This window comes from Mycolicibacterium setense (assembly GCF_000805385.1).
Classification (GTDB): Bacteria; Actinomycetota; Actinomycetes; order Mycobacteriales; family Mycobacteriaceae; genus Mycobacterium; species Mycobacterium setense.
In genome coordinates, this window is sequence record NZ_JTJW01000003.1 from 228,335 (window position 1) to 992,737 (window position 764,403).

The 764,403-nt window shown below is 66.5% G+C and carries 733 protein-coding genes, 3 tRNA genes, 2 pseudogenes and 3 riboswitches (1 of these 741 running past the window's edge); of the genes and pseudogenes, 389 read left to right on the plus strand and 349 right to left on the minus strand.

Annotation, left to right across the window (positions count from 1 at the left end):
- A protein-coding gene (locus QQ25_RS02555; RefSeq protein ID WP_039313017.1) for an amidase crosses the window boundary here: on the plus strand, positions 1-612 show its end. It extends 858 nt beyond the left edge of the window; only the last 612 of its 1,470 coding nucleotides appear in the window; the start codon falls outside the window, past its left edge; its stop codon occupies positions 610-612.
- A gap of 17 nt (positions 613-629) precedes the next feature.
- Here QQ25_RS02555 and QQ25_RS29680 read toward each other — a convergent pair whose 3' ends face one another.
- Both QQ25_RS29680 and QQ25_RS02565 read right to left on the minus strand, forming a co-directional pair.
- The gene (locus tag QQ25_RS29680) at positions 630-1,397 is read right to left on the minus strand and encodes an HAD family hydrolase (protein WP_052235572.1); all 768 of its coding nucleotides are present in this window, start codon (positions 1,395-1,397) and stop codon (positions 630-632) included.
- Between the two features lie 58 nt (positions 1,398-1,455).
- Positions 1,456-2,799, minus strand: coding sequence for an MFS transporter (locus QQ25_RS02565; protein WP_052235639.1), 1,344 nt, complete (start codon positions 2,797-2,799; stop codon positions 1,456-1,458).
- 350 nt (positions 2,800-3,149) lie between these two features.
- Between QQ25_RS02565 and QQ25_RS02570 the strand changes: the two genes are divergently transcribed.
- Positions 3,150-3,578, plus strand: coding sequence for a hypothetical protein (locus QQ25_RS02570; protein ID WP_039313019.1), 429 nt, complete (start codon positions 3,150-3,152; stop codon positions 3,576-3,578).
- On the opposite strand, the gene QQ25_RS02575 is transcribed toward QQ25_RS02570, so the two are convergent.
- From QQ25_RS02575 to QQ25_RS02595, 5 genes and pseudogenes are all read right to left on the minus strand, one after another.
- Positions 3,571-4,488 (minus strand): alpha/beta fold hydrolase, encoded by a 918-nt coding sequence (locus QQ25_RS02575; RefSeq protein ID WP_039313831.1) that lies wholly within the window; start codon positions 4,486-4,488, stop codon positions 3,571-3,573. The genes QQ25_RS02570 and QQ25_RS02575 overlap by 8 nt on opposite strands.
- 92 nt (positions 4,489-4,580) lie before the next feature.
- A complete protein-coding gene (lysE, locus tag QQ25_RS02580; protein WP_029106287.1) occupies positions 4,581-5,180 on the minus strand; it encodes an L-lysine exporter in 600 nt (199 codons plus the stop codon).
- A 187-nt stretch (positions 5,181-5,367) separates the two neighbouring features.
- Entirely contained in the window at positions 5,368-6,054 is a 687-nt protein-coding gene (locus QQ25_RS02585) for a class I SAM-dependent methyltransferase (protein ID WP_039376970.1), read from the minus strand.
- 473 nt (positions 6,055-6,527) lie between these two features.
- Positions 6,528-7,166: a DUF3159 domain-containing protein gene (locus tag QQ25_RS02590; RefSeq protein ID WP_082017422.1), complete on the minus strand. Its 639-nt coding sequence runs from the start codon at positions 7,164-7,166 to the stop codon at positions 6,528-6,530.
- Between the two features lie 44 nt (positions 7,167-7,210).
- Positions 7,211-9,096: pseudogene (locus tag QQ25_RS02595) on the minus strand (S9 family peptidase).
- A 69-nt stretch (positions 9,097-9,165) separates the two neighbouring features.
- Between QQ25_RS02595 and QQ25_RS02600 the strand changes: the two are divergent.
- The 3 genes from QQ25_RS02600 (at position 9,166) to QQ25_RS02610 (ending at position 13,558) form a co-directional block, all read left to right on the plus strand.
- Positions 9,166-9,897 carry a helix-turn-helix domain-containing protein gene (locus QQ25_RS02600; RefSeq protein ID WP_039313030.1) on the plus strand — a complete coding sequence of 244 codons (732 nt, stop codon included), beginning with the start codon at positions 9,166-9,168 and terminating at the stop codon, positions 9,895-9,897.
- A gap of 457 nt (positions 9,898-10,354) precedes the next feature.
- Positions 10,355-12,559: a S9 family peptidase gene (locus tag QQ25_RS02605; protein WP_052235640.1), complete on the plus strand. Its 2,205-nt coding sequence runs from the start codon at positions 10,355-10,357 to the stop codon at positions 12,557-12,559.
- A 252-nt stretch (positions 12,560-12,811) separates the two neighbouring features.
- Entirely contained in the window at positions 12,812-13,558 is a 747-nt protein-coding gene (locus tag QQ25_RS02610) for an SDR family oxidoreductase (RefSeq protein WP_039376971.1), read from the plus strand.
- Between the two features lie 5 nt (positions 13,559-13,563).
- Here the strand turns inward: QQ25_RS02610 and QQ25_RS02615 are convergent, their stop codons facing one another.
- Positions 13,564-14,055 carry a MarR family winged helix-turn-helix transcriptional regulator gene (locus QQ25_RS02615; protein ID WP_029106256.1) on the minus strand — a complete coding sequence of 164 codons (492 nt, stop codon included), beginning with the start codon at positions 14,053-14,055 and terminating at the stop codon, positions 13,564-13,566.
- A 226-nt stretch (positions 14,056-14,281) separates the two neighbouring features.
- Positions 14,282-16,687 (minus strand): excinuclease ABC subunit UvrA, encoded by a 2,406-nt coding sequence (locus tag QQ25_RS02620; RefSeq protein ID WP_157847806.1) that lies wholly within the window; start codon positions 16,685-16,687, stop codon positions 14,282-14,284.
- Between the two features lie 299 nt (positions 16,688-16,986).
- Here QQ25_RS02620 and QQ25_RS02625 point away from each other — a divergent pair, with 299 nt between their 5' ends.
- Positions 16,987-17,517, plus strand: coding sequence for a GNAT family N-acetyltransferase (locus tag QQ25_RS02625; protein ID WP_052235575.1), 531 nt, complete (start codon positions 16,987-16,989; stop codon positions 17,515-17,517).
- On the opposite strand, the gene QQ25_RS02630 is transcribed toward QQ25_RS02625, so the two are convergent.
- Positions 17,493-18,533: an AraC family transcriptional regulator gene (locus QQ25_RS02630; RefSeq protein ID WP_052235641.1), complete on the minus strand. Its 1,041-nt coding sequence runs from the start codon at positions 18,531-18,533 to the stop codon at positions 17,493-17,495. The two genes, QQ25_RS02625 and QQ25_RS02630, sit on opposite strands and share 25 nt — an antisense overlap.
- A 94-nt stretch (positions 18,534-18,627) precedes the next feature.
- Between QQ25_RS02630 and QQ25_RS02635 the strand changes: the two genes are divergently transcribed.
- The 11 genes from QQ25_RS02635 (at position 18,628) to QQ25_RS02680 (ending at position 29,846) form a co-directional block, all read left to right on the plus strand.
- Complete coding sequence (locus QQ25_RS02635) at positions 18,628-20,079, plus strand: DUF1254 domain-containing protein (RefSeq protein ID WP_039376975.1); 1,452 nt, start codon at positions 18,628-18,630, stop codon at positions 20,077-20,079.
- Positions 20,080-20,164: 85 nt separating this feature from the next.
- Positions 20,165-21,601 carry a DUF1254 domain-containing protein gene (locus QQ25_RS02640; RefSeq protein ID WP_039376977.1) on the plus strand — a complete coding sequence of 479 codons (1,437 nt, stop codon included), beginning with the start codon at positions 20,165-20,167 and terminating at the stop codon, positions 21,599-21,601.
- 308 nt (positions 21,602-21,909) lie between these two features.
- A complete protein-coding gene (locus QQ25_RS02645) occupies positions 21,910-23,283 on the plus strand; it encodes an ABC transporter substrate-binding protein (protein ID WP_234706009.1) in 1,374 nt (457 codons plus the stop codon).
- Positions 23,268-24,218 carry an ABC transporter permease gene (locus QQ25_RS02650; RefSeq protein WP_234711830.1) on the plus strand — a complete coding sequence of 317 codons (951 nt, stop codon included), beginning with the start codon at positions 23,268-23,270 and terminating at the stop codon, positions 24,216-24,218. Before QQ25_RS02645 ends, QQ25_RS02650 begins: the two co-directional genes overlap by 16 nt.
- On the plus strand, positions 24,215-25,009 hold the full coding sequence (locus QQ25_RS02655) for an ABC transporter permease subunit (RefSeq protein WP_052235576.1): 795 nt from the start codon (positions 24,215-24,217) through the stop codon (positions 25,007-25,009). The genes QQ25_RS02650 and QQ25_RS02655 overlap by 4 nt, the downstream gene beginning before the upstream one ends.
- 44 nt (positions 25,010-25,053) lie before the next feature.
- A complete protein-coding gene (locus QQ25_RS02660; RefSeq protein ID WP_162627849.1) occupies positions 25,054-26,436 on the plus strand; it encodes an ABC transporter ATP-binding protein in 1,383 nt (460 codons plus the stop codon).
- Entirely contained in the window at positions 26,433-27,830 is a 1,398-nt protein-coding gene (locus tag QQ25_RS02665) for an MATE family efflux transporter (RefSeq protein ID WP_039313055.1), read from the plus strand. Before QQ25_RS02660 ends, QQ25_RS02665 begins: the two co-directional genes overlap by 4 nt.
- Before the next feature lie 17 nt (positions 27,831-27,847).
- Positions 27,848-27,932: transfer RNA gene (locus QQ25_RS30910), tRNA-Ser, on the plus strand.
- 11 nt (positions 27,933-27,943) lie between these two features.
- A tRNA-Arg gene (locus QQ25_RS02670) sits at positions 27,944-28,017 on the plus strand.
- A 96-nt stretch (positions 28,018-28,113) separates the two neighbouring features.
- Positions 28,114-28,710: a QsdR family transcriptional regulator gene (locus QQ25_RS02675; RefSeq protein WP_052235577.1), complete on the plus strand. Its 597-nt coding sequence runs from the start codon at positions 28,114-28,116 to the stop codon at positions 28,708-28,710.
- Positions 28,707-29,846: a serine hydrolase domain-containing protein gene (locus tag QQ25_RS02680; RefSeq protein WP_052235578.1), complete on the plus strand. Its 1,140-nt coding sequence runs from the start codon at positions 28,707-28,709 to the stop codon at positions 29,844-29,846. Before QQ25_RS02675 ends, QQ25_RS02680 begins: the two co-directional genes overlap by 4 nt.
- 37 nt (positions 29,847-29,883) lie before the next feature.
- On the opposite strand, the gene QQ25_RS02685 is transcribed toward QQ25_RS02680, so the two are convergent.
- From QQ25_RS02685 to QQ25_RS02695, 3 genes are read right to left on the minus strand one after another with little or no spacing between them, the layout of a single operon-like run.
- The gene (locus tag QQ25_RS02685) at positions 29,884-30,768 is read right to left on the minus strand and encodes an NAD(P)H-binding protein (RefSeq protein ID WP_039376982.1); all 885 of its coding nucleotides are present in this window, start codon (positions 30,766-30,768) and stop codon (positions 29,884-29,886) included.
- A gap of 24 nt (positions 30,769-30,792) precedes the next feature.
- A complete protein-coding gene (locus QQ25_RS02690; protein WP_039376983.1) occupies positions 30,793-31,905 on the minus strand; it encodes a sensor histidine kinase in 1,113 nt (370 codons plus the stop codon).
- Positions 31,898-32,593 (minus strand): response regulator transcription factor, encoded by a 696-nt coding sequence (locus QQ25_RS02695; RefSeq protein WP_039377727.1) that lies wholly within the window; start codon positions 32,591-32,593, stop codon positions 31,898-31,900. The genes QQ25_RS02690 and QQ25_RS02695 overlap by 8 nt, the downstream gene beginning before the upstream one ends.
- A gap of 88 nt (positions 32,594-32,681) precedes the next feature.
- Here QQ25_RS02695 and QQ25_RS29685 point away from each other — a divergent pair, with 88 nt between their 5' ends.
- From QQ25_RS29685 to QQ25_RS02720, 5 genes are all read left to right on the plus strand, one after another.
- Positions 32,682-33,209: a hypothetical protein gene (locus QQ25_RS29685; protein ID WP_052235579.1), complete on the plus strand. Its 528-nt coding sequence runs from the start codon at positions 32,682-32,684 to the stop codon at positions 33,207-33,209.
- A gap of 166 nt (positions 33,210-33,375) precedes the next feature.
- A complete protein-coding gene (locus QQ25_RS30780; protein ID WP_131546069.1) occupies positions 33,376-33,690 on the plus strand; it encodes a hypothetical protein in 315 nt (104 codons plus the stop codon).
- A gap of 120 nt (positions 33,691-33,810) precedes the next feature.
- Positions 33,811-34,197 (plus strand): ANTAR domain-containing protein, encoded by a 387-nt coding sequence (locus QQ25_RS02710; protein WP_162627848.1) that lies wholly within the window; start codon positions 33,811-33,813, stop codon positions 34,195-34,197.
- A 117-nt stretch (positions 34,198-34,314) separates the two neighbouring features.
- A complete protein-coding gene (locus QQ25_RS02715) occupies positions 34,315-34,566 on the plus strand; it encodes a hypothetical protein (RefSeq protein WP_039313068.1) in 252 nt (83 codons plus the stop codon).
- Between the two features lie 150 nt (positions 34,567-34,716).
- On the plus strand, positions 34,717-35,631 hold the full coding sequence (locus QQ25_RS02720; RefSeq protein ID WP_039313867.1) for a ribonuclease Z: 915 nt from the start codon (positions 34,717-34,719) through the stop codon (positions 35,629-35,631).
- A gap of 319 nt (positions 35,632-35,950) precedes the next feature.
- Here the strand turns inward: QQ25_RS02720 and QQ25_RS02725 are convergent, their stop codons facing one another.
- The gene (locus QQ25_RS02725) at positions 35,951-37,420 is read right to left on the minus strand and encodes a glyceraldehyde-3-phosphate dehydrogenase (protein ID WP_039313071.1); all 1,470 of its coding nucleotides are present in this window, start codon (positions 37,418-37,420) and stop codon (positions 35,951-35,953) included.
- A gap of 163 nt (positions 37,421-37,583) precedes the next feature.
- On the opposite strand from QQ25_RS02725, the gene QQ25_RS02730 reads away from it, so the two are divergent.
- Positions 37,584-38,762, plus strand: coding sequence for a phage tail sheath family protein (locus tag QQ25_RS02730; RefSeq protein WP_039376988.1), 1,179 nt, complete (start codon positions 37,584-37,586; stop codon positions 38,760-38,762).
- A gap of 31 nt (positions 38,763-38,793) precedes the next feature.
- Here the strand turns inward: QQ25_RS02730 and QQ25_RS02735 are convergent, their stop codons facing one another.
- Positions 38,794-39,765: a L,D-transpeptidase gene (locus QQ25_RS02735; RefSeq protein WP_234711831.1), complete on the minus strand. Its 972-nt coding sequence runs from the start codon at positions 39,763-39,765 to the stop codon at positions 38,794-38,796.
- Positions 39,766-39,855: 90 nt separating this feature from the next.
- Between QQ25_RS02735 and QQ25_RS02740 the strand changes: the two genes are divergently transcribed.
- The 4 genes from QQ25_RS02740 (at position 39,856) to QQ25_RS02755 (ending at position 42,872) form a co-directional block, all read left to right on the plus strand.
- The gene (locus QQ25_RS02740; RefSeq protein WP_039376990.1) at positions 39,856-40,584 is read left to right on the plus strand and encodes a DsbA family protein; all 729 of its coding nucleotides are present in this window, start codon (positions 39,856-39,858) and stop codon (positions 40,582-40,584) included.
- Positions 40,581-41,477: a cytochrome c biogenesis CcdA family protein gene (locus QQ25_RS02745; RefSeq protein ID WP_039376992.1), complete on the plus strand. Its 897-nt coding sequence runs from the start codon at positions 40,581-40,583 to the stop codon at positions 41,475-41,477. Before QQ25_RS02740 ends, QQ25_RS02745 begins: the two co-directional genes overlap by 4 nt.
- 85 nt (positions 41,478-41,562) lie before the next feature.
- Positions 41,563-41,934, plus strand: a complete 372-nt coding sequence (locus QQ25_RS02750) for a BlaI/MecI/CopY family transcriptional regulator (RefSeq protein WP_039313079.1) — start codon at positions 41,563-41,565, stop codon at positions 41,932-41,934.
- Entirely contained in the window at positions 41,931-42,872 is a 942-nt protein-coding gene (locus tag QQ25_RS02755) for a M56 family metallopeptidase (RefSeq protein ID WP_234711832.1), read from the plus strand. The genes QQ25_RS02750 and QQ25_RS02755 overlap by 4 nt, the downstream gene beginning before the upstream one ends.
- Before the next feature lie 12 nt (positions 42,873-42,884).
- Here the strand turns inward: QQ25_RS02755 and QQ25_RS02760 are convergent, their stop codons facing one another.
- From QQ25_RS02760 to QQ25_RS02770, 3 genes are all read right to left on the minus strand, one after another.
- Positions 42,885-43,304 (minus strand): DUF5313 domain-containing protein, encoded by a 420-nt coding sequence (locus QQ25_RS02760; protein WP_039313085.1) that lies wholly within the window; start codon positions 43,302-43,304, stop codon positions 42,885-42,887.
- A gap of 90 nt (positions 43,305-43,394) precedes the next feature.
- On the minus strand, positions 43,395-44,021 hold the full coding sequence (locus QQ25_RS02765) for a DsbA family protein (RefSeq protein WP_101906367.1): 627 nt from the start codon (positions 44,019-44,021) through the stop codon (positions 43,395-43,397).
- Between the two features lie 77 nt (positions 44,022-44,098).
- Positions 44,099-44,698, minus strand: a complete 600-nt coding sequence (locus QQ25_RS02770; RefSeq protein ID WP_039376997.1) for a TetR/AcrR family transcriptional regulator — start codon at positions 44,696-44,698, stop codon at positions 44,099-44,101.
- A 93-nt stretch (positions 44,699-44,791) separates the two neighbouring features.
- Here QQ25_RS02770 and QQ25_RS02775 point away from each other — a divergent pair, with 93 nt between their 5' ends.
- Both QQ25_RS02775 and QQ25_RS02780 read left to right on the plus strand, forming a co-directional pair.
- Positions 44,792-46,396, plus strand: a complete 1,605-nt coding sequence (locus tag QQ25_RS02775) for an FAD-binding protein (protein WP_039377000.1) — start codon at positions 44,792-44,794, stop codon at positions 46,394-46,396.
- Between the two features lie 67 nt (positions 46,397-46,463).
- Entirely contained in the window at positions 46,464-47,441 is a 978-nt protein-coding gene (locus tag QQ25_RS02780) for a glycoside hydrolase family 6 protein (RefSeq protein WP_039313096.1), read from the plus strand.
- 16 nt (positions 47,442-47,457) lie between these two features.
- Here the strand turns inward: QQ25_RS02780 and QQ25_RS02785 are convergent, their stop codons facing one another.
- Positions 47,458-48,084 carry a hypothetical protein gene (locus QQ25_RS02785; RefSeq protein ID WP_039313099.1) on the minus strand — a complete coding sequence of 209 codons (627 nt, stop codon included), beginning with the start codon at positions 48,082-48,084 and terminating at the stop codon, positions 47,458-47,460.
- Positions 48,085-48,266: 182 nt separating this feature from the next.
- Here QQ25_RS02785 and QQ25_RS02790 point away from each other — a divergent pair, with 182 nt between their 5' ends.
- Complete coding sequence (locus QQ25_RS02790; RefSeq protein WP_131546071.1) at positions 48,267-48,551, plus strand: hypothetical protein; 285 nt, start codon at positions 48,267-48,269, stop codon at positions 48,549-48,551.
- Here the strand turns inward: QQ25_RS02790 and QQ25_RS02795 are convergent.
- On the minus strand, positions 48,526-49,197 hold the full coding sequence (locus QQ25_RS02795; protein WP_039377005.1) for an FMN-binding negative transcriptional regulator: 672 nt from the start codon (positions 49,195-49,197) through the stop codon (positions 48,526-48,528). The genes QQ25_RS02790 and QQ25_RS02795 overlap by 26 nt on opposite strands.
- A 1-nt stretch (position 49,198) precedes the next feature.
- Positions 49,199-49,798, minus strand: coding sequence for a helix-turn-helix domain-containing protein (locus QQ25_RS02800; protein ID WP_039377007.1), 600 nt, complete (start codon positions 49,796-49,798; stop codon positions 49,199-49,201).
- A gap of 156 nt (positions 49,799-49,954) precedes the next feature.
- On the opposite strand from QQ25_RS02800, the gene QQ25_RS02805 reads away from it, so the two are divergent.
- Positions 49,955-52,009, plus strand: coding sequence for a DNA/RNA non-specific endonuclease (locus QQ25_RS02805; RefSeq protein ID WP_052235582.1), 2,055 nt, complete (start codon positions 49,955-49,957; stop codon positions 52,007-52,009).
- A gap of 132 nt (positions 52,010-52,141) precedes the next feature.
- Positions 52,142-53,023 (plus strand): TIGR03620 family F420-dependent LLM class oxidoreductase, encoded by an 882-nt coding sequence (locus QQ25_RS02810; RefSeq protein ID WP_039377008.1) that lies wholly within the window; start codon positions 52,142-52,144, stop codon positions 53,021-53,023.
- A 6-nt stretch (positions 53,024-53,029) separates the two neighbouring features.
- On the opposite strand, the gene thiD (QQ25_RS02815) is transcribed toward QQ25_RS02810, so the two are convergent.
- Genes thiD (QQ25_RS02815) through QQ25_RS02825 form a run of 3 tightly spaced genes read right to left on the minus strand, consistent with a single transcriptional unit; the run spans position 53,030 to position 56,203 of the window.
- The gene (thiD, locus tag QQ25_RS02815; RefSeq protein ID WP_039377010.1) at positions 53,030-53,836 is read right to left on the minus strand and encodes a bifunctional hydroxymethylpyrimidine kinase/phosphomethylpyrimidine kinase; all 807 of its coding nucleotides are present in this window, start codon (positions 53,834-53,836) and stop codon (positions 53,030-53,032) included.
- A 37-nt stretch (positions 53,837-53,873) separates the two neighbouring features.
- The gene (locus QQ25_RS02820; RefSeq protein WP_039377011.1) at positions 53,874-54,974 is read right to left on the minus strand and encodes an alpha/beta hydrolase; all 1,101 of its coding nucleotides are present in this window, start codon (positions 54,972-54,974) and stop codon (positions 53,874-53,876) included.
- Positions 54,971-56,203 (minus strand): MFS transporter, encoded by a 1,233-nt coding sequence (locus QQ25_RS02825; protein ID WP_052235583.1) that lies wholly within the window; start codon positions 56,201-56,203, stop codon positions 54,971-54,973. The genes QQ25_RS02820 and QQ25_RS02825 overlap by 4 nt, the downstream gene beginning before the upstream one ends.
- Before the next feature lie 101 nt (positions 56,204-56,304).
- On the opposite strand from QQ25_RS02825, the gene QQ25_RS02830 reads away from it, so the two are divergent.
- Positions 56,305-57,192 carry a helix-turn-helix transcriptional regulator gene (locus QQ25_RS02830; RefSeq protein WP_039313118.1) on the plus strand — a complete coding sequence of 296 codons (888 nt, stop codon included), beginning with the start codon at positions 56,305-56,307 and terminating at the stop codon, positions 57,190-57,192.
- A 14-nt stretch (positions 57,193-57,206) separates the two neighbouring features.
- Entirely contained in the window at positions 57,207-58,049 is an 843-nt protein-coding gene (locus QQ25_RS02835; protein WP_039377013.1) for a PhzF family protein, read from the plus strand.
- Position 58,050: 1 nt separating this feature from the next.
- On the opposite strand, the gene QQ25_RS02840 is transcribed toward QQ25_RS02835, so the two are convergent.
- Positions 58,051-58,659 carry a TetR/AcrR family transcriptional regulator gene (locus QQ25_RS02840; protein WP_039377016.1) on the minus strand — a complete coding sequence of 203 codons (609 nt, stop codon included), beginning with the start codon at positions 58,657-58,659 and terminating at the stop codon, positions 58,051-58,053.
- 69 nt (positions 58,660-58,728) lie between these two features.
- Between QQ25_RS02840 and QQ25_RS02845 the strand changes: the two genes are divergently transcribed.
- Positions 58,729-59,892 (plus strand): aromatic ring-hydroxylating oxygenase subunit alpha, encoded by a 1,164-nt coding sequence (locus tag QQ25_RS02845; RefSeq protein WP_039377019.1) that lies wholly within the window; start codon positions 58,729-58,731, stop codon positions 59,890-59,892.
- A gap of 9 nt (positions 59,893-59,901) precedes the next feature.
- Here the strand turns inward: QQ25_RS02845 and QQ25_RS02850 are convergent, their stop codons facing one another.
- Complete coding sequence (locus tag QQ25_RS02850; RefSeq protein ID WP_039377021.1) at positions 59,902-60,453, minus strand: VOC family protein; 552 nt, start codon at positions 60,451-60,453, stop codon at positions 59,902-59,904.
- 313 nt (positions 60,454-60,766) lie between these two features.
- Between QQ25_RS02850 and QQ25_RS30480 the strand changes: the two genes are divergently transcribed.
- Both QQ25_RS30480 and QQ25_RS02855 read left to right on the plus strand, forming a co-directional pair.
- Complete coding sequence (locus tag QQ25_RS30480) at positions 60,767-60,934, plus strand: hypothetical protein (RefSeq protein WP_101906366.1); 168 nt, start codon at positions 60,767-60,769, stop codon at positions 60,932-60,934.
- An 83-nt stretch (positions 60,935-61,017) separates the two neighbouring features.
- The gene (locus QQ25_RS02855; RefSeq protein ID WP_039377022.1) at positions 61,018-62,112 is read left to right on the plus strand and encodes a tartrate dehydrogenase; all 1,095 of its coding nucleotides are present in this window, start codon (positions 61,018-61,020) and stop codon (positions 62,110-62,112) included.
- Positions 62,113-62,117: 5 nt separating this feature from the next.
- Here QQ25_RS02855 and QQ25_RS02860 read toward each other — a convergent pair whose 3' ends face one another.
- The gene (locus QQ25_RS02860) at positions 62,118-62,786 is read right to left on the minus strand and encodes an SDR family oxidoreductase (protein WP_039377024.1); all 669 of its coding nucleotides are present in this window, start codon (positions 62,784-62,786) and stop codon (positions 62,118-62,120) included.
- Positions 62,787-62,984: 198 nt separating this feature from the next.
- Here QQ25_RS02860 and QQ25_RS02865 point away from each other — a divergent pair, with 198 nt between their 5' ends.
- Positions 62,985-63,251, plus strand: a complete 267-nt coding sequence (locus tag QQ25_RS02865; protein ID WP_039313140.1) for a YdeI/OmpD-associated family protein — start codon at positions 62,985-62,987, stop codon at positions 63,249-63,251.
- A gap of 10 nt (positions 63,252-63,261) precedes the next feature.
- On the opposite strand, the gene QQ25_RS02870 is transcribed toward QQ25_RS02865, so the two are convergent.
- The gene (locus QQ25_RS02870; protein ID WP_039313143.1) at positions 63,262-64,473 is read right to left on the minus strand and encodes an acyl-CoA dehydrogenase family protein; all 1,212 of its coding nucleotides are present in this window, start codon (positions 64,471-64,473) and stop codon (positions 63,262-63,264) included.
- A gap of 25 nt (positions 64,474-64,498) precedes the next feature.
- Positions 64,499-65,104 carry a TetR/AcrR family transcriptional regulator gene (locus tag QQ25_RS02875; protein WP_039313145.1) on the minus strand — a complete coding sequence of 202 codons (606 nt, stop codon included), beginning with the start codon at positions 65,102-65,104 and terminating at the stop codon, positions 64,499-64,501.
- Between the two features lie 106 nt (positions 65,105-65,210).
- On the opposite strand from QQ25_RS02875, the gene QQ25_RS02880 reads away from it, so the two are divergent.
- Together QQ25_RS02880 and QQ25_RS29990 are read left to right on the plus strand one after the other, a co-directional pair.
- Positions 65,211-65,585, plus strand: coding sequence for a DUF2834 domain-containing protein (locus QQ25_RS02880; RefSeq protein ID WP_198530744.1), 375 nt, complete (start codon positions 65,211-65,213; stop codon positions 65,583-65,585).
- Positions 65,586-65,662: 77 nt separating this feature from the next.
- Positions 65,663-66,133, plus strand: a complete 471-nt coding sequence (locus tag QQ25_RS29990; RefSeq protein ID WP_157847792.1) for an LppA family lipoprotein — start codon at positions 65,663-65,665, stop codon at positions 66,131-66,133.
- Between the two features lie 90 nt (positions 66,134-66,223).
- Here QQ25_RS29990 and QQ25_RS02885 read toward each other — a convergent pair whose 3' ends face one another.
- The gene (locus QQ25_RS02885; RefSeq protein ID WP_324607866.1) at positions 66,224-66,805 is read right to left on the minus strand and encodes an N-acetylmuramoyl-L-alanine amidase; all 582 of its coding nucleotides are present in this window, start codon (positions 66,803-66,805) and stop codon (positions 66,224-66,226) included.
- Between the two features lie 389 nt (positions 66,806-67,194).
- Here QQ25_RS02885 and QQ25_RS02890 point away from each other — a divergent pair, with 389 nt between their 5' ends.
- The 3 genes from QQ25_RS02890 to QQ25_RS02900 all read left to right on the plus strand — a co-directional run bounded on the left by QQ25_RS02890 (position 67,195) and on the right by QQ25_RS02900 (position 69,630).
- Positions 67,195-68,748 (plus strand): serine/threonine-protein kinase, encoded by a 1,554-nt coding sequence (locus QQ25_RS02890; RefSeq protein ID WP_039377028.1) that lies wholly within the window; start codon positions 67,195-67,197, stop codon positions 68,746-68,748.
- Between the two features lie 330 nt (positions 68,749-69,078).
- Positions 69,079-69,378, plus strand: coding sequence for a DUF4193 domain-containing protein (locus tag QQ25_RS02895; RefSeq protein WP_039313157.1), 300 nt, complete (start codon positions 69,079-69,081; stop codon positions 69,376-69,378).
- A gap of 60 nt (positions 69,379-69,438) precedes the next feature.
- Complete coding sequence (locus QQ25_RS02900) at positions 69,439-69,630, plus strand: hypothetical protein (protein ID WP_039313160.1); 192 nt, start codon at positions 69,439-69,441, stop codon at positions 69,628-69,630.
- Positions 69,631-69,656: 26 nt separating this feature from the next.
- On the opposite strand, the gene QQ25_RS02905 is transcribed toward QQ25_RS02900, so the two are convergent.
- On the minus strand, positions 69,657-70,241 hold the full coding sequence (locus QQ25_RS02905) for a TetR/AcrR family transcriptional regulator (protein ID WP_039313162.1): 585 nt from the start codon (positions 70,239-70,241) through the stop codon (positions 69,657-69,659).
- Between the two features lie 99 nt (positions 70,242-70,340).
- Between QQ25_RS02905 and QQ25_RS02910 the strand changes: the two genes are divergently transcribed.
- From QQ25_RS02910 to QQ25_RS02925, 4 genes are read left to right on the plus strand one after another with little or no spacing between them, the layout of a single operon-like run.
- Positions 70,341-71,048 carry a hypothetical protein gene (locus tag QQ25_RS02910; RefSeq protein ID WP_039377030.1) on the plus strand — a complete coding sequence of 236 codons (708 nt, stop codon included), beginning with the start codon at positions 70,341-70,343 and terminating at the stop codon, positions 71,046-71,048.
- Entirely contained in the window at positions 71,045-71,842 is a 798-nt protein-coding gene (locus tag QQ25_RS02915; RefSeq protein WP_052235584.1) for a hypothetical protein, read from the plus strand. Before QQ25_RS02910 ends, QQ25_RS02915 begins: the two co-directional genes overlap by 4 nt.
- Positions 71,839-72,414, plus strand: coding sequence for a cytochrome c oxidase subunit 3 (locus QQ25_RS02920; protein ID WP_039377033.1), 576 nt, complete (start codon positions 71,839-71,841; stop codon positions 72,412-72,414). Before QQ25_RS02915 ends, QQ25_RS02920 begins: the two co-directional genes overlap by 4 nt.
- Before the next feature lie 3 nt (positions 72,415-72,417).
- Positions 72,418-72,714, plus strand: a complete 297-nt coding sequence (locus QQ25_RS02925; RefSeq protein WP_039377035.1) for a cytochrome C oxidase subunit IV family protein — start codon at positions 72,418-72,420, stop codon at positions 72,712-72,714.
- On the opposite strand, the gene QQ25_RS02930 is transcribed toward QQ25_RS02925, so the two are convergent.
- Positions 72,711-74,240: a serine hydrolase domain-containing protein gene (locus tag QQ25_RS02930; RefSeq protein ID WP_039377738.1), complete on the minus strand. Its 1,530-nt coding sequence runs from the start codon at positions 74,238-74,240 to the stop codon at positions 72,711-72,713. The two genes, QQ25_RS02925 and QQ25_RS02930, sit on opposite strands and share 4 nt — an antisense overlap.
- Positions 74,241-74,367: 127 nt before the next feature.
- On the opposite strand from QQ25_RS02930, the gene QQ25_RS02935 reads away from it, so the two are divergent.
- Positions 74,368-75,138 (plus strand): emopamil-binding protein, encoded by a 771-nt coding sequence (locus tag QQ25_RS02935; protein ID WP_101906517.1) that lies wholly within the window; start codon positions 74,368-74,370, stop codon positions 75,136-75,138.
- A 126-nt stretch (positions 75,139-75,264) separates the two neighbouring features.
- Here the strand turns inward: QQ25_RS02935 and QQ25_RS02940 are convergent, their stop codons facing one another.
- The 8 genes from QQ25_RS02940 to QQ25_RS02975 all read right to left on the minus strand — a co-directional run bounded on the left by QQ25_RS02940 (position 75,265) and on the right by QQ25_RS02975 (position 81,260).
- Positions 75,265-76,533: an MFS transporter gene (locus tag QQ25_RS02940; RefSeq protein WP_039377040.1), complete on the minus strand. Its 1,269-nt coding sequence runs from the start codon at positions 76,531-76,533 to the stop codon at positions 75,265-75,267.
- Complete coding sequence (locus tag QQ25_RS02945; protein ID WP_039313180.1) at positions 76,530-77,177, minus strand: GntR family transcriptional regulator; 648 nt, start codon at positions 77,175-77,177, stop codon at positions 76,530-76,532. Before QQ25_RS02945 ends, QQ25_RS02940 begins: the two co-directional genes overlap by 4 nt.
- A 62-nt stretch (positions 77,178-77,239) precedes the next feature.
- A complete protein-coding gene (locus QQ25_RS02950) occupies positions 77,240-77,668 on the minus strand; it encodes a DUF5313 domain-containing protein (RefSeq protein ID WP_039313183.1) in 429 nt (142 codons plus the stop codon).
- Positions 77,669-77,683: 15 nt separating this feature from the next.
- Complete coding sequence (locus tag QQ25_RS02955) at positions 77,684-78,184, minus strand: MarR family winged helix-turn-helix transcriptional regulator (RefSeq protein WP_039377043.1); 501 nt, start codon at positions 78,182-78,184, stop codon at positions 77,684-77,686.
- A gap of 62 nt (positions 78,185-78,246) precedes the next feature.
- Positions 78,247-78,921, minus strand: coding sequence for a cAMP-activated global transcriptional regulator CRP (crp, locus tag QQ25_RS02960; protein ID WP_039313189.1), 675 nt, complete (start codon positions 78,919-78,921; stop codon positions 78,247-78,249).
- A 131-nt stretch (positions 78,922-79,052) separates the two neighbouring features.
- Complete coding sequence (locus tag QQ25_RS02965) at positions 79,053-79,715, minus strand: response regulator transcription factor (RefSeq protein WP_039313192.1); 663 nt, start codon at positions 79,713-79,715, stop codon at positions 79,053-79,055.
- The gene (locus tag QQ25_RS02970; protein ID WP_039313194.1) at positions 79,712-80,938 is read right to left on the minus strand and encodes a sensor histidine kinase; all 1,227 of its coding nucleotides are present in this window, start codon (positions 80,936-80,938) and stop codon (positions 79,712-79,714) included. Before QQ25_RS02970 ends, QQ25_RS02965 begins: the two co-directional genes overlap by 4 nt.
- Positions 80,939-81,029: 91 nt before the next feature.
- Positions 81,030-81,260: a hypothetical protein gene (locus tag QQ25_RS02975; protein ID WP_131546075.1), complete on the minus strand. Its 231-nt coding sequence runs from the start codon at positions 81,258-81,260 to the stop codon at positions 81,030-81,032.
- 126 nt (positions 81,261-81,386) lie between these two features.
- Here QQ25_RS02975 and QQ25_RS02980 point away from each other — a divergent pair, with 126 nt between their 5' ends.
- Complete coding sequence (locus tag QQ25_RS02980) at positions 81,387-82,052, plus strand: TetR/AcrR family transcriptional regulator (RefSeq protein ID WP_131546077.1); 666 nt, start codon at positions 81,387-81,389, stop codon at positions 82,050-82,052.
- 9 nt (positions 82,053-82,061) lie between these two features.
- Positions 82,062-82,928, plus strand: a complete 867-nt coding sequence (locus tag QQ25_RS02985) for a LysR family transcriptional regulator ArgP (protein WP_039377047.1) — start codon at positions 82,062-82,064, stop codon at positions 82,926-82,928.
- A 12-nt stretch (positions 82,929-82,940) separates the two neighbouring features.
- Here QQ25_RS02985 and QQ25_RS02990 read toward each other — a convergent pair whose 3' ends face one another.
- Positions 82,941-83,522 (minus strand): TetR/AcrR family transcriptional regulator, encoded by a 582-nt coding sequence (locus QQ25_RS02990; RefSeq protein WP_039377049.1) that lies wholly within the window; start codon positions 83,520-83,522, stop codon positions 82,941-82,943.
- 13 nt (positions 83,523-83,535) lie between these two features.
- Positions 83,536-84,480 carry an oxygenase MpaB family protein gene (locus QQ25_RS02995; RefSeq protein ID WP_039377052.1) on the minus strand — a complete coding sequence of 315 codons (945 nt, stop codon included), beginning with the start codon at positions 84,478-84,480 and terminating at the stop codon, positions 83,536-83,538.
- A gap of 79 nt (positions 84,481-84,559) precedes the next feature.
- Between QQ25_RS02995 and QQ25_RS03000 the strand changes: the two genes are divergently transcribed.
- Positions 84,560-85,051: an OsmC family protein gene (locus QQ25_RS03000; RefSeq protein ID WP_039313212.1), complete on the plus strand. Its 492-nt coding sequence runs from the start codon at positions 84,560-84,562 to the stop codon at positions 85,049-85,051.
- Here the strand turns inward: QQ25_RS03000 and QQ25_RS03005 are convergent.
- From QQ25_RS03005 to QQ25_RS03015, 3 genes are all read right to left on the minus strand, one after another.
- Positions 85,017-86,741, minus strand: coding sequence for an alpha/beta fold hydrolase (locus QQ25_RS03005; RefSeq protein WP_039377054.1), 1,725 nt, complete (start codon positions 86,739-86,741; stop codon positions 85,017-85,019). The genes QQ25_RS03000 and QQ25_RS03005 overlap by 35 nt on opposite strands.
- A gap of 89 nt (positions 86,742-86,830) precedes the next feature.
- Positions 86,831-90,103, minus strand: coding sequence for an NAD-glutamate dehydrogenase domain-containing protein (locus tag QQ25_RS03010; RefSeq protein WP_276014156.1), 3,273 nt, complete (start codon positions 90,101-90,103; stop codon positions 86,831-86,833).
- Between the two features lie 198 nt (positions 90,104-90,301).
- Positions 90,302-91,381, minus strand: coding sequence for an NAD(P)H-dependent amine dehydrogenase family protein (locus QQ25_RS03015; protein WP_039313215.1), 1,080 nt, complete (start codon positions 91,379-91,381; stop codon positions 90,302-90,304).
- 102 nt (positions 91,382-91,483) lie between these two features.
- On the opposite strand from QQ25_RS03015, the gene QQ25_RS03020 reads away from it, so the two are divergent.
- The 5 genes from QQ25_RS03020 (at position 91,484) to QQ25_RS03040 (ending at position 97,007) form a co-directional block, all read left to right on the plus strand.
- Positions 91,484-92,152 (plus strand): TetR/AcrR family transcriptional regulator, encoded by a 669-nt coding sequence (locus tag QQ25_RS03020; protein WP_039313218.1) that lies wholly within the window; start codon positions 91,484-91,486, stop codon positions 92,150-92,152.
- 111 nt (positions 92,153-92,263) lie between these two features.
- Positions 92,264-92,692, plus strand: a complete 429-nt coding sequence (locus QQ25_RS03025; RefSeq protein WP_039313220.1) for an MmpS family transport accessory protein — start codon at positions 92,264-92,266, stop codon at positions 92,690-92,692.
- Positions 92,689-95,577 (plus strand): MMPL/RND family transporter, encoded by a 2,889-nt coding sequence (locus QQ25_RS03030; protein ID WP_039377057.1) that lies wholly within the window; start codon positions 92,689-92,691, stop codon positions 95,575-95,577. The genes QQ25_RS03025 and QQ25_RS03030 overlap by 4 nt, the downstream gene beginning before the upstream one ends.
- A gap of 2 nt (positions 95,578-95,579) precedes the next feature.
- Positions 95,580-96,209, plus strand: a complete 630-nt coding sequence (locus tag QQ25_RS03035) for a TetR/AcrR family transcriptional regulator (RefSeq protein ID WP_039313226.1) — start codon at positions 95,580-95,582, stop codon at positions 96,207-96,209.
- A gap of 297 nt (positions 96,210-96,506) precedes the next feature.
- The gene (locus QQ25_RS03040; RefSeq protein ID WP_039313228.1) at positions 96,507-97,007 is read left to right on the plus strand and encodes a DUF5994 family protein; all 501 of its coding nucleotides are present in this window, start codon (positions 96,507-96,509) and stop codon (positions 97,005-97,007) included.
- Positions 97,008-97,071: 64 nt separating this feature from the next.
- On the opposite strand, the gene QQ25_RS03045 is transcribed toward QQ25_RS03040, so the two are convergent.
- The 3 genes from QQ25_RS03045 to QQ25_RS03055 all read right to left on the minus strand — a co-directional run bounded on the left by QQ25_RS03045 (position 97,072) and on the right by QQ25_RS03055 (position 99,978).
- Entirely contained in the window at positions 97,072-97,275 is a 204-nt protein-coding gene (locus tag QQ25_RS03045) for a cold-shock protein (protein WP_029106149.1), read from the minus strand.
- A gap of 225 nt (positions 97,276-97,500) precedes the next feature.
- Positions 97,501-98,463, minus strand: coding sequence for a DUF808 domain-containing protein (locus tag QQ25_RS03050; protein WP_039377059.1), 963 nt, complete (start codon positions 98,461-98,463; stop codon positions 97,501-97,503).
- 102 nt (positions 98,464-98,565) lie between these two features.
- Positions 98,566-99,978 (minus strand): NCS2 family permease, encoded by a 1,413-nt coding sequence (locus QQ25_RS03055; protein ID WP_039377062.1) that lies wholly within the window; start codon positions 99,976-99,978, stop codon positions 98,566-98,568.
- Positions 99,979-100,369: 391 nt separating this feature from the next.
- Here QQ25_RS03055 and QQ25_RS03060 point away from each other — a divergent pair, with 391 nt between their 5' ends.
- Positions 100,370-100,978 carry a sigma-70 family RNA polymerase sigma factor gene (locus QQ25_RS03060; RefSeq protein ID WP_052235647.1) on the plus strand — a complete coding sequence of 203 codons (609 nt, stop codon included), beginning with the start codon at positions 100,370-100,372 and terminating at the stop codon, positions 100,976-100,978.
- Here the strand turns inward: QQ25_RS03060 and QQ25_RS03065 are convergent.
- Positions 100,975-101,607 (minus strand): sigma-70 family RNA polymerase sigma factor, encoded by a 633-nt coding sequence (locus tag QQ25_RS03065; RefSeq protein ID WP_052235585.1) that lies wholly within the window; start codon positions 101,605-101,607, stop codon positions 100,975-100,977. The genes QQ25_RS03060 and QQ25_RS03065 overlap by 4 nt on opposite strands.
- A 332-nt stretch (positions 101,608-101,939) precedes the next feature.
- Between QQ25_RS03065 and QQ25_RS03070 the strand changes: the two genes are divergently transcribed.
- The gene (locus tag QQ25_RS03070; protein WP_039377067.1) at positions 101,940-102,353 is read left to right on the plus strand and encodes an MmpS family transport accessory protein; all 414 of its coding nucleotides are present in this window, start codon (positions 101,940-101,942) and stop codon (positions 102,351-102,353) included.
- Positions 102,350-105,259: an MMPL/RND family transporter gene (locus tag QQ25_RS03075; RefSeq protein WP_039377069.1), complete on the plus strand. Its 2,910-nt coding sequence runs from the start codon at positions 102,350-102,352 to the stop codon at positions 105,257-105,259. Before QQ25_RS03070 ends, QQ25_RS03075 begins: the two co-directional genes overlap by 4 nt.
- Here the strand turns inward: QQ25_RS03075 and QQ25_RS29995 are convergent.
- Genes QQ25_RS29995 through QQ25_RS03090 form a run of 4 tightly spaced genes read right to left on the minus strand, consistent with a single transcriptional unit; the run spans position 105,249 to position 107,305 of the window.
- Entirely contained in the window at positions 105,249-105,506 is a 258-nt protein-coding gene (locus QQ25_RS29995) for an Ada metal-binding domain-containing protein (protein ID WP_082017390.1), read from the minus strand. The two genes, QQ25_RS03075 and QQ25_RS29995, sit on opposite strands and share 11 nt — an antisense overlap.
- Entirely contained in the window at positions 105,503-106,222 is a 720-nt protein-coding gene (locus QQ25_RS03080; RefSeq protein WP_039377071.1) for a 2OG-Fe(II) oxygenase, read from the minus strand. The genes QQ25_RS29995 and QQ25_RS03080 overlap by 4 nt, the downstream gene beginning before the upstream one ends.
- Positions 106,219-106,830, minus strand: coding sequence for a methylated-DNA--[protein]-cysteine S-methyltransferase (locus QQ25_RS03085; RefSeq protein WP_039377072.1), 612 nt, complete (start codon positions 106,828-106,830; stop codon positions 106,219-106,221). Before QQ25_RS03085 ends, QQ25_RS03080 begins: the two co-directional genes overlap by 4 nt.
- Positions 106,823-107,305, minus strand: a complete 483-nt coding sequence (locus QQ25_RS03090) for an RNA polymerase sigma factor (protein ID WP_039377742.1) — start codon at positions 107,303-107,305, stop codon at positions 106,823-106,825. The genes QQ25_RS03085 and QQ25_RS03090 overlap by 8 nt, the downstream gene beginning before the upstream one ends.
- 152 nt (positions 107,306-107,457) lie before the next feature.
- Between QQ25_RS03090 and QQ25_RS03095 the strand changes: the two genes are divergently transcribed.
- Entirely contained in the window at positions 107,458-108,615 is a 1,158-nt protein-coding gene (locus QQ25_RS03095; protein ID WP_039377743.1) for an acyl-CoA dehydrogenase family protein, read from the plus strand.
- 27 nt (positions 108,616-108,642) lie between these two features.
- Entirely contained in the window at positions 108,643-109,440 is a 798-nt protein-coding gene (locus QQ25_RS03100) for an acyl-CoA thioesterase (protein ID WP_052235648.1), read from the plus strand.
- Here the strand turns inward: QQ25_RS03100 and QQ25_RS03105 are convergent.
- Positions 109,425-110,909 (minus strand): PucR family transcriptional regulator, encoded by a 1,485-nt coding sequence (locus QQ25_RS03105; protein WP_039377077.1) that lies wholly within the window; start codon positions 110,907-110,909, stop codon positions 109,425-109,427. The two genes, QQ25_RS03100 and QQ25_RS03105, sit on opposite strands and share 16 nt — an antisense overlap.
- Before the next feature lie 111 nt (positions 110,910-111,020).
- Between QQ25_RS03105 and gabT the strand changes: the two genes are divergently transcribed.
- Together gabT and QQ25_RS03115 are read left to right on the plus strand one after the other, a co-directional pair.
- Positions 111,021-112,367, plus strand: coding sequence for a 4-aminobutyrate--2-oxoglutarate transaminase (gabT, locus tag QQ25_RS03110; RefSeq protein ID WP_039377744.1), 1,347 nt, complete (start codon positions 111,021-111,023; stop codon positions 112,365-112,367).
- Positions 112,368-112,399: 32 nt separating this feature from the next.
- Positions 112,400-113,854 carry an NAD-dependent succinate-semialdehyde dehydrogenase gene (locus QQ25_RS03115; RefSeq protein WP_039377080.1) on the plus strand — a complete coding sequence of 485 codons (1,455 nt, stop codon included), beginning with the start codon at positions 112,400-112,402 and terminating at the stop codon, positions 113,852-113,854.
- Between the two features lie 12 nt (positions 113,855-113,866).
- Here the strand turns inward: QQ25_RS03115 and QQ25_RS03120 are convergent, their stop codons facing one another.
- The 3 genes from QQ25_RS03120 to QQ25_RS03130 form a co-directional block, all read right to left on the minus strand.
- Entirely contained in the window at positions 113,867-114,247 is a 381-nt protein-coding gene (locus QQ25_RS03120; RefSeq protein WP_039313266.1) for a hypothetical protein, read from the minus strand.
- Positions 114,248-114,325: 78 nt separating this feature from the next.
- Positions 114,326-116,215, minus strand: coding sequence for an acyl-CoA dehydrogenase family protein (locus tag QQ25_RS03125; RefSeq protein WP_039313269.1), 1,890 nt, complete (start codon positions 116,213-116,215; stop codon positions 114,326-114,328).
- Between the two features lie 79 nt (positions 116,216-116,294).
- A complete protein-coding gene (locus tag QQ25_RS03130) occupies positions 116,295-117,188 on the minus strand; it encodes a LysR family transcriptional regulator (RefSeq protein ID WP_039377082.1) in 894 nt (297 codons plus the stop codon).
- Between the two features lie 94 nt (positions 117,189-117,282).
- Here QQ25_RS03130 and QQ25_RS03135 point away from each other — a divergent pair, with 94 nt between their 5' ends.
- From QQ25_RS03135 to QQ25_RS03145, 3 genes are all read left to right on the plus strand, one after another.
- A complete protein-coding gene (locus QQ25_RS03135) occupies positions 117,283-117,636 on the plus strand; it encodes a DoxX family protein (protein WP_039313275.1) in 354 nt (117 codons plus the stop codon).
- Positions 117,637-117,682: 46 nt separating this feature from the next.
- Positions 117,683-118,690 carry an alpha/beta fold hydrolase gene (locus tag QQ25_RS03140; protein ID WP_039313278.1) on the plus strand — a complete coding sequence of 336 codons (1,008 nt, stop codon included), beginning with the start codon at positions 117,683-117,685 and terminating at the stop codon, positions 118,688-118,690.
- A gap of 109 nt (positions 118,691-118,799) precedes the next feature.
- Positions 118,800-120,011 carry a CaiB/BaiF CoA transferase family protein gene (locus tag QQ25_RS03145; RefSeq protein WP_039313907.1) on the plus strand — a complete coding sequence of 404 codons (1,212 nt, stop codon included), beginning with the start codon at positions 118,800-118,802 and terminating at the stop codon, positions 120,009-120,011.
- A 113-nt stretch (positions 120,012-120,124) separates the two neighbouring features.
- Here QQ25_RS03145 and QQ25_RS03150 read toward each other — a convergent pair whose 3' ends face one another.
- The 7 genes from QQ25_RS03150 to ligD form a co-directional block, all read right to left on the minus strand.
- Positions 120,125-120,436 (minus strand): hypothetical protein, encoded by a 312-nt coding sequence (locus QQ25_RS03150; protein ID WP_039313910.1) that lies wholly within the window; start codon positions 120,434-120,436, stop codon positions 120,125-120,127.
- On the minus strand, positions 120,436-120,813 hold the full coding sequence (locus QQ25_RS03155) for a heme-binding protein (RefSeq protein ID WP_039313281.1): 378 nt from the start codon (positions 120,811-120,813) through the stop codon (positions 120,436-120,438). Before QQ25_RS03155 ends, QQ25_RS03150 begins: the two co-directional genes overlap by 1 nt.
- A 375-nt stretch (positions 120,814-121,188) precedes the next feature.
- Positions 121,189-121,638, minus strand: a complete 450-nt coding sequence (locus QQ25_RS03160) for an STAS domain-containing protein (protein ID WP_039313284.1) — start codon at positions 121,636-121,638, stop codon at positions 121,189-121,191.
- Between the two features lie 147 nt (positions 121,639-121,785).
- Positions 121,786-122,388 (minus strand): LutC/YkgG family protein, encoded by a 603-nt coding sequence (locus tag QQ25_RS03165; protein ID WP_052235649.1) that lies wholly within the window; start codon positions 122,386-122,388, stop codon positions 121,786-121,788.
- 29 nt (positions 122,389-122,417) lie between these two features.
- Positions 122,418-123,881 carry a LutB/LldF family L-lactate oxidation iron-sulfur protein gene (locus QQ25_RS03170; RefSeq protein WP_039377084.1) on the minus strand — a complete coding sequence of 488 codons (1,464 nt, stop codon included), beginning with the start codon at positions 123,879-123,881 and terminating at the stop codon, positions 122,418-122,420.
- Entirely contained in the window at positions 123,878-124,612 is a 735-nt protein-coding gene (locus QQ25_RS03175; protein ID WP_039377086.1) for a (Fe-S)-binding protein, read from the minus strand. The genes QQ25_RS03170 and QQ25_RS03175 overlap by 4 nt, the downstream gene beginning before the upstream one ends.
- A gap of 7 nt (positions 124,613-124,619) precedes the next feature.
- Positions 124,620-125,861: a non-homologous end-joining DNA ligase gene (gene ligD, locus QQ25_RS03180; protein ID WP_039313916.1), complete on the minus strand. Its 1,242-nt coding sequence runs from the start codon at positions 125,859-125,861 to the stop codon at positions 124,620-124,622.
- A 54-nt stretch (positions 125,862-125,915) separates the two neighbouring features.
- On the opposite strand from ligD, the gene fadD2 reads away from it, so the two are divergent.
- Positions 125,916-127,589, plus strand: a complete 1,674-nt coding sequence (gene fadD2 / locus QQ25_RS03185; protein WP_039377089.1) for a long-chain-fatty-acid--CoA ligase FadD2 — start codon at positions 125,916-125,918, stop codon at positions 127,587-127,589.
- 29 nt (positions 127,590-127,618) lie between these two features.
- A complete protein-coding gene (locus tag QQ25_RS03190; RefSeq protein ID WP_039377090.1) occupies positions 127,619-128,401 on the plus strand; it encodes an SDR family NAD(P)-dependent oxidoreductase in 783 nt (260 codons plus the stop codon).
- A 16-nt stretch (positions 128,402-128,417) separates the two neighbouring features.
- Here the strand turns inward: QQ25_RS03190 and QQ25_RS03195 are convergent, their stop codons facing one another.
- The 6 genes from QQ25_RS03195 to QQ25_RS03220 form a co-directional block, all read right to left on the minus strand.
- Positions 128,418-128,729: a hypothetical protein gene (locus QQ25_RS03195; protein ID WP_039377746.1), complete on the minus strand. Its 312-nt coding sequence runs from the start codon at positions 128,727-128,729 to the stop codon at positions 128,418-128,420.
- A 17-nt stretch (positions 128,730-128,746) separates the two neighbouring features.
- Positions 128,747-129,034, minus strand: a complete 288-nt coding sequence (locus tag QQ25_RS31060) for a hypothetical protein (RefSeq protein ID WP_039313922.1) — start codon at positions 129,032-129,034, stop codon at positions 128,747-128,749.
- Between the two features lie 62 nt (positions 129,035-129,096).
- Complete coding sequence (locus tag QQ25_RS03205; protein WP_039377092.1) at positions 129,097-131,304, minus strand: acyl-CoA dehydrogenase family protein; 2,208 nt, start codon at positions 131,302-131,304, stop codon at positions 129,097-129,099.
- Positions 131,305-131,389: 85 nt separating this feature from the next.
- Positions 131,390-132,343, minus strand: coding sequence for a 2-hydroxyacid dehydrogenase (locus tag QQ25_RS03210; protein WP_039377747.1), 954 nt, complete (start codon positions 132,341-132,343; stop codon positions 131,390-131,392).
- 19 nt (positions 132,344-132,362) lie between these two features.
- Positions 132,363-133,490: an alpha/beta hydrolase gene (locus tag QQ25_RS31065; protein ID WP_039377094.1), complete on the minus strand. Its 1,128-nt coding sequence runs from the start codon at positions 133,488-133,490 to the stop codon at positions 132,363-132,365.
- Complete coding sequence (locus QQ25_RS03220; protein WP_039377097.1) at positions 133,487-134,116, minus strand: TetR/AcrR family transcriptional regulator; 630 nt, start codon at positions 134,114-134,116, stop codon at positions 133,487-133,489. The genes QQ25_RS31065 and QQ25_RS03220 overlap by 4 nt, the downstream gene beginning before the upstream one ends.
- Positions 134,117-134,237: 121 nt before the next feature.
- On the opposite strand from QQ25_RS03220, the gene QQ25_RS03225 reads away from it, so the two are divergent.
- Positions 134,238-134,816, plus strand: coding sequence for a VOC family protein (locus QQ25_RS03225; RefSeq protein ID WP_039377100.1), 579 nt, complete (start codon positions 134,238-134,240; stop codon positions 134,814-134,816).
- 49 nt (positions 134,817-134,865) lie between these two features.
- Here the strand turns inward: QQ25_RS03225 and QQ25_RS03230 are convergent, their stop codons facing one another.
- The gene (locus QQ25_RS03230) at positions 134,866-135,702 is read right to left on the minus strand and encodes an SAM-dependent methyltransferase (protein ID WP_039377102.1); all 837 of its coding nucleotides are present in this window, start codon (positions 135,700-135,702) and stop codon (positions 134,866-134,868) included.
- Positions 135,703-135,709: 7 nt separating this feature from the next.
- Entirely contained in the window at positions 135,710-136,591 is an 882-nt protein-coding gene (locus QQ25_RS03235; RefSeq protein WP_039377104.1) for a helix-turn-helix transcriptional regulator, read from the minus strand.
- A 101-nt stretch (positions 136,592-136,692) separates the two neighbouring features.
- Between QQ25_RS03235 and QQ25_RS03240 the strand changes: the two genes are divergently transcribed.
- Positions 136,693-137,610: an MBL fold metallo-hydrolase gene (locus tag QQ25_RS03240; RefSeq protein WP_039377107.1), complete on the plus strand. Its 918-nt coding sequence runs from the start codon at positions 136,693-136,695 to the stop codon at positions 137,608-137,610.
- Positions 137,603-139,006, plus strand: coding sequence for a carboxylesterase/lipase family protein (locus QQ25_RS03245; protein ID WP_039377109.1), 1,404 nt, complete (start codon positions 137,603-137,605; stop codon positions 139,004-139,006). Before QQ25_RS03240 ends, QQ25_RS03245 begins: the two co-directional genes overlap by 8 nt.
- Positions 139,007-139,059: 53 nt before the next feature.
- Here QQ25_RS03245 and QQ25_RS03250 read toward each other — a convergent pair whose 3' ends face one another.
- Complete coding sequence (locus tag QQ25_RS03250) at positions 139,060-139,674, minus strand: TetR/AcrR family transcriptional regulator (RefSeq protein ID WP_039313321.1); 615 nt, start codon at positions 139,672-139,674, stop codon at positions 139,060-139,062.
- Between the two features lie 76 nt (positions 139,675-139,750).
- On the opposite strand from QQ25_RS03250, the gene QQ25_RS03255 reads away from it, so the two are divergent.
- From QQ25_RS03255 to eccE, 13 genes are all read left to right on the plus strand, one after another.
- Positions 139,751-140,653: an oxygenase MpaB family protein gene (locus QQ25_RS03255; protein WP_039377748.1), complete on the plus strand. Its 903-nt coding sequence runs from the start codon at positions 139,751-139,753 to the stop codon at positions 140,651-140,653.
- Positions 140,654-140,683: 30 nt separating this feature from the next.
- A complete protein-coding gene (locus tag QQ25_RS03260; RefSeq protein ID WP_039377112.1) occupies positions 140,684-141,586 on the plus strand; it encodes a class I SAM-dependent methyltransferase in 903 nt (300 codons plus the stop codon).
- 186 nt (positions 141,587-141,772) lie between these two features.
- Positions 141,773-143,542: a type VII secretion AAA-ATPase EccA gene (gene eccA, locus QQ25_RS03265; protein WP_039313331.1), complete on the plus strand. Its 1,770-nt coding sequence runs from the start codon at positions 141,773-141,775 to the stop codon at positions 143,540-143,542.
- A complete protein-coding gene (gene eccB, locus QQ25_RS03270) occupies positions 143,539-145,092 on the plus strand; it encodes a type VII secretion protein EccB (RefSeq protein WP_039377114.1) in 1,554 nt (517 codons plus the stop codon). The genes eccA and eccB overlap by 4 nt, the downstream gene beginning before the upstream one ends.
- The gene (locus QQ25_RS03275) at positions 145,089-149,054 is read left to right on the plus strand and encodes a type VII secretion protein EccC (protein ID WP_039377117.1); all 3,966 of its coding nucleotides are present in this window, start codon (positions 145,089-145,091) and stop codon (positions 149,052-149,054) included. The genes eccB and QQ25_RS03275 overlap by 4 nt, the downstream gene beginning before the upstream one ends.
- Positions 149,054-149,365 carry a PE family protein gene (locus QQ25_RS03280; RefSeq protein ID WP_039377120.1) on the plus strand — a complete coding sequence of 104 codons (312 nt, stop codon included), beginning with the start codon at positions 149,054-149,056 and terminating at the stop codon, positions 149,363-149,365. The genes QQ25_RS03275 and QQ25_RS03280 overlap by 1 nt, the downstream gene beginning before the upstream one ends.
- A 1-nt stretch (position 149,366) precedes the next feature.
- A complete protein-coding gene (locus QQ25_RS03285) occupies positions 149,367-150,926 on the plus strand; it encodes a PPE domain-containing protein (protein WP_039377123.1) in 1,560 nt (519 codons plus the stop codon).
- A 49-nt stretch (positions 150,927-150,975) separates the two neighbouring features.
- Positions 150,976-151,269 (plus strand): type VII secretion system protein EsxG, encoded by a 294-nt coding sequence (gene esxG / locus QQ25_RS03290; RefSeq protein ID WP_029106090.1) that lies wholly within the window; start codon positions 150,976-150,978, stop codon positions 151,267-151,269.
- 29 nt (positions 151,270-151,298) lie between these two features.
- Positions 151,299-151,586 (plus strand): WXG100 family type VII secretion target, encoded by a 288-nt coding sequence (locus QQ25_RS03295; RefSeq protein ID WP_019342950.1) that lies wholly within the window; start codon positions 151,299-151,301, stop codon positions 151,584-151,586.
- 27 nt (positions 151,587-151,613) lie between these two features.
- The gene (locus QQ25_RS03300) at positions 151,614-152,531 is read left to right on the plus strand and encodes an ESX secretion-associated protein EspG (protein WP_039377125.1); all 918 of its coding nucleotides are present in this window, start codon (positions 151,614-151,616) and stop codon (positions 152,529-152,531) included.
- A 2-nt stretch (positions 152,532-152,533) separates the two neighbouring features.
- Positions 152,534-153,949, plus strand: a complete 1,416-nt coding sequence (gene eccD, locus QQ25_RS03305) for a type VII secretion integral membrane protein EccD (RefSeq protein WP_039377127.1) — start codon at positions 152,534-152,536, stop codon at positions 153,947-153,949.
- A 7-nt stretch (positions 153,950-153,956) separates the two neighbouring features.
- The gene (gene mycP / locus QQ25_RS03310) at positions 153,957-155,336 is read left to right on the plus strand and encodes a type VII secretion-associated serine protease mycosin (protein WP_039377130.1); all 1,380 of its coding nucleotides are present in this window, start codon (positions 153,957-153,959) and stop codon (positions 155,334-155,336) included.
- Positions 155,333-156,256 (plus strand): type VII secretion protein EccE, encoded by a 924-nt coding sequence (gene eccE / locus QQ25_RS03315; RefSeq protein ID WP_039313359.1) that lies wholly within the window; start codon positions 155,333-155,335, stop codon positions 156,254-156,256. The genes mycP and eccE overlap by 4 nt, the downstream gene beginning before the upstream one ends.
- Here eccE and QQ25_RS03320 read toward each other — a convergent pair.
- Together QQ25_RS03320 and QQ25_RS03325 are read right to left on the minus strand one after the other, a co-directional pair.
- Positions 156,212-157,414: an alpha/beta hydrolase family protein gene (locus tag QQ25_RS03320; RefSeq protein WP_039377133.1), complete on the minus strand. Its 1,203-nt coding sequence runs from the start codon at positions 157,412-157,414 to the stop codon at positions 156,212-156,214. The genes eccE and QQ25_RS03320 overlap by 45 nt on opposite strands.
- A 23-nt stretch (positions 157,415-157,437) precedes the next feature.
- Positions 157,438-158,316: an amidohydrolase family protein gene (locus QQ25_RS03325; protein ID WP_039377136.1), complete on the minus strand. Its 879-nt coding sequence runs from the start codon at positions 158,314-158,316 to the stop codon at positions 157,438-157,440.
- A 118-nt stretch (positions 158,317-158,434) separates the two neighbouring features.
- On the opposite strand from QQ25_RS03325, the gene QQ25_RS03330 reads away from it, so the two are divergent.
- From QQ25_RS03330 to QQ25_RS03340, 3 genes are all read left to right on the plus strand, one after another.
- A complete protein-coding gene (locus QQ25_RS03330) occupies positions 158,435-159,217 on the plus strand; it encodes a trans-aconitate 2-methyltransferase (RefSeq protein WP_039377138.1) in 783 nt (260 codons plus the stop codon).
- Complete coding sequence (locus QQ25_RS03335) at positions 159,214-160,404, plus strand: metallophosphoesterase (RefSeq protein WP_039377141.1); 1,191 nt, start codon at positions 159,214-159,216, stop codon at positions 160,402-160,404. The genes QQ25_RS03330 and QQ25_RS03335 overlap by 4 nt, the downstream gene beginning before the upstream one ends.
- An 85-nt stretch (positions 160,405-160,489) precedes the next feature.
- Positions 160,490-161,332: an alpha/beta fold hydrolase gene (locus tag QQ25_RS03340; RefSeq protein WP_157847794.1), complete on the plus strand. Its 843-nt coding sequence runs from the start codon at positions 160,490-160,492 to the stop codon at positions 161,330-161,332.
- Here QQ25_RS03340 and cysC read toward each other — a convergent pair.
- The 4 genes from cysC to QQ25_RS03360 form a co-directional block, all read right to left on the minus strand.
- Complete coding sequence (gene cysC / locus QQ25_RS03345; RefSeq protein WP_052235588.1) at positions 161,329-163,230, minus strand: sulfate adenylyltransferase subunit CysN; 1,902 nt, start codon at positions 163,228-163,230, stop codon at positions 161,329-161,331. The two genes, QQ25_RS03340 and cysC, sit on opposite strands and share 4 nt — an antisense overlap.
- On the minus strand, positions 163,230-164,174 hold the full coding sequence (gene cysD, locus QQ25_RS03350; RefSeq protein WP_052235589.1) for a sulfate adenylyltransferase subunit CysD: 945 nt from the start codon (positions 164,172-164,174) through the stop codon (positions 163,230-163,232). The genes cysC and cysD overlap by 1 nt, the downstream gene beginning before the upstream one ends.
- The gene (gene stf0, locus QQ25_RS03355; protein WP_039313372.1) at positions 164,171-164,974 is read right to left on the minus strand and encodes a trehalose 2-sulfotransferase; all 804 of its coding nucleotides are present in this window, start codon (positions 164,972-164,974) and stop codon (positions 164,171-164,173) included. Before stf0 ends, cysD begins: the two co-directional genes overlap by 4 nt.
- A gap of 78 nt (positions 164,975-165,052) precedes the next feature.
- Positions 165,053-166,426: a sulfatase family protein gene (locus QQ25_RS03360; protein ID WP_039377145.1), complete on the minus strand. Its 1,374-nt coding sequence runs from the start codon at positions 166,424-166,426 to the stop codon at positions 165,053-165,055.
- 116 nt (positions 166,427-166,542) lie between these two features.
- On the opposite strand from QQ25_RS03360, the gene QQ25_RS03365 reads away from it, so the two are divergent.
- Positions 166,543-167,256: a TetR/AcrR family transcriptional regulator gene (locus QQ25_RS03365; RefSeq protein ID WP_039377147.1), complete on the plus strand. Its 714-nt coding sequence runs from the start codon at positions 166,543-166,545 to the stop codon at positions 167,254-167,256.
- Here QQ25_RS03365 and QQ25_RS03370 read toward each other — a convergent pair.
- The 3 genes from QQ25_RS03370 to QQ25_RS03380 all read right to left on the minus strand — a co-directional run bounded on the left by QQ25_RS03370 (position 167,253) and on the right by QQ25_RS03380 (position 170,231).
- Positions 167,253-168,680, minus strand: a complete 1,428-nt coding sequence (locus tag QQ25_RS03370; RefSeq protein WP_039377149.1) for an FAD-dependent oxidoreductase — start codon at positions 168,678-168,680, stop codon at positions 167,253-167,255. The genes QQ25_RS03365 and QQ25_RS03370 overlap by 4 nt on opposite strands.
- Positions 168,680-169,675 (minus strand): AurF N-oxygenase family protein, encoded by a 996-nt coding sequence (locus tag QQ25_RS03375; protein WP_039377150.1) that lies wholly within the window; start codon positions 169,673-169,675, stop codon positions 168,680-168,682. Before QQ25_RS03375 ends, QQ25_RS03370 begins: the two co-directional genes overlap by 1 nt.
- A gap of 73 nt (positions 169,676-169,748) precedes the next feature.
- Complete coding sequence (locus QQ25_RS03380) at positions 169,749-170,231, minus strand: hypothetical protein (protein ID WP_039377153.1); 483 nt, start codon at positions 170,229-170,231, stop codon at positions 169,749-169,751.
- Between the two features lie 58 nt (positions 170,232-170,289).
- Here QQ25_RS03380 and QQ25_RS03385 point away from each other — a divergent pair, with 58 nt between their 5' ends.
- Positions 170,290-170,964 (plus strand): phosphatase PAP2 family protein, encoded by a 675-nt coding sequence (locus QQ25_RS03385; RefSeq protein ID WP_234711835.1) that lies wholly within the window; start codon positions 170,290-170,292, stop codon positions 170,962-170,964.
- Here the strand turns inward: QQ25_RS03385 and QQ25_RS03390 are convergent.
- Positions 170,918-172,393 carry a bifunctional phosphatase PAP2/diacylglycerol kinase family protein gene (locus QQ25_RS03390; protein WP_039313391.1) on the minus strand — a complete coding sequence of 492 codons (1,476 nt, stop codon included), beginning with the start codon at positions 172,391-172,393 and terminating at the stop codon, positions 170,918-170,920. The genes QQ25_RS03385 and QQ25_RS03390 overlap by 47 nt on opposite strands.
- 94 nt (positions 172,394-172,487) lie before the next feature.
- Here QQ25_RS03390 and QQ25_RS03395 point away from each other — a divergent pair, with 94 nt between their 5' ends.
- Positions 172,488-173,141 carry a L,D-transpeptidase family protein gene (locus tag QQ25_RS03395; protein WP_039313393.1) on the plus strand — a complete coding sequence of 218 codons (654 nt, stop codon included), beginning with the start codon at positions 172,488-172,490 and terminating at the stop codon, positions 173,139-173,141.
- 1 nt (position 173,142) lies between these two features.
- Here the strand turns inward: QQ25_RS03395 and QQ25_RS03400 are convergent, their stop codons facing one another.
- Both QQ25_RS03400 and QQ25_RS03405 read right to left on the minus strand, forming a co-directional pair.
- The gene (locus QQ25_RS03400; protein WP_234706019.1) at positions 173,143-173,601 is read right to left on the minus strand and encodes a nuclear transport factor 2 family protein; all 459 of its coding nucleotides are present in this window, start codon (positions 173,599-173,601) and stop codon (positions 173,143-173,145) included.
- 39 nt (positions 173,602-173,640) lie between these two features.
- Positions 173,641-175,158 carry an FAD-dependent oxidoreductase gene (locus QQ25_RS03405; protein ID WP_039377753.1) on the minus strand — a complete coding sequence of 506 codons (1,518 nt, stop codon included), beginning with the start codon at positions 175,156-175,158 and terminating at the stop codon, positions 173,641-173,643.
- Positions 175,159-175,386: 228 nt separating this feature from the next.
- On the opposite strand from QQ25_RS03405, the gene QQ25_RS03410 reads away from it, so the two are divergent.
- The 4 genes from QQ25_RS03410 (at position 175,387) to QQ25_RS03425 (ending at position 180,435) form a co-directional block, all read left to right on the plus strand.
- Positions 175,387-177,240 carry an Hsp70 family protein gene (locus QQ25_RS03410; protein WP_039377155.1) on the plus strand — a complete coding sequence of 618 codons (1,854 nt, stop codon included), beginning with the start codon at positions 175,387-175,389 and terminating at the stop codon, positions 177,238-177,240.
- Between the two features lie 176 nt (positions 177,241-177,416).
- Positions 177,417-178,943 carry a PE-PPE domain-containing protein gene (locus tag QQ25_RS03415; RefSeq protein WP_082017393.1) on the plus strand — a complete coding sequence of 509 codons (1,527 nt, stop codon included), beginning with the start codon at positions 177,417-177,419 and terminating at the stop codon, positions 178,941-178,943.
- Between the two features lie 76 nt (positions 178,944-179,019).
- Positions 179,020-179,469 carry a cupin domain-containing protein gene (locus QQ25_RS03420; protein WP_039313405.1) on the plus strand — a complete coding sequence of 150 codons (450 nt, stop codon included), beginning with the start codon at positions 179,020-179,022 and terminating at the stop codon, positions 179,467-179,469.
- An 87-nt stretch (positions 179,470-179,556) separates the two neighbouring features.
- Positions 179,557-180,435, plus strand: a complete 879-nt coding sequence (locus QQ25_RS03425) for a glycoside hydrolase family 16 protein (protein ID WP_039313408.1) — start codon at positions 179,557-179,559, stop codon at positions 180,433-180,435.
- A gap of 91 nt (positions 180,436-180,526) precedes the next feature.
- Here the strand turns inward: QQ25_RS03425 and QQ25_RS03430 are convergent, their stop codons facing one another.
- Genes QQ25_RS03430 through QQ25_RS03445 form a run of 4 tightly spaced genes read right to left on the minus strand, consistent with a single transcriptional unit; the run spans position 180,527 to position 184,895 of the window.
- Positions 180,527-181,540 (minus strand): zinc-binding dehydrogenase, encoded by a 1,014-nt coding sequence (locus QQ25_RS03430; protein WP_039377161.1) that lies wholly within the window; start codon positions 181,538-181,540, stop codon positions 180,527-180,529.
- Entirely contained in the window at positions 181,516-183,102 is a 1,587-nt protein-coding gene (gene phnE / locus QQ25_RS03435) for a phosphonate ABC transporter, permease protein PhnE (RefSeq protein ID WP_039377164.1), read from the minus strand. Before phnE ends, QQ25_RS03430 begins: the two co-directional genes overlap by 25 nt.
- Positions 183,099-183,911 carry a phosphonate ABC transporter ATP-binding protein gene (phnC, locus tag QQ25_RS03440; RefSeq protein ID WP_039377168.1) on the minus strand — a complete coding sequence of 271 codons (813 nt, stop codon included), beginning with the start codon at positions 183,909-183,911 and terminating at the stop codon, positions 183,099-183,101. The genes phnE and phnC overlap by 4 nt, the downstream gene beginning before the upstream one ends.
- A gap of 6 nt (positions 183,912-183,917) precedes the next feature.
- Complete coding sequence (locus tag QQ25_RS03445) at positions 183,918-184,895, minus strand: phosphate/phosphite/phosphonate ABC transporter substrate-binding protein (protein ID WP_039377170.1); 978 nt, start codon at positions 184,893-184,895, stop codon at positions 183,918-183,920.
- Between the two features lie 177 nt (positions 184,896-185,072).
- Here QQ25_RS03445 and QQ25_RS03450 point away from each other — a divergent pair, with 177 nt between their 5' ends.
- From QQ25_RS03450 to QQ25_RS03465, 4 genes are all read left to right on the plus strand, one after another.
- Positions 185,073-185,789 carry a GntR family transcriptional regulator gene (locus tag QQ25_RS03450; RefSeq protein ID WP_039313419.1) on the plus strand — a complete coding sequence of 239 codons (717 nt, stop codon included), beginning with the start codon at positions 185,073-185,075 and terminating at the stop codon, positions 185,787-185,789.
- A gap of 476 nt (positions 185,790-186,265) precedes the next feature.
- Positions 186,266-188,542: a hypothetical protein gene (locus QQ25_RS31500; protein ID WP_157847796.1), complete on the plus strand. Its 2,277-nt coding sequence runs from the start codon at positions 186,266-186,268 to the stop codon at positions 188,540-188,542.
- 263 nt (positions 188,543-188,805) lie between these two features.
- Complete coding sequence (locus QQ25_RS03460; RefSeq protein WP_052235592.1) at positions 188,806-189,267, plus strand: hypothetical protein; 462 nt, start codon at positions 188,806-188,808, stop codon at positions 189,265-189,267.
- 53 nt (positions 189,268-189,320) lie between these two features.
- Positions 189,321-190,175: a helix-turn-helix transcriptional regulator gene (locus tag QQ25_RS03465; protein ID WP_052235593.1), complete on the plus strand. Its 855-nt coding sequence runs from the start codon at positions 189,321-189,323 to the stop codon at positions 190,173-190,175.
- Between the two features lie 63 nt (positions 190,176-190,238).
- Here QQ25_RS03465 and QQ25_RS03470 read toward each other — a convergent pair whose 3' ends face one another.
- Complete coding sequence (locus QQ25_RS03470; protein WP_039313429.1) at positions 190,239-191,093, minus strand: helix-turn-helix transcriptional regulator; 855 nt, start codon at positions 191,091-191,093, stop codon at positions 190,239-190,241.
- 268 nt (positions 191,094-191,361) lie between these two features.
- Between QQ25_RS03470 and QQ25_RS03475 the strand changes: the two genes are divergently transcribed.
- Both QQ25_RS03475 and QQ25_RS03480 read left to right on the plus strand, forming a co-directional pair.
- On the plus strand, positions 191,362-192,045 hold the full coding sequence (locus QQ25_RS03475) for a VldE C-terminal domain-containing protein (protein ID WP_039377177.1): 684 nt from the start codon (positions 191,362-191,364) through the stop codon (positions 192,043-192,045).
- Between the two features lie 99 nt (positions 192,046-192,144).
- A complete protein-coding gene (locus tag QQ25_RS03480) occupies positions 192,145-193,002 on the plus strand; it encodes a hypothetical protein (RefSeq protein ID WP_052235594.1) in 858 nt (285 codons plus the stop codon).
- Here QQ25_RS03480 and QQ25_RS03485 read toward each other — a convergent pair.
- The 3 genes from QQ25_RS03485 to QQ25_RS03495 form a co-directional block, all read right to left on the minus strand.
- Positions 192,999-193,616 carry a maleylpyruvate isomerase family mycothiol-dependent enzyme gene (locus QQ25_RS03485; protein WP_039377179.1) on the minus strand — a complete coding sequence of 206 codons (618 nt, stop codon included), beginning with the start codon at positions 193,614-193,616 and terminating at the stop codon, positions 192,999-193,001. The two genes, QQ25_RS03480 and QQ25_RS03485, sit on opposite strands and share 4 nt — an antisense overlap.
- Positions 193,617-193,776: 160 nt before the next feature.
- On the minus strand, positions 193,777-196,302 hold the full coding sequence (locus QQ25_RS03490) for an arylsulfatase (protein ID WP_039377180.1): 2,526 nt from the start codon (positions 196,300-196,302) through the stop codon (positions 193,777-193,779).
- Positions 196,303-196,431: 129 nt separating this feature from the next.
- Positions 196,432-196,917 (minus strand): MarR family winged helix-turn-helix transcriptional regulator, encoded by a 486-nt coding sequence (locus QQ25_RS03495; protein ID WP_039313438.1) that lies wholly within the window; start codon positions 196,915-196,917, stop codon positions 196,432-196,434.
- A 271-nt stretch (positions 196,918-197,188) separates the two neighbouring features.
- On the opposite strand from QQ25_RS03495, the gene QQ25_RS03500 reads away from it, so the two are divergent.
- Positions 197,189-197,809 (plus strand): rhomboid-like protein, encoded by a 621-nt coding sequence (locus QQ25_RS03500; RefSeq protein WP_052235650.1) that lies wholly within the window; start codon positions 197,189-197,191, stop codon positions 197,807-197,809.
- A 76-nt stretch (positions 197,810-197,885) separates the two neighbouring features.
- Here QQ25_RS03500 and QQ25_RS03505 read toward each other — a convergent pair whose 3' ends face one another.
- Positions 197,886-198,488, minus strand: coding sequence for a TetR/AcrR family transcriptional regulator (locus QQ25_RS03505; protein ID WP_039377182.1), 603 nt, complete (start codon positions 198,486-198,488; stop codon positions 197,886-197,888).
- 89 nt (positions 198,489-198,577) lie between these two features.
- Positions 198,578-199,678 carry a TIGR03857 family LLM class F420-dependent oxidoreductase gene (locus QQ25_RS03510; RefSeq protein ID WP_039377184.1) on the minus strand — a complete coding sequence of 367 codons (1,101 nt, stop codon included), beginning with the start codon at positions 199,676-199,678 and terminating at the stop codon, positions 198,578-198,580.
- Between the two features lie 493 nt (positions 199,679-200,171).
- Between QQ25_RS03510 and QQ25_RS03515 the strand changes: the two genes are divergently transcribed.
- The 3 genes from QQ25_RS03515 to QQ25_RS31250 all read left to right on the plus strand — a co-directional run bounded on the left by QQ25_RS03515 (position 200,172) and on the right by QQ25_RS31250 (position 202,069).
- A complete protein-coding gene (locus tag QQ25_RS03515; protein WP_131546081.1) occupies positions 200,172-200,450 on the plus strand; it encodes a hypothetical protein in 279 nt (92 codons plus the stop codon).
- A 202-nt stretch (positions 200,451-200,652) separates the two neighbouring features.
- Positions 200,653-201,309: a hypothetical protein gene (locus QQ25_RS03520; protein ID WP_131546083.1), complete on the plus strand. Its 657-nt coding sequence runs from the start codon at positions 200,653-200,655 to the stop codon at positions 201,307-201,309.
- A gap of 607 nt (positions 201,310-201,916) precedes the next feature.
- Positions 201,917-202,069, plus strand: a complete 153-nt coding sequence (locus QQ25_RS31250) for a hypothetical protein (RefSeq protein ID WP_234711836.1) — start codon at positions 201,917-201,919, stop codon at positions 202,067-202,069.
- On the opposite strand, the gene QQ25_RS03525 is transcribed toward QQ25_RS31250, so the two are convergent.
- Together QQ25_RS03525 and QQ25_RS03530 are read right to left on the minus strand one after the other, a co-directional pair.
- A complete protein-coding gene (locus QQ25_RS03525; protein ID WP_039377190.1) occupies positions 202,058-203,131 on the minus strand; it encodes a DUF4062 domain-containing protein in 1,074 nt (357 codons plus the stop codon). The genes QQ25_RS31250 and QQ25_RS03525 overlap by 12 nt on opposite strands.
- 171 nt (positions 203,132-203,302) lie before the next feature.
- Positions 203,303-203,376: transfer RNA gene (locus QQ25_RS03530), tRNA-Gly, on the minus strand.
- Positions 203,377-203,739: 363 nt separating this feature from the next.
- On the opposite strand from QQ25_RS03530, the gene QQ25_RS03535 reads away from it, so the two are divergent.
- The 8 genes from QQ25_RS03535 (at position 203,740) to QQ25_RS03570 (ending at position 212,710) form a co-directional block, all read left to right on the plus strand.
- On the plus strand, positions 203,740-204,768 hold the full coding sequence (locus QQ25_RS03535; RefSeq protein ID WP_131546085.1) for a DUF7159 family protein: 1,029 nt from the start codon (positions 203,740-203,742) through the stop codon (positions 204,766-204,768).
- Positions 204,769-204,784: 16 nt separating this feature from the next.
- Positions 204,785-205,354 carry a dCTP deaminase gene (gene dcd / locus QQ25_RS03540; RefSeq protein ID WP_039313451.1) on the plus strand — a complete coding sequence of 190 codons (570 nt, stop codon included), beginning with the start codon at positions 204,785-204,787 and terminating at the stop codon, positions 205,352-205,354.
- Between the two features lie 232 nt (positions 205,355-205,586).
- A complete protein-coding gene (locus tag QQ25_RS03545) occupies positions 205,587-206,948 on the plus strand; it encodes an ammonium transporter (protein ID WP_039377196.1) in 1,362 nt (453 codons plus the stop codon).
- Positions 206,949-207,168: 220 nt separating this feature from the next.
- Positions 207,169-208,797 (plus strand): DUF7159 family protein, encoded by a 1,629-nt coding sequence (locus tag QQ25_RS03550; protein WP_039377760.1) that lies wholly within the window; start codon positions 207,169-207,171, stop codon positions 208,795-208,797.
- An 88-nt stretch (positions 208,798-208,885) separates the two neighbouring features.
- Positions 208,886-210,217: a UDP-glucose dehydrogenase family protein gene (locus tag QQ25_RS03555; RefSeq protein WP_039313457.1), complete on the plus strand. Its 1,332-nt coding sequence runs from the start codon at positions 208,886-208,888 to the stop codon at positions 210,215-210,217.
- 38 nt (positions 210,218-210,255) lie between these two features.
- Complete coding sequence (locus tag QQ25_RS03560) at positions 210,256-211,569, plus strand: cytochrome P450 (protein ID WP_052235597.1); 1,314 nt, start codon at positions 210,256-210,258, stop codon at positions 211,567-211,569.
- Between the two features lies 1 nt (position 211,570).
- Complete coding sequence (locus QQ25_RS03565) at positions 211,571-212,323, plus strand: maleylpyruvate isomerase family mycothiol-dependent enzyme (RefSeq protein WP_039313460.1); 753 nt, start codon at positions 211,571-211,573, stop codon at positions 212,321-212,323.
- A gap of 18 nt (positions 212,324-212,341) precedes the next feature.
- On the plus strand, positions 212,342-212,710 hold the full coding sequence (locus QQ25_RS03570) for a nuclear transport factor 2 family protein (protein WP_039377199.1): 369 nt from the start codon (positions 212,342-212,344) through the stop codon (positions 212,708-212,710).
- A 7-nt stretch (positions 212,711-212,717) separates the two neighbouring features.
- On the opposite strand, the gene QQ25_RS03575 is transcribed toward QQ25_RS03570, so the two are convergent.
- The 4 genes from QQ25_RS03575 to QQ25_RS03590 are packed head-to-tail and all read right to left on the minus strand — an operon-like array spanning position 212,718 to position 217,605.
- The gene (locus QQ25_RS03575) at positions 212,718-214,820 is read right to left on the minus strand and encodes a xanthine dehydrogenase family protein molybdopterin-binding subunit (RefSeq protein ID WP_039377202.1); all 2,103 of its coding nucleotides are present in this window, start codon (positions 214,818-214,820) and stop codon (positions 212,718-212,720) included.
- Complete coding sequence (locus QQ25_RS03580; RefSeq protein WP_039377204.1) at positions 214,817-215,812, minus strand: FAD binding domain-containing protein; 996 nt, start codon at positions 215,810-215,812, stop codon at positions 214,817-214,819. The genes QQ25_RS03575 and QQ25_RS03580 overlap by 4 nt, the downstream gene beginning before the upstream one ends.
- On the minus strand, positions 215,809-216,333 hold the full coding sequence (locus QQ25_RS03585) for a 2Fe-2S iron-sulfur cluster-binding protein (protein WP_039377206.1): 525 nt from the start codon (positions 216,331-216,333) through the stop codon (positions 215,809-215,811). The genes QQ25_RS03580 and QQ25_RS03585 overlap by 4 nt, the downstream gene beginning before the upstream one ends.
- 42 nt (positions 216,334-216,375) lie before the next feature.
- The gene (locus tag QQ25_RS03590; protein WP_039377209.1) at positions 216,376-217,605 is read right to left on the minus strand and encodes a YibE/F family protein; all 1,230 of its coding nucleotides are present in this window, start codon (positions 217,603-217,605) and stop codon (positions 216,376-216,378) included.
- Between the two features lie 300 nt (positions 217,606-217,905).
- Here QQ25_RS03590 and QQ25_RS03600 point away from each other — a divergent pair, with 300 nt between their 5' ends.
- Positions 217,906-218,766, plus strand: coding sequence for a helix-turn-helix transcriptional regulator (locus tag QQ25_RS03600; protein WP_052235598.1), 861 nt, complete (start codon positions 217,906-217,908; stop codon positions 218,764-218,766).
- A gap of 82 nt (positions 218,767-218,848) precedes the next feature.
- On the opposite strand, the gene QQ25_RS03605 is transcribed toward QQ25_RS03600, so the two are convergent.
- The 4 genes from QQ25_RS03605 to QQ25_RS03620 all read right to left on the minus strand — a co-directional run bounded on the left by QQ25_RS03605 (position 218,849) and on the right by QQ25_RS03620 (position 227,949).
- Positions 218,849-220,138, minus strand: coding sequence for a pyridoxal phosphate-dependent aminotransferase (locus QQ25_RS03605; protein WP_039313478.1), 1,290 nt, complete (start codon positions 220,136-220,138; stop codon positions 218,849-218,851).
- A 259-nt stretch (positions 220,139-220,397) separates the two neighbouring features.
- Positions 220,398-223,499: a heterodisulfide reductase-related iron-sulfur binding cluster gene (locus QQ25_RS03610; RefSeq protein ID WP_039377216.1), complete on the minus strand. Its 3,102-nt coding sequence runs from the start codon at positions 223,497-223,499 to the stop codon at positions 220,398-220,400.
- Between the two features lie 148 nt (positions 223,500-223,647).
- Complete coding sequence (gene iniR, locus QQ25_RS03615) at positions 223,648-226,155, minus strand: isoniazid response ATPase/transcriptional regulator IniR (protein ID WP_039377218.1); 2,508 nt, start codon at positions 226,153-226,155, stop codon at positions 223,648-223,650.
- 9 nt (positions 226,156-226,164) lie between these two features.
- Positions 226,165-227,949: an Hsp70 family protein gene (locus tag QQ25_RS03620; RefSeq protein WP_039377221.1), complete on the minus strand. Its 1,785-nt coding sequence runs from the start codon at positions 227,947-227,949 to the stop codon at positions 226,165-226,167.
- Positions 227,950-228,147: 198 nt separating this feature from the next.
- Between QQ25_RS03620 and QQ25_RS03625 the strand changes: the two genes are divergently transcribed.
- The 5 genes from QQ25_RS03625 to QQ25_RS03645 all read left to right on the plus strand — a co-directional run bounded on the left by QQ25_RS03625 (position 228,148) and on the right by QQ25_RS03645 (position 235,495).
- Positions 228,148-228,690: an Rv0340 family IniB-related protein gene (locus tag QQ25_RS03625; protein WP_039377223.1), complete on the plus strand. Its 543-nt coding sequence runs from the start codon at positions 228,148-228,150 to the stop codon at positions 228,688-228,690.
- Positions 228,691-228,975: 285 nt separating this feature from the next.
- Positions 228,976-230,100 carry an IniB N-terminal domain-containing protein gene (locus QQ25_RS03630; protein ID WP_039377225.1) on the plus strand — a complete coding sequence of 375 codons (1,125 nt, stop codon included), beginning with the start codon at positions 228,976-228,978 and terminating at the stop codon, positions 230,098-230,100.
- 95 nt (positions 230,101-230,195) lie between these two features.
- Positions 230,196-232,052, plus strand: a complete 1,857-nt coding sequence (gene iniA, locus QQ25_RS03635; protein WP_039313500.1) for an isoniazid-induced dynamin-like GTPase IniA — start codon at positions 230,196-230,198, stop codon at positions 232,050-232,052.
- 68 nt (positions 232,053-232,120) lie between these two features.
- Positions 232,121-233,611 (plus strand): dynamin family protein, encoded by a 1,491-nt coding sequence (locus QQ25_RS03640; protein ID WP_039377228.1) that lies wholly within the window; start codon positions 232,121-232,123, stop codon positions 233,609-233,611.
- Positions 233,612-233,641: 30 nt separating this feature from the next.
- Positions 233,642-235,495, plus strand: a complete 1,854-nt coding sequence (locus tag QQ25_RS03645) for an Hsp70 family protein (protein WP_039377231.1) — start codon at positions 233,642-233,644, stop codon at positions 235,493-235,495.
- 58 nt (positions 235,496-235,553) lie between these two features.
- On the opposite strand, the gene QQ25_RS03650 is transcribed toward QQ25_RS03645, so the two are convergent.
- The 9 genes from QQ25_RS03650 to QQ25_RS03690 form a co-directional block, all read right to left on the minus strand.
- Positions 235,554-236,489 carry a type IV toxin-antitoxin system AbiEi family antitoxin domain-containing protein gene (locus tag QQ25_RS03650; RefSeq protein WP_039377232.1) on the minus strand — a complete coding sequence of 312 codons (936 nt, stop codon included), beginning with the start codon at positions 236,487-236,489 and terminating at the stop codon, positions 235,554-235,556.
- Positions 236,490-236,569: 80 nt separating this feature from the next.
- Entirely contained in the window at positions 236,570-237,013 is a 444-nt protein-coding gene (locus QQ25_RS31070; protein ID WP_039377234.1) for a hypothetical protein, read from the minus strand.
- Between the two features lie 19 nt (positions 237,014-237,032).
- Positions 237,033-237,500 carry a hypothetical protein gene (locus QQ25_RS03660; protein ID WP_039313513.1) on the minus strand — a complete coding sequence of 156 codons (468 nt, stop codon included), beginning with the start codon at positions 237,498-237,500 and terminating at the stop codon, positions 237,033-237,035.
- 39 nt (positions 237,501-237,539) lie between these two features.
- A complete protein-coding gene (locus tag QQ25_RS03665; RefSeq protein WP_039377237.1) occupies positions 237,540-238,469 on the minus strand; it encodes an LLM class F420-dependent oxidoreductase in 930 nt (309 codons plus the stop codon).
- 22 nt (positions 238,470-238,491) lie between these two features.
- Positions 238,492-245,976 carry a BTAD domain-containing putative transcriptional regulator gene (locus QQ25_RS03670; RefSeq protein WP_082017396.1) on the minus strand — a complete coding sequence of 2,495 codons (7,485 nt, stop codon included), beginning with the start codon at positions 245,974-245,976 and terminating at the stop codon, positions 238,492-238,494.
- Between the two features lie 87 nt (positions 245,977-246,063).
- Positions 246,064-246,687, minus strand: a complete 624-nt coding sequence (locus QQ25_RS03675; RefSeq protein ID WP_039377240.1) for a TIGR03085 family metal-binding protein — start codon at positions 246,685-246,687, stop codon at positions 246,064-246,066.
- Positions 246,688-246,696: 9 nt separating this feature from the next.
- Positions 246,697-247,245, minus strand: a complete 549-nt coding sequence (locus tag QQ25_RS03680) for a hypothetical protein (RefSeq protein ID WP_039377764.1) — start codon at positions 247,243-247,245, stop codon at positions 246,697-246,699.
- Between the two features lie 37 nt (positions 247,246-247,282).
- Positions 247,283-248,002, minus strand: coding sequence for an MBL fold metallo-hydrolase (locus QQ25_RS03685; protein ID WP_039377241.1), 720 nt, complete (start codon positions 248,000-248,002; stop codon positions 247,283-247,285).
- A 55-nt stretch (positions 248,003-248,057) separates the two neighbouring features.
- Positions 248,058-250,436, minus strand: coding sequence for a RyR domain-containing protein (locus tag QQ25_RS03690; protein WP_052235602.1), 2,379 nt, complete (start codon positions 250,434-250,436; stop codon positions 248,058-248,060).
- A 188-nt stretch (positions 250,437-250,624) separates the two neighbouring features.
- On the opposite strand from QQ25_RS03690, the gene QQ25_RS03695 reads away from it, so the two are divergent.
- Positions 250,625-254,659, plus strand: coding sequence for an nSTAND1 domain-containing NTPase (locus tag QQ25_RS03695; RefSeq protein ID WP_039377246.1), 4,035 nt, complete (start codon positions 250,625-250,627; stop codon positions 254,657-254,659).
- Between the two features lie 9 nt (positions 254,660-254,668).
- On the opposite strand, the gene QQ25_RS03700 is transcribed toward QQ25_RS03695, so the two are convergent.
- From QQ25_RS03700 to QQ25_RS03715, 4 genes are read right to left on the minus strand one after another with little or no spacing between them, the layout of a single operon-like run.
- Complete coding sequence (locus QQ25_RS03700; protein WP_039377248.1) at positions 254,669-255,637, minus strand: ABC transporter substrate-binding protein; 969 nt, start codon at positions 255,635-255,637, stop codon at positions 254,669-254,671.
- A gap of 42 nt (positions 255,638-255,679) precedes the next feature.
- Entirely contained in the window at positions 255,680-256,438 is a 759-nt protein-coding gene (locus QQ25_RS03705; RefSeq protein ID WP_039377251.1) for an ABC transporter ATP-binding protein, read from the minus strand.
- A gap of 1 nt (position 256,439) precedes the next feature.
- A complete protein-coding gene (locus tag QQ25_RS03710; protein ID WP_039377253.1) occupies positions 256,440-257,279 on the minus strand; it encodes an ABC transporter permease in 840 nt (279 codons plus the stop codon).
- The gene (locus QQ25_RS03715; protein ID WP_039377255.1) at positions 257,276-258,601 is read right to left on the minus strand and encodes an aryl-sulfate sulfotransferase; all 1,326 of its coding nucleotides are present in this window, start codon (positions 258,599-258,601) and stop codon (positions 257,276-257,278) included. Before QQ25_RS03715 ends, QQ25_RS03710 begins: the two co-directional genes overlap by 4 nt.
- Before the next feature lie 157 nt (positions 258,602-258,758).
- Here QQ25_RS03715 and QQ25_RS03720 point away from each other — a divergent pair, with 157 nt between their 5' ends.
- A complete protein-coding gene (locus QQ25_RS03720) occupies positions 258,759-259,775 on the plus strand; it encodes a LacI family DNA-binding transcriptional regulator (protein WP_039377257.1) in 1,017 nt (338 codons plus the stop codon).
- 58 nt (positions 259,776-259,833) lie between these two features.
- Positions 259,834-259,926: riboswitch (glycine riboswitch) on the plus strand.
- Between the two features lie 147 nt (positions 259,927-260,073).
- Positions 260,074-261,456 carry an L-serine ammonia-lyase gene (locus tag QQ25_RS03725; protein WP_039377260.1) on the plus strand — a complete coding sequence of 461 codons (1,383 nt, stop codon included), beginning with the start codon at positions 260,074-260,076 and terminating at the stop codon, positions 261,454-261,456.
- Here the strand turns inward: QQ25_RS03725 and QQ25_RS03730 are convergent.
- Both QQ25_RS03730 and QQ25_RS03735 read right to left on the minus strand, forming a co-directional pair.
- On the minus strand, positions 261,453-262,760 hold the full coding sequence (locus QQ25_RS03730; protein ID WP_039313550.1) for a DUF445 domain-containing protein: 1,308 nt from the start codon (positions 262,758-262,760) through the stop codon (positions 261,453-261,455). The genes QQ25_RS03725 and QQ25_RS03730 overlap by 4 nt on opposite strands.
- Positions 262,761-262,799: 39 nt before the next feature.
- Complete coding sequence (locus tag QQ25_RS03735) at positions 262,800-263,618, minus strand: Abi-alpha family protein (RefSeq protein ID WP_198530748.1); 819 nt, start codon at positions 263,616-263,618, stop codon at positions 262,800-262,802.
- 314 nt (positions 263,619-263,932) lie between these two features.
- On the opposite strand from QQ25_RS03735, the gene dnaK reads away from it, so the two are divergent.
- Genes dnaK through QQ25_RS03755 form a run of 4 tightly spaced genes read left to right on the plus strand, consistent with a single transcriptional unit; the run spans position 263,933 to position 268,059 of the window.
- Positions 263,933-265,795, plus strand: coding sequence for a molecular chaperone DnaK (dnaK, locus tag QQ25_RS03740; RefSeq protein ID WP_039377261.1), 1,863 nt, complete (start codon positions 263,933-263,935; stop codon positions 265,793-265,795).
- Positions 265,792-266,475, plus strand: coding sequence for a nucleotide exchange factor GrpE (gene grpE, locus QQ25_RS03745; RefSeq protein ID WP_052235603.1), 684 nt, complete (start codon positions 265,792-265,794; stop codon positions 266,473-266,475). The genes dnaK and grpE overlap by 4 nt, the downstream gene beginning before the upstream one ends.
- Positions 266,476-266,512: 37 nt before the next feature.
- Positions 266,513-267,679, plus strand: a complete 1,167-nt coding sequence (gene dnaJ / locus QQ25_RS03750; RefSeq protein WP_039313555.1) for a molecular chaperone DnaJ — start codon at positions 266,513-266,515, stop codon at positions 267,677-267,679.
- Entirely contained in the window at positions 267,676-268,059 is a 384-nt protein-coding gene (locus QQ25_RS03755; protein WP_039313556.1) for a heat shock protein transcriptional repressor HspR, read from the plus strand. The genes dnaJ and QQ25_RS03755 overlap by 4 nt, the downstream gene beginning before the upstream one ends.
- A 38-nt stretch (positions 268,060-268,097) precedes the next feature.
- Here the strand turns inward: QQ25_RS03755 and QQ25_RS03760 are convergent, their stop codons facing one another.
- From QQ25_RS03760 to QQ25_RS03770, 3 genes are read right to left on the minus strand one after another with little or no spacing between them, the layout of a single operon-like run.
- Positions 268,098-269,000, minus strand: coding sequence for an aldose 1-epimerase (locus tag QQ25_RS03760; RefSeq protein ID WP_039377264.1), 903 nt, complete (start codon positions 268,998-269,000; stop codon positions 268,098-268,100).
- Between the two features lie 18 nt (positions 269,001-269,018).
- Entirely contained in the window at positions 269,019-270,185 is a 1,167-nt protein-coding gene (locus QQ25_RS03765) for an FAD-binding oxidoreductase (protein ID WP_039313558.1), read from the minus strand.
- Positions 270,172-271,206: an ABC transporter permease gene (locus QQ25_RS03770; RefSeq protein WP_052235604.1), complete on the minus strand. Its 1,035-nt coding sequence runs from the start codon at positions 271,204-271,206 to the stop codon at positions 270,172-270,174. Before QQ25_RS03770 ends, QQ25_RS03765 begins: the two co-directional genes overlap by 14 nt.
- 99 nt (positions 271,207-271,305) lie before the next feature.
- On the opposite strand from QQ25_RS03770, the gene QQ25_RS03775 reads away from it, so the two are divergent.
- The gene (locus QQ25_RS03775; RefSeq protein ID WP_052235605.1) at positions 271,306-271,935 is read left to right on the plus strand and encodes a TetR/AcrR family transcriptional regulator; all 630 of its coding nucleotides are present in this window, start codon (positions 271,306-271,308) and stop codon (positions 271,933-271,935) included.
- A 4-nt stretch (positions 271,936-271,939) separates the two neighbouring features.
- On the opposite strand, the gene QQ25_RS03780 is transcribed toward QQ25_RS03775, so the two are convergent.
- From QQ25_RS03780 to QQ25_RS30920, 3 genes are read right to left on the minus strand one after another with little or no spacing between them, the layout of a single operon-like run.
- Positions 271,940-272,536 carry a hypothetical protein gene (locus tag QQ25_RS03780; protein ID WP_101906353.1) on the minus strand — a complete coding sequence of 199 codons (597 nt, stop codon included), beginning with the start codon at positions 272,534-272,536 and terminating at the stop codon, positions 271,940-271,942.
- Between the two features lie 51 nt (positions 272,537-272,587).
- On the minus strand, positions 272,588-272,908 hold the full coding sequence (locus QQ25_RS03785) for a type VII secretion target (protein ID WP_052235606.1): 321 nt from the start codon (positions 272,906-272,908) through the stop codon (positions 272,588-272,590).
- Positions 272,901-273,791: an EspA/EspE family type VII secretion system effector gene (locus QQ25_RS30920; RefSeq protein ID WP_039377269.1), complete on the minus strand. Its 891-nt coding sequence runs from the start codon at positions 273,789-273,791 to the stop codon at positions 272,901-272,903. The genes QQ25_RS03785 and QQ25_RS30920 overlap by 8 nt, the downstream gene beginning before the upstream one ends.
- A 123-nt stretch (positions 273,792-273,914) precedes the next feature.
- Between QQ25_RS30920 and QQ25_RS03795 the strand changes: the two genes are divergently transcribed.
- Entirely contained in the window at positions 273,915-274,355 is a 441-nt protein-coding gene (locus QQ25_RS03795; RefSeq protein WP_039377273.1) for a hypothetical protein, read from the plus strand.
- 1 nt (position 274,356) lies between these two features.
- A complete protein-coding gene (locus tag QQ25_RS03800) occupies positions 274,357-274,815 on the plus strand; it encodes a hypothetical protein (protein ID WP_039377274.1) in 459 nt (152 codons plus the stop codon).
- A gap of 21 nt (positions 274,816-274,836) precedes the next feature.
- Here QQ25_RS03800 and QQ25_RS03805 read toward each other — a convergent pair whose 3' ends face one another.
- From QQ25_RS03805 to QQ25_RS03815, 3 genes are all read right to left on the minus strand, one after another.
- Positions 274,837-275,460 carry a CYTH domain-containing protein gene (locus QQ25_RS03805; RefSeq protein WP_039377276.1) on the minus strand — a complete coding sequence of 208 codons (624 nt, stop codon included), beginning with the start codon at positions 275,458-275,460 and terminating at the stop codon, positions 274,837-274,839.
- 38 nt (positions 275,461-275,498) lie between these two features.
- Complete coding sequence (locus QQ25_RS03810; RefSeq protein ID WP_039377278.1) at positions 275,499-276,167, minus strand: GAP family protein; 669 nt, start codon at positions 276,165-276,167, stop codon at positions 275,499-275,501.
- 67 nt (positions 276,168-276,234) lie between these two features.
- Positions 276,235-277,419, minus strand: a complete 1,185-nt coding sequence (locus tag QQ25_RS03815) for a macrolide family glycosyltransferase (protein ID WP_039377279.1) — start codon at positions 277,417-277,419, stop codon at positions 276,235-276,237.
- A 109-nt stretch (positions 277,420-277,528) separates the two neighbouring features.
- Between QQ25_RS03815 and clpB the strand changes: the two genes are divergently transcribed.
- On the plus strand, positions 277,529-280,075 hold the full coding sequence (gene clpB / locus QQ25_RS03820) for an ATP-dependent chaperone ClpB (protein ID WP_039313582.1): 2,547 nt from the start codon (positions 277,529-277,531) through the stop codon (positions 280,073-280,075).
- Positions 280,076-280,118: 43 nt separating this feature from the next.
- Positions 280,119-281,444, plus strand: a complete 1,326-nt coding sequence (locus tag QQ25_RS03825; RefSeq protein ID WP_039377281.1) for an alpha/beta hydrolase domain-containing protein — start codon at positions 280,119-280,121, stop codon at positions 281,442-281,444.
- Here the strand turns inward: QQ25_RS03825 and QQ25_RS03830 are convergent.
- The gene (locus QQ25_RS03830) at positions 281,441-282,520 is read right to left on the minus strand and encodes an NAD(P)H-dependent amine dehydrogenase family protein (protein ID WP_039313587.1); all 1,080 of its coding nucleotides are present in this window, start codon (positions 282,518-282,520) and stop codon (positions 281,441-281,443) included. The two genes, QQ25_RS03825 and QQ25_RS03830, sit on opposite strands and share 4 nt — an antisense overlap.
- On the minus strand, positions 282,517-283,587 hold the full coding sequence (locus QQ25_RS03835) for a Rieske 2Fe-2S domain-containing protein (RefSeq protein ID WP_039377283.1): 1,071 nt from the start codon (positions 283,585-283,587) through the stop codon (positions 282,517-282,519). Before QQ25_RS03835 ends, QQ25_RS03830 begins: the two co-directional genes overlap by 4 nt.
- A gap of 90 nt (positions 283,588-283,677) precedes the next feature.
- On the opposite strand from QQ25_RS03835, the gene QQ25_RS03840 reads away from it, so the two are divergent.
- From QQ25_RS03840 to QQ25_RS03875, 8 genes are read left to right on the plus strand one after another with little or no spacing between them, the layout of a single operon-like run.
- Positions 283,678-284,316, plus strand: a complete 639-nt coding sequence (locus QQ25_RS03840; RefSeq protein WP_039313984.1) for a TetR/AcrR family transcriptional regulator — start codon at positions 283,678-283,680, stop codon at positions 284,314-284,316.
- A 59-nt stretch (positions 284,317-284,375) separates the two neighbouring features.
- The gene (gene ttfA / locus QQ25_RS03845; protein WP_039313592.1) at positions 284,376-285,245 is read left to right on the plus strand and encodes a trehalose monomycolate transport factor TtfA; all 870 of its coding nucleotides are present in this window, start codon (positions 284,376-284,378) and stop codon (positions 285,243-285,245) included.
- A gap of 34 nt (positions 285,246-285,279) precedes the next feature.
- Entirely contained in the window at positions 285,280-286,056 is a 777-nt protein-coding gene (locus QQ25_RS03850) for an SDR family NAD(P)-dependent oxidoreductase (protein ID WP_039313595.1), read from the plus strand.
- 18 nt (positions 286,057-286,074) lie between these two features.
- Positions 286,075-286,965: a hypothetical protein gene (locus QQ25_RS03855; RefSeq protein WP_039377285.1), complete on the plus strand. Its 891-nt coding sequence runs from the start codon at positions 286,075-286,077 to the stop codon at positions 286,963-286,965.
- Positions 286,958-287,611 (plus strand): TrmH family RNA methyltransferase, encoded by a 654-nt coding sequence (locus QQ25_RS03860; RefSeq protein ID WP_039377288.1) that lies wholly within the window; start codon positions 286,958-286,960, stop codon positions 287,609-287,611. The genes QQ25_RS03855 and QQ25_RS03860 overlap by 8 nt, the downstream gene beginning before the upstream one ends.
- Positions 287,612-287,626: 15 nt before the next feature.
- On the plus strand, positions 287,627-288,733 hold the full coding sequence (locus QQ25_RS03865; RefSeq protein ID WP_039377290.1) for a glycoside hydrolase family 76 protein: 1,107 nt from the start codon (positions 287,627-287,629) through the stop codon (positions 288,731-288,733).
- A gap of 56 nt (positions 288,734-288,789) precedes the next feature.
- The gene (locus tag QQ25_RS03870) at positions 288,790-289,971 is read left to right on the plus strand and encodes an XdhC family protein (protein WP_052235654.1); all 1,182 of its coding nucleotides are present in this window, start codon (positions 288,790-288,792) and stop codon (positions 289,969-289,971) included.
- Positions 289,968-290,867 (plus strand): LLM class F420-dependent oxidoreductase, encoded by a 900-nt coding sequence (locus tag QQ25_RS03875; protein WP_101906351.1) that lies wholly within the window; start codon positions 289,968-289,970, stop codon positions 290,865-290,867. The genes QQ25_RS03870 and QQ25_RS03875 overlap by 4 nt, the downstream gene beginning before the upstream one ends.
- 9 nt (positions 290,868-290,876) lie before the next feature.
- Here the strand turns inward: QQ25_RS03875 and QQ25_RS03880 are convergent, their stop codons facing one another.
- A complete protein-coding gene (locus QQ25_RS03880; protein WP_039313611.1) occupies positions 290,877-291,569 on the minus strand; it encodes a VTT domain-containing protein in 693 nt (230 codons plus the stop codon).
- Positions 291,570-291,643: 74 nt separating this feature from the next.
- Here QQ25_RS03880 and fbaA point away from each other — a divergent pair, with 74 nt between their 5' ends.
- A complete protein-coding gene (gene fbaA, locus QQ25_RS03885; protein ID WP_039313990.1) occupies positions 291,644-292,681 on the plus strand; it encodes a class II fructose-bisphosphate aldolase in 1,038 nt (345 codons plus the stop codon).
- 5 nt (positions 292,682-292,686) lie between these two features.
- Here the strand turns inward: fbaA and QQ25_RS03890 are convergent, their stop codons facing one another.
- Entirely contained in the window at positions 292,687-293,277 is a 591-nt protein-coding gene (locus QQ25_RS03890) for a CHAP domain-containing protein (RefSeq protein WP_039377294.1), read from the minus strand.
- Positions 293,278-293,286: 9 nt separating this feature from the next.
- Positions 293,287-294,057 (minus strand): Rv0361 family membrane protein, encoded by a 771-nt coding sequence (locus QQ25_RS03895; protein ID WP_039377296.1) that lies wholly within the window; start codon positions 294,055-294,057, stop codon positions 293,287-293,289.
- A 64-nt stretch (positions 294,058-294,121) separates the two neighbouring features.
- Here QQ25_RS03895 and QQ25_RS03900 point away from each other — a divergent pair, with 64 nt between their 5' ends.
- Entirely contained in the window at positions 294,122-294,538 is a 417-nt protein-coding gene (locus QQ25_RS03900) for a DUF3151 domain-containing protein (protein WP_039313620.1), read from the plus strand.
- Between the two features lie 2 nt (positions 294,539-294,540).
- Here QQ25_RS03900 and QQ25_RS03905 read toward each other — a convergent pair whose 3' ends face one another.
- From QQ25_RS03905 to QQ25_RS03915, 3 genes are read right to left on the minus strand one after another with little or no spacing between them, the layout of a single operon-like run.
- Positions 294,541-295,437, minus strand: a complete 897-nt coding sequence (locus QQ25_RS03905; protein ID WP_039377298.1) for a cation diffusion facilitator family transporter — start codon at positions 295,435-295,437, stop codon at positions 294,541-294,543.
- Positions 295,438-295,476: 39 nt separating this feature from the next.
- The gene (locus QQ25_RS03910; RefSeq protein WP_039377301.1) at positions 295,477-296,256 is read right to left on the minus strand and encodes a site-2 protease family protein; all 780 of its coding nucleotides are present in this window, start codon (positions 296,254-296,256) and stop codon (positions 295,477-295,479) included.
- A 29-nt stretch (positions 296,257-296,285) separates the two neighbouring features.
- Positions 296,286-296,867, minus strand: coding sequence for a hypothetical protein (locus QQ25_RS03915; RefSeq protein WP_039377303.1), 582 nt, complete (start codon positions 296,865-296,867; stop codon positions 296,286-296,288).
- A 105-nt stretch (positions 296,868-296,972) separates the two neighbouring features.
- Between QQ25_RS03915 and QQ25_RS03920 the strand changes: the two genes are divergently transcribed.
- Entirely contained in the window at positions 296,973-298,268 is a 1,296-nt protein-coding gene (locus QQ25_RS03920) for an adenylosuccinate synthase (RefSeq protein WP_039313635.1), read from the plus strand.
- Entirely contained in the window at positions 298,265-298,900 is a 636-nt protein-coding gene (locus tag QQ25_RS03925; protein ID WP_039377305.1) for a PaaI family thioesterase, read from the plus strand. Before QQ25_RS03920 ends, QQ25_RS03925 begins: the two co-directional genes overlap by 4 nt.
- Positions 298,901-298,903: 3 nt before the next feature.
- On the opposite strand, the gene QQ25_RS03930 is transcribed toward QQ25_RS03925, so the two are convergent.
- Positions 298,904-299,650 (minus strand): SDR family NAD(P)-dependent oxidoreductase, encoded by a 747-nt coding sequence (locus QQ25_RS03930; RefSeq protein ID WP_039377768.1) that lies wholly within the window; start codon positions 299,648-299,650, stop codon positions 298,904-298,906.
- 93 nt (positions 299,651-299,743) lie between these two features.
- Here QQ25_RS03930 and QQ25_RS03935 point away from each other — a divergent pair, with 93 nt between their 5' ends.
- The 3 genes from QQ25_RS03935 to QQ25_RS03945 all read left to right on the plus strand — a co-directional run bounded on the left by QQ25_RS03935 (position 299,744) and on the right by QQ25_RS03945 (position 302,836).
- Complete coding sequence (locus tag QQ25_RS03935) at positions 299,744-300,415, plus strand: hypothetical protein (protein ID WP_409370963.1); 672 nt, start codon at positions 299,744-299,746, stop codon at positions 300,413-300,415.
- 159 nt (positions 300,416-300,574) lie between these two features.
- Positions 300,575-302,326, plus strand: coding sequence for an HNH endonuclease signature motif containing protein (locus QQ25_RS31255; RefSeq protein ID WP_039377771.1), 1,752 nt, complete (start codon positions 300,575-300,577; stop codon positions 302,324-302,326).
- A 51-nt stretch (positions 302,327-302,377) separates the two neighbouring features.
- A complete protein-coding gene (locus tag QQ25_RS03945) occupies positions 302,378-302,836 on the plus strand; it encodes a nitroreductase family deazaflavin-dependent oxidoreductase (RefSeq protein ID WP_082017426.1) in 459 nt (152 codons plus the stop codon).
- Here the strand turns inward: QQ25_RS03945 and QQ25_RS03950 are convergent.
- Genes QQ25_RS03950 through QQ25_RS03970 form a run of 5 tightly spaced genes read right to left on the minus strand, consistent with a single transcriptional unit; the run spans position 302,823 to position 308,656 of the window.
- Entirely contained in the window at positions 302,823-303,017 is a 195-nt protein-coding gene (locus QQ25_RS03950; RefSeq protein WP_039313647.1) for a ferredoxin, read from the minus strand. The genes QQ25_RS03945 and QQ25_RS03950 overlap by 14 nt on opposite strands.
- 5 nt (positions 303,018-303,022) lie before the next feature.
- Positions 303,023-304,228, minus strand: coding sequence for a cytochrome P450 (locus QQ25_RS03955; RefSeq protein WP_039377307.1), 1,206 nt, complete (start codon positions 304,226-304,228; stop codon positions 303,023-303,025).
- A gap of 9 nt (positions 304,229-304,237) precedes the next feature.
- Entirely contained in the window at positions 304,238-305,053 is an 816-nt protein-coding gene (locus tag QQ25_RS03960; RefSeq protein WP_039377311.1) for an alpha/beta fold hydrolase, read from the minus strand.
- An 11-nt stretch (positions 305,054-305,064) separates the two neighbouring features.
- Positions 305,065-307,071, minus strand: a complete 2,007-nt coding sequence (locus QQ25_RS03965) for an MMPL family transporter (protein ID WP_039377312.1) — start codon at positions 307,069-307,071, stop codon at positions 305,065-305,067.
- A complete protein-coding gene (locus tag QQ25_RS03970) occupies positions 307,064-308,656 on the minus strand; it encodes a Na+/H+ antiporter (RefSeq protein WP_039313656.1) in 1,593 nt (530 codons plus the stop codon). Before QQ25_RS03970 ends, QQ25_RS03965 begins: the two co-directional genes overlap by 8 nt.
- A 43-nt stretch (positions 308,657-308,699) precedes the next feature.
- Between QQ25_RS03970 and QQ25_RS30025 the strand changes: the two genes are divergently transcribed.
- The 6 genes from QQ25_RS30025 to QQ25_RS03995 are packed head-to-tail and all read left to right on the plus strand — an operon-like array spanning position 308,700 to position 312,792.
- The gene (locus QQ25_RS30025) at positions 308,700-309,002 is read left to right on the plus strand and encodes a UBP-type zinc finger domain-containing protein (RefSeq protein WP_082017427.1); all 303 of its coding nucleotides are present in this window, start codon (positions 308,700-308,702) and stop codon (positions 309,000-309,002) included.
- A 24-nt stretch (positions 309,003-309,026) separates the two neighbouring features.
- Positions 309,027-310,286 carry a formate-dependent phosphoribosylglycinamide formyltransferase gene (purT, locus tag QQ25_RS03975; protein WP_039313997.1) on the plus strand — a complete coding sequence of 420 codons (1,260 nt, stop codon included), beginning with the start codon at positions 309,027-309,029 and terminating at the stop codon, positions 310,284-310,286.
- A 6-nt stretch (positions 310,287-310,292) separates the two neighbouring features.
- Entirely contained in the window at positions 310,293-310,748 is a 456-nt protein-coding gene (locus QQ25_RS03980; protein WP_039377316.1) for an Rv0361 family membrane protein, read from the plus strand.
- Positions 310,745-311,158 (plus strand): rhodanese-like domain-containing protein, encoded by a 414-nt coding sequence (locus QQ25_RS03985; protein ID WP_039313661.1) that lies wholly within the window; start codon positions 310,745-310,747, stop codon positions 311,156-311,158. Before QQ25_RS03980 ends, QQ25_RS03985 begins: the two co-directional genes overlap by 4 nt.
- An 8-nt stretch (positions 311,159-311,166) precedes the next feature.
- On the plus strand, positions 311,167-312,378 hold the full coding sequence (locus QQ25_RS03990) for an O-succinylhomoserine sulfhydrylase (protein WP_082017400.1): 1,212 nt from the start codon (positions 311,167-311,169) through the stop codon (positions 312,376-312,378).
- A gap of 3 nt (positions 312,379-312,381) precedes the next feature.
- A complete protein-coding gene (locus QQ25_RS03995) occupies positions 312,382-312,792 on the plus strand; it encodes a hypothetical protein (RefSeq protein ID WP_039313667.1) in 411 nt (136 codons plus the stop codon).
- Here the strand turns inward: QQ25_RS03995 and QQ25_RS04000 are convergent.
- Positions 312,789-313,640, minus strand: a complete 852-nt coding sequence (locus QQ25_RS04000) for an SDR family oxidoreductase (protein WP_039377319.1) — start codon at positions 313,638-313,640, stop codon at positions 312,789-312,791. The two genes, QQ25_RS03995 and QQ25_RS04000, sit on opposite strands and share 4 nt — an antisense overlap.
- Before the next feature lie 121 nt (positions 313,641-313,761).
- On the opposite strand from QQ25_RS04000, the gene QQ25_RS04005 reads away from it, so the two are divergent.
- From QQ25_RS04005 to QQ25_RS04025, 5 genes are all read left to right on the plus strand, one after another.
- Positions 313,762-314,331 carry a Uma2 family endonuclease gene (locus tag QQ25_RS04005; protein ID WP_039313671.1) on the plus strand — a complete coding sequence of 190 codons (570 nt, stop codon included), beginning with the start codon at positions 313,762-313,764 and terminating at the stop codon, positions 314,329-314,331.
- Positions 314,332-314,489: 158 nt separating this feature from the next.
- Positions 314,490-315,284 (plus strand): SDR family NAD(P)-dependent oxidoreductase, encoded by a 795-nt coding sequence (locus tag QQ25_RS04010; RefSeq protein WP_039313674.1) that lies wholly within the window; start codon positions 314,490-314,492, stop codon positions 315,282-315,284.
- A 95-nt stretch (positions 315,285-315,379) separates the two neighbouring features.
- A complete protein-coding gene (locus QQ25_RS04015; RefSeq protein ID WP_039377321.1) occupies positions 315,380-315,877 on the plus strand; it encodes a GNAT family N-acetyltransferase in 498 nt (165 codons plus the stop codon).
- The gene (locus tag QQ25_RS04020) at positions 315,874-316,971 is read left to right on the plus strand and encodes an LLM class flavin-dependent oxidoreductase (RefSeq protein WP_039377322.1); all 1,098 of its coding nucleotides are present in this window, start codon (positions 315,874-315,876) and stop codon (positions 316,969-316,971) included. Before QQ25_RS04015 ends, QQ25_RS04020 begins: the two co-directional genes overlap by 4 nt.
- A gap of 66 nt (positions 316,972-317,037) precedes the next feature.
- A complete protein-coding gene (locus QQ25_RS04025; RefSeq protein ID WP_198530749.1) occupies positions 317,038-317,319 on the plus strand; it encodes a hypothetical protein in 282 nt (93 codons plus the stop codon).
- A 15-nt stretch (positions 317,320-317,334) separates the two neighbouring features.
- On the opposite strand, the gene QQ25_RS04030 is transcribed toward QQ25_RS04025, so the two are convergent.
- Both QQ25_RS04030 and QQ25_RS04035 read right to left on the minus strand, forming a co-directional pair.
- Entirely contained in the window at positions 317,335-318,144 is an 810-nt protein-coding gene (locus QQ25_RS04030) for an SDR family NAD(P)-dependent oxidoreductase (protein ID WP_039313685.1), read from the minus strand.
- 3 nt (positions 318,145-318,147) lie between these two features.
- A complete protein-coding gene (locus QQ25_RS04035) occupies positions 318,148-318,882 on the minus strand; it encodes an MBL fold metallo-hydrolase (RefSeq protein WP_039377324.1) in 735 nt (244 codons plus the stop codon).
- A gap of 35 nt (positions 318,883-318,917) precedes the next feature.
- On the opposite strand from QQ25_RS04035, the gene fgd reads away from it, so the two are divergent.
- Positions 318,918-319,928, plus strand: a complete 1,011-nt coding sequence (gene fgd / locus QQ25_RS04040) for a glucose-6-phosphate dehydrogenase (coenzyme-F420) (RefSeq protein ID WP_039377326.1) — start codon at positions 318,918-318,920, stop codon at positions 319,926-319,928.
- Here the strand turns inward: fgd and QQ25_RS04045 are convergent.
- The gene (locus tag QQ25_RS04045; RefSeq protein WP_039377329.1) at positions 319,925-320,686 is read right to left on the minus strand and encodes a GntR family transcriptional regulator; all 762 of its coding nucleotides are present in this window, start codon (positions 320,684-320,686) and stop codon (positions 319,925-319,927) included. The genes fgd and QQ25_RS04045 overlap by 4 nt on opposite strands.
- A 243-nt stretch (positions 320,687-320,929) precedes the next feature.
- Here QQ25_RS04045 and QQ25_RS04050 point away from each other — a divergent pair, with 243 nt between their 5' ends.
- The 4 genes from QQ25_RS04050 to QQ25_RS04065 are packed head-to-tail and all read left to right on the plus strand — an operon-like array spanning position 320,930 to position 327,066.
- Positions 320,930-322,486 carry an APC family permease gene (locus QQ25_RS04050; RefSeq protein WP_039313693.1) on the plus strand — a complete coding sequence of 519 codons (1,557 nt, stop codon included), beginning with the start codon at positions 320,930-320,932 and terminating at the stop codon, positions 322,484-322,486.
- Positions 322,487-322,515: 29 nt separating this feature from the next.
- Positions 322,516-323,835, plus strand: coding sequence for an aspartate aminotransferase family protein (locus QQ25_RS04055; RefSeq protein ID WP_039377332.1), 1,320 nt, complete (start codon positions 322,516-322,518; stop codon positions 323,833-323,835).
- Positions 323,836-323,854: 19 nt separating this feature from the next.
- Positions 323,855-325,933 (plus strand): phosphate acetyltransferase, encoded by a 2,079-nt coding sequence (pta, locus tag QQ25_RS04060; protein WP_039377341.1) that lies wholly within the window; start codon positions 323,855-323,857, stop codon positions 325,931-325,933.
- A complete protein-coding gene (locus tag QQ25_RS04065; RefSeq protein ID WP_039377342.1) occupies positions 325,930-327,066 on the plus strand; it encodes an acetate kinase in 1,137 nt (378 codons plus the stop codon). Before pta ends, QQ25_RS04065 begins: the two co-directional genes overlap by 4 nt.
- A gap of 14 nt (positions 327,067-327,080) precedes the next feature.
- Here QQ25_RS04065 and QQ25_RS04070 read toward each other — a convergent pair whose 3' ends face one another.
- Genes QQ25_RS04070 through glnX form a run of 3 tightly spaced genes read right to left on the minus strand, consistent with a single transcriptional unit; the run spans position 327,081 to position 331,659 of the window.
- Positions 327,081-329,369, minus strand: coding sequence for a serine/threonine-protein kinase PknG (locus QQ25_RS04070; protein WP_039314056.1), 2,289 nt, complete (start codon positions 329,367-329,369; stop codon positions 327,081-327,083).
- Entirely contained in the window at positions 329,369-330,340 is a 972-nt protein-coding gene (locus QQ25_RS04075; RefSeq protein ID WP_198530754.1) for a glutamate ABC transporter substrate-binding protein, read from the minus strand. Before QQ25_RS04075 ends, QQ25_RS04070 begins: the two co-directional genes overlap by 1 nt.
- The gene (gene glnX / locus QQ25_RS04080; RefSeq protein WP_039314061.1) at positions 330,340-331,659 is read right to left on the minus strand and encodes a protein kinase G-activating protein GlnX; all 1,320 of its coding nucleotides are present in this window, start codon (positions 331,657-331,659) and stop codon (positions 330,340-330,342) included. The genes QQ25_RS04075 and glnX overlap by 1 nt, the downstream gene beginning before the upstream one ends.
- Positions 331,660-331,794: 135 nt before the next feature.
- On the opposite strand from glnX, the gene QQ25_RS04085 reads away from it, so the two are divergent.
- Entirely contained in the window at positions 331,795-332,301 is a 507-nt protein-coding gene (locus QQ25_RS04085; protein WP_039314065.1) for an NUDIX hydrolase, read from the plus strand.
- Here QQ25_RS04085 and thiE read toward each other — a convergent pair.
- A complete protein-coding gene (thiE, locus tag QQ25_RS04090) occupies positions 332,285-332,956 on the minus strand; it encodes a thiamine phosphate synthase (protein ID WP_039377343.1) in 672 nt (223 codons plus the stop codon). The two genes, QQ25_RS04085 and thiE, sit on opposite strands and share 17 nt — an antisense overlap.
- Before the next feature lie 35 nt (positions 332,957-332,991).
- Positions 332,992-333,106, plus strand: a riboswitch (TPP riboswitch).
- On the opposite strand from thiE, the gene thiO reads away from it, so the two are divergent.
- The 6 genes from thiO (at position 333,096) to QQ25_RS04120 (ending at position 337,564) form a co-directional block, all read left to right on the plus strand.
- Positions 333,096-334,100, plus strand: coding sequence for a glycine oxidase ThiO (gene thiO / locus QQ25_RS04095; protein ID WP_039314658.1), 1,005 nt, complete (start codon positions 333,096-333,098; stop codon positions 334,098-334,100). (Overlaps the previous riboswitch by 11 nt.)
- Positions 334,097-334,297 carry a sulfur carrier protein ThiS gene (gene thiS, locus QQ25_RS04100; RefSeq protein ID WP_029105941.1) on the plus strand — a complete coding sequence of 67 codons (201 nt, stop codon included), beginning with the start codon at positions 334,097-334,099 and terminating at the stop codon, positions 334,295-334,297. Before thiO ends, thiS begins: the two co-directional genes overlap by 4 nt.
- Positions 334,290-335,048, plus strand: a complete 759-nt coding sequence (gene thiG, locus QQ25_RS04105; protein ID WP_039314072.1) for a thiazole synthase — start codon at positions 334,290-334,292, stop codon at positions 335,046-335,048. The genes thiS and thiG overlap by 8 nt, the downstream gene beginning before the upstream one ends.
- Before the next feature lie 6 nt (positions 335,049-335,054).
- On the plus strand, positions 335,055-335,831 hold the full coding sequence (locus QQ25_RS04110) for an SGNH/GDSL hydrolase family protein (RefSeq protein WP_201774194.1): 777 nt from the start codon (positions 335,055-335,057) through the stop codon (positions 335,829-335,831).
- A gap of 63 nt (positions 335,832-335,894) precedes the next feature.
- Positions 335,895-336,806, plus strand: a complete 912-nt coding sequence (locus tag QQ25_RS04115; RefSeq protein ID WP_039377348.1) for an ABC transporter ATP-binding protein — start codon at positions 335,895-335,897, stop codon at positions 336,804-336,806.
- A complete protein-coding gene (locus QQ25_RS04120) occupies positions 336,803-337,564 on the plus strand; it encodes an ABC transporter permease (RefSeq protein ID WP_039314077.1) in 762 nt (253 codons plus the stop codon). Before QQ25_RS04115 ends, QQ25_RS04120 begins: the two co-directional genes overlap by 4 nt.
- A 7-nt stretch (positions 337,565-337,571) precedes the next feature.
- Here QQ25_RS04120 and QQ25_RS04125 read toward each other — a convergent pair whose 3' ends face one another.
- Entirely contained in the window at positions 337,572-338,273 is a 702-nt protein-coding gene (locus QQ25_RS04125; protein ID WP_039377350.1) for a slipin family protein, read from the minus strand.
- Positions 338,274-338,610: 337 nt separating this feature from the next.
- Here QQ25_RS04125 and QQ25_RS04130 point away from each other — a divergent pair, with 337 nt between their 5' ends.
- The 5 genes from QQ25_RS04130 to QQ25_RS04150 all read left to right on the plus strand — a co-directional run bounded on the left by QQ25_RS04130 (position 338,611) and on the right by QQ25_RS04150 (position 344,226).
- Positions 338,611-340,116: a M28 family metallopeptidase gene (locus tag QQ25_RS04130; RefSeq protein ID WP_039314083.1), complete on the plus strand. Its 1,506-nt coding sequence runs from the start codon at positions 338,611-338,613 to the stop codon at positions 340,114-340,116.
- The gene (locus QQ25_RS04135) at positions 340,113-341,549 is read left to right on the plus strand and encodes a M28 family peptidase (RefSeq protein WP_039314085.1); all 1,437 of its coding nucleotides are present in this window, start codon (positions 340,113-340,115) and stop codon (positions 341,547-341,549) included. Before QQ25_RS04130 ends, QQ25_RS04135 begins: the two co-directional genes overlap by 4 nt.
- An 87-nt stretch (positions 341,550-341,636) precedes the next feature.
- Positions 341,637-342,704, plus strand: coding sequence for a type III polyketide synthase (locus QQ25_RS04140; protein WP_234711838.1), 1,068 nt, complete (start codon positions 341,637-341,639; stop codon positions 342,702-342,704).
- The gene (locus tag QQ25_RS04145; RefSeq protein ID WP_039377354.1) at positions 342,704-343,213 is read left to right on the plus strand and encodes an isoprenylcysteine carboxyl methyltransferase family protein; all 510 of its coding nucleotides are present in this window, start codon (positions 342,704-342,706) and stop codon (positions 343,211-343,213) included. The genes QQ25_RS04140 and QQ25_RS04145 overlap by 1 nt, the downstream gene beginning before the upstream one ends.
- The gene (locus tag QQ25_RS04150) at positions 343,210-344,226 is read left to right on the plus strand and encodes an NAD(P)/FAD-dependent oxidoreductase (protein WP_039377357.1); all 1,017 of its coding nucleotides are present in this window, start codon (positions 343,210-343,212) and stop codon (positions 344,224-344,226) included. Before QQ25_RS04145 ends, QQ25_RS04150 begins: the two co-directional genes overlap by 4 nt.
- Here the strand turns inward: QQ25_RS04150 and QQ25_RS04155 are convergent.
- Entirely contained in the window at positions 344,207-345,487 is a 1,281-nt protein-coding gene (locus QQ25_RS04155; protein WP_039377359.1) for a uracil-xanthine permease family protein, read from the minus strand. The two genes, QQ25_RS04150 and QQ25_RS04155, sit on opposite strands and share 20 nt — an antisense overlap.
- Positions 345,488-345,505: 18 nt before the next feature.
- Here QQ25_RS04155 and QQ25_RS04160 point away from each other — a divergent pair, with 18 nt between their 5' ends.
- On the plus strand, positions 345,506-347,188 hold the full coding sequence (locus tag QQ25_RS04160) for a SulP family inorganic anion transporter (protein ID WP_039377362.1): 1,683 nt from the start codon (positions 345,506-345,508) through the stop codon (positions 347,186-347,188).
- Between the two features lie 12 nt (positions 347,189-347,200).
- Here the strand turns inward: QQ25_RS04160 and QQ25_RS04165 are convergent, their stop codons facing one another.
- Genes QQ25_RS04165 through QQ25_RS04185 form a run of 5 tightly spaced genes read right to left on the minus strand, consistent with a single transcriptional unit; the run spans position 347,201 to position 350,963 of the window.
- Positions 347,201-348,418, minus strand: a complete 1,218-nt coding sequence (locus QQ25_RS04165) for an APC family permease (RefSeq protein ID WP_039377363.1) — start codon at positions 348,416-348,418, stop codon at positions 347,201-347,203.
- Positions 348,419-348,452: 34 nt separating this feature from the next.
- Positions 348,453-348,971 (minus strand): nuclear transport factor 2 family protein, encoded by a 519-nt coding sequence (locus tag QQ25_RS04170; protein WP_039377365.1) that lies wholly within the window; start codon positions 348,969-348,971, stop codon positions 348,453-348,455.
- The gene (locus QQ25_RS04175; protein ID WP_039377366.1) at positions 348,968-349,804 is read right to left on the minus strand and encodes an SDR family NAD(P)-dependent oxidoreductase; all 837 of its coding nucleotides are present in this window, start codon (positions 349,802-349,804) and stop codon (positions 348,968-348,970) included. Before QQ25_RS04175 ends, QQ25_RS04170 begins: the two co-directional genes overlap by 4 nt.
- Positions 349,805-349,819: 15 nt before the next feature.
- A complete protein-coding gene (locus tag QQ25_RS04180) occupies positions 349,820-350,422 on the minus strand; it encodes a PaaI family thioesterase (protein WP_039377367.1) in 603 nt (200 codons plus the stop codon).
- Between the two features lie 4 nt (positions 350,423-350,426).
- Positions 350,427-350,963, minus strand: coding sequence for a flavin reductase family protein (locus QQ25_RS04185; RefSeq protein WP_052235609.1), 537 nt, complete (start codon positions 350,961-350,963; stop codon positions 350,427-350,429).
- Between the two features lie 126 nt (positions 350,964-351,089).
- Between QQ25_RS04185 and QQ25_RS04190 the strand changes: the two genes are divergently transcribed.
- Complete coding sequence (locus QQ25_RS04190; RefSeq protein ID WP_039377368.1) at positions 351,090-351,755, plus strand: PadR family transcriptional regulator; 666 nt, start codon at positions 351,090-351,092, stop codon at positions 351,753-351,755.
- Between the two features lie 29 nt (positions 351,756-351,784).
- On the opposite strand, the gene QQ25_RS04195 is transcribed toward QQ25_RS04190, so the two are convergent.
- Positions 351,785-353,488 carry a 3-ketosteroid-delta-1-dehydrogenase gene (locus QQ25_RS04195; RefSeq protein WP_039377370.1) on the minus strand — a complete coding sequence of 568 codons (1,704 nt, stop codon included), beginning with the start codon at positions 353,486-353,488 and terminating at the stop codon, positions 351,785-351,787.
- A gap of 102 nt (positions 353,489-353,590) precedes the next feature.
- Here QQ25_RS04195 and QQ25_RS04200 point away from each other — a divergent pair, with 102 nt between their 5' ends.
- On the plus strand, positions 353,591-354,736 hold the full coding sequence (locus tag QQ25_RS04200; RefSeq protein ID WP_039377371.1) for a 3-ketosteroid-9-alpha-monooxygenase, oxygenase component: 1,146 nt from the start codon (positions 353,591-353,593) through the stop codon (positions 354,734-354,736).
- A gap of 2 nt (positions 354,737-354,738) precedes the next feature.
- Positions 354,739-355,017 carry a hypothetical protein gene (locus QQ25_RS04205; protein WP_039377373.1) on the plus strand — a complete coding sequence of 93 codons (279 nt, stop codon included), beginning with the start codon at positions 354,739-354,741 and terminating at the stop codon, positions 355,015-355,017.
- Between the two features lie 17 nt (positions 355,018-355,034).
- Here QQ25_RS04205 and QQ25_RS04210 read toward each other — a convergent pair whose 3' ends face one another.
- Complete coding sequence (locus QQ25_RS04210) at positions 355,035-355,571, minus strand: TetR/AcrR family transcriptional regulator (protein ID WP_204354909.1); 537 nt, start codon at positions 355,569-355,571, stop codon at positions 355,035-355,037.
- A 234-nt stretch (positions 355,572-355,805) separates the two neighbouring features.
- Complete coding sequence (locus QQ25_RS04215; RefSeq protein ID WP_039377375.1) at positions 355,806-356,735, minus strand: hypothetical protein; 930 nt, start codon at positions 356,733-356,735, stop codon at positions 355,806-355,808.
- Positions 356,736-356,936: 201 nt separating this feature from the next.
- Between QQ25_RS04215 and QQ25_RS04220 the strand changes: the two genes are divergently transcribed.
- Entirely contained in the window at positions 356,937-357,551 is a 615-nt protein-coding gene (locus QQ25_RS04220; RefSeq protein ID WP_039377377.1) for a TetR/AcrR family transcriptional regulator, read from the plus strand.
- A 28-nt stretch (positions 357,552-357,579) separates the two neighbouring features.
- Here QQ25_RS04220 and QQ25_RS31505 read toward each other — a convergent pair whose 3' ends face one another.
- The gene (locus tag QQ25_RS31505; RefSeq protein ID WP_157847800.1) at positions 357,580-359,838 is read right to left on the minus strand and encodes a cellulase family glycosylhydrolase; all 2,259 of its coding nucleotides are present in this window, start codon (positions 359,836-359,838) and stop codon (positions 357,580-357,582) included.
- Between the two features lie 1,636 nt (positions 359,839-361,474).
- Here QQ25_RS31505 and QQ25_RS04230 point away from each other — a divergent pair.
- On the plus strand, positions 361,475-361,912 hold the full coding sequence (locus QQ25_RS04230; RefSeq protein ID WP_039377379.1) for a nuclear transport factor 2 family protein: 438 nt from the start codon (positions 361,475-361,477) through the stop codon (positions 361,910-361,912).
- A gap of 34 nt (positions 361,913-361,946) precedes the next feature.
- Entirely contained in the window at positions 361,947-363,392 is a 1,446-nt protein-coding gene (locus QQ25_RS04235; RefSeq protein ID WP_039377380.1) for an NAD-dependent epimerase/dehydratase family protein, read from the plus strand.
- Positions 363,393-363,490: 98 nt separating this feature from the next.
- Here QQ25_RS04235 and QQ25_RS04240 read toward each other — a convergent pair whose 3' ends face one another.
- From QQ25_RS04240 to QQ25_RS04290, 11 genes are all read right to left on the minus strand, one after another.
- Complete coding sequence (locus QQ25_RS04240) at positions 363,491-364,273, minus strand: SDR family NAD(P)-dependent oxidoreductase (RefSeq protein WP_039377381.1); 783 nt, start codon at positions 364,271-364,273, stop codon at positions 363,491-363,493.
- A gap of 16 nt (positions 364,274-364,289) precedes the next feature.
- The gene (locus QQ25_RS04245; protein ID WP_039377382.1) at positions 364,290-365,366 is read right to left on the minus strand and encodes a hypothetical protein; all 1,077 of its coding nucleotides are present in this window, start codon (positions 365,364-365,366) and stop codon (positions 364,290-364,292) included.
- A gap of 42 nt (positions 365,367-365,408) precedes the next feature.
- Positions 365,409-366,392, minus strand: a complete 984-nt coding sequence (locus tag QQ25_RS04250) for an alpha/beta hydrolase (RefSeq protein WP_039377385.1) — start codon at positions 366,390-366,392, stop codon at positions 365,409-365,411.
- A gap of 1 nt (position 366,393) precedes the next feature.
- Complete coding sequence (locus tag QQ25_RS04255) at positions 366,394-367,257, minus strand: SDR family oxidoreductase (RefSeq protein WP_039377388.1); 864 nt, start codon at positions 367,255-367,257, stop codon at positions 366,394-366,396.
- Entirely contained in the window at positions 367,254-367,742 is a 489-nt protein-coding gene (locus QQ25_RS04260) for a hypothetical protein (protein WP_039377394.1), read from the minus strand. Before QQ25_RS04260 ends, QQ25_RS04255 begins: the two co-directional genes overlap by 4 nt.
- A gap of 69 nt (positions 367,743-367,811) precedes the next feature.
- On the minus strand, positions 367,812-368,873 hold the full coding sequence (locus QQ25_RS04265) for an acyl-CoA dehydrogenase family protein (protein WP_039377396.1): 1,062 nt from the start codon (positions 368,871-368,873) through the stop codon (positions 367,812-367,814).
- A complete protein-coding gene (locus QQ25_RS04270) occupies positions 368,870-369,976 on the minus strand; it encodes an acyl-CoA dehydrogenase family protein (protein ID WP_039377779.1) in 1,107 nt (368 codons plus the stop codon). The genes QQ25_RS04265 and QQ25_RS04270 overlap by 4 nt, the downstream gene beginning before the upstream one ends.
- The gene (locus tag QQ25_RS04275) at positions 369,970-370,746 is read right to left on the minus strand and encodes a crotonase/enoyl-CoA hydratase family protein (RefSeq protein WP_039377398.1); all 777 of its coding nucleotides are present in this window, start codon (positions 370,744-370,746) and stop codon (positions 369,970-369,972) included. The genes QQ25_RS04270 and QQ25_RS04275 overlap by 7 nt, the downstream gene beginning before the upstream one ends.
- Positions 370,743-372,173, minus strand: a complete 1,431-nt coding sequence (locus QQ25_RS04280) for an aldehyde dehydrogenase family protein (protein WP_039377400.1) — start codon at positions 372,171-372,173, stop codon at positions 370,743-370,745. The genes QQ25_RS04275 and QQ25_RS04280 overlap by 4 nt, the downstream gene beginning before the upstream one ends.
- A gap of 9 nt (positions 372,174-372,182) precedes the next feature.
- A complete protein-coding gene (locus tag QQ25_RS04285; protein WP_052235612.1) occupies positions 372,183-373,316 on the minus strand; it encodes a zinc-binding dehydrogenase in 1,134 nt (377 codons plus the stop codon).
- Between the two features lie 9 nt (positions 373,317-373,325).
- Positions 373,326-374,909 carry an acyl-CoA synthetase gene (locus QQ25_RS04290; RefSeq protein ID WP_039377402.1) on the minus strand — a complete coding sequence of 528 codons (1,584 nt, stop codon included), beginning with the start codon at positions 374,907-374,909 and terminating at the stop codon, positions 373,326-373,328.
- Positions 374,910-375,011: 102 nt separating this feature from the next.
- Between QQ25_RS04290 and QQ25_RS04295 the strand changes: the two genes are divergently transcribed.
- Positions 375,012-376,937, plus strand: coding sequence for a flavin-containing monooxygenase (locus QQ25_RS04295; RefSeq protein ID WP_039377404.1), 1,926 nt, complete (start codon positions 375,012-375,014; stop codon positions 376,935-376,937).
- Positions 376,934-377,821, plus strand: a complete 888-nt coding sequence (locus QQ25_RS04300; RefSeq protein ID WP_039377409.1) for an SDR family NAD(P)-dependent oxidoreductase — start codon at positions 376,934-376,936, stop codon at positions 377,819-377,821. Before QQ25_RS04295 ends, QQ25_RS04300 begins: the two co-directional genes overlap by 4 nt.
- A gap of 9 nt (positions 377,822-377,830) precedes the next feature.
- Here QQ25_RS04300 and QQ25_RS04305 read toward each other — a convergent pair whose 3' ends face one another.
- Positions 377,831-378,496, minus strand: coding sequence for a Dabb family protein (locus tag QQ25_RS04305; protein ID WP_052235658.1), 666 nt, complete (start codon positions 378,494-378,496; stop codon positions 377,831-377,833).
- Positions 378,497-378,914: 418 nt separating this feature from the next.
- Between QQ25_RS04305 and QQ25_RS04310 the strand changes: the two genes are divergently transcribed.
- Positions 378,915-380,135 (plus strand): NADH:flavin oxidoreductase, encoded by a 1,221-nt coding sequence (locus QQ25_RS04310; RefSeq protein WP_039377410.1) that lies wholly within the window; start codon positions 378,915-378,917, stop codon positions 380,133-380,135.
- On the opposite strand, the gene QQ25_RS04315 is transcribed toward QQ25_RS04310, so the two are convergent.
- The 4 genes from QQ25_RS04315 to QQ25_RS04330 all read right to left on the minus strand — a co-directional run bounded on the left by QQ25_RS04315 (position 380,112) and on the right by QQ25_RS04330 (position 383,932).
- Positions 380,112-381,035 carry a LipP1 family hormone-sensitive lipase gene (locus QQ25_RS04315; RefSeq protein ID WP_039377412.1) on the minus strand — a complete coding sequence of 308 codons (924 nt, stop codon included), beginning with the start codon at positions 381,033-381,035 and terminating at the stop codon, positions 380,112-380,114. The genes QQ25_RS04310 and QQ25_RS04315 overlap by 24 nt on opposite strands.
- Positions 381,032-381,907 carry an IclR family transcriptional regulator gene (locus tag QQ25_RS04320; protein WP_082017404.1) on the minus strand — a complete coding sequence of 292 codons (876 nt, stop codon included), beginning with the start codon at positions 381,905-381,907 and terminating at the stop codon, positions 381,032-381,034. The genes QQ25_RS04315 and QQ25_RS04320 overlap by 4 nt, the downstream gene beginning before the upstream one ends.
- Before the next feature lie 77 nt (positions 381,908-381,984).
- Positions 381,985-382,992, minus strand: coding sequence for an LLM class flavin-dependent oxidoreductase (locus QQ25_RS04325; RefSeq protein WP_039377414.1), 1,008 nt, complete (start codon positions 382,990-382,992; stop codon positions 381,985-381,987).
- Between the two features lies 1 nt (position 382,993).
- Positions 382,994-383,932 (minus strand): IclR family transcriptional regulator, encoded by a 939-nt coding sequence (locus QQ25_RS04330; protein WP_039377417.1) that lies wholly within the window; start codon positions 383,930-383,932, stop codon positions 382,994-382,996.
- Positions 383,933-383,985: 53 nt separating this feature from the next.
- Here QQ25_RS04330 and QQ25_RS04335 point away from each other — a divergent pair, with 53 nt between their 5' ends.
- From QQ25_RS04335 to QQ25_RS04355, 5 genes are read left to right on the plus strand one after another with little or no spacing between them, the layout of a single operon-like run.
- Entirely contained in the window at positions 383,986-385,239 is a 1,254-nt protein-coding gene (locus QQ25_RS04335; RefSeq protein WP_039377419.1) for a sulfotransferase family protein, read from the plus strand.
- Entirely contained in the window at positions 385,236-386,480 is a 1,245-nt protein-coding gene (locus tag QQ25_RS04340) for an alkyl sulfatase dimerization domain-containing protein (RefSeq protein WP_039377421.1), read from the plus strand. The genes QQ25_RS04335 and QQ25_RS04340 overlap by 4 nt, the downstream gene beginning before the upstream one ends.
- Positions 386,477-387,226 carry an SDR family NAD(P)-dependent oxidoreductase gene (locus QQ25_RS04345; RefSeq protein WP_039377424.1) on the plus strand — a complete coding sequence of 250 codons (750 nt, stop codon included), beginning with the start codon at positions 386,477-386,479 and terminating at the stop codon, positions 387,224-387,226. The genes QQ25_RS04340 and QQ25_RS04345 overlap by 4 nt, the downstream gene beginning before the upstream one ends.
- Before the next feature lie 35 nt (positions 387,227-387,261).
- Positions 387,262-388,296, plus strand: a complete 1,035-nt coding sequence (locus QQ25_RS04350; protein ID WP_039377427.1) for a zinc-dependent alcohol dehydrogenase — start codon at positions 387,262-387,264, stop codon at positions 388,294-388,296.
- Entirely contained in the window at positions 388,277-388,654 is a 378-nt protein-coding gene (locus QQ25_RS04355; protein ID WP_234711839.1) for a nuclear transport factor 2 family protein, read from the plus strand. Before QQ25_RS04350 ends, QQ25_RS04355 begins: the two co-directional genes overlap by 20 nt.
- 175 nt (positions 388,655-388,829) lie before the next feature.
- On the opposite strand, the gene QQ25_RS04360 is transcribed toward QQ25_RS04355, so the two are convergent.
- Complete coding sequence (locus tag QQ25_RS04360) at positions 388,830-389,744, minus strand: helix-turn-helix domain-containing protein (protein ID WP_201774195.1); 915 nt, start codon at positions 389,742-389,744, stop codon at positions 388,830-388,832.
- Positions 389,745-389,868: 124 nt separating this feature from the next.
- On the opposite strand from QQ25_RS04360, the gene QQ25_RS04365 reads away from it, so the two are divergent.
- Genes QQ25_RS04365 through QQ25_RS04390 form a run of 6 tightly spaced genes read left to right on the plus strand, consistent with a single transcriptional unit; the run spans position 389,869 to position 396,293 of the window.
- Positions 389,869-390,618 (plus strand): enoyl-CoA hydratase-related protein, encoded by a 750-nt coding sequence (locus QQ25_RS04365; protein ID WP_039377430.1) that lies wholly within the window; start codon positions 389,869-389,871, stop codon positions 390,616-390,618.
- 34 nt (positions 390,619-390,652) lie between these two features.
- A complete protein-coding gene (locus QQ25_RS04370; protein WP_039377786.1) occupies positions 390,653-392,266 on the plus strand; it encodes a GMC family oxidoreductase in 1,614 nt (537 codons plus the stop codon).
- Between the two features lie 7 nt (positions 392,267-392,273).
- The gene (locus QQ25_RS04375) at positions 392,274-393,008 is read left to right on the plus strand and encodes a nitroreductase (protein WP_052235662.1); all 735 of its coding nucleotides are present in this window, start codon (positions 392,274-392,276) and stop codon (positions 393,006-393,008) included.
- Positions 393,005-393,538: a hypothetical protein gene (locus QQ25_RS04380; protein WP_052235614.1), complete on the plus strand. Its 534-nt coding sequence runs from the start codon at positions 393,005-393,007 to the stop codon at positions 393,536-393,538. Before QQ25_RS04375 ends, QQ25_RS04380 begins: the two co-directional genes overlap by 4 nt.
- Before the next feature lie 58 nt (positions 393,539-393,596).
- Positions 393,597-394,583, plus strand: coding sequence for an NAD-dependent epimerase/dehydratase family protein (locus QQ25_RS04385; RefSeq protein WP_039377432.1), 987 nt, complete (start codon positions 393,597-393,599; stop codon positions 394,581-394,583).
- 51 nt (positions 394,584-394,634) lie between these two features.
- Positions 394,635-396,293, plus strand: a complete 1,659-nt coding sequence (locus QQ25_RS04390; RefSeq protein WP_082017405.1) for an acyl-CoA synthetase — start codon at positions 394,635-394,637, stop codon at positions 396,291-396,293.
- Between the two features lie 97 nt (positions 396,294-396,390).
- On the opposite strand, the gene QQ25_RS04395 is transcribed toward QQ25_RS04390, so the two are convergent.
- From QQ25_RS04395 to QQ25_RS04410, 4 genes are all read right to left on the minus strand, one after another.
- Positions 396,391-397,857, minus strand: a complete 1,467-nt coding sequence (locus tag QQ25_RS04395) for an FAD-dependent oxidoreductase (protein ID WP_039377436.1) — start codon at positions 397,855-397,857, stop codon at positions 396,391-396,393.
- On the minus strand, positions 397,857-398,765 hold the full coding sequence (bphC, locus tag QQ25_RS04400) for a biphenyl-2,3-diol 1,2-dioxygenase (protein ID WP_039377438.1): 909 nt from the start codon (positions 398,763-398,765) through the stop codon (positions 397,857-397,859). Before bphC ends, QQ25_RS04395 begins: the two co-directional genes overlap by 1 nt.
- A gap of 13 nt (positions 398,766-398,778) precedes the next feature.
- The gene (locus tag QQ25_RS04405; protein ID WP_039377440.1) at positions 398,779-399,960 is read right to left on the minus strand and encodes an acyl-CoA dehydrogenase family protein; all 1,182 of its coding nucleotides are present in this window, start codon (positions 399,958-399,960) and stop codon (positions 398,779-398,781) included.
- Positions 399,961-400,053: 93 nt separating this feature from the next.
- Positions 400,054-401,118 (minus strand): ferredoxin--NADP reductase, encoded by a 1,065-nt coding sequence (locus QQ25_RS04410; RefSeq protein ID WP_039377442.1) that lies wholly within the window; start codon positions 401,116-401,118, stop codon positions 400,054-400,056.
- A gap of 146 nt (positions 401,119-401,264) precedes the next feature.
- Between QQ25_RS04410 and QQ25_RS04415 the strand changes: the two genes are divergently transcribed.
- From QQ25_RS04415 to QQ25_RS04450, 8 genes are read left to right on the plus strand one after another with little or no spacing between them, the layout of a single operon-like run.
- Complete coding sequence (locus tag QQ25_RS04415) at positions 401,265-402,863, plus strand: flavin-containing monooxygenase (protein WP_039377444.1); 1,599 nt, start codon at positions 401,265-401,267, stop codon at positions 402,861-402,863.
- Positions 402,863-403,666 carry a mycofactocin-coupled SDR family oxidoreductase gene (locus QQ25_RS04420; protein WP_039377446.1) on the plus strand — a complete coding sequence of 268 codons (804 nt, stop codon included), beginning with the start codon at positions 402,863-402,865 and terminating at the stop codon, positions 403,664-403,666. The genes QQ25_RS04415 and QQ25_RS04420 overlap by 1 nt, the downstream gene beginning before the upstream one ends.
- The gene (locus QQ25_RS04425; RefSeq protein ID WP_039377448.1) at positions 403,663-404,496 is read left to right on the plus strand and encodes a mycofactocin-coupled SDR family oxidoreductase; all 834 of its coding nucleotides are present in this window, start codon (positions 403,663-403,665) and stop codon (positions 404,494-404,496) included. The genes QQ25_RS04420 and QQ25_RS04425 overlap by 4 nt, the downstream gene beginning before the upstream one ends.
- A gap of 8 nt (positions 404,497-404,504) precedes the next feature.
- A complete protein-coding gene (locus QQ25_RS04430) occupies positions 404,505-405,299 on the plus strand; it encodes an SDR family NAD(P)-dependent oxidoreductase (RefSeq protein ID WP_039377450.1) in 795 nt (264 codons plus the stop codon).
- Between the two features lie 2 nt (positions 405,300-405,301).
- The gene (locus tag QQ25_RS04435; protein WP_039377452.1) at positions 405,302-406,153 is read left to right on the plus strand and encodes a TIGR03619 family F420-dependent LLM class oxidoreductase; all 852 of its coding nucleotides are present in this window, start codon (positions 405,302-405,304) and stop codon (positions 406,151-406,153) included.
- Positions 406,150-406,644 (plus strand): nuclear transport factor 2 family protein, encoded by a 495-nt coding sequence (locus QQ25_RS04440; RefSeq protein WP_039377454.1) that lies wholly within the window; start codon positions 406,150-406,152, stop codon positions 406,642-406,644. The genes QQ25_RS04435 and QQ25_RS04440 overlap by 4 nt, the downstream gene beginning before the upstream one ends.
- Before the next feature lie 9 nt (positions 406,645-406,653).
- On the plus strand, positions 406,654-407,424 hold the full coding sequence (locus tag QQ25_RS04445) for a hypothetical protein (protein WP_039377456.1): 771 nt from the start codon (positions 406,654-406,656) through the stop codon (positions 407,422-407,424).
- A 2-nt stretch (positions 407,425-407,426) separates the two neighbouring features.
- Positions 407,427-408,269, plus strand: coding sequence for an SDR family oxidoreductase (locus tag QQ25_RS04450; protein WP_039377459.1), 843 nt, complete (start codon positions 407,427-407,429; stop codon positions 408,267-408,269).
- Between the two features lie 7 nt (positions 408,270-408,276).
- Here QQ25_RS04450 and QQ25_RS04455 read toward each other — a convergent pair whose 3' ends face one another.
- The gene (locus tag QQ25_RS04455; protein WP_039377791.1) at positions 408,277-409,128 is read right to left on the minus strand and encodes an IclR family transcriptional regulator; all 852 of its coding nucleotides are present in this window, start codon (positions 409,126-409,128) and stop codon (positions 408,277-408,279) included.
- A 133-nt stretch (positions 409,129-409,261) separates the two neighbouring features.
- Between QQ25_RS04455 and QQ25_RS04460 the strand changes: the two genes are divergently transcribed.
- On the plus strand, positions 409,262-409,924 hold the full coding sequence (locus QQ25_RS04460) for a TetR/AcrR family transcriptional regulator (protein ID WP_039377461.1): 663 nt from the start codon (positions 409,262-409,264) through the stop codon (positions 409,922-409,924).
- Here the strand turns inward: QQ25_RS04460 and QQ25_RS04465 are convergent.
- Positions 409,921-410,802, minus strand: a complete 882-nt coding sequence (locus QQ25_RS04465; RefSeq protein WP_052235615.1) for an alpha/beta fold hydrolase — start codon at positions 410,800-410,802, stop codon at positions 409,921-409,923. The genes QQ25_RS04460 and QQ25_RS04465 overlap by 4 nt on opposite strands.
- Before the next feature lie 240 nt (positions 410,803-411,042).
- Here QQ25_RS04465 and QQ25_RS04470 point away from each other — a divergent pair, with 240 nt between their 5' ends.
- From QQ25_RS04470 to QQ25_RS04505, 8 genes are read left to right on the plus strand one after another with little or no spacing between them, the layout of a single operon-like run.
- A complete protein-coding gene (locus tag QQ25_RS04470) occupies positions 411,043-411,813 on the plus strand; it encodes an MlaE family ABC transporter permease (RefSeq protein WP_029110801.1) in 771 nt (256 codons plus the stop codon).
- Positions 411,810-412,670 carry an ABC transporter permease gene (locus QQ25_RS04475; RefSeq protein WP_039377464.1) on the plus strand — a complete coding sequence of 287 codons (861 nt, stop codon included), beginning with the start codon at positions 411,810-411,812 and terminating at the stop codon, positions 412,668-412,670. The genes QQ25_RS04470 and QQ25_RS04475 overlap by 4 nt, the downstream gene beginning before the upstream one ends.
- Before the next feature lie 12 nt (positions 412,671-412,682).
- A complete protein-coding gene (locus QQ25_RS04480; RefSeq protein ID WP_039377466.1) occupies positions 412,683-413,870 on the plus strand; it encodes an MCE family protein in 1,188 nt (395 codons plus the stop codon).
- Entirely contained in the window at positions 413,867-414,898 is a 1,032-nt protein-coding gene (locus tag QQ25_RS04485; protein WP_039377467.1) for an MCE family protein, read from the plus strand. The genes QQ25_RS04480 and QQ25_RS04485 overlap by 4 nt, the downstream gene beginning before the upstream one ends.
- Positions 414,898-415,980: an MCE family protein gene (locus tag QQ25_RS04490; RefSeq protein WP_039377793.1), complete on the plus strand. Its 1,083-nt coding sequence runs from the start codon at positions 414,898-414,900 to the stop codon at positions 415,978-415,980. The genes QQ25_RS04485 and QQ25_RS04490 overlap by 1 nt, the downstream gene beginning before the upstream one ends.
- Complete coding sequence (locus QQ25_RS04495) at positions 415,977-417,434, plus strand: MCE family protein (protein ID WP_039377469.1); 1,458 nt, start codon at positions 415,977-415,979, stop codon at positions 417,432-417,434. The genes QQ25_RS04490 and QQ25_RS04495 overlap by 4 nt, the downstream gene beginning before the upstream one ends.
- Positions 417,431-418,741 (plus strand): MCE family protein, encoded by a 1,311-nt coding sequence (locus QQ25_RS04500; RefSeq protein ID WP_039314174.1) that lies wholly within the window; start codon positions 417,431-417,433, stop codon positions 418,739-418,741. The genes QQ25_RS04495 and QQ25_RS04500 overlap by 4 nt, the downstream gene beginning before the upstream one ends.
- Positions 418,741-420,345 carry an MCE family protein gene (locus tag QQ25_RS04505; RefSeq protein WP_039377471.1) on the plus strand — a complete coding sequence of 535 codons (1,605 nt, stop codon included), beginning with the start codon at positions 418,741-418,743 and terminating at the stop codon, positions 420,343-420,345. The genes QQ25_RS04500 and QQ25_RS04505 overlap by 1 nt, the downstream gene beginning before the upstream one ends.
- Before the next feature lie 72 nt (positions 420,346-420,417).
- On the opposite strand, the gene QQ25_RS04510 is transcribed toward QQ25_RS04505, so the two are convergent.
- Positions 420,418-420,930 carry an Rv2253/PknI dimerization domain-containing protein gene (locus tag QQ25_RS04510; protein ID WP_039377474.1) on the minus strand — a complete coding sequence of 171 codons (513 nt, stop codon included), beginning with the start codon at positions 420,928-420,930 and terminating at the stop codon, positions 420,418-420,420.
- Positions 420,931-421,116: 186 nt separating this feature from the next.
- On the opposite strand from QQ25_RS04510, the gene QQ25_RS31270 reads away from it, so the two are divergent.
- The 4 genes from QQ25_RS31270 to QQ25_RS04530 all read left to right on the plus strand — a co-directional run bounded on the left by QQ25_RS31270 (position 421,117) and on the right by QQ25_RS04530 (position 423,356).
- Complete coding sequence (locus tag QQ25_RS31270; RefSeq protein WP_234711855.1) at positions 421,117-421,455, plus strand: hypothetical protein; 339 nt, start codon at positions 421,117-421,119, stop codon at positions 421,453-421,455.
- A complete protein-coding gene (locus tag QQ25_RS04520; protein ID WP_052235663.1) occupies positions 421,448-421,882 on the plus strand; it encodes an Rv2576c family protein in 435 nt (144 codons plus the stop codon). Before QQ25_RS31270 ends, QQ25_RS04520 begins: the two co-directional genes overlap by 8 nt.
- 200 nt (positions 421,883-422,082) lie before the next feature.
- Positions 422,083-422,733, plus strand: coding sequence for an Rv1363c family protein (locus QQ25_RS04525; RefSeq protein ID WP_201774196.1), 651 nt, complete (start codon positions 422,083-422,085; stop codon positions 422,731-422,733).
- Complete coding sequence (locus QQ25_RS04530) at positions 422,730-423,356, plus strand: hypothetical protein (RefSeq protein ID WP_039377475.1); 627 nt, start codon at positions 422,730-422,732, stop codon at positions 423,354-423,356. Before QQ25_RS04525 ends, QQ25_RS04530 begins: the two co-directional genes overlap by 4 nt.
- A 198-nt stretch (positions 423,357-423,554) precedes the next feature.
- Here QQ25_RS04530 and QQ25_RS04535 read toward each other — a convergent pair whose 3' ends face one another.
- From QQ25_RS04535 to QQ25_RS04545, 3 genes are read right to left on the minus strand one after another with little or no spacing between them, the layout of a single operon-like run.
- Entirely contained in the window at positions 423,555-425,633 is a 2,079-nt protein-coding gene (locus QQ25_RS04535; RefSeq protein WP_411431675.1) for a DUF222 domain-containing protein, read from the minus strand.
- A gap of 57 nt (positions 425,634-425,690) precedes the next feature.
- A complete protein-coding gene (locus QQ25_RS04540; protein WP_039377478.1) occupies positions 425,691-426,017 on the minus strand; it encodes a hypothetical protein in 327 nt (108 codons plus the stop codon).
- Positions 426,018-426,027: 10 nt separating this feature from the next.
- Positions 426,028-426,252, minus strand: a complete 225-nt coding sequence (locus tag QQ25_RS04545) for a hypothetical protein (protein WP_039314187.1) — start codon at positions 426,250-426,252, stop codon at positions 426,028-426,030.
- Between the two features lie 96 nt (positions 426,253-426,348).
- On the opposite strand from QQ25_RS04545, the gene QQ25_RS04550 reads away from it, so the two are divergent.
- Positions 426,349-427,596, plus strand: coding sequence for a TetR/AcrR family transcriptional regulator (locus tag QQ25_RS04550; protein ID WP_039377480.1), 1,248 nt, complete (start codon positions 426,349-426,351; stop codon positions 427,594-427,596).
- Here the strand turns inward: QQ25_RS04550 and QQ25_RS04555 are convergent.
- From QQ25_RS04555 to thiC, 7 genes are all read right to left on the minus strand, one after another.
- Positions 427,563-427,832, minus strand: a complete 270-nt coding sequence (locus tag QQ25_RS04555; RefSeq protein ID WP_029110783.1) for a DoxX-related protein — start codon at positions 427,830-427,832, stop codon at positions 427,563-427,565. The genes QQ25_RS04550 and QQ25_RS04555 overlap by 34 nt on opposite strands.
- 16 nt (positions 427,833-427,848) lie before the next feature.
- Positions 427,849-429,333, minus strand: a complete 1,485-nt coding sequence (locus tag QQ25_RS04560; RefSeq protein WP_039377482.1) for a flavin-containing monooxygenase — start codon at positions 429,331-429,333, stop codon at positions 427,849-427,851.
- A gap of 72 nt (positions 429,334-429,405) precedes the next feature.
- The gene (locus QQ25_RS04565) at positions 429,406-430,332 is read right to left on the minus strand and encodes a DUF5996 family protein (protein WP_039377484.1); all 927 of its coding nucleotides are present in this window, start codon (positions 430,330-430,332) and stop codon (positions 429,406-429,408) included.
- Between the two features lie 92 nt (positions 430,333-430,424).
- Positions 430,425-430,988, minus strand: coding sequence for a septum formation family protein (locus QQ25_RS04570; RefSeq protein ID WP_039377486.1), 564 nt, complete (start codon positions 430,986-430,988; stop codon positions 430,425-430,427).
- Positions 430,985-431,617, minus strand: coding sequence for an alpha/beta hydrolase family protein (locus QQ25_RS04575; protein ID WP_039377488.1), 633 nt, complete (start codon positions 431,615-431,617; stop codon positions 430,985-430,987). Before QQ25_RS04575 ends, QQ25_RS04570 begins: the two co-directional genes overlap by 4 nt.
- The gene (gene thiD, locus QQ25_RS04580; protein ID WP_039377490.1) at positions 431,614-432,450 is read right to left on the minus strand and encodes a bifunctional hydroxymethylpyrimidine kinase/phosphomethylpyrimidine kinase; all 837 of its coding nucleotides are present in this window, start codon (positions 432,448-432,450) and stop codon (positions 431,614-431,616) included. Before thiD (QQ25_RS04580) ends, QQ25_RS04575 begins: the two co-directional genes overlap by 4 nt.
- 7 nt (positions 432,451-432,457) lie before the next feature.
- Positions 432,458-434,089, minus strand: a complete 1,632-nt coding sequence (gene thiC / locus QQ25_RS04585; protein WP_039377492.1) for a phosphomethylpyrimidine synthase ThiC — start codon at positions 434,087-434,089, stop codon at positions 432,458-432,460.
- Positions 434,080-434,188, minus strand: a riboswitch (TPP riboswitch). It overlaps the preceding gene by 10 nt.
- A 216-nt stretch (positions 434,189-434,404) precedes the next feature.
- Between thiC and QQ25_RS04590 the strand changes: the two genes are divergently transcribed.
- The 3 genes from QQ25_RS04590 to QQ25_RS04600 all read left to right on the plus strand — a co-directional run bounded on the left by QQ25_RS04590 (position 434,405) and on the right by QQ25_RS04600 (position 437,666).
- Positions 434,405-436,162: an MFS transporter gene (locus QQ25_RS04590; protein WP_162627842.1), complete on the plus strand. Its 1,758-nt coding sequence runs from the start codon at positions 434,405-434,407 to the stop codon at positions 436,160-436,162.
- 89 nt (positions 436,163-436,251) lie between these two features.
- Complete coding sequence (locus QQ25_RS04595; protein ID WP_039377494.1) at positions 436,252-436,893, plus strand: class I SAM-dependent methyltransferase; 642 nt, start codon at positions 436,252-436,254, stop codon at positions 436,891-436,893.
- A gap of 35 nt (positions 436,894-436,928) precedes the next feature.
- Positions 436,929-437,666 carry an LOG family protein gene (locus QQ25_RS04600; protein ID WP_039377496.1) on the plus strand — a complete coding sequence of 246 codons (738 nt, stop codon included), beginning with the start codon at positions 436,929-436,931 and terminating at the stop codon, positions 437,664-437,666.
- Between the two features lie 92 nt (positions 437,667-437,758).
- Here the strand turns inward: QQ25_RS04600 and QQ25_RS04605 are convergent, their stop codons facing one another.
- The 3 genes from QQ25_RS04605 to QQ25_RS04615 are packed head-to-tail and all read right to left on the minus strand — an operon-like array spanning position 437,759 to position 440,115.
- Positions 437,759-438,580 carry an exodeoxyribonuclease III gene (locus QQ25_RS04605; RefSeq protein ID WP_039377497.1) on the minus strand — a complete coding sequence of 274 codons (822 nt, stop codon included), beginning with the start codon at positions 438,578-438,580 and terminating at the stop codon, positions 437,759-437,761.
- Between the two features lie 17 nt (positions 438,581-438,597).
- Positions 438,598-439,509 carry an N-acetylglutamate synthase, CG3035 family gene (locus QQ25_RS04610; protein WP_039314213.1) on the minus strand — a complete coding sequence of 304 codons (912 nt, stop codon included), beginning with the start codon at positions 439,507-439,509 and terminating at the stop codon, positions 438,598-438,600.
- Between the two features lie 12 nt (positions 439,510-439,521).
- Entirely contained in the window at positions 439,522-440,115 is a 594-nt protein-coding gene (locus tag QQ25_RS04615; RefSeq protein WP_039314216.1) for a peptide deformylase, read from the minus strand.
- 138 nt (positions 440,116-440,253) lie between these two features.
- Between QQ25_RS04615 and QQ25_RS04620 the strand changes: the two genes are divergently transcribed.
- The 5 genes from QQ25_RS04620 to QQ25_RS04640 are packed head-to-tail and all read left to right on the plus strand — an operon-like array spanning position 440,254 to position 443,601.
- Positions 440,254-440,565, plus strand: a complete 312-nt coding sequence (locus QQ25_RS04620) for a nucleoid-associated protein NapA (RefSeq protein WP_039314219.1) — start codon at positions 440,254-440,256, stop codon at positions 440,563-440,565.
- Positions 440,566-440,613: 48 nt separating this feature from the next.
- Positions 440,614-441,084: a LytR C-terminal domain-containing protein gene (locus QQ25_RS04625; protein WP_198530758.1), complete on the plus strand. Its 471-nt coding sequence runs from the start codon at positions 440,614-440,616 to the stop codon at positions 441,082-441,084.
- 10 nt (positions 441,085-441,094) lie between these two features.
- On the plus strand, positions 441,095-441,805 hold the full coding sequence (gene sodC / locus QQ25_RS04630; RefSeq protein WP_039314224.1) for a superoxide dismutase[Cu-Zn]: 711 nt from the start codon (positions 441,095-441,097) through the stop codon (positions 441,803-441,805).
- A complete protein-coding gene (locus tag QQ25_RS04635; RefSeq protein ID WP_039377803.1) occupies positions 441,786-442,916 on the plus strand; it encodes a glutamate--cysteine ligase in 1,131 nt (376 codons plus the stop codon). The genes sodC and QQ25_RS04635 overlap by 20 nt, the downstream gene beginning before the upstream one ends.
- A gap of 58 nt (positions 442,917-442,974) precedes the next feature.
- A complete protein-coding gene (locus tag QQ25_RS04640; protein ID WP_039314228.1) occupies positions 442,975-443,601 on the plus strand; it encodes an LON peptidase substrate-binding domain-containing protein in 627 nt (208 codons plus the stop codon).
- 390 nt (positions 443,602-443,991) lie between these two features.
- On the opposite strand, the gene QQ25_RS04645 is transcribed toward QQ25_RS04640, so the two are convergent.
- From QQ25_RS04645 to QQ25_RS04690, 10 genes are all read right to left on the minus strand, one after another.
- The gene (locus tag QQ25_RS04645; protein WP_039377499.1) at positions 443,992-444,909 is read right to left on the minus strand and encodes an SAM-dependent methyltransferase; all 918 of its coding nucleotides are present in this window, start codon (positions 444,907-444,909) and stop codon (positions 443,992-443,994) included.
- On the minus strand, positions 444,896-445,249 hold the full coding sequence (mnhG, locus tag QQ25_RS04650; RefSeq protein ID WP_039314234.1) for a monovalent cation/H(+) antiporter subunit G: 354 nt from the start codon (positions 445,247-445,249) through the stop codon (positions 444,896-444,898). Before mnhG ends, QQ25_RS04645 begins: the two co-directional genes overlap by 14 nt.
- A complete protein-coding gene (locus QQ25_RS04655) occupies positions 445,246-445,539 on the minus strand; it encodes a monovalent cation/H+ antiporter complex subunit F (RefSeq protein WP_039377500.1) in 294 nt (97 codons plus the stop codon). The genes mnhG and QQ25_RS04655 overlap by 4 nt, the downstream gene beginning before the upstream one ends.
- A complete protein-coding gene (locus QQ25_RS04660) occupies positions 445,536-446,105 on the minus strand; it encodes a Na+/H+ antiporter subunit E (RefSeq protein WP_082017407.1) in 570 nt (189 codons plus the stop codon). Before QQ25_RS04660 ends, QQ25_RS04655 begins: the two co-directional genes overlap by 4 nt.
- Positions 446,105-447,700, minus strand: a complete 1,596-nt coding sequence (locus QQ25_RS04665) for a Na+/H+ antiporter subunit D (RefSeq protein ID WP_039314240.1) — start codon at positions 447,698-447,700, stop codon at positions 446,105-446,107. The genes QQ25_RS04660 and QQ25_RS04665 overlap by 1 nt, the downstream gene beginning before the upstream one ends.
- Positions 447,697-448,173, minus strand: a complete 477-nt coding sequence (locus QQ25_RS04670) for a Na(+)/H(+) antiporter subunit C (RefSeq protein WP_039377501.1) — start codon at positions 448,171-448,173, stop codon at positions 447,697-447,699. The genes QQ25_RS04665 and QQ25_RS04670 overlap by 4 nt, the downstream gene beginning before the upstream one ends.
- Positions 448,170-451,052, minus strand: a complete 2,883-nt coding sequence (locus QQ25_RS04675) for a Na+/H+ antiporter subunit A (RefSeq protein WP_039377502.1) — start codon at positions 451,050-451,052, stop codon at positions 448,170-448,172. The genes QQ25_RS04670 and QQ25_RS04675 overlap by 4 nt, the downstream gene beginning before the upstream one ends.
- Positions 451,053-451,271: 219 nt before the next feature.
- The gene (locus tag QQ25_RS04680) at positions 451,272-451,721 is read right to left on the minus strand and encodes a DUF1707 domain-containing protein (protein ID WP_039314248.1); all 450 of its coding nucleotides are present in this window, start codon (positions 451,719-451,721) and stop codon (positions 451,272-451,274) included.
- Positions 451,722-451,781: 60 nt separating this feature from the next.
- On the minus strand, positions 451,782-452,279 hold the full coding sequence (locus QQ25_RS04685) for a hypothetical protein (RefSeq protein WP_039377504.1): 498 nt from the start codon (positions 452,277-452,279) through the stop codon (positions 451,782-451,784).
- The gene (locus tag QQ25_RS04690; protein WP_039314254.1) at positions 452,276-452,665 is read right to left on the minus strand and encodes a hypothetical protein; all 390 of its coding nucleotides are present in this window, start codon (positions 452,663-452,665) and stop codon (positions 452,276-452,278) included. Before QQ25_RS04690 ends, QQ25_RS04685 begins: the two co-directional genes overlap by 4 nt.
- A 21-nt stretch (positions 452,666-452,686) precedes the next feature.
- Between QQ25_RS04690 and QQ25_RS04695 the strand changes: the two genes are divergently transcribed.
- Positions 452,687-453,271, plus strand: coding sequence for a TetR/AcrR family transcriptional regulator (locus tag QQ25_RS04695; RefSeq protein ID WP_039377505.1), 585 nt, complete (start codon positions 452,687-452,689; stop codon positions 453,269-453,271).
- A 162-nt stretch (positions 453,272-453,433) separates the two neighbouring features.
- On the opposite strand, the gene QQ25_RS31275 is transcribed toward QQ25_RS04695, so the two are convergent.
- From QQ25_RS31275 to QQ25_RS04705, 3 genes are all read right to left on the minus strand, one after another.
- Complete coding sequence (locus tag QQ25_RS31275; RefSeq protein ID WP_052235616.1) at positions 453,434-453,751, minus strand: ESX-1 secretion-associated protein; 318 nt, start codon at positions 453,749-453,751, stop codon at positions 453,434-453,436.
- A 37-nt stretch (positions 453,752-453,788) separates the two neighbouring features.
- Positions 453,789-454,535 (minus strand): EspA/EspE family type VII secretion system effector, encoded by a 747-nt coding sequence (locus QQ25_RS04700; RefSeq protein WP_052235617.1) that lies wholly within the window; start codon positions 454,533-454,535, stop codon positions 453,789-453,791.
- A gap of 136 nt (positions 454,536-454,671) precedes the next feature.
- Positions 454,672-455,418 carry a hypothetical protein gene (locus QQ25_RS04705; RefSeq protein WP_039377507.1) on the minus strand — a complete coding sequence of 249 codons (747 nt, stop codon included), beginning with the start codon at positions 455,416-455,418 and terminating at the stop codon, positions 454,672-454,674.
- Positions 455,419-455,464: 46 nt separating this feature from the next.
- On the opposite strand from QQ25_RS04705, the gene QQ25_RS04710 reads away from it, so the two are divergent.
- Positions 455,465-455,917, plus strand: coding sequence for an SRPBCC family protein (locus tag QQ25_RS04710; protein WP_039377508.1), 453 nt, complete (start codon positions 455,465-455,467; stop codon positions 455,915-455,917).
- A gap of 495 nt (positions 455,918-456,412) precedes the next feature.
- Here the strand turns inward: QQ25_RS04710 and QQ25_RS04715 are convergent, their stop codons facing one another.
- Genes QQ25_RS04715 through QQ25_RS04740 form a run of 6 tightly spaced genes read right to left on the minus strand, consistent with a single transcriptional unit; the run spans position 456,413 to position 463,685 of the window.
- A complete protein-coding gene (locus QQ25_RS04715) occupies positions 456,413-458,623 on the minus strand; it encodes an AAA family ATPase (protein ID WP_039377509.1) in 2,211 nt (736 codons plus the stop codon).
- Between the two features lies 1 nt (position 458,624).
- The gene (gene pssA, locus QQ25_RS04720) at positions 458,625-459,506 is read right to left on the minus strand and encodes a CDP-diacylglycerol--serine O-phosphatidyltransferase (RefSeq protein WP_039314268.1); all 882 of its coding nucleotides are present in this window, start codon (positions 459,504-459,506) and stop codon (positions 458,625-458,627) included.
- The gene (locus QQ25_RS04725; protein ID WP_039314271.1) at positions 459,503-460,201 is read right to left on the minus strand and encodes a phosphatidylserine decarboxylase; all 699 of its coding nucleotides are present in this window, start codon (positions 460,199-460,201) and stop codon (positions 459,503-459,505) included. Before QQ25_RS04725 ends, pssA begins: the two co-directional genes overlap by 4 nt.
- 35 nt (positions 460,202-460,236) lie before the next feature.
- On the minus strand, positions 460,237-461,433 hold the full coding sequence (gene moeA / locus QQ25_RS04730) for a molybdopterin molybdotransferase MoeA (RefSeq protein WP_039377807.1): 1,197 nt from the start codon (positions 461,431-461,433) through the stop codon (positions 460,237-460,239).
- A 2-nt stretch (positions 461,434-461,435) separates the two neighbouring features.
- Positions 461,436-462,359 carry an SDR family NAD(P)-dependent oxidoreductase gene (locus QQ25_RS04735; protein WP_039377510.1) on the minus strand — a complete coding sequence of 308 codons (924 nt, stop codon included), beginning with the start codon at positions 462,357-462,359 and terminating at the stop codon, positions 461,436-461,438.
- A 45-nt stretch (positions 462,360-462,404) separates the two neighbouring features.
- Positions 462,405-463,685, minus strand: coding sequence for a flavin-containing monooxygenase (locus tag QQ25_RS04740; RefSeq protein WP_234711840.1), 1,281 nt, complete (start codon positions 463,683-463,685; stop codon positions 462,405-462,407).
- A gap of 95 nt (positions 463,686-463,780) precedes the next feature.
- Here QQ25_RS04740 and QQ25_RS04745 point away from each other — a divergent pair, with 95 nt between their 5' ends.
- The 5 genes from QQ25_RS04745 (at position 463,781) to QQ25_RS04765 (ending at position 468,051) form a co-directional block, all read left to right on the plus strand.
- Positions 463,781-464,182: a MerR family transcriptional regulator gene (locus QQ25_RS04745; protein WP_039377808.1), complete on the plus strand. Its 402-nt coding sequence runs from the start codon at positions 463,781-463,783 to the stop codon at positions 464,180-464,182.
- A gap of 45 nt (positions 464,183-464,227) precedes the next feature.
- The gene (locus QQ25_RS04750; protein WP_039314279.1) at positions 464,228-465,223 is read left to right on the plus strand and encodes an HAD family hydrolase; all 996 of its coding nucleotides are present in this window, start codon (positions 464,228-464,230) and stop codon (positions 465,221-465,223) included.
- Entirely contained in the window at positions 465,220-465,714 is a 495-nt protein-coding gene (locus QQ25_RS04755; protein WP_039377511.1) for a PH domain-containing protein, read from the plus strand. Before QQ25_RS04750 ends, QQ25_RS04755 begins: the two co-directional genes overlap by 4 nt.
- Positions 465,715-465,794: 80 nt before the next feature.
- Positions 465,795-467,210 carry a PH domain-containing protein gene (locus QQ25_RS04760; RefSeq protein ID WP_052235665.1) on the plus strand — a complete coding sequence of 472 codons (1,416 nt, stop codon included), beginning with the start codon at positions 465,795-465,797 and terminating at the stop codon, positions 467,208-467,210.
- A 25-nt stretch (positions 467,211-467,235) separates the two neighbouring features.
- The gene (locus QQ25_RS04765) at positions 467,236-468,051 is read left to right on the plus strand and encodes an HAD-IIA family hydrolase (RefSeq protein WP_039377512.1); all 816 of its coding nucleotides are present in this window, start codon (positions 467,236-467,238) and stop codon (positions 468,049-468,051) included.
- A gap of 210 nt (positions 468,052-468,261) precedes the next feature.
- Here QQ25_RS04765 and QQ25_RS04770 read toward each other — a convergent pair whose 3' ends face one another.
- The 4 genes from QQ25_RS04770 to QQ25_RS04785 form a co-directional block, all read right to left on the minus strand.
- Entirely contained in the window at positions 468,262-470,535 is a 2,274-nt protein-coding gene (locus QQ25_RS04770) for a DUF1214 domain-containing protein (protein ID WP_039377513.1), read from the minus strand.
- 127 nt (positions 470,536-470,662) lie between these two features.
- Positions 470,663-472,369, minus strand: coding sequence for a DEAD/DEAH box helicase (locus QQ25_RS04775; RefSeq protein WP_039314291.1), 1,707 nt, complete (start codon positions 472,367-472,369; stop codon positions 470,663-470,665).
- 83 nt (positions 472,370-472,452) lie between these two features.
- Complete coding sequence (locus tag QQ25_RS04780; protein ID WP_198530759.1) at positions 472,453-472,959, minus strand: cupin domain-containing protein; 507 nt, start codon at positions 472,957-472,959, stop codon at positions 472,453-472,455.
- 117 nt (positions 472,960-473,076) lie between these two features.
- A complete protein-coding gene (locus QQ25_RS04785; RefSeq protein ID WP_039377514.1) occupies positions 473,077-474,000 on the minus strand; it encodes an SDR family NAD(P)-dependent oxidoreductase in 924 nt (307 codons plus the stop codon).
- Positions 474,001-474,115: 115 nt separating this feature from the next.
- Between QQ25_RS04785 and QQ25_RS04790 the strand changes: the two genes are divergently transcribed.
- Both QQ25_RS04790 and QQ25_RS04795 read left to right on the plus strand, forming a co-directional pair.
- Positions 474,116-474,664, plus strand: coding sequence for a TetR/AcrR family transcriptional regulator (locus QQ25_RS04790; RefSeq protein ID WP_039314300.1), 549 nt, complete (start codon positions 474,116-474,118; stop codon positions 474,662-474,664).
- Positions 474,661-475,470: a sulfotransferase family protein gene (locus QQ25_RS04795; RefSeq protein WP_039377515.1), complete on the plus strand. Its 810-nt coding sequence runs from the start codon at positions 474,661-474,663 to the stop codon at positions 475,468-475,470. Before QQ25_RS04790 ends, QQ25_RS04795 begins: the two co-directional genes overlap by 4 nt.
- A gap of 60 nt (positions 475,471-475,530) precedes the next feature.
- Here the strand turns inward: QQ25_RS04795 and QQ25_RS31510 are convergent, their stop codons facing one another.
- A complete protein-coding gene (locus QQ25_RS31510; RefSeq protein WP_169748625.1) occupies positions 475,531-481,977 on the minus strand; it encodes a beta strand repeat-containing protein in 6,447 nt (2,148 codons plus the stop codon).
- 550 nt (positions 481,978-482,527) lie between these two features.
- On the opposite strand from QQ25_RS31510, the gene QQ25_RS04810 reads away from it, so the two are divergent.
- The 4 genes from QQ25_RS04810 to QQ25_RS04825 all read left to right on the plus strand — a co-directional run bounded on the left by QQ25_RS04810 (position 482,528) and on the right by QQ25_RS04825 (position 486,791).
- Positions 482,528-483,364 carry an LLM class F420-dependent oxidoreductase gene (locus QQ25_RS04810; RefSeq protein ID WP_039377516.1) on the plus strand — a complete coding sequence of 279 codons (837 nt, stop codon included), beginning with the start codon at positions 482,528-482,530 and terminating at the stop codon, positions 483,362-483,364.
- A 72-nt stretch (positions 483,365-483,436) separates the two neighbouring features.
- The gene (locus QQ25_RS04815; RefSeq protein WP_039377517.1) at positions 483,437-483,994 is read left to right on the plus strand and encodes a hypothetical protein; all 558 of its coding nucleotides are present in this window, start codon (positions 483,437-483,439) and stop codon (positions 483,992-483,994) included.
- 73 nt (positions 483,995-484,067) lie between these two features.
- Entirely contained in the window at positions 484,068-484,868 is an 801-nt protein-coding gene (locus QQ25_RS04820) for a polysaccharide deacetylase family protein (protein ID WP_039377518.1), read from the plus strand.
- Between the two features lie 126 nt (positions 484,869-484,994).
- Positions 484,995-486,791, plus strand: coding sequence for a BamB-related PQQ repeat family beta-propellar protein (locus tag QQ25_RS04825; protein ID WP_039377519.1), 1,797 nt, complete (start codon positions 484,995-484,997; stop codon positions 486,789-486,791).
- A 4-nt stretch (positions 486,792-486,795) separates the two neighbouring features.
- On the opposite strand, the gene QQ25_RS04830 is transcribed toward QQ25_RS04825, so the two are convergent.
- Positions 486,796-488,544 (minus strand): BamB-related PQQ repeat family beta-propellar protein, encoded by a 1,749-nt coding sequence (locus QQ25_RS04830; protein WP_157847804.1) that lies wholly within the window; start codon positions 488,542-488,544, stop codon positions 486,796-486,798.
- A gap of 386 nt (positions 488,545-488,930) precedes the next feature.
- On the opposite strand from QQ25_RS04830, the gene groL reads away from it, so the two are divergent.
- The gene (gene groL / locus QQ25_RS04835) at positions 488,931-490,556 is read left to right on the plus strand and encodes a chaperonin GroEL (protein WP_039314313.1); all 1,626 of its coding nucleotides are present in this window, start codon (positions 488,931-488,933) and stop codon (positions 490,554-490,556) included.
- Between the two features lie 158 nt (positions 490,557-490,714).
- On the plus strand, positions 490,715-491,533 hold the full coding sequence (locus tag QQ25_RS04840) for an SDR family NAD(P)-dependent oxidoreductase (protein WP_039377521.1): 819 nt from the start codon (positions 490,715-490,717) through the stop codon (positions 491,531-491,533).
- Here QQ25_RS04840 and QQ25_RS04845 read toward each other — a convergent pair.
- From QQ25_RS04845 to QQ25_RS04855, 3 genes are all read right to left on the minus strand, one after another.
- On the minus strand, positions 491,436-492,077 hold the full coding sequence (locus QQ25_RS04845; protein ID WP_110812339.1) for a carboxymuconolactone decarboxylase family protein: 642 nt from the start codon (positions 492,075-492,077) through the stop codon (positions 491,436-491,438). The genes QQ25_RS04840 and QQ25_RS04845 overlap by 98 nt on opposite strands.
- A 76-nt stretch (positions 492,078-492,153) precedes the next feature.
- The gene (locus QQ25_RS04850) at positions 492,154-492,531 is read right to left on the minus strand and encodes a hypothetical protein (protein ID WP_039314319.1); all 378 of its coding nucleotides are present in this window, start codon (positions 492,529-492,531) and stop codon (positions 492,154-492,156) included.
- 43 nt (positions 492,532-492,574) lie between these two features.
- Positions 492,575-494,308 (minus strand): N-acyl-D-amino-acid deacylase family protein, encoded by a 1,734-nt coding sequence (locus tag QQ25_RS04855; protein ID WP_039377522.1) that lies wholly within the window; start codon positions 494,306-494,308, stop codon positions 492,575-492,577.
- An 88-nt stretch (positions 494,309-494,396) separates the two neighbouring features.
- Here QQ25_RS04855 and QQ25_RS04860 point away from each other — a divergent pair, with 88 nt between their 5' ends.
- Complete coding sequence (locus QQ25_RS04860; protein WP_039377814.1) at positions 494,397-494,783, plus strand: VOC family protein; 387 nt, start codon at positions 494,397-494,399, stop codon at positions 494,781-494,783.
- Positions 494,784-494,786: 3 nt separating this feature from the next.
- Here QQ25_RS04860 and QQ25_RS04865 read toward each other — a convergent pair whose 3' ends face one another.
- A complete protein-coding gene (locus QQ25_RS04865; protein WP_039377523.1) occupies positions 494,787-495,281 on the minus strand; it encodes a hypothetical protein in 495 nt (164 codons plus the stop codon).
- Positions 495,281-496,801 (minus strand): serine/threonine-protein kinase, encoded by a 1,521-nt coding sequence (locus QQ25_RS04870; RefSeq protein ID WP_039377524.1) that lies wholly within the window; start codon positions 496,799-496,801, stop codon positions 495,281-495,283. Before QQ25_RS04870 ends, QQ25_RS04865 begins: the two co-directional genes overlap by 1 nt.
- 55 nt (positions 496,802-496,856) lie before the next feature.
- Here QQ25_RS04870 and QQ25_RS04875 point away from each other — a divergent pair, with 55 nt between their 5' ends.
- From QQ25_RS04875 to QQ25_RS04890, 4 genes are all read left to right on the plus strand, one after another.
- Positions 496,857-497,375: a mycothiol transferase gene (locus QQ25_RS04875; RefSeq protein WP_039314328.1), complete on the plus strand. Its 519-nt coding sequence runs from the start codon at positions 496,857-496,859 to the stop codon at positions 497,373-497,375.
- The gene (locus tag QQ25_RS04880) at positions 497,372-497,947 is read left to right on the plus strand and encodes a phosphatase PAP2 family protein (protein ID WP_169748627.1); all 576 of its coding nucleotides are present in this window, start codon (positions 497,372-497,374) and stop codon (positions 497,945-497,947) included. The genes QQ25_RS04875 and QQ25_RS04880 overlap by 4 nt, the downstream gene beginning before the upstream one ends.
- 405 nt (positions 497,948-498,352) lie before the next feature.
- The gene (locus QQ25_RS04885; RefSeq protein ID WP_131546091.1) at positions 498,353-499,543 is read left to right on the plus strand and encodes a hypothetical protein; all 1,191 of its coding nucleotides are present in this window, start codon (positions 498,353-498,355) and stop codon (positions 499,541-499,543) included.
- A gap of 242 nt (positions 499,544-499,785) precedes the next feature.
- Positions 499,786-501,315 carry an aldehyde dehydrogenase family protein gene (locus QQ25_RS04890; protein ID WP_039377526.1) on the plus strand — a complete coding sequence of 510 codons (1,530 nt, stop codon included), beginning with the start codon at positions 499,786-499,788 and terminating at the stop codon, positions 501,313-501,315.
- Between the two features lie 5 nt (positions 501,316-501,320).
- Here the strand turns inward: QQ25_RS04890 and QQ25_RS04895 are convergent, their stop codons facing one another.
- Positions 501,321-501,908 (minus strand): hypothetical protein, encoded by a 588-nt coding sequence (locus QQ25_RS04895; protein ID WP_131546093.1) that lies wholly within the window; start codon positions 501,906-501,908, stop codon positions 501,321-501,323.
- Between the two features lie 176 nt (positions 501,909-502,084).
- On the opposite strand from QQ25_RS04895, the gene ppk2 reads away from it, so the two are divergent.
- Both ppk2 and QQ25_RS04905 read left to right on the plus strand, forming a co-directional pair.
- Complete coding sequence (gene ppk2 / locus QQ25_RS04900; protein WP_029110721.1) at positions 502,085-502,942, plus strand: polyphosphate kinase 2; 858 nt, start codon at positions 502,085-502,087, stop codon at positions 502,940-502,942.
- Positions 502,943-502,976: 34 nt separating this feature from the next.
- On the plus strand, positions 502,977-503,825 hold the full coding sequence (locus QQ25_RS04905; RefSeq protein WP_039377528.1) for a hypothetical protein: 849 nt from the start codon (positions 502,977-502,979) through the stop codon (positions 503,823-503,825).
- A 114-nt stretch (positions 503,826-503,939) separates the two neighbouring features.
- Here QQ25_RS04905 and QQ25_RS04910 read toward each other — a convergent pair whose 3' ends face one another.
- From QQ25_RS04910 to QQ25_RS04920, 3 genes are all read right to left on the minus strand, one after another.
- Positions 503,940-504,662: an MgtC/SapB family protein gene (locus tag QQ25_RS04910; RefSeq protein ID WP_039377529.1), complete on the minus strand. Its 723-nt coding sequence runs from the start codon at positions 504,660-504,662 to the stop codon at positions 503,940-503,942.
- A 78-nt stretch (positions 504,663-504,740) separates the two neighbouring features.
- Positions 504,741-505,010 carry a hypothetical protein gene (locus QQ25_RS04915; RefSeq protein ID WP_039377815.1) on the minus strand — a complete coding sequence of 90 codons (270 nt, stop codon included), beginning with the start codon at positions 505,008-505,010 and terminating at the stop codon, positions 504,741-504,743.
- A gap of 63 nt (positions 505,011-505,073) precedes the next feature.
- Positions 505,074-507,110: a prolyl oligopeptidase family serine peptidase gene (locus QQ25_RS04920; protein WP_264019309.1), complete on the minus strand. Its 2,037-nt coding sequence runs from the start codon at positions 507,108-507,110 to the stop codon at positions 505,074-505,076.
- Between the two features lie 26 nt (positions 507,111-507,136).
- Between QQ25_RS04920 and QQ25_RS04925 the strand changes: the two genes are divergently transcribed.
- The 5 genes from QQ25_RS04925 to QQ25_RS04945 are packed head-to-tail and all read left to right on the plus strand — an operon-like array spanning position 507,137 to position 510,153.
- The gene (locus QQ25_RS04925) at positions 507,137-507,634 is read left to right on the plus strand and encodes a DUF779 domain-containing protein (protein ID WP_039314349.1); all 498 of its coding nucleotides are present in this window, start codon (positions 507,137-507,139) and stop codon (positions 507,632-507,634) included.
- 35 nt (positions 507,635-507,669) lie between these two features.
- Positions 507,670-507,948 carry a putative holin gene (locus QQ25_RS04930; RefSeq protein WP_039314352.1) on the plus strand — a complete coding sequence of 93 codons (279 nt, stop codon included), beginning with the start codon at positions 507,670-507,672 and terminating at the stop codon, positions 507,946-507,948.
- Positions 507,941-508,456: a hypothetical protein gene (locus tag QQ25_RS04935; RefSeq protein WP_039377530.1), complete on the plus strand. Its 516-nt coding sequence runs from the start codon at positions 507,941-507,943 to the stop codon at positions 508,454-508,456. Before QQ25_RS04930 ends, QQ25_RS04935 begins: the two co-directional genes overlap by 8 nt.
- A 30-nt stretch (positions 508,457-508,486) precedes the next feature.
- A complete protein-coding gene (gene lpdA / locus QQ25_RS04940; protein WP_039377531.1) occupies positions 508,487-509,887 on the plus strand; it encodes a dihydrolipoyl dehydrogenase in 1,401 nt (466 codons plus the stop codon).
- Positions 509,884-510,153, plus strand: a complete 270-nt coding sequence (locus QQ25_RS04945) for a flagellar basal body-associated FliL family protein (protein WP_039314362.1) — start codon at positions 509,884-509,886, stop codon at positions 510,151-510,153. Before lpdA ends, QQ25_RS04945 begins: the two co-directional genes overlap by 4 nt.
- A 65-nt stretch (positions 510,154-510,218) precedes the next feature.
- On the opposite strand, the gene QQ25_RS04950 is transcribed toward QQ25_RS04945, so the two are convergent.
- The 4 genes from QQ25_RS04950 to ramB form a co-directional block, all read right to left on the minus strand.
- Positions 510,219-510,770 carry a carboxymuconolactone decarboxylase family protein gene (locus QQ25_RS04950; protein WP_039314364.1) on the minus strand — a complete coding sequence of 184 codons (552 nt, stop codon included), beginning with the start codon at positions 510,768-510,770 and terminating at the stop codon, positions 510,219-510,221.
- A 77-nt stretch (positions 510,771-510,847) separates the two neighbouring features.
- On the minus strand, positions 510,848-511,648 hold the full coding sequence (locus tag QQ25_RS04955) for an NAD(P)H-dependent oxidoreductase (RefSeq protein ID WP_039377532.1): 801 nt from the start codon (positions 511,646-511,648) through the stop codon (positions 510,848-510,850).
- Complete coding sequence (locus tag QQ25_RS04960; RefSeq protein ID WP_234711841.1) at positions 511,645-512,262, minus strand: TetR/AcrR family transcriptional regulator; 618 nt, start codon at positions 512,260-512,262, stop codon at positions 511,645-511,647. The genes QQ25_RS04955 and QQ25_RS04960 overlap by 4 nt, the downstream gene beginning before the upstream one ends.
- Positions 512,263-512,383: 121 nt before the next feature.
- Positions 512,384-513,799, minus strand: coding sequence for an acetate metabolism transcriptional regulator RamB (gene ramB, locus QQ25_RS04965; protein WP_039314367.1), 1,416 nt, complete (start codon positions 513,797-513,799; stop codon positions 512,384-512,386).
- Positions 513,800-513,918: 119 nt separating this feature from the next.
- Here ramB and QQ25_RS04970 point away from each other — a divergent pair, with 119 nt between their 5' ends.
- The 4 genes from QQ25_RS04970 (at position 513,919) to QQ25_RS04985 (ending at position 518,354) form a co-directional block, all read left to right on the plus strand.
- Positions 513,919-514,740: an acyl-[acyl-carrier-protein] thioesterase gene (locus QQ25_RS04970; protein ID WP_039377821.1), complete on the plus strand. Its 822-nt coding sequence runs from the start codon at positions 513,919-513,921 to the stop codon at positions 514,738-514,740.
- A 279-nt stretch (positions 514,741-515,019) separates the two neighbouring features.
- A complete protein-coding gene (gene aceA / locus QQ25_RS04975) occupies positions 515,020-516,306 on the plus strand; it encodes an isocitrate lyase (RefSeq protein WP_039314369.1) in 1,287 nt (428 codons plus the stop codon).
- Positions 516,307-516,466: 160 nt separating this feature from the next.
- On the plus strand, positions 516,467-517,327 hold the full coding sequence (locus tag QQ25_RS04980; RefSeq protein WP_039377533.1) for a 3-hydroxybutyryl-CoA dehydrogenase: 861 nt from the start codon (positions 516,467-516,469) through the stop codon (positions 517,325-517,327).
- A 151-nt stretch (positions 517,328-517,478) separates the two neighbouring features.
- Positions 517,479-518,354 carry a cyclopropane mycolic acid synthase family methyltransferase gene (locus QQ25_RS04985; RefSeq protein WP_039377534.1) on the plus strand — a complete coding sequence of 292 codons (876 nt, stop codon included), beginning with the start codon at positions 517,479-517,481 and terminating at the stop codon, positions 518,352-518,354.
- Between the two features lie 146 nt (positions 518,355-518,500).
- Here QQ25_RS04985 and QQ25_RS04990 read toward each other — a convergent pair whose 3' ends face one another.
- Complete coding sequence (locus QQ25_RS04990) at positions 518,501-519,367, minus strand: polyphosphate kinase 2 family protein (RefSeq protein ID WP_039314378.1); 867 nt, start codon at positions 519,365-519,367, stop codon at positions 518,501-518,503.
- 4 nt (positions 519,368-519,371) lie between these two features.
- Positions 519,372-520,073: a TetR/AcrR family transcriptional regulator gene (locus QQ25_RS04995; protein ID WP_039314381.1), complete on the minus strand. Its 702-nt coding sequence runs from the start codon at positions 520,071-520,073 to the stop codon at positions 519,372-519,374.
- A gap of 98 nt (positions 520,074-520,171) precedes the next feature.
- Between QQ25_RS04995 and QQ25_RS05000 the strand changes: the two genes are divergently transcribed.
- The 6 genes from QQ25_RS05000 to deoC all read left to right on the plus strand — a co-directional run bounded on the left by QQ25_RS05000 (position 520,172) and on the right by deoC (position 524,165).
- Complete coding sequence (locus QQ25_RS05000) at positions 520,172-521,509, plus strand: DUF445 domain-containing protein (RefSeq protein ID WP_101906258.1); 1,338 nt, start codon at positions 520,172-520,174, stop codon at positions 521,507-521,509.
- 89 nt (positions 521,510-521,598) lie between these two features.
- Positions 521,599-521,994, plus strand: coding sequence for a helix-turn-helix domain-containing protein (locus QQ25_RS05005; RefSeq protein ID WP_039314384.1), 396 nt, complete (start codon positions 521,599-521,601; stop codon positions 521,992-521,994).
- A 61-nt stretch (positions 521,995-522,055) separates the two neighbouring features.
- Positions 522,056-522,700 (plus strand): hypothetical protein, encoded by a 645-nt coding sequence (locus QQ25_RS05010; RefSeq protein WP_039314387.1) that lies wholly within the window; start codon positions 522,056-522,058, stop codon positions 522,698-522,700.
- 73 nt (positions 522,701-522,773) lie between these two features.
- The gene (locus QQ25_RS05015) at positions 522,774-523,058 is read left to right on the plus strand and encodes a DUF2516 family protein (RefSeq protein WP_029110701.1); all 285 of its coding nucleotides are present in this window, start codon (positions 522,774-522,776) and stop codon (positions 523,056-523,058) included.
- A gap of 4 nt (positions 523,059-523,062) precedes the next feature.
- Positions 523,063-523,485, plus strand: coding sequence for a DUF2599 domain-containing protein (locus QQ25_RS05020; protein ID WP_039377535.1), 423 nt, complete (start codon positions 523,063-523,065; stop codon positions 523,483-523,485).
- Positions 523,485-524,165 (plus strand): deoxyribose-phosphate aldolase, encoded by a 681-nt coding sequence (gene deoC, locus QQ25_RS05025; RefSeq protein WP_039377537.1) that lies wholly within the window; start codon positions 523,485-523,487, stop codon positions 524,163-524,165. Before QQ25_RS05020 ends, deoC begins: the two co-directional genes overlap by 1 nt.
- A 28-nt stretch (positions 524,166-524,193) precedes the next feature.
- Here the strand turns inward: deoC and QQ25_RS05030 are convergent, their stop codons facing one another.
- From QQ25_RS05030 to QQ25_RS05050, 5 genes are read right to left on the minus strand one after another with little or no spacing between them, the layout of a single operon-like run.
- A complete protein-coding gene (locus tag QQ25_RS05030) occupies positions 524,194-525,096 on the minus strand; it encodes an LmeA family phospholipid-binding protein (protein ID WP_039377538.1) in 903 nt (300 codons plus the stop codon).
- Positions 525,093-525,908 (minus strand): carbon-nitrogen hydrolase family protein, encoded by an 816-nt coding sequence (locus QQ25_RS05035; RefSeq protein WP_039377539.1) that lies wholly within the window; start codon positions 525,906-525,908, stop codon positions 525,093-525,095. The genes QQ25_RS05030 and QQ25_RS05035 overlap by 4 nt, the downstream gene beginning before the upstream one ends.
- 5 nt (positions 525,909-525,913) lie before the next feature.
- A complete protein-coding gene (locus tag QQ25_RS05040; RefSeq protein WP_039377540.1) occupies positions 525,914-526,720 on the minus strand; it encodes a class I SAM-dependent methyltransferase in 807 nt (268 codons plus the stop codon).
- Entirely contained in the window at positions 526,695-527,207 is a 513-nt protein-coding gene (locus tag QQ25_RS05045; RefSeq protein WP_039377541.1) for a DUF2505 domain-containing protein, read from the minus strand. Before QQ25_RS05045 ends, QQ25_RS05040 begins: the two co-directional genes overlap by 26 nt.
- A 23-nt stretch (positions 527,208-527,230) precedes the next feature.
- Positions 527,231-527,737, minus strand: a complete 507-nt coding sequence (locus QQ25_RS05050; protein WP_039377543.1) for a DUF2505 domain-containing protein — start codon at positions 527,735-527,737, stop codon at positions 527,231-527,233.
- Positions 527,738-527,763: 26 nt separating this feature from the next.
- Here QQ25_RS05050 and QQ25_RS05055 point away from each other — a divergent pair, with 26 nt between their 5' ends.
- Together QQ25_RS05055 and QQ25_RS05060 are read left to right on the plus strand one after the other, a co-directional pair.
- Complete coding sequence (locus tag QQ25_RS05055; RefSeq protein ID WP_039377544.1) at positions 527,764-528,870, plus strand: UDP-N-acetylmuramate dehydrogenase; 1,107 nt, start codon at positions 527,764-527,766, stop codon at positions 528,868-528,870.
- Between the two features lie 6 nt (positions 528,871-528,876).
- Complete coding sequence (locus QQ25_RS05060) at positions 528,877-530,205, plus strand: L,D-transpeptidase (RefSeq protein WP_039377546.1); 1,329 nt, start codon at positions 528,877-528,879, stop codon at positions 530,203-530,205.
- A 97-nt stretch (positions 530,206-530,302) separates the two neighbouring features.
- On the opposite strand, the gene QQ25_RS05065 is transcribed toward QQ25_RS05060, so the two are convergent.
- Positions 530,303-531,052, minus strand: coding sequence for an SDR family NAD(P)-dependent oxidoreductase (locus QQ25_RS05065; protein ID WP_039377548.1), 750 nt, complete (start codon positions 531,050-531,052; stop codon positions 530,303-530,305).
- 191 nt (positions 531,053-531,243) lie between these two features.
- On the opposite strand from QQ25_RS05065, the gene QQ25_RS05070 reads away from it, so the two are divergent.
- From QQ25_RS05070 to regX, 6 genes are all read left to right on the plus strand, one after another.
- On the plus strand, positions 531,244-532,593 hold the full coding sequence (locus QQ25_RS05070) for an ROK family protein (protein WP_039377549.1): 1,350 nt from the start codon (positions 531,244-531,246) through the stop codon (positions 532,591-532,593).
- Positions 532,487-533,908: a D-inositol-3-phosphate glycosyltransferase gene (gene mshA, locus QQ25_RS05075; protein ID WP_198530760.1), complete on the plus strand. Its 1,422-nt coding sequence runs from the start codon at positions 532,487-532,489 to the stop codon at positions 533,906-533,908. Before QQ25_RS05070 ends, mshA begins: the two co-directional genes overlap by 107 nt.
- A 2-nt stretch (positions 533,909-533,910) precedes the next feature.
- Positions 533,911-534,426, plus strand: coding sequence for a type III secretion system chaperone family protein (locus QQ25_RS05080; RefSeq protein ID WP_039314425.1), 516 nt, complete (start codon positions 533,911-533,913; stop codon positions 534,424-534,426).
- A 51-nt stretch (positions 534,427-534,477) separates the two neighbouring features.
- Positions 534,478-535,221, plus strand: coding sequence for a phosphoglyceromutase (locus tag QQ25_RS05085; RefSeq protein ID WP_039377551.1), 744 nt, complete (start codon positions 534,478-534,480; stop codon positions 535,219-535,221).
- 143 nt (positions 535,222-535,364) lie between these two features.
- Positions 535,365-536,552 (plus strand): sensor histidine kinase, encoded by a 1,188-nt coding sequence (locus QQ25_RS05090; RefSeq protein ID WP_039314431.1) that lies wholly within the window; start codon positions 535,365-535,367, stop codon positions 536,550-536,552.
- 7 nt (positions 536,553-536,559) lie between these two features.
- A complete protein-coding gene (gene regX / locus QQ25_RS05095; protein WP_039314433.1) occupies positions 536,560-537,246 on the plus strand; it encodes a two-component sensory transduction protein RegX in 687 nt (228 codons plus the stop codon).
- Here regX and QQ25_RS05100 read toward each other — a convergent pair.
- Positions 537,228-538,064 (minus strand): DUF3109 family protein, encoded by an 837-nt coding sequence (locus tag QQ25_RS05100; protein WP_234711842.1) that lies wholly within the window; start codon positions 538,062-538,064, stop codon positions 537,228-537,230. The two genes, regX and QQ25_RS05100, sit on opposite strands and share 19 nt — an antisense overlap.
- Before the next feature lie 149 nt (positions 538,065-538,213).
- Here QQ25_RS05100 and QQ25_RS05105 point away from each other — a divergent pair, with 149 nt between their 5' ends.
- The 9 genes from QQ25_RS05105 (at position 538,214) to QQ25_RS05140 (ending at position 545,889) form a co-directional block, all read left to right on the plus strand.
- Positions 538,214-539,185 (plus strand): Ppx/GppA family phosphatase, encoded by a 972-nt coding sequence (locus tag QQ25_RS05105; protein WP_039314436.1) that lies wholly within the window; start codon positions 538,214-538,216, stop codon positions 539,183-539,185.
- Positions 539,186-539,215: 30 nt separating this feature from the next.
- Positions 539,216-540,337, plus strand: a complete 1,122-nt coding sequence (locus tag QQ25_RS05110) for an Rv0497 family membrane protein (protein WP_039377552.1) — start codon at positions 539,216-539,218, stop codon at positions 540,335-540,337.
- Positions 540,338-540,402: 65 nt separating this feature from the next.
- Entirely contained in the window at positions 540,403-541,248 is an 846-nt protein-coding gene (locus QQ25_RS05115) for a sugar phosphate isomerase/epimerase family protein (protein WP_039314442.1), read from the plus strand.
- Between the two features lie 35 nt (positions 541,249-541,283).
- Positions 541,284-542,096, plus strand: coding sequence for a thioesterase family protein (locus QQ25_RS05120; protein WP_039377554.1), 813 nt, complete (start codon positions 541,284-541,286; stop codon positions 542,094-542,096).
- 70 nt (positions 542,097-542,166) lie between these two features.
- Positions 542,167-543,027, plus strand: a complete 861-nt coding sequence (gene proC, locus QQ25_RS05125; RefSeq protein ID WP_101906341.1) for a pyrroline-5-carboxylate reductase — start codon at positions 542,167-542,169, stop codon at positions 543,025-543,027.
- Between the two features lie 138 nt (positions 543,028-543,165).
- Positions 543,166-543,393, plus strand: a complete 228-nt coding sequence (locus QQ25_RS05130; protein ID WP_003882954.1) for a cell division/environmental response transcriptional regulator — start codon at positions 543,166-543,168, stop codon at positions 543,391-543,393.
- A gap of 116 nt (positions 543,394-543,509) precedes the next feature.
- Entirely contained in the window at positions 543,510-543,611 is a 102-nt protein-coding gene (locus QQ25_RS30050; RefSeq protein WP_003402602.1) for a 30S ribosomal protein bS22, read from the plus strand.
- A 29-nt stretch (positions 543,612-543,640) separates the two neighbouring features.
- Positions 543,641-544,786 (plus strand): SDR family oxidoreductase, encoded by a 1,146-nt coding sequence (locus QQ25_RS05135; protein ID WP_039314458.1) that lies wholly within the window; start codon positions 543,641-543,643, stop codon positions 544,784-544,786.
- 35 nt (positions 544,787-544,821) lie between these two features.
- Complete coding sequence (locus QQ25_RS05140; RefSeq protein WP_039314461.1) at positions 544,822-545,889, plus strand: lysophospholipid acyltransferase family protein; 1,068 nt, start codon at positions 544,822-544,824, stop codon at positions 545,887-545,889.
- Between the two features lie 90 nt (positions 545,890-545,979).
- Here the strand turns inward: QQ25_RS05140 and QQ25_RS05145 are convergent, their stop codons facing one another.
- Positions 545,980-546,507 (minus strand): FAS1-like dehydratase domain-containing protein, encoded by a 528-nt coding sequence (locus QQ25_RS05145; RefSeq protein ID WP_039314464.1) that lies wholly within the window; start codon positions 546,505-546,507, stop codon positions 545,980-545,982.
- A 106-nt stretch (positions 546,508-546,613) separates the two neighbouring features.
- Positions 546,614-547,507 (minus strand): HAD family hydrolase, encoded by an 894-nt coding sequence (locus QQ25_RS05150; protein ID WP_039314467.1) that lies wholly within the window; start codon positions 547,505-547,507, stop codon positions 546,614-546,616.
- Positions 547,508-547,620: 113 nt separating this feature from the next.
- On the opposite strand from QQ25_RS05150, the gene QQ25_RS05155 reads away from it, so the two are divergent.
- The 10 genes from QQ25_RS05155 to QQ25_RS05200 all read left to right on the plus strand — a co-directional run bounded on the left by QQ25_RS05155 (position 547,621) and on the right by QQ25_RS05200 (position 555,283).
- Positions 547,621-547,866, plus strand: a complete 246-nt coding sequence (locus QQ25_RS05155; protein WP_039377825.1) for a glutaredoxin family protein — start codon at positions 547,621-547,623, stop codon at positions 547,864-547,866.
- 65 nt (positions 547,867-547,931) lie between these two features.
- Positions 547,932-549,287, plus strand: a complete 1,356-nt coding sequence (locus QQ25_RS05160; RefSeq protein ID WP_039377556.1) for a glutamyl-tRNA reductase — start codon at positions 547,932-547,934, stop codon at positions 549,285-549,287.
- 3 nt (positions 549,288-549,290) lie between these two features.
- Positions 549,291-550,247 (plus strand): hydroxymethylbilane synthase, encoded by a 957-nt coding sequence (gene hemC / locus QQ25_RS05165; RefSeq protein WP_039314475.1) that lies wholly within the window; start codon positions 549,291-549,293, stop codon positions 550,245-550,247.
- Positions 550,244-551,932 carry a bifunctional uroporphyrinogen-III C-methyltransferase/uroporphyrinogen-III synthase gene (locus QQ25_RS05170; RefSeq protein ID WP_039377558.1) on the plus strand — a complete coding sequence of 563 codons (1,689 nt, stop codon included), beginning with the start codon at positions 550,244-550,246 and terminating at the stop codon, positions 551,930-551,932. Before hemC ends, QQ25_RS05170 begins: the two co-directional genes overlap by 4 nt.
- Before the next feature lie 86 nt (positions 551,933-552,018).
- Complete coding sequence (gene hemB, locus QQ25_RS05175) at positions 552,019-552,999, plus strand: porphobilinogen synthase (protein ID WP_039377559.1); 981 nt, start codon at positions 552,019-552,021, stop codon at positions 552,997-552,999.
- Positions 552,996-553,430, plus strand: coding sequence for a hypothetical protein (locus QQ25_RS05180; protein ID WP_082017408.1), 435 nt, complete (start codon positions 552,996-552,998; stop codon positions 553,428-553,430). The genes hemB and QQ25_RS05180 overlap by 4 nt, the downstream gene beginning before the upstream one ends.
- 20 nt (positions 553,431-553,450) lie before the next feature.
- Positions 553,451-553,816 carry a hypothetical protein gene (locus QQ25_RS05185; RefSeq protein ID WP_039377560.1) on the plus strand — a complete coding sequence of 122 codons (366 nt, stop codon included), beginning with the start codon at positions 553,451-553,453 and terminating at the stop codon, positions 553,814-553,816.
- A complete protein-coding gene (locus QQ25_RS05190; RefSeq protein WP_039314486.1) occupies positions 553,806-554,291 on the plus strand; it encodes a transport-regulating membrane protein Mce1N in 486 nt (161 codons plus the stop codon). Before QQ25_RS05185 ends, QQ25_RS05190 begins: the two co-directional genes overlap by 11 nt.
- The gene (locus QQ25_RS05195) at positions 554,288-554,515 is read left to right on the plus strand and encodes a hypothetical protein (RefSeq protein WP_039314490.1); all 228 of its coding nucleotides are present in this window, start codon (positions 554,288-554,290) and stop codon (positions 554,513-554,515) included. Before QQ25_RS05190 ends, QQ25_RS05195 begins: the two co-directional genes overlap by 4 nt.
- A gap of 3 nt (positions 554,516-554,518) precedes the next feature.
- Positions 554,519-555,283, plus strand: coding sequence for an APH(3'') family aminoglycoside O-phosphotransferase (locus tag QQ25_RS05200; RefSeq protein WP_039377561.1), 765 nt, complete (start codon positions 554,519-554,521; stop codon positions 555,281-555,283).
- A gap of 16 nt (positions 555,284-555,299) precedes the next feature.
- Here QQ25_RS05200 and QQ25_RS05205 read toward each other — a convergent pair whose 3' ends face one another.
- Positions 555,300-556,163: an alpha/beta hydrolase gene (locus QQ25_RS05205; RefSeq protein ID WP_039314496.1), complete on the minus strand. Its 864-nt coding sequence runs from the start codon at positions 556,161-556,163 to the stop codon at positions 555,300-555,302.
- Positions 556,164-556,295: 132 nt separating this feature from the next.
- Between QQ25_RS05205 and QQ25_RS05210 the strand changes: the two genes are divergently transcribed.
- The 5 genes from QQ25_RS05210 (at position 556,296) to QQ25_RS05230 (ending at position 560,422) form a co-directional block, all read left to right on the plus strand.
- Positions 556,296-557,165 carry an oxygenase MpaB family protein gene (locus QQ25_RS05210; RefSeq protein WP_039377562.1) on the plus strand — a complete coding sequence of 290 codons (870 nt, stop codon included), beginning with the start codon at positions 556,296-556,298 and terminating at the stop codon, positions 557,163-557,165.
- Positions 557,152-557,742, plus strand: a complete 591-nt coding sequence (locus QQ25_RS05215) for a TetR/AcrR family transcriptional regulator (protein ID WP_039377564.1) — start codon at positions 557,152-557,154, stop codon at positions 557,740-557,742. Before QQ25_RS05210 ends, QQ25_RS05215 begins: the two co-directional genes overlap by 14 nt.
- Before the next feature lie 62 nt (positions 557,743-557,804).
- Positions 557,805-557,996, plus strand: coding sequence for a hypothetical protein (locus tag QQ25_RS05220; RefSeq protein ID WP_101906254.1), 192 nt, complete (start codon positions 557,805-557,807; stop codon positions 557,994-557,996).
- A 93-nt stretch (positions 557,997-558,089) separates the two neighbouring features.
- Positions 558,090-558,533 carry a pyridoxamine 5'-phosphate oxidase family protein gene (locus QQ25_RS05225; protein ID WP_276014082.1) on the plus strand — a complete coding sequence of 148 codons (444 nt, stop codon included), beginning with the start codon at positions 558,090-558,092 and terminating at the stop codon, positions 558,531-558,533.
- A 59-nt stretch (positions 558,534-558,592) separates the two neighbouring features.
- Positions 558,593-560,422 carry an HNH endonuclease signature motif containing protein gene (locus QQ25_RS05230; RefSeq protein WP_082017409.1) on the plus strand — a complete coding sequence of 610 codons (1,830 nt, stop codon included), beginning with the start codon at positions 558,593-558,595 and terminating at the stop codon, positions 560,420-560,422.
- 90 nt (positions 560,423-560,512) lie between these two features.
- Here QQ25_RS05230 and QQ25_RS05235 read toward each other — a convergent pair whose 3' ends face one another.
- Complete coding sequence (locus tag QQ25_RS05235) at positions 560,513-560,941, minus strand: SRPBCC family protein (RefSeq protein WP_052235621.1); 429 nt, start codon at positions 560,939-560,941, stop codon at positions 560,513-560,515.
- A 106-nt stretch (positions 560,942-561,047) separates the two neighbouring features.
- A complete protein-coding gene (locus tag QQ25_RS05240; protein ID WP_039377566.1) occupies positions 561,048-561,644 on the minus strand; it encodes a TetR/AcrR family transcriptional regulator in 597 nt (198 codons plus the stop codon).
- A 79-nt stretch (positions 561,645-561,723) separates the two neighbouring features.
- On the opposite strand from QQ25_RS05240, the gene QQ25_RS05245 reads away from it, so the two are divergent.
- Complete coding sequence (locus QQ25_RS05245) at positions 561,724-563,154, plus strand: ABC1 kinase family protein (RefSeq protein ID WP_457920764.1); 1,431 nt, start codon at positions 561,724-561,726, stop codon at positions 563,152-563,154.
- A gap of 70 nt (positions 563,155-563,224) precedes the next feature.
- Here the strand turns inward: QQ25_RS05245 and QQ25_RS31295 are convergent, their stop codons facing one another.
- Positions 563,225-563,401: a hypothetical protein gene (locus tag QQ25_RS31295; protein ID WP_234706234.1), complete on the minus strand. Its 177-nt coding sequence runs from the start codon at positions 563,399-563,401 to the stop codon at positions 563,225-563,227.
- Between the two features lie 15 nt (positions 563,402-563,416).
- On the opposite strand from QQ25_RS31295, the gene QQ25_RS05250 reads away from it, so the two are divergent.
- A complete protein-coding gene (locus QQ25_RS05250; RefSeq protein WP_234711843.1) occupies positions 563,417-564,616 on the plus strand; it encodes an ABC1 kinase family protein in 1,200 nt (399 codons plus the stop codon).
- Positions 564,603-565,784 carry a cytochrome P450 gene (locus tag QQ25_RS05255; protein WP_039377569.1) on the plus strand — a complete coding sequence of 394 codons (1,182 nt, stop codon included), beginning with the start codon at positions 564,603-564,605 and terminating at the stop codon, positions 565,782-565,784. The genes QQ25_RS05250 and QQ25_RS05255 overlap by 14 nt, the downstream gene beginning before the upstream one ends.
- Here QQ25_RS05255 and QQ25_RS05260 read toward each other — a convergent pair.
- Genes QQ25_RS05260 through QQ25_RS05270 form a run of 3 tightly spaced genes read right to left on the minus strand, consistent with a single transcriptional unit; the run spans position 565,774 to position 567,342 of the window.
- A complete protein-coding gene (locus QQ25_RS05260; protein WP_039377570.1) occupies positions 565,774-566,112 on the minus strand; it encodes a barstar family protein in 339 nt (112 codons plus the stop codon). The two genes, QQ25_RS05255 and QQ25_RS05260, sit on opposite strands and share 11 nt — an antisense overlap.
- A 13-nt stretch (positions 566,113-566,125) precedes the next feature.
- Positions 566,126-566,938: an SDR family NAD(P)-dependent oxidoreductase gene (locus QQ25_RS05265; protein ID WP_039377833.1), complete on the minus strand. Its 813-nt coding sequence runs from the start codon at positions 566,936-566,938 to the stop codon at positions 566,126-566,128.
- 8 nt (positions 566,939-566,946) lie between these two features.
- Positions 566,947-567,342, minus strand: coding sequence for a nuclear transport factor 2 family protein (locus QQ25_RS05270; protein WP_039377571.1), 396 nt, complete (start codon positions 567,340-567,342; stop codon positions 566,947-566,949).
- Between the two features lie 117 nt (positions 567,343-567,459).
- Between QQ25_RS05270 and QQ25_RS05275 the strand changes: the two genes are divergently transcribed.
- Positions 567,460-568,290, plus strand: a complete 831-nt coding sequence (locus QQ25_RS05275; protein ID WP_039377573.1) for an IclR family transcriptional regulator — start codon at positions 567,460-567,462, stop codon at positions 568,288-568,290.
- On the opposite strand, the gene QQ25_RS05280 is transcribed toward QQ25_RS05275, so the two are convergent.
- The gene (locus tag QQ25_RS05280; RefSeq protein WP_234711844.1) at positions 568,277-568,978 is read right to left on the minus strand and encodes a fumarylacetoacetate hydrolase family protein; all 702 of its coding nucleotides are present in this window, start codon (positions 568,976-568,978) and stop codon (positions 568,277-568,279) included. The genes QQ25_RS05275 and QQ25_RS05280 overlap by 14 nt on opposite strands.
- Positions 568,979-569,050: 72 nt before the next feature.
- On the opposite strand from QQ25_RS05280, the gene hrpA reads away from it, so the two are divergent.
- Positions 569,051-572,950, plus strand: a complete 3,900-nt coding sequence (hrpA, locus tag QQ25_RS05285) for an ATP-dependent RNA helicase HrpA (RefSeq protein ID WP_039377574.1) — start codon at positions 569,051-569,053, stop codon at positions 572,948-572,950.
- Here the strand turns inward: hrpA and QQ25_RS05290 are convergent.
- Genes QQ25_RS05290 through QQ25_RS05305 form a run of 4 tightly spaced genes read right to left on the minus strand, consistent with a single transcriptional unit; the run spans position 572,947 to position 577,089 of the window.
- A complete protein-coding gene (locus QQ25_RS05290; protein ID WP_039377575.1) occupies positions 572,947-573,852 on the minus strand; it encodes a fumarylacetoacetate hydrolase family protein in 906 nt (301 codons plus the stop codon). The genes hrpA and QQ25_RS05290 overlap by 4 nt on opposite strands.
- The gene (locus tag QQ25_RS05295; protein WP_039377576.1) at positions 573,849-574,688 is read right to left on the minus strand and encodes an alpha/beta fold hydrolase; all 840 of its coding nucleotides are present in this window, start codon (positions 574,686-574,688) and stop codon (positions 573,849-573,851) included. Before QQ25_RS05295 ends, QQ25_RS05290 begins: the two co-directional genes overlap by 4 nt.
- A gap of 48 nt (positions 574,689-574,736) precedes the next feature.
- Positions 574,737-575,891 carry an acyl-CoA dehydrogenase family protein gene (locus tag QQ25_RS05300; protein WP_039326471.1) on the minus strand — a complete coding sequence of 385 codons (1,155 nt, stop codon included), beginning with the start codon at positions 575,889-575,891 and terminating at the stop codon, positions 574,737-574,739.
- A complete protein-coding gene (locus QQ25_RS05305; RefSeq protein ID WP_039377577.1) occupies positions 575,884-577,089 on the minus strand; it encodes an acyl-CoA dehydrogenase family protein in 1,206 nt (401 codons plus the stop codon). Before QQ25_RS05305 ends, QQ25_RS05300 begins: the two co-directional genes overlap by 8 nt.
- 59 nt (positions 577,090-577,148) lie before the next feature.
- Here QQ25_RS05305 and QQ25_RS05310 point away from each other — a divergent pair, with 59 nt between their 5' ends.
- Complete coding sequence (locus QQ25_RS05310) at positions 577,149-578,285, plus strand: FAD-dependent oxidoreductase (protein ID WP_039377578.1); 1,137 nt, start codon at positions 577,149-577,151, stop codon at positions 578,283-578,285.
- Here QQ25_RS05310 and QQ25_RS05315 read toward each other — a convergent pair.
- The 3 genes from QQ25_RS05315 to QQ25_RS05325 form a co-directional block, all read right to left on the minus strand.
- Positions 578,261-578,683, minus strand: coding sequence for a cupin domain-containing protein (locus QQ25_RS05315; protein ID WP_082017410.1), 423 nt, complete (start codon positions 578,681-578,683; stop codon positions 578,261-578,263). The genes QQ25_RS05310 and QQ25_RS05315 overlap by 25 nt on opposite strands.
- A gap of 88 nt (positions 578,684-578,771) precedes the next feature.
- The gene (locus QQ25_RS05320; RefSeq protein WP_082017433.1) at positions 578,772-580,037 is read right to left on the minus strand and encodes an esterase family protein; all 1,266 of its coding nucleotides are present in this window, start codon (positions 580,035-580,037) and stop codon (positions 578,772-578,774) included.
- A gap of 129 nt (positions 580,038-580,166) precedes the next feature.
- The gene (locus tag QQ25_RS05325; protein ID WP_039377582.1) at positions 580,167-581,036 is read right to left on the minus strand and encodes a helix-turn-helix domain-containing protein; all 870 of its coding nucleotides are present in this window, start codon (positions 581,034-581,036) and stop codon (positions 580,167-580,169) included.
- Positions 581,037-581,110: 74 nt separating this feature from the next.
- On the opposite strand from QQ25_RS05325, the gene QQ25_RS05330 reads away from it, so the two are divergent.
- On the plus strand, positions 581,111-581,704 hold the full coding sequence (locus QQ25_RS05330; protein ID WP_039377837.1) for a class I SAM-dependent methyltransferase: 594 nt from the start codon (positions 581,111-581,113) through the stop codon (positions 581,702-581,704).
- Here the strand turns inward: QQ25_RS05330 and QQ25_RS05335 are convergent.
- The gene (locus QQ25_RS05335) at positions 581,673-583,631 is read right to left on the minus strand and encodes a CocE/NonD family hydrolase (RefSeq protein ID WP_234711845.1); all 1,959 of its coding nucleotides are present in this window, start codon (positions 583,629-583,631) and stop codon (positions 581,673-581,675) included. The two genes, QQ25_RS05330 and QQ25_RS05335, sit on opposite strands and share 32 nt — an antisense overlap.
- Positions 583,632-583,678: 47 nt before the next feature.
- Positions 583,679-584,629, minus strand: coding sequence for a LysR substrate-binding domain-containing protein (locus QQ25_RS05340; RefSeq protein WP_052235622.1), 951 nt, complete (start codon positions 584,627-584,629; stop codon positions 583,679-583,681).
- A 96-nt stretch (positions 584,630-584,725) separates the two neighbouring features.
- Here QQ25_RS05340 and QQ25_RS05345 point away from each other — a divergent pair, with 96 nt between their 5' ends.
- Positions 584,726-585,490, plus strand: a complete 765-nt coding sequence (locus tag QQ25_RS05345; protein ID WP_039377583.1) for an SDR family oxidoreductase — start codon at positions 584,726-584,728, stop codon at positions 585,488-585,490.
- 13 nt (positions 585,491-585,503) lie between these two features.
- Here the strand turns inward: QQ25_RS05345 and QQ25_RS05350 are convergent, their stop codons facing one another.
- The 3 genes from QQ25_RS05350 to QQ25_RS05360 form a co-directional block, all read right to left on the minus strand.
- Complete coding sequence (locus QQ25_RS05350) at positions 585,504-585,902, minus strand: heme-binding protein (protein WP_039326460.1); 399 nt, start codon at positions 585,900-585,902, stop codon at positions 585,504-585,506.
- A 300-nt stretch (positions 585,903-586,202) separates the two neighbouring features.
- On the minus strand, positions 586,203-586,640 hold the full coding sequence (locus tag QQ25_RS05355; RefSeq protein ID WP_039377585.1) for a DUF4383 domain-containing protein: 438 nt from the start codon (positions 586,638-586,640) through the stop codon (positions 586,203-586,205).
- A 51-nt stretch (positions 586,641-586,691) separates the two neighbouring features.
- Positions 586,692-588,239 (minus strand): acyl-CoA carboxylase subunit beta, encoded by a 1,548-nt coding sequence (locus QQ25_RS05360; protein ID WP_052235623.1) that lies wholly within the window; start codon positions 588,237-588,239, stop codon positions 586,692-586,694.
- A 49-nt stretch (positions 588,240-588,288) separates the two neighbouring features.
- Here QQ25_RS05360 and QQ25_RS05365 point away from each other — a divergent pair, with 49 nt between their 5' ends.
- Positions 588,289-588,744 carry a PPOX class F420-dependent oxidoreductase gene (locus QQ25_RS05365; protein ID WP_039377586.1) on the plus strand — a complete coding sequence of 152 codons (456 nt, stop codon included), beginning with the start codon at positions 588,289-588,291 and terminating at the stop codon, positions 588,742-588,744.
- Between the two features lies 1 nt (position 588,745).
- Here the strand turns inward: QQ25_RS05365 and lipE are convergent, their stop codons facing one another.
- From lipE to QQ25_RS05390, 5 genes are read right to left on the minus strand one after another with little or no spacing between them, the layout of a single operon-like run.
- Complete coding sequence (lipE, locus tag QQ25_RS05370) at positions 588,746-589,990, minus strand: lipase LipE (protein ID WP_039326453.1); 1,245 nt, start codon at positions 589,988-589,990, stop codon at positions 588,746-588,748.
- Positions 589,987-590,472, minus strand: a complete 486-nt coding sequence (locus QQ25_RS05375) for a peroxynitrite isomerase (protein WP_039377587.1) — start codon at positions 590,470-590,472, stop codon at positions 589,987-589,989. Before QQ25_RS05375 ends, lipE begins: the two co-directional genes overlap by 4 nt.
- A 45-nt stretch (positions 590,473-590,517) precedes the next feature.
- A complete protein-coding gene (locus QQ25_RS05380) occupies positions 590,518-591,162 on the minus strand; it encodes an SRPBCC family protein (protein WP_039326448.1) in 645 nt (214 codons plus the stop codon).
- Complete coding sequence (locus QQ25_RS05385) at positions 591,159-591,512, minus strand: ArsR/SmtB family transcription factor (RefSeq protein ID WP_039326446.1); 354 nt, start codon at positions 591,510-591,512, stop codon at positions 591,159-591,161. Before QQ25_RS05385 ends, QQ25_RS05380 begins: the two co-directional genes overlap by 4 nt.
- A 33-nt stretch (positions 591,513-591,545) precedes the next feature.
- Entirely contained in the window at positions 591,546-592,190 is a 645-nt protein-coding gene (locus QQ25_RS05390; protein ID WP_039377588.1) for a class I SAM-dependent methyltransferase, read from the minus strand.
- Between the two features lie 62 nt (positions 592,191-592,252).
- On the opposite strand from QQ25_RS05390, the gene QQ25_RS05395 reads away from it, so the two are divergent.
- The 3 genes from QQ25_RS05395 to QQ25_RS05405 all read left to right on the plus strand — a co-directional run bounded on the left by QQ25_RS05395 (position 592,253) and on the right by QQ25_RS05405 (position 595,039).
- Entirely contained in the window at positions 592,253-592,795 is a 543-nt protein-coding gene (locus tag QQ25_RS05395) for a hypothetical protein (protein ID WP_039377590.1), read from the plus strand.
- A gap of 99 nt (positions 592,796-592,894) precedes the next feature.
- Positions 592,895-594,325 carry a PepSY-associated TM helix domain-containing protein gene (locus QQ25_RS05400; protein WP_039377591.1) on the plus strand — a complete coding sequence of 477 codons (1,431 nt, stop codon included), beginning with the start codon at positions 592,895-592,897 and terminating at the stop codon, positions 594,323-594,325.
- 45 nt (positions 594,326-594,370) lie between these two features.
- Positions 594,371-595,039 (plus strand): GNAT family N-acetyltransferase, encoded by a 669-nt coding sequence (locus QQ25_RS05405; RefSeq protein ID WP_039326439.1) that lies wholly within the window; start codon positions 594,371-594,373, stop codon positions 595,037-595,039.
- An 11-nt stretch (positions 595,040-595,050) separates the two neighbouring features.
- Here QQ25_RS05405 and QQ25_RS05410 read toward each other — a convergent pair whose 3' ends face one another.
- Entirely contained in the window at positions 595,051-595,632 is a 582-nt protein-coding gene (locus QQ25_RS05410) for a TetR/AcrR family transcriptional regulator (protein WP_039377593.1), read from the minus strand.
- A 110-nt stretch (positions 595,633-595,742) separates the two neighbouring features.
- Here QQ25_RS05410 and QQ25_RS05415 point away from each other — a divergent pair, with 110 nt between their 5' ends.
- From QQ25_RS05415 to QQ25_RS05435, 6 genes are read left to right on the plus strand one after another with little or no spacing between them, the layout of a single operon-like run.
- Positions 595,743-596,735, plus strand: a complete 993-nt coding sequence (locus tag QQ25_RS05415; protein WP_039377594.1) for an NAD-dependent epimerase/dehydratase family protein — start codon at positions 595,743-595,745, stop codon at positions 596,733-596,735.
- Positions 596,732-598,960: an acyl-CoA dehydrogenase family protein gene (locus tag QQ25_RS05420; RefSeq protein ID WP_039377595.1), complete on the plus strand. Its 2,229-nt coding sequence runs from the start codon at positions 596,732-596,734 to the stop codon at positions 598,958-598,960. Before QQ25_RS05415 ends, QQ25_RS05420 begins: the two co-directional genes overlap by 4 nt.
- A gap of 9 nt (positions 598,961-598,969) precedes the next feature.
- Positions 598,970-600,190, plus strand: a complete 1,221-nt coding sequence (locus tag QQ25_RS05425; RefSeq protein WP_039377843.1) for a thiolase family protein — start codon at positions 598,970-598,972, stop codon at positions 600,188-600,190.
- A 4-nt stretch (positions 600,191-600,194) separates the two neighbouring features.
- Positions 600,195-600,617, plus strand: a complete 423-nt coding sequence (locus QQ25_RS05430; protein ID WP_039326429.1) for a Zn-ribbon domain-containing OB-fold protein — start codon at positions 600,195-600,197, stop codon at positions 600,615-600,617.
- Positions 600,618-600,661: 44 nt separating this feature from the next.
- Positions 600,662-600,940, plus strand: coding sequence for a hypothetical protein (locus QQ25_RS30055; protein ID WP_082017412.1), 279 nt, complete (start codon positions 600,662-600,664; stop codon positions 600,938-600,940).
- A gap of 14 nt (positions 600,941-600,954) precedes the next feature.
- Entirely contained in the window at positions 600,955-601,845 is an 891-nt protein-coding gene (locus QQ25_RS05435; RefSeq protein ID WP_039377596.1) for an SDR family NAD(P)-dependent oxidoreductase, read from the plus strand.
- Here the strand turns inward: QQ25_RS05435 and QQ25_RS05440 are convergent.
- Positions 601,842-602,513 (minus strand): enoyl-CoA hydratase-related protein, encoded by a 672-nt coding sequence (locus QQ25_RS05440; protein ID WP_039377597.1) that lies wholly within the window; start codon positions 602,511-602,513, stop codon positions 601,842-601,844. The genes QQ25_RS05435 and QQ25_RS05440 overlap by 4 nt on opposite strands.
- Positions 602,510-603,142, minus strand: coding sequence for a TetR/AcrR family transcriptional regulator (locus QQ25_RS05445; RefSeq protein WP_052235624.1), 633 nt, complete (start codon positions 603,140-603,142; stop codon positions 602,510-602,512). The genes QQ25_RS05440 and QQ25_RS05445 overlap by 4 nt, the downstream gene beginning before the upstream one ends.
- A 102-nt stretch (positions 603,143-603,244) precedes the next feature.
- Here QQ25_RS05445 and QQ25_RS05450 point away from each other — a divergent pair, with 102 nt between their 5' ends.
- From QQ25_RS05450 to QQ25_RS05465, 4 genes are all read left to right on the plus strand, one after another.
- Positions 603,245-603,967 (plus strand): TetR/AcrR family transcriptional regulator, encoded by a 723-nt coding sequence (locus QQ25_RS05450; RefSeq protein ID WP_101906409.1) that lies wholly within the window; start codon positions 603,245-603,247, stop codon positions 603,965-603,967.
- Positions 603,967-606,582: an ABC transporter ATP-binding protein/permease gene (locus tag QQ25_RS05455; RefSeq protein WP_039377598.1), complete on the plus strand. Its 2,616-nt coding sequence runs from the start codon at positions 603,967-603,969 to the stop codon at positions 606,580-606,582. The genes QQ25_RS05450 and QQ25_RS05455 overlap by 1 nt, the downstream gene beginning before the upstream one ends.
- Positions 606,579-608,315 (plus strand): ABC transporter ATP-binding protein, encoded by a 1,737-nt coding sequence (locus QQ25_RS05460; RefSeq protein WP_039377599.1) that lies wholly within the window; start codon positions 606,579-606,581, stop codon positions 608,313-608,315. The genes QQ25_RS05455 and QQ25_RS05460 overlap by 4 nt, the downstream gene beginning before the upstream one ends.
- Before the next feature lie 157 nt (positions 608,316-608,472).
- Complete coding sequence (locus QQ25_RS05465; protein WP_039377600.1) at positions 608,473-608,973, plus strand: hypothetical protein; 501 nt, start codon at positions 608,473-608,475, stop codon at positions 608,971-608,973.
- Between the two features lie 72 nt (positions 608,974-609,045).
- Here the strand turns inward: QQ25_RS05465 and QQ25_RS05470 are convergent, their stop codons facing one another.
- Positions 609,046-610,308: an amidohydrolase family protein gene (locus tag QQ25_RS05470; RefSeq protein WP_039326415.1), complete on the minus strand. Its 1,263-nt coding sequence runs from the start codon at positions 610,306-610,308 to the stop codon at positions 609,046-609,048.
- Positions 610,309-610,359: 51 nt separating this feature from the next.
- On the opposite strand from QQ25_RS05470, the gene QQ25_RS05475 reads away from it, so the two are divergent.
- A complete protein-coding gene (locus QQ25_RS05475) occupies positions 610,360-611,196 on the plus strand; it encodes an AraC family transcriptional regulator (RefSeq protein ID WP_039377601.1) in 837 nt (278 codons plus the stop codon).
- On the opposite strand, the gene QQ25_RS05480 is transcribed toward QQ25_RS05475, so the two are convergent.
- Positions 611,193-611,807: an O-methyltransferase gene (locus QQ25_RS05480; protein WP_052235671.1), complete on the minus strand. Its 615-nt coding sequence runs from the start codon at positions 611,805-611,807 to the stop codon at positions 611,193-611,195. The two genes, QQ25_RS05475 and QQ25_RS05480, sit on opposite strands and share 4 nt — an antisense overlap.
- A gap of 74 nt (positions 611,808-611,881) precedes the next feature.
- Between QQ25_RS05480 and QQ25_RS05485 the strand changes: the two genes are divergently transcribed.
- The 3 genes from QQ25_RS05485 (at position 611,882) to QQ25_RS05495 (ending at position 614,016) form a co-directional block, all read left to right on the plus strand.
- A complete protein-coding gene (locus QQ25_RS05485) occupies positions 611,882-612,598 on the plus strand; it encodes a histidine phosphatase family protein (RefSeq protein ID WP_039377604.1) in 717 nt (238 codons plus the stop codon).
- A gap of 130 nt (positions 612,599-612,728) precedes the next feature.
- Positions 612,729-613,016 (plus strand): hypothetical protein, encoded by a 288-nt coding sequence (locus QQ25_RS05490; RefSeq protein WP_039326406.1) that lies wholly within the window; start codon positions 612,729-612,731, stop codon positions 613,014-613,016.
- A gap of 103 nt (positions 613,017-613,119) precedes the next feature.
- Positions 613,120-614,016 carry a DMT family transporter gene (locus tag QQ25_RS05495; protein WP_039377605.1) on the plus strand — a complete coding sequence of 299 codons (897 nt, stop codon included), beginning with the start codon at positions 613,120-613,122 and terminating at the stop codon, positions 614,014-614,016.
- A 15-nt stretch (positions 614,017-614,031) separates the two neighbouring features.
- Here the strand turns inward: QQ25_RS05495 and QQ25_RS05500 are convergent, their stop codons facing one another.
- Entirely contained in the window at positions 614,032-614,682 is a 651-nt protein-coding gene (locus QQ25_RS05500; RefSeq protein ID WP_039326401.1) for a winged helix-turn-helix transcriptional regulator, read from the minus strand.
- 76 nt (positions 614,683-614,758) lie between these two features.
- Between QQ25_RS05500 and QQ25_RS05505 the strand changes: the two genes are divergently transcribed.
- Positions 614,759-615,163, plus strand: coding sequence for a DUF1761 domain-containing protein (locus QQ25_RS05505; protein ID WP_039326399.1), 405 nt, complete (start codon positions 614,759-614,761; stop codon positions 615,161-615,163).
- A 3-nt stretch (positions 615,164-615,166) separates the two neighbouring features.
- On the opposite strand, the gene QQ25_RS05510 is transcribed toward QQ25_RS05505, so the two are convergent.
- The 3 genes from QQ25_RS05510 to QQ25_RS05520 form a co-directional block, all read right to left on the minus strand.
- Positions 615,167-616,318: an MCE family protein gene (locus QQ25_RS05510; RefSeq protein ID WP_082017434.1), complete on the minus strand. Its 1,152-nt coding sequence runs from the start codon at positions 616,316-616,318 to the stop codon at positions 615,167-615,169.
- Between the two features lie 243 nt (positions 616,319-616,561).
- Complete coding sequence (locus QQ25_RS05515; RefSeq protein ID WP_039326394.1) at positions 616,562-617,278, minus strand: SDR family NAD(P)-dependent oxidoreductase; 717 nt, start codon at positions 617,276-617,278, stop codon at positions 616,562-616,564.
- Between the two features lie 30 nt (positions 617,279-617,308).
- On the minus strand, positions 617,309-617,887 hold the full coding sequence (locus tag QQ25_RS05520; protein WP_039326392.1) for a TetR/AcrR family transcriptional regulator: 579 nt from the start codon (positions 617,885-617,887) through the stop codon (positions 617,309-617,311).
- Positions 617,888-617,963: 76 nt separating this feature from the next.
- On the opposite strand from QQ25_RS05520, the gene QQ25_RS05525 reads away from it, so the two are divergent.
- Positions 617,964-618,524, plus strand: coding sequence for a carboxymuconolactone decarboxylase family protein (locus QQ25_RS05525; RefSeq protein ID WP_039377606.1), 561 nt, complete (start codon positions 617,964-617,966; stop codon positions 618,522-618,524).
- Here QQ25_RS05525 and QQ25_RS05530 read toward each other — a convergent pair.
- The 3 genes from QQ25_RS05530 to QQ25_RS30800 all read right to left on the minus strand — a co-directional run bounded on the left by QQ25_RS05530 (position 618,521) and on the right by QQ25_RS30800 (position 621,657).
- A complete protein-coding gene (locus QQ25_RS05530; protein ID WP_039377607.1) occupies positions 618,521-620,689 on the minus strand; it encodes an elongation factor G-like protein EF-G2 in 2,169 nt (722 codons plus the stop codon). The genes QQ25_RS05525 and QQ25_RS05530 overlap by 4 nt on opposite strands.
- A 69-nt stretch (positions 620,690-620,758) precedes the next feature.
- Positions 620,759-621,187: a TIGR03668 family PPOX class F420-dependent oxidoreductase gene (locus QQ25_RS05535; protein WP_039326385.1), complete on the minus strand. Its 429-nt coding sequence runs from the start codon at positions 621,185-621,187 to the stop codon at positions 620,759-620,761.
- Positions 621,188-621,222: 35 nt separating this feature from the next.
- Positions 621,223-621,657, minus strand: coding sequence for a hypothetical protein (locus QQ25_RS30800; RefSeq protein WP_052235626.1), 435 nt, complete (start codon positions 621,655-621,657; stop codon positions 621,223-621,225).
- Positions 621,658-621,757: 100 nt separating this feature from the next.
- Here QQ25_RS30800 and QQ25_RS05545 point away from each other — a divergent pair, with 100 nt between their 5' ends.
- From QQ25_RS05545 to QQ25_RS05560, 4 genes are all read left to right on the plus strand, one after another.
- Positions 621,758-622,894 carry an ABC transporter substrate-binding protein gene (locus QQ25_RS05545; RefSeq protein ID WP_039326383.1) on the plus strand — a complete coding sequence of 379 codons (1,137 nt, stop codon included), beginning with the start codon at positions 621,758-621,760 and terminating at the stop codon, positions 622,892-622,894.
- An 8-nt stretch (positions 622,895-622,902) separates the two neighbouring features.
- A complete protein-coding gene (locus QQ25_RS05550) occupies positions 622,903-623,754 on the plus strand; it encodes an ABC transporter permease (protein ID WP_039327216.1) in 852 nt (283 codons plus the stop codon).
- An 80-nt stretch (positions 623,755-623,834) separates the two neighbouring features.
- Entirely contained in the window at positions 623,835-624,539 is a 705-nt protein-coding gene (locus tag QQ25_RS05555; RefSeq protein WP_234706252.1) for an ABC transporter permease, read from the plus strand.
- 2 nt (positions 624,540-624,541) lie between these two features.
- Positions 624,542-625,576, plus strand: coding sequence for an ABC transporter ATP-binding protein (locus tag QQ25_RS05560; RefSeq protein ID WP_039327210.1), 1,035 nt, complete (start codon positions 624,542-624,544; stop codon positions 625,574-625,576).
- A gap of 101 nt (positions 625,577-625,677) precedes the next feature.
- On the opposite strand, the gene QQ25_RS05565 is transcribed toward QQ25_RS05560, so the two are convergent.
- From QQ25_RS05565 to QQ25_RS05575, 3 genes are read right to left on the minus strand one after another with little or no spacing between them, the layout of a single operon-like run.
- Positions 625,678-626,247, minus strand: a complete 570-nt coding sequence (locus QQ25_RS05565; protein WP_039326381.1) for an orotate phosphoribosyltransferase — start codon at positions 626,245-626,247, stop codon at positions 625,678-625,680.
- A gap of 33 nt (positions 626,248-626,280) precedes the next feature.
- Positions 626,281-627,075, minus strand: coding sequence for a HugZ family pyridoxamine 5'-phosphate oxidase (locus tag QQ25_RS05570; protein ID WP_039377608.1), 795 nt, complete (start codon positions 627,073-627,075; stop codon positions 626,281-626,283).
- Positions 627,068-627,457, minus strand: coding sequence for a hypothetical protein (locus tag QQ25_RS05575; protein WP_039327207.1), 390 nt, complete (start codon positions 627,455-627,457; stop codon positions 627,068-627,070). The genes QQ25_RS05570 and QQ25_RS05575 overlap by 8 nt, the downstream gene beginning before the upstream one ends.
- A gap of 296 nt (positions 627,458-627,753) precedes the next feature.
- Between QQ25_RS05575 and treS the strand changes: the two genes are divergently transcribed.
- From treS to QQ25_RS05590, 3 genes are read left to right on the plus strand one after another with little or no spacing between them, the layout of a single operon-like run.
- Positions 627,754-629,514: a maltose alpha-D-glucosyltransferase gene (gene treS, locus QQ25_RS05580; protein WP_039326377.1), complete on the plus strand. Its 1,761-nt coding sequence runs from the start codon at positions 627,754-627,756 to the stop codon at positions 629,512-629,514.
- Positions 629,511-630,833 (plus strand): maltokinase N-terminal cap-like domain-containing protein, encoded by a 1,323-nt coding sequence (locus tag QQ25_RS05585; RefSeq protein WP_039377610.1) that lies wholly within the window; start codon positions 629,511-629,513, stop codon positions 630,831-630,833. The genes treS and QQ25_RS05585 overlap by 4 nt, the downstream gene beginning before the upstream one ends.
- 24 nt (positions 630,834-630,857) lie before the next feature.
- Positions 630,858-632,312, plus strand: coding sequence for an MFS transporter (locus QQ25_RS05590; protein ID WP_039377612.1), 1,455 nt, complete (start codon positions 630,858-630,860; stop codon positions 632,310-632,312).
- Here QQ25_RS05590 and QQ25_RS05595 read toward each other — a convergent pair.
- The 6 genes from QQ25_RS05595 to glgX form a co-directional block, all read right to left on the minus strand.
- The gene (locus QQ25_RS05595; RefSeq protein WP_039377613.1) at positions 632,262-633,362 is read right to left on the minus strand and encodes an acyl-CoA dehydrogenase family protein; all 1,101 of its coding nucleotides are present in this window, start codon (positions 633,360-633,362) and stop codon (positions 632,262-632,264) included. The genes QQ25_RS05590 and QQ25_RS05595 overlap by 51 nt on opposite strands.
- A gap of 8 nt (positions 633,363-633,370) precedes the next feature.
- Positions 633,371-634,528: an acyl-CoA dehydrogenase family protein gene (locus QQ25_RS05600; protein ID WP_039377614.1), complete on the minus strand. Its 1,158-nt coding sequence runs from the start codon at positions 634,526-634,528 to the stop codon at positions 633,371-633,373.
- Positions 634,529-634,602: 74 nt separating this feature from the next.
- The gene (locus QQ25_RS05605) at positions 634,603-635,355 is read right to left on the minus strand and encodes an ABC transporter permease (protein WP_039327204.1); all 753 of its coding nucleotides are present in this window, start codon (positions 635,353-635,355) and stop codon (positions 634,603-634,605) included.
- Positions 635,356-635,398: 43 nt separating this feature from the next.
- On the minus strand, positions 635,399-636,238 hold the full coding sequence (locus QQ25_RS05610) for an ATP-binding cassette domain-containing protein (RefSeq protein WP_039326366.1): 840 nt from the start codon (positions 636,236-636,238) through the stop codon (positions 635,399-635,401).
- Positions 636,235-636,687, minus strand: a complete 453-nt coding sequence (locus tag QQ25_RS05615; RefSeq protein ID WP_039326365.1) for a MarR family winged helix-turn-helix transcriptional regulator — start codon at positions 636,685-636,687, stop codon at positions 636,235-636,237. The genes QQ25_RS05610 and QQ25_RS05615 overlap by 4 nt, the downstream gene beginning before the upstream one ends.
- 300 nt (positions 636,688-636,987) lie before the next feature.
- Positions 636,988-639,105, minus strand: coding sequence for a glycogen debranching protein GlgX (glgX, locus tag QQ25_RS05620; RefSeq protein ID WP_039377848.1), 2,118 nt, complete (start codon positions 639,103-639,105; stop codon positions 636,988-636,990).
- A 69-nt stretch (positions 639,106-639,174) separates the two neighbouring features.
- Between glgX and QQ25_RS05625 the strand changes: the two genes are divergently transcribed.
- Positions 639,175-639,990, plus strand: coding sequence for an enoyl-CoA hydratase/isomerase family protein (locus QQ25_RS05625; protein ID WP_052235628.1), 816 nt, complete (start codon positions 639,175-639,177; stop codon positions 639,988-639,990).
- Here QQ25_RS05625 and QQ25_RS05630 read toward each other — a convergent pair.
- From QQ25_RS05630 to QQ25_RS05660, 7 genes are all read right to left on the minus strand, one after another.
- Positions 639,983-640,549, minus strand: a complete 567-nt coding sequence (locus QQ25_RS05630; protein ID WP_276014867.1) for an isochorismatase family protein — start codon at positions 640,547-640,549, stop codon at positions 639,983-639,985. The genes QQ25_RS05625 and QQ25_RS05630 overlap by 8 nt on opposite strands.
- A gap of 10 nt (positions 640,550-640,559) precedes the next feature.
- A complete protein-coding gene (locus QQ25_RS05635) occupies positions 640,560-641,846 on the minus strand; it encodes a hypothetical protein (protein ID WP_039377615.1) in 1,287 nt (428 codons plus the stop codon).
- Positions 641,843-642,283: a hypothetical protein gene (locus QQ25_RS05640; protein WP_039377616.1), complete on the minus strand. Its 441-nt coding sequence runs from the start codon at positions 642,281-642,283 to the stop codon at positions 641,843-641,845. The genes QQ25_RS05635 and QQ25_RS05640 overlap by 4 nt, the downstream gene beginning before the upstream one ends.
- Positions 642,280-642,462: a hypothetical protein gene (locus QQ25_RS05645; RefSeq protein WP_039377617.1), complete on the minus strand. Its 183-nt coding sequence runs from the start codon at positions 642,460-642,462 to the stop codon at positions 642,280-642,282. The genes QQ25_RS05640 and QQ25_RS05645 overlap by 4 nt, the downstream gene beginning before the upstream one ends.
- Positions 642,462-644,291: a hypothetical protein gene (locus tag QQ25_RS05650; protein ID WP_039377618.1), complete on the minus strand. Its 1,830-nt coding sequence runs from the start codon at positions 644,289-644,291 to the stop codon at positions 642,462-642,464. Before QQ25_RS05650 ends, QQ25_RS05645 begins: the two co-directional genes overlap by 1 nt.
- A 72-nt stretch (positions 644,292-644,363) precedes the next feature.
- A complete protein-coding gene (locus QQ25_RS05655) occupies positions 644,364-645,158 on the minus strand; it encodes a DUF427 domain-containing protein (protein ID WP_039377619.1) in 795 nt (264 codons plus the stop codon).
- A 47-nt stretch (positions 645,159-645,205) separates the two neighbouring features.
- A complete protein-coding gene (locus QQ25_RS05660; RefSeq protein ID WP_234706232.1) occupies positions 645,206-645,496 on the minus strand; it encodes a hypothetical protein in 291 nt (96 codons plus the stop codon).
- Positions 645,497-645,619: 123 nt separating this feature from the next.
- On the opposite strand from QQ25_RS05660, the gene QQ25_RS05665 reads away from it, so the two are divergent.
- From QQ25_RS05665 to QQ25_RS05685, 5 genes are all read left to right on the plus strand, one after another.
- Complete coding sequence (locus tag QQ25_RS05665; RefSeq protein ID WP_039327164.1) at positions 645,620-646,168, plus strand: cysteine peptidase family C39 domain-containing protein; 549 nt, start codon at positions 645,620-645,622, stop codon at positions 646,166-646,168.
- A gap of 9 nt (positions 646,169-646,177) precedes the next feature.
- Positions 646,178-646,633, plus strand: coding sequence for a PPOX class F420-dependent oxidoreductase (locus tag QQ25_RS05670; protein WP_039326356.1), 456 nt, complete (start codon positions 646,178-646,180; stop codon positions 646,631-646,633).
- Between the two features lie 130 nt (positions 646,634-646,763).
- Positions 646,764-648,008, plus strand: a complete 1,245-nt coding sequence (locus QQ25_RS05675) for an MMP alpha-(1->4)-mannosyltransferase (RefSeq protein WP_039326353.1) — start codon at positions 646,764-646,766, stop codon at positions 648,006-648,008.
- Positions 648,002-648,724 carry a class I SAM-dependent methyltransferase gene (locus tag QQ25_RS05680; protein WP_039377621.1) on the plus strand — a complete coding sequence of 241 codons (723 nt, stop codon included), beginning with the start codon at positions 648,002-648,004 and terminating at the stop codon, positions 648,722-648,724. Before QQ25_RS05675 ends, QQ25_RS05680 begins: the two co-directional genes overlap by 7 nt.
- Before the next feature lie 7 nt (positions 648,725-648,731).
- Entirely contained in the window at positions 648,732-649,814 is a 1,083-nt protein-coding gene (locus QQ25_RS05685) for an MMP endo-(1,4)-3-O-methyl-alpha-D-mannosidase (protein ID WP_201774197.1), read from the plus strand.
- Here QQ25_RS05685 and QQ25_RS05690 read toward each other — a convergent pair.
- Positions 649,811-650,482, minus strand: coding sequence for a class I SAM-dependent methyltransferase (locus QQ25_RS05690; protein ID WP_039377622.1), 672 nt, complete (start codon positions 650,480-650,482; stop codon positions 649,811-649,813). The genes QQ25_RS05685 and QQ25_RS05690 overlap by 4 nt on opposite strands.
- Positions 650,483-650,536: 54 nt before the next feature.
- Here QQ25_RS05690 and QQ25_RS05695 point away from each other — a divergent pair, with 54 nt between their 5' ends.
- The gene (locus QQ25_RS05695) at positions 650,537-651,106 is read left to right on the plus strand and encodes a TetR/AcrR family transcriptional regulator (protein WP_039326350.1); all 570 of its coding nucleotides are present in this window, start codon (positions 650,537-650,539) and stop codon (positions 651,104-651,106) included.
- Here the strand turns inward: QQ25_RS05695 and QQ25_RS05700 are convergent.
- Positions 651,083-651,667: a TetR/AcrR family transcriptional regulator gene (locus tag QQ25_RS05700; protein ID WP_039377624.1), complete on the minus strand. Its 585-nt coding sequence runs from the start codon at positions 651,665-651,667 to the stop codon at positions 651,083-651,085. The two genes, QQ25_RS05695 and QQ25_RS05700, sit on opposite strands and share 24 nt — an antisense overlap.
- A 91-nt stretch (positions 651,668-651,758) precedes the next feature.
- Between QQ25_RS05700 and QQ25_RS05705 the strand changes: the two genes are divergently transcribed.
- Complete coding sequence (locus tag QQ25_RS05705; protein WP_039377625.1) at positions 651,759-653,120, plus strand: cytochrome P450; 1,362 nt, start codon at positions 651,759-651,761, stop codon at positions 653,118-653,120.
- Positions 653,121-653,125: 5 nt separating this feature from the next.
- On the opposite strand, the gene msrA is transcribed toward QQ25_RS05705, so the two are convergent.
- Positions 653,126-653,638, minus strand: a complete 513-nt coding sequence (gene msrA / locus QQ25_RS05710) for a peptide-methionine (S)-S-oxide reductase MsrA (protein WP_039326344.1) — start codon at positions 653,636-653,638, stop codon at positions 653,126-653,128.
- Positions 653,639-653,673: 35 nt separating this feature from the next.
- On the opposite strand from msrA, the gene QQ25_RS05715 reads away from it, so the two are divergent.
- From QQ25_RS05715 to QQ25_RS05730, 4 genes are all read left to right on the plus strand, one after another.
- On the plus strand, positions 653,674-654,075 hold the full coding sequence (locus tag QQ25_RS05715) for a hypothetical protein (RefSeq protein ID WP_052235674.1): 402 nt from the start codon (positions 653,674-653,676) through the stop codon (positions 654,073-654,075).
- A 48-nt stretch (positions 654,076-654,123) separates the two neighbouring features.
- On the plus strand, positions 654,124-654,621 hold the full coding sequence (locus QQ25_RS05720) for a nuclear transport factor 2-like protein (protein ID WP_039377626.1): 498 nt from the start codon (positions 654,124-654,126) through the stop codon (positions 654,619-654,621).
- A gap of 5 nt (positions 654,622-654,626) precedes the next feature.
- Positions 654,627-655,643, plus strand: a complete 1,017-nt coding sequence (locus QQ25_RS05725; protein WP_039377627.1) for an NAD-dependent epimerase/dehydratase family protein — start codon at positions 654,627-654,629, stop codon at positions 655,641-655,643.
- Between the two features lie 63 nt (positions 655,644-655,706).
- Positions 655,707-656,525, plus strand: a complete 819-nt coding sequence (locus QQ25_RS05730) for a class I SAM-dependent methyltransferase (protein ID WP_039377628.1) — start codon at positions 655,707-655,709, stop codon at positions 656,523-656,525.
- A gap of 67 nt (positions 656,526-656,592) precedes the next feature.
- Here QQ25_RS05730 and QQ25_RS05735 read toward each other — a convergent pair whose 3' ends face one another.
- The gene (locus tag QQ25_RS05735) at positions 656,593-656,811 is read right to left on the minus strand and encodes a hypothetical protein (protein WP_039326336.1); all 219 of its coding nucleotides are present in this window, start codon (positions 656,809-656,811) and stop codon (positions 656,593-656,595) included.
- 234 nt (positions 656,812-657,045) lie between these two features.
- On the opposite strand from QQ25_RS05735, the gene QQ25_RS31165 reads away from it, so the two are divergent.
- Complete coding sequence (locus tag QQ25_RS31165; RefSeq protein WP_201774199.1) at positions 657,046-658,779, plus strand: HNH endonuclease signature motif containing protein; 1,734 nt, start codon at positions 657,046-657,048, stop codon at positions 658,777-658,779.
- 18 nt (positions 658,780-658,797) lie between these two features.
- On the opposite strand, the gene QQ25_RS05745 is transcribed toward QQ25_RS31165, so the two are convergent.
- A complete protein-coding gene (locus QQ25_RS05745) occupies positions 658,798-659,253 on the minus strand; it encodes an SRPBCC family protein (RefSeq protein ID WP_039377855.1) in 456 nt (151 codons plus the stop codon).
- A 63-nt stretch (positions 659,254-659,316) separates the two neighbouring features.
- Here QQ25_RS05745 and QQ25_RS05750 point away from each other — a divergent pair, with 63 nt between their 5' ends.
- From QQ25_RS05750 to QQ25_RS05765, 4 genes are all read left to right on the plus strand, one after another.
- Positions 659,317-659,676, plus strand: coding sequence for a DUF427 domain-containing protein (locus QQ25_RS05750; RefSeq protein WP_039327145.1), 360 nt, complete (start codon positions 659,317-659,319; stop codon positions 659,674-659,676).
- Between the two features lie 9 nt (positions 659,677-659,685).
- A complete protein-coding gene (locus QQ25_RS05755; protein ID WP_039377629.1) occupies positions 659,686-660,585 on the plus strand; it encodes a DNA-3-methyladenine glycosylase family protein in 900 nt (299 codons plus the stop codon).
- Between the two features lie 69 nt (positions 660,586-660,654).
- Positions 660,655-661,206: a Dps family protein gene (locus QQ25_RS05760; protein WP_039326332.1), complete on the plus strand. Its 552-nt coding sequence runs from the start codon at positions 660,655-660,657 to the stop codon at positions 661,204-661,206.
- Between the two features lie 42 nt (positions 661,207-661,248).
- A complete protein-coding gene (locus tag QQ25_RS05765) occupies positions 661,249-662,073 on the plus strand; it encodes an MBL fold metallo-hydrolase (protein ID WP_039377630.1) in 825 nt (274 codons plus the stop codon).
- Here the strand turns inward: QQ25_RS05765 and aqpZ are convergent, their stop codons facing one another.
- Both aqpZ and QQ25_RS05775 read right to left on the minus strand, forming a co-directional pair.
- Positions 662,074-662,835, minus strand: a complete 762-nt coding sequence (gene aqpZ / locus QQ25_RS05770; RefSeq protein ID WP_039326329.1) for an aquaporin Z — start codon at positions 662,833-662,835, stop codon at positions 662,074-662,076.
- Positions 662,836-662,948: 113 nt separating this feature from the next.
- Positions 662,949-663,749: a PaaI family thioesterase gene (locus tag QQ25_RS05775; protein ID WP_039377632.1), complete on the minus strand. Its 801-nt coding sequence runs from the start codon at positions 663,747-663,749 to the stop codon at positions 662,949-662,951.
- A gap of 61 nt (positions 663,750-663,810) precedes the next feature.
- On the opposite strand from QQ25_RS05775, the gene QQ25_RS05780 reads away from it, so the two are divergent.
- The 3 genes from QQ25_RS05780 to QQ25_RS05790 all read left to right on the plus strand — a co-directional run bounded on the left by QQ25_RS05780 (position 663,811) and on the right by QQ25_RS05790 (position 672,367).
- Positions 663,811-665,868 carry a heavy metal translocating P-type ATPase gene (locus QQ25_RS05780; protein WP_039377633.1) on the plus strand — a complete coding sequence of 686 codons (2,058 nt, stop codon included), beginning with the start codon at positions 663,811-663,813 and terminating at the stop codon, positions 665,866-665,868.
- A 441-nt stretch (positions 665,869-666,309) separates the two neighbouring features.
- Positions 666,310-670,908, plus strand: a complete 4,599-nt coding sequence (gltB, locus tag QQ25_RS05785) for a glutamate synthase large subunit (protein WP_039377634.1) — start codon at positions 666,310-666,312, stop codon at positions 670,906-670,908.
- Complete coding sequence (locus QQ25_RS05790) at positions 670,901-672,367, plus strand: glutamate synthase subunit beta (RefSeq protein ID WP_039377636.1); 1,467 nt, start codon at positions 670,901-670,903, stop codon at positions 672,365-672,367. Before gltB ends, QQ25_RS05790 begins: the two co-directional genes overlap by 8 nt.
- A 7-nt stretch (positions 672,368-672,374) precedes the next feature.
- Here the strand turns inward: QQ25_RS05790 and QQ25_RS05795 are convergent, their stop codons facing one another.
- Entirely contained in the window at positions 672,375-673,655 is a 1,281-nt protein-coding gene (locus tag QQ25_RS05795) for a 9-bladed beta-propeller domain-containing protein (protein ID WP_131546097.1), read from the minus strand.
- Between the two features lie 816 nt (positions 673,656-674,471).
- On the minus strand, positions 674,472-675,323 hold the full coding sequence (locus tag QQ25_RS05800; protein ID WP_039377637.1) for an LLM class F420-dependent oxidoreductase: 852 nt from the start codon (positions 675,321-675,323) through the stop codon (positions 674,472-674,474).
- A gap of 185 nt (positions 675,324-675,508) precedes the next feature.
- On the opposite strand from QQ25_RS05800, the gene QQ25_RS05805 reads away from it, so the two are divergent.
- The 3 genes from QQ25_RS05805 to QQ25_RS05815 are packed head-to-tail and all read left to right on the plus strand — an operon-like array spanning position 675,509 to position 678,278.
- Complete coding sequence (locus QQ25_RS05805; protein WP_039377857.1) at positions 675,509-676,855, plus strand: NAD-dependent succinate-semialdehyde dehydrogenase; 1,347 nt, start codon at positions 675,509-675,511, stop codon at positions 676,853-676,855.
- A 29-nt stretch (positions 676,856-676,884) separates the two neighbouring features.
- A complete protein-coding gene (locus QQ25_RS05810) occupies positions 676,885-677,262 on the plus strand; it encodes a thiol-disulfide oxidoreductase DCC family protein (protein WP_039377639.1) in 378 nt (125 codons plus the stop codon).
- Positions 677,263-677,270: 8 nt separating this feature from the next.
- Positions 677,271-678,278, plus strand: a complete 1,008-nt coding sequence (locus tag QQ25_RS05815; RefSeq protein WP_039377859.1) for a PHP domain-containing protein — start codon at positions 677,271-677,273, stop codon at positions 678,276-678,278.
- Here QQ25_RS05815 and QQ25_RS05820 read toward each other — a convergent pair.
- Positions 678,267-678,557 (minus strand): YiaA/YiaB family inner membrane protein, encoded by a 291-nt coding sequence (locus tag QQ25_RS05820; RefSeq protein WP_039327139.1) that lies wholly within the window; start codon positions 678,555-678,557, stop codon positions 678,267-678,269. The genes QQ25_RS05815 and QQ25_RS05820 overlap by 12 nt on opposite strands.
- 76 nt (positions 678,558-678,633) lie before the next feature.
- On the opposite strand from QQ25_RS05820, the gene QQ25_RS05825 reads away from it, so the two are divergent.
- Positions 678,634-679,065 (plus strand): hypothetical protein, encoded by a 432-nt coding sequence (locus tag QQ25_RS05825; RefSeq protein WP_039326312.1) that lies wholly within the window; start codon positions 678,634-678,636, stop codon positions 679,063-679,065.
- A gap of 30 nt (positions 679,066-679,095) precedes the next feature.
- Here the strand turns inward: QQ25_RS05825 and dinB are convergent, their stop codons facing one another.
- On the minus strand, positions 679,096-680,331 hold the full coding sequence (dinB, locus tag QQ25_RS05830) for a DNA polymerase IV (protein ID WP_039377640.1): 1,236 nt from the start codon (positions 680,329-680,331) through the stop codon (positions 679,096-679,098).
- 24 nt (positions 680,332-680,355) lie between these two features.
- A complete protein-coding gene (locus QQ25_RS05835; protein WP_039327137.1) occupies positions 680,356-680,997 on the minus strand; it encodes a TetR/AcrR family transcriptional regulator in 642 nt (213 codons plus the stop codon).
- A 78-nt stretch (positions 680,998-681,075) separates the two neighbouring features.
- On the opposite strand from QQ25_RS05835, the gene QQ25_RS05840 reads away from it, so the two are divergent.
- Complete coding sequence (locus QQ25_RS05840; protein ID WP_039377642.1) at positions 681,076-682,545, plus strand: flavin-containing monooxygenase; 1,470 nt, start codon at positions 681,076-681,078, stop codon at positions 682,543-682,545.
- 55 nt (positions 682,546-682,600) lie between these two features.
- Here the strand turns inward: QQ25_RS05840 and rraA are convergent, their stop codons facing one another.
- From rraA to QQ25_RS05880, 8 genes are all read right to left on the minus strand, one after another.
- Positions 682,601-683,080 carry a ribonuclease E activity regulator RraA gene (gene rraA, locus QQ25_RS05845; RefSeq protein ID WP_039377644.1) on the minus strand — a complete coding sequence of 160 codons (480 nt, stop codon included), beginning with the start codon at positions 683,078-683,080 and terminating at the stop codon, positions 682,601-682,603.
- Positions 683,081-683,100: 20 nt separating this feature from the next.
- Complete coding sequence (locus QQ25_RS05850) at positions 683,101-683,865, minus strand: MerR family transcriptional regulator (protein WP_039377645.1); 765 nt, start codon at positions 683,863-683,865, stop codon at positions 683,101-683,103.
- Between the two features lie 44 nt (positions 683,866-683,909).
- The gene (locus tag QQ25_RS05855; protein WP_039377647.1) at positions 683,910-684,425 is read right to left on the minus strand and encodes a hypothetical protein; all 516 of its coding nucleotides are present in this window, start codon (positions 684,423-684,425) and stop codon (positions 683,910-683,912) included.
- 74 nt (positions 684,426-684,499) lie between these two features.
- Complete coding sequence (locus QQ25_RS05860; protein ID WP_276014862.1) at positions 684,500-685,357, minus strand: CopD family protein; 858 nt, start codon at positions 685,355-685,357, stop codon at positions 684,500-684,502.
- Positions 685,330-685,833, minus strand: coding sequence for a copper resistance CopC family protein (locus QQ25_RS05865; RefSeq protein ID WP_052235631.1), 504 nt, complete (start codon positions 685,831-685,833; stop codon positions 685,330-685,332). Before QQ25_RS05865 ends, QQ25_RS05860 begins: the two co-directional genes overlap by 28 nt.
- Positions 685,833-686,519: a YcnI family copper-binding membrane protein gene (locus QQ25_RS05870; protein WP_052235632.1), complete on the minus strand. Its 687-nt coding sequence runs from the start codon at positions 686,517-686,519 to the stop codon at positions 685,833-685,835. Before QQ25_RS05870 ends, QQ25_RS05865 begins: the two co-directional genes overlap by 1 nt.
- A gap of 35 nt (positions 686,520-686,554) precedes the next feature.
- Complete coding sequence (locus tag QQ25_RS30935; RefSeq protein ID WP_039326298.1) at positions 686,555-687,073, minus strand: hypothetical protein; 519 nt, start codon at positions 687,071-687,073, stop codon at positions 686,555-686,557.
- Positions 687,074-687,081: 8 nt separating this feature from the next.
- Positions 687,082-687,738 (minus strand): DUF6474 family protein, encoded by a 657-nt coding sequence (locus QQ25_RS05880; protein ID WP_039326296.1) that lies wholly within the window; start codon positions 687,736-687,738, stop codon positions 687,082-687,084.
- Between the two features lie 169 nt (positions 687,739-687,907).
- Here QQ25_RS05880 and QQ25_RS31080 point away from each other — a divergent pair, with 169 nt between their 5' ends.
- From QQ25_RS31080 to QQ25_RS05895, 3 genes are all read left to right on the plus strand, one after another.
- Positions 687,908-689,113, plus strand: a complete 1,206-nt coding sequence (locus QQ25_RS31080; RefSeq protein WP_234711846.1) for a hypothetical protein — start codon at positions 687,908-687,910, stop codon at positions 689,111-689,113.
- A 68-nt stretch (positions 689,114-689,181) separates the two neighbouring features.
- Positions 689,182-689,673, plus strand: coding sequence for an ImmA/IrrE family metallo-endopeptidase (locus QQ25_RS05890; protein ID WP_029109019.1), 492 nt, complete (start codon positions 689,182-689,184; stop codon positions 689,671-689,673).
- On the plus strand, positions 689,670-690,803 hold the full coding sequence (locus QQ25_RS05895; RefSeq protein WP_039377649.1) for a hypothetical protein: 1,134 nt from the start codon (positions 689,670-689,672) through the stop codon (positions 690,801-690,803). The genes QQ25_RS05890 and QQ25_RS05895 overlap by 4 nt, the downstream gene beginning before the upstream one ends.
- A 50-nt stretch (positions 690,804-690,853) precedes the next feature.
- Here QQ25_RS05895 and QQ25_RS05900 read toward each other — a convergent pair whose 3' ends face one another.
- The 4 genes from QQ25_RS05900 to QQ25_RS30540 all read right to left on the minus strand — a co-directional run bounded on the left by QQ25_RS05900 (position 690,854) and on the right by QQ25_RS30540 (position 693,836).
- Positions 690,854-691,252 carry a secretion protein EspR gene (locus QQ25_RS05900; protein WP_029109017.1) on the minus strand — a complete coding sequence of 133 codons (399 nt, stop codon included), beginning with the start codon at positions 691,250-691,252 and terminating at the stop codon, positions 690,854-690,856.
- Between the two features lie 892 nt (positions 691,253-692,144).
- Positions 692,145-692,681, minus strand: coding sequence for a hypothetical protein (locus QQ25_RS05905; protein ID WP_039326292.1), 537 nt, complete (start codon positions 692,679-692,681; stop codon positions 692,145-692,147).
- 245 nt (positions 692,682-692,926) lie between these two features.
- The gene (locus tag QQ25_RS05910; protein ID WP_039326290.1) at positions 692,927-693,550 is read right to left on the minus strand and encodes a superoxide dismutase; all 624 of its coding nucleotides are present in this window, start codon (positions 693,548-693,550) and stop codon (positions 692,927-692,929) included.
- A 127-nt stretch (positions 693,551-693,677) separates the two neighbouring features.
- Entirely contained in the window at positions 693,678-693,836 is a 159-nt protein-coding gene (locus QQ25_RS30540; protein WP_162627840.1) for a hypothetical protein, read from the minus strand.
- A gap of 428 nt (positions 693,837-694,264) precedes the next feature.
- Here QQ25_RS30540 and QQ25_RS05915 point away from each other — a divergent pair, with 428 nt between their 5' ends.
- Genes QQ25_RS05915 through QQ25_RS05925 form a run of 3 tightly spaced genes read left to right on the plus strand, consistent with a single transcriptional unit; the run spans position 694,265 to position 696,641 of the window.
- On the plus strand, positions 694,265-694,606 hold the full coding sequence (locus QQ25_RS05915; protein ID WP_039326288.1) for a rhodanese-like domain-containing protein: 342 nt from the start codon (positions 694,265-694,267) through the stop codon (positions 694,604-694,606).
- Positions 694,607-694,647: 41 nt separating this feature from the next.
- Positions 694,648-695,748, plus strand: a complete 1,101-nt coding sequence (locus QQ25_RS05920; RefSeq protein WP_039377651.1) for a DUF4328 domain-containing protein — start codon at positions 694,648-694,650, stop codon at positions 695,746-695,748.
- 5 nt (positions 695,749-695,753) lie between these two features.
- On the plus strand, positions 695,754-696,641 hold the full coding sequence (locus QQ25_RS05925; protein ID WP_039326283.1) for a glycerophosphodiester phosphodiesterase: 888 nt from the start codon (positions 695,754-695,756) through the stop codon (positions 696,639-696,641).
- A 3-nt stretch (positions 696,642-696,644) separates the two neighbouring features.
- Here the strand turns inward: QQ25_RS05925 and QQ25_RS05930 are convergent, their stop codons facing one another.
- Both QQ25_RS05930 and QQ25_RS05935 read right to left on the minus strand, forming a co-directional pair.
- Entirely contained in the window at positions 696,645-697,193 is a 549-nt protein-coding gene (locus QQ25_RS05930; protein ID WP_039377653.1) for a ferritin, read from the minus strand.
- A gap of 138 nt (positions 697,194-697,331) precedes the next feature.
- Positions 697,332-698,327: an LCP family protein gene (locus QQ25_RS05935; protein WP_234711857.1), complete on the minus strand. Its 996-nt coding sequence runs from the start codon at positions 698,325-698,327 to the stop codon at positions 697,332-697,334.
- On the opposite strand from QQ25_RS05935, the gene QQ25_RS31300 reads away from it, so the two are divergent.
- Positions 698,327-698,581, plus strand: a complete 255-nt coding sequence (locus QQ25_RS31300) for a hypothetical protein (RefSeq protein WP_039377654.1) — start codon at positions 698,327-698,329, stop codon at positions 698,579-698,581. The genes QQ25_RS05935 and QQ25_RS31300 overlap by 1 nt on opposite strands.
- A 35-nt stretch (positions 698,582-698,616) precedes the next feature.
- Here the strand turns inward: QQ25_RS31300 and QQ25_RS05945 are convergent, their stop codons facing one another.
- Both QQ25_RS05945 and QQ25_RS05950 read right to left on the minus strand, forming a co-directional pair.
- Positions 698,617-699,393 carry a CPBP family intramembrane glutamic endopeptidase gene (locus QQ25_RS05945; protein WP_039377866.1) on the minus strand — a complete coding sequence of 259 codons (777 nt, stop codon included), beginning with the start codon at positions 699,391-699,393 and terminating at the stop codon, positions 698,617-698,619.
- Positions 699,394-699,439: 46 nt separating this feature from the next.
- Positions 699,440-700,234, minus strand: coding sequence for a DUF2470 domain-containing protein (locus QQ25_RS05950; protein ID WP_039326273.1), 795 nt, complete (start codon positions 700,232-700,234; stop codon positions 699,440-699,442).
- A gap of 144 nt (positions 700,235-700,378) precedes the next feature.
- Here QQ25_RS05950 and pheA point away from each other — a divergent pair, with 144 nt between their 5' ends.
- Together pheA and QQ25_RS05960 are read left to right on the plus strand one after the other, a co-directional pair.
- Entirely contained in the window at positions 700,379-701,320 is a 942-nt protein-coding gene (gene pheA / locus QQ25_RS05955) for a prephenate dehydratase (protein ID WP_039326271.1), read from the plus strand.
- On the plus strand, positions 701,317-702,006 hold the full coding sequence (locus tag QQ25_RS05960; RefSeq protein WP_039326268.1) for a histidine phosphatase family protein: 690 nt from the start codon (positions 701,317-701,319) through the stop codon (positions 702,004-702,006). The genes pheA and QQ25_RS05960 overlap by 4 nt, the downstream gene beginning before the upstream one ends.
- Here QQ25_RS05960 and QQ25_RS05965 read toward each other — a convergent pair.
- Genes QQ25_RS05965 through QQ25_RS05975 form a run of 3 tightly spaced genes read right to left on the minus strand, consistent with a single transcriptional unit; the run spans position 702,003 to position 704,049 of the window.
- Positions 702,003-702,203: a hypothetical protein gene (locus QQ25_RS05965; RefSeq protein WP_039326266.1), complete on the minus strand. Its 201-nt coding sequence runs from the start codon at positions 702,201-702,203 to the stop codon at positions 702,003-702,005. The two genes, QQ25_RS05960 and QQ25_RS05965, sit on opposite strands and share 4 nt — an antisense overlap.
- 48 nt (positions 702,204-702,251) lie before the next feature.
- Positions 702,252-702,602 (minus strand): metallopeptidase family protein, encoded by a 351-nt coding sequence (locus tag QQ25_RS05970; protein WP_039326264.1) that lies wholly within the window; start codon positions 702,600-702,602, stop codon positions 702,252-702,254.
- A gap of 4 nt (positions 702,603-702,606) precedes the next feature.
- Positions 702,607-704,049 (minus strand): septum formation family protein, encoded by a 1,443-nt coding sequence (locus QQ25_RS05975; protein WP_039326262.1) that lies wholly within the window; start codon positions 704,047-704,049, stop codon positions 702,607-702,609.
- 167 nt (positions 704,050-704,216) lie between these two features.
- Here QQ25_RS05975 and serS point away from each other — a divergent pair, with 167 nt between their 5' ends.
- Together serS and QQ25_RS05985 are read left to right on the plus strand one after the other, a co-directional pair.
- Complete coding sequence (serS, locus tag QQ25_RS05980) at positions 704,217-705,473, plus strand: serine--tRNA ligase (protein ID WP_039377656.1); 1,257 nt, start codon at positions 704,217-704,219, stop codon at positions 705,471-705,473.
- A 33-nt stretch (positions 705,474-705,506) separates the two neighbouring features.
- The gene (locus QQ25_RS05985; RefSeq protein WP_039377657.1) at positions 705,507-708,842 is read left to right on the plus strand and encodes an ATP-binding protein; all 3,336 of its coding nucleotides are present in this window, start codon (positions 705,507-705,509) and stop codon (positions 708,840-708,842) included.
- Here QQ25_RS05985 and QQ25_RS05990 read toward each other — a convergent pair.
- Positions 708,776-709,522 carry a hemerythrin domain-containing protein gene (locus QQ25_RS05990; protein WP_234711847.1) on the minus strand — a complete coding sequence of 249 codons (747 nt, stop codon included), beginning with the start codon at positions 709,520-709,522 and terminating at the stop codon, positions 708,776-708,778. The two genes, QQ25_RS05985 and QQ25_RS05990, sit on opposite strands and share 67 nt — an antisense overlap.
- A gap of 125 nt (positions 709,523-709,647) precedes the next feature.
- Here QQ25_RS05990 and QQ25_RS05995 point away from each other — a divergent pair, with 125 nt between their 5' ends.
- Positions 709,648-710,463 (plus strand): DUF5718 family protein, encoded by an 816-nt coding sequence (locus tag QQ25_RS05995; protein ID WP_039326257.1) that lies wholly within the window; start codon positions 709,648-709,650, stop codon positions 710,461-710,463.
- Here QQ25_RS05995 and QQ25_RS06000 read toward each other — a convergent pair.
- Entirely contained in the window at positions 710,460-710,795 is a 336-nt protein-coding gene (locus tag QQ25_RS06000) for a hypothetical protein (protein WP_039377658.1), read from the minus strand. The genes QQ25_RS05995 and QQ25_RS06000 overlap by 4 nt on opposite strands.
- The gene (locus tag QQ25_RS06005) at positions 710,792-712,348 is read right to left on the minus strand and encodes an MBL fold metallo-hydrolase (protein WP_039377659.1); all 1,557 of its coding nucleotides are present in this window, start codon (positions 712,346-712,348) and stop codon (positions 710,792-710,794) included. The genes QQ25_RS06000 and QQ25_RS06005 overlap by 4 nt, the downstream gene beginning before the upstream one ends.
- 90 nt (positions 712,349-712,438) lie before the next feature.
- Here QQ25_RS06005 and QQ25_RS06010 point away from each other — a divergent pair, with 90 nt between their 5' ends.
- From QQ25_RS06010 to QQ25_RS06020, 3 genes are read left to right on the plus strand one after another with little or no spacing between them, the layout of a single operon-like run.
- Entirely contained in the window at positions 712,439-713,239 is an 801-nt protein-coding gene (locus QQ25_RS06010; protein WP_039326251.1) for a lysophospholipid acyltransferase family protein, read from the plus strand.
- 7 nt (positions 713,240-713,246) lie between these two features.
- Entirely contained in the window at positions 713,247-714,005 is a 759-nt protein-coding gene (locus tag QQ25_RS06015; RefSeq protein ID WP_039326249.1) for a lysophospholipid acyltransferase family protein, read from the plus strand.
- Positions 714,005-714,829 carry a Cof-type HAD-IIB family hydrolase gene (locus QQ25_RS06020; protein ID WP_039377660.1) on the plus strand — a complete coding sequence of 275 codons (825 nt, stop codon included), beginning with the start codon at positions 714,005-714,007 and terminating at the stop codon, positions 714,827-714,829. Before QQ25_RS06015 ends, QQ25_RS06020 begins: the two co-directional genes overlap by 1 nt.
- A gap of 21 nt (positions 714,830-714,850) precedes the next feature.
- On the opposite strand, the gene QQ25_RS06025 is transcribed toward QQ25_RS06020, so the two are convergent.
- Both QQ25_RS06025 and QQ25_RS06030 read right to left on the minus strand, forming a co-directional pair.
- Complete coding sequence (locus tag QQ25_RS06025) at positions 714,851-716,455, minus strand: N-acetylmuramoyl-L-alanine amidase (RefSeq protein ID WP_039377661.1); 1,605 nt, start codon at positions 716,453-716,455, stop codon at positions 714,851-714,853.
- Positions 716,456-716,593: 138 nt separating this feature from the next.
- Entirely contained in the window at positions 716,594-717,553 is a 960-nt protein-coding gene (locus QQ25_RS06030; protein ID WP_039326241.1) for an exported repetitive protein Erp, read from the minus strand.
- A gap of 240 nt (positions 717,554-717,793) precedes the next feature.
- On the opposite strand from QQ25_RS06030, the gene glf reads away from it, so the two are divergent.
- From glf to QQ25_RS06095, 13 genes are all read left to right on the plus strand, one after another.
- Positions 717,794-719,032 (plus strand): UDP-galactopyranose mutase, encoded by a 1,239-nt coding sequence (gene glf, locus QQ25_RS06035; protein ID WP_039326239.1) that lies wholly within the window; start codon positions 717,794-717,796, stop codon positions 719,030-719,032.
- Entirely contained in the window at positions 719,029-720,966 is a 1,938-nt protein-coding gene (locus QQ25_RS06040; protein ID WP_039377662.1) for a glycosyltransferase, read from the plus strand. Before glf ends, QQ25_RS06040 begins: the two co-directional genes overlap by 4 nt.
- A 1-nt stretch (position 720,967) precedes the next feature.
- A complete protein-coding gene (locus QQ25_RS06045; protein WP_039377663.1) occupies positions 720,968-721,504 on the plus strand; it encodes a phosphatase PAP2 family protein in 537 nt (178 codons plus the stop codon).
- Positions 721,497-722,438: a decaprenyl-phosphate phosphoribosyltransferase gene (locus QQ25_RS06050; RefSeq protein ID WP_039326233.1), complete on the plus strand. Its 942-nt coding sequence runs from the start codon at positions 721,497-721,499 to the stop codon at positions 722,436-722,438. Before QQ25_RS06045 ends, QQ25_RS06050 begins: the two co-directional genes overlap by 8 nt.
- Positions 722,416-724,461: a terminal beta-(1->2)-arabinofuranosyltransferase gene (gene zomB / locus QQ25_RS06055; RefSeq protein WP_409370984.1), complete on the plus strand. Its 2,046-nt coding sequence runs from the start codon at positions 722,416-722,418 to the stop codon at positions 724,459-724,461. The genes QQ25_RS06050 and zomB overlap by 23 nt, the downstream gene beginning before the upstream one ends.
- A gap of 412 nt (positions 724,462-724,873) precedes the next feature.
- Complete coding sequence (locus tag QQ25_RS06060) at positions 724,874-725,881, plus strand: esterase family protein (protein WP_039326230.1); 1,008 nt, start codon at positions 724,874-724,876, stop codon at positions 725,879-725,881.
- 195 nt (positions 725,882-726,076) lie between these two features.
- The gene (locus QQ25_RS06065; protein WP_039327119.1) at positions 726,077-726,988 is read left to right on the plus strand and encodes an alpha/beta hydrolase-fold protein; all 912 of its coding nucleotides are present in this window, start codon (positions 726,077-726,079) and stop codon (positions 726,986-726,988) included.
- A gap of 74 nt (positions 726,989-727,062) precedes the next feature.
- Positions 727,063-727,515, plus strand: coding sequence for a hypothetical protein (locus tag QQ25_RS06070; RefSeq protein ID WP_039326228.1), 453 nt, complete (start codon positions 727,063-727,065; stop codon positions 727,513-727,515).
- Between the two features lie 40 nt (positions 727,516-727,555).
- Positions 727,556-728,569, plus strand: coding sequence for a carboxylesterase Culp6 (gene culp6, locus QQ25_RS06075; protein ID WP_039326227.1), 1,014 nt, complete (start codon positions 727,556-727,558; stop codon positions 728,567-728,569).
- A 264-nt stretch (positions 728,570-728,833) separates the two neighbouring features.
- Positions 728,834-730,726 carry a long-chain-fatty-acid--AMP ligase FadD32 gene (gene fadD32 / locus QQ25_RS06080; RefSeq protein ID WP_039377665.1) on the plus strand — a complete coding sequence of 631 codons (1,893 nt, stop codon included), beginning with the start codon at positions 728,834-728,836 and terminating at the stop codon, positions 730,724-730,726.
- Positions 730,727-730,813: 87 nt separating this feature from the next.
- Entirely contained in the window at positions 730,814-736,252 is a 5,439-nt protein-coding gene (gene pks13, locus QQ25_RS06085) for a polyketide synthase Pks13 (RefSeq protein WP_039377666.1), read from the plus strand.
- A complete protein-coding gene (locus QQ25_RS06090; protein ID WP_039326219.1) occupies positions 736,249-737,802 on the plus strand; it encodes an acyl-CoA carboxylase subunit beta in 1,554 nt (517 codons plus the stop codon). Before pks13 ends, QQ25_RS06090 begins: the two co-directional genes overlap by 4 nt.
- Before the next feature lie 185 nt (positions 737,803-737,987).
- On the plus strand, positions 737,988-739,400 hold the full coding sequence (locus QQ25_RS06095) for a phytoene desaturase family protein (protein WP_039377667.1): 1,413 nt from the start codon (positions 737,988-737,990) through the stop codon (positions 739,398-739,400).
- A 16-nt stretch (positions 739,401-739,416) separates the two neighbouring features.
- Here QQ25_RS06095 and QQ25_RS06100 read toward each other — a convergent pair whose 3' ends face one another.
- Positions 739,417-740,022 (minus strand): TetR/AcrR family transcriptional regulator, encoded by a 606-nt coding sequence (locus tag QQ25_RS06100; protein ID WP_039377668.1) that lies wholly within the window; start codon positions 740,020-740,022, stop codon positions 739,417-739,419.
- 40 nt (positions 740,023-740,062) lie between these two features.
- Here QQ25_RS06100 and QQ25_RS06105 point away from each other — a divergent pair, with 40 nt between their 5' ends.
- The gene (locus QQ25_RS06105; protein ID WP_039377669.1) at positions 740,063-740,509 is read left to right on the plus strand and encodes an SRPBCC family protein; all 447 of its coding nucleotides are present in this window, start codon (positions 740,063-740,065) and stop codon (positions 740,507-740,509) included.
- Between the two features lie 77 nt (positions 740,510-740,586).
- Here the strand turns inward: QQ25_RS06105 and QQ25_RS06110 are convergent, their stop codons facing one another.
- From QQ25_RS06110 to QQ25_RS06130, 5 genes are all read right to left on the minus strand, one after another.
- Positions 740,587-743,808 (minus strand): arabinosyltransferase domain-containing protein, encoded by a 3,222-nt coding sequence (locus QQ25_RS06110; protein WP_039377670.1) that lies wholly within the window; start codon positions 743,806-743,808, stop codon positions 740,587-740,589.
- Positions 743,805-747,071 carry an arabinosyltransferase domain-containing protein gene (locus tag QQ25_RS06115; RefSeq protein ID WP_039377672.1) on the minus strand — a complete coding sequence of 1,089 codons (3,267 nt, stop codon included), beginning with the start codon at positions 747,069-747,071 and terminating at the stop codon, positions 743,805-743,807. Before QQ25_RS06115 ends, QQ25_RS06110 begins: the two co-directional genes overlap by 4 nt.
- A gap of 125 nt (positions 747,072-747,196) precedes the next feature.
- Positions 747,197-750,430, minus strand: a complete 3,234-nt coding sequence (locus QQ25_RS06120) for an arabinosyltransferase domain-containing protein (RefSeq protein ID WP_039377673.1) — start codon at positions 750,428-750,430, stop codon at positions 747,197-747,199.
- 34 nt (positions 750,431-750,464) lie between these two features.
- The gene (locus QQ25_RS06125; RefSeq protein ID WP_101906416.1) at positions 750,465-752,348 is read right to left on the minus strand and encodes a galactan 5-O-arabinofuranosyltransferase; all 1,884 of its coding nucleotides are present in this window, start codon (positions 752,346-752,348) and stop codon (positions 750,465-750,467) included.
- Positions 752,348-753,112, minus strand: a complete 765-nt coding sequence (locus tag QQ25_RS06130; protein ID WP_039326209.1) for a decaprenylphospho-beta-D-erythro-pentofuranosid-2-ulose 2-reductase — start codon at positions 753,110-753,112, stop codon at positions 752,348-752,350. Before QQ25_RS06130 ends, QQ25_RS06125 begins: the two co-directional genes overlap by 1 nt.
- A 148-nt stretch (positions 753,113-753,260) precedes the next feature.
- Between QQ25_RS06130 and QQ25_RS06135 the strand changes: the two genes are divergently transcribed.
- From QQ25_RS06135 to QQ25_RS06145, 3 genes are read left to right on the plus strand one after another with little or no spacing between them, the layout of a single operon-like run.
- Positions 753,261-754,331 (plus strand): oxygenase MpaB family protein, encoded by a 1,071-nt coding sequence (locus QQ25_RS06135; protein WP_039377674.1) that lies wholly within the window; start codon positions 753,261-753,263, stop codon positions 754,329-754,331.
- Positions 754,332-754,334: 3 nt separating this feature from the next.
- Positions 754,335-754,550: a hypothetical protein gene (locus tag QQ25_RS06140; RefSeq protein WP_039377675.1), complete on the plus strand. Its 216-nt coding sequence runs from the start codon at positions 754,335-754,337 to the stop codon at positions 754,548-754,550.
- Positions 754,551-754,560: 10 nt separating this feature from the next.
- Positions 754,561-755,193 (plus strand): TetR/AcrR family transcriptional regulator, encoded by a 633-nt coding sequence (locus tag QQ25_RS06145; protein ID WP_039377676.1) that lies wholly within the window; start codon positions 754,561-754,563, stop codon positions 755,191-755,193.
- A 72-nt stretch (positions 755,194-755,265) separates the two neighbouring features.
- On the opposite strand, the gene katG is transcribed toward QQ25_RS06145, so the two are convergent.
- From katG to QQ25_RS06165, 4 genes are all read right to left on the minus strand, one after another.
- Positions 755,266-757,473: a catalase/peroxidase HPI gene (gene katG / locus QQ25_RS06150; protein ID WP_039326197.1), complete on the minus strand. Its 2,208-nt coding sequence runs from the start codon at positions 757,471-757,473 to the stop codon at positions 755,266-755,268.
- 33 nt (positions 757,474-757,506) lie between these two features.
- On the minus strand, positions 757,507-757,911 hold the full coding sequence (locus QQ25_RS06155; RefSeq protein WP_039377870.1) for a Fur family transcriptional regulator: 405 nt from the start codon (positions 757,909-757,911) through the stop codon (positions 757,507-757,509).
- 102 nt (positions 757,912-758,013) lie between these two features.
- Entirely contained in the window at positions 758,014-759,396 is a 1,383-nt protein-coding gene (locus tag QQ25_RS06160; protein WP_039326196.1) for a decaprenylphosphoryl-beta-D-ribose oxidase, read from the minus strand.
- A 37-nt stretch (positions 759,397-759,433) separates the two neighbouring features.
- Entirely contained in the window at positions 759,434-759,832 is a 399-nt protein-coding gene (locus tag QQ25_RS06165) for a GtrA family protein (protein WP_039326194.1), read from the minus strand.
- A gap of 48 nt (positions 759,833-759,880) precedes the next feature.
- Here QQ25_RS06165 and QQ25_RS06170 point away from each other — a divergent pair, with 48 nt between their 5' ends.
- Positions 759,881-760,507, plus strand: coding sequence for a trimeric intracellular cation channel family protein (locus QQ25_RS06170; protein WP_039377678.1), 627 nt, complete (start codon positions 759,881-759,883; stop codon positions 760,505-760,507).
- On the opposite strand, the gene pdxR is transcribed toward QQ25_RS06170, so the two are convergent.
- Entirely contained in the window at positions 760,504-761,916 is a 1,413-nt protein-coding gene (gene pdxR / locus QQ25_RS06175; RefSeq protein ID WP_039377679.1) for a MocR-like pyridoxine biosynthesis transcription factor PdxR, read from the minus strand. The genes QQ25_RS06170 and pdxR overlap by 4 nt on opposite strands.
- Positions 761,917-761,965: 49 nt before the next feature.
- Between pdxR and QQ25_RS06180 the strand changes: the two genes are divergently transcribed.
- Positions 761,966-762,436 (plus strand): carboxymuconolactone decarboxylase family protein, encoded by a 471-nt coding sequence (locus tag QQ25_RS06180; RefSeq protein ID WP_039377681.1) that lies wholly within the window; start codon positions 761,966-761,968, stop codon positions 762,434-762,436.
- Positions 762,437-762,456: 20 nt separating this feature from the next.
- Positions 762,457-763,236 (plus strand): phosphotransferase family protein, encoded by a 780-nt coding sequence (locus QQ25_RS06185; RefSeq protein WP_039377871.1) that lies wholly within the window; start codon positions 762,457-762,459, stop codon positions 763,234-763,236.
- Here QQ25_RS06185 and QQ25_RS06190 read toward each other — a convergent pair.
- Positions 763,194-763,532, minus strand: coding sequence for a TFIIB-type zinc ribbon-containing protein (locus tag QQ25_RS06190; protein ID WP_052235633.1), 339 nt, complete (start codon positions 763,530-763,532; stop codon positions 763,194-763,196). The genes QQ25_RS06185 and QQ25_RS06190 overlap by 43 nt on opposite strands.
- 671 nt (positions 763,533-764,203) lie before the next feature.
- On the opposite strand from QQ25_RS06190, the pseudogene QQ25_RS06195 reads away from it, so the two are divergent.
- Positions 764,204-764,403 (plus strand): annotated as a pseudogene (locus QQ25_RS06195) (MspA family porin); the annotation flags it as partial.

Sequence of the window (764,403 nt, forward strand, 5' to 3'; positions counted from 1 at the left end):
CATGTCGAGGAACTGCCGCAAGCGCCCTTCGATGACGCCGCGCTGGCCCGCGACTTCCTGCTGACCTGGTTCGTCTACAGCGCATGGGAACTGGCCGAGGCCAAGCGGCTGACCGGCGCGGGTGACGACGCGTTCGAGCGTGACACGCTCATCATGGCGGCGCTCGGGCGAGCCACGAGCAGCGTTGATTATCTGGACGCGGTGCAGCGGCGCCAGGAACACACGCGGCGGCTGAGCACCTATTTCGAGTCGTATGACCTGCTGTTGACCCCCACCCTGGCTACCCTGCCGCCCCGGATCGGCGAGTTCGACCTGCCGGTCGTGCTGCAGCACGCGGCTGACGCGCTGATCAAGACCCGTACCGCAAGCCTGTTGCGCTACACCAAGATCGTCGACGACATGGTGGACAAGAACCTTGGCTGGGTGCCCTACACGCAGCTGGCGAATATCACTGGCCGCCCGGCGATCTCGCTACCGCTGCACTGGACCGCAGAAGGTCTGCCGCTTGGTGTCCAGTTCGTCGCTCCGCTTGCCGGGGAGGCGCTGCTGCTCAAGCTCTCAGCCCAGCTCGAGCAAGCGATGCCCTGGGCCGGTCGCCTCGCCCCGGTCTGACCGGATGTGTGATCTGTCTAGCGCAGTTGCGCGATTCGTTCGGTGAAAGCGGTTGGAGTCAGACCGAATTGGACCATGATGTCCTCTGCGGGCGGTCCGCCGAAGGGATCCCACCGTCGGGCGAAATCCAGTAGCCGCGCTGAATCGTTGCCGACGGATGCGGTTGATCGCCGCAGCAGTGGGCGGACGTCGATGATGTGTGCCACTCCGGCGGCACGTGCGGCCTGGATGCCGTTGTCGGTCGCCTCGTAGACCTGAACGCCGGTTGCGGGGAGGCCGAGCCGACGGCATGCGAGCAAGTGGCCGTCCGGATACGGCGTGCCCCGCACAACGGCATCGCGGGTGACGACGACGCTCATCGTGGTGTCGAGACGGAACGCGCGCATCGATGCGGTGACCACCGATCGGTCGGATGTCGTGACGACTCCGATGGGAAGCGATGGCTGGTGCCGGTGGATCAGCTTGTGCACGAGGGTATTCGGCTGGATCGTTGTGAAGAGTCTCTCGGTCAGCCGATTACGTTCGGCAATGATCGCGTGTGGATCGGCTGTCACTGACGAGTGTTCGCAGGCGCGGGTGACCATGTCGACGATCGGTAGATGGTGGTGTTGGTCGAACCAGCGTTGATCGATGTCGGCACCGTGGGCTGCCAGAGTTCTGTTCAGCACGTTGTAGTTGAAGTCCGGTGTGCCGAAAAGCGTTCCTTCCCAGCCGAACAGGAGAGCGCAAACGTCTGAGCTGGGTTCCAGATCGGATGACCGGTAGGCAGTGGTGACGGTGGTCAAGGTCGACGGGTGCTCCGGCGCGGTATCGCGGGCGGTCGTGATGCGGACGGAATCTTCGTCAATGCGTCTTGTGTGCCGGTGCCGGCTCGGGAAAGAACACGTCCGTGACGTCGACTGACTTCTTCCGGACCAGCATCACGGAAGCGGCTGCGATCAGGCTGGCCGCAGCCAGTGCGTACAGGCCCCAGGTGACGGCGCCGGTGGCTTGTTTGATCAGGCCGAATCCGAACGGTGCCACGAACCCGCCCAGATTGCCCAGCGAGTTGATGATCGCGATCGCGGGCGCCAACACCATTGGGTGCATTGAAGATTGGGGGATGGACCAGAACAGGGGACTGGCGCTCTTGAACCCCATTGCCGCGATGCACAGGAACAGCAGTGCCAGCAAGGGGGAAGTGATGGCCGCCAGGTAGGTGCCGGTGGCTGCGGTGAGCAGCGCGAAGATCAGCAGGGGGCGGCGTAGATCGGGTCTGCGGTCCCCGAGGCGCGAGGACAGGTACATCGCGATGACGGCACTGATCCACGGCAGGCTCGACAGCAGGCCGACGGTGATGTCGTTGAGGCCGTGGATGCGACGCACGATGGATGGCAGCCAGAACGTGTTGGCGTAGATCGACAACTGAATGGCGAAGTAGATCCAGCAGAACAGCAGCAGCTTGGGGTCCGCCAACATCTTCCAGCGGTTGCCCTTCCCCTCGACACCGGACGCCTCGGCCTTTTCGGCTTCCTCGGCGTCGATGGTGGCAATCAGGGCGTCCTGTTCGGCGCGGGTCAGCCACCGGGCATCGCGGATCTTCGAGTTGAGCATGAAGTATGCGACGACGCCGACGAGCACCGACAGCATGCCTTCGATCAGGAACAGCCACTGCCATCCGCGCAGACCACCCTGACCGTGCAAGGAGAGCAGAGGGCCCGACAGCGGACCCGAGATCGCCGCGGCGATGGAGGAGCCTGCGATGAACAGCGCCGTTGCCCGCCCGCGGTGGCTGTCGGGCAACCACTTGGCCATGTAGTAGATGACCGCCGGGAAGAAGCCGGCCTCGGCCATGCCGAGCAGGAATCGCAGGACGTAGAACATCTCGGCGCTTTGGACGAACATCATGGCGGCCGACACCAGGCCCCAGCTGATCATGATGCGCGTCAGCCAGATGCGGGCGCCGAACTTCTCCATCAGGATGTTGCTCGGAAGTTCGAAAATGGCGTAGGCCACGAAGAACACGCCTGCTCCGAAACCATAAGCGGCAGCACCGATGCCGACGTCCGCCTCGAGGTACTCCTGTGCGTAGCCGATGTTGGCGCGGTTCAGCTGATTGCAGATCAGCATGATGATCAGCAGCGGTACCACGCGACGGAAGAATTTCGACACCGCCGACTGCAGGTCGGCGGACGCGGGCTGCGTGATCTGCACTGCCGCTCCATTCGGTCAACCGCACCGAGTGCGCGGTGGTCAGGGATACACCGGCGAGTGACCCGCCTCACAGTGGAACGTAAAGCATCGTATTGATGCACGTCCAAGACCGATATGGCATGAGCTGATCCAGCCTCGGTATTGGTGCTTGTCCCCCGCCAGGATCGGTGGCCCGGCGTCCCCCTCATCTCCGCGGAAGATGACTGAGATCAAAAGCAATCGTTGGACTTGATGCTCTATCGGGAGTCAGATGGACGCATGGCATTCAGCAGGAGCCGCCCCGTCGCTGTAACAGATGAATGTCGTTATGCCCCTGATGAATTCGTCGGCTCAAGGAGTCCTACATGCCCGTCGTCCGTTTCCAGATGACCTCCGCGCTCGACCCGGCCGCCCTCATGGGTGTGCTGACCGACTTCGGGCCGTCCCGGCCGCAGCAGTGGCCGACGATCGATGCGGATCACTTTGAAGTGCACGCTCTCGGGGACACCTGGGCCGAAGTGACCGAGGGGACAGCGTCGGCGTGGGAACGCGCCCGCTACGACTGGGACCCCAAGCGCGGGCGCGTCACCATCGCCACCCATGACTCGAAGGTCTTCGGCCCCGGCGGTGGCTGGACGTTCCAACTCACCTCGCAGGCCACCGGCACCCGGGTGGACATCGAATTGATCCGCAACCCAACGGGACTCAAACGCAAGCTGCTTGCCGCGCTGCTGCCCGTCGTGGCACCCAGCGCGCTCAAGAAGTCGTTCGCCGGGCCGCTGCAGGCTAGGTGATCGACCAGAACTCCAGCAGGGTGCGGATGGTCGCCACCAGCGGCAGGGGTTGATCCAGCATGGGGTGATGGCCGGCCTCTGCGAGTTCGACGAACGGCCCGCGTAGTTGCAGCATCGAGCGAATCTGATCGGCCATCCGAGGTGGAACCACGCCGTCTTCACAACGCAAATACCCCACCCGGCAAGGGATCCTGGCGAAGGCGTTCTCCAGGATCTCCTCGTCGGCGGCCGTCTCGTCCAGCAGGTGCCCGCCGAAGATATCGGGGTCGAATTTCCACACCCATCCGTCGTCGGTCTTGCGTATCGATTCCACGGCGATGTGGTGACCGATGTAGGGCAGCGTCACGTCCTGCTTGGGCACCGCGCGGAACCGGGCCAGGATCTCGTCCTCGGACTGGTATCCGGCGGTGTCCCGGCGGCGGTTACGCAGTCGGACTTCTTCGGGGGCGCGTTCACGCAGCGGCGAATCGATGACCAGGATGCTGTCGATCTGTGCGCCGTAGCGGGTGGCGGCTGAGGCGCCGACCCAGCCGCCCATGCTGTGCCCGACGATGGCGGGCCGCGCCGAGGATCCCGAGGCTTCTGATGCCGCGAGAACTTCCCGGGCCCAGATCGACAGGGCGTATTCGGTGCGGGTGCCGCTGTCGCCGTGCCCGCTCAGATCGGGTGCGATCACCCGATGGGTGCGGGCGAAGAACGGCGCGATGTGATCCCACCAGCCGGAGTGCGCTCCACCGCCATGGACGAACGCGAGCGGTGGTTTGTCCGGGTCGCCCCAGGAGCGCACGTGAATGGAGCAGCCGTCGACATCGATGGTGGAGTGCTCTGGTGTCTGTTCCAGGGCAGAGGTGAACCAGGCCGGAGCATCCGCCATGGGATGCGGCGGCGGGGACGGTTCACGGCGGAACATGCGACTCACCTGCTAAGTCTGTCGCATCCCGGAAACCCGATCGACACATGCCCGACGATTTCCGACAGTGTCGAGGTGATGGTGCCCGGCGGTCAGGACACCGCGAGGCTGACGCCCAGCGCGACCATCATCACCGCGATGACGCCGTCGAGAATGCGCCAGGTCATCGGGGTGGCGAACAGCCCGGCCAGCCGACGCGCGCCGAGGCCCAGCCCGGTGAACCACAGTGCACTCGCGGCCACCGCGCCGGCACCGAAGAGCCATCGTTGCTCGCGGTGTTCGTTGGCCAGGGAGCCGAGCAGCACCACGGTGTCCAGGTACACGTGCGGGTTCAGCCAGGTCAACGCCAGGCAGGTGACCAGCACCTCGGCCAGGCGGGCCGGGGTGCGCTCGGACGGGTTGAGGGTTGCCGGCCGGAAGGCGCGGCGCGCGGCGAGCACGCCGTAGCCGATAAGGAAGGCTGCGCCCCCGAACTTCGCCACCGCCATGGCATCGGGGTGAGCCGTGATCACTGCACCGACGCCGGCGATGCCCGCGGCGATCAGGATCAGATCGGAGACCGTGCACAACGCGATCACGGCGACGATGTGCTCCCCACGGATGCCTTGGCGCAACACGAAGGCGTTCTGCGCGCCGATGGCGGCGATCAACGCCATGGTGGTGAGGAATCCGATGAGGACGGGGGAAGCCATGTTTTGAGCGTATGGAGGTGCGGTGATCAAGTACAGCTAATGATTCTTCATGTGGATTAGTTAATCTTATGGATAACCTTCGCGAAACCATGCGCATCGCGGAAAAGTCGGGTTCACACCCCGGTCGATCAACACTGACAGCCGACCGGAAAGCTAGATCGCGATGCTAGCTAGATCTCCGGGTGGACTACGCGTAGCCGACCCATCCCCGGAAGTTGAACGCCAGGAAGAAGTCTGCGACGTCGCTGAATCCGGCTTCCTCGAGGATGGTGCGGTCTTCCTCTGGTGACACGACGGGGACGCCGGATTCGATTGCAACACGAGCCTTCTCCGCATCCGCGGGATCGATGCCTGTTGCGACGAGGTATGCCACATGCCGGTCTATCCAGGTCTGTCGTTCAGCCTCATGGCGGTGCGCAATGCTGAGATGCATCACGACGAACGGGGCCCCGGGCGTCAGCCGGCGCCGTACCTCGGTCGCTGTACGCAGTCGTTCGTCGGGTGTAAGGAAGTGCAGTGTCAGCAGACTGGTTGCAGCGTCGAAGAGGCCAAGCGGTGCGTCGTCGATATACCCGTTGTGCATCGTCACCCGCGACGCGTCTGATCCGAGGGTCTGTACCGCGAGATCCAGCATCGCAGCCGATGGGTCGACCGCATCGAAGGTCCATCCTGGGTGAGTCTCCGCGAGTGCCTTCGTCTCCAGTCCTCCGCCGGCCCCCAGCACCAGCAGCCTCGCGTCAGACGGAGCGCGTTCCTCGATGAGGACGCCGACAAGGCGGTGAATGTCGGCCAGGGCGGGCACCATCTGCCCGGCGCGCTTGGCGTACATGGCGACGTGGGCGGGATCGTCAAATGGGTTCGTTGGTGTGGTCACGGCACGAGGGTGGCCGCCTGGCGTCAAGGATGGCAAGTGAACTTGCCATCTGGGCAATATGCACGTCGTCGCCGAACTTACGGGGATAGGGCCTGGGCGCAGTGACATCCTTCCAGCTCGCCGACGCCGGGCAAGCCAACTCAGATGTCACCTATCCATGTAGCAGACCCGACTGCGGCGGTGAAGCGTTGGCTGACAAGCCATCCCAGAGTCGTCCTGCATTGTACCCTGACCAGTTCGTCCTGGCTCAATCTGATTGAACGCTGGTTTTCTGAGCTGACCGACATTACTGCGCCGCGGCACCACACCTCAGTGCGTTAGCGCAACGTCGACATCCACGCCTTGGTCCAATCATGCAACGACAACCTCGCCCGAACGTCTGGACCAAACCACCGCCCAAATCCTGGGCGGCATCGGAATCTACTGCACCAGAATCAATGACTCACGACTGGCCAGAACCGCCCGGCACCGCGTCAGGGGCAAGCTGCGGGCTCGGGAGAGTCGCTCGCATCGGTCCCGGCGCTGTCCCGGTGGATATCTGGGTCTATTCGTCGATTGGCACGACGGACCGCCCAGTACACCACCACCGACACCACGCCGAGCAGTGGATAGCCCATGGCGATTCTGGCAAGCGCCAGCCAGCCGCTGAAGCCACCGTCGTAAAGCCATTGCTGCACAACGAATCGCGCGGTGAACAACGCCACGAATGCCAGCGTGGCGACGTCGAACGCGTGCAGCGCCACGGTGTCGGCGCGCCATGTCCGATCGGGTCCGGCGCTACGTAGCAGGTTCCATATCACTCCGACCAAGGGGCGCCGCACCAAGAGGGATACGGAGAACACAGCCGCCATCGCCAGACTGAGCCAGATTCCCGGCAGGAAGTAGTCTTCGGCGGATCCGGTGTAGTAGGCGATCAGCGCGGCGACGACGACCCCGAGCAGTCCCGATACCGCCGGCTGAATCGGCTGCTTGCGCAACAGCCGGAACACGATCAGTCCCACGCTGACGCAAACGGATATCACGACCGCGGCGTTCAGGCCCGCTATCGCGTTCGCGACGACGTAGGCGAACGTGGGCAGGCTGGCGTACACCAGCCCGGATATCCCGCCCATGCGTTCGAGCAATGTCGGTGAATGTTCTTGCTCCAGTTTGTCGGTCACGCTTTCCTTCCGTCACCGAGATGCTCTGCGAGGAAGCGGTCGACGGTCTTGTACATGTCGATCACGTTGTCGGGGTTGATGAATCCGTGCCCCTCGTCGTGTTTGATCATGTATTCCACCTTGACTCCGCGGCTGCGCAACGCCTCGACCAGGTTGTCGGATTCGGCCTGCACCACGCGAACATCGTTGGCGCCCTGGATGACCAGAAGCGGCGTGCGGATCTGGTCGACCTTCGTGATCGGCGAACGGGACAGCATGTCGGCCAACTGATCCGGGTCGTCGGGGTTGCCGACGAACAGGTGCCAGTTGTTGGCCAGGTGCGGGCGTGCGATCTCGGGTAGCGTCCGCATGAAGTTGCTCAGGTCGGAGATGCCGACGTAATCGACTGCGGCGGCGAACACATCGGGTGTGAAGGTGACGCCAACGAGCGTCGCGTATCCGCCGTAGGAGCCGCCGAAGATGGCGATCCGCTTCGGATCCGCATACCCCTGCTGGACGGCCCAGTCCACACTGTCGATCAGATCGTCGTGCATTTTGCCGGCGAACTCACCGACCGCGGCCTTGGTGAAGGCCTTGCCGAAGCCCGCCGACCCGCGGAAGTTGACCTGCAGCACCGCATATCCGCGGTTGGCCAGCAGCTGCACCGGCGGGTTGAACATCCAGCCGTCCCGCGTCCAGGGCCCGCCGTGCACCAGCAGCACCATCGGCAGATTCTTCGGCGGCACCCCGACCGGCAGGGTCAGATACCCGTGCAGATCCAGCCCGTCGCGCGAGCGGATGGTGACCGGCTCCATCGCCGCCAGGACGCCGGGATCGAGCTGCGGATGCGACCCGAACAGCAGCCGGCTCTCCCCTGTGTCGTGGTCGTAGAGGTAGGTCATCCCCGCTTCGCGGTCATGGGTGAAGTTGACCACCCAGCGTCGGCCGGTCAGGTCGGAGCTCAGGGCGTTCACGTCGCCATCGGACAGCTTCTCCAGGTTCGCCAGCACCGCCGCGAAGTGCGGGTCCAGCGGCTGAATCACCTGACGCTCCAACAGGTACCGCACCCCGAGCAGATCGCCGGTCCGCCGGTCCAGGATCAGCGGCTCGGCCAGCGTGGTGAACACGCTGGCCCGGGTGTCCACGTCGTAGACCGGATGGCTGTCGACGTGGGTCTGCTCGCCGGTGATGACGTCGACGCGCACGATGCGGGTCCGGTCGGTGCCGTCGTTGGAGCCGATCCAGATGCCGGTGCCGTCCGGGGTGATGGTGATCGGATACAGCCCCATCGGGTAGTCACGGCCGTCGAAGGTGACGATGGAGCGCAGCGTCTCCGTCCGCGGCTCCCACTGCAACAGCTCCACGTCACCGTCGGCAGTCAGTGCGGTGGAGAACAAGTCGCCGTTGCTGCTGGCTCGCCAGCCTGATCCCTTACCGGGGTTCTTCGCCACCATGTGAGTTCACCGGTGGCGATGTCCAGTTCGTAGGCGTCCATCAGGGTTGGTGTGCGGTTGTTGGTGTACACCATCGCCTTCGCAGGATCGCCGAGCAGTTCGTGGGCGGCCATCGCTCCCGGGAACGGAGTCAGGTCGACGGCACCGGGCTCGGGGTCCTGCAGGTCGGCCCGGAAGACGTGCCAGTTCTCGTCGCCGCCGGTGTCCTGCAGGTAGAGCAGCCAGCGGGAGTCCTTGGTCCACTCGTAGTGAATGATGCTGCGGGTGCTGTCGGCGGTGACGCGCTGCGGCTCGCCGTCGAGGTTGTCCACGTCCTGGATCCAGATGTTGAGGCGGTCCCGCCACGGCGCCAGGTAGGCGATACGGGTGCCGTCGGGTGAGATCGATGCCTGCGCGCGGGCGGGCGGCGCGAACAGATCGTCGACGGAGAGCAACTCAGGTGTTGGCATGCCTCCATCGCACACTCGGACGTAACGGCACAGTCAAGTCCCGGGCACGGGTATGGGCATGATGGACAGGTGGCGTGGAGTACACGGGAGATCGCCGAACTGGCCGGAACCAGTCTGCGAGCCGTCCGCCATTACCACCAGGTCGGCCTGCTCCCGGAGCCTGAACGTCGGCCAAACGGGTACAAGCAGTACGGCGTGGCGCACCTGGTCCGGTTGGTCCGCATCAAACGGCTCGTCGACCTGGGTTTCTCGCTCCCGCAGATCGCGGCGTTGGGTGACACCGACGAGCATCCCGAACAGGCGTTGCGGGAACTGGACGCCGAGCTGGCGGCGACCATCGACCGGCTGCAACGGGCCCGCGAGGAGCTCGGCGAGCTGCTGGAGAACTCCGCGCCCACGGACCTGCCACCCGAGTTCGCGCCCGTAGACGCCGTCGCCAAGATGACCGACGCGGATCGCCAACTGGTGGTGGTCCTGAGCCGGGTGCTGGGCCCGCGCGGCCGACAGGTCTATGCCGACCTGATCAGGGACACCCGCGAGGATCCGGCCGCATCGGAGCTGGACGCGTTGTCCGCCGACGCCGACGAGAAGACCCGCCAGGACCTCGCCGAGCGGCTGGCGCCCTACATCTGGTCGGTCCGGCAGGCCCACCCCGGACTCACCGAGGCGCGCGTCGATGCGCCGCGCGGTGCAAACTTCGCCGAGAAGGCCATCGATGACGCGATGGCCGATCTGTACAACCCGGCGCAGCTGGACGTGCTGCGCCGGGCCGGTCAGATCGTGAGGCGGCTGGCCACCTAGGTAATCCCATGTGCGCCCAAGGAAGTAGTGATCAGGATGTGCTCGGCCGGTCAGCCTGTATGGGGCGTCCGTGTCATGCGCGATGGTGATGTTCCGAACTCGGCGTGCTTAATCCTCAGCGCCGCAACCAAAGTCACCTGCTCCGATGTACGGCCGGGCATGACAGATCAGACGACCGATTCGAAACGTCGTCAACCGAGGTATATTCCGACGGCCTCGTGAGTCTGCAAGGAGCTCCACTCGATTCAGAAGCGTTCAATGACATCGGTCGAACCCAGGCAGGCGACCGCGGCGAGTGACACGGGATCAGCACAGACTGTCCCGTCGCGGCCGGGGCAATCACGGGCTTGACTGTGCCGTTACGTCCTGCTGTTCCATTGTGGCTGTGAATCCCGATGCCACAGCGGCCCCCCACGAGACGACCTTGACCGCCGCCGACTACGCCCGCGCTGAACAGATGCTGGCCCCGTACCGGGCACGCCGCGTGCCTGGAGCAGCGGTACAGCCGCAGTGGCTTCCGGACGGACACCGTTTCTGGTACCAGGTCGAGTCGCGCTTCGTAGTGGTGGATCCCCGCAACGGCAGCCGAGACGACGCGTTCGACCACGACCGGTTGGCCGCGGCGTTGTCCTTGGCTTCCGGTCATGCGGTCAGCGTGGACGATCTCCCGATCAGCGCCGTCGAGTTCGGCGACGACGGCACGGTCGGCTTCTCCGCGTTCGGGTCATGGTGGGTGTGGTCGCCCGGGGCGGGCACCTGCGACCGGGCCGACCGCGGCGACCGCGCGCTGCCCTGGGAGGTGGAGTCGCCCGACAAGTCGTGGGTGGCGTTTCGCCGCGACGGCAACATCTGGGTCCGATCCCGCGACGGTAAGCGGGAATTCGCGCTCACCGAGGACGCCGAACCGCACTTCGAATACGGCGGGATGGCCGACGCGACCGGCGGGCGAGCGCTGATGCGGGTGCTTGGGCTGCCGCCCGTGTTCGCCGTGCAGTGGTCACCGGATTCGACCCGGATACTGGCCCAGCGCATCGACCAGCGTGCCCTGCCCGAGCTGGTGCTGGTCGAATCATCGCCCCCCGACGGCGGCAGACCAGTCGAGCACCGCACCCGGTACACCATGCCGGGTGAGCAGGCGCAGGCGATGCTGACCTGGAATGTCCTCCACGTGGCAGAACGCACCGTGGTCCGGCAGGCCGAACCCACCGTTATGATGCACGGCACTGCCGTCATGTACGCCTGGTGGACCGGCACATCGGGGGACGGGGTGCACTTCCTGAACCATTCCCGCGACGCCCGCAGGCTGGAGCTGCGCCGCCTGGACCCGACCACCGGAGCCGTCACCACCCTGATCAGCGAATCCGGTGAGACGCGGGTGGACCCGACGCCCCAGCTGGGAGAACCAACGATGACCCGGGTGCTGGACTCCGGTGAGATCGTGTGGTGGTCACAACGCGATGGCTGGGGCCATCTCTATCTTTATTCGCCCGACGGACAACAGGTCCGGCAGATCACCACCGGGCAGTGGCCGGTGCGAAAGGTGCTCTGGGTCGACGAACATCGCCGGCAGGTGTGGTTCGTCGCTGCCGGCCTCGTCGCCGATGATCCCTATGTACGCCAGATCTGCCGAATCGGGCTTGACGGCCAGGGATTTGTGCGGCTCACCGAGGACGACACCCTCGACCATGACGCGGTCAGTCCCGACGGCGGCGACTACTTCGTTCAACGGGCATCCTCACCCAACCGCCCTCCGCACACGGTGGTACGCGACGGGGATGGCCAACTACTGGTCGAACTCGAGGCGCCTACCGCCTCAGCGCTGGAGGAGCAGGGCTGGAGCGCGCCGGAGCGGTTCTGCACCTTGGCTGCCGACGGCAGAACCCGCATCTACGGATTGCTTTGGCGTCCACACGGTTTCGACCCACAGCGCCGCTACCCTGTGATTGAGCACATTTATCCGGGCCCGCAGATATGGAACGCGGGGGCCGCATTCGACTCACCGCACGTCGGCCAACCCGAGGCGCTGGCAGCGCTGGGTTTCGCCGTAGTGGTAATCGACGGACGCGGAACTGCCGGACGCAGCAAAGCCTTTCATGACCACTCCTACCGGGACATGGGCAACGCAGGCGCCCTCGACGACCGCGTCGCCGCGATTCGCGAATTGGGCCGGCGGCACAGCTGGTTGGACACCGAGCGCGTCGGGATAACGGGTCTGTCGGCCGGTGCCTTCGCCGCCGCCAGGGCGTTGCTTACGTACCCGGACTTCTACCGGGTTGGGGTCGCGGTGTCTGGCAACCACGACAACACCGTCAACCTGGCCATGTGGGCCGAGCACTACCACGGCGACCTCAGCGACAACGGCAGGAAGACGATCTCTAATACTCATCTGGCCGCCGAACTGCGGGGCAAGCTATTGCTGATCCACGGCGAGCTCGACGACAACGCCCATCCCTACCAGACAATGCGCCTGGCCGATGCACTCATCAAGGCAGACAAGGACTTCGATCTGATCCTCATTCCGGGCGGCGAGCACGCGCTGTTCGGCTACCAGCACTATGCCTACCGCCGCACCTGGGACTACTTTGTCGCCCACCTCCACGGGACCGAACCGCCTAGCTACCGCCTGGCTCCGTTGCCGCTTCCGCAGTGGTCGCTCGGATGATGTCGCGGCTACGGCGCAGCACGTCGAGCTGCGCTTCGTTGTAGAGCTCCTGCATGGCCTCGTTAATGGCCCTGCCGGCAAAGTGCGCCCCGCCGGGGGCGCCGGCGCGCGACTCCACGAGCCCAGGATCAGCCGCGCGCACCAGAGGGAGTCGACGACCACAGTAGGTGACATGTCCCGGAATAACCGTGACATGTCACCTAGTTGTTGGATCTGAAACGCAACAAGCGTTTTCGACAACAGGAGGACGAGATGGCTCAGCTCGAAGGAAAAACAGCACTGATCACCGGCGGCACATCCGGCATCGGCTATGCGACGGCGCGCGCCTTCGCCGACGAGGGCGCCAAGGTGTTCATCACCGGGCGTACCCAACAGCGCGTCGACGCCGCCGCAGCGTCGCTGGGTTCCGGTGTCATCGGTGTCGCCAGCGATGTCACCAACACCGAGGACCTGGACCGACTTGTCGGGGTCATCCGCGACGCAGGTGCCGGCCTCGACATCGTCTTCACCAACGCCGGCAGTGGCGAGTTCGCCACGCTGGAGGACGAGACGCCCGAACACCTCATCGACACCTTCAACCGCAACGTGGGCGGGACGGTGTTCACCGTGCAGAAGACGCTGCCACTACTGAATCCCGGTGCCTCGATCATTCTGTCCGGCTCCACCGCGGCGACCAGGGGAACCCCGGCATTCGGCGCCTACGCCGCGGCAAAAGCTGCTGTCCGGTCCTTCGGCCGTACCTGGGCCACCGAGTTGGGCGACCGTGGCTTCCGGGTCAACACGGTCGTACCCGGTCCCATCCTGACCGAGGGACTCACCGAACTGGTGCCTGACAAAGACCAGCGGCAGGTGTTCTTCGACGGTCTGGCGACGAACCCGATGAAGCGGATAGGCGATCCTGCCGAACTGGCCGCCGTGGTGGTGTTCCTCGGGTCCGATGCGAGCAGCTTCATGACAGGTGCGGAGATCTTCGTCGACGGGGGCATGAACCAGGTGTAGTTGGTCTATCTGAGATCGGGACGCGGCAAGGTGCCCTCGCGCAACAGACCCTCGTGCACAACGGCGAGGATGTCGGCGAGGGTGTCCTCCTGCTCGGGATCTAAATCGGCGAAGAACGCCCGGCGTACCCACTGTGCATGCACCGGGGCGGCGTCGGCGAGCCGGTCCCAGCCCTCGTCGGTCAGGACGACGACAGTGCCACGGCCGTCGGTGTCGCAGGTTGTGCGCTCGACCAGGCCGCGGCGTGCCATCCGCATAAGGTGGTGAGAAACCCGGCTGCGTTCCCACCCGATCACCGTGGCGAGTGTGGTCAGCTGCAGGCGGCGATCCGGTGCGCGCGAGAGCGTACTGAGCACCGTGTAGTCGTAGAGTGAAAGACCGCACTCGGTGCGCAGGTGACGGTTCACCTCATATTCGAGCCGGTGATAGACCCGCATGAAATTCAGCCAGGCCCGCTGCTGCCTCGGCGTTAGCGGGTACTCGCCGGAATCAGTCATCGCGCATCATGGACAAGCATGTCGCCTATCTAAGCAAAACTCAACCCCGATATGCGGTTTCGGTGACTATCCGTGTCGACGACGAAATCTCATTCTTCCACCACGACAGGGCATTTCGCCTTTACGACCCACCCCGGACCGCTACCCAATCGGTGCATCGAGGCTAAAGCATCGAGAGTGGGGCGGCCATGGTGCAGCGTGTCGATCAGTGCCGCACCGAGGGCCTCTACTCCGACCGCGGAGCGAGATACCGTCCGGTGACGCTGACGCTGGATCGCGCGATCTGATCCGGGGTTCCCGTCGTAACGATGGTTCCGCCCGCGGCGCCGCCGCCGGGTCCCATGTCGATGACGAAGTCCGCGTTGGCGATCATGTCGAGGTCGTGCTCGATGACGACGACGGTGGCTCCCTTGGCGCCGAGGCGGTCGATGACGCCGAGCAGCACGCGAATGTCGAGGGGGTGTAGTCCGACACTGGGTTCGTCGAGGACGAACAGTGCATCAGATTGCTTGCGTCCGAGTTCTGTTGCGAGCTTGAGCCGTTGGGCTTCGCCGCCCGACAGCGCTGGCGTGTCCTCACCGAGAGTCAGGTAGCCCAGCCCGAGGTCGATGAGGGTTTGCAACTTGCGGTGCACCTTCGGCAGGTCTTCGGTGACCTCCAGCGCTTGCTTCACGGTGAGCGCGAGGAGTTCAGGCAGGGCGAGCCCACCGTCGACAGCGCGTCGGAACTCCAGTGCCACAGGGGCATAACGGGTGCCGTCGCAGTCGGGGCAGGGGATGTCGACGTCGGGGAGGAACTGGACGTCGAGCGATATCTGTCCGGTTCCCTCGCAGCGCGGGCAGCGCAGGGATCCGGTGTTGTAGGAGAAGTCCGAGGCGGTCAGGCCCCGGCGGGTCGATTCGTCGAGTGCGGCGTACGCGCGGCGTAGGTCGTCGAGAATGCCGCTGTAGGTGGCGACGGTGGAGCGGACGTTGGTGCCGATCGGGGTGGCATCGACGACGTTGACGCGCTGGATGCCCGACGGTTCGACCGACGCGATATGCGGCGGCAGCGGATCGCCCGCCGCGGTGGCCTGCAAGGCCGGTACCAGGCTCTCCAGCACCAGTGTGGTCTTGCCGGAGCCGGACACTCCGGTCACCGCGGTGAGTCGGCCCTTCGGGATCTCGACGTCCAGGGCGTGCACGGTGTGCAGCGGGCGCGTCTCCAGGCCGATCCGGCCATGATCGAACAACTGCTCGGCGCTGACGGTGGCGCGTACGCGGACCGCCTCGGTGCCGTCGATGAATCCGGCGATCAGCGAGGCCGGGTTGGCCATCAGATCGTCGAGTGTTCCTTCGGCCAGGACTGTCCCGCCGTCGTTGCCGGATCCGGGGCCGATCTCGATGAACCAGTCCGCTTCCCGCAACACCTGCACATCGTGATCGACCAGTACGACGGAATTCCCGTCGCGCAGCAGGTCGCGGACGACGCCGTTGAGGCCGTCGATGTTGGACGGATGCAGGCCGATGGACGGCTCGTCGAGGACGTAGAGCACGCCGGTGGTCTGATTGCGCACGGCGCGTGACAGCGCGACCCGTTGCCGCTCACCGGTGGACAGTGTGGAGCTGGGCCGGTCCAGGCCCAGATACCCGAGGCCCAGTTCGATGAGCCGCTGCGCCATTTCGAGCAGCTGCCCGATGATTGCGGTCGCCATCGCGCGCATGTCTGAGGGCAAGGTATCGACGATCGTTGGTGCCCAGGCGATCACGTCATCGAGTGTTTTCGCGGTCGCCTCGGCCAGATTGATCCCGGTGACCCGAGGGGCCAGGGCCCGCTCGCTGAGCCGGGCCCCGTGGCAGGTCGGGCATGTCCCGGTGTGGATGAACTTGTTGACCCGGTTGAGGCCACCCTCGCTGGCGGCCTTGTCGAGCGCCTCCTGCACGGCCATCCGGGCGTTGCGGTAGGTGAAGTTGACCTCGAACAGCTTGCCGCTCTTGGACGGCACTGTGATGCGGTGCTTCTCCGCGGGCCCGCGCAGGACGACCTCGCGCTCGTCGTCGGTGAGATCGCGGTAGGGGACGTCGGTGCGCACACAGAGTTCTCCGACCATCTGCGGCATGACGGTGAGGCCCATCATCTTCCACGGTGCGACCGCGCCGTCGGCGATGGTGCGCGAGGGGTCGGGGACCAGCAGGGCGTCGTCGATCTCACGCACGACCCCCAGTCCGCCGCAGGTCGGGCAGGCCCCGTCGGAATTGAAGGCCAGCGCCTCTGCGCCCGGCGGGGTGAACGTGACGCCGCAAACCGGGCAGGTGAGATCCAGGCCGGCGGCGACGTCGATCGTCGGCTCTTGACGATGCCCGTTGGGGCAGAGGTGTTCGGCCACACGGGAGAACAGCAGGCGCAGGACGTTGAGGAGTTCGGTCGAGGTACCGAAGGTGCTGCGCGCACCGGGGACGTTGGGCCGCTGCCGCAGGGCCAGCGCGGCCGGGACGTGGCGGACGCTGTCGACGGTGGCCTTGGTGGCGTGCGACATCCTGCGTCTGGTGTAGGTCGAGAGCGCCTCGATGTAGCGACGGGAGCCCTCCGCGTAGAGGACCCCCATCGCCAGCGACGACTTTCCGGAGCCAGAAACCCCTGCGATGGCCACCATTTGGTTCAACGGCACATCGACGTCGATGTGTGCGAGGTTGTGCACGCACGCACCCCGTACCTCGATCCTGGTGGGGACAGTCGGCTTCTCGCCGGCGGCGCTTTCCGGGCTGGACACTGAGCGCCCCTCTCACGTCGGACGAACGAAGCCTATCGGCAACCCTGGCCAAAACTTCTCAGCGCCGGGCGTTCTCGAAGTAAAACGGATCGCCTCCGGAACCGGATGTTGGTACACAGGATCTGGCCTGCCACTGAGATCCCAGGAGGCCGGTCGATTGTCGTGACCGACAACTGACCACCATGAATCGAGAAACTGTTTTGAATACTGAAAGCGACTGGATCACTCGCGCCGAGACCGACGCCGACATTCCTGCTATTCGAACGATCAACCTCGCCGCGTTCGAGACCGCCGAGGAAGCCGATCTTGTCGATGCTCTGCGCGCCGATCCGGCCTGGATAGACGGTCTGTCCATCATCAGCGCGGGACCGGACGGCAAGCCCACCGGTTACGCACTGCTGACCCGCTGCCACGTCGACGACACTCCGGCGCTGTGCCTGGGGCCGTGCGCGGTCCTGCCCGAGTACCAGGGGACAGGCGCAGGATCCGCTGCGATCCGCGCCGCTCTCGTGGCGGCCGAGCAGGCGGGCGAGCACTTCGTGGTCGTCCTCGGGCACCCGACCTACTACCCACGGTTCGGGTTCACCCGCGCATCGCACTACGGGATCGGACTGAGCATCGATGTCCCCGACGAGGCATTGATGGCGCTCGGCCTCGACTCCGAGCAGCTGCCGAGCGGTACCGTCCGCTACGCCACACCGTTTGGGATCTGACCAGAAGATTGCGAGGGGGCGGTGCGGGTGCGGCGGTAGTCGCTGGGTGTCATGCCGAACCAGCGTTTGCATGCTCGCGTCAGCACGCTTTGTTCGGCGTAGCCGAGTTGACGGCACAGCTGGACGAGAGGCAGATCGGTGTCGAGCAGCAATCGGTTGGCGAGTTCGCGGCGGGTTTGATCGACCATCTCCCCGAAGGTGATTCCTTCGGCGACGAGGCGTCGTTGCTGTGTCTTCGGATGGATGCCGAACTGGCGGGCGACAAGTTCGGCGGTTACCTCTCCGGTGGGCAGCAGTTGGCGGATGAAGCTGCGCACGGCGTCGGCGAAGCCTGCCGCATGCTCGGTGCGGGTGCTGGACAGGTAGCGCAAGGCGAGCTGATGAGCCAGCGGGTCATGGTTGAGCGGGCGCTGCAAGTCGGCGGCACGCAGGGTGAAGCCCGCGATCGGTTCGTCGAAATGCGCTGGGCAGCCGAAGTAGCGGCGGTAGTCGGCTCTCGTGCCCAGCGCGGGGTGCGGCACGTGCACGGACACGGGCCGGTAGGTGGTGCCCAGGAACAGATGCAGCACCCGGAGGGTGACGCCGAGGGCCAGTTCGATGGCCTGGGCCTGTGGCGGCGGCGGGTGTAGCAGGAAGTCGAATTCGAACCGGCACGCCGTCTCGTCGGTGTGCGAGTTGATGCGGGCGGTGATGCCGGGGCTGTAAGCGCTCATGTAGGTGTCGAGGATGGTGAACGCCTCTGCTGCGGTGGCCGCAGTGCGGGCCGCGACACCGACTGGGCCGAGGATGTCGATGCTCTGCCGCAGCGCGAGCTGACGTCCGAAGTCCTCCACACTCAGCACCGCGGCGGCACTTTCGACTGCGGCGATGGCGTTGCGCAGCGGGATGTACCGGTCACGTTGGCCGGCATCGGCGGGATCGATGCCGGCGAACTCGAGCAACGCGGCCGGGTCGCCCCCATGCGCGGCGGCGAGCTCCTTGAACCCCACCAGCGAGGATCCTTGGACCAACTGCATGTCCATGACCATCAAGAAGATGTCCAGGAAAGTCAAGACAGGCACCGCTGGTTCAGGCAACGATGGTCGGGGCTCGGGTAGCGGAGGGACAGCAATGGACAGCAGCAGGTCGTGGCACCGGCGATGGTTGAGTGTGGTGGGCATCGCGGCGATCGCGCTGACCGCGGTCGCCTGCGGTGGTGACAAGGGTTCGGACAAGACTTCGAGCGCATCCACCGGTGAGGTGACCGCGGACCAGATCCGGGAGATCGCCAAGCAGGCCTACATTTACGGCTTCCCGATGGTGGACAACTATCGGATCCAGTACGCCTACTTCCAGGACAAGCAGAATCCGCAGTACATGGCGCCGTGGAACGTTCTGCATTCCGTGGCGAAGGTGTTCACACCTGCGGACACCACGATTCAGACCCCCAATTCGGACACCCCGTACAGCTTCTTCGGTGCCGATCTGCGCACGGAGCCTTACGTTCTGAGCGTTCCGGCGATCGAAGCGAAGCGCTACTACTCGCTCCAGTTCATGGACCAGTACATGTACAACTTCGACTACGTGGGCAGCCGGACAACCGGCAACGATGCGGGCAAGTACCTGCTCGCGGGGCCGAATTGGAAGGGCGAGAAGCCCGCCGGCATAGACAAGGTGCTGCGGTCGGAAACCGAATTCGCGTTCGTGGCGTACCGGACTCAGCTGTTCGGCCCAGACGACCTCGATAACGTGAAGGCGATCCAGGCCGAGTACAAGGCGGAACCGCTGTCGAAGTTCGAGGGTAAGCCGGCGCCGACCGCTGCACCGGCGGTGGACTTCGTGGTTCCGCAGACCCCGGAGGAGGAGCGGAAGTCTCCGGAGTTCTTCGAGACGCTCAACTTTGTTCTGCAGTTCGCGCCGGTCCTGGATACGGAGAAGGAACTTCGCGCCAAGTTCGCCTCGATCGGAATCGGTACGGACAAGAACCTGGACATCGAGTCGCTGAGCAAGGACAAGCAGGAGGCTTTCCAGGCGGCGATCACCGATGCGTGGAAGGAATACGATCCGACCCAGGCGAAGGTGGAGAGCGGGCAGATCGCACCCAGTGAGCTGTTCGGCAACCGCCAGACGCTTGGCACCAACTACCTGTATCGGATGGCCGGAGCCATCAACGGCATCTTCGGCAACGACAAGGCCGAGGCGATGTACCCGAGCGCCTCGAAGGACTCCGCTGGTGCTCCGCTCGATGGCGCGAACAAGTACACCTATCGCTATGCGCCGGGACAGTTGCCTCCGGTGAACGCGTTCTGGTCGCTCACGATGTACCGCATGCCGCAGAGTCTGCTGGTCGCGAATCCGATCAACCGCTACCTGATCAACTCGCCGATGCTGCCCACCCTGAAGCAGGATCCCGATGGCGGGTACACCATCTACGTACAGCGAGAAACCCCGGGCCCGGAGCGGGAATCGAACTGGCTACCGGCACCTGAGGGACCTTTCCGGTTGACGCAACGGCTGTACTGGCCCAAGGAGGCCGCGCTCGACGGGAACTGGCAAGCGCCGGTGCCTCAGAAGGCCGGATGAATGTGATCGTCCGTTCTGTGTTGCCGCGCTTGGGAACTCACGGCGCGATATTCGATATGCGGTCAAACAGTCACGGAGGAGACCCATGCTGGGGCGGAATAGATCTTGGCGCCGTGGGACGGCCGTCATCGCCACGGCGGTGCTCGCGGTGACGCTGTCCGGTTGCGGAGGCGACATGCAGTCGAGCGAACCGACTGAGGTGACTACCGCACAGATGCGTGAGATCGCGAAGCAGGCGTACATCTACGGGTATCCGATGGTCGACAGCTATCGGATCCAGTACGCGTATTTCCAGGACAAGCAGAGCTCACAGTTCCGCAGCCCGTGGAACACGCTGCACTCCGACGCCCACGTGGCCACTCCCGCGGACACCGCGGTGCAGACCCCGAACTCGGATACCCCGTACAGCACCTTGGGCGCGGATCTGCGTGCGGAGCCAGTGGTGCTGACGGTGCCCGAAGTCGAGAGCAACCGGTACTACTCGGTGCAACTCATCGATGCCTACACATACAACATGGGCTACCTCGGCAGCCGTACCACCGGGAACAAGCCCGGAAAGTACCTGCTCGCGGGTCCGAACTGGAAGGGCGAGAAGCCCGCCGGCATCGATGAAATACTGCATGCCGAAACCGATTTCGTCATCGCGTTGTACCGCACCCAGCTGTTCGGCCCCGACGACATCGACAACGTGAAGGCGATCCAGGCCGGATACAAGGTGGAACCGCTGTCGACGTTCCTCGGCACAGCGGCGCCCACGGCGCCGCCCGCGATCGACTTCGTGGTTCCGCAGACCCCGGACGATCAACGGAAGTCACCGAAGTTCTTCGAGACGCTCAACTTCGTGCTGAAGTACGTGCCGGTGCTCGACACGGAAAAGGAACTCCGGGAGAAGTTCGCGTCGATCGGAATCGGCACCGACGAGAAACTCGATATCGGTGCGCTGCCGGCGGACCAGCAGCAGGCCTTCCAGGACGGGCTCAACGACGCCTGGACCGAATACAACCAGGTGCAGGCGAAGGTCGACAAGGGTGAGATCACGACCGCCCAGATGTTCGGTACCCGCCAGATGGTGGGAACCAATTACCTGTACCGGATGGCCGGTGCCATCAACGGCATCTACGGCAACGATGCCGCCGAGGCGATGTATCCGATCTTCCGCCTGGATTCGGGGGGTGCCACGCTCAACGGCGCGAACAAGTACATCTATCGATTCGCTCCCGGCCAGCTACCGCCGGTCAAGGGGTTCTGGTCCATCACGATGTACCGGCTGCCGCAGAGCCTGTTGGTGGCCAATCCGATCAATCGGTACCTGATCAACTCGCCGATGCTGCCCGACCTGAAGAAGGATGCCGATGGCGGCTACACCTTCTACGTCCAGAAGGAGTCCCCGGGCGCGGACAAGGAGTCGAACTGGTTGCCGGCTCCGGAAGGTCCGTTCGTGCTGATCGAGCGGCTGTACTGGCCCGAGGAAGCCGCGCTCGACGGAACCTGGAAAGCACCTGCTCCAGAGCAAGTTCGGTAACGCCATCTGGGTGCTCGGATCGTTCGAAATCTGACTGCAGAACACATACTCGTCAGGCGACACGGGCTGCCCATACGCGATGTGGATGAGCTACGTTGTCTGAGAAATAGGCCGATGCCGAACAATCAGGGGGATTTCGATTGTCGGAATTCAGTCGCAGGGTATTTCTGGGCGGCTCGCTAGGGGCCGGGGCCATTCTCGCGCTGAGCTCATGTGGTGCGAACTCCGGCACTGGCGCAGCTAACTCAGCAAGCCCGAAAGCCGGCGGCACCCTGCGCATCGGCGCACTCGGGCAGGCATCGGGAGTCGTGTCCGACCCGTTTGGCCTGTTCGCCAACGACTCTGACATGTTGATCATGTCGTTGGTCTACGATCCGCTGACAGTTCCGGGCAAGTCACCCAATGTCGTGCCTCGTCTCGCGTCCAGCTGGACCTCTGATCCGGATCAGCGGAACTGGACGTTCACGATCGCCGACAACGCGGCATTTCATGACGGCAGCCCGGTCCGGCCGGCCGACGTGGCGTGGTCGCTGCGCACCCTCGGCGAGCGCACCTCGTGGAAGGTGCCGGTGGATTTGGCGTCGATCCGGCCCGCGGGCGTCAACGCCGTCACCATGACTACGGCCACACCGAACAGTCAGTTGCCATTGCTGATGAGGTTGATGACGTTCACGGTCAAGGAAGGCACCACAGACCGTTCGAATTTCAACGGCAGCGGCCCGTTCCGCATCGAGCCCGGGTCCTACCGCGACGGCAACGTGGCGTTGGTGCGCAATGACAACTGGCACGGCGGCATGCCTCTGCTGGACCGCATCGAGGTGACTCGGTTCGACACCACCGACGCGATGTCAAATGCTGTGCTCGGTGGGCAGATCGATCTGGCCTCCAACGTCGGTGCGTTGGCTGCACGCTCGGCAGCGGGACGGTCTGAGCTGGCGGTCGTGCGCCGGCCCAACGACCTGTCGATGCCGGTCGCGATTCGGACCTCCGATGGCCCGTTTGCCGACCCTCGGGTACGTGAAGCGATTCGGCTGGGCGTCGACCGCGGCGCGATGGTCGAGCAGGTGTTGTCGGGATACGGCAGTGTGGCCAATGACATCCTCGGCACCGGTGATCCCACCTATGCGGACGTCGGCCAACGCAGCCGCAATATCGATCGCGCCAAACAGCTTCTGGCAGAAGCGCGTTTCGACACCACCAAGAGCTACCCGCTGCTGACCAAGCGGGAGGCCTTCAACGAAGTCGAATCCGCGCAGCTGTTCGCCGCGCAGATGAAGGAAATCGGCCTGAACCTTGACGTCGAGGTCAAAGACACCGCCGATTTCTACGACAATTTTTGGGCCACCCCGGCAGCGCCGCTGTCGACGGTCACCTGGGCGACCAACGATTCGGTCATGTTCTTCGCCAGCAAGGTTTTGAACTCCGGGTCGACCAGCAACGAAACAGCTTTCAAAGATCCCGGATTCGACGCTGCCTACCGCAATGCGTTGGCGGCTCCGCCCGACTCGCCCGAGTATCGCGACGCCAGCACCGCGATGCAGCAGATCCAGTTCGATCGCGGCGGCTATGTCCTATGGGGCATGGCTGACGGAATCGACATCGCCCATTCACGGGTCCAGGGTCTGCCCGACGTCGGCGGGTGGGGACGTGCGCAGCTTGAGAAGTCGTGGATCGCATCGTAGGACTCGCCGTGCGGGTGGCCGCGGGCACCGTCAGCCGGCTTGCGATGCTGCTCGTCGCGCTGTTCGCCGTGGTGGTTGCGATGGCGCTGCTGCCCGGAAACGGTGTGCGTGCACTGCTGGGCCGTGACGCCACCGAGGCCGATGTGGCCGCCCACGTCCACCGACTCGGGCTTGACCGGCCGCTGACGGATCGTTTCGCCGAGTGGTTCGGCGGGCTGCTGCGCGCCGATTTCGGCCAGACCCTGCGTGGTGAGTCGGTCAACGCGCTGCTGGCCAACAGGCTGCCCAACACCTTGGCGCTGGCCGTCCCGGCACTGGTGCTGACGTTTGTGGTCTCCGCGCTGGTGGCAGTGTGGTGGTCCAGCGGCCGACGACCCGCGTTCGGCAAGTTCGCCTCGGTCGCCACCATCGTTGTCATCGCGCTACCCGAGTTCGTGGTGGCCACCCTCGCAGTGTTGGTTTTCGCGCTGACGCTCGATGTCCTACCCGCCGTCACGATGCAGAACTCTGCGGGCGCGCCGCAGAACCTGTCGATGTATGTGCTGCCCATCCTTTCCTTGGCTGTTCCTCAAATCGGTTGGAACACCCGAGTGTTCGCCGCAGCTATCCAGGAAGCCCGCGCCCTGCCCTATATCCACGCAGCCGAGCTGGACGGCGTCGGCGAGACCGCATTGTTCGTGCGCTACATCTTGCCGCGGGCTGCGCCGACAATGGTCGCCTCGCTGGCGACCAGTGTTGGCATGGTGGTCGGTGGTGCCGTCGTCGTCGAGTCGTTGTTCAACTTCCCCGGCGTCGGCGCCCTTGTTGCAGCCTCGGTGGGCACCCGCGATATCAACGTCGTCGCGGCCGTGGTGGCATGCACTGGCGTGGTGATCCTGTTGCTGCTGCTGGCTGCTGACGGGCTGCGGTCCTGGACCCGACTGCGCGCCGTATGACGTGGCGACGGGTCCGGTTGCTGCTGCCGGTGGCAGCTGTGTTCGTGGTGATCGCTGTGGGCTGGCTGGTCGCACCCGACGTGCACGGGCAGGGGTCGGGGATACCGTTCGCGCAGCCCTCGGCCCAGCACTGGCTCGGAACTGATTCGCGTAGCGAGGACGTCCTGGCCAAGCTTGCGCAGGGGGGCTGGGTGCTCGCTCTGGTCGCGGCCCTGATCGCGGTAGTTGTGACCGGCCTGGCTTCGATGCTGGGCGCGCTCGTCGCGTTACGGCCGAGGTTGGCATGGCCGTTGGCCTGGCTCGCCGACGCGATGTTGTTGGTGCCGCCGGTTTTGCTCATCCTGCTGGTCCTGGTGTCCTGGCCCAGCGGGGGAGTGTGGGCGTTGGTGGCCCTGGCGGTGGTGGGTGGTACGCCCTACACCACACGGGTGATGTCGGCCGCCGCCTCCCCGATCGCTGCCAGCGGGTACGTGCAAGTCGCCGACGCATCCGGAGAACGGTTGCCGTATCTGATTTTTGGCCAAGTATTGCCCAATATGGGCCAGACAGTGGCGACCCAGCTGGGGTTGCGCTACGTCGAAGCGATCTATGTGGTCAGCACTGCGGCCTTCCTGCAACTGATTCCGAGTGTGGGGTCGGCGAACTGGGCCGTGATGGTGCGGGAGAACGCAGCGGGTCTATTGCTCAATCCGGCGGCGGTGGTGGCTCCGGCAGCGGCGATTGCCGTCCTCGCGGTGGTCGTCAATGTGACTGCGTTGGGGTCCTCTTCGCCACTGGGTGATCGCTCATGAATCCTGACAACGTTTGCGACGCACCGATTGTCACAGTCCGCCAGGTGACCGTGGCCTCCTCAGACGGGCGGCTGCTGGCTGGTCCCGCCGAATTCGATCTCGCCGCCGCCACGGTGACCGCCCTGGTAGCGCCCTCCGGCGGGGGTAAGTCATTGGTGAGCCGCTGCCTGGTGGGCGATCTGCCTGCCGGGGTCAGCATGAGTGGCAGCGCGACTGTCGCCGGTGCCGAGGTATCAACACTGGACCGGCGGGCCCTGCGCAGGCTGCGGCGATCTCAGATCGCGTTCGTTGGACAGGATCCGGGCTCTCAGCTCAATCCCGCCGCGACCGTGGAGCGGCTGCTGACCGAACTGGCCCATCCCGATGCGCCGACGGTGCCCGAGCTACTGGAGCTGCTCGAGCTCGATCCTGCCCTGGCCCGCCGCCGGGCCGCCGGCCTGTCGGGGGGTCAGCAACGTCGGGTTGCCTTGGCGCGGGCCCTGTCCCGGATGACGCCCGTTCTGGTTGTGGACGAGCCGCTCGCCGGCTTACACCAGGAGTTGCGGGCGGTGATCGCCCATACCCTGCGTCGGGTGGCCGGTGACCACCGCGTCGCGGTCATGGTCACCGCGCACACGGCCGAAGCCGCCGCATTGTTCACCGACCGCATCGTCGAACTGCCGGTGGACGCGCCGGTCACAGGCGTCGAGGGGTCGTCACCGGCGCAGCGCAACAACGGTGGTGCGACGGCACTTCAGGCCGAAGGCTTGCGCGTCACACTGGGCGGCACCCAGATCCTCAACGGCATCGACCTGAGCTGTCGTTCCGGCTCGGCGGTGGGGCTGATGGGCGATTCGGGTTCGGGCAAGACCACCTTGGCTCGCGCGCTGACCGGACAAGTTGTCGCCGACGCAGGTGTTGTCCGGCTCAATGACCAACCCGTTTCGCAACCGCTGCGGAAACGGTCCAGAAATGACCGGCTGGCAATACAACTCATTCCACAGAATCCGCTCGCCACACTGAATCCACGGCGGACCGTCGGCGCCACTTTACGCAGGCCGCTGGCGATTCGCGGCGGCGTCCCAGACCTCGACAGATCGGTGGCCGAGTTGTTGAGCAGGGTGGGTCTGCCCGCAGAGTTCGCTGGTCGTCATCCGCACATGCTCTCGGGAGGCCAGCGTCAACGTGTCGCGATCGCCCGTGCGTTGGCCTACTCGCCGAAAGTGCTGGTGTGCGACGAGATCACGTCTGCTCTTGACCCGGTGGCCAGCGCCCTGGTCATGGATGTTCTGCATCGCGAGATGGTCGAGCGGGATCTCGCGGTCCTGCTCATCACCCACGATGGGGCCCTGGCGCGGGAACACTGCCAGAATGTGGTGCACCTGGTCGATGGATCGCTCGTCACCGCGCCTCTCGACAACAACCCGACTACCCCCAGAGCCACATGACCCTCCCGACATCGCTGCGCAACAGCAGACAACTGGTTGCCCTGGCGGCCCCGATCGCGGGCATCCAGCTGGCGCAGGTGGCGCTGACCACCACTGATCTGCTCATGATGGGCCTGATCGGCGTTCAAGCCATTGCCGCAGGCGGACTGGCCATCACGCTCTACAACCAAATCCGCACCATGTGCGTCGGCGCGGTCACCGCGGTGAGCAACCTGGTGGCCGCGGCCGCGGGCAGAGGTGAACTACGCAGCGGCACAGACCAGCTCGACGATCAGGCACGCGCCGAGGTCCGCGCGATCGTGCGGTCGGCGTTTCTGGTGGCCACCGTTGTCGGGATATTCGCCGGAATCGTGCTGACCGCATTGAGTTTCGCTCTGGCGTGGTTCGGCCAGGACGCCACCGTCTTGGCATTGGCGCAGCCCATGATGATCGCGCTCGCATTCGGGCTCACGCCGATGCTGTGGCTCAACGTACTTCGGCAGTTCGCTGTTGGCATGCGCAGGCCCGGATCCCTGCTGTGGGTGACCATCGGTTCGGTAGCCGTCAACGCCGCGTTAGATGCTGCGTTCATCTACGGCTGGCTGGGCCTGCCGGTGCTTGGGGTCACCGGCATCGGCGTGGCGACCTCGCTGGTCAACCTGCTCACCTTCGGTGCCTTCTATCTGATCGTGCGCCGCGACGAGCATCTTGCCGACCTGCTGTCGCTGCGGGCGTGGCAGGCCGACCCGGCCACGGTGCGCGAGATCCTGCGACTGGGCCTGCCCATCAGCCTCACCTACGGATCCGAGGCCGGAATCTTCTCGGTGGCGGCACTGATCATGGGGAGCTTCGGGCCCGCGCCGCTGGCCGCCCACAATGTGGTTATCCAGTTGACCTACATCGTCTTTCAGGTAACGATCGGCCTGTCACACGGATCCTCGACACTGGTCAGCCGTGTGATCGGTCAGGGCAATCCAGATGAGGCACATCAGATCGCCCGCACCGCCTACACCCTCGGCGGCATCGTCATGGCCGCAGTCGGCATCGTGTATCTGGTCGCGCCCCGAGTGGTGCTTACACCGTTCCTCAACCCGGATGAGGCGGCCACAGTGTTGCCGATCGCGCAGACCCTGCTGCTCATCGCCGTCGTACAGCAGGTAGTCGACTGTGCGCAGAACATCGGGGTGGGGTTGTTGCGCGGTCTCGGCAACACGAAGAGCGGATTTCTCATCACGCTCGTCGGATACTGGGCGGTCGGCCTGCCGGTCCTTCTCGGATGCGCATACCTGTTGGGGCTGGACGGGCCCGGGGTGTGGCTCGGGTTGTGTGCCGGGCTCACCGTGACGGCCGTGCTACTGCATCGACGATTCAACGCCGACCTGCGACTGCTGCAGAGCTCGTCGACATCGGAGTGAGCGCGACAACCACCGTCGCACCTGCGGATGCGTGAGCACGAGTTACACCCGGAAAATCGCTGGGACCGGCGAAGGTTGGCGGTTCGAGTCCGCCCAGGGGCACGGCACGGGATGCCCGCGTAGCTCAAATGGAGAGAGCGCCTGTTTACGAAGCAGGAGGCTGCTGGTTCGAGTCCAGCCGCGGGCGCGCACGCCGGCGTCCTTCCAGCGGGTGTTCACGATGTCGAAGCGTGGATGCAACGTATGCTTGATTTGATGCATCATATGTGACTATGTTGCATGCATGAGTGTTCCCGGTCACAGTGGCGCCGGATGCGATCAGGCGATCGATGTCGCGCGCCGGAGGTTTCTCGCCGGCGAGCGGATCGACATGCAGAAGCTCGCTGCCGAACTCGGTGTCGACCGGTCCACGTTGTTCCGCTGGGTCGGCAATCAGGATCGGCTGCTGGCGACCGTGCTGTGGTCACTGGCTGAGCCGACCTATCGTGCCGCGGTCGGTGCGACCAAGCGCCGCGGTGCCGCGCGCATCGCCGATTCGACGGGCATCTTCGCCCAGGCGCTCATCGACGCACCGTACTTTCGTACGTTTCTTCGCCGCGAACCTCAACGGGCGCTGCGTGTGCTCACCACGAAGGCCAGCCCGGTGCAACACGAAATGATTGCTGCCGCAGAGCGTCTGGTGCAGCAAGAGTCAGATCGCGGCAACCTGGTCCATCCGATGTCGGCGCACGACCTGGCATATCTCATTGCCCGTATCACCGAATCGTTCGTCTATGCCGACATCATCACCGGCGAACGCCCCGATGCGGCCAAGGCCGCTATCGCGGTGGCAGCTCTGCTCGGCGACGCCACCTACCAACCGAAAGGCATTTCGTCATGACCGTGCATGGGCACTGTGGCTCTGAGTTTGGCTTGCTCCGGACGGAATTCGAGAAGAACCTCACCTCGGGTGAGGAACTGGGCGCATCGATCGTCGTCGACGTTGACGGTGATGTCGTGGTCGATCTGTGGGGCGGGTTCCGTGACAGCGAACGAACGCGGCCATGGGAGGCTGACACCATCACGAACGTGTGGTCGTCAACAAAGACGGTCACGAGTCTGGCGGTCCTGATGCTGGTGGACCGTGGCCTGCTCGATGTCTACGCGCCGGTGGCGAAGTACTGGGCCGAATTCGCAGCCAACGGTAAAGATCGCATCGAGCTTCGCCATCTGCTTTCGCACACCTCCGGTGTCGCTGGCTGGGATCAACCGTTCGACCTCGATGACCTGTATGACTGGGAGCTGGCGAGCTCACGTCTGGCCGCCCAGGCACCGTGGTGGGAGCCGGGAACGGCATCCGGATATCACGCACAGAACTTCGGTCAGTTGCTCGGTGAAGTCGTTCGCCGCGTCACCGGGACAACGCTCGCCCAGTTCGTCGCGGACGAAATCGCCGGGCCGTTGGGCGCCGATTTCCAGATCGGTGCGCGCGAAGCGGACTGGCCGCGTATCGCCGATGTCGTTCCGCCGCCGCCCCTTCCGATAGACCTGAACGCGCTTCCCGAGGACAACCTGACGCGCAAGGCCCTGGGCACCCCGCCGCTGGACGCGGGCGCAGCGAACACCGCAGCATGGCGGCACGCCGATCTGGGTGCCTACAACGGGCACGGCAACGCCCGTTCGCTGGCTCGCATCATGTCGGTCATCGCGCGCGGCGGGACAGTCGACGACATCAGCTTGTTGGGGCAAGACACGATCGACCTGATCTTCGAGGAACAAAGCAATGGGCCCGACGGCGTGCTCGGAGTTCCCCTGCGCTTCGGCATGGGCTACGGACTTCCCCAAACCGCCACGGTCCCGTTCATCCCCGACGAACGGATCTGCTTCTGGGGCGGTTGGGGCGGATCGATGGTCGTCATGGATCTCGACCGTCGGATGACGGTCACCTACGCGATGAACCGAATGGGCGGCGGCCTTCTCGGATCCCCGCGCAGCGAGGCCTACCTAAACGCCGTCTACAAGACGGTCGACGCCTGATCGTCATGTTTTGTTTCCGTGGTTCCGACGACGGTACCTAGGTCCACGCGCGGTCTCGCCATCGCCAGGCATTGTCGTGGACGAATTCGGCCAGGCTGCGCGGCTCGCGGCCGAGCAGCCGGCTGACGTCGTGGGTCAGTGGCTGGTTCGCGCCGAGACGCGTCAGGGTGTACACCGCACACATGAAACCTATGGTGTCCCAACCGACTCCGCGTGTGCGCAAGCGGTGGGCAAAGGTGATCAGCCCTGGGTGGGTGTAGTTGACGTCATAGCCCAGTTCCATGGTTAACGTCGCTGCTACCTCATTCATGGTCAGTGCGGCCGGACCGGTGAGGTGGTAGACGGCATCGGTGTGGTCCTGCGGTTGGGCCAATACTGCAGCGGCGACATCGGCGGCGTCGCGGGCATCGATGAAGGTGGTGCGGCCGCGGCCGGCGGGAATGAACAGCTCCCCGTGGTCAACAATGTCCTGACCGTGCGTCGAGATTTGTCGGTGCAGGTTCTGCATGAAGAAGCTGCACCGCAACACCGTCCAGGAAAGCCCGCTGTCTCGCAACGCTTTCTCAACCTTGTAGTGCGGTATGAACCTTGCCCGGTCCGCACCGAACACGGAGACGTAGACGACGTGCCGACATCCGGCCTTCTCGGCTGCGGCGATGAACGGGATGATGGCGTCGCGCGCGGCACGGTTACCGGGAAGCGGGAACAGCAGGAACAAGCAATCCACGTTCGACAGCGCGCGGTCCCATGTCGACCGATCGAAGAAGTCCAGTGCGACGACGTCGGCGGAGCCGCTGCCAAGCCTTGCCTTGAGCTCGCTCGGGTGTCTGCTGGCCACTCGCCATGGGCTTCTGGCTTCACGGTCAAGCCGGTCCACCAACTCGGAGCCGACGTTGCCAGTGGGCCCGGTTATCAGCAGCATGCACAACTGTAGCGCCACCGACTCTCAGGGCCGCATGGTGAGACCTCGCAGTTGCACTGTGACGCACAGGCCGCCGTCGGAACGTGGTGCGAGGGTGAGGGTTCCGTCGTGTGCTCGGACGATGCTGTTGACGATCGCCAAGCCGAGGCCGACGCCTGCTTCGTGGGTGCGGATGCGTTCGGCGCCGCGCTGAAACGGCTCGACGAGGGTGGATACCAGTTGCGGAGTGAGCTTTTCGCCGGTGTTCTCGACCGTGAGCACCGCGGTGTCGGCGCGGACGCTGGTCGTGACCCACGCGGTGCCGTGCTCCGGCAGGTTGTGGACGATTGCGTTGTGCACGAGGTTCGTCGTCATCTGCAGCAGGAGTGCGGATGAGCCGATGGCGGGCGTCGTGTCGCCGGAGGTCTCCAGAGTGATGCCGTGGCGTTCAGCCAGGGGCAGAAGGGTTTCCGTAGCTTCCTCGGCGATGAGGGAGAGCTCGACAGGTTCTCGGGTGAAAGACCGTTGGTCGGTGCGGCTGAGCAGAAGCAGCGCCTCGGTGAGGTCGATCGCTCGGGTGTTCACGGCGTGGAGGCGTTCGATCAGCTCGGCGCAGTCGGTGCGGCGATCCTGACGGGCTACGTCGAGGAGGGTCTGCGTGATGGCCAGCGGAGTCCGCAGTTCGTGGGAGGCGTTGGCGGCGAATCGTTGTTGCTCGGCGACGTGGGTTTCGAGGCGCTCGAGCATGGTGTCGAAGGCGTCGGCGAGTTCGCGGAGCTCATCTCGACGGCCTGACAGCCGGATTCGGTGCGTCAGGGATCCTTTCGAGGCCATCCGGGTGGCGGCGGTGATACGGGTCAGGGGTGCGAGCATCCGGCCGGCCAGAATCCACCCGCCCGCCAGACCGAACACCAGGAGGAACGCCATCACGGCGGCAGCCCTCGGAGCGAACACGTGCAGGAGCCTGGACCGGATGGGGAAGACATCGTTGGGGAAGGGGATGTCGGTGCTGCCCGGGATGATCATCATCCGATCCGGGACGTAACGCAGGAGGAACGCCCAGACAGCGGCGAGCAGCAGGGTGCCGGCGAGCATGAGGAATCCGGCATAGCTGAGGGTGAGTCTGAGTCGAAGGCTCAATCCCGGTGCTCTATCCATGGTTTCGTTCCTCGCGTCCGGAACCGGCCGCGGTGTCGATGCGGTAGCCGACGCCGGGCACGGTCGCGATGATCCAGGGTTCGCCGAGGCGTTTGCGCAACGCTGAGACGGTGATGCGTACCGCGTTGGTGAATGGGTCGGCGTTCTCATCCCAGGCCCGCTCCAGCAGCGCTTCAGCACTGACCACGCCCCCCTCGGCGGCGACCAGGACCTCGAGCACCGCGAACTGCTTTCGGGTGAGGGCGACGTAGCGGCCGTCGCGGTAGACCTCGCGGCGGAACGGATCCAGCCGCAGGCCGGCGATCTCCCGCACCGGCGGCCGGTTCTGGGCGCGCCTGCGGTCGAGTGCTCGCAGACGCAGCACGAGTTCGCGCAGTTCGAAGGGTTTGGTCAGATAGTCGTCGGCGCCCAGTTCGAACCCCGAAGCCTTGTCGTCGAGCCGGTCTGCGGCGGTCAACATCAGGATCGGCGTGCCGCTGCCCGATGCAACGATACGTTCGGCGATCTCGTCGCCAGAGGGCCCAGGGATGTCGCGGTCGAGGACGGCGATGTCGTAGGTGTTGATGCTCAACAACTCCAGCGCCGTTTCCCCGTCGCCGGCGATGTCGGCGGCGATCGCCTCCAGACGGAGACCGTCGCGGATGGCCGTCGCCATGTAGGGCTCATCTTCGACGACCAGCACACGCATGCTCTCCAAGCTACGAGCCGCCGCATATCGCCGGCATATCGAAAATCGCATACGCGCCGACAACACCACCGGGCCTTGACTGACCGCCATGACAAACCACAACTCAGCACACACCCGCCGACCGCTCGTCACCCTCGCCTTGGCCACCGCGATCGGCTCGGCCGGCATGGCCATCGCCGTCCACGCCGGCGCTGACCCGGCCGGTCAGGAACGAGCGGTGAAGTACTCCGAGTGCATGCGGGCCAATGGTGTCGCGGACTTTCCCAACCCGGACACCGAAGGCCAGTTCCCCTACGGAGGCATCTCAGTGTCGAAGGTGACCTGGCAGAAAGCCGTCGATGCGTGTGCGGACCTGGAGCCGCCGGGCTGGTCTGCGGGCGCCGGGCGTACTCCCGCACAACAGGTCTCGGCACTCAAGTTCGCCGAATGCGTACGCGAGCACGGGGTTCCGGACTTCCCGGACCCGGCGACCGCACGTGACCCCCTCATCGACACCTCGAAGATGCGCGGCGATGTCAGCGCCGACAGCATTCCGGAGCTGAAGCCCGCGGTGGCGGCATGCAACAGCCTTTTCACCGCCGCGCTCCCGCCGTTGGGAACTGGCCGGCCGGGCTGACCGGGGCTCAACGCATCGCCTAATCCACGGCCTGCGGGCCACTTGCACCGACCCTTGATCAGTGCTATAAGAAAATTATGTCCTCAGGCACAGATCTGATGACCGAATGGCCGAAGCGCCCAATTCGCATGTGGCTCTGATAGCACTGGGAAAGGGGGTGTGTGAGATGACAGCCGCAACCCAACTGTGCCCTGCCGTGCTCGACGAGGCGGCGGCGATCGTGCAGGCCGAGTGGATGCGCCTCGGACACGGGCAGGAGCATGCGGGCGCGGCCGCGGGCACGCTCGCCGAACTTCCGGCGCCCGCCTACCCGCGGCCCAGCGTGTGCGTCCTCACCGCTATCTCGCGCCCGGGCCGGACACCGCCGAATTGGGCAGGAGGCGGGCCCGAATGGCGACGGCCCGCACAACAGGTGTGGCCGACGCAGCGCTCACCTCCGGCTGAACCGGTCGTGAAACACCGTGAGCGCCAACGGAGGTGATATTCACAGGCTCGATGATCAATTGCTGACGACACCGCGCACCCCACCTATGCAACACGATGCGGTACGGCACCAGGGCCGACGCATAGCGCCACTCGGGGTGGCACATATCGGTGAGGCGTGCGTGGTGTCGTCACGACTCAGGGCGTTCTTGTCGTATTGCTGTGTGGAGGTGCAGTTCTGGTGTACATCGACGGTGGATGGCCCGATGATCGGCGCGCAGGCGCGAGGGCGCTCGATACAGCCAAGGGCATTGTGGTGGCCCTGCGTCGATGCAACACGCACGAAGCGTTCGCCGACATCGTAGAGAAAGCTCATCGCCATCGCGTGGGTCCCATCTGCCTCGCGGAGGCTCTCGTCGCGATCGCCCAGAACGCTCCCACGTGCCACCTCGACGGCGACGCCGTCACAGCGGCGCGCGCGATGTGGATGGAACTGCGCCGTGCCGAAGCCGATACAGCCGAAAACACTTACCGGGAACCCGTTCTGGACTCGGCAACTACCTGATTTCGTCTGGTCCTGTGCGCGACGATGGAGTGGCGCACCAGGCCGCGCGAATAAGGCGGACAGCGAACGGGCATAGCTAAGGGAGAGCCACAACGCACGAGGGACGAGGAAGCACCGATGACAATTTCGGCTGATGACGTACGACGGCTGCTGGCCTCAGATATGGCTGACGCTGTGCTGGTCCTGATCCAGGGCCACACCGATGTGGTGCCCGCTGAACAGCTCGATACCGATGACTACCGTGGCGCACTGCGGGTGATTTCGCGGACAGATCTGATCAACCAGGCCCACGGAGTGCAACTGTCCGAAGATCAGATGGCGGAGCAGGCGGCCAAGCTGGATTCCGCGATATCGAATCTCGGGGCCTAGTCTCCATTTTCGCGGTCTCAGACTGTCCGGCGCACCGCAGCCTTGTCGCCATCGTCGATGTTTCCGTCCGAGAGACTCACCGACGCCAGTACTTCGGCCATGTTGGCATAGATCTCCGGTGGCATGGCACGCAGGCCTACTGTCGGAATGGTGTCGGTCCGCGAGTTGGTCGTGCTCGGTACCTCCAGCCAGGTGCCCACCCGTCACCGCAATCACAACGGTTACCTGCTGCGCTGGGACGGTGAGGGCCTGTTGTTCGACCCGGGGGAGGGAACTCAGCGTCAGCTTCTGCTGGCCGGTGTGTCGGCCGGCTCGATCACTCGGTTGTGCCTCACCCACTTTCACGGCGACCACTGTCTCGGCGTTCCCGGAGTGCTGCAACGCATGTCGCTGGACGGCGTGCCGCATCCGCTGAGGGCTTACTTCCCGGCGTCAGGGCAGGAGTACTTCAGTCGGCTCAGGCGGGCCAGCATCTTCCACGACACGCTCGACGTCCGCGAACACCCGATAGATGCGGATGGCCCGGTCGCCGAGGATGCATTCGGCCGGCTTGAGACACTGCGGCTCGATCATTCGGTGCCCTCGATCGGTTACCGGCTCATCGAACCCGACAGCCGGCGCATGGTGCCAGAACTGCTAACACGTTTCGGCATCGCCGGACCGATCGTCGGGCAATTGCAGCGGACCGGCGAGGTGGACGTCGGTGGCCGGCGGGTGCGGCTGTCCGAGGTGAGCGAGCCGCGACGGGGACAGCGAGTCGCCTTCGTCATGGACACCCGATTGTGCGATGCGGTCTTCGCATTGGCCGAGGACGCCGATCTGCTGGTGATTGAGGCGACGTTCCTCGACTCGGACGCCGAACTGGCCTCGCGCTACGGGCATTTGACCGCCCGGCAGGCCGGGCAGGTTGCCGCGGCCGGCGGAGTGCGACGGCTCGTGCTCACCCACTTCTCGCAGCGCTACGAGGATGCCGCTCGCCACCGTGACGAGGCGGGAGAAGTCTTCGACGGCGAGGTGATAGTGGCTGAGGACCTGATGAGGATCCCGGTTCCAAGGCGAGCGTGAGGGCGGTCGCTCGCCCAGTTGCAGGATGTCAATGATTTCACCAGATTCGTTACATCTTGTAACTCTTGCCTGGTGGGCGGGCGACCTAAGGTCGCAGTTGTGCGCGATCACCGATCAAGGTGATGGCACCGCAAGACCGTCAGTTCGTCTGTAGAGGTTGCTTCATGAGTGGTGTTTTCGAGCGGCTGGCAACTGCCATGTACATAGCGATGACGGCAGCGTTCTTGGGGCTGGCGTTTTCGGCCCTCGTCGCCGCCCTTATCGCTACCGCACCGCTCAAGCTCTTGAGCTCTTGGCGTTGATCGACAGGCAAGCTTGATTACGGAGTGAGCAAGGCCGTCTGATCCGCCTCGGCTCCGATCCGCGGATAGGTCGGGTACTCAATGCCTGACAGGTACTGAACCGTCCGCACCACCTGACTCGAATAACCGAATTCGTTGTCGTACCAGACGTAGAGGATCACGTTCTCTTCGTCCACGATCGTCGCGTTCGCATCGATGATGCTCGCCGCGCGGGAGCCGATGAAGTCGCTGGACACGGCGTCGGTCGCCGCGGTGAAGTCGAGGTTGCGGCTCAACGGCCCCGACAGGGACGCCTGACGCAGGTACTCCAAGGCGTCCTCTTTGGTGGTCGGGCGGTGCAGTTGCATGTTGAGGATCGCCACCGAGACGTCCGGTGTGGGAACGCGGATCGAGCTTCCGCTGATCTTGGCCTTCAGGTCCGGCATCGCCTTGGCGACCGCGGACGCGGCACCGGTTTCGGTGAGCACCAGGTTGAACGGAGCGGACCGGCCACGGCGGTCGGCCTTGTGGTAGTTGTCCAGCAGGTTCTGGTCGTTGGTGAACGAGTGCACGGTCTCGACGTGACAGCGCGCGATGCCGTACTCGTCGTCCATCGCCTTCAGCGGCGGGACGATCGCGTTGGTCGTGCACGACGCGCACGAGAAGATCTGCTGCTCGAGATCGAGCGTGCGGTGATTCACCCCGTGCACGATGTTCGGCACATCGCCCTTGCCCGGTGCGGTCAGCAGGACCTTGGCGATGCCGGGGCGCAGATGCTTGGACAGGCCCTCGCGGTCGCGCCATTTGCCGGTGTTGTCGATCAGGATCGCGTTGTCGATGCCGTACTGCGTGTAGTCGACGGCCGACGGGTCATCGCTGTGGATGAATTTGATGACGTTGCCGTTGGCGATGAGGCAGTTGTTCTCGTTGTCGACCTTGATCGAGCCGTTGAACTGGCCGTGGACCGAGTCGCGGCGCAGCAGCGAGGCCCGCTTGGCCAGGTCGCCGTCGCCGTTGCTGCGGATCACGACGGCCCGCAGGTTCAGGCCGTTGCCGGATCCGGCCTTCTCGATGAGCAGCCGCGCGACGAGCCGGCCGATGCGGCCGAATCCGTAGAGGACCACGTCACGAGGGCCTTGCGGGGCGATCTTGTGTTCACCGGTGACGTCGCTGAGCGCCTGCGCGGTGAATTCGGGCACGGACAGGCCGGCACCGCCGGCGCGGTAGGCCATGACCAGCAAGCCGAGGTCGATCTTGGACGGGCCCAGGTCCAGATCGGCCAGCGCCTGTAGGAAGGGGAAGGACTCTTCGACCGACAGCTCGTCGCCGCCGACCTGTCGAGCGAAGCGATGGGTCCGCAAGATGCTGATCACGGACTTGTTCACCAGCGACCGGCTGTGCAGCAGGACCGTCACGCCCTTCGCCCGGTGCAGGGTGCCGATGATCGGGATCATCGCCTCCGCGAGTGCTTCTTGGGCATTCCAACGGGCGAGTTCTGGCGAGTTCAAATCAAGCGTCCTGTGGGTCGTGTGGGCTGGCCCTCGGGTGAGTAGCGCTTCGATGGTAACGATTGGCTGATCTCACAAAACGCCACGGTATGGCGGTGAGAATGAGCAGTGGCGCAGGTCACAGGTGCGATGATGGGAACCGGGTGGGCCGAAAGGGGTTCTCATGCCGGTGCCGGAGCAACCTCCCGGGGTCGAAATCGATGAGCTCGGTGTCCACCCGATCACCGGCGCGGCGACGTCGATATGCGCATTCGTCGGAGCCGCTCCGAGTGGCCCTGTCGAAGATCCGGTGGGCGTCGATTCCTATGCCCAGTTCGAGAGCGCGTTCGGCGGGTTGTCGGCTGACAGCGGTCTCGGATATGCCGTGCAGGATTTCTTCGCCAACGGCGGAGTCAACGCCATCATCGTGCGTCTGGTACCCGCCGACGGCTCCGTGCTCTCGGAAACCGACTACGTCGGCGTGGGTTTCGAGGACGCAGAGAAGGGCATCTATGCCCTGGCCAAGGCGGACCGGTTCGCACTGCTGTGCTTGCCACCACCGGTCCCGGGCGGCGATCTGCCGCTGGATGTGTGGCCGGCGGCGCTCAGCTTTTGTGCGCGACGCCGCGCGGTCCTGCTCGTGGACCCGCCCGTCGCGGCGACACCCGACACCGTTCGTGGTTGGCCGGCCGCTCGTGGTCTGACCGGGGACGCGGCCCGCAACGGTGCGATGTACTTCCCGAGGATTCGGCGCCCGGATCCACTCCGCAATGGGGCGGTCGGCGACTTCGTACCGTGCGGCGCGGTGGCCGGGGTGATCGCGCGGACCGACGCCGACCATGGAGTGTGGAAGGCGCCGTCCAATGCCGGACTCTCCGGGGTGACCGGCTTGACCCTCGCGCTCACCGATGGGCAGAACGGCACCCTGAACTCGTCGGGAATCAACGGCCTGCGGACGCTCCCCGGCAGGGGGCCGGTGGTGTGGGGTGCCCGCACGCTGCGCGGCATCGACGCCGAGGCCGACGAGTTCAAGTACCTCTCGGTGCGACGGCTCGCGCTCTACATCGAAGAGTCGATCTACCGCGGCACCCAGTGGGCGGTGTTCGAGCCCAACGAGGAACCGCTGTGGGCACAGCTGCGCCGGAACATCGTGCAAATCATGCGAGTTTTGTTCGGGCAGGGCGCCTTTGAGGGCCACACCGATGACGAGGCCTACTTCGTGCAATGCGGTCGCCACACCACCATGACGCAAGACGACATCGACCAAGGCGTGGTCAACATCCTGGTGGGGTTCGCACCGGTGAGGCCGGCGGAGTTCGTCGTGATCCGCGTTCAACAGAGGGCCGCAGCCCCGACGGCATAGGTCGCATATCCCCGCGCTGGGCCCGTGCCCGTCATCGCAGGGCGCTGCCCCCGAGCCACTTGTCCCACGGGACACCCCAGTCGCCGTTCTGCCACACGGGCAAAGGGTCGCCGCCGGTGTTGCGCACTTCGAACACATCTCCGGGCTGGGAGAACTCGTAGAACCACCGCCCGTTGTCGGCGTTGACATTCAGGCATCCGTGCGACGTGTTGGTCTTGCCCTGCGCCCAGACCGTGCTGTCGAGTTGGTGGACGTAGATCCCGCTGTTGGTGAGGCGTACGGCGTTGCTGACGGTGAGCTTGTAGCCCAGTCGCGAATCTACCGGCAGCCCGTAGGTGGAGGAGTCCATGACGACGGATTCGGCCTTGTCCATCACCGTGTAGATGCCGGGCTGGGTCCAGAACGAAATTTTGTTGCCTGCAACGGTTTCCGACCCGCCCATGCCCATTGAGGTCGGGATCGTGCGGACCAGCTCGTCATTGCGGTAGACGCGGATCTGCTTGGTGGCGTCGTCGGCGATGGATACGTGCGATTCTCCGATACGGAACGAAACTCGGCGACCTCGGCCGGCGGCGTCGTCCGCGCCTTGGCTGTTCGCGGTCGCGACGACCTCGGTGCCCGGGCTGTAGTAGCTCTGCGGGCGCCAGTGGGCCCGCTGGTTGTCGATCCAATACCAGGAACCCTCGACGGGCGGAACGGTCTTGACTGCCAGCTGCTGTTCCGCCGCCGCACGGTCGGCAACCGGTCCGTCGAACTTCGCCACGATGACGGTGCCGACCCCGTATGTCCCACCGTCGACCAGCGTGGCGCCTGACGTGGTGGTGAAGCTGACCTGAGCCTTCTCGCTGGACGCTGCCAGCACGTAGGCGGCGCCGTAGCCGGATGAGGTGTCGGCACGCCAGAAAGACGCGGTGACGATGGCGACAAGGATGAGTGCGAGCGCCGACAGTGTTGGTGCTGGCCGCTTTTGGCGTGAACCCACCGACATCCCGGCGTCTCCCATCTGTCCCTGCGTCTCGGCGACGTAGTGTGCTAGAACGAAATACGTAGCTACGGCGTAGCTACGTAGACGAGGTTAGCATGGAGGTGCGCAGTGAATGGACGGCGAGAGAGTGTCAACAAGGAGTTCATCCTCATCGGAGGACTTGTTGTCATTGCGGCTGCCCTGATCGCCTACCTGATGATGCGTCCCGGCGACGACGCCGTCTCCGCCGGACCGTCGGTGACGTCGGTGGCAACGGACGCCGAGGCGGCCGGCGGCGCTGACGGCCGGCCTCCGGTGGAGCGTCGTCAGGCGGGTGACCCACTGGCGTTGGGTGCTCTTGACGCGCCCGTGGCAATGGTTGTGTTCTCGGACTATCGCTGCCCGTTCTGCGCCAAATTCAGCCGTGATATCGAGCCCGAACTCGTCAAGCGCTACGTCGACGCGGGCCGGCTCCGCATCGAGTGGCGCGACTTCCCGATCTTCGGCCCGCAGTCGATGTCCGCAGCACGCGCCGGACGCGCGGCAGCCGAGCAAGGGAAGTTCTGGGAGTTCAACAGAGCCGTCTACGGTGCGGCACCGGAGCGGTCGAAGGCAGACCTGACGGACGGCGCCTTGATCGAGTTCGCCAGGCAGGCCGGTGTTCCCGATATCGGCCGATTCACCGCGGCGATGCGCGGAAACGCCTTCGACGCCGCCATCAATGCCGATCTCGCACAGGGCACGGGGATCGGCGTCCCCAGCACTCCGGCATTCCTGATCAACGATGTGCCGATGCTCGGTGCGCAGCCCACGGAAGACTTCGTACGCGCCATCGACGCAGCGCTGGCCGGCCGGTGAGTGGCGTCGGTCTGTTCGGAGCCTTCCTCGGTGGGTTGGCTTCCCTGCTCAGCCCCTGCTCGGCCCTGCTCCTGCCGTCGTTCTTCGCGTACGCCTTCGACCGGACCCGCCTGTTGATCCGACGCACGTTCGCGTTCTGGCTGGGTCTCGGTGCGGTGCTGGTGCCGTTGGGTGCCGGCGTCGGGCTGTTGGGCAGCGTCGTCACCCGCTATCGCAGTGAAGTCGCCACCATCGGTGGGCTGGTGTTGATCGGGTTCGGACTGATGACGTTGCTGGGCAAGGGATTCGGCCTGTCGTCCATGCAACGGATGACGGCACGGATCAACATCTCCGGCACCGTATCGGTGTTCGCATTGGGAGCTGTCTACGGACTGGCGGGCTTCTGCGCGGGTCCACTGCTGGGCGCGGTCCTGACCATGTCGGCGATGGGGGCGGACCCGGCCTACGGGGCAGTGCTGATGGGCGTTTACGCCCTCGGGATGGCCGCGCCGTTGTTCCTGCTCGCCTGGTTGTGGGATCGCTTCAACCTGTCGAAGCGGACTTGGCTACGGGGGCGACCGATACGTCTGGGCCGGCTGGAGACCCACACCACCTCGCTGCTCACGGGAGCGGCATTCATCATTCTCGGTGGGGTGTTCCTGTTCACCGACGGCACCGCGAGTCTCGGTGGGGCGCTGTCCGTCGACGCGCAGTACGACCTGCAAGTTTGGCTGGGTCGCCTGTCGTCGAGCGTCAGCGATCCCTGGCTGATCCTGGGCGTGGTGGTCGCACTCATCCTGTGGCGGTCAATTCGGTTGTGGCGGAAGCGAGTCGGTTCGCGAACCCGCATTGCGGAATCCCCCGCGGTGGAGGCCGATTCCTCCGTCAGCGGGATCGGGAGCGCTACGAAATGAGCGGAGCAGCTACTATCGCGCTACATAGGTTTGATGCGCGAGGCCGGGAAATGATGACGGCGCACCTTGGCGGGCGGTAGTGGGTATGGGAATAAAGGGATTTGGCGATCTCGAAGCTGTGGTGATGGAAGTGCTCTGGTCACGTACGGAGCCTTCCACGGTGCGCAGTGTGCACGATGAGCTCGTCACCAAGCGCCAGATCGCCTACACCACGGTCATGTCGACGATGGACAACCTGTTTCGAAAGGGTTGGCTGCAGCGGGAGAAGGTTGGTCTGGCCTACAGCTACCGGCCGGTGATGAGCCGCGAGGAACATTCTGCGCAGCTCATGCGCACAGTGTTCGAATCCGGCGGTGACAGCGAGCTGATCCTCAACTTCTTCCTCGAACAGATCGTTGACGATGACTCGGTGAAGCTCCGGCAGGCGCTCAAGCGATTCACCGATGGGCGGTCATGATGAACGCGGTCACGTTTCTCCTCGGCTACGCGATGGCTTTGAGCTGGCTGGCGCCGGTGCTGTTCACCGGCCCGATCTCGGCCGGCGTTCATCCCAGGCTCTCGGTAGCGGGTTGGCTGGTGGTCGTCGCCACCGCGTCGTTCGCATGGGTGGCGGCGTTGGTGATCCTCATCGTGGGTGCCGCCCACAGCCTGATCACTCGCAGCGCGCCGACGTTCTGTGTCGAAACACTGGGGATCGCCAGCGCGGTGACGTTGCCGCCCACCGTGGCAACGGTATTGGTCGTCGCCCTGCTTGCAGTCACTGCCGCGGTGGCGACCAACACCACGCGCCGGGTGATCGTCACGCTGTACAGAACGCGCCGCGCCAATGGCCGGCACGTCGAAGCGGTCCGGATCATCGGCAGGCCCACCGAGCATGATGGCGTCGTCGCCATCCCGGCTGACCAACCAACGGCATACTGCGTATCCGGTGGCCGGCGGCGCGCCATCGTCGTCACCACCGCCGCCCTGGAGTTACTGGATCCGCCCGCGCTGGCCGCGGTTCTGGCTCATGAGCGGGCTCATTTGCGTGAGCGCCACCACCTCATCATCGGTTTGCTCAGCACACTCGCCGCTGCGCTGCCGCGGTTGCCCCTGACGCGCGCGGCGGCGCGGGCGGTACCCGCACTACTGGAGATGTGCGCCGACGATGCCGCTACCCGCAGGCATGGCCGGGAGCCGCTGTTGGCCGGTCTCGTCACGTTGAGCACCCGGCTCCGCCTCCCGGACGGCGTGCTGGCCGCGACCGGCACCGCGGTGGCCGACCGGGTCACCCGCCTCTTGCAACCCCGGCGGGCGGTGTGGTGGCATCCACGGTCGATGGCGATGGTGCTCATCGTCATCGGGACTGCCGCCGGGCCCGCCTTCGCGCTCGCGTTGTGCACCCTGCAGCCCTAGCCCGCGGGTGGGTCAGATGTCGCCGCTGCTGCTCGGGCCGGTGCGCGGTCCGTAGCGTTCGGCATAGGCCTGGTGGATGTGCGCGTTCTTCTTGCGCGACAGTTCATCGATGAGCGCCGGGTTCAGGCCGTGCTTGACCAGCATGTGACGCCGCCACACCTTGTTCAGTGCGTGGGAGAAGTACACGAACGGGATGAAGATGGGCACCGTCATGCTGGCGTGCAGGTACAGCGACATCGGGATGAACCAGATCGGCGCCAGGACCAGGATCGCCGGGATCGCGACGCGGACCATCATCCGGATGGTGGCGCCGGGGCCTGCCAGGTCATTGGCCACCCACTCGCGCATCGAGTCGGGCAGCCGCTTGCCGTAGCAATATCCGATGTATTGCAGCGGGCCCGGTTTTGTGCGTGGGGTTTGGCCGGTGGGCATTGCTGAAGGGTATCGGTCCCGTCGGCACATCCCGACGGTCAGGCGGGTCAGACTCTGGCGTCGACAGCGTCGGGGAGCGCCGTCAGGTGCTCAGCGTGGCAGTCGATCGAGCCAATCGGAGTTTCCGTCGACCGATTCGCCGTCGATGACCACCATCGGCACTCCGGAGTCGGGAAGCTGCCGCAACAGTGGCAGGTTGTTGGCGGCGATGGCATGTCCGTCGAAGGGGATGGGGAGCCCCAGTTTGATCATGTCCTGCGCCGACGACGGGGCGCCGGCGCGATCGGCCAGGCCGGCGAGCTGATCGTTGCTCAGATCGGTCGGGCCCTCCTCCTTCGGTTGCTGATCGGCGGCGAAGATCTGCTCGATGAACCGCCACGTGATGTCGCTCGACTTGGAGTGATCGGCGACGATGAAGGCCGCATAGATCGCGCGGCTGTCGTAAGTGCCACTGGCGGAGTACTTTTCGAGAAAATTGACGAGCCGCAGATTGATGTGGAGCTTGCCGGTCTCGATGCGACGGCCGATCTCGGCGCCCTGTTCGCGGACCATCTTCCCGCTGTAGGGACACAGCGGATCCAGATAGAGGTCGATCTGGCCCGGCGCGGCCGGGTCACCGATCGAGAGGACGTCCCCGGCCGGAGAGGCTTCGGCCGCGTACGCGCGTCCGACGCCGGGACCCCACATCAGAACCGCCGCCAGTAGGCCCAGGGCCATGAGCATCGAGATGACTGGTGGCCGGTGTGCAGACCGAGTTCGCGCGTGGCTCATGGGTTCCATCATGTCTGAACGGATCAACTCGACGGCGCGAGCCCGTTCTCGATGAGGTGCATGACCTCGTCGGCGACCTCGTCTTGGGTCTTCTCGGAGTTGATGACGTTGTGCAGCATCGCGGTCATCATGATGGCGCCGAAGATGCTGATCGCCGTGCTTTGTGGGTCGGCGAGCCTGCGCAATGAGCCGTCGGCGGCGCCCGCCTTGAGCACTCGTGCAATCGGGTCGTAGAACGCCTCTTGGACCGCCATCGCGAGTTCGGGCAGTCGAATCGCGCGGCCGAGGTCACCGACGAGTGCCTGGGCGGTGCCCGAGCGGTTCATGGTGTGCCCAACCTGGACCTGGATTACCGCGGCCAATCGGTCTCTGCCCAGACCGGGGGCGTCGGCAACCTCGGCGACCTCGCGTGCGAGCGCATCGAGGGAATCCCGAAAGAGGAAGGCCAGGATGTCGTCCTTGCCCTTGAAGTAGTAGTACAGCGTTGCCTTCGGGACGCCCGACGTGGCCGCGATGTCCTCGATCTTGGTCTTCGCGAGGCCACGGGCGGCGATGAGGCCCGTCGCGGTGTACAGCTTCTCGGCCACCGCAGGGGGCACTGTCCGCCCGGTCTGTTCAGCCACGAGCGCAGTCTACGAGCGTCCTTGCGGATAGTTTGTACTTTGAGTACAAACTATGAGTTCAAGAGTGACGGTCGATCACTTTCAGGGAGAGCCATGCCAGAAGCCCACACAGTCGATGTCCTCGTGGTCGGATACGGAGCCGCCGGGGTCTGTGCTGCCCTGGAGGCGCGGTCGCGAGGTGCCGACGTATTGGCTATCGACCGATTCAATGGCGGCGGCGCAACTCAGGTGTCCGGCGGGATCATCTATGCCGGTGGCGGCACCTGGGTGCAGCGTCAAGCCGGTGTGGACGACAACGCCGATGCGATGTACGCCTACCTGCAGGCTGAGATCGGCGATGCCGTGCGACCCGAAACGCTCCGACGTTTCGTCGACACCAGCCCGGCGATGATCGATTGGCTCACCGAACATGGCGTGCCGTTCGAAGCGTCGGTGTGTCCGTACAAGACGTCCTACCCGAACAACAAGTACTACCTGTACTACTCGGGCAGCGAGAACTCCGGGCGTTTCCGTGCGATCACGCCGCCGGTGCAACGAGGTCACCGGGCCAAGGGGCCGGGCGCTTCGGGCAAGAAGATCTATCAACCTCTGGCCGAATCGGCGGCGACCCACGGAGTCCGCACGCAGTTCCACACTCGCGCTGTCGCGTTGTTGACCAACTCGGACGGCCGGGTGATCGGCGTGCGCGCCAGCACGCTCGCCGATGCGCCGGCCTGGGTCCGCCACCGCTATCGCGCGTATGCCGAGCTCGCGATCAAACCGGGCATCTACTACCCGCCGCTGCGGGCCGCGATGGAGAAGCTCCTGAACCGCCTGGAGCGCAGGTATGCCCGCACGGTCGACATTCATGTGCGCCAGGCGGTCATCCTCAGTGCGGGCGGCTACATCGCGAATCGTGAATGGATCGCCGAACACGCGCCGCAGTACCGCGACGGGCTTCAGCTCGGCACCAGTGCCGACGACGGCGGCGGAATCACTCTCGCAGCCGACGTCGGTGCCGCCGTCGATCGCCTCGACAACGTCTCGGCCTGGCGATTCATCACCCCACCGAGCGCGTTCCTGGGCGCGCTCGTCGTCAACGAAGGTGGACAACGATTCATCGACGAGACCCGCTACGGCGCGGCCGTCGGTCACGCCATGATTCAAGACCACGGCGGCCGAGGCTGGATTCTGGCGGATCAGCGGCTGCTCGACGAGGCACGCGCGCAGCTTCCCACGCAGGCGATCTGGTTCCAGCGCCTGCAGATGGAAGCCATGCTGCGCACCGACCGGGTCGTCGGGGACACCCTGGAGGAGGTGGCGGCCAAGGCCGGCGTCGATCCAACGGGCCTGCGGGCCACAGTCGAGGCCCACAATGCCGCGGCCGCGGGCGGCCTGCCGGATCCGCTGGGTAAGCCCGCCGAGTTCGTGCGGCCCGTCGAGCAGGGGCCGTTCTCGCTGATCGCGATCTCCGTCAAGCGCAGCCTGATCAACCCGTGCCCGATGTTCACCCTCGGCGGCTTGATCGTGGACGAAGATACCGGGTCAGTGAAAACGCCTGCAGGGCAGCCGATTCCCGGGCTGTATGCGGCGGGACGCACTGCGATAGGGATCTGCGCGAACTCCTATGTCAGTGGGCTGTCGCTGTCCGATTGCGTCTTCTCGGGGCGGCGGGCCGCAGCGCATGCCGTCGAACTGGAAGCCGCACCGTCGCCGTAGGGGGCTGTTGCGGCTTCCGGGCAGCGACTGGCGCTTATCGTCTCGCCCCATTACCTTCCGTGAGGTGATGTCCTCAGCTGCTGGCGCAGTCGCGCGGTTGGTCGCCCCTTTCCTGACAGTTGCCGCCGTGGTCGGCGCGGGTCTCGTTGCCGAGCCGGCGCCCATGGTGCGCCTGGCCAGTGACGGCAACCCGCTGGAGGGGCATTCCTTCTACGTCAATCCCTCGTCGAAGGCCATGCGCGCGGCACAAAGCGACCCGAGCCCCGAGCTGCAGGCGATCGCCAATACTCCGACGGCGTACTGGATGGACAACGTCTCCAGCCCGGCGGTGGACGCCAAGTACATCGCCGCGGCCCAGGCCGCCGGCACCATGCCGATCCTGGCGCTGTACGGCATCCCACACCGTGACTGCGGAAGCTATGCCGCGGGTGGATTCGGATCGGCAGGTGCTTACAAAGGTTGGATCGACGGGGTGGCCGCCGCCATCGGTGGTGGGCCGGCCGCAGTCATCCTCGAACCAGATGCGCTCGCCATGGCCGACTGTCTGTCGGGTGATCAGCGCGAGGAACGCTACAACCTGATGAGCTACGCCGTCGACACCCTGACCCGCAACCCGGGCACCGCACTGTATGTCGATGCGGGTCACTCCCGTTGGGTGGCCGCCGATGAAATGGCCAACAGGCTCAACCGGGTTGGTGTGGCCAAGGCGCGCGGATTCAGTCTCAATACCGCCAACTTCTTCACCACTGAAGAGGAAATCGGTTACGGCGACGCGATTTCGGGCCAGACGGGTGGCAAGCCCTACGTCATCGATACGTCGCGCAATGGTGCCGGACCGGCCGAGGGCGAGATGTACTGGTGCAACCCCAGCGGCCGGGCCCTCGGCGCAGCGCCGACCACGGCGACCGGAAACGGCAACGTCGACGCCTTCCTGTGGGTCAAGCGTCCCGGCGAGTCCGACGGCTCGTGTGGTACGGGCGAGGCATCCGCGGGAACCTTCGTCAACCAGTACGCCATCGATCTCGTCCGGAAGGCGCACGGGTAGCCGACGGGCCGTTGGCCTACTGAGGCGGTGGGGCTACCTCGCACTCGGCGAGCATCGGTGTGGAGAAGTTGACCGATCCCACGCCGCCGAGTGTCATCCCGTTGTCCGCGAGCGTCATCGTCGTCGTGTAGCGGCAGGTCTGGTTCACCGTCAGGCCGGTGAGGAATTCGACGTCGTAGGTGTACAGGAACGAACGCACGAGCTGGTTCGGATCCCAGGGCACGTCGAGGGCGAAACCGAGAGATGACGCGGACAGGGCGTTGAGCAGTCGGGGACCCACCTCGCCGATGCCCGGGGTGAGATAGAACGGGGCACCGTCGAGCTTGGTGCCGGACACGCTGACACTTCTGATCCGATAGCCGGTGGTGCCCGAGGGGATGAGTGGGCCGCGTCTGATGTTGGTGCTGAACAGGATTGAGTAGTTGGTGCCGCCGACGATCGCTGTCGTGCTGAAACTCGTCGAGGTGAACTCCTGCGGCAGCTGAGCCGCGCAATTGCCGACCTTGCCGGATGGATCACCGCATTCCGGTGGTGCCGCAAGGGCAACTGGTGCAATGACTGCGGCCCCGATGACGGGCACGGTGACGGCTGCGCTGCGGATGAACGTGCGTCGGGAGAACGCACTTCCTGAACGATTGGTCATTGGTCTTCCTCCTTGTTCGCTCGTACTTTCTGGCTCTCCAATTTCGAAGCTACAAGGGTGGCCCGCGATTCGGCGGGGATTGGCGCTGCTCACACGGCGGTTGGGAGCTGTGTGAACAGGCCCTTACCGGACGGATACGGCCGGGAAACTGAATCGCCGGTGGACAGTGCCACCGTATGGCGATGACGGCAGAACCTGTTGATCCATTCTGGCATCGGCCGGTGGCCGCGCCCGCTCCCATGCTGAATCGGGCTCCCCGGGCCGGGGCTGACGTGCGTCAGGCACAAGCGTTCATCGTGCTGCTCGAAGCTGAAATGGCCGACGTCCAGTCACAGTTGGCGCGGATCGAGGAGCGGGTCAGGCTCGGTCGTCCTGGCGCGCATCATCATCAGATTGCGGTGCGCGCACGGCTCAACGAGGTGCAGCGCCTACTCGATGCCCTCATTTTCCGCTTCCCTTGCGCCTGAGCTTCCAGTCACCGATCGCGGCCAGACGTCGGCGCTGCTGGGCCGCGGCGGCGTTGTCCAGACCGTGGCCGCGCTGTTCGAGGTTGTCGATGACGCGCTCCCGGTGCTCGACGGGGTTGGCATCGTCGTACTTGAACTTTGCTTCCACCCGCACCACCTCCAGGCGGATCCCGCGAATGCCGGGCAGCATCCGCCCGTAAGGGTCTTCCCCGACGGCGACGGTCGCGTGGCGGCCCTCGGGCTGGAAGTCGGCGAGCTGAGCGGACAGGATCCGGACCTTGTCTTCCGCATCATCGAGAATCGTTGGGCGGCAGACGAACTGCACTGATGAGTAGTAACTCGTGGGCACCCCGTCCTCATCGGGACCACCCGCCTTGGCGCGCCAGTAGGTGGGGATGAAGGCGTAGTCACCGATCACCGTCATGCGCACCTCGATGGCAGCTTCCAGGTGCGGCCAGACCGGGTTGGGTCGGGCCAGATGCAGCAGCAGTTCGGTGCCCGCATGGGTGAACTGGGTGGGCACCATCACCGGCGCGGCAGCGGGGTCGAGGTTGTTGACGCCCAGGATCCCGAATCGATCGGTGCCGGCCAGCCAGTTCTGCCATTCGGCCTCGTCGAGAGCGGCGTCCCACGGGTGGATCAGCATGTCAGTCTCCTCGGGGTCGTTGGGCGGCGCCCACGCCAGGTTCGAACACGGTCAGGGCGAACCGGGCGGGTACATCGTGCGGATTGGCGTAACCGTGCTCGACGTCGCCGGGGAAGGACAGTGCATCCCCGGCCTGCAGGGTGATCACCTCGTCGTCGACCTCGACGTTGATCGCCCCCTCGAGCACGTGAATCAGTTCCTCGGTGCCTGCGGCATGAGCTTCACTGGCATGGCGGTCGCCGGGTCCGAGCGACCAGTCCCACAACTCGACAACGTCCGGTGGCGTTGTGCCCGCCACCAGAACGCCACGACCGCCGGCCGCGCCGCTCCACAGTTGTGCGCCGTCGCCGGCGCGGGTGACCTTGACCGAGCGGGTCTCCGGCGGCTCGACCAGGGCGGGCAAGCCCACTCCGAGCGCGTCGCTGAGCCGCAGCAGTGTCCCGACGCTGGGATTCACCTCGCCGTGCTCGACGCTGATCACCATGCGCCGGCTCACCGACGCGGCGGCCGCAAGCTGATCGAGCGTCCAGCCGCGTGTGGCGCGTTCCTGTTTCACGCGCGCACCGATCGCGGTGGCCAGCTTAGCCGCGGCCTCGTCCATCAGTGCAATATAGCGCACTGAAAGTGCAATCTCTCGACGCGGGTCAGCCAGGACGCCTCCACGCAGCGGAAACGAGTAGCCACCTACGCGTGTGCCGCAAACCGGTGGAGAAAAGACTGGTTACAGCGATATCCCGACGTAAATGAGGTAGCCGTCATGTCGAACGTCTTCATGGAACCCGACCACTGCCGCTTGGTTCGTCGCGTCGCCGCGATCACCGCCGGTGACCTGACCTCGACGCAGATCGACAAGGTGGTCGGAGGTGACCTCGATCTGCTCAACAACCTCCCGCAGTCCGGCAAGGACAAGGTGGCCGCCCTGGTCAAGCCTCAGATGAAGGGTGAGCTGGAGAAGATCATCGGTCCGACCAGTGACTTCGTGCCGATCTACTACGTGGAGAAGGCCAGGTTGTCCGCGCACGCGGTGGCGCGTGTCATCGACGGCAAGCGCCGGCCACTGGGCACCGGCGTGATGGTGTCGCCGCGGCTGTTCATGACCAACAACCACGTGATCGCAGATGCCCAGAGCGCGGCATCGGCCTCGATTCAGTTCAACTACCAACTCGACATCGACGACGTGCCCGCAGCCGTCAGCGAGTTTCGGCTCGACCCGGCAACTTTCTTCTGGACCAGCGTGGAGGACGAACTCGACGTCTCGCTGATCGCGGTCGGGCCGCGGAAGGCCGGCGACGGCAACCTGGCTGACTTCGGTTGGAGCCCACTGTCATCGGCGCAGGACAAACACGCCGAAGGCGACCACGTCACGATCATCGAACACCCCGACGCCGATTACAAACAGATCGCCTTGCGTGACAACCGGGTGATCGGTCGCGGTAAGAAGGGCGTCACGCTCTACTACGCCGCCGACACTCTTCACGGCTCCAGCGGCAGCCCGGTCTTCAACGATCAATTCAGTCTGGTCGCCCTGCATCACGCGGGTGGTGGCCGCAACGACACCGAACTCGAAGACGGTCAGCCTGTTCCGGAGGAGTGCAATGAGGGCATCCGGATCAGCGCCATCGTCGACGCCCTACGCATCCGGCACGATCAATTGCCTTCCGGTTTACGCGATTTACTGGCCGAGGCGCTCAATCCACCGGCCGCCGACACGCCGCTCGAAGGTACCGCGGTGGCGTCCGTTCCGGTCAGCAGTCGCGACGGTGCCTCGGTGGTCGGAACGTCGCCCACGGTGGTGACCGCCGACTTGGTGTTGCCCCGGCTGGTCATCACCGGCGACATGGCCGGACTTCACTCAGCGCCGCCAGTCGGCACGATTGCCGAGGACGAATCCGACTCAGTGCGACCATCGGTCCTCGAGCGCAATGACGCACCGAACCCCGACTACAGCAATCGCTCGGGCTACGATCCGGAGTTCCTGTCCAAAGCCATTGCCGTTCCGTCGATCCCGCCGAAGATGCTGGCACTGTGCGCCGTTCCGAAGGGTCTCAAACGGTCGACAGCCAACGTGGTTTTGCGCTACCACCACTTCAGCCTGGTGATCCGTGCCGACCGGCGGATGCCGCTGTTCACCATCGTCAACATCGACGGTCGGCGATTGCGCAAGATCAACCGTTCGACGGGCGAGGTCGAGGCCGTCGAAACCTGGTACACCGACCCGCGGCTGCGACCCGAACAACAGCTCGACCAGGACGTGTTCGAACGGCAGAAGCCGCGACTGTTCGACCGCGGACACATGGTGCGTCGCCTCGATCCGGCGTGGGGCAGCCCGGTCGCCGCCAAACAGGCCGCGGACGACACTTTCCACTTCGCCAACTGCTGCCCGCAGATCTCGGCCTTCAACCAGCACCTGTGGGCCGGCATCGAGAATTACGCCCTCAACAACGCAGGGGCGGAGAAGCGTCAGATCACCGTCATCACCGGGCCGGTGTTCGGTGCCGAGGATCCGCTGTATCGGGGTGTCAACGTGCCGCGGCAGTTTTGGAAGATCGTCGTGCGGGTCAGCGCCGTCGACGGCAACCTCCGCGCCACGGCGTTTCTGGCCGATCAGAACGCGGCATTGGACGCGGCGTTCGGCTCCGACACCGAATCATTCACCGACATCGGCAAAGTCGTCATGTTCCAGAAATCCGTCGCCGACATCGAGCTCCTCTCCGGGCTGTCGTTCGGTGCGCTCCGCGACCACGACACGATGACAGTGGGACTCGAGGCCCTTGCGCCGCCGCTGGACTCGTTGGATCAGGCGGGCTGGTGAGTGTCAACAACAGGAGCGCGTCGTGACGTAGGCACACTTCTGGTTGCTCGATAGCTGTAAAACTTTGGACTTGCTGGTCCATTTTTCTCGAGTCACGCTCGTGAGGTATCAGCGTGTGACTGGAGGTGTGCAGTGAATCTCGGTGAGTTCGGTGTCTGGCAACCGGCGTATGCCACGACACCCGAAATGGCCAAGCGGATCGAGGACCTGGGCTATACGGCCCTGTGGTTGGGTGGCCCGGAGCCGGATCTTTCGGGGATCGATGAATTGCTGGCTGCCACGGACCATTTGGTGGTGGCGAGCAGCATCTACAACATCTATCGCGGCGATGCGGAAACATTGACGGCAGAGTACCGGCGGCTCGAGCGGACCTATCCGGACCGCCTGCTGCTCGGCATCGGAGTGGGCCATCCCGAACAGGTTGGCGAATACCGCACGCCGATGGCGACGTTGACCGGGTTCCTTGATGCGCTCGATGCACATGCGTTGCCCCGCGAGAAGCGGGCGCTGGCGGCACTCGGCCCGAAGATGCTGGCACTGGCGACCGAGCGCGCCGCCGGTTCGGTGCCCTACCTCGTTACGCCCGAGCACACCCGTCGCGCAAGGGCGGCGTTGGGGCCTCAGCGGATACTGGCACCCGAACAGAAGGTGGTACTCGAGTCCGACCCCGAACGGGCGCGTGCTCTCGCTCGTCCGCGGATCAAGCACCCGTATCTCGGATTGGTGAACTACACCAACAACCTACGACGACTTGGCTTCACGGATGAGGACCTCGCCGGCGACGGCAGTGACCGGTTGATCGACCAGCTCGCCGTCCACGGCGACGCGGCAACGGTCGCGCGCGGATTGCGCGATCATCTGGCCGCCGGGGCAAATCACGTGCAGATCCAGGTGGTGGGCGAGCATTCGGCGCCGCATCCGCAGATGCCGGAGGTCCTGCTCCAGGTGTATGACGACGACGCGTTCCGGATCTACGAATCCCTTGCCGGGGCTTTGGGAATCGCGCCCAGGTGATCGGTATCAGCGAGTCGTGCTGCCCGCACCCTGCCACACGGTGTCGAACGGCGCGTTACCGCTGATCCGATCGACGATCCCGGCGGTGGTGAAGTCCTTGGCCAGGCGCACCGCCTCCGGGACGCTGGACCCCTTGGCCAGGCCGGCGGTGATGGCCGCTGCCAGAGTGCATCCCGCGCCGGCGACGCGGGCGTGTCCCACCTTCGGTGCGCGCAGGATCTCAGCGTCGCTCCCGTCGAAGAGGACATCGATGGCGTCGTCACCGGGAAACTCGACCCCGCCCTTCACGACAACGTAGGTGGGGCCGAGATCGGCGATGCGTCGGGCCGCCTCGACGAGGTCCTCGATGGAGGAGATGTCATCCATCCCGGCCAGCGTGCGGGCCTCGAACAGGTTGGGGGTGACCACGCTGGCCATTGGCAGGATCTGGCGGCGCAGGGCGGTGTCGGTGTCGAGTGCGGCACCGGGCTCCTGGCCTTTGCAGATCAGCACGGGGTCGACGACGATGTGCCGCCACGGTTGGCGGGCGAGAGCCTCTGCGACGACGTCGATGGTTGCGGGCGTACCGAGCATGCCGATCTTGACGACGTCGAGGTCATACGCTGACGTCGCGGCTTCGATCTGATCGGCGATCACCTGTGGGTCGACGGCGACGAATCGGTGGCCCCAATTGTTCTCGGGGTCGAACGAAACGATGCACGTCACGGTGCCCACGCCGTAGGTGCCGTACTGCTGGAACGTCCGCAGGTCTGCCTGCAGGCCGGCGCCGCCAGTGGCTTCGGATCCGGCGATGACATAGGAGAGGTCCACCACGTGGGTGAGCGTACGCCTCGGTTGCTCGCCCTCGCGATCAGTGGCGGGTCAGGTGCTCACGGAAGAACGTGGTCAATGCGTCGAACGGGATGAGGCCCACTCGATCGTAGAGATCGACGTGACCGGCACCTGGGACGACGACCAGCCGCTTGGGTTCAGCGGCAAGCCGGTACGCGTCCTCACTGAACTCGCGCGAGTGGGCCTGTTCGCCGGTGATGAACAGCATCGGGCGCGGTGAGATGGTCTCGATGTCGGCGAACGGATAGAAGTTCATGAACTTGACGTTGCTGGTGAGCGTCGGATGCGTGGTGGTGTTCGGGCTGAAACCCCGTGCGGTGCGGTAGAAGTCGTAGAACTCGCGGTCGATCGGCGTCGACTGCGCGGTGAGCTCTTCGGGCGTGCCGGAGGTGAATTCTGCTCCGCCGCCGGAGAATTCGACGTCACGCTGTTCGGCTGCCCGCGCGATGATCTGCTTGCGCGCTTCCAGGCTGAGGCCGTTTCGCAGTCCGTCGCGGTTGGCCGCGCCCATGTCGTACATGCTCACGGTGGCGACCGCCTTGATGCGGGGGTCGATCTTGGCCGCGCTGATCACAAAGCTGCCGCTGCCGCACACACCGATCGCCCCGACTCGTTCCCGGTCGACGAACGGTTGACTGCGCATGTAGTCGACGGCGGCGCTGAAGTCTTCGGCGTAGATGTCCGGAGAGACCGCGTTGCGTGGCAGGCCCTCGCTTTCGCCCCAGAACGACAGATCCAGCGACATCGTGACGAAGCCCTGTTCGGCCATCTTGGTGGCGTAGAGGTTGGCGCTCTGTTCTTTCACCGCACCCATGGGATGTCCGACCACGATCGCCGCCGTCTTCCGGGAGCGGTCCAGGTCCCGGGGCACGAACAGATTGCCGACCACCTTCATCTGGTACTGGTTCTTGAACGAGACCTTCTGGACGTCCACTCGGTCGCTGACGAAGAAGTTGTCCGCGCCGCGTGAGGTATCGCCTGCAGCGAGGCCGGCCGTGGGTGCTGCCGGTGCGGCGCTGGGTTGTGACGGTCCGCATCCCGACGCGGTCAAGGCGGTCAGTGCGGAAAGGGCTCCGGCCAGCTTCAGCATGCTGCGTCGGCCCAGGGGAGTGATGGTCATCTCGGATCTCCTTGTCGATCGAAAATACTTGTGCGGTAGTGGATTAGCGCCAGCGCGGCGATAGGTGCCAGCGCGGTTCCGGTGATCGCCGCGCCGAGCACCGCCGGGCCGACCAGCCCCAGCGAAGTCGACAACGTGGCCGCGGCAAGGGCTGAGCCGATGGCGGTGCCGAGGTTGAACGCGGCGGTGGCCAGCGACGAGGCCAGGGTCGAGCCGGCGCCGGCATACCGCAGGGTCTGCGCGATCAGGACGGGATTGGCGCCGAGGCCGGAGGCGCCGAGCAGCACCACCAGCGCCACGGTGATGGTCGGATTGCTCGACGTCGAGGCCAGCACGAGCATCCCCACCGTGGACGACGCCACCGCCACGATGATGGTGGCCCACGGATGCCGGTCACCGAAGCGTCCGCCGACGACCGTGCCCACCAGCGCGCCGATGCCGAATCCGACCAGAACGACCGGCACGAGTGCCGTCGGGATCCCGGCCCGGTCGGTCAGCAGCGGGCTGATGAAGCTGTACATGCCGAGGAACCCGGCCTGGGCGAGCACGATCGCCGCCAGCACCACCCACATCCGCCATGAGCGAACGGCCGAAATCTGGGTGCTGATCGATCCGTCCGAGGATGACTCGCCGATCGTTGCCGGAGCCATACGCCGCACCGCCACTGCGGTGACCACCGCCAGGGCGGCCAGCATCCAGAACGGGCCCCGCCACCCGGTGAACAGGCCCGCGAACGTACCGAGTGGCACTCCGGCGACGACCGCCAGGCTCAGCCCACCCGACATCACCGCCAGCGCTCGTGCTCTGGCAGCGGGGCCCGCGACCGTCGTCGCCACCACCGCCCCGATCGCCCAGAAAGTGCCCGTCGCCAGGGCGGTGATCACCCGGGACACCGCGACGACCGTGAACGAGTCGCTGAGCGCGGCGACGATGTGACCGGCGGCGAAGACGAGCAGGGCGCCGACGAGCGTGGCCCGTGCCGGTAGGCGCAGCGTTGCCAGCGCCATGATCGGCGGGCCGATGATCATGCCGACCGCGAAAGCGGTGATGAGCATCCCGGCGCGGGTGACGTCGACGCCGAGGTCGGAGGCAACGTCGGGCAGCAGGCCGGCGAGCATGAACTCGGTCGTGCCCATCAGGAAGATCCCGGCGGCGACGACGTAGACCAGCGCAGGGAGCCGGGGTCTGTGCTCGGTGTCGACGGGTTCACGTTCGGTGGAAAGGAGCATGCTTCCAGGCAACCCGGGAGCCGAGGGATGAGGGAGTCACTGATGAAAGGTGTACTGAAAGGGCATCCCACGAGCGGGTTGCCGGTCGTACCGTCGAATGTGTGAACAACCGCACCGAGGTTCGCGAGTTCCTGACCTCGCGGCGAGCCAAGATCACCCCTCAGCAGGCGGGTCTGCCCGAGTCAGGTCAGCGCAGGGTGCCCGGACTGCGCCGCAGCGAGGTCGCCGCGCTGGCCGGAGTCAGCGTCGAGTACTACGCCAAACTCGAACGCGGCTCACTCGGCGGTGTGTCAGCGTCGGTGCTCGACGCACTGGCCCGGGCTCTACAACTCGATGACGCCGAACGTGCGCATCTGTTCCACCTCGCCCACGCCGCCGACGGCACGAGCGCCGGCATGCGTCCGCGTCGTCGCCCGAGCACCCGATGGACGCCTCGTCCCGCGCTGCAATGGGTGCTCGACGGTATCGGGCCGCCGGCCATCATTCGCAACGGGCGCATGGACCTGTTGGCCACCAATCACCTCGGCCGCGCCATGCACGCCGACCTATACGACCGCGAACCCGGTGGTGTGCCGAACTTCGCCCGGTACACCTTCCTCGATGACGACTCCCGCCGTTTCTATCCCGATTGGGACACCGCCGCCGATACCTGCGTGGCGATCCTGCGTACCGAAGCCGGACGGGACCCGCACGACAAGGCGATGCACGACCTGGTCGGCGAATTGTCCACCCGTAGCGAACAATTCAGAAGACTCTGGAGTTCCCACAATGTCAGACTGCACGGGGCGGGGACCAAGCATTTTCATCACACGGTCGTCGGCAACCTGGAACTGGCCTACGAGAGCGTCGACATGATCTCTGATCCGGGTCTGACCATGACGATCTACGTCGCCGAACCAGCGTCGCCGACCGCGCATGCCCTTGATCTGCTCGCCTCGTGGGCCGCCACCGAGGCCCACATCGATCAGAACGTGGCCCGTCAGGACTGAAAGGTAGATAGAGAATGCCCCGTCATCGTGCATTCGCCCAGGTCGACGTTTTCTCCCGGACCCCGTACCTTGGCAACCCCGTCGCGGTCGTACTCGACAGCGACGGCCTCGATGACGTTGCGATGCAACGGCTTGCGCGCTGGACCAATCTGTCGGAGACGACGTTCGTACTGCCGCCGACGAGGCCTGAAGCCGACTACCGTCTGCGCATCTTCACCCCGGGCAGCGAACTCCCGTTCGCCGGGCACCCCACGCTCGGTTCCGCACACGCCTGGCTCGGGCACGGCGGACAACCCGGGCGTGAGGGATGCATCGTGCAGGAATGCGGTGCCGGACTCGTGGAGATCCGGCAACGCGACTCCGAGGTCTACTTCCAGGCACCGCCGACGCTGCGGTCCGGACTTCTCGATGACGAGTACCTGAATCAGATCGTCGACTCGTTCGGGGTGTCCCGCGCCGACGTCCTCGCTCACCAGTGGGTGGACAACGGTCCCGGATGGGCCGTGCTCGTACTGGCCAGCGCCCAACGAGTGCTCGAACTGGAACCTGAATTGGCGCGGATCCCCATGGCCATGGTCGGCGTCATCGGCGCATATCCGCCCGGGTCGGCGCACGACTACGAAATGCGGACGTTCGCGCCCGGGGTCGGCGTTCCCGAGGATCCGGTGTGCGGCAGCATGAATGCCTCGGTAGGGCAATGGTTGACGAGTACCGGCGCCGCACCGGCGCACTACCGCGTCTCGCAGGGTGTGCGGCTCGGCCGGGCCGGCGAGATCAGTGTGGTGGCTGAATCCGATGGGACGGTCTGGGTCGGCGGTGTCACCACCACATGCTTCGAAGGCGTTGCGACGCTGTGACTCAGCGATGGACGGAGGTGTGCGCGGAAACTGCGGGGGCCACCCAGTCGCGCAGGTAGGTACGCAGGCCGGAGTCATGGCGTGACGGCCCACCCGGGTCGATGATGAATGACTGCAGTGTCCGCAGCATGAACTCGACCAGCTGGTCGAACACCGCCCCATCGAAACCGACTGCAGGCCAATCGATGTTGAAACGCCGCAGGATCGATTTGCCGAACTCGATGGCGAGGTCCGAGGTGACGCCCGCGGTGAAGGCGCTGGCCTTGCCGGGTTGCAGGACCAGGCTGAGGTAGCGGTCATGTGGAATCTGTTCAGCGGTGTAGGCGATGCCTTCGACGACGGCTTCGCTGGGGTCGGTGATCGAACCCAGTTCCGCGGCCAACCGGTCGAGGAAGCCGTCCACCGATGACACGGCGGTGCCGACCATGAGGCTCTCCTGGGTGGGGAAGTAGCGGTACACCGTCTGCCGGGTCACGCCGAGGGCCTGCGCGACCTCGGACACGCTGACCGTGCCGCGCGCGTCGATGGCCCGGCGCGCCGCGTCGATGATGCGGCGCTCGGCTTCGTCGTCGTCGGCGGGAATGTCTCCCGACCAGCCGTGCCTGCGCATCTGTCGATCGTCGCACGGATGACGATCAGATCTTGACAATACAGTCGATGGTCATTGTATGGTCAGTTTATGACCGTCACCCCAGTGAGCAGCACCGATGAGGAACTGACCCGCCGCGCTCTGCGGCACGCCGTCGAGGGGACGACGGATATGGCCGACGCGGTGCTGAAGGTGCCGTTGCACTACTACCGCGACCCGAAGATCACCGAGATCGAGGAATCCCAGATTCTGCGTCGGGTTCCGCTGGCGATCGTGCCGTCGGCTCAGATCGCGCAGAAGAACGACTTCGTCGTCCGCTCGGTGCTCGGCGACTCACTGCTGGTCACCCGCGACCGCACGGGCGCCGTCCATGTGTTCCTGAACTACTGCCGACACCGCGGTGCCATGCCCGCCTGCGGGTCCGGCAACGCGTCCCGGTTCGTCTGCCCGTATCACGCGTGGACCTACCGCAACACCGGTGAGCTGTTCATGGTGCCGGGCAAGGCCGGTTTCGACACGATGGACCCTGCGCAGTACGGCCTGGTGGAGTTGCCGTCGGAGGAGCGTCACGGTTTCGTCTGGGCGGTTCTGACCGCAGACGCCACCATCGACCTCGACGCGCATCTCGGCACGCTCGGACCCGAACTGGCGCAATGGAATTACGAAGCCTACGGCTACCACATCGACCGCGAGTTCTCCTCCGAAGTGTCGTGGAAGGGCGCGCTCGAGGCGTTCGCGGAGGGCTATCACTTCCCATTCGTCCACGGGGAGAGCCTGATCGGCCAGAACACCCTGCCGAACACCGCGATCTACGACGAATTCGGCAAGCACCACCGCATCGGATTCCCGTTCAACTGGATCAAGAATCTCGCCGAGGATCCAGGCGCCTCATACGACCCGTCGGCCAACATGGGCGTCATCTACTGGGTCTATCCGAACCTCATCCTCGCGAACAGCCCCGTCGGCGTGGAGATCATCGACATGTTGCCCGAGGGGGAGCCCACCCGCTGCACGGTGCGGCACAGCTGGATGGGACGCATCCCGGCGACCAATGACGACATGCGGGCGGGCTACGACGCCGTCTACGAAGGAGTTCACGCAGCGGTACGTGACGAGGATTTCGCGATGCTCCCGCAGTGCGGAGAAGGGGTCCGGCACGGCCAGCACGACCACATGATCATCGGCCGCAATGAAATCGCGGTTCAGCACATGATCAAGGTGTTCGCCCACGAGTTGGGTGTCGCGTTGGCCTAGGCTGGCGTGTCACTTGCCCGGCAACGGCCGCATCGCCTGCAGGGCGATGCCGGGCACCGAGTTCGCCAGGTCCGGGCGCTGCTTACCGAACGCCCGCATTGTTCGATAGAACGACCAGACCTGCCGTGGGGTAGGAACTTTCGGCACCCAGGCCAGCTCCCAGTGGATGCCGTTGATCGGATCGTCGAAGAAGACCGCGTAATAGCCTGGCCAGTACTGGGGGTAGTCCTTGGGCTCATCGGTGACCGGGATATCGCGGGCGATCAGGAAGTCGCGGTGAAAATGGTCTACTTCCTTGCGGTTTCGGGCCCATAGCGCGATGTGGTTGATGCCGACGGCCTGGTCGGTATGGGTGAGCTTGTCACCGGTGCGTGCGGGCTGGATGCCGATGTAGCTGTGTGGGTTGACGAATCGCGTCATGTAGTAGATCGATTGATACTCCATGTTCAGCGAGGAGAAGCTGCTGAACCCCAGCCAGCCGAACATCGCGTCGTAGAACGCGATCGATTCGTCGTAGTCCAACACCGCGAACTCGACATGATTCACTCCGCGCCACCGCATCGTTCCCCCAGGACTCGACTACTACCGAATGTAGTACTTATGAACCGCGCTGTGAAGCCCTTGTGTACGCCGTTTTCTGCCGCTGGGTCGTGGCCAGTGCGGAAGAGCAACCCTGCAGTGGAAACGGCGCGCCGGCACGTCGAGATCCGCTGTTTCTGCCAGCCGCCGCTCAATTTCTGCCATCGGAATTAACTGCGCTGACCTGCGTGTTGTGGAAGTCAGACCGGGTAGGAATCCCCCGAACCGATGGACAGACGTCCGAACCGCGACACACACGCCACGGCTCGAACGCCCAAGAACGAAGGGCTTCGACATGAAGAAGATTGGTTTTGCGAGCATGATCGCCACAGGGTTCGCCGCCGCTATCGTCGGCCTGGCCGCCCCGGCGCAAGCTGATATCTCCCACCACCAGTGGGTGCACGACATCCAGCAGCATGCCAGCACCGGCGCCGTCACACCCGTGTTCGGCAACGGTCGCTGACACAGGACACCAGCGAGGGGCGCCCATACCGGGCGCCCCTCGCTTGTCGTCGGCACCGAATCGCCGGAACGTAGGGTGGCGGAATGACCACCACCCACCGGCTTGCAGTGATCCCGGGCGATGGCATCGGCAAGGAAGTGGTGCCCGAGGGACTCAAAGTGCTGGACTCCGCGGCGGCCGCTTTCGGTTTCGCCATCGACTACGAACAGTTCGATTACGCGTGCGCGGAGTACTACACCGATACCGGCGCGATGCTGCCCGACGGGTGGTTCGACGAGTTGAGTCGCTTCGATGCGATCTACTTCGGCGCCGTCGGTTGGCCGGGCGTTGTGCCCGACCATATTTCGCTGTGGGGCAGCCTCCTGCAGTTCCGCAGGCATTTCGACCAGTACGTCAATCTGCGTCCGGTCAAACTGATGCCCGGCGTGAAAAGTCCGCTGGCCGGCCGGGAACCCGGCGACGTCGACTTCGTCGTCGTACGGGAGAACACCGAGGGCGAGTACTCGAGCATCGGCGGCAAGATGTTCGAGGGCACCGACCGCGAGACGGTGGTGCAAGAGACGGTGATGACCCGCGTCGGTGTCGACCGGATCGTCAAGTACGCGTTCGAGCTTGCCCAACGTCGCCCCGACAGGCACCTGACCTCGGCGACGAAGAGCAACGGTATCTCCATCACGATGCCGTACTGGGACGAACGCGTCGAGCTGATGAGCCAGCGGTTCCCCGGCGTCGAGGTGGACAAGTTCCACATCGACATTCTTGCGGCGAATTTCGTTCTGCACCCTGACTGGTTCGACGTCGTCGTCGCGAGCAACCTCTTCGGCGACATCTTGTCGGATCTGGGCCCGGCGTGCACCGGTACGATCGGCATCGCCCCGAGCGGAAACATCAACCCGGAACGGCGATTTCCGAGCTTGTTCGAGCCGGTTCACGGCTCCGCGCCCGATATCGCCGGGCGCGGGGTGGCCAACCCGATCGGTCAAATCTGGAGCGCGTCGTTGATGCTCGACCACCTGGGTGAGCCCGACGCCGCGGCTGCGATCCTGACTGCCGTCGAGGATGTGCTGGCCCGTGGGGGCGACATCCTGACTCCCGACATGGGTGGATCCGCGACGACGAGCGCGCTGGGCACCGCGGTGCGCGATCAGCTACAGGCGATTGTTTCTGCTACGCAGTAGGTGATCTATGCCGACATCTGGCAGAGAAAGTCGGGCCCTCCGACGTAGACGATCCCGGACGGGTACGGTGCGGAGGCGGCGCGGGCGATGGTCGTCGCCAACTCCCGGTCCGACATCACCTCGCCGGACACTACGGTGAAATCGATTCCCCGCCGGTTGAATTCGGTCCGCATCGCGTAGAGCGCGGTTTCACCGGCACGCTTGCTCGCCGCGATCGGTCCGTAACCCTTCGGCACGGCCTTGTTCGGGAAGAAGTGGGCCTGATGACTGGTGACGAACACGATCTGGCCGCCCACCGGCATCAGCGGCAGGGCCAGCTTGGCCAGGCGGCGCTGCGCATCGCGATTCAGCCGCATCGCGTAGCCCGGATCGGTGCCCGGCTCCAGCCCGGTCGACGCGTTGAGCACCAGGACGTCCAAGCGGCCGAACTCGCGGCCCACACGTTCGATCATCGCGGCGGCGGCCGCTTCGTCGGAGATGTCGGCCCCCAGCGTGGAGGCGTGACCGCCCGCACGGCGGATCGCATCGACGACCGAGTTGGCCCGTTTGGCCTTCTCGCGGTAGTTGACGACGACATGGGTATCCGGACCGGCGAGCTGTTGGGCGACGTCGGCGCCGATACCTCGGGATGCGCCGGTGACAAGAGCGATCCTGGTGTGTGCTGCAGGCTGCATGTCGGGTTCCTTCCGTCACTGCCGAGGGCGGTTGGTCCGAGTTGACCTGTGATAGCACCTTGGGTGTGTCCGTGTTCACACCGCCCTGAGCACCCACCGTACACCAACTCTAAGAAAAATAAGGCTCTCTTAAGGTCACGGTAAGGGCAATGTCGTGTCCCAAGTGTGTTGCCGAGCGACGCGGCTTAACCTGACCTCATGACTGGCCAACGTGTACCCGGCGGGGTGGTGCATAAGTTGCCCGCGGATCTGCGCGACGCCCTGATCGGCAATGACACGGCGCTGGCCGCGTGGAAGGACATCACGCCGCTCGCGCGCAACGAGTTCATCTGCTGGGTCGAGGACGCCAAGCAGCAGGTGACGCGCGAGCGACGCATCCGCCGCACACAGGAGGAGCTGGAGGAAGGTCAGCGGCGACCGTGCTGTTGGCCCGGGTGCAAGCACCGCGAGCGCACCGGCAAGTAGCCGCTCGGCGCTACCGGATCGACAGGCCGGTGAGCGCGCGGGAGATCACCAGGCGCTGGATTTCGCTGGTGCCCTCGAAGATCGTGAAGATCTTGGCGTCCCGGTGCATCCGCTCGACCGGGTAGTCGCGGGTGTAGCCGTTGCCGCCGAGGATCTGGATCGCCTCATCGGTCACATAGACCGCGGTCTCGCTGGCCACCAGCTTGGCCATCGACCCCTCGGCATTGTCGAACGCCTGGTTGTTGCGCGCCATCCACCCGGCCCGCCACACCAGCAGCCGCGCCGCGTCGATCCGGCTCTTCATGTCGGCGAGCTTGAACGCCACGGCCTGGAATTCGCCGATCTTGCGACCGAATTGCTCACGCTGGCAGGCGTAGTCGAGGGCGTACTCGTAGGCGGCGCGAGCAACGCCGACCGCCATGGCGCCGACCGAGGGTCGGGTGCGCTCGAAGGTCTTCATCGCGGCCTGACCGCCGGCCGAGGCGCCGGACTTCACCCGCGCGATGCGGGCCTCGAACTTCTCCCGCCCGCCCAGGATCAGATCCTCGGACAGCCGGACGTTGTCCAGCACGACCTCTGCGGTGTGCGAGGCCCGGATACCGTGCTTCTTGAACTTCTGTCCCTGGCTCAGGCCGTGGGTTCCCGGCGGGATGATGAACGTGGCCTGTCCGCGGGAGCCGAGTTCGGGATAGACCGAGGCGACCACGATGTGGACGTTGGCGATACCGCCGTTGGTGGCCCAGGTCTTCGTCCCGTTGAGCACCCACTCGCTGGTGGCCTCGTCGAACCGCGCGCGGGTGCGGATGGCGCCGACATCGGAACCGGCATCGGGTTCCGATGAGCAGAAGGCGCCCAGCTGAGGCTCGCCCGGCGTGCCGAACATCGGCGCCAGCCACGTGCCGATCTGCTCGGGAGTTCCGTTGCCCGCCAAGGCCGCTGCGGCCAGACCCGTGCCCAGGATCGACAGCGCGATACCCGCGTCGCCCCAGAACAGTTCCTCGAACACGGTCAGCATGCCGAGTCCGGAGGGCTCGGCGGTCTGCTGGGCGAACAACTCCGGGGAGTAGAGCCCCACCTTGGCGGCCTCCTGGATGACCGGCCATGGCGTTTCCTCGCGCTCGTCCCATTCGGCGGCGGCGGGACGCACGACATCGGCGGCGAACTGGTGCACCCAGTCGCGGACCTCGATCACGTCGTCGCTCAGTTGCATGGAGAACGTCACGGTGGCTCCTGAAATATGTTGGTGGTCAGTTGTTTTGAGAGCGGTGTTGCCTGATCGTGCTGACGGTCTGGGTGACCCAGGCCTCGAAGAAACGTTCGTGGTCGACATTGCCCGGCAAGCGCCCGGTCAGCGCCTGCAGTGTCGCTGCATAGGAGAGCCCCGCGATGGCGACCGCCGCGGTGGCCTCGGGATCGGGGATCTGGAAGCGGCCGGAGCGATTGGAGGCGGCCAGTTCATCGGCGAACCGCTGATAGGCGTTGTCGGTGATGACCTGCCACGTTTTCTCGTCGAGCTCACCGAGCTCATCGGGTTCACGCAGCATGACCCGCAGCAGTTCCTCGCTTTGGGTCAGGTTGGTCCAGATCAATTGTCCGGCACTGCGGACCGCCTCTTCGACGGATTTGGGATTGCCGGCGTCGTACTGCTCCCGCGCGGTCACGATCGCGTCGATGCGGTGCGAGACCGCCGCCTCGAGCAGTTCGCGTTTGGAGCCGAAGTGCTTGTAGAGCGCACCCGATCCGGGGGCCAGGCCGGCGGCCTGCTGGATGTGGGCCACCGATGTCGCCGCATAGCCCTTGGCGGCAAACAGCTTGAGTGCTGTGGCCAAGAGTCGGTCCCTTCCGGATGACATGGTGAGAGAGTACTCACTCACCAAGTTGGCGGCAAACAGCCCCCTCGCGCCCGCCGGAACGATAGGTTCACCTGGACTGTTTCGGTCCGACGGGGGAGGCGCGACGATGGCAATGCTGACACGACACGACAAGATTTTGTGTGGCACCTATGCGGTGATCGCGCTGGTGGCGTTTGTCGCCACCTGGTGGAACAACATCGGCTTCTTCACCACCGAAAGTACGAGCCTGATCGACTTCGTCCGCAGTGGCTACGTCAACTACGGGGCGTCCTCGCTCACCAATGACCTGCTGTTGATGGGGTTGGCGGCATTTGTCTTCATGATCGTCGAGGCACGCCGGATCGGAATCCCGAAGGTGTGGATCTACCTTGTGCTCAGTGGGGTCATCGCGGTGAGCGTGGCATTTCCGCTGTATCTCATCCGGCGGCAGTTCGTGTTGGCGGAGCGGCGGGATGGTAGTGGTGGCGTCGTTCGGAGTTGAGTTCGATGAGTTGGAGCACCAAGCTCGGTGCGATTACGTGCTTCGCATCGATTGCGCTACTAGCCACAGGATGTCACGTGAGCGATCCCTATAAGCCCACAGATGCCGGCCAAGCCAGCCAGGCAGCAGATGCTCTGAAAGCGCTGCCGTCACTTGAAGACACTCGCACGCAAGTGGAGTCAGCCCTCGAAAAGCTCGGTCAGCAGATCACTGCGATAGCTCCGTCTGTGACATGGGAATGGCGACGTACAGACAGCAAAGGCGGATGCAATCCACCGTACGAGCAATCCGACGGCCAACTGTTACTGCTACGAAACTACGTATCCGACACCCCAATTCCGGAACAGAACTGGAAGCAGGCTGCCGACTTGGCGCAACTAGTCGCCTCTTCGTTAGGCGCAACGGAGCTCATCGTATTCAAGGGCCAACCCAACGATCACGATCTGCTATTCAGTAGCGAGACCGGGACAACGCTGCGCTTCGGATCCCAAGCCGCAGCGCTGATCACCGGCAGCACCGGGTGTCGACTGCCAAGCAAGTACAGGTAAGAATCCGGCCTGACGCGTTTGGTGTTTGTTTTCGGGATCACCGGATCCGATCGATGTGCTCGACAGTCATCGCACCCCAGATCCGTTCTGTCACTGACCTGCTTCGATAGCAGCCACCTTTGTGGCCGCTTCTTCTCCGCACAGGCGTTGCAGGTCGATGGGCCCGCCGGCGAGCAGGGCATCGATGCGCATGTGCAGGTCTCCTGAGGTGATGTGTGCGTAGAGGTTGGCTCCAGGGCAGGCTGTGTCGGCGAAGTCGCGGTGCCCGCCCAGGGTGCCGCTGGCAAGGTGGAATTGTTGGGCTGCCCAAGCGAAAGCCGTTGCTGCACCGTCGAGTTGCGCTTCAGTGACGGGTTCTTGGTCGAAATCCCCCTCGCATAGGACCAGGAAGTGCCCGGCCGGGTCGTAGTTGGTCGCGGTGTCGCCGGCGAGCTCAGGGGTACGGAGTTCGTAGATGTTTCCGTTGCGGTCGACGCCCACGTGGTAGGCGATGTCGATCCATCCTCGGTCGTCCTGGTGGTACTGCTGGTGTTGACGTAATCGGCTGGGGGCGTGGCGATTGTCGCCGAGGACAACAGCGGTGTGGTGCAGCGTCATCCGGTTGATGGTGTGCGGACGCCCAGCAGGCCGAGCCGGTGCGGCACCCCAGGCTTGCCTGCAAATCTCGACCATCGGCTGGCCGCCGGTCGTCGTAGTGGTTGGCGGGCTCGGTTCTAGCGGTAGCGGACTTACGGCAGCAGGTTCTGCGGACAGCCCCGGCGCGTGGCTGCTTGAGTGCGCGGAGGACGGAGTGGATTCGGCATTGTTGGCGCAGGCACCCAGCGTCGCGGCCAACCCGAGGCTGCCGCTGAGCTGTAGCAACTGCCGACGGCTCAGGGTGTCAAACCAGCGCCCGGATCCACGACTGGGCTGCGTCTGCATCGTGGTCACGATACGCAGCCGCCCGGCCGGCCACGGGCACGTTGGCAAAACTCTCGAGCCACAGGTTCGGAGAGAACCCGGTACAGCGATGGGCCGCAAAAGGCCTGATCAACTCACATCTGGGTGGGTAGTATTCGCCCATGCCAATTGCTGACGGCGAGGTGTTCGCCGGCTACCGCATTGTGCGGTTATTGGGAACCGGGGGGATGGGCGAGGTTTACCTCGTGCAACACCCACGGCTGCCGCGGCAGGAGGCGCTGAAGATCCTGCCGCCGGCCGTGAGCGCGGACCCGCAGTTTCGCGCCCGGTTCGCTCGCGAGGCCGATATCGCCGCGACGCTATGGCATCCGCACATCGTGGCGGTGCACGACCGCGGTGAGGACGACGGCCAGCTGTGGATCACGATGGACTACGTCGAAGGCAAAGATGCCGCCCAACTCCTGCAGGATCGATACCCGCATGGCATGCCGCCTACGGAAGTGTTCAAGATCGTGTCGGCCATCGCGGAGGCACTCGACTACGCCCACGAACGCTATCTCCTGCATCGCGACGTCAAACCCGCCAACATTCTGCTCACGGACCCTCGCCACGGTGATCAGCGGATTGTATTGGCCGACTTCGGTATCGCCCGCGACACCTTTGATTCCAGCGGGTTAACTGCCACCAATGTCACTGTGGGATCCGTCGCCTACGCCGCACCAGAACAACTCACCGGCCAGTCACTGGATGGCCGCGCGGACCAGTACGCCTTGGCAGCCACCGCGTTTCATCTACTCACTGGCACGGTGCCGTTCTCCAACACCAATCCGGCGGTGGTGATCGGGAATCACTTGTCCTCGCCACCTCCGCGGTTGGCCTCTATCCGGCCCGATCTCGGTGACATCGACGACGCGCTTGGCAAGGCGATGGCCAAAGAGCCACACCAACGGTTCGACACCTGCCGCACCTTCGCTGCCGCACTCACTCAACGCGGTGCCCGCACCGCAGGCCCGGGCGATGTCACCCAGCTCGCCGTCCCGGCGTCAGCCGCGCCCACCATGTACGACTTCGCGCCACAACCGACTCCAGAAGCGGCTGCGCGCGAGAATCATTCATCACGGCGGTGGGCGCTAATCGCTGGCGCAATCGCCGCCGGATTGCTGGCCGTCGCACTGGTTGCCTTCATTGCTGCTCGACTAGGGCAACCATCGCCGCCGGCTGCACAACCTCAACCGACGGCCTCACCCTGGCCGGAAACCATCGACACCCCAGCACCGCCACGAACCGTCACCCAGACCGCGCCGCCCAAGACGGTGACCCAACCGGCCCCCGCTCCGGGACCACCGAAGCAAACGGCGCCACCACGGACGGCGTCGGCGCCCTTCGGCGATTTGGGTTTGCGCCAACCCATCAGCAGGCCAGCGTGCAACGGTCAGTACATCGTCATCTTGGGTTCCGTCACCACCCCGGGCCTCTACGAGGCTGGAGTGCAACGACTTTTGGATGCCCACCCTGGCGCCTTCTACCTGCGTACCGATCAATCCTGCCCGTCGCTGCGGGCGGCCACCGAAGACGGTGACCCGATCTACGCCGTATACATCTTGGGCGGAACCACCCTTGCTGAGGTTTGCTCTCGGGTGTGGGCCGCCGGTGGTGACGCCTACGGCAAAGTACTGGACTACACCACCGATCCAGGCGTCCGCGTCGATTGCTGAACGAACCGGCTGGGCGATAGTTTGGCCCGACCGATGTGACTACCGGACGCGCCGCTGTTTTTGGACGACGCGTGAGGCAAATCCGTGCGACATCACGTGAGACACCGCGCCTCAAAAGTTCAACTGTCTAGTTCAATCTTCGCTGCAACTACATAGCGGCGGACAGCCCTCCTGGTTGAATTTCCTGGCTGAGCGTATCGCCGGATGGGTCGCTGAACCCCTCGATGTGCCCTCGGGGCGAAGCCCATGGTTTGGCGATGTAGTGGCGGGGGAATGCACCCGTGATCGCGGCGACGGGCAGATGCCCAGGACCGACCGAGAGGACACGCAATGACCACCGACTACGACGCACCCCGCCAGAAGGAAACCGAGGACTCGGTCGACGAGTCCTTGGAAGCGCTGGCCGGCCGGGGCAAGGATGCCGCCACCGCGGCGATCGACGTCGACGAGGCCGATGCGCTCGATGACTTCGAACTACCCGGGGCCGATCTCTCCGGTGAGGAGCTCACCGTCCGGGTGGTGCCGAAACAGGCCGACGAGTTCACGTGCTCGAGTTGTTTTCTCGTGCAGCACAGCCATCGCCTGGCCAGGGGCGGTGCCGACAATCCGATCTGCGTCGACTGCGCCTGACCACCGGCATCGGCCGCGACGCGCTGATTCGAAGGCACGGTTGGCGGGAACGCTGAACCAATGGCTACTTATCGAGTTCTCAACCCCAAAGGCGAAGTCGTCGACACCAAGGACATCGAGAGTGCCGACGACGCCCACGCCTGGTTCGTCGACCAGAAGGCTGAGCCCGAGCTGGGCTGGCGCATGGAAGTGCTCTCGGCTGACGGCGACTGGGCGTTCTTCGACGACAGCGAGGGCGACCGCAAGTACTGAGCGGCCCGCTGACCGCGGCGGCGTTGTCAGTCCGTGAGCCCGAGCATCCGGCGAGTCATCTGGTTCAACTGGACTCTGAGCGTCTCGCCGTCGATGTCGGCGAGCAGAGGATGCATGACGGCGACGCTGATCGCACTTGAGAGCATCGCGGCGTGGAGCCGGGCTTCGACGCCGGCTTCGGTGCCCAGGAGCGCCGCGAAGAGGCGTTCGATGAACCGCTGAAACGGCTCGTATTCGGCCTGCAGGCGAATGATGACGGGATCGAACATCGGAATGCTGAAGGCGCCGCGGCGGTCGATGGCCTGCTCGATCATCCGGTCGAGCAGAACCTCACGGGCCTGACGGGCGGACCCCTCGGCCTCGGCTTCCTCGAGCGCTTCCTCGAGGAAGCCCATCTCCCGTTCGGTGATCGCGATGACGATCTCTTCCTTGGTCTTGAACTGCCGATACACAGCGGCCTTCGTGACGCCCATTTCGTCGGCGATCATCTGCAACGACGTTCCGCTGACGCCCTGATTGGCAATGAGTTTCAGCGCCGCGTCCATCACCCGCGTTTGAGCAGCGGTGCGTGTGATCGCACTGAAGGTGCGGGCCTCCCGGGTGGATGTCACAGCGTCAACGGTAACCGACGATTGACCGTCGAGTAGCCGATCGGCTACCGTTCAAGTTGCCGATCGGCAACTAACGTCACGCATGAAGAGAGTCCCACGATGAGACGACCTGACGGTGAGTTGATCCTCCTGGGCACGTTGCCCGTGGTGGCAATCATCTGGATCTCCGCGTTCCTGCTGTTCCCGGGATTCGTACATCCGATGTCCCCCAACATGTCTGCCGAGCAGGTCGCGAGTTTCTATCAGGACGAAGCCGCGCGGATCCGCTACAGCATGATCCTGTTCAACTGGTTCGGCGTCGGTCTCATCCCGATCGTGATCCTGCTGGCGATGCAGGTACGCCGGATGGCTCACCGCACGCCGATCGTCTCCTACAGCTTGATCGCCGCGGCCGGAGGTCCGCCGACGCTCTTCCTCATCGCCAACATGTTCTGGCTGCTTGGCTCATTCCGGCCGGACCGCGCCCCCGAACTGACCCAGGTGCTCAACGATCTCGGGTGGCTGACCTTCACGCTGCTGGTGCCGTACCTGATCGCCCAGTGCCTGCTGCTGGCGCTCGCGATCTTCTGGGATCAGCAGGAGCGGCCGGTCTTCAAACCGTGGGTGGCCTACTTCAATCTTGCCGTCGCCGCCGCGCTGGTCCCCGCCACATTCACCGCGCTCTCATTCGACGGACCCCTGGCCTGGGACGGGCTGTTGTCCTTCTGGCTCAAGAACATCGCCATCGCGGTCTGGATCGTGGTGATGGGAGTCGTTCTCGCCCAGGCGATCAGGCAGCAGCGGGCGACAGACAAGGTGCCCGCATGACCGGCTCACGGTTGAGCAGACTCAGGTGGAACGTCCGCTATCACCCCAAACGCGAACTGTGGTTCGCCTGGTACGTGATGGTGTTCTTCTACCAGCTCTACGGTGTGCTGTTCTTCTTCGTCACCCGCGTGCAGCCACCGCCGAGCCCGGCCTGGGATACCCCGACGGTCGTGCATTGGGTCACCGACCACCGGTTCGGTGTTCTCGCCGGCTTCGGCGTCGTCTTCCTCATCACAGGCTTGTGCGCACCGATGAATGCGCTCCTGGCCTATTCGATGCGACGCATGTCGGTCAGTCCCGTCTTCGCGTACTCGTACCTGATCATGTACTCGCTGAGTGCGATTCCCGGCATGCTCGTCATGGCCATCGCCATGACCGCCGCCGCGCTCCGGCCCGACCGCGACCCTGAGATCATCCACTGGCTCTACGAATTCGCCTTCCTGTCGTTCAGCGGCACCATGGGGGTGTTCCTGATCGGCTCCCTGGTGTGGATGACGGCGATCCTGCTCGACAAGAACCGGGTGTTCCCGAAGTGGTTCGGCTACCTCAACCTCTGCAACGCGCTGACCGAAGTAGTCGTCGCACCGGCCTGGATCTTCCAGCGCGGCGCGTTCGCCTGGAACGGCGCGATCGCCTGGTGGGTCAACATGGTCGTATTCGTCACCTACACCGGCGTTTTCATCGTGCTGCTGCGCAGGATGATCGAGCGTGAGGACTTCGGCACCGGTCCGCTACCCGAGCTTGAGGAGCGACAGGCCGGCGGGACACAGATGACGGTGGAGGCGGTCCGATGACCGATCACGTCGAAGCCGCCCGCACCCGGTCGGTGCCCGGGCAGCCCGACATGTGGATGTTCGTGCTCTTCGAATCGCTGCTGTTCACCGCGTACTTCTCGGTATATCTGGTGTCACGCACCCAGAGTCCAGAGCTCTTTCTGCAGTCACAGTCTCATCTGGACTTGCGGGTGGGTGTGGTCAATACCGTTGCGCTGCTGCTGAGTTCGTGGGCCATCGCCCGGTGCGTCCAGGCCGCCCGCGAGGCAAACTACCGTTCCGCGTTGACGAACGTGTTCCTGACGGTCGCGTTCGGCGCCGTCTTCCTGGTGGGCAAGATCATCGAGTGGGTCGCACAGATTCGCCTGGGTAATACGTTCACGAGTGACGAGTTCTTCCAGCACTACTTCTTCCTGACATCGATCCACTGCATCCACGTGCTGATCGGTTTCGTGGTGCTGGGTGTGGTCCTCTATCAGTTGCGTAGCCCTGCGCGGCGCTCTCAGCAACTCATCGAAACCGGTGCCACCTATTGGCACACCGTCGATCTCCTCTGGGTCCTGATTTTCGCGTTGATCTACGTGGTGAGGTGAGTTGTGCGCACCAACTTCAACAAGAGGCTGCTCATCGTCTGGTTGGTCTTGACGGCGATGACGCTCGCCTACGTATGGCTCGACGAAGCCGTCGATGAGAACGGCACGCTGAAAGCCAGCACTGTCGTCACCGTCAGCGCGATCGTCATCGCACTTGTCAAGGTGCGCATCATTTTCCGGGAGTTCATGGAGGTTCGCCATGCGCCGGCGTTGCTGTGCCGCCTTACCGACGGATGGGTGGTTCTCATCGGAATCTGCCTGCTCGGCAGCTACTTCGTCGGCTCAGTGGTCGCCGGCTAAGTCCCGTAGAGATGGAGCGCCCGGGCGGATTCGGTCGCGATCTCGCCGCTCAGCTTCGCGATCGGCGGACCGCCGCGTTGATGGATGACGTTGGCCAGGACGGCGACATAGGTGTCCGATCCCGGATCCATCCACAGCGTCACGCCGGTGAACCCGGTGTGGCCGAAGCTGCCCACGGGAAAGATCAGCCCGCGCGGTCTGGAATGGGCGGTATCGATATCCCAGCCGAATCCGCGCAGGTCTTGCCCGTCGATCGCCGGGTAGTGCGGTGCCAACAGCGGATCGGTGGTGTTAGGGGTGTTTTCGACAGCTCGGCGGGTGGCGTTGTCGGCCGCCTCGACCTGGTCGGCGGTGTGGCCGGGTTGTTGCGGAGTCGTCATCAACTCGACGGTCTCCTGCTTCAGCGGAAAGGTGCTGGGGCGGCCTGCGAGACGATCGAGCAGGGCTTGCGCGAACCGGCCGACATCGCTGACCGTGGCGAACACGCCGGCGCTGCCGGCCACCCCGCCCATGCGGCGTGCCGTCGGGTCGTGCACGGTCCCGCGCAGTGGGCGGCCGTAGTCGGGGTTGAGGCCCGGGGTGTCTTCGTCGAGCGCCGTCGGTGCGATGCGGGACAACAGGTCGGTGCTCCACGTACCCTCCGGGCAGTCATTCACCTTGGGCGCGTCCGGATCGAAGGCGATGGCCGTTCCCCGGATCTGATGTGGGCCACACGCTTTCGCCGCGGGAAGATAGCGGGTCTCTGACAACCCAAGTGGTGCAAAGACATTGTCCCGCACGTATTGATCCAAGGGCCGGCCGGTGATCCGTTCGATGATCGTGCCCACCAGAATGAAGTTGATGTCGGAGTAGTGGAACAACTCCCCGGGTCCGTACACCACCCACGCGCCGAGTGCCCGGTGAATCCCTTCGGCCTTGTCCGCCTTGTCGAGACCCCACGGACCGTCCAGGCTCAGATCACCCGCTATGCCCGAGGTGTGGGTGAGCAACATGCGAACCGTCACCTGCGCGCGGCGTGGGTCATCGGTGGGGTTGAAGTCCGGCAGGTAAGTCTGCACCGGGTCGTCGAACGTGACCTTGCCCTGCTCGTAGAGCTGCATGAAGGCCGTCGTCGTCGCGATGCTCTTCGACAGCGAGGCCAGGTCGAAGATCGTGTCCTCGGTCATCGGCTCGGCGGGAGCGGGCACCCCGTCCAGCCCCGGTTCACCGTCGAGCTTGCGCGAACCGTACGCCTGGCGGAAGACGACATTGCCACCGTGTCCGACCTGAACCACCGCACCGGGCAGCCGATGGGCCGCAATCGAATCGTTGACCAGTTTCGAGACCGGAGTGAAGTCACCCGTCGGAACGACGGCGGCCAAGGTCGGCACGGGGACGTTGGGTGCCGGCGCGGTTGTGGTCTGCGTGGGGCTGCTGGCCACCGGTGGCGGTGCTGATTGTCCGCATGACGTGGTCGCGGCGATCGTGAACACGACGGTTCCGACGACGCAGAGCCGGGTTAGAAGTGATCGCGACACTGTCACCAGAACGACGGTAGCCGTGGGAGTGCACCCGATGCGTTTGGCACCTCGAACCGGCCGTTCCAGACCGCAGAGCGGGTATAGGCTGCCATGCAATCACAAGTAGTTGAGATTGCAGATGAAGGCAGACGCCATGACCACGGTGCAGCATCCCGAGATCGACTTCGCGAAGCCATGGGCACCGCACCGGCTGCGGATCTACACAGGCACCGGCTTGTTCGTCGGCATCATGTTCGTCCTGCTGACGATCGCGGTCAGCGTTCACCTCATTCCGCCGACGTTCACCGTCGATGTCGTCGCCAACCTGGTGTTCGGCATTCCGGTGATGCTGCTGCCGTTCGTGATCCTGTGGGACGCGCCGGGGGAGCAACGGACCCGCGTCGGCAAGGCGGCCGAACTCACGCTTTTCTACATCCCGTTCACCGCAGGCAGCCAGATCGGGTACGAACTGATGTTCTTGATCGGACATCCACTGGGGCTGTGGGCACCGACCGATGACCCCGGCTGGAAGTGGCTCTGGTGGCAGTACGGTTTGGCCGACACCCGCTACGTCAGCGGAAACCCGTGGGTCTTCGCCCTGGAGATCGTGGGCGTGTGCACCGGGGCGACGGTATTCGTGATGTGGACCAAGCTGATCAGCTCCGACCTGCCCACCGAATCGCGGATCCGGTGCTTGTGGGTGGCGTTCGCCGGCATCGCGGTTTTGATGAGCAGCACCGCCGTCTACTTTTTGAGCGAGGTCGGAGCCGGCTTCGACGACATCGGGCAGGGCGCGTTCGGGTTCTGGTTCAAATTCATCGGCGAGAACGTGCCATTCATCGTTCTGCCGCCACTCGTTCTCTACGCGATCTACCTACAGATCGACTACCTCACCCGGCGCTGTGGCGAATATGCAGCCTCTTGAGGCGTTTCAGCGTTGTCATCACCGCAAGCTGCAGATTCGCCACAGCGTGCCGCAGAACACCTGGACCCGGCGAGCGACAACGATTGCACCTAGGATTTCGGTCAATATCAAGCAGTAATCCTCGACTTAGTGTTCCGCCGCGTCCCGCGACGGCGTCCGCGGCTCAAGGTGTTTCGCCCATCCCGACGCGCACACCGCCGTGCAGACCAACGCCAGTACGCCGACGAATGTCAGCATCACCGGATAACTGAACCAGTGCGCCAGCGCCGCGAGCGCCGCCGGCAACAGGAAGCCCAGATAGGCCAGGGAGTAGTAGACCCCGGAGATCCCGGCGAGTTCGTCGGGCGGCGCAATGCGTTGGATCTCAAGCAGACCCGACACGATCGCGATGCCGTACGCGCTGCCGAGCAGCATCGCCACCAATGGGGCGACGAGTGCGGAGCGGGTGACCGCGGTGGCCACCGCGGCGAAGATGCCCAGCGCCATCAAGGCCATCGACACCACCACGGCCCGCGAGCTGGACACGTCATCGAGGCGCCGCGCGACGGGTTGGATCAGCACGCCGCAGCCAAGGGTCAGCACCGTCAGACCGACGGTGTAGAGCAACGCCCAGGACCCGAGTTGATCGGCGACCAGCGACGGCACCACCGCGTAGGCGATGGCCGCAGAACCAAAGATCCACGGCGCCATGGGAACAACGACATGCAGGAACCGGCGGTGGCCGGCGGCGGGCACCTTCAACCCATCCAGGAAGGGCCGAGAAGTCGTCGGAGAGCGCGTCTCGACGGTCCGATTCCACACCGCCCACAGCACCGGCACGCACAGTGCCGCGTGAACCAGATAGGTCAGCACCAGCGGCAGCGGCGCGTACACGGTGAGCACTCCGGCGAACAACGGGCCGACCCCGAATCCCAGCGACAGGCAGATCGAGGCCCGCCGCGCACCCGCGCCGGGCGACGCGTCGTCGAAGGGCGGCCTGGACAGTTCGGTGATCCAGGCCGATCCGACCGCCATCGCGATACCGACGGCCACGCCGCTGAACAGCCGGCCGACGAACAGGGCCGGAAATCCCCAGTAGTCGCCGACCGCCAGGATGAGACTGCCCAGCGCCGCACTGATGACGCCGGCGGCCATGACATTGCGCCGACCGTGGCGGTCCGACAACGTCGACGCGATCAGCAGGCCCGGGATCAGGCCGAGCACGTAGGCGCCCAACAGGATGTCCACGTCCACCCGGGTGTAGCCGGAGTGTTGGGCGTAGGCGATCAGCAGCGGGGTGAATTGGTTTCCGCCCCAACCGATGCAGAAGACGGCGATGGCCACGGCGAGCCAAGGCTGGAGACGGTGCCGAACCCGCTCCGGCGCCTCAGGGGGCTCGAAAGCGACAGCGGTCATGCCAGCACCACGCGGTAGGTCGCTTCCAGATGTGCGAGGAGGGCGGCCTCGAAGCCGGCCACATCGCGTCGGCCGATGGCGTCCGCCAATTGCGCGTGCTCGCCGATCAATTCGGTCAGCCGGGCGGAGTCCGAGCGGGCGGCGTCGGCCATCATGCGGCGCTGCCGGTCGCTGAGCGACCCGTAGAAACGCCCGCCGATGGTGTTCCCGGCCACCTCCACGATGCGGCGGTGAAAGGCGTCGTCGGCGGCGGCGAACTGATCGGCGTCCCCGATCGCCGCGCCATGGCGCTGCCGGTCCACCAATTCGGTCAGTTCGCCGAACAGTGTGTCGATGGCGTCGGCCGACCGGCACAGCCGGCGCACCGCCGCGGTCTCGAGCGCCAGGCGCATCTCCAGCAGGTCGGTGGCCTCCTGTGCGGACACCGGGACGACGACGGCGCCGCGCCGCGGCACCAGGTCCAGGAAGTCCTCGGCGGCCAGACGTAGAAACGCCTCGTGCACGGGGGTACGGCTGACGCCGAGTTGCGTCGCCACCTCTACCTCGCTGAGCAGCTGCCCGCCGCGGAACTCACCGGAGAGGATCTGGTCCTTGGTCATCCGGTACACGCGTTGGCTGTTGCTCGACTTCTCGTCGGTGTCCACGGGACACCACGATACCCCTTGCATGCAAGCTTGCATGCAAGGGGTCTATTCAGGGGAAAAGCTCAGAACGGGCTGCTGTTGGCCTGGTACTTGGATGATTCCGGACGCGGTCCGAACCGCCGGATGTAGTCCTCGTGCTTCCGCTGGTCTTTCTTGTACTGGATCTCGTCGACCAGGTTGGGGTCCAGGCCATGCTGTGCCAGCCGGTGCCGCCGCCAGATCTTGTTGAGCGCGAGCGCCATCAACAGGGCCCAGATGTAGATCGGCACGGTCATCTCGATGTGCACATAGAGCGAGGCGGGCAGCAGCCAGAGCGGCGCCAGCACGAACAACGGCGGAATCGCCATGCGGATCAAGTGCCGGCGCACGGCGCCATGGTCGGCCAGGTCGTGGGCCACCCAGTCGCGCATGGAATCGGGCAGTCGCTTGCCGTAGCAGTAGGCGATGTACTGAAACAGGTTGGGGCGGTCTTTGGTTTTCTGGCCGGCCATGATGGGCTCCTCGGGTCAGTCGGTGAGTGAATTGGCCGTCAGCGCAGCCGAGTTGATTCGGGTGAGGACCCGGTGCAGCTCTTCGAGTTCGGCCAAGTCGACCCCCAGCCGTTCGACCACCGCGGGTGGGATGGCCACCGCCCGCTCACGCAGCGCGATCCCGGCCTCGGTCAACTCGACATCGGTCGCGCGTTCGTCGCCGGCCCGGCGGCTGCGGGTGAGCAGGCCCAGCGCTTCGAGTCGTTTGAGCATCGGCGAGAGCGTCGCCGAATCGAGTTGCAGGGCCGCGGCGATCTGTTTGACCGAGAGCGGGGGAATGTCATCCGAACCGGACCGTTGGTGATCCCACAACGCCAGCATCACGAGGTACTGAGGATGGGTCAGGCCGAGCGGTTCCAGTAGCGGTCGGTACACAGCGAGCACGGCGCGGTTGGTGACGGCCAGCGCGAAACAGACCTGCCGTTCCAGGGCTAATGGATCGGAACTGAGCTGAGGCGCTTCGGATACTGCGGACACAAAACAAACGTACCCTAATAGTTAGGGCACTAACAATGTCTCAGTGATCACATGGCAACACGTCAGTGCGCGCGTTTGGCCAATCGCTCGGCGTTGTCGATCAGGATGCTGCGGCCTTGCACTCGGATCCAGCCGCGTTGGGCGAAGTCCGACAGCGCCTTGTTGACGGTCTCCCGAGAGGAGCCCACCAGCTGGGCGATCTCTTCCTGGGTCAGCTCGTGGTCGACGCGCAGCGCGGTGCCGTCGCGGCTGCCGAACCGTTGCGCCAGGTAGAGCAGCTGTTTGGCCACCCGGCCGGGCACATCGGTGAAGATCAGATCGGACAGGTTGTCGTTGGTGCGGCGCAGCCGGCGGGCCAGCACGCGCAGGAGTTGTTCTGCGATCTCCGGACGATCGGCGATCCAGCTGCGCAACACGCTGCGGCTCATCACGACCGTCTTCACCTCGGTCAACGCGGTCACCGTGGACGTTCGCGGACCCGGATCGAAGATCGCGAGCTCACCGAACATGTCCGACGGGCCCATCAGGGTGATCAGGCTGTCGCGGCCGTCGACGGACTTGCGGCCGATCTTCACCTTGCCCGCGATGATGATGTACAGCGTGTCGCCGGGCTCGCCCTCGGCGAAGACCACCTCGCCGCGCCGGAAGGTCACCGGCTCCAATTGCTGGACGAGTGCGGCCACGGCATCTGGCGACACACCCTGGAAGATGCCGGCGCGGGCCAGCACTTCATTCATATTTCCCCCTCGGTGGGTGTGCCGAACCTCGCCGGCCGGTGCGTTTGTGCAGGTAGCAGCCGGAAGAAAGGCTGCCTTTTTACATTACAAGGGCTCTGAAATCCGTAATGGCTCGGCCTGTTGACCTCGGCTTATTGGGGGCTGACCAGCCCGGTGTCGTACGCGTGGATGATCGCGGCGGCGCGGTCGCGCAGGTCGAGTTTGACGAAGATGTGGCCGATATGGCTCTTGACGGTGAGTCCCGAGATGCTGAGTTCGTCGGCGATCTCGGCGTTGGAGTGGCCTTTGGCGATCAGCGTCAGCACATCGAGTTCTCGGGCGGTGAGGTCACCGACAGCGGCCGCGGGCCGCGGCTCCGCCGACTTGCGGTAGGTGGTGAGCACCCGCGAGGTCACCGCCGGATCGAGATAGCTGTCGCCCTGTGCCACCGCGCGCACCGCCCGGATCAGTTCCTCTGCCGAGGAATCCTTGAGCACGAACCCGCTCGCGCCGGCACGCAGCGCACCCGAGAGCAACTCGTCGTCGTTGAACGTCGTCAGCGCCAGCACCGGAGGCCCGTCGGCGGCAGTGACCCGGCGGGTGGCCTCGATTCCGTCCACCCGCTTCATCCGCAGATCCATCACGACCACGTCGGGGCGGTACCGGATGACGGCATCGGGCACCTCCTCGCCGTCGGCGCATTCGGCGACGATCGTGAAACCGTCCTTGCGCCGCAGAATGCGTCGCAGCCCGGAGCGCACCAGATCCTGGTCGTCGACCAGGAGGACTGCTACCTCAGAGATGGGATCCGTCATGACAGCACGGGGCACCATCGGGGTGTCCGGTCGCCGTCGTCGAGTGGAATGTTCGTGCGCACTGCCCATCCGCCGTCGGCGGGACCGACGCTGATGATCCCGCCGAGCAACTCGACGCGTTGGCGCATGCCGCGCACTCCGCGGCCGTCGATGTTCTGGTCGTTGTGACCGGCGCGGCGGGAGAGCACGGCCACCGGCAGCCGGTTGGTTACGGTCAACGCCGCTGATGTCCGTGAAACTCTGAGTAACACAGTCGATTCGGCGTCGGGAGCATGCTTTGCGATGTTGGCCAGTGACTCCTGGGCGATGCGGTAGAGCGCCAGACCGACCGCGGCGGACACCGCATCGGTGCGGCCGGTGGCATCGTATTTGAGATTCAGCCCCGCGCGCACGAAATCGTCTACCAGGCAACAGATGTCATCTACTCCGGGCTCGGGCGCCCGGCTCATCGGGGCACCGTCGAGTAACCCGACCGTGCGGCGGATATCGGCCATGGCCTGACGCCCGAGGTGTTCGGCCTGTTCCAGTGCCTCGACCGCGTCGTCGATGTCGCGGTCCTGTTGCAGGCCGCGCCGCGCCCCCGTCACGTGCAGCAGCGTCACGCTCAACGAATGCGCGATGACGTCGTGCACCTCGCGGGCGATCCGCCGCCGCTCGTCGGCCGCGGCGTGCCGGGCCTGCGCGGCCTGGGCCTCCTGTTGCTGGCGCATGAGCTGCTGCTGGGTATGGACCAGATAGCCGACCAGCCAGCCCATTCCGAGGATCCCCAGATAGAGCGGCAACGCGTCGAGGCGATGCTGGGCGGCGGCGGTCAACAGCAGTGTCGCTCCCGAGAGGGTGGCCAGGAAACCACCCCACACCCCGGTCAGCGAAGCGACCTCGCCGACCATCAGCACCGCGATCAGCGGAGCGAAGTCGTTGGCAATCGGCGTGCCCGTCGCGAACAACAACACGGCGGTCCCGGTGGACCAGGTTGCCCAGACGATCGGTGCCTTGAAATCGACGCCGGACAGATAGAACAAGGCGAAAGGGGCGGTACAGACCACGAGTGCGAGCAGCCCCGCCGGAAGGTCGGAGGATGGGCGCTGTAACACGGCGACCGCGCCCGCGCCGATCACCGTGGCGTCGAACGCCAGGACGATGGCCCAGTTGTAGCCCACCGGGAGGGCGTAGCCCCGCCGGCGCGCGTGCGCACGGATGCCGCGCGCGATGCCACCGAGCATGTTGTGATCGTAGAAGGTGAAGCCCGTGCCGCGCCTCCTACCAGGGTTGGATTTTATGGCGTCGGATTTCGTGGGGGCGGATGTCAACAAGTCACAGGCGCCACATCTCGCGCGCCATCGCGGCGTCCTCGACAAAGCCCTCACGCGCCGGCGGGTAATACGGCTGCTTCAGGTCGGGTCGGGGAATGGCCGCCAGTGCCGTGCGCACCGCGGTGACGGCGCGCCGCCACAGACCGTCTTCTCGTCGCGCCGTCCAGTCACGGGCGACGCCTGTCATCGAATTCGCTATCGAGATAGCTGGGGAACGCTGTGCTCGTGTCATGCCTTGACGCTATGAAGAATGCAGGTCAGGCCACATCGCGCTGGTGTCCGATCTTGACCTACGACCGTAGTAGGAGAACTGCACCGACCACAGGACGATCAGACCGCGAGTGGTTAGGCTCGTGCCGTGGTCTCCAGTTCGACCCGTAGACGTGGTCCCCGGCGTGATGTCGACACCCGAGCACTGATCGTCGATACCGCCGAGCGAATGTTCGCCGAGACGTCGATCGGTGCGGTGGCCTCGCGCGCGGTGGCCCGTGAGGCCGGCGTTGCGAGTCGTGCGGTGGCCTATCACTTCCCGGCTAAACGCGATCTGGTCTCGGAGGTGGCAGGGCGGCGCGCACCGACGGTGTTCGAGGCTGTCGTTTCCGAACTCGTGCGGGTGGCGCAGTCTGAGAACGAGATTGGTGTCTGCGATGTCGTCGAGGCGCTGATCGCGCCCTACGTGCGGCTGCTCGACGAGGATCCGGTCGGTGGATTGCGCTGGCTGAAGGTGATGAATCAGCTTGCCCTCGACGAAGACCAGATCTGGCTCGACCAGTTGGCGGGCACACCGAGCCTGCCGGAGTTGTTCTTCGCCGCGGCAGGCCGTGCGGTCCCCGACATCCAGACCAGAGAAGGCCAGCAGCGCAGCACAATTGCCGTACTTTCCATGATCGGTGCGCTGGCCAGTTCCGACCTTGCCCTCTATGGACGCCCGTTGGGGCCCGGCGGCTTGGACCGTGGGTGGGTCGACCAGCTCGTCCGGTTCACCGGCAATGGTTTACGTGGCAGCGAGGGCCTGCCCGACTAGGATCGTGGCGTGCAGATCGACGGCCAGCAGCTTGCTGCCTTCGCCGCGGTGGTGGAGCTCGGTAGCTTCGACGCGGCCGCCCAGCGTCTGCATGTGACGCCGTCGGCGATCAGTCAGCGCATCAAGGCACTCGAGCAACGTGTCGGCCAGGTGTTGGTGGTCCGCGAGAAGCCTTGCACAGCAACATCTGCCGGCGTTCCACTGCTGAGGTTGGCGGCACAGACCGCACTGCTCGAGTCGGAGACCCTGGCGGAGATGGGTAGCGGGACCGGGCATCGAACCAGGATTGCGGTGGCGGTGAACGCTGATTCGATGGCCACCTGGTTCACCGGCGTGTTCGCCACGGCATCGGAGTTCCTGTTCGACATCAGGATCGAGGACCAAGACCTCTCGGCGCGGCTGTTGCGTGAGGGCGTGGTGATGGGTGCGGTCACCACCGAACGCCGCCCGGTGCCGGGCTGCCGGGTACATCCACTCGGGGCGATGCGCTACGTACCCGTGGCCAGCGCGGAGTATGTGCGGCGTTACCTGCCCGACGGTTTCAGCCGGGACGCCGCCGGGGAGGCGCCGTCACTGTCCTGGAACCGAGACGATGCTTTGCAGGATCAGTTGGTGCGCAAGGTGTTCCGCAAAGATATCGGCAGGCCGACGCACTACATCCCGACCGCCGAGGGGTTCGGAGCCGCCGTGCGGGCCGGGCTGGGCTGGGGCATGTACCCCGAGGAATTGGTGGACGACGACTTCGTGCGGATCACCGATCAATACCTCGACGTGCCGCTGTACTGGCAATGCTGGAAACTCGACAGCCCCATGGTGCAGACCATCACGGCTGCGGTCACCGCCGCCGCGGAGAACCTGCGGGGACGCGAGAGCTGAGGCCGGAGGCGGCTATCGCACGAGCGGGGCCAGATGCCGGCGCGCGTAGTCGCGGACCGCGTCGTCGTCGTTGACATCCAGCACCGACGTCGGCATCTGGGCCAGTGAGCACGCCAGCCGGATGTGCAGCTCGGCCACGGCGAGCAGGTCCGGGTCGGGCAGGGTGGCGCCCGCCGCGCGCAGAGCCTTGGCCATCGCCGACGAGGCATGGTGCAGGAAAGCCGGGGCCTGGTCGTAGGCGCCGGCCACCGCGGTGAAGTCGGTGTCCAAACGCAGAAATCTCCGCATCACCGGCTCGGTGGTCAACAGCCGCACACCTTCGCAGAACGCTGCCACCGCTGCCTCGCTGGGACCGGAATCGATTGCGACGGTGCGCAGTCGGTGCATCGCACTGTCGAAGGTGCGCCGTCCGAGTTCGGTGATGAGCGCGTCGCGCGTGGGAAAGCGGCGGTAGAGCGTGCGGCGGCTGACGCCGGCCTGCTTGGCGATCACGTCCAGGCTGGCCCGACCGAGCCCGACGAGCGCCACCTCCTCGGCAGTGGCCTTGAGGATGGCGTCTTCCTGTTCGGATTGGCTGGCGTTGCTACGTGGCATCGCTACCAGTGTCTCAGCCCGCTGCCGGGCAGCCCAGCGGTGCGAATGAATCCAGCGCGACGGATCGGTGCAGGCGGACCAGCTTCTCGTACTGCAGCCGGTTGTAGGCCAGCGGCACCAGCAGCAGCCGGTCCGGCAACGTGCGCCAGGCCAGCTGAAGCAGCCGGGTGTACACGGCGAACTCGCGGTCGTGCCGGGATTGCCACTGGAACCCGGTCAGCTTCCGCACTCCCGGATGCATGATGCCGAACGAGCAGACCTTGAGCACGCGCCCGGCGACCGGTCGAACCACCAACCACGGCGGGCTCAACGCCAACCGCACCGGCCCGGGCAGCAACAGCGTGGGCAGCGGCAGCCGGGTCAGGCCGGCCGTCACCCTGCTGAGGAATTCGTTGCCCTGCAACTGGTTTTCCACCATATCGTCGTAATAGCGGGTCGCCTCGGCATACGTTTCGGGGAGTTTCGCCGACGCGCCCGGTAGCTCGATCGATCGGAAGGCGTCGAGAAGCTGGCCGTAGGCCGCCTCTTCTTCCGCGGCGTTCATCGTGATGCCGGTCGCCGGCGTGAACGAGTGCAGAACGACGAAGATGCCGCTGATGGCGATCCAGTTCCACAGCTGCGGGTTCAGCGCGCTGTAGCGGACATCGGCGAAGTGATCCTTGCCGTGCCCACGGACATCGCGGTGCATGGTCTGTAGGCGGCGCCCCTCGGCCTCGCGGTCTGCGGAGTCACCCCAGATCGCCAAGAAGGCGGAAAATCCGCTACGCACCCCCCGATCGGCGAAGTTACGTTCGAATCGGCCGGTGCGGTCGACGGCGGCAGCCACCGGAACCAGGGCCACTTCATCGAACGCCGCAGCACCGAATGCGCCGCCCAGGATGCTGCCCGAGTGCCTGCGGAAATCCCGCAGCACTTCCGCCCGTACCGCGGTCTGGTCAACCTTGCTGACTGTAGGCATGACACAAAGGCTAGCAATTTGTGCCAATGTGTCAATGGCGGCCGCGATGCGGTCGGCGCCCATTGGTACGTTCGCGTGCATGGCCAACCGGACGCACCGATACGAGGTCGAGGTGACCTGGACCGGCAACACCGGTTCGGGCACCAGCGGTTACCGCGACTATGCGCGCGATCATGACGTCACGGGCGTCGGTACGCCGGGCAAACCGGTGATCCCGGGCAGCGCCGATCCTGCCTTCCGCGGCGTCCCGGAGCGGTGGAACCCCGAGGAACTGCTCGTGGTCAGCCTGTCCCAATGCCACATGCTCTGGTACCTCGCGCTGTGCGCCAAAGTGGGCATCACCGTCACTGCCTACACTGATCGGCCGGAAGGCACGATGAGCGAGAATGCCGAGGGCAGTGGCGTTTTCACCGATGTCACGCTACGGCCGCAGGTCACCATCGCCGAACCGGACCGGGTCGACGATGCCACGGAACTGCATCACGAGGCCCACCGCATGTGCTTCATCGCCAACTCCGTGAATTTTCCGGTGAACGCTACGCCAACCGTGACAGCACCGAAGGCGGGATGAACGACGCGGCGAGCGGGATGAATTGAGCCAGCTCCCAGGCTGATTCGTCCGGCTTCTCGCCGGAGCCGAGCACCACCGCGGTGGCATCCCCCCGATCGCCATCGATGTCGACGGTCTCGCCCGCATCGCCGTAGACCCCGTTGCAGTCGGTCAGACACCGGCCGGTGGCGGGATCGATGTTGCCTTCGAACATGTCGTTGACCCACCCGGCCATCAACCACTGCACGGCCGGCGGGTTCTGCGGTTGCGGAATACCGGCGACCAGGTAGGCCGCGAATTGGATCAGCGGGTTGCCGCCGAGCATGGCATCCATGTGGACACCACCGTCGACCACGACTCCGTTGAACTTCCCGGGCCTGGCGGCCGCGAGATCCTCGTTCACCGTGCTCGTCGAATTGAACGAGTTCGGTGGCGCACCCAGCTCATACACCGGCACATAGTCGGCGGGATCGTTGCCGTTACTGGCTTCCAGTTGCTCCAGTCGCTCCATCGCATCGGGCAGGCTGCCGGAAGGGGGAACCCCGTCGAGCAGCACCACCCCGGCCAGATCGTTGGGCGCGTCCTGGCCGTCGGCCCGGCGGGCCACCAGGCCCTCGGCGTAATAGCCGGCCACCCCCGGCGCGAAGCCGCCACCGAGGGAGTGGCCGACGAGCACGAACCGTTGCGGGACGGCGTAGGTCTCCTGGCCGGCCTTCAGTGTCGCAGTGGACATGCTGGCGTTCAAGGCTTTTCGATCGGGATCGAGGAAAAGCTGCGCGACTGCCTTGTGCATGTTGTCCCCGCCGAGCCACATGCCGTCCTCGGCGTACGGGTTGGATGTCACGGTGGTGACCACAACCACGCTGTTGGTGCGCTCGGCCAGATAGGACGCGGTGTAGCTGTAGATGGGACCGGTCGCGATGAACCCGTGCTGGAGGTAGATCAGTCGCTCCGGTTCGCCCTCGGTCGGGAAGTACCAGTCGGCGGGCACCTCGTTGCCAGGGGAGACGACCAGCGTCGAACTGCTCACCTGCACCGAGTCGCGCAGTGCCGGCGGCACCACCGGCGGGCCGTCCAGGGTTTGCATCAGCACGCCGACGGCGTTGAACAGCGCGGAACCGACGACCTCCGCCAACGGCGGAAGGCTCGATTCCGACGAGGCGAGGAGGGAGGCCGGCGATAGCGGAGTCTCGCGTTCCCCGGCCGTCGCCGGCTGAGCTGAAACGGCTTTGGTCACCTGTGGAAGCACGCCCAGTGGCCGCGGAGCGTGAAGCGCCGGGCGGCGCTCCGCAACGGCAGCGGTCAGAGGTGTCAGACGCTCACGCAACCGCTCCTGGACCTCGGCGCGCGCCGTCGTGAGCCGGTGAAGCGGCGTCGAATCGGTATCGGCGTTCTCCGGTTGCGCGGCCGGTTTCTCGACCTGGTTTTCGAGCCGTTTTTCGACAGCACGGCGGACGCGGGCTGTCGTCGAGTGTGTCTTGTGCCCTTCGCGTTTGAGGCGTGGTTTGTCGCGACGGTGATCACTGGATGCGGCGCCGGCCGACTTTCCACCGGTGGCCGACTTCTCGCTGCCGGCCGATGCCGCCTTCGCCGGGCCGGGATCCGAACCGCCGTCGGTCTCGGCGCCGGCGACACCGGTGCCGGCGAGCAAGGCTGCCGACACCCCGGCGGTGAGGAGGCCTGCGCCCACCCATCCTGACAACTGCACCATGCGTTCCCCTGGGTAGCCGATCCACGAATGGCTGGATGCTATCCCGCTGAATCGGCCGCCCGACGGGGTTTCGGCCCCTTGCCTCTACTTCACCGATGGAGCCGACGCAGCTGTGCCGTGGCCACCGACAGTGCAGCCAAGTCGGGCTTCTCGGTGTGCAGGAACTCGTCCAATGTGCGCTTCGCCCGGTCCAACCGCGGCCGGTTGTAGGCCTCGAAGTCGCGGATGCTGTAGGCGGCTTCGCCGTCGCTGCCGAGTCTGGTCACGTCGATCGTGAGGTCGCGCAACGAGCGGTACAGATCCTCGCGCAGCGCGAGCCTGGCCAGGGCATGCCAGCGCCCTCCTCGCGGCAGCGAGGAGACTGCCAACAACAACCGGTCCACCCCGAGCCGGTCGGACAGCTCGAAATACACGGTCGCGAGCTGCGTGGTGTCCTCGTCATGGACATGGGCCGCCTCGATGATGTCCAGAAGGCTGAAGGCGTAGAGGGATTCGCTGACCCGCCTGGCGATATCGCTCGGTACGCCACGCGCCACCATGCCGTTGTGCGCTTCGGTGACGGTCTCCAGCTCCTGGCCACGCAGCATCGACCCGAGCTGACCCCGCAACTTCGCCACCTGATTGCTGAAGCGCATGATTTCCGCGTCGACTTCGAGGGGTTGCGGCCGGTTGAGCACGAACCAACGGGCAGCCCGGTCGAGCAGGCGGCGCCCCTCGATGATCATCCTGTTGGTCAGCGCGGGCGAGAGGCCGGCGGCATAGATGTCCGCCCACAGGGTGTCGAGGTCGAATGCCTCTGACGCCACGGCGTGAGCCCGCACGATATCGGTTGCGGTGGCACCGGTTTCCTCGGCGAGGCGGAATGCGAAGGTCAGCCCCGAGGTCGCCAGAACACGGTTGACGATCGAAGTGGCGATGATCTCCCGGCGCAGCGGGTGCTCGGGCAGTGGCTCGCCGAGCCGGCGTCGTAACGTCGGCGGGAAGTAACGGGTCAGCAGCGCAACGAAATACGGATCGTCGAAGCTCTCGCAGTCGAGCAGTTCCGCCTTGAGGTCGAGCTTGGCGTGTGCCATCAGGGTCGCCAGCTGAGGGGCGGTGAGCCCCCGGCCGTCTTTGGCCAGGCCGGCGAATTCAGCTGGGCCGGGCATGTTCTCGCGAGTGCGGTGCAACCCGCGCCGGGTCTCGAGATCAGCCGTCATCCGGGCGTGCACATCGACCATCTGGGCCGCGTTGGAACGAGCGTCGGCGAGCAGTCGGTTGTGCGACTGGTTGTTGGCCAGGACGAGCTGTGCCACCTCGTCGGTCATGTCGGCGAGCAGTCGATTGCGTGCGTTGCCGGTGATCAGGCCGGAGCGCGCAGCGGAGTCCAGCAGGATCTTGATGTTGACCTCGTGGTCTGAGCAGTCCACTCCGGCCGCGTTGTCGATGGCGTCGGTGTTCACCAAGCCGCCCCGGCGGGCGTAGGAGATGCGGGCGCGTTGGGACAGACCGAGATTCCCACCCTCGACGACCACGCGGGCCCGGATCTCCTCGGCGTTCACCCGCACCGGATCGTTCACCTTGTCGGCGATGTCGGAGTGCTGCTCGTCGGCGGCCTTGATGTAGGTGCCGATTCCGCCGTTGAACAACACGTCCACGGGAGCGCGCAGGATGCGGCTGATCAGCTCGGTGGGAGTCAGGCGGGTCTCGTGGTCGTCGATGCCGAGTGCGGCACGCAACTCCGGCGTGGTGGCAATGGTTTTCGCGGTCCGGGGCCACACCCCGCCGCCCGGGCTGATCGCGGAACGGTCGTAGTCGTCCCAGGAGGACTGCGGTAGCTCGAACAGCCGTTGCCGCTCCTTACGCGCCGCCACGGTATCGGGCCGAGGGTCGACGAAGATGTGGCGGTGGTCGAAGGCGGCCACCAATCGCAGGCCGGGGCGCAGCAGCATTCCGTTGCCGAAGACGTCCCCGCTCATGTCGCCGATGCCGACGGCTGTGAACTCGTCGGAGGCGGAATCGATTCCGAGTTCGGCCAGGTGGGTGTCGCCGCTGACCCAGGCTCCGCGGGCGGTGATGCCCATCGCCTTGTGGTCGTAACCCGCCGATCCGCCGGAGGCGAACGCGTCACCCATCCAGTAACCGCGGTCCAGCGCTACGGCGTTGGCGGAATCCGAGAATGTGGCCGTGCCTTTGTCCGCGGCCACCACCAGATAGGGGTCGGGGCCGTCGTGGCACACCACGCCGCCGAAGCGGGGGCGATCGGCCGACGGTGAGGGTGCTGTCTTGTCGACCACGTCGAGCAGTGCGGCGACGAACTGTCGGTAGCTCCGCAAGCCCTGCACGCGGGGGGATTCGCCCGCTGTGGGCCGGGCCTTGACGACAAACACGCCCTTGGCGCCGACCGGCACGATCATCGCGTTCTTGACCGCCTGTGCCTTCACCAGTCCCAGGACCTCGGTGCGGTAATCGTCGTGGCGGTCCGACCAGCGCAGCCCGCCGCGGGCCACCAGTCCGAAGCGCAGATGTAGACCCTCGAATTCCGGTGAGTACACGAAGATTTCGGAAAGCGGGCGGGGCTGCGGCAGCTCATCGATGGATTGAGCATCGAGCTTGTGCACCAGATAGGGCGCCCAGACCGTGAGGGCATCGGGTGCGTACGCATTGGTGCGGACGGTGGCGTTGATCAGATTGTGGTACGAGCGCAGAATCCGGTCGGCGTCGATGTGCAGCACCTGATCGATCTCGGCGGCCACCCGCTGCTCGGCGTCGGTGATGCGGGCGACGCGATGGGGGCTGTCGGCGGATTGCTCGGTGCGATCGAACCGGGCCTCGAACAGATCGAGCAGCGCGCGGGTGGCCTCAGGGTTGTCCAGCAGGACGCGCTGGATGCGGGCCTGACCGTATGGCAACGGCAGCTGCCGCAGGTAGCGGCTGTAGCTGCGCAGCACCGTAACCTGGCGCCAATTCAACGACCCCCGCAGGATCAGCGTGTTGAACCCGTCGGAATCAGCCCGTCCGGCCCACATCGCCTGGAATGTCTCGCGGATCCGGTCGGCGGTGCCGTCCTGGGGCTGGGCCAGCGCATCGACCACGTCCACACCGGGCTGCAACAGCAAGTGATAGATGTGGCAGACCCGCCCGTCGGGTCGGGTCCAGGTGCCGGCCTGCTCCTCGAGGACCTCCAGGTCCATGCTCTGGAGCGCAGGCAGCATCCGGCGCAACGGAACCGGTTCGAGCGCGGCGAGTGCGAAGTTCAGCCGGCCGTCGCCGGTACCGGCCGAGTCCAGATTCACCGCGACCGCGTCGCCCATCAAATCGTCGAGCGCGCTGGCCCCCAGCAGCAGACCGGGTACCACAACCCCGGCCTGGTGATCCTGCATGTCCGGCGCAATGGGGTTGGCGCGCAACGAATCCACGGTTCGGCTCCTCAATCGTCGTTGATCGATGCCGTCGGTTGCGTTCGACGGATGGACCAATCCTGTGGTGTGGAGCACGCCTTCGGGGGTTGCAAAGTGTCAGTGATCTGGCGATCACCGTTACATTGTGTAGCCCGTGTAGCCCGCGGTGTGGTTGGCTGACTAGCCCGTCGGCACCACGCCCCGCGGCAGGATCAGTGGGAGGTCGTTGTAGGTGACGATGCCGGGTGCGGCGTCGACCACCGCGGGAATCGCATTGATCGGGGGAGTGGCCGTCATGATGTGTCCCAGCACCATGAACTCCTCCAGGGTGGTGGCCTCGAAGTCCGGCGGCGGCAGGAAGCCGACCTTCATGGTGACGGTCGGACGGCCGGCCACCTCGATCACCCAGCCGTCCTGATCGATCTGCCAATCCGGTTGCAGCGTCTGGCCTTTGCGCCACCGCAGGGTGAGCTCGACAACAGTGCGTTGATCGCCGGCTGAGTCATTGACCAGGCCCTTCCAGCTGACGAACACTCCCGCCACGCCGCCGGCCGGGATGGTCCACGAGCCGAGGTCGAGATCTTCTGTGGTCTGGGCATATTCGGCGTCGCATCGCACCTCGTCGAACTCGATGCCGAGTGCGTCGCCGATCATCCGGACCGCCTCGCCGAAGACGCCGGTGCCGTGGGCGGTCATGGCCTGCAGGTCGGGATGGTCGATGGGCTGACCGAATCCGACCGGTTTCTCGGTTTCGGGCGAATCGTAGAACGTGGTGTCGGCGGCTTCGTTGACGGTGATCTTGTCTACCCGGTCGCAGATGCCGGCCGCGACGATCGCCAACTGGTTCACGTAGCCGGGGCTGATGCCCGATCCGAACATGGTCGAGCCACCCTTGCGGCAAGCCTCAGCGATGCGTTCGCGGCCCTCGCCCTGGTTGTGGCCGGTGATGAATGAGGCGGTGGCGACGACGTTGACTCCGGCGGAAAGGATTTCGACGAGTTCGTCGACGTCGATCCACATCGGGTTGTACACGACGACGTCCGGCTTGAGGGCCAGCAGCGCCTGAACGTCATTGGTGGCGGCGACTCCGAGGGGTTCGAGGCCGACGAGTTCGCCCACGTCCTTGCCCGCCTTGTCCGGCGACCACGCATAGCAGCCGACCAGTTCCAGAGTGGGGTTGCGGGCGATGGCCGCCACGGAACTCTTTCCGACGTTTCCTGTCGTCCACTGGACAACCCGGTATGGCGAAGTGTGTGACACCGCAGCGACTCCCTTGTCTCGGTTTCGGGCAGTTTTCCACGACCGTGAGAAAAAAGGAAGAGTGGTCCGCCGGCGGCGAGCTGGGCAACTAGAGTCGACCGTGTGACCACCGGAAACACGCCGCGTCGGGGGCGGGGCCGTCCACCGCGCATCGATCAGGAGCAGATTGTTGCCGCGGCGCGGGCGATTGAGCCCGGTGCGTTGACGATGCAGGCGGTGGCCGATGCCCTCGGGGTCGACCGCACGACGCTGCACTACTACGTCGGCGATCGTGACGGTCTGCTCGAGCTGGTGGTGGCCGATCTGTTCGAGACCGAGTTGCGGTCGATCGAGCTACCCGAGCACGCGGGCTGGCAGGCGGTCCTGCGGGCGTACGGCAGCGCCATTCGTCAGGGCGTTCTCAAACTCGGTGTGACGGCGACGAGTTTCCGGTTGCGGGGGACGAGCGGGGCGGCCAGCCTGGCACTGGCCGAACAGGTGTTGCGGGTCCTGACCGACAGTGGTTTCAGCGCCGACGACGCCGGGCGTGTGCTCACCTTGGTGTCCGGGCTGGCGATGTCGGCCGCGCACGATGTGCTGGGCTCGGCGGAGTCTCGGCTGCACCATCAGACTCCCGAGGTGGTGCGTGCTCTGAAAGACCTTCCGCCCAACGAGTTTCCATTGCTCAGCGGAGTGGTGGCCGATCGCGACGCCGCCGCGACCGCGGCCCAGGACTTCGAATTCAACCTCGACATCGTCATCGCCGGCCTCGAGGGGTTCCTGGCCGGGTAGGTACCGGTCGCTGCACAAGGCCGGCTCGGGTACAGTACCCACCATCATCTTGGACGGAACTTGAGTTCCGTCTGGGTAAATTAGTGAATAGCAGGTCGGGGAGGCGCAATCGTGTTCCGGTTGCTCAAGAAAGCGTGGATACCGCTCACTTTGGTGGTGGTCGTCGCTCTGGGCGCGTACGCAATCCTTCGAATACGTGAGTCCAACCATCACGAACCGAGGGTGGCAGATGGCTCCGGTATCACCGCCAACTTCAACCCGAAGCACATCACCTACGAGGTCACCGGTTCAGGTGGAACTGCGAATCTCAACTACCTCGACGAGAACGGTCAACCCCACCTCATCGAAAACGCGCCACTGCCTTGGTCGTTCACGATCATCACGACCCTGCCGTCGATGTCGGCCAACATCATGGCCCAGGGCGACCGTGACGTCAGTGACCTCAAGTGCCGGGTGACGGTCGACGGCGAGGTCCGTGACGACCGGGCGAGCACCGACACCGTGAAACCGTTCATCTACTGCTTGGTGAAATCCGTATGAGCAACTCGCACTCGAAGCCCCACCGGCCGTTCATCGGTCACATGGTCCGGATCTTCTCGCTGCCGATCGTCCTGTTCTGGGTACTAGTGGTGGTCGCGCTGGGCGCCCTGGTTCCTTCGCTGGATGCCGTCGCCGAAATGCGACAGGTGCCGTTGAGCCCGACCAACTCGCCGTCATATCAAGGGATGCTGAACATCGGCAAGGTGTTTCAGCAGTACGACTCGGACTCTTCGGCAATGGTCGTGTTGGAGGGCGACGACAAACTCGGCGACGAAGCGCACAAGTACTACGACGCGATCATCGACAAGCTCGAGACCGACAAAGAGCACGTACAGAACATCCAGGACTTCTGGAGCGATCCGCTGACCGCGGCCGGCTCACAGAGTGTGGACGGGAAGTCGGCCTATGTGCAGATCTTCCTCAACGGCTCCCAGGGCACCAGCGCCAGCCATGAGTCGGTGGCCGCGGTGCGCGACATCGTCGCCTCGGTGCCCGCACCGCCGGGCATCAAGGCCCACGTCGCCGGCAACACAGTGCTCAATGCCGACACCCAGGTCGCCGGCCACCAGAGCATGGCGACCATGGAGCTGGTGTCGGTCGCCGTCATCGTGCTGATGCTGCTGTTCATCTATCGGTCCATCGTGACGATGCTGGTTTCGATGGTCATCATCGGACTGGAACTCTTTGCCGCACAGGGCATCACCGCTGCAGCCGGCTACGTGAACATCATCGGATTGACTCCGTATGCGGTGAGCATGGTGACCATGCTTTCTCTGGCCGCGGGTACGGATTACGTGATCTTCCTGCTCGGCCGCTATCACGAGGAGCGATCGAAGGGCCTGGAGAAGGAAGACGCGTTCTACGTCGCGTATCACGGTGTCTCACACGTGATCCTGGGTTCGGGGTTGACCATCGCCGGCGCGTGCATGTGCCTCACCATGACCACGCTGCCGTACTTCCAGACCATGGGATTGCCCTGCGCCATCGCGATTCTGGTGATCATCGCCGCCGCCCTGACGCTGGCGCCCGCCGTGTTGACCATCGCGTCGAAGTTCGGGCTGCTCGATCCCAAACGGGAACTTTCGACCCAGGGCTGGCGCAAGGTCGGTACGTCGGTGGTGCGGTGGCCGATTCCGATCATCTTCGTCACCAGCCTGATCGCCATCATCGGGTTCGTCAGCTTGATGACCTACGTGCCGCAGTACAACGACCAGAAGTTCACCCCCGCCGACATGCCGGCCAACCTCGCCATGGGTGTCGCCGACCGGCACTTCTCCCAGGCCCGGATGAATCCGGAACTGTTGATGCTCGAGGCCGACCACGACCTGCGCAACCCGGCGGACATGCTGGTCATCGACCGCGTCGCCAAGGGCGTGGTGCACATGCGGGGCATCGAGCGGGTGCAGACCATCACCCGCCCGCTGGGGTCGCCCATCGAGCACAGCTCGATCCCGTTCCTGCTCGGCGCGCAGAACGCCGGCACACTGCAGGGCGCGAAGTTCAACAACGACAACTCGGCTCAGATGCTTGAGCAGGCCGACGAGTTGAGCAAGACGGTCGCCAGCATGGAACGCATGTACACCATCACCAAGGAGATGACGGAGACCACGCACAGCATGGTCGCCAATACCCACGAGATGGTGGAAGCGACCAAGGAGATGCGCGACAACCTGGCCAATTTCGACGACTTCTTCCGGCCGTTGCGCAATTACCTGTACTGGGAACCGCATTGCTTCGATATTCCGATCTGCCAGTCGCTGCGGTCGATCTTCGACACACTGGACGGCATCGACACACTGACCGACAAGATGCAGACACTCACCGTCGACATGGATCGTCTGGATGAGTTGATGCCGCAGATGTTGCCGGTTCTGGAACAGACCATCGGATCGATGAAGACCATGCGCGACTTCATGATCGCGACCCACAGCACCATGGCCGGTACCCAGGCTCAGCAACAGGAACTGGCCAAGGGGGCCACCGAGATCGGTCTGTACTTCGATCAGGCCAAGAACGACGACTTCTTCTACCTACCGCCGGATGTGTTCCAGAACCCCGATTTCGAGCGTGGTTTGAAGATGTTCGTGTCACCGGACGGCCACGCGGTCCGCTACATCATCACCCACCAGGGTGACCCCGCCTCGGTCGAGGGCATCGCCCACGTGCGCGACCTCAAGGACGTCGTCGCCGACGCGGTCAAGGGCACCCCACTGGCCAACGCGAAGGTGTCGCTGGCCGGTACCGCCTCGATGTACGCCGACATGCAGGACGGCGTCAAGACCGATCTGATGATCGCGATCATCGCCTCGATGATCCTGATTTTCGCGATCATGCTGATCATCACGCGAAGTGTGGTGGCCGCCTTGGTGATCGTCGGCACCGTGGCCGCCTCCCTGGGCACCGCGTGTGGCCTGTCAGTGCTGCTGTGGCAGGACATCCTCGGGCTGGGTGTGCAATGGATCGTGATCCCGTTGTCGATGGTCATCCTGCTGGCGGTGGGCTCGGACTACAACCTGCTCGTGGTGTCCCGGCTGCGAGAGGAAATTCACGCCGGGCTCAACACGGGCATCATCCGCGCCGTGGGCGCCACCGGACGGGTTGTCACCGCGGCCGGGCTGGTGTTCGCCTTCACTATGGCATCGATGATCGTCAGCGACCTACGGGTGATCGGCCAGTTGGGCACCACGATCGGTATCGGCCTCATCGTCGATACATTGATCGTGCGCTCGTTCATGACCCCGTCGATCGCCGCGGCGCTGGGTCGCTGGTTCTGGTGGCCGCTCAACACCTTTGAGATCACCCGGCAGGGCCGCCTGGATCGGGAACGGAAGCCGGCCGGCGACATCGACGACAGCACCGCGCCCATCCCGACGACGACGGGCTGAAAATGACCAGCGGTCACGACGATCCGCCGGACGCAGAGTCAAAGCTGCGTCGGCGCACCGACGGTCGCCTGGACCGATCGCGAGATCCGGCGATCCTCAACGCTGCCTTGGAGGCGTTGGCCGAGAACGGCTATGTCAACACCAACATGAACGACATCGCCGCGCGAGCCGGTGTCGGTAAGGCGGCGATCTACCGTCGCTGGTCGTCGAAGGCCGCTCTGATCACCGATGCCCTCGTGTACTGGCGGCCCGACCTGATGGACGACGACGCGCCCGACACCGGCAGTCTCGAAGGTGATTTCGACGAGATCGTGCGCCGCGCGGTTCGCAACGACGAAGAGCACTTTTCATACGATCTGGTGCTGCGGGCAGCCGTCGAGGCGACCCATGATCCCCACCTCGCCTCGGCCCTCGACGATCTGATGCTGCTCAAGGGACGGCGCGTGGTGACCGCGATCCTGCAACAGGCCGCAGCTCGGGGTGAGGTGGCACCCGACCGGGACTGGTCCCTGATCGCCGATGTGATGACCGGAATGTGTCTCATGCGGGTGATCAGCGGGCAGAGCGTCGATGCGAAATTCATCCGTGAAGTCATCGACACGTTGATCCTGCCTGCCGTGCGCGGCGGCTGACGCGCAACCCGCTTGCAGGTGCTCGACGTCAGGACGGTGTTCATCGGGTGTAGGTTTGTGATAGGCCGGATGCATCAGTGGTCCGTCAGCCGGGGATTAACCATCGCTCGGTTTCCAATACCTGTGCGGTAGTCCCGCACCTCTCAAGGGCACTCTCATGGAATCGTCCGAACTCTTTTCACACCCTGAACAGCAAGAACCGATGCCGGATGTCGAGGGCTCGACGGAGCCGACTCCGGAGCTGATCTTCTCTGATCGGTCCGCGTCGCAGCCTCGTCGTGCAGATGCGCAGTCGTCGTGAACGGCCTCACCGGCGCACGGCGACTGGCCAGTCCTGTCCGGCTCACCCTCGCCCGGCAGTTGGGCGCCGATATCGACGGTGCCTGGTGGCCGCACACCGCGTCGGTGGCGAGCGAATTACCCGAACTCGTCGAGGTCCTGCATCCGGCACTGGGTGAAGTGGTTGATATCCGCGTCAACTGGTCTGCCGCACAGGGGCAGCTCGACCTGGACTCGATTGTGACGGGAACGCGTGGGCCGACCGGGACCAAGCTGAGCCGGCCGCGGCTGATGATGGTGGCAGGCCGACGGCAATCCGTGAAATTGCTTGTGGTGCCGTGCAGGACGTCGGTCTCGCTCGGATCACTCGTGATGCGACGCGCCGCTGCGATGCCGGTGGAGGAGACGGAGCGCCGCACCTCTGCATACGAGACCGCAGACCGCGTGCTGCGCGTTGCGCAACTCGAATCTGCGCGCTGGTTGGGGCGTCTACAGGACCCGACCGAAGCGACTGTCTGAAATACCAAAATGGGCTGGTCCGGAAATTAATCCGTACCAGCCCATTCTCAGGTTTTAGAGCGGTTTAGACCGCAGTAACTCCTACTGCCTGGGGGCCCTTGGCTCCCTGGGTGATCTCGAACTCGACGCGCTGGTTCTCTTCGAGCGACCGGAAACCACCGCCGGTGATCTCGGAGTAGTGGACGAAGACGTCGGGGGCGCCGCCATCAGGGGCGATGAAGCCGAAGCCCTTTTCGCCGTTGAACCATTTCACAGTTCCCTGTGCCATATTTTTGCTTCTCTCATTGTTCAAACCGGACGTACGAAACGCGTCCGCGTCCAGTATGGCACGTCTGAAACGCATTGACCTAAAAAGTATTTCCACCGGTCATTTTTCGGCCGCAGGCGGAATCCCCGCTCCGGGCGCTCCCGCGCCCCGCCAGTTTTCGGTCTGCGCGCTCCTCGTTCCCCGAATGCCCAACCCCCGCAAGGGAACTCGGCGCACGGCGTGGCGTCACGCGGCGGCGTCGTGCTCGTCTTTCTTGCCGAACGGCAGTACGTGCATGATCCCCACCACCACGGTGCCGACCACCAGCCCGATGACGGCCGACGCGGCGGTGTTGGTCAGCCAGGCCAGCACTCCGCCGAACGCGTCGCCCACCGCGTGGTGCACCGCCTCCTCGGCATGGTGGACCAGGCCGTAGAGGGTGTGCCAGCCCAGGGTGTCGGTGCCCACCAGCAGGATGTGTCCACCGACCCAGAGCATCGCGACCGTGCCGATCGTCGACAGTGCCGACAGCAGCTTGGGCATCCCGGCGACCAGGCCACGGCCGATCGTCTGTGCCACCTTTGACGAGCGCTGGGCCAGCAGCAGCCCTATGTCGTCCATCTTGACGATGCCGGCCACCACCCCGTAGACCGCGGCGGTGATCACCAGGGCGACGACCACCAGGATGATCAGGCGCGGCCAGAAGGTCTGATTGGCGACCTCGTTGAGGGCGATCACCATGATCTCGGCCGAGAGGATGAAGTCGGTGCGGATCGCGCCGGTGATCATGAACTTCTCGGCGTCGCCGCCGATCGCTGTGGTCGGCTGGTCGTCGGCCCCGTGCCCGCCGTGGCCCATGAACCGTCCCCACACCTTCTCGGCGCCCTCGAAACAGAGGTAGGTCGCGCCGACCATCAGGATCGGCGTGAGCAAGAACGGGGCGAACTGGCTGAGCAGCAACGCCGCGGGAAGGATGAACAGGAGCTTGTTGCGCAGCGAGCCGATCGCAATGCGTTTGATGACCGGCAACTCGCGGTCGGCGGTGATGCCGTGGACATACTGTGGTGTCACCGCGGTGTCGTCGATCACGACGCCTGCGGCCTTGGCGGTCGCCTTGCCGGTCGCCGCGCCGATGTCGTCGATCGAGGCCGCCGCCAGCCGTGCCAGCGCGGCGATGTCGTCGAGCAAACCGAAAAGGCCGGCGCTCACTGTCGTCTCTCTTCGCGCAAGCGGCTCATCGCTGCTTTCTCTCTTCGCGCAAGCGGCTCATCGGCGGTCCACCATCTCCATGACCCAGAAGGCTACCGGCCCTCACATGCCGATGAGCGACTCGATCCAGCCTCGGGCGAAGTACAAGATGAAGCCGGCGGCCACGATCCACAGCAGCGGGCTGACCTCGCGGGCCTTGCCTGCCGCCGACCGCAGTACCGCCCATGCCACGAAGCCGACACCGATGCCGTTGGCGATCGAATAGCTGAACGCCATGGTGGCCACGGTGAGCACCACGGGCAGGGCCACCGAGAACTCCGACAGATCGATGTGGCGCAGCTGCGACACCATCATGGCGCCGACGATCACCAGGGCCGCGGCCGCCACTTCCGTCGGCACGATCGAGGCCAGCGGGGCCACGAACATCGCCGCCAAGAACAGCGCACCGGTGATCAGATTGGCGAATCCGGTGCGCGAACCTTCCTCGATACCGGCGCCGGATTCGATGAAGACGGTGTTCGACGACGCCGACGAGGAGCCGCCGACCACGGCGCCGGCGCCTTCGACGATCAGCGCTGATTTCAGCCGGGGAAAGTTGCCCTGGGAGTCTGACAGCCCGGCCTCCCGGGACAGCCCGGTCATGGTGCCCATGGCGTCGAAGAAGTTGGCGAACACCAACGTGAACACCAGCATGATCGCGGCGAGCGCGCCGATCCGGCTGAAGCTGCCGAGGCTGACCTCGCCGACCAGGGACAGATCGGGCAGTGCGAACGGTGAACCGGACAGGGTCGGTACCGACAGGCCCCACCCGCCGTGCTTTTCCTGGGCCGACCCGAGGTGCCAGATCGCCTCGACGACCACGGCCACAACGGTGCCGGTGACCAGGCCGATCAGGATGCCGCCGCGGACCTTGCGGGCCACCAGGATGCCCGTGACCAACAAGGTGAACACGAAGACCACCGTCGGCACGGTGTTGATCGAGCCGACGCCGCCCGTGCCGAGACCGACCGGGGGTGACGGCAGGCCGGTCGAGCCGACGAATCCGGCGTCGACCAGGCCGATGAAGAGGATGAACAATCCGATGCCCGCGGTGATGGCCAGCTTGAGCTGCATCGGGACCGCGTCGAACACCATGCGGCGGAACCCGCTGACCGCGAGGGCGACGATGATCAGGCCGTCGATGACCACCAGGCCCATCGCCTCGGGCCAGGTGACCGTGCCCACCACGGTCGTGGCCAGAAACGAGTTGATCCCCAGACCTGCGGCGAATGCGAACGGCAACCGCGCGATGATTCCGAACAGGATGGTCATCACGCCTGCGGCCAGACACGTGGTGGCAGAGACCTGTGCGAACTCGAGCTTGTTGCCGTCGACATCGGCGGAGCCCGAGAGCACCACCGGGTTCAGCACGATGATGTAGGCCATCGCGATGAACGTGACCACGCCTCCGCGAATCTCGGAGGAGACCGTCGAGCCACGGGTCGAGATCTCGAAGAAGCGATCGACTCGATTCATAAGCGATGAGCCTAAGGCGGAAGTGCCCCGGTTTCCTGGCGTATTGCCGATGATCGGTGTGGGTACATGACGTGAACAGCGTGCGCAGTGTCGTCGCGGACACGAGCCTGTCGCGCCCGCCGGGGCTGTCGTGATCTGCCGTGGAGTCAATATCGAGTTGCTGAACGGCAACAGGCGCAATGTGATTGGCGCTGGAAAATCGTTTGACCTCAACTTGGGTTGAGGTGTCATGCTGCCTACATGACAGTGCGGCGTGCCAGGCGCGGTGTGGAAAACCGCCCCGAACCTGGGGGTAATCCCCCTGGGAGTCGCGTGCGTCGCCGGATAGCTTCGAGTGGCGAAGTGTCTGAGGCTAGCGAGATGAGCAATGGCAGGAGCGGGGGCCGGGCCGATGAGCACAGATATGCAGCTGGGTAGTGACTGTCCCGCCGAACGGTTCGAGCGCGATGCATTGCCGTTGGTGGACCAGCTTTTTGCGGCCGCCCGCCGCTACACGCGCAACACGGCTGACGCCGAAGACCTCGTTCAGGAGACAATGGTCAAGGCGTACAGCAGCTTTCACACCTACCGGGACGGCTCGAACATCCGCGCGTGGTTGTTCCGGATCCTGACCAACACCTGGATCAATTCGTATCGCACGGCGCAGCGCCGCCCGCAGGAGGTCTTCGCCGACGAACTCTCGGATGCACAACTCGCGGAAGTGGCGCAGCGCTTCCCGTTCGGCGTGGTCTCGGCGGAACTGGCGGCGCTGGAGGCGATGGGTGACGACGACGTGCGCCAGGCCATGCGGGCGTTGCCGGAATCGCAGGGAGTCGTCGTGTACTACGCCGACGTTGCGGGATTCCGGTACAAGGAGATCGCCGACATTTTGCAGATTCCGGCGGGAACGGTGATGTCGCGGTTGCATCGGGGGCGACGCGCGCTGCGTTCCCGGCTGGTCGAAATGGCAGTCGCCCGAGGCTATCTCGAACCTCCGTCGCGCAACGGTACGGCGGCTTAGCGTACGTGCTGGGGGTCGGTCAGTCGCGGTCGAGGATTCGGACCGCCTGCTGGGGCACGGACGAGACCTCGATCCTTTGCCACATCACTGAGCAACTCCCGCAGGCGCTTTCGGCCACGGGCAAGGCGCGACATCACGGTGCCGACCGGAGTCCCCATGAGAGAGGCTATTTCGCGGTACGGGTAGCCCTCCACGTCGGCGAGGTACACCGTCACCCGGTTGACGGCGGGAACGGCGGCAAGGGCATCGGCGATCTCGTCGTCGCGCATCGCTTCGAGTGCCTCCACCTCTGCCGATCGGAGGCCCAGGGAGGTGTGGCGCGCCTCGGCTGACAACTGCCAGTCCGTAAAGTCTTCGCACAGTTGCTCGCACACCCCACGCTGGCGCGTGCGGTACATGTTGACCCAGTTGTTGTACATGATCCGGAACAGCCAAGCCCGTGCATTCGAGTCCGGCTGGAAGGTGTGAAATCCGCTGTAGGCCTTGAGCAGTGTGTCCTGTAAGAGGTCTTCGGCGTCATACGAGTTGGTGGTCAGCCGCCGCGCGCGCCCCCGGATCTGCTGGATGCAGGGCAGCACCGTGTTGACGAACCGAGTGGCGTCCTGCTGGTCGGGGAGTGGTTCTGTCACGTTGCTCAACGCAGGTGCACCTCCCGACTAATGCATAGAATATCTATGAATAATAATAGCCGATCTAGATAGCCGACGCCAAATGGCTCGACGGGCGGAAGTGTCGACCACAACCGAGCGGTGCGACCAAAGCTGGTGCGCCAAGCGTTCTTTCAGCAACTTCACAGGGAAATAGGGTGCCGCTGCGGCGGGTTGTGGACCGGTGTAACGTTCGTCCAGCTGTACATAGTTATTCGAACTAATTCGCCGATCGCCGGGGTGTGTCATCGCCATCGGCGGGTTCGGGTAATCGTCGGGAGGTATCGGTGGGTCCTGGTCGGGGTGCTCGGCTGATGAAGAATGCCTGGATTCCGTTGGTTCTGGTGGTCGTGCTCGCGGTGTCGGGCCTGGTGGTCTCGCGCCTGCATCGGATGTTCGGTTCCGAAGACCTCAACGCGAACGCGGGTGCGGGCATCGAGATCGTCCAGTTCAATCCGAAGATCCTCGTCTACGACGTGTACGGACCGCCGGGGGCCTCCGCCCAGATCAGCTATTTCGACCCGGATGCGAAGGTGCACCAGGTCACCGCGGCGCTGCCCTGGTCGGTCACCTTGTCGACCACGTTGCCGACGGTCAGCGCCAATCTCATGGCGCTCGGCGACGGCAGCGACATCGGTTGCCGCGTCACGGTGAACGGCATCGTTCGGGAGGAGCAATCAGCCGATGGGGTCAAACCCCAGACCTACTGCCTGGTGAAGTCCGCATGACGTCTTCCACGGGCGCCCACGCCAAGAACGATCGGGGCCACCGCCCCTACTTCGCCCACGCGCTGCGAATCCTCTCGATTCCGGTTGTGTTGTTCTGGATCGCCTTCGCCGTCGTCGTGAACGTCATCGCACCGCAACTCGAGGTGGTCGGCGAACTCCATTCGGCGCCGATGGCACCCGAAGACGCGCCGTCGATGATCGCGATGAAGCGAATGGGCGCGAACTTCGGCGAGTTCGACTCCAACAGCACAGTGATGATCGTCGTGGAGGGGCAGCAAGCGCTGGGCCCTGACGCACACAAGTACTACGACGAGATCATCCGCAAACTGCGCGAGGATCCCGAGCACATCCAGCACATCCAAGACTTCTGGGGTGACACGCTCACCGCGGCAGGCGCGCAGAGCGCCGATGGCAAAGCGTCCTACGTGATGCTGAATCTGGCCGGCGAGCAGGGCCAGACGCTTGCCAACGAGGGCGTGGAGAAGGTCCGCGAGGTCATCAAGGAAACCCCGGCCCCGCCGGGCGTGCAAGCCTACGTCGCCGGTCCGGCCGCACTGACTGACGACCTGCACGTCATCGGCAACGCGAGCTTGGCCACTATCACCCTGTACACGTTGATCGCGATCGCCGTGATGCTGCTGATCGTCTACCGGTCGATCCGTACCACGTTGGTGCAGTTGGTGTTAACCGGTGTGGGGCTGCTGTCGTCGCGCGGATTGGTCTCGGTTCTGGCCACCCACGACGTGTTCGGGCTGACCACCTTCGCGGGCAACATCCTGACGATGCTGGCCATCGCCGCCGCGACTGACTACGGCATCTTCATCTTCGGCCGCTACCGCGAGGACCGCAGCCAGGGACTGGACCGAGAAGACGCCTACTACGCCACGTTCAAGTCCGTCGCGCCGGTCATCATCGGATCGGGCCTGACGATCGCCGGGGCCACCTATTGCCTGAGCTTCGCCCGGCTGCCCTACTTCAGTACCATGGGCGCGCCCGTGGCGATCGGGATGATCGTGGTGGTTGCGTCGGCGGTCACGATGGGGCCCGCCGTCCTGTATCTGGGCGCCAAGATCGGACTGTACGAGCCGAAAAAGGCGGCGAAGGGCCGGTTTTGGTACAAGGTCGGCACGACGGTGGTCCGTTGGCCGGCGCCGGTCCTGGTGGCCAGCGCGTTTGTGGTGCTGATCGGTGTGGTGGCCGTGCCCGGCTATAAGCCCGCCTACAACGACCGTTGGTACCTGCCGACCGAGGCGCCGGTGAACGTCGGATTCGCGTCTGCCGACCGGCATTTCACCCAGGCCCGGATGAATCCGGACATTCTGATGGTCGAATCTACACACGACATGCGCAATCCGGCCGACATGCTGGTGCTGGACCGGGTCGCCAAGAACGTGTTGCGCACCGAGGGCATCGCGATGGTGCAGAGCATCACCCGCCCGCTGGGTATCCCGATCCAGCACAGCTCGATTCCGTTCCAGACCGCCATCCAGGGGCAGACCAGCAATCTGAACCTGCCGTTCCAGCGGGAGCAGTTGGCAAACCAGCTGAAAATGGTTGACGCGACCAATGTTTCGATCTCCATCTTGGAGGAGCAGTATCGACTCTCGCTGCAGCAGACCCAGCTCACGCAGGACTCGGCGGCCAAGTCGCAGGCGCTGCTCGAGGTCACCAAGAAGATGCGGGACAACATCGCCAACTTCGACGACCAGTTCCGGCCGATGCGCAATTACTTCTACTGGGAACCGCACTGCTTCGACATACCCATGTGTGCCGCGGTGAGATCCGTCTTCGACGCCCTCGACGGCATCGACGAACTGACCGACAAGACCTCGTCGGTGCAGGTCAACACCGACCAACTGGCGGACCTGGCGCCGAAGTTGACTGCGCTGCTTCCGCAGACCATCGCGTCGATGAAAACCAGCCGGGACCTGTCGCTGGCCTCCTACAACTCGCAGAAGGCCCTGATCGACCAGATGCAGGCGATGAACGACACGGCGCTGGCGATGGGGCAGAGCTTCGACGACGCCAAGAACGACGACCTGTTCTATCTGCCGCCGGAGGCTTTCACCAACCCCGATTTCGAGCGCGGTCTGAAGATGTTCCTCTCGCCCGACGGGAAGTCGGCACGCATGTTCATCACCCATCAGACCGATCCGGCCACACCGGAAGGCATCGCACGGGTCAACGCCGAGCGCACCGCCGCGCAGGAGGGCCTGAAGATGTCCTCGTTGTCGGACGCCAAGATCTATCTCGGCGGCGTCGCGGCGACCTACAAGGACATGAGCGACGGCGCGCGCTACGACCTGATGATCGCGGTGGTATCGGCTTTGACGCTGATCTTCATCATCATGCTGATCATCACCCGCAGCATGGTGGCCGCCGCCGTGATCGTCGGCACCGCGGCGAGTTCCATCGCGGCATCGTTCGGCATCTCGGTGTTGTTGTGGCAGGACCTGTTCGGTATCCACGTCCACTGGCTGGTGATGCTGATGTCGGTGATCATCCTGTTGGCGGTCGGATCGGACTACAACCTGCTGCTGGTCTCCCGGTTCAAGGAGGAGATCCACGCCGGCCTCAAGACCGGCATCATCCGCTCGATGGGTGGCACCGGCGGTGTGGTGACGTCGGCGGGCATGGTGTTCGCGGCGACCATGGCGGCCATGCTGGGCAGTGACCTCGTCGTGCTGGCCCAGATGGGGTCGACGATCGCGATCGGTCTGCTGCTGGACACCTTGATCGTGCGCTCGCTGCTGATGCCGTCGATCGCCACCCTCTTGGGCCGGTGGTTCTGGTGGCCGCAGGTGGTTTATCCCCGCGGGGACAATCATTTTCGGAAGCCGGCGCCGAAGCGTCCGCCGGGCGCGGACGACGAGGACACGGCGGCCCTGCCGGTGCCTACGGGTTAGCCCTCTTCCACTGCCGGTAGGCATCGGGTAGGCAGACGGCGCAGGGTCGGTAGCCGGCCGCTGCGGCCGTCTGCGTATCGGCGAAGAACACCCGGTGGCCGAGGTACCCGCCGGCGGCGATGGCGCGCAGCGCCGAGGGGCAGTCGAGCCGGCCGTATATCTTGCTACGGCGGTGTCCCCCAATAGTTCCCGGAATAGTGCTGTGACGGGGCCGGCCGTCGGCGCCGATCAGGACATAGCGCTTCACGCGGCGTCATGGAAGACCAGGCCCAGGGTGAACCGGGTCCCGGAGCGGACGGTGGAGACACCGTGCCGGATGGGTGCCGCCGACCAGCCCCGTACCGACTTGGCCGGGCGGTCGCGGGTGGTGAACACCAGCCCGTGCCCCTGGGGGATGACGGTGGCGGTACCGCGCGATTGCGCGCGGGGCCGCTGCTCGTAGAGCAGGAATTCGCCACCGGTGTAGTCGACGTCCGGGTCGGTCAGATTGATCACCACCTGGAGCGGGAAGATCAACTCGCCGTAAAGGTCGCGGTGCAACGCATTCCAATCCCCGGCACCGTATTTCAGCAGGATCGCCGTCGTCTTGGTCTGACCGGCCGCATGGCACATCTGCAACCAGTCATCGAAGTCATCGGGCCACGGTGCTTCCCGGCCGAGCCGATCCCACCATGTGCGGGCGATCGGCAACAGGTGTGGATACAGCGCTTTCTTGAGCGCTGTCACGGCCGGCGGGTAGGGCTGCCGGAAGTAGCGGTACTGACCCTCGCCGAATCGGTAGCGGGCCATGTCGATCGTCGAGCGGAACCGGGACACGTCGGGATACAGCGCCACGATGTCGTCGGCCTCCGCCGGAGACAGCAGCGGCCCCGTCAGGGCGCATCCCGAATTGTCGAGTTCATCGCTGACCCGGCTCCAGTCGGTCGTGTCCACCCGTCGCTGCCAGGAAGTAGTGCTGTTCATGCCGCGGCCTCCAGGTCGAGCAGCAGGCGCTTGGCTTCCGCGCCCCCGAGGTAGCCGCCCATCGCGCCGTCGCTGCGGACCACGCGGTGGCAGGGAACCACCACGGGCAGTGGGTTTTTCGCGCACGCGGTCCCCACGGCGCGCACCGCTTTCGGGCTGCCGGCCAGGGCCGCGACCGCGGCGTAGCTGGCGGTCTGTCCGTAGTCGATCTCAGGCAGGTGATGCAGCACCGTGCCGCGGAATCCGGCGGCGAGCCGCCAGTCCAGCGGCAGGTCGAAGCTGCGTCGCGTCCGGGCGAAGTACTCGTCGAGTTCACGGGCTGCGGTGTCGAGGCGGGCGGGTGCGTTCAGGATGCGTGGGCTCACCGCATCGGCGAGGTGCTGCAGCACGCTGTCGTGGTCTTCGCGGGCGTAGGCAACGCGGACCAAACCCTGCTCGGTGGCGGCCAGCAGCAGTGGGCCGACCGGGCTGTCGACGGTGCGGTAGGCGATGTCGAGGAGGCCGTCGCGCTGGGCTGCGGCCGCCAGGCGGTCGTGCAGTTCGGCCAGCTTGCCGCTCGCGGGCTGGGTGATCCGGACCAGGTCGCCGACGATGCCGTCGTCATTCATGGGTGTCTCCTTTGAGGTAGATGCGTCGCAGCGTGGCGATGCCGTCGCTGGAGGCGCGGCGTGCGGCCGCTGCGCTGCCGCCGAGGATTTCGGCGATTTCGCTGTAGGGCAGGCCGGCCAGATAGTGATAGGCCACGGCGTGCTTTTGTTTGTGCGGCAGCTGTTGCACCGCGGCGGTCAGATCGCCGAAGCTCTCGCCGCTGCGGGGGCCTGGTGTTTCGGGGACGACGTCGGTCGGCATGGGTTGGCGCGTCCGGGTCCGGGTCAGGTCGATGGCTTTGCGATGCGCGACGGTCACCAGCCAGGCTTCGAAATTGGTGCCGTCGGGCAGGTCGGGGTAAGCCTTCAGCGCCGCCAGAAACGTCTCCGACCAGGCATCATCGGCGTCGTCCGCGCCGACGATCGCACAGCAGACCCGAAAGACGGTGGGGCCGTGGTCGCGGACCACGGTCTCAAATGGCGGTTTGGCTTTCACACCCTGTAGACGCTTCCCGGCCGAGTTTTGTGAGGTCTCCATCGTGAGTGAAATTCGTTTGCCGTGTCGAGGGCCGATCGCGATGGGGCGGAACCGCTGCGCGGATGCGAGAGCGCCTTTACAAAAGGCATCACAAGTGTCACGGTGTGCTGATGGACTTCTCCCATGTCGAGCTCTCCGAGGAGGACCTCGCCTTCCGTGATGAGCTGCGGGCGTTCCTGGCCCGGGTGGTCACCGACGAGGTGATCGAGCGTGATCGTCAGACCGGCGAGAACTTCGACGAGACAGTGCATCTGGCCCTGGGGGAGGCCGGGTACCTGGCCGGGGACTATCAGGCCGAGGCCGACGGAGGATTCAGCGCCGTCCGGCGCCGGATCTGGGAGCTGGAGATCGGCCGGGCCCACACCCCGTGGTTCCACTGGGGAACGACGGCGATGGTCGCCCACACGGTGGAGAAGTTCGCCTCTTCCGAGCTCCTCGATGAGGTGCTGCCAGGCGTCCTGGACGGGAGTCTGCGGCTGTGCCTGGGCTTCACCGAGCCCGACGGCGGATCCGACGTCGCCACCTGCAAGACCCGCGCGGTGCGGGAGGCGGATGGATCGAGCTGGGTTGTCAACGGCTCCAAGATGTTCACCTCGAATGCGCACAACGCCCGCTATGTGTTCCTGTTGACCAACACCGATCCCGCCGCGCCCAAGCACAAGAGCCTCACCATGTTCCTGGTGCCGCTGGATTCCCCCGGGGTCGAGATCCAGCCGATCCGCACCGTCGACGGCGACCGGACGAACATCACCTACTACAGCGATGTCCGGGTCAGCGATCGGTACCGCATCGGTGAGGTGAACGGTGGTTGGACGGTGCTGCGCGGGGCTCTCGAACTCGAACACGGCACGTTCGAACGCGAGACCCGCGGTCTGCAGAAGCTCGCCACCATGACCGAGCACATCAACTTGATGGCCGAAGCCGTGGACCGGGTGGCGGCTGTGGCTCCCGGTGACGCGGCAGCGCGCTACCGACTGGGCCGTGGCATCGCCCGGCTGGAGGCCGCGTTGAGCAGCCCGGGCATGTACGGGCGGGTGGCCATCGCCCAGACAATGCGCGAGGTCTCCCCGGATCTCATGGACATCCTCGGATCGGCAGGCGCGCTGCCGGTCGGGACAACCGGGGCCGCCGACGATGGTGGCGCCGAGTACATCTTCCGGTTGGCCGGGCCGACCGGCATCTACGGCGGAACCCTTGAGGTGTTCCGCAACATGATCGCGCAGCAGGCGCTGGGGTTGGGCCGGCCGAACTACTCGCCGGCAAAGTGAGCGGCACCGCGTCAGTACGCTGGCGTGGTGCATCCCTTCGACAAGGCCCTGGAACTCGAACCGTCCGGCGATGATCGATGGCGCGGGCACACAATCCCGGAGTGGGCCAACATGGTGGGCCCGTTCGGCGGCATCACCGCGGCCACCATCGTGCGGGCAATCGAGCTGCATCCGCAATGCCACGGCCACCCGATCGCGCTGACCGTCAACTACCTGGCCCCGATCTCCGACGGCGAGTTCGACATCGTGACCAGGGCCGTCAAGACCAACCGGTCCAATCAGCACTGGATCGTCGAGCTCAGCCAGGACGGCGACGTCAAGACCACCGCGACGGCCATTTTCGGATTGCGCCGCGACACCTGGTCCGATACCGAGGTGGCCCCGCCTGCGGCGCAGAGGCCCGAGGACATCGCGCCGTCGATCCCGCCGTTCGGCGTGGTGTGGTTCGACAACTACGACATGCGTTTCGTCGACGGTGGCATGCCCGAAGAGGGTGCCGCTTCCGGCTCGTCGACCACGACGTTGTGGGTGCGCAATAATCCGCCCAGGGCAATGGATTTCGCAGCGTTGGCCTCGGTGAGCGACATCTTCTATCCGCGGGTTTTCCTGCGGCAGGGCCAATTCGTGCCCGCCGGAACGGTATCCATCACGACGTACTTCCATGCCGATGACGACCAACTAGCGGCTCAGGGTGACGACTTCGTGCTCGCTACCGCACGGGCGCAACGGTTTTCGCGCGGTTACTTCGATCAGACGGCGCACCTGTGGGGCCGTGACGCCACCTTGCTGGCCACGAGTCACCAGATCGTCTACTTCAAGGGCTGACTGTTTTCCGGGACCGATTGCAGAGCGATCCACGCACTCACCCGGGTCTGCGGATCGTCGAGCTTGCCGGGCAGCGCGGCCTCGATGGCCGCGAGCCGGTTGCGTACGGTGTTGCGGTGCAGGCCGAGCTCTTCGGCCACCTTGAGCCGTGAACCGTGATGGCGCAGGAAACAACGCAGGGTCTCCAGCTGCTCGGGATCGAGCCCGTGCAACCAGGATTCGGCGAACGCCGCGGCTTTCTCGGGATCGATGAGCCCGAGGGGGCCGTGATCGATCACCCGGTCCCACACCACGACCCCCGACACCTCGGTGGCCTGGGCGAGCGCCAGCCCGGCGGTGCGGTAGCCGGCCGCGCCGTCGCTGGGCGACACCGCGTTGCCGACGCCGACCTGCAGCCCGTCGCCGGCCAGCAGGGCACCGGTCGCCTCGGCGCGTGAGGGTTCGGTGACCGCGCACAGTTCCCCGGCGTAGATGCCGGCGACGATGCCGCGCCGCTCCAGCATGGCTGCCGTGTCTTCGACGGCGGAATCGTCCCCCGCTGCCCGCAGGAAACGGATCCGCTTCGGCAGCTCGAAGGCCGGCTGATCGACTTCCAGGACTAATTGTGCTGTGTGGTAATCACTTTCGGCGAGGAGTTCGAGCGCGCGGCTGCGCAGGTGCTGTCGGGTCGTCGCTCGGCTGCGGTGCTGCTCGTCGATGAGCCCCAGCAGGGCAACCGCCGTCGTCACGGCCTGGCGTTGTCCTTCCGATGCCCGGGCGGGCATCAGCGCCGCCAGGTAGGCCGAGGCCCGGCCGCGCAGTCCGATGGGCTGGACCGACACGGAGTGCGTCGGGTTGGACTGTGCCGCAGCCGAACGCAATCCGTGAGCCTGCAATCGTTTGACGTCATCGGCGACCTCGTCGAGCGGAAACTCGCTGCGACGGCTGCCGACCGGACCCGTCAGTACCCGGCCGTCGGGATTCATCAGACACGTCGCGCCGTCGAGAGCAGCGGTCAGGGCGGTGATGACGGCAACGGCGGGATCCGGTTTGGCCGCGGCCGAGATGAGCTTGCGCTGCGTCTTGAGTGAGTCGCGTGTCTCGGCCGACTCCTGTTCCTCCAGCAGGTGCGCGACGTGGCGGCTGACCGCGACGAACGTGGTGGGCCGCGGCACCTCCAACAGGTTGACCGCATACCTGCGGCAGGCGCCGGCGAGGGCGGCGGGGGTCTCCTCGTGGGTGAGCCCCACACCGAAGCCGACGGCGGCCACGCCGGCGTCGGCGAGCCTACGCACATAACCGTTCCACTCGTCGTGCCAGGCGCCGGTTTCCAGACCTGTGGTCAGCAGGATCTCGCCGCCCTCCAGGAACGGGCCCGGGTCGGCGAGTTCACTCGTCGCCACCCAGCGGACCGCTGCCTCCGGGCGGGACACCTCGACCGCGCGCAAGCCGAGCGCGCTCACATCGAGCACGTCGCTGACGAGGACCATAGTGTCATTTTTGCACATCAAGAAACAGCACGAATGTGCATTTAAGACCTGCCGGTGACGCTCGTCGTTCCCTAGCGTGAGGGCAACAACCGCCAGTTGCAGGAGGAACACGTGACCATCGCTGAGATCGCGGGTACGGCCGTCACCCAGGAGCGCCGGCTCGTCACCGCCATTCCCGGCCCGATCTCGCAGGAGATGCAGGCACGGAAGACCGCTGCGGTCGCGGGCGGCGTCGGGACCACCCTGCCCGTCTACGTGGTGGCCGCCGGCGGCGGAATCCTCGTGGACGCCGACGGCAACCAGCTCATCGACTTCGGCTCCGGCATCGCCGTGACCACCGTCGGCAACAGCGCGCCCGCCGTCGTCGACGCGGTCACCCAGCAGGTCGCGGCGTTCACCCACACCTGTTTCATGGTCACGCCCTACGAGGGTTACGTGCGGGTGGCCGAGGAGCTCAACCGGCTCACGCCCGGCGACCACGAGAAGCGCAGCGTGCTGTTCAACTCCGGCGCCGAGGCCGTCGAGAACGCCGTGAAGATCGCTCGCGTCCACACCGGCAGGCAGGCCGTCGTGGTGTTCGATCACGCCTACCACGGCCGCACCAACCTGACCATGGCAATGACCGCCAAGAACCAGCCCTACAAGCACGGGTTCGGGCCGTTCGCCGGCGAGGTGTACCGGGTGCCCACGTCGTTCCCGTTCCGTGACGGCGAGACCGACGGTGCCGCTGCGGCCGCCCGCGCCCTGGACCTCATCGACAAGCAGGTCGGAGCCGACAACGTCGCCGCCGTGGTGATCGAACCCATTCAGGGCGAGGGCGGATTCATCGTTCCCGCACCGGGTTTCCTGCGCGCACTGCAGAAATGGTGTACCGACAACGGCGCCGTCTTCGTCGCCGACGAGGTGCAGTCGGGCTTCGCGCGTACCGGGGCGATGTTCGCCGTGGAGCACGACGACGTCGTGCCCGATCTGATCGTCACCGCCAAGGGCATCGCCGGCGGACTGCCGCTCTCGGCGGTCACCGGCCGCGCCGAGATCATGGACGCCCCGCAGCCCGGCGGCCTCGGCGGCACCTACGGCGGCAACCCGATCGCCTGTGCCGCTGCGCTCGCGGTCATCGACACCATCGAGCGTGACGGCCTGCTCGCCCGCGCCACGGAGATCGAGAAGACCATGGTCGGACGCCTCAAGGCGATCGCCGCCGAGGATTCCCGGATCGGCGAAGTCCGTGGCCGCGGCGCCATGATCGCCGTCGAGCTGGTCAAGGCGGGCACCACCGAGCCCGACGCCGGCCTGGCCAAGCAGGTCTCGGCCGCCGCCCACGCCCAGGGCCTGGTGGTGCTGACCTGCGGCACCTACGGCAACGTGCTGCGGTTCCTGCCGCCGCTGTCGATGCCCGACCACCTGCTCGAGGAGGGGCTGGACATCCTGGCCGCCATCTTCGCCGAGACCCGCTGACCGGCTGTCCGGTCCATCCCTGGGAGACGTCAGTGAACACGCAGAACGCGATCGCCGAACTCGACACCAAGCACGGCGTCCTCATCGACGGGCAAGCCCGCGGTGCCGCCACGACGTTCGAGGTGTACGACCCGGCCACCGGCCAGGCCATCGCCGAGGTCGCCGACGGCACTGTCGCGGACGCCCGCTCGGCAGTGGACGCCGCGCATCGGGCATTCGGTGGCTGGGCCCGGACCAGCCCGCGGCAACGCAGCGACATTCTGCGGCGCGTGTTCGATCTGATGGTCGCCGACACCGAGCGGCTGGCCGCACTGATCTGTGCGGAGAACGGCAAGTCGCAGGCCGACGCCCGTGCCGAGGTGGGCTATGCCGCCGAGTTCTTCCGCTGGTTCTCCGAGGAGGCGGTGCGGACCGACGGCGCCTACGGCGTCAGCCCCGCCGGCGGCACCCGCACCCTCGTCACGCACAAGCCCGTCGGCGTCGCCGCACTGGTGACGCCGTGGAACTTCCCGGCCGCCATGGCGACTCGCAAGATCGCCCCGGCCCTGGCCGCGGGATGCACCGTGGTCCTCAAGCCGGCGGCCGAGACGCCCCTGACGGCACTGGCGATCGCCGGAATCCTTGCGGCCGCAGGTGTTCCCGATGGTGTGGTGAACATGGTGCCGACCACCGATGCGGCCGCCGTGGTCGAGAACTGGCTCAGCGATGACCGGGTCCGCAAGGTGTCGTTCACCGGATCCACCGGCGTCGGCCGCGTCCTGCTCAAGCAGGCTGCCGACCGGGTCGTCAACGCCAGCATGGAACTCGGCGGCAACGCCCCGTTCGTCGTGACCGCCGATGCCGACATCGAAGCGGCCATCGCGGGCGCGATGGTGGCCAAGTTCCGCGGTGGCGGTCAGGCCTGTACCGCGGCCAACCGGTTCTATGTGCACGCTTCGGTGGTCGACGAATTCGTCGCCGGGCTCGGTGCCGAGGTCGCGGCGCTGCGGGTCGGTCCGGCATCAGATCCTGCTTCCCAGGTCGGCCCCTTGGTGAGCGAGCGCGCGGCCACACGAGTGGCTGCCGCGATCGAAGCCGCGGTGGCTGACGGTGCCGTGATCGCCGCGCAGGCCAAGGCTCCGGCCGAGGGCTGGTTCGTCGCTCCGACGCTGCTGACCGGTGTCGCCCCGGATGCGGAGATTCTTGCCGACGAGATCTTCGGACCCGTCGCCCCGGTCGTGGTGTGGGAGCGCGAGGAGGATCTGGTGCGTTGGGCCAACGACACCGAATATGGTTTGGCTGCTTATGTTTACGCCGGCCGGCTGCAGGACGCGCTGCGGCTCGCGGAATCGTTCGACGCGGGCATGGTCGGCATCAACCGCGGCATCGTGTCCGACCCGTCGACGCCGTTCGGCGGGATGAAGCAGAGCGGCCTCGGGCGCGAGGGTGCTCGTGAAGGTCTGTACGAGTTCCAGGAAACGCAGTACTTCAGCGTCGCGTTCGACTGAGCGCCGCCCGCGTCAGAACGGTGCCGAGTGCTGCATCAGGCTCAACATCAGCACGACCATGCACAACAGTGAACTGAACATGATCAGCCCCATCACGGCGACCACGAACCACGACACGCAGCGTTGCTTGCCGCGCGCCAACTTCGCTATCCGCTCGTCGTGCATGAGTTCGTCTGCCACCACGGCGAATTCGACACGTTCCAGTTCGTCGTCCGCGGCGGGTGCGCCGGCGGAGATTTCGCGAAGCCGGGCCGCGGCGATGCCCACGCCCACCCCGGCGAACCGGCGACTCAGCTGACGCGCCTCTCTGCGGGTCAGACGGTGATCGAGCGCAGGCACCGAATGCGGCCAATGTCCCCATGCGCCGCCGTGCGCGTCAGACGGGGTCGTCATAACCCATTGATTCTACGAGCGCCCCTGGCTGTCAGGAAGCATTCGGCGGCGACTTGTTCACGTGCGCAAGTACTTTCTTCAACCGATGACACGGTGCACGTCCTCGGTCACGTCACCGCCCTCCTGGGCGATCCACGGCCCTTCGATCGACGGATCGATGATCCCGTTCTCCATCCAGGTGTAGCGCCCGGCGAGCACGCCCCGCGCCAGCGCGCGGTCGGAGTCGTCGCTGTTGGTCCAGAGCTGGGTGAACAGCTGCTCGGCCCGCACCCGGGACTGGCGACAGAACGCGTCGGCCAGCTCCACGGCGGAAGCCTCCGCGTCGTCCTGCGCACGGACGCAGGCCGCCGTCATCGCGAACAGCTCCGCTCCGATATCGACGATCCGGCCGAGGAAGCGCTGCCGGTATTCCAGTTTTCCCTGCCATCGGGACATCGCGTAGAACGTGCTCCGGGCGAGCTTGCGGCTGGCCCGTTCGACGTAGCGCAGGTGCTCGGCCAGTGGTCCGAATTCACTGAACGCCGTTGGCAGCCGCCCTTTTCCGGTGACCAGGGTGGGTAACCAGCGCGCATAGAACTTGCCGGCCTGAGCGGCGGCTTGCGCCTTGTGCTTCAGGTCGGTGTCGGGGTCGATGATGTCTCCTGCAACCGACAGGTGGGCGTCTACCGCCTCACGGGCCAGCATCAGGTGCATGATCTCGGTCGAACCTTCGAAGATGCGGTTGATCCGCATATCTCGCAGGATCTGCTCGACGGGCACTCCGCGTTCGCCACGGGCGACCAGTGACTCAGCTGTCTCGAAGCCACGGCCGCCACGGATCTGCACCAGCTCATCGGCGATCAACCACGTCATCTCCGACCCGTAGAGCTTGGCCAGGGCGGCCTCGATCCGGATGTCGGTGCGTCCGGCGTCGGCGAGCTCACTGGCGAGCTCGACCATCGACTCGATTCCGTAGGCGCTGGCCGCGATGAACGCCACCTTGCCTGCCACCGCGTCGTGCTCACCGACCGGCCGGCCCCACTGCACGCGTTCCTTGGACCATTCTCTGGCGATCTTCAGACACCACTTCGCGGTCCCGGTGCACACAGCCGGCAGCGAGAGCCGTCCCACGTTGAGCGTGGTCAGCGCGATCTTCAGCCCCTCGCCTTCGCGGCCGATGCGGTTGGCGGCCGGCACCCGCACGTCGGTCAGCTTGGTCAGCCCGTTTTCGATGCCGCGCAGACCCATGAACGCGTTGCGGTTGGTGACGACGATGCCGGGGCTGTCCGCCTCGACGACGAATGCGGTGATGCCGCCCTTGTGTCCCTCGCTGGCCGGCACCTGGGCCATCACGACCAGCAGGTCGGCGATGACGCCGTTGGTGGTCCACAGTTTGACGCCGTTGAGCAGGTAGTCGTCGCCGTCGGGAGCGGCGGTGGCGTGTAGCCGTGCCGGGTCACTACCCACGTCGGGTTCGGTGAGCAGGAATGCGCTGATCTCCCGTGTGCACCGGGGGAGCCAGGTGCGCTTCTGCTCGTCGGTCCCGAACATCGACACCGGCTGGGGCACCCCGATCGACTGGTGTGCGGAAAGCAGGGCTCCGAGTGCGGGATGGACCGAGCCGACCAGGGTGAGCGCCTTGTTGTAGTACACCTGCGACAGGCCGAGTCCGTCGTATTCGGTGGAGATCTTCATGCCGAACGCGCCGAGTTCCTTCAGGCCACGAATGACCTTGTCGGGGATCTGCGCGTCGCGTTCGATGACCGCCGCGTCGATCTGCGTCTCGCAGAACTCGCGCAGTTTGGACAGAAAGGCCTCACCGCGCTCCCTCGTCTCGGCCGGACCGCGAGGATGTGGATGCACCAGATCCAGCCGCAATCTGCCGAGGAAGAGTTCTTTCCCGAAACTGGGTTGGCGCCACTGGGCCTCGCGCGCCTGCTCGGCAACCTGCCTGGCCTGTCGTTCGTTGACTTCTCCGGTAGCGGTCATCGCCGGCCTCCAAACGCCCGTTGGCTGGTGGCATACCCGTAAACGGTCCTACCCACGCTTGCTGTCGAGACGATGACTCTCAGGACTTCTTGAAGCGCACACAGCTGAGGACGAAATCGTGAACGACCGAATTGCCGTCGTTGGCGGGGCTCCAGACGACACCGACCTGGCTCGGGGCGACGCCGGTCACCGGCACGAACACCACGCCGGGTCGCCGGTAGTAGCGGGCGCTGGATTCGGGGGCCAGGGCGATGCCGTATCCGTTGGCGATCGCATTGAGCCAGTCGTCCGGATGCTCCGTGACCGCACCGATGCGCGGCAGCTCGCCGCGCCGCTCCTCGACGGCCAGCCAATAGTCGCGCCAAGCGCCGGTCGCGTCCGGGGCGGCAACGAACGGCTCGTCGTGCAGCTCTGGGAAAGCGATCTCGGTTCGGTCGGCGAGCCGGTGGGTGCTCGGCAGAACAACACAGCGAGGCTCGGTCAGCAGCACCTGCACCCGCCACGACTCCTGACCCGGGAACGGCAGACGCAAGAGGGCAACGTCGACACTGCCCGCGGCAAGACCTGCCGTGGGATCCGACCAGGAACTCTGCCGCATGTCTACTCGCCAGCCCGGCCTACGCGTCGCGAACTCGGCGATGATCTGCTGGGTTTGTTCGTTGGCGGCGCTGGCGAGAAACCCGACGCGCATCACACGGCCTTCGCGCGCCGCCGCGGCTTTCACGTCGGTGACCGCGCGGTGCCAATCGGCAAGCAGCGACGGTGCTGAACGGGCAAGGGACCGCCCGGCTTCGGTCAGCGACATCCCTGCCCGCGAACGGGTGAACAGAGGAACACCGAGCAGGGTTTCCAGGCGCCTGATCTGCTTGGTCAAGGCTGGCTGAGACACATACAGCCGTTGTGCCGCCTGGGTCAGATTCTCCTCCTCGGCGACAGCGGCAAAGTAACGCAGCAGCCGGGTGTCGACATCCATTCCAACAGGTTATGGACGCAGGTATTGGACGGGCAATGCCCGCCGATCCAACACTGGATCGGCAAGACCATTCGTCCCGGAAGGTGTCATCCCTGTGTTTGCCCTCTACGTCATCCTGACCCTGGTCACGGCTTTCGCCGCGGCGGCCGGAACATGGCTCAACTACACCCATCACCCCATTCCGGTCAGCGCGGCAAAACAGGTTCAGGTGCCTGAGTCCTGGATGGTCCCGCTGGGCACCGTGCAGGGCGCCGGCGCGCTGGGGCTGATCACAGGATTCGTGATCCCGCCGATCGGATTGGCGGCGGCCACCGGACTGGTGCTGTTCTTCATCGGGGCGCTCATCGCGCATCTGCGTGTCGGCGATCGCCACTTCAGTGCCGTCCTGCCCGCTCTCGCCCTGGCTACGGCGACGTTGGCCGTCACGGCGGCATACCAACTCGGCTGAGCCGGCGGGCCTGCAACTCACCCGTTGGTCCGCAGGGAGGAAACGCATGGCTCAGGCCGATACTGCTTCGGAGAACGACGACGCTGCGCACACGCACGAGAACCCTCGCCGACGGCGCTGGGTACGCCGAACATTCATCGGCGTGACCGCTGGGCTGGTGGCTCTCATCGCGTCGACACTTGTCGTCGCCTACTGGTGGCAGCCGCCTACGGACGAAGATTTCCAATCGCCCTATCTGGCCGAGATTCAATCGCAGTACGCGGACACGCCAGTAGCCCGGTTTCACTACACCAAGACCGGTAACGGGCCCGCAGTGGTCCTCGTGCCCGGCGGAGGGCAGTGGATCTACTCCTACCGCAACACGATTCCTGCGTTGTCGCGGCAGTTCACCGTGTACGCGGTCGAGCTACCCGGGCAGGGCTACACCACGGTGAAGCAGAACGATTTCCGCTACGACCTTCAAGCCATGTCGTCGGCGCTGGCCGCGTTCCTCGACGCGGTAGGACTGCGGCAAGCCTCGCTGGTAGGGCACTCCTGGGGCGGGGCGACGTCGCTGTACTTCGCAGAACGGCAGCCCGAACGGGTGAACAAGCTGGTGCTCATGGCCTCACCCGGCCTTGATGTGCCATCGAGCTGGGATTGGCGCCCACTGGAGTTTCCCGTCGTGGGCGAACTTGTCGGCAAGCTGATGACCAAGGGCAACAGCGAAGCCACCCAACGCAAGTCGTTCGCGCGGCCCGGACGCGTCACGCCGGAACTTGTCGAAGAAAACTGGGCGCCGCTCAGCCGCCCGGAGAACCGCGCAGCCCTGTGGCTGCAGCAGCGCCGGTTCGACTACGCACTCACCGAGCAGCGCCTCGGCGACGTGCGCTCACCGACTCTGGTGATCTGGGGGGACGAGGACCAGTTCGACAAGCCGTGGCAGGCCACCGAACTCGCCCGCCGGATCCCCGGTGCCGCCGCGCGAGTGTTACCTGGCTGCGGACACTCCGTCCATGAGGATTGCCCGGACGAAGTCAACCCGCAACTCGTGGACTTCCTGCGCGGGCCCTGAACCGCCGTATGCGCTGGGGGCGTAACGAAAGGGACGGCCGGCCACCGTGCGGAGCTTCTCGCTACACTTACCGTAAGTCCAACGGTGAGGAGCCGCGTTGATCAAGGTCATGCAGGGCGTGCGAGTGCTCGAGGTCGCGCAGTTCACGTTCGTACCGGCGGCGGGCGCCATCCTCGCCGATTGGGGTGCCGACGTCATCAAGGTGGAACATCCCGTGCGCGGCGACACCCAGCGCGGCTTCATCAACATGGGCGGGTTCCAACTCGACCCGAACCGCCATCCGCTCATCGAGCATCCCAACCGTGGCAAGCGCAGCGTCGGCATCGACGTCTCGACCCCCGGCGGTCAGGAGATCCTCTACGAGATCGCCAAGACGGCCGACGTTTTCCTGACCAATTACCTGCCCGCCCAACGGCAGAAGAACAAGTTCGACGTCGAGCACATCCGTGCGGCGAACCCGGACATCATCTATGCCCGCGGCAGCGCGTACGGCGACAAGGGGCCGGAGCGTGACACCGGCGGCTTCGACGGCACCGCGTTCTGGACCCGCAGCGGCGTCGGGCACGCCCTCACCCCGGAAGCGATCAATGGTGCGCTGTCCCAGGGCATCCCGGCCTTCGGCGATTCGATCGGCGGGATGAACATCGCCGGTGGCATCGCTGCGGCTCTGTTCCATCGCGAGCGCACGGGAGAAACCGCCGAGATCGACGTCTCGCTGCTGAGCACGGCCTGGTGGGCGGCCGGTGCGAGCGTGACGCAGGGCATGGAGACCGGTGAGACCATGCGCTCGCTGATGCCGGACGACGCCACGTCGGTCAACCCCTTCATGGCCAACTACCGGACTTCCGACGGCGGCACCATCAACCTGTGCATCGTCAGTCCGACCGGCTACATCCGCGATGCCTTCGAACACCTCGGCCTGCCCGAGCTGGCCGACGACCCCCGGTTCTGTGACGTGCTCCCGCTGATCGAGAACGCCTCGGAAGGCGTCGAACTCATCGCACAGGCGATCGGGAGCAAGCCGTTCGAATACTGGCGCCAGCACCTCAAGACCATGAAGGGCCAGTGGGCGCCGTTCCAGAGCCTGACCGACCTCGCCAGTGATGATCAGGCCGTCGCCAATGACATGATCGTCGAAGTCGAGGCCACCGACGGCGGCAAGCCGTTCAAGGTGGTGCGCGGGCCGGTGCAGTTCAATCACGAACCGCTGGAGACCACGCGCGCACCCCAGGCATCCGAGCACACCGAGATCGTGTTGATGGAACTCGGAATCGACTGGGATCGCATCTCCGAACTCAAGGATTCCGGCGCGATCGCCTGAGTTTCCGCCCGCTTGCCCGGGGCTGAGGTGTGCGCTTTTCTACCTGCGGGCGGTGGCCGGACGGCGGCTACAACCCGCAGGTAGAAAATGGTGATGCTGAGAGTTGGCGCCGGCTAGTTGCAGCCGCCCGCGTGGACCCATCTGCCGTTGTAGCCGATGCAACCGCTGACGTTGGAGCCAGGCGGTGGTGGCGGCGGCGGTGGCGGGTCCTCCGGTAGCGGGGCGTAGTAGGCGGGCGGCGGAACGTAGGGCGCGACGGCGTCGGCGACGTTGACGCACCCACCGACGGAGATCCGGCGGCCGGCGCTCGCACACACGTCGGCACTGGCCGGGGCGGCCAGCACGATGGCGCCGGGAAGCGCAGTCAGCGAGAGCACGGCCGTGGCCGCGCGCCGCCATGGTGAATGTGACGATGAGCTGAACATCATTGTCCTAGAGGCTGATCGGTTGGCTTGATTCCGCAGCGCTCGCGGAAGTCGGTGAGTGGTTGACGGATGCCGACCAGATCGGCATGCGCCTGTGGGTTCGCATCGAAGAAGTCCTTGGTTGCCTGGGGAACCTCTTCGTGCGGGCGGCCGTGCAGGTTGGTGTAGAAGTCATTGACGTCTGGATGGGCCCACAAGTACGTGGATGTCGCGGCAGCCACCCCGGAAGCGATTCCGGCGATATCGGCGGCCGTGCAGTTGGGCGGGCGCGGTGGTGGTGGCTCGGCGGCGGCGGTCACGGGGCCGAACAGACCGAGGACGACCCCGACGACGCCGGCGGCGAAAGCCGGCACCATTCCGTAGCGCACGGTGGTCATTGTGCGGGACACAGCGGAACTCCTTCCCGAATTGGGCAGGTGCCGATTGCATCGCCCGGCGGGCCGAACATTAGCAGGTGGGCAGCGGTGTATGCGATGAATCGTTCGCTCGGCAAGGACGTGGCGAGGCGCAATGCATCGGCATGTGGGACGCAGCGCCGGCGATCTGATCGGTTCATCTTGTCGCGCACCAAGATTCGCGGACCCCGAAACGTTGTGGTTTCTCACCCAACAGCCGAAAATGGCTGCCAGACCAGGTCTGGCAGCCATTTTCGGTATCTGTATGTGGCGAACTAGATGTGCACCGTCCGGTGACGATGACGAAGCAGGCGGTTCAACCAGCGGACATCGATCAACATTGCGTTGGCCTTTCTCTCAGGCGCTCTTGGTAAGCAGGGGGAGCAACCGGCGGCGTGCCATGTTGCCTTCGTCGAAGTGATGCAGGGCCTCGGGCACCGACGAGCTGAGCGGTACGCCCATCTCCTGGCGGCGGATTTCGGCGATTACCGACTGACTGGCGATCACCGTCCAGTCCACACCGAGCGCGCCGCACCGTTCATCGATGTCGTAGAAAAGTGAGACTGCTTGCGGTGCAAAGCTGTTCACGCCGCTGAGATCGAGTGCCAACGGCTTCTCCGGAAGAATCAGCCGATTCACGTGAGACGCGATCTGTTCGATGTTGTTGCTGTCGACATCTCCCTTGATGGACACCACTGTCGCCAGCTGGCGGCAGTACGCGCGCATCGAGGCGCCATCGAAGATGACTGCCGGATTCCCGTACCGAAAGTGTCGATCCATTGCCGGGGTGTTGTTCGTGAAAGTCATGATCAGCCTCCCGCCGTCTTTCTTGAGCTCTTGGCTGAGCTCCGTCGCGTCAACCTGTCCATGACGCTATGCGGGCAACTTAAGGCTGCTGGGTGCTGCCGTTAATACTTTGCTAAGAACCGCTGGGGCCCTACTCCTCGGTAAGGTTCACACAATCAGTACGTCGAGTGTTCGGGGACCGTGGACGCCTTCGACCCGCTGCAGCTCAATGTCGCTGGTGGCGCTGGGACCGGAGATGAAGGTCAGAGGCCGCGTCGGGCTCAATTCGGCGAACGCCTGAGGCACGGTGTCGACGATCTGATCCGCCCGCACCACGCAGATGTGATGGTCGGGCACGAGGGTCAGCGCCCGCCGTCCCTGTCCCGCGCCGGCGTCGAGCACGATCGTCCCGGTCGCGGCGATACCGAGCGCGCATCCGGTGAGCACCGCGTCGACCCGGTCGAGTTGCTCGACGCGCAACGGCGGCGCGTCGGTGACCGTCGTCAGCCCCGTCACCCAATCGGGCGGGAGATCGGCGGGGATGACCACCGAGGCGCTCGGCCCGACCAGCTCGAGGACCGTGGCCCCGATCGCGTCGGCCTCGATGCGATGCACCCGGGCCCGGTACTCGGCCACGGTCTCGGCGAACCGTCCGACGTTGCCCGCGCCGGTGAGCGGCTCGCGGTGATAGTCGCGTGGCACCGCGACGGACTGCGGCGGGGCGGTCGCCAGCGCGGCGCGGACCCGGCTCAGCACCGCGGACCTGGCCATGTCGTGCGCCTTGTCGTGTGCCTGGCCGGTCACGGTCGGCCTCCCTCATGGGTCCGGTTCCACCACTGCCGGAACGTCTCGGCGGGCGGCGCCGGGATGTCCCGGCTGGCCGTCCACTTCGAGGCCGGCCAGGGCAACGCGGAGATGCGGTGATCGCGCCCGGCGATCAGGCGACCGGCGCTCAACGCCTTCTCCGCCAGCGAGAACCGACCCGAACCCGCCATCGCCCACGCCGCGGCCTTCATCGCCAGATCCTGGCCGGACGGCAGGCCTCGTCGTTCCTGGTCGACCTGCTTCGCGCGCAGGTGCACGAGGATCGAGGGGATGTCGATGCGTACCGGGCACGCTTCGAAGCACGCCCCGCACAGCGAGGAGGCATACGGCAGGCTGGCATTGGGGTCGTCGTGGCCGGTGGTGCCGGTGAGCTGCGGGCTCAGGATCGCCCCGATCGGGCCCGGGTAGACCGAGCCGTAGGCGTGGCCGCCGGTGCGCTCGTACACCGGGCACACGTTCAGGCATGCGCTGCAGCGGATGCAGTGCAGCGCGGCGCGGCCGACCTCGTCGGCCAGCACCCGGGTACGGCCGTTGTCCAGCAGAACCAGGTGGAATTCCTGTGGTCCGTCGCCGGGATGCACGCCGGTCCACATCGAGGTGTACGGGTTCATCCGTTCGGCCGTCGACGAGCGCGGCAGCAATTGCATGAACACTTCGAGATCGGTGAAGCTCGGAACGATCTTCTCGATGCCCATCACGGTGATCAGCGTCCGCGGCAAGGTCAGGCACATCCGCCCGTTGCCCTCGGATTCCACCACCGCGAGCGTCCCGGTCTCGGCCACACCGAAATTCGCGCCGCTCACCGCCACTTTGGCGGTGAGGAACTTGCGCCGCAGATGGGCCCTGGCCGCCATCGCGAGCACCCGCGGGTCGTCGGTCAGCTCGCCCGCGTCGGGCATCTCCCGCGTGAAGATCTCGCGGATCTCGGCGCGGTTGCGGTGAATCGCCGGAACCAGGATGTGACTGGGCTTGTCGTGGCCGAGCTGCACGATGAGCTCGGCCATATCGGTTTCGAACGCGGCGATGCCCTGCGCTTCCAGATACTCGTTGAGCCCGATCTCCTGAGTGGCCATGGATTTGACCTTCACCACCTCGTCGGAGCCCGTGGCTCGGATGAGATCGGCGACGATGCGGTTGGCCTCGTCGCCGTCGCGGGCCCAGTGCACCACGCCGCCACGTCGGGTGACGTTGTCTTCGAGCTGCTCGAGCAATTCGGGAAGCCGCGCCATGACGTCCTGTTTGAGGGCGCTGCCCGCAGCCCGCAACTGCTCCCAGTCATCGCATTCGCGTATTGCGTTGAGACGCTTGGTGCGAATGGTGTGGGTGGCGTGCCCGATGTTGCGGCGCAACTGGGAGTCGGCGAGCGCGGTGCGAGCGGCTCGCGGGAACGGCTCATCGCCGCGCAGGTTCCCGACGCCGGGGGTGCCGAGAAATGTCATGGCCCGGCCGCCAGGATCTCGGCCAGGTGCACGGTGCGCACCCCGCACCGCAGCCGGCTCAGCCCGCCTCCGATGTGCATCAGGCACGAGGAGTCACCCGCGCTGCACACCTCGGCGTCGGTCTCCAGAATGTGCGCCATCTTGTCGGCCAGCATGGCCGTGGACGTGTCGGAGTTCTTGATCGCGAAGGTTCCGCCGAAGCCGCAACAGGATTCGGCCTCGGGCAACTCGACCAAGGTGAGTGCCCGCACATTGCGCAGCAGCCGCAGCGGCTTGTCACCCACCCCGAGCATGCGCAGTGAGTGGCAGGTGGGGTGATACGTGACGCGGTGCGGATAGTAGGCGCCGACGTCGTCGACACCGAGCACGTCGATCAGGAACTCGGACAACTCGTAGGTCTGTTCGGCCAGTCGCTCGGCGCGGGTTGCCAGGTCCTCCTCGCCGGCCCGACGGGCCACCATCGCATGCTGGTGGCGTACCGAACCCACACATGACCCGGACGGGGCGACGATGGCGTCGCAGTTCGCGGATTCAAAGGCTTCGACATGATTGCGTACGAGCGCGGTGGCTTCCCTGAGATAGCCGGTATTGACATGCATTTGGCCGCAACACGTTTGGGCCTGTGGAAACACCACCTGGTGCCCGAGGCGCTCGAGCAGCTGCACCGTGGCGATCGCTGCGGGCGGGAACATCGCATCCGCCAGGCAGGTCGCGAACAGGGCGATTCGCATTGCGCTCCTATGTGTTTGGTCCGCGTTGCCACTGCGCGCCCCGGTAGTGCTCCCAGGGGTTGTAATCGGCGAGCAGCTCTTCCTGCGGCGGGCGCTGCGACTCGGGCACATGCTGGAGATTGATCCGTACCCGGTACCAGATGGAACTCGGGCCGCGCATGCCGTCGAGCAGGATGTCGACAGGCTCCAGCCGCGCGGCCACCGCGGGATAGCGCTCGCGCCACACGTCCAGCGCCGCCAGCGCCTCGTCCTTGGTCTTGGTCTTGGCGATCTCGATCAGCGGCATCGAAGAAACGCGCCTGCCGTCCTTCGACGCGCCCTTGGGTGCCTTCTCGGCCGGGCCGAGTTCTTTGGCGAGCCCGAGCAGCGCGTCCAACTGGCCGACCGTGACGTCCATGCCCTCCCACGGGTCACCGATCTCGGCGAACCGGTCGGGCACGGTGGCGATCGTGAAGGCCTCGGGCCGGCAGCCGTCGACCTCGTCCCAGCGCAGCGGGGTCGACACCCGGGCATCGGCGGTGGCCCGCACGGAATAAGCCGATGCCACCGTGCGGTCCTTGGCGTTCTGGTTGAAGTCGACGAACACGCGCGTGCCCCGTTCTTCCTTCCACCAGCGCGCGGTCGCAATGTCCGGCGCCCTGAGCTCCACCGCCCGAGCCACTGTCTCGGCCGCCAGTCGCACCTTGGCGAAAGGCCACGTCGGCTGGATGCGCGCATAGATGTGGAAACCGCGCGAGCCCGACGTCTTGGGCCACGCGGTCAGGCCGTGCTCCTCAAGCACCGCCCGGGCAATGTGAGCGACGTCGACGATCTGGGACCAGCCGACCCCGGGCATCGGGTCCAGATCGACGCGGAGTTCATCGGGATGGTCGAGATCCTCGGCCCGCACCGGATGCGGGTTGAGGTCGACACATCCCAGATTCACCGCCCACGCCAGGCCAGCCGTATCGCGCAGGACCGCTTCCTTGGCCGACGTGCCCGACCGATACTTGAGCTCGGCCACGTCCACGTAGTCCGGCCGCTTCTCCGGCGCGCGTTTCTGGAAGATGGCCTCCTCGGCGATGCCCTTGACGAACCTTTTGAGGATCATCGGGCGGCCGTACACCCCGCGCAGCGCCCCGTCGGCCACCGCGCGGTAATAGTTGATCAGGTCCAGCTTGGTGACGTGCGCGTCAGGGAAAACCACCTTGTCGGGGTTGCTGACGGCCACCTCGAGGCCGTCGATCTCCAGCGACGTTGCACCGGCCATGACCACATCGTAGTTACCACCCCTGGTGCGATAGATGTCACTTATTGTTGCGACATGCCAAGTCTGTCTGATCTGCCGGCGACCCTGACCGCGAAGGCCAAGCAGTACGCGGAGCGCGGCGCGGCCGAATTGCACTACGCGCGCAAGATGTTCGAGGCGGGCGCGCTGCGGCTGGAACCGCCACAGAACATCGTGGCCATGTTGGGTGACATCCGTACCTGGGGTGAGATCGGCATGATCCCGGCGCTCAACGCGCGTCGGCACCCCAACCGCGTCGCGGTCATCGACGACGAGGGTGAATTCACGTTCGGAGAACTCGACGCCGCCGCACACGCGGTGGCTCACGAGTTGCTCACCATGGGTGTCACGGGCGGTGACGGGGTAGGGATCCTGGCCCGCAACCACCGCTGGTTCCTGGTCGCGCTGTACGGCGCGGCTCGAGTGGGCGCCCGCATCGTCCTGCTCAATTCGGAGTTCTCGGGGCCACAGATCAAAGAGGTCTCCGAACGCGAGGGCGCCAAGGTGATCATCTACGACGACGAGTACACCGCCGCGGTCAACCATGCCGAACCAGAATTGGGCAAGCTACGGGCGCTGGGCGTCAACCCGGATTCCGAGAAGCCGTCCGGCAGCACCGATGAGACCCTGGCCGACGTCATCGCGCGCAGCAACGGCCGGCCCGCACCCAAGGCCAGCCAACATCCGTCGATCATCATCCTGACCAGCGGCACCACCGGGACGCCCAAGGGCGCCAACCGTGCCGCCCCGCCGTCGCTGGCCCCGATCGGCGGCGTGCTGTCGCACGTCCCGTTCAAGGCCGGCGAGGTGACCTCGCTGCCCGCGCCGATGTTCCACGCGCTCGGCTTCCTGCATGCCACCATCGCGATGATGCTGGGCACGACCCTGGTGCTGCGTCGCCGGTTCAAACCCGCCACCCTGTTGGAAGACGTTGAGAAACACCACGTCACCGCCATGGTGGTGGTGCCGGTCATGCTCTCGCGGATGCTCGACCATCTGGAGCAGATGACACCCAAGCCCAATTTGTCGTCGCTGCGCATCGTCTTCGTCTCCGGATCCCAGTTGGGCGCCGAGCTGGCCTCGCGTGCCCCCAAAGAACTCGGGCCGGTCGTCTACAACCTCTACGGTTCGACCGAGATCGCGTTCGCGAGCATCGCGCGCCCCAAGGATCTGTCGATCAACCCGGCAACGGTGGGGCCGGTGGTCAAGGGCATCACCGTGAAGATCATCGACGACAACGGCAACGAACTCCCGCAGGGACAGGTGGGCCGCATCTTCGTGCGAAACACGTTCCCGTTCAAGGGATATACCGGAGGTGGCGGCAAACAGATCATCGACGGGATGCTGTCGTCGGGCGATGTCGGCTACTTCGACGAGCACGGTCTGCTCTACGTCAGCGGCCGCGACGACGAGATGATCGTCTCCGGCGGGGAGAACGTGTTCCCCGCCGAGGTCGAGGATCTGATCAGCGGGCACCCCGACGTCGTCGAAGCCACCGCGCTCGGCGTCGAGGACAAGGAATGGGGTGCCCGGCTCAAGGCATTCGTGGTGAAGGCCGACGGGGCGGACCTCGACGAGGACACCGTCAAGTCCTACGTGAAAGAGCATCTGGCCCGCTACAAGGTGCCGCGCGAGGTGGTCTTCCTCGACGAGCTGCCGCGCAACCCGACCGGCAAGATCCTCAAGCGCGAGCTGCGCAACTTGGAATAGTCTGCCGCCCGCGGTGGTAGTACAACCCTGTGAACATCGACCTCAGCGGAAAGACAGCCCTCGTCACGGGCTCCACCCAGGGCATCGGCCTGGCCATTGCCGAGCAACTGGCCCGCAGCGGCGCCCGGGTGGCCGTCAACGGCCGGACGACCGAACGCGTCGATGAGGCCGTCGCCAAGTTGGGCGAGTTCGACATCCTCGGTGCCGCCGCTGACGTATCGACCGAGGAGGGGACGGCTGACCTGCTGCGTCAGTTGCCCACCGTGGACATCCTGGTCAACAACCTCGGGATCTTCGGCGCGGTGCCGCCGCTGGAGATCACCGACGAACAGTGGCGTACCTACTTCGACGTGAATGTCCTTGCCTCGGTACGGCTTATCCGTAGCTACCTGCCCGGGATGACCGAGCGGGGCTGGGGCCGGGCGATGCAGATCGCCAGTGACTCGGCCATTGTGACGCCCGCCGAGATGATCCACTACGGGGTGTCCAAGACGGCGCTGCTCGCGGTGTCACGCGGTTTCGCCAAGGAGGCCGCGGGTACCGGCGTGACGGTCAACTCGGTGATCGCCGGTCCGACCCACACCGCCGGTGTCGAGGATTTCGTGTATCAGCTCGTCGACAAGTCGTTGCCGTGGGATGAGGCGCAGCGGGAGTTCATGGTCAAGCATCGGCCGCAGTCCTTGATCCAGCGCCTGATCGAGCCCGAGGAGATCGCGAACATGGTGACCTACCTGGCCTCGCCGCTGGCCTCGGCCACCACCGGCGGTGCGCTGCGCGTCGACGGTGGCTACGTCGATTCGATCCTGCCGTAGTTTTCCCGGCGCGCGGTCAGGCGAGCATGGCCGAACCCGGCACCGCCAGAGCCATCAGCGACAAAGCCAACAGGAACCAACCCGCGCCGTGCCAGATCGGCCATGTCCCCTCGGCTTTCCACACCTGGTAGGTGCGGACGAATGCGCCGACCCCTCCGACGAACAGAATCGTCGGCACCAGCGTTGCAGACAGCGTCGAATGGTCGAATGCGTAGAACACCAAGGCAAGCCCGGCGACGGCGATCACGGCCAACGCATAGACCGCCGCCGACCTGAACATCTGCGGATCGTGCCAACGCTTTTCGACGTCGTTGCGGTCGCCGGTCATGGTCTCGGGTCGCATCCTCACGGCGGTCCGTTGATGTACCAGGCCAGACATCCCGGCTTGCCCCGGCACGCGATGATGGCGCCGGCGTCGGGAGCCGAACCGCGTACCCGCGGTGGCCTGGGCTGCAGGTTGCAGTTCACCACATACGGGTTCCACGGAATGACGCCGTTCACACATGGCTCGGCGTGGGTTTGGGTGGGCGCGGGGGAGACCTGCCCCCACACGGCGGTCGGTGCGATGACGACCGACAGCGCAGCTGCGCCCAGCAGCACCGGGCGCAGAATGCGTGGTCGTGACGTCCTCATCATGAGTGTCAACCGTTTCTGCTAGCCGCCTATTTCGACGGTACGCCTGACCCGCGCCGAAGTTACGGATCGCGCGGCAGGCCCAGCAGACGCTCGGCGATGATGTTGAGCTGAACTTCGGTGGTGCCGCCGTAGATCGTGGTGGCGCGGCTTGCCAACAGGTACTCAGCCCAGCGGCCGAATTCCGACTCCGGGTCGCCGATGGCGCCGTCGGTGCCGAAGGAGGCGACCGCGAACTCCGCGTATCCCTGGCCGGTTTTCATCGACAACAGCTTGGAGATGGCCGCGGCCGGCATGGCGTCGCCGCCCGCCAGCGTCAGCAGCGTAGACCGCAGGTTGAGCACCTTGGCGGCATGGCCTTCGGCGATCAGCTGACCCGCGCGGTTCTGGTCGATCTGGTCGAACTGGCCCGCGCCGAGGAATGCGACGAACTGCTCGAGATTGGCCAGGAACGGTGGCTCACTGCTGCCGATCGACACCCGCTCGTTGGTCAGGGTGTTGCGGCTGACCTCCCAGCCTCGGTTGACCTCACCGAGCACCATGTCGTCGGGCACGAACACGTCGTCGATGAACACTGTGTTGAACATCGCGTTGCCGGTCAGCTCTCGCAGCGGCTTGACCTCGACGCCCGGCGCCTTCATGTCGAGCAGAAAGTACGTGATGCCATTGTGTTTCGGAGCGTTGGAATCCGTCCGGGCCAGCAGGGCGCCCCACGCCGAGTACTGCGCGCCCGTCGTCCAGATCTTCTGCCCGGTGATGCGCCAGCCCCCGTCGACCTTGGTGGCCTTGGTGGTCAGGCTGGCCAGGTCCGAACCCGCACCCGGCTCGGAAAACAGCTGGCACCAGATCATCTCGCCGCGGAACGTCGGCGGCAGGAAGCGCTGCTTCTGCTCGTCGGTGCCGAAAGCCACGATCGACGGGATGATCCACGAGGCAATGCCCATCTGCGGGCGCCGCACACGGCCGCTGTTGAACTCCTGGGCGATGATGATCTGCTCGATCGGTTCTGACGCGCGGCCCCATGGCCTGGGCAGGTGCGGCTGCACCCATCCGCCTTCGGCGATCGCGATATTGCGCTCCGCGCCGCTCGGAATCGCTTTCAGCCCAGCCACTTCCGCGCGGATCTCGTCACGCAGCTTCTCGGTGTCGGGATCGAGGTCGATGTCGACCGGGCGTATTCCGGATGTGGTGGCGGTATCGACCACCGTCTGCGGGTAGTCCGAGGCCCGGCCGAAGCACGCGGCCAGCACGAGCGCGCGCCGGTAGTAGACGTTCGCGTCGTGCTCCCAGGTGAATCCGATACCGCCGTGCACCTGGATGCAGTCCTGGGTGGTGTGCTGCGCGGCGGCCGGCGCCAGGGTGGCAGCCACCGCGGCGGCGAACTCGAAATGAGTTGTCGCCGAATCGTCTTCTTGCGCCTCGTCCAAAGCCCGGGCAGCGTCCCAGACGGCGGCGGTGGCCCGCTCGGTGTCGGCGATCATCCCGGCGCACTTGTGTTTGATCGCCTGGAACTGGCCGATCGGCCGGCCGAACTGTTCGCGGATCTTGGCGTAGGCGGTGGCGGTGTCGGTGGCCCAGCGGGCGACGCCGATCGCCTCGGCCGACAGCAGCGTGGTGATCAATGCCCTGGCGCGGGTGCTTCCGAGGTTGGCGAGCACGCGATCGCCGGTCACCTCGGTGGCGTTGGCCCGCACGTGCGCCAGCGGGCGCAGCGGATCGACACTGCGCACCGGCTCGATCTCCAGCTGGGCGGCGTCGAGGACGACCCACTGGACGCCGGACTCGATCGCGACCGGAAGCGCCAGCACCGAGGCTTGGGCGGCGGCGGGCACTGCCCGTGCCTCGCCGCGGATGACCAGGCCATCGCCGTGCTTGGTCGCGGTCAGACCGGAGTCGATGGCGTAGGTCGCGATGGTCTCGCCCGAGGCGAGGCCGGCGAGCACCTTGGCCTCCGGATTGTCGGCCGAGATCAGCGCACCGGCGATCGCCGACGGGACGAACGGTCCGGGGACTGCGCCGTAGCCGAACTCGGCCAGGGTGATGGCCAGCTCCAGGATCCCGAAACCTTGCCCGCCAACGGCTTCCGAAAGATGGACGCCGTGCAGGCCCTGCTCGGCCGCGGGTTTCCAATACGGCGGGGGGTTGGGGATCGGGTTCTGCCAGTCCGCGTCCAGGGCTTCGTGCAGCACCTCGGACGGTGCCACTCGTGCTACCAGGGACCGAACTGAATCGGCCAGGTCGCTGTGCTCAGACGTGATCGCAATGGGCATGCGGCACCTCCATCCGGGGCATGTCTCGAATAACCGGTCGGTTGGGCCGAGGGTACCCCGGCGTGATGCGCGCCACTCCGTCGGCCTATCTGACTGCGTTTACTACGTTGGCCAGGTGCTCGCCGTCGCGAATGCGACGGCAGTTGTCGATCGCCATGGTCAGATAGCGCCGCATGGTGTCCGCGGTGTACCAGGTGACGTGCGGGGTGAGCACCACATTGGGCAGCTCCAGCAGGGGGTTTCCTGGCGACACCGGCTCCTCGGCGAAGACGTCGAGACCGGCTGCGGACAACTGCCCGGTGCGCAGTGCGTCGACGAGGGCTGACTCGTCGACGATGGGTCCGCGTGCGGTGTTGACGACGACGGCGCCCGGCTTCATCGACGCCAGGGCCTTGCCGTCGAGCAACCCTCGGGTCGACTCGGTCAACGGAAGGTGCAGCGAGACGATATCGCTGACCGCCAACAGATCTGGCAGGCTGCGCCATCCTGGATGGCCGGTGTCGCGGGTGCTGGTGTGGATCACCTGTGACGGCTCGGCACCCATCGCGATGACGATCTTTTCGACCCGCTTGGCGACGTTGCCGTAGCCCAGCAGGCCCACCGTGCATCCGCTGATGTCGCGCACGGTTTCACCCAGGCTGGGATCCGAGGGCCAGCCTTTGCCCTCGCGGGTGGCACGGTTGAGTTCGGGCAGCCGGCGCAGCGCGGCGAGCATCAGCAGCACGGCGCCCTCTGCCACCGACGGCGCGTTGGCGCCGGGCATGTTGGCCACCAGGATGCCCAGCCGGGTGGCGGTGTCGACGTCGACGGTGTTCACCCCGGCGCCCAGCTTGTGCACCAGCCGCAGGCGCAGTCCCTGCTCCAGGTCATCGCCGGAGACCGGCCGCAACACATGCCAGAGCACCTCGGCGGAGGGTAGTTCTCGGTAGAATCTGATGTCATCGTCCTCGGCGCAGAACGTCACGTCCAACCAGTCTTGTTGGGGTGCAAGAAAATCCAGCACCTTATCCCCGGGGGTGAAGTGGGCCAGGACCCTGATCCGCCCGGGGTTCACCCGGTCACCGCCACCGCTTCGCGATCCATCGGGCGATGGTATCGGCCTGCTCGTCGCGCGCACCCGGAGTGGTGAAGTAGTGATCGGTGTCGATCGAGCACTGGGCTTTGTCCGTGCTCGCCAACGCGTCGTAGATGCGTTTGGCGTCGGACGGATACACTCCGGTGTCCTGGTCGGCATTGATGACCAATGCGGGACAGGTGATCCGGGCCAGGTGGGGTTCGGCCCGTGTCTGGGCGTGTCGCAGGCTCCACATGCCGATCCAGTTGCGCACGGTGGTGGCCGCGGCGATGCCACGCGCCGACCGGTTGGCCTTGATCGGGGTTCCGGCGTAACACAGGTTGGCCTGCCGGTTGGTCGGCTCGACCGTCGGATCGACCATCCTCGGGTCGGCCCAGGTGCGCATGACGGTGAACGGGCGGTCCGAATATCCTGCCGCCTGAACCTTTTTGAGCTCATCTTCGGCCCAGTCGGTGATCTTCTCGTTGCGGGCGACCTGGGCGGCGCGATACCGCGCCACGAACTCCGCCGAATACGGCGCGGGGTTGCGTTCGTCGAACAGGTCGAGCTCGGGGTCGCTGGCGACGGCGTCGTTCTCGTCGACGACGGAGGCGTCCATCCAGGCGGTCAGAACATCGGGGCGCCCGGGGTGGGCGGCGCTGGCCACATACCCGTCGGCGGGCAACAGTTCTGTCAGCCCCGCTGCCGGCCGCATCCCGTCCAGTGGCTGCACATTCGGGTCGACGGCTTGGGACTGGTAGGCGGCCATCAGGGATCCGCCGCCGGAGTTACCGAGCAAGACAACGGTTTCGATGCCCTGAACCTCCCGCAGCCACCGCACGCCGACTCCGATGTCGACGAGGGCATGATCGAGCAGGAAGCTGCTCTCGAATCCGCGGAAGCGGGTGTTCCACCCGAGGAATCCGATACCCCTGCCGGCCAGATGGTCCGCGAGATAGTGCTCGGAGAAGTCGATCTGGTAGTGGGTGGCGATCACGGCGACCGTCGGCTTGTGTTCCGCGCTCCGGTAATACAGGCCCTGGCACGGGTATCCGCCCGCGCCGGCCCGCTGAGCCGTCGGCGATTCCAGGCCGACGAATTCGCGAACCACTTCCGGTGACGCTGTGCTCATGAACGCGGGTTCCCCTCGTGGTAGATGGTCCGGTAGAAGACGTTGGCCAGCGTGGTGATGCACGCGGTGTCGTCGGCGGCGGCATCGCGCCCGCCGGACAATTGGGTGTAGCAGAACTGGTTGAGCATCGACACCAGTGCGACCGCCGTCAGGTGCGCATCGTCGTCGGGGCAGAAGCCGTGCTGCTGAGCGTGTTTGATCATCTCGGTGATCATGGCGATCGGCAGTTGGCAGATCTCGTCCCAGTATTCGGCGAAGTCGTCGTCGATCATCGCCATCTGGGACACGCTGATGATCTCGGCCAGGCGGTGCCGGTAGGTCATCCAGTGCGCCGACGCCGCCTGATGGCAGCGTTGCCAGTTGGTGAGATCCGGCGCGGTCGCCGGAAGCGCGCGCTCGCGGGCCTCGTTGCGGAAGCGCAGGGCCCATTCGCGGACCATGGCCTCCTTCGAGGCGTAGTAGTTGTAGAACGATGCGGCGGACCGGCCGGCCTCTGAAGCGATGTCGGAGATCGTCGTGGCCAGGATGCCCTTACGGGCGATCACCGCACGGGCCGCGGTGTCGATCGCCGCCTGGGTTTGGCGGCCACGCGCGGTCGGCAACGGGGTTCGGGGGCTGACGGTCACGGATTTCCTCACTCCCGGGCGGGCCGAGAATTGGCACACCATTGATCACATCTGAATCTGATGTTAGATTCAGATTCGCAGTTGCGCCAGTGTTCGGTGTCCGCCTCGGAGGTGTGTCGACGTGATCAAGCCCAACAACCCCAACCCGGAGTTCGAGTTCGGCGGCATCAACCATGTGGCGCTGGTGTGCGCCGACATGGCACGCACCGTTGACTTCTACACCAACGTGCTCGGTATGCCACTGATCAAATCGCTGGACCTGCCCGGCGATATGGGCCAGCACTTCTTCTTCGACGCGGGCAATGGTGACTGCATCGCGTTCTTCTGGTTCCGTGAGGCGCCCGACGGTGTGCCCGGCATTTCAGCGCCCGCGGCGATCCCCGGCATCGGTGAATTCGTCAGCGCCACCGGCTCACTGAACCACATCGCCCTGCACGTGCCGGCCGAGAAGTTCGACGAGTACCGGCAGAAGCTCAAGGCCAAGGGAGTGCGGGTCGGCCCGGTGCTCAACCATGACGACAGCCCGATGCAAGCGTCGGCGACAGTGCATCCCGGCGTTTACGTACGGTCGTTCTACTTCCTCGACCCCGACGGCATCACCCTGGAATTCGCCTGTTGGACCAAGGAATTCACCGACGGCGACGCACAGGCAGCGCCCAAGACCGCTGCGGACCGTCGCCCCCCGGTGCGTGCGGGATAGTCGATTCCGGACAGCAGCGGTTATCCACTGACTTTCCGGCGCCTCGGCGTCAGGACTTGGTCGCCGTCACAAAATACCCAAGCGGCACCCCGGGCACTTCCAGTGGCACCGCCGGCGCGAACCAGCGGCCCCACTTATTGCCGGGTTCGGCCACATCGGTGACGGCTGCTGACCAGCCCAGCGGTTCACACAGCTGCTCCGGGGCGTCGGTGCCGAACAGCCACGGTGCCCCGTTGCGCGACATCTGTTCACGGACCGCGGTCAGCATCACGCTGTCCAGCAGCACCTTGCCGACAATGTCGTAGAGCAGGACGGAGCCGGGTGCGGATACCGCGTCGACCCGCTCGAACAATGTGTGCACGGCGCGCTCGCCGAGATACTGCAGCAGGCCTTCCATCAACCACACGGTGGGCAGACCGGCGTCAAAGCCGTTGGCTCGCAAGGTATCGGTCCAGTCGGTGGTGAGATCGACACCGATCGCCACCCGTCGGCACCGCGGTTTGTCGTCGGCCAGCGCTTCAGCCTTGGCCGCGATCACCGCGGGCTGATCGAGTTCGAACACCGTGGTGCCGTCGGGCCACCGCAGCCGGTAGGCCCGCGCATCCAAGCCCGCGGCAAGGATCACCACCTGCGTGACGGGCGGCACCGCGGAAAGGAGCGCCTCGTCCCAGAAGCGGGTGCGCACCACGATCTGCAGTGTGGACTTGTCGCCGCTGGCGGCGATGGCTTCAGCGAGCATGTGCCGCCCTGATTCACCGGCCAGGCGTGCTGCGAACGGGTCTTCGAAAAGCCGGTCGGGGCGGCGGGTTTCCTCCGCGCGGATGGCCGCCACCAGGACACCGGTGTCGGCCACTGCCCGGCCTGGAGTCTGTCCGGAGTTGGTCATGGCGCCATCATGCGCGTCCGGCAGCCGTGGACGCTTGGATATTTTTGTCCGGGTTCCCGCGGGCGAGGAGTTGCAGCGCATCCGCGGAACTCGACCCTTCCGCGGTCGTCACCACACACAGTGATTGTTCGATGTCGCGGGCGAGTTTCAGGTTCTGCATGGTGACGGTGAGCGGGCCGGCGAGCGGGTGCCGCAGCTCGTAGGAATCGGCCTCGCACGGCTTGACACGGTGATCGGCCCACAGCGCGACGAACTCCGGGCTCTTGACCGACAATTCGCCGATCAGGGAGGACAACAGTGCGTCGTCGGGATGCCGGCCCGCGGCGAGCCGGAGACTACCCACCACCGTCCGGACCTTGCGGTGCCAATCCACATAGAGGTCGCGCGTGTGCGGATCGAGGAACAGCAGCCGGGCCAGGTTGGGCCGTGTCGCGGGGTTGTCCACCGACGCGAAATCCACATGGCCGGCCAGCAGGGCATGGCCCAGCTCGTTCCAGGCCAGGACGTCAGTGCGACGGCCGACCACGAGCACCGGCAGGTGGTCCAGCGATCGCAGCAGATCGCGGGTCAATGTGCTGACGCGCTCGACCGGAGGGCGGCGAGGCGGCTGCGCACGCTGGGACGCCAGCTCCCGCAGATGGGCCTGCTCGTGGATGTCCAACTGCAGGGCCCGGGCGAGCGCGTCGAGGATGGTCTCCGAGGCGTTCACCGACTGCCCCTGCTCCAGCCGCGTGTAGTAGGAAACGCTGACCCCGGCCAGCTGAGCGACCTCTTCCCGCCGCAGTCCCGCCACTCGTCGTCGTTCGCCGTACCGTGACAGCCCCACATCCTCCGGATGCAGCCGCCCGCGACGGGCCCGCAGGAATTCGCCGAGTTGTCCCGTGGTCATGACTTCACTATGCCGCCGGTCTGATACGTCGTGCCTATCCCTGCCAGTGGTAGGCACCGTTGGGCCTGGTTGGCCGTCCACCGCGCTGCCAGGCTGGCGGCATGAACGAAATCGTGTTGGGCGACGTCACGGTGACCCGGGTCATGGAGTACTACGGCTCGGTGCGGCTGTCGCCGCGGGAGTTCTTTCCGGAGAGCCCGGAGGAGTCGTGGCGGCGCAACGAAGCATGGATGGTTCCTGATTTCTATGATCCCGATGACGACGTCTGCGTCTCCGCGATCCAGACTTGGCTGCTGCGCAGCGAGGGGAAGACCATCCTGGTCGACACTGGCGTGGGCAACCACAAGGATCGGCCCCACGCGCCGGTGTGGCATCGGCTGGATACCGATTTCCTCGGGAACCTGGCCCGGGCCGGCGTCGCTCCCGAGGACGTCGACGTGGTGATCAACACCCATCTCCATGTCGACCACGTCGGCTGGAACACCTACCTCGATGACGGCAGTTGGATACCGACGTTCCCGAACGCCACCTACCTGATGCCGCGCGCCGACTTCGATTTCTGGAACCCGGCCAATCGGGGCGGCGCGGTCCCCGGACGGGACAACGTCTTCCTCGACAGCGTTGCGCCGGTGCACCGAGCGGGACAAACCACGTTGTGGGAGGACACCTTTCAGATCGATACCAACCTCACGCTGGAACCGGCACCCGGCCACACCCCGGGCTCCGCGGTGGTCAGGCTCCAGTCTGGAACTGACCACGCTGTTTTCGTCGGTGACATGATGCACACCCCGCTGCAGATCGTCGAGCCCGACACCAACAGTTGCTACTGCGAGGACCCGGTGCAGGCGCGGGCCACCCGACGTCGGGTGCTGGATCAGGCAGCCGACACCAACACCCTGGTGATCCCGGCGCATTTCGGCGGGCATGGAGCCGCCGAGGTGATGCGTGACGGCGACCGGTTCGCCGTGAAGGCATGGGCACCGTTCGACCGACTGACACGGGGGACCGAGAATGGCTGAACCCATCGTCGATACCGCCGGCGGAGCCGTCCGCGGGACGCGCACCCGAGACGCGCTGGCCTTCCTGGGGATTCCTTACGCTGCACCGCCCATCGCCTCAGGTCGCTTCGCGGCTCCGGAACCACGTGAGCCGTGGGGCGATCTGCGAGATGCGACTCGGCTCGGACCGACCGCACCACAGCCGCCCCGAAACGGCTTTGGGCGCTTGGATATGTCGCCGTTCTTCGGGCCGGGCTGGGTGCCCGGCGACGACTACCTCACGGTCAACGTGTGGACTCCGCCGAACGCGCGCCGTCGGCCGGTCATGGTGTTCGTCCATGGAGGTGGCTTCGTGGCGGGCTCCACGCGCTCGCCGCTGTATGACGGCACTGCCTTCGCCTGCGACGGCGTAGTTCTGGTGACCGTCACCTATCGGCTCGGCATCACCGGTTTTCTGGATCTCCCCGGGGCCGTACCCAACCGAGGCCTGCTCGACGTGTTGGCGGCGCTGGCCTGGGTGCAAGCCAACATCGAGGCATTCGGTGGGGATCCGGGCAACGTCACCTTGTTCGGCCAGTCCGCCGGCGCGACGATCACTGCCGGAGTGCTGAGCACGCCCGGCGTAGAGCGGCTGATCCGCCGCGCAATCATGCAGAGCGGCAACGGCTTCGGTGCGTTCAGCCCGATGCAAGCGGCATTGGTGACCACGGCGGCGGCTGAGACCCTGGCGGTTGAGCCCACGGCGGCTGCGTTCGACCGGCTTTCGGACCAGCAGCTGGTCGCCGTGGTGGCCAAGCTGGGTGGGCTGGATCTGCGCACCGACGGGCGGTTCGACCCGCTGCTGGGTCTGAGTCCGTTCAGTCTCGTGCTGGCCGACCAGCCCGCGGAGCAGCTCAATCCCGACGTCGGTCTGCTCATCGGGACCAACACCGAGGAGGGCAACCTGTACCTGATGCCGCAGGGCCACCTCGACTCCTCCACCCGCGGCGACGTCGAGCAGCTCGCCGCGCAGGTGGAAACTGATCCGGCCGCTCTGATCCAGCGGTACCGCAAGCGTTTTCCGCAGGCGAGCTGGGGTGAGCTGCGCTCGTCGATCCTCGGTGACGCGCTGTTCCGGACCGGCAGCGATCGCACCGCTCAGGCCCACACAGAACTGGATGGGTCTACGACGCACCGCTACGAATTCTGTTGGCGCTCTGAAGCTGTGGATGGCGCCTTGGGCGCGGCGCACGCGGTTGAGCTGCCGTTCGTGTTCGACCGGATCGGGGTGACGTCGTTGCGCGGGCCTGGGGCATTGCTCGGCCCCGGCGAGCCTCCGGCTGCGTTGGCCGCCGAGATGCACGGTGCCTGGGTCGGTTACGCCACGACCGGAGATCCGGGCTGGGCGCCGTCGGCGATGCACAGATTCACCGGCTGATCCCGACTTGACTGGGAAGCGCGGAGGGGCGCAGCAACACCGGGCCCGGCACGTCAACTGCCCGGTTGTTGCAAGCCGGCCACCGCATCGAGCATCGAGCGCAGCTGGTTGATGAGTTGTTCGGGGGCCATCGCGACCTCGCCGGACAGCCACGCACTGATGGTCTGGGTCACGCCACCGACTGCGAAATACGAAGTGGCCCTGAGGTAGTCGTTCTCCTTCAGATGCAGCGCGTCGCCGGCGTGCTGACCGAGCAACGTGGCGAAGAGCGCCGTGGATTCGACGCGTTTGCGCATCAGCACCTCGTTGGACAATTTGACGCTGAACAGCAGGCGGCCGATCCGCCGGTCCTTGGCGATCAGGTGCACGATGTTGGCCATGCCGACGGTGGTCTGCTCGGCCAGCGGAACGGCGTCGACGGCGGCCTGCGTCGAGGTCGCGATGTCCGCGATGACCCAGTCGTAGACCGCGCCGATGAAGTCGTCCTTGTCGGCGAAGCTCTCGTAGAAATACCGAGCGGCGAGCCCGGCCGTGCGGCACACCGCGCGGACCGTCACCTCGCCGTCCTCGGCCCCGAGCAGGTCCAGCCCCGCCTCGAGCAGTTGACGACGCCGCTGCGCGAGGCGGTCGGCCGCCTCGATGCCGCGGTACGGACGGACCTGCTTCACCCAGACATCTTGACACCTGTCACGCGGCCGGGCCAATATCAGGAATCACACGTTCTCAGTTTTAGAAGGGGTGGCCATGACGGTCAGCGAACCGATCCCGCACGTCGAACGGGCGATGAGTGACTCGTCGCGCCCGGCGGCCGCACCCAAACGCCGCAGGCGGGGCGCCGGCTTCGATGACGGACTGATGGGTGTGGCGCTGCTGGCCGGTCCGGCCAACGTGATCATGCAGCTGGCCAATCCGGGCGTCGGCTACGGCGTCGTCGAGAGCCGCGTCGACAGCGGCCGCACCGACCTGCACCCGATCAAGCGCGCCAGGACCACCTTCACCTACCTGGCCGTCGCGACCCGCGGCACCGACGCGCAGAAGGCCGCATACCGGCGCGCGGTCAACAAGGCGCATGCGCAGGTGTACTCCACCGAGGACAGTCCGGTGAAGTACAACGCGTTCGACAAGAACCTGCAGCTGTGGGTGGCTGCGTGCCTGTACAAGGGCGGAGTCGACGTGTTCCGGATGTTCGTCGGTGAGCTGGACGACGAGACGGCCGACCAGCACTACCGCGACAGCGTCACGATGGGCACCACGCTGCAGGTGCCCGAGGGCATGTGGCCGGCCGACCGCGCCGCCTTCGACCGGTACTGGGAGGAGTCGCTGGAGAAGCTGCACATCGACGACACCGTGCGGGGCTATCTGTATCCGATCGCGGCGGGCCGGCCCAAGAATCCGAAGCTGCCCCGTGCGGTGCAGCGCCGGCTCGACGCGGCTGCTCTACTCATCACCACGGGTTTCCTGCCGCAGCGGTTCCGGGACGAGATGCGGTTGCCGTGGGATGCGGAGAGCCAGAGGCGTTTCGACCGGCTGATAGCGGTCCTGCGCACGATCAACGATCTGCTGCCGTCGTTCTTACGGCAGTTCCCGTTCAACCTGCTGCTCAAAGATCTCGACTGGCGGATCCGCACCGGTCGTCCCCTGGTTTAGCTGTCAGATTCGCGGCGTACCCTCGCGGCCGTGCGCACCGGACGAACAGACAACGACAACTGGGATATCACCACGAGCGTAGGGCAGACAGCGCTATTCGTCGCTGCCTCAAGGGCATTGGAGGCCAAGAAGCCTGATCCGCTTGCCGTCGACCGGCATGCCGAGGCATTCTGCCGCGCGGTCGGGGGCGAGTGGACGGCCGCAGTCGAGGGCACCGACCCAGAACATCCGCTGCAGACCGAATTCGGCGAGGCCTTCGTCAACTTCCAGGCCGCCCGCACGAAGTACTTCGACGAATACTTCGCCAGGGCCATCGACGCCGGGGTCAAGCAGGTTGTGCTGTTGGCGGCGGGCCTGGACTCGCGGGCCTACCGGCTGCCGTGGGCCGACGGCACCGTGGTCTACGAGCTGGATCAGCCCCGGGTGCTGGAGTTCAAGCGCGACACCATGGACCGGCTCGGGGAAGTGCCGACGGCCGAACGGCGCGAGGTGGCGATCGACCTGCGGGAGGATTGGCCGCAGGCCCTGCGGGCAAGTGGTTTCGATCCGTCGCGCCCTTCGGCGTGGATCGCCGAGGGATTGTTGATCTATCTCCCCGCCACAGCACAGGAACAGCTGTTTGCTGGAATCGATGCGCTGGCGGCGCCGGGCAGTTTCGTGGCGATCGAGGAGGCGGTTCCGATGCCGGACGACGCGTTCGAGGCGAAGCGCGCAGAAGCGCTGTCCTCCGGCGAGGAGAACGCCTTTTTCACGCTCGTGTACAACCAGCAACACGCGCCCGCGGATCAGTGGTTCGGCGCGCGGGGCTGGGATGCAGCAGCGGCGCCGCTGCACCAGTATCTGGCCGATGTCGGTCGGCCGGTGCCCGCCCCCGACTCCGAGGCCGGGCTCATGACGGGAACTATCACCTTGGTGGCCGCGACCAAAAGGTGAGGCAGTTCACCAGCCTGTGCGATGAGGTGCCTCTCGACACTTAAGTTATGCAATGCTAACTTCAGCAAAAGTTAGCTTAGCCATACATAAGGGAGAGAATCGGGGGCTTCGTCGCTCCCGTGCACGCATATGGGTAGTGACACGCTTGCGGCTCCGCCTCAGGGAGCACCCCGGCTCGATCGCGATGTGATCAGCCGCTTCGCCACATGTTGTCGTGCGTTGGGGTTGACGGTGAACGACCGTCAACGGCCCGCCGATCTCGACGCGGCCCGGGCCGGCTTTGCTGGTCTGACCCGCATCGCGCACGACCACTGTGACGCCTGGGCCGGTCTGGCCGCGGCCGGTGATGTGTCCGGACCGGTCATCGACGCGGTGTGGCGCACCCGGGGCAGCGCCGGCCTGCTGCAGCGCGAGATCGACCTGGCTGCCGGTGCCCTCGGGTTCCTCTACGACAGTGGGCTCTATCTTCAGTTCCGGGCCAGCGAGGTGGACGATTTCCAGCTCGCCTACGCGGCGCGGCGTTACGCCTCGGGCGCGCGTGCCGAGGCCGACGCGCTGGTGGCCGACCTACTCGACCGCCGTCCCGGCTGGCTCAACGCCACCTGGCTGCGGGTGGCGTTCAACCACCACGCCGAGCGCTGGTCCGACGTGGTGCGTCTGCTCACCCCCGTGGTCACCAACCCGTCGCTCGACGAGGTCACCTCGCACGCCGCACGGATCACCCTCGGCATCGCGCTGGCCCGGCTCGGCATGCCGGCCCCCGCGCTGTCCTATCTGGAGGACCCGTCGGGCCCGATCGCGGTGGCAGCCCTCGACGGTGCGCTCGCCAAGGCACTGACCCTGCGCGCGCAGGGCGAAGACGAGGACGCAGGCGAAGTACTGCAGGACCTGTTCGCGGCGCACCCGGAGAACAAGCAGGTCGAGGACGCCCTTACGGATCCGTCTTTCGGGCTGCTCACCACCAACGCCGCCCGCATCGACGCCCGCACCGACCCGTGGGATCCCGAGACCGAACCCTCGGAGTCGGATTTCGTCGATCCCGGCGCCAAGGAGCGCAAGGCGCACCTGCTGGTCGAGGCCGAAGCCGAGCTGGCCGAGTTCATCGGTCTGGAAGAAGTGAAGTTCCAGGTCGCACGGCTCAAGAGCTCGGTCGCCATGTCGATCCGCCGCCAGGAGCGCGGGCTGGCCGTGGCCCAGCGCACCAACCACCTGGTGTTCGCGGGCCCGCCCGGAACGGGTAAGACCACCATCGCCCGCGTGGTCGCCAAGATCTACTGCGGCCTGGGCCTTCTCAAAAAGGAGACGGTCCGCGAGGTGCATCGCGCCGACCTGATCGGCCAGCACATCGGTGAGACCGAGGCCAAGACCAACGCCATCATCGACAGCGCACTCGACGGCGTGCTGTTCCTCGACGAGGCCTACGCCCTGGTGTCCACCGGCGCCAAGAACGACTTCGGCCTGGTGGCCATCGACACCCTGCTGGCCCGGATGGAGAACGACCGCGACCGGCTCGTCGTCATCGTCGCCGGGTACCGCAAGGACCTCGACATGTTCCTCGACACCAACGAAGGTCTGCGCTCGCGTTTCACCAGAAGCATCGACTTCCCGTCGTACTCGTCGTCCGAGCTCGTCGAGATCGCCGAGCGGATGGCCGAGAAGCGCGACAGCACCTTTGAGAAGACTGCGCACGACGAGATGGAGAGGCTGTTCGGCCACCTGGCGTCGGCCACCATGCCCGACGCCAGTGGAGTGCAGCGCCGCTGCCTCGACATCGCGGGCAACGGTCGATTCGTGCGAAACCTGGTCGAGCGTTCGGAAGAGGAGCGCGAGTACCGCCTCGATCATTCTGACAACGACGACTTCACCGACGAGGAGATGATGACGATCACCGCCGGTGACGTGAACAATTCGGCTGCCCCGCTGCTGCGTGGCCTGGGCTTGTCGGTGCCTGAATGACCGCCCCGGGGTCTGACGAGCGCCGCTCCTTCACGTCACGCACGCCGTCAAACGAGAATCCCGACGGTGTGCAGTACCGGCGTGGCTTTGTCACCAAGAACCAGGTCACGGGCTGGCGATTCGTCATGCGCCGCATTGCTTCTGGCGTGGCGCTGCACGACACCCGCATGTTGGTCGACCCGTTGCGCACGCAGAGCCGGGCTGTGCTGACCGGTGCCCTGATCCTGGTTACGGGTCTGGTTGGTTGTTTCCTGTTCTCACTGTTCCGGCCGGGCGGATCGGCGGGCAACGACACGGTCCTCGCCGACCGGTCGACGGCGGCCCTGTACGTGCGGGTCGGCGAGCAGCTGCATCCCGTGCTCAACCTGACCTCCGCGCGGTTGATCGCAGGCAAGGCGGACAACCCGACCACTGTCAAGACCAGTGAGATCGACAAGTTCCCGCGCGGGAACCTGCTCGGCATCCCCGGTGCGCCCGAGCGGATGGTGCAGACCACCAGCACCGACGCGGATTGGACCGTGTGCGACGCGGTCTCCGGCGCCAACGCCGGGGTGACGGTCATCGCCGGCACACTCGGATCGGGCGGTGAGCGTGCCCTGGCGCTGACTTCCGACCAGGCCGTGCTGGTGCACCACAGCGGTGGCCCCACCCCGGGCGACTGGCTGCTGTGGGACGGCAAGCGCAGCCCGATCGACTTGGCCAACCGTGCCGTCACCGATGCCCTCGGTCTCGGCGGGCAGATCCCCGCGCCGCGGCCCATCGCGGCCGGCCTGTTCAACGCCATCCCCGAAGCGCCCGCGCTGACCGCCCCGGCCATCGCCGACGCCGGCGCACCGACGAATTACGGGTTGTCGACACCAGTGCCCGTCGGTGGTGTGGTGGCGGCCTATGGCGCTGACAACACCGCCCACTACTACGCGGTGCTGTCCGACGGTCTGCAGCCGGTCTCTCCGGTGCTGGCTTCGATCTTGCGCAACACCAACTCCTACGGCCTGGACCAGGCACCGCGGATCGGGCCCGACGAGGTGTCGCGGATGCCTGTCTCACATGCGCTGGACACCGCCGCCTACCCGGATGCACCCGTCCAGCTGGTGTCAGAGTCGACCGCCCCGGTGACCTGCGCCCAGTGGATCAAGCCGACCGGTGCGACCGAGAGCAAGCTGTCGGTTCTCTCGGGTGCGGCGCTGCCGGTGCCCGACGGTCTGCGCCCCGTCGATCTGGTCGGAGCGGGCAGCAACGGCGCCGCCAACCGGGTCGCGCTCGCCCCCGGTAGCGGTTACTTCGTGCAGACCGTCGGAGCCGAGCCGGGCTCGCCGACCGCGGGCTCGCTGTTCTGGGTGAGCGACACCGGAGTCCGTTACGGCATCGAGACCGCCGGTGACGACAAAGTTGTTGCGGCGCTGGGCCTTACCTCGCCTGCCCTACCCATTCCATGGTCGATCCTGACGCAGTTCGCTGCCGGCCCGACCCTGTCCCGTGGCGACGCCCTGACCGCTCATGATGCGCTGTCGTCCAATGCAAATGCTGCCCGCCTGGAGGCAACGCGATGAGTAGGCTTATTTTCGAGCACCAGCGCAGGCTGGCTCCGCCGACCACCCGCAAGGGCACCATCACGATCGAGCCGCCGCCGCAGTTGGAGCGGATAGTCCCGCCGTCGCTGCTGCGTCGGGTGCTGCCGTACCTGATCGTCATCTTGATCGTGGGCATGATCGTGGCGCTGTTCGCCACCGGGATGCGGATGATCTCGCCGACCATGCTGTTCTTCCCGTTCGTATTGCTTCTGGCTGCCACCGCGCTCTACCGCGGCGGCAACAAGATGCGCACCGAAGAGGTCGATGCCGAGCGTGCGGACTATCTGCGCTACCTGTCGGTGGTCCGGGACAACGTCCGGGCCCACGCGGCTGAGCAGCGTGCAGCGCTGGAGTGGTCCCACCCGGAGCCCGAGGCGCTGGCCATCATTCCGGGCACCCGTCGGCAGTGGGAGCGCGATCCGCGCGACCGTGACTTCCTGGTGCTGCGCGCCGGACTGCACGACGTGCCGTTGGATGCGGCCCTGAAGGTCAAGGACATCGCCGACGAGATCGACCTGGAGCCGGTGTCGCACAGCACTCTTCGCGGTCTGCTCGACGTGCAGCGCACCGTGCGTGACGCCCCGACCGGAATCGACGTCACCAAGCTCGCCCGGATCACCGTGATCGGTGAGGCCGGGGAGGTCCGTGATGCGCTGCGGGCCTGGATCGCTCAGGCCGTCACCTGGCACGACCCGACCATGCTGGGGGTGGCGCTGGCCTCACCCGACGTCGATGCCGATGACTGGTCGTGGCTGAAATGGCTGCCGCACGTTGATATTCCGTCCCAGGCCGACGGTGTCGGCCCGGCGCGGTACCTGACCGCCGGTGTCACCGAGCTGCGCGGACAACTCGATTCGGCCCTGGCCGGCCGGCCTGCATTCCCCGCTGAGGCGGACCAGGCGCTCAAGCACCTGCTGGTGGTGCTCGACGATCCCGAGGCCGATCCCGACGACATCGCCCGCAAGCCCGGTCTGACCGGGGTGACCGTGATCCACCGCAGCGACAAGCTGCCCAACCGCGAGCAGTACCCCGATCCCGAGCGGCCCATCCTGCGGGTCACCGAAGGCCGGATCGAGCGGTGGCAGAGCAGTGGATGGCAGCCGTTCGTGGACAAGGCCGACGCGATGTCGGCCGCCGCTGCCGCCCACATCGCGCGGCGCCTGTCGCGCTGGGACTCCAACCCCGGCTACGTGCGGTCGACCGCCACCGGCGGTGCCACCTTCACCACGCTGCTCGACATCCCGGATGCCGCGGCACTGGATGTCGCCAGCCTGTGGGCTCCGCGTAACCGCGACGACGAGCTGCGGGTGCCGATCGGCGTCACCGCCACCGGTGAGCCGCTGTACTTCGACCTCAAGGACGAGGCCGAGGGCGGCATGGGCCCGCACGGCCTGATGATCGGTATGACCGGCTCGGGCAAGTCTCAGACCCTGATGTCGATCCTGTTGTCGCTGTTGACCACTCACTCCGCTGAGCGGCTGATCGTGATCTACGCCGACTTCAAGGGTGAGGCCGGGGCCGACATCTTCCGCAACTTCCCTCAGGTCGTCGCGGTCATCTCGAACATGGCCGAGAAGAAGTCGCTGGCCGACCGATTTGCCGACACCCTGCGTGGTGAGGTGGCCCGCCGTGAGCAGATGCTCAAGGAGGCCGGCCGCCGCGTGCAGGGCAGCGCGTTCAACTCGGTCACCGAGTACGAGGCCGCCATCGCCGCTGGACATGACCTGCCCCCGATGCCGACGCTGTTCGTGGTCGCCGACGAGTTCACCCTGATGCTCGCCGAGCATCCCGAGTACGCCGACCTGTTCGATTACGTCGCGCGCAAGGGTCGCTCGTTCCGGATTCACATCCTGTTCGCGTCGCAGACCCTGGACGTGGGCCGGATCAAGGACATCGACAAGAACACGTCGTACCGGATCGGCCTGAAGGTGGCCAGCCCCAGCATCTCTCGTCAGATCATCGGGGTCGAGGACGCCTATCACATCGAGTCGGGTCGCGAGCACAAGGGCGAGGGCTTCCTGGTGCCTGCCCCGGGCGCGGTGCCGATCAAGTTCCGCAGCACCTACGTCGACGGCATCTACGATCCGCCGCGCGCCGAGAAGTCGATCGTGGTGCGGGCCCTGCCGCAGCCTCAGCTGTTCACCGCCTCGCGCGTTGAGCCAGAGCCCGATACGGTGATCGTCACGAACGAGCCAGAGGTCAACGTCGCGCCACCGCGCAAGCTGATCGCCACCATCGGCGACCAGTTGGCCGCCTACGGCCCGCAGGCACCCAAGCTGTGGCTGCCGCCGCTGGACGACGTGATCGCGCTCGATGACGTGCTGGCCCGCACCGGCATCGAAGCCGGCCAATTGCGTTGGCCGCTGGGCGAAATCGACAAGCCGTTCGAGATGCGCCGCGATGCCTTGGTGTTCGACGCGAACTCGTCGGCGGCCAACGTGCTGATCCACGGTGGTCCGCGATCGGGTAAGTCGACCGCGCTGCAGACCTTCGTCCTGTCGGCCGCCGCGCTGCATTCGCCGAGCGAGGTGAGCTTCTACGTCCTGGACTACGGCGGCGGCCAGCTCGCCGGCCTGGCGGATCTGGCTCACGTCGGCAGTGTCGCGTCCCCGCTGGAGCCCGAGCGCATCCGCCGTACCTTCGGTGAGCTCGAGCAGTTGCTGCGGGCCCGCCAGCAGCAGGGTGCGGTGAGCCGGGTGGGCAGGTATGCCGACGGCTATGGCGAGGTGTTTCTGGTCATCGACAACCTGTACGCCTTCAGCCGCGACAACACCGACACCTTCAATACCCGTAACCCCTTGCTGGCCAAGGTGACCGAGCTGGCCAACAGCGGTCTGGCCTACGGCATCCACGTCGTCATCACGACGCCGAACTGGCTGGAGGTGCCGTTGGCGATGCGCGACGGCCTGGGCCTGCGCCTGGAGCTCAAGCTGCACGACAGCCACGACAGCATCGTGCGGGTGGTGGGTGCGTTGCGTCGCCCGGCCGAGTCCGTGCCGGCCGATCAGCCGGGCCGCGGTCTGACCATGGCGGCCGAGCACTTCCTGTTCGCGCAGCCGGAACTCAGCGACATCGCCGTCATCAACTCCCGCTACCCGGGACAGAGTGCACCGCCGGTGCGCCTGCTGCCCACCGCGCTGGCACCCGCCGCGCTGCGGCCGCTGTACCCGGCTCCCGAGCAGGTGGTCATCGGCCAGCGCGAAGAAGACCTGGCGCCGGTGGTGCTGGACTTCAAGAACAACCCGCTGCTCGCGGTGTTCGGCGATGCGAAGTCAGGCAAGACCACGCTGCTTCGTCACATCATCCGGACCATCCGGGAAAACTCCCGGCCCGATGAGGTGGCCTTCACGGTCATCGACCGGCGACTGCACCTGGTGGAGGAGCCGTTGTTCCCGGACAACGAGTACACCGCCAATATCGACCGCGTCCTGCCGGCGATGCTGGGTCTGTCGGCACTCATCGAGAAGCGCCGTCCGCCTGCCGGTTTGAGCCCGCAGGAGCTCAGCGCCTGGAGTCAGCGGACGGGGTCCGACGGCCACATCCACTACCTGATCATCGACGACGTCGACCAGATCCCCGATGGACCCGCGGTCAGCGGCCAGTTCGCCGGGCAGCGGCCGTGGACCAACATCGTGGGTCTGCTGGCCGAGGCATCCGATCTGGGACTGCGCGTCATCGTCACGGCCCGGGCCACCGGATCGGCGCACGCCGTGATGACGGCGCCGTTGCTGCGTCGCCTCAACGACCTTCAGGCGACCACGTTGATGCTGTCGGGCAATCCCGCCGACAGCGGCAAGCTCCGCGGGCACCGGTTCGCCCGGTTCCCCGCGGGACGCGGCATGTTGCTCGGCGACGGCGACGCGCCCGAGTTCGTTCAGCTCGTCAACCCACTCATCGATGACGCGGCACTGTCCGTGAACAACGGGAGAAAGGAATCCTGATGACATTGCGAGTAGTTCCGGAAGGATTGACCGCCGCGAGTGCGGCCGTCGAGGCGCTCACCGCGCGTCTGGCCGCCGCCCATGCCGCGGCCGCCCCCCTGGTCTCGGCGGTGATCCCGCCTGCCGCGGATGCGGTGTCGTTGCAGACCGCGACCGGATTCAGCGCCCACGGCGCCCAGCACTCGACGCTGGCCGCTCAGGGTGTGGAGGAGCTCGGCCGTTCGGGTGCCGGTGTCGCGGAGTCCGGCGCCAGCTACGTCACCGGTGACGCGATGGCCGCCGCGTCCTACATGACTGCGCGCGGCATCTGACATGACCGCCCCCATCTGGATGGCCCTACCACCCGAGGTGCACTCGACGCTGCTCTCCAGCGGTCCAGGCGCCGGGTCGTTGCTGGCCGCAGCGGGGGCGTGGCAGTCGCTGAGCACCGAATACGCCTCGGCGGCAGCAGAACTCACCAGTGTGTTGGGTGGGGTGCAGGCCGGCGGATGGGAAGGGCCGAGTTCGGAGCAGTACGTCGCCGCGCACGGGCCGTACCTGACCTGGTTGGCGCAGCAGAGCGCCAACAGTGCCGCGGTCGCGGTACAACACGAGACCGCCGCCGCGGCCTACACCACGGCAGTGGCCACCATGCCGACGCTGCCCGAGCTCGCGCTGAACCACGTCGTACACGGTGTCCTGATCGCCACGAACTTCTTCGGTATCAACATGATTCCGATCGCGGTCAACGAGGCCGACTACGTCCGGATGTGGATCCAGGCAGCCACCACCATGGCCACCTATCAGGCCGTCTCGGGAGCTGCCGTCATGGCTGCCCCAGCCGGAACACCGTCGCCGATGCTGCTCAAACCCGGTGTGGGGGAGGCAGGTACCGCATCGGCCAACATGCAGCAGATGACGACGCAGGCCCAGGCCGCTGAATCCGGTTCGGCGATGGACAGTTCGAACTTCTTGTCCGACCTGCTCGAGCAGTATTTGCAGAACGTGCCCGGTGGGCAGGACATCATCGACTTCCTCAAAGACCCGATGGGCAACTTGAGCAAAATGCTCAACGACTTCATGACCGACCCGATCGGCGCGTGGGGTACCTGGGGACCGTTGTTGTCGGCCGTTGCCTACCAGGTCTTCACAAACCTGGTCGGATGGCCGACCTGGGGCATGATCCTGGCCTCGCCGTTCCTGATACCGGCGCTCGCGGCGCTGGGGATCACCGGACTGGTGTTGTTGGTCGACCACGTCATGCAGCCCCCCGCGGCGCCTGCACCCGCGGGCGCACCCGCCGAGATCGCGCCGCGGGTCGAGCAACAACATTCCTACCCGTTGGCCGGCCTGCCCGCCCCCGGCGGCACCGCGGTGGGTGCCGGTGCACCCGCAGGCGGAGGTGCCACGGCGGCAGGTGCCCCCGCGGCACCTGCGGCAGCAGCCGCACCGCTCGCGCCGTATGCCGTGATGAGCAACGACCCCGATGAGGGCTTCAGCCCGACGGTGGGCGGCAAGTCCAGTGCCTCGGCACCCGCTGCCGGAATACCCGCCGCAGCCTCGGGTGTGGCGGCGTCGCTGGCCGCCCGCCGGAAGCGTCGGCGCAAGCGGGGTGCGGCACTGGAGGACCACGCCTACGCGGACGCCTACATGGACTACGAAGCGCCGGATCCGGATCCCGCGCCCCAGCCGGAACCACGGGTACGCGCATCTGAAAGCGGTGCGGGGACCATGGGATTCACCGGTACCGAAACGAGATCCGACGCAGCCGCGGCGGGCTTGACCACCCTGGCCGGCGAGAGATTCGACGAGAGCCCCGTCTCGCCGATGCTGCCCGGTTCCTGGGACCCCAACGAGGCCCCGGGTAATCCGGAAGGGGGTTCGCGCAGCTGACCAGACCGCTCTTGAATGACCATCCATCAACGATCCGAAAGGAAAAACCATGAGTCTGTTGGACGCTCACATCCCCCAGCTGATCGCCTCCGAGGCCGCCTTCGGCGCGAAGGCCGCCCTCATGCGCAGCACCATCGCGCAGGCCGAGCAGGCCGCGATGTCCTCGCAGGCCTTCCACATGGGTGAGGCCTCCGCCGCCTTCCAGGCCGCCCACGCCCGGTTTGTCGAGGTGTCGGCCAAGGTCAACGCGCTGCTCGACATCGCGCAGCTCAACCTCGGCGATGCTGCGGGCACCTACGTCGCCCAGGATGCCGCCGCCGCCAGCACCTACACCTCGGTCTAGCCGAACAAGCAACGGATACAGGAGTTTTCATGTCTCAGATCATGTACAACTACCCGGCCATGCTGGCGCACGCCGGGGAGATGAACACCTACTCGGGTGCCCTGCACGCCGTGGGCGCCGACATCGCCGCCGAGCAGGCCGCGCTGAGCAGCGCCTGGCAGGGTGACACCGGTATGACCTACCAGGCCTGGCAGGCGCAGTGGAACCAGGCGATGGAAGAGCTGACCCGGGCCTACCGTGCGATGGCGTCCACTCACGAGATGAACACCATGTCGATGAGCGCACGCGATGCTGCCGAAGGCGCCAAGTGGGGCTAGTGCCAGTGGCCTTCGGGAGGCTCCACATTGAGCACGGGAGCTAACGCGGTCGAGCTGACCACCGATCAGGCCTGGTACCTCGCCGAGGTACTCGGCGCCGGGGCGTACCCGTGGGTGCTGGCCATCACGCCGCCCTACAGCGAGCCGGCGCAGCGCTTCGGCTTTGCCGCCGCGCAGACCGCTGAACTGACCAGGATGGGCGTGCTCGACGCCAGTGGTGGAGTCAATCCGCAGGTGGCGCAATGGGTTCGGCTGGCTTGCCGGGCAACCCAGTGGCTCGACTTGCGGTTTGTCTCCGGTCCGGGGGATCTGCTGCGCGGGATCGTCGCGCGGTCGGGTGGTCCGGCCGGCCGGACAGTTGTGGTGTTGCGCAACGCGCAGCTGGTGACGTTCACCGAGATGGACATCCACCACCCACACGGCCTGGTCCCGGTGCTCACTGCCGGGCTGTCGCAACGCCGGCCGGCACGGTTCGAGGAGTTCGCGTTGCCGGCCGCGGCCGGCGCCCGCGCCGACGAGCAGATCCGCAACGGCACCCCGCTGGTCGAAGTGCTCGGATTCCTCGGTGTCCCGGCTTCGGCCCGGCCGATCGTGGAATCGGTGTTCGACGGACGGCGTACCTACGTCGAGATCGTCGCAGGAGAACACCGCGACGGTCACCGGGTCACCACTCAAGTGGGGGTCAGCATCATCGACACCCCCGAGGGCCGGATTCTGGTCTCTCCGTCAAAGGCTTTTGACGGGGAATGGATTTCGACCTTCACGGCGGGCACTGCCGAAGCGATCGCGATGGCGATCGAGCGGCTCACTGCCTCGCTGCCCAGCGGTTCCTGGTTCCCGGACCAACCGATCATCCGCGACTTCGACAGCGAAGCCGCGGCACCCGACGACCACGCTCTATCCCACCGAGATTCACGCTCCATGAGAAGAACCCAGAAAGCATAGGAATGTCCGACAACACTGTGATGCCGATCGTTCGGGTGGCCGTGCTGGCCGCTGGAGACGACGGCGGCCGGCTGACCGAGATGGCCCTGCCGTCCGAGCTGCCGTTGCGCGAGATCCTGCCCGCGGTCCAGCGCATCGTGCTCCCCACCGGGGGCGATGACGGCGCGAGCGCCCCGGACCCGGCACGGCTCAGCCTGGCCCCGGTTGGGGGAGCGCCGTACAGCCTGGATGCCACGCTCGACACCGTCGGCGTGGTGGACGGGGATCTGCTTGCGCTGCAAGCCGTTCCCGCCGGGCCCGCCGCCCCGCGCATCGTCGAGGACATCGCCGACGCCGCCGTGATCTTCTCGGCTGCCCGCCAGCGTCCGTGGGGCGCAGCGAATATCGAGCGCTACGCATCGCTGGCGCTGATCGGTCTGATCCTGGTGGGCACCGGCCTGGCCGTCGCCCACCGCGTGGTGACCGGTGAACTGCTCGGACTGTTCGTCGTCAGCGGCATCGCCATCGCCACCGTGCTGGCCGCGCTGTCGACCAGAGGCCGGTCACCGGTCCTGGCCACCGCGCTGTCGGTCACCGCGCTGGTTCCTGTCGCCGCGGCGTTCGCGCTCGGCGTCCCCGGTGATTTCGGTGCGCCCAGCATCCTGTTGGCCGCGGCCGGAGTCGCCGCATGGTCCCTGATCAGCATGGCCAGCTCGCCCGATGACCGGGGTATCGCGGTGTTCACCGCGACCACCGTGGCCGGAGTCGGTGTGTTGCTGGTGGCCGGTGCGGCCTCGTTGTGGGAGATCAACTCGACGGTGATCGGGTGTGCGCTGATCCTCGTCGCTCTCGTGGTCACCGTTCAGGCTGCCCAGCTGTCCGCGATGTGGGCCCGCTTCCCGCTGCCAGTCATCCCGGCGCCCGGCGATCCGTCCCCGTCGGCACAACCGCTTTCGGTGCTGGCCGATCTGCCGCGCCGGGTCCGGGTGAGCCAGTCGCATCAGACCGGCGTCATCGCTGCGGGCGTGCTGCTCGGCGTGGCCGGGTCGCTGGCTCTGGTCGGCTCGTCGACCGCGTCGCCGTGGGCCTGGTACGTCGTGGTGGCTGCCGCGCTCGCTGCCGCCCTGCGGGCTCGCGTCTGGGACTCGGCCTCGTGCAAGGCCTGGCTGTTGGGCCATCCCTACCTGCTGACCGTCGTCCTGTTGGTGGCCTTCGCGATCGGTGGCCGGTACGAGGCCGCGTGGTGGGCGCTGGCCGTGCTGGCCGCCCTGGTCGTGGTTTGGGTTGTCGCCGCAGTGAATCCGCGGGCCGCATCCCCGGACACGTACTCGCTGCCGATGCGGCGCCTGGTCGGCTTCCTGGCCACCGGTCTCGATGCATCGCTGATTCCGGTGATGGCTTTCCTCATCGGGCTGTTCAGCCTCGTTCTCGACAGGTGATGAATCGGTGATCCAGAAGAGCCTGGGTGTTCTGGCCACAGCCGGTCTGGTGCTGTTGGTCGGCTCCCCATCGGCGGGTGCCGTCAGCCCGCCCGAGGTCGACCCGCAGGTCGCCCCGCCTGCCGGCAGTGCCGGTCCGGTGCAGGCGATGGCGCAGCGTTCAGCTTGTGCCACCACCGGGGTGATGCCGGGTACCGACCCCGGCGCGGTCAATCCGAATCAGTTGGCGCTCAACCTGTCCGGCGCCTGGAAGCAGAGCCGCGGACAGGGGCAGACCGTCGCGGTGATCGACACCGGGGTGCAGCCGGGACCGCGGCTGCCCCACGTCGAAGGCGGCGGTGATTTCATCGAGTCCACAGACGGTCTGACCGACTGTGACGGCCACGGCACCTCGGTGGCCGGCCTCATCGCCGGTCAACCCGGAGCCGACGGATTCTCCGGTGTGGCGCCGGAAGCCCGGCTGATCTCGATCCGGCAGAACTCGCCGCGGTTCGCGCCGCGCACCCCGGGCGCCGACCCCGTCGAGGCTCGTGTCGCTGCCGACGTGGCCAGCCTGGCCCGGGCGGTGGTGCGCGCGGCCGATATGGGTGCACGCGTCATCAACATCTCCGTGGTGACCTGTGTGCCGGCCGACAAACACATCGACCAGACCGAACTCGGTGCGGCGCTGCGTTATGCGGCGGTCGAGAAGGACGCGGTGATCGTCGCGGCCGCGGGTAACACCCAGGGTGGGATGACCACCGGATCCGCGTGCGGATCCAATCCGCTTGCCGACACGGGTGCTCCGGGCGATCCGCGTAACTGGGGTGGCGTCTCATCGGTGTCCGTCCCGTCGTGGTGGCAGCCCTACGTGCTGTCCGTCGGCTCACTCAACGCGACCGGTCAGCCTTCCGGGTTCACCATGGCAGGCCCCTGGGTGGGCATTGCCGCGCCCGGGGAGAACATCTCCTCGGTGAGCAACGCTCCCGGCGGAGGACTCGCCAATGCCATGCCCACCGACCAGGACAAGCTGGTGCCGCTCAACGGCACCAGCTACGCCACGGCGTACGTGTCCGGCGTTGCAGCCCTGGTGCGCAGCAAGTTTCCCGACCTGAACGCACGTCAGGTGGTGCACCGGCTGACCACGACGGCGCAGGGCGCCGCCCGCTCGCCGTCGAACGTGATCGGTGCGGGCGGTGTCGATCCGGTGGCCGCGCTCACCTGGGACGTCGCCGACATGCCGCTGGACGGCCCGGCGGCTCCCGCAGGCAAACCCATTGCCGCACCGGCAGAGCCGACTCCGCGTGACAACACCGGGCGAATAGTCGCTTTCGCCGGCACCGGGGTACTTGCGCTGGCCGCCATCGCTGTCGCCTTCAGCGCATATCGACGGAAGGACCATTCATGACCGCCCGACTTGCGTTGGCGTCCCTTTTCATCGTCGCGGCGGTGCTGGCTCGGCCGTGGCAGAGTAATACCGAACGCTGGGTGCTCGGGGTGTCCGTGGCCGCCGTGGTGCTGCTGCTGGCCTGGTGGGGTGGGTTGTTCCTGACCACTCGGATCGCCCGGCACCTCGCGGTGTGGCGGCGGAACCTCTCCAAGAAGCAGCCTGAGCAGCCGGTCGAGACAGAGACCGTCGTGCTGCGCGTCGATCCCGCGGATCCGGCCCAGCTGCCGGCAGTGGTCAGCTACCTCGACCGCTACGGGATCCGCTGCGACAAGGTACGCGTGACCCATCGCGACGCCGGTGGTTCGCGCCGAAGCTGGATCAGCCTGACCGTGGCCGCCCGCGACAATCTCGATGCGTTGCGCGCCCGCTCGTCGCGAATCCCGTTGCGGGACACCACGGAAATTGTCGGGCGTCGGCTTGCCGATCTCCTGCGTGAACAGGGCTGGACGGTCACGATCGTCGACGGCGTCGATTCCCCGCTGCCTGACCCGGGCAAGGAGACCTGGCGCGGCGTGAAGGACGAGTCCGGATACGTTGCGGCATACCGAGTCAAGGTCAGTGACAAGCTGGAGGCCGCACTGGCCGGGATCGGCGCTCTGCCGGCCCAGGAAACGTGGACGGCGCTGGAGTTCACCGGATCTCCGACACAACCGCAGTTGACGGTGAGCGCGGCGATCCGCACGCAGGACCGGCCGTCACGCAAGGCTCCGCTGGCGGGAATGACGCCGGCGCGTGGCCGGCACCGCCCGGCGTTGGCGGCGCTGAACCCGTTGTCTTCGGACCGTCTGGAAGGTACTCCCGCCGCGCTGCCTCAGGCAGTGCTGGGCCGGGGCTCAGTCGAACATGAAATCCCGCAGGAAGCGGGTCATCCGGCGTAGGTAGTCCGGCTGGCTCACATGCAGTAGGTGGTTGCCCGGGAACCAGTGGAACGCGCAGCGATCCCAGTGTTCCCAGAGCATTTCGGCCTGCTGCGGCGGGGCCAGCCGGTCACCGAGCCCGGTGATGATCAGCCGTCGTTCCTTGGGAACCAGGGGTCGGTAGTTCAATGGTGAGGCGTATCGCGCCGCCGCCTCGGTCAACGCCGGATCGGTTCGGGCCACGAGCCGTTGCAGCGCCACGAGCTTGTTGGCCGGGAACCATTCGTCCACCGTGCGATCGGGTGTCACCACGGGCACATTCGGGACCACGGCCTGAATCCGATCGTCCACACTGGCCAGCAGCGCCGAGGTGAAGCCGCCGAGCGATATTCCGGTCAGGGCAATCCGGTCGACACCGGTGGACTCCAGATAGTCGATCACCGAACGGAAGTCGTGCACTGCCTGGGCCATGGCCTCGGAGAAGCCGGCGTATCCGTGGGAGAAGAATCCGTACCCGCTGAACGGCGAGAACCGTTCGGCGCGGCGACCGTGAAACGGCATGGTGTAGAGCAACACGTCGTACCCGGAGCGGTAGAACCACGGCAGCGACAGGAACAGTCCGTTCGCCAGATACGGCGAACCCATGAACCCGTGGATCACGCACAGGGTGGGGTGGGGCCCGTCGTCGTGGCGCCAATGTTGTGCCCGGACAACGTTGTTGCGGGTGAAACCGCCACACATCTCACGCAGCGCGGGGTTGACCGCGGTGAAGCCGCTGTCGAACCGGATGTTCTCCACCCGGCCGTGCGCGATCATCTCGGCGACCGGATTGGCCGGGCGGGTGGATACCTGGGGAAGCCGGGTCGGCGCCGGGAACGACACGGCGGGATCTTGTGCCGCAGCCAGATCCGCGTAGAACCGCATGTGGTCGTGCTCGGTTCGGGATTGCGACGGTGCCCGAATCGAAGCCAGCATCGACGCCAGCGTGGTCGGCACCATCGACGTGGCCACGATCGAAGCGACTCCGGTGCGCAACGCGATGTCGGCCAGTGCGGAGGCGTCGACGATCGCGCGCTGTCGCACAGTCAGATCCGCGCGGCGCGGCAGGCCGCGGGCGCCTGCATCACCACCGGGGACGTCGGGAACGGGAATCGGGGGTTCCACCGGGTCCGGGTCCACGATCCCTGATGCTAGCCAACCGCTCAGCTCAGGCCGAACAACTTCGCGGCGTTGTCGTGCAGAACATTGCGCCGCCAGGCGTCGTCGACACCGGGCAGATCGATGAGGTGGTGCACGGCCTCGGCGTACCCGTAGGGGATGTTCGGGAAGTCGCTGCCGAACAGGATGTGCTGACCCAGGGCCTTCAGGCGGCTCAACTCGGTTTTGGGGAACGGCATCATCTCTTCGACGAACGGGGTGAACGCCATCGTGGTGTCCAAACGCACATTGTCGTAGCGTTCGGCGAGATCGAGAAACGCCGAGTACTCAGGCATGCCCATGTGCGCGACGATCAGTGCCAGGCGCGGGTAGCGGCTCAACAACCGGGCGATGGGCTCCGGGCCGGTGAAGTCACCGGGCGCCGGGCCGGACCCGCAGTGGATGACGACCGGGACACCGGCGTCCTCGATGAGCCCCCAGACGTTGTCGAGCAGGGAATCGTTGGGTTCGTAGTTGCCCACCTGAATGTGAGCCTTGAACACCTGGGTACCTGCGGCGATGGCGTCGGCGACGTAGCCCTTTGCCTCGGGTTCCGGGTAGAACGTGGCGGTGGCCAGGCAATCCGGGGTGTCCTGCGCGAAGGCGCGCGCCCATTGGTTGAGCCAGGCTGCCATGTTCGGCTTGTGCGGGTAGACCAGCGAGGTGAACTTTCGGATGCCGAACTCCCGAAGCGTGGCGACCCGCTTGGCCTCATCGGCGCGGTAGGTGATGGGCCATTCCCGGCCGATCAGCGGGCCCTGACTGTCGAAGTACTGCCACACCTTGTCCATGACGTTCTTGGGCATGAAGTGGGTGTGCACGTCGACGATGCCGGGCAGGCCCAGATCGGTCCAGATCTTGCGGACTTCGTTCGCTTCATCCATCGTGTCCCGACCCTATCGACCCACATCGCCACGCGGCGAAGCGCCGCCTTCCACCTCTGGGTCGTCCGGAGCGGTTCTGCGCAGCCCCGGTGGAGACCGACGCAGGCATGATCGGGTTATGTGGAATCCGGACACCTACCTCAACTTCGCCGACCATCGGGGCCGGCCGTTCTACGACTTGCTCTCGCGGGTAGGGGCCACGGCGCCGCGCCGCGTGGTCGATCTGGGATGCGGCCCGGGCAACCTGACCGAGACGCTGCTGCAGCGCTGGCCCGATGCCACGCTGGAGGCCTGGGACAGCTCACCGGAAATGGTGGCGGCCGCGCGGGCCCGCGGGCTTGAGGCGCACGCCGGTGCCATCGAGGACTGGACACCACAACCCGACAGCGACGTGGTGATCTCCAACGCCGCTCTGCAATGGGTGCCCTCGCATCGCGAGCTCGTCGTGCGGTGGGCCGGACAGCTACCGGCCGGGGCCTGGATCGCCTTCCAGGTGCCGGGCAACTTCGATGCGCCCTCGCACCACGCGGTGCGTGAGCTGGCGCGGCGCGAGCCGTTCATCGAGCCGCTGCGGGACATGCCCTGGCGGGACGTGGGCCAGGTCGACACCCCGGCGGAATACGCGGGGCTGCTGACCGACGCGGGATGCGCCGTGGATGCCTGGGAAACCACCTATGTGCACCAATTGTCTGGTGAGACACCGGTTCTGAACTGGATCACCGGAACGGCTCTGACTCAGGTCAAAGGCAGGCTGACCGACGAGTTGTGGGACCAGTATCGCCAGGCCATCATCCCGATGCTGGCCGAGGCCTACCCGAGGCGCGGGGACGGCACCACGTTCTTCCCGTTTCGGCGGGTATTCGTGGTCGCTCAGGTCCCACACACGATCGAGGCACGATGACCGACAACCCGGCTGAAGTAGTCGAAGAAGCCGCGCACCCGTCCCGCCGGCGGCGCCATCGGTGGCGCCGCATGGCAGTGGTGACGGCGGTACTGGCGCTGCTGTTCGGGGTGCCGTGGTGGACGCTGGTGGTGTCCGGTGCGGCGTGGCCCGGACCGGTCGTCGTCGCCGGCAGCGTGCTGTTCGCCGCAGGGTTGGTCGGCTTGCCCGCGCTGCTGATCAGCGGCCACGGCCGCCGCAGTGACCGCGCGGCAGCTTTGGGCGACGCGCTACTCGGCGTGATATGGGTGCTGTTCGTCTGGTCGGTAGTCGGTCAGCTGCTGGCGTTGGGGTTACTGACCGGCGGGGTGGCCGAACCGGTGCGCTCACGGATGGTGGCAGTCGCGGTCATCGCGGTTTCCGTCGTCCTGCTCGGCTGGGGACACTTCGAGGCGATGCGGGTGCCACGGGTCAAACACGTCCAGGTCCGGATCCCGCGTCTCGGCCGCGGGTTGGACGGACTGCGCGTCGCGATGATCACCGACACCCACTACGGACCGCTGGAGCGGGTGCGGTGGTCAGCGGCGGTGGTGGCCCGGGTGAACGAACTCGAAGCCGACGTGGTGTGCCACGTCGGCGACATCGCCGACGGGACCGTCGACATCCGTCGGGAGCAGGCCGCTCCGCTCGCCGCGGTGCGGGCGGCCTCGGCGCGGGTCTACGTGACCGGTAACCATGAATACTTCAGCGAGGCACAGGGCTGGCTCGACTACATGGAGACCATCGGCTGGGACGTCCTGCACAACCGGCACATCATCGTCGAGCGCGACGGCGACCGGCTGGTGGTCGCGGGTGTGGACGACGACACCGCCGGGGCGTCCGGGGTGCCAGGCCACGGCGAGGATCTCGCCACCGCCCTATCCGGAGCTGATCCTGGGCTGCCGGTGCTACTGCTCGCACACCAGCCCAAGCAGATCCCGCAGGCGGTGGCCGCCGGGGTGGATCTGCAGATCTCCGGACACACGCACGGCGGTCAGATCTGGCCGTTCAATTTCTTGGTCCGGCTCGACCAGCCGTCCGTGCACGGGCTGAGCCGGCACGGCGACCGGACGCAGCTCTACACCAGCCGCGGCACCGGGTTCTGGGGCCCACCGTTCCGGGTGTTCGCCTCCAGTGAGATCACCGTTCTGACGCTTCGGGCGACGTGATCCGCTGATGCGCGACGGCTTTCGGTGGACAGTCATTACCTAGGACGTAATCGACATGCGTACCTTCACGTTCGACCATTGGCGTATGCCGACATTCAAGAGCGCCGACCTTCTCGACATCCACTACATCGACATCGGATCCGGTCCGGCCCTGGTCTTCACCCACTCGTGGGGACTCAACTCGGGCCAATGGAGTCAGGTGATCCAACGCCTGGTGGACAAGGGCTTTCGGTGTGTTGCCTATGACCGGCGCGGGCACGGACGCTCGGGCGCCTATGCCGGCGACTGGACGGTGGATCTGCTGGCCGACGACCTGGCCGCGCTGCTCGATCACCTGCATCTCGACGACGTGACACTGGTCGGACATTCGCTGGGTTGTGGTGAGATCGTGCGCTACCTCAGCCGCTACGGGGCGGCACGGGTGACCCGGGGTGTTCTCGTGGCGGCCCAGCTTCCGCTGGTGGTCAAGACCCCGGACAACCCCGATGGTGTCCCCGAGGCGATGCTCGACGGAATGATCGCCGAGCTGGAACGCGATGTGCGGCAATGGTGTGTCGACAACGTCGCACCCTTCTTCGGAGATCACGCGGTGTCGCCCGAGGTTGTCGACTGGACCGTGGATGAGGTCGTCGCTGTGCCCGTCGAGACTCTGGTCGCCACCCAGAGGATGGGTGCCCACACCGACCACCGTGCCGAGCTCACCGGCCTGGACCTGCCGATTGTGCTGCTGCACGGCGACGCCGACGTGTCGACGCCTATCGAGCTCACCGGGCGACGTGCGGCCGCACTGCTGCCGCAGGCCGAGCTCATCGAGATCCCCGGCGCCGCCCACGGTTTGTACATCACCCATGCCGACCGGGTGATCGATGCGATTTGTGTGCGTTCACCGGCGCTCACCGCCGCTGAACGCACACAAATCACGGGTTAGCGGCGGGTGTTGAGAAAGTCGATGACCTGTTGGACCAGGTCGTCGATGACAGCGCCGGTGGTGTCGAGCACCAGATCGGGATTCTCGGGCGCCTCGTAGGGAGCGTCGACCCCGGTCAGTCCCTTGAGCTCACCGGCGCGGGCCCGCGCATACAGCCCCTTGGGATCGCGGCGCTCGCACTCGGCCAGCGAGGTCGCGACGTGCACCTCGATGAACGGCAGCTTGGCGGCGTCGTTGAGGGCCCGCGCCGTGTCCCGGTCCGACTTCAGCGGCGACACCAACGATGCCAGCGCCACCACACCCGCATCGGCCAGCAGTCGGGTCAGATGCCCGACGCGGCGGATGTTCTCGGTGCGATCCCCGGCCGAGAAACCGAGGTCATCGGACAGGCCGTGACGCAGGTTGTCCCCGTCGAGCAGATAGGCCACCTGGCCCGATTCGACCAGGGCCCGCTCGACGGCCACCGCCAGCGTGGACTTGCCCGATGCGGGCAGGCCGGTGAACCAGATGGTGGCGCCGCGTTGTCCGGTGCTGTTCCAGCGGTATTCGCGGTCCAGCGACGACGGATGCCATTTGATGTCGGACCGGTTGTGTCCGCTCGGCTTGAGTTCCCGGGCCTCGATGATGATCCCGGCGCCGACGGTGTCGTTCGAGACCTCGTCGATCAGTATGAACGCGCCGTTGTCGCGGTTGTCGGCGTAGTTGTCGGCCACCAGTACCGAGCTGGTGCGCAAGGTGATCGAGCCGATGTCGTTGAGCGTCAACTCGACCGGGGCCTCGACCTCGTTCAGGGTCTCCGGGTCCAGTTTGGTGTGCAACTCCTGGACCGTGGCTCGCACCGTGCGGGTGCCGTGCTTGAGAGCCAGCCGGTCGCCTGCCCGCAGCGGATTGTCGAAGAACCAGCACACCGTCGCGTCGATCTCACGGGCCAGCACCGGCGCCACGGCCTCCGAGGCGCCGCTGACGAAGACATCGCCGCGGCCGACGTCGATATCGTCGGCCAGCTCGATCGAAACCGAGAGCGGCGCAACGCCTACCGATCGGTCATCGTCCAGAGTGTCCAACGCCGTCACCACCGAGCGGGTCCCGGCCGGCAGGCTCACCACCGGGTCACCGACCTGGAGCGTGCCCGCGGACAGCCGGCCGGTGTAGCGGCGACGTTGCTCGGGTGTCGGCCTCGACACCCACTGCACCGCCAGTCGCAGGTTCGCCGGATCGGCATGGGGCGCCGTCAGTTCGATGCCTTCGAGGTATTCGAGCAGGGTCGGCCCGTCGTACCACGGGGTGTTCTCCGAGCGGTGTACGACGTTGTCACCCAGCTTGGCCGCGATCGGGATGACGGTGAGATCGAGCCCGCCGAGCCGGTCGGCCACCTGCTGCAGCTCTTCCTCGACCTCGTTGAACCGGCCCTTGTCGAAGTCGACCAGATCGATCTTGTTGACGGTGGCCACGAAGTGCTTGATGCCCAACAGTTTCGCGATGCGGGCGTGGCGCCGGGTCTGACGCAGTACCCCGGCCCGGGCATCGACCAAGAGAATGGCCACGTGTGCGTTGGAGGCGCCGGTGAACATGTTGCGGGTGTAGCGCTCGTGTCCGGGAGTGTCGGCGAGGATGTAGCTACGGGTGGCAGTGGAGAAGAACCGGTAGGCCACATCGATGGTGATGCCCTGCTCCCGTTCGGCCCGCAGGCCGTCGGACAGCGCCGCCAGGTCGGCTATGCCGTCCGAATCGGTCACGGCCTCAAGATGATCCAGCGGCAGGCTGTCTGTGTCGTGCAACAGGCGGCCGATCAGGGTGCTCTTGCCGTCGTCGACCGAACCGGCCGTGGTGATGCGAAGAAGCTGACGCGGCCGTGCCTGATTCCCCGTCTCTCCGCTGCGCTCCGCTCGCCTCGTCATCAGAAATAGCCCTCTCGCTTGCGGTCTTCCATGGCGGCGACCGACGTGCGGTCATCGGCGCGGGTCTCGCCCCGCTCGGAGACAGTGGCCGCCGAGATCTCCGTGATCACCCGGTCGATGGTGGTGGCCTCCGACCGGACGGCTCCGGTGATGGTGAGATCGCCGACCGTGCGGTAGCGCACCCACTCCACAGCCGACCGCTCGGCGCCGACGGGCCGGGCGTACTCCGAGACCGCGAGCAGGATGCCGTCGCGTTCGAAGACCTCGCGTTGGTGGGCGAAGTAGATCGACGGCAGCTCAAGGTTTTCCAGCTCGATGTAGCGCCAGATGTCGAGTTCGGTCCAGTTCGACAGTGGGAATACCCGAACCTGCTCGCCCTTGCGGATCCTGCCGTTGTAGAGGGCCCACGGCTCGGGCCGCTGGGCCCGCGGATCCCACTGGCCGAACTCGTCGCGGAAACTCAGGATGCGTTCCTTGGCGCGTGCTCGCTCCTCGTCGCGGCGGGCGCCACCGAATGCCGCGTCGAAACCGCCGGCCTCCAGCGCGTCGAGCAGCGTGCGGGTCTGCTGTCGATTACGGGACGCGCCCGGTCCCGGATCGGCGACTCGGCCGCTGTCGATGGTTTCCTGCACCGACCCGACGAGCAGCTTGTGCCCGACGCCGGTGGTCCGCCGGTCCCGGAACTCGATGACCTCCGGGAAGTTGTGCCCGGTGTCCACGTGCAGCACCGGGAACGGCAACGGCGAAGGGCGGAACGCCTTCTCGGCCAGGCGCAGCAGGACGATGGAGTCCTTGCCCGCGGAGAACAGCAGCACCGGGCGCTGCAGTTCGGCCACCACCTCGCGAATGATGTGGACGGCTTCGGCTTCCAGTAGCCGCAGCTCGTCGACATGCAAGAGATCGGTACTTGTTGCTCTTCGCGCAAGCGGCTCATCGATACTCATACCGGCAGGCCCTCCTTTTCGGCGTCCTTGCGGTAGCGATCCACCCACTCGTCGGATCGCTGGTCGGCCTGGCGTTCCAGCACCGGCTGCGGGGCCAGCCGCGGGTCGAGGCCGAGCGCTTCGAGCACGGTGGCCACCACGGTGGTGAGGTTGCGCCACAGGTAGGGATACGAGATGTCGATGGGGGAGATGTTCTCCTCGGCGAACCAGGCGCGCCAACCCTCTTCCTGGGCCTGCAGCAGCTTGATCACGTGGGCGATGGCGCCGGCATGGTATTCGGCCCGGGCGTCGCGCGCCGGATCGGCACGCCCCCGCCAGACCCTGGTCTGTACCGCCCGCCAGAATGAAACTGCCTGTGACACAACGTCGGGGCGGTAGACGTGGATCAGCACCGGGTCGCTGCCGATGACATCGCGGATCGCGGCGAGCAGTCCGGGCCCCGAGCGCTCGGGCAGACCCTCGGCGCGCTCGAGCAACAGCGGGGTCTGGTTCCACATCAGCTTGCCGCCCCACACCCCGTTGGGGGTGCGGCCGACCGTGCGGATGTAGTCGCGCCAGATCTCCGAGGGGGCCAGGTCGGGCTTGCCCTCGACCAGCGGATCGAGCAGTCGCAGGATCGACTGGTCTTCGACGTCGGCGAACCATTCCAGGGGCTGCGGCGACATGCTGGTCTGCGGCAGGTACTGGAAGAACTCCTGCGGCTCGCCGGCCATGCCGGTGGCGCGCAGGGATTCCACCAGCAAGGTGCTGCCGCTGCGCTGGGAAGCGAGCACCAGGTAGGCAGTCGGATGATCTGACATGGGCGAGACTCTAACCATCATTGGTTTGCGGCGCCTATTCAAAGAAGCGTCAAGAGTTTTAGCTCACGGAGATGAAAACTATTGGCGGGTATCGGTGATGCCGCGGTCGGCGGCGATGGCGGATCTACTGGTGACCGGCCGGGCGCGAATACTCAGATAGGTGTCGGTGAAACGCTCCGAAATGCGGGTCCCGGCGAATTCTGACGGGATGACGTCGAGAGTCTTCTGGCGCCAGTCGTTCAGCAACAATGCGAGATCGTCGGCGATCGCTTCGGCCTTGTCGGTCGCGTCTGGTCCGAGCAGGTTGTGGCGTTCGGTCGGGTCCGCCACGAGGTCGTACAGCTCGCGGCCGGGCCGCGGGGTCAGGACCTTGTCGCCGAGCAGGCGTCCGGGTGGGCTGTCGGCGATATCCCACGGCAGGTCCAACAATGGTCGCGCCGCATAATTCTCGATATAGCTGTACTCCTTTGTGCGGACGGCACGAATAGGGTCGAAAGAATCGTGGTAGGTCTTCGTCGTGTAGACCTCGGATCGAATCTCAGACGTTTCCGTGGCCGTTGCTGTGAGGTTGCTGGCATGTGACAATCCCTCGATGTCGTCCGGGATGTCGACGCCGAGCAGGTCGAGGAGCGTGGGCAGCAGATCGACCCCGCTGAACAACTCGTCGTAGCGGTGCGGAACCCCGCCGGCCCGTCCTCGCGGCGGCCGCACGATCAACGCGATCCCCGTGCCCGCGTCGTACAGCGTGGACTTGGCCCGCGGCAGCGCAGGCCCGTGATCGGTCATGAACACGACCCAGGTGTTCTCGTCGAGCCCGGCGGCAGCCAGGGCGTCGAGCAGTTCGCCGACCTTCGCGTCGGCTACCGCGATCGAGCCGTAGAACTCGGCGAGATCCTCGCGTACTTCTCCGGTGTCGGGCAGGTAGTCGGGAACCTCGACGGATGCCGCGTCGCGCGGTTCGTACCGATCACGGGGATAGGGCCGGTGGGTCTCGAAGAATCCGGCAGTCAGCAGGAACGGTTCGCGCGGAGCATCCGCCAGCCACGCGGTGGCCTTCTCGACGACGTACTCGCAGAACGAATTGGACACATCGTACTCGTGGTAGCCCAGGTTGGCTGGGTACGAGGTCTCGTGCTGCATTCCGAACAGCGCTGTGTACCAGCCATTTTCGGCAAGAATATGGGGCAGTGTGCGCACGCCGGCCCGGTACTCCCAGCCGTGGTGGGTCAGACCCACCAGGCCGTTGCTCTGCGGGTAGCGCCCGGTGAACAGCGAACCTCGCGACGGGGAGCACAACGGCGCGGTGGCGTGCGCACGGGTGAACAGGACTCCCTCGGCGGCGAGCTGGTCGAGGTGGGGGCTGGCCACGTCCGCGTGGCCGTACGCACCGAGATAGCGCCCGAGGTCATGCCAGTGGACGATCAGCAGATTCTGCCGTTGCGGCTCGGTCACGTCACGTCACTCCTTTCCATCCACCCTACGACCGAACAGCCTGAGCCCTGCTCGCGCAACCGTTCGGCTCATCGAGAGCTGCTTGTTCGCCGAGGCTTCGTCGGTAGGGTGGGGCCATGCCGACCGCCGCCGACCCCACAGCGGTCAGCGGCTATGAAGCCCGCTGGGAGCAGCACAATGCCGAGCGCCGGGCCCAGATCATGCAGGCGGCGGTCGCGTTGGTGGAGGAGAATCCGCCGGGCGCGGAGATCTCCATGGCGCGTATCGCAGAGCGCGCCGGGGTGGCGAAGTCCGTGGTGTATCGCCAGTTCGCGGGCAAAGAGGAGCTCGAGCGGCGCGTCCGGTCCTATGTGTTCGACGACTTCGCGGCGCTTCTCGACGCGAAACTCGACGTCACCAACGGTTCGCTGCGCGACATCCTGACCCGCACGGTGGCGGCGGTGGCCGATTGGATGCTCGAGCACCCGCGGCTGGATGAGTTCGTCCGGCGCGGGCCGACGTTCGACGGCGACGGCTCGCTGGATGCGGTCAGCGAGCTCAAGCTGCGCATGACCAGGCAATCCGAGGGCATCATCGCCGCGATCGCGCAGACCATCGGTATCGATGACAGCGCGTTCAAGACGGTCCCGTTCGCGGTCGTGACGATGGTGGAAGCCACGCTGTCGGCGTGGACGCGCGGTGCCGCGCCGGCCCAGTCGCGCGAGGAGATCGTCACGCATCTGGCCGATTTCGGCTGGTACGTGCTGGACGGCGCGGCGCGCGCGAGCGGGTTGGACATCAACCGTGACGACGAGTTGACGTCGGTGATCGCCGCGCTGACCAACCGTTAGGCCAGCAGTCCGGTGTTGAAATCGGCGACCAGGCTGCGCACGGTCTCCTGGGCACAGGACTTGTTGGTGCCGATGAAACCGGTCGGTCCGCGTTTGATCCACCCGGTGACATAGGCGCCGCGAACTCCTGGCACGCGGCCACCGTCATTCGGCACCGTCGCCGTGGCATCGTCGAACGGCAATCCTGCGACGGGCCGGCCGCGGTATCCGATCGACGTCAGCACCAGCCCCGCTTCGATGACCCGTTCGCGCCCCGTCGATTTCACCCGCGTCGAACCGTCCGGCGCGGCGATCAATTCGTTGTGGACGAATTCCACTCCGGTGGCCGTTGATTCGCCCAGGACGGCGGTCGGTGACAAGAGGTACTCGAGCACGATCCGGCGATTACCCGCCCCGTGTGGCGCCCCGCGCAGAATCGCCGCCCTGGGGTCAGTGGCAGGCAGCATCCTGAGGTCCTCGTCGCGGACGACGACATCGACACCCGGTGTCGAGCACAGCCCGACCAGCTCGGGCACGGTGAACGCGGACTGTTCGATCCCGCGCCGGCCGACCACGACCACCTCCTCGATTGCGCTGTCGCGCAGGGTGCTCAGCGCGTGCGGGGCGATGTCGGTGTCGGCGAGGAGGTCCGGATCGATGGTGAGGATGCGGGCAACGTCGAGCGCGACGTTGCCATTGCCGATGATGACCACGCGACGGCTCGACAGGTCGAAGGATCGACCGGCGTGATCGGGATGGTTGTTGTACCAGGCGACGAACTCGGTGGCCGAGGTGACACCGGGCAGATCGATGCCGTCGATGTCGAGGCGACGGTCCGTCGAGGCACCCACGGCGTAGATGACGGCGTGATGCTCGGCGAGCAGATCGTCGTGAGTGACCTGGTTGCCGACCTCGACTCCGAGCCGCATCTCCAGGCGAGGGTCGGCGGCGATGTCGTCGAACTGGCGGGCCACCCCGCGAGTCCGCCGGTGATCGGGGGCCACCCCGAATCGGGCCAATCCGTATGGGCGGGTGAGCCGTTCGTAGATCCGGACCCGCGCGCCGGGAATGGTCAGCACCTCTTCGGCGGCATACATCGCGGCTGGGCCCGATCCGACGATCGCGACCCGAAGATCGCCGGTGCGTACCTGCAAGGGCGGCACCACGGGTGCGAGAATCGGCCTCGGCCGGGGTGTGGCGTAGAAATCGGCGTTCAGGGTGGCGAACACGTCCTCCGCACCGGTCAGCTTGGTGTGCGGTTTGATCGCGTCCACCGGGCACGCCGATACGCAGGCACCGCAATCGACGCATTCGACGGGGTCGACATAGAGCATCTGTGCGGTGTGGAAGTCAGGCTCGTCGGGTGTGGGGTGAATGCAGTTCACCGGGCAGGCGTAGACGCAGGATGCGTCGCTGCAGCAGGACTGCGTGATGACGTGGGGCATCAGGCGATGGCAACCGCTTCGCGGTCCGGCACGCCGCGGTAGCGGGCCGCCTCACCGTCGATTCCGCAGCGTCCCCACACCCAGCGGCCGACCCGGTTCATCAACCCCAGTTCCTCGCTGAGCGAGCGCATTTCACCGAAGTAGCCGGCCAGGATCTTGCGTGAGTGCGGGCTACGCCAGAACGCGTCCTTGATCACCGCGCGCGGAATCCCGAATTCCTCGCCGAACGACTTCGGGGGAGCCACGATCTCGTGGGCAAGCCAGCGCAGGGTCAGCGGGAATGCGACGCACGCGAACGCCTTCATCCGCCAGGACCGTTCCGGCATATGGGTTTTGAGGAACTCGTGCGCCCAGGAGATGTGGCGTGCCTCTTCGGCGATGTGGATCTGCATGGTCCGCAGCACCGCGGGCGGGATGTTGGAGCCCTCGCGGATCAGCCCCTTCTGGAAGTGGTCGATCGGCTCCTCGCCGGCCAGGATGCCTGCCATGAACGCCGTAGGCGAGTATTGGCCGACCAGGCCGATGTAGGGCGACAGCCGGCGGAACAGCGGCCGCATGCCGGGAACGTCCACGCCGCTGCGATTCACCAGCTCCTGGAACATCTGGATGTGGTTGCACTCCTCGGTCATCTCGTGCAACGCGTAGCGGAACTCCGGTGAGTTGTTCGGCAGCTTCATGATGAAGGCCATCAACCCGCGGATCAGGATGCTCTCGAACGCCGCGCCGACCTTGACCGAGTTGAGCGTGCGCCAGCGGCCGATCTCGATCTGCCGGGCCAGCGGCTGGGCCTGGTACCAGGCGGTGGCGCCGAGCGGATCGACGTTGGGTGACAGCACCCAGCGTCGATCGTCGAGGTCGATGGCCAACTCGGGGGAATCCCACGCGATGTCCAGGTAGGGGTCGAAGCGGCGACGTACAGAGCCCTCGGACAGTGTCTGCAACAGATCCTGGTAACCCGCATCCATCGGTGCGGTGTCAGGCGAGGTGGAAGCCATGGCCACAATTTACCGAGACTTCGCGTCCCGGTAAATAGTCTTTTGCTCGGGACTATGGGCGGGCCGGGCCGGACTACGGGTGGTAGGGCACCCCGACCGCCCGAAATACGTATTCGGGCCCGACATCGAAGGCCAGTGACGTGCGAGGCAACTGCATCAGGACCTCGTCCGGGATCGCGGTCTTGTAGTGCAGCGACAACTGGCCGCGGCAACGTGGGTCGATTTCGGCCACATCGGCCTGGAGGGTGAGCCCGTCCGCACTCAACTCGGCGTGCACCGCGCCGACCTGCGGCGCCGACCACGGCTGGTCGATGCTGCGCCCGGCAAGCTTGGGCAGCGTCGACATGGTGGCCAGTGCGCGGTAGTTGGTCAACACCAGGGCACCGGCGTAGCTGGCCACGCTGCCCGCCGACCGCTTGCCCGGGATTGTTCCGGTGAAGCGCCTGGTCAGCGAGACATATTCGGCGAGAAACAGGATGCCCTCGGCTTCGGCTTCTGTTCGCAAACCCTCCGGCAGTGCCCCGATGTGCATCAGCTTTCGCAGGATCAGTGCCATGTCTTCGACGGTAGCGCGCAAAGATGGCAAATCAGTTGGAGCTGGTAGAGATGACCTGGTGAGAATCCGGGCCGGATGGCTGAGCGTGACCGCGGTGGCAGCACTCGCGGTGTTCGCGACGATGTGGCTGGGTTTCGCGCTGCACTGGGGCTGGTTGGCTGACGTCGACGACGCCGCGCTGTCCGCGGCGTACTCCTACGGCATCGCCCGGCCCGGATGGGTGACGGCGTGGGACGTCTTCTGCACGGTCATGGGCCCATTGGGATTCCGCCTGGTCGGCCTGGCCATCATCGTGGCCGCGTTGGTGCGCAGGCAGTACCGCGTGGCGCTGTTCCTGGCCCTGACCGTCGAACTCAGCGGAATCGTCACCGAACTGGTCAAGTCCGTGGTCGACCGCCCGCGCCCCGACACGGCCATGGTCTACGCGCTGTCGTCATCGTTCCCGTCCGGACACGCGCTCGGCGTGATCGTCAGCGTGCTGGCCCTGCTGTGCGTGGCACGGCCCGCGCTGTCTGGGCGGGTGTACATGTGGCTGTGCGTGTTCGGCGCAGCCGTGGTGGTCCTCATCGGCGTGGGTCGCGTCGTGCTCAATGTCCATCACCCCTCCGACGTGGTGGCCGGCTGGGGCCTCGGCTACGCGTATTTCGTGGCGGTCTACCTGCTGTGCCCGCCGTACCCGGCACCGGTCACGGCAGCGGACGAAACACCGGCAACGCCCGGTAGCGGGCGCTGAACGTCGCCTCGCTGCATGACTCGCCGATCTCACCGTCGTGCGCGAGCACCGTCGGCCCGTCGACCGTGGTGAACCGGAACTTGGGCACCTGCAGCTCGTGATAGAGCGGGCTGCGCTCCAGGCGACCCAACGCGATGGCGGTCGCGATGCGCAGCCGGCTCAACCGCCTGCCGGTCTCCAGGATCCGCACATCGATCAGGCCGTCATCGAGGCGCGGACGGTGCGACGGTGCGAAGCCTGACGGGAAGTACGTGGAATTGCCGAGGAAGAACAGCGAAGTCTGCAGCGTCTTGTCGTCGTAGGTGATGCGCACCGGTTCGTCGCGGCGCAGCACGTGATAGAGCGCGTAGGCGCCGGCCAGCTTCTTGCCGAGTCGGTGCTCGAGCTTCTCCCGCACCCGCACGTACTTCGGGTACGCGCCGATGCTGGCCGTGTTGATCACCATGGTGTTCTGTCCGTCGTCCTCGTTGAGGCTCACCAGGTCGACGTACGCCGCGCTGCCGTCGCGAATGGCCTCGACGGTCCGGGCCACGCTGTCGCAGCCGATGTCCTTGGCGAAGTGGTTGAACGTCCCGCCGGGAAATACCGCGAGCGGCACGTCGGCCTGGACGGCGATACCGGCCGCACACGCCACCGTGCCGTCGCCGCCGCCGACCGCCAGCACCTCACAGCGTGCGGCCGCAGCGCGAAGTACCTCGACGACGTCGTCGCCGTCGCTCAACTCGATGATCTCGGCCTCCGGCAGCGCGTCGTGCACCTCGTCGACCACCCGGGCGCCCGTGCCTCCGCCGGAGGCGGGGTTGATGACGAGCACGACGCCGGCGCCGTCGGGGCGGGCAGGAGTGCGAAAGCGCAGGGGTGCGGCCGTGGGCAGGCTCGCGGTGGGGATCGGCGGGACCACGCGGCCGCCCAGGATGGCGATGCCCGCACCGATGCCGAATCCGGCGAACACGTCGCCTGGGTAGTGGGCGCCCGTGGCCACCCGGGACAGCCCGACCAGCCCGGCCAGCAGCGCGAGACCCAGTCCGATGGGTGGGCTTTCCAGCCCGACCCCGACGGCGAAAGCGGCTGCGCTCGCGGAATGTCCCGACGGCAGGGAGTGCGAGGTCGGCATGCGGCGCGTGCGGCGGACCTGTGGCACCAGCCGGTGATCCGGGCGGGGCCTGCGCCAGACCCGCTTGGCCACCTGATTGGTCAGCAGGCTGGTGACGGCCAGGCTCGCCACGCCGCGTGCGCTGCCGCGGCGCGCGGCCGGTCCGCCCAACACGCCGAGGGCAACACCCAGCGCGAGCCATATCTTCGAGTGGTCGGCGGCTGACGTCAGCTTCGGCATCACGGTGTCGAGCAGCGGACTGGGGGATTCCGCGACCGCCTCGAAAACCTCGCGATCCAACGTGCCCAGGCCTCGGCCGATCCGTCGAAGGTTCATGCCGCCAACCTAGCTGTGAACACGTTCGCAGGCCGCGACCTGATCGTGTCTGAACCTTTACATCAGCGATAGCCTGCCCGTCGACGATGGACGAGTGCGTCGAATGCTGGTTGTGCTGTGTGCTGCGGTCCTGGCGCTGGCATCAGCTCCGGCTGCGCATGCGGTGGATCCACCATGGTTCGCATCGTCGGTCGGCAATGCCACCCAGGTGATCTCCGTTGTCGGCGTAGGTGGTTCGAAGGCCAAGATGGATGTCTGGCAACGTGGTCCCGCCGGCTGGCAGCCGATCGGTGCCGGAATTCCGGCCAACATCGGCGCCAACGGTATGGCGCCACAAACCCACGACGGTGAAATGAAGACGCCCATGGGCGTTTTCAGCCTCGACTTCGCATTCGGCACCGCACCCAATCCCGGTGGCGGGTTGCAGTATGTGCAGGTCGGCTCCGACCACTGGTGGGACGGCGACATGAAGAGCCCGACCTACAACACCATGCAGGTGTGTCAGAAGGCGCAGTGCCCGTTCAACACCGATCCGAGCAGCGGAACCGAGAACCTGAACATCTCGGCCTACAAACACGCCATCGTGATGGGTGTCAACAAGGCCAGGGTGCCCGGCAACGGTGGCGCGTTCTTCGTACACACCACCGACGGCGGCCCCACGGCCGGCTGCGTGGCGATCGATGACGCCACCTTGGTGAAGATCATGCAGTGGTTGCGGCCGGGCGCCGTCATCGCGGTCGCGAAATAGCTCAGATATTCAGGGCTGCACCGGGTTCCAGTTTGAAGTTCAGCCCCTCCAGCGAGAGAGTGGCGTCATAGGTGCGGTCGTAGCCGGTTGCGCTGATCTTCCACCCGTCGGCGGTCCGCCGGTAGCGGTCGTGATAGAACGCCGAGCCGAACAGCATGAAGTTCAGGCTCGGGACGATCACCCGGTCCTGTAGGTACCAGGTGGCGGTGGCCTCGTCGCCGTTCACCTCGATCTCCGGGTGCGCGACGCGATGCTCGGTGATCACCTCGGCACCCAGGGAGCTCTTCATGTAATCGACCAGCGAGTCGCGGTCGGTGAAGTGCAGCGTCTTGCCCATGGACTGGCCGTAGTCGCCCGCGATGTCCTCGGTGAGGGTGTCGGCGAACTCGTCCCAGTGCTTGGTGTCCAGCGCTCGCAGGTACCGGTACTTGACTTGCTTGATGTCGTCGATGTCACCCATGCCCGACATTTGAGCACACCGGTCCGAGCCGGTGTGGCGCTATCCGGAACGGCTGAGGTCCCGGGTCGCCGGCCCCTCGATCAGCGTGCCGTCCGGAGCAAATCGCGAACCGTGCAGCGGGCAGTCCCAGGACTTGTCGGCGTCGTTCCAATTCACGATCCCGCCCAGGTGGGGGCACACCGGCGATACCGTGCGCGGGACTCCGTCGACGACGCTGTGCGCCTCCAGATGCCACGGCAGTCCGCTCACGACGCCGCAGTCCTCGGCGGCCGGGGTGCCGATGCGGGTCACCGGTGCGATCCAGCCCTTGGCCATGTTCAGGCCGACGGTCAGGTTGGCCTGCACCGCGGTGGCGAGCCCGGACAGCTCATGCGGACTCCAACTTGCGAAGGCCTCCGCCCAATCCATGCGACCACCCAGCATGCGCCCGGCCAATGCGAGAGCGGCGGCAACGCCGTTGGTCATCCCCCATTTGTCGAAACCCGTTGCCACCAGGATCTCTTCATTGCCCGGCAGGATCGGGCCGACGTAGGGAAGCGCATCGACGGGGGCATAGTCCTGCGCCGACCAGAAGTGGGTCTGGACCGCACCGGGCCAGTGTTGTTTGGCCCAGGACGCCAGCTCGTCGATAGCTGCGGCGGGGTCGCTGCTGCGTCCCACCGGATGGCCCGCCCCGCCGACGATGAGCAACTCGCCATCCGACGTCGGCGCCGAACGTGTTGAGCGCGTGGGGGAATCGGCCGAGATGAACATGCCCCGGGTGATGTTGCCCGGTACCCGGAACGCCATGCAGTACGAGCGGTGGGGAGTGAGCCGCGCGAAGAATCCGCCTCGGTCCAGAATCGGAACACCCGTGGCCAGCACGCACCGATTGGCGAGCACGTCGACCTCGGCGCCCGAATCGGTGTGCACTCGCAGCTTGAGGCGGGCTCCAGCGTCATGGCTGACGCGTTGCACCCTGGCCCCCTCGACCAGGCGGCCTTCGCGTTCGTGTAGCTCGGCGATCAAGCTGTCCAGGAACGGCATGGGGTCGAATTGCGCCTGGTTCTCCAACCGAACTCCGCCGTGGAACGGGAAGGGGACGTCGGCCTCGTCGACCCAGTCGACATCCAGACCCGCTGTCAGGCAGGCTGCCAACTCAGCCTTGGCCCGGGCGACGCCATCGGGTGCCTGGGCGTAGGTATAGGCATCGTGTCGCTGCAGGTCGATCCCGCGGGCCGTGCAGTAGTCGACCAACCACTGCTGGCCCTCCAGGTTGCCCTGGGCATACTGCTGAGCCACTCGCGGCGAATGTTTGCGCACGATGTCGGTCATCCTGGTGCCCTGCAGCACGCTGATCTTCGCGGTGGTGTTGCCGGTCGCGCCCGCTCCCGCGGTCCGCGCCTCCAGGACCAGGACGTCCTGTCCGGCGCGTGCCAGCAGGACAGCGGTGACCAAACCGGTGATACCGGCGCCGACCACGACGACGTCCGCGCTTCGCTCTGATTCCTCGGCGAGAGTGGGCGCGATCGGATGGCCAGGGTGGTCAGGGCGGTCGGAAAGCCAAAGCGAGGTCATGATCGTGGATGTACCCGCACGCGGGCCGGTCAAACGCGCGGTGCGGCGCGCAGCATCGTTGCCAGTCGGCGCCTTCCGCTCCGCATCTGCAGTGACCATCACTGTTCCTGTGCGGCGCATGAGCGTTGCTGACGCGTCCAAAACCGCTCCGGCGGAACGTGCTTGGCGGCGGTCTCACGGAGTGTCGGAAGGCCCAGGCGCCGCAGGACGGCTATCGTGGCGTGCGTTATGAGCGGCCCGTTGGGGTTGTCGATCGGGACCACCAACTTGGTTGCGGCGCGCGTCGGCAATCAACCTGTCAGCCGGCGTTCGGTGTTGACCTTGTCGACGGACCGGACGCCGCAGGTCGGCGTGCCCGAATCCGGACACGGTGTCACGTTGAGCGGGTTCGTCGAGCGGGTCGGTGATCCGGTACCACTCGTGGCGCCCGACGGCGCGTCCTATCCCGCCGATACCCTCCTGGTCGAAGCCCTCGACGCCATGGTGGAGCTCGCCGGCGGGCCCTCCGATCAGCTGGCGATCGCCGTCCCCGCGCATTGGGGAGCGCCCACACTGCGTGCCCTGCGCCATGCGCTGCGCACCAACCCGAGCTTTTCCCGTGACGGGAGGCCGCCGCGGCTGGTTCCCGATGCCGTCGCCTCCCTGGCCGCCTTGCGCGCCAATCCCGGACTGCCGTCCAACGGCGTGGTGGCCCTACTGGACTTCGGCGGCGGCGGTACCAGCATCACGCTGGCCGACGCCGCGTCGGCCTTCGAGCCGATCGACGAGACCACCCGCCATCCCGATTTCTCGGGTGACCAGATCGATCAGGCGCTGCTGACGCACGTGCTCGACGGCGTGGCCCAGGCCGGTGGAATCGATCCGGCGGGTACCGCGGCGGTCGGGTCACTGGCCCGGTTGCGTGAGGAGTGCCGTCAGGCCAAAGAGCGGCTGTCGGCGGATACCGCCACTGATCTCGTGGTCGAACTGCCCGGCTACTCGGCCACGGTGCGCGTGACCCGCACCGAGCTTGAATCGTTGATGCAGGCCCCGCTCGCCGGCGTTTTGGACGCACTGGAAAAAGCGTTGGAACGCAACGGGATCAGCTGGGCCGCGGTCTCGGCAGTGGTGACCATCGGCGGCGGTGCCAGTATTCCGCTTGTCACCCAACAGCTTTCGGAACACTCGCAGGCCGTGGTGGTGACCACGCCGCAGCCTGCTCTCGATGCTGCGATCGGCGCCGCGCTGTCGGCCGCGTATCTCGCCGACTCGGACGCGCAAACCGGTGTGGCCCCCACCCTGGGTGTGGCGGCTGTGCTGCCGCCGGCCGGAATCCCTTCCGGCGCAGGAGGATCATCCGAGGGCTCCTCCACGTTCCGCGCGCTGGCCTGGTCCGAGGACGACGCCGGAGACGATGTGGTGCCCTACACCGGGCCCGACCTCGTGGACGCCTACGGCAGCGAGACCGCGGCGCGTCCGGCTGTGCAGTACGTGCCGCCGACGGGGCCGATCGAGCAGCCGAGCGGAGGCTGGCAGCGGTTGCCGCTGACGGTTTTCGTGGTCGCCGCGGCGCTGGTCGTGGTGGCCATCGGTGGCGTGACATACGCGTTGACCAGCGCGACGGGCACCGCGCCGAGTTCAGAGGTCAAGCCGCCCGAGCCCAAGCCGTTGCCACCGCAGGAGGTGTCACCCAGCCCGATCGAGACCCCGCCGCCGGCCCCGGCCGAACCGCCGCCCGCGCCTGAGCCGGTGACGCAACCGCCGCCGCCGGTCACCGTGACGCAGGCACCGCCGCCGCCGGTGACCGAAACCCACGTCGTCACGCAGACCACGACGCCGCCCCCCGTCACGACGACCACGACCACCACGACCACAACGACAACGACGACGCCGCCGACAACCACGACGACCACGCCGACACCAACCACCACCACGACGAACCCGATGACGACGACGTACGTCACCGTGCCGTTCGTGCCGGTACCGATTCCGATCCAGGTGCCGAACCGTGGTGAGACGCAACAGCCCCAGTACCCGTACCAGCAACAGCCTCAGTACCCCTACCAGCAGCAACCGCAGTACCCGTACCAGCCGTATCCGTGACGCCTTCGGCGTTGCTGTGGTTGCGGTGAGTGGTATTTGGCGTAGGTTGCGGCGATCCATGGTGGGCGATCCGCCTTCGCTGATTCGTCGTCGCCGTGGACTTGTCTTCTGAGGTTCGAAACGTGTTGTGCGCATTGTCAATACAGTGAGTTGACGGCGGCGTAACGTCTGTGCCCATGGTGGGAATGGGTGGGGGCAAACCAGTTCGGAAATTCGCGATGGTGGGTGCGGCCGCGGCCGTGGCCACGGCGTTGACCGTTGGCACCGCGGTGCCGTCGACGCCTCCCGCCGAGGCGGCCTACGGCGTGTTCACGACAGGCCCGTTGTTCCGTGCGCTCGACGCGGTGGGCGTCGACATCAACGACCTGCTGCCCGAGGAGGTGCGGGCGATCCTCGACCCCCTCGGCGTCGACATCGTGAACGTCCCGTCGAACTCGGTCGACATCAACAACGCCATCAACGACATCAGCTTCGTCGCACCGCCGCTCATCAACAGCAGGGCCGGGGTGGTGGTCGGTTTCGGACTCGGCTCGTTCGCGGCAACACGGGCCTACCAGGCACTGCGATCGAGTGCGCAGGGCGACACCTGGGAGGGCTACGACGCACTGCAACCCGGCCCTGTCGTTCTGGGCCGGCAACGCACCAATACCACCAACCTCGTTCTGGTGTTGCTGCGCAATCCAAGTCGGCCCAACGGTGGTCTGTTCGCCCGGTTCGCGCCGGTTGCGGACCTCTTCGGTGTCGACACCGTGACGCCGCCGGGTGGACGGGTACCGGACCCCGCCACCGGCATCGACCTCAACACCGCGACCGTGGACGTCACCTGGGCGTATGACGTGCTGTCCGATGCGCCCGTCACTCTCAATCCGGTCTCATGGGCCAATTCCATAGCCGCGTCCATCTTTTTGACGAATCTGCTCGGCGGAGTCGAGATCGAGGGCGATGCCCCGAACGACGTGCTGCTGAACGTGGGAGCGATCCTGGCGGGCAACCTCATCGACGTCACGCCGACCGGCGGCAGCTACTACCTGACCGCGGTCCCGAATGATCTCGCCCTGCTGGAGCCGATGCGCCTACCGGTCCGGGTGATCAACGCCGTAACGGGCTGGAACCTGGACACCCCGCTCGCGGACGCGATTCAGCCCGCGGTGCAGATCCTTGTCGACATCGGTTATTCCGATGTGGTGCGTGAGCCTGACGGGACCTATCACCGCACCTACGACACCGCGGGCGATCCCACCCCGTTGCTTTCGGAGTTCCCGCTGGATTCGCCGGCGGACTACCTGCGGGTGCCCGGTGATGTCGCCCGCGCTCTGGTGCGCGGGTTCCGCGACGAGTTTCTTCCCGGTGCCCCGGAACCAGAAGATGCCGCACCGGAAACGGCTGCACCGCTGGCCATTACGGAGGCGCGGGAGGCGCCGGAGACCGCGGTGCAGAAGCTCGCGCGGCCGGTCGAGAAGAAGCCTGTCCGGGCCGAGCTGCCGGAACCAACCAAGGTTCGCACCCCGGCACGCATTGCGGCGAAAGGTGTCCGCACCCAGGTTGGCAACGCGGCCAAGGACCTGCGCACGCAGGTGGACAAGGCAACTGACGACGTCCGGGCAGCGGCCAAGAAGGCGGCTCGGGGTCTCACCAGTGGCGATCGCGATACTGCTGAGGCCAACAAGTCGAAGGTCTCGCCCAAGGCCGCATCAGGGGACTGACCGGCGTCGAGCCTGCGGAATGCGCTGCCGAGCCGTCGCCTCGGCTGTACCTTTCGATCAACAATCGGGAGGCACCGTGAACCGCATTCATGCCGTCATCGTCGGATCTCTGACCGTGCTCGCCGCGGGCGCACTGCCCGCACCGGCTGCGGCCACCCCCGCCGAAGGGGACGTGGTGCGCACCGATCTGGGCAAAGGCACCACCACTGCGCCGATCTGGGTGGTCACCGCGGGCCAGCCCACCACGTTGCATGTGCAGGGCCTGTTGCTCAAACCGGGCGCCGGTAGCGGTTGGCACAGTCATCCCGGATGGGAGCAGTCGGTGATCAACCAGGGGGCGGTGGTGGTGCAAACCGCGGCCGATTGTGCGCCTGTGGAGTACACCGCGGGCCAGGCGGTCGTCGTTCCCGCCGGGGTGCCGCATCGAGTGACCAACGAGGGCGCCGCCGACGCCGACGTCGTGGTGACCTACACGCTGCCCGCCGACGCTCCGGTGCGTGACGACGCGCCTGCGGTGTGTTCCTAGCTGGGCAAACGCATCTGGTGTCGCGAAACTTTGGGCAGGGGTCAGGTATCTGGGTAAGAGTTCGGTTAAGGTTCTGCTGTGCCTGAGATGGATCGTCGCAGTGTGATGTTCATGATGGGTCTGGGGGCGGCAGCGGCTGCATTGCCCGCCGGGGTGGCCAACGCCGACCCGGCAATCGGCGATAACCCGCCTGCGCCTGCCCCCGGAGCGCCCACTCCGCCCGCTGCCGCGGCAGCGCAGCCGACCTTCCTGTTCCAGGATGAGTTCAACGGCCCGGCCGGGTCTCCGCCCGACCCGGCGTGGTGGCACCTGATTCCGGAGCGCGAGACCATCAAGAACCCGGTCGAGTGGGACAAGCCGTTCAACATGGGCCGCTACGTCACCGATACCGACCACGCGTTCCAGGACGGCAAGGGCAACCTGGTGATCCGCGCGACGCGCGGCCCCGGCACCACGGTGCAGGAGAAGTACGCCAGCGCCAAGGTCGTCGGCAACTGGCGCGGCGGCATCGGCACCACCTGGGAGGCCCGCGTCAAGCTCAACTGCCTGACCGACGGTGCCTGGCCCGCGTTCTGGCTCCTCAACGACGATCCCGTCCGAGGCGGCGAGGTCGACCTGGTGGAGTGGTACGGCAACCGGGACTGGCCGTCGGGCAGCACGGTGCACGCCCGGCTGGACGGCGAATCGTTCGCCACCAACCCGCACCCCATCGACAGCGGGTGGCACACCTGGCGCATGTCGTGGACCCCGACGGGCATGTACTTCTGGAAGGACTATGCCCCGGGCATGGAACCGTTCTTCGAGGTTCCGGCGAACTCGTTGCAGGACTGGCCCTTCAACGATCCGGGCTACACGCTGGTGCCGGTGTTCAACATCGCGGTCGGCGGCTCGGGTGGCCGCGATCCGAGTGGGGGCAACTACCCGGCCGAGATGCTGGTCGACTGGATCCGCGTTTTCCAGGGCTGAGTTTTCTCGCTTTGCGTTTGTGACGCGCCTTTTCGCGCTCTCTTTGAGTTGTGTTGCTCGGGAAGAACGTCAAAATTTTTGACGGCACCGATCAGGGACATATCGCAGTGCGGAGCTTGCCCGCAGGCGGAGGTCGTAGTGCCGACGCGATGTGATACAGCGGCACAGGCGGCGTGACGAGCGCGGACCACGGATAGCGTTCGCGGGTCCGGTCGAGGAAGTCGACGGCCCGGTGGAGGTGTCGCGGTTCGTAGTTGTGCACGCCGGTGAGCGTCAACCATTGCCGCACAACGGTTTCCGGATCCACGGCCAACGGCGGCCCAGGGGTGACCGAACCGGCCAGCACCAGGGTGCCCCCGATGTCGAGGCGTCCCAGTGCATCCGCGACGGCCTGTGCTGACCCGGTGTAGTCGATCGCGACATCGACCAGACCTCCGTCGGACACGCGGCCACCGAACTGCGACGCCGACGCCAGCCGGTCGGCATCGAGATCGACAACCTGCACGTCTGCCCCGGCCTCGGCACACGCGGCGACCGCCGTGAGTCCGAGCATGCCCGCCCCACCGATCAGCACCCGCTTGCCCGTCAATTCGCCGGCGGCTTCCAGGGTGGCCATCACCGTCGCCGTCGCGCACGCCGCGGGTGCGGCGACGGCGTCGGGCAGCGTGTCGGGGACCGCGACGAGCGTGGTGCCGCGGGGCAGCACCACATGTTCGGCATAGGAACCCGATAGCGGCCAGTCCCCGTCGAACGCTTCGTGGCCGACCTTGCGCACCGACAGGCATTTGGCGCTCAGGCCGGACCGGCACCGTTGGCAGGTACCGCAGGCCACCGTTACCGACCAGATGATGCGTTGCCCGACTTGGGCGTCCGTGTCAGGACCGGTGGCGACGATGTCGCCGACGGCCTCGTGGCCGAGGATGGACGGGCAGGCCGCCGGGCGACGGCCGGTGACGGTGTGTAAGTCGCTGCCGCACACTGTGGCCAGCCGTACCCGAACGAGGACCTCGCCGGTACCGAGTGCGGGTATCGGGACGGGGCCGACATCGACGCCTGAACCGGTCCACACCGCGGCCGCCGTCACACGAGGCGGGATCGGATCCATCCGGACAACCTTTCGATGGCATAGACGATGATGAAGATGACGATCACGATCGCGCCGGCGATGTCGAAGTTCAGCGTGCGGATCGACTCGAACAGCAGGTAGCCGACACCGCCCGCACCGACGATGCCCAATATGGTCGAGGTCCGCACATTCACGTCGAACATGTACAAGCTGGACCCGACCATCGCCGGCATCGCCTGCGGAATGACCGCGGCGAACAACGTCTTCCACCACCCGCCGCCCACCGAGTGCACCGCCTCCAGCGGTCCCGGGTCGATTTCCTCGACCGCGTCGGCGACCAGTTTGCCAAGGAATCCGATGGAGCCGATGGCCAAGGCGCAGGTGCCGGCGATGGGGCCCAGACCCAATGCGGCGACGAACACCACGGCCAGGATCAGCTCAGGTACCGCCCGTACCAACAGAATCCACCCCCGGGCCGCCCAGTAGACCGCCGGGTGGGGAGTGACGTTGCGGGCGGCCAGGATTCCGACTGGGATCGACAGCACCACGCCGATCGCTGTGGACACCACGCCGATCGCGACGGTTTGACCTGCGGCCGCGAACAATTCGCCACCGAGCGCACCGAAATTGGGCGGCACCATCCGGGTGAACACCTCGATGGCCGGCCCGACCCACGTCACCAGGGACACGGGATTGATCTTGAGCGCCACCAGGGCCGTCACGCACACGCCGGCCAGCGCACCGCCGAAGGCGAACCTCGCAGCACGCTCCCGGGTGGGGTTCGAGTGAGCAGAGTCCAGCAGCATCCGGCGGATCACGATGGACAGCAGTTCCATCGCCGCGATGATCGCCAGAATGACGCAGGCGATGCCGAGCGCCCGCGGATAGATCAAGCCCCGCAACGCATCCTGCAGTGCGAAGCCGATCCCGCCGGCACCGACGAAGCCGAGCACCACCGACATGCGCAGATTGATGTCGATGCGGTAGATGAACGTCGCGATCCAGGAGGGCACCACCTGAGGGACGACCGCGTTGAGCATTTCACGGAAGTAGCCGACGCCGGTGCTGCGCACCGCCTCGCGCGGACCGGGATCGGTCTGCTCGATGGCGTCGGCGAACACCTTGCCCAACATGCCGATCGAATGGATCGCGAGCGCGAGAATGCCTGGGAGCACACCAATTCCGAGGGCCCGGACGAACAGCACGGCGAACAACAGGTCGGGCATGGCGCGGCAGAACGTTATGATCGCCCGAGCCACGGCCTGCACCGCAGGGTGAGGCGTGGTGTTGCGGGCGGCCAGGAAAGCAAGCGGCACTGAGGCTATCGCGGCGAGCACTGTTCCCAGCACGGCCATCAGCAGGGTCTCGACCGCCAGCCCGGCGATCCGTCCCGGATCATCCAGGCGGGGCGGAATCATCCGCTCCAGCAGCGCCGCAACCTCGTCGGCCCCGTCCAGAAGTGTCCCGGGCGCGAAGTCGATGGACCACGCCGCGACGATCGTGGCCAGCAGTGCGGCGACCGTGACGAGGTGCAGTAGCCCGGGCAGGGTTCTGCGCGGCGGTGTGGAGACGACCGGGCGTTCGGTGAGGTCGGTGCTCACGAGGGCCGGGCCGCCGACTGCACTGCGGGGTCGACGCGTTGGTAGATCTCCATGACGTCCTCGCGGCTCATCCCGACCGCGGGCCGGTCGAGGATCTTCTGCCCGTTGCGCAGGCCCACCAGCCGGTGCGCCCAGCCCAATGCGAGGTCCACCTGGTGCAGTGTGCACACCACGGTCAGCTTCTCCTCGATGCACACCCGGAACAGCAGATCCATGACCACACCGGCGTTTTCGGGATCCAACGAGGCGACGGGTTCATCAGCGAGCAGCAGCCCTGGCTTTTGCATCAGGGTGCGCGCGATCGCGACGCGCTGCTGTTGCCCGCCGGAGAGAGTGTCGGCCCGTCGGTCGGCGAAGTCGGCCAGGCCCACCCGGTCGAGATGTGCCAGGGCTTCGGCACGCATCGCCTTGGGGTAGGTCAGCGCACCGTAGCGGGGGAGCCTCAGATGGCCGAGGCCGCCGATGAGGACGTTCTCCAGGCAGCTCAACCGCCCGACCAGATTGAAGTGTTGGAACACGAATCCCACGTTGCGGCGCAGGGCGCGCAGTTGCTTGGCTGAGGCGGTGTCCACGTGGGTGCCGCCTACCTCGACGCTGCCCGAGGTGACCGGTTGCAGCCCGTTGAGGCAGCGCAGCAGGGTGGACTTGCCCGAGCCCGACAGTCCCAGCAGCACCAGCATCTCGCTGCGCCGGACGTCGAGGCTGACCTGGTCCAGGGCGAGGGTGTCACCGAAGCGTTTCGTGACGTCGCGGGCGATGACGACGAGATCGTCGCCCGCGACGGGATGATGCGGTCCGCTGGTGCTCATGGGTTTTCAGCCCTTGCACTTCTCGGAGCCGGTGACATCGCAGACGTGGCGCACGCCGCTGTAGTCCGAGTCCTCGACCGGTACGAATCCCCAGGCGCGCTCGTCGGTGATCCGGCACGCGTCACCCTCGCAGAACCCCTCGGCTTCCAGGTTGGGCACGTTGACCTTGTCGGCGAAGAGGGTCTTGAGCTTGCCGATGGCCTCGCTGCCCAGTGAGTCGTTGGCGGCGAACACCGAACCGGCGATCATCTCCGACTTCCACACCGTCTTGAGCTGGCCGGGTTTGAGGTCACCCTTGGCGATCATCGTCTTGTCGACCATGGTGTCGAAGGCGAAGCCCGCGTCGCAATCACCGTTGGCTATTGCCAGGGCCGAGGAGTCATGGCCACCGGCGAAGATCGGGGACATAGCCGCAGACAGGTCGCCCTCGGAACCGGATTTGATCACTCCCGCCTCGATCAGCCCGGCGGTCGGATAGAGGAATCCTGACGTCGAGCTCGGGTCCACGAAGCAGACCTTCTTACCGGCAAAGTCCTTGAGGCCGTTGATGTTCGCTTCATTCGCCCGTGCCAGACCGTAGGACTGGTAGCCGGGCTTGGCGCCCTGCTCCTGGATCACCGCGCCGACCGGAGTCATCTTGGCCCCGTTGACGCCGGCCACCACATAGGCGAAGGGCCCGAAGAAGGCCAGGTCGACGTTGTTGGCGATGATGCCCTCGACCACCCCGGCGTAGTCGGAGGCCTGCACGAACTCGACCTTGGCGCCGGTCTCCTTCTCCAGCAGCTTGATCAGCGGCTGGTAGCTGGCCTTGAGGTCCGTGGAGTTCTCGGCCGGAATCGCGGCCAGGGTGAGGGTTTCCGGGAAGCCCTGGGCGGTCTTGGCGTCGGTGTTGTCGGAACTCGAACAGCCGGACAACACCAGTGCGGTACAGGCGGCTGCGACGGCAGCGATGCGGGCTGAGGAAGGAGAGCTGCGGAACTTCATGGCGCGGAGGACCTTTCGGGGCGGGGTCGTTTGATGGGCAGCGCTGCTGCGGACGCGGAGAACTGCCATGCCCCACACCCTGTGCGTTGGTCTATACCAGCGGGTGCATCCAAGTTGGCGAGGAGGTTAACAACGCGGCAAGTCTTGGTCTATACCAAGACTTGCTACTGTGAGCGGGTGTCCGCGAGTGCAGAACCCAGGGTTCTCAAGCACCAGGTTGTCCGCGCGCAACTGGAGCGGCTGCTCGACGACCTGGAGGTCGGAGACCCGTTCCCGGCCGAGCGGGAGATCGCCGAACGCTTCGACGTCGCTCGCGAGACCGTTCGCCAGGCGATGCGAGAGTTGTTGTTGGCCGGTCGTATTGAACGTCGGGGCCGGACCACCATCGTCGCGCGGCCCAAGATCCTGCAACCCTTGTCCATGGGGTCCTACACGGAGGCGGTCAAGGAGCAGGGCCGCACGGGCGGGCGCATCCTGGTCGGCTGGAGTGATCTGATCGCCGACGACATCCTGGCCGCGAAGCTCGCCATCACGGTGGGCGCACCCATCCTGCAATTGGAGCGTGTCCTGACCACCGACGGCATCCGCGTAGGCCTGGAAACGACCAAGCTGCCGGCCGAACGCTACCCGGGACTGCGGGAGAGCTTCGATTACCGCGAGTCGCTCTACGCCGAGATCCGCAGCCGCGGCATTCGCTTCGAGCGGACCGTCGACACCATCGACACCGCGCTTCCGGACGCACGGGAATCGGCACTCCTCACCGTCGACAGCCGCACCCCGATGTTCCTGCTCAATCGAGTGTCCTATGACCAGAACGGAATTCCGATCGAGCAACGGCGCTCCCTGTACCGGGGTGACCGGATGACTTTCACCGCGGTGATGACCGCGTCTTAGGAGTCTTCTTTCTGGCTGACCGTCGGCCCTACCAAGTGGTTAGCCGAAAATGCATGGCAGCCTCACAATGGGGCTGACTCGGCCCGCTTAGAGGCCTCAGGTGCTACGGGTCGTAATGTTCAAAATATTAAAGCGCGGCGAACAATAAACTGTTGTCGGTCGATGACGGCGGCGGGCCGATCAGCCTCTGAACTGCGGTTGGTCGCGTCGTTCTATCGGCGCCTTCGCATTCTGGCTACATGGTGAAAAAGAATGTGCACGTTCACAATCCGACACTGAAACGTGTTTCAGAAAAAGGCTCGTATCGGTGCGACGGCGGGACTACATTTCGCCCGTCGGCCTGAACGCCGGTGTCGGTTCAGAACGCAACTTCACCAATCTCCAGCGTTGCAACTGCGTCTAGAAGGGAAGTCCAAGTGGAAGTATCTGTTCGTTCATGCCTTACCGCCACCACCGCGCTTGTTGGTGCTGGCGCGATGGCTTTGAGTCCGGTCAGTCCCGTTGATCCGAATCTGGGTGACCTGCGGGCTCCTGTGATGGAGGCGGATGTCGGGTTGGTGGCTGCACCGTTCCCATTGCAGACCTGGTTGAACACCGTGATCACTGCGACCAACAACGTGACTGCGGTGGGGCAGGAAGCGTGGGCGTTGCCGGCGCCGCTGCTGCGGCAGGTCGCGGCCAATCTGATCGAATACGCCTCGATTGAAATCGGGGCGTTTCAGTGGGCCGCCACGGGTGCGGTGGCGTATTTCGGGACTACGTTCCCGGCGACCATGCAGACCGCGATCGCCGCGTTGGACGCCGGTGATGCTGTGGGGTTCATGACTGGTGTGAACAGCGCGATCTTCAACATGTTCTTCCAAGTGTTGTCGCCGATGCAGTTGGCGCTGGCGATCCCACAGCAAATCGCGGCCAGCCTCGCGGCCGCGGCCGTCTACCTAACGGGGGCATTTGTGACCGCCGCGGGGTCGGTGGTGATACAGGGGATGCTTCCCGCGGTCACCGGCGCGATCGGTGCCGACCTGCAGGCAACCCTTGATGCAGCCACCAGCGGTAATTGGGTGGGCACGATCGCTGCCCTCGCTGACCTGCCGGTAGCGGTAAGCAACGCGGTCCTCAACGGGGTGGGCGGAGTCAACGGCCTGCTTGGGCCCGCCGCCTCGATCATCACCGGCGGCGGCTTCTTAGGTCTGCTCGTGCAAACACTGCCCCGCGAACTGGCCAGCGCCATTGCGGCCCCGGGAGCACAGAACATCATGACCGGGGGCACGGTCCAGGCAGCGCTGCAGGACTTCGCCACCCAAATGACCACCGGGTGGCCCACGCCCAACGAGTTGGCCGCCATCCCGACGGGTATCGCGGCAGGGTTGCAGGGCCTGCCGGAAGCAGCGTTCAACGCGGCCGGCAGAGCGTTGGGCGGGTTGATCGGCGGCGGTGCGAGTACTGCGAGCTCGACTGGTGCACAGGTCAACTCGGTGAGCCGGTCGGGTGGCGGTGAGTCCTTGGCTACTGCGGTGAGTAGCGGTCCGGCCGACAAGCCGGCCGGGGTGGATCTTGACGGACTCGGCGCGGGCGGACGCGGACTGATCGGGATGTTCGTCGGTGACGGGACTGCTGAGAATCCCAACGCCGGGCTGTTGATCGGGAAGGGCTACAGCTACGGCACGGTGGCCGGCGACTGCGCGTCCAGTTGCGACGGTGGTCGAGGCGGACTGTTAATGGGTCAGGGCGGCAACGGTTTCGGCGGTGGCTCGGGCGGCAGCGTTGGTCTGATCGGCAATGGTGGTGCCGGCGGTGCGGGCACTGCCGAGCATCTCGATGGTGGTGTTGGTGGCACGGGAGGCATCTTCGGCAACGGCGGTGCCGGAGGAGCCGGGTTCGACACCGGCAGCGGTGGAGCCGGTGGGAACGCCGGCGGGTTCGGTAACGGTGGCACCGGTGGGGCAGCCGGGACGACCGGTGGGACCGGTGGGACCGGCGGCCTGGGTGGCCTGCTCGCCGGTAACGGCGGCACCGGTGGGACCGGTGGCGGCGCCGGTGGTGATGCCCGCGCCATCGGCAACGGCGGCACCGGCGGTGCCGGCAATGCCAACAATCCCACCGGTGGGGACGGAGGGACCGGCGGCACGGTGTTCGGCAGCGGTGGAACCGGAGGTGCCGGCGCGAACGGCAGCGCAGCCACCGCTGGGGAGGCCGGCAATGGTGGCCGCGGTGGTGACGCGATCTCCCTCGTCGGCAATGGTGGCACCGGCGGTCAGGGCGGTAATGGTCAATCGGGTCAGGGCAAGACCGGCGGCACCGGCGGCGACGGTGGCACCGGTGGAAAGGTGTTCGGCCAGGGCGGCACCGGCGGGCAAGGCGGCGGCGGCAGTACGTTCGGAGCTCTCCAGGGCACCGGCGGCCGCGGCGGGAATGGAGGTAGCAGCACCGGAATTCTGGGCACCGGCGGGGCCGGCGGTACCGGCGGCTCGGGCGGTTCCGCCACAGGCAGCTCCACCAGTGGCGCGGCCAACGGCGGTACCGGCGGCACCGGCGGCGCCGGCGGAATCAACGGTGGCGCGGGCGGCACGGGCGGCAGAGGCGGCAGCAGAATCGCCGGCACTAAACCCCCCGGCTCCGGCGGTACGGGCGGCACCGGAGGCACGGGATTCGGCGGGAGCCGCCCCGGCAGCACCGGAGAATCGGGCAACGCTTCCAGCGATGGTAGGAACGGCGGAACCGGTGGCGCCGGCGGTGCCGGAGGTGGCCTCTGAGTCCAACTCGCCATTGCGGCCAAATTATCGGTGGGCCAGTGCAACCCGCCAAATCTAGTCATGACTTCGGCAATCGGATTCCGCGCTAGCCGGTCATGACAACGACGATCCACCCCCTCCCGCCATCTCGGAGGGGGTGGATTGCGTTGCAGATCAGCTAGTTTGAGAGGAGTAGATCGAAAAGATCTGTGAATTACCATTTTTCATTTAAAGCCACTGTTAACATCGCGACTATGTCAGAGCCCAGCCGTACCCCACTCGTCGTGGCGATCGTCGCGTTGGTCGCCGCTTTGGCCGCGTCCGGGGTCGCGATTTCGGCCCTATTGCACAAGCCTGAGGCATCCAACGGTGTTGCGACGCCGGCGCTGACACCGACCTCGGAGCAGGTGAGTGCCGCCCGCACGCGTACCTGCGACAACTTCAAGAAGGTCGCCTCCGGGGTCGCCATTCAGACGCACACTCAGCCGGAAGACAACCCAACCTCGGGGCAGGCCGTTGCGGCGAATGCGCGGCTGTCGATGCTGGGCGGTGGCACGTATCTGCTCGACAATATCGATCCGGCCGCACCGAGCGACCTCAACGATGCGGTCAAGGAATTCGCCGGCACCCTGCAGACGGTTGCGGTGAACGCGCTGGCCGGCATGGGCAACGATGCACCCGATCAGGCCGGCTTGCTGCAGAAGGCGCAAACCGAAACCGAGCGGATCGAAGCGCTCTGCAAGTAAGTTGGGCTGCGGGGGCCGACGTCGATCGTGAACGTGTGCTGGGAGTTGGTCGTATGGGGATGAAGCCATGGGACGGGGATCGGCCGATGACCCCGCGCATTGTGTTGGAACGCAAGGATGTTGCTTCACGTGAATTGTCGATGACGTTCTTGAGGGAGCAGATCTCGGAACCCACCGATTGGTGCAACGTCAACGACACCCATCATCTGGTGTACGTATATCGGGGCGGTGCAATGCATTCGATACAGTCCGCCCTCGATTGGGGCCCGTCCGGACAGGTGCCGCCGATGGCGGGGGATATCTGGTGGAAGCCCGCCGGCGTCCACTGTGCGGCTCTGGTCCAAGGTGAAGTCGCGGGCATTTGCGAGATTGCGATTCCGCGGCGAGTCATCGGCGATACCGCATTGCTGCCGCGTATCAAGTACCGGGATCCGCTGTTTCACCGCCTTGTCGAGGAGATCTACAGCGTCGCTGATCGTGACGATGCCATCGCGCGGTTGCTGACCGACTCTGCCGCTGAGACTCTGCGTCTGTTGGTCGCAGACAAGTGCACAGTCGGGCCGCCCATTCAGCGCGAGTGCCGCACCTTCGATGCCGTTACCTGCAAGATGCTCGTCGAGTACCTCAACGACAGCTTGGACTCGGATATTCATGTCGATGCCCTGGCGCGGTTGACGGGGATGTCGGTCCAGGGGTTCATCAGCGCGTTCCGCCGGTCGTTTCAGACCACTCCATACCAGTACCTGCTTGACCGACGGATCGACCGCAGCCAGGTGCTTCTGGCGGCCACCTCGCGGAGCATCGCGGAAATTGCTGTTTCAGTGGGATTTTCGACACCCGGTCATTTCGCGACGGCATTCAAGCGGCGCGTCGGGGTCTCACCCAGCGTGTTCCGCAAGAGCCTGTGAGTACATGCCAGGCTGCGCGGCGTGGGTTTGATGAGTTGGCTGACTGGCCACCCGATTGCGCGCTCAGCGGTTGCCTCGGTACGCGCGGGGCGACACCCCGACCCGGCGCCGAAACGCCGTGGCAAAGTGGTTCGGCGTCGAAAACCCCACCATCGCACTGATTTCGGTGACGGTCCGCGTGGTGTGTCGCAACAGAGACTTGGCACGTTCGATCCGCCGGTCCAGTAGGTACTGGTACGGAGTCGTGTGAAATGCCGCGCGAAATGCTGTGATGAACACGCCCACCGGCATATTCGCCTGTTGGGCAAGTGATTCCAGAGTGATCTCGGAATCGAGGCTGTCCTCGAGGAACGCGACAATCATCGAGCGGGCAGCCGCATCCAGGATCTGGGGCCTCCGCTTGGTCTGTGGCGGTGGATTCACCGTGTACATATCGGTGATCAAGAACCGCAGAGTTTCGCTCACCGAGTCGGTGAGCAACCGCGCGAGCGCATCGTCGCGATCGGAGACGGCGTGGATGCGCTCGACCATCTGATGGATCAGCGGGTCGCGGTGTCTGACGCGCGGAATCAGCGTCGTCGCACCCAGCAGCTGTTCCGGGATGGCGATCTCGCAATATTCCGCGGTATCCCCTTCGACCAGCGAGGCGCACTTGTCACCGGCCGGCACCACCCACATGTCGCCCACGTTGGGCACGCCCCGGCCCGACGGGCCCCAGTCCAGGTCGGTCTCCATCGAGCGCAGGCGGCCGGCCCGGTGCACGAAGACCAGGTGACGGGTGACGTCGCAGCAACACCAATCGGTCGCGGTGTCGATCTGCTCGGTGGCGAATCTGACGGACATGCCGCGGGTCGCGATGGTCCTCTCGCCCAGCACGACGCGGCGGGTCTGGGGCCGGTCGCCGTTCCACAGCTTCATTGCCACCCGCGAAACCTCCTGCGCGATTTGCGGCCGCGTAAATCTGGATCGCAGCGTAACGAGCGGCGGGTAGCAAGGTGGTGATTTTTGAATTGAAGTACCGCTCGCGACCGAAATGGGATTCTTAGAAAGCCGGCGCGTCCGTGACCAATTCGTGACCTTTGACCTCGGAAAACACGCCGCAAATGTGCTTGACAGTCATTTAAGGAAACTCTCAGAACAGGGGAGCAGTTGCTGCAACGCCCAGAAAGGCCCGTATGGTGCCCGTGTGGGCCGACACTCATTAGCCAGCCCAGGCCAGCGCAAACTGCCGGCCGTTGCGGCTGCCGTCATCGCGCCGGTCGCTGCGTTCTTCGCAAGCGCCAGTGATGTTCCTTCATCCCCGTTCGCGCACGAAGCCAAACCTGCCGCAGCCCCCGCGCCGGCCCCGGCGCCGCCGTGCTGCATGGAGATCGTGGCTGCGCCCGCCGCATCCGCATCGCCTGCTGTTGCACAAACCGTGGGCCTCAGCGCCGATCAGGCACCGCCTGCCGCAGCCTCACGCTGGCGCGTCATCAACATCCCGCAGTTGCTGCCCGTCGGCGACGCGCCCGAGCGGGGCCTGCAGGTCAAGACCATCCTCGCGTCGCGCAGCGTCAGCGCGGACTTCCCTGAGATCCGCGACATCGGTGGCGTCCGCCCCGACGCGCTGCGCTGGCATCCCAACGGCCTGGCCCTCGACGTGATGATCCCCAACCCCAGCAGCGCCCACGGCATCGAGCTCGGCAACCGGATCGTCGCCTACGCCTTGAAGAACGCCGAGCGGTTCGCCCTGCAGGACGCCATCTGGCGCGGCACCTATTACACGCCCGGCGGCGGAGCGAAATCCGGCGGCTACGGCCACTACGACCACGTTCACCTGACCACCAAGGGTGGCGGCTACCCGAGCGGCGACGAGCTCTACCTGCGCTGAGTCCGCGTTCGCCCAGCGTGTCCCGCGATCAGGACTGCACCCTCCGTTTACATTCGCGTCGTGGCGCGCAGAATTTCGTTCCGCCGGGCGCGTTCTGTGATGAGCGCGGAGATCGCCGCGATTCGCCGCACCGACCCTGACCTCGACGCCGGCGACATCGCCGGATTCACCCTGCCGATCCTGGTGCGTGCCCTGGGGCTGGTGGCCATCGGCGTGGTGCCACTGCTGGTGGTGCGAAACGGGGAAATCGCGAACGAGCAACTGGTCCCGGTCATCGGCTCACTGGCTCTGGTGATCATCTGTGCGGCCGCGGTGGCCTGGTTGTTCTCGATCGTCATCTCCGGGCTGGTGGTGATGATCCTGTACCGGACTCGGCCTGCGTCGTCCTCGCGCCTGGTGATGCGCATTCTGACCGACTCTTTCATGCGTATCGACGACTCCACCTCGGCGCTGATGCTGCTGGCTCTGCTGGCCGGCCTGCTGTCCCTGGCGTTCGGGCTGCCGACGCGCAGCGGCGATGAGCTGGCCAACTCGGTGCTCGACGATCTGCTGGCCGCCCAGATCGGTGTGCTGCTGGTGGCGCTGGGTTTCGCGTTCATCGCCGAATCGATCCGATCGGCCGCCGACATCGTCGACGATCAGTCGCTGCTGTTGGCCTGGCCGTGGGCGCTGATCATCGCGTGCCTGAGCTGGGTACTGGCCACCATCGCCGGACCGTTCGAGGCGACCCGGATGCTGACCATCCTGTTGCACGAATGGTTGCCCGCCGTCGTCGACGGTCAACCCAGCTCTCAGGTGATCGCCGAACTGGTCCCGCCGGCGGCACGGTGGTGGGTGGCATTCGGGCCATTGCCGATCATCGCCGCGATCTGGGCCTACGAGGCATATCGCCGCGGGGGATTTGTCGCCATCCGGCAGTTCTTCGAGGACGACGAGTCCGCCACGCGGCAGGGCTAATCGGCGGCGTCGTCTGGTTCGCGTTCGGCGTCGGGCACGTCGCGTCGCCGCGCGAACATCAGCACCAGGTCACGGATCGGCGCCTCACGGCGCCCGCCCCACTCGGGGCCCACCGCGAAATCGGCATCGGTCGCCACGAAGCGGTAACCCGGCAGGTCCCGTTGTGGCGCGAACGGAAACTTCATGTGCCACAACCTTTGTGCGACGACGACGGCCGCGTCGACGGGCATGGGCCGGTCGATCCCGAGTGGTATGCAGATGTCCTGGGTGTGCACCAGGATGTCCATCAACGGATCGACTTCCTTGGTCATCGGTGGCCGCTTGCGCGAACCTGCCATGGCGCGCAGCCGCGCCGTGATGGCCGCCGGATCGGCGGGGTCGTCCAGCGCTGCCCGGCGCACCATGGCGTCGAACCGGAAGCCCGACTTGAATGCCGCAGGCAACATCTCGCCGAGGCTCGCATGGGACTGCGTGATGTGGATCGCGACCTCGCGCACAGTCCAGCCCGCGCACAGTGACGGTGTCGACCACTGATCGGGTTGGAGCGTGTCGAGGAGATCGGCGAGCTGCCCCCGCTGTTCATCGATGTTGCGCCAGATCGTGTCCGAGTCCATGGCCGCTCCTATCGTCAGGATTCCCTGAACAAAGTAGTCGGGCCGGACCCTGTGACGAACGTGCAGGCTCTTGCGTCAGAACCGCGCCGTCACCTCGAGAAGCGACACATTCGTCACAGGGTTCTCCAACGGAGTCTCCGGCCTCAGAGCACCTCGACCATCAGTCCGTCGCGAACGCGGCCTGCGCCTCCTGGTTGAGGTCGATGTACTTCTCCTCGCTCACATCGACCGCGACGCCCTTGATGGTGCCACCGGTGAACCGTCCGGGATTCTGGTAGAGCGACGACACGTTGTCGCCGCTGTCGAACCCGACGCACAACCCGTCGCCGGCGAGCGTGAACTTGCCGGATTGGGCGCGCATCGGTCCCTTCGCGGCCTCCTTGCCGTCTACGTAAACGATTGTGGTTCCGAGGGATTCGCCGTGCTCGCCCTTCTTCTCCCAGATGAACTCCATGCCCAGTGCATGCTTGCCCTCCGGCAGTGGGCCGGAGACGAACACCTGCTCGGGTTTGATACCCAGGAAGTTGTAGACGTAGTGCAGCTTGTTGTCCTTGATGAACAGCGAATGCCCGCCGAAGCGAGAACCGTGCGCGAACAGCACGCCCTGGGCATCCTTGGTCATGTCCACATCGGCGATGATCTTGTAGGAGCGGCCGCGGATGTTGACCGCCACTCCCTCGGGTACCGGGGCGGTGTCCGGGTAGTAGACGTAGCGAGTGCGGGGCGGTTCGAACTGTGGCCGCTCGATGGTGATCAATTCGACCGGGACGCGGTCGTCGAGGGGCAGGACGTAGTTGTTCTTGGCCTCCTCGTTCCACGCGTCGATCAATTCCTTGAGCTTCTCCGGATTCTGATCAGCGACGTTCTTGGCCTCGGAGCGATCCTCATCGACATGGAAGAGCTCCCATTTGTCCTGGTCGAAATGGCCCTTCCCGCTGATGGGCGCGTGCAGCGCCGATGCCTTCCAGCCGCCTTGCCAGATACCCCGGGTGCCCAACATCGCGTAGTACTGCCGCTTCTTGGCGGTCGGCGCGTCCGCGCCGTCGAAGCTGTACCGCATCGAAACCCCGTTGACCGGGTACTGCTTGATGCCGCGATATTCCTCCGGCATCTCGATACCCGCGACATCGAGGATGGTCGGGACGACGTCCGTGGCGTGATGGTACTGGTGACGCACCTCGCCCTTGGCCTTGATGCCCTTGGGCCAGTGGATCACCATCGGATCGCATGTCCCGCCGGAGAATTGGGAGTAGCGCTTGAACATCTGGAACGGTGTGGAGAACGCCACCGCCCAGCCTGTCGGATAGTGGTTGTAGGTGTCGGGAGTGCCGAGCTTGTCGAGCATCTTCATGTTCTCGGCAAGGTCGTCCGGGTAGCCGTTGAAGAACTTGTTCTCGTTGACCGAGCCGTTCGGTGATCCCTCACCGGACGCACCGTTGTCGGCACAGTAGAAGATGACGGTGTTGTCGAGCTGTCCGGTCTGTTCCAGATAATCGACGACCCGGCCGACCTGGGCATCGGTGTACTCCGAGAAACCCGCGAATACCTCCGCCATCCGTGAGAACAGCTTCTTCTCGTCGGGGTTCAGGGAGTCCCACGGCCGTACCGCGTCGGCATCAGATGCCACGTCCTCGGGCAGCGGATTGATGGGGGTCAGTTCGGTGCCCTTGGGCATGATGCCCTTGTCGATCATCCGGTTGAGCACCCACTCGCGGTAGGTCTCATAGCCGTCGTCGAACTTGCCCTTGTACTTTGCCGAGTACTCCTCGGGGCTGTGGTGCGGCGCGTGGTTCGCCCCAGGGCAGAACCACATGTACCACGGCTTGGAGGGATTGCTGGAACGTTGATCGCGCAGCATCCGGATCGCTTGATCGGCAAGGTCTTTCGACAGGTGATAGCCCTGCTCAGGTGGGTACGGCTGGTCGATGAACCGATTGTCTTCGGACAGGTCCGGATACCACTGGTTGGTTTCGCCGCCGATGAAGCCGTAGAACCGGTCGAAGCCCTTCTGCAGCGGCCACTCCGATTTGCTTCCACCGCTGGAGACATCTTCCTCCGGCACGTTGTGGTCCTTGCCCACCCAGAATGTGCTGTAGCCGTTGTCCTGCAGTATCTGCCCCACTGTGGCGCACTGCGCGGGCAGCCGGGCAGCCGCGCCCGGGAAGCCGTCGGAACCCTCGGTGATGCTGGCGAAGCGGTTCACGTGGTGGTTGCGCCCGGTCAGGAGGCAGGAGCGGGTGGGCGAGCACAGCGCCGTGGTGTGCCACTGCGAATAGGTGAGCCCGTTGTCGGCCAGCTTCTGCAGCGTCGGCATGTTGATCCGGCCGCCATAGGGCGACCACGAGGCCATACCGGTGTCGTCGAAGAGCACCACCAGGACGTTGGGAGCGCCTTCCGGTGCATGCTTGAGCTCGAAGGGTTTCCAGTCCGGCTTCGAATCACGAACATCCAGCTCGATCTTCCCGTTGAAGCCCTCGTTGATGCCGGTCCCATAGTCCGGCGGGCCGGCCTGTCCGCTGGCGCCCGGCTTTCCGGCCTTGTCGGAGTCGTCACAACCGGTGGCCAGCGCACCCACGGTGGCCGCACCTACTCCGGCGGCCGCGATGCCCCCCAGCATCGAACGTCTCGACAGTTTGCCGCGCTGATCACGATCGGTCTCGGTCATGTCATCGTTGTTCGATTCCATGTTGGTTCACATTATTCCTGAACGGGCCCACCGTCCCGGCAAATCGCCGATCGGCTTCATCGTAATCGTGAACCGTTGTGCGCCAGGGCGTTTCGCGACGCCGGCCTTCGCCCGTTTCGGGTGAGGTCCCTACAGCGGTATCGGGCGGTTCAGGTCGTCGGCAGCGTCGTCGGCCAGTAGCTCATGGAAACTCCGCAAAGCCGATGCGCATGCCGCGCGCTCCGCAGGGTCGAGGCGGTCGAGCACTCTGCTCAGTTCGCGCCGGCGGCGAGTCGTGATCTGGCGTACGAGCTTGCGACCGCGATCGGTCAGCGACAGCGTGACGACGCTGCGGTTGGTGGGATCGGACCCGCGGACCAGATGACCAGACGCGTCCAACCGGTCTGCCAACCGCGTCACCGTCGACCCGACGACACCGAGTGCCTGGGCGCATTCCGTCGACGTCGACTTCCCACGCTCCTGCAGGACGAGCAGCAGCCGGAACTGCGGAAGAGAAATCTCCAATTGGTCCACGCTCCGCAGGGCCACGCCCACCAGATCTCGGGTCGCCACTTCGAACGCCGACAACTCGTCGACGGGGGTTCGGGTCATCTCGTGCTGCGGCGCGCTGCCCATCCAGTGAGTATCCCACGCATCGCCGCAGTGGTGGCTGAGAATTTTCGGCACGGCCATGGGCCGGGTCCTTCTTGTTGCTGTGCGAGTGCGCAGCATCGCCGATTGGGAAAGTGTTTTCCGTCAAAGGAATTCGTTGCTGAGGCCGATCCGGGTCAGGTGCGATTGGATTCATCTGGTGGTGGTGTTTCCGTGGCCGACAGAACAGGTTGACGCACAACTGCTTCCGGATTGGCGCGCCTGTACAGCTGTCAGGCACATACTGAATGGCGTGCTGAAGTCGTGGCCCAGGGCGGTGTGGGGGTATGTGCACAGTGCCCCGCTGACTTATGCCTGGCTGGCGGTTCTGCTGGTCACCACGATCATCCAGCGCCAGACCCATGGGCGGAAGCTGCACGACCTTCTGGTCGAGAGCTCGACCAACATCCACCACCTCGAAACCGACCCGCTCTACGTGCTGTTCACGAGCTTGTTTTGGATCGATGGCAAATTCTGGACGCCATACCTGGTGCTGTTCACCCTCATTCTTGCCCCGGCCGAACGCTGGCTCGGCCAAATTCGTTGGCTGGCGGTCGGTTTGATCTCCCATGTGCTGGCCACCTACATCAGTGAAGGCTTGCTCTACCTCGCGATCGACCATCACCTGGCTCCCGAGGGGCTGGTTCACGTCCGCGATGTCGGGGTGAGCTACTTCCTCGCCGGGGTCGGCGCCGTGCTGGCATATCGAATGGTGCGGCCTTGGCGGTGGCTGTATCTGGGCGCTGTGTTCGTCTACTTCGGCGCCGCTTTGGTGAGCAACGTCGACTTCACCGCGATCGGCCACGTATCGGCGTTGCTGATCGGGCTGTGCTGTTATCCGCTCACGCGGGGGAGGGTTGGCGCCACGCCGTCGTAGTTTTCTACCGCAGGGTCGTGGCGAGCGCCGGTCGACCGCCTGGGTGTAGAAACCGGCGGGCAGTCGTCGCACCTCACTACCGCGGTAGGGCCAGCAACGCCACCACCGCATCGGTCAGCGCCGCGCGGGCGATCTCCAGGTCTGACGTAAAGCCCATCTGACGCTCGTTGCTCAGCCCCCGGATGGCGGCGGGAAGCAGACACCGCACCCGGTACAGCTGCTCGGGATCGAGATCGAGCCCGTCCATCAGATAGTCGAAGCCTTCGATCCAGTCGTGTTCGCGGGCCGCGAAAGCTGCTGCTGTCCGCGGATATTCGGCCGCGATGTCGGAACGACGCGGCGGCAGTGAGGTGCGCAGCGCGGTGAGTGCCCGCCCCTCGGTGGTGTCCAGATAGGTCCAGATGGAGTCGACGGCCGCCACCACCCGCTCCCGCAAGGTGCCGGTGCGAGGCGGCTGTGCGTCATCGGGATTGGATGCCCAACTGCGGGAATGGATCTCGGTGATCACCGCCACCCATAGGCCGTCCAGGTCACCGAACTGGTGCTGCACCGTACCCCAGGTGACGCCCGCGTCTTTGGCGATGCGATTGGCCGACACCGGCTCCCCGCCACTGTCTGCCAAACAACGAATGGCGATGTCGAGCAGGCGCGCCCGGGTCTCGAGGCCGCGCTTGTTCAACTTGGTGCCCGCGGCCGAGGTAACCGCGCCGGGAACCGCCGCACGCCACTGCTCCCGAGCGCGGATCGCCTGGGGAGATTCGCGGGCGTTCAGGCAAACCTCCCGGGGTTCGCCGCCACCGCTCGTCGCAGCGTCGGCCGGTCGGCCCGGTACGCCTGGACGACGGGCTCCAGTTCCTGCGGGCTCGCGCCGTGCATGATCACCGAATGCACGCCCAGGTCGTACTGCCGGGCGATGGTCTTCGCGCAGTCCTGCGGCGAGCCCTTGGCCACGGCGTCCAGCCACTCGGTGGGGATCAGCTCGGCGATGCGCTGCAGCGTCTCGAACGAGGCACTTGCATCGATCGGCCCCGCTGTGGCCGCATCGGCGAACAGTTCGGTCTGCTTGATCCGCTCCCACACCGCGGGATCCCAGCCGTTGGCCGACACCAGCACGTCGGCGTACGCCTGCAGGTAGGTCGCCAGCCGGCCCACGCCGCGACGCATCTGATCGTCGGCCGACAACGCGTCGGGGACCGTTGCCAGGCACGCCCAGATGCGGACACTGTCAGGATCCCGGCCCGCACGTTCCGCGCCCCGGCGCACCGCTGCGACCGACGACGTCGTCGCCTCGTCGGAGAAAAAGGTATGCAGCACAACGAAATCGGCGATCTCACCCGCCAGCTCCATGGTCTTGGGGCCGACCGCCACCAAGCCGATCGGAGGTCCGTCGGGCAGGCCGCTGGCGTGACGCAGGAACGGCCACTTCCCGGCCGGACCGTCGTGGTCCAGGATCATCTCGCCGGCCCAGAGCCGGCGCAGGATGCCGAAGAAGTCACGGAGCCGGGCCTCGGTCACCACCGGCAGACCGATGGCCTGCCAGTACGCCGCCATTCCCCGCCCGAACGCCATGGCGAAGCGGCCCTCGGTGAGCGCGTGCATCGTCGCCCCGATCGTCGCGGTGACCGTGGGATGGCGGGTGTGGTAGTTGGTCGACGGCGCGATACCGAGGCTTGTGCTGCAGCCCGCCACCGCGCCCGAGAGCACCGCCGGGTCCTTGACCGTGAAGCGTTCACCGATGTGGCAGGAGCCCAGGCCGAGCGCCTCTGCGGTACGAGCCTCGGGCAGGACCACCCGGACATCCGCGGGGTGGCGGGTCACGGCGTAGTAGCCGAGCTCGTTGAGCTGGTCATCGGGGTGGTTCGTGCTCATTACGTGCCTCTCGTGCCGTGGACGCCTAGCACTGTCGACCACCGCGACGACAATTGTCAATGAGGGTTCTCAATGAATGGGATGAGCAGACTTGTCGAGGCTGTCGGGTGTAGGGGCCAGCAGTCGATGCACGATCCATGTGGCCCTCGGGGCGTGTGAATCGTGGGTATGAATGCCGCGAACTCTGCATCGAGAATGGTGTCGTTCCTGGCCTGGCGGTAACGCCGCCGAATGAGGTGGCGCATCCAGCCGCCAACTAGTAACTCGGCTGCCCGCGCGATACTCGGTGACGGGCATCAGCACGCCGCCACCCGCGGCGCGTCAAGGAGATCAGCCGAAGCCCGGCATCAATCGTCTCGCGTTCCCGTGCCGAGGTAGACATAACTGCTGCGTGATCGGTTCCGAAAGAATCCTCTGATTTCCGCTCAATCTTGTCTGGATAGGAACCGAATGAGACATGATGAGCGCCATGGGAGCGCCGTATACCGTAATAATGACGCAATTCGTAACGGCGGAAGAGTTGAAAGACGAACTACTGTCGATGCCGATGTTCATCGAAGACGGAATCGAAGCAGCTGAGCCCGGAACGGGTATCCGCACCTCACTGGCCCGCATGGTCACGGCAGTGCATTTCGGCCCCATAGATGGGGAGATCGTCGTGGACTTCGCCGATGGATCATCAAGTCGCACATTCGATTCGAACGCAATCTTGGAGATCCGCCGCATCATTCCTGGCAAAGATCTGATCGAGTTAGCGAACGGGGACGTGTGACAACCAGTGAGGCGTGTGCCTGGCATGACGGACGTGCCGTCATATCCTCCTCGGTATGGCGGGCGACGCTGTGGACCTAGATGTTGAACGCGTAATCCGGTCGACATTCCCGCACCTCTCTGCTTGGCGGCGACGAGGGGCAACGGCCTATCGCCCCGAGCTAGGGAGCTCCCTCGCGGTCGATGACCAAGATTGGCCGCCGATGCCAGTCTCTGTGATGGCATGGATGGGCCTTACCACTGCAACAGATCATCTCGTCGCGATTCAGCGCCACATCGAGGCGCGGCAGTTGTTTTCCCTCGCGCACCTAACGCTATGCCGGTCAGCGTTGATAGGGGCGGCGCAGGCGGCGTGGGTGCTCTCGCCGACTGAACGCGCTGACCGGGTGAAGCGGGCTCGGACCGTCGCCCTCTACCTGCACGGAAAGCATCACCAGTATCTGCGCGGCCTGCAGGAGTCGGTTGAGTCGCCGCACGAAGGTACTGACCTCGTAGCAGCCCATGTCGACAATCGTCGGTCGCAGCTTGCTGCCAAACGAGCCGCAGATGGGGAAGTGATACAGCTGAACACAACTGAGATGATCCGTAGCGCTGCAGCCGCTGTCTTCAATGACGAAATCCTGACGAGGGAAACAGTGCTCGCCTGGCAGGCAGGTTCAGGGACAGCGCATGGTCTGGTCTGGCCGTTGTTCGGCACGACGGCAATGGCGCAATCGGCATCGGCCGACGCCGACGGAGTGGCTGAATTCCAAGCCGGAGGATCACTTAGCCTAATAGCGAACCCCTACTTGGCCGCCTTCCACATTGCCCAACGTGCGTGGGCCCTGCTCGAACAGCGAGGTTCCGGATCTCGGAATTAGACGCGCGGGGCGTTCAAAATTCGTTTCGCCTGTACGCGCCGACATTTATTTTTTAAGACAGTATGGGGCAAATACGAGGTCGATACGGGGCACAGGTCCAATCGCGGTTAAAGAAAATCCGTCAGGCTCGGCGAACATGATTATCTGTATTCGTTTTCTTCGCTGCAGCCGGGATTATTCGTTCTCCCAACAGACCACGGCGCTGCTGCTGGATTACTTGGCGATGCCATCCGCGCCGTGACGGCCCGACCGCTCTTTGTTCCCGGGGATGGTGCTGAAGGCCGTTGCGGCCCACGGGCATGAGCGCCATCACCGCAACCGGCGAGCTGGACGTTCAGGGCGCAAAGCAAGTCGCCCGGCGACAAGCGAACACCCTGGCAGACCTGTCAGTTGAGGATGCTGAGGCCCGGTTGGAGGTGAAGTGGGACGAGCCCGCTGCGGCACGTCACGTTCTACCAGGCCGCGTGCCGGCCTGGGGTGCTCCGGGGCGAATCGAATTTGTCGCCGCGACGAGCAACCGGCGCTCCTGTCGCGAGCGTTGAAATTTCACAGCCTCCGTCACACGTGCGCGTCGTTGTGCGGGGAGGCCGGGATTCCAGTGCGGTAGGTGGCGGAGTTCATGGGGCACGCCGACCCCACGACGACCGAGCACATCTACACCCACGTCTACAAGAAGGGCGGCCACGACGTCATGAGCCAGCTTGGGGCGATGGCTGCGCGACGTCCCTACGCGGACAACGTTGTGCCGCTATTTGTTTGACGATTTCTCGCCAGCGGTGTTGTCGCCGTCTCGCCGTATGGCACGTAAGAATGCGAGGTGGCGGTCGCCTTTTTCGGTGAGCGCGAGGTACTTCCGAACGTCAGAGGCAGTGCGCTTTCGTTGCCCCTTGTCGATAAGTCCCAGCGCACGATACTGAATTTGGACCTGATCCCAGTCCTCGTCTTTGATGCTGATTTCGGCGCGTCTCCATCCACGGACTTTCTCGAGATCTTCTTCGGAGATGTGTGCGTTTCCGCTCGCAAGGTGGTCCCGTACCCGGTCACGCACGACTCTGTCGGTAGCTTCATCGATCATCACCCCGCCGATGTCGGCAAACATCGCATCCCAGGTGGTCGTAGAATGCAGGACTTCGCGCTTTTTGTCAGAGTAGTCCGTACCATAACCGGATACCACCACAGGTAGCGTGACCTTGTCCGCGCCTTGGACCAACTCGGAAGTGTTTTCTACCAACGCTTTTTGGGCGCTTTCCCGGTCTTGTTCGGCTTTGGCGAGCCGCTCGCGAAGATCGATAATTTCGCGTTCTGTTTCGACAGTCATCGCCTTGTCGCCCCGGACCCAACCAGTTCGCGGACTCTTCTTGATCTCACGGTTCAGGCTCGTGATTACCTGGCCGCCGAGCTGATCAGGGTTGGTGAAGTACTTAACCATTCGGGTCTCGACCTTTGAGCGAAACTCAGCCAGCTTCTTCCTGGCTTCCTCGGAGGAGTCAGTCTTCCCTGATTCGATCTTGTCGGGCTCGCCATGGACGAAGCCGAGGATGGGAGTGTCCGTCTCCACTGCGTAGTCGTATTCCATCTCGGTGTAGCTGATCCCCTCGGCACTCGCCGATCCGTAGCGTCCGGCGACAACGACTACGTAGTAGTCGCTCTGATCGATCACTTGTTTGATCAGTGTCCACTGGTCGTCGTTCGCGGCCGGGAAAAGCTCCATGCCTGCAGGGAAGTGCTCGAGATTTAGAATCGCCTGGATAACTGCGGCGCGCTCCTCGGTGAGATCCTTGTACGTCGAGCTGACGAATATCTGGTAGCGCTTCTCATCCACGGCAAGATGTTCTCATCGACACCAGAAACTTGCGCGTACGTCAGCGGCGTGTGTCGATGGAGTGGGCGAGGTCAGGCCCGATTCAGTAGTGCGCCGCGGTACGACGGCGGTACTGAAACGTTCCGTTGTCGGATTTCGGTCGCAGAAACTGCCTTCTACCAGTGTTTTTCGTGGAGCCGATGACGGGAATCGAACCCGCGTATTCAGCTTGGGAAGCTGATGTTCTGCCATTGAACTACATCGGCATGGTGCTGACGAAGGATAGCAACTCAGCCCTGGTTCCGGGTAAGGCGGGCAGACATCCTCTCGGTGAGTCTAAGAAATTGACGCCGGCTCAGCGGCGGGGTGGTGACTGCCGATGGGCGAAGCCGTCCGACGCGGCCGACGGACCGATGCCCAGTGCGGACCCGGCGCCTCGACGGGCGTGGCGAAACGTCTGACCCCAGAACGAGTTTCCTGTTCGCGCGCCACCCTGAGAGTCCGGTAAATCCTGTGAGCCGCCGTTCTCAGGCGCGCTGTCTACCGTCGGGTGTCGTCGGCTCCATCCGGTGCTGCATGGAGCGAACAGGCCCGCACGTCGGGCCGAATCAATCGAGGGATTCAAACCCATGGAAGTTGTTATCGGTATTGCCATGACCTCGCGCGACGCCAGGCTCCTCCTGGTGGAGGGCACCCGTGGCGACGGCGCGGTGATCGACCACGATTCGCTCGACACAGCCACCCACGCCGACGTCGAGCATCTTGGCTTCCGCGAGCACGTCGTCAACGCGGTGACCGACGCCCGCGCGGCCGCCCCGGCCAGCGGCTACGCCGTCGCCCGTGTCGCGATGACCTGGACCGACGCGGTGGCTGATGAGGCCAAACTGGTCCTCGACGCACTCCAGGAGCTGGGTGTCACCAACGTCGCGGTGATCCGCAGTACGGATGCGCTCGAAGCGGCCGCCGAATACACCGTTCAGATCGCAGACTGCGACTCCCTTGCCCTGTGCATGGTGGAACCAGACGAGACCCTGCTGGCCGTGATCGGCGCCGAGGGCGAGGACGGCACCCGCCGGTTACGCAGCCGCCGTCTGGACGGGCCCGACCAGGACACCGCAGTGCTGGCTCTGCGCGGCGTCTGCGACAGCTTCCCCGAGCCGATTGGCACCGTGGCCGTCTCCGGATCCGCCCCGAACGCCGAAAGCCTTGTCGAACAAGTCAATTCGGTGATGTCGCGACCGGTGGCGCTCGGCGACGATGCGGCCCTGTTGCTGGCTCGCGGTGCGCTGATGGCCAGCGCCGATGTGACCGATGATGAAGCGTCAGAAACCCGCCGAGACCACCTGACGCACACCTTGTCCATGGTTGTGGCGACGGCAGTGTTGATCGTGGCAGGTGCGGTGTTTCTGGCGATCACCGTGCACGGTGGCCACGGTGGCTCTCCGCCCCAGGCGTCGACTCGGGCTGACCACGGCACGCCGGCTCAGCCCCTGCTGCCCGCGCCCGATGCCAGTCCGGTGCCGACGGGGCCGCCACCGAATCCGCTGATCGAATCCCTCAACGGCCGGCAGATCCACACCGTCGCGCGCAAGGTGCCTGTGCGGACGCCTCCGAAACCCGCGACGGTGCCGCCGTTGCCGCAGGTGGTCCGTCGGTAACCGATACGCTCGTCGGGTGCTGCTCTCCGATCGAGACATCCGGGCCGAGATCGCCGCGAAACGCCTGGCCATCGAGCCGTTCGACGATGCCCTGGTGCAGCCGTCGAGCGTCGATGTCCGGTTGGACACCCTGTTCCGGGTCTTCAACAACACCCGCTACACCCATATCGACCCGGCCAAACAGCAGGACGAGCTGACCAGCCTGGTCGAGCCCGCCGAGGGCGAACCCTTCGTGCTGCACCCCGGTGAGTTCGTGCTCGGCTCGACGCTCGAGGTGTGCACGCTGCCCGACGACCTGGCCGGACGGCTGGAGGGCAAGTCCTCGCTGGGCCGTCTCGGTTTGTTGACGCACTCGACGGCCGGGTTCATCGACCCCGGCTTCTCGGGGCACATCACTCTCGAGCTGTCCAACGTCGCCAACCTGCCCATCACGTTGTGGCCGGGCATGAAGATCGGCCAGCTGTGCCTGCTGCGGCTCACCAGCCCGGCCGAGCACCCGTACGGCAGCGACAAGGTCGGCTCGAAATACCAGGGCCAACGTGGGCCGACGCCGTCGCGTTCGCATTTGAACTTCATCAAGTCCTAGGCAGCGCCGAGTGGCCACTTGTGCCACGTAAATCAGCGAATCGCGTGCCATAAGTGGCCGCTCGGCGGCTGCGCGAGGCAGGCCGGCGACACCAACGGCGACACCAGAAGCCAAGAAGCCCAGCCCGTGAACTTTCAGTAACCACACCGCAACACGAAACATGGCTGAAACACACTCGCCGCGCGGCTGAAACGCGCGCCGGACATTCTCGTCGAGACCAAAGGAGCTCGACGTGCCCGAAATCGATCCGGCTGCCACAGCGTGGCTTCTCGCCAGCACCGCGCTGGTCCTGCTGATGACCCCCGGCCTCGCCATCTTCTACGGCGGCATGGTGCGCACCACCGGCGTGCTCAACATGATCATGATGAGCTTCATCTCGATCCCGCTGGTCACGGTGGCCTGGCTGCTGGTCGGCTACACCCTGGCGTTCTCCGAAGACGCCGGCGGCGGTCTGATCGGTGGCCTGCAGCACTTCGGCATGCTCGGCATCACCCCGAGCACGGCTCACGGCGCGGTACCCGAGCTGCTGTTCGCCACGTTCCAGCTGACCTTCGCGATCATCACCGCAGCCCTGATCAGCGGGGCCATCGCGGACCGGGCGAAGTTCGCGGCCTGGATGGTGTTCGTCCCGCTGTGGGCCGTCGCGGTGTACGCCGTCGTCGCGCACTGGGTCTGGGGCCCGGGCGGCTGGCTGGCCGGGCTCGGCGTGCTCGACTACGCCGGCGGCCTCGTCGTCGAGATCGTCTCCGGCTCCTCGGCCCTGGCGCTCGCCCTGGTGCTCGGTCCCCGCATCGGCTTCAAACAGGACGCCATGCGGCCGCACAACCTGCCCTTCGTGCTGCTGGGCGTCGGCCTGCTGTGGTTCGGCTGGTTCGGCTTCAACGCGGGCTCGGCGCTGGCCGCCAACGGCACCGCCGCCGCGATCTTCCTCAACACCCTGGTTGCCGGCTGCCTGGGCATGCTGGGCTGGTTGACGGTCGAGCAGGTCCGCGACGGCAAGCCCACCACGTTCGGTGCGGCCTCCGGTGTGGTGGCAGGCCTGGTGGCGATCACCCCGTCCTGCGGCACGGTCAACACCCTCGGCGCGGTCGTGGTGGGCCTGGCCGCCGGTGTGGTCTGTTCCTTCGCGATCGGGCTGAAGTTCCGGTTCGGCTATGACGACTCACTCGATGTGGTGGGTGTGCACTTCGTCGGCGGTGTCGTCGGGGTGCTGCTGATCGGATTCTTGGCCACCGAGGTGATGACCGCGGGTCCGCAGGGCCTCTTCTACGGCGGCGGGCTCACGCAGTTGGGTAGGCAGCTGCTGGGAGCGGTCGTCGTGGCCGCCTATGCGTTCACGATGTCCTATCTGATCGCCAAGGCGATCGACCGGTTCATGGGGTTCCGGGTGAGCCCCGAGGACGAGACCACCGGCGTCGACTTCACCCAACACGCCGAATCCGCCTACGCCGAGGGCGTGCACGGGCACCTGCCCGCCCGCCGGCCCGGGTTGTTCGGCGGGACGCTGGGACAGCTGGGACAGACGGGGCAGACGGGCCCGATCGAAGACCGCGGACGACGCCCCGATCCGGCCGAAGAAGACAGCGCGGGATGAACCGGGCGGCGCTCTTTGTCGTAATGCCGAGTAGGGTCTAACTAACCGGCGCCGGCGCGCACCATGCCGTCGCGGTCCGACCGGAATCTGGCGCTGTAGCTAACGGGCGCAGGTGTAACGATCGAGCTGGTTACACCGATTTAGGTTCTAGTTGTCGGTTCGTGCGGAATGTGTGCGCAATGGCGACAAATGCAGTGCAGCAAACACATTGGAGGGCTCGGTGGACATCGTATTGGGTGTGGCGATGGCACCTACAACGGTCCGCATGGTGCTGGTCGAGGGGGAGAAGGCCGACGGAGTTACCGTCGATCACGACGTCTTCGACATCGCTGCCGGTGAGGATTCGGCAACCACCACCGCGGCCGATCAGGTGGTCGCCGCCATCCTCGGAACGCAGGAGAGCGCCACTTCCGGCGGGCACCATCTGAAGTCGATCGGTGTCACCTGGACCGACCATTCCGACGCCGCCGCGCTGCGCGACACATTGTCCGCGCACGGCATCGACGACGTCATGCTGGTCTCCGAAAGTCATGCCGCCGCGGCGCTGGCGCAGGCGGTCGGCCGCGCGGTCGGGTACGACACCACGGCGCTGCTGTTCATCGATCGTGACGCCGCGACGCTGTCGGTGGTCAAGACCGACGACGGCTCGGTGGTCAAGGTGTTGAGCCGCTCCTTGCACAGCTCCGACGCCATGGCCGTGCTCACCGATATGGCCGCCGCCGTGGATGCCGCTGATTCCGCGCCGCAGGGCATGTTCGTGCTCGGCGCGGGCGTCGACGTCGCCTCGGTCAAGGCGCACCTAGAACCTCTGGTGTCGCTTCCCGTCAGCGCCCCGGACGAGCCCGAGATGGCGCTGGCCCGCGGTGCCGCCCTCGCGTCGGCCAACGCTCCGGCGTTCGAGGCCACCACGGTCGGTCTGGCCTACTCGCAAGACCCCGACGGCACCACGGCGGGCAGCGCCTACGCGCTGGCCGGCCTGGCCACCCAGATGGCTCCGGTCGGCGCCGATGCGCTCGACGAGGTGGACCTCGTCGCCGACGAGATGCCGCTCGACGAGGAACGCAAGCCGTTCCTGCTGGTGGGCTCCGCGTTGACCTCGGTGTTCGTGGTCGGCGTTGTCGCCCTGGTGATTTCGCTTGCGGTGAGCATCCGCCCGACGGTCGATCAGCGTCCCTCGCCCGCACAGGGTGCGGTGGCGCCCAGCGCCCCGGCCAAGCTCCCGGCGCCTGCACCCGCTCCGGAGGCTCAGCCCGCGCAGCCGGCAGCCCCGCCACCGGCGCCGCCGCCAGAGACCATCAAGGCCCCGATACCTGTGGTGCAGGAAGCTCCGGCTCCCGCTCCGCAGGCTCCGCCGCGCACGGTCTATGTCGAGCAGCCCGCCGCGGCCCCGCCACCTGCTCCTGAGGCGCCCGCTCCGGCCCCCGAAGCTCCGCCGCCGGCGCCCGTCCCCGTGGCACCGGCCCCGCCGATCTACAACCCGCCGGCGCCGTACATCCCGCCGCTGGTCGTGCTGCCGCCGGCGCCACGACTGCCCAACATCTTCCGTCCGCCGTGGGACCCGCCGCAGCGCCCCTCGTGGGATCCGCCGTCGCGCCACGAGCCGGAAACCCCGCAGTGGCCGGGCCGCGGTTCGGATGACTGGCACCCGGGGTCTGATTCGGGTCCGAGTTCGGGCTGGAATCCGGGCCGGGGCTCAGGTGACTGGAACCCTGGCCGCTCCGGTGGCTCGGGCGACTGGAACCCGGGTGGCTCGGGGTCAGGCGATTGGAACCCGGGCCGTTCGGGTGGTTCACGCTCGGGCGGTGACGGCGGCTCGATTTGGCCCTTCCCGTCATTCGGCGGCCACTGAGTCATCCGCCACCAACCGTCACCTGACGTTGGCCTGCCGCTCAGTGTCACGTAGCGGCTAGCTCATTCGCGCGGCCTATCCAGGCAGTATGCGATGCACCGTTTTCGGTACCGGCTATCTGGGCGCGACACATGCCGCGGGGATGGCCGAGCTCGGCCACGAGGTGATCGGGGTCGACATCGACCCGGGCAAGGTGGCCAAACTCGCCGCCGGTGACATCCCGTTCTACGAGCCCGGCCTGCGCAAGGTGCTCAACGACAACCTGTCTGCCGGGCGGCTGCGGTTCACCACCGACTACGACGAGGCGGCCGATTTCGCCGACGTGCACTTCCTCGGCGTCGGCACCCCGCAGAAAAAGGGCGAGTACAGCGCCGATCTGCGGCACGTACACGCGGTCATCGACACCCTGGTGCCGCGGTTGCGCCGGTCCGCGGTGATCGTCGGCAAGTCCACCGTGCCGGTCGGCACGGCGGCCGACCTGGCCGAGCGGGCCCGCGGACTGGCACCGGCGGACGTGGACGTCGAGGTGGCCTGGAATCCGGAGTTCCTGCGCGAGGGGTACGCCGTGCACGACACCTTGCACCCGGATCGGATTGTGGTTGGGGTGCAGCGTGATTCGCTGCGTGGGGAGTCGGCGGTACGTGAGCTCTACGCGCCGCTGATCGACGAGGGCATTCCGTTCCTGGTCACCGATCTGCAGACCGCCGAGTTGGTCAAGGTGTCGGCCAACGCCTTCCTGGCCACCAAGATCTCGTTCATCAACGCGATCTCCGAAGTGTGTGAGGCCGCCGGTGCCGACGTCACCCTGCTGGCCGACGCACTGGGCTACGACCCGCGCATCGGACGACGCTTCCTCAACGCCGGCCTCGGCTTCGGCGGTGGCTGCCTGCCCAAGGACATCCGCGCGTTCATGGCGCGTGCCGGTGAGCTCGGTGCCAACCACGCGCTGACCTTCCTGCGTGAGGTCGACAGCATCAACATGCGCCGCCGCACCGCGATGGTCGAGCTGACCACGCGGGCATGCGGCGGATCGCTGCTGGGCGCCAACATCGCCGTCCTCGGCGCCGCGTTCAAACCCGAGTCCGACGACGTGCGCGATTCGCCGGCCCTCAACGTCGCCGGAATGCTGCAGCTGAACGGCGCCGCGGTCAACGTGTACGACCCCAAGGCGATGGACAACTCGCAGCGGGTGTTCCCCACTCTGAATTACTCCACCTCCGTCGTCGAAGCCTGCGACCGGGCCGACGCGGTGCTGGTCCTCACCGAGTGGGCCGAGTTCGTCGACCTCGATCCGGCCGAGCTGGCCGACACGGTGCGCGTCAAAGTTGTTGTGGACGGTCGCAATTGCCTGGACGCACAGCGCTGGCGCGACGCCGGATGGCGCGTCTACGCACTGGGACGCCCCGTCGCCACTGTTTGACGCTTGTAGAACAAATTTCGCGGTCGTAGGCTCGGGCCATGCGGGAACGAATCCGGTGGATGGCCCTGCACGGGGTGGTACGAGGCATCTCCGCGTTCGGGATGCGGCACGGCGACCCGCAGGCGCGGCTGATCGCCGACCCGGCGGTGCGGGCCGACCCGGCGCCCTTCGCCGACGAAATGCGCCGTCACGGACCGATTGTGCGCGGCCGTGCCCTCCTGATGACCTTCGACCACGACGTGGCCACCGAGCTGCTGCGCTCCGACGACTTCCGGGTGTCGCGGCTGGGCGGCAACCTGCCGAAACCGTTGCGCTGGATCGTCGACAAGACCGACACCGGCTCCCTGCATCCGCTGCTGCCGCCGTCACTGCTGGCCGTGGAACCGCCCGACCACACCCGCTACCGCAAGCTCGTCTCCTCGGTGTTCACCACCCGCGCCGTCGCCCGGCTGCGTGAACGGGTCCAGGAAACCGCCAACGAACTGCTGGACTCGATGGACGACGACGGTGTGGTCGACATCGTCGGCCGGTACTGCGCGCAACTGCCGGTCGCGGTGATCAGCGACATCCTCGGTGTTCCCGACGCCGACCGGCCCCAGATCCTGCGCTTCGGCGAGCTCGGCGCGCCCAGCCTGGACATCGGCCTCACCTGGCGCCAATACCAGGAGGTCAACTCCGGCATCCACGGGTTCGAGAGCTGGCTGACCGATCACCTGCGTCAACTGCGGCGCAACCCGGGCGAGGACCTGCTCAGCCAGATCATCCAGGCCTCCGACGCCGGTGCGGCCGGCGAACCGCTCAACGAGGCGGAGCTACGGGCGCTGGCCGGGCTGGTGTTGGCGGCGGGCTTCGAGACCACGGTCAACCTGCTGGGCAACGGGATCCGCATGCTGCTCGACCATCCCGAACACCTGCAGACCCTGTCCGCCCGCCCCGAACTGTGGCCGAACACGGTCGAGGAGATCCTGCGGCTGGACTCACCGGTGCTGATGAGCGCCCGGGTGGCACTCGTCGACACCGAGGTGGCCGGAACCCCGGTGCAGGCCGGGGAACTCGTCATCGTGCACCTCTCCGGGGCCAACCGTGACCCCGCGGTGTTCACCGACCCGCACCGCTTCGACATCGAACGGGAAAACGCCGGCCGGCACCTGTCGTTTTCCGGTGGCAGGCACTTCTGCCTCGGCGCGGCCCTCGCCAGGGCCGAAGGTCAGGTAGGCCTGCAGACCTTCTTCGACCGGTTCCCCGACGCACGGGCAGCCGGCGAGGGCAGCCGTCGCGAGACCCGCATCCTGCGAGGCTGGTCGACTCTGCCGATCACGCTCGGGAAGGCACGCACAGCGGTAAGTTCGTGACGTGGACTTCCGAGCCGCTCTGCTCGACCAGACCCGGAGCTTCGGGGAGCTGATCGCCTCCAGCGATCCCGAGACGCCGGTGCCGACGTGTCCGGACTGGACACTCAAGCAACTCTTTCGCCATGTCGGGCGCGGAAACCGTTGGGCGGCACAGATTATCTCCGAGCGCCGGGTCTCGGCTCTCGATCCGCGCGAGGTTCACGACGGCAAACCGCCCGACGATCTCGAGGGCGCGATCGAATGGCTCAACGCCGGTGCGGTCCAGGTGCTCAAGGCTGTCGATCAGATCGGCACCGACACGCGGGTATGGACGTTCCTGGGCCCCAAACCGGGCGGCTGGTGGATCCGGCGACGGGTGCACGAGGCAGCGGTACATCACGCCGATGCTGCGCTGGCCGTGGGCACCCAATACGACCTGCCGGTCGATCTCGCCGCCGACGCGGTCAGTGAGTGGCTTGAGATCTCCACCGGCATGGCCAACAAACGGCACGGCGAACCGCTGGCATTGGGTTCCAGCGTGCACCTGCACGCCACCGACGACGGTCTGGGCCCCATGGGGGAGTGGACCGTGGAGCACGACGAGGACGGGCTCGCGTGGTCCCACAGCCACGGCAAGGGCACCGTCGCGCTGCGCGGGCCGGCCAGAGACCTGCTGATGGCCGTCACCCGGCGCGGGACCGCGGCCGATCTCGGGCTCGAGATGTTCGGCGACACCGCAACCTGGGACACCTGGCTGGACCGCACACCGTTCTGATTGGCGTACGTTTCGTTCATGACCACATCCGAGATCGCCACGGTTCTGGCCTGGCATGACGCGCTGAACGACAACGACGTCGACACCCTGATCGCGCTGTCCAGCGATGACATCGAATTGGGCGACGCCGACGGGGCGGCCCAAGGGCACGATGCCCTGCGCGACTGGGCCGCATCCGCAGGCGCCACCGTGACGCCGGGGCGGATGTACGTGCACGACGGCGTGGTCGTCGTCGAGCAGACGGTGACCGCGGCAGACGGCTCAACCCGCTCCGGGGCAGCCGCCTTCCGCGTGGTGCACGACCACGTCACCTCGGTGTTCCGCCACGACACCCTGGCCGCGGCGCTGGCCGCCACCGAGCTCACCGAGAAGGACCTCGCGGGCTGACGGGACGTCAGGGCAGGCCGGCGAGCACCTTGTCGAGGGTGACCGGCAGATCCCGCACGCGCACCCCGGTGGCGTGATAGACGGCGTTGACCACGGCCGCGGCAGCGCCGACGATGCCGATCTCGCCCGCGCCGCGGGAGCCCATCGGATTCAGGTGCTCCTCGACCTCGTCGAGCCAGATCGCATCCACATCGGGAACATCCGCGTGCGCACTGATGTGATACGACGCGAGATCCTGGGTGACGGCATGCCCGAACCGCGGGTCGCGGACGCTCTCCTCGTGCAGCGCCATGGACAGCCCCATCGTCATGCCGCCGATCAGCTGCGAACGCAATGTGCGCGCGTTGATGGCGCGCCCCACCGAGAACACCCCGAGCATCCGCGGAATCCGGATCTCACCGGTGTCGCAGTTGACGTGTGCCTCGACGAAGTGGGCGCCGAACGACTGCACGGTGAACTCCTCGGCGTCGGGATTCTGCGGTGCCTCGGCCTCGGCTGTCACGCCGACATGAGGGTGCTCCCCGTGCTCGCTGCGAAACTGCTTGGCCGCGGCCACGATTGCCGACCCCCACGAGGTGATGCCCGACGAGCCGCCGGCCACCGAAGCCTGCGGCAGGTCCGTGTCCCCGATCTGCAAGTCCACCGCGTCGATCTCGCAACCCAATGCGTCGGCGGCAATCTGGGTCAGCGCCGTCCAGGTGCCCGTGCCGATGTCGGCCGCACCGATCTGCACTGTGTAGCGGCCCTGCTCGATATGGGTGATGCGGGCCGTGTTGCCCTCCATCGCCATGCCGGGATACGTCGCGGCAGCCACCCCGGTGCCGATGAACCAATGGCCGGCAAGGTATTTGGCGGGGCGTGGGTCGCGCGGCGACCAGTCGAAGCGCTGAGCCCCGACCCGTAGGCACTCGATGAGGTGACGCCCTGACCACGGCTTGCCCGACTCGGGATCGGCCTCGGGTTCATTGCGGACGCGCAGCTCGATCGGATCGAGATGGCAGGCCACCGCGAGTTCGTCCATCGCCACCTCGGCGGCGAACGTGCCCGGGCACTCGCCCGGGGCCCGCATCCAGAACGGGACGGGAACGTCGAGCGCGGCCAGCCGGTGCGACGTGCGCCGGTTCGGGCTGGCGTACATCTTGCGAGAGGTCACGGCCGTCTGCTCGGCGAATTCCTTTACCGTCGAGGTCTGTTCGATCACCTCGTGGGCAAGGGCGACGAGCCGGCCATCCTTGTCGGCGCCCAGCCGCAGCCGCTGGATGGTCGGCGTGCGGTAACCGACGAGAGCGAACATCTGCTGTCGGGTGAGCGCGAGTTTGACCGGACGGCCGTTGGCGCGCTGAGCGGCAAGCACCGCCAGCACGTCGTGGGCATGCGGCGCCCCTTTCGATCCGAACCCGCCGCCCACATGCGGTGCGACCACCCGGAGTTGTTGAGGTTGCAGGTCGAACAGCGGGGCCAGAGTCTCGCGTACGACGTGCACACCTTGAGTCGAGTCGTACAACGTCACCGCGGGTTGACCGTCACGCAGCGCCCACTGCGCGATACAGGCGTGCGGCTCCATCGGATTGTTGTGCTCGATCGGCGTGCGGTAGGTCGCATCGACGGTCACCTCGGCGGTGGCCAGCGCGGCGTCCACATCGCCCTGCTCGGTGTCGGGGGGAAACGACGGATTGACCGACTCAGGCGTGTACAGCCCGGGGTGATCCGCCGACAATTCCGTGTCGTGTGGCTGCTCGCTGTAGTCGACCCGCACCAGAGCGCTTGCCTCCCGGGCGATCTCGGCCGTCTCGGCGACCACGCCACCGATGATCTGCCCGCGGAAGTGCACTTGAACGTCCTGCAGGATCGTCAATTCACCGTCGGAGGTATCGGCGAGTCTCGGAGCGTCGAACACCGTCAACACATCGAGTACCCCGTCGAGCGCGAGGGCGCCGGTGGCGTCCATCGCAGCGACCCTGCCACGTGCGACGGTGGCCTGGATCGGATGCAGGTAGGCCGGATTCTCGACCTGCTGCTCGAAGGCGTAGCGGGCGGTTCCGGTGACCTTGGCCCGGCCGTCGGTGCGGGCCAGCGGCTGACCGATGGCATGTGGTTCGACGAGGGTCATGGCCGTCTCCGCTCGGTCAGCATGCGTAACTGGGCGATCAAGGTCCGGCGGGCCAGGTCAACCTTGAACTCGTTGCCCGGCAACGGTTCGGCCCGCTTGAGCTCCGCGTCGGCCGCGGCGGCGAACGTCTCCGCCGAGGGCTGATCGCCGGTCAGAACCTGCTCGGCCCGCCGCGCCCGCCACGGCTTGTGCGCGACGCCGCCCAGGGCGATGCGCGCCGAGCCGATCTGAAACGTCGGCGTGAAAGTCAGTTCGGCGGCAACCGACACCAGCGCGAACGCGTAGGACGCCCGGTCGCGGACCTTGCGATAGTCCGAGGCCGCCCCGGCCGGCGGTGCGGGCAACTCGACCGCGGTGATCAGCTCGCCGTGCTCCAACACGGTGTCGCGGTCTGGTTCGTCGCCGGGGAGCCGATAGAACTCGTCGACCGGGATCCGGCGCTCCCCGTCACCGGTCTGCACCACCACCTGCGCATCCAGCGCGCACATCGCCACCGCCATGTCCGACGGATGCACGGCGATGCAGTGCGGGGACGCCCCGAGGATGGCGTGGTAGCGGACGTAGCCCCCCAGCGCCGAGCAGCCGCTGCCGGGAGCCCTTTTGTTGCACGGGGTGGTGACATCTTGAAAGTAGACACATCTGGTGCGCTGCAACAGGTTTCCGGCCGTGGTCGCCGCATTGCGCAATTGGCCTGACGCACCGGACAGCAAGGCGCGGGCCAGCATCGGATAGTGCGAGCGGATCACCGGGTCGGCGGCCAGCTCGCTGTTGCGGACATTGGCGCCGATGCGCACGCCACCGTCATCGGTGCCCACCGTCTCCGCCAGATCGAGGCGGCTGACGTCGACCAGCAGGTCCGGTTCCGCGATACCGAGCTTCATGTGGTCGACCAGATTGGTGCCGCCGGCGAGATACGCGGCATGTGGGTGCTTCGTCAGCATCGCCACCGCCTCGGCGGGGGTGGTGGCCCGGTGATAGTCGAACGGCTTCATTGCGTGGACGCCAGCCCGATCGCCGCGACGATGTTCGGATAGGCCGCACACCGGCACAGGTTGCCGCTCATCCGTTCGCGGATCTCGTCATCGGTGAGCACCGGTGAGAGCTCGAGATCATCGGTGACGAAGCTGGGAGCGCCCGCCTTGGCCTCGTCCAACATGCCGACCGCAGAACATATCTGGCCAGGTGTGCAATAGCCGCACTGGAACCCGTCTTCGTCGTAGAACGCCTGGGCCACCGGATGCAGGTGGCCGTCGTGCTCGAGCCCGGCAGCCGTGGTGATCTGCGCCCCGTCGGCGGCCACCGCCAGCAGCAAGCAGGTCGTCACCCGCCGACCGTCGAGCAGAACGGTGCACGAACCGCACTGGCCGTGGTCGCAGCCCTTCTTCGGCGCTGTGACGCCGAGCCGCTCACGCAACGCGTCCAACAGCGTCATGCGGTTGTCGACGGTCAGACTGCGCCGGGTTCCGTCGACATCGAGCGTCACGGTGCTGCTGTGATGATCGGGCTGGCTCACCGTCGCCGAATACCCCGGCCGACGGTAGTCAAACGTGCCGGCTCAGTGCCTGCTGGTCTGCGGCGTCGCCAACACCGCGGCGATGCCCGTCGTCAAGGGCACCGACAGCGCCAAGGCGATGCCGCCGACCGCTGAGCGCGCGATCTCGATCGCCACGCTCTCGCCCGTCAGCACGTCGGGGAGGGACCGGTTGGCGACGCTGAACAACAACAGCAGCGGCAACGCGCTGCCGGCATAGGCCAACACCAGGGTGTAGACCGTACTGGCGATGTGATCGCTACCGACCCGCATCGCACCGACGAAGATCGACCTCCGAGACCCGCCGTGCTCGGCGAGCTCGAACACCGCCGAGGCCTGGGTGATGGTCACGTCGTTGAGCACACCGAGTGAGCCGATGATGAAACCCGCGAGCAGCAGGCCGGTGATCGATACGTTGCCCAGATAGGCCGCGACCTCGTTGTTCTGATCCTCGGACAGACCCGTCAAATGCGCCATTTCGATTGCCGCCCACGACAAAATGGCGGCCAACAGCAGTGAGGTCAAGGTGCCCAGCAGGGCCGCGCTGGTGCGCAGGCTGACGCCGTGGGCCAGATAGATCACCGCATAGAGAATGGCCGCCGATGCCACCAGCGATACCGGGACCGCCGGGGCGCCGTCGCGCAATGCGGGCAACAGGAAGATCATCAGCACCGCGAACGCCACCACGATGCCGACGATGGCCCGCAGGCCGCGCCAGCGCGCCACCGCCACGATCACCACGGTGAACGCCACGGCCAGTGCGATCAGGGGCCAGGTGCGCTCGTAGTCGAAGAACGCGTAGCTTGTCGAGCCGGCCTGATCGACCTGACGGCTCACCCGGATGTTGTCTCCGGCAACGAGATTCGGCTGGCCAGGCCCGGTGGTGAATTCCAGTAGCGTCTTGGCGCCCTTGTTGGGGCCGGAATCGATGGCCACCAGGTTCTGCACACACGTGCCGCCACCCGGCTCGGCGGGCTGCGGTTTGGCCGTCAGCACGCCGCCGGCCGACGGGCTGCCGCAATCGGCCAGGCTGCTGGACAGCACATGCCCGCCCTCGGTGGTCACCGCCCCGCCCGCGGCATTCTGGAAAGGCAGCGGGATGTCCACTTTCTGATGGCTGGGCCACAGCACGGCGGCGCCGGCGATGACAGCGAGCCCGATGGCGACGAGCAGGCCGACGACGATCCGGGCGGCCAACGGACCCAGCGGAGACGGCCCTGCCAGCGAATGGGAGTGCGAATGCGTGTGCGCCACCCCGACAGAGTAGAGCGGTCGGCTGTCGGGTCCCTGACCCGCCGAGACCCCAATCTCGGCGGCAACTATTTGAACGTCTACAGAAAGTGAATGCCGTCGCGAAGCTTGCTCATTAAAGTCTCGCCGTCAGCACGCGTCGCCGTTTGCCAGTACTGCCCATCTGGTCTCGGCTGCGTGACAAGTCGCACCAAGACGAAGGGCATCGCGCCCAACGCACTCGTATCAGAGGTTGCGGTGACCAGGTGTTGGAGGACTGGCGAATTGCCCACGGCGTCAACGTCGGCGCGATACTGTCCCGCTGTGCCGCTAAACGTATGGGACGGCGAGCGGACACTCACCCCGCGGATCGTCCTCGCCCAGCAAGACGTGGTGGCGCGGGAATTACGTCTCCGGTTCGCCACCGAGCACATCGACGAACCGACCGACTGGTGTTGCTTCGATGACACCCGGCACCTGATCTACGTGCACCGCGAGGGAAATCCGCACTCGATGGAGACGGCTCAAGCGTGGGGGCCGTCGGATTGCGGTCCGCCTCGCGTCGGCGATGTCTGGGTGGTCCCGGCAGGGGAGAGGTGCGTATCTCAGGTTCAGGGCGGCGAGCCCGCCGGATTCTGCGAAATCGCCGTTCCCGTGCAGGCGGTGGGCGAGGCCGCTCGGCTGCCACGCGTCAAGAAGCGCGATCCCTTGATATATCAGCTGACCGAGGGGTTGGCCGAGCTCGTCGGCCGTGATGACGCTGTGGCCCGGTTGCTCAAAGACTCTCTGGCCGAGACGCTTCGGCTACATATCGTCGATACCTACGTGTCTGCCCGACCCGCGCGGAAAGCGGGCCGCGATGCACTGGATCCGGCCACCCGCTCGGCGCTTGTCGAGTACCTCGAAGACGGGCTGGAGTCGGAGATCACGTTGGAGTCCTTGGCTCAACTCGCCGACATGTCAGTCGGCAGATTCATCAAGGCATTCGCCGTGGCGTTCCACACCACTCCCCACCAATATCTGCTGGACCGGCGTATCGATCGGGCCAAGTCGCTTTTGATGACGACGACCCAGACGGTCACCGAAATCAGTAGCGCGGTCGGCTTTACGACACCGAACCACTTCGCGACCGCATTTCGGCGCCGGGTGGGGGTGACTCCAAGTGGTTATCGCCAAAACGGTTGAGAGCGTGAGTGATTGGGACCTCAGCCGGGCACGGCGTGGCTGAGGCGGCCCGCTCCTTCAGCCAGAAGGAGGGGGCCCGCTGCTACTGCCGGTAGCCGGCCAGGAAGTTACCCAGCCGCTCGATCGCCTGGGCCAGGTCGCGGGCCCACGGCAGTGTCACGATGCGCAGGTGATCCGGTGTGGGCCAATTGAATCCCGTGCCCTGCGTCAGCAGGATCTTCTCCTGCAACAGCAGGTCAAGCACCAGCTGCTCGTCGTCGTGGATGTCGTGTACCTCGGGATCCAGGCGTGGGAACGCGTACAGCGCACCCGCCGGTTTCACGCAGGACACCCCGGGGATCTCGTTGAGCTTCGTCCACGCGGTGTCGCGCTGCTCGAGCAGCCGACCACCCGGCAACACCAGGTCATCGATGCTCTGATGCCCTCCCAAGGCGACCTGAATCGCATGCTGTGCAGGCACATTCGGGCACAAGCGCATGTTCGACAACAGGCTGATGCCCTCGATGAAGCTGGTCGCGTGCTCCTTGGGGCCGGTGATCACCAGCCAGCCCGAGCGGTAGCCGGCCACCCGGTAGGCCTTGGACAGCCCGTTGAAAGTCAGGCACAGAAGGTCGGGCGCCAGTGTCGCCAGCGAGATGTGCTTGGCGTCGTCATAGAGGATCTTGTCGTAAATCTCGTCGGCCAACAGCAACAGCTGATGCTTGCGGGCCAGGTCGACCATCTGCTCCAGGGTTTCGCGGCTGTACACCGCGCCCGTGGGGTTGTTCGGGTTGATCACGACGAGCGCCTTGGTGCGCTCGGTGATCTTGGACTCGATGTCGGCGACGTCGGGATTCCAGCCCTGGGTCTCGTCGCACATGTAGTGCACCGGGGTGCCGCCGGCCAGTGCGGTCGAGGCAGTCCACAGCGGATAGTCCGGCGCCGGGATGAGCACCTGATCCCCGTTGTCGAGCAGCGCCTGCAGGGTCATGGTGATGAGCTCGGAGACGCCGTTACCCAGGTACACGTCGTCGATGTCGAACCGGGGAAAACCCTCGACGAGTTCGTACCGGGTGAACACCGCGCGGCGCGCGCTGGCGATGCCCTTGGAGTCGGAATAGCCCTGCGCGTTCGGCAGGGCCTGGATCATGTCGCGCATGATCACGTCGGGTGCCTCGAAGCCGAACGGCGCGGGGTTGCCGATGTTCAGCTTGAGGATGCGGTGACCTTCGGCTTCCAGCCGCGAGGCATGCTCGTGTACCGGTCCACGGATCTCGTACAGGACGTCCTGCAGCTTCGTGGACTGGGCAAACGTACGCGGCTTCGGGTGCTGACCGGTATGCCACGGCAACTGGTGAGTAGTCACGCTCACCATCGTCTCATCACCGTCCACTGAATTTGGAATTTGCCGACCTGGTCGGTGGTCACCGCCACAGTCGGCTGGTGCCGGCAGGCTGGTCTTCGGGGCCCGATATACGCATGCGACACCCTGTGGCGAATGTGTAGGTTCTCGGGCTGAGACGCGCTCGATTTCGCAAGAGGCGACACACTCGCCACAGGGGCCGGAACCGCACTATGTCCCGGGAAACTGTCCCGGAAACGCCGAACGGCCACCTCCGTGGAGGTGGCCGTTCGGTGCAATTACGACGTGCTCAGCGCTTACCGGGGCGCTTGGCGCCCGGCTTGATGCCCAGGCCCACGACCGGAGGCTCAGGCTTGGCGGGCTCGGCGGGCTTTTCGGCCTCGGCCGGCTTTTCCGGTTCCGGTTCCGGTGTCGGCTCGGCAGCAGGTGTCGCGGCAGGGGCCGGAGCAGCCGGTGCGGACTTCTTCGCGCCCGGACGACGCGCGCCCGCTGCGATGCCGAGCCCGACCACCGGGGGTTCCGGCTTGGCCGGCTCAGCCGCCGGAGCGGCAGCCTCGGCGGGGGCGGCGGATTCAGCCGGAGCCGGAGCAGCGGATGCCGCCGGAGCTGCCTTCTTGGCACCCGGACGCTTCGCGCCGGCGGCCAGACCCAGGCCCTTCACCGGTGCCACCGGTGCCGCGGGTGCGGCCGGAGCCTCGGCGGCGGGTGCTTCAGCAGCGGGAGCCGATGCCGCCGGAGCTGCCTTCTTGGCACCCGGACGCTTGGCACCGCCGGCGATACCCAGGCCCTTGACCGGCGCAGCGGCAGGAGCTTCAGCCGGTGCGGCCTCAGCGGCCGGAGCAGCAGCCTTCTTCGCGCCGGGACGCTTGGCGCCACCGGCCAGGCCCAGGCCCTTGACCGGGGCCGCGGCCGCAGCCGGTGCGGCGGAGGCCTCGGCGGCCGGAGCCGCCTTCTTGGCACCCGGACGCTTCGCGGCACCTGCCATGCCCAAACCGGTCACCGGCTTGGCTTCCGCGGCGGGAGCCGCAGCTGCCTCTTGCGGTGCGGCCTCCTCGACCGCAGGCGCAGCAGCCGCTGCCGCAGCTTCGGCCTTGGCCTCTGCTTCGGCACGTGCCTCGGCCCGCTTCTCGGATTCCTTTGCCGCCGTGCCCTTTTCGGGCAGCGTCACGGTGCTCTTGTCCAGCGAATTCAGCAGCAGCTGAGCCACGTCGAGCACTTCGGCCTTCTCGACGTTGCGCGCCGCAGCCACGTCGTCGACACCGTCGGTGATCATCACGCGGCAGAACGGGCAGCCGGTCGCGATGGTCGAGGCGGTGTCCATCGCCTCTTCGGTGCGCTCGACGTTGACGCGCTTGCCGATGTGCTCTTCCATCCACATCCGCGCGCCACCGGCACCACAGCACAGGCCGCGGTCGGCGTGGCGGGGCATTTCCTTCAACGTCACGCCAGAGGCCTCGACCAGCTCACGCGGAGCCTCGTAGACCTTGTTGTGGCGACCCAGGAAGCACGGGTCGTGGTAGGTGACCTCGGGGCCACCGGTCGACTTGACCGGCACCAGCTTCTTGTCCCGGACCAGCCGGTTGAGCAGCTGCGTGTGGTGCACCACGGTGTAGTTGGCGCCCAACTGCGGATACTCGCGGCCGATCGTGTTGAAGCAGTGCGGGCAGGTCACCACGATCTTGCGGTCGACCGTCTCGACACCCTCGAACAGCTCGTTGATGGTCTCGACGTTCTGTGCGGCCAGCTGCTGGAACAGGAATTCGTTGCCCGAGCGGCGAGCTGAGTCACCCGTGCAGGTCTCACCGGTGCCCAGGACCAGGAACTTCACGCCCGAGGCGGCCAGCAGTTCGGCGACGGCCTTGGTGGTCTTCTTGGCGCGGTCCTCGTAGGCGCCGGCGCAACCGACCCAGAACAGGTACTCGAAGCCGTCGAAGCTCTCCACGTCCTCGCCGTAGACCGGCACGTCGAAATCGACCTCGTCGATCCAGTTGGTGCGGTCCTTGGCGTTCTGGCCCCAGGGGTTGCCCTTGGTCTCCAGGTTCTTGAACAGCACGCCCAGCTCACCGGGGAATTCCGATTCGACCATGACCTGGTAGCGGCGCATGTCGACGATGTGGTCGATGTGCTCGATGTCGACCGGGCACTGTTCGACGCACGCGCCGCAGTTGGTGCAGGACCACAGCACGTCGGGATCGATGACGCCGCCCTGCTCAGCGGTGCCGACCAGCGGGCGCAGCGCCTGCTCCGGGCCGGAGCCTCCGATGCGGGCGAAGCCGTCTTCGGCCACCCCGTGCGCGTGCAGGCTGTCGCCCAGCTTGGCGAAGTCGACCGAACCCTCTTCGGGCATCGGCTTGCCCTCGATGATGTAGGGAGCCTTGGCGAACAGGTGATCGCGCAGGTTCATCATCACGAGCTTGGGAGACAGCGGCTTACCCGTGTTCCAGGCCGGGCACTGCGACTGGCAGCGACCGCACTCGGTACAGGTCGCCATGTCGAGGTTGGCCTTCCAGGTGAAGTCCTCGATGCGGCCCTTGCCGAACACCGCGTCTTCAGCGGGGTCCTCGAAGTCGATCTGCTCGCCCTTGTACTCCATCGGCAGCAGCGGGCCGAGGCCGTCGGGCAGGCGCTTGAAGGTGACGTTGATCGGGGCCAGGCCGATGTGCAGGTGCTTGGAGTGCAGCACGATCAGCAGGAAGGCCAGCATGACGCCCAGGTGGGCCAGCAGCGCCAGGCTCTCCAGCCACACGTTGGCGGTGTGGCCCAGGGGAGCGAGCAGCGCGGCCATGCCGTCGGAGAAGAAGGCGCCCGACTGGTACGGGAAGTGCTCGCCCAGCACGTTGACGGCCGCACCGCGGAACACCGCGTAGGTCGCGATAACCAGGAAGATCATGATCAGAATCGTCCAGGCGCCGCCGTTGTGCGAGCCGTAGAAGCGGGACTCGCGGCCCAGCTGCTCAGGGTTCTTCCGGATACGGATGATCGCGAAGACGATGATGCCGGCCAGCACGGCGACGGCGAAGAAATCCTGCAGGAAGCCCAGGATCGGCCAGCGGCCGACCAGCGGAATGTGGAACTCGGGGTTGAACAGCACGCCGTAGGCCTCGAGGTACACCGTGGCGAGGACGAAGAAGCCCCACATGGTGAAGAAATGCGCGATGCCGGGGATCGACCACTTCAGCAGCTTCGACTGAGCGAAGACTTCCTTGTTCTGGTTCAGGAAGCGGGTGACCAGATGATCCTTGCGGCCACGCTCATCGCCGAGTGTCTGCCCCGAGCTGATCAGCTTCGTCAGCCACAACACGCGCTTGGCGGCGAACGCCAGCACGACGAGCGTGGCGAGCACACCGAGAATCAGCCGCGACACCACAAGGGTGTGTTCGAGACTCTCCACAGAAACGCCTCCATTCGCGAGTTACTCGCGGGTAACTTGGGCACAGTTACCCGTCGGTAACTTAGCTTCCTTCAGCTCATAGTGACATTTACACGTTTCTTACCGCTACCGAGGCTTGCCTAACTTGGAGCCCACTGTGTTCGAGGTCTCAGCCTTGCGGCGCCAGCATCGCCCGCAACATCGACAGCATTTCCGTGCGCGATTCGGCGCCGAGGCGGCGCCGAATCCGGGCCACATGGTGCTCGACGGTCTTGGCCGAGATGAACAGCTGACTGCCGATATCGCGATAGGGCATCCCGAGCAGCAGTAGTTCGGCCACCTCCCGCTCGCGGTCGGACAACTTGGTCGACGACGGGGCCGGTGCGGCGTGAGCCGCAATGCCCGCCGGAGCCGCCGACGCTCCCGCCGCGACCTCCACCTCGTCGACCGCACTGCTCTGCTTGAGGTCGCGGGCCAGTTGGAGCATCGCCTGCGATACCCGGGCGTCCGGGGTCTGCAGTGCGGCCTGACTGGCCAGTCGGGTGCCATCCCAGGTCAACCCGAACTGGGCCAGCGCCCGGGCCGCGGTCGTGACTTCATCGGTGTCGACGTGGTTGGCCAGTACCCGCAGCCAGCTGCGGCCGGCATTTGCCAGGGCGCGGGCGAAGGCACTCTGCCCGGCCGCGGCGGTGAGCGCCTGGCCGTGCGGTGCGACGGCGCCGGGTGAGTTCGCCAGAATCCCGGCGTGCACACCCGCCCAGTGCAGGGGCACCGACCACAACACCGGATCGCCGAGCGCGGCGAGCAGCTCCCACGCCTCGGACAGCGTGTGTTCCAGGCGATCGACCTGACGCATGCGGGCCCCGGCCACCCACAGCTCGCCCAGCGGCAGCAGCGCGAACAGGTCGATCGAGTACTCGGCGAGCACCTCCACCGCGGCATACCAGTGCTTCTGCACCGCGCCGCTGTCCCCGCTGCGCCGCGCGATCGCGGTGCGCAGCGCCGCCGCCCACAAGGCGTCCCGCCGGTGCAGCTCGTCACCGGCTTCGGCAGCGGCGGCGTCCACCCCGGCCGCGGCCAATTGACCGTCCTGCATCTTCACCCAACCCAGCAGCAGGCGATGGCGTGCCGCGCTGAAGGCCTCCTCGCCCACGCCATCGGCTCCTGTGGCACGCACTGCCCGGCTGATCACGCTGCGCGCCCGAACCGAGTCGCCTCCGTGCAGCGCCGCCAGGGTCACCAGTGCGGCCGGGGTATCGGGTGCGACGCCGCCGGCTTGATAACCCGTCACGGCGTGGTTCAGCCGGGCCACGGTCACGGCGAACGGCTGGTCCAGTGACAGCACCAAACCTTCGGCCAAGCTGCGGGCCGCCCGCGCCGTCGAGGTCGGCGGCCCGGCCAGCTCCGAGCTCAGCGCGGCCCGCGCTGCGGCACTGTCACCGGCCGCGAGGAAGGCGGTGGTGCTCGCCGAACTCGTCACGATGTCCGGATACGGCCCGAGCCACCGGAACAGCTCGGCGGCCTGGGCGGCGTTGCCGTCGTGCATGGCGACGCTGGCAGCGACGCGGACCGCGGTGGCCCGTTCGGCCGGATCGTCGGAACCGAGCAACTCGTCGGCCATCCGGGCCGCCGTGGTGCAGTCCCCGGCCAGGGCCAGTGCATCGGCGAGCCGGGTGCTCACTGCCGCCGCGCCGGCCGTGACCGCTGCGCGGTAGAGCCTGGCCGCCCGGGCCGGTCTGGCGCGATTGTGTGCGGCGTGCTCAGCGAGCGCCTCGGCCAGCCGATCGTCGCGCAGGCCGTGTTCGGCCAGCCGGACGGCGAGGTCGGCGGACAACGTCGCCAGCTCGAGTTGTGAAGCAAGAAGGGAGGTTTCGATCTCGTGGTGGCGCGCGGCCCCGGCGATCTGGGCGAGTGACTCGTGAACCATCCGCACGAACCGCCGGTCGTGAGATGGCTCCACCAACCCACCGGCCCGTGCCCGATCAACCAGGGCCGATGCCTCGGCACCGGGCAACCGGAGCGCCGCCGCCACATCGTCGGGACCCAGGTCCTGGCTCAACGACAGGATCAGCAGTGCGTCGCGGGTGTCGTCGTCGACCCGGCGCAACCGCTGCAGCAACGCGAACCGGGCCGCTTCGGCCGGCGCGTCGGCAGCAGCCGCGGCCGAGGACAGCAGAAACGGCAATCCAGCCGTCGCGGCGAGCACCGATCGGACGGTTTCCTGCGTTGCCGGGGCGCTCGGCGCCGTGCCCAGTAGCCGGCCCACCTCGGCCGCGGTCAGCGGCCCGAGCCGCACCACCGGATTTTCCCGCTCCAGCGCGGTGTCCAACTCCTGCAGACGCGGGCGATGGGTCAACGGCTCGCCGGCCACCACGACCGTCGCTGCCGGGGTGGCGACTTTCTCTGTGAGACAGTCGATTTCGTCGTCACCGAGAAGGTGTACGTCGTCGACGACGAACGCCGCGTCGGGTGCGTCATCCGGTCGGGGCGCCCGCGTCAACACCACGCGGCCGGCGTCGCGCAGCGCCTGGCGGATCTCGGCGAGCACCGTGCTCTTCCCGGTTCCGATGCCTCCGGACACCAGCCGCTTGACGGGTGCGGTGGGGTCGGCCGATACGGCATCGATTGCCGATCTGGCAGCCGACGGAAGCTCCGGAACGGGCTCCGCTGCGGTCATCAGCGCGGCCTAGGCGCCGCCGCCGCCCTCTGCCGCAGTGGTCGTGACCGGCGGCTGGGTGGTGGTCGGCGGACGTGTCGTCGTCGGTGGCTGGGTGGTGGTGGTCGGCGGTTGCGTCGTGGTCGTCGTGGTGCGGGTCGTTGTTGTGGTCGGCGCAGTTGTCGTCGTCGTTGTCGTCGTGGTGGTGGGCGGAGTTGTCGTCGTGGTTTCCGGGGCCGACGTCGTCGTCTCGGGCGGTGGTGGCGGTGGCGCCACCACGGTGGTGGTCCTTACTCCGTCGGGGCCCTCGGTCACGGTGGTGACCGGCTCAGGTGGCGGGCCCTCCGGCGACGGCCCCATCGAATAGGTGGTGCTGGTCTCGGTGACCGGCGACGAATCCCCTTCGGAGCTGGTCAAAGTCACCGCGAGGCCGCCCGCGGCAAGCAGCGCGGCCGCGGCTGCCGCCCCGAACAGGATCGTCGGGCGCTTGTACCAGGGGAGCGGCGCCGGACCGGCGTCGAACATCTCCTCGTCGTGGGCGAACTCGACGGGCGGCCGCGCCGCGGTGTTGCCCGCGGGGGTCTCGTATTCACCGCCCGCGTAGGGCACCGGCTCATTGCCGGGAGCATCGTCCTGTGACCAGGCCAGGGCGCCGAAGTTCCCCGATTCGGCGCCGGCGGCGGGCCCCAGACTCGTCGGGGCCATGCCCGTCGGGAGGTCCGCGGCGGCGACCCCGGGAGCCAAACCCGTTGGGGCGTCGGCCGCGGCCACCTCGGGCGCCATCCCCGTCGGTGCACCCGCGTCGATGACGCGCTCGGCGATCAGCGTGGCCCCGGCGGCGACGTTGAACTGCGGACGAGCGGTGGTGGCGACCGGTGCGCGTAAACGCTCTGAAAGCCGCTGGGTGACAAGGGGAATGGCGGCACCACCGCCAACGGTTGCCACCGCGTTCACGCTCGACAACGCAATATTGTTGCGCTGCAACGTGTCTTCGATCGTATCCAGCAGGCCGGCCAGCGGCGCGGACATGAGTTGGTCGAGCTCGGGGCGCGTCACCCGGACATCGGAGTTGAACCCCGGCAGCTCGGTGTGAATCACCGTGGCGGTGTCGGCGGACAGTCGCTCCTTGGCCTGACGGCATTCGGCCCTCAGCCGCGCCAGCGAGCCCACCGCTGCGGTGCCCGCCGGATCGGCGTCGTTGGCCGCGGCGACACCGCTGAGCACATGGTTGAGCAAGGCCTGGTCGATCAGGTCGCCGGAGAAATCGGCATAGCGCACGGTCGGGCCGATGGTGGCGAACGCCGCACCGGCGTCGGCCAGCGTCACGCTGGTGCCGCTGCCGCCGAAATCGCACAACACCACAACACCATCGGCGGGCAGGCCCGGATCGGCCTGCAGCGCCGCCAGCGCGGTCAGGGAGTCCGGCACCAGCCCCGGCGGGGTGCCATTGGCGGTCAACGAGGGATAGCGGGGCAGTACGTCGCGCAATGCGCCGACGGTGCTGGGACCCCAATGCGCCGGGACGGCGATCACCACGGGTGTTCCGCCACCGGCCAGGCGCGCCATCGCGGCCAACGCCTCGGCCAACACCAGTTCACCGCGATGCTGCGACCCATCGGCGGCGACCAGCGGCACCGGATCACCCACCCGCTCCACGAAGCCGGCCAACGGTAGGCCGCTGCCGGTGTACTCGCCCACGTCCGGGGCACGGTCGTTGTGCAGGGTGAGGATCGATCGGCGGATCACCGGTTGGCGGCCTTCGCGGGCTGCCACCAGGTTGGTCATCCCGATCGACAACCCCAGTGAGTCGGTCATCAGGCGTCACTCCTGTTGTCTCGGCCGAACCCCCACCCTAGCGGCTGGAACACCCCGGGCCCGGGATTGAACCCCTAGTGGCGTCAATCCCCTAACGTCCACCCCCCTAATGGCCGGGCGGCGGGGGTGGGTTCGGCACCGATCCCAGCACCCTCACGGCTGGCTAGCATTCAAATCGAACTGTTGAGGAGGTGGACGATGGCGAACACATTGCTGGACTTCGTGATGTCGCTGGTGCGCGATCCCGACGCCGCTGCCCACTATGCCGCCGACCCGGCGCAGGCTCTTGCCGAAGCCAATCTGACCGATGTGACCAGCGTGGACGTCGACAACCTGATTCCGGTCGTATCGGAGTCGCTGTCGATGACCGGCGCCAACGGCGGGCTGGGCGGTCCGGGCGCCGCCGACCCGGACGGCAACGTGTGGGCCAGCGGGGCGGCGACCGCGGCGTTCGACGCATTCGGGGATCACGTGCCGCTCGATGCCCCCAACGACGCCTGGGACACCACCGCCGGGCAGGTCATCGACGAACCCGGCTCCCTGGACCAGTTCGCGGCGTCGGTCATCGACGATGGCGGCCTGGTGAATCAGTCACTCGACGACCTGTCGCTGCAGCTCAACGAGCCGGCCATCGAAGATGCGCCGATCGCCGAGCCGGCTCCGACACCTGATTGGGACCAGCCCGCGGTCGACGACCAACACCACACCGACAGTGGTGGCGGATTCGACATCTTCGACTGATCTGCCCCGGCGCCCCCGATAAGCGCACGACCCATGTGGTCGTGCGCTTATTGCGTTTACCAGCAGAAACGTCAATAGATGGAAGGGTGAACCCATGCGCCCCTAGTCATCCCCTAACCCCCTATTGGGGTGTCCCCCTCCACCCCGAGTAGGGGCGATACGGGGAGGGGAATCGACCCCGTTTCCGGGGCTGTCGCCTCGCCATAACGTTGTCTCCAGATCGCCGGACAGCCCGGCGGGGGACTTCGGAAGAACTTCCCGACAACAACCGAAAGGGTTGGAGCAATGGCAATCTCTCTGATCGACTTCATCCTCGACCTGTTCCGCAGCCCCGCCTCGGCGGCATCGTTCATCGCCGACCCGGACGGCAGCCTGCGTGACGCCGGCCTGCCGAACGTCACCGCAGCGCAGCTGCACGCCGTCGCGGCCACCGCGGCCCCGGCCGGCGTCCTGCTCGGCGGAGGCAACCCGGTCGTCGGCCTGCAGCGCGCAGTCGCCGACCACCACAGCATCCCCGGGCAGTTCGCGAACCAGGTCGCCTCGCCGTTCTCCCCGCAGACGCAGTTCGCGCCGGAGGTGGCCAGCCGCAACAACACCGATTTCGCCAGCCACAACGACACCGATTTCGCCAGCAACAACCACACGCCGATCATGAGCCCCAACCAGGACGCCGGCGCCAACGCCCAGCAGGGTGCATTCAACCTGGGCTTCGGTGACATCACGCTCGGCGACAAGAGCACCAACACCGCCACCAACGGCGGCGTGGTGGTCGACGGGGACAACGACGGCGACATCGTCAGCGGTGACGGCGCGGTCCTGGGCGACGGCAACACCATGAACAACGGCGACATCCTGGCCGGTGCCGGCTCCAACGTCGCCGTCGGCAAGGACAACGACATCGAGGACAACTCGCAGACCGCGGGTGGAGACCTGATCTCCGACAACGAGGGCCCGGTGATCAGCGACGTCGACATGAGCGGCGGCCACGGTGGCGGCGCGTCCGGTGGCGACAGCCTGATCGGCATCGGCAGCGGCGGTGCGTCCGGTGGTGACGGCGGCAACGCCGGTTCGATCATCATCGCCGACAACGACACCAATGCCGTCGGCGGCAACCAGACCTCGGTTGACGGCGACTACGGCAGCGACAACACCCAGGACAATTCGGTCAGCACCTCGGTGCAGACCGAGACGCACTCCAGCGTCGAGGACAACTCCTCGTCCTACGAGTCGAACATCGCCTCGGGCAACGAAACCGCACTCGGTTCCGGCAACGAGACCAACACCGCGCTCGCGTCGGGCAACAGCTACGACACCAGCTCGGCATTCGGTTCCGGCAACAGCTACGAGTCGCAGTCCGACACCGATGTCGCGTCGAACAACTCGACCAACACCGGTTTCGACGCCTTCTGATCCGCAACGCACAAGGGGCGGGGACCATCCGACAGCCGGGTGGTCCCCGTCCCATTGGCGCGCCTACCGTTGAGCCCGGCAGGAGGGAACTTCCGATGACGCAACCCAGTGAGGCCAGGCCGGCTGCGGCCGGCCCGCCGGCCAGACCGGTCAAGGTGATCGTCGAACTGATCGACCACACCAGCAGGATCGCCGCCTCCTACGACCGCGGTGACCTGGTAGAGCGTCTGCGGTTGGCGAAGGTACGCATCAGCGATCCGCAGATCCGGGTGGTCATCGCCGGTCAGCTCAAGCAAGGCAAGAGTCAGCTGCTCAACTCGCTGCTCAACATCCCGGTGGCCCGTGTCGGCGACGACGAATCCACCGTGCTCGCCACCGTCGTCTCCTACGGCGAACAGGCCTCGGCGCGCCTGGTGGTGGCCCGGCCCGACGGCGCCGAGCCGGAAGTGATCGAGATCCCACCGTCAGACGTCACCAACGATCTGCGCCGCGCCCCGCAGGCCGGCGGCCGTGAGGTTTTGCGCGTCGAGGTGACCGCCCCGAGTCCACTGCTCAAGGGTGGATTGGCGTTCGTCGACACCCCAGGTGTCGGCGGCCTTGGGCAGCCGCATCTTTCGTCGACCTTGGGTCTGCTGCCCGACGCCGATGCGCTGCTGATGGTCAGCGACACCAGCCAGGAGTTCACCGAACCGGAAATGACCTTCATCCGCCAGGCGATCGAAATCTGCCCGGTGGCAACCATTGTCGCGACCAAGACCGACCTGTACCCGCACTGGCGGCAGATCGTCGGCGCCAACACCTCGCACCTGCAGCGGGCCGGACTCGATGTCCCGGTCACTCCTGTCTCCAGCGTGCTGCGCAGCCACGCCATCCAGCTCAACGACAAGGAACTCAACGAGGAGTCGAACTTTCCGGCCATCGTGAAGTTCCTGTCCGACCGGGTGCTGACGCGCGAGAACGACCGGATCCGCGACGAGGTGGTGTCCGAAATATATTCGGCGGCAGAGCATCTACTGCTGGCCGTGGACGCCGAGCTGTCGGCCTTCAACGATCCGAGCGAGCGTGAGCGGCTGACCGCTGATCTGGAACGGCGCAAGCAGGAAGCCCAGGACGCGCTGCAGCAGACCGCCTTGTGGCAGCAGGTGCTCAACGACGGCATCGCGGATCTGACCGCCGACGTCGATCACGATCTGCGCCACCGTTTCCGCAACATCACCGCGCACACCGAGAAGGTGATCGACTCCGGCGACCCCACGCTGCACTGGGCCGAGATCGGTTCGGAACTGGAGGAGGCAGTCGCCACCGCGGTCGGCGACAACTTCGTCTGGGCGTATCAGCGTGCCGAGGCGCTGGCGGCAGAGGTGGCCCGCACCTTCACCGAAGCGGGTCTGGAGGCCGTGCAGCTGCCCCAGATCGATGCCCGCGACATGGGCGCCGGATTCGGTGAGATGAAATCGCTGGCCCGGTTGGAGGCCAAGCCGATCAAGGCCGGACACAAGGTCATCACCGGTATGCGCGGCTCCTACGGTGGTGTGCTGATGTTCGGCATGCTCACCTCGTTCGCCGGGTTGGGCATGTTCAACCCACTGTCCTTGGGGGCCGGTCTGGTGCTGGGCCGCAAGGCCTACAAGGAGGACATGGAGAACCGCATGTTGCGGGTCCGTAGTGAGGCCAAGACCAACATGCGCAAGTTCGTCGACGACGTCGCCTTCGTCGTGGGCAAGGAATCACGAGACCGGCTCAAAGGAATCCAGCGTCAACTGCGGGACCACTATCGCGACATCGCCAACCAGACCACCCGTTCGCTCAACGAGTCGCTGCAGGCCACGCTCGCCGCGGCCAGGACCGAGGAGACCGAGCGCAACGCCCGCGTCAAAGAACTGGAACGCCAGAAGAACATCCTCACGCAGGTCCTCGACCATGCCAAGAACCTGGCCCCGGTGGGCAACTAAGCTCCAAGAGCCAGTTTTCGATTGAACTCCCGGTTGACTTCCGGGTTGGAAGGGTTGGACTCCGCAGCGTGAGCACGGCCGATCAGGTGCGCTCGATTCTGGGCGGCACCATCAATGCGTACCGGGGCGACCCGGCCTACCGCAATCGGCCCGACGTGCACAACGAGCTCGACCGCATCGGGCGCAGGCTCAACCAGCCGATCCGCATAGCGCTGGCCGGCACGCTCAAGGCGGGTAAGTCCACGCTCGTCAACGCATTGGTCGGGGAGGACATCGCCCCCACCGACGCCACCGAGGCAACCCGCATCGTCACCTGGTTCCGGCACGGTCCCACGCCGAAGGTGACCGCCAACCACCGCGGCGGCCGCCGTTCCAATGTGCCGATCGCACGCGATCCGCACGACCGGGGCCTCACATTCAGCTTCGCCGGCCTCAATCCCGACGATGTGGCGGACCTCGACGTCGAGTGGCCCGCGGCCGAGCTGATCGACACCACGATCATCGACACCCCGGGAACCTCATCACTCTCGCGCGATGTCTCGCAGCGAACCCACCGACTGCTGGTTCCCGAAGACGGCGTGCCCCGCGTCGACGCGGTGGTGTTCCTGTTGCGCACGCTCAACGCCGCCGATATCGCCCTGCTCAAACAGATCGGCGAGCTGGTCGGCGGGTCCTCGGGAGCGCTCGGCGTGATCGGCGTGGCCTCCCGTGCCGACGAGATCGGCGCTGGCCGCATCGACGCGATGATGTCGGCCAAGGATGTGGCCAAGCGGTTCACCGAAGAGATGGACAAGACCGGCATCTGCCAGGCCGTCGTCCCGGTGTCCGGGCTGCTCGCCCTGACCGCCCGCACGCTGCGCCAGAGCGAATTCGTCGCGCTGCAGAAGCTCGCCGGCGTCGAGCCCGCCCAGCTGACCAAGGCAATGCTTTCGGTTGACCGGTTCGTGCGTGAGGACAGCTCGCTTCCGGTGGACGCACCCACCCGGGCGGCGCTGCTGGACCGGTTCGGCATGTTCGGCATCCGGATCTCGATCGCGGTGATGCACGCGGGGGTGTCCGACTCCGTCGCCCTGGCCGACGAACTGCTGGAACGCAGCGGCCTGATCGCCTTGCGCGACGTCATCGACCAGCAGTTCGCGCAACGTTCGGAGCTGCTCAAGGCGCACACGGCACTGCTGTCGCTTCGCCAGTTCGTGCAGCAGAACCCGATCTACGCGACGCCCTACATCCTCGCCGACATCGACCCGCTGCTGGCTGACACGCATGCCTTCGAGGAGCTGCGCCTGCTCAGCCTGCTGCGGTCACGCCCCACGACGTTGAACGAGGACGAGATGGCCTCACTGCGCCGCATCATCGGCGGCTCGGGTACCGATGCGGCCAGCCGGCTCGGGCTACAACCCGACGCGCCGTTCGATGGGCCCCGCGCCGCCTTCGCAGCCGCGCAACGCTGGCGGCGGCGGGCCGATCACCCGCTCAACGACCCGTTCACCACGCGGGCCTGCCGGGCCGCGGTGCGCAGTGCAGAGGCACTCGTCGCCGAGTACGCGGCACGCCACTAACGAATTGGGCCGCTCCGTCGACATACAGGTATGCGTGATTGCCTGGGGTTGTCTGTTGGGGCGACCAATCTGGTGGCGATCGCCGATCGTGCGCCTTTGGTGCGGCGGGCAATGCTCACCGTTTCCGCACAGCGCGGGCCCACGGTCGGCGCGCCGTCCTCGGCCGATGACGGGTTGGTGTTCACCGATTTCGTAGGGCGGGTGGGCGACCCGGTGCCGCTGGTCGCCGCCGACGGTTCGATGCATCATGCCGAACGCCTGCTGGCCGGGGCGGTCGAAGCGCTGACCCGCGAGAGCAGCCCGACGCATCGTCCGGACACGACGGTGGTGGCGGTGCCCGCGCATTGGAGTGGTGGCGCCCTCGACGCGGTGCGCCGCGCGTTGCCCGGCGTCCGGGTGGTCTCCGATTCGGTCGCGGCGCTGACCGCCATCCAGTCTTATCCCGGCCTGCCCGCCCGCGGCGTCGTCGCCCTCTGCGATTTCGGCGGCTCCGGCACCAGCCTGACGCTGGCCGATGCCGGGGCGGGATACGCGACCATCGGACAGACGACCCGTTACGACGAATTCTCCGGAGACTTGATCGACCAGGAAGTGCTGCGCCACGTCCTGAGCAATCTGGAAGCCGAACCCGCCGGCACCGCGGCGGTGGCCACGCTGGGCCGGCTGCGCGACGAGTGCCGGGCCGCCAAGGAACGGCTGAGCGACGAGGGAGCGACGAGCCTCGCCGGCCCCGGCGGCGCGATCAGGCTGACCCGCGCCGAACTGGACGCGGTGGTGGATCAGTCGCTCGGCGGCGTGATCGAGGCCGTGCTGGACCTGCTGCGCCGCAACGGCATTCATCCGGCGCAACTGGCAGCGCTGGTCACCGTCGGCGGGAGCGCACGGATACCCCTTGTCACCCAACGGCTTTCCGAGGCATTCCGCATGCCCGTCACCACCGTGCCGCAGGCCCAGGTGATCGCCGCGGTGGGAGCTGCGCTGCTGGCTCGCCGCGGCGTCGACGAGACCGCGACCCAGGTGGCTGGTGTGCCGGCTGCCTTGGCGCCCGTGGCGGGGACCGGCACCCTCGCCGCGTCCGCACTGGCCTGGTCGGTGGAAGACTCGGTGGCCGAGGTGGCCCCGTTCGTGCCCGAGTCGGTGACCGACGATTCGGCCCGGCCGGAATTCGTGTTCACCGAACCGCCGCTGCCGCCCGCACCGGCGCGAGTGCCCTGGTACCGCCGTGGAGGTGTGGTCGGCTACGCGGCCGCGTTCCTCGCCGTCGTCGGCACGGTCGGCATGGTGTTGTCTGTCCGGGCCGACCACCGCGACGCGTCCGCGACCAGCCTGTTGGCGCCGCAGACGGTCCCGGCCGAATCTCCGCTGGCCCAAACCGAACCGGCGCCCCCGACCCGCACCGTGGTGGTGCGTGATCCGTCCTGGCCCGGACCCGGTGCCCCCGCTGCTCCTCGGCAAGCGGCCGCGCCGCGGCCGGCCGGTGCGCCGCGTTTGGTGCAGAGCCGCCAAAGCGCACCGCTGCCTCCGGCTCCGCGGCGGGCTGCACCAGCGCCGCAGGCGCCCCGCCCTCGACCGGCTGCGCCGGCTCCGGCCCCTGTGCCTGTACCTGTACCTGTGGGATTGCCCCCGATTCCGGTGCCGCCGTTGGCGTTTCCGCCGGTGACGCTGCCGCAGCTGCCGGTCCCGACGTTCAAGCCGCCGGTGCCGAGCCCGAGTCCGTCGCCGAGTCCGTCGCCGTCGCCGTCGCCGTCGCCGTCGCCCAGTCCGACACCCACGCCTGAGCCGACGCCTGAGCCCACCCATAGTCCTGAGCCCACACCCGAGCCCACTGCGGCGCCTGAGCCGACGCCGGAGCCCACGCCCACATCGGCGGCGCCGTCACCGTGAGTCGGACTTAAATCTAGGATCACTGCTTGATAGTGACTGCAATCCTCGGTGTTGATGACTATGCGGCGCGGTCGATTCGAGTGAACTCACATCCCGGCCCACACGGGTGGCCTGCCACCGCGATCCCGTGCCGCTGTAGCACCTGAGCGATCTTTCCCGCGGTCTGACACGGTCGGTCGAAGACCTGCCCGTAGGAGAGTCTGACTGTTGAACGGCCGTCGACAGCGGCGTCGAGGTCCCGTTCGAAATCCGCATCCCGCCGGGTCGCAGTGTCGTGATACATCCGGCCGTCAAGCTCGACGATGAGCTGCTGGCCGTACTCGGCATCGCGATAGCAGACACCGAGCGACGATGCTGCCCGTTTCTGCCGTGTGGCCTTGGGTAGACCGTGCGGACGCTCGACGCGAACCAGATAGCCGTGTTCCAGCACCGAGCAGGTGCCGTCGGCGATATCGACCAGGACGGCCCGCAACCACCGGCGACGGCGGACCCGTGCCCGAGAATCGAGTACTTGCAGCAGCCGGTGTGCGGTGGTTCGCCGCGACTGGCAGGCGTTGGCCAGGACTGCAATGGCATCGAGGTCGGACGCGGCGCGGCATGCGACGTCGAGAGCGGCTTCGTCGTAACGCATCCGCGGTGGGCTGACGTTCCACAGCACCCGCTCCTCAAGGTTCACGAGGTGGTGAATGCGGACCCCCGCCGGTTCAGCCAGGATCGCCCGGCGTTGGGCGACGGCGACATGGATGGGCAACGCTTCGGTTCCGAGCGCGGAATCGAAACACAGCGCCGCCGGAGCCGCGTAAAGCACTGCGGCCCAAGCGTGTTGCGACCACATCAGCGGTCCGGTGTGGTCGACGTATACGCCGGCGTGGACCCGCGCCCACTCGTTGCGGCGAAGCAGACGCCGGATTTCGTGCTCCTGCAGGCCGGTGTCCAAGGCTTGCCGACGCGAGATCACCCCGTCCTGTTGGCGCAGCACATCGTCGACATCCACCAACTCGATACTCGTGGACAGGCGCGATCGCGACCAGAAGCATTTCGCGGACCTGTGGATAACTGCCTGCGGCGAGTGGGCTAGGGGTTTTCAGCAGGCGGTGTTGTCGTCGTCACCGGTGTGGTCGTGGTGGTGGTCGGCGGTGTGGTGGTCGTGGTCTCGGTGGTTGTGGTGGGAGGTGTGGTGGTCGTGGTGGTCTGCTGGACAGTCGTGGTGGTCGGTGCCACGGTCTCGGTGACGGTGTGAGTCGGCGCAGGCACCACCGGGGCCGAGGTGACGACCGATGTGGTGGTCGCTGTGGTCGACGTTGTCGTTGTCGTGGTCGACGACGGAGAGTCTGACGAGAACAGCTGCACCAGGGCATAGATGACGAGCGCCGCGATGACCGCGCCCAGCGCACCCATGCCGATCAGTGCGGCGGGCTTGCGGTACCAGGGAACCGGCTCGGGTGCGGGTGGCTCCGAGTATTCGCCGTAGCCGGGGGCGTATTGAGTGGGCTCGTCGTCGTCGTAATAGTTCGACACGCGCCGATGGTAGGCGTGTTCAGCCGCCCGGCGCCGGATACAGCGTGCGTGTCACGTTGGTGCGGGGACGGCGGTAGGTGGTGGTCGGGTCCTCATAACCGGCGCTGCCCGACTCAGTGGTCGTGGTCGTCGTGGTCGTCGTGGTGGTCGACGTCTCGGACGTGGTCGAAGTTCCGGAAGTCTCCGAAGGCGACGTGGTTGACGTGTCCGATTCGCCGGGCAGGCCGAACTCCGTGGTCAAGGGGAGGCGGCTGGTGGTGGTCCGGGTCGTGGTGGACTTCGAAGTCTTCACCGTCGTCGACGCGTAGCTGGGCGGGACGAAATCTATCGGTGCGTCCTCCGGCCCGCCGGATCCGGTCAGCGCGATCGCGGCCCACACCACCAGGCCGATCACGGCGAGGGCCGCCGCGCTGGCCCCCGCAACAGCCGGCGTCGAGTGATGCCAGGGCGCCTCGGCAGGCTGCCCTTCGTCCTCGTCACCGGTCACGGGCACCGATACTATGCCCGGCCCCGGGGCGGGCCTCGGTCAGCTCAGCTGACGAACGACTTCACCGGCGAAAAGCTCGAGGTGTTCCAGATCGGACTGGTCGAGCAGTTGCAGGTAGACCCGCTGCACGCCGGCCTCCAAGAACGGGCCGAGCTTGTCGACGATTTCGCTGGGTGTGCCGACCAGAGGTGAATTGCTGCGCAGTTCGTCGACCTCGCGATTGATGGCGGCGGCCCGTTTGGCGATCTGCGCCTCGTCGCCGCCTGCGCACACCACGAATGCTGCCGAGTAGGTCAGCGCGTCTGCTGGGCGACCGGCGTCGGCCAGGGCGTCGGCAACCCGCGCGAACTGCGTCTTGAGGGTGTCCAGCGGCACGAACGGCACGTTGAATTCCGAGGCGAACTCCGCGGCCAGCGCCGGTGTGCGCTTGGCGCCCATGCCGCCGATGACTATCGGAAGGTTGGACTGCTTGGGCTTGGGCAGCGCCGGTGAGTCCACGACGGTGTAGTGCTCGCCGGAGAAATCGAAGGTTTTCCCGACAGGTGTGTTCCACATACCGGTGAGGATGCGCAGCTGCTCTTCGAATCGGTCGAAACGCTCGCGCAGCGGTGGGAACGGGATCGCATACGCCTGGTGTTCGGCTTCGAACCAGCCAGCGCCCAAGCCCAGTTCGACACGGCCACTGCTCATTTCGTCGACCTGCGCCACCGAGATGGCCAACGGCCCGGGATGGCGGAAGGTCGCCGAGGTGACCATGGTGCCCAGCCGGATCGTCGAGGTTTCGCGTGCGATTCCGGCAAGCGTCACCCAGGAGTCGGTCGGCCCGGGCAGGCCGTCACCGCTCATCGCCAGGTAGTGGTCGGACCGAAAGAACGCCGAGTAGCCGAGGGCCTCGGCGGCGCGGGCCACCGCGAGCTGATCGGAGTAGGTAGCGCCTTGCTGGGGTTCGACGAACACACGGAAATCCACGGAAGCCAGCCTAACGGCGATCTCAAGTGGGCGGCTGCTGACTGAGTTCGTCGAAGCGAGCAAGGGCGGCGTCGAGGTCTGCCTCGTCGAAGACCTCCAAACGGCTGAGCTGCTCGCCGGCGACGGTGAGGATGATGACGTCCCGCCACTCGGCATCGAAGCCCTCTTGCGACGTGCCTTTCAATCCTTGGGTAAAGACCGCACCAAGATCATTCAGACCATGTACAGCCTCGATGTAGAGGTTGATGTCCGGCGCGACGTCCCACGTCGCATGGATATAGGGGGTTATGTCGCCGGGCTCGAATGCCGTCGCGCGCCGATGGTCGACGGTTACCCAATCCTGCGTCGTCATCAACGGCTCGCGCTGGTTGAAAGCCGCAGCATTCCGGGCGATGACCGACCACGCGTGGGCGTGGGCGGCCGCTTCTCCGTCGAGGTATCGCGCGTCAAGTTCGGCGAAGGCGGCATCGAGGTCGTCGGGGTCGAAAGCGACGTGTGCAGTTAGGAGCTCGTCGGTGCCGATCTCGACAAGATCCAGGGCATCGACATGAAACGCTTCCTGTTGCCCATCGGTGCCCGAGTATCGAACACGACTGAGGACGAGGCGCGCTCCTCGGGTCGCCATCACCTCTGCCGCGATGTTCTTGGCCCCGACGCCGGCGATTTTCGCGGCGTCGGCCATCACGTCATTCTGGCCCCGCAGGGTGCCGGCGTTCACCACGCGTCGACGGTCGTCGTCGAACACGTCCTCGGCCAGGATTTCCGCCATGGCATCCCAGTCACGAGCGTTTAGGTGGGCGTTGAAGCGCTCGTACACCCGGCTCGCTGCGTTTTCCAATGGCCGTGTCGGACGGCCGAGTTCATCGAACCGTGCGAGCGCAGCGTCGAGATCCGATTCGTCAAACAGCTCGCAGCGGTCGATCTGGTCGCCGCCGAGCGTGAGCAGGGCGACCTCTCGCCACTCGGCTTCGAACCCCTGTCGCGATGGTCCCTTCGCGAAGTGTGTGACGACTGCACCAAGGGAGCTCAGCCGATGCACGGCCTCGACGTAAACCCTCACGCCGGGCACGAGGTCCCACGTGGCTTCCATGTATGCGGGCATCTCACCCGGCGCGAACGCTCTCGCTCGTCGGTGATCGATGCTCACCAAGTCCGGCGTCATGCCGGGAAGTTCTTGTCTGTTCGCTACGACGTAACCGTGCAGAAGGCAGGACCACGTATGCGAGCGCTCGCTGGCCTCGCCGGCGAGGTATCGCGCGTCGAGTTCCTCGAAGGCAGCGTCGATGTCGTCGGGGTCAAACACAACCACCGCCACGGTCCGCCCGTCGGCGTCGACCTCGACGACGTTGAGCGCATCGTTTTGAATCGCTTCGGGGTCGGCACCCGAGCCTCTGACACGCACGAGGGCGAGTCGCTCGCCCCGAGTCGCCGTGACGCCTGATGTGGTTAGCGCGAAGCCGATGTCGGCGGTCGCCTGCAAATCTCCGACCGCGGTTTCGCGGCCATATCGGATGCCGACATTCACTATCCGCCGGCGATCGTCGATGGAGAGGTTGTCGGTCGCAGCGTCAGCGATGGCGTCCCAGTCTCGGGCACAGAAGGATGACTCGATGCGTCCGAACGCGCGCGTTGCCGAGTTCTCGAGTCGCGGCACCGATTGGCTGAGTTCATAGAACCGGGTGAGCGCGGCGTGGCAGTCCGCCTCGTCGAATAGCTCTGAATGGCAGAGTATTTCGCCGTCCACCAAAACAAGATGGATATCCCGCCACTCGGCGTCGAAGCCCTCTTGCGAGCTCCCGTGTGCGAAATGGGTGACGACCGCTCCGAGGTCACTCAGGCGATGTACCGCTGCGATGTGGATCTTGGTGTCAGGTGAATCTTCCCATCCAGCTTGGATATACCTGACCATGTCGCCGGGTTGAAAAGCTGTTGCGCGACGGTGGTCTACGTTCACCCAGTCAGAGGTCGTCGCGGCGATCTCGCGCCGATTGAACGCATCGTAGGCGGCCGCGACTACCGACCATGTGTGTGCGTACGGTGATGCTTCGCCGGTGAGGTACCGGGCGTTCAGTTCTCCGAATGCGGCGTCGATCTCGTCGAGGTCGAATGCGACTCGCGCCAACAGGAGCCCGTCGGTATCTGTCTCGAGCACTTCGAAGCCACCGACGTTGTATGCCGCCCGCTCGTCGCTGCCCGAATATTGGGTATGACGGAGCGCGAGCTGTTCACCCCGCGTCGCGATCACGTCTGACGTGGTTATCTGACCGCCGATGTCGGCCAATGCCGAAATCTCTGCGAGCACGGCATCCCGACCACGTTGAACGCCGGAGTTCACTACTTGCCGGCGATCGTCGGTGTATGCCTCGTCGGCCACGATCTCGGCCATCGACGCCCAATCGCGAGTCGCGAAGTACGCCAAGAAGCGGTCATGGGCCCGGCTTGTGGTGTTCTCCAGCCTCGGCGCCTGTCGGTTCAGTTCGTCGAAGCGGGCGAGTGCAGCATCGAGATCTTCCTCATCGAAGGCTTCGCAGCGGTTGATCAGCCCACCTTCTACCGTCAGAAGGTTGACAGATCGCCACTCCACGGCGAAACCCTCTAGTGAGGTCCCATGCCCCAAATGGGTGACGACAGCTCCAAGTCTGCCCAACCGGTGCAGCGCTTCGATGTGGATACCGCCGCCAGGAAGTTGGTCCCAGGAATCCTGGATGTTGGCGGCCATCTCACCGGGAGTGAGGGCGAGCGCTTGTCCTCGCTGGTGGTCGACGGTCGCCCAATCCGGTGTCGTCGCAGGGAGATCGCGCCGATTCAGCGCGGCATAGAACTCCGCCACAGCCGACCAACTGTTCGCGTACAGGGCCGCTTCGCCGGCGAGGTATCGGGCGTCGAGTTCAGCGAAGGCGGCGTCGATGTCGTCGAGGTCGAATACGACGACCGCTGTGACCCGGTCGTCGGCGTCGACCTCGAGGAGGTTGAGCACATCGATTTGGAATGCCGCGGAGTGCATGCGGCTGAGAGCGAGGCGGTTGCCGCGGGTGGCAATCGTGGTCGACGTGAGGTTGTCGGCGTCGATCTCGACGATGGCCCGCCAGTTGGCGATGTTGGTCTCTCGACCGCGGATGACTTCTGCGGACACCACTCGGCGGCGATCCTCGCTGGAAATGTCCTCGGCGTACATCTCAGCCATGGCAGTCCATTCGCGGTCCGCGAGGTATGCGAGGAAGCGCTCGATTGCGCGGGTCGCCGCATTTTCTAGCCGACAGGCTTGGTGGCGCTGCTCCTCCAATCGTGAATGTGCGGCATCGAGTTCGGCGAGGGCGGCGTCCATGTCATCGATATCGAAGTACACATCCATCGCGATTCGACCATCTGTGTCGAGGCCGATCAGCTGGAGCAGCTCGTCCTGCGGCGCACCCGCAGTAGCATCCGCTGTGTTCACCCGCGTTCGGGTGAGGGCGAGGCGCTCACCCCGTACAGCGACAACCACGTGGCGGTGCCGGACGAAACCACACTCGCGGAGACGCTTCGCTTCGCGTGTCCATTCCTCCGGCCCAAGGGTGACCCGAGAAAAACCAACGACCTTTCGCTGGCTCCGGACGGAGATATCGGACGCGAGCAGGTGCTCGAGCTCGTCCCAGGCCTCACGGTCGACAGCAGAGTGCAGCTGGGTGAGTGTCCGGACGCAAGTATTCTGCGGCTCTTCGATCGGCAGGTCGAGTGGTGCCGGGGCGTTGGTCAGGACGCGGTCGCCGAGCAGACCAAGAGCCCGCTCAGCAAGTGCCGCAGCACCTTTCCGCTCGTACAACTCCGCCGCTCGCTCGGCTGCGGCTCGCGCACCCGCAGAGTCACCGCCGGCGCCCAGCACCGTAGCCAGGGCAAGGCACGCATCGCCGTGGTCGACCAGAGCATCGGTGCGTCCAGCCAGTGCAGCAGCTTCCTCAGCGACCCGCCGCGCCCCGTCATGGTCCCCGCCCCGCGAAAGCAGTTGCGCCCGAACGGTCCGCCATGTGATTGATGCTTTCAGCGCATGTCCGGCGAGACGTTCGCTTTCCGAACATAGTTCGTCAGCCTCGACGTCTCGGTCCAACAAGAGACAAGCGCGCGCCAACAATGCGGCGGTCTCCGCGGTGTCGGCGTCGATACCCATGCGGCGAAAACCGTTGTAGGCAAGCCGAAGATGTAGCTCGGCTGCTGCGGGATCGTCGATGACCAACTCGACGATGCCGGCGAAGTGCTCAACTTCAAGGAGGGCGTGGCGCAAGCCGAGCTCGGTGACTGTGCGCCGGGCGGAGTCGATCATCCGCCGGGCCGCGGCGGCCCGCCCGCGAAACGCCTCCAACACAGCCTGGCACCGCGTCGACGTCGCTTCGACCGCAGGCGAATCGGTGGTGATCCGCAGCAGGCGCACCACGTCGAGGCACCGCCCGCCCGCCCGCGGAACGGGATTGGGCCCCCACAGCGCAGCCAACGGGGCGCCGGCCAGCACCGCGTTCACGAGCCGGTGCTCACCGGCCTGGCGCGCCGCGGTGAGCGCGTTGTCCAGCGCCACTTCGCAGTCGCCGACGCGCCCGAGACGAGCAAGGCAGCTTGCCCGTACGGTGTGTGCCTTCGCTTCCCCTGCGGCGTCGCCCAATTCGGCCAGGGTCGCAGCGGCGGCGCGGACCGCGGATTCGATCTCGTCCAGGTGCTCGGGATCGATGAGCATCGAGAGTTGCCCTTCGAAGCACGTAGCCCATGCCGTCAGACGCGCGGAATCACGAGTCGCTTCCCGGAGTTGCGAGACCGCGCCTGCAGCGGACACGACATCACCCGCGGCGAGCAACGCCTCGCAGCGCGCGACCAGGAGTTCGGCGCGTTGATCGTCGCGGTCGGGCAGTTCGTCGTCGAGTTCCTCCAGTGCGTGCAGGGCATGGTCGTAGAGATCGGCGGCGCCCTCGTAGGCCAGTCGCGTCATCGCCTGATCGGCGGCGCGGCGGCAATACTCGACGGCCTTGAGGGCGTTTCCGGCCCAGGCACATTCGAAGTAATGGTGTGCCAGTTCGGCCAATAGTTCGTCGTCGGCGCCCGGCATCGCCTCCAACGTCGTGGCGATCCGCTGGTGCAGCCGCATGCGCCGCACCGAGGCCAGCTCGGCGAGTAGCGACTGCCGGACGATGGCGTGGTTGAACCGGTAACGCCCACCGGGTTCCTCGATGACGATGCCGGCCTGGCACGCCTCATCGAACGCGTCGATCAGATCTGAGCCGACAACCCGCTCGACCAGCTCCAGCGGGAACTGGCTGCCCACCACCGCAGCTGCGGCCAGGGCTTTGTTCGTCTCCGCCGGAAGCCGGGAAAGCCTGCGGCTCACAGCTTCCCGGACTCCTTGAGGCAGGGTGCTCGGGTCCCAGTGCCCGCCGCTTTCGTCCACGTGCCGCAATGCCTCGATGAGGAAGAACGGGTTGCCGCCGGTCACCGACGCCAACGCACGAGCCAGCTCTTCATCGTCGTATCCGGCCTCGGCGACGTACGTGCTGACGTCGTCCTGATCCAGACCACCCAGTGCAATCCGGTGGGCGCTGCCGTCACGGTGAAGGTCGGCGAGCATCGCTGCCAGCGGGTGGGAGCGATCGAGGTCGGTGCTGCGATACGTGCCGATGATCTGCACACGGGCGTGCTCGCCGAAGCGCAGCAGGTGGCGCAGAAGTAGCAGGGTGGGCTTGGCCGCCCAGTGCAGATCGTCGAGGACCAGAACGATCGGCACTTCGAGCGAGGCGATGCCCAGCAGTGCCACGACGGAATCGAACAGTGCATAGCGTTCGGTGTCCGCGTCACCGTGCGGGGGTGCGGCGAGATCGGGGAGAACGTCGGTCAAGCCGGGAACCAACGGCAGTAACGCTTCGGCGCCGCGCATCCCGCGGAGCCGGTTGATGCCGACACAGGGCACGAGAGTGCGCAGGGCTTCCGCGAATGGCTGGTAGGGCGCACCGAGGTCTTCGTCGGAACGGCCATACAGCACCACCGCGCCCTGTTCATAGGCCTGCCTGGACCATTCGCCGGCCAGACGGGTCTTGCCCACACCGGGTTCGCCGGCAATCAAAACGGCGCGGGTTCCGGCGATGAGCGCGGTCTGCCACACGGACAGGAGCTGACCGAGTTCGGGACCGCGCCCGACGAAGGGGCCCGGTCCCGTAAGCACGGCCGGCAGGGCAGGCCGCTCAATGGGTGTCTCGGCTCTGGGCGGCTCCGGGCGGCGGTCCTCGGTTTCCAGGCGGAGCTCGAAAACATGCTCGGGACGTGCGAGATTCTTCAACTGGCGCATCCCCAGGTCGATGAGCGCAGTGTCGTCCGACAAGGAGTCGATGACCAGTTCGGCGGTTGCACCCGAACACAGGATCTGGCCGCCGGCGGCCTGCGAGCGTAAGCGGGCGGCGCGGTTGACGGCGCGGCCGAAGTAGTCGCCGCCGCGTTGCTCAGCCTCTCCGGTGTGCAAAGAAATGCGGATACGCATCGATTCGGCCAGCGTCCACGGCTCGTGGAAAATCGCATCCTGCAACTCGATCGCGGCGGCGGCGGCCGCAGACGGACGGTCGAAGACCGAGAACGTGGCATCACCCTCGCCACGAGTCTTGATCAGCCGGCCGCCGCGAGATGTGACGATCTGTTCGACGAGCTCGTCGTGCCGGGCGAGTGCGACGGCCATGGCCGCGGCGTCTGTCTCCCACGCGGCAGTGGACCCCTCGATGTCGGTGAGCAGAAATGTCACGGCGCGCGTCACCGAAGGAGCGTGTTGTGTCGCAGGGACGTCAAGCTCAGCATCCTGTCCGACGATCGCGGATTCGAGCCGCCGCAGGTCAGGTCCCGGGTCAACCCCCAGCTCGTCCGCCAGTACCGACTGCGCGCGTTTGAACGCCCCCAAGGCCTCGCCTTGTCTGCCGGCGCGATACAGAGCGAGCATGAGTTGGCCCCAACGCCTTTCGCGCAGTGGTGCCTCAGCCACCGCGGCCTCGAGGTCACCGATGATCTCCGCGGCACGGCCAGTCGCCAGGAGCGCGTCGGCCCGGTCCTCGACAAGTGCCGCGTGGCCCTCGATCCACCGGGTCTTCTCGGACACTCCCCGTCGGCTGTCGGGCAGTTCGGGGGTCCCACGCCAGAGGATTATTGCCTCGTCGAACCGGGCCCCGGCACCGTTGGTGTCGCCGGCGCCGAGAGCGTCCCGGCCTGATTTGGCGAGCGACTGATAACGCGGGGCGTCGATCTGGGCGGAACCCAGGCGCCAGCCGGTTCCCTCGGTCAACACGAAACCGTCGCCGAGGGCGTGACGCAGCGAGGAGATGTGGGTCTGCAGGGCCTTGGCGGCGGTGCGCGGTGGATCGTCGCCCCACAGCAATTCCGTGAGCACGTCGGCCGGTACCACCGAACCACTGTGCAGCCCGAGCATGGTGAGGATGGCGCGGGGTTTGGCGCCGGGGATCGCGACCGGCAGACCATACTGCCGGACCTGCAGAGGTCCTAAAACCCCCAGCTCCACCTGTTGAAGCGTACTCACCTAATGATGGTCGGGGTGACGATTCAACGCAGGATCAAGAACCAGTAAAGGCGGGAACTACCTGGCTTTTTACAGTCCGCGGCGGGCGGCACGCAGCGCGGCGACGGCGGCGTCGTCTCCTGAGAACGTGACCCGGGCCGGCTCGCGGCCGGCGGCGAACAACAGCAACTCGCCGGGTTCCCCGGTCACCGTCACCTCTGGGCCTGAGCCGACGGTGGCCAGCGTCTTGCCCGCGGGGGTGGTCAAGGCCACCCGGGCCGGAGAACTGCCCATCGCCATCCGGGCCATCGCGCCGATCCCGCGGGACAGCGCGGATACGGTCGCGTGATCGAGTTCCCTTGGTTCCCAATCGGGTTGGGCTCGTCGCACGTCCTCGTTGTGGATGAACATCTCGGCCACGTTGACCAGTGGGTCGAGCAGCTTGAAGGGCGAGTACAGGGGAGGGCCTGCGGCGATCTGGTCGACCAGGTCGGCCCAGTCGGTGCCCTCGGCGACCTTGCGCTGAACCCGCTCGGTGTAGCCGGCGAGCTGGGGCACCAGGATCCCGGGTGCGGCGTCGAGCCGACGCTCTCTCACCACCAGGTGAGCGGCCAAATCGCGGGTGTTCCAGCCCTCGCAGAGGGTGGGCGCATCAGGACCTGCGGCACGCATGGACTCGACCAGTGCGGCACGTTCCCGCCGAGCGACAGTCATGAACCGACTCTAGAAGGTTTTCACTCCTTCGACAGCGATGGTCATCCCGTGGCCAGTGCTGTCATTGCTGATCCGGGTACCTGCCTCGCTCGCATCGATGGTCCAACCCACGGCGCTGTACGTGCGGTAGTCGAGAGTGACCACGGGAATGTCGCCCAGATTCCCCACGATCCACTTGATCTGGCCGTCCGGGGTGAGCCTGACCCCGTTGGCCTGCTCGCCGTCGATCACCGGTGCATCGGTGAAGTCCGATTCACACCCGACGTCCTGCTTGGACAGCTGGCAGCGGGTCTTGCCGGATTTGGTCTCGATGAAGACGTAGCCATTCTCCGGTTGCAGCGGGGTGGCGCCGGACGGCGCGTGGGACGTGCTGGGCGGAGCCGCGGAGGTGGTGCTCGGCGACGGCGCCGGGCTGGACCGGGTGGGCCGTGCGGTCGGAAAACTGGGCTCGGTCGGTGATTGCGGGCTGGTGCCGGGAGTGCCCTCGATGCTCGATTGGCAGCCGGCCAACAGCACACCCGCAGCAAGCAGGGCGCCCAGTGACTGCCACGCCTTCACGGCGCCAAGGCTACGCATCACACGTGATGACGGCGGGTTATGACGCGCCGAACAGCCCTGCGTAACCGTCGGACAGCGAGCGCAACTGCCCGGCACCGTCGCCGTGGAACGACGCGCCGTGCATGATCGCCAAGGTAGTGGGGTTCCACTCGGCGAGCTGTATCAACGTGGGCGTCAGATTCGTGGTCAGGCCGGTGGCATGAAAGAGTCCCTCGGCCTCCAATGCCGGTGCCACACAATCGGACTCGGTGACGGCCGGACACTGGCCGGTGTGGGTGAACAGGTCACCGGCGAGCAGCGTCGACGTGGTCTCGTCGAACCACAGCCCTGCCTCCCAATTGTGCGGCACGTGTGGTGTGGCGATGAACCGCAGCCGATGCCCACCGATGTCGTGCACACCGTCTGAAGGCGCTGCGACGGGCGGCCGTTCGCACATGTCGGTGAGCGACAGCATGATGGCCAGCGGGCCGTGGATCACCTCGGCGTGGGGGGCCGAATCCAGGAAGAGATTGACCGCGCCGCACTCGTCGGCTTCCAGGTGTCCGAACGAGATCCAGCGCAACCGGGTCAGCGGCAGGACCCGCTCGATGGCTGCCGAGACCTGCGGGAACAGGAATCGCTGACCGGTGTGGAACAGGAACGGCTCGTCGCCGGTCAGCAGGAACTGGTTGAAGGTGAATCCGCGCTCGGTGATCCCGGGTATCCAGGTGGACAGCCGGTAGACGTCCGGGGCGATCTCGTCGACTGTTGTGTCCATAGGTCCATGGTTCGCCTCGTGCGCTGCTGTTGCTGCCGGATCGCCGAAGTGGTTGTTATTGGGCGGCCGGCGCGCGGTAGTTCATCGCGAAATCTGCCGGCGGCACCGGCCACTGCTCTCCGCGGTCGCCCTTCACGATCCAGTCGCCCGCCGTCACGCGCTCAGGGCCCTCGAGCGTCTCGATGACCTCGCCGTCGACCGCCAACCGGGCCAGAACGTTTCCAGTTCGACGCCACTGACCGTTCTCGCCGATCCGCTCATAGGTAGCCGCGAATCGCTCGTTGTTCACCGACCACGTCGTGCCGTTGTCGTCGGACACCTCCCAATCGCCGGCTTCGGCACGCATCGTGTCGCCGGTGTGCGAGGTCCACGTCCATGGCTCGCTACGCTGTCGGGCCGTGACGGTGCCGGTGCGGTCGAACCGCTGCCACTTCGGCCGCGACCGGTAGCCGAGTTGGCGAAGTGCGACAAGCGTGTTCGCGAGGCTCCGCAAGGTCGCCTCGTGGATGGTGTCTGCGGCTCGTGGGTCGTCCCACGACATCAGCCGAGGATGGATCTTGCGGGCGTCGTCACGCGCTTCCCCGGGACGCCAGCCGGCTTTGACGTAGTAGTCGAACCAGCTGGCGTGCTCCTTCTCGGCCATTGTCATTGCCGCGTGCTCGGTGAAACCCAGCGCTTCAAGCTGTTTCAGCGGCGCCAGGTCGGCAAAACCTGATGGCGCGGTGGATTCCGTCGCGCTGCCCCAGGTGTCCCAGGTGTGGCCACCGAAATTGCGGACGATCCAGAGCGTATTGAGCACCAGGCGGCGGTTCGAGCCCCGGTAGAACGCGTCGAGTTCCTCCCACGGCACTGTCGAGGGGCTGGGCGTCTTCACCGTCGCCGCGTAGCGGCTGTGGATGAGACGTGCCGCGCGTTCCCATGCATCCTGTGCCTGGCCCTTCGGCAAATCCATGGACAGCCCGAAGGTGCGCAGCCGACCCACCAAAAACAGCTCGTCGTCGCCGGTCTCGTTCTCCGTCGGCCGTTCATTGCCGCCCCAGCCGCGGGACTTCGGACCCCAGGCGTAGATGGGCACGGTGGGAAGCTGGGCGGCCAGACGCGTGCCGGTCGAGGAATCGATCGACGAGCCGCCGACGGGATCGCTGTCCACAAGAATGACCGCGGTGGTCGTCTGGACGGCGCCACGGCGATCTGTGAGCAGAGACTTCAGGAACGGAACTGTCGGTGCTTGCGGGATCGCTTCCACAACAAGGCTTTCGGCCTGCAGTCCGAGCTGTTTGCGGTGGTACTCGTGGTCGTGCTTGTATTCGTCGGCGTTTTCGCCGACCAGGGTCAGCGTCGGGGGCTGGGCGTCGCCGGGGTAGTAGTCGTACTCGAGCCGACGCTGTGACATATCGGCACACAGCGCCAACGTCAACTGGGATCGCCCGCACACGATCACTCGGGAGACCTTGTCTTTCTCTATGATTCGGTCAAGTAGTCGACCGGCGGTTACCTCGTATTTGCCCACAGCGTCGGGGGCCCAGTTGTCGTCGGTGCCCATCTGTTGGGCGCGCCAGGCCTCTGCCTGCCAGGGATCGTCGATGCGCACGATCAGCGGAACATGCCGCGCCCACCCGTCACCGGACCCGTCGTCGAGATCGACGCGGCGTTTGATCTGGTCGAGACGCACCAGATTCGCCGACGCGTCGGGCGAGAGCAGATAGAGCCGGGTCATCTTGCGCCACATGGACAGTGACGTCCAAGTCTCTGGGCGATCGAAGTCCACTGCGACGACGCGCGCGCCTTTGCTGCGTGGCTCCTGCACACAGGGACGGTCAGGGTTCGCAGTGACGATGACCACCGTCCCGAAGCCGCCGTTGTCGCTGGTGATCGCCCGCACCATCGACTGTGCGTCGTCGTCGATATCCACCACCACGGTCACCGAGCGGGCGAGCGCGATCCGCAGCCGGTCGAGACGGGCCCGGAACAAGGCCGCCACCACACCCAACACGGTGATGAACAGGACGCCGAGCGCCGTCAGCCGTGCGACGTCCAGCGCGACGGGAGTCGGGACCGGGCAACGTGCACCGTTGGGCGTGGGGTCGCCGATGTTGCCTTTGATCAGCGACGCCGTCCACGTCAATGCGGTGAAGAAGAATGCGTTTTCACGATCGTCGTGGCAACGCCAGTAGGACGCCATACCGAGGGACACACTCACGACGACGAGCCCGGCGACGATCGCGACCGGTGCCCCAGTGTGCCGGACCTGTCTGGAGCGGAGGAAGAGCACGCAAACGACAACCAGCGTCGCGATGACGACCAGGATTGACGCGGCCGATCCCGGTCTTCCGTACCAGTCGGGCCAGCCGGGAAACTTCGTCGCCACGGATGGGTGATTTGCCCGCACCGCGAGGGCGGCGACCAGCACGACCGCCACCGCTGACGAGGCCATGAGAGCTATCCGAATCGGCGATACCCTGGCGGGCACTCGCGCCTCCCTTCACGCGTGCACCGGAGCCGACTCAACGGCCGGCGAGTCACTAACATAGCCGAGGTCCATGTCACCCCAGCCGACGAGAGCGGCCCGCTGAAAACCAGCAAGGACTCGAATCGGACTGGGACGCGCGGAGAGTGGGGGCTGTGTCGCGTCTTTTCCTGAGTCATTCAAGTTTGGATCTCCGTCAAGCCATGGCGTTGAAGCAATGGCTCGTCAATCAGGAACCGGCCCTGGCCAACGAGATCTTCGTGGACGTAGATCCCGAGGTCGGGCTGCAGCCCGGACAGCGGTGGAAGGATGCACTGCAGCGGGCCACTGCCCGGTGCGAGGCCGTCATCTGCCTGCTGTCCGCGAACTGGGAGGCTTCGCACGAGTGCCGGGTGGAATACCGTGTGGCCGAGAATCTCAACAAACAGATTCTGTGTGCGCGGCTGGAACCCTCGGCCGGCGATCACCTCACGGCCGAGTGGCAGCGTTGCGATCTGTTCGGCGGGCCGACGACAAAAATTCATGTTGACGACGGCCCTCCGGTGGAGTTCGCCACCGCCGGTCTGTACCGGTTGCGCGACGCGATTCGAGGAGCGGGCATCAGTGCGATGTCGTTCGTGTGGCCACCGCCCGGCGACCCGGAGCGGGCGCCGTACCGCGGCTGGGAGCCATTCGAACAAGTCGACGCGGCGGTGTATTTCGGGCGCGACGCCGCGATCGTGCGCGCGTTGGACGAGCTGCGCGGGATGCGTCTGACGGGGGTTCGTTCGCTCTTTGTGGTCTTGGGACCGTCGGGCGCGGGCAAGTCGTCGTTCATGCGCGCCGGTCTGTTGCCCAGGCTGGCCCGAGAAGATCGCCGGTTCGTGTTGCTGGGTACCGTGCGTCCCGGCCGCCACGCTCTCACGGGCGACACGGGGCTGGCCGCGGCCATTCGCAGCACGAGAGAAAAGTTGGGGCTCACCACTCCCAGCCTCGGCGAGATCAAGACGGCGTGCACCAGTGATGCGGATCGCGTGCGCGAGCTGTTGGTCGAGATTCAACAGGCTGCGGCCGCTCGGTTGCCGGCCGCCGAGGAGGGTGATGAGAAGCCGGATCCGCCAACGCTGATCCTGCCGTTGGATCAGGCCGAAGAGTTGTTCTCCGCCGACGCCGGAGCGCAGGGACCGAAGCTGCTGACGTTGATCAGTGCCTTGACCGACAATCGGGATGGCAGCGGCCTGGGCCTGATCACTGCGGCCACCATCCGCACCGACCGCTACGAAGTGATGCAGACCCATCCGGAGCTGGCAGGCATTGAGACCCGGGTGTTCGACGACCTCAAACCGATGCCGCCGACGCAGTTCAAGGAGGTCATCACCGGTCCGGCCCAGCGGGCCACAGAGGGCGGCCAGCGGCTCGAGATCGCCCCTGATCTGGTGCAGCGCTTGCTGGTTGACGCTGCCGAGGGCGCGGACACGTTGCCGATGCTGTCCTTGACACTGGCCCGGCTTTACGCCGATTACGGGTCGAGCGGCGAGCTGACCGTCGAGCAGTACGAGGCGATGGGCGGCATGCACCAAGTGGTGCAGACCGAGATCGATGAGATTCTGTCCAGCGATGCGGAAGTGCGCGGGCGCCAACTTCAGTGTCTTCGTACCGCTTTCATTCCATGGCTGGCCACCATCAATCCCGACAACGACCAGCCGATGCGGCGCGTGGCCAAGTGGGACGACCTGCCCGAAGAGAGCCGTCCGCTGATCGACCAGATGGTGGCCAGACGGCTGATGGTCAAAGACCACCGCGACGGGCAGGCGGTGGTGGAGGTCGCGCTGGAAAGCTTGCTGCGGCGGTGGGAAGAACTGGCCGGCTGGTTACACGATCAACGGCACAACCTCAAAGTGGCGGACGACCTTGAGCGTGCGGAAGGCGCGTGGCGCACCAATCGTCAAGACGCCGCCTGGCTGCTTTCCGGGACCCGGTTGGCGGACGCTGAAAAGCTGGTAGGCACAGCTGATTTTGCGCAACGCTTGAATCCGGTCCGGCATTATCTCGCCGAATCTCGGCAAGCTGAGAACGAACGCGTCCGCGCTGAGGAGGAGTACCGGCAAGCCGAAGTCCGTAACGCCCGAGAACGCCAGGCGACCGCAGAAGCGCATACTGCGACGCTGCGCAAGCGCTCCCGGGTGACGGCGGCGATAGCCATGTTGGCGGTGACCGTGGCAGTCGTGGCCCTGGTCGCCTTCGTGCAGGCCCGGAACGCCCGCGCCCAGGCTCAGAGTCGGTTCTTCGAGGCCACCGCTGCCCGGCTGGTCGCGGAGGCTCAGGGCGCGTTTGCCCGCAATCGTCCCGAGGGTGATGCCTGGGCATTCCGCCACTTGCTGGCTGCCCATGCCGTCGCCCCCGCCGCAGCGAAGGACGCGCTATACGGTGCCGTCGTCGATAACCTCAACCTGCACAAGGTCATCGAAGTCCCATCGGCTGTCATCGGTGTGGCTCCAGGACAGCAGCGGCTGGCGACCGCAGCCGACGACGGGACCGTCCGGATGTGGAACGCGGATACCGGAGCGCAGGTAGGTGATCCCCTTGCCGGGCACACCGGCACGGTGTGGAGTGCAGCATTCAGCCCGGACGGCAAGCGGATTGCCACCGGAGGCGCCGACGGGACGGTGCGGCTGTGGGATGCCGGCACCGGCCGGCCGGTAGGTCAGCCTCTTGCCGGGCACACCGCCATGGTGCAGCGCGTCGCTTTCAGTCCGGACGGCTCGCGCATCGTGTCGGGCGGCTGGGACCACTCGGTGCGGTTGTGGGATGCCAATAGCGGTCAGCCGGTAGGGGTTCCGCTGACCGGACATACCGGTGCCGTCACCAGTGTGGCGTTTGGTCCTGACGGCACCCGCGTCGTGTCGGGCAGTACCGATCAGACGGTACGACTCTGGGACGCCATCGCAGGCCAGCCAGTGGGTGCTCCGCTGGCCGGGCACACCGGCGATGTCGAAAGCGTGGCGTTCAGCGCCGACGGTGGGCGTATCGCGTCGGGAAGTGCTGACCAGACGGTGCGGCTATGGGATGCCAATACCGGTCAGCCGGTGGGGGATCCGCTGACGGGACACTCCGACTGGGTCGAGAGCGTGGGGTTCAGCCCGGACGGTACGCGGATCGTTTCGGGCGGTCGCGACCAGACAGTGCGCCTGTGGGACGCCGGCACGGGGCAGCCGGTGGGGGTTCCGTTGACCGGACATACCGGCTGGGTGATGAATCTGGCGTTCAGCCCGGACGGCACGCGCGTCATGTCGGGCAGCTACGACAATTCGGCCCGGGTGTGGGACGTCCGCGCAGGTCTGACCGGTCACACCGACACTGTGAGCAGCGTGGCGTTCAATGCGGACGGTACGCGGATAGTGTCGGGCAGCTACGACAAGACCCTGCGGCTGTGGGATGCGAAAACCGGTCAGCCGGTGGGGGATCCGTTGGCCGGGCATTCCGGCTGGGTCGAGAGCGCGGCATTCAGTCCGGACGGTAGTCGAATAGTCTCGGGCAGCAACGACGGCACATTGCGGGTATGGGATGCCGCCAGCGGTGAGACAGAAAATGACATGGACACCGGCAGTCGCGTGCTGAGTGTGGCGTTCAGTCCGGATGGTAAGCGGATTGTGTCGGGTGGGGCCGACGAGACGTTGCGGGTGTGGGATGCCGATTCTGGTGAGCCGGTGGGTGATCCGTTGACGGGCCACACCGACGACGTGAAGAGTGTGGCGTTCAGTCCCGATGGGACGCGGATTGTGTCCGGTGGGGCCGACGAGACGTTGCGGGTGTGGGATGCCGATTCTGGTGAGCCGGTAGGCGATCCGCTCACCGGACACACCGGTCAGGTCACGAGCGTGGCGTTCAGCCCGGACGGTAAGCGCATTGTCTCGGCCAGCAACGATGACACGCTGCGATTCTGGGACGTTGCAACGGGCCGGGCGCTGGGTGATCCGCTCACCGCGAACACCGTCGAGGTGAAGAGTGTGGCGTTCGGTGCGGACGGCACGCGAATTGTGTCGGGCCACCTCGACCACACCGTTCGGCTCTGGCCGGCCGTCGCGAGCCCGACAGATCTTTGTGGGAAACTCACGACGAACATGAGCCGCGAAGAGTGGGCCGAGTCCGTGGCGCCCGACATCGACTACGTCGAGACCTGTCCCGGATTACCGCCGGCCCCAGATATGTGATGGCGTCTCTTAGCTGACCGACTTCTGCAGGAACTGACTGTCGAGGAACGTGGCGTAGTCGGGCAGTTGAGTGTCCGGATCGATGGACTTCTGGGTCTTGGCCCACGCCCCGAGTTCGGCCAGCTTGCCCGCCAGGTCCGGCTTCAGCTGGAGCGTGAAGTCGAACTCGCCGAGCACGGTGCCCAGCAGCACGGGGTCCAGTTGGGTGGCTTTGGCCACCGCGTCGGTGGCGGCCTTGTCGTGCTCGGACAGGGCAGTGCCGGCGTCACCGAGCGCGGCGAGGAAGGCGCTGATCGCCTTGCCCTTGGTCGTGACTGCCGACTCGGTGGCGACGAACAGGCTGTGCTGGTTGTAGGTTCCGCCGGTCAGCGCCACGGCGTCGTCGCCGAGGGTCTTGATGGTCTGCGCCTGATACGGCTGGAAGATCGAGACGGCGTCGACGTTGCGCTGGGTGGCCGCGGTGACGATCGCCGACGGGGCGACCTGGACCAACTCAGCCTTGATGTTGTTCTGGGCCAAGGCGTTCGACACGTAGTAGGCAGCACTCGTGCCCAGTGGAGTGCCGATCGACTTGCCGGCCAGATCCGCGACGGTGTTGATACCGGCGCTGCGCCGGGCGACGATGCGCGATCCTTCCCAGCGGGATCCGTCGGCGATCACCCGCAGAGTGGGGGTGCGGGTCAGTGCGGCCGAGGTCGGCACATCGGCGGCGGTCGTGATGTCGACCTGGCCGGCGGCCGCGGCCTGCAATGCCTCGACACCGGACTGGAAGTTCACCACCTTGACGTCCACGTTGTGCTTGCCGAACAGGCCGGTGTCGGCGGCGACGGGGATCTGCGCCCAGGACGGGTCGACGACGAACCCGACGGTGAGTTGATCGGCGTTCGCGGTGCCCGTGTCAGAGCAGGCGGTGCCTGCGACAGTGAGGGCGGCGGCGGCGACTGCTGCGGCGACGATGCGCCGAAGGGGGGTCTTCACGGATGGATTCCTTTGTGGGGGAGTCGGATTGCGGGCGGAGGATCAGTGCACGGCGTGGTCGATGCCGAGCTGGTGGTGCAGGGTCTTGCGGATCTCGCTGTAGCCCGGCTGGTCTGCCAGTGCGTCGGCCGGTCGGGGCCGGCTCAGCGGGTTGGTGATCTGATCGACGATCTGCCCGTCGCGCAGCACGCTGACGGTGTCGCCGAGCCGGATCGCCTCGTCGATGTCGTGCGTGACGAAGACGATCGTGCGGTTCAACCGGGTCCACAGATCGATCAGCAGATCCTGCATGCGCAGGCGAGTCAGTGCGTCCAGCGCCGCGAACGGTTCGTCCATCAACATCACGGTCGGCTCCCCGGCCAGCACCCGGGCGATGCTGACGCGCTGCCGCATACCACCGGACAACTCGCCGGGGCGCTGGGCGGCCACCTCGTCACGCAGGCCCACCAGGTCGAGCAGTTCGCGAATCTTTTCCCGGCGTTCGGATTTTGACAGTCGGCGGGCCGCCAGGGCGAAGTCGATGTTGTCGGCGACCGTCATCCACGGGAACAGCACGTCGCGCTGGAAGGCGACGCCGCGTCGGGGATGCGGGGCAGTGACGGCCTCGCCATTGTCGGTCACCGAACCCGCGGTAGCGGTGATGAGACCGGCCAGGCAGTGCAACAGTGTCGATTTCCCGCTGCCCGACGCGCCGACCAGGACGGAGAAGGACCCGTCGGGGATGGTCAGGGAAATGCCCTTGAGGGTGGGCTGCTGCTTTCCGGAGAACCGCACCACGAGATCGTGGGTCTGGATGGCCATCTCAGCGCTCCTCTTGAGCCCAGCGGGTGAACGGGGACGTGACCGACGCGACCAGCAGGTCACACAGGGCGCCGACGATGCCCAAAATGATCAGGCAGAAGATCAGCCGATCGGCCTGGGAGAACAGCTGGGCCTGGGAGATCCGGTACCCGATACCCGCTGTGGTGCCCGTCATCTCGGCCACCACGATGAGTACGAACGCCATCGCGGCACCCACCCGCAGTCCCGACGCGATATCGGGGGCGGCTTCGGGCAACACCACCCTGGACAAAGTCTGCCGGCGGCCGGCGCCCAGGCAGCGGGCAGCCTTCAGATAGTCGACAGGTGTGCTCGCCAACCCGGTATGGCTGTTGATCCACACCGGGACGAAGACGCCGAGCGCGATGACCAGGAGCTTGCTGTTCTCGCCAAGCCCGAACCACAGGATCGCCAGCGGGACGAGACCGATCGTCGGGATCGGGGAGAAAACCCGGAGCACCGGTTGCAGCAGGTTGCGCCCCGCCGTGGTGGTCGCGGTGAACACCGCGACGACGATCCCCACCGACGCGCCGATCGCGAAACCGACTGCCGCCCGGCCCAAGCTGGCAAGAATGTCATCGGCCAACAGCCCCTCGGTCCACAGGGTGTGCCCGGCCGCGAGGATCTCCGGGACGCTGGGGAACAGCTGCCGCGGGAACCGCCCGGTCGCCACGATCAGCGACCACAACGCCGCGGCGATCCCCAGCCCGGCCAGCGTCCAGCCGAGGACACCCAACCGCGCGAACGCCGCGCGCCACCGTGTCGTGCCCACGCTGCGCGGAGGGCCCACTGCGGGCGTGCGGAGCGCCAAACCGGCTGTCATGGACGGCTTTCTGCTTCAACGCCCACTGCCCGCAACGGTTCGCGTGCCGTGCCCGCAGGTACCCAGTCGAACGGCACGGCCTGTGAGCGGTACACCAGCGCGGTCCGGGTGAGCCGGTCGACCCCGGGCACCCTGGTCTGCTTGACCTCGGGCTCACCGGCGACGCCGTAGCCTTCGTACGGACTGTGGTACTCCCACACCACGTCACCATCCGCGGTGATCTGGAACAACCGGCCCTGCATGCCCTCGGTGATCAAGGTGTTGCCGTTGGGCAGTCGCTGGGCATTGCTGACGAAGGAACTGAAGAAAGTCCAGGACGGCAGGCCGGAATCTTCAGCGGTGTACTGCCATACGATTTCCTTTGTGACCGGATCGATTTCGAGGATCCGTGAACCGGCGTAGATGCCCAGCGGTGCGGGCGGGTATCCGGCGCCGCCCTGGTTGTCGAACACCAGGATGTTGCCTGCTCCGGGAAGGCCCGGGGCGATCATGTGCGGGTTGTGCTGACCTGAGGTCTGATCGACCGGACGAGGCACCTTGTGCACGTTGATCCGCTGGTGCTGTGCACCGAACTCGGCCTCGTGGTACGGGCCCAGTTTCCATGCGACCTTGCCGGACGTCTTGTCGATCAGCGCGATGATGTTGGCCTTGCGGAAGCTGATCAGGATGTTGTCGGGGTGGAAGGCGGAGTCCGGATCGTCGACGTACCACCGATTGGGCCCCAGTGTCTTGGCGCTGTTCATCTCCAGATAACCCCAGGGATCGTCGGGGTCTCGGGCGACGGTCTGGCGCAAGGCATTCCAACCGTCCGCGGAGAACCCGAACTCATCGAGGTGGTCCCCGGCCAGCCACTGCCAGACGATCTCACCCTCGGGTGTGACTTCGTAGAGCCCCTGATCGCCGACCGTGTGCTCGTCGAGAGCGGGCACCACGCGGGGAACCGTCACGAGAATCAGACGATTGCCGTTGGGCAGCAGCTCCCAGTCGTGGTTCTGCCGGGCCGCGCCGTCCGGCGCCTGTGTGCCCCACTCCCAGACGATCTCGCCGTCCCAGTCGAGCTGGCCGACGGTGCCGTTGGCGTAGATGCCGCCGCGGGCATCACCGCTGTCGGACAACTGCACTCCGACATCGCCGAGGCGGCCGTCGTTGAGTGCGGGATCCAAAATGCGGGGCGGCACACCGGCATACGGCCACTCGTGCACCACGGTGCCGTTGAGGTCGATCACGCGGGTGACTCCGTCGGCGCCGGTGAACAGGACGTAGCTGTCATGGACGAGTTCGGGATCGAGGTAGCTGACTCCGTTGTGACGTACAAATGCCATGTCAGTTACTCCACCAATGTCCGGTTACAACCACGGGTCCTCCTCGTTACGGTTCTAATCGATTAGCGTAGGCAGGCGAAGCGTCGGCGGAACCGTCACAATCGAGGTGATTCAAACTCTTACGAGCGGCCATCGACGAGCGGAGGGTCCACCCGTTGTGAGTGGGAAACGTCCGACCCTGGCAGATGTCGCCGGCCGCGCCGGCACCTCGACGGCGGTGGTGAGCTATGTGCTCAACAACGGGCCGCGTCCGGTCTCGGACTTCTTGCGGGCCAAGGTGCTCCGTGCGATCGACGAGTTGAACTACCGGCCCGATGTCCGGGCCAGGGCGTTGCGCCGGTCTCGGCGCTGGCGGCAGATCGGCCTGTTGGTTCCCGATCTCACCCTGCCGTTGTTCGGCCAGTTCGTGGGTCGCATCGAAGTCGAAGCCCGAGCGCGGGATCACCTGACCCTGATCGGCAACACCGGATACGACCCGGAGCGGGAACTCGAATTCGCCACCGCCTTCACCGAGGTCGGCGTCGACGGACTGCTCGTGGTCGGCGCGGCGAACGCTCCAGAAACGGCGAAACTCTGTCAGCAGGAACGTATTCCGGTGGTGTGGATGCACAACATCCGCGGGGAGGTGGAGGCCGAGATCGTCGGGGTGGATCACGTGAAGGCCGGCGAACTGCTCGCCCGGCACCTGCTCGACACCCACGGTTGTCGCGACGTGGCCTTCGTCGGCGGTTTCACCCAGGCCGACGTCCGTCTCGGCGACCGGGAAACCGTGCAGCAGCGTTTCAAGGGTGTCGCCGCTGTGATCGGTCGCGATGTTCCGGTCATCCGGACCGATCTCACTCCGGAGGGTGCCTATGCCGCGGTCGCTGAGTATCTGGTTCCCGGGCAACGTATCCCGCGTGCGTTGGTGGTCGGCACCTATGGCCAGTCGGCGGCCACCAACCGGGCGATCGCCGATGCGGGGCTGCGAGTCCCGGACGACATCCGGGTGGTCGGGTTCGACGGCGCCGCGACCGACTACGGACGGCTTCGGCTCACCGTGGCGCAACAGCCCGTTAATGCCTTGGCCCGGCTGGCGCTGGGCCGGCTGCTCGGAGAAGCTCAACCCGTCGAGGTTCTGGACCCGTCACTGCGAATCGGCGATACCTGCGGGTGCGGTCCAGGCCAGAGTTGACGGCAACAGTTCGGGCCGCCGAGCCGAGTAATATCCGTCACATAACTCAATACGTCGATGACGCGCTGTGGGAGAACCTCCGCTTTCCGGAGGCGCCGTAGGAGCAAATCCTCCCCGGGAATCTCTCAGGCCCCAATACCGCAGCGTCGAGACAACTCTGGAGAACAGCGCGGCCGTGTCCGTCGCGCTTACCGAAGGTGAAAGGCGCGACGCGCCAAAACTCTCAGGTTTCAGGACAGAGCGGGGAGGTGTAACCACACGATGCATCACTCGTGATGCCCAGCGACCGGAGCACCTCATGACCAGCGTGTTCGACCTGTTCTCGGTGGGGATCGGCCCGTCGAGCTCACACACCGTGGGCCCCATGCGGGCGGCCGGCATGTTCGTCGAGGAGCTTGTCGATCGCGGCGCGGTCGATGATGTCGCCGAGGTCCGGGTGGATCTGTTCGGCTCACTCGCGGCGACCGGTGCGGGCCACGGCACGATGCCGGCCATTCTGCTGGGTCTGGAGGGCTACCGGCCCGAGACGATCGAGACCGACGAGATGCAACGGCGCCTCGCCGCCATCCGCGCCGAGGGCGAGATCCGGGTGGCGGGCCGGGTGACCATCGCGTTGACCGAGTCCGACATGCGCCTGCAACCGGGCCGCCGGCTGGCCCAGCACCCGAACGCCATGACGTTGACCGCATTCGGGGCCGCAGGCGACGTCATCTACCGCGAGACATACTTCTCGGTCGGCGGGGGATTCGTCGTCACCGAAACCGAACCGGCGCAGCATGATACGACGCAATCGGAGACGCCCGGCTCCTTCCACTCGGCCGCCGATCTACTGGCCCTCACCGAGCGGGACGGGCTGTCGGTCAGCCAGGCGATGATGCGGCACGAGTGCGTGTTTCGAAGCGAAGCCGAGGTGCGGGAACGTCTGCTGCAGATCCGCGACGTCATGGTCGCGTGCCAGGCCAACGGGATGTCCCGCGACGGCTATCTGCCGGGCGACCTGCGGGTCCGGCGTCGTGCCAGGGACTGGTTCGTGCGGCTCGACGCCGAGGATCCGCAGCGTGATCCGGCTTTCGCCGAGGACTGGGTGAACCTCGTCGCGCTCGCGGTCAACGAGGAGAACGCGTCGGGCGGCCGGATCGTGACCGCGCCGACCAACGGTGCGGCCGGGATCATCCCGGCGGTCCTGCACTACGCGTTGCACTACACGCCGGCCGGAAAGGCCGACCCGGACGACACCACCATCCGTTTCATGCTGACCGCCGGGGCGATCGGTTCGCTGTACAAGGAGCGGGCCTCGATCTCGGGTGCGGAGGTCGGTTGTCAGGGTGAGGTCGGCTCCGCCGCGTCGATGGCCGCGGGCGCCCTGGCCGAAATCCTCGGCGGCACACCGCAACAGGCAGAGAATGCCGCCGAGATTGCCATGGAACACAGCCTCGGCCTCACATGCGATCCGATCGGCGGGCTGGTGCAGATTCCGTGCATCGAACGCAACGCGATCTCGGCGGGCAAGGCGATCAACGCCGCCCGCATGGCACTGCGGGGAGACGGGACCCACCGGGTGAGCCTGGATCAGGTCATCGAGACGATGCGTGCTACGGGCATGGACATGAGCGCCAAGTACAAGGAGACATCCACGGGTGGGCTGGCGGTCAACGTCGCCGTCAACGTCGTCGAATGCTAATGGTGCAGAAGCGCGCGCAGCGCGACGGCCGCGGGGTCGTTGCCGAAGTGCTCGACGACCTGCACCTGGACTTCGCCGACGACACCACCGAGGATCGCACCGACCGCGATCATGGTCGGCTCGTCGTCCTTGAACACCGGCCGCAGGATCGACTCGTACTCCTCATTGGTGAGCTGCCCCATCTTGTCGATGATGGTCTGCTCGAGGTCCAGCGCGTTCATGGCGTAGTCCTGAGCCTCGACCAGTGTGGTGGGCAGCCGCTCGAGCACCACCTTCACCATGTTGTCCTTGAGGGCGTTGTACCGCCGTGTCCCGACGGCGAATTTCACCAGCGGGGTGGCGATGCCGGTCTGCGCGTCGATGGCCGCCGCGACCTCCTTGCCGACCAACGCGAACAGCTTGTCGGAGCCCGGGCCGCGTAACACGCCGTCGAACAGGATCTCCGGTGAGAACAGGTCCTCGGCCAGGATGCGCGCGTAGTCCTTGGTGATCTGCTCGCGTTCGGCGTGCAGCAACCCCTGGAACGGGATGAAGCCGAGATACTTCGTGGGCCGCACGGGTCGGAACAACATGTTGAGCGCGATGTAGTCGCTGATCAGACCGACCCCGAAGCCGAAAGCCGGCATGATCCAAGGATTCTGGAACAACGCCCACGCCACCATCTGGACCACGCCGATCACGAGTCCGAAGTAGATGCCGCTGCGACGGACGAAAGCCATCGCGTTGTCGCCGAGCCCGCGCATCAGCTTGTTGAGCTTGTCCTTGTTGCGGACCAGTGTCGTGACGGCCAGGTACTGGATGTCGACGAACCGGTTGAGGTCCGACCGCATCTCGGTGAGCATCTTCTCCACGACGATCGATGTCTGGTCGTGGATACGCGACATGATCGCTTTGCGCGCGGCATCGGGCAGCGAATCCCAGAGCCCCGGGCGGATCTGCTCGGCGATGTCGCGGGAAATCTCGTCGACCGCCTGGGTCAGAGGCCCGCGCAGTGCGTCGACGGCCTCTCTGGCATCGACCTTCTCCAGCAGCTCCTCCGGTCTCAGCAGCTTCTGGGTGAGCAGCTCGATGGTCTTGGACCCGACCTTGCCCGCGCGGCGGGGCACGATGCCCTGCCAGCCGACCGGGCCGATGCCCTTGAACTCCATCGGCCGGTACAGCATCTCCAGCGCGACGATCTTGGTGCTCCAACCGACGAAGGCGGCCACGAACGGCATGGAGAGATAGATCAGCCAATTGACGCCGAAATCGGCCTTGATCTCCTGCCAGGTCTGGATGGCGAGGATTGTCTCGGCTGTTCTCATGCGCGATCCGCCTTCGGCTTCTCGCTGCCGGCCATGCGGTTACGAACCGTCCCGTTGCACCGCAGCCTCCCACAGGCCGCGACCCAGACCCGACAGCGTCAGGGTCAGCTTCTCCACCCGGGCGGTGAGTGGCCCGCGCGATGCACTCTTGACGGCCTTCAACACCATGGGCTCGGCCATGAGCACCTCGTATTCCGCCTTCTGTGCCGGATCCTCCGGGCCGGTCTCGACCAGACCCAGTGACAACAGATGGCCGACGTACTGGGGAACCATGGCGGGCAGCGCCACATTGGCGGTGCGACCGATGAGGCACGCGTTCTCCAGGACGGCCTGCCCCGGGGTCCGGGCCCGCGTCCAGGTGTAGACGTTGACCAGCGGCGAAGCCGCGCCCTCCGACAGCGCGCCGATGATTCGTGCTTCATCGGCCACCAACTGGTCGAGGAGGCGGTGGTAGAGCTCGACCTGGCTACCGGTGGTGCTCTGGTCCAGGGCGCGGTCCAGCAACCGGTCCATCTTGGTGTTCAGTGAGTCGGCGGTCGGCTCCTCCGGTGTGGCGATCGGCGCCGGACGCGACGTCGATTCGATGGCCTCCAACCGGTTCTTCACCAGGGTGGCCAGTTGCTCCTCGCCCCAGGCGGCCAGCTTCATGCTCGTCTTCGCGGCGTCGAGCGCCCGATCGGCGATCCCGAACGGGTCGTACCGCTTCGGCACGAGCGGCCGGGGATTGCGCGGGGTCCGGATGGCAATGGCGATGTCGCCGACCGGCGTGGCCCACCTGAACGCCCGGCGCTGGTAGCCGTGCTTGGCGGGCTTGTCCTCGGGCACGTTCGGTTCGGGTCTGGTTATCTCGTCTGCCATCGCCGGTCGATCCCCCTCAGTGGCTGTCGCGCCCCTGGGGGCGACGGTATGAGCCGATGTCGAGCCGTGGTCGGGCCGACCGGCGGCATCTGATTATGGGGCACGGTACCCGGCCTGGGCGGAGGCGAGTGCCGTCGCGAACCGTCCGGGAAGAAACCCGCGATCCCGGGAACAAATCCGCCGAAACGCCCGTTGACCACATCGACAGCAAGTTGAGTGACATTGACTCAAGTCTGGGTTGACAATCTATGCTCGCCCAGAGCAAGCTTGAGCGCAGTCCGCTCAGACCCCGATATCTATCAGGAGGCAACACCATGGCTCGTGCGGTCGGCATCGACCTCGGGACCACCAACTCATGCGTCGCGGTTCTGGAGGGTGGCGACCCCGTCGTCGTCGCGAACTCCGAGGGCTCCCGGACCACCCCGTCGGTTGTCGCATTCGCGCGCAACGGCGAGGTGCTGGTCGGCCAGCCCGCCAAGAACCAGGCCGTGACCAACGTCGACCGGACCATCCGTTCGGTCAAGCGTCACATCGGCAGCGACTGGACCGTCGAGATCGACGGCAAGAACTACACCGCGCAGGAGATCAGCGCGCGTGTGCTGCAGAAACTGAAGCGCGACGCCGAGGCGTACCTCGGTGAGGACATCACCGACGCGGTCATCACCGTGCCCGCGTACTTCAACGACGCCCAGCGTCAGGCCACCAAGGAAGCCGGTCAGATCGCCGGCCTCAACGTGCTGCGCATCGTCAACGAGCCGACTGCGGCCGCACTGGCCTACGGCCTGGACAAGGGCAGCAAGGAACAGACCATCCTGGTCTTCGACCTCGGTGGCGGCACGTTCGACGTCTCGCTGCTGGAGATCGGCGACGGAGTCGTCGAGGTGCGTGCCACCTCCGGTGACAACCACCTCGGTGGCGACGACTGGGACGACCGGATCGTCGAATGGCTGGTCGACAAGTTCAAGTCCACCAGCGGCATCGACCTGACCAAGGACAAGATGGCGATGCAGCGGCTGCGTGAGGCTGCTGAGAAGGCCAAGATTGAGCTCTCGAGCTCGCAGAGCACCTCGATCAACCTGCCCTACATCACCGTCGACGCCGACAAGAACCCGCTGTTCCTCGACGAGCAGCTGACCCGCGCCGAGTTCCAGAAGATCACCCAGGACCTGCTGGACCGCACCCGTCAGCCGTTCCAGTCGGTGATCAAGGACGCCGGCATCTCGGTTTCCGAGATCGACCACGTCGTGCTGGTCGGTGGCTCGACCCGCATGCCCGCCGTCACCGAACTGGTCAAGGAACTGACCGGTGGCAAGGAGCCCAACAAGGGCGTCAACCCCGACGAGGTTGTCGCGGTGGGCGCCGCGCTGCAGGCCGGCGTGCTCAAGGGCGAGGTGAAAGACGTTCTGCTGCTTGACGTCACCCCGCTGTCCCTCGGTATCGAGACCAAAGGCGGCGTGATGACCAAGCTGATCGAGCGCAACACCACCATCCCCACCAAGCGGTCCGAGACCTTCACCACGGCTGACGACAACCAGCCGTCCGTGCAGATCCAGGTCTTCCAGGGTGAGCGCGAAATCGCTTCGCACAACAAGCTGCTCGGCTCCTTCGAGCTCACCGGTATCCCGCCGGCCCCCCGCGGCGTGCCGCAGATCGAGGTCACCTTCGACATCGACGCCAACGGCATCGTGCACGTCACCGCCAAGGACAAGGGCACCGGCAAGGAAAACACGATCAAGATCCAGGAAGGCTCCGGCCTGTCCAAGGAAGAGATCGACCGGATGATCAAGGACGCCGAGGCGCACGCGGAAGAGGACAAGAAGCGTCGCGAAGAGGCCGATGTCCGCAACCAGGCCGAGTCGCTGGTCTACCAGACGGAGAAGTTCGTCAAGGAACAGCGTGAGGCCGAAGGCGGGTCGAAGGTTCCCGAGGAGACCTTGACCAAGGTCGACGGTGCCATTGCCGAGGCGAAGACGGCGCTGGAAGGCAGCGACATCTCTGCGATCAAGTCGGCGATGGAGAAGCTCGGCGTCGAGTCGCAGGGCCTGGGCCAGGCGATCTACGAGGCCACCCAGGCCGAGCAGGCCGCCGGTGGACCCGACGGAGCTGCCGGCTCGTCCAGCGCGGACGACAACGTCGTGGACGCCGAGGTTGTCGACGATGATCAGGAGACCAAGTGAGCGGTGATGAGGCCCGCCGAAGAGCATCGGACGAAGTCGATACGCACGAGCCGGTGACCATCACCGACAAACGGCGCATCGATCCCGACACCGGTGAGGTTCGTGAGCAGGCGCCGGCCCCTGGTGGGCCGGCGTCGGCCGCCTCCGAAGCCGGAGAGTCGGCGAGCGATAGCGACGAGGTCGCCGAGCTCAAGGCCACGCTGCAACGCGTGAAGGCCGAATACGACAACTACCGCAAGCGGGCACTGCGCGATCAGCAGGTCACCGCCGAGCGAGCCAAGTCCGGCGTCATCACCCAGTTGCTGGGTGTGCTCGACGACCTGGACCGTGCTCGCAGCCACGGTGACCTGGAATCCGGACCGCTCAGGTCGGTGGCCGACAAGCTGGTCAGCGCCCTTGAAGGACAGGGCCTTTCCTCATTCGGCTCCGAGGGTGACGAGTTCGACCCGTCACTGCACGAGGCTGTGCAGCACGAGGGCGAGGGCACCCATCCCGTGGTCGGGACCGTGATGCGCCGTGGCTACAAAATCGGTGACCAGGTGGTCCGGCACGCCCTCGTCGGTGTGGTCGACACGGTGCCCGAGTCCGAGCCCGAGGCCGACGCCGGTAACGATTCCCCGTCGGGGACAGCGGATAACGCTGACGCCGCCGGTGATCAGGCCGCAGAATCAGACAACTAGACAATCCAACTAGAGAGAAGAGGTAAGGAGGTGGCGCATGGCCCAACGCGAGTGGGTCGAGAAGGACTTCTACAAGGAGCTCGGCGTCTCCTCTGACGCCAGCGCCGACGAGATCAAGAAGGCCTACCGGAAACTGGCCTCCGAACTGCATCCCGACCGCAATCCCGATGCGGGAGCGGCAGAGCGGTTCAAGGCCGTTTCCGAGGCGAACAGTGTTCTGTCGGATCCCGCGAAGCGCAAGGAGTATGACGAGACCCGCCGGCTGTTCGCCGGGGGTGGGCGTCGGTTCAACCCGGGTGGGAACTTCAGTGGCGGATTCGGTTCCGACGGAGCCGAATTCAACCTGGGTGACCTGTTCGACGCGGCCGGCCAGAGCGGCGGCGCAAACATCGGTGACCTCTTCGGCGGGCTGTTCGGGCGCGGTGCACAACCGCGTCCGAGCCGGCCACGCCGGGGCAATGACCTGGAAACCGAAACCGAGCTGTCCTTCTTGGAAGCCACCAAGGGCGTGGCCATGCCGCTCCGGCTGACCAGCCCGGCACCCTGCACCAACTGTCATGGCAGTGGTGCGCGGCCGGGTACCAGCCCCAAGGTGTGCCCGAACTGCAACGGCTCGGGTGTGGTCAACCGCAACCAGGGCGCGTTCGGATTCTCCGAACCCTGCACCGAATGTCGGGGCAGCGGCTCGATCATCGAGCATCCCTGTGGCGAATGTCAGGGCACCGGCGTCACCACCCGGACCCGCACGATCAACGTGCGGATTCCTCCGGGCGTCGAGGACGGTCAGCGCATCAGGCTGGCCGGCCAGGGTGAGGCCGGGCTACGAGGTGCGCCCTCGGGCGATCTCTACGTCACCGTGCATGTGCGCCCCGACAAGGTGTTCGGGCGCGACGGCGACGACCTGACTGTCAGCGTGCCGGTCAGCTTCCACGAATTGGCCCTGGGAACAACGCTTTCCGTTCCCACCCTGGACGGCAAGGTCGGCGTGCGCGTGCCCAAGGGCACCTCCGACGGCCGGATCCTGAGGGTGCGCGGCCGCGGGGTGCCCAAACGCTCCGGCGGGCATGGTGACCTGTTGGTCACGGTGAAGGTCGCGGTGCCGCCGAACCTGGAAGGTGAAGCGGCAGAGGCGCTGGAGGCCTATGCGAAAGCCGAGAGGGCCAGCGGTTTCGATCCGCGGGCCGGATGGGCAGGCAACATATGAGCCAGCGGAAAGAGGAAGCTCGCACATTTTTGATCTCGGTGGCCGCCGAGCTGGCTGGTATGCACGCGCAGACCTTGCGTACATACGACCGGCTCGGCCTGGTCAGCCCGCAGCGTAGTTCCGGCGGCGGGCGCCGCTACTCCGAGCGCGACGTCGACCTGCTCCGTGAGGTGCAGCGGTTGTCGCAGGACGAGGGCGTCAACCTGGCCGGCATCAAGCGCATCATCGAACTGACCAATCAGGTCGACGCGTTGCGCGCACGGGTTGCCGAGTTGACGCAGCAGGTCGAACAACTCAGCGATCAGCGCCGCGATGTTTCGGTGGCGTCCAAAGCTGTGGTGCTGTGGCAGCCCGCCGCTCGGCGGCGACATAGGCCGTAGAGCCGCTCGGCGGCGACATAGGCCGTAGAGCCGCGGCGCTAGCCGACCTTTATCGAAAAGATGGCCGTCTCCGGACTTCCCGGGGCGGCCATTCTGTATTTCCCCCGCCGCAAGGCATCGGTGGGTGCGGTCATCGGCTCGATGCCCACCACGTTGTCGCTGAGCGGAGCGAACAGCTGCGCGGCGGGATACCCCGCGCCGAAGGTGACCTCGACCCGGTGGGTTCCGCCCGAGAGCGTGAACGCCGCACCCTCGTCGACGCCATCGAATCCGTCGTCGAGTTCGGTGGTGCTCAGCTGCCTCGGCCCACCCGGCCACTTTTCGGATTCGCCGGTGGGCAGGCCCCGCTCATCCACGAGCAGATGCCGCATCGAGGGGGTCTGCAACTGCCAATCCCCGCGCGGCACACCGGGAATCGTCAGGTATGGGTGATAGCCGTAACACAGCGGCACGGGTTGTTCGGCGGTCGCCGTCACAGTGGTGGCGACGCTGAGCGTGCGATCGGCCAGTGTCACCACCATGGTCAAGCGATGCGGGAAGGGGAAAGTCGCCAGCAGCCGCGGGTGGTTGTCCCAGTCCAGCGCGGCCGTCAACGTGTTCTCGGTATGTTCGACCACCTGCCAGTTCGGATTGGCTGCCAGCACCCCGTGCATCGGTGACCCGTACGCGTCGCCGCGTACCCCGTTGATCCCGGCTGTCACATTCACGATGGTGTCCTCGACGCGGTACCCGTTGGCGCTCAGGCGATTTGCCCATGGGTAGAGGATCGGGATCCCCATCGTCTTGCCGTCGGTCAGGTAGGCCTGCAGCCCGCGCCGCTGGCCCAGGAATTCGACGTCTTCGTCGGCCAGCGAGGTGCAGATCATTCCCGCGGCGGGGACGTACGTTGCCGTAAGAGGAGATGACGGGTCATGCAGGGTGACTGGTTGAACCGCGGCCATGGCGCCAGTCTGGCATCCTCAGCGCGTCAGCGGGTCGTGCTGGATGCGCTCGGCCGGCGCTCCCCGCTCGACCAGGGCGGCTTTGGTCGCGGTGACCATGTCCGGACCACCACAGACCAGGATCTGCCGATCGCCCCAGTTGCCGTATCTGGTCACCACTTCGGCGAGGGTGCCCGTTTGGCGCACATGAAGGCCGCGCGGCGGCTGGACGTCGGGGTATTGGCCGGCCCAGGGTGGATCGGTGCTGTACTCGGACACCGGGGTCACCGACAGCCACGGGTTGGTCGAGGCGATGTGCCACAGCGTTTTCAGGTCGTACAGATCACAGGGGTAGCGGCCGCCGAAGAACAGGTGCACGCGCGGGTTCTCACCGTGCAAGGTCATGTCCATGATGATGTTGCGCAGCGGGGCCAGACCCGTGCTGCCCGCCACCATCAGCACATCTTCGCCGTCGCGGTCGACGTGCAACCCGCCGTGCGGGCTGGACAGGCGCCAGCGGTCCCCGATCTTGGTCTCGGCGACGATCGCGGTGCTCACCATGCCGCCCGGTACCGACCGGACGTGGAACTCGATGCCCCCGGAGCGGTCGGACGGAACCGCCGGACTCAGGTAACGCCACCGGCGCGGCCATTGAGGCACCTGGACGGTGACGTACTGCCCGGGGTGGTAGAACAGCGCCTGATCGAGTTGCAGCCGGATCACCGAGATGTCGCGGTTGACCCGGTGGTGTTCGATGACGGTGCCGTCGCAATAGGCCGGGGACTCCTCGGCGTCGGCCGCCCCGCGCATCACCCCGATGATCAGGGCCACGGCGTCGCGAGTGGCCTCGGCCAACCGGTCGTCCCATTCGGACTCGAGGTGGCTGTGCAGCGAGTTGTACAGCGCATCGTGCATGGAGTCGTAATGACTCTGCGTGACGCCGTACTTGCGGTGGTCTCTGCCGAGCTGAGCCAGGAACGCCACCGGCTCCTCGGCACGCTGCGCGATCAACTCCCCGAACAGCCAGGTCAGGGCGCGGGCAAAGACGTCGCGCTGACTGTTCATGTCGGGCGGGAACAGGTCGCGGGCCGAGAGGTCGGTGGCGAACCACTGGGTGTAGAAGTTGCGGATCAGCGTCGCGGAGCCCTGCTCGGGGTCGACGGCGCTCTGCAATGTCTGCAGCGCTTCACGGTCATCGAGTCCCACGGAGTCGCAGTCTAGGCGCGGGGGGTCCGGGCCGCCGCAATGCGGCGATGATCACCAATGACAGCCCGGCGAGGGCCCAGCAACTGAGCACGATGAGCGCCAGGTCTGCGCCTGCACCGCCGAAGTAGGCGGTGGATCGCAGCAGCGTGGCGGTGGCGCCTTGCGGCAACAGCTGGCCGAGCTGGCCCCAGCCGGCCGGCAGCATCTCCGGGGCGGATGTCAACCCCGACAGCGGGTTGCCCAGCAGCAAGGCCAGCGCGGCGCCCACACCCAGGCCGACCTTGCCGAACAGTGAGCCGAGGCCGAGCATGAACAACCCCGCGGCGGCGATACCGAGGGTGAGCCCTGCGGCCACGCCCCACAAGTTCGAGTCGATCGAGCCGAACACGTAGTAGAGCAGGGCCGCCACCGTGGTGCCAGCGAGTGCGCAGAACACGATGGCGGCGGTCAGGCGCGTCCACACCTCGCGGCGCAAGACCAGCACCAGTGCGATGGCCGGCAGCATCCCGGCCAGGGTGATCGGCAGGGCAGAGGCGGCCAGACCGGTGCCGCGCGGATCCTGACTGGTCGGCGGGGCGAGATCCTCGGTGTGAAGGGCTACCCCGGAATGCGCGGCGATGCCGGTGCCGATCTGGGTGAGCAGTTGCGCGACGGCCGGGCTGCCTCCGGTGGCGGTCAGCAGGGTCGGGCCCTGCGGACCGAAAGCTATGCCGCCGTAGACATTTCGATTGAGGATCGCCTCACGAAGGGACTCCTCGCCGGGGTAGTAGGTCACCGCGAAAGCGCCGGGAGCCTGTTGTTCCAGGCGCTCGGCGATCTGACTGGTGGCGGCCTGGGGTCCGGCGGCGCCGATCGGGACGTCGTGCGGTTTGGAGCGTGATGCGGGCAGGGCGAAGGCGATGGCCACGACGGCGATCGCGATGGTCAGCACGGCCACGATGCCCGCTGCCCGTAGAGCGGCGGGTGGTTGGTGTTCGGGAGCCGCGTGGTGGACGGGGGTGGGGGCTTGGGTCGAGAACATCGTTCCCTCTTTTCATCCGACGTTGAATTAATCGGTTGATGTGAGGGTAAGCCGGGCCGAGTCATTTTTCAACACCTATTGAAATGATAGTGTCGATGCATGGCTTCACCTGGGAATACCGCCACGAGACGGGGGCGCCGTCAGGGCGACCCAGTGTCGCGCGACGCGGTGTTGGCAGCAGCCAAGCAGCGGTTTGCGGCCGAGGGATACGAGAAGACGACGCTCCGCGCCATCGCCGCGGATGCGCACGTCGACGCGTCGATGGTGCTGTATCTGTTCGGCTCGAAGGCCGACCTGTTCCGGGAGTCGCTCCGGCTGATCCTGGATCCCGACGTGCTGGTGGCTGCGCTGGAAGGGCCGCCCGAGGACATCGGCGAACGCATGGTTCGCGTCTATCTGAAGATGTGGGAGACGCCCGACACCGCGGCCAGCATGCGGGTCATGCTGCAGTCCGCAACGTCGAATTCCGATGCGCACGTGGCATTTCGAACGTTCATGCAGGATTACGTGCTGGCCGCGGTGTCAGGTGTGCTGGGCGGTGGCGAGCAGGCTCGGCTGCGCGCCATGCTCGCCGCGTCGAATCTGGTCGGTACCGCGATGCTGCGCTACGTGATGGCGGTGCCGCCGATGGCGACGCTCGACGGCGAAGAGGTAGTGCGGCTGCTCGCCCCGACGGTGACCCGCTACCTCACCGCCGATCCGGCTGAGCTGGGCCTGCCCGAGTTGTAGACGGTCAGTGCGCCCGGTCGGAGTGACGCGCGATCAGCGCCAGCTCGGCTTCGCCGGCCTGCTCCGGGGTGGCGAACGGCATGTTGGTCCCGACGAAGTCCCGCGCTTCCTGGAAGTCCATACCCTGCTCGACCATCATGTTGACCACGCCGATGTGCACCACTGCCGTCGCCCGCTTGGCGGCGACGCCTGCGACGAAGCGGATCTCGTCTGCCAGCTGAGCCTCCGTCAGCGTGGTCACCTTCGGGTCCAGGTCCACCTGGGCGACTGACCCGTTCAGATAGGCGGTGACGGTGACGGTGCCCGGCGGATTGATGGCCTGAACCACCGGGATCTGTTCTTCGTCCTCTTCGTGGGGCTCGGCGTCCAGGGCACCGAAACCGCCGTCTTCGTGGTCCTCGACTTCGTCGTGGTTGGCGTAGTCATGGACCGCGTCCAAACCGGTGCCGTGGTCGTCGTGGACGTCCAGACCGCTCTGGAAGTCCGGCAGCGCGTCGAGGTCGGACGCGTCGTCCTCGACCTGAGGTGCGCCGAAGTCGAACGCATCGAGGCCGTTGTCGTCATCGGCGTCGTCGTCCCAATCGGAACCGTGAGGCGTCATTCGTTAGTCATACCTGTTGGGGGTCGGTCATCGATTACCTGGTCGGATTTATCACCGTGGATGCATCTGCTTGCCGATGTCGGCGCCGCCTTGCACATCCGTCTGGGCGTAATGCGATGCAGAGATATTCAGCTTCTCCGACATATCCTGCGACACAGCTGCCATTGCCTCGCATGCCGCTGCGCGGGCATCGTTGGCAAAAGCTAGGGCCACGATGCTGGTAGTGCAGATCGAGCCGTGGTTCACCACCATGGAATCAGTGACGCCGTCGGTGATGGTCGCTCCGACCTTGATGTAACCCTGCGCAGTGCGCTGTCGCCTGGACAGCTCGCGGACGTGGGACGCAGTGACGCCGAGTGTGCCGTCAGACATCGATCGATCCCTCTCCAGTACCTGTCGACGTGCCACCGGAGGGGCTCCACGGTGCGGGAGTCGTGTTGCCGTGCGGAGGTGACATAGATCCTGGTGGCGCCCCGGCCGGCCTGGCGCCAGCGGCGACCTCTCGGTAGGCGTTGGCTGCTTTTTGGAACTTCTGCGCATTGTCGGTCGCCAGGTATCCCATTGTCGTCACCGCGCCGAGCACCGGGGGCATTGCTATGGCGACCGCGCTCATCTCGAACGCCATCTGTTGTGCCGGGCCGGTCGGCGGGGTCTTCCCTATGGCAATCGCTATCGGGATACAGACGGTGAGGCAAGTCGCCGCGATGTCGAGGGCCATGCGCGTCTTTTCAAGCTGCCCCGCCTGGCCGGCGATGATGCCCTTTACTTCTGCGTCGATTTTGGCCATCTTCGCGGCGCGGTCCTGCTGCAGATCATTCTGGGCGGCGTACGCGTCCGATCCGCTGCCATGCCACTGCTCGGTGGGCGTCGCGCCCTTCAAAGTGTCCGCGATGGTGTTGAAGTGGTCGGCGCCCTCAGTGAACCGGTCGCCGGTCTCCGGATCGCCGATTCCGCACGTCAACTGGATCCCATTTAGGGCGAGGAGGGCTGCACCGAGGATGGGCGTCCCAAATCCTTTGATCCGTCCTTCCGGAGAACCGTAAGAGCTGAAGCTGGTGGGGGACTTCTTCAGCAAGTGTTCGGCGCCAAGCTCGCTGAGGAGGTGCGTGCCGCCGATTACGTCTGCGCCAAGCCCGGCCTGGGCTACGGCCGCCTCGACAGGGTTCTCCTTGCCCTTCGCGTCCCAGTGCTCTTTGGCACCCTTGCCGGCGAATACGACCTCGATGACCGATTGGACGTGGTCCAGCTTGCTCATTTCCCCCCTCTTCTGCGACTTCGCAAGCCTAACAGCGTGATTACGGGGGTCGGTGCACCAATCTGAGCAGCTGGCGTGTGCCCGCAGCCTGTTCAATAGATGCACTCTAGTTAGACTGCGGGCATGCTGATTCTGGGGGGAGCAGGCATCCCGCTCGGCTCACGTAGTTGGCCCGACACACCAGAAGAAGCTTTGGCTCGCTTCATCGCGATATGCCTGGTGGCGGCCGTGGTTCTCGCGGCCACAGGCGTGTTCTGGTGGTGGTTCGGTGCGAGCCGGCCGAATGCCTACCAGCGACGTTTGGGGCAGGAATCGGCAGAGTTCCGTGCCCGCTGGCCCGCTGACCAGCTGGGCCGTGCGCCCTACGGTGAGTTGGACAAGGAAGCGCAAAGGTGTTGGCTGGTGCTTCTCCTGCTCGAGGAGGGCAAACTGGTGGCTCCCAATTACGAGGAGCGCGCCAAAGAGATTGCCGCCCTGCGTCATTGGATAGGCATAGTGGTGGCCGCGATGAATGCGGCCGCTGCCCGCAATCGGCAGGCCGCCGTTGCGGAAGGGTTCAGGTGACATGGGCACCGAATTCGATCTCGGCTCGTTCATCGAGGGGTCCATTCCCCTTGCGATAATCGCGTTGGTGTGCGGGATTGGAAGCTCGGCTTTCTTCGCTGGGGTCATGTGGTACAGCAGAAGGGCGTCGTATCGAGAGCTCGCGCTGCTGTATACGCACTCGTCGGCATTTTGGGCGCGCTGGCCGGGGGACCGGCTTTGGGTGGCGCCTTACGACGAACTGGCCGCTGAAGCGGACAGGTGCGATCACCTCTTCAGAACCGTAGGCGAAAAATCAATGAGACTGCCTGTGAAAAGGGGGCCGGCGAGAAAGCAGGCAGAAGCCTTACACGCTGAGTTCAGTGAGCAGGTCGAACGCGAGAAAGTCATGTACCAGCAGATGCTCGCCACCGTCCACAGCGCTATGAACTACGCGATCTCTCAGGGCCGTGGCCCGCAGCAGCAGGCCTACCGCGCCTGAATTGCCCTGCCGCGCAAAAACTCAGCTGCCCTCAAAGTGATTGTGCCCCAGGGTATCCACAAACGTAGGACCCTTTAGGCCGAGCTCACTCAGGTATTCACCGGACCAGGTGCCGAATGGCTTGTGCGCCAGGTATTCGTTACGGAACCGGTCATCCTCGGATACCTCGGAAACGCAGAACGAGGGAATCGCCAGATCGACCACGGGCCCGCCGCGCTCAACTTCGGAGAGCAGTAGCGGTGCATTTCGCCCGAGGAACTGGTCGATGATCCAGCCGTCCTCGCCGAGCCACATCGAATAGCGAACCTTCGCGATCACATGTTCGGATCGGCCCACGATCTGGGCCGCAATCAATGGATCGAGTTCCCGCTCGGCTTCGTAGCGGGTGCCCCCGACAGCGGGACCTTTGGCGGTCATGGTCCCCAGCGATTCCTCGCCCAATGCCGCCACGAGCTCGGCGGGCGTGGCATCCAATTCTGCGGGGGCGGGCCCCTGGACGCGGACGCGCACGGCGTATCCGTCGGAGGCGAACAGATATGCCTGGACGATCAGTGCTGGGGCGGGATCCGATGCTGCCACAGCGGGCAATTCGCGGACAAAGAACTTCCGCTCGAATTCGAAATCACCGAAACCGGATTCGGACATGCGCACACCGTAGCCCGATATGCGTCGAAAAGCCTCGGCTACAGGCCGTGAATTCCCTTGTAGAGCACGAGGAGACCGATCACCACCAGAATTGCCGCAACCAACACGGCATGTTGGCGTTCCATCCATTCCTTGAGCCGGGCCAACGCGGGATCCAAGCGCTCGCCGGACACCGCGTACGCCAGGATCGGCAATGCCACTGTCGACCCCGCGGCCGCCACGAAGTAGAGGCCTGCCAGCCAGACTCCGGGTTGGCCGAGGCCGGCCGAGCCGATCGCCAAACCTGCTGCCATGCAGATGAAGAGCACCTTGGGGTTCGCCACGGTTAGTAGTGCGCCCGTGGCGCCCGCGCGAGCGGGAGTGAGTTTGCTCAGGCTCTGCATCCATTTCGGGCTGTGCTCGGATTTTGCCCGGGTGAGCCAGCGGTACACGCCGAACACGATGAGTGCGCTACCTACCACGATGCGCAGCCATGATGCCCATGTCGGTGGTTCGTCAAGCGCGCCGAACAGATTCGACACCCCGACGAAGATGGCGGTCAACGCGAACATGCCGATCAGCCAGCCGGCCAGGAACGCCAACCCGGTCGGTCGGGGGCGGGACGTGTGCAGCACCAGCACCGCCGGGATGATCGACAGCGGTGACAGCGCAACCACCAGCGCCAGTGGGATGAGCTCGGTCAGAACCGAACCCCAGGTTTCCGTCATGGCCGCCCTCTCGATTGCCGTGCCAGTGCAAAACGTAGCAATACGGAATCGCCGTGGTCGTGAATGCTCACCATCGGCCGGCCGTGATGTTCTCGACAGCGTCGGCGGCGTGTTCCGGCCCGCCGTGGGCGTGGATTTCCGTGCGGATGGTGTCGAGGGTGTCCCGGAGCTGTTGCGAGGTCGTGACACCGAGTACCGCGTCGCGGATGTCGTCCACGCTGGGCAGGTGATCGGGCAGGTGTCGGCCGACCCCGATGGTCTCCAACCTGGCCGCGTTGGCCGGTTGATCGACGGCCTGTGGGATCGCCACCATCGGGACGCCGAACCACAGGCCCTCGGTGCACGAACCCATGCCGGCGTGGGTGATGAAGCAATCGGCCTGTCGCAGCACGGCCGGCTGGGGAACGGACTTTCGTGCCTGAACCCACGACGGGACCGCGCCCACGTCAGCGCGGCCGGTCGCCAGCACCAGCCGCCAGCCCTGCCCGTCCAGTGCGTCGATCACGTTGCGGTACACGTCGGCTCGTTCGGTGTAGGCAGTGCCGAAGGCCAGCAGCGCCAGCGGGCCGTCTCCGGCCGGCGGGGTCCAGTCGCCGGCGTCCTCGCGCCGCGGGTCGATGCACGGGCCGACGAAGCGGTAGCGGTCGCCGACCCGATCGGCGTTGCGCTGCATGACCCGTGGGATGAGCACCAGGCAGCGCCGCGGCAGGCCGGTCACCTCGTCGAACGTCAGCCCGGTCCCGGAATCGGCGAGCCACTGGTCGAACGCCTGGCGATAGGCCAGTCCGCCTGGACTGTTGAGGATCGGGTCCAGGATCTCGGCCATGTCCTCGTGATAGCCCTCCCAGGCCACCTCGCTGGGGGAGAGTTGGGCCGACGGCACGCCCCAGCGCGCGGCGGCGACCGGCCCGGCCAAGCCGCCGATGTCGTACAGCACCAAGTCGGGACGGTCGTTGTCGAGGGCGGCATGGACCTGCGGCAGGACATGCACGGCCTCGTCGAGGAACATCCGCATGCCGGCCGCCGGGTCGGAGTCGTCGAAGGTTTCCGGTGCGCCGGGGGCCCCCGGCAGGATGGAGGTGCAGGCGATCACGTCGGCACCGGTCGGGGTGACCAGGTCGGTCAGGTGGCCTCCGACCAGGTAACTGACCCGGTGGCCGCGGCGCACCAGCTCGTGCACGACGGCCAGATGTGGGTACATATGGCTGGGAGCCGATGCGGCGACGACGGCGATGTGGGACGGGGAGGACACGCATCCGAGTGTGCCCGGCAAAAATTTCTAAAGTTGAGCGGAACAGACTCAACCTTGACTACGTTGTACATCGCGACAAGCATTTTCTCTATCGGAAAAGGGAGGTGTCGTGGACTCGTTCAACCCGACGACCAAGACTCAGGCGGCGCTGACCTCAGCGTTGCAGGCGGCCAGTTCCGCAGGCAATCCGGAGATCCGGCCCGCCCATCTTTTGATGGCACTGCTCACACAGAATGAGGGCATTGCCGTACCCCTGCTCGAGGCCGTCGGCGTGGACCCCGCGACGATCCGGACCGAGGCGCAGCGGTTGCTCGACCAGTTGCCCAGCGCCAGCGGCGCCAGCAGCCAACCCCAGCTGAGCCGGGAATCGCTCGCCGCGATCACCACGGCCCAGCATCTCGCCACCGAGATGGACGACGAGTATGTCTCGACCGAACATCTGATGGTCGGCCTGGCCACCGGCGACTCCGAGGTGGCCAAACTGCTGACCGGGCACGGCGCATCACCGCAGGCGTTGCGGGACGCCTTCACCAAGGTGCGTGGCAGCGCCCGCGTCACCAGTGCCGACCCCGAAGGCACCTACCAGGCGTTGGAGAAGTACTCCACCGACCTGACCGCACGTGCCCGGGAAGGCAAGCTCGACCCGGTCATCGGCCGCGACAACGAGATTCGTCGCGTCGTGCAGGTGCTGAGCCGGCGTACCAAGAACAACCCGGTGCTCATTGGTGAGCCCGGTGTCGGTAAGACCGCGATCGTCGAGGGCCTGGCCCAGCGCATCGTGGCCGGCGACGTGCCGGAGAGCCTGCGGGACAAGACCGTCATCAGCCTGGACCTCGGCTCGATGGTGGCCGGTGCCAAGTACCGCGGTGAGTTCGAGGAGCGCCTCAAGGCTGTCCTCGACGACATCAAAGACTCGGCCGGGCAGGTCATCACGTTCATCGACGAGCTGCACACCATCGTGGGCGCCGGTGCCACAGGCGAATCCGCGATGGACGCGGGCAACATGATCAAGCCCATGCTGGCCCGCGGTGAGCTCCGCCTGGTCGGCGCGACCACGCTCGACGAGTACCGCAAGTACATCGAGAAGGACGCCGCTCTGGAACGCCGGTTCCAGCAGGTACTGGTCGGCGAGCCGTCCGTCGAGGACACCGTCGGCATCCTGCGTGGCCTCAAGGACCGCTACGAAGTGCATCACGGTGTGCGCATCACCGACTCGGCTCTTGTTGCCGCGGCGACCCTTTCGGATCGCTACATCACCGCACGGTTCCTGCCGGACAAGGCGATCGACCTGGTCGACGAGGCCGCGTCCCGGCTACGCATGGAGATCGATTCGCGGCCGGTCGAGATCGACGAGGTCGAACGGCTGGTCCGTCGCCTCGAGATCGAGGAGATGGCGCTGGAGAAGGAGGAGGACGACGCCTCCAAGGAGCGGCTGGAGAAGCTGCGCGGCGAGCTGGCCGATTACAAGGAGAAGCTGGCCGAGCTGACGACCAGGTGGCAGAACGAGAAGAGCGCCATCGACATCGTCCGCGAGCTCAAGGAGCAGTTGGACACGCTGCGCGGTGAGGCCGACCGGGCCGAGCGCGACGGTGACCTGGCCAAGGCCGCCGAGCTGCGTTACGGGCGTATCCCCGAGGTCGAGAAGAAGCTCGACGCCGCACTGCCGGTGGCCGAGGCCCGTGAGAACGTCATGCTCAAGGAAGAAGTCGGCCCCGACGACATCGCCGAGGTGGTCGAGGCGTGGACCGGCATCCCGGCGGGCCGGATGCTCGAAGGTGAGACCGCCAAGCTGCTGCGCATGGAGGAGGAGCTGGGCAAGCGCGTCATAGGCCAACGGGCCGCAGTCACAGCGGTTTCCGATGCGGTGCGCCGCAGCCGGGCCGGGGTGGCCGATCCCAACCGGCCGACGGGCTCGTTCATGTTCCTCGGTCCGACCGGTGTCGGTAAGACCGAGCTGGCGAAAGCGTTGGCGGAGTTCCTCTTCGACGATGAGCGCGCCATGGTCCGCATCGACATGAGCGAATACGGCGAGAAGCACTCGGTGGCTCGGCTGGTCGGTGCACCTCCGGGATACATCGGCTACGACCAGGGTGGTCAGCTCACCGAGGCGGTGCGTCGGCGTCCGTACACCGTGGTGCTGTTCGACGAGATCGAGAAGGCCCACCCGGACGTGTTCGACGTGCTGTTGCAGGTCCTCGACGAGGGCCGGTTGACCGACGGCCAGGGCCGCACGGTCGACTTCCGCAACACGATCCTGATCCTGACCTCGAACTTGGGTGCCGGTGGCACCGAGGAGCAGGTGATGGCGGCGGTGCGGTCGGCCTTCAAGCCCGAGTTCATCAACCGGCTGGACGACGTGATCATCTTCCACGGGCTGGAGCCTGGTGAGCTGGTGTCGATCGTGGACATCCAGTTGCAGCAGCTGCAGAAGCGGCTGGCTCAGCGCCGGCTCACCCTCGAGGTGTCTCTGCCCGCCAAACAGTGGCTGGCCCAGCGCGGTTTCGACCCGCTCTACGGTGCCCGCCCGCTGCGGCGGCTGGTGCAGCAGGCCATCGGTGACCAGCTGGCCAAGCAGTTGCTGGCCGGCGAGGTGCACGACGGCGACGTAGTGCCGGTCAACGTCAGCGCCGACGGCGAAGGTCTGATCCTGGGCTGACCTAGCCTGCTCACGGTGGGGACCGGCGTGATATCGATGACGGGTGCTCACGTCTGTTACGCCGGTCCCCGGTAAGCCCAATCTGCTCCTCGGCGCCTACGACCTGGCCACGCTGGGATACGGCGCCGAGGAGTTTTTCGTCTCGGGGACGGCTCAGTCGTATGCGCCGGCGGGTTCGGCGGAGTACACGACGCGCATCGTGGTTGTGATGCCGATCGACCCCGCCAAATTCAACGGCACCGTCCTCGTGGAATGGCTCAACGTCAGCGGCGGTATCGACGCTCCTGCAGTGTGGTTCATGGCGCACCGCGAAATCGTCCGAAGCGGTTACGCATATGTGGCGGTGTCGGCCCAACACGTCGGCGTGGAGGGCGGGGACAGCCTCGTCGGCGCCGACATGTCATTGAAGGCGCAAGACCCCGAACGTTATTCGAACCTGCGCCATCCTGGTGACGCATTCTCCTTCGACATCTTCACCCACGTCGCCCGGTTGGTGCGCGATGGCGCTGTCGACGGCCTCGAACCGGAAACCATACTGGCGGTTGGGGAGTCACAATCAGCGATGTTTTTGACCACTTACGTCAACGACGTCGACCCCATCGTCTCAGTTTTCGATGGCTTTCTCGTCCACTCGCGGTTCGGGCCGGCCGCTCCGCTTGGCGGGACCAGCGCGCTCAACGAGTCCCGTCCGGTGCCGTTCCGGGACCACCTGCGGGTCCCGGTCCTCACGGTGCTCACCGAGACCGACGTGGTCGACGGCCATCTGCCCGGCTATCACCAAGCGCGACGGCCCGACACCGATAACTTCCGGGCGTGGGAGATACCCGGAACCTCCCACGCCGACAATTACACGATTCGCGTCGGATTCATCGACAACGGGTCAGCGCCCCTGTCGGACATCGTCGCGGCGTACGCGCCGACCGACCAGCTGATGGGGACGACGCTGTCGTACTTCATCAATTTCGCCCCGCAACACCACTACGTGCTGCAGGCCGCGGTCGATGCCCTCAACACCTGGGTGCGAACTGGTGCGCCGGCACCAGGGGCCGCGCCGATCGAACTATCCGACGGCGGCCAGATGGTCCTCGACGCCAACGGCCTTGCCAGGGGCGGAGTTCGGACTCCGTGGGTCGACGTGCCGATAGCGCGGACGTCGGGACTCGCGAACGATGAGAGTCCGATGTCGTTTCTTTTCGGATCGGGCGAACCGTTCGACGCCGACACGCTGCAGGCGCGCTACCCTGGCGGCTCGGCCGAATACCTGGCCCGCTTCACCGAGTCGTTGGACACGGCTGTCAAGGCGGGATTCATCGTGCCTGCGGACCGTGCCGAGATCCTGGAGCTCGCTGAGGCGACTTATCCCCGCTAGAGCGCGAACCTCCCCGCGAACCCACGCAGCGGCACGTCGGCACTGGTGAGCAGCCCGGGCGGCGCCTTGACGACGGAGGCGATGGCGTTGAGGGCGGGCAGGCCCGTCACGGTCATGCCGATGGAGGCGAACGAGTCCGGATCGGAAAGGTCCACACCGGGTTTCGGGAAGATCATGTGCTTGTTGTAGATGCACGGATCACCCTTGATCTGAGTGATGTAGCAGCCCTTGATATCCCAGCTGGGGTCCGTGTGCGGGGTCATCTGCCATTCGAGGTGGGTCTCGACTCGCGGTACGCCGTCGACGGTCCCGACGTACTTGATGTAGTTGCCACCCAGTGACCCCTTGGGCAGGGTGTACCAGCCCAGGTCGACGTCCTTGGTGCAGGCGCCCAGTTCATATTCGAACTTGACCTCGTCGAGTTCCAGCCCGAAGCAGTCGGCCATCATCAGCACACTGTCGGCGAAAACCCGGGTGTACTTCTCCAACTTGCCCGGGATCGACGGATCGTCTACCGGGAGGCCGTAGCCGACCTCGATCCACGTGTCCTTGCTGTGATGGCATGACACGTCGACGGATTCGATGGTGGTGACGTTCTCGATCTCGGCGACGTCGGCCGAGCAGACCACGCCCAGGATCTGGTTGACACCGGGATTCATGCCCGTGCCATAAAACGTAGAACCACCACGTGCGGCCGCTTCCGCCAGTACCTGGGTGACCGGCTTCCCCGAGGGGTGGGGATGGTTGGTGTCGCGGTGCCAGCCGGTGATCCAGTCGGCGGTGGTGACGATGTTGATCCCGGCCTCAAGGACTTTCACGTAGAGGTCCTCATCCGGAAAGACGCCGTGGAACGTCAATACGTCGGGACGCGCGGCGATGATCTCCTCGATCGTGCCTGTCGCGGTGACCCCGATCGGCTCGATCCCGGCGATCTCGCCGGCGTCACGGCCCACCTTTTCCGGTGTGTAGCAATGCAATCCGACCAGCTCCAGATCGGGGCGTTTGCCGATGCGTTTGATCATCTCGGTGCCGACGTTGCCGGTCGCCACCTGGAACACGCGGATCTTCTCTGTCATGTGAAATCGGCCTTCCGTCGTGATGTTGAATTGGCGGCTCCGCCGCCGGAAGCCAGGTCTGCGGCACTGCCTCCCAGACCATCTGGATAGAACTGCATGGCCCACTTGCGGATTGCGGTGAAGCCCTCGTATTCGGAGGTGGCCAGAGCGGGGGGATCGGAATAGCGCTGGTGTGACCAGATGTGGATGTCTTGGGTGAATTGCCGGATCACCTCGTCGCCGAACTCGGCTGCCTTCGCGGCCGCGCGAGCTGGATCTTTCGCGGCGGCTTTCCCCTTCGTCCGACCGATGTAGACCATGAACCGGACATCGGAGGTCGACTCGTCGACCGGGGTGACGGCCGAGATGGTGCGGTTGTCGATCATTCCCCAACTCTTGGTCACCGCGATGCCCAGGCCGCCGTTGATCGCCTCGACACCGCTTTGCACATCGTCGATGGATTGTTGATCGCTGCCCTCGAACGTGATGGTGAAGTCGACGTAGGAGACGGGTGCGGCGAAGTCGTGACGGGTGAACACCGGCACGATCGGAGTTTGGTGCACGAATTTGAAGTGCGCGAAGTCGACGCCGTTCTCCAGCACGTATTGCGGGTGCAGCTCGAGTCCTCCGCGGAACAGCCGCTGCTGGGGGTAGTAGTCGGCGGCGGTGCTGCCGTCGGCGAAAGACGCGAACACGTCCGGCGCCTCGAAGAACGGCTCGCGCCCTTCGATGTCGTGCCAGATGTAGATCGCCTCGTTGCGTTCGGCGACGGGGTAGGTGCGCATGCGGCGGCCGCGGTTCGGCCGGTCCTGGTACGGGATGCAGACGTTGCGGCCCTCGGCATTCCATTGCCAGCCGTGGAACGGGCACTGGATGACCTCGCCGACGACGTGGCCGCCGAAACCCAGATGGGCGCCGAGATGCTCGCAATAGGCGTTCATCACGGTCACCTGCCCGGATTCCGAGCGCCAGGCGACCATCTCCTCACCGAAGTACTTCATGGCGTGCACGGCCCCGACGCCGACTTGGTCCGACCAGGCGACCTGGAACCATCCCGTCGGTTTCATCGACAACGGTGGTTTTGCCATGACGCGAATCGTAGGAGGTTCTGTGAAACTTGTGAAGAGGTTTAGTAGAGGGTTCTGTGAAACTTCGTCCGACCGGCTAACCTCGTGAAGATGACCGAGGTGAGCGGGCGCCGCACCAACCGGCGCGGCGAAGCCACCCGGGAGAGCATGCTGGAGGCCGCGCGCAAGGCCCTGGCCACCGGAGACCCGGGAGCGGTCTCGGCCAACCGGATCGCCAAGGACATCGGCGCCACCTGGGGCGCGGTGAAATACCAGTTCGGCGACATCGATGGCTTCTGGGCCGCGGTCCTGCAGCGCACCGCGGAACGCCGCGCGGGCATGCTGAGCCATCGGGACAGCGGTGCGCCGCTGCGTGAGCGCGTCGCCGGCATCATCGACCTGCTCTACGACGGATTGACCGCCAGCGATTCGCGGGCCATCGAGAACCTGCGCGCGGCGCTGCCGCGGGACCGGGCCGAGCTCGAGCGGCTCTACCCGAAGACGGCGGCCGAGCTGTCCTCGTGGGGTCAGGGCTGGCTGCAAACCTGCCAGCAGGCATTCGCCGACCTCGACGTGGACCCCGAGCGGGTCCGCGAGGTTGCGTCATTCATCCCGGGTGCGATGCGCGGCATCACCTCCGAGCGGCAACTCGGCACGTACACAGACCTCGACGTGGCGCGGAGAGGTCTGACGAACGCCATCGTCACCTACCTCCGAGAGTCCCGTTCACGGCCGTCTGATCACCAGTAATCGGGTTGTGACCTCCCAAGGTGGAGGCAATGGGGCCGTCAACAAGTAGGCTAGGCACGATGGTCCCGCTCTGGTTCACGCTGTCCGCACTCTGTTTCGTGGGTGCGGCGGTGCTGCTGTATGTCGACATCGACCGTCGACGTGGGTTGGGACGGCGCCGCAAGTCGTGGGCGAAGTCGCATGGCTTCGATTACGAGCACGAGTCGCACGAGATCCTCAAGCGCTGGAAGCGCGGGGTGATGTCGACCGTCGGTGACGTCACGGCCAAGAACGTCGTGCTCGGCCAGATCCGTGGCGAGGCGGTGTTCATCTTTGACATCGAAGAGGTCGCCACCGTGATCGCGCTGCACCGCAAGGTCGGCACGAACGTCGTCGTCGATCTTCGGCTCAAGGGCATCAAGGAGCCTCGGGAGAGCGACATCTGGCTGCTCGGCGCGATCGGGCCCCGGATGGTGTACTCCACCAACCTCGATGCCGCTCGCCGTGCCTGCGACCGCCGGATGGTCACGTTCGCCCACACTGCTCCGGATTGCGCCGAGATCATGTGGAACGAGCAGAACTGGACGCTCGTCAGCATGCCGGTCACCAGCACTCGCGCCCAATGGGACGAGGGGCTGCGCACCGTCCGCCAGTTCAACGACCTGCTGCGGGTACTGCCTCCGGCCCCGCAGAACGGTGTGGCTCCGCAGTCGGGTCAGGGCAGCCAGGCTGCACTGGCACGTCGCGCAGGCTCGCCCAGTCGCCCGTTGGCCCCGACGCCTGCCGGGCGTCGGGAACTGCCGCCGGGTCGTGCCGATGCCGCGCCCGGACGTGGCGATGTGAGCCGCTACACCCAGCCGCGTCAGGAAGCCGGCCGCCCCGATGTGGTCCGTCGGGCGACCCCGCCGCCGGCGCGCAACGGGCGGCACGCACCGCACTACCAGCGCTAGCCGGCGCATCAGAACCGTTCAGTACCCTGTCGGCATGCCTCGTCCCGTCGCGCTGATCACCGGACCGACCTCGGGGCTGGGCGCAGGATTCGCCCACAGATATGCCCGCGACGGTTATGACCTGGTCCTCGTGGCACGAGACGTCGCACGGTTGGAGCAACTCGCCGCCGAATTGCACGACGAGGCCGGGGCAGACGTCGAGGTGCTTCCCGCCGATCTGGCGTGCGCACCCGACCGGGCCAAGGTCGCCGACCGGTTGCGAGTCGGCGTGCAGGTGTTGGTGAACAACGCCGGCTTCGGCACATCGGGCGAATTCTGGACTGCCGATCTCGCCCAATTGCAGGCCCAACTGGATGTCAACGTCACCGCGGTGATGGAGCTGACCCACGCCGCGCTGCCGTCGATGATCGACGCGGGCAGCGGGACCGTCATCAACGTGGCGAGCGTCGCGGGGCTGGTGCCCGGGCGCGGATCGACGTATTCGGCATCCAAGGCCTGGGTGGTGTCGTTCAGCGAGGGATTGTCCAACGGGCTGGGCGGCACCGGGGTCGGTGTGCATGCGCTGTGTCCGGGTTTCGTCCACACCGAGTTCCATGCCCGTGCCGGCATCGACATGGCGGGCACACCGTCGTTCCTCTGGTTGCAGGTCGAGGATGTGGTGCGTGACTGCCTGGCCGACGCGGCCGCGGGCAAAGTGATCATCGTGCCCGGCCTGCAGTACAAGGTGCTCACCACCGGAAGCCGGATGGTTCCGCGAAACGTGGTGCGCGCCATAACAAAAGCAGTGGGAAAAGGTCGTGGGAGAACTTAGAACAGAACTTTCGTGGCAGTGCGGGGGCTGATCGCGGCGGTGATGGCGATATTTCTCGTCGTCACCGCGGGCTGTGCCTCCGATGAACCGGGGCGAACCTATGAGGCATCGACCGCCGCGCTCGGTGATTCGCTGGACATCCTCGGCTGGCACCTGAAGGTATCGGATCTGCGGTTCGATGCCGAACACGTCCTGGTCGACGTCGAGGGTTCGGCTTCGGGCGATGCTCATGCCAAGCCCGAGGACATCCGGTTCGGTCTCTACGGCGCACTGGCGCATCCGATCGAGGTCGACGGGCTGCACGGTTGTGACGACGTGACCAGCCTCGGGATCCGGCCGCTGTCGGCCTCGGCGCCTGACAAACTCAGCGGCACAGTCTGTCTCGGGCCGTTAAAGGATCAGAGCCAGGTGCGCGGGGTGTATGTGTATTCCCCGCGGGAGCGCATCGCCGGCACCACCGTCGCCTATCCGGCGGCCTTCCCGGTCGGCGTGCTGCCCACCAACGTCAACGACACCGGGGTGACCGTCAAGTCGACCAGCGTGGACGCGTTCAGTGCAGACGGCGGCCAACTCGCCCCGGCCGCGCTCGGCGATCCCAGCGCCTTCAACGGCAAGGGCTACATGCTGATCGGTCTCGAAATCGATGGTGCGGCAAAGCGTTACGCAGATGACGCGGCAGCGCGTGGTGGCCCGCTGATGGTTGTGGCCGGCCCCACGCTGCCGCCACCGGGACTCAGTCATGCCTGCTCGGTCTACGGCTCGTCGGTGCTGATCCTGCCGGAGGCCTCACGCGACGCCGTCAACGTGCGGGCCTCGCTGTGTACGCAGGGCGAGATGAACGCGGCGCTGCTGTACGCGTCGGTTTCGGTGATCGGCACGCACGCCGCGTTGTGGACCACTCGTGCCTGACGCAGTCGGTCCGACCGAGTGGGGCGAATCGCCGGGAGTGGGTCCCTGGGAGGGTCCGTTGCCCTCCGGGGACGATGCCGCACGCTACGACCCTCAGCTGCTGCGCGACGGTGACACCCGCAATGTCGTTGATGCCTACCGGTATTGGACCCGCGACGCGATCATCGCCGACATCGACAGCCGGCGGCACCCGCTGCACATCGCGATCGAGAACTTCGGCAGCGACGCCAATATCGGCACCGTGGTGCGCACCGCCAACGCCTTCGCCGTCGACACCGTACACATCGTCGGACGGCGGCGGTGGAATCGGCGGGGCGCCATGGTGACCGACCGCTATCAGCGGTTGCGCCACCATGACACCACCGCCGAATTGCTGTCCTTCGCCGCCGATGCCGGGCTGACCGTCGTCGCCGTCGACAACGTGCCCGGCGCGGCGCGGCTGGAACAGACCGAACTACCTCGCGACTGCCTGCTGATCTTCGGCCAGGAAGGCCCGGGCATCACCCCGGAGGCGCAATCCGGGGCGGCTGTCACCGTGTCCATCGCGCAATTCGGATCGACCCGCAGCATCAATGCCGGAGTTGCCGCCGGAATCGTCATGCACGCCTGGATCACCCGACATGCCGACATTTCGCGCGCTTGGTAAGGCAGGATCGTCAGTATGGATCAGCTATGGGCTAACCGCGCGGCCAGTGCCGAAGCTGCGATCACCCAACGTCACCTGACCAAGCTCTGGGGTCTGCCGGGCACCCAGCTGGGTGTGGTGGCCTGGCCGGCGACCAAGAAGTACAGCAAGTTCGGAACCTGGCATTACTGGTGGCAGGCCCACCTCCTGGACACCCTGGTCGACGCGCAGGTGCGCGATCCGCAGCCCGAGCGGAAGACGCGCATCGAACGGCAGATTCGCACGCATCACCTGCGCAACAACTTTTCCTGGACCAACAACTATTACGACGACATGGCCTGGCTGGCATTGGCCCTCGAACGGGCCGGGCGGTTGGCCGGGGTCGAGAAATCCCACGCACTCAAGAAGCTGTGCGGGCAGTTCGTCGATGCCTGGGTGCCCGAGGACGGCGGCGGCATCCCGTGGCGTAAGCAGGACCAGTTCTTCAACGCCCCGGCCAACGGTCCGGCAGGCATCTTCCTGGCCCGCTATGTGGCCGGCGACCGGTTGCGCCGGGCCCAGCAGATGGCCGACTGGATCGACGAAACCTTGATCGACCCGGAAACGCACCTGGTTTTCGACGGCATCAAGGCCGGCTCGATGGTGCGTGCGCAGTACACCTACTGCCAGGGCGTGGTGCTCGGTTTGGAAGTCGAACTCGCGGTGCGTACCGAGGATGTCCGGCACGCCGAGCGGGTGCGCCGCCTGGTCGCGGCGGTGGACAAGGAGATGTCCACCGACGGTGTCATCAAAGGCGCCGGCGGCGGTGACGGTGGGCTGTTCAACGGCATCACGGCGCGGTACCTGGCGCTGGTGGCGAACTCCTTGCCCGGGGATACGGCACAGGACGACGCCGCGCGTGAGACGGCCCGCTCGCTCGTGCTCAAATCCGCACAGGCCGCCTGGGACAATCGCCAGACCGTCGATGGGCTGCCGTTGTTCGGACCGTTCTGGGACCGCACTGCCGAGGTGCCCGGGGCCGAAGGCCAGCAGGCGCAGTTCGTCGACGGGGCGGTCAACGCCTCGGCGATCCCGGAACGTGACCTGTCGGTGCAGATTTCGGGCTGGATGCTGATGGAAGCGGCGCACACCCTGTCCGAGTAGTTCCGCTCCTCGGCCCAAGACTGAGCGTCCGCTCAGCGGAGGCTAGGTTGGGCAACGTGAGAGATGTGCTCGCCGAGCTGCTGGCCGTGTGGCGCGCCGGTGACACCGCGGGCCTGGCGACGGTGGTGCGCACGTTCCGTTCCGCCCCCCGGCCGGCCGGGGCCTCGATGGTGGTGGCCCCTGACGGCGCGGTCACCGGTTCGGTGTCCGGCGGCTGCGTCGAAGGTGCCGTGTACGAACTCGCCGGACAGGTGGTCGCCGACGGCACACCGGTACTGCAGCGTTACGGAGTCAGCGACGACGACGCCTTCGCCGTGGGGCTGACCTGCGGCGGCGTCCTCGACGTATATGTCGAGCCGGTGTCCGAGCGGACGTTCCCGGAACTGGAAGCGCTCGTCGGCGACATCGAGGGCCATCGGCCCGCCGCGACCGCCACGGTGATCGCGCATCCAGATCCCGCGTGGGTGGGCCGGCGGCTGGTCATCCGCGCCGACGAGGTGACCGGCACCCTGGGCTCGGCCCGTGCCGACGGTGCTGTCACCGACGACGCCCGCGGCCTTCTCGACACCGGTCGCAGTGCGGTGCTCACGTTCGGCCCGGATGGTGAACGGCGCGGTGAGGGCATGGATGTGTTTGTCGCGAGCTTCGCGCCGCGCCCTCGGATGCTGGTGTTCGGGGCGATCGACTTCGCGGCTGCCGTGGCGCGGCAGGGGTCACTGCTCGGTTACCGCGTCACGGTGTGCGACGCGCGCCCCGTCTTCGCGACCGCCGCGAGGTTCCCGACCGCCGACGAGGTCGTCGTCGACTGGCCCGACCGCTACCTGTCGGCACAGGCTGCCGCCGGTGCGATCGACGGTCGGACGGTCGTCTGCCTGCTCACCCACGATCCGAAGTTCGATGTCCCACTGCTCGAAGTGGCCTTGCGCTTACCGGCGCTCGGGTACATCGGTGCCATGGGATCGCGTCGCACGCATGAGGACCGGCTGGCCCGGCTGCGCGAGATCGGCCTGACCGACTCCGAGTTGGCCCGGCTGTCCAGCCCGATCGGGTTGGATCTGGGAGCCAGGACGCCCGAGGAGACCGCGGTGTCGATCGCCGCGGAGATCATCGCCCAACGCTGGGGTGGCACCGGCAAGCCGCTGACCGAGACCGGCGGCCGCATTCATCACGAACACAGTCATCACGAACACAGTCATCACGAACACAATGAACCGAGTGAATTGAGGAGTGGTCAGTGACACGAGCCAGGATCGATTTCCCCAGCCGTATCGGTGTGTGGTGGGCCGGCGACACGTGGTCGATGCCGGACGCGCAGCAGGTGGCGCAGGAGATCGAGAGCCTCGGATTCGGCTCGTTGTTCCTGCCGGAGGTGGTCGGCAAGGAGGCCCTCACCCAGTCGGCGGCATACCTGGCCGCCACCGAACGCCTCGTGGTGGGCACCGGCATCGCCAACATTCACGTGCGGGTGCCGTCGGCCGCCGAATCAGGGGCGCGGACGTTGACCGCGCTGTACCCGGGACGGTTCGTGCTCGGACTCGGCGTGAGCCACGGACCTCTGGTCGAGCACGGCCTGGGCGGCACCTACGCCAAGCCGCTGGCCACGATGCGCACCTACCTGGACCGCATGGCCGCGGTGCCCGAGCAGATCGAACCGGGGATCGGGCGCCCGCCCCGGCTGGTGGCCGCGCTCGGGCCGAAGATGATCGAGCTGTCCGGCACCCACGCCGACGGCGCACACCCCTATCTGGTCACGCCGGAGCACACCGCGACGACGCGCGAGATCCTGGGGCCGGACCGCTGGGTGGTGTCAGAACAAGCCATCGCCATCGGCGGTGACGACGCGGACCAGCTGGCACGGGCGCACAAGCACCTCGACGTGTACAGCGGCCTGCCGAACTACCGGAACTCGTGGCTACGGCAGGGTTTCGACGACACCGACCTGGTTCGTGGCGGCTCGGACCGGCTGGCTCGCCGCCTCGTCGGCATGGGCTCGGTGGAGCAGGCTGCCGCGGCGATCACCGCACACCTGGATGCCGGCGCCGATCACGTCGTCGTGCAGGCACTGGGGGAGAACCCGACAGCCGATCCGCGTCCCGCGCTTCGCGAGTTGGCGGCCGCGCTGGGTCTCGGGTAGCCGGCGCGGCTAGACCTGCTCGGCGGCCTTCTTGGCGGCGCGGCGGCGCTTGAACCACTCGATGAACATCGGCGCCACCGAGGCCACGACGATCAGGATGAAGATCGGCTCCAGCAGCTTCTGGATGATCTCGAACTGGCCCAGCCAATAGCCCAGCAGCACCAGGCCGACGCCCCACACGATCGCGCCCAGCACGTTGAACGTCGTGAACACCGAATAACGCATCTTGGCGGCGCCGGCGACGATCGGTGCCAGGGTGCGCACGATCGGCACGAAACGTGCGATGACGATCGCGAACGGGCCGCGCTGTTCGAAGAATGCGTGGGCCTCGTCGAGGTACTTCTGCTTCAAAACCCGGGCGTCGGGCTTGAACATCTCGACGCCGATGAACCGGCCGATGAGGTAGCCGACCTGGCCGCCGAGGATCGCTGCCAAGGGGATGAACACCAGCAGCTGCCAGAGCTCGAAGTTCGCGTCCACCGACGTTCCCTGGGCGGCGGTGCCCGCGGCGAGCATGCCCGCGACGAACAACAACGAGTCGCCGGGCAGAACCGGGAACAGCACCCCGGACTCGACGAAGACGACGACCAGGATGCCCACCAGGGCCCAGGTGCCGAAGGATCCGATGAGGTGCAGCGGATCCATGAAATCCGGCATGAGCGCCAGATTGGTCGTAGCCTCAGGGAGGGCGATGTCGATCACGACTCCCTAGGGTACCTGGGCCCCACCACCGGTCTTCACCTGCGATAACCCGCGTCCAGATGGAAGGACAAGCCATGCCGATCGCCACGCCCGAGGTCTATGCCGAGATGCTGGGCCGGGCCAAGGAGCATTCCTTCGCTTTCCCGGCCATCAACTGCACGTCGTCGGAGACCATCAATGCCGCCATCAAGGGTTTTGCCGACGCGGGCAGCGACGGCATCATCCAGTTCTCGACGGGCGGGGCCGAGTTCGCCTCCGGCCTTGGCGTCAAGGACATGGTCGTCGGAGCTGTCGCGCTGGCCGAGTTCGCCCACGTGATCGCCGAGAAGTACCCGATCACGGTGGCCCTGCACACCGACCACTGTCCGAAGGACAAGTTGGATACGTACGTGCGGCCGCTGCTGGCGATTTCCGCCGAGCGGGTTGCCGCGGGCCGCGATCCGCTGTTTCAGTCGCACATGTGGGACGGCTCGGCAGTCCCGATCGACGAGAACCTGACCATCGCCCAGGAGCTTCTGAAGGTCGCGGCCGCGGCGAAGATCGTTCTCGAGGTCGAGATCGGCGTGGTCGGCGGTGAAGAGGACGGTGTCGAGGCCGAGATCAACGAGAAGCTCTACACCTCGTCGGAGGACTTCGAGAAGACCATCGACGCGCTGGGCGCAGGCGAGCATGGCGCATACCTGCTGGCCGCGACGTTCGGCAACGTGCACGGTGTCTACAAACCCGGCAACGTGGTGCTCAAGCCCGAGGTGCTGGCCGAGGGGCAGCGGGTAGCCGCCGCCAAGCTCGGATTGCCCAGTGATGCAAAGCCTTTCGATTTCGTCTTCCACGGCGGATCGGGTTCGCTGAAGTCGGAGATCGACGATTCCCTCAAGTACGGCGTGGTGAAGATGAACGTCGACACCGACACCCAGTACGCCTTCACCCGTCCGCTGGCCGCGCACATGTTCACCAACTACGACGGTGTGCTCAAGATCGACGGCGAGGTCGGCAACAAGAAGTTTTACGATCCGCGCAGTTACCTCAAGAAGGCCGAGGCTTCGATGTCCGAGCGCGTCATCGAGGCCTGCAACGACCTGCACAGCGCCGGGCGCAGCGTCACCGGCGGGTAAGCGGCTCAGCCGGCCAGTCGGCCGTATCCCAGGATGCCCGCGGTCTCGGCGTCATCGAGGGTGTGCACCCGGATGCCGCCCTCCTCGTTGCCGCCCACTGTGGTGATCGCGTTGTCATCCGCGGCCACAACGAAATTCGTGTGCAGGCCCAGTGGGCTGCCGTCGGCGTACATCACGACATCACCGGTGCGTGGCCGGTACCCGTCGGGTTCGGCGAACCGGCCGGTGCCCTGGTAGTACTCCTGCAGCGTGTAGACACCCGGAATCCGCCAGCTTCCCGAGTTGGGGTTGGTCAGCGGACTGCCGGCCTCGTTGAGCACCCAGCTGACGAAATCGGCGCACCACGGCTCCTCGACGCCTTCGGAGAAATGACGGCCGCCGGGCTGGGCGTCGTATTGCGCCTGCAGCACGTCTACGATGCGTGCCTGGACCGGATCGAGTGCGGCCCGGTCGATCTGGGGGAAGGCGACACGTTTGCCGGGCAGCATGTCGAGTGCAGAGCCCGGATGCCGGATCAGGAGTGCGGCCACACCGACCACGACGATCGCGCCTAGCGCGCACAATGCCAACCAGAGCTTTGGTCCGCGCAGGGTCACCCGATCAGGTTAACCGGTGGGCGCCTGGCAGATCTTCCACTGATTGTCACGGAACTGGAGGTCGAAGCTGCGCGTGGACCGGGTTTGCGGGGCAAATGCCATGAAGCTGGTGACGTTGGCCTCGGCGTGGTCTCCGTTGACGACGACCTGATCGATGCTGGCCACCACCGGGTACTGCTTGGCGGACTCCACCCGGGCGTGGGTTTCGTCCCACGCCTTCTGGTCGTACTTGACGTAGTTGTCGCGAGTGGTGCCGCAGGTGATCGACCGCAGGGCGGCCAGATCACCACGTTGAATGGCCGAGTCGAAGGTCTGGATCGTCGTGCGAACCTCGTCTTCCTCCGACGCCGTCGACGATGACTCGCGGGTCAGCAGGACGGTGCCGAGCACCGCGATCGCCACCAGTGCGGCGATCACCAGCACGACCGCGATCACCCAGCCCCAGCTCCGGCGGGCTGCGGGCGGCGGCGCCTGAGGCTCTTCGCGTGGTGGGATGACCTGTGGGGCAGCGCCTTTCGGCACCTCGGCAGCGACGGTGTCGCCGTCGCCGGGCGGCGCGAAGATCTCGGTCTCCGGGTCGGGAGGGGTGTCGATCTTCTGCGTGGACCCGTCGAATCCGGACGGTGCGGTGAATCGTCGTTCTTCGTTGAGGTGCACTTCGCCGGTGACCTCGTCGGCCGAGCCGAAGATCTCGGTGGCCGGCTCGGTCAGCTCGACCTTCTCGGTCGGTGTATCGCTGTGGTCGGTGCGGCCCTCGTCAGGTCCCGTTGGGTTCGACATCCGTGCTGCGGTCCTCCCGTACGTCGGTACCGGTGGAGCTTATCGGTCGGTGCACAATAGGCCCATGACACGGATGGGTGATTTGTTGGGACCGGAGCCGGTCCTCCTTCCCGGGGACCCCGAGGCCGAGGACGAATTGGCTGCGGGTGAAAAGGCGGCCGTCGTGGCCGCCGCCCACCCGTCGGCATCGATCGCCTGGGCCGTACTGGCCGAGCAGGCGCTCGCGGACGACAAGGCCGTCACCGCATATGCCTACGCCCGCACTGGTTACCACCGGGGGCTGGACCAGTTGCGGCGCAACGGCTGGAAGGGTTTCGGCCCGGTGCCGTTCGCCCATGAGCCGAACCAGGGATTCCTGCGGTGTGTGGCGTCGCTGGCCCGCGCCGCCGACGACATCGGCGAAACCGACGAATTCCAGCGCTGCCTGGATCTGCTCGACGACTGCGATCCGTCGGCGCGCGGGGAGCTCGGCCTGGCCTGACTTCAGTCCTTCGCCTCGCAGGAGCAGTCCTCGGCGGCGTCGGGCGGTTCCACCTGCACGGTGGCGTGGGCGAGGCCGCGGGCATTGAGGACCGCCCGCGCGTCGTCGAGCACCCGGGCGGTGTCGGCGCTGCTCGTCAAGTGTGCGGTGACCATGTCCTTGCCGGGTACCAGCGTCCACACGTGCAGATCGTGCACGCCCGTCACACCGTCCACTGCGCCGAGTGCGCTGCGCAGCTCTTCGACATCGATGTGGCTGGGGGAGGACTCGCTCAGGATCCGCAGCGCGGCACGGGCCAGCGCGAAGGCGCGGGGCAGCACCCACAGCGCGACCAGGACCGCGACCACCACATCGGCGTAGGGCCAGGCGGTGGTGACGGTCACGATGCCGGCGACCAGGACGCCGATGCTTCCGACGGTGTCGGCCACAACCTCCATGTAGGCGCCCTTGACGGCCAGGCTGTCCTTGGAGTGCGACCGCAGCAGCAGCACGACGACGGCATTGGCGGCCAGGCCGGCCAACGCCACCACGATCATGGGCACACCCGGAACGTCCGGAGCGTTGCCGAAGCGTTCGATGGCCTCGTACAGGATGAAGCCGGCCACTCCGAGCAAAAGCGCGGCGTTGGCCACTGCGGTGAAGACCTCCGCCCGGTGCCAGCCGTAGGTGCGGGCCGGGGACGTGCTGCCGCGTCGCGCCAGCAGAACCGCGGTCAACCCCATGAACATCGCGACCAGGTCGGTCAGCATGTGGCCGGCGTCGGCGAGCAGCGCGATCGAGTTGATCATCAGCGCGGTGACGAGCTCGAGGACGAAGAACCCGCTGAGGATGGCAGCCGCGATGACCATCCTGCTGACGCGCGTATCGCTGCTGTGGCTGTGATCGTGGCCGGCACCCATGCCCGAAATATATGCGGAAGTTCGCATATGTCGCAAGCGTCAGAGCCAGGCGGACCAGAACCGGGTGAGTTGGCTGCCGATCGACACCAGCTGGCCCGGCACGCCGGAAAGGTCGACGAACCAGAAGACCACCGAGAAGAACCAGCGGTTGAGGACCGGCGTGAACAACAGGATCAGCAGGATGAACAGGCCCCACTGCTTGGCCGGCGCGAGCGCTCGTTGCGTGTCGGGGCTCAGGTGCGGTTCGAGGGCGCCGTAGCCGTCGAGTCCCGGCACCGGCAGCAGGTTCAGCACAACCGCGGTGACCTGTAGGAAGCCGAGGAACGCCAGCCCGGACCAGAAGACGCTGTGGGCCGGGTCGAAGAAGATCCGGGTGATGCCGAGCAGCAGGACTGCCAACACCAGGTTGGCGGCCGGGCCGGCCAAGCTGACCAGGGTCTTCTGCCGGGCGGTCATCCAGGAGGTGCGGACGTAGACCGCACCGCCGGGCAGCCCGATCCCGCCCAAGGCGATGACCAGTACGGGCAAACCCAGTGACAGCAACGGATGTGAGTACTTGAACGGGTTCAGCGTCAGATACCCGCGTACTTCGACGTCGTGGTCTCCGAAACGCCAGGCGGTGAAGGCGTGGCCGAACTCATGAAGGCACAGCGACACCAGCCAGCCCGCGATCACCAGGATGAACACGCCGACATAGGACAGCGGCTTGACGTTGTCGGCCGCGAGCCAGGCCACCACCCCGCCCGCGACGGTGAGCGCGACGACGGCCAGGAATACCGGGCTCGGGCGTACCGACTGATGCAGCGGGCGGATGTTCACGATTCGACGCTACCTGCAGTGTTGGCAGATCAGCCGACTCTCAGCCAACCTTCGGTGTGGCGGTAGAACGTCGAGCGCCGCACCGTCTTGGGCGCGGGCACGCCATCGTGGATCACCCGGGCACCCGGGGTGCCCAGCTGCGCGGCGCGTCCGGCAACCCAGCGGCGCGGCCGGCCACGTTCCGACAGCACGCTTGCACGCAGTCCCGGCATGGCCAGTGTGGGCTCGACGCGGACGCCCGGTGCCTCGCCGTCGAACAGAACGCAGTCGTCGACGATGGCTTCACCCTGCAATGGCTTTCCGTCGACTCCGTGCCACTGCGCGGCGCTGACCAGAACCGTGCCGGTCTCGTCGCGGATCAGCGGGACACGCCGGGCCGAGGCGCGCAGGGCACGCCGGGCGGACCAGCTGCCGGTGGCGACGGCGACCTCGACGTCGAGTCGGTCGGTACGCAGCAACGCGGTGAGCACGGCGGACAACTCCGCGTCGCCGCCGCTCACGACCAGTCTGCGGTGGGCGCCGAGTTCATCGATGTCGACCCGCGGCAGGCCGCGGAGCGGGCGCGGAACGGGCGCCGCGCCGAGCACCGCGACCCCATGTGAGGCGGTCAAAACTGCTCCTCGCGGTCAAGAAAATGTGTTCCCGGCGTGAGCTGGGATAAGGTGACCTACCGGCTGCACCACACTAGTGCGGAAGATTAGGCGGGAGATTACGCCATGCCGGCAATCGTCCTCATCGGCGCCCAATGGGGTGACGAGGGCAAAGGTAAAGCCACCGATCTACTCGGTGGTCGCGTGCAGTGGGTAGTTCGCTACCAGGGAGGCAACAACGCCGGGCATACCGTCGTGCTTCCCACGGGGGAGAACTTCGCACTGCATCTGATCCCCTCGGGCATCCTGACGCCGGGGGTCACCAACGTCATCGGTAACGGTGTGGTGGTCGACCCCGGTGTGCTGCTCACCGAGCTCCAGGGCCTGGATGAGCGCGGCGTCGACACCTCGGGCCTGCTGATCTCCGCCGACGCACATCTGCTGATGCCCTACCACGTCGCGATCGACAAGGTGGTCGAGCGATATGCGGGCAGCAAGAAGATCGGCACCACCGGCCGCGGCATCGGCCCCTGCTACCAGGACAAGATCGCCCGCATCGGCATCCGGGTCGCCGACGTGCTCGATGAGCAGTTGCTCGCCGAAAAGATCGAGGGCGCACTGGAATTCAAAAACCAGGTGCTGGTCAAGATCTACAACCGCAAGGCGCTCGAACCCGCCGAGGTGGTGGAGAACCTGCTCACCCAGGCCGAAGGCTTCAAGCACCGCATCGCCGATTCCAGGCTGCTGCTGAACCAGGCACTGGAAAAGGGCGAGACCGTGCTGCTGGAGGGGTCGCAGGGCACCCTGCTCGACGTCGATCACGGCACCTACCCGTTCGTCACCTCGTCGAATCCGACGGCAGGCGGCGCCGCCGTCGGCTCCGGAATCGGACCGACGCGCATCACCACGGTGCTGGGAATTCTCAAGGCCTACACCACCCGCGTGGGCTCGGGCCCGTTCCCGACCGAACTGTTCGACGAGCACGGCGCCTATCTGGCCAAGACCGGCGGCGAGGTCGGCGTGACCACCGGCCGCGCCCGGCGCTGTGGCTGGTTCGACGCGGTGATCGCGCGCTACGCGACGCGGGTCAACGGCATCACCGACTACTTCCTGACCAAGCTGGATGTGCTGTCCAGCCTGGAGACGGTGCCCGTGTGTGTCGGCTACAAGGTCGACGGCAAGCGCACCAACGAGATGCCCATGACGCAGTCCGACATTCACCGCGCCGAGCCGATCTATGAGGAGCTGCCCGGTTGGTGGGAGGACATCTCCGCCGCGCGTGAGTTCTCCGACCTGCCCGCCAAGGCGCAGGACTATGTGCTGCGGCTGGAAGAGCTTGCCGGCGCACATGTTTCATGCATCGGTGTGGGGCCGGGGCGCGAGCAGACGATCGTGCGACGCGACATCCTGGCGTCTTCATGAGAGACGGGGCGAGTGACCCGAACCCTTACGTCGATCAGCACGGTGGCTTCCCGGTTTTCGAGCCGGCCGATCCCGGGCCGGGTTTCGAGCGGTTTCTGACGGCCATGCGCCGGGCTCAGGACCTGGCAGTCTCGGCCGACCCCGACAGCGACACCTGGGATGACGCGGCCGACCGCGTCGAGGAACTCGTCAAGCTGCTCGATCCGTACCAAGCTGCCGAAGGTGTGGGCCCGGCCAACCGGGTGCCCTCGTTGCCCGGCGCGGGCAGCCTGCTGATGCCGCCGTGGACCATGTCGAAGTTCGAGCCCGAAGGCGTCGAATTGCACGTGCAGTTCAGCCGGTTTCACGTCGGCGGCAACTATGCGGTGCACGGCGGCGTGCTGCCGCTGTTGTTCGACTCGGTGTTCGGCATGGTGATCCACGCTGCGGGCCGCCCGATCAGCCGTACCGCTTTCCTGCACGTGGATTACCGCAAGGTGACTCCCATCGACACCAAGCTCACCGCACGCGGCTGGGTGCGGGAAGCCGAGGGCCGCAAGGCATTCGTGAATGCCGAGCTGCGCGACCCCGACGAGAATCTGCTCGCCGAGGCCAACGGTCTGATGATCAGGCTGCTGCCCGGCCAGCCGTAAGGCTCAGATCGCGGTACGTCCGCCGTCGGCGGGCAGCACTGCGCCGTGGATGAAACTGGCGCTCTCGCTGACCAAAAACCCGATGGTCCTTGCGATTTCAGCGGGATCTGCGACACGTCGTGCCGGAGCCTGGGCGGCGAGCGCGGCAAGGCGGTCGGTGCCGTACTGAGCGGTGGTGCCTTCGGTCAGTGTCGGTCCCGGCGCGACGGCGTTGATCCGGACGCCCTTGGGGCCGTATTCGGCCGCCCACGATTTGGTCAGCAGATTCAGTGCGGCCTTGGAAGATGCGTACACCGCCGCGCCCGCAGTGCCGAACATCGAAACCATGGTGCTGACGTTGACGATCGCGCCGTCTCCTCGCGCGGCCATGGCCGGTGCGACGGCCCCGACGAGAAAGAACGGAACCTTCACGTTGAGGGCGTAGCAGGCGTCGAAGTCATGCTCGGCGATCGCCGCCGTAGGCCCGAAGACCGCGATGGCGGCATTGTTCACCAGGATGTCGATCTGGCCGGCGGTATCGATTGCGCTCTGTGCCAATTCATGTGCGCTGGCCGCATCGGTCAGCGTGGCACCCAGAAAGTCGGCCGTGCCGCCGGCATTACGGATCGCGGACACAACCTGGGCACCGCGGTCCGCGTCTCGACCGCTCGCCAGGACATGAGCGCCGCGTTCAGCGAGATGAAGCGCGGTGGCATGACCGATACCGCTGGTCGCTCCTGTGACCAAGGCGGTTTTCCCACTGAGTGACATCCGGTCATCGTATGGGTGTCGAATATCGGACTCGATTACGCATCGAATCGCGATCTCCCCGCACTTCGCCGCGTCGAGTGTCACCATGGCGCCGTGGTTCAACAACATTTGCACCGCTTGTCGACGCCGCGGGCGGCGGCGCTGGCCGGCGTACTGTTCGCTGTGCTGTTCGGGGTGGCCTTGGTGATGATCCGCACTGCGTTGCCCGAGGGTGCCGAGCCAGGTTCCCAATGGGTCGACGGCGCGACTACCCGATTGCGGGTCGCGGCGGTGTTGATGCCGTTCGCGGGTATCGCGTTCCTGTGGTTCATCGGAGTGGTCCGGGACGGCTTCGGCCGCTACGAGGACCGGTTCTTTTCCTCAGTGTTCCTCGGCAGCGGAATCCTGTTCCTGGCGACCATGTTCGTTTCTTCGGCCGTGGGTGCCGGGCTGATCGCCAGCCGGGCGGGCATTGCCGACGCGACCGCCTACAGTCACGTCGCCACGTTCGGGCAGATGGTGCTGATGGCGTTGAGTAAGACCTACGGCGTCCGGATGGCGGCTGTGTTCATGATGTCGTTGGCGACGATCTGGTTGAAGACCGGCCTGATGCCGCGCCCGCTGGTTTACGCGACTTACCTTGTCGCAGTGGCACTTCTGGTCGCCGGCAACGTCAGCATGTGGATCGTGCTGGCATTCCCGCTCTGGGTGTTCGCGGTCAGTCTGCTGATCCTGATCCGGGCCGGGGTGATCGACCTGCCGGGCGAACGCGAGGAATCCGCGTAGCTCTTGGTGCCATCTGCCTGAAGTCGCGCTCCTATCTCTGGCGGTCGGCACCGGTCGAAACTAGGCCACAAGTGTCGCCAACAAGTGTCGCCAGACCGCCACCGATGTCCTGAGAGATAACGCTCAATCGTGTCGGTGGCCGATGACATAATCGAACACATGTTCGAGTCCGACGCTGATGCCGATGCTGACGCCGGTGCTGACGCCGGTGCGGCGTTGATCGCTGCGATCAGTGCCGGGGCGCGGGCCGAATCAGCAGCGATCGCGGCCCGGTTGGCCGCGATCGGGCAGTTGGATACCCTCCGGGAACACGAGTTGGCCGAGACCATCTTTTGGACCACCGATCCGTTCGAGGAGGTGGCCGCCGAAATCTCGGCGGCGATGCGGATCAGCCGCAGCCGCGCCGGCACCCAGATCCACCACGCCCGAGTGTTGCGCGACAAACTTCCGTTGGTGGCGGCCCGGTTCGCCGCAGGGGACATCGACTATCGGGTGGTGCGCATCATCATCGACCGCACCGAAACCGTGCATGCGTCGGTGTGGGGCCAGCTCGATGAGGCACTCGCGTCGCGGGCACGGACCTGGATGCGGCTTTCTGAACGCAAAATGCGCGAACGAATCGATCAGCAGGTGGCCAAACTCGACGCCAACGGGGTGCGGGTCCCACCCGACCTGACCGAGGATGCGTTCGTTCAGATCGAGCCGGGCAGCCCGGGGCGGGCCACACTGTGGGCCAACATCGACGCAGTGGATGGGGCAGCACTGGATCAGCGCCTCGACGCGCTGGCCAACACCGTGTGTGACAACGATCCACGTACTCATGCGCAGCGTCGCGCCGCGGCGGTCGGGCCGTTGGCCCGCCTCGAAGCGCAGTTGCGGTGCCTGTGCGGGCTACCGGAGTGCCCAGCCGCGCAGAAACGCGCGGCGGCCAATGCGGCGGTGATTCATGTGCTGGCTGAGCAGGCCACCGTGGACGGCACCTCCAACAATCCGGGCTATCTGCCCGGGCATGGCATCCTGCCCGGCCACAGGGTGCGCGACCTGGTGGGCTCGGCCAAACTCAAGCCGCTGCACGTGCCGGCCGCGCGGACTGACACGCCGCAGCGGACCCAACCCACCGAACCGGCCGAACCCAGCCATGCGTCTGAGGCATCCGAGCCATCCGAACCCAACGAGTCCACAGGCAACTCAGAGCCGACCGGATTCACCGGGTCCACCCAACCGGCTGAACCGGCCGACGCATCCGAGTCGCCTGAACTCAGCGCGACCACCCGGTCAAGCGAGGCGACCGAGTTTAGTGAGTCGCGCGGGCCAGCCGAGACGACAGCATCGACTGAACCCAGCGACACCACTGGGACTGACGACCTCAGCGAGCCTGCCGATGCAGGCGAGCCCGGGTATCGCCCATCGGCGGCACTCTCCGAGTTCATCCGGTGGCGCGACCTGACCTGCCGGTTCCCCGGCTGCGACGCCCCCGCCCAGCGCTGCGATATCGACCACAGCGTCCCGTACCCACTGGGGCCCACCCACCCGTCGAACAACAAGCTCTACTGCCGCGCCCATCACTTGCTCAAAACTTTCAGCACCGGCTGGACCGATCGCCAATTACCCGACGGCACAGTGATATTCACCGCACCCACCGGGCACACCTATGTCACCGAACCCCACGGCGCCGCCATGTTCCCAGCATTGGCCACACCCACCGGGGACCTGGACCTGCCCGAACCAGAGGCGCCCCACCCCAACCGCGGCGCGATGATGCCGACCCGCCGCCAAACCCGCGAACAGGACCGCCAAAACCGCATCTCAGAAGAACGCTGGCTACGCGCCGAACTCAACAACGACCTCGAACACGAACGCCAATTCCAAGCCTGGATCGCCGAACACTACGAACCACCCCCACCATTCTGAGTGTTGGCACTGGCGCTACTACGGAATGCCGAGCAGGATTGGCGCATGAGCATGCCGTGGTGGGAGAGGTACATCGGCCTGCCGATGTTGATGCTGCACGACAAGGTCTACAAGGCCACAGATGGCCGGATCGGACACCACATCCCCGGCGGTCCGACGACCCTGATCCTGCACACCGTGGGAGCCAAGACCGGTCAGCAGCGGGCCAGTTCGCTCGCCTACGCCCGTGACGGCGACGACTATCTGGTTGTGGCGTCAAAGGGCGGTGAGCCAACCGCGCCGGGGTGGTATCACAACGTGAAGGCCAACCCGAAGGTCGAGATCAACGTCGGACCGAAGCGGCTGAAAGCGACCGCCAAACCCGTGCTTCCGGACGGGGCCGACTATCCGCGGCTCTGGCAGATCGTCAATGACATGCCAGGCAACAAGGGCCGCTACATCGGATATCAGAAGCGAACGTCGCGGCCGATTCCGGTGATCGTGCTGACGCCCGACGTCACTCCCCGGTGAGCTTCAATGCCGATGCGGGGCACAGTTTGACGGCCTGGCGCGCTTTGTCGATCTGATCGTCGGGCACCTCGTCGACAAGGACTTCGACCACGCCGTCGTCGTCCTGGTCGAAGATGTCCTCGGAGATCATCACGCAGTTGCCCGATGCGATGCAGGCGTCTTGATCTGCTTCTACTTTCATGGCATTCACCACGTTACCGCCAATGATTTCAGCCCGTAGATGAAGTGAAATGACCGGTAGGCGACGTCCTCGAACGGTTCGGCGAGCGCGAGGCTGGGGAACCGGCGCAGCAGGGCGGGGAAGGCGATCCGCATCTCCATGCGGGCCAGCGGGGCACCGAGGCAATGGTGCACGCCGTGACCGAATGCCAGATGTCCGGGCGCGCCCCGGCTGATGTCGAGGACATCGGGGCTGGCGATGAAGTCGGGATCGCGGTTGCCCGCGGGCAGTGAGGCAAAGACCAACTCGCCCGCGGGTATTCGCACGCCGGCGATCTCGACTTCGGTGGTGGTGAAGCGCGGGATGGCGTTCTGCACGATGGACAGCCACCGCAACAGTTCCTCGACGGCGGGGCCGACGGCGTCCGGGTCGTCGCGTACCGCGGTCAGCTGCTCGGGATGGCGCAGCAGTGCCAGGACACCGAGGCCCAGCATGTTCGACGTGGTCTCGTGCCCGGCGAGCAGCAAGAGCCCCGCGATGCCGACCAGTTCGTCGTCGCTCAATTCGGCGCCGTGGTCGCGGACCAACATGCCGAGGATGTCCTCACCTGGATCCTGGCGGGTCCGTCCGACGAGGCCGCGCATGTAGTCACGGCTCTGTTGTTGCAGCGCAAGGCGTTCCGCGATCGGCAGGGACAGGTCGAGCTGGAGCGTCGAGCGGTGCTGGAAGTCGTCGCGGTCTTCGTAGGGCACCCCGAGCAGTTCGCAGATCACCAGCGACGGGATGGGGAGCGCAAAATCGGCCACCAGATCCGACGGCGGACCGGCCGCGGCCATCGCGTCGAGGCGGGCGTCGACGATCTCGACGATCCGAGGTTCCAGACGTTTCATCCGGCGGATGGTGAACTCCGCCGTCAGCATGCGGCGCAACCGTTGATGCTCGGGCGGGTCGAGGCCCAGCAGATTTCCGGCCCGTGCGCTGGCCAACTCTTCGTCGGACATTTCGGGCGCCCCGGGCAGGGTAAAACCCGGTGGTCTGCTGTTCGAGAACCGTTCATGGTCGCCCAGCACCGCCTTGACGTCCTCGTGGCGGGTGATCAGGTACACGGGGTTGCCGAGCGCACTGATGACGGTGCGCACCCCGTGGGATTCACGGATCTCTGCGAGTTCCGGTGTCGGATCGAACGCATTGCGCCGCATGTGAAGTGGTGGCAGCGTGACCGGCTCTGTCATGCTTCGACGCTACGCGCGTCCGAGGAAGTCCCTGATCAGGGAGTTGGTGAGGGCGGGATTCTCCAGCGCGGCCAGGTGTGCGACGCCGTCGAGAACGACGAACTCGGCACCGGGGATGGAATCGGCCATGGCCTTGGTCTCGGAGAGGGGGAAGGTCGCGTCCTCGGCGCCGGCGACGACGAGCACCGGGGTTCGTACCTGCGAGAGCAGGGTCCGCTGATCCGGGCGTCGCGGCACCACGCTTCGCACTGCCCATGCGCTCGAGTCGATGTCAACCCGGTGCGCGGCGTCGCCGACGAATGCGACGACTTCCGGGCGTACGCGCATCGACGTCGGTCCCAGGAACGCCTTGAGCACTGACCGGGTGAGGGGGCCGCGGATGCCGCGGAGCATTTTTGCCGCACGGAGCAGCAGCCCGTACTCAAACCGTTGACGCCTGCCGGCAGCCGACGCCGTGCAGTTCATCAATACGGCCCGGCCGATGCGGCTCGGGTACAACGCCGCGAACGTCCCGCCGATCATTCCGCCCCACGAGTTGCCGACGAAATGCGTGCGTTCGACCCCCACGCCGTCGAGAATGTCGGCAACGGTATCTGCGCATTCGGTGAAACTGAATGGCGCGGTCAGCTTTTCGCTGCGGCCGTGGCCGGGTGGGTCGACCAGGATGACCCGGTGGGTGGTGCCGAACTCCGCTGCCTGCGCGGCCCACATGTCACCCGTCATCAACAGGCTGGGCCAGAACAGGATCGCCTCACCCTGACCGGTGGCCTGAACCCGGAGCCGGCCGAGTCTGGTCGGCAGCGTCAACTCCTCCACGGGCGCCATGGTAGGCAGCGCTAGCTCTCGGCGTGCAGTCCCGGCCACCAGATCCGCGGGCCGATCAGCGTGAACAGCGCCGGGATGATCACCGTGCGGACCACGAATGTGTCCAGCAGGATGCCCAGGCCGACGATGATGCCCAGCTGCGTCAGCACGATCAGCGGCAGCACGCCCAATACGCAGAACACCGCGGCCAGCACCACACCGGCGCTGGTGATCACCGCGCCGGTGGCCGACACCGCCCGCACGATGCCCTGACGGGTGCCGTGTTCGGGCGTCTCCTCGCGGGCCCGGGTCACCAGGAAGATCGTGTAGTCGACGCCGAGAGCCACCAGGAACAGGAAGGCGAACAGGGGAGTGCTGTTGTCCAGGGCCGGGAATCCGAAGATATGGACGCTGGCCCAGCCGCCCAGCCCGAGTGCGGCAACCGCGCTGAGCACCGTGACTCCGACCAGCACCAGTGGCGCGAAGGCCGATCGCAGCAACAGGTAGAGCACCGCAAGCACCACCGCCAGAATCGCCGGGATCACCACCAGCCGGTCGCGCTGGGCTGCTGCGGCGATGTCCCTGGCCTGGGCATCGGATCCGCCGACCAACGCGGTACGGTCGGCTGAATGTACTGAATCCCGCAGTGCGTCAATCGTTTTGAAGGCCTCGTCGGAGGCCGGTTCGGCCGCCAGCACCACCGACCACTGGCTCAGCCCGGTTGGTGACTGACCGACGGGCCCGGCGGAGACGACGCCGGGGGTGTCGTTGATCGCGCGCTGTACCGCACCGGCCTTGGCGGTGGAGGCGATGACGCGAGTGGGGTCGGTCAGACCGCTGGGAAAATGTGCGGCAAGCGTCTCGTATCCGGTCACCGATTCGGCCTGCACCCGGAACTGCTCTGTCTGCGTGAGCCCGATGGGTGTGGCCAGCAGAGCGGTGCACAGCACGGCCAGGCCCGCCAGGGAGGCAACCGCGACGCGGGCAGGCTTGCGCGCCACGGAGTCCGCGATCCGGTGCCAGACACCGCTTTCGGTCAGTGGCGTGGCGCCGACCTGAGGAATGAACGGCCAGAAAAGTCGTTTGCCACACAGCGCGAGCAGCGGCGGCAGCACCACGAGAACGAACACTGCGGCGACGACCAGACCCGATGCGGCCTGCACGCCGAGGCTGCGGTTGCTGGGTGCCGAGGCGAACAGCAAGGTCAACAGGGCCAGCACCACGGTGGCGTTACTGGCAACGATGGCCGGTGCGGCGGCGCGCACCGCCGTCACCAGCGCCTCCCGATGCTGCTCGGTGCGCCCGAGTTCCTCGCGGTAGCGCGAAATCAACAGCAACGCATAGTTGGTGCCTGCGCCGAACACGAGCACGCTCGTGATGCCCGATGTCGACCCGTCCGGGCTCAGGCCCAATCCGGACGCCACGGCGGTCCCGACGACGGCCCCGACGCGATCGGCGAAGGCGATGACCAGCAGCGGTACCAGCCACAGCACCGGCGAACGGTAGGTGACGATGAGCAGCAGCGCCACCACCGCCGCAGTTACCGCCAGCAGCGTGATGTTCGCTCCGGCAAACGAATTGGCGATGTCGGCACCGAAGGCCGGGCCGCCGGTGATCTCCACCCGCAGCCCGGCGGGCAAACCGTCGGTGGCGGTCGCGCGCAGATCCTTGACGGCGTCGTTCAGCGCGAAACCGGACAGCCCGGCCTTCAACGGCACGGTGGCCACCGCGGCCTTGCCGTCGTCGGCCACCACCACGGGTGGCCCGGGCGCATCGGTCATCCGGTTGCGCGCATCCGCGGCGGCGTCGACGTCGCTGCTGGTCAGCTCGCCGCCGTCGGTGCGGGTCAGCACGAGGATCGCCGGTACCTGATCTCCGCCGGGGAAATCGGCCCGCAGGGCATCGGCCCGTGCCGATTCGGCGTCGGCCGGGACGGCGACCGGCGACTGTGAGGCGGCGTCGCCGCCGCTGAGCAGGCCGAGCAGCCCGCCGGAGACCAGTACCACCAACACCGCGAGCCACGCCAGACGCCTAATCACGGTTCAGTGTCGCCTCTTCCAGATCGAGCCCATGCAGCACAGTACGCAGCACTTCGTCGTCGATGTGCCCGGCATCGCGTTCGGCGATGAATGCGTCGCGTTCGGCGGCAAGCATTTCCAGTCGCAGCCGGCGGAATGCGGCCGCCGGGCTCTCCCCGATGTCGTCTTCGCCGCGCCCCAGCCGCTCCCATGCGGCGTTGCGGCGCCGGGTGTTCCATGCTCGCAGCACGTCGGCGGCACGCTCGGGCACATCGTTGCCTGCCGGTTGTTCGGCCAGCAGAGAGTCGAGACGTTCGGCCGCGGCGCGGGCCGCCTTGTCCTGCGCGGCGGCCGTGGCGATCGCATCGCTGTGCGCCTCGTTGCCCTGAGCATCGAGCACCCGGATGAACCACGGCAGCGTCAGGCCGTGCAGCAGCAGTGTTCCGACCACGACAACGAAGGTGAGGAACACCAATTGCGGGCGGCCGGGGAACGGATCGCCGGCCAGCGTGGTGGCGGGAACGCCGAATGCCGCGGCGAGTGACACCACGCCGCGCATGCCGGCCCACGCCACCACGAACACCTGCCCGGCCGGCGGGGCGGGCTCGTGGGAGCAGAGCCGTTTGGACAACATCCGGGGCACATAGGTGGACGCGAAGACCCAGACGATGCGGACGCCGATCACCGCGGCGAGAACCGCCGCCGACGAGATGGCCAGCGTGGCCGCCGAGATGCCGGACAGTTCGCTGATCACCTTGGGCAGTTGCAGGCCGATCAGCAGGAACGCGAAGGACTCCAGGATCAGCTGCAGGGCCTTCCACACCGCCTTGTCCTGCAGTCGGGTGGCGTAACTGGCCTGCGTCTCGCGCTGACCCAGCAACAACGCCGCCACCACGACGGCCAGCACGCCCGAGCCGTGGATCTCCTCGGCCAGCAGGTAGATGAAGAACGGCGCCACCAGACCGATCGCGCTCTCGACCAGAGGATCGTCGAGCCGGGTGCGGATGAAATGCACCACCATCCCGAGCACGCCGCCGACCACGATGCCGCCGACCGCGGCCAGCGCGAAGGTCGCCAGGCCGCTGCCCCAGGACGCCGCCGTCCCGATCGCCGCACCGAGCGCCACCTTGTAGGCGGTCAGCGCGGTGGCGTCGTTGAGCAGGCTTTCCCCGCCGAGCAGTGTCATGGTGCGTCGGGGCAGGCCGAGCCGGCGGCCGACGGCGGTGGCCGATACGGCGTCAGGTGGGGCCACGATGGCGCCGAGGGTCAGGGCCGCGGCGACGGTGAGTTCGGGGACGGTCTCGTAGGCGACGATGCCGACGACGAAGGTGGTGGCCAGTGGCAATCCGACGGCGAGCAGCCCGATGGGCCGGATGTTGCGGCGCAGCGCCACGTAGCTGCTCTCCAGACCGGCCGACCACAGCAGCGGAGGCAGGATCACGAACAGCACCAGTTCGGGATCCAGGTGGACGTCGTCGAATCCGGGCAGCGCGCTGCCGGCCAATCCCGCCACCACCAGCGCCAACGGCGCAGAGACGTCGAAACGGCGGGCGACGGCGGCCAGCAGTACCGCGGCGACCAGGGCCGCTAGGAGTGAGGCACCCACGTTGTCGTTCCTCCTTCGTGTGCCGTGCCTATCCTTGATCAACATGTTGAGGAGATCACGTCGGCGTCTGCAGAATCCGGCGCCTCGCACCTGCGCGCATCTCGATGAGGAGGTCGACGACCCGCAACCGTTGACCCCCGGACAGTGCCAGGAATGCGAGGAGCTCGGCGAGAGCAGCTGGGCACACTTACGGATGTGCATGGCGTGCGGCCACGTCGGTTGCTGTGACTCCAGCCCGCATCAGCATGCCACCAAGCATTTTCAGAAGAGCGGTCATCCGGTGATGCGCTCGGCGGAACCCGGGGAGAGTTGGCGTTGGTGCTATATCGACCATCGAGTCGGGTGACGATCTGGCAGGCTGGTGCGTGCGATGAGTGAATCGATAGAAGACGCGCAGCCCGCCGGGAAGACAACTGTCCTGGCCGATGATCAGGTCGACGCCGACAAACCCACCGAGCCCGCCGCGACGGTGCTGCTGCTGGGTTCCGGTGACCTGAGCCGTGAGCTCGCGCTGGCGTTCCAGCGGCTGGGCAGTGTCGTGGTGGCCGCCGACCGGTACTACGCGCCCGCGCACGGTGTCGCCGACCGCTCGGCGGTGATCAAGATGAACGACGCCGAAGAACTCACCGCGCTGATCGAGCGGGAGAAGCCGCGTTACGTGGTCGCCGAGTCCGGCGTCATCGCCGCCGACGCGCTGGTCGCGGTGGCCGAGCGGGGCGACATCGAGGTGCTGCCGGCACCGCGCAGCATCCGGCTCAGCCAGGATCGCGAGGGTCTGCGCCGGCTGGCGTCGGACGAGCTGGGCCTGCCGACCGTGCCGTTCTGGTTCGCCGGGTCGGCCGAGGAGCTGACCGCGGTGGCCGAGCATGCCGGTTTCCCGTTGGTGGTCAAGCCGGTGGTGGGCGCGCAGCGCGACGGTGAGTCGGTGCTGCTGCGTCCCGACGACGTCGAACCGGCCTGGCAGCGGGCCACCACCGCCGGCCACATCGCCCAGACCCGGGTGCTGGCCGAGTCCGTCGTCGAGGTCGAGTACGAGATCACGATGCTGACCGTGCGCACCACCGGGCCGACCGGTCCCGGCGTGCAGTTCTGTGAGCCGATCGGGCACCGCCAGGTCGGGACGGACGTGCTGGAGTCCTGGCAGCCCCAGCCGCTGACGCCGGCCGCGCTGGATGCCGCGAAGTCCATCTCCGCGCGCATCGTCAACTCACTGGGCGGGCGCGGGGTTTTCGGCGTCGAGCTGCTGGTCCAGGGTGACGACGTGTACTTCTCCGATGTGCGGATCCGTCCGCACGACAGCGGATTGGTGACCCTGCGGTCGCAGCGCTTGTCCGAGTTCGAGATGCATGCCAGGGCCATCCTCGGTCTGGCCGTGGACACCATCATGATCTCCCCGGCGGCTGCCGAGGTCACCTACGGTGGGGCCGACGCCGGTGAGCCGTCCGCCGACATCGGCACGGTGCTGGCCGAAGCGCTGGCCACCTCCGAGAGCGATGTGCGCTTGTTCGGTCGCCCGGGTGAGTCCGACGCTCCGCGTCGTCTCGGGGTCGCGCTGGCCACCGCGCCCGACGTGATCATCGCCCGCGACCGTGCCCGACGGGTCGGCAGCGCGCTGCGCAAGCTGTGGTAGGCCGTGATGGCTGACGAGGCGGACGAAACCGAAGACAGGCCGACGATGGCGCCCTTCCTGGGCGCGCTGGCCGTCATTGTGCTCGTGGTGATCGTTGTCGTCCTGCTCAACGTCTTCGGCGCCGACGGCCGCAGCGAGGAGCAGAAGGTGAGCCTCGCGGCGGTCGGCCAGAACGACGCGCTGCAGCGGGAGAATTTCGGTGAATTCTCCGATCACACCTGCACCGCCCAGCGCGGCACCGAGGCAGATTTCATTGCCCGCCAGCGTGATTCAGTCGCCAAGCAGGGCGCGCGGTATGTCGATGACGTGACCGCTGTGCACATCGAAGGGGAGCGGGCCACCGCGACGGTGGTCTACCACTACGGCAATACCCCCGACGCCAAGGTGAACACCGAGACGACCTTCGTGCGTGAGGACGGCCAATGGCGCGTCTGCTCGAGTATGGGAGACTCACGGCCGTGAGCTATGCGGGAGACATCACGCCTGAGGAGGCCTGGAAACTTCTGAGTGAGAACTCCGAGGCCGTGCTGGTGGACTGTCGGACCGACGCCGAATGGCGCTTCGTCGGTGTGCCGGACCTGTCCAGCCTTCAGCGTGACGTGGTGTACGTGGAATGGAACCGGAACGACGGCAGCCACAACGATGCGTTCGTCGACGATCTTCAAGCGTCGGGAGTGACGCCCGGCGAGCGACCTGTGGTCTTCCTGTGTCGCTCCGGCAACCGTTCGATCGGCGCTGCCGAGGCCGCCACCGCGGCCGGGATCGCACCGTCCTACAACGTGCTCGACGGGTTCGAGGGCAATCTCGACGAGAACCGCCACCGTGGTAGCACCGGGTGGAAGGCGGTCGGCCTGCCATGGAAACAGAGCTAGGGGCAGTCATGAGCGGCGACATTCCCTCGGTCCGTATCCCCGCTGCCCTGCCCGACGGCGTCAGCCAGGCCACCATCGGCGTGCGCGGCGGCCTGCTGCGGTCGGAGTTCGAGGAGACCGCCGAGGCGATGTACCTGACTTCGGGGTACGTCTACGAATCCGCATCCGCGGCGGAGAAGGCGTTCACCGGCGAGATCGACCGCTTCGTCTACTCCCGCTACGGCAACCCGACCATCTCGATGTTCGAGGAACGGTTGCGGCTCATCGAAGACGCGCCTGCCTGCTTCGCCACCGCCACCGGCATGGCGGCGGTGTTCACCGCGCTCGGTGCGTTGTTGGGTGCCGGCGACCGTCTGGTGGCCGCCCGCAGCCTGTTCGGCTCGTGCTTCGTGGTGTGCAGCGAAATCCTGCCGCGTTGGGGCGTGGAGACGGTGTTCGTCGACGGCGACGATCTGTCGCAGTGGGAGCAGGCACTGTCGGTGCCGACCCAGGCGGTGTTCTTCGAGACGCCGTCCAACCCCATGCAGTCCCTGGTCGACATCGCCGCGGTGTCCGAGCTGGCCCATGCCGCAGGCGCGAAGGTGGTGCTGGACAACGTCTTTGCCACTCCGCTGCTGCAGCAGGGCATTCCGCTCGGCGCCGACGTGGTGGTGTACTCGGGCACCAAGCACATCGACGGGCAGGGCCGCGTGCTCGGCGGGGCGATCCTGGGTGACAAGGAGTACATCGACGGCCCGGTGCAGAAGCTCATGCGCCACACCGGCCCGGCGATCAGTGCGTTCAATGCCTGGACGTTACTGAAAGGCCTTGAGACACTTGCTGTCCGGGTGGACTATTCAAACCGTTCGGCCCATCGGATCGCCGAGTTCCTGGAGGCCAAGGCCGGCGTGAACTGGGTGAAATATCCGTTCCTGGAATCACATCCGCAATACGACCTGGCCAAGCGGCAGATGCGTGGCGGCGGCACCGTCGTCACCTTCGAGCTCGATGGCGGCAAGGACCGGGCGTTCGAGGTGCTCGACAAACTGCGCGTGGTCGACATCTCCAACAACCTGGGCGACGCCAAGACGTTGATCACCCACCCGGCCACCACCACGCACCGGGCCATGGGACCCGAGGGCCGGGCCGCGATCGGGCTGGGCGACGGCGTGGTGCGCATCTCGATCGGCCTGGAAGGCACCGAGGACCTGATCGCCGACCTGGACCAGGCGCTGGGTTAGCACGTGTCACGCGGATCCGACGCGAAGAAGGCCCGCCGCCGCAAGCGGCAGGCCGACCGGAGCGTGAACCGGGTGTCGGCGGAGTCCGTCGAGCAGTTGGCCGACATCCCCGACGCCGTCGTCGCCGATCTGGCCGAGTTCGACGAGCGAATCACCGCCCGCGGCTGGACTTTTGACGAGGAAGAGTCAAACGACGACTTCGCGGTGTGGTTCTACGAGCCGTCCGGGGCCCAAGTGGAAGACGGCCTCGCGGTGACCTCGCTGTGGCTGGATGCGGCCGAGGACGGCGAGATCGTGCGGGTGGTGTTCGTCGGCAGCGTCGAGCGCTATGAGTTCACCCATGAGGAATTGCGCGGCGGCGCCCTCGACGTCATCGAGGGCTACCGCGCCGGTCAGCCGCTGCCGAAGTTCTAGCTTTCGATGACGCCCTGGGCGGTCTGGGCCCGGTCCTCGTAGCTCTTGCGCTTGGCGGCGTCGAACTCCAGGAACACGTTGTCCAGGCCCAGCTTCTTGTTCATCCAGCGCCGGCCCTTGGGCGGCAGCATCTGCGCGGCCTGGGCGGTGAACCGCAGCGGTGGGGGTACCGACACGTGGGTCTTGGGCTTGTTGAGCGTCTTGACGATCGCGGCCGCGATGTCTTCGGGCTCGACGGGCTTGATCGCCCCGCTGGACTTGGTGCCCGAGATCAGATCGGTGTTGGTGAACGGCGGCATGACCACGGAGACGTCGACCCCGTGCGGGGCCATCTCGTCGGCCAACGCGGTGGTCAGCCCGACGACGGCGTACTTGGCGCCGACGTAGACCACCTGGCCCGGCAGCGGGATGAGTCCCGACAGCGAGGCGATGTTGATGACGTGCCCGCGGCGGCGTTTCACCATCTCGGGCAGCGCCAGCTGGCACCCGGTGAGCACGCCGTACACGTTGACCTCGATGGAGGATCGGATCGACTGCTCGGACTGATCCAGGAAGGGCCCGATCGGCATGACGCCTGCGTTGTTGATCAGCACGTCGATGTGTCCACCGCCGTCGGTGCGGGCCTTGTCCAGGAACGTCGCGAAGGACTCCCGGTCGGTGACGTCGAGCGGGTAGCCGGACACCGGGCCGAGCTTGGTCAGCTCGACGACGGCCGATTCCTGAAGTGCCACGTCACGGTCGCCGATGACGACGCGGGCGCCACGTGCCAGCAGGGCCTTGGCGGTGGCGTAACCGATGCCGCGGGCGCCGCCGGTGATCGCGATGGTCTTGCCCCTGATGTTGTCCATGGCGGCGAACTTTACACGTGTCAAGTTTTGCGCGGAAGGGGGTTGTCGGACCGGCTTGGCAGACTCGGATCTGATCGCCGTTGCGCGTAATCTGCAACTATTCGTCGGAAGGAGGTGCGCTGTGACCGACCTCGCGCACCTACCGCGTGGCCTGCTGAGCTTGGAGCAGTGGGACGCGCTGGAACTCGACCCGACGCGACGGTGGGAGCTCAGTGAGGGGACTCTCATCATGTCGCCCCGTCCGCAACTAGGGCACCAACGCATCTCGAAACGACTTGTCCGCCTCCTCGACGATCACCTGCCGGATGGGCTCGAAGCGTTTCCCGAGATCGAGGTGATAACGAACGCCACGTTCCCGCCGAGCGTGCGTGACCCTGACATCGTCGTGATTCCGGACGCAGTCGAGCGGCGCCTTGCCCGCGTCCCGGCAGCCGATGTTGCCCTCGTCGTCGAGATCGTGTCGCCGGGATCGCGTGGAACGGACCACGTGATGAAGCTGCACGAGTACGCCAAGGCAGGCATACCGAACTACTGGATCGTCGATCCCGACGCGCCGGCCCAGGACCGCTTCATCGCCTACCGCCTCGACGGCGAGATCTATCGACAGGTTGAGGTGTACGACGGAGCCCGGATCCGGGTGCACCAGCCCGCCGAGATGGCATTTTCGCTAGACGTGCTGACTGGCGACTAGCGCCCTGGGCCATATTCCCGATCACCCGGTTCGACCCTGAGACTGCCAAATGTCCGTGGCGCCGAACCTCACACGTGCCAAGTTTGGTGCGGGAGGGGGTGGATCGGGCCCCTGGCGGCCGCTTCGCGCCTACCGTTCGGGATAGCAGGGAGGCTGACATGGAGATCAAGGGTGCACTGGCAGTGGTGACCGGTGCCGCGGGCGGCCTCGGCAGCGCGATCGCACGTGCACTACACGCCCGTGGAGCCCGGCTCATCCTCACCGGCCTGCGCGAGGAGCCGCTTGCGGCGCTGGCGTCGCGGCTGGCAGGGACACAAATCGTCGTCGCCGATCTGGCTGATCGTGCGCAGGTGGCCCAACTGGGGACTCAGCTCTCCGACGCCGACATCGTCGTGGCCAACGCGGCGGTACCTGCGACGGGCAAGCTCGACGATTTCACGCCCGAGCAGCTAGACCGCGCCCTCGATGTGAATCTGCGGGCGCCGATGCTGCTCACCCAGCAACTACTGCCGGGGATGCTGGGCCGCCGACGGGGCCATTTCGTATTCATCTCGTCGATCGCGGGCAAGGTTCCGTCGGCGCGGGTGCCCATCTACTCGGCCACAAAGGCAGGGCTGCGCGGGTTCTCCGGGTCGTTGCGGCTCGATCTGCACGGGTCCGGCGTCAGCTCCTCGGTCGTCTTTCCGGGAACGATGACCGATGCCGGGATGCTCGCGGATGCCGGGCTCCCAGCGAATCCCGGTTCGAAAGGCATCACTACGGATTTCGTGGCACGTGGTGTCATCACCGCCATCGAAAAGGACCGAGCTGAAGTCGACGCGGCCGAGCTGCCGGTCCGGATCGTGGCCCGGCTTGCGGGCCTGGCGCCCCAGCTTACGGCGCGGCTGACCCGGCGCGACGATGCCGTCGCCTGGGGTGATCGGGTGAGTCAGGGTCTACGGCATCTCCGCTGAGGGGATTTCGATCACGCTGATCGTGGTTGGAATGACTCGGCCTGATCTGCGTTGGAAGTGCCGTGGGTATCGAAACGGTGGTTAAGTCAGCCCCCGTGAGTGGTGTGCAGTTTGTAGCGGCCGGCCTGGACGATCCTCTGGCCGTCCCGCTGCTGGCCGAGCTGTCGGTCGAGTACTCGGAGCGCTACGGCGGAACGCCCGACCAGATGATGGCCTGGCTACGGGGAAAGTCCGCCGACGACTTCGCGCCGCCGGGCGGTGGCCTCTACATCGGTGTGCTCGACGGCGTGCCGGTCACCGGCGGTGCGTTCACCCGATTCGACGCCGAGACCGCCGAACTCAAACGCATCTGGACCGACAGCCGCTTGCGGAAACGCGGATACGGCAAGGTGCTGCTGGCGCATCTGGAGGCCGAGATCGCCGCACGCGGATATCGCCGGGTATATCTGACGACGGGGCATCTGCAGCCCGAAGCCGAAGCGCTCTACGACTCGGCGGGCTACAGCCGGCTGCGCGTGCCGCTGCCGCCTGAGGGTGACGGGGCGGTCTTCCCGATCGCATTCGAGAAGGTGCTGTCGAGGGAGTCGACATGACCGTTCCGCTCTCGATACTCGATCTGGCTCCGATCAGTGCGGGTAGTGACGTGGTGACCGCACTGCGGAACACCGTCGATCTGGCGCGTCACGCCGAACAATTTGGCTACCAACGGTATTGGGTTGCCGAGCATCACTTCGTATCGGTGGCGAGCTCGTCGCCGGCGGTCCTGGTGGGCCAGATCGCCGCGGCCACCGAACGGATCAGGGTCGGTACCGCAGCCGTGCAACTCGGCCACACCACCGCGATCGCTGTGGTGGAGAGTTTCGGCACGCTGGCGGCGTTCCATCCCGGCCGGATCGATCTGGGGGTGGGTCGCTCGGGGCAGAAACGCGCCGAAGCCGTGCAAGCCAAGCCCCGCGAGCCCAGACCGCCGCGAGAATGGCACGAGATCGACGGTGTGGTGATCCCGGCGCCCTATGACGTCGCCGCGCTGATGCGGGATCCGCGGTTGCGCGCCCGGATGGCGGTGTTGCAACAACCAGAAGCTGTCGCACCGGATTTCGCCGAACAGGTCGATGACATTCTCGCGATGCTCGCCGGCCGGTATCCGGTTGGTACGGCCGTTCCCGGCGCGGGCGCGGGCCTGACGCCGTGGGTGTTCGGCAGCAGCAAGGGGCAGAGTGCCCGTGTTGCCGCTGCGCGCGGGCTACCGTTCGTCGCCAGCTATCACATCACTCCGGCCACCGCGCTGGAGGCAATCGAGGTGTACCGCAACGGTTTCACCCCGTCGGAGCACTTGACCGAGCCGTATGTGGCGGTATCGGCCGACGTGGTGGTGGCCGAGGATGAAGCCACCGCGCGGTATCTGGCGTCCAGCTATGGCCACTGGGTGTATTCGATCCGGGCCGGCGGCGGCGCGATGCCGTACCCGGATCCGGCCGACTGCGTACCGCTGTCCGACGAGCAGCTGGAGGTGGTCCGGGACCGGACCGCAACACAATTCGTCGGCGACCCTGATCAGGTGGCAGCCAGGCTGGAGGCCCTCCAGCGGGTCAGCGGGGCCGACGAACTCGTCATCACCTCGGTGACGCACCGGCACGAGGACCGGTTGCGGTCGCACCAGCTACTCGCGCAGCGGTGGGGCCATTAGCGGCTAGGCTGGCCCCCGAAGCTGTCGTCGCCGCTAGGGGTGTATTTGCCGAGTCTGCAGGTAATCGTGGGATCGCTGCTGCTGGCAGCGGCTGCCGTGGTGTTCGCGACCGGCGTGGCTTTGCGGGTGTTCATCGGCCGGCGGGCGGATTCGGCTGAATCGCAGCGGCGGATGCACGCATTTCGCCGGACAAAGTTTGCCCGGGTGTTGTTCGGGTCGGTGTATGACGACGAGGTGTTCGATCCCGACGAACTCGACCAGATGGTCCTGATGCCGACGATCGTGCTGGCCTGCGGCCTGTGCCTGACGGGTTTCTTCCTGTTGGGCTACCGGATCCTGCAGCACTAGCTCGGTCCTCGGAGTTCAGTTCTTGCCGAGCCCGGAGGCCATGAACCGGCCGATCGCGGTGAGCGCCTGCTTCCTGGACATCAGCCGGGTCTGCACGAACAGAAATGCGCGGCTGGCGAACCCGGGCACCACCGTCGGTTTGCGACCGAGGGCCGAAAGCACTTCCGGGACCACGGCTGCCGGCTCGGCCATCAGCCAGCGGGGGTATTTCGACAGCGCGTCGCCCTGGGTGTTCATCAGGCCGGCGATCATGACCAGCACGTCCACGCCGGTACCGCGCAACTCGTACCACAGCGCCTGGCCGAACATGAGCTGGAAGGCTTTGTTGGCCGAGTACGCCCCGGTGTACGGGCCGGAGGTGAGCCCGACGCCCGAGGACACGATGATGATGGCGCCACGACCACGGCCACGCATCTCGGTGCCGAAGCGGTGGATGAGGTTGGTGTAGCCGCGCGCATTGATGTCGATCATCCGGCTGTGCGTCTCCAGCGGCATGTCGAGGATCGGCGGCGTGTCGGTCGGGGTGAACATGTGGTTGCAGATCAGCACGTCGACGACGATGCCGGCTATCGCGGACTCGATCGCGGCATACGGCGCGGGCTCACCGAGATCGCATGCGGCGGTGCGTACTTCGATGTCGAACTGGTCGCGGAGCTCTTGCGCGCGCAGAGTCAGGTCCTCGTCGAGCACGTCGACGAGGACGAGGTTGAGCCCTTCCGCCGCCAGGTGGCGCGCGAACGCGTACCCGAGGCCCTGTTCACGCGCCGCGCCGGTGACCAGCGCCCAGCCCCCGGCATATTCGGAGATCTTGGATCGTGCGGTCATGGCTCAACCGTGCCGGGCCGCGGCGGCGGAGGCGGCGTCGGCGATCGGTCCGCGCCACACCGGACCGTGTCCGGGCAGCATCACGTCGGCGTCGACAGCGGCCAGCGCCTTCAGGCTCGACAGGCACCCGGCCTCGTCGTGGTTGAACAGCGCAGGCAGCAGCTGCGGTCCGGGGCGGGGCAACAGCGGATGGCCGGTGACCAGGGCGTCTCCGCTGATCAGGACCCCGTCGACGATGAACGAACAGTGCCCGCCGGTGTGGCCCGGCGTGGGAACCGGTGTCGGCTTGCCCGGGAGGTCGTCCGCGCCGGTCAACGCCTGAGCGGTGGGGATGCCGGCGTGGTTCATGCCGCCCTTGGCGGTGATGGTGGCCGCCCACTTCAGCCAGCGGGGCTGCCAGATGTTGCGCACCACATCCGCGGGCGCAGCCTGCTCCAGATATTCACGCTTGGTGTGACCCAGTTCCGCGCCATGGCAAAAGACCGGTGTGCCATGGGTTTTCGCCAGCCAGATGGCGGTCCCGAGGTGATCGATGTGGGCGTGGGTCAACAGCACGGCGGCGATGTCGTCGACGGTGAAGCCGAGTTGGCGAACCGAGCCGATGACGTCTTCGCGCTGCCCGGGGAAACCGGCGTCGATCAGCATGACGCGGCTCCCGTCGGTCACCAGCGTCCAGTTGACCAAGTCGGTTTGTGCGAAGTGGACATGCTCGGTGATAGCACTCAGGGCTGCTGCCATGTCGCGAGTTTAGGCATAGGAGTAGAAACGAACTCGTGGCTGAACTGAAACTCGGATACAAGGCGTCGGCGGAGCAGTTCGCTCCGCGTGAACTGGTGGAGCTCGCGGTCGCCGCGGAGGCGGCGGGCATGGACAGCGCGACGGTCAGCGACCATTTCCAGCCGTGGCGTCACGAGGGCGGGCATGCACCGTTCTCCCTGGCCTGGATGACGGCGGTCGGTGAGCGCACGGAGCGGCTGGTGTTGGGCACCTCGGTGCTGACCCCCACGTTCCGCTACAACCCGGCGGTGATCGCGCAGGCCTTCGCGACCATGGGATGTCTGTACCCCGACCGGATCTTCCTCGGGGTGGGTACCGGTGAGGCGCTCAACGAGATCGCCACCGGTTACGAAGGCGACTGGCCCGAGTTCAAGGAGCGCTACGCCCGGCTGCGCGAGTCGGTCAAACTCATGCGCGAGCTGTGGCTCGGTGACCGCGTGGATTTCGAGGGTGAGTACTACAAGACGAAGGGCGCCTCGATCTACGACGTCCCCGAGGGCGGCATCCCCATCTACATCGCCGCCGGTGGGCCGCAGGTCGCCAAATACGCCGGCCGGGCCGGTGACGGGTTCATCTGCACGTCGGGCAAGGGCGAGGAGCTCTACAAGGACAAGCTGATCCCCGCGGTGAAGGAAGGTGCGGAGGCGGCCGGGCGCAACGCCGAGGACATCGACCGGATGATCGAAATCAAGATCTCCTACGATCCGGATCCGCAGAAGGCGCTGGAGAACACCCGCTTCTGGGCGCCGCTGTCGTTGACCGCCGAGCAGAAACACAGCATCAACGACCCGATCGAGATGGAGAAAGCCGCCGACGAGCTGCCCATCGAACAGGTCGCCAAGCGCTGGATCGTCGCCTCAGATCCCGACGAGGCCGTCGAGATGGTCGGTCAGTACGTGAAGTGGGGCCTGAACCACCTGGTCTTCCACGACCCTGGCCATGATCAACGCCGATTCCTCGAACTGTTCAAGAACGACCTGGAGCCCAGGCTGCGCAAGCTGGGTTAAGCACTGTTCACGGAGCGCTGCACCGCGCCGACCGCGCCGTGGCTCGTCGCCGTGAGCCGTACCCGGTCGGCGCGGAACAGGTCGTAGGCATACTCGAACGGCTCGCCGCTGTGATCGCGCGTGATGCGTGTGATCGCCAAAAGTGGCTTCCGATGGGCGATGTCGAGCCAGCCCGCCTCGCGGGGGCTGGCGCTGACCACTTCGATGGTCTCGGTGGTGACGGCAGGCGTGAGGCCGTACCGGACCCGCAACAACTCGTAGAGTGAACCGCCGAGCGGTTGTTCGAGCAGGTCCTCCATGCGTCCGGCGACGAAACAGGACAGGTCCACCGAGAGCGCCACGCCATCGGCGAAGCGCAGCCGGCGGACGGTGAACACCTCTGCGCCATCGGCGATTGCGAGGGCATGGGCTTCCACCTGAGTGGCCGGTCGGCGGTCGGTCGCCAGGACGCGCGTGGCGCTGCTGTGCCCGCCGCTGCGCAATCGGGCGGGAAGCCCGGCCAACTCCGCGGCATTGCGTTCGACCACATCGGACCGCACGAACGTACCGCCGTTGCGTCCGGTGCGACGCTCCAGTACTCCGGCCTGGCTCAACGGCAGCAGCGCGCTGCGCAGCGTGGACCGCGACACCGCGAAGCTCTCGGCCATCTCACGCTCGGTGCCCAGCCGCGAGCCGGGGCGCAAGGTGCCGAGGGCCAGCATGGACAGGATGCGGCGACGCACGTCCTCGGCGACCGGGCCGCCCGGGGTCTGGGACATGCCCCGAGTGTGAACCAAATCGAGCGCGCGGAGCAGACCAAAACCCACCGATTAACCTGGCCGTTGCACGATTCCCAGGTTCGAAACATGTCGGCAACAAAGGTCCTGAGCCGCAACAATTTTCGAGTTGCCCGATGATCTGGGCGGGATGACAATGTGCTGCGTCGCACCACAATGCCGTCGTCGACGCCAAACAATCAGACCAAATAGTGGTCCGAAAGTCGTCCTCAGTAAGGACCCGCAATGAGTGAGATCATCGATCCGCCGGCACCGTCGAGTACCGGAATCCAGCGCCTCAAACCCAACGCCGTGGGACTGGTCGGCGTGCTGTTCATGGCGGTCGCCACGGCCGCCCCCATCACGGCAATGGTCGGCAACGTGCCGATCGCGGTCGGTTTCGGCAACGGCGCCTACGCGCCCGCCGGGTACTTCGTCGCCACCATCGTGCTGACGCTGTTCGCGATCGGATATGCCGCGATGAGCAAGCACATCACCGCCACGGGAGCCTTCTACGGATACATCTCGCACGGACTTGGCCGCGTCGTCGGCCTGGGCGCGGGCTTCCTGACCGCACTGGCCTACATGGTGTTCGAGGCCTCGCTGATCGGCATCTTCTCGTTCTTCGGCAACGATCTGTTCAAGTCGTTCTTCGGCATCGACGTGCCGTGGGTCATCTTCGCCGTCGTGATGCTGGCCGTGAACGCCGTGCTGACCTACTTCGACATCAACTTGGCGGCCAAGGTGCTCGGGGTATTCCTGATCACCGAGATCATCATGCTGGCCATGATGGCCTTGTCCGTCGTGTTCACCGGTGGCGGCCCGCAGGGTTGGTCGCTCGGATCACTGAACCCGCTCAACGGTTTTCAGAGCCTCTCGGGTGAGGTGGCCGGTGTCGACGGCAGCATGATCACCGTCGCCGGATCGGCCGGCGTCGGGCTGTTCTTCGCGTTCTGGTCATGGGTGGGCTTCGAATCCAGCGCCATGTACGGCGAGGAATCCCGAAACCCCAAGAAGATCATCCCGATCGCGGTGATCTGCTCGGTGGTCGGCATCGGCGCGTTCTACGTCCTGGTTTCGTGGTTGGCGATCGTGGGCACCGGACCGCAGAATGCGATTGCGCTGGCGCAAGATTCGACGACCGCGGGTGACATCTTCTTCACCCCGGTGCACCAGCATCTCGGCGAGTGGGCAGTCGACATGTTCAAGATCCTGTTGATGACGGGCTCGTTCGCGTGCGGTATGGCGTTCCACAACTGCGCCGCGCGCTATCTCTACGCCATCGGCCGGGAGAACGTCATCCCCGGCATGCGCAAGACGATCGGTGCGACGCATCCGGTGCACGGCTCACCGCACATCGCCGGATTCGTCCAGACCGGCTTCGCCACTCTGGTGGTGCTGTTCTTCGACCTGACCGGACGTGACCCCTACACCGGGCTCTACGGCCTGATGGCGTTGCTGGGTACGACGGCGATCATGATCGTGCAGGCCCTGGCCGCGTTCTCGGTGATCTCGTATTTCCACGTGCAGAAGCGCCATCCCGAGACGGCGAACTGGTTCACCACGTTCCTGGCGCCGCTGCTGGGCGGGACCGGGATGCTCTACGTCATCTACCTGCTCGCCAAGAACGCGTCGTTCGCCGCGGGTTCAGCCGCGTCGGACTGGGTCTTCACGTCGATCCCGTATGTTGTCGGCATCGCCGGAATCGGTGGTGTGCTGTGGGCGCTGTTCCTGAAATTCAGGGATCCGCAACGCTATTCCGATCTGGGGCGCACAGTGTTGGAGGAGGCGCACGAGCGGTAGGGGGCGTGCGGGTGGCGAAAGGAAGTGCCATGGGTTTTTCCAACATCATGGATTCGAACAGCTACAGCGGTCTTTCGACCGATCCGCAGACCGCACAGCTGATCGAGGCCCGCACCCGCCTGCTGGGCCCGGCGTACCGGCTGTTCTACGAACGGCCGGTACACCTGGTCCGGGGCAGCGGCAGCCACCTGTTCGACGCCGACGGCGAGCGCTACCTGGATGCGTACAACAACGTCGTCAGCGTCGGGCACTGCCACCCGCGTGTGGTCGCGGCCATCACGCGTCAGGCCGAGACGCTCAACACGCACACCCGGTATCTGCACGAAGGCATCGTGGAGTACTCCCAGCGGCTGTTGGCCACCTTCCCGGACGAAGTCGACCAGGTGATGTACGCCTGCACCGGCTCGGAGGCCAACGACCTCGCCCTGCGGGTCGCCCAGATGTACACCGGGGCACACGGGGTGATCGTCACCCGCGACGCGTACCACGGCAATACCGAAGCGGTGACGGCGATTTCGCCCTCGATCGGTGGCGCCACCGCCATCGGTCCGCATGTCCGCGCCGTGCCCGCGCCGGACAGCTACCGCGTGGGCGACGATGTGACGGGCCGGTTCCTGGCCGACGTCGAGGCCGCGATCGACGACCTGAAGGCCGCAGGTCACGGGCTGAGCTGCCTGATCGTCGACACCTTCTTCTCCTCCGACGGCATCTATCCCGACCCCTCGGTGCTGGCTCCCGCGGTGCGGGCGGTCCACGCCGCCGGCGGAGTGTTCATCGCCGACGAGGTGCAGCCCGGGTTCGGCCGCACCGGGGAATCGATGTGGGGCTTCAGCCGCCACGGTGTCGTTCCCGATCTGGTCACCATGGGTAAGCCGATGGCCAACGGCTTGCCGGTGGCTGCCATGGCCGCACGCAGCGCGGTGCTCGACGCGTTCGCCCGCGAGGTGCCCTACTTCAACACCTTCGGCGGCAATCCGGTCTCGATGGCAGCGGCGGCCGCGGTGCTCGACGTGATCGAGGACGAGCAGTTGATGGCCAATGCGGCCCGGGTCGGTACGGCGCTGCGCGATGAACTCACCCGGATCGCCGGCGAGACCCCGCGGATCGGCGATGTCCGCGGCGCCGGGCTGTACGTGGGGATAGAGATGGTGGCCAACCCTGATCTGAAGACCCCCGATCGGGCCGGTGCGCACGATCTGGTCAACGCGATGCGCGATCGCAAGGTGCTGATCTCGGTCAGCGGGGCGGACGGCAATGTCCTCAAGGTGCGTCCGCCCTTGGTGTTCTCGATGAGCGACGTGGACTGGTTCTGCACGGAATTTGCGGGGGCGGTGGCGGCGCTGCCCTGATCTAGGGAATGCTGGAGCGGTGCCGGATGGAGACATCGCGACCGCGATCTACGTAGCGTCGCCCGAAGGGGACACCGGTAAATCGACCATTGCGCTGGGAATTCTGCATCGCCTGGCCGCGACCGTGCCCAGAGTGGGCGTGTTCCGGCCCATCACCCGCCTGGGTGAGGACCGCGACTACATCCTCGAACTGTTGCTGGCCGGCACCACCGCCGGCCTGAGTTACGACGACTGCGTCGGCGTCAGCTACCAGCAGGTGCACGAGGACCCCGATGTCGCCATCGCCGACATCGTCGACCGGTTCCACCGCGTGGCCGAGCGCTGCGATGCGGTGCTGATCGTCGGCAGCGACTACACCGACGTCGCCACTCCCAGCGAACTCAGCATGAACGCGCGCATCGCCGTCAACCTCGGTGCGCCCGTGGTGCTCGCGGTCAAGGCGGCCGACCGCACCCCCGACGAGGTCGCGCATGTGGTCGAGGTGTGTCTGGCCGAGCTCAACCATCAGCATGCCCACGCCGCCGCCGTGGTGGCCAACCGGTGTGACCCGGCCCAGCTGACCGCGGTGGCCGAAGCGCTCAAACCGCTCGGACCGCCCGCCTACGTGTTGCCCGAGGAGCCGCTGCTGGTGGCGCCGTCGGTGGCCGAACTGCAGGTCGCGGTCGACGGCACGATGATCGCCGGGGATCCGGAGCTGCTGTCCCGCGAGGCGATGGGCGTGCTGGTGGCGGGTATGACCGCCGAGCACGTGCTGGAGCGTCTCACCGAGGGGGTCGCGGTGGTGACCCCGGGTGACCGCTCCGACGTGGTGCTGGCGGTGGTGAGTGCCCATGCCGCCGAAGGATTTCCGTCGCTGTCCTGCATCATCCTCAACGGTGGTCTCGAACTGCATCCGGCCATCGGCTCGCTGGTGGAAGGGCTGGGGCTACGGCTGCCCATCGTGGCCACCGAGTACGGCACGTTCGAGACCGCGAGCCGGGTCGCAGGCGCGCGCGGCCGGGTCACCGCGAAATCGCAGCGCAAGATCGACACCGCGCTGGCGCTGATGGACAAACACGTCGACGTCAACGATCTGCTGGCGCAACTGAGCATCCCGATACCCGCGGTCACCACGCCGCAGATGTTCACCTACCAACTGCTCGACCAGGCCCGCTCCGAGCGCAAGCGCATCGTATTGCCCGAGGGCACCGACGATCGCATCCTCAAGGCCGCGGGCCGGCTGCTGCAGCACCAGGTGGCGGAGCTGACCATCCTCGGTGAGGAAAGCCAGATTCGTTCCAGGGCAGCCGAACTCGGCGTGAACATCGATGCGGCCGTCGTCCTCGATCCGCGCACCAGTGAATTGTGCGATCAATTCGCCGAGCAGTACGCCGAATTGCGCCGCAAGAAGGGCGTGACCGTCGAGCAGGCCCGCGAGACCATCCACGACGTCTCCTACTTCGGCACCATGCTGGTCCACAACGCGATGGTCGATGGCATGGTTTCCGGCGCCGCGCACACCACCGCACATACCGTGCGCCCCGCCTTCGAGATCATCCGCACCGCGCCGGGCATTTCGACGGTGTCGAGCATCTTCCTGATGTGCCTGGCCGACAGGGTGCTGGCCTACGGTGACTGCGCGATCGTGCCCGACCCGACCTCGGAGCAACTGGCCGACATCGCGATCTCCTCGGCCCGCACCGCCGCGCAGTTCGGCATCGATCCCCGGGTGGCCATGCTGTCCTACTCGACGGGCACCTCGGGTACCGGTGCCGATGTCGACAAGGTCAGGGCCGCAACCGAATTGGTGCGGCAACGGGAACCGGATCTGCTGGTGGAGGGGCCGATCCAGTACGACGCCGCGGTCGAGCCGTCGGTGGCGTTGACCAAGATGCCCGAATCGGCGGTGGCCGGGCGGGCCACCGTGCTGATCTTCCCCGACCTCAACACCGGCAACAACACCTACAAGGCCGTTCAGCGGAGTGCCGGGGCCATTGCGATCGGCCCGGTGCTGCAGGGCCTCAACAAGCCGGTCAACGACCTGTCCCGCGGTGCGCTCGTGGAGGACATCGTCAATACCGTGGCGATCACGGCGATTCAGGCGCAAGGACAATCATGACGGTTCTGGTGGTCAACTCCGGCTCGTCGTCGCTGAAATACGCAGTGGTGAATCCGGACACCGGTGAATTTCTGGCCGACGGCATCATCGAACAGATCGGCTCGGCACAGGTGCCCGATCATGACGCCGCGCTGCGGGCCGCCTTCGACGAACTCGCGGCCGAAGGGTTGCGCCTGGACACTCTCGGTCTGGTGGCGGTCGGGCACCGGGTGGTGCACGGCGGCAAGACCTTCTACCGGCCCACCTTGATCGACGGCGAGCTGATCGCCAAGGTCAAAGAGCTGTCTCCGCTGGCCCCGCTGCACAATCCGCCTGCCCTCCTCGGTATCGACGTGGCGCGCAGGCTGCTACCCGATCTGCCGCATGTGGCGGTGTTCGACACCGCGTTCTTCCACAATCTGCCCGAGGCGGCGGCGACCTACGCCATCGATCGTGAGGTGGCCGAGCGCTGGGGGATTCGGCGCTACGGTTTCCACGGCACCTCGCACGAGTACGTCAGTCAGCAGGCCGCCGCTTTCCTCGGCCGGCCCTACGACTCGCTGAATCAGATTGTGCTGCACCTGGGTAACGGCGCGTCGGCGTCGGCGATCGCCGGGGGCAGGCCCGTGGACACGTCGATGGGCCTGACGCCGATGGAGGGTCTGGTGATGGGCACCCGCAGCGGTGACATCGATCCGGGCATCATCATGTACCTGCGGCGCAGTGCGGGCATGGGTGTCGAGGAGATCGACACCATGCTCAACCGCCGGTCGGGTGTGCGTGGCCTCGGCGGTGAGAACGACTTCCGCAAGTTGCACGCCCGGATCGAATCAGGCGACCAGGACGCGCAATTGGCCTACGACGTCTACATCCACCGGCTACGGAAGTACGTCGGTGCGTACCTCGCGGTGCTGGGCCACACCGATGTCATCAGCTTCACCGCGGGGGTGGGGGAGAACGACGCCGCGGTGCGCCGCGATGCGCTGGCCGGCCTGAGCGGGCTGGGAATCGAGATCGACGAGGCGCTCAATGCCGAAGGGGGACACGAGACCCGAACGATCTCGACACCGGACTCACCGGTGACGGTGCTGGTGGTGCCGACCAATGAGGAGCTGGCGATCGCGCGGGCCAGCGCGGCGCTGGCCGCCCGCTAGCGCTCGGCGAGAAATCAGAACGTGCTCATCGGCCGCACGCTGTTGGCCAGATCGATCAGGGCGTAGCGGTGCGCCTGGGTGGGCGCGACGCGGGCCAATGCCCGCAGTGACGCCTCGACGCCCAGCTTGAGACCGTGCTCGGTGAACGGGAAGCCCAGGATGTGGTTGCTGCTCGCCGAGTTGTCGGCCAGCCAGTCCATCGCGGTACCCAGGACCAGCGCACGGATCTGCAGCACGCGCGGCTCCGAATCGGGCAGCGCCTCCACCCGGCGGGCCGCATCGCGGATGTTCTGTTCAGTGATCTCGCCGGTGGACCGGCCGGACAGCAGGGTGACCGCGCTGGTCAGCCGGGCTGTGGTGAAATGCCTTGAGGTGGGCGGGACTTCGTCGAGGGTCTCGACCGCCTTGTCGCGTGCGCCGGCAACCGACTCGGCGCGGGCCAAGCCGAAACCGGCCGAGATCACGCCATTGTCGGTGCTCCACACCGTGTTGTAGAACTTGAGCTCATCGGCGGTGCCGGCCAGCTCGGCCGTGGCGGCCAAGGCCAGCTTGGGTGCCAGCTCCCCGGGCAGCGTGTCCAGCACCTCGGTGAAATGCTTTGTCGCCGAGTCGTAATCAGCCGAGAGCATCTCGGCCACGGCGCGGAACCACACCAGCCGCCAGCGCCAGCCGGCCCAGGACGCCAGCTCGTCGAGCTTTCGAGTGGCCTTGGCGACGTCACCCAGGTCCAGCAGCGCGCGGGCCTCCATCAACGGCAGCTCCACCGACTCGGCCAGGTCCACGCCTTCGGAGTCGATCGCGCCGTGACGCGCGGCGCGCAACTGGTCCAGCGTGTGCACGGGCTGGCTGAGCACACTGGCCACCAGCATCGGGGCTCCGACATCGGTGCGGTCCACCAGCGGGACGGGCAGCGCCCGCACGATCTCCTGGGCGGTCAGTTTCTCCGAATGCACCTGTCCGTCGACGTAGACATCGGTGTGGGCGACCAGCAGATCGACTCCGAACGTCGACCGGGACGGGCTGAACACCGTCGACAGACCGGGGCGGGGGATCCCCGTATCGGCCGCCACCACCTCGCGCAGCACACCGAGCAGCTGCGACGACATCTCCTCGGCGCTGGCGAACCGGCGCCGCGGGTCGGGATCGATGGCGCGGCGCAGGAACCGGCCGAAGGAATCGTAGGTGTCCAGGACCGGGTCCTCCGACGGCAGGCCGTCGACATAACGGCCCCGCCGGGTCCGGAGGTTCAAGGTCAGCGCCGCCAACGTGCGTCCAACGGTGTAGATGTCGGTGGCCACCGTCGGGCCGGTCCGCACAATCTCGGGTGCCTGGAATCCCGGTGTGCCGTACAGGTATCCGTAGGAATTGAGTCGTGACACCGCGCCGAGGTCGATCAGCTTGAGCTGCTCCTCGGTGATCATGATGTTCTCGGGCTTCAGATCGTTGTAGGCCAACCCGATCGAATGCAGGTAGCCCAGTGCGGGCAGGATCTCGAGCATGTAGCCGATCGCCTCGGCCACCGGAAGCCGGGTGCCCCTGGCCTGTTTCAGCGATGTTCCGCCGACGTACTCCATCACGATGTAGCCGACCGGGTTGCCGTGCTTGTCGTCGTGCTCGACGAAGTTGTAGATCTTCACGATTCCCGGATGCGTCACCTCGGCCAGGAACTGGCGTTCGGCCATCGCGATCGCCTGGGCCTCCGCGTCACCGGAATGGACCAGGCCTTTGAGCACCACGGGACGTTCGTTCACGTTGTGGTCGAAGGCCAGATACACCCAGCCCAACCCGCCGTGGGCGATACAGCCCTTGATCTCGTACTGGTCGGCGACGATCTCACCCGGGGACAGCTGCGGCAGGAACGAGTACGCGCTGCCGCAGTGCGGGCACCAGCCCTCGGACAGGGCGTGCCCGTCGGAGGAGGACCGGCCCACCGGCTTGCCGCAATTCCAGCAGAACCGCTTCTGTTCGGCCACCACCGGATTGGTCATCAACGCCGCCAACGGATCCCGCTCGGGCACGCGCGGGATCTCCACCAGCCCACCGCCCAGCCGCCGCATCGGAGACAGCATCCGGGTGGCGATCGTGGCAAGGTTCTGCGGCTCGGTGTCGCCGCTGCCGAACGGACTGTCGTCGGAATCGTCGAACTCGGGACGGAACACCGCCTGGGTCGCCATCGGCCGAATGGTCGACTGCGAGTCCATGTCGAGGTCTTCCAGGCTCGCCGGCTGCGTGCCCGGGCCGCCGCTCGTGTCCGGATCGGAATCGGGAGGCGTGGGCAAATCGGTGTCGTCGGGCTTCTTCATCAGTCGACATACCTCGCGACGGGGGGCGACGGCGCCGGGCCCAGGACCGTCAACCACTTGCGGTACAGCGTGTTCCAGGTGCCGTCGCGGCGGATGCGTTCCAGCGTCGCGTTGACCACCCGGACCAGCCCGGTGTTCTGCAAGTTCAATCCGATGCCGTAGGGCTCCTCGTTGAGGCTCGGGCCGACGATGTGCAGGTACGGATCCTGGGCCACCAGCCCGGCCAGGATGGAATCGTCGGTGCTCACCGCGTCGGCCTGCCGCTGCTGCAGCGCCACCAGGCAGTCAGCCCAGGTCACCACCGACACGATGATCGGCGACGGGCTGATCTGCTGGATCCGTTTGAGCGATGTGGTGCCGTCCACCACGCATACCCGCTTGCCCGAAAGGTCGGACGCCTGCGAGATGTTGGAGTCACGCGCGGCGAGGATGCGTTGGTGGGCCATCAGGTAGACCGTGGAGAAGTTGACTTCCTTGCGGCGCTCACAGGTGATCGTCATGGTCTTGACCACGATGTCGACCTGATTGTTCTGCAGCGCGGTGATGCGGTCGGCCGACGACAGGATGCGGTATTCGACCTGTGACGGCGTCCCGAAGATGTCGCGGGCGACCTCTCCGGCGATGTCGACGTCGAAGCCGTTGATCTGACCGGTGATCGGATCCCGGAACGAGAACAGATTGCTGCCGATGTCCAACCCGACGACCAACCGGCCGCGGTCGCGGATCTTGGCCACCGCCGCATCGGCGTCGGCCTTGTCGGTGAAGGGCCGCAGGCTCGCGGTGCGGTTGCACTCGTCGGTCTCCGGCTCCGGCACCCGCACCGGTTGCGGCGCCAGCTCCTGCATGCCGGCCGGGCTCGGCGGGGCCAGGGTCATCGTCGGCAACGTCAACGCGGGCGCGCTCTGACCGCACCCGGCCACCGTCAGGGCCGCGGCCAGTACGGCCAGCGTGTTCCGCACGGTTTTCCTCATCACCTGTACTCACTCAGTCGGGGCCACAGTCCCAGCGCCACCGCCAGCGCGGCGGCCACGCTGAGCAGGGCAGCGCCGACGGTCGCGCCGGACAACACCCGGCGGGCGTTGGCGATGTCGTTGCGCAACTGGCTGCGGCTCTGTTCGATGCCCTTGGACAAGGCGTCGTCGAGCTTGTCGAACGCCGAGGTCGAATCGTCCTCGCCGGTGCCCAGTGCCACCTGCGTCGCGGCCTGGTAGTTGCCCACCGCGATGTAGGCGTTGATCCGGTCGTCCGCCGCGCGCCACTTGGTGAGCAGATCCTCGGCACCTGTCAGATCGCTCTTGTCGATGCCGGTGTCGCGGGCCAGATACTGCGCGAGCTGCTGTTGCATGGCCTCGATGCGCTGATAGTAGGACTGTTTGCGGAGATTCTCGTCGCCGCGCCGGATCAGGGCCAGGGTCTCGTCGGCCCGGGCCTGCTGCGCGGTGATGGCCAGGTTGGTCACGGTCTTGAGCGATTCGGCGGCGGTGTCCTTGGCGCTACGGCTGTCCGATGTCGAGATCACCAGTGACGTGGTCACCCAGATCAACATGATCAGCACCGCCATACCGCCGGCCACGAAACCGATGTTGACCCGGCGCCGGGTGCGTCGCGCCAGCCAGCGGTTGGCGAATGCGCCGAACATCAGCGTGGCCAGCACCACCAGCATCACCGAGGCCGGAATCCGCGTGGAGGCCGTTGTCTCGGCATCGACCCGCGCCGAGGTCTCCTCGTAGAGGCGCTGGGCGTCGGGAAGGATCTGCGACTGCATCAGCGCCGAGGCCTCCGACAGATACGACGAACCGACCGGATTGCCCGCCCGGTTGTTGGTGCGCGCCGTCTCCACCAGCCCCGTGTAGACGGCCAGCCTTGCGTTGATCCGGCCGAGCAGCTGAACCAGTGCCTCGTCGGTCAGCCCGCTGGAGGCCCGCGTCACCGCCACGGAGGCGTCGGTGATCGCCTGTTCGTAGCGCTGACGCACATCTCGGGGCTCGGCCCCGGCGATGAAGGCCGTGGCGGCGGCGGCGTCGGCGACCGACAACGTGGTGTAGAGCTGGCCGGCCGCGAACGCCAGCGGTTCGGTGTGGTCGAGCACCGTGGTCAGCGCCTGCTGACGGTCGTTGATGGTGGTGGAGGTGGCGAACGCACTGGCCAGCACGAGCGCCGACAGCACCAGCCCGATGGTGAGGATGCGCCCGGGTGTGGTCCACAGAAACCACCAGCGCGGGTGGGCAGGAGTGGTCGGCGACCGGGACGCGAGCGGTTCGGTCGAGGGATGTGCCAACTCCACAGTCACCTGCGCGCGGACCTCATTTAGTTTCGGTACTTACGGGGCGTTCCACCACTATAAAAAAATTCTAAGAGCGCCGCGCTTAGGCTCGCGGGGAAATCATGCCCCGCCGAATCTGGCGACGTTCCCTATCCTGTACGAGTGCGTGGCGACGGTGACGGCTGGGTGTTCTCCGACAACGGCGCCCGGTACTGGGGGCGCCACGGTGCGGCCGGCCTGCTGCTGCGAGCGCCGCGGCCGGGCGGATCGGCCGTCGTTTTGCTGCAGCACCGGGCCCCGTGGAGTCATCAGGGCGGAACCTGGGCCTTGCCCGGTGGTGCCCGCGACAGTCACGAGACCGCCGAGCAGGCCGCCGTGCGGGAAGCTCACGAGGAAGCCGGCGTGACGGCCGAACAGCTCACCGTGCGGACCACGGTGGTGACGGCCGAGGTGGCCGGCATCGGCGGCACGCACTGGTCGTACACGACCGTGATCGCCGACGTGCCCGAACCGCTGGAGACCATCCCCAACCGGGAGAGCTCGGAGCTGCGCTGGGTGGCCGAGGACGAAGTCGCCGAATTGCCGCTGCATCCGGGGTTCGCCGCCAGCTGGCAGCAGCTGCGGACGGTGACGGCGGCGCTGCCGCTCGAACTCAACCCGCCGCGCTGATCGTTCCCTTGAGTTCGGCTGCCGCCGCTTGAGGGTCCTCGGCCGCGGTGATCGCGCGGACCACGACGATGCGCCGGGCTCCTGCGGCCAGCACCTCGGGCAGCCGCTGCTGATCGATCCCGCCGATCGCGAACCAGGGTTTGGCCGGATTCCGCGCGGCCGTCGAGCGCACCAGGTCCAGGCCCGGCGCGGACCGGCCGGGTTTGGTCGGCGTGGGCCAACAGGGTCCGACACAGAAATAGTCCACGGGTTCTGCGATCGCCGCCGCCATCTGCTCGGCGTCGTGCGTGGAGCGGCCGATCACCGGACGCTCGCCGATGATGCCGCGGGCGACGGGCAGCGGCAGATCGTCCTGACCGAGGTGCAGTACGTCGGCCCCGGCGGCCAGCGCGATGTCGGCGCGGTCGTTGACCGCCAGCAACGCACCGTGCCGGCGCGCCGCGTCGGCCAGGATCTCGAGCGCCTCGAGCTCCTGACGTGCCTCCAGCGGGCCGAACTGCTTCTCCCCGGCCGAGCCCTTGTCCCGCAGCTGGATCAGATCCACCCCGCCGGCCAGCGCGGCATCGGCGAACTCGGCCAGGTCACCCCGCTCCCGGCGGGCGTCGGTGCACAGGTACAGGGTGGCGCGCTGTAGACGGTCGACGGGTGATTCCACACCGCGACGGTAGCCGGTGCCGCCCGAGTACCCTGGACTGGCAATACGGGGGCCCCGGGGACGAGGGGCTGAGAGTGGGCATTCGGACCGGCCCTGACCGTCACACCTGATCCGGGTAATGCCGGCGAAGGGAGCGGGTATGGCGCGAACACTTGCCGTCATCGGCGGCGGTGTGATCGGGCTGTCTGTCGCACGGCGCGCTGCGCTGGACGGCTGGACCGTGCGGCTGCACTGCACGCGCGAGCACGGTGCCTCGTGGGTGGCCGGCGGCATGCTGGCCCCGCACAGCGAAGGCTGGCCCGGTGAGGAGCAGATGCTTCAGATCGGCCTGGAATCGCTGAAGCTGTGGCACTCGGGTTTCCTCGACGGGCTGTCACCCGAGGTGGTCACCGCGCGTGAGTCGCTCGTCGTCGCCGTCGACCGGGCCGACGTGGCCGACCTGCGTACGGTCGCCGAATGGCTTTCGGCCCAAGGGCAGCCGGTCGAGCTGACCTCCGCCGCCCGTGACGTGGAACCTTTGCTGGCCCAAGGCATTCGGCATGGGTTCCGGGCCACCACCGAACTCGCGGTGGACAACCGCGCGGTGGTCGACGGGCTGGCCGCGCACTGCGAGCGACTCGCTGTGCGGTGGGCCGGGCCCGTCGAGGATCTGGCCGATGTCGATGCGGACGTGCGGGTGGTCGCCAACGGGATCGACGCGCCGAAACTCCTCCCTGACCTGCCGGTGCGTCCGGTGAAGGGCGAGGTGCTGCGGCTGCGGTGGCGCAAGGGCTGTATGCCGGTGCCACAGAGGGTGATCCGGGCCCGTGTGCACGGGCGCCCGGTGTACCTGGTGCCGCGCGCGGACGGCGTGGTGGTCGGTGCCACCCAGTACGAGCACGGCCGCGACACCGCGCCGGTGGTCAGCGGGGTGCGCGATCTGCTGGAGGATGCCTGCGCGGTGATACCGGCACTGGGCGAGTACGAGCTGGCCGAAACCGCGGCCGGGCTGCGGCCCATGACGCCCGACGGCCTGCCGATCGTCGAACGTGTCGACGCGCGCACGCTGGTGGCCGTCGGACACGGCCGGAACGGATTTCTGTTGGCGCCGTGGACCGCTGAGCGGATCGCGGCTGAACTCGAGGTGAGCGTGGGAGCGAAATGATCACCATCACGGTCAACAACGAGACCTTCGAGGTGGACGAGCAGACCACCATCGAGGGGCTGCTGGAGACGCGGGGCTTCCCGGACAAGGGCATTGCCGTGGCGCTGGACTGGACGGTGCTGCCCCGTTCGGAATGGGATCGGACGCTGTCCGACGGGGCGCGGGTCGAGGTCGTGACGGCGGTGCAGGGTGGCTGATGCAGCGCTCACGATCGGCGGCCGGGAGTTCGGCTCCCGGTTGATCATGGGGACCGGCGGCGCACCGAATCTCGCTGTGCTGGAAGAGGCTTTGGTGGCCTCGGGCACGGAGTTGACGACCGTGGCGATGCGGCGGGTGGACGCCGAGACCGGCACCGGGGTGCTCGACCTGCTCAACCGGCTCGGCATCGCCGCACTGCCCAACACCGCCGGCTGTCGCGGCGCGGCCGAGGCCGTGCTGACCGCACAGCTGGCCCGCGAGGCGCTGGGCACCGACATGGTCAAACTCGAAGTCATCGCCGATGAGCGCACCCTGTTGCCCGATGCCATCGAATTGGTCAAGGCCGCTGAGCTTTTGGTCGACGACGGATTCATCGTGCTGCCCTACACCAACGACGACCCGGTGCTGGCCCGCCGGCTGGAGGACACCGGCTGTGCCGCGGTGATGCCGCTGGGATCGCCGATCGGCACCGGTCTCGGTATCTCCAATCCCCACAACATCGAGATGATCGTCGAGCAGTCCGGGGTGCCCGTGGTGCTGGATGCCGGTATCGGCACGGCGTCGGATGCCGCGCTCGCGATGGAACTGGGGTGTGACGCCGTGCTGTTGGCCACCGCCGTGACCCGGGCATCCGATCCGCCGACCATGGCCGCCGCGATGTCGGCCGCGGTCACCGCCGGATATCTGGCGCGTCAGGCCGGCCGTATCCCCAAGCGGTTCTGGGCCCAGGCGTCGAGCCCGGCCCTGTAGTTCGACATGCGCGGTAAACGCTATGTGGCCCTGGGCAGTTCGATGGCGGCCGGGCCCGGGATCAAGCCGTCGGCTCCGGGCGCGCCGTGGCGGTCGGGCCGTTCGGCCCGCAATTACCCGCATCTGGTCGCCGCCCGGCTCGGGCTCGACCTGGTGGATGTGACGTACTCCGGTGCCACCACAGCGCACGTGCTGAGCGACAAGCAGAACGGTGTGCCGCCGCAGATCGACGCCCTCGACGGCTCCGAAGTGCTCGTCACGGTGACCATCGGCGGCAACGACGCGGGCTACGTGCCGTCGCTGATGGCGGCGGCGTTGCCGCACCTTGCCCGATCCCTTCCGATGCTCGGGCCGCGGCTGCGCGAGCTGCTCGATCCCGACGCGCGCGCGGCGGCACTGACCGACGTGGCCGGTGCTCTGGTGACGGTGGGCCATGAGATCCGGGAACGCGCTCCGCAGGCCCGGGTGCTTTTCGTGGACTATCTGACGATGTTGCCGCCGGAAGGCGTCGCGGCACCGCCGCTGTCGGAGGCCGACGCGGCGCTCGGGAGACATGTCGCGGCCACGCTGGAACGGCTCACCGGAGAGGCTGCCGGGAAAACGCGGTGCGGTTGGGTTCGCGCCGGGCGGGCGAGCGTGGCGCACCATGCCTGGTCGGCCCAGCCGTGGACCACGCGGCCCGGTTTGCCCTGGCCGGGCCGGCCCGCGCCGCTGCACCCGAACGCCGCCGGCATGCGAGCAGTCGCCGATATGGTGGTGGCGCAGACAGGCCCTGATACGTGAGGTGAGTAGCCACACAATCTCGGTACAGCTCTCGAAGGGGGTGGCACTGACACCATGGGAGCCATGATCGAACTGGCCGGGCTGACAAAGCTCTACGGGACCCACCGCGCCGTCGACGATCTGACGTTCACCGTCGAATCAGGCGTGGTGACCGGATTCCTCGGGCCCAACGGCGCGGGCAAGACCACCACGATGCGGCTGATCCTCGGTCTGGATCATCCCAACGCGGGGACCGCGACGATCGACGGCAAGCACTACCGGGAGCTGCGCGACCCGCTGCGTACGGTCGGCGCGCTGCTCGACGCGCGTCAGGCCCACCCGAACCGTTCGGCCCGCAATCACCTGCGCTGGATCGCGGCGGCCAACCGGATTCCGTCGGCCCGGGTCGACGAGGTGCTCGAGATGGTCGGGCTGACTGCGGTCGGGGACCGCAACGCGGGCACACTGTCGCTGGGCATGAGCCAGCGGCTGGGAATCGCGGCAGCGTTGCTGGGCGATCCGCCGGTGCTGCTGTTCGACGAACCGGTCAACGGCCTGGACCCCGAGGGCATCCACTGGGTCCGCACCCTGATGCGCAGCCTGGCCGCCGAGGGCCGCACGGTGTTCGTGTCCAGTCATCTGCTGGCCGAGATGGCCAACACCGCCGATCGGTTGGTGGTGATCGGACAGGGCAAGCTCATCGCGTCGACCACCGTGAGCGAGTTCGTCAGCGGTACCTCGACCGACGCCGTGCGGGTGCGCAGCCCGCAGCTGGAGACGCTGCGGGAGGTGCTCACCGACGCCGGATTCGAGGTGGAGGCCGCTGCCGACGGTGACGCGCTGGGAGTGCACGGCGCGGCCATCGAGGTGATCGGCGACCTCGCCGGACGCAACGCCATCACCTTGCACGAGTTGAGTCAGCCGCAGGCCTCGCTGGAGGAGGCGTACCTGAAACTCACCGATGATGCCGTCGATTACCGGGCTGCGCAGGCATGAGCGCGCTGGCCGCGCTCGACGCCGAGCGCATCAAGCTGTCCACCACCCGTTCCCCGCTGTGGTCGACGGTCGGGGTGGCGGTGCTCAGCCTCGGCCTGGCAGTCGTGCAGGGCATGACCGCGCACCACTACACCGCGCTGTCCCCGTCCAGGGCCGCGCTGGGTGTCGCGGTGTTCGGCGTTCCGGTGCTGATGGTGTTGTCCTCGATGACGATGACCGGCGAATACCGCAGCGGGCTGATCCGCACCACGTTGCTGGCCACCCCGAACCGGACGCAGGTGCTGACCGCGAAAGCGGTGGTATGCGCGGCCTTCTCCTCGGTGTGTGCGGTGGTCATGGTGCTGGCCACGGTGCTGGTGGCCCGCATGGTGGCCGACCCGGTGGTCGGTGCGCAGTTGTCGATGGCCAACCCCGCGACCTGGCGGGTGGCCGGCGGGTTCGCGCTGTATGCCGCGCTGGCCGCGGTGCTGGGGGTGGCCGTGGGCGCGCTGCTGCGCTTCGCCGCCGGTGCCGTGGCAGTCCTGCTGCTGTGGCCGCTGGTGGCCGAGCCGCTGCTCGGCAACCTGCCCAACTCCGGCCAGCAGATGGGGCCGTGGTTGCCCTTCGGCAACATGTTCCGGTTCCTGCAGGTGGACTGGCTATTCCCGGCGTACTACGACATGCCGTGGGGTGAGACGGGCTCGCTGATCTATTTCCTGCTGTGGGTGGCGGTGGCGTTCATCGCCGCCGCGGTGGTGTTGACCAGGCGTGACGCCTGACCCGGATTCACTCCGGGTCAGACGCCACGTCCGCGACACCGGCGGTGCCGGTGCCGAGCGCCAGGACCACCTTCGACCCGTACGGCACCCGCTGGACCAGCTGCAGCTGAGCCAGCGCCGGGTGGGCGTCCAGCAGCTTGCCGGCATTGGCCAGCGCGCGCATGGCGGCCGTCTCGGCACGGGCGGCTTCCAGCTTCGCCGCACCGGTGGCCTTGGCCGTCACCAGCTGCATTGCCGCCGCGCGGATCTCGGCCGGGATGATCACGTCCTTGACGAACGCCTCGATCACCTCGACCCCGGCACGGGCACCGGCCGCGCGGGCCGCCGCCGCGATCGCCCCGGCATCGATGCGGTTGCCGCGCTGCATCACCTCGTCGGTGGTCAGCGTGGCGACCAGGTCGCGCAGCGCGATCTGCGCGGCCAGGTACACCGCGGCCATGGGGTCGGCCGCCGCCTCCACGTAGGCCACGGCGTCGCCGACCTTGAACTGCAGCGCGACGGTGATCCGCAGCGACACCGCATCCGAGGTCAGCACCTCCTGCGGGGCCAGCGTCAGCACCTGCTCGCGCATCTCGACACGCACCACCGAGGCCGCCACATCAATGCGGTGCCGACCCGGGGGCAGGACACGACCCAGCGTGCCGTCCCGGTATTCCAGTGCGCACTGGCCTGCGGAAACAGTGATTCGGTTGAACGTGAAGATACCCATGTCGTGTCCTCCTTCCGGTGTATGTGTCTGTGCGGCAAAGGGATACCGTCGCCGGACGCAATCACGGGCGGGGCGTCACACCCCGAATGCCGGCGGGTGTGGGCCGCAAGGCCCCCGACTGCGCGATTCCGGCGACGGTATCGGGGTTGCAAGAGAGGATTCGAACCTCAGGCCCTTTACCTGTGCCATGGCGCCGCCGGCAACGCGCAGAAACGTTGCGGTACCCCGCTCGGTCTGCTTCCCTGTCGGCGCCGTGGAACACCTTGCCATCACAGCAAATCCCCAGGCAACCGAATTATTCGCCGAGCGGTTCAACCGAGCAGCTACCGTGGGTGCAATGCGACGTACTTCGACGGGGGCGGTTCTGGGCGCGCTGGCGCTGACCGCGGGGCTGGCCGGCTGTGATGCAAAGACCGAACTGCAGACCGACGGGCAGCAGTCCCGGGAGTCGTCATCGGCCGCGGTGCAGTTCGCCGACCAGTTGCGCGGGCAGGTGTCGGCCGACGCCATGATGGGGCACCTGACCAAGCTGCAGGACATTGCCAACGCCAACAAGGGCAACCGGGCGCTGGGCACCTCGGGGTACGACGCGAGTGTGGACTATGTGGCCAACGCGCTGCGCGACAAAGGGTTTGATGTGCAGACCCCCGAGTTCGAGGTGAAACTCCCGTTCGCGGAGGACCCGCAGGTCACCGTCGGCGGCCAGACCGTGAGCGCCAAGCCACTGGAGTTCACCATCGGTACCGACCAAGTCGGGGTGTCCGCGCCATTGGTGCCGGCGAAGGTCGAGGACACCCCGGGATGCCAGGCCGCCGACTACGACGGACTCCCGGTTGCCGGTGCGGTCGTGTTGGTCGACCGTGGTTCGTGTCCCTTCGCCGACAAGCAGGCCGCGGCCGCCGAGCGGGGTGCCGTCGCGATGATCGTCGTCAACACCGACAACGACGAGAAGATGGGCGGCACCCTCGGCCGCAACACCGACGTCAAGATCCCGGTGGTCAGTGTGACCAAGGACGAGGGCACCCGGCTGCGCAACGCGCCCGGGCCCACCACACTCAAACTGGTCGCGGGGGTACGCATCGAGCGCACCCGCAACGTCATCGCCCAGACCAAGACCGGCTCGACCTCTGACGTGGTCATGGTCGGTGCCCACCTCGACAGCGTCCCGGAAGGTCCCGGCATCAACGACAATGGCTCCGGGGTGGCCGCGGTACTGGAAACCGCGCTGCAACTGGGTGATTCACCGGAGGTGGCCAACGCGGTGCGGTTCGGGTTCTGGGGAGCCGAGGAAGAAGGTTTGCGCGGCTCGACCAACTACGTCGAATCCCTGGACACCGAAGAGCTCAAAGACATCGCCATGTATCTGAACTTCGACATGCTCGGGTCGCCGAACCCCGGCTACTTCACCTATGACGGCGACCAGTCCGCCCCGCTGGACGAGCAGGGCCGTCCCCGGGTCCCCGAGGGTTCGGCGGGAATCGAACGCACCCTGGCCAGGTATCTGGAGGATGCCGGAAAGACCCCGCGCGACACCGGTTTTGACGGCCGGTCCGACTACGACGGGTTCACCTTGGCGGGCATTCCGGCCGGTGGACTGTTCTCCGGCGCCGAGGACAAGATGGACGCCGAAGAGGCCAAATTGTGGGCCGGTCAGGTGGATCAACCGTTCGACCCGAACTATCACAAGATCACCGATACCCTTGACCACGTGAACCGGGATGCATTGCGGATACATGGTGAGGGAGTCGCGTTCGCTGTCGGGCTGTACGCCCAAGATCAGCGTGGCCGCAACGGTTTACCGGTTCGTTCGGACCGCACGCGGCACCAGATCTCCGCGCAGTGACGGCGCGTCGACTCGCTGTCGTATTGCTCGGTGCCGCCCTGGCGGGCTGCTCGGCGCAGCCGTCGCCCCAGGCTGTCGAGCCGCAGGAGTTGGCGGGCAGGATCACCGTCGACGCCATGTTCACCCACCTACGCAAGCTTCAGGAGATCGCCGACAGCCACGACGGGAACCGGGCGACCGGCACCTCGGGATATGACGCCAGCGTCGACTATGTGGCAGACCTGCTGCGGAGCAAGGGGTTCGACGTACAGACACCGGAGTTCGAGCGCATGGGCACGATGCGCGGCGGTAACCCGGCACTGGTCGTGTCCGGGACCAAGTACCAGGTGGACCAGGCGTCGATGCTGGTGACGACGGCGCCCGGCGGGCTGAACGCCCCGACGCTGCGCCCGGGCAGGCCGTCCGGATGTGCGGCCACCGACTACGGGTCGGTCGACATCTCCGGGGCCATCGCGGTCGTCGACGACACCGGCTGTTCGGTTGTGGCGAAACAGAACACCGCGCTGGCCAAGGGTGCGGTGGGATTGCTGGTGGTCAACGGCGGGCATCAGCCTGCTCCCGGCGGGTTGTTCTCCACGGGCTATTACCGTCAACTCACCGTTCCGGTCGGCGTCATCGACGAGAACGCGGATGCCGCGCTGCGACGCACCAGCGCGCCGGTCCGGCTGACCCTCGACGGCAAAGCCGAGATGGTCAAGTCCCGCAACGTGACCGCGCAGACCAAGACCGGATCGGCGTCCGACGTGGTGCTCGTGGGCGCCCACCTGGACAGCATCGGCAAGGGTGCGGGGATCAACGACAACGGTTCCGGGGTGGCGGCGGTGCTGGAAACCGCGCTGCAGCTGGGCAGCTCGCCGCAGGTGGCCAACGCGGTGCGGTTCGCGTTCTGGGGTGCCGAGGAACTGGGCCTGGACGGGTCCTCGCACTATGCGCGCAACCTACCGCTGGATCAGCTCGACGATCTCGCGCTGTATCTGAACTTCGACATGGTCGGCTCGCCCAACGCCGGGTTCTTCACCTATGACGGCGACCAGTCCGGCCAGGCAGGAGATCCCAAGCCGATACCCGAGGGATCGGCCGGTATCGAAAGAACCATGGCCGGTTACCTGAACCTGGCCGGGGCGCGGCCGGCGGACATGCCGATCAGCGGTAACACCGACTATCACCCGTTCTTGCGGGCCGGGGTGCCGATCGGCGGCGCGACCACCGGATCGTCGCAACGCAAGACCGAGGTACAGGCCAGGCTGTGGGGCGGACGGGCGGGAGTGGCGTTCGATCCGAACTACCACACCTCGCGCGACACTATCGACAACGTCGATGCGCGCGCGCTCGGGATCATGGGATCGGCGATCGCTTTCACCGTCGGCACCTATGGTCGCTCGATCGAGGGGCCCAACGGTGTGCCGGCGCGGGACAAGCGGCATCGCGGCTGAACTCGGATCGATCAGATTCACAGGCGGATCGTTGAACCGTCGGAGGTAGGCCCCCGTTGTACGGGTATGGGAATTAACGTCGCCAGAATGCCCAGTCACAGCACGATTGCCGGCGTCCATGCCGTCCTGCCGCCACATCGGTATACCCAGGATGAGGTCACCAGGACGCTGCTGGAGTTGCCCGGATATGCCGAGGCCGAGGACGTGGTACGGGCCCTGCACAAGAGTGCGAAAGTGAACAGTCGATATCTCGTGCTGCCGCTCGAGCAGTACGCCGGGCTCGACGATTTCGGCGAGAGCAACCGCCTGTTCATCGAGCACGCAACCGAACTGGGCTGCGCTGCATTGTCCGGCGCGCTGGACGAGGCCGGTCTGCGCCCCGAGGACGTCGACCTGATCGTCACCACCACCGTCACCGGCGCAGCGGTTCCGTCCCTGGACGCCCGCATCGCCGGGCGCCTCGGCCTGCGTCCCGACGTGCGGCGCATCCCGATCTTCGGGCTCGGTTGTGTGGCCGGCGCGGCAGGCATCGCGCGGCTCAACGACTATCTGCGGGGCGCGCCCGACAAGGTGGCGGTCCTGGTGTCGGTCGAATTGTGTTCGCTGACGCGCAAACACAATCCCACGATGCCGACGCTGGTGGCCGGCGCGTTGTTCGGTGACGGAGCGGCCGCGGTTGTCGCGGTCGGCGAACATCGCGCCCGGGAGCTGAATCCGAGCGGACCCGATGTGCTGGACTCACGCAGCCATCTCTACCCGGACTCGTTGCACGCCATGGGTTGGGATATCGGCGCCGACGGCTTCCAGATCGTGCTCAGTGCCGAAGTTCCGAGCTTCGTGGGGCGCTACCTGGGTGACGATGTCACAGGGTTCCTCGGGGCACACGGTCTCACCGCCGACGATGTATCCGCGTGGGTGAGCCATCCCGGCGGGCCGAAGGTGATCGAGGCGATCATCGAAACCCTCGGATTACCTGAGGATGCACTGGATCTCACCTGGCAGTCGCTCGCCGAGGTCGGCAACCTGTCGTCCTCATCGGTGCTGCACGTGCTGCGTGACACGATCTGCAAACGACCGGAATCGGGCACACCCGGGGTGATGATGGCCATGGGGCCGGGGTTCTGCTCCGAGCTCGTCCTGCTGCGTTGGCGCTGATGACGGGCAAGAGATTCTCCGCGCTGATCGCACTCGTCGCCGCCGAGCGGGTACTCGAGCTGGTGGTGTCCAAACGTAACCTGAAGTGGAGTACCGCCCAGGGCGGCAAGGAATTCGGGGCCGGCCACTATCCCGTGATGGTGGCGTTGCACAGCGCGCTTTTGGTGGGTTCGGTGGTGGAGGCCCGCCGGCGCAGGCCCCACCCGGTACTCGGCCCCGTCATGGTCGCCGTCGTGCTCGCCGCCCAGGGGCTGCGCTGGTGGTGTATCACCACGCTGGGCAGGCAGTGGAACACCAGGGTCGTGGTGGTGCCCGGTGCCGCGCGCGTCGTCGACGGTCCGTACCGGTTGCTGCCGCACCCGAACTACGTTGCCGTGGTCACCGAGGGAGCCGCGTTACCGCTGGCCGGCGGCGCATGGCTCACCGCGGTGGTGTTCACTGTGGCCAACGCCGCGTTGTTGCGTACCCGCATCCGAGTGGAAAACGAAGCGCTGCAAGGCTTGACGTGATCGATCTGCTCGTCGCAGGCGGCGGCCCGGCCGGGCTGGCCACCGCGGTGCACGCCGCGCGCGCCGGGCTGGAGACCGTGGTGGTGGAACGTCGTCGCGGCCCGATCGACAAGGCCTGCGGTGAGGGGCTGATGCCGCACTCGATCCGGCAACTGCAGCGGTTGGGGGTGGAGCCGGAAGGCCGGAGCTTTGAGGGCATTCGTTACCTCGACGATCACCGCGTCGCAGAGGCCAGGTTCCGCGGCGGGGCCGGCCGCGGAGTGCGTCGGACGGTTCTGCATGCCGCGCTGTCGGACGCCGCAGCAGAAGCCGGGGTCCGGGTGATACATGCCGAGGTGGGCCCGGTGACCCAGGACTCGACATCGGTGAGCGCGGCCGGTTTCCGGGCCCGCTACCTGGCGGCCGCCGATGGCCTGCATTCCCCGATCCGCCGCTCGCTCGGCCTGAGCGGTGGTGAGGGAAGGAGACGCCGCTGGGGAATTCGCCGTCATGTCCAGATCGCCCCGTGGTCGGATTGCGTCGAGGTGTACTGGGGGCCTGACGCCGAGGCGTACGTGACGCCGGTCGGTGAGAACTGTGTCGGGGTGGCGATCCTGACGTCGGTGCGCGGCGGCTTCGACGACCGCCTGGCGGCATTCCCGTTGCTGGCCGAGCGGATTCGCGGTCTTGAGCACGGTCAGGACCGGGCTGCGGGGCCGTTGCGGCAGAAGGTCCGCGACCGGAGTGCGGGCCGGGTGCTGTTGGTCGGTGACGCGGCGGGCTACGTGGATGCGCTGACCGGCGAGGGGATGGGGCTGGCGTTCGGCGCGGCCGAACTTCTCGTGGGATGCGTGCGGGCCGACCGACCCGGCGATTATGACCGGCAATGGCGTGCGATGACCCGCCGCTATCGGTGGCTCACCGCAGCCCTGTTGCACGGCAGCGGTTTTGGCCCTGTTCGGGCTTGCATCACCCCGGCCTCGGCGGCGCTGCCCTCGGTGTTCACCCGCGTGGTCAATGCCCTGGGTGAGTAGGGGCTCGTCCGGTGCGAGAGCCGAGGTGCTCGAGCAGTCGCATGCTGTGAAAGATCAGCAGCGCGGCGATGGACCCCAGCGCGATCCCGGTGAACGTCAGGGAACCGAGATGCCAGGTGAAGTCGGCGATCCCGATGATCAACGGTATGGCCGCGGTCATCTGGTTGACCGGTTTGGAGAAATCCACATGATTGGTCAGCCAGATGCGTACGCCCAGGATGCCGACCAGGCCGTAGAGCACGATGGTGGCCCCGCCCAGCACGCCCGGCGGAATGGCCGAGATGGCGGCTCCGACCTTGGGACACAACGACAATGCGATCGCCACCGTGGCGGCGACCCAGTACGCCGCGGTCGAGTAGACCCGGGTGGCTGCCATCACCCCGATGTTCTCGGCGTAGGTGGTGGTGGCCGAACCGCCACCGGCACCGGCCAGCACGGTGGCCACGCCGTCGGCGGCCAGGGCGCGCCCGATCATCGGGTCGAGGTCGGTGCCCGTCATCTGTCCCACCGACTTGACGTGGCCGATGTTCTCCGCGACAAGGGCGATCACCGCGGGAAGGAACAGCGGTAGCACCGCCAGGTTGAACGACGGGGTGTGGAACTCGGGCAGCCCCAGCCACGGTGCGGCGGCGATCGCCGCGGTGTCGACGTCACCGAGGACCAGCGCCAGCAGATATCCGATCACCACGGCGCCGAAGATCGCCAGCCTGCCGATCAAACCTTTGAAGAAGGCCAGCGTGCAGATCAGCAACACCAGCGTGACCAAGCCGACCAGAGGCCCCTTCTCGAAGTTGGACTTGGCGGCCGGGGCGAGGTTGAAGCCGATCAGCGCGACGATGGCACCCGTCACCACCGGCGGCAGGGCCAGGTCGATCCACCGGGTGCCGACCAGGTGCACCACGCCACCGATGAGGATCAGCAGCAGCCCGACGGCGATCAGACCCCCGAGGGCACTTCCGGTTCCGGCCGACGCCACCGCGGCAGTCACCGGGGCGATCACCGAGAAGCTCGACCCAAGGTAGCTCGGCAGCCGGTTGCCGGTGATGAGCAAGAACAGGATGGTTCCGACGCCGGAGAACAGCAGCGTGGTCGCCGGCGGGAAGCCCGTGAGCACCGGCACCAGGAACGTGGCGCCGAACATGGCCACCACATGCTGGGCCCCGATGCCGATCGTGCTGGCCCAGTCGAGCCGTTCCCCGGGGTTGACGACGAAGTCGTCATCGGTGCGGGTCTCGACGTACTTCCAACTCAGCAGGGTCACGAGTGTTGACTGAACACCATGAGCGTTGGTCGCGCACGCCAAACGTGGGCCCCCGGGTTGGCGCAGTTCACCGGCTACCAGCGGTCCTGGCTGCGCGGCGACGTCCTCGCGGGGGTGACTGTCGCGGCGTACCTGGTGCCTCAGGTGATGGCCTATGCGACCGTGGCCGGCCTGCCACCCGTCGCGGGGTTGTGGGCCGCGCTGGTCCCAATGGCGGTCTATGCGGTGCTGGGCTCGTCGCGGCAACTATCGGTCGGGCCGGAATCCACCACGGCCCTGATGACGGCCACGGCGCTGGCTCCGCTGGTCATCGGCGATCCGGCGCGCTATGCGGCGATGTCGGCTGTGCTGGCCCTGCTGGTGGGGGCGATCTGCCTGGTGGCCGGGTTGTGCAGGCTGGGATTCCTGGCCGACCTGCTGTCGCGCCCCGTTCTGGTCGGCTACATGACCGGGGTGGCCGTCATCATGATCAGCGGCCAGCTCGGCAAAATCACCGGCGTCGAGGTCGATGGGGATGAGTTCCTCGATCAGGTCCGCTCCTTCGTCACGGTCCTCGAATCGGTGCACACACCGACGGTGATCCTGTCGGCCACGGTTCTGGCGGCGCTGCTGCTGCTGTACCGGATCTCGCCGCGGTTCCCGGGCCCGCTGGTCGCGGTGCTGGCAGCCACGGCGGTCGTGTGGCTGTTCTCCTTGGACGACAACGGAATCCGAGTGGTCGGTGGCATTCCGTCCGGATTGCCGAAACCCGCTTTTCCGCCGGTACCGATGACCGAGCTGGTAGGTCTGCTGATCCCGGCGGTCGGTATCGCGGTCGTCGCATTCTCAGACAACGCCCTCACGGCCCGCACCTTCGCGGCGCGCAAGGGCGAGACCATCGACGCCAACGCCGAACTGCGGGCATTGGGGGTGTGCAACCTGACAACTGGTGTGACACAGGGCTTTCCGGTCAGCTCCAGCGGTAGCCGTACGGCGCTGGGGGACACGGTGGGCAGCCGCTCGCAGCTGTACTCGTTGGTGATGCTGGCGACGGTCTTGCTGGTCATGCTGGCCGGGCGTGATCTGCTGGAGAACTTCCCGATGGCCGCGTTGGGTGCACTCGTGGTCTACGCCGCGCTGCGGTTGATCGACGTCGCGGAGTTCCGGCGGTTGGCACGATTCCGGCGCAGCGAGCTGATCCTGGCGGTCGCCACCACCGTCGCGGTGCTGGGCCTCGGCGTGCTCTACGGCGTGCTGGTGGCGATTGCCCTGTCGCTCATGGATGCACTGCGGCGGATCGCCCGCCCGCACGACAGTGTGCTCGGCTATGTCCCCGGCGTGGCGGGGATGCATGACGTCGACGACTATCCGGAGGCCGCTGTGGTTCCGGGGCTGGTCGTCTACCGTTACGACGCCCCGTTGTTCTTCGCCAACGCCGAGGATTTCCGCCAGCGCGCGTTGGCCGCTGTCGCGGACGCGCCGGAGAAGGTCGAATGGTTCGTCTACAACGCCGAGGCCAACGTCGATCCGGACCTGACGGCTGTCGATGCGTTGGAGCAGTTGCGCGGTGAACTTGCCGCGCAGGGCATCGTGTTCGCGATGGCCCGGGTCAAGTCCGATCTGCGGGACGACCTGGTGGCGGGGGGCTTTCTCGATCGGGTCGGCACCGACCGGATCTTTCCCACCCTGCCGACCGCCGTCGAGGCGTTCCGCAACCGTTGAGCTCCGGGCCCGTCAGCGCCGGCGCACGGCGTAGATCACCGCACCGAGCGCGACCACAGCCAGCCCGGTCAGCACCGAAGTCAGAGGCAGCGAGAAGGCCAGCACCAGGCAGCCGACCAGGCCTAGCACCGGAATGACCCTCCGGCCCAGAGTCCAGGCGGCGGCATTTGCGATCGCGTAGTAGAGCAGCACCGCGAACGACGAAAACCCTATTGCCCCACGAAGATCCACGACGGCGGCCAGGATGGCCACGACAATGCCGACCAGCACTTCGGCCCGATGCGGCACGGCGAACCGCGGGTGTACGGCGGCCAGTGCGTGCGGCAGGTGATGGTCGCGGGCCATCGCCAGCGTCGTGCGCGACACCCCGAGGATCAGGGCCAGTAGCGAGCCCAGCGCCGCCACCGCAGCTCCGGCCCGCACCACTTGTTGCCACTGCGGGGCGCCTGCGGCGTCCACGGCATCGGCCAGCGGCGCGGGCGCGGATGCCAGGCCCGAACTGCCCAGGACCGACAGCGCCGCGACGGCCACCACCGCGTAGATGACCAGCGCGATACCGAGTGCGATCGGAATCGCGCGCGGGATGGTGCGAGCCGGGTCCCGGACTTCTTCACCCAGCGTGGCGATCCGGGCGTAACCGGCGAACGCGAAGAACAACAGGCCCGCGGCCTGCAGCACGCCGCGGGCACCGACGTCGTCACCAATCTCCAGTCGGGAGAGGTCAGTGCTGCCGGAACCGGCGATGATCACCACGACCGCGGCCAGGACCGCCAGCACACACGCGACGATGATCCGGGTCAGCAAGGCCGACTTCTGGATACCGGCATAGTTCACCGCGGTCAGCGCCACCACCGCGGCGACCGCCACGGCGTGTGCCCACTGCGGCCAGGCATAGAGACCGACCGTTAATGCCATCGCCGCGCACGACGCGGTCTTGCCGACGATGAAACTCCAGCCGGCCGTGTAACCCCAGAACTCGCCGAGGCGTTCGCGGCCGTAGATGTACGTGCCGCCAGACTGCGGGTAGCGCGCGGCCAACCGGGCCGAGGATGTCGCATTGCAATAGGCGACGACGGCGGCGACAGCAAGGCCGATGAGCAGACCGCTCCCGGCGGCGGCCGCGGCCGGCGCCAGCGCGGCGAAGATGCCCGCCCCTACCATTGAGCCGAGGCCGATCACGACGGCATCGGTCGTCCCGAGACGACGTCGCAGACGCTCGGGTGTGGTCACTCCAGCGATATTAGGTTGCAGATACGCGCTTGGCTCAGGGCGCGAAGCGTGGCTCTACCCCGGCGGCGGTGAACGCGGCGGTGACATGGCTCAGATAATCGGTCTCGGTGTTGAGCGCCTGCCAGGCCGCCCACGCACCCAGGTCGGTCACTTGAAGCCACCGGGTGATGCGTCCACGCTCATCGAACACCCATCGGTCTGCGGTCCAGATCGGCGCCAGTACGGTGCCGTCACAACTCGTACCCGAGTACTGAACGAACGCCATGACCTCGTCACCGGATCCGCTGACATGGAGCTCAGTCACCCGAAAGTCGGGGATTCCCACCCAGAAGTACTGTGCCTCGATGTTCATGAACGTCGGTTCCGCTGCAAAGTCGCGCGACCCCGTGATCTCAGTGAAGTGCGGGCCGTTCTCGATGACAGCGCCTGGTGCCCAGACCAACATGCCCTTCTCCGGAGTCGGAATCCAGTGGGATTGCCACGCATCGCGATACCGGTCGTACAAGCTCTGGACGGCGGCGATGTTTCGCGCGGTGCCGGACGGTGTTGTCATGCGTTCTCCCCTTCGAAAGGTCGCGTTTGCGTCTTTACGGTGTCCACGCGGTCCTGCCATCGGTTCAGCCAGTCCGGGTGCGGGAAGATGTGGGTTCTACCCGCAGCCATCGCCTTGACCACGAGATCGGCGACTGCTGTGGGGGAGATGCCCGCTGCGATGGAGGCGTTCACGGTGTCACGTAGCTCTTGCAGGCGTGAGTCGGCCACCGCCCGCGGTATGTGCCCGGGCGGTGCGCCTCTCTCGTCGTCGTGTATCGCGGTGGATGTGTAGGCGGGGCACAGGACGGCCACCCGCACGTTGGGGTGCTCGACGGCGAACTCTGCGGCCAGCGACTCTGACAGCGCCACCGCCCCGGCCTTGGACACCGCGTACGGTTGGAGATACGGGCCGGTGAGGAAGCCCGACATGGATGCAGTGTTGATGATGTAGGCCTCGTCTTGCGCGGACAGAATCGGCAGGAATATGTGGCACCCATAAATGACCCCGAACAAGTTGACCCCGAGGGTCCAGTCCCAAGTGCTCAGGCTGGTGGTGTCGAAGCGCTGGAAGCCGCCGACACCGGCGTTGTTGCAGAGCAGGTGAACAGCGCCGAAGCAGTCGACGGCAGCGTCGGCCAGTGCCTGCACCGAATTTCGGTCGGCCACATCGGTTTCCACGGCCAGTACCTCGCCGCGTGAGCCGAGCTCCCGTTCGGCGCGCCGGAGATCGACGACGTTCTGGTCGGCCAGCACCACCCGCATGCCATCTTCGAGAAATCGTGTGGCCAGGCCGAGACCAATGCCGTTCGCGGCGCCGGTCACCACGGCGACTCGTCCGTTCAGATCTTTCATTGGGACACTGCCTCTCTACTGCGCAGATACAGGTGGATGAAAAAACACCCCCTCCGCCCGAACCGTGATGCCGTCGGAGGTGGCGAGGTGCCCGACGGCGAAGGTCTTCACGCCCTCCACCCGATCGATGTATGCCTGGGCCCGCAGCGGGCCCAGCCGGGTGCCGGCTTCGTAGCGAAGTTTGAGCGTTCCGGTCACGGCCGGTTGGCCAGGTTTGTGTGCGGTGGCGCCGAGAACGTGGTCGAGGAGAAGGGCACAGATGCCGCCGTGCACGTGGCCGGCGGGTCCTTCGTAGGCGGCGCCGAGTGTCACGTCGGCCCAAACTCGCCCGTCGGACTCGTGGTGGACCACCAACGGCGGAGCCAAGGCGTTGCGGAGCCCGATGACGGCGTTTCCCCACGCCAGTGACTGGCCGTCGACGGCTTGTTGCACACCGAACGAACCGGGGATCAGTGACTGGCTGAGTTCGTCTGCCGCCGCATCGATCTTCGCTTTCGCGGACAGGAGGGTGTCGAGATCGGCTTGACTTCGGATGGTCGCATCGACGAGTCGTCTGACAGATTCGGTGATGGATGCGTAAAGCGCTTCTGGGACATCGGTTTCGCTGTGTATGGACAATCCCTTACTCCGTCGTGGAATCCAGTCGTCGGTCGTCGAAGCCACCGTAATCACCGCGGTAGAACAACAACGGCTGTCCGCCGTCGGCGCTCAACGACGTGACATGGGCGACGACGATGGTGTGGTCGCCCGCGCCGTGCTCGTACTCAAGGTCGGCTTCGATGGTGGCCAACGTGTCGTGCAGGCGCGGGGCGCCATTCGCGGCCGGGCTCCAGTGGACGCCGGCGAACTTGTCCGCGCTGCTGCGTGCGAACTGGGCACATACCGCTTGCTGATGGTCGGCCAGGATGTTGATACACATCCGGCCGGTAGCTCGGATCAGCGGCCAGGTCGAGGAGGATCGCGACGGGCAGAACGACACATAGGGCGGCTCCAGCGACACCGACGTCACCGATTGGCAGGTGAAACCCAGCGGTCGCTGCCCGTCGTGACCGGTGATGACAGCGATGCCGGTGCAGAAGTGACCGAGCACCGTCCGCATGTCCTGCGGGCCTGGCCGTCGGGGTGGGCTGCCCAGTGTCGCAGTGCCATCGAGTCCCATCGCTGTGTCTCCCTCACACTCGTGTCGTCAACCAGATTCGTCGAGACGTGGACCGTGGGCAACGGTGTCTCCCGGTCAGTGGTTCGGCCGGAGAGGTGTCGTGACCTCGATTGTTACCCTTGCACCATGGAAGATTCCGAGCAGGCAGCCAAGCCGGCGCTGGCCGCGAACAGCTGGGCGCTGCTCGGGTTGCTGTCTTACGAGCAAGAACTCTCCGGCTACGACATTCGCAAGTGGCTCGGCTGGGCTATGCGTTTCTACTACGGCAGCCCCGCCTTCAGCCAGATCTATTCCGATCTGAAGAAGCTGGAAAAGATGGGATATCTGACCTCGCGGGTGGACGGCAACGGTACGCGAAACCGCCGCCTCTACAAGATCACCCAGACCGGCCTGGACGCGGTCACTCGGTGGGCTCGGGAGACACCGCCGGATCCGCCGTCGTTGAAGCATCCAGCAGTCATGCGGGTGACGATGGGCCACCTCAGCGACCCTGCCACGCTGAAGCAGATGCTCCAAGAGCATCTTGCCTATGTGGACGAGATGCAACGTGATGCGGCCAAGGAGGCCCGCTGGGCCGGGGTCGATCCCGCGTGGGCATACGCCAAGATCGCGTTGGACTGGGCGGAGCGCTACTACGCGTCCGAACGGGAACTCACACTGCAACTCATCAAAGATCTCGACGAGGCCGAGGCCAACTTCCCGAAAGTCGGTGAAGGCGCCAAGATCCCGTGGCCAGATCCGGCGTACTGGTACGAGATCGAGAAGAAAGCCGACGCCGAAGACGCCGACTAACCTCCGTCCGTTGGTATTCGGGTCGCGGCTTACCCTTCGGCCGCGTCGAGTGCGGCGATGTAGCCGTAGACCAGCCCTTGGGCGATGGTTGCCCCGGCACCGGGATAGGTATTGCCGAATGCGTTGGCGGCGGTGTTGCCGATCGCATAGAGCCCGTCGATGACGGTGCCGTCCTCGCGAAGCACGCGAGCACGATCGTCGGCTCGCAGACCGCCGCACGTACCCAGGTCGCTGAGCACCATCTTGACCGCGTAGAACGGGCCTTTGACCAGGGGCCGCAGGTTGGGGTTCGGCGTGATCGTGGGGTCGCCGTAGTAACGGTCGTAGGCACTGCGGCCCCGTTCGAAGTCGGGATCCTCACCGGCGAACGAGTTCTCGTTGAACCGCCTGACGGTGGCCGAGAAGCTGTCCTCCGGCACCCGCATCTTGGCTGCCAGCTCGGTGAAATTGTCTGCCTTGACCGCGACTCCGGCGTCATACCAGGTCTGGGGGATCGGCATGCGCGGAAACAGTTCGGCGGCAAAGACGTAGCTGTTGCGGTACTGCTGATCGAAGACGATCCACATGCTTTCGACCGGCGTTCCCGAAGCTTCCCGCTCCAGGACGCGTTGCCCGAAGCTCATGTAGTCGGCCGATTCGTTCGCAAACCGTTGACCGTCCTGGTCGACGATGAACGATCCGGGCAACGACCGCTCCGCGAGCATCACGGCCGGAGCGGCCTCCGGGAGTGGCGCCACGGCGGGGAACCACCACGATTGATCCATCAGCGCAATGTCTGCACCGATGTCCTGTCCCAGCCGAATGGCGTCGCCGGTGTTGGACTCCGCGCCCAGGCTGAGATTGCGGCCGAGAGACTCGGATTGGAACTTGTGGCGCATGTCCATGTCGTGATCGAAACCGCCGGCCGCGAGCACGACACCGCGCCGGGCGGTGACGGTGAACGTCTTGTCCCCATGCTCGACGACGGCGCCGGTGACGCGGCCTCCCTCGGTGATCAGCTCGGTCAGTGACGTATCGAGCCAGATCGGGATCCCGGCCCGGATCGCTCCCGCGAACAATCCGGCGGCCAAGGCCTGACCGCCGGCGGCGTAACGCCTACCGAGGGCGAGCCCGCCGATGCCCTGCGCAAGTCGTTTTGCGATGGTGGGCAGCCCTTTTCGTGGCACCCGGCTCATCAGATTCAGCCAGCGGTAGTCGGCACCTGTGGTCGGCATCGGAATCTTGACTTCCATGACCCCGGGCCGTAGGTCGGCCAGGTATTCGCCGAGCACGGCCGTGTCGAGCGGGCGGCATTCGCAGGTGCGCCCCGCCGCCGATCCACCGGGCGCCTCGGGGTGATAGTCGGAGTACTCCTTGGCCCAGAACAGCTTCATGGGTGTGGTTCGGCGCAACATTTCGACCGTGGCCGGCAGGTTGTCGAGGTATGCGGCGGAGCGCTCCCGTGGTGCGGAATCCCCGACGACCGACTCCAGGTACGTGTGTGCCCGGGACACGGGGTCGTTGCCACCGCAGCCCTCGATCACCGGGCTCGACGGCAGCCAGAGCGCACCACCGGATCGGGCCGTCGAACCGCCCACGTAGGACGACTTCTCGACGACGAGAACGGACAACCCCTGCTCGCGGGCGGCCAGGGCCGCGGCCAGGCCGGTACCGGATCCGACGACGAGAAGATCTACCTCGGTGGCGGCAACGGTCAGTCCGGCGGGAATGGTCTTGTGGGTGGTGGCGGTCACGAGCGGAGACGATAGGGCGACAACGGGCAAAGTTGATTCTGGTCTCCTGTTGAGCGGAACACTGACCTTCCCGCCGGTCCGTCATCGCAGTTCAATGGGGCCATGACGACGCACGCAGATACCGACGAAATCCGGTTGATCGAGGCCGGTTCGGTACCCACCAGATTCGCCCGCGGCTGGCACTGCCTGGGCCTGATCCGTGATTTCGGGGATGGGCAGCCGCACCAGATCAACGCCTTCGGGCAGAAGCTGGTGGTGTTCCGGGGCGAGGACGGCGTGATCAACGTGCTCGACGGGTATTGCCGGCACATGGGCGGCGACCTCTCGCAAGGGACGGTGAAGGGCAACGAGATCGCCTGCCCGTTCCACGATTGGCGCTGGGGCGGCGACGGCCGCTGCAAGATGGTGCCCTACAGCAAGCGCACCCCGCGATTGGCGCGGACCGCTGCCTGGCCCACACTGGAGCAGGACGGGATGCTGCTCATTTGGAACGATCCCGAGCGCAAGGCCCCGCCGGCCGACGTGACCATCCCGCGGATCGAGGGAGCGACCAGCGACGGTTGGACCGACTGGCACTGGTACACCACGGTTGTCAACACCAACTGCCGCGAGATCATCGACAACGTCGTCGACATGGCGCATTTCTTCTACATCCACGGCTCGCTTCCCACGCACTTCAAGAACATTTTCGAAGGCCATGTCGCGACCCAGTACATGAAGAGCGCGGGCCGGCCCGACATCGGCGATCCCGAGGGGTCCAAGCTGCTCGGCACCACCTCGCTGGCCTCCTATCACGGTCCCTCGTTCATGATCGACGATCTGACCTACCACTACCAGGAGTTCGACCAGCGCACGGTCTTGATCAACTGTCACTACCCGATCGACGCCAGTTCCTTCGTGCTGCAGTACGGAATCGTGGTGGAGAAGAACGCGGCCATGCCGGAGGAACTTGCCATGCAGACCGCGATCGCCCTCGGAGACTTCGTCAAGATGGGATTCGAGCAGGACGTCGAGATCTGGCGCAACAAGACCCGGATCGACAACCCGCTCCTGGTCGAGGAGGACGGGCCGGTCTACCAGCTGCGGCGCTGGTATGAGCAGTTCTATGTCGATGTGGCCGACGTCGCGCCGGACATGGTGGACCGGTTCGAATTCGAGTTGGACACCACCCGGCCGTACGAAGCCTGGATGAGGGAAGTGGAAGCCAATCTCGCTGCCCGCGCCGCCACCTCCGGGTCCGTGGGGTGAGGATGGCTGTCCGCCCGGACAATCGCCTGGACGATGCGCCGATGACGCCGGTGACCTGCACCCGCTGCGGGGCCGGCGTCGAGGTGCGCAAGAGCAGCTGGAACCAGACCAGCGTTCAGTGGACCGGCACCGCCCTGGCCCGCTGCGAAGAGCGTTGCACCGCCGCGCAATTGGCCGGCAACGGTGGGAACGGTCTGTTCCTGGCCTGCTCGGCTCTGGGCGGGTCCATTGTCGACGCAGTGCGCGCGGGAGCGTTGCACGTCGTCGACGAGACGTCGTGAAGCCCGGAAACCGTCGGCTACCCCTTCAGGAGGCCGACGGTGCGGGCGATCCGTTCTGACAGTTCGCCCGATGCGATGCGCTGCTGAGTGAATGCGGCGATGTTGGACATCCAGACGTCGGAGAGGATTTCGGCAGCGCCGATCTCCCTCGCTGCCGAATTCTCGCCCCCGACGGCACGGATGAAGATCCGGACGGTCTGCCGTCGCACCAGGTCGGCCTGGGTCGCAGCAGCGCCGTCGGCATAGAGATACGGGCGAATCATGGCTTCGGCAAACAGCGGTGAGGAGCAGAGCCTGCCGGTGAGCGCCAGGGAAACCTGCAGCAGACGCTGAAACGGATCTGTTTCGCTTGTACTGCACCGATACTCGGTTTCGAAATCCCACAGCCATTCGTAGAAACAGGCGAGCAGCAGGTCGTCCTTCGACGGGAAGTATTGGTACACCGTGCTGGGTGCCATACCTGCCGCCGTGGCGACTGAACGGATCTGGCATGCGTCGTAGCCCTTGAGCGCCAGTGACGTCGCGGCATTGACGATCCGCTCGCGCCGGGCCATTCGGCTGGCCGTGAGTTCGATTGTCCCCAAGCCTGAGTCGGTAGTCAGGGGTTGAAACATCGCCACTTCCAACTCAGATGTGCTCACGGTGACAACACTAGGTTCGGCTCAGGTGGTGGAGCGCAGTTGCTCTCGCTGACCGGGCAGTCGAAATCGGATTGCACTACCTGAGTTGCACTGCACAGGGCCCCAGTCGACTAGGCATTGCACGGCGACTGGGGCACCGCAGGCTTCCTACGTAGATGACACCGGCATGATCGGAATCTTCTTCATCGCGCTGGCTCGGGGGTCTGGCGCGGCGGCCGCGGCCGCATGGTTCTCTTCGCCTCTGGTGTAGGTCCAGACGCAGAAGGGCTCGCCGTCGGCAAACTTGAAGTCCTTGGGCGGTAGGTTGATGGCGAGCTTGCAGCCTGGGAAGAATGGGGCTGCGATGCGTTGCTCGAAGGTGCAATTCATCCATGCCCGCGCTGGAGGGTAGAGACCCTCATCGGTGTACTTCTGGAGAACCTCGCATCGACGCATGTTCAGGACGACGTGATCGGGGTTGTAGACGATGTACTCGCCGCCGTAGCCCAAGGTTCCGTCGATGCTCAATACCGCCAGCTTGAGGAAGTCGACGACGTGCACAGGCTCGATCTTGAAGACCTTCGCAAGTTTCGGGTACTGGTAGTCGATGATGAGTTGGTACATGTCGGGCAGGCCGAGCCAGACATCTTCCTCGGGGATGATCTTCGTCCACTGGTCGATGAAGTAGTTGTGGCCCTTGAGGTATTGGTCCCAGTAGGTCTTGATCAAACGGATCAACGCCGGCTTTGTCAGGTCTTCGGTCTGAACATCGAAGGGGATGGCCTGGTACTGGGCGTTCTTCCAGTCCCAGCCCGGAGGGGCGATGAACCGCCCCATCGGCATCACCTGGCGCATTCCGGCTCGGGATACCTCGGCGGCCACATCCATTGCGGCATTGATGCCGACTCTCTCCGAGTAGATCTTGACGTGGGCGTACGGCATGAAGTTCAAGACGTCTTCGAAGACCCGGGCCAGGCCGAGAAGGAAGTCGCGCGAGAAGTCTTGAATATTTCCGACCTTGCCCATGAAGTCGTGGGTGTAGTCGTCGTAGTTGAGCTCCTCGCCCTCGGCGGTGAGTTCGTCGGCTTCGCTTGTCACGGGTTACTCCTAAGGGGCTGCGACGCTATTCGTTGTCAGAATCTGCCCATATGGCAGAATCTGACAAGGGAAAGTTAACGGCGGATGCCCAGAGGTCGCCGGTCGATTCCCGGTCACCGGGAGGTGCGTCGAGCTGTGAGGCCTGGCGGGCGCTCACCGCCGATATGATCGAATGCGCTGATAAGGAGGGAGGAATCGCAGATGGACAAGGCCGGCAGGCCGGCGACGCTGAGCGAGCGTCGTGCCGAGGAGCTTCGATTTGATATCGCGCTGGCCGCACACGATCTCTTCCTCGCGGAAGGCTCGACCTCGGTCACTGTGGACCGGATCTGTACCGCGGCCGGTATTGCGCCGCGCACCTTTCATCGGCACTTTCCGGTGAAAGAAGATGTGGTGCTACCGCTGTTTCGCCGTTTCGGAACACTGAGTGTCGAGATGCTTGCGCAGGCTGAACCGCAGGGCGATGTTGTCGAGGCGCTGGTCGAGGCGTTCAGTACCGAAGTCCCCAAACGGGGAACGGTCGAGTTTGACCGCACGTTCATGGCTTTGGTGGTCAACGACCCCCAGTACCGGCTGCGCTGGTTGGACTGGGGGCAGGACCTCATCGGCCCGATAACCGAGTTCTTGGCTGCCCGGTTCGACCTGGGTGATAACCCGAACACGCGAGAATTACCGGCACAGTTGGTAATTCAGGTGTGCCGACACGCATATGTGCGCTGGGTCGCGGACGGGAACTTCGCCGGACTGCGATCGGCTCTGCGAGTCGGGATGCAGATGACTGTGGAAGCCCTGCCGGTTCTGGCGCGGCAGGGCTGACCTACAGCAAGTGCGGCCGATGAGTTCGTTACACGCTCGTGTTGGGAGTGACGGTTACTGTGACGGTGGTGGCGTCGCCGGAGGCGATGATGATCTTGCCGTTGTCGGTGGATACGACTGTTCCGCCTTCGACGCTGACGGTGTAGCCGTTGGGGTAGTGCACATCGGGGACGGAGATGATGGTTTCTGATCCGGGAGCGAAGCGGCCCTGGCCGTCTACGCGGTCGGTGGTGTAGCTGAATTTGAACGTGCCGTCATTCTCGTTGTAGGACATCGATTGTGGTGTGCCGGCAGTGGTTTGGGCGTAGGGTCGGGTCAGAATTTTCAGGTTGTCCCAGTTGACGTTGTCGCCTTCGAGTGGCTTGCTGGGATCGTCGACCAGCCATTCGACGGTGCCGTCGACACCGCGATAGGTGGTGTTGGCGTAGGACCACTCGGTCCAGCTGAGCAGGTGTTGATCGGCTGGGGCCATCGTCTGATTCAGCGACGATGGGTTACTTGAGGAGCCGAATTCGGTCATGATGGCGGGAATGTTGTGCGCCTTGGCGTAGTCGGCGGCCGTGTTGGCGATGACGTTGACAAAGGGCAGTACCAGGCCACCCAGGTTCAAGAAGGCGTAGTCGTGGAACGACAGGGCGGAGTTGGGGTCGTGGACCGTGCCCAGTCTCACGGGCACCATCGCCGTGGCCGCCACACTGGGTTCGAAGAAGATCGTCGCATCAGGGTTGACGCTGCGAATCGCAGTGGCCACCTGGTTGTAGAACGGGGTCAGCTGCTGGGCTTCATGATATGAGCTGCCGAATAGCGACGGCAGGAACTGATTGCCCGGCCGGGGTTCGTTCATGATCTCGATGCCTACGACGTTGGGGTTGCCGTTGTAGTGATTCGCCAAGTACTGGACCATCGCAGCGTATTCGTTGAGTTGTCCGGCGCCGGTCGGGCCGGGGTCATTCGCCCAGAATTTGTCGAGTGCCGCGTTTTTCGCTGAATCGAAGAAAATGTCGAGTGGGAATCCGATGTTCGACGGAGGTAGTTCGCCGGTGACATAAGTGGGCGGAACGTTCTGGTGAAAGTCCAGCACGGTGACAATGCCGTGATCGCCCAGCATCGCCACGGTTTCGTCCAGTTCGTTGAGATACTCTTCGTCGTAGACCCCGGGTTCGGGCTGTAGCCGCTCCCAGTCGACACCCAACCGCACGACGTTGAATCCGTTGGCGGCCAGGAACGCCGCGTCGTCTTCGCTGAAGCCCTCTTCAGACGGTGTACGGATCGGGTCCGTGATGTCGACGACGTTCATCCCGCGCAAGATGACGACTCTGCCGTCTTCGTCGGTGAACCAAGTGCCGGTGGTGCTGATCGTCGGATGGCCCGGAACCAAGTTCACTCCAGCTTGATTGCCGAAACGGCCAACTTCGCCGTGGTTGCCCAAGCTCCACTGGGCGATGGTGCCGCCGGCCCCACCCAGGGCAGGCAGCCGCCCGGTCAGGCTACCGTCGCCGCCATTGCCGCCGCGTCCGCCGCTGCCCAGCAACCCGGTGGCGTTGCCGCCGTCGCCGCCGACACCGCCAACCCCACCGTCGTTGCCGTCACCACCGGTCCCGCCGATACCGAACAACAATCCTGGCGCGGTGCCACCATCGCCACCCGCGCCACCAGCGGCGGTGCCGGTGGCAGCGCCGCCATCGCCACCCACGCCGCCGAGGCCCATGAGTGATCCCCCGGCTCCGCCGATTCCGCCTGCGGCTTCCGCTCCGCCGGCACCGCCGACACCACCGTTACCGAACAGGCCGGCAGAACCACCATCGCCACCGGCAACGCCGGCCACGGTGCTGTTCCAGCCATCCCCACCATCACCGAATAGCCACCCTCCGTTGGTGCCGTCCGCGTCCGAGGCGCTGGTCCCCGCCGAACCATCGCCGATCGCATACGATCCGGTCACGGTGTTCACGAATCCTGCAAACACCTGGCCCTCGGGAGTGTCGACCCAGTTGGACATCGCGGTGTAGATCGGCGTGTAGACGAACTCGTTGAACTGCTGAGGTAAGTCAGGGGGAGATGCGAACGTTGCGAGTGCCGGATTCGGGGCCGCAGCTGCAGCGGGAGTGCCGGTGGTTGTGCGTGTCGCGTCCAGCGTGGTCGGCTTGGTGCCAGGCCGGCTGAAGCCTGAGCGGGACAGCTCTCGCCGTGTCGCAGCGAGCAGCACCCATGAGGTTGCTACATCCCCCGGCGGCGTCGGGGTGTTCGCCCCCCATGAATCCGCGGCTGGTTTGCGCAGATCCGTTGTCATTTTGGTGATCTCGGCTGCTCCAGGAGCGGACGGGCGGGCAGGTGTGACCGCTGCAGCGTCGCTTTCCGCCTGTTGGTTGCCCTCAGTGGCAGTGGCCTCCGTCGTTCCACTCTGATTCGTGTCCGTTTCGCGAGCCGGTGAGGACCCGCTCGATGGCTTTTCCGCTGTGGGGCCGCTGCTGGGGCTTGAGTCGATGTCGCGTGTTGAGCCTGGCTTGGTCCTGGCGCGTTTGGGATGTGTTGGCTCCTGGCGGTGCCGGTTCTTGCCGGAGGTCGAATCTTTCTGTGCTCGAGGAGAATCAGTGTAAGTGTCGCGGACCGCTGACGATGAGCTCGATGGCTTTTCCTTTGTGGAGCCGATTCGGGGGATCGAGTCGACGTCATCAGTTGAGTCCTGCTTGGCATCGGCACGCTTGGATGTTGTGGGCGCGTGGCGATATCGGTGTTTGCCGGCCGTCGAACGATCCGGTGTGCGTGGAGAAGCAGGGCCCGCTGAACCATTCCTCTCACTTCCGGTCGACGCCGATCGCGCGTTGTCCGACGCGGTGGTCCCGGTGTCTGCACAAGCGGTTCCCTGTCCACCAAAAAGCGCGGCGCCCACACCCAGCGCCACGGCCAGCCCGCCAACCCGCCCGATATACCTCGACGCGCCCATGTGATCTACTCCTTTGTGGATTTCCAAAGTGACCCAGAGCACTTTTACAGCGCGGCCGTTACCTGCCAATGGAATTGCCCACTGAACGGGAGCCGGTCACCATCGCCGGCATTCGGCGCTCACCAAACGCAGAAAAGAACGCGGCACGGTCGAGTTCGACCGCACGTTCATGGCTTGGGCGCCAGGTGCGATCTCGGCAACAATTCGTATACGTGAGAATTGCCGGCCCAGTTGCTGAGAGGCCCACCTACAACCGTTGTTGACGGTCGCGGCGCGCTCCGCACGCCCTGTGCAGTAGGCATGGCGAACTGGTGTTCGTCACCGGTCATGTCTGCCCGAGGGGCGCCACGGAGTGATCCCAAAGCCTTTCAGAGTGCGCAAGGTCCTCCACCCAGCAGGGGGTTGAGTCTGCCGCTGCCGACGATTGCCCGCCTAACATCGCTACCAACCGAAGTATCGGTATCGCCCGGTCTACACCCCTCCCAACCCGTTGCCCTCCGGGACGCCCGGGGATCTGACCCGGACCGAACCCTGATGCATCGCCCTCAACGGCCCCGCCCGACCAGTGGCTCCGATTGGGCGGTGCTAAGTGACTCCAGGTTATAGCTGGAGATCTCATATCTCTTCAACGAGTGGGTTGGGAGTAAGTTCGCGGGCTCTGGCTGGAGATGATGGTATTGCGTCAACACTCCGCTGCCGTGAATCGGACGGGACTTCGCAGGTCGTCAAACTCGATCAGCTCGCTACCGTGTTGCCTGCAGAGACGGTTTACGTAACGGCTGCTGAGCGCCAGGCGCAGATCGCAGCACGCCAACAGGGTTACAACGAGCGTTATCGACCGTATTCGCAGCTGTGCCTCGAACGATCCACTGATCTTTCTCCCGGCCAATGGGCAACCGCGATGTAGATGTCGCCACGTTGGAGAGAATCGGCCGGTGGAAGGAAATCAACGAGAAATGCGAACGAGCTAGGGAAGTGATCGATGAAAACTGTTGATAACAACCAGATCGTCGAAGAACGGCAAATCGAGCGGGCTCTCGTGCAATTCGCACGTGCGATGGATGCCCGCGACTGGCAGGCACTGTCGGAGATCCTGGCTCCCGACGCCGCCGGGGAGTTCGGCACCGGCCGCCTGGAGGGCAGTTCAGCGATCATCGAGATGATCCGAGGATTCCTGGATAACTGCGGAGTGACTCAGCACCTGCTCGGCAACGTGCTCATCGATGTCGACGGTGGCCACGCGACAAGCAGGGCGTATGTGCAAGACCTCCACCTGTCGCGCAGCAATCCGGAACTGACTTTTCACACCCTCGGTGACTATCACGACCGCTGGGAGCGCCGCGATGGCCGCTGGTGGTTGGTCGAGCGGGTGAAAGACAATCGGGGCACCGTGGGTTCGCTCGACGTGTTCGCCGGCTGAATGACGCGCAGCAAGACCGATAGGAAGGTTGACGATGGTCAATAAGCGCACACGGGTGTTCCTGACCGGGGCGACGGGTTACTGGGGACGGTTCACCCTGGATGAGTTCCGGTCCCGCGCTGATCGTTTCGATGTCGTCGCGCTGGTGTTGCCCACACCGGCAGACACCGCGGCGATTCGCCGCTATGAGGACATGCCCAACCTCGAGGTACGTTTCGGTGATCTCACCGACTACACAGACGTCGAATCATGCGTAGCGGGTGCGGATTTCGTCGTGCATCTCGGCGGCATCGTGTCTCCGGTCGGTGACGATGACCCCGAGTTGGCGCACCGGGTGAATGTCGGCAGTATGCGCAATATCGTGCGGGCCGTGCAGGCCCAGCCGAACCCGGCGGCCATCGGTGTCGTCGGTATCGGAACGGTCGCGCAAACCGGGGACCGCAACCCGCCCCATCATTGGGGCCGTATCGGGGACCCCTTGCGCGCAGCGCATTTCGACGGTTACGGGCAGAGTAAGATTGTCGCCGAGAAAGTACTGGTCGACTCGGGTCTCGCAAAGTGGGTGTGGTTGCGCCAGACGGGCATATTCCACCCGGGAATGCTGGCAATCCGTGACCCGATCATGACGCATTCTCCGTTCGAGGGAGTCATGGAGTGGGTCTCGGCCGAGGACTCCGCCCGGCTTTTGGTCAACCTCTGCGAGGACGGCGTGCCATCCGAGTTGTGGTGCGACATCTACAACATCGGCGGTGGCGAGTCCTGGCGGCTCACGAACTGGGAACTGCAGACCCGCATGACGGCGGCCTTCGGCGTGCGTGACGTCCGCAAGTGGTACAACCGCAACTGGTTCGCGACCCGAAACTTTCACGGCCAGTGGTACTCCGATTCCGACGACCTGGAAAAGCTCATCCCGTTCCGCGGTGACACCTTCGATGCTGCTCTTACGCGGGCCGTGGCGGCGAACCCGTCGCTGAAGCTGGCCGGCAAGATGCCACCGTGGATCGTCAAGAACCTCATCCTCAAACCCCTCACCGTAAAGCCACGTGGCACGATGGCATTCATTCGTGACAACGATGAAGCAAAGATCAACGCCTACTTCGGTTCCCACCGTGAGTGGGCTGACATCGGTGACTGGAGCACCTTTTCGCCACCGCAGCCGGACCGGATGCCCGCACTGCTCGACCATGGCTACGACGAAACCAAAGACCCTGCCGAATGGACTACGGCAGATTATGCGGCCGCAGCCGACTTTCGCGGTGGCGAACTACTCTCATCACACGTGGTCGGCAACGATATCGCCACACCGCTGGAATGGCGATGCGCTGACGGACACGAATTCCACGGCAGTCCAAGGCTTGTACTGCGTGGTGGTCACTGGTGCCCGCAATGTGTGCGCGATACCGCCGGCTACCGCCAACAAGCCGAACGCAATCAGTTTCTGGCTCAGCTCGAATTAGGTACCGCAACCGAAGTGCGGTGAGTGTTCATGCCAAGGGGCGACGCGTATGAACCGAACGAAAAGCGGGTGCTCACGGCAATGCCGGGAGCACCCGCTTTCCGGACTTCGCCGGGGACCGCTCAGGCGTGAGCGCCACCATCGACACGAATCTCGGTGCCGGTGATGAACGCGCCGTCGTCAGAGGCGACCATAGCGATGACAGATGCGACAGCGCTTGGGTCTCCGAGAATTTCGCTTTCGGCGCCGTGCAGCAACGGGGTCTGCTTGGCCCAGAGGCCCAGGTCGTATCCTTCTGGCATCTTGTCGAGGGTGCTGTTGGCCAGAGCCGTTGACACCCCGCCGGGCTGGATGTTGACCGCGCGCAGACCCTGCTTCGAGTACTCCAGTGCCAGGGAGTGGGTGAAGCTGAGGATGCCGCCCTTGCTGGCCGCGTAGGCCGCCATATACGGGTGGGCAAATGTCGCGGCGGTAGAGGTGAAGTTGACCACGACACCGCGCCGTGATTCGAGTAGTGCCGGGAGCGCCTGACGGGTCATCAGGAAGGTTCCGGTGAGGTTGACCGCCAGGGTGCGGCTCCACTCCTCGAGGCTGGTCTCGTGGGTGTGCGAACACGTCTGCATGGCAGCCACATTGACCAGTACCTCAAGCCCGCCCAGCTCGGCCACCGCCCCCGACACGGCGGCGATGACGTCGTCCTCGCGCGATATGTCGAGGATTGCCGTGGTGAGCCGCTTGGCGGTGCCGGCACCTTCTGCGGCCGCGGTGGTCGCGGCCAGCCCGTCGGCGGAGATGTCGTAGCCGACCACCGTCGCGCCTTCGTCGAGCAGGCGGGCCACCGTGGCCGCGCCGATCCCGGAGCCGGCGCCGGTGACGATCACACGGCGATCTGAGAAGCGGTCCATTGAATACCCCTGGGAATCAAGCGAGTTGAAATGCGGAGATCGGAGCCTCGTCCGGGTAGCTGCTGGGCCCGCCGAGGTCGTAGGCGGCGTTGAGGGCACCGATGAACTGCGGATCGTGCAACGGCTCGCCGGGAACGTCCAGGTTGATGCCCTTGCCCTTGAGGTCGTCGACCATCATTCCGATGGCCCGTTCGATCGTGATGTCGTCCGATCCGTCCATGTTCTTCTTGAGTTCGTCGTAATCGGAGAACACCTCGGCCGACCAGTGCACGAGGAACCGGAGTTCGTCGGTGTGGTGGCGGGCGATCACGTCTTCGCCGTTCTTCAGCAGCCATTGGTCGCGGTCCGCCGGGTCTCCGGTGAACACGGTGTCGAACGCCAGCCCGGCCGGAACCTGTTGCTCCACTGGGCCGTTGGCTTCCCCGCGGTGCATCATCATCTCGTTCTGCACCACGACGCCGCGGTTGTTGATCGGCGGCAGCACCCTGGCGGGCGGCTTGAGCGGACCGTCGGGCCAGTAGGTGAAGCCCGAACCTTCGTCGAGGGAGAACCAGGTGATCACCTGGGCCATCTTGATCAGGTAGTCGGTGAACAGACCGGACTTGCCCATCACGCTGCACAGCCAGGTCGGGGCGTTCTCGTGGCGGACGCCGCGGAAGCTGGGGGAGTCCAGATGACCGGGGTCGCGGTTGGCGCAGGGCCCGTTGATGTTGAACAGCATCATCTCGGGCTTGGCGTATTCGGCGTTCCAGTAGCTCTTGGCCTGCTCGATGAAGCCGGCGTTGTAGAAGCAATCGTGCAGCTCGGGATACAGGACGGTGCCGTAGTTGGCCAGGTAGCCGCGGAACGTCGGGGTGAGGAACAGGTCCAGCGACGGGGTGAACCCCTCCGGGAAGGCGCCGCTCATCGTGGCCATCAACTCGTCCGCCGAGGCGAAGTGCTGGGCGATGATCAGCTTCCACGGACCCTGGTTGTGCACAACGTCGAGCAGTCTGCGCTTCTGGTCTTCGGTGTAGATATCGCTGAGCTCGCAGGGCGGGGCCGCAGGACGCAGGATGTCGGACAGCGCGAGACGCTGCTCATCGGTCAGCATGGTGATCTCCTTCGATGGTGTGTTGTCGATTGTGGGCAGCGCTCAACCCTGCGAGGGTGCAGCCGTCCGTTGATCGGGAGACTCGTTGCTTCCGAGTGGGTGGGCGAATTTGGCCTTGAGCAGTGCACCGACCTCGGCCATCGCCAAGCGGCCGCGTGCGGTGGCTTCTGAGCGCATCAGAAAGCCGTGGTACATACCGGGATAGCGGGTGAGAGTGGTCTGGACTCCGGCGTCACGCAGCCTTTCGGCATACCGCTCGCCCCAATCGCGGATGGGGTCGCACTCGCCGGTCACGACGATCGCCGGGGGCAGCCCGCTCAGATCACCGGCGTAGGCCGGCACCTGATACGGGTCGCGTGGCGATCCGCCGCTGCGATCGACCAATTCATGCATGTAGACGATGTCGGTGTGGCTCAGCATCGGTGCATCCGGCATGGAGGTGATCGACGCGGCGCCCATGTCGCGGTCCAGACCCGGATACAACAGCACCTGGGCGCAGATCCTCGGGCCATCATGATCGCGGGCCGCCAATGCCACTGCGGCAGCAAGTGATCCGCCGGCACTGTCGCCGACGACGGCAAGGCGGTCTGGGTCGAGTCCGAGTTCACCGGCGTGGCCGGCCACCCATTCGGTGGCCACATACGCGTCATCGAATTGAGCAGGCGGCGGCGATTCCGGTGCCAACCGGTATTCGACGGCCACCACGGCGGCACCGCTGGCCTGCGCGAGCGCACGCGCCGTGGGTTCGAACGACCGGTTCGAACCCATCACGAGCCCGCCCCCGTGCAGATACACCAGGACCGGCAGCCCGGGCTCGAGGCTGGGCCGATACAACCGCAACGGGATCGGGCCGGCCGGGCTCGGGGCGGTCAGATCGTCGATACCTGCCATGGCAGGCATTTCGGGCAGAGGCGCGGATTCGACACCTTCCCGCACGGCCGCCAAGCCGCGGGCCCGCATGGGAGCCATCTCGCCGAACGAAGCAACTCTGGCGGCCGCATCGGGATCAAGTGGGGGATAAGTCATTTCAGTTCTGCGCGGGGTCGAATCGGCGCTCGGTCCGTAACCGGGGAGCCTCCTGGTTGCTCAATACCCGGGCCCGCTCGGCCATCGCCGAGCCGACGTAGTCGGGTTGGGTGAGTAGATAGAACCGGCCTTCGGCGGCCTGGTCGAACACCACTTCGGCGGCGGCGAGCGGATCCATCGCCTCGGCTTTGATGTCGAGCATCGCGGCGCGTTGTCCTTCGGCAGCACCGGTGTCCCCGGAGTCCACCCCGCCGGCCGACTCGAAGATCTCGGAGACCACGGCCCCAGGCAGCACCGCCTGCACGTGCACATGGTGGTCGTGACCGGCGGCTTGCACCTCCAGATGCAGACACTCGGTGAGCGCCAGGACCGCGTGCTTGCTCATGATGTAGGGCGCCTGCAGCGGAACGACGGCGACTCCGCCGATCGAGGACAGGTTCCAGACCCACGCCGGAGCGTCGGTCGCCATCATCTTCGGCAGGAATGCCTTGATGCCGTGGAACACTCCGCTGATGTTGATGTCGACGACGCGTTGCCAATTGGAAACCGGGGTGTCCCACAGATAACCGAATTGCTCGACACCGGCGTTGTTCACCAGCAGTCGCACCGGCCCGATGTCGCGGTAGACCTCCTCGGCCATCGCCTGCACGGCGTCGGCATCACGCACATCGCACACCACGGCGACGGCAGACCCACCGGCGGCGACGATCTCGTCGCGCAGGTCCGCGACGGCGGCCGCGTTGATGTCGACCAGCACCACCGTCATGCCCGACCGGCCGGCATGCCGCGCCAGGCCGGCGCCGATCCCGGCGCCGGCACCCGTGATGACAGCGACCCCGCCGCCGAAGACCTCTCGGGCGTTCACGCGGATTGGGCGCCGGCGGCGACCTTGGCGGTGTGCTGCGCGAGCGGGATCGAATCCTCGGCGTCGAGCACGACATTCAGCGAGGTGAACACCAGGCCGGCTTCCGAACGCCGGATTCCGGCGTCGACGATACCGCTGGACACCGCGAACGGAACGTTGTTGGTGATCTGGTTGACGTACAGATAGAAGCGGACGTTGGTGACCTCGCCGTCGACGCCGGTACGGAACACATTGGTGGCGTGATGACGGCACGGGTACGGATTCTCGTTGCGATGCTCGATGAGCCAGGCCCAGGTCTCGGCCTTACCGTGCAGCTCGGCGGCCAGCAGGTGCTCGAATGGGCAGGCCCCGGAGTCTGAGCGGCTCAGGTACTCCATCTCGTCGGCGAGGCGGGCGCCCACCTCGTCGAAGTGGCCCTGGTCGTAGTGGTACCAGAAACCGGAGATGAACTCCTGGACATCGGACAGCGTGATCTCGTTGCTCATGCCGGCAGTCAACCCGGGATGTGGTGGCGGTAACAGCACCCGTGACCGGTCAGCGGAACACAGAAACCCCTAATCGCCGGCGATCAACGCCCACAGTTGCCGTCCGCCTGCCGCAACGGCCGCCGCCGCAACCCGGTCATCCCAGAAGCGCACGGAGCCGAATTCCGAGCGCCAGGCCAGAGCTGCGCGGGTGAACTCGTGCAGCCGATGTTCGTGCGTGGTGCCGATCGCGCCGTGCACCTGGTGCGCGTTGCGGGTCACGACCGAGACGGCATGCCCGGCGCAGGATCGCGCGGTCGCAATCTGGAAGTCCAGTTGAGCTGACTGCCAGTCCGTTCCGATCGCAGTGTGGAGCGCAGCCTCGGTGGCGGCCCGCGCCAGCGCCGACTCCGCCGCCGCATCCGAGATCAGGTTCTGAATCGCCTGGAACTTCGCCAGCGGACGCCCGAACTGCACCCGTGACGCCACGTGTTCGATGGACAGCGCCACAGCACGATCGAGCGCTGCGCATACCTGGATCGCCCGTATCACCGCCGATTTGCGGCCGAGCTGCTCTACCAGGCTGGTGGGCACCGGATGGCCGGTGATTCCGGTGGTGTCGACGGTGATGGTGTCGCGCGGCTCGCCGATCAGGTTGGTGCCTGTAGCGAGCGAGAGTTCCGCGGTGTCGAACTCGGTGAGCCGGTATTCGTCGCCGGCCGGCCAGAGCGCGACGATCCGTTCGGCCTCAGCCGCCCAGGGCACAGATGTGGTGGATTCGCCGCTGAGTGGAGCCACATACACCGTTCGCACGGCGTCATCGACGGGTCGGCCGAGGGCCTCCAATAGCCAACAGGCCAGCAGGTCGTGTTCGGCCAGTGGGATGCGGACGCCGTGACGGACTGCGGCACTGAGCAACTCAGCAGCCTCGAGCCAACCTGCGCCGCTGCCACCGGATTCCTCGGCGCCGGTCAGGCGGACCAGTCCCAGGGAGTCGAGCCGCTGCCACAGTGCGCGGTCGTACCCGACACGTTCGCCGGGGCCGCCGGTGGGTGTGGTCTGGCGGTAGTCGGAGAAGACGCCGTCCATCATGGCCGCCAGGTCGGGGTCCACGGCGGACAGCGTGCTCGGAGCGAGGTCGGTGGTGTTCATCGCATACCCAATCCCCGCGCGATGACACCGCGCAGTACTTCGTTGGTTCCGCCGCGCAACGTGAAGCCGGGGCGCTGGTCCACCGCGTTGGCGACCAGGTGCGCCCACTCGGCGTGCCTGGCGGCGTCATCTCCGGTCTGCCGGTCGGCGAAGTCGGCGATGTCGCCTTCGACCGTGGTGCCGAGGACCTTGACGACCGCTGCCGGAACATCGGGATTCTCACCGCGTTCCAGGGCGCCGGCCACCGCGGTCGACATGTGATGCAGTCCGGCCACTCGCGCGACGAGACGGCCCAATTCGGCATCATCGGAGGTGTTTTCGAGTGCGAGGGGCAGCAGCGGGAACGTCGACAGGAATCTCTCCGGCCCGCTGCGCTCGAAGCTCAGTTCGGAGGTGACCTGGGTCCAGCCGCGGCCGATCTCGCCGAAGACCATGGCATCCGGAATGAACACCTCGTCGAGCACGACCTCGTTGAAGTGATGCCCGCCGTTCATCGAGATGATCGGGCGGACCTGCACCCCCGGGGCGCGCAGGTCGACGATGAACTGGCTCAAACCCGCATGCCGGTGCGACGGATCGACCGGTTCGGTGCGGGCCAGCACGATGAAGGCATGAGCACGGTGCGCTCCCGACGTCCATACCTTGGTCCCGGTGATCGACCACCCGCCATCGACCGGTACCGCACGGGTGCGCACGCTGGCCAGATCGGAGCCGGAATCCGGTTCGCTCATCCCAATTCCGAAGAAACACTCACCGCGCACGATGCGAGGTAAGAACTCTGACTTCTGCTCTTCTGTCCCGTATTTCAGGAGCGACGGCACGATCTGGCGGTCGGCGATCCAATGAGCGGCAACCGGTGCGCCCGCGGCCAGCAGTTCTTCGGTCACGACGAACCGTTCCTGAAACGAGCGGCCGTGACCGCCGTAGTGCACGGGAACCGTCATGCCCAGCCAGCCCTGCATCGCCAGGGATGCGGTGAAATTCTCGTCCCACCCGCACAACCAGGCATCGACGGAAGGTCTGAATGCCCCGGCGGCCAACTGTTCGGCCAGGAAGCTACGGACTTCCCGACGTAACTGGTCCAGGTGTGCGTCGCTCACGATGTCCGCCACTTCGCGATGCGCTGTTGGTGTACCGCGTCGTGGTGGGCCAGCGGTTGCATCGCCGCCGCCATCGCCAGGGTCGATTCCAGGGAGCCGGTCGTCGATTCCTGCAACAGGCGCTTGGCCATCCGCAGCGCGTGCGGCGGGTTGACCGCGATCCGGTCCGCCAGTGCCCGTGCTTCATTCAGAAGGTCCTCGTGGGGCACGACACGGCTGACCAGTCCCCACCCCAACGCCGTTGCCGCATCGATCCGTTCACCGGTGAACGTGAGCTCAGCGGCACGGGCGTAACCGATGGCACGAGGCAGGAACCAGGTTCCGCCATCGCCCGGGATGAGGCCGAGCTGCACGAAGCTCTCGGCGAAGCACGCGCGCTCGGAAGCGATCCTGATGTCGCACATCATCGCCAGATCGCACCCGGCGCCGATGGCCGCGCCGTTGACCGCCGCAATAAGGGGCACCTCCAGGCGTCCCAGCGCACGTGGGATCCGTTGGATCCCATCGATGTAGGCCCGTCGCTGGTCGATGGCATCCAGACCGAACATGCCATGGCGGTCGGCCATCTCCTTGACGTTGCCGCCGGCGGAGAATATCTTGCCGGCCCCGGTGAGGATGACCGCACCCACGGTGTTGTCAGAGTTGGCCGCATCGACGTTGTCCTCGAATGCGGCGATGATGTCCTTGCCGGTGATGGCATTGCCGACGTCGGGCAGGGTGATCGTCCAAATTTGCACCGATCCGTCGGTGTGGACGTCGAGCGGTGAGGTCACGCACGCTCCTTGAGCTGAAGGGATTTGGTCTGGAGGTATTCCTCGAAGCCGAACCGGCCCAATTCGCGGCCGATCCCGGACTTCTTGTACCCGCCGAACGGGGCCGCCGGGTTGTACGCGCCGCCGTTGATGTCGAGTTGCCCGGTCTGCACCTGACGGGCGAAGGCGATGGCATCGTCGTCGGTGGCACCCCAGACCGCGCCCGAGAGACCGTAGGGGGTGCCGTTGGCGATGCGCAGTGCATCGTCGGTATCGGTGAAGGGTGTCACGGCCAGCACGGGGCCGAACACTTCTTCCTGACCGAGTTCGGAGTCGGGATCCACATCGGCGAAAACCGTTGGTGCCACGTAGTACCCGACGTCGCGGATCGGTTCCGCGCCGCCGATCAGTAGCCGAGCACCGTCACGCTGGGCGCGCTCTATGAAGCCACGCACCGAGTCGAACTGCGACCGCGACGCCGACGGTCCGATCCGGGTCGCCGGGTCGCGCGGATCACCCACGGTATAGCGGCCCACAGCCGATTCGATCAGGTCCAGCGCCTCGCCATATCGATTCTGCGGCACCAGCATCCTGGTCCACGCCATGCAGGTCTGCCCGCCGTTGAGGAAGGCATTGCCCACCCCGACCTTGACCGCAGTCGCCAGATCGGCGCCGTCGAGGATGACGTTGGCCGACTTGCCGCCGAGCTCGAGGGCGACCTTCTTGATCGACTGGCCTGCCAGTTCTCCGACGCGCGCACCCACACTGGTGGACCCCGTGAACGAGACGAAGTCGACGTCGGGATGCGAGGCGAGACGTTCGCCGATCACCCGACCAGGGCCCGAGACGAGATTGATGGTCCCCGGTGGCAGGCCCGCCTCTTCGCAGGCTTCGACGAAGGCGAACACCGAAAGCGGGGCCTCGTTACTGGGTTTGAGCACGACGGGACAGCCCGCGGCGATGGCGGGCAGCACCTTGGCGACCACCTGGTAGAGCGGGTAGTTCCACGGCGTGATGGCCCCAACGACGCCGTAGGGCTCCCTCAGGACCAGCGAATTGCCGATGCGCTCTTCGAATTCGAAGGTCTCCAGCACATCGGCGAAACCCTTGGCCACCGCCAGCGGTACCTGCGTCTGCACCGTCTGCGCGATGCGGATGGGTGCACCCATCTCGGCGGTGATGAGTTCGGCGATTTCGGCTAGGCGTTTCTCCATCGCAGCGATGACCCGCTGCACCCGGTCCCGGCGTTCGTCAAGGGTGATGAGCGGGTCGAACGCCTGACGGGCCGCGGCCACCGCGGTGTCGACGTCGGCGGCGTCGCCATTGGGCACGTGGCCGATCACTTCTTCGGTCGCCGGGTCGACAACGTCGATGAACCCGTCCCCCGAGGGGGTGATCCAGCTGCCGTCGATGAACAGTCTGTCGTGTTCGAAAGTGGGCACTGTCATCCTTTTTGTTTATGGCGCGATGCTGGCGCGGACGTCGCGCTTGCCATCGGCCGCGGTGAACGCTTCGTTGATGTCATCGAGTGAGTACGACGCCGCGGCGAGTCGCTCGAACGGCAGCTGGTGCTGGTAACGGTCGAGGAAGGTCAACGCGCGGGACAGGACTGCCGGGTCATAGAGCGAGACCCCGACCATGGTCTTGTTGGTGAAGACGAACCGTGACGGGTCGAACGCGAACGTCTTGCCGATGTTGATGTTGCCGATCTCGACGTAGCGGCCGAACTGGGCGAGCATCTGGAGACCCTCGTCGATGGCCGACGGGTGTCCGACAACCTCGACCACCACGTCGGCGCCCTGGCCGTCGGTCAACTTGCGTACGGCTTTGGCGCGGTCCTTGGGCGTGGCGACCTCGTTGAGGTCGATCACCGAGTCAGCTCCGAATGCAGTTGCCAGTTCCAGCCTTTCGGGAACGCCGTCGATGGCGATCACGTTGGCCGCCCCGCGCGCCTTGGCCACGGCCACCGCGTAGAGACCGAGTGCGCCGGCACCCTGAACCACGACGTGCTCGCCGAGTTGCAGATCGACCCGTTCAAGTCCATACATGACCTGCGACAGCGCGCAGTTCGCGCCTGCGGCGATGTCATCGCTCAGGGTGTCGGGAACCGCGTAAACCACTGCGCCGGCGGGCAACAGGTAGTAGTCGCCGTAGCCGCCGACAAAATAGGGCGGTTCGTCGGCGCGGCCCAACATCGCCATTTTCAGGTTCAGGCAGGCGTTACGGCGTCCCGCCAGGCAGTTGCGGCACCTGTGGCAGCAGTAGAAGTACGGGAACACCACTCGCGTGCCTTCGGCCAACGGTTTGCCGTTGGAGTCGGCGGTCACTCCGTCGCCCAGCACCTCGATGGCGCCGACCATCTCGTGACCCAAGACGGTGGGTAGCTGTCCACCCAAGCCGCGGGTGGCGAAGGTGCCATGCCAGGCATGTACATCTGAACCGCAGATGTTCGTCCGCAGAACACGGACCAGAACTTCTCCGGGCCGGACGTCAGGCAACGTCACCGTTTCGATCTGAAATGGTTTGCCGGGTTCGTCGAAGCGCGCGATGCGTCCAGTTCGAGAAGTGTTGGCCTGAGATGTGGAGTGCACAGTGTTCCTTCAGTTGCTGGTGGGTTCGAGGCTGAACCGCTGCCGCAGATCGCGTTTGAGCAGTTTGCCGCTGGGGTTCTTGGGCAGGGAGTCGACGAAGAAGATCTGTTTGGGGGTCTTGAACCCGGCGAGATGGTCACGGCAGTGACGTAGGACCTCGTCTTCGGTCACGGTGGTACCGGCGCGAGTCACCACCGCGGCGACGACAGCTTCCACCCAGATCGGGTGGGCCACCCCGAAGACCGCGGCCTCTTCTATCCCGCTGTGCCGGTAGAGAACTTCTTCGACCTCGCGGCTGGCGACATTCTCGCCGCCGGTTTTGATCATGTCCTTCTTGCGGTCCACGACATGCAGCAGGCCGTGCTCGTCGTAGAAGCCCAGGTCGCCGGAATGGAACCAGCCGCCCGCGAAGGCTTGGGCGGTCTTGTCGTCATCGTCGAGGTAGCCGAGCATCAGATGCGGGCTGCGGTGGGCGATTTCACCGACCGTCCCGGGCTCGACCGGAACATCGTTGTCGTCGAGGATCACGGTTTCGACGTTGACCACGGGTCGGCCCGCCGCGCCCGCGTGGGCATCCTGCTCGGCAGGACCAAGGGCTGAGGCCAGTGGGGCCATCTCGGTCTGGCCGTAGAAGTTCCACAGGCGCAGATTGGGCAGCCGCCTGCGCATCTCGTGCAGGATCTCGGTGGGCATCGGCGAGGCGCCGTAGTACCCCTTGCGCAGGCTGGACAGGTCGACCTCGTCGAACACGGGACTGCGCAGCAGGCTGATCCACACCGTCGGTGGCGCAAAGTAATTGGTGACGCCGTCGCGCTCGATCGTCCGCAGCACCAGCTCTGGATCCGGCCGGGGCAGGATGATGCTGGTGGCGCCCAGGTAGATGTCGGTGGCCAGGAAGTTGTCCAGCTGCGCGCAGTGATACAAGGGCAGGGAGTGAATTTCGACGTCGTCGCCGGACATCGAGCCCGCCACGATGGTGCTGATGTACTGCCACATCAAGCTGCGGCTGCTGTGCATGACGCCCTTGGGCCGAGATTCGGTGCCGCTGGTGTACATCACCCGCAGCAGCTGATCGTCCTCGATCCGGCAATCGGGAACGTCCGCGGTGGTGGTGAGCCATTCGGCGAAATCAGGCCAGTCGCCCGGACCTGACTGGCCGGTGGGGACAAGTGCTGCCTTCGTGCGAACCGCAGTCCCAGCCATTGCCCGTTCGGCCACCGGGATCAGGTCGGCCTCGACGATGAATCCGGCGGCCTGGCTGTGGCCGAGGATATAGGAGATCTCGTCGGGCATCAGCATGAAATTGATTGGCACCAGCACCACGCCGGCGCGGGCGGTGGCGAAGGCCAATACCGCGTACTGCCAGCAGTTGCGCGACAACAACGCGAGTCGCTCTCCGGGAAGGAGACCGTTCTCGTGCAATGCGGCCGCGGCGCGATCCACCAGGTGATCGAACTCGGCGAAACTCAGGGTGACGTCGCCATCGATGATGGCTGTCTTCCCAGGTTGTTTACGCGCCGACCGGCGGGGGATATCTGCGAGGCTGTGGCTGTGAGCCCGGGCGATGACGGCGGCAAGGTCGTCGGAATGCATGATCGGCAGAGTAGGCACGCCAACGGTCACTGCGGTGGTTCGTCTCCCGCTCAGTAGACAGGGAGGGCGCGGTGCGGGCCTCATCCTTCGATACTCGAATCCATGACCGCTACCACTGAATCCTCGTCACTCGCGGATCGTGCCCCAGACCCTGACGTCCTGCGCGCCCATCTCCTGGAGGCGGATCCTGGTGTCCTGGTCGCGGTGTTGGCGCAGATGACAGGTGATCCGGCGGTCATCGATCGGTACGCATCCCAGATCGATCACGTTCCCGATCCGCCCGAGCGAGCCGGAACGACCGATCCCCAGACGGCCGAGATGCTGGCGGACGAAATCATTGCCGCGCTCGGCCAGCCGCGTCCGGTTGGTGCGCTGCCGGTAGACGATCGCGAGTTCTTCGCCAGCCTGCTCCCGATTGCGCTGGGCGGTCCCGTCGACGACGAACACGTCGACCTGCTGTTGGAGCAAGGCGGATTCCGGCCGTCACATCCGACGTTGCCGCGCACCACGCCGATTCCCTCGTCCACCACGGTGGCTATCATCGGCGCCGGTATCGCAGGCATCGCGGTCGCGCTGGCCGCTGCTGAGGAGGGCGTGCAGTTCGAGATCTTCGACCGCAACGACGAAGTGGGCGGCACCTGGCTGACCACCACCTACCCGGGCATCGGCGTGGATACTCCGTCGGCGTATTACTCGCTGTCACGCGAAGTGAACCCGGACTGGTCGAACTATTATCCGCAGGGCGCGGAGTACCAGGCCTATCTTGTCTCGCTGACCGACAAGCACGATCTGCGCCGCCACATCCGGTTCGGTACCGAGGTCGAAGCGTTGTGGTGGGACGAGGAGCGGGAGCAGTGGGAGATCCACTCCCGCTCTGCCGATGGCACCCAGAGCATCGACCGTGCCAGGGTCGTCGTCACGGCGGCCGGCTACCTGAACCGCCCCCGATTCCCGGAGATCAAGGGTTCAGATAGTTTCGCTGGCACGAGTATTCACTCGGCGCAGTGGGACCCGTCACTGGATCTGACGGGTAAGAAGATCGCGGTGATCGGCGCCGGCTGTACTGCGGTCCAGATCATCGACGCCTGTGTCGACGAGGTCGAGCACTTGACCGTCTTCCAACGTCAGCCGCACTGGGTCGCCCCCCGAAAGCGCCCCTCCGACGAGGTGCCCGAACACCGACGCTACCTCGGGCGTGCACTGCCGTTCTATTCGATGTGGCACCGGCTCAAGTCGTACTGGGGCACGGCGGACAACAACTACCCGATCATCCTGCAGGACCCCGAATGGTCCAAGACGCACCTGTCGATCTCGCCGACGAACGACGTGCTTCTGCAGATGTGCCTGGACTACATCGACCGGATGTTCGGTGCTGAAACAGAATTGGCGCAGAAGGTGACGCCGGATTTCGCCCCGTACGGCAAGCGGATCATCCGTGACCCAGGCGGTTACTACGCCGCGCTCACTCGCGACCACGTCGACGTCGAGGCGAGCGAACCCGCGGAGATCAACGAGCGCGGCATCGTCACCGCCGATGGTCGCCAGATCGACCTCGACGTGATCATCTACGCAACCGGTTACCATCTGGATTTCCTGTCCACTGTGGATATTCGGGGCAGGGACGGTAAGACCCTGGCCCAGGTGTGGGGCGACAGTCCCAGTGCCTACCGCGGCGGTACCGTACCGGGGTTCCCGAATCTGTTCATCACCTCCGCGCCGAACTACAGCCCGGGACATGGTGCAGGGGCCAACTTCTCGATGGAGATCTTGGCGCACTACATCCTCGAGTGCCTGCAGCTGATGGCGCTGCGCGGCGCGTCGACCATGGAAGTCACCCAGTCCGCGTTCGAGGATTACGTCGACGGGATCGACAAGACCATGCAGGGCACAGTGTGGTGTCACACCCCTAACGCGCACACCTACTACCGATCGCAGTCCGGACGCGTCGTGGTGGCCACGCCGTACCGCCTGGTGGATCTGTGGCACCAGCACCGCGCGCCGATCGAGCAGGATTTCGTTCTCCGATGAGCCAGATGCTCGCCGGTAAAACGGCATTGGTCACCGGAAGCAGCCGCGGCATTGGTCGCGCGATCGCCCAGCGGCTGGCGGCGGAAGGCGCGACCGTGGCCGTGACCGCGCGCTCCCACACCCCGACACCGTCCACGCGGGCCGGGGTCACCGAGGCGATCCCGGGAACGATCGAGGAGACCATCGCTCTCATCGAAGACGCCGGGGGATCGGCCTTCGGAGTGGCTGCCGATCTCGAGGACGCCACCGCCCGTGACGGATTGATCGATGCTGTCATCGAACGCACGGGTCGGCTGGACATCCTGGTCAACAACGCCGGCTATGCCGACTATTCGGTCATCGAGGACATGCCGGTCGAGACCTTCGACCGTACTGTGGAGCATTATCTGAAGGCGCCGTTCGCGTTGACGAAAGCCGCTGTGCCGCACATGCGTGCGCAGGGCGCAGGGTGGATCGTCAATATCGGCTCGGTGACCGGTGTGGCCCCGGTCCGGCCGTACCGGGATTACAACAAGACCGCGGGCGACGTGATCTACGCGTCGTGCAAGGCCGCACTGCACCGGTTCACCCAGGGCGTGGCTGCGGAACTACTGGACGCCGACATCGCGGTGAACTGCGTCGGACCGTCGACCGCGGTGCGCACGCCCGGTGCGGCGTCGCTGATTCCGGACACTTTTCCCACCGAACCCGTTGAGTACCTGGCCGAGACGGTGCTGGCGATGTGCCATCTGCCCGCTGCGGAGCGGACCGGCCTGGTGGCATTCAGCCTCCACTACCCGTGGTCGCAACAACTTCCGGTGCACTCACTCGACGGTGCGACGGTGTTGCCGCCGTTGCAGCCGCCGGCGTCCGCGAACCCCAACATTCTCGACGCGGGAATCTAGCCGGTCGGCCTAGAGCACGGGGGCGGCCAGCTCGCAGAAGCTGTGGCATACCCGGTCGCGGACGATCATGTCCGTAGTCTCCGGATCGAACCAGCGATCGACCACCGCCCAGTGGATCGGGTGCATGAGGTAGGGACCCATCAGACCGTCGACGTCGGTGAATTCCTGCTCGAAGACGTGGGTCCATTCGCTGGTTCCGATGGCCTGCTCGACCCGGCTCAATTGCCAGGCGGCGATGGTCGGGACATATCGCGGCATCATCGCGAGCTCACGCTCGAATGCCGTGACGGTCTCGGCCTCGACCTCAGCGGGAACCCGCAGCAGCAGTGCGCGATACACGGTGCCGCTATCCCTGCGGGCCGGAGCGCCCCGGTAGGTCACCCCATTGACGTGGGTAATCGCCGGGTCGGACAGCGCGGCATCAAAACCGCTTTTCGCCCAGGCATCTTCGTCGGAGAACCGCAGATGCACCAGGATGTCACCACCGTTGCGCGATCCGGACAGCGTCGGCTGCACCAATGCCTTTGACGCGCCACTTCTCTCGGCCGTGTCACGCAGCGCGTCGAGAACCCGGCCCCGTTCGGACTCGGCAACATCTACCAGTCGAGTGACCCCGAACGTGGGTGCACCGGTCGAGGGGACCGGCGGCGCTGGCGCGACCGCCTCCTCGTCGATGTCTCCAGCGGCCGACGCGACACTGCGGTCGCGTTCGACGACAAGGTCGGTGATGCTGTCCCACCACTGGGCGACGGCCGGATCAGGGCGGCCCTGCCACGTCATCTGCCACCACGCCTGCGGACTGGGCAGCGACCAGGTGATGGTGACGACGTTGGACCGGTCGTCGAACCAGATGGGCGGGCTGACGAGCACGTCCCGCAATGTCATACCGCGCGCACGGGCACCCGGGGCATACCCGGACAGGTACGCGTCGATGAACCTCTGCGCACAGCCTGGTGCGGTGACCACCCGGTCGATGACGAAAACCTCAGCCATCACGCGAGATTACGGCGCGCCACCCCAACTGCATCTATCCGTTCCCGGCCACCGGGAACCCACCGTTGACCACTCCGTACTCTGCGACGATGGTGGCCCGATGACCGATCCGTCCAGCCCAGATCCGTTCGCTCCGGCCCAACTCGGCCCGGTACGGCTGCGGAATCGCGTGATCAAAGCCGCCACGTCGGAAGGCCGCTCACCCGACGGACTGGTCACCGATGACCTCATCGACTTCCACCGCAGCTTCGCCGAGGGTGGCGTCGGGATGACCACCGTCGCGTACTGCTGTGTGTCGCCCCAAGGTGCCAGCGCACCCGGTCAGATCGTCATGGACAGCAAGGCGGTACCGGGCCTGCGCCGGCTCACCGACGCGGTACACGATGCGGGGGCAGCCATTTCGGCACAGCTCGGGCACGCCGGGGTGGTGGCGCAGAAGAAGCTGACCGGTGTCACGGCTGTAGCGCCGAGCCGGTTCGTCAACCCGACCTCGTTCGCCTATTGCCGTGAGATCACCCGCACCGAAATCGACACGGTGATCACTCAGTTCGGTGATGCGGCCCGAGTCGCGTTGGACGCCGGGTTCGATGCCGTCGAACTGCACTTCGGTCACCTCTACCTGCCGAGCTCGTTTCTGAGCCCGCTGATCAACCGCCGCAAGGACGAATACGGCGGATCCATCGACAATCGGTCACGGCTGGTCCGTGAGATCGCCCGACACGTTCGTGGCGTCGTGGGCGATCAGATCGCGGTGATCGCCAAACTCGATATGGATGACGGGCTTCCGGGCAGCATCTGGATCGACGAGGCACTCAGGACAGCCCAACTCCTCGACGCGGATGCGACCCTCGATGCCATCGAACTCACCCAGGGGTCCTCGGTGTACAAGCCGATGTACCTGTTCCGGGGCGATGTGCCGGTCAAGGAGTTCGCCAAGGTGATGCCACCCGCGTTGCGCCCGGCGGTCAGGCTCGTCGGCAAGCAGACCATGGGCGTCTACCCGTACCGGGACCTCTACATGCTGGAGGCGGCACGGCAGTTCGTCCCCGTCATGCGCAACACCAAACTCATTCTGCTGGGCGGCATCACCGATCGCGACCACCTGGAGACGGGGCTGCGGGAAGGATTCGACTTCCTCGCCATGGGGCGGGCATTGCTGCGCGAGCCCGACCGGGTCAACACCATGATGGCCGAACCGGCATCACGCAGCCGCTGCAACCACAACAACAAGTGCATGGTGACCGTGTTCGGCCGCACACACTGCGTCCTCGATCCCGGCCAACGCTACGGGGCTGCCCTATCCGCCGAGCAGATCACCTAGCGCGCGACTGGCCTCTCGTCGCGCCCGGTGGGCGATGTCGAGCATCGGCATCGTCATGAATCCGTGGATGCCACCGTCGAAGGCGCACCGGGTGATCGGCACACCCGCTGCCTCCAGCGCGTCGGCATACGCGATGCCCTCGTCGCGCAATGGGTCGTGGCCGGTGAGAACCACCACCGCCGGCGGTAATCCGCTGAGGTCGCCCCGCAGAGGCGAGGCGTACGGATGCCGGCGATCGGTGACCTCGGGCACGTACTGGTCCCAATACCACTGCATCGCCGGCCGCGGGTTGTAGAAGCCTTTCCCGAACAGCCCGTAGGACTCGGTGTCGAAATCCGCGGCGATCACTGGATATAACAGGAGTTGCCCGGCCAATTCTGGCCCACCGCGGTCGCGGGCCATCAGGGTCGTCACCGCGGCGAGATTGCCGCCTGCGCTGTCGCCGCCCACGGTGACGCGTGATGGGTCGGCGCCGAAATCGGCGGCGTGCTCGACGGCCCAACTGGTGGCGGCGTAGAAGTCCTCGGCCGCTGTCGGCCAGCGGTGCTCGGGCGCCAACCGGTACGCCACCGAAACCACCACGGCGGGAATGAGATTGGCCAGGTTGCGGCACAACCCGTCGTGGCTGTCCAGGTCGCAGAACACGAATCCGCCGCCGTGGGCGAACACCAGCATCGGTAGCGGTTCGGAACTGTCGGGCCGGTAGACGCGGACGTCGATACGTCCGTTGTCGACGGCGACCTGGTGGTCGGTCACGGAAGCGACCGGCTCGGGATGAGGGTTGGCGACGAAGCGTGCGCGGATCTCGGCGCGGGCCTGCGCGCCAGTCATCGTGTGTACGGGCGGGAAGCCTGAATCGAGGGATTCGATCAGATCCGCGATCTGAGGATCGAGGGTCATGCCGGCATCAGGGCAGCTCGAGAACCGGCAGGGCCGCCGACGCGCAGCGGCCGCAGCGACTGCAAGGTCGGCACCACTCGATGCGGCCCGCCTTCGGTGTTGCGCCAGATGCCCATCGCCGTCATGCGTACCGGAGCGGCCAGCCGCTGGTCGAAACTGATCCGGCTCATCGGACCGCACACGGACACCGCGGCAACCGCAGCGCCGGCCGGCCCGATCGGCGCTGCCACACAACCGAATCCGGCCAGCGATTCTTCCCGCTCGAATGCCACGCCATGGGCACGGACTTTGGCCAGCTCGGCTTCCAGCTGTCGTTCCGAGCCGATCGAGAATCGCGTCATTCGCGAGGCGAGGTCGACCTGGACCGATGGGTTGTCGGCCAGGATCGCCTTGCCCACCGCCGTACAGTGCGCGGGCTGTCGTCCCCCGATGCGGGTGGGGATGGCCGCCACCATCTGGCCGCCGATCTTCTCTAGGTACACCACGTCGGACCCGTCGAGGACCGCCAGGTGCACCACCAATCCGGTGGCCCGATGCAGATCACGCAGCAATGGGATCGCAGCGCAATGGATGCGGTCCTGGTGTAGCGCCAGCGATCCCAACTCGACCAGGCGCATGCCCAACTCGTAGTCGCGGCCGTCGCGGCGCAGCCAGCGCAGCTGCACGAGGCGCTCGAGAATGCGGTGAGCCGACGAGCGGGGCAGGCCGGTGCGACGCACGATGTCGGCTAGCGTCAGGCGCGCGGATCCGTCGAAGGCATCGAGGACCAGGGAAACCCGGTCGATCACGGCGTTCGGCGTCTCGACGGTCTCCTTCTTGCAGGTGGTCGCCTTCTTTTCGGTGGTCACAGGCTGTTCGATGATCGCGGTCATGGGGTCCTCCGGGCTGCAGATACTGCCAGTCACATATGACTAATAGTCATATGACTACCACAAGTATGTGGCCGCTGTCACGTTTCTGCCTGATCGTGAGCGTGACGGCTGCTCAGCCGCGGGAGCACTTCGTCTGTGAGCAGCTGAACCGACTTCCATGCCTCGTCGATCGGCATCCCGCCGACCAACGGGTGAAAGACCATCGCCCCGTAGTCAGGGCAGCCTTCAGCCTCGGCGACCAGCTCGTCGGGTGTCAGGAATCGGTATCGGCCCGAGGCCCTGACCGCGTCGAGCGTCTTGACGCCCGGGAGATGCATCGATGACAGCGGTACGCCGTCGACCCAGCCGCCGTAGGTCACGGCCTCCCAGAGGATGTGCCGGCCCAACTCGGCCCACGCCTTCTCGGGGTCCTCGTGCAGAAACACCATTCCGCGGTTGACCGCGGCCGGCATGATGAGGGCCGGTGCCACGTCCGCCTTCCGGCACAGATCGAGGTAGTACCGGGCGAGTTCGGGAAGATGCGCCGGCAGACTCAGCCCCAACTTGAATCGCACTGCGCGTCGGGCACTCGCCTGCACGCCGCCGCCCACGTACAACGGTGGATGGGGTTGCGACCAGGTGCCGGCGCCGATGCGCGCGCCTGAGTCACCGTCGGCGGACCACGCCGCGAGCAGTGTCTCGAGCAGCCGGTCCATGAGTGCGCCCCGGCGGTGAAAATCGACACCGAACCCTTCGTATTCCACCGTCCGGTATCCCAAACCGATGGTCGTCGAGAGTCGTCCGGCGCTCATGAGGTCGACGAAGCGGATGTCTTCGGCCAGCCGCAGCGGATCCCACAGCGGACCGAGCGCGCAGTCGATACTCACGATGAGATTTCTGGTGTTCTGCAGGAACAACGCTGCCGCCATGATCGGATTGGAGCTCCAGCCATGGCCGGTCACGTGGTGTTCGTCGATACTCACCGCGGCCACACCTCGCGTATCGCCCCACGTCGCCATCTCGAGCGCGGCCAGAATCGACTCCCGCTGCGTCGCCGGCTCCCCGTTGGGCGAGGCGAAGTTGAATCTGAGTATGGGCAGTGTCATCTCAGTGATTCCGATCGGCGTAAGGGATCGCGGCGGCCGGGACATGTTGCGCGATCAGGGAACTGGCTTGCCCGGCGAACTCGACGACCTTGGTGCCGACGCTGCGGACTTCCTCATTGGTGACCCGCTTGTACGGCTGCGCGGACACCGACATCACGACGTTGCCGTGCCCGTCGAAGATCGGTGCCGAGATCGTCGCGAGTGGGCACTCCTCGACCTTGCTCAGCTCGCCGGGCAGGAAGTCGATGATCGTCAGATCGGCCACGGCCCCGGCCAGTCGCGCCGCCACAGGGTCCGGCGCAGTGGCTTCATCGAGGGCCATCAGGGCCGCGAACACCTTGAGCAGGGGGTCGGTGAGCCGTTCGATTCCATAGCCGCGTTTCTGGATCGCTTTGAGCACCTTGGGCATACGCGCCCGGTACACGTCATTGACAGGGCCCGCGGCGGCCATCCACTCATCGCCCACCTCCGCGGGCGCCCATGCGACGAACTCGCGGCCGAACGGCGCTACGAAGGGTAGGCGGACGCCGGCTTCCACGGGCGGGCGGTTGGCGCCGGGAGAGGCTGACTCGATCACCGCGATGGAGCCGTCCCTGAGTTCGGAAATGCATGCGGCCATGCCGATGTCCGAACACAGCTTCCGCAGCGGCTCGCGCAGCATTCGCGACAGCGGGGCTGTGGATGCAGACGTGGTGGGAAGGCCTGCGCCCAGGCGATATCTCCCGCTCAGTGGGTCACGCTGCACCCAGTCGCACGAGCAGAGCGTGCTCAGGATCGCGTGCCCGGTGGATCGACTGATTCCCAGCTCGCGGCAGATTTCCGCCAGGGTCAGGGGGTGGTCTGCCCGGTCGGCGAGCAACTCGACAACCCCGACGACACGACGGGTGGGCGGCGAAGGGTCTTGACCCTGCTCGTCGGACTGGCCTAGCTTGGCGTTCATATATTCGGACACTACATCGAATATTCGTCATTACAAGCCCGTGAAGGAGCAGCGTGCCGAACAGCGCACTGGGCATCGAGGATCTGACCGTCCCCGTGCTCAACCCGATACAACGGGAGGTTCTCGCGCAGCTGGAGAACCTGTCGGTGGACCTCGATCCAGCCGCCCTGATCGCCGAGGCGATCGAGAAGACGGGATTGGAGGACTTCGGACCCGACGATTTCCATCCACGGCTGCAGGCGTACGCCGCGGCGGTCGACGCCGACAGCGGCAATACGAACCTCAACCGCTTTATCCTGCACAACCGCATCGTTCGGTTGCTCACCCAACGGTTGTTGTTGACGGATCTACTGCGCCGCTATCCCGAGATCCACGACATCGAGATCGAGAGGCCGATCATCGTCGTCGGCCTTCCTCGTTCGGGGACAACGCATCTGGTCAATCTCATCGCCTCCGATGCCAGGCGGCGGGCCCTGCCGTACTGGGAGAGCCAGGAGCCTTTCCCCCTGCGCGGTGAAGGCCCCGACGTCAACGGCGTGGATCCCAGGTTCGCGCGCAGTGTCGCGGAGCACGAGTCGGCCATGGCCATGACTCCGTTGGTGCAGAACATGCACGACCGGTTTCCGCAGGCGATCGAAGAAGAAGTCGAGATCCTCGATCTGGACTTCGCGAGCTATGTGCTGGAGTGGCATTGCCGAGTGCCGCAATGGCGCGACTTCTACCTGGGATTGGACCAAGACCAGCATTACGGTTATCTACGTACGGTTCTCAAGGCTCTGACATTCTTACGCGGTCCGCGTCAGTGGGTGCTGAAGTCGCCGCAACACTGTGAGCAACTCGGACCGCTGACCCGCACGTTCCCGGATGCCACCGTCGCGTTCACCCACCGTGACCCCGTCGCCGTCATCCAGTCCGCGGTCACGATGCTGGCGTACGGAGATCGGATGCGGCGTACGGAGATCGATCCGGAAGGGCTGGTGGACTACTGGATCGACCGGATCGAGCGGCTGCTGCGGGCTTGTGTGCGCGACCGGGATCTGATCGGCCCGGAGCGCAGCGTCGACATCGGGTTCCATCAGCTCAACGGCAACGAGATACCGATTCTCGAAACGTTGTACGGCTACAACGGCACTGCCCTGACCGGGGATACTCGCGCGGCGTTTACCCGCTATCTCGATGACAATCCGCGCGGCAAACACGGCCAAATACGGTACGACCTCCAACGCCACTTCGGCCGGACACCGGACGAAGTCCGGTCCCGCTTCGGGTTCTACTTCGACCGATTCGACGTACGGGAGGAAGCGTGACCAGCTACCAACCCGCATACTTGAGCCGCCCGGGTGCCGACGACATCGTGGGGGCGGGTGCTTCGGCCGAGCAAGTGAGCCCTGGCATCTGGGTCTCGCCGGGGCTGTCGAACTCGTACCTGCTGACGACCGAGGCAGGCCGGATTGTGCTGAACACCGGGATGGGTTTCGAGGGGCCCGTGCACCGGGCCAACTATGACGCCATCGATACCGCGCCGATCCGCTACGTCATCCTGACCCAAGGGCATGTGGACCACGTCGGTGGCCTCGACACCGTCGCCGACCCCGACAGCGAGATCGTCGCCCAGGCTGACTGGCAGACGTGGCGGCGGGACAACGAACTGCTGGCCGAGTTCCGGGCCAGGAACTCGGCGTTCGCGTGGGTCGACAAGGTGATGGACACGATCGGGCGCACCGCGGCACGATTCGGCCCGCCGCCGCCGCAGAGTGTCCCGACCCCGACGATGGTCGTCGATGACGAACTCGTCATCGAACTCGGCGGGCGCCGTTTGGAGCTGTATGCCACCCCCGGTGGCGAGACCACCGACAGCTTGGTGGTGTGGCTCCCGCAAGAGGGGGTCTGCCTGTGCGGCAATGTATTCGGCGCGCTGTTCGGACATATTCCGAACCTGGTGACGATGCGCGGGGACCGCTATCGGGATGCGCTGACGGTGGTCGAGTCCATCGACCGGGTCCGGGCGTTGGGCGCCGAGACGTTGCTCACCGGGCATTTCGGGCCGATCGTCGGCAAAGGCCGAATCGAGTGGGAGTTGACGCGACTGCGTGACGCGGTGATGTACCTGCACGATCAAACTGTCGCGGGGATGAACGCCGGCAAGGACGTGCACACCTTGATGCGGGAAGTGGTACTACCGCCCGAACTGGAGGTGGGTCAAGGCTACGGCTTGGTCCGCTGGAACGTGCGAGCCATCTGGGAGAACTACGCCGGCTGGTTCCATCATCGGTCGACGGCCGAACTCTATGCCGACGCTCCGGGCGCCACCGAGGCTGATCTGCTCGAACTCGCCGGCACAGCCGCGGTTCTCGGCCGGGCCCGCGCACTGCGCGACGCCGGTGAACCGGTGCGTGCCATTCGCCTGGCCGAGATGGTGCACCGGGCCGAGCCCGACGACGGCGAGGCCAAGCAGGTGTTGATCGCTGCTCATCAGGATCTACTGCAGGGCAGTACCAATTTCTGGGAAGCAGCCTGGCTGCGCGAAAAGATCAAGGAATTCTCATGACAAACCGTGTGCTGTTCGACTTCTCCGGTACGACTGCCCTCGTCACCGGAGGCACCAGCGGGATCGGGCATGCCACCGCCCTGCTTCTGAGGGACAGCGGCGCCCAGGTCACGATCACCGGGACGCGAGGCGGTCCGGAAGACTACGACGTCGACCTGTCGGGACTGAAGTATCGACAGCTGGCGCTGACCGACGCAAACGGAATCGATGCGTTGGCAGAAGAATTCACCGAACTGGACATCCTGGTCAACAACGCCGGGGCCAACTTCCCGGGCGGGCTCGACGAATCGACCCCGGAGGGTTTCACCGAATCGGTGGCCGTCAATCTGCTGGCGCCGTTCCGGTTGACCGAACGGCTGTACGGCGCACTGAAATCGTCGAACGCGCCGGGCGGGGCCAGCGTGATCATGTTCGGCTCCATGGCGGCCATCCGGTCGGTGCCGGTGGTGCCCGGGTACGGATCGGCGAAGGCCGGGGTGCTCGCGCTCACCCGAAACCTGGCCGTGAAATGGGCCGGCGACGGCATCCGCGTCAACGCCGTCGTGCCGGGACTCGTGGCCACCCGGATGACCGCGCCGATGGACTACGTGCCGGAGATCAAACAGGAACAGATGGATCACATTCCGCTCGGCCGCTTCGCCACGCCAGAGGAGATCGCCAGCCCCATCCTCTACCTGTGCAGTGGAAATGCCTCGTACAACACCGGATCGGCGCTCGTCGTCGACGGTGGCTACAGCGTGCTCTGAGTCATTCAACGACATCCGTGAAAGGGAGCTCAATAGTGAGAGCAGCCATCATCACCGCCCCTGACAAAACCGAGATCTCGGACGTACCGACGCCCGAGATAGGGCACAAGGACGTTCTGGTGAGAATCCGGGCGTGTGGAATCTGTGGGTCCGACACGATGTACATCTCCATCGGCGGATTGCCGCCACGGCACGGCTGTATGCCGATCGGCCACGAACCGGCCGGTGAGGTAGTGCAGGTCGGGGGCGACGTGCGCGACATCGCGGTCGGCGACCGGGCGGTGGTCAATCCGATGGCAATCGCCGATGACATCATCGGCAACGGCGGTTCGACCGGTGCGCTGGCCGACTACCTGCTCATCAAGGACGCCATTCGGGGGCAGAGCCTCGAGGTGGTGCCCGATCACGTCCCGTACGAGGTCGCGGCCCTCAACGAGCCCATGGCGGTCGCCCTTCACGCGGTCAACCAGGTGGCGCCTCGGACGAACGACCAGGTGTTGGTGCTCGGAGCCGGTCCCATCGGCCTGGGCATCACGATCGCCTTGAAATCGAGGGGAGTCAAACACGTTGTGGTGGCGGATATCCTGCCGTCGCGGCTGGAGAAAGCGCTGAAAGTCGGCGCGGATGCGGTGATCAACTCCAGGGACGAGGACGTCGTCGCGCGATTGATCGAACTGCACGGACCAGGAGATTCGATGTGGCCGAACAAGGCCGGCACGGACGTGTTCCTGGACGCCGCCGGCGTTCCGGCGGCCGTCGACACGGCCCTGGCCGCTGCCAAGCGCGGAGCCAAGCTCGGCGTCGTGGCCGTTCACAAAGAGCCCATCGGCATCGACTTCATGAACGTGATGAGCAACGAACTGACGATCATCGGTTCGATGGGCTATCCCACAGAGATCTTCGAGGTGACCAAGGACATCATCGACAACTGGGAGAAGTATCAGCTGATCATCAGCCACACCTTCGATTTCGCTGACCTCGACCAGGCATTGCAGTGTGTGGCCACGCCGGGCGCGGCCGACAAGGTCGTCATCACGATGAGGGGTGATGATGTCGTCAAACAGGGATGACCAGATTGCCGAAGTGATTCGCCGCTACGTTTCGCTGCTCGCGACCGGTAGTACCGATGATCTCCTGGAGCTGTTCGCCGAAGACGCGACCGTGGAGGATCCGGTGGGCAGTGATGTCCGCGCCGGCCGGAATGAGATTCGCGAATTCTTCTCCACCTTGCAGGAATTGGAGCGCCAGACCGAGTTGGTCCTGCTCCGTGTGGTCGCGAACGAGGCAGCGTTCTCGTTCACCATCACCTTCAAGGTCGGCGACACCCCGATGCGCCTGCAGCCGATCGACACGATGACATTCGACGGGCACGGCAAGATCACCTCGGTGCGAAGCTATTTCGCGCCTACGGACCTTGCTGAGGCATAGCTGGCTTCACCTACCGAGCTTCAAACCGAATACGAAAAGATCGCGAGACACCTCGAGGTGTCTCGCGATCTTTTTCATACCTGGCGTGTGCCCGATGCATGAGTCTGGGCGATGAAGCATATGGCTGGTCAAAACTGTTGCGGCCGTACGGATGACCGCCCTAGGGGCTAACGCCCTAGGCATCGCTCGCGCAGGCGTGGCTCCCGGTGGTGGCGTTGATGGTGGCAGCGGCGGCGGCCACCCGATGTGCGAGTTCCTCGATGGCACGGGAGGACAGCGCCCGCAGCGGATGGATGCTCACGCTGAAGGCGACCCCTTCGCTCTGGGGATCGAAGATCGGCGCGGAGATGGCCGAGACCATCTGCTCATCCGCCCCGTTCTGCGGACCAGAGTGCAAGCTGTTGGTTGTCATCTCCACCAACAGCCCGTCGATGGCGCGGCGGGTGGCCTCGGTCAGTGGTTCGCCATGGAGAGTGGTCATCAGTTTCACCGCTCGTCCCATGGCCTGGCTCACGCTCTCGACGCTGTACCCGCGATCACGGGTCGCGGCGAGGAGCTGCTCGAGGCCGTCCGCCAGCGCGCCATGGGTTACGGCCCCGCGCTCCATCCAGGCGCGGCGTGCTTCGTCGACGTCCCACGCGACGAAGACAGAGCCGAGCGGCGCTGCGAACGGAAGGCGGTCGCCTGCCGCGATGTCGAAAGCTTCCTTGCCGCCGTACTCCAAGGTGGTGATAACGAGCGACTCCCCGACGCGCTCGGTGACCGATGCCGGATAGCCGAGGTCGCTGGCGAGGTAGCGGACGGCGGTGTGGGCCGCCGTCAGCAGGCCACGGTCGGCACCGGATTGAGCTGCGGCGACCTTGAAAGCGGGGCCGAGCGTGAAGCTCCGGTCTAGCGGGTTCCGCACGGCCCACCTGCGGGCGCAGAGGGACGTCATGATCGCGTGGGCGGTCGCTTGCGTCAGGCCGAGGTCGCGGACGAGATCGCTGAGCCGGGGTGGCTCTGAGCCGCGCCGGGCCAGGAGTTCGAGGACATCGATCACCCGCTCCGTTGGCCGGGACGCGACCACCGGCACATCTTGACCTCCCATGCGGGTGAGTATACGTTCATCGAAATAACGACGGTCGCGATGTCGACTATTCGACATCGCGGCGGGGGTCCTTGCGACGCGTCGGAACTCGGGCCCCTTTCCCAACGAGCACAGGTGGACAACGGTGAGCCTTGTGACCAGCCGGCACGGCCGGGTCCTTGTCATGCGCATCGACCGGGAACGCAAGCGCAATGCGCTCGATGCAGAGGTCACCGCCGGTATCGACCGGGCGATGAACGAGCTCGAAGACGACTCCGACCTTTGGTGCGGGATACTCACCGGCGGGCCCGCCATCTTCTCCGCAGGTGCCGACCTGGCCAGCGGACCTGGTGAACCCACCGAGCGTGGTGGTCTTGTCGGACTCATCCACCGCAAGCGCACCAAGCCGCTCATCGCCGCGGTCGAGGGCCTCGCGCTCGGCGGCGGCCTCGAGCTCGTGCTCTGTTGCGACATGGTGGTCGCAGCCCGCGATGCCCAATTCGGTCTCCCCGAGGTCAAGCGCGGCCTGATGCCCGACTTCGGTGGCGCCTTCCGGATCACCCGCGCGCTGCCCGCCAACGTCGCCCATGAACTGCTCGCCACCGGCGACACCCTGACCGCCGAGCGCGCCGAACGCCTGGGCTTCGTCAACCGACTCACCGCTCCCGGCGCCGCCCTCGAGGGCGCGCTCGCGCTCGCCGAACGCGTCAACGCCAACGCGCCGCTCGCGGTCCGCGCCGCCCTCGACACGGCCCGCTCGGCGGTCGCCTCGGACGAGACCGCCGACTGGGAGCGCAGTCGCGCGGCTCAGCGGGGGTTGCTGGGCACGGCCGATCTCGCCGAAGGTCTGGCGGCGTTCTTCGAGCGGCGACCGCCCCGCTGGAGCGGTCGGTGACCCGATGAAGCGCATTCAGAGAAAGGAGGCCGTCATGGTCGCTGCCGACTATGTCGTCGTCGGAGCTGGGAGTGCGGGCTGTGCGGTGGCGCGCCGGCTTGCTGAGAGCGGCGCAAGCGTCGTGGTGCTCGAAGCCGGCGGCAGCGACACCGCGTTCGGGGTGCGGAACTTGATCGAGATCCCCGGAGCCGTCGCGGTGATGCTCTCGACGCCACAGTTGAAGAAGCTGGTCGACTGGGGCTACAAGTCGGTGCCGCAAACGGCGGCCTTGGGCCGTGTCATGCCTCAGCCTCGGGGCAAGGTGCTCGGCGGCTCGAGCTCCGTCAACGGGATGCTCTTCGTGCGGGGCAACCGGCGCAACTTCGATGACTGGGCCGCCGATGGCGCCCCCGGCTGGTCCTACGACGAGGTGCTCCCGGCCTTCAAGCGAATGGAGGATTGGGAGGACGGCGGCGACGAGGTGCGCGGCGCCGGTGGCCCGGTCAAGGTCCGGCGGCAGCGCGACCTCACCCCCGCCTCGCAGAGCTTCCTCGACAGCGCGCCGGACCGGCTCGGAGTTCGTCGACTGGATGACTACAACGGCGCCGAGCAGGAGGGGATCGGCGTCATGCAGCTCAGTGCGGATGCAGGCGCGCGCTACTCCTCCTCGCGTGCCTACCTGCGGGCCGACCCGCCGGAGAACCTGCTGGTCTTGACCCGGGCCCGTGCGACGCGCGTGGTGCTGGCGGGCAGCCGGGCGGTCGGCGTCGAGGTCGTGGGCGCTGACGGCGAGCGTCAGGTGATCCGGGCCGACCGCGAGGTGATCGTCTCGGCCGGCGCCTTCGACTCGCCGAAGTTACTGATGCTGTCGGGCATCGGCCCGGCTGCCCACTTGCGTCAGCACGGCATCGAGACCGTCAGCGACCTTCCCGTGGGCGAGAACCTCCACGACCATCTCTTCGTCCCCGTCGGCTTCCAGATGAAATCGGCGCTGCGCCGTCCCACGCCGGCGTATTTCATGCGCGGATTGGCGCGGGCGCGGCTGCGTCGTTCGGGCTGGGCGACCGGTGCGCAGTTCGAGGTGACCGGATTCGTGCGCTCCTCGGGCGCCAAGTCAGTCCCCGACCTTCAGCTGCTCGCGCTGTACTGGCTGTACCCGTTCCCCAATCAGGACAACGAGGGTGCTGTCCGTCCACCCACGACCAAGCCCGGCCTTTCTGTTTTTCCGGCCCTGATCTACCCGGAGAGCCGCGGTACCGTGCGGCTCGCCGGCTCCGATCCCATGCTCGCGCCGCTGATCGACCCGGCCTACCTGCAGGCGGACAAGGACGCCGAGGTGCTGCTCGAGGGCATCGCCATGGTGCGCGAGGCGATGGCCGGCGTCGGCGACAGCACCGGAGAGATCGTGCCGGGACCCGCCTACAGCGACCCGGCCGAGTTGCGCCGCATCCTGCCCAACATCGTGCACACCGAGTACCACCCCGTGGGGACCTGCCGAATGGGTTCTGACGAGCGGGCGGTCGTCGACCCACAGCTGCGAGTGCGCGGCATCGAGGGTTTGCGGGTCGCCGACGCCTCGATCATGCCGACCGTCACCGGGGGCAACACGAATGCGCCGTCGATGATGATCGGCGAACGCTGTGCCGAGTTTGTGCTGGCAGGAGCGTGACGTGCGGATGCATGAGTGCGAACCCAGCGAGGGTCTGCGGATGCTGCTGGCCGCCCGGCACAGCTGCCGAGCGTTCCTTCCGCGCCAGGTGCCCCAGTCGCTGGTGCGGGCCGTGCTGGAGGACGCCCAGCGGACACCGTCCTGGTGCAATACCCAGCCCTGGCAGGTCGTCGTCACGGCCGGAGCGGAGACGCTGCGTCTGAGTGACCGCCTGATGGACTGTGTTCGCGGGGGATCCGGCGGTTACGACATCGACCCTCCGGCCCACTATGAAGGTATATACCAACAGCGTCGGCGAGGCGCCGGTTTCGCGCTCTATGACAGCGTGGGGATTGCGCACGACGATGCCGACGCGCGAATCGGACAGGCGCTGGAGAACTTTCGGTTCTTCGGCGCCCCGCACGTCGTCGTGGTCACCAGCGAGGCAGCGCTCGGTCCGTACGGTTACGTCGACTGCGGTGGCTATGTCACTACATTGCTTCTGGCGGCGCAGTCCCGCGGGCTCGCCACCATCGCCCAGGCATCGGTCGCCGGTTATTCCGATGCTGTGCGTGAGGCGCTGGGCCTACCGGACACGCGCCACGTCGTCTGCGCGGTGGCGCTCGGCTACCCCGACCGCGAGCATCCGGTCAATGCGTTCCGCACCGACCGTACCCCATTGTCGGAGGTCGCAGATCTGCGTGGCTTCCACGCAGACACAGGGGTCGTGTTGCAGCAGTCTGCCGATGTGCGGCCCGAGTGACCGTGGGCCGCAGCGACTCTGCCAAGCGACTGAGCATTCCGTGCTCGCGTTATCTGTTGTGGGTCGTTGCCTGCGATGTCGGGGAGCTGGTCGGATCGGCCGGCGGCTTCCTGTGCGACCGGGTCCAAGCCGGTTGGGACGTCAACGTGGCGCTCACCGATACGACCGAACTGCGACCGCTGCACATACTCGGACTTACCACGGTGGCCAGCCCTCCGATATTTGAACCCAACAGTGATCCAGGGGAGTTCGCGTCCATCGCCTTCACTCCCAGGGCCTTCTATCAACACAGCGATCTTCGCCGCGAGGTACTCAGAGCTCTGCGTAACGGCTGGGCTGAGGTCACCGTGTGCGGCTCGCCGATACCGGGCGAGCTCGACGGTCATGTCCATGAACTGCGATACCGGCTCAGTAGTGCGGCTCGTGCATTCAAAACACACGCGGTAGGGGCGGTGTCAGTTGCCAGCGGTCCGGTTGCCGGCACCGAAAACCTTTACAGCTCCGCTGTTCCTGGTGAGCAGTACGAGTGATGACCTGCTCTGCCTACGGCTTGACTGCCAATTCCACTAAATTTGAGGGGATTCGAACGTGCGCCTGAAGAAACTGGTGATCGGAGCCAGCGGGTTCCTCGGCTCACACGTCGCACGTCAGCTGGTGGCCGACGGTGATGATGTGCGCGTCATGATTCGCAAGACCAGCTCGACCCGCGGTATCGATGACTTGCCGGTCGAGCGGTGTTACGGCGACATCTTCGACACCGTCGCAGTGCGGCACGCCATGGCCGGATGCGACGTCGTCTACTACTGCGTCGTCGATGCCCGGACATGGTTACGGGACTCAACTCCGATGTGGCGCACGAACGTCGCTGGTCTGCAGCGAGTCCTCGATGTTGCCGCCCAAGCCGATTTGTCGCGGTTCGTGTTCACCAGTTCCATGTCGACAATCGGGCGGGTCAAATCCGGCCTAGCTGATGAGAACACATCACACAACTGGCTCGATGTCGCCGGCGAGTACGTTCGGACTCGTGTGGCAGCCGAGAAGTTGATGCTGCACTACTGCCGCGAAAATGCGCTGCCCGGGGTGGCAATGTGCGTCTCCAATACTTACGGCTCCGGGGACTACCTACCAACGCCCCACGGCGGGATGGTCGCCGCCGCAGTACAGGGGAAGATGCCGTTCTACATAGAGGGCTACAGCGCCGAGGCCGTCGGTGTCAAGGACGCAGCTCGTGCGCTGATTCTGGCTGGCGAGCGCGGCCAAATCGGCCAGCGCTACGTCGTCTCGGAGCGTTTCATCAGCCTTCGGGACATCTTCGGAACCGCCTGTGACGCAGTCGGTGTCAGGCCGCCACAATGGGGTCTACCCGTCCGATTCCTGTCGGCGCTCAGCCAGGTCAGCGCCCTCGTCGGGGCGATCGCAAACCGCGATGTCCGGCTGACTCCGCTGAATGTCCGGCTGATGCACATCATGAGTCCGATGGACCACTCCAAGGCCGTGCGTGAGCTTGGCTGGCAGCCCGCATCCGTGCACGACGCCATCGCCGAAGCCGCGCATTTCTTCGCCTCACATGCCTGACCACGCGCGCCTCTGCGCCGAACTCCGATGTCTATTTCCGAAAGGTGCTTGATGACTGGATTCAATCTCTCTGCCGTTTTCGCCACTTTGGCCGAGACTTTGCCCGGCCACCGGGCGCTGATCTGGCGCGATCGCGAGTTCACGTACGGCGAATTGAACGCGCGCGCCGACGGTTTCGCACACTATCTGGTCTCGGCCGGGTTGGGTTGCCACACCGAGCGGGCCGACTTGGCCGATCACGAATCCGGTCAGGATCACGTCGGGCTCTACTTGCGCAATGGCAATGAGTATCTCGAGTCGATGATCGGCAGTTACCGGGCCCGGGTGGCGCCGTTCAACGTCAATTACCGCTACGTCGAGGCCGAGCTGGTCTACCTGCTGGAGAACTCTCGGGCGCGCGCCCTGGTGTACCACGCCGAGTTCGCGCCAAGCGTCGCCGCGATCCGCGACCGGCTTCCGCACCTCGAGCATTTGATCCAGGTCGCCGACGAGTCTGGTAACCAGCTGCTCCCCGGCGCTGTCGCCTACGAATCAGTCATTCACACAAACGTTCCGGTGGGCGGAATGCCCACTCCCAGTCCTGACGATCTTTATTTGCTCTACACCGGCGGGACAACCGGGATGCCCAAGTGTGTGCTGTGGCGCCAGCACGACATCTTCGTGTCGTCCATGGGTGGGCGGAATTTCGGCAGCGACGATGCGCTGGGCTCGTACTCCGAGCTTGCCGAACGCGCCAAGGCTGCTGCAGGGTTCAGCTCCGTCCTACTGGTCCCGCCGCTCATGCACGGTGCCGCGCAGTGGGGCGTGTTCAACATCTTTTCACTCGGCGGTTGGGTGGCCTTCCCCGACGACGTCGTGGCTGTCAAATCGGACCAGATCCTGCGGCTTGCGGAGCGCGAGCGGGTGCTGAGCATCCCGGTGGTCGGTGATGCGATCGCCCGCCCGCTGGTCGAGGAACTCGAGCGGGGCAACTACGACCTGTCCGGTCTGATCTCGATCAGCAACGGCGGCGCCGCGCTCACCTCTGCCGTGCGCCGCCGATTCCTTGCGCAGTTGCCCCATGTGATGTTCCTCGACAATGCGGGGGCGTCGGAGTCCGGGCTGCAGATGAGTGCGGTGTCGACACCCGACGCACCGATCGATATGGGGCGGTTCCTGCCGAACGCCGAAACAGCGGTCGTTGCAACCGATTTCAGCTCTGTTCTCTCCCCTGGGCAGGGCGAGGGCTGGCTGGCGCGACGCGCGCTGATCCCACTCGGCTATTTGGGTGACGGCGAGAAGACTGCCCGCACGTTCCCGGTCATCGACGGCATCCGCTGGTCGGTTCCCGGCGACCGTGCACGTTACCTCGCGGACGGAAGTATCGAGTTGTTGGGTCGGGACTCGGTGACAATCAATTCCGGTGGTGAGAAGATTTTCGCCGAAGAAGTCGAGGCCGCCATGGCCGAGCATCGCGATGTCCGCGATGTCGTCGTGGCCGGCCGGCCGTCGGAGCGTTGGGGCAACGAGGTCGTTGCCATCGTGCAACTCGTCGACAGTGCGGATCCCTCAGATGAGGAATTGCTTGCGGTGTGCGCGCAATCGGTGGCCCGTTACAAGCTCCCCAAAGCGATCATCCGGGTGGCCGCGCTGCAACGCTCACCGTCGGGTAAGGCCGATTACCGCTGGGCTAAAACCGTTGCGGCCGAGAGGACTCCGACCGAGCGCTGATCAGCCTAGGAATCGCTCGTGCGGTCTAGAGACACATCCCGAATACGAAAAGATCGCGAGACACCGTGCGAGTCTCGCGATCTTTTCGTAGCTGGAGTCAGGCGGATGCGGCCGCGGTCCGCCCGGCCCGGCGACCGTAGAAACTTCCATCGCCCAGCGATACTCCACTGGCGTAGCCCCAGGCGGCCAGGCCGGCGGTGCAGCGCCCGGCGGCGAACAGGCCCGGGATCGGCTCGCCGCTGACGTGCAGTACCTCGGCGTCGAGGGTGGTGTGCAGGCCGCCGAGGGTGAAACCGCCGGTGCTCTCGCGGAGGTCGATCGCACCCACCGGAAATTTGATCGGCTTGAGCCACTGCGGTTTCTTGTGCAGCAGCGGGTCCTCGCCGCGCGACGCGCCCTCGTTGTAGGCATCGACGGTGGCTTGCAACGAATTCTGCGGCAGCCCGATCTCGGCCTCCAGATCGGCGATGGTGTCGGCCACCCAGGTCGGCGGCCGCATCATCAGCTGGGGAGAGAGTGAGGCCATCGCCTCATCCTGGGCATCGCCGTCGATGATCAGGTAGGCGGTGTTGTTCTGGTGGTACAGCGTCAACTGGCCGGCCCGGCCGGGGTAGGTGTCCTCGGCGACATAACGCTGGCCACGTTCGTTGACCAAAATCCCGCGCACCAACTGCTGCGGGTCGATGAACAGGGCCACCTCGGTGGCGTCCATGTGGGCCAGATCGGCGCCGAGCGCCTGCGCCATCCGGATGGCCTGCCCGTCGTGCTGCTCGATCGAGGCGGCCGGCCGCCCGGCAATGCGCGGGGCGTACTGGGCGACCATGGCGTCGTTGTAGGCGAAGCTACCGGTGGCCATCACAACTCCGCGTCGGGCCCGGATATCCATCGTGGTGCCGTAGCGACGGGTCCGGATGCCAACGACGCGACCGTCGGATTCGACGATCAGGGCCTGCACCCGCACGTCGTACAGCGAGCGGGCCCCGGCTGCGGTCGCGGTGTCGACGAGGCCCTTCATCAGCATGTAACCCGCGCTGGACTCGCCCTGCTTCTTGTTCTGCATCTGCGGGACGTGCCCGCGCGGGGCCGGCGTCGCGATGGTGTTGAACGGGTAGGCATTCTCGCCACCGCTGTACATGAGGCCCTGGTCGCCCATCGGCTCCCAGCCGGGCTCGCCGAAGAACTCGGCTTTGAACGGCACGCCGCAGCCCACGAGCCAGTCGAAGTGCGCGACGCTGCCCTCGCAGTAATCTGCGATGCGCGCGGCATCAGCGCCGGGGCCCATGGCGGCGTTGAGGAACGCGGCCATGTTCTCGACGGAATCTTCGAACCCGCAGGCTTTTTGGATCTCGGTCCCACCGCCGAGATAGATGAAGCCACCTGCCATCGAGGCGGCTCCGCCCCATGAGCCGGTGCGTTCCAGTACCAGTACGTCGGCCCCGGCCCGCGTCGCCTCCACCGCGGCGGCGGCGCCGGCCACCCCGTAACCGGCGATCACCACGTCGGCCTCGTCGGCCCACTCGGTGATCGCGCTGACCGGGATCGGCTGGATGTCGTCAGTGAGCATCACGGTTGCATGGCCTTCGGTAGATCGGTGACCCACTGGTGTCCCCAGTAGCTGTCGGCGGTGATTTCCTCTGCTGTGTAATAGGTTTCGTCGACCCGCATGCCCTCGGTGCCGAACTCGATGTCCCAGTCACCCGGAGCGCGCACGTAGAACGACACCATCTTGTCGTTGGTGTGCCGACCCAGTGTCGACGACAGCTGGAATCCTTCGCCATTGACCCGGTCCAGGGCCTGGCCCACCGCATCGAGGGTGTCGACCTCGACCATGAGATGGATGAGGCCCGGATCGCGCAGGGTTTGCGCGGGGCAGATAGCCAGGCTGTGATGGCGCTCGTTGACACCCATGAACCGCACGCGGACCGGTCCGAACTCCGGCGGCACCGGAACGCGGAATGCTCCGCGGGACTTGAAACCCAGCACCTCGGTGTAGAACTCGAACAAGCCGTTGACGTCGAGGGCGGGCAGCACCACGTGGCCCAGGCCCTGGTCGCCGGTGACGAATTTCGCGCCGTGCGGTGTGACGACGGGGGAGTGATCCAGGACCGCGCCATGGAACACCTCGAGCGAGGTGCCGGCCGGATCCTCGAAGGCGATGGCCTCCTCGACCCGGCGGGCATCCGTCTCTTCGAGTGACAGCTGCTTGAACGGCACCCCCGCGGTATCCAGGGCGGCCTTCACCTGCTCCAGGTCGGCGTGGTCACGCACCTCCCAGCCGACAGTGACGACCTTGTCGGACTCTCCGGGTACCACGATGATGCGGGCGGCACGCTCGTCCATACGCAGGTACAGCGCGGACTCGTCGGGCCCGGTGCCCTGGGCGAAGCCGAGCACGTCGAAGGCGAAGTGCCGCCAGCGCTCGATGTCGGAGGTGGCAACGGTGACGTAGCCCAGACTCTTGATCAATCCCATGTGCGCTGTCCTCTCAGATCATCGCCCGCAGCGGGCCCTGCGGGTCCACGCCCAGTGAGCTGAGGGCCGATGCGTGATAGACCGTGCCCGGGACGTGGATGGCGTGTGCTTGGCCGACATGCACGTCGCGCCAATACCGTTGCAGCGGTTTGTCCATCCGCGCGGCATTGCCGCCGCAGCGGGCGAAGATCTCGTCGACCGCTGACACCGCGCGCCACACCGCCCGCACCTGGGTGCGCCGGCCCGCGGCCCGGTCCTCGAACGACACTTCCTTGCCCGAGTCGACGATGTCGTAGATGCGGTCGGCGTTGGCCAGCAACTCCTGGCGGGCCGCGTTGATATCTGCGGCGGCTTCACCGATCGCGTACATGACGTAGGGGTCGTCCTTGATCGCCACGCTGCTGGAGTTGACCCGCTCACGTTGGTAAGCGAGCGCGGCGCCCAGCGCGCCCTCGGCGATGCCGATGGTGGCTGAGCTGATGCCGAGCGGGAACATCGTCGACCATGGCATCAGGTAAAGGGTTTCGGTCATCCCGGCTTCGCGCTGAGCGGTACCGTCCATGACCTTCATCGCGTCCATCGTCCGGTACGACGGAACGAAGGCATCCTTGACGATGACGTCCTTGGAGCCGGTTCCGCGCAGCCCCACGACATTCCACGAGTCCTCCACGATCTCGTAGTCCTTACGCGGCAGGATCATGTGCAGCATCTGCGGCGGCATCAGCGGCTTACCTTCAGCGTCGCCGATCATCGCGCCCAGGAAGATCCAGTCGCAGTGGTCGGTGCCCGAGCTGAACTGCCAGCGGCCGTTTAGTACGAAGCCGCCGTCGACGGGCTTGGCCACACCCTGCGGAGCGTAGGGAGAGGCGACCCAGGTGTCGACGTCCTCGGCCCAGATCTCGGCGGCGACCTTGGGGTCGGCGTAAGCGAGCTGGTACGGGTGCACGCCCACCACGCCGTTGATCCATCCGGCCGAGGGGTCCAGCGCCGCGGTGGCCATCACGGTCTCGGCGAACTCGCGCGGATGGACCTCCAAGCCGCCGTGCGCCGTCGGCTGCAACAGGCGGATGTTTCCCGCCGCCTTCATCATCTTGACGGTCTCGTCGGTGAGCTTGCCGATCTTCTCGGCTTCGGCGCCCTGGTGGCGCAACTGGTCGGCGAGGTCGCGCACCCGGTCGATTACGCGCTCAGTCATTGTTCGGTCCTATCGTCGAGGGCTGTACTGATGGTGTATCGCTTTGACCCAGGGCGCGGGGGCCAATCCCGGTCAGTGGAAACGTGGGGCGGCTCAGAACTCGATGTGGACGTCGTCGGAGACCGGCCGTGCCTGACAACCGAGAATCACGCCGTCGGCGATATCCTCAGGTTCGAGAATGTCGCAGGCGGCCATGTCCACGTCACCGCGTACCACCGTGGCCGCGCACGATCCGCACTGTCCCTCCTTGCAGGAATACGGAACGTCGACACCCGAGCGGATCAACACGTCGACCAACGTCGCCTGGCGCGGCCATCTCAGCCGGTGACTGGTGCCGTCCAGATCGACCTGAAGGTCGGCGGCGTCATCTTCGTCGGAATCTGTTGCCGGTGCAGTGGTGTCATCGGCGAACGGGTCACCGGACAGCGACTGGAACACCTCGAGGTGAATCCGGTCCCGCGTGACACCGGCCTCGACGAGCGTCTCCTTGATGACCGCCATGAACGGGGCCGGACCGCAGACGAAGGCCTCGAAGCCCGTGGACCCGGTGAAAACGGTGTGGGCGAATCCGCTCAGCTGGGTCTGGGTCGGCAGGCCCTGAATCGATTCCAGCCAGTGCAGCACCGTCAGTCGGCCTGCATAGCGGGCGGCAAGTTCGCGTAGTTCGCCGGCGAAGATCACCGAGCGTTCGTCGCGGTTGGCGTAACACAGGACCACCCGCCCGGTGCCGGCCGACAACACCGACTTCAAGATCGACATCACCGGCGTAATGCCACTGCCCGCCGCCCACAACAGAAAGTCGGTGTCGAGGTTGGCCGGGGTGAACAATCCCGAGGGGGGCAGTACCTCGAGGGTGTCGCCGACACTGACGTTGTCGCACAACCAATTCGAACCGTAACCGTCGACAGTGCGCTTGACGGTCACCTTGGGTGCCGGATCGGTGTGTGGCGAGCTGGCAAGTGAGTAGCACCGCGCCACCGATCCGGTCAGCTCACTTGGCACCCGCAGCGTCAGAAATTGTCCGGGCCGATAGGAAAATCGCTCCTGCTGTTCCTGCGGCACGGTGAGGACCAGAGAACGAGCGTCGGGGCTTTCATCGATGACATCGGCCACCGTGACAACGACGCTCCGTCTGGTCTGGAGGCTCGGGTCGGTCATGGGCCGAGATTCTCGTCGACGCGGCCGATGGGACGATCCGCCGATTCCGGTGGTCGGGACGTCAGGTCTCGCGGTCCGGTGACCGGGAACTGTGGCGGCCGCGCGCGCGATCGGCGCCTACCGTTCGGCCTGTGAGCAGTGGATCGATGAACGTCGTGGATGTTGTGGTGGTGGGCGCCGGTTTCGGTGGCCTGTACGCGTTGCACAAGTTCCGGTCGCAGGGACTGTCGGTGCGAGTCTTCGAGGCCGCGCCGGAAGTGGGTGGCACCTGGTACTTCAACCGCTACCCGGGGGCGCGTTGTGACGTCGAGAGCGTCGACTACTGCTACTCGTTCTCCGACGAACTCCAACAGGAATGGACCTGGACCGAGAAGTACGCCACCCAGTCCGAAATCCTGAAGTACATCAACTGGGTTGCCGACAAGCTCGATCTGCGCCGCGACATCACGTTCGAGACCAGGGTGCGTTCAGCGGTGCTCGACGAGCAGACGCTGCGCTGGACCGTCACCACCGATACCGGTGAAACCGTCGAAGCGCGGTTCGTGGTCATGGCCACCGGCCCGCTGTCGGCAGCGATGACTCCCGACTTCCTGGGCCTGGACAGCTTCGCCGGCGACGTCTATCACACCGCGCACTGGCCGCATGAGGATGCGGATTTCACCGGTAAGCGGGTCGCCGTGATCGGAACCGGATCGTCTGGTATCCAGTCCATTCCGATCATTGCAGAACAGGCGGAGCACCTGTATGTGTTTCAGCGAACCCCGAACTACAGTGTGCCGGCCGGCAACCGGCCGTTGACCGCCGAGGAGATCGCGGAGATCAAGGCCACCTATGCCGAGCGTCGCCGGATGTCCTGGCGCAGCGGTGGCGGCTCGCCCCACGTCGCCCATCCCAAGCTGACCATGGAAGCCACGCCTGAAGAACGTCAGGAAGCCTTCGAAAAGCGTTGGGAATTAGGCGGCGTGCTGTTCTCGAAGACGTTCACCGACCAGATGGTCTCACTGGAAGCCAACGAAGAAGCCCGCAAGTTCTACGAGAACAAGATACGTGCCGTGATCGAGGATCCGGACCTGGCCGAGTTGCTGATTCCAGACGATCACCCGATCGGCACAAAACGGATCTGCACCGACACCAACTACTTCCAGACGTTCAACCGGCGCAATGTCACGCTGGTGAGCGTCCGGAAAACGCCGATCGATTCGATCGACGAAACCGGCATCAACACGTCTGACGCGCACTACGACATCGATGCGCTGGTACTGGCCACCGGGTTCGACGCCATGACCGGCACGCTGGCCAAGATCGACATCGTTGGCCGCGGCGGAGAGAAGCTGGTGGACGACTGGGCCGACGGTCCACGTACCTACCTCGGCTTGGGCACCGACGGTTTCCCCAGTTTGTTCCTGGTGTCCGGCCCCGGCGCACCCGCCGTACTGGCCAACATGGTTCTGCATGCCGAAGCGCATGTGAACTGGATCGCCGACGCCATCGCCTATCTCGATCAGAACAGCTACGCGGCAATCGAACCGACGGCCGACGCCGTGGACAGTTGGATCGCCGAATGTGCCCAGCGCGCCGAAGCCACGCTGTTCACCAAGGCCAACTCCTGGTACATGGGCGCCAACGTGCCCGGCAAGCCTCGGATGTTCATGCTGTTCATCGGCGGCTTCGGCGTGTACCTCGATATCTGCAACGAGGCCGCGGCAGCTGGGTATAAAGGATTCGATCTGCTGAAGGCGCCCTAGTGCCGGACCTGGCAGGCAAGGTCGTCCTGGTCACCGGCGCCGGAGGCGGTACCGGGCGCGTGCATTGCGAACGCTTCGCCGACGCCGGGGCCGACGTCATCGCGCTCGACCGGACTGAGGCCACCGACGACCTACGAGAGACAGCCGAGCGAGTTCGGCAGCGCGGCAGGCGTTGTGCCGTCGGGGCGGCCGACGTCAGCAGTCTCGCCGACGTCACGTCCGCGGTCGACTCGGGTGTGACGACATTGGGCCGCCTCGACGTCATCGTCGCCAATGCAGGTATCCATACACCCAACCGGCCCGCGTGGGAGATCAGTACCCAGGAATGGCAACGCAATCTGGACGTCAACCTGACCGGTGTCTGGTACACCGTCAAAGCCGGTGTGCCCCACATCGGCTCCGACGGCGGATCCGTGGTGATCATCAGCTCCACCAACGGTTTACGCGGCACAGCCGGCACGGCGCCCTACACCGCGAGTAAGCATGCGGCGGTGGGGCTGGCCCGCACGCTCGCCAATGAGCTCGGGCCGCAACGTATCCGGGTGAATACCGTCCATCCCGGGGCAGTCGCGACGCCGATGGTGCGCAACCCCGACACGTATAAGCGGTTGCGACCAGATCTGGACAACCCCACCGAAGCCGATGCGATCGAAGTGCTCACCGCCCGAAACCTGCTCCCGGTGCCGTGGGTGGAACCCGTCGACGTGGCCAACGCCGCGGTTTTCCTGGCTTCCGACCAAGCTCGATACATCACCGGCACCCAGCTCGTCGTCGACGCCGGCCTGACCCAGAAGACGACATGACCGGCCGGTTGAAGGGCAAGACCGCCGTGATCACCGGTGCTGCGCGCGGCATCGGCCGCGCCCAGGCCGTGCGCTTTGCGGAAGAAGGCGCGGACATCATCGCAATCGATGTGTGCGGGCCGATCGAGTCGGTACAGGTGCCATCCAGCACGCCGGAGGATCTTGCGGAAACCGCCCGTCTCGTCGAGCAGGCCGGCGGGCGGATCGTCACCGAGATCGTCGACGTCCGGAACCCGGACGAACTCCATGACGTTGTCGACCGCGGCGACACAGAGTTCGATGGGATCGATATCGTCTGTGCCACTGCGGGTATCACGTCGCGAGGTGCCGCCATCGAACTCTCCGAGGCGGCGTGGCGCACCATGCTCGACGTCAATCTGACCGGGGTGTGGAACACCTGCACTGCCACGGCGCCTCACCTGATCAAACGCGGCGCGGGCTCGATGGTGCTGACCAGTTCGATCGCGGGCCTCCGGGGACTGGTGGGCGTCGCACACTACACCGCCGCCAAGCACGGCGTCGTCGGACTGATGCGTAACCTTGCCCATGATTTGGTGCCCCATGGTGTGCGGGTCAACTGTGTGCACCCGACCAACGTCGACACGCCACTGATCCAGAACGACGTCGTCCGTAGTGGGTTCCGGCCCGACCTGGACCGTCCGCCCACCCGCGACGAATTCGCAGCGGCCGCAACCAAAATGAATCTGCTCACCGTCCCGTGGGTGCAGCCCGTCGACATCGCGAATGCCAGCTTGTTCCTGGCTTCGGACGAAGCCCGCTATATCACCGCGGTCAGCCTGCCGGTTGACGCCGGAAGTACCCAACGCTAGGAGGAGACATGACTGATCTGGCCAAGTACGGCCCCTGGGCTGTGATTGCCGGTGGGTCCGAAGGTGTGGGCGCCGAGTTCGCCCGTCAACTGGCCGAAGCCGGGTTCAATCTGGTGCTTATCGCTCGCAAGCCCGGTCCGCTGTCCGATACCGCTGAGCAATGCCGTGAGCTGGGTGTCGAGGTGCGTGCAATCTCGGTGGATCTGCTGGATCCGCAGTCGGTTTCTCGGATCGCTCAAGACACCGCTGATCTCGAGGTGGGGCTGCTGATCTACAACGCCGGTGCGAGCACGTGCAACGAATTGTTCCTGGACACCGATCTGGCAGAGTTTCAGAAGGTCACCGACCTGAACGTGACTCGGATGCTTGAGCTGGTGCAGCACTACGGACGCCTGATGGCGGACCGCGGGCGCGGCGGCATCATGATCGTCGGCTCACTCTCGGGCTACATGGGTGCGTGGCGGCACTCCATCTATGCCGGGGCCAAGGCATTCTCCCGGATGTTCGCCGAAAGCTTGTGGCTGGAACTGCGTGAACGCAACGTCGACGTGCTCGAGCTGGTGCTGGGCGTGACCCGGACTCCGGCGATGGAGCGGGTGGGGCTGAACTTCGATGCGCCCGGGATCTTGGTCAACGAGCCGGCGGACGTGGCCGCTGAGGGGCTGGCCCACTTGGCAGACGGCCCGGTATGGGTGGCCGGCGGAAACGCGGACCGCGCCGTGGCCAACAGCGCTGCGGACCGATCCCGGGTGGTGCTGGAAACTCATCGGGCGATCGCGGCGCTCATTGAAGGGGCACACTAACCGTGCGGATGGGCCTGTCGACGCCGGTGGTGGTACAGGTTCCCGGTGTTGCCTCGTCTTGGGAGGCCGACGCCGGGATCGACGATCTGGCCCGGATATCGGCGGTAGCCGATGATCTCGGCTTCGACTACCTGACTTGTTCAGAGCATGTTGCCATTCCGTCGGCGGAGGCGGCGGCCCGAGGTGCAGTGTACTGGGATCCGCTGGCAACGCTGGGATTCCTGGCCGCGCACACCCAACGGATCCGGCTTGCCACGTCGGTGCTTGTACTGGGGTACAACCACCCGCTGGAGATCGCCAAACGCTACGGGACCCTGGACCGCGTCAGTGCGGGCCGGTTAGTCCTTGGCGTCGGAATAGGTTCCCTGAAAGAAGAATTCAGCCTTCTTGGCGCGTCCTGGGATCAACGGGCCGCACGGGCCGACGATGCGCTGCGCGCGCTGCGAGCCTCATTGTCCAGTGCCACGCCGAGCTACCACGGTCACTTTTATGACTACGAAGACATGACAGTGCTGCCTTACGCGCAGCAGGATCGAGTGCCCATCTGGGTCGGTGGTCGCAGCGCAGCGTCGTTGCGTCGCGCGACCGAGCTGGCGGACGGTTGGATGCCGTTCGGGCTGGTGCCGGATTCGGTACGGGATCTGCTCGACGGCGTCGTTCTTCCCGCTGAATTCGACGTGTTGCTCTCGGCCACGGTGGATCCGGAGGCAGACCCCGTTGCCACGCGAAAGCGGTTGGTGACACTTCGTGATGCCGGCGCCACCGCCGTTACCTGCGCAGTGCGGGCCGACAGCGTGGACCACTACTGCGAGCAACTGGCCCGACTACGTGACATCGAGGAGCAGTGTTCATGACCATCGAACAGCAGATACTCATCCGGCTACAGCGCCTCGAAGATGAACTGGCCATCACGAAACTGATTGCCTCATACGGCCCTTCGGTGGACGCCGGCAACGCCGGCAATGCGGCCGCACTATGGGCGGTCGACGGAACCTATGACGTCGAGGACTGGCTGATGAGCGGCCGGGGCGGCGTGCATCAGATGGTCAGCTCGACCGGCCACCAGGATCTGGTGGCCGCCGGCTGTTGCCATTTTCTCGGCCCGGCGGTGGTGACTGTTGACGGCGACCGCGCTGTCGCGGTATGCGAATCGCTGGTCCTGTTACGCGAGGGCGAGAGTGAGTATCGAGTATGGCGGGCGACTGCCAACCACTTCGCGCTGGAACGTCTCGACGGGCAATGGCAGATCACGACGCGCACCAGCAGATTGCTCAACGGGAACCCGTATGCGCACACTCTACTGAACCTTGGATTGGCGGGAGCGCCTGTCCCCGAGCAGATCTGAGAGGTCGCCATGTCCGCTACTGATTGCCCGCTGGTGTTCTTCTCGTTCGTGGCCCTCGGCTGCGGGGGAGCCGAGGAACACCGGCGTTACAACGAATGGCATCAGTTGGACCACCGGCCGGAAAATCTCGCACTACCCGGTGTCGCCTGGGGTGACCGGTGGAGCCGCCCGGCGGCATGTCGCGCCGCGTCCACCGCCGAACCCGCACAGGCCGATACCGACTATGTCGCGATGTACTGGTTCCGTTCTCCCGTGGAGCAGTCGGTGCGGGAGTGGGAGGAACTCGGTGCGGACTCATTTCAGTGGGGTCGCGGACCGATGATCCCCGGCGTGCGTCGCACAGTGCTCGCGTTCTTCCGACCGGTCAAGGGCTACGCCGCTGCCTCGGCGTTGGTGTCGCCCGGCGTGATCCCGTACCGGCCCAACCAGGGGCTGCATCTGACGATGACCCGGTTTGCCGAACCCCACGCCGCCGAGGCTCACGAGCATCACCGGTGGGAGGACCGGGTGGCGATCCCGGCTCTTCTGGAACTGGACGGTGTCGCCGGGGCGTGGACTTTCGCGCTGGCTCGCCACCAGAACAACGGGCTCGGCCTCCGTTCCTCGGAGGCGGCAGATCCGCCCGGCGGCCTGCGCATCCGTCTGCTCTACCTCGATGACGATCCGGTCCGCGTCACCGACCGGATCAGGGAGCGGCTGGCTGACAAGGCTGAAACCGCACCCGGAGAATGCGTCATCGACACGCCACTGAACACGATCATTCCCTGGCAGGACTGGTGAACATGGGTACCTATGCGGTGACGGGATCGGCCTCCGGGATGGGTCGCGCGGCGGCCGAGCGGTTGCGGGCCGACGGGCATCGCGTGATCGGTGTCGATCTGCGCGATGCTGAAGTGATCGCGGATCTTTCGACTGCACAGGGTCGTTCGGACGCCGCCGCTGCGGTGCTTGAGTTGGCCGAGGGTCGGCTCGACGGCGCAGTGATGGCGGCAGGGGTCGGCCCGCTGCCGGACCGCAACGCAGTACGGCTGATCCTGTCGGTCAACTATCTCGGGGTGGTCGATCTGCTGCAGAAGTGGCGTTCGGCGTTCGTTGCCGCCGGCAACGCAAAAGTGGTTGTCGTCGGTAGCAATTCGAGTACGACGATGCCGATGGTGCCGGTGCGCGCGGTGCGGGCTCTGCTGCGCGACGATCTCGACCGCGCGGTCAAGACCCTGCATCGCTACCGTGCGGTCGCACCGTCGCTCAGCTACGGCGCATCGAAGATCGCGGTATCGCGATGGGTGCGGCGCACTGCGGTGCAGCAGACTTGGGCAGGCGCGGGGATTCGACTGAACGTGATTGCCCCTGGCGCGGTACGGACTCCTCTTCTGGAGAAGCAGCTCGCCTCCCCACGAGAAGCCAAGGCTGTGCAGTCCTTCCCGGTCCCGGTCGGGGGCTTCGGCGATCCGGACCATATTGCGGAATGGATGATCTTCATGCTGTCCGACGCGGCTGAGTTCCTCTGCGGCAGCGTCATCTTCGTCGATGGTGGATCAGATGCCCACTTCCGGCCGGATGATTGGCCTCGGCGGGTACCCACATCCCGGATTCTCAACTATGCCGTGAAGTACATGCGCCGCTAGGTTCTCGTCACCTACCGCCTGCGGCTGCCACGGTGACCTCACCGTTTCGACGGATCATGGCCGGCGTGACCACTCGATGCGCCGCTCGTGACTGGCGCGCGCCGTTGCGGGGCACATCCGAAAGGCTATGGCAGATAGCCCATGACGCGCTGTGAACGGCCGCGGCGACGGGCTCGATCCGAGTCGACCTGGCGGGTCCGCACAGCGACAGCGCAAATTGATTGCCTCCCTCGCTCGCGCTGATCGGAGCGGCCACGACGGTGACTCCCCGCTCACAACCTTCGGCATCGACGGCAACCCCGCCGCGAGCGCGTACGGCGGCCAGACTTCGATCCAACTCCGCCCGGTTGCGAACTCCGTACGGCGATGTCACCGCGTATCGCAACTCTGGCCAGGCGGACTCGTCCATCTGCGCCAGGAGCGCGCGGCCGGGGGCACTCTGTTCCACGGGCTGCCTGAATCCGACCTGCCAGCAATTCCCGCTGCTGGGCCACGAGCCGATGCGTTCGACGTGCAACACGTGGGCATCCGCGAGGACACTCAGATGGGCTGTCAGGCCGGTACGTCGGTGCAGGTCCGCCATGACCGGCAGGGCTGCCTCGGGGACCCGGCGTTGCCGCACCGCCTGGCTGCCGAGTTCGAACATCCTCATCCCGAGCACGTATTCGCCGCCCTGCCGTTCGACCCAGCCCAGCTGGACCAGACCTTGCAGGATGCGATGAGCCGATGAGCGGGGCACGTTCGAATACCGGCTGATCTCGGCCAGCGTGAGCGTTTGTCGGGCACCGAAAACGTCCAGGAGTGCAGCCACCCGATTGAGCATCACTATGGGAGTTCCGTCGTCATGCGACGTTGACACACCACCCTCCATACCTGTCACACTCTGTATATGTGGCACAAGATGACAGGTGTGAGTCTAGGCACAATGAGGCAGCGAAGTAAAGCAGGTCACACCCAGGCCGGCGGTCGGCACCTTCGGCGACAATCGTCGAATGCCCAGAGGTAAAGGGCCGACGCTCACAGAGCGTCGCGCAGAGGAATTGCGGCTGAGCATCGCCAGGACCGCACGCGACATCTTCATCGCGGACGGAGACACCACGGCGACCGTGGAACGCATCTGCGCCGAAGTCGGCATCGCGACGCGTACCTTCTACCGCCACTTCCCCGTGAAAGAAGATGTTCTGGGGCCGCTGTTCCGGCGAAGCGAGGTACACATGCGCAGCCTGTTGGCCGGTGCTGCAGCGGATTCCGACCCCGTAGATGTCCTGGTCGACATGTTCACGGTCGAAGTCCGCCGCCGGCAGTCGGTTGAGACGCAGAACCTGCAGCCGGTCGAAATGGCCCGGAAACTCATGTCCCTCGTTGCCGAGACCCCGCAGTACCGCTTGCGCTGGATGGAATGGAGTGAAGGCCTCGCCGACGCCATCACCGAGTTCCTGGCAGGCCATTTCGAATTGGCGGAGGATCCGTTCACCCGGTCGCTGCCGAGCAGACTGATCGTCCACGCCAGCAGCAACGCCTACATCTGGTGGGCCGACGCCAAGGAACCGCACGAACTCGACGAGTTGGTCCTCGCGCACCGGTCCGGAATCGGTATGGTGCTGGCCGGTTTACAGCCGCTGGAGGTTGCGCGCCAGGCTCCCCGCGGGGCCTAATCCGTGCGGGTCAAGAACGCGGTCACAACCGACTCGAATGCAGCTTTCGCCTCGATCATCGCCCAGTGCCCACAGTTGGGGAACACGTGTAGCTCCGCATTGGGAATGGTGCGCATCGGAATCAGCGACATGTCCAGCGGACTGACACGGTCGTCACGGCCCCATGTCAAAAGTGTTGGGGCAGAAACCTTGTGCATCCGTGCCCACGGCATGGGCAGATCCGATGCGGCCATCGACGCCATCATCGCCGCGAACGCCGCTTTCCCGTACATGCGGCGGGCGGCGGCCAGCGTCTCGGGATCGGTCGCCAGCGTCCACCGCTCCTCGATGAGCTCCTCGGTGACCAGCGCCTGGTCGTAGACCATGGAGCGCAGCCAGTCGACCAGGCGCTGCCGGGTGGGATCCTCGGTGAATTCCTGAAGCAGGCGGATGCCTTCGCTGGGCCCGGGGGAGAAGATCGTCGTGCCGATACCGCCGATCGTCACGAGGCGACCGACGCGCTCGGGTGCGTTGATCGCCGTGTTGATGCCGACACCGCCGCCCATGGAGTTGCCGACGATGTCCACTCGCTCGATATCGAGGGCATCCAGGAAGGGAACCACCGCGCCTTGCGCGGTGACCATGGGGTGCCCACCCCAGTCGTCTGAGACGCCGAAGCCGGGGAATTCCAGGACGACGCATCGGAAGCGTTCGGCGAACGTCGGCAGCACGCCTCGGAAGTTGCGCCAGCCCGTGACGCCTGGCCCTGATCCGTGCAGGAACAGAACGGTGGGGCCGTCGCCCATGTCGTAGTAGCGCAAAACGCCCGCGCTCGTGTTGATCTCACGCAGCGTATCCGCCGCACCGGCATCGTTGATGATCGCCGCAGGATCTGACATGCATCTTCCTTCATGTTGGCGGGCCCGATGCTTCCACCCTCACACGCGCTCGCGCGGCAGGCAATGGCGTGTCCCGCTGACCGGTGACGAGTGGCCGTCTGGGGCGGCGGGGGCGGTATTCCCGGTAGGTGGGACATCCGATGGTGTGCTCGGTTGTGAACTGCGATGGTTCCCGGTCTAGACGTGTTCCAGGTCATACCGGCGCCCCGGAGTGACTCGCATGCGGAAAAGGAGAGCCCGATGTTGCAGCGACAACTCGCCGGCCCACTCGAGGGGGTGGGTGGGTTGTTCGCCATGTCGGTGGATGCCGCCAGATTCGTGGTGCGCAGACCATTCCAATGGCGCGAATTCCTTGACCAATCCTGGTTCGTGGCACGGGTATCCATGGCGCCGACACTGCTGGTGGCGATCCCGTTCACCGTCCTGGTGTCGTTCACCCTGAACATCCTGCTTCGTGAACTGGGCGCGGCAGACCTCTCCGGGGCAGGCGCGGCGTTCGGTGCCGTGACCCAGGTCGGGCCCATGGTGACGGTGTTGATCGTCGCCGGTGCCGGGGCCACCGCCATGTGTGCCGATCTGGGATCGCGCACCGTGCGTGAAGAGATCGACGCCATGGAGGTGCTGGGCATCAATCCGATACAGCGCCTGGTCACTCCGCGGATGCTGGCCTCGGGTCTGGTTGCGCTGCTACTCAACAGCGTCGTCGTGATCATCGGAATCCTTGGCGGATACCTGTTTTCGGTGTTCGTCCAAGACGTCAACCCCGGCGCGTTCGCCGCCGGTATCACCTTGCTCACCGGCATTCCGGAGGTCGTCATCTCCTGCGTCAAGGCGGCTCTCTTCGGCCTGATCGCGGGACTGGTCGCCTGCTACCGCGGGCTGACCGTCTCGGGCGGAGGTGCCAAAGCGGTCGGCAACGCCGTCAACGAAACAGTGGTCTATGCCTTCATGGCATTGTTCGTCGTCAACGTGGTGGTCACCGCCATCGGTATCCAGATGACCACCCGATGACGGCGACGACGGCAGTACTCCAGTCGGCCTACCCGCGCTTGTCCCGGGCGGTTCGACGGCCCGGGGCGGTGCTGGGCGGCATCGGCGACCATGTCCTGTTCTACGGCCGCGCCTTGGCGGGCGTACCGTTCGCGGCCGCGCACTACCGCAAGGAAGTCATTCGGCTGATCGCCGAAATCAGCATGGGTGCAGGAACATTGGCGATGATCGGCGGAACCGTCGTGATCGTCGGGTTCCTGACCCTGGCCACGGGTGGGGTCCTGGCCATCCAGGGTTACAGCTCGCTGGGCAACATCGGCATCGAAGCGCTCACCGGATTCCTCGCGGCGTTCATCAACGTCAGGATCTCGGCGCCCATCGTCGCCGGTATCGGTCTGGCCGCCACCTTCGGTGCCGGTGTCACCGCGCAGCTCGGCGCGATGCGGATCAACGAAGAGGTCGACGCCTTGGAAGCGATGGCGATCCGGCCCGTCGAGTACCTGGTGTCCACTCGCATCGTGGCCGGGATGATCGCGATCACCCCGCTGTACTCGATCGCGGTGATCCTGTCCTTCCTGGCCAGTCAGTTCACCACCGTCGTTCTGCTCGGACAGTCGGGCGGTCTGTACAGTCACTACTTCAGCACGTTCCTCAACCCGATCGATCTGCTCTGGTCGTTCCTGCAGGCGTTGCTGATGGCGTTGGCAATCCTGTTGGTGCACACCTACTACGGATTCTTCGCCACCGGCGGCCCAGCCGGTGTCGGCGTGGCGGTCGGCAACGCGGTCCGGACGTCGCTGATCGTCGTCGTCTCGATCACCCTGTTGATCTCGCTGGCCGTCTACGGCTCCAACGGCAACTTCAACCTCTCCGGCTAGAGAAGGCATCTGATGTCGCGTGACGCCAAACGTCAACTGTGCGGACTGATCACGGTCGTGGTGATCGCCGCGATCGTCACCGGGTCCATCGTGCTGTTCCGCGGTGGGGTCGCGCCCACCGCCTCGGTGACCGTCATCTCCCCGCGCGCCGGCCTGGTGATGAACGCCGACGCCAAGGTGAAGCTGCACGGTGCGCAGGTCGGCAAGGTGGTCGCCATCGATCCGCTGCCGGACGGGCAGGCAGCCCTGCGATTGGCGATGAATCCCGCAGACCTGCAGTTGATTCCGGCCAATACCGGTGTCGAGATCGCGTCGAGCACGGTGTTCGGCGCCAAGTTCGTCCAGCTGGTCCCGCCGGCGGAACCGTCGCAGGAGTCGATGTACGCCGGCCAGGTGCTCGACGCCACCCACACGACCGTCGAGATCAACACGGTGTTCGAGCAGTTGGTATCGGTGCTGGCGCAGATCCAACCGGAGAAGCTGAACGAGACGCTCGGCGCGATGGCCCAGGCCGTCGACGGCCGCGGCGACAAGCTGGGGCAGACCCTGGTCGATCTGGACGACATGCTGGCCAAGTTCGCGCCAAGCCTGCCGGCGCTGAGCCATGAGATGGCTGTGGCACCACAGGTGTTCAACGCTTACGCGGACGCCGGACCGGACCTGATGGACACCGTTCGCAACGCGACACAGCTCAGCGATACGATCTCCGATCGCCGAGACGATCTGGACGCCTTGCTGATCAGCGCGATCGGGCTTGCCGACGTCGGCAACGACGTCGTGGCGACCAACAGTGCCGGGGTCACCGATGCCATGCGCCTGCTGGTACCGACCACGAACTTGCTCGGCCAGTACAACCCGGCGCTCAACTGTGCGCTCAAGGGCATGGAGCCGCTGGCGCTCGGGCCGCCCCAGCCGCTGCCGGGTGTCATGCTGCTGGACTCGTTCCTGCTGGGCACCGAACGCTACCGCTTCCCGGGCAACCTGCCGAAGGTGGCCGCCACCGGTGGCCCGCAGTGTCAGGGCCTGCCCGAGGTCGGCTTCGAGAAGCGGCCACCGTTCGTGGTGACCGATATCGATGCCAACCCAGCGCAGTACGGCAATCAGGGGATCTTGTTGAACTCCGACGCACTCAAGCAGGCGCTGTACGGCCCGCTCGACGGCCCGCCACGCAACACCACGCAGATAGGACAACCGGGATGACGCGAAGCCGCGGGACCGCTGTCAAGTTCGGCGTGTTCGGAGTGACGATGCTGCTCCTGACCGGGGCGTTGTTCGCGATCATGGGCCAGTACCGCACCGGGGCGACCAACGGCTACTCGGCCGTGTTCACCGACGCATCGAGCCTGAAGGCCGGAGACTCGGTCCGGGTAGCCGGTATCCGCGTCGGTACGGTCAACGACGTTGCGCTGCAACCCGACAACACCGTGCTGGTGCACTTCGACTCGGACCGTGAAGTCGTGATGACGACGGCCACCAAGATCGCGGTGCGTTATCTGGATCTGGTCGGCAACCGCTACTTGGAGCTGCTGGAGGGTCCGGGATCGACCAAGATCCAGCCGCCCGGTTCACGGATTCCGGTCGACCGGACCGAGCCGGCGCTGGACCTCGACCTGCTGCTCGGCGGGCTCAAGCCGGTCATCCAGGGTCTCAACGCCCAGAACGTCAACGCCCTGACCAACTCGCTGATCCAGATCCTGCAGGGCCAGGGGGGCACGGTCGAATCACTGATGGCCCATACGACGTCGTTCACGAAGGCGCTCGCCGACAACGGGCAGACCGTGCAGCAGCTGATCGACAACCTGAAAACCGCTGTGGCAACAGTCGCCAAGGACGGCGACAAGTTCTCCGGCGCCGTCGATCAACTCCAACAACTCATCACCGGTCTGTCGCAGGAACGCGATCCCGTCGGAGAGGCCATCACCGCGCTCGACAACGGCACCGCATCGTTGACGGACCTGATGACACAGGCCCGCCCGCCGCTGTCGGGCACGGTGGATCAACTGACGCGCCTTGCGCCGTTGCTCTCCAATGAAGACGACATGGCGCGTCTGGACCTGTCGTTGCAGAACGCACCGAAGAACTACCGCAAGCTGGTCCGGTTGGGCGCGTACGGCAGCTTCATCAATCAGTACCTGTGCGGCATGAACGTCCGCGTCACCGACCTGCAGGGGCGCACCGCGTACTTCCCGTGGATCATGCAGAACACCGGACGCTGTGGGGAGCCCTGATGCTGAAATACCGTGGAGCGCACCTCATCCGCAGCGGACTCATCGGCATCGTGCTGATCGCACTGATCATCGCCGTGGGATTGCAGCCGCAGGCGCTGTGGTCATGGGCCAGTTCGGTCAAATACCACGCACTGTTCGCCGAGGCAGGTGGTCTCACCACCGGTAACGACGTCAAGATCTCCGGGGTCACCAAGGGGCTCGTCACCGATGTCAGCCTGAGCCACGGCAAGGCGCTCGTGACCTTCACCGTCGACAGCCAGGTGCGTCTCGGCTCAGACACCACCGCACACATTCGCACCGGGACGATGCTCGGTGCCAGGATGCTCACCCTGGAACCGGCCGGCGCGGGCACGATGCATGCCGCGGACACGATCCCCATCACCAGGACCGCGTCGCCCTACTCATTGACCAACGCCGTCGGTGACTTCACGAACAACACCGCAGGTACCGACACCGCAGCGCTCACCCAGTCCCTGGATACGTTGTCGGACACCATCGATCGGATGGCGCCGCAGTTGGGGCCGACGTTCGAGGGGCTGTCCCGGCTGTCGGAAACGCTGAACAGCCGCAACGAGTCGCTGTCCAACCTGCTCAAGAGCGCTGCCGATGTAACCGGGATCCTGTCGAAGCGAAGTGAGCAGGTCAACACGCTGCTGCTGGATGCGAACGCATTGACCGGGGTGCTCGATCAACGCAGATACGCGATCGTCAACCTGCTGGCCAACACGTCGGCGCTGTCCCAACAGCTGTCCGGACTCGTTCACGACAACGAAGAAGAACTCGCACCCACCCTCAAACAGCTCAACTCGGTGACCGCGATGCTGGAGAAGAATCGCGACAACATCGCCGGTGCGCTGGCCGGCCTCGCCAAATACCAAGTGACCCAGGGCGAGTCGGTGAACAATGGTTGGTACTACAACGCGTTTGTCGGAAACCTCCTGCCGGCACAGACACTTCAGCCGTTCCTCGACTACGCCTTCGGGTTCCGGCGCGGCACCAATGCCGGGCAACCACCGGACAACGCGGGTCCCCGCGCCGAATTCCCCTGGCCCCACAACGGCATTCCGGGAGGAAGTCGATGATCGCCCGCAATCGAAAGCGGATCAGCCGCGCCGCGCTGGTAATGCTCGCCGTGCTGGCATTGGCCGGCGCGGTGGTGATCGTGCGGCAGACCGTCTTCAAGCCGACCACCATCACCGCATACTTCACGTCGGCCACGGCGATCTACCCGGGCGACGAGGTTCGCGTGGCCGGGGTCAAGGTCGGCTCCATCAAGAGCATCGAACCGGTGGGCGGCCAGGCGCGAATCACCCTCGCGATCGACCACGACGTGAAAGTGCCGGCCGATGCCAAGGCGATCCTGATGGCACAGAACCTGGTTGCCGCACGGTATGTCCAGCTGACGCCGGCCTATGAAGACACGGGGCCGACGATGGCCGACGGAGCGCGGATCGGTGTGGAGCGCACCGCGGTTCCGGTCGAGTGGGACCAGGTCAAGGACCAGCTCATGCGGTTGGCATCCGATCTGGGACCGCTCAACGGAGCGTCGGCCACGTCGCTGAGCCGCTTCGTCGACAGCGCCGCCGCGGCGATGAACGGCAACGGCGAGAAGCTGCACGAGGCGATCAGCCAGTTGTCCGGTGTCGCAAAGATTCTGGGTCAGGGTAGCGGTGACGTCGTCGGCATCATCAAGAACCTTCAGGTCTTCGTCACCGCGCTGCGTGACAGCAATACCCAGATCGTGGAGTTCCAGGGCCATCTCGCCAGCGTCACAAGTGTCGTCGACGGGAGTCGTTCTGACCTGGACGGCGCCCTCACCAACCTCGCGGACGCCGTCGGCAACGTCCGGCGCTTCATCGAGGGCAGCCGTGATCAGACCGCCGAGCAGCTGGAGCGGTTGAACAGCGTTACCCAGAACCTGGTGGACAACAAGAGCAAGCTCGAGAACGTTCTGCACGTCGCACCCAACGCGATCGCCAACGGCTACAACATCTACAACCCTGACAGCGGCACCGCCGTCGGTGCCTTCGCGCTGTCGAACTTCTCCGATCCGGTCTCCGTGGTGTGCTCGGCCATCTCGGCGGTGAAGAATGCGACAGCTGCGGAGTCGTCCAAGTTGTGCTCGCAGTACCTCGGACCGGCCCTGTCGTTGATCAACTTCAACTACATGCCGATGCCGTTCAACGCCTACCTGAAGAAGGCGCCGAGCCCGGAGAACCTGGTGTACACCGATCCCGACCTCGCTCCGGGCGGAGCCGGCGGACATCCTCAGCCCTACGCGGATCAACCGCCGGCGGTGTCGGCCTACACCGGAGCCGGTGACGTGCCGCCGCCGGCCGGATGGGGTGCACCTCCGGGGCCGCCTGGTGCATACGTACCGAACGGTTTTCCCGGGAACCCCGCACCCGCGTTGTACCCCGGTGCGCCGATCCCTGCTGATGCGCCGGGACAAGGGCCGAAGACACTGCGAGACATGCTGCTTCCCGCCGAAGCCGCACCCATGCCCGCACCGCCGGCCCCAGGAGGCACCCCATGATCACGCGGCGCTCACTGACCCGCCTGACCGCGGTGGCCGCCTGCTCGGTGGCCACGCTGACAGGCTGTGCATTCCACGGACTGAATTCACTGCCTCTGCCCGGCACGGTCGGACGCGGGGCCGACGCGACGGTCTATCACGTCGAACTCGCCAATATCGGTACCTTGGAAGCCAATTCACCGGTCATGATCGGTGACGTCATCGTGGGCAGCGTCTCCCGCATGGTGGTCAAGGGCTGGAACGCGGACGTCGAGGTTTCGGTCAAGCCCGACATCGTCGTCCCGTCCAACGCGGTCGCCACCGTCGGGCAGACCAGCCTGCTGGGCTCCATGCACATCGCCCTCGATCCGCCGGTGGGCGAGCCTCCGTCCGGGCGGCTGACCCCTGGCGCCACCCTCGCGCTCAATCGCACGTCGACGTATCCGTCGACCGAACAGACCCTGTCGTCGCTCTCGGTGCTCGTCAACGGTGGCGGGCTCGGCAAGATCGGTGACCTGGTAACCGAATTCAACGCCGCGCTCAACGGCCGTGAAGACAAGATCCGTGATCTGCTCACGCGCCTTGACGACATCGTCGGAATGTTCGCCGACCAGCGTGACGACATCAACGCCTCGATCACGGCACTGAACCGGCTGGCGGGCACGCTGGCCGGACAACAGGAAGTGATCACCACGGCGCTGCAACGGATCCCTCCAGCACTGGACGTCCTGGTGAAACAGCGCCCACAGATCACCACGGCGTTGGAGAAGTTCGGGCGGTTCAGCGATACCGCGACCAATCTCATCCACGCCACGCGCGACGACTTGCTGACCAACCTGCGCAACCTCGAGCCAACAGTCAAGGCACTAGCCGACGTCGGGCCGAATCTGGGCACGGTGCTGGCATACGCACCGACGTATCCATACCCGCAGAACTTCATCGACCGGGCGATCCGCGGCGACTACCTCAACCAGTTCATCACCTTCGACTTCACCGTTCCGCGGCTGAAGCGAGGGTTGTTCCTGGGCACCCGTTGGGGCCAGGAGGGGCTGCCCCTCACGCCGGCGCCCGGAGACCCCTGGTTCGCCAATTACACGAAGGATCCGCTGGGTATGCCGCTGACGCCACCGCCACCAGCGGCGGTGGCCACGGTGCCACCGCTGGTTGATCCGATTCCGGACGATGGTCAATCCGCCCCAGCGGCTCCGGTGGTGCAGTCCGGCGAGCACGATCCGTCGGACCCGTCGGCAGTGCCTGCGCCGCAATCTGATTCGCCCATCGCGCCGGCGCCGTCTGACCCTGTGGCACCGAATGAAGGTGGCAACTGATGCTCACCCGTTTTGTCAGAATCCAGCTGGCCATCTTCGCCGTCGCCTCCGTGATCGGCATGGCCCTGATGGGCATGGTCTATCTGCAAGCACCGACTCTGCTGGGCATCGGGCGGATGACGGTGACCCTGCAGCTGCCAGGAACCGGTGGGCTCTACCAGTTCTCGAACGTGACCTATCGCGGTGTGCAGATCGGGAAGGTCACCGAGGTGAGGCCCACCCGGCACGGAGCGGAAGCCACACTGTCACTGGACACGTCGCCCAAGGTGCCCGCGGACCTGCACGCAGCGGTCCTGAGCGTGTCGGCGGTGGGCGAGCAGTATGTCGATCTGCAACCCCGCAACGACTCGGGTCCCTATCTGCACGATGGGTCGGTGATCCCGGCATCCAACACGTCGATCCCTCAGGCAGTCGGCCCGATGCTCGATCAGGTCAGTTCGCTCATGGCCAGCATCCCGAAGGACAAGATCAGCCCGCTGCTCGACGAAACCTTCAAGGCCTTCAACGGTTCCGGAAACGACATGGGATCGCTGCTGGACTCTTCGTCGCGACTGATCGCCGAGGCGAACGCCGCCTCCGATCAGGCCCGTGCCCTCATCGACGACGGCGCGCCACTGCTCGACGGGCAGGCCGAATCAGTCGATGCGATCCGTACGTGGGCGCGCAGCATGGCCGGAATCACCAAGCAGGTCGCCGACGACGACCAGCACGTGCGCACCCTGCTCAAGGACGGGCCGGGCACGGCTGACGAAGCATCCCGGTTGTTCAATCAGGTCAAGCCCACGCTGCCGCTGTTGCTGGCCAACCTCTCCAGCCTCGGACAGGTGGGAGTGACCTACCATCCCGCGCTCGAGCAACTCCTGGTGCTTCTGCCACCGTCCATCGCTGCCACGCAGTCATACGGTGCGCCCAAGAACAATCCGACCGGAATGTCGTTGGGCGACTTCACCCTCAACGTCGGAGATCCGCCGGCTTGCACGGTCGGATTCCTTCCGCCGTCAGCGTGGCGGTCTCCTGAGGACACCAGCGACATCGACACCCCCGACGGCCTGTACTGCAAGCTGCCACAGGATTCACCGATCGGTGTCCGCGGCGCGCGCAACTACCCGTGCATGGGCCAACCGGGAAAGCGTGCGCCCACAGTCGAAATCTGTAACAGCGACCGTCCGTACGAACCGTTGGCGATGCGCCAGCATGCCCTCGGCCCGTACCCGATCGATCCGAATCTGCTGGCTCAAGGGATCGCGCCGGATTCGCGTGTCGATCGCGACGCGTTCATCCACGGTCCGGTAGAGGGCACGCCGATGCCGCCGGCGGCCGTGCCGCCGGATGAGGCACCGCCTGCTGTTGAAGCGCCTGCTGAAGCGCCTGCTGAAGCACCGCCTGCGGAGGCGCCGGTTGCCGAGGTACCGCCCAGCGCAAACGCTCCGACGATGGCGCCGAGCGCGTTCACTCCCAACGGATCTGGCGGTCCGTCGGTCGCGATCGCGACCTATGACCCGCGGACGGGGCGGTACGCCACTCCGGACGGCAAGGTGTACCGGCAGTCCGACCTCGTGCCGCGTACCGGTGAGGAGACCTGGCAGGACCTCTTCACCACCTGATCCGAAACCCCCGCAATGGAATCCATTGCGGGGGTCTGGTGTAGGCGCTACGACAGCTGAAAAGCTCTCCGGTCAGTCGGTTTTCACCAGCTTGAAAGGCATCGTGATGAACACGACCTTGCTGGTGCCGCACGATCCGCTGACGCCTGTCGTCGAATCCTCGCCCAGCAGTGTCGTCGACGTCGGATCGGTGGCGGTGGCGTCTTTGTTCGAGGGGAAGAAGCGGAACACCTGCAGTCCCGGGCCTGCAGTCCCGTCCCCACACGGCTGCCAGTTGTCCACCGTCTTCTTGACGAACCAGACGCCGCTCTTCTTGTAGATCGGTGCGCTCCATCCCCAGTCGCTGTCGACCGTGCCGGTGCACTCGCTGGGATAGCTGCAGGTCGTGGAGATCGTCCAGGTGCTGCGAATGCTCGCTTCGTCGTGGAAGATGTCGTTTGTCTTCGCCCACTCGCCATTGGACGTAGCGGTGTAGGTGCCGTTGAGGCCCCAGCTGGGGGATGCCGCGGCCACGGGGCTGCCCACCCCGCCCACTGCAACGGTCGTAAGTACCCCTGCCCCAATGAATGCCGTCGACACCCGCATGACCCAGCTCCTCTGAACGCTGCCACGGGCGGTTGCCGTGGCAGTGTTCACTGTCCAGCTTTTGGCGTGATTTTGCCGACGATGTCCCACCTAGTGGGCTATTGGCTGGCGGATGGATTCAGCCGTGCCACAGTGACGTTCGTGCGGATACCGATCGCGGTCACGACAGGGCTGATCGTCACGGCGATGATCGCCCCATCCCCGGCCCCGGCGAGCGCAGAACCTGTCGTATGCAGCGAACCCGCGTGCGTACCCGGGATCGCCGGCGGCGTCGTGCTCGGTGCTCCGTGTGGGGATACGGCGCACTACGTCTTCGGCACGACCTCCTGGGGGCGGTTGGTGTTCTGCGGATCGCCGCGGCGTTTCGAGCCCCGCTATTTCCGGTCACCGCCCTTGAAAGGCATTCGCGATGAGAACGCGCCATGCACAGGTTTCGAGAATTCCGTCGCGCAGGCGCCCGACGGACTCTTCTTGAGTTGCGTGACAAGCGACGGGTCGAGCAGGTGGCAGCGTGGCGATGTTTGAGCTGGGGCGTGCGGGCATGGTCCCTGCAGTGTTCGCCGTCGCGCTGGTTTCCGGCCTTTCGCTGGCGGCACCGGTGTATGCCGACGAGGGTCCGATGATGCACCGCGTGACCTACACGGTCACCGCCGAGGAGACGACGACCGTCGGCATCTATTTCCGCGAGGTCGACCCGCCGACGTGGGCGGACTACAGCCACAACCCCTATGAGTTCAGCCCCAAGGACGATGTCGTGCTCGAACCCGGCAAGCCGTGGATCCGCGAGACCACACTCGCCGATCCGATGAGATGGGCCATGGTCACGGTCACCACCGCCGGGCTCGCTCCGCAAGACGCTCGTACGCTGCGCTGCGAACTGGCCGTGGACGGCATCGTCGTACACCGAGCCGCCGGACCCAAAGGAGCTTTGTGCTCGCTGCGGAACTGGTGACGGCCACCGGTTTGTTCGGCTGCGGGTTTGTCCACTGGATGGGACAGCTGCATCACCGCTGATTTCCACGGCACTACCGTGTGGCAGCAATCACATCGGCCATACGACGGCAGTCACTAGTGCATCCGTGAGTGGCCGAGACCAACCGGAGGTGCTCTATGCGGTTACTCAGCCGCTCCGACCAGGAAACTGAGACAGCCGTGGGCGACGAGACCGGCGATGCCGACTCGTCGCCGGGCGCCGATGACGTGGAGCCGCTGCAGGGCACCGAAACTGACGCTGACGCTGCCCCAGGGGACGGGGACGGGGGCGGGGACGGGGACGGGGACGGGGACGACAACCAACCTTCTCGCGTGCGCAGATGGCGTCCCAAACTTGCGACCGTGCTCGGCGGCGTTGCCGTTCTTGTCAGCGGCGCGTTGATGGCGGCCAGTGGCTACATGGTCTGGTTTCACCAGCAAGCTGAACGTGAGCAGCAGCGGCGCGCCGAGTTCTCGGCTGCCGCGTCGCAGGCCGCCGTCACCTTGATGTCGATCGACAGCGCCACCGCGAAGGACAACGTCCAGCAGATCATCGACAATTCGACCGGGCCGTTCAGGGAGGACATCGAGTCCACGTCCGAAGATCTGGTGAAAGCGGCGCAGGATTCGAAAGCGACGACGAAGGCGACGGCGCGCGCCTCGGCCGTGCAGTCGATGGACGGAGACTCCGCGGTCGTCCTCGTCAGTACGGCGACCACGGTGAGCAATTCGGCCGGGGCGAACCAGCAGCCGCGGAACTGGCGGCTGAGCGTCACCATGGTCAAAGACGGGGGACAGATCAAGATGTCGAAGGTGGAGTTCGTCCCATGAGCACAACAACATCCGAAGTTGACATCGAGAGCGCTGCGGACGATGAGTCGATCTCTGACGAGTCAAAGACCAACAGCCCCAGCGGAATTGACGCTGAGACGGCATTGGCCGACGCCCCGTCCGAACGGTGGATGCACCGTCTTGCCCTGCGATGGCGCCCGATAGCGGTCATCTGCGTACTGCTGGCATCGGCGGCCTCGGCAGCGGCGCTCTATTTCGGCGTATATCGAGTGGACCATGGGAATGCCGCGGCGACCATGACCGTGATCGACGTGGCATCCGAAGGTTCGGTGGCGTTGTTGTCTTATGCACCAAACAGTTTGGACAAGGACTTCGCCGACGCACGATCCCGCCTGACCGGTGAGTTCTTGACGTACTACAGCGAGTTCGCTGACAAGTTCGTGGCGCCGGCAGCCAAGCAGAAAGACATCAACGCCACCGCCACTGTTGTTCGCGCCGCCCCGCTCGATGTGCAATCCGACACCGCGGAGGTGTTGGTCTACCTGAACCAGGCGACAACCAGCCGCGACAACCCCGAACCGGCGCAGGCCGCGAGTGCCGTCAAGGTCGGGCTCACGAAAATCGATGGCAATTGGCTGATCTCATCGTTCAACCCGATCTAGGCGGTCGAATCGTGATGTGACTCTGCGGCGGGTGTAGTTGTTCGCGTCGCACCCACACCGGGGTTGCGGCCCGCCTGTGGGGTGGTCATTTCGCTCGCGCGCGCATTCGTTTTGCCCATGCGCACGACGCTGCGGTGTGCAGCGTTTCCGCGCGGCGGGTTGCGCGCGGGGTGGGCAAGCGCCGGGCTTGCGTGTTTGTCAGGGGCCGCGTGCCGGTTTGGCTGTGAGGGCATGGTGGTCGATGGGTTGCCATGGGTCGGGGTCGTGCGGTGGCGTGTCGTGCAGCAGTTCCCAGTCGGGTGGGCTTGCGGGGTCGAATGATTCTGTGTCCCAGGCTTCTTCGGCGCGCGGCGGGATGGGTGCGGGTGGATCAAAGTTTGTGTCGCGCTCCAGGTCCCATTGGTCCCATTCCAGGTCGAATTCGTCCCAGTGCGGTTGCGGCACACTGTCGGGCGCCAAGTCCCAGTCGGGTTCTGGATCCCGTTGGACTGTCGGGTCGTTGCGTGGTGGGTCATCGGGTGGACGGTTCGGGGCCGGCGCGGGGTCGGGGTCTGGTTTCAAGTGCGGGCGAGGTTCGGGGTGGCGCGTCAGGTCGGGCCACGGTTCCTGCTGCAGGGTGAGCTCCCACTCCGGTTCGGGCCGCGACTCCCACTGCGGGTCCGGTACCGGTTTCATGTCCCGTTCCGGTCCGGCGTGCTGTGCCGGGTATGGCTCCGGTTCGGGCTGCCGCTCGCACTCCGGCTCGCGCTCTGGCCTGAGCTCCCACTCCGGCTCCCACTCGGGGTCGGGGGTGATGTCCGAGTGCGGTTCGGGTTCGGCTTTCCACTCGGGGCCACGCGCCGGCTCGGGTTCGGGGGTTGAGGTGGTGCCGGGCTGAGGATCGACCTCGGGTGTGGGTGTGGGCGTGGATGTGGGTTTTTGGTCGGGTGGGGTGAGCAGCAGTTCGGGGCGGTGGTGATAGTTGATCCGGGACTGGCCATGGTCGAGACCGGCAGGTGGGTGCCATTCGACCTCGCCGCGGGCGTTGATGGTGGTGCGGTAGCCGCCGTCGGTGTGCACCATGCGGTTGTCGGGCCCACAGGCCAGGGTCATCTCATCGACGTTGGTGTTCCCACCATCGGCCCAATCCGCCGCGGCGTGATGAACCTGGGAGCCGTAGGCGCCGACGGTGCAGCACGGTTTCGTACAACCGCCGTCGCGGGCGATCAACATGATCCGCTGCGCCGGGCTGGCGATGCGGCGGGCCCGGAAATAGTTCACCGCCGCCCCGGTGGCCTCATCGAAAACCGCCAAATGATGATTGGCATGAGCGCCCATCCGGATGACATCTTTGATCGCGATTTTGGTGCCACCACCGCTGACGCCGATCCCGGCCCGTGATTCGAGGTCTTGCAGGGTGGTGCGGATGATCACCGACACCGGCAGCCCGTTGAGCTGCCCCAGATCCCCACTCATCAACACGATCCGCCCGATCACCAGCAGCGCGTCGTGCTGGCGTTGAGCCAGGCCGCGATGATCATTGTCGATCTGAGCTTGGCTCGGAGTGCCGGTGGTACACGGTTCGTCGTCATCGGGGTTGCACATGCCCGGCGCGGCGAACTTGGCGAACAAGACCTCGAACACGGCGGCGGCTTCGGGGGTCATGTTGGCGGTCAGGGCGGTCATCGCATCACGACCCTGTTTGGACACGGTCACGCCGCGTTTGCGGGCGCGTTCAATGTCGTCGGGTTCGGGTCCGTCCTGATCGAGCAGGAACAACCGCAACTCGGCAGTCTCCTTGAGTTCCTTGGGCCCCACCCCGACCGCAACGCGGACCAGGTCGGCCTCGAACTGTTCCCGGGTGGTCTGATCGACGAAACCGGGCAGATCACCCACCGCGTCGCGCAGCACTTTGACGTGATCACCGGTGAGCAACCCAGCCGCCTGGGCGACAGCCACCACCGGCAGCACCGGGGCCAAAGGTTCCCCGGTCAGCGAATGGCGTGGCCCCAACTCGGCAGCCTCGGCCAGCCGGCGCCCGGCCTCCGCACTCGACAGGCGCCACCGGATGCGTAGTACCGCGTTCCAGGATTTGGCGCCCAACTCCCGTGGCGTGGCCTCGGCTTGCAGCTGGGCCAACAACCGATGCAGCGGACCGGGCAGCTGACAGGTCAAGGTTTCGTACTCGTCGAGCACCGCCAACACTTCCGCGCGGGTCAGCGCGCCGACATCACAGGCGGCGAACACGTCGAACGCGGCCCGCAACCCCGCCACCGCCTCAACCGCACCCGCCTCCATATATCGAACATACATTCGACCACCGACAAGTACGGCCGTGCAGATTTTCAGCCCATGTCAGTGCGTATCGCGATTGGGCAGCAGCGTCTCGTGCGCCGACGACGTGGCAGCGCGGAACAATACGGCGATCAGGGCCAGCGCCCCGAGCGCGGCCACTGGGACAGTCCACAACCGGCGCATCATCAGGGCTGACCCGCATTTGTCGACATACTCCTGACCTGCGGCCTCCGCCTGGACCAAGTGGGCGCCATAGCCGGAGCCGCACGGGACCTGCATGCCGAACTGATCGAAGTCGTCCAGGTAGACCGGCATGCTCAACAGGTACAGCCCGATGCCCAACACGACTGCCCCGGCGATCCCGATGTAGACGGCTCGAAAACTCACCGTTCCCCCTTCATGTCATACATACGTCGGCGAACAACAACACCGGCCACGAAACCATCGCCCCCAGAAAGGACACCACCGCGTCGAGGCCGCCCATCGATTGCAGATGGTCGGTGTGTGTGCCGGACCAGAAGATACCGATGAGCAGATACGGCACACCCAGCACCACAGCAACGACGATCAGTTCGCCGAGCGCGACCCGGTAGGCCAGCAACCTCCGCAGCCTGGCAAGCACGCAACCCCCGTCCGCCCTTATTGCCGCCTATGTTAATGCTTATTCTCCCTGGAACCACCATTTTGACCCGGCTGTTCGGTCCGTTAGTGTGACGGAATGGCGCGCATCTCGCCCCGGTCGACGGACAGCGCTGCCAACGGTGTGCGACGCCGACCGAAAGACCGAAAGGCCCAGATAGCGCGGGCCTCGGCGGAGTCTTTCAGCGCCCTGGGATATCACGGGGTGAGCATGGAGGCCATCGCCTCGCGCGTCGGGATCTCGGCGGCCGCGTTGTACCGGCACTATTCGAGCAAGTACGAATTGTTCCGCGACGCCGTGCTCAACCTCAGCCAGCAACTTGTCGACGGGACGGCGTTTGCTGAGGAGGCCGACGGGGACCCGCGTGAGCTGTTGCGCCGCCTGGTCGCCGCGCTCAGCGACACCGCCCTGGCCAACCGTGAATCCGGCGGGTTGTACCGCTGGGAGGCGCGTTATCTGCGCGGCGATGACCAGAGCACACTGGACGCGCAGGTGCGCACGGTGCACCGCCGGATACACCGGCCGCTGATGGAGTTGCGGCCCGAACTCAGCTCGCGGGCCCGCTGGACCTTGTCGACCGCGGTCCTCGGCGTGGTCGGCAGCGTCGTCGATCATCGGTCCAAATTGCCCGCCAGTCAGATCCGCGCACTGCTCGCCGACATCTGCGACACCGTGCTGGCCGCGGAGCTGCCCGAGTTCCCGAACCCGACCGACGCGGTGACGCCTCCTCCGGGGGTGGCGAACCCGACGAAATACGAAGCGCTGCTGACCGAATCGATGCGGCTGTTCAATCAGAAGGGCTATCGCGACACCACGATGGAGGACATCGCGACCGCCGTCGGCATGCCCGCCTCGGGTATCTACCGATATTTCTCGGGCAAATCCGACATCCTGGCGGCCGGGTTCCGGCGCGCCGCCGACAGGCTGTCGGCGGACATGTCCGAAGTCCTCGGCGCGGCCGAGGACCCCGAACAGGCGCTGGGTGCCCTCATCGACGACTACGTGGCCCGATCGTTCGATCGGCCCGAACTCGACTACGTCTACTACACCGAACGCCTGAACATGACGCCCGCCGACCAGAAGATACTGCGGGATCTGCAGCGTGCAGCCGTGGAATCGTGGGTCGAGGTCGTGATGCCGGTGCGTCCCGAGTGGAGTGTCGGCCAGGCACGCTTCGCGGTTCATGCCGCGATGGCGTTGGTGATCGACTTGGGCCGGCTCATGAACTATCAGAATTCAGAGCAGGCCCGAGCCGTCGTCGCCGTCATGATCGATCTGACCCTGCTGGGTCGTTACCGGTTACGAACGGCGTTGCCGGCCAGGTAGGCCAGATAACCGAGCGTGCCGATGGTGGCCAGCTTGCGGGTCTTGGGCAGGAGGAGCCCCAGGCCGATCGCCGTCTCGATGCCGCCGTTGGTGTAGATGTGCTTCTGCGTGTCGTTGGGGAACGCAGGCTTGGTGATCGACTCGAACAGCTGCGGCTTCACAAAATGTGAGACACCGGCGCCGGCCAGGCCGAGGCCGGCGAGCTTGACCAGCTTGGAGTTGTTGCCCTCTGCCATGTGTGATCCTCTCTGATCAGGCAAATGTGTAGTCGCTCAACGGGAATCGTGAAGCTTCGGCGACGGCCCGGCGGGTCGTCATCGGCCGGAGCAGCGTTGCCTCGCCGCTCGGGTTGAAATAGTACGACCGTGCCGATGCGCAGTTTCCGAGGGTGAACAACGAGTCACCCAAAGCCTCGGTCATACGGTCCAGGTACCGCGAATTGGCCTCCTCGGTGACCTCGAACGTGGTGGCGTCGCGACGCGCGACCTCGCCGAACAGCCGGTCCATCAGGCGCATCTGATACTCCATCGTGTTGAAGAAGTTCAGACCCAGGAATGCGTACGGGCTCGCCAGGCTCAGGTAGTTCGGGAAGTACGGCATCGATACACCCTGGTAGGCCTGGAAACGGGTCTCCCGCCACCACTTTCCGAGGTTGCGTCCGTCGCGCCCGATCACTTCGATGGCCGGAAAGTTCGCGTCCCACAGGTCGAACCCGGTGGCCAGGACCAAGGTGTCGACGGCCGTCCTGGTGCCGTCGGCGTTGACGATGGCACCCGGTTCTATCCGTTCGATGCCATCGGCCTGCAGGTGCACGTGCGGTTTGGTGAAGGCGCGGTAGTAGCCGTTGGAGAATGTCGGACGCTTGCAGCCGAAGTCGTAGTCCGGCGTCAGCTTGCGGCGTAGCTCGGGGTCTCGGATCGAGACGAATCGGTGCAGCTTGGCCAGGTCGGAAGCGGCGATGTTGAACCGCCGGAAGTACCGGTGCTTGAGCACCGCGGTGTCGACCATGAACGCATAGACGGCGTCGGTGACGGCACGGATGGCGCGCTGGGTCAGCGGGACCCGGGCGAACAACGCTTTGACCCTTGCCGAGAATTTCAGGTCGATCTTGGGCACCACCCAGATCGGGGTGCGCTGGTAGACCGTCAGCTCCGCGGCGTCGCGGGCCAGCTCGGGGATGAGCTGCACCGCGGTGGCGCCCGTGCCGATGATGGCGATCCGGCGACCGTCGGGCCGGTAGCTGTCATCCCAGTCGGTGGTGTGGATGACCTTGCCGGTGAACTCGGCGATGCCCGGGATGTCAGGGGTGCGCGGCTGAGACAGGAAGCCGGTGGCAGTCAGCAGGAAACGCGCGCTGAGCACCTCACCGCCGGCGAGGGCGACGCGCCAGCGCGACGTCTCCTCATCCCAACGGGCACTTTCGACCGAGGTGTTGAACCGGATGTGGCGCCGCACGTCGTACTTGTCGGCCACGTCGTCGGCGTACCGCTTGATCTCGGTGCCCGTGGAGAAGAGGCGTGACCAGTTTGGATTCGGCTCGAAGAAGTACGAGTACGTGGTGGTCGGCACGTCGACCGCCAGGCCGGGGTAGTGGTTGACGTACCAGGTGCCGCCGAGGTCATCCTCGCGATCCAGGATCACGAAGTCCTCGATGCCCAGCCGTTTGAGCTGGATGGCGGCGCCGATGCCGGCGAAGCCGGCGCCGACGATGATCGCCTCGTATTCCCCCGGGCTCATGATGCAGACAGTACCGCAGGTACCGGGTACTTTGTCGAGGGGTGGAATCGGTTGACGACGCCGATGGCCGGATCAGCTCCAGCGCTTCGGGTCGCACTCCAGGCTCGCGCGGTCCCAGTCCGCCAGGTCGGCCGCGGCTGCGTAGGTGGACTGCAGGAATTCCATCAGCGCCCGGTCGGGATCGACGGACTTCCGCACCGCCTCGTAGGGCAGCAGGAACTGTCTGAAATCCTGGCTGTAGAAGGCCGCGCCCGGGCCGACGTGATAATCGGCGAATCCTTCCGGCTCGGGATAGGCGTACGCGTAGAACGCGCCCTCCTCGCCACCGCCCGGCCAGAAGCCGCAACTGCTCAACTCGTGCGAATAACCTTCCACCATCACGCCATTGGGACAATTGGGCGCCCCGCCGGGGTGCTCGGGTGCGGGCCGCCCGGAGAACCTGGTGCACGCCATGTCGAACGAGCCCCAGAAGAAGTGCACGGGACTCGCCTTGCCGATGAAATGTGCCCGGAAGTCGCTGATGACCCGGTGCGCCTGCACCAACTGGCGCCAGAACAGGTTGGCGGCGCGCGGATCGTACGACGCGTGTTGGTGATCTTCGGCAAACGGTATCGCGGGCTCAACTTCGTTGGGCCGGGCGTGGATCTGCGCTTCAATGCCCAATTGACCCAGTGCCGACAGGGTTTCGGCGTAGAACTTGGCCACCGATTTCGGTGCCAGCGCCACGCTGCCCTTTCCACCGTCACCCGTGCGGATCGCGAGCACATGGTCGATGAAATCGAACTCCATGTCGAACAACCCGTTTCGATAGGGAATCGATGACGTGGTCAGCCCGCGCGGACTCACATACAGCGTCACCCCCCACCAGTGGTTCAGCAGCGGCGAGTACGTCAGGCGGATCTTTCCGACGATCTGCGTCCACATGTGGAGGGTGTCGCGCGTAGGTTCCCAATCCGATACCCGCAGTGCGGGCCACGGGTTGTCGGACAGAGCGCTCATGGGCCAGCTACCTGCCTTCCCGCCGCACCACCGCTCGGCATGCGGCACCGCGTGCAAAGCCTCGTAGCGATTATCTCTTGGTGATGCGCGCCTTACCCGATTTTGCCGGTGCGGGGTTCCTTGCTGGTAGCGATGCATGTCACCGTGCGGTCCCCACGCTGCCAGGAGTCCGCCGTCGGGTACAACACGAACAGCTGAATCCCGGATTCCGAGTTGGCGTTCGGCGCGTACTCGGTGAGTGCCGGTCCGCACTTGTCGGCGTACTTGACCACCGCGGCATCGCCCGGGAAATCTCCGTCAGGCAGCGGCAGCACCGCGAACACCTCGCCCTTGTGCGGCTGGTCGCAAGTCACGGTCTTCAGATACAGCACGCGGCTGCTGTCGGGAATCTCCGTCAGGCAATCGCCCGAGCGGACCTGGCTGGCCTCCGTGGCGCCGCGGTCCCGGGCGAGATAGAACACCGCACCGGCCGCGACGGCGATCGCGACCAGCACCACGACACCCAGCAGCACCCATTTGAGCGCCGGGGATTTGTTCGGTTGCGCCGAGAACTGGTCAGGACCGGTGGAATACGGCTGCGGAGGTGGCGGCGGGTAGTTGTGGCCGTGCGGGCCAGGACCACCGGTGGGGCCGGGCGGACCGGAAGTGAAGGTCATGGCTCGACGATATCGACTGCCCGCAGCGCCGCATCCACCGCAAGGGCGGGCACGTCCACCCGCTTGGATCCGAGATCATGGCGAGCGCCGTCGATGACGACGAGTTCGGTCGGTCCGCTCACCAAGGCCGCGGCCGCCGTCAGCTCGTCGATCGTGCCGAACGGATCGGCGGTGCCCTGGGTGAACACCGTGGGCACCGTGATTCCGGGCAGATGCTCGGTGCGCGCCCGTTCCGGCTTGCCCGGTGGATGCAGCGGATAAGAGAACAGCGTCAGTACGTCTGGGCCGGCCCCATCGTCCCCGGCGGTCACCATCGAGGTCATCCGGCCGCCGTAGGAATGCCCGCCGGCGACCACGGGCCCATCGGTCATGGTGCGGGCCAGCGCGATCGCCTCGGCGATCCCTTCCTGGTCACTGGTCGCCGATCCCGAGGGCGGGCCCTTGGGCCTGCGGCGGCGGTACGGCAGGTTGTAACGGATGGCCAACCAGCCGCGAGACGCCCACTCGTCGCAGAGCTTGACCAGCATTGCCGAATCGCGGTTACCGCCCGCCCCGTGGGTCAGCACCACGACACCCTGTGTCGGCCCCACTGGCTCGTGCGCGATTCCCGCGATCGCCTCGAGGTTCATCGCGGCAACCGGAACAGCGCGTTGACCGGGCCGTGGCCGTGCCCCAGCGGATAAGCCGCGCGGATGCACTCGGTCACCCATGCCTTGCCGAACTCCACCGCCTCGGGCACTGAATAACCGTGTGCCAGAGCGCAAGCCGTCGCCGCGGCGAGAGTATCGCCGGCGCCGTGATCATCACCCGTATCGACCCGCGGCGCCTGGAACTCGTGAAAATCGGTGCCGTCGAACAGGAGGTCGGGGCTGTCCGCTGACGAGCGCAGGTGCCCGCCCTTTACCAACGTCCACTGCGGGCCGAGGGCGTGCAGGGCCCGCGCCGCGTCCCGCTGACTTGCGGCATCGACGACTTCGATGTCGACGAGCAGCCGCACCTCGTCGAGGTTCGGGGTGACCAGGGTGGCGAGCGGGAACAGTTCGGTGCGCAACGCGTCCAGTGCACTGTGATGCAGCAGCGGATCGCCGTGCATCGATGCGCACACCGGGTCGACGACCAGCGGCACGTTCGACGCCAGACCCTCGGCCCGCCACGTCTCGGCGATCGTGCTGATGATCTCCGCGGAGGCCAGCATCCCGGTCTTGGCGGCTTGAATGCCGATATCGGTGACGACGGCCCGTATCTGATCCGAGACGATGTCGAGCGGTATCTCGTGAAAACCCTTGACGCCCACCGAGTTCTGCACCGTCACCGCGGTCACCGCGACGCACCCGTGCAGGCCGAGCATCGCGAAGGTCCGCATGTCGGCCTGGATCCCGGCGCCACCGCCGGAGTCGGATCCGGCGATGGTCATCACTCGCAGCGGGGTCTCACCCGCGGCGACCAGCGGCAAGAAGTTCACTTTCGCCTCACGAGGTCAAGGGTAGATACACGCGGTTGCCATGGTCGGCGAACTCCTGAGACTTGGCCGCCATGCCCTGCGCGATCTCGTCGGGGACACCGTCGGGGTAAGCGTCGCGAATATCCTGCGTGATGCGCATCGAGCAGAACTTGGGACCGCACATCGAGCAGAAGTGCGCCGTCTTGGCCGGCTCGGCCGGCAACGTCTCGTCGTGGAACTCGCGGGCAGTGTCGGGATCCAACGACAACGCGAACTGATCGTGCCACCGGAACTCGAACCGCGCCTTCGACAGCGCGTCGTCCCTTTCCTGCGCGCGCGGATGCTGCTTGGCCAGATCGGCGGCGTGCGCGGCGATCTTGTACGCGATGACGCCGTCCTTGACGTCCTTGCGGTCGGGCAGGCCCAGGTGTTCCTTGGGCGTGACGTAACACAACATCGCGGTGCCGGCCTGGGCGATGATGGCCGCGCCGATCGCCGAGGTGATGTGGTCATAGGCCGGTGCGATGTCGGTGGCCAGCGGGCCAAGCGTGTAGAACGGTGCTTCTTCGCAGAGCTCTTCTTCCAGCCGCACGTTCTCCACGATCTTGTGCATGGGGACGTGGCCCGGGCCTTCGATCATCACCTGCACGCCATGGGATTTCGCGATCTTGGTGAGCTCACCCAGGGTGCGCAGTTCGGCGAACTGGGCCTCGTCGTTGGCGTCGGCGATGGACCCGGGACGCAGCCCGTCGCCCAGTGAGAACGTCACATCGTAGCGAGCCAGGATCTCGCAGAGTTCCTCGAAGTGGGTGTAGAGGAAAGACTCCGTGTGATGCGCCAGGCACCAGGCCGCCATGATGGACCCGCCGCGGGACACGATGCCGGTGACCCGCTTGACGGTCAACGGGATGTAGCGGAGAAGCACCCCCGCGTGCACGGTCATGTAGTCGACGCCCTGCTCACACTGCTCGATCACGGTGTCGCGGTACATCTCCCAGGTCAACTTGGTCGGGTCGCCGTTGACCTTCTCCAGCGCCTGGTAGATCGGCACGGTGCCGACCGGGGCCGGTGAGTTGCGCAGGATCCACTCGCGTGTCTGGTGGATGTCCTTGCCGGTGGACAGGTCCATGATGGTGTCGGCACCCCATCGGGTGGCCCACACCATCTTGTCGACTTCCTCGCCGATCGAGGAGGTGACAGCCGAATTACCGATATTGGCATTGACTTTCACGCAGAACGCCTTGCCGATGATCATCGGCTCGCTCTCCGGATGGTTGTGATTGGCGGGAATGACCGCCCGGCCCCGGGCGACCTCGTCACGCACCAGCTCGGGTGAAACACCCTCGCGCTCAGCGATATACGCTATCTCGGCGGTGATCTCGCCGGCCCGGGCCCGTTGCAGCTGGGTGCCGCGATCCTTGTGTACGCCGGCACGCGGCGCCAGGCCGGCGGTCAGATCGATCACCGCATCGTCGTCGGTGTACGGGCCTGAGGTGTCATAAAGGTCGAGATGCTCGGAGTTGGTGAGGTTCACCCGGCGGAACGGCACCCGCAACACCGCGCCGTCATGGTCGATCTCGCGATAGACCTTGGTACTTCCGGTGATCGGACCGGTGGTCACGGAAGGGTCGGTAAAGCCGCCAAAAACAGAACTGCTCATGAAAATCTCCCTACGCCGGCATTACCCGGTCAGGTTCGTACGGTCGACGGGCGTACCCGTCCTCTCAGCGCGCTCGTGCGCACTCCCGCGTGTGTGGTTTGCAGGGCCCAACCTAGCGCAGACGTTGTGCGGTGGGGAACCCCGGAGGCCGCGGTTTCCGACACCGGACTGAGCGTCGCGCCCTGACGTGGAGGCCGGCGACCGCGAGATTCGAAGCTCGCTCAAATTGCCGTCACATGATTTGTATAGCTAATATATGTGTTTTGAACATGTTGGGCATTGCCGCCCCTCGATTGCGACCAGAGCGAAGACGGAATGACGACTGAGATGACGAACGCGGCCGGCGGCGTCGACGCTGCGCAGGCCGAGACCGCCGACCGGCGTAAACGGATGGATCACGATCACCCGTTCTACAAGTGGGTGGTGCTGTCCAACACCACGTTGGGCATCCTGCTGGCCTCGATCAACGCCTCGATCGTGCTGATCTCGCTGCCCGCGATCTTCCGCGGCATCGGCCTGAATCCGCTGGCCCCGGGCAACGTCAGCTACCTGCTGTGGATGCTGATGGGCTACCTCGTGGTCACCGCGGTGCTCGTGGTGCCCTTCGGACGGCTCGGCGACATGTACGGCCGGGTCCGCATCTACAACCTGGGCTTCGTGGTCTTCACCGTGGCCGCGATCGCACTGTCCTTCGACCCGTTCCAACTCGGTGGCGGTGCGATCTGGCTCATCGGCTGGCGCGTGGTCCAAGGCGTCGGCGGCGCCATGCTGATGGCGTCGTCGTCGGCGATCCTCACCGACGCCTTCCCCGCCAACCAGCGCGGCATGGCGCTGGGGACCAACATGGTGGCCGCGGTCGCCGGATCCTTCCTCGGGTTGCTCATCGGTGGCTTCCTGTCCGAGTGGCACTGGAAGGCCGTCTTCTGGGTGGGCGTGCCGATCGGCATCCTCGGCACGATCTGGAGCTACCGCTCACTCAAAGAACTCGGTGTCCGTACCGCCGGTCGGCTCGACTGGGCCGGCACGCTGACGTTCGGGCTGGGCCTGACGGTGCTGCTGATCGGCATCACCTACGGCATCCAGCCCTACGGTGACGCGACCACCGGCTGGACCAGCCCGTGGGTGCTGGGCTCCATCGCCGTCGGCCTGCTGTTGCTGGTGGCGTTCTGCATCGTCGAGTTGAAGGTGTCCTCGCCCATGGTGGACATCCGGCTGTTCAAATCGGCAGCCTTCGGGATGGGCAACCTGGCGGGCCTGATGTCCTCGGTGGGCCGCGGCGGGCTGCAGTTCATGCTCATCATCTGGTTGCAGGGCATCTGGCTGCCGCTGCACGGCTACAGCTTCGAATCCACCCCCTTGTGGGCTGGCATCTACCTGCTGCCGGTCACCATCGGATTCCTGGTCGCCGCGCCGATCGCCGGATCGCTCTCCGACCGCATCGGCGCGCGGCCGCTGACCGTCGGCGGCATGCTGCTGATGGCGGCCACCTTCGTGGCGCTGCTGCTCATCCCGGTCAACTTCGACTACTGGGTGTTCGCGATCCTGGTGTTCCTCAACGGTCTGGGCGGCGGCATCTTCACCGCCCCCAACACGGCGGCCATCATGTCGAGCGTGCCGGCCGACCAGCGTGGCGCCGCCTCGGGTGTGCGATCGACGTTCTTCAACGCAGGCAACTCACTGTCCATCGGCATCTTCTTCTCGCTGATGATCGTCGGGCTGGCCAACACGTTGCCCGCGGCGTTGACCTCCGGCCTGACCCAGCAAGGTGTTTCGGCATCCGTGGCTCAGGATGTGGCGAACCTGCCCCCGGTCGGCAGCCTGTTCGCGGCGTTCCTGGGCTACAACCCGATGGCCGAACTGCTGGCGCCCTACGACGCGTTGCACCAACCGGGCGTGAACGCCGATGTGATCACCGGGCAGACGTTCTTCCCGCAGTTGATCACTGAGCCGTTCCACTCCGGGCTGACCGTGGTGTTCACCGCCGCGGCGGTGATGATGGTGATCGGTGCGGTGGCGTCGATGTTCAGCGCGGGCCGCTATGGGACCGAGGCGGGAGCCGACAATCAGGCCTGAGAGGCGGGAGCCGACAATCAGGCCCGAGAGGCGGGAGCCGACAATCAGGCTTGAGCAGGGCCGCCGGCAACGCACCTACACTCGGGTCGGTGACCACCACACAGCGCCGCGGATTCAACGACGCCATCACGCGATTCTGGAGTTTCGCCGCACCGGCTTATGACCAGGGCTGCCTCCAGCGGTGGGTGTACCGACCCGCCCAGGACGAGGTGATCGCCCAACTGCAGCAGCGCGGTGCCCGTACGATCGCCGACATCGCCTGCGGCACCGGCATCCTGGCCGACCGCATCGAGCGTGAACTGCGCCCGGACGAGGTCTACGGCCTGGACATGTCCGACGGCATGCTGGCCCAGGCGGCCAAGCGATCCGACCGGGTGCGGTGGATGTCGGCGCCGGCCGAAGAACTGCCCTTCCGGGACGGCTTCCTCGATGCGGTGGTGACCACATCGGCTTTTCATTTTTTCGATCAACCGGCCGCCCTCGCGGAGTTCTACCGGGCACTCGCGCCTGGCGGCATGGTGGCCGTGACGACGATGAGTCCCCGCCGGACATTCCTTCCGCTGCACGCCATTTCAGCCGACCTGAGCGCACCCGCCCACAGTCCCACCGAGGACGAGATGCGCGCGCTGTTCGAAATGGCCGGATTCACCGTCGTCGAACAGCACCGGGTGCGGCGGCCGGTGTGGACGCCGATCTCCGACGCCATCACCGTGGGCGTCAAGCCCGCGTAGCCGGCAGGGGATTGCTTTCCCATACGCTGGCAAACGTGACCGAGAACGACGACAGCCCGCTTCAGATTCGTGGTTCGGTGCAACTCCGTCGGGACCGCTGCGCCACCACCACCGCCGACCAACGCCTGCTCGACCGGCGCGGCTCCGCCGATTGGGTGCACACCGATCCGTGGCGCGTGATGCGCATCCAGGGCGAGTTCGTTGACGGTTTCGATGCCCTGGCCGAGATGCCCAGGGCTGTCACGGTTTTCGGATCGGCCCGCACGGTTCCGCATTCGCCGGAGTACCGGTTGGGCGAGGAACTGGGCATCGCGCTGGTCCGAGCGGGCTATGCGGTGATCACCGGCGGCGGTCCGGGCTCGATGGAGGCCGTCAACCGCGGGGCCAGCGAGTCCGGCGGCTACTCCGTCGGACTGGGTATCGAACTGCCCTTCGAACAGCACCTCAACCACTGGGTCGATCTCGGCATCAACTTCCGCTACTTCTTCGTCCGTAAGACCATGTTCGTCAAGTACGCGCAGGCATTCGTGTGCCTGCCGGGTGGATTCGGCACCCTCGACGAACTGTTCGAGGCGCTGACCCTGGTGCAGACCCACAAGGTCACACAGTTTCCGATCATCCTGATGGGCGTCGACTACTGGTCGGGGTTGATCGACTGGATTCGCAACACCATGCTGCGGGACGGCAAGATCTCCGAATCCGATCTGGCGCTGCTCCATTGCACCGACAGCGTGGCAGAAGCCGTCGACCTCATCGCGGCGTCGGCCCGATAGCGGAGAAGTGGTGCCGTCAGGCCGTTGATTCTGCTCCCAGGGCGCGGCCTACTCGCACTTTCGCGCCTTGGGCGCAGAGTCAGCCGGACGGCTCAGCTCAGCTCGACCACGACCGGCGCGTGATCGCTGGGTGCGGTGGTGCCCTTCTTCGGGCGGCGTTCGTCCTTCACGATCTCGGCGTGCGTCACGCGCGAGGCCAGGCCGGGGGAGCCGAGAATGAAGTCGATGCGCATGCCACGGCGCTTCTGGAATGCCAGCTGCGTGTAATCCCAGTAGGTGTAGATTCCCGGACCTTCCGTGAAAGGTCGCACCACGTCGGTGAATTGGGCCTCGTGCATGGCCTGGAAGGCGGCGCGCTCGGGTTCTGACACATGCGTGCGGCCATTGAACGCGGCCATGTCCCAGACATCTTCGTCCTTGGGCGCGATGTTCCAATCGCCGACGAGCGCGATGGGCCGCTCCGGATCCTCTTTGAGCCAGCCTGCGGCGGTATCGCGCAGGGCGGCAAGCCAATCCAGCTTGTAGGCGTAGTGCGGATCCGCCAAGGTACGGCCGTTGGGTACATACAGGCTCCACACGCGTACCCCGCCGCAGGTCGCGCCCAGCGCGCGGGCCTCGGCAGTGGCCTCCGCTGGATCCTTTCCGGGACTACCGCCCCATACGGGTTGGCCCGGAAACCCGATCTCGATGTCGTCGAGGCCGACCCGTGAGGCGATGGCCACGCCGTTCCACTGGTTGAGCCCGACATGGGCCACCTCGTAGCCCAACGCGGCGAACGGCATCATCGGGAACTGCGCATCGGTGCACTTGGTTTCCTGCATGGCCAGCACATCGACATCGGCACGCTCGAGCCAGTCGACCACGCGGTCCGCTCGGGTTCGGATCGAATTGACGTTCCAGGTGGCCAGGCGCATGAGGTTAGAGGTTACGGTCAGCGCGAACCGAGCACGTCCTCGGCCGCGACATAGCGGGTTTGGTGGTGCAGCCGGAATCCCAGTGACGTGTACAGCGCGACGGCCGCGTGGTTGTCGACCTCCACCTGGACGTACGCCCGGCCGGCGCCGGCCTCGACACCCCAGGTCAGCAGTGCCTCGCACACCGCCCGGGCATGGCCCTGCCCGCGATGGGTGGGGGAGACGCGGACCGACGAGATGCCCAGCCAGGCCGTGCCGTCGGGGGCCCTGGTCACAGCGCCGCGGCCGACCGCGCGATCGGGCACCGTCGCGAAGGTGAGCGTCCCGTCCACCACGGCGGTCAGAACGTCGACAGGCACCTCGCGCTCGTAGATCCGCAGCCATTGGGCGTCCGGTTGCTGCGCCAGCGTGACAGTGGGCGGTGCGGCGGGCAGGGGCGCAGGAGGCAGCTCGCGCACCATCACTCGGGCCGGCTTGATTCCGGGAGTGCGTACCGGCAGCAGCCGCTCGGGCAGGGCCAGCCAGGCCGGCAGGTCACGTGCGCGATACCAGTCGAGTACCGCCGACAGATCGGCGATCTGAGCCGAAACATCGAGTGGGATGGCTGAATTGGCGCGACTGGTGACTCCGTGCCCGGCGCGCAGCAGCCAGCCGCCCAGCCATTGGTGCTCCACGCCCGGCCAGGCCAGCGCCGCCGCGTGTTCCAGCGTGCGGACCTCCGAAGCCCGCACCGGGGCGTGCGACAGCTCGCGGACGCTGACGACGTCGGCGGGATCGATGTCGACGAGGTCGCCGGCCTTGGTGCGCAGCAGCAGCGTCGGCTCCAGGCGCTCCAGGTGACCGATGACGTCGGTCAGTGGCTTGGCAGACCCGGCAGGCAGCCGGTAACGAAGGCTGACCCGGGACCCGAGCGCGGGCAGCTCAGACATCGGTGCCTGACATCAGTGACCGAACGGGTCGGGAACCTCGCCCGGCATCCAGGACAGGCCGGGAACACCCCAGCCGTTGCGCTTGACGGTCTTCTTGGCGGCCCGGGCATACCGGCCCACGAGCCGATCGATGTAGAGGAAACCGTCGAGGTGCCCGGTCTCGTGCTGCAGCATCCGGGCAAACAAGTCGGTGCCCTCGAGAACGACCGGTGAACCGTCGGCGTCGAGCCCGGTGACGCGCGCCCAGTCGGCCCGGCCGGTCGGGAAATTCTCGCCAGGCACGGACAGGCAGCCTTCCTCGTCGTCGTCGGGGTCCGGCATCGTCTCGGGAACCTCGGAGGTCTCCAGCACCGGGTTGATGACGACTCCGCGGCGGCGTGTGGTCTGGCCGCGCGTCGGGGCGCAGTCGTAGACGAACAACCGCTTGGCCACGCCGATCTGGTTGGCGGCCAAGCCAACCCCGTTGGCGGCGTCCATGGTGTCGAACATGGACTGGATGAGTTCGGGCAGGTCTGCCGGGAGTGACCCGTCCGGGCCGACCGGCACCGGCTCGGTCGGGGTGTGCAGAACGGGATCTCCGACGATGCAGATCGGTACGACAGCCATGGGGAAAGCTTAAGTGGGCAAGCCTTCTCACCCGACTCGCGGGTTTATGTGTCACGGCGAGCCAGCAAGCCGTGGTTGAATAAGCGCCGAACCACAGCGATGTCATTTCTCAAGTGTCGGAAGGGTCCAGGGAGCAATATGGACGGCGCCATGGCGCGGACTGAGCAATCCGGGGACGACTCTGAACTGAGCGATGGGCTCACCCGGCGCGAGCACGATATTTTGGCCTTCGAACGCCAATGGTGGAAGTACGCCGGCAGCAAGGAAGACGCGATCAAAGAGCTGTTCTCGATGTCGGCCACGCGGTACTACCAGGTGCTCAACGCCCTGGTCGACCGCCCCGAGGCGTTGGCGGCCGATCCGATGCTGGTCAAGCGGCTGCGCCGGATGCGGGCGAGCCGTCAGAAGGCGCGGGCCGCGCGGCGGCTCGGCTTCGATATCACTACCTAAAGGTCACGCAATGAGGGATCGGGCGGTTCGCTCGATACAGTGGTGGCGATGAATCAGCGAGACTCCTCCGGGCTACCCCTGCGCGCCATGGTCATGGTGCTGCTGTTCCTGGGGGTCGTGTTCCTGCTGGTCGGGTTCCAGGCGCTCGGCTCCGACGACGACTCTTCGGACCAGTCGTCGCCTGTGGCCACCACGACCGCCACGACCACCACGAAGACATCGGCAAAGGCCGCACCCGCATCAGAGGCCAAGGCCGACGTGCGCGTGTACAACATCTCCGATGTCGCCGGCGCGGCCGAGACCACGGCCAACCGGCTGCGTGAGGCGCGCTGGAACGTCACCGAGACCGGCAACCTGACACTGGAAGGCGTCGCCGGTACCACGGTGTTCTTCGGTGAGACCTCGGGTGAGAAGGAAGCCGCCGAAGCCGTGGGCAAGGCGATCCAGGCACCCGTCGAGCCCCGACGCCCGGAACTTCTCGAGCAACCACCGGGCGTGATCGTGGTAGTCACCGGCTAGGCTTTGGGCCATGCTGAAGTCCGTCAGTGTTGCCATTCTGTTCGCTGCCCCCGTTGTCGCAATGAGCGCCTGCAGTCCGCCCGGACAGGTGCCGTCCGACACGCCCGGCACCACCCCGGCGATCTGGACCGGATCGCCTTCGCCCTCGGCTGCTCCCGGTGAGCAGGGCGGCGGGCACGGTGCACCGGCCACGAGCGGCGGAGAGACCCTCACAGCAGAGCTGAAGACTGCCGACGGGACGTCCGTGGCAACCGCCGACTTCCAGTTCGCCGATGGCTTCGCCACCGTCACCGTCGAGACCACGGCGCCGGGCAAGCTGGCTCCGGGATTCCACGGCCTGCACATCCACTCGGTCGGCAAGTGTGAGGCCAACTCCGTGGCACCGACCGGCGGTGCGCCCGGCGACTTCAACTCCGCCGGAGGCCATTTCCAGGTGTCCGGGCACAGCGGCCATCCCTCCAGCGGTGACCTGAGCTCGCTGCAGGTCCGGGCTGACGGCTCGGGCAAGCTCGTGACCACCACCGACGCCTTCACCGCCGAGGATCTGCTGGGCGGCGCCAAGACAGCGATCGTCATCCACGAGAAGGCCGACAACTTCGCCAACATCCCGCCGGAGAAGTACCAGCAGGTCGTCGGCGGCGCACCCGGTCCCGATCAGGCGACCTTGGCGACCGGCGATGCCGGAAGTCGGGTGGCGTGCGGTGTTATCGGCGCCGGCTGACAGCCGTATCGATTTCGCCGGGTCGCCCCGGCCCACTGTCGGCGTCGAATGGGAGTTCGCTCTCGTCGACGCCGACACTCGTGATCTGAGCAACGGCGCCGCCGAGGTGATCGCCGAGGTCGGCGAGACCCCGCACGTGCACAAGGAGTTGCTGCGCAACACCATCGAGATCGTCACCGGAATCTGCGAGAACACCGGCGAGGCGATGGACGACCTGCGCGGCACCCTCGGCCCCGTGCGCAAGATCGTGCACGAACGCGGCATGGAACTGTTCTGCGCGGGCACCCACCCGTTCGCGAAATGGTCGGCGCAGCAGCTGACCGACGCGCCGCGGTATGCCGAGCTGATCAAACGCACCCAGTGGTGGGGTCGGCAGATGCTGATCTGGGGCGTGCACGTGCACGTCGGCATCTCTTCGGCGCACAAGGTGATGCCGATCATCTCCTCGCTGCTCAACCAGTACCCGCACCTGCTGGCGCTGTCGGCGTCGTCACCGTTCTGGGACGGTGAGGACACCGGATACGCGAGCAACCGGGCGATGATGTTCCAGCAGTTGCCCACCGCCGGCCTGCCGTTCCAATTCCAGACCTGGCCCGAATTCGAGGGCTTCGTCCACGATCAGAAGAAGACCGGCATCATCGATCATCTCAACGAGATTCGTTGGGACATCAGGCCCTCGCCGCACCTTGGCACCGTCGAGGTTCGGATCTTCGACGGGGTGTCGAACGTGCGCGAGCTCGGTGCGCTCGTCGCGCTGACCCACTGCCTGATCGTCGATCTGGACCGCCGCCTCGACGCAGGCGAGCAGTTGCCCACCATGCCGCCGTGGCACGTGCAGGAGAACAAGTGGCGGGCGGCCCGCTACGGCCTGGACGCCGTGATCATCCTCGATGCCGACAGCAATGAGCGGTTGGTCACCGAAGACCTCGACGAATTGCTGAATCACCTTGAGCCGGTGGCCAAATCACTCGGTTGCTCCGACGAGCTCGCCGCGGTGACCGACATCTACCACGGCGGCGGCTCGTATCAACGGCAGCGCCGGGTGGCCGAGGAAAGCGACGGCGACCTCCGCGAGGTCGTCGACGCCCTGGTCGGCGAACTTCGGCTGTAACCCGCGCCGGCGCCTGCCGTTGATTGACTGAACCGGAGGCGAGGACGATCCTGGCCGAATGACGGTCTCACCGATGTTTCCTCTCGAAGTGGCGATGCTGCCCGGCCAGGAACTACCGCTGCGGATCTTCGAACCGCGCTATGTCGCCATGGTCAGCGACTGTATGGCCATGCCGGAGCCGTCTTTCGGAGTGGTGCTGATCTCGGCCGGCCGCGAGGTGGGCGGTGGTGACCGGCGGTGCGACGTCGGGGCGCTGGCCAAGATCGTGGACTGCCAAGAACTCGGTGTCGGAAAGTACCGGCTGCTGTGTGTGATGGGTGAGCGGATCCGGGTGCAGCGCTGGCTCGACGACGACCCGTATCCACGTGCCGAGATCGAACTGTGGCCCGACGACGCCGACGGGCCGGCGGACCCGGCCCGCATCAGCGATGTCGAAGACCGGATGGTGGCCCTGCTCGACCGGATCGGCGAGGCCCGAGGCACACCGATCCGCAGCCGCGAGATCGTGGAGTCCGCCGGAGTGGATCCGGAGAACCGCTTGTACGCCTTGGCCGCTCGGCTGCCCATCGGACAGGCGGACCGCTACTCGCTGCTGGAGGCCCCGTCCGAGGCGGCCCGCGTCGAGGTCCTCAGCGAGGCCGTGGACAACGTCACCGCCATCGTGGAATTCCAGCTCTCGGAGTAGTGAGCCATGCGGCAATGAAATTGCTGCTCATCGATGCCATCACGCTCACTGCGTTCAGTAACTGTGCCCCGTGATTGGTTCTCCGTGGATTTCTCACAGACTCTTCCCGCCAGCGTGGGGCCACGGCGAAACTAATCGTCCACCTCATTTCCGATGTTCGCGCGAGTAACGCTGTGGTGGAGATTTCGCGATTCCACCGCCACAGCGTTACTGGCGCGAACGCCAAACCGGTGCAGGTGCGTACTCGGGTGCAACATCCTCGGTGCCCAGCCGATTACGGGCGACTCGTGGGGTTGCCAAACGAAGACACTGTGGCGAATCTGCAGGCTTTTGCGGCAGATTCGTCGATTCACCTCGAGAAACTACAGGTTCGCCACAGGGACCCGCACCCTACATATGACCGGCAGTTTCGGTCAGAACACCCTCGACGAACTCGGTCGGCATGGTGCCGCCGGTGATGTCTGCGGGTATTGAGCGGTGGTAGCGCGCCATCAGATCATCGGCAGGCAGCGCCGCCACCTCCCAACAACGTTCGCTCAGCCACTCGGCGACATCGGCGCGGTCCTCGATGAACCAGAGTGCCTCCGGATCGGGCATGTCGTCCCCGGACTCGGCCGCCTCCTCGCGCATCTGGGCGATCTGCTCACGGCGTCGGGTCAGGTTCTCCTCGGAGAAGAAGCCTTCACCGAACGCCTCGACCGCGATTCGGCTGTCCCGTGCCGACAGTTCGGTGATGCGCTCGAAGAGGAGGTCCTGCGCCTCGGCGGGAAGGTAGGGCAGCAGGCCTTCGACCGACCACGCCGTCGGCTCGGTGGGGTCGAAACCCGCGTCCCGCAATGCCTTCGGCCAGTCCTGGCGCAGGTCGACGCCGACCGTCACGTGCCGGGCCTTCGGGGCAATCCGGTGGGCCGCGAGGACCTCCTCCTTGAACTGCAGCACCTGCGGTTGGTCGATCTCGAACACCACGCTGTCGTGGATCCACGGCAACCGCCAGGCGCGGGCGTCGAGCCCGGCCGCCAGGATCACCGACTGGCGGATACCCGCTGCGCCAGCGGCTACGAAGAACTCGTCGAACCACTTGGTCCGTGATGCGGCGTAATTGCCGATGGTGCGAATCCGCTGGGCCATCGCGCCGGTGGGCGGACGCCAGCCCCGCGCGGCCGCGGCGTCCAGAAACAGCTGCGCACACGGGTCGGTGAACAACGGGGAATCCGAGGCGGTCTCGTTGGCGCGAGCCAGTGCCACCCCGAGTGCGGTTTCGCCCACGCTCTCGGTGATTTCCCAGCTGTCGTCGTCAGTTCTGGCCATCGTCCTCAGTCTGCCCGAACTCGGCCATCTCGTCGCGGGTCAGCAGATCGTCGCGGATGGTCTGCTCCCGATAGGCCAGTTGTCCGACCCGGTTGGCCACCACCGGTGCGGTGATCAAGGTGAACAGCCCCGTGAGGATCACCATGCCGACATCGGCGTGACCGCGCAGCCGTATCGCCGCGCCCGCCAGCACCAGCAGCAGACCGAGCACCTGTGGCTTGGTGGCCGCGTGCATGCGGGACAGCGTGTCGGGAAAACGTACAACGCCGATCGCGGCCGTCAACGCCAGCGTCGACCCACTGAGAACCAGTACGGCGGTGATGATGTCGAGCACGTTCATCGCTGCCCCCGGCGTGACCGCGGCCGCGGGTCATCGGTGTCGGGAACACGGAAGCGGGCCACACTCACCGAGCCGACGAAGCTGATCAACGCCAGCGCGGTCAGGCTGTAGGTGACCGTGGCGTCGAGGCTGAACGCCGCCCACGTGCCGATGCCGCACATCGTCAACGCGATCAGGGTGTCCAGCGCAACCAGGCGGTCCAACGTGCTCGGCCCGGCCAGCACGCGGAACATGGTGATCGAGGCTGCCGCGGTCAACATGACCGCGGCGATGATCCATACGGTGGTCATGTGTTTCCCGCCTCCCGCTCGGCCGACGGTTGCCAATCGCTGTCCCGCTCGAACGCCGCCACCAGCAGCCGTTCGACCTGCTCGACCTGACGGTAGAACCGCTGCACCGTGCTGTCCGAGCCGACGTCGATGAGGTGAATGTAGAGAATCCGGCGGGACTGGTCGATCTCCAGCACGATCGAGCCGGGGATCAGGTTGAAGATGTTCACCGCGAGCGCCAGCACCAGGTCAGATTTCAGGTCCAGGTGGGCACGCAGCACTGCGACCAGCGGCGGGGGACCCGGCCGGATCGCCATCCAGGCCACCTGAAACGACGAGAGCACCAGGTAATAACCCACCAGCACAACAAGTTTCAGCAGCGACAGCAGGTGGAGTTTGCCTTCGACCGGCACTGAGGGCAGCGGCAACAGGACGGTGATGACCACCGCAACCACGAGGCCGCTGGCCATGTTGGCGACCGAGATGTGGCCCCACAGCAGCACCCAGACCATCATCAGGAAGCACAGCAGCCAGATCCGCAGCGCCGTGTGCCTCAGCTGCGGCCTCTTGTCCGCCGAATCGCTCATCAGGCCGGTCCTCCCAGCACCGCCGAGACGTACTCGCCACGGTCGAGCACCTCGGCCGCCGAGCGTTCGGCGTAGCCGAAGATCGGGCCGGCCGCGATCGTCAGTATCAACCCCACCGCGATCAGCGCGGCGGTCGGCACCAACATGCCGACCGGCATGCGTCCCACGCTGTCACGATCGGCGAACTCGATGTCCTCGGCGTCGTCGAGCAACACAGCCGGTGCCGCTGCGGACAGATGTCCTTCGGGGGCGTCGGCCCGGGCCCGCCAGAACGCCTTGGTCCACACCCTGGCCACCACATACAGGGTCAACAGGCTGGTGACGACGCCGCCGGCGACCAGCGTCCAAGCCAGCGCCGACCCGTTCGCGGCCCCCGCCTCCATCAGCGCCACCTTCCCGATGAAGCCCGAGAACGGCGGGATACCACCCAGATTGAGTGCGGGGACGACGAACACGAAGGCCAGTACCGGGCTGGCGGCGGCCAGGCCGCCGAGCCGGTTCAGCGTGGACGCGCCCGCCTGGCGCTCGATCAGCCCGACCACGAGGAACAGCGTCGTCTGCACCACGATGTGGTGGGCGACGTAATAGATCGCACCCGACATGCCCAGCTGATTGCCCAGCGCGACGCCGAACACCATGTAGCCGATGTGGCTGACCAAGGTAAACGACAGCAGCCGCTTGATGTCGCTCTGCGCGATGGCACCCAGGATGCCGATCACCATCGTGAGCAGCCCTGCCACCAGCAGCACCGAATCCAGGCTGCCGCCGGGGAACAACAACGCGTGAGCCCGGATGATCGCGTACACACCGACTTTCGTCAGCAACCCGGCGAACACCGCGGTGACCGGAGCCGGGGCCGTCGGATAGGAGTCGGGCAACCACGTCGACAGCGGGAACACCGCGGCCTTGATGCCGAACGCCACCAGCAGCACCGAGAACAGCGCGTTGCGGGTACCGGCGGGAACGTCGTCGAGGCGCACGGCCAACTCGGCCAGGTTCAGTGTTCCGGTGGCCGCGTAGACCAGTGCGATGCCGATCAGGAAGATCAGCGACGACACCATCGAGACCATCACGTAGGAGATGCCGGCCCGGACCCGCTCCTCGCTGGCGCCGATGGTCAGCAAGACGAAGCTCGCCGACAGCAGCACCTCGAAACCCACGAACAGGTTGAACAGGTCCCCGGCCAGGAACGCCGTGCACACTCCGGCCGAGAGCACCAGGTAGGTGGGCATGAAGATCGACACCGGCTGGCGTTCGTCGCCGTCGCGGATACCCTGCCCGATGGCGTAGGCGACGACCGCCAGCAGCACGATCGAGGACACCAAAAGCATCATGGCCGAGAGCCGGTCGACCACCAGGGTGATGCCCAGCGGGCCCATCCCCGGCACGCTCTGCCCCCAACCTCCGACATGCAGCACCAGCGTGCCGTCGCGATCGGCCAGGTACACCAGCGCCGCGCACACCGCGACGACGGCCACCAGGGCGATCTGGGTGATCAACCGCTGCAGCCGCGGCCGGCGTCCGGCGACGAGGGTCGCCGCGGCAGCGAGCGCCGGAATCAGCACCGGCAGCGGGATCAACGCCTGGGCCGTCATTTGGAACCCTCGAATCCCGGTAGCGCGTCGAGTTCGTCGGGTGCGTCGGTGTCGCGGCTGGCATCGGGCTGGGGGATGCCGTCGGCGGAGCCGGACTCGAGATCGTCGGCGCCGGCCTGCTGCGAGACGCGGGTGTCCTCGGGATCGTTGCTGACCTCTTCGACCGTCGTCAGCCGGTAGGACCGGTAGGCCAGGGCCAGCACGAAAGCCGCGATGCCCATGCTGATGACGATGGCCGTCAGGATCATGCCCTGCGCCAGTGGATCAGCCGTGGTGGTGGCGCCGTTGCTGGTACGCCCGCGGATCGGCGGATTGCCACCCGCACCGCCGACGGTGAGGATCAGCAGGTTGACCGCATTGCCGATCAGCAACAGCCCCAACAACATTCGGGTCAGATTGCGCTCGAGCAGCAGATATACCCCGGCGCTGGTCAGGCCGCCGATGATGATCAGCGGAATCAGGAAGGTCGTCATCGCGCCACCGCCTTCGACGTCGGGGAAACCGTGGCCGTCTCCACGTCCACCCGCGCGCCGAGGCTGCGCAGCACATCGAGTACCAGGCCGACCACGATGAGATACACACCGAGGTCGAAGAACAGTGCGGTCACCAGTTTGACGTGACCGAACACCGGAAGGTCGAACTGCAACACCGCCGACGACAGCGCGGGCGCACCCAGCAGGATCGAGGCGACGGCCGTGCCGGCCGACAATCCCAACCCCGTGCCGAGGATCTTGCCCGCATCCAGCGGCAGGGTCTCACCCAGTTCGTAACGGCCGCCGGCCAGATACCGCAGCACCAACGCCAGACCGGCGGTGAGCCCGCCCGCGAAACCTCCGCCGGGTGTGTTGTGCCCGGCGAAGAAGAAGTAGATGGACAGCACCATGATGAGCGGGAAGATCACCCGCGTCGCGACTTCCAGAACCAGTGACCGGTGCCGCGGATCGCGCATCTCCGAACCCCGCAACCACGTCACGTCACCGATGGCCGGGCTGTAGGCACCGACCGGCCCGATGTCGGGTTGCCCGGCGGCCGTACTGACCCGCGGGGCGGCGCCGAACCGGCGGTGCCGGAACACCAGCGAGGCGACGCCGGTCGCGGCCACCAGCAGCACCATGATCTCGCCCATGGTGTCCCAGGCTCGGATGTCGACCAGCAGCACGTTGACGGTGTTGGCGCCCTGGCCGCGGTAGTACGCGGCATCCGGGAGCAGCTCCGCGATGCCCGCGCCGGTGCGTGCGGCCATCGCATACACGGCCAGTGTGGTGACAGCGGCGCCCACAGTCAGGGCCAACAGGATTCGCGGCACGCGGTTGCGCGCGATGTTGGTGGCATCGGCCTCGGCCGGCAGAATCCGCAGCACCAGCACGAAGATCACCAAAACCAGTGTCTCGACCAGGAATTGGGTCAGCGCCAGATCGGGCGCGCCGTGGAAGGCGAAGATGGCGCCGCACCCGTAACCCGTCACGCCGACCAGCAGCACCGCGGCCAGGCGGTTGCGCATCACGATCGCCCCGATCGCGGCGGCCAGCATCAACAACCCGACCACCACCTGCAGCGGCGTGTCCCACAACGCGAAAACGGGCCGGTCCCGCATTCCCAGCGCCAGCGTCGCAATCGGCAGCGCCACCAACGTGCACAGGATCACCGACTGCGTGGCGGGTAGTGAGCCACGCTGGGTCGAGCCGGTCAAGCGCAGCGAAAGTACGTCCAGCCCACGGATGGTGGCGTCGTACATGCGGTCGGCGTTGCCCAGCGGTTGATAGGCGAAGCGCGTCCGCGGCAAGCGGCGACGGACCAGGAATGCCACGGTACCCACCACCAGGACCAACGCCGACAACAGCAACGGCAGGCCCAGCCCGTGCCACAACGCCAGGTGATAGCCGGATCCGCCGGGCATCGTGTCGGCATACTCGTCGAGCACCGAGTCCAACCCGGCCGGCCACAGGCCGAACAGCAGACCGGCCGCTGCCAAGATCGCCGGTGCGACCAGGAAAGTCGTTGGGGGACGGTGCATTTCGGCCACCCGCGGGCTGGGATCCGGCAACCCTTTGCCGGCGAAGGCTCCCCACATGAACCGCAGGCTGTAGATGGTGGTGAACACCGAGCCGATCACGATGCAGGCCAGTACATATGGCGCCGCGACACCAAGCGCAGGACTGTGCGCCACGGTCTCCAGGTCGGCTTCCTTGGCCACGAAACCGAAGAACGGCGGGAGGGCGGCCATGCTGGCGGTGGCGCCGATCGCGATGACGAGAAGCGGTCGATGCCGCCGGCCCAGCCCCGCAAGCCGACGGATGTCGCGCGTGCCGGTGGCATGGTCGATCACGCCGACCACCATGAACAATGCCGCCTTGAACATCGCATGCGCACATAGCATGGCCAGCCCGGCCAGCATCATGTCGCTGCCGCCGGCGCCGACCATCACGGTGATCAGACCCAGCTGGCTGACCGTGCCGAACGCCAGGATCAGTTTCAGGTCGTACTCACGGACCGCGCGCCATCCGGCCAACATCATGGTCGCCAGGCCGAGGCCCACCACCATGGGCCGCCAGAACGACGTGTCGGCAAATCCGGGCGTCATCCGTGCCACCAGGTAGACGCCGGCCTTCACCATGGCCGCGGCATGCAGGTAAGCGCTCACCGGGGTGGGGGCGGCCATCGCACCCGGCAGCCAGAAGTGCAGCGGCACGATGGCCGACTTGGACAGGGCGCCGACGAGGATCAGGGCCACCCCGACGGCGGCCGCCGTCCCGGTAGGAGGCGCGGCGATCAATTCGGAGAGCAGGTAGGTGCCGGCCAGGTTGCCCAGCACGACGATGCCGACCAGCATGGCCAGGCCGCCGAAGGTGGTCACCAGTAGTGCCTGGGTGGCGGCCCGGCGGCTGGTGGCCCGCTCGGCGTAGTGGCCGACCAGCAGGAACGACAACACCGTCGTGGTTTCCCAGAAGATGTACAGAACCAGCATGTTGTCGCTGACGACCAGGCCGAACATGGCACCGGAGAACGCCACCAGCTCGGCGGCGAAGCTGGGTAGCCGTTTCTCGATCTTTCCGTCGTGGTGATGGAAGTACTCGGCGCAGTAGAAGAGGACGAGCGCCCCGATGGCTAGCACCAGCACACTCATGATCGCTGCGAGGGAGTCGAACCGCAGCGTGATGTCCATCGACAGTTCGTCGACCCACGGGATGTTCAGGGTGGGCACGTGCTCGGCGTCGGGCCAGTTCGCCGCGACCCAGCCCAGGGAACCCAGGGGCACCAGCGCGAGAGGATAGAACGCCATCCGCCCCCATTTGGCCACCAGAAGTGGCGCCAGCGCGGTCGCGACCGCGTGGGCGAGCAGAACGGCGAGCATGGCACTCCGATCGGGTTGGGGTCGGGGTGTCAGCCTTATATGGCTTTCGGGCTTTGGTTACCCATTCTACGTGGGCCGTTGTGGCTCCGATCAGCGTGCAGAGCCGCGGCGCGCGACCGGATCGAAATCTCTTGGCAGCCAGAAAGGTTCTGATGGGGGTGGCACCAAGACCGGGCCGAGAAACAGCTTCAGGGCGGACACACCCTCAAACTGATCGCGTCATCCGATCCGCGCCGGGCGCGTCGCACCGTGAGCCAACACCGGAATGGCATGTGAGGCCACGCCGATACCCCAACCCATGATCGGCCAGACCGGCCAGAAGTACCAGCCGCCACCGCCGAGCCCGACGGCCAGCCAGATGCCGAGCATGAGCAGCGACCCGGCGAGGTAGGCGGCCAGATGGATCCGGACGCTCAACCGGGCAGCGCGCTGTTGGGCGGCGTGGCGTCGGGGATCGTTACGCCGGAGTCTGTTGACGGGGAGATCGGCTGTCAGTTGGCGTAGCTCGCCGGTGGTCTGCGCTTGGAAGGCCGACTGCAGCCGATCCTCGTATTCGGGCATGGTCAGATAGCCCTGGCTGAGGGCCTGGCCGAGGTCATTGGCGGTCCGCTCACGCTCCCGGTCCCCGGCGCGCGCAGTTTCTACGGTGGGTAGGGCGGTGTCGGCCATCTCAACTCCCGTGAATCTAGTCGGTGACTAGTTACACCTTCCCACTTGAACTTGCCACCGTCAAGATGCTGTCGTGGCCGCTTCCTTCTCCGCCAGCTCGCGCAAAGTGAGCAGCTGTTTGCGCATCATCACCACATCGCCGAGTGCCAGCGCCCAGCCGATGATCCGCGGGCCCGCGAACCGGACTCGCACGTGTAACCGTGTGCTCTCTCCGGTCTGGGCCCGCACCGCGTAGGTGACCGCGACCCTCCCGGACTGCAACGTCACGTGCTCATCCTCGACGAACGAGCGCAGGGTGAACATCTCCATGAAGCGTTGGCCGATCTCGAGCCGCGTGAGTTCTGGATCCCGTGTGCGTGGGCTGCGCCGGCCGATGTTGTCGAGCAGGTCGTAGCTGTACGGCGCAACTCGAAGCTGGCACAGCCAGGCGAACACGGTGGCCGGTGGGGCGTCGATGCTGATGGCCCGGTCCGCTGATATCGCGGCGTCGGATGCGAGCGCGTCGCATGGCAGTTTGGCGGCACATTCACTCGCCGTGGCGCCCCAATTCAGGCTCACGCCAGCACGTCCGGGCGTGGGCGCAATTGTCCCGCAATGCGTTTGAGCGTCTGGCGGACCGCAACCTTGTGGGCTCCCGAGCTGATCACCAGGGCGCGGTAGATCTTGCCGTGGAGGCCGGGGAACGCGGCCCAGCTCTGTGACCGCACCCGGGTGCGGTGCGGGCCCAGGTCATCCAGTTCAAAGACCCACTCGTAGATCGAGAACGGGTGACGGCCCTTGAGGACCAGGCGTTGACGCGGCGTGCACTCGCCGATTGCGAAGCCGAACGGGGCGCGAGGCTCGGCGGGGTCACCGCACATCGCGCGTAGTACGGCGGCCCATGTCGTAGCGGCGTCGGCGTCGACGGTTGTGGCATGCTCATCGATATAGGGTAAACGTTCCATATAGAAGGACTGTACTAGATCATGGCACCGCCGCGGAAGCATGAAACCGATGCGATCTTGGATGCGACGCGGGCGCTGGTGCTTGCCGAAGGGCCAAGGGCCGCAAGCGTTGCGGCAATCGCCAAGGTCAGCGGGGCTCCGGCGGGCACGTTGTATCACCGGTTCGGCAACCGCAATGGCGTATTGACCGCGGCCTGGCTGCGGGCGTTGGAGCGGTTTCAATCCCGCGCGATGGCGGCGAGTGGCGAGAGCCCGGTCGAGGCGGCGGTGGCGATGGGGGTGGCGGCCGTGGACTTCGCGCGTTCGGTTCCCGAGGATGCCCGCCTGTTGTTGACCATCCGGCCGCGCGACCTGCTCGACGGCGCGCCCGATGCAGAATTCACCGCGACGCTCGCCGCGATGAACGCCCCGCTGGTGGAGCGGCTACGCGAGTTGGCCCGGGCGATATTCGGCGATGACGATCCCCGCTCGATGGATGCCATGGCGCGTGCCGTCGTCGACCTGCCCTATGCCGCGGTGCGCCGCCACGCCAACTCCGCTGAGCTGCCGGCCTGGATGGAGGAGGACCTGGCCGAGGCTGTGCGGAAGTTGTTGACGGTTGGGTGAATTGGTCGTGGGGGTTGGGAATGTGGTGTGCCGGACACTGTGGCGAATGTGCAGTCTGTTGGGCTGATTTCGGCATTTCATCGCAACAGAGTGCATGTTCGTCACAGTGCGCTGCAGGAGTGTTGCGGCGCGAGTTGGCTCAGGGATTAGCGGTTGGCCCGCTCAACGCGGGGGCATCTGGCCGTCGAGGTTGGCGCCCTCATGCTGATCGGTAGTGGTGTAGTCGGTGGCAGCCTGCCTGAGCTTCACGGCCAGGTCGGTCGAGATCAGATGCATCTTCCCGGCCGCTTCGCGGCGAGATGCTTCTGCCGATTGCAGCGCCATCGCTGTCGCATAGCAGACAAGGCCATGGCTCTGGAAGACATGGGCCGACGCCCCGTCGGGCGCGGATTTCGCCTTCTCGATCTGAGACGCGGCTTCCTCTTGAGGCACCGATTTCAAGCGGATGTCGTCGGAGACTTTCAGGGCAGGCTGTGTCATCGCGGTGCCTTACTTGTGTCGGGACGAGGGAAGGAAATCACTGCGGCGCCGGGCCGAAGCCGCCGCCGGGGATTTCGGCGGTAGATGTCAATGCATCGTAGTCGTGGGTAATCTTGTCTATCTGAGCTGCATTCGCTTTGCCTTCGTGGACCGTGTTCTCCACTCGGTCCATCGCGAACGGCACGGTCGCCATTACTGAGGCAGCTTCGAAAGCTAAGGATATTGCTGGTCCGCCAGGTCCCCAGAACTTCATTGCGATTGCTGCTGGAATGCATAGGGCGAGCGCCGTCTGGCGTTTCGATACAAAGTCGCGTGCTTTTTGGACCTGGTCGGCCTCTGTGAAGAGCACCGCTTGAATCGCACGGTCGTAACTTGCCATATTGTTCGCACGGTCTTGCTGTTCGGTAGTCCGCGCACCGTAAGCATCCGATGCATCGCCCTGCCAGTCAGGCGGTGGTGCAGCGGTGCCAAGTGTCTGATGGGCGACGTCGAATTGATCGGCACCTCGGCCGAATCGTTCGCCGTCCTCCGGCCTGCCAAAACCCAGCGTATTGCTGGCGATTGTCAGCATGATCAGGCCGCCGTTGATGATCGGCGTACTTGCGGCAGCGGCATACTTGGCCGGACCGACTGACGCGAGAGTTTGCATCATTCCGGTGAAGTCGCTGGCAATGCCAGCCATCGCCCACGGAACGCTGGAACTCGCCCCGGCGACGTGGTCAGCGGCGCCCCCAAGGTAGTTACCACCCATGTAGACCGCATTCACGATATTCAAGGTGCCCATGAGGTGTTCCGTTTCGCTGATGGCGCCGTGGACTGTGCCCCAACGCCGTGATCACGGGTTAGCTCGGAAGACCCTAACACCGCGACTGTGCCCTGGAACGCACCAAATTGTGCATCGAGCACGACACCTGGTCCGATCAGCGCTTGGCGTTTGGACTCCCACCTGCCTGCATCGCGTGGATCCGGTCGAGCGCGCGTCCGTCGGTGAGCTCGTCGCGTTTTTCAGGGTGGCGCCAGTAGAACCGCATCAACTCGATGAGGGCAGTGCCTTTCGGGGTGTAGCTGCCCGGCGAGTCCATCGCCAGTACCGAACCATCCTTCATGGTGATCACCATGGGGGTCCAGAAGCGTTCCTCCGTGGGGAGCTTGTCTGTCACTGAGGCGATGTCGTCCCACTGTCCAGAGTGCAAACAACCAAGATTGACAAACTTGAACTTCTCGGCAGTGAGCAGCATGTAGCTGGTACCCCCTTGCCGCTTGAATACGAACCAGAACCATCCGGCAACCAATCCGGTGGCGCCGAAGGCGATGGGGAAGACTTGGGCGACTCCCTCGGGTAGCGGTAGGTAGAGCCAGCCAGACATCCATGCGATCACCATCGATAAGCCAGATAGTGCTAGGGCGGCGTTAGATCTCCGCTGACTCGCCTCTACGCGACTATCCGGGCGTAATACCGTGCCCGATTCGTTGAGTTTCGCATCGATCGCCGCATTTTTCGATGCCGCCAACTGGGTGGCTACAAACAACCAGGTGGCAAGAAGCCCAACCGCGATCACTGCGGTGACGAAGGCCGAATGTTTGATCGCGATAAATGCCCAGATGCCGCATACCACCGCAAGAATGAGGTTGAGCGTGATGCCAAATCGCCTGCTGAAGTTTTCCATTTAGCCCCTCATGTGTGCCCGCAGTTCTGTGGGTATCGTCTGGCCCATGGATGATACGGCCGAAGTCTCAAGGGTTGTCGCAGCCAGTCGGGAGATCGCCGCACCAGCGGAGGTCATCTTCGAGTTGATCGCCGACCCTTCACAGCAGCCTCGGTGGGATGGCAATGAGAATCTGGCAGAGGCTGCGTCGGGGCAGCGGGTTCGTGCGGTCGGGGACGTCTTCGTCATGACGATCAGCCAGGGCGGAGACCGTGAGAACCGGATCGTTGAGTTCGAGGAAGGCCGGCGGATCGCTTGGCGGCCATCGGAAGTCGGCAAGGAACCGCCTGGTCACTTGTGGCGTTGGGAGCTGGAACCGTTGGGGGACAATCGAACCCTCGTCACCCACACCTACGACTGGACGCAGTTGAACGACGAGAAGCGGTTGGTGCGCGCGCGGGCGACCACCGCGGACAAGCTGCAGGGATCGATCGATCGACTGGCATCGATCGCCGAGTAGTCAAAGTCGCATTTGTCTCGGTGGTCACGGCTCGGCAAGCACGTGCCGTTGTGCCCGCCTGTGCGCGACAATCGAGCGACTATCGCCACACGCGTCATGGTGGCACCTTTGGTCACGAGCGCGGTGTTTACTTCCATCGCGTGGACACCGTTTTGCCTCGTGTGCCACAGATTTCGGCGTGCCCACCTTCAGCGACAGTGTCGCTCGTAGTCGGGCACTGGACTGGTGATTCTGTCGGGGTGCCCGTTATCCGAAGTGGCAGATGAGGTTGCGGGGTGCGGGGCCAGTGGTATTCAAGTGGTTCAGGAGGCGATTGTCGCTCGATTGTCGCGCATAGCCGGGCAGGTCGAGTACCCCTTCCGCCGCCGTGGCTGCTGGTGCATACGGGACCGCGGTGAAACCTCGCGACGGATGTGCCGCGTAACCGGGAGCGCCGGACCCAGCAAGGGAGCGGCCACGCGCGTGCCGGTGACGACGACGCTCAGGTCGACAGCGTCACCGTCCCGCGGCGAACTCCCGCAAGGATTCCACCTGCGCCGCGTCCAGTGACGGCCGCACGGTGTCACGGGCTTTCGCCACATCAGCAGCGGTGACGTCGGCCGCGTCGATGGACCGGCGCATCGCCGTCAACGCCGCTTCGCGCAACAGGGCCACGCAATCGGCCGCGCTGTAGCCATCCAACTCAGTAGCCAGGGAGTCGAGGTCGACATCAGCGGCCAATGGAATGGATTTGCCTGAGGTACGCAGGATTTCGCGGCGCGCCTCGGCATCGGGGGGTTCGACGAACACCAGCCGCTCCAGCCGGCCCGGCCGCAGCAGCGCGGGGTCGATGAGATCAGGGCGGTTCGTGGCCCCCAGCACGACGACGTCGCGCATCGGTTCTATGCCGTCGAGTTCGGTCAGCAGGGCGGCCACCACCCGGTCGGTCACGCCGGAATCGAAGCTCTGCCCGCGTCGCGGGGCCAGCGCGTCGATCTCGTCGAGGAACACCAGCGACGGTGCCGAATCACGCGCGCGGGCGAACAGCTCGCGCACCGCCTTCTCGGATGAGCCGACCCACTTGTCCATCAGCTCAGCACCTTTGACGGCATGCACCGAGAGCCGTCCGGAACTGGCCAGTGCCCGCACCACGAAGGTCTTACCGCAGCCGGGCGGGCCGTACAGCAGCACACCACGCGGCGGCTGCACCCCGAGCCGCTCGAACGTGTCGGGATGCTCCAGCGGCCACAACACCGCCTCGGTGAGGGCCTGTTTGGTCTGGACCATGTCGCCGACGTCATCGAGGGTGATCGAGCCGACCGACACCTCCTCGGCCGCCGACCTCGAAAGCGGACGGATCACTGTCAGCGCACCGGTCAGGTCCTCTTGCCACAGCACCGGCTCATTGCCGTCGGCGCTGGCCCGGGACGCTGCCCGCAGTGCGCCTTCACGCACCAGGGCAGCCAGATCGGCGACCACGAAACCCGGTGTGCGGTCCGCGATCTGACCCAAATCCAGCTCGGCCGTCGGCACGCCGCGCAGCAGCACCCCCAGCAGTGACTTGCGGGTGGCAGCATCGGGCAGGGTCAGAGCGAGTTCCCGGTCGCACAGATCGGGCGCTCGCAATCGGGGATCCACCCCGACGGGTACTGCCGAGGTCGCGATGAAGGCCGCCCCGCGGGTGGCCACGGCATCCCGCAACTCGGAGATGATCAGGGCCGCAACCGGATCGGGAGGCCGGTCGGTGGCGGCAGGCAACAGAGCGTCGACGTCGGAGATCAGCAGCACGCCGCCGCCGTCGCGCACGGTGGACACCGCGCTGGACACCCGGCTCAACCGATCGTCGGCGGCAAGCGCACCCACCTCGGGCCCGTCGAGTTCCACCAACCGTCGCTCGGCGCAGACCGTGCGCACCATGGTGGCCTTGCCGGCCCCGGCGGGACCCGTCACCAAGACACCGAGATGGGGTGTGGCGCCCAGGGTTTCGAGAAGCTCGGGCTCGTCGAGCGACAGCTTGAGCCATTCGGTGAGCTTGCCGGCCTGGACGTGGGAGCCTTTGAGATCGTCGAAGCTGACCGCCGGTTCGGTACGCGCGGGGCTGATCGTATGGGCACCGGTGGACTCGGATGTGCTCGGCTCGAGCGCCGATCCCCAGGACACCACCGAATTCGGTTGAATGCTCACGGGTCCCGCCGGATCGACCCCGGTGACCGTCAGCAGCTCCGAGGTCCAGGTGATGCCCACCGACGACGCCAACGCCGAGGTGGCCGCCGATGTGGACGTGCCGGGCCCCAGATCGCGGGGCAGCAGTGACACCGTGTCGCCGACCGTCATCACCTTGCCCAGCAGTGCCTGGCGCAGCGTCGCCGACGAAATCGAATCGGTCGCCAGCCTGGACCCGGTCACGGTGACCGCGCGGGCTCCGTACACCGTCACCGGCGCGACGATCACCGTGGCGGTCTCGCGCACCCCGGCATTGGACAACGTGACATCGTCGAGCAGTGCGGTTCCGGTCGGGGTGCCGCTGGGCGCAATGCCGACGACGGCGGCTGTGGTGCGGGAACCGGTCAGCGCGACCGCATCCCACTCGCGGAGCCCAAGCGCCGCGATGGCTTCCGGATGCAGCCGGACCACCCCACGCCGGGAGTCGAGCGCCGAAGTGTTCAGCCGTGCCGTCAGGCGCAGATGCCCGAGCGCGTGATCCTCGCCGACCTCGAGCTCCGACATGTCAGCGCCCCGGCTTCCGCAGCCCGAGTCGGGCCATCGACCGCCGGTGCGGTTGCGCTCGGCGCGTCGCACGGCGAGCGGCGCGCCGCTGCTGCGGCTTGGCATCCCAGGACTCTGGGTGGCTGGCCACCCACTTCTTGGTTCGTACCGCGAACGGGATGTGGATCACGTAGGCCACGATGATCACCATGATCACGATGTAGCCGTAGAACACCGACGCGGCGACACCGATGGCGACCAGTGCCAGCAAGGGCGCCACCATGTTCGGCGACACCGAGAACGTGTGGATCTTGCGCATCGGGATCCGGCTGACCACCAGAAGCGAGACGCCGATCATCCAGATCGACACCGCCCACTCGGTGGTCCACCAGCCCTCGCCGAACTGCATCTTGGCGGCCAGCAAGCCGATCGCACCGATGGCGCCGGCCGGCGCGGGCATCCCGACGAAGTACTCCTTCTCATACGCCGGCTGATCCACGTCGAGCAGTGCGTTGAATCGGGCGAGCCGCAACACGATGCACACCGCGTACAGCAGCACCACGATCCACCCGATGCGCGAGTTCGACAGCAGCGTGCCGTAAACGATGAAAGCCGGTGCAACACCGAAATTCACCGCATCGGCCAGCGAGTCGATCTCCTCGCCCATCTTGGAGGTCGCGTTGAGCATGCGGGCCACCCGGCCGTCGAGCGCGTCGAGGATCGCGGCAACCGCCAAGAACGCCATCGACTCGGTGGGCCGGCCGTCGAGCGCCATCTTCACGGCCGACAAACCCAGGCAGATGGCGGCCACCGTCATCGCGCTCGGCAGCATCCGCACCGTGAACGGCGGCGGCTTCATGCGGCCCTTGATCAACGATGGGGGCCTCACACGCGGCTTGATCATGGCAGCTCCGCCAGGACGGTTTCGCCGGCCAGCGTTCGCTGGCCCCGGCTGACGAGCAGTTTCGAACCGGCGGGGAGGTAGGTGTCCAGCCGGGAACCGAACCGGATCAGACCGTAGGTCTCACCGATCGCGAGTTTGTCGCCGACGTGCGCGTTGCACACGATGCGCCGGGCGACGAGCCCGGCGATCTGCACGGCGATGACCTCGGTGCCGTCGGGCGTGCGGATGACGACGCTGTTGCGCTCGTTGTCCTCGCTCGCGGCCTCGAGCTCGGCCGAATGGAAGCGCCCGGGGCGGTGCTGGACGGCCACCACGTCACCGGCGATCGGAGCCCGTTGCACGTGGGCGTCGAGGATCGACAGGAAGATGCTCACCCGCGGCAGCGGGACGTCGGGTAGGCCCAGCTCGGCCGGGGGCACGGCCTCCTCGATCAGGCACACCAGCCCGTCGGCGGGGGCGACGACCACGCCGGGCCGGGTCGGCGCCACCCGCGGTGGGTGGCGGAAGAACGCCGCGTTCGCCCCGGCGGCCAACAGGCCGGCCCGCCGCACCCAGCGGTGCTTACGGCCGAGGGCCGCCACGGCGAGGCTCGCGCCGACGAACGGTAGGCCCGCCGAATGCATCGGCGGAACACTGGATCGCACCAGCGCCGCAAGGCGTTCTGGTCCGGACTGGAGGTCGGGGCGTCTGGCCATCGGGAGGATTCTACGTGCGCAGGGCGTCGGAATAGCTAGGTCAGGTCCCAGACGGGAACCGTCGACCCCGCCTTGAGTTCGGTGATGTCCTCGGCGATCTCCAACAGACAGTTCGCCGAGGCGAGCCAGCGCAGGTGGTGTGAGGCCGGAGGACCGTAGCTGCTCACCGTGTCCCCGGTCAGTACGCCCCGGCGGAACTGCCGCTTTCCGCGCGGCGAGGTCACATCCTCGGTCAGCTGTGCGGTGCGCCGCGGCCGGTCCGGCTCGGCGTGGCCCATCGCGGCACGCAGCGGCGAGCGGACGAACACCTCGAACGAAACCAGCGCACTGACCGGGTTGCCGGGCAACGTGATGATCGGGACCCCGTTGACGGTGCCGGCACCCTGGGGCATTCCGGGCTGCATCGCCACCTTCACGAACTCCACCTGATCAGACAGTGAATCCTTGACCACCTCATACGCGCCTGCGCTGACCCCGCCGGTGGTGATGATCAGATCTACGGAGTCGTTGGAGCGGGTGTGTTGGGCCAGCGCGGCGCGGAAGGCATCGACGTCGTCGGCGGACATCGGCGCGATGGTGGCCTGCGCGCCGGCGTCGCGGACCGCGGCGGCCAGCATCACCGCATTCGACTCGTAGATCTGCCCAGGCTGCAGCTCGGTGCCCGGCGCCACCAGCTCCGTGCCGGTGGACATCACCATGACGCGCTGCGGCGGCAACACAGGCAGCGTGGCCAGCCCCAGCGCCGCGGCCAGTCCGAGGGCGGCCGGGGTGATCACCTGACCGGCGCGCAGCACGGTGGTGCCCGCGGTGACGTCCTCACCGGCGCGGCGGACGTGCTGGCCCTCGCGCGCGGCCGCCCGGATGGTCACGGTGTCCGTCGCGCCGTCGGTGGCCTCGACCGGAACGACCGCGGTGGCACCGGACGGCAGCGGCGCCCCGGTCATGATGCGGTGCACCGTCCCGGGCCGCAGTGTCAGCGGGTCGGTGCGGCCGGCCGGGATGTCCTCGGCGACCGGCAACCGGACGGGGCTGTCCTCGGTGGCCGCTGCAATATCGGCGGCGACGACGGCGTATCCGTCCATCGCGGAGTTGTCGAAGCCGGGTAGTGACAGCGGGGCCACCACATCGGCGCCCAGCACCAGGCCGAGCGTGTCGTTGAGTGGAAGATCTTGTGATGCACGGGTTTTGAACAGGCCGGCGACGATCTTCTGGTGTTCTTCGACGGTCCGCATGATCACACCGGGAAGCTGACGCCGGTGAGTTCTTCCGACACGGTCCAGAGCCGGTGCTGCAGGTCCTCGTCATGCGACTGCTTGCTGGAGGTCACCAGCTTCGGGTGTCCGACCATCTCACGGAAACCCGACGGGCCGTAGTACTGACCGCCGCGCACGGCTGGATCGGTGGCCGCGCGCAGCGTGGCGAGCGCGCCCTTTGCGGGGCTGTTGGTGAACAGGCTCGCGAGCTGGCTGTAGCCGGGCAGCCCGGTGCCCGGGATGTGGCGCATGAGTTCGGTGTTCGACAGACCCGGATGGGCGGCCACCGCGATGGTGGGCGCATTCTTCGCGGCGAGGCGCCGCTGCAGCTCGTAGGTGAACAGCAGGTTGGACAGTTTGGACTGTCCGTACGCGGCCACCCGGTTGTAGCTGCGTTCCCACTGCAGGTCGTCGAAGTGGATGGCGGCCTGGATGCGGTGCGCGACGCTGGCGACCGCGACCACGCGGGACCCGTCGACTCCGAGCAGGTGATCCAGCAGCAGGCCGGTCAGTGCGAACGCGCCCAGATGGTTGGTGCCGAACTGCAGCTCGAAACCGTCGACGGTGGTCTGCTTCGGCGGGTACATCACCCCGGCGTTGTTGATCAGCAGGTCGATACGCGGATAGGCGGCCTTGAGCTCGTCGGCGACGGTGCGGACCGAATCCAGCGAGCCCACATCGAGCTGCTGCAGTTTGAGGTCGGCCTTCGGCACCGCGGCCGTGATCCGGTCGACGGCCTGACGGCCCTTGTCCAGGTTGCGCACCGCGACGACGACGTGCGCCCCCTTGGCGGCGAGCACACGGGCGGTCTCATACCCCAGACCGGTGTTGGAGCCGGTGACGATCGCGATCCGGCCGGACTGATCGGGAACATCGGCCTCGGTCCACTTGGAATTGGCGCTCATGGCTCGAACTCTACGGGTGCGCCGGTATACCTCACACTGCTGCGATCAGTGAGGCCGAGGGCCTCGACCGCATGACGTGATCGATATGGATCTGGCCGGCGATGAACCGTCCGTTGTCCGCGACAGCGGCCAGACCCGCCCGGGCCAGCGAGTGACCGTCAGGCAGCCCCGCGTAGTACAGACCGGGCAATGCCCCAGGATGCCGCCCTGCTGGAGCGGCACCCCGTTCTCGTCGAGCGCGTGAGCGGGAAGGATCCGATAATCAGGGCGGAATCCGGTGCACCACACGATGGTTGAGATGTGGTGGGGGACCAGGTCGAGCCGGGTGTCGAAGCCCGCGATCGCATCGAGATTCACGGCCGGTGCCGTTTCGGCCTCGGGGGCGACGAAGCCGCGGTCGCGCAGCCCGGCGTCGATCTTGTTGATCACCTCTCGGTATGAGAGAGCGGACTCCTCGGCGATGTCGATGACGTTGTCTTCCAGCGTCAGCACGTTTCCACGCGCCCCGCGCACCGAGCCGACCAGCACGACACCCTTCTCGGCCAACGTGCCGAGATTGAGTTCAGCGGTGCCAAGCCTGTTGCCGCACACCGGTAATCCGGGGAGTCGTGAGTTGTCGTCGGCAGCGGCGGTGACGAAGTCGTCGTACAGCGAGAACACGTGCATCCATTCTTGGATGGTGCGGCCGCGGTAGTGCCGGGGCCAGGCTCGGTGCCGTCCCACGGCCAGGAAGACCCGTCGTCCGGCGTCTGTCAGTTCATCGGCGATCTGCTGACCGCTGATCCCCGCACCGACCACCAGGACCGACCCGTCCGGAAGCGAGTCGGGATTGCGGTAGTCGGACGAATGTGTTTGGTGGATGGCCGAATCGATGTCGCAGGACAGGATGGGCTTGCGCGGTTGGGCGTAGCCGCCGACCGCCGCGACGAGGTTGCGCGATTCGACCGTCCCGCCGTCGTGTAGTCGGGTTCTGAACCGCACGTCGTCATCGGGCGCGCCGAACCGACTCTCGACGGCCTGTACCGGGGTGTGCTCGCGGACCGTCAGGTCGTGGTCCCGCACATAGCGTCGCAGATAGCCGGCCACCTGCGGCCCCGACGGCAGGGCGAGCGGATCGTCGCCGTCGTAGTCCCAGCCGGGCAGCCGGATCGATCGGTTGCCGCTCCCGACGAGCAGGCTGTCCCACCGTTCGTGTGCCCAGCGTTGGCCGACCTCGCCCTTCTCGAAGACAATCGCCTCGTGCCCGATTTCCTGTAGCGCTCCGGCCACGCCGCAGCCTTGCTGGCCGGCGCCGATGATGACGGTCTCGATGTACTCGTTGCTCATGGAGAGCCTTTCTTTTCGTGGCCAGTTAGTTAGGGTGACCTAACAAGAGCACTTCAAGTCGGCTTCAGATCAAGGTCGTGAACGCGGTGGGTGACATGAGTGACGACGACTTCATCGGCATCGGTGCGGCCGCGCGGCGGTTCGGTCTGGCCGAATCGGCACTGCGGTACTGGGAGAAGCGCGGCCTGCTCCATCCGGCCCAGCGCCGGTCCAGCTGGCGGCTGTACGGCCCGGAGCAACTCCACCGGATCGGGCTGATCAAGATGTGGCGGGAGAGCGGGCTCATGAGCCTCGACGAGATCGAGGCCATCGTCACCGCAGGTAACCATGACTGGCGCGACGCCGTGCGCGACCGCCTGCAGGAGATTGCACGGCAACAGGATCGGCTGGCGAACGCCAAGGAGCACCTCGAGCACCTACTGACCTGTCCGGACGAGAATCCGGCCGAGGACTGTCCGTACCTGCGGAAGATGACGGCTCAGTACCCGGCGCGGTAAGCCGGGTGCTGGACGGGACTCCGGCGCCATAGCAGTGTGGGAGTCATGCGCACACTGCCGGCGGTCCTGCTCACCATTCTGCTGTGCATCACCGGGTGTTCACCGGACGACCGTGCCGCAGATCCGTTGTCCGCGTGGAACGACACGTCGGCGAAGAGTTCGATCACCGACTACGTCAAACGCGTCACCACCGCGGACACCCCCGATTTCGTGGCGCCGGAGGACCGCATCGCGGTATTCGACAACGACGGGACGCTGTGGGCCGAGGCACCGGTGCCGTTCCAGGCGGCGTTCGTCTTCGACGAGCTCAGACGCAGGGCTCCGCAGGAGCCGGCGCTGGCCGCCGATCCCATGGTGCAGGCGGCGCTCAAGGGCGACGTGGCAACGCTGCTCGCGGGCGAGAGGCACGACGGTCTGTTGCACGTCCTGGCGCTCACCCATGCCGGGATGACCACCGAAGAGTTCGACAAGCGCGTGACCGACTGGATGGCCACCGCCAAGCACCCCCGTTTCGACCGGCCCTACGATCAGCTGACGTACGAACCGCAGCAACAGCTGCTGAACTATCTGCGGGACAACGGGTTCCGCACCTACATCGTTTCCGGCGGGGGCGCGGACTTCATGCGGGTGTTCGCGCAGCGGGTGTACGGCATCCCGCCCGGGCAGGTGGTCGGCTCCACCGGCACCACCAAATACGAACTGCGGGACGGCAAACCGGTGCTCGTCAAGACCCTGGACTACGTATTCGTCGACGACAAGGCGGGAAAGCCGTCGGGCATCCACGAATTCATCGGCCGGCGCCCCATTCTGGCGGTCGGCAACAGCGACGGTGACCAGGCGATGCTGGAGTACACCACCATCGACAACCCGCGACCCAGCCTGGGTGTGCTGATCCACCACACCGACGCAGAGCGCGAATACGCCTACGACGCCCACCCACCGGCCTCGGGAAAACTCGTCACCGCGCTGCAGGCGGCCGGGCCGAACGGCTGGACCGTCGTCGATATGAAGAACGATTGGAAGACGGTGTTCGCCCAGTGAATCTGGTCGATCCGGCCCAGCCGCCGAGCCGTAAGGCGCCACTGGTGTGGGCGCTGAGCGCGGCCATCCCGTGGGCCATGCTGGCCTTCGCCCAGTTGATCTGGTTCGTGCTCGATTCACGGATGCCGTGGCTGCACATCGCGGCCGCAGCCGTCACGGTCGTGGGCGCGGTGGTGTTCGTGGTCGTCGTCCCGCTGTGGCGCTACCGCGTGCACCGGTGGGACATCAACGTCGGATCCGGCACACCCGCGGTGTACACGCGCACCGGGTGGCTGGTGCAGGAGCGCCGCATCGCGCCCATCTCCCGCGTGCAGACCGTGGACACCTACCGCGGCCCGCTGGATCGGCTGTTCGGCCTGGCCAATGTCACGGTGACGACGGCGTCCTCGGCCGGTGCCGTGCGCATCGTGGCGCTCGACGACGATGTCGCCGAACGGGTGGTGGCGCAGCTGACCGATATCGCGGCGATCGGTGAACAGGACGCCACGTGACGCCGCCGGCCGAGCCGGTCATCGGGCCGCCGCCGGCTGAGCCGGCCGCCCAGCCGCCATGGCAGCGGCTGAGCCCACGCATGCTGCTGGTCCACCCGGTCCATGAAGTACTGCAACAGATTCCGCTGCTGATCGGTGCGGTGGTGCTGGGCTCGGCGACCGGCAACTCCGGGTGGACGTTCGCGGCGGTCGGTCTCACTGTCGCCGTCGGCGTGGCGCGGTGGTTCACCACCAGCTACCGCATCGAAGCCGGCGAGGTGCGGCTGCGCACCGGGCTGCTGCAGCGCAAAGTGCTGTCGGTGCCGCGCAACCGGATCCGCTCGGTTTCCACCGATGCCCGGCTGCTGCACCGGCTTCTCGGGCTGACCGTGCTACGGATCAGCACCGGCCAGGAGGCCAAGGGCGACACCGAGTTTGCCCTCGACGCGGTCCAGGCGGAGCAGGTGCCGCGGCTGCGCGCGATCCTGCTGGCCGATGCCGTCCCGGTCGCCGATGCGCCGGCAGGCCGGGAGCTGGCCCGCTGGCAGCCGTCCTGGCTGCGCTACAGCCCGCTGAGTTTCACCGGCCTGGCCATGATCGCCGCGGCGGCCGGAGTGATCTACCAAGCCGGAATCGGTGCAGTGCTACAGGATTCGGAACTCGCCCAGTCCGGCATTGCGGCCGCCGAACGCCTCGGCGGGTTGGTCAGCGTGGTAGCCGTCGGCGTAGTGGTGCTGGTGGCCTCGGTGGTGTTGTCCGTTTTGAGGTCGTTGCTCACGTACGGGAATCTGGTGCTGCGCAGAGATTCCGACATACTTCACCTGCAGCACGGCCTGCTGCGGCTGCGGGAACACACCTATGACATGCGCCGGATGCGTGGTGGCACACTGCGTGAACCCTTACTGGTACGCGCCTTCGGTGGTGCGCGCCTGGACGCGGTGATGACCGGCGTCGGCGGCGAGGGGGAAGCGTCGCTCCTGCTGCCGCCCTGCCCCGCGGGCACCGCCAGGAAAGTGCTGGCCGAGTTGATAGACCACCCCGGCGCCGTCGACGCACGGCTGGTGGCCCACGGACCGGCGGCGACGCGCAGGCGCTGGACTCGCGCGCTGACGCTGCCGCTGATCGTGGGCGTGGTGCTGTTGGTGGCCGGGGTGCCGCCATGGGCGTGGGTGCTGTGGGCACTGTTGACCGGGTGCGCCGGTCTGCTGGCCGCGGACCGGGCACGATCACTGGGCCACCTGGTGCACGACGGCTGGTTGGTGGCCCGCGCCGGCAGCCTGGAGCGTCGCCGCGACCACCTCGACACCGCCGGGATCATCGGATGGACGGTGCGGCAGACGTTGTTTCAGCGCCGCGCCGGGGTCGCCACCCTGATCGCCGCGACCGCGGCGGGGGAGAAGCGCTACGAGGTGATCGACGTGCCCGCGGAACACGCGTGGTCGGTGGCGGTGGCCGCCTCGCCGTGGGTGGCCGACAATGCCTGGGCGGCCGGCCCGGCAGGCCCCGACTTGCGCTGAATTCACCGGCGTTTACTGTCGCTGCATGGCTATCGGTGGAGTGCTGTTCGACATCGATGGTGTGCTGGTGACCTCCTGGCAGCCCATCGACGGCGCGGCGCAGACCTTGCGGACACTGGCCGAGAATCAGATCGCCCGGTCCTACCTGACCAACACCACCACCCGCACCCGCGCGCAGATCGCCGACCTGCTGAGCGCGGCAGGCATGGATGTCGCCGCCGACGAGGTCATCACCGCCGCGGTGCTGACCGCCCAGTACGTACGCGACCGTTATCCCGGCGCCCGATGTTTCCTGGTCAACAGCGGACACATCGGTGAGGACATGCCCGGCGTCGACGTCGTCTACTCCAGCGACTTCACCGGACCGGCCGCACCGGAGACCCCGGACGTGGTGCTGCTCGGAGGTGCCGGGCCGGAGTACAACCACCTCACCCTCAGCTGGGTCTACGACTGGATGGCTCAGGGCGTGCCGGTCGTGGCGATGCACCGCAGCACCGCGTGGAACACCACCGACGGACTGCGGGTGGACACCGGCATGTACCTGGCAGGCATGGAGGAGACCTCGGGTCGCAAGGCCACCGCCGTCGGCAAGCCCGCTCCGGAAGGGTTCCTGGCCGCCGCGAACCGGCTCGGCGTCGACCCCGAAGAGATGTACATGATCGGCGACGACCTCAACAACGACGTGCTGGCCGCCCAGGTGGTGGGGATGGCCGGCGTGCTGGTGCGTACCGGAAAGTTCCGCCAGGACACATTGGACCGTTGGGCCGCAGACGAATTCGCCATGCAACCCAACTACGTCATCGACTCGGTCGCCGACCTTCCCGAGCTTCTGGGACTGTAGCCGTCTGGCGCCCCGTCTGGCTGGCCTGGCCGGCCGGCGATGCGCCGTTTTCCACGCCGCGGCTGTGGTTGTCGAGGCGAGCACGACCCGCACGCAGAAAACGGCGCTCGGCTCGGTCTCCCTCGGCTCGGTCTCCCTCGGCTCGGGCGGTCTCCCTCGGCTCGGGCGGTCTCCCTCGGCTCGGGCGGTCTCCCTTGGCCCGGCCGGCATCTACACCGTGTAGCGCCTGTCGTACCCGGCCTGGCGCTCGGCGATCTGCTGTGCGCGGTCGTAGTTGAGCTGCTCGGGCGTGGTGTTCGGATCACTTGCCACGATGCCCGCGACCTCCGAAACGTTCACCACCCGCGTCGTCACCGTGGGGTTGTTGGCGGAATCCGGGTCCACACCCTGGAACCGCATCGAGATGGTGCCCTGGTTCAGCCCGCCGGTGGACACCCAGTTGGCCACGCCGGGATCGTTCTTGGACACCACGATGGTGTAGGTGCCGTCGGCGTTCTTGATCGCCTGGCTGTTGTTGAGGCTGGTCTGCTGATTGCGGGTGTCGTTGGTGATGGTCCAGTCGTTGGTCACCGGCACCACGAAGTACTCCGCATCACCCGGATCGACGGTGATGATCATCGCCTCGTCGTCCTTGAGCTGGAAGTAGCCGGCGCTCTGCAACTGCGTGGACAGGAACTGGGCGTTGTGCTGTGGCGGGGACAGCGTGTTGGGCGTGCCGGTGGCGGTCGCCACCGACATGTAGGTGTTCTCGCCGCTGATTCCGGTGACCAGCATCAGCAGCGCGGTCTCGGTGGACGACAACAGCAGCGGTACCTTGTCGAACGCCGGGATCACCGACACCAGGCTCATCAAGGCCGGATTCTCGATCACCGTCTGGCCGAGGCCCGGTATGGCGAATCCGCCGATCTGGCTGAACAAGCTGCTGGGCGGGCCGTCGGTCTTTTCGATGGTCAGCGTCATGGGCGACTCGGTGTTCCAGTCTCCCAAGGTGTTTCGGGTGGCCAGGATGGTCGAGTTGGACGGGGCCTGGATGTAGTTCATGCCCTGTTCGGGGTTGGCCGGCGCTGCGTCCGGACTCACCACGATGGTGAACGTCCCGTCATCCCTGATACTGAGATCCTCACCGCTGAGGTTCGCCGCCGTCACGCCGTTGATACCGGTGAGCACACTGAAATTCGTGTTGGCGGAAGTGGGGTGGGTCGTGGGATCGGCCGGGTCGTATCCCGCGACCTTCCCCTCTATCTCGTAGGTGGAGGCGCCGTTGATACCGGTGAACCGGTAGACGGTGTCCGGGTTGTCGTACCAGATACGGGTGCCACCGGCGTCCTGCCCGTTCCAACTGTGTGGCGGGTTGACCTGGAGCAGCAGCTTCGGATCGTTCGAATTGAGCAGCAGGAACTCGGTCGCCGACTGGTTGGCGAACTCGGTCGCGGCCTGGTGGAGCTGCGACAGGTTCGTGAAGTCAGGACCGCCGACCGCGGAGAAGTTCTTGGCCGCCTCGACGTACCAGGCCGCCATCAAGACCACCTTGGCCAGTTGCACGACCGGGGTGTTGACGATCCGGGCGACCTCCCGCTCGGCCGCGAGCTGTTCCTCGGTGGCCAGTGTGCTCGTCGCCTCGTCGACCACCGCCGAGGTGGTGACGGTGCTTTCGACCTGCTGGGTCTCCCGAGACCGGCCGAAGAGATCGACCGAGGGGCCCTGCCCGCCGTCGCGGCGCGACCAGCCCAACAGTGCCGCCAGCCCGATGTCGTTGACGGGGTTCACCGGGGTTTCCGGGATGAGCGGTTTGAGCCGCTCCGTCACGTCCGCCACCAATTGCGGGATGACGCGGGCGGGCGCGGGAGCGCTCGTGGGAATCGATGACGGGAGTGCTTGGCTCACAACGCTTTTGGTCAGGACTGTGATGGACGTCAGCGGCTGCGGGGCCCCGGGGGTGTCCACCTCGGCCGTGAGGGCGGGCTTGCTCTCCGGCGCGGCCGGCCGCTTGCGGGGCGCATCGGTTGTCGTGCCGATGGCCCGCGACACCGCCTGCCGCACATTGCCGACGGCGGTTTCGACCTCGTTGGCCGCGGTGGAGGCCGACTTGCCGCCCTTGGCTTCCTCGGCGTCATCTGCCTTGGATTTCCGGTCGGTCGAGACCGCGGACGATCGACGCTCACCGGGCTTCGAGCCGCCAAGGGCCGACTCCACTTTCGCCGACACCTCGCCGAGTCGTTTGGCCAGCTTGTCCGGGCCGGGCAACGACGGCTTGCGGGGGCCGCGCTTGGGCGTCGAGCTATCCGACTTCGGACTGCCGGTTGCGCCTGATGACGTACCCGACGAGGTACCCGACGATGTGCCCGACGAGTCCGGGCTGCCCGTCCCGGCCGACGCGATCGCGGAGCCGTTGGCCACCGCCACACCGATGCCCAGCGCGACAGCGAGAGCGCCCACCCGTCCGATGAATCGTGCGCCTCCAGCGGTAGCCGACGTCGTCGTCATTTCGCCTCCCCCAACTGTTCTGACTGTCACAGAACGCAATTGGCCGACTGTAACAAGTTCCAGTTCGGTCTCGGGCGAGTTTGGGCGACTCTGAATTTATTGGCGCGTATCGGGTGCGTTCGGCCCGTCAGGCCTTCAGGTCCCGCACGGCCTCGATGCGGGCCTTGAGCTGATCGGTCGTCGCGGCAGCCACCGGGGGCCCGCCGCAGATGCGCCGTAGCTCATTGTGAATCCAGCCGTGCGGCTTGCCGGTGCGGTGATGTGCGATGGTCACCAGAGCGTTGAGTTCCCGGCGCAATTCCCGCAACTGGCCGTGTGTGGTGCGCGACGCCGGCGGGCCGCCCGACACCGCGGCCTCGGCCGTGCGCTTGGTGAGTTGCTCATCCTGCCTGCGGCGCAACAGATCTCGCATCTGGGAGGCGTCGAGCAGGCCGGGGATGCCCAGATAGTCGGCCTCCTCGTCACTGCCCGCGGGCGTCGCCGTGCCGAACGAGGAGCCGTCGAAGATGACCTGGTCCAACTCGGCGTCGGCGCCAAGGGACTCGAAGCCGTTCTCCAGCTCGCTCTTCTCGTCCTTGCGTTTCTCGGCCGCTTCGAGCGCCTCGTCGTCCAGTCCGTCGGATTCCCGGTGCGGCTTGCCCAGCACATGGTTGCGCTGCGCCTCCATCTCACTGGCCAGCAGCAGCAGATTCGGCACCGACGGCAGGAAGATGCTCGCGGTCTCACCCGCACGGCGGGAGCGCACGAACCGGCCGATGGCCTGTGCGAAGAACAACGGCGTCGACGCACTCGTCGCGTACACACCGACCGACAGGCGCGGCACGTCGACACCCTCGGACACCATGCGGACCGCGACCAGCCAGCGGCTGGTGCCTTCGGAGAACTTACTGATCCGATCGGAGGCGCCCGGATCGTCGGAGAGCACGACCGTGGGGACCTCGCCGGTGATCTTGGTCAGCAGGTCCGCATACGCCCGCGCGGTGGTCTGATTGGTGGCGATGATCATGCCGCCGGCATCGGGCACATGCTGACGCTTCTGCTGCAGCCGCTTGTCGGCCGCGGCGATCACGGCGGGCATCCACTCACCGGCCGGGTTCAGTGCGGTGCGCCAGGCCCGCGCGGTCTGCTCGGCGGTCAGCGGTTCGCCGAGTCGCGCGGCGTGCTCCTCGCCGGCACTGTCGCGCCAGCGTGCTTCGCCCGAATACGCCAGGAACACCACGGGCCGCACCACGCCGTCGGCCAGCGCATCGGCATAGCCGTACACGTGATCGGCGCGGGACCGTTGGTACCCGCTCTCGTCGGGCTCGTAGTTGACGAACGGGATCGGGCTGTCGTCGCTGCGGAACGGGGTACCCGTCAGGGACAGCCGCCGCGTCGCATCGTCAAAGGCCTCGCGCATCGCGTCGCCCCAGCTCTTCGAATCGCCACCGTGGTGGATCTCGTCGAAGATGACCAGCGTCCTGCGGTTCTCGGTGCGCACGCGGTGCCGGGTGGGGTGGCTGGCAACTTGGGCATAGGTGACCACCACCCCGTGGTACTCCGCCGAGGTCTGCGAATTGGAGTTGCTGAACTTCGGATCGAGCGCGATGCCGTTACGTGCGGCCGACTGCGCCCACTGAATCTTCAGGTGCTCGGTGGGCACCACCACCGTGATCGCGTCGACGGTCCGATCGTTGAGCAGTTCCGCCGCGATCCGCAGCGCAAACGTCGTCTTGCCTGCGCCGGGCGTGGCGACCGCCAGGTAATCCCGTGGCTTGGCGGTCAAATACCGCACCAGCGCCTTGCGCTGCCAGCCCCGAAGTGCCTGGGTGCTGGGCGCTGCTTCAGCCCGCACCCGAGGACTCCTCTCAGTCGGAAAGCAGTCTAGGCCAGCGCGTTACACCGGCGCATCTCTGCAGGAAAGTACCGGGCGTGTCGCTAGATGAAGTAGTTGTCGTTCTTGACGAACCACTCGGCGCGTTCGGCGTCGGTGAGGTCGGCCAACTGGGCCAACCCTTCGAAATAGGCCTCTCGTGGCGCACCTGGAGCAAACAACATCAACAATGACGTCGGCGCGTCGGCCTCATTACGGAAACCGTGGATGCCGCCCGGTGGAACATACAGGAAATCACCCTGGTTGCCATCCGCCCACTCGTTCCCGTCGTAGAGCCTCACCGTGCCCGACAAGACGAAGAACGCCTCCGACATGGCCCGGTGAAAATGCGGGCCGGGGCCGCCGCCCTGTGGGCTGATGTCGACGCGATACAGACCGTAGTCGCCGTTGGTCTGCTGCTGGTTGGCCAGGTAGTGGTACTTCACCAACCCGAACGAGTCGTAGTCGGGCGGCTGGTCGGCGCGTCTGACCCAGGCGCTGACCTCCGGCTCGTCCTCGGTGTAGCGGGGCGGGGGATAGGGCGGCACATTCCTGGGGTCCCAGAGCGACACGAGTGCCAGCCTAGTCGCGGATCGCTGTGCGGATTGTCGCCAAACGCCGAGATCGACACCAGGGTCGTGGCCGCCCGCCCCGATCACAGCCCTGGTGTCGATCTGGGCACCGTGAGGTCAGGCGGGCGTGTCCTGCAGCGCCGGGAACGTCACACCGGTCAGCTCCTCGGACACCGCCCACAGCCGACGCTGCTGATCGATGTCATAGGACTGTCGGCTGGACGTCACCACCTTCGGGTGCCCCTTCTGCTCGCCCAATCCGTCGGGGCCGTAATACTGCCCGCCCAGGGCGCTCGGATCCGTCGCCGCCCGCAGCGTCGGCAGCGCACCCATGGCGGCCTCCTGGAACAGCAGGCGTGCCACGGGGATTGCCGCCTGCATGGCGCGCGGCAGATGGCGCGCGAGCTCGGTGTCGGATCCGCCGGGGTGGGCGGCCAGGGCCGTGGTGCGCTGCCCGACCAGGCGGCGCTGCAGTTCGTAGGTGAACATCAGGTTGGCCAGCTTGGACTGCCCGTAGGCGACGAGGCGGTTGTAGCTGCGCTCCCATTGCAGGTCGTCGAAATGGATGCCGCGCGAGAAACGGTGCCCGATGCTGCTGACGGTCACGATGCGGGACCCGGTCACCGGCAGCAGGCGGTCCAGCAGCAGGCCGGTGAAGGCGAAGTGCCCGAGGTGATTGGTGCCGAACTGCAGCTCGAACCCGTCGGTGGTGGTCTCCTTCGGCGGAGTCATCACCCCGGCGTTGTTGATGAGCAGGTCGATGCGGTCGTGTTTGTCCTTGAGCTCATCTGCGGCGTCGCGCACCGATGCCAGCGAGCCCAGGTCGAGGCGTTGCAGTTGGAGGTCGGCCTCCGGAACCGACCGGGAGATCCACTCGCGGGCGGCCTCGCCCTTTTCCAGGTTGCGGACGGCGAGGACGACGCGGGCGCCCTTGGCGGCCAGAGCCTTGGCGGTTTCGAGCCCGAGGCCGGTATTTGCGCCGGTGACGACGGCTGTGCGCCCGGTTTGATCCGGAATGTCGGCGGCGTTCCACTTGGTCATGAGAGACTCCTAGGAGGGTTAAACGGAGTGTGTGCCCCGGTTGTGTCCGACTATACGGAACGTGCGCTCCGCTTTGTCAATGGTTTGGCACCGACTGGTTGTGAGGTGATCGCGAGTGCGTGCGGATGCGGCACGAAACCGTGCCCGGGTACTGGACGTCGCCTACGAGACATTCGCGGCCGACGGACTGTCCGTGCCCATCGACGAGATCGCGCGCCGCGCCGGGGTCGGGGCGGGCACCGTCTACCGGCACTTTCCCACCAAGGAGGCGTTGTTCCAGGCGGTGATCGCCGAACGGATCCGCGGTGTCGTCGAGGAGGGACGTAGCCTGCTCGCCGCGAACCCCGCAGGCGGACTCTTCGACTTCCTGAGGTCGATGGTGCTGCAGTGGGGCGCCGCCGACCGGGGTCTGGTCGACGCCCTCGCCGGGTTCGGCATCGACATCAACAACGTGGTCCCCGAAGCGGAGGGCGAGTATCTCGGGGTCCTCGGGGATTTGCTCCAGGCTGCCCAGCGCGCGGGGACCGTGCGCGGCGACGTCACCGTCCCCGAAGTCAAGGCACTTCTGGTCGGCTGCCAGGCCGTGCACGGCTACAACGCCGACGTGGCCGAGAAGGTCACCTCGGTGGTGTTCGATGGACTACGGGCGGAAGGAAAACAGTGACGGCGCTGCATTTCATCTCGGGTCTCCCGCGATCGGGGTCGACGCTGCTGGCGGCGTTGCTGCGACAGAACCCCCGATTTCAGGCCGGGATGTCGGGACCCTTGGCCGGCTTGTTCGATGCCCTGCTTGCCCAGATGAGCGCCCGCAACGAGTTTTCGGTGTTCCTCGACGATGCCAAGCGCGAGCGCATCCTGCGCGGGCTGTTCGCCAGCTACTACTCGGACTGCACCGCCGAGGTGGTCTTCGACACCAACCGTGGCTGGTGTGCGCGGATGCCGGCCATCGCACAATTGTTTCCGGACGCGAAAGTTGTTGCGTGCGTGCGTGATCTGCCGTGGGTGATCGACAGCATCGAGCGGCTGGTGCAGCGCAACGTGTTCAGCCCGTCGTCCATCTTCAACTACAGCCCCGGTGGCACCGTCTACACGAGGGCCAATGATGTTGCCGGACAAGACGGTATGGTCGGCGGTCCGTACGACGCCCTCAAGCAGGCGTGTTTCGGCGCGCAGCGTGACCGCCTGCTGCTGGTGCAGTACGAAACCCTGACCACCGAACCCGCCAAGGCTCTGCACGCCATCTACGAATTCATCGGTGAGCCGGTTTTCGACCACGACTTCGACCACGTCGACTACGACGTGAGCGAATTCGACGAGCGGGCGGGGACGCCGGGGCTGCACACCGTGCGCGCGGAGGTGAAAGCAGAACCACGCGAGACGGTGCTGCCGCCGGATCTGTTCAATCGCTTTGTGCACGACGCGTTCTGGCGTGACCTGAGCAAGGTTCCGGACGGACTTCGCATCGTGTAGGAGACGACGGCAGAGGCCCCGCACATCACGTGTGCGGGGCCTCTGCTTTGGTGCCGTCGACTACGGGTTGTCCGCGCCGTCTGTCGTGATGACCGTCTTGCCGGTGACAGGGCTTCCCGGAGTGGCGGTAGCCGGGACGCCCATGAATGAGCCCGATTGGGTCAGGCTGGTGCCGTTGCCTCCCACGGCTCCGGTGCCATCGCCGCCGTCGCCTGTCGTGACCGTGTTGTTGGTGTAGGTGGCGCCGTTGGTGTCAGTGAAGCTGTAGGCGCCGATCTGGAAGTAGCCGCCCTTGCCTCCTGTGCCTGCGTTGATCCCGTCACCACCGTCGCCACTGGTCGCGGTGACACCGGTTGCTTTCGCGTTCGGCCCCAGCGCGCTGATCGACGAGATGCCCGAATCTCCACCGCCGACGCCGCCGGTGCCGTCGCCGCCTTTGCCGCCGGTGATGGTGCCTTCGGCAACGGCATTGTTGCCGGCAGCATTGATGGCCACTCTGCTTCCATTGCCTCCCTTGGAACCTGTTGCACCGGAAGCGGTCCCGCCGTCGCCGCCCGCCACAGTCCCGTGGGCCAGGGCGTTGTTTCCGGGGGCGATGGTCAGATTGCCGCCGCCCGGCGCGGACACCACCAGGTTGTCCCGGCCGGCACTCATGTAACCGAACCCGCCTTCGCCACCCTTGTTGCCGGCGCCGTCAGCGTCACCGCCGCTTCCGCCGCGGACCTCGCCGTAGGCGGTGCCGCCATGCCGAGCCAGAAATTCGGTCTGGCCGCCCCCGGCGCCGTTGGTGCCGCCGGCTCCGCCGGTGCCGCCGTTGGTTCCGTTGCCGCCGTTGCCGCCGATGACCGTCGCGGTCTGGTCATCCGTTCCGACGTGACCACCGGTGTCGGCGGTGATCTTGACATCGCCGCCCTTGCCGCCCGTGCCGCCGTTGGCGTCGCCGGTCCCAGCGTTGCCTCCGGTTGCCGTGGCGTTGGTGATCGTGGTGCCGGCGTCGGTGGCCGTGATGGTGACGTTGCCACCGACTGCGGTGTCCGACCCCTTGCCCCCGGTGGCGGAGGTGTTGGTGACCTGGGCACCGCCGGTTGCGGCCACCGACGCAGTTCCACCGGTTGCGCCGCTTCCCGCGTCGCCGCCGGTGACGTGGGTGTCGTTGACCACCCCGCCGCTTGTGACATTGATGCTTGCGCCGCCACCGACTGCCTGGTCGGTGTTACTGCCCGCAATCGCGGAGCTGTCGGTGATCGTGCCCAGGCTGGTGTTGAGCGTCGCGTTGTTGCCGTTGACCCCGGTGATGCCGTCACCGCCGGTCGCGGTGCTGCCGGTGATGGAGTCACCGGTGCCCCTGGCGGTGATGGTGGCGCCACCCGCATTGCCGCCGTTGACGCCGTTCTGACCTGTGCCGCCGGCACCGCCGGTCGCGGTGCCCTCGGCGGTGCTGTCGGCGCCGAGGCCGGAGCTCGCTCCCGTGCTGATGATGGCCTGACCGCCTGCGCCGCCCGTGACACCGATACCGGTGCCATCGCCGCCCTTTCCTGCGGTCACGGTGCCGCTGGCGTCGGAGCCGTTGCCCTTCGACACCACCTGCGCCCGCGCTCCGCTGCCGCCGGTACCGTTGGCGAACCCGTCGCCGCCGGCCCCACCGTACGCGGAACCGCCTGCGGTAGAGGCATTCCCGGTGGTGATGATGGTTGCGAAGCCACCGGCGCCGCCGTGGCCGCCGTCGGTTGCGTCGCCGCCGGCACCGCCGCGGGCGTAGCCGCTGGCCTTACTGCCGTCGCCCAGCCCGGCGTAGAGCCCGGTCTGGACCCAGCCGCCGGCGCCGTTGCCGCCGGTGCTGCCGAGGCCGGCAGCGTTGCCGCCGGCGCCACCGATACCTGTGCCGCCGGCCGTGCTGCCTGTCCTCTGGGCGACGATGCCACCCTCGGCACCGGCGCCACCGGTACCGCCGTTGGTGCCGTTCCCACCGGCGCCGCCGGTACCCGTTCCGGTGGCGACGCTGCCTGTGGCTGTGGCGGTGACGATGCCCTTGCCGCCATTGCCGCCGATACCACCGTTGCTGCCGTCGCCCCCGTTGCCGCCGGTCGCAGCAGCGTCCTCAACCTTGCCGCCGTTGGTGGCGGCGATGTTGGCGTCGCCGCCGTCACCACCGATGCCGCCGTTGGTGTCGCCGAGCCCGGAGGTGCCCGCGGTGGCATTGCCGGTATCGACGGCGCTGCCGGTGCCGTCGGCGGTCACTGTTGCCGAACCGCCGAGGGCGGTGTCATTGGTGTCCTGGGCGATGGCACTGCTGTCGGAGATGGTGCCGCCGTTGGTGGCGCGCACGGTCGCATAACCACCGAATCCCGCGGCGCCGCTGTTGCCTGCGTCGGCGGTGCTGTCGGAAATGGTCCCGTTGACCGCCTCGACCATGGCGATTCCGCCGTTGTACTCGGCGGCGTCGCCGCCGATGGCGGTACTACCCGTGATGTCGCCTCCACTGGCGGGATCACCGAACACCCCGGCGAACACGTAGGCCTGCCCACCGAGCGCGGCTGCATGGTTGCCGCCGTCGGTGGCGTCGCCGCCGGCACCGGCTGTCGCGGTGTTGCCGGTCGCAATGCTGCCGGTGCCGTTGGCCACGATCCGGCCCTGCCCGCCGGTGCCTCCCTTGCCGCCGTTGGCCGCCGCGCCACCGTCACCGCCGGTGGCGGTACCGCTGGCCTCGCTGTTGACACCGAAGGCCTGGACGTTGCCGATCGTGCCGTTTCCGCCGACGCTTCCGGAACCGGTGGCGTCACCGCCGTCGCCGCTCCGACCGGTACCGCTGGCCTTCGCGCCGGTGTTCAGCGCAGCCACCTGACCGCTGCTGCCGTTGCCGCCGGTGCCGCCGAGGAGACCGTCGCCACCGTCGCCACCGATACCGATTCCGTCGGCGATGGCGCCGGTGCCGCCGGCAACGACGCTGCCGGTACCGCCGGTGCCGCCCTTGCCACCACCGGTCGCATCCCCGCCGGCGCCGCCGGTGCCGAATCCACTTGCGGTGCCGTCATTTCCGCCGATACCGGTTCTGACGAATCCGGCCTGGATGTTGCCGCTTCCGCCATTGCCGCCGAGGCTGCCGATACCGGTGGCGTCACCGCCGTCACCGCCTTCGCCGACACCGGAGGCGCTGCCGCCGGTGCCACCCTGCAGACCCGCGCTGACCTCGGAGTAACCGCCGGTGCCGCCCTGGCCGCCATCGGTACCCGATCCGCCGTCGCCGCCTGTGGCGCTCGCGTCGGTCACGGTGCCGCCCAGGTTCGCACCAACGAGTGCAGCACCACCGCTGCCACCGGTGCCCGTGCCCGTCGAATCGCCCCCGTTGCCGCCGGTGGCGTGGGCGTCGGTGACCGTGGTGTCTGCGCCGTTGGCGCTGAGGGTGGCGGTTCCGCCACCGCCGCCGGTGCCGCCGGCAGCCGTGGCGGTGCCGTTGCCGCCGAGACCGCCATTGCCTCCGGTGGCGCTGCTGTCGGTCACGCCGCCAGCCGGCGTGTAGCCGGTGATGGTGGCATAGCCGCCGTTACCACCCGCGCCGCCGTTGTGGCCCGCGCCTGCGCCGCCGCTGCCGCCGCTGCCGCCGTCACCTCCGGCACCGCCGAGGACGGTGTTGTCCGTGCCGATCCACAGGTGGGCGTTGCCGCCGGCGCCGCCGGCCCCACCGAGTGCGCCGTTGGTTCCGCCGTTGCCGCCCGTGCCGCCGGCTCCGCCGGTGACGCTGCCCCCGACAAGGTCGATCGAGGACAGGGCATAGCCGTAGCCGCCGTCGCCGCCCTTGCCGTTGCCGATGCCGGTGCCGCTGTTGCCACCCTTGCCGCCGGTGGCGGTGCTTTCGTGGACGGCGGCGCCGTATTCGCCGAAGACGCCGCCCTTTCCGCCTTGTCCGCCCGTACCGCCGTCATATCCGTTGCCGCCGGCACCGCCGGCCCCGCCGGTGCCGACGGCGTTGACGACGGTGCCGCCGCTGTAGTCGCCACCGATGCCGGCGTCGACCAGTCCGGTGCCACCGGCGCCGCCGTGGCCGCCGTTGGAGCCGTTGCCACCCGCTCCGCCGGTGGCGGTGCCACTGGCAGAGGCGTCGTTTCCGTATCCGCTGGCAGCGACGACGAAGGCGTTGCCACCGACGCCTCCGGTGCTGCCCGTGCCGGTTCCGGTTCCGCCGGCCCCGCCCAGTGCGGTGCCCTCCGCAGCACCGGGATGGTCGAGAGTTCCGTAGCCACCCGAGATGACACCGCGTCCACCGTTGCCCCCCAGGCCGCCGTCGATGCCAACGCCACCGGCCCCGCCGGTCGCCTCGCCCGTCGCGGTGCTCGCGGCTCCGGTGGCCTGGATCAGACCCTCTCCACCGTCACCGCCGGTGCCCGTGCCGATCGAGTCGCCGCCGGCCCCGCCCGTGGCATTGCCGCTGGCATTGGTGCTCGCGCCGTCGGCTTCGATCGTGCCGATGCCGCCAGTTCCACCGTCACCGCCGGCCGCAGTCGTCGAACCGTCGCCGCCGCGCCCGCCGTCACCGCCGGTCGCAGTGCCGCTGGCGGTTCCGCCGTTCGAGGTGCTCACGACGGCGCCACCGCCGCCACCGCCACCGCCACCGCCGTGGCCGGCTCCGGCGGTTTCGGACGCCTGGCCCTGTCCGCCCGCGCCGCCCGTCCCGCCGGTCGCTGTTCCGGTGTTGTCGGTGCCGGATACGAGTCCGAAGCCGTCGCCGCCAGCGCCACCGTCACCACCGGCGCCGCCGTTACCGGTGCTGCCCACGGTTCCGCTGTGGCCGAGCAGGCCGAGGAGCCCGCCGCCGGCGCCGGCCGCGCCGCCGATACCACCGGTGCCACCGCCGGTTCCACCGGTGCCGCCGGTCCCGCCGCTCAGGTGGGTGGCGTCGCCGTCGGCGCCCTGTCCACCGGTCCCGCCGGTTCCTGCGGTGCCGCCTTGGCCGCCGTCGCCGCCTGTGGCGAAGAAGAATCCGGTGGCGTTGCCACCCTTGCCGCCCTGGCCGCCGTCGCCGCCGCCGACCCCGCCGTCCTCGCCGTTGCCGTCGCCGTTTCCAAAGTCGGTGCCCCAGACGCCGTCTCGTCCGTCGGTGCCGGTGATACCGACGCCGCCCTGTCCGCCGTCACCGGCGATGCCGAACAGCCAGCCGTTGGCGTCGCCGCCGTCGCCACCTCCGCCCGCGGCCTGTCCGTTCGAAGACGCGCCGCCGGCACCACCACCGCCACCGATGCCCATGAAGCTGCCGCCGTCACCACCGTCGCCGCCGTCCAGTCCGGCCCAGGCCGTCCCGCCCTCGCCGCCGTCGCCGAACCAGCCGGCATCACCGCCGTCACCACCGGCCACACCGGTCGCGGCACCGTCGTAGCCGTCACCGCCGTCGCCGATCCACAAACCGGCATCACCGCCATCGGGGTTTTCGAGGGTGCCGTCGACGCCGTTGCCGATCAGGTATTGCCCGGATACCTGGTTGATCGCGCCACCGAGGGCGCTGCCCACCGGGCTCGTGATCCACAGCTGGGTGCCGTAGTGCACCGGTTGATAGATCCAGCGATTGACGATCTCGGTCGGGTCCAGGACTCCCGGATCGAGGGTGGCCGATGCTGTGGTCTGGGCCAGCAGGGTATTGCGGTTCGCTGCGGTGTCGTTGCTCGTCGTGTACGCGGATTGTCGACGCGCCCAAGCCATTACGGCCCAGACAGCGGGCATGTCGGCGGGTTCGGTCGGTGCGTTGGGCGTCATGATCGTGCCCAGCGTGACCGCGGAGAGCAGTCCGGTGATCGGGCTGATGGGTGCGACCGGTGCCGGGGCCGGCGCCGGGGCGGCGAAGGTCGTCGCTGGTGGCGTGGAGTCGCCCGATTGGCCCAATACACCAGGCGTCGTGGGGCTGTCTTGCTGGTCGTTGATCGTGGGGTTGGCCGGCCTGGCCGTCGCCCGCTCGGCGGCCTCACGCAAGCGGTGGCTCAGCGTGGGGCGCTGCTGCGGCTGGTCGTCGGCGGCGCCGGCGGTGGGTGCTTCGGTCGGGGCCGCCTTGTCGGCCGTGTCGCTCTTTGCGGCTGCCTGCGACTTGTGACGCCAGAGCGGACTGCGGGTCTCCTTGTCGCCGTTGACCTTTGCGGTGACGTGGTCGGCGGCGCGTTTGAGTCCGGTGTCCCGGACGATGTCGTTGAGGGCGTCCTTGGCTTCGTCGGCGCGCTCGCGTAAGCGTTCTTGCACGTTCTTGACGTCACGATGTCGCGGTTTCCCGGCTTCGGGCTTGTCGCTGGTGGTGCCGGAGGTGCCGGTGGCGCCGGGGGTGTTACCGGTGTCGGAGCCGCCGTCGCCGGACGGACCCTCGGTGTTGACGAGCCTCACGTCCGCGCTCACCGATCGCATCGTCGGGGAGTCCGGCCCCAACAAGAGCATGACGCCGGCTCCCGCCAACGCCACGCTCGCCAGTCCTGCCGTCGCGATCGGACCCGCTGCGCTTCTGCGGCCGCGCGCTCCCGCGATGCTGTGCTTCCCCACGATTTTCCCCGCTCTCCGACAGCGAAGGTTGACGTCAGCGTCAATAAATGCGCGGACGCTGGCACCAGTCGCCGACGACGTTGCTCCAGTAGTGAGATTCCCCGACCCAGAGGAACGATTCCCCCGGCTTGCGGAGGAATTTACGCACCAAGAATCGGGAATCTCAGCTTTTTCTCAGGGGGTCTTCGGGCGGTCTTTGCGCACGCAAGCAATCGACCAACGGATTTGCTTGCTGCAAGACTTGCGGGGTGGCAAAACCCGCAGATGAATCAATATCTTGATATTTGCCAGGATTTTGATCGTCGGGTCAAAATGCCGGGTGCGCCTGCCGCCGCGCCGTAATGTCCCACCTGAACAACCCTGTGACACTGGGAAACTTGGCGATGCTCGCGGAAGGTGAGCTTGCCGGGCCCGCGGAGTGCTGTGCCGAACAGACGCAGCTGCGTGTTGGCCAGCTGTCCGCTCCCGGCCGATGCCCACCCGATCTCTGAGCGGCGGCGGGGCACCGACACACTCTTCGCCGGCCCGCGCTGGGAGTAGCGTCGGCGAAATGAAGTTCGGCATCGCCACCTTCGTCGACGACGACAGCATCGATCCGGTGTCACTCGCCCGTGCGATCGAGGAGCGGGGGTTCGCCTCGCTCATCGTTGCCGAGCACAGTCACATCCCGGTGAGCCGGGAATCTCCTTATCCGAACGGCGGCGATCTGCCGCCCTGGTACTACAACACCCTCGACCCGTTCGTCACGCTTGCCGCGGCGGCCGCCGTCACCTCCACCATCGAACTCGTCACCGGCGTCGCCCTGCTGATCCAACGTGACCCGATCCACACGGCCAAGGAAGCCGCGAGCATCGACCTCATCTCCGGAGGCCGGTTCGTGTTCGGTGTCGGAGCCGGCTGGAACCTCGAAGAGATGCGCGACCACGGCACCGATCCGAAAACCCGTGGCGCACGGCTGGATGAGAGCATCGAGGCGATCAAGGCGCTGTGGACAGAGGAACCCGCCGAGTATCACGGCAAGTACGTCGACTTCGAATCGTCGTACTGCCGCCCGAAGCCGGTCCGGCAACCGCATCCGCCCATCTACGTCGGCGGCAACTCCGATGCCACGGTCAGGCGCGTGATTCGCCATGGCGCAGGCTGGATTTCCAACCCGCTGCCGAGGGACGTGCTGGCCGGGCGGATCGCGCAGATGCGTGACGGTGGTGCTCAGGACGTGCCGCTGATGATGTTCGGTGCCCCCATCAAGGCCGACTATTGGCGCGCCACTGAGGAACTCGGCTTCGGCCAGCTCGGGCTGTACCTGCCATCGGTCGGCAAGGATGAATCGCTGCGCCTGCTCGATGACTATGCCGCGCAGGTGCAGAAGTATCAGTCGGGGAGTTGACTCGGGCGGTACCGTCACCATTCGCCGAAACTGCCGCGTCGGAACCGATTCGGGGGCCATTAGTCTCATCAGATGAGGCAGCGGACCAACTGGTGGATGGTGGCGTTGATCGCCGTCGCCGTCGTGGTGTCGGGGGTGGGGCTGCTCTTCGTGGCGTCGATCGTTGTCTTCGCGCTGTCCTTCGGTGACGACGACAACCTCGGTCACCACGACCTGGACGCCGGTGAGGCGGTCCAGGCGATGGAAATGCGTCAGGTCGGAATCCCGGGCGGCTTCACCTTCGAGGAGATGACCGTGAACCGGATGTTCACCGGTGCCGACTTCTATCGAGGTCGGTACTCGGCCGGGACGAGTTTCGACGCCGCGAAACAAGCCTTGGCTCAGGAGAATCCGGGCTTCCCGCCATTGCGAAGCGTGCGATGTGATGACGAGATCGTGAATCAGGACTTCGCCCAAGACCCAAAATTCCACTGCGATACCAGAACCCAGCTTGCGATCAGCACTCGAACCCTGGACGGCGCCGACGTCCTGACCGACCATTACCTGGGCACCCCGCCCGACTGCGAGACCGTGCTGTTGGCGCGCAACGGCGATCTGGTCGAGCTGTTCGTGCTGTCGCAGGGGCACTGATGCGGCAACGGTCGCAGCCAATCCACAGCTGATCGACGGGCCGGCGTCAAGATTCGCGCCTACCGTCCGGCCTGTGATCACCAGGCGCGCGTTCCTGGCGGCGAGCGCCGTCGGTTCGATTGCCGCCGGCCGGGCCATGCGGGGCGGGGCCGCGCCGGCATCCGCCGACCCGAACACGATCGACCCGCCATCGGTCGCAGTGACCGGCAAGCGGCGTACGCCCACGCAGTGGGGGATGGCCCTGCCCGGCATCACCACGGCATTCGCCGCCGCGGGCCGCCAGATCGCACTGACCTTCGACGCGTGTGACGGCGCCTGCGACGACGCGTTGCTCGACACTCTGCAACGCAACGGCGTGCCGGCGGTGCTCATGCTCAACTCGAAGTGGCTCGACCGAAACCCGGACCGGGCACGGCAGTTGGCCGGCAACCCGTTGTTCGAGATCGGCAACCACGGCACCCGGCATGTGCCGCTGTCGGTGACGGGTCGGGCCGCGTACGGGATCGTCGGGACCCGCTCGGCCGACGAGGTGGTCAACGAGGTGTGGGGAAATCACCAGCGGCTGACCGCACTGACCGGCCGCGCCCCGACCTGGTTCCGTCCCGGCACCGCGCACTATGACGACGTGGCCGTCCAGATCGTGCACGAACTCGGTGAGCAACCGCTGGGATTCACCGTCAACGCCGACAACGGCGCGACCGCGTCCGCTGCGGCCGTGCGGTCCAACGTCATGAACGCGGCCCCCGGATCGATCGTCATCGCTCACATGAACCATCCGCAGTCGGGCACCCACGCGGGGTTCGCCCAGGCGATACCCGCCATGCAGGCTGCGGGCTGGCAGTTCGTCTCGCCGACGGGGCGGGCGGTGCGGTAGGCAACACCCTGCTGCTCAGTGAGCTGCCGATCTCAATACCCGGACGCTGAGGGGCGGTTTCATCGGGTGCCAGCGCACGTCGAACATCTGCCGGGACCCGCCCCGCCGAAGGGTTAGGTTTGGCGAATGACCTCGGGGGATCAGGACGCACACGACGGCGACGACGACGCGCAGGCCACGTCCTACCGGCAACCCGCCGTCCTGGTCGGGCTGATGTTGGGACTGCTTCTCGCCGCTGTGGTAAGCCTGGGCTTCGGCTGGAGTCGGCGAACCCCAGAACTGCCTCTGGGGGAAGATTTTTCGTCACTCGCCACGGTGCTGTGGCGCACTACCTTCGTCGTCGGAGGCGTCGCGGTGTTGGCCGCGCTGTACCTCGCGGCGGGACGTGTGTACCGGCAGTCGTCGGGCTGGCGGGCCAAGTTCGTGGCCTACTCCAGCCCGGCGTTGTTCGTACTCGCCGTGGCGGCGATGATGGCACAGAGCCGGGGAACCATCGGCAAGGCCTTTCGTGGGGCGACAGACGATCAACTCGCGCTGCGGCCCTTCGCCATCACCACGGTCGCGCACGGTGCCTGGTGGTTTGCGTGCCTGGCTCTTGCCGCGCTGGCGGTGCTTTGTGCGCTGGCCAACCGCAACGAACCGCCCCGGCCTGCGTCCCGCTCCCGTCCGATGAGCCGGTGGGTCGCGGCTGCGGTAGCAGTGATCGTGGCGGTCGCACTCGCTGTGCCGACCGTGGCTCTTGCCAGAAAGTCGCCGTTCCACAACGAAACTGCTGCGCGTGTCGATCCGCCCACGCTGGCGACACTGACCGGCAAGGTTGCCTACCGGGCCGAGGTGACATCGCTCGCTACCTACTCCCGGCCCGGTGGTGCTGGTTGGGTGCACGTCGAGAGCGGTCCCGACTACCGGCAGGAAACTGTGGTGGGCTTCGACGGCGCAACGGGGGAGCGGCGCTGGACCTTCAGCGTGCCCCGCTTCAACGCCAGCGAATTACGGACGACGGGCACCGGCCCCGACAGCGTGGTTCTGGTGAAGGCATATATCCCCACCGATGCGATGATCGCGCTCGACGCGACCACCGGAGCGCTGCTGTGGACCCGCGTCGACCATGACGTGTTCGACGAGGACTATCCCTTGACGTCGAGCGTGCTGTTGACCAGCAGGCCGGAGCAGGGCGGTGGCGCGACGTGGACAGCCTTTGCGGCGCGGACCGGAAATGAGTTGTGGACCAAGACATTCGCTCGCGACTGCAAGTCATCGATGCGTGCCACCGAAAACTTCATCATGATGAGCACATGCGACGACGGCCCCGATGTGCTGACAAAGGTGCTGGATCCGCAGACCGGGCAGCAACACGGCGTGATCACCGCATCATCGCTCGGCGTCGGGCCCGGGGAGCTCGCGCCGAACGATGACCTGACGATCGGTGCCACCGCAGGGGACCGGGCGCTGGTGAACGGCGCCGGCGCGCCGCTGGTTGTCGACGTCGCGGCAGGACGGGTGATCGCCCGGTTGCCTGATCGCCATGACGCCACGTTCATCGATGCGGACTCGCTCATGCTGACCCCTGTGAGCGAGAATCGAGAAGAGCTGCAACCAGTTTCGATTCACGACCTGCGCGACGGCATGACGGTTGACACCGGGTTGCTGTTCGCGTGGCAGGGGCGCGAGCAGACCTGGGGGGCAATGGCGCGGGTGGGGAACCAGTGGCTGACATTGCTACCCGATGCCCCGCTCGCCGCGGTGCCTGTCTGGTCAGGGCGCGATCCGGTCCCGATGCGCATCATCGGCAAGTCTGGCCCGGCGCAGACGCTGCCCAACCCGTGCGAAGGACGCATGCAAGTAGCTCCGACGGTTTCTCGAGTGCCCGGTGCGGTGCTCGTCGAGTGCGGTAGGTCGGACGCCGTCGCCGCCGTCCGGTAACGCCTCAGCGCAGCCCGAGGACGTCGTAGCCGTTGACTTCTCCGCGATCGGAGTGGTTGGCGCACAACGCCAGAACTGCTCCTGGCACCGGCATCACGCCGCCGGCACGGTGGCAAGGATTCGGTCTGAGTGTGGCTTGCCCGCCTATGGCCGGCACAGTGGCGAGTACCTCGTCGAAGTTGTCCTGATAGGCAGCGGCTGTCACGAACTCGTCGCCGACCCGAGCCCACCGCTGCGCCCTGGGATCGGCGGACATTGCCACGCCTGTTGCCCGCACCTCCCGTCGCTCTGCGGGGACATACAGGGTGACCGTCCTTGCCCGGCCGTCCTTCCCGAGCTCGACAACGGGCCCAGGAAGCGATTTCTCGAGATCCGGGGTGCGAACGAAGGGTTCGGGCGTGACCTGCACCGCCTTGGTCTCGACATCGACGGACAGAAGAACGCCGTCAACGCTGTTGATTCCACTTGCATACACGGCGACCACGCCGCCGTCGACCGCCAGCCATTCCGTGTCCACGTCACCCGATGGGAAGCCGGGCTGCTTGGTGAAGTCGATGGTGTACTCGGACTCCGCGTCGTACGCGTGCAGCGCGTCGCCACACGGGTCGACGATGATCAGCGTGGAGCCGACGGCGTCGTAGCGGCTTCGGCCGCAGTCGTCGTCCGGACGGTCCCTGGCCCACAATGGTTTACCGGTCCTCGGATCGAGCGCCCCGATCTTGTCGGTGCTGACCGCTGCCAAGATGTCACCGTCGCCATTCGCTCGGCCCCGAAGGTGCCAGTCCGCGTCGTTGAGCCAAAGCTGTTCACCCGTCGAGGCATCGAGACCGACCAGGAAAGCAACCCGATCATCGCCGGCAGGCGAATACCTGTCCGGCTCAAGGGTATTGGGCGGCCGAGTGCACTGAACCACCACGACCGCATCGTCGCCGATCCCGGTCGACCACACTGTGACGTCGCCACAGCGCTCGGGCAGGTCGGCCGTCGGGAACCGCCAACGTTGAGCGCCGGTTGACCCGTCAAAACTGACGACCGCGCGGTCCGTGATGCCGACGAATCCAGGTCCGGCCGGACGAACCCCCTGCTCGTCGACCTTCACCCTGTAGGCCACATTTGTACCCACGGACGTCGGCACGGCGGGGATCGGCACACGCGCGGCGGTGGTCGCCGAGGATGCTCCGACCGAGCTGAGCGAGGTGACAGCGAGGCCGGCCACCACGGCGATGGTGACGCCGCAGGCCGTCGACACGGCGAGCGCAGCCCGGCCGGGCCTGCGCGCACGGTTGGCAGATGCGGATGTGGCACCGGCGAGCAGCAGCACCGCTGCGCCCGCGAGCACGAGCCAGGACACCTGGGCGATGACGATGACCGGACGCGCATCGGGACCCGAGATCAACATCCTGTGCAGTGGAGGCTTGGCGCTGAGGAGTCCGTACGCCGCGATGGCGACGGTTCCCGCAAGAAGTAGCGAGGCATGCCCGGCAGTGTCGAGACCAGCGACGGCCCGCGCACCGAGCCAGATGGTGGCCGCTCCGGCGACGCACATGCAGATGAGCGAGACGAGCAGAAGCTGGCTCGCCGGCGCCAGGTAGGTCGCGGTTTGCCCGGCCGGGACCCGTGCGGCATAGGCATAAACCGCGAGCCCAACAGCTCCCAACGTCAGTCCGACAGCAAGCGCGATGGCCAACCGGCCCGCCCACGTCACAGCGGCCCTGTGCTCGTCATCAGTGCTCGTCGTGTCGTTGCGCGTCAAGTCCACCATCATGACCCCCTCGGCTGGAAACTCTGCCACAGCGTCGGCCCATGTCAGGACGGGAAACCGCGGCAATGTTCTTCGCGATGGCCGCGCCTACACCGAGTTCTACCCAGGGGGCGCCAGAGCGCGCAGGGGGCAGCCAAGAGGTGGAAATCGGCGACTTTCGCCAGCGGCGGAACCAGGAAAGCCCGAGCCGGCGTCTGAAACCTTGCACTCGCCCTGGTCGAGTGCTAAGAATGCAGTTGGCACTCTCGATCAGTGAGTGCTAGGTCGGGACGGTGAGACCGGGGCCGCACCTGCGGGAGCACACCCCAGTCGTCCGTCGCGGGCACTGAGCCCGGCCAACAAGACGTGCATCCCCAATCCGGAGGAAACACTTCGCAATGGCTAAGACAATTGCGTATGACGAAGAGGCCCGTCGTGGCCTCGAGCGGGGTCTGAACGCCCTCGCCGACGCGGTAAAGGTGACGCTGGGCCCCAAGGGTCGCAACGTCGTCCTGGAGAAGAAGTGGGGCGCCCCCACGATCACCAACGATGGTGTGTCCATCGCCAAGGAGATCGAGCTGGAGGACCCGTACGAGAAGATCGGCGCTGAGCTGGTCAAAGAGGTCGCCAAGAAGACCGACGACGTCGCAGGCGACGGCACCACCACCGCCACCGTTCTGGCCCAGGCCCTGGTTCGCGAAGGTCTGCGCAACGTCGCTGCCGGCGCCAACCCGCTCGGCCTGAAGCGCGGCATCGAGAAGGCCGTGGAAAAGGTCACCGAGACGCTGCTGAAGAGCGCCAAGGAGGTGGAGACCAAGGAGCAGATCGCTGCCACCGCCGGTATCTCCGCCGGTGACCAGTCCATCGGCGACCTGATCGCCGAGGCCATGGACAAGGTCGGCAACGAGGGTGTCATCACCGTCGAGGAGAGCAACACCTTCGGCCTGCAGCTCGAGCTCACCGAGGGTATGCGCTTCGACAAGGGCTACATCTCGGGTTACTTCGTGACCGACGCCGAGCGCCAGGAAGCCGTCCTGGAGGATCCCTACATCCTGCTGGTCAGCTCCAAGGTGTCGACCGTCAAGGATCTGCTGCCCCTGCTGGAGAAGGTCATCCAGTCCGGCAAGCCGCTGCTGATCATCGCCGAGGACGTCGAGGGCGAAGCCCTGTCGACCCTGGTGGTCAACAAGATCCGTGGCACCTTCAAGTCTGTGGCCGTCAAGGCCCCGGGCTTCGGTGACCGTCGCAAGGCCATGCTGCAGGACATCGCCATCCTCACCGGTGGCCAGGTCATCAGCGAAGAGGTCGGCCTCTCGCTGGAGACCGCCGATGTCGCACTGCTGGGCCAGGCCCGCAAGGTCGTCGTCACTAAGGACGAGACCACCGTCATCGAGGGTGCCGGCGATGCCGACGCGATCCAGGGCCGTGTCGCCCAGATCCGCGCCGAGATCGAGAACAGCGACTCCGACTACGACCGCGAGAAGCTGCAGGAGCGCCTGGCCAAGCTGGCCGGCGGTGTTGCGGTGATCAAGGCCGGGGCTGCCACCGAGGTGGAGCTCAAGGAGCGCAAGCACCGCATCGAAGACGCCGTGCGTAACGCCAAGGCTGCCGTCGAAGAGGGCATCGTCGCCGGTGGTGGCGTGGCTCTGCTGCAGTCGGCTCCGTCGCTGGACGAGCTGAAGCTCACCGGTGACGAGGCCACCGGCGCCAACATCGTGCGCGTCTCGCTGTCGGCTCCGCTCAAGCAGATCGCCTTCAACGGTGGTCTGGAGCCGGGTGTCGTCGCCGAGAAGGTGTCGAACCTGCCCGCGGGTCACGGCCTGAACGCCGCGACCGGTGAGTACGAGGACCTGCTGGCCGCCGGCGTTGCCGACCCGGTCAAGGTCACCCGCTCGGCGCTGCAGAACGCGGCGTCCATCGCGGCACTGTTCCTCACCACCGAGGCTGTCGTCGCCGACAAGCCGGAGAAGGCCGGGGCGCCCGCGGGCGACCCGACCGGTGGCATGGGCGGTATGGACTTCTAAGTCCCTTCACGAGAAAAGCCCCGGTGCGCTACGCGCGCCGGGGCTTTTTCGTGCCGCCGAGTGTCCAGTTGTGTCACGCGTTTCGGTGGTCGGTGTGCATCAACTGGCCACTCGGCATCGAAGGCATGGAAGTAGGGGCAAGAAGTAGGGTCAATCCCATGCCGTTGCCGCCGCCGTCACCGACCACCACCGCCGTCGTGACCGGCGCCTCCTCGGGCATCGGTGCCGATATCGCCCGCGAACTGGCCCGCCGCGGCTACGGCGTCACGTTGGTCGCCCGCCGCGAAGACAAGCTGCGGGAGCTGGCCGCCGAACTGGCCACCAGAGCAGAGACGATCGCCTGCGACATCGTCGACCCCGACTCACGCGCAAGACTTTTCGACACCATCGCCGAACGCGGCCTTACCGTCGACATCCTGGTCAACAACGCCGGCATCGGCACCATGGGCTCGGTGGTGACATCGCCACCCGCCGACGAGATCGCCCAGGTGCGGGTAAATGTGGAAGCGGTGATCGACCTGACCACCCGCGCGGTGCAGCTGATGGTTCCCCGCGGCCGGGGCGCGATCCTCAACGTCGGCTCCACCGCCGGCTTCCACCCGTTCCCCGGGCAGGCGGGTTATGCCGCCACCAAGGCGTTCGTGCACAGCTACACCGACGGCGTGCGCGCCGAGCTGGCCGGCACCGGTGTCACCGTCGCGACGCTGTGCCCCGGCCCGGTGCGTACCGAGTTCCTCCGGACCGCCGGTATGGACGAGCGAAAGTTCGCCGCGGCGTTCCCGAAGGCGTTGTGGATGTCATCCGAGGATGTGGCGCGGGCCGGCGTCGACGCACTCGACGACGACCGCGGCATGGTGATCCCCGGTGCCCCCAGCCGGTTCACGACCCGTGTGGCGCAACTGATTCCGCGACGGATCCTGTTGCCGATGCTGGTCCGCCAGCACCCCGCGCTGCGCCGCGACCGGTCGGCTGGTTAGCCGGCCAGGGTCGCATCCACCCTTCGACGGGCAGGTCCAGGCCATTGCACAGCGTGCAGATGGTCCGATACCAGCCGAGCGCCACGAGCAGTTCCATCCGTTGTTCGTCGTCGAGCTTGCGCCCCAACGCATCCCACGTCTCGGTCGTCCAGGACCCGGTGCGTTCCAGTTCGTCGACAGCCCCGATCAGCACGCGCTCGAAATCGGTCCACCCCGCTTCGGCGCCGGTGACCAGGGCGTCGCACTCCTCGTCGCTGACCTTCGCGATCGGACCCCAGAACGCTGCCTGCCCACCCCACTCGTACTCACAGCCCACGAGCGCGCAGATCCGCAGGATCGCGATGGTGCGCACCCGCGGTGGCAGCCGAGCATCGACGTAGAGTGACTCGCCCAGTTTCCGCAGCCGGGCCGCCAGATCCGGGTGGCGCTGCAGGCACCGCACCAGTAGCAACGGTTCGTAGGTGCGATCGGGATGACCCCAACTGTTGATGCCGGCGGCGTCGTCGTCGCTCCACGGCTGCGCCAGCGGCTCGACCCGCGTCATGCGGTCACGGTTCACCCGACAAACCTACGACGCGGACGCTGTCGCACGTCGAGCGCCCACATGGCGTTGAACCCACTCAGTTCTCGGAGAGCACCACGCAGTCGTTGCTCGCCGAGCTCGGCGCCTGAGCCGGCCGCCTGCGGTGCAACACCGCACGACTGGGAACGACCTGCGGGGTGTCGTCGTCGGTGGCGGCGGGTTTACCGCGGCCGTCGACGATCAACGAGTAACCACCGGGCTTGTGTGGCGGCCAGATCAGGGTCACCGCGTCGTGCAGGGTGAGATTCCTGCGGGTGTGGTCCCCGACGGCACCGATGTCGATGACGCCGTCGACGAAGTGCGGCTCGACCGCCACCGTGTGTGCGTGGTAGTCGTCGTCGACCGTGACGAGGTAGGCGAACGTGTAGTCCGTCAGCTTGTCGGCCAGCTGGTTGAGATCCACTTTCACGCTCATGACGTGAGAATAGTTCTGTTGGCGCCCCGTCGTGGCGGACCTGTCACATGGGTGCGGGCTGTTTGCCCCGGACCAGCCGACCGGGCCGCGCCTCGGTGGGGACACCGTGTTCGGCGATCACCTGTCCGGACACCACGGTGGCGACGTAACCGTCGGCGGTCTGGTCCAGCCGGCGCCCACCCCCGGGCAGATCGTGGGCGACGACCGGCCGGTGCAACCGCAGCGCCGCATGGTCGATCACGTTGAGATCCGCCTTGTAGCCCAACGCGATTCGGCCACGGTCGGCCAGTCCGGCGACGCGGGCGGGCACCGATGTCAGCTCGCGGACGGCTTGGGCCAACGACAACCTGTCGCCGGCCCGGTCGCGTACCCAGTGCGTCAGCAGGTAGGTGGGAAAGCTCGCATCGCAGATCATGCCGTAGTGCGCGCCGCCGTCACCGAGGCCGAGCACCACGTCGTCGCGCCGGAGCAGCTCGGCGACGGTGTCGAGCGAGTTGTCACGGAAGTTGGCCAGCGTCACCAGAAGCATGGCGTGCCCGTCGTCGTCGAGCAGGCGGTCGTAGGCCTCCTCCAGCGGGTCCACGCCGCGCGCCCGGGCCCTCGCACCGATGGAGTTCGACGGGTCGGGTTCGTAGTCGGGCACCTCGCCCAGCGGATACATGTAGTCCCAGGCCTGCACCGCGAACATCAGCGGATGCCCGTCACTGGCCGAGGAATCACTCAGGATACGTTGGCGGACTTCGGCCTTACGCATCTCGGCGACGCGCTCGGCGAGTGGGAGGTGCGCGATCTCCCGGTAGCTGGGGTAGAGCACGAACGGGTTGCCGGACAGTTCTAGGCCCAGCACCAGTCCGATCGGCCGCGGGAAGATCTGTGCCGAGATGCTGCCGCCGTTGGAGTTGGCCTTCTCCACCATTCGCAGCGCGTCTTCGAAGAACGCGGGGCCCGCATTGCCGATGGCCAGGGTGAAGGTGACCGGCAACCCGACGTCGGCCGCGACGTCGAACACCGTCTGCAGTGCCGGTTCGTAGTCGCCCGCTACCAGATCCGGCACGAACTGGATCAGGCCACCGCCGGCGTCGTCGACGCCCCGGGCGATCGCCTCGATCTCCGCGTAGCCCGCGTCGTAACTCGGGATCGGCTTGCCGCTCTCGGTCTTGTGGATGGTCAGCCTGGACGACGCGAACCCCAGCGCGCCACAATGCACCGCCTCGGCGGCGAGCTTGCGCATCAGCGCCAGATCCTCGGCGGTGGCCGGTTCGCGATCGACGCCCCGTTGACCCATCACGTACACCCGCAGTGGTGAATGCGGCAGGAACGCCGCCACATCAATATCGAGGCGCCGCGACGACAACGCGTCGAGGAATTCGGGGAACGTCTCCCACGTCCACGGCAGACCGTCGACCATGACGACCCCGGGGATGTCCTCCACCCCGGCCATCACGTCGACGAGCACGTCATGATCGTCGGGCCGGCACGGCGCGAACCCGACACCGCAGTTGCCCATCACGGCCGTGGTGACCCCGTGGGCCGAGGACGGGTTGAGCCGGTCCGACCAGATGGCCTGACCGTCGTAATGCGTGTGCAGGTCCACGAACCCCGGGGTGACCAGCAGCCCGGTCGCATCGATCTCGCGTGCGGCGGTCCCGGCCACGGAACCAACCCCGGTGCCGATCTGGGCGATGACGCCGTCGCGCACCGCGACGTCACCAACATACGGTTCGCCGCCCAGGCCGTCGATGATCGTGCCGCCACGGATACACAGGTCGTAGCTCATCTAACTAACCTACGACTCCCGGCTGTGTATGCCCATGGGGTTGGCCGAAATTCGCGGGCTTGTCGGCGGCCCGTGTCAGGATCAGGCCGTGATCGATCACTTCGGCATCAACTGCTCCGATTTTCCCAAGTCCACCGAGTTCTATGACACCGTGCTCGGCGTGCTGGGCTTTACCCGGCAGCTCGATTACGGCGTGGCCATCGGCTACGGCACGGAAGGGCATCCGGACTTCTGGATCGCCGATGCCGGCGCCGGCGAGGCCAAGGGCCCCAACCGGGAAATCCACGTGGCGTTTCAGGCCGCGGGCGTGGACGCGGTCGCGGCGTTCTACGAGGCCGCGCTCAAACTGGGCGCCGAGTCGTTGCATGCACCGCGGCTGTGGCCCGAGTACCACCCGGGGTACTTCGGCGCCTTCGTCCGCGATCCCGACGGCAACAACGTCGAGGCGGTCTTCCACGGAGCCGCGCCGCAGTAGCCGCTACAGCGGTTCCAATTCCGAGATCAGCCAGTCGCCGTGCACGCGGGTGAGGCTGACTCGGTAAGCCAGCCCATCCTTGGTCGATTGCGCACCGTCACCGGCGGCCTCGGTTTTCTGGTCGACGAATGCCACCACGCTGGCCGCGTCGGCCGTCAGCGACTCCACACCGGTGTGGCGCACCGTCGCGGTCTGGGTGATGTTGTCCGCCTTCGTGCGGATCGTCTTGCGGTACTCGTCGACCGCTGAGCCGGTCAGCACCTCGGCCACCGCGTCCATGTCTGCCCGGCTCGTCGTCGGGGTGAAGCTCAGCATCTTGACCACATTGGTGGCGACGAAATCGGTGACCTGCTCGCGCGCCCGGTCGCCGTCGGCGATGGGCGCGGGCGCCGGCCGGTTCTTGACCGAGAGCTGCCAGAAACCCAGGCCGGCGGCGGCCACGGTCCCGACGATGAGCAGGACGATCAGCAGCGTCCAGCCTCGTGTGCGTGCCTCCATCAGTTGACGAACTCCAGTTTCGAGGCCTTGTAGCCGCCGTCGACATGCTCGACGGTGACCCGCATCCGCTGCAGTGAGACCACGCCCACCCGATTGCTCGTCACGGTGACCTTCGTGTCGACAGTGACGAGCACGACCGCTTCATCGGAGAACAACGATTCGACGCCCGCCCCGGTGATCGTTCCGTCAGTCTTCACACCCAGTTCCCGGGCCTTGCGTTTGATCGCCGGCGCCTGGCTTCTCAGGTCGGCGCGGAACTCATCGGTGGCGCCGTCCATGATCGCCTCGAGATCGCTGTCGGCCGTGTCGGCGCTCACGGTGACGGTGTGCAGCGCGAAGGTCCGGGCGGCCTCGACATACGGCTGCCATGACGGGGTGCTGCGCGGCTCCGGCGTGGTCCGGCCGAACTGGCTGACCGCGAAGCCGATGGCGCACACCAGGAGCACCGCCAGCGCGATCGGCAGCACAACCCTTGCGGTACTGCGCTTCTGGGGAGGCCGAGGTTGCGGGCTGGGGCCAGACCAGATGGGGGAGGGGTACGGCGCGCTGATCGACGGGCCACGGGGTGTGGCGAAGGCCGGGGCCGCGATGATGCGTGGAGGTTCGGCCGACACCGGTGACGGATCGGCTGACAGCGGTGGCGGCGACACCCGCGTGCGGGGCCGCTGCCTGACCGGGGCGGTCGCGCTGTCGCCGGCGAGAGCCTTCGCGAAGTCGCTGCATCGACGGAACCGGGCGCCGGGCTCCTTGGCCATGCCCTTGAGCACCACATCGTCCAGGTCGGCCAGTTCAGGGCGAAGGATGCGCAGGCTGGGCGGGCGCTCGTTGAGCTGCTTGCTGATAACCACCGCGGGATTGGAATGATGGAACGGCGAGTGCCCGGCCAGGAGCTGAAATGCGCTGGCCGCCAAGGAGTATTGATCCGCCCGCCCGTCCAGCGGCTGCCCGAGCAGCTGTTCGGGAGCGGAGTAGGCCATCGAGCCGACGGCCATGTTGGTCGCGGTGATCCCGCTGATGTCGTCTGTCCGGCGGGCAACGCCGAAGTCGGCCAACAGGATCCGGCGCCGCGCGGCGTCCGGTCCGGTCAGCAGGACGTTCGCGGGTTTGACGTCGCGGTGGAGCAGGTTGCGCTCGTGGGCGTAGTCGAGTGCCTCGGCGATGGCGGTGATGATCTCGACCGCCTCCCGGAGCGGCATCCCGCCGGGGTGACGCTCGCGCACGTGCCGTGCGGCATCGGTGCCGTCGACGTAGTCCATCGCGATCCACAGCCGGCCCTCGTACTCGCCGCGATCGTGCAGGCCGACGATGTGGGGATGCCACAGCGAGGCGGCGATATCGGCCTCGCGGTTGAACCGGTCGCGATACTGAGCATCGCCGGTCAGGGCGGCGGGCATGACTTTGAGCGCATCCTGGCGGGGCAGGCGCGGATGCTGCGCCAGATACACCTCACCCATGCCGCCCGAGCCGAGCAGACGTTGAATCGTGTAACCGGCGAACACCTCGCCGGAATTCAACGGCATGGCGGTGATGCTAGCCCGCGCGGTGGCGGGCCGGTCCGCGAGTAGCGTCGAGGTCATGGCTGCCGCTGATTCCGATGCCGTCCGAGAATTGCTGCGCGACGCATTCACCCGGCTCATCGAGCACGTCGACGATCTCACCGAGGGGTTGACCCAGGAGGTCTCCAGTTATCGCCCCACCCCGCAGGCCAACAGCATCGCCTGGTTGATCTGGCACAGTGCCCGATGCCAGGACCTGCAGTTGTGTGACATCGCCGGGATCGAGCAGGTGTGGACCCGCGATGGATGGAAAGACCGCTTCGGGCTCGACCTGCCCGCCGACGACATCGGGTACGGGCACGGGCCCGACGATGTCGCGAAGGTGCACGCACCGGCCGAGCTGTTGGCGGGGTATTACCTGGCCGTGCACAAGGTGACACTGGCCTACATCGCCGGCGTGACCTCTGACGACCTGGGCCGCATCGTCGATACGCGGTGGGATCCGCCAGTGACGGCGAGCGCGCGGTTGGTCAGCATCATCGACGATTGCGCTCAGCACCTCGGACAGGCGGCGTATCTGCGCGGCATCATCCCTTGACCCCTCGATGGTGGGTGCCGGTCGGCCTTCTCGCCGCCATGGTGCTGCTGGGCTGGGCAGTGCGTGGCGCACCGATTCCGATCGACGACTGGTTTCAGAGCCTCGGTAGCGACTTGGGTTCGCACCGGTCTGTGTTCCTCGTGTTCACCAAGCCACCTCTGGTGGCCGCCGCGTTGGTGATCGGCATCGTCGTGGCGCTGCGGCAACAGCGCAAGCGGTTGGCCCTCGCCATGGTGGTCAGTCCGTTGCTGGCGATCACCGTCGTGCGGCTCGTCAAACCTCTCTTCGGCAGGGAGAAGGAGGGCGCACTGGCCTATCCGAGCGGACACACCACGTTCCTCGTGACGGCGACCGGCCTGCTCATGCTGGTGGCCTGCATGCGAATGTGGGCGCTGGCGACAGCCGTGTGCGTCGTCCTGCTCGGCATCTTCGGCCTGTCGATCACCTTCCACTACTTCACCGACACCGTCGGCGGGGTGTTGCTGGGATCGTCAGTTGTGTGCATTTCCGCGATCCTGGCCCGCGAAGGCGAGCACGGCAGGGTGGCAAGCGGTCCATCTGAGCTTCGCTGAGCGATCACCTTTCGGCCTCACCCTTTTTGGGTGGTGGCAACTCATGTCAGGGATTCGATTCGTAGGGCGCCACCGTCGGCAGCTCTGGCGTCCCCGGCGATGGCCCCAACTGTCAAGAACCACTTGATTGTTCAGGCCGACAAGCCGAATCGCATGGTTGCGTCCGGCAAGACTTTCGGCCGTGGCGTGGGCGGCTGGCAAATTTTCTCAACCGTCACGAGCTGGGCTGATGGTTACGCAAAGTACTTTGCGGCAACACGTCCGAAAGGGTGGATGTTTGCATGTGCAAATACCTGCATCCGGCTACCTGAGAAAAAGCTGAGATCTTGATTAGCAACAGGTAATTTTCTGCCCGGACCAGGCAATCAGCCAGGCCAAACAGCCAGTTTCCGAGGGGATTCACCTATGACAAGTCTTGTCTCGAGCGGTCTGACCGCATGCGTGGCCGCGGCCACCGCCGGCGTCATCGCCATCACTCCGGTGGCAGCGCCGACGCCGACCCCGCCGCGCATCGTGGACGCCTCGGCATCGCTGATGGCCGACTTCACGGGTATGAATCAACTCGGGTTGGCGTTCCTGTCCGGGCAACGGCTTGCCGATCAGTTCTTGCAGGTACCGCTCACCCCGTTCGTGCTCGCCGCGCAGATCGCCGCCGGTGACAACGAGCGGCTGTTCTCGCAGATCCGCCAGATTGTCGATTCGCCGCTCTACGTGGCCGATCCGCTGATCGAGGCGATCGCCATCACGGTCCCGAGAGAGTTTGGTGGCGGCTCGGACCACATCACCAACATCACGACCGGTGACGGCGCCTTCATGCAGTTCCGCAACAACGAACTTCTGGGCCTTCGGGACGCGATCAACGGTCAGTTCGCCGACGCTCTCGGCGTCGACACCCCGTGGCCGAACGCGAACTACACCGCGATGCTCGCGGCGGGCCTGACCGAGTCGGCGACGCGAGGCATGAACGGCGCCGTGCTCGGGGCGGTCGGCGTGGTCGCTATCGCGCAGGCGATTGTCGAGGGGGACAACGAGGCCCTCTACACGGCGGTCCGGTCATACACGGACGCCCCGTTGTGGGTCGCCGACCCGACCATCGAGGGTCTGGCGTTGGCTCTGCCCGAGTCGCTCGGGGGTGGCACCGATGGCGTGTTTACCGAGCAAGGTCCCGAGGACGGGGCGCTCATGCGGTTCCGTAACGAGAAGCTGTGGACGGCCACGCGGGACACGCGGGTGAATATTGCCCACGCGCTCGGGGTCAACGTCAACGCCAACGGAGATGTGATCGAGGAGGCGGACACGTCGGCTCGGGGCGTCACCTCGCGGGTTGCCACGTTGAATGCCGCCGCATCTCCCGAGGCCGATTCGCCGAAGGTGGACAAGCTCAAGCCACATGTGACGTCCCTCAACACCTCGATCAACAAGTCGCTCGACGGCGCGAAGGACCGGGCCGAGCAGCGGCGTGACAAGGTCAAGGCCAACGTGAACAGGGCCGTGACGCGGGTGCAGACCGCGGCGAAGAACCTGACCAAGAAGGTCACGCCGAAGGAATCCCCGAAGGCCGCCCAGAAGGCTGCCTCGAAGGGATCAGAGGACTGATAGCCGGCGGAGCCGGCAGCGTGCGGTGACTGGGGGGTCATCACACGTTGCCGGCTCCGCTCCTCTGCAGACGAGGGGTCGCCACGACCGGGATAAGCCCCCTCGAAATCATCGAGAAGGTCGCTCACGCACCCGCGGAGCGACCATTTCGTTGATCTGGGCGTAGTCGTCATCGCCTCCGCACTTGACAGGTGTCAACCCCGGTGCGACGTGCGTCACAAACGGTGATTAACATAGGCCCCATGACAGCGACGCCAGATGTTGATCTGACCGGAGAGTTCACGGGTTCCGGCACCATCCACAACCCCGCGACCGGTGCCGTCGCCGGCCAGGTGACATGGACCGATGCGGCCGACGTGCCACGCATCGCGGCCGGTCTGCGGGAAGCTCAGAAGGAGTGGGAGGCCCGCGGCGCGAAAGGCCGGGCCAAGGTGCTCGCCCGCTACGCGGTCTGGTTGGGCGACCACCGCGACGAGATCGAGAAACTCCTGATCGCCGAGACCGGTAAGTCGGCCATGGACGCCGCCCAAGAGGTCCCGCTGCTGATCATGATCCTCTCGTACTACATCAAGGTGGTCGAGAAGGCGATGGAGCCGGATTCCCGGCCCGCCCCGCTGGCGTTCCTGTCCATCAAGAAGATCGCTGTGCACTACCGGCCGCGGCCGGTCATCGGCATCATCGCGCCGTGGAACTACCCCGTGGCCAACGCCATGATGGACGCGATCGGCGCCCTGGCCGCCGGGTGTGCCGTGCTGCTCAAGCCCTCCGAGCGCACCCCGCTGACCGCCGAGGTACTGCTGCGCGGTTGGCTCGATTCCGGTGCGCCCGAGGTGTTCGCCCTCGCGCAGGGTGCGCGTGCGGTGTCCGAGGCCGTCATCGACAACTCCGACTACATCCAGTTCACCGGCTCCAGCGCAACCGGCGCCAAGGTGATGGAGCGGGCCGCCCGCCGGCTGACCCCCGTCAGCCTGGAGCTCGGCGGCAAGGACCCGATGATCGTGCTGGAAGACGCCGACGTCGAACTCGCCGCGAACGCGGCTGTATGGGGCGCGATGTTCAACGCCGGCCAGACCTGTGTCTCGACCGAGCGGGTCTATGTGCTCGAGTCGGTCTACGACCAGTTCGTCGCCGCGACCGTGCGCGCCGTGGAAAACCTCAAGATGGGCACGGGTGAGGGCTACCACTTCGGCTCCCAGATCGACGAGAGCCAGGTGGCGATCACCGACCGCCACGTCAAGGATGCCGTCGCCGCCGGCGCCAAGGCGCTGACCGGAGGCAAGCGTCCCGAGGGCGGGGGTAGTTTCTTCGAGCCGACCGTGCTCGTCGACGTCGACCACTCGATGGCCTGCATGACCGAGGAGACCTTCGGGCCGACGCTGCCGATCATGAAGGTGTCCTCCGTCGAGGAGGCGGTGCGGCTCGCCAACGACAGCCAGTACGGCCTGAGCGCGTCGGTGTTCTCCAAGGACGTCGAGCGGGCCAAAGCGGTTGCACTGCAGCTCGATTGCGGTGCGGTCAACGTCAACGACGTCATCTCCAACCTGATGTGCACCACGGCGCCGATGGGCGGCTGGAAGGCGTCGGGCATCGGAGCCCGCTTCGGCGGTGTGGACGGGGTGCGCAAGTTCTGCAAGCAGGAGACCGTGGTGGTCCCGCGCACCAACGTCGGCGCCGGCGGCACGTACTACAACAACTCGGAGAAGGCGCTCGCCCGGATGAACAAGCTGATGACCAAGCTGGCATTGGCTCGTCCGCGTCGTAAGTCCAAGTAACCGGGCTACGGCTGGCAGGCGGCGCCTCCGGACGTCTCGAAGATGTCGTCGCTTCCTGTGATCCGCTGTCCGCAGACCACGACCACGGAGCTGGGGACGATCACGGGAAAGGTGGACGCCGCCCTACTCGGTGCGAACGCCTGCGAGCCGTCCGGGTAGGTGGCGATGGGCCTGTTCGAAACCTTGCCGCCGACGGCGAGCACGTTGGTCCACTCACCGTGCACCATCGCCGTGCCGTTGATCGCCACCACCGTGTTGTCGTGGTCGCCGGTATACGGGTCGATGTAGTCCTTCTGGAAGCCCGCCGTGCCGTCGAGTGCGAACATCTTGTTGCCAGAGCGGTTTTGACCGACCGCCGTAGCCGTGGCCGGCCGGAACACGCTGATGGCCAACGCCCGGTTGTCGTTGGACGCGTTGGCCCGGGCGCCGGTGGCAGAGTTGTCCCCGATTCCTATCGGGTCACCCGGGCCCCGGTCGTAGGAGATACCCGGCGCGGCGCCGGCCGTGCCCGCTCCGATCATCGCTACCGCGCCAACTCCGGCCGCCAGCGCCGAGCCGACCGAGAACCTGCGAACAACACGTTTCGTGAACAAGAGAGGCCCTTCTCGAAGATGGTGCGTGACCGTTGACACCAGTGATGATGGAGCCCAGCCGGCCGGGTGGACCGAGTAATGCACTACTGCACTTCGGCGACGTGTCGGCGGCCGCTGCTACCGGACGTTCACCCGAGCATCACCATTTCGTCCTCGCGGTTCGCTAGGTTGCGCCGGTGACTCTCGACATCACCGGGTACGCGGTCCGTGACGACGACGATGACGACCCAGTTCTGCTGCTGGAACCCAGCGGCGAGGTCGTCGACACCTGGCGGGAGAACTACCCGTACGAGGACCGCATGTCGCGGCAAGAGTACGAGGAGCAGAAACGGCTGCTGCAGATCGAACTGCTCAAGCTGCAGAAGTGGAGTCAGAGCAACGGCCTGCGGCACGTCATCGTGTTCGAGGGGCGCGACGCCGCGGGCAAGGGCGGCACCATCAAACGGTTCATGGAGCACCTCAACCCTCGCGGGGCCCGCGTCGTCGCTCTGGAGAAGCCGACCGAAAAAGAACGCACCCAGTGGTACTTCCAGCGCTACGTACAGCACCTCCCGGCCGCCGGTGAGATCGTGCTGTTCGATCGGTCCTGGTACAACCGTGCCGGGGTGGAACGCGTCATGGGCTACTGCTCGCCCAAGCAGCATGCCGAATTCATCCGTCAGGCCCCGTTGTTCGAGCAGATGCTGGTCAACGACGGCATCAGCCTGACCAAACTGTGGTTCTCCGTCACGCAATCCGAGCAGCGCACCCGGTTCACCATCCGCCAGGTCGACCCGGTGCGGCAGTGGAAGCTCTCACCCACCGACCTCGCTTCGCTGGACAAATGGGACGACTACACCGCGGCCAAGGAAGACATGTTCGCCTGGACCGACACCGAGATGGCGCCCTGGACCGTGGTCAAGAGCAACGACAAGAAACGCGCCCGCATCAACGCCATGCGGTACGTGCTCGGTAAGTTCGATTACGACAACAAGGATTTTGAGGTGGTCGGCCACGCCGATCCGCTGATCGTGGGGCGTGCCCTGTCGGACTGAGCAGTCTGGCCGCCGCCCGAGAGTAGGAGGCGGCGTGCGATTCGTCATGACGCTGTTCCTGTGGGTTTTGACGACGATCCTGCTGGCGGCGGCGGTGCCGTCGGCGTGGGTGCAGAAGAACATCATCGACCAGCAGGGTTATTCGGCGTTCGCCGCAGCCGCGGCCGCCGACCCGCAGTTGCAGCAGGCGGTCGCCGGTGAACTCACCACCCAGGTGCAATCACTGGCCGCCAGGAGCGGGTCCGACGTGGACTCGCGGCAGATCCGCGCTGTCGCGGGTGCCTACACCGCGGGGTCGGCGTTCCCCGGACAGTTCGCCCTGGCCAATCAGGTCTCGCACACCTGGATGTTCACTGACAGGTTGTCCCGCAACGAGAACGGCAGTTGGGTGATCGACCTCGCCCCGATGCTCTCGGATGCGTCGTTCCGCGAAACCCTGTCCGGATTCGGTGTCGAAGTGCCGCAAACACTTACGGTTCCCATCGCGTCGTCGGCCCCTGACAGCTTGCGGCCGGGCATCTTGCGTCCGCTGGCGGTGTGGGGGCCCTGGGTCAGCATCGGAGTGACGGTGCTGGCCGGTGTCTTGGCCCTGTTCACTTTGGCTGCCGCCCGTTCCCGCGGTAAAGCCCTTGCTGCCCTGGGGATTTCCGCATTGCTGGTGGGTGCCGCCGGATGGGCCGGGCTGGAGGCGGGCCGCCGTTACCTCAACGAAGCGCTCAACCACACCAGCGGCGACATCCGGCAGATCGCCGACGCCATGGCCGGCCACGCGATCGGCAGCCTGCACCAATGGCTCAACCTCACGCTGGCGGCCGGTGGGGGACTGGTGGTGTTCGGGATCGTCGTGGCGCTGCTCGGGGGATTGCGGCGTCGCCCCAGCTGACTTTCCGCCGGTTTCTGCACCTGGGTCGTTCGCCGCGAAAATCACGACCCTGGTGTAGATCTCGCGATGTCAGCGGCGATTCAGCTGGACGAAGAAGGACTTGCAGCCTGATACTCAGTCTTTGCCGATCCAACTGGCCGGTGCCTCGTCGCGGATCGACCAACGGGCCGACCGGATTTCGGGCTGCAGACTGACATTGGCAATCGCGTCTTCGAGCACCTTGTCGTCCCGGACGTCCGCTGACAGTTCGGCGCGGAGCCGAACCTCATCGGGTGCCGAGGTGGCCGTCGAGAGCAGCGACCGGAGCTGCAGTTCGGGGCCGGCGACCGCCCGCAGGATGACGGCCCGGACGTCGGCTTCCGCGTCGGCCCGGCAGGCCACGTCGAGCACGTAGTCGGCCGGTGAGGTCTCCCGGCCGGCGCGGGATTTGACGCGATCCATGCGTTGGCCGATTGAGTGCAGCAGGCCGTTGGCCACGATGATGATGCCCGCGGCGGCGGTGGCCTCACGCCAGAACCATGCACCGGCCATAGCGCCGACGGCCGCGGTCGCCCAGAGTGTGGCAGCGGTGTTCAGGCCGGTCACCGACGTGCCCTGTTTCATGATCACGCCCGCACCGAGAAAGCCGATGCCCGTGACGATCTGCGCTGCCACGCGGGTGGGGTCAGCGCCCTCGAATGCGTACGCACCGAGGATCAGGTACAGCGCCGAGCCCATGCTGACCAACGCCATGGTTTGCAGGCCCGCCAGCCGGGACCGCCACTGGCGCTCCATACCGATCGCGATGCCCAGCAGTGTCGCGAACCCGACACGGCCCAGCAATTCCAGAGCAGGCATGGATTGCATGGGTGAAGTTTGCGCCGGTGGACGCCGGTCTGTGGGTCTGACACGCAGAGCCAGGGCTAAACGACGCCGTCAGGAGTCGTCGTCGCGCCGCTGGCGGAAGTTCTGGAAGGCGACGGCAAAACGGGCGTCGGCGGGTGTCCGGTCCTGTTTGACACTCGATGCGGTGAGCGCCAGGGCGATCAGAATGTCCGCGGCGGTGACGAACAAGCCGGCCCAGTACATCCACTTCAGCGCCGGATCCGGCTGCGAGGCAAAGTAGACGACCAGAAAGATCGGGCCCACGATGCCGAAAACGAACATCATGGTCTGAAAGGCGAGGTAGCGGCGCAACACCGACATGGCGGTCAGCATATCGGGCGTGGTTGCCTCAACGTAGCTGTCAGGGCCGGTGCCCAGGGGCCGCTAGGACCGCAGCGTCTGCCACAGGAATTCGTAGGTCAGCGCTGCCTTGAATGCGGCCTGCTTGTTGTCAGCCGCGCCGCCGTGGCCACCTTCGATGTTCTCGTAGTACAGCACCCGGTGCCCGGCGGCCTCCAGTGCCGCGGCCATCTTCCTGGCGTGCCCGGGGTGCACCCGATCATCGCGGGTCGAGGTGGTGATCAGGATCGGCGGATACTTCGCGTCCTTCGAAATATTCTGGTACGGCGAGTATTTCGATATGAACTCCCAGTCCGCCGGATCGTCGGGATTGCCGTACTCGGCGACCCATGAGGCGCCGGCGAGCAGCAGGTGGTAACGCTTCATGTCCAGCAGCGGCACACTGCACACCAGTGCCCCGAACAGTTCCGGGTACCGGGTCAGCATCACGCCCATCAGCAGCCCGCCGTTGCTGCCGCCGGAGGCGCCGAGTTGCTCGACCGTGGTGATGCCGCGGCGCACCAGATCCGCGGCGACGGCGGCGAAGTCCTCGTACACCACATGGCGGTGCTCCCGCATCGCCTGCTTGTGCCAGCGCGGGCCGTACTCCCCGCCGCCGCGGATGTTGGCCTGCACGTAGGTGCCACCGCGTTCCAGCCAGGCCCGGCCGATGCCGCCGATGTAGCCCGGCGTCAACGAGTTCTGGAATCCGCCATAGCCGTACAGGTACGTAGGGCTCGGCTCGTCGCGGCGGCCGACGACGAAATACGGAACCTCGGTGCCGTCCTTCGACGTGGCGAAGAACTGCTCGACGTCGATACCGGCGGCGTCGTAGAACGCCGGTGCGGACTTGACCTCGACCAGTGGCCCGCCGGCAGTGCCGTACAGGAGCCGCGACGGGGTGGTGAATCCGCTTGAGTTGTAGAAGACCTCGTCACCGAATCGATCGATGTCGACGACGATGGTGTCCGTCGCCGGCGGGATGTCCGGCGCGTCTGCGCGTTCCCAGGTGCCGGGCGTGACGACCTCGACGTGGCTGGCGACGTCACGCAGCGTGATCAGGATCAGCTTGTCCCTGGTCCACTGCACACTCGACAGGCTGCTGTGCTCGTCGGGCTCGTAGATCATCGCCAGATCGGTTGTCCCGGACAGGAAATCGTCGAATTTCGTGCCCAGTAACGCGCCCGCCGGATAGGTCACCCCACCCACCTGCCAGTCGGTGCGCAACGAGATGAGCAACCACTCGCGGTGCAACGACAGTGAGGAGTCGGTCGGCACCTTGAGTTCGATGAGCTCGCCGTCGCGCACCTCGTAGCGGATGCGGTTGTAGAAGTCGGTGTAGCGGCCCAACCGGGTGTGCTCGAAGCCGGGTGTCCGGTCGATCGAGGCGATCACCCGGACATCGGTCGGCTCGGCCTCGTACACCGTCTCGGCGTCGGACAACGGCTCGCCACGGCGCCAGCGCTTGGCGATACGCGGATAGCCGGACTCGGTCATGGAGCCCTCGCCGAAGTCGGTGCACACCAGCAGGGTGTCCTCGTCCTCCCAGGACACCGACGACTTGGCCTCGGCCAGCTCGAACCCTCCGGGGACGAATTGTTTTGTCCGCATGTCGAACTCGCGTACCACCGTAGCGTCGGCCCCGCCCCGGGACAGGCTGATCATCGCCAGCGTGTGCTCGGGTTCGATCACCTCGGGACCGGCCCATACCCAGTTCTCGTCCTCGGCGCGGGCCAGCTCGTCGATGTCCAGGATCACGTCCCAGTCCGGATCATCGGTGCGGTAGCTCTCCAATGTGGTGCGCCGCCACAGGCCGCGTGGATTCGCCTCGTCGCGCCAGAAGTTGTACAGATACTCGCCGCGCCGTCCCGGGTAGGGAATCCGCGCATCGGTGTCGAGGATCTCCAACACCTCGGAGCGCATCGCCTCGAAGCGGTCACCGCTCAACTCGGCGAGCGTCGGTTCGTTGTGCGCACGCACCCACGCCAACGCGTCGTCGCCGGTGATGTCCTCAAGCCACAGGTAAGGGTCCGTTGCCACGCGTCCATTGTGACCGCGCGCGTAATGTGAGCTGAACAACACCACTGTCGAGGAGAAGCGAGGACGCGATGGGTCAGGCACCGGCTCGGGCCCTGATCACCGCGGCCGCTGCCGCACTGTTGGCGCGGTTACAGGAACGGCACGGGGCATTGATGTTCCACCAGTCCGGCGGATGCTGCGACGGGTCATCGCCGATGTGTTACCCCGACGGCGAGTTCATCGTCGGCGATCGCGACATCCTGCTGGGTGTTCTCGACGTGGGCGATGCGGGTGTGCCGGTGTGGATATCCGGTCCGCAGTTCGAGGCGTGGAAGCACACCCAGCTGGTCATCGACGTGGTTCCGGGCCGCGGCGGCGGTTTCAGCCTGGAAGCGCCGGAGGGCATGCGGTTCCTGTCCCGCGGCCGGGCCTTCACCGACGCCGAGAACGACCTGTTGGCCGAAGATCCACCGGTGACCGGCGCGCAGTACAGCGCCGGTGCCCGACCTTCCGATACCGGCAGCCACGTCGTCGACGAGGCCGCCGACGCCTGTCCGATCCCAAGCGGACGCGCCGCACGGATGTAGCGGGCCGTCGCGGGTCGCGGCGTTATCGTCGAAGAGTGATTCCGCTGCCACGGGCGTGGCTGCTGACCAGCGCGATGTTGGTCGGCGTAGCGGTCGGGCTGCTGGTAGGCATTGCCACAACATTGCTGGTCACGGTCACCGTCCGGCCCGATGTGGTGATCGCCCTCGTCCTCGGGGTGCCCGGGGTCCTCGGGATACTGATGGTGCTGGTGTCGGGGCGACGGTGGGTTACCACGCTCGGCGCATCTGTGCTGGCCATCGCGCCCGGTTGGTTCGGTGCCCTGGCGATCGTCCAGGTGGCATCGCATGGCTGAAGACGTCGACACCTCCACCGCGGACTTCGCCCCGCTGTTCGACACGGGGGAGAACGAGGCCCTCGACCAGCAGTTGCCGTCGGAACCGACGTCCGCGGAAGACATGACCCCGGACGAGACCGCACTCGACGACGAAACCGCTTCCGACGACGACGCGCCTTCGGCGCCGCTGCCCGCGCCGGCTCCGCCCATCGTGGTGGAAGGGTCATACCTGTACGTCAAGTGGTGGACGTTCGTGGGCATCCTGGCCGGGGTGTGGTTCGTCTCCGCCGCGGCGGGGGCCGGCCTGTACTACTACTGGTACCAGTCGGCCGACAAGACCTGGCCGGTGTTCGCCGTCCTCGCCTACGTCGTCGTCACCACGCTGGGCGCCCTGGTGGCCTCGACGGCCCAGCGCAAAGCGCTGGTCTCGGCCCTGGCGATCGCCCTGATGTCTGCGCCGGTGGCGGCCTTGGCCGCGGCGGCGGTCTTCTACGGCGCCTACGTGTTCGGCTGGATCGGCCGGTAGGACCATTGCGCCGCCCATTAGGGTGGGGTCGTGACCCACTTTGACGTCGTCGTTCTCGGAGCTGGTCCCGGTGGATACGTCGCGGCCATTCGTGCCGCCCAACTGGGGCTGAATACCGCAATTGTCGAACCCAAATACTGGGGCGGCGTGTGCCTGAATGTCGGGTGTATCCCGTCCAAGGCGCTGCTGCGCAACGCGGAACTCGCGCACATCTTCAACAAGGAAGCCAAGACCTTCGGCATCACCGGTGAGGCGACCTTCGACTACGGCGCCGCCTTCGACCGCAGCCGCAAGGTCGCCGACGGCCGCGTCGCCGGCGTGCACTTCCTGATGAAGAAGAACAAGATCACCGAGGTCCACGGCTACGGCACCTTCACCGGGCCCAAGGCGATGTCGGTGAAGCTCAACGAGGGCGGGACCGAAGAGCTCACCTTCGACAACGCCATCATCGCCACCGGATCGTCGACCCGTCTGGTGCCGGGTACCTCGTTGTCCGACAACGTGGTCACCTACGAAACCCAGATCCTCTCGCGCGAGCTGCCGGGGTCGATCATCATCGCCGGCGCGGGCGCGATCGGCATGGAGTTCGCCTACGTTCTGAAGAACTACGGGGTCGACGTCACCATCGTCGAGTTCCTGCCGCGCGCGCTGCCCAACGAGGACGCCGAGGTCTCCAAGGAGATCGAGAAGCAGTACAAGAAGCTGGGCGTGAAGATCCTCACTGGCACCAAGGTCGAGGGAATCGTGGACAACGGGGGCGACGGGCCCGTCGTTGTGACGGTCAGCAAGGACGGCAAGTCCGAGGAGCTCAAGGCCGACAAGGTGCTGCAGGCCATCGGCTTTGCGCCCAACGTCGAGGGCTTCGGCCTGGAGGCGGCCGGCGTCGCACTCACCGACCGCAAGGCCATCGGTATCGACGACTACATGCGTACCAATGTGCCGGGTATCTATGCCATCGGCGATGTCACCGGCAAGCTGCAGCTGGCCCACGTCGCCGAGGCGCAGGGTGTTGTCGCGGCCGAAACCATCGGCGGCGCAGAGACTCTGGCGATGGGTGACTACCGGATGATGCCGCGCGCCACCTTCTGTCAGCCGCAGGTGGCCAGCTTCGGGCTCACCGAGGAGCAGGCCAAGGCCGAGGGATACGACGTTGTGGTCGCCAAATTCCCCTTCACCGCCAACGGCAAGGCGCACGGCCTGGCCGACCCGACCGGATTCGTGAAGCTGATCGCGGACAAGAAGCACCTCGAACTGATCGGCGGGCACCTGATCGGGCCCGACGTGTCCGAACTGCTGCCGGAGTTGACGCTGGCCCAGAAGTGGGACCTGACCGCCAACGAGTTGGCCCGCAATGTGCACACCCACCCGACCCTGTCGGAGGCGCTGCAGGAGTGCTTCCACGGTCTGGCCGGCCACATGATCAACTTTTGAGAAACGAAATCGTCGCCGGCATAGTCGGATTGGTGGTCGGCCACATCCTGTGGCTGGCCGCCATCACCTTGGCGACCGAAGGCTCACGGGTGAACATCTGGGTGCTGCTGGTCGCTGCCCTGTCGTTCATCGGTGGCGCCGCGGGCGCATACTTCGGCCGGCGCAAGTATCAGGCGAAGTCCCACACGTGGGCGGCGTTCCTGTGGGCGTTGCCGGTGTCGCCGGTGATCTTCTCGCTGGTGCTGCTCGGGGTCACGTACCTGTAGCCCGGAAGCCCTGCGATTTGTGTGCGTTTAGCGGCGCTGACCGCCGCTAAACGCACACAAATCACTCAGTCCGGGAAGTCCAGCGGGATCCGCAGCGTCGTCATCGTGGCGGCCAGGCCATCGTATTGGCTTGCCAGCATGCAGAATTCGATGAGCTGCTGCTTGGTGAAGATCGCCGAGAGCGCGGCCCAGGTTTCCGGCGAGACGGACCGGGTGACGACGAACTCGTCGGTCGCGGTGATCAGCACCCGCTGACGGTCGGTCAGGCCCTCGGCGTCGGGGCCCTTGAAGATACGGGCCTGTGTCTCGACATCCACGCCGCGGCTGCGGGCGAGCCGGCGGTGCTGCTGCAACTCGTACTCGCAGTCGCGGAGATGGCCGACCCGCAGGATCACCAGCTCGGCGTCCTGACGCGGCAACTTGCCCAGCGGGCCGAGCAGCAACCCGGAATAGGGCAGCCAGGCCAGGAACAGCAGCTTGTGCTGGCCCAGCACGTTCATCAGGGTGAACCTCGGCGCCCGGATGGCGCGGGCGCCCAGCTTGGCGATGGCCCAGTTGATCGGCCCCAGCTCACGGAATCCGCCGGGTGCGATACGGGCCGGCTCGAGTGCACTCACCCAGCCGAGTCTGGCACAGGTGGTGCGGCTCAGAAGGTCCAGCTGCCGGTTGGCGTCCGAGACCGACTCAGCTCGGGTTATCCGTGGTCGGCGAGGTGGATGCCAAGGTCGGTGCGCCCCGGGAGAAGGTCCCCACGCAGGGCACGAGTCTCCTGGTAGTCGCCATCGCGCAAGCGCCGGAACCGGCGGACCGGCTCGGTGCCGATTGTCCGCAGTCTTTCTTGCAGGCGCTGAGCCTCCAGGTCGACGTCGGCCGCCTCCAAGCCGTCGGCGTCGTGGATCACGTGCAGGTCAAGTGTTTCGATTCCGACATACCAGAGAGTGCCGTGGATGAGGGGGAAGAGCAGCGATTCCAGGTCACCGCTGATGCCGCGCGGGCCGATGGAGCGCGCATCCTCTCCTGCGGTCACCACGATGAGGGCCCTGCGCCCGATCAGGCCGCCGTCTCCGTAGCGCCGGGGCACCCCGAGGTCGGGATCGAGATCGCCGTAGGCGAACCCGTTCGTGAGCACCCGGTCGAACCAGCCTTTCAAGATTGCCGGCGGTCCGTACCACCACAGCGGGAACTGCACGACCAGCAGCTCCGCCGCGGCGAGCTTGGCCTGTTCCTCGCGCACATCGGCAGGCAGCTGGCCCCGGGAGTACGCCTCGCCTGCCAGCTCGACGATGTTCCCCGGCTTGCCGGCGGGCTCTCCGAAGTCGCGATCACTGAGGACCGGGTCGAACTCCTGGGCGTGCAGGTCCGAGATCATCACCTCGTACTGCGCGGACAGTGCCTCGGTTCCCGCCTGGAAGAGGCGGTCGTTCAGTGAGCCGCGGCGGGGATGCGCGTAGAGCCACAGGGCGGTGCCGGGCTTCGGTGGATGTGTGATCGTCATGAAGTCACCTCTGTCGTGTCGGGTTGGTCGTCAGCAGCGATGGCCGTGATGACACGGGCCAGGGTGCTGCGGGCATCGGCGGAGCTGATCCTGTCGGCGAGCGCGTCTCGGGCCAAGGCGTCGCCGGCCCCGATGACGGCGCTCAGCCCTGTCGCGTCGATCCGGCCGGGGAACGGTGCCAGTGCCTCGCGGCACATGGCGAGATAGGCGTCCTCGGCCTCCTGGCGGATCCGGCTCAGGGTGGGTGAGCCGGCGAGTGCGGCGACGACGTCGGCCAGTTCCCGCCCCTCCGCGAGGCAGCAGTCGATGTATGCGCCCGCGACCACGCTCGCCACTGCTCGCACCTCTTGCTCGGCGCCCGCCAGTGCGGCGGCGAGCATCTCGCGCTGGCGTTCCTCGAACTCGCGATAGAGCTCGGCGAGGACCCCCGCCTTGTCTCCGAAGTGGTCGTAGACCACGGGCTTGGTCACACCGGCCCGCTCGGCCAGCCGGCCGAGGGTGAACTCTTCCGTGCCTGCATCCCGGATCAACTCCCTTGCCACGCCGAGGAGTTGAGTGTGGCGGTCCTGCTTCGACAAGCGTTGTTTCGGGGCCGCGACGGATTCGTCGCCCATGTTGACTCCTCGGCAGTACCTACCAACAGTAACTTACTGATAGTAGCCTACCGTTAGTAGCTTCCTGTCGCGACAACGGGAGGAAGCCCGATGCCCTGGCATCAAAGATCTCGTTGTGCGGCTAGTGCTGCCGCACCAAATACGGTGACACCGTCGAACGGTGTTCATTGAGGTCGAGGGCCTTGCCGAGCGCCGGGAACGCGCGTTGCGGGCAATTGTCGCGTTCGCACACCCGGCAGCCCGAGCCGATGGGTGTGGCCACCTCGCCGGAGAGGTCGAGTCCTTCGGAGTACACCAGCCGATGCGCATGGCGCAGTTCGCATCCCAGCCCGATCGCGAAGGTCTTGCCGGGCTGCCCGTAGCGCGATGCGCGGCGCTCCACGGTGCGGGCCACCCACATGTAGTTGCGCCCGTCGGGCATCTGGGCGATCTGCACGCCGATCTTTCCTGGATTGCTGAAGGTCTCGTAGACGTTCCACAGCGGACACGTGCCGCCCGAGGACGAGAAGTGAAATCCGGTGGCGGACTGTCGCTTCGACATGTTGCCCGCGCGGTCGACGCGGACGAACGAGAACGGCACGCCGCGCATCGACGGGCGCTGCAGCGTGGACAGCCGGTGCGCGATGGTCTCGTAGCTCACCGAATAGAACGCCGACAGCCGTTCCACGTCGTAGCGGAAATTCTCTGTCACATCGTGGAATTGGCGGTACGGGAGCACCGTCGCCGCGGCGAAGTAGTTGGCCAGCCCGAGCCGGGCCAGGGTGCGGGACTCATCGCTGGTGAACATGCCCTCGTCGACCATCTTGTCGATGAGTTCCCCGAATTCCAGGAAGGCCAGTTCGGCCGCCATCTTGAAAACCTGCTGGCCGCTGGAGAGGTGGTTGCCCATTTCGAGGGTCTTGGTGGCCGGGTCGTAACGGTGCAGCACGGTGTCGCCGAGATCGATGCGCCGCACGATCCGGACCCCGTGCACCGTGGTCAACCGGTTGGCCAGCTCACCGGCCAGGTCACCCCGGTGCATGCGGATCTTGGCGGTCAGATCCTCGGCGGCAGTGTCGAGTTCGTGCAGGTAGTTCTGCCGTTGGTAGAAGTAGTCGCGAACTTCCTCGTGCGGCATGGTGATCGAACCGCTGCCACTGCCGTCGGAGTACCGGTCCTCGGTGGCGGCGGCCAACTGCGTGGTGGTCAGTCGGTAACGACGGTGCAGGTTCACCATGGCGCGGGCGAAGTTCGGATAGGCCGCCACCATGTCGGCGACTTCGGCTACGTCCATCTCGGCGCCGAGATCGCGATCCATGGTGACCTCGCGCATCTCGGCCACCAGGCGGGTGTCGTCATGGGAGGCGAAGAACGTGGCGTCCACCCCGAACACCTCGGTGATGCGCAGCAGCACGGCCACGGTCAGCGGGCGCACGTCGTGCTCGATCTGGTTGAGGTAACTGGGGGAGATGTCGAGCATCTGAGCCAGGGCCGCCTGGCTGAAACCACGCTCGCTCCGCAGTTGACGCACCCGCGACCCGACGAACGTTTTTGCCACGTCAAACAGCCTAACAACAGTGCGAAGATGCACTTTGCATTCTTGGCAGTTTGGCCTGTACTGGCATCATCGGGCTGCCTGGCATGATCGGCTCAGGCGACAGCGACTGGGAGAAGGCCATGACGGGAACCGCGCACAATTCGACCACCGGGCTGAACAAGGTGATGATGCCGGTGCCCGATCCGCACCCCGATGTCTTCGACCGCGAATGGCCGCTCCGGGTGGGCGATATCGACCGGGTGGGCCGGCTGCGCTTCGACGCCGCCGCCCGTCACATCCAAGACATCGGTTCCGACCATCTCCGCGAACTCGGTTTCGAGGAGACCCACCCGTTGTGGATCGTGCGGCGCACCATGATCGATCTCATCAGGCCCATCGAATTCCAGGACATGCTGCGGATGCGGCGGTGGTGTTCGGGTACCTCCAACCGGTGGTGCGAGATGCGGGTGCGGATCGATGGCCGCAAGGGCGGGCTCATGGAATCCGAGGCGTTCTGGATCAACATCAATCGGGAGACGCAGGGCCCGGCCCGCATCTCCGACGACTTCCTCTCGGGCCTGCGCCGCACCACCGACGAAGCGCGGCTGCGCTGGAAGTCCTACCTGAAGGCCGGCAGCCGCGAGGACGCGGCGGAAATCCGTGAGTATCCGGTGCGGGTGTCCGACATCGACCTGTTCGACCACATGAACAACTCGGTCTATTGGACGGTGATCGAGGACTACCTGTACTCCCATCCCGAGCTGCTGGAGAAGCCGCTGCGGGTGACCATCGAGCACGACGCCGCGGTGGCTCTCGGGGAGAAGCTCGAGATCGTGTCGCACGTTCACCCGGCCGGATCGACCGACAAATTCGGCGAAGAGCTCACCGACCGGACTGTTAGAACGCTCACATATGCGGTCGGCGACGAGACAAAAGCGATCGCGTCACTGTTCTCGCTCTGACCCCTCTCGGTTTAACAGTACGAGCGTACTGACCTGCGCCTATGGGCTACCCGTCGGTAGCTTCTGAACCGGTACAGCCATCATATTTCTTCGCAACCTTTGCAAGTTAACTAAGCGCTTTGGCGAAACTTGGCAACTGAAACGGGTGGACCTGCGGATATGTGCTGTGCCATCGTCGGATTAGCACAACAGTGAAGCTGTCACGGCGTTAGCAATTAACAAGGCGAACGACCGCGGCGGTGGATCAAGGCGACTGAAACAAACCGAAGGAGCAGTCCTATGTCGACCGTGGGCACCCCCAAGTCACCGGAGCAGATCCAGCACGACTGGGATCACAATCCCCGCTGGAAGGGCATCACCCGTACCTACACCCCGGCCGACGTGGTCGCCCTGCAGGGCTCTGTCGTCGAGGAGAACACCCTCGCCCGCCGTGGCGCCGAGGTGCTGTGGGAGCAGCTGCACGACATGGACTTCGTCAACGCGCTCGGCGCGCTGACGGGCAACCAGGCCGTCCAGCAGGTCCGTGCCGGCCTGAAGGCCATCTACCTGTCGGGTTGGCAGGTCGCTGGTGACGCCAACCTGTCCGGCCACACCTACCCGGACCAGAGCCTCTACCCGGCCAACTCGGTGCCGCAGGTCGTCCGCCGCATCAACAACGCGCTGATGCGCGCCGACCAGATCGCCAAGGTCGAGGGCGACACCTCGGTCGAGAACTGGCTCGCCCCGATCGTCGCCGACGGTGAGGCCGGCTTCGGTGGTGCGCTCAACGTCTACGAGCTGCAGAAGGCCATGATCGCCGCAGGCGTCGCCGGCTCGCACTGGGAAGACCAGCTGGCCTCGGAGAAGAAGTGCGGCCACCTCGGTGGCAAGGTGCTGATCCCCACCCAGCAGCACATCCGCACCCTGACCTCGGCCCGTCTGGCTGCCGACGTCGCGGACGTTCCGACCCTGGTCATCGCCCGCACCGATGCCGAGGCCGCCACCCTGATCACCTCCGACGTGGACGAGCGTGACCGCCCGTTCATCACCGGTGAGCGCACCAACGAGGGCTTCTACCGGGTGCAGAACGGCCTTGAGCCCTGCATCGCCCGCGCCAAGGCCTACGCGCCGTACGCCGACCTCATCTGGATGGAGACCGGCACCCCGGACCTGGAGCTGGCCAAGAAGTTCGCCGAAGGCGTCAAGAGCGAGTTCCCCGACCAGATGCTGTCGTACAACTGCTCGCCGTCCTTCAACTGGAAGCAGCACCTGGACGACGACACCATCGCCAAGTTCCAGCGCGAGCTGGGCGCGATGGGCTTCAAGTTCCAGTTCATCACGCTGGCCGGCTTCCACGCCCTCAACTACTCGATGTTCGATCTGGCCCACGGCTACGCCCGCGAGCAGATGAAGGCCTACGTCGAGCTGCAGGAGCGCGAGTTCGCCGCCGAGGAGCGCGGTTACACCGCCACCAAGCACCAGCGCGAGGTCGGCGCCGGCTACTTCGACCGGATCGCCACCACCGTGGACCCGAACAGCTCGACCACCGCGCTGGCCGGTTCCACCGAAGAGGGTCAGTTCCACTAGGCCGCATCCGCTGAACAGACACAAACTCGCACGTTTCGGTCCCGAAATGGACGAGTTTGCGTCTGCTCGCGGTACCGACTGTCTTGACAGCAGCAGGCCCCGCTCAGAATTCTTGGGCGGGGCCTGTCGCGTGTCCGGACATCGAGACGAAAGTGAAGTAGTGAGCAATCAAATTGAACGAGTAGGTGTGATCGGTGCCGGCCAGATGGGTGCGGGCATCGCCGAGGTGTCCGCGCGCGCCGGCGTCGACGTTCTGGTGTTCGAGACCACCGACGCACTGGTGACCGCGGGCCGCAACCGCATCACCAAGTCACTCGAGCGGGCGGTGAGCGCGGGCAAGGTCACCGAGCGGGAGAAGGACGCCGCGCTGGGCAAGCTGAAGTTCACCACCACGATCGACGACCTGGCCGACCGTCAGCTGGTCATCGAGGCCGTGATCGAGGACGAGAACGTCAAGGCAAAGATCTTCGCTGATCTGGATCGGGTCATCACCGACCCCGACGCGGTGCTGGCCTCCAACACCTCCAGCATTCCGATCATGAAACTCGCAGCAGCTACCCAGAATCCTTCCAGGGTGCTCGGCCTGCACTTTTTCAACCCGGTTCCGGTGTTGCCACTGGTCGAACTGGTCAGCACCCTGGTGACGTCAGATGCCGCCGCCGCGCGCGTCGAGGAGTTCGCCGGCACGGTCATCGGAAAACAGGTTGTCCGCTGTACAGACCGGTCCGGCTTCGTGGTCAACGCATTGCTGGTTCCGTACCTGTTGGCGGCGATCCGGATGGTCGAAGGTGGCTTTGCCACGATTGAAGACGTCGACAAATCCGTGGTGGCAGGTCTTTCGCACCCGATGGGCCCGCTGCGGCTGTCCGATCTGGTCGGTCTGGACACCCTGAAGCTCATCGCTGACAAGATGTTCGACGAGTTCAAAGAGCCTTTGTACGCGGCGCCGCCGCTGCTGTTGCGCATGGTGGAAGCGGGACAGCTGGGCAAGAAATCGGGTCAGGGCTTCTACAAGTACTGACCGGACCCGCGCTGGCACTATGGCCGAGGCTTAGCTAGTCTACCCACAGTAGGGCCTGCTGGCTCGCTCTATAGAGTCTGCGTGAAAACACGCGTCGGCCCAACCCCGTCGGTCGTCACAGCAGCAGAAACGCAAAGAGGTAATTTTTCGCATGTCTAACGTCGAGTCCGATCTTGCTCCGTACTACGAGGAGTCGCAGTCGATCTACGACATCTCGAACGAGTTCTTCGCCCTGTGGCTCGGGCCGACCATGGGTTACACCTGCGGTTACTACGAGCGCGAGGACATGACGCTCGACGAGTCGCAGAACGCCAAGTTCGACCTCGCACTGGGCAAGCTGGACCTCAAGCCGGGCATGACCCTGCTCGACATCGGCTGCGGCTGGGGCGGTGCGCTGGAGCGTGCGGTCACCAAGTTCGACGTCAACGTCATCGGCATCACGCTGAGCAAGGCTCAGTCGGACTACGCCCGTGAGCGCCTGGCCAAGATCGACACCGAGCGCAACATCGAGATCCGGCTGCAGGGCTGGGAGGAGTTCAACGAGCCCGTCGACCGCATCGTGTCGATCGGCGCGTTCGAGGCCTTCAAGGCCGAGCGTTACCCGGTGTTCTTCGAGCGGGCCTACAACATCCTGCCGGAGAACGGCGGCCGCATGCTGCTGCACACGATCCTGGCGCACACCCAGCAGTTCTTCCGTGAGAACGGCATCAAGCTGACCATCAGCGACCTGAAGTTCATGAAGTTCATCGGCGAGGAGATCTTCCCCGGCGGGCAGCTTCCGGCGGTCGAGGACATCGAGAAGCTGGCCGACGGCTCGGGCTTCAAGCTGGAGCGCACCCACCTGCTGCGCCCGCACTACGCGCGGACGCTGGACATGTGGGCGGCCAACCTGGAGGCGGCCAAGGACGAGGCCATCGCCATGCAGGGCCAGGAAGTCTACGACCGGTACATGAAGTACCTGACCGGCTGCGCCGACTTCTTCCGCCGCGGCATCACCAACATCGGCCAGTTCACGCTGGTCAAGTAGTTTCGCACTTCCGCATCAGGCGCTTCGGATCCCAGATCCGAGGCGCCTGATGTATTTGGCGCGGGCATCGTGAAACTGCACCCAGGGACAAGCCTCAGCGCTGTTCATGTCCCTGGATTCACTCTCGGCGCAGCTTGCCGCGACAGCTAGGCTTCCGCCAGCCGCTTCTTCTCCGCCTCGACGTCGAAGTCCGGCGGCGGCCACGACATGTTGAGGCCCTTGAGCGCCTCGATGAGCAACTCGGTGACGGCGAGCCGGCTGTACCACTTCTTGTCACACGGCACGATGTGCCAGGGCGCGTAATCGGTCGACGTCTTCTCCAGCATGGCCTGGTAGGCCTCCTGGTATTTGGGCCAGAGCAGCCGCTCGTCGACGTCGGCGGGGTTGTACTTCCAGTACTTGTCGGGCCGCTCCAGCCTCTCGGCCAGACGTTCCTTCTGTTCGGCGAGGGAGACGAACATCGCCACCTTCACCAATGTGGTGCCGGCATCGACCAACTCGCGTTCGAAGGCGTTGATCTCGTCGTAGCGCGCGCCCCAGACGTCGGGCGGCACCAGGTTGTGCACGCGGACGATCAGCACGTCCTCATAGTGCGAGCGGTCGAACACGCCGATGTGTCCCGCAGGCGGAAGGGCGTTGCGGATGCGCCATAGGTAGTGGTGGGCGCGCTCCTCCTCTGTCGGCTTGCCGAAGCTGGTGTACCGGACGCCCTGTGGGTTTGCCGCTCCCACAACATGTTTGACGATCCCGCCCTTGCCCGCGGTGTCCATGCCCTGCAGTATCAGCAGCACCGAACGGTTGTCGTCGCCGCTCTTGCAGCGGGCATAGAGCATTTCCTGCAGCGAGGCGAGCCGCATGTTGCGCTCGGTCTGCAGAGTCGGCGCATCGCTCTTGCTGCCGCGGAATCCCGGCGTGCTGTTGGTTTCGATTCGCCCGACCTCGTCGCCCGGGCGGAAGGCCAGGTGTTCGTGTGGTTCGTGGGTCCACAGCGCCGGCAGATCTCTGTCGCTCACCCGCTCAGTCAAGCAGTTGCGGCGGCAGAACCGGTGACGGGTGCGGCAGCGAGTTGAACTTTTCCAGCGAGCCGCCGACTTCGACGATGCCGCACAGCGCGTTCCAGGACAACATGGTCAGGTAGTCGATCAGGTCGTCGGCCGTCATCCGCGGATTCGACATCCATGAGTGGGTGGCCAGCTGGACGCCGCCGACGGTGTGGAAGGCCCACGCCTCGGCGCCGCGGGTGTCCATGCCGGCCTGGGCCATCCGGCGGCGCAGCATGACGGCCAGCATGCGCGCGATGATCTGCTCGGAATCGGCGACGGCCTTGCTCTTGCTGGCCGAGTTGTTCGCCATCACGAACGGGTAGATCTCTGGCTCGGCCGCGACGGTCTCCACGTACACCTTGATGATCTCGCGGGTCAGATCGAACCCGTCGAGGTTGGAGGACAGGGCCGAGGCCATGTTCGGGATCAGGGTGGTCTGGGCGAACCGCATCATCACGGCGGTGGTGAGATCGTTCTTGTCGACGAAGTAGCGGTAGAGCACGGTCTTGGACACGCCGATCTCGGCGGCGATCTCGTCCATGCTGACGTTGCTACCCCGGCTCCGGATGGCTTCCAGGGTGCCGTCTACCAATTCGTTGCGCCGCTCCACCTTGTGCTGGTGCCAGCGCCGCTTGCGTCCATCGGTCTTCACCGTCACCGGCGGAGTCTGTGCCACAGTCGCAGTAGTCCCATTCCCTAGTTCCACTTGATACTACGGCGAATCTGGGCATACCGGTCTGTGGGTCGGACCGTCAGTTGCGGTGATAGCGCAAGATGGAAACCGTGGTACATCGATCCGACGCGGGAGTCCGCGCGCTTGCGGGCCCGCGGCCGAGTTTCGCCGAGACGCTGGCCGGGGCGGACAGCGCCGCCGACGCCGAACGGCGGCGGGGTTTGCGGAGGATGAAGCTGGTCGCGCTGAGCTTTCTGGTCGGCGCCACGGTGATCTTCCTGTTGTGCACCTGGGCGCAGTCGCGTGGCGCCCCAGGTTGGATCGGTTACGTGCGGGCCGCGGCCGAGGCGGGCATGGTCGGTGCGCTTGCCGACTGGTTCGCCGTGACGGCGCTTTTCAAGCATCCGCTCGGGGTGCCCATCCCGCACACGGCCATCATCAAGCGCAAGAAGGACCAGCTGGGGGAGGGCCTCGGCACCTTCGTCCGGGAGAACTTCATGTCCCCCGAGGTCATCGCGAACAAGCTGCGCGACGCGCAGGTGGCCGGCCGGTTCGGCAAATGGCTGTCGGACCGCACCCACGCCGAGCGGGTGGCAGCGGAGGCGTCGACCGTGCTGCGGGTCGGGGTGGAGATGCTGCGCGACGAGGATGTCCAGCACGTGCTGGACCGGATGATCGTCAAACGCATCGCCGAACCGAAATGGGGCCCGCCGATCGGCCGGGTGCTGTCGACGCTGCTGCAGGAGGGCCGTCAGGAGGCGCTGATCCAGCTGCTGTGCGACCGGGCGTTCCAGTGGTCGCTGAACTCCGGCGAGGTCATCGAGCGCGTCATCGAGCGGGATTCGCCGACCTGGTCGCCCCGGTGGGTGGACCACCTGGTGGGGGACCGGATCCATCGGGAGTTGATGGACTTCACCGACAAGGTCCGTCGTAACCCCGACCATGAGCTGCGGCGGTCGGCCACGCGCTTCCTGTTCGAGTTCGCCGACGATCTGCAACACGACGAGGCGACGATTCAGCGCGCCGAGAACGTCAAGGAACAGATCATGGGCCGCGACGAGGTGGCCCGGGCGGCCGAGACGGCGTGGGCGGCGGCCAAGCGGATCATCCTGGAGTCGGTGGACGACCCGTCCTCGGCGTTGCGGACCCGGATCGCGGACTCGGTGATGCGGATCGGTGAGTCCTTGTGTGACGACGCCGAGCTACGCGACAAGGTCGACGGCTGGATCATCCGTGGGGCGAAACACCTGGTCGCGGAGTATGGGACCGAGATCACAGCAATCATCACCGAGACCATCGAGCGGTGGGACGCCGACGAGGCGAGCCGCCGAATCGAGCTCCACGTGGGCCGTGACCTGCAGTTCATCCGGATCAATGGCACCGTGGTGGGCTCGTTGGCGGGCCTGATCATCTATTCGATAGCCCAACTACTCTTCTGACCTGCGCTAACTAGTGCTTGCAAAAGTTAGCACCCCGTCGTAGCGTGAAATTCGTCGTTAACGGATACCCGGGCTACGAGGGGAATGACATGGCGCAGGAAGAAAATCTCGCGGCTGTCGTCTCCAACGCTGCGCAGGACATCGGGAGCTTCATCCGGTCCCAGCGTGAGGCGGCACAGGTATCGGTGCGGCAGTTGGCCGAGAAGGCCGGCGTCAGCAATCCCTATCTGAGCCAGATCGAACGGGGATTGCGAAAACCCTCCGCCGACGTGCTCAACCAGATCGCGAAGGCACTGCGGGTGTCCGCGGAAGTTCTCTATGTGCGCGCCGGGATCTTGGAGCCCAGCGAGCCCAGCGAGGTCCGCGACGCCATCGTCAACGACGTGGCGATCACCGAGCGGCAAAAGCAGGTGCTGCTCGACATCTACACATCGTTTCGACAGCAGAACGAAGCCGATGCAGGTGAGGAGCCGACAACTGATTGACGCCTCACCAGCTGCCCGATAACCACTCGCACGAAAAGCCCATCCTGAGAAAGGAATTCGCATGACCGAGAAGACTCAGCCCACCATCGAAGACCTCAAGGCCCCGCTGCTGGCCGCAGTCGGCGCTGCCGACCTGGCCCTGGCCACGGTCAACGAGATCGTCGCCAGCCTGCGGGAGCGTGCCGAGGGTGCCCGCACCGACGCCGAGACCCGCGTCGAGGAAGGCCGCGCCCGCCTGACCAAGCTGCAGGAAGACCTGCCGGCCCAGTTCGACGAGCTGCGCGACCGGTTCACCTCCGAGGAACTGCGCAAGGCCGCCGAGGGCTACGCCGATCAGGCCACCGCGACCTACAACAAGCTGGTCGAGCGCGGCGAGGCGGCGCTGGAGCGCCTGCGCAACCAGCCGGCCATCGAGGAAGCCGCCAGCCGGGTCGAGGGCTACACCGACCAGGCCGTCGAGCTGACTCAGGAGGCCCTGGGCACCGTGGCGACCCAGACCCGCGCGGTCGGCGAGCGTGCCGCCAAGCTGGTCGGCGTCGAGCTGCCCAAAAAGACGGAGCAGGCCGTGACCAAGGCCGCCCCGGCCTCCGCGCCTGCCAAGAAGGCCGCTCCCGCCAAGAAGGCTGCTCCGGCCGCCGCCAAGAAGACGGCCCCGGCCGCCAAGAAGACCGCGGCCGCTCCGGCCAAGAAGGTCACCCAGAAGTAATTCCGGTATCGACCGCCCCGGGCCCCGGCCCCGTGGGTCGACGCTGATGATGACGCCCGCATAGGCTGGTGAGGTGCAACTCGCCAACCTCGCGGGCGTCATTGTCTTTGTACTGGTCGCCGTCGTCTTCTTCGTGGGCGTCTATGCGCTCGTCCACGCCGCCATGCAGCGTCCGGACGCCTATACGGCCACCGGCAAGCTCACCAAGCCGGTCTGGCTGGCGATCCTGGGAGTGGCCCTGCTGCTCGCCCTGCTGCTGCGCGACGCCTTCGGCGCCGCCATCTCGGCCTGCGCCACCGGCATCTACCTCGTCGACGTGCGGCCAAAACTGCTTGAGATCCAAGGAAAGTCGCGCTGACCCGATGCGCTCATCACTGGTCGTGCTCTGCGCGGCAGGCATCGCGCTGGGCGCGGCACTGACGTCGGCCCCCGATGGAGCCGCCGATCCAGGCCCCGGTGACCACCTCTACGTCGACCACGTCGAATGGGCGAAATGGGGCGACCTGTCCAGCCTGCGCGTGTACCCCACCGACACCGCCCGCGCCTTGACCCATCAGCCCGGCAGTACCGCCCAGGCTGATCAGGCCTGGGCAGAGGTGCTGGCGCTGTCCCCGGATGCCGACCTGCCCGGGATGCGCGAGCAGTTCGTGTGCCACTGGACGTTCGCCGAACTGGCCGAGCCCGGCAAGACCAGCTGGAACCTGGAGCCGTGGCGGCCCGAGGTCGCCCCCGAGGTGATGCTGGCCGCCGGCTGCAATCCAGGCGGCAGCGAGGAACCGTTCTGATGGGCAGCTATCTGCGCGCCCAGGTGGCTGCGCTGGTCGACCACACCCTGCTCAAGCCCGAGGCCACCGTGGCCGACATCGAGAAACTGGTGGCCGAGGCCGTCGACCTCGGGGTGTTCTCGGTGTGCGTGTCACCGTCGCTGGTGACCGCCGCGGCCGCGATCGCCCCGTCCGGTCTGGCGGTCGCCGCGGTGTCCGGCTTCCCGTCGGGCAAGCACCTGGCCGAGATCAAGGCCCGGGAGTCGCAGCTGGCCGTGGCCGCAGGCGCAGCCGAGATCGACATGGTGATCGACGTCGGGGTCGCGCTCAGTGGTGACCTGGAGGCGACGGCGGCCGAGGTGGGCGCCGTGCGTGCCGCAGTGCCCGGCGCCACGCTCAAGGTCATCGTGGAGTCCGCCGCGCTGTTGGAGTTCGCCGGCGAGGCGTTGTTGCAGGACGTGTGCCGGGCCGCCGTCGGTGCCGGGGCCGACTTCGTCAAGACCTCGACCGGTTTCCATCCCAGCGGCGGTGCCTCTGCCCGGGCCGTCGAGTTGATGGCACGCGCGGCCGGCGACGGTGTCGGGGTCAAGGCCAGCGGAGGTATCCGCACCGCCGAGGCGGCTGCGGCCATGCTCGACGCCGGGGCCACCCGGCTCGGCCTGTCGGGCACGCGGGCGGTGCTCGACGGCCTCACCGGCTAGGCCCTCGGCTCGGGAAAACCCCGAAAACCTAGAGCTTGAAGCAGGGGTCCTCTTCGGCCTTGGGCATCGACGCGTTCGTGGTGGAGAACTTCGCCTCCACCCCTTTGTCGGTGACCTGCACGCTGTCCGCGTGGATGCCCATCGGGTAGTTCTCCGTGAGCTGGGCGGTGAACTTGTCCAGAATCGGCTGCAGCGTCTCCCGCGGCCAGGACAGGCCGATCGCGCTCAGATCGACGATCTGCAGCGAGATGCCCTTGTTGACCACCGTCGGCTTGGCGGTGATGGTGCCCAGCAGGCCCTTGAGTTCGATGGTCCCGTTGGACGGGTTGGTCTTCACATCCGAGATGGCCGAGCCGATGAACGGCAGCTGCACCAAGTCGGCCACGGTCTGGCGGATGCCGTCGGTGCTCCAGGAGATGTCGGCGACCAGCGAGCCCACGGTGCCGCTGGCGTCAGCGGTTTCCTGGATCCGCACATCCCTGATGTCCAGCTTCACCTTCATGCCCTTGGCATCGCGGATCTGGTTGCCGGCGGTCTCGATGTTGATGTTGGTGTAGTGCCCGGTCACGTGCTGCAGCAGGAACGGCGGCAGCGGATCGAACGATGCCTTCGCGCCGTCCTCGACGGTGCATTCGACGATCGAGGCGACGATCTTGTCGGCACGGCTGCGGGCATACAGCTCACCGCCGAGCACACCGGCGGCGACCAGGGCCACCACGATCACCACGATCAGCACCACGGACAGCGGGTCCGAGAACAGCTTCTTGACCTTCGCCAGCGCCGAGGAGTCCTGCGGCTGGGGCGCGGCCGGCGTCGGGTCCTCGACCTGCCCGGGCTGCACCGGCTGATCGGGCGCGGGGGGCTGCGGAGGCAGCGCCTGGGTGGGCGCCGGCGGGGACTGGTCGTTTGGGCGAGCCCAGGGATCGGTCACCCCAGCGATTGTGCCTTACCCAACTGAGCGAACTGTGAGCGGTTCTGCAGCACCCCGATGGTGTCCCGGACCTGGTTGGCGGCGTCCACGTCGACGTCGAAGGCCAGCAACTGCGGGTCGGCGCCCGCCGACGTGAGAACCTCGCCGGTGGGGGAGGTCACCAGGCTGCCGCCGACGCCCGTCGGGCCGGCCTTGGCGATCTCGTCGCCCGGGTAGGCCTGGTCGACCGCGGCGATGAAGCCGGTGGTGTCGAGGGCGCGGGCGCGGGCCAGCAAGGTCCACTGCTCGAGCTTGCCGGGCCCGGATCCCCACGAGGCGTGCACGGTGATCAGCTGGGCGCCGCGCCGGGCCAGCTCCACGTAGAGCTCCGGGAACCGGACGTCGTAGCAGGTGCTCAGCCCCACCGTGACTCCGTCGACGCTGATCGTCACCGGCTCGAAACCCGGTGCGACAGTGCGTGATTCGGTGAATCCGAAGGCGTCGTAGAGGTGGATCTTGTGGTAGTGCGCGTCGACGCCGGGGCCCGTCGCGATCAGGGTGTTGGTGACCCGGCCGTCATCGCTGGGTGCGAACATCCCGGCCACCACGACGACGCCGGCCCTTGCGGCGATCTCCCGCAGACCCGTCGCCCATGGCCCGTCCAGGCTCTCGGCAACCGGGCCGAGTGCCACGCCGAACCGGCACATCGTGGCCTCGGGGAACAGCACCAACCGGGCGCCGTCATCGGCGGCACGCCGGGTGAACTCGTCGACCAGCTCCAGGTTCGACGACGGGTCGGTGCCGGTGGCGATCTGCGCCAGGGCAATTCGCATGCGGTTCAGCTTAGTGGCGCCACGGCTGCCCAGGGGACCGTGAGCACCCCGTCACGCAGCCGTCGGCGCGGCGCGGCGATCGGCAGCCCCTCGGCGCGCAGCAGCTCCACCATGGCCCGCCACCGCACCCGTGGCCCGAAGACGCCGTGCCCGGCGGCACTGGCCCAGGCCCGATCGGCCGCGCTGAGCAGCGTGTGGATGGGCTGACCTTCGACGTTGTGGTGGATCAGCACCTTGGGCAGCCGTTCTGCCAGGTCCGAGGGTCGATCGATGCTGAACGGGTCGCAGGCCAGGGTCAGGCTCACCGGCCCGGCCTCATCCAGCAGCACCCAGCAGCATCGGCGGCCCAGCTCGTCACAGGTCCCGTCGACGATCAGCCCGCCCGGCGCCAGCCGGCGCGACATCGTGGCCCAGGCCTCGGGCACCGCCTCGACCGGATACTGGCGCAACACGTTGAACGCCCGCACCAGCACCGGCCGCAGCCCGGCCAACTCGAACCCGCCGAGCGCGAATTCCACATCGGTGCCGCCGGCCATGATCTGTGCGGTGGCCACCCGCTCGGGGTGAATCTCGAGGCCGACCACGCGGACGTCCGGGCGGACCGCCTGCAGCCGGGCCGCCAATTCGAGGGTGGTCACCGGAAGTGCGCCGTAGCCGAGGTCGACAACCAGCGGATCGGCGGTGACCCGCAGCGCGGTGCGCACCCGCGGCGAGTGCACCAGCCAGCGGTCGCTGCGGCGCAGCCGGTTGTACCCGGTGGTGCCCCGGGTGACCGCCCCGACGGGTCTAGACGTGCTCGGCGATCCACTCAGCGGTGAACGCCCCCTCGATGCTGAACACGTCGTTGACGGACTGCAGGACCATGTCTTCGAGCTTGCCCCCGAGCAGGGGCATCGGCACCTTGCACTTGCTGTCGGCCTGCAGACGGCTGCCCGTGGAAGCCCCGCTGAGCACGTACCGGCCGTCGAGCCGGCCCGGGACGTGTGAAACCGATGCCGAGTAGTGGCCGTTCGCGCGGTCCCGGTCGAAGGGGCCGAAATACTGGTTGCGGGTGATGGCCATGTCGAGCGGTATCACCGATCGCAGGATCGGCGGCAGCTCCGCGCGCGGCAGAACCTGCCGGAACTCGACCTCGATGCCGTCGTCGTCGGCCCTGAACTCCGTGATGTCGGATTTTCCGGGCGTCAGGTCGTCGTACCGGTCCATCAACGCCTGCCAGTATTTGTCGCTCGCGTACGCGGCGTAGATGGCTTGTGCAGGTGCGTCGAACACCATCGTCGACTGTCGGCGTCGGCTCATGGCTACAGACCGTACCGCTGGGCTCAGCCGCGGCCGGCGATCCACACCGAGGTGAAGCGCTGCTCGGCGATCAGCAGATCGGCCAGCTGTGTGCCGATGAAACTCTCGATCTTCCCGCCGACCAGCGGCACCCTCACCTCGACGGTGATGTGCACCGACAGCCGGGACCCGCCGTCGGTCGTGGCGAGCCTCGCGGTGCCGGACAGCGATACCGGCGCCCCGTCGATGGAGCCTTTGACCGTGCCGTCGGCCGAGCCGGCGCGGATCGGCTGCCAGTGCTCCTCGCGGCGGATTCTCAGATCGCCGCGATGGAACTGCGACACCAGCCCGGGTAGTCGGTCTGCGCGCAGGGTCTGGGTGGTGAGCACCTCGATGCCGCCCTCGCCGCTCACCGTCAGGGCATTCAGGGTGGTTTCGTCGGCCCCCGAATCGTCGAGCCGGGCCCGCCAATACCGTTCGTCAGCGAATGCCCGGTGGACCTGTTCGACGCTGCCTTCGTAGTCGGTGGCCATGTCGAATGATCGCGGCATAGCTGGTCAGGCTACCGTTACGGCCCGTGGTCAGTTCGTATGTTGCCGGTGTCGCGGTCGCCGAGGCGGTTGCGCTGGCGCCGCTGACCACGCTGCGGGTCGGTCCGGTGGTGCCCCGGGTGCTGACCTGCACCACCACCGATCAGCTCATCGATGTGTTGCGCGCCGTGGCCGAGCCGATCCTGGTGCTGGCGGGCGGATCGAACGTGGTGCTGGCCGACGACCTGGCCGACACGATGCCCGAGCTCACCGTCGTCCGAGTGGCCAACACCGCCATCACGGTCGAGGGCAATTTGGTGCGCGCCGAGGCCGGCGCCGTGTTCGACGACGTCGTCGTCACCTCCCTGCGGCACGGTCTGGGCGGGCTGGAATGTCTGTCCGGGATACCGGGTTCGGCCGGGGCTACCCCGGTGCAGAATGTCGGCGCCTACGGGGCCGAGGTGGCCGACACCATCAACCGGGTGCGCCTACTCGACCGCCGCACAGGCGAAGTCCGTTGGGCTGCACCCGAAGAACTCAAGTTCGGCTACCGCACCAGCATCCTCAGACACTCCGATGCCGTCATCGTGCTCGAGGTCGAGTTCGCGTTGAGAGCGAACGGGCCCGCGGACAGGAGAAGTGCACCGCTGCGTTACCGCGAACTGGCCAACGCGCTGGGCGTCGAGACAGGGGAGCGCGCCGATCCGATGCATGTTCGCCAGACCGTGCTGCAGTTGCGCGCGGGCAAAGGCATGGTGCTCGACGAGAACGATCACGACACCTGGAGCGTCGGATCGTTCTTCACCAATCCGGTGGTGTCGCAGGAGGAGTTCGAGCGGGTGCAGGCCGCTTTCCGGGCCGCCGCGGGGTCCGCGGAGACAGGCCCGGTGCCGCACTACCCCGCACCCGACGGGGTCAAGCTCGCGGCAGGCTGGCTCGTGGAGCACGCCGGTTTCGGGAAGGGCTACCCCGGTGAGGGTGCACCCGCGCGGCTTTCCACCAAGCACGCGCTGGCTTTGACCAATCGTGGCGAGGCGAACACTGCCGACGTGATTGCCCTGGCCAGGGCGGTGCAAGCAGGTGTCCGGGACCGCTTCGGGATCACGCTGCACCCCGAACCGATTCTGTTTGGGTGCGATCTATCAGTACCCTAGATCCACGTGAGCACTGGCGGTGATATAGAGGCCGATGCGCCGTTGTTCAATCGGCGGCGTGCCCTGACGGCGTTGACCGTCGGAGTGGGAGCCGGATTGCTGGCTGCCTGCTCGGGAGAATCTCCACTCTCCTCGCCTCAAGCCGAGGAACCCCCGGCGCCGACGGTGACCTACGAGCCTGCCGCCGACTCCGAAGATGTGCTGCCGACCGCACCGGTCGGACTCAAGGTCGAGAACGGCTCGTTCCAGCGCGTGAGCCTGACCAATGCCAACGGCAAGGTGGTCGCGGGCAAATTCAACAGCGACCGCACCGCGTTCACTGTCACCGAACCGCTCGGCTACGAGTCCACCTACACGTGGGCCGGCTCGGTGGTCGGTCAGGATGGCAAGGCCCAACCCGTGCAGGGCAAGTTCTCCACCGTCGCCCCCCAGAAACAGGTCAACGGTCAGTTCCAGCTCGCCGACGGCCAGGTCGTCGGGGTGGCCGCACCGATCATCCTGCAGTTCGACGCCGCGATCGACGACAAGTACCGCCCGGCCGTCGAAAAGGCCCTCCAGGTCACCACCACGCCGCCCGTCGAGGGCAGCTGGGCCTGGCTGCCCGACGAGGCCGGCGGCTCGCGTGTGCACTGGCGCACCCGGGAGTACTACCCGGCCGGGACCAAGGTCAGCGTCAAGGCGCCGCTGTACGGCGTCAGCTTCGGTGACGGCGCCTACGGGGCGGCCGACTCCACGCTCGACTTCGAGATCGGCCGGCGCCAGGTGGTCAAGGCCGAGGCGTCCAGCCACCGCATCCAGGTGCTCGACGGATCCGGCGCGGTGATCATGGACTTCCCGTGCAGCTACGGCGAAGGCGATCTGGACCGCAACGTGACGCGCAGCGGCGTCCACGTGGTGACCGAGAAGTACGAAGACTTCTGGATGACCAACCCGGCCGCCGGGTACAGCAACGTGCACGAGCGGTTCGCGGTGCGGATCTCCAACAACGGCGAGTTCATCCACTGCAACCCCAACAGCATTGGCTCGCAGGGCAATACGAACGTCACCAACGGCTGCATCAATCTCAACCTGGAGAACTCGCAGCAGTACTTCAACAGCGCGATCTACGGAGACCCGGTCGAGGTCACCGGCACGCGCATCGAGCTGTCCTACGCCGACGGCGACATCTGGGACTGGGCGGTGGACTGGAACGAGTGGAAGTCCATGTCGGCGCTGTCCTCCGAGGATTCACCGTCGAACCTGCCCGCGAGTGCCCCGGCGACACCGACGGACGCACCCACGCTGTCGGGCACGCCCACGACCACCACGCCGCCGAAGCCCGCGCCCGGCGGCTAGTCACGCGCCGTTTTCGACACCAGGGTCGCGAAATTGAGGAAGCGCGGCCGTGATGTCGAAATCGGCGAGCAGCACGCGATGAGATGCTCGCGTCGCGTCACGACCTCCGGTTGAAGCGCCCATGGGGCGCCTGGTCGCGCGGACGGATCACGATCTGGTCGAGGTTGACGTGCGAGGGCCGCGATGCGACGAACCCGATCACCTCGGCGACGTCCTCGGCGACCAGTGGGGTGATGCCCCGGTACACGTTGTCGGCGCGCTCCTGATCGCCGTCGAAGCGCACCAGGGAGAAGTCTGTCTCCACCGCGCCGGGCGCAATCTCGGTGAGTCGCACCGGTTTTCCGAGGAGTTCACCGCGCAGCGTGCGGTGCAGCGCGCCCTGGGCGTGTTTGGCCGCGGTGTAGCCCGAGCCGCCGTCATACGTCTCGAACGCCGCGATCGAGGTGACCGTCACGATCAGGCCGTCTCCGGAGGCGATGAGTTTGGGCAACAGTGCCCGGGAGACCCGCAGGGTGCCCAGGACGTTGGTTTCCCACATCCAGCGCCAATGCTCCAGGTCAGCGTCCAGCACCGGCTCCAGCCCTCGGGCTCCGCCGGCGTTGTTCACCAGCACGTCCACCCGGTCCAACTGGGCCGCCATGGCGTCGACGGCGGCCTGGTCAGTGACGTCCGCCACAATTGCGGTGCCGCCGATCTCCGCGGCCAGGGCCTGGACGCGGTCGGCTCGGCGGGCCGCACAGATTACGTGAAAGCCCAGGGCAGCAAGGGATTTGGCAGTCGCAGCCCCGATGCCGGCGCTGGCGCCGGTAACCACTGCGACCCTTTTGTCAGCCTGTGAAGTCGTCACCTGACCAACATTAGATGGCGTGCTAAGTTCTTCGTGTGTCCGGAAATCTGCAGTCCCGCTCCGCGCGGCGTGCGTGTTGTTGTTGCGCACCCCGCCGCGCCTGAGGAGACCCCGGACACCGTTTTCCCGTCCTGCTGAGTCGCCAGGTGTGGTTTCTCCCCACCAGCCGACAACCAGTAAGGACAATTCACGTGACCACCGCCATCGCCGCTCCCCTCCGGAAGCGCTCCGGTAATTCCTCTGCCTCGGGCGCCCGGTCGCTGGCCGCGGCCTCTCGCTACCCGCAGTCGCGGCTCCTGCACATCGTCGCCCCGTCGCTCAAGGTGCCCGATGCCGCCGCGGCATCGGTGTTCAGCGCCATCCGCACCCGCGGCCCGATCGCCCGGGACGCCATCGCACAGCTCACCCAGCTGAGCATCGCCACCGTCAACCGTCAGGTCACCGCGCTGCTCGAGGCCGGAATCCTGCGTGAGCGTGCGGATCTCGCGGTGTCCGGGGCCATCGGACGGCCTCGCGTTCCCGTCGAGGTGAACCATGAGCCGTACCTCACCCTTGGCATCCACATCGGTGCGCGCACCACCAGCATCGTGGCCACCGACCTGTTCGGTCGCACCCTGGACGTGGTCGAGACCCCGACGCCGTCGGGGACCCAGTCCGCGGCATTGGCCACATTGGCCTCCAGTGCCCGTCGCTACCTGAGCCGCTGGCACCGCCGCCGCCCGCTGTGGGTCGGCGTCGCCGCCGGTGGCGTGGTCGACAGTGCCACCGGGTATCTCGATCACCCGAGGCTTGGCTGGGCCGACGCCCCGGTGGGTCCGGTGCTCGCCGAAGCTCTCGGGTTGCCGGTGTCGGTGGCCTCGCATGTCGACGCGATGGCCGGTGCCGAACTGCTGTTGGGTGGGCGTCGCTCCTCGCCGGAGGCGGCCGGCGAGGCGGCCCGGACCAGTCTGTACGTGTACGCCCGTGAGACGGTCGGCTATGCGCTGTCCATCGACGGCCGCGTGCACTCCCCGGCCAGCGGACCCGGCACCATCGCGGGGTTGCCTGCGCAGTCTGAATTGCTCGGTGGCTCAGGACAATTGGAGTCCACGGTGAGTGATGAGGCGGTGCTCAACGCGGCCCGCAGGCTGCGGATCATCCCGGCCGAGGGCCCGTCGTCCACACTGTCGGCGGTGCTGCGCGCGGCCAGGCAGGGCGGCTCGGAATCCGGGGAGAAGGCCCGCGAGTTGCTGGCGGATCGGGCCAGGGTGCTCGGCGAGGCCGTCGCACTCCTACGCGACCTGCTCAACCCCGACGATCTGGTGCTCGGCGGCCAGGCCTTCACCGAATACCCCGAGGGCATGCCCGTCGTGGAGGACGCCGTCGCGCGGCGTTCGGTGCTGGGTCCACGCGATATCCGGCTGACGGCCTTCGGCAACCGCGTCCAGGAGGCCAGTGCCGGCATCGTCTCGCTGGGTGGCCTGTACGCCGACCCGATCGGCGCCATGCGGCGCGCTCAGACCCGCCGGTCCGCGGGCGGGGCCAACATCGCCGCGGTGTAGACATGAGTGTGTGCGTCTAGCCACGGACCTCGAGATTCCGCGCCGCGTCGCGGTGTTGTCGGTACACACCTCGCCGCTCGCGCAGCCGGGTACCGGTGACGCCGGCGGGATGAACGTCTATGTGCTGCAGACGGCGTTGCAGCTGGCCAAGCGCGGTGTCGAGGTGGAAGTTTTCACCCGCGCCACCTCCTCGTCGGATGCCCCGGTGGTGCCGGTGGCGCCGGGAGTGCTGGTGCGCAACGTGGTGGCCGGTCCGTTCGAGGGCCTGGACAAGTACGACCTGCCCACCCAGCTGTGCGCGTTCACCGCGGGGGTGTTGCGCGCCGAGGCGACCCATGAGCCCGGCTACTACGACGTCGTTCACTCGCACTATTGGCTGTCCGGTCAGGTCGGTTGGCTGGCCCGGGACCGCTGGGCGGTGCCGCTGGTGCACACCGCGCACACCCTGGCCGCGGTGAAGAACGCCTCACTGGCCGCCGGTGACGCGCCCGAGCCGCCGTTGCGCGCGGTGGGGGAGCAGCAGGTGGTCGACGAGGCCGACCGCCTCATCGTCAACACCGAACACGAAGCGCAGCAACTGATTTCATTGCACCATGCCGATCCTGAGCGCATCGATGTGGTACATCCGGGGGTCGATCTGGATGCCTTCACCCCGGGCGACCGCGACGCGGCACGGGCAGTCCTCGGCATCGCGCCCGACGAGCAGGTGGTCGCCTTCGTGGGCCGGATCCAGCCGCTCAAGGCGCCCGACATCCTGCTGCAGGCCGCGGCCAAGCTACCCGGGGTGCGCGTGCTGGTGGCCGGTGGACCTTCGGGGAGCGGCCTGACCGAACCGGACACCCTGGTTCGCCTGGCCGACGAACTGGGTATCACCGACCGCGTGACGTTTCTGCCGCCGCAATCTCGCGAACAACTGGTCACCGTGTACCGCGCGGCCGATCTGGTCGCCGTGCCCAGCTACTCCGAATCCTTCGGCCTGGTCGCCGTGGAGGCCCAGGCCTGTGGGACGCCGGTGGTGGCGGCCGCCGTCGGCGGTCTGCCGGTCGCGGTGGCCGACGGAGTCAGCGGCGCCCTGGTCGATGGGCACGACGTCGACGACTGGGCGGCCGCCATCGACGGAGTGCTGCAGCGCGATCCCGCTCCGTTGCGGCTGGCCGCCGCTGCCCACGCCGCGAAGTTCTCCTGGGCACACACCGTCGATGCCCTGCTGGACAGCTATGCCCACGCGATGAGTGACTACCGGTCTCGGCACCGCAGGCAGTCGGGCCGCCGTCCCGGGCGACGCTTCGCGCTGCGCCGGGGGGTGCGTACCTGACCATGGGCGCAGGCGTCGAACAGATCATCACCGACACCCTCGACGAGCACGAGCTGGTCTACCACCGGCACGAGGGCGCGCGCGGCGGCTTGCCCGGCATCGTCGTCGAACTTCCCGGCGAACGGCGCCTGGTGACCAACACCATCCTCAGCGTCGGCGAGCATTCGGTGCGCGTCGAGGCGTTCGTGTGCCGCAAGCCCGACGAGAACTTCGAAGGCGTCTACCGGTTCCTGCTCAAGCGCAACCGCAGGCTCTACGGGGTTGCCTACACCCTCGACAATGTCGGCGACATCTATCTCGTCGGCCGGATGTCACTGGAGGCGGTCACCGCCGAGGAGATCGACCGGGTGCTCGGCCAGGTGCTCGAAGCGGTGGACTCCGACTTCAACACCTTGCTGGAGCTGGGTTTCCGCTCATCCATCCAGAAAGAGTGGGAGTGGCGGGTCTCGCGCGGTGAGTCGCTCAAGAACCTCAAGGCGTTCGAGCATTTGATAGAAGAGCGTCTGATCGAGGACTGAGGCTTCGTGAGAAGATCCTCTGGACCCGCACGCGAGGAGGACAAACCAAAGATGCCGACGCTGATCCTGCTCCGCCACGGTGAGAGCGACTGGAACCAGAAGAATCTGTTCACCGGATGGGTCGATGTCGACCTCACGGACAAGGGCCGCACCGAGGCCGTCCGCGGTGGTCAGCTGATGGTCGAGCAGGGTGTGTTACCGGACGTGGTCTACACCTCGCTGCTGCGTCGCGCGATCACCACCGCGAACCTCGCCCTCGATGCCGCCGACCGGCACTGGATCCCCGTGCACCGCGACTGGCGGCTCAACGAGCGCCACTACGGCGCGTTGCAGGGGCTGGACAAGGCCGCGACGAAGGAAAAGTACGGTGAAGAGCAGTTCATGGCGTGGCGGCGCAGCTACGACACCCCACCGCCGCCCATCGAGCGGGGCAGCGAGTTCAGCCAGGACACCGACCCGCGGTACGCGGACATCGGCGGCGGCCCGCTGACCGAATGCCTCAAGGACGTGGTGACGCGGTTCGTGCCGTACTACGAGGGCACCATCGTGCCCGACCTGGCGGCCGGCAAGACCGTGCTGATCGCCGCGCACGGCAACTCGCTGCGTGCGCTGGTCAAATACCTCGACGGAATGTCCGACGAGGAGGTCGTCGGCCTGAACATCCCGACCGGTATCCCGCTGCGCTACGAGCTCGACGACAACCTCAAGCCGCTGGTCGCCGGGGGTGAGTACCTCGACCCCGAGGCCGCCGCCGCCGGGGCCGCCGCGGTGGCCGCGCAGGGAGCCAAGAAATAGTTCGCTGGGCACTCGGGCATGCGGGCAAACGGCAGGTTACCGAGGGTTAACGCCAGCCGAACTCCTGTATTTGTCGGTGTGACTTGTCCCGTTTTGGCCGCACGCTGCTGGGATGACGTTCACCGGGTGCGTACGATTTTCGCGTGAGCTTGGTGTCGGCGTTACTGCTGACGGCGGTCGTGTCGTTGCTCGCGCTGATCGTCGGCGCGGGTGTGGCCGCCGCAGTCGTACCTCGCCTCGTGGCCAGGCGGCAGCGTCGCGAAGCCGATGAGGCGGGGCTGACGGTGTCGCAGATGCTGCAGCACATCGTCTCCGCATCGCCCAACGGCATCGTGGTGGTCGACACCTTCAACGACGTCGTCTATGCCAATGACCGGGCCTCCGAGCTCGGGGTGGTGCGCGACCGGCTCCTCGACGACCGCGCCTGGCGGGCCGTCGAGCAGGTGTTCGCCACCGGCCAGGCCATCGACGTCGACCTGTCCCCGCGCAAGCTTCCGCATCCGGGACGTTCGGGTATCTCGGTGCGCGGCTGGGTGCGGCTGCTGTCCGGTGAAGACCGCCGTTTCGCGGTCGTCTACGCCGACGACCAATCCGAGCACGCCAGGATGGAAGCGACCCGGCGGGATTTCGTCGCCAACGTCAGCCACGAGCTCAAAACCCCGGTGGGTGCCATGCGGGTGCTGGCCGAAGCGCTGCAGGCCTCCGCCGACGACCCCGACATGGTGCGCCGCTTCTCCGACAAGATGGTGGCCGAATCGCTGCGGCTGGCCGACATGGTCGGCGAGCTGATCGAGCTGTCCCGGCTGCAGGGCGCCGAGCGGCTGCCCGATCTGGGCGCCGTCGACGTCGACACCGTGGTGTCCGAAGCGCTGTCGCGGCACAAGGTGGCCGCCGACAAGGCCGACATCTCGATCACCACCGACGCCCCGACCGGCTTCCGGGTGCTGGGCGACCAGACCCTGCTGGTGACGGCGATCGCCAATCTGGTGTCGAATGCAATTGCTTACTCGCCCAACGGATCCGGCATTTCAGTCAGCCGGCGCCGACGGGGCGGCAGTGTCGAGATCGCGGTCACCGACCGCGGTATCGGTATCGCCAAGGCCGATCAGGAGCGGGTCTTCGAGCGGTTCTTCCGGGTCGACAAGGCCCGGTCGCGCGCCACGGGCGGCACCGGGCTGGGCCTGGCGATCGTCAAACACGTGGCCGCCAACCACAACGGAACCATCCGGCTGTGGAGTCAGCCGGGCACCGGGTCGACATTCACGTTGTCGATTCCGGCCTATCCCGAAACCGATGAGTCCACAGGTGACTCAGACGACCGAGAGGATTAGCGAAACGATGACCAGCGTGTTGATCGTTGAGGACGAGGAGTCGCTGGCCGATCCCCTGGCATTCCTGCTTCGCAAGGAAGGCTTCGAGGCCACCGTGGTGGCCGATGGTCCCTCTGCTCTGGCCGAATTCGAGCGCTCCGGCGCCGATATCGTCCTGCTGGACCTGATGCTGCCGGGGATGAGCGGTACCGACGTATGTAAGCAACTGCGGGCCCGCTCCAGTGTGCCGGTGATCATGGTCACCGCACGCGACAGTGAGATCGACAAGGTCGTCGGCCTCGAGTTGGGCGCCGATGACTATGTGACCAAGCCGTATTCGGCCCGCGAGCTGATCGCGCGGATCCGGGCGGTGCTGCGCCGCGGCGCCGACACCGACGACGGCACCATCGGCGACGGAGTGCTCGAGGCCGGCCCCGTGCGGATGGATGTCGAACGGCACGTCGTCAGCGTCAACGGGGAGCAGATCACGTTGCCGCTCAAGGAGTTCGACCTCCTCGAGTACCTGATGCGCAACAGTGGTCGGGTGCTCACCCGTGGCCAGCTCATCGACCGGGTGTGGGGTGCCGACTATGTCGGTGACACCAAAACCCTTGATGTGCACGTGAAGCGGCTGCGGTCCAAGATCGAGTCCGACCCGGCCAACCCGGTGCACCTCGTCACCGTCCGCGGCCTCGGTTACAAGCTGGAGGGCTGAACCCCGTTGGAGGCCCGGGTATCGGGGGCCGGCGCCGCTCGACGCTCGGCGACGCTGGTCGCCGGGTGCACCGCGACCAGCCCCAGGGCGCTGCGCCTGCGGCACATCGCGGCCAACTCGGCGTAGGCCTTCTCGCCGAGCACCGCGGTGAGTTCGGGGGCGTAGGACTCGAACACCGGGCGGGCGCCGACATGGGCAGCGGGATCACCGGTGCAGTACCAGTGCAGGTCCGCTCCGCCCTCACCCCAGCCGCGCCGGTCGTATTCGGTGATGACGGTTCGCAGGATCTGGGTGTCGTCGGGCCGGGTGATCCACTCCTGGCTGCGCCGGATCGGCAACTGCCAGCACACGTCGGGCTTCATGGTCAGCGGCTCGACCCCCAGCTTGAGGGCCTTGCTGTGCAGCGCACACCCGATGCCGCCCGGAAAACCCGGCCGGTTCAGGAAGATGCACGCCCCCTTGTACTTACGGGTGCGCAGGTTGGGCTTCCCGTCGTACTCGTCGTCTTCGAGGTAGCCCTTGCGGCCCAGGCCCTTCTCGCGGAACTGCCAGTCGTCGTCGGTCAGTTGTTTGACCGCGTCGTCCAGCCGGGCCCGGTCGTCATCGTCGGAAAGGAAGGCTCCATGGGAGCAGCAGCCGTCATCGGGGCGGCCCTCGACGGTGCCCTTGCAGGCCGGTGTGCCGAACACACAAGTCCAGCGGGACAACAACCACGTCATATCGGCCGCGATCAGATGTGTCGCGTCCTCCGGGTCGTAGAACTCCACCCATTCACGCGCAAAGTCGAGTTCGACTTCGCCGGGATGCACATCTGCCACGGCGCAAACGGTACTCCCATATGCCTGAACGCATTTCCCAACCGCGGTGCGGCGCGGGGTGTGGCGCGCCACAGGCCGCGGCCGTTCATCCCGAAGGTCGCGGGAGGTCCGGCCACGAAGCGCTGGTCGGCTGCGGTTAGGTTGGTGCGGTGCGGTTAGGCGTGCTCGATGTCGGGAGCAACACGGTTCATCTCCTCGTGGTGGATGCACGCCGTGGCGGGCACCCGACCCCTATGAGCTCCACGAAGGCGGCGCTGCGGCTGGCCGAGGCGATCGACAACACGGGCAAGCTGACCCGCAAGGGTGCCGACAGCCTGGTCGCCACCGTCGACGAGTTCGCCAAGATCGCCACCAGTTCGGGATGTGCCGAATTGATGGCGTTTGCCACCTCGGCGGTGCGCGACGCGACGAACTCTGAGGAAGTCCTGGCAAGAGTTCGGGCCGAGACGGGGGTTTCCCTCGGGGTCCTCAGTGGCGTCGACGAATCCCGGCTCACCTTCCTGGCCGTGCGCCGCTGGTACGGCTGGAGCGCAGGTCGGATCATCAACATCGACATCGGCGGCGGCTCGCTCGAGCTGTCGAGCGGGGTCGACGAAGAGCCCGAGGTGGCGCTGTCGCTGCCGCTGGGGGCCGGTCGGCTGACCAGGGAGTGGCTGGCCGAAGACCCACCTGGGCGGCGCCGGGTCGCGATGCTGCGGGACTGGCTGACCAATGAACTCGCCGATGCCGGTGCCACCATGCGCCGCTCCGGCAACCCGGACCTGGCGGTGGCGACGTCGAAGACGTTCCGCTCACTGGCCCGACTGACCGGGGCGGCCCCCTCGGGGGCGGGCCCGCGGGTCAAGCGGACCCTCACCGCTGCCGGATTAAGACAGCTCATAGCTTTCATCTCTAGGATGACAGCGGCTGACCGTGCCGAACTGGAAGGGGTGAGTGCCGAGCGGGCACCACAGATCGTGGCCGGTGCTTTGGTAGCTGAGGCTAGTATGCGAGCACTGGAGATCGATTCCGTCGACATTTGCCCCTGGGCGTTGCGGGAGGGTTTGATTCTGCGGAAACTCGACAGCGAGGCCGACGGCACAGCCTTGGTAGAGACGTCGGCGCGGGACGCCGGACGTTAAGGAAAAGCTAGCCCCAAAGGCAACATAGGTATGACAGGACCAGAGAACAGCCCATCCGGCACCCGACCGATCTCGGTCGCCGAGTTGCTGGCAAAGAACGGGACCATCGGGGCACCCCCGGTCGGCGGTCGCCGTCGGCGCCGTCGCGGGAACAGCGACGCGGTGACGGTCGCCGAACTCACCGGCGAAATCCCGATCATCACCGACGACATCGAGTTCGAACCTCACGATGAGCCGGTTCCCGCACCTGATCCACTGGTCGACACCGCCGTCGTGGCACCGATCCTGGATGAGCCCCGCGAGCCGCGCGAGCAACCGCAACCGCGTGATCGTGACGAGGCGCGGGTCCGCGGTGGCAGCCGCAACGGCGGCCCGCGGCCTCCCCGGGTCAAGCCCGCCGCCAGGCCGGTCGAACCGGATGAGGTGCGCACCGACGCCGAGGACGACTACGAGGCGCACCTGGCTGCGCGCGACGCCGACCCCGAACCCGTCGAATTCCGGCCGCGCCCCCGCCGCGGGCAGTACAAACCCCCGGCACGCGACTACCAGCCCTCGGGCACCGGTGCCGAGCGGATGAGTCCTGATCCGCTCTACGACGAGGACCATGCGGCCGAGCCGGCCGACGGCCTGGTCGAACCCGAAGCGGACCTCCAAGACGTCGACACCACCGACGTCGGGTACGACGACTACGACGACGAGTACGGGGACCGCTCCTACTCGTCGCTCGGGCCGCTGTTCGGTGGCGAGTCGGTGGCCGACGAACGGGCCCGCCGGCCACGCGGTCGCGCCGCCGTCGACGAGATCGACGTTGACGAAGACCTGTCCGAGGCCGCCGGCGATGCCGATGACTTCGACGAGCACGATGAGTTCGACGAGGATCACCCACCCAGCTCCCCGCTGGTCCGCGCGATGTGGATCGTGGGCCAGTGTGTGATCGCGGTGGCCTTCGGCGCCGGTCTGTTCGTCGCCTTCGATCAGCTGTGGAAGTGGAACACCATCGTGGCGCTGGTTCTCGGCGTCCTGGTGATCCTCGGCCTGGCCGGTGGTGTGCGGGTGGTCCGCAAGACGGAGGACATCGGCAGCACGCTGACCGCGGTGGCGGTGGGAGCGCTGGTCACCTTCGGACCGTTGGCGTTGTTGCAGGCGAGTTAGCGCCGCGCGAGCGGCGCAAGGCGCCAGCGCGAGCGGCGGAACGGTCTCGGTACACAATTGGTTTCGTGCGCCCCGCCATCAAGATCGGCCTGTCCACCGCTTCGGTCTATCCACTGAGGACGGAAGCCGCATTCGAGTACGCCGCGCGCCTCGGTTACGACGGCGTGGAGCTGATGGTGTGGGCCGAGTCGGTCAGCCAGTCCGTGGAGGACGTGGCGCGATTGTCCGCCCACTACGGCGTGCCGGTGCTGTCGGTGCATGCGCCGTGCCTGTTGATCTCGCAGCGGGTGTGGGGTGCCAACCCGATCCCGAAGTTGGAACGCAGCGTGCGTGCCGCCGAGGAGCTGGGCGCCCAGACCGTCGTCGTGCATCCGCCGTTTCGCTGGCAGCGCCGTTACGCCGAAGGCTTCAGTGATCAGGTGGCCCAACTGGAGTCCGACAGCGAGGTCCTGGTCGCGGTGGAGAACATGTTCCCGTTCCGTGCCGACCGGTTTTTCGGGGCCAGCGGCACATCGGTCGAGCGGATGCGCAAGCGCGGCGGCAAGCCGGGCCCGGGTATCTCGGCGTTCGCGCCGTCCTACGACCCGCTGGACGGCAATCACGCGCACTACACGCTCGATCTGAGCCACACCGCGACGGCGGGCACCGACGCCATGGACATGGCCAGGCGCATGGGCGACGGCCTGGTCCACCTGCACCTGTGCGACGGCAAGGGCGCCTCAACGGACGAGCATCTGGTCCCCGGCCGCGGCACCCAGCCCACCGCTGAGGTGTGCCAGATGCTGGCCGCGGGCAATTTCTCCGGCCACGTCGTCCTGGAGGTCACCACGTCGGCGGCCAAGACGGCAGCCGAGCGCGAGGCGCTGCTGACCGAATCGCTCCAATTCGCCCGCACCCACCTGTTGCGTTGAACCCGCCCCGGCCACCCCTGCAGAGAGACCCACAGATGACTGGCTCCACCCTGTTCACCGATGCCATGACGTTGACGCCGGCCGGTGACGGCGTCTATCACGGTGAGCTCAACGAGCACTGGACGATCGGCCCCAAGGTGCACGGCGGCGCGATGCTCGCGTTGTGTGCGAATGCGGCACGGACCGAGCTGGGTTCGACCGCGCAGCCCATCGCCATGTCGGCGAACTACCTGTGGGCGCCCGATCCCGGTCGCATGCAGGTGGTCACCACCGTGCGCAAGCGCGGTCGACGGATCGGCCTGGTCGATGTCGAGCTGCGGCAGGGGGATCGCATTGCGGTGACTGCGTCGGTGACCCTCGGCGAGCCCGAACACCATGTGCCGCCGCTGCTGTCGTTCAACCCGGTGGTGCCGTTGATGACGCCGGAACCGCCGCCCGGGCTGGAGCCGATCGGGCCCGGGCATCCGATGGAACACGTCGTGCACCTGGCGCACGGCTGCGACATCCGGCCGGCGCTGCACACCATGGGGCCGCGCAGCGACGGCGGCCCGCCTGTTTTCGAGTACTGGGTGCGGCCCAAGGGAGTCGCCCCCGACGTGCTGTTCGCGCTCCTGTGCGGCGATGTGTCGGCTCCGGTGACCTTTGCCGTGGAACGCACCGGTTGGGCGCCCACGGTCCAGCTGACGGCCTATCTGCGGGCATTGCCTGCCGATGGGTGGCTGCGGGTGATGTGCACCTCGGTCCAGATCGGTCAGGACTGGTTCGACGAGGACCACATCGTGGTCGATTGCGAGGGCCGGATCATCGTGCAGACGCGCCAGTTGGCGATGGTGCCCGCGCCGTCCTGACGGCGCGACTCCGCTGGAGCACGGACGCCAGGAGCGTCGGGGAGCCGCCCGTCGTGCGATGCTGTCGCCCATGTCGAGAATCGCGATAATCGGCGGCGGAAGCATGGGCGAGGCGCTGCTGTCGGGGCTGTTACGGGCTGGCAGACACGTCAAGGACATGGTGGTCGCGGAGAAGTTCCCGGATCGGGCCAAACATCTTGCGGAGAAGTACTCGGTGCAGGTGGCCTCGGTCGCCGCTGCCGCCGAGAACGCCACCTACGTCGTCATCGCGGTCAAGCCCGGCGACGTCGAGAAGGTGATCGACGAGATCGCCGATGCGGCGGCGCGGGCCGACACCGATACCGCCGAGCAGGTGTTCGTCTCCATCGCGGCGGGCGTGAGCACGTCGTACTACGAAAACAAGCTGCCGGCCGGATCTCCGGTTGTCCGGGTGATGCCCAACTCTCCGATCGTCGTCGGCGGCGGTGTGAGCGCATTGGCGCCGGGCCGGTTCGCCACGGCAGATCAGCTCAAGGCCGTCTCGTCGATCTTCGATGCGGTCGGCGGCGTGATCACGGTGGCAGAGTCGCAGCTGGACGCGGTGACCGCGGTTTCGGGCTCGGGTCCGGCGTACTTCTTCCTGATGGTCGAGGCACTGGTCGACGCGGCCGTGGAATCGGGGCTGTCGCGCGCGGTGGCCACCGATCTGGCGGTGCAGACGATGGCCGGTTCGGCAGCGATGCTGCTGGAGCGTCTCGATGAGGTGAACGCGACCGGAGGCGCCGCGCTGGACACCACCCCGGCCCAATTGCGGGCGATGGTGACCTCACCGGCCGGGACCACCGCCGCTGGGCTGCGGGAACTGGAGCGTGGTGGTCTGCGGACCGCGGTCTCCAATGCCGTTCAGGCCGCGAAAACGCGCTCTGAGCAGCTCGGAATTACATCTGAGTAATTAGATTAATTCCAACTGATTAGCCCACACCCGTCGCAGTAACCCCACCCGCCACGCTATTCTCCCTTTGTATGCGCGGGTCGGTGCCAGCGGTGGGGAAGCCGCTGGAACTGCCTGTGCCTGATTGATTGGGTTGCGATGACGTCTATGAACGGGCCATCGGCGCGGGATGCTGGCGACGGTCAGCCTCGAGCTCAATTTCTGACGGTCGCCGAGGTGGCGAGCTTGATGAGGGTCTCGAAGATGACGGTGTACCGGTTGGTGCACAACGGTGAATTGCCTGCTGTTCGTGTGGGCCGATCGTTCCGGGTCCACGCCAAGGCGGTCCACGATCTGCTGGAGTCTTCGTACTTCGACGCCGGTTAGGCGCACGCCGTGACGGGCTGAGCCGCCCGGGCAGGCTGGCGTTTTCCGTTTCGGTGGTCGGCCCGGGTAAAGTGACCGGGTCAACCATCAGCTAAGTAGCGGAGACACCGGGTTTTATGGGCTCAGTCATCAAGAAGCGGCGTAAGCGTATGTCGAAGAAGAAGCACCGCAAGCTGCTTCGCCGTACCCGGGTGCAGCGTAGAAAACTCGGCAAGTAGCCAACCGCTGCGGCCGCTAGGCTGAGCCGATGGATTCTGATGGTCGTTCGGGGGGACGCCCGACGGGAGTCCCCGGGTCCTCTGGTGCGGACTCTTCCGATGGAACGCAGTCCGGCCGGCAGGCAGGTGCGGCGCCCTATCCGAAAGTGGTTCTGGTCACGGGTGCGTGCCGGTTCCTCGGTGGTTATCTGACCGCCAGGCTGGCGCAGAACCCGTTGATCGAGCATGTCATCGCAGTCGATGCGGTGGTGCCGAGCAAGGACCTCATGCGTCGGATGGGGCGGGCCGAGTTCGTCCGCGCCGACATCCGCAACCCGTTCATCGCCAAGGTGATCCGAAACGGGAACGTGGACACCGTCGTGCATGCCGCGGCGGCGTCCTATGCGCCGCGGTCCGGCGGCCGGGCCACGTTGAAGGAACTCAACGTGATGGGCGCGATCCAACTGTTCGCGGCATGTCAGAAGACGCCGTCGGTCCGTCGGGTCGTGCTCAAGTCCACCTCGGAGGTGTACGGCTCGAGCCCGCGGGATCCGGTGATGTTCACCGAGGAGAGCAGCGCCCGGCGACCGCCGGGTGAGGGGTTCGCCCGCGACAGCATGGATATCGAGGGCTATGCGCGCGGGCTGGCCCGGCGCCGTCCGGACATCGACGTGACCATCCTTCGGCTGGCGAACATGATCGGGCCCGCGATGGACACCGCGTTGTCGCGGTATCTGGCCGGGCCGGTGGTGCCGTCGGTGTTCGGCCAGGACGCACGGCTGCAGTTGTTGCACGAACAGGATGCCCTCGGGGCGCTGGAGCGGGCGACCGTTGGCGGCAAGGCAGGCACCTTCAACATCGGCGCTTCGGGCATCATCATGATGAGCCAGGCGATCCGGCGTTCGGGACGTGTCCGGCTTCCCGTCCCCCGCGGGGCGTTGTCGGCGATCAATTCGCTCAGTCGCGCAACGCGTTACACCGAACTGGACCGCGATCAGATGAACTATCTGAGCTACGGCCGGGTCATGGACACCACGCGAATGCACAGGGATCTGGGCTACAGTCCCAAGTGGACGACCGCCGAGGCATTCGACGATTATGTCCGTGGTCGTGGATTGACTCCGATACTCGATCCGCGATGGGTACGCTCAATGGAGAGTCGCGCCGTGGGGGTGGCGCAGCGTTTGGGATATTAGAACTGGCTCTGTCCGGGGTGGGAGAAGGTATCGACGTGGCGGGTGAACCCAAGGCGAAAGTTATTCCGCTACATGGGAATTCGAGCCGTTCCTCTGCTGCGCGCCGCGCTGCGGCCCGGTCCGACAGTGCCCGCAGGCATCCGTCAGTTCTGGCCGATCCGGGTGGCCGGGCATCGGCCGAGCAGATCGCCGCGGTAGTCCACGAGATCGATCAGCGGCGCAGTAGCGTCTCCGGTCAGTCGGCGGCCGACGAAGGTCCCAGCGAACTCGTCAAGGGCATCGCGGCGGTCTCGGAATTCGTCCGCACCCGCATGACGGGCGAGTACTCGGTGGACGAGTTCGGGTTCGACCCGCACATCACCAACGCAATCTTTTTGCCTTTGCTGCGAACGTTTTTCCGGTCGTGGTTCCGGGTTGAGGTGTCCGGCATCGAGAACCTGCCGGAGAGTGGTGCGGCACTCGTGGTGGCCAACCATGCCGGGGTGCTGCCGTTCGACGGGCTGATGACTCAGGTGGCCGTGCACGACCACCATCCGGCGCACCGGGATCTGCGTCTGCTTGCCGCCGACCTGGTCTTCGACCTGCCGATGCTCGGCCAGGCCGCACGCAAGGCCGGGCATACCGTGGCCTGCACCGCCGATGCGCACCGGCTCCTCGCCAACGGCGAGCTGACGGCCGTGTTCCCCGAGGGTTTCAAGGGGCTGGGCAAGAACTTCAAGGACCGCTACAAGCTGCAGCGCTTCGGCCGGGGCGGCTTTGTTTCGGCAGCTCTGCGGGCACAGGCGCCCATCGTGCCGTGCTCGATCGTGGGGTCGGAGGAGATCTATCCGATGATGGCCGACGTCAAGCTGCTGGCCCGCCTGCTCGGTCTGCCGTACTTCCCGGTGACCCCGCTGTTCCCGTTGGCCGGGCCGCTCGGGCTGGTGCCGTTGCCGTCGAAGTGGCACATCCAGTTCGGCGAGCCGATCGAGACCGCCGATTACGACGAGAGTGCGGCCGACGATCCGATGATCACGTTCGAGCTCACCGATCAGGTCCGCGAGACCATCCAGCACACGCTCTATCAGCTGCTGGCCGGCCGCCGAAACATGTTCTTCGGCTGAGTTTTTCACTCACCTTTTCACCGCGAGCAGACACAAACTCGCCGTTTTGCCTGCGCAATCGTGCGAGTTTGTGTCTGCTCGAGGTGGGAGCTAGCTCTTTTGCCCAGCAATCATCTTGGCGATGGCCGCGTCGCGTGCAGCGGCGATCTGTGAACTGATCTCGTCGGCCTCGTCCCTGGCCGCTTCGCCCAGCATCGTCACGATGCTGGTAGCAACCGGGTTGCCCTCGTCATCGGACACCTCGGCGCGCACCTCGGCGATCACGGTGCCATGCGACTCGATCACCGAATCCAGGTACGAGTCGAACCACAGCTTGTCGCCGACCAGGATCGGCCGGTGGAAGATCAGCTTCTGGTCGCGGTGCAGCACGCGCTCCAGGTTGATCGGGATGTCGAACTTGTCGAACAGTTCCAGCTGGACCCGACGCCCGGCCACCGCGAGGAACGTCACCGACGCCACGACCGAGTCGTGCCCGTACTCCTTGGCGGCCTCGGCGTCGTAGAGCGCCGGATGGTCGTCCTTGACCGCGCGGGCGAACTCGCGGACCTTCTCCCGGCCGACCTCGAAGTAGTCCGGGTACCGGTAATGAGTTCCGATGATGTTTGCGGCGATGCTCATATTCCCTGCGCTGTTCGGTATGCGGTGCGCGGTGCGCACAAACGTGCATGGCTGCGGGGCCGTTGGCGCGGCCCGCCGCGGCAGCTTATCAGCGCGGGCCGTCCGCTCAGCGAATGTCGTGGCGGCGGGAGGCGGCGGCCGCCAGTGCGCCGCCCAGAGCGCCGAGCGCCAAAGCCGACGGCACGCCGATGCGCGCCGCCTTGCGCGCGGTACGGAAGTCGCGGATCTCCCAGCCCCGTTCCCTGGCCACATCGCGCAGGGCGGCGTCGGGGTTGATCGCGACCGCGGTTCCGACCAGCGACAGCATCGGCACATCGTTGAAACTGTCCGAATAGGCGGTGCAGCGGCGCAGGTTGAGCCCTTCCCGGATGGCCAGCGACCGCACGGCGTGGGCCTTGCCGGAGCCGTGCAGGATGTCGCCGACCAGCCGGCCGGTGAACACCCCGTCGACCGACTCCGCGACCGTGCCCAGCGCACCCGTCAGGCCGAGGCGCCGAGCGATCGTGGCGGCCAGCTCGTAGGGAGTGGCCGTGACGAGCCACACCTGCTGGCCGGCGTCCAGATGCATCTGGGCGAGCGCCCGCGTTCCCGGCCAGATCTTGTCGGCGATGATCTCGTCATAGATGTCCTCGCCGAGTTCGACGAGCTCGGCGGTGGAGCGGCCCTCGATGAAAGACAGGGCCTTCTGCTTGCCCTCGGCGACGTCGTCGCTGTTCTCCTTGCCGGTGAACTGGAACTTGGCCTGCGCGTAGACGATGCCCAGGATGTCGCGGTAGGTGAAGTACTTGCGGGCGGCCAGGCCGCGGGCGAAGTGCACCAGCGACGATCCGTGTACCAGGGTGTTGTCGACGTCGAAGAATGCCGCGGCCGTCAGGTCGGGCGGCGGCGCGGGCGTCCCGACGGGGTCGGTGTCGGACTCGAGCTCGGTGACGGCGAGCTCGGCGCTGGCCTCGCCGCCGAGCTGCTGTTCGAGCGCATCGGCACTACCGGATTCGGACACGAATTCACCCTAAGTCACCGGGCCCGGATACTGGCGGTGTGGAGCGTGAGCAGGAAGGTGGCGGCGTCCGGGACGGCGCGGGGGACGGCGGGGCGGACGGCGGGGGGAACACTGTGACGTTGCTGACCCGGGCGGGTTGCAGCATGTGCGAAAGAGCGGCCCGGCAGTTGGCCGGGTTGCGCGAGGAACTGGACTTCGAGCTGGTGACCAGGGACGTGGATGAGGCCGTCGCGGCCGGGGACACGACTCTGCGGGCCCGGTACGGCGACCTGTTGCCCGTGATTTTGCTGAACGGGGCCGAACACAGTTACTGGGATGTGGACGAACAGCAGCTTCGTGCCGACCTCGCCGCCAAATGAAATCGCCAGAAGAAATTTGGTGGCCGGGCGGGAAACGATTACCTTGGTGACGTGGTGATGAAGCCGTGAGTGTGCTGCTATTCGGGGTTTCGCACCGCAGCGCGCCGGTGTCTGTTCTCGAGCAGTTGAGCACTGACGAATCCGATCAGGCCAAGATCATCGACGAGGTGCTCAGATCCTCGTTGGTCACCGAGGCGATGGTCCTTTCCACGTGCAACCGCGTCGAGGTATACGCCGTGGTCGAGGCCTTCCACGGAGGCCTGTCGATCATCGGGCAGGTGCTGTCCGATCACTCCGGCATGTCGCTCAACGACCTCACCAAATACGCCTACGTGCGCTACGCCGAAGCTGCCGTCGAACATCTGTTCGCGGTCACCAGCGGCCTGGATTCGGCCGTCATCGGGGAAGCCCAGGTGCTGGGGCAGGTGCGTCGTGCCTATGCCTCGGCCGAGGAACACCAGACCGTCGGGCGCACCCTGCACGACCTGGCCCAGCGGGCCCTCAATGTCGGCAAGCGGGTGCACTCCGAGACCGGGATCGATGCCGCGGGTGCATCGGTCGTATCGGTCGCCCTCGGCATGGCCGAGGCCAAGCTCAACGACGGCCTCGCCGGGCGCACCGCGGCCGTGATCGGCGCGGGCTCGATGGGCGCGCTGGCCGGCGCACACCTCGTGCGCGCGGGGATCGAGCGGGTTCACGTGGTGAACCGCTCGCTGCCGCGGGCCCGGCGCCTCGCCGAGAACCTCACCGAACAGGGCGTGCACGCGCACGCATTTTCTCTGGACCAGCTGGCCGACGCCCTGGCCGACGCCGACGTCGTGGTCAGCAGCACCGGGGCGGTACGCCCGGTGGTGTCCCTGGCCGACGTGCACCACGCTCTGGCTCAACGCGACCCCGCCGCGGGCGATCGGCAGCTGGTGATCTGTGATCTCGGTATGCCGCGGGACGTGGACCCGGCGGTGTCCGGGCTGCCCGGTGTCTGGGTGGTCGACATGGACCGGATCCAGCGGGAACCATCGGCGCGCGCGGCGGCCACCGATGCGGACGCGGCCCGCACGATCGTTGCCACCGAGGTTGCCAACTACCTGGCCGGTCAGCGGATGGCAGAGGTCACGCCGACCGTCACCGCCTTGCGTCAGCGCGCTGCCGACGTGGTCGAGGCCGAGCTGCTGCGGCTGGACAACCGGCTGCCAGGGCTGGACGCGACGCACCGCGACGAGGTGGCCAAAACGGTTCGCCGCGTCGTCGACAAGCTTTTGCACGCACCCACGGTGCGGGTGAAACAACTCGCCAGCGCGCCTGGCGGGGACAGCTACGCAGAGGCCCTGCGTGAGCTGTTCGAACTCGATCCGCAGGCCGTCGAAGCTGTGGCAGCCAGCGAATTGCCCTTCATGACAACAGATCTCGATAAGTCTGAGTAGAGCTTGGTAAAAACGCGCGATACGGTAATCCGGATCGGCACCCGGGGTAGCCTGCTGGCGACCACGCAGGCCGGCACCATCAGAGACGCTTTGCTGGCTGCTGGCCATGCCTGCGAGCTCGTGATCATCTCCACCGAGGGTGACCGCAACCAGGGACCGATCGCCGAGATCGGCGTCGGTGTCTTCACCGCGGCGCTCCGCGAGGCGATCGACGACGGCCGGGTGGACATGGCCGTTCACTCGTACAAAGATTTGCCCACCGCGCACGACCCTCGGTTCGTCATCGCCGCGGTCCCGCCCCGTGAGGATGCTCGTGACGCGCTGGTGGCACGCGACGGAATGGTGCTCGGAGAGTTGCCGGCGGGCTCCGTGATCGGCACCTCGAGCCCGCGACGGGTCGCGCAGCTTAGAGCACTGGGTCTCGGTTTGGAAATCCGCCCCCTACGAGGCAACCTAGATACCAGGTTGAACAGGGTTACGAGCGGTGATCTCGACGCCATCGTGGTTGCCCGTGCGGGTCTGGCCCGTATCGGACGCCTCGAAGTGGTCACCGAGTCGCTCGAACCGGTGCAGATGTTGCCAGCGCCGGCTCAGGGTGCGCTCGCGGTGGAATGTCGCGCCGGCGACACCGAGCTGATTTCGGTGCTGTCGGAGCTGGATGACACCGACACGCGCGCCGCGGTCACCGCCGAACGGGTCCTGCTCGCCGAACTGGAGGCGGGTTGTTCCGCACCGGTAGGCGCGATCGCAGAGGTGGTCGAGTCGATCGATGAGGACGGCAATGTCTTCGAAGAGCTGTCGTTGCGCGGCTGCGTGGCGACGCTGGACGGATCCGACGTGATTCGTGCGTCCGGTATCGGAACTCCCGATCGGGCCGCCGACTTGGGTGTTTCGGTGGCCGCGGAGCTTTTCGAGCTGGGTGCACGCGAGCTGTTGGTAGAGCGCGGGAGTGAAGAATGACCATGCGAGGTCGCAAGGCGAAGCCCGGCCGCATCACCTTTGTGGGCTCAGGCCCGGGAGATCCGGGGCTGTTGACGGCACGGGCCCAAACTGTGTTGGCGCACGCCGAGTTGGTGTTCACCGATCCCGACGTCCCCGAGGCCGTGTTGGCCCTGATCGGCACGGAGTTGCCGCCGGCGTCCGGGCCTGCCCCGGCTGCGCCGGCCAAGGCCGAGGCTGCCGCAGAGGCCGCCGGTGCTGATGCCGCCGCAAGCCCCGATGCTGCGCAAGCCGCCGTCATCGCCGGTGGACCCGAGGTCCGCCCGGCTCTCGGCGATCCCGCCGAGGTGGCGAAGACCCTGATCTCCGAGGCCCGCCACGGCTATGACGTCGTGCGTCTGGTCGCCGGTGACCCGCTGTCGGTGGACGCCGTCATCACCGAGATCGGTGCGCTGGCCAGATCCCACATGAACTTCGAGATCGTCCCCGGGTTGCCCGCCACGAGTGCGGTGCCCACCTATGCGGGCCTGCCCCTCGGGTCGTCGCACACCGTGGCCGACGTCCGCGGTGACGTGGACTGGGCGGCTCTGGCCGCCGCACCCGGGCCACTGATCCTGCACGCGACCGCGTCGCACCTGCCGGACGCCGCGCGCACCCTGATCGAATTCGGCCTGGCCGAGGGCACCCCCGCGGTGGTGACCGCGAGCGGTACCACCTGCCAGCAGCGTTCGGTCGAGGCCACCCTCGGTGGGCTGACCGACAAGGCCGTGCTGGAGAAGCCGGCCGGTAGCGAGCTGGCGGGGCCGTTGGTCGGACCGCTGGTCGTGACCATCGGCAAGACCGTGGCCAACCGGGCCAAGCTGAACTGGTGGGAGAGCCGCGCGCTGTACGGCTGGACCGTGCTGGTGCCGCGCACCAAGGATCAGGCCGGCGAGATGAGTGACCGGCTGGTGGGCCACGGTGCCCTGCCGATCGAGGTGCCGACCATCGCCGTCGAGCCGCCGCGCAGCCCCGCGCAGATGGAGCGCGCGGTCAAGGGTCTGGTCGACGGCCGGTTCCAGTGGGTGGTGTTCACCTCGACCAACGCCGTGCGTGCGGTGTGGGAGAAGTTCAACGAGTTCGGCCTGGACGCGCGGGCGTTCTCGGGCGTGAAGATCGCGTGTGTCGGGCAGGCCACCGCCGACAAGGTGCGGGCTTTCGGCATCAATCCGGAGCTGGTGCCGTCGGGCGAACAGTCCTCACTGGGGCTGCTCGACGAGTTCCCGCCCTTCGACGAGGTTTTCGATCCGGTGAACCGGGTTCTGCTGCCCCGTGCCGACATCGCCACCGAGACGCTCGCCGAGGGTCTGCGTGAGCGTGGCTGGGAGATCGAGGACGTCACCGCCTACCGCACCGTGCGTGCCGCTCCGCCGCCGGCGCAGACGCGCGAGATGATCAAGACCGGTGGTTTCGACGCGGTCTGCTTCACCTCGAGCTCGACGGTGCGCAACCTGGTCGGCATCGCCGGCAAGCCGCACGCCCGGACCATCGTGGCCTGCATCGGACCGAAAACTGCTGAAACCGCAGCGGAATTCGGCCTGCGGGTTGATGTGCAGCCCGAGTCGGCGGCGGTGGGGCCACTGGTCGACGCACTGGCCGAGCACGCTGCACGTCTGCGCGCGGAGGGTGCGCTGCCCCCGCCGCGTAAGAAGAGCCGCCGCCGCTAGACAGGCATTCGCCGAAACGGTATTCCAGCAGGGCCTCACTCGAAGTTTTCCTGCTGGAATGCAGTTTCGAGGATAGGAGAGGCGTAATGGGATACCCGAGACACCGTCCCCGTCGTCTGCGCTCCACGCCGGCGATGCGTCGTCTGGTGGCCCAAACCTCTTTGGAGCCACGGCATCTGGTTCTGCCGATGTTCGTCGCCGACGGTATCGACGAACCACGCCCCATCTCCTCGATGCCCGGAGTGGTGCAACACACTAAGGATTCGCTACGCCAGGCGGCCGCCGACGCGGTGGCCGCGGGTGTGGGCGGGCTGATGATCTTCGGCGTGCCGCGCGATGAGGACAAGGATCCGACCGGCGCCGTCGGTGTCGATCCGGACGGCATCCTCAACGTGGCGCTGCGGGATCTGACGAAGGATCTCGGTGACGCCACGGTACTGATGGCCGACACCTGCCTCGACGAGTTCACCGATCACGGACACTGTGGTGTGTTGGACGGGGCCGGCAGGGTCGACAACGACGCGACCAACCTGCGCTATGTGGAACTTGCTGTGGCACAGGCGAAATCCGGTGCCCACGTGGTGGGCCCCAGCGGGATGATGGACGGCCAGGTGGCCGCCATCCGTGACGGGCTCGACGCGGCCGGCCATGCCGACGTCGCCATCCTGGCCTACGCGGCCAAGTTCGCCTCGGCGTTCTACGGCCCGTTCCGGGAGGCGGTGTCGTCCAGCCTGGAGGGGGATCGGCGTACGTATCAACAGGATCCGGGCAACATCCGCGAAGCCGTGCACGAGATCGAGCTCGACATCGACGAGGGCGCCGACATGGTGATGGTCAAGCCCGCGATGAGTTATCTGGACGTGGTGCGTGCCGCTGCCGATATTTCACCGGTACCCGTTGCGGCATACCAGATTTCGGGTGAGTACTCGATGATCTGTGCGGCTGCGGCGAATGGCTGGATCGACCTGGAGGCGGCGGCGTTGGAGTCGTTGACCGGAATCCGGCGGGCCGGCGCCGACATCGTGCTGACCTACTGGGCGGCCGATGTGGCCGGCTGGCTCGCGTGACCGAACAGGTGACCGAGCAGCAGGAAAGCCCGGCCGGTCGTCCGGAGGACGTCGACACCGGGTTCTGGTTGTGGACGGCTGCGCTGGTGCTCATGGTGGTCGGCTATCTGATCGATGCGTTCACGGGATCCGCCGGTGGCGTGCAGCGGTCGGTGACCGTCGTTTTCTCGGTCATGTTCCTGGTTGTGCTGTCGTCGATCGTGGTCGCCTTCCTGTTCCTGATGCGCCAGGGATATCGCTGGGCCCGCACTGTGCTGACCAGTGGAGGAATCGTCTCTGTCCTGCACGCGATCAGCAGCCTGTTGACCGGCGAACGCCAAGATGCGGCCGCGGTGGGCTACGCCGTCACCGCGATCGTCGGATCGGTATTGATCGCGGGCGGGCTGTACCTGCTGTACCGCAAGGATGCCGACGGTTTCTTCACCCGCTGATTCGCTACGCTTTGCCGACAATGCCCTCATCTCCAGCGTCGCGCCGCGCGACCATCACGTTCAGTTGCTGGTTGGTCGGCGCCGTGTTGTTGATCGCGGGCGGAATGCTCGCAGTCTCGATGGCACCGCCCGGCGCGAACACGATGCTGTACCGCGGGCTCGGTGTGCTCACCGCGGTCGCTGGGCTCGGAATGGCTTTTCTGGCCGGCCGGAGCCGCTCGGATGATCCACGCTACCGGCGCGCCGCGATGGCATTGTCGCTGGCTATCGTGGTTCTGGTGCTGCTGACCGGCCTCAACGTTCTCGTGCTGGTCGCGCTGCTCCCGCTCATGGTGGGTACCGGGCTGAGCGCGCTGCCGGAGCGAAGGGGTGACGATGGAGAGTGAACCGGTGAACAAAGTTGCCTCAGAGGTGCTGTTCTACGAGCAGGGCGCCAGCTGGGCCTGGCTCCTGCTGGGGCCCTTCGCCGGTGTGGGCATGGGGATTTTGCAGATGACCGGCGGATACGGCTACGACCTGTGGATTCCGATCCTGTTCCTGGTGCTCGTGTCGGGCTTCGTCGCCATCCAGATCAAGGCCGCGCGTATCCACACCTCGGTCGAGTTGACCGCCGACACCCTGCGACAGGGTGCCGAGATCCTGAAGATCGACGAGATCGTGCTGATCTACCCGCCGGCGTCGGGCTCCGAGTCGCCGAAATGGCAGTCCGACAGGGCCCTCGGCGAGCTCTCCGGAGTGCCCCGGGGCCGCACCGGGATCGGGCTGAAACTCACCGGCGGTCGCGGGGCCCAGGCCTGGGCGCGCAAGCATCGGAAGCTGCGGGAAGTGCTGACGCCGTTGGTCGAGGAGCGCACTCCGTGAGACGCCGCGCTGTCCTGGAACTCGTCGTAGCGGTCGTCGCGGCGGTGGGCTGTGTGCTGAGCTGGATCGCGGCGATGTCGACGGTCGAGGTTGCGCCGGTGCTCGACGGTGAGCCGGCCACGACGGCCGTCAGCTATTCGGCGCCGCTGCTGGTGCTGGCGCTGGCACTCGCGGGTCTGGCGGGTGTGCTGACCGTGCTCGCCATCGCCCGGTTGCGCCGCTGACCCGTGACCGAATGGCTCCCCGTCACGCGCGGTGAATCCGGCGCCGGGGTGTTCCGTTGCGCGGACGGCTCCCGGTACCGGAAAGTGGTCGGCCCCGCGGCCGTCGCAGACCTGGCCGGCGAGCGGGACCGCATGTCCTGGGCGCACGATCACGGTCTGTCCGTTCCGGAGGTGATCGACTGGGGCGCCACCGGCGACGGCGGTGCCTTCCTCGTCAGCAGTGCCGTCGGCGGCGTCGGGGCCGATCGGCTCACGGAAGCGGCGCTGCGGTCTGCCTGGCCCGCGGTGGTGGACGCGGTCCGCACTCTGCACGCCATCGCGGTCGAGGACTGTCCCTACCGGCGCGACCTGGACGACATGTTGGCGCGGGCTCGGTCCGTCGTCACCGCGGACGCGGTCAACCCGGAGTTTCTGCGCGACGAAGACCGGGACGTCCCGCCCGGTGAACTGCTGGCCCGCGTCGGACGTGAGGCCGGTCTGCGTCGCCGCCAGGAGGTCGCCGATCGGGTCGTGTGCCATGGCGACCTGTGCCTGCCGAACATCTTGATCGACCCTGACCGGCTCACTGTCGAGGGGTTCGTCGACCTGGGCCGGCTGGGTCTTGCGGACCGCCATGCCGACCTGGCGCTGTTGTCGGCCAATACGGCGGACACGTTTCCCGGGTTTGCCGAGGGCGCCGCGGCGGGCTTGGCCGCGGGTTATCCGGCGGCTATAGACGACGAGCGGCTGCGGTTCTACCTCGCGTTGGATCCATTGACCTGGGGGTGAAAGCCCAAGGCGGAGTTCAGGAATCGAACCAGGCAAGCTCGTCGGACAAGTGTGCGCGCCAGAAGTCCTGATCGTGGCCGCCGGGGTAGAAACCTACGGCTGGCGTCCTGGGCAGTTGATTGACGAACATTCGGGTCGCGGCGTAAAACCCGTCCCCGGTGCCGCAGTCGATGCGGAGCGGGATCGACCCCAGTGCAGGCAGCAGCCTCAGCGCCGAGTTCTGCTGCCAGTCTTCGAGGCTGTCGAAGGCGTCGGGCGGCGCGCCCCAGTACGTCAGGTACAGCGCCGGGCTGATTGCGCAGACCGCCGCGGTGCGCGCGGCGCCAAGTCTGGCACCCAGCAGCATGGCGCCGTAGCCGCCCATCGACCAGCCCATGAAGGCCACTCGCGAGGTGTCGATGCCCTTGGTGGCCAGCATCGGGATCAGCTCGTTGAGCACCATCGCCCCGGAGTCCTCCCCGGAGGCTCGACGGCGCCAGAACGAGTTGCCGCCGTCGACACTGACCACCGCGAACGGCGGCCGGCCGGCCGCGGTCAGCTGGGCCAGCGCTTCTGGGATGCCCAGGCTCATCACGCCGGCGGCGTCGTTGTCCATCCCGTGCAGGGCGATCACCGGGCGCAAGGGGCCGTGCTGGCCCGGCGGGCGGGCGATGATCCAGTTGGTTTCGACACCGCCGCGGGCGGCGGAGGTGAACGACCCCGAGTCGCGGGTGGGCAACGGGGCGCCCGCGGAGGCCGGTTGATTGGGGCCCGGTTGATGGGGGCCCGGAGATGCGCTGGGCGTAGGCGGGTCGAGCAAGCTGCCCAATGCCATCAGTCCCGCGGCACCCGCACCGGTGACACCTAGACGCAGCGCGTCGCGGCGGGTCAGCGAGGTCACTTGCGCATCATTCCAACTATGGGTCTCAGCAGGCGACCGGTCCGGCCACAGCGCGATAACGCCGTCCACCCTGTCGGTGACCCCGGTCACAGACCTCTTGGTACAAAGTACGAAATCTGTAACACTGTGCCCATGACCGAATTGGCCGAGCAGCCGCAGCAGACCGACGCCCTGCCACTGGGCCCGCAATCGCTGGTCTGGAAGTACTTCGGCGACAACCGGATGTACCTGATCGGACCGCGCCCGGCCGTGTTGCAGAACATGCTGGCCGAGCTCGGCCAAGGGGTGCTGGACCATTCCACGTTCTTCGCCGACACCGCCGAGCGGCTCAAGCGCACGATCCCGCCGATCTTCCGCACCGTCTATGGCACCGAGGACGACAACGCAGGCACCCAGGTGCGCGACTTCCACCACCACGTGAAGGGCGATATGCCCGGCCCCGACGGCGAAGTGGTCGGGCGCTACCACGCGCTGGATCCCGACACGTACTTCTGGGCGCACGCGACGTTCGTCGAGCAGGTTCTCTACTTCGCCGACACCTTCGTCAAACGGCTCAGCGATGCCGAGAAGGAACAGATCTACCTGGAGTCCAAGACCTGGTATCGCCGCTACGGCGTCAGCGATCGGCCCATGCCGGCCACCTACGCCGAATTCGAGCAGTACTGGGAGCGGATGCTCAACGAGGTGGCGGTCCCGCACAAATCCGCCCGCTACGGCGTCGGCTATGTCACCAAGGGGTTCCCATGCCCCAAGGCCGTGCACCCGGCGGTCTGGCGCGTCGTCTCCATGGTGTTCAACCCGGCCGCGGCGTTCCTGACCGCGGGGGGCCTGCCGCCACGCGCCCGTGACCTGCTGGACCTGCCGTGGAGTGAGCGCCAGGAATGCAACTACCAGCGGTTCGCGGCGTTCTGGCGATCCCGCCCGGTGAACTGGGTGTGGGATCATCTACCGATGAGCGTGCGCTACAACAAGTTCGCGCAAAAGGGCTATGCGGGAGCCTGATTCGTCGACGGCGATCCTGGACGCGGCCCTCGTCGAATTCGAGCGGCACGGCCTGCGCCGTGTCGCGCTCGACGACGTCGCGCGTCGAGCCGGGGTCAGCCGCACCACGATCTACCGCAGGTTCGCCAACCGGGACGAACTGGTGGCGGCGGTGATCGAGCGGGAGAACGTGGCGTTGTTCTCCGATATCGCCAACGAATTGAAAAATGCGGGGCCGCAATCGAATTACTATGTCGAGGCGTTCACACTATCGATCCTGCGGTTCCGTCGGCACCATGTGCTCAACCAGCTGATCGCCGATGAGCCGGCCCTGGTCATGGAGATGATGCACGCTCACTACGGCGCGGCGATCGAGCGGATGGCCGCCGCGCTGAAGGTGATCTTCCCAGCGGGGTTCGCCGAGCGGATCGGCGAACCGGCGGTCAACGACCTGGCCGACACCATACTGCGTTATGCCGGAATGGTTCTGCTGCTGCCCAGTGTCGAACCCCTCGATACCGCCGAGGACATCCGGGCCTTCGCCACGCGGCATTTCCTACCCAGCCTGCCGACGTCACTTCGCACCGTTTCGGCCTGATCCGGCCAGGCGCGGCCGCGCCCGATTGTTTGGTGGCTCACACTTTCGGGCAGCCGTTAGGTATGACCACCGAAAAGCCGCGCGTAACGGAAGAACACCACAAGCAAGCCGAACGCGTCATGCAGTCCTATGACGACGACAGGCCCACAGTCACGCTGCCCGGCAGCGGCGGCACGGTCTCTGGCACCGCGGTCAATGACTGGGTCGACGATGACGGCAAGCCGATCTACGGCCGATCCGACCGCGACGAGTAACCGCGAACCGGCGCCGACGCGAGCCACGGGTTGCCTAGTGTGGCTGTTGTGACGGTGACTCCGCTGGAACGCATTGCCCCTGCCTTCGTGACGATGGCCCATGAGATCGTGTGGGCGTCTGTGGCCACCGTCGACGCCGACGGCCAACCGCGCAGCCGCATCCTGCATCCCATCTGGGAGTGGGACGGAACGGACCTCTTCGGCTGGATCGCCACCGTGCCCACTCCGATCAAGCGAGCCCACCTGGCGGTCCACCCGCACGTGTCGGTCAGCTACTGGACGACGAACCACGACACCTGCGCCGCGGACTGCCTGGTGGAGTGGTACACCGACGACGAGACCTGCACCCAGGTGTGGAATCGCTTCGCCGACGGCCCCGCGCCGGTGGGCTACGACCCGCGCATCATTCCGCAGTGGAGCGACGGACCGACGTCCGATCAGTTCGCGGCGCTGCGGCTGACTCCGTACCGGCTACGCGTCATGCCGGGCACGGTCATGACGGCGGCGTCGGGTGAGGTGTTGAACTGGCGGGCGTGAAACCCGGACCACGTGCGTCCGCGAGCTCTATCTGAGCGACCCAACTTGTCGGTGGTCGAATGTATGTTCGAATCATGGAGGCGGGTGCGGTTGAGGCGGTGGCGGGGTTGCGGGCCGCGTTCGACGGGTTGGCCGCGTGTGATTTTGGGGCGTTGACCCGGGCGCAGGTGTTGGCGGTGCTCGACGAGTACGAAACGCTGATGTGTCAGTTGCCGGGGCCGTTGCATCGGTTGTTGGCCCAGCTGCAAGCCGAGGCCACGCCGCGGGAGTTGGGTGCCAAGTCCTGGAACGCGGTGCTGCGGATCCGGTGGCGGTTGTCGAGTGCTGAGGCCGGGCGCCGGCTGGCCGAGGCTGCCGAGTTGGGGCCACGCCGCGCCGTGACCGGGGAACCTTTGGCTCCGGTGTTGCCGGTGGTGGCTGTCGCCCAGGCGGCTGGGTTGATCACCGGTGATCACGTCAAAGTGCTGCGCGACGCGGTGGGTGATCTGCCCGGTTTCGTCGATCAGACCACGCGGGAGCAGTTCGAGGCCGACCTGGTGCGGGTTGCGGTCGGGGTGGGCCCTAAGGAGCTCAAGGAGACTGCCGAGTTGCGGTTGTTCCTGCTCGATCAGGACGGACCCGAACCCGACGACATTGAACGCGCCCGCAAACGCGGCGTGACCGTGTCCAAACAGGGTCGTGATGCGATGACCGCCCTGACCGCCAACATGACCCCCGAAGCGGCCGCAGTGTTCGAGGTCTTGTTCGCCAAGTTCGCCGCCCCGGGCATGTGCAACCCCGACGATGACGAACCCTGCACGTGTGGCACCCCGAGCCAAGCTCAGATCGACAACGATCACCGCGGCCTGGCTCAACGCCAACACGATGCGCTGCTGGTGATCGGACGGATCGTGTTGATGAGTGGGGATCTGGGTCAGCTCAACGGGCTGCCGGTGTCGGTGATCATCCGCACCACCCTGCAAGACCTCGAATCCCGCGCCGGGATCGGCGTCAGCGGTGGTGGCACCAAACTGCCCATCAAAGATGTCATCCGAATGGGGGCTCATGCCAATCATCATTTGGCGGTCTTCGATGAGGCCACCGGGGCGGCGGTGAACTATTTCCGGGCCCGCCGCATCGCCAGCCCCGCGCAGCGGATCATGTTGATCGCCCGCGACGGCGGTTGTACGAAACCGTGCTGCACCGTCGGCGCCTATGGCTGCCAGGTTCATCACGCCGCCGCGGATTGGGCTGACGGGGGCAACACCAACGTCGATGAGATGACCCTGGCCTGTGGCCCCGACAACCGCATGGTGCACACCGACGGCGGCTACACCACGACAATCAACGCCCGCGGTGAGGTCGAATGGCACCCACCTGCCGGTCTCGACCACGGTCAGTCCCGGATCAACTATCACCACCGCCCCGAACTACTGCTCACCCCACCCGACCCAAACCCCACATCCACGCCCACACCCGAGGTCGACCCTCAACCCGGCACCACCGCAACCCCCGAACCCGAACCGCAGTGGGAACCCATTCCTGACCTGACACAGCACCACGACCCGGAGCCAGCCTCCGACCCGGTGTGGGAACTTGAACCCGACCTTGCGCCCACCCCCCAACGGGATCCAGACCCCGACTGGGACTTGGCGCCCGACCACGTGCCGCAACCGCACTGGGACGAATGTGACCTGGAATCGGACCAATGGGACCTGGAGCGCGACAGAAACTTCGACCAACCCGCCCCGATCCCACCCCATGAGCAATACCTCTGGGACACAGAATCATTCGACCCCGCAATCCCACCCGGCTGGGAACTGCTGCACGGCACGCCACCGCACGACCCCGACCCATGGCAACCCATCGACAACCACGCCGTCACAGGCAAGGCAATACGCGGGCCCTAGACATCTAGGCAAGCCAGCCGCTTGCCTGCTCGCCGCTCACGGAGGCCAGCAACTGGTTGCGGCGTGGATCTCTGAGTCCACGCCGATGGATCAGGTGCGTCGGCGTGCCATGCGAACAACGCCCGCACTGGCGATGCGCATTGCAATGGCGACCAGAATCTGTGTGCCCGGGACGATTGTGCGGAAACTGATCGCCGTCGAGATCACGCTGCCGCCGTCGGCGGGGTCGACGGTGATTTGACCCGTGTACTCCCGAAAGGGCAGCCCCGACACGAGGCTGTACCGCAGTACCCTCGGCGGGTCGAACCCCGTAATTCGTTCACGGATAACCGTTCCGAACACGTGAAGCGCGCGGATCGCGCCCACACCGTTTGGATCGGGGCTACCGGTAACTTCCAGAATCACCTTGAGAGAAGGAGTCCACTCGGACATCCGTTCATGGTCGGAGATAATGTTCCAAACGGCTGCTGGTTCTGCGGCGACCCGGCGAACATCGGTGTAGCGGTAGGTCCGTCCCATCTGATCAGACAATCACTGCCCACGTCTGGTGTCGAGGATCGTCGCGTTCGTGAAGCCACGATTCCCCAACTGCGTGAGATCGCAGCTTCGCCGCCGTCGCGCCAAATCAGCCGAGAGATTGCACGCGCGCCGCGAGGGTGGCCGTCCACTCCCTCAGGTACTCGTCGTCTGACGAGGACGCGGTTGAACGGCGGAAAAGGTTGGAGGAGAAGCGTTCTCCTAGCAGGCTGTTGATTCCGAGCGACGCCAGAACTCTTGTCTGTTCGGGTGACTGGCTCGGCGCCCAGGCGCTGATCCATCCATTCAGTTCTTCGCACAACCCATCGACGAGCGCGGCGTACGCGGTGTCGAGGCGATCGGACAATCCTGCGGGCGTGCGGGCAGCGATCTGGAGCAGCTCGCTTTCCTGGTCGATAACCGTAAGCACGTAGCGACCCAGCACGGTCAGCTCGCTATGAAGGTCCCCGAGTCCGGCGAAGAGCGCGCGGATGTCCTGCATGGCCGAGCGTCGGTCCAGTTGGCGGTCGATGCCAGCTGATAGGAGCGCGTCCTTGGATTTGAAGTGGCGGTACAGAGCCCCCGAACCAGCTGACAAGCCTGCTGCGGCTTCGATCTGGGACACGCTGGTGGCTTCAAATCCTCTGTCGCTGAACAGCTTCATCGCCTCGGTGACCAGTCGATCCCGAGTGGATCCGGCTGCCATTGTTGACCTCCTGAAAGTGATCACTTACTCTGCGTATGAATGCACTTTACTACGAGTCCAACTCGGTAGGAGCGATTCGATGCCAGATCACGACAAGCATGTGCCGCAGGGCCGACTCCGGCGGACGATGCCTCTGGCCGGATTCACGGCCCGCGCTGCCGGTGGTCGCCTGGTTGCAGAATTGCAACAGCGGGCGGGCGATGATGGTGCGGTGCAGCGGTTTCATGAGCGCACCGCCGAGCGTTATGTCGAAATACTCGGCCACTCCAAGGGCGCCCTGATGAAGGTCGGCCAGCTGATGTCTCTGATCGACCCGTCAGACGTAGGTACCGGCGGATTTGGGCCGTACCAACATGCGCTGGCCCGCCTTCAGGCTGATGCTCCTCCCATGGCGGCGGCACTCGTACATGACGTGTTGAACGATGAACTCGAAGACGGCGTACGTACATTCGCCGAGTTCAGCGACGAGCCGATTGCGTCGGCCTCCATAGGCCAAGTGCACCGCGCAATTCTTCCCGATGGACGCGACGTCGCGGTCAAGGTGCAGTACCCCGGTGTCGCGCAAGCGATACGTGAGGACCTCGCGAACACGGAGCTCATCGCCACGTTCTTGCGATTTGCCACCTCGGCCTCGGGGATCGTCTTCGACCCACGCGAATTGGCGCGCGAGTACACCGCTCGCATCGCTGAGGAAGTGGACTACCGGCGCGAGGCGAAAATGATCGCCGCATTTCATCGGCTGTATGTCGACCACCCGTTCTTTCGTCTTCCTGACATCGTCGGACATGCCTGCACGGACCGGGTCCTCACGATGAGCTACATGGAGGGAATCGGTTGGGGCGCAGCACAACAGGCCGACCAGGACCTCAAGAACCGCTGGGCCGAAGTGGTTACACGGTTCAGCTATTCGAACCTACGGCACAGTAATCTGCTGCACGCTGACCCGCACCCGGGCAATTATCGGTTCGGCAATGACGGCAGCGTCGGGTTCGTCGACTTCGGCTGCATAAAGGTATTGACGGAACAGAAGCGCAGACTGTGGATCTCGGTCGTGCGCAACACTATCGACAAGCGCCTCGACAACCTGCGTGCCGACGTGATCGAAGCAGGATTCATCAACGATGACTCTCCGATGAGCGGCGCGGAACTCTGCGACTTCTGGACTCAAGTGTTCTACGACGTCATCGCGGCTCCACAGCCTGTCACCTACACGGTCAAGAGCACCGCACGAACTACCCGGTGGATGTTCAGCCCCGACTCCGCTAATCCGCTGTCCCGCATGTACGTGCCCGACGCCTACGCCTTCGCGCCACGGGTGAACCAGGCGCTGACGAACATTTGCGCCAAACTGTCCGCGACATTGCCCGCCCGCAGCATCGTCGACGACATGGACGGAGTTGCTGAACCGACAACCGAACTGGGCAAGCTTCATCACGCATGGGTTCGTGAACGGGGTCTGCCGGGCGCATTCGACGACCACACGGTCGCACGGGGGTCGGCTCGATGCTGACAACCAGCTCGCCCTGTCTGTCACAACTGAGCATCAAGGCACTGCGACGGATGGAGGTCGGATGACATCCTCAGACAAGCATGTGCCGCAGGGCCGACTCCGGCGGACGATGCCTCTGGCCGGGTTCACAGCTCGTGCTGCCGGTGGTCGCCTGGTTGCCGGCCTGCGCGAACGCACCGGTGACGATGGTGCGGTGCAGCGGTTTCATGAGCGCACCGCCGAGCGCTATGTCGAAATGCTCGGCCACTCCAAGGGTGCGTTGATGAAGGCCGGCCAGATTCTGTCGATGGTCGAAGCCGATGCGATTGGCAACACTGGGTTCGCTCCGTATCAGAAGGCGCTGGCCCGGCTGCGCGCCGATGCACCGCCCATGACGCCAGATCTCGTCCACGCCGTTCTTAACGACGAGCTCGGCTCACCTGCCGAATGTTTCGCTGAATTCGACGATGAGCCGATCGCAGCCGCATCTATCGGACAGGTGCACCGAGCAGTGCTGAACGATGGTCGCGCGGTGGCGGTAAAGGTTCAATACCCCGGTGTGGCACAGGCGATCCGCGATGACCTTGCCAACACCGAGCTACTGATCACATTCATGCGCCTTGGCGCCGCGGTAACTGGAATGACCGTCGACATCCGTGAGATGGCCGCCGAGATTACCGCGCGCATTACCGAGGAAGTCGACTATCGGCACGAGGCCGCGATGATCACCGCTTTCGCCGACCTACTGCGGGACCATCCGTTCATCCGTATCCCCGAGGTCATCACGGAAGCATCCAGCGAGCGAGTGCTGACCATGACCTATCTCGACGGGATGGATTGGGCCGCAGCTCAACAGGCTGATCAGGATCTGAGAAACACCTGGGCCGAGGTGATCTTCCGTTTCATCAACAGTGGGTCCCGCCATGGCAATCTTGTTCAGGTCGACCCACATCCCGGTAACTTTCTCTTCAGCCCGGACGGCACCGTCGGTTGCCTGGACTTCGGCTGCGTTCAGACTTTCACTGAACGACCACGCTGGCTGTTCCTCGCGTTGATGCATGCCGGGATGGAGGGGCGCTACGACGATTGTCACGACCTGATGCTTCAAATGGGGCTCATATCGGCTGAGTCATCGCTGAATCACGAGGACCTGCGTCGCATCGTTTCCGACATGACACACGCGACCGCCCAGCCGCAACCGGTGACTTACACACCGGAGCACATGGCGCGAAGCCTCCGAGCCTTCCTCGGCGACCAGAACTCCACGCACATGACGGTGACCCGCGAGTTCGTCTTCTTGCCCAGGCTCCAGATCGCATTCGATCACATTGCCGCAGGGCTGCGGGCCACCGTCCCTGTGCGGTCCATCCTCGAAGACCTGTCCGGAATCGCCGCGCCCACTACCGAACTCGGGAAACTACACCACGCGTGGGTACGCGGACGCGGGTTGCCCTGCGGATTGGATCACCATGATCACCCCTGACCTCACGGCTCCACGGCTTCCGTGGGATGCCGCCGATCCTTACTCGTTCTACGACCTCCAGCGCCGCGAAGGTGCTGTTGTGTGGGACGACGCCGCCCAGGCGTGGCTGGTCCTCGGCTATCACGCCGCCCGCGGAGTACTCGCCGGAACACACTGGACAAGCGACCCCCGCGCGAACACGGCTGCCGCCGGCGCAACGGAATTCTTCACTTCCACCTTCGTCGACGCCAGCATGCTGTTCACCGATGGCGCGGCCCATGACCGGTTGCGCGGCGCAGCACGGGATGTGTTCGGCCGTGGATTCGTCAACCGGCTCAGCGACGGTATCGAATCCATCTGCCACGACACTGTTTCCGCGGTTCCCACGGGCCAAACCTTCGACGCGATGGCGCAGATTGCGCTCCCGCTGCCGATCGCGGTCATCGGCGCATGGCTGGGGCTGGGCACCAATCAGTGCATGGCATTGCGCGAACATTCGCCGACGATCATTCGCATCCTCGGCGGATTCGCGGATCAGGAAGAACTCGAACAGGGCATCGGGGCGGCCGCGGTGCTCCTCACCGATATGCTGCCCGCCGCTGCTGACCGTCGGGCCCATCCCCGCGACGATCTGCTCAGCTACCTCGCGGCCGATCCCGATCTCACACTCGACGAAGTCGTCATCACCGCCATCCTCATCGCGGTCGCCGGGCACGAAACCACCGCAAACCTGCTCGGCGCCGGCCTCATCCGGCTACTCACCCCAGATGATGACGGTACGTGCCTGGCAGAAGGGATCGACCCCGCGGAACCGGCAGTCGTCACTGAGCTGTTGCGCCTCGACAGCCCGGTTCAGGCGACTGCGCGTACTGCCACCGCTGACCAGACCATCGCGGGTATCGACATTCGTTGCGGCGAAACGGTCCTGGCTTGCGTAGCGGCTGCCAACCGCGATCCCGCTGTATACGACGACCCGGGGGTTTTCCGTCCCGACCGGCCCGGGCCCGCGCCGCTGACCTTCGGTCACGGGGCCCACTACTGCCTGGGTGCGCCGTTGGCCCGGCTCGAAACAGCTACCGCCCTTGGTCACATCTTGCGGCGCCGGCCGGAACTCGCGGACACTCCCACCTGGCGCGACACACCGGCCATTCGAGGACCGTTGACCGTCCCTCTTCGCCTCAATGCATGAGGTCGTTCAGAACCAGCACGATGACTTCTTCCAGGCTGTTCAGCCGGGCCCTGTGGTTGACTGCCTCGACGGCCGAAATGACAGTGCGCACGACACTTTCGGGGCATGATGCCAAGCCCGTGACATGAAGCTCGATGCGATCTTCCGGGGTGTCGAGGACAACGCTGCTCATCCCGTCGTCCGGATACCGCAGGCTCGACCAGCAATCCACCAAGGCCGGGTAATTGGCGCCGTAGAAATCCGGGAATCCGAACGCCTTCTTCAGAACGGCATGCAGTTGCTCGGTCGTCTTCGTTCCGCTCAGATCGACTGAAATCTTCTTGTCCATAGGTGAGTCAGTTTCACTGGCCCATCGCCGCGGTGACCGCTTGGGCGATGAAGCGCACGGCATCATTGCGGCTGACCGAGGCCATCAGCTGTGCGGCGGCCTGGATCTCTGGGCCCACCAGGCAGGTGGGGCCTTCGGTGAGGTTGGCGAAGGCCGTCGCCACCACGTCATCGACCGCAGCCGCACCCGACGGCGTTTGATCCGGCGAGTCGATCTGGCCGCGTTCGTACTCGAGCTTGCGCAGTGCGGGAGTGTCAGTCTTGCCGAGGATCAGCCCGAGCACGTCAACGCCCTTGTCGTGCAACTCAGTCCACAACGCTTCGGCAAACACCATGTCGAACGCCTTGCTCGCCCCGTAGGCCACCATGTTCGGGCCGCCGGCGAATCCGGCGCCGGATCCGAAGATGACGATGCCGCCGCGGCCCCGCTCCACCATCGGTTGTGCGTAGTGGTGGCACAGCTGCATCGGCACCATGCAGTTGCGCTGCACCAGTGATTCGGCATCCCCGATGGGACTGGTCAGGAAGGGCGCGAAGCGCGGATCGGCCCCGGCACAGTAGACCAGGAAGCCGATGTCCAGATCCGAGGTCGCTGAGATCACCTCGTCGGCAGCCCGGGGATCAGCCAGATCGATTGCCAGCGTACGGGTTTGCACGCCGGTACGCGACGCGATGCCGGCCGCCACGTCATCGAGGACGGCCTGTCGTCGAGCCAACAGCACCACGTTGAGACCGCGACGCGCCAACTCCTCGGCCATCGCGGAGCCGACGCCGTCGGAGGCGCCGGCCACAAGTGCCCAGGGCCCATACTTGTCTGTGAATTCCATCGTGCCCATCAGATGGTGGAGACTCGGACCGGTGTGAAGTGTCGTCGCGCGATACGCCAGCCGTCGGCGGTTCGCACCAGCTCGTCGTCGTAGAAGCCGACGGCGTTGACTCCGGAGTTGTTGTCCTGAGCCATGATCAGCGCGTCGACGTAGGTGCGGGCCGCTGCGGTGTCACGGTCGACGGCGATCGCGTGGTTGCTCAGCCGGTGCAGGGTATGTCCGGCCATGGCGTGGGTCTGGTCCATGAACTCGGTGACCGCGTCCACGCCGTTCCACGCGCCGATCTCGCCGTAGTCCAGCACGCAGTCATCGGTGAACACGGTGCGGAACAGTGGCCAGTCGCGGCGGTCGATGCCGGTGGCGTAGCGGACCAGGACGTCGACGATGTCGTCGCGATCGCTCATCGCACCTACCTGTTCTCGAATAATCGAGATACTCTCTCGAATGGACACAGCCGACTGTAAGAAACGGCCCGAGAGGAGTCAAGGGTGCGCGGTGCGAGCTCGGCGCCCACGAGCCGGGTGCTCGATGTCATCGAGTTGCTGGCGAGCTCCGGTGACGAGCGCCTGCGGTTCTCCGATGTGGTCGGCGCTCTGGAGCTCACCCAGGCCACCGCACACGCGATCCTCAAGACCTTGTGCGATCGGGGCTGGCTGATTCGTGACCCTGTCGACAAGACATTCGCGCTCGGACCGGGGCTGGCCGTGGTGGCGGCGCGAACTGAGGCGGCACGACCGCTGGCACATGCCGCCCGTATTGCCGCGCAAGAGCTTTCACGACAGCTCGGATTCGCAGCCTCTGTGGTCGAACGCGTCGAAGATGAGCTTGTGATCACGGCGTTCGAAGGTGTCGGCCCGCAGCCGGCCAGCGCACCGGGGGATCGCATCCGGTACGCGCCGCCGTTTGGCGTCGCGTTCGCGGCCTGGGACTCGCCCGCCGAACAGCGAGCCTGGATCGACCGGGCGCCCACGGCGAGCGATGCGCTCACCGAACGGCTCAACGTGGTACTCGCCCAGACCCGGGAGCGGGGCTTCGATGTGGACTGGACGACACCCGACCTGACGCGGGCGGCACAGGTGATGGGCTCGCTGTCGAGTGACGGACTGCCCGACCACGTCCGGGGCATCACCGATCAACTGCTCGCCGAGTTCACCACGATCGGCCTGGCCCCGGCGGGCGACGCTGCCGGCGGGTCGCAGCCGGTGGCCACGATCGCCGCGCCGGTCTTCGATGCCCACCGCCGGGTGGCACTGATCCTGTCCGTTCACCCGCTGCGGTCGATGACCCCGCGTCAGGTGGACAGCACGGGGCAGCGGGTCAGGCGGGCTGCCGATCGGCTCAGCCGATCGTGAAGGTGAACTCCGCTACGCCGTCGACACCGCCGGACACCACGTCGCCGCGTCGCATCGGCCCGACCCCGGCGGGTGTCCCGCTGTAGATCAGGTCACCGGGCGCGAGCTCCACCGCTGTCGAGATGGCGCTGATGACCTCCGGGACCGTCCAGATCAGGTCTTTGAGGTCACCGTGCTGCTTGAGCTCGTCGTTGACCCGGAGCCAGATCTCGCCGCTGGTCGGGTGCCCGACTTCGGCGACCGGATGGATCGGGGTACACGGGGCAGATGCGTCGAAACCCTTGGCCCAGTCCCACGGACGGCTGAGCTTCTTGGCCTCGTCCTGCAGATCGCGGCGGGTCAGATCCACGCCGACGCCGTAGCCCCAGACCAGGGCCAACGCGTCGGCCGGAGTCACGTCGCGGCCTCCCTCACCCAGCGCGACGACGAGCTCGATCTCATGGTGGAACGACGACGTCAGCGATGGGTAGGGCACTGTACCTGTGGCATCGATCACGGCGTCGGCCGGCTTCATGAAGAAGAACGGCGGCTCCCGATCGGGATCTTTGCCCATTTCGCGGGCATGGGCCGCGTAATTGCGTCCGACACAGAACACCCGCCGCACGGGGAAACGGCCCGGCCCGTTACTCACCGGGAGCGACGCCTGCGGTGGGGGTGGGATCACGAAGTCGGCCATGGTGTCCATCATGGCCGCCACTCCCCGCAGACGTGACGCTCGGCAAAGGAAAACGGGTGGCGCCCGTCGCCTATCGTTGTTGCAGTGTCCGACCGTCCAGACCTGCGTGAGCTGCGTGCGCGCCTCGACGGCCTGACGATCCGGGACACTGACCGGCTGCGCCGACGGCTCAAGAATCTGCGCGGCGGCGATCAGGCCAAGGCCCTCGAACAGATCCAGCACCAGATTTCTCAGGCTGAAGCCCTGGTGCTCACCCGTCAGGCCGCCGTCCCCACCATCACCTATCCCGACCTGCCGGTCAGTGACCACCGAGATGAGCTGGCCAAGGCCATCAGCGAGAACCAGGTGGTGGTCGTCGCCGGCGCGACGGGTTCGGGCAAGACCACGCAGCTGCCCAAGATCTGCCTGGAGTTGGGTCGCGGTATCCGCGGCACCATCGGCCACACCCAGCCCCGCCGGCTGGCCGCGCGCACCGTCGCCCAGCGCATCGCCGACGAACTCGGCACCCCGCTGGGCGACGCCGTCGGTTACACGGTCCGCTTCACCGATCAGGCCAGCGATTCGACGCTGATCAAGCTGATGACCGACGGCATTCTGCTCGCCGAGATTCAAAGAGACCGCCGGCTGCTGCGCTACGACACGCTGATCCTCGACGAGGCCCACGAGCGCAGCCTCAACATCGACTTCTTGCTCGGCTATCTGCGCGAGCTGTTGCCGCGCCGCCCCGACCTCAAGGTCATCGTCACCTCGGCCACCATCGAGCCGGAGCGGTTTGCGAAACATTTCCATGATGCCCCCATCGTGGAAGTGTCGGGGCGGACCTACCCGGTCGAGATCCGTTACCGGCCTCTGGAAGTCACTGTCGGCGGAGACGACGACACCGAAGATCCCGACGATCCCGATCACGAGATCGTGCGGACTGAACTACGCGACCCCACGGAAGCGATCGTCGACGCGGTTCGCGAGCTGGAGTCCGAACCGCCCGGTGACGTGCTGGTGTTCTTGTCTGGTGAACGTGAAATCCGGGACACTGCAGAAGCTTTGAAAGATCTGCGCAACACCGAGGTGCTGCCGCTGTACGCCCGCTTGCCTACCGCCGAGCAGCAGAAGGTGTTCCAGCCCAGCCGCACCGGACGCCGAATTGTATTGGCCACCAACGTGGCAGAGACCTCACTCACCGTGCCGGGCATCCGCTACGTCGTCGACCCCGGAACCGCGCGGATCTCCCGCTACAGCCGTCGCACCAAGGTGCAGCGGCTGCCGATCGAGCCGATTTCCCAGGCCTCGGCGGCTCAGCGGGCAGGCCGCTCGGGACGTACCGCGCCCGGCGTCTGCATCCGGCTGTACTCGGAGGAAGACTTCGAATCCCGCCCCCGCTACACCGATCCGGAGATCCTGCGGACCAACCTGGCCGCGGTGATCCTGCAGATGGCCGCCCTGCAGCTCGGCGACATCGCGGAGTTTCCCTTTCTCGACCCACCGGATGCTCGCAGCATCCGCGACGGGGTCCAGCTGCTTCAGGAGTTGGGTGCGTTCGATGCGGCAGGCACTCTCACCGACGTCGGACGACGGCTGGCCCGGTTGCCACTAGACCCGCGCGTGGGCCGGATGATCCTGCAGGCCGACACCGAGGGCTGCGTGCGCGAGGTGCTGGTGCTGGCGGCCGCGCTGTCGATCCCCGATCCGCGCGAACGTCCGACCGACAAGGAAGAGGCCGCGCGGCAGAAACACGCGCGATTTGCGGACGAGTCGTCCGACTTCGTGTCCTATCTCAACCTGTGGAACTACCTGCGGGAGCAGCGAAACCAGCGCTCCGGCAATGCCTTCCGTCGGATGTGCCGGGAAGAGTTTCTGCATTACCTGAGGATCCGCGAGTGGCAGGATCTCACCGGTCAGCTGCGCAGTATCGCCCGGGACATCGGGATCCGGGAGAGTGATGAGGCGGCCGAGCCGGCCAGCATCCACGCCGCGCTGACCGCCGGCCTGCTGTCCCACGTCGGCTTGCGTGAGGGTGAGTCACGCGACTATCAAGGTGCCCGCAACACCAAGTTCGTGCTGGCGCCGGGTTCGGTGCTGACCAAGAAACCGCCGCGCTGGATCGTGGTGGCCGACCTGGTCGAGACCAGCCGGCTGTTCGGCCGCATCGCCGCCCGAGTTGAACCAGAGGCGATCGAGCGGGTTGCCGGTCATCTGGTGCAGCGCAATTACAGTGAGCCGCACTGGGAAGCCAGGCGCGGCGCTGTGGTGGCGTTCGAACGCGTCACGCTCTACGGGCTGCCGCTGGTGCCGCGCCGCAAGGTCGGGTACACCCAGATCGATCCGGAGTTGTGCCGGGAGTTGTTCATCCGGCACGCGCTGGTCGAAGGTGACTGGCAGACCCGGCACCACTTCTTCCGCGACAACGCCCGGCTGCGTGCCGAGCTGGAGGAGATCGAGGAGCGGGCCCGGCGGCGTGACCTGCTGGTCGGCGACGACGACATCTACGCCCTCTACGACGCGCGCATCCCGGCCGACGTCGTCTCCGCTCGGCATTTCGACGCGTGGTGGAAGAAGCAGCGACACAAGACCCCCGACCTGCTCACCTTCACTCGCGACGATCTGTTGCGATCCGAAGACGGCGCGGACAATCCGGATACCTGGAAGGCCGGGGATCTCGAGCTGCCGTTGACCTACAGATTCGAGCCAGGAGCTGCCGACGACGGCGTCACCGTGCATGTGCCGGTCGGTGTGCTGGCCCGCCTCGGCGGTGACGGTTTCGCGTGGCAGGTACCGGCTTTGCGTGAAGAACTGGTGACTGCGCTGATCAAGTCACTGCCCAAGGATCTGAGGCGCAATTTCGTCCCTGCCCCCGACACGGCGCGGGCGATCCTGAACGACATCAACCCGTCCGCGGGATCGCTGTTGGATGAGGTGCAACGCGAATTGCGGAGGCGTAGCGGCATTCTGGTGCCGATCGATGCCTTCGACCTGGGCAAGGTACCGGATCACCTGCGGATGACCTTCGCCGTGGAATCGGCCGACGGCAAGGAGGTGGCGCGCGGCAAGGACATCGACGCGCTGCGCGAACAGCTGGCGGTGCCGGTCGCCCGGGCCGTGGCCGACGCGTTGGGCGGCGATCTGGAACGCACCGGCCTGCGCGCTTGGCCCGACGACCTCGACGAGCTGCCGCGCACCGTCGAGAACGTCAGCGGCGGACACACCGTGCGCGGCTATCCGGCCTTCGTCGATGCCGGAAGTGCCGTCGACATCAAGGTGTTCGCCAACCCGGCCGAGCAGGCCGCGGCCATGCGGCCAGGCCTGCGCCGCCTGCTGCGGCTGACCGCACCCTCACCGGTCAAGGCCATCGAGCGTGGTTTGAGCACCCGAACTCGGCTGGCGCTCAACGCCAATCCCGACGGCACCTTGGCGGCGCTGCTGGAGGATTGCGCCGATGCGGCCGTCGACGTATTGGTTCCCAAACCGGTCTGGACCAAATCAGAGTTCACCGGCGTCGTGGACCGGGCCGGTAAGGAACTCGGCCCCACCACGCAGGCCGCGGTCAGCCGGGTCGAGAAGGTGCTGGCTGCCGCGCACGAGGTCGGCGTGGCACTGCCGGACAAGCCGTCAGCCGCCCAGGCCGATGCTGTCGCCGACATCCGGATACAGCTGGATCGCTTGTTGCCCACGGGCTTTGTCACCATGGCCGGGGTTACCCGGCTGAATGACCTGACCCGGTATGTCACGGCGATCGCGCGCCGCTTGGAGCGGTTACCCCAAGCCCCCGCTGCCGACCGGGAACGGATGGCCCGGGTACATGCGGTCGAGGACGCGTACGACGATCTGCTTTCTGCGCTGTCACCGGCTCGCGGTGAGGACCCGAAGGTACGCGATATCGGGTGGCAGATCGAAGAATTGCGCGTCAGCTTGTGGGCCCAGCAGCTCGGCACGCCGCGCCCGGTCAGCGAGCAACGTATCTACAAGGCGATCGACGCCGCCGCGCGCTAGCGGATCGTATGCTCGATGCGGCCGATGCCGTCCAGGGTGAGCGTGAGCGTGTCCCCGGGTTGCAGCCAGTGGCCGGTCTCCATGCCGCTGCCACCGGGCAGTGTCCCGGTACCGAAAAGTTCACCGGGATACAGTGGTTCGCTACGCGATGCGTGCGCCAACACCTCTCCGAGGCTGTGCTGCATCCCGGCGCTGCCGACCGTGCTCACCACCGACCCGTTGAGCGAAACCGAACCGGAGAGGGCGTCGATCCGGGGCAAGACCTCATCGGCGGTGACGGCGGTGTCCGACATGGAGCTGGCGAAGTGCTTGGACTTCTGCGGTCCGAAACCGCTGAGCATCTCGGGACGCTGCACATCGCGCGCGCTGAAGTCGTTGAGTACGACGAATGCGCCGATCGCCTGGGCCGCTTCCTCGGGCGTCGCGTTGAACAACGGTGCGGCGAGGACGAATCCGATCTCCAGCTCGAAATCCAGGGCCCGTGAATAGTCCGGTATCGCCACCGGGGTTCCGGTCGGGACGAAGGTCTGCGCATTGGACATGTAATAGATCGGCTGTCGGTAGAACAGCGGCTTGGGTTTGAACTGCGGTACCGGCCGGCCCGTCACCCGCTCGTACAGCGCCGTCACCCGGTACAGGCCGGGGTGGAAGCGGCGGATCAGCCCGCGTGCGGCGTCGATGTTGTGCCGCTCGTACAGCATGAAGTCGCGGAAGGACACCGGCTGGAACGGCAGCAAATACCCGCTGTGCTGCAGCTGGCGGTCGGCCGAGGCCGCCAACCACGCGTCGTCGAACACACGGCCACCGAGCGGTGTGAGGTCGGGGTGGACGACCCAATTACCTTCGGAGTCAAGCGTTTGTACGCTCAGACCGGCCGCGGTCCGGATCCGGCGCAGCTTCATCGGTCACGCCCGAGTTGCCTGCGCAGGAACGGGGTGACGTGACCGGCGACCACCTCGGGTTGTTCGAGCCACGGCCAATGGCCCGTCCCCGGCACCGGCTGCACCGCACAGTTGCGGAAGATCCGTCGATAGTCGTCGGTCTGGGCGAACGGTACGTAGTGGTCGTCGGCGCCCCACACCACCAACACGTCGCCGGCGTAGTCCGCAAGCCGATCGACATATGGTGCAAGCGCATTCGGGCCGGTGGACCGGTACAGCTTCAACACCGCATCGGGTGTTCCTCGGGCGAACATGTGCTCGGCGATCGAGTCGAGTGCATCAGCCGGCAGCCCCGGGTCCCGCATCGCGAGCAGGCGGCGCACAACGGCCGGGTTGCCGATCCGCGACAATGCCTCGGCCAGCACGGGTGTACGCCACAGCTTGGCGGCGAAGTGGTTGATCACCACCGGGGCGTTGATCAGCGTGATGCTGGCGACCGAGTCGAGGTGATCGACTGCCCACGCGAGCGCCCAGGGCCCGCCAAAGTCGTGGGCGACCAGATGCGCGCGTTCGACGCCGAGTTGGTCCAGGATCGCGTCGAGGTGGGCCGCGTAGGCAGCCACCGTGTACGGCCACTGGGCCGGCTTGTCGGCCGCGCCGAACCCCGGCATCTCGGGAGCGATCACCCGCGCGAAACCGGCGACCGGCGTCAGCAATCGGTCCCAGTCGGCCCCGGCATTGTTGCCGTGCACGAACACCACGGCTTCTCGCGAGTTCCCGTCCGGCGGCCCGGCGACGAGCACCGGCGAACGCACCCCGTCGACAGCCAGCGTGCGGTGTTCGACGGGGCTGTCCATCAGCGGGATTGTACGGTCGCTTAAGGCCTCCCGCGCGATTTCAACCGATCACTGTGTGCCCGTCGCCACCCACGGCGCCCGCTCGGAAGTTGCGTCGTCAAGCACCAGTGCGGCCACCCGCGACCGATGCGCCTCGGCACTGCCCAGCAGCGCGGCATCGGTGGTGGCCCGCTTGAAGTACAGGTGCGCTTGGTGCTCCCAGGTGAATCCGATACCGCCGTGCACCTGGATGGTGTCCGCGGCAACCTTGGCGAACGCCGACGATGCGGTGGCTTGCGCGATGCTGGTAGCCAGCGCCGGGTCGTCGGTGCCGTCGGTCAAGGCCCACACCGCGTGATAGGTCGCCGAGCGGGCATGTTCGAGATCCACCAGGCAATCGGCCAGCCGGTGCTTGACGGCCTGGAACGAGCCGATCTGCCTGCCGAACTGCAATCTCGACTTCGCGTAGTCCACCGACAAATCCAGCAGATGCTGTGCGGCGCCGACCTGTTCGGCGGCCAGCAATGCCGAGGCCACCTGGAATGCGTGGGTGATGACGCGATCGGCCTCGCCGGTGCCGGCCACCAATCGCGCGGGGGCGGCGGTCAAGACGATCGTGGCCTGCGGTCGCGTCAGATCCATCGTCACCAATGCGGTGCGCTCCACGCCAGGGCCCGCCGCCTCGACCGCGTACAGGGCCACGCCGTCGGGCCCCGTGGCGGCCACCAGCAACACGTCCGCAGCGTCTCCATCTATCACCCGCTCGACCGTGCCGGTGAGCGTCCCGTCTTCGGCGACAGTGACATTCACCGCCGCGGGATCGAACGCGCCAGCGTCGTCCGGGACCGCAAAGGCCGCGGTACGGGTGCCTTCGGCGAGCGCATTGAGGAGTTCGTCGCGCACCGGACCGGCCGACGCGGCGACGAGCGCCGGAATGGCCAGCAGCACCGTGCCGAACACCGGTCCGCAGGCCAGCGCCGCGCCGAGTTCCTCGACCGCGATGGCTTGGTCGACGAGCGTGCCGCCGGCTCCGCCGTCGGCCTCCGGAACCGCCAGGCCGAGTACCCCGAGTTCGGCGCCCAACCGCGCCCACACCGAGGGATCGAACCGGGGCTCGGACTCCATCAGCGTCCGCACCGTCTGCTCGCCGAAGTTCTCGGCGCAGAACTTTCGGACCGCCGTCCGCAGCTGAGCCTGCTCGTCGGTGAACATGAACTCAGCCACGGGGAATCTCCTTCCACGGCATACCAGCATCCGCCCGCAGATCGCCGGGCAACCCCAGAATCCGTTCGCCGAGAATGTTGCGCATCACCTCTGACGTGCCGCCTTCGATCGTGTTCGCCTTGCTGCGCAGGAAGCGTTGCTGGATGGGGCCGCGCCAGTCGGAGTCTTTTCGGTCGTCGTCCTCTCGATCCCCGGTCCCGTATCCGTGATACAGGATCCCTTCGGGCCCAAGCAGATCCATGCACCACTGGTAGATGTGTTGATTGAGTTCGGCGCCGACGAGCTTTCCGATCGACCCTTCGGGCCCCGGCCCGCCGACCGTGGCGGCCGCGCGTGAACGTTCTGCGGTCAGGCGCTGAGCCTCGGAGCGCAGCCAGAGCTGGGTCAGCCGATCACGCAGCACCGGCGTCCGCAGATCCGGGCGTGACGCCCACAGCGCGACGGCATCCGAGATGGTGCCGGCCCCACGCCGGTTGCCACTGCCGCCGAGCGCACTGCGTTCGTTCATGAGCGTGGTCATCGCGACGTTCCAGCCGTTGCCGACCTCCCCGAGCCGGTGCGCGTCGGGGATGCGGGCGTCGGTGATGTACACCTCGTTGAACTCGGCCTGACCGGTCATCTGCCGCAGCGGCCTGGTCTCGACACCCGGACCGTGCATGTCCAGCACGAAGTACGTCAGGCCTTTGTGTTTGGGCACATCGGGATTCGAGCGGGCCAGCAGCAGGCCCCAGCGCGCCCGGTGCGCCAGGCTGGTCCACACCTTCTGACCGTTGAGCACCCATTCGTCGCCGTCGAGCACCGCCGAGGTGGCCAGCCCGGCCAGGTCCGAGCCGGCGCCCGGCTCGGAGAACAGCTGGCACCAGATGTGTTCGGTACTTGCCAGCGGCCGTAGCCAGGACTTCTTGAGTTCGTCGGACTGGGCGTGTTCGCGCACCGTCGGTGCGGCCATGCCGTAGCCCATCGGGTTCAGGCCCAACGGCATGGGCCCGCCGGCGCCCTGCAGGATGCGGTCGGCGACGGCCTGCAGACCGCGCGACACCCCGAGACCGCCGAGTCCCTCGGGGAAGTGCACCCAGGACAGGCCCGCGTCGTAACAGGCGGCCAGGTACTCGGGAATCGGTACTTTCTTGGGGTCGTGGTCGGCCACGACCCGGCGGGCGAGGTCGGCGACCCGGTCCGCATCAGCGACGCTGCTCATCCAGCCACGATAGGGAAAGCCCTCGAACGGGTCGCGGGCGGGCGGTAGCGTCAGCGGTCGTGGACCGAAAGCGCGTCGTGATCGCCGGGCTCGGTGACACCGGCGTACTCACCGCGATCCGGTTGGCACGTCGCTTCGACGTCGTCGGCATATCGGTGAACCCCGGTCTGGTCAGCGGTCAGGAGCTCGGCACGCGACTGGCCCGGCCCGATGACTGGGCGCGCAATTACTGGATCGGCTTCGACCGGTTCCGCGAACTGGACCACGTCCGCATCGTGCACGGGACGTTGACCGGAGCCGATCTGACCGCCCGCACGGTGGAGGTGCGGGAGGCCGACGGAAACGTGCGAGTGGAACCGTACGACGCACTTGTCATCTCCACGGGTGTAGCCAACGGTTTTTGGCGGCAAGGTGTTCTGCAATCGACGAGTGATGTCGACGCCGGGCTGCGAACCGCGCACGAGCGCTTGGGTTCGGCACGCTCGGTCGCCGTCATCGGGGGTGGTGCGGCGGCGGCCAGTAGTGCGGTCAACATCGCGCTCCGGTGGCCGGACACTCGTGTCGCGCTGTACTACCCCGGCGAACGCCCTCTGCCGCAGCATCATTGGCGCACCGGGCGGCGTGTCGAAAGCCGGCTGGTCGCAGCAGGGGTCACGCTGCACCCAGGCCATCGCGCCGTCGTGCCCGACGGCTTCGACTGTGCGGCCATCACCTCCGAACCGGTGCAGTGGAGCACCGGCCAACCCGAGGTGCAGGTCGATGCCGTGCTGTGGGCCATCGGCCGGGTCCGGCCCAACACGGCGTGGCTCCCGGCGAGCATCCTCGATGAGCGCGGGTTCGTGCGGGTGACACCGGAGTTGGGGCTACCGGGCCGCGACGGGGTGTTCGCGGTGGGTGACGTCGCGGCCACCGACCCACTGCGCTCGTCGGCCCGCAATCGCGCCGACGGGCTGCTGGCCCGCAATGTCACTGCCTACTTCACCGGTGCCCGGATGCGCAGTTACCGTCCGCCGGCGAGTCGCTGGGGATCGGTGTTGGGGGTTCTGCCCGACGGGCTGGAAGTATTCGCTCCCAACGGGTTTGCCTTCCGATTCCCGTCCTGGTCGATCGAACGGGTGCTACAGCCGTGGATCGTCCATCGCGGCATCTACCGCGGTGTGCGGTCCGGGGATCAATACATGGTCACCAAAGGCTGATCGACTGGCACCACGTAGGTGGACAGCATCAGGGTCCTCACCTTGCCGACATTGTGAGCGTTGTGGACGACGCCTGCCGGGATGAGAAACGGGTCACCCGAGTGCAGGTGCTGGGTCGGCCGATCGTCGAAGACCATGTCGACATCCCCTTGGACGATGTAGCCCACTTCCGGTCCCGGATGGCTGTGGCGCCCGGACTCCTTGCCTACGGGGATCTCGAATCTGGTCTGGATGATCTCGAATCCCGGTGTGGGCGCGGCGGACCGCTGAAGCTCGGTGCGTGAAACACCCGCGGTCGGGTCATCCGCGAGGGCGGCCGGGGCTGTGCTCAGGGCGGTGGTCAAGGCGGTGGTCACTGCAAAGGCGGAAACGGCCAGGGTGCGACGTGTGCGTGTCATGTCTCCATGACAGCGGCCTCAGCCCATCAAGTCCAACGATGAATTTCGATGGAAGCCATCTGTATCGGCGATGAGGATTACGCCGGTGTCACCGCGGCAGCGCGACCGGAATCGTCTGAAGGCCAGGGGTAACCGGCGCCACAGGCACTGTCGGAGCAACCGGTGCCCCGGCCATGCCTGGCACCCCGGCTACCCGAGGCGCCCCGGCCACACCGGGCACCTGGCGGGGTAGCGCCGGTGAAGCGGGGGCTGCCGCCACCCCGGGCACCTGGCCGGGTAGAGGAGCGAGCTGGCGGGGTAGCGCCGGAGCTGCGGGCGCCGCCGCGACGCCGGGAACCTGGCCGGGCACCGCAGGTGCCGGGGCAACCTGACCCGGAAGTGCCGGCGGCGCGGCAGGTGCCGGTGCAGCCGGTGCGGGGGGAGCGGCCGCTGCTGCCGCGTTCTGATTGAGCACGCGCAGCATGTCGGGCTTCATCTGCTGCAACTGCGAACCCCAGTAGTTCCAGTTGTGGGTACCGTTCGGCGGGAATTCGAACCGCGCGTTGCGTCCACCCGCCGCCACGTACTTCTGCTGGAACTCCTTGTTGGAGGCGATCGTGATGTTCTCCAGGAACTGGGCGCTGTACATCGTGCCGAAGTTCCCGCCAGAGCCGTCGAGTTCGGACGGAATGCCGTTGCCGCAGTACACCCAGATCGCGGTGTTGTTGGCCACCAGCCGGTTGATGTTGACCATGGGGTCATTGCGCCGCCAGGCGGGATCGTTCGTGGTGCCCCACATGTCGCTGGCGTTGTAGCCGCCGGCGTCCTTCATGGCGAAGCCGATCATGGTGGGCCACAAGCCTTGTGACGGATTCATGAAGCCGGACAATGCACCGGCGAAGATGAACTGGGCGGGATGCCAGATGGCCAGGTTGAGGGCCGCGCCGCCGGACATCGACAATCCGACGACGGCATTGCCGGTTGGTGCCACGTCGCGTTTGGCGGCCAGGTAAGCCGGAAGCTCTTGAGTCAGGAACGTTTCCCACTTGTAGGTGGTGGTGCCCGCACTGCCGGCCGCCGGGCGGTACCAGTCGGTGTAGAAGCTGGACTGCCCACCCACGGGCATGACCACCGAGATGCCGGACTCGTAGAACCACTCGAACGCCGCGGTGTTGATGTCCCAGCCGTTGTCGTCGTCCTGGGCGCGCAACCCGTCGAGCAGGTACAACGCGTGCGGACCGCCGCCCTGGAACTGCACGGTGATATCGCGGCCCATCGCCGCAGACGGAACCTGCAGGCGTTCCACCGGCAAGCCGTCGCGCGAATACGCTGCCGCGGTCGGCGTCGGCCCGGCAACCACCAGCGCCGGCAACATCAATCCCGCGATCGTCGCGGCCGCCACGCGGCGCGACACCCGACCGAACCCTCTCAGTCTCACACCCGGCACGCTAACAACGCGTGAGCTGTGCCCACCGTGGCCGCGCCTGGCGTAACTCCTCCGTTATCAAGGTGATTCGCTTCCGATGCCGGACCGCCTCCACTCGCGCGGTGATCGGCCGTGTGTCCGGCGGAACTGCCGGCTGAAGTATCCAGGGTCGGTCATCCCGACCCGCGCGGCGACCTCGGCCACGGACAGGTCCGTTTCGCCGAGCAGCGCACGCGCCTGACTCATCCTGCGTTCGTTGATCCACTCGCCGACCGTGCGTCCGGTCCGCCGCCGGACCAGCGTCGTGAGGTGACCCGCCGTCATTCCGACCTCGTCGGCGACGTCGCGCAACGACAGCGGCTCCGACAATCTGCGGTCGATCGCCGAGAACACCTCGGCCAGCAACGGCTCTCCACTGCGCCGCAGGTCGCCGACCACGTCGTCGGCGAGCCGCGCGAGGTCGATGAGCAACAGGGTCAGATGGGCCAGCGCGGCTTGGCGAAAGCCCTCGCGCCGGGCGCCCAGTTCTGCCTCGATCGATTGGATCGCGCTGTCCCAGAATGGCTGTCGATCGGCAGGTACGCGCAATCGCAGGACTCCGCCAGACTTGCCGTGGAGGAACGGGAACAGCAGGGGGTGGGCCTGCCAGGTGGGCCATGGCGAACCGGCGTCGTACCCCAGAGCGTCGGGGTCGAAGTACACGCCGATCCCGTCGGACTCTGCGGCCAACGGTCGCGGGTCGATCACCTCGCCCGCTGCCACCACGTAGACGACGCCCTCGGTCGGCACGTACCAGAGCACCGGGAAGTCGTGTATGTGCGGACGGTGTTCGGGGAGGTCGGCGCGCCGGCCCCGGGTCACCGACACCGGCGGTGCGTCGCGGTCCGTCCAGTACCGATAGACCGGGACGCCGTCGCGGTGGCGGACCAATCGAGACGCGTCGGGCATGAAGCCAAAGATAGTCCTGATATAGCCGATCTTCGCCCCACTATCCGCGTCCACCCAGGTGGATCATGGAGGTCATGACCGAACATCGTCCACATCGTCTGAAGAACCGGCATGACTACCTTCCTGCCGCCGGTCATGATGCGTTCCTGCCCGGTTACGACCTCCTGACGCGGGTCTTGGGAATGAATCCCGCCTACCGCGAGCTCGTCGCGCAGGCCGGATTGTCCGGCGGCCAACGGATCGTCGAAATAGGCTGCGGAACCGGCAATCTCACCATTCGAGCCAAGAAGGCATGTCCCGGCGCCGATATCGTCGGGACCGATCCTGACCCGCGGGCACTGCAGCGGGCGCAGCGAAAGGCCAAGGGTATGAACGGCATCAGTTTCACCCGGGCCTACGCTCAGGAACTACCGTTCGACGACGGCGGGTTCGACCTGGCGCTGTCCTCGATGATGCTGCACCACCTCGATGAGGCCACCAAGACCGCCGCTGCCCGCGAATTGTTCCGGGTGCTGCGGCCGGGCGGCAGGTTGCACGTCGTCGATGTGCGGGGCGACGCGCTGGCCCGGCTGTTCGAGGATGCCGGATTTGAATGTGCGGTAGTGGGATCCGGACGCATCCGGTTGGCCGGCAGGCTTACGTACCTCCGCGCGATTCGTCCGGTGTGAACGCGGCAGGATCGGCCAGTGGGATGAGCAGGCTCGACGGCGCATCGCCGCCCTGGCTGAGCCGATAGGTGCCCCCTGCCAAGGCCTGGCGGGCCGGCTGCGTCGGCACCAGGTGCGGGAAGTCGTAGGTGGTCAGGGTCAGTCGTAGACGATGACCCGGTTCGATGAGCGCCGCGGTGGGAAAGATCTCGAGGTCGTACCTGGTCAGCTCGCCGGGCACCACCGGTTCGACGGCGGCTCGCGTACTGATGTGGTGCGGCCGCAACACCGTCCCATCGGGCAGGTACCACGTCGCTTCGGGATCCAGCGCGCGGTGCGATCCGAGCAGAGCACCCTGGGTCAGCGGCCGGCTGGTGCCATCCGGTGCGAAGTCGTCGAGGTGGGCCACCCACAGGGTCTCGGTTGTGTCGGCCGTCGCATGCACGGTCAAGGTGACCGGGCCGGCGATCAGTTGAGCCTCATCGAACTCGTCGGTGGTGTAGGTCAGGGCCTCGCGCTGCAGCCGCCGGTTGTCCAGGTCGTAGCGGATCCGCCGGCCGGTCTGGGCAGCCATGAAGCTGCCCATCCCCAGGGTCCACTGCTCCAGGCTGCGGCCGGATATCGGACCGCGCACCGCATATCGCAGGGTGGCATCGGTCTGCTCGGCGGCCGGTTCGGCGGTCAGGTGACCGCCCTCGGCGAGATAGAACCGCGTCGGCGTGGTATCAGGGAAGGGATAATCCTCTGCCCGGAACCATGTTCGGCTGCCGATGGCCTGGAAACGGATCGGCGCACCGGTCACGGTGGCCTCGGCGTCGTCCTTGAGCCAGCGGTCGAACCAGCGGAGCTGCAAGGCATGTAGATGCAGGCCGTCCAGATCCGAGACGTGGTACCACGGGCCCATGATCAATTGCACGCGGTCGGAGAGCGGCTGGCCGGGCTCCATCGGAGCGTTGGGCGGCCGGCCGGCGTAGGCGTTCTGCAGCGCTGCATAGTTCAGCGGGGCGCCGCGCTGGAAGGCATCGTGCCAGCCGCCGACCAGGAACACGGCGACCTTGTTTTTCGCGATGTCCGGCAGCACGTCCGAGGCCCGCATGGTGTCCCAGAATGGCCCGTCGAATGCGGTGTCCCCGCCTGCCGTGGCGTCGCCGATCATGGTGCGGAAGTACTGACGCTGGTCGCGCCCGCGCTGGAGAACGGCGGCCAGGCCCCCGGCGCGGGGGCGCTCATGCGTACCGCGTTTGGCGAACTCCAGAGCCGGGTTGACCACATTGAGCAGCGAGTAGACGGCGCCGTAGGCGCGCACCGTGCGCATGTGCGGCACGCCGCCCATGGTGACCACGTCGCGGTAGAAGTCGTTGGCGGCCATCGCCGGGAAGATCGCCTTGAGCGGCGAGTCGGGGCCGACCGCGGCGGCGGTGAGGAGCTGGTTGATGGCCAGGTAGGAGATGCCGAACATCCCGACCCTGCCATTCGAATTCGGCAGCCGCGCAGCCCAATTCACCAAATCGACGCCGTCCTGCACTTGTTCGGCACCCAGCATCTCGAACGAGCCGCCCGAGACACCGGTGCCCCGGACGTCGGCCATCACCTCGATGTAGCCGCGCCGGATCAGGTACGGGGTGGCCCCGCCGCCGATCTGGGCGGCCGGCGGTGGAGCCTTCTTGCCGTATGGCGTGATGGAAATCAGGACCGGGAACGGTCCGGGTGCCGGCGCCCCGGTCTCGGGCACCGTCGGATAGTGGATGTCGGCACGGAGCACGGTGCCGTCGGAGGTGCGGACCGCCACGTTGTGGTGGACTCCGACGCCATAGCGGGCCGGGGGTGGCGTCCATGCCGGCTCGAGCGGCGATGGGTTGCGTTTCCGGACGCGGGTCGCCGCTTTCCCGGCCACCCTCTTGCCTCGATCGCCGCGATTGCTCCGGACCGTCTGCCACCGGTTCGCCATCCGTCCTCCTTGACGTGTCGGCCTGGCTCCACGGTATGACGCGGCGCTCACCGGGTTGGCGTGACCCCGGGCCGCACGGTGTTCGCGGCCGTCACCTGTCGGATCGCCGTGCGCACCACCGCGCGCAGCCACTGGTGGCGTGCGTCGTTGTCGAAGGCTGCATGCCACACCATCCGGTATGTCATGGTGGCGATCTCCTCCGGTGCGTCTATCACCCGAAATTCGTCGAGGGAGACGAGGGTGTTGACGCACTGGCTGGGCAACGTGGCGATCAGGTCGGTGCCGGGCAGCAGTTGTGCGGCGACCGCGTGGTACGGAACTGTCACCGTGGCCTGCCGCGGATGACCCAGCTTCTTCAGCGGGAGATCGATGTCCGGCTGAATTCCGTCGTGGACGTCGACGACCACATGGCGTGCCCCGGCATAGTCGGCCAGCGTGATGCCGTCGTTCTCGGCCAGAGCGTGGTCTGCGGCGACGACACAGACGAACCGCTCGACCAGCAACTCTTCGGAGTGCAGCTCCGCAGTGGCGTAGCCGCCGAACAGGCCCAGGTCGACGCCTGAAGCGCGAATCTGCTCAGCGACGTTGTCGTGGCCCCAGCTGTGGAACCGCACCGGTGCGCTCGACTGGCGGAGCACTCCGTGGCAGATGGCGGGGCCGAAGGCCTGCACCGCATAGTCGCTCGCGACCAGGTGTACCGGCGTGGTCGCCTTCTGCGGATCGAAATGTTCGGGGGCAAAGAGTGTTTCGAGTTGAGGCAGTACCGTCAGCAACTGAATTCGGACGGACTCCGCGCGGGCAGTCAGCCGATACCCCGATGCATCACGGATCAGCAGTGGGTCGTCCAACAGCCGCCGCAGCCGCTGCAGGGAGCGGCTCATCGCGGGCTGGCTCAAACCGACGCGCTCTGCGGCGCGGGATACCTGCTGCTCTTCCAGCAGGGCGACGAGAGGCGGGATCAGGTTCAGGTCGACGCGGCCAATATGCGTTGAACGCATACCAAACATATTAACCATGCATGTGACTTATGAATGTGACGCTGTCACGCTGGATGGTACGAACCAAAGAGGTCAATCCAGGAAAGGGATCTCACCGTGAAGATTTCCGGCAACACCATATTCATCCCGGGCTCGACCAGCGGCATCGGCCTGGCCCTGGCCCTGGCACTGGCGGCCAAGGGCAACACGGTGATCGTCGGTGGAAGGCGCACCGAACTGCTGGAGCAGATCCGGTCCGAGCACCCGGAACTGGACACCGTGCGGATCGACACCGCTGATCCGGACAGCATCGCCGCGGCGGCGGACACGGTGCTCGGCGCTCACCCGGATCTGAACGTCGTGATCGCCATGGCCGGCATCATGGCGATCGAGGACTGGCACACGCCCGAGAGCTTTCTGCGCTCGGCCGAGGCCACCATCACCACGAATGTGCTTGGGCCGATTCGTCTTATCGCGTCCTTCGTCGAGCACCTACAGACGCAGCCGGATGCCACGATCATGACGGTGTCCTCGGGCCTGGGCTTCGCTCCGCTGCGGGCGACGCCGAGCTACAACGCATCCAAGGCGGCCATCCACATGCTCACCGAATCGGTGCGGATGCAACTCGCCGACACCAGCGTCAAGCTGGTCGAGCTGATCCCGCCTTCGGTGGCCACCGACCTGGTGCCGGGCCAGCGCGAGAGCAGCTTCGCCATGCCCCTTGACGAATTCGTCGCCGAGGTGGTCGATCTGCTCGAACGCGAGCCCGACGCCAGGGAGATCCAGGTGGACCGGGTCAAATTCCTGCGCTACGGCGAAGCGCGCGGGGATTACGACCAGGTTGTCGCCACCCTCAATGCCGCGGATCCACACGGTCATTGAGGTACTCGGTTGACTACCCGGCCATGAACTCCGAGTACGCCGAGGCCAGCTCGGGTGACAATGCCGTCACGTTGCACGCCCGCTGGGTGTCCCCGATCGGAGCCAGGATGCCGCGCAGGTCGTAGTACTCCTGCGGGTTGGCGGTGAAGTAGCCACGCAATGTGGCCGCGGCCTGCGGGCGCGGTTGGGTGAACGCGGCGCTCACGGCCTGGTTGGCGCCCGGGTGACTGTCCAGATAGGCGCGCGCGGCACCGGTGGTGCTGCTGACCGTGCCGGCCACCCCGCTGGCGCTGCAGTCGGGTGCGGCCGCCGCCGTCGGTGCGCCGATCATTGCTGCGGCCACTCCGCCGAGCAGGCCCGCGGTACATGCGCCGGCAATTCCTCGGCGCGCGGTGATACCAGTGAATTTCATGATCATTTTCCTTCGGGGTTCTTGGTTTCTCATTGGGTCGCGATCGAGATCGCTGTCCCCGGCCCGAACTCGAAAGTAACCGTGGTGTAGGCGAGCAAAGCAGATGTCCTGTGAAACAGCTGTGACGGCTGAGGTGGCGTTACGCCCACCGCCGTGAATTGCGCCTCAATTCCACCGAATTGCGGCCGATGATCTTGAATTCTCTCAACCTGCGGGCGCCATTCTTATTTGATCGTGATGTGGAGCGTCCGTGGTAGTGACCGAATCGTTATCCGGGGGGCCCGCAGCTAACTGATCCGCTCACCGCTTGAGGGTTAGCCCGGACAGCGAGTTGCGCAGGCCGCCATCGCGGTAGATCTGCACACCTGCCACCGCCAGCATCACCGCGGCGGTTGCCACGTGCACGATCGCGTCGGTGATGTTGTTGGGGAAGGCGAATATGTAGGCCACTTGATTCGAGAAGAACGCCCAGATTCCGGGTAGCGCTCCGGCGGCCGCTGCCAGCAGGAGATACAGCACGGACCAGGATTTTCGAAGGCACAACACCAGGCCGGGGCCGAACAGGGCCAGACCGGCGACCGCATGCCAGCCGTTGTAGTCCATGCCCAGAATGGGCGTGGTCGGCGCATCCGGTCCGATGGCGAAACTCGGCTCGGCAATGAATCCGATGATTGCCTGGACCACGTGGAACAACGAGATGACCAGCAGTCCCCATTGAGCGAAACTCCACTGCCGCATATCGCGACGCTACGTCTACTACAGCGTGTAGTCAACGGTTCAGGCGGCGCCTCACCAGGTGTCGACGAACCGTGCCCGGGCCGCAGGACGTTCGTGCTGAGCGGCCGCGGCCAGCGTGGCGGCGATCAGCCCCCGCGTCTCCGCCGGGTCGATGACGTCGTCGATCTCGAACAGCGCCGCGGAGTTGAGCGCACGTGCGTTCTCCTCCGCCGCTGCGGTGGCCGCCCGCACTGCCTGCTCGCGTTCGTCGTCGTCGGCGATCGCCTCGAGCTCCTTGCGCAGGCCCAGCCGGACTGCTCCCTCCAAGCCCATCGGGCCCAGGTGGGCGCCGGGCCACGCCACCGTGAGCAGGGGCTCATGCAGGCTGCCTCCGCACATCGCCTGTGCCCCAAGGCCGTAACCGCGCCGGAGGATGACCGCGACCAGAGGCACCGTCAGCGCCGCTCCGGTGACCAGCAGCCGTGAACCGCGTCGCACCAGGGCTTCGGCCTCCGCCGCCGGGCCCACCATGTAACCGGGGCAGTCCACCAGGGAGACGACCGGCAGTCCGAACGCATTGCACAACTGCAGGAACCGGGCTGCCTTGTCGGACGCTGCGGCGGTGATGGCACCGGCCATCACCATGGTGTTGTTGGCCAGGATCCCGACCGGTCTGCCGTCGATGCGGGCCAGGGCCGTCACCATTTCGGGGGCGAACTTCTCCCGTAGCACGGTCACCGAGCCGGCATCGGCCAGCGTCTCGATGATCGGCGCGACCCGGTAGGCGCGCCGGGCACGCTCGGGAACCATTGTGCGCAAGGCGGTTTGGTCGGCGACGGGGCCGGATTCAGTCGATCCGGTGAAGTAACCCAGCAGCTTCCTGGTGGTGGCCACGGCCTCCGCTTCGTCGGCCACCACGACGTCGACGACGCCGTTGGCTGCCTGTACCGAGATCGGGCCGACGTCGTCGGGCGCCACCTCGCCGAGGCCGCCGCCGGCGATCATCGCCGGGCCGCCCATCCCGATCGAGCTGTCCTGGGTGGCAACGATCAGATCGGCCGCACCCGCGATCACCGCATTGCCCGCGAAGCACCGGCCCTTGACCACGGCGATACGGGGTACGAGACCGGACAGCCCGGCCCACAGCGCGAATGCGCGGATCTCCAGGGAGGAGACCGTCGGGATGTCGGTGTCCCCGGGGCGCCCGCCGCCGCCTTCGGCGAAGAACACCGTCGGCAACTTCAGCCGCTCGATGATCTCGAACAGCCGGTCCTTCTTGCGGTGGCCGATGGCGCCCTGGGTTCCGGCCAGCACGGTGTAGTCGTAGGACAGCACGGCACACGCAGCCCCGCCGATCCGGGCGGTGCCGGCCAGCAGACCATCGGCAGGCGTGCGGGCGATGAGATCGTCGAGGCTGCGACGCTGCCGCTGGGCCGCGATCGCGAACCGGCCGTATTCGACGAAGGACCCCTCATCGACCAGGCCGGCGATGTTCTCCCGCGCGGTGCGGCCCCCTGCCGCGTGGCGCCGCGTGACGGCATCGGACCGGCCGGCGTCCTGCGTGGACTCCCTCCGGCGCAGCAGTTCGGCGAGATCGTCGCGGAGAGGTTCATCAGGCATCGGCAGGCTCCTGGAATAGCGGGCGTGCGGTCGGAGGTTGCGCACAGATGTGACCGCCACCTCATCATCTAACTCGACGGCCGACCCGTTCGATCCGCGCGATCTGCTCGCCGAAGCGCGGTTGGGAGTGCTGGCCACCATCAAGGCCTCCGGAATGCCGCAACTGTCGCCTGTGACGCCCTACTTCGACCGGACCGCCGGCGTCATCTACGTGTCGATGACCGAAGGGCGGGCCAAGACGACCAATCTGCGTCGCGACCCCCGCGCGGCGCTGGAGGTGACCAGCGCCGACGGCTGGGCGTGGGCCACCGCCGAGGGGACGGTCACACTGACCGGCCCGGGTGACGACCCGCATGGCCCCGAGGTCCAGGCGCTGGTCGACTATTACCGCAAGGCGGCGGGGGAGCATCCGGACTGGGACGAATACCGGTCGGTGATGGTCTCGGACCGCCGGGTGCTGATGACGTTGACCGTCGAGCGGGTGTACGGCGAGAAGTTGCGCTGACTCAGCCGAGCGGTATCTCGGCCGAGATCCGGTCCAGCACAGCGGGATACCGGTTCGCCTCGCGGTGTGCCCCCGGTTTGCCGCTGCTGACGATCGCGGCCGAGAGGCTGCGCTGCGGGTCCGCCCACACCGCGATGTCGACCAAGCCGGTGTGACCGAACGCCGCCGGGGTGTTGCGGCCGAACGGTCCGAACCGCTTTCCGCCGAGCATGTATCCGGTGCCCCACCGCATCGGCTTGAGCCCGGTCGCCACATCCGGGCGCATTCGCCGGCACGGCGTCGTGGCGGCCCGCAGCGTTTCGGGTTTCATGATCCGGACTCCGTCGAGTTCGCCACCGCGGCGCAGGATTTCGGCGAAGCGAGACAGCTCGTCGGCGTTTGAGACGGTGGTGGACGACGGGATGACGCTGGTGAGGAACAGCGGGGTGTTGCTGAGCGGGATGATCCGGTCCAGCGTCCCGCCCACGGCGGCCCGGAACGCCGCGGCGATGGGTGCGGGCAGGGGTTTGCCGGTGACGTGACTGGGAGCGACCAGCGGAACCTCTTCTGGTGCAACGCCGTAATTGGTCCAGCGGAAGCCCAGCGGGTCAAGGATCTCGGTGGCCAGGATGTCGCGGATGTTGCGGCCGGTGGCGGCCGAGACGATCTCGCGGACCAGCGGGCCCCAGGTCAGCCCGTGATAGATGTGCACCAGGCCCGGCCGGTACACCGGCTTGAGGAGAGCGAGCTGTTCACGGGTGTACTCGCTGTCGTCGACGCGGGTGACGTCCGGGCGCGGTCCGGTGTGGATCGGGACGCCCGCGCTGTGCGTGATCACATGCCGGATGGTGGTGCGGTCCTTGCCGTGGCTGGTGTAGCTGGGCAGGTAGTCGCAGACTCGGTCGTCCAGGGAGAAGTGCCCCTGCTCGACGAGCATGTGTACGACGGTCGTGCTGATCGCCTTGGCCGCCGAGTAGACGCAGAACGGGGTGCCGGTGGTGACGGGAATCTTCTCGGCATCCGGCGGGTCGGCGGGGCCGTTGCCCCAGCCGTGGCCGATCGCGCGGTTCAGCACCGTTTTTCCGTTGCGCCGCAGGCACACCTGGATGGCAGGGTGCATGCCCGACCCGTACCAGTAGCGGACCGATTCCCAGATCCGCTCCACGGCCCGGGGGTCGATCTCCGAATGGTCCTCCTCGCCGATGTCGGTCACCGAATCCAGGTCCGAGGGGAGGGCGATCTTGCCGGTCGGTGCTTGTTGGCTCATTCGCTCTTCCTGGTCAGGGTGGCGGAAAGGTGGTGTTGCAGTGGCTGTCCGACGGCCCCCATCTGCAGCTCATAGTTCAACTGGTCACCCTCGATGTGGACGGAACGTGACAGTGCCGCAACGTTTTTGGCTGACGCGGTCAGTCCGATGGTGGTCGCGGCCAGCTCAAGCTCGATCCGGCCGCCGATGACGTGCACCGTGCCTTCCTGGATCTCGGTGATGCCCGTCGGGTGTGCCAGCACCCATTCGATCCGGCCGGGCTCGGGCACGCGAAGGTATCCCGTCTCGGCGTGCAGCGGGCGGCCGTCGTCGCGGGCCCGGGTGCGCTGGCTGTAGGTCAGGAACGGCTTGCCGACGTGGCCGAAGGTGATCTCCTCGAGGTACTCGAAGGACTCGATCGTCGGGTACTCGCCTGCCCCAGGGCCGGCCCAGGTACCGAGCAGGGGAGCCAGCACGGTCAGGTTCGGGTGGAGGTCGGGCACAACGACAGGGTACGGCGGGCCTCGATCGAGGCGCCGCGGGCGGCGTCAGGCCGGTTCGGCACCGGTGTAGGCCGCGGCGGTGCGATCCGCCGCGGCGCGGGCCTGTGCCGGATCTTCTCCGCCGGCCACCGCGGCCTGGTACCAGAGCTCGCTCGCGGACGTCATGAACTCGCGGCCCTCGGGGCCGGCGGCCCAGGCCGCACCCTCTTCCGGCGTGATGCCGTCACCGGCACCGAGATAACTGGCCAGGCCGAGAAGCCCGGAGTCCCAACCGACTCCGACCGCTCCCGGTCCGAACTGCAGCCAGAACTCGTCGTGGTCGTCGGCGTGCATGATGTGGTCGAGGGTGAAGGTGGCGCGGTCCTCGCCGGCGTCGGTGATGGTGACCTCGACCCAGCTGGTGGCCCCCATGGCTTCCCACGTGGTGGTGAACGTGCGCGGCGGATCGCAGGTCAGCACCTCGCCCGCGGCGTTGCCTTCCAGCTGGAAACGGCCGCCCACCTTGAGTTCGCCGGTGATCGGCAGGAACCAGCGGGGGATCCGCTCCAGGCTGGTGCAGGCATCCCACAGATCGGCGGCATCGGTGTCGTAGGTCTGGCTGACGGTCACCACGCGCGCTTCGCGGGCGTCGAACGTCGTGCGGCCCACGCTGCGGCGCACGGAATTGAGTTGGTGCTGGATGTCGGTCATGGAGAGGCCTCCCGGTTCGTGGTTCTTCTTCGTTGCCGTTTGCCGCGCGCGATTTCGGTCGCCAGTGCGTCCAGGTGCGGAGTCCAATTGCGCCGGAACCCCTCCAGCCACTGGTCGACCTCACGCAAGGGTGCGGCGTCGACGCTGTACAGCCGACGTGTGCCCTCGGCCCGTACGTGGGCGAAACCGTTTTCGCGCAACACTTTCAGGTGTTGCGAAACCGCAGGCTGGCTGATCTCGAACTCGGCGCGGATCACCTCGGTGATGGCACCGGATGACATCTCACCCGCCTGGATGAGTTCGAGAATCCGCCTGCGCACCGGATCTCCGAGGATGTCGAAGGCGTGCACGTGACCCAGAGTAAAAGCGCCGACTTATATAAGTCAAGGCTGAGTGTTGGTGTGCGCGATGACCATGGCCTGGGCCGTGGGCTCATCCAGATGCGCTTGCCGCGCCCGCTTGCTCGTCGCGTACACGGTGAAGCCCGACGCTTCCAGCGCGTCGCACACCGTGGCCGTGTCGTGGCGCAGGAACGTCAACGCCACGTTCCGGCCGAATGCGTGCTCATAGATCCCGGGATCGCCGTCGGTCTGGAATGCCAGCAGCAGCCAGCCCGGATCGGCGAGAACGCGGCGGAACGCCGTGAACAGCTCGGGTAGCTCCTCGGCGGAGGTGTGGATGATCGAGTACCAGGCGCACACGGCATCGAAGGTTCCGGCGGGATACGGCAGATCGAACATGTCCGCGGTCTGGAACCGCAGCCGCGGCCACCGCTGGGCGGCCAAAGAGACCATCGCCGGCGAGCCGTCGATGCCTTCGACCCGGAGGCCACAGTCAGCGAGCTCGGCGGTCGGCTCGCCGGGCCCGCAGCCCACGTCGAGGGCGCTCGTGCCGCCGGACCGCACCACCAGGTCGGCGAAGGATCGCAGGACCGCGCGATCGAACGGCCGGTCGTCGAATTCGCCGGCAAAGGCCTGGGCGTACTCGCCGGCGATCAACTCGTATTGCTCATATGCCCCGCCCGTCACGGCGCCAACTCTAGGGTCCGACGCCGGACGTCCAGCTCAGACCGCACGGTAAGGTTCCGCAGGTGAGCAGCCCTGTCAAGCACGCCGCGCGCTTGCGCGGTGGCCTGGTCGGTGCGTGCTCGGCCCTCACCGCGGCGGTCGCTCACACCGCGGCCGGCGGCATGGCTCCCGCGAGTAGTCCGCTGATTGTGCTGCTACTGCTGTGCGCGGCGCTCGGTGCCGCCGTCGGCGGATTGAACACCCAGACCAGATGGGCCAGGACCGGGCTGCTGATCGCCGGGCTCGGCGCTGGGCAGTTCCTCGGCCACATCGCACTGGCGATGTCCGACGGACACCATCATGCGGCCTCGATGCTCACCGCCCCCATGATCGGCCTGCACGCCGCAGCGGCGGCCGGCCTCGGCCTGGTGATCGGTATGGCCGAGTACCTGTTCGTGGTCTGTGCCTCGGTGCTGTCCTGGTTGCGGATCTTCGCCGCCGCCCAGATCCATCCGTTGGTACGCGAGCTGTGGCGGCCTTCGAATGTCGTTGTGGCGCGGCCTGTTCTGCTGCGCGCGGGCCTCGGAATGCGGGCGCCGCCGGCGATGTCCGGCATCGGCTTCTAGCCCCGACTCCTTCATCTGAGCCCGTCGTCAGCGATGGGCTGTTGCCCGTTGCGCGTCTGCGTGCGCACATTTCACGTTCTTTCACCCGAAGGCACTTCCATGACCCTCACCCCTGGCGATCAACTCCGCGAGGAATCCCCTCCGCCCCTCAGCCGCCACTCCCTGCGCCCGCTTCTCGTGCGGCTGCACTTCTATGCCGGCGTATTCGTCGGGCCCTTCATCCTGATCGCAGCGGTCACCGGTCTGCTCTATGCGCTGATCCCGCAGGTCGACACATTCGTCTACCGGCACGAACTGACGGTCGAGCACGTCGGGGCCGAGCGCCTACCGCTGGCCGAACAGCTCGCCGCGGCCCGCCATGCCCACCCCGAAGGCACCGTGGAAAGCATCCGTCCACCGGCGGAGGCTGACGAGACCACTCAGATCCGCCTTGTCGTCGACCCCGCCCTGAAGGACATTCCGCCGGACTACTCGCGGACAGTGTTCGTCGATCCCTACACCGGTGAGGTGCGCGGGGCGCTGACGACCTACGGGCAGTGGATGCCCGTCCGGGCCTGGTTCGACGAACTGCACCGAAATCTGCACCTCGGCGCGTTCGGCCGGAACTACAGCGAATTGGCCGCCAGCTGGATATGGGTGATCGCCCTGGCCGGTCTGGCCCTGTGGACCATGCGGCGTCGAGAGAACCGAACGACGCGTGATCTGGTTCTGCCCGACCGCACGGCTTCGGGCCGCCGGCGCACGCTGTCGTGGCACGGTGTGGTCGGCGTGTGGACCGTGGCGGTTCTGCTGGCGTTGTCGGTGTCGGGCATCACCTGGTCCCGTTATGCGGGGGAGACGGTCAACGGGATTCAGACCCAACTGAACACGACCGCGCCGGCCGTGGACACCGCCCTGTCCGGGGCACCGGCCGCCGGCGCCGCACATCACGGCCACCACGGTGGTCCAGCCGACCTGCAGGGCGCTGACACTGTGCTGATGGCGGCCGAGCAGGCGGGCCTTCGTGGACCGATGTGGATGTACCCGCCGTCCGAAGCGGGTCAGGCCTGGAAAGTGGCCGAACGCAAACGTGATTGGCCCACCCGATATGACGAGATCGCGGTCGACGCCGAAACCGGGACCGTCACCGACCGCGTGAACTTCGCTCAGTGGCCGTTGCTGGCCAAGCTCACCGAGTGGACGATCGAGGCCCACATGGGCCTGCTCTTCGGCATCGCCAACCAGATCGTCCTTGCGCTCACCATGATCGGGTTGATCACCGTGATCGTGCGCGGTTACCGCATGTGGTGGCAGCGCAGACCCACGCGGGGGTCGGCGTGGGCGGTGGGCCGTCCGCCGCTGCGGGGCGCGATACGCCGGTTGCCACCGCCGGCCATCGCAGCGATCGCGGTGGGCGCCGCCGTCATCGGCTGGTGCCTGCCGTTGTTCGGGTTGAGCCTGCTGGGCTTCCTCATCGTGGACGCGATCGTTGCCCTGCGAAAACGGAAGACCAACGGAGATGGTCGCGGAAATGGAGTGACTCTGAGCTGACGGTTGCCCTGCACAGAGCGCAGACCGCTGATCTACGCTCGCGGTATGACCGATCACGACAAAGCCGCGGCCCGGCGCGAAATTGCCGACGCTCTGCTCAACGCCCTGAACCGGCGCCACGAAGTGCTCGACGTGATCGTGGACGCCGACGATCGCGCGGCGGCCATCGACGCGGTTGCCAAGCTGCTCGGTACCTCGCATGTCGCGGCCGAAGCCGTGATCGGGTTGTCGTTCGCCCAGATCACCAAGGATTCGCGACGTGCGATCGCCGCCGAACTCGACGACCTGAACAGCCAGCTCAGCTTCACGGTGTCCGAGCGTCCGGCAGCCTCGGGCGAATCCCTGGAGTTGCGGCCGTTCAGCGCCGATACCGACCGCGACATCTTCGTCGCCAGGACCACCGACGTCGGTGCCTCCGGCGACGGATCGGGGGCTCCCGCGGCCGATGTCGACGACGAGATCCGTTCGGCCCTCGGCCGGGTGGACGCCGAAGAGGCCGCCTGGTTCGTGGCGTCGGAGGGCGGCCAGAAGGTCGGCATGGTGTTCGGCGAGCTGGCCCACGGTGAGGTCAACGTCCGGATCTGGATTCACCCGGACTTCCGCCAGCGCGGCTACGGAACCGCCGCCCTGCGCAAGTGTCGCTCGGAGATGGCGACGTATTTCCCGGCGGTGCCGATGGTGGTGCGCGCGCCGGGCGCTGTGCCGGGCGCGTAAGGCGTCAGCTTTCAGGCGGTCTGCGCGCGCAGGCTCGCCACGATGATGCGGGCCAACTCCTCGGCTCGCTGCCGGGAGTAGCTCTGTCCCTCGGACAGGATGGGGTAGACCACGCCGCCCAGCAGCGCGTCGGCGGCCGCCGCCGCCAGGTCGGCGTCGATGTGCTCGGCCAGCAGTCGGTTGCGCACCGAGTCGACCAGTGGCCGGCTGAAACCCGCACGCAGGCGCGCGGCGGTGTCCTCGTGTTCGAGTGAGGCCGCGGTCAGGATGCGCAACATGGCGTTGCCGCGCTTGGTGGTCAGCGCCGAGGCCAGCGTGCCTGCCCAGGCGACCAGGTCGGCGGTGACATCGTCGGTGCGCGGCATGGTGGCCAGGATCTTGTCGGCATCTTCCAGCAGGACATCGGCCACGAGTGCGGGCCGGCTCGGCCACCAGCGGTAGATGGTCTGCTTGCCTACGCCGGCCCGAGCCGCGACCGCCTCGATGCTCAGCCCGTCAAAACCCCGGTCCAGCAGGAGTGCGCGGGTGGCCTCGATGATGGCCACCCGCGATTTCTCGCTGCGCCGCCGGATCGGCTCTGAGTTTGTCGGCATGTCCTTGTCGGTCCTTCGCGGATCTTTACACGGAAAGCTACCCACCGTAGTCTCCCACAAGACGAGACGTAGCGTCTCGTAAAACTGGAGAACGACGAACGCAAGGGCGCATGGCACAAAAGAAACTGGTCATCGGGGCCAGCGGATTCCTCGGCTCGCATGTGGCCCGGCGGCTCGTCGAGCGTGGCGAGGACGTTCGCGTGCTCATCCGCAGCACCAGTTCCACCCGCGGGATCGACGATCTCGACGTGGAGCGGGTCTACGGCGACATCTTCGACCCCGAGTCGGTGCGCGCCGCGATGGACGGTTGCGACGTGGTGTTCTACTGCGTCGTCGACGCCCGCGCCTGGCTGAGTGATCCGGCGCCACTGTGGCGGACCAATGTCGAAGGGCTGCAAGAGGTCCTGGACGTCGCAGTGGAGGAGGGGCTGCGAAAATTCGTCTTCACCAGCTCGATCGCCACCATCGGCATCGCAGAATCCGGACTTGCCACTGAAGATCTGGCGCACAACTGGCTCGATGTGGGCGGCGACTACGTGCACACCAGGGTGCTCGCAGAACAGATGGTGCTGCGGTACGCCCGCGAGCACGGACTGCCCGCGGTGGCGATGTGTGTCGCCAACACCTACGGCCCGGGTGACTGGCTGCCGACGCCACACGGCGGACTCGTCGCTGCCGCGGTGCGCGGCAAGATGCCGTTCTACGTCAAGGGGGCGGCCGCGGAGTGCGTCGGCATCGCCGATGCTGCCGAGGCGATGGTCCTGGCCGGAGAACGGGGCCGGGTCGGTGAGCGTTACATCGTGTCCGAACGATTCATGACCGCGCGGGAGATCTACGAAACCGCGTGCGCTGCTGTCGGTGTCGAACCGCCTCGGCATGGCGTTCCGATCCGGGTGCTGGCGGCCGCGGGCGCGGTGGTCGATCCCGTGGCTCGGCTGGCCAAGAAGGAGAACCAGCTCAGCCCGCTGACCGTACGGCTGATGCACGTCATGTCGCCGATGGATCACGGCAAGGCGGTCCGCGAGCTCGGATGGCAGCCGCGCCCGGTCACGGAGGCCATCGCCGAGGGCGCCCGATTCTTCACCTCCAGGCGGCGCGCATGACCACCCATGTCTCCATTGCCCTGACACCCGAACAGCAGCAGTTGAGCGCGGCCGTCGGGCAGTTCGCGGCCAGGCACGCGGCCATCGAGACGACCCGCTCCTCGCTGGAGGACCTGGCGTCAGGCCGGCCACCGAGATGGTGGAGTGCGTTGGTGGACAACGGCTTTCATGCCGTGCACCTACCCGACGCGGTGGGTGGGCAGGGCGGCGGTCCGGAAGACATGGGCTGTGTGCTGGAGGCGGCCGGTGCGGCAATGCTGCCGGGCCCGCTGCTCCCCACGGCCATCGCCGGGGCCGCGGTAGCCGAAGATCAGGGCCCCGCCGCCGCGACGCTGCTCAAGGAGATCGCCGCAGGCACTCCCGCTGTCGTGGTGTCGAGCGAGCAGTCTGATTTTCAGGCCCGCCGCGATGGCGACGGTTGGCGGCTCACCGGTTCATCAGGTCTGACGCTCGGTATGTGTTCGGCGCAGCGTGCGGTGGTGCCGTTCACCGACGAGACCGGCGGCGTGCTCTGGACCGTGCTGAACACCTCTGACGGTCAGGTCGAATCGCGTCGTGGCACCGACCTGACCACCGATCTGGGCATCCTGCGGCTGCACGATCACGCGGTACCCGTCTCCGCGACACTGAGATTGGATGCGGACCGGGTCACCGCTGTGACCGTCGCATTCACCGCCGCAGTGGCCGCAGGCATCACCCAGTGGTGCGTGGAGACCGTCACCGAGCATCTCCGCACCCGCGAACAGTTCGGCAAGCCGATCGGGACGTTCCAGGCGTTGCAGCACAAGGCGGCAATGCTGCTGGTGAACAGCGCGCTGGCCACGGCAGCGGCCTGGGATGCGGTGCGGGCACTCACCGGATCCACGGATACCGACCAGCTCCGGCTCACTGCCTGTTCGGCTGCGGTGATGGCCGTGATGCCGGTTCCCGGCCTGGTGCTCGAGGCCCTCACCATGCTCGGAGCAATCGGCTTCACCTGGGAACACGACCTGCACCTGTACTGGCGCCGGGCCACCAGCCTGGCCGCATCGATCGGCCCGGTGTCACGGTGGACCCGCAATCTCGGCGAGTTGTCGGCCACCGCCACCCGCGAGGCGACGGTGGACCTGGGCGAGTCCGACGCCGATTTCCGGGCCCGCGTCAGTGACATCCTCGACCGTGCACTCACCCTGTCCGACACCGGTTTCGGACGCCAAGGTGACTATCCGGAGTTTGCGATCGGGGAGCGGCGTGAGTTGCTGGCCGATGAGGGGTTGATCGCGCCGCACTGGCCGGCGCCGTGGGGGTGCGACGCCGGCGTGCGCCAGCAGCTCATCGTGGACGAGGAGTTCGGCAAACGAGCTCCCCTGGTGCGACCCTCGGTGGGCATCGCCGAATGGATCCTGCCGAGCGTCATCGCGGCCGGAACCCCGCAATTGCAGGAACGTTTCATTCCCGCCACGCTGCGAGGGAACCTGTCCTGGTGCCAGCTGTTCAGCGAGCCCGGAGCCGGATCCGATCTGGCGTCGTTGAGTACCCGTGCCGTGCGGGTCGAGGGCGGCTGGCGCATCAACGGGCACAAGATCTGGACCTCCTTGGCGCACCGCGCCGATTACGGTGCATTGCTTGCCCGTACGGATCCCGACGCTCCCAAGCACCGCGGCATCGGCTACTTCATCCTCGACATGCGCTCACCCGGCGTCGAATTCCGGCAGATCACCCAGTCCAGCGGGCGGGCCGAGTTCAACGAGGTGTTCCTGACCGACGTCTTCATCCCCGACGAGATGCTGCTGGGTGACCCGGCATCGGGCTGGCAGCTGGCGATCAGCACCATGGCCCACGAACGGGTGGCGATCAGCGGCTACGTGAACATCGACCGGATGGGCGCGCTGCGTGAACTCGTTGCGGTCAGCCCTGATCCGGACCCCGTGCTGCACGCCATCGGCGAGATCGACGCCTACACCAACGCTCTCAAAGCGCTCGGGGTACGCGAGACGCTACGCCTGCTCGACGGACAGGCACCCGGCCCGGCCTCGAGCATCGCCAAGGTGGCCACCAACGTGATGCTGCGCCGGGCAGCCGAACTCACCCTCGGACTCACCGGGACGCTTGCCCTGGAACAGGACAGCCGACCCGCTGTCGTGGCGCCATACCTGGACCTGCCCGCCGAGTTGATCGGCGGAGGTACCACCGAGATCCAGCTCAACATCATCGCCCAGCTGATCCTGGGACTGCCGCGCAAGTGAGGAGTGAGCATGAGACCACGTAGGGGACTACAAGGTGACGCCGCGATCGTCGGCTACGTCGAACTGCCACCGGAACGTATGAGTAAAGCCTCACCCGCGCCGTTCACTCTCGAACAATGGGCCCTGCTGGCGGCAGCAGCTTTGGAGGATGCCGGCCTCGCGGCCGAGCAGGTCGACGGCATCGTCACCTCGCACCTCGGTGAGTCGGAGATCTTCGTACCGTCCACGGTGGCCGAATATCTGGGCGTGCGAGCGAACTTCGCCGAGTTGCTCGACCTCGGCGGAGCGAGCGCCGCGGGAATGGTGTGGCGGGCAGCCGCCGCGATCGAACTCGGCCTGTGTGACGTCGTGCTGTGCGCGCTGCCCGCGCGGTACATCACTGCCTCCTCCGAGCTCAAACCGAAGGCGCTGACCGACGCGGTGTTCTTCGGCTCGTCCAGCAATCAATTCGGCTCGCCGCAGGCCGAATTCGAGATCCCCTACGGCAACCTCGGCCAGAACGGTCCGTACGGGCAGGTGGCGCAGCGCTACGCCCATGAGTACGGCTATGACGAGCGGGCCATGGCCAAGATCGTGGTGGACCAGCGGGTCAACGCCAATCACACCGACGGCGCCATCTGGAAAGACACCCCGCTGAGCGTCGAGGATGTGCTGAACAGCCCGGTGATCGCCGATCCGCTGCACATGCTCGAGATCGTGATGCCGTGCGTCGGTGGCGCCGCCGTCGTCGTGGCGAGCGCCGAGGTCGCGGCGCGCGCCCGCAACCGGCCGGTGTGGATCAAGGGTTTTGGCGAACACGTACCGTTCAAGACACCCACCTACGCCGAAGATCTGCTGGACACGCCGATCCGTAAGGCGGCCGACACGGCGTTCGGGATGACCGGGCTGACCCGCTCCGACATGGACATGGTGTCGATCTACGACTGCTACACCATCACGGTGCTGCTCAGCCTGGAGGACGCCGGATTCTGCGAGAAGGGCAAGGGGATGTCCTTCGTGTCCGACCACGACCTGACCTTCCGTGGCGATTTCCCGCTCAACACCGCCGGTGGCCAACTCGGTTTCGGCCAAGCAGGTTTGGCCGGCGGTATGCACCACGTGTGTGACGCCACCCGCCAGATCATGGGGCGCGCCGGTGCGGCGCAAGTGGCCGACTGCAACCGTGCTTTCGTATCCGGAAATGGCGGCATCCTGTCCGAGCAAACCACCCTGATCCTGGAAGGCGAGTGAACCGATGACCGGATTCGCCCGGCCGATGCCGGTGAAAACCCCTACCAGTGCGCCGTTCTGGGATGCGCTGGCCCAACACCGAATCGTCATCCAGTATTCGCCGTCGACGCGGGCCTACGTGTTCTACCCGCGCGTGTTGGCGCCCCGGACGCTCGCCGATGACCTGGAGTGGCGCGAGATCTCGGGGATGGGCACGCTGTATTCGTTCACCGTGGCCCGCCGCCCGGTCGGTCCGCACTTCGCCGACGCGGTTCCGCAAATGCCGGCCATCGTGGAATGGGACGAGGGGCCGCGGTTCTCCACCGAGATCGTCGACGTCGAACCCGACGAGCTCAGTGTCGGAATGCGGGTGAAGCCCGTTTTCTGCGATTACCCGGATGCCTTTGCCGGAGTGGGTGTCACGATGCTGCGCTACACGCGGGCTTGATCACATCACTTGGCAGCAGGCTCACAGGAGTGGATTATGGAGTCATGCTAACCATACGAAAACTCATGGGGTCAGTGTTCGTAGCGGGAGCCGCAGTGGCGATTGCAGCAGGTCCGACTGCCGCACTGCTGACAGACGCGCCTACGACGACCATCAGTGCTCAACCCAGCGGCGGCGGTGACGCCGGCGGTGGCGGCGGCTGCGACAGCGGTCCCGGCTGGAACGGTTGTGGTGGCTGGAACCCGGTCCAGGGCGGTTGGGGCCACGGATGCCTCAACGGCATCTGCGGTGGCTGGGACGGCCAGCGCGGCTGGGGCGGCTGATCGCCCCCGTCCACGTGACGGAGCGATGGACGCCCAGCCGGCTCGGTGATCTCACCGGCACTCGCATCATCGTGACCGGGGCGACCAACGGGGTCGGTCTCGGCACGGCCAGGGCGCTGGCGCGCGCCGGGGCGCACGTGATCCTCGCGGTGCGTAACACCGCACTGGGTGCGCAACGCTGCGCGGAGATCGGCGGGTCGACCGAGGTGATCGAACTCGATCTCGCCGACCTGTCCTCGGTGCGCTCATTTCCCGGGCGCCTCGAGGGCGACGTCGACATCCTGGTCAACAACGCCGGCGCCCTGACCCAGTACCGCACCGACACCGTCGACGGTTTCGAGATGACGCTCGGCACAAACCTGCTCGGGCCGTTCGCCCTGACCAATCTGCTGTTCGACCGGATTTCCTCGCAGATCGTCAATGTCGGCTCGGATGCGCACCGCAGTGCCACGCTACGGCTCGACGACATGCACCTGCGCCACCACAAATGGACACCGATGGGCGCCTACAGTCGGTCGAAGCTGGGGGTGATGTTGTGGGGCCTCGAGCTCGATCGCAGGCTGCGGGCCGCGAAATCTCCAGTGGTCACCCAGCTCACCCATCCCGGCTGGGTGGCGTCCAATTTGCCCAACGTGTCCGACAAACCGTTGATGAGCGCGGTGCAACATGGCATCAAGGCGGTGGCGAACGTATTCGCCAACGACATCCATGCCGGGGCCGCGCCGACGCTGTACTGCCTCAGCGAGCCGATCCCGCCCGGAAGCTACGTCGGTGTGGACGGCAGGTTCGGATTACGCGGTGGCCCGGTGCTGATCGGGCGATCGGCGGTGGCCTGTGACTACGAGATCGCCGGACGCGTGGTCGAATTCGCCGAACGGGAGACCGGTACGTCCATTCCGGTTTAGTCGGACGTCCGAGCGGCCGTCAGGGCTTGGACCGCAGGGCCGAACATGCCCTGCTTGATCGCACCCAGCGTGCCGGAGTCCTTGCCGCCCAACGGGCGCAGCAGAGCGGTGGCCGCCGTGGTGACCGAACCTTCGGGTGCGGTCGCGTCGACCAATCCATAGGCCTGCGCATCGACACCACCGAAGCGGCGGCCGGTGGTCATCGAGGCGACCGCCGCTTGCGGCGTCAGCTTGGCCTGGATCAGCGCGGCCATTCCGGGGGTGAACGGGATCCGGATGTCGACCTCGGGAAAACAGAAGAAACCGCGATCGTCGCGCATCACCCGGAAGTCGTGAGCGATGGCCAGCATGGCGCCGGCACCGAAGGCGTGCCCGACGACTGCCGCCGCGGTGGGAATCGGCAGCGTCAGTACCCGTGCCAGTAATCCCTGCACCCGCCCGACGTACCAGTCGCCCTGATCGCTATGGGCGCCAAGCCAATCCAGATCGAGACCGTTGGAGTAGAACTTGCTGTCGGCCGTCGTCACCAGACCGTGCGCGCCCTTGGCCAGGATGGTGTCGAGGAGCGCATCGACGGTATCGAGGAACTCGGGGGAGAACCGGTTCTCGTCGTCACCGAGGTCGAGGATCGCGATGTCGCCGTCGTAATCCAGCGTGGGGGTGGTCATGAGATTCCTTCCTTCGGGGGCATTTCGGGGTGGTGTTTCGGGGCAGGGCCCACTGCCAGCACGGCCGCTACGGCCGCGCTGAGGTGCTGGCGCGCCGTCGGGTCGGCGAGGCGATTGCGGCGCAACAGGATCGCCGTCGGCAGATCCACGATGCAGGTCGTCACGGTGTCCACGGCGGCCCTGTCGCGTCGGTCCCACGCGGACATCGCGAGCCCGATCATCAAGTCCACCAATTCTTGTGTCAGTCCGCGAACCTGCTCGGCGATTTCTTCGGGGACATCAGGACCGAGTACCTGCTCCTGGCGGATCTGTAGGACCAGCCGCGCCGAAGCGGGATGGCGCTCGGCGAATGTGACGGGTGCGTAGGCCGCGGCTGCGATCGCGTCGGTGCCCGATCCGGCGGCGTCGACCAGGTCGCGCTGCAGGGCCAGAAAGCGGCGCCCGGCGCGGAGCCAGGCCTGGCCGAGCAGTCCGGCCCGGGAGCCGAAGGAGTGGTACACCGCGCCGTTGGACAGTCCGACCGCATCGCTGATGGCCCGGATGGTCACCGCCGACGGACCTGAGCGCACGGCCAGGGCCTCAGCGGCATCGAGGACCGCTTCGGGGTCGTAGAGACGAGGGCGGGGCACCGGGCCACCATAACAGAGCGGTTGCTCTGTTATCCATCGAGCGGGTTGACGCGCACTAAGGTGACCCTTAGTTTGTGGGGGTAACTTTCCTGTGGAGGTGTCGTGGCCGGATCCGGGGTGTCCGCGCGGGTAGCCCGCGTGGGTGGGCGCCCGCCGCTCATCGCGGTGACCGACATCGTCGCCGCAGGTCGTGAGCTCGGGATGCGAAACCTGAGCATCAATGCCGTGGCCGCTCGGCTCGGAGTATCGGCGACCGCCCTGTACCGCCACATCAGCGGCCGATGGGAGCTCGAGCGCCTGGTCGGCGAGAGTCTGCTCGCCGAACTCGAATTCGTCGATGATCCGGCGCGGTCTGTCGAAGATCATCTGCTGGCCGTCGGAGTGAGCCTGCACCGCTACGCCCTGACCTATCCCGGATTGGCCGCCTACATGCAGGTGCTGTTCCCGCGCGGAGAGGCCGGTGCGCGGCTGCTCGCCGATGAGATCGCCGCGTTGGGCCGGCGCGGCTACACCGCCGAGGCCGCGGCGCTGTTGAGCAGTTCGGTGGCCGTGCTGGCCATCGGGCTGGCCGCCCAACACGAACTCAAGGCCGAGGCCAGTGGCGGCGACGACGGCTTCGTCCTCGAACGCGACGCCGCCGCCGAACGCCTGGCCGGCGACGCCGCACTGGGTCCGGTGCACACCGCGGGCATGCAACTGCGCAGTCCGCAGTACCTGGAATTTCTGATGACCGCACTGATCCGGGGACTGCTGACGTCCGTGGCACCCGGCAGACCGATTACCGACATCGTGGCGGATCTGACCGCCAAGAGGAAGGACCGCTGATGGCACGCGGATTTCAGGGAGTGATGATGCGCGGCTTCGGTGCGCGCGACCACCAGGCGACCGTGGTCGAGACCACCTACCTGACGCCGAACATGCTGCGCCTGCGCATGGTGTCGCCGACGGTGTTCGAGGACGCCGTGGCCGAGCCCACCTCATACCTGCGTTTCTGGGTTCCGGACCCGGAAGGATCGAAGACCGAGTTCCAACGCGGCTACACCATGTCCGAAATGGATCCCGACACCGGGCATTTCGCGGTCGACGTGGTGCTGCACGAGCCGTCGGGACCGGCGTCGAAGTGGGCCAGGACCGCCAAACCGGGCGACACCATCCCGGTGATGAGCCTGGGCTCGACGGGATTCACCGTGCCCGAGGATCTGCCCGCCGGATACCTGCTGATCGGTGATGCGGCGGCCACACCGGCCATCAACGGGATCATCGGCGCGCTGCCGCAAGACATCCCGATCGAGGTGTATCTCGAGGAGCACGACGAGAACGATCTGCTCATCCCCATCGCCGAGCATCCGCGGCTGCGGGTGCACTGGGTCAAGCGACACGACACCACCTCGCTGGCCGCGGCCATCGAGGCGCGGGACTGGTCGGACTGGTACTGCTGGGTGACGCCGGAGGCGGGCTCACTCAAGCATCTCCGGACCCGGCTGCGCGACGAGTTCGGTTTTCCCAAATCCGAATTGCACGCCCAGGCCTACTGGACCGAGGGCCGTGCGATGGGCACCGATCGCACCGAGGACAAGGCCGAGGACAAGACTGAAGCCTCGGCGGACGCCAAAGCCGAAACTCCTGCGGACGACGCGAAACCGGTGCCGGCTGCGTCTGCCTCGGCAGCGCCCGCGTCACCGGCACGGGGCACTTGGCGGGCACAGGGCGCCGGCCGTCTGCTGTCTCCACTGAAAACCCCGCTGATCGTGTCGGGTGTCCTGCAGGCGCTCATCACCCTGATCCAGCTCGCCCCGTTCGTGCTGCTGGTCGAGCTGGCTCGGCTGTTGCTCGCGGGCGCCGAGGAATCCCGCCTGTGGACACTGGGTTTGACCGCGGTCTGGCTGCTGGGCCTCGGCGCGCTGCTGGGTGCGGGGCTGACCCTGTGGCTGCATCGACTCGATGCGAAATTCGCCCGTGAACTGAGAACCCGGCTGCTGACCAAGATGTCGAAGCTGCCGCTGGGCTGGTTCACCGCCCGCGGGTCGGGCTCGATCAAGCAGCTGGTGCAGGACGACACGCTGTCGCTGCACTATCTGGTGACCCACGCGATCCCGGATGCCGTTGCGGCGGTGGTCGCCCCGGTGGCCGTGCTGGTCTACCTGTTCACCGTCGACTGGCGGCTGGCACTGGTGCTCTTCATCCCGGTGCTCACCTACCTCGTGCTGATGTCGGTGATGACCATCCAATCCGGTGCCAAGATCGGCCAGGCACAGCGTTGGGCGGACCGCATGAGCGGTGAGGCCGGCGCCTACCTCGAAGGCCAGCCGGTGGTCCGGGTGTTCGGCGGTGCGGCATCGTCGAGTTTCCGGCGCCGGCTCGACGAGTACATCGGCTTCCTGGTCGCCTGGCAGCGGCCGTTCACCGGCAAGAAGTCGGCGATGGACCTGGTCACCCGGCCCGGAACCTTCCTGTGGCTGATCGCCGCCGTCGGCACCCCGATGATCATCGGCGGCTCGATGGAGCCCGTCGACCTGCTGCCGTTCCTCTTGCTGGGCACCACATTCGGCGTTCGGTTGCTTGGCGTGGGCTACGGATTGGGCGGGATCCGCGGCGGCATGCTGGCCGCCCGCCGGATCCAGAACGCTCTCGACGAGGCCGACCTCGCGGTGCGGGAGGACGCGGGTGCGGCCGGTCAGCCGGGTGCGGTGGTGTTCGATCGCGTGACCTTCGGCTACCGCCCGAGCGTTCCGGTGATCCAGGACGTGTCGCTGACCTTGCGCCCGGGCACGGTGACCGCACTGGTCGGGCCGTCGGGATCGGGCAAATCCACCCTGGCCGCGCTGCTGGCCCGCTTCCATGACGTCGACGCGGGGTCGATCGTGCTGGACGGCAAGGATATTCGGTCATTTGCGGCTGACGACCTGTACCGAAAGGTCGGGTTCGTGTTGCAGGAGACCCAGCTCGTGGCAGGCACGGTCGCCGAGAACATCGCGCTGGCCGACCCCGAGGCCGGCCTCGACCGGATCGAGCAGGCCGCGCGTGACGCCCAGATCCACGAGCGCATACTGCGGCTGCCCGACGGCTATCAGACGGTGCTCGGAGCGTCGTCGGCCTTGTCCGGCGGTGAACGCCAGCGGCTCACCATCGCCAGGGCCATCCTGGCCGACACCCCGGTGCTGATCCTCGACGAGGCCACCGCCTTCGCCGATCCGGAATCGGAATACCTTGTGCAGCAGGCGCTCAACCGGCTGACCAAGGACCGCACCGTCCTGGTGATCGCGCACCGGCTGCACACCATCACCCACGCCGACCAGATCGTCGTGCTCGACGGCGGACGCATCGCCGAAACCGGCACCCACGAGGAGCTGCTGGCCGCCGGTGGGCGCTATCAACAACTCTGGCAGACCGGCCAATCGTTGCGCCCCGGCGACGCCGTCACCGCAGGAGAGACCCGATGATCCGCACATTGCTCGCCCTCATCCCGGCCGACCGCCGCGGCAAGGTCGGCCTCTACGCCACCCTCACGCTGGTCTCGGTGGTGATCCGCGCGGCAGGCACGGTGCTGCTGATCCCATTGGTGGCAGCGCTGTTCAGTGATGTGCCGCGCGACGCGTTGCCGTGGCTGGGCTGGCTCACCGCTGCGACCGTCGTCGGCTGGATCATCGACACCGCGACCTCCCGGCTCGGATTCGACCTGGGATTCGCGCTGCTCGACCACACTCAGCACGATGTCGCCGACCGGCTGCCCAGCATTCGGATGGACTGGCTGGGCGCCGACGGCGGGGCGAACACGGCCAATGCCCGCCAGGCCATCGCGGCCACCGGACCGGAACTGGTCGGCATGGTGGTCAACCTGCTGACCCCGTTGATCGGGGCGATCCTGCTGCCCGCGGCCATTGCGCTTGCGCTGCTGGTCATCTCGGTGCCACTCGGATTGGCCGCACTGGCCGGTGTGGTGGTTCTGCTCGGTGCGTTCTGGGCCTCGGGCCGGCTGAGTCGCAAGGCCGACGCCGTGGCCGACGAGACCAACCGGGCCTTCACCGAACGCATCATCGAATTCGCCCGCACCCAGCAGGCACTGCGCGCGGCTCGGCGGGTCGAGCCGGCCCGCAGCATGGTCGGCGACGCCCTGGCCGCCCAGCACGGTGCCGGCATGCGGTTGCTGCTGATGCAGGTGCCCGGGCAGCTGCTGTTCAGCCTGGCCAGCCAGCTCGCCCTGCTGATCCTGGCCGGGATGGCCACGGTGCTGACGGTGCGCGGCACACTCGGTGTGCCCGAGGCGATCGCGATGATCGTCGTCGCCGCCCGCTATCTCGAGCCGTTCACCTCGTTGTCGGAGCTCGCCCCGGCGATCGAAACCACCCGGGCCTCGCTCGGCCGAATCCGCGCCGTGCTCGACGCCCCGGTGATGGCCACCGGCACCGCCACGCTGACCGGGAACGCCGCGCCTCGCATCGAATTCGCTCATGTCACCTTCGGCTACGGGTCCACCCCCGTGCTGCAGGATGTCAGCTTCACCCTGGAGCCAGGCGGAACCACTGCCATCGTCGGCCCCTCCGGATCGGGCAAGAGCACGATCTTGTCGCTCATCGCCGGGCTGCATCAACCCAGCGCGGGACGAGTGCTGATCGATGGTGTCGACACGGCCCAGATGGACGCCGAAACCCGCAGAGCAGCAACGAGTGTGGTGTTCCAGCACCCCTACCTGTTCGACGGGTCCATCCGGGACAACATCCTGGTCGGCGATCCCGGAGCCGACGCCGAGCGCCTTGCCGCCGCGGCGCGGCTGGCCCGCGTGGACGAGCTGACCGGGCGGCTGCCCGACGGTGACGCCGCCAAGGTCGGCGAGGCCGGCACGGCACTGTCCGGTGGTGAGCGCCAGCGGGTCAGCATCGCCCGCGCGCTGGTGAAGCCGGCGCCCGTGCTGCTGGTGGATGAGGCGACCAGTGCACTGGACACCGAGAACGAGGCCGCGGTGGTCGATGCGCTCACCGCCGATGAGCGGTCCCGCACCCGGGTGATCGTCGCGCACCGGCTGGCCAGCATCCGGCACGCGGACCGGGTGCTGTTCATCGACGGCGGAGAGATCGTCGAGGACGGCAGCATCGATGAACTGCTGGCCGCGCACGGCCGGTTTGACGAGTTCTGGAACCAGCAGCGCGAGGCCGCGGACTGGCAGATCACGCACTGAGGTGCGCCGTCGGCGTACTAGCCGATCGGATACTTGAACCTGATCTACTGTAAGTATTACAGTTGGGCGTCCCGGAACGATGTCAGGGCAGGTTGCCCATCCGGCGGGAGGTCGTGTCGATGATGTCGCAGACGAACGCCCAAGGCTGGGTAGCGCAATGAAGGGTCAAGACCACGGCGGCACCGTGGCCTACCGATTGCACGTAATAGCCCACGATGCCGCGGAATTGGTGACCCGCGCCGGCGGACTGATCGTCGACCGGATGATGAGCGGCTGGCGGGTGACGGTTCAGCTTGTCGAGGGGTCCCGCGCTGACCATGCACGCCCCGTGCAGATCCTGGGCGCCGAGCTGGTCGATGCCGATGCGATTTCGGAACACCAGGATGACGAAGAGTGTGTCCTGGTGATGGGCGCCGACGCGTACGAGCAGATGACTTCGGCCGAGGGCCGACAATCGCCGATCGAATGGGCCGAAGTGCTCGTCTGGGACGAATCCACTGACCCGGCACGCCTCGTCGGGCATGACCTCAGTGCGGCGGCGCAGGCATTCAAGGCCCTGGCAATGGCCGCCACCGGTGTCCGTGGAGATCAGGTGGCGGTTGCCGAGCTCTTCACCTCGATGACCGCTGGGAGCGGTGAGGTCACCCTGCGCGCCTGAGGCTGATTGACTCTGCACTGAGGGCGTGGAGCACTTGCACTTTCGCGCCCTCAGCGCAGAGTCAACGACAACTCAGGCCTTGGTGAGCTGCTTCTGCTCGTAGAGGCGTGCCCACTCCGCGCGTGGGCGGATCGAGGTGTCGACATCGGTTGCCGTGGCGCGCAGTGCGCCGACGTTGGCCTGATCACGGGCAGTGTGCTGGAACGGATCCCAGCTGAAGAACCGCGCTGAGTTCTCCCAGGTGATCTTGTTGATGTCGGAATCGCTTGCGCCCGCGGCATTCAGCTCGGCCAGCACCTGCTCGGGTGCGTCCGGCCAGAAGCAGTCGGAGTGCGGATAGTCGCATTCCCACGCGATGTTGTCGATACCGATCTCATGGCGCAGTTTCAGCGACGTCTTGTCGGTCACGTAGCAGGCCAGTGAGTGCTCGCGGAACACGTCGGAGGGCAGCTTGTCTCCGAAGTCGCGGCGCAGCCACTTCTGGTTGGTGTAGTGACGATCGCTACGGTCCAGATAGAAAGGAATCCAACCGATTCCACCTTCGGAGAAGGCGAACTTCAGATCGGGGTAGTTGCGCATGGCCGGTCCCCACAGCAGGTCCTGGGCACACATCGCCGACACCTGGGTGGCCAGGATGATCAGGTTGTCGATCGGGGCGTCCTTGGCCATGCTTATCGCGCCGAATCCGGTGCCGATGTGCAGGCACATCACCACGTTCTCCTCGGAGAGGGTGCGGAACACCGGGCCCCAGTAGTCCTCGTCGAAGTAGCTGGGCAGGCCTTCCAGGTGCGGCAGTTCCGGCATGGTGACCGCTCGGCATCCTTTGGCGGCGACGCGACGGATCTCGGCGCACATGGCCTCGGGGTTCCAGGTCGGCATGATCGCGATCGGGACGAACCGCCCCGGGTACGAGCCGGCCCACTCGTCGATGTGCCAGTCGTTGTAGGCAGACACCATCACCAGCGTGATGTCTTCGCGAGTCATGTTGAGGTGCCGTGCGGAGAACCCGGTGAAGGTCGGGAAGCACATCGACGCGAGGATGCCGTTGCGGTTCATGTCGCGGACGCGCTCGTGCACGTCGTACACGCCGGGACGCATCTCGGCGAAACCGGCAGGATCGCGGCCCCACTCCTCGGCCGGCCAGGACACCACGGCGTTGAGACCGGATACGCCCTGCGGACGGCCCTGGTACATCCACTGATCGACGCCCTTGTCGTCGGTCACCACGATGGGCGCCTCGGGCTTGAACTTCTCCGGCACGTGGTTGAGGAACATGTCGGGTGGCTCGACGACGTGGTCGTCGATGCTGATGAGGATCAGGTCGTCTTTTTTCATATTGCTCCTCGCGTGCGCGCCTGCATGATTCAACTAGTACTCTCGGACAGCGTGACCGTCTCTGCACTTTCGGACAGAGGTTTTACTCAATCGGCCAACCTGTCGAGGCCGGTCATCGAGTTGCGCCGTGGTGGCCGTGCATTGGCGGGCAGCTACCTGTACGAGGGTGACGGGCTGATCACCGGCTGGCACTCCCATGAGGTGCACCAGATCGAATACGCGCTGCACGGCGTCGTCGAGGTGGAAACCGACGCCGCGCACTATCTGTTGCCGCCGCAGCAGGCTGCCTGGATCCCGGCCGGTCTGCAGCACCAGGCGGTGATGAACCCGGACGTCAAGACCGTGGCGGTGATGTTCGATGCGCAGATGATCGCCGATCCGGGGGATCGGGCCAGGATCATCGCGGTCTCGCCCCTGATCCGCGAGATGATGATCTACGGGCTGCGCTGGCCGGTCGACCGTGCCCATGGAGACGACACGTCCGACACGTTCTTCCGCACCCTGGCCAACCTCGTCGCCGATGCGCTCGATCACGAAGCCCCACTGAGCCTGCCGACCACCGAGCATCCGATCGTGGCCGCCGCGCTGGCCTACACCAAAGAGCATCTGGCCTCGGTGACCGCAGAGGATGTCAGCCGGGCCGTTGCGGTATCCGAGCGCACGTTACGCCGCTTGTTCGCCGAGACGATCGGAATCTCTTGGCGCACATACCTTCTGCATGCCCGGATGCTGCGGGCCATGGCGCTGCTGGCCGGGCCGGATCAGTCGGTGCAGGCGACCGCCACCGCCGTGGGATTCGAGAACCTCAGCTCGTTCACTCGATGTTTCAGTCATTTCTGTGGCGAGACTCCGTCGGCGTACCGGAATCGCGCCCGCGAGGAACATTAGACCCGGCAGCTGAGCTCCATGCTGTCGCTGTCGCGGGCCAGGAAGTTCACACTGACATAGCCGTTCACCGCATCGCGGACATGATCGAGGTACGGCTGGGTGTCGGCCATCGAGGTGTTGTCCGCGACCACGAGCGCGCCGGTGGTCAGCCGGGGCTGCAGCAGCTCGAGCACCGGCAGGTAGAGCTCCTTCCAGCCGTCGAGCAGGACGAATCCGATGTCGCCGGTCACGGACTTCAGGGTCTCCAACGCATCGCCTTCCAGCACGGTGATGACGTCGTCCAGCCCGGTCTCGGCGAACGTCTGCCTGGCCGAGGCGATCTTGGTGGCGCTGAGCTCCGTGGTGAAAACGCGTCCAGAACCGTTGTCGCGCACGGCGGATGCCAGGTGCAGGGCAGAGAGGCCGAACGACATCCCGAACTCGACCACGACCGCCGGCCTGGTGGCCCGAACCAGGGAGTACAGCAGCCGGCCTGCTTCCCGCGTCACCGGCATGTAAATGTCACTGAGCGCATCCGCACGTTCCTGCGCACTGGCCTTGGACAAATCGGCGAACCTGCGCGAACCGTCTTCACGCAATTGCGCGAACTGCTGATCGGCCGCGGTGTACATCCGGTCCAGCGCGGCTGCGACGTTGGCGTCGTTGAGGGTGGTCACCTCAACGAAACTACGCCGAGGCGTGAATTATGGCCGGTGTGCGAAAACTACAGGCACTCCCGCTGTTGTCCTTCCCTGCCGCCATCGTCCTGGTACTTGCCACGCTGCTGGCACCGACTGCCGCTGCGGGCGGCTACCGCTCCATCACCCTGACCTTCGTTCGTCACGCCCAGTCGGCCGGCAACGCCTCGGGCCTGATCGACAGCTCCACACCCGGTCCGCCGCTCACCGAGCTGGGCCGGACGCAGGCCGTCGCCAGCGCACAGCGGCTGGCCCCCAACCATTACGACGGCATCTTCGCCTCCACCATGGTCAGGACCCAGCAGACCGCCCAGCCCATGGCCGACACCCTGGCCGAACCCATCACCGTGTTACCCGGGCTGCACGAGGTCGAGGCAGGAATCTACGAAGGCCAGCCCGAGGCGAGCGCTGTACAGACCTACTTCGCCGCACCCGAGCAGTGGCTGCGCGGCGACCGGAACGCCCGGATACCCGGCTCGATCGACGGCAACGAGTTCGACGCCCGGTTCGACGAGGCGGTACAGCAGATCTACGACAGCGGCGACGACGATCCCGTCGCGTACTCGCACGGCGCCGCGATCATGTTGTGGGTTCAGATGAACGTCGCCAATCCGAATCCCGAACTGTTGATGCGACACCCGCTCGACAACACCGGCTATGTGGTCGTCAAGGGCAACCCGACCGACGGCTGGACGTTGACCGACTGGGATGGCGCCGGAACCTAGCTGACGATGTGATCTCTGCGCCATAAACTGCCAGAATGCGGCGCCGATCACGTCTGGCTCGAACCACGTCCGGGCGCGGTTACTGTGTGCCATGGCACGGAGATGGGAGCGGAGCGATGAGGTTTCTGCCATGAGGTTTCGGGTGTTGCCGTATGTGAGCGTCGAGGTCGACGACCGGGTACGGCAGCGGATGCGCAGCGCCGGCGAGCGGCTCCGGGTCAACCTCAGGGGATACCTGCGTACCGCCGCCGATGAAGTCGAGACCGCCAGCGGCCGGGTCCGCCACCTGTGCGATTCCGCGGTGGACCGCGTCGACCTCGCGGTGGCCAGCGTCAACGACAAGATCGCCCCCGCCCCGCCGGCCGCTCCCGCAGATTCCGCCGACGAGCCGCCGAAGCGGCACCTGCAGGTCGTCTGACCCCAGGCGGCGCGACAACCGTCAGCGCTCTACGGTTGAAGGGCACTGGCCTTCTCCCCGTTCGAGGGGGCCGACACACCGGCCCGAAAGGGGTTGACGAGGCTTGCTCGGCAACAGTCTTGCGGTGCTGTTCGCCCTGTGCGCAGCGGTCTTCGCAGCCGTCGGCATCGTGGTACGGCAGCGCGCCACCATGGATGTCCCACCCGAGAAGGGTGTCAGCACAGTCATGCTGCGTACGCTGCTGCGCCGCAGACTGTGGTGGGCGGGCACCGCGTCCGCGGTGGCCGGGTACGTGTTCCAGGCGCTGGCGCTGGGATTCGGCTCACTGCTGCTGGTCCAGCCCGTACTGGTCTCGGCATTGCTGTTCGCATTGCCACTGAGCGCGCGGCTGGCACACCGGAAAGTCAGCCGGGCCGAATGGGCCTGGGCCCTGCTGTTGACCGGGGCGCTGACCGTCTTCGTCGCACTGGCCAGGGCCAGCACCGGAACCTACGCGGTGTCGGTCACCACCACGATCACCGTCGCCGTCGTATGCGCGGCGGCCGTCACCCTCTGCGTGCTCCTCGCCACCCGCAGCGCCGACTGGCGCCGCGCGGTGCTGCTGGCGGTGGCGGTGGGCGTGATGTTCGGCGTGGTCGCGGTGCTGACCAAGATCGTCATGCACACGATCACCGAAGGCAGTGTGCTCACCGCGCTGACCACGCCGGCCCTGTACCTGGTGGTGATGCTCGGTGTGGTCGCGACGCTGCTGCAGCAGTCGGCGTTCCACGCCGGGTCGTTGCAGACCTCGGTGCCGACCATGTTGGTGCTGGAGCCCGTGGTGGCCGTGGTGCTCGGCTCCGTCGTCCTGGGCGAGCATCTCTCCATCAACGGTTGGGAACCGGTGGCGCTGTCGGTGGCGGTCGGGGCGATGGCCGCGGCCACCATTGCGCTCGGTCGTGACGAGGGTGCCTACGAGGAGAAGCTCGAAGCCGAACTCGAAGTCAAGACCACCGGGTAGCCCGGGCGAGGACCGCTAGGGTTTCGGAGCCCTTCGCCGGAACACTTTGCGCAGGTCCCCTGCACCGCCTTCCAGGTGACCCGCGTCGATCGCCTGGTCGACTGTGATTGCGCCGGCCGCGAGAGCGACCACCGTGTCTGGCGAGGCGCTCAAGATCGTGCGGGGCCGCGGATCGAGGCCGGCGATGGCGCGAGGACCGGATTGATCGAGGTGAAGATCGATCAGGTAGCCCTCGACCTCGAGGCCGACGGAGACCGGCGGATCCGCGGTGGCGCCCTGGAGCAGCGCGGGGATCGCGAGGACGAGCCAGCGGGGGTGGAAACTGTCGTCGCCGCGGCCTGACGCCAAGAGCGGTGCGCCCCACCGGCCCAGTGCCTCCATCGGCTCGCGCAACTCGGAACCCCACCGTGTGAGGGCGTACACGACCCCTGGTTCTCCCAGGCGACGCTCGACAATCCCGTTGCTTTCGAGACTTTTCAGCCTTTCGGACAGCAGGTTGGTGGCGATGCCGGCGAGCGAGCTTTTCAGTTCGCCGTATCGCAGCGGGCCGGGCAGCAGTTCTCGCACTATCAGCAGGTTCCAGCGGTCGCCGACTACGTCGAGCGCCCTGGCCAGGGCGCAGAACTGGCCGTAGGAGCGTGAAGTGGAACGCTTGACTTCATCCATCAAGGTTGATTTTATAAAGTTGTAGTGCGTCGCCGCAAGGATGTGCTTCCGTCAACCAAAGTCAGGATGAATTGGGATGCAGATCAATTGGCTCAGTGTCTTGCTCGCCCTGGTCGCGGGCATGGCGGTCGCGGGTGTCTGGTACGGGAAGCTATTCGTCGCAGTCTGGTGGAATCTGACCGGCATCACCCCTGAGCAATCCAAAGCGGCCAGCAAGCGGAACATGACCCAGCTGTTGATCGCCAACGCGGTCACTGCCGTGGGCCTTGGCGCCGCGGTCGCCGTGACGGGTTCGGCAACCGGGATCCACTCGGTGTGGCTCGCCCTTGTTGTCGGGTTCGCAGCCTGGCTGGCGTTCTCGGCGACGACGCTCTTTCAGCACAACGCGTTCGAACTCAAACCACCGAAGTTGACGGGTATCAACACCGCATATCAGTTAGCGCTCTTCCTAGCCATGAGCTTGGTCATCGGCCTCTTCTAGCACCTACGGGTTGATCGTGTTCTCGCCGATCTGGCGGCCCCACACGTACTCGGCCATCAGTGGCTGACCGAGTTCGAAGTGGTTGTAGGGCGCGATCGACGCCCCGATGTCCATCACCAGGTACGGCGCCGGCCACAGGTCCTTGGTGATCGGCTGCCAGCAGCCGGGCCGGCCCTCGGGCCCGCCGGTGGCGTTCACCCGGGGCAAGTTGTCCGGGTACACCCACGGATTGGGCGCGCCGACCAGGAAGTCCAGCAGCTCGAATCCGTAGCCGTTACGCGTCTGCTGCGCGAACTTCGGTGCGGCCTCGGCGTAGTTGTGGAACATGCAGTACATCGCCGGGCTGTTGCGGTCCAGCATCGCGCTGACCGGCAGCAGGTCCTGGGCGCCGCGGACCAGATAGGGCCCGCCGCGCTCGAAGATGTCGCCGCCGGTGTTGCCGAAACCGACCGCGGCGACCAGCGCCTGATCCAAGTTGCCGCGCTGCTCGTTGAGAGTGCGCGCGGTGGTGACGGCGTTGTTCAGGCCGTCGAACAGGTCCGGGCCCGCATTCGCGTACACCTCACCCAGATCGGCGAGACCCGCGATGTCGCGGCGGATCTGGGGCATGCGGCCGTTGAGGTCGACCAGGATGGCGTTGCCGTTGACGATGGACTCACCGAATTTGTTGCCCAGGCCGTCGAGAGCCTGGGCCGTGGCGGTCAGGGTTTCGTTCAGCTTGATGGGGTCGATCTGCTCGGAGATCGCGGTGATGGTCTCGAACAGCGTGTTGAACTCCGTCGTCACGCCTTTGGCGCGGATCGGGGTGGAGGGCGAGATCCGCTGCGGCGACGGATTCTCCGGCGCGACAAACGAGATGTACTTGTTGCCGAACACCGTGGTGGCCTTCAGTTCGGCGGTCACATTTTCCGGGATCAGCTTCAGGTATTTGGGCTTGACGTCGAGGGTGAGCTCGGCCTGCTGCTCGCCGTCGACGTCGGCCACGTTCACGGCCGTCAGCCGGCCGATCGGCACGCCGTTGAAGGTGACCTTCGAGCCCGGATCCATCGACAGACCCGAACGGTTGGCCAAGACGGTGAGTTGCGTCTTCTCCTCGAACGCCCCGCGGAACTGCATCCACGTCAACGCCAGCACCGCGACCAGCAGAATGGCCATGCCCGCGCACGCGGTCTTGTACGGCGGGTCGTACCGCCAGTGCTTGAACCGCTGTTCGAAGCGGTCCCGCAGTGTCGCGGTTGGTGAGGCCACGCGCAAACCTCCGAATTATTGACGCAGCCAAAAAACTAAGGTCAGCAAACTGTCCCAAACAAATAGAGATGATTGCAACTACCGAAGCCCCGGTGCGGCGAATATCAACTCTGCCGCGCTGGGAGACCCCCATCACAGCGTATGCGCTGATCAGGTGTTACGGCCGCCATTCACGCCGACGATCTGGCCGGTGATGTAGCCGGCCTCTTCGGAAATGAGGAACGAACATGTGGCCGCGATGTCCTCCGGCTTACCCATTCTGCGCACCGGGGTCGCCTCGATGGTGTTGCGAATATCGCCCAATTCGCCGCGAGATTCGGCGGCGCGCAGCATCGGGGTGTCGATGAAACCCGGGGGAACGGCGTTGACGGTGATCCCGGCCGGGCCGAATTCCAGTGCCAGGGATTTGGTCAGCCCGTTGACGGCCGACTTGGCGGCGACGTAGTCGGACATGAAGGGGACGCCGGAATGCGTGCTGGACGACGAGATGTTGACGATCCGGCCCCAGCCGGCGGCGATCATGTCGGGCAGCGCGGCCTGCACGACGTGGAAGACGCCGTTGAGATTGACGTCGACGACCTTCTTCCAGCGCTCGAAGGTCAGCTCGGTGAACGGCGTGAAATCGCTGAGACCGGCTGAGTTGACCAGGATGGTGACGGGGCCGAGCTGCTCGCGAACCGCTTTGAAGACCGCGTCGACTTGGGCCCGGTCGGTGACATCGGCCGCGTAGGAGTGAGCGTCGTCAGTCGCGTTGAGGTCGAGGGTGGCCACCTGGTATCCGTCGGCCGCCAGCCGGTCCGCGATCGCCTTGCCGATACCGGATGCCCCTCCGGTCACCAAAGCCGTTTTCTGCTGCGGGGTGGTCATGTTTTTGTTCCTTCCGATATTTGTTGAATATCAACGGTTTTCGTCAACTGTGGGGGTGCGCAGGCCGAGTGTGCGGCGCGCCGCATCGATCAGGTAGCGGGAGAGGTCCGCGTCGGAGGTGCCCTCGGCGGCGACGCCCGCGGCCCCGGCGATACCGGCGAACACCATCGCCGCTTTGACGGTCCCGGCCGGACCCGGATCGACATCGGCCAGCAGCGCCATCTGCCGGTTGATCACGCCATCCCATTCCGGTCGGTTCCGCAGCGCCTCGTTCACGCTCGGATCGTTGGCCAGAGCGGACACCAGGGCGCGGTTGCGGACCGCCAGTTCGGCGTAGCCGCACACCATCTGATCGGCGCGGGCAGCCGCGGTGCGCTGGAGCTCGGCATCCTCGATCACTTCTCGCATCCGGGTCAGGAACGGTTCCACGACGGCGCTCAACAACTGCTCACGGGTGCGGAAGTGGTAGTAGATCGCGGCCTTGGTGAAGCCCAACTCGTCAGCGATCATCTGCAGCGACGTGCCGGCGAAGCCGTGATGGGTGATCAGCCGGACGGCGGCTTCGAGGAGGCGCGCGCGGGTGGCGCCGGCCACGTCAGTGGGCTCCATTCGGTCCTCCCTCCATGTGCATTCTTAGCTGATCTACTTTACGATCGTAAAGTAGGCTACTGGAAGGACTGCACGGATGCTGACGCCGTTACCGGCAGAGGATTGGGACGACGAGGCGCGCGAGGCGCTGGCCTCGACGGTGCCGCCGGAGCGCCGCCGCCCCGACAAGGTGGGCAATGCACTCGCGACGCTGGTGCGCCATCCACAACTGGCCGGCGCCTTCCTGCCCTTCAACACCTACCTGCAAAAGGCATCCACGCTGCCCGAGCGGGTTCGTGAACTGGTGATCCTGCGAACCGCCTTCCACCACGGGTGTGTATACGAGTGGGGTCATCACAGCGCGATGGCGGTGCACGTCGGGCTTACCGAGGATGATGTCGAGGCGGCCCAAAGTGGTTCAGCCACAGACGCATTCGACCAGGCCGTGCTCGATGCCGTCGACGAGCTGCACACCGGGTCGCGAATCTCCGCGCCGACCTGGGAACGCCTGGGGCAACGCCTCGACGACCGGCAGCGGATGGACCTCATGTTCACCTTCGGCGGCTACAGCACGCTGGCCTTCGCGCTGAACACCTTCGACGTGCCGCTCGAGGCCGGCGCGGGCACCGACGAGTTCTATGCCTCGGTGGGAAGCTAAACGGCCTTGCGCACGCGTGCGGCCGCCGACTCGGGCATGGGCTCGTAACGCGCGAAGGACCGGGTGAACGCCCCGGCGCCATGCGACAGCGACCGCAGGTCGATCGCGTAGCGGGTCAACTCGACCTCGGGAATCTCGGCCTTCACCACGGTCCGGCCATCCTCGGCCTGGTCGGTGCCGAGCACTCGTCCGCGCCGGCCGGCCAGATCACTCATCACCGCACCCACCAGATCGTCGGGCACCACCACGGTCACGTCATCGATGGGTTCGAGCAGGTTCACGCCCGCTGCCGCGGCGGCCTCACGCAACGCCAGCGCCCCGGCTGCTTGGAAAGCGAAATCCGACGAGTCGACGCTGTGCGCCTTGCCGTCGACCAGCGTCACCCGGATGTCGACGACGGGATAGCCGCCGTCCCCGTGATCGCCGCCGATGCCCTTCTCCATCTGGGCCCGTACACCCTTCTCGACACTCGGGATGAACTGGCGCGGAACGGCTCCACCGACGACCTTGTCGACGAACTCGAATCCACTGCCCTCGGGCAGCGGCTCGACCTCGATGTCGCAGACCGCGTACTGACCGTGCCCGCCCGACTGCTTGACATGTCTGCCATGGCCTTTTGCCTTGCCGCCGAGGGTTTCTCGCAGCGGTACCCGTAACTCGACGGTGTCCACCGACACTCCGTAGCGCCGCGACAGCGCATCGAGCACCACCGCGGCATGCGCCTCACCCATGCACCACAACACGATCTGATGGGTCTCCGGGTTCTGTTCGATGCGCAGCGTGGGATCCTCGGCGGCCAACCGCTGCAGCCCGACCGAGAGCTTGTCCTCGTCGGTCTTGGCGCGGGGCTGCACCGCGATCGGAAGCAGCGGGTCCGGCATCGTCCACGGTCGCAGCACCAGTGGATCGGCCTTGTCGCTGAGGGTGTCACCTGTCTCGGCCCGGCTGAGCCGGCCGATCGCACAGATGTCCCCGGCCACCACGGTCGGCGCCGGGCGCTGCTGCTTGCCCAGCGGGAAGGACAGGGTGCCGATGCGCTCGTCCTCGTCATGATCCGCGTGCCCGTGCGAACCCCCCGGTGTCACCGAGCCGTTGAACGCAGAAAAATGGCCCGACACATGCACGGTGGCGTCGGGCCTGATGGTGCCGGAGAACACCCGGACCAGGCTGACCCTGCCGACATAGGGATCCGACGTCGTCTTCACCACCTCGGCCAGCAGCGGCCCGGACGGATCGCAGGCCATCGGCTTGCGGGTGCCGCCGTTGGTGCCGAACACCTCGGGCAGACGGTGCTCGGGTGGCGACGGAAAGCCGCGGGTGGCGATCTCCAGTAGTTCCAGCGTGCCGACTCCGGATCCGCTGCACACCGGGATCACCGGGAAGAAGGAGCCACGGGCCACGGCCTTCTCCAGGTCGGCGATCAACACCGACTCGTCGATCTCCTCGCCGCCGAGATAGCGCTCCATGAGCGTCTCGTCCTCGGACTCCTCGATGATCCCCTCGATCAAGGAGCCGCGGAGCTCGGCGATCTGGTCGTCATACGAGCCGTCGGGTGGCTGGGTGGCGCGGGTACCGCCGCTGTAGTCGTAGTGCGTGCGGGTGAGCAGCCCGATCACCCCGTCGCCGGAGCCCACCGGGAAGTACAACGGCGCCACCTTGTCACCGAAGGCCCGCTGGGCACCGGCCAGTGCATCGGTGTAGTTGGCCCTGGCGTGGTCGAGTTTTGTGATGACGACGGCACGCGGCATACCCACCGCCGCGCATTCCTGCCACAGCGACTTCGTCGGCTCGTCGATGCTCTCGTTGGCCGCGATGACGAACAGTGCGCAATCGGCGGCGCGCAACCCGGCGCGGAGCTCCCCGACGAAATCGGCGTATCCGGGGGTGTCGATCAGGTTGACCTTGATCCCGTTGTGCTGCAACGACGCCAGCGCCAGGCCGACCGAGCGTTGCTGACCGATCTCGGCGTCGTCGAAATCGCACACGGTCGACCCGTCGACCACCGAACCCGCACGCGTCAGCACCCCGGCGGCGACCAGGAGCGCCTCGACGAGCGTGGTCTTGCCCGCACCCGACGGACCTACGAGCGCCACGTTCCGGATGGCGGCGGGACTGTCCGCGGTGGGCACGGTCCCGTTGCCTGCCGAGTGAGTCTTGTCCGCCATGGCATTCCTCCTGGTGTCCTGTGATCCACCATTCCCCGATGTGACCTACGACACAAGTCCTGCATGCCATCACACCTGCCAGGAAGCCCAGTGCGTGACCTCGACGGTGATCACCGGCCCGTTCAGTGCAATGCGCTCGTACTGGGGGTATTTCGCGCGCAACAGCCCGTATCCGGTGGCCATCGCATCGCCGCTGTGGTGGACCGCGGCCCGACCATCGGCCCGGACCCACCACAGGTGGTCCCACTCGTCGGAGTAGTGGTCCACCAGCAGGCTGACCCGGGAATCGGCTTCGATGTTGGCCAGGCGCCGCAGACGCTGGGTGGACTTCGGCTTGGCGTCCACTGCGCTGTAGATGGTGGATGCGCTGTGGGGATCGGTAGGCACGTGGACCGCGAACACCACCGGGACCAGATGCGGTGCGCCGTCGGCGCCCAGCGTCGCGAGCACGGCGCAGGGGGCGCCGGCGAACTGGGCGATGGCCTCGGACCCGGGCATGGACCCAGAGTAGGCGCAGGTGGTTGCGGGAAACGTCAGTTGCGTGGATGCCGCGGTTGCGGGGCCACGCTGATCGGCGAGCGCGTGACCGGCGTGCGGGTGACACCGATCTCGGGCTTCTTGGTCTCGGTGGGTCGTTGCGTGGGCCGGTAGACCGGGGTCTGCGGTGTCTCCGGCGGTGGTGCGGGTGGCGGTTCCGGGGGAGCGGGCGGCACACCCACCCGCAACGACGGCGACGGCGACGGGACCGTGGCCGACGGCTGGGTGGACGGTGGCGTCGTCGCCGGCAGCCGGGTCGCAGGCGAATCCCCAAGCAGCAAAAGCACACCCGAGACCACGATGGCTCCCGCGGCAACCGCGGCGGCGACCATCGCGATGACAGCCGGACGCGTGCGGTACCACGGCACCGGCGCCGGCTTGAAGCTCCAGCCGTCGAGTTCGAAGCCGCCGCCTGGTCCGGGAACAGACATCACGTGATGCTAACGCTCGGGCTCGGGCGATGCCTCTCACGTTCGGCGAGGTCGCGATAGGGTGCCGGTGCGCACTCGGAGACCATCGGAGGAATTGGCAATGATCGCATCCCGGATCGCGACGGTGTCCGCCCTGGCCGCGTCGGCCCTCGTCGCGGTGGGCCTGGCCGCGTGCGCACCGCCGCAGAAGGAGGCCGCGGGCGGCAAGACCGACACCGGGGTCAAGGTTGCCGAGGCGAAGTCGGCCGCGGATTTCGGCGGGATGGACAAGCTGGTCGAAGCGGCCAAGGCCGAAGGCGAACTCAATGTCATTGCCCTGCCACCGGATTGGGCAAACTACGGCGCCATCATCAAGGCCTTCTCGGACAAGTACGGCATCAAGGTGAACTCGGCGCAGCCGGACGCCTCCAGTCAGGAGGAGATCAACGCCGCCAACCAGCAGAAGGGCAAGAGCACCGCGCCCGACGTGTTCGACCTGGGACAGTCGGTCGCGCTGGCCAATACGTCGATGTTCGCGCCCTACAAGGTCGCGACGTTCGACGACATCCAGGACAAGCTCAAGGACCCCGACGGGGCCTGGGTCAACGACTACGGCGGGTTCATGTCGATCGGCTTCGACTCGACCAAGGTCCCGCCGATCACCTCGGTCGACGACCTGCTCAAGCCCGAATACCACGGCAAGGTCGCGCTCAACGGCGATCCGACCCAGGCCGGCGCCGCCTTCGCCGGTGTGCTGATGGCGGCGGTGTCGCAGGGCGGCTCGGCCGATGACATCGCCCCCGGCGTGGAGTTCTTCGCGAAACTGAAGGAAGCGGGCAACTTCCTGCCGCTGGACCCGACGCCCGCCACCATCGAATCGGGTCAGACCCCGGTGGTGATCGACTGGAATTATCTCAACGGCACCGAGAGCCAGAAGGTCCCCGGCTGGCAGGTGATCGTTCCCCATGAAGCTCTCGTCGCCGGGTACTACTACCAGGCGATCAACAAGGACGCACCGCATCCGGCGGCGGCCCGGTTGTGGCAGGAATTCCTGTACAGCGACGAGGGGCAGAACCTCTACGCCAAGGGCGGGGTCCGCCCGGTACGCGCCGACAAGATGATCCTGGCGGGTACCGCCGACCGCGCCGCATTCGGCCAGTTGCCGCCCATCGACGGTCCGGTGACCATCGCGACCCAGGCCCAAACCGACACGGCCAACAAGTATCTGGCCGACAACTGGGCCAAGGCGATCGGCTGATTTCCGTCATGGACATCCGCAGGCGTACTCGGGATGCCCTGCCGCTGCTGCCGTTCGTGGTGGTGGTGACGGTATTCCTGATCGTGCCGACGGTGACGGTGATCGTCATGGCGTTCTTCGCCGATGGATCGTTCTCTTTCGCCCGCATCGCCGCGCTGTTCTCGGGTACCGCGCTGGCGGCGCTGGCCAAAAGCATTGCGCTGTCGGCCAGTACGGCATTGATCGGGGCAGTGCTGGGGACGGTGCTGGCCTGGCTGATCGTCAGCAGCCCGCCGACGTCGATGCTTCGTCGCGCGGTGCTGGCACTGTGCAGTGTGCTGGCCCAGTTCGGCGGCGTGGCACTGGCTTTCGCGTTCCTGGCGACGATCGGGCTGAACGGTGTGCTGACGCTGTGGGTCTCGGAACACCTCGGTTGGGACCTGGCCGGCTCCGGCTGGTTGTACGGCCTGGCCGGACTCATCCTGGTCTACAGCTACTTTCAGATTCCATTGATGGTGATCGTGTTCCTGCCCGCGCTCGAGGGACTGCGCCGGCAGTGGCGTGAGGCCGCGGTGAGCCTCGGCGCGTCGCAATGGCAGTACCTGCGGGAGGTCGCGGTGCCGTTGTTGAGCCCGGCCTTCCTCGGCTCGACACTGCTGTTGTTCGCCAATGCTTTCGCCGCATATGCCACCGCGGCGGCGCTGGTCAGCCAGGGCAGCCCGATCGTGCCGCTGTTGATCCGGGCCGCGCTCACCAGCGAGGTCGTGCTGGGGCAGTCCGGCTTTGCCTATGCGCTGGCATTGGAGATGATCGTGGTGGTCGCCGCGGTGATGATCGCCTACAACGCGCTGGTGCGCCGGACGGCGAGGTGGCTCAAGTGAATCCTGCGTTTCTGCGCACCGCTGGGCGATGGGCACTGTGGGTACTGTTCGGCTTGTTCTTCCTGTTCCCGCTGTACGCCATGGCGGATTTCTCCACCCGCAATCTGATCGAGGGCGGGCGCACCGCCGCATCCTGGCGCAACCTGGTGGCCGACGAGGCGCTCTATCACGCCGTCGTCATGTCCTTGTTGCTCGCGGTGTTCACCGTCATCGCGATGCTGGTTCTGTTGGTGCCGACGATGATCTGGGTGCGCCTGCGGGCGCAGTGGGCCGGGCGGTTCGTGGAGTTTCTGTGTCTGCTGCCGTTGACCATCCCGGCCCTGGTGGTCGTGGTGGGCCTGCGCAACGTGTACCTGTGGGTCACTTACCTTCTCGGTGAATCGGCACTCACGCTGACGTTCGTGTACGTGGTGCTGGTGCTGCCGTTCGCCTACCGGGCAATCGATTCCGCGCTGGCCGCCATCGACCTGCAGACCCTGGCGGAAGCCGCCCGGTCGCTGGGGGCCGGCTGGGTGTCGACGATCGGGCGGGTGATCGTGCCCAACATCTGGTCCGGAATCCTGTCGGCGGCATTCATCTCCATTGCGGTGGTGCTAGGGGAATACACCATCGCCTCGTTGAGCGGCTTCGAGACGCTGCCGGTTCAGATCGTGGCGATCGGCAAGGTCGACGGCCCGACATCGGTGGCCGCCTCGCTGGCCACCCTGCTGCTCGGCTTCGCGTTGTTGTTGGTACTGGCGGCCCTCACCCGAGGCCGCCGCAGGATGTCAGGAGTTCAGCAGTGAGCATCGGTGCCGGTGTGCGGGTTGAACTTCGGCACCTCACCCGCACGTACGGCAACGTCAACGCGCTCGATGGGCTGAGCCTGTCCATCGAGCCGGGGGAGTTGGTGGCACTGCTCGGGCCATCGGGCTGCGGCAAGACCACCGCTCTGCGAATCCTGGCCGGACTGGAAGAGGCGACCTCCGGTGCCGTGCTGGTCGGCGGGCGTGACATCAGCTCGGTGCCGGCCAGCAAGCGGGACATGGGCATGGTGTTCCAGGCTTACAGCCTGTTCCCGCACCTGACCGTGCTGGACAACGTCGCATTCGGTTTGAAGATGCGGGGAAAGCCCAAGCGGGACAGGCTGTTACAAGCCGCGGACATGCTCGACCTGGTGGGCCTGGCCGCGCACAAGAACAAGTACGCCAACGAGTTGTCCGGCGGCGAGCAGCAGCGGGTGGCTCTGGCCCGGGCCCTGGCGATCGAGCCGAGGGTGCTGCTGCTCGACGAGCCGCTGTCGGCGTTGGACGCCAAGGTGCGCTCCCAACTGCGCGACGAGATCCGCCGGGTACAGCTGGAAGTCGGGACCACCACATTGTTCGTCACCCACGATCAGGAGGAGGCTCTGGCCGTTGCGGACCGGGTCGGGGTGATGAGTCACGGCAAACTCGAGCAGCTCGCCACTCCGGCCGTGCTCTATGCGCAGCCGGCCACTCCGTTCGTCGCCGAGTTCGTCGGCTTGCACAACAAGGTGCGCGCAAGAGTGTCCGGTGGCCGCGCCAGACTGCTGGGCGCCGAGTTGCCGACCCTGCCCGGGTCGATTACCTCAGGTGCGGGTACCGCGATGCTGCGTCCGGAGGCGATCCGGGTCCGCGAAGACCCGGACGGGCCCGCGGTGGTCGAGTCCGTGGCCTTCCTGGGGCCGACGTCTCACGTGTATCTGAGCCTGCCGGACGGTTCGCTCATCCACGCGCAGCTGCCCAGCTCCAGGGCGCGCGCGTTCAGCCCGGGTGTGGTGGTGAGCCTCGCGTTGGAGCGGGCCCCCGTGCTGGTGATCTAGGCCCCTCGCAGACGCTCACCGCTTTCCACCGGAGGGCGGTAACTTTCGTGCCCGCGCAGCCGTGGCGTGGAAAACGGCGGCGGAAAACGGCTCAGCCGGCCCTAAACGTCCTTGACCGGTTCGATGCCCAGATCGCGGTAGGTGACCAGCGCCGCGAACGGAACCCCGCGCTCGGCGAACCGCCCGGTTGCGACGTCGCCGCGGTCGACCATCGGGATCACCCCGGTGACGACGGCACCGACGGACGTCACCCGCTCATAGGCGATCTCGGTCGAACCACCGGTGCTGATGACGTCGTCGACCAGCAGCACGCGGGTGCCGGGCTCGAGCCGGGTGCCCTCGATCCACTGCTCCCGCCCGCGTGACTTCTGTTCCTTGCGTACCGAGAACCACGCCTTGCCGGTCACCATGGCGACCCCGTGGGCCAGCGGATCGGCACCCATGGTGAGCCCACCGACGGCGTCGAATTCGATGCCGCTCGCGGCCGCCAGATCGGCGACCGCCCGGCTCACGATGGCCATGCGCTCACCGGTGTCGATGGCGTACTTGCCATCGATGTAGTCGTGGCTCAGCTGCCCGCTGGCCAGCCGGAACGGTTCCTCACGGTGTTCGTAACCGCGGGTGCGGATCAAATCGAAGGCGGCTTGCCAGGTCTGCGGGCGCTCAGGCATACCAGCGATCGTATTGCACCGCCCGGTGCGGCCTCAGGCCTGCCTGGCGCGCCGGGCCAACTCGACTGTGGCCGCCCGTAACTCACCATAGGAGCTGGTCGGCGCGGCGTAGCCAACGCGAATGTAGGCCATCCCGCGTTCGGTGGTGACCCGCAGATCCAGGCCGTACCGGTCCGCGCCGGTGCACACCGCCGAGGTGGTGTCGGGGTAGCCGCCGAGGGTGCGGGCCATGTCGGCCAGCGAATCGGCGTGGTCGGCGTTGAGATGGGCGATCGCGCCTGCAGCCTGGGGCGCGACCGGGTCGGGTTCGGCGGCGGCATAGGACTCACCGGTGGCCGAGTCCATCCGGCCGTATCCGCCGACCCAGCGCACCCGCTGAACCCGTAGCACCCACAGCGAGAAGTCGCTGAAGTCGATGTAATAGCGGGCGGCGGCCACCGCGTCCAGGTGGGCCTGCCGGGCAGCGGCAACCTCGTCACCGGACGGCCGCTCGGCGATGCCGGCCAGCGTGATGCGACTGCTGGCCAACGGATCCGAGCCCGCGTCGGGGGCGACGATGGAGATGCTGGCCCGCGGGTCACGCGCGAGGTTGCGCCCGTGCTCGGCCATGTTCGACACGCACAGCACCGGCGCGCCGCCCAGGAGTCCGTAGGTGACGAACGACGCCCACGGGTCGCCGTCGGCGGTGAGCGAGGCCAGCGTGCCTGCGTTCGTCGACGCGGCGATCGTGCGGGCTTCCTCGGCCGCAGACGGACGTGCCCCCTCGGTGACCTCCGTCAGTGGGGGAGGAACCGAAGGGGCATCACCGGGGTTGCCGTGATCAGCCACCGAGCGCGGCGATCAGGTCCTTGATCTGAGCGGTCTCGGCCTCGGTCGCGGGCTCCTCGGCCTCTACGGCCTCGATGAGGTCCTTGCGCAGGCCGACGCCGTTGGCGGCTTCCTCCGTGGACAGCTTCGCGCGGCCGCGTGCCACGTAGAGACGCTGACCGAGCGTGGCGCCGGGGCCCTCGGACGCGGCCGTCATCAGCTCGTCGTAGCGGTGCCGTACGCCGCTGAGCGCGACGATGACGGACGGGGTGACGCGGCTGCGGCCCGCCGCCTCCGACAGCGACGTCTGCAGCTTGCGCAGACCGCTGAGGACGACCGCGGCGCGGTCGGCGTACTCAGGGTCACCGACCGGCGGTAGCGCGTCGATCGCTGCGACGTACATGTGCATCGCCGCATCGGACAGACCAACGATTACTGGTGCTTCACCGTCATTTGGTGCGGACTCACCCACAGGCCATCCCTCGTCGAATGTTCGTGATCGCCGGCCCATAGCCGACGAGGAGATCAAATGCGGGAAAAACGTAACCCGTCGCCGTCTCTTATTCAACCGTTAGTTTTTCCGCAAACACCTGCGCGTGGGCGAATCACGTTGCTGCAGGATCATTTCGGAGTCGCTATGGCCGTCGGCGGACGCGTGCAGGTGTCGGGAGCCGTTCGAGTGGGTACGTTGGAAGGCTGATGGACAACGTTCAGAACGGCCACTCGATGGTCGAGCATCCGACCGCCGAGGAATTCGTCCACGCCAGAACGCTGCCGACAGACCGCGACTGGTTCAAGCGGGCGGTTTTCTACGAGGTCCTGGTCCGCGCGTTCTACGACTCCAACGCAGACGGTGTGGGCGATCTGCGGGGCCTGACGCAACAACTCGACTACCTCAAGTGGCTGGGCGTGGACTGCCTCTGGCTGCCGCCTTTCTACGATTCGCCCCTGCGTGACGGTGGCTATGACATCCGGGACTTCTACAAGGTGCTGCCCGAGTTCGGCACGGTGGAGGACTTCGTCACGCTGCTCGACGGCGCGCACCGCAGGGGCATTCGCGTCATCACGGACCTGGTGATGAACCACACCTCCGACTCCCACGCCTGGTTCCAGGAGTCGCGACACAACCCCGACGGTCCGTACGGCGACTTCTACGTCTGGAGCGACAGCAGCGACCGCTACCCGGATGCCCGCATCATCTTCGTCGACACCGAGGAGTCCAACTGGACCTTCGACCCGGTGCGCCGGCAATTTTATTGGCACCGCTTCTTCTCGCACCAGCCCGACCTGAACTACGACAACCCCGCCGTGCAGGAAGCCATGATCGATGTGCTGCGGTTCTGGCTCGATCTCGGTATCGACGGTTTCCGGCTCGACGCGGTGCCGTACCTGTTCGAGCGCGACGGCACCAATTGCGAGAACCTTCCCGAGACGCACGCCTTCCTCAAACGCTGCCGCAAGGTCGTCGACGACGAATTCCCCGGCCGGGTGCTGCTGGCGGAGGCCAACCAATGGCCGGCTGATGTCGTGGAGTATTTCGGTGATCCGAACACCGGGGGCGACGAATGCCACATGGCGTTCCACTTCCCGTTGATGCCGCGGATCTTCATGGCGGTGCGCCGCGAGTCGAGGTTCCCGATCTCGGAGATCCTGGCCCAGACGCCCGCGATACCGGACATGGCGCAGTGGGGCATCTTCCTGCGCAACCACGACGAGCTGACGCTGGAGATGGTCACCGACGACGAGCGTGACTACATGTACGCCGAATACGCGAAGGATCCGCGGATGAAGGCCAATGTCGGTATCCGCCGGCGGCTGGCCCCGTTGCTGGAGAACGACCGCAACCAGATCGAGCTGTTCACCGCACTGCTGCTGTCCCTGCCCGGCTCGCCGGTGCTCTACTACGGCGACGAGATCGGTATGGGCGACATCATCTGGCTCGGCGACCGCGACAGCGTGCGCACCCCGATGCAATGGACGCCGGACCGCAACACCGGGTTCTCAACGGCCAACCCCGGCCGGCTGTACCTGCCGCCGAACCAGGACGCGGTGTACGGCTACCAGTCGGTCAATGTCGAAGCCCAGCGCGACAGTTCGACATCGCTGCTGAACTGGACTCGCAACATGCTTGCCGTGCGGGGCCGCCACGATGCGTTCGCCGTCGGGACGTTCCGCGAGCTGGGCGGCTCCAATCCGTCGGTGCTGGCCTATGTGCGTGAGCTCCAGGAGGAACCCGGTGTCGAGGGCGATGCCATCCTCTGCGTCAACAATCTGTCGCGGTTCCCGCAGCCCATCGAACTGAATTTGCAGGAGTGGAACGGGTATACGCCCATCGAGATGTCCGGCTACGTGGAGTTCCCCAGTATCGGCCAGCTGCCGTACCTGTTGACGCTGCCGGGACACGGGTTCTACTGGTTTCAGCTCCGCGAGCCCGAACAAGATCCTGGAGTACAGCAATGAGCGTCGAATTCGGTGACTGGCTCAGTCAGCAGCGGTGGTATGCCGGCCGCGGTCGCGAGTTGACCGCCGCCACACCAGGTTTGGTGGTCTCGCTTGGCGACGACCTCGATCTCATCTTGCTGAAGGTGTCTTACGCAGACGGTGCCACCGAGCGCTATCAGGTGCCGGTGAAGTGGGATGCCGACCCCCTCGACGAGTTCAGCTCCGTGGCCACGATCGGCAGTGGCGACGGCCGGACCGCCTACGACGCGCTCTATGACCAGGGTGCGGCGCGATACCTGTTGGAGACGATCGACCGTTCGGCCACTGTGGGCGAACTGCGGTGCAGCAAGGAGCCCGGCGCCACCCTGCCGCTGGACGCCCCGCCACGGGTGTCGTCGGCCGAACAGAGCAACACCAGTGTGGTGTTCGGGCAGGACGCCGTGCTCAAGGTGTTCCGCAGGATCACCCCGGGCGTCAACCCCGACATCGAACTCAACCGCGTACTGGCCAGGGCCGCCAACCCGCATGTGGCCGCCTTGCTCGGGTCGATGGAGATCGATTGGGACGGTGAGACTTTCGCGCTCGGTATGGTGACCGAGTTCGCCGCCAACTCTGCCGAGGGTTGGGACATGGCCACCGCGAGCACCCGCGATCTGTTCGCCGAAGGTGACCTGTATGCCGACGAGGTGGGCGGAGACTTCGCCGCCGAGTCCTACCGTCTCGGTGAAGCGGTCGCCTCGGTGCACGCCTGCCTGGCCGAGGAGCTCGGTACCGAGCGCGTGCCGTTCCCGGCCGAGCTCATGTCCACTCGGCTGGCGACCGCCGCGGAGGTGGTACCCGAACTGCGCCAACATGTCTCACTGATCGAGGACCGCTACCGCAAGCTGGCCGACGAGCAGGTGAGCGTGCAGCGGATCCACGGCGATCTGCACCTGGGCCAGGTGCTGCGGACCCCCGAGCACTGGTTGCTGATCGACTTCGAAGGGGAGCCCGGCCAGCCGCTGCAACTGCGCCGCAGCCCGGATTCCCCGATGCGGGACGTGGCGGGCATGGTGCGGTCGTTCGAATACGCGGCGTACGCCCGTCTGGTCGAGTTGGCGACCGAGGACGACCGGGCCCGCCAGTTGGCCGCCCGGGCCCGCGAATGGGCCGACCGCAACAGCACGGCGTTCTGTGAGGGTTATGCCGCGGTGGCCGAAGCGGATCCGCGCGAACATGGCGCTCTGCTGGCGGCCTATGAGCTGGACAAGGCGGTGTACGAGGTGGCCTACGAGGCGCGGTATCGGCCTTCCTGGCTGCCGATACCACTGGGATCGGTGGCGCGTCTGGTCGGCTGAGGCCGACCCGCTATCTTCATTAGTATGCCTAATCAGCCCACGCGCCGATCGGCGTCCGGTGGGCTGCTGATCGCGGTCCTCGCGGCCGCGGGTATCAGCGTCTCGCTCATGCAGACCCTGATGATCCCGCTGATCCCGCAGCTGCCCGCGCTGCTCGACACCAGCGCGGCGAACGCGTCCTGGGCGATCACCGCGACACTGCTGACCGGCGCCGTAGCCACGCCCATGCTGGGCAGGCTCGGAGACATGTACGGCCCCAAGCGAATCCTGGTGCTGTGCGCCGCACTGCTGTTTCTGGGCTCGCTGATCGCGGCCCTGACCACCTCGCTGATCCCTCTCGTGATCGGCCGCGGCCTGCAGGGATTCGGTGCGCCGGTGATCCCGCTGGGCATCAGCGTGCTGCGCGCGGCCTTGCCCGCCGAGCGGGTGGGCTCGGCGATGGGACTGATGAGCGCCTCGCTCGGGGTCGGCGGTGCGTTGGGTCTGCCGCTGTCGGCGGTGATCGCCGAACACTTCGACTGGCATGCCCTCTTCTGGTGTTCGGCCGCACTCGGCCTGGCCTCCGGCATCCTGTTCGTCCTGCTGGTGCCCGACCTGGAACCGGTGTCGTCGGACCATCGCTTCGACCCGATCGGCGCCCTGGCCCTGGGCGCCGCTCTGGTGATGCTGTTGTTGCCGATCTCCAAGGGCGGGATGTGGGGCTGGGGCAGTGCCACGACACTTGGCCTGTTCGCGGCCGCGCTGGTGACGTTCGCCGTTTTCGCGTGGTGGCAGTACCGGGCTCCCTCGCCGATCGTGGACATGCGGACCACGTTGAAACGGCCTGTGCTGCTGACGAATCTGTCGTCCATCGCGGTGGGTTTCGGCATGTTCGCGTTGTCCCTCGTGGGTCCTCAGCTGTTGGAGATGCCCCGGGAAACGGGATTCGGGCTGGGGCAGAGCATGATCGCCACCGGCCTGTGGATGGCGCCGGGCGGGCTGGCGATGATGGCGGCCGCACCGGTGGCCGCGCGGGTGCTCGCCGTACGCGGGCCGAAGCTCGTGTTGGTGATCGGCAGCGCGATCATCGCCACGGGCTACCTGGCCGGCACCGTCTTGCTCGGCAGCCCGGCCGGGGTCATGGTGTTGGGCCTGATCGTGAGCTTCGGGGTCGGATTCGCCTTCGCGGCGCTGCCCGCCCTGATCAACGCCGCGGTGCCGGTGTCGGAAACCGCGTCCGCCAACAGCATCAACTCACTGGCCCGCTCGCTGGGCACCTCGATGTCGAGCGCGGTGATGACCGCGGTGCTGGCCCAGATGACCGTCACGATCGCCGGGCACGCGCTGCCCTCGTTGCCCGGATTCCGGGTCGCATTGTTGATCGCCGCGGCTGCGGCTGCCGGCGCCGCCCTGATCGCCATGGCGATACCGAAAGCGCCCGAGAATGCCTCAGAGCGTGGCGATCTCGTAGCTGTCGAGCTGGCCGACCAGCGTCCGTAGCTGATCGGCGGACGAGCCCAGGGTGTGCTCGATCGCGGTCAGCCGGGCCGCGTAGTGGCCGACGGGGTATTCCGCGGTGACGCCGATGCCACCGTGCAGCTGGATCGACTCTTGCGCGATGTGCCGGCCCGACCGTCCGATCTGCAGCTTGGCGCGTGCCGCGATCACCGGATCGAGCTCGCCGTCGGCGATGGACATCGCTGCGTAAGTGCCCATGCTGCGCGCCAGCTCCAGCGACATGTACATGTCGGCTGCGCGCTGCGTCAGGGTCTGGAACTTGCTCAGCGTGACCCCGAACTGCTTGCGCTGCTTGAGGTAATCGGTGGTCAGCCGCAGCGACTCGTCCATCACGCCGACGGCCTCGGCGCACAGGCCGGCCGAGATCCGCACCAGGGCATTGGTGATGGCACCCGTCGCATCGGTGGCCTCACCCAGCGGCTCGGCGGGCGTGGCGTCGAAATCGATCTGGGCGCCGCGCAGGCCGTCGAAGGTGCGGTAACCCTGCCGGGTGACGTTCGCCGCGTCCACCAGGAACAGCCCGGATCCACCGTCGGGAAGGGCCGCGCTGACGATCAGCGTGTCGGCGATGTCACCGGCCAGCACCGGGTTCTTGGTGCCGCTCAACGTCCAGCCGTCACCGCTGCGCGTAGCGGTGGTCGTGAGGCCTGCCGTGCCGCGCACGCCCGGCTCGTCGTGCGCGAAGGCGAGGATCTTCTCACCGGCGGCGACGTCATCGAGAAGTGCTCGTTGGGCATCGGTGCCCACCTCGGCGATGATCGCGCCGGGCCCGATGGCCCCGTGTAGCACCGGCTCGGGAGCCAGCCGGCGCCCGATCTCGTTCAGCACCACCATGATCTCGATCTGGCCACCGGAGTCCTCGTCGAAACCCAGTCCCAGAACGCCGATCTCGGCGAGCTGTCCCCAGACCTGGCGGTCGAATCCGGGCTCGGACTCCACCACCTTGTTCCGCTTTTCGGTGTCGTAACCCGACAGCAGGTCCCGGGTGGTGTCGGCCAGCAGGGTCTGTTCGTCAGTTAGCTGAAAGTCCATGGCTCAACTCACAATCCGAGAATGGTGGACGCGATGATGGTGCGCTGCACCTCGTTGCTACCGCCGTAGATCGAGGTCTTGCGGTAGTTGAGGTAGTGCGGGGCGGCGTGCTGGGCCCACTCCGGTGAGGCGATATCGCCTGCCTCGTAGGGCAGCGAGTCGGCGCCGGCCACCTCGACCAGCAGTTCGGTGGCGGTCTGCTGCAGCTGGCTGCCGCGGAGTTTGAGCACCGACGAGGCCGGGCTGGGCTTGCCGTCGGCCGAGTCCGAGGTAACCCGCATCTGGGTCAGTTCCAATGCCAGCACGTCGTTCTCGGCCTCGGCCAGGCGCGCGGCGAACAGCGGATCGGCCAGTAGGCCGTTGGCGGTGGCGCGTTCCTTCACCTCGGCCAGGCGAACCTTGGTGCGGGCCACCTGGGCGATGCCGGTGCGCTCGTTGCCGAGCAGGAACTTCGCATAGGTCCAGCCCTGGTTCTCCTCGCCGACCAGCTGGTCGGCGGGCACCCGGACGTCCTCGAAGAACACCTCGTTGACCTCGTAGCTGCCGTCGATCAGCTTGATCGGGCGCAGCGTGATGCCCGGCGTGTTCATGTCCATCAGCAGGAACGAGATGCCGGCCTGCTTCTTCGGGGCCTGCGGATCGGTGCGGACCAGGCAGAAGATCCAGTCGGCGTGCTGGCCCAGCGTGGTCCAGGTCTTCTGACCGTTGACCACGTAGCTGTCGCCGTCGCGGATCGCGGTGGTGCGCAGCGAGGCCAGGTCGGATCCGGCCTCGGGCTCGGAGAAGCCCTGGCACCACCAGATGTCGAGCGCCGCGGTCGGCGGCAGGAAGCGTTCCTTGACCTCCTGGGAGCCGAACTCGGCGATCACCGGGCCGACCATGCGGGCATTGAAGGTCAGCGGCTCGGGGACACTCGCCAGCTGCATCTCGTCGAGCCAGATCTGGTGCTGGTTGGGCGTCCAGTCCCTGCCGCCCCACTCGACGGGCCAGTTGGGGACCGCGAGGCCGTGCTCATGGAGGATTTTGTGCGCGGTGACGATGCCCTCTTTGCCCAGGGGCAGGCCGAGCCGGTTTCGTTCGCGAAGCTCGGCGGGAATCTTCGTCGTGTAGAAGGTGCGCAGCTCATCGCGGAAAGCTGCTTCCTCCGGTGTGAGCGCCAGTTGCATGACCGTCTCCCTCTCGGTGGATCTGACTGCACACTAAACCACCCGGTTGGTTGGGCTTGCGAGGGTCCGCCGCTCTAACGCACCAGGCGGCGCAACAACAGCGAGGCGACCGCCACACCGAGCACCGCCGAAGCGATCAGCACGGCGATGTCGAGCGCCCAGTTGGTTGGGGTGCCGATCAGCAGCCCCCGCAACGCGTTGACCTCATAACTGAGCGGGTTGACGGTGGACAGCCAGCGCAGCCACGTCGGCATGATGTCGACGGGATAGAGCGCATTGGACGCGAAGAAAAGCGGCATGGTGATCGCCTGGCCGATGCCCATCAGCCGGTCCCGTTTGCGCACCAGCCCGGCCAGCGTCATCGACAGGCAGGCGAAGAATGCCGCGCCGAGGGCCACCACGGCCATCGCGGCAAGGATGCGTAGCGGATTGACCGTCATCGCGATGCCCATCAGATATGCCAGGGCCACCACCCCGAGCACCTGCACCACCGAGCGCACACCGGCCGCGAAGGCCTTGCCCGTCACCAGTGCGGAGGCCGGTGCCGGGGTGACCATCAGCTTGGCCAGGATGCCGGCGTCGCGGTCCCAGATGATCTGGATGCCGTAGAAGATCGAGATGAACAGGGCCGATTGGGCGATGATGCCCGGCGCCAGAAAGGCCAGGTAGGGCACGCCGCCGGTGTCGACGACGTGCATCCGGCTGAAGGTCTGGCCGAAGATCAACAACCACAGGGCGGGCTGCACCATGCGGGTGAACAGCTCGGTGCGGTCGTGGCGGAGTTTCTGCAGTTCGACGAGCGCGAAGGCCGACATCCGCCGGGCCATCGCACGCACCCGGCGCATCCCTCGTGGGGCCAGGACCAGAGCATCAGCTGACACGGCGGGCCGTCCTGCGAGTCGCGCGCACCTCGCGCATGCCGCCCGACTGTTGTTCGGCATCGGTCAGATCCGAACCGGCGTAGTGGCGGAAGACGTCCTCCAATGACGCGTCCTCGGCCACGGTGGCCTTCACCACCCGTTCCTTCAACTCAGCCGGGGTACCGACAGCCTGTAACCGCCCGTGGTGCATCAGGGCCACCCGGTCGCAGAGGGCGTCGGCCTCGCCCATGTAGTGCGTGGTGAGCAGCACCGTCATCCCGAACTCGGCCTGCATCCGGTCGACCTGGTTCCAGACGCCGTCGCGGGCGATGGGGTCCAGCCCGACGGTCGGCTCGTCGAGGATCAACAGCAGCGGGCGGTTGACCAGTGCCTGTGCCAGCTCGAGCCGGCGCACCATTCCACCGGAGTAGCTGCCCGCCACGGTGTCGGCGACATCGAGCAGCTGCATCGATTCCAGGGCCTGGTTCACCCGGTCTCTGCGTTCGGCGCGTGGAACGTCGTACAGGCGCGCGAACAACTCGACGTTCTGCCTGCCGGTCAGCGCCGCTTCGATCGAGAGTTGTTGCGGGACATAGCCGATGTTGTGCCGGATGTCCATGGTGCGGCGGGAGGCGTCGAGGCCGAAGATGCGCACCTCGCCCTGCTGCACCGGTGTGAGCGTGGTCAGTACCCGCACCGCGGTGGTCTTGCCCGCGCCATTCGGGCCGAGCAGGCCCATGGTCTCGCCGCGGTGAACCTGCAGAGTGAGACCGTCGACGGCGGTGAACGCGCCGTAGCGGTGGGTCAGCTGGTTGCAGTCGATGGCCGGGGAGGTCGCCGGGGAAGTCACTGCTCCCCCTCGTGCAGCAGCCGGGTCAGTTCGCTCATCACGTCCAATCCGTGTGCCAGGGCCTTGATCTGGCCGTCGTCGAGCTGGGCCAGGGCGGCGGTCAGCGCTGCCCGGCGGGCGGCGCGCGACTCATCGGCTATCGCTTGCGCGGGTGGGGTGAGCCGCAGACGGACGACCCGGCGATCCGAATCGTCGGGGGTCCTGATCAGCAGCCCGTCGGCCACCAGCCGGGACACCAGCGTGGACGCGGTGTTGGGCACCAGGCTGAGTTCGGCCGCCGATTCCCGCACCGAGATGTCCGGCCGACGGCCGACCAGGCGCAACAGCTCGCCCTGCGACTGCGTCAACCCGGTGGCGTCGAATCCACCGCCGGTGGACCGGCGCAGCTGCCTGCGGAACCGGCCGACGACGGTGAACAGCTCGCTCACCAGATCGCGTAGGTCCTCCATGCGGGCCACAATACCTCTGCTACAGAGGTATTGGGATGTGAGAGGTCTGCCGATGCGCGCGAAATGAATCGATGTAATCGGGGTGAAAGGCCGCCGGGATCCCCCGCAAGAGGCCGCAGCCGTGGCCACAGGGTAGTTGCCGCCGCTCTTCGGCTCGTACCCCCCAGCCCGCCCGGCCAGGGACATCGAACAAGCGCTCAATGTCTACTTAGGCGGCCACGGCTGCTACATGCTCAAGGTACCAGACTTCCTGGTTAGGACAGGGACATCCGACCGATGAGCAACGCTTTGAATTGACGTTCAATCTGATTCCGACTGCAGCACCAGGACGGCTCTCGCGTCCACCCTGACCGTGCCGCCGGCGCCGACGGCATCGCGTGTGGAGTTTGCCGAAGTGCCGATCGCCGGAACCCAGCGGGCCGCGAATTGTGCCGGTGGCAGGGCGAACTCGATCGGCTCGTAGTGGGCGTTGAAACACAGCAGGAACGAGTCGTCCACCACGCGCTGGCCCCGGACGTCGGGGTCGGCGATGCCCTGTCCGTTGAGATACACGGCCACCGACTTGGCATACCCGGTCTCCCAGTCCTCGGCGGTCATGTCCGAACCGTCGGGTGCGAACCAGGCGATGTCGGGAAGTCCCGCGCTGCCCGCCTCGCGTACCGGTCGGCCGTCGAAGAACCTGCGGCGCCGGAACACCGGATGCGCGGCACGCAGCGCCGACACCGAGCGGGTGAACTCGAGCAGATCGGAATCGGCACTGGCCCAATCGATCCAGGAGATGTCGTTGTCCTGGCAGTAGACGTTGTTGTTGCCACGCTGAGTGCGGCCCAGCTCGTCGCCGTGCGAGAGCATCGGAACACCTTGGGAGAGAAGCAGAGTGGCCAGGAAGTTGCGCTGCTGGCGGGCCCGCAGCGTGTTCACCTCCGGATCGTCCGACGGCCCTTCGGCACCGCAGTTCCACGACTTGTTGTTGCTCTCCCCGTCCCGATTGTCCTCGCCGTTGGCCTCATTGTGTTTTTCGTTGTAGGACACCAGGTCACGCAGCGTGAAGCCGTCATGTGCGGTGACGAAGTTGATCGAGGCGAACGGGCGACGGCCGGTTTGTTCATAGAGATCGGCCGAACCGGTCAGCCGGTAGGCGAACTCGTCGAGCGTCGCCGGCTCGCCACGCCAGTAGTCCCGCACAGTGTCGCGGAACTTGCCGTTCCACTCGGTCCACTGCGGCGGAAAGTTGCCCACCTGGTAGCCGCCCGGCCCGACATCCCACGGCTCGGCGATCAGCTTGACCTGGCTGACGATCGGATCCTGTTGCACCAGTTCGAAGAACGCGCTCAGCCGGTCCACGTCGTAGAACTCGCGGGCCAGCGTGGCGGCCAGGTCGAAGCGGAACCCGTCGACGTGCATCTCGGTGACCCAGTAGCGCAGCGAGTCCATGATCAGTTGCAGCGAGTGGGGATGGCCGACGTTGAGACTGTTGCCGGTTCCGGTGTAGTCCATGTAGTACTGCTTGTCGTCGTCCACCAGCCGGTAATAGGCAGCGTTGTCGATGCCGCGCATGGAGAGCGTGGGCCCCAGGTGGTTGCCCTCGGCGGTGTGGTTGTAGACGACGTCGAGGATCACCTCGATGTCATTGGCGTGCAATTCGCGCACCATCGCCTTGAATTCCTGGACGTGACCGCCGGGGGTGCCGGCCGAACTGTAGCGCGGGTCGGGTGCGAGGAAGCCGATCGTGTTGTAACCCCAGTAGTTCGACAAACCCTTGTCCACGAGTGTGGAGTCATTCACGAAGTGGTGCACCGGCATCAGCTCGAGCGCGTTGACCCGCAGCGCTTTCAGATGCTCGATGATCGCCGGGTGCGCGACCGCCGCGTAGGTGCCGCGCAGTTGCTCCGGAATGTCCGGGTGGGTCTGGGTGAGGCCCTTGACGTGCGCCTCGTAGATCACGGTGTCGGCGTACTCATGACTGGGCGGATGATCGACACCCCAGTCGAAATACGGGTTGATCACCACTGCCTTCGGCATGTTGGCCGCCGAATCGTCGTCGTTGCGGCGGCCCGGATCGTCGAAGTCGTAGGAGAACAGCGGCTGGCCCCATTCGAAGGTGCCCTCGATGGCCTTGGCGTAGGGATCCAGCACAAGCTTGTTCGGGTTGCAGCGATGCCCGGCCGCAGGGTCGTACGGGCCGTGCACCCGATAGCCGTACCGCTGGCCGGGCTCGATTCCCGGAATGAAACCGTGCCAGACGAACCCGTCCACCTCGGGCAGCGTCACCCGGGTCTCCTGAAGCGTCCCGGATTCGTCGGGATCGAACAGACACAGCTCGACGCGGTCAGCCACCTCACTGAACAACGCGAAGTTGGTGCCGGAACCGTCGTATGTCGCACCGAGCGGGTAAGCCTTGCCCCGCCACGTTTCCAAAGTCACAAATCGACCATACGGTGCTCGGCAGACTGCGGCCGGGCGAACCAGCGGCGGTAAGTTCGCCCTGTGATCACCAGTTCTGAGCTGCCGGAGTACCGGACCGTGCGGGTCGGCGTCGACAAGTCCGTCGCGCTGATCACGTTGGACCGTCCCCAGCAGCGCAACGCCTTCGGGGGCGGCATGCGCGAAGAACTGGCCGATGCCTACCTGCGCTGCGACGCCGACGATGCGATCCGGGCGATAGTGCTGACCGGTACCCCGCCCGCCTTCTGCGCGGGTGCGGACCTCGGGGCGGGGGAGCAGACCTTCACGGAGCCCGGCGAGGAGTTCACCGCGGCCGGGTTGGCCGTGCCGGCCTGGTCCCTGGGCAAGCCGGTGATCGCAGCCGTCAACGGGCACGCCATCGGAATCGGGCTGACGCTGGCATTGCAGTGCGACATCAGGATTTTCGCCGCGGAGGCGCGGTACGGCGTGGTGCAGGCCCGCCGCGGCATGGTGGGCGACGCCTACTCGCACTGGGTCCTGCCCCGGCTGGTGGGACTGGCGAACGCCGCGGAAATCCTGTTGACCGGCGCCACATTCGACGGGCATCGCGCTGTCGCACTCGGCCTGGGGAGCCGGGTGTTGCCGGCCGATCAGGTGCTGCCCGCCGCACTGGAACTCGCGCACGACATCGCGGTCAACACCGCACCGATGTCGGTCGCGGCCAGCAAGCGGCTGCTGTGGGATTCCTACGACCTCGACCGGGCCGCCGTCGGCACGAGGGAGACCGAGATCCACCGGCGCCTGATGGCACACGATGACGCCCGCGAAGGTGTGCGCGCCTACGTCGAACGGCGGGACCCGCGCTGGTCGGGTCGCCCCGTCGACCCGACTAGCTGATTTGCGCTCCGGCCGTGCGTAGTTGGTCGAGCGCCGCCGTCGAACTCTCGCTCGCCACGCCTGCCGTCAACCCGGTGATCACGCGGGTACGCAGCCCGGCCTTGATCGCGTCGGCAGCGGTCGCGGCCACGCAGTAGTCGGTGGCGATGCCCACCACGTCGACCGCTTCGACACCGCGCTCGGCCAGCCAGTCGGCCAACGTCGTCCCGGACTCGTCGACACCCTCGAAACCGCTGTAGGCCGCCGAATAGTGGCCCTTCTCGAACACCGCCTCGACCGCCGCCGGATCGAAGTCGGCATGAAAAGCGGCTCCGGGCGTGTCGGCGACGCAATGCCGTGGCCACGACGTCCGATAGTCGGGGGTGTCGGAGAAATGCTCACCCGGGTCGATGTGAAAATCCTTGGTGGCCACCACGTGGTCGTATCCGTGATCGCCGGCCAGCAGTGCGGTGATGCCACGCGCCACCGCGGCCCCACCCGCGACCGCCAGCGACCCGCCTTCGCAGAAATCGTTCTGTACGTCGACGACGATGAGTGCCCGAGTCTTGGACATCTGCATGATCCCGACGCTACCCGCCGAACAGCAGGTACAGCCCGGTGAAGGTGTAGCCGACCATCACGAGCATCGTCGCGAGCTGACCGGTGAGCTGGTGTGGTTTCGGCAGCAGGCGCAGTGCCCGGTCATGCGCCGCGATCACCCCGGCGACATGACCGGCCAGCACGAATCCGACCTTGAGACTGGCCAGAAGCGTCGGGTGGACCGACAGGAAGTAGCTGACCTGTAGGTCATGCAGCCCGAACAGCAGGATCACCGCCTGCTGGCCGCGCTCCACCAGATAGGACAGGTAGTGCGCGAAGACGTAGCCGATGACGATCGGGATGAGGGAATGCGCCATCAGACCGGGCAACTCGCGTCGCAGCCGACGGTCGACGCCTCCGGTGGTGCGGGTGGCGGCCCAGAATGTGGCCGCCACCGTGGCCGCGAACACCAGCAGGCCCGCGGTACGGATCAGGCTGGCGCTCAGCGGCGATGCCGAATGTGCGTCGACGAAATCGCGCCACTGGGGCATCGCCGAGAAACTGTCGAACGCGGTGGAACCCAGCAGCACCGCCAGCACGGCGACGAGCCCGGGCCGCACCGGCAGTGAGGGCAGGTGATCGAACGGATTGCCCAGCACCATCCGCCCGTCGTGGCGGCGCAGCGGCGAGAGTCTCGACACCACCGTGCTGTAGACCTCGAACGGGTCGGCGCTCTCCAACCATCGTTGCCCGAAGCACAATGCGCCGGTGAACGTCACCACCAGGTAGACCAGGAGCCAGTTACGAATGGCCGCAACGGAACCCGGGTCGGGGCTGGCCAGCTCCAGCCAGACGAACGCGAAAAGGCCGACGGCCGCAGGCCAGTAGCCGATGCGTTCCGGATAGTGCCAACGGCTGCGACCAGGCAGAAACCGGTACACCGCGCGGACGGGTGAGATCAGCCGCCACACCGGGCCGAACAACACCGAGGCCGCGACCACACCCACCCACAGCAGCACATAGAAGACCAACGGCAGCGGATTGGCATCCGCCGGCCGGGTCAGGGCGGTGTAGGCGACCCAACCCGTGAGGGCCAGCGAGCCGATACCGACGGCCCAGCGCGTCACCGCGGAATCCAGACTGGTCGTCACCCAGGACGGAAGTGGCAGGCCCGGCTTGTCCGGATCGAACCGGGGCTGCCGCCAGGCCAGCGCCACCACCGCAAAGGTGAACGTCAGCGTCCACGCCGCGCCGATCAGCGCATACGTGTAGGGAATCGGAAGATCGGTCGAACCGCCCAGACCATGGGCCAGTAGAGCGGTCGACGCGGGCGTCACTGCTGCACTTGCACGCTGGCGATCGTGCGGTTCAGGTGATGCAGCTCGATGTCGACGGTGCCCGGCACGTCGACGGTGAATTGGAACTGCTGGCCGTTGCGCGGCTCGATCTTGAAGCTGTGCTCGGGATTGGAGTGCACATGCAACTCATCGGCGGCGTCGCTGTTCACCCGCACCACGATCGGCTCGTCGGCCTTGCCCTGAAACTGCTTGTTGGTCGGGGTCACCTCACCGCCCTTGATGGTGACGTCGATCAACAGCCGGTTCGGTGCCTGCTGGGGGTTGGTCATGTCCGACGGATTGACCGTGGTGGCCGACGGGGTGGCCGAACCGGCTGCGCCGTCGGTCTTCTGAGACTCGCCGGAGCCGCCGCAACCGGCCGTCACCAGGGTGAGAGCAGACGCCAGGACGATGACAGTGCGTTTGAGGATGATCACGGTGAACCATCTTCGCTTGAGGACTCCGTACGTTCATCTTGAGCGTCATCACGCGGCTCCCCGCCGCCGCGGCGGTCGCGCATCGCCACGTACACCACCACACCCACCACGACGACCGCCGGAGCGAACGCCGGCAACGCCAACAGCAACGTGTGGTCAGCCTGGTAGACGGGATCCATCACGTCAGTCCGGCAGGTTCGCGGCCCGCGGCCATCTCCCTGGCGTTGATCCGGCCGGCACCCCAGGTCAGCCCCGCGATCAGAATCAGAGTGCACACCAGCACCACCAGAGAAGCCACGTTGTACAGCCAGGTCGGGTGGTCGAGGTTGCGCTCGCGCTGCAGAATCGTGATCTCCTGCACGAACTCCCGGTTGCTCGAGGCCAGCGCCGGCGTCTCGGTGGCACCGATCCCCGGATCGGCGGGCAGGAAGATCGGCACACCGGCCATGGTGTTTCCGTCCTGCACGCGCAGCAGGGTCTTCCAACTGCCCGAAACCGGGATGGGCCGCGTCGAGCGGTAATGGCCCGGGCCCGCCTTCTCCAGGCGATCGATCACCAGACCCCGATCGTTGTCCAGACCACCCTGCCACGCCAGGATCGACACCCACTCGGGGTCGTCGCTGATCAGATCGTCCGGCGTGATCTGCACATCGGCCGAGGCCATGCGCTGGCCGTTGCGCTCCGGCAGATCAGTCAAAGTGATGGTGGCACTGGCATTTTGCGGAACCTCGGTGCGCAGACCGTTGGCCACCGCACCGCCGATCACCAGCACCGTGGCCACCACGATGGAGATACCCACCGCGGGCCTGGGTAGTGGTTGCCCGGTCAGTACCAGGGCCAGCAGCGCTCCGCACAGACCCATCGCGATGGCCACCGGGATCGCCATCGCCAGCGCCTCACCCCACATGCTCGTCGGCCACGGATAGTGGTAGACCGCGCCGATCCACAACGATTCCAGCCACAGTCCGACGGTCGCCACGCCGAGACCGGACACCGCGCCAAAAAGGGTGGGGCGCTTGACAAGCGGGGTGAGTGCGATCAATTCGACCACCAGTGCCGGCCCGAGGTAGAGCGCGAACCAGCTCGTCGGCGCACCGAGTACCGGGCCGACGACGAGGGACACCGCCCCACGCAGGGCCAAGGCGAACCCGGCGGCGATCAATGCTGCGCCCGGGCCGAGCACCAGCCGGGCCGCGACGGCGGCCAGCGCCGCGGCCGCCGCGATCATCATCGGCTGCAGCACCAGGCGGAATTGTTCGACACCGAAGTCGTATTCGATCTGGAACACCGAGAGCCCGATGAACAGGCCGCCGAACGACAGGAAGTAGAGGAACTTGTTGAACTTGCTGTCCTCGGCCACGCCTTCCGGGCCCATCGCCACGCGGCCCTCGTGCTCCAACAACAGCACGGCGATCAGTGACAACCCCGCGCCGCCGATCAACATCAAATGCGTTGGCCCCCAGAGCGTGACATCTTGACCGAAGATGCGGTGCCAGATGTCGTCGAGCGGGAAGCCGATGAGTGCGTACAGCCCGCACAGCGCCATCAGCACGCCGCCCACCGGGGCGTACCAGCTGCGGGTGATCCGGATGGCGGCCGGACCGGGCTTGTCGTAGGGCAGCACGATGGCCATCGAGCCGGCGATGAACAGCAGAAAGAGCCCGATCAGGATGAAGTAATGCGCGGGGTTGGCCAGCGGGCCTTCGTCACGTCCTTTGCCGATGTGCAGGCTGACGTCCCAGATGAACCCGAACAGCGCGCAGATGATGGTCGCGGTGAACAGGAACACCTGCAACGCCACCCACGGCGGGCGGTGGAACTTGCGGCCCAGCCACTCGGCGAAGTCGTTCAGCCACGTGATGCGGCGGTTGCGGTGCAGGTAACCGATCCACAGCAGCGCCACGGTGACGATCATGGCGACCACCGACATGCCGATCACCTGGTCGAGTGCGGCACCACCGCCTTCGGTACCGGCAGCCGCGGTGAGCGTGACATTCGGTGAGCCCATCATGACCTCCGGTCGACTGGCAATCGTGTGACTGATGTTGCCAGAACCGGCCTGCTCGAAACAGACGTTCGGTCAGCTCCAGGGCGTGACGGGGCGCTCCATACGTTCGCCGTCGACAAATACGTCGACACGTTCGTCGAAGAAGCAGACGTGGTCGCGGACCTGCACCGCGTCGATCAAGGGTTCGTGGTAGGACCAGGCCAGATCGGCGGGGCCGCCGACGGGCGAATAGTAGGTGGCCCGGCCCTTGTACGCGCAGTACGTGACGGTGTTGCTGACATCGAGCGGGACGGTCACATCCGTGCGCGGAAGATAGTGCCGGGTGGGCAGCCCTGTCTCGAATAGCAGCATGGCACTGGAGGATTCGGCCAGCACCGTTCCGTCGAGCTCGATGCGGATGCGTCGTCGGCTGCGCCGGATGTCGATCCGGTGGAACGGGTCATGCGGATGCGCGACGATCGGCTCGTCCTCCTCGCGCCACTCGAAGGACGCGAAGTCGAGGATCAGGTAGTCGGCCAGCTCCGGATCGTCGGGCCGAAAGGCCGCGGCTGCGCCGGACTCACCACCGGCGATGACGTCGAACGAGGTCCCTGGGCAGGTATGTGCGGTGAAAGGTACCGACGGGTCGAGGAAGCCGGGGATCTCGTCATCGCCCACATCCCCGCCCGCCGGAACCAGTTGTGCTGTCAACGCCGAACGCGGCACCGCGTACGTCGGCACCGGCCGGCGCGGTTCCCACACCAGGATGGCAGCGCTGGTGTCGGCCACCGGCTCACCACCCAGGCAGACCCGAATCCGTTTGGCGGTGGGCTGGTATCGAAGAGTATCCAACGTGCTGCCCAACAGATCGGCCATTTTCACTGCCATGCGGTCATTATCGACTCCGACGGCGGCGGCTGTCTGCTACTTCACGTCTACTTCACGTCGACGTAGATGGTCCGCAGGGTGAGTGCACTGAGCGTGTCGGTGCGGCTGAAGTTCGGCCCGGGCCGCACGGCGACCACCGATGCCTTGTCCAGCGGTGCGGAACCCAGACGGTTGACGATCACCGTGTAGCCCTGGGACTGAAGCTCTCTGATGGTCTGCTCGGCATTGCTGGGGCCACTGGGCGCCGCCGTTGCGGCCCCGGCCGATCCGATGACTGCCGCCACCGCAACGCCCACGGCCGCGGCGACGATTCGTGACTTGGCGATGGTGTCTCGCACTGGAATGCGCCTCCTGTTGTGATTCGCGGCGTTTCGATACGCTGCGATATGTCCGGTAGAACCGGCAGCTCAGAAGCTTTAGTTCCGATGGCAGAAATTGATCGCATCAATGACCGGATCTGTGTGAAGCCAGCGAAATTGGCGGCCTTGCGGCTACGGCAGCGCGACGGGGTGACGTGCGGCCCGACAGTTGCGGTGGTGGCCGGTGCCGTGCTGGACCACACGTATCGCGAGGAGTTGCTGCATCCCGACGGCGCGGCCTGGTTCGCCGCGGAACAGGGCCGAATACACGCTGCCGTCAACCGGATCTGGCCGCGGCAACTCGGGACCACGCCCGCGGGGATGGCCCGTGCGCTGACCGACCACAGCGCGAAACGCGGAGTCACATACCGATGGCGGCGCTTTCGCGGCGCGGGCGACGCGTTGTCGGATGTGCGGAATGCCATCGCCGGAGGTTGGCCGGTGGCGATGCTCATCGGCGAGCGCGGAATTCCGCGGCACTGGGTGCTGATCCTCGGCGCCGTCGACGCGGACGGGGATGTCCTGGAGTGTTACGAACCGTCGTCGGGCAAGGTGCTGCCCGTCGATGTCGCGGCTGTGCGCGGTGCCCGGCTGACCGGGCTGGGATTTCCCCGGCCGTTCGCGTTCGTCGTGCCGCGCGACGGCCACTAACGTCAGGACATGGCCCGAAAGTATGCGACCGCCGACACCGTAGGTCTCGATAAACTCCTGGAGTTCGTGCGACCACGACATCACATGGTGCTGACCACGTTCCGCGCCGACGGCTCGCTGCAGACCTCGCCGGTGACGGGCGGGGTCGACGATCGCGGCCGCATCGTGATCGCCAGCTATCCGCAGCGGGCGAAGGCCGCCAACATCCGGCGCACGCCCCGGGCCAGCGTGACGGTGCTGTCCGAGGAGTTCAACGGACCGTACGTCCAAGTCGACGGTGAGGCCGAGGTGATCGGACTGCCCCAAGCCGTGGAGCCGCTGGTCGACTACTTCCGAGCTGTCGCCGGTGAGCATCCCGACTGGGACGAATACCGGCAGGCGATGGTGGACCAGGGCAAGTGCCTGATCCGGATCACGCCCGCGCGGTGGGGCCCGATAGCCACGGGTGGATTCCCGCCGCCCTGAACGCCGGGCGACGCGTTGCGTTGGCTAGCAGGTCAAACTATAGTCTGGACACATGTCCAGAGGGTTCGGAGTCGACGCGTGAGCGTGTATTCCCAGCTCAGCACGATTCCGGCCGTCGGGTGATCTGATTATGCGTATCGCGTTGCTGTCCTATCGGAGCAAGACTCATTGCGGTGGCCAGGGCGTCTATGTACGCCATCTGAGCCGCGGCCTGGCCGAACTCGGCCACGACGTCGAGGTGTTCTCCGGCCAGCCCTACCCCGAGGGCCTGGACCCCCGGGTCACGTTGACCAAGGTCCCCAGCCTCGACCTGTACCGCGAGCCGGACCCGTTCCGCGTGCCGAGGCCCAGCGAGATCCGCGACCGCATCGACGCCCTGGAGCTGGCCACCATGTGGAGCGCCGGGTTTCCCGAGCCGCGGACCTTCACCATGCGGGTCGCCCGGATCCTGGCCGAGCGCCGCGACGAGTTCGACGTCGTCCACGACAACCAGAGCCTGGGCTCGGCGCTGCTGAAGATCGCCGGCCTGGGACTGCCGGTGGTCGCCACGGTGCACCACCCCATCACCCGGGACCGAGTGGTCGAGATCGCCGCCGCCAAGTGGTGGCGCAAGCCGCTGGTCCGGCGTTGGTACGGGTTCGCGGAGATGCAGAAGAAGGTGGCCCGCAGGATCCCCGAACTGCTCACCGTCTCGTCATCCTCGGCCGCCGACATCGCCGAGGACTTCGGCGTGGCACCGAGTCAGCTGCACATCGTGCCGCTGGGGGTGGACACCGAACTCTTCAAGCCTGCCGAACACCGGGTGAGCGGTCGCATCATCGCCATCGCCAGCGCGGACGTACCGCTCAAGGGCGTCAGCCATCTGCTGCATGCGGTGGCCCGGTTGCGGGTGGAACGCAACCTCGACGTGCAGTTGGTGTCGAAGCTCGAGCCGAACGGTCCGACCGAGAAACTGATCGCCGAACTGGGCATCTCCGACATCGTGCACAGCTCCAGCGGGCTGAGCGACGAGGAACTCGCCGCGCTGCTGGCATCGGCCGAGGTGGCGTGTATCCCGTCGCTGTATGAAGGGTTCTCGCTGCCCGCCGTGGAAGCCATGGCCAGTGGCACCCCCATCGTGGCGAGCCGTGCGGGTGCGCTGCCCGAGGTGGTCGGCGACGACGGCACCTGCGCCCGGTTGGTGCGCCCGGCCGATGTCGACGAGTTGACCGCGGTGCTCGGCGAACTGCTCGATTCACCGTTGGAGCGCCGCAAGCTCGGCGCGGCGGGCCGTCAGCGAGCGTTGGACGTCTTCAGTTGGGAATCGGTTGCCGCACAGACGGTATCGGTGTACGAGATGGCCCGTGAGCGGACCAGAAAGGTAACGCAATGCTGACCGTCGATTTCGACCGCCTCGGCGTGGGCCCCGGCACCACCGTGATCGATGTCGGCTGCGGCGCGGGCCGGCACACCTTCGAGGCGTACCGGCGCGGGGCCAACGTCATCGGCTTCGACCAAAGTGTGTCCGACCTCAACGATGTCGACACGATGCTGCAGGCCATGCGGGAAGCGGGCGAGGTCCCGTTGTCAGCCAAGGGCGAGGCGGTCAAGGGGGACGCGCTCGACCTGCCCTACCCCGACTCGAGCTTCGACTGCGTCATCGCCTCCGAGATCCTGGAACACGTTCCGCAAGACGATGAGGCGATCGCCGAGCTGGTGCGTGTGCTCAAACCCGGTGGCTCACTTGCCATCACCGTGCCGCGTTGGCTCCCGGAGAAATTGTGCTGGCTGCTGTCGGACGAGTATCACGCCAACGAGGGCGGACACATCCGCATCTACAAGGCCGACGAGCTGCGGGACAAGGTCCTTGCGCACGGGCTCAAGCTCACTCACACGCACCACGAGCATGCGCTGCACTCGCCGTACTGGTGGCTCAAATGCCTTGTCGGCACCGAGAAGAACGATCACCCGGCCGTCAAGGCTTATCACCAGCTGTTGGTGTGGGACATGATGGGCCGGCCCTGGCTGACCCGCACCGCCGAGTCGCTGCTGAACCCGGTGATCGGCAAGAGCGTGGCACTCTATTTCCGCAAGCCCGAATTCAACGGGTAGGCCAGCGGTGCTGAAGTCTGAGATTCCCGGTGTGCCCGGAGTTCTGACGCCGGAAGACTGCCTGCAGACCGCGCGGTCGATCGCCGCGACCCAGGAATCTTCGGGAGCCCTGCCGTGGTTCGACGGCGGTCACACCGACCCGTGGGATCACGTCGAGAACGCCATGGCGTTGACCGTGGCCGGGCTGATCGAGCCGGCCCGCGCGGCCTTTGACTGGTGCCGCACCGTGCAGCGCGCCGATGGTTCGTGGCCGATCCAGCTGCGCAACGGTGTCGTCGAAGACGCCAACAGTGACAGCAACTTCTGCGCCTACGTGGCTACCGGTGTCTGGCACCACGTGTTGATCACCGGGGACCGGGCCTTCGCCGAGTCGATGTGGCCGGTGGTGACCGGCGCGCTCGACTTCGTGCTGGGCCTGCAAGCTTCGGGTGGCGAGATCTATTGGGCTGCAAGCCCATCCGGCCCGGTCGAAGAGGCACTGCTGACCGGCTGCGCCAGCGTGTACCACAGCATCCGGTGCGGGCTGGCCCTCGCCGATTACCTCGACGACCCTCAGCCGGAATGGGAGGTCGCCGTCGGCCGTCTCGGGCACGCCATCGCCGCGCATCCAGAGGCCTTCTCCGCCAAGGACACCCATGCGATGGAGTGGTACTACCCGGTGCTCGGAGGGGCACTGCGCGGCGCCGCGGCGCAATCCCGGATCGACGACCGCTGGGACGACTTCGTGGTGCCCGGGCTGGGTATCCGGTGTGTCGATCACCGGCCCTGGGTCACCGGCGCGGAGACCTGCGAGCTGGTGATGGCGCTGGATGCGATGGGTGACACCCGACGCGCTCACGAACAGTTCGCGGCCATGCAGCACCTGCGCGAAGACGACGGATCCTATTGGACCGGGCTGGTTTTCGCCGATGGCAAGCGCTGGCCCGAGGAGCGCACCACGTGGACCGGCGCAGCCATGATCCTGGCCGCCGACGCGCTGTCGCAGACCACCGCGGCCAGTGGCATCTTCCGGGGCGTGGGGCTGCCACGCGGCCTGGAGGGCGAATACGACTGCGAGTGCGTGGCGGGCCCGAAGGCCGGCGACCGCTAGTCCAGCTGCCCGGGTTCCCCGGAGGACCGCTGGAGAATCCGCATCGAACCCATCGCGGCGACCTCGTCGAAGGCGCCTGTCGCCAGCGCGCGCTGGTAGATGTGGAACGGCGCCTGCCCGCCGTCGGCGGGATCGGGGAACACGTCGTGGATGACCAGGGCGCCGCCCACCTCGACCCAGCGGGCCCAGCCGTCGAAGTCGCGCTGCGCGGCCTCCTCGGTGTGACCGCCGTCGATGAACAAGAAGCGCAACGGCATTCGCCAGCCGCGGGCCACCACGGGTGAGCGGCCGACGACGGCCACCACGTGCTCGTCCAGGCCGGCGGCATCGAGGGTGTGGCGCATCGTGGGCAGGGTGTCGAACAGCCCGGTCACCGGATCGACCATGGTCGTGTCGTGGTACTCCCAGCCGGCCTGATGCTCCTCCGACCCGTGGTGATGGTCGACGGTGTAGAGCACCGACCCCGTCTCCTGCGCGGCCGCGCCCAGCATGACCGTCGACTTGCCGCAGTAGGTGCCGATCTCGACCCCGACCCCGCCGCCGAGATAACGCACCGCGGCGTCGTAGAGGGCGCGGCCCTCGTCGGCCGGCATGAATCCGGTGACCTGCTCGGCAAGGGCGAACAGGCGCTCGGCGCGGGGCGGCAGTGCGGTGTCAGCGGTGCTCATGACTGCACAACCTACCGTTGCTGGTGAGTGGCGGTTGTAGTAGCGTCCGGACACGTGTCTGATGCGGCCCTGGAGTCGACGCGCCGCCGCCTGAGCGCCCGGCAGGCCGACACCGTGGAACGTCTGGGCCAAGCCGCCTTGCAACTGATCATCCGGGACGGATTCGCCGGGCTGACCGTGCGCCGGGTGGCTGCCGAGGCGGGCGTCGGGGCGGCGACCGCCTACACCTACTTCTCCTCCAAGGAACACCTCGTGGCCGAGGTGTTCTGGCGCCGCCTCTCGGCCGCGCCGCCGGCCGCGCACACCTCGGCCGACCCGGCCACCCGGGTGGTCGAGGTGCTGCAGCACATCGCGTCACTGGTGGCTGACGAACCCGAGTTCGCTTCGGCGGTGACCAACGCGCTGCTCGGCAAGGATCCTGACGTCGAGGTATTGCGTCAGCGCATCGGTGGCGACATCCGCGGCCGGCTGGTTGCCGCATTGGGTCCCGATGTGGACCTGGACATCATCGAAGCGCTGGAATTGTTGTACACCGGCACCCTGGTGTGGGCGGGCATGGGTTATGACCCATACACGGCTGTGACACAGCGACTGGAGAAGTCAGCGCGGTTGTTGTTCAGCTGAATTCGCGGTCATGATCGCCGTCGACGCGGCCACCGCAGGCCCGTGGATGTCGTGGATGTCGCGGCCGTCCTCGACGATCAGCGCGGTCAACTCGCGCAGCCCGCCGAGCAGGATGATGGCCATCGGCTCGGTGAGCCGAGGTAGGCCTGCCCGCTGAAAGCCGGCGCTGCCGCTGAGTTCGATGAGCAGATCGGTCAGCTCGCGTAGGGCGGCGCGCTGCAGCGGGCGCGCCCTGCTGCCCAGTGCGGGCAGTTCGCGGATCCAGCTCAGCGTGATGGCCGGGGCCGAGGCGATGTGGTCGACGTAGGCGCCCACCGCTTGCCCGATCTGGTCGCGCCAGGGCGCCTCGGGTTCGACGGCGGTCTGGATGCGCTCGACCAGGGCGGCATTGTTGGCGCGCAACAGTTCGAGGAAGCCGTCCTCTTTGGTGCCGAACTGGTCGTAGAAGGTGCGCTTGGAGGTGCGGGCGTGGCGGACGATGTCGGCCACCGTGGTCTCGCGGTAGCCCTTGTCACTGATCGCTGCGGCCAGCCCGTCGAGCAAGCGCAGCCGGTAGGTCATCGCGCCGACCCCCTTGCGTTGCCTGGTACCTGGGAGTACCGTACCTCATAACGATTGGTACCGCGCGGTACCAGGACTGGCTGGAGATGGTATGACCGAGCTCGTAGCTGCAGAGAAGACCACCGAGAACCTCACCGAGAGCGCAGCGTCGGGACGAGTTCCGCCGCCCGCCGGTCTGCCGAAGCCGTTGCAGGCCATCGGCTTCGCGCTGGCCAGGCGCTGGGTGGTCAAGCAGATCGCTCGCCGTCAGGGCGATGTCTTCAGCCTCAAGCTCCCGATCTTCGGCCCCACCGTGATCGTCGCCGACGCCCAGCTGGCCAAGCAGCTGTTCACCGCCAACACTGACGACGTCGGCAACATCCAGCCCAACCTCAGCCGCATCCTCGGATCCGGATCGGTCTTCGCCCTCGACGGCACCGACCACCGGCGCCGCCGCAAGCTGCTCACTCCGCCGTTCCATGGCAAGAGCATCCGGAACTACGAGCAGATCTTCGAAGAGGAAACCCTGCGGGAAACGGCGAACTGGCCGGAAGGCCGGCAGTTCGAGACGCTCGAACCGATGATGCGGATCACCCTCAACGCGATCTTGCGCGCGGTGTTCGGCGCCGATGGCGAGCAACTCGACGAGTTGCGCCGCATCATCCCGCCCTGGGTCACCCTGGGCTCACGGCTGGTGGTCGTACCCACCCCGACCCGGACGTACGGCCGGTTCAGTCCCTGGGGGCGGCTCGCCTCGTACCGCCGACGCTATGACGCCGTCATCGACCGGCTGATCGACCGGGTCGAGGCCGATCCCGAGTTCGACCAGCGCGACGACATCCTGGCGCTGCTGTTGCGCAGCACCTACGAGGACGGATCGGCCATGTCCCGCAAGGACATCGGAGACGAGCTCCTGACCTTGCTGGCCGCCGGGCACGAGACCACGGCGTCGACCCTTGGCTGGGCGTTCGAGCGGATCAGTCGTCATCCGCAGGTACTGGCCGATCTGGTGGCCGAGGCCGCCACCGACGACAACGAATACCGCCAGGCGACCATCCTGGAGGTGCAACGCAACCGCACGGTCATCGACTTCGCCGGCCGCCACGTCTACGCACCGTCGATCCGGCTGGGGGAGTGGGAGATTCCGCAGGGCCACTCCGTCATCGTGGCCATCTCGCAGATCCAGGAGGCCGAACGGGAGTTCGCCGACCCGGACCGATTCGACCCGCAACGATTCGTCGGCAGCCGTCCGGGTCTGGGCTGGCTACCGTACGGCGGCGGCACGCGACGCTGCGTCGGAGCGGTGTTCGCCAACGTCGAAATGGACGTGGTACTCCGAACGGTGTTGCGGCACTTCGTCATCGACACCACCACCGCGCCCGGCGAGAAGGTGCACTCGCGCGGGGTGGCCTATACGCCGAAATCGGGCGGACGCGTCGTCGTGCACCGCCGCGCCACGCCGCTGGGCACCTGAAGTCGCTAGCTCGTCGTCTGCCGCTTCGGCAGCTTCCAGCCCGCCCGTGGGAAGTGGCAGGTGTACCCGTTCGGGTAGTGCAACAGATAGTCCTGATGCTCGGGCTCGGCCTCCCAGAAATCGCCTGCCGCGGTCACCTCGGTGACCACCTTGCCCGGCCACAATCCCGACGCGTCCACGTCGGCGATGGTGTCCAGCGCGATGCGCTTCTGCTCGTCGTCGAGGTAGAAGATCGCCGACCGGTAGCTGCTGCCGACGTCATTGCCCTGCCGGTCCTTGGTGGACGGATCGTGGATCTGGAAGAAGAACTCCAGCAGCGCGCGGTAATCGGTCTGCGCCGGGTCGTAGACGATCTCGACGGCCTCGGCGTGACCCGGATGATTGCGGTATGTCGGGTGGTCGTTGCGACCGCCGGTGTACCCCACCCGAGTGGAAATCACGCCGGGTTGCTTGCGGATCAGGTCCTGCATGCCCCAGAAGCAGCCGCCCGCGAGGATCGCTGTCGAATAGTTACCCATGTGCCCCATTGTGCTCCGTGATTACCGTGGTGGTCATGCGTGCATTTGCAACCGTGGGGTTCGCCGGTTTACTCCTGATCGCCGGATGCCCGACCGCGGCCGCCGATCCGAACCCCGTCGCGGTGCCGGAGGTGCCGCCGGATCCCGCCCGTACCCTCTTCGCCGACAACCCGGCGATCGTCGATCCCCACCTGACCGAGATCGAATCTTTCAGCCGCGACGGCGACGGCCTGCGGGTCAACTTCACCGCGGGCACCCCGGACTGCTTCGGCGTGCACCTGACGACGCAGGAAACTCCCGAGACGGTCACGATCTCGCTTCTCGGCGGCACCCCACCGGAGGCCGTCGGCCGCATGTGTATCGCGCTGGCCGTGAACGGCACGGCCGAGGTGGATCTGCAGGCCCCGCTGGGTTCCCGGCGGGTGCTGGCGGTGTAGCGACAGGTCTCGACAAAGACCGGTAGAACGTGTTCTAGTTTTGGAGTGATGAACAGGTCTTTCAGCCGCGATGAACTCGCCGCTGCCTTCGAAACGTTCGAGCAGACCGTCGATCGGGCCGCGCAGACCAAGAACTGGGACATCTGGGCGGACCACTACACGGTCGACGTCGACTACATCGAGCACGCCGTGGGCACCATGAAGGGCCGCGAACAGGTCCGGCCGTGGATCTGGAAGACCATGACCAGCTTCCCCGGCAGCTACATGACCGCGTTCCCGTCGCTGTGGTCGGTGATCGACGAACCCACCGGACGCATCATCTGCGAACTGGACAATCCGATGCGCGATCCCGGCGACGGCACGATCATCAGCGCCACCAACATCTCGATCCTCACCTACGCCGGCGACGGCCTGTGGTCACGGCAGGAAGACGTCTACAACCCACTGCGATTCGCCTCGGCGGCCCGCAAGTGGTGCCGCAAGGCGGCCGAACTCGGGACCCTCACCGACGAGGCCGAGGAATGGCTCAAGAAGTTCGGGGGTTGAGGGCCGTGGGCGCCAAGCTGGTCATCGGAGCCAACGGCTTCCTGGGTTCGCATGTGCTGCGGCAACTGGTCTCGGCCGATGACGGCTCCGAGATCCGGGCCATGGTCCGACCGAACGCCACCACCATCGGAATCGATGACCTGCCGGTCAAGCGGGTCGTCGGCGACGTCTTCGACACCGCCGCCCTGCGCGAGGCGATGACCGGCTGCGACGTCGTCTACCACTGCGTCGTCGACGCCCGCGGGTGGCTTCGGGATCCGGCGCCGCTGTTCCGCACCAACGTGGAGGGCACCCGCAACGTCCTCGAGGTCGCGGCCGAGATCCCCCGCCTACGCAAGTTCGTCTACACCAGCAGCTATGTCACCGTGGGCCGCAGGCGCGGCAAGCGCTCGACCGAAGCCGACATCGCTGACGTGTCGAAGGTGACGCCATACGTGCGCTCGCGCATCCAGGCCGAAGATCTCGTGCTGCGATATGCGCGCGAGCGCGGCCTGCCCGCCGTCGCGATGTGCGTGTCCACCACCTACGGCAGCGGTGACTGGGGCCGGACCCCGCACGGCGCGATCATCGCGGGCGCCGCGTTCGGCAAGCTGCCGTTCGTGATGAGTGGCATCGACCTGGAAGCCGTCGGTATCGACGACGCGGCCAAGGCCATGCTCCTGGCCGCCGACCGTGGCACGCCCGGCGAGCGCTACCTGATCTCCGAGAAGATGATCAGCAATGCCGAGGTGGCCCGGCTGGCCGCCGAGGCCGCCGGCGTCGCGCCTCCACAGCGGTCGATTCCGCTGCCGGTGTCCTATGCGCTGGCCGCGGCCGGCACCGTCAAAGGCAAGTTGCGCGGCACCGATGAGCGTTTGTCGCTGGAATCACTGCGGCTCATGCGGGCCGAAGCCGAACTCGACCACTCCAAGGCCGTACGCGAACTCGGTTGGCAGCCAAGGCCTGTCGAAGAATCGATCGCCGAGGCGGCGAAGTTCTGGGTGAGCCTGCGGGCTGCCAAACGGGCCCAGAAGGGCAGCTGAACACCACGCCGAGAGGTGTTAAGCCACTGGGCGGCAAGCGGATTGCGGCCTAACCTGGCGCATATGACCGACAAGCTGAAAGTCGACCTCTCCGGGGCACCGCAGACCATGCTGGCGACCTTCTACGCCAAGGCGCTCGACGCAGGCATGCCCAACCCGATCCTCGGCGACAAGATGGCGAAGGCCATCGCCGACCGCATCGACTACGACTGGAGCCGCACCTCGATCACCGAGGCGACTTCACCGTCGGTGACCACCCGCAGCGCGCACTTCGACCGGTGGACCCGCCAGTTCCTGGCGGTGCACCCCGACGCCGTGGTGCTGCATCTCGGCTGCGGCCTGGACGGCCGATTCTTCCGGGTGGAGCCCGGTCCCGGCGTGCAGTGGTACGACATCGACTACCCGGAGGTCGCACACCTGCGTGAGCAGCTCTATCCGTCGGCCGAGAACTATCACGTCATCGCCGCCTCGGTAACGGATCCGGCCTGGCTGAGCGACGTCCCCGCCGACCGGCCGACCCTGATGATCGGTGAAGGCCTGACGATGTACCTCACCGAAGCTGACGGAGTCGCGCTCCTGCGGCGCATCGTCGACCGATTTCCTTCCGGCGAACTGCAATTCGACGCGTTCAACACCCTCGGCATCAAGGCGCAGTGGGTCAACACCGTGGTGCGCCGGTCGGGGGCCAAACTCTCGTGGGCGATCGACAAACCCGAGGACATCCTCCGTGCGGTGCCCGGCACCCGCTTGTTGGTCCGGAACTCGCCCTTCGACGATCAGGTGTTCAACACGCTGCCCTGGTACTACCGATTGATGCTGGCCGCCATGAAGCCGGTCCCGGTGCTGCGGTACATGGCGCAGTACCACCGCTACGCGTTCTGAGTCCGCGGCGGTTCGTAAAGCAAAGAGGGGCAGCCCTTTCCGGGCTGCCCCTCTTTGGCTGTTCGTGTCAGCGGCCGCTGTGGCGAACGGTGTTGTCCACCTTCGGAACCATGGGCTTGGGGTGGATCTGGTCCAGCCAGTCCAGGTGGTCGACACCTGAGGAGATGGTGACCGAGCTGGGCGCTGCGACGGGAGCGGGCTCCGCGGCCTGGGCCGGTCCGGCCAGCGCCAGGACGGCTGCGCTCAGTCCGCTGGCGGCGATGACGGCGAATCCGAACTTCTTCATTTTCTGCTTCTTCCTGCCTCGTCCGGCTGTTGATTTATGTGCTCTCTGTGCCGGTATGTCTGTCCCAACCCAGAGCTCAGCGGGACAATTTCCGTTGGCAGAGATTGATCGGCTCATGGCAGTAACAAGCATGGCCAAGCGAAATCTGCCAGTGCTCTGCCCGGGTTTGGGCCCGTGGGCCGTCGACCGATTGTTTGGAGAATCGTGTCAGTGGGTGGTGGCATAATCGAACACATGTTCGACCTCGACGCTGATGCCGATTGCGGTGCGGCGTTGATCGATGCGATCAGTGCCGGGGCGCGGGCCGAATCAGCAGCGATCGCGGCCCGACTGACCGCCATCGGGCAGTTGGATACCCTCCGGGAACACGAGTTGGCCGAGACGGTCTTTTGGACCACCGATCCGTTCGAGGAGGTGGCCGCCGAAATCTCGGCGGCGATGCGGATCAGCCGCAGCCGCGCCGGCACCCAGATCCACCACGCCCGAGTCTTGCGCGACAAACTGCCGCTGGTGGCGGCCCGGTTCGCCGCAGGGGACATCGACTATCGGGTGGTGCGCATCATCATCGCCCGCACCGAAACCGTCCATGCGTCGGTGTGGGGCCAGCTCGATGAGGCACTCGCGTCGCGGGCACGGACCTGGATGCGGCTTTCTGAACGCAAGGTGCGTGAACGAATCGATCAGCAGGTGGCCAAACTCGACGCCAACGGGGTGCGGGTGCCACCCGATCTGACCGAGGATGCGTTCGTTCAGATCGAGCCGGGCAGCCCGGGGCGGGCCACACTGTGGGCCAACGTCGATGCAGTGGATGGGGCGGCACTGGATCAGCGCCTCGATGCGCTGGCCAACACGGTGTGTGAGAACGATCCGCGTACTCATGCGCAGCGTCGCGCGGCGGCGGTCGGGCCGCTGGCTCGGCTGGAGGCTCAGTTGCGGTGCCTGTGCGGGCTATCGGAGTGCCCAGCCGCGCAGAAACGGGCGGCGGCCAATGCGGCGGTGATTCACGTGTTGGCTGAGCAGGCCACCGTGGAGGGCACCTCCACCAATCCCGGCTATCTACCCGGTCATGGCATCCTGCCCGCCCACAGGGTGCGCGAGATGGCCGGCACGGCGACACTCAAGCCGCTGCACGTGCCGGCTCAGCCCACCGAACCGCCCGAGCCCAGCGAGCCTGCCGACGCGCCTGAGTCATCCGAGCCCAACGAGGCGACCGATGCCAGCGAACCTGCCGGGCCCACTGAGCCGATTGAGCCGAGCACGCCGGTCGACGCATCCGAGCCGACCGGGTCCACCGAGCCGAGGGGGCCGGCTGAGACGACTGAACTCAGCGATCGCACCGGGCCAGGCGAGGCGACCGAATTGAGTGGGCCGAGCACGCCTGCTGATGCGACTGAACCAAGCGAAACCACTGGGACCGACGAGCCCAGCCAACCTGCCGATGCGGGCGAGCCTGGCTATCGCCCGTCGGCGGCACTCTCCGAGTTCATCCGGTGGCGCGATCTGACCTGCCGGTTCCCCGGCTGCGACGCCCCCGCCCAGCGCTGCGATATCGACCACAGCGTCCCGTACCCGCTGGGGCCCACCCACCCGTCGAACAACAAGCTCTACTGCCGGGCCCATCACCTGCTCAAAACTTTCAGCACCGGCTGGACCGATCGCCAATTACCCGACGGCACCGTCGAATTCACCGCACCCACCGGGCACACCTATGTCACCGAACCCCACGGCGCCGCCATGTTCCCCACCCTGGCCCAACCCACCGGGGACCTGAACCACCCCGACCCCGACGCGCCCCACCCCAATCGCGGCGCGATGATGCCGACCCGCCGACGAACCCGCGAACAAGACCGCCAAAACCGCATCTCAGAAGAACGCTGGCTACGCGCCGAACTCAACAACGACCTCGAACACGAACGCCAATTCCAAGCCTGGATCGCCGAACACTACGAACCACCACCACCATTCTGAGTGGTACCGCTCGACGGTTCACCCCTCGGCGCGCGCCTTGAGCCGCTGCAGGGTGAGCTGGATGTGCTCGGCGTTGGCGCAGTCACGATCGGGGACTCCGGTGGCCAGGCCCGCGACCTTCTTGAACCAGCCCGCACGGCGGTCCCAGGTCGATTCCGTCACCGTGCAGCCGCCGTCGGCTGCCACGATGTCGTAACGCCAGTGAGCGACCGGGAACACCATGGACTTCACGTCGAAGGCGAACGTCTTACCCGGCTCGGCGTCGGTGACGGTGCAGGTGGTGCTCCAGGCCTTGGAGCCGTTGCGGTTGTGCCCCTTGAAAACCGAACCGGGCTGGGCGGAGTTGCCCTTTTGCCACTCCATTGCGTGCGCTTCCTCCGCAATGGAGGCCATCGTGGACAGATCGGTGATGAGCGCGTACACCGCCGCGGGATCGGCAGCGATGGACACGGTGGCTTTCACGGGCACGGTCATGCGGTGATCGTAGTCGGGCGCCACTGGGGAATCCGTCGCCGTGGCCACGACGTTGTGCTGGTCATGACCGAGCGCCAGGTGTTGCAGCCGACCGCTGCCCACCCCATCACCATCACCCCGACCGGGCGTCGGGTCACTGTCACGGTAGGCGGCGCGATCGTCGCACAGACCGATGACGCGCTGACCCTTCAGGAGTCGACCTACCCAGCGGTGCAGTACATTCCGCGCACCGACGTGGTGTCGGAGACGCTGACCCGCAGCGCGTCGACCACCTACTGTCCGTACAAGGGTGAGGCGAATTATTACCACGTCGGCGGGATCGAGGACGCGGTCTGGACCTATGAGCAGCCGTATCCGGCTGTCGCTGACATCGCCGGTCACCTGGCGTTCTACCCGGACAAGGCCGTCATCCACCTGGCCTAATCTGGTGCGGTGCCCTCAACCAGCGTCGTATTCGAGGGCCCGGCCAGCCCGGGCCTGACGCTGGCCCCATGGCGGCGCGGGAGTGTCGATCCGTGCAATCAGGTCGCCGCCGACGGCACGATCTGGCGGACCAGCGCGATGAAGTCCGGTCCCGTCACCGCGCGGATCACCAAATCGGCCCCTGACACCGTGGACTGCGAGGCGTGGGGCGCGGGTAGCGCCGAGTTCCTCGACGGATTCCCGGCGCTGGTGGGCGCCGAGGATGACGCCGCCGGCTTCGACCCCGCCGAGCCGACTATCGCCGAGGCGCACCGCCGGGTGCCGCATCTACGTCTGGGCCGCAGCGGTCGGGTACTGGAGGCCTTGGTGCCCGCGATCATCGAGCAGCGTGTCTCAGGCATGGACGCTTGGCGGGCCTGGCGGCGACTGGTGACGAAGTACGGCGCCCCGGCTCCGGGACCGGCGCCGGTCGGGATGCGGGTGGCGCCTACCGCCGACATATGGCGGCGCATCCCGTCGTGGGAATTTCACCGGGCGAATGTGGATCCGGGCCGGGCGCGCACGATCGTGGGATGCGCGCAGCGTGCGGATGCCATCGAGCGGTTGACCGCCGAGCGGGCCGTGACGGCGCTGCGGTCACTGCCCGGGGTCGGCGAATGGACGGCAGCCGAAACCGTGCAGCGCGCCTTCGGAGACGCTGATGCGCTGTCGGTGGGCGACTACCACCTCGCGACCATGGTGGGGCGCAGCCTGCTCGGCCGGCCGATCGACGACGCGGCGATGGTGGAACTCCTCGAACCGCTGCGTCCTCACCGGCAGCGGGCGGTCCGACTGTTGGAAGCCAGTGGGCTGGCGCATAATCCGCGTTTCGGAGCGCGTCAGGCGATTCCGAACCTGCGCGCGCTGTAGCCGGGTGATTGTGCGGCGCCATTGTCGGGTACCCGGGACGGGACCGATCGTGAACCGAAAGGAACCGCAATGACCGCGTTCACCATTCCCGGGCTGACCGACAAGCAGGGCACCGAAGTGGCCCAGCTGCTGCAGAAGCAGCTCAGCACGTACAACGACCTGCACCTGACGCTCAAGCACATCCACTGGAACGTCGTCGGTCCGAACTTCATCGGTGTGCACGAGATGATCGACCCGCAGGTGGCGCTGGTGCGGGCCTACGCCGACGAGGTGGCTGAACGGATCGCCGCACTGGGCAAATCGCCGAAGGGCACCCCGGGCGCCATCATCTCTGACCGAACCTGGGACGACTACTCCGTCGGCCGTGACAACGTGCAAGCCCACCTCGCGGCGCTCGACCTCGTCTACAACGGGGTGATCGAGGACACCCGCAAGGCCATCGACCGCCTGGAGAAATTGGACCTGGTATCCCAGGACGTCCTGATCGATCACGCCGCCGAACTCGAGAAGTTCCAGTGGTTCGTCCGGGCACATCTGGAGAGTGCCGGCGGCAAGCTGGCTCATGAAGGCGCACCGACCGAACGTGGGGCGGCCGGCAAGGCACGGCGCAAGAGCGCGTAATTGGTTGACCTCAACCACCGTTGAGGTGCCAGGCTCGGTGATATGCCTACCTGGATATGCACCGGATGCGGTGTGGAACACCCGGATTCCGCGACCGAACCGGCGGAGAGCTGTGTCCTGACGTCCGAGGACGTATCGATCGAGGAACGCGGCGACCTGCCGCCGCACGGCACCTGGACCACGCTGGACGACCTGGCCGCCCAAGCGCACCACACCGAACACGTCGACCATGGCCGCGGAGTGCACAGTCTGCGGAGGGCCCCCAGGTTCGCCATCGGACATCGGTCGTTTCTGGTGCAGACCGCGCACGGAAACCTGTTGTGGGACTCGCCGAGCTACCTGGATGACGAGATCATCGGCATCGTTGACGGCCTCGGCGGTGTGGCCGCCGTTGCTGCCAGCCATCCGCACATGTTCGGCGCGCAACTCAGTTGGAGCAGGGCATTCGGGGAAGTGCCGGTGTATGTGAATGCGCTTGACGCAGAATGGCTTCCGTCCCCGGACCCGTTGATCGAGCTGTGGGACGAAACGTCCGAACCACTGCCCGGGCTGCGGCTGATACACGTCGGCGGCCACATGAGGGGCAGTTCGGTGGCGCTGACGGCCGACGGCACGCTGCTGGTCGGGGACACCATCTCTGGCGGTCTGGCTCGGAATTGGGTGTCGTTCCAACGGAACTTCCCCAAGCACATCCCGCTGTCCGCCGCGGTGGTGCGGCGGATCGTGGACCGGCTCGATGAGTACGACTACGACCGGCTCTACACCCTTGGCGGCGATGAGATCGACAACGCCGCCAAGGATGTAGTGCGCCGGTCAGCTGAAACCCACATCCGCTGGGTCAGTGGGGAGTTCGACCACCTGACCTGACTACTGCTCGAGCGCCTCGTCCCGGACCGGGCGGTCGGCCAGCTCCTCGGCCACACCGAACAGGAACGGGTACGCCAAGCCTGCGATGGCTGCCCCGACCAGTGGGGCCAGCCAGAATGCCCACAGCTGCGCCGGTGCCCCGTCGCCGTTGAAGAAGGCGACGGCCGTGGAGCGGGCCGGGTTCACCGACGTATTGGAGATCGGGATCGAGATCAGGTGGATCAGGGTGAGCGTCAGCCCGATCGCCAGACCCGCGAAGCCCTTCGGTGCGCGGTCATCGGTGGACCCCAGGATGACCAGCAAGAACACCGCGGTGAGGATCACCTCGGCGAGAAGCACCGCGACCAGCGAGTAGCCGCCGGGGGAGTGCTCGCCGTAACCGTTGGCGGCCATGTTCCCCGTGGCAGTCCAACCGTCCTTGCCCCGGGCGATCACGTAGATCACCACGCCGGCCACCAAACCGCCGACCACCTGTGTAATCCAGTACGGCAGGACCGCTGCCCACTCGACGCGGCGGGCCAGCGCGGCACCGAGGGTGACCGCAGGGTTGAAGTGGCCGCCGGAGATGGTGCCGAAGGCGTAGACGCCGGTGAGCACGGTCAGGCCGAATGCGAGGGCCACTCCGAGAAAACCGATTCCCAGGGAAAAGCCGTCGGAGAGAAACTTCGCGGCGAAAACCGCGCTACCGCAGCCGCCCAGGACCAGCCAGAACGTCCCGATGAACTCAGCTGCCAATCGATGTGACATTGTCGGCGTACTCATGGCGAACTCCTCCGTAGATGTGGTTCACCCGGAGGGTTTCACGCCAGTGCGCAATGGCAGCGTCGATGATGCGAAATTGAGTGCACACCGAAATTTACGTTGCCGTAGCGCAATCAGCGGTATGCGGTAAGCCTGGCCAGCAACGCGACCTTGCCGTCGTCGCCGATGGCCTGTGCGTCTGCCACACCCGAGCTGCGCCCGGTGCGCAATGCCCTTGCTTCATAACGGGATTCGATTCCGCCGCGGAACTGGCTCAGATAGTTGACCCGCAGAGAGGCGGTGCGCCAAGCGGTGCCGGTTCCGTCGCCGAGGGCTGCGGAAGCCACCAGCTCCAGCGCCGCTGCCGACACCCCGCCGTGCACGATGCCGATGCTGTTGTTCACAACAGGGTCTGGCAGCTGCCGCAACACCGCAGCCCCGCCACCGGACTCGGCGACCTCAACCGACATGCGGTCCTGCAGCGCGGCTGGTGGCGTTCCCCCGGTCGAGTCGGCGGGCCACGTGATGACGTGGCCGGGGGCGTGGATGTGGAAGGACCGCACCGTGGCCGTCCCCACCACCTCGCCGTCGTGCGTCAACTCGGACAGGCTCAACGAACCCGTGCCCTTCGGGCCGAACGGGCGGGCCGTCGCCACCACGGGCACCTCGGGTGCCGCCGCGATGAGGTCCATCGCGTGCGGGGTGAGTTCGATCGCCAGCTCGCTGGACACCGTCCACTCGTCGTCGTCGCGGCGATAGTGGTTGACCAGGCCGCCGACGTGGTCGATCAGCATGGCCACCGGGGCAACGGTCGGTGCGCTGGTCAGCGGGTTGAGAAGGCCGGCCACGGGGATCGAGGCCACGCAGCGGTCCGGGCTTTCCTCGAGAGTCTGGACTCCCATGCGGCCCAACGGGGTATTCAGCGGGTAATGCATCCGTTCAACAGTTACGCCCGTCACGGTGGCGCCATACCCCCTAGGGGTATATGGTGACGATATGACCACGACCGAACACGCGATGCATCAGCACGAACACAACGGTCATGCGGGGCATGCCGGCCACGGTGACCATGTCGCCCAATTCCGGAGGTTGTTCTGGGTCATGGCGGCGCTGGCCGTGCCGACCGTCGCACTCTCACCGATGTTCGCGATGCTCCTCGGCTACGACGTTCCGGACTTTCCCGGCGCCCGTTGGATATCCCCCGTGCTCGGCACGGTGATGTACGTATGGGGCGGCCGGCCGTTCCTCACCGGCGCGATCAGCGAGATACGTTCGCGCGCACCGGGAATGATGCTGTTGATCGGATTGGCGATCACGGTCGCGTTCATCGCCTCGTGGGGCGCGAGTCTCGGCGTGCTGCATCACGAGCTGGACTTCTGGTGGGAACTCGCGCTGCTGATCGTGATCATGCTGCTTGGCCACTGGATCGAGATGCGGTCGCTGGCGCAGACGACCTCCGCGCTCGACTCGCTGGCCGCGCTGCTGCCCGATGAGGCTGAACGTGTCGAGGGCGACGGCGATGCCGAGCAGGTGGTCACCGTGGCGCCCGCCGACCTTCGGGTCGGCGACCTGGTCATCGTGCGGCCGGGCGGTAGCGTGCCGGTCGATGGCAACATCGTCGACGGCGCGGCCGACATGGACGAATCGATGGTCACCGGGGAGTCGCGCACGGTTCGCCGAAGTGTGGGCGACGACGTCGTCGCAGGCACGGTCGCCACCGACTCCGGGTTACGGATCCGGGTGACCGCCGTCGGCGACGACACCGCACTGGCCGGTATCCAACGGCTGGTCGGCGAGGCGATGAACTCCTCGTCACGGGCTCAACGTCTGGCCGACCGGGCGGCCGGCTGGCTGTTCTGGTTCGCGCTGGGGTCAGCCGTGGTCACAGCCCTGGCGTGGGCGTTGCTGGGCAACCCCGATCAGGCGGTGGTCCGGACCATCACCGTCCTGGTCATCGCGTGCCCGCATGCTCTCGGACTGGCCATCCCGCTGGTCGTGTCCATCGCAACCGAGAGGGCCGCACGAGGCGGCGTGCTGATCAAGGACCGCCTGGCGCTGGAAACCATGCGCACCGTCGGGGCGGTGCTCTTCGACAAGACCGGCACCCTCACCAAAGGCGAGCCGACCGTGACCGAGGTGGCAGCGACAGACCGCCCGGAGAACGACCTGCTGGCGCTGGCGGCGGCCGCCGAGGCGGATTCCGAGCACCCCCTGGCCCGCGCCATCGTCGCCGCGGCGCGCCGACGCGGCCTCGACATCCCCGCGGCCGGCGACTTCAGCTCCTCACCCGCAGTCGGGGTGAGCGCCCTGGTCAACGGGCAGCGGGTGCAGGTCGGTGGACCCGCACTGCTCGAACAGGCCGGACAAGGCGCGCTGCCGGCCACCGCACAGTGGGACGGCGCCACCGTGCTGCACGTGCTGGTCGAAGGCCGACTGGCCGGGGCGCTGGCCCTGGCCGACGAGGTCCGGCCGGAATCCCGGCAGGCCGTCGATGCACTGCACGCGCTGGGCATCGAAGTGGTGATGATCACTGGCGATGCCCCTGCGGTGGCCTCAGCGGTGGCCTCTGAGCTGGGTATCGACCGCGTTTTCGCTGGTGTGCGGCCCGAGGACAAGGCTGCCAAGGTCGCCGAGTTGCAGCACGAGGGACTCAAGGTGGCCATGGTCGGAGACGGCGTCAACGATGCGCCTGCGCTGGCCGCCGCAGACGTCGGCATCGCCATCGGCGCGGGTACCGACGTCGCCATCGCCTCGGCCGGCGTCATTCTCGCGAGCTCCGATCCACGATCGGTGCTCTCGGTGATCGAGCTGTCCCGGCAGTCCTACCGGAAGATGAAGCAGAACCTTTGGTGGGCAGCGGGTTACAACCTGATCTCGGTTCCTCTGGCCGCGGGCGTGGCCGCTCCGCTGGGATTTGTAATGCCCATGTCGATCGGAGCGATATTGATGTCAGCGTCGACGGTTGTCGTGGCACTCAATGCGCAGTCACTACGTCGCCTCGACCTGCGGCCCGAGGCCGGCGTGCGCAGTGCCGCACGGGTCTCGGGACATTGACGAGCCAAATCTAAGAATCTGACTAAGCTTTCCTGCAAATATTCAACATCGATATAACAGCACTATAACGGGATAAAATTAGTTTTCTAGCAAACTCGAATGGCCGACGGGTTGCCCGCCGGCCCAGATGGGGGGTGGGTAGCCCACGGCTGGGAAAATTTGAAACCCTAAGTGCTGCAAGGTGATTCGCTGTTCAGACGGCGGGTGCGCGTCGGTGACCCAAAGCCGCCAACCGGGTTTCGTTAGGCTTAGCTAAGTTGGCATCTGCCACGGTTGTTGTCTTATCGTTTTCTCCACTTATGGCGTGTGGGACATGCCGTCGTCCAGTGCTGCACGGAGGCCACCCACGCCGAGCCGGCTTAACGCCAGCTGGACACTGCCCATCAAGCAGTTGCCGGCGAGGCAGAGCTTCATAGAAGCGTGTTGAAGGGCAAGGTGGGAATGGCGCCCAGCAAGGTCGGGCTGTACAACCCCGCATACGAACATGATGCGTGCGGTGTGGCGATGGTGGCAGACATTCACGGTCGCCGCAGCCGGGACATCGTGGACAAGGCCATCACGGCACTGGTGAACCTGGAGCACCGCGGTGCGCAGGGCGCCGAGCCGAACACCGGCGACGGCGCGGGCATCCTGCTGCAGGTCCCGGACTCGTTCCTGCGTCAGGTCGTCGATTTCACCCTCCCGCCCGAAGGTAGCTACGCCACGGGCATCGCCTTCCTGCCCCAGTCGTCGCGCGATGCGGCCACGGCGGCCGAAGCCGTGGAGAAGATCGTCGAGGCCGAGGGTCTGCAGGTGCTGGGCTGGCGTGAGGTGCCGACCGACGACTCCTCGCTCGGGGCACTGGCGCGCGACGCCATGCCGACGTTCCGGCAGCTGTTCATCGGCGGCGCCTCTGACATGGACCTTGAGCGCAAGGCCTACGTCGTGCGCAAGCGTGCCGAGCACGAGTTGGGCACCAAGGGCCCGGGCCAGGACGGTCCGGGACGCGAGACCGTGTACTTCCCGAGCCTTTCCGGGCAGACCTTCGTCTACAAGGGCATGCTCACCACCCCGCAGCTCAAGGCCTTCTACCTGGATCTGCAGGACGACCGGATGGAAAGTGCGCTGGGCATCGTGCACTCCCGGTTCTCCACCAACACCTTCCCGTCGTGGCCCCTGGCCCATCCGTTCCGGCGGATCGCCCACAACGGCGAGATCAACACCGTCACCGGCAACGAGAACTGGATGCGCGCCCGGGAGGCGCTGATCCGCACCGACGTGTTCGGCACCGACGGGCTCGACAAGATCGTCCCGGTCTGTACCCCCGGTGCGTCGGACACTGCGCGCTTCGACGAGGTGCTCGAACTGCTGCACCTCGGCGGCCGCAGCCTGCCGCATGCCGTGCTGATGATGATCCCCGAGGCGTGGGAGCGTCACGAGACCATGGACCCGGCGCGCCGGGCTTTCTATGAGTTCCACGACTCGCTGATGGAGCCATGGGACGGCCCTGCGTCGGTCTGCTTCACCGACGGCACCGTGATCGGCGCCGTGCTGGACCGCAATGGCCTGCGCCCCTCCCGGATCTGGGTGACCGGCGACGGTCTCGTCGTGATGGCGTCCGAAGCCGGCGTCCTGCCGCTCGACCCGTCCACCGTCGTCAAGAAGATGCGCTTGCAGCCCGGCCGGATGTTCCTGGTGGACACCGCCCAGGGTCGCATCGTCTCCGACGAGGAGATCAAGGCTCAACTGGCCAGTGAGCAGCCCTACCAGGAGTGGATCGAGGCGGGCCTGTTCCCCCTCGACGAGCTGCCGCCGGGAGACTACGTCCGGATGCCGCACCACCGCGTGGTGCTGCGCCAGCAGATCTTCGGCTACACCTACGAAGAACTGAACCTGTTGGTGGCGCCGATGGCCCGCACCGGTGCCGAGGCGCTGGGTTCGATGGGCACCGACACCCCCGTCGCCATCCTCTCGGCCCGGCCGCGGATGCTGTTCGACTACTTCCAGCAGCTGTTCGCCCAGGTCACCAACCCGCCGCTGGACGCCATCCGCGAAGAGGTGGTCACCAGCCTGCAGGGCGTGATCGGACCCGAGGGCGACCTGCTCAACCCGGGCCCCGAATCGTGCCGCCAGATCGTGCTTCCGCAGCCGATCCTGCGCAACGCCGATCTGTCCAAGCTGATCTGTGTCGACCCCGACCACGAGGTCCGTGGCCACAAGCACGGCATGCGCGCCGCGGTGATCCGCTGCCTGTACCCGGTCAACCGGGGCGGCCAGGGACTCAAAGAGGCGCTGGACAACGTCCGCGCCAAGGTGTCCGAGGCCATCCGCGAGGGTGCCCGCATCATCGTGCTGTCCGACCGTGAGTCCAACGAGACCATGGCGCCGATCCCGTCGCTGCTCTCGGTGTCCGCGGTGCATCACCACCTGGTCCGCGAGCGCACCCGCACCAAGGTCGGCCTGGTGGTCGAGGCCGGTGACGCCCGCGAGGTCCACCACATGGCCATGCTGTGCGGCTTCGGTGCCGCCGCGATCAACCCGTACATGGCATTCGAGTCGATCGAGGACATGGTCGACCGGGGCGTGATCTCCGGAATCAGCAGCGACCAGGCCAAAGCCAACTACGTCAAGGCCGCGGGCAAGGGCGTGCTCAAGGTGATGTCCAAGATGGGCATCTCCACCCTGGCGTCCTACACCGGTGCGCAGCTGTTCCAGGCCATCGGCGTCTCGCAGGAGGTGCTCGACCAGTACTTCACCGGGCTCAGCTGCCCGGTGGGCGGCATCGACCTCGACGACATCGCCGCCGACGTCGCCGCCCGCCACTCGCTGGCCTACCTGGACCGTCCCGACGAGCGCGCTCACCGCGAGCTCGAGGTCGGCGGCGAATACCAGTGGCGCCGCGAGGGCGAATACCACCTGTTCAACCCCGACACGGTGTTCAAGCTGCAGCACTCCACCCGCACGGGCCAGTACTCGATCTTCAAGGAGTACACCGCTCTGGTCGACGACCAGAGCGAGAAGATGGCCTCACTGCGCGGCCTGCTGAAGTTCCGCAGTGGTGACGACGGGGTGCGCCCGCCCATCTCGATCGACGAGGTGGAACCCGCGTCCGAGATCGTCAAGCGGTTCTCGACCGGTGCCATGAGCTACGGCTCGATCTCCGCCGAGGCACACGAGACCCTGGCCATCGCGATGAACCGCCTTGGCGGCCGGTCCAATTCGGGTGAGGGCGGCGAAAGCGTCGACCGCTTCGACCCCGACGAGAACGGCGACTGGCGCCGCAGCGCCATCAAGCAGGTGGCCTCCGGCCGGTTCGGTGTGACGTCGCACTACCTGACCAACTGCACCGACATCCAGATCAAGATGGCCCAGGGTGCGAAACCTGGTGAGGGCGGGCAGCTTCCGGGGCACAAGGTGTACCCGTGGGTGGCCGAGGTGCGGCACTCGACCCCGGGTGTCGGCCTCATCTCGCCGCCGCCGCACCACGACATCTACTCGATCGAGGATCTCGCGCAGCTGATCCACGACCTGAAGAACGCCAACCCCGGCGCCCGCGTGCACGTCAAGCTGGTGTCCGAGAACGGCGTCGGCACCGTCGCGGCCGGCGTCTCCAAGGCGCACGCCGACGTGGTGCTGATCTCCGGCCACGACGGCGGAACCGGCGCCACTCCACTGACATCGCAGAAGCATGCCGGTGCGCCGTGGGAGCTCGGTCTCGCCGAGACTCAGCAGACACTGCTGCTCAACGGACTTCGTGACCGCATCGTGGTGCAGGTCGACGGTCAGCTCAAGACCGGCCGCGACGTGGTAGTCGCCGCGCTGCTCGGCGCCGAGGAATTCGGTTTCGCCACCGCACCTCTCGTGGTTTCGGGCTGCATCATGATGCGCGTCTGCCACCTCGACACCTGCCCGGTGGGTGTGGCCACGCAGAACCCGGTGCTGCGTGAGCGATTCAACGGCAAGCCCGAGTTCGTCGAGAACTTCTTCATGTTCATCGCCGAAGAGGTCCGAGAGTTGATGGCCCAACTGGGCTTCCGCACCGTCAACGAGATGGTCGGACAGGTCGGCGCACTGGACACCACCCAGGCCGCCGAGCACTGGAAGGCCCACAAGCTGGACCTCTCGCCGGTGCTGTACGAGCCTGAGTCCGCGTTCATGAACCAGGACCTGTACTGCAGCTCGCGGCAGGACCACGGGCTGGACAAGGCTCTGGATCAACAGCTGATCACTCAGAGCCGCGAGGCGTTGGACTCCGGTACGCCGGTGCGTTTCAAAACAAAGATCACCAACGTCAACCGCACCGTCGGCACCATGCTCGGCCACGAGGTCACCAAGGCCTATGGCGGACAGGGACTTCCGCAGGGCACGATCGACATCACGTTCGACGGGTCCGCGGGCAACAGCTTCGGGGCATTCGTGCCCAAGGGCATCACGCTGCGCGTCTACGGCGACGCCAACGACTACGTCGGCAAGGGATTGTCCGGCGGCCGGATCGTGGTCCGCCCCGCCGACGAAGCACCGGCAGACTTTGTGGCCGAGGACAACATCATCGCCGGCAACGTGGTGCTGTTCGGCGCCACCAGCGGAGAGGCGTTCCTGCGCGGCCAGGTCGGCGAGCGGTTCGCGGTCCGCAACTCCGGCGCACATGCCGTCGTCGAAGGTGTCGGCGACCACGGCTGCGAGTACATGACCGGCGGCAAGGTCGTCATCCTCGGACCCACCGGCCGCAACTTCGCTGCGGGTATGTCCGGTGGTGTCGCCTATGTCTACGACCCGGCCGGCGTGCTGGGCGAGAACCTGAACACCGAGATGGTGGAGCTGGAAGCCTTGGATGCTGAAGACACGGTGTGGCTGCGCGACTTCATTGCCGCCCATGTCGATGCGACTGATTCAGCTGTGGGACAACGGGTCCTGGACTCCTGGGATCGATCGGATGGAGCGTTGAAGCACTTTGTGAAGGTCATGCCACGCGACTACAAGCGCGTGCTGGCCGCGATCGCCGAGGCTGAACAGCGCGGCGTGAACGTGGACGAGGCGATCATGGCGGCCGCAAATGGCTGATCCACGCGGTTTCCTCAAGCACACGTCCAAGGAACTCCCGTCCCGCAGGCCGGTCCCGCTGCGCCTCAAGGACTGGAAAGAGGTCTACGAGGACTTCTCCCACGAGAAGCTGCAGGACCAGGCATCGCGATGCATGGACTGCGGTATCCCGTTCTGCCACAACGGCTGCCCGCTGGGGAACCTGATTCCCGAGTGGAACGACCTGGTCTACAAGGACCGGTGGCGCGACGCGATCGAGCGGCTGCACGCCACCAACAACTTCCCGGAGTTCACCGGCCGGCTGTGCCCCGCCCCGTGTGAGGCGTCCTGCGTCCTGGGCATCAACCAGGATCCGGTGACCATCAAGCAGGTCGAGGTCGAGATCATCGACAACGCCTTCGACCAGGGCTGGGTCGTCCCGAAGATGCCCGACGTGCAGACCGGCAAGAAGGTCGCCGTCGTCGGGTCCGGACCGGCCGGACTGGCCGCCGCCCAGCAGCTCACCCGGGCCGGCCACACGGTCACGGTGTTCGAGCGTGCCGACCGCATCGGCGGCCTGCTGCGCTACGGCATCCCCGAATTCAAGATGGAAAAGCGCCACATCGACCGGCGTCTGGAACAGATGGCGGCCGAAGGCACCCAATTCCGCCCCGGCGTCAATGTCGGCGTCGACATCACCGTCGCGCAGCTACGGCTGAACTACGACGCGGTGGTGCTGGCCGGCGGCGCGACCGCGTGGCGCGATCTGCCGATCCCGGGCCGCGAACTCGACGGCATCCACCAGGCCATGGAATTCCTGCCCTGGGCCAACCGGGTTCAGCTCGGTGACGACGTGCTCGGCCCGGACGGCCAGCCGCCCATCACCGCCAAGGACAAGCACGTCATCATCATCGGCGGTGGCGACACCGGCGCGGACTGTCTGGGCACCTCGCACCGTCAGGGCGCGGCCAGCATCCACCAGTTCGAGATCATGCCGCGCCCGCCGGAGACCCGCGCGGACTCCACCCCGTGGCCGACGTACCCACTGATGTTCCGGGTGTCCTCGGCCCACGAAGAGGGCGGCGAGCGCGTGTTCTCGGTCAACACCGAGGAGTTCACCGGCGCCGACGGCCACGTGACCGGCCTGCGGGCACACGAGGTCAAGATGAACGCCGGCAAGTTCGAGAAGGTCGAAGGGACCGACTTCGAGCTGAAGGCTGATCTGGTGTTGCTCGCCATGGGCTTCGTGGGACCGGAGAAGGAAGGTCTGCTGACCAACCTCGGCGTCGAGCTGACCGACCGCGGAAACGTCTCGCGCGACGATAACTTCCAGACCTCGGTGCCCGGCGTGTTCGTGGCCGGCGATATGGGGCGTGGCCAGTCGCTGATCGTGTGGGCGATCGCCGAAGGCCGGGCCGCCGCCGCGGGTGTGGATCGCTACCTGATGGGCAAGTCCGCCCTGCCTGCGGTGATCAAGCCGACGGCTGCGCCGCAGCGCTAGCGCTCGGTCACGGGCTGACGAGCGAAAAGAGTTCGGTGCCGTCGTCGGACACGCGTACCAGGGTGTCTCCCAGCCTGGTGACGCGGCCGAAAGGTCCGTTCCTCGGGATCGACCACACTCGCTCACACGCGGCGAGATCCCAGGCATCGGCAAGCAGGTCAGACTTCGGATTGGACGGCGCGCGCACGGCCACTGTTCCGTCGGAGCCGAGATAGCCCGTGCTCACGTTGAATTCGCACGGTTCGCCCTTGTCGCCCGTCCGCATGTCGTAAGGCCGGTAGACCGTGGACTGGGTGACTTTGTCGGTCTCGCTGACCCACAGCGTGGTGCCGATCAGGTGGATCCTGCCACCGGATACGCGAAGCAGTCTTGCTCCCTGTGGGGTGTAGACCCCGTAGCTGTCTGAGTCTGCGATTCCGACCAGATTCTCTGTCACATTGCCGAGGGAGCCCTCGAAGCGTTTGTTGGTTGTGAGGTTTCCTGTCGTGTCGAAGAACTGAACGAAATCGCGGCCGGGCTTTTCGGTGAATTGTTCGGCGAAGCCGCCGTCGAAGAAAATGGTGTTGAGCCACTCGGTGCCATTCGGAAACTGTGGGTCCAGGATCCTGCCGTCGCTGAGGGAGAACATTGTTGCGCCATCTTCATGACCCGTGCCCTGAAACGCGACGTCGTCGTTGTGCTCGGCGACGATGCCGGCACCTGCCACGAACCAGGTCGTCTGTGCCTGCGGGCCAACGCCGTAGAGGCCTTCGTGTTTCGTAGCCGCGACCAGGAAGTTGCCCGCCTGTGTGGCAGCGAGCTTCTCCCAGATGCCCAAGCGCACATCCGTCGGTCCAGTGAACGTCAGCTCCCCGGTCGTGCCGTCGATCACCCAGGCAGTCGCTCGGAAGCGGTCATCCGAGATGCACACCACCGAAGCTCCGTTGAGGAAGCAACTTGGTGCAATCGTGGATGCGCTCAAGGAGACTGGTGGAAACAACCGGTGGCCGTCTGTGGCATCAACTCCCGTCAGCCACCACTGTGGAGTGGGCCCGGGGCCACTACCCAGGAGATAGGCGCGGGACGTTCCCGTTTCGATGATGGGTCCGGGCAAGCCCGGGTCGCCGACGGTGAACTTGGATCCCGGCGGCAGTCCCAGTGCGGCGATGTCGATCTTCCATCCGGCCACCGGTTTTGAGTGCATCGGCGCAAGGGCGACCTGCTCTGGAGGATTCCATTGCGACCTTGCCCAGGCTTCAGAGCCAGCCGAGAACCACCACACCATGACGCCGACGACGACCGCGATCACCGTTGTGAGTGCAGCGATGGCGAACGGCCAGCGCTTGCGGAGTTTGTGTAGCGCCGGTTGGGACATCACTCGTCTCCGTCGTCTCGGTACCGGGCGGCGAAGATGTGAGTCTTTTCAGCGAGCACCGTGTCGACCGATGGGATTCCAGCCCCGTGCTCCAAGTGGTTGCGGATCGACGTTCGATCCACGCCCAGTCGCTCCAGGATGTTCGAGAGAATCAAGCCCTCGGCCGACCCCATTTTTCTCAGAAAGCCTACCGTCGCGCACGAGCTACCCGACGCGGCAATTCATCCCACTCGGAAGCGGCTGGTCCGTCGCCGTCGTCGCCGAACGCCTGATCTTTGAGAGATCTCTTAATTAACTGACGTGTTCTGCATCACAGCGCCAACGCCCGCATGTCAGCCGCGGAATGTGACCTGGATCTCGGGCCGACCGCGTTTCACCGCCACATAAACCACATCAGTCACATCAGAAACATCCGACTATTTTTCGGCGTGGCACACACAGTTTGCCGGATGGCGGGTATCTAATGACGTGGTGAGAGTGCTGCGGTAACGTGGAACTACGGGTACAGCTACCAGTAAGTCGCAGGAGTGATCACCGTGTACATCAATCCGATCAGTCGGTCACGGATGACTCGTATTGCCTGGTCATTGTTCCGTCATCCGATGAAGAGCCGTGAGTTTCCGGCCAAGCAGGAACGCCTGGTCACGGCTGACGAGCTACTTCGATTCGGGGTTTGACAAGTATCCGTCACAGAACACAACGCCCTCGAACCGGCGCGACAGCGTCGATCCGAGGGCGTAGCTATATGCGTCAGCGGGTCAGCTGACCCGAATCCCGGATCGCCTCCGCCAGCGGCTCCAGCACAGCCGGATCGTAGGGCGGCGGCAGGTAGATGATTGCCAGGTCCAGTCCCTCGGCGCCGAGTGCGGCGGCCTCGTCGATGACCTTCGCGTAATCGCGGTCCTCACCGAGCCGGACGTGTGCCGACAGGGTGATCTCCTTGGGATCGCGGCCGAGATCGGCGCAGTGCGCGGCCAGCACATCGCGCTTGCGGGCGAACTCCTCGGGCGGACCGCCGACAAAGTTCCAGTGATCGGCGTACTTGGCGGTGATGCGCAGCGTGCGCTTCTCGCCACTGCCGCCGATGCAGAACGGAGGATGCGGCTGCTGCGGGCCCTTGGGCTCGTTGCGGGCGTCCTTGAGTTGGTAGAACTTGCCGTCGAACGTCGTAGTCTCTTGGCTCAGCAGGCCTTTGAGAATCTCGCACGCCTCCTCGAAACGATCGAAGCGCTCCTTGATCGAACCCAGTGCGATCCCGTAGGCGCCCGACTCCTCCTCGTTCCAGCCGGCGCCGATGCCCAGCTCCAGACGACCGTTGGAGATGATGTCGAGTGCGGATGCCATATTCGCCAGCACGGCGGGATGGCGGTAATGGATACCGGTGACGAGAACGCCGACCCGCAACCGCTCAGTGGCCTGCGCCAGCGCGGTCAGCGTCGTCCAGCCCTCCAGACAGGGGCCGGTCGGGTCAGAAAAAATCGGATAGAAGTGGTCGAACGTCCAGCCGGATTCGAAGACGTCGATCTTGTCGGCAGCTTTCCAGATGGCAAGCATGTCGGCCCAGGTCGTGTTCTGCGGGGATGTTTTGAAGGCGAAGCGCACGCCATCACAAACTAGTCGCGTCCGACGATTCATTCCTGATTTGCGCGACTACCAGGAGGCTCTCAGGCCAGTGGCAGATGCAGAGTGCTGAATCCGTATCTTCTATGCCATTTCGCCGCCGCAATCGGTAGTCTCAGGCGGGTAAATATACGAAATCCCCCGATTAGACCCATCTGGGAGTGAACATGAGCGAGTACGCAGTCACCGATCCGGCGACCGCCGAGGTGATCGCCACCTACCCGACCTCGACCGACGCCGAGATCCAGGCTGCGATCGAGGCCGCTGCCAAGACCGGCCGCAGCTGGGCCCGGACTACCACGGTGGCCGAGCGGGCCGCCCTCATCGGCAAGGTCGCCGCCCTGCACGAGCAGCGCCGCGAACAGCTCGCCGACGTCATCGTCCGTGAGATGGGCAAGCCGCGCGATCAGGCCCTGGGCGAGGTCGACTTCAGCGCCGCCATCTACCAGTACTACGCGGACAACGCCGAGAAGTTCCTCGCCGACGAGCCGATCACCCTGCTTGAGGGTGAAGGCAGCGCGGTGGTCAAGCGCGGCCCGGTCGGCGTGCTGCTCGGCATCATGCCGTGGAACTACCCCTACTACCAGGTTGCCCGGTTCGCGGGTCCAAACCTGATCGTGGGCAACACAATTCTGCTCAAGCACGCCCCGCAATGCCCCGAATCCGCCGAGCTACTGCAGCTGATCTTCCTGGAGGCCGGCCTGCCGCAGGGCGCCTACGTCGACATCCGTGCCACCAACGACCAGGTCGCCGACATCATCGCCGACCCACGGGTGGCCGCGGTATCGCTGACCGGTTCCGAACGGGCCGGCGCCGCAGTGGCCGAGATCGCTGGGCGCAACCTCAAGAAGTGTGTGCTGGAACTCGGCGGCTCCGATCCGTTCATCGTGCTGTCCACCGATGACCTCGACGCGACCGTGCAAGCCGCGGTCGAAGGACGGATGGAGAACACCGGGCAGGCCTGCAACGCCGCGAAGCGTTTCATCGTCGCCGAGAATCTCTACGACGACTTCCTGACCAAGTTCACCGACAAGCTGCTGGCCGCCGCCGACGGGATCGCTCCGCTGTCTTCGGAATTGGCCGCAGAGCGGCTCGAGCAGCAGGTCAAGGCCGCCGTCGATCAGGGCGCGAAGCTGACGTCGGCAGGGGAGCGCCGCGGCGCCTACTACCCGCCTGCCGTGCTGACCGGAGTCACCGAGGACAACGACGCCTACCGGCAGGAACTGTTCGGCCCGGTGGCCGTCGTGTACAAGGCGGGTTCGGAGGACGAGGCCGTCGAAATCGCCAACGACACCCCGTTCGGACTGGGCTCCTACGTGTTCACCACCGACGCCGATCAGGCCGCACGAGTGGCCGACCGCATCGATGCCGGCATGGTGTTCGTCAACGCGGTCGGTGCCGAGGGTGCCGAGCTGCCGTTCGGCGGCATCAAGCGGTCCGGCTTCGGACGTGAGCTCGGCCGGTTCGGCATGGACGAGTTCGTCAACAAGAAGCTGATCCGTATCGTCGGTTGACCGCGCGGCCCGCGGGGCACACTGGAGGCATGAGCGGCGTCCTGTACTTCGACGGCAACTGCGGCATGTGCACTCGCAGCGTCAACGCCCTGATGCGGCGGCAACGGACCGGAGAGCTGCACATCGAGCCGGTCCAGCGGGCGGGCACGGCCGAGCGGCTCGGTGTGTCAGCTGATCAGCTGACCGAAGCGGCATGGTGGCGGGACTCATCCGGCGAGGTGTACCGCGGCGCCGAGGCGATCAACGCTGCGCTGTCGGCCGGTATGGGGAGCCGGATTCCGTTGGGTGTGTACCGGATTCCCGGTGTACGGCAGTTGCAGAACGCCGCCTACCGCTGGGTGGCCGGCCACCGGTATCGGTTCCCCGGCACCACGCCGCACTGCGCGGCACGTCCGGGGGACTGCTGAGCATGCCGATGGATCCGGTGACGGCACTGCGCCAGATCGCGTACTACAAGGACCGCGCGCGGGAAGACCCGCGACGGGTGATGGCCTACCGCAACGCGGCCGACGCCGTCGAGTCGCTGACCGACCAACAGCGCGAGCGTTTGGGCGCATCGAACAATTGGCAGTCATTGCCCGGGGTGGGACCCAAGACCGCGAAGGTGATCGCGCAGGCCTGGGCCGGGCTCGAGCCGGACACCCTCGTCGAACTACGTTCGGCCGCCGTGGATCTCGGTGGTGGTGATATTCGCGCCGCGCTGCGGGGCGACCTGCATGTGCACTCGAACTGGTCGGACGGATCGGCTCCGATCGAAGAGATGATGCTGGCCGCGCGGGACCTGGGGCATGAGTACTGCGCACTGACGGACCACTCGCCGCGGCTCAGGATCGCCAACGGGCTGTCCCCGGACCGGTTGCGCGAGCAGCTCGACGTGATCGAGGAAGTCCGCGAGCTCGTGGCACCGATGCGCATCCTGACCGGGATCGAGGTCGACATTCTCGAAGACGGATCGCTGGACCAGGAACCCGAACTGCTGGAACGCCTCGACGTGGTGGTGGCCAGCGTGCACTTCAAGCTCGCCATGGACTCGGCATCCATGACCCGGCGCATGGTGAAAGCGGTGTCGAACCCGCACACAGATGTACTCGGGCACTGCACCGGTCGCCTGGTCACCGGCGGACGTGGCCAGCGGCCGGAGTCGAAGTTCGACGCCGAGAAGGTATTCACCGCCTGCCTCGACCACGGCACCGCCGTCGAGATCAACTCACGCCCCGAGCGGCGCGACCCACCGACCCGCCTGCTGATGCAGGCGCTCGACATCGGATGCCTCTTCAGCATCGACACCGATTCCCACGCGCCCGGCCAGCTCGAGTTCCTCGGCTACGGGGCCCAGCGTGCGCTGGATGCCGAGGTGCCGGTCGAGCGCATCGTCAACACCTGGCCTGCCGAACAACTCCTGGAGTGGGCCTCAGGCGGCTGAGGTGAACGGATTGTGTTCGGCGATCAGCTTTTCCATGCGTGCCTCGTCGAGCCGGACCCGGATCGTCGTGGCTTCCTGCTGGTCCCGGATCACCTTGGCGAGGGTGAATGAGCTTGTCACGAGGAACAGGACGGTCATCGCCAGGAACAGCCGCTGCCACAGATCCAGCGGCAGGAACAAGACCCCGCCGAGCAGACCGAAGAAGCTCGTCCCGAAGGCGATCGCGGCCTGGAGGGAGAAAGCGGCGGTGACCCTCGATGTGTCGTTGAATGCGTTCATGTCTGGCAGCCTGTCGTGGAACACGTTTCGCCGGATGCGTGAGACTACTCAAATCGCCTCGGTCTAAGCTCACGCGATGCACCCGGAACTCGGCATCGACACCGTCATCACCCTGCTGGCCGCCGGGCTGATCTTCCTGCTGTCCCTGGTCCTCGGGGTGTGGAAATACCGGCAGATGGCGACCAGTGAGAACCACCTGGCGCACCCGTACGTCGACATCGCGCACCGGGCCGCGCTGCTGTATTCCTTCGCGACGCTGCTCGTCGCGGTATTCGTCGAACTCAGCGCCTGGCCCACCTGGGTCAACCTGACGGCGGCCATGGTGCTGGTGTTCTTCTTCGTCGTCGCCATCGCCGCGTATATCGAGCACGGCGCCAAACGCGACACCACCAACCAGTTCGAGCGGCCCACCGCGGGACTGCATGCCGGCATGGTGGCACTGATCGTCGGCGAGATCGGCGGATTCGCCGTGCTGCTGGCGGGATTCATCGTCGCGCAATTCTTTTAGTACGGCGGAGGTTCAGTACGCGCGACTCTTTTAGTAGGGCAATGTCGGCATCTCCAAGCCGGGGTCACGCCCCACCAGTACCCCGCGGGTCAGCATCGCATTGCCGAACCGCTGCCGCACCTCGTCGATGGCGCCGTCGATCGCCACCGGATCCGGCTCGGAGTCGAACGGCAGCTCCAACTGCTGACTGCCCGCGTGGTCGATGTTGGACACCGCGAACCCGATCAGGGTCAGCCCGCGCTCGGCGATCACCGGCGCGGCGCCCGTGACCAACGCGCGGGCGGCCGCCAGCACCGCCTCGGTCGAGGCAGTGGCCCGCGGCAGCGTGTGCGACCGCGTCGCCCGGCCGAAATCATCGAAGCGCAAACGCAATACGACAGTGCGCCCGGTGCGTCCGGCGCCGCGCATGCGGCGGGTGATGCGGTCGACCAGGTTGACCACCACGACGTCCACCTCCGCGGCCGACATGGTGTTGCCGCGTCGTCCGAGGGCACGTTGGGCGCCGACCGAACTGCGACGTACTCCCGTCGTCACCCGGCGTCGATCGATGTTGCGCGACAACGCGAACAGCTGGCGGGCCATCGCGCCGCCGACCATGGTGCCCAGAGCGGACTCGGGCAGCTCCGCCACGTCGGCGACTGTCTCGATGCCGTGGGCATGCAGCTTCTCGGCGGTCTTGGCGCCCACACCCCACAACCGGCGCACCGGCAGCGGATGCAGGAATGCCAACTCGCGATCGGGCTGGACCAGCAACAGACCGTCGGGCTTGGCCACCTGGCTGGCCACCTTGGCCAGGAACTTCGTACGTGCGATGCCGACCGTGATGGGCAGGCCCACCTGCTCGCTGACCTGCTCGCGCAGCCGTCGGGCAATCTCCACCGGGGTACCCGACACCCGGCCCAGGCCGGACACGTCGAGAAATGCCTCGTCCACCGACAGGGGCTCGACCACCGGTGTCGTGTCATGGAAGACCTCGAACACGTGCCGGCTGGCCTCCGAATACGCCGACATCCGCGGCGGGACCACCACGGCCTGCGGGCACAGCGCCCGGGCTTGGCGCCCGCCCATGGCCGTGCGCACACCGAACGCCTTGGCCTCGTAACTGGCCGCCAGCACGACGCCGCCTCCGACGATCACCGGGCGCCCGCGCAGCGCCGGGTCATCCCGCTGCTCGACCGATGCGTAGAACGAGTCGAGATCAGCGTGCAGGATGGCCGCCTGCGGAGCAGGCGATTGAGCCTGAGCCTGCGCTTGGGACACGAACATATGTTCGCATAAGTGGCCGACGTTCTAGGGAGTCGCGCCGTAGATGCTGGTCAGCCAGATGTGGGTGAGGGTGTCGACCACTTTGTCGTGATCGACGGCAGGTTGTTCGGCGGCCAGGGCGGCCATCATGGTCCGCTCGTTCATCAGGTTGAGCGAGGTGGCCAGGTCCATGGCGGGGATGGTGTCCGCGGCCGCCCCACGCTGGCGCTCGGCGGTGATCAGTGCGGCAGTCAGGTTGATCCACTTCTGCATCAGCCCGGCCCAGAACGCGCGGAACTCCGGGCTGCTGTTGAGCGCCTCGGTGCCGGCACGCGCCGTCGCGGGATGGGAACCGAACGAGTCGAAGAAGATCTCGATGCCTCGCCGGATCGCTCGCCTGGGATCGGCGGGCATACGTTCCAGCGCACTGTCGAAGCCGGTGTCCGCGCGCTTGATCAGCGGGTCGATCAGCGACAGCAGCACGGCTTCCTTGGAGGGGAAGTAGAAGTAGAACGTCGGCCGGGAGATTCCGGCGCCTTTGGCCAGGTCATCGACCGAAATGTCGGCGAACTTCTTGGTCTCCAGCAGCTGCCGGGCGGTGGCGAGGATGGCGGCCTCGCGATCGTCGCCCGAGGGACGGGCGGCGCGGCGACCGCGCGGGGCCCGGGTTGTGCCGGAGGTTGTCACACCCAGCACCCTAACACCGCGTTGAATTTATCAACAGGGTGTTGACCCACTCAACACCCTGTTGATACCGTCGGTCCCATGACCGAACACTTCGATGTTGTGATCGTCGGCGCCGGCATCTCCGGCATCAGCACGGCCTGGCACCTCCAGGACCGTTGCCCCACCAAGAGCTACGTGATCCTCGAACGCCGGGAGAACATCGGCGGCACCTGGGACCTCTTCAAGTACCCGGGCATCCGGTCCGACTCCGACATGTTCACCCTCGGCTTCCGGTTCAAGCCGTGGGAGTCGGCCAAATCCATCGCCGACGGCCAGTCGATCTGGAACTACATCAACGAGGCGGCCGACGAGAACGGCATCCGCAACCACATCCGCACCGGCCATCGCGTGCTCTCGGTGGACTGGTCGGACGCGGACAACCGCTGGACCGTGGACGTCGAACACGATGGCGAAACCAAGCAGATCACCGCGTCGTTCCTCTCGGTGTGCAGCGGCTACTACAACTACGACGAGGGCTACTCGCCCGAGTTCCCGGGAGCCGCGGACTTCAAGGGCCAGATCATCCACCCGCAGCACTGGCCCGAGGACCTCGACTACAAGGGCAAGAACGTCGTCGTCATCGGGTCCGGCGCCACGGCGGTGACGCTGATCCCGTCACTGGTGAACGGCGGCGTGGGCCACGTGACGATGCTGCAGCGCTCGCCCACCTACATCGGCTCGCTGCCGTTGGAGGATCCGGTCGCCCTGCGGACCAACAAGTACCTTCCGAAGCATTTGGCGCACTTCGTCAACCGGTGGAAGCAGATCGGTTACAGCACCGGGCAGTACCAGGTCGCCCGCAATTTCCCGGCGGTCTTCAAGAAGGTGCTGCGCCGGATGGCCGAGCGCCGGTTGCCCGAGGGCTTCGACTACGACAAGCACTTCAGCCCGCGCTACAACCCGTGGGACGAGCGAGTCTGCCTGGCGCCCAACGGCGATCTGTTCAAGGCCATCCGCTCGGGCAAGGCCGGCGTCGTCACCGACACCATCGAGACCTTCACCGAAACCGGCATCAAGTTGAACTCCGGTGAGGAGCTGGCCGCCGACATCATCGTCACCGCAACGGGTCTGAACATGCAGTTGTTCGGCGGCGCGACGGCGAAACGCAACGGCGAACCGATCGACCTGACCGAATCCATGACCTACAAGGGCCTCATGCTCTCCGGTGTGCCCAACATGGCGATCACCTTCGGCTACACCAACGCGTCCTGGACGCTGAAGGCCGACCTGGTGTCCGAGTTCATCTGCCGCCTGCTGAACTACATGGACGCCAACGGTTTTGACCGTGTCGAGCCGCAGCACCCCGGTGACGCCGTCGACGAGCTGCCCTTCATGGACTTCACTCCCGGCTACTTCCGGCGGGCCATGGACACCCTGCCGAAGTCGGGTTCGGAAGCGCCGTGGAAGCTCAAGCAGAACTACTTCTTCGACATGCGCACCATCCGGTACGGCAAGGTCGACGAGGATTCGCTGCACTTCACCAAACACCGTGCCGCAGTGAAGGTGTAACCCGACCAGACGAGAAAAGCCCCCACGTCAAGGTGGGGGCTTTTCCGTGCCGGTCTCACGGAGCGACGACGACGATCCCGTCTTCGTCGGCGTAGGCGATCTCACCCGGAACGAAGGTGACCCCGCCGAAGCTGACCTCGACGTCGCGTTCACCCTCGCCCGTCTTGGTGCCCTTGCGCGGATTGGTGCCCAGCGCCTTGATGCCGACGTCGATGGTGCGCAACGCAGCCGCATCGCGCACCGCGCCGTGCACGATCACCCCGGACCAGCCGTTGTCGGCGGCCAGCCCGGCGATGATGTCGCCGACCAGCGCGGTGTGCAGCGACCCGCTGCCGTCGACCACCAGCACCCCGCCGTCACCGGGGGTGGACAGGATCGACTTGAGCAAGGCGTTGTCCTGGAAGCAGCGCACGGTGGTGATCGGCCCGGCGAACATCGTCCTGCCGCCGTAGTTGCCCAGCTGCAGATCGCAGCTGCGGACATCGGGGTAGATCTCGTCGACCAGATCAGCGGTGGCGCGCGGTTCGATACTCACCCGGCGATTATCGCAGCCGGCTATCCCGCGACGCTTTGCACGATGATGTCGTGCACGAACTGGGCCAGCCCGGGCTCGGCCTCGTCGTAGTAGCGGGCGAACCGCTCATCCTCCACATAGATGTTGGCCAGGCAGACATGCATGTCGTCGCTGCAGTCGTAGAACCGGGAGATGTTGGCGCGGTGCCGGGCGGCCAGCTCGTCGGCCTGCACCGACCCGGGGCGTACCCCGGCGCGCTTCCCCTCGGCCAGCGCGTCCAGCAGCGCGTCGTTCTCGGCCTTGAATTCGATCCAGTCCTGCTTGGTCATCTGCGCGGTACGTTGCCGGGACTGCCTCCATTCCTCGGTCTCGCCCCAGCGCTCGCGGGCCTCGTCGTCGTGCTCGTCGAAAACGGCACTGCCGAAAATCTCCACCTGCTCCTCGGCGGTGAGCTGAATTCCTCTGTCGTGGGCGCTCATCAATTCCTCCACTGCCTTGATGGTCTGCTGTAACTGCTCGGTCTGATCGCACAGCAGGCTGTGCTGGCGTCGCAGGTGGGCGAGCACGTCGGCATCGGGATCGTCGAGCAGGGACCGGATCGCCTCCAGCGCCAGCCCGGCGGACCGGTACACCAGCACCAGGTGCAAACGCTCCACATCGGCGTCGGTGTAGCCGCGGTAACCCGCCGCGGTACGCACGCTGGGCACCACCAGACCGATGTGGTCGTAGTGATGCAGGGTCCGCACCGAGATATCCGTCAGCGCGGCGACCGCGCCGACAGATCTCACCTGTGGATCCGCGTGCATGAGGCCACTATCGACCCTGACGTCGCGTCAGGGTCAAACTGCGGTCAGCTGTCCTCGGAATGGCGTCGGCTGAGCAACACCAGGAGCACGGCCAAAACACCCACCGCGACTGCCGCGGCCAGCGGCAGCTTGGACGACGGACTCTCGCTCACCGGGACCGGCACCGGGCCGGACACCGGGTTGACGGCCGAGGTGACAGTCGACTTGGCTTGTGCCGCAGCCTCTTTGGCGGCTGCGGTGACATCCGGCGACGGGGTGACATCCGGCGACGGAGTGACGGGGGCCGGGGCCGCCTTGGCAGGGGCCGCCTTGGCCGGGGGTGGGGTGGCCGGCGGGGCAGGCTGAGCCTTCTTGGCCGGGGCCTTCTTCGCAGGAGCTTTCTTGGCGGCCTTGGCAGGAGCCTTCTTCGCAGCGGCCTTCTTGGCCGGGGCCTTTTTCGCCGGGGCCTTCTTGGCCGGCGGAGGACCGGGCTTCGGTGGAGCAGGATCCGCGCCGGCCGCCGACGCCTCGGCCGCCTCGGCTGCGGGCTTCTCGGCGGGTTGATCCTGCTGCTCTGCCATCTGGCTGCTCCTTCGCAGTATCCGGTGTTCCTGTGGGCCGGCAGTGTTTCCCATCATGCCAGGCGCCGCATCGGTCAACCCGTGACGGCCAGAGCCGCGGCAAGGGTGACCGCAACAGCCATCATGCCCAACTCCACCAGCGCGCGGTTCTGCGACAAGGCCGCGCTACTTCGGTGCGCCCGCGCCGCGGGCAGCCACCGCGACCGGTTTCGCCAGGCCAGCGTCAACAGCGCCACGGTCACGACGACCTTGGCCGTCAGCACCCGGCCATAGCCGGTGGCCCACAGCTCGGCCGGAGAATTCAACTTGACGGCCGCGCCGGCCACACCGGCGATCAGCAGCATCCCTACGCAGCCCAGGGACAGCTGCGAGAACCGGGGCAACACCCTGGCCCACTGACCGCGATGCGTCACGGTCAGCACCAGCGCCGCCAGGACGCCGCACCACACGGCAGCGGCCAGAGCGTGCACCGCGACAGCCATCCCACCGATCGGGCTCTCCGAAAGGTGCCCGGTCAGAGTCCTGGCGGCCATTCCGACGGCGGCGACTCCGGCCGTCGCGGCCGTGGTGGTGGCGCCTCGCGGAACGACGATCGCCACCACACCGACGATCAGTGCCGCCGCGATACCGACCAGACCCGAACGTCCGGCAGCGGTGTGCAGCCCGAAGTCCGTCAGAGTGTGCACACCGATCTGCCAGAACCCGACCCCGGCCGTCTGCGCTGCCTCGACGGTCAATCGCACGAGCTCGGCCGCCAGCCAGATCGCCGCGGCAAGGGCGAGTGGCCCGGCCGCCCTCCGGCCCAACTCGGTGCGGTAGCGGTCGGATTCGAGCAGCGGCAGCACGGCCAGGCCGAGAGTGACGATGGCGGCACAGTCGGCCACCGCCCGGATCAGCGCGCCGGTCACCGTTGTCGCCGCACCGCCCACCAAGCTCCGCCGCCGACGAGCACGACGGCAACCAGCACGAAGGGCCACACCACGATGCCGCCGTCGGACTCAGCGGGTGAGGAGGCCGCGGGCCCTGGCGTGCCCGCACCGGCGACGGTCAGATCGAACGACCATGAACCCGAGATCACATGCCCGTCGGCCGAGGTCACCCGGTAGTTCACCGTGTAGGTACCGGCCGGGCCGAGCGGGCGGACCCCGACGCTGATCACCGCACCGGCGACCAACGGATCACCCTCGGACCACAGGTTGTGGTCCGGCCCGACGACGGTCATGTTGGCGAAGGCCGGTTGCAGGGCCTCGTTGAAGGTTGCGCTCACCCGTGGGGGTGATGCGCTGAGGGCGGCATGCTCGGCCGGGTCGGACGCGATCCGTGCCGCGTGCGCCGACGCCGCGGGGGCCCCGATCAACGCCGAGGCGCCGAGAATCAGCGCGGTCAGGGTCGCCGCGGTCAGCCGCATCACGACCGGCGCCTGTTCAGCAGACCCGCGACAAGGGCGGCAGCCGCGAGGATCAACGCTCCGCCCGCCAGCCAGCGGGCCGAGTTGTCCGCTGCCCGTGCTGCCGCCGCCGGCTCAGCGGGGGCAGCGGCCGGTGCCACGACTGTCTCGGTTGCGTGTTCGGTGTGCTGACCCTCGGACGGGGAACCGGTCAGCGCCACCTGCGGTACGGGGTGCTCAGGTTCGCTGCCGTCGGGCAACGGGGCCTGATCCCACCGGACCACCTTTCCGTCGGAGTAGGTCTGGGTGGCGGGGAAGCTCGCGCTCGCCGCATCGGGCAGTTTGACCGACACCCGGAACAGCGCGAACTGCTCGGGTGAGATGCCCACACCGGGAGCCGCGGTCCAGGTGACCTTCCGGACCGTGCCCGCGGCGGTGTCCCGGTCGAGCTTGGCCGTCCAACCCGGCATCACCTCGGTGCGGGCCGAGGCGACATCGGGCAGATCAACCGTCAATTGTGTTGTCAGGGCACCGGTATCGGACTCACCGGGGACCCGAAAAGTGAGTGTCGAGGTGGTCCCCGGCGTCGGATTGTCGGCCTCGACGTGGACATGCGCCCAGGCCGGTGCGGCGGTGAACAGAGCGGCGACGGCCACTGCGGCGGTCGTGAGCAGGGCGCGCGAGGACGCCCCGGTGAGGGCTTGCATTTCTTGGTGTCTTTCTCGGAGTCGGTGTCGGACGGTCAGGCGCTGACGCTGACCGGCGGACCCCGATGAGACACCGAAGAGGCAAGGAAGAGGGCCGAGTGCAACGGTTGGTCCGTGCCGCGCGTGGCCATGCACAACACCGGAACCGGTACGGTCCGGCGTTCGGGCACCACCGCGCGCACCGCACGCGACACCGCTGCACACAACCGGGCACCGCAGGCGATCAAGCCGGCCCCGAGAGACACCGCTGCCAGGTGCGCACCGAACATCGCCGCGCCGGGCTGCGCGCTGTGCGAATGACCGGCCGTCGCCAACAACACATGGGACACCAGCTGGCCCGTACCGAGTAGACCCCACAACACCGCGGTCCGACCGGCCGCGGTCGCGGCGACCGCGCCGAGCGTCACCGCCAGCACGGTCAGCTGGGCGGCCACCGCCCCACCGGGCAGTGCACCACCGCCCACGCCGTGGGCTGCGACGGCCAGTGCCGCCGTGAGGGTGCCGACGGCCGTACCTCGCAGCAGGGCTGCGGAATCGATACGGGCGCCGGTCATGAAAAGGGCTAGACCAGTCCCAGCCGAGCCATCAGATCGGCATCGATGCCGTCGAGCTGGGCCGCGATCGCCGCGTGGGCGCCGCGGCGCCGCGCCGTCGGCATGTTCTCCGCGGCGGTCACTGCCGCCGCCAGATCTGTGAGCCGGTCATTGATCGCCGTGACGAACTGCTTGGTCTCGGCGTCCTTGGGCTTCTTCTCGGCGACCTGCCGCAAGGTCTGCTCGGCGCCGGAGATCCGCGCGGAGAGCTCGGCGCCGTGCCCCGAGAACTGGCCGAGCTGGGCCAGCGAGACGCCGAGACGATCGGCGCGACGTTCATCCAGGGCACCCCGGGCGGCTGTGGCGGCACGGTAGATCAACGGCACGAGGACCGGCGCCAGCAAACGTGTGACGGTGAGCAGGCGGCGAATCCTGGCCGGGGCGAACAGACGTCCCTCACGCGCCGCCTTCAACTCGGCCTCCGCCACTTTGAGGGCATTGCGATCACTGTCCCGCTGCGCCTTGACCTGAGCTTTGAGGGCCCGCTGGGCAGCTCTCTGATCGGACTTGATGCGACGAGCCTCGTTCTTTGCGGTGAGCCGGGCTTCCAGCTTGGCCTTGGCCTTGATGGCGCGGGCTTCGGCGCGGCGGGTGGCGCGGCTTTTTCGTCGCGTGAACAGGCCCATTCCGGTTGCCTCCCGGTCGATTCGTCGTGTGTTCGTGGTCACCGCAGAAGTGCTGCAGACCCACAGTATCGTCCGGTGGATTTGCTCCGCCGCGGCTCCCCGTCATCGCCGTCGGTAATCGACTCAGCTAGCAAATTTGAACCGGCCGTTTGTGCGAGAATTGAATTCGTTGACTAAGCGTGCGGGCGGTGCGCGAAAGGGTGGTGACAACGTGCGTTCGCGGTTGCGCGTCGCCGCCTCGACCGGTCTGGTGCTTACGGGCCTGATCACCGCCGGTATCGGGGGAGCGTTGGCGTTTGCCGATCCTGACCGTGGCCGGCCCGATAACGGGCAAGGCTCGTCGAACAGCGCCGGGAACGGTCACGACGGGCACGAGGGCAAGGATCACGGGCAGGGCCACGAGCACGACGGCGAATCCCAGGGCGACGACGATGGCGACGACGGCTCGTCGGGCACGCGTACGACCCACAAACCCACCAAGACGAGTGGCAAGCCGACCAAGACCACAGGCAAACCGACCAAGACCGAGGAACCCACTCACACCGCGGAACCGTCCGGAACGCAGACGCCCCCGCAAACAGGAACCGGCACCAAGACACCGACCGAGACCGACACCGCCTCACCGAGCACGGAGCCCTCGGCATCTGAGACTCCGACGACTTCGGCCTCGGTCGAGACCACGACGGCCGTGACGTCCACCGAGACGACGGTGACGACCTCACGGACCACCTCACAGACCACGGAGACCACCACCAGGACGACTTCGGAGACGACCTCTGCGACCACGTCTGAGACGACCTCCGCGACGACCTCTGCCACAACCCTCGTCGGTGGCTCCCCCGGCGGTGGAGGCGGCGGCGGGGGAGGCGGAGTTCCGGCGCCGTTCAACTATCCGCGTCCTCCGGACATGCTGATGCCGGCCCCGCAGGCGCAGGCGCCCGACCTCGCCGCGCCCCCACTGCCTGGCCTGGCCGCAGCGGCCGGGATGGCGCCGATTCCCGTTCCGATTCCCGTTCCGGTCGTCGTGCTGCCGATCGTCGTCCCGCCGCTCGCGGTGCCACTCGGTGCCCCAGGCTCCGACAACGGGCCGCAGTCGGGTCCTGGATCGGGACCCGACATGCAACCGTCCACCAAGATGCGGACCGAGGCGGGCCGTCCCGCCGCCGTCGGATTGGATGCCGCCATCCCACCCGCGTCCTTCCGGGCCGGCTACGCGGACTACCTGCGCACCGCGAACACCATGGAGATCGCGGCGATGGCACTGCCCGGTGTGACCGGGATGATGGCGCTGACCGGCCTCGGCGGGCTGGTGGGCTACCGACAGGCCAAAGCCGGCCGCACGGTCCGAATCGACGCCAGTAGGTTCATGAGTTAGGAACGACCTGGGAGAATCCCGGTGAGTGGAGTTGTCCGGGCGTGAACGAAAGGGTGGAAAGGGGGACCATGTCCGCCAGTCGAAGCGTCACGCGCGCTGTCAACGAGGTTCTCGACCTAGCCCCTAGACAGGGCGAAGTCACATTGACCCGCCTGGTCGACGCCGTGAGCGCAGACCGCGGTAGACCGATCGAGCTGACCATGGCCGAACTGCCTCCCGGCGTGTGCGGGCAGTGGCGGCAGTACGCCGACCGCGACGTGTTCCTCATCCAGCAGGGCTTGCCGGCCTGGGACCGCACCCTGGCGCATGAACTCGGCCACCTGGTGCTTGGCCATGAGGGAATCTCGATCGTCGACGCGGCCGCGGCCACGGCCGAGGTGGCGACCTCGGATCTGATCAGCTACATGCTGAACCAGCGCACCGGCTGCATGGGGCCCAACGGCGAGGACATCGAGCAGGAAGCGGAGGACTTCGCCGCGCTCCTGCTCTACCGCCTCGGCCGGCTGCCCTCCGATCGCTCGTCGATCGTGCAGGTCCGCCTCGGAGAGGCATTTGGTTGATCGTCTGGGTGATCGCCGGCCTACTCGGCCTGGCTACCGGCCTGCGCATCGGCTGGGCGCTGGTCAACAAACAATCCTTGGTGAGCTCCGCGATGATCCTGTCGTTGGGCAGCCTCGGCGTCGTCGCCGCGCTGAACTGGGAGCCGCTGGCCCTGCTGATCGACACCGTGGTGCACTGGCCGAACGTCGCGGCCGGGCTGAGCCAGGTCGCGCTGATCGCATGTGCGGCAGGCAGTTGCGTGATGATCACGACCGCGTCCTCGAGCCATTCGGCCACCCTCACGCGGCGCATCGCGCTGGTCCAGTACGGGGTGGCCGGCCTCGTGGCCGTCATCAGCCTGGTGATCTTCTTCCACGCCGGTAGGCAGGCGGAGATGTCGCCCTCGGAGTATCTGAAGCGGGATCTCGGGTCGAGCGGCACGTCGTGGCTGCTGCCGTTGCTCTACGTCTTCCTCGCCCTCACCCTGGTGGCGTGGGCCGGTCTGCGCTACTCGAACCGCAGCCGGCGTGGGCGGGCGCTGTTCCTGTTCACGGTCGGCATGGTGCTGATCGTGGCCGCCAGCGGATTCGTCCTGCTCCGGGCCGCGGTGCGTACCGAGCCCGTCGGTCTGGGCGCCGCGGCGACCATGCTCGGGTGCGCGATGGTCATCGTGGCCGCCGGATCTCTGCTTCCGAGCGTCGAAGACTGGTTCGGGGCACAGCAGGAATTGCGGACCATCAAACCGCTGCTGAGCGAGCTGGCCCGGCGTCAGCCCGACGTGGGTATCGGGGTGCGTCCGCGCGGACCGCTCGTGTTCCGCGTCGCCGAACGCATGTCGCTGATCTCCGACGCGCTCTATCTGGAGGCGACCGCGGCCGACGCCCGGCGGCACGAGACCGCCGGTTCGCGCGGCTCGAGTGGGTCAAGTGGCGCAACAGAATTGGGCGACGTCGAGCGGCCCGATGTGTCACCCCGGGATCAGGCGCGCGCCATCGCCCGATGGATCTACGACACCCGGCAGGGCGATGATCGTTCAGCGTTCCCGGGGCTGGCCTGGCTGAGCCAGCCAGAGTCCTATGCGGACCGGGAATGGATTCTCGCGATCGCCGAGCAGTATCGGGAACTGGCCCGCGGCGCTACGCGCAGCTGAAACCCACTGACGTGGGTTCAGCGCGCGAGAACGCCGGTGGAACTGACGAATCAGTCGTCGAGGTGTTCCCGGCGGCGCAGCTCATCGACCTTCTGGACTAGGTCCTGCTGGGCTTCGGTGGACAGCCCGACGGTACGGGCAGCGATCCGGCGGATCCCCTCGTCACGCATGCTGGCCAGCCAGGTCAGCTCCTTGTCCAGCTTCTCGTAGTACTCGTCGTCGGTGAAGTAGGCCGGCTTGATCCGGAAGAAGTTGGCAAGTGCGGCCATGGTTGCCGCCGACGGGTTCGTCCGGTTGCCCGAACGGAGCTGCGACAGATACGGGGCCGACATGGTGACGCCCTCGGACTTCAATGCGGCGATCACCTCGGCAGACGTGTGGGGTCCGCGCCCTGGCGGATAAACCGTATCGAACAGGCGGTTTAGACGGGCGGCGAACGTCTTGCTCATCGATTTGACCTCCACATGCTTCACGAGCGGTACGAATAGGCGGCGTATTTGCTGACTATGGTAGCGAGTGTTGTGACGACAACCAAGTGCAAACGCCACAAAAGTTAAACTGGCTTTGCGTTTTGACGATCTCAGCCGGGTATGCCGACCCCTTCGCCGTGAAGGCAGGCGGGATTGCGCCGTCTGGCACTGCAAAAGGTGACGGTTCCGTTGTATTCGGCACGGTGAGCTGGGCTCACGGGTGCGCTAGATCATGATCAACTTCTGGGCCGGCAACTGCGGCACCGCCGTGACTAGGAGAAACAGATATTTGCTGTAGCGCGGACCCCGGGTCGCGTCAGATTGCGCGCCGGGCAGTTGTCGAACGACGTGGAACACGTTACAGGTTGGGCGATGGAATGCGCATCAGCCCCCTTGCTCGCGATAGCCAGACGGCCTCTGAAGGATTCTGGCGCCGATTCCAGACGGTGTTGCGGGGCGGAAACGAGACGCGGATTGCCCCGGGGCGGAACAATCGTCGGCACAAATACGCCAGCGGCCACGGTTGCGGCCGGGTGTCACGGCTATCGAAAGCCCGCTGAGGGTAGCCGAGATCGGCGATCCTGCTGCCGGCGCTGAGGCCTGCGGCTGCGGACATGGCGCCCTTTCGACACACCGCCGATACTTGCCGCTGGCGCGGCGCACCCTACATACGGTCGAAGGTCTCACCACCGCATCGCAGTCCGTCGGCCGGGCCTCACGACGCCAGCATGCCGACAGGACGATTGCGGGCTGCTGCCCTTCGCTGATCTAGAGGGACCCTAGCCGTTGTCCGCCGACCTCGCTAGAGTTCCTATCTTTTTTCGGTAGCCAGCTTCTCCTGGTTGGAGAAGATGTCCCGCTCGTGGCAGCCCTACGCCGCCAGCAGCATCGCCAGGATCGCCGTGTCCGGGTGACTGATCGGATCGACACCCACCCGGCTGACCACCGATGTGACCGTGCCATCGGATTCAGCTTCGACCCACGCGGCGCGGTGTTCGAGCCCGAGATGTGGGAGCCCGGGCAGCAATACGCATCCCGAAGCCGCGCCGGCGCATTCCGGAAGCGACGGCGTTGTCTCCGAAGGCGGGTGCAGCATCAGCAGCGCCGGTGGTTGATGCTCCGCGAAATACCCGGGTGGAACCGCGGATTCGCCCACCACCGGGCCCTCTGCGATGACCAGGCCGACAGTGCCGGGTTGCGGTTCCTCCGGCAATTCCTCGCGGACGCCGAAAATCGTTGTGGTGGAGAGTAATCCGGGCAACGAAGCGATCCGCACCGTGACCATGAGAAGCTGCGCCCACTCTTTGGTGGAATCGGGCCAGCGACCAGAGACCACGAAACCTTTGAGCGCACCGCCGGAATGAAAGGGGGCGATCTCGATCGCCCTGCCGGACCCCGTCGTATCCATATCGCCTCCGGGACATCGGTGTTGGGTCACCGGCTGATCGGTGCTCCGACACGTCTGTGGGTCGATCAGTTCAGGATGCGGCAGCAACCGCAACTGCGCAAGACGACACGGGACCCGGACCGGTAACGACTCGGCCAATGCCTGCCCCGGCCCGAAAACGAGGGCGGGGCGCCACGCTGTCCGCGCGACGCCCCTTGGTGAGAGATCAGAAACTGATCCAGCCCTCGATCGGACCGAATCGGGAACTAGCCGAAGATCAGGCCGTTGGTCTTGGAGGTGGCCGCCGCGTAGCGGTTCTGCACGTCCTCCCAGTTCACGACATTCCAGAACGCCTTGACGTAGTCGGCCTTGACGTTCTTGTACTGCAGGTAGAAGGCGTGCTCCCACATGTCGACCTGCAGCAGCGGGATGATGCCGAGCGGCACGTTGGCCTGCTGGTCATAGAGCTGGAAGGTCAGCAGCCGGTCGCCGAGGCTGTCGTAGCCGAGCACGGCCCAGCCCGAGCCCTGCAGCCCGTTGGCGGCGGCGGTGAACTGTGCCTGGAACTTGTCGAACGAGCCGAACTGGTCGTCGATCGCCGAGGCGAGGTCGCCGGTCGGCTTGTCGCCACCATTGGGCGACAGGTTCTTCCACCAGATCGAGTGGTTCACGTGGCCGCCGAGGTGGAAGGCGAGGTTCTTCTCGTTGAGGAAGATCGCCGCGTGATCGCCATTGGCCCGCGCCTCGTCGAGCTTGGCGACGGCGTCGTTGACACCCTTCACATAGGCGGCGTGGTGCTTGCTGTGGTGGAGCTCGTTGATCTGCCCGGAGATGTGGGGCTCGAGCGCTCCGTAGTCGTAATCCAGGTCTGGCAAAGTGTATTCAGCCACGAGATTCCTTCCTCATTATCGATCGATGGAGCCAAGCGTCCTCAAGATCATCGACCACATTGCTCCATCGCAGGGCGCACCGCAAGGACGCGCGTGCCGACCACACGTATACCCGATGCGGCGAGGGTCAGAACAAGACGATCACGGCGAGCACGCCGAGCAACAGCAGGGCGATCACACTGGCCCGAAGGAAGGCCATCATCTGGTTACGGGTGTGCAGGTGGCCCGACGAATGCCATTCGGGCTGCGGAAAAGCCGATCCCGATCCAATCGGATGCGACGCCATCAAACACTCCTGACCTGCACCATCAATGCTTGCCCCCAGTGAGTTCTGTCACAACAGCTGGTGTGACGCCGATCATAGACCCTGTAATGGCCAAGGGAAAATCGGCCTCTGGATAAGGGGATGCTGCGGTGCGGGCGACTCGAATCACGCTGATCCCAACCTGATCCGGCCGGCGTCGTGAACGCGTTTAGCCGAATGCTTAATTTCGCTCCGCGCCGATGTGGTTGTTGATCGCCGCCGCGAACACCCAAGGTTTATCCACAGTGATGGACAGCTACCGCACAGTAATCCCCATATCGGGAGCTTTTCCGCTGGTGCCGGGCTGTGGATGAACCTGTGGAAACTGTGGATAGCTTCCCGTTGCTGACACCGCGGTGAGGCATCGGGGTCGGGTGCGCCCGAGGCCGCGGGCATGCGAGCATTGAGGCATGGACGATGTGGAAGTCGGGCAGGTAGACATCGCTGCGGTACCCACCACGTTCGAAGGGTCTGTCGTGCTACTCGATGTCCGTGAGGACGACGAATGGCAACGCGGCCACGCCGCGGGCGCGCAGCACATCCCGATGGGTGATGTCCCGACGCGGATCGCCGAGATCGATCCGGACGCCGAGCTGTACGTGATCTGCCACGCCGGCGGACGGTCGCTGCGCGTGGCGAACTATCTGGCCCGAAACGGCTACACCCCGGTCAACGTCGAGGGCGGCATGCTGGCCTGGGCCGGCGCCGGACGTCCGATCGTCACCGACGCCGGCGGCCCGGGCAGCATCTGACCGCGCAGCACAGGGGCGGAGATCGTGGCTAGGCTGGTCGGATGATCCAGGTGTGTTCGCAGTGCGGGACGCGCTGGAACGTGCGTGACCGGCAGCGGTCGTGGTGTCCCCGGTGTGGCGGCTCGTTGTTGGCGCCTTCTGCGCCGTCGTCTTCTGCGCCGGCGTCGCCTCAGTCCCAGTGGGGGCCCGCCGGCCAGGCTCCGGCGCCTTCCGCGCAGCCACATTCCCAGACCGCGCAGCGCCCGCCGCAACTCGCGCCCGGCTACCGCTGGATCGCGCTGCGCCCCGGCCCTCCGCCGCATCAGCGGCGCAGGCGTCGCCCGCTCGGGCCGACTCCGCACTACCGCACGATCCCGAGCTGGGGTCTGCACCAGCCGTTCGATGTCGACGATCAGCCGCAGGAGACCGCTGACGCGTCCGGCGCAGGCACGGTCCGTCTCATGCTCGTGGCGGCCATGGTGGTTCTGGGCGTCGCGGCCTTCGCCCATGTGATCCGGTATGCGCTTCTGCTGATCAACCGCGGTGTGCTGCTGCACCCGGTGATCGCGATCGGTGGGGTCGCCATCGGCCTGCTGGCGAGCGTGGTCGCCATCGTCGTGGTGATCCTCACGGTGGTGGCGCTGGTGCGCTGGCTGATCGCGCGTCGGGCCGCCGGTTACGCCCAGCACGGTGAAACCGATCCGCGCAGCACCTCGACACTGTGGCTCGGCTGCCTGCTGCCCGGGGTGAACCTGGTGATGGCGCCGGTGTTCGTGTGGGAACTGGCCGCGCTCGAAGGCCGTCTTTCATACCTGCGCCGGCCGATTGTCGTGTGGTGGATCGCGTGGGTGTTCAGCGCGGTGCTGGCGGTGTGGTCGATGGCCGGCACCGTGTACGTCACCTTCTTCAACGACGCGCCGCAGAACATCGCCGACAACACGGTGGCCACGATCGTCGGGTACCTGCTCGCGCTCGCCACCTTCCTGCTGACGGCCAAAGTGTTCACCGGTTTCGAGGGCAGCGGTACGACCGCTGAGCGCAGCGTCCGACGCTGGGTGGTGGTCGAACCCGAGACCGACGCCGACGAGGCATCGCGGAATCGTGAGGATTCGGCTGAATCCGCCGTTCCGGTTGAGCCTCAAGGGCAGAACCCGGCAGCATAGGCCGTATGGAAACGGGCGACGGCGGAGCCGATGGGCAGGCGACTCCGGAGCCTGGGCATCCGTTCGTGGTGGCCCACCGGGGAGCATCCGCCGACAAGCCCGAGCACACGCTTGCCGCATACGACCTCGCATTGCGTGAGGGTGCCGACGGCGTGGAATGCGATGTGCGCCTCACCCGCGACGGGCACCTGGTGTGTGTGCACGACCGGCGCGTGGACCGGACCTCAACCGGCACCGGCGTGGTCAGTGAGATGACGCTGGCCGAACTGCGCAGGTTCGACTACGGATCGTGGCACGCCGGTGCCCGTGCCGGAGATGACACCGACGGAGAGGAAGTCGACGGAGAGAGGGCCGGTGACGCCTTGGGCGACACCGGGCTACTCACACTCGACGATCTCGTCTCACTGGTGCTGGACTGGAACCGGCCGGTCAAGCTGTTCATCGAGACAAAGCATCCCGTGCGCTACGGCGCGCTGGTGGAGAACAAGGTGCTGGCCCTGCTGCACCGGTATGGGATCGCCGCGCCGGCCTCGGCCGATCTGTCGCGGGCGGTGGTGATGTCCTTCTCCGCCGCCGCGGTATGGCGGATCCGCCGGGCCGCTCCGATGCTGCCGACCGTGCTGCTCGGTGACACGTCGCGGTACCTGGGCGGGAGCGCGGCGACGACGGTCGGGGCGACTGCGGTCGGTCCGTCCATCGCGACCTTGCGCGAGCATCCGGAACTGGTCGACCGGGCCGCCGCGCAGGGGCGTGCGCTGTACTGCTGGACCGTCGACCACTACGAGGACGTACGGTTCTGCCGCGACATCGGGGTGGCGTGGGTGGCCACCAACCATCCCGGCCGCACCAAGACCTGGCTGCAGAACGGCCTTACCGGTGCGGGCCGGGACTGAAAGTCAGAGATTGCCGCCTGCGGCCTTCGGGGCTGCCGGATCCACGCCGGCGCCGCCGGTGAGTTCCCTGGCGACGAAGTCCTCGATGTGGAACAGGTTGTCGCCCGCGCGGTCGGCGATCCGCACCAGCGTCGCCATGGACGAGACCTCTTCGATCTGCTCCTTGAGGAACCACTGCATGAACTGCTCGCCGAGGTAGTCACCCTCCTCGCGAGCGACGCTCGCAAGCCGGCTGATCTGCTCGGTGACGGTGCGCTCTTGGTTGAGCGCCAGCGCGAGCGCGTCGCGGGGGGTATCGAAGCGGTTGCACACCGCGTCGACACCGGGGATCTCGGCGTCGATATCCCGATCGAGCAGGTACTGGACCAGCATCATGGCGTGGTTGCGCTCCTCGACCGCCTGCGCATAGAAGTGCTTGGCGAGCTGCGGAAGGTCGGCGCCGTCGAAATAAACCGCAATTGCGATGTATTGCTGTGACGCGGTGAACTCGCTGCGAATCTGATCGGAGACAAGCGCGTGGAATTTCGTGTCGAGTTCACTGGTCGTGGTCATGGTGGCGAGGATATAGCAGGTCAGGCGGGGTTGTCATCGAAGGTAGACCTCATTGAGGGAAGCTTTACCTTAGTGGTGTGCCGTGCATTACATTCGCATTCACGAATTTGCTGTGACCAAATTTAGCTTTGCCTAAGCTCAAGGTTGGGGCTTTTCGACGACTTCGGCGGGCACCGCTGTGTCGTCGGCCAGCGCGGTGAACAGTCGCGCGGCGGCGTCGGTGTCCCACACCACGACCGCGCCCGAATCACTACCGGTGAACTCGCCGATCGGAACCGTCGCGGTGACCATGTCGTCGCCGTGCATCGCCCAGGCCAGCCGGCCCAGGTCCCACACGTGCGCGTCCTCGTCGACGGCGACGGAGTCGGTGGCGGCCCGCGCCATCGGCTGCCACCGCAACGGGTTGAGCAGCACCTCCGGGCTCGTGCTCCGGTGCAACAGCGCGGACATGAACGCCCGCTGGTTGATCATGCGGTCCAGGTCGGCGCGCGGCGTGGCACGGGTGCGGACGTAGCCGAGCGCGCTGCGGCCGTCGAGCTCCTGGCAGCCTGCCGGGAGGTCGATGCCGGCCAGCGGGTCACTGATCGGTTCGGCCGGGCACATCGTCACACCGCCGACAGCATCGACGAGTGCGGCGAAACCGTCGAATCCGATCTCGGCGTAGTGATCGAGGTGCAGCCCGGTCGCGAGCTCGATGGTCTGTGCCAGCAGCTGCGACCCACCCAGTGAGAAGGCCGCATTCACCTTGTCCTCGCCGTATCCGGGAATCGGCAGGTACGAATCCCGGGGGATGGAGACCATGGTGGCCGGCGTGTCCGAGCCGATCCCGGGGATGTGGACCAACAGGATGGTGTCGGTGCGGCCGGTGCCGATGTCCCCGCCCGTGGCCAGGTCGGCCTGCTGCTCGGGGCTGAGGTTCTGGCGACTGTCGGATCCGACCAGCAGCCAGGTGGTGCCATGGGCCGCCGCGGGGCGCTCCGGATAGTCGGCGAGGGCCGGGATGCGGTGGAGCGACGAGTCTACCCAGAAACCGCCGCCGATCACCGCCAGCGCGGCCGCCAATATCAGGATCAGGGGCACCGCAATCACCAGGCGGCCCCAGCGCCGCCGTCGTCGCGGCTTGCGAGCCGGCAGTGGTGCGGGCGCCGGCCGAGCCGGCGGTGGTGGGGGAGCCGATCGAGGCGGGGGCCGCCTCGGGGTTTGTTGTCGCGGCGGCTGCCGGGGCGGCGGTGGAGGTTTCCGGGGTGGCGCGGGCGGCGTGGGCGGATTCGGCGGCCAGGCCGGACGGTAGTTGGGGTCCCGCCGGATCACCTGGGACGGCTCGGGGCCGCGGCGGCGCGGTCCCGGACGCCGCGAACGCGGATCGGGAGGTCGCCCTGAAGCGGTGAAGTCGTCCACAGCAGAAATGTACGTGCCGGACGCGTTATCGCAGCCAACCCAGATGATCTGCCACCAGTGCGTAGCCGACGAACGCCACCGCGTCGATCACGGTGTGGGCGATGATCAGCGGCCACAGCCGTCCGGTGCGCTGCCATGCGTAGCCGAACACCAGGCCCATCACCACATTGCCCAGCCCGGCGCTGTAGCCCTGGTAGAGGTGATAGGCACCGCGCAGCAGGCTGGAGATGATCAGGGCCCGGCCCGGGCTCACGTCGAGCTGACGCAACCGGGTCATCAGGAACCCCACCACGATGACCTCTTCGGCCCAACCGTTGGCGAATGCCACGCCGAGCAGTACGGGGATGCGCCACCACGTGTCGTAAAGCTCGGCCGGCTCCACGTCGGCGCTGAGCCCCAGCATCCGGGCGAGCACGTAGAAACCTAGCCCCGGCAGGCCGATCAGAGCGGCCAGGCCGAGCCCGCCCAGCCCGTCGGCACGCCATTCCGGGCGCGACAGCCCGATCGCCGAGGGCCCGAAACCGCTGCGCCACAACAGGTATAGCGCCAGGGCGCCCCAGGCCAGCAGTTGCAGGATGACGGCCAGATGCAAGCCCAGATCGATCAGGTCGAACGGGGAGCGCTTCGGGTTCAGTGCGACCGTCTGCCCGGACAGGCCGAGCAGTACCGCTTCGATGAGCCGCAGGCCCGCGGTGTAGGCGCTGAGCCCGAACGTCACCGCCAACACGACGGCGATCTCGATCTTGAGCGTGCGGCGTTGCGGCTCGAGGTGCTCGTCGGGTCCGGTCGCCGAAGTCGTCACCGGAGCCACGGTAGCGGCGCCCGCGGCGCGGAGCGGATCGTGCGGGTCAGATCCGTCGCGCGCGCAGGCCGTTGAGGAACGGGCAGCCCATCAACACGCGGATGGCCTGACTGAGGCCGGTGACGTCGTCGACGGGCTTCGGGAACGGCAGGCGGACGTCGTGGTCGCCGTGTTCGTTCTCGACGCGCAGTTGCACCCCGTAGCGGTCCAGGCCGAGAGGGCGGACCCGTCCCTGGCGCAGGGTGATCGGCAGCCGGGTGGCCAGCCGTTCGACCACGTCGCGGTGCGAGGACTCCATGTGCTGCAGCCAGCCGGATTCCATCGCGCAGAACGGATCGGGGCGGGCCTGCAGCAGCGCTCCGAGCCCGACCGCCTCGGCGCCGGTGGCATCAGCCACCACCACCGACTCGATCTCCAGACGCATCAACGTGTAGTTGTCGTCATCGTGTGCGGGGTTCTGCTGTGCGTGGGAGTTGACTTGCAGCAGAGCGGGATTCGGGTTCTCGGCGGCGACAAGGTCGAGCAGTGCGGCCACCTCGGCGCTCGGTACGTGCTGCAGGCGGCCGCGGATCCACACCAGGGAGCGCACCGGCTCGCGCAGCGGCAGGGGGGCGTAATCGGTCATCTCCAGCACCGCCTGGACACCGGCCGAGCCTGCTGACATCGCCATGCCGGCCGGCGGGCTGGTCTCGGGGACGGTGATCGCGAAGGACCCGTCGTCGAGCAGGTGGTGAACGGGCGAGGCGACCGGTTCCATGCCCTCGACCGCGAGCATCGCTCCGCCGCCTCGTGCGCATGCGCTGCGGATCCGCTCGGCTGTCGTCGGTGTCGCTATGGCCATCTCGCCGCCTTCGAACTAGGTGAGGTGATTAGGTGAGGTAAGCCTAACTTAACTGGGCGACGCGGGACCGGCAAGGCTTTCGTGAAACACCGCTGGACCGTCATCGACCGGGGCTCGCCGACGCCGACCCGATAGGGTTGGGATGTGCCACGCATCGCCTACCTCGGTCCGGAGGGAACCTTTACCGAAGTGGCGTTACTGCAGATGGTGACCCACGAAATGGTGCCCGCTCTGCAATCGGCGAGCGACGGCACAGCCGGCTTCGCACCGGTGCTGACCGACAGCACCCCGGATGCACTGGCCGCGGTCCGCGACGGCCGGGCCGACTATGCCTGCGTTCCGATCGAGAACTCGATCGAAGGGTCGGTGCTGCCGACGCTGGACAGCCTGGCCGTCGGGACACCGCTCCAGATCTACGCCGAGCTGACCCTCGACGTGGCGTTCACCATCGTCACCCGGCCGGGGCACAGCGGGCCGGTGCAGACCGTGGCCGCCTTCCCGGTGGCGCTCGCGCAGGTACGTCAATGGCTGGCCGCCAACCTGCCCGACGCCGCGATCGTGCCCGCCACCTCCAATGCCGCAGCGGCCCACGACGTCGCCGAGGGCACCGCCGACGCCGGGGTGAGCACGCGGCTGGCCGCCGAGCGCTGCGGGCTGGACATCCTGGCCGCCGACGTCGTCGACGAAGCCAACGCCCGGACCCGCTTCGTGCTGGTCGGCGCGCCCGGCGTGCCGCCGTCGGCCACCGGCGCCGACCGCACCTCCGTCGTGTTGCGCCTGGACAACACCCCCGGCGCGCTGGTCGCCGCGATGACCGAGTTCTCGATCCGCGACATCGACCTCACCCGGATCGAAAGCCGGCCCACCAGAACCGAGCTGGGCACGTACATGTTCTTCCTCGACTGTGTGGGGCACATCGAGGACGATTCGGTGGCCGAGGCACTCAAAGCGCTGCACCGGCGTTGTACCGATGTGCGATATCTGGGTTCATGGCCGACCGGAGCGAGCGCGGGTGCGCCCCCGCCGCGTCTGGACGAGGCCACACGGTGGTTGACGGGTTTGCGCGACGGAACGGGCACCTCATGAGCGGACGGCTGATCCTCGTCCGCCACGGACAGTCCCAAGGCAACGTCGCGCGGCGTCTGGACACCCGGCCGCCGGGCGCAGAGCTGACCGAACTCGGCCACGACCAGGCCCGGCGGTTCGCCGGAACGCTCGGTCAGCGTCCGTCGATCCTGGCTCACTCGGTGGCTCGGCGCGCGGCACAGACGGCTGCCGGTATTGGCACCGAAACCGGCCTTGTCCCATTCGAATTCGAAGGGGTCCACGAAGTTCAGGTGGGTGAACTGGAGGACCGCAGCGACGACGCCGCCGTCGCCGAGTTCAACCGGATCTACGAACGCTGGCACCGGGGCGAACTGGACGTGCCGATGCCGGGCGGCGAGAGTGCCGAGGCGGTCCTGGCCCGCTACGTGCCCGTGCTCACCGAACTGCGCCTGCGGTATCTCGACGACAACGAGTTCAACAGCGACATCGTGGTGGTGAGCCACGGGGCGGCCATCCGGTTGGTGGCCGCCGTGCTGGCCGGCGTCGAGGGCAGCTTCGCCCTCGACCATCACCTGGGCAATACCGAATCGGTCGTGCTGGCACCGATCACCGACGGGCGCTGGAGCTGCGTGCAGTGGGCGGCGTTGACACCGCCGTTCTATCCGGAGCCCGGCGCAACGCCGGTCGCCGATGCGGTGACCGCCGATACCGACCCGATGGGCTAGGCGTACCGCCGGATCGACAGGTCACCCTCACGCGCGCACGGGCAGCCCACCGCCTGACAGTCGACGGTGAAGCTATGCGCTGCTTCCGGTGTGGTGCAGCCGTCGTCGGTGCATTCCGCGCGGTACTGGACGTGGATGATCACGGTGCCGTGGCAATGCTCCAGACCGGCTGCGCACTCCCGGCACTGGATCGTCATAGCCCGTTGATAGCACTGTGGGCCGACAAATGGCGGTTGCCGCGCCTGCTAGCCCCAACCCAACTCGTGCAGCCGCTCGTCATCAATCCCGAAATGATGCGCGATCTCGTGAATCACAGTGATGGCCACCTCGTCGACCACATCGGCCTCGCTGTCACAGAAATCCAGCAGGGCCCCGCGGTAGATCGTGATGGTGTCCGGCAATGACCCGGCGTACCAGGAATCCCGCTCCGTCAGCGCCACACCCCGGTACAGGCCGAGGATCTCGGGCTCGTCGGGGTCGCGATCCTCGACCAGGACCACGACGTTGTCGAGGGCGGCGGCCAACTGCGGCGGGATCAGATCGAGTGCGTCGGACACCAACTCGTCGAACCGCTGCGAACTCATCCGCACCGGCACGGGTTTACGGCCCCGGCGGTACGGGGACCGGCTCACCCGGCGGCGGACCGGCGGGCGGCGGCCCGCCGTCAGGAACGGGAGCCGGTGCCTGCTCGGGAGCGGGCGGCGGAGCCTGCTCGGGCGGCGGCGGGTTGAAGGTGTTGGCCTGGGTGGGAGCCGGCGCCGCTGTGGTCGCGGACTGCGGCAGGTGCTGGCCGCCCGACGAACTCGACGAACCCGAGGATCCGGACGAGCCCGAGCCCGATCCTGACGACCCTGAACTCGATGAGCCTGACCCCGACGAGCTCGAGCCTGAGGACGAACCCGAAGACGAGCCCGATCCCGACGAGCCTGATCCCGACGATGATGGCTCATCGACATCGGGCATCGGAACGGGCTCCATGTTGAGCCGCTCCTCCGGGATGTCAGGCGGCGCCACCGGCGGCTGCCCGTTGATCATCAGTGGTCCCTTGGCGCTGTTGACCAGCGTCGACCAGCCGCCGTTGCCCAGCGTGGCGCCGATGCTGCACGACACCTGGCGGCTGCCGGCCGACCAGCTGGGCAGCGAGATCGTGCTGTAGCTCAGGGCCAGCGTGGTGGTGCGCAACTGGACCGGGGCCAGGTAGGCGTCGGTCTGCGCGGTGCAGGCGTCCTTGATGAAGTTGTCCTGATCGCCCTCCGCGGGCAGCCCACCGGGGAACTTCTCGCCGAGGTTGACCGCGCCGGTGACCTCCATGGCGTGCGGCGCCGCACAATCCACCGGGACGTCGGTGGGCTGGTTCGTGGCGGCGTCGATGCCGAGGCAGGTGCCTGCGGCCCACACCTTCGACTGATCGAGGTCGGCCACCTTGCCCGTGGACTCCAATTGGCTGTCGCCGGGGCCGAGCAACTGCAGGCCGCACAGCATGCGCCGCTCGCCGGATTGCTTCCACGCCTTCTCGCCGGACCACAGCAGGCCGATGGTGTACTTGCCGTTCGGGTCGTACTTCGGTCCGAGGTAGCCGCGCACCGACGGGGTGCACTGTTCCTGGCTGATCTGCTTGATCCGGTCCACCGACGGCGGCGGCGCACCCGGCCCGTACTCGCTGCCGGGGAACGTGCGCATGTCGACGGCCTGTGCGACCTCGAAGCGATGGTTGTCCTTGCAGTCCACGATGTGCGCGGCGTCAGGATTACGGCCGGGCCAGTTCAGGCAGTCGCCGCGCTTGACGTGATTGAACGTGTCGTTGCCGCGGGGGCCGAGGGCGATCGCGCCCGGACCGGAGTTGGCCCCCTCGCTTCGGGGCAACGCGGTGATCACGCCGGCGATCAGCAGTGCGCCGAGCGCCGTCAACAGCAGCGCACGTCGCGTCGACGCGGCTGCCAGACTCTGCCACCACCGTTCCCGTGCCGGTTGTTCGTCCGGCGCAGGTGCGGCGAGCGGGTCCCCACTTTCGGGCTGCTCGGGGTGCTCGGGTGCTTCCAACATTGCCCTCCATTGTGACAGGCGTGTCAGGCCCTGTGACAACTGATGCAGTTGTAATGTTGCGAGGTTGTGCCCGGCGGCAGCGGGAATCAGGACGCCGTCGCTCCGCCGCACTTCGATCGACCACCTCAGATGTACGTCGCCGCATTTCAAAAAGTAGGGTTGCGCCCGTGATCGACCTCAAGCTGCTGCGCGACAATCCCGACACCGTCCGTGCGTCGCAACGGGCTCGCGGAGAGGACCCGGCGCTCGTCGACGCGCTGCTGCAGGCCGACACCGCGCGGCGGGCCGCCATCTCTGCTGCCGACAACCTGCGGGCCGAGCAGAAGGCCGCCAGCAAGCTGGTGGGCAAGGCGACACCCGAGGAACGTCCGGCGCTGCTGCAGCAGGCGAAGGATTTGGCCGAGCAGGTCAAGACCGCCGAGGCAGCCCAGGCCGAAGCCGAGAACGCCTTCACCGCCGCGCACATGGCGATCGGCAACGTGATCATCGACGGTGTTCCCGCCGGCGGTGAGGACGACTTCGTGGTGCTCGACACCGTCGGCGAGCCACGGGCGATCGAGAATCCGAAAGACCATCTTGAGCTCGGCGAGGCGCTCGGACTGATCGACATGGAACGCGGCGCCAAAGTGTCGGGTTCGCGGTTCTACTTCCTCACCGGCCACGGTGCGCTGCTGCAACTCGGCCTGCTGCAACTGGCCACCCAGGTGGCCGTGCAGAACGGTTTCACGCTGATGATCCCGCCGGTGCTGGTGCGCCCCCAGATCATGGCGGGCACCGGATTCCTCGGCGCGCACGCCGACGAGATCTACCATCTGGAGGACGACGACCTGTACCTCGTCGGCACCTCGGAAGTGCCGCTGGCGGGCTATCACTCAGACGAGATCCTCGACCTGTCGGCCGGCCCGCGGCGGTATGCCGGCTGGTCCTCGTGCTTCCGGCGGGAGGCGGGCAGCTACGGCAAGGACACCCGGGGCATCATCCGGGTGCACCAGTTCGACAAGGTCGAGGGCTTCATCTACTGCAAGCCCGAAGATGCCGTGGCCGAGCACCAGAAGCTGCTGGGCTGGCAGCGTCAGATGCTGACCGCCATCGAGGTGCCCTACCGGGTGATCGACGTCGCCGCAGGCGATCTCGGATCGTCGGCGGCGCGCAAGTACGACTGCGAGGCGTGGGTACCGACCCAGCGGACCTACCGCGAACTCACCTCCACCTCGAACTGCACGACGTTCCAGGCCAGGCGGTTGGCCACCCGCTACCGCGACGAGAACGGCAAGCCGCAGATCGCCGCGACCCTCAACGGAACGCTCGGTACCACCCGCTGGCTGGTGGCCATCCTGGAAAACCATCAGCAACCCGACGGCAGCGTGCGCGTTCCCGAGGCACTGGTGCCGTTCGTCGGCACCCCGGTGCTGGAACCCCGGTAACCGTCCACACCGCGGCCCAGTAGTACTGCGGACATGACGGGGGACGATGCGGTACGGGTGAGGGTGCTCGGCCCGGTACAGGCCTGGGTCGGCGATGACCCGGTGGATCTCGGGGCCCGGCTGCAACGGGCCCTGCTGGCGAGACTGGTTGCCGCCCACGGCCATACGGTGTCGGTCGACCGGCTGATCGACGACCTGTGGGAGGGCGAGCCGCCACCCAAGGCGCTGTCGGCTCTGCAGGTCTACGTCTCGCACCTACGGCGTGTGCTCGAGCCCGGGCGGCAGCGGCGGGCGCCGGCCCGCATCCTGGTCAGCGCCGCGCCCGGATACTGCCTGCGGCTGCCGGTCGACGCCGTCGATTCCTGGCAGTTCGAGGCCAAAGTCACTGCGGCATACGAAGAATCGGACCCGCAGCAGCGCGCGCGTCTGCTGGAGCAGGCACTGGCCGGTTGGTCGGGGGATCCTTTCGCAGGTGCCGGGGACGCGTTGTGGGCCGCACCGGAGGTGACCCGGCTGACCGAACTGCGGCTGGCCGCGGTGGAAGCCAGGGCCGCCGCGCTGGTCGAACTCGGCCGGTACGGCACCGCCGTCGCCGCCCTGGAGCGCCATTGCCACGAACGTCCCGGCCGCGAGGGCGCCGCCGCGGTGCTGGCGACGGCGCTGTACCGGACCGGCCGCCAGACCGACGCGCTGGATGTGTTGCGGCGCACCCGAGACCACCTGGTCGCCGAGCTGGGGCTCGAACCCGGCCGCGCACTGCGCGACCTCGAACGCGACATCCTGCGTCAGGCCGATCATCTGGAGCCGTCCCGGCCGGCTGCGCAGCCGGCCATACCGGAGATCGCGTCGCCCGATCGCATCGAGGCGGCCGCCTACGGCCGGACCGAGGAACTCGCGGAGATCGACTCGGCGGCAAAGGCGGTCGCCGTGGGTGGCAGCGCCGTGCTGTGGATCGCGGGCGAAGCGGGCTCGGGCAAGACCACTTTGGCCGCCGCCGCCACCACTCGGCTGCGCGCCGCGGGCTGGCGGACCGTGCACGGCCGCTGTCCTGAAGTGCACGGCGCACCGGCCGGGTGGGCGTGGACCGAGGTGCTGCGTGACCTTCTCGACCCGGCGAGCCCGGTGGAGGACAGGCACGCGCTGGGACCTCTGCTGCACGACGGCGCCGCGGTCGAGCCCGGCACATTCTGGTTGGGGCACGCGGTGGCCGATGTCTTGAGCGCGGTCGCCGAGCAGCGGCCGCTGGCCGTCGTGCTCGATGACCTGCACCGCACCGACGGCCTGACGTTGGAGCTGCTGCGCCTGGTGGCCGACCGGATCAAGGACCTGCCGGTGCTGGTCATCGGCACCTATCGACCCTCGGAGGATCGTGGCGAATTGGAAGTGGCCCGGGCCGCGCTGACGGTGCATACCGCGGCGCACCTGATGCTCGGCGGGCTGGATGCCGCGGCCACCGCCGCGCTGGCCGCCGACTGCGGGATGACCGCCGTCAGCGGCGAGGCCCTCAGGTTGCTGCGGGAGCGGACCGGCGGCAACCCGCTGTTCGTCCGGGAACTGGCCCGGCTGATGGCGGCCGAAGGACCGGAGGCGGTGTGGGCGTCGGTGCCGGTCGGGGTCCGTGATGTGTTGCGGCGCAGGCTTGCCCGGCTACCCGGCCAGACCGTCACCGCGCTGCGTCAGGCCGCCGTACTGGGGCGTGACATCGATGTCGACCTGCTGTCCGAACTGGGCCGCAGCGACCCGGAAGACCTGCTCGACGCGCTCGAGCCGGCCGTCCTGCTGGGGCTGCTCGACGAGCCCGAGCCCGGTCGGTTGCGGTTCGCGCACGCGCTGGTTCGCGACACGCTTTACGAGGACACCTCGAAGCTGCGCCGGTCGCGGCTGCATGCCGCCGCGCTGGAGTTGCTCCGCGCACCGGGCCGTTCGGTCGATCCGGCTGCCCTGGCGCACCACGCCGTCGCGGCGGCGACGGCCGAAACAGCTTCGGCCGCTGCGGCTTTCGCCACCGAGGCGGCTCGTGAAGCGGATTCGGTCGGTGCCCACGCCGAAGCCGCCCGGCAGTGGCGTGCGGCTGTGCAGATGCTGGAGCTGGCGACCGGCCGCCGACTGCTGCCGCCGGCCGACGGTCTGGAAGACGAGATCGACGCCCGTTGCGGGCTGATCTCCGCGCTGGCGCAGTCCGGTGACGCCGTCGCGGCCCGGGCCGAGATGAAGGCCGCGCTGCATCTGTTGAGCGGGAAGTCGCGCGACGACCTGACGGTCCGCGTGCTCACCGCGTGGGACACCCCGTTGGTGTGGCGGGACCGGGAATACGACGAGTCCGACACCCAGATGATCGGGCTGCTGCGCCGCGTGCTGGCGGGCGCCGGAACCACACAGCACACCGGACTCACAGTGGCCGACCGGATTCGGCTGCTCAAGGCGCTCTACGTGGAATTGGAGGGCACAGATCCCGAAGGGGCGCTGGCCGCCAGTACCGAACTGCTCGGCTTGGCGCGACAGGCCTATGCGGAGGATCCGGGATCGTCGGGCCGGCTGCTGTGCACCGCACTCAACGTCCGGGCCTACTGCGCGTTGGGTCCCGACCTCGATGCCGAACGTGACTCGACAGCCGCCGAACTGCTGCGGACCGCGGAGGCCACCGAGCAGGCCGACTATCAAGCGGTGGCGCACTGGCTGCTGTCGCTGGCGGCGGGTCACCGGTCCGACCTGGCGACGGCGAAACGACACGTCGACATCGCGGTGGCCCGGGCCGGCACGGGTCAGCTCGTCCATCTTCTCGGTGTGCTCGGCCTGTTCCGGGCGCGGATGCACCTACTGGCGGGGCGCCTCGACGACGCGGTGAGCGCCTACACCGATCTGGCGGCGCGCATGGTGGAGAACGGCGCCGCCAACGGTGCCAAGCTGGCGATGGTGGGCCGGGTGACGGGCGAGTTCTGCCTCGGGGATCTGGGACTCCTGGCCGACGAGCTGGTGTTCTTCTACAAGGAGGTGTCGGTCGCCGCGCTGGACGCCGCCGTGCTCGCCCTGATCGCACGCGGCCGCGAGGCCGAGGCGCGAGAGCTGTGGCGAGACCGCGGGCCGATCGAGCGGGCGTACTTCTGGCTCCCGTTCACTGTGCTGCGCGTCAACGCGGCGGTGGCGCTCGGCGACCTCGACGAAGTCCGGGCCCGGGCGGCCGACCTCGGACCGTACTCCGGCCGCATCGCCGGACTCGGCGTCGACGGGCTGATGGTGGGCCCGGTGGACGACGCGCTCGCCGCCGCCGCCGACGCGCTGGGCCGGCCGGATGAAGCACATCGTTACCGGGTGGCCGCGTCGGCGCTGCGCGACCGGCTGGCCGCCGAAGCCCGCGGCTTCCTCGACTGAACACCGAAGACCGCCCGTTCCCGCCGCCGGTGGATCAGCCGCAACACCGACAGCAGGACGCGGAACCCGATCCCGACGTGTTGTGCCAGCGTCGAACGTTCCTCCTCGGTCATCACGGCCAGCGAGCGCGGACCGTCGAACGACAGCCGGCTGCCGTCCCGGGCGGCGCGTTCCACCGACTCCCAGTCCGCCACCGACACGTGCTCGGTGATCAGCGGGAAAACCTCGAGTTCCTCGTCGTTGATGTGTTCGGTCAGCAGCGCCGTGAGTTCGTCCAGCTCGATCGCCATGAGGGCGGCGATCTGGCGGTCGCCCATCGACAGCCGGAACGCCGCGGCGCGGGCCCGCAGCTGGTCCAACCGCGGGTCGAGGGCGGCATGGTCGTCGGTCAGCTCGCTCAGGTCGACGTGGTTGCCCGCACTTGCCCGGATCACCGGCCACACCACGGTGTCCTCGGTGGTGTGGTGATGGTGGATGGAATCGCACAGCCACTCCAGGTACCGCGCGATGGCCCGGGCGCGGCCGGGTGTGCAGATCACATCCCGGTCCCGCACCGCCGCGGCCAGTTCGGTCAGCCGGCGCAGATCGGCAAGCATCGCCCGGTGAGCCAGGGTGATACCCAGCAGGTCCGGTGCGGGATCGCCTGAGTGACTGGGGGCGACGGTGTCTGTGGTTGGCACGGTGGTGCTCCTCGGATCGGGCCGATCCTGGTGTGGCGGATCGGAACTGTTGGAGCACAGCCTGGATGCGGCGACTTAAGTGCGACTTGTATCCGGCTTGTCACGGCCACAGTAGGGTTGCAGCCATGATCGACATCGACCTTGGCGAAGTGCGCAACTGGTTCGGCTTCGGCGTGGCCGGCAACTTTGCCGGCCATCTCGAGCAGGCGGGGGAGGCCGGGGATTTCGTCAAGGTTGTGACCGAAGGGTATGCGCCCAAAGGCATCTTTCCGTGGTATGCGCCGGGCCGGGACGACTTCCTGGGTGAATTTCCGCTGTCCAGCGATGCCATCCAGCTGCCAGAGCCCGGTGAGGTGGACGGTCCGCTGAACCTGCAGATCGAGCCCGAGGTGGGGGTGGCCTGCCACGTCGTATGGAACGGCGACACCGTGGCACGGCTGGAGCCGTTCGCCCTCGGTGCCTTCAACGACTGCTCGATCCGCAGGCCCGGTGCGCCGAAGATCAGCTACAAGAAGAACTGGGGCCCGGCCTCCAAAGGGGTTGCGCCGCAGTTCTTCGAGATCAGCGATCTCACCCCGGACGGTCCCACCGCCACCATGCGGCTGGTCTGCTACCTCAGCGAGGACGGCGGGCAACAGCATGCCTACGGGGTGGACTCACCGTTGGTCGGCTACTCGTACTACGGCGAGGTGTTGCTCGACTGGATCGTCGAACGGCTCGCCAACCAGAAGGGTTCGGCAGATACACCGTTGGAGGATGTCGGAGCCCTGATGGTGGCCAGCGGCCATCCCGAGAACGTGCTGATCGGTATCGGCGCCACCCGCTACACGCCGCTGGGCGAGTCCACCTACCTCAAGCCGGGGGACGAGGCCATCGTTCGGGTGTACGACAGCGCCTCCAGCGCGGCTTCCGAACTGCGGCAGGTGGTCTCGGCCCGTTAGTGGCCGAGCAATTCGTCGAGGCGGGCGACGAACTCATCCGGGCGGGCGGGGGTGAACGCCGGATCGGGGCGAGTTCCGTCGACCTTCAAGGTGACCAGCGTCGACCGCAGCGGCCGCCACACATCCAGGGGCAGCCAGCGGCGCAGGTCCGAACTGCCCCAGATGCGGAATCTGTTGAGGACCAGGCCCAGCGACTCGGCCTTGTAGGAGCGGATGTCCCGCAGCGGAATCACTTTCGAGGTTCCTGAGGGAAAGTGGTAGCGCCGCAACGTGATCGCCTCGCGATCCAGCTGGATCAGGCCGTCGTCGTAATACTGGCGCGGGGCGTTCATGCCTTACCGCACCGCAACTCGTGGCCCTGGGTCGTCAGGCACTTGCCGTTCTCCAGGTTCCACTGCCAGCCGTGCAGATTGCAGGTGAGCGTGTTTCCTTCCACCACACCGAATTTCGACAGGTCCGCCTTCAGGTGCGGGCACCGGCGCTGGATCTCCCAACCGTCCAGGGTGATGGACGAGGAATCGTCGTGGGCTTCGGCGAACCAGCCGTCGGCGTAGGCGATCCGCTCATCGGTCAGGCACTTGAAGAACGTGTACAGGTATTCGTTGTAGCCGCCGACGCGCCAGGCTTTGAACCTGGTGGACAGGAAGATGGTGTTCACCCAGTCCGGTTCGTCGTCGCGCAGCACGGTGCGCACCAGCTCGGGCGGGATCGCGAAGCCGTAGCGGAACTTCTCATCTGGGATGGGTTCGCGTACAAGGCGCTTCGGGAAATCCAGTACCACGGTCTCGCTGTGGCCCGCTCCGTCGAGTCGCAGCTCCACCGGATAGCCGATGCCGTCGCAGATCTGGTCGGTCTGGCTCATGATCGGCTCGAACAGCGTCCGCAGCCCCGGCAGCAGGGGTTCTCCGGCCGGCGGGGCCCATGACGCCTTCTCCGCGGCCAGCACCGGGGCCATCCGCTGCGCGTACTCCTCGATGTACGCGGCTTTCCCGGTGGTGAAGATAGACTCCGGATCCTCGACCGGGTGGGTCAGCGAATCCAGTTGCGAGCCGGTGAAATTCGCCGAGCTGCCGGGCATCATCAGCAGGCCACCCTCGTGGCCGTGGCTGCGCATCTGATCCAGGAACACCACCTGGTCGGGGAAGATGTTCGCCGGATCGCCGTGGTCGTCGTTGAGATCGCGCAGTTCGGGATCCAGGAAGCACGGCGGCCCGGCTGAGGGGATCACCCAGGTCGCACCGACCTGTGCGATGTACTGGCGGCACCGGTCCATCTGCCGTTGGCGCTTCTGGATTCCGAAGGCCTCCTTGGCGCGGGCAGGCATGTCGTAGACCATGGGGTACCAGATGGCTCCCGAGTACTGCAGCATGTGCACGTCGACCTGACCGAAATCGGCTTCGAGCACGTCGAGATCGACGGGCCGCGCGTCGTTCATGTTGAAGGCGACCGTCTCGCCGTCGTCGACCACCAGGCCTGAATCACCGATCGGTCCGTCGGCAGGTGCGCGCAGCGCGATGATCATCACATCGAGGTCGCCCTTGGGGCCGCTCACCGTGTGCTTGACCGAATCGGTGGTCTCGAAGAACCGGTGAAAGCCCAGTGCCTCGAGGGCGCGCTGCAAATCGGGCACCGGGAAGTCGGGCAGCAGCACCACGGCGTCCTTGTTGACGTGGCGGCGCAGGTTCTCCGGGTCGAAGTGGTCCTTGTGCAGATGTGACACGTAGAGGTAATCGACATCGCCGAGCGTGTCCCAATCGAGTCCGCGGTTGTCCGGGAACGGGAACCACGAGGCGAAATAGGCGGGGTTGACCCAGGGATCGCACAAAATGCTGCCAGCCTTGGTCTCGATCAGGAAGCCGGCATGCCCGACGCTGGTGACCTGCACAAACAGCCTTTCGATGGAGTACTTCGATGCCCGCCCAGCCTAGCCCGACTTGGGTGACGCGCTGATAAGGGCTGGGATTAGGCTGGCTACGTGGAACCTGTGTACGGGACAGTCATACAACTTGCTCGGCTGGCCTGGCGGCTGCAGGGGCTGAAATTCACGGTGACCGGGGTGGAGAACCTTCCGGTCACCGGCGGCGCGGTGGTGGCCATCAACCACACCAGCTATTTCGACTTCACGTTCGCCGGTTTGCCCGCCTATCTGCAGAAGCGGGGCCGCAAGGTGCGGTTCATGGCAAAGAAGGAAGTCTTCGACAACAAGGTCACCGGGCCGGTGATGCGCAGCCTGCGCCACATCGAGGTGGATCGGGACAGTGGCTCGGCGTCCTACGAGTCGGCCTGCGACTATCTCAAGGCCGGTGAGCTGGTCGGGGTGTACCCGGAGGCGACGATCAGCCGCAGCTTCGAGATCAAGGACTTCAAGTCCGGTGCGGCGCGGATGGCGATCGACGCCGGCGTGCCGATCGTGCCGCACATCGTGTGGGGCGCGCAGCGCATCTGGACCAAGGGACACCCGAAGAACCTGTACCGGCCCAAGGTGCCGATCTCGATCGCGGTGGGTGAGCCGATCCAGCCGACGCTGCCCGCGGCCGAGCTCACCGCACTCCTGCATTCGCGCATGCAACATCTGCTCACCCAGGTGCAGGACGCCTACGGCCCGTATCCGCCCGGTGAGTTCTGGGTGCCGCACCGGCTGGGCGGTTCGGCGCCGACGCTGGCCGAGGCCAACCGGATGGATGCCGAGGAGGCTGCCGCGAAGGCGGCCAAGCGAGCCGAGGCCGGCCCCGCCGGAACTTCCGGACCCACCGAGCCCACTGGGGCTCCGGGATAGGGCGCATATGGAACCGGTCTTCCGAAGTTTGGAGATTGCCGCCGGGCTCGCGGTGCGGGCCACCGGAACCCGGATCACGTTCCGTGGGCTCGACAATCTTCCCGCTACGGGCGGTGCCGTCATCGCCATCAACCACACCAGCTACGTGGACTTCCTTCCGGCGGCTCTGGCCGCCACCCGACGTGGCCGCCGGATGCGGTTCATGATCAAAGCCGAAATGGAGCAGGTGAAGCCCGTGGCCTATCTGATCAAGCACACCGGGACCATCCCGGTCGACCGCCGGGCCGGAGCGGGCGCATACGCCGTCGCGGTGGAGGCCCTGCGCCGTGGTGAGTTGGTCGGTGTGTATCCCGAGGCCACGATCAGCCGCAGTTTCGAGCTCAAGGGTTTCAAGACCGGCGCGGCGCGCATGGCGGTGGAAGCCGGTGTGCCGATCATTCCGCTGATCGTCTGGGGTGCGCAGCGCATCTGGACCAAAGATCATCCTAAGACGCTGGGCCGCAAGAAGATTCCGATCTCCGTGCTGGTGGGTGAGCCGATGGTGGCGAAGGGTTCTGTGGCCGAGATCGATGACACCCTGCGGGCCGGGATGTCGGCCCTGCTGAGCGAGGCCCAGCGGGATTACCCCGCACCCGCCGGGGCGTACTGGGTGCCGAACCGGCTGGGTGGCAGCGCGCCGACGCCCGCACAGGCCAAGCAGCTCGACGAGGCGGAGTTGGCGGAACGTGCGCGCAAGCGGGCGAGCGAAGCGACGGGGCGAACCTGATGAGCGCTGAGCGGGCGCCGGGGCTGATCGCCACCGACGTGGACGGAACGCTGCTCGACGAGGACGAGAAGGTCACGCCACGCACCCGGGCGGCGGTGCAGGCCGCGGTCGAGGCGGGGGCGACCTTCGTGCTGGCCACCGGGCGACCGCCGCGGTGGATCGCGCCCGTGGTCGACGGACTCGGCCTGGCTCCGATGGCGGTGTGCGCCAATGGCGCGGTGATCTATGACCCGGCCACCGATCGGATAGTGTCGGCCCGCACGCTGTCCTCCGAAGCGCTCGGCGAGCTCGCCGAGATCGCCACCCGGGTGATCCCGGGCGCGGGACTGGCGGTGGAACGAGTGGGCTCCTCCGCACACGACGCGGCGACTCCGCAGTTCGTCAGCTCCCCGGGGTATGAGCACGCCTGGCTGAACCCGGACAACACCGAGGTGTCGGTCGAGGATCTGCTCAGTGCCCCCGCCGTCAAGCTGCTGATCCGCATGGCCGGCGCGCGCAGTGCCGACATGGCCGCGGAGCTGATCAAACATGTTGGGCTGCAAGGTGATATCACCTACTCGACCAACAACGGGCTGATCGAGGTGCTGCCGCTGGGCATCAGCAAGGCCACGGGTGTCGAGGAGTTGGCGACCCCGCTGGGGTTCACCGCCGCCGATATCGTGACCTTCGGCGACATGCCCAACGACGTACCGATGCTGCGCTGGGCCAGGCGGGGAGTGGCGATGGGCAATGCCCACCCCGAGGCGGTCGACGCGGCCGACGAGATCACCGTGACCAATGCCGAGGACGGCGTGGCGCGCGTGCTGGAACGCTGGTGGTCCTGAGCCGTCCCGATGCTCGGCCGGTCAGGTGATCGGGGTGAACCGCTCCAGTTGTACCGGCTGCTGATCGGGTGAGGGCGGCGGCAGTTCCACCGGCACGCCGTCGACCACCCGGGTGACCGTGCCCTTCTCGCGGTCGAAGTTCAGCGTGCCGTGCTGGAAGTTCTGCACGATCCACTGGGGTTCGGGGATTTCGGAACTGGTCGGCAGGCCAAGGGCGCCGCGCTCGAACCCGAGCGCTCCCCATGCCTCGTAGATCGCGCCGGTGATCGGTTCGGCTCCGCTTTCCGGTGACCAGTACACGGCGCCGCGCTCGAAGGTCGCGTAGCGCGTGGCCCCTGCGCCGGCGGATTCGGGTGAGGTCGGATTCCCCAGCAGGCCGGCCGGCCCGCCTTCGGACTGCCAGCGGGCATAGATCGCGCCGCCGCGCATCTGTTCGGCGAGGTCCTCGGGGCCGGGCGGCTTGTTGAACCGGGCGGCGATGTCGCGGATGTGGTTCATCTGGGCGTAGGCCGCATTGCCGGGGCAGTCGGTGATGCCGACATCGCGGTGGGTGAAGATCGCGGGCAGTGTCGGGGTGGCCCCGCGCGGGAAGTGGGTGAAAGACCCGCCGGCGGAGGTGAGCACGACGGTGCCGCGCGGGTCGACGTGGTCGAGGCCGAGCCGCCAGCCCAGCAGGCGTCCGGTGTTGCGCATCTGGATCTCGGTGGGTGGCACGACGTCGAAATCGCCCATCATCGCCACACCCCAGGTGTCGATGTTGAAGCCACCGGTGTGGGATCCCTCGACCGGCTTGTCCATCCCGCCGGCCCGGCCCTCGAATACCTGGCCGAATTTGTCGACCATGGCGTTGTAGGCGATGTCGCACCAGCCCAGCTCGCGGGTGTGGTACTCGTAGATCGACCGGATGATGCCGGCTGAATCCTGTGGCGCGTAGTCGTTGCTGCCCGCTGTGTGGTGCACGATGCCGGCGCGGATTCCTTTGTCGTACACCGGGTTTCCGCAACGCATGGACTCGTTGGCGCCCCATTGGGCGCGGCTGATGATGTTCGGCGGCTGGCCGGGCGCGATGGCGGCGGTGGGCAGCGGTCCGACGTCGACGGGGGCCTGCGGCGGGCTGATCAGCACAGCGGTGACGTTCTGGCCGATGGGTGCTTCGACGTTGGCGGGCACATAGCCGAGTGCGGGCTTGGCCGGTGTCTTCCCGGGTGGCGGCAAGGGTGCCCGCGGCGCGCGGGTGACGGAGATCTGCACGGTGGTGGTGCGTCCCACGAACACCGGTTCGGTTCCGCGCGGGCCAGGGGTGTCGGCGCCGACGCCGTCGAGATTCTCGGCCTGGTACCACGGGCCCCAGCTGCCGTCGTCCTTGCGGGCGCGAACCCGGGCGGAGGTGCCGCGCAGGTCCGGTGACGTGAGCGCGACCATCGAGAACGGAGTGTCCTGATGGATCTCGCGGATGCTCTCGCCGACCGCGAGATTCTCGAGCGGTTGCTGTGTGAGCTGTGGGCCTGCGTTGGCCTGATTGTGTTGTTCGCCAGAGTCCGTTCCCGCGATCGCCCACGGCACGATGACGACGGTCGCCGCAAGCGCGGTGAAGAGAAGCGACGGCGCGGAACGACGGGACTGCACGGACTGATGTTACGTATGGGTCTGGTGTTACGAATGTTTCGACACGGCCGTCACCGCGCTTTTCGTGCGATTTGCACGCAACGGCACCGCAGAGCCTGATGGCTTCTGCGGTGCCGTTCTTCTAACCGGGCCTTATAACTAGGGGGTCGGCGGTGCGGGGGCCGGGACCGGCGGTGCGGGCACCGGCGGCTTCATGGCCGAGGTGATCGCCGGCATGACCATGCCCTTGAGCAGATCGATAGCCTGGCCGGCGCCGAGCTGCTGAGCGGCGCTGGACAGATCGCCGAACAGGCCGCCGCCACCGCTGCTGGTGGCCGGCATCGCGGCCAGTGACGGGTCGGCGCCCAGGAGCGGGTAGGTGCCCGCGCTGGGATCCAGTCCGATGGGAGCCGAGATCGGCACCTCACCCGGGGCGGGCAGGCCGCCCAGGGCCGGGTCCAGGCCCGTCGGCGAGGTCAGGCCGCCACCGCCCAGTCCAGCGGGGGTGGTGGTCAACCCGCCCGGCGCGGCACCGGCCGGCGTCAGCGCCGGGTTGGTGAGCCCGCCGGTCGGCGGCGTCAGTGCCGGGTTGGTCAGAGAGCCCGCACCGGCCGGGCTCAGTGCCGGATCGGTGAGCGATCCGGTCGCCGGCAGTGCACCTGCCGGTGAGCCGGCAGCGGGAGCCAGTCCGTTCGGGCTGGTCAGTCCCGCGTCGGGGGAGGTCAATCCCGGCGCCGTCAGACCAGGCGAGGTGAGTCCGGGTGACGTCAGACCCGGGTCGGTCAGGCCTGGCGAGGTGAGACCCGGTGAGGTCAGACCCGGAGATGCCAGGCCCGGTGAGGTGAGGGTCGGTGAGCCCAGGGTCGGGGTCGGCGACGTGCCGGTGAGCATGCCTGTCGGCATCGGCGGCAGGTTGATGCCGAACTGGGACAGGCCCTGCGAGAGAGCGGACATCAGTTCGCCCGGGAGGTCGGTGACCAGCGCGGCCTGGGTGAACTCGCGTTCCTGGGGCGCGGGGGAAAGCTGCGATACGGCGACAAGAGCGACTGGACTTGCGACTGCCACTGCGGCGACTGCGCTCATGGCTGTCGAGAGCTTGCGTCGACGGCGGTTCGGCACGGAAGTCTCCTCAATATGTTTGCAGTTAAGGACTGCATTTCGGATTGCATGGGGTGCTCTCCGCTTGCTTCATCGGCGGTTACGGACCAGGTGGTGTGAAGCCCATGAATGCCAACGAGATCGATGTTAAGGCTGTGACTCATGAGTCTGGAGTGACGATATTGAATCGTGAGCGAATTGCGACCTCGGCCCTTTGTCGAATTCGGGGCACAGGGGAGTGGTCGGATACCCTGGCTGCCGATGACGTCCTTATCTCCCCGGGTCGCTGCAGACCAGTCCAGCGCACATTTCGACTTATTCGTCGTCGGTTCCGGTTTCTTCGGCCTGACGATCGCTGAGCGCGTGGCGACGCAACTGGGCAAGCGAGTCCTTGTTATCGAACGCCGCCCGCACATCGGCGGCAACGCCTACTCGGAAGCCGAACCACAGACCGGTATAGAGGTCCACAAGTACGGGGCTCACCTGTTCCACACCTCCAACCAGCGGGTGTGGGACTACGTGCGGCAGTTCACCGACTTCACCGGTTATCAGCACCGCGTATACGCGATGCACAAGGGCCAGGCCTACCAGTTCCCGATGGGGCTCGGCCTGGTCTCGCAGTTCTTCGGCCGGTACTTCACCCCGGACGAGGCCCGCGCCCTGATCGCCGAACAGGCCAGCGAGATCGCCGGACACGAGGCGGCCAACTTCGAGGAGAAGGCGATCTCCTTGATCGGGCGCCCGCTGTACGAGGCGTTCGTGAAGGACTACACCGCCAAACAGTGGCAGACCGACCCCAAGGAACTCCCCGCGGCCAACATCACCCGGCTGCCGGTGCGCTACACGTTCGACAACCGCTACTTCAACGACAAGTACGAGGGCCTGCCGGTCGACGGGTACACGGCCTGGCTGCAGAACATGGCCGCCGACGACCGCATCGAGGTGCGGCTGGACACCGACTGGTTCGACGTCCAGGACGACCTCCGGGCGGCGAACCCGGATGCCCCCGTGGTGTACACCGGCCCGCTCGACCGCTACTTCGACTACTCCGAGGGCCGGTTGGGCTGGCGCACACTGGATTTCGATCTTGAGGTGCTCGACACCGGAGATTTCCAGGGGACGCCGGTGATGAACTACAACGACGCCGACGTGGACTACACCCGGATCCACGAGTTCCGCCATTTCCATCCTGAGCGGGACTACCCGACGGACAAGACGGTGATCATGCGGGAATTCTCGCGATTCGCCAAAGACGACGACGAGCCGTACTACCCGATCAACACCGAGTCCGACCGTGCCCTGCTGGCCGCCTACCGGGCCCGCGCGAAGGACGAAACCGCCTCGGCGAAGGTGCTTTTCGGTGGCCGGCTGGGCACCTATCAGTACCTCGACATGCACATGGCCATCGCCAGTGCGCTCAACATGTACGACAACATCCTGGCACCGCACCTGTCCGAGGGTGCACCGCTGGTTACCGAAGTGGAAAGCAGCAAAGCATGAGTGACATCCCATCCGGCGCGCTCGACGCCGGAGAATCGCGGGCCGTCAGTCTGCTGGCCCGCGTCATCCTGCCGCGACCGGGCGAGCCGCTGGACGTCCGCAAGCTCTACCTCGTCGAAGACCCGACCAATGCCCGGCGGGCACATGCCCCGACCCGCACCACCCTTGAGATCGCCACCGAATCCGGCATCTCGTTCGCGACCTACTTCAACGCGTTCCCGGCCAGCTACTGGCGGCGCTGGTCGACCCTCAAGTCGGTGGTCCTGCGCGTCGAGCTGACCGGCACGGCCCGCGTCGACGTGTACCGCTCCAAGGCGACCGGCGCGCGGATCACCGTGGGCGGCGCACCCGTCTCCAGCGGTGATTCGTCCGAGCCTGCGGCCGTCGAATTCGAGATCGATCTGACCCCGTTCGAGGACGGCGGCTGGATCTGGTTCGACATCACCACCGACACCGCGGTGCGCGTGCACAGTGCCGGCTGGTACGCCCCCACGCCCGCACCGGGCCGGGCCAACGTCGCCGTCGGTATCCCGACCTTCAACCGGCCCTCGGACTGTGTCAACGCACTTGCCGCGCTGACCTCGGATCCGTTGGTGGACGAGGTGATCAGTGCCGTCATCGTGTCCGACCAGGGCACCAGCAAGGCCAAGGACCATCCCGGTTTCGAGGCTGCCGCGGCCGGGCTAGGCAACCGGCTGACGATTCACAACCAACCCAACCTCGGCGGGTCCGGCGGCTACAGCCGCGTGATGTACGAGGCGCTGAAGAACACCGACTGTGAGCAGATCCTGTTCATGGACGACGACATCCGCATCGAACCCGATTCGATCCTGCGGGCGCTGGCCATGAACCGGTTCGCCAAGGAACCGATGCTCGTCGGCGGCCAGATGCTCAATCTGCAGGAGCCGTCCCACCTGCACATCATGGGCGAGATGGTGGACCGGACCAACTTCATGTGGTCGGCCGCGCCCAACGCCGAATACGACCACGACTTCGCCAAACACCCGCTCGACGACACCGATTCGGTCCGCAGCAAGCTGCTGCACCGCCGGATCGACGTCGACTTCAACGGCTGGTGGATGTGCATGATCCCGCGGCAGGTGGCCGAGGAACTCGGGCAACCGCTGCCGCTGTTCATCAAGTGGGACGACGTCGAGTACGGCTTGCGCGCTGCCGAACACGGCTACCGCACGGTCACGCTGCCCGGCGCGGCGATCTGGCACATGGCCTGGAGCGACAAGGACGACGCGATCGACTGGCAGGCCTACTTCCACCTGCGCAACCGGCTCGTGGTGTCCGCACTGCACTGGGACGGCGATGCGCGCGGGCTGTTGGCCAGCCACCTCAAAGCCACGTTCAAACACCTTCTGTGCCTTGAATATTCGACCGTCGCCATCCAGAACCGGGCCATGGAGGACTTCCTGGCCGGCCCGGAACACATCTTCTCCATCCTCGAATCGGCCCTGCCCGACGTGCGCAAGATGCGTCAGCAGTTCCCGGATGCCGTGGTGCTGCCCGGTGCCACCGCGCTGCCGCCTGCCTCGGATCTCAAGCGCAAGAAGATCGGCATCCCGGTCTCCAAGGCCGCGATCGCGGTGAACCTCGCCCGCGGCGCGGTGCACCAACTGCGCCGTCACGATCCGGAAACCCATGTCCGGCCCCAGATCAACGTGGCGACCCAGGACGCCCGCTGGTTCTCGCTGTCTCGCGTCGACGGGGTCACCGTCACCACCGCCGATGGCCGCGGTGTGGTGTACCGGCAACGGGACCGCGCCAAGATGTTCGCGTTGCTGCGTGCCTCACTGCGTCAGCAGTTACGCGTGGTCCGTCAGTTCGACCGGATGCGCAAGGTCTATCGTGAGGCGCTGCCGGTGCTGACCAGCACCCAGAAGTGGGAGACGGTGTTGCTGACAGAGTCGGCGGAGAAAAACTGAGATGACCGATGCCCCGCGCGGCGAGGACGCCGTGTTGGTAGCCGTGCAGTCTGCCCTGGCCACCCGGCCCGGCGTGCTGAACGGCGCGCGTGCGCTGTCGCACTTCGGTGAGCACAGTCTTGGGTGGCTCGCGGTCGCGGCTGCCGGTGCGCTGGCCCAGCCGGCCAAGCGGAAGTCATGGATTGCCGTGGGCGTGGGCGCCTTTGCCGCCCACGCCGCCGCCGTCCTGATCAAACGGGTGGTACGCCGTGAGCGGCCGCACCACCCCGACATCGCCGTCAACGTCGGGACGCCGAGCCGGCTGAGTTTCCCATCGGCACATGCCACCTCGACCACCGCGGCCGCCGTCCTACTGGCCCGGACCACGGGTCTGCCGCTGCGCGCGGCACTGGTGGTGCCGATGGCGCTGTCGCGCCTGGTGCTGGGCGTGCACTATCCCACCGACGTACTCACCGGCGTGGCCGTGGGGACGCTGGTGGGCTCTGTGGTCGGAAGAACTGCCGGGGTCGGGCCGAAGGAGACTGTGGCCGATGAGTGAGGAAGCGCAGCCGGAGGCCGGTCCGCCCAAGAATCTGGCGACCGGCCTGATCAAGGCTCTCAGGCCGCGGCAGTGGGTGAAGAACCTGCTGGTGCTGGCGGCACCGCTGGCCGCTCTCGGCGACGGCACCGAGTACAACTATGCCGACCTCGGCTACAAGGTGGCCATCGCCTTCGTGGTGTTCTGCCTGGCCGCGTCGTCGATCTATCTGGTCAACGACGCCCGCGACGTCGAGGCCGATCGCGCGCATCCCACGAAACGGTTCCGGCCCATCGCCGCCGGGGTGGTGCCGGAATGGATGGCATACACCCTCGCCGTGGTGCTCGCGGCCGCCTCACTGATCATCTCGTGGTTGCTCACCCCGGCCCTGGCGGGGGTGATGGCGGTGTACATCGCCATCCAGCTGGCGTACTGCTTCGGTCTCAAGCACCAGGCGGTGCTGGACATCTGCATCGTGTCCTCGGGATTCCTGCTCCGTGCGATCGCCGGTGGCGTGGCTGCCGATATCCGGCTGTCGCAATGGTTCCTGCTGGTGATGGCTTTCGGCTCGCTGTTCATGGCAGCCGGGAAGCGTTATGCGGAACTGCAATTGGCCGAGCGCACCGGAGCCAAGATCCGCAAATCCCTTGAGCGCTATACCAGTAGTTATCTGCGCTTCGTGTGGACGTTGTCGGCCACCGCGGTGGTGGTCTGCTACGGGCTGTGGGCCTTCGGCCGCGACAGTGCCAACGACCCGCTCGGCATCGACGGTCAGGATGCCTCCTGGTACGCGATCACGATGGTGCCCTGGACCGTGGCGATCCTGCGCTATGCGGTTGACATCGACGGTGGCATCGCCGGTGAGCCTGAGGAGATTGCGCTGAAAGACCGAGTGCTGCAGATCCTGTTCCTGGCCTGGATCGGAACCATCGGTGCAGCCATCTACTTCAGCTGACCGACTGACATTGCGCCGCCTGGCCGGCGGCGTGGGCGACCGGCTGGCGCGCTCGCCGGTGTTTCCGTACGACGTCACGGTGCGGATCAGTCTGTGGGTCAGCGTGGTGGTGGTGGCCGCCCTGTTCGGCTGGGGTGCCTGGCAGCGCCGCTGGATCGCCGACGACGGCTTGATCGTGCTGCGCACAGTTCGAAACCTGTTGGCGGGCAACGGCCCGGTCTTCAACGCGGGTGAGCGCATCGAGGCCAACACCTCCACTGCGTGGACGTACCTGATGGCGTTGGGCGCATGGCTCGGCGGTCCGGTCCGCATGGAGTACGTGGCACTGGCACTGGCGTTGACGCTGAGCGTGCTCGGCGTCGTGCTGGCGATGCTCGGTACCGGCCGGCTCTACGCCCCGAGCCTGCAGGGCCGCCGTGCCCTGCTGCTTCCCGCCGGTGCGCTGGTCTACATCGCCGTCCCACCGGCCCGCGACTTCGCCACGTCGGGGCTCGAAAACGGTTTGGTGCTGGCCTATTTGGGCTTGCTGTGGTGGATGATGGTGTGCTGGTCGCAGGCTCTGCGCGCGGCTCCCGCGGCGACCGGGCGCGCCGCGCCGAAGGCGGCGCCGGGTCCGGTCTCGGGTCGGGTTTTCGACGGGACGCTGGCCGCGGTGGCGGGGCTCAGTGTGCTGATCCGCCCCGAGCTGGCGTTGATCGGCGGCGGCGCTCTGGTGATGATGCTGATCGCCGCGCGAGGCTGGCGGCGCCGCGTGCTGATCTTGGTGGCCGGTGGGCTGCTGCCGGTTGCCTACCAGATCTTCCGGATGGGTTACTACGCACTGTTGGTGCCGGGCACCGCGGTCGCCAAGGACGCCTCCGGCGCCAAGTGGTCCCAGGGATTCACCTACCTCACCAATTTCAACCAGCCCTACCTGCTGTGGGTGCCGGTGATGCTGCTGGCCGCGCTCGGCGTGGTTCTGCTGACCACACGCACCCGGCCGTGGTGGGTGCGTCATCAGGTGCCCCGCGGCTACGGCTGGTTGGCGCGCACTGTTCAAAGCCCAGCCGCCGTAGTGCTTTTCATGTTCATCAGCGGCCTGCTGCAGGGCATCTACTGGATTCGCCAGGGTGGCGACTTCATGCACGGCCGCGTGTTGTTGACACCGCTGTTCTGCCTGCTGATCCCCGTCGCGGTGATTCCCGTCGTGCTGCCCGACGGCACCAAGTTCACCAGGGAGACGGGTTATCTGCTGGCCGCGGCCACCACCGTGCTGTGGGCGGCGGTGGCGGACTGGTCGATCTGGGCTGCCAACTCGCCCGGCCTGGGCGCCGACGCCACGCGCGTCACCTACACGGGCATCGTCGACGAGCGCCGGTTCTACTCGCAGGCCACCGGTCATGCGCATCCCCTGACCGCTGCCGACTACCTGGACTACCCGCGCATGCGGGCGGTGCTGACCGCGATCGACAACACCCCCGACGGGGCGCTGCTGTTGCCGTCCGGAAATTACGACCAGTGGGATGTCGTCCCCGCCTATCCGCCTCCGCCGGATCTGTCTCCGGCCGAGCGGCGGGCGCTGAAAACACCGCACACCGTGTTCTTCACCAACATGGGCATGCTCGGTATGAACGTCGGGCTCGACGTGCGGGTCATCGACCAGATCGGCCTGACCAATCCGCTGGCGATGCACACCCAACGGTTGACCGACGGTCGTATCGGCCACGACAAGAACCTGTTCCCGGACTGGGCGGTGGCCGAGGGCCCGTTCCTCAAGACCCGGCCTTACATCCCGCTGTACCTGGACGAGGAGTGGATCGCCCAGGCCGAGGCGGCGCTGGCGTGCCCGGCCACCGAGTCGATGCTCAATTCGGTGCGCGGGGACATGAGCCCGCGGCGGTTCCTGTCCAACCTGGCGCATGCGTACGAGTTCACGAAGTACCGGATCGACCGGGTGCCGCTCTATGACCTGAAGAGGTGCGGTCTGCCGGTGCCCGAGCCTAAGAAGCCGCCGTACACGGGCATGCCGGCCACCGGCCCGTAACGCCCACGTCTTGTCGGTCTGAAAGAAATCTGTGTGCTCGGTAACGCTTGGCCGGTTCGCGCCGATACCCAGACGAGCCTGCGCACAGATCTTGAAATGGACGGTACGAAAACCGATGTTGACCTCTGGTGTCTACGCCGCGTCTCACCGCGTGCCGCCGAATGTGGACACCTGTCAACCCGAGACCTTGCTCACACCGGAGTACTCCGCCAGGCCATGCTGGGCGGCTCCGTCGCAGGCACTTCAACCAGACCTGATCGCGACCATCAACGGCTGAGGGGCGATCAGGGACGACAACTGCTGCAGAGAAGCACCACGCGTTCGTGTGGTTGACTACACGGGCACGTGAGCCGCTTACGTCGGTGCTTATCGATGTGCGGAATACGAAGAAGAGATTCAGATAGGGAGCGGTATGAAGTTCGTTGGGAAGATGCGCGGCGCAGCGGCAGGCCTGTCGCGCCGGCTGACGGTTGCGGTCGCCGCTGCGGCCGTACTGCCTGGCCTGGTTGGCGTCGTAGGCGGCTCGGCGACCGCCGGAGCCTGGTCTCGGCCCGGCCTGCCGGTCGAGTACCTCGACGTTCCGTCGGCAGGGATGGGACGCGACATCCGGGTTGAGTTCCAGAGCGGTGGCGCGGGTGCGCCCGCGCTGTACCTGCTCGACGGTATGCGTGCACGTGAGGACAACAACGGCTGGGACATCGAACTGCCCAGCTTCGAGTGGTTCCTGAACTCCGGCATCTCGGTTGTGATGCCGGTCGGTGGCCAGTCCAGCTTCTACAGCGACTGGTACAAGCCGGCCTGTGGCAGCAAGGACGGCGGCTGCAAGACCTACAAGTGGGAGACCTTCCTGACCCAGGAGCTCCCGGCGTGGCTGGCGGCCAACAAGGACGTGAAGTCGACCGGCAGCGCTGTGGTCGGTCTGTCGATGGCCGGTTCGTCGGCGCTGATGCTGGCGGCTCGCCACCCGGATCAGTTCATCTACGCGTCCTCGTTGTCGGGCACGTTGAACCCGTCCGAGGGCTGGTGGCCGATGCTGATCGGTGTCTCGATGGGTGACGCCGGTGGCTACAAGGCCGACGACATGTGGGGTTCGACCGGCGATCCGAACAACGCCTGGAAGGCCAACGACCCGACCGAGAACGTCGCGACGCTGGCCAACAACGGCACGCGCCTCTGGGTGTACTGCGGTAACGGCAAGCCGGGCGAGCTCGGTGGCACCGACCTGCCCGCCAAGTTCCTCGAGGGCTTCGTCTGCCGGACCAACTCCACCTTCCAGGAGAAGTACATCGCGGCCGGTGGCAAGAACGCGGTGTTCAACTTCCCGCAGAGCGGTACGCACAACTGGGCCTACTGGGGCCAGCAGCTGCAGGCCATGAAGCCTGACCTGCAGCGTGTCCTGGGAGCCACCCCGACCGCCTGAGCGGACGACAGGTAGCGACCTGAACGCATGACCGGAAGACGGCGGCGATCCTCACGGATCGCCGCCGTCAGCCGTTTTCGGGCCCTTTCACGGTCGGGCGTTTGACGCCCCGGCTGTGGTTGCGATGTGGTTCACTACAACGCGGGTTACGTGTGCGGGGGCACTTCGAACGACCGGCAGCAGGAGAGGTTGATGATGAGACGTGCGTTGAGTCTGATGCGGGCGATGCTGCCGGCCCTGTCGGCCGTGGTGCTCGGTGCGGGCCTGTGGACCGCGTCGGCGGTGACGGGCGCGCCGGCTCGGGCCGACGGCGTCGAGTACCTGATGGTTCCGTCGGCCGCGATGGGCCGCGACATCCCGGTGGCATTCCAGGGTGGCGGACCCCACGCGGTGTTCCTGCTCGACGCGTTCAACGCCGCCCCCGACGTCAGCAACTGGGTCAACGCCGGTCACGCGATGTCGACCCTGGCCGGCCGCGGCATCTCGGTGGCGGCCCCGGCCGGCGGAGCGTGGAGCCTCTACACCAACTGGGAGCAGGACGGCAGCAAGCAGTGGGAGACCTTCCTGTCCGCCGAACTGCCCGACTGGCTGGCCGCCAACAAGGGCCTGGCCCCGGCCGGGCACGGGATCGTAGGGGCGTCGCAGGGCGGCACGGCCGCGTTGACGCTGGCCGCTTTCCACCCCGACCGGTTCCGTTTCGCCGGATCGCTTTCGGGTTTCCTGACCCCGTCGGCCACCACCCTCAACGGCGCGATCACCGCAGGCATGGCGCAGTTCGGCGGAGTGGACAGCTACGGCATGTGGGGTGCCCCACAGCTGGGCCGCTGGAAGTGGCATGACCCCGATGTGCACGTGCAGTTGCTGGCGGACGCCAACACGCGGCTCTGGGTGTACAGCCCGGGCACCCTCACATGCAGTGACCCGGCCGCGATGATCGGGGTCTGCGATCAGGCGCAGGGCAGCAACAGGTCGTTCTACCAGCACTACCGCACTGTCGGTGGCAGCAACGGGCACTTCGACATGCCTGCCGGCGGTCAGCACGACTGGGGCAGCTGGGCCCCGCAGTTGGCCCAGATGTCCGGCGAACTGGTCGCGACCATCAAATAGACACCGGGCGGCCCGCCGTCGCGACCAGAATCAGCTGCGCCGGGACACTTTTCACCAGCCGGTACGGTGGAAGCGTGCAGCACACGGTACGGTCGGCCACCCTGGTGGTAGCCATGTCCGCTGCATCGTTGCTGTCGGCATGCGATGCGGGCGGTGACATCATGGCGCCGCTGGCCCAGCCCACGTCTCAGGTCAACGGTGCGCGGCCGCAGGCGGCGTCTGCGCAGCAGCCCCAGCAGGGCCGCAGCGGTGAATTGGCGATCACGTCGCAGCAGCACACCTATCTCGACGAGCTCAAGGCCGCCGGGATCACCCCGTCCAGCGAGCTGCTGGCCCTGTCGATCGGGTCCTATGTGTGCCAGGGCCGCGCCGCCAGGCAGAATGACCAGGCTGTCCGCGAGTTCGTCCTGCCGCTGGTGCGCAGCGATGTCCGCGCTGCCCACTCCGGTCAGGAGAGCCCGACACCCGCCGAGATCGACACCGCCGCCACTGACTACATCCGCACCGCCACCGAACATCTCTGCTAGCCGCAGATAGCCGCCCGCACGCGAGGAGCCCGAGTAACCCATGGCCAAAAACGCCAGCCGCAGGAAGCGTCACCGCATCCTGGCCCTGATCGCCGCTGCGGCGATGGCTCTCGTCGTGGTGCTCGTGGTGACCATCGTGGTGATCGTGATGCGTCGTCCGGAGACCCCTTCGGCACCGCCGACGGCCCAACCCCCGGCCGGGGTCCCGGGCCAGCCGACACCGCGTAAGCCGCGCCCGGAGTTCCAGTCCGCCGACTGTCCTGACGTGATGCTGCTCTCGATCCCCGGCACCTGGGAGTCCTCGCCGCTGGACGATCCGTTCAACCCCACGCAATTCCCGCTGTCGCTGATGACCAACATCAGCCGGCCGATGGCCGAGCAGTTCGGGAAGGACCGCCTCGAGGTCTACACCGTCCCGTACACCGCGCAGTTCCACAACCCGTTCTCCGCAGACAACCAGATGTCGTACAACGACAGCCGCGCGGAGGGCAAGCGGGCGGCGGTCAAGGCGATGACGGAGATGAACGACCGCTGCCCGCTGACCAGCTATGTGATCGCCGGGTTCTCGCAGGGCGCGGTGATCGGCGGCGACCTGGCCAGCGACATCGGCAACGGTCGCGGCCCGGTCGACGAGGACCTGGTGCTGGGTGTGACGTTGATCGCCGACGGCCGCCGCGAGTTCGGTGTCGGCCAGGATGTCGGCCCCAACCCGCCGGGCCAGGGCGCCGAGATCACGCTGCACGAGGTTCCGGTGCTGTCCGAGATGGGCCTGACCATGACGGGCCCGCGGCAGGGCGGCTTCGGGGCACTCAACAACCGGACCAACCAGATCTGCGGTAAGGGCGATCTGATCTGCTCGGCGCCCGAGGAGGCGTTCTCGATCTTCAATCTGCCCAAGACCCTGGAGACCCTGTCCGGCAGCGCCGCCGGGCCGGTGCACGCGCTGTACAACACCCCGCAGTTCTGGGTGGAGAACGGGCAGACCGCCACCCAGTGGACCCTGAGCTGGGCCAAAGACCTGGTGGACAACGCACCTCATCCCAAGCACGGGTGACCGGAGCGCCGCGACAGGACCGCAACAGGATCGTTGTGCGCGCCGGATTTGGTGGGACCGTCACGGTCCCTTAACATTAAGAGAAAAATAAGAGCTACGCGCGTGAGTAGCGGGTTGGATAGAGCTGCCAGCTGATCCGTGGGCGTGGACTGGTCTGCCCGGTACGATCGTCCGGGTTTGGGTACGTACGGCCGCCGAATGGCTGCGACGCACCGCCAGTGACGTGCGACAACGCGAGCAGTACGGCTCTGACAGGAGAGTTAAATGCCGTTTATCAATCCGTTCATCAAGGACGGTCAGATCAAGTTCCCGGACGGCGCCAGCATCGTCGAGCACGTCGAGCGTTGGGCCAGGGTTCGCAGCGACAAGCTGGCATACCGCTTCCTCGACTTCTCCACCGAACGGGACGGCGTCGCCCGCGACCTGACCTGGTCGCAGTTCAGCGCGCGCAACAAGGCGGTGGCCGCCCGGCTTCAGCAGGTCACCCAGCCCGGTGACCGCGTCGCCATCCTGTGCCCGCAGAACCTCGATTACCTCGTCGCCTTCTTCGGCACGCTCTACGCCGGTCGCATCGCGGTGCCGCTGTTCGATCCGTCCGAGCCGGGGCACGTCGGCCGCCTGCACGCGGTGCTGGACAACTGCCACCCGTCGGCGATCCTCACCACCACCGAGGCCGCCGAGGGCGTTCGCAAATTCTTCCGCAGCCGTCCGGCCAACCAGCGCCCCCGCGTCATCGCCGTCGACGCGGTGCCCGACGACGTCGCCGCCACCTGGGTTCACCCGGAGGGGCCTGACGAGACCACCATCGCGTACCTGCAGTACACCTCCGGCTCGACCCGGATACCGACCGGTGTGCAGATCACGCACCTGAACATGGCCACCAACATCGTGCAGATCGTCGAGGCCCTCGAGGGTGAAGAGGGCGACCGTGGTCTGTCCTGGCTGCCGTTCTTCCATGACATGGGTCTGGTCACCGCACTGATCGCCCCGATGATCGGTCACTTCTTCACCTTCATGACCCCGGCCGCCTTCGTGCGTCGTCCCGAGCGCTGGATCCGTGAGATGGCCCGCAAGGAAGGGGACACCGGCGGCGTCATCTCGGTGGCCCCGAACTTCGCGTTCGACCACGCCGCGGCCCGCGGTGTCCCCAAAGAAGGAGAGTCGGCGATCGATCTCTCCAACGTGAAGGCCGTGCTCAACGGCAGCGAGCCGATCTCTGCGGCCACCGTGCGCCGGTTCAACGAGGCGTTCAGCCCGTTCGGCTTCCCGGCCAAGGCGATCAAACCGTCCTACGGACTGGCAGAGGCGACGTTGATGGTGTCGACCACACCGGCCGCCGAAGAGCCCAAGATCATCTACGTCGACCGTGACGAGCTGAACACCGGCCGGATCGTCGAGGTGGGGGGCGACTCGCCCAAGGCGGTCGCCCAGGCCTCGGCCGGCAGGGTCGGCGTCTCGGAGTGGGCCGTCATCGTCGACGCCGAGAGCGCGACCGAGCTGCCCGACGGACAGGTCGGCGAGATCTGGATGAGTGGCCAGAACATGGGCACCGGGTACTGGGGTAAGCCCGAAGAGACGATCGAGGTTTTCCAGAACACCCTCAAGTCGCGGACCAGCCCGTCGCACGCCGAGGGCGCTGCCGACGACGCCACCTGGGTTCGCACGGGCGACTACGGCGCCTTCTACGACGGCGACCTCTACATCACCGGCCGCGTCAAGGACCTCGTGATCATCGACGGCCGCAACCATTACCCGCAGGATCTGGAGTACTCGGCGCAGGAGGCCAGCAAGGCACTGCGCACCGGCTACGTCGCGGCCTTCTCGGTGCCGGCCAACCAGCTGCCCGACGAGGTGTTCCAGAACGCCCACGCGGGCCTGCATCGCGATGAGGACGACACGTCCGAGCAGTTGGTCATCGTCGCCGAGCGTGCCCCCGGTGCGCACAAGCTCGAGGTCGGCCCGATCACCGATGACATCCGGGCCGCGATCGCCGTGCGCCACGGCGTCACCGTGCGCGACGTGCTGCTGACCGCTGCGGGCGCCATCCCGCGTACCTCCAGCGGCAAGATCGGCCGCAGGGCCTGCCGCTCGGCGTACCTGGACGGCACGTTGCGCAGCGGAAAGATCGCCAACGCGTTCCCCGACGAGACCGACTGAGCTGATTTTCAAGACACGACGCCGACCGGCGCCCGGTCTATGACGAAGGTGACTTGAACACCCGCACGCGAGGAGAACCAACCGGCCATGGATGAGACACAGAACGATTCGAATCTTCCAGCGACCACCGAGTCCGCAGGCCAGCCGACTTCGCGTCCGGACCTGACCGTCGCCGAGATGCGCGAGTGGCTGCGCAAGTCCGTGGCCACCGCCACAGGGCAGTCGGCCGACGCCATCGACGAGACCACCCCGCTGATCGAGCTGGGCCTGTCCTCCCGCGACGCGGTGGCCATGGCCAGCGACATCGAGGACCTCACCGGTGTCACGCTGACGGCCACGGTGCTCTTCCGGCACCCCACCATCGAGTCGCTGGCCACCGTGATCATCGAAGGTGAGCCCGAGCCCGAGGACACCGGCGACGAGGACTGGTCACGGGACCGGGATCTCGAGGACATCGCGATCGTCGGTGTGGCGACCCGCTTCCCGGGGGACCTGAACACTCCCGATCAGATGTGGGAGGCCCTGCTGGCGGGGAAGGACTGCATCACCGACCTGCCCGAGGGCCGGTGGGAGGAGTTCCTCTCCGAACCGCGGATCGCAGAACGTGTCGCCAAGGCCCGCACCCGCGGCGGATACCTGTCAGACATCAAGGGTTTCGACTCCGAGTTCTTCGCACTGTCGAAGATGGAGGCCGACAACATCGACCCGCAGCAGCGGATGGCGCTGGAACTGACCTGGGAAGCCCTGGAGCACGCCAGGATCCCGGCGTCCAGCCTGCGCGGCACCAGTGTCGGTGTGTTCGTCGGCAATTCGACCAATGACTACCAGTTCCTGGCGGTCTCGGATCCGTCGGTGACGCATCCGTACGCCATCACCGGCACCGCGAGTTCGATCATCGCCAACCGGGTTTCGTACTTCTACGACTTCCGCGGCCCGTCGGTGGCACTGGACACCGCGTGCTCCAGCTCGCTGGTCGCCGCCCACCAGGGTGTGCAGGCACTGCGGGCGGGCGAGGCCGACGTGGCCATCGTCGGTGGCGTCAACGCGCTCATCACCCCGATGGTGACGGTCGGTTTCGACGAGGTCGGCGGCGTGCTCGCGCCGGACGGCCGGATCAAGTCGTTCTCGTCCGACGCCGACGGCTACGCCCGTTCCGAGGGCGGCGGCATGCTCGTGCTCAAGCGGGTGTCCGATGCCCGCCGCGACGGCGACCAGATCCTGGCCGTCATCGCCGGCAGCGCGGTCAACCACGACGGCCGGTCCAACGGCCTGCTGGCCCCCAATCCCGATGCGCAGGAAGCGGTTCTGCGTAAGGCCTACAAGAACGCCGGCATCAATCCCCGTGACGTCGACTACATCGAGGCGCACGGCACCGGCACCATTCTGGGTGACCCGATCGAGGCCGACGCGCTGGGCCGGGTGATCGGCCGCGGCCGCGACGCCGACAAGCCTGCCCTGCTCGGTGCGGTGAAATCCAATCTGGGACACCTGGAGTCGGCCGCAGGCGCGGCCAGCCTGGCCAAGATGACGCTGGCGCTGGCCAACGACAAGCTGCCCGCCTCGATCAACTACGCCGGGCCGAACCCCTACATCGACTTCGACAAAGAACACCTCAAGGTCAACGACACCCTGTCGGACTGGCCGCGCTACAGCGGCCACGCCATCGCCGGTGTTTCCGGATTCGGCTTCGGTGGCGCCAATGCCCACCTGGTGCTGCGCGAGGTCTTGCCGAGCGATCTGGTCGAACCTGAGCCGGAACCTGAAGTGGCCGAGGACAAGCCGGCCGCTGATGACACCGACGCCGTTTATGTCGGCGGTGTGCGGATGGACGAGTACGGCGAGTTTGTTCACGATGAGCCCGCAGCGGACGAGTACTCGGCCTACGGCTCGGTTGATCACGAGGCAGCTCTCGAACTCCCCGGCCTGACCGATGAGGCCAAGCGCCTGATCGAGGAGGCCCGGGCCGAGCTCGCGGCGGCCGAATCGGCCGAGCCGACCAAGAAGGTTGTCCCGCTGGCCGTCTCGGCATTCCTGACCTCACGCAAGAAGGTCGCCGCAGCCGAGCTGGCGGATTGGATCGACAGTGAAGAGGGACGCGCGTCGTCGCTCGAATCCATCGGACGCTCGCTGTCGCGCCGCAACCACGGCCGCTCGCGTGCCATCGTGCTCGCCCACGACCACGATGAGGCGATCAAGGGTCTGCGGGCCATCGCCGAAGGCAAGCAGCACCCGACGGTGATCTCGGCGGACGGCCCGGTCACCAACGGCCCGGTGTGGGTGCTCGCCGGATTCGGTGCGCAGCACCGCAAGATGGGCAAGAGCCTGTACCTGCGCGACGAGACCTTCGCCGAGTGGATCAACAAGGTCGACGCTCACATCCAGGATGAACGCGGCTACTCGATCGTCGAACTGATCCTCGACGATTCGATCGACTACACCAACGAGACCTGCGAATACCCCATCGAAGTGGTCCAGACGGTGATCTTCGCCATCCAGATCGCGCTCGGTGAGCTGCTCAAGCACCACGGCGCGAAACCCGGTGCGGTCGTGGGTCAGTCGCTCGGTGAAGCGGCCGCCGCCTACTTCTCCGGCGGTCTGAGCCTGGCCGATGCCACCCGCACCATCTGCTCGCGTGCCCACCTGATGGGTGAGGGCGAGGCGATGCTGTTCGGCGAGTACATCCGGCTGATGGCACTGGTCGAATACTCGGCCGACGAGATCAAGACCGTGTTCGCCGACTTCCCGGGCCTCGAGGTGTGCGTCTATGCCGCCCCGACCCAAACCGTCATCGGCGGCCCGCCGGAGCAGATCGACGCGATCATCGCCCGCGCCGAAGCCGAGGGCAAATTCGCCCGCAAGCTCCAGACCAAGGGCGCCAGCCACACCCAGCAGATGGACCCGTTGCTCGGTGAGCTTTCCGCCGAGATCCAGGGCATCGAACCGCACCCGCTGCAGACGGCGTATTTCTCCACCGTGCACGAGGGCAAGCTGATCCGCGCCGGGGCCGAGCCGATCCACGATGTGGAGTACTGGAAGAAGGGCCTGCGGCACAGCGTCTACTTCACCCACGGCATCCGCAATGCGGTGGACAACGGGCACACCACGTTCCTGGAGCTCGCGCCGAACCCGGTGGCGCTCATGCAGGTTGGGCTCACCACGGCGACGGCCGGGCTGCATGACGCCCAGTTGATCGCGACGCTGGCCCGCAAGCAGGACGAGCTCGAGTCCATGGTCACCGCCATGGCCAACCTGTTCGTGTACGGCCACGACCTGGACCTGCGGACGCTGTTCCCGCGCAAGTCCACCGGCCTGGCCGGGGCGCTGGACTTCGCCAACATCCCGCCGACCCGGTTCAAGCGCAAGTCGCACTGGCTGGACGCGCACTTCACCGGTGACAGCTCCGCGGTGATGCCGGGCAACCACGTCGCCACGCCGGACGGCAGGCACGTCTGGGAGTTTGTGCCCAGGGGCGCCGCCGACCTCGCCGCATTGGTGAAAGCCGCTGCTGCACAGGTCTTCCCGGACGCCAGGCTGACCGCCTCGGAACAGCGTGCCGTGCCCGGCGAGGGATCGCGTCTGGTCACCACGCTGACCCGGCACCCGGGCGGCGCGTCGGTGCAGGTCCACGCGCGGATCGATGAGTCGTTCACCCTGGTCTACGACGCGATCGTGACGCGGGGTGGGGCCGCGGCCACACTGCCCACCGCGGTGGGCGCCGGCGTTGTCGCCGAACAGGTTTCGGCGCCTGCCACGACAGCGGCCACGACTTTGGCAGAGCCGGAACCCGAGGACGATGCCGAGATTCTGCAGGACAACCTGACCAAGGGCGCCGGCATGGGCGCCGGGTTCGAGAAGTGGACCCCGGATTCAGGCGAAACCATCGCGCAGCGACTCGGCGCCATCGTCGGCGGCGCCATGGGGTACGAGCCCGAGGATCTGCCGTGGGAGGTGCCGCTCATCGAACTGGGCCTGGATTCCCTGATGGCGGTGCGGATCAAGAACCGCGTCGAATACGACTTCGACCTGCCGCCCATCCAGCTGACCGCGGTGCGTGACGCCAACCTGTACAACGTCGAGGACCTCATCAAGTACGCGATCGAGCACCGCGACGAGGTCGATCAGATCGCCGAAGCCCAGAAGGGCAAGACTGCCGAGGAGATCGCCGCCGAGCAGTCCGAACTGCTGGGCGGTGCGTCCACGGTCGCCGAGCTCGAGGCCAAGCTGGCCGAGGCCGGACATCCGTTGGCGGACAACGACTCCGAGGCGAGCGAAGCCTCTGAAGCAAGCGACATCCCGGCCCCGCCGACCGATCCGTCGGGCCCCGCGATTCCACCGGCGCCCACGGATCCGTCGGGACCCGGGAAGGCGACCGCCGCCGCGGCGGCAGCCAAGGTGCTGACCCAGGAAGCGGTGACCGAGGCGCTGGGTGCCGACGTGCCCCCGCGCGACGCCGCCGAGCGGGTCACCTTCGCCACCTGGGCCATCGTCACCGGCAAGTCGCCGGGCGGCATCTTCAACGAGCTGCCCTTCGTCGATGTCGAGACGGCGACCAAGCTGTCGGAGCGGCTGTCCGAGCGTGCCGAGGGCACGGTCTCGGTCGAGCAGGTCCGTTCGGCCAAGACCATCGAAGAGCTGTCCACGATCGTGCGTGATCAGCTCGAAGAAGGTGTGGTCGACGGGTTCGTGCGCACTCTGCGGCCTGCGAAAGAAGGCAGCTCGCACGTGCCGCTGTTCGTGTTCCACCCGGCCGGCGGATCGACCGTCGTCTACGAGCCGTTGATGAAGAGGCTGCCCGCCGACACCCCGGTGTACGGCATCGAACGGGTCGAGGGCGCCATCGAGGAGCGCGCGGCCGAGTACGTGCCCAAGCTGCTGGAGATGCACAAGGGCCCGTTCATCCTGGCCGGCTGGTCGCTGGGCGGGGCGCTGGCCTACGCGTGCGCCATCGGGCTGAAGCGCGCGGGCGCCGATGTCCGGTTCGTCGGCCTGATCGACCTCGCACTGCCCGGGGAGCCGATCGACCAGAGCAAGGAGGGTATGCGGGCCCGTTGGGATCGTTACGCCCTGTTCGCCCAGCGCACCTTCAACGTCGAGATTCCGGCGATCCCGTACGAGGAGCTCGAGCAGCTCGACGACGAGGGCCAGGTGAAGTTCGTCCTGGATGCGATCAAGGACAGCGGTGTGCAGATCCCGGGCGGGATCATCGAGCATCAGCGCACGTCGTACCTGGACCAGCGCGCCCTTGCCACCATCGAGGTCCAGCCGTACGACGGTCACGTCACCCTGTACCTGGCCGACCGCTACCACGATGACGCCATCGTGTTCGAGCCCGCATACGCGACCCGCAAGCCCGACGGCGGCTGGAGCGAGTACGTCAAGGATCTCGAGGTGGTGCCCATCGGGGGCGAGCACATTCAGGCCATCGATGAGCCGTACATTGCCAAGGTCGGTGCTCACATGAGCGAGGCGATCAGCCGTATCCAGAGCGAAGCGACAATGTCGACAGCGGAGAGCGAGAGCAAGTGACCAACAAGACCACGGCCGAACTGCTGGCCGAGCTCCGCGAGAAGCTGGAACTGGCTTCCGATCCCGGCGATGAGAAGGCCAAGGCCCGCCGGGACAGAAAGGGAATTCCGTCCGCACGGGCCAGGATTCATGCCCTGCTCGATCCGGGCAGCTTCCTGGAGATCGGCGCGCTGGCCAAGACACCGGGTGACCCGAATGCCTTGTTCGGCGACGGCGTGGTGACCGGGCACGGCACCATCAACGGCCGTCCGGTCGGCGTATTCAGCCACGACCAGACGGTGTTCCAGGGCTCGGTCGGTGAGATGTTCGGCCGCAAGGTGGCTCGGCTGATGGAGTGGGTGGCCATGGTCGGTTGCCCGATCATCGGCATCAACGACTCGGCCGGGGCGCGCATCCAGGATGCGGTGACGTCGCTGGCCTGGTACGCCGAGCTCGGCCGCCGCCACGAGATGTTGCGCGGCCTGGTCCCCGAGATCTCGCTGATCTTCGGCAAATGTGCCGGCGGCGCGGTGTATTCGCCGATCCAGACCGACCTGTTGGTGGCCGTGCGCGACCAGGGCTACATGTTCATCACCGGCCCGGACGTGATCAAGGACGTCACCGGCGAGGATGTCAGCTTCGACGAGCTCGGTGGCGCCGACGTCCAGGCGCAGCGCGGCAACATCCACAAGGTGGTCGAATCGGAGGCCGCGGCCTACCAGTACGTGCGCGATTACCTGAGCTTCCTGCCGTCGAACCACTTCGACAGCCCGCCGATCGTCAACCCCGGCCTGGAACCGGAGATCACCCCGCACGATCTCGAGCTCGACTCCATCGTCCCGGACGCGGACAACATGGCCTACGACATGCACGAGATCCTGCTGCGGATCTTCGACGACGGCGATGTGTTCGAGATCGCCGAGCAGCGCGGCCCGGCCATGATCACCGCGTTCGCCCGGGTGGACGGTCACCCGGTGGGCGTGATCGCCAACCAGCCGATGCACATGTCCGGCGCGGTCGACAACGAGGCCTCGGACAAGGCGGCCAGCTTCATCCGGTTCTGCGACTCCTACAACCTGCCTTTGGTTTTCGTTGTCGACACCCCCGGCGCGATGCCGGGCGTCGCGGAGGAGAAGGGCGGCATCATCAAGCGCGGTGGCCGGTTCTTCAACGCCATCGTCGAGGCCGACGTGCCGAAGGTGACCGTCATCATCCGCAAGGCCTACGGCGGCGGATACGCGGTGATGGGCTCCAAGCAGCTCTCAGCCGATCTGAACTTCGCCTGGCCGACGGCGCGTATCGCGGTCATCGGCGCGGAGGGCGCGGCGCAGCTGCTGGTCAAGCGGTTCCCGGATCCGACTGCCCCCGAGGTGCAGAAGATCCGCGCCGACTTCATCGAGGGCTACAACCTCAACATGGCCACGCCGTGGATTGCCGCCGAGCGCGGCTACATCGATGGCGTGATCGAGCCGCACGAGACCCGGTTGCTGCTGCGCAAGTCCCTGAAGCTGTTGCGGGACAAGCAGAACGGGCCGAAGGTGCAGCGCAAGCACGGCCTGTTGCCGCTGTAGCCTCCGCCTGCGGTTTGCCACGAGCCGAAAACGCACAGTCTTACTCACAAGCGTGTAATTCGAAATCGGGCCCACTGAGCTGCTGCGATGGCGGACCCTCGCAAAACCATCCACAAGTTGTCCACAGGCAACCTGTGTTGGCTGGATGCTCGCCTGGCTAGTGTGGGGGCGAAAGGGGGCCGCCGATGAGCACCGCAGTCGTGGTGGGCAGTGGGCCCAACGGTCTGGCGGCCGCCATCGTGTTGGCCAAGGCCGGCCACCAGGTCACCGTGCTGGAGGCTGCGGACGCAATCGGCGGCGGGGTGCGCTCGGGCCGTGTCGATGGTGTTCTCGTCGACCACTGCTCGGCGATCCATCCCATGGCCGTGGCATCCGGCTTTCTCGCCGGCCTGGATCTCGAACGGCACGGATTGCGCTGGCGCCTGCCCGAAATCGACTGTGCCCATCCGCTCGACGACGGCGACGCGGGCCTGTTGTATCGCAGTGTCGAGCAGACCGCCGACGGACTCGGCGCCGACGGTGCCCGCTGGCGACTCCTGTTCGGTGGTCCGGCCGCTGATTTCGACACGCTGGCCGACGACATCATGGGACCGCTGCTGCGCATCCCGGCACATCCGTTGACGCTGGCCAGGTTCGGCGTGCCCACCGTGCTGCCCGCCTCGGTGCTCGCGCGGGTCTTCCGCACGCCGGCCGCCCGGGCGTTGTTCGGAGGCGTTGCGGCCCACACCTTCCGGCCGCTGCACTACCCGATGACCTCGGCGATCGGGTTGGGCATTCTCACGGCCGGGCACCGGTACGGCTGGCCCGTCGCCGAAGGCGGTTCGCAAGCGATCACCGACGCGTTGGCCGCGGCCATGGCCGAGCTCGGTGTCAAGGTTCAGACCGGGACGCGGATCACCACGGCTGCCCAGTTGCCGGCCGCCGACATCACCATGTTCGACCTCGCTCCCACGGCCGTCGCCGACATCCTGGGCGACCGGCTGCCCCGGCGGACCGCCCGCGGCTTCCGCCGATTCCGTTACGGTCCGGGCGCTTTCAAGGTCGATTTCGCGATTCGTGGACCGGTGCCCTGGACCAATCCCGAGGTGGGGCGGGCAGGGACGGTGCACCTGGGCGGCGATTTCGACGAGGTCGCGGCCACCGAGCGCGAGATCCATGCCGGACGCATGCCGCGCCGGCCTTTCGTTCTGGTGGGCCAGCAGTACCTGGCCGATCCGGGCCGCTCGGCCGGCGAGATCAATCCCGTCTACGCGTATGCCCATGTGCCGCACGGATATACCGGTGATGCCACCGAGGCGATCATCGCGCAGTTCGAGCGGTTCGCCCCCGGCTTCGCCGACCGGATCGTCGGAACCGCCGTGCGTTCTGCCACCGAGATGTCGGTATACAACCCGAACTACGTCGGCGGAGACATCTGCACCGGGGCCAAGGACATCCGTCAGCTGGCATTCGGACCCCGGATCACGCTGGCGCCCTACGACGTCGGGATCCCCGGCATGTACATCTGCTCGGCGGCCACCCCGCCGGGGCCGGGTGCGCACGGCATGTGCGGAGCCAATGCCGCGGCCCGCGCGCTGGACCGGCTGCGGCGCCGCTGAATTCCGCGAACGGGTTTCATCGCCGAAGGCCGGTGATGAAGATGTCGAGCAGCCGGTTTACCGTCGACTCGAAATCGCCGACCATCGTGCCCCCGGCCGCGCCCGGTGTGGTCCACGCCCACGTCGTTCCGGTGAATGCGTGAATCGCGGCGGTGAGGGCGCTCAGCTGCTCATCGCTCAGTGGGAGCGCCGGCTGTAGCGCAGCGCCGAGGCGCTGTCGTGCGTCCTCGGCCTGAGCTGTCAGAGCCGGCATCTCTTGCGGGCCAAGCCGGTTGATCAGCACCGGTGAGGCGGCGATGAGATCGCACAGCACCGGCCGCGCCGCCAGGGTGTGGGCCAGGGCGGTCGCCGGAGCGGCCAGGCGCAGTTCGTGGGTCAGCGCGGCGATCCAGTCCAGGTGCTCGTCGTACATCACCCGCAGCAGTAGGGCCTCGCGTGAGCCGACGTATCGCAGAATGCCCGACTTCGCCAGACCGGCCGCCGCGGCCACGTCACCCAGCGTCAGCGACGCCGCGCGAGTGTGCCGCAGGCATTCGCGTGTCGTGGCCACGAGATGGGCCAACCGGTCTCGGCGCTGGGCATCGCTGCGTGCGCGCGTGAACGGCGGAGGGGATTCAGCCATCGCCACATAATAGAACAATGTTCTGTTAAAGTCGCGAACCGTGAACCGCTATGAATGCGTCATCCGCCGCCGCACCACGGCCTCGCCGCGGACCCTGTTCCCGATCGTGTCCGACGGATCCCGGTGGTCCGAATGGGCCTCACCCCTGATCCCCTACTCGGCATGGGAGTCCCGGGGCCCCGCCGACGACGGCGGGGTCGGGGCCATCCGGGCCGTGGGCACCCGCAGGAAACCGGCCCGCGAGATGACCACCATCCACGAACCGGACCACAAGCACGGATACACCATGCTCGCCGGGGGCCCGATCCAGAACTATCAGGCGGAGGTGTCGTTCACCGAAGAGGCCGACGGGACGCTGGTCACGTGGCGGGGCCGCTACGAAACCCGTTGGCGCGTGGTCGGGTTGGCGTACTGGCTGGTCCTGCGGGTCGTGCTCGGGACGCTGTCCCGTAAGCTCGTCGCCGCCGCGGAAAAGGGTATCTGCTAGCGCGAGTGGCCAGTTACGACACGGCTTTTCGTCGTACGCGTGTCACAACTGGCCACTCGGCGCCGCAACAAGCCGGCCTACGGCTCGATGCGGATCCGTCCCGGCTTGTAGAGCCCGCTGTGCGTTGCGGTGCCCAGCTCGATCTCAGCCGGCACCGCGTCGACGATGGTGTCGAACTTGCGCAGCGAACCCCAGTCCCGGCCCCAGTCCTTGTTCAGGTAGGTGGCCATGACGTGCTGACGCAGCAGCAGATCGCTGACGCCCAGCAGGCCGCCGTTGATCCCGTCCTCCCAGGTGTCGGTGTCTTTCCTCTTGGCTTCGTAGTCCGGGGTGATCCGGAACTTCGGAATCTCGGTGACACCGTTGGCGTGCAGCATCGGCTGCTGGCACGGGAAGGCCAGGCCCACAGCCCAATCCAGCAGCACCGGCTGTTGGGAGCCGATGTACTCCTGCACGGTCTTGACCTCCGGCACCCGCGGCGGGGTGACGGCGATCCAGTCTCCGGGTGTCAGCGAATTGTCCTCGGCGATGACGCGGACGAACGTCGCGTCGGAGGGAATCTCGCTGCGGTCGAAGCGCAGGTTGCGCCATGACGGGATGGGGCCGAGGTCGTAGGGCACCACCCGGCCGGCAGGCACCGCGGCACCGTCGGGCCCGGGCCGTCCGTACTCCAGCTCCACCGTCTGGCCCTCGGTGCGGCCGTTGAAAATGCTGTTGCCGGTGATGGTTCCGGCCGCGGTGACGACGACCAGCGGGTGGGCCGCATCCGGTGCGGGCAGTTGGTACCACGCCGAGGCGAGCTTGCTGACCTGCTGTGCCGGGCCGGCGGTGTAGCTGCCGGCCAGCGGAACGCGGGCCGGATCCAGTCCGTACGGCAACGGCACGGTCGACCCGTTGACGCCCGGGGTCTCCAGTTTGGCATCCGCATTCCAGTCGGCGTCGATGCCCGGCATCGGCACGGTGATCCGTATCGCTTCGGCGACAATGTGATCCGGCACGCCGTTCGGGGTGAACCCGGTCGGCGCGGTGCCGCCCAGCGGCCCCAGCGGGCCGTAGTCTCCCGGCGCCGGGGTGAGGAACCCGTCGTTGGTGTCGGGTTCCACCAGCACGTCGTCGGCCAGGCCGCAGCCGCCGGCGAACGCGCGGAGGTTCGAGGACGCATTGGAGTAGGTCCCGTCCTGGCGTACCACCCCGTAGAGCATCGAGCCGACGAACACCACGACCATGAACCCGGCCGCCAGCGGTACCGGCGCAGCCGTCAACCGCTGCGCCAACCGGCCCTCGGCCGATGGCCGGAGATGCAGCCAGTACGCCCACAGTGCGGTGACGGCGAACAGGGCGAAGAAGATGGCGCTCAAGGTGATTCCGCCGATGGCGGGCTTGTCGTTGTTGAACGGCACGCCGTAGCTGGACACGTACCACCAGCCGTTCGTGGTGGCGAAGCACAGCGCCAACACGAACAGCACTCCCGCGGTGAAGGCCATCCGGTTACGCGCGGAGCGGAGCACGACCGGCGACACCAGCACGGTGACCACCGCTGCCATCGCCGCACCCACGGCGGCGAACAGGCCGAAGTGGTGCACCCACTTGGTCGGGGTGAACATCAGGCAGAACATGGTCGCGAAGATGATGCCCATCAGCCGCCATACCGGCCCGCGGGCCACACCGGGAACCCGCTTGCGCCGCAACATGATGAACAGCGAGGCGAACAGGCTCAGCGCGGTGATCATGAAGCCGAACCGGCGGGACAGTGAGCCGTCGACGGTCGGCAGGATCAGGTAGTAGTACCGCAGGTTCTCGGTGTACCACTCCTGGCTCGGCCCGATCGCGGTGCGAATCCTGGTGGCCTCCAACACTGTTGCCAGTGTCTGATCGGCGAAGACGACGGTCAGGATCACGGTGCCCGCGGCGAGCAGCGGCAGTACGAGCGGCCAGACACCAAGCGTGCGGCCTCGACGCACCAGGATGCGCAGCAGCGGACGGCCACCGGCGAGCAGCGCGGCCACGGCGATCAGGCCGGTGGGCTGGATGCCGAGGGTGAAGGCCGCCGAGATGATCGCCATCGCGGCCGGCGTGAGCCGCCCGGAGATGATGGCGCGTTCGATCAGCACGTAGGTGATCAGTGCGCCGGTGGCGATCTGGCCCTCGGGGCGCAGGCCGTTGTTGAACGGCATCCAGGCCGCCATCAGCACCAGGCCCGCGGCCCAGAGCGCGGGCTTGGACGCGATCACCGCGGGCCCGAGGCGGGGCAACACCTCACGGGACAGCAGCAGCCAGCACACCAGCGCACAGATCAGGTCGGGCAGCCGCATCCAGATGCTGGCGTCGCTGACATGGGTCATCAGCGCCAGCAGGTTGTAGAACCAGCCGAACGGGTCTTCGGGGCTGCCGAACCAGCGGAAGTAGTTCGACATGTAGCCGGCATGGTCGGCCACGCGTGCCATCTGCAGGATGTAGCCGTCGTCGGACGAGTTCGCCCCGATCACATGCCAAGACAGGAATCCGCCGACCACGACCACGTCGACCGCGCTGAACGTGCGCCAGCGTGACGGGATCAGGTGGTGCATCCGCCGTCCGTCGAGGCGGTCCAGCCGCCACAGTGCCAGCACGGCGACCACGGTGGCCGCGATCCCGAGCAGGATCGCCACCAGCTTGAGTGGGGTGGGCTTGGAGGTGAACCGGGTGTCGATCGTGGCGGACAGGGAAAGTCCTTGCGGCGCAGGTCCGCTCAGCTCGGTGAAGACGCCGACGATCTGGGGCCGCAGGTTCGGGTCGGGGAAGCCGGTGCGCAGCTCCTTGGCTGTGTCATTCCCCGGGTCGCTGCGCTCCTGCCCGCCGTCCGCGCCGGTGAGCCCGACGAACGTGGCGAACGTGCCCTTGTCGTCCGAGGTGATCTCGATGCGTTCGCAGGCAGCGGAATTAGCCCTCTCCCTGGACACACTCGCGATCACCACGTTGCGATCGGTGATGTCGACGCGCTTGCTGTTGACGTTGACGAACAACGCGTTGAGCGCGGCCTGCCTGCCCTCCTTGGGCGCGGTGCCCAGCAGCATGCCGCCCTCGGCAGGCATGGACCGGATCACCTCACACGGCACGGTCACCGACATGGTGACCGGTGTCTGCGTGATCAGCGGTGCGGTGACGCTCTTCATCTGGCCCTGCTGGGGCCAGTTGATCGTCGCCGTCGTCTGCACCACCGGCAGCAGCGGGGTGGCCACCGCGCACAGGAAGCCGATCAGGCCGGCGATCATCGCGACCCAGCGGGTCACCTGAATGTTCTTGTCACGCTGGTCGGTCATGGCAGCGCCCGGATCGGTCCGGGACGGCTGAAGCCGAACACCCGCTGGGTTCCCTGGTCGATGCCGGCGTCGGGCGCCTGCCCGGCCGGCACCACCCGGTCGTATTTCTCGATCGAGCCCCAATCCCGGTACCAGTCGTCACGCAGATACGTCGGAATGGTCGACGTGCGCAGCAGCGCCTGGATGAAGAGGAAGGGACCACCCTTTTGGGCGGACTGCCACATGTTCGACGACACCACCACTTGCTTGACGTTGGGAAGGATGCGGTACTCCGGCAGTTCGGCCACACCGAGCCGTTCGGAGAAGGGGCGCTGGCACGGGAAATTCGCGGCGGTCGCGATGTCCATCAGTACCGGGGTCTGTGCGCCCAGGAATTGTTGCGCGGTCTGCAGGGTCGGCACCCGCGGCGGGGTGAAGCCGAACCACTGGTCCTCGGAGAGGTTCGGGTCGTCGGCGACGATTCGCGCCACGTTGGCCTCCGGCGGCGCCCATGCCAACGGGAAACGCAGGTTGCGCCAGGCGTATTGGGCGAACACGTCGATGGGTTGCACGGCATCGAGCGCCTGGAAACTGCCGTCGGGCCGGTGCACGCCCCACTGAAGTTTCAGCGACTGGCCGTAGTGGAACTCGTGCTCTTCGTCGTAGTACCAGATGGCCCCTGCGGCCGCGACCGTCACCAGTGGCCGGTCCGCGCTGCGCGGGGGCAGTTGGTACCAGGCCGAGGTGGCCTTGGCCGCAACGGTGTTCTCCTTGTAGCTGCCCATCACCGGGGTGCGCGCCGGATCGAGGCCGAACGGCAGGTAGACCCGGGATCCATTGACGCCGACGGGTCCGTAGCCGCCGCCGGTGCCCGCGGCGTAGGCGATGCCGACGTTGGGCTTGTTGGGCGATCCGTCGGAGTTCACCGTGCCGGGATTGGCGACGACGGGCTTCGGCGGTTCCAGGGTGTCGCTGATGCCGTTGGGGGTGAACCCGACCGGGTTCTGGCCGCCCAGCGGGCCGTACTCGCCGTAGGTCTGACCCGGAACCGGTTGCAGCATGCCCGCGTTGACATCGGGTTCGACCAGAACGTCGTCGGCCATGGCGCAACTGTCCGATGACAGACCCGAACTCAACGCACGCACGTTGGCCGCCGCGGTGGTGTAGACGGGGTAGCGCTGGACGAATCCCTTGGCCATCGACCCGACTTCGAGCACCACCATGATGAGCGCGACCACCAGCAGCGGTGTCGACGCGAGCGCCCGGTTACGCCGGGTGTCGGCCACCTCGGTGTGGCCGGCGTAGTCGATGCGGAAGTGCAGCCAGCCGGCCAGCACCGCGGTGATGATGGCCAGGGCCAGGAACATGGTGGTCACCGGGTGTCCGGCGATCACGGGCTGGCGGTCGAACCAGGGCACGCCGTAGTTGCCGACGTAGAACCAGGCGTTGTTGCCCGAGGTGGCCCAGGCCAGTACGAACAGCAGCGCCGTGACGTAGAGGGCGAGGTTGCGTCGGCTGTGCAGGCCCACCAGGGCGAAGGCGAAGGCGGTCACCGCGCCGAGGGCGGCGGCCAGCCCGGCGAACGCACCGAACTGCACGGCCCACTTGGTGGGGGTGAAGTGCAGCAGCAGCAGGCCGACCGCCGTGGTGCCGATCAGTCGCCAGACCGATCCGCTCACCAGCCCGGGCACGCGGCCCTTGCGCAGGAGCACCGCCATCATGCCGAACAGGCACAGCATCATGGCCAGGACCGCGAACCGGCGGGTCAGGGAGCTGTCCACCGAATCTTCGACGGTCAGGAAGTAGTAGCGCAGGAATTCCTGGTACCAGGAGATGGTCGGGCCGACCGTGTATTTGATGCGGGCCGATTCGGCGACGGTGGCCAGGGTCTGGTCGCGGAACACGACGACGAAGATCAGTGCGGCCGAGCCGGCGAGTGCGGCCACGGCGGGCAGGGCGATGCGGCGGTCGCGGATGATCCCGACGACGCTGCGCGCGCCGACCAGCAGTGGGGCGACGGCGATGATTCCCTGCGGGGCCAGGGTCACGCTGAGCGCCGCGATGATGATCGCCAGGCAGGTGGGCCAGAGGCGGTGTGTCCCGATGGTTGTTTCGACGAGCGCCCACACCGCGAGCACGCCGAAGGCGATCAGTGGTTCGGGACGCAGGCCGTTGTTGAAGGGCAGCCAGGCGGCCAGGAACACCGCGCCCGCGGTCCACATGGTGACGCGGTTGAGCGCGAGGCGCCGTCCGAGGCGGGGTAGCACCCAGCGGCTCAGCAGCAGCCAGGTACCGATCGCGGCCAATGTGGCGGGCACGCGCATCCAGACGCCGGCGGTGCTGATCGCCGCGAAGTGGGCCAGCACGGACTGGTACCAGTCGAACGGTGCCTCGGTGGCGCCGAAGTAGCGGAAGTAGTTGGCGGTGTAGCCGGCGTCGGCCGATACCCGCGCGATGGTCAGGTTGTAGCCGTCGTCGGAGGAGATGGCGCCGATGACGTGCCACAGCAGCAGGCCGCCGATGACGCCGATGTCGGCGATCCACGTGGCGAGCGGAACTTTGACGAAGCGTCGCCAGGCGCCGCGAACCCGGTGGCAACCGCGGCGGTCCAACACTGCCAGCGCGACGATCGAGGCGACCACACACAGCACGCCGAGGGCCATCACCAGCAGCTTGAGCGGGGTCGGGGAGGTGATGAATCGGGTGTCGACGTCGACGCGGGCGGACAGGCCCGGTTGCGGCGCCATCTTCAGATCGGTGAACAGGCCGGCGACCTGAGGCTTCTTCTCCACGGCGGCGGTGCCGGTGGCGCCCGGGATGCCGACGAAGTCCGCACCCACGCCGCCGAGGTTCGCCCACAGGTGCAGTGCGTTGCAGCCGCCTGCGTTGATCGCCGCGCGTGGGGCGACGGCCGCGACGGAGTCGCGGAATGCGACCACCACGGTTTCGGTGTTGGCCCGCACGAACAGCCCGTTGCGGCTGGCGTCGATGCCGCCCGACGGGATGGTCGAGAACACCAGCCCGCCCTCGGCGGGCAGCGTGGCGATCGCCGAGCACGGGATGGACACGTCGAGCGATTGCGGGGCGCCCGACACCAGAGGGGCCGTCACCGAGGTGACGTTTCCTGCCGTGTCGGTGCCCTGCGGCCACAGGACGGTCGCAGTGGTCTGTTTGACGGGCAGCAGTGGCACCAGCGCGCACAACACCACACCCGCGATGCCCGCGACGATGGCGATCAGGCGTGCGATGCCCACAACACGGTCGGTTGGCTCATCGGAAGGCACGAGGCTCGATGTTATGCGACCCGTATGTGAGGCCCGGTTCCAACCGTCGAGTGGCCAGTTATGTCGCGGGATTGCGGCTGCAACGTGACATAACCGGCCACTCGGCGTCTGAGGAGTTGGAAGTTCTAGCTGTGGCGCAGCGGCGCGGGACTCCACAGTCCGCTGCGGATTGCGGTGCCCAGGTCCAGACGGGCCGGTTCGGCGTCGGGGTACCACGGCGTGAGCCGCTGCAGCGAGCCCCAGTCGCGGAACCAGTCGTCGCGCAGGTAGGTCGGGACGCTGGACGGCCGCAGCAGCAGTTCGGAGATGCCCAGCGGGCCACCGCCCAGGTAGTCCATCACCGGCGAGTTGGCCTCGGCGCCGAAGCGGTCCGGCAGGATCCGCCACTTGGGCACCTCGGTGACGCCGTACTGATGGCCGAACGGCCGCTGGCACGGGAACGCCAGGCCCACCAGCCAGTCCAGCAGCACGGGATCCTGTGAACCGACCACGTCCTGCAGGGTGCGCAGTTGCGGGATCCGCGGCGGGGTCACCGCGATCCAGTGCTGCGGGGCTAGGTCGTCGTCGGAGGCGACCAATCGGATCTGAGTTGCTTCGCGCGGGATGGCGGCCATGGGGGCACGCAGGTTGCGCCACGCCGGGGCGGCGCCGACGTCGGCGAATCCGATGCCGCCGCCGGGCTTGTTGTCGGCGGCCTGTGCGTCGGTGGCCCACTGCACCACGACCTCGCCCGGGTCGAAGCGGCCTGCGGCCGAGACGACGAGCAGCGGCCCGGCCTTGTCGCGGTCGGGCAGCCGGTACCAGGCCGAGCGCATGATCGCGGGCTGCTGGGTGCCGGCACGCCAGCTGCCGAGCACGGGCGTGGTGGCGGAGTCGAGGCCGTAGGGCAGCCGGGCCCGGGAGCCGTTGACGCCTGCGGCCGCGGTGGTGCCGCCCTCGGTGCCCACCTCGCTGCCGGTGACGGTGCCCGAGTCGGTGTCGGCGAAGTTGCCTGCGCCGGGCTGCTCCATGACCGGGTCTGCCGAGACGTCCGACGGGATGCCGTTGGGGCCGAAGCCCTGCGCGGTGACCGCGCCGAGCGCTTGACCGGGCGGTTCGCTGATCGGCACCAGCAGGCCGGCGTTCGCGTTCTCCTCGACCATCACATCGCTGGCCAGCCCGCAGGTCTTGCCGGTGAGTGCCTCGAGGTTGGAACGTCCGACCGACCAGGCCGGGTACTGCTCGGTCATGGCCAGGGTCAGCGACACCACTTCGAACATCACCAGCACCCAGGCCGCGATGGCCAGCGGTGATTGCACGATCCGCTGCCAGCGGCGCTGGGGGCCGTCGGGGGAGTTGTCGCGGCCGCTGAAGTGGAACCAGGCCGCGCCCAGCAGGGCCAGCACCGAGAAGCCGAGCAGGATCGTGGTGAAGCCGAAGTGCCACTCCGGGAAGGAGTTCGACCACGGTACCCCGAAGTTGGATACGTACCACCAGCCGTTGACGGTCGCGAAGGACAGCGCCACCACGAAAAGGACCAGGGCCGCGAACATCGACCGGTTGCGGCGTGACTTCATCGCCGCGGCGGTCACGGCGACGGCGGCCAGCGCGCCGAGTGAGCCCGCCAGTCCGGCGAACACACCGAAGTGATGGGTCCACTTGGTGGGGGTGAACATCATCGCGAGGAACGAGATGATGGTGATGCCGATGATGCGCCGGCTCGGGCCGGCGGCGGTGCCGGGGATGCGGCCCTTGCGCAGCGTCATCGCGATCGACACCGCCAGTGCCACCAACAGGGTCAGCACCGCGAAGCGCCGGGCCACCGAGCCGTCCGGGCTGGAGGTGAACAACCGTGAGTACCGGATGTGTTCGTCGAACCAGGCCAGGCTGGGGCCGACGGCGGATTTGAAGCTACTGGCCTGGATCTCGCCGGCCAGGGTCTGGTCGCGGAAGATCAGGATGATGGTCACGGTGCACGCGGCCAGGATCGGAGCCAGCAGCGGTAGGTGCCCGAACCGTGAAGTGTGCCGGGCGACAATGGTTTTCAGCGGTCCCACGGCGACCAACAAGGCGCCGACGGCGGCGATCCCGGTGGGTCCGGAGAACAGGGTCAGCGCGCCGATGATGATCGCGATGGCCACCGGCAGCATGCGGTTGGTGGCCACCCCGCGCTCTACCGAACACCAGGTCAACAGAATGCCGAGGGCGATGATCGGCTCGGGCCGCAGGCCGTTGTTGAGCGGCAGCCAGAACGCCAGGAACATGCCGGCGGCGGTCCAGGCGGCCGCGCGGTTGGTCTTGACCGCGCGTCCGAGCCGCGGCAGCACTTCCCGGCTGATCACCCACCAGCAGGCCAGGGCCATGAGCAGGGTGGGTAGCCGCAGCCAGATGCTGGCGGTGGAGACGTGCGCCCACAGCGCCAGCAGGTCGTAGTACCAGCCGAACGGCGCCTCCGGGGTGCCGAACCAGCGGTAGTAGTTGGCCATATAGCCGGCCTGCTCCGACACCCGGGCCATGGTCAGGATGTAGCCGTCGTCGGAGGTGTTGGCCCCCACGAAGTGCCACCACACCAGGACGGCGGTGACCAGTCCGTCGAGCGGCGTCATCGACCACCAGCGGGGCGGGAGGAAGCGCCGGTGCCGGACGCCGTCGGCGGTGTCGAGACGATGCAGCGCGGTCAGCGCGATGACGGTCATCGCGACGCCGATGATCATCGCCAGCATCTTGAGCATTGTCGGGGCGCTGCTGTAGCGGGAGTCGATGGTGGCCGAGAACTTCAGGCCATCGGGTGCCGGGCCGGTCAGGTCGGTGAAGACGCCGACGATCTGCGGCCGGAAGTCGTAGCCGCCGCGTTCGCCGCGCAGGGGCGCATCGGGGTGGTCGGCCGTGGCACTGGCAACGCCCTGGGTGAGCCCGACGAATTCGCCGGTCACCTTGTCGGCGTGGGCTGTGAACGTCAGGGTCTGGCAGGCCGGGCTGAGCACCGCGTCCAACGGCGCGCTGACCACGGGGGTGTTGCGGACTATGACCAGTACGTCGTTGTTGACCCGCTCGATCAGCAGGCCGCGGTCGATGGCCTTGGGAGCCTGCTTGGGCACGGTGGACAGCAGGACCGTCTTGCCCCGGTTGTCCGGTCCGGCCAGTCCGGCGGCCGCCTGGCACGGAACGGTGATGGTCAGGTCGGTGGCCACATAACCGATCAGCGGGGCGTTGATGCTCTGCCACGTGCCGTTCTGCGGCCAGTTCAGCTGAGCGGTGGTCTGTTTGACCGGAAGCAGCGGTGTTGCCACCGCCATCAGTACGCCGAGCAAACCGGCGACGATCGCGATGAGCCGCACCGTCCGGTGGTTGCTGCCGGCGGTTCCCTGCGGACCCGTCACGGGCTCTGATGTTATCGGCGCGTCGGCGCCGGAATTAATGGCCATCGGGAGTGGGCTTTCTGATCGCCAGTACGAACGGGCCGATGTCGGTCACCTCGAAACGTGGATCTTTGAACAGTGCCGCATCGAGCGCCACGTGGTAGCGGCGCACGTTCGGCTGATTGGGGTAGACATCGGAGGCAAGACGCAGCGTGTAGGTGTCCGACGATGTACCGGGGCCGCCGTGTCTCATTAAAAACACCGTCGGCGCCTTCCATGGCATTTCGTCGAGGGCCTTGACGAACTGGTCGGGCTTGTTCAGCGTGGCCCAGCCCTCGATGGCCTTGGCGCGCTTGTCGAACTCGGCCAGTGGATTGGCGTAATGCGAGGTCAATCCTTGGAACCCGTAGTAGGGGTAGTACGACAGGAAGCTGTAGTCGGCGGTCAGCACCACGGTCTGGTTGCGCGGCACGCCGGTGGCCTCGGCGATCTTGGCGTCGATCTCGCGGTAGTAGCGCTCGGCCCCGGGGGGTCGGCGGTCGGCCCGCTGGCCGGTGCCGTCGGTGTCGGTGTACGCGACGTTGATGTCGGGGCGCAGCACGTCGGGGATGTCCTGGCTGAACGTGATGGCGCCGATCGAGCCGACGGCGGCGGCCGCGGCGACGACGCGGCGAGCCGTGTCGGGTTGATAGCGCCTCGCGATCGCCTGGGTCGCCTCGATGAACCCGAACGCCCCCGCGGTGGTCAGCAGCACGGTCAGGGCGGGCTGCAACCGGAAGGACAGCAGCGTGGTGCCGGCCAGCGTGGTCAGCATCGACAGCAGGGACCACGCGTAGACCGCGAGCACGGCGACGGCCAGCGCCCCGGCCCGGGTGGAGTTGCGGGCGCGCACCACCAACCACAGGGTGCCGAGCATGCACAGCGCGCCCAGCAGCGTGAAGCTCAGCATCGGGAAGGTCAGCTGGGCGCCGGCGTCGGGCAGATAGTGCTGGGCGGTGCCCTTTTCCGCGGGCCGGCCGCGCAGTGCGGCCAAGAGGTATGGGGCCCAGGTGAGCAGCGCGATCGCGCCTGCGATCACGGCGATGACGACGCCCCTGAGCAGTGGGTCGAATTTCCGGCGAGAGACCGCCAGCACCAGCCCCATGATGGCCAGCGTGAACGCGCAGTAGAGGAACAGCAGGGTGTAGAGCAGCGCGGTCACTCCGAGGAAGATCCCGACGCCGACGACGGCGGCCCAGCCACCGTTGCGCGTCTGGCCTCTCAAACCGGACCAGGCCAGCACGAACACCGGCGGCAGCAGCACGGTGATGATCGCGGCGTAGGGCTCGGTCGAGGCGTAGGCGAGCATGGCCGCGGTACTGGCCGTGGTGACGATCAACGCGTACTCGAAGCGAATCATGGTCGCCCACAACACGAATGCGAGCGCCACGGCAATGGTGATCGAGACGATGGACCATGGCTTGAACATCTCCCAGGCCGGGGTGCCGGTGGCCGCGGCGATCCGCCCGCCCATCCAGAACCAGCCGGCCGGGTAGTACGGCGGAAGTCCGAAGTACGTCATGTCGTGCAGGCCGGGGGTATCGGCGAGCCGGGTCAGGTACTCGGTGCGGAACTGCTGGTCGACCGACACCCCGAACAGGTACAGCTTGGTGGCGCCCAGCGGCATCGCGAGGGTGACCACCGAGAAGGCCGACACGAAGATCAGCGCCGCCAGCCGGGCCAGCGTGCGCCGGCCGCGGCGCCAGATCAGGCCGGCGGCGAAGATTCCGGCCAGGGCGCCGACCTGGCCCACGGTGGTGAGCGCGTGCAGCTGGTTGGACGTGTTGTAGGCCGGCCATTGGACTTGCGCGATCGCGGCGATCGACACCCCGGCCACCGCCGAGGCGAGCATCAGGGCGATCACCATCTGTCCGATGACCCTGGCCGGGCGCGTCTGCATCAGATAGGAAGCTTGCGGAAGATGGGCCGCGGGATGTGCCGCAAAACCATCATCACGTAGCGGAACGCACCCGGCGCCCAGACCAGCTCCTTGCCTTTGGCCGATGCGGTGACGGCCAGTTCGGCGACGTATTCCTTGTCGACGGTCAGTGGGGCTTCCTTGACGTGTGCGCTCATCCTGGTGCGCACCTGTCCGGGGCGGATCACCAGCACCCGCACGCCGAATTCGCGCAGCGCCTCACCGAGGCCGAGGTAGAAGCCGTCGAGCCCGGCCTTGGTGGAGCCGTAGACGAAGTTGGAGCGCCGCACCCGCTCACCCGCGGCGGAACTCATCGCGATGATCCGGCCGTAGCCCTGGGCGCGCATCTTCTCGCCGAGCAGCACACCGACGGAAACGGCCGCGGTGTAGTTGATTTCGGCGATCTGTACAGCCTTGCGCTGGTTCTGCCACAACTCTTCGGCGTCGCCGAGCAGACCGAACGCGACGATGGCGACATCTACATCACCGGAGGCGAAGGCCTTGTCGATCACGGCGGGATGGCTCGCAGTGTCGACGGCGTCGAAGTCGATGACCTCCACCGCGCTGGCTCCGGCATTGCGCAGCTGGGCGACCGCGTCGTCGCGGCCGGGGTCGCCGGGCAGGGCGGCCAGGACGATGCGGGCGGAGGCGTCGCGCAGATAGCGCTCACAGATCGCCAGCCCGATCTCTGAAGTGCCGCCGAGCAGCAGAATCGTCTGTGGGTTACCTACGGCGTCGAACACCATCTAGCGCAGCTCCAAGCCTCGGGGGACATCGTGACGAGGGTACCGTGCGGTTTCTCCTGAAAATCCGAGCAATCCGGGCGCAGGGTCTTGACCGGATTTCCTACACGCCGTAGGTTTTTTCTACATCGTGTAGGAACTGGGGGAGATCATGGCGATCCGTGACTGGCTGACGTTGCCCGAGACCGAACCGGGGGAGGACTACGGGTTCTTCGGTCCCGATTCGGTGACATGGAAGGTGTGGAGCTACCCCACGTCGCTGTCGATCGGCTTCCAGCGCGCTGTCGTCATCGAAGAACTGGACCCCGCACTCGTCGCGGCGGTCGACAAGACCCACGAGATCTACGCACGGCCACGCACCCGGTATGACCGCACGCTCCGCTACTTCGCGATGGTGGCGTTCGACGACAGTCGCGCCACCACCAAGGCTGCCGACGTCCTGGTCAAGATCCACTCCAAGGCCATCGGCACCGACCCGGTCACCGGAAAAACCTACGACGCCAACGATCCTGACTCGCAGTTGTGGATCCACCTCACCGCATGGCACTCCATCCTGGTGGCCTACGAGAAGTACGGTCCGGGCCGCCTGTCGCCCGAAGAGGAGTTGCAGTACTGGCGGGAATGCTCGATCGCCGCCGAACTCCAAACCTGCGATCCTTCCGACGTTCCATTGACGCGCGAGGGTGTCCAGGAGTACTTCGAGAAGATGCGGCCCCAACTGATCGGGTCCGACATCGCCCGGCAGGCCATGCATCACCTGCTCGGCGCGGAGGTGATGTTGCCCAAGATGCCGCTGCTGCTGCGCCCCGGTACCAAGGTGGTCACCGCGTTCCTGCGCCGCGGCACACTGGCCACCATGCCGCGCTGGATGCGGGAGATGGCGGGGCTCAGCACATCCCGGGTCCTCGACGCGTTGGTGGTACCGCCGCTGAGTGCCGCATTCACGGTGATCGCCATGAGTACCCGCCTCCAGCTGATCCTGCTGCGCATGCTCTCGCCGGCGACCCTGCCCATCGGGGCGCGGGTTCTGCTGTCTGTTCCGCCGAAGGCACCCGTCACGACGACGCCGCGCGAGGCCCAGCGTCGCTACGGCTATGACGCGCCGAGCCAGGCGCACTTCTCGCTTCGCGACAAGCAGGCGGCTCGTGTATTCGGGGAGGGCCGCGCACCGAGTGACGAGGGCATCCTGGAATCGCAGCCGATCCTGGGCCGGATCGGCTGACCCGTGATCTCACGCCTTCTCGATTTCCGGCTGAGCATCCGTCAACTCGTCTATTTCGCGATCGTGGTGGGCGGTCCCTACCTCGTGATCGGGATGGTCTGGGCGCTCACCCACAGCGATCACATCGCTGGGCTCACGGGTCTCGACAAGCTGTTCTCGCTGTTGGGTGAGATCGTCGCGTGGCCCGTACTGATCATCGCCAATGTCTCCCTGACATGAGGGAAGCGAAGTGAAAGAAGCAGCACTCGCCGGTCGCGGCCGCGCCGAGCATCTCGGCCCGGACCGGCGCCGGCCGCAAGTCCTCGACATCGCCCTGGAGATCGCCGCGCAGCAGGGCCTCGCCGACGTGACGATGGGAAACATCGCGAGCCGGTTGGGGGTGACCCGGCCGGTGGTCTACGCCTGCTACCCCGGACGCGGGGAAGTGCTTGCCGCACTGCTGGATCGGGAAACGGATGTGGTGCTGGCGAGCCTGCTCGAACTGTTGCCGCCGCAGCGCACCGGTTCCATCGAGCAACTGTTCGTCGACGGGTTCCGCGCGCTACACAGCACCGTGCGCGAGCGCCCGGCCTCGTGGCGCATCATGTTCGGCGCCGACCCGGACCCGGTGCTGACCGCCGCCATCGCCCGCGGCCGCGACCGCATCCGGGGTCAGCTCGCCACCGTGATGCGCCCACTGCTGCAGCGGTGGCAGGTTGCCGAGCTCGACGCCACGCTGCCCATGCTGGTCGAGGTGTTCCTGGCCATCTGCGAGGCGGCGGTCCGCAAGATGCTCGACAGCGATGATGATGCCGATCAGGGGCTGCTCGCCGAAACCTTCGGCAAGGCGGCCTATCGGGCTGTGCGGGCGAAACCCCGGTGAGAAGACAAGAAGACAACAACACCCCGCGAGCTTCGAGCCCGCGGGGTGTTGCGTTAGCCAGCGATCAGACGATCAGGCGGTCAGATCGAACCGGTCGGCGTTCATCACCTTGGTCCATGCCGCGACGAAGTCCTTGACGAACTTCTCCTTGGAATCGTCCTCGGCGTAGACCTCGGCCAGGGCCCGCAGCTGCGAGTTCGAGCCGAACAGCAGGTCGACACGGCTGGCGGTCCACTTCGGTGCGCCGGTGGCCCGATCGGTTCCGACATAGGTGCCGTCATCGGCCGGTGCGGGGGCCCACTTGGTGCCCATGTCGGTCAGGTTGACGAAGTAGTCGTTGGTCAGCTGACCCTTGTTCTCCGTCAACACCCCCAGATCCGAGCCACCGTGGTTGGCGCCCAGCACCCGGAGGCCACCGACCAACACCGTCATCTCCGGAGCCGTCAGACCGAGCAGGTTGGCGCGATCGATCAGGCGGTACTCGGCAGGCAGGCTGTCGCCCTTGCCCACGAAGTTGCGGAAGCCGTCGGACTTCGGCTCAAGGTAGGAGAACGACTCGACGTCGGTCTGCTCCTGAGTGGCGTCACCACGGCCAGAGGTGAACGGCACCGCGACATCGAAGCCGGCCGCCTTGATGGCCTGCTCCAGACCGACCACGCCACCGAGCACGACCAGGTCGGCGAAGGACACCGAGGTGCCCGACGCAGCCTGGATCTCCTCGAGCTTGCTGATCACCTGCGTCAGCTCGTCGGTCTCGTTGACCTCCCAACCCAGCTGCGGCTGCAGCCGGATGCGGCCGCCGTTGGCGCCGCCGCGCATGTCGCTGGACCGGTACGACGACGCGGCCTTCCACGCGGTGTCCACGAGCTGCTGGGTGGTCAGGCCCGATCCGGCGATGGCCGCCTTGAGGGTCTCGACGTCGGCATCGCTGAGCGGCTTGCCCGCCGGCACGATGTCCTGCCACACCCAGGTCTGCTTGGGCACCAGCGGACCGAGGTAACGAGACACCGGGCCAAGATCGCGATGCAACAGCTTGAACCAGGCCTTGGCGTACTCCTCGGCCAGCTCCTCCGGGTGATCCAGCCAGCGGCGGGTGATCTCACCGTAGATCGGGTCCATCCGCATCGACAGATCGGTGGTCAGCATCGACGGATGGGTCTTGCCGCTGCCCTGCGCCATCGGCACCGAGTTGGCCCAGCCGTTGTCCTTGGGCTTCCACTGGTTCGCGCCCTGCGGGCTCTTGGTCAGCTCCCACTCGTTGCCGTAGAGGATCTCCAGGAACGAGTTGTCCCACTTGGTGGGGGTGTGGGTCCAGGTCACCTCGAGGCCGCTGCTGACGGTGTCGTTGCCGACGCCGGGATTGGCCCAGCCCAGGCCCATCTGCTCGAGCGGTGCTGCCTCGGGCTCCACGCCGTTCTCGATCTCGGTGGCGCCGTGGGTCTTGCCGAAGGTGTGGCCGCCGACGATCAACGCGGCGGTCTCGACGTCGTTCATCGCCATCCGGCCGAAGGTTTCGCGGATGTCGATCGCCGCGGCGACCGGATCCGGATTGCCTTCGGGGCCTTCGGGATTGACGTAGATGAGACCCATGTGGCTGGCGCCGAGCGGGTTCTCCAGCTTGGTGCGGTCACCGTCGGAGCCGGCGTACCGCTCCTGGGAGCCCAGCCACTCGTGCTCTGCACCCCAGTAAACATCCTCCTCGGGCTCCCAGAAGTCGGGGCGGCCGAAGGCGAAACCGGCGGTCTTGAAGCCCATGTGCTCCTGGGCGCGGTTGCCCGCGTAGACGATGAGGTCGGACCACGAGATCTGCTTGCCGTACTTCTTTTTCAGCGGCCACAGCAGCCGGCGGGCCTTGTCCAGGCTGACGTTGTCGGGCCAACTGTTGAGCGGGGCGAAACGCTGCATACCGCGTCCGCCGCCACCGCGGCCGTCCTCCACCCGGTAGGTGCCGGCGGCGTGCCAGGACATCCGGACGAAAAGCGGGCCGTAGTGGCCGAAGTCGGCGGGCCACCAGTCCTGCGAATTGGTCAGCAGCTCATCGAAATCGCGCTCGAAGGCCTCGAAATCGAGGCTCTTGACGGCCTCGCGGTAGTCGTAGCCCTCATCCGTCGGGTCGATGGCGGGCGGATTCTTCTGCAGGATCTTCAGGTTGACCGCGTTGGGCCACCAGTCGCGGTTGCTGCCGCCCTCGACGGGAGGCTTGATCCGCATGGGACAACCGCTCTCGGCGGGTTCGGTCTGCGATTCACCGATAGGGGGATGGGTTTCGGCTTCAGCCATGACAAATCCTTTCCGGGGCTGACGGGTTAAGGGTTATCTCTTTGGAACAACGGAACATTCGGGGCAGGTGCCCCAATAGATGACCTCGGCCTCATCGATCTCGAAGCCGTGGTCGTGTGACGCGGTCAGACAAGGGGCCGACCCGGCCGCGCAGTCCACGTCGGCGATTGCGCCACACGATCGGCACACGACGTGGTGGTGGTTGTCCCCGATACGTGATTCGTACCGGGAGACCGAACCGGATGGTTGGATGCGCCGCACCAGCGCCGCGGCGGTCAGTGCGTGCAACGAGTCGTATACGGCCTGGTGCGAGACGTCGGGCAGCTCATCGCGCACGGCACGGATGATGGTGTCGGTGTCAGCGTGCGGATGTGCGTGGACCGCTTGGAGCACCGCCACTCGGGGGCGGGTCACCCGCATGTCGGCGCTTCGCAGCATCTGCTGGAAGTCCTCGGCTGTCGACACGAACCGAAGTCTTGTCCCTTTTCTGGAATTAGTCAAGAATAAAATTCTCGCCAATTCAGAGGGAACGGTGAGTGGCTAGACGAGCTCCAGCCGGCGCGCCATGTCCGAGACGAAGACGCCGTTCGGGTCGACTTTGCGGCGCACCGCGATCCACTCGTCGATGCGTGGATACATGGCGTGGAACATCTCGGCGGTGGTCCGCGAGTCCTTGGCGGTGTACAGCCGGCCACCGAATTCCAGTACGCGCCGGTCCAGTTCGGTGAGGAACTCGCCGACTCCCGGTTTGACGGGGAAGTCCACACAGACGTTCCAGCCGGGGATAGGGAAGCTCAGCGGCGCCTGGTTGCCGGGACCGAAGAGCTTGAACACATTGAGGAATGAGTAGTGCCCGGAGCGCTGGATGTCATAGATGATGCGCTTGAACTCGTCGACCGCTTCTGTGGGCACCACGAACTGGTACTGGGCGAATCCTGCGGAGCCATACGCCCGGTTCCACTCCCCGAACATATCCAGTGGGTGATAGAACTGCGTCAGGTTCTGCACCTTGTTGCGATAGGTGCCCGATTTCCGGTACCACAGCTCACCGATAGGGCCGAACGTGTACTTGTTGGCCAATCCGTTCGGAAACACGTCGGGCAGCGTAAGCAATTGCGGTGCATCGAATTTCAGCGGATTCTTCTGCAGCTTCTTGGGCAGTTGATCGAGCGTCGCCAGCGAGCCGCGTGAGATCGCGGCTCGACCCAGCTTGGGTGGAGCGCTGATCGCGTCGAACCACGCGCTGGAATAGGTGTAGTTGTCCTCGGTGCCGTCGCTGTGGAACTCGATGGTCTCGTCGAGCGTGTGCGTGACGTCGCCGTCGGCGATGAAATACGCAGTCTCCGTAGGCGTCATCTCGATCGTCGCGCGCAGGATGATGCCGGTGAGGCCGTTGCCGCCGACGGTGGCCCAGAACAGCTCGGACTCATCGCCTTCGGGGGTGAGCTTGCGAACCTGCCCGTCGGCGGTCAGTAGGTCCATGCTGCGCACGTGATTGCCGAAACTGCCTGCGCTGTGGTGGTTCTTGCCGTGGATGTCACATCCGATGGCCCCGCCGATGGTCACCTGTCGAGTGCCCGGCAGCACCGGAACCCACAGGCCCAGCGGCAGCGCGGCCCGCATCAGCTGGTCGAGGTTGACCCCACCGTCGACGTCGACGATGCACGTCGCGGCATCCATCGAGTGGATCTGGTTCAGCGCGGACATGTCGATGACGAGCCCGCCACCGTTCTGCGCGTTGTCGCCGTAGGAGCGGCCCAGGCCGCGGGCGATCACGCCCCGGCCTTTCTCTTCGGCGGCCCGCGTCACGGCCCTGACGATGACCTCGGGATCGCTGGTTGAAAGCACCTGTGCCACGGTCGGTGCGGTCCGGCCCCAGCCCGTCAGGCGCTTGGGAGTGGTCGGCAAATCGGTAGTCGACATCGCAGAGAAGCGTACCCGGCAGTAGCCGGCGCTGACCTCAGTGCAGTTTGAAGATCACCGCACGCTGCACGATGAAGTTGATCACCGTGGCCGTCCCCTGGGCGATCACGAACGCCACCGGCACCGCCCAAGCGCGGTAATCGGCCAGGTGGAGCACCAGGTGGTTCAGGCCGACCTGGACGGCGAATGTGACCAGGTAGAGCGCCCATACTGCGATGAACCGGGCCGTACTCGGCGGCGCCTGGAAGGTCCAGCGCCGATTGATCAGGTAGGCCGTGGTGGTTCCGGCGATGAAGCCGATGGTCTTGGCGAGGTCGACCTGTAACCCGAAGACCTTGTAGAGCAGCACATACAGCCCGAAGTCCACGACCGCTGACAGTCCGCCGGTCACGACGAACCGGAACGCCTGCGTTTTGAGGTCAAGGGTCGGCGACATCACGGGCTCAGCCACCCAGGCAGCTTAGCGAGGCCGTAACGTGCAGTCGTGTTGCAGACGGTGCTCAACGACCTCGGGATCGCGGTGTTCGCGTCCTCGGGGGCCATGGTGGCGATCCGTAAGGGCTTCGACCTGTTCGGTATCGCGGCGCTGGGCGTGTTGACCGGTGTCAGCGGCGGGGTGATCCGCGACGTCTTCCTGGGTGTCCATCCGCCCACCTCTATCCAGCATTGGCCCAACATCACCGTCGCGGTGGCCGCGACGGCCGTGGCCACGCTCACCGCGAAGCACCTGATCCGGTTCAACCACATCGTGCTGCCGCTGGACGCGATCGGTATGGGATTCTTCGCTACTTCGGGTGCGGCGTTCGCCGTCGACCACGGGGCCAGTTGGTTCGCGGCGGTGCTGATCGGCATGACCACCGCGATCGGCGGCGGCATCATCCGCGACGTGCTGGTCCGGGAGATTCCCATGCTGATGCGGCCGGCCGATCTGTATGCCGTCCCGGCGCTGATCGGCGCGACGGCATATGCGGTCATCGACTACTTCGGCCCGCAATGGATCGGTCTGGCAGTGGGCACCGTGTTGGCGACGACGCTGCGCCTGGCTGCGCTGGTGTTCGGTTGGCGGCTGCCCACCGGACCGCCGGATCTGATCGTGGGCGAGGGGTCCTAACGCAGCGTCGCTGACAACACGCCGCACAGCGCGTCCACCGCAGGCCCGAATGCGTGGTCCGCGGGAGCGCCGAATCCGATGATGACCCCGTCGGGGCTCGGGGTATCCGGTCCGGCCAGCGGGTGCCGCATGAGCGACAGCCCGTGCAACGCGATGCCGGCCTCACCGGCCCGGCGCAGCACCTCGGGTTCGGCGCCGTCGGGCAGGGTGAGCAGCATATTCACCCCAGCCGCCAATCCGCCGATGCCGAGGTCGAATCCGGCCAGCGCGGCCACCAGCGCGTCGCGTCGTCGTCGGTAGCGGTTGCGCATCCGGCGGATGTGCCGGTCGTAGCCGCCGCTGTGGATGAAGTCGGCCAAAGTCAGCGCGGTGAGCGCGTCGACGTGGAACTGCGCCCCGCCTGCCGCCGCGATCACCGGATCGATCAATGCGTCGGGCAGCACCATCCAGCCCACCCGCATCACCTGGGCCAGGCTCTTGCTGGCCGAGCCCAGGTAGACGACCCGTTCGGGGTCCAGTGTCTGCAGGGCGCCGACCGGTTGACGGTCGTAGCGGAACTCGCCGTCGTAGTCGTCGTCCACCGCATATCCGCCGGTGCGGTGCGCCCAGTCGATGACCGCGGTGCGCCGCGCCGGATGCAGGGCCATGCCGAAGGGGCTCTGATGGGCGGGGGTCAACAACACCGCCGGTGTGTCCAGCCGGTCCAGATCGGTGATCACCGCGCCATGTTCGTCGACGCCGACCGGTGCGGTGGGCACGCTCAGCGATGCGAGCACGTCGCGAAAGATGAACAGTCCGTATGCCTCTACGGCGATCGGGCGCCGGCTGCCGAACACCCGGCCCAGCAGGTCGACGCCGTGGCGAACCCCGGAGCAGATCACGATCGACTCCGGCGTGGCCCGCACGCCGCGCACCCGGCCGAGATATTCGGTGAGCGCCTCGCGCAGTGCCAGCGGTCCGCGTGGATCGCCCATCCGAAGGGCGGAGACCGGTGCGTTCGTGATGGCCCGGCGCGCCGACGCCAACCAGGCCGATCGAGGAAACTCCGACACGTCGGGGGAGCCGGGCATCAGGTTGTGCCGCGGTACGGCAGGAATGCGGCGCGGGCGCGGCACCGGCCGCGGTGCGGTGGTGCGCGCGACCCAGGTGCCCGCGCCCTGGCGGGAGGCCAGCCAGCCTTCGGCGACCAGTTCGGCGTATGCCTCGGCGACGGTGTTGCGGGCCAGTCCCAGATCGGAGGCCAGGCTGCGCGACGGCGGCAGTCGGGTGTCCGTGCTCAGTCTGCCGCTGCGAATCCCGTCCCGGAGTGCGGTGATCAGCTGCTCGCGGGCGGTGCGGCTGCCCGGCTCGATGTTCGCGCGCAGCTCGAGATGCAGGTCCCGGCTCCCTGAATTGGCCCGCGAAGTCACGGCAATATTGAACCATCTAGGCGGTCTTTGCCCGGCTAGCGTTGACGGCATGACACAGACACTCGAACCCGCCAAGGCCATCGACCGGCTCAAGATCTACAAGGTCTCGCCCGAGCTCTACGACGCGATGATGACGCTGTCGAATGCCGCAGCCAAGGACGTCGACCCCACGATCGGTGAGCTGATCAAGATCCGTGCCTCGCAGATCAACCACTGCGCGTTCTGCCTCGACATGCACACGCACGACGCCCGCACACAGGGCGAAACCGAGCAGCGGCTCGCGCTCATCGCGGCCTGGCAGGAGGCCGGTGACCTGTTCACCGAACGTGAGCAGGCCGCGCTGGCCCTGACCGAGGCCATCACCGAGCTGGGCAACGGCCACGTTCCCGACGCCGTGTACGCGCGCGCTGCCGCCGCGTTCACCGAACGTGAACTCGGTCAGGTGATCGCGATGGCCGTCATGATCAACGCGTGGAACCGCATCAACGTCACCGTGCGGATGCCTGCCCCACGGCGCTGATCGCGCGGGAGACTGGTGGTGTGCAGACCCGGTCAGGTGCGGACATCACGGTGCGCGGCGCTGTCGTGCACAAGCTGCACCGGCCGGGCACCGATCCGCGCGCACTGCGTGTCCGGCTCCGTGCGGCCGGCCGGATCGATGCACTGCTGAGCCCGCTGTCCGGTGTGCCCGATCCGGTGGACGGCCGCTGGCTGACCCATTGGCCGCTGGTGGAAACCCTTGCCGCGCAACCGGAATGCGTGCCGTGGTCCGACATCGCGCAGCTGCTGGCGACGCTGCACACCGTGCCGGCCACCGAGCGCCTGCCACCACACGGCTGGCCCGCGAGGCTGCGGCGCGCGGTCGATCGGGCGCGGCACCACGGCCATCGAGTGGTGGTGCGGGCCGCCGCGGCCTTGCCCGCCGACGCGTGGCGGCCCGGGTCACCGGACCGGCCGCGAACGCTGGTGCACGGCGACTTTCACCTCGGCCAGGTGGGACGGCGCGACGGGCGCTGGCAGCTCATCGATGTCGATGACCTCGGATTAGGTGATCCGGCTTGGGATTTGGCGCGACCGGCCGGGTTCTGGGCGGCCGGGCTCATTCCCGATGCCGATTGGTTCCTATTCCTCGACGCCTACCGGGCGGCCGGTGGCCCGGCATTGCCATCGGGGGATCCGTGGCCCGTGCTGGAGCCGTTCGCCCGGGCCGCCGTCATCCAGTCCGCCGCCAACGACCCCGACGACGAACTGCTGGCGGCGGCCTGTGCGCGGATGCCTCAGCTGGAGAAGAACAACCGGCCGAAGCCCTGTTTGCGGTAGTGCTTGTTGCCGCGGTGTCCCCAGCCCGGCCCGTAGTCCGAGTAGCCCTGGTTGTAACCCGAGTGCGCCGGCGGTGCGGCGGGCGGCGGCGCCTGGACGAACCGGTTCTCCATCTGAGTCAGCGATTCGAGCTCGCCGAAATCCAGGAAGATGCCGCGGCAGGTGTCGCATTGCTCCAGGTGGATGCCGTTGCGCTCATAGGTCTTCATGACCCCCGCGCACTTCGGACACAGCAGGGTATTGCCGACGCCGGGGGACGAAGGGGACTTCGGGGGCTCATATGGCGGGATGCTCATATCGGCATAACGTCCCACCCCGCTGTGAAGTGCCTGGGAAATTCTGCCGGGCGATCGGTACGGGCGAGCGAGCCGATCGGGCCCACGCCGACCTTGAGATCCCGGGCGCAAGTGTGATGTCGGTCACAATTCGGAATATCGGAGCAGCGTCGCCGGGTCGGTCTGTGGCCTTTCAGTTAATCCGGCCGTTGGGCGCTGTGTAATCGGATGTTTACACAGCAAGCGCAAACCCGGGCAGGTTGGCGGGCCGGCCTCCGATATTGACGGTAGTGACGGCAATCATTCCGCTCAGCGTGATTGTGCTGCCGGGACTCTGCGGATACGGCGAAATGCCAGTTCTGACCCCATGGCGGCGATGTCCGTCGGCGTCCGGAAGCGGGTGCGGCGCGGGCTCGGGGGCCGGTGTTCACAGGTAACGGACAGCGACGGTGTGACGCACTCGGATGCTGTTCCAGCAAAGTTTGTACCAAGGCTTGTCTGATCGGTGGGCGGAAACTGCTGCCGTTGCCGCCCCGGTGCCGCCCGGTTACGTTTCGTCCTGCCAATCATGAGCAAGGCATGAGAACCAGATGTGACGGCCCTAATCGGGCGGCGTTCCTCGACGGATCTCTAGGGTGGGGACCCTTGGTTGGTGAAGCACGAACCGGATCACCGACAGAGCTAGGGAGAACATGAAGGCATTCAGTCGAGTGCTGGTCGCATTGGTGACCGCAATGGCAGGGGTCCTCGCGGGCCTCTTCATAGGCACGGGCACTTCTCATGCGGGTCTGGACAATGAACTGAGCCTGGTCGATGGTCAGGACCGGACTCTGACCGTTCAGCAGTGGGATACGTTCCTCAATGGTGTGTTTCCGCTGGACCGCAACCGGCT

Excerpts from the sequence above, each read along its gene's own strand:
- QQ25_RS02570 (WP_039313019.1), top strand. The coding sequence starts at position 3,150 with ATGCCCGTCGTCCGTTTCCAGATGACCTCCGCGCTCGACCCGGCCGCC.
- QQ25_RS02575 (WP_039313831.1), bottom strand. The coding sequence starts at position 4,488 with ATGTTCCGCCGTGAACCGTCCCCGCCGCCGCATCCCATGGCGGATGCT.
- lysE (WP_029106287.1), bottom strand. The coding sequence starts at position 5,180 with ATGGCTTCCCCCGTCCTCATCGGATTCCTCACCACCATGGCGTTGATC.
- QQ25_RS02590 (WP_082017422.1), bottom strand. The coding sequence starts at position 7,166 with ATGGGCGGGATATCCGGGCTGGTGTACGCCAGCCTGCCCACGTTCGCC.
- QQ25_RS02605 (WP_052235640.1), top strand. The coding sequence starts at position 10,355 with ATGCTGGCCCCGTACCGGGCACGCCGCGTGCCTGGAGCAGCGGTACAG.
- QQ25_RS02610 (WP_039376971.1), top strand. The coding sequence starts at position 12,812 with ATGGCTCAGCTCGAAGGAAAAACAGCACTGATCACCGGCGGCACATCC.
- QQ25_RS02615 (WP_029106256.1), bottom strand. The coding sequence starts at position 14,055 with ATGACTGATTCCGGCGAGTACCCGCTAACGCCGAGGCAGCAGCGGGCC.
- QQ25_RS02620 (WP_157847806.1), bottom strand. The coding sequence starts at position 16,687 with ATGGTGGCCATCGCAGGGGTTTCTGGCTCCGGAAAGTCGTCGCTGGCG.
- QQ25_RS02625 (WP_052235575.1), top strand. The coding sequence starts at position 16,987 with ATGAATCGAGAAACTGTTTTGAATACTGAAAGCGACTGGATCACTCGC.
- QQ25_RS02630 (WP_052235641.1), bottom strand. The coding sequence starts at position 18,533 with ATGCAGTTGGTCCAAGGATCCTCGCTGGTGGGGTTCAAGGAGCTCGCC.
- QQ25_RS02635 (WP_039376975.1), top strand. The coding sequence starts at position 18,628 with ATGGACAGCAGCAGGTCGTGGCACCGGCGATGGTTGAGTGTGGTGGGC.
- QQ25_RS02640 (WP_039376977.1), top strand. The coding sequence starts at position 20,165 with ATGCTGGGGCGGAATAGATCTTGGCGCCGTGGGACGGCCGTCATCGCC.
- QQ25_RS02655 (WP_052235576.1), top strand. The coding sequence starts at position 24,215 with ATGACGTGGCGACGGGTCCGGTTGCTGCTGCCGGTGGCAGCTGTGTTC.
- QQ25_RS02665 (WP_039313055.1), top strand. The coding sequence starts at position 26,433 with ATGACCCTCCCGACATCGCTGCGCAACAGCAGACAACTGGTTGCCCTG.
- QQ25_RS02675 (WP_052235577.1), top strand. The coding sequence starts at position 28,114 with ATGAGTGTTCCCGGTCACAGTGGCGCCGGATGCGATCAGGCGATCGAT.
- QQ25_RS02680 (WP_052235578.1), top strand. The coding sequence starts at position 28,707 with ATGACCGTGCATGGGCACTGTGGCTCTGAGTTTGGCTTGCTCCGGACG.
- QQ25_RS02685 (WP_039376982.1), bottom strand. The coding sequence starts at position 30,768 with ATGCTGCTGATAACCGGGCCCACTGGCAACGTCGGCTCCGAGTTGGTG.
- QQ25_RS02690 (WP_039376983.1), bottom strand. The coding sequence starts at position 31,905 with ATGGATAGAGCACCGGGATTGAGCCTTCGACTCAGACTCACCCTCAGC.
- QQ25_RS02695 (WP_039377727.1), bottom strand. The coding sequence starts at position 32,593 with ATGCGTGTGCTGGTCGTCGAAGATGAGCCCTACATGGCGACGGCCATC.
- QQ25_RS29685 (WP_052235579.1), top strand. The coding sequence starts at position 32,682 with ATGACAAACCACAACTCAGCACACACCCGCCGACCGCTCGTCACCCTC.
- QQ25_RS30780 (WP_131546069.1), top strand. The coding sequence starts at position 33,376 with ATGACAGCCGCAACCCAACTGTGCCCTGCCGTGCTCGACGAGGCGGCG.
- QQ25_RS02715 (WP_039313068.1), top strand. The coding sequence starts at position 34,315 with ATGACAATTTCGGCTGATGACGTACGACGGCTGCTGGCCTCAGATATG.
- QQ25_RS02730 (WP_039376988.1), top strand. The coding sequence starts at position 37,584 with ATGCCGGTGCCGGAGCAACCTCCCGGGGTCGAAATCGATGAGCTCGGT.
- QQ25_RS02735 (WP_234711831.1), bottom strand. The coding sequence starts at position 39,765 with ATGGGAGACGCCGGGATGTCGGTGGGTTCACGCCAAAAGCGGCCAGCA.
- QQ25_RS02750 (WP_039313079.1), top strand. The coding sequence starts at position 41,563 with ATGGGAATAAAGGGATTTGGCGATCTCGAAGCTGTGGTGATGGAAGTG.
- QQ25_RS02755 (WP_234711832.1), top strand. The coding sequence starts at position 41,931 with ATGATGAACGCGGTCACGTTTCTCCTCGGCTACGCGATGGCTTTGAGC.
- QQ25_RS02760 (WP_039313085.1), bottom strand. The coding sequence starts at position 43,304 with ATGCCCACCGGCCAAACCCCACGCACAAAACCGGGCCCGCTGCAATAC.
- QQ25_RS02765 (WP_101906367.1), bottom strand. The coding sequence starts at position 44,021 with ATGGCCCTGGGCCTACTGGCGGCGGTTCTGATGTGGGGTCCCGGCGTC.
- QQ25_RS02775 (WP_039377000.1), top strand. The coding sequence starts at position 44,792 with ATGCCAGAAGCCCACACAGTCGATGTCCTCGTGGTCGGATACGGAGCC.
- QQ25_RS02780 (WP_039313096.1), top strand. The coding sequence starts at position 46,464 with ATGTCCTCAGCTGCTGGCGCAGTCGCGCGGTTGGTCGCCCCTTTCCTG.
- QQ25_RS02785 (WP_039313099.1), bottom strand. The coding sequence starts at position 48,084 with ATGACCAATCGTTCAGGAAGTGCGTTCTCCCGACGCACGTTCATCCGC.
- QQ25_RS02790 (WP_131546071.1), top strand. The coding sequence starts at position 48,267 with ATGACGGCAGAACCTGTTGATCCATTCTGGCATCGGCCGGTGGCCGCG.
- QQ25_RS02795 (WP_039377005.1), bottom strand. The coding sequence starts at position 49,197 with ATGCTGATCCACCCGTGGGACGCCGCTCTCGACGAGGCCGAATGGCAG.
- QQ25_RS02800 (WP_039377007.1), bottom strand. The coding sequence starts at position 49,798 with ATGGACGAGGCCGCGGCTAAGCTGGCCACCGCGATCGGTGCGCGCGTG.
- QQ25_RS02805 (WP_052235582.1), top strand. The coding sequence starts at position 49,955 with ATGTCGAACGTCTTCATGGAACCCGACCACTGCCGCTTGGTTCGTCGC.
- QQ25_RS02820 (WP_039377011.1), bottom strand. The coding sequence starts at position 54,974 with ATGACCATCACTCCCCTGGGCCGACGCAGCATGCTGAAGCTGGCCGGA.
- QQ25_RS02825 (WP_052235583.1), bottom strand. The coding sequence starts at position 56,203 with ATGCTCCTTTCCACCGAACGTGAACCCGTCGACACCGAGCACAGACCC.
- QQ25_RS02835 (WP_039377013.1), top strand. The coding sequence starts at position 57,207 with ATGCCCCGTCATCGTGCATTCGCCCAGGTCGACGTTTTCTCCCGGACC.
- QQ25_RS02840 (WP_039377016.1), bottom strand. The coding sequence starts at position 58,659 with ATGCGCAGGCACGGCTGGTCGGGAGACATTCCCGCCGACGACGACGAA.
- QQ25_RS02845 (WP_039377019.1), top strand. The coding sequence starts at position 58,729 with ATGACCGTCACCCCAGTGAGCAGCACCGATGAGGAACTGACCCGCCGC.
- QQ25_RS02850 (WP_039377021.1), bottom strand. The coding sequence starts at position 60,453 with ATGCGGTGGCGCGGAGTGAATCATGTCGAGTTCGCGGTGTTGGACTAC.
- QQ25_RS30480 (WP_101906366.1), top strand. The coding sequence starts at position 60,767 with ATGAAGAAGATTGGTTTTGCGAGCATGATCGCCACAGGGTTCGCCGCC.
- QQ25_RS02855 (WP_039377022.1), top strand. The coding sequence starts at position 61,018 with ATGACCACCACCCACCGGCTTGCAGTGATCCCGGGCGATGGCATCGGC.
- QQ25_RS02860 (WP_039377024.1), bottom strand. The coding sequence starts at position 62,786 with ATGCAGCCTGCAGCACACACCAGGATCGCTCTTGTCACCGGCGCATCC.
- QQ25_RS02865 (WP_039313140.1), top strand. The coding sequence starts at position 62,985 with ATGACTGGCCAACGTGTACCCGGCGGGGTGGTGCATAAGTTGCCCGCG.
- QQ25_RS02875 (WP_039313145.1), bottom strand. The coding sequence starts at position 65,104 with ATGTCATCCGGAAGGGACCGACTCTTGGCCACAGCACTCAAGCTGTTT.
- QQ25_RS02880 (WP_198530744.1), top strand. The coding sequence starts at position 65,211 with ATGGCAATGCTGACACGACACGACAAGATTTTGTGTGGCACCTATGCG.
- QQ25_RS02885 (WP_324607866.1), bottom strand. The coding sequence starts at position 66,805 with ATGGTCGAGATTTGCAGGCAAGCCTGGGGTGCCGCACCGGCTCGGCCT.
- QQ25_RS02890 (WP_039377028.1), top strand. The coding sequence starts at position 67,195 with ATGCCAATTGCTGACGGCGAGGTGTTCGCCGGCTACCGCATTGTGCGG.
- QQ25_RS02895 (WP_039313157.1), top strand. The coding sequence starts at position 69,079 with ATGACCACCGACTACGACGCACCCCGCCAGAAGGAAACCGAGGACTCG.
- QQ25_RS02900 (WP_039313160.1), top strand. The coding sequence starts at position 69,439 with ATGGCTACTTATCGAGTTCTCAACCCCAAAGGCGAAGTCGTCGACACC.
- QQ25_RS02910 (WP_039377030.1), top strand. The coding sequence starts at position 70,341 with ATGAGACGACCTGACGGTGAGTTGATCCTCCTGGGCACGTTGCCCGTG.
- QQ25_RS02915 (WP_052235584.1), top strand. The coding sequence starts at position 71,045 with ATGACCGGCTCACGGTTGAGCAGACTCAGGTGGAACGTCCGCTATCAC.
- QQ25_RS02920 (WP_039377033.1), top strand. The coding sequence starts at position 71,839 with ATGACCGATCACGTCGAAGCCGCCCGCACCCGGTCGGTGCCCGGGCAG.
- QQ25_RS02935 (WP_101906517.1), top strand. The coding sequence starts at position 74,368 with ATGACCACGGTGCAGCATCCCGAGATCGACTTCGCGAAGCCATGGGCA.
- QQ25_RS02940 (WP_039377040.1), bottom strand. The coding sequence starts at position 76,533 with ATGACCGCTGTCGCTTTCGAGCCCCCTGAGGCGCCGGAGCGGGTTCGG.
- QQ25_RS02950 (WP_039313183.1), bottom strand. The coding sequence starts at position 77,668 with ATGGCCGGCCAGAAAACCAAAGACCGCCCCAACCTGTTTCAGTACATC.
- crp (WP_039313189.1), bottom strand. The coding sequence starts at position 78,921 with ATGAATGAAGTGCTGGCCCGCGCCGGCATCTTCCAGGGTGTGTCGCCA.
- QQ25_RS02965 (WP_039313192.1), bottom strand. The coding sequence starts at position 79,715 with ATGACGGATCCCATCTCTGAGGTAGCAGTCCTCCTGGTCGACGACCAG.
- QQ25_RS02970 (WP_039313194.1), bottom strand. The coding sequence starts at position 80,938 with ATGCTCGGTGGCATCGCGCGCGGCATCCGTGCGCACGCGCGCCGGCGG.
- QQ25_RS02975 (WP_131546075.1), bottom strand. The coding sequence starts at position 81,260 with ATGACACGAGCACAGCGTTCCCCAGCTATCTCGATAGCGAATTCGATG.
- QQ25_RS02990 (WP_039377049.1), bottom strand. The coding sequence starts at position 83,522 with ATGCCACGTAGCAACGCCAGCCAATCCGAACAGGAAGACGCCATCCTC.
- QQ25_RS02995 (WP_039377052.1), bottom strand. The coding sequence starts at position 84,480 with ATGCCTACAGTCAGCAAGGTTGACCAGACCGCGGTACGGGCGGAAGTG.
- QQ25_RS03000 (WP_039313212.1), top strand. The coding sequence starts at position 84,560 with ATGGCCAACCGGACGCACCGATACGAGGTCGAGGTGACCTGGACCGGC.
- QQ25_RS03005 (WP_039377054.1), bottom strand. The coding sequence starts at position 86,741 with ATGGTGCAGTTGTCAGGATGGGTGGGCGCAGGCCTCCTCACCGCCGGG.
- QQ25_RS03010 (WP_276014156.1), bottom strand. The coding sequence starts at position 90,103 with ATGCAGGATCACCAGGCCGGGGTTGTGGTACCCGGTCTGCTGCTGGGG.
- QQ25_RS03030 (WP_039377057.1), top strand. The coding sequence starts at position 92,689 with ATGAGCAACTCGCACTCGAAGCCCCACCGGCCGTTCATCGGTCACATG.
- QQ25_RS03035 (WP_039313226.1), top strand. The coding sequence starts at position 95,580 with ATGACCAGCGGTCACGACGATCCGCCGGACGCAGAGTCAAAGCTGCGT.
- QQ25_RS03045 (WP_029106149.1), bottom strand. The coding sequence starts at position 97,275 with ATGGCACAGGGAACTGTGAAATGGTTCAACGGCGAAAAGGGCTTCGGC.
- QQ25_RS03055 (WP_039377062.1), bottom strand. The coding sequence starts at position 99,978 with ATGAATCGAGTCGATCGCTTCTTCGAGATCTCGACCCGTGGCTCGACG.
- QQ25_RS03060 (WP_052235647.1), top strand. The coding sequence starts at position 100,370 with ATGAGCACAGATATGCAGCTGGGTAGTGACTGTCCCGCCGAACGGTTC.
- QQ25_RS03070 (WP_039377067.1), top strand. The coding sequence starts at position 101,940 with ATGAAGAATGCCTGGATTCCGTTGGTTCTGGTGGTCGTGCTCGCGGTG.
- QQ25_RS03075 (WP_039377069.1), top strand. The coding sequence starts at position 102,350 with ATGACGTCTTCCACGGGCGCCCACGCCAAGAACGATCGGGGCCACCGC.
- QQ25_RS03080 (WP_039377071.1), bottom strand. The coding sequence starts at position 106,222 with ATGAACAGCACTACTTCCTGGCAGCGACGGGTGGACACGACCGACTGG.
- QQ25_RS03085 (WP_039377072.1), bottom strand. The coding sequence starts at position 106,830 with ATGAATGACGACGGCATCGTCGGCGACCTGGTCCGGATCACCCAGCCC.
- QQ25_RS03095 (WP_039377743.1), top strand. The coding sequence starts at position 107,458 with ATGGACTTCTCCCATGTCGAGCTCTCCGAGGAGGACCTCGCCTTCCGT.
- QQ25_RS03105 (WP_039377077.1), bottom strand. The coding sequence starts at position 110,909 with ATGGTCCTCGTCAGCGACGTGCTCGATGTGAGCGCGCTCGGCTTGCGC.
- QQ25_RS03120 (WP_039313266.1), bottom strand. The coding sequence starts at position 114,247 with ATGACGACCCCGTCTGACGCGCACGGCGGCGCATGGGGACATTGGCCG.
- QQ25_RS03125 (WP_039313269.1), bottom strand. The coding sequence starts at position 116,215 with ATGACCGCTACCGGAGAAGTCAACGAACGACAGGCCAGGCAGGTTGCC.
- QQ25_RS03130 (WP_039377082.1), bottom strand. The coding sequence starts at position 117,188 with ATGGATGTCGACACCCGGCTGCTGCGTTACTTTGCCGCTGTCGCCGAG.
- QQ25_RS03140 (WP_039313278.1), top strand. The coding sequence starts at position 117,683 with ATGGCTCAGGCCGATACTGCTTCGGAGAACGACGACGCTGCGCACACG.
- QQ25_RS03145 (WP_039313907.1), top strand. The coding sequence starts at position 118,800 with ATGCAGGGCGTGCGAGTGCTCGAGGTCGCGCAGTTCACGTTCGTACCG.
- QQ25_RS03150 (WP_039313910.1), bottom strand. The coding sequence starts at position 120,436 with ATGTTCAGCTCATCGTCACATTCACCATGGCGGCGCGCGGCCACGGCC.
- QQ25_RS03155 (WP_039313281.1), bottom strand. The coding sequence starts at position 120,813 with ATGACCACCGTGCGCTACGGAATGGTGCCGGCTTTCGCCGCCGGCGTC.
- QQ25_RS03160 (WP_039313284.1), bottom strand. The coding sequence starts at position 121,638 with ATGACTTTCACGAACAACACCCCGGCAATGGATCGACACTTTCGGTAC.
- QQ25_RS03165 (WP_052235649.1), bottom strand. The coding sequence starts at position 122,388 with ATGGCCAGGTCCGCGGTGCTGAGCCGGGTCCGCGCCGCGCTGGCGACC.
- QQ25_RS03170 (WP_039377084.1), bottom strand. The coding sequence starts at position 123,881 with ATGACATTTCTCGGCACCCCCGGCGTCGGGAACCTGCGCGGCGATGAG.
- QQ25_RS03175 (WP_039377086.1), bottom strand. The coding sequence starts at position 124,612 with ATGCGAATCGCCCTGTTCGCGACCTGCCTGGCGGATGCGATGTTCCCG.
- ligD (WP_039313916.1), bottom strand. The coding sequence starts at position 125,861 with ATGGCCGGTGCAACGTCGCTGGAGATCGACGGCCTCGAGGTGGCCGTC.
- fadD2 (WP_039377089.1), top strand. The coding sequence starts at position 125,916 with ATGCCAAGTCTGTCTGATCTGCCGGCGACCCTGACCGCGAAGGCCAAG.
- QQ25_RS03195 (WP_039377746.1), bottom strand. The coding sequence starts at position 128,729 with ATGACCGGCGACCGCAACGACGTCGAAAAGCGTTGGCACGATCCGCAG.
- QQ25_RS31060 (WP_039313922.1), bottom strand. The coding sequence starts at position 129,034 with ATGAGGACGTCACGACCACGCATTCTGCGCCCGGTGCTGCTGGGCGCA.
- QQ25_RS03205 (WP_039377092.1), bottom strand. The coding sequence starts at position 131,304 with ATGCCCATTGCGATCACGTCTGAGCACAGCGACCTGGCCGATTCAGTT.
- QQ25_RS31065 (WP_039377094.1), bottom strand. The coding sequence starts at position 133,490 with ATGAGCACAGCGTCACCGGAAGTGGTTCGCGAATTCGTCGGCCTGGAA.
- QQ25_RS03230 (WP_039377102.1), bottom strand. The coding sequence starts at position 135,702 with ATGACCAACTCCGGACAGACTCCAGGCCGGGCAGTGGCCGACACCGGT.
- QQ25_RS03235 (WP_039377104.1), bottom strand. The coding sequence starts at position 136,591 with ATGACCACGGGACAACTCGGCGAATTCCTGCGGGCCCGTCGCGGGCGG.
- QQ25_RS03240 (WP_039377107.1), top strand. The coding sequence starts at position 136,693 with ATGAACGAAATCGTGTTGGGCGACGTCACGGTGACCCGGGTCATGGAG.
- QQ25_RS03245 (WP_039377109.1), top strand. The coding sequence starts at position 137,603 with ATGGCTGAACCCATCGTCGATACCGCCGGCGGAGCCGTCCGCGGGACG.
- QQ25_RS03255 (WP_039377748.1), top strand. The coding sequence starts at position 139,751 with ATGACGGTCAGCGAACCGATCCCGCACGTCGAACGGGCGATGAGTGAC.
- eccB (WP_039377114.1), top strand. The coding sequence starts at position 143,539 with ATGACCGCCCCGGGGTCTGACGAGCGCCGCTCCTTCACGTCACGCACG.
- QQ25_RS03275 (WP_039377117.1), top strand. The coding sequence starts at position 145,089 with ATGAGTAGGCTTATTTTCGAGCACCAGCGCAGGCTGGCTCCGCCGACC.
- QQ25_RS03280 (WP_039377120.1), top strand. The coding sequence starts at position 149,054 with ATGACATTGCGAGTAGTTCCGGAAGGATTGACCGCCGCGAGTGCGGCC.
- QQ25_RS03285 (WP_039377123.1), top strand. The coding sequence starts at position 149,367 with ATGACCGCCCCCATCTGGATGGCCCTACCACCCGAGGTGCACTCGACG.
- esxG (WP_029106090.1), top strand. The coding sequence starts at position 150,976 with ATGAGTCTGTTGGACGCTCACATCCCCCAGCTGATCGCCTCCGAGGCC.
- QQ25_RS03295 (WP_019342950.1), top strand. The coding sequence starts at position 151,299 with ATGTCTCAGATCATGTACAACTACCCGGCCATGCTGGCGCACGCCGGG.
- eccD (WP_039377127.1), top strand. The coding sequence starts at position 152,534 with ATGTCCGACAACACTGTGATGCCGATCGTTCGGGTGGCCGTGCTGGCC.
- eccE (WP_039313359.1), top strand. The coding sequence starts at position 155,333 with ATGACCGCCCGACTTGCGTTGGCGTCCCTTTTCATCGTCGCGGCGGTG.
- QQ25_RS03325 (WP_039377136.1), bottom strand. The coding sequence starts at position 158,316 with ATGGATGAAGCGAACGAAGTCCGCAAGATCTGGACCGATCTGGGCCTG.
- QQ25_RS03330 (WP_039377138.1), top strand. The coding sequence starts at position 158,435 with ATGTGGAATCCGGACACCTACCTCAACTTCGCCGACCATCGGGGCCGG.
- QQ25_RS03335 (WP_039377141.1), top strand. The coding sequence starts at position 159,214 with ATGACCGACAACCCGGCTGAAGTAGTCGAAGAAGCCGCGCACCCGTCC.
- QQ25_RS03340 (WP_157847794.1), top strand. The coding sequence starts at position 160,490 with ATGCCGACATTCAAGAGCGCCGACCTTCTCGACATCCACTACATCGAC.
- cysC (WP_052235588.1), bottom strand. The coding sequence starts at position 163,230 with ATGACGAGGCGAGCGGAGCGCAGCGGAGAGACGGGGAATCAGGCACGG.
- cysD (WP_052235589.1), bottom strand. The coding sequence starts at position 164,174 with ATGAGTATCGATGAGCCGCTTGCGCGAAGAGCAACAAGTACCGATCTC.
- stf0 (WP_039313372.1), bottom strand. The coding sequence starts at position 164,974 with ATGTCAGATCATCCGACTGCCTACCTGGTGCTCGCTTCCCAGCGCAGC.
- QQ25_RS03365 (WP_039377147.1), top strand. The coding sequence starts at position 166,543 with ATGCCGACCGCCGCCGACCCCACAGCGGTCAGCGGCTATGAAGCCCGC.
- QQ25_RS03370 (WP_039377149.1), bottom strand. The coding sequence starts at position 168,680 with ATGCCCCACGTCATCACGCAGTCCTGCTGCAGCGACGCATCCTGCGTC.
- QQ25_RS03375 (WP_039377150.1), bottom strand. The coding sequence starts at position 169,675 with ATGGCTTCCACCTCGCCTGACACCGCACCGATGGATGCGGGTTACCAG.
- QQ25_RS03380 (WP_039377153.1), bottom strand. The coding sequence starts at position 170,231 with ATGGCACTGATCCTGCGAAAGCTGATGCACATCGGGGCACTGCCGGAG.
- QQ25_RS03390 (WP_039313391.1), bottom strand. The coding sequence starts at position 172,393 with ATGAACCTTCGACGGATCGGCCGAGGCCTGGGCACGTTGGATCGCGAG.
- QQ25_RS03400 (WP_234706019.1), bottom strand. The coding sequence starts at position 173,601 with ATGGGTGACATCGACGACATCAAGCAAGTCAAGTACCGGTACCTGCGA.
- QQ25_RS03405 (WP_039377753.1), bottom strand. The coding sequence starts at position 175,158 with ATGACCTCGCTTTGGCTTTCCGACCGCCCTGACCACCCTGGCCATCCG.
- QQ25_RS03410 (WP_039377155.1), top strand. The coding sequence starts at position 175,387 with ATGAGCGGCCCGTTGGGGTTGTCGATCGGGACCACCAACTTGGTTGCG.
- QQ25_RS03415 (WP_082017393.1), top strand. The coding sequence starts at position 177,417 with ATGGTGGGAATGGGTGGGGGCAAACCAGTTCGGAAATTCGCGATGGTG.
- QQ25_RS03425 (WP_039313408.1), top strand. The coding sequence starts at position 179,557 with ATGGATCGTCGCAGTGTGATGTTCATGATGGGTCTGGGGGCGGCAGCG.
- QQ25_RS03430 (WP_039377161.1), bottom strand. The coding sequence starts at position 181,540 with ATGGATCCGATCCCGCCTCGTGTGACGGCGGCCGCGGTGTGGACCGGT.
- phnC (WP_039377168.1), bottom strand. The coding sequence starts at position 183,911 with ATGAGCACCAGCGGACCGCATCATCCCGTCGCGGGCGACGATCTCGTC.
- QQ25_RS03445 (WP_039377170.1), bottom strand. The coding sequence starts at position 184,895 with ATGAAGTTCCGCAGCTCTCCTTCCTCAGCCCGCATCGCTGCCGTCGCA.
- QQ25_RS31500 (WP_157847796.1), top strand. The coding sequence starts at position 186,266 with ATGGCTTTGAGTCCGGTCAGTCCCGTTGATCCGAATCTGGGTGACCTG.
- QQ25_RS03465 (WP_052235593.1), top strand. The coding sequence starts at position 189,321 with ATGGGGATGAAGCCATGGGACGGGGATCGGCCGATGACCCCGCGCATT.
- QQ25_RS03470 (WP_039313429.1), bottom strand. The coding sequence starts at position 191,093 with ATGAAGCTGTGGAACGGCGACCGGCCCCAGACCCGCCGCGTCGTGCTG.
- QQ25_RS03480 (WP_052235594.1), top strand. The coding sequence starts at position 192,145 with ATGAGCGCGGAGATCGCCGCGATTCGCCGCACCGACCCTGACCTCGAC.
- QQ25_RS03485 (WP_039377179.1), bottom strand. The coding sequence starts at position 193,616 with ATGGACTCGGACACGATCTGGCGCAACATCGATGAACAGCGGGGGCAG.
- QQ25_RS03490 (WP_039377180.1), bottom strand. The coding sequence starts at position 196,302 with ATGGAATCGAACAACGATGACATGACCGAGACCGATCGTGATCAGCGC.
- QQ25_RS03495 (WP_039313438.1), bottom strand. The coding sequence starts at position 196,917 with ATGGGCAGCGCGCCGCAGCACGAGATGACCCGAACCCCCGTCGACGAG.
- QQ25_RS03510 (WP_039377184.1), bottom strand. The coding sequence starts at position 199,678 with ATGAGCACGAACCACCCCGATGACCAGCTCAACGAGCTCGGCTACTAC.
- QQ25_RS03515 (WP_131546081.1), top strand. The coding sequence starts at position 200,172 with ATGACGCAATTCGTAACGGCGGAAGAGTTGAAAGACGAACTACTGTCG.
- QQ25_RS03520 (WP_131546083.1), top strand. The coding sequence starts at position 200,653 with ATGCCAGTCTCTGTGATGGCATGGATGGGCCTTACCACTGCAACAGAT.
- QQ25_RS03535 (WP_131546085.1), top strand. The coding sequence starts at position 203,740 with ATGGAAGTTGTTATCGGTATTGCCATGACCTCGCGCGACGCCAGGCTC.
- QQ25_RS03555 (WP_039313457.1), top strand. The coding sequence starts at position 208,886 with ATGCGATGCACCGTTTTCGGTACCGGCTATCTGGGCGCGACACATGCC.
- QQ25_RS03560 (WP_052235597.1), top strand. The coding sequence starts at position 210,256 with ATGCGGGAACGAATCCGGTGGATGGCCCTGCACGGGGTGGTACGAGGC.
- QQ25_RS03570 (WP_039377199.1), top strand. The coding sequence starts at position 212,342 with ATGACCACATCCGAGATCGCCACGGTTCTGGCCTGGCATGACGCGCTG.
- QQ25_RS03575 (WP_039377202.1), bottom strand. The coding sequence starts at position 214,820 with ATGACCCTCGTCGAACCACATGCCATCGGTCAGCCGCTGGCCCGCACC.
- QQ25_RS03580 (WP_039377204.1), bottom strand. The coding sequence starts at position 215,812 with ATGAAGCCGTTCGACTATCACCGGGCCACCACCCCCGCCGAGGCGGTG.
- iniR (WP_039377218.1), bottom strand. The coding sequence starts at position 226,155 with ATGACCGCAGCGGAGCCCGTTCCGGAGCTTCCGTCGGCTGCCAGATCG.
- QQ25_RS03620 (WP_039377221.1), bottom strand. The coding sequence starts at position 227,949 with ATGACCGACTCACTGGGGTTGTCGATCGGGATGACCAACCTGGTGGCA.
- QQ25_RS03625 (WP_039377223.1), top strand. The coding sequence starts at position 228,148 with ATGGCGAACACATTGCTGGACTTCGTGATGTCGCTGGTGCGCGATCCC.
- QQ25_RS03630 (WP_039377225.1), top strand. The coding sequence starts at position 228,976 with ATGGCAATCTCTCTGATCGACTTCATCCTCGACCTGTTCCGCAGCCCC.
- iniA (WP_039313500.1), top strand. The coding sequence starts at position 230,196 with ATGACGCAACCCAGTGAGGCCAGGCCGGCTGCGGCCGGCCCGCCGGCC.
- QQ25_RS03645 (WP_039377231.1), top strand. The coding sequence starts at position 233,642 with ATGCGTGATTGCCTGGGGTTGTCTGTTGGGGCGACCAATCTGGTGGCG.
- QQ25_RS03675 (WP_039377240.1), bottom strand. The coding sequence starts at position 246,687 with ATGACTGTCGCTCGGCGGGAACGTGCCGCACTGGTCGAGTCCATGCGT.
- QQ25_RS03685 (WP_039377241.1), bottom strand. The coding sequence starts at position 248,002 with ATGGACACAACAGTCGACGAGATCGCCCCGGACGTCTACCGGCTGTCC.
- QQ25_RS03690 (WP_052235602.1), bottom strand. The coding sequence starts at position 250,436 with ATGGCCTCGTCAGCGGTGGCGGTCGTGCTGGTCGCCGCCCTCGCGGTG.
- QQ25_RS03705 (WP_039377251.1), bottom strand. The coding sequence starts at position 256,438 with ATGGCCATCCAGACCCACGATCTCGTGGTGCGGTTCTCCGGAAAGCAG.
- QQ25_RS03710 (WP_039377253.1), bottom strand. The coding sequence starts at position 257,279 with ATGACAGCCGGTTTGGCGCTCCGCACGCCCGCAGTGGGCCCTCCGCGC.
- QQ25_RS03715 (WP_039377255.1), bottom strand. The coding sequence starts at position 258,601 with ATGGCATTTGTACGTCACAACGGAGTCAGCTACCTCGATCCCGAACTC.
- QQ25_RS03725 (WP_039377260.1), top strand. The coding sequence starts at position 260,074 with ATGACCAGCGTGTTCGACCTGTTCTCGGTGGGGATCGGCCCGTCGAGC.
- QQ25_RS03730 (WP_039313550.1), bottom strand. The coding sequence starts at position 262,760 with ATGAGAACAGCCGAGACAATCCTCGCCATCCAGACCTGGCAGGAGATC.
- QQ25_RS03735 (WP_198530748.1), bottom strand. The coding sequence starts at position 263,618 with ATGGCAGACGAGATAACCAGACCCGAACCGAACGTGCCCGAGGACAAG.
- dnaK (WP_039377261.1), top strand. The coding sequence starts at position 263,933 with ATGGCTCGTGCGGTCGGCATCGACCTCGGGACCACCAACTCATGCGTC.
- dnaJ (WP_039313555.1), top strand. The coding sequence starts at position 266,513 with ATGGCCCAACGCGAGTGGGTCGAGAAGGACTTCTACAAGGAGCTCGGC.
- QQ25_RS03755 (WP_039313556.1), top strand. The coding sequence starts at position 267,676 with ATGAGCCAGCGGAAAGAGGAAGCTCGCACATTTTTGATCTCGGTGGCC.
- QQ25_RS03760 (WP_039377264.1), bottom strand. The coding sequence starts at position 269,000 with ATGGCCGCGGTTCAACCAGTCACCCTGCATGACCCGTCATCTCCTCTT.
- QQ25_RS03770 (WP_052235604.1), bottom strand. The coding sequence starts at position 271,206 with ATGTTCTCGACCCAAGCCCCCACCCCCGTCCACCACGCGGCTCCCGAA.
- QQ25_RS03775 (WP_052235605.1), top strand. The coding sequence starts at position 271,306 with ATGGCTTCACCTGGGAATACCGCCACGAGACGGGGGCGCCGTCAGGGC.
- QQ25_RS03780 (WP_101906353.1), bottom strand. The coding sequence starts at position 272,536 with ATGACGCCTCACGGTTCCGATTGGGACGACGACGCCGATGACGACAAC.
- QQ25_RS03785 (WP_052235606.1), bottom strand. The coding sequence starts at position 272,908 with ATGTCTGACGGCACACTCGGCGTCACTGCGTCCCACGTCCGCGAGCTG.
- QQ25_RS30920 (WP_039377269.1), bottom strand. The coding sequence starts at position 273,791 with ATGAGCAAGCTGGACCACGTCCAATCGGTCATCGAGGTCGTATTCGCC.
- QQ25_RS03795 (WP_039377273.1), top strand. The coding sequence starts at position 273,915 with ATGCTGATTCTGGGGGGAGCAGGCATCCCGCTCGGCTCACGTAGTTGG.
- QQ25_RS03800 (WP_039377274.1), top strand. The coding sequence starts at position 274,357 with ATGGGCACCGAATTCGATCTCGGCTCGTTCATCGAGGGGTCCATTCCC.
- QQ25_RS03805 (WP_039377276.1), bottom strand. The coding sequence starts at position 275,460 with ATGTCCGAATCCGGTTTCGGTGATTTCGAATTCGAGCGGAAGTTCTTT.
- QQ25_RS03810 (WP_039377278.1), bottom strand. The coding sequence starts at position 276,167 with ATGACGGAAACCTGGGGTTCGGTTCTGACCGAGCTCATCCCACTGGCG.
- QQ25_RS03830 (WP_039313587.1), bottom strand. The coding sequence starts at position 282,520 with ATGACAGAGAAGATCCGCGTGTTCCAGGTGGCGACCGGCAACGTCGGC.
- QQ25_RS03835 (WP_039377283.1), bottom strand. The coding sequence starts at position 283,587 with ATGGCAAAACCACCGTTGTCGATGAAACCGACGGGATGGTTCCAGGTC.
- QQ25_RS03840 (WP_039313984.1), top strand. The coding sequence starts at position 283,678 with ATGACCGAGGTGAGCGGGCGCCGCACCAACCGGCGCGGCGAAGCCACC.
- ttfA (WP_039313592.1), top strand. The coding sequence starts at position 284,376 with ATGGTCCCGCTCTGGTTCACGCTGTCCGCACTCTGTTTCGTGGGTGCG.
- QQ25_RS03850 (WP_039313595.1), top strand. The coding sequence starts at position 285,280 with ATGCCTCGTCCCGTCGCGCTGATCACCGGACCGACCTCGGGGCTGGGC.
- QQ25_RS03865 (WP_039377290.1), top strand. The coding sequence starts at position 287,627 with ATGGATCAGCTATGGGCTAACCGCGCGGCCAGTGCCGAAGCTGCGATC.
- fbaA (WP_039313990.1), top strand. The coding sequence starts at position 291,644 with ATGCCGATCGCCACGCCCGAGGTCTATGCCGAGATGCTGGGCCGGGCC.
- QQ25_RS03895 (WP_039377296.1), bottom strand. The coding sequence starts at position 294,057 with ATGTCGAACCCAACGGGACCTGACGAGGGCCGCACCGACCACAGCGAT.
- QQ25_RS03900 (WP_039313620.1), top strand. The coding sequence starts at position 294,122 with ATGACACGGATGGGTGATTTGTTGGGACCGGAGCCGGTCCTCCTTCCC.
- QQ25_RS03905 (WP_039377298.1), bottom strand. The coding sequence starts at position 295,437 with ATGGGTGCCGGCCACGATCACAGCCACAGCAGCGATACGCGCGTCAGC.
- QQ25_RS03920 (WP_039313635.1), top strand. The coding sequence starts at position 296,973 with ATGCCGGCAATCGTCCTCATCGGCGCCCAATGGGGTGACGAGGGCAAA.
- QQ25_RS03925 (WP_039377305.1), top strand. The coding sequence starts at position 298,265 with ATGAGAGACGGGGCGAGTGACCCGAACCCTTACGTCGATCAGCACGGT.
- QQ25_RS03930 (WP_039377768.1), bottom strand. The coding sequence starts at position 299,650 with ATGTCACTCAGTGGGAAAACCGCCTTGGTCACAGGAGCGACCAGCGGT.
- QQ25_RS31255 (WP_039377771.1), top strand. The coding sequence starts at position 300,575 with ATGTTCGAGTCCGACGCTGATGCCGATGCTGACGCCGGTGCTGACGCC.
- QQ25_RS03945 (WP_082017426.1), top strand. The coding sequence starts at position 302,378 with ATGCCGTGGTGGGAGAGGTACATCGGCCTGCCGATGTTGATGCTGCAC.
- QQ25_RS03950 (WP_039313647.1), bottom strand. The coding sequence starts at position 303,017 with ATGAAAGTAGAAGCAGATCAAGACGCCTGCATCGCATCGGGCAACTGC.
- QQ25_RS03955 (WP_039377307.1), bottom strand. The coding sequence starts at position 304,228 with ATGACAGAGCCGGTCACGCTGCCACCACTTCACATGCGGCGCAATGCG.
- QQ25_RS03960 (WP_039377311.1), bottom strand. The coding sequence starts at position 305,053 with ATGGCGCCCGTGGAGGAGTTGACGCTGCCGACCAGACTCGGCCGGCTC.
- QQ25_RS30025 (WP_082017427.1), top strand. The coding sequence starts at position 308,700 with ATGTTGAGGAGATCACGTCGGCGTCTGCAGAATCCGGCGCCTCGCACC.
- purT (WP_039313997.1), top strand. The coding sequence starts at position 309,027 with ATGAGTGAATCGATAGAAGACGCGCAGCCCGCCGGGAAGACAACTGTC.
- QQ25_RS03980 (WP_039377316.1), top strand. The coding sequence starts at position 310,293 with ATGGCTGACGAGGCGGACGAAACCGAAGACAGGCCGACGATGGCGCCC.
- QQ25_RS03990 (WP_082017400.1), top strand. The coding sequence starts at position 311,167 with ATGAGCGGCGACATTCCCTCGGTCCGTATCCCCGCTGCCCTGCCCGAC.
- QQ25_RS04000 (WP_039377319.1), bottom strand. The coding sequence starts at position 313,640 with ATGGACAACATCAGGGGCAAGACCATCGCGATCACCGGCGGCGCCCGC.
- QQ25_RS04010 (WP_039313674.1), top strand. The coding sequence starts at position 314,490 with ATGGAGATCAAGGGTGCACTGGCAGTGGTGACCGGTGCCGCGGGCGGC.
- QQ25_RS04020 (WP_039377322.1), top strand. The coding sequence starts at position 315,874 with ATGACCGTTCCGCTCTCGATACTCGATCTGGCTCCGATCAGTGCGGGT.
- QQ25_RS04030 (WP_039313685.1), bottom strand. The coding sequence starts at position 318,144 with ATGACCGCACGATCCAAGATCTCCGAATATGCCGGGGGCTGGGCGCTG.
- QQ25_RS04035 (WP_039377324.1), bottom strand. The coding sequence starts at position 318,882 with ATGGCAGCAGCCCTGAGTGCTATCACCGAGCATGTCCACTTCGCACAA.
- QQ25_RS04045 (WP_039377329.1), bottom strand. The coding sequence starts at position 320,686 with ATGTCCCAGACCCCGGGCGGCCCGGTCGCCGAGGACGTGCGTCGCCGC.
- QQ25_RS04050 (WP_039313693.1), top strand. The coding sequence starts at position 320,930 with ATGAGTGAGATCATCGATCCGCCGGCACCGTCGAGTACCGGAATCCAG.
- QQ25_RS04055 (WP_039377332.1), top strand. The coding sequence starts at position 322,516 with ATGGGTTTTTCCAACATCATGGATTCGAACAGCTACAGCGGTCTTTCG.
- QQ25_RS04065 (WP_039377342.1), top strand. The coding sequence starts at position 325,930 with ATGACGGTTCTGGTGGTCAACTCCGGCTCGTCGTCGCTGAAATACGCA.
- QQ25_RS04070 (WP_039314056.1), bottom strand. The coding sequence starts at position 329,369 with ATGAAGAAGCCCGACGACACCGATTTGCCCACGCCTCCCGATTCCGAT.
- QQ25_RS04075 (WP_198530754.1), bottom strand. The coding sequence starts at position 330,340 with ATGAGGAAAACCGTGCGGAACACGCTGGCCGTACTGGCCGCGGCCCTG.
- thiO (WP_039314658.1), top strand. The coding sequence starts at position 333,096 with ATGGCGCGAACACTTGCCGTCATCGGCGGCGGTGTGATCGGGCTGTCT.
- thiS (WP_029105941.1), top strand. The coding sequence starts at position 334,097 with ATGATCACCATCACGGTCAACAACGAGACCTTCGAGGTGGACGAGCAG.
- QQ25_RS04110 (WP_201774194.1), top strand. The coding sequence starts at position 335,055 with ATGCGCGGTAAACGCTATGTGGCCCTGGGCAGTTCGATGGCGGCCGGG.
- QQ25_RS04115 (WP_039377348.1), top strand. The coding sequence starts at position 335,895 with ATGATCGAACTGGCCGGGCTGACAAAGCTCTACGGGACCCACCGCGCC.
- QQ25_RS04120 (WP_039314077.1), top strand. The coding sequence starts at position 336,803 with ATGAGCGCGCTGGCCGCGCTCGACGCCGAGCGCATCAAGCTGTCCACC.
- QQ25_RS04125 (WP_039377350.1), bottom strand. The coding sequence starts at position 338,273 with ATGGGTATCTTCACGTTCAACCGAATCACTGTTTCCGCAGGCCAGTGC.
- QQ25_RS04130 (WP_039314083.1), top strand. The coding sequence starts at position 338,611 with ATGCGACGTACTTCGACGGGGGCGGTTCTGGGCGCGCTGGCGCTGACC.
- QQ25_RS04140 (WP_234711838.1), top strand. The coding sequence starts at position 341,637 with ATGCCCAGTCACAGCACGATTGCCGGCGTCCATGCCGTCCTGCCGCCA.
- QQ25_RS04145 (WP_039377354.1), top strand. The coding sequence starts at position 342,704 with ATGACGGGCAAGAGATTCTCCGCGCTGATCGCACTCGTCGCCGCCGAG.
- QQ25_RS04160 (WP_039377362.1), top strand. The coding sequence starts at position 345,506 with ATGAGCGTTGGTCGCGCACGCCAAACGTGGGCCCCCGGGTTGGCGCAG.
- QQ25_RS04170 (WP_039377365.1), bottom strand. The coding sequence starts at position 348,971 with ATGACAACACCGTCCGGCACCGCGCGAAACATCGCCGCCGTCCAGAGC.
- QQ25_RS04175 (WP_039377366.1), bottom strand. The coding sequence starts at position 349,804 with ATGAAAGATCTGAACGGACGAGTCGCCGTGGTGACCGGCGCCGCGAAC.
- QQ25_RS04185 (WP_052235609.1), bottom strand. The coding sequence starts at position 350,963 with ATGGGACTCGATGGCACTGCGACACTGGGCAGCCCACCCCGACGGCCA.
- QQ25_RS04190 (WP_039377368.1), top strand. The coding sequence starts at position 351,090 with ATGGAAGATTCCGAGCAGGCAGCCAAGCCGGCGCTGGCCGCGAACAGC.
- QQ25_RS04200 (WP_039377371.1), top strand. The coding sequence starts at position 353,591 with ATGACGACGCACGCAGATACCGACGAAATCCGGTTGATCGAGGCCGGT.
- QQ25_RS04205 (WP_039377373.1), top strand. The coding sequence starts at position 354,739 with ATGGCTGTCCGCCCGGACAATCGCCTGGACGATGCGCCGATGACGCCG.
- QQ25_RS04210 (WP_204354909.1), bottom strand. The coding sequence starts at position 355,571 with ATGGCCCGGCGCGAGCGGATCGTCAATGCCGCGACGTCACTGGCGCTC.
- QQ25_RS04220 (WP_039377377.1), top strand. The coding sequence starts at position 356,937 with ATGGACAAGGCCGGCAGGCCGGCGACGCTGAGCGAGCGTCGTGCCGAG.
- QQ25_RS31505 (WP_157847800.1), bottom strand. The coding sequence starts at position 359,838 with ATGACAACGGATCTGCGCAAACCAGCCGCGGATTCATGGGGGGCGAAC.
- QQ25_RS04230 (WP_039377379.1), top strand. The coding sequence starts at position 361,475 with ATGAAAACTGTTGATAACAACCAGATCGTCGAAGAACGGCAAATCGAG.
- QQ25_RS04235 (WP_039377380.1), top strand. The coding sequence starts at position 361,947 with ATGGTCAATAAGCGCACACGGGTGTTCCTGACCGGGGCGACGGGTTAC.
- QQ25_RS04240 (WP_039377381.1), bottom strand. The coding sequence starts at position 364,273 with ATGGACCGCTTCTCAGATCGCCGTGTGATCGTCACCGGCGCCGGCTCC.
- QQ25_RS04245 (WP_039377382.1), bottom strand. The coding sequence starts at position 365,366 with ATGCTGACCGATGAGCAGCGTCTCGCGCTGTCCGACATCCTGCGTCCT.
- QQ25_RS04250 (WP_039377385.1), bottom strand. The coding sequence starts at position 366,392 with ATGACTTATCCCCCACTTGATCCCGATGCGGCCGCCAGAGTTGCTTCG.
- QQ25_RS04260 (WP_039377394.1), bottom strand. The coding sequence starts at position 367,742 with ATGAGCAACGAGATCACGCTGTCCGATGTCCAGGAGTTCATCTCCGGT.
- QQ25_RS04265 (WP_039377396.1), bottom strand. The coding sequence starts at position 368,873 with ATGAACACCACCGACCTCGCTCCGAGCACGCTGTCCGCCGTGGACCCC.
- QQ25_RS04280 (WP_039377400.1), bottom strand. The coding sequence starts at position 372,173 with ATGACAGTGCCCACTTTCGAACACGACAGACTGTTCATCGACGGCAGC.
- QQ25_RS04290 (WP_039377402.1), bottom strand. The coding sequence starts at position 374,909 with ATGCATTCCGACGACCTTGCCGCCGTCATCGCCCGGGCTCACAGCCAC.
- QQ25_RS04295 (WP_039377404.1), top strand. The coding sequence starts at position 375,012 with ATGACCGCTACCACTGAATCCTCGTCACTCGCGGATCGTGCCCCAGAC.
- QQ25_RS04300 (WP_039377409.1), top strand. The coding sequence starts at position 376,934 with ATGAGCCAGATGCTCGCCGGTAAAACGGCATTGGTCACCGGAAGCAGC.
- QQ25_RS04310 (WP_039377410.1), top strand. The coding sequence starts at position 378,915 with ATGACCGATCCGTCCAGCCCAGATCCGTTCGCTCCGGCCCAACTCGGC.
- QQ25_RS04315 (WP_039377412.1), bottom strand. The coding sequence starts at position 381,035 with ATGACCCTCGATCCTCAGATCGCGGATCTGATCGAATCCCTCGATTCA.
- QQ25_RS04320 (WP_082017404.1), bottom strand. The coding sequence starts at position 381,907 with ATGACCGCGATCATCGAACAGCCTGTGACCACCGAAAAGAAGGCGACC.
- QQ25_RS04325 (WP_039377414.1), bottom strand. The coding sequence starts at position 382,992 with ATGACACTGCCCATACTCAGATTCAACTTCGCCTCGCCCAACGGGGAG.
- QQ25_RS04330 (WP_039377417.1), bottom strand. The coding sequence starts at position 383,932 with ATGAACGCCAAGCTAGGCCAGTCCGACGAGCAGGGTCAAGACCCTTCG.
- QQ25_RS04345 (WP_039377424.1), top strand. The coding sequence starts at position 386,477 with ATGACAAACCGTGTGCTGTTCGACTTCTCCGGTACGACTGCCCTCGTC.
- QQ25_RS04355 (WP_234711839.1), top strand. The coding sequence starts at position 388,277 with ATGTCGTCAAACAGGGATGACCAGATTGCCGAAGTGATTCGCCGCTAC.
- QQ25_RS04360 (WP_201774195.1), bottom strand. The coding sequence starts at position 389,744 with ATGGGAGGTCAAGATGTGCCGGTGGTCGCGTCCCGGCCAACGGAGCGG.
- QQ25_RS04370 (WP_039377786.1), top strand. The coding sequence starts at position 390,653 with ATGGTCGCTGCCGACTATGTCGTCGTCGGAGCTGGGAGTGCGGGCTGT.
- QQ25_RS04375 (WP_052235662.1), top strand. The coding sequence starts at position 392,274 with ATGCATGAGTGCGAACCCAGCGAGGGTCTGCGGATGCTGCTGGCCGCC.
- QQ25_RS04390 (WP_082017405.1), top strand. The coding sequence starts at position 394,635 with ATGACTGGATTCAATCTCTCTGCCGTTTTCGCCACTTTGGCCGAGACT.
- QQ25_RS04395 (WP_039377436.1), bottom strand. The coding sequence starts at position 397,857 with ATGCTCACTGACGACATCCAGCCGATCCCGGTCAGCGCGATCACCGAG.
- bphC (WP_039377438.1), bottom strand. The coding sequence starts at position 398,765 with ATGGGATTGATCAAGAGTCTGGGCTACGTCACCGTTGCCACCTCCGAC.
- QQ25_RS04405 (WP_039377440.1), bottom strand. The coding sequence starts at position 399,960 with ATGACTGAGCGCGTAATCGACCGGGTGCGCGACCTCGCCGACCAGTTG.
- QQ25_RS04410 (WP_039377442.1), bottom strand. The coding sequence starts at position 401,118 with ATGACCGACCCGAGCCTCCAGACCAGACGGAGCGTCGTTGTCACGGTG.
- QQ25_RS04415 (WP_039377444.1), top strand. The coding sequence starts at position 401,265 with ATGAACGTCGTGGATGTTGTGGTGGTGGGCGCCGGTTTCGGTGGCCTG.
- QQ25_RS04425 (WP_039377448.1), top strand. The coding sequence starts at position 403,663 with ATGACCGGCCGGTTGAAGGGCAAGACCGCCGTGATCACCGGTGCTGCG.
- QQ25_RS04430 (WP_039377450.1), top strand. The coding sequence starts at position 404,505 with ATGACTGATCTGGCCAAGTACGGCCCCTGGGCTGTGATTGCCGGTGGG.
- QQ25_RS04440 (WP_039377454.1), top strand. The coding sequence starts at position 406,150 with ATGACCATCGAACAGCAGATACTCATCCGGCTACAGCGCCTCGAAGAT.
- QQ25_RS04445 (WP_039377456.1), top strand. The coding sequence starts at position 406,654 with ATGTCCGCTACTGATTGCCCGCTGGTGTTCTTCTCGTTCGTGGCCCTC.
- QQ25_RS04450 (WP_039377459.1), top strand. The coding sequence starts at position 407,427 with ATGGGTACCTATGCGGTGACGGGATCGGCCTCCGGGATGGGTCGCGCG.
- QQ25_RS04460 (WP_039377461.1), top strand. The coding sequence starts at position 409,262 with ATGCCCAGAGGTAAAGGGCCGACGCTCACAGAGCGTCGCGCAGAGGAA.
- QQ25_RS04465 (WP_052235615.1), bottom strand. The coding sequence starts at position 410,802 with ATGTCAGATCCTGCGGCGATCATCAACGATGCCGGTGCGGCGGATACG.
- QQ25_RS04470 (WP_029110801.1), top strand. The coding sequence starts at position 411,043 with ATGTTGCAGCGACAACTCGCCGGCCCACTCGAGGGGGTGGGTGGGTTG.
- QQ25_RS04475 (WP_039377464.1), top strand. The coding sequence starts at position 411,810 with ATGACGGCGACGACGGCAGTACTCCAGTCGGCCTACCCGCGCTTGTCC.
- QQ25_RS04480 (WP_039377466.1), top strand. The coding sequence starts at position 412,683 with ATGTCGCGTGACGCCAAACGTCAACTGTGCGGACTGATCACGGTCGTG.
- QQ25_RS04485 (WP_039377467.1), top strand. The coding sequence starts at position 413,867 with ATGACGCGAAGCCGCGGGACCGCTGTCAAGTTCGGCGTGTTCGGAGTG.
- QQ25_RS04490 (WP_039377793.1), top strand. The coding sequence starts at position 414,898 with ATGCTGAAATACCGTGGAGCGCACCTCATCCGCAGCGGACTCATCGGC.
- QQ25_RS04495 (WP_039377469.1), top strand. The coding sequence starts at position 415,977 with ATGATCGCCCGCAATCGAAAGCGGATCAGCCGCGCCGCGCTGGTAATG.
- QQ25_RS04500 (WP_039314174.1), top strand. The coding sequence starts at position 417,431 with ATGATCACGCGGCGCTCACTGACCCGCCTGACCGCGGTGGCCGCCTGC.
- QQ25_RS04505 (WP_039377471.1), top strand. The coding sequence starts at position 418,741 with ATGCTCACCCGTTTTGTCAGAATCCAGCTGGCCATCTTCGCCGTCGCC.
- QQ25_RS04510 (WP_039377474.1), bottom strand. The coding sequence starts at position 420,930 with ATGCGGGTGTCGACGGCATTCATTGGGGCAGGGGTACTTACGACCGTT.
- QQ25_RS31270 (WP_234711855.1), top strand. The coding sequence starts at position 421,117 with ATGATCGCCCCATCCCCGGCCCCGGCGAGCGCAGAACCTGTCGTATGC.
- QQ25_RS04520 (WP_052235663.1), top strand. The coding sequence starts at position 421,448 with ATGTTTGAGCTGGGGCGTGCGGGCATGGTCCCTGCAGTGTTCGCCGTC.
- QQ25_RS04530 (WP_039377475.1), top strand. The coding sequence starts at position 422,730 with ATGAGCACAACAACATCCGAAGTTGACATCGAGAGCGCTGCGGACGAT.
- QQ25_RS04535 (WP_411431675.1), bottom strand. The coding sequence starts at position 425,633 with ATGGAGGCGGGTGCGGTTGAGGCGGTGGCGGGGTTGCGGGCCGCGTTC.
- QQ25_RS04550 (WP_039377480.1), top strand. The coding sequence starts at position 426,349 with ATGGCGCGCATCTCGCCCCGGTCGACGGACAGCGCTGCCAACGGTGTG.
- QQ25_RS04555 (WP_029110783.1), bottom strand. The coding sequence starts at position 427,832 with ATGGCAGAGGGCAACAACTCCAAGCTGGTCAAGCTCGCCGGCCTCGGC.
- QQ25_RS04560 (WP_039377482.1), bottom strand. The coding sequence starts at position 429,333 with ATGAGCCCGGGGGAATACGAGGCGATCATCGTCGGCGCCGGCTTCGCC.
- QQ25_RS04565 (WP_039377484.1), bottom strand. The coding sequence starts at position 430,332 with ATGAGCGCTCTGTCCGACAACCCGTGGCCCGCACTGCGGGTATCGGAT.
- QQ25_RS04570 (WP_039377486.1), bottom strand. The coding sequence starts at position 430,988 with ATGACCTTCACTTCCGGTCCGCCCGGCCCCACCGGTGGTCCTGGCCCG.
- QQ25_RS04575 (WP_039377488.1), bottom strand. The coding sequence starts at position 431,617 with ATGAACCTCGAGGCGATCGCGGGAATCGCGCACGAGCCAGTGGGGCCG.
- thiC (WP_039377492.1), bottom strand. The coding sequence starts at position 434,089 with ATGAGCAGTTCTGTTTTTGGCGGCTTTACCGACCCTTCCGTGACCACC.
- QQ25_RS04590 (WP_162627842.1), top strand. The coding sequence starts at position 434,405 with ATGACGACTGAGATGACGAACGCGGCCGGCGGCGTCGACGCTGCGCAG.
- QQ25_RS04605 (WP_039377497.1), bottom strand. The coding sequence starts at position 438,580 with ATGCGCCTGGCCACCTGGAACGTCAATTCGATCCGAACCCGAGCGGAC.
- QQ25_RS04610 (WP_039314213.1), bottom strand. The coding sequence starts at position 439,509 with ATGTCTGAGCTGCCCGCGCTCGGGTCCCGGGTCAGCCTTCGTTACCGG.
- QQ25_RS04615 (WP_039314216.1), bottom strand. The coding sequence starts at position 440,115 with ATGGCTGTCGTACCGATCTGCATCGTCGGAGATCCCGTTCTGCACACC.
- QQ25_RS04620 (WP_039314219.1), top strand. The coding sequence starts at position 440,254 with ATGGACGGCGCCATGGCGCGGACTGAGCAATCCGGGGACGACTCTGAA.
- QQ25_RS04625 (WP_198530758.1), top strand. The coding sequence starts at position 440,614 with ATGAATCAGCGAGACTCCTCCGGGCTACCCCTGCGCGCCATGGTCATG.
- sodC (WP_039314224.1), top strand. The coding sequence starts at position 441,095 with ATGCTGAAGTCCGTCAGTGTTGCCATTCTGTTCGCTGCCCCCGTTGTC.
- QQ25_RS04640 (WP_039314228.1), top strand. The coding sequence starts at position 442,975 with ATGACGGTCTCACCGATGTTTCCTCTCGAAGTGGCGATGCTGCCCGGC.
- QQ25_RS04645 (WP_039377499.1), bottom strand. The coding sequence starts at position 444,909 with ATGGCCAGAACTGACGACGACAGCTGGGAAATCACCGAGAGCGTGGGC.
- mnhG (WP_039314234.1), bottom strand. The coding sequence starts at position 445,249 with ATGAACGTGCTCGACATCATCACCGCCGTACTGGTTCTCAGTGGGTCG.
- QQ25_RS04655 (WP_039377500.1), bottom strand. The coding sequence starts at position 445,539 with ATGACCACCGTATGGATCATCGCCGCGGTCATGTTGACCGCGGCAGCC.
- QQ25_RS04660 (WP_082017407.1), bottom strand. The coding sequence starts at position 446,105 with ATGAGCGATTCGGCGGACAAGAGGCCGCAGCTGAGGCACACGGCGCTG.
- QQ25_RS04665 (WP_039314240.1), bottom strand. The coding sequence starts at position 447,700 with ATGACGGCCCAGGCGTTGATCCCGCTGCCGGTGCTGATTCCGGCGCTC.
- QQ25_RS04670 (WP_039377501.1), bottom strand. The coding sequence starts at position 448,173 with ATGACGACCTTCCTGATTCCGCTGATCATCATCGGCGGCCTGACCAGC.
- QQ25_RS04675 (WP_039377502.1), bottom strand. The coding sequence starts at position 451,052 with ATGCTCGCCGTTCTGCTCGCCCACGCGGTCGCGACCGCGCTGGCGCCA.
- QQ25_RS04680 (WP_039314248.1), bottom strand. The coding sequence starts at position 451,721 with ATGGCCGACACCGCCCTACCCACCGTAGAAACTGCGCGCGCCGGGGAC.
- QQ25_RS04690 (WP_039314254.1), bottom strand. The coding sequence starts at position 452,665 with ATGGAACGTTTACCCTATATCGATGAGCATGCCACAACCGTCGACGCC.
- QQ25_RS04695 (WP_039377505.1), top strand. The coding sequence starts at position 452,687 with ATGGCACCGCCGCGGAAGCATGAAACCGATGCGATCTTGGATGCGACG.
- QQ25_RS31275 (WP_052235616.1), bottom strand. The coding sequence starts at position 453,751 with ATGACACAGCCTGCCCTGAAAGTCTCCGACGACATCCGCTTGAAATCG.
- QQ25_RS04700 (WP_052235617.1), bottom strand. The coding sequence starts at position 454,535 with ATGGGCACCTTGAATATCGTGAATGCGGTCTACATGGGTGGTAACTAC.
- QQ25_RS04705 (WP_039377507.1), bottom strand. The coding sequence starts at position 455,418 with ATGGAAAACTTCAGCAGGCGATTTGGCATCACGCTCAACCTCATTCTT.
- QQ25_RS04710 (WP_039377508.1), top strand. The coding sequence starts at position 455,465 with ATGGATGATACGGCCGAAGTCTCAAGGGTTGTCGCAGCCAGTCGGGAG.
- QQ25_RS04715 (WP_039377509.1), bottom strand. The coding sequence starts at position 458,623 with ATGTCGGAGCTCGAGGTCGGCGAGGATCACGCGCTCGGGCATCTGCGC.
- pssA (WP_039314268.1), bottom strand. The coding sequence starts at position 459,506 with ATGATCAAGCCGCGTGTGAGGCCCCCATCGTTGATCAAGGGCCGCATG.
- QQ25_RS04725 (WP_039314271.1), bottom strand. The coding sequence starts at position 460,201 with ATGGCCAGACGCCCCGACCTCCAGTCCGGACCAGAACGCCTTGCGGCG.
- moeA (WP_039377807.1), bottom strand. The coding sequence starts at position 461,433 with ATGCGGACCGTCGAAGAACACCAGAAGATCGTCGCCGGCCTGTTCAAA.
- QQ25_RS04735 (WP_039377510.1), bottom strand. The coding sequence starts at position 462,359 with ATGAGCGCCAATTCCAAGTGGACCGAGGCCGATGTTCCCGATCAGTCC.
- QQ25_RS04740 (WP_234711840.1), bottom strand. The coding sequence starts at position 463,685 with ATGAGCAACGAGTACATCGAGACCGTCATCATCGGCGCCGGCCAGCAA.
- QQ25_RS04745 (WP_039377808.1), top strand. The coding sequence starts at position 463,781 with ATGAGTGACGACGACTTCATCGGCATCGGTGCGGCCGCGCGGCGGTTC.
- QQ25_RS04750 (WP_039314279.1), top strand. The coding sequence starts at position 464,228 with ATGCGCACACTGCCGGCGGTCCTGCTCACCATTCTGCTGTGCATCACC.
- QQ25_RS04760 (WP_052235665.1), top strand. The coding sequence starts at position 465,795 with ATGCTGCTGGTCCACCCGGTCCATGAAGTACTGCAACAGATTCCGCTG.
- QQ25_RS04765 (WP_039377512.1), top strand. The coding sequence starts at position 467,236 with ATGGCTATCGGTGGAGTGCTGTTCGACATCGATGGTGTGCTGGTGACC.
- QQ25_RS04770 (WP_039377513.1), bottom strand. The coding sequence starts at position 470,535 with ATGACGACGACGTCGGCTACCGCTGGAGGCGCACGATTCATCGGACGG.
- QQ25_RS04785 (WP_039377514.1), bottom strand. The coding sequence starts at position 474,000 with ATGACCAAGTGGAACGCCGCCGACATTCCGGATCAAACCGGGCGCACA.
- QQ25_RS04810 (WP_039377516.1), top strand. The coding sequence starts at position 482,528 with ATGAAGTTCGGCATCGCCACCTTCGTCGACGACGACAGCATCGATCCG.
- QQ25_RS04815 (WP_039377517.1), top strand. The coding sequence starts at position 483,437 with ATGAGGCAGCGGACCAACTGGTGGATGGTGGCGTTGATCGCCGTCGCC.
- QQ25_RS04825 (WP_039377519.1), top strand. The coding sequence starts at position 484,995 with ATGACCTCGGGGGATCAGGACGCACACGACGGCGACGACGACGCGCAG.
- groL (WP_039314313.1), top strand. The coding sequence starts at position 488,931 with ATGGCTAAGACAATTGCGTATGACGAAGAGGCCCGTCGTGGCCTCGAG.
- QQ25_RS04840 (WP_039377521.1), top strand. The coding sequence starts at position 490,715 with ATGCCGTTGCCGCCGCCGTCACCGACCACCACCGCCGTCGTGACCGGC.
- QQ25_RS04845 (WP_110812339.1), bottom strand. The coding sequence starts at position 492,077 with ATGACGCGGGTCGAGCCGCTGGCGCAGCCGTGGAGCGACGACGACGCC.
- QQ25_RS04850 (WP_039314319.1), bottom strand. The coding sequence starts at position 492,531 with ATGAGCGTGAAAGTGGATCTCAACCAGCTGGCCGACAAGCTGACGGAC.
- QQ25_RS04855 (WP_039377522.1), bottom strand. The coding sequence starts at position 494,308 with ATGAGCTACGACCTGTGTATCCGTGGCGGCACGATCATCGACGGCCTG.
- QQ25_RS04865 (WP_039377523.1), bottom strand. The coding sequence starts at position 495,281 with ATGGAGGCACGCACACGAGGCTGGACGCTGCTGATCGTCCTGCTCATC.
- QQ25_RS04870 (WP_039377524.1), bottom strand. The coding sequence starts at position 496,801 with ATGCCGTTGAATTCCGGCGAGGTGTTCGCCGGTTACACGATTCAACGT.
- QQ25_RS04875 (WP_039314328.1), top strand. The coding sequence starts at position 496,857 with ATGGCTGCCGCTGATTCCGATGCCGTCCGAGAATTGCTGCGCGACGCA.
- QQ25_RS04885 (WP_131546091.1), top strand. The coding sequence starts at position 498,353 with ATGACAAGTCTTGTCTCGAGCGGTCTGACCGCATGCGTGGCCGCGGCC.
- QQ25_RS04890 (WP_039377526.1), top strand. The coding sequence starts at position 499,786 with ATGACAGCGACGCCAGATGTTGATCTGACCGGAGAGTTCACGGGTTCC.
- QQ25_RS04910 (WP_039377529.1), bottom strand. The coding sequence starts at position 504,662 with ATGCCTGCTCTGGAATTGCTGGGCCGTGTCGGGTTCGCGACACTGCTG.
- QQ25_RS04915 (WP_039377815.1), bottom strand. The coding sequence starts at position 505,010 with ATGTCGGTGTTGCGCCGCTACCTCGCCTTTCAGACCATGATGTTCGTT.
- QQ25_RS04925 (WP_039314349.1), top strand. The coding sequence starts at position 507,137 with ATGGGTCAGGCACCGGCTCGGGCCCTGATCACCGCGGCCGCTGCCGCA.
- QQ25_RS04935 (WP_039377530.1), top strand. The coding sequence starts at position 507,941 with ATGGCTGAAGACGTCGACACCTCCACCGCGGACTTCGCCCCGCTGTTC.
- QQ25_RS04955 (WP_039377532.1), bottom strand. The coding sequence starts at position 511,648 with ATGACGATCACACATCCACCGAAGCCCGGCACCGCCCTGTGGCTCTAC.
- QQ25_RS04960 (WP_234711841.1), bottom strand. The coding sequence starts at position 512,262 with ATGGGCGACGAATCCGTCGCGGCCCCGAAACAACGCTTGTCGAAGCAG.
- QQ25_RS04970 (WP_039377821.1), top strand. The coding sequence starts at position 513,919 with ATGACGGGAACCGCGCACAATTCGACCACCGGGCTGAACAAGGTGATG.
- aceA (WP_039314369.1), top strand. The coding sequence starts at position 515,020 with ATGTCGACCGTGGGCACCCCCAAGTCACCGGAGCAGATCCAGCACGAC.
- QQ25_RS04985 (WP_039377534.1), top strand. The coding sequence starts at position 517,479 with ATGTCTAACGTCGAGTCCGATCTTGCTCCGTACTACGAGGAGTCGCAG.
- QQ25_RS05000 (WP_101906258.1), top strand. The coding sequence starts at position 520,172 with ATGGAAACCGTGGTACATCGATCCGACGCGGGAGTCCGCGCGCTTGCG.
- QQ25_RS05005 (WP_039314384.1), top strand. The coding sequence starts at position 521,599 with ATGGCGCAGGAAGAAAATCTCGCGGCTGTCGTCTCCAACGCTGCGCAG.
- QQ25_RS05010 (WP_039314387.1), top strand. The coding sequence starts at position 522,056 with ATGACCGAGAAGACTCAGCCCACCATCGAAGACCTCAAGGCCCCGCTG.
- QQ25_RS05020 (WP_039377535.1), top strand. The coding sequence starts at position 523,063 with ATGCGCTCATCACTGGTCGTGCTCTGCGCGGCAGGCATCGCGCTGGGC.
- deoC (WP_039377537.1), top strand. The coding sequence starts at position 523,485 with ATGGGCAGCTATCTGCGCGCCCAGGTGGCTGCGCTGGTCGACCACACC.
- QQ25_RS05035 (WP_039377539.1), bottom strand. The coding sequence starts at position 525,908 with ATGCGAATTGCCCTGGCGCAGATCGCCACCGGCACCGACCCGTCGTCG.
- QQ25_RS05045 (WP_039377541.1), bottom strand. The coding sequence starts at position 527,207 with ATGAGCCGACGCCGACAGTCGACGATGGTGTTCGACGCACCTGCACAA.
- QQ25_RS05050 (WP_039377543.1), bottom strand. The coding sequence starts at position 527,737 with ATGCCGCGATCATTCGACATGGCCACCGACTACGAAGGCAGCGTCGAA.
- QQ25_RS05080 (WP_039314425.1), top strand. The coding sequence starts at position 533,911 with ATGGGCGCAGGCGTCGAACAGATCATCACCGACACCCTCGACGAGCAC.
- QQ25_RS05085 (WP_039377551.1), top strand. The coding sequence starts at position 534,478 with ATGCCGACGCTGATCCTGCTCCGCCACGGTGAGAGCGACTGGAACCAG.
- regX (WP_039314433.1), top strand. The coding sequence starts at position 536,560 with ATGACCAGCGTGTTGATCGTTGAGGACGAGGAGTCGCTGGCCGATCCC.
- QQ25_RS05110 (WP_039377552.1), top strand. The coding sequence starts at position 539,216 with ATGACAGGACCAGAGAACAGCCCATCCGGCACCCGACCGATCTCGGTC.
- QQ25_RS05120 (WP_039377554.1), top strand. The coding sequence starts at position 541,284 with ATGACTGGCTCCACCCTGTTCACCGATGCCATGACGTTGACGCCGGCC.
- proC (WP_101906341.1), top strand. The coding sequence starts at position 542,167 with ATGTCGAGAATCGCGATAATCGGCGGCGGAAGCATGGGCGAGGCGCTG.
- QQ25_RS05130 (WP_003882954.1), top strand. The coding sequence starts at position 543,166 with ATGACGTCTATGAACGGGCCATCGGCGCGGGATGCTGGCGACGGTCAG.
- QQ25_RS30050 (WP_003402602.1), top strand. The coding sequence starts at position 543,510 with ATGGGCTCAGTCATCAAGAAGCGGCGTAAGCGTATGTCGAAGAAGAAG.
- QQ25_RS05135 (WP_039314458.1), top strand. The coding sequence starts at position 543,641 with ATGGATTCTGATGGTCGTTCGGGGGGACGCCCGACGGGAGTCCCCGGG.
- QQ25_RS05145 (WP_039314464.1), bottom strand. The coding sequence starts at position 546,507 with ATGAGCATCGCCGCAAACATCATCGGAACTCATTACCGGTACCCGGAC.
- QQ25_RS05170 (WP_039377558.1), top strand. The coding sequence starts at position 550,244 with ATGACCATGCGAGGTCGCAAGGCGAAGCCCGGCCGCATCACCTTTGTG.
- hemB (WP_039377559.1), top strand. The coding sequence starts at position 552,019 with ATGGGATACCCGAGACACCGTCCCCGTCGTCTGCGCTCCACGCCGGCG.
- QQ25_RS05185 (WP_039377560.1), top strand. The coding sequence starts at position 553,451 with ATGCCCTCATCTCCAGCGTCGCGCCGCGCGACCATCACGTTCAGTTGC.
- QQ25_RS05190 (WP_039314486.1), top strand. The coding sequence starts at position 553,806 with ATGGAGAGTGAACCGGTGAACAAAGTTGCCTCAGAGGTGCTGTTCTAC.
- QQ25_RS05210 (WP_039377562.1), top strand. The coding sequence starts at position 556,296 with ATGACCGAATTGGCCGAGCAGCCGCAGCAGACCGACGCCCTGCCACTG.
- QQ25_RS05215 (WP_039377564.1), top strand. The coding sequence starts at position 557,152 with ATGCGGGAGCCTGATTCGTCGACGGCGATCCTGGACGCGGCCCTCGTC.
- QQ25_RS05220 (WP_101906254.1), top strand. The coding sequence starts at position 557,805 with ATGACCACCGAAAAGCCGCGCGTAACGGAAGAACACCACAAGCAAGCC.
- QQ25_RS05225 (WP_276014082.1), top strand. The coding sequence starts at position 558,090 with ATGGCCCATGAGATCGTGTGGGCGTCTGTGGCCACCGTCGACGCCGAC.
- QQ25_RS05230 (WP_082017409.1), top strand. The coding sequence starts at position 558,593 with ATGTATGTTCGAATCATGGAGGCGGGTGCGGTTGAGGCGGTGGCGGGG.
- QQ25_RS05235 (WP_052235621.1), bottom strand. The coding sequence starts at position 560,941 with ATGGGACGGACCTACCGCTACACCGATGTTCGCCGGGTCGCCGCAGAA.
- QQ25_RS05240 (WP_039377566.1), bottom strand. The coding sequence starts at position 561,644 with ATGGCAGCCGGATCCACTCGGGATCGACTGGTCACCGAGGCGATGAAG.
- QQ25_RS05245 (WP_457920764.1), top strand. The coding sequence starts at position 561,724 with ATGCCAGATCACGACAAGCATGTGCCGCAGGGCCGACTCCGGCGGACG.
- QQ25_RS05250 (WP_234711843.1), top strand. The coding sequence starts at position 563,417 with ATGAAGGCCGGCCAGATTCTGTCGATGGTCGAAGCCGATGCGATTGGC.
- QQ25_RS05255 (WP_039377569.1), top strand. The coding sequence starts at position 564,603 with ATGATCACCCCTGACCTCACGGCTCCACGGCTTCCGTGGGATGCCGCC.
- QQ25_RS05260 (WP_039377570.1), bottom strand. The coding sequence starts at position 566,112 with ATGGACAAGAAGATTTCAGTCGATCTGAGCGGAACGAAGACGACCGAG.
- QQ25_RS05265 (WP_039377833.1), bottom strand. The coding sequence starts at position 566,938 with ATGGAATTCACAGACAAGTATGGGCCCTGGGCACTTGTGGCCGGCGCC.
- QQ25_RS05270 (WP_039377571.1), bottom strand. The coding sequence starts at position 567,342 with ATGAGCGATCGCGACGACATCGTCGACGTCCTGGTCCGCTACGCCACC.
- QQ25_RS05280 (WP_234711844.1), bottom strand. The coding sequence starts at position 568,978 with ATGATGGACACCATGGCCGACTTCGTGATCCCACCCCCACCGCAGGCG.
- QQ25_RS05290 (WP_039377575.1), bottom strand. The coding sequence starts at position 573,852 with ATGAAGCTGCGCCGGATCCGGACCGCGGCCGGTCTGAGCGTACAAACG.
- QQ25_RS05295 (WP_039377576.1), bottom strand. The coding sequence starts at position 574,688 with ATGGACAGCCCCGTCGAACACCGCACGCTGGCTGTCGACGGGGTGCGT.
- QQ25_RS05305 (WP_039377577.1), bottom strand. The coding sequence starts at position 577,089 with ATGAGCAGCGTCGCTGATGCGGACCGGGTCGCCGACCTCGCCCGCCGG.
- QQ25_RS05315 (WP_082017410.1), bottom strand. The coding sequence starts at position 578,683 with ATGACACGCACACGTCGCACCCTGGCCGTTTCCGCCTTTGCAGTGACC.
- QQ25_RS05320 (WP_082017433.1), bottom strand. The coding sequence starts at position 580,037 with ATGTTGCCGGCGCTGGTGGTTGCCGGGCCGACGCCGACCGCGGCAGCG.
- QQ25_RS05325 (WP_039377582.1), bottom strand. The coding sequence starts at position 581,036 with ATGCCCGACGCGTCTCGATTGGTCCGCCACCGCGACGGCGTCCCGGTC.
- QQ25_RS05330 (WP_039377837.1), top strand. The coding sequence starts at position 581,111 with ATGACCGAACATCGTCCACATCGTCTGAAGAACCGGCATGACTACCTT.
- QQ25_RS05335 (WP_234711845.1), bottom strand. The coding sequence starts at position 583,631 with ATGGCGAACCGGTGGCAGACGGTCCGGAGCAATCGCGGCGATCGAGGC.
- QQ25_RS05340 (WP_052235622.1), bottom strand. The coding sequence starts at position 584,629 with ATGCGTTCAACGCATATTGGCCGCGTCGACCTGAACCTGATCCCGCCT.
- QQ25_RS05350 (WP_039326460.1), bottom strand. The coding sequence starts at position 585,902 with ATGAAATTCACTGGTATCACCGCGCGCCGAGGAATTGCCGGCGCATGT.
- QQ25_RS05355 (WP_039377585.1), bottom strand. The coding sequence starts at position 586,640 with ATGCGGCAGTGGAGTTTCGCTCAATGGGGACTGCTGGTCATCTCGTTG.
- QQ25_RS05360 (WP_052235623.1), bottom strand. The coding sequence starts at position 588,239 with ATGCCTGATGAACCTCTCCGCGACGATCTCGCCGAACTGCTGCGCCGG.
- lipE (WP_039326453.1), bottom strand. The coding sequence starts at position 589,990 with ATGAGCCAACAAGCACCGACCGGCAAGATCGCCCTCCCCTCGGACCTG.
- QQ25_RS05380 (WP_039326448.1), bottom strand. The coding sequence starts at position 591,162 with ATGACCGACATCCAGCACCAACTCAATTCCGTGCGCCGCAGCGTGGGC.
- QQ25_RS05400 (WP_039377591.1), top strand. The coding sequence starts at position 592,895 with ATGACCCTCACCCCTGGCGATCAACTCCGCGAGGAATCCCCTCCGCCC.
- QQ25_RS05405 (WP_039326439.1), top strand. The coding sequence starts at position 594,371 with ATGACCGATCACGACAAAGCCGCGGCCCGGCGCGAAATTGCCGACGCT.
- QQ25_RS05410 (WP_039377593.1), bottom strand. The coding sequence starts at position 595,632 with ATGCCGACAAACTCAGAGCCGATCCGGCGGCGCAGCGAGAAATCGCGG.
- QQ25_RS05415 (WP_039377594.1), top strand. The coding sequence starts at position 595,743 with ATGGCACAAAAGAAACTGGTCATCGGGGCCAGCGGATTCCTCGGCTCG.
- QQ25_RS05420 (WP_039377595.1), top strand. The coding sequence starts at position 596,732 with ATGACCACCCATGTCTCCATTGCCCTGACACCCGAACAGCAGCAGTTG.
- QQ25_RS05425 (WP_039377843.1), top strand. The coding sequence starts at position 598,970 with ATGAGACCACGTAGGGGACTACAAGGTGACGCCGCGATCGTCGGCTAC.
- QQ25_RS05430 (WP_039326429.1), top strand. The coding sequence starts at position 600,195 with ATGACCGGATTCGCCCGGCCGATGCCGGTGAAAACCCCTACCAGTGCG.
- QQ25_RS30055 (WP_082017412.1), top strand. The coding sequence starts at position 600,662 with ATGCTAACCATACGAAAACTCATGGGGTCAGTGTTCGTAGCGGGAGCC.
- QQ25_RS05440 (WP_039377597.1), bottom strand. The coding sequence starts at position 602,513 with ATGACCACCCCCACGCTGGATTACGACGGCGACATCGCGATCCTCGAC.
- QQ25_RS05455 (WP_039377598.1), top strand. The coding sequence starts at position 603,967 with ATGGCACGCGGATTTCAGGGAGTGATGATGCGCGGCTTCGGTGCGCGC.
- QQ25_RS05460 (WP_039377599.1), top strand. The coding sequence starts at position 606,579 with ATGATCCGCACATTGCTCGCCCTCATCCCGGCCGACCGCCGCGGCAAG.
- QQ25_RS05465 (WP_039377600.1), top strand. The coding sequence starts at position 608,473 with ATGAAGGGTCAAGACCACGGCGGCACCGTGGCCTACCGATTGCACGTA.
- QQ25_RS05470 (WP_039326415.1), bottom strand. The coding sequence starts at position 610,308 with ATGAAAAAAGACGACCTGATCCTCATCAGCATCGACGACCACGTCGTC.
- QQ25_RS05480 (WP_052235671.1), bottom strand. The coding sequence starts at position 611,807 with ATGTACACCGCGGCCGATCAGCAGTTCGCGCAATTGCGTGAAGACGGT.
- QQ25_RS05485 (WP_039377604.1), top strand. The coding sequence starts at position 611,882 with ATGGCCGGTGTGCGAAAACTACAGGCACTCCCGCTGTTGTCCTTCCCT.
- QQ25_RS05490 (WP_039326406.1), top strand. The coding sequence starts at position 612,729 with ATGAGGTTTCGGGTGTTGCCGTATGTGAGCGTCGAGGTCGACGACCGG.
- QQ25_RS05500 (WP_039326401.1), bottom strand. The coding sequence starts at position 614,682 with ATGGATGAAGTCAAGCGTTCCACTTCACGCTCCTACGGCCAGTTCTGC.
- QQ25_RS05505 (WP_039326399.1), top strand. The coding sequence starts at position 614,759 with ATGCAGATCAATTGGCTCAGTGTCTTGCTCGCCCTGGTCGCGGGCATG.
- QQ25_RS05510 (WP_082017434.1), bottom strand. The coding sequence starts at position 616,318 with ATGGCCATTCTGCTGGTCGCGGTGCTGGCGTTGACGTGGATGCAGTTC.
- QQ25_RS05515 (WP_039326394.1), bottom strand. The coding sequence starts at position 617,278 with ATGACCACCCCGCAGCAGAAAACGGCTTTGGTGACCGGAGGGGCATCC.
- QQ25_RS05520 (WP_039326392.1), bottom strand. The coding sequence starts at position 617,887 with ATGGAGCCCACTGACGTGGCCGGCGCCACCCGCGCGCGCCTCCTCGAA.
- QQ25_RS05525 (WP_039377606.1), top strand. The coding sequence starts at position 617,964 with ATGCTGACGCCGTTACCGGCAGAGGATTGGGACGACGAGGCGCGCGAG.
- QQ25_RS05530 (WP_039377607.1), bottom strand. The coding sequence starts at position 620,689 with ATGGCGGACAAGACTCACTCGGCAGGCAACGGGACCGTGCCCACCGCG.
- QQ25_RS05535 (WP_039326385.1), bottom strand. The coding sequence starts at position 621,187 with ATGCCCGGGTCCGAGGCCATCGCCCAGTTCGCCGGCGCCCCCTGCGCC.
- QQ25_RS30800 (WP_052235626.1), bottom strand. The coding sequence starts at position 621,657 with ATGTCTGTTCCCGGACCAGGCGGCGGCTTCGAACTCGACGGCTGGAGC.
- QQ25_RS05545 (WP_039326383.1), top strand. The coding sequence starts at position 621,758 with ATGATCGCATCCCGGATCGCGACGGTGTCCGCCCTGGCCGCGTCGGCC.
- QQ25_RS05550 (WP_039327216.1), top strand. The coding sequence starts at position 622,903 with ATGGACATCCGCAGGCGTACTCGGGATGCCCTGCCGCTGCTGCCGTTC.
- QQ25_RS05555 (WP_234706252.1), top strand. The coding sequence starts at position 623,835 with ATGGCGGATTTCTCCACCCGCAATCTGATCGAGGGCGGGCGCACCGCC.
- QQ25_RS05565 (WP_039326381.1), bottom strand. The coding sequence starts at position 626,247 with ATGCCTGAGCGCCCGCAGACCTGGCAAGCCGCCTTCGATTTGATCCGC.
- QQ25_RS05575 (WP_039327207.1), bottom strand. The coding sequence starts at position 627,457 with ATGTACGTCGCAGCGATCGACGCGCTACCGCCGGTCGGTGACCCTGAG.
- treS (WP_039326377.1), top strand. The coding sequence starts at position 627,754 with ATGGACAACGTTCAGAACGGCCACTCGATGGTCGAGCATCCGACCGCC.
- QQ25_RS05585 (WP_039377610.1), top strand. The coding sequence starts at position 629,511 with ATGAGCGTCGAATTCGGTGACTGGCTCAGTCAGCAGCGGTGGTATGCC.
- QQ25_RS05590 (WP_039377612.1), top strand. The coding sequence starts at position 630,858 with ATGCCTAATCAGCCCACGCGCCGATCGGCGTCCGGTGGGCTGCTGATC.
- QQ25_RS05595 (WP_039377613.1), bottom strand. The coding sequence starts at position 633,362 with ATGGACTTTCAGCTAACTGACGAACAGACCCTGCTGGCCGACACCACC.
- QQ25_RS05600 (WP_039377614.1), bottom strand. The coding sequence starts at position 634,528 with ATGCAACTGGCGCTCACACCGGAGGAAGCAGCTTTCCGCGATGAGCTG.
- QQ25_RS05605 (WP_039327204.1), bottom strand. The coding sequence starts at position 635,355 with ATGGCCCGGCGGATGTCGGCCTTCGCGCTCGTCGAACTGCAGAAACTC.
- QQ25_RS05615 (WP_039326365.1), bottom strand. The coding sequence starts at position 636,687 with ATGGAGGACCTACGCGATCTGGTGAGCGAGCTGTTCACCGTCGTCGGC.
- QQ25_RS05630 (WP_276014867.1), bottom strand. The coding sequence starts at position 640,549 with ATGCAGATGTCCAAGACTCGGGCACTCATCGTCGTCGACGTACAGAAC.
- QQ25_RS05645 (WP_039377617.1), bottom strand. The coding sequence starts at position 642,462 with ATGGATCCCGTCTACCAGGCTGACCACACGTTGCTGTTGGCGTTGCCG.
- QQ25_RS05650 (WP_039377618.1), bottom strand. The coding sequence starts at position 644,291 with ATGGGCTCACCGAATGTCACGCTCACCGCGGCTGCCGGTACCGAAGGC.
- QQ25_RS05655 (WP_039377619.1), bottom strand. The coding sequence starts at position 645,158 with ATGGCAGTGAAAATGGCCGATCTGTTGGGCAGCACGTTGGATACTCTT.
- QQ25_RS05670 (WP_039326356.1), top strand. The coding sequence starts at position 646,178 with ATGGCCCGAAAGTATGCGACCGCCGACACCGTAGGTCTCGATAAACTC.
- QQ25_RS05675 (WP_039326353.1), top strand. The coding sequence starts at position 646,764 with ATGCGTATCGCGTTGCTGTCCTATCGGAGCAAGACTCATTGCGGTGGC.
- QQ25_RS05680 (WP_039377621.1), top strand. The coding sequence starts at position 648,002 with ATGCTGACCGTCGATTTCGACCGCCTCGGCGTGGGCCCCGGCACCACC.
- QQ25_RS05690 (WP_039377622.1), bottom strand. The coding sequence starts at position 650,482 with ATGAGCACCGCTGACACCGCACTGCCGCCCCGCGCCGAGCGCCTGTTC.
- QQ25_RS05700 (WP_039377624.1), bottom strand. The coding sequence starts at position 651,667 with ATGACCTACCGGCTGCGCTTGCTCGACGGGCTGGCCGCAGCGATCAGT.
- QQ25_RS05705 (WP_039377625.1), top strand. The coding sequence starts at position 651,759 with ATGACCGAGCTCGTAGCTGCAGAGAAGACCACCGAGAACCTCACCGAG.
- msrA (WP_039326344.1), bottom strand. The coding sequence starts at position 653,638 with ATGGGTAACTATTCGACAGCGATCCTCGCGGGCGGCTGCTTCTGGGGC.
- QQ25_RS05715 (WP_052235674.1), top strand. The coding sequence starts at position 653,674 with ATGCGTGCATTTGCAACCGTGGGGTTCGCCGGTTTACTCCTGATCGCC.
- QQ25_RS05720 (WP_039377626.1), top strand. The coding sequence starts at position 654,124 with ATGAACAGGTCTTTCAGCCGCGATGAACTCGCCGCTGCCTTCGAAACG.
- QQ25_RS05730 (WP_039377628.1), top strand. The coding sequence starts at position 655,707 with ATGACCGACAAGCTGAAAGTCGACCTCTCCGGGGCACCGCAGACCATG.
- QQ25_RS05735 (WP_039326336.1), bottom strand. The coding sequence starts at position 656,811 with ATGAAGAAGTTCGGATTCGCCGTCATCGCCGCCAGCGGACTGAGCGCA.
- QQ25_RS31165 (WP_201774199.1), top strand. The coding sequence starts at position 657,046 with ATGTTCGACCTCGACGCTGATGCCGATTGCGGTGCGGCGTTGATCGAT.
- QQ25_RS05745 (WP_039377855.1), bottom strand. The coding sequence starts at position 659,253 with ATGACCGTGCCCGTGAAAGCCACCGTGTCCATCGCTGCCGATCCCGCG.
- QQ25_RS05750 (WP_039327145.1), top strand. The coding sequence starts at position 659,317 with ATGACCGAGCGCCAGGTGTTGCAGCCGACCGCTGCCCACCCCATCACC.
- QQ25_RS05760 (WP_039326332.1), top strand. The coding sequence starts at position 660,655 with ATGACCGCGTTCACCATTCCCGGGCTGACCGACAAGCAGGGCACCGAA.
- QQ25_RS05765 (WP_039377630.1), top strand. The coding sequence starts at position 661,249 with ATGCCTACCTGGATATGCACCGGATGCGGTGTGGAACACCCGGATTCC.
- aqpZ (WP_039326329.1), bottom strand. The coding sequence starts at position 662,835 with ATGAGTACGCCGACAATGTCACATCGATTGGCAGCTGAGTTCATCGGG.
- QQ25_RS05775 (WP_039377632.1), bottom strand. The coding sequence starts at position 663,749 with ATGCATTACCCGCTGAATACCCCGTTGGGCCGCATGGGAGTCCAGACT.
- QQ25_RS05780 (WP_039377633.1), top strand. The coding sequence starts at position 663,811 with ATGACCACGACCGAACACGCGATGCATCAGCACGAACACAACGGTCAT.
- gltB (WP_039377634.1), top strand. The coding sequence starts at position 666,310 with ATGGCGCCCAGCAAGGTCGGGCTGTACAACCCCGCATACGAACATGAT.
- QQ25_RS05790 (WP_039377636.1), top strand. The coding sequence starts at position 670,901 with ATGGCTGATCCACGCGGTTTCCTCAAGCACACGTCCAAGGAACTCCCG.
- QQ25_RS05805 (WP_039377857.1), top strand. The coding sequence starts at position 675,509 with ATGAGCGAGTACGCAGTCACCGATCCGGCGACCGCCGAGGTGATCGCC.
- QQ25_RS05810 (WP_039377639.1), top strand. The coding sequence starts at position 676,885 with ATGAGCGGCGTCCTGTACTTCGACGGCAACTGCGGCATGTGCACTCGC.
- QQ25_RS05815 (WP_039377859.1), top strand. The coding sequence starts at position 677,271 with ATGGATCCGGTGACGGCACTGCGCCAGATCGCGTACTACAAGGACCGC.
- QQ25_RS05820 (WP_039327139.1), bottom strand. The coding sequence starts at position 678,557 with ATGAACGCATTCAACGACACATCGAGGGTCACCGCCGCTTTCTCCCTC.
- QQ25_RS05825 (WP_039326312.1), top strand. The coding sequence starts at position 678,634 with ATGCACCCGGAACTCGGCATCGACACCGTCATCACCCTGCTGGCCGCC.
- dinB (WP_039377640.1), bottom strand. The coding sequence starts at position 680,331 with ATGTTCGTGTCCCAAGCGCAGGCTCAGGCTCAATCGCCTGCTCCGCAG.
- QQ25_RS05840 (WP_039377642.1), top strand. The coding sequence starts at position 681,076 with ATGACCGAACACTTCGATGTTGTGATCGTCGGCGCCGGCATCTCCGGC.
- QQ25_RS05850 (WP_039377645.1), bottom strand. The coding sequence starts at position 683,865 with ATGCACGCGGATCCACAGGTGAGATCTGTCGGCGCGGTCGCCGCGCTG.
- QQ25_RS05855 (WP_039377647.1), bottom strand. The coding sequence starts at position 684,425 with ATGGCAGAGCAGCAGGATCAACCCGCCGAGAAGCCCGCAGCCGAGGCG.
- QQ25_RS05865 (WP_052235631.1), bottom strand. The coding sequence starts at position 685,833 with ATGCGGCTGACCGCGGCGACCCTGACCGCGCTGATTCTCGGCGCCTCG.
- QQ25_RS05870 (WP_052235632.1), bottom strand. The coding sequence starts at position 686,519 with ATGCAAGCCCTCACCGGGGCGTCCTCGCGCGCCCTGCTCACGACCGCC.
- QQ25_RS30935 (WP_039326298.1), bottom strand. The coding sequence starts at position 687,073 with ATGACCGGCGCCCGTATCGATTCCGCAGCCCTGCTGCGAGGTACGGCC.
- QQ25_RS05880 (WP_039326296.1), bottom strand. The coding sequence starts at position 687,738 with ATGGGCCTGTTCACGCGACGAAAAAGCCGCGCCACCCGCCGCGCCGAA.
- QQ25_RS05890 (WP_029109019.1), top strand. The coding sequence starts at position 689,182 with ATGTCCGCCAGTCGAAGCGTCACGCGCGCTGTCAACGAGGTTCTCGAC.
- QQ25_RS05900 (WP_029109017.1), bottom strand. The coding sequence starts at position 691,252 with ATGAGCAAGACGTTCGCCGCCCGTCTAAACCGCCTGTTCGATACGGTT.
- QQ25_RS05905 (WP_039326292.1), bottom strand. The coding sequence starts at position 692,681 with ATGGATACGACGGGGTCCGGCAGGGCGATCGAGATCGCCCCCTTTCAT.
- QQ25_RS30540 (WP_162627840.1), bottom strand. The coding sequence starts at position 693,836 with ATGGCGTCGCATCCGATTGGATCGGGATCGGCTTTTCCGCAGCCCGAA.
- QQ25_RS05915 (WP_039326288.1), top strand. The coding sequence starts at position 694,265 with ATGGACGATGTGGAAGTCGGGCAGGTAGACATCGCTGCGGTACCCACC.
- QQ25_RS05920 (WP_039377651.1), top strand. The coding sequence starts at position 694,648 with ATGATCCAGGTGTGTTCGCAGTGCGGGACGCGCTGGAACGTGCGTGAC.
- QQ25_RS05925 (WP_039326283.1), top strand. The coding sequence starts at position 695,754 with ATGGAAACGGGCGACGGCGGAGCCGATGGGCAGGCGACTCCGGAGCCT.
- QQ25_RS05930 (WP_039377653.1), bottom strand. The coding sequence starts at position 697,193 with ATGACCACGACCAGTGAACTCGACACGAAATTCCACGCGCTTGTCTCC.
- QQ25_RS05950 (WP_039326273.1), bottom strand. The coding sequence starts at position 700,234 with ATGGCCATAGCGACACCGACGACAGCCGAGCGGATCCGCAGCGCATGC.
- QQ25_RS05960 (WP_039326268.1), top strand. The coding sequence starts at position 701,317 with ATGAGCGGACGGCTGATCCTCGTCCGCCACGGACAGTCCCAAGGCAAC.
- QQ25_RS05965 (WP_039326266.1), bottom strand. The coding sequence starts at position 702,203 with ATGACGATCCAGTGCCGGGAGTGCGCAGCCGGTCTGGAGCATTGCCAC.
- QQ25_RS05975 (WP_039326262.1), bottom strand. The coding sequence starts at position 704,049 with ATGTTGGAAGCACCCGAGCACCCCGAGCAGCCCGAAAGTGGGGACCCG.
- QQ25_RS05985 (WP_039377657.1), top strand. The coding sequence starts at position 705,507 with ATGACGGGGGACGATGCGGTACGGGTGAGGGTGCTCGGCCCGGTACAG.
- QQ25_RS05995 (WP_039326257.1), top strand. The coding sequence starts at position 709,648 with ATGATCGACATCGACCTTGGCGAAGTGCGCAACTGGTTCGGCTTCGGC.
- QQ25_RS06000 (WP_039377658.1), bottom strand. The coding sequence starts at position 710,795 with ATGAACGCCCCGCGCCAGTATTACGACGACGGCCTGATCCAGCTGGAT.
- QQ25_RS06015 (WP_039326249.1), top strand. The coding sequence starts at position 713,247 with ATGGAACCGGTCTTCCGAAGTTTGGAGATTGCCGCCGGGCTCGCGGTG.
- QQ25_RS06020 (WP_039377660.1), top strand. The coding sequence starts at position 714,005 with ATGAGCGCTGAGCGGGCGCCGGGGCTGATCGCCACCGACGTGGACGGA.
- glf (WP_039326239.1), top strand. The coding sequence starts at position 717,794 with ATGACGTCCTTATCTCCCCGGGTCGCTGCAGACCAGTCCAGCGCACAT.
- QQ25_RS06040 (WP_039377662.1), top strand. The coding sequence starts at position 719,029 with ATGAGTGACATCCCATCCGGCGCGCTCGACGCCGGAGAATCGCGGGCC.
- QQ25_RS06045 (WP_039377663.1), top strand. The coding sequence starts at position 720,968 with ATGACCGATGCCCCGCGCGGCGAGGACGCCGTGTTGGTAGCCGTGCAG.
- QQ25_RS06050 (WP_039326233.1), top strand. The coding sequence starts at position 721,497 with ATGAGTGAGGAAGCGCAGCCGGAGGCCGGTCCGCCCAAGAATCTGGCG.
- QQ25_RS06060 (WP_039326230.1), top strand. The coding sequence starts at position 724,874 with ATGAAGTTCGTTGGGAAGATGCGCGGCGCAGCGGCAGGCCTGTCGCGC.
- QQ25_RS06065 (WP_039327119.1), top strand. The coding sequence starts at position 726,077 with ATGAGACGTGCGTTGAGTCTGATGCGGGCGATGCTGCCGGCCCTGTCG.
- culp6 (WP_039326227.1), top strand. The coding sequence starts at position 727,556 with ATGGCCAAAAACGCCAGCCGCAGGAAGCGTCACCGCATCCTGGCCCTG.
- fadD32 (WP_039377665.1), top strand. The coding sequence starts at position 728,834 with ATGCCGTTTATCAATCCGTTCATCAAGGACGGTCAGATCAAGTTCCCG.
- pks13 (WP_039377666.1), top strand. The coding sequence starts at position 730,814 with ATGGATGAGACACAGAACGATTCGAATCTTCCAGCGACCACCGAGTCC.
- QQ25_RS06095 (WP_039377667.1), top strand. The coding sequence starts at position 737,988 with ATGAGCACCGCAGTCGTGGTGGGCAGTGGGCCCAACGGTCTGGCGGCC.
- QQ25_RS06100 (WP_039377668.1), bottom strand. The coding sequence starts at position 740,022 with ATGGCTGAATCCCCTCCGCCGTTCACGCGCGCACGCAGCGATGCCCAG.
- QQ25_RS06110 (WP_039377670.1), bottom strand. The coding sequence starts at position 743,808 with ATGACCGACCAGCGTGACAAGAACATTCAGGTGACCCGCTGGGTCGCG.
- QQ25_RS06125 (WP_101906416.1), bottom strand. The coding sequence starts at position 752,348 with ATGCAGACGCGCCCGGCCAGGGTCATCGGACAGATGGTGATCGCCCTG.
- QQ25_RS06130 (WP_039326209.1), bottom strand. The coding sequence starts at position 753,112 with ATGGTGTTCGACGCCGTAGGTAACCCACAGACGATTCTGCTGCTCGGC.
- QQ25_RS06135 (WP_039377674.1), top strand. The coding sequence starts at position 753,261 with ATGGCGATCCGTGACTGGCTGACGTTGCCCGAGACCGAACCGGGGGAG.
- katG (WP_039326197.1), bottom strand. The coding sequence starts at position 757,473 with ATGGCTGAAGCCGAAACCCATCCCCCTATCGGTGAATCGCAGACCGAA.
- QQ25_RS06155 (WP_039377870.1), bottom strand. The coding sequence starts at position 757,911 with ATGCTGCGAAGCGCCGACATGCGGGTGACCCGCCCCCGAGTGGCGGTG.
- QQ25_RS06160 (WP_039326196.1), bottom strand. The coding sequence starts at position 759,396 with ATGTCGACTACCGATTTGCCGACCACTCCCAAGCGCCTGACGGGCTGG.
- QQ25_RS06165 (WP_039326194.1), bottom strand. The coding sequence starts at position 759,832 with ATGTCGCCGACCCTTGACCTCAAAACGCAGGCGTTCCGGTTCGTCGTG.
- QQ25_RS06180 (WP_039377681.1), top strand. The coding sequence starts at position 761,966 with ATGACACAGACACTCGAACCCGCCAAGGCCATCGACCGGCTCAAGATC.
- QQ25_RS06190 (WP_052235633.1), bottom strand. The coding sequence starts at position 763,532 with ATGAGCATCCCGCCATATGAGCCCCCGAAGTCCCCTTCGTCCCCCGGC.